The 922,746-nt window shown below is 44.9% G+C and carries 836 protein-coding genes, 7 tRNA genes, 6 pseudogenes and 1 riboswitch (1 of these 850 running past the window's edge); of the genes and pseudogenes, 404 read left to right on the top strand and 445 right to left on the bottom strand.

Annotation, left to right across the window (positions count from 1 at the left end):
- Positions 1-40: 40 nt before the first annotated feature.
- A complete protein-coding gene (locus J4N39_RS19630) occupies positions 41-343 on the top strand; it encodes a hypothetical protein (protein ID WP_252024061.1) in 303 nt (100 codons plus the stop codon).
- 142 nt (positions 344-485) lie between these two features.
- Positions 486-956, top strand: a complete 471-nt coding sequence (locus tag J4N39_RS19625; RefSeq protein WP_252024059.1) for a hypothetical protein — start codon at positions 486-488, stop codon at positions 954-956.
- A 160-nt stretch (positions 957-1,116) separates the two neighbouring features.
- Here the strand turns inward: J4N39_RS19625 and J4N39_RS19620 are convergent, their stop codons facing one another.
- Both J4N39_RS19620 and J4N39_RS19615 read right to left on the bottom strand, forming a co-directional pair.
- Positions 1,117-1,299: a hypothetical protein gene (locus J4N39_RS19620; protein WP_252024057.1), complete on the bottom strand. Its 183-nt coding sequence runs from the start codon at positions 1,297-1,299 to the stop codon at positions 1,117-1,119.
- A gap of 393 nt (positions 1,300-1,692) precedes the next feature.
- Entirely contained in the window at positions 1,693-1,839 is a 147-nt protein-coding gene (locus J4N39_RS19615; RefSeq protein WP_252024055.1) for a hypothetical protein, read from the bottom strand.
- Between the two features lie 803 nt (positions 1,840-2,642).
- On the opposite strand from J4N39_RS19615, the gene J4N39_RS19610 reads away from it, so the two are divergent.
- From J4N39_RS19610 to J4N39_RS19575, 6 genes are all read left to right on the top strand, one after another.
- Positions 2,643-3,188: a GNAT family N-acetyltransferase gene (locus J4N39_RS19610; RefSeq protein WP_252024053.1), complete on the top strand. Its 546-nt coding sequence runs from the start codon at positions 2,643-2,645 to the stop codon at positions 3,186-3,188.
- Positions 3,189-3,321: 133 nt separating this feature from the next.
- Complete coding sequence (locus J4N39_RS19600; RefSeq protein WP_252024051.1) at positions 3,322-3,819, top strand: GNAT family N-acetyltransferase; 498 nt, start codon at positions 3,322-3,324, stop codon at positions 3,817-3,819.
- A 164-nt stretch (positions 3,820-3,983) separates the two neighbouring features.
- Entirely contained in the window at positions 3,984-4,529 is a 546-nt protein-coding gene (locus J4N39_RS19590) for a GNAT family N-acetyltransferase (protein WP_252024049.1), read from the top strand.
- A gap of 113 nt (positions 4,530-4,642) precedes the next feature.
- Complete coding sequence (locus J4N39_RS19585; protein ID WP_252024048.1) at positions 4,643-5,065, top strand: GNAT family N-acetyltransferase; 423 nt, start codon at positions 4,643-4,645, stop codon at positions 5,063-5,065.
- Positions 5,066-5,371: 306 nt separating this feature from the next.
- Positions 5,372-5,872 (top strand): hypothetical protein, encoded by a 501-nt coding sequence (locus J4N39_RS19580; RefSeq protein WP_252024046.1) that lies wholly within the window; start codon positions 5,372-5,374, stop codon positions 5,870-5,872.
- Between the two features lie 1,394 nt (positions 5,873-7,266).
- Entirely contained in the window at positions 7,267-7,407 is a 141-nt protein-coding gene (locus J4N39_RS19575; protein ID WP_252024044.1) for a hypothetical protein, read from the top strand.
- 194 nt (positions 7,408-7,601) lie between these two features.
- On the opposite strand, the gene J4N39_RS19570 is transcribed toward J4N39_RS19575, so the two are convergent.
- Positions 7,602-7,871, bottom strand: a complete 270-nt coding sequence (locus J4N39_RS19570; RefSeq protein WP_252024042.1) for a hypothetical protein — start codon at positions 7,869-7,871, stop codon at positions 7,602-7,604.
- 921 nt (positions 7,872-8,792) lie between these two features.
- Entirely contained in the window at positions 8,793-8,975 is a 183-nt protein-coding gene (locus J4N39_RS19565) for a hypothetical protein (RefSeq protein WP_252024040.1), read from the bottom strand.
- Between the two features lie 497 nt (positions 8,976-9,472).
- Between J4N39_RS19565 and J4N39_RS19560 the strand changes: the two genes are divergently transcribed.
- Positions 9,473-9,640, top strand: a complete 168-nt coding sequence (locus J4N39_RS19560) for a hypothetical protein (RefSeq protein WP_252017942.1) — start codon at positions 9,473-9,475, stop codon at positions 9,638-9,640.
- 193 nt (positions 9,641-9,833) lie between these two features.
- On the top strand, positions 9,834-10,337 hold the full coding sequence (locus tag J4N39_RS19555) for a hypothetical protein (RefSeq protein ID WP_252024038.1): 504 nt from the start codon (positions 9,834-9,836) through the stop codon (positions 10,335-10,337).
- Positions 10,338-10,510: 173 nt separating this feature from the next.
- Here the strand turns inward: J4N39_RS19555 and J4N39_RS22990 are convergent, their stop codons facing one another.
- Positions 10,511-10,645 (bottom strand): hypothetical protein, encoded by a 135-nt coding sequence (locus J4N39_RS22990; RefSeq protein ID WP_286036838.1) that lies wholly within the window; start codon positions 10,643-10,645, stop codon positions 10,511-10,513.
- Positions 10,646-11,172: 527 nt separating this feature from the next.
- Positions 11,173-12,306 carry an ISAs1 family transposase gene (locus tag J4N39_RS19550; RefSeq protein WP_252018132.1) on the bottom strand — a complete coding sequence of 378 codons (1,134 nt, stop codon included), beginning with the start codon at positions 12,304-12,306 and terminating at the stop codon, positions 11,173-11,175.
- A 1,007-nt stretch (positions 12,307-13,313) separates the two neighbouring features.
- Here J4N39_RS19550 and J4N39_RS19545 point away from each other — a divergent pair.
- The 3 genes from J4N39_RS19545 (at position 13,314) to J4N39_RS19535 (ending at position 15,232) form a co-directional block, all read left to right on the top strand.
- Entirely contained in the window at positions 13,314-13,613 is a 300-nt protein-coding gene (locus J4N39_RS19545; protein WP_252024036.1) for a hypothetical protein, read from the top strand.
- A gap of 132 nt (positions 13,614-13,745) precedes the next feature.
- Positions 13,746-14,786, top strand: a complete 1,041-nt coding sequence (locus J4N39_RS19540) for a hypothetical protein (protein ID WP_252024034.1) — start codon at positions 13,746-13,748, stop codon at positions 14,784-14,786.
- 131 nt (positions 14,787-14,917) lie between these two features.
- Complete coding sequence (locus tag J4N39_RS19535) at positions 14,918-15,232, top strand: hypothetical protein (protein WP_252024032.1); 315 nt, start codon at positions 14,918-14,920, stop codon at positions 15,230-15,232.
- A 182-nt stretch (positions 15,233-15,414) separates the two neighbouring features.
- Here J4N39_RS19535 and J4N39_RS19530 read toward each other — a convergent pair whose 3' ends face one another.
- Positions 15,415-15,591, bottom strand: a complete 177-nt coding sequence (locus J4N39_RS19530) for a hypothetical protein (protein WP_252024030.1) — start codon at positions 15,589-15,591, stop codon at positions 15,415-15,417.
- A 310-nt stretch (positions 15,592-15,901) separates the two neighbouring features.
- Here J4N39_RS19530 and J4N39_RS19525 point away from each other — a divergent pair, with 310 nt between their 5' ends.
- The 9 genes from J4N39_RS19525 to J4N39_RS19485 all read left to right on the top strand — a co-directional run bounded on the left by J4N39_RS19525 (position 15,902) and on the right by J4N39_RS19485 (position 22,452).
- The gene (locus tag J4N39_RS19525) at positions 15,902-16,444 is read left to right on the top strand and encodes a hypothetical protein (protein WP_252017902.1); all 543 of its coding nucleotides are present in this window, start codon (positions 15,902-15,904) and stop codon (positions 16,442-16,444) included.
- Positions 16,445-16,973: 529 nt separating this feature from the next.
- Positions 16,974-17,882: a phosphotransferase enzyme family protein gene (locus J4N39_RS19520; protein ID WP_252024028.1), complete on the top strand. Its 909-nt coding sequence runs from the start codon at positions 16,974-16,976 to the stop codon at positions 17,880-17,882.
- Positions 17,883-18,022: 140 nt separating this feature from the next.
- Entirely contained in the window at positions 18,023-18,430 is a 408-nt protein-coding gene (locus J4N39_RS19515; protein ID WP_252024026.1) for a GNAT family N-acetyltransferase, read from the top strand.
- 170 nt (positions 18,431-18,600) lie between these two features.
- On the top strand, positions 18,601-18,984 hold the full coding sequence (locus J4N39_RS19510; protein ID WP_252024024.1) for a GFA family protein: 384 nt from the start codon (positions 18,601-18,603) through the stop codon (positions 18,982-18,984).
- 160 nt (positions 18,985-19,144) lie between these two features.
- Positions 19,145-19,756 carry a restriction endonuclease gene (locus J4N39_RS19505; RefSeq protein WP_252024022.1) on the top strand — a complete coding sequence of 204 codons (612 nt, stop codon included), beginning with the start codon at positions 19,145-19,147 and terminating at the stop codon, positions 19,754-19,756.
- 140 nt (positions 19,757-19,896) lie between these two features.
- Positions 19,897-20,376 carry a GNAT family N-acetyltransferase gene (locus J4N39_RS19500; RefSeq protein ID WP_252024021.1) on the top strand — a complete coding sequence of 160 codons (480 nt, stop codon included), beginning with the start codon at positions 19,897-19,899 and terminating at the stop codon, positions 20,374-20,376.
- Positions 20,377-20,515: 139 nt separating this feature from the next.
- Positions 20,516-21,142, top strand: coding sequence for a rhomboid family intramembrane serine protease (locus tag J4N39_RS19495; protein ID WP_252024019.1), 627 nt, complete (start codon positions 20,516-20,518; stop codon positions 21,140-21,142).
- Positions 21,143-21,247: 105 nt separating this feature from the next.
- Entirely contained in the window at positions 21,248-21,802 is a 555-nt protein-coding gene (locus tag J4N39_RS19490) for a histidine phosphatase family protein (protein ID WP_252024017.1), read from the top strand.
- 128 nt (positions 21,803-21,930) lie between these two features.
- Positions 21,931-22,452: a GrpB family protein gene (locus J4N39_RS19485; protein WP_252024015.1), complete on the top strand. Its 522-nt coding sequence runs from the start codon at positions 21,931-21,933 to the stop codon at positions 22,450-22,452.
- 189 nt (positions 22,453-22,641) lie between these two features.
- Here J4N39_RS19485 and J4N39_RS19480 read toward each other — a convergent pair whose 3' ends face one another.
- From J4N39_RS19480 to J4N39_RS19470, 3 genes are all read right to left on the bottom strand, one after another.
- Positions 22,642-22,824, bottom strand: a complete 183-nt coding sequence (locus J4N39_RS19480) for a hypothetical protein (RefSeq protein WP_252024013.1) — start codon at positions 22,822-22,824, stop codon at positions 22,642-22,644.
- 358 nt (positions 22,825-23,182) lie between these two features.
- On the bottom strand, positions 23,183-23,416 hold the full coding sequence (locus tag J4N39_RS19475) for a hypothetical protein (protein ID WP_252024011.1): 234 nt from the start codon (positions 23,414-23,416) through the stop codon (positions 23,183-23,185).
- Positions 23,417-24,265: 849 nt separating this feature from the next.
- Positions 24,266-24,442: a hypothetical protein gene (locus J4N39_RS19470; protein WP_252024009.1), complete on the bottom strand. Its 177-nt coding sequence runs from the start codon at positions 24,440-24,442 to the stop codon at positions 24,266-24,268.
- A gap of 854 nt (positions 24,443-25,296) precedes the next feature.
- On the opposite strand from J4N39_RS19470, the gene J4N39_RS19465 reads away from it, so the two are divergent.
- Together J4N39_RS19465 and J4N39_RS19460 are read left to right on the top strand one after the other, a co-directional pair.
- Entirely contained in the window at positions 25,297-25,728 is a 432-nt protein-coding gene (locus tag J4N39_RS19465) for an NUDIX hydrolase (RefSeq protein WP_252026852.1), read from the top strand.
- 702 nt (positions 25,729-26,430) lie between these two features.
- The gene (locus J4N39_RS19460) at positions 26,431-27,354 is read left to right on the top strand and encodes a hypothetical protein (protein WP_252024007.1); all 924 of its coding nucleotides are present in this window, start codon (positions 26,431-26,433) and stop codon (positions 27,352-27,354) included.
- A 146-nt stretch (positions 27,355-27,500) separates the two neighbouring features.
- On the opposite strand, the gene J4N39_RS19455 is transcribed toward J4N39_RS19460, so the two are convergent.
- Positions 27,501-28,700 carry an IS4 family transposase gene (locus J4N39_RS19455; protein ID WP_252026849.1) on the bottom strand — a complete coding sequence of 400 codons (1,200 nt, stop codon included), beginning with the start codon at positions 28,698-28,700 and terminating at the stop codon, positions 27,501-27,503.
- A gap of 159 nt (positions 28,701-28,859) precedes the next feature.
- Between J4N39_RS19455 and J4N39_RS19450 the strand changes: the two genes are divergently transcribed.
- The 3 genes from J4N39_RS19450 (at position 28,860) to J4N39_RS19440 (ending at position 30,305) form a co-directional block, all read left to right on the top strand.
- Positions 28,860-29,477, top strand: coding sequence for a LysE family translocator (locus tag J4N39_RS19450; RefSeq protein ID WP_252024005.1), 618 nt, complete (start codon positions 28,860-28,862; stop codon positions 29,475-29,477).
- A gap of 194 nt (positions 29,478-29,671) precedes the next feature.
- Positions 29,672-30,004, top strand: coding sequence for a type II toxin-antitoxin system RelE/ParE family toxin (locus J4N39_RS19445; protein WP_252024003.1), 333 nt, complete (start codon positions 29,672-29,674; stop codon positions 30,002-30,004).
- Positions 29,991-30,305, top strand: a complete 315-nt coding sequence (locus tag J4N39_RS19440; RefSeq protein WP_252024001.1) for a helix-turn-helix domain-containing protein — start codon at positions 29,991-29,993, stop codon at positions 30,303-30,305. Before J4N39_RS19445 ends, J4N39_RS19440 begins: the two co-directional genes overlap by 14 nt.
- Before the next feature lie 378 nt (positions 30,306-30,683).
- On the opposite strand, the pseudogene J4N39_RS19435 reads toward J4N39_RS19440, so the two are convergent.
- From J4N39_RS19435 to J4N39_RS19425, 3 genes and pseudogenes are all read right to left on the bottom strand, one after another.
- Positions 30,684-31,632, bottom strand: a pseudogene (locus J4N39_RS19435) (IS110 family RNA-guided transposase).
- 85 nt (positions 31,633-31,717) lie between these two features.
- On the bottom strand, positions 31,718-31,987 hold the full coding sequence (locus J4N39_RS19430) for a type II toxin-antitoxin system YafQ family toxin (protein WP_252023999.1): 270 nt from the start codon (positions 31,985-31,987) through the stop codon (positions 31,718-31,720).
- Positions 31,974-32,258, bottom strand: a complete 285-nt coding sequence (locus J4N39_RS19425) for a type II toxin-antitoxin system RelB/DinJ family antitoxin (protein WP_252023997.1) — start codon at positions 32,256-32,258, stop codon at positions 31,974-31,976. Before J4N39_RS19425 ends, J4N39_RS19430 begins: the two co-directional genes overlap by 14 nt.
- Positions 32,259-32,453: 195 nt before the next feature.
- Between J4N39_RS19425 and J4N39_RS19420 the strand changes: the two genes are divergently transcribed.
- From J4N39_RS19420 to J4N39_RS19410, 3 genes are all read left to right on the top strand, one after another.
- Positions 32,454-32,936: a tetratricopeptide repeat protein gene (locus J4N39_RS19420; protein WP_252023995.1), complete on the top strand. Its 483-nt coding sequence runs from the start codon at positions 32,454-32,456 to the stop codon at positions 32,934-32,936.
- Positions 32,937-33,169: 233 nt separating this feature from the next.
- On the top strand, positions 33,170-33,439 hold the full coding sequence (locus tag J4N39_RS19415) for a type II toxin-antitoxin system TacA family antitoxin (RefSeq protein ID WP_252023994.1): 270 nt from the start codon (positions 33,170-33,172) through the stop codon (positions 33,437-33,439).
- On the top strand, positions 33,436-33,969 hold the full coding sequence (locus J4N39_RS19410) for a GNAT family N-acetyltransferase (protein ID WP_252023992.1): 534 nt from the start codon (positions 33,436-33,438) through the stop codon (positions 33,967-33,969). Before J4N39_RS19415 ends, J4N39_RS19410 begins: the two co-directional genes overlap by 4 nt.
- A gap of 133 nt (positions 33,970-34,102) precedes the next feature.
- Here J4N39_RS19410 and J4N39_RS19405 read toward each other — a convergent pair whose 3' ends face one another.
- Together J4N39_RS19405 and J4N39_RS19400 are read right to left on the bottom strand one after the other, a co-directional pair.
- A complete protein-coding gene (locus J4N39_RS19405; protein ID WP_252023990.1) occupies positions 34,103-34,393 on the bottom strand; it encodes a type II toxin-antitoxin system RelE/ParE family toxin in 291 nt (96 codons plus the stop codon).
- Positions 34,386-34,607, bottom strand: a complete 222-nt coding sequence (locus J4N39_RS19400) for a TA system antitoxin ParD family protein (RefSeq protein WP_252023988.1) — start codon at positions 34,605-34,607, stop codon at positions 34,386-34,388. Before J4N39_RS19400 ends, J4N39_RS19405 begins: the two co-directional genes overlap by 8 nt.
- Before the next feature lie 173 nt (positions 34,608-34,780).
- On the opposite strand from J4N39_RS19400, the gene J4N39_RS19395 reads away from it, so the two are divergent.
- The 4 genes from J4N39_RS19395 to J4N39_RS19380 all read left to right on the top strand — a co-directional run bounded on the left by J4N39_RS19395 (position 34,781) and on the right by J4N39_RS19380 (position 36,737).
- Positions 34,781-35,122 (top strand): DUF4144 family protein, encoded by a 342-nt coding sequence (locus J4N39_RS19395; protein WP_252023987.1) that lies wholly within the window; start codon positions 34,781-34,783, stop codon positions 35,120-35,122.
- A complete protein-coding gene (locus J4N39_RS19390; protein WP_252023986.1) occupies positions 35,119-35,496 on the top strand; it encodes a hypothetical protein in 378 nt (125 codons plus the stop codon). Before J4N39_RS19395 ends, J4N39_RS19390 begins: the two co-directional genes overlap by 4 nt.
- Positions 35,497-35,552: 56 nt before the next feature.
- Entirely contained in the window at positions 35,553-36,014 is a 462-nt protein-coding gene (locus J4N39_RS19385; RefSeq protein ID WP_252023985.1) for a RidA family protein, read from the top strand.
- Between the two features lie 96 nt (positions 36,015-36,110).
- A complete protein-coding gene (locus J4N39_RS19380) occupies positions 36,111-36,737 on the top strand; it encodes a LysE family translocator (protein WP_252023984.1) in 627 nt (208 codons plus the stop codon).
- A 74-nt stretch (positions 36,738-36,811) separates the two neighbouring features.
- On the opposite strand, the gene J4N39_RS19375 is transcribed toward J4N39_RS19380, so the two are convergent.
- Complete coding sequence (locus tag J4N39_RS19375) at positions 36,812-38,653, bottom strand: M3 family metallopeptidase (protein ID WP_252023983.1); 1,842 nt, start codon at positions 38,651-38,653, stop codon at positions 36,812-36,814.
- Positions 38,654-38,823: 170 nt separating this feature from the next.
- On the opposite strand from J4N39_RS19375, the gene J4N39_RS19370 reads away from it, so the two are divergent.
- Positions 38,824-40,896: a sensor histidine kinase gene (locus tag J4N39_RS19370; RefSeq protein ID WP_252023982.1), complete on the top strand. Its 2,073-nt coding sequence runs from the start codon at positions 38,824-38,826 to the stop codon at positions 40,894-40,896.
- Positions 40,897-40,922: 26 nt separating this feature from the next.
- Here J4N39_RS19370 and J4N39_RS19365 read toward each other — a convergent pair whose 3' ends face one another.
- Together J4N39_RS19365 and J4N39_RS19360 are read right to left on the bottom strand one after the other, a co-directional pair.
- Entirely contained in the window at positions 40,923-42,119 is a 1,197-nt protein-coding gene (locus tag J4N39_RS19365; RefSeq protein WP_252023981.1) for an HD-GYP domain-containing protein, read from the bottom strand.
- A gap of 312 nt (positions 42,120-42,431) precedes the next feature.
- Positions 42,432-44,495, bottom strand: a complete 2,064-nt coding sequence (locus tag J4N39_RS19360; RefSeq protein ID WP_252023980.1) for an alpha-amylase — start codon at positions 44,493-44,495, stop codon at positions 42,432-42,434.
- 215 nt (positions 44,496-44,710) lie between these two features.
- Between J4N39_RS19360 and J4N39_RS19355 the strand changes: the two genes are divergently transcribed.
- Positions 44,711-45,616: an aldo/keto reductase gene (locus tag J4N39_RS19355; RefSeq protein WP_252023978.1), complete on the top strand. Its 906-nt coding sequence runs from the start codon at positions 44,711-44,713 to the stop codon at positions 45,614-45,616.
- 74 nt (positions 45,617-45,690) lie between these two features.
- Here the strand turns inward: J4N39_RS19355 and J4N39_RS19350 are convergent, their stop codons facing one another.
- Positions 45,691-46,431 (bottom strand): MipA/OmpV family protein, encoded by a 741-nt coding sequence (locus tag J4N39_RS19350; protein ID WP_252023976.1) that lies wholly within the window; start codon positions 46,429-46,431, stop codon positions 45,691-45,693.
- A 573-nt stretch (positions 46,432-47,004) separates the two neighbouring features.
- Between J4N39_RS19350 and J4N39_RS19345 the strand changes: the two genes are divergently transcribed.
- The 5 genes from J4N39_RS19345 (at position 47,005) to J4N39_RS19325 (ending at position 54,293) form a co-directional block, all read left to right on the top strand.
- A complete protein-coding gene (locus tag J4N39_RS19345) occupies positions 47,005-48,126 on the top strand; it encodes an efflux RND transporter periplasmic adaptor subunit (protein ID WP_252023974.1) in 1,122 nt (373 codons plus the stop codon).
- A 12-nt stretch (positions 48,127-48,138) separates the two neighbouring features.
- Positions 48,139-51,291, top strand: a complete 3,153-nt coding sequence (locus J4N39_RS19340; RefSeq protein WP_252023972.1) for an efflux RND transporter permease subunit — start codon at positions 48,139-48,141, stop codon at positions 51,289-51,291.
- Positions 51,292-51,421: 130 nt separating this feature from the next.
- Positions 51,422-51,742, top strand: coding sequence for a hypothetical protein (locus tag J4N39_RS19335; protein ID WP_252023970.1), 321 nt, complete (start codon positions 51,422-51,424; stop codon positions 51,740-51,742).
- Between the two features lie 92 nt (positions 51,743-51,834).
- Positions 51,835-52,425 carry a LemA family protein gene (locus tag J4N39_RS19330; RefSeq protein WP_252023968.1) on the top strand — a complete coding sequence of 197 codons (591 nt, stop codon included), beginning with the start codon at positions 51,835-51,837 and terminating at the stop codon, positions 52,423-52,425.
- Entirely contained in the window at positions 52,425-54,293 is a 1,869-nt protein-coding gene (locus J4N39_RS19325; RefSeq protein WP_252023966.1) for a M48 family metallopeptidase, read from the top strand. Before J4N39_RS19330 ends, J4N39_RS19325 begins: the two co-directional genes overlap by 1 nt.
- A 31-nt stretch (positions 54,294-54,324) precedes the next feature.
- Here the strand turns inward: J4N39_RS19325 and J4N39_RS19320 are convergent, their stop codons facing one another.
- Positions 54,325-54,891: a hypothetical protein gene (locus J4N39_RS19320; protein WP_252023964.1), complete on the bottom strand. Its 567-nt coding sequence runs from the start codon at positions 54,889-54,891 to the stop codon at positions 54,325-54,327.
- Between the two features lie 159 nt (positions 54,892-55,050).
- Here J4N39_RS19320 and J4N39_RS19315 point away from each other — a divergent pair, with 159 nt between their 5' ends.
- The 3 genes from J4N39_RS19315 to J4N39_RS19305 all read left to right on the top strand — a co-directional run bounded on the left by J4N39_RS19315 (position 55,051) and on the right by J4N39_RS19305 (position 56,768).
- Positions 55,051-55,608 carry a shikimate kinase gene (locus J4N39_RS19315; protein WP_252023962.1) on the top strand — a complete coding sequence of 186 codons (558 nt, stop codon included), beginning with the start codon at positions 55,051-55,053 and terminating at the stop codon, positions 55,606-55,608.
- Between the two features lie 88 nt (positions 55,609-55,696).
- Positions 55,697-56,203, top strand: coding sequence for a GNAT family N-acetyltransferase (locus J4N39_RS19310; protein WP_252023959.1), 507 nt, complete (start codon positions 55,697-55,699; stop codon positions 56,201-56,203).
- Complete coding sequence (locus J4N39_RS19305) at positions 56,196-56,768, top strand: nucleotidyltransferase family protein (protein WP_252023957.1); 573 nt, start codon at positions 56,196-56,198, stop codon at positions 56,766-56,768. Before J4N39_RS19310 ends, J4N39_RS19305 begins: the two co-directional genes overlap by 8 nt.
- A 2-nt stretch (positions 56,769-56,770) precedes the next feature.
- On the opposite strand, the gene J4N39_RS19300 is transcribed toward J4N39_RS19305, so the two are convergent.
- Positions 56,771-57,340, bottom strand: a complete 570-nt coding sequence (locus J4N39_RS19300) for an SOS response-associated peptidase (protein WP_252023955.1) — start codon at positions 57,338-57,340, stop codon at positions 56,771-56,773.
- 53 nt (positions 57,341-57,393) lie between these two features.
- On the bottom strand, positions 57,394-57,990 hold the full coding sequence (locus J4N39_RS19295; RefSeq protein WP_252023953.1) for a hypothetical protein: 597 nt from the start codon (positions 57,988-57,990) through the stop codon (positions 57,394-57,396).
- Between the two features lie 109 nt (positions 57,991-58,099).
- Here J4N39_RS19295 and J4N39_RS19290 point away from each other — a divergent pair, with 109 nt between their 5' ends.
- The gene (locus tag J4N39_RS19290) at positions 58,100-58,318 is read left to right on the top strand and encodes a DUF1496 domain-containing protein (protein WP_252023951.1); all 219 of its coding nucleotides are present in this window, start codon (positions 58,100-58,102) and stop codon (positions 58,316-58,318) included.
- Between the two features lie 31 nt (positions 58,319-58,349).
- On the opposite strand, the gene J4N39_RS19285 is transcribed toward J4N39_RS19290, so the two are convergent.
- Complete coding sequence (locus J4N39_RS19285) at positions 58,350-58,658, bottom strand: YfcZ/YiiS family protein (RefSeq protein ID WP_252023949.1); 309 nt, start codon at positions 58,656-58,658, stop codon at positions 58,350-58,352.
- Positions 58,659-59,176: 518 nt separating this feature from the next.
- Here J4N39_RS19285 and J4N39_RS19280 point away from each other — a divergent pair.
- Positions 59,177-59,638, top strand: a complete 462-nt coding sequence (locus tag J4N39_RS19280) for a TetR/AcrR family transcriptional regulator (protein WP_252023947.1) — start codon at positions 59,177-59,179, stop codon at positions 59,636-59,638.
- A gap of 87 nt (positions 59,639-59,725) precedes the next feature.
- Here the strand turns inward: J4N39_RS19280 and J4N39_RS19275 are convergent, their stop codons facing one another.
- From J4N39_RS19275 to J4N39_RS19250, 6 genes are read right to left on the bottom strand one after another with little or no spacing between them, the layout of a single operon-like run.
- Positions 59,726-60,496: a heme ABC transporter ATP-binding protein gene (locus J4N39_RS19275; protein WP_252023945.1), complete on the bottom strand. Its 771-nt coding sequence runs from the start codon at positions 60,494-60,496 to the stop codon at positions 59,726-59,728.
- Positions 60,496-61,533: a FecCD family ABC transporter permease gene (locus tag J4N39_RS19270; protein WP_252023943.1), complete on the bottom strand. Its 1,038-nt coding sequence runs from the start codon at positions 61,531-61,533 to the stop codon at positions 60,496-60,498. The genes J4N39_RS19275 and J4N39_RS19270 overlap by 1 nt, the downstream gene beginning before the upstream one ends.
- 9 nt (positions 61,534-61,542) lie before the next feature.
- Complete coding sequence (locus J4N39_RS19265) at positions 61,543-62,388, bottom strand: heme/hemin ABC transporter substrate-binding protein (protein ID WP_252023941.1); 846 nt, start codon at positions 62,386-62,388, stop codon at positions 61,543-61,545.
- A gap of 12 nt (positions 62,389-62,400) precedes the next feature.
- Complete coding sequence (locus tag J4N39_RS19260) at positions 62,401-62,814, bottom strand: ExbD/TolR family protein (RefSeq protein ID WP_252023939.1); 414 nt, start codon at positions 62,812-62,814, stop codon at positions 62,401-62,403.
- Positions 62,811-63,506, bottom strand: coding sequence for a MotA/TolQ/ExbB proton channel family protein (locus J4N39_RS19255; protein WP_252023937.1), 696 nt, complete (start codon positions 63,504-63,506; stop codon positions 62,811-62,813). Before J4N39_RS19255 ends, J4N39_RS19260 begins: the two co-directional genes overlap by 4 nt.
- A 2-nt stretch (positions 63,507-63,508) precedes the next feature.
- Entirely contained in the window at positions 63,509-64,333 is an 825-nt protein-coding gene (locus J4N39_RS19250) for an energy transducer TonB (RefSeq protein WP_252023935.1), read from the bottom strand.
- A 171-nt stretch (positions 64,334-64,504) separates the two neighbouring features.
- On the opposite strand from J4N39_RS19250, the gene hutX reads away from it, so the two are divergent.
- Both hutX and hutZ read left to right on the top strand, forming a co-directional pair.
- Complete coding sequence (gene hutX / locus J4N39_RS19245; RefSeq protein ID WP_252023932.1) at positions 64,505-65,008, top strand: heme utilization cystosolic carrier protein HutX; 504 nt, start codon at positions 64,505-64,507, stop codon at positions 65,006-65,008.
- Between the two features lie 45 nt (positions 65,009-65,053).
- A complete protein-coding gene (gene hutZ, locus J4N39_RS19240) occupies positions 65,054-65,578 on the top strand; it encodes a heme utilization protein HutZ (protein ID WP_252023930.1) in 525 nt (174 codons plus the stop codon).
- A 66-nt stretch (positions 65,579-65,644) separates the two neighbouring features.
- Here hutZ and J4N39_RS19235 read toward each other — a convergent pair whose 3' ends face one another.
- The gene (locus J4N39_RS19235; RefSeq protein WP_503064167.1) at positions 65,645-66,550 is read right to left on the bottom strand and encodes a chemotaxis protein; all 906 of its coding nucleotides are present in this window, start codon (positions 66,548-66,550) and stop codon (positions 65,645-65,647) included.
- A 192-nt stretch (positions 66,551-66,742) separates the two neighbouring features.
- Here J4N39_RS19235 and ppiC point away from each other — a divergent pair, with 192 nt between their 5' ends.
- The gene (gene ppiC, locus J4N39_RS19230; RefSeq protein ID WP_252023926.1) at positions 66,743-67,021 is read left to right on the top strand and encodes a peptidylprolyl isomerase PpiC; all 279 of its coding nucleotides are present in this window, start codon (positions 66,743-66,745) and stop codon (positions 67,019-67,021) included.
- Between the two features lie 90 nt (positions 67,022-67,111).
- Here the strand turns inward: ppiC and nadN are convergent, their stop codons facing one another.
- The 4 genes from nadN to J4N39_RS19210 form a co-directional block, all read right to left on the bottom strand.
- Entirely contained in the window at positions 67,112-68,974 is a 1,863-nt protein-coding gene (gene nadN, locus J4N39_RS19225; protein WP_252023924.1) for an NAD nucleotidase, read from the bottom strand.
- Between the two features lie 213 nt (positions 68,975-69,187).
- Positions 69,188-71,203 carry a putative bifunctional diguanylate cyclase/phosphodiesterase gene (locus tag J4N39_RS19220; protein WP_252023922.1) on the bottom strand — a complete coding sequence of 672 codons (2,016 nt, stop codon included), beginning with the start codon at positions 71,201-71,203 and terminating at the stop codon, positions 69,188-69,190.
- A 67-nt stretch (positions 71,204-71,270) separates the two neighbouring features.
- Positions 71,271-72,236, bottom strand: a complete 966-nt coding sequence (locus J4N39_RS19215) for a substrate-binding domain-containing protein (protein ID WP_252023920.1) — start codon at positions 72,234-72,236, stop codon at positions 71,271-71,273.
- Between the two features lie 285 nt (positions 72,237-72,521).
- Positions 72,522-73,586, bottom strand: coding sequence for a DUF3541 domain-containing protein (locus J4N39_RS19210; protein ID WP_503063985.1), 1,065 nt, complete (start codon positions 73,584-73,586; stop codon positions 72,522-72,524).
- Positions 73,587-73,794: 208 nt separating this feature from the next.
- On the opposite strand from J4N39_RS19210, the gene J4N39_RS19205 reads away from it, so the two are divergent.
- Positions 73,795-74,343, top strand: a complete 549-nt coding sequence (locus J4N39_RS19205; RefSeq protein ID WP_252023918.1) for a sugar O-acetyltransferase — start codon at positions 73,795-73,797, stop codon at positions 74,341-74,343.
- Positions 74,344-74,347: 4 nt separating this feature from the next.
- Here the strand turns inward: J4N39_RS19205 and J4N39_RS19200 are convergent, their stop codons facing one another.
- The 6 genes from J4N39_RS19200 to J4N39_RS19175 all read right to left on the bottom strand — a co-directional run bounded on the left by J4N39_RS19200 (position 74,348) and on the right by J4N39_RS19175 (position 80,115).
- Positions 74,348-74,893, bottom strand: a complete 546-nt coding sequence (locus J4N39_RS19200) for a hypothetical protein (protein ID WP_252023915.1) — start codon at positions 74,891-74,893, stop codon at positions 74,348-74,350.
- Between the two features lie 3 nt (positions 74,894-74,896).
- Positions 74,897-75,430 carry a YaeQ family protein gene (locus J4N39_RS19195; RefSeq protein WP_252023913.1) on the bottom strand — a complete coding sequence of 178 codons (534 nt, stop codon included), beginning with the start codon at positions 75,428-75,430 and terminating at the stop codon, positions 74,897-74,899.
- Positions 75,431-75,542: 112 nt separating this feature from the next.
- Positions 75,543-76,334, bottom strand: a complete 792-nt coding sequence (locus tag J4N39_RS19190; protein ID WP_252023911.1) for a sensor histidine kinase — start codon at positions 76,332-76,334, stop codon at positions 75,543-75,545.
- A gap of 8 nt (positions 76,335-76,342) precedes the next feature.
- Complete coding sequence (locus tag J4N39_RS19185; protein ID WP_252023910.1) at positions 76,343-77,638, bottom strand: response regulator; 1,296 nt, start codon at positions 77,636-77,638, stop codon at positions 76,343-76,345.
- Positions 77,639-77,649: 11 nt separating this feature from the next.
- Positions 77,650-79,281: an ATP-binding protein gene (locus J4N39_RS19180; protein ID WP_252023908.1), complete on the bottom strand. Its 1,632-nt coding sequence runs from the start codon at positions 79,279-79,281 to the stop codon at positions 77,650-77,652.
- A 12-nt stretch (positions 79,282-79,293) separates the two neighbouring features.
- Positions 79,294-80,115 (bottom strand): phosphate/phosphite/phosphonate ABC transporter substrate-binding protein, encoded by an 822-nt coding sequence (locus J4N39_RS19175; RefSeq protein WP_252023906.1) that lies wholly within the window; start codon positions 80,113-80,115, stop codon positions 79,294-79,296.
- A 158-nt stretch (positions 80,116-80,273) separates the two neighbouring features.
- Between J4N39_RS19175 and J4N39_RS19170 the strand changes: the two genes are divergently transcribed.
- Complete coding sequence (locus J4N39_RS19170) at positions 80,274-80,456, top strand: hypothetical protein (RefSeq protein WP_252023904.1); 183 nt, start codon at positions 80,274-80,276, stop codon at positions 80,454-80,456.
- Positions 80,457-80,521: 65 nt separating this feature from the next.
- Here J4N39_RS19170 and J4N39_RS19165 read toward each other — a convergent pair whose 3' ends face one another.
- Positions 80,522-81,598, bottom strand: a complete 1,077-nt coding sequence (locus J4N39_RS19165) for a mechanosensitive ion channel family protein (RefSeq protein ID WP_252023902.1) — start codon at positions 81,596-81,598, stop codon at positions 80,522-80,524.
- Between the two features lie 148 nt (positions 81,599-81,746).
- Here J4N39_RS19165 and J4N39_RS19160 point away from each other — a divergent pair, with 148 nt between their 5' ends.
- Both J4N39_RS19160 and J4N39_RS19155 read left to right on the top strand, forming a co-directional pair.
- Positions 81,747-82,205, top strand: a complete 459-nt coding sequence (locus J4N39_RS19160; RefSeq protein ID WP_252023900.1) for a GNAT family N-acetyltransferase — start codon at positions 81,747-81,749, stop codon at positions 82,203-82,205.
- An 86-nt stretch (positions 82,206-82,291) separates the two neighbouring features.
- Positions 82,292-83,158, top strand: a complete 867-nt coding sequence (locus J4N39_RS19155; protein WP_252023898.1) for a YdcF family protein — start codon at positions 82,292-82,294, stop codon at positions 83,156-83,158.
- Between the two features lie 85 nt (positions 83,159-83,243).
- On the opposite strand, the gene J4N39_RS19150 is transcribed toward J4N39_RS19155, so the two are convergent.
- Positions 83,244-83,924 (bottom strand): DUF333 domain-containing protein, encoded by a 681-nt coding sequence (locus J4N39_RS19150; RefSeq protein WP_252023896.1) that lies wholly within the window; start codon positions 83,922-83,924, stop codon positions 83,244-83,246.
- 242 nt (positions 83,925-84,166) lie between these two features.
- Between J4N39_RS19150 and J4N39_RS19145 the strand changes: the two genes are divergently transcribed.
- Positions 84,167-85,099, top strand: coding sequence for an exopolyphosphatase (locus J4N39_RS19145; protein ID WP_252023894.1), 933 nt, complete (start codon positions 84,167-84,169; stop codon positions 85,097-85,099).
- Positions 85,100-85,219: 120 nt separating this feature from the next.
- Complete coding sequence (locus J4N39_RS19140; protein ID WP_252023891.1) at positions 85,220-85,741, top strand: NUDIX domain-containing protein; 522 nt, start codon at positions 85,220-85,222, stop codon at positions 85,739-85,741.
- A gap of 72 nt (positions 85,742-85,813) precedes the next feature.
- On the opposite strand, the gene J4N39_RS19135 is transcribed toward J4N39_RS19140, so the two are convergent.
- The 3 genes from J4N39_RS19135 to J4N39_RS19125 form a co-directional block, all read right to left on the bottom strand.
- Entirely contained in the window at positions 85,814-88,189 is a 2,376-nt protein-coding gene (locus J4N39_RS19135; protein ID WP_252023889.1) for a VolA/Pla-1 family phospholipase, read from the bottom strand.
- A 21-nt stretch (positions 88,190-88,210) separates the two neighbouring features.
- Positions 88,211-89,470 carry an outer membrane protein transport protein gene (locus J4N39_RS19130; protein WP_252023887.1) on the bottom strand — a complete coding sequence of 420 codons (1,260 nt, stop codon included), beginning with the start codon at positions 89,468-89,470 and terminating at the stop codon, positions 88,211-88,213.
- 275 nt (positions 89,471-89,745) lie between these two features.
- Positions 89,746-90,525, bottom strand: a complete 780-nt coding sequence (locus tag J4N39_RS19125; protein WP_252023885.1) for a M48 family metallopeptidase — start codon at positions 90,523-90,525, stop codon at positions 89,746-89,748.
- A 204-nt stretch (positions 90,526-90,729) separates the two neighbouring features.
- On the opposite strand from J4N39_RS19125, the gene J4N39_RS19120 reads away from it, so the two are divergent.
- The 4 genes from J4N39_RS19120 to J4N39_RS19105 all read left to right on the top strand — a co-directional run bounded on the left by J4N39_RS19120 (position 90,730) and on the right by J4N39_RS19105 (position 93,688).
- The gene (locus J4N39_RS19120) at positions 90,730-91,155 is read left to right on the top strand and encodes a hotdog fold thioesterase (protein WP_252023882.1); all 426 of its coding nucleotides are present in this window, start codon (positions 90,730-90,732) and stop codon (positions 91,153-91,155) included.
- Positions 91,156-91,158: 3 nt separating this feature from the next.
- Entirely contained in the window at positions 91,159-91,392 is a 234-nt protein-coding gene (locus J4N39_RS19115) for a DUF3389 family protein (protein ID WP_252023880.1), read from the top strand.
- Positions 91,393-91,471: 79 nt separating this feature from the next.
- Positions 91,472-93,151, top strand: a complete 1,680-nt coding sequence (locus J4N39_RS19110; protein ID WP_252023878.1) for an SgrR family transcriptional regulator — start codon at positions 91,472-91,474, stop codon at positions 93,149-93,151.
- Positions 93,152-93,244: 93 nt separating this feature from the next.
- Positions 93,245-93,688 (top strand): DUF3291 domain-containing protein, encoded by a 444-nt coding sequence (locus J4N39_RS19105; protein WP_252023876.1) that lies wholly within the window; start codon positions 93,245-93,247, stop codon positions 93,686-93,688.
- 63 nt (positions 93,689-93,751) lie between these two features.
- Here the strand turns inward: J4N39_RS19105 and J4N39_RS19100 are convergent, their stop codons facing one another.
- The 4 genes from J4N39_RS19100 to J4N39_RS19085 form a co-directional block, all read right to left on the bottom strand.
- Positions 93,752-95,161, bottom strand: a complete 1,410-nt coding sequence (locus J4N39_RS19100) for a TRAP transporter large permease (protein WP_252023874.1) — start codon at positions 95,159-95,161, stop codon at positions 93,752-93,754.
- Between the two features lie 9 nt (positions 95,162-95,170).
- Entirely contained in the window at positions 95,171-95,785 is a 615-nt protein-coding gene (locus J4N39_RS19095) for a TRAP transporter small permease subunit (protein ID WP_252023872.1), read from the bottom strand.
- An 80-nt stretch (positions 95,786-95,865) separates the two neighbouring features.
- Positions 95,866-96,873 (bottom strand): TRAP transporter substrate-binding protein DctP, encoded by a 1,008-nt coding sequence (dctP, locus tag J4N39_RS19090; protein WP_252023870.1) that lies wholly within the window; start codon positions 96,871-96,873, stop codon positions 95,866-95,868.
- Positions 96,874-97,133: 260 nt separating this feature from the next.
- On the bottom strand, positions 97,134-97,955 hold the full coding sequence (locus tag J4N39_RS19085; protein ID WP_252023868.1) for a crotonase/enoyl-CoA hydratase family protein: 822 nt from the start codon (positions 97,953-97,955) through the stop codon (positions 97,134-97,136).
- Positions 97,956-98,196: 241 nt separating this feature from the next.
- On the opposite strand from J4N39_RS19085, the gene J4N39_RS19080 reads away from it, so the two are divergent.
- The 5 genes from J4N39_RS19080 to J4N39_RS19060 all read left to right on the top strand — a co-directional run bounded on the left by J4N39_RS19080 (position 98,197) and on the right by J4N39_RS19060 (position 100,937).
- Positions 98,197-98,373: a DUF2986 domain-containing protein gene (locus J4N39_RS19080; RefSeq protein WP_252023866.1), complete on the top strand. Its 177-nt coding sequence runs from the start codon at positions 98,197-98,199 to the stop codon at positions 98,371-98,373.
- Positions 98,374-98,516: 143 nt separating this feature from the next.
- Positions 98,517-99,041: an SRPBCC domain-containing protein gene (locus tag J4N39_RS19075; RefSeq protein ID WP_252023864.1), complete on the top strand. Its 525-nt coding sequence runs from the start codon at positions 98,517-98,519 to the stop codon at positions 99,039-99,041.
- The gene (locus tag J4N39_RS19070) at positions 98,989-99,444 is read left to right on the top strand and encodes a GNAT family N-acetyltransferase (RefSeq protein ID WP_252023862.1); all 456 of its coding nucleotides are present in this window, start codon (positions 98,989-98,991) and stop codon (positions 99,442-99,444) included. The genes J4N39_RS19075 and J4N39_RS19070 overlap by 53 nt, the downstream gene beginning before the upstream one ends.
- Positions 99,445-99,518: 74 nt before the next feature.
- Positions 99,519-100,310 (top strand): PhzF family phenazine biosynthesis protein, encoded by a 792-nt coding sequence (locus tag J4N39_RS19065; RefSeq protein WP_252023860.1) that lies wholly within the window; start codon positions 99,519-99,521, stop codon positions 100,308-100,310.
- A gap of 159 nt (positions 100,311-100,469) precedes the next feature.
- Positions 100,470-100,937, top strand: coding sequence for a 2TM domain-containing protein (locus J4N39_RS19060; protein WP_252023858.1), 468 nt, complete (start codon positions 100,470-100,472; stop codon positions 100,935-100,937).
- Positions 100,938-101,009: 72 nt separating this feature from the next.
- Here J4N39_RS19060 and J4N39_RS19055 read toward each other — a convergent pair whose 3' ends face one another.
- From J4N39_RS19055 to msrP, 5 genes are all read right to left on the bottom strand, one after another.
- On the bottom strand, positions 101,010-101,345 hold the full coding sequence (locus J4N39_RS19055) for a PilZ domain-containing protein (RefSeq protein ID WP_252023856.1): 336 nt from the start codon (positions 101,343-101,345) through the stop codon (positions 101,010-101,012).
- 115 nt (positions 101,346-101,460) lie between these two features.
- The gene (locus J4N39_RS19050) at positions 101,461-102,261 is read right to left on the bottom strand and encodes an EAL domain-containing protein (RefSeq protein ID WP_252023853.1); all 801 of its coding nucleotides are present in this window, start codon (positions 102,259-102,261) and stop codon (positions 101,461-101,463) included.
- Between the two features lie 618 nt (positions 102,262-102,879).
- On the bottom strand, positions 102,880-103,518 hold the full coding sequence (locus tag J4N39_RS19045; protein ID WP_252023851.1) for a hypothetical protein: 639 nt from the start codon (positions 103,516-103,518) through the stop codon (positions 102,880-102,882).
- 47 nt (positions 103,519-103,565) lie between these two features.
- A complete protein-coding gene (gene msrQ / locus J4N39_RS19040; RefSeq protein WP_252023849.1) occupies positions 103,566-104,180 on the bottom strand; it encodes a protein-methionine-sulfoxide reductase heme-binding subunit MsrQ in 615 nt (204 codons plus the stop codon).
- Position 104,181: 1 nt separating this feature from the next.
- The gene (gene msrP, locus J4N39_RS19035) at positions 104,182-105,204 is read right to left on the bottom strand and encodes a protein-methionine-sulfoxide reductase catalytic subunit MsrP (RefSeq protein WP_252023847.1); all 1,023 of its coding nucleotides are present in this window, start codon (positions 105,202-105,204) and stop codon (positions 104,182-104,184) included.
- Between the two features lie 473 nt (positions 105,205-105,677).
- Between msrP and J4N39_RS19030 the strand changes: the two genes are divergently transcribed.
- Both J4N39_RS19030 and J4N39_RS19025 read left to right on the top strand, forming a co-directional pair.
- On the top strand, positions 105,678-106,217 hold the full coding sequence (locus tag J4N39_RS19030; protein ID WP_252023845.1) for a cytochrome b: 540 nt from the start codon (positions 105,678-105,680) through the stop codon (positions 106,215-106,217).
- Positions 106,214-106,780, top strand: a complete 567-nt coding sequence (locus tag J4N39_RS19025) for a YceI family protein (RefSeq protein ID WP_252023843.1) — start codon at positions 106,214-106,216, stop codon at positions 106,778-106,780. The genes J4N39_RS19030 and J4N39_RS19025 overlap by 4 nt, the downstream gene beginning before the upstream one ends.
- A gap of 94 nt (positions 106,781-106,874) precedes the next feature.
- Here J4N39_RS19025 and focA read toward each other — a convergent pair whose 3' ends face one another.
- Positions 106,875-108,332 carry a formate transporter FocA gene (gene focA / locus J4N39_RS19020; protein WP_252023841.1) on the bottom strand — a complete coding sequence of 486 codons (1,458 nt, stop codon included), beginning with the start codon at positions 108,330-108,332 and terminating at the stop codon, positions 106,875-106,877.
- Between the two features lie 198 nt (positions 108,333-108,530).
- Here focA and J4N39_RS19015 point away from each other — a divergent pair, with 198 nt between their 5' ends.
- Positions 108,531-109,445 carry a LysR substrate-binding domain-containing protein gene (locus tag J4N39_RS19015; RefSeq protein WP_252023839.1) on the top strand — a complete coding sequence of 305 codons (915 nt, stop codon included), beginning with the start codon at positions 108,531-108,533 and terminating at the stop codon, positions 109,443-109,445.
- A gap of 413 nt (positions 109,446-109,858) precedes the next feature.
- Here J4N39_RS19015 and J4N39_RS19010 read toward each other — a convergent pair whose 3' ends face one another.
- Positions 109,859-111,490, bottom strand: a complete 1,632-nt coding sequence (locus J4N39_RS19010; RefSeq protein WP_252023837.1) for an ATP-dependent endonuclease — start codon at positions 111,488-111,490, stop codon at positions 109,859-109,861.
- A 180-nt stretch (positions 111,491-111,670) separates the two neighbouring features.
- Between J4N39_RS19010 and J4N39_RS19005 the strand changes: the two genes are divergently transcribed.
- Positions 111,671-113,380: a bifunctional metallophosphatase/5'-nucleotidase gene (locus J4N39_RS19005; protein ID WP_252023835.1), complete on the top strand. Its 1,710-nt coding sequence runs from the start codon at positions 111,671-111,673 to the stop codon at positions 113,378-113,380.
- 256 nt (positions 113,381-113,636) lie between these two features.
- Here J4N39_RS19005 and J4N39_RS19000 read toward each other — a convergent pair whose 3' ends face one another.
- From J4N39_RS19000 to tesA, 4 genes are all read right to left on the bottom strand, one after another.
- Positions 113,637-115,295 (bottom strand): ABC-ATPase domain-containing protein, encoded by a 1,659-nt coding sequence (locus J4N39_RS19000; RefSeq protein ID WP_252023833.1) that lies wholly within the window; start codon positions 115,293-115,295, stop codon positions 113,637-113,639.
- A gap of 110 nt (positions 115,296-115,405) precedes the next feature.
- Positions 115,406-117,319, bottom strand: coding sequence for a bifunctional diguanylate cyclase/phosphodiesterase (locus J4N39_RS18995; protein WP_252023831.1), 1,914 nt, complete (start codon positions 117,317-117,319; stop codon positions 115,406-115,408).
- Between the two features lie 176 nt (positions 117,320-117,495).
- Positions 117,496-118,695 (bottom strand): enoyl-ACP reductase FabV, encoded by a 1,200-nt coding sequence (gene fabV / locus J4N39_RS18990; protein ID WP_252023829.1) that lies wholly within the window; start codon positions 118,693-118,695, stop codon positions 117,496-117,498.
- 110 nt (positions 118,696-118,805) lie between these two features.
- Positions 118,806-119,408 carry a multifunctional acyl-CoA thioesterase I/protease I/lysophospholipase L1 gene (gene tesA / locus J4N39_RS18985; RefSeq protein ID WP_252023827.1) on the bottom strand — a complete coding sequence of 201 codons (603 nt, stop codon included), beginning with the start codon at positions 119,406-119,408 and terminating at the stop codon, positions 118,806-118,808.
- Here tesA and J4N39_RS18980 point away from each other — a divergent pair.
- The 3 genes from J4N39_RS18980 to J4N39_RS18970 all read left to right on the top strand — a co-directional run bounded on the left by J4N39_RS18980 (position 119,407) and on the right by J4N39_RS18970 (position 124,359).
- On the top strand, positions 119,407-120,084 hold the full coding sequence (locus J4N39_RS18980; RefSeq protein ID WP_252023825.1) for an ABC transporter ATP-binding protein: 678 nt from the start codon (positions 119,407-119,409) through the stop codon (positions 120,082-120,084). The two genes, tesA and J4N39_RS18980, sit on opposite strands and share 2 nt — an antisense overlap.
- Positions 120,084-122,510, top strand: coding sequence for an ABC transporter permease (locus tag J4N39_RS18975; protein ID WP_252023823.1), 2,427 nt, complete (start codon positions 120,084-120,086; stop codon positions 122,508-122,510). Before J4N39_RS18980 ends, J4N39_RS18975 begins: the two co-directional genes overlap by 1 nt.
- 412 nt (positions 122,511-122,922) lie before the next feature.
- Positions 122,923-124,359, top strand: a complete 1,437-nt coding sequence (locus J4N39_RS18970) for an FAD-dependent oxidoreductase (RefSeq protein ID WP_252023821.1) — start codon at positions 122,923-122,925, stop codon at positions 124,357-124,359.
- Here J4N39_RS18970 and J4N39_RS18965 read toward each other — a convergent pair.
- Complete coding sequence (locus J4N39_RS18965) at positions 124,346-125,233, bottom strand: endonuclease/exonuclease/phosphatase family protein (RefSeq protein WP_252023819.1); 888 nt, start codon at positions 125,231-125,233, stop codon at positions 124,346-124,348. The two genes, J4N39_RS18970 and J4N39_RS18965, sit on opposite strands and share 14 nt — an antisense overlap.
- A gap of 292 nt (positions 125,234-125,525) precedes the next feature.
- Here J4N39_RS18965 and nrdD point away from each other — a divergent pair, with 292 nt between their 5' ends.
- The 4 genes from nrdD to J4N39_RS18945 all read left to right on the top strand — a co-directional run bounded on the left by nrdD (position 125,526) and on the right by J4N39_RS18945 (position 130,080).
- Complete coding sequence (gene nrdD, locus J4N39_RS18960; RefSeq protein ID WP_252023817.1) at positions 125,526-127,646, top strand: anaerobic ribonucleoside-triphosphate reductase; 2,121 nt, start codon at positions 125,526-125,528, stop codon at positions 127,644-127,646.
- Positions 127,647-128,117: an anaerobic ribonucleoside-triphosphate reductase-activating protein gene (nrdG, locus tag J4N39_RS18955; RefSeq protein WP_252023815.1), complete on the top strand. Its 471-nt coding sequence runs from the start codon at positions 127,647-127,649 to the stop codon at positions 128,115-128,117. It abuts the gene before it with no gap.
- A 118-nt stretch (positions 128,118-128,235) separates the two neighbouring features.
- A complete protein-coding gene (locus J4N39_RS18950; protein ID WP_252023813.1) occupies positions 128,236-129,417 on the top strand; it encodes an amino acid aminotransferase in 1,182 nt (393 codons plus the stop codon).
- Between the two features lie 9 nt (positions 129,418-129,426).
- Positions 129,427-130,080: an ATP-dependent zinc protease family protein gene (locus J4N39_RS18945; RefSeq protein WP_252023811.1), complete on the top strand. Its 654-nt coding sequence runs from the start codon at positions 129,427-129,429 to the stop codon at positions 130,078-130,080.
- 64 nt (positions 130,081-130,144) lie between these two features.
- Here J4N39_RS18945 and J4N39_RS18940 read toward each other — a convergent pair whose 3' ends face one another.
- Together J4N39_RS18940 and J4N39_RS18935 are read right to left on the bottom strand one after the other, a co-directional pair.
- Positions 130,145-130,681: a hypothetical protein gene (locus tag J4N39_RS18940; RefSeq protein WP_252023809.1), complete on the bottom strand. Its 537-nt coding sequence runs from the start codon at positions 130,679-130,681 to the stop codon at positions 130,145-130,147.
- Positions 130,682-130,794: 113 nt separating this feature from the next.
- Positions 130,795-131,166: a YgiW/YdeI family stress tolerance OB fold protein gene (locus J4N39_RS18935; protein ID WP_252026844.1), complete on the bottom strand. Its 372-nt coding sequence runs from the start codon at positions 131,164-131,166 to the stop codon at positions 130,795-130,797.
- A 157-nt stretch (positions 131,167-131,323) separates the two neighbouring features.
- On the opposite strand from J4N39_RS18935, the gene J4N39_RS18930 reads away from it, so the two are divergent.
- From J4N39_RS18930 to modC, 4 genes are read left to right on the top strand one after another with little or no spacing between them, the layout of a single operon-like run.
- Complete coding sequence (locus J4N39_RS18930; RefSeq protein WP_252023807.1) at positions 131,324-132,799, top strand: cobyric acid synthase; 1,476 nt, start codon at positions 131,324-131,326, stop codon at positions 132,797-132,799.
- A 38-nt stretch (positions 132,800-132,837) separates the two neighbouring features.
- Entirely contained in the window at positions 132,838-133,566 is a 729-nt protein-coding gene (modA, locus tag J4N39_RS18925; protein WP_252023805.1) for a molybdate ABC transporter substrate-binding protein, read from the top strand.
- Positions 133,556-134,254, top strand: coding sequence for a molybdate ABC transporter permease subunit (modB, locus tag J4N39_RS18920; RefSeq protein WP_252026836.1), 699 nt, complete (start codon positions 133,556-133,558; stop codon positions 134,252-134,254). Before modA ends, modB begins: the two co-directional genes overlap by 11 nt.
- Positions 134,241-135,353: a molybdenum ABC transporter ATP-binding protein ModC gene (modC, locus tag J4N39_RS18915; protein ID WP_503064166.1), complete on the top strand. Its 1,113-nt coding sequence runs from the start codon at positions 134,241-134,243 to the stop codon at positions 135,351-135,353. The genes modB and modC overlap by 14 nt, the downstream gene beginning before the upstream one ends.
- 31 nt (positions 135,354-135,384) lie before the next feature.
- Here modC and J4N39_RS18910 read toward each other — a convergent pair whose 3' ends face one another.
- The 3 genes from J4N39_RS18910 to J4N39_RS18900 form a co-directional block, all read right to left on the bottom strand.
- Complete coding sequence (locus J4N39_RS18910) at positions 135,385-137,025, bottom strand: methyl-accepting chemotaxis protein (protein ID WP_252026832.1); 1,641 nt, start codon at positions 137,023-137,025, stop codon at positions 135,385-135,387.
- A gap of 90 nt (positions 137,026-137,115) precedes the next feature.
- Complete coding sequence (locus J4N39_RS18905) at positions 137,116-138,111, bottom strand: OmpA family protein (protein ID WP_252026830.1); 996 nt, start codon at positions 138,109-138,111, stop codon at positions 137,116-137,118.
- Positions 138,112-138,292: 181 nt separating this feature from the next.
- Positions 138,293-138,733 carry a DUF3069 domain-containing protein gene (locus J4N39_RS18900; protein WP_252026828.1) on the bottom strand — a complete coding sequence of 147 codons (441 nt, stop codon included), beginning with the start codon at positions 138,731-138,733 and terminating at the stop codon, positions 138,293-138,295.
- Positions 138,734-138,907: 174 nt separating this feature from the next.
- Here J4N39_RS18900 and J4N39_RS18895 point away from each other — a divergent pair, with 174 nt between their 5' ends.
- Positions 138,908-139,870, top strand: a complete 963-nt coding sequence (locus J4N39_RS18895; RefSeq protein WP_252026826.1) for a GGDEF domain-containing response regulator — start codon at positions 138,908-138,910, stop codon at positions 139,868-139,870.
- Between the two features lie 40 nt (positions 139,871-139,910).
- On the opposite strand, the gene J4N39_RS18890 is transcribed toward J4N39_RS18895, so the two are convergent.
- Complete coding sequence (locus tag J4N39_RS18890; RefSeq protein WP_252026824.1) at positions 139,911-141,062, bottom strand: GGDEF domain-containing protein; 1,152 nt, start codon at positions 141,060-141,062, stop codon at positions 139,911-139,913.
- A 368-nt stretch (positions 141,063-141,430) separates the two neighbouring features.
- On the opposite strand from J4N39_RS18890, the gene J4N39_RS18885 reads away from it, so the two are divergent.
- The 9 genes from J4N39_RS18885 to J4N39_RS18845 all read left to right on the top strand — a co-directional run bounded on the left by J4N39_RS18885 (position 141,431) and on the right by J4N39_RS18845 (position 149,881).
- Positions 141,431-141,811, top strand: coding sequence for a late competence development ComFB family protein (locus J4N39_RS18885; RefSeq protein WP_252026822.1), 381 nt, complete (start codon positions 141,431-141,433; stop codon positions 141,809-141,811).
- 2 nt (positions 141,812-141,813) lie between these two features.
- The gene (locus J4N39_RS18880; protein ID WP_252026820.1) at positions 141,814-142,098 is read left to right on the top strand and encodes an HlyU family transcriptional regulator; all 285 of its coding nucleotides are present in this window, start codon (positions 141,814-141,816) and stop codon (positions 142,096-142,098) included.
- 324 nt (positions 142,099-142,422) lie between these two features.
- On the top strand, positions 142,423-143,973 hold the full coding sequence (gene pntA, locus J4N39_RS18875) for a Re/Si-specific NAD(P)(+) transhydrogenase subunit alpha (protein WP_252026817.1): 1,551 nt from the start codon (positions 142,423-142,425) through the stop codon (positions 143,971-143,973).
- A 10-nt stretch (positions 143,974-143,983) separates the two neighbouring features.
- Positions 143,984-145,381 carry a Re/Si-specific NAD(P)(+) transhydrogenase subunit beta gene (gene pntB / locus J4N39_RS18870; RefSeq protein WP_252026815.1) on the top strand — a complete coding sequence of 466 codons (1,398 nt, stop codon included), beginning with the start codon at positions 143,984-143,986 and terminating at the stop codon, positions 145,379-145,381.
- 115 nt (positions 145,382-145,496) lie between these two features.
- On the top strand, positions 145,497-146,945 hold the full coding sequence (vxrA, locus tag J4N39_RS18865) for a sensor histidine kinase VxrA (protein ID WP_252026842.1): 1,449 nt from the start codon (positions 145,497-145,499) through the stop codon (positions 146,943-146,945).
- Positions 146,920-147,579: a response regulator transcription factor VxrB gene (vxrB, locus tag J4N39_RS18860; RefSeq protein ID WP_252026813.1), complete on the top strand. Its 660-nt coding sequence runs from the start codon at positions 146,920-146,922 to the stop codon at positions 147,577-147,579. Before vxrA ends, vxrB begins: the two co-directional genes overlap by 26 nt.
- Positions 147,580-147,581: 2 nt before the next feature.
- Positions 147,582-148,493 (top strand): DUF2861 family protein, encoded by a 912-nt coding sequence (locus J4N39_RS18855; RefSeq protein ID WP_252026811.1) that lies wholly within the window; start codon positions 147,582-147,584, stop codon positions 148,491-148,493.
- A gap of 64 nt (positions 148,494-148,557) precedes the next feature.
- Positions 148,558-149,685 carry a conjugal transfer protein TraF gene (locus J4N39_RS18850; protein ID WP_252026809.1) on the top strand — a complete coding sequence of 376 codons (1,128 nt, stop codon included), beginning with the start codon at positions 148,558-148,560 and terminating at the stop codon, positions 149,683-149,685.
- A 40-nt stretch (positions 149,686-149,725) separates the two neighbouring features.
- A complete protein-coding gene (locus J4N39_RS18845; protein ID WP_252026807.1) occupies positions 149,726-149,881 on the top strand; it encodes a YoaH family protein in 156 nt (51 codons plus the stop codon).
- 689 nt (positions 149,882-150,570) lie between these two features.
- Here J4N39_RS18845 and J4N39_RS18840 read toward each other — a convergent pair.
- The 3 genes from J4N39_RS18840 to J4N39_RS18830 form a co-directional block, all read right to left on the bottom strand.
- Complete coding sequence (locus tag J4N39_RS18840; RefSeq protein WP_252026840.1) at positions 150,571-150,762, bottom strand: helix-turn-helix domain-containing protein; 192 nt, start codon at positions 150,760-150,762, stop codon at positions 150,571-150,573.
- Positions 150,763-151,103: 341 nt separating this feature from the next.
- Positions 151,104-151,415: a stress response translation initiation inhibitor YciH gene (gene yciH, locus J4N39_RS18835; RefSeq protein WP_252026805.1), complete on the bottom strand. Its 312-nt coding sequence runs from the start codon at positions 151,413-151,415 to the stop codon at positions 151,104-151,106.
- Between the two features lie 32 nt (positions 151,416-151,447).
- Entirely contained in the window at positions 151,448-151,804 is a 357-nt protein-coding gene (locus J4N39_RS18830; protein WP_252026803.1) for a DUF3319 domain-containing protein, read from the bottom strand.
- 75 nt (positions 151,805-151,879) lie between these two features.
- Between J4N39_RS18830 and J4N39_RS18825 the strand changes: the two genes are divergently transcribed.
- Entirely contained in the window at positions 151,880-152,866 is a 987-nt protein-coding gene (locus tag J4N39_RS18825) for a tyrosine-type recombinase/integrase (protein ID WP_252026801.1), read from the top strand.
- On the opposite strand, the gene J4N39_RS18820 is transcribed toward J4N39_RS18825, so the two are convergent.
- Both J4N39_RS18820 and J4N39_RS18815 read right to left on the bottom strand, forming a co-directional pair.
- The gene (locus J4N39_RS18820; RefSeq protein WP_252026799.1) at positions 152,863-153,861 is read right to left on the bottom strand and encodes a D-alanine--D-alanine ligase; all 999 of its coding nucleotides are present in this window, start codon (positions 153,859-153,861) and stop codon (positions 152,863-152,865) included. The two genes, J4N39_RS18825 and J4N39_RS18820, sit on opposite strands and share 4 nt — an antisense overlap.
- A gap of 164 nt (positions 153,862-154,025) precedes the next feature.
- Entirely contained in the window at positions 154,026-154,589 is a 564-nt protein-coding gene (locus J4N39_RS18815; protein WP_252026797.1) for an SPOR domain-containing protein, read from the bottom strand.
- 253 nt (positions 154,590-154,842) lie between these two features.
- Between J4N39_RS18815 and J4N39_RS18810 the strand changes: the two genes are divergently transcribed.
- Complete coding sequence (locus J4N39_RS18810) at positions 154,843-157,524, top strand: bifunctional acetate--CoA ligase family protein/GNAT family N-acetyltransferase (protein ID WP_252026795.1); 2,682 nt, start codon at positions 154,843-154,845, stop codon at positions 157,522-157,524.
- Here the strand turns inward: J4N39_RS18810 and J4N39_RS18805 are convergent.
- Complete coding sequence (locus J4N39_RS18805) at positions 157,476-158,408, bottom strand: LysR family transcriptional regulator (protein WP_252026793.1); 933 nt, start codon at positions 158,406-158,408, stop codon at positions 157,476-157,478. The two genes, J4N39_RS18810 and J4N39_RS18805, sit on opposite strands and share 49 nt — an antisense overlap.
- Before the next feature lie 233 nt (positions 158,409-158,641).
- Here J4N39_RS18805 and J4N39_RS18800 point away from each other — a divergent pair, with 233 nt between their 5' ends.
- The gene (locus tag J4N39_RS18800; protein WP_252026791.1) at positions 158,642-160,816 is read left to right on the top strand and encodes a TonB-dependent hemoglobin/transferrin/lactoferrin family receptor; all 2,175 of its coding nucleotides are present in this window, start codon (positions 158,642-158,644) and stop codon (positions 160,814-160,816) included.
- Between the two features lie 374 nt (positions 160,817-161,190).
- Here J4N39_RS18800 and galE (J4N39_RS18795) read toward each other — a convergent pair whose 3' ends face one another.
- The gene (gene galE, locus J4N39_RS18795; RefSeq protein WP_252026789.1) at positions 161,191-162,204 is read right to left on the bottom strand and encodes a UDP-glucose 4-epimerase GalE; all 1,014 of its coding nucleotides are present in this window, start codon (positions 162,202-162,204) and stop codon (positions 161,191-161,193) included.
- 201 nt (positions 162,205-162,405) lie between these two features.
- On the opposite strand from galE (J4N39_RS18795), the gene J4N39_RS18790 reads away from it, so the two are divergent.
- The 3 genes from J4N39_RS18790 to J4N39_RS18780 are packed head-to-tail and all read left to right on the top strand — an operon-like array spanning position 162,406 to position 164,733.
- Entirely contained in the window at positions 162,406-163,119 is a 714-nt protein-coding gene (locus J4N39_RS18790) for a 5-oxoprolinase subunit PxpA (RefSeq protein WP_252026838.1), read from the top strand.
- 1 nt (position 163,120) lies between these two features.
- Complete coding sequence (gene pxpB, locus J4N39_RS18785; protein WP_252026786.1) at positions 163,121-163,816, top strand: 5-oxoprolinase subunit PxpB; 696 nt, start codon at positions 163,121-163,123, stop codon at positions 163,814-163,816.
- Complete coding sequence (locus tag J4N39_RS18780) at positions 163,804-164,733, top strand: 5-oxoprolinase subunit C family protein (RefSeq protein WP_252026784.1); 930 nt, start codon at positions 163,804-163,806, stop codon at positions 164,731-164,733. The genes pxpB and J4N39_RS18780 overlap by 13 nt, the downstream gene beginning before the upstream one ends.
- Positions 164,734-164,806: 73 nt before the next feature.
- Here the strand turns inward: J4N39_RS18780 and J4N39_RS18775 are convergent, their stop codons facing one another.
- The 3 genes from J4N39_RS18775 to J4N39_RS18765 form a co-directional block, all read right to left on the bottom strand.
- Positions 164,807-165,856, bottom strand: a complete 1,050-nt coding sequence (locus tag J4N39_RS18775; protein WP_252026782.1) for an efflux RND transporter periplasmic adaptor subunit — start codon at positions 165,854-165,856, stop codon at positions 164,807-164,809.
- 4 nt (positions 165,857-165,860) lie between these two features.
- On the bottom strand, positions 165,861-169,175 hold the full coding sequence (locus J4N39_RS18770; protein WP_252026780.1) for an efflux RND transporter permease subunit: 3,315 nt from the start codon (positions 169,173-169,175) through the stop codon (positions 165,861-165,863).
- Positions 169,176-169,294: 119 nt separating this feature from the next.
- Positions 169,295-169,603 carry an ArsR/SmtB family transcription factor gene (locus J4N39_RS18765; protein WP_252026778.1) on the bottom strand — a complete coding sequence of 103 codons (309 nt, stop codon included), beginning with the start codon at positions 169,601-169,603 and terminating at the stop codon, positions 169,295-169,297.
- Positions 169,604-169,759: 156 nt separating this feature from the next.
- Here J4N39_RS18765 and J4N39_RS18760 point away from each other — a divergent pair, with 156 nt between their 5' ends.
- Together J4N39_RS18760 and J4N39_RS18755 are read left to right on the top strand one after the other, a co-directional pair.
- Positions 169,760-169,945 (top strand): YgaP family membrane protein, encoded by a 186-nt coding sequence (locus tag J4N39_RS18760; RefSeq protein ID WP_252026775.1) that lies wholly within the window; start codon positions 169,760-169,762, stop codon positions 169,943-169,945.
- A gap of 35 nt (positions 169,946-169,980) precedes the next feature.
- Entirely contained in the window at positions 169,981-171,684 is a 1,704-nt protein-coding gene (locus tag J4N39_RS18755) for an FAD-dependent oxidoreductase (protein WP_252026773.1), read from the top strand.
- Between the two features lie 106 nt (positions 171,685-171,790).
- On the opposite strand, the gene J4N39_RS18750 is transcribed toward J4N39_RS18755, so the two are convergent.
- Together J4N39_RS18750 and J4N39_RS18745 are read right to left on the bottom strand one after the other, a co-directional pair.
- Complete coding sequence (locus tag J4N39_RS18750; protein WP_252026771.1) at positions 171,791-173,965, bottom strand: CHASE3 domain-containing protein; 2,175 nt, start codon at positions 173,963-173,965, stop codon at positions 171,791-171,793.
- 339 nt (positions 173,966-174,304) lie between these two features.
- Entirely contained in the window at positions 174,305-174,688 is a 384-nt protein-coding gene (locus J4N39_RS18745) for a DUF2750 domain-containing protein (protein ID WP_252026769.1), read from the bottom strand.
- Positions 174,689-174,850: 162 nt separating this feature from the next.
- Between J4N39_RS18745 and J4N39_RS18740 the strand changes: the two genes are divergently transcribed.
- On the top strand, positions 174,851-175,363 hold the full coding sequence (locus tag J4N39_RS18740; RefSeq protein ID WP_252026767.1) for a peptidylprolyl isomerase: 513 nt from the start codon (positions 174,851-174,853) through the stop codon (positions 175,361-175,363).
- 47 nt (positions 175,364-175,410) lie between these two features.
- Here the strand turns inward: J4N39_RS18740 and J4N39_RS18735 are convergent, their stop codons facing one another.
- A complete protein-coding gene (locus J4N39_RS18735) occupies positions 175,411-176,484 on the bottom strand; it encodes a ketoacyl-ACP synthase III (protein WP_252026765.1) in 1,074 nt (357 codons plus the stop codon).
- A 218-nt stretch (positions 176,485-176,702) separates the two neighbouring features.
- Here J4N39_RS18735 and trxC point away from each other — a divergent pair, with 218 nt between their 5' ends.
- Positions 176,703-177,137, top strand: a complete 435-nt coding sequence (trxC, locus tag J4N39_RS18730; protein ID WP_252026763.1) for a thioredoxin TrxC — start codon at positions 176,703-176,705, stop codon at positions 177,135-177,137.
- A 35-nt stretch (positions 177,138-177,172) separates the two neighbouring features.
- On the opposite strand, the gene J4N39_RS18725 is transcribed toward trxC, so the two are convergent.
- Positions 177,173-177,787, bottom strand: a complete 615-nt coding sequence (locus J4N39_RS18725; protein WP_252026761.1) for a DNA-J related domain-containing protein — start codon at positions 177,785-177,787, stop codon at positions 177,173-177,175.
- Positions 177,788-177,938: 151 nt separating this feature from the next.
- On the opposite strand from J4N39_RS18725, the gene J4N39_RS18720 reads away from it, so the two are divergent.
- Together J4N39_RS18720 and J4N39_RS18715 are read left to right on the top strand one after the other, a co-directional pair.
- Positions 177,939-178,478, top strand: coding sequence for a GNAT family N-acetyltransferase (locus tag J4N39_RS18720; protein ID WP_252026758.1), 540 nt, complete (start codon positions 177,939-177,941; stop codon positions 178,476-178,478).
- A 66-nt stretch (positions 178,479-178,544) separates the two neighbouring features.
- A complete protein-coding gene (locus tag J4N39_RS18715) occupies positions 178,545-179,159 on the top strand; it encodes a DUF2238 domain-containing protein (protein WP_252026756.1) in 615 nt (204 codons plus the stop codon).
- Here J4N39_RS18715 and cutA read toward each other — a convergent pair.
- The 7 genes and pseudogenes from cutA to thiD all read right to left on the bottom strand — a co-directional run bounded on the left by cutA (position 179,139) and on the right by thiD (position 183,895).
- On the bottom strand, positions 179,139-179,462 hold the full coding sequence (cutA, locus tag J4N39_RS18710) for a divalent-cation tolerance protein CutA (RefSeq protein WP_252026754.1): 324 nt from the start codon (positions 179,460-179,462) through the stop codon (positions 179,139-179,141). The two genes, J4N39_RS18715 and cutA, sit on opposite strands and share 21 nt — an antisense overlap.
- Before the next feature lie 3 nt (positions 179,463-179,465).
- On the bottom strand, positions 179,466-179,717 hold the full coding sequence (locus tag J4N39_RS18705; RefSeq protein WP_252026752.1) for a hypothetical protein: 252 nt from the start codon (positions 179,715-179,717) through the stop codon (positions 179,466-179,468).
- A gap of 127 nt (positions 179,718-179,844) precedes the next feature.
- Positions 179,845-180,510 (bottom strand): thiaminase II, encoded by a 666-nt coding sequence (tenA, locus tag J4N39_RS18700; RefSeq protein WP_252026750.1) that lies wholly within the window; start codon positions 180,508-180,510, stop codon positions 179,845-179,847.
- 11 nt (positions 180,511-180,521) lie between these two features.
- Positions 180,522-181,469, bottom strand: a complete 948-nt coding sequence (locus J4N39_RS18695; protein WP_252026748.1) for an ABC transporter substrate-binding protein — start codon at positions 181,467-181,469, stop codon at positions 180,522-180,524.
- A gap of 36 nt (positions 181,470-181,505) precedes the next feature.
- Positions 181,506-182,231, bottom strand: a pseudogene (locus J4N39_RS18690) (ABC transporter permease); the annotation flags it as partial.
- Positions 182,232-182,307: 76 nt separating this feature from the next.
- Positions 182,308-183,060 (bottom strand): ABC transporter ATP-binding protein, encoded by a 753-nt coding sequence (locus J4N39_RS18685; RefSeq protein WP_252026744.1) that lies wholly within the window; start codon positions 183,058-183,060, stop codon positions 182,308-182,310.
- Positions 183,050-183,895: a bifunctional hydroxymethylpyrimidine kinase/phosphomethylpyrimidine kinase gene (thiD, locus tag J4N39_RS18680; RefSeq protein ID WP_503064165.1), complete on the bottom strand. Its 846-nt coding sequence runs from the start codon at positions 183,893-183,895 to the stop codon at positions 183,050-183,052. Before thiD ends, J4N39_RS18685 begins: the two co-directional genes overlap by 11 nt.
- An 87-nt stretch (positions 183,896-183,982) precedes the next feature.
- Positions 183,983-184,093: riboswitch (TPP riboswitch) on the bottom strand.
- Positions 184,094-184,430: 337 nt separating this feature from the next.
- Between thiD and ylqF the strand changes: the two genes are divergently transcribed.
- The 4 genes from ylqF (at position 184,431) to cqsA (ending at position 189,227) form a co-directional block, all read left to right on the top strand.
- A complete protein-coding gene (ylqF, locus tag J4N39_RS18675) occupies positions 184,431-185,375 on the top strand; it encodes a ribosome biogenesis GTPase YlqF (protein WP_252026739.1) in 945 nt (314 codons plus the stop codon).
- A gap of 148 nt (positions 185,376-185,523) precedes the next feature.
- Positions 185,524-186,318, top strand: a complete 795-nt coding sequence (locus tag J4N39_RS18670; protein ID WP_252026737.1) for an EAL domain-containing protein — start codon at positions 185,524-185,526, stop codon at positions 186,316-186,318.
- A gap of 588 nt (positions 186,319-186,906) precedes the next feature.
- Positions 186,907-187,857, top strand: a complete 951-nt coding sequence (locus J4N39_RS18665) for a TDT family transporter (protein ID WP_252026734.1) — start codon at positions 186,907-186,909, stop codon at positions 187,855-187,857.
- A gap of 191 nt (positions 187,858-188,048) precedes the next feature.
- The gene (cqsA, locus tag J4N39_RS18660) at positions 188,049-189,227 is read left to right on the top strand and encodes an alpha-hydroxyketone-type quorum-sensing autoinducer synthase (RefSeq protein WP_252026732.1); all 1,179 of its coding nucleotides are present in this window, start codon (positions 188,049-188,051) and stop codon (positions 189,225-189,227) included.
- 47 nt (positions 189,228-189,274) lie between these two features.
- Here the strand turns inward: cqsA and J4N39_RS18655 are convergent, their stop codons facing one another.
- Together J4N39_RS18655 and ohr are read right to left on the bottom strand one after the other, a co-directional pair.
- Complete coding sequence (locus J4N39_RS18655) at positions 189,275-191,332, bottom strand: ATP-binding response regulator (RefSeq protein ID WP_252026953.1); 2,058 nt, start codon at positions 191,330-191,332, stop codon at positions 189,275-189,277.
- Between the two features lie 188 nt (positions 191,333-191,520).
- The gene (gene ohr, locus J4N39_RS18650) at positions 191,521-191,943 is read right to left on the bottom strand and encodes an organic hydroperoxide reductase Ohr (RefSeq protein WP_252026730.1); all 423 of its coding nucleotides are present in this window, start codon (positions 191,941-191,943) and stop codon (positions 191,521-191,523) included.
- Positions 191,944-192,052: 109 nt separating this feature from the next.
- Between ohr and ohrR the strand changes: the two genes are divergently transcribed.
- Entirely contained in the window at positions 192,053-192,496 is a 444-nt protein-coding gene (gene ohrR / locus J4N39_RS18645) for a transcriptional regulator OhrR (protein WP_252026728.1), read from the top strand.
- A 426-nt stretch (positions 192,497-192,922) separates the two neighbouring features.
- Here the strand turns inward: ohrR and J4N39_RS18640 are convergent, their stop codons facing one another.
- The 3 genes from J4N39_RS18640 to J4N39_RS18630 form a co-directional block, all read right to left on the bottom strand.
- Positions 192,923-194,158, bottom strand: a complete 1,236-nt coding sequence (locus J4N39_RS18640; protein ID WP_252026726.1) for a type II toxin-antitoxin system HipA family toxin — start codon at positions 194,156-194,158, stop codon at positions 192,923-192,925.
- Positions 194,151-194,426, bottom strand: coding sequence for a helix-turn-helix domain-containing protein (locus tag J4N39_RS18635; protein WP_252026724.1), 276 nt, complete (start codon positions 194,424-194,426; stop codon positions 194,151-194,153). Before J4N39_RS18635 ends, J4N39_RS18640 begins: the two co-directional genes overlap by 8 nt.
- A gap of 427 nt (positions 194,427-194,853) precedes the next feature.
- A complete protein-coding gene (locus J4N39_RS18630) occupies positions 194,854-196,047 on the bottom strand; it encodes an acetate/propionate family kinase (protein ID WP_252026722.1) in 1,194 nt (397 codons plus the stop codon).
- A 327-nt stretch (positions 196,048-196,374) separates the two neighbouring features.
- Here J4N39_RS18630 and J4N39_RS18625 point away from each other — a divergent pair, with 327 nt between their 5' ends.
- A complete protein-coding gene (locus J4N39_RS18625; RefSeq protein ID WP_252026720.1) occupies positions 196,375-197,976 on the top strand; it encodes a putative bifunctional diguanylate cyclase/phosphodiesterase in 1,602 nt (533 codons plus the stop codon).
- Here J4N39_RS18625 and J4N39_RS18620 read toward each other — a convergent pair.
- Positions 197,973-198,605, bottom strand: a complete 633-nt coding sequence (locus J4N39_RS18620) for an outer membrane protein (protein WP_252026718.1) — start codon at positions 198,603-198,605, stop codon at positions 197,973-197,975. The two genes, J4N39_RS18625 and J4N39_RS18620, sit on opposite strands and share 4 nt — an antisense overlap.
- Positions 198,606-198,877: 272 nt before the next feature.
- Between J4N39_RS18620 and phhA the strand changes: the two genes are divergently transcribed.
- The 3 genes from phhA (at position 198,878) to J4N39_RS18605 (ending at position 201,329) form a co-directional block, all read left to right on the top strand.
- Positions 198,878-199,666, top strand: coding sequence for a phenylalanine 4-monooxygenase (gene phhA, locus J4N39_RS18615; RefSeq protein WP_252026716.1), 789 nt, complete (start codon positions 198,878-198,880; stop codon positions 199,664-199,666).
- Between the two features lie 8 nt (positions 199,667-199,674).
- On the top strand, positions 199,675-200,016 hold the full coding sequence (locus J4N39_RS18610) for a 4a-hydroxytetrahydrobiopterin dehydratase (RefSeq protein WP_252026714.1): 342 nt from the start codon (positions 199,675-199,677) through the stop codon (positions 200,014-200,016).
- 173 nt (positions 200,017-200,189) lie between these two features.
- On the top strand, positions 200,190-201,329 hold the full coding sequence (locus J4N39_RS18605; protein ID WP_252026712.1) for a GGDEF domain-containing protein: 1,140 nt from the start codon (positions 200,190-200,192) through the stop codon (positions 201,327-201,329).
- 12 nt (positions 201,330-201,341) lie between these two features.
- Here J4N39_RS18605 and J4N39_RS18600 read toward each other — a convergent pair whose 3' ends face one another.
- The 5 genes from J4N39_RS18600 to J4N39_RS18580 form a co-directional block, all read right to left on the bottom strand.
- Positions 201,342-203,294, bottom strand: a complete 1,953-nt coding sequence (locus J4N39_RS18600) for a putative bifunctional diguanylate cyclase/phosphodiesterase (RefSeq protein ID WP_252026710.1) — start codon at positions 203,292-203,294, stop codon at positions 201,342-201,344.
- Positions 203,295-203,455: 161 nt separating this feature from the next.
- Positions 203,456-203,794 (bottom strand): hypothetical protein, encoded by a 339-nt coding sequence (locus tag J4N39_RS18595; RefSeq protein ID WP_252026707.1) that lies wholly within the window; start codon positions 203,792-203,794, stop codon positions 203,456-203,458.
- 65 nt (positions 203,795-203,859) lie between these two features.
- Positions 203,860-204,504, bottom strand: coding sequence for a 5,6-dimethylbenzimidazole synthase (bluB, locus tag J4N39_RS18590; RefSeq protein WP_252026705.1), 645 nt, complete (start codon positions 204,502-204,504; stop codon positions 203,860-203,862).
- 102 nt (positions 204,505-204,606) lie between these two features.
- Entirely contained in the window at positions 204,607-205,518 is a 912-nt protein-coding gene (locus J4N39_RS18585) for a helix-turn-helix domain-containing protein (RefSeq protein ID WP_252026703.1), read from the bottom strand.
- Between the two features lie 35 nt (positions 205,519-205,553).
- Positions 205,554-206,711 carry an alpha/beta hydrolase gene (locus J4N39_RS18580; RefSeq protein WP_252026700.1) on the bottom strand — a complete coding sequence of 386 codons (1,158 nt, stop codon included), beginning with the start codon at positions 206,709-206,711 and terminating at the stop codon, positions 205,554-205,556.
- A 306-nt stretch (positions 206,712-207,017) separates the two neighbouring features.
- On the opposite strand from J4N39_RS18580, the gene J4N39_RS18575 reads away from it, so the two are divergent.
- Genes J4N39_RS18575 through J4N39_RS18560 form a run of 4 tightly spaced genes read left to right on the top strand, consistent with a single transcriptional unit; the run spans position 207,018 to position 209,437 of the window.
- On the top strand, positions 207,018-207,776 hold the full coding sequence (locus J4N39_RS18575; protein ID WP_252026698.1) for an energy-coupling factor ABC transporter ATP-binding protein: 759 nt from the start codon (positions 207,018-207,020) through the stop codon (positions 207,774-207,776).
- Positions 207,751-208,365, top strand: coding sequence for an energy-coupling factor transporter transmembrane component T family protein (locus J4N39_RS18570; protein WP_252026695.1), 615 nt, complete (start codon positions 207,751-207,753; stop codon positions 208,363-208,365). Before J4N39_RS18575 ends, J4N39_RS18570 begins: the two co-directional genes overlap by 26 nt.
- A 1-nt stretch (position 208,366) precedes the next feature.
- Complete coding sequence (locus J4N39_RS18565; protein ID WP_252026693.1) at positions 208,367-208,915, top strand: biotin transporter BioY; 549 nt, start codon at positions 208,367-208,369, stop codon at positions 208,913-208,915.
- A 51-nt stretch (positions 208,916-208,966) separates the two neighbouring features.
- A complete protein-coding gene (locus J4N39_RS18560) occupies positions 208,967-209,437 on the top strand; it encodes a peptide-methionine (S)-S-oxide reductase (protein WP_252026691.1) in 471 nt (156 codons plus the stop codon).
- 237 nt (positions 209,438-209,674) lie between these two features.
- On the opposite strand, the gene J4N39_RS18555 is transcribed toward J4N39_RS18560, so the two are convergent.
- Positions 209,675-211,144 carry a YfcC family protein gene (locus J4N39_RS18555; RefSeq protein ID WP_252026689.1) on the bottom strand — a complete coding sequence of 490 codons (1,470 nt, stop codon included), beginning with the start codon at positions 211,142-211,144 and terminating at the stop codon, positions 209,675-209,677.
- Between the two features lie 33 nt (positions 211,145-211,177).
- Positions 211,178-212,308 (bottom strand): beta-aspartyl-peptidase, encoded by a 1,131-nt coding sequence (iadA, locus tag J4N39_RS18550; protein WP_252026687.1) that lies wholly within the window; start codon positions 212,306-212,308, stop codon positions 211,178-211,180.
- A 745-nt stretch (positions 212,309-213,053) separates the two neighbouring features.
- Here iadA and J4N39_RS18545 point away from each other — a divergent pair.
- Together J4N39_RS18545 and J4N39_RS18540 are read left to right on the top strand one after the other, a co-directional pair.
- Positions 213,054-213,842: a substrate-binding periplasmic protein gene (locus J4N39_RS18545; protein WP_252026686.1), complete on the top strand. Its 789-nt coding sequence runs from the start codon at positions 213,054-213,056 to the stop codon at positions 213,840-213,842.
- Between the two features lie 88 nt (positions 213,843-213,930).
- Positions 213,931-215,838, top strand: a complete 1,908-nt coding sequence (locus J4N39_RS18540; RefSeq protein WP_252026685.1) for a methyl-accepting chemotaxis protein — start codon at positions 213,931-213,933, stop codon at positions 215,836-215,838.
- Between the two features lie 83 nt (positions 215,839-215,921).
- Here J4N39_RS18540 and J4N39_RS18535 read toward each other — a convergent pair whose 3' ends face one another.
- From J4N39_RS18535 to J4N39_RS18505, 7 genes are all read right to left on the bottom strand, one after another.
- Positions 215,922-216,842 carry a LysR family transcriptional regulator gene (locus J4N39_RS18535; protein ID WP_252026684.1) on the bottom strand — a complete coding sequence of 307 codons (921 nt, stop codon included), beginning with the start codon at positions 216,840-216,842 and terminating at the stop codon, positions 215,922-215,924.
- Positions 216,843-216,947: 105 nt separating this feature from the next.
- Positions 216,948-217,238 carry a putative quinol monooxygenase gene (locus tag J4N39_RS18530; RefSeq protein ID WP_252026683.1) on the bottom strand — a complete coding sequence of 97 codons (291 nt, stop codon included), beginning with the start codon at positions 217,236-217,238 and terminating at the stop codon, positions 216,948-216,950.
- A 307-nt stretch (positions 217,239-217,545) separates the two neighbouring features.
- Entirely contained in the window at positions 217,546-218,589 is a 1,044-nt protein-coding gene (locus J4N39_RS18525; protein ID WP_252026682.1) for a GMP reductase, read from the bottom strand.
- Between the two features lie 569 nt (positions 218,590-219,158).
- On the bottom strand, positions 219,159-219,599 hold the full coding sequence (locus J4N39_RS18520) for a PAS domain-containing protein (protein ID WP_252026681.1): 441 nt from the start codon (positions 219,597-219,599) through the stop codon (positions 219,159-219,161).
- Positions 219,599-220,606: a response regulator gene (locus J4N39_RS18515; RefSeq protein ID WP_252026680.1), complete on the bottom strand. Its 1,008-nt coding sequence runs from the start codon at positions 220,604-220,606 to the stop codon at positions 219,599-219,601. The genes J4N39_RS18520 and J4N39_RS18515 overlap by 1 nt, the downstream gene beginning before the upstream one ends.
- A 222-nt stretch (positions 220,607-220,828) precedes the next feature.
- A complete protein-coding gene (locus J4N39_RS18510; protein ID WP_252026679.1) occupies positions 220,829-221,062 on the bottom strand; it encodes a hypothetical protein in 234 nt (77 codons plus the stop codon).
- Positions 221,063-221,228: 166 nt separating this feature from the next.
- Complete coding sequence (locus J4N39_RS18505) at positions 221,229-221,579, bottom strand: NADH:ubiquinone oxidoreductase (RefSeq protein WP_252026678.1); 351 nt, start codon at positions 221,577-221,579, stop codon at positions 221,229-221,231.
- Positions 221,580-222,189: 610 nt separating this feature from the next.
- Here J4N39_RS18505 and J4N39_RS18500 point away from each other — a divergent pair.
- The 3 genes from J4N39_RS18500 (at position 222,190) to J4N39_RS18490 (ending at position 225,469) form a co-directional block, all read left to right on the top strand.
- Positions 222,190-223,431, top strand: a complete 1,242-nt coding sequence (locus tag J4N39_RS18500; protein WP_252026951.1) for an L-lactate MFS transporter — start codon at positions 222,190-222,192, stop codon at positions 223,429-223,431.
- Positions 223,432-223,503: 72 nt separating this feature from the next.
- A complete protein-coding gene (locus tag J4N39_RS18495; RefSeq protein ID WP_252026677.1) occupies positions 223,504-225,102 on the top strand; it encodes a VRR-NUC domain-containing protein in 1,599 nt (532 codons plus the stop codon).
- A 184-nt stretch (positions 225,103-225,286) separates the two neighbouring features.
- Positions 225,287-225,469: a hypothetical protein gene (locus J4N39_RS18490; protein WP_252026676.1), complete on the top strand. Its 183-nt coding sequence runs from the start codon at positions 225,287-225,289 to the stop codon at positions 225,467-225,469.
- Positions 225,470-225,506: 37 nt separating this feature from the next.
- Here the strand turns inward: J4N39_RS18490 and torS are convergent, their stop codons facing one another.
- Positions 225,507-228,392 (bottom strand): TMAO reductase system sensor histidine kinase/response regulator TorS, encoded by a 2,886-nt coding sequence (torS, locus tag J4N39_RS18485; RefSeq protein WP_252026675.1) that lies wholly within the window; start codon positions 228,390-228,392, stop codon positions 225,507-225,509.
- 110 nt (positions 228,393-228,502) lie between these two features.
- Here torS and torT point away from each other — a divergent pair, with 110 nt between their 5' ends.
- The gene (gene torT, locus J4N39_RS18480) at positions 228,503-229,522 is read left to right on the top strand and encodes a TMAO reductase system periplasmic protein TorT (RefSeq protein WP_252026671.1); all 1,020 of its coding nucleotides are present in this window, start codon (positions 228,503-228,505) and stop codon (positions 229,520-229,522) included.
- Between the two features lie 99 nt (positions 229,523-229,621).
- A complete protein-coding gene (locus J4N39_RS18475; protein WP_252026669.1) occupies positions 229,622-230,077 on the top strand; it encodes a methylglyoxal synthase in 456 nt (151 codons plus the stop codon).
- Between the two features lie 92 nt (positions 230,078-230,169).
- Here J4N39_RS18475 and J4N39_RS18470 read toward each other — a convergent pair whose 3' ends face one another.
- Both J4N39_RS18470 and helD read right to left on the bottom strand, forming a co-directional pair.
- Positions 230,170-230,766 (bottom strand): DJ-1/PfpI family protein, encoded by a 597-nt coding sequence (locus tag J4N39_RS18470; protein WP_252026667.1) that lies wholly within the window; start codon positions 230,764-230,766, stop codon positions 230,170-230,172.
- 16 nt (positions 230,767-230,782) lie between these two features.
- Positions 230,783-232,849 (bottom strand): DNA helicase IV, encoded by a 2,067-nt coding sequence (helD, locus tag J4N39_RS18465; protein WP_252026948.1) that lies wholly within the window; start codon positions 232,847-232,849, stop codon positions 230,783-230,785.
- A gap of 183 nt (positions 232,850-233,032) precedes the next feature.
- Here helD and yccS point away from each other — a divergent pair, with 183 nt between their 5' ends.
- The 4 genes from yccS to J4N39_RS18445 all read left to right on the top strand — a co-directional run bounded on the left by yccS (position 233,033) and on the right by J4N39_RS18445 (position 238,127).
- Positions 233,033-235,198: a YccS family putative transporter gene (gene yccS, locus J4N39_RS18460; protein WP_252026665.1), complete on the top strand. Its 2,166-nt coding sequence runs from the start codon at positions 233,033-233,035 to the stop codon at positions 235,196-235,198.
- A 110-nt stretch (positions 235,199-235,308) separates the two neighbouring features.
- Positions 235,309-235,527, top strand: coding sequence for a hypothetical protein (locus J4N39_RS18455; protein ID WP_252026955.1), 219 nt, complete (start codon positions 235,309-235,311; stop codon positions 235,525-235,527).
- A gap of 151 nt (positions 235,528-235,678) precedes the next feature.
- Positions 235,679-236,176, top strand: a complete 498-nt coding sequence (locus tag J4N39_RS18450) for a hypothetical protein (RefSeq protein WP_252026663.1) — start codon at positions 235,679-235,681, stop codon at positions 236,174-236,176.
- 178 nt (positions 236,177-236,354) lie between these two features.
- Positions 236,355-238,127, top strand: a complete 1,773-nt coding sequence (locus J4N39_RS18445) for a hypothetical protein (protein ID WP_252026661.1) — start codon at positions 236,355-236,357, stop codon at positions 238,125-238,127.
- A 67-nt stretch (positions 238,128-238,194) separates the two neighbouring features.
- On the opposite strand, the gene J4N39_RS18440 is transcribed toward J4N39_RS18445, so the two are convergent.
- Both J4N39_RS18440 and J4N39_RS18435 read right to left on the bottom strand, forming a co-directional pair.
- A complete protein-coding gene (locus tag J4N39_RS18440; protein ID WP_252026659.1) occupies positions 238,195-238,758 on the bottom strand; it encodes an NnrU family protein in 564 nt (187 codons plus the stop codon).
- A gap of 202 nt (positions 238,759-238,960) precedes the next feature.
- Positions 238,961-240,529, bottom strand: a complete 1,569-nt coding sequence (locus J4N39_RS18435) for a polysaccharide lyase family 7 protein (protein WP_252026657.1) — start codon at positions 240,527-240,529, stop codon at positions 238,961-238,963.
- Between the two features lie 411 nt (positions 240,530-240,940).
- On the opposite strand from J4N39_RS18435, the gene J4N39_RS18430 reads away from it, so the two are divergent.
- On the top strand, positions 240,941-241,090 hold the full coding sequence (locus J4N39_RS18430; protein WP_252026655.1) for a hypothetical protein: 150 nt from the start codon (positions 240,941-240,943) through the stop codon (positions 241,088-241,090).
- 69 nt (positions 241,091-241,159) lie between these two features.
- Here J4N39_RS18430 and J4N39_RS18425 read toward each other — a convergent pair whose 3' ends face one another.
- From J4N39_RS18425 to J4N39_RS18410, 4 genes and pseudogenes are all read right to left on the bottom strand, one after another.
- Positions 241,160-241,651 carry a hypothetical protein gene (locus J4N39_RS18425; protein ID WP_252026653.1) on the bottom strand — a complete coding sequence of 164 codons (492 nt, stop codon included), beginning with the start codon at positions 241,649-241,651 and terminating at the stop codon, positions 241,160-241,162.
- Between the two features lie 42 nt (positions 241,652-241,693).
- Complete coding sequence (elbB, locus tag J4N39_RS18420; RefSeq protein WP_252026651.1) at positions 241,694-242,356, bottom strand: isoprenoid biosynthesis glyoxalase ElbB; 663 nt, start codon at positions 242,354-242,356, stop codon at positions 241,694-241,696.
- A gap of 87 nt (positions 242,357-242,443) precedes the next feature.
- The gene (locus J4N39_RS18415; protein WP_252026649.1) at positions 242,444-243,250 is read right to left on the bottom strand and encodes a helix-turn-helix transcriptional regulator; all 807 of its coding nucleotides are present in this window, start codon (positions 243,248-243,250) and stop codon (positions 242,444-242,446) included.
- Between the two features lie 122 nt (positions 243,251-243,372).
- Positions 243,373-243,539: pseudogene (locus tag J4N39_RS18410) on the bottom strand (transposase); the annotation flags it as partial.
- A 259-nt stretch (positions 243,540-243,798) separates the two neighbouring features.
- Here J4N39_RS18410 and J4N39_RS18405 point away from each other — a divergent pair.
- Positions 243,799-244,749 carry an Abi family protein gene (locus J4N39_RS18405; protein ID WP_252026647.1) on the top strand — a complete coding sequence of 317 codons (951 nt, stop codon included), beginning with the start codon at positions 243,799-243,801 and terminating at the stop codon, positions 244,747-244,749.
- A gap of 186 nt (positions 244,750-244,935) precedes the next feature.
- On the opposite strand, the pseudogene tdh (J4N39_RS18400) reads toward J4N39_RS18405, so the two are convergent.
- From tdh (J4N39_RS18400) to J4N39_RS18255, 30 genes and pseudogenes are all read right to left on the bottom strand, one after another.
- Positions 244,936-245,097: pseudogene (gene tdh / locus J4N39_RS18400) on the bottom strand (L-threonine 3-dehydrogenase); the annotation flags it as partial.
- Between the two features lie 125 nt (positions 245,098-245,222).
- The gene (locus J4N39_RS18395; RefSeq protein WP_252026645.1) at positions 245,223-245,612 is read right to left on the bottom strand and encodes a hypothetical protein; all 390 of its coding nucleotides are present in this window, start codon (positions 245,610-245,612) and stop codon (positions 245,223-245,225) included.
- Positions 245,613-246,018: 406 nt separating this feature from the next.
- Positions 246,019-246,222 carry a hypothetical protein gene (locus J4N39_RS18390; RefSeq protein ID WP_252026643.1) on the bottom strand — a complete coding sequence of 68 codons (204 nt, stop codon included), beginning with the start codon at positions 246,220-246,222 and terminating at the stop codon, positions 246,019-246,021.
- 155 nt (positions 246,223-246,377) lie between these two features.
- Complete coding sequence (locus tag J4N39_RS18385; protein ID WP_252026641.1) at positions 246,378-250,019, bottom strand: hypothetical protein; 3,642 nt, start codon at positions 250,017-250,019, stop codon at positions 246,378-246,380.
- A gap of 45 nt (positions 250,020-250,064) precedes the next feature.
- The gene (locus J4N39_RS18380; protein ID WP_252026639.1) at positions 250,065-250,940 is read right to left on the bottom strand and encodes a hypothetical protein; all 876 of its coding nucleotides are present in this window, start codon (positions 250,938-250,940) and stop codon (positions 250,065-250,067) included.
- Positions 250,930-251,250 (bottom strand): hypothetical protein, encoded by a 321-nt coding sequence (locus J4N39_RS18375; RefSeq protein WP_252026637.1) that lies wholly within the window; start codon positions 251,248-251,250, stop codon positions 250,930-250,932. Before J4N39_RS18375 ends, J4N39_RS18380 begins: the two co-directional genes overlap by 11 nt.
- A gap of 11 nt (positions 251,251-251,261) precedes the next feature.
- Positions 251,262-253,757 (bottom strand): phage tail tip protein J-related protein, encoded by a 2,496-nt coding sequence (locus J4N39_RS18370; RefSeq protein WP_252026635.1) that lies wholly within the window; start codon positions 253,755-253,757, stop codon positions 251,262-251,264.
- Complete coding sequence (locus J4N39_RS18365) at positions 253,757-254,158, bottom strand: DUF6950 family protein (RefSeq protein WP_252026633.1); 402 nt, start codon at positions 254,156-254,158, stop codon at positions 253,757-253,759. Before J4N39_RS18365 ends, J4N39_RS18370 begins: the two co-directional genes overlap by 1 nt.
- A 6-nt stretch (positions 254,159-254,164) precedes the next feature.
- A complete protein-coding gene (locus J4N39_RS18360; RefSeq protein ID WP_252026631.1) occupies positions 254,165-254,737 on the bottom strand; it encodes a hypothetical protein in 573 nt (190 codons plus the stop codon).
- Positions 254,730-255,323, bottom strand: coding sequence for a hypothetical protein (locus J4N39_RS18355; protein ID WP_252026629.1), 594 nt, complete (start codon positions 255,321-255,323; stop codon positions 254,730-254,732). The genes J4N39_RS18360 and J4N39_RS18355 overlap by 8 nt, the downstream gene beginning before the upstream one ends.
- A gap of 2 nt (positions 255,324-255,325) precedes the next feature.
- Positions 255,326-257,479, bottom strand: a complete 2,154-nt coding sequence (locus tag J4N39_RS18350) for a hypothetical protein (RefSeq protein ID WP_252026627.1) — start codon at positions 257,477-257,479, stop codon at positions 255,326-255,328.
- A 223-nt stretch (positions 257,480-257,702) separates the two neighbouring features.
- Positions 257,703-258,059 carry a hypothetical protein gene (locus tag J4N39_RS18345; protein WP_252026625.1) on the bottom strand — a complete coding sequence of 119 codons (357 nt, stop codon included), beginning with the start codon at positions 258,057-258,059 and terminating at the stop codon, positions 257,703-257,705.
- Between the two features lie 18 nt (positions 258,060-258,077).
- Positions 258,078-258,530: a hypothetical protein gene (locus J4N39_RS18340; protein WP_252026623.1), complete on the bottom strand. Its 453-nt coding sequence runs from the start codon at positions 258,528-258,530 to the stop codon at positions 258,078-258,080.
- A 10-nt stretch (positions 258,531-258,540) separates the two neighbouring features.
- Positions 258,541-258,927, bottom strand: coding sequence for a hypothetical protein (locus J4N39_RS18335; RefSeq protein ID WP_252026620.1), 387 nt, complete (start codon positions 258,925-258,927; stop codon positions 258,541-258,543).
- Positions 258,924-259,355 (bottom strand): HK97-gp10 family putative phage morphogenesis protein, encoded by a 432-nt coding sequence (locus J4N39_RS18330; protein ID WP_252026618.1) that lies wholly within the window; start codon positions 259,353-259,355, stop codon positions 258,924-258,926. The genes J4N39_RS18335 and J4N39_RS18330 overlap by 4 nt, the downstream gene beginning before the upstream one ends.
- Positions 259,352-259,723 (bottom strand): phage head closure protein, encoded by a 372-nt coding sequence (locus tag J4N39_RS18325; RefSeq protein ID WP_252026616.1) that lies wholly within the window; start codon positions 259,721-259,723, stop codon positions 259,352-259,354. The genes J4N39_RS18330 and J4N39_RS18325 overlap by 4 nt, the downstream gene beginning before the upstream one ends.
- 8 nt (positions 259,724-259,731) lie before the next feature.
- Positions 259,732-260,082, bottom strand: a complete 351-nt coding sequence (locus tag J4N39_RS18320; RefSeq protein ID WP_252026614.1) for a head-tail connector protein — start codon at positions 260,080-260,082, stop codon at positions 259,732-259,734.
- Between the two features lie 2 nt (positions 260,083-260,084).
- A complete protein-coding gene (locus J4N39_RS18315) occupies positions 260,085-261,287 on the bottom strand; it encodes a phage major capsid protein (RefSeq protein ID WP_252026612.1) in 1,203 nt (400 codons plus the stop codon).
- 65 nt (positions 261,288-261,352) lie between these two features.
- The gene (locus J4N39_RS18310; protein WP_252026610.1) at positions 261,353-261,952 is read right to left on the bottom strand and encodes an HK97 family phage prohead protease; all 600 of its coding nucleotides are present in this window, start codon (positions 261,950-261,952) and stop codon (positions 261,353-261,355) included.
- Positions 261,949-263,190, bottom strand: a complete 1,242-nt coding sequence (locus J4N39_RS18305) for a phage portal protein (RefSeq protein ID WP_252026608.1) — start codon at positions 263,188-263,190, stop codon at positions 261,949-261,951. The genes J4N39_RS18310 and J4N39_RS18305 overlap by 4 nt, the downstream gene beginning before the upstream one ends.
- Positions 263,187-263,384: a hypothetical protein gene (locus tag J4N39_RS18300; RefSeq protein ID WP_252026606.1), complete on the bottom strand. Its 198-nt coding sequence runs from the start codon at positions 263,382-263,384 to the stop codon at positions 263,187-263,189. The genes J4N39_RS18305 and J4N39_RS18300 overlap by 4 nt, the downstream gene beginning before the upstream one ends.
- A complete protein-coding gene (locus J4N39_RS18295) occupies positions 263,341-265,086 on the bottom strand; it encodes a terminase large subunit (RefSeq protein ID WP_252026605.1) in 1,746 nt (581 codons plus the stop codon). The genes J4N39_RS18300 and J4N39_RS18295 overlap by 44 nt, the downstream gene beginning before the upstream one ends.
- Positions 265,087-265,088: 2 nt before the next feature.
- Entirely contained in the window at positions 265,089-265,517 is a 429-nt protein-coding gene (locus tag J4N39_RS18290; protein WP_252026604.1) for a P27 family phage terminase small subunit, read from the bottom strand.
- A 324-nt stretch (positions 265,518-265,841) separates the two neighbouring features.
- On the bottom strand, positions 265,842-266,201 hold the full coding sequence (locus tag J4N39_RS18285; protein ID WP_252026603.1) for an HNH endonuclease: 360 nt from the start codon (positions 266,199-266,201) through the stop codon (positions 265,842-265,844).
- Positions 266,201-266,437: a hypothetical protein gene (locus tag J4N39_RS18280; protein WP_252026602.1), complete on the bottom strand. Its 237-nt coding sequence runs from the start codon at positions 266,435-266,437 to the stop codon at positions 266,201-266,203. The genes J4N39_RS18285 and J4N39_RS18280 overlap by 1 nt, the downstream gene beginning before the upstream one ends.
- Positions 266,434-267,078, bottom strand: coding sequence for a hypothetical protein (locus tag J4N39_RS18275; protein WP_252026601.1), 645 nt, complete (start codon positions 267,076-267,078; stop codon positions 266,434-266,436). The genes J4N39_RS18280 and J4N39_RS18275 overlap by 4 nt, the downstream gene beginning before the upstream one ends.
- Positions 267,079-267,150: 72 nt before the next feature.
- Positions 267,151-267,315, bottom strand: coding sequence for a hypothetical protein (locus J4N39_RS18270; RefSeq protein WP_252026600.1), 165 nt, complete (start codon positions 267,313-267,315; stop codon positions 267,151-267,153).
- A 44-nt stretch (positions 267,316-267,359) separates the two neighbouring features.
- Positions 267,360-267,785, bottom strand: a complete 426-nt coding sequence (locus J4N39_RS18265; RefSeq protein WP_252026599.1) for a M15 family metallopeptidase — start codon at positions 267,783-267,785, stop codon at positions 267,360-267,362.
- The gene (locus tag J4N39_RS18260; RefSeq protein ID WP_252026598.1) at positions 267,782-268,051 is read right to left on the bottom strand and encodes a hypothetical protein; all 270 of its coding nucleotides are present in this window, start codon (positions 268,049-268,051) and stop codon (positions 267,782-267,784) included. The genes J4N39_RS18265 and J4N39_RS18260 overlap by 4 nt, the downstream gene beginning before the upstream one ends.
- A gap of 60 nt (positions 268,052-268,111) precedes the next feature.
- Positions 268,112-268,801: a hypothetical protein gene (locus J4N39_RS18255; RefSeq protein WP_252026596.1), complete on the bottom strand. Its 690-nt coding sequence runs from the start codon at positions 268,799-268,801 to the stop codon at positions 268,112-268,114.
- A gap of 77 nt (positions 268,802-268,878) precedes the next feature.
- Here J4N39_RS18255 and J4N39_RS18250 point away from each other — a divergent pair, with 77 nt between their 5' ends.
- Positions 268,879-269,259 (top strand): hypothetical protein, encoded by a 381-nt coding sequence (locus J4N39_RS18250; protein ID WP_252026594.1) that lies wholly within the window; start codon positions 268,879-268,881, stop codon positions 269,257-269,259.
- A gap of 38 nt (positions 269,260-269,297) precedes the next feature.
- Here the strand turns inward: J4N39_RS18250 and J4N39_RS18245 are convergent, their stop codons facing one another.
- The 11 genes from J4N39_RS18245 to J4N39_RS18195 form a co-directional block, all read right to left on the bottom strand.
- Positions 269,298-270,572 (bottom strand): PIN domain-containing protein, encoded by a 1,275-nt coding sequence (locus J4N39_RS18245; protein ID WP_252026592.1) that lies wholly within the window; start codon positions 270,570-270,572, stop codon positions 269,298-269,300.
- A gap of 109 nt (positions 270,573-270,681) precedes the next feature.
- The gene (locus tag J4N39_RS18240; protein ID WP_252026590.1) at positions 270,682-271,233 is read right to left on the bottom strand and encodes a GNAT family N-acetyltransferase; all 552 of its coding nucleotides are present in this window, start codon (positions 271,231-271,233) and stop codon (positions 270,682-270,684) included.
- Entirely contained in the window at positions 271,209-271,499 is a 291-nt protein-coding gene (locus tag J4N39_RS18235; RefSeq protein ID WP_252026588.1) for a type II toxin-antitoxin system TacA family antitoxin, read from the bottom strand. The genes J4N39_RS18240 and J4N39_RS18235 overlap by 25 nt, the downstream gene beginning before the upstream one ends.
- Before the next feature lie 230 nt (positions 271,500-271,729).
- On the bottom strand, positions 271,730-271,903 hold the full coding sequence (locus J4N39_RS18230) for a hypothetical protein (RefSeq protein ID WP_252026586.1): 174 nt from the start codon (positions 271,901-271,903) through the stop codon (positions 271,730-271,732).
- A 303-nt stretch (positions 271,904-272,206) separates the two neighbouring features.
- Positions 272,207-272,536, bottom strand: coding sequence for a hypothetical protein (locus tag J4N39_RS18225; protein WP_252026584.1), 330 nt, complete (start codon positions 272,534-272,536; stop codon positions 272,207-272,209).
- Between the two features lie 14 nt (positions 272,537-272,550).
- Positions 272,551-272,817: a hypothetical protein gene (locus tag J4N39_RS18220; RefSeq protein WP_252026582.1), complete on the bottom strand. Its 267-nt coding sequence runs from the start codon at positions 272,815-272,817 to the stop codon at positions 272,551-272,553.
- A 40-nt stretch (positions 272,818-272,857) separates the two neighbouring features.
- Positions 272,858-273,022 (bottom strand): hypothetical protein, encoded by a 165-nt coding sequence (locus J4N39_RS18215; RefSeq protein WP_252026580.1) that lies wholly within the window; start codon positions 273,020-273,022, stop codon positions 272,858-272,860.
- Positions 273,022-274,047 (bottom strand): DUF968 domain-containing protein, encoded by a 1,026-nt coding sequence (locus J4N39_RS18210; RefSeq protein ID WP_252026578.1) that lies wholly within the window; start codon positions 274,045-274,047, stop codon positions 273,022-273,024. The genes J4N39_RS18215 and J4N39_RS18210 overlap by 1 nt, the downstream gene beginning before the upstream one ends.
- On the bottom strand, positions 274,047-274,220 hold the full coding sequence (locus tag J4N39_RS18205; protein WP_252026576.1) for a hypothetical protein: 174 nt from the start codon (positions 274,218-274,220) through the stop codon (positions 274,047-274,049). The genes J4N39_RS18210 and J4N39_RS18205 overlap by 1 nt, the downstream gene beginning before the upstream one ends.
- Positions 274,221-274,461: 241 nt before the next feature.
- Complete coding sequence (locus tag J4N39_RS18200; protein WP_252026574.1) at positions 274,462-275,343, bottom strand: helix-turn-helix domain-containing protein; 882 nt, start codon at positions 275,341-275,343, stop codon at positions 274,462-274,464.
- A gap of 31 nt (positions 275,344-275,374) precedes the next feature.
- Positions 275,375-275,548, bottom strand: a complete 174-nt coding sequence (locus tag J4N39_RS18195) for a hypothetical protein (protein ID WP_252026572.1) — start codon at positions 275,546-275,548, stop codon at positions 275,375-275,377.
- Positions 275,549-275,766: 218 nt separating this feature from the next.
- Here J4N39_RS18195 and J4N39_RS18190 point away from each other — a divergent pair, with 218 nt between their 5' ends.
- Positions 275,767-276,228: a hypothetical protein gene (locus tag J4N39_RS18190; protein ID WP_252026570.1), complete on the top strand. Its 462-nt coding sequence runs from the start codon at positions 275,767-275,769 to the stop codon at positions 276,226-276,228.
- A gap of 218 nt (positions 276,229-276,446) precedes the next feature.
- On the opposite strand, the gene J4N39_RS18185 is transcribed toward J4N39_RS18190, so the two are convergent.
- Genes J4N39_RS18185 through J4N39_RS18175 form a run of 3 tightly spaced genes read right to left on the bottom strand, consistent with a single transcriptional unit; the run spans position 276,447 to position 277,344 of the window.
- On the bottom strand, positions 276,447-276,617 hold the full coding sequence (locus J4N39_RS18185; protein ID WP_252026568.1) for a hypothetical protein: 171 nt from the start codon (positions 276,615-276,617) through the stop codon (positions 276,447-276,449).
- Positions 276,614-277,072, bottom strand: coding sequence for a phage regulatory CII family protein (locus J4N39_RS18180; RefSeq protein ID WP_252026566.1), 459 nt, complete (start codon positions 277,070-277,072; stop codon positions 276,614-276,616). Before J4N39_RS18180 ends, J4N39_RS18185 begins: the two co-directional genes overlap by 4 nt.
- Positions 277,073-277,125: 53 nt before the next feature.
- Complete coding sequence (locus tag J4N39_RS18175) at positions 277,126-277,344, bottom strand: Cro/CI family transcriptional regulator (RefSeq protein WP_252026564.1); 219 nt, start codon at positions 277,342-277,344, stop codon at positions 277,126-277,128.
- A gap of 80 nt (positions 277,345-277,424) precedes the next feature.
- On the opposite strand from J4N39_RS18175, the gene J4N39_RS18170 reads away from it, so the two are divergent.
- From J4N39_RS18170 to J4N39_RS18135, 8 genes are all read left to right on the top strand, one after another.
- Positions 277,425-278,087 carry a LexA family protein gene (locus tag J4N39_RS18170; protein WP_252026562.1) on the top strand — a complete coding sequence of 221 codons (663 nt, stop codon included), beginning with the start codon at positions 277,425-277,427 and terminating at the stop codon, positions 278,085-278,087.
- 59 nt (positions 278,088-278,146) lie between these two features.
- Positions 278,147-278,710, top strand: coding sequence for a hypothetical protein (locus J4N39_RS18165; RefSeq protein ID WP_252026560.1), 564 nt, complete (start codon positions 278,147-278,149; stop codon positions 278,708-278,710).
- Positions 278,711-278,718: 8 nt separating this feature from the next.
- On the top strand, positions 278,719-279,312 hold the full coding sequence (locus J4N39_RS18160) for an HIRAN domain-containing protein (protein WP_252026558.1): 594 nt from the start codon (positions 278,719-278,721) through the stop codon (positions 279,310-279,312).
- Positions 279,313-279,709: 397 nt separating this feature from the next.
- Positions 279,710-280,402, top strand: coding sequence for a hypothetical protein (locus J4N39_RS18155; protein ID WP_252026556.1), 693 nt, complete (start codon positions 279,710-279,712; stop codon positions 280,400-280,402).
- A 5-nt stretch (positions 280,403-280,407) separates the two neighbouring features.
- The gene (locus J4N39_RS18150; protein WP_252026554.1) at positions 280,408-280,632 is read left to right on the top strand and encodes a hypothetical protein; all 225 of its coding nucleotides are present in this window, start codon (positions 280,408-280,410) and stop codon (positions 280,630-280,632) included.
- Complete coding sequence (locus J4N39_RS18145) at positions 280,610-280,837, top strand: hypothetical protein (RefSeq protein ID WP_252026552.1); 228 nt, start codon at positions 280,610-280,612, stop codon at positions 280,835-280,837. Before J4N39_RS18150 ends, J4N39_RS18145 begins: the two co-directional genes overlap by 23 nt.
- Before the next feature lie 19 nt (positions 280,838-280,856).
- Positions 280,857-281,486 (top strand): 3'-5' exoribonuclease domain-containing protein, encoded by a 630-nt coding sequence (locus J4N39_RS18140; RefSeq protein ID WP_252026550.1) that lies wholly within the window; start codon positions 280,857-280,859, stop codon positions 281,484-281,486.
- Positions 281,487-281,763: 277 nt separating this feature from the next.
- Positions 281,764-283,023: a tyrosine-type recombinase/integrase gene (locus J4N39_RS18135; protein ID WP_252026548.1), complete on the top strand. Its 1,260-nt coding sequence runs from the start codon at positions 281,764-281,766 to the stop codon at positions 283,021-283,023.
- Between the two features lie 191 nt (positions 283,024-283,214).
- Here J4N39_RS18135 and tdh (J4N39_RS18130) read toward each other — a convergent pair whose 3' ends face one another.
- Both tdh (J4N39_RS18130) and J4N39_RS18125 read right to left on the bottom strand, forming a co-directional pair.
- Positions 283,215-284,246, bottom strand: a complete 1,032-nt coding sequence (gene tdh, locus J4N39_RS18130) for an L-threonine 3-dehydrogenase (protein ID WP_252026546.1) — start codon at positions 284,244-284,246, stop codon at positions 283,215-283,217.
- Positions 284,246-285,442, bottom strand: coding sequence for a glycine C-acetyltransferase (locus J4N39_RS18125; protein WP_252026544.1), 1,197 nt, complete (start codon positions 285,440-285,442; stop codon positions 284,246-284,248). Before J4N39_RS18125 ends, tdh (J4N39_RS18130) begins: the two co-directional genes overlap by 1 nt.
- A gap of 218 nt (positions 285,443-285,660) precedes the next feature.
- Here J4N39_RS18125 and J4N39_RS18120 point away from each other — a divergent pair, with 218 nt between their 5' ends.
- The 5 genes from J4N39_RS18120 (at position 285,661) to J4N39_RS18100 (ending at position 290,394) form a co-directional block, all read left to right on the top strand.
- Positions 285,661-286,572: a LysR family transcriptional regulator gene (locus tag J4N39_RS18120; protein WP_252026542.1), complete on the top strand. Its 912-nt coding sequence runs from the start codon at positions 285,661-285,663 to the stop codon at positions 286,570-286,572.
- Between the two features lie 15 nt (positions 286,573-286,587).
- Positions 286,588-286,971: an SMU1112c/YaeR family gloxylase I-like metalloprotein gene (gloA2, locus tag J4N39_RS18115; RefSeq protein ID WP_252026539.1), complete on the top strand. Its 384-nt coding sequence runs from the start codon at positions 286,588-286,590 to the stop codon at positions 286,969-286,971.
- A gap of 357 nt (positions 286,972-287,328) precedes the next feature.
- On the top strand, positions 287,329-288,795 hold the full coding sequence (locus J4N39_RS18110; RefSeq protein WP_252026946.1) for a methyl-accepting chemotaxis protein: 1,467 nt from the start codon (positions 287,329-287,331) through the stop codon (positions 288,793-288,795).
- 90 nt (positions 288,796-288,885) lie between these two features.
- Complete coding sequence (locus J4N39_RS18105; RefSeq protein ID WP_252026537.1) at positions 288,886-289,971, top strand: hypothetical protein; 1,086 nt, start codon at positions 288,886-288,888, stop codon at positions 289,969-289,971.
- Positions 289,972-289,983: 12 nt separating this feature from the next.
- Positions 289,984-290,394 (top strand): type 2 periplasmic-binding domain-containing protein, encoded by a 411-nt coding sequence (locus J4N39_RS18100; protein ID WP_252026535.1) that lies wholly within the window; start codon positions 289,984-289,986, stop codon positions 290,392-290,394.
- Positions 290,395-290,457: 63 nt separating this feature from the next.
- Here the strand turns inward: J4N39_RS18100 and J4N39_RS18095 are convergent, their stop codons facing one another.
- Together J4N39_RS18095 and J4N39_RS18090 are read right to left on the bottom strand one after the other, a co-directional pair.
- The gene (locus J4N39_RS18095; protein WP_252026533.1) at positions 290,458-291,201 is read right to left on the bottom strand and encodes a phosphatase; all 744 of its coding nucleotides are present in this window, start codon (positions 291,199-291,201) and stop codon (positions 290,458-290,460) included.
- A gap of 43 nt (positions 291,202-291,244) precedes the next feature.
- Positions 291,245-292,186 carry a DMT family transporter gene (locus J4N39_RS18090; protein WP_252026530.1) on the bottom strand — a complete coding sequence of 314 codons (942 nt, stop codon included), beginning with the start codon at positions 292,184-292,186 and terminating at the stop codon, positions 291,245-291,247.
- A 92-nt stretch (positions 292,187-292,278) separates the two neighbouring features.
- Between J4N39_RS18090 and J4N39_RS18085 the strand changes: the two genes are divergently transcribed.
- Entirely contained in the window at positions 292,279-293,178 is a 900-nt protein-coding gene (locus J4N39_RS18085) for a LysR substrate-binding domain-containing protein (protein WP_252026528.1), read from the top strand.
- 12 nt (positions 293,179-293,190) lie between these two features.
- Entirely contained in the window at positions 293,191-293,511 is a 321-nt protein-coding gene (locus J4N39_RS18080; protein ID WP_252026526.1) for a heavy metal-binding domain-containing protein, read from the top strand.
- Between the two features lie 320 nt (positions 293,512-293,831).
- On the opposite strand, the gene J4N39_RS18075 is transcribed toward J4N39_RS18080, so the two are convergent.
- Positions 293,832-294,224 carry a hypothetical protein gene (locus J4N39_RS18075; RefSeq protein WP_252026524.1) on the bottom strand — a complete coding sequence of 131 codons (393 nt, stop codon included), beginning with the start codon at positions 294,222-294,224 and terminating at the stop codon, positions 293,832-293,834.
- Positions 294,225-294,472: 248 nt separating this feature from the next.
- Between J4N39_RS18075 and J4N39_RS18070 the strand changes: the two genes are divergently transcribed.
- Positions 294,473-295,042 (top strand): PhnA domain-containing protein, encoded by a 570-nt coding sequence (locus J4N39_RS18070; protein ID WP_252026522.1) that lies wholly within the window; start codon positions 294,473-294,475, stop codon positions 295,040-295,042.
- Positions 295,043-295,093: 51 nt separating this feature from the next.
- Here J4N39_RS18070 and J4N39_RS18065 read toward each other — a convergent pair whose 3' ends face one another.
- A complete protein-coding gene (locus J4N39_RS18065; RefSeq protein ID WP_252026520.1) occupies positions 295,094-296,152 on the bottom strand; it encodes a substrate-binding domain-containing protein in 1,059 nt (352 codons plus the stop codon).
- Positions 296,153-296,284: 132 nt separating this feature from the next.
- On the opposite strand from J4N39_RS18065, the gene cscK reads away from it, so the two are divergent.
- The gene (gene cscK, locus J4N39_RS18060; protein ID WP_252026518.1) at positions 296,285-297,205 is read left to right on the top strand and encodes a fructokinase; all 921 of its coding nucleotides are present in this window, start codon (positions 296,285-296,287) and stop codon (positions 297,203-297,205) included.
- A 46-nt stretch (positions 297,206-297,251) separates the two neighbouring features.
- On the opposite strand, the gene J4N39_RS18055 is transcribed toward cscK, so the two are convergent.
- From J4N39_RS18055 to J4N39_RS18045, 3 genes are all read right to left on the bottom strand, one after another.
- Positions 297,252-298,562: a dicarboxylate/amino acid:cation symporter gene (locus tag J4N39_RS18055; protein ID WP_252026516.1), complete on the bottom strand. Its 1,311-nt coding sequence runs from the start codon at positions 298,560-298,562 to the stop codon at positions 297,252-297,254.
- Positions 298,563-298,861: 299 nt separating this feature from the next.
- Positions 298,862-299,650, bottom strand: coding sequence for a lipase family protein (locus J4N39_RS18050; RefSeq protein ID WP_252026515.1), 789 nt, complete (start codon positions 299,648-299,650; stop codon positions 298,862-298,864).
- A 152-nt stretch (positions 299,651-299,802) separates the two neighbouring features.
- A complete protein-coding gene (locus tag J4N39_RS18045) occupies positions 299,803-300,903 on the bottom strand; it encodes a 1-acyl-sn-glycerol-3-phosphate acyltransferase (RefSeq protein WP_252026513.1) in 1,101 nt (366 codons plus the stop codon).
- 236 nt (positions 300,904-301,139) lie between these two features.
- Here J4N39_RS18045 and J4N39_RS18040 point away from each other — a divergent pair, with 236 nt between their 5' ends.
- A complete protein-coding gene (locus J4N39_RS18040; RefSeq protein ID WP_252026511.1) occupies positions 301,140-301,748 on the top strand; it encodes an AraC family transcriptional regulator in 609 nt (202 codons plus the stop codon).
- An 18-nt stretch (positions 301,749-301,766) separates the two neighbouring features.
- On the opposite strand, the gene J4N39_RS18035 is transcribed toward J4N39_RS18040, so the two are convergent.
- Together J4N39_RS18035 and J4N39_RS18030 are read right to left on the bottom strand one after the other, a co-directional pair.
- Positions 301,767-302,255: a hypothetical protein gene (locus J4N39_RS18035; RefSeq protein ID WP_252026509.1), complete on the bottom strand. Its 489-nt coding sequence runs from the start codon at positions 302,253-302,255 to the stop codon at positions 301,767-301,769.
- Positions 302,248-302,769, bottom strand: a complete 522-nt coding sequence (locus J4N39_RS18030) for a nicotinate-nicotinamide nucleotide adenylyltransferase (RefSeq protein ID WP_252026507.1) — start codon at positions 302,767-302,769, stop codon at positions 302,248-302,250. Before J4N39_RS18030 ends, J4N39_RS18035 begins: the two co-directional genes overlap by 8 nt.
- A gap of 122 nt (positions 302,770-302,891) precedes the next feature.
- Here J4N39_RS18030 and nadE point away from each other — a divergent pair, with 122 nt between their 5' ends.
- Positions 302,892-303,722: an NAD(+) synthase gene (gene nadE / locus J4N39_RS18025; RefSeq protein WP_252026505.1), complete on the top strand. Its 831-nt coding sequence runs from the start codon at positions 302,892-302,894 to the stop codon at positions 303,720-303,722.
- An 81-nt stretch (positions 303,723-303,803) separates the two neighbouring features.
- Here nadE and J4N39_RS18020 read toward each other — a convergent pair whose 3' ends face one another.
- Positions 303,804-305,621 (bottom strand): hybrid-cluster NAD(P)-dependent oxidoreductase, encoded by a 1,818-nt coding sequence (locus J4N39_RS18020; RefSeq protein ID WP_252026503.1) that lies wholly within the window; start codon positions 305,619-305,621, stop codon positions 303,804-303,806.
- A 214-nt stretch (positions 305,622-305,835) separates the two neighbouring features.
- On the opposite strand from J4N39_RS18020, the gene pyrC reads away from it, so the two are divergent.
- The gene (pyrC, locus tag J4N39_RS18015; RefSeq protein ID WP_252026501.1) at positions 305,836-306,864 is read left to right on the top strand and encodes a dihydroorotase; all 1,029 of its coding nucleotides are present in this window, start codon (positions 305,836-305,838) and stop codon (positions 306,862-306,864) included.
- A gap of 64 nt (positions 306,865-306,928) precedes the next feature.
- Here the strand turns inward: pyrC and J4N39_RS18010 are convergent, their stop codons facing one another.
- Positions 306,929-307,735, bottom strand: coding sequence for an AraC family transcriptional regulator (locus tag J4N39_RS18010; RefSeq protein ID WP_252026499.1), 807 nt, complete (start codon positions 307,733-307,735; stop codon positions 306,929-306,931).
- Between the two features lie 85 nt (positions 307,736-307,820).
- On the opposite strand from J4N39_RS18010, the gene J4N39_RS18005 reads away from it, so the two are divergent.
- The 3 genes from J4N39_RS18005 (at position 307,821) to J4N39_RS17995 (ending at position 311,305) form a co-directional block, all read left to right on the top strand.
- Complete coding sequence (locus tag J4N39_RS18005) at positions 307,821-308,726, top strand: DMT family transporter (protein WP_252026497.1); 906 nt, start codon at positions 307,821-307,823, stop codon at positions 308,724-308,726.
- Between the two features lie 106 nt (positions 308,727-308,832).
- Entirely contained in the window at positions 308,833-310,812 is a 1,980-nt protein-coding gene (locus J4N39_RS18000) for a tetratricopeptide repeat-containing diguanylate cyclase (RefSeq protein ID WP_252026495.1), read from the top strand.
- Positions 310,813-310,915: 103 nt separating this feature from the next.
- Complete coding sequence (locus J4N39_RS17995) at positions 310,916-311,305, top strand: nitrous oxide-stimulated promoter family protein (RefSeq protein ID WP_252026493.1); 390 nt, start codon at positions 310,916-310,918, stop codon at positions 311,303-311,305.
- On the opposite strand, the gene J4N39_RS17990 is transcribed toward J4N39_RS17995, so the two are convergent.
- The 7 genes from J4N39_RS17990 to J4N39_RS17960 all read right to left on the bottom strand — a co-directional run bounded on the left by J4N39_RS17990 (position 311,302) and on the right by J4N39_RS17960 (position 319,152).
- Positions 311,302-313,080, bottom strand: a complete 1,779-nt coding sequence (locus J4N39_RS17990) for an Lnb N-terminal periplasmic domain-containing protein (RefSeq protein ID WP_252026491.1) — start codon at positions 313,078-313,080, stop codon at positions 311,302-311,304. The genes J4N39_RS17995 and J4N39_RS17990 overlap by 4 nt on opposite strands.
- 7 nt (positions 313,081-313,087) lie before the next feature.
- Positions 313,088-313,561 (bottom strand): DUF3015 family protein, encoded by a 474-nt coding sequence (locus J4N39_RS17985; protein WP_252026489.1) that lies wholly within the window; start codon positions 313,559-313,561, stop codon positions 313,088-313,090.
- A 73-nt stretch (positions 313,562-313,634) separates the two neighbouring features.
- Positions 313,635-314,627, bottom strand: a complete 993-nt coding sequence (locus J4N39_RS17980; RefSeq protein ID WP_252026487.1) for a S1 family peptidase — start codon at positions 314,625-314,627, stop codon at positions 313,635-313,637.
- 122 nt (positions 314,628-314,749) lie between these two features.
- Positions 314,750-315,718: a S1 family peptidase gene (locus J4N39_RS17975; RefSeq protein WP_252026485.1), complete on the bottom strand. Its 969-nt coding sequence runs from the start codon at positions 315,716-315,718 to the stop codon at positions 314,750-314,752.
- A 245-nt stretch (positions 315,719-315,963) separates the two neighbouring features.
- A complete protein-coding gene (locus J4N39_RS17970; RefSeq protein WP_252026483.1) occupies positions 315,964-316,950 on the bottom strand; it encodes a S1 family peptidase in 987 nt (328 codons plus the stop codon).
- A gap of 189 nt (positions 316,951-317,139) precedes the next feature.
- Complete coding sequence (gcvT, locus tag J4N39_RS17965; RefSeq protein WP_252026481.1) at positions 317,140-318,255, bottom strand: glycine cleavage system aminomethyltransferase GcvT; 1,116 nt, start codon at positions 318,253-318,255, stop codon at positions 317,140-317,142.
- A gap of 273 nt (positions 318,256-318,528) precedes the next feature.
- Positions 318,529-319,152 (bottom strand): helix-turn-helix domain-containing protein, encoded by a 624-nt coding sequence (locus tag J4N39_RS17960; protein WP_252026479.1) that lies wholly within the window; start codon positions 319,150-319,152, stop codon positions 318,529-318,531.
- Positions 319,153-319,524: 372 nt separating this feature from the next.
- On the opposite strand from J4N39_RS17960, the gene J4N39_RS17955 reads away from it, so the two are divergent.
- The 7 genes from J4N39_RS17955 to J4N39_RS17925 all read left to right on the top strand — a co-directional run bounded on the left by J4N39_RS17955 (position 319,525) and on the right by J4N39_RS17925 (position 331,804).
- Positions 319,525-320,820 (top strand): serine hydroxymethyltransferase, encoded by a 1,296-nt coding sequence (locus tag J4N39_RS17955; RefSeq protein ID WP_252026477.1) that lies wholly within the window; start codon positions 319,525-319,527, stop codon positions 320,818-320,820.
- A gap of 28 nt (positions 320,821-320,848) precedes the next feature.
- Positions 320,849-321,229 (top strand): glycine cleavage system protein GcvH, encoded by a 381-nt coding sequence (gcvH, locus tag J4N39_RS17950; protein ID WP_252026475.1) that lies wholly within the window; start codon positions 320,849-320,851, stop codon positions 321,227-321,229.
- Positions 321,230-321,255: 26 nt separating this feature from the next.
- On the top strand, positions 321,256-324,120 hold the full coding sequence (gcvP, locus tag J4N39_RS17945) for an aminomethyl-transferring glycine dehydrogenase (RefSeq protein WP_252026473.1): 2,865 nt from the start codon (positions 321,256-321,258) through the stop codon (positions 324,118-324,120).
- Between the two features lie 730 nt (positions 324,121-324,850).
- Positions 324,851-326,563 (top strand): competence protein CoiA family protein, encoded by a 1,713-nt coding sequence (locus tag J4N39_RS17940; RefSeq protein ID WP_252026471.1) that lies wholly within the window; start codon positions 324,851-324,853, stop codon positions 326,561-326,563.
- A gap of 131 nt (positions 326,564-326,694) precedes the next feature.
- Complete coding sequence (locus J4N39_RS17935; RefSeq protein WP_252026469.1) at positions 326,695-328,803, top strand: retron Eco8 family effector endonuclease; 2,109 nt, start codon at positions 326,695-326,697, stop codon at positions 328,801-328,803.
- Positions 328,804-328,989: 186 nt separating this feature from the next.
- Positions 328,990-330,039 carry a reverse transcriptase family protein gene (locus J4N39_RS17930; protein WP_252026467.1) on the top strand — a complete coding sequence of 350 codons (1,050 nt, stop codon included), beginning with the start codon at positions 328,990-328,992 and terminating at the stop codon, positions 330,037-330,039.
- Positions 330,040-330,094: 55 nt separating this feature from the next.
- Entirely contained in the window at positions 330,095-331,804 is a 1,710-nt protein-coding gene (locus J4N39_RS17925; RefSeq protein WP_252026465.1) for a hypothetical protein, read from the top strand.
- Between the two features lie 178 nt (positions 331,805-331,982).
- Here the strand turns inward: J4N39_RS17925 and J4N39_RS17920 are convergent, their stop codons facing one another.
- From J4N39_RS17920 to J4N39_RS17905, 4 genes are all read right to left on the bottom strand, one after another.
- Positions 331,983-333,071 carry a hypothetical protein gene (locus J4N39_RS17920; protein WP_252026463.1) on the bottom strand — a complete coding sequence of 363 codons (1,089 nt, stop codon included), beginning with the start codon at positions 333,069-333,071 and terminating at the stop codon, positions 331,983-331,985.
- Between the two features lie 618 nt (positions 333,072-333,689).
- On the bottom strand, positions 333,690-333,965 hold the full coding sequence (locus tag J4N39_RS17915) for a hypothetical protein (RefSeq protein ID WP_252026461.1): 276 nt from the start codon (positions 333,963-333,965) through the stop codon (positions 333,690-333,692).
- Positions 333,966-334,208: 243 nt separating this feature from the next.
- A complete protein-coding gene (locus J4N39_RS17910) occupies positions 334,209-335,057 on the bottom strand; it encodes a hypothetical protein (RefSeq protein ID WP_252026459.1) in 849 nt (282 codons plus the stop codon).
- Positions 335,058-335,184: 127 nt separating this feature from the next.
- A complete protein-coding gene (locus J4N39_RS17905; protein ID WP_252026457.1) occupies positions 335,185-336,375 on the bottom strand; it encodes a trypsin-like serine peptidase in 1,191 nt (396 codons plus the stop codon).
- A 252-nt stretch (positions 336,376-336,627) separates the two neighbouring features.
- Between J4N39_RS17905 and J4N39_RS17900 the strand changes: the two genes are divergently transcribed.
- From J4N39_RS17900 to J4N39_RS17875, 7 genes are all read left to right on the top strand, one after another.
- Positions 336,628-337,467 carry a patatin-like phospholipase family protein gene (locus tag J4N39_RS17900; protein WP_252026454.1) on the top strand — a complete coding sequence of 280 codons (840 nt, stop codon included), beginning with the start codon at positions 336,628-336,630 and terminating at the stop codon, positions 337,465-337,467.
- A 136-nt stretch (positions 337,468-337,603) separates the two neighbouring features.
- On the top strand, positions 337,604-338,515 hold the full coding sequence (locus tag J4N39_RS17895) for a DMT family transporter (protein ID WP_252026452.1): 912 nt from the start codon (positions 337,604-337,606) through the stop codon (positions 338,513-338,515).
- A 340-nt stretch (positions 338,516-338,855) separates the two neighbouring features.
- Complete coding sequence (locus J4N39_RS17890; protein WP_252026450.1) at positions 338,856-339,521, top strand: hypothetical protein; 666 nt, start codon at positions 338,856-338,858, stop codon at positions 339,519-339,521.
- 442 nt (positions 339,522-339,963) lie between these two features.
- Positions 339,964-342,096, top strand: a complete 2,133-nt coding sequence (locus J4N39_RS17885) for a winged helix-turn-helix domain-containing protein (RefSeq protein WP_252026448.1) — start codon at positions 339,964-339,966, stop codon at positions 342,094-342,096.
- A gap of 106 nt (positions 342,097-342,202) precedes the next feature.
- Positions 342,203-342,769 (top strand): outer membrane beta-barrel protein, encoded by a 567-nt coding sequence (locus J4N39_RS17880; protein ID WP_252026446.1) that lies wholly within the window; start codon positions 342,203-342,205, stop codon positions 342,767-342,769.
- Positions 342,770-342,789: 20 nt separating this feature from the next.
- Positions 342,790-343,032 (top strand): DUF8691 family protein, encoded by a 243-nt coding sequence (locus J4N39_RS23075; protein ID WP_503064161.1) that lies wholly within the window; start codon positions 342,790-342,792, stop codon positions 343,030-343,032.
- Positions 343,033-343,120: 88 nt separating this feature from the next.
- Complete coding sequence (locus J4N39_RS17875; RefSeq protein WP_252026444.1) at positions 343,121-344,875, top strand: Na/Pi cotransporter family protein; 1,755 nt, start codon at positions 343,121-343,123, stop codon at positions 344,873-344,875.
- 55 nt (positions 344,876-344,930) lie between these two features.
- Here the strand turns inward: J4N39_RS17875 and J4N39_RS17870 are convergent, their stop codons facing one another.
- A complete protein-coding gene (locus J4N39_RS17870) occupies positions 344,931-345,785 on the bottom strand; it encodes an SDR family oxidoreductase (protein ID WP_252026442.1) in 855 nt (284 codons plus the stop codon).
- A gap of 176 nt (positions 345,786-345,961) precedes the next feature.
- On the opposite strand from J4N39_RS17870, the gene J4N39_RS17865 reads away from it, so the two are divergent.
- Positions 345,962-346,507, top strand: a complete 546-nt coding sequence (locus J4N39_RS17865; protein WP_252026441.1) for a TetR/AcrR family transcriptional regulator — start codon at positions 345,962-345,964, stop codon at positions 346,505-346,507.
- Positions 346,508-346,547: 40 nt separating this feature from the next.
- On the opposite strand, the gene J4N39_RS17860 is transcribed toward J4N39_RS17865, so the two are convergent.
- Complete coding sequence (locus J4N39_RS17860) at positions 346,548-347,225, bottom strand: helix-turn-helix transcriptional regulator (protein WP_252026439.1); 678 nt, start codon at positions 347,223-347,225, stop codon at positions 346,548-346,550.
- A gap of 134 nt (positions 347,226-347,359) precedes the next feature.
- Here J4N39_RS17860 and J4N39_RS17855 point away from each other — a divergent pair, with 134 nt between their 5' ends.
- Positions 347,360-348,298: an alpha/beta fold hydrolase gene (locus tag J4N39_RS17855; RefSeq protein ID WP_252026437.1), complete on the top strand. Its 939-nt coding sequence runs from the start codon at positions 347,360-347,362 to the stop codon at positions 348,296-348,298.
- Between the two features lie 37 nt (positions 348,299-348,335).
- Here J4N39_RS17855 and J4N39_RS17850 read toward each other — a convergent pair whose 3' ends face one another.
- Entirely contained in the window at positions 348,336-349,247 is a 912-nt protein-coding gene (locus tag J4N39_RS17850; RefSeq protein ID WP_252026435.1) for a LysR family transcriptional regulator, read from the bottom strand.
- Between the two features lie 95 nt (positions 349,248-349,342).
- Between J4N39_RS17850 and J4N39_RS17845 the strand changes: the two genes are divergently transcribed.
- A complete protein-coding gene (locus J4N39_RS17845) occupies positions 349,343-350,065 on the top strand; it encodes an SDR family oxidoreductase (protein ID WP_252026433.1) in 723 nt (240 codons plus the stop codon).
- A gap of 20 nt (positions 350,066-350,085) precedes the next feature.
- Here the strand turns inward: J4N39_RS17845 and J4N39_RS17840 are convergent, their stop codons facing one another.
- The 7 genes from J4N39_RS17840 to rimK all read right to left on the bottom strand — a co-directional run bounded on the left by J4N39_RS17840 (position 350,086) and on the right by rimK (position 358,646).
- Entirely contained in the window at positions 350,086-350,943 is an 858-nt protein-coding gene (locus tag J4N39_RS17840; protein WP_252026430.1) for a DUF3626 domain-containing protein, read from the bottom strand.
- A gap of 96 nt (positions 350,944-351,039) precedes the next feature.
- Positions 351,040-351,945, bottom strand: a complete 906-nt coding sequence (locus tag J4N39_RS17835; RefSeq protein WP_252026428.1) for a LysR family transcriptional regulator — start codon at positions 351,943-351,945, stop codon at positions 351,040-351,042.
- 118 nt (positions 351,946-352,063) lie between these two features.
- Positions 352,064-354,919 carry an FAD-binding and (Fe-S)-binding domain-containing protein gene (locus tag J4N39_RS17830; RefSeq protein WP_252026426.1) on the bottom strand — a complete coding sequence of 952 codons (2,856 nt, stop codon included), beginning with the start codon at positions 354,917-354,919 and terminating at the stop codon, positions 352,064-352,066.
- A gap of 245 nt (positions 354,920-355,164) precedes the next feature.
- Complete coding sequence (locus J4N39_RS17825; RefSeq protein WP_252026424.1) at positions 355,165-356,118, bottom strand: lactate/malate family dehydrogenase; 954 nt, start codon at positions 356,116-356,118, stop codon at positions 355,165-355,167.
- A gap of 149 nt (positions 356,119-356,267) precedes the next feature.
- Positions 356,268-356,696 carry an ATP-dependent zinc protease family protein gene (locus tag J4N39_RS17820; protein ID WP_252026422.1) on the bottom strand — a complete coding sequence of 143 codons (429 nt, stop codon included), beginning with the start codon at positions 356,694-356,696 and terminating at the stop codon, positions 356,268-356,270.
- A gap of 2 nt (positions 356,697-356,698) precedes the next feature.
- A complete protein-coding gene (locus tag J4N39_RS17815; protein WP_252026420.1) occupies positions 356,699-357,736 on the bottom strand; it encodes a succinylglutamate desuccinylase/aspartoacylase family protein in 1,038 nt (345 codons plus the stop codon).
- Positions 357,737-357,740: 4 nt separating this feature from the next.
- Positions 357,741-358,646, bottom strand: coding sequence for a 30S ribosomal protein S6--L-glutamate ligase (gene rimK / locus J4N39_RS17810; protein WP_252026418.1), 906 nt, complete (start codon positions 358,644-358,646; stop codon positions 357,741-357,743).
- A 116-nt stretch (positions 358,647-358,762) separates the two neighbouring features.
- Here rimK and J4N39_RS22985 point away from each other — a divergent pair, with 116 nt between their 5' ends.
- The 3 genes from J4N39_RS22985 (at position 358,763) to J4N39_RS17790 (ending at position 361,482) form a co-directional block, all read left to right on the top strand.
- Positions 358,763-359,605 carry a LysR family transcriptional regulator gene (locus J4N39_RS22985; protein WP_286036846.1) on the top strand — a complete coding sequence of 281 codons (843 nt, stop codon included), beginning with the start codon at positions 358,763-358,765 and terminating at the stop codon, positions 359,603-359,605.
- A gap of 256 nt (positions 359,606-359,861) precedes the next feature.
- Complete coding sequence (locus tag J4N39_RS17795; protein WP_252026416.1) at positions 359,862-360,551, top strand: fused MFS/spermidine synthase; 690 nt, start codon at positions 359,862-359,864, stop codon at positions 360,549-360,551.
- Entirely contained in the window at positions 360,544-361,482 is a 939-nt protein-coding gene (locus J4N39_RS17790; protein WP_252026414.1) for a spermidine synthase, read from the top strand. Before J4N39_RS17795 ends, J4N39_RS17790 begins: the two co-directional genes overlap by 8 nt.
- A 66-nt stretch (positions 361,483-361,548) precedes the next feature.
- Here J4N39_RS17790 and J4N39_RS17785 read toward each other — a convergent pair whose 3' ends face one another.
- Entirely contained in the window at positions 361,549-362,223 is a 675-nt protein-coding gene (locus J4N39_RS17785) for a MaoC family dehydratase (RefSeq protein ID WP_252026411.1), read from the bottom strand.
- Positions 362,224-362,554: 331 nt separating this feature from the next.
- Between J4N39_RS17785 and J4N39_RS17780 the strand changes: the two genes are divergently transcribed.
- A tRNA-Ser gene (locus tag J4N39_RS17780) sits at positions 362,555-362,645 on the top strand.
- A 50-nt stretch (positions 362,646-362,695) separates the two neighbouring features.
- Here J4N39_RS17780 and J4N39_RS17775 read toward each other — a convergent pair.
- Positions 362,696-363,643, bottom strand: coding sequence for an NAD(P)H-binding protein (locus tag J4N39_RS17775; RefSeq protein ID WP_252026409.1), 948 nt, complete (start codon positions 363,641-363,643; stop codon positions 362,696-362,698).
- Between the two features lie 91 nt (positions 363,644-363,734).
- On the opposite strand from J4N39_RS17775, the gene J4N39_RS17770 reads away from it, so the two are divergent.
- The gene (locus J4N39_RS17770) at positions 363,735-364,628 is read left to right on the top strand and encodes a LysR family transcriptional regulator (RefSeq protein ID WP_252026407.1); all 894 of its coding nucleotides are present in this window, start codon (positions 363,735-363,737) and stop codon (positions 364,626-364,628) included.
- 3 nt (positions 364,629-364,631) lie between these two features.
- Here the strand turns inward: J4N39_RS17770 and J4N39_RS17765 are convergent, their stop codons facing one another.
- Positions 364,632-365,681: an NAD(P)H-dependent flavin oxidoreductase gene (locus J4N39_RS17765; RefSeq protein ID WP_252026404.1), complete on the bottom strand. Its 1,050-nt coding sequence runs from the start codon at positions 365,679-365,681 to the stop codon at positions 364,632-364,634.
- Positions 365,682-365,909: 228 nt separating this feature from the next.
- Here J4N39_RS17765 and J4N39_RS17760 point away from each other — a divergent pair, with 228 nt between their 5' ends.
- Positions 365,910-366,674 carry a hypothetical protein gene (locus tag J4N39_RS17760; protein ID WP_252026402.1) on the top strand — a complete coding sequence of 255 codons (765 nt, stop codon included), beginning with the start codon at positions 365,910-365,912 and terminating at the stop codon, positions 366,672-366,674.
- Between the two features lie 68 nt (positions 366,675-366,742).
- Positions 366,743-367,387: a Crp/Fnr family transcriptional regulator gene (locus J4N39_RS17755; RefSeq protein WP_252026400.1), complete on the top strand. Its 645-nt coding sequence runs from the start codon at positions 366,743-366,745 to the stop codon at positions 367,385-367,387.
- Here the strand turns inward: J4N39_RS17755 and J4N39_RS17750 are convergent.
- Entirely contained in the window at positions 367,370-367,876 is a 507-nt protein-coding gene (locus tag J4N39_RS17750) for a hypothetical protein (protein ID WP_252026398.1), read from the bottom strand. The genes J4N39_RS17755 and J4N39_RS17750 overlap by 18 nt on opposite strands.
- Positions 367,877-368,011: 135 nt before the next feature.
- Here J4N39_RS17750 and J4N39_RS17745 point away from each other — a divergent pair, with 135 nt between their 5' ends.
- From J4N39_RS17745 to J4N39_RS17735, 3 genes are read left to right on the top strand one after another with little or no spacing between them, the layout of a single operon-like run.
- A complete protein-coding gene (locus J4N39_RS17745; RefSeq protein ID WP_252026396.1) occupies positions 368,012-369,424 on the top strand; it encodes an alkyl sulfatase dimerization domain-containing protein in 1,413 nt (470 codons plus the stop codon).
- A gap of 45 nt (positions 369,425-369,469) precedes the next feature.
- On the top strand, positions 369,470-370,003 hold the full coding sequence (locus J4N39_RS17740; RefSeq protein ID WP_252026394.1) for a hypothetical protein: 534 nt from the start codon (positions 369,470-369,472) through the stop codon (positions 370,001-370,003).
- Between the two features lie 37 nt (positions 370,004-370,040).
- Complete coding sequence (locus J4N39_RS17735; RefSeq protein ID WP_252026392.1) at positions 370,041-370,679, top strand: Crp/Fnr family transcriptional regulator; 639 nt, start codon at positions 370,041-370,043, stop codon at positions 370,677-370,679.
- 18 nt (positions 370,680-370,697) lie between these two features.
- Here the strand turns inward: J4N39_RS17735 and J4N39_RS17730 are convergent, their stop codons facing one another.
- On the bottom strand, positions 370,698-371,306 hold the full coding sequence (locus J4N39_RS17730; RefSeq protein ID WP_252026390.1) for a histidine phosphatase family protein: 609 nt from the start codon (positions 371,304-371,306) through the stop codon (positions 370,698-370,700).
- Between the two features lie 222 nt (positions 371,307-371,528).
- Here J4N39_RS17730 and J4N39_RS17725 point away from each other — a divergent pair, with 222 nt between their 5' ends.
- The gene (locus tag J4N39_RS17725; protein WP_252026388.1) at positions 371,529-372,788 is read left to right on the top strand and encodes a hydroxymethylglutaryl-CoA reductase; all 1,260 of its coding nucleotides are present in this window, start codon (positions 371,529-371,531) and stop codon (positions 372,786-372,788) included.
- 21 nt (positions 372,789-372,809) lie between these two features.
- On the opposite strand, the gene J4N39_RS17720 is transcribed toward J4N39_RS17725, so the two are convergent.
- The 5 genes from J4N39_RS17720 to narQ all read right to left on the bottom strand — a co-directional run bounded on the left by J4N39_RS17720 (position 372,810) and on the right by narQ (position 379,825).
- Positions 372,810-373,421, bottom strand: a complete 612-nt coding sequence (locus tag J4N39_RS17720) for a hypothetical protein (RefSeq protein WP_252026386.1) — start codon at positions 373,419-373,421, stop codon at positions 372,810-372,812.
- A 263-nt stretch (positions 373,422-373,684) separates the two neighbouring features.
- Positions 373,685-376,288: a LuxQ periplasmic sensor domain-containing protein gene (locus J4N39_RS17715; protein ID WP_252026384.1), complete on the bottom strand. Its 2,604-nt coding sequence runs from the start codon at positions 376,286-376,288 to the stop codon at positions 373,685-373,687.
- A gap of 3 nt (positions 376,289-376,291) precedes the next feature.
- A complete protein-coding gene (locus tag J4N39_RS17710) occupies positions 376,292-377,392 on the bottom strand; it encodes an autoinducer 2-binding periplasmic protein LuxP (RefSeq protein WP_252026382.1) in 1,101 nt (366 codons plus the stop codon).
- A gap of 161 nt (positions 377,393-377,553) precedes the next feature.
- Complete coding sequence (locus J4N39_RS17705) at positions 377,554-378,189, bottom strand: response regulator (RefSeq protein WP_252026942.1); 636 nt, start codon at positions 378,187-378,189, stop codon at positions 377,554-377,556.
- The gene (narQ, locus tag J4N39_RS17700; RefSeq protein ID WP_252026380.1) at positions 378,176-379,825 is read right to left on the bottom strand and encodes a nitrate/nitrite two-component system sensor histidine kinase NarQ; all 1,650 of its coding nucleotides are present in this window, start codon (positions 379,823-379,825) and stop codon (positions 378,176-378,178) included. The genes J4N39_RS17705 and narQ overlap by 14 nt, the downstream gene beginning before the upstream one ends.
- Before the next feature lie 413 nt (positions 379,826-380,238).
- Between narQ and napF the strand changes: the two genes are divergently transcribed.
- The 9 genes from napF (at position 380,239) to J4N39_RS17655 (ending at position 389,294) form a co-directional block, all read left to right on the top strand.
- Positions 380,239-380,748: a ferredoxin-type protein NapF gene (gene napF, locus J4N39_RS17695; RefSeq protein ID WP_252026940.1), complete on the top strand. Its 510-nt coding sequence runs from the start codon at positions 380,239-380,241 to the stop codon at positions 380,746-380,748.
- Positions 380,732-380,983 (top strand): chaperone NapD, encoded by a 252-nt coding sequence (locus tag J4N39_RS17690; RefSeq protein WP_252026378.1) that lies wholly within the window; start codon positions 380,732-380,734, stop codon positions 380,981-380,983. The genes napF and J4N39_RS17690 overlap by 17 nt, the downstream gene beginning before the upstream one ends.
- 11 nt (positions 380,984-380,994) lie before the next feature.
- Positions 380,995-383,481 carry a nitrate reductase catalytic subunit NapA gene (gene napA / locus J4N39_RS17685; protein ID WP_252026376.1) on the top strand — a complete coding sequence of 829 codons (2,487 nt, stop codon included), beginning with the start codon at positions 380,995-380,997 and terminating at the stop codon, positions 383,479-383,481.
- Positions 383,482-383,496: 15 nt separating this feature from the next.
- Positions 383,497-384,252: a ferredoxin-type protein NapG gene (gene napG / locus J4N39_RS17680; protein ID WP_252026374.1), complete on the top strand. Its 756-nt coding sequence runs from the start codon at positions 383,497-383,499 to the stop codon at positions 384,250-384,252.
- Entirely contained in the window at positions 384,252-385,106 is an 855-nt protein-coding gene (napH, locus tag J4N39_RS17675) for a quinol dehydrogenase ferredoxin subunit NapH (protein ID WP_252026372.1), read from the top strand. Before napG ends, napH begins: the two co-directional genes overlap by 1 nt.
- On the top strand, positions 385,096-385,530 hold the full coding sequence (locus tag J4N39_RS17670; protein ID WP_252026370.1) for a nitrate reductase cytochrome c-type subunit: 435 nt from the start codon (positions 385,096-385,098) through the stop codon (positions 385,528-385,530). Before napH ends, J4N39_RS17670 begins: the two co-directional genes overlap by 11 nt.
- A gap of 11 nt (positions 385,531-385,541) precedes the next feature.
- On the top strand, positions 385,542-386,123 hold the full coding sequence (napC, locus tag J4N39_RS17665) for a cytochrome c-type protein NapC (protein WP_252026368.1): 582 nt from the start codon (positions 385,542-385,544) through the stop codon (positions 386,121-386,123).
- A 185-nt stretch (positions 386,124-386,308) separates the two neighbouring features.
- On the top strand, positions 386,309-387,244 hold the full coding sequence (locus J4N39_RS17660; RefSeq protein WP_252026366.1) for an ABC transporter substrate-binding protein: 936 nt from the start codon (positions 386,309-386,311) through the stop codon (positions 387,242-387,244).
- Positions 387,237-389,294, top strand: coding sequence for a diguanylate cyclase (locus tag J4N39_RS17655; protein ID WP_252026364.1), 2,058 nt, complete (start codon positions 387,237-387,239; stop codon positions 389,292-389,294). The genes J4N39_RS17660 and J4N39_RS17655 overlap by 8 nt, the downstream gene beginning before the upstream one ends.
- Here J4N39_RS17655 and J4N39_RS17650 read toward each other — a convergent pair.
- The 3 genes from J4N39_RS17650 to J4N39_RS17640 form a co-directional block, all read right to left on the bottom strand.
- Complete coding sequence (locus J4N39_RS17650; RefSeq protein WP_252026362.1) at positions 389,276-390,454, bottom strand: MalY/PatB family protein; 1,179 nt, start codon at positions 390,452-390,454, stop codon at positions 389,276-389,278. The two genes, J4N39_RS17655 and J4N39_RS17650, sit on opposite strands and share 19 nt — an antisense overlap.
- A gap of 164 nt (positions 390,455-390,618) precedes the next feature.
- A complete protein-coding gene (locus J4N39_RS17645; protein ID WP_252026360.1) occupies positions 390,619-391,632 on the bottom strand; it encodes a manganese-dependent inorganic pyrophosphatase in 1,014 nt (337 codons plus the stop codon).
- Positions 391,633-391,820: 188 nt separating this feature from the next.
- Positions 391,821-392,165: a DUF6508 domain-containing protein gene (locus J4N39_RS17640; RefSeq protein ID WP_252026358.1), complete on the bottom strand. Its 345-nt coding sequence runs from the start codon at positions 392,163-392,165 to the stop codon at positions 391,821-391,823.
- 183 nt (positions 392,166-392,348) lie between these two features.
- On the opposite strand from J4N39_RS17640, the gene J4N39_RS17635 reads away from it, so the two are divergent.
- Positions 392,349-393,533, top strand: a complete 1,185-nt coding sequence (locus tag J4N39_RS17635; protein ID WP_252026356.1) for a multidrug effflux MFS transporter — start codon at positions 392,349-392,351, stop codon at positions 393,531-393,533.
- A gap of 39 nt (positions 393,534-393,572) precedes the next feature.
- On the opposite strand, the gene J4N39_RS17630 is transcribed toward J4N39_RS17635, so the two are convergent.
- The gene (locus tag J4N39_RS17630) at positions 393,573-393,839 is read right to left on the bottom strand and encodes a hypothetical protein (protein WP_252026354.1); all 267 of its coding nucleotides are present in this window, start codon (positions 393,837-393,839) and stop codon (positions 393,573-393,575) included.
- Positions 393,840-393,986: 147 nt separating this feature from the next.
- Positions 393,987-397,103 (bottom strand): PKD domain-containing protein, encoded by a 3,117-nt coding sequence (locus J4N39_RS17625; protein ID WP_252026352.1) that lies wholly within the window; start codon positions 397,101-397,103, stop codon positions 393,987-393,989.
- 308 nt (positions 397,104-397,411) lie between these two features.
- Here J4N39_RS17625 and J4N39_RS17620 point away from each other — a divergent pair, with 308 nt between their 5' ends.
- Positions 397,412-398,173: a hydratase gene (locus J4N39_RS17620; RefSeq protein ID WP_252026350.1), complete on the top strand. Its 762-nt coding sequence runs from the start codon at positions 397,412-397,414 to the stop codon at positions 398,171-398,173.
- A gap of 47 nt (positions 398,174-398,220) precedes the next feature.
- Here the strand turns inward: J4N39_RS17620 and J4N39_RS17615 are convergent, their stop codons facing one another.
- The gene (locus J4N39_RS17615; protein WP_252026348.1) at positions 398,221-399,219 is read right to left on the bottom strand and encodes a linear amide C-N hydrolase; all 999 of its coding nucleotides are present in this window, start codon (positions 399,217-399,219) and stop codon (positions 398,221-398,223) included.
- Positions 399,220-399,349: 130 nt separating this feature from the next.
- Here J4N39_RS17615 and J4N39_RS17610 point away from each other — a divergent pair, with 130 nt between their 5' ends.
- Complete coding sequence (locus tag J4N39_RS17610) at positions 399,350-400,237, top strand: LysR family transcriptional regulator (protein ID WP_252026346.1); 888 nt, start codon at positions 399,350-399,352, stop codon at positions 400,235-400,237.
- Between the two features lie 168 nt (positions 400,238-400,405).
- On the top strand, positions 400,406-402,007 hold the full coding sequence (locus tag J4N39_RS17605; RefSeq protein ID WP_252026344.1) for a sensor domain-containing diguanylate cyclase: 1,602 nt from the start codon (positions 400,406-400,408) through the stop codon (positions 402,005-402,007).
- Positions 402,008-402,038: 31 nt separating this feature from the next.
- On the opposite strand, the gene J4N39_RS17600 is transcribed toward J4N39_RS17605, so the two are convergent.
- Positions 402,039-402,317, bottom strand: a complete 279-nt coding sequence (locus J4N39_RS17600; protein WP_252026342.1) for a GIY-YIG nuclease family protein — start codon at positions 402,315-402,317, stop codon at positions 402,039-402,041.
- The gene (locus J4N39_RS17595) at positions 402,310-402,969 is read right to left on the bottom strand and encodes a YceH family protein (protein ID WP_252026340.1); all 660 of its coding nucleotides are present in this window, start codon (positions 402,967-402,969) and stop codon (positions 402,310-402,312) included. Before J4N39_RS17595 ends, J4N39_RS17600 begins: the two co-directional genes overlap by 8 nt.
- A 40-nt stretch (positions 402,970-403,009) precedes the next feature.
- Between J4N39_RS17595 and J4N39_RS17590 the strand changes: the two genes are divergently transcribed.
- The 4 genes from J4N39_RS17590 to J4N39_RS17575 all read left to right on the top strand — a co-directional run bounded on the left by J4N39_RS17590 (position 403,010) and on the right by J4N39_RS17575 (position 404,614).
- On the top strand, positions 403,010-403,231 hold the full coding sequence (locus J4N39_RS17590; protein ID WP_252026338.1) for a hypothetical protein: 222 nt from the start codon (positions 403,010-403,012) through the stop codon (positions 403,229-403,231).
- A gap of 171 nt (positions 403,232-403,402) precedes the next feature.
- Entirely contained in the window at positions 403,403-403,717 is a 315-nt protein-coding gene (locus J4N39_RS17585) for a DUF496 family protein (RefSeq protein ID WP_252026335.1), read from the top strand.
- Positions 403,718-403,844: 127 nt separating this feature from the next.
- Positions 403,845-404,075, top strand: coding sequence for a hypothetical protein (locus tag J4N39_RS17580; RefSeq protein WP_252026333.1), 231 nt, complete (start codon positions 403,845-403,847; stop codon positions 404,073-404,075).
- 284 nt (positions 404,076-404,359) lie between these two features.
- Positions 404,360-404,614 (top strand): hypothetical protein, encoded by a 255-nt coding sequence (locus J4N39_RS17575; RefSeq protein WP_252026331.1) that lies wholly within the window; start codon positions 404,360-404,362, stop codon positions 404,612-404,614.
- Positions 404,615-404,670: 56 nt separating this feature from the next.
- Here J4N39_RS17575 and J4N39_RS17570 read toward each other — a convergent pair whose 3' ends face one another.
- The 4 genes from J4N39_RS17570 to galE (J4N39_RS17555) form a co-directional block, all read right to left on the bottom strand.
- A complete protein-coding gene (locus J4N39_RS17570) occupies positions 404,671-404,967 on the bottom strand; it encodes a Dabb family protein (protein ID WP_252026329.1) in 297 nt (98 codons plus the stop codon).
- Between the two features lie 170 nt (positions 404,968-405,137).
- Positions 405,138-406,292 carry a galactokinase gene (gene galK / locus J4N39_RS17565; protein WP_252026327.1) on the bottom strand — a complete coding sequence of 385 codons (1,155 nt, stop codon included), beginning with the start codon at positions 406,290-406,292 and terminating at the stop codon, positions 405,138-405,140.
- 49 nt (positions 406,293-406,341) lie between these two features.
- Positions 406,342-407,385, bottom strand: coding sequence for a UDP-glucose--hexose-1-phosphate uridylyltransferase (locus tag J4N39_RS17560; RefSeq protein ID WP_252026322.1), 1,044 nt, complete (start codon positions 407,383-407,385; stop codon positions 406,342-406,344).
- A gap of 12 nt (positions 407,386-407,397) precedes the next feature.
- Positions 407,398-408,417: a UDP-glucose 4-epimerase GalE gene (galE, locus tag J4N39_RS17555; RefSeq protein ID WP_252026320.1), complete on the bottom strand. Its 1,020-nt coding sequence runs from the start codon at positions 408,415-408,417 to the stop codon at positions 407,398-407,400.
- Between the two features lie 305 nt (positions 408,418-408,722).
- Here galE (J4N39_RS17555) and J4N39_RS17550 point away from each other — a divergent pair, with 305 nt between their 5' ends.
- Positions 408,723-409,115 (top strand): DUF3302 domain-containing protein, encoded by a 393-nt coding sequence (locus J4N39_RS17550; RefSeq protein ID WP_252026318.1) that lies wholly within the window; start codon positions 408,723-408,725, stop codon positions 409,113-409,115.
- Positions 409,116-409,117: 2 nt separating this feature from the next.
- Positions 409,118-410,248, top strand: a complete 1,131-nt coding sequence (locus tag J4N39_RS17545; RefSeq protein WP_252026315.1) for an HlyD family secretion protein — start codon at positions 409,118-409,120, stop codon at positions 410,246-410,248.
- Between the two features lie 57 nt (positions 410,249-410,305).
- On the opposite strand, the gene J4N39_RS17540 is transcribed toward J4N39_RS17545, so the two are convergent.
- Both J4N39_RS17540 and J4N39_RS17535 read right to left on the bottom strand, forming a co-directional pair.
- Positions 410,306-411,190, bottom strand: coding sequence for a DMT family transporter (locus tag J4N39_RS17540; RefSeq protein ID WP_252026313.1), 885 nt, complete (start codon positions 411,188-411,190; stop codon positions 410,306-410,308).
- Positions 411,191-411,437: 247 nt separating this feature from the next.
- A complete protein-coding gene (locus J4N39_RS17535; RefSeq protein WP_252026311.1) occupies positions 411,438-411,878 on the bottom strand; it encodes a GNAT family acetyltransferase in 441 nt (146 codons plus the stop codon).
- A 90-nt stretch (positions 411,879-411,968) separates the two neighbouring features.
- On the opposite strand from J4N39_RS17535, the gene J4N39_RS17530 reads away from it, so the two are divergent.
- On the top strand, positions 411,969-413,729 hold the full coding sequence (locus J4N39_RS17530) for an alpha-amylase family protein (protein WP_252026309.1): 1,761 nt from the start codon (positions 411,969-411,971) through the stop codon (positions 413,727-413,729).
- 109 nt (positions 413,730-413,838) lie between these two features.
- Here the strand turns inward: J4N39_RS17530 and J4N39_RS17525 are convergent, their stop codons facing one another.
- Complete coding sequence (locus J4N39_RS17525) at positions 413,839-414,324, bottom strand: methylated-DNA--[protein]-cysteine S-methyltransferase (RefSeq protein ID WP_252026307.1); 486 nt, start codon at positions 414,322-414,324, stop codon at positions 413,839-413,841.
- A complete protein-coding gene (locus J4N39_RS17520; RefSeq protein ID WP_252026305.1) occupies positions 414,325-415,680 on the bottom strand; it encodes a DNA-3-methyladenine glycosylase 2 family protein in 1,356 nt (451 codons plus the stop codon). It abuts the gene before it with no gap.
- 151 nt (positions 415,681-415,831) lie between these two features.
- On the opposite strand from J4N39_RS17520, the gene J4N39_RS17515 reads away from it, so the two are divergent.
- From J4N39_RS17515 to J4N39_RS17490, 6 genes are all read left to right on the top strand, one after another.
- Positions 415,832-417,493 carry an RluA family pseudouridine synthase gene (locus J4N39_RS17515; RefSeq protein ID WP_252026303.1) on the top strand — a complete coding sequence of 554 codons (1,662 nt, stop codon included), beginning with the start codon at positions 415,832-415,834 and terminating at the stop codon, positions 417,491-417,493.
- 176 nt (positions 417,494-417,669) lie between these two features.
- Complete coding sequence (locus tag J4N39_RS17510; RefSeq protein ID WP_252026301.1) at positions 417,670-419,358, top strand: amidohydrolase; 1,689 nt, start codon at positions 417,670-417,672, stop codon at positions 419,356-419,358.
- 161 nt (positions 419,359-419,519) lie between these two features.
- Positions 419,520-420,983, top strand: coding sequence for a molybdate ABC transporter ATP-binding protein ModF (gene modF / locus J4N39_RS17505; RefSeq protein ID WP_252026299.1), 1,464 nt, complete (start codon positions 419,520-419,522; stop codon positions 420,981-420,983).
- Positions 420,980-421,363: an MAPEG family protein gene (locus tag J4N39_RS17500; RefSeq protein ID WP_252026297.1), complete on the top strand. Its 384-nt coding sequence runs from the start codon at positions 420,980-420,982 to the stop codon at positions 421,361-421,363. Before modF ends, J4N39_RS17500 begins: the two co-directional genes overlap by 4 nt.
- A 111-nt stretch (positions 421,364-421,474) precedes the next feature.
- Entirely contained in the window at positions 421,475-422,095 is a 621-nt protein-coding gene (locus J4N39_RS17495) for an NAD(P)H-dependent oxidoreductase (RefSeq protein ID WP_252026295.1), read from the top strand.
- On the top strand, positions 422,092-424,005 hold the full coding sequence (locus J4N39_RS17490; RefSeq protein ID WP_252026293.1) for a monovalent cation:proton antiporter-2 (CPA2) family protein: 1,914 nt from the start codon (positions 422,092-422,094) through the stop codon (positions 424,003-424,005). Before J4N39_RS17495 ends, J4N39_RS17490 begins: the two co-directional genes overlap by 4 nt.
- 48 nt (positions 424,006-424,053) lie before the next feature.
- Here the strand turns inward: J4N39_RS17490 and J4N39_RS17485 are convergent, their stop codons facing one another.
- Both J4N39_RS17485 and J4N39_RS17480 read right to left on the bottom strand, forming a co-directional pair.
- The gene (locus tag J4N39_RS17485) at positions 424,054-425,319 is read right to left on the bottom strand and encodes an LssY C-terminal domain-containing protein (protein ID WP_252026291.1); all 1,266 of its coding nucleotides are present in this window, start codon (positions 425,317-425,319) and stop codon (positions 424,054-424,056) included.
- A complete protein-coding gene (locus J4N39_RS17480; protein WP_252026289.1) occupies positions 425,320-426,051 on the bottom strand; it encodes a glycosyltransferase family 2 protein in 732 nt (243 codons plus the stop codon).
- Between the two features lie 119 nt (positions 426,052-426,170).
- Between J4N39_RS17480 and J4N39_RS17475 the strand changes: the two genes are divergently transcribed.
- From J4N39_RS17475 to J4N39_RS17465, 3 genes are read left to right on the top strand one after another with little or no spacing between them, the layout of a single operon-like run.
- Entirely contained in the window at positions 426,171-426,689 is a 519-nt protein-coding gene (locus J4N39_RS17475) for a DNA mismatch repair protein (protein ID WP_252026287.1), read from the top strand.
- A 45-nt stretch (positions 426,690-426,734) separates the two neighbouring features.
- Positions 426,735-428,156 carry a protein adenylyltransferase SelO gene (locus tag J4N39_RS17470; RefSeq protein ID WP_252026285.1) on the top strand — a complete coding sequence of 474 codons (1,422 nt, stop codon included), beginning with the start codon at positions 426,735-426,737 and terminating at the stop codon, positions 428,154-428,156.
- Positions 428,157-428,168: 12 nt separating this feature from the next.
- A complete protein-coding gene (locus tag J4N39_RS17465; protein WP_252026283.1) occupies positions 428,169-429,089 on the top strand; it encodes a M14 family metallopeptidase in 921 nt (306 codons plus the stop codon).
- A gap of 37 nt (positions 429,090-429,126) precedes the next feature.
- On the opposite strand, the gene J4N39_RS17460 is transcribed toward J4N39_RS17465, so the two are convergent.
- The 3 genes from J4N39_RS17460 to J4N39_RS17450 form a co-directional block, all read right to left on the bottom strand.
- Positions 429,127-431,265 carry an EAL domain-containing protein gene (locus tag J4N39_RS17460; RefSeq protein ID WP_252026281.1) on the bottom strand — a complete coding sequence of 713 codons (2,139 nt, stop codon included), beginning with the start codon at positions 431,263-431,265 and terminating at the stop codon, positions 429,127-429,129.
- Between the two features lie 5 nt (positions 431,266-431,270).
- Complete coding sequence (locus tag J4N39_RS17455; RefSeq protein WP_252026279.1) at positions 431,271-432,221, bottom strand: phosphate/phosphite/phosphonate ABC transporter substrate-binding protein; 951 nt, start codon at positions 432,219-432,221, stop codon at positions 431,271-431,273.
- Positions 432,222-432,344: 123 nt separating this feature from the next.
- Positions 432,345-432,794 carry a dCMP deaminase family protein gene (locus tag J4N39_RS17450; protein WP_252026277.1) on the bottom strand — a complete coding sequence of 150 codons (450 nt, stop codon included), beginning with the start codon at positions 432,792-432,794 and terminating at the stop codon, positions 432,345-432,347.
- Positions 432,795-432,983: 189 nt separating this feature from the next.
- Between J4N39_RS17450 and J4N39_RS17445 the strand changes: the two genes are divergently transcribed.
- The 6 genes from J4N39_RS17445 to J4N39_RS17420 all read left to right on the top strand — a co-directional run bounded on the left by J4N39_RS17445 (position 432,984) and on the right by J4N39_RS17420 (position 438,600).
- Positions 432,984-433,433: an exoribonuclease R gene (locus J4N39_RS17445; protein WP_252026275.1), complete on the top strand. Its 450-nt coding sequence runs from the start codon at positions 432,984-432,986 to the stop codon at positions 433,431-433,433.
- Between the two features lie 160 nt (positions 433,434-433,593).
- Positions 433,594-434,061, top strand: coding sequence for a CreA family protein (locus J4N39_RS17440; RefSeq protein WP_252026273.1), 468 nt, complete (start codon positions 433,594-433,596; stop codon positions 434,059-434,061).
- Positions 434,062-434,206: 145 nt separating this feature from the next.
- The gene (locus tag J4N39_RS17435) at positions 434,207-435,511 is read left to right on the top strand and encodes an inosine/guanosine kinase (protein ID WP_252026271.1); all 1,305 of its coding nucleotides are present in this window, start codon (positions 434,207-434,209) and stop codon (positions 435,509-435,511) included.
- A gap of 411 nt (positions 435,512-435,922) precedes the next feature.
- A complete protein-coding gene (locus J4N39_RS17430; protein WP_252026269.1) occupies positions 435,923-437,665 on the top strand; it encodes a formate--tetrahydrofolate ligase in 1,743 nt (580 codons plus the stop codon).
- Positions 437,666-437,815: 150 nt separating this feature from the next.
- Complete coding sequence (locus J4N39_RS17425; protein ID WP_252026267.1) at positions 437,816-438,259, top strand: CopD family protein; 444 nt, start codon at positions 437,816-437,818, stop codon at positions 438,257-438,259.
- Positions 438,260-438,267: 8 nt separating this feature from the next.
- Positions 438,268-438,600, top strand: a complete 333-nt coding sequence (locus J4N39_RS17420; protein WP_252026265.1) for a YnfA family protein — start codon at positions 438,268-438,270, stop codon at positions 438,598-438,600.
- Positions 438,601-438,648: 48 nt separating this feature from the next.
- On the opposite strand, the gene J4N39_RS17415 is transcribed toward J4N39_RS17420, so the two are convergent.
- Positions 438,649-439,347, bottom strand: coding sequence for an OmpA family protein (locus J4N39_RS17415; RefSeq protein ID WP_252026263.1), 699 nt, complete (start codon positions 439,345-439,347; stop codon positions 438,649-438,651).
- Between the two features lie 298 nt (positions 439,348-439,645).
- Here J4N39_RS17415 and J4N39_RS17410 point away from each other — a divergent pair, with 298 nt between their 5' ends.
- The 3 genes from J4N39_RS17410 to J4N39_RS17400 all read left to right on the top strand — a co-directional run bounded on the left by J4N39_RS17410 (position 439,646) and on the right by J4N39_RS17400 (position 442,948).
- Complete coding sequence (locus tag J4N39_RS17410; RefSeq protein ID WP_252026261.1) at positions 439,646-440,278, top strand: thiol:disulfide interchange protein DsbA/DsbL; 633 nt, start codon at positions 439,646-439,648, stop codon at positions 440,276-440,278.
- A 12-nt stretch (positions 440,279-440,290) separates the two neighbouring features.
- Positions 440,291-440,764, top strand: a complete 474-nt coding sequence (gene bamJ, locus J4N39_RS17405; protein WP_252026259.1) for a BamJ family beta-barrel-assembly machinery protein — start codon at positions 440,291-440,293, stop codon at positions 440,762-440,764.
- A gap of 417 nt (positions 440,765-441,181) precedes the next feature.
- Complete coding sequence (locus J4N39_RS17400) at positions 441,182-442,948, top strand: methyl-accepting chemotaxis protein (RefSeq protein WP_252026257.1); 1,767 nt, start codon at positions 441,182-441,184, stop codon at positions 442,946-442,948.
- 82 nt (positions 442,949-443,030) lie between these two features.
- On the opposite strand, the gene folE is transcribed toward J4N39_RS17400, so the two are convergent.
- Positions 443,031-443,684: a GTP cyclohydrolase I FolE gene (gene folE, locus J4N39_RS17395; RefSeq protein ID WP_252026255.1), complete on the bottom strand. Its 654-nt coding sequence runs from the start codon at positions 443,682-443,684 to the stop codon at positions 443,031-443,033.
- A gap of 162 nt (positions 443,685-443,846) precedes the next feature.
- Here folE and moeA point away from each other — a divergent pair, with 162 nt between their 5' ends.
- From moeA to J4N39_RS17365, 6 genes are all read left to right on the top strand, one after another.
- Entirely contained in the window at positions 443,847-445,082 is a 1,236-nt protein-coding gene (gene moeA / locus J4N39_RS17390) for a molybdopterin molybdotransferase MoeA (protein WP_252026253.1), read from the top strand.
- A gap of 9 nt (positions 445,083-445,091) precedes the next feature.
- Positions 445,092-445,841: a molybdopterin-synthase adenylyltransferase MoeB gene (gene moeB / locus J4N39_RS17385; protein WP_252026251.1), complete on the top strand. Its 750-nt coding sequence runs from the start codon at positions 445,092-445,094 to the stop codon at positions 445,839-445,841.
- Between the two features lie 9 nt (positions 445,842-445,850).
- Positions 445,851-446,165 (top strand): hypothetical protein, encoded by a 315-nt coding sequence (locus J4N39_RS17380; protein WP_252026249.1) that lies wholly within the window; start codon positions 445,851-445,853, stop codon positions 446,163-446,165.
- A 9-nt stretch (positions 446,166-446,174) separates the two neighbouring features.
- Positions 446,175-447,008 (top strand): 3-mercaptopyruvate sulfurtransferase, encoded by an 834-nt coding sequence (gene sseA / locus J4N39_RS17375; protein WP_252026247.1) that lies wholly within the window; start codon positions 446,175-446,177, stop codon positions 447,006-447,008.
- 279 nt (positions 447,009-447,287) lie between these two features.
- Positions 447,288-449,609: a bifunctional diguanylate cyclase/phosphodiesterase gene (locus tag J4N39_RS17370; protein WP_252026245.1), complete on the top strand. Its 2,322-nt coding sequence runs from the start codon at positions 447,288-447,290 to the stop codon at positions 449,607-449,609.
- A gap of 70 nt (positions 449,610-449,679) precedes the next feature.
- A complete protein-coding gene (locus J4N39_RS17365) occupies positions 449,680-450,555 on the top strand; it encodes a LysR family transcriptional regulator (protein ID WP_252026243.1) in 876 nt (291 codons plus the stop codon).
- Between the two features lie 28 nt (positions 450,556-450,583).
- Here the strand turns inward: J4N39_RS17365 and J4N39_RS17360 are convergent, their stop codons facing one another.
- Positions 450,584-451,573: a sugar-binding transcriptional regulator gene (locus J4N39_RS17360; protein ID WP_252026241.1), complete on the bottom strand. Its 990-nt coding sequence runs from the start codon at positions 451,571-451,573 to the stop codon at positions 450,584-450,586.
- A 416-nt stretch (positions 451,574-451,989) separates the two neighbouring features.
- Between J4N39_RS17360 and tal the strand changes: the two genes are divergently transcribed.
- From tal to J4N39_RS17345, 3 genes are all read left to right on the top strand, one after another.
- The gene (gene tal / locus J4N39_RS17355) at positions 451,990-452,940 is read left to right on the top strand and encodes a transaldolase (RefSeq protein ID WP_252026239.1); all 951 of its coding nucleotides are present in this window, start codon (positions 451,990-451,992) and stop codon (positions 452,938-452,940) included.
- A gap of 87 nt (positions 452,941-453,027) precedes the next feature.
- Positions 453,028-455,019, top strand: coding sequence for a transketolase (tkt, locus tag J4N39_RS17350; RefSeq protein WP_252026237.1), 1,992 nt, complete (start codon positions 453,028-453,030; stop codon positions 455,017-455,019).
- 152 nt (positions 455,020-455,171) lie between these two features.
- The gene (locus J4N39_RS17345) at positions 455,172-456,164 is read left to right on the top strand and encodes a Gfo/Idh/MocA family protein (protein ID WP_252026235.1); all 993 of its coding nucleotides are present in this window, start codon (positions 455,172-455,174) and stop codon (positions 456,162-456,164) included.
- Between the two features lie 66 nt (positions 456,165-456,230).
- On the opposite strand, the gene J4N39_RS17340 is transcribed toward J4N39_RS17345, so the two are convergent.
- Together J4N39_RS17340 and J4N39_RS17335 are read right to left on the bottom strand one after the other, a co-directional pair.
- Positions 456,231-457,841, bottom strand: a complete 1,611-nt coding sequence (locus tag J4N39_RS17340) for a glycoside hydrolase family 32 protein (protein ID WP_252026233.1) — start codon at positions 457,839-457,841, stop codon at positions 456,231-456,233.
- A 140-nt stretch (positions 457,842-457,981) separates the two neighbouring features.
- Positions 457,982-458,980 (bottom strand): LacI family DNA-binding transcriptional regulator, encoded by a 999-nt coding sequence (locus tag J4N39_RS17335; protein ID WP_252026231.1) that lies wholly within the window; start codon positions 458,978-458,980, stop codon positions 457,982-457,984.
- A gap of 216 nt (positions 458,981-459,196) precedes the next feature.
- Here J4N39_RS17335 and J4N39_RS17330 point away from each other — a divergent pair, with 216 nt between their 5' ends.
- The 8 genes from J4N39_RS17330 to J4N39_RS17295 all read left to right on the top strand — a co-directional run bounded on the left by J4N39_RS17330 (position 459,197) and on the right by J4N39_RS17295 (position 466,406).
- Positions 459,197-460,633 (top strand): sucrose-specific PTS transporter subunit IIBC, encoded by a 1,437-nt coding sequence (locus J4N39_RS17330; protein WP_252026229.1) that lies wholly within the window; start codon positions 459,197-459,199, stop codon positions 460,631-460,633.
- 170 nt (positions 460,634-460,803) lie between these two features.
- The gene (locus J4N39_RS17325) at positions 460,804-461,898 is read left to right on the top strand and encodes a GGDEF domain-containing protein (protein WP_252026227.1); all 1,095 of its coding nucleotides are present in this window, start codon (positions 460,804-460,806) and stop codon (positions 461,896-461,898) included.
- Between the two features lie 152 nt (positions 461,899-462,050).
- On the top strand, positions 462,051-462,770 hold the full coding sequence (amrB, locus tag J4N39_RS17320) for an AmmeMemoRadiSam system protein B (protein WP_252026225.1): 720 nt from the start codon (positions 462,051-462,053) through the stop codon (positions 462,768-462,770).
- 78 nt (positions 462,771-462,848) lie between these two features.
- Positions 462,849-463,148 carry a hypothetical protein gene (locus J4N39_RS17315; RefSeq protein WP_252026223.1) on the top strand — a complete coding sequence of 100 codons (300 nt, stop codon included), beginning with the start codon at positions 462,849-462,851 and terminating at the stop codon, positions 463,146-463,148.
- Positions 463,149-463,176: 28 nt separating this feature from the next.
- Entirely contained in the window at positions 463,177-463,776 is a 600-nt protein-coding gene (locus tag J4N39_RS17310; protein WP_252026221.1) for a thiol:disulfide interchange protein DsbA/DsbL, read from the top strand.
- An 81-nt stretch (positions 463,777-463,857) separates the two neighbouring features.
- The gene (locus tag J4N39_RS17305) at positions 463,858-464,367 is read left to right on the top strand and encodes a helix-turn-helix domain-containing protein (protein WP_252018614.1); all 510 of its coding nucleotides are present in this window, start codon (positions 463,858-463,860) and stop codon (positions 464,365-464,367) included.
- Positions 464,367-465,209 carry an IS3 family transposase gene (locus J4N39_RS17300; protein ID WP_353505632.1) on the top strand — a complete coding sequence of 281 codons (843 nt, stop codon included), beginning with the start codon at positions 464,367-464,369 and terminating at the stop codon, positions 465,207-465,209. The genes J4N39_RS17305 and J4N39_RS17300 overlap by 1 nt, the downstream gene beginning before the upstream one ends.
- Before the next feature lie 240 nt (positions 465,210-465,449).
- Positions 465,450-466,406, top strand: coding sequence for a transposase (locus J4N39_RS17295; protein WP_252026219.1), 957 nt, complete (start codon positions 465,450-465,452; stop codon positions 466,404-466,406).
- A gap of 437 nt (positions 466,407-466,843) precedes the next feature.
- On the opposite strand, the gene J4N39_RS17290 is transcribed toward J4N39_RS17295, so the two are convergent.
- The 5 genes from J4N39_RS17290 to J4N39_RS17270 form a co-directional block, all read right to left on the bottom strand.
- Positions 466,844-466,919 (bottom strand) — tRNA-Gly (locus tag J4N39_RS17290).
- A gap of 3 nt (positions 466,920-466,922) precedes the next feature.
- Positions 466,923-466,996, bottom strand: a tRNA-Cys gene (locus tag J4N39_RS17285).
- 225 nt (positions 466,997-467,221) lie between these two features.
- Positions 467,222-467,308 (bottom strand) — tRNA-Leu (locus tag J4N39_RS17280).
- 75 nt (positions 467,309-467,383) lie between these two features.
- Positions 467,384-467,459: transfer RNA gene (locus tag J4N39_RS17275), tRNA-Gly, on the bottom strand.
- Positions 467,460-467,462: 3 nt separating this feature from the next.
- Positions 467,463-467,536, bottom strand: a tRNA-Cys gene (locus tag J4N39_RS17270).
- A 407-nt stretch (positions 467,537-467,943) separates the two neighbouring features.
- Here J4N39_RS17270 and J4N39_RS17265 point away from each other — a divergent pair.
- Entirely contained in the window at positions 467,944-468,261 is a 318-nt protein-coding gene (locus tag J4N39_RS17265; protein ID WP_252026217.1) for a hypothetical protein, read from the top strand.
- A 63-nt stretch (positions 468,262-468,324) separates the two neighbouring features.
- Here the strand turns inward: J4N39_RS17265 and J4N39_RS17260 are convergent, their stop codons facing one another.
- Complete coding sequence (locus tag J4N39_RS17260) at positions 468,325-470,211, bottom strand: methyl-accepting chemotaxis protein (RefSeq protein ID WP_252026215.1); 1,887 nt, start codon at positions 470,209-470,211, stop codon at positions 468,325-468,327.
- A gap of 319 nt (positions 470,212-470,530) precedes the next feature.
- On the opposite strand from J4N39_RS17260, the gene J4N39_RS17255 reads away from it, so the two are divergent.
- Positions 470,531-471,406, top strand: coding sequence for a DMT family transporter (locus tag J4N39_RS17255; RefSeq protein WP_252026213.1), 876 nt, complete (start codon positions 470,531-470,533; stop codon positions 471,404-471,406).
- 48 nt (positions 471,407-471,454) lie between these two features.
- Here J4N39_RS17255 and J4N39_RS17250 read toward each other — a convergent pair whose 3' ends face one another.
- Positions 471,455-472,795 carry an MFS transporter gene (locus J4N39_RS17250; protein ID WP_252026211.1) on the bottom strand — a complete coding sequence of 447 codons (1,341 nt, stop codon included), beginning with the start codon at positions 472,793-472,795 and terminating at the stop codon, positions 471,455-471,457.
- Between the two features lie 318 nt (positions 472,796-473,113).
- On the opposite strand from J4N39_RS17250, the gene ltaE reads away from it, so the two are divergent.
- From ltaE to J4N39_RS17230, 4 genes are all read left to right on the top strand, one after another.
- Positions 473,114-474,121, top strand: a complete 1,008-nt coding sequence (gene ltaE, locus J4N39_RS17245) for a low-specificity L-threonine aldolase (protein WP_252026209.1) — start codon at positions 473,114-473,116, stop codon at positions 474,119-474,121.
- Between the two features lie 76 nt (positions 474,122-474,197).
- On the top strand, positions 474,198-474,470 hold the full coding sequence (locus J4N39_RS17240; RefSeq protein ID WP_252026206.1) for a GNAT family N-acetyltransferase: 273 nt from the start codon (positions 474,198-474,200) through the stop codon (positions 474,468-474,470).
- A gap of 364 nt (positions 474,471-474,834) precedes the next feature.
- Complete coding sequence (locus tag J4N39_RS17235) at positions 474,835-475,719, top strand: OmpG family monomeric porin (protein ID WP_252026204.1); 885 nt, start codon at positions 474,835-474,837, stop codon at positions 475,717-475,719.
- Positions 475,720-475,852: 133 nt separating this feature from the next.
- Positions 475,853-476,626: a class II glutamine amidotransferase gene (locus J4N39_RS17230; RefSeq protein ID WP_252026202.1), complete on the top strand. Its 774-nt coding sequence runs from the start codon at positions 475,853-475,855 to the stop codon at positions 476,624-476,626.
- 54 nt (positions 476,627-476,680) lie between these two features.
- Here the strand turns inward: J4N39_RS17230 and J4N39_RS17225 are convergent, their stop codons facing one another.
- Positions 476,681-476,914 (bottom strand): HP1242/YdcH family protein, encoded by a 234-nt coding sequence (locus J4N39_RS17225; protein ID WP_252026200.1) that lies wholly within the window; start codon positions 476,912-476,914, stop codon positions 476,681-476,683.
- Between the two features lie 221 nt (positions 476,915-477,135).
- On the opposite strand from J4N39_RS17225, the gene J4N39_RS17220 reads away from it, so the two are divergent.
- Both J4N39_RS17220 and J4N39_RS17215 read left to right on the top strand, forming a co-directional pair.
- Positions 477,136-477,942, top strand: a complete 807-nt coding sequence (locus J4N39_RS17220) for an SDR family NAD(P)-dependent oxidoreductase (protein WP_252026198.1) — start codon at positions 477,136-477,138, stop codon at positions 477,940-477,942.
- Positions 477,943-478,164: 222 nt separating this feature from the next.
- Positions 478,165-479,037, top strand: coding sequence for a B12-binding domain-containing radical SAM protein (locus tag J4N39_RS17215; protein WP_252026196.1), 873 nt, complete (start codon positions 478,165-478,167; stop codon positions 479,035-479,037).
- Positions 479,038-479,056: 19 nt separating this feature from the next.
- On the opposite strand, the gene J4N39_RS17210 is transcribed toward J4N39_RS17215, so the two are convergent.
- A complete protein-coding gene (locus J4N39_RS17210) occupies positions 479,057-479,971 on the bottom strand; it encodes a LysR family transcriptional regulator (protein ID WP_252026194.1) in 915 nt (304 codons plus the stop codon).
- 169 nt (positions 479,972-480,140) lie between these two features.
- Between J4N39_RS17210 and J4N39_RS17205 the strand changes: the two genes are divergently transcribed.
- On the top strand, positions 480,141-480,578 hold the full coding sequence (locus J4N39_RS17205; protein WP_252026192.1) for a DUF3859 domain-containing protein: 438 nt from the start codon (positions 480,141-480,143) through the stop codon (positions 480,576-480,578).
- 45 nt (positions 480,579-480,623) lie between these two features.
- On the opposite strand, the gene J4N39_RS17200 is transcribed toward J4N39_RS17205, so the two are convergent.
- From J4N39_RS17200 to J4N39_RS17170, 7 genes are all read right to left on the bottom strand, one after another.
- On the bottom strand, positions 480,624-481,277 hold the full coding sequence (locus J4N39_RS17200) for an OmpA/MotB family protein (RefSeq protein WP_252026190.1): 654 nt from the start codon (positions 481,275-481,277) through the stop codon (positions 480,624-480,626).
- A 1-nt stretch (position 481,278) separates the two neighbouring features.
- On the bottom strand, positions 481,279-482,061 hold the full coding sequence (locus tag J4N39_RS17195; RefSeq protein ID WP_252026188.1) for a motility protein A: 783 nt from the start codon (positions 482,059-482,061) through the stop codon (positions 481,279-481,281).
- On the bottom strand, positions 482,058-483,785 hold the full coding sequence (locus J4N39_RS17190; protein ID WP_252026186.1) for a FliG C-terminal domain-containing protein: 1,728 nt from the start codon (positions 483,783-483,785) through the stop codon (positions 482,058-482,060). The genes J4N39_RS17195 and J4N39_RS17190 overlap by 4 nt, the downstream gene beginning before the upstream one ends.
- A 1-nt stretch (position 483,786) precedes the next feature.
- On the bottom strand, positions 483,787-484,365 hold the full coding sequence (locus J4N39_RS17185) for a tetratricopeptide repeat protein (RefSeq protein WP_252026184.1): 579 nt from the start codon (positions 484,363-484,365) through the stop codon (positions 483,787-483,789).
- A 6-nt stretch (positions 484,366-484,371) separates the two neighbouring features.
- Complete coding sequence (locus tag J4N39_RS17180; RefSeq protein ID WP_252026182.1) at positions 484,372-485,385, bottom strand: hypothetical protein; 1,014 nt, start codon at positions 485,383-485,385, stop codon at positions 484,372-484,374.
- Between the two features lie 210 nt (positions 485,386-485,595).
- The gene (locus J4N39_RS17175) at positions 485,596-487,941 is read right to left on the bottom strand and encodes an immunoglobulin-like domain-containing protein (protein ID WP_252026180.1); all 2,346 of its coding nucleotides are present in this window, start codon (positions 487,939-487,941) and stop codon (positions 485,596-485,598) included.
- 303 nt (positions 487,942-488,244) lie between these two features.
- Positions 488,245-489,627 carry a DEAD/DEAH box helicase gene (locus J4N39_RS17170; RefSeq protein ID WP_252026938.1) on the bottom strand — a complete coding sequence of 461 codons (1,383 nt, stop codon included), beginning with the start codon at positions 489,625-489,627 and terminating at the stop codon, positions 488,245-488,247.
- Positions 489,628-489,918: 291 nt separating this feature from the next.
- Between J4N39_RS17170 and J4N39_RS17165 the strand changes: the two genes are divergently transcribed.
- Positions 489,919-490,185, top strand: a complete 267-nt coding sequence (locus J4N39_RS17165; RefSeq protein WP_252026178.1) for an Lpp/OprI family alanine-zipper lipoprotein — start codon at positions 489,919-489,921, stop codon at positions 490,183-490,185.
- Between the two features lie 96 nt (positions 490,186-490,281).
- Here the strand turns inward: J4N39_RS17165 and J4N39_RS17160 are convergent, their stop codons facing one another.
- The 4 genes from J4N39_RS17160 to J4N39_RS17145 are packed head-to-tail and all read right to left on the bottom strand — an operon-like array spanning position 490,282 to position 494,353.
- Entirely contained in the window at positions 490,282-491,187 is a 906-nt protein-coding gene (locus tag J4N39_RS17160; protein WP_252026175.1) for a L,D-transpeptidase family protein, read from the bottom strand.
- The gene (gene phrB, locus J4N39_RS17155) at positions 491,180-492,598 is read right to left on the bottom strand and encodes a deoxyribodipyrimidine photo-lyase (protein WP_252026173.1); all 1,419 of its coding nucleotides are present in this window, start codon (positions 492,596-492,598) and stop codon (positions 491,180-491,182) included. The genes J4N39_RS17160 and phrB overlap by 8 nt, the downstream gene beginning before the upstream one ends.
- Positions 492,599-492,615: 17 nt before the next feature.
- Entirely contained in the window at positions 492,616-493,413 is a 798-nt protein-coding gene (locus J4N39_RS17150) for a MerR family transcriptional regulator (RefSeq protein ID WP_252026171.1), read from the bottom strand.
- On the bottom strand, positions 493,403-494,353 hold the full coding sequence (locus J4N39_RS17145; RefSeq protein WP_252026169.1) for a YbgA family protein: 951 nt from the start codon (positions 494,351-494,353) through the stop codon (positions 493,403-493,405). The genes J4N39_RS17150 and J4N39_RS17145 overlap by 11 nt, the downstream gene beginning before the upstream one ends.
- 307 nt (positions 494,354-494,660) lie before the next feature.
- On the opposite strand from J4N39_RS17145, the gene deoD reads away from it, so the two are divergent.
- The 4 genes from deoD to J4N39_RS17125 all read left to right on the top strand — a co-directional run bounded on the left by deoD (position 494,661) and on the right by J4N39_RS17125 (position 500,083).
- A complete protein-coding gene (gene deoD, locus J4N39_RS17140) occupies positions 494,661-495,371 on the top strand; it encodes a purine-nucleoside phosphorylase (RefSeq protein WP_252026167.1) in 711 nt (236 codons plus the stop codon).
- 22 nt (positions 495,372-495,393) lie between these two features.
- Positions 495,394-496,863, top strand: coding sequence for a lactate dehydrogenase (locus J4N39_RS17135; RefSeq protein WP_252026165.1), 1,470 nt, complete (start codon positions 495,394-495,396; stop codon positions 496,861-496,863).
- 165 nt (positions 496,864-497,028) lie between these two features.
- A complete protein-coding gene (locus tag J4N39_RS17130; RefSeq protein WP_252026163.1) occupies positions 497,029-498,519 on the top strand; it encodes a hypothetical protein in 1,491 nt (496 codons plus the stop codon).
- On the top strand, positions 498,500-500,083 hold the full coding sequence (locus J4N39_RS17125) for a GGDEF domain-containing protein (RefSeq protein WP_252026161.1): 1,584 nt from the start codon (positions 498,500-498,502) through the stop codon (positions 500,081-500,083). The genes J4N39_RS17130 and J4N39_RS17125 overlap by 20 nt, the downstream gene beginning before the upstream one ends.
- A 68-nt stretch (positions 500,084-500,151) precedes the next feature.
- Here the strand turns inward: J4N39_RS17125 and yidA are convergent, their stop codons facing one another.
- From yidA to J4N39_RS17105, 4 genes are all read right to left on the bottom strand, one after another.
- Positions 500,152-500,961: a sugar-phosphatase gene (gene yidA / locus J4N39_RS17120; RefSeq protein ID WP_252026159.1), complete on the bottom strand. Its 810-nt coding sequence runs from the start codon at positions 500,959-500,961 to the stop codon at positions 500,152-500,154.
- Positions 500,962-501,064: 103 nt separating this feature from the next.
- Positions 501,065-502,117: a 3-oxoacyl-ACP synthase III family protein gene (locus tag J4N39_RS17115; RefSeq protein ID WP_252026157.1), complete on the bottom strand. Its 1,053-nt coding sequence runs from the start codon at positions 502,115-502,117 to the stop codon at positions 501,065-501,067.
- Complete coding sequence (locus J4N39_RS17110) at positions 502,114-502,800, bottom strand: hypothetical protein (protein WP_252026155.1); 687 nt, start codon at positions 502,798-502,800, stop codon at positions 502,114-502,116. The genes J4N39_RS17115 and J4N39_RS17110 overlap by 4 nt, the downstream gene beginning before the upstream one ends.
- A gap of 64 nt (positions 502,801-502,864) precedes the next feature.
- The gene (locus J4N39_RS17105) at positions 502,865-503,362 is read right to left on the bottom strand and encodes an NUDIX hydrolase (protein WP_252026153.1); all 498 of its coding nucleotides are present in this window, start codon (positions 503,360-503,362) and stop codon (positions 502,865-502,867) included.
- 215 nt (positions 503,363-503,577) lie between these two features.
- Here J4N39_RS17105 and J4N39_RS17100 point away from each other — a divergent pair, with 215 nt between their 5' ends.
- Together J4N39_RS17100 and J4N39_RS17095 are read left to right on the top strand one after the other, a co-directional pair.
- Positions 503,578-505,218 carry an ABC transporter substrate-binding protein gene (locus J4N39_RS17100; protein WP_252026151.1) on the top strand — a complete coding sequence of 547 codons (1,641 nt, stop codon included), beginning with the start codon at positions 503,578-503,580 and terminating at the stop codon, positions 505,216-505,218.
- A complete protein-coding gene (locus tag J4N39_RS17095) occupies positions 505,205-505,957 on the top strand; it encodes a substrate-binding periplasmic protein (protein WP_252026149.1) in 753 nt (250 codons plus the stop codon). Before J4N39_RS17100 ends, J4N39_RS17095 begins: the two co-directional genes overlap by 14 nt.
- A gap of 54 nt (positions 505,958-506,011) precedes the next feature.
- Here the strand turns inward: J4N39_RS17095 and J4N39_RS17090 are convergent, their stop codons facing one another.
- Positions 506,012-506,587, bottom strand: a complete 576-nt coding sequence (locus J4N39_RS17090; RefSeq protein ID WP_252026147.1) for a class I SAM-dependent DNA methyltransferase — start codon at positions 506,585-506,587, stop codon at positions 506,012-506,014.
- 590 nt (positions 506,588-507,177) lie between these two features.
- Between J4N39_RS17090 and nhaD the strand changes: the two genes are divergently transcribed.
- On the top strand, positions 507,178-508,605 hold the full coding sequence (gene nhaD, locus J4N39_RS17085; RefSeq protein ID WP_252026145.1) for a sodium:proton antiporter NhaD: 1,428 nt from the start codon (positions 507,178-507,180) through the stop codon (positions 508,603-508,605).
- Between the two features lie 171 nt (positions 508,606-508,776).
- Entirely contained in the window at positions 508,777-509,778 is a 1,002-nt protein-coding gene (locus J4N39_RS17080; RefSeq protein ID WP_252026142.1) for a substrate-binding domain-containing protein, read from the top strand.
- 50 nt (positions 509,779-509,828) lie between these two features.
- Here the strand turns inward: J4N39_RS17080 and J4N39_RS17075 are convergent, their stop codons facing one another.
- Complete coding sequence (locus J4N39_RS17075; RefSeq protein ID WP_252026140.1) at positions 509,829-510,320, bottom strand: P-loop nucleotide/nucleoside kinase family protein; 492 nt, start codon at positions 510,318-510,320, stop codon at positions 509,829-509,831.
- Between the two features lie 19 nt (positions 510,321-510,339).
- Positions 510,340-510,939, bottom strand: coding sequence for a pentapeptide repeat-containing protein (locus J4N39_RS17070; protein ID WP_252026138.1), 600 nt, complete (start codon positions 510,937-510,939; stop codon positions 510,340-510,342).
- Between the two features lie 352 nt (positions 510,940-511,291).
- Between J4N39_RS17070 and J4N39_RS17065 the strand changes: the two genes are divergently transcribed.
- Both J4N39_RS17065 and J4N39_RS17060 read left to right on the top strand, forming a co-directional pair.
- Positions 511,292-511,720 (top strand): hypothetical protein, encoded by a 429-nt coding sequence (locus J4N39_RS17065; RefSeq protein ID WP_252026136.1) that lies wholly within the window; start codon positions 511,292-511,294, stop codon positions 511,718-511,720.
- A gap of 2 nt (positions 511,721-511,722) precedes the next feature.
- A complete protein-coding gene (locus J4N39_RS17060; protein WP_252026134.1) occupies positions 511,723-512,148 on the top strand; it encodes a hypothetical protein in 426 nt (141 codons plus the stop codon).
- 76 nt (positions 512,149-512,224) lie between these two features.
- Here J4N39_RS17060 and J4N39_RS17055 read toward each other — a convergent pair whose 3' ends face one another.
- The 3 genes from J4N39_RS17055 to J4N39_RS17045 form a co-directional block, all read right to left on the bottom strand.
- A complete protein-coding gene (locus tag J4N39_RS17055; RefSeq protein ID WP_252026132.1) occupies positions 512,225-513,901 on the bottom strand; it encodes a methyl-accepting chemotaxis protein in 1,677 nt (558 codons plus the stop codon).
- A 27-nt stretch (positions 513,902-513,928) separates the two neighbouring features.
- Entirely contained in the window at positions 513,929-514,819 is an 891-nt protein-coding gene (locus J4N39_RS17050) for a type IV pili methyl-accepting chemotaxis transducer N-terminal domain-containing protein (protein WP_252026130.1), read from the bottom strand.
- Positions 514,820-515,071: 252 nt separating this feature from the next.
- Positions 515,072-515,911, bottom strand: coding sequence for an ion transporter (locus tag J4N39_RS17045; protein ID WP_252026128.1), 840 nt, complete (start codon positions 515,909-515,911; stop codon positions 515,072-515,074).
- Positions 515,912-516,178: 267 nt separating this feature from the next.
- On the opposite strand from J4N39_RS17045, the gene J4N39_RS17040 reads away from it, so the two are divergent.
- Positions 516,179-516,625, top strand: a complete 447-nt coding sequence (locus J4N39_RS17040) for a hypothetical protein (RefSeq protein WP_252026126.1) — start codon at positions 516,179-516,181, stop codon at positions 516,623-516,625.
- A gap of 386 nt (positions 516,626-517,011) precedes the next feature.
- On the opposite strand, the gene J4N39_RS17035 is transcribed toward J4N39_RS17040, so the two are convergent.
- Complete coding sequence (locus J4N39_RS17035) at positions 517,012-518,019, bottom strand: CobW family GTP-binding protein (protein WP_252026124.1); 1,008 nt, start codon at positions 518,017-518,019, stop codon at positions 517,012-517,014.
- A gap of 112 nt (positions 518,020-518,131) precedes the next feature.
- Positions 518,132-519,466, bottom strand: a complete 1,335-nt coding sequence (locus J4N39_RS17030) for a dihydroorotase (RefSeq protein WP_252026122.1) — start codon at positions 519,464-519,466, stop codon at positions 518,132-518,134.
- A 162-nt stretch (positions 519,467-519,628) separates the two neighbouring features.
- On the opposite strand from J4N39_RS17030, the gene J4N39_RS17025 reads away from it, so the two are divergent.
- The 8 genes from J4N39_RS17025 to J4N39_RS16990 all read left to right on the top strand — a co-directional run bounded on the left by J4N39_RS17025 (position 519,629) and on the right by J4N39_RS16990 (position 527,604).
- The gene (locus tag J4N39_RS17025) at positions 519,629-520,258 is read left to right on the top strand and encodes a 3'-5' exonuclease (protein ID WP_252026120.1); all 630 of its coding nucleotides are present in this window, start codon (positions 519,629-519,631) and stop codon (positions 520,256-520,258) included.
- A gap of 397 nt (positions 520,259-520,655) precedes the next feature.
- Complete coding sequence (locus J4N39_RS17020) at positions 520,656-521,681, top strand: acyltransferase family protein (RefSeq protein WP_252026118.1); 1,026 nt, start codon at positions 520,656-520,658, stop codon at positions 521,679-521,681.
- A gap of 472 nt (positions 521,682-522,153) precedes the next feature.
- Positions 522,154-522,567, top strand: coding sequence for a hypothetical protein (locus tag J4N39_RS17015; protein WP_252026116.1), 414 nt, complete (start codon positions 522,154-522,156; stop codon positions 522,565-522,567).
- A gap of 54 nt (positions 522,568-522,621) precedes the next feature.
- The gene (locus J4N39_RS17010; protein WP_252026114.1) at positions 522,622-523,380 is read left to right on the top strand and encodes a gamma-glutamyl-gamma-aminobutyrate hydrolase family protein; all 759 of its coding nucleotides are present in this window, start codon (positions 522,622-522,624) and stop codon (positions 523,378-523,380) included.
- Between the two features lie 113 nt (positions 523,381-523,493).
- Positions 523,494-524,831 (top strand): APC family permease, encoded by a 1,338-nt coding sequence (locus J4N39_RS17005; RefSeq protein WP_252026112.1) that lies wholly within the window; start codon positions 523,494-523,496, stop codon positions 524,829-524,831.
- 183 nt (positions 524,832-525,014) lie between these two features.
- A complete protein-coding gene (locus tag J4N39_RS17000; protein ID WP_252026110.1) occupies positions 525,015-525,644 on the top strand; it encodes a helix-turn-helix transcriptional regulator in 630 nt (209 codons plus the stop codon).
- A 78-nt stretch (positions 525,645-525,722) separates the two neighbouring features.
- Positions 525,723-527,135 carry an aminoacyl-histidine dipeptidase gene (locus J4N39_RS16995; protein ID WP_252026936.1) on the top strand — a complete coding sequence of 471 codons (1,413 nt, stop codon included), beginning with the start codon at positions 525,723-525,725 and terminating at the stop codon, positions 527,133-527,135.
- A gap of 157 nt (positions 527,136-527,292) precedes the next feature.
- Positions 527,293-527,604: a hypothetical protein gene (locus J4N39_RS16990; protein ID WP_252026108.1), complete on the top strand. Its 312-nt coding sequence runs from the start codon at positions 527,293-527,295 to the stop codon at positions 527,602-527,604.
- A 248-nt stretch (positions 527,605-527,852) separates the two neighbouring features.
- Here J4N39_RS16990 and J4N39_RS16985 read toward each other — a convergent pair whose 3' ends face one another.
- Both J4N39_RS16985 and J4N39_RS16980 read right to left on the bottom strand, forming a co-directional pair.
- A complete protein-coding gene (locus tag J4N39_RS16985) occupies positions 527,853-528,176 on the bottom strand; it encodes an AzlD domain-containing protein (protein WP_252026106.1) in 324 nt (107 codons plus the stop codon).
- A gap of 2 nt (positions 528,177-528,178) precedes the next feature.
- A complete protein-coding gene (locus J4N39_RS16980; protein ID WP_252026103.1) occupies positions 528,179-528,949 on the bottom strand; it encodes an AzlC family ABC transporter permease in 771 nt (256 codons plus the stop codon).
- Positions 528,950-529,251: 302 nt separating this feature from the next.
- Between J4N39_RS16980 and J4N39_RS16975 the strand changes: the two genes are divergently transcribed.
- The 3 genes from J4N39_RS16975 (at position 529,252) to J4N39_RS16965 (ending at position 531,713) form a co-directional block, all read left to right on the top strand.
- The gene (locus J4N39_RS16975) at positions 529,252-529,632 is read left to right on the top strand and encodes a Rid family detoxifying hydrolase (protein WP_252026101.1); all 381 of its coding nucleotides are present in this window, start codon (positions 529,252-529,254) and stop codon (positions 529,630-529,632) included.
- A gap of 20 nt (positions 529,633-529,652) precedes the next feature.
- Positions 529,653-530,933: an L-cysteine desulfidase family protein gene (locus tag J4N39_RS16970; protein WP_252026099.1), complete on the top strand. Its 1,281-nt coding sequence runs from the start codon at positions 529,653-529,655 to the stop codon at positions 530,931-530,933.
- 105 nt (positions 530,934-531,038) lie between these two features.
- Positions 531,039-531,713, top strand: a complete 675-nt coding sequence (locus J4N39_RS16965; protein ID WP_252026097.1) for a helix-turn-helix transcriptional regulator — start codon at positions 531,039-531,041, stop codon at positions 531,711-531,713.
- A 48-nt stretch (positions 531,714-531,761) separates the two neighbouring features.
- Here J4N39_RS16965 and J4N39_RS16960 read toward each other — a convergent pair whose 3' ends face one another.
- The 6 genes from J4N39_RS16960 to J4N39_RS16935 all read right to left on the bottom strand — a co-directional run bounded on the left by J4N39_RS16960 (position 531,762) and on the right by J4N39_RS16935 (position 539,851).
- Positions 531,762-533,411: a methyl-accepting chemotaxis protein gene (locus J4N39_RS16960; RefSeq protein ID WP_252026095.1), complete on the bottom strand. Its 1,650-nt coding sequence runs from the start codon at positions 533,409-533,411 to the stop codon at positions 531,762-531,764.
- A 446-nt stretch (positions 533,412-533,857) separates the two neighbouring features.
- The gene (locus tag J4N39_RS16955; protein ID WP_252026093.1) at positions 533,858-534,274 is read right to left on the bottom strand and encodes a signal peptidase complex subunit 1 family protein; all 417 of its coding nucleotides are present in this window, start codon (positions 534,272-534,274) and stop codon (positions 533,858-533,860) included.
- A 305-nt stretch (positions 534,275-534,579) separates the two neighbouring features.
- Entirely contained in the window at positions 534,580-534,738 is a 159-nt protein-coding gene (locus tag J4N39_RS16950) for a hypothetical protein (protein ID WP_252026091.1), read from the bottom strand.
- A gap of 72 nt (positions 534,739-534,810) precedes the next feature.
- Positions 534,811-535,482, bottom strand: a complete 672-nt coding sequence (gene yjjG / locus J4N39_RS16945) for a pyrimidine 5'-nucleotidase (protein ID WP_252026090.1) — start codon at positions 535,480-535,482, stop codon at positions 534,811-534,813.
- A 90-nt stretch (positions 535,483-535,572) separates the two neighbouring features.
- Positions 535,573-536,361: a substrate-binding periplasmic protein gene (locus tag J4N39_RS16940; RefSeq protein ID WP_252026089.1), complete on the bottom strand. Its 789-nt coding sequence runs from the start codon at positions 536,359-536,361 to the stop codon at positions 535,573-535,575.
- Positions 536,362-536,686: 325 nt separating this feature from the next.
- Positions 536,687-539,851, bottom strand: a complete 3,165-nt coding sequence (locus tag J4N39_RS16935) for a chitinase C-terminal domain-containing protein (protein WP_252026088.1) — start codon at positions 539,849-539,851, stop codon at positions 536,687-536,689.
- Between the two features lie 419 nt (positions 539,852-540,270).
- Here J4N39_RS16935 and J4N39_RS16930 point away from each other — a divergent pair, with 419 nt between their 5' ends.
- Positions 540,271-541,470: a DEAD/DEAH box helicase gene (locus J4N39_RS16930; RefSeq protein WP_252026087.1), complete on the top strand. Its 1,200-nt coding sequence runs from the start codon at positions 540,271-540,273 to the stop codon at positions 541,468-541,470.
- Positions 541,471-541,534: 64 nt separating this feature from the next.
- Here J4N39_RS16930 and J4N39_RS16925 read toward each other — a convergent pair whose 3' ends face one another.
- The 5 genes from J4N39_RS16925 to J4N39_RS16905 form a co-directional block, all read right to left on the bottom strand.
- On the bottom strand, positions 541,535-541,951 hold the full coding sequence (locus J4N39_RS16925) for a VF530 family protein (protein ID WP_252026086.1): 417 nt from the start codon (positions 541,949-541,951) through the stop codon (positions 541,535-541,537).
- A gap of 109 nt (positions 541,952-542,060) precedes the next feature.
- A complete protein-coding gene (locus J4N39_RS16920) occupies positions 542,061-542,735 on the bottom strand; it encodes a DUF6998 domain-containing protein (protein WP_252026085.1) in 675 nt (224 codons plus the stop codon).
- Between the two features lie 4 nt (positions 542,736-542,739).
- Positions 542,740-543,627 carry a DMT family transporter gene (locus tag J4N39_RS16915; RefSeq protein WP_252026084.1) on the bottom strand — a complete coding sequence of 296 codons (888 nt, stop codon included), beginning with the start codon at positions 543,625-543,627 and terminating at the stop codon, positions 542,740-542,742.
- A gap of 204 nt (positions 543,628-543,831) precedes the next feature.
- On the bottom strand, positions 543,832-544,281 hold the full coding sequence (locus tag J4N39_RS16910; protein WP_252026083.1) for a hypothetical protein: 450 nt from the start codon (positions 544,279-544,281) through the stop codon (positions 543,832-543,834).
- A gap of 99 nt (positions 544,282-544,380) precedes the next feature.
- The gene (locus tag J4N39_RS16905; protein ID WP_252026082.1) at positions 544,381-545,109 is read right to left on the bottom strand and encodes a PhzF family phenazine biosynthesis protein; all 729 of its coding nucleotides are present in this window, start codon (positions 545,107-545,109) and stop codon (positions 544,381-544,383) included.
- A gap of 395 nt (positions 545,110-545,504) precedes the next feature.
- Here J4N39_RS16905 and J4N39_RS16900 point away from each other — a divergent pair, with 395 nt between their 5' ends.
- Positions 545,505-546,077, top strand: coding sequence for a hypothetical protein (locus tag J4N39_RS16900; protein ID WP_252026081.1), 573 nt, complete (start codon positions 545,505-545,507; stop codon positions 546,075-546,077).
- A gap of 53 nt (positions 546,078-546,130) precedes the next feature.
- Here the strand turns inward: J4N39_RS16900 and J4N39_RS16895 are convergent.
- Positions 546,131-547,662 (bottom strand): annotated as a pseudogene (locus J4N39_RS16895) (IS3 family transposase).
- A gap of 385 nt (positions 547,663-548,047) precedes the next feature.
- Between J4N39_RS16895 and J4N39_RS16890 the strand changes: the two are divergent.
- Positions 548,048-548,728, top strand: a complete 681-nt coding sequence (locus J4N39_RS16890) for a hypothetical protein (RefSeq protein ID WP_252026079.1) — start codon at positions 548,048-548,050, stop codon at positions 548,726-548,728.
- A gap of 88 nt (positions 548,729-548,816) precedes the next feature.
- On the opposite strand, the gene J4N39_RS16885 is transcribed toward J4N39_RS16890, so the two are convergent.
- Both J4N39_RS16885 and J4N39_RS16880 read right to left on the bottom strand, forming a co-directional pair.
- Positions 548,817-549,296, bottom strand: a complete 480-nt coding sequence (locus J4N39_RS16885; protein ID WP_252026076.1) for a YehS family protein — start codon at positions 549,294-549,296, stop codon at positions 548,817-548,819.
- 252 nt (positions 549,297-549,548) lie between these two features.
- Positions 549,549-552,167, bottom strand: a complete 2,619-nt coding sequence (locus J4N39_RS16880; protein ID WP_252026074.1) for an ankyrin repeat domain-containing protein — start codon at positions 552,165-552,167, stop codon at positions 549,549-549,551.
- Positions 552,168-552,336: 169 nt separating this feature from the next.
- Between J4N39_RS16880 and J4N39_RS23070 the strand changes: the two genes are divergently transcribed.
- Positions 552,337-552,507, top strand: a complete 171-nt coding sequence (locus tag J4N39_RS23070) for an SEC-C metal-binding domain-containing protein (RefSeq protein ID WP_503064159.1) — start codon at positions 552,337-552,339, stop codon at positions 552,505-552,507.
- A gap of 168 nt (positions 552,508-552,675) precedes the next feature.
- Here J4N39_RS23070 and J4N39_RS16875 read toward each other — a convergent pair whose 3' ends face one another.
- The 3 genes from J4N39_RS16875 to J4N39_RS22980 all read right to left on the bottom strand — a co-directional run bounded on the left by J4N39_RS16875 (position 552,676) and on the right by J4N39_RS22980 (position 555,697).
- On the bottom strand, positions 552,676-553,524 hold the full coding sequence (locus tag J4N39_RS16875; protein ID WP_252026071.1) for an SEL1-like repeat protein: 849 nt from the start codon (positions 553,522-553,524) through the stop codon (positions 552,676-552,678).
- A 466-nt stretch (positions 553,525-553,990) separates the two neighbouring features.
- Positions 553,991-555,457: a tryptophanase gene (gene tnaA, locus J4N39_RS16870; RefSeq protein ID WP_252026069.1), complete on the bottom strand. Its 1,467-nt coding sequence runs from the start codon at positions 555,455-555,457 to the stop codon at positions 553,991-553,993.
- A 117-nt stretch (positions 555,458-555,574) separates the two neighbouring features.
- The gene (locus J4N39_RS22980) at positions 555,575-555,697 is read right to left on the bottom strand and encodes a hypothetical protein (protein ID WP_286036845.1); all 123 of its coding nucleotides are present in this window, start codon (positions 555,695-555,697) and stop codon (positions 555,575-555,577) included.
- Positions 555,698-556,034: 337 nt separating this feature from the next.
- Here J4N39_RS22980 and J4N39_RS16865 point away from each other — a divergent pair, with 337 nt between their 5' ends.
- Both J4N39_RS16865 and J4N39_RS16860 read left to right on the top strand, forming a co-directional pair.
- Positions 556,035-558,143 (top strand): LruC domain-containing protein, encoded by a 2,109-nt coding sequence (locus tag J4N39_RS16865; protein ID WP_252026067.1) that lies wholly within the window; start codon positions 556,035-556,037, stop codon positions 558,141-558,143.
- Between the two features lie 14 nt (positions 558,144-558,157).
- Positions 558,158-558,613, top strand: a complete 456-nt coding sequence (locus J4N39_RS16860) for a hypothetical protein (RefSeq protein WP_252026065.1) — start codon at positions 558,158-558,160, stop codon at positions 558,611-558,613.
- A 41-nt stretch (positions 558,614-558,654) separates the two neighbouring features.
- Here the strand turns inward: J4N39_RS16860 and J4N39_RS16855 are convergent, their stop codons facing one another.
- Both J4N39_RS16855 and J4N39_RS16850 read right to left on the bottom strand, forming a co-directional pair.
- A complete protein-coding gene (locus tag J4N39_RS16855; RefSeq protein WP_252026063.1) occupies positions 558,655-558,840 on the bottom strand; it encodes a hypothetical protein in 186 nt (61 codons plus the stop codon).
- A gap of 146 nt (positions 558,841-558,986) precedes the next feature.
- Positions 558,987-559,850 carry a LysR family transcriptional regulator gene (locus J4N39_RS16850; RefSeq protein ID WP_252026061.1) on the bottom strand — a complete coding sequence of 288 codons (864 nt, stop codon included), beginning with the start codon at positions 559,848-559,850 and terminating at the stop codon, positions 558,987-558,989.
- A 148-nt stretch (positions 559,851-559,998) separates the two neighbouring features.
- Between J4N39_RS16850 and J4N39_RS16845 the strand changes: the two genes are divergently transcribed.
- From J4N39_RS16845 to J4N39_RS16830, 4 genes are all read left to right on the top strand, one after another.
- A complete protein-coding gene (locus J4N39_RS16845) occupies positions 559,999-560,685 on the top strand; it encodes an outer membrane beta-barrel protein (protein WP_252026059.1) in 687 nt (228 codons plus the stop codon).
- 196 nt (positions 560,686-560,881) lie between these two features.
- Positions 560,882-562,078, top strand: a complete 1,197-nt coding sequence (locus J4N39_RS16840) for an EAL domain-containing response regulator (protein WP_252026057.1) — start codon at positions 560,882-560,884, stop codon at positions 562,076-562,078.
- 68 nt (positions 562,079-562,146) lie between these two features.
- Positions 562,147-562,656 carry a helix-turn-helix domain-containing protein gene (locus J4N39_RS16835; protein ID WP_252018614.1) on the top strand — a complete coding sequence of 170 codons (510 nt, stop codon included), beginning with the start codon at positions 562,147-562,149 and terminating at the stop codon, positions 562,654-562,656.
- A complete protein-coding gene (locus J4N39_RS16830; protein ID WP_353505632.1) occupies positions 562,656-563,498 on the top strand; it encodes an IS3 family transposase in 843 nt (280 codons plus the stop codon). The genes J4N39_RS16835 and J4N39_RS16830 overlap by 1 nt, the downstream gene beginning before the upstream one ends.
- A 67-nt stretch (positions 563,499-563,565) precedes the next feature.
- On the opposite strand, the gene ppsA is transcribed toward J4N39_RS16830, so the two are convergent.
- Complete coding sequence (gene ppsA, locus J4N39_RS16825; protein ID WP_252026055.1) at positions 563,566-565,938, bottom strand: phosphoenolpyruvate synthase; 2,373 nt, start codon at positions 565,936-565,938, stop codon at positions 563,566-563,568.
- A gap of 187 nt (positions 565,939-566,125) precedes the next feature.
- Here ppsA and ppsR point away from each other — a divergent pair, with 187 nt between their 5' ends.
- The gene (ppsR, locus tag J4N39_RS16820) at positions 566,126-566,959 is read left to right on the top strand and encodes a posphoenolpyruvate synthetase regulatory kinase/phosphorylase PpsR (protein ID WP_252026053.1); all 834 of its coding nucleotides are present in this window, start codon (positions 566,126-566,128) and stop codon (positions 566,957-566,959) included.
- A gap of 42 nt (positions 566,960-567,001) precedes the next feature.
- Here the strand turns inward: ppsR and J4N39_RS16815 are convergent, their stop codons facing one another.
- Positions 567,002-567,757 (bottom strand): hypothetical protein, encoded by a 756-nt coding sequence (locus J4N39_RS16815; RefSeq protein WP_252026051.1) that lies wholly within the window; start codon positions 567,755-567,757, stop codon positions 567,002-567,004.
- 221 nt (positions 567,758-567,978) lie between these two features.
- Here J4N39_RS16815 and J4N39_RS16810 point away from each other — a divergent pair, with 221 nt between their 5' ends.
- From J4N39_RS16810 to J4N39_RS16795, 4 genes are all read left to right on the top strand, one after another.
- Positions 567,979-568,854 (top strand): patatin-like phospholipase family protein, encoded by an 876-nt coding sequence (locus J4N39_RS16810; RefSeq protein ID WP_252026049.1) that lies wholly within the window; start codon positions 567,979-567,981, stop codon positions 568,852-568,854.
- Positions 568,855-569,065: 211 nt separating this feature from the next.
- Positions 569,066-572,248 (top strand): glycoside hydrolase family 2 protein, encoded by a 3,183-nt coding sequence (locus J4N39_RS16805; protein WP_252026047.1) that lies wholly within the window; start codon positions 569,066-569,068, stop codon positions 572,246-572,248.
- A gap of 243 nt (positions 572,249-572,491) precedes the next feature.
- The gene (locus J4N39_RS16800) at positions 572,492-573,856 is read left to right on the top strand and encodes a hypothetical protein (RefSeq protein ID WP_252026045.1); all 1,365 of its coding nucleotides are present in this window, start codon (positions 572,492-572,494) and stop codon (positions 573,854-573,856) included.
- Between the two features lie 16 nt (positions 573,857-573,872).
- On the top strand, positions 573,873-574,208 hold the full coding sequence (locus tag J4N39_RS16795) for a hypothetical protein (protein ID WP_252026043.1): 336 nt from the start codon (positions 573,873-573,875) through the stop codon (positions 574,206-574,208).
- Between the two features lie 174 nt (positions 574,209-574,382).
- On the opposite strand, the gene J4N39_RS16790 is transcribed toward J4N39_RS16795, so the two are convergent.
- Together J4N39_RS16790 and J4N39_RS16785 are read right to left on the bottom strand one after the other, a co-directional pair.
- Complete coding sequence (locus J4N39_RS16790; protein ID WP_252026041.1) at positions 574,383-574,616, bottom strand: glutaredoxin family protein; 234 nt, start codon at positions 574,614-574,616, stop codon at positions 574,383-574,385.
- A gap of 98 nt (positions 574,617-574,714) precedes the next feature.
- Positions 574,715-575,878, bottom strand: coding sequence for an AAA family ATPase (locus J4N39_RS16785; protein WP_252026038.1), 1,164 nt, complete (start codon positions 575,876-575,878; stop codon positions 574,715-574,717).
- A gap of 255 nt (positions 575,879-576,133) precedes the next feature.
- Between J4N39_RS16785 and arfB the strand changes: the two genes are divergently transcribed.
- Entirely contained in the window at positions 576,134-576,544 is a 411-nt protein-coding gene (arfB, locus tag J4N39_RS16780; RefSeq protein ID WP_252026934.1) for an alternative ribosome rescue aminoacyl-tRNA hydrolase ArfB, read from the top strand.
- A 4-nt stretch (positions 576,545-576,548) separates the two neighbouring features.
- Here arfB and J4N39_RS16775 read toward each other — a convergent pair whose 3' ends face one another.
- Positions 576,549-577,445 carry a LysR family transcriptional regulator gene (locus J4N39_RS16775; RefSeq protein WP_252026036.1) on the bottom strand — a complete coding sequence of 299 codons (897 nt, stop codon included), beginning with the start codon at positions 577,443-577,445 and terminating at the stop codon, positions 576,549-576,551.
- 106 nt (positions 577,446-577,551) lie between these two features.
- On the opposite strand from J4N39_RS16775, the gene J4N39_RS16770 reads away from it, so the two are divergent.
- The 4 genes from J4N39_RS16770 (at position 577,552) to J4N39_RS16755 (ending at position 580,752) form a co-directional block, all read left to right on the top strand.
- Positions 577,552-577,971, top strand: a complete 420-nt coding sequence (locus tag J4N39_RS16770; RefSeq protein WP_252026034.1) for a VOC family protein — start codon at positions 577,552-577,554, stop codon at positions 577,969-577,971.
- Between the two features lie 26 nt (positions 577,972-577,997).
- Complete coding sequence (locus J4N39_RS16765; RefSeq protein ID WP_252026033.1) at positions 577,998-578,519, top strand: NADPH-dependent FMN reductase; 522 nt, start codon at positions 577,998-578,000, stop codon at positions 578,517-578,519.
- Between the two features lie 14 nt (positions 578,520-578,533).
- Positions 578,534-579,934: an MATE family efflux transporter gene (locus J4N39_RS16760; protein ID WP_252026032.1), complete on the top strand. Its 1,401-nt coding sequence runs from the start codon at positions 578,534-578,536 to the stop codon at positions 579,932-579,934.
- A 434-nt stretch (positions 579,935-580,368) separates the two neighbouring features.
- Positions 580,369-580,752 (top strand): hypothetical protein, encoded by a 384-nt coding sequence (locus J4N39_RS16755; protein ID WP_252026031.1) that lies wholly within the window; start codon positions 580,369-580,371, stop codon positions 580,750-580,752.
- A gap of 78 nt (positions 580,753-580,830) precedes the next feature.
- Here the strand turns inward: J4N39_RS16755 and J4N39_RS16750 are convergent, their stop codons facing one another.
- From J4N39_RS16750 to J4N39_RS16720, 7 genes are read right to left on the bottom strand one after another with little or no spacing between them, the layout of a single operon-like run.
- A complete protein-coding gene (locus tag J4N39_RS16750) occupies positions 580,831-581,340 on the bottom strand; it encodes a YgjV family protein (RefSeq protein ID WP_252026030.1) in 510 nt (169 codons plus the stop codon).
- A 58-nt stretch (positions 581,341-581,398) separates the two neighbouring features.
- Positions 581,399-582,025, bottom strand: coding sequence for a bifunctional 4-hydroxy-2-oxoglutarate aldolase/2-dehydro-3-deoxy-phosphogluconate aldolase (locus tag J4N39_RS16745; RefSeq protein WP_252026029.1), 627 nt, complete (start codon positions 582,023-582,025; stop codon positions 581,399-581,401).
- The gene (locus tag J4N39_RS16740) at positions 582,022-583,011 is read right to left on the bottom strand and encodes a sugar kinase (RefSeq protein ID WP_252026028.1); all 990 of its coding nucleotides are present in this window, start codon (positions 583,009-583,011) and stop codon (positions 582,022-582,024) included. Before J4N39_RS16740 ends, J4N39_RS16745 begins: the two co-directional genes overlap by 4 nt.
- The gene (gene uxaC, locus J4N39_RS16735; RefSeq protein ID WP_252026027.1) at positions 583,011-584,423 is read right to left on the bottom strand and encodes a glucuronate isomerase; all 1,413 of its coding nucleotides are present in this window, start codon (positions 584,421-584,423) and stop codon (positions 583,011-583,013) included. Before uxaC ends, J4N39_RS16740 begins: the two co-directional genes overlap by 1 nt.
- 11 nt (positions 584,424-584,434) lie before the next feature.
- Positions 584,435-585,901 carry a fructuronate reductase gene (locus J4N39_RS16730; protein WP_252026026.1) on the bottom strand — a complete coding sequence of 489 codons (1,467 nt, stop codon included), beginning with the start codon at positions 585,899-585,901 and terminating at the stop codon, positions 584,435-584,437.
- A 49-nt stretch (positions 585,902-585,950) separates the two neighbouring features.
- Positions 585,951-587,252: a TRAP transporter large permease gene (locus J4N39_RS16725; protein WP_252026025.1), complete on the bottom strand. Its 1,302-nt coding sequence runs from the start codon at positions 587,250-587,252 to the stop codon at positions 585,951-585,953.
- A gap of 20 nt (positions 587,253-587,272) precedes the next feature.
- Positions 587,273-587,791, bottom strand: a complete 519-nt coding sequence (locus J4N39_RS16720) for a TRAP transporter small permease (protein WP_252026024.1) — start codon at positions 587,789-587,791, stop codon at positions 587,273-587,275.
- Between the two features lie 335 nt (positions 587,792-588,126).
- Here J4N39_RS16720 and J4N39_RS16715 point away from each other — a divergent pair, with 335 nt between their 5' ends.
- The 4 genes from J4N39_RS16715 to J4N39_RS16700 all read left to right on the top strand — a co-directional run bounded on the left by J4N39_RS16715 (position 588,127) and on the right by J4N39_RS16700 (position 593,645).
- On the top strand, positions 588,127-589,110 hold the full coding sequence (locus J4N39_RS16715) for a TRAP transporter substrate-binding protein (RefSeq protein ID WP_252026932.1): 984 nt from the start codon (positions 588,127-588,129) through the stop codon (positions 589,108-589,110).
- A 154-nt stretch (positions 589,111-589,264) separates the two neighbouring features.
- Positions 589,265-590,065, top strand: a complete 801-nt coding sequence (locus J4N39_RS16710; RefSeq protein ID WP_252026022.1) for an FCD domain-containing protein — start codon at positions 589,265-589,267, stop codon at positions 590,063-590,065.
- Between the two features lie 126 nt (positions 590,066-590,191).
- Positions 590,192-591,376, top strand: coding sequence for a mannonate dehydratase (gene uxuA / locus J4N39_RS16705; protein ID WP_252026020.1), 1,185 nt, complete (start codon positions 590,192-590,194; stop codon positions 591,374-591,376).
- 280 nt (positions 591,377-591,656) lie between these two features.
- Entirely contained in the window at positions 591,657-593,645 is a 1,989-nt protein-coding gene (locus J4N39_RS16700; RefSeq protein WP_252026018.1) for a peptidase U32 family protein, read from the top strand.
- 83 nt (positions 593,646-593,728) lie between these two features.
- On the opposite strand, the gene J4N39_RS16695 is transcribed toward J4N39_RS16700, so the two are convergent.
- Together J4N39_RS16695 and J4N39_RS16690 are read right to left on the bottom strand one after the other, a co-directional pair.
- A complete protein-coding gene (locus tag J4N39_RS16695; RefSeq protein WP_252026930.1) occupies positions 593,729-595,267 on the bottom strand; it encodes a glycoside hydrolase family 16 protein in 1,539 nt (512 codons plus the stop codon).
- Between the two features lie 229 nt (positions 595,268-595,496).
- Positions 595,497-597,419, bottom strand: coding sequence for a glycoside hydrolase family 17 protein (locus J4N39_RS16690; RefSeq protein ID WP_252026016.1), 1,923 nt, complete (start codon positions 597,417-597,419; stop codon positions 595,497-595,499).
- A gap of 417 nt (positions 597,420-597,836) precedes the next feature.
- Here J4N39_RS16690 and J4N39_RS16685 point away from each other — a divergent pair, with 417 nt between their 5' ends.
- Positions 597,837-598,835 carry a LacI family DNA-binding transcriptional regulator gene (locus J4N39_RS16685; RefSeq protein ID WP_252026014.1) on the top strand — a complete coding sequence of 333 codons (999 nt, stop codon included), beginning with the start codon at positions 597,837-597,839 and terminating at the stop codon, positions 598,833-598,835.
- Here the strand turns inward: J4N39_RS16685 and J4N39_RS16680 are convergent.
- A complete protein-coding gene (locus J4N39_RS16680; protein ID WP_252026012.1) occupies positions 598,832-599,257 on the bottom strand; it encodes a GNAT family N-acetyltransferase in 426 nt (141 codons plus the stop codon). The two genes, J4N39_RS16685 and J4N39_RS16680, sit on opposite strands and share 4 nt — an antisense overlap.
- 372 nt (positions 599,258-599,629) lie before the next feature.
- On the opposite strand from J4N39_RS16680, the gene J4N39_RS16675 reads away from it, so the two are divergent.
- Positions 599,630-600,739: a methyl-accepting chemotaxis protein gene (locus tag J4N39_RS16675; RefSeq protein ID WP_252026010.1), complete on the top strand. Its 1,110-nt coding sequence runs from the start codon at positions 599,630-599,632 to the stop codon at positions 600,737-600,739.
- Positions 600,740-600,751: 12 nt separating this feature from the next.
- Positions 600,752-601,552, top strand: a complete 801-nt coding sequence (locus tag J4N39_RS16670; RefSeq protein WP_252026008.1) for a hypothetical protein — start codon at positions 600,752-600,754, stop codon at positions 601,550-601,552.
- A gap of 3 nt (positions 601,553-601,555) precedes the next feature.
- Here the strand turns inward: J4N39_RS16670 and J4N39_RS16665 are convergent, their stop codons facing one another.
- Together J4N39_RS16665 and J4N39_RS16660 are read right to left on the bottom strand one after the other, a co-directional pair.
- Positions 601,556-602,875 carry a hypothetical protein gene (locus J4N39_RS16665; protein WP_252026006.1) on the bottom strand — a complete coding sequence of 440 codons (1,320 nt, stop codon included), beginning with the start codon at positions 602,873-602,875 and terminating at the stop codon, positions 601,556-601,558.
- A 1-nt stretch (position 602,876) separates the two neighbouring features.
- Positions 602,877-603,869 (bottom strand): Gfo/Idh/MocA family protein, encoded by a 993-nt coding sequence (locus tag J4N39_RS16660; protein ID WP_252026004.1) that lies wholly within the window; start codon positions 603,867-603,869, stop codon positions 602,877-602,879.
- Positions 603,870-604,067: 198 nt separating this feature from the next.
- On the opposite strand from J4N39_RS16660, the gene J4N39_RS16655 reads away from it, so the two are divergent.
- The 4 genes and pseudogenes from J4N39_RS16655 to J4N39_RS16640 all read left to right on the top strand — a co-directional run bounded on the left by J4N39_RS16655 (position 604,068) and on the right by J4N39_RS16640 (position 609,042).
- Positions 604,068-606,047 (top strand): acetoacetate--CoA ligase, encoded by a 1,980-nt coding sequence (locus tag J4N39_RS16655; RefSeq protein ID WP_252026002.1) that lies wholly within the window; start codon positions 604,068-604,070, stop codon positions 606,045-606,047.
- A gap of 65 nt (positions 606,048-606,112) precedes the next feature.
- Positions 606,113-606,991 carry a LysR family transcriptional regulator gene (locus J4N39_RS16650; protein ID WP_252026000.1) on the top strand — a complete coding sequence of 293 codons (879 nt, stop codon included), beginning with the start codon at positions 606,113-606,115 and terminating at the stop codon, positions 606,989-606,991.
- A 238-nt stretch (positions 606,992-607,229) separates the two neighbouring features.
- Positions 607,230-607,874: pseudogene (locus J4N39_RS16645) on the top strand (cation efflux transmembrane domain-containing protein); the annotation flags it as partial.
- Positions 607,875-608,082: 208 nt separating this feature from the next.
- On the top strand, positions 608,083-609,042 hold the full coding sequence (locus tag J4N39_RS16640; RefSeq protein WP_252025998.1) for a transposase: 960 nt from the start codon (positions 608,083-608,085) through the stop codon (positions 609,040-609,042).
- 359 nt (positions 609,043-609,401) lie between these two features.
- Here J4N39_RS16640 and pstB read toward each other — a convergent pair whose 3' ends face one another.
- The 4 genes from pstB to J4N39_RS16620 form a co-directional block, all read right to left on the bottom strand.
- Entirely contained in the window at positions 609,402-610,151 is a 750-nt protein-coding gene (pstB, locus tag J4N39_RS16635) for a phosphate ABC transporter ATP-binding protein PstB (RefSeq protein ID WP_252025996.1), read from the bottom strand.
- A 73-nt stretch (positions 610,152-610,224) separates the two neighbouring features.
- Complete coding sequence (gene pstA, locus J4N39_RS16630; RefSeq protein ID WP_252025994.1) at positions 610,225-611,088, bottom strand: phosphate ABC transporter permease PstA; 864 nt, start codon at positions 611,086-611,088, stop codon at positions 610,225-610,227.
- Position 611,089: 1 nt separating this feature from the next.
- Complete coding sequence (gene pstC, locus J4N39_RS16625; protein WP_503064171.1) at positions 611,090-611,992, bottom strand: phosphate ABC transporter permease subunit PstC; 903 nt, start codon at positions 611,990-611,992, stop codon at positions 611,090-611,092.
- A 119-nt stretch (positions 611,993-612,111) separates the two neighbouring features.
- Complete coding sequence (locus J4N39_RS16620) at positions 612,112-612,933, bottom strand: phosphate ABC transporter substrate-binding protein (protein ID WP_252025990.1); 822 nt, start codon at positions 612,931-612,933, stop codon at positions 612,112-612,114.
- Between the two features lie 297 nt (positions 612,934-613,230).
- Here J4N39_RS16620 and J4N39_RS16615 point away from each other — a divergent pair, with 297 nt between their 5' ends.
- On the top strand, positions 613,231-614,859 hold the full coding sequence (locus J4N39_RS16615) for a methyl-accepting chemotaxis protein (RefSeq protein ID WP_252025988.1): 1,629 nt from the start codon (positions 613,231-613,233) through the stop codon (positions 614,857-614,859).
- A gap of 64 nt (positions 614,860-614,923) precedes the next feature.
- On the opposite strand, the gene J4N39_RS16610 is transcribed toward J4N39_RS16615, so the two are convergent.
- From J4N39_RS16610 to J4N39_RS16595, 4 genes are all read right to left on the bottom strand, one after another.
- On the bottom strand, positions 614,924-615,409 hold the full coding sequence (locus J4N39_RS16610; RefSeq protein WP_252025986.1) for a GNAT family N-acetyltransferase: 486 nt from the start codon (positions 615,407-615,409) through the stop codon (positions 614,924-614,926).
- A gap of 9 nt (positions 615,410-615,418) precedes the next feature.
- A complete protein-coding gene (locus tag J4N39_RS16605) occupies positions 615,419-616,057 on the bottom strand; it encodes a GNAT family N-acetyltransferase (RefSeq protein WP_252025984.1) in 639 nt (212 codons plus the stop codon).
- A gap of 90 nt (positions 616,058-616,147) precedes the next feature.
- Positions 616,148-616,852 carry an LEM-3-like GIY-YIG domain-containing protein gene (locus J4N39_RS16600; RefSeq protein WP_252025982.1) on the bottom strand — a complete coding sequence of 235 codons (705 nt, stop codon included), beginning with the start codon at positions 616,850-616,852 and terminating at the stop codon, positions 616,148-616,150.
- A gap of 21 nt (positions 616,853-616,873) precedes the next feature.
- Positions 616,874-618,025, bottom strand: coding sequence for a trans-sulfuration enzyme family protein (locus tag J4N39_RS16595; RefSeq protein ID WP_252025980.1), 1,152 nt, complete (start codon positions 618,023-618,025; stop codon positions 616,874-616,876).
- A 268-nt stretch (positions 618,026-618,293) separates the two neighbouring features.
- Here J4N39_RS16595 and J4N39_RS16590 point away from each other — a divergent pair, with 268 nt between their 5' ends.
- A complete protein-coding gene (locus J4N39_RS16590) occupies positions 618,294-618,950 on the top strand; it encodes an NAD(P)H-dependent oxidoreductase (RefSeq protein WP_252025978.1) in 657 nt (218 codons plus the stop codon).
- A 72-nt stretch (positions 618,951-619,022) separates the two neighbouring features.
- On the opposite strand, the gene J4N39_RS16585 is transcribed toward J4N39_RS16590, so the two are convergent.
- On the bottom strand, positions 619,023-620,423 hold the full coding sequence (locus J4N39_RS16585; protein ID WP_252025976.1) for a serine hydrolase domain-containing protein: 1,401 nt from the start codon (positions 620,421-620,423) through the stop codon (positions 619,023-619,025).
- A 461-nt stretch (positions 620,424-620,884) separates the two neighbouring features.
- Here J4N39_RS16585 and J4N39_RS16580 point away from each other — a divergent pair, with 461 nt between their 5' ends.
- Complete coding sequence (locus J4N39_RS16580; protein WP_252025974.1) at positions 620,885-622,585, top strand: amidohydrolase; 1,701 nt, start codon at positions 620,885-620,887, stop codon at positions 622,583-622,585.
- 54 nt (positions 622,586-622,639) lie between these two features.
- Positions 622,640-623,422 carry a LuxR C-terminal-related transcriptional regulator gene (locus J4N39_RS16575; protein ID WP_252025972.1) on the top strand — a complete coding sequence of 261 codons (783 nt, stop codon included), beginning with the start codon at positions 622,640-622,642 and terminating at the stop codon, positions 623,420-623,422.
- A 51-nt stretch (positions 623,423-623,473) separates the two neighbouring features.
- Here the strand turns inward: J4N39_RS16575 and J4N39_RS16570 are convergent, their stop codons facing one another.
- Positions 623,474-624,664: a porin gene (locus tag J4N39_RS16570; protein ID WP_252025970.1), complete on the bottom strand. Its 1,191-nt coding sequence runs from the start codon at positions 624,662-624,664 to the stop codon at positions 623,474-623,476.
- Positions 624,665-624,890: 226 nt separating this feature from the next.
- On the opposite strand from J4N39_RS16570, the gene J4N39_RS16565 reads away from it, so the two are divergent.
- The 17 genes from J4N39_RS16565 (at position 624,891) to J4N39_RS16485 (ending at position 645,659) form a co-directional block, all read left to right on the top strand.
- Positions 624,891-625,220: an STAS domain-containing protein gene (locus J4N39_RS16565; protein ID WP_252025968.1), complete on the top strand. Its 330-nt coding sequence runs from the start codon at positions 624,891-624,893 to the stop codon at positions 625,218-625,220.
- Between the two features lie 26 nt (positions 625,221-625,246).
- On the top strand, positions 625,247-626,032 hold the full coding sequence (locus J4N39_RS16560) for an OmpA family protein (protein WP_252025966.1): 786 nt from the start codon (positions 625,247-625,249) through the stop codon (positions 626,030-626,032).
- Positions 626,033-626,042: 10 nt separating this feature from the next.
- Positions 626,043-628,124, top strand: a complete 2,082-nt coding sequence (locus J4N39_RS16555) for an SLBB domain-containing protein (RefSeq protein WP_252025964.1) — start codon at positions 626,043-626,045, stop codon at positions 628,122-628,124.
- The gene (locus J4N39_RS16550) at positions 628,124-628,807 is read left to right on the top strand and encodes a CpsD/CapB family tyrosine-protein kinase (RefSeq protein WP_252025962.1); all 684 of its coding nucleotides are present in this window, start codon (positions 628,124-628,126) and stop codon (positions 628,805-628,807) included. The genes J4N39_RS16555 and J4N39_RS16550 overlap by 1 nt, the downstream gene beginning before the upstream one ends.
- A gap of 78 nt (positions 628,808-628,885) precedes the next feature.
- Entirely contained in the window at positions 628,886-631,285 is a 2,400-nt protein-coding gene (locus tag J4N39_RS16545; protein ID WP_252025960.1) for a response regulator, read from the top strand.
- Positions 631,286-631,392: 107 nt separating this feature from the next.
- A complete protein-coding gene (locus tag J4N39_RS16540) occupies positions 631,393-632,874 on the top strand; it encodes a sigma-54-dependent transcriptional regulator (protein ID WP_252025958.1) in 1,482 nt (493 codons plus the stop codon).
- Complete coding sequence (locus J4N39_RS16535) at positions 632,855-633,961, top strand: glycosyltransferase family 4 protein (RefSeq protein ID WP_252025956.1); 1,107 nt, start codon at positions 632,855-632,857, stop codon at positions 633,959-633,961. Before J4N39_RS16540 ends, J4N39_RS16535 begins: the two co-directional genes overlap by 20 nt.
- A 112-nt stretch (positions 633,962-634,073) precedes the next feature.
- The gene (locus tag J4N39_RS16530) at positions 634,074-635,240 is read left to right on the top strand and encodes a glycosyltransferase family 4 protein (RefSeq protein ID WP_252025954.1); all 1,167 of its coding nucleotides are present in this window, start codon (positions 634,074-634,076) and stop codon (positions 635,238-635,240) included.
- A gap of 4 nt (positions 635,241-635,244) precedes the next feature.
- Complete coding sequence (locus J4N39_RS16525) at positions 635,245-636,405, top strand: glycosyltransferase family 4 protein (RefSeq protein ID WP_252025953.1); 1,161 nt, start codon at positions 635,245-635,247, stop codon at positions 636,403-636,405.
- On the top strand, positions 636,398-637,804 hold the full coding sequence (locus J4N39_RS16520; protein WP_252025952.1) for a lipopolysaccharide biosynthesis protein: 1,407 nt from the start codon (positions 636,398-636,400) through the stop codon (positions 637,802-637,804). Before J4N39_RS16525 ends, J4N39_RS16520 begins: the two co-directional genes overlap by 8 nt.
- Positions 637,804-639,171 carry an O-antigen ligase family protein gene (locus J4N39_RS16515; RefSeq protein ID WP_252025951.1) on the top strand — a complete coding sequence of 456 codons (1,368 nt, stop codon included), beginning with the start codon at positions 637,804-637,806 and terminating at the stop codon, positions 639,169-639,171. Before J4N39_RS16520 ends, J4N39_RS16515 begins: the two co-directional genes overlap by 1 nt.
- A 92-nt stretch (positions 639,172-639,263) precedes the next feature.
- Entirely contained in the window at positions 639,264-639,977 is a 714-nt protein-coding gene (locus J4N39_RS16510) for an acyltransferase (protein ID WP_252025950.1), read from the top strand.
- Between the two features lies 1 nt (position 639,978).
- On the top strand, positions 639,979-641,106 hold the full coding sequence (locus tag J4N39_RS16505; RefSeq protein ID WP_252025949.1) for a glycosyltransferase: 1,128 nt from the start codon (positions 639,979-639,981) through the stop codon (positions 641,104-641,106).
- Positions 641,103-642,521 carry a GumC family protein gene (locus J4N39_RS16500; RefSeq protein WP_252025948.1) on the top strand — a complete coding sequence of 473 codons (1,419 nt, stop codon included), beginning with the start codon at positions 641,103-641,105 and terminating at the stop codon, positions 642,519-642,521. The genes J4N39_RS16505 and J4N39_RS16500 overlap by 4 nt, the downstream gene beginning before the upstream one ends.
- A 214-nt stretch (positions 642,522-642,735) precedes the next feature.
- Positions 642,736-643,818: a glycosyltransferase gene (locus J4N39_RS16495; RefSeq protein WP_252025947.1), complete on the top strand. Its 1,083-nt coding sequence runs from the start codon at positions 642,736-642,738 to the stop codon at positions 643,816-643,818.
- Positions 643,819-643,820: 2 nt separating this feature from the next.
- Positions 643,821-645,008: a glycosyltransferase family 2 protein gene (locus J4N39_RS16490; protein WP_252025946.1), complete on the top strand. Its 1,188-nt coding sequence runs from the start codon at positions 643,821-643,823 to the stop codon at positions 645,006-645,008.
- Positions 645,009-645,038: 30 nt separating this feature from the next.
- Complete coding sequence (locus J4N39_RS16485) at positions 645,039-645,659, top strand: sugar transferase (RefSeq protein ID WP_252025944.1); 621 nt, start codon at positions 645,039-645,041, stop codon at positions 645,657-645,659.
- Between the two features lie 66 nt (positions 645,660-645,725).
- On the opposite strand, the gene J4N39_RS16480 is transcribed toward J4N39_RS16485, so the two are convergent.
- Positions 645,726-646,157 (bottom strand): hypothetical protein, encoded by a 432-nt coding sequence (locus J4N39_RS16480; protein ID WP_252025942.1) that lies wholly within the window; start codon positions 646,155-646,157, stop codon positions 645,726-645,728.
- A 212-nt stretch (positions 646,158-646,369) separates the two neighbouring features.
- Here J4N39_RS16480 and J4N39_RS16475 point away from each other — a divergent pair, with 212 nt between their 5' ends.
- Positions 646,370-646,717 carry a RidA family protein gene (locus J4N39_RS16475; protein WP_252025940.1) on the top strand — a complete coding sequence of 116 codons (348 nt, stop codon included), beginning with the start codon at positions 646,370-646,372 and terminating at the stop codon, positions 646,715-646,717.
- Between the two features lie 58 nt (positions 646,718-646,775).
- Here J4N39_RS16475 and J4N39_RS16470 read toward each other — a convergent pair whose 3' ends face one another.
- Positions 646,776-647,405 carry a glutathione S-transferase family protein gene (locus J4N39_RS16470; protein WP_252025938.1) on the bottom strand — a complete coding sequence of 210 codons (630 nt, stop codon included), beginning with the start codon at positions 647,403-647,405 and terminating at the stop codon, positions 646,776-646,778.
- Between the two features lie 278 nt (positions 647,406-647,683).
- On the opposite strand from J4N39_RS16470, the gene J4N39_RS16465 reads away from it, so the two are divergent.
- The 5 genes from J4N39_RS16465 (at position 647,684) to J4N39_RS16445 (ending at position 652,777) form a co-directional block, all read left to right on the top strand.
- Entirely contained in the window at positions 647,684-649,150 is a 1,467-nt protein-coding gene (locus J4N39_RS16465) for an ATP-binding protein (RefSeq protein ID WP_252025936.1), read from the top strand.
- 96 nt (positions 649,151-649,246) lie between these two features.
- On the top strand, positions 649,247-649,876 hold the full coding sequence (locus tag J4N39_RS16460) for a winged helix-turn-helix domain-containing protein (RefSeq protein WP_353505631.1): 630 nt from the start codon (positions 649,247-649,249) through the stop codon (positions 649,874-649,876).
- 95 nt (positions 649,877-649,971) lie between these two features.
- Positions 649,972-651,507, top strand: a complete 1,536-nt coding sequence (locus tag J4N39_RS16455) for an Lcl domain-containing protein (RefSeq protein WP_252025932.1) — start codon at positions 649,972-649,974, stop codon at positions 651,505-651,507.
- A gap of 142 nt (positions 651,508-651,649) precedes the next feature.
- Positions 651,650-652,102 carry an Mpo1 family 2-hydroxy fatty acid dioxygenase gene (locus J4N39_RS16450; protein ID WP_252025930.1) on the top strand — a complete coding sequence of 151 codons (453 nt, stop codon included), beginning with the start codon at positions 651,650-651,652 and terminating at the stop codon, positions 652,100-652,102.
- A gap of 111 nt (positions 652,103-652,213) precedes the next feature.
- Positions 652,214-652,777, top strand: a complete 564-nt coding sequence (locus J4N39_RS16445; RefSeq protein ID WP_252025928.1) for a putative outer membrane beta-barrel protein — start codon at positions 652,214-652,216, stop codon at positions 652,775-652,777.
- A gap of 64 nt (positions 652,778-652,841) precedes the next feature.
- Here the strand turns inward: J4N39_RS16445 and J4N39_RS16440 are convergent, their stop codons facing one another.
- Entirely contained in the window at positions 652,842-653,240 is a 399-nt protein-coding gene (locus tag J4N39_RS16440) for an OsmC family protein (protein WP_252025926.1), read from the bottom strand.
- A gap of 9 nt (positions 653,241-653,249) precedes the next feature.
- Positions 653,250-653,672, bottom strand: coding sequence for a redox-sensitive transcriptional activator SoxR (soxR, locus tag J4N39_RS16435; RefSeq protein WP_252025923.1), 423 nt, complete (start codon positions 653,670-653,672; stop codon positions 653,250-653,252).
- Positions 653,673-653,764: 92 nt separating this feature from the next.
- On the opposite strand from soxR, the gene J4N39_RS16430 reads away from it, so the two are divergent.
- Both J4N39_RS16430 and J4N39_RS16425 read left to right on the top strand, forming a co-directional pair.
- Positions 653,765-654,964, top strand: a complete 1,200-nt coding sequence (locus J4N39_RS16430; protein WP_252025921.1) for an MFS transporter — start codon at positions 653,765-653,767, stop codon at positions 654,962-654,964.
- 119 nt (positions 654,965-655,083) lie between these two features.
- Positions 655,084-656,235, top strand: a complete 1,152-nt coding sequence (locus tag J4N39_RS16425; RefSeq protein WP_252025919.1) for an acyl-CoA desaturase — start codon at positions 655,084-655,086, stop codon at positions 656,233-656,235.
- A 53-nt stretch (positions 656,236-656,288) separates the two neighbouring features.
- On the opposite strand, the gene J4N39_RS16420 is transcribed toward J4N39_RS16425, so the two are convergent.
- Both J4N39_RS16420 and J4N39_RS16415 read right to left on the bottom strand, forming a co-directional pair.
- Entirely contained in the window at positions 656,289-657,074 is a 786-nt protein-coding gene (locus J4N39_RS16420; protein ID WP_252025917.1) for a transporter substrate-binding domain-containing protein, read from the bottom strand.
- 105 nt (positions 657,075-657,179) lie between these two features.
- The gene (locus J4N39_RS16415) at positions 657,180-658,844 is read right to left on the bottom strand and encodes an amidohydrolase (protein ID WP_252025915.1); all 1,665 of its coding nucleotides are present in this window, start codon (positions 658,842-658,844) and stop codon (positions 657,180-657,182) included.
- 157 nt (positions 658,845-659,001) lie between these two features.
- On the opposite strand from J4N39_RS16415, the gene J4N39_RS16410 reads away from it, so the two are divergent.
- Positions 659,002-659,697 (top strand): glutathione S-transferase family protein, encoded by a 696-nt coding sequence (locus tag J4N39_RS16410; protein WP_252025913.1) that lies wholly within the window; start codon positions 659,002-659,004, stop codon positions 659,695-659,697.
- A gap of 114 nt (positions 659,698-659,811) precedes the next feature.
- Entirely contained in the window at positions 659,812-660,351 is a 540-nt protein-coding gene (locus tag J4N39_RS16405; protein WP_252025911.1) for a sigma-70 family RNA polymerase sigma factor, read from the top strand.
- Positions 660,352-660,360: 9 nt separating this feature from the next.
- Here the strand turns inward: J4N39_RS16405 and J4N39_RS16400 are convergent, their stop codons facing one another.
- Positions 660,361-660,708 (bottom strand): helix-turn-helix domain-containing protein, encoded by a 348-nt coding sequence (locus J4N39_RS16400; RefSeq protein WP_252025909.1) that lies wholly within the window; start codon positions 660,706-660,708, stop codon positions 660,361-660,363.
- 283 nt (positions 660,709-660,991) lie between these two features.
- Between J4N39_RS16400 and J4N39_RS16395 the strand changes: the two genes are divergently transcribed.
- Positions 660,992-661,567, top strand: a complete 576-nt coding sequence (locus J4N39_RS16395; protein WP_252025907.1) for a hypothetical protein — start codon at positions 660,992-660,994, stop codon at positions 661,565-661,567.
- A gap of 43 nt (positions 661,568-661,610) precedes the next feature.
- Here the strand turns inward: J4N39_RS16395 and J4N39_RS16390 are convergent, their stop codons facing one another.
- The 3 genes from J4N39_RS16390 to J4N39_RS16380 form a co-directional block, all read right to left on the bottom strand.
- Positions 661,611-661,856 (bottom strand): hypothetical protein, encoded by a 246-nt coding sequence (locus J4N39_RS16390; RefSeq protein ID WP_252025905.1) that lies wholly within the window; start codon positions 661,854-661,856, stop codon positions 661,611-661,613.
- A gap of 188 nt (positions 661,857-662,044) precedes the next feature.
- The gene (locus J4N39_RS16385; protein WP_252025903.1) at positions 662,045-663,718 is read right to left on the bottom strand and encodes a methyl-accepting chemotaxis protein; all 1,674 of its coding nucleotides are present in this window, start codon (positions 663,716-663,718) and stop codon (positions 662,045-662,047) included.
- A gap of 270 nt (positions 663,719-663,988) precedes the next feature.
- Positions 663,989-665,650: a methyl-accepting chemotaxis protein gene (locus J4N39_RS16380; RefSeq protein ID WP_252025901.1), complete on the bottom strand. Its 1,662-nt coding sequence runs from the start codon at positions 665,648-665,650 to the stop codon at positions 663,989-663,991.
- 515 nt (positions 665,651-666,165) lie between these two features.
- Between J4N39_RS16380 and gltS the strand changes: the two genes are divergently transcribed.
- Both gltS and J4N39_RS16370 read left to right on the top strand, forming a co-directional pair.
- Positions 666,166-667,392: a sodium/glutamate symporter gene (gene gltS, locus J4N39_RS16375; RefSeq protein ID WP_252025899.1), complete on the top strand. Its 1,227-nt coding sequence runs from the start codon at positions 666,166-666,168 to the stop codon at positions 667,390-667,392.
- A 139-nt stretch (positions 667,393-667,531) separates the two neighbouring features.
- Positions 667,532-667,870, top strand: a complete 339-nt coding sequence (locus J4N39_RS16370) for a DUF3316 domain-containing protein (RefSeq protein WP_252025897.1) — start codon at positions 667,532-667,534, stop codon at positions 667,868-667,870.
- Positions 667,871-667,997: 127 nt separating this feature from the next.
- On the opposite strand, the gene J4N39_RS16365 is transcribed toward J4N39_RS16370, so the two are convergent.
- The 15 genes from J4N39_RS16365 to J4N39_RS16295 all read right to left on the bottom strand — a co-directional run bounded on the left by J4N39_RS16365 (position 667,998) and on the right by J4N39_RS16295 (position 681,307).
- The gene (locus J4N39_RS16365) at positions 667,998-668,639 is read right to left on the bottom strand and encodes an OmpA family protein (RefSeq protein ID WP_252025895.1); all 642 of its coding nucleotides are present in this window, start codon (positions 668,637-668,639) and stop codon (positions 667,998-668,000) included.
- Complete coding sequence (locus J4N39_RS16360) at positions 668,639-669,391, bottom strand: tetratricopeptide repeat protein (RefSeq protein WP_252025893.1); 753 nt, start codon at positions 669,389-669,391, stop codon at positions 668,639-668,641. The genes J4N39_RS16365 and J4N39_RS16360 overlap by 1 nt, the downstream gene beginning before the upstream one ends.
- Positions 669,388-670,248 carry a type II secretion system F family protein gene (locus J4N39_RS16355; RefSeq protein ID WP_252025891.1) on the bottom strand — a complete coding sequence of 287 codons (861 nt, stop codon included), beginning with the start codon at positions 670,246-670,248 and terminating at the stop codon, positions 669,388-669,390. Before J4N39_RS16355 ends, J4N39_RS16360 begins: the two co-directional genes overlap by 4 nt.
- Positions 670,248-671,168, bottom strand: coding sequence for a type II secretion system F family protein (locus J4N39_RS16350; RefSeq protein ID WP_252025889.1), 921 nt, complete (start codon positions 671,166-671,168; stop codon positions 670,248-670,250). Before J4N39_RS16350 ends, J4N39_RS16355 begins: the two co-directional genes overlap by 1 nt.
- Positions 671,165-672,433, bottom strand: a complete 1,269-nt coding sequence (locus tag J4N39_RS16345) for a TadA family conjugal transfer-associated ATPase (RefSeq protein WP_252025887.1) — start codon at positions 672,431-672,433, stop codon at positions 671,165-671,167. The genes J4N39_RS16350 and J4N39_RS16345 overlap by 4 nt, the downstream gene beginning before the upstream one ends.
- A 13-nt stretch (positions 672,434-672,446) precedes the next feature.
- Positions 672,447-673,712 carry a CpaE/TadZ family protein gene (locus J4N39_RS16340; RefSeq protein ID WP_252025885.1) on the bottom strand — a complete coding sequence of 422 codons (1,266 nt, stop codon included), beginning with the start codon at positions 673,710-673,712 and terminating at the stop codon, positions 672,447-672,449.
- A 3-nt stretch (positions 673,713-673,715) separates the two neighbouring features.
- Positions 673,716-674,237, bottom strand: a complete 522-nt coding sequence (locus tag J4N39_RS16335) for a hypothetical protein (protein ID WP_252025883.1) — start codon at positions 674,235-674,237, stop codon at positions 673,716-673,718.
- Complete coding sequence (locus tag J4N39_RS16330) at positions 674,234-675,562, bottom strand: type II and III secretion system protein family protein (RefSeq protein WP_252025881.1); 1,329 nt, start codon at positions 675,560-675,562, stop codon at positions 674,234-674,236. The genes J4N39_RS16335 and J4N39_RS16330 overlap by 4 nt, the downstream gene beginning before the upstream one ends.
- Before the next feature lie 10 nt (positions 675,563-675,572).
- Positions 675,573-676,370 (bottom strand): Flp pilus assembly protein CpaB, encoded by a 798-nt coding sequence (gene cpaB, locus J4N39_RS16325; protein ID WP_252025879.1) that lies wholly within the window; start codon positions 676,368-676,370, stop codon positions 675,573-675,575.
- Positions 676,367-676,828, bottom strand: coding sequence for an A24 family peptidase (locus J4N39_RS16320; RefSeq protein ID WP_252025877.1), 462 nt, complete (start codon positions 676,826-676,828; stop codon positions 676,367-676,369). The genes cpaB and J4N39_RS16320 overlap by 4 nt, the downstream gene beginning before the upstream one ends.
- 3 nt (positions 676,829-676,831) lie before the next feature.
- Positions 676,832-677,023, bottom strand: a complete 192-nt coding sequence (locus J4N39_RS16315) for a Flp family type IVb pilin (protein WP_252025875.1) — start codon at positions 677,021-677,023, stop codon at positions 676,832-676,834.
- A 341-nt stretch (positions 677,024-677,364) separates the two neighbouring features.
- On the bottom strand, positions 677,365-679,005 hold the full coding sequence (locus tag J4N39_RS16310; protein ID WP_252025873.1) for a pilus assembly protein TadG-related protein: 1,641 nt from the start codon (positions 679,003-679,005) through the stop codon (positions 677,365-677,367).
- Positions 679,006-679,008: 3 nt separating this feature from the next.
- Positions 679,009-679,527, bottom strand: a complete 519-nt coding sequence (gene tadF, locus J4N39_RS16305) for a tight adherence pilus pseudopilin TadF (RefSeq protein WP_252025871.1) — start codon at positions 679,525-679,527, stop codon at positions 679,009-679,011.
- Positions 679,514-680,116, bottom strand: coding sequence for a TadE/TadG family type IV pilus assembly protein (locus J4N39_RS16300; RefSeq protein WP_252025869.1), 603 nt, complete (start codon positions 680,114-680,116; stop codon positions 679,514-679,516). Before J4N39_RS16300 ends, tadF begins: the two co-directional genes overlap by 14 nt.
- Positions 680,117-680,125: 9 nt before the next feature.
- The gene (locus J4N39_RS16295) at positions 680,126-681,307 is read right to left on the bottom strand and encodes an O-antigen ligase family protein (protein ID WP_252025867.1); all 1,182 of its coding nucleotides are present in this window, start codon (positions 681,305-681,307) and stop codon (positions 680,126-680,128) included.
- 502 nt (positions 681,308-681,809) lie between these two features.
- On the opposite strand from J4N39_RS16295, the gene J4N39_RS16290 reads away from it, so the two are divergent.
- Both J4N39_RS16290 and J4N39_RS16285 read left to right on the top strand, forming a co-directional pair.
- The gene (locus J4N39_RS16290) at positions 681,810-682,310 is read left to right on the top strand and encodes a putative pterin-binding protein (protein WP_252025865.1); all 501 of its coding nucleotides are present in this window, start codon (positions 681,810-681,812) and stop codon (positions 682,308-682,310) included.
- A gap of 3 nt (positions 682,311-682,313) precedes the next feature.
- Positions 682,314-683,408, top strand: coding sequence for a GGDEF domain-containing protein (locus tag J4N39_RS16285; protein ID WP_252025863.1), 1,095 nt, complete (start codon positions 682,314-682,316; stop codon positions 683,406-683,408).
- Here J4N39_RS16285 and J4N39_RS16280 read toward each other — a convergent pair.
- From J4N39_RS16280 to J4N39_RS16250, 7 genes are all read right to left on the bottom strand, one after another.
- Complete coding sequence (locus J4N39_RS16280) at positions 683,405-684,580, bottom strand: nucleotide sugar dehydrogenase (RefSeq protein WP_252025861.1); 1,176 nt, start codon at positions 684,578-684,580, stop codon at positions 683,405-683,407. The two genes, J4N39_RS16285 and J4N39_RS16280, sit on opposite strands and share 4 nt — an antisense overlap.
- Before the next feature lie 161 nt (positions 684,581-684,741).
- Positions 684,742-686,343 carry an alkyl hydroperoxide reductase subunit F gene (gene ahpF / locus J4N39_RS16275; RefSeq protein WP_252025859.1) on the bottom strand — a complete coding sequence of 534 codons (1,602 nt, stop codon included), beginning with the start codon at positions 686,341-686,343 and terminating at the stop codon, positions 684,742-684,744.
- Positions 686,344-686,563: 220 nt separating this feature from the next.
- The gene (ahpC, locus tag J4N39_RS16270) at positions 686,564-687,121 is read right to left on the bottom strand and encodes an alkyl hydroperoxide reductase subunit C (RefSeq protein ID WP_252025857.1); all 558 of its coding nucleotides are present in this window, start codon (positions 687,119-687,121) and stop codon (positions 686,564-686,566) included.
- A gap of 281 nt (positions 687,122-687,402) precedes the next feature.
- Positions 687,403-687,777: a hypothetical protein gene (locus J4N39_RS16265; protein WP_252025855.1), complete on the bottom strand. Its 375-nt coding sequence runs from the start codon at positions 687,775-687,777 to the stop codon at positions 687,403-687,405.
- Positions 687,778-687,791: 14 nt separating this feature from the next.
- Complete coding sequence (locus J4N39_RS16260; protein ID WP_252025853.1) at positions 687,792-688,397, bottom strand: superoxide dismutase; 606 nt, start codon at positions 688,395-688,397, stop codon at positions 687,792-687,794.
- A gap of 362 nt (positions 688,398-688,759) precedes the next feature.
- Positions 688,760-689,317 carry an alkyl hydroperoxide reductase subunit C gene (gene ahpC / locus J4N39_RS16255; protein WP_252025851.1) on the bottom strand — a complete coding sequence of 186 codons (558 nt, stop codon included), beginning with the start codon at positions 689,315-689,317 and terminating at the stop codon, positions 688,760-688,762.
- A gap of 143 nt (positions 689,318-689,460) precedes the next feature.
- On the bottom strand, positions 689,461-689,628 hold the full coding sequence (locus J4N39_RS16250) for a hypothetical protein (protein WP_252025849.1): 168 nt from the start codon (positions 689,626-689,628) through the stop codon (positions 689,461-689,463).
- A gap of 34 nt (positions 689,629-689,662) precedes the next feature.
- Here J4N39_RS16250 and yiaY point away from each other — a divergent pair, with 34 nt between their 5' ends.
- Together yiaY and J4N39_RS16240 are read left to right on the top strand one after the other, a co-directional pair.
- Positions 689,663-690,811, top strand: coding sequence for an L-threonine dehydrogenase (yiaY, locus tag J4N39_RS16245; RefSeq protein WP_252025847.1), 1,149 nt, complete (start codon positions 689,663-689,665; stop codon positions 690,809-690,811).
- Between the two features lie 192 nt (positions 690,812-691,003).
- Positions 691,004-691,885, top strand: a complete 882-nt coding sequence (locus J4N39_RS16240; protein ID WP_252025845.1) for a transporter substrate-binding domain-containing protein — start codon at positions 691,004-691,006, stop codon at positions 691,883-691,885.
- A gap of 63 nt (positions 691,886-691,948) precedes the next feature.
- On the opposite strand, the gene J4N39_RS16235 is transcribed toward J4N39_RS16240, so the two are convergent.
- Positions 691,949-693,532 carry a methyl-accepting chemotaxis protein gene (locus J4N39_RS16235; protein ID WP_252025843.1) on the bottom strand — a complete coding sequence of 528 codons (1,584 nt, stop codon included), beginning with the start codon at positions 693,530-693,532 and terminating at the stop codon, positions 691,949-691,951.
- A 408-nt stretch (positions 693,533-693,940) separates the two neighbouring features.
- Between J4N39_RS16235 and J4N39_RS16230 the strand changes: the two genes are divergently transcribed.
- Positions 693,941-696,715 (top strand): EAL domain-containing protein, encoded by a 2,775-nt coding sequence (locus tag J4N39_RS16230; RefSeq protein WP_252025841.1) that lies wholly within the window; start codon positions 693,941-693,943, stop codon positions 696,713-696,715.
- Here J4N39_RS16230 and J4N39_RS16225 read toward each other — a convergent pair.
- The 12 genes from J4N39_RS16225 to yihU all read right to left on the bottom strand — a co-directional run bounded on the left by J4N39_RS16225 (position 696,712) and on the right by yihU (position 712,659).
- Positions 696,712-697,779, bottom strand: coding sequence for an HDOD domain-containing protein (locus J4N39_RS16225; RefSeq protein ID WP_252025839.1), 1,068 nt, complete (start codon positions 697,777-697,779; stop codon positions 696,712-696,714). The genes J4N39_RS16230 and J4N39_RS16225 overlap by 4 nt on opposite strands.
- Before the next feature lie 188 nt (positions 697,780-697,967).
- Complete coding sequence (locus J4N39_RS16220) at positions 697,968-698,111, bottom strand: hypothetical protein (protein WP_252025837.1); 144 nt, start codon at positions 698,109-698,111, stop codon at positions 697,968-697,970.
- A gap of 165 nt (positions 698,112-698,276) precedes the next feature.
- Positions 698,277-700,295, bottom strand: coding sequence for an alpha-glucosidase (locus J4N39_RS16215; protein WP_252025835.1), 2,019 nt, complete (start codon positions 700,293-700,295; stop codon positions 698,277-698,279).
- Positions 700,296-700,409: 114 nt separating this feature from the next.
- Positions 700,410-701,459, bottom strand: coding sequence for a TRAP transporter substrate-binding protein (locus tag J4N39_RS16210; RefSeq protein ID WP_252025833.1), 1,050 nt, complete (start codon positions 701,457-701,459; stop codon positions 700,410-700,412).
- A 54-nt stretch (positions 701,460-701,513) separates the two neighbouring features.
- Entirely contained in the window at positions 701,514-702,803 is a 1,290-nt protein-coding gene (locus tag J4N39_RS16205; RefSeq protein ID WP_252025831.1) for a TRAP transporter large permease, read from the bottom strand.
- A 12-nt stretch (positions 702,804-702,815) separates the two neighbouring features.
- The gene (locus tag J4N39_RS16200) at positions 702,816-703,355 is read right to left on the bottom strand and encodes a TRAP transporter small permease (protein WP_252025829.1); all 540 of its coding nucleotides are present in this window, start codon (positions 703,353-703,355) and stop codon (positions 702,816-702,818) included.
- A 156-nt stretch (positions 703,356-703,511) separates the two neighbouring features.
- Positions 703,512-704,372: a class II fructose-bisphosphate aldolase gene (locus J4N39_RS16195; protein WP_252025827.1), complete on the bottom strand. Its 861-nt coding sequence runs from the start codon at positions 704,370-704,372 to the stop codon at positions 703,512-703,514.
- Between the two features lie 472 nt (positions 704,373-704,844).
- On the bottom strand, positions 704,845-708,288 hold the full coding sequence (locus J4N39_RS16190) for an EAL domain-containing protein (RefSeq protein ID WP_252025825.1): 3,444 nt from the start codon (positions 708,286-708,288) through the stop codon (positions 704,845-704,847).
- Between the two features lie 264 nt (positions 708,289-708,552).
- Positions 708,553-709,803, bottom strand: a complete 1,251-nt coding sequence (locus J4N39_RS16185) for an AGE family epimerase/isomerase (protein WP_252025823.1) — start codon at positions 709,801-709,803, stop codon at positions 708,553-708,555.
- A gap of 91 nt (positions 709,804-709,894) precedes the next feature.
- Positions 709,895-710,635 carry a sulfite exporter TauE/SafE family protein gene (locus J4N39_RS16180; protein ID WP_252025821.1) on the bottom strand — a complete coding sequence of 247 codons (741 nt, stop codon included), beginning with the start codon at positions 710,633-710,635 and terminating at the stop codon, positions 709,895-709,897.
- A 68-nt stretch (positions 710,636-710,703) separates the two neighbouring features.
- Positions 710,704-711,744 (bottom strand): aldose epimerase family protein, encoded by a 1,041-nt coding sequence (locus J4N39_RS16175; protein WP_252025819.1) that lies wholly within the window; start codon positions 711,742-711,744, stop codon positions 710,704-710,706.
- A gap of 21 nt (positions 711,745-711,765) precedes the next feature.
- Positions 711,766-712,659 carry a sulfolactaldehyde 3-reductase gene (yihU, locus tag J4N39_RS16170; RefSeq protein WP_252025817.1) on the bottom strand — a complete coding sequence of 298 codons (894 nt, stop codon included), beginning with the start codon at positions 712,657-712,659 and terminating at the stop codon, positions 711,766-711,768.
- Between the two features lie 221 nt (positions 712,660-712,880).
- On the opposite strand from yihU, the gene J4N39_RS16165 reads away from it, so the two are divergent.
- The 3 genes from J4N39_RS16165 (at position 712,881) to dhaR (ending at position 716,628) form a co-directional block, all read left to right on the top strand.
- The gene (locus J4N39_RS16165; protein WP_252025815.1) at positions 712,881-713,762 is read left to right on the top strand and encodes a PfkB family carbohydrate kinase; all 882 of its coding nucleotides are present in this window, start codon (positions 712,881-712,883) and stop codon (positions 713,760-713,762) included.
- A 19-nt stretch (positions 713,763-713,781) separates the two neighbouring features.
- Entirely contained in the window at positions 713,782-714,543 is a 762-nt protein-coding gene (locus J4N39_RS16160; protein WP_252025813.1) for a DeoR/GlpR family DNA-binding transcription regulator, read from the top strand.
- 171 nt (positions 714,544-714,714) lie between these two features.
- A complete protein-coding gene (dhaR, locus tag J4N39_RS16155) occupies positions 714,715-716,628 on the top strand; it encodes a dihydroxyacetone kinase operon transcriptional regulator DhaR (protein WP_252025811.1) in 1,914 nt (637 codons plus the stop codon).
- 22 nt (positions 716,629-716,650) lie between these two features.
- On the opposite strand, the gene J4N39_RS16150 is transcribed toward dhaR, so the two are convergent.
- Complete coding sequence (locus J4N39_RS16150) at positions 716,651-719,083, bottom strand: SIR2 family NAD-dependent protein deacylase (RefSeq protein WP_252025809.1); 2,433 nt, start codon at positions 719,081-719,083, stop codon at positions 716,651-716,653.
- 171 nt (positions 719,084-719,254) lie between these two features.
- Positions 719,255-720,355, bottom strand: coding sequence for a Fic family protein (locus J4N39_RS16145; RefSeq protein ID WP_252025807.1), 1,101 nt, complete (start codon positions 720,353-720,355; stop codon positions 719,255-719,257).
- 151 nt (positions 720,356-720,506) lie between these two features.
- Here J4N39_RS16145 and J4N39_RS16140 point away from each other — a divergent pair, with 151 nt between their 5' ends.
- Positions 720,507-720,695 carry a hypothetical protein gene (locus J4N39_RS16140; RefSeq protein ID WP_252025805.1) on the top strand — a complete coding sequence of 63 codons (189 nt, stop codon included), beginning with the start codon at positions 720,507-720,509 and terminating at the stop codon, positions 720,693-720,695.
- Positions 720,696-720,728: 33 nt separating this feature from the next.
- On the opposite strand, the gene ptsP is transcribed toward J4N39_RS16140, so the two are convergent.
- The 3 genes from ptsP to dhaK are packed head-to-tail and all read right to left on the bottom strand — an operon-like array spanning position 720,729 to position 724,816.
- Positions 720,729-723,107 (bottom strand): phosphoenolpyruvate--protein phosphotransferase, encoded by a 2,379-nt coding sequence (gene ptsP, locus J4N39_RS16135; protein WP_252025803.1) that lies wholly within the window; start codon positions 723,105-723,107, stop codon positions 720,729-720,731.
- A 3-nt stretch (positions 723,108-723,110) separates the two neighbouring features.
- A complete protein-coding gene (dhaL, locus tag J4N39_RS16130) occupies positions 723,111-723,746 on the bottom strand; it encodes a dihydroxyacetone kinase subunit DhaL (protein ID WP_252025801.1) in 636 nt (211 codons plus the stop codon).
- Between the two features lie 11 nt (positions 723,747-723,757).
- On the bottom strand, positions 723,758-724,816 hold the full coding sequence (gene dhaK, locus J4N39_RS16125) for a dihydroxyacetone kinase subunit DhaK (RefSeq protein WP_252025799.1): 1,059 nt from the start codon (positions 724,814-724,816) through the stop codon (positions 723,758-723,760).
- A gap of 354 nt (positions 724,817-725,170) precedes the next feature.
- Here dhaK and J4N39_RS16120 point away from each other — a divergent pair, with 354 nt between their 5' ends.
- From J4N39_RS16120 to J4N39_RS16100, 5 genes are all read left to right on the top strand, one after another.
- Positions 725,171-726,253, top strand: a complete 1,083-nt coding sequence (locus tag J4N39_RS16120) for a glycerol dehydrogenase (RefSeq protein ID WP_252025797.1) — start codon at positions 725,171-725,173, stop codon at positions 726,251-726,253.
- Between the two features lie 139 nt (positions 726,254-726,392).
- Complete coding sequence (gene hpfG / locus J4N39_RS16115; RefSeq protein ID WP_252025795.1) at positions 726,393-728,924, top strand: (2S)-3-sulfopropanediol dehydratase; 2,532 nt, start codon at positions 726,393-726,395, stop codon at positions 728,922-728,924.
- 172 nt (positions 728,925-729,096) lie between these two features.
- Positions 729,097-730,053, top strand: a complete 957-nt coding sequence (gene hpfH, locus J4N39_RS16110; protein ID WP_252025793.1) for a (2S)-3-sulfopropanediol dehydratase activating enzyme — start codon at positions 729,097-729,099, stop codon at positions 730,051-730,053.
- Between the two features lie 462 nt (positions 730,054-730,515).
- A complete protein-coding gene (locus tag J4N39_RS16105) occupies positions 730,516-731,700 on the top strand; it encodes a porin (RefSeq protein ID WP_252025791.1) in 1,185 nt (394 codons plus the stop codon).
- Between the two features lie 177 nt (positions 731,701-731,877).
- Complete coding sequence (locus tag J4N39_RS16100) at positions 731,878-733,410, top strand: sensor histidine kinase (protein WP_252025789.1); 1,533 nt, start codon at positions 731,878-731,880, stop codon at positions 733,408-733,410.
- An 83-nt stretch (positions 733,411-733,493) separates the two neighbouring features.
- Here J4N39_RS16100 and J4N39_RS16095 read toward each other — a convergent pair whose 3' ends face one another.
- From J4N39_RS16095 to J4N39_RS16060, 8 genes are all read right to left on the bottom strand, one after another.
- Positions 733,494-736,748 (bottom strand): type I restriction endonuclease subunit R, encoded by a 3,255-nt coding sequence (locus tag J4N39_RS16095; protein ID WP_252025787.1) that lies wholly within the window; start codon positions 736,746-736,748, stop codon positions 733,494-733,496.
- A gap of 2 nt (positions 736,749-736,750) precedes the next feature.
- Positions 736,751-737,797 (bottom strand): PDDEXK nuclease domain-containing protein, encoded by a 1,047-nt coding sequence (locus tag J4N39_RS16090; protein ID WP_252025785.1) that lies wholly within the window; start codon positions 737,795-737,797, stop codon positions 736,751-736,753.
- An 11-nt stretch (positions 737,798-737,808) separates the two neighbouring features.
- Positions 737,809-739,125, bottom strand: a complete 1,317-nt coding sequence (locus J4N39_RS16085; protein ID WP_252025783.1) for a restriction endonuclease subunit S — start codon at positions 739,123-739,125, stop codon at positions 737,809-737,811.
- A 63-nt stretch (positions 739,126-739,188) separates the two neighbouring features.
- Complete coding sequence (locus tag J4N39_RS16080; protein WP_252025781.1) at positions 739,189-740,235, bottom strand: PDDEXK nuclease domain-containing protein; 1,047 nt, start codon at positions 740,233-740,235, stop codon at positions 739,189-739,191.
- Complete coding sequence (locus J4N39_RS16075) at positions 740,225-741,925, bottom strand: class I SAM-dependent DNA methyltransferase (RefSeq protein ID WP_252025779.1); 1,701 nt, start codon at positions 741,923-741,925, stop codon at positions 740,225-740,227. Before J4N39_RS16075 ends, J4N39_RS16080 begins: the two co-directional genes overlap by 11 nt.
- A 201-nt stretch (positions 741,926-742,126) precedes the next feature.
- A tRNA-Gly gene (locus tag J4N39_RS16070) sits at positions 742,127-742,201 on the bottom strand.
- Positions 742,202-742,421: 220 nt separating this feature from the next.
- Positions 742,422-744,014 (bottom strand): ABC-F family ATPase, encoded by a 1,593-nt coding sequence (locus J4N39_RS16065; protein ID WP_252025776.1) that lies wholly within the window; start codon positions 744,012-744,014, stop codon positions 742,422-742,424.
- A 126-nt stretch (positions 744,015-744,140) separates the two neighbouring features.
- Complete coding sequence (locus tag J4N39_RS16060; protein ID WP_252025774.1) at positions 744,141-744,842, bottom strand: DUF1223 domain-containing protein; 702 nt, start codon at positions 744,840-744,842, stop codon at positions 744,141-744,143.
- Positions 744,843-744,993: 151 nt separating this feature from the next.
- On the opposite strand from J4N39_RS16060, the gene J4N39_RS16055 reads away from it, so the two are divergent.
- The 4 genes from J4N39_RS16055 to J4N39_RS16040 all read left to right on the top strand — a co-directional run bounded on the left by J4N39_RS16055 (position 744,994) and on the right by J4N39_RS16040 (position 749,327).
- Positions 744,994-745,353, top strand: a complete 360-nt coding sequence (locus tag J4N39_RS16055; RefSeq protein WP_252025771.1) for a diacylglycerol kinase — start codon at positions 744,994-744,996, stop codon at positions 745,351-745,353.
- Between the two features lie 125 nt (positions 745,354-745,478).
- On the top strand, positions 745,479-746,591 hold the full coding sequence (locus tag J4N39_RS16050; protein WP_252025769.1) for a GGDEF domain-containing protein: 1,113 nt from the start codon (positions 745,479-745,481) through the stop codon (positions 746,589-746,591).
- 103 nt (positions 746,592-746,694) lie between these two features.
- On the top strand, positions 746,695-747,465 hold the full coding sequence (locus J4N39_RS16045) for a DUF4344 domain-containing metallopeptidase (RefSeq protein WP_252025767.1): 771 nt from the start codon (positions 746,695-746,697) through the stop codon (positions 747,463-747,465).
- Between the two features lie 134 nt (positions 747,466-747,599).
- The gene (locus J4N39_RS16040) at positions 747,600-749,327 is read left to right on the top strand and encodes a choice-of-anchor I family protein (RefSeq protein WP_252025765.1); all 1,728 of its coding nucleotides are present in this window, start codon (positions 747,600-747,602) and stop codon (positions 749,325-749,327) included.
- Positions 749,328-749,391: 64 nt separating this feature from the next.
- Here the strand turns inward: J4N39_RS16040 and J4N39_RS16035 are convergent, their stop codons facing one another.
- From J4N39_RS16035 to phnR, 3 genes are all read right to left on the bottom strand, one after another.
- Positions 749,392-750,579: an MFS transporter gene (locus tag J4N39_RS16035; RefSeq protein ID WP_252025763.1), complete on the bottom strand. Its 1,188-nt coding sequence runs from the start codon at positions 750,577-750,579 to the stop codon at positions 749,392-749,394.
- 104 nt (positions 750,580-750,683) lie between these two features.
- Positions 750,684-751,583, bottom strand: a complete 900-nt coding sequence (locus tag J4N39_RS16030) for an EamA family transporter (RefSeq protein ID WP_252025761.1) — start codon at positions 751,581-751,583, stop codon at positions 750,684-750,686.
- Positions 751,584-751,630: 47 nt separating this feature from the next.
- On the bottom strand, positions 751,631-752,335 hold the full coding sequence (phnR, locus tag J4N39_RS16025; RefSeq protein ID WP_252025759.1) for a phosphonate utilization transcriptional regulator PhnR: 705 nt from the start codon (positions 752,333-752,335) through the stop codon (positions 751,631-751,633).
- A gap of 193 nt (positions 752,336-752,528) precedes the next feature.
- On the opposite strand from phnR, the gene J4N39_RS16020 reads away from it, so the two are divergent.
- Positions 752,529-753,233: a DUF445 domain-containing protein gene (locus J4N39_RS16020; RefSeq protein WP_252026928.1), complete on the top strand. Its 705-nt coding sequence runs from the start codon at positions 752,529-752,531 to the stop codon at positions 753,231-753,233.
- 49 nt (positions 753,234-753,282) lie between these two features.
- Here the strand turns inward: J4N39_RS16020 and J4N39_RS16015 are convergent, their stop codons facing one another.
- From J4N39_RS16015 to xylB, 3 genes are all read right to left on the bottom strand, one after another.
- Entirely contained in the window at positions 753,283-753,507 is a 225-nt protein-coding gene (locus J4N39_RS16015; RefSeq protein WP_252025757.1) for a hypothetical protein, read from the bottom strand.
- A gap of 143 nt (positions 753,508-753,650) precedes the next feature.
- Positions 753,651-754,121, bottom strand: a complete 471-nt coding sequence (locus J4N39_RS16010) for an Lrp/AsnC family transcriptional regulator (protein ID WP_252025755.1) — start codon at positions 754,119-754,121, stop codon at positions 753,651-753,653.
- A 203-nt stretch (positions 754,122-754,324) separates the two neighbouring features.
- A complete protein-coding gene (gene xylB, locus J4N39_RS16005) occupies positions 754,325-755,776 on the bottom strand; it encodes a xylulokinase (protein WP_252025753.1) in 1,452 nt (483 codons plus the stop codon).
- 206 nt (positions 755,777-755,982) lie between these two features.
- Here xylB and J4N39_RS16000 point away from each other — a divergent pair, with 206 nt between their 5' ends.
- On the top strand, positions 755,983-757,164 hold the full coding sequence (locus tag J4N39_RS16000; protein WP_252025751.1) for a XylR family transcriptional regulator: 1,182 nt from the start codon (positions 755,983-755,985) through the stop codon (positions 757,162-757,164).
- 220 nt (positions 757,165-757,384) lie between these two features.
- Positions 757,385-758,704: a xylose isomerase gene (gene xylA, locus J4N39_RS15995; protein WP_252025748.1), complete on the top strand. Its 1,320-nt coding sequence runs from the start codon at positions 757,385-757,387 to the stop codon at positions 758,702-758,704.
- Positions 758,705-758,792: 88 nt separating this feature from the next.
- On the opposite strand, the gene J4N39_RS15990 is transcribed toward xylA, so the two are convergent.
- The 4 genes from J4N39_RS15990 to xylF form a co-directional block, all read right to left on the bottom strand.
- Positions 758,793-759,281, bottom strand: a complete 489-nt coding sequence (locus J4N39_RS15990; RefSeq protein WP_252025746.1) for a tetratricopeptide repeat protein — start codon at positions 759,279-759,281, stop codon at positions 758,793-758,795.
- A gap of 200 nt (positions 759,282-759,481) precedes the next feature.
- Complete coding sequence (locus tag J4N39_RS15985; protein WP_252026926.1) at positions 759,482-760,636, bottom strand: sugar ABC transporter permease; 1,155 nt, start codon at positions 760,634-760,636, stop codon at positions 759,482-759,484.
- A gap of 17 nt (positions 760,637-760,653) precedes the next feature.
- Positions 760,654-762,174 (bottom strand): xylose ABC transporter ATP-binding protein, encoded by a 1,521-nt coding sequence (locus tag J4N39_RS15980; RefSeq protein ID WP_252025744.1) that lies wholly within the window; start codon positions 762,172-762,174, stop codon positions 760,654-760,656.
- Positions 762,175-762,244: 70 nt separating this feature from the next.
- Positions 762,245-763,240 carry a D-xylose ABC transporter substrate-binding protein gene (gene xylF / locus J4N39_RS15975; RefSeq protein WP_252025742.1) on the bottom strand — a complete coding sequence of 332 codons (996 nt, stop codon included), beginning with the start codon at positions 763,238-763,240 and terminating at the stop codon, positions 762,245-762,247.
- 665 nt (positions 763,241-763,905) lie between these two features.
- Between xylF and J4N39_RS15970 the strand changes: the two genes are divergently transcribed.
- Positions 763,906-765,114 (top strand): family 43 glycosylhydrolase, encoded by a 1,209-nt coding sequence (locus J4N39_RS15970; RefSeq protein WP_252025740.1) that lies wholly within the window; start codon positions 763,906-763,908, stop codon positions 765,112-765,114.
- Positions 765,115-765,261: 147 nt separating this feature from the next.
- Positions 765,262-766,122 carry an ankyrin repeat domain-containing protein gene (locus J4N39_RS15965; RefSeq protein WP_252025737.1) on the top strand — a complete coding sequence of 287 codons (861 nt, stop codon included), beginning with the start codon at positions 765,262-765,264 and terminating at the stop codon, positions 766,120-766,122.
- Positions 766,123-766,170: 48 nt separating this feature from the next.
- Here J4N39_RS15965 and J4N39_RS15960 read toward each other — a convergent pair whose 3' ends face one another.
- Complete coding sequence (locus tag J4N39_RS15960; protein WP_252025735.1) at positions 766,171-767,175, bottom strand: linear amide C-N hydrolase; 1,005 nt, start codon at positions 767,173-767,175, stop codon at positions 766,171-766,173.
- Positions 767,176-767,322: 147 nt separating this feature from the next.
- Here J4N39_RS15960 and J4N39_RS15955 point away from each other — a divergent pair, with 147 nt between their 5' ends.
- Positions 767,323-768,204 (top strand): LysR family transcriptional regulator, encoded by an 882-nt coding sequence (locus tag J4N39_RS15955; protein WP_252025733.1) that lies wholly within the window; start codon positions 767,323-767,325, stop codon positions 768,202-768,204.
- A gap of 18 nt (positions 768,205-768,222) precedes the next feature.
- On the opposite strand, the gene J4N39_RS15950 is transcribed toward J4N39_RS15955, so the two are convergent.
- The 3 genes from J4N39_RS15950 to J4N39_RS15940 form a co-directional block, all read right to left on the bottom strand.
- Entirely contained in the window at positions 768,223-769,317 is a 1,095-nt protein-coding gene (locus J4N39_RS15950; RefSeq protein WP_252025731.1) for an MFS transporter, read from the bottom strand.
- A gap of 164 nt (positions 769,318-769,481) precedes the next feature.
- Complete coding sequence (gene fdhF, locus J4N39_RS15945; protein ID WP_252025729.1) at positions 769,482-773,594, bottom strand: formate dehydrogenase subunit alpha; 4,113 nt, start codon at positions 773,592-773,594, stop codon at positions 769,482-769,484.
- Between the two features lie 221 nt (positions 773,595-773,815).
- Positions 773,816-774,154 (bottom strand): YggL family protein, encoded by a 339-nt coding sequence (locus J4N39_RS15940; RefSeq protein ID WP_252025727.1) that lies wholly within the window; start codon positions 774,152-774,154, stop codon positions 773,816-773,818.
- A 392-nt stretch (positions 774,155-774,546) separates the two neighbouring features.
- On the opposite strand from J4N39_RS15940, the gene J4N39_RS15935 reads away from it, so the two are divergent.
- The 10 genes from J4N39_RS15935 (at position 774,547) to J4N39_RS15890 (ending at position 785,701) form a co-directional block, all read left to right on the top strand.
- The gene (locus J4N39_RS15935) at positions 774,547-776,361 is read left to right on the top strand and encodes an extracellular solute-binding protein (RefSeq protein ID WP_252025725.1); all 1,815 of its coding nucleotides are present in this window, start codon (positions 774,547-774,549) and stop codon (positions 776,359-776,361) included.
- A gap of 49 nt (positions 776,362-776,410) precedes the next feature.
- On the top strand, positions 776,411-777,493 hold the full coding sequence (locus J4N39_RS15930; RefSeq protein ID WP_252025722.1) for a microcin C ABC transporter permease YejB: 1,083 nt from the start codon (positions 776,411-776,413) through the stop codon (positions 777,491-777,493).
- Position 777,494: 1 nt separating this feature from the next.
- Positions 777,495-778,511 (top strand): ABC transporter permease, encoded by a 1,017-nt coding sequence (locus tag J4N39_RS15925; RefSeq protein ID WP_252025720.1) that lies wholly within the window; start codon positions 777,495-777,497, stop codon positions 778,509-778,511.
- 2 nt (positions 778,512-778,513) lie between these two features.
- Entirely contained in the window at positions 778,514-780,100 is a 1,587-nt protein-coding gene (locus tag J4N39_RS15920; RefSeq protein ID WP_252025718.1) for an ABC transporter ATP-binding protein, read from the top strand.
- Positions 780,101-780,373: 273 nt separating this feature from the next.
- Entirely contained in the window at positions 780,374-782,026 is a 1,653-nt protein-coding gene (locus J4N39_RS15915; protein ID WP_252025716.1) for an EAL domain-containing protein, read from the top strand.
- Between the two features lie 16 nt (positions 782,027-782,042).
- Entirely contained in the window at positions 782,043-782,576 is a 534-nt protein-coding gene (locus J4N39_RS15910) for a L,D-transpeptidase family protein (protein ID WP_252025714.1), read from the top strand.
- A gap of 303 nt (positions 782,577-782,879) precedes the next feature.
- Positions 782,880-784,079 carry a multidrug efflux MFS transporter EmrD gene (emrD, locus tag J4N39_RS15905; RefSeq protein ID WP_252025712.1) on the top strand — a complete coding sequence of 400 codons (1,200 nt, stop codon included), beginning with the start codon at positions 782,880-782,882 and terminating at the stop codon, positions 784,077-784,079.
- An 83-nt stretch (positions 784,080-784,162) separates the two neighbouring features.
- Complete coding sequence (locus J4N39_RS15900) at positions 784,163-784,798, top strand: PGAP1-like alpha/beta domain-containing protein (protein ID WP_252025710.1); 636 nt, start codon at positions 784,163-784,165, stop codon at positions 784,796-784,798.
- 40 nt (positions 784,799-784,838) lie between these two features.
- Positions 784,839-785,255, top strand: coding sequence for a GFA family protein (locus tag J4N39_RS15895; RefSeq protein ID WP_252025708.1), 417 nt, complete (start codon positions 784,839-784,841; stop codon positions 785,253-785,255).
- Positions 785,252-785,701, top strand: a complete 450-nt coding sequence (locus J4N39_RS15890; RefSeq protein WP_252025706.1) for a GNAT family N-acetyltransferase — start codon at positions 785,252-785,254, stop codon at positions 785,699-785,701. The genes J4N39_RS15895 and J4N39_RS15890 overlap by 4 nt, the downstream gene beginning before the upstream one ends.
- Here the strand turns inward: J4N39_RS15890 and J4N39_RS15885 are convergent.
- Entirely contained in the window at positions 785,691-786,173 is a 483-nt protein-coding gene (locus tag J4N39_RS15885) for a GNAT family N-acetyltransferase (protein WP_252025704.1), read from the bottom strand. The genes J4N39_RS15890 and J4N39_RS15885 overlap by 11 nt on opposite strands.
- Positions 786,174-786,428: 255 nt before the next feature.
- Between J4N39_RS15885 and rsgA the strand changes: the two genes are divergently transcribed.
- Positions 786,429-787,487, top strand: a complete 1,059-nt coding sequence (rsgA, locus tag J4N39_RS15880) for a ribosome small subunit-dependent GTPase A (protein WP_252025701.1) — start codon at positions 786,429-786,431, stop codon at positions 787,485-787,487.
- 318 nt (positions 787,488-787,805) lie between these two features.
- Positions 787,806-788,327 (top strand): hypothetical protein, encoded by a 522-nt coding sequence (locus J4N39_RS15875; protein WP_252025699.1) that lies wholly within the window; start codon positions 787,806-787,808, stop codon positions 788,325-788,327.
- Here J4N39_RS15875 and J4N39_RS15870 read toward each other — a convergent pair.
- Together J4N39_RS15870 and J4N39_RS15865 are read right to left on the bottom strand one after the other, a co-directional pair.
- On the bottom strand, positions 788,315-789,355 hold the full coding sequence (locus J4N39_RS15870) for a GGDEF domain-containing protein (RefSeq protein WP_252025697.1): 1,041 nt from the start codon (positions 789,353-789,355) through the stop codon (positions 788,315-788,317). The two genes, J4N39_RS15875 and J4N39_RS15870, sit on opposite strands and share 13 nt — an antisense overlap.
- 287 nt (positions 789,356-789,642) lie before the next feature.
- Positions 789,643-790,182 carry a GNAT family N-acetyltransferase gene (locus tag J4N39_RS15865; protein WP_252025694.1) on the bottom strand — a complete coding sequence of 180 codons (540 nt, stop codon included), beginning with the start codon at positions 790,180-790,182 and terminating at the stop codon, positions 789,643-789,645.
- 666 nt (positions 790,183-790,848) lie between these two features.
- Between J4N39_RS15865 and J4N39_RS15860 the strand changes: the two genes are divergently transcribed.
- Complete coding sequence (locus tag J4N39_RS15860; RefSeq protein WP_252025691.1) at positions 790,849-792,726, top strand: methyl-accepting chemotaxis protein; 1,878 nt, start codon at positions 790,849-790,851, stop codon at positions 792,724-792,726.
- A gap of 60 nt (positions 792,727-792,786) precedes the next feature.
- On the opposite strand, the gene codB is transcribed toward J4N39_RS15860, so the two are convergent.
- The 6 genes from codB to J4N39_RS15830 all read right to left on the bottom strand — a co-directional run bounded on the left by codB (position 792,787) and on the right by J4N39_RS15830 (position 802,107).
- Positions 792,787-794,004: a cytosine permease gene (codB, locus tag J4N39_RS15855; RefSeq protein WP_252026924.1), complete on the bottom strand. Its 1,218-nt coding sequence runs from the start codon at positions 794,002-794,004 to the stop codon at positions 792,787-792,789.
- Positions 793,994-796,144, bottom strand: coding sequence for a diguanylate cyclase (locus J4N39_RS15850; RefSeq protein ID WP_252025689.1), 2,151 nt, complete (start codon positions 796,142-796,144; stop codon positions 793,994-793,996). Before J4N39_RS15850 ends, codB begins: the two co-directional genes overlap by 11 nt.
- A 282-nt stretch (positions 796,145-796,426) precedes the next feature.
- Positions 796,427-798,739, bottom strand: a complete 2,313-nt coding sequence (locus J4N39_RS15845; protein WP_252025687.1) for a methyl-accepting chemotaxis protein — start codon at positions 798,737-798,739, stop codon at positions 796,427-796,429.
- Between the two features lie 177 nt (positions 798,740-798,916).
- The gene (locus tag J4N39_RS15840) at positions 798,917-800,266 is read right to left on the bottom strand and encodes an alpha-amylase family protein (RefSeq protein WP_252025685.1); all 1,350 of its coding nucleotides are present in this window, start codon (positions 800,264-800,266) and stop codon (positions 798,917-798,919) included.
- A gap of 201 nt (positions 800,267-800,467) precedes the next feature.
- Positions 800,468-800,932, bottom strand: coding sequence for an RNA-binding S4 domain-containing protein (locus J4N39_RS15835; RefSeq protein WP_252025683.1), 465 nt, complete (start codon positions 800,930-800,932; stop codon positions 800,468-800,470).
- 62 nt (positions 800,933-800,994) lie between these two features.
- Positions 800,995-802,107 carry a response regulator gene (locus J4N39_RS15830; RefSeq protein WP_252025681.1) on the bottom strand — a complete coding sequence of 371 codons (1,113 nt, stop codon included), beginning with the start codon at positions 802,105-802,107 and terminating at the stop codon, positions 800,995-800,997.
- A gap of 138 nt (positions 802,108-802,245) precedes the next feature.
- Between J4N39_RS15830 and J4N39_RS15825 the strand changes: the two genes are divergently transcribed.
- The 6 genes from J4N39_RS15825 (at position 802,246) to J4N39_RS15800 (ending at position 814,336) form a co-directional block, all read left to right on the top strand.
- A complete protein-coding gene (locus J4N39_RS15825) occupies positions 802,246-806,157 on the top strand; it encodes a PAS domain-containing hybrid sensor histidine kinase/response regulator (protein WP_252025679.1) in 3,912 nt (1,303 codons plus the stop codon).
- Between the two features lie 361 nt (positions 806,158-806,518).
- Positions 806,519-807,562, top strand: coding sequence for an efflux RND transporter periplasmic adaptor subunit (locus J4N39_RS15820; RefSeq protein ID WP_252025677.1), 1,044 nt, complete (start codon positions 806,519-806,521; stop codon positions 807,560-807,562).
- Entirely contained in the window at positions 807,562-810,693 is a 3,132-nt protein-coding gene (locus J4N39_RS15815; RefSeq protein WP_252025675.1) for an efflux RND transporter permease subunit, read from the top strand. The genes J4N39_RS15820 and J4N39_RS15815 overlap by 1 nt, the downstream gene beginning before the upstream one ends.
- Before the next feature lie 420 nt (positions 810,694-811,113).
- Entirely contained in the window at positions 811,114-812,454 is a 1,341-nt protein-coding gene (locus J4N39_RS15810) for an MSCRAMM family adhesin SdrC (protein ID WP_252025673.1), read from the top strand.
- Between the two features lie 34 nt (positions 812,455-812,488).
- On the top strand, positions 812,489-813,661 hold the full coding sequence (locus J4N39_RS15805; protein ID WP_252025671.1) for a hypothetical protein: 1,173 nt from the start codon (positions 812,489-812,491) through the stop codon (positions 813,659-813,661).
- Positions 813,662-813,799: 138 nt separating this feature from the next.
- Positions 813,800-814,336: a DinB family protein gene (locus tag J4N39_RS15800; RefSeq protein WP_252025669.1), complete on the top strand. Its 537-nt coding sequence runs from the start codon at positions 813,800-813,802 to the stop codon at positions 814,334-814,336.
- 28 nt (positions 814,337-814,364) lie between these two features.
- Here J4N39_RS15800 and J4N39_RS15795 read toward each other — a convergent pair whose 3' ends face one another.
- Positions 814,365-815,264 (bottom strand): AraC family transcriptional regulator, encoded by a 900-nt coding sequence (locus J4N39_RS15795; RefSeq protein ID WP_252025666.1) that lies wholly within the window; start codon positions 815,262-815,264, stop codon positions 814,365-814,367.
- A gap of 114 nt (positions 815,265-815,378) precedes the next feature.
- Between J4N39_RS15795 and J4N39_RS15790 the strand changes: the two genes are divergently transcribed.
- On the top strand, positions 815,379-816,752 hold the full coding sequence (locus tag J4N39_RS15790) for an MATE family efflux transporter (protein WP_252025664.1): 1,374 nt from the start codon (positions 815,379-815,381) through the stop codon (positions 816,750-816,752).
- A 50-nt stretch (positions 816,753-816,802) separates the two neighbouring features.
- On the opposite strand, the gene J4N39_RS15785 is transcribed toward J4N39_RS15790, so the two are convergent.
- Positions 816,803-817,129 (bottom strand): nuclear transport factor 2 family protein, encoded by a 327-nt coding sequence (locus J4N39_RS15785; protein ID WP_252025662.1) that lies wholly within the window; start codon positions 817,127-817,129, stop codon positions 816,803-816,805.
- A gap of 17 nt (positions 817,130-817,146) precedes the next feature.
- Positions 817,147-817,575: a VOC family protein gene (locus J4N39_RS15780; protein WP_252025659.1), complete on the bottom strand. Its 429-nt coding sequence runs from the start codon at positions 817,573-817,575 to the stop codon at positions 817,147-817,149.
- A gap of 201 nt (positions 817,576-817,776) precedes the next feature.
- Between J4N39_RS15780 and J4N39_RS15775 the strand changes: the two genes are divergently transcribed.
- Both J4N39_RS15775 and J4N39_RS15770 read left to right on the top strand, forming a co-directional pair.
- On the top strand, positions 817,777-818,814 hold the full coding sequence (locus tag J4N39_RS15775) for a PQQ-dependent sugar dehydrogenase (RefSeq protein WP_252025657.1): 1,038 nt from the start codon (positions 817,777-817,779) through the stop codon (positions 818,812-818,814).
- 239 nt (positions 818,815-819,053) lie between these two features.
- Positions 819,054-821,090 carry a methyl-accepting chemotaxis protein gene (locus J4N39_RS15770; protein WP_252025655.1) on the top strand — a complete coding sequence of 679 codons (2,037 nt, stop codon included), beginning with the start codon at positions 819,054-819,056 and terminating at the stop codon, positions 821,088-821,090.
- Positions 821,091-821,138: 48 nt separating this feature from the next.
- Here J4N39_RS15770 and J4N39_RS15765 read toward each other — a convergent pair whose 3' ends face one another.
- The 5 genes from J4N39_RS15765 to J4N39_RS15745 all read right to left on the bottom strand — a co-directional run bounded on the left by J4N39_RS15765 (position 821,139) and on the right by J4N39_RS15745 (position 834,582).
- Positions 821,139-823,085, bottom strand: a complete 1,947-nt coding sequence (locus J4N39_RS15765) for a methyl-accepting chemotaxis protein (protein ID WP_252025653.1) — start codon at positions 823,083-823,085, stop codon at positions 821,139-821,141.
- A 231-nt stretch (positions 823,086-823,316) separates the two neighbouring features.
- A complete protein-coding gene (locus J4N39_RS15760) occupies positions 823,317-827,195 on the bottom strand; it encodes a DUF6701 domain-containing protein (protein WP_252025651.1) in 3,879 nt (1,292 codons plus the stop codon).
- Between the two features lie 218 nt (positions 827,196-827,413).
- A complete protein-coding gene (glgB, locus tag J4N39_RS15755) occupies positions 827,414-829,588 on the bottom strand; it encodes a 1,4-alpha-glucan branching protein GlgB (RefSeq protein ID WP_252025649.1) in 2,175 nt (724 codons plus the stop codon).
- A gap of 306 nt (positions 829,589-829,894) precedes the next feature.
- Entirely contained in the window at positions 829,895-832,072 is a 2,178-nt protein-coding gene (malQ, locus tag J4N39_RS15750; RefSeq protein WP_252025647.1) for a 4-alpha-glucanotransferase, read from the bottom strand.
- A gap of 56 nt (positions 832,073-832,128) precedes the next feature.
- On the bottom strand, positions 832,129-834,582 hold the full coding sequence (locus J4N39_RS15745) for a glycogen/starch/alpha-glucan phosphorylase (protein WP_252025645.1): 2,454 nt from the start codon (positions 834,580-834,582) through the stop codon (positions 832,129-832,131).
- A gap of 539 nt (positions 834,583-835,121) precedes the next feature.
- Between J4N39_RS15745 and malT the strand changes: the two genes are divergently transcribed.
- From malT to J4N39_RS15730, 3 genes are all read left to right on the top strand, one after another.
- Positions 835,122-837,830, top strand: coding sequence for an HTH-type transcriptional regulator MalT (gene malT, locus J4N39_RS15740; protein ID WP_252025643.1), 2,709 nt, complete (start codon positions 835,122-835,124; stop codon positions 837,828-837,830).
- A 46-nt stretch (positions 837,831-837,876) separates the two neighbouring features.
- Positions 837,877-838,557: a hypothetical protein gene (locus J4N39_RS15735; protein ID WP_252025641.1), complete on the top strand. Its 681-nt coding sequence runs from the start codon at positions 837,877-837,879 to the stop codon at positions 838,555-838,557.
- Positions 838,558-839,161: 604 nt separating this feature from the next.
- Positions 839,162-840,076: a polyprenyl-phosphate transporter gene (locus tag J4N39_RS15730; protein ID WP_252025639.1), complete on the top strand. Its 915-nt coding sequence runs from the start codon at positions 839,162-839,164 to the stop codon at positions 840,074-840,076.
- 372 nt (positions 840,077-840,448) lie between these two features.
- On the opposite strand, the gene glpK is transcribed toward J4N39_RS15730, so the two are convergent.
- On the bottom strand, positions 840,449-841,972 hold the full coding sequence (glpK, locus tag J4N39_RS15725; RefSeq protein WP_252025637.1) for a glycerol kinase GlpK: 1,524 nt from the start codon (positions 841,970-841,972) through the stop codon (positions 840,449-840,451).
- A 321-nt stretch (positions 841,973-842,293) separates the two neighbouring features.
- On the opposite strand from glpK, the gene J4N39_RS15720 reads away from it, so the two are divergent.
- Positions 842,294-843,061 (top strand): DeoR/GlpR family transcriptional regulator, encoded by a 768-nt coding sequence (locus J4N39_RS15720; RefSeq protein ID WP_252025635.1) that lies wholly within the window; start codon positions 842,294-842,296, stop codon positions 843,059-843,061.
- 29 nt (positions 843,062-843,090) lie between these two features.
- Here J4N39_RS15720 and J4N39_RS15715 read toward each other — a convergent pair whose 3' ends face one another.
- Positions 843,091-843,528, bottom strand: a complete 438-nt coding sequence (locus J4N39_RS15715) for a GNAT family N-acetyltransferase (RefSeq protein WP_252025633.1) — start codon at positions 843,526-843,528, stop codon at positions 843,091-843,093.
- A 360-nt stretch (positions 843,529-843,888) separates the two neighbouring features.
- Here J4N39_RS15715 and J4N39_RS15710 point away from each other — a divergent pair, with 360 nt between their 5' ends.
- Complete coding sequence (locus J4N39_RS15710) at positions 843,889-845,100, top strand: multidrug effflux MFS transporter (RefSeq protein ID WP_252025631.1); 1,212 nt, start codon at positions 843,889-843,891, stop codon at positions 845,098-845,100.
- Positions 845,101-845,130: 30 nt separating this feature from the next.
- Here J4N39_RS15710 and J4N39_RS15705 read toward each other — a convergent pair whose 3' ends face one another.
- On the bottom strand, positions 845,131-846,111 hold the full coding sequence (locus tag J4N39_RS15705; RefSeq protein WP_252026922.1) for a glycosyltransferase family 2 protein: 981 nt from the start codon (positions 846,109-846,111) through the stop codon (positions 845,131-845,133).
- A 353-nt stretch (positions 846,112-846,464) separates the two neighbouring features.
- Here J4N39_RS15705 and J4N39_RS15700 point away from each other — a divergent pair, with 353 nt between their 5' ends.
- Genes J4N39_RS15700 through J4N39_RS15690 form a run of 3 tightly spaced genes read left to right on the top strand, consistent with a single transcriptional unit; the run spans position 846,465 to position 847,942 of the window.
- Positions 846,465-846,890 (top strand): hypothetical protein, encoded by a 426-nt coding sequence (locus tag J4N39_RS15700; protein WP_252025629.1) that lies wholly within the window; start codon positions 846,465-846,467, stop codon positions 846,888-846,890.
- Positions 846,887-847,477, top strand: a complete 591-nt coding sequence (locus tag J4N39_RS15695; RefSeq protein WP_252025627.1) for an SCO family protein — start codon at positions 846,887-846,889, stop codon at positions 847,475-847,477. Before J4N39_RS15700 ends, J4N39_RS15695 begins: the two co-directional genes overlap by 4 nt.
- A 3-nt stretch (positions 847,478-847,480) precedes the next feature.
- A complete protein-coding gene (locus J4N39_RS15690) occupies positions 847,481-847,942 on the top strand; it encodes a copper chaperone PCu(A)C (protein WP_252025625.1) in 462 nt (153 codons plus the stop codon).
- 53 nt (positions 847,943-847,995) lie between these two features.
- Here J4N39_RS15690 and J4N39_RS15685 read toward each other — a convergent pair whose 3' ends face one another.
- Positions 847,996-850,317 (bottom strand): response regulator, encoded by a 2,322-nt coding sequence (locus tag J4N39_RS15685; protein ID WP_252025623.1) that lies wholly within the window; start codon positions 850,315-850,317, stop codon positions 847,996-847,998.
- Between the two features lie 365 nt (positions 850,318-850,682).
- Here J4N39_RS15685 and sstT point away from each other — a divergent pair, with 365 nt between their 5' ends.
- On the top strand, positions 850,683-851,894 hold the full coding sequence (gene sstT / locus J4N39_RS15680; RefSeq protein ID WP_252025621.1) for a serine/threonine transporter SstT: 1,212 nt from the start codon (positions 850,683-850,685) through the stop codon (positions 851,892-851,894).
- A gap of 56 nt (positions 851,895-851,950) precedes the next feature.
- Here sstT and J4N39_RS15675 read toward each other — a convergent pair whose 3' ends face one another.
- From J4N39_RS15675 to J4N39_RS15665, 3 genes are all read right to left on the bottom strand, one after another.
- Positions 851,951-853,051, bottom strand: coding sequence for a tetratricopeptide repeat protein (locus tag J4N39_RS15675; RefSeq protein WP_252025619.1), 1,101 nt, complete (start codon positions 853,049-853,051; stop codon positions 851,951-851,953).
- 144 nt (positions 853,052-853,195) lie between these two features.
- Positions 853,196-854,056, bottom strand: coding sequence for a MalM family protein (locus J4N39_RS15670; protein WP_252025617.1), 861 nt, complete (start codon positions 854,054-854,056; stop codon positions 853,196-853,198).
- Positions 854,057-854,128: 72 nt separating this feature from the next.
- On the bottom strand, positions 854,129-855,493 hold the full coding sequence (locus tag J4N39_RS15665) for a carbohydrate porin (protein WP_252025615.1): 1,365 nt from the start codon (positions 855,491-855,493) through the stop codon (positions 854,129-854,131).
- Positions 855,494-855,932: 439 nt separating this feature from the next.
- Here J4N39_RS15665 and glgX point away from each other — a divergent pair, with 439 nt between their 5' ends.
- Both glgX and J4N39_RS15655 read left to right on the top strand, forming a co-directional pair.
- Entirely contained in the window at positions 855,933-857,894 is a 1,962-nt protein-coding gene (gene glgX, locus J4N39_RS15660) for a glycogen debranching protein GlgX (RefSeq protein WP_252025613.1), read from the top strand.
- Positions 857,895-858,220: 326 nt separating this feature from the next.
- The gene (locus J4N39_RS15655) at positions 858,221-859,843 is read left to right on the top strand and encodes a sensor domain-containing diguanylate cyclase (RefSeq protein WP_252025611.1); all 1,623 of its coding nucleotides are present in this window, start codon (positions 858,221-858,223) and stop codon (positions 859,841-859,843) included.
- A gap of 57 nt (positions 859,844-859,900) precedes the next feature.
- Here J4N39_RS15655 and dbpA read toward each other — a convergent pair whose 3' ends face one another.
- The 9 genes from dbpA to J4N39_RS15610 form a co-directional block, all read right to left on the bottom strand.
- Positions 859,901-861,280 (bottom strand): ATP-dependent RNA helicase DbpA, encoded by a 1,380-nt coding sequence (dbpA, locus tag J4N39_RS15650; RefSeq protein ID WP_252025609.1) that lies wholly within the window; start codon positions 861,278-861,280, stop codon positions 859,901-859,903.
- 117 nt (positions 861,281-861,397) lie between these two features.
- Positions 861,398-862,720, bottom strand: a complete 1,323-nt coding sequence (locus tag J4N39_RS15645; protein ID WP_252025607.1) for a lysine N(6)-hydroxylase/L-ornithine N(5)-oxygenase family protein — start codon at positions 862,718-862,720, stop codon at positions 861,398-861,400.
- Positions 862,721-862,746: 26 nt separating this feature from the next.
- Complete coding sequence (locus J4N39_RS15640; RefSeq protein WP_252025605.1) at positions 862,747-865,413, bottom strand: GNAT family N-acetyltransferase; 2,667 nt, start codon at positions 865,411-865,413, stop codon at positions 862,747-862,749.
- Entirely contained in the window at positions 865,410-866,024 is a 615-nt protein-coding gene (locus J4N39_RS15635; RefSeq protein WP_252025603.1) for a nitroreductase family protein, read from the bottom strand. The genes J4N39_RS15640 and J4N39_RS15635 overlap by 4 nt, the downstream gene beginning before the upstream one ends.
- A complete protein-coding gene (locus J4N39_RS15630) occupies positions 866,011-867,942 on the bottom strand; it encodes an iron ABC transporter permease (RefSeq protein WP_252025601.1) in 1,932 nt (643 codons plus the stop codon). The genes J4N39_RS15635 and J4N39_RS15630 overlap by 14 nt, the downstream gene beginning before the upstream one ends.
- The gene (locus J4N39_RS15625) at positions 867,935-868,846 is read right to left on the bottom strand and encodes an ABC transporter substrate-binding protein (RefSeq protein ID WP_252025599.1); all 912 of its coding nucleotides are present in this window, start codon (positions 868,844-868,846) and stop codon (positions 867,935-867,937) included. Before J4N39_RS15625 ends, J4N39_RS15630 begins: the two co-directional genes overlap by 8 nt.
- Positions 868,843-869,616: an ABC transporter ATP-binding protein gene (locus J4N39_RS15620; RefSeq protein ID WP_252025597.1), complete on the bottom strand. Its 774-nt coding sequence runs from the start codon at positions 869,614-869,616 to the stop codon at positions 868,843-868,845. Before J4N39_RS15620 ends, J4N39_RS15625 begins: the two co-directional genes overlap by 4 nt.
- Positions 869,617-869,621: 5 nt before the next feature.
- The gene (locus J4N39_RS15615) at positions 869,622-871,823 is read right to left on the bottom strand and encodes a TonB-dependent receptor (protein ID WP_252025595.1); all 2,202 of its coding nucleotides are present in this window, start codon (positions 871,821-871,823) and stop codon (positions 869,622-869,624) included.
- A gap of 9 nt (positions 871,824-871,832) precedes the next feature.
- Positions 871,833-872,636 (bottom strand): hypothetical protein, encoded by an 804-nt coding sequence (locus J4N39_RS15610; protein WP_252025593.1) that lies wholly within the window; start codon positions 872,634-872,636, stop codon positions 871,833-871,835.
- 497 nt (positions 872,637-873,133) lie between these two features.
- On the opposite strand from J4N39_RS15610, the gene J4N39_RS15605 reads away from it, so the two are divergent.
- Entirely contained in the window at positions 873,134-874,903 is a 1,770-nt protein-coding gene (locus tag J4N39_RS15605) for an IucA/IucC family protein (RefSeq protein WP_252025591.1), read from the top strand.
- 71 nt (positions 874,904-874,974) lie between these two features.
- On the opposite strand, the gene J4N39_RS15600 is transcribed toward J4N39_RS15605, so the two are convergent.
- The 9 genes from J4N39_RS15600 to hutW form a co-directional block, all read right to left on the bottom strand.
- Complete coding sequence (locus J4N39_RS15600; RefSeq protein WP_252025589.1) at positions 874,975-877,185, bottom strand: TonB-dependent siderophore receptor; 2,211 nt, start codon at positions 877,183-877,185, stop codon at positions 874,975-874,977.
- A gap of 97 nt (positions 877,186-877,282) precedes the next feature.
- Positions 877,283-879,205: a Fe(3+)-hydroxamate ABC transporter permease FhuB gene (gene fhuB / locus J4N39_RS15595; protein WP_503064170.1), complete on the bottom strand. Its 1,923-nt coding sequence runs from the start codon at positions 879,203-879,205 to the stop codon at positions 877,283-877,285.
- Positions 879,206-879,261: 56 nt separating this feature from the next.
- Complete coding sequence (locus tag J4N39_RS15590) at positions 879,262-880,137, bottom strand: ABC transporter substrate-binding protein (protein WP_252025585.1); 876 nt, start codon at positions 880,135-880,137, stop codon at positions 879,262-879,264.
- A complete protein-coding gene (locus tag J4N39_RS15585; protein ID WP_252026919.1) occupies positions 880,131-880,895 on the bottom strand; it encodes an ABC transporter ATP-binding protein in 765 nt (254 codons plus the stop codon). The genes J4N39_RS15590 and J4N39_RS15585 overlap by 7 nt, the downstream gene beginning before the upstream one ends.
- A 249-nt stretch (positions 880,896-881,144) precedes the next feature.
- Positions 881,145-881,900: a uroporphyrinogen-III C-methyltransferase gene (gene cobA, locus J4N39_RS15580; RefSeq protein WP_252025583.1), complete on the bottom strand. Its 756-nt coding sequence runs from the start codon at positions 881,898-881,900 to the stop codon at positions 881,145-881,147.
- A gap of 156 nt (positions 881,901-882,056) precedes the next feature.
- A complete protein-coding gene (locus tag J4N39_RS15575) occupies positions 882,057-882,905 on the bottom strand; it encodes a formate/nitrite transporter family protein (RefSeq protein ID WP_252026918.1) in 849 nt (282 codons plus the stop codon).
- A gap of 145 nt (positions 882,906-883,050) precedes the next feature.
- Positions 883,051-883,371, bottom strand: a complete 321-nt coding sequence (nirD, locus tag J4N39_RS15570; RefSeq protein ID WP_252025580.1) for a nitrite reductase small subunit NirD — start codon at positions 883,369-883,371, stop codon at positions 883,051-883,053.
- Positions 883,372-883,380: 9 nt separating this feature from the next.
- Positions 883,381-885,942, bottom strand: a complete 2,562-nt coding sequence (nirB, locus tag J4N39_RS15565; protein WP_252025578.1) for a nitrite reductase large subunit NirB — start codon at positions 885,940-885,942, stop codon at positions 883,381-883,383.
- A 513-nt stretch (positions 885,943-886,455) separates the two neighbouring features.
- The gene (gene hutW, locus J4N39_RS15560; RefSeq protein ID WP_252025576.1) at positions 886,456-887,886 is read right to left on the bottom strand and encodes a heme anaerobic degradation radical SAM methyltransferase ChuW/HutW; all 1,431 of its coding nucleotides are present in this window, start codon (positions 887,884-887,886) and stop codon (positions 886,456-886,458) included.
- 237 nt (positions 887,887-888,123) lie between these two features.
- Here hutW and J4N39_RS15555 point away from each other — a divergent pair, with 237 nt between their 5' ends.
- Both J4N39_RS15555 and J4N39_RS15550 read left to right on the top strand, forming a co-directional pair.
- Positions 888,124-889,041, top strand: a complete 918-nt coding sequence (locus J4N39_RS15555) for a helix-turn-helix domain-containing protein (protein ID WP_252025574.1) — start codon at positions 888,124-888,126, stop codon at positions 889,039-889,041.
- Positions 889,042-889,058: 17 nt separating this feature from the next.
- Positions 889,059-889,910 (top strand): SDR family oxidoreductase, encoded by an 852-nt coding sequence (locus tag J4N39_RS15550; protein WP_252025572.1) that lies wholly within the window; start codon positions 889,059-889,061, stop codon positions 889,908-889,910.
- A gap of 52 nt (positions 889,911-889,962) precedes the next feature.
- On the opposite strand, the gene J4N39_RS15545 is transcribed toward J4N39_RS15550, so the two are convergent.
- From J4N39_RS15545 to J4N39_RS15530, 4 genes are all read right to left on the bottom strand, one after another.
- Positions 889,963-891,117 (bottom strand): conjugal transfer protein TraF, encoded by a 1,155-nt coding sequence (locus tag J4N39_RS15545; protein WP_252025570.1) that lies wholly within the window; start codon positions 891,115-891,117, stop codon positions 889,963-889,965.
- A gap of 216 nt (positions 891,118-891,333) precedes the next feature.
- Complete coding sequence (locus J4N39_RS15540) at positions 891,334-892,380, bottom strand: FAD-binding oxidoreductase (protein WP_252025568.1); 1,047 nt, start codon at positions 892,378-892,380, stop codon at positions 891,334-891,336.
- Between the two features lie 73 nt (positions 892,381-892,453).
- A complete protein-coding gene (gene hcp / locus J4N39_RS15535; RefSeq protein WP_252025566.1) occupies positions 892,454-894,115 on the bottom strand; it encodes a hydroxylamine reductase in 1,662 nt (553 codons plus the stop codon).
- Between the two features lie 327 nt (positions 894,116-894,442).
- Entirely contained in the window at positions 894,443-895,546 is a 1,104-nt protein-coding gene (locus J4N39_RS15530) for a DNA alkylation repair protein (protein WP_252025564.1), read from the bottom strand.
- Between the two features lie 229 nt (positions 895,547-895,775).
- Between J4N39_RS15530 and J4N39_RS15525 the strand changes: the two genes are divergently transcribed.
- The gene (locus tag J4N39_RS15525; RefSeq protein ID WP_252025562.1) at positions 895,776-898,481 is read left to right on the top strand and encodes a DUF2339 domain-containing protein; all 2,706 of its coding nucleotides are present in this window, start codon (positions 895,776-895,778) and stop codon (positions 898,479-898,481) included.
- Between the two features lie 153 nt (positions 898,482-898,634).
- Positions 898,635-899,072, top strand: coding sequence for a GNAT family N-acetyltransferase (locus J4N39_RS15520; RefSeq protein ID WP_252025560.1), 438 nt, complete (start codon positions 898,635-898,637; stop codon positions 899,070-899,072).
- Between the two features lie 64 nt (positions 899,073-899,136).
- Here the strand turns inward: J4N39_RS15520 and J4N39_RS15515 are convergent, their stop codons facing one another.
- Positions 899,137-899,724 (bottom strand): TetR/AcrR family transcriptional regulator, encoded by a 588-nt coding sequence (locus J4N39_RS15515; protein ID WP_252025558.1) that lies wholly within the window; start codon positions 899,722-899,724, stop codon positions 899,137-899,139.
- 138 nt (positions 899,725-899,862) lie between these two features.
- On the opposite strand from J4N39_RS15515, the gene J4N39_RS15510 reads away from it, so the two are divergent.
- Complete coding sequence (locus J4N39_RS15510) at positions 899,863-900,414, top strand: carboxymuconolactone decarboxylase family protein (RefSeq protein ID WP_252025556.1); 552 nt, start codon at positions 899,863-899,865, stop codon at positions 900,412-900,414.
- Between the two features lie 438 nt (positions 900,415-900,852).
- On the opposite strand, the gene norR is transcribed toward J4N39_RS15510, so the two are convergent.
- From norR to J4N39_RS15495, 3 genes are all read right to left on the bottom strand, one after another.
- Entirely contained in the window at positions 900,853-902,370 is a 1,518-nt protein-coding gene (gene norR / locus J4N39_RS15505) for a nitric oxide reductase transcriptional regulator NorR (RefSeq protein ID WP_252026916.1), read from the bottom strand.
- Positions 902,371-902,520: 150 nt separating this feature from the next.
- Positions 902,521-902,910, bottom strand: a complete 390-nt coding sequence (locus J4N39_RS15500; RefSeq protein ID WP_252025554.1) for a GlcG/HbpS family heme-binding protein — start codon at positions 902,908-902,910, stop codon at positions 902,521-902,523.
- A 13-nt stretch (positions 902,911-902,923) separates the two neighbouring features.
- Complete coding sequence (locus J4N39_RS15495; protein ID WP_252025552.1) at positions 902,924-903,889, bottom strand: aldo/keto reductase; 966 nt, start codon at positions 903,887-903,889, stop codon at positions 902,924-902,926.
- A gap of 109 nt (positions 903,890-903,998) precedes the next feature.
- On the opposite strand from J4N39_RS15495, the gene J4N39_RS15490 reads away from it, so the two are divergent.
- Entirely contained in the window at positions 903,999-904,904 is a 906-nt protein-coding gene (locus tag J4N39_RS15490) for a LysR family transcriptional regulator (protein ID WP_353505617.1), read from the top strand.
- Here J4N39_RS15490 and J4N39_RS15485 read toward each other — a convergent pair.
- The 3 genes from J4N39_RS15485 to J4N39_RS15475 form a co-directional block, all read right to left on the bottom strand.
- Positions 904,896-905,390 (bottom strand): GNAT family N-acetyltransferase, encoded by a 495-nt coding sequence (locus J4N39_RS15485; RefSeq protein WP_252025550.1) that lies wholly within the window; start codon positions 905,388-905,390, stop codon positions 904,896-904,898. The genes J4N39_RS15490 and J4N39_RS15485 overlap by 9 nt on opposite strands.
- Positions 905,387-905,662 (bottom strand): type II toxin-antitoxin system TacA family antitoxin, encoded by a 276-nt coding sequence (locus tag J4N39_RS15480; RefSeq protein WP_252025548.1) that lies wholly within the window; start codon positions 905,660-905,662, stop codon positions 905,387-905,389. The genes J4N39_RS15485 and J4N39_RS15480 overlap by 4 nt, the downstream gene beginning before the upstream one ends.
- A 127-nt stretch (positions 905,663-905,789) precedes the next feature.
- Positions 905,790-906,677: a LysR family transcriptional regulator gene (locus J4N39_RS15475; RefSeq protein WP_252025546.1), complete on the bottom strand. Its 888-nt coding sequence runs from the start codon at positions 906,675-906,677 to the stop codon at positions 905,790-905,792.
- A gap of 138 nt (positions 906,678-906,815) precedes the next feature.
- Here J4N39_RS15475 and J4N39_RS15470 point away from each other — a divergent pair, with 138 nt between their 5' ends.
- Entirely contained in the window at positions 906,816-907,187 is a 372-nt protein-coding gene (locus J4N39_RS15470; RefSeq protein ID WP_252025544.1) for a MaoP family protein, read from the top strand.
- Between the two features lie 133 nt (positions 907,188-907,320).
- Here J4N39_RS15470 and J4N39_RS15465 read toward each other — a convergent pair whose 3' ends face one another.
- Positions 907,321-908,481, bottom strand: a complete 1,161-nt coding sequence (locus J4N39_RS15465; protein ID WP_252025541.1) for an MFS transporter — start codon at positions 908,479-908,481, stop codon at positions 907,321-907,323.
- A 614-nt stretch (positions 908,482-909,095) separates the two neighbouring features.
- Here J4N39_RS15465 and J4N39_RS15460 point away from each other — a divergent pair.
- From J4N39_RS15460 to J4N39_RS15435, 6 genes are all read left to right on the top strand, one after another.
- The gene (locus J4N39_RS15460; RefSeq protein ID WP_252025539.1) at positions 909,096-909,479 is read left to right on the top strand and encodes a hypothetical protein; all 384 of its coding nucleotides are present in this window, start codon (positions 909,096-909,098) and stop codon (positions 909,477-909,479) included.
- A gap of 113 nt (positions 909,480-909,592) precedes the next feature.
- Complete coding sequence (locus tag J4N39_RS15455) at positions 909,593-910,339, top strand: DUF7379 domain-containing protein (protein WP_252025537.1); 747 nt, start codon at positions 909,593-909,595, stop codon at positions 910,337-910,339.
- Positions 910,340-910,413: 74 nt separating this feature from the next.
- Positions 910,414-911,325: a LysR family transcriptional regulator gene (locus J4N39_RS15450; protein WP_252025534.1), complete on the top strand. Its 912-nt coding sequence runs from the start codon at positions 910,414-910,416 to the stop codon at positions 911,323-911,325.
- Between the two features lie 102 nt (positions 911,326-911,427).
- Complete coding sequence (locus tag J4N39_RS15445) at positions 911,428-912,048, top strand: LysE family translocator (protein ID WP_252025532.1); 621 nt, start codon at positions 911,428-911,430, stop codon at positions 912,046-912,048.
- 225 nt (positions 912,049-912,273) lie between these two features.
- Positions 912,274-913,230 (top strand): transposase, encoded by a 957-nt coding sequence (locus J4N39_RS15440; protein ID WP_252026912.1) that lies wholly within the window; start codon positions 912,274-912,276, stop codon positions 913,228-913,230.
- Positions 913,231-913,620: 390 nt separating this feature from the next.
- Positions 913,621-915,621 (top strand): methyl-accepting chemotaxis protein, encoded by a 2,001-nt coding sequence (locus tag J4N39_RS15435; protein WP_252025530.1) that lies wholly within the window; start codon positions 913,621-913,623, stop codon positions 915,619-915,621.
- 179 nt (positions 915,622-915,800) lie between these two features.
- Here J4N39_RS15435 and J4N39_RS15430 read toward each other — a convergent pair whose 3' ends face one another.
- A complete protein-coding gene (locus tag J4N39_RS15430) occupies positions 915,801-916,256 on the bottom strand; it encodes an Lrp/AsnC family transcriptional regulator (protein ID WP_252026910.1) in 456 nt (151 codons plus the stop codon).
- A gap of 132 nt (positions 916,257-916,388) precedes the next feature.
- Between J4N39_RS15430 and J4N39_RS15425 the strand changes: the two genes are divergently transcribed.
- On the top strand, positions 916,389-918,200 hold the full coding sequence (locus J4N39_RS15425; RefSeq protein ID WP_252025528.1) for a trans-sulfuration enzyme family protein: 1,812 nt from the start codon (positions 916,389-916,391) through the stop codon (positions 918,198-918,200).
- Positions 918,201-918,260: 60 nt separating this feature from the next.
- On the opposite strand, the gene J4N39_RS15420 is transcribed toward J4N39_RS15425, so the two are convergent.
- From J4N39_RS15420 to J4N39_RS15395, 6 genes are all read right to left on the bottom strand, one after another.
- A complete protein-coding gene (locus J4N39_RS15420) occupies positions 918,261-919,511 on the bottom strand; it encodes a DEAD/DEAH box helicase (RefSeq protein WP_252025526.1) in 1,251 nt (416 codons plus the stop codon).
- 331 nt (positions 919,512-919,842) lie between these two features.
- The gene (locus J4N39_RS15415; protein ID WP_252025524.1) at positions 919,843-920,082 is read right to left on the bottom strand and encodes a response regulator; all 240 of its coding nucleotides are present in this window, start codon (positions 920,080-920,082) and stop codon (positions 919,843-919,845) included.
- A 141-nt stretch (positions 920,083-920,223) separates the two neighbouring features.
- Complete coding sequence (locus J4N39_RS15410; protein WP_252025522.1) at positions 920,224-921,297, bottom strand: beta/alpha barrel domain-containing protein; 1,074 nt, start codon at positions 921,295-921,297, stop codon at positions 920,224-920,226.
- Between the two features lie 214 nt (positions 921,298-921,511).
- Positions 921,512-921,673, bottom strand: coding sequence for a hypothetical protein (locus J4N39_RS15405; protein WP_252025520.1), 162 nt, complete (start codon positions 921,671-921,673; stop codon positions 921,512-921,514).
- Entirely contained in the window at positions 921,670-922,185 is a 516-nt protein-coding gene (locus J4N39_RS15400; RefSeq protein ID WP_252025518.1) for a hypothetical protein, read from the bottom strand. The genes J4N39_RS15405 and J4N39_RS15400 overlap by 4 nt, the downstream gene beginning before the upstream one ends.
- A 121-nt stretch (positions 922,186-922,306) precedes the next feature.
- Positions 922,307-922,746 carry the final stretch of a PLP-dependent cysteine synthase family protein gene (locus tag J4N39_RS15395; RefSeq protein ID WP_252025516.1) on the bottom strand. The gene runs 622 nt beyond the window's last position, so the window shows 440 of its 1,062 coding nt (coding positions 623-1,062); the start codon falls outside the window, past its right edge; it ends in the stop codon at positions 922,307-922,309.

The following is a 922,746-nucleotide window of genomic DNA, read 5'->3' as shown; positions in this document are numbered from 1 at the left end:
ATAAAGCGTTATACGTTTTAGAGTATTGGGTGGGGATTACATGTCTGAAGAAGAAACTAGACTTGCAAAGAGCTTGCTTGAAACAGATCAAAACTACTTAGAAAATATAATTGCTCTAACTCATATTGGGGATAGAAAATATGGGCAGTGTTGGGATACTGAATATCATGTGTTCGGTCTTGTAGCATCTGAGACTGATCATTTGCCATTAAATCATGTTCGCCCACGGTGCTCAGAAGAATTTCTAATAAGAGCTGATAAAGAACTAGCTAAAATCATAGAGCACTATCGCATCTATGTCGTTAAGGCTTGCAATGAGATTATCAACCGCAACAACGTATAACAATCGCTTAAACCTGACTGCCAACCTATGGCATTTTTGGTTCGGTTTGGCTTTTGTGATTACGGTGGACTATTTGAGTGTGGTGCAGTTGGCAGCAAGTTAAGCGGGCGTTATATGCAATTGGAATATTAGTACAACCATTATGAAAACAAAAAGAACACCAACAGACTTGGAGTTGCTTAACTTCATTTATAATAATTATTACGAGGAGTTTATTTCTTGGGCTGAAAATGGTCAGAATAACCGGGCTTCTAAGGTTTACGTACCTATAGACTGTGATTTGTTAGCAAGCCAATTTGGTGTTGATGGTGATGTTATTTTTGGGCGACTCTATTATCACTTGGAGAAAAAATATGGCTACAAGCATAATGATGGTGCAAATGTTCACTTCTTTGCCTTGAAAGTCGGCCAAGACATGCATTGCGTTAACTTCCCCTATTTGGCGTCGGTTTTAGCTGATTTACGGCAGGAAAATAAGAAATTTAAGCTAACGATGTCATTATCCTTACTTGCTATTGCCCTATCTACGGTGTCCATAGGGGTAACAGTTTACAAGGAAATTCTTCTACCTAGGGCGCAAGCATATAACAAATTGCTCAAGAATGACGGCTAACCTTTGGCATTTTTGGTTCGGTTGAGTTTAGTGATTACGGTGGCTTTGCTTAGGTTTTGTGGCAGTTAGCCGCATCTTAGCAAGGCGTTAGTTTGCGGTTGGAAAAAGCCAATCCAAATAAGAGCTTAGTTCATTTTTCCGTGTGTTCACCTGTTCGTATTCACCAAGTCATGTTCTTTCCGGTGGCACTTTGATTTAAGTGTTTGTGGTTCGCTCGTCGTTTACTGTAGCTTTCATTCGTTTGGTGTTCGGAGGCGCTGCTTCTTTTTCGCTGAAACAGTGTCGGTAGAGTAGGGGCTTTACTGGTGCTGTTGTTGGCATGGTTGAAAGTATCCTTTGCCATTTTTTCATAGTGTTTGGTCGAAGGTTTTGCGATTGTCTCTTCATTGCCAAGTGCGTTTGTGCGGTGTGTTCGAGTTGGTCAGTTGTCCGTTTACAACAGTGTACGGTTTAAGTATTGTATTTTAAATCAGCACCTTGGCACTCAGCCTTTAGCTTAGGGTGGGTTTGCAAACTAACAAGTGCTTGAAGTCGGACTGCCAACCTATGGCATTTTTGGTTCGGTTTGGCTTATGTGATTACGGTGGTCTGTTTGAGTGCGGTGCATTGGCAGCCGCTTAAGCAGGCGTTAGTTTGCGGTTGGAAAAAGCCAATCCAAATAAGAGCTTAGTTCATTTTTTCGGGTGTTCACCTGTTCGTATTCACCAAGCTATGTTCTTTCCGGTGGCACTTTGATTTAAGTGTTTGTGGTTAGCTCGTCGTTTACTGTAGCTTTCATTCGTTTGGTGTTCGGAGGCGCTGCTTCTTTTTCGCTGAAACAGTGTCGGTAGAGTAGGGCTTTACTGGTGCTGTTGTTGGCAACAGTGAAAGTATCCTTTGCCATTTTGTCACAGTGTTTGCTCGCAAAATTTTGCGATTGTCTCTTCTTTGCCACGTGCGTTTGTGCCTTGTGTTCAAGTTGGTCAGCTGTCCGTTTACAACGGCATACGGTTTAAGTATTGTATTTTAAATCAGCATCTTGGTACCCAGCCATTAGCTTAGGGTGGGTTGGCAAACTAACAAATGCTTCAAGTGGACTGCCAACCTATGGCATTTTTGGTTCGAATTGGCTTTAGTGATTACGGTGGTCTGTTTGAGTGTTGTGCATTGGCAGCCGCTTAAGCAGGCGTTATGTGGCTGTTTTAGTTCATATTTTCTAGCTTGGCTCGGCGCAAGGGTACTGAGTCCTGCGTTAGTGCTTTTCACCTTTTAGTCATCATGAGCCTTCTGTTCAAGTACGCTGTTTCTTTGTGGTGGGGTGTCCGTCCTCTAACCCCGATTTCTGTGCTCGCTGGGGTCAGCTTCAGTGAAAGTATCCTTTGCCATGTGAGCGCAGCTGGTGCGGGTACATCGTCAAATGTCGCTTCATTGCCAAGTGCGTTTATCGGCCTAGTTCAACTTGGGCAGCTGTCCGTTTTACTTCGGTGGTAGGGTTTAGTAATGTATTCCAAATCAACACCTTGCCACCCGGCCTTTAGGTGCGTCGCACTGTCTCGCCACATAACAAATTGCTCAAGAATGACGGCTAACCTTTGGCATTTTTGGTTCGGTTGAGTTTAGTGATTACGGTGGCTTTGCTTGGGTTCAGTGGTGTTAGCCGCATCTTAGCAAGGCGTTATGCGTAATCGATGGAGTACCGAGAATTAGATGGAAGTAGTAGAAGCGGAAAAATCGGATTTAGATTCATTCTTTGTGTATCTAGAAAATCAGCTGTCTGAAAATGGTAATGGAGAAGTTCCTCTTTTCCAGCCAATTTCCAGAGAGCAAAGTGAAATTCCAGAAACAACAAAAGATAAGTTTATCCAAGGCTTTTCTCATCAGTTTGGCGACTTAGGTTGGAGAAAACTTTGGGTTGTAAAAGACATTTCTGGAAATATCAAAGGTCATATTGATCTTCGCCACCACTGTAATGGAAGCCGTTCTCACAGAGTTCTATTGGGTATGGGCGTAGATGTTTCTTGCCGGAAGCAAGGTCTTGGTCAAAGACTCATTGATGCTGTTATAAATTTCTGCCAAGAAAAAGCTGAAATTGACTGGCTTGATCTTTGTGTATTGTCAGAGAATTTCCCGGCAAAGAACCTCTACTTAAAATCAGGGTTCAATGTTGTTGGAGAGTTCAACGATCAATATCGAATCGATGGTTTGTCAATCTCGGAAACAGCAATGACAAAGTGCGTCAAAAATTACGCATAACAAACTGTTCAAGAGTGATTCGCAACGCATGGCATTTTCACTATGCGTTGGTTTTAGTGTTTAAGGTGGTATGCAGCGGCTTCGGCATTGCGTTGCTCACACCTTAACAGGGCGTTAACTGGCAAGGAGAAAAATGGAAGTTCAGCTAGTAAAAATAGAACGAGAAGAGCGGCATGTACTTGAGAATTTGTTCTGCTACTACGTATACGACATGTCAGAGTATATGAAATGGAATCCAGCTAAAGATGGTACGTTCGGAGGGTATGATGTCTCAAAGTTCGACCCTTATTGGAATCGAGATGATCATACTCCATATTTCATAAAGGTGAATAACGAACTCGCAGGTTTTGTTCTGATTCGTCGTTACCCTAGTGACTTAACACTTTACGACGTTGCCCAATTTTTTGTTCTACGTAAGTTTAAAGGTCAGGGCGTAGGAAAGCTTGTTTTGGAGCAAGTCGTTAGAGCTTTTCCGGGTAAATGGCAAATCCGAATTCTTTTGGAAAACTCAGGGGCACTAAGTTTCTGGAAGTCTGCTGTTTCCAATATCGTAGGTGAAGACTATACGTTGTCAAAAGCGAATGACGTGGATCTTGTCATGTTTTTTATCCACTTTGAGGCTGCCAGTTAACAAACTGTTCAAGAGGGATTCGCAACGCGTGGCATTTTCACTATGCGTTGGTTTTAGTGTTTCAGGTGGTATGCGGCGGCATCGGTATTGCGTTGCTCACCCCTTAACAGGGCGTTATGTTTTTCAATCAATCATAGAAGCAATATTACAAGGAAGGTGTTCAGTTGTTTAAATGGCAAGTAGATAATGAAGTAGCTTTAGAGTTAGTAAATTCCCAAAGAGCCCACGAAGTTTTTCAAATTATTCGTGACGAAAATGAATATTTATCGGAGTGGATGGCGTGGCCTCCTCATACCAAAAAGATAGAAGATTATCAGCGATTTGTTTGTGACTCGCTCCATAAATATGCTGAAGGTAAAGGTTTGGTTTGCTTTATTCTTTATAAATCAGCACCAGTTGGTTGCATTAGTTTTAACTACATTGACTATGACTTAAAGAAAGTAGAAATAGGCTACTGGCTATCGAAAGCCTTTCAAGGCAAGGGGATAATGACTAGGGCATGTAAGCAATTAATTGGTATCGCTTTTACTGAACTTAACATGGATAAAGTTGAAATACCGGTTAGTGTTGGCAATATGCCAAGTAGAGGTGTATGTGAACGCCTGGGTTTCGAAAAAGAAGGCATCATAACTAATTCCGAAAATTTGAACGGTCGTATTATGGACCATGTTTACTATAGTCTGTCTCGTAATACATGGAATCAAACATAACAAGGCAATTAAGGTGACTCGTTACACTCGGCATTTTTGGTATGAAGTTCGGTGCGCTTTGTAGGTTTGTCGTGGGGCACCTTATTGCAGGCGTTAGGTAACTAGGAGTGAATATGGAAGTTTTTCTCAAGCCAGCGTTAGATTGGAAGTTCGCTGAAAGTCTAACGAAAGCAAATATGGCAGAGTATTATCAGTGTTATGACATTTCGTGGGATAGGGAAATGTTCGCTGATAGTTGGAAAAACTTTGATAATTTTGAGGTTTATGCGAACGGAGAACGAGTGGGTGTCATTCGCTTTAGTTACGCAGACACGACCACTTATCTTAGAGACTTTCAGCTAATCAAAAGTGCTCAAGGAATGGGTATAGGGACTACTTGCCTTACATTAGTTAAGAAGCACGCAAAACAGCACAATTCAGCTGAAGTTGCTCTTAGGGTATTTCCCGACAATCCTGCTGTAAGTCTCTATAAGCGCGCAGATTTTCTTGAGTCAGGCACTTGTGGAAATGTAATTGAAATGAGGTGCTCCCTTTGAGTTCGTTACCTAACAAATTGCTCAAGAATGACGGCTAACCTTTGGCATTTTTGGTTCGGTTGGGTTTAGTGATTACGGTGGCTTTGTTTAGGTTTCGTGGCAGTTAGCCGCATCTTAGCAAGGCGTTATGCGCTTATTCCCCTCACTATGCTATTCCATAGGCTTTGGCAATTACTGTACAATGGTATTACGATAAACAATGTAATTCGATGTAGGCTGAGCTGTATGGGTGGACATAATCATTATCCAGATTGTACTTGTGGTTGGTGCTGTAAGAGCACGAGTTATACAAACCAAGACTACTCTGTGGAAAGAAGCTTCGGGAATTTAGCCGAACAAACCAAGTGTTTTCCCAGTTATGTCAATCCGAGCGCATACTGCCCTGTTTGTGGGGCTTCAGTTTTCTTCTATCAATCGCCATACGGCGGTAGAGTATTTTTTGATTCACTCGGTAAACCTTGGGAAAAACACCCTTGTACGGATAATCGAAATTTACCGGTTAAAACTATTTCTCAAACCGAACCGAGTGGAACACGTATTGGGAAATTTAAAAGCGGTGAATACAATCCATTTGTTGTAGCGTCAATTACCAAATTCCACATTACATCCCGTGTGAAAATTATTGGACTCTTGAATAATGATGAGCTGACGATTGCGTTATCTAATGTAACAAGGGTGGAGTTTGGTGACCTAAATATTGATGTAAATAGTCCTTGCATGGCTTATCGAAAAGGAAAGTCGATTCGTCTCTCCTTTGTTAATCACCTTGGAGGTGTTGTTGAGTTAAGCGGAGACATTCAAGATTAAGTCGTGTGTTGATGCACATAACAATTTGCTCAAGCTGACAGCTAACCCGTGGCACTTTTGGTTCTGGTTGAGTTTAGTGTTTACGGTGGCTTTGCTTGGGTATCGTGCAGTTAGCTGCAACTTAGCAAGGCGTTATGTACTACTACCTATATGTTTGATGGCGTACCTTTGGTAAAATGGTATTGCTTTCACTAGATGTGTGGCTTATATGCGAACTTTCGCTGTATTTAAGTAATCTTTCATATGAGGTAATTGTGGCTATAGTCGGTTTTCTGTTATTCACCATATTCGGTATTGCTCAAGTGTATGCTGGGTATCTTGGTATTGACTATCATTTGGGGGCTGGATGGGCAGCAGTGGCATTATTTGGTTGTTTTTTCTTTAGGTTTACTCTTCCGATAACGATCGGGTCTTTTTTTGGAGCAATGAATGTGTGGGAGTGGCATTGGGCGCTATCATTACTATTTGTTGCTCCTGGTTTAGCATTTGTTATCCCTGGTTTTGTACTTTCACTGTATGAGAGGGCTAGGGGATACTCCTACTAGTTCATACAATTCAAAATCGTGCTATATTGATTTTGCAAAACCTAAACTAGCTCTAGTTTAACAACGTACATAACAAATGCTTGAAGCTGGACTGCCAACCTTCGGCATTTTGGGTTCAGTTATAGTTAGGTGATTATGGTGGCCTGTTTGGGTGTGGTGCTTTGGCAGCCACTTAAGCAGGCGTTATGTGGCTGTTTTAGTTCATGTTTCCTAGCTTGGTTCGGCGAAATGGTACTGAGCTCTTCGTCAGCGTTTTTCACTTTTCAGTTATCATGATTCTATGTATTCAAGCACGCTGTTTCTTTGTAGTGGCATGTCCATCTGCAAACTCAAATTGCCGAGCTTGCCGTGGTCAGCTTTGGTGAAAGTACCCTTTGTCATGTGAGTGCAACTGGTAAGGGAACATCTTCAAATGTTGCTTCATTGCCAAGTGCGTTAATCGAGTCAGTTTAACTTGGGCAGCTGTCCGTTTTACTTCAGTGGTAGGGTCCAGTAATGTATTCCAAATCAACACCTTGCCACCAAGCCACTAGGTTCATCGCACTGTCTCGCAACATAACAAGTGCTTGAAGTCGGACTGCCAACCTATGGCATTTTTGGTTCGGTTTGGCTTTAGTGATTACGGTGGTCTGTTTAGGTATTGTGCATTGGCAGCCGCTTAAGCAGGCGTTATAAAGCTGCTGATTTTGGTCCGGTAATTTTTGGGGTGAGGGTTTAGTATTCGCTATGTGGCCAGTGTCTTTTTCGGCTACAAACTCGCTTCAATGCTGGCCGTTCGTTGGTGTTGTCGCCATTTGAATTTGGGGCAGGGCTAATTAGCCATTCTCGGCCAGTGCCCAACGTGAGAATGTGCAGTGGCAACCAGCTGCTCGTGACTTCGGTGAGTGGCTTGCTCAAAGTCTTCACTGGCAACGCAGTTTGTGGTGGCACCACATCGTTGGGAGTTCAACGGGCAGCCGCTCAGCTTGTCGAGGCCCCGATCATCAATAGTGATTTTCGTAAGCGCTTTGGTCTCGGAGTTTGCCGCAGGTCTATTTATAACAATTTGCTCAAGCTGACAGCTAACCTGTGGCACTTTTGGTTTGGGTTGAGTTTAGTGATTACGGTGGCTTTGCTTGAGTATCGTGGCGGTTAGCTGCAACTTAGCAAGGCGTTATGTAAGCATCCATGCTTCTAATCATAGCTTACTGTTCTAGAGCATTTTCATACATATTAGTCATATAAATCGACATGATAATCCATAGCTTTTCATTAGGAATCTCATCGGAAGCGACTAATTCTCTGCACATGTCAACAGAGTCCTTAATGATGTTTTGAAAGAGCATTTGCCCTGCCATATCTGAAAAGCCAATACCATTGTTTTTCTCTGCATAGACATCACTCATCGAATTAAGGTAGTCATTCCCAAACTTTCCAATAAACCAGTCATCAGCTCTTGCGTAAGATTGGCGCATGCTTGATTCTAAGATCTTGCGGTTTATAGTGGTGTCACTCTGTAATAGGAGCTCAACATTGTTGCAGCTTATCAGATCCATGTCATCTGATGCATTTGCGAAGTTATTAGTACATAGTAAACAAATAATAAGGGTTTTTAGTAGGTTGAGTTTATTTAACATATCAATACTCAAATTATAAATTCAACTAGTAGTATAACAAATTTAAGATGTAATTCTATGTCAAACCTATATTTGAGCTAGTTACATAACAAGTGCTTAAAGACGGACTGCCAACCTGTGGCATTTTTGGTTTGAAGTGGGTGCAGTGATTACGGTGGTTTGTTTGGGCGCAGTGGTGTTGGCAGCCGCTTAAGCAGGCGTTATGTGGCTGTTTTAGTTCATGTTTTCTAGCTTGGTTCAGCGCAGGGGTACTGAGTTCTATGTCAGTGCTTTTCACCTTTCAGTCCTCATGATTCTTGGCTTTCAAGCACGCTGTTTCTTTGTGGTGGGATGTCCGTCTGCAAACCGAAATTTCCGTGCTCGCTTTGGTCAGCTTCAGTGAAAGTATCCTTTGTCATGTTAGCGCAGTTGGTACGGGAACATCCTCAAATACCGCTTCATTGCCAAGTGCGTTTATCGGCCTAGTTCAATTTGGGCAGCTGTCCGATTTACTTCAGTGGTAGGGTCTAGTAATGTATTCCAAATCAACACCTTGCCACCAAGCCTTTAGGTTCATCGTACTGTCTCGCCACATAACAAATGCTTAAAGACGGACTGCCAACCTGTGGCATTTTTGGTTCGGTTTGAGTTTGGTGATTACGGTGGTCTGTTTGGGTGTGGTGCATTGGCAGCCGCTTAAGCAGGCGTTAGTTTGCGGTTGGAAAAAGCCAATCCAAATAAGAGCTTAGTTCATTTTTTCGGGTGTTCACCTGTTCGTATTCACCAAGCCATGTTCTTTCCGGTGGCACTTTGATTTAGGTGTTTGTGGTTCGCTCGTCGTTTACTGTAGCTTTCATTCGTTTGGTGAGCGGAGGCGCTGCTTCTTTTTCGCAGAAACACTGTCGGTAGAGTAGGGGCTTTACTGGTGCTGTTGTTGGCAACAGTGGAAGTATTCTTTGCCATTTTGTCACAGTGTTTGCTCGTGAAATTCTGCGATTGTCTCTTCTTTGCCACGTGCGTTTGTACGGTGTGTTCGAGTTGGTCAGCTGTCCGTTTACATCAGCGCACCGTTTAAGTATTGTATTTCAAATCAGCACCTTGGCACGCGGTCATTAGCTTAGGGTGGATGGCAAACTAACAAATGCTTCAAGTGGACTGCCAACCTATGGCATTTTTGGTTCAAATTGGGTTTGGTGATTACGGTGGTCTGTTTGAGTGTTGTGCATTGGCAGCCGCTTAAGCAGGCGTTAGTTTGCGGTTGAAAAAAGCTAATCCAAATAAGAGCTTAGTTCATTTTCCCGGGTGTTCACCTGTTCGTATTCACCAAGCCATGTTCTTTCCGGTGGCACTTTGATTTAAGTGATTTTTGTTCGTTCACAGTTTACTGCGATTTTCCCAGTTTTGGTGTTCGTAAGTGCTTTTTCTTTGTTGTTGAAACAGTGTCATAAAAGGGGAGTTTCATGGGTGCTGTTGTTGGCAGCAGTGAAAGTGTCCTTTGCCATTTTGTCACAGTGTTTGGTCGTGAAATTCTGCGATTGTCTCTTCTTTGCCACGTGCGTTTGTGCGGTGTGTTTAAGTTGGTCAGCTGTCCGTTTACATCGGTACTAGGTTTAAGTATTGTATTTTAAATCAGCACCTTGGCACCCGGCCATTAGCTTAGGGTGGATGGCAAACTAACAAATGCTTCAAGTGGACTGCCAACCTATGGCATTTTTGGTTCGGTTTGGCTTATGTGATTACGGTGGTCTGTTTGAGTGTTGCGCATTGGCAGCCGCTTAAGCAGGCGTTATACGTTCCCCCAGAATTTAACTCAGGAGTTCTATGAAATTTAGTGATTTGATGCATTTGAGTCAGGATGATGCAGGTAATATCTTAGTCGATGATTTAGTTGCTAAACTGCCTAACACTCCACTAGATGTTATAGAGCAGTTTTACGCGGATCATGGCAGAAATTATGGTTTTCAAGAGCAGTATGCTGATATCAATATATCAAACTTAGAATGGACTCTTGTTGACCTCAGTTACAGTGAGATTGCTGAAGCTTCGATATTCACTGATTTTAAAGGCTGGTCTGACACATGCGCTTTAAAATCACAAAGGGTAGCGTCGGAAAACGATTGGAGCCTAATTGGTCACAATAAGGCAACAGTCCAAAATTGGCAATGTAATCGAACATGGCTTCGTCCACCAATCATGCTGATAACTGGTTCTAATTACCATTTGGTTGAAGGGCATTCAAGATTTGGCTGCCTTAAAGGGTTAGTGTTATCGGGTGTTATTTCACCGCAAAAATCTCACCAAATATGGTTGGCAAAAAACCTATAACAAGTGCTTCAACCTGACTGCCAACCTATGGCATTTTTGGTTCGGTTTGGCTTTAGTGATTACGGTGGTCTGTTTGAGTGTGGTGCAGTTGGCAGCAAGTTAAGCAGGCGTTATGTGGCTGTTTTAGTTCATGTTTTCTAGCTTGTCTCGGCGCAAGGATACTGAGTTCTTCGTCAGTGCTTTTCACCTTCCATTCTGCGTAATTCTTGGTTTTCAAGCACGCTGTTTCTTTGTGGTGGGATATCCGTCTGCAAACCGCAATTTCCGTGTTCGCTATGGTCAGCTTCAGTGAAAGTATCCTTTGCCATGTGAGCGCAGTTGGTGTGGGAGCATCCTCAAGTGTCGCTTCATTGCCAAGTGCGTTTATCGGCCTAGTTCAACTTGGGCAGCTGTCCGTTTTACTTCGGTGGCAGGGTCTAGTAATGTATTCCAAATCAACACCTTGCCACCCAGCCTTTAGGTTCATCGTACTGTCTCGCAACATAACAAATTGCTCAAGAATGACGGCTAACCTTTGGCATTTTTGGTTCGGTTGGGTTTAGTGATTACGGTGGCTTTGCTTAGGTTTCGTGGCAGTTAGCCGCATCTTAGCAAGGCGTTAGTTTGCGGTTAGAAAAAGCTAATCCAAATAAGAGCTTAGTTCAGTGTTTTGGGTGTTCACCTGTTCGTTCTCACCAAGCCCCGTTCTTTCCGGTGGCACTTTGATTTAGGTGTTTGTGGTTCGCTCGTCGTTTACTGTAGCTTTCATTCGTTTGGTGTTCGGAGGCGCTGCTTCTTTTTCGCTGAAACAGTGTCGGTAGAGTAGGGGCTTTACTCAGGGCGAGAGCATGAGTGCCTAATTATTGTTCGATGCATCAAGACCAGCGAGCAATACTTTGTCTAAATAATCATTGCTCATCGCCGCTATCTTTTGTTTACGACGCACACTTGCTTTCTTGGTATTTTCAGAACGTAACATATTTAGTGCGATATGGCGTATGCAAGCCATGACTTCAGCGGCATTGTTTCGGTAAATTTGGCAACTGTCTTCATTCATCGTGGCATCAAGCACCCAATGCAAACTGTTTTCTATACCCCAGTGGCCACGAACCGCTGCTGCAAACTCTGTATTTGTGAGTTCTGCTGAACTGATATAGTAACGATATTCGAAAGAACTTTTTCCTTTATTATCAACACGGCAACTTAGTGCAAAACCAATGGATTTTAGTCCTTTCCATTCGGGAAACTGTTTGGCTAGCTCGCCTGCGGGTAAGACATGGTATTCACGGGCTTCTACTCGACCATGCCCTTTTTCAATCGTGACATTTTGAGGTTCGCTTTTTGCAATTCTTTTCTCTTTAAGCGCATGTTGCACTGCTTTAAACAGTGACTCCTGATTTCCTTTCACTGCAAGGAGATAATCTCCACCTTCATCGGTAATGGTGGCAGCAATGTTTGTTTGACAACCGATGGCATCAATCGAAACGAGGCAACCTTTAATATCTAGTAGCTGAAGTAACTCTGGTATCGCTGTGATTTCATTTGATTTAGCATCGGTTTTTCGTTGTCCTACGACGACACCATTAGCGGTTGCAAAAGCGCTAACCATATGGATTGTAGACTGGCGGCTTTCACGATCGTATGAGCCTCTCAAAACTTTACCATCGATAGCTATCAACTCACCTTTTGAGCGTTGAGATATAGCCTGCATCCAGCTAGCAAAACTTGTTTGAAACTCAGTTGGTTCAAGGCGTGAAACGATACGTGCAATAGTGTCATGTGTAGGCAGACCATCTGGGAAGAAGCCTTTTTCTTGAAGCCAATCAAGGTGAACTTCACCAAAGTCTTCAATATCTTCCCATCCTTCACAACCTGCAATAACGGCACACACTACCAAAAACAAAACATCGAATAATGGGTAGCTAATTTTAGCTGATTGACGTGGATCTGTTAGGTGGCCAAAATGCTCAGAGAAAGCGTCGATGCTCATGAAAATACCCTCAAAAGGGAGTATATGATCACAGCTAGATCAGATCGTCAAATCGATCCTATTTAGCTCAAAAAACGTTCATGATCTCGCCCTGGGGCTTTACTGGTGCTGTTGTTGGCTACAGTGAAAGTATCCTTTGCCATTTTGTCACAGTGTTTGCTCGTGAAATTCTGCGATTGTCTCTTCTTTGCCAAGTGCGTTTGTGCGGTGTGTTCGAGTTGGTCAGCTGTCCGTTTACATCAGCGTACGGTTTAAGTATTGTAAGTTAAATCAGCACCTTGGCACTCAGCCATTAGCTTAGGGTGGGCTTGCAAACTAACAAGTGCTTGAAGTCGGACTGCCAACCTATGGCATTTTGGGTTCGGTTTGGCTAATGTGATTACGGTGGTCTTTTTGGGTGCAGTGCATTGGCAGCCGCTTAAGCAGGCGTTAGTTTGCGGTTAGAAAAAGCCAATCCAAATAAGAGCTTAGTTCAGTATTTCTGGTGTTCACCTGTTCGTTTTCACCAAGCCACGTTCTTTCCGGTGGCACTTTGAACTAAGTGATTTTGGTTCATTCACTGTTTACTGCAACTTTCCCAGATTTGGTGTTCGTAGGTGCTGTTTCTTTGTAGTTGAAACTGTGCCGTACAAAGGGGAGTTTCAAGGGTGCTGTTGTTGGCAGCGGTGAAAGTATCCTTTGCCATTTTGTCACAGTGTTTGGTCGCAAAACTCTGCGATTGTCGCTTCATTGCCAAGTGCGTTTGTGCGGTGTGTTCTAGTTGGTCAGCTGTCCGTTTACATCAGCGCACAGTTTAAGTATTGCATTTTAAATCAGCACTTTGGCATCTAGCCATTAGCTTTGGGTGGTCTGGCAAACTAACAAGTCGTTCAAGCTGACGCACGGACCTACGGCATTTTTGGTTTGAAGTTAAGTGTGCTTTGTAAGTTGGGTGTTGGTGCGCAGCTTAACTCAGCGTTATGTATGTCAAGGAGTCAATCATATTAAATCAATTCGAGTGGCATGATTTGTCTTTAGAGGTTATTTCAATTGGCCAGTTTGGTGTTAGGTTGATTGTAGTTCCGTATGACAATGAACATCAGGAGTATCAAAAAGTAGAACTCCAACTGTTTGACTACGAAAGCCTATCTTTATCTATGGGTGGAGAAATCACTAGTAGTACCTTAAGCAACTTGGAAATAACTGACTTTACTTATACGATCGAGGACGGTTTATTATCTGGTGAAATTGGCATACTTCCGGAAAATGCAGGTTATTGGTCAATTAAATTCTCGAATGCAAAATGGAAGCTCGAAGGACACACATAACAAGTGCTTGAAGTCGGACTGCCAACCTATGGCATTTTTGGTTCGGTTTGGCTTTAGTGATTACGGTGGTCTGTTTGGGTGTCTTGCATTGGCAGCCGCTTAAGCAGGCGTTATACATCAGGAGGGTGTCGGATGGAAAATTCAATTCCAAAATATCAAGGAAAGCCGACGGCGTATCTTGATCACAACATATTGGATTTGTTAGTTAAAAACCCAGAAATGAGTTTTAAAGATGAGCTTAAACAAAAATTTCAGATCTTATATTCAGATGAAAACCTCAAGGAAATCAAAAGAACTGGAGAAAATGGCTCTTTGTACTTGGGTGTGCTAGATGATCTAGAGGCAATGTATCTCAAACTCGTTCTTACGCCTCAGTTTAAATTTACTGGTGATGCAACGCTTGATATTACAAAGCCAGAGAAGGCATTTGAAAACTACTGCCTAAATATCGAACCAGTTTACGAGAGAATGGAAAAAGCAACTGCTCAGTCTCTAATTAAATTCTACGGGGGTAGGAGTGGTGATACGTTTGATGATATAAATGGTGAGCAATTAGGTGCTTTTGATAATCTAATTAATTATCTACACAGCTTGGTTGATTCTGATGAGATTCAGGAAAATTTTCCTGAACTCAATGAGCAAGTATCAGCATATACCACAGGGTTGAAGCGTTCGTATGATGAGGCTCTATCACAAGCGTCAGGTGAACTAAGGAAACATACTTCGGATGAGCGTAACTACTCCGGTGTAAAAACTTACAGGGAAAGTACGGGCATCGGTCCAGTGCAGTTGAATAATATTGAACCACCGGACGTCCTTGAAAAAATTTGGACGGCACATAAGGGCTTACAGGGTTACTCAGAAACTAACTTTACTATCGAACAATTTTATGGGATTAGCTACAATTCGATTTACAACCGTGAAATGTTTCTTTTTGAGAAAATCACATCTATCTACAACGTTTTAAATGTTATTGGATACCATCCTGATTCGAAGATGAAGAAAGAAAAAAGGTTCACTGCCGCTATGAGTGACGCTGGTCATGCTTCAATTGGCAGCTTTGCAGACTTTGTTTTATCTAGAGATATTGCCTTTATCAAGAAAACTAGAGCAGCATATGAATTTTTGCACGCAAAAACTCAGGTTATTGAAGTCACAGTAAATGATGTATAACAAATTGTTCAAGCTGACAGCTAACCTGTGGCATTTTTGGTTCGGTTTGAGTTTGGTGATTACGGTGGCTTTGCTTGAGTGTCGTGGCAGTTAGCTGCAACTTAACAAAGCGTTATAGGGCTTTTGGGAATATGGAACTTAACATCCTCCTAGATTCTGATTTACTTTCTCTTAATCAGGATTATGGGAATATGTATATAGAAATGACCTTCTTGGTAGAGTCTGGTGAAAGGGTGAAAGTAACTGCTAGCAATGAAGGGAGACATGCGATCAACGTTAGTTGTATTGGTTTACAATTGTCGGCGAATAGGCTGACCTCAGATGATGTGCCAACATTAGGAGAGGTTGAAGGAGTATCTTTTCTGAAAAACAAACTCTCCTTAGAGGGGGACTTTGGTTTAATTGAAGTAAGATGCGATCATATCCAAGTTGAGTCCGCTCTATAACAAGTGCTTAAAGTCGGACTGCCAACCTATGGCATTTTTGGTTCGGTTTAGCTTTAGTGATTACGGTGGTCTGTTTGGGTGTCGTGCATTGGCAGCCGCTTAAGCAGGCGTTAGTTTGCGGTTTGAAAAGCCAGTCCAAATAAGAGCTTAGTTCTGTCTTTCGAGTGTTCACCTGTTCGTCTTCACCAAGCCATGTTCTTTCCGGTGGCACTTTGATTTAGGTGTTTGTGGTTCGCTCGTCGTTTACTGTAGCTTTCATTCGTTTGGTGTTCGGAGGCGCTGCTTCTTTTTCGCTGAAACAGTGTCGGTAGAGTAGGGGCTTTACTGGTGCTGTTGTTGGCAACAGTGAAAGTATCCATTGCCATTCTGTCATGGTGTTTGCTCGTGAAATTCTGCGATTGTCTCTTCTTTGCCACGTACGTTTTTGCGGTGTGTTTAAGTTGGTCAGCTGTCCATTTACATCAGCGTACGGTTTAAGTATTGTATTTTAAATCAGCACCTTGGCACCCAGCCATTAACTTAGGGTGGGCTTGCAAACTAACAAGTGCTTGAAGTCGGACTGCCAACCTATGGCATTTTTGGTTCGAATTGGCTTATGTGATTACGGTGGTCTGTTTGGGTGTAGTGCATTGGCAGCCGCTTAAGCAGGCGTTATGCCTAAGGAGAAAAATGTCAATTTTAGATGAAGTCGAAACAGAGGTGTGGCATATCCTAGCCACAATCTACACATACCAACAGCAGACCGCAGGTCTAAGTGGTCAAACAACACGATATGATTTTGCTAATACTTTAGTAGCAAGAAACGCTTTAGCTGAAATGGTTGTAATTCGTACTGCACGATTAGCAGACCGAACTCGTAAAGTGAGAAATATGGAAATGCTGCTTAAACGAGTAAATTTTGGTGAGCGCACAAAAGAAGTTGAGTCTGCTGTGCAAGATTTTATGGTTGCAGTCGCACCAGTGGTAAAAAAGAGACATGAAGAAATCGCTCACATGAAGCCAGGAACACTCTCTAGTTATCCGGTGGAGCCACTAGCAGGGGAAACCTTGGAAGCTGTATCCAAGCTAGTAACAGCAGTCGATGTGGCAAGAAATAATATTGTGACTTACAAATATAAAGTTGGTTCGCTTGAGCAGGTTATAGATTTACGTGAGTCATTAGTTGCTGGGAAAAGAGTGTTTCTTGTTGAAGAACAGCAGGTTGAAAATTAGGCATAACAAAGCATTTAAGAGTGATTCCCAACGCTTGGCATTTTTCATTCCATCGTTGGGTTTCGTGTTTACGGTGGTATGGTTGAGTTTCGTGGTAGCGTTGCTCACACCTTAATGCGGCGTTATGTGTTGGAGACACGATATGATGAAGCAAGTGACAATCCATGGTCATAAATGGAATCTCGATGACATCCGAGAAGATATTGATTGGGCAGTTCAGCAAGATTGGATCTTTAGAAAATACTCCAAAATTGATGATCACGAGCATTGTATCTTTTGCTTTTGGACAATTTATAACTCGGATCAGGAAGAAGACGGATATGGATATCTTTGCGGTAGTGCTTGGCTCTGTTGCGAGTGCTTTAGACAGTTCATATCGCAACCAAAAGTAACCACATAACAATCGCTTAAACCTGACTGCCAACCTATGGCATTTTTGGTCCGGTTTGGCTTTAGTGATTACGGTGGTCTGTTTGGGGGTCTTGCATTGGCAGCCGCTTAAGCAGGCGTTATAAATATTGGAGCATCTGTGAAAGGTAACATTCGATACTTTAAACAAAAGCTTAAAGAAGCTTACGATATCAATGTCACTGATGTTTCTGCTCTCTCGAGTATGCATGACTTGTATCAACTCACGACAGTTTGCTGTGAACAATATGTTGTTAAGCTTTATAGAGCCAGTCATTGCTCTTTTTCGCATTTGACATCAATGACCGAGTTTAATGCTAGCTTGAAAGCTAATAGAGTTTCTGTAACCGTCCCTGTCCCGGGAGTTGACGGTAAGTATGTTCAGTATATTGATGATTTGTATGCAGTGTTAAGCCATTTTGTATATGGGGATACGATGCCCACTCTCAATTCATCTCAATGTTACTTATTTGGTCTAGAGTGTGCTCGGCTCCATTTAACACAGAGTAAGCACGATTTTCCGCCTAAAAAAACCGAAGAGTTGCTCACTTTACCTTTGCTCAATATCAGAGCTGGTTATAGGCACAAGCAAGAAGAGGTTGGGGTTATCGAAACCTTAGCTGCGCAAGTGGAGGTCAACTTGTCTAAGTTTCCTTTGCCCGAGGTTACGTGCCACGGAGACCTCCATTGGGGTAATGCAATCTTCTCATCAGAGCAAATCACGATACTTGACTTAGATTTCTGTTGCAGAAGTTGGCGAATATATGACCCTGTAGTCTTCTTATGGAATCTTCTATTCACTAATAGTGACAACACTAAAGAACAGTGGTCATCATTTCTGAGTGGATATCAGTCGATCTCGGAGTTGTCTGAAGAAGAGCTTATAGCTATTCCGTGGCTCTTGATGGCTCATAATACTTGGCATATTGGTTTTATTGGCGAGGCTACTATTGATGAGTGGGAATTTGATGATTACTGGTTCGATCGTAAGTTCGAGTTGTTTGCGGTAATCAGAGAGATGTACCGATAAAAATATTTATAACAAGTGCTTGAAGTCGGACTGCCAACCTATGGCATTTTTGGTTCGAATCGGGTTTAGCGATTACGGTGGTCTGTTTGGGTGTTGTGCATGGCAGCCGCTTAAGCAGGCGTTGTGTAGCTAGGAGAAATATGGAAATTTCAATACAAATTAGCAAAGAAATAGAGCAATCAGAAGTCATTGGTTTATACAAAGCTAACGGTTGGTCATCCGCAGAAGTGCCAGAGAAATTGTTACCTGCGTTGTTGAATTCTGACACTTTGGTCACTGCACGTAAAGACGGTAAACTTATTGGTTTAGGAAATGCAATATCTGATGGTTACCTCGTTGTCTATTATCCGCATATGCTTGTTGACCCACGTTTCCAAGGGTTTGGAGTTGGTCGTAAGATGATGGAACTGATGCAAAGTAAATACAAAAACTTTCATCAACAAATGCTAACAGCTGACGGTGAAGCTGTTGATTTTTATCGGGCATTGGGCTTCGAAAGGGCGGGGAAAACGGAACCTATGTGGGTATACGCTGGTGATGATCACTAATGGCCAAACATCGCTACATAACAAGTGCTTGAAGTCGGACTGCCAACCTATGGCATTTTTGGTTTGATTTGGGTTTAGTGATTACGGTGGTTTGTTTGGGTGTAGTGCATTGGCAGCCGCTTAAGCAGGCGTTATAACACTTTCCGAAGTGTCAGCATGGAGGCAATAATATGGACATAAAAAGAGTACACAACGCAAAATGTCATTGTGGTGCAGTTGAATTGGAGCTAACTATGCCAAATGGTTTAGAAGACCCTCGTCGTTGCTCTTGTTCTATGTGTAGGAAGCGCGGAGCAATTGCTGCATCTGTCTTGCTTGAAAACCTCAAAATTGTAAAAGGTGAAGACAATTTAACCCTTTATCAGTTTAATACCATGACGGCAAAGCACTACTTTTGTAAAACTTGCGGGATATACACTCATCACCAAAGTCGCTCCAATCCACATCAATTCGCAATTAACGTTGCGTGCCTTGAAGGTGTTAATCCTTATGATTTGGAGCCAGTCAAAATTTACGATGGTATTCATCACCCAAAAGACAGTATTCATTTGTAAGCGCAAACATTGAGGCGTGTTATAACAAGGCGTTTAAGACGGATTCACAACGCTTGGCGCTTTCAGTTCAAGTTAAATTTAGTGTTTAAGGTACAATGGTTTAGGAGCGGTGGTTGCGTTGTTCACCACTTAACGCGGCGTTATGAAATTGGAGGTGGATTTGAACACGGTTGAAAAAGGGGACCTATTTGAAGGAAGGGTCTTTGAAAGTATTCAAGACTTGGTCAAGTCGGGTTATCTAGGGCTAAATCCTGATTGTTGTCGTTTGTTTAAAAAGAAGGGTTATTATTCTAGAGATAGGGACAGCAATATTGTTGTAGATATTTCAATCGAAATTTGGATGCCAGGAGCTGATGATTGGTCGATGTTATGGGTTTTTGAGTGCAAAGATTATTCTAAACCTGTTCCCGTTGATGACGTTGAAGAGTTCAAGGCAAAATTAAACCAAATTACAGGTGTAAATGTTAAAGGGTTATTTGTTACGTCGTCTGCATATCAAAGAGGTGCATTAAACTATTCTCGTTCACACGGCCTAGGCTTGTTGCGACTATTACCTGATGATCAAATTGATATCCTAATGTATTTCGTAACTCCAGACTTGCTAAAAAAACAAGAGCAAAAACGAAAAACAGAATATAAACAAGCGTTGATTAACCAGTCGCATAGGACTGAAGGCAGCGGATTTTATTCTATCTACAATGGTTATGTATACCATAGTTGGAAGGCCCTTTTTAAGGACTATCTTGAGGAACACGTTGACAAAATTTCATAACAAATGCTTAAAGACGGACTGCCAACCTATGGCATTTTTGGTTCGGTTTGGCTTTAGTGATTACGGTGGTCTGTCTGAGTGTTGTGCATTGGCAGCCGCTTAAGCAGGCGTTATACAACTAATACATCCAAGGAGGGGATATGAAACAAATCAAAATTAGGAAAGCAGACAAGAGTGACGCTGAAACGATACTTCGATTTATCACAGATTTAGCTACCTATGAAAAGGCAGAACATGAGGTAAAAGCTACTCTCCTAGATATTGAGTCCAGCTTATTCTCTCCTCAGTCTACGGCTCATGCAACTATCTGTGAGGTTAAAGGCGAGCCTGTCGGTTTTGCGGTTTACTTCTATAACTATTCTACATGGTTGGGCAAAAACGGTTTGTATCTGGAAGATCTGTATGTTTCCCCGGAATATCGTGGTTTGGGAGCAGGGAAGGTCATTCTCAAATATCTGGCAAAGCTAGCAGTTGAAAATGGTTGTGGTCGTTTTGAATGGTGCGTTCTTGATTGGAATGAGCCAGCAATTAACTTTTATAAGTCTATTGGTGCAAAACCCCAAGATGAATGGGTTAACTATCGACTGTCTGGTAGCGATCTAATAGAGTTCTCAAAATAGTCGTTGTATAACAAGTGCTTGAAGTCGGACTGCCAACCTATGGCATTTTTGGTTCGGTTGAGTTTAGTGATTACGGTGGTCTGTTTGGGTGTTGTGCATGGCAGCCGCTTAAGCAGGCGTTAGTAGCAAGGAGGCAAATTTGACATCTCGTCAATTCCCATATGTAGCTGTTCTATTGGCAATAGTAACAGTCATAGTGTCATTGACAGTTAACTATCTAATATCTGGCTCTCTGTTCGGAAAAGTCAAAGTGCCTGAGTTGGAGCCTTATGGCGGTTATACGCTAGAGCATCTGCTGAACTATGAGTTTTGGAGACTAGTTGCTTCACAGCTAATTCATGTAAAACAACCTCATATGATTTACAACGTTTTGTCTCTCGTTGCTATTGGTTTTGCATTTGAGCGTAAAATCGGAGCCTTGGCTTTTATCTCAATTTGGTTGGTAGCAGGCTCAGTTGGTACATTTGCCAGTACGTTTACAGTTCCAGAGCCTTGGAATTTGGGTACAGGTGGTTCACAAGCGGTTTTAGGCTTGGCTGCTGCTGGGTTAGTTAAGTACCTAAAAGGTGAAACAGGCGGTCGAGTTCCATTTTTAGTTTTAGCCTTAACTATTTTGCCAGCATTTGCTTTGGACTTAATCTTTAGTGAACACCACCTTCCTAAACTTGGGCATGTTCTCAGTTTTGGCTTCGGTGCGCTAATTCTGTTGGGTTTTGAGTTTCGTGCAAGGTTTGCTACTAACAAATTGCTTAAGAGTGACAGCTAACCTTTGGCATTTTTGGCTTGGTTGGCTTCAGTGTTTAAGTGGCTTTGCTTGGGTTCAGTGATTGGTTAGCTGCACCTTAGCAAAGCGTTAGAGGCTCGTCGATATATGGATATTTTCTTACTAAGACATGCAGAAACAGAATCGAATAAAAAAGGTCTGCTTTCTTCTTGTAGTGCAGACCCTTTAACTAACAAAGGAGTCAAACAGTCTCTAGATATCGTAGGTTGTTTAGAAAAACTGGGAGTGCAATCAATTCTCTGCTCTCCTTACTTAAGAGCACAGAAAACAATTGAACCATTTTCTAAAGCTTCGGGCATCGGAATAGAAACTCATGGAAGCCTTGCTGAAGGTCAATTAGTTTTGGGTACTTTGGTAAAGCCATTAAATCCTATATACAACGAGAGTAGTGGTTACCCTATTTTAGATGAAACAAAAGAACAGTTTGTTGGCCGTGCCATTCATGCTGCTGAGCTAATACTTAGTCAAAAGCATGAACGTATATTAGTTGTTTCACATGGTCATATGATTAGAGAGTTGCTTAATATTTTTATAAAACCAGCTGAAAAAATGAGGTTTCCTCATGCAAACTGTGGCTTAACTAGATTGTCAGTTGGTGATAACCAAATGATTCATTATATTAACCGTGAAATAAGCCTCTAACAAATGCTTCAAGTGGACTGCCAACCTATGGCATTTTTGGTTCGAATTGGGTTTAGTGATTACGGTGGTCTGTTTGGGTGCAGTGCATTGGCAGCCGCTTAAGCAGGCGTTAGGTAAATGGAGGAACAATGAGTTCGAGGGTAATTGAAGTTGTAGACTATCGACCTTCATGGGCTAATGAATTTAGCGATGAAAAGGTGTTGCTAGAATCGGCCTTGAATTCAGCTAATGTAGTGGCAATTCATCACATTGGTAGTACTTCAGTCAAAGGTCTTTGTGCGAAACCAATCATAGATATTCTTGTTGAAGTGAAATCACTAGAAGTATTGGACAAGAACAATAATCTGATGGAGTCGCTTGGGTATGAAGTTAAAGGTGAATTTGGTATAGCAGGTAGGCGTTATTTTCAAAAAGGTGGCATACAAAGAAGTCACCAAGTACATGCTTTTTTAGTTGGGTCTCCAGAAGCAAATAGGCATATTGCATTTCGTGACTACTTGATTCAATTTCCAGAAATAGCGTTGCATTATGGTAATTTGAAGCGAGAAGGTGCTTCAATTTGTAACAACGATATTGGTGTATATTGCAATCATAAAGACAGTTTTATAAAGGAGCATGAGGCAAACGCACTACGCTGGAAATTTACCTAACAAAGCGTTTAAGACGGATTCCCAACGCTTGGCATTTTTGGTTTGCTTCAGCTTTATTGTTTACGGCACAATACGTTAGGTGTAGTGGTCTGCGTTGCTCACCACTTAACGCGGCGTTAGTTTGCGGTTAGAAAAAGCCAATTCAAATAAGAGCTTAGTTCAGTGTTCTGGGTGTTCACCTGTTCGTATTCACCAAGCCATGTTCTTTCCGGTGGCACTTTGATTTGAGTGTTTGCGGTTTGCTCGTCGTTTACTGTAGCTTCCATTCGTTTGGTGTTCGGAGGCGCTGTTTCTTTTTCGCTGAAACAGTGTCGGTAGAGTAGGGGTTTTAGTGGTGCTGTTGTTGGCAACAGTGAAAGTATCCTTTGCCATTTTGTCACAGTGTTTGCTCGTAAAACTCTGCGATTTTCTCTTCTTTGCCACGTGCGTTTATGCCTTGTGTTCAAGTTGGTCAGCTGTCCATTTACATCAGCGTACGGTTTAAGTATTGTAAGTTAAATCAGCATCTTGGCACCAAGCCTTTAGCTTAGGGTGTGTTTGCAAACTAACAAGTGCTTGAAGTCGGACTGCCAACCTATGGCATTTTTGGTTCGAATTGGCTTTAGTGATTACGGTGGTCTGTTTGAGTGTTGTGCATTGGCAGCCGCTTAAGCAGGCGTTAGTTTGCGGTTTGAAAAGCCAGTCCAAATAAGAGCTTAGTTCTGTTTTTCGGGTGTTCACCTGTTCGTCTTCACCAAGCCATGTTCTTTCCGGTGGCACTTTGATTTAGGTGTTTGTGGTTCGCTCGTCGTTTACTGTAGCTTTCATTCATTTGGTGTTCGAAGGCGCTGCTTCTTTTTCGCTGAAACAGTGTTGGTAGAGTATGGACTTTACTGGTGTTGTTGTTGGCAACAGTGAAAGTATCCATTGCCATTCTGTCATAGCGTTTGGTCGCAAAATTCTGCGATTTTCTCTTCTTTGCCACGTGCGTTTATGCCTTGTGTTCAAGTTGGTCAGCTGTCCATTTACATCAGCGTACGGTTTAAGTATTGTAAGTTAAATCAGCATCTTGGCACCAAGCCTTTAGCTTAGGGTGTGTTTGCAAACTAACAAGTGCTTGAAGTCGGACTGCCAACCTATGGCATTTTTGGTTCGAATTGGCTTTAGTGATTACGGTGGTCTGTTTGAGTGTTGTGCATTGGCAGCCGCTTAAGCAGGCGTTAGTTTGCGGTTGGAAAAAGCTAGTCCAAATAAGAGCTTAGTCTAGTGTTTTGGGTGTTCACCTGTTCGTCTTCACCAAGCCAAATTCTCTCCGGTGGCACTTAGATTTAGGTGTTTGTGGCTCGCTCATCTTTTACTGAAGCTACCATTCGTTTGGTGTTCGGAGACGCTGCTTCTTTTTCGCTGAATCAGTGTCGGTAGAGTAGGGGGTTTACTGGTGCTGTTGTTGGCAACAGTGAAAGTATCCTCTGCCATTTTATGCCGGTGTTTGGTCAAAAAACTCTGCGATTGTCTCTTCTTTGCCACGTGCGTTTGTGCGGTGTGTTCGGGTTGGTCAGCTGTCCGTTTACATCAGCTTACAGTTTAAGTATTGTATTTTAAATCAGCATCTTGGCACCCAGCCATTGGCTTCGGGTGTGTTTGCAAACTAACAAGTGCTTGAAGTCGGACTGCCAACCTATGGCATTTTTGGTTCTAATTGGGTTTAGTGATTACGGTGGTCTGTTTAGGTGCAGTGCATTGGCAGCCGCTTAAGCAGGCGTTAGTTTGCGGTTTGAAAAGCCAGTCCAAATAAGAGCTTAGTTCTGTTTTTCGGGTGTTCACCTGTTCGTCTTCACCAAGCCATGTTCTTTCCGGTGGCACTTTGATTTAGGTGTTTGTGGTTCGCTCGTCGTTTACTGTAGCTTTCATTCATTTGGTGTTCGAAGGCGCTGCTTCTTTTTCGCTGAAACAGTGTTGGTAGAGTAGGGACTTTACTGGTGTTGTTGTTGGCAACAGTGAAAGTATCCATTGCCATTCTGTCATAGCGTTTGGTCGCAAAATTCTGCGATTTTCTCTTCTTTGCCACGTGCGTTTGTGCGGTGTGTTCAAGTTGGTCAGCTGTCCATTTACATCAGCGTACGGTTTAAGTATTGTAAGTTAAATCAGCATCTTGGCACCAAGCCTTTAGCTTAGGGTGTGTTTGCAAACTAACAAGTGCTTGAAGTCGGACTGCCAACCTATGGCATTTTTGGTTCGAATTGGCTTTAGTGATTACGGTGGTCTGTTTGAGTGTTGTGCATTGGCAGCCGCTTAAGCAGGCGTTAGTTTGCGGTTGGAAAAAGACAATCCAAATAAGAGCTTAGTTCATTTTCTGGGTGTCCACCTGTTCGTATTCACCAAGCCATGTTCTTTCCGGTGGCACTTTGAATTAAGTGTTTGTGGCTCGCTCGTCGTTTACTGTAGCTTTCATTCGTTTGGTGTTCGTAGGCGCTGCTTTTTTTTTCGCTGACACACCATCTATAGATATTGGGTTTTATTGGTGCTGTAGTTGGCAACAGTGAAAGTATCCTTTGCCATTTTGTCACAGTGTTTGGTCGCAAAACTCTGCGATTGTCGCTTCATTGCCAAGTGCGTTTGTGCGGTGTGTTCGAGTTGGTCAGCTGTCCGTTTACATCAGCGCACGGTTTAAGTATTGTATTTTAAATCAGCATCTTGGCATCTAGCCATTAGCTTAGGGTGGGCTGGCAAACTAACAAATGCTTCAAGTGGACTGCCAACCTATGGCATTTTTGGTTCAAATTGGGTTTAGTGATTACGGTGGTCTGTTTGAGTGCAGTGCATTGGCAGCCGCTTAAGCAGGCGTTATTGGCACGGGACAGTTCAGTGGAAGAAAGAGTACGAAATAGGGAAGTTAAAGTATGTCCAGTTGTACTGAGGATTTCAGAGAATGGTTGTGAATTGCTTCTGTTTAACCATCCGCTGGCTGACGTTCAGTTGGTAAAAGGTACATTGGAATTAACGGACTCTTCTATAGAAAGTGCTGCTTTGAGAGAACTCGAAGAGGAGTCTGGCTTATCTAATATTGTACAGACTCAGTATCTTGGTTGTTGGGAAAGTGGTTTCCAAAATCAATTGTGGCATTTTGTTCTTTGTGAAACAGAACAAGAACTACCCGATAGTTGGAAGTTTTATACACTAGATGATGGTGGTCATGAATTTAGTTTTTTTTGGTATAAGGTCGGAAGTAAGCCCGATTTTACATGCCACAAAGTATTCTCTGATGCCATTAAGCGAGTCGAGATGCTGTGCAAATAACAAATGCTTCAACCTGACTGCCAACCTATGGCTTTTTTGGTTCGGTTTGGCTTTAGTGATTACGGTGGTCTGTTTGAGTGTGGTGCATTTGGCAGCAAGTTAAGCAGGCGTTAGTTTGCGGTTAGAAAAAGCTAATCCAAATAAGAGCTTAGTTCAGTGTTTTGGGTGTTCACCTGTTCGTTCTCACCAAGCCCCGTTCTTTCCGGTGGCACTTTGATTTAGGTGTTTGTGGTTCGCTCATCATTTACTGGAGCTACCATTTTTTTGTTGTTCGTAGGCGCTGTTTCTTTTTCGCTGGAACACTATCTATAGAAGTGGGGGTTTTACTGGTGCTGTTGTTGGCAACAGTGAAAGTATCCTCTGCCATTTTGTCACAGTATTTGCTCGCAAAATTCTGCGATTGTCTCTTCTTTGCCACGTGCGTTTGTGCCTTGTGTTCAAGTTGGTCAGCTGTCCATTTACATCAGCGTACGGTTTAAGTATTGTAAGTTAAATCAGCATCTTGGCACCCAGCCTTTAGCTTAGGGTGTGTTGGCAAACTAACAAGTGCTTGAAGTCGGACTGCCAACCTATGGCATTTTTGGTTCAAATTGGGTTTAGTGATTACGGTGGTCTGCTTGAGTGTTGTGCATTGGCAGCCGCTTAAGCAGGCGTTATGTTCTAAGTCACAATGTATTATAATTAATGAGATAGATAAACCACATGCTTAATTGGTTAAAACTAAACCCTAATTTGGGGTTGGATAAACAGCCATTATTTTGGATATCAGTGCTACTGCCTCTTGTGATAGCTGTAGGTTTAGGGATGCCTATTTGGCTAAATTATACACTTGAGTTTTCAGAGGCTGCGTACGTGAGGTTTATGGATATAAGCCGGTTGCCTCTTGCCGTAAGTACTTTATCAATCCCATTAGGTGTACTGATTGGCAGAATTCATGGCACGAAACAAACATCTTTACAGATAGAGAAAGCGAATCTTCAACTTGAAAAATCTCAGCAGCAGCTAGAGCTGACATATAGTGAAAATAGGAAGAAAAATTACCTTGACCACTATGCGCATTTTAAAGAGTTTGTCACCAATATTGACGCTAGCATTTCTGTAGATCGTTTATATCGACAAATATTTCCCTCTGCCTCATTAACAAATGGAAACCTAGAAGTAGAAAAAGAATACTTCAGTGAATTGTTGTCAAACCTTAGTCGGTCTGTAGGGTTATATGGAAGATTGCGAGAAACAATATTTGAACTATATGACGATGGAGTGCGTGAACTTGCACCGGATGTGCAGCTGGAGTCAGAAGAGCTTGCTATGCAAGTAAACCTAATGTGTATGCTCACTTTTGTTCAAATGTCTGCAATTGATAAATGGGACCAACTAGATTGCAGTGACAAAGCAAAGTCAATAGATTCAAACATTATTTCAACTTTTAGTTATTTACATGCAGCTAATGATGGGCATATGAAAGCAATTAGTCTTCTGTCTAACCTTCTTTTGTTTGTCAATATTCATCACTCAGTTTCTTTTGAATCATGCACTGAATTTATTGATAAGCTTATCCGTGAAGAAGAAAGCAAAATAATAGATTTTGATGTAGAGCATTCAGGTAAGATTTTTGGTTACACTTAATTTTTTGGATTCAAAGCACATAACAAATTGCTTAAGAGTGACAGCTAACCTTTGGCATTTTTGGTTCGGTTGAGTTTAGTGATTACGGTGGTTTTGCTCAGGTTTCGTGGTTTAGCCGCACCTTAGCAAGGCGCTGGCGGATCCCCTCATAATTCGGTCATCCCACATAGGTGTGTTAGCCGTTGATATTCAACGATCGCCCAGCGATATTGCTGCTCTCGTATATGGTATCGCTTATGGGATCGCACCTCTCGGCCTAACCTAGGTATTGATAGCACTCGGCGATTTCTAATGGTGTTAGCTTGGAAGTCCTTTTGCCAGTTTGCTTGCATAGCTATTAATCCATTCCACCACATGATGATTTCGGCCAGCAGTGCCAAGAGTAACAAGATGTCGATACGCTTGATGCACCGAGTTCGGTTATGCCTTAATGCCAGTCCGTAAGCAGGACTTTTCAGGTCTCGGAAGGACTCTTCTATTTGCATTCGTTTGGAGTAAAGTCGAGTGACTTGAACACCATTCATAATGCTATGAGGCAGGTTAGTGACAAGCAGCCAAGGCTCTTTAGCCCCTTCGTGGAATACGGCGCCAGCAGAGTGTTTTTGACAAGTTCTACTGTGGCGGTGGGCTTTTCTTCCTTTGGGCAGTCCTTTATATAAGTAGGCGAAGCACTTTAATGGCGAGCGTTTTGCCAGTTCACATTTGCCGAGGAAGTGGGGCTTGTGAGTTGCTAGAGGGTAGAGTGTTTTGTTCCAGCACCAGTCTTGATTGGGCAACTTGATAGAGACTTCACCTCGGACGCGTCCTAGCCAAAACCACCCTTTATCTTCAACTTGTCTGAACCAAGTATTTCTGAAGCCAGCATCGGATACGATGATTGGAATGCAGTGCTGCGGAAGAATGGCTTTTAGTTTGTCTAAGAAGAGTAGATGGCTTTTGGGTGAGTTGTATTGTCGGTATTCAAAGGCTTGTTCGTAAACAGTGACGGCTCGTCCTTTAACAGCAACGGAAGCTCGTAAAGTCATATAACGCAACTGCTCTCGTACATCAGACCAATCGACAAGAATGACGGGGAACGGATTCGCCTTGGTAATAAGCGAGGCATGCCATTTATATATGTGGTCTTTTTCGAGGTGTAGGCTGTGGTTACCGAGCAGTCTATCGATTCGTTTAATGGAGTGTTTTACGGTGGTGCTTGAGTTGAGCGTTCGTCCGATTTTGGTGAGAGTCAAATCAGCACCTTCCAAGACGGAGCGAGTTGCAAGTATCAGAGAATTAAGTCGTTTTTTGTGAATATTAGGGCACTGCTGAGCCAGTGTTTGTTGTAGAATCTGAATATCGCACATCATTAAGAATCCTTTTCTTACCTATCTGTGAATTTGTGTTTTTGGCGAAATTCATTAGATCAGATAGGTTGATGTGCGTCTACTCATTGTTTTGAAAGGAAATTATGAGGGGGTTCGTAAGAATTGGGCGTTATAAGCTAAATTTTCACGGAGGAAAATATGAACATTGATGTATGGTTTACTTATGTTTTGACGGTATTGGTACTAATGAGTACTCCTGGACCAAGTCAACTTCTGATGTTATCGAATAGTATTGGTAGTGGCTTTAAGAGATCCATTTATACAGCAGCGGGGGACTTGACCGCGAACTTTTTCCAAATGGTCATCGCAGCTCTAGGTTTAGCCACAATCATTGCTAGCTCACAGTATTTTTTTACAATAGTGAAACGGGGAGGAGTAGCTTATTTGGTATATTTAGGTTTAAAACTAATGTTATCTAGCTCGAACAACTCTATTGAGTCACAAGGGCAACACCGCTCTAACTCATCGCTTTATTGGCAAGGCTTTATTACATCTGCAGCTAATCCTAAAGCAGTGATCTTCTTTGCCGCTTTGTTCCCTCAATTTATTAATTCTGATTCAGGGTTGCTAACACAGTTTGTGATCTTAAGTTCTACTTACCTAATAATGGACGGCATTTTCTTGTGTTGTTATGGAAAGTTTGCCGAATCAATAGCACATAGGCTTCATGGTAAAATGAAGCACCAATTAGATAAAGTGTCAGGTATGTTTCTAGTTTCGGCAGCTGTACTTTTAGGCAACAAAGAGGTGGGTTAGTGGCAGACGCTTATAACAAGGCGATTAAGTCGGATTCCCAACCGCGTGCTGGACTCGCTTCGCTCAAACATAGCACGCGCTTGCTCACCGCTTAGCTTGGCGTTATAGCTCAGTTTGACTTCTCACTCCTCAATGTAAGCTACGCTAGTCACGTATAGTTTGCTATCTCTACGCTATTTGCGTACACTTTCTGTATGAAAAGTGTATTTGTCGAATCAACCATTTTTGAAAAATACCGTAATGAATACCTCAGTGATGAAGAGTTTAGGCTGTTTCAAGCTGAGTTAATGTCCAACCCTAAACAGGGTGACGTGATTCAAGGTACAGGTGGTTTGCGCAAGATTCGAGTTGCAAGTAAAGGTAAGGGCAAGCGTGGTGGCTCTCGTGTTATCTATTACTTCCTCGATGAGAAGCGACGTTTCTACTTGCTAACCATTTATGGCAAGAATGAGATGTCGGATTTAACCGCAGACCAAAAGAAACAGTTAAAGTCTTTTATGGAGGCGTGGCGCAATGAGCAATCGTGACCTATTTGCAGAGTTAAGTAGCGCACTTGTTGAAGCTAAAGAGCACTCAGAGGGTAAGGTAACCCTAAAAACTCACCAAGTTAGTGACATTAGTGAGTTAAACATTTCACCCGATGAAATTGTTAGCATTCGAGAACAGTTTAATATGTCTCGTGGAGTATTTGCTCGCTTACTGCATACATCATCTCGCACACTGGAAAACTGGGAGCAGGGGCGCAGCGCACCAAATGGTCAAGCTGTAACACTTTTAAAACTAGTTCAGCGTCACCCAGAAACATTGTCACATATTGCTGAGCTATAACAAATTGCTTAAGAGTGACAGCTAACCTTTGGCATTTTTGATTCGGTTGGCTTCAGTGTTTACGTGGCTTTGCTTGGGTTCAGCGGTCGGTTAGCTGCACCTTAGCAAAGCTACATGGATTCCCCCGGCTGTCAAACATCCGCAAAACTATTGGCGATGGGTTTTGGACTGCCGCTCTACATTCGGTCTACTTGTCGATGGTTCAACATCGTGACCCTGATGACTTTGCGCGACTGCGGTGCCTTATTCGTTAGATGACATCAAAATGTGTCCGCCTTGCTAACAGGCTCTCCGCTCGTGGTTTTAACCTATCTCCATCCATTGCGTCTGCTATGACCCGGTGGGTGTAACTCTTACGTGGCTTAAGTTGGTTTAGGCTTAAGCAGCGTAGTTCTCATACTCCGTTTGGTTGTGTAACAGTGACCAGATAATACGAGCATTCTTTGCTGCGAGAGCCACTACTGCTCGGTTCATTCCTCGTCGCTCTATAACGCTCCGGCACCACTGGCTAAGCCTATCTTGTTTGTCACCTAAATTAGCGATGACGGTCCTTGCCCCGTGAACCAAGAGTGTTTGAAGATATTTATCTCCGTGTTTGGTTATTCTGCCCAGCCTTGGTTTGCCACCAGTGGAGTATTGTTTGGGGACTAAGCCTAGCCAGGCAGAGAAGTCTCGACTCTTATCGAACTGAGCACCATTGCCAATAGAAGCTAATATCGCTGTAGCCGTTTGCGGTCCAACGCCTCGAACTTTCATGATGCGTTGAACATTACTACTGACCTTAGCGAACGCATCGAATGTTTGCTCTGTATCGGCAATACGCTGGTTGAGGTGGTCGAGATGTTGATAAGCATCATGGAGAACAGCTCTTGCTAGTAGGGGTAGTTCATTTTGAGCATCTTCGAGCAGAGCGGAACTTGTTTCATTAGAGATGAACGTCCCACTGGGATAATAAGGCCAAATTCAGATAATAGTGCCCGAATACGATACATGATGGCCGTTCGCTCACGAACCCAATGTTCACGCATCCGATGCACAGACAGTATGGCTTGCTGCACTGGTGATTTTGTCGGGACAAAACGAGTTGAGGGACGTTGAACCGCTTCGCAGATGGCAACCGCATCGTTGAGGTCATTCTTGCCCAGTAATGTGCACCACCGCACGCTTCCAAGCCTATACGCATATGCGGGAGGTTTGATATTGTGGTCAGTAACTTAGAGCGGGTGACAGACTTGTGTAGGATGACTTTGCCAGTTGAGTCAACGACATGAATGCTGAACTGGTTTTTAGCTAAGTCGATACCGCCAAAGAATGAATAATCAGACATGGTGCCTCCGGTTTTAATAGTGACCACAAGAGTGTGGCAGATCCTCGGGAGGGGGAATCCATGTCATTCGTTATGTGCTTAAATACTAAAATAGCTCGCTATGTGAGCCAATTCTCGCTAACTGTAAGGTTTTCTCGTGTACACGGTAAATCAGTAACAAGTCTGGTTTGATGTGGCAATCTCGAAAACCCGCCCAGTTTCCCGATAGCGGGTGATCGACATTTTTTGCACAGAGTGTCTCACCTCTCTGAAGTTTGGATATGATGTTGCCAACTTCGATTACGTCAGGAATTGGTAGCTTAGTAACTTTCTTGAAGTCTTTTTTAAACTGTGTCGAGTATTCAAGAAGATACATTGGTAACTTTGCCATCGGTTAGTGTATCGAAGAGTGAGTCAATAGACTCGGCTTTATGACCTTGTCCAGCAACAAGCTCATGCATAGCCTCAATGCTCTCTTGATTTGGCTGTTTGACCTTTAGTTCAAAAGGAATACCGCCGTGGTTGATAACCGCACGAGCAAACAGTTTAATTGCTTGAGATGGGCTCAGGCCGACTTCATCACAGATGTTAGTAAAAGCAACTTTCGTATCGTGGTCAATACGTGTGCTCAGCATTTCATTTTTCATGGTATGCCCCTTATGTATTGCAATGTTATACATGGTAGCACAATGTGTAGCGTCGGCACATAACAAATTGTTCAAGCTGGCAGCTAACTTTTGGCATTTTGGGTTTGGTTGGCTTCAGTGAGCATGTGGCTTTACTTGGTTTTCGTGGTAGGTTAGCTGCAACTTAGCAAGGCGTCATAAGCTTCGAGGAAAATTATGGAAAGTATCATCAAACAAGCAATTGAATTGCGGAAACAGGGTAAGTATCAAGAGTCGAGAGCTTTGCTAAAAACGCTGCTAAACGATGACACTTGTTCTGCTAAAGCTCACTTGCAAATTGCTTGGTCATACGACAACGAAGGTAAAGAGCAAGAAGCGATTACTCATTATCTGTCATCTCTTTCAGGTCTTTTATCGTCGGTAGAAAGGTTCAATGCTTTGTTTGGCCTAGCGAGTACTTATCGAAGCCTTGGCATGTATTCGGAGGCTTTAAGCTACTTTGAGAAAACTCTAAGAGAGTACCCTAGTTCCATTGAAGTTCAGCCATTCTATGCCATGTGTCTCTACAACTTGGGACGCCATAAAGAAGCAACATCATTACTACTCGAACTTTTAGTATCAACCACGAACAGTGATGCAATTAAAGAGTATCAGCGAGCTATTTCTTTATACGCAGAAGATTTAGATAGAAAGTGGTAAAACGAAACACGCTTATAACAAGTGCTTCATGTGGACTGCCAACCTATGGCATTTTTGGTTCGAATTTGCTTTAGTGATTATGGTGGTCTGTTTAAGCACAGTGCAGTTGGCATCAATTTAAGCAGGCGTTATATTCAATCCACTTCCGTAAAGCTTCCGTACGAATTGTATGTGTGTAAAGTTTGCTCTATAATCCTTGTGATTACGGAATGGTTCCGTACACAGGAGGATTTATGGCAACAGCACGTTTAGATATCCGCCTTGATGAAGAAATCAAAGCGAAGGCAGAAAAAGCATCTGCTTTACTTGGCCTCAAGAGTTTAACTGAATATGTCGTTAGGCTTATGGATGAAGACTCGACTCACGTTATCGAAGAGCATGAAAGTATTGTTGTTAAGGACAATGTTTTTGATGAATTTGTGGCTGCATGTGACAAAGCAAAAGCACCAAACTCAGCACTACTTGAAGCGGTACAGTTCACAGACGAGAGTGGCATTAAGTGAGTTGGGGTAAAGAGTTCGTAGAACTGAGCAAATCATCACATGACCGCAACTCATTTGATTGTGGTGAGCAAGAACTTAATATGTTTATCAGAACTCAAGCTGCAAAGCATATGCAGGCTGGTATTAGCCGTACAATGGTCCTACCTAGCACTCAACCTTTGCTAAATCAGAAGTTTGCTATCTGTGCTTTCTATAGCGTTGCGCCTAGTTCAATTAGCCGTGAAACGCTACCAACACATATGGCGAAGAAACTGCCTAGATATCCTGTTCCTGTATTTCTCTTGGCTCAACTGGCAGTCCACAAAGAGTTTCATGGTTCCGGGCTGGGTAAGATCAGCTTGATCCGTTCGCTAAAGTACTTGTGGGAAGTTAATCATCACATGAGAGCGTATGCAATCGTGGTGGATTGCCTCACAGACTCAGCCCAAGCTTTTTACACTAAGTTTGGTTTTGAGGTTCTGTGTGAGCACAATGGTCATATCCGTATGTTTTTGCCAATGAAAACGGTCGAACAGCTCTTCACTCAATAAGCACCGAATATAACAAATTGCTTAAGAGTGACGGCTAACCTTTGGCAATTTTGGTTCAGTTGAGTTCAGTGATTACGGTGGCTTTGCTTGGGTTTCGTGGTGGTTAGCCATACCTTAGCAAGGCGTCTATGGCTCAGTAGAAGTTTTTGACATCCCGGTAGAAATTTTCGTGAGAGCCCATTGCAATTAGCTCTAAAGTAACAGTACCGTCTTCGTAGCTGTATCCGAGTAAAGTAAGTTGCTTTACCATCTTGAACTTGTGTATGCGAAGAAAGGATAGATCGCCTTTCTTTTGCTCGCCCAAATACGGATCTTTCAGTAGTTCTCTGATAGCGTTATCAAGATCTGTTTTTTGGTTTTTGTGTAGTTTTTTGACTGCTTTTTTGAAACTAGGGGTTTGAAGTACAGAGGTGATCTTAGTCAAATCTGTATTCCTCTAACTTGCCAGCTTCTTTTTCAGCCTTTGCAATAATCGCTTGTTTTACAAATTCATAAGGTAGGTCTGGGTTATCTTCCATCATTTCACCGATTTTAGCCCAGTGTTCAATTTGCTTAGGAGTAGTGCGGTTAAGTGCTTTCGCCATGATAGCGGCTTTGTCAAAAAGATCTTGGTCAATACGTACGCTTGCAGTTGGCATAATTGTAGTCCTATGGGGGTGTATATTTATCCAACTGTAGCAACCTGCTACAATTGATGCAAGTAGAGTCATAACAGATTGCTTAAGAGTGACAGCAAACCTTTGGCATTTTGGGTTAGCTTGGCTTTAGTCATCACGTGTATCGCAAAGCTTTAAACTAACAGGATTGATAAATGATTTCTTGGCCTTGTGTTTTCAAATTGGACGGCGATTCTGAGTTAATGTATCTAGGCTCTGAATCACTGCTCAAAATTGAATTGGACGGACTAATTTGGGACAGCTCAGATCGTCTTATAGACAGTAAAGGCCATTGCTACCTAGTTAAAGCCCAAGGTGACAGTTACGTCTTCGAATCCGAAAACGTGCAGCTGAGTCTATTCGCTATAACCCAGTTAATCCAAGAACATGAGTTTTCAAAAGCGGAAGTTTGCCTTACTAAGATACAGTTCACATCTATAGAAGAAGCCATCAGTTCATTTCTATATACAAGCTCAATACATCACGGAGCCACATGAGACAACAATACCACTTCCGAAACTCAGAAAAGGGTTTGCTCGCATGGGATATATTTCGTCTCATCGAGCTTTCTCGCAAGCTTCCCGTCATTGAAATAAACCTCTCAGATATTCAAGAACTTGACGAGGAATTTTGGTACGACCTTGGTGGAGCACGCCCAACCTGTCGGAATGTTTTAGAACATGCGTCGCTAATTCAAAATGCAGACCTTTCGTATCCCATCATTTTATGTCATGAAGGTCGAGTCATGGATGGCATGCATCGGGTTTGTAAGGCTGTGATGTTAGGTAAGGAGACTATTAGCGCAGTTCAGTTTTCCACTTACTTGGAACCTGACTATGTTGGTGTCGCTTCTGACGATCTACCTTATTAGACAGGCAAAGTATTTCATGCTGTAACGATTATCAAGCAAGTTATCATGGAAGGTATATGAGTATTGAAAATAGGTTATTGGAGCTCGGTCTAGAATTGCCTGTAGCAAGTGATCCACAAGGCAGCTATTGCAACTGTGTTAGGACGGGGAACTTACTGTATGTCTCTGGTAAAGGACCTGTAGCAGGCTTGGATGAAGTACCTAAGGGCAAGCTAGGTCAAGAATACACAACCGAGCAAGGGTATTCATTTGCAAAAGCTACGGGTTTGGATATTTTGGCTGCGGTAAAGTTGGAGTTGGGGTCATTAGATAAGGTGGCCCGAGTGGTTAAACTCCAAGGCTTTGTTAACGCCACAAGTGATTTTGAACAACACCCTAAGGTGTTAGATGGATGCTCTGATTTGATGGCAGATGTCTTTGGTGAAAAGGGGGTTCACGCCCGCTCCGTGTTCGGTGCAATATCAGTGAGAGGCAACTTACCAATCATTATTGATTCAATCTTCGAGGTTGATAACTAGTAAACGTGCGCTTGGTTTGGTTGATATAACTCTTACATCGAGGCTAAGCTTTTCAACTTACCAAATTGAGATAATACCTAAATACACGGAGGTTACATGTTCCCACTTGAGGTATTCATAACCTATACATTGGCTTGCCTGTTGTTAGTGATCTCTCCAGGGCCGGATAACCTGCTCGCCATTGGTCGAGGTCTTAGTCAAGGCCGAATTGCTGCTATTATGTCAGGGTTCTCTTCGGGTGCTGGTATTTTGTTTCATGTTGTCGCTGCAACGTTTGGGCTTACCCTTCTCATACAAACCTCTGAAGTGGCATTTTACGTTGTCAAATTGGTTGGGGCGGCATACTTGATCTGGCTCGGAGTTAAGGTTCTTCGTTCAAGGAATCTGTTTTCGTTGGAGCCTGCCAAGAAGCAGTCACTTAAAGTTATTTTTTCTACTGGATTTTTATCGGCAGCGCTTAACCCAAAACCGGGGATGTTTGTTTTAGCGTTTGTCCCTCAATTTGTTAATCCTGCACTAGGGTCAGTGACGACGCAAATGATCGGTTATGGTGTTTGGTTTGCGTTGTTAACGGCGTTGGGCTTTAGTCTTATGGGTGTTTTCTCATCTCAGCTATCTGATTGGTTTCGAAATAAGCCAAAACTGGTCTCAGGGTTGAACATTGGTGCTGGGTTAACATTTGTCTCTTCTGGGCTGGCCGTTGCATTTATGAAGCAGCGTTAAGTACTGTACGACTCTAATAAACAAAGGGCTTTACTTGTTAGTAAAGCCCTTTTTCGTGTCTCATAGAGTGTACGTTAGTAAGTCTTTTCTATGTACTGTTCAAATTGCTCGAACATCTCTTGATCTGATTTGGCATTGTTCGCCAGCAGAGTGTCACCATCAATGATTTTGATAGTCGCATTGAGCGGGCTCGGTGGTGTTTGCGGGCGACTACTTGATTGAATGATTTTTTGTTCCTCAGCAGCCCACGCCGCTTCAGGGCTTAGATTGCACGCATCAGCAAGAAATTGGCTGCTAAATTCTTGGTTAGTGAGGCTCATGATGCTTTCATGATGAGATTGGCTATTGCCTTTTAACCAGTAGTGCTTGGCAAGTTCTGGGCCGATATTTGGGTTATCTGTTAGATAGCCGTACTTGTTGGTAAAAAAGGCTCGGGTTTGATAAACCGCCATATTTGCGAGCAGATAGCCGTGGTAGCAACAGGCGGAATCATCGCCTAGGATGTGAGGTACGGCTATCACAGGTCGGTGACTGCATTCGAGGCCAAGGATTTTCTTCTCCACTTGGCGTGCAAGTCTTGTGACGTTGTCCGCAGTTAGCTGGGATTCGTCCATTTCATAAAGAGCACTTTCAAAATAAGACACCACCATTAGGCTGCGTTCTGTATAGGCTTTGAATGGTTGCTTGCTGTCGATAATCTCTTTCAGTAGGGCATCTGGCACCACTTCGCCTTGATCGTTAAATGCATAACGCTTGAGCCAGTCAGCATCGCCTAGCAAGCTATCGCAGAACATTGATTGGGTTTCTGCGTATGCCATCGACATAGGTGCAAACTCATGGGAGAAACAAGGCGAGTTCATCCGCATGTTAGAAAAGTGCGCCGCATGCCCGCCTTCATGGAAAAGAGTGTTGATACCATCATAGCCGCTACCGACTTGGTCAGGTTTGGCATTGCTAGTGAAGTTAACTTTAGCGGCAATCCATTCGTCACCTTTGTAATAGCCAGGATTTGGTCCGTGGCAAAACCCATTGGGAAACTTACCTTTGCGATCGAGGAGGTCTAGAGTCAATTCAGCGTCACAAAACTCAATATTTAAACGGCCAAAGGACTCGACCCAACGTCGCAATGATTTGGAAAAAGGTACATATTGATCGAGCTTACGTTGACTGTCACCACTGAAGGCGTATACAAAGTTGTACCCCTTGAGCACTTGTGGTCCTTTTTGCTCAGAAAGGTGTTTCTGGCTGGCAAAGTTGGTGTCTCGGGTGGCTTGCTCGAAGCTATCTAACATCGAAAACAGGGTCTGAGTCGATATGTGCTCAATCTTATTTACCGTGTATTCGAAATAGTTTTTAAAACCTAATTCTCGTGCAAACTTATTGCGCATTTTAACCAGATCAAGGTAGCCATTGGCCAACACCCATTGTTCTAAATCGAGCAATGCTTGGTGGGAAGATTGACGTACTACTTCGCTGTCACTGGTATGAATGTTTGATGCCAAGACAGGTAACGAAGCTTCTATCTGCTCGCCATTCTCATCGGTGTAAAACAGGGTGTGATGTTTTTTCTTTTCGAAGATCTCGCTAGTAAAGGCGATGATCTCAGCCCTTAACTTTCTACCCGCTTCAGATTCGATAGCGTAGGCTTCAAACATGGTGAGCCAGCCTTGTAACGCTTGTGAAGTGAGTTTGCGCTCTTGTGGGTCTTGGATATTCTTCGCTTGCTCAAGGTAATTGCGAGTAGTGGCAATGTTGGATGGGTCGCTAAGGTATTCGCTAAGTTCCGTATCCGCGTTGGCGAGGTCTTGCTTCTCGCCGCTTAAGTCCATGTAGTTATGCCAAAAAGCATTTTCTTTTGCATGATGAAGTGAAAGGTAGTGATTATCTAACTGCTCAAGATATTCCGTTGGCTTCATTCGTCGTCCCTATCTAGATGAATCAAGTTTTGCCAGGCGACCATATCACACCTGTTGCCTAGTGATTGAGATCTTTACACTGTTTTGGAATCTTTCTTTAGTTGAGCTCGAAGATAAAGCATGAAATCGCCAATAGCTCCTATACTTATAGGGTGATAGAGGATGCTTTGATGAATCAAATCCAACACTTGCTGCGCCGACTAAAGATCAGAAATAGACTGATGTTTGGCTATCTACTTTTGTTTCTGTTGGTCTTAAACGCTGCTGATTTCTCTCTTTACTTTATGGTTCGCCATTCGATGCAGCAAAGCGTCGAAAAAGAGCTGAGTCGCTCGACGCATGCCATAGAAAATCAAATCGAAACAGCAGCAAAACTCACTGTTAGGAACCATCTGTACACCATTTCTCAGGTGAACTATCAAAATGTTGAAAGGGCGTATCAGGCATTTCAAGTAGGTGAAATATCCGAAGGTGAAGCGAAAATAAGGGCAGCAAGCGCATTAGTAGGGCAGGTGATTGGGCAGAGCGGTTATCCATATGTTGTCGATTCTAAGGGGATGATTCGTGTCCACCCTAAACAACAGTTACTTAATGTTAGCCTCGCAGACTTTGAGTTCATTCAGCAACAGATGGTTATGAAAGAGGGGTATATTGAGTACGAATGGAAAAACCCTGATGAGCAAGTCATGCGGCCGAAAGCTTTATACATGGTCTACTTTGAGCCTTGGGACTGGATCATTTCGGCTTCTTCCTATCGCTCAGAATTCAATGATTTGGTCAATATCTCTGATTTTGAAGCCTCAGTAAAAGACTACAAATTTGGCGAGTCTGGATACACCTATGTAATAGATCAACAGGGAAACTTTATTGTTCACCCTTTTTTGTCTGGCAACTTCTATCAAACGAAAGACTCGAACGGTTATGCGTTTGTACAGGACATCATCAAACGAAAGGAAGGGACTCTTTTTTATACTTGGCGAAATCCACAAGAACCGGAATATCGAGAAAAGCTGGCAAATTTCAGCTATTTGGAAGAGTTCGGCTGGTACATCGTATCTTCCACTTACACAGATGAGCTTTACCAACCGCTGGACCAGTTTACTCGTTTTAATTTGATAGTTTTGGCTATTTCTATCGCCATTGTTATTCCTTCAAACTTGCTACTCAGTCGCTCCATCGTACAGCCGTTAAGTTCGATCATGACGGCGATTAAAGCCGCGTCACAGCGAGACTACAGCGTGAGAATAGAAGGTGCGCATCAATCTAATGATGAGCTAGGTAAACTTGGCCAATTTTTCAATCACTTCATGGATAAACTGGATGGATTTACTCGGGAACTTAAAGCGCAAATTAAGGAAAAGGAGCATGCGCAGCTTCGTCAGGTAGAGTTAAACCATGAGCTAGAAACGCTTAACCACACGTTAGAGCTTAAAGTTGAAGAACGTACTCAAGAACTACAGCAATCGATGCAAAATTTGGCTCGAATGCAAGATAAGTTGGTTGAATCTGAGAAAATGGCTTCGATGGGCAACTTAGTGGCAGGTGTGGCTCACGAGATCAATACGCCTTTAGGTAGCGCTCTGACTATTGCAAGTCACATGGACGAAAAGAACCGCTCTCTTATCAAAGATGTCGATGAGGGTAAGTTAAGAAAAGATGTTTTGGTCAAATTCCTGGATAACAATCACGAAAGTCTCAATGTGATCGGCAGCAGCTTGGAACGAGTGTCGACACTGATCGGCAAGTTTAAGTTGGTGTCGGTTGATGGAGATTACGGACAGGTAAGTGAAGTACATTTACGTTCATTGTTGGATGACATGTGTGCCTATCTACTCAATCGGCCTGACAACGTCGACATTGTGTGCGAAGTAGATGATACGATTGTCCTGACAAGCTACCCGCAGGTGTTGATTACCATATTGACTGAGCTTTTGACTAACTCCATAACCCACGGTTTTGAAGAGGGAGTTAGTGGTAAAATAGTGGTTACTGCCAAGCTCAACGAGCAACGAGTGATTATTGATTATCAAGACAATGGGCAGGGGGTAAGCGATGACGTTGGTAGTCGCCTGTTTGAGCCATTTGTCACTTCTAATCGAATTGAAGGTAGTTCTGGCTTAGGTATGCACTATGTCTACAACTTAGTGACGCAAAAGCTCGGGGGTGATATTCGCTGGGTTAAAGAGTATCAATCGGGCTTTCACTTGATGTTGGAGCTGCCTAGTACCTTCAATGAACGATAAAAAAAGCGCTCTTCTGAGCGCTTTTTTTACGAATCAAAGAACGCAGTAGCGTCTACTTCTAGGTTACTCGGGGCTATTGCCTTGGTAATCTTGAGCTCAGAACGCTTCAAGTCAATGAAGCTCACATCAGTAAAGCGTTTGTAACGTCGCGAGTAAAACACTTTTACTTCTGGCTTTAGTGCTTGTTGTTCGTTGGTTGTCCATACTATGCCGACTTTGCCGTCACTGAGCTCAACAATAGAGCCTACAGGGTAAACACCGATGCAGTTGATAAACTTATATACCAGTTCCTGATCGAGATGGAAAGGTGTCAGACTGAGTAAGATCTTAAAGGCTTCAGCTGAACTCATGCCTTCTTTATAACAACGCTGAGCGGTTAAGGCGTCATAGATATCGACGATACAGCTCATACGGCCGTAAATAGGGATCTCTTCACCCTTTAAACCATTCGGGTAACCGTTTCCATCCAGTTTTTCATGGTGCATCAAGCAGACGTTTTTGCTGATCTCATTCAAGCCCTGAACGGTAGGAATGATCTCTTCAGCAAACACTTGATGTTTCTTCATGTGTTCAAACTCATCGGCAGTGAGTTTGCCTGGTTTGTTCAGCACTTTGTCATCGACTTTAATCTTGCCGATATCATGCAAGATACCGCCTACGGCAAGGTGTTTCAGCGTGTCTTTATCAAACTCTAAAAACTTACCAAACGTTACTAGCAAGCATGCGACATTGACAGAGTGCTCGAGCAGGTAAGTATCTTTGCTGCGCAACGCAGATACACATTTGATGGCATCTGGGTCGACCAATATCGTGTCGATAACATCGTCAGCCCAATCATCGATAGGGCCAAGGTCGATCGGCTTACCGTTGAAGGTCTCGTTTAAGATTTTCTGAGCAAGGCCACGGGCCTCTGTGATGAGTTGCTTGGCTTTTTTGTTGCGAATCGAGCGATCGCCCAAAGGTTTTCTCGCAACTGGTTGCGGTTCTTCGACCTTAACTTCAACAGGCACGGGTTTGAACGTACATTTTTTAGAAGAAAGCGACTCGTCTACCCACACAAATTTAACCCCACTTTTATGCAGTTGAGAGATGCCTGCTTGAGACGACACTCGACCAGCGTTTGCAAGGTTAACGCGTTCACTTTGTTCGATAGCTGTAACAAACATGCCGAGTTGAACATCAGAGATTGCGATTTTGATAGAATTGTCTGGATTGAACTGCATTAACTAAAACCAATGGAGAATTTAACGGCGATACTGTAACAAAATATCGCTAATTTGCCACAGTAAATGTGAACGTTCCCACAGTACGTTGTGAAAACTGTTATATAAAGAAACTTTCAAGCGCATCTCACATCACACAAATGACTTTTCTATAAAAAGCATAGTTAGCCAATCAGATTTAGCAAAGCAATAGTGTGTTAGAAAACGCAATAATTGAGGGCGGTGCCCTTGAGCTAGTTTCGAAAGAAAAAAGACACCCACCATGCATCAAGGCAGGCACAGTGGGCGCCAATTTCTTACTTTAGTGTCTGTCTATTTGGCAGCTTTACCTGCAAAGTAGATGACGACTTTGTCGTCACCAAGACTGCGCATAAACGCATAGCCGTTGTCTTGATCTATCTGTTGGTGTACACCTGCGCCTACGGCAGGGTGAGCACTTCTGAATTGGCCAAGAGTTTGCCAGTGTTGTAGTAGGGCGCTTTGTTCCTGGTTTAGCTTCCATTCCATATCAGAACGTGTGCTTTGATGGAAATCATCGGCATAAGGTCCTGGCTTACGAGCGACTTCATCGCCGTAGTACACCTGAACAGCACCTGGGCTGAGTAGTAACGCATTTGCCGCAGAACGCTGCATGTCCATATCTTTGAATCGACCAAAGAACAGTTCGGTATCATGAGATGAAATGTAACTCACTGGGTTGAAATCTTTTTCGGTTTGTATGGTGTTAGCGTAGTCCGCATAGGTTGCTTCCATTTGTGAGAAACAAGCGGCACCTTTATCCATTTTTTTCTGCATATCAAAGTTGATTAGTGCATCAAAACCGTCATCGAAGTACGGGCTTCGATAAGCATTGTGACCCCAGACTTCACCCATCATCCAAAATGGTTCATCACCAGCATTATTGTCTTTTTTCCATTGTGCCAGTGCTTGGGTCGCTTCTTGTTTCAGTCGTTTCCATACGTCACCTTCAACGTGCTTAACGGTATCGACTCGGAAACCATCAATACCAAAGCGTTTTACCCAATCACTTTGCCATTCAATAAGGTAATCGCTTACGGTAAAGTTCTCTTTGTGAGTAACGCGAGTGCCTGGGTTGTCTAGTAGCCATTTCGGAGGTGTTACAAATTTGTCTGATTCAGTGATAAAGTCAGGCAGGCCCGCCAGTGCTTTGGTGATATCTGAACTGCCCGGAGCCTGATAACCGGGTAGTCCTGCTCTTACCCAATCTGGGCCCCACCACTGGCTCCAGTTTTGGTGGTTGTAGTCCACTTGTTGGTGGTAGCTGTGCCAGTTTTCACCGGAATTTGGTTTCCAATCTTGCCATTGTTTTGGCCAGTTACTGGCTGGCGAAACAACATCAATACCATCGTGTTGCAGATCTGCCAATGTAGAATAGCCACTGTGGTTAACGACCGCATCGAGTAGCACTTTGATGCCACGTTTATGCGCTTCCTCTACTAACGTTTTTAAGTCTTGATCGTTGCCAAAGTTATTGTCGATCTTGGTAAAGTCTCGTGTCCAATAACCGTGGTAACCGTAAAATGGGAACGAGCCTTTATCACCGCCCCCAACAAAGCCGTGTACCTGCTCAACGATAGGTGAAAGCCAAATGGCAGTGGTGCCTAGCGATTGGATGTAATCTAGCTTTTCAATCACACCTTTTAAGTCACCGCCGTGGAAAGTTCCAACTTCATCTTTCCCATCTTTATGACGACCATAACTATTGTCGTTGCTGGTATCGGCATTGTTAAAACGGTCAACCATCACAAAGTAGATGTTGGCATTGCGCCACTCTTCAGCTTTCTGCTCAACGGGCTTCGCTACAGATTCAAGTAATACGATGCCACCACTGTTTGGTGCTGGAGTAAGTACCACTTTTCCATTTTCGACTTTGGCTTGTTGGCCACTATATGCGTCACGTACTTGCTCGCCATCGGCAAATGCGTGACCTACTGCGATGGTGACTTCGCCGCCCGAATAGACTTCGCACTCAACTTTTGGCAGTGGGCGCTTGAATTCTGTGTTAGTACTTTTCTTTGGTTGTCGCTTGAGGGCGATGGTTTGATTGGTTTGATCGTAGGTAAAGGCATAATCACCATTAAAACGTACTTTAAACTTAAGCTCTGTTGGGCTGCCACAGTTTAATGATAGTGGGCGATTGAATTTGACTTTCTGATTGGCCTCAGCAACGCAGTTACCTTCAACACCGTTGATGGTAAAGGTGTATTCGGACTTGTTAAGTGGAACCACAAGTGGAGTGTCTGCGCTTAATGGAAAATCGCGACTATTGGTCGATGTCGCAATAGTAATATTTGGTTCAGCAAATGCGTTGCTTGCTACGATAGCAACACTGGCTGCAAGTAATGTACGTTTCATGGTGCTTTCCCTATTTTTTGTAAAATTGTAACTAGGGATGAGCGCTCATACATCATTCGCAGTCACTACGCCCCAAACTACAACCTTGATCATAAAAATGGCTTGAGGGGCGTAGATGTGAACAGATTGCTATGTTAGCCAGATCTAATAATTGTTGCTGTAGATGGGTAATCACCATAGGATTAACACAAATTGTGATTAATGGAGTACGCAACATGGTTAGCAAACTAGCAATGGCCAACCAGGGCCCTGAGTTTTCAGAACTCGTACAAGGGTATTGGCGATTGGCGGAATGGGGAATGACACCTCAACAGCGTCTAACTTTTCTAAAGCAGCACTTAGATCTTGGTATTACAACGGTAGACCATGCTGATATTTATGGTGGTTATCAATGTGAGCAGCTATTTGGTGAAGCGCTTGCGCTTGAACCAAGCGTTCGCAAACAACTCGAGATAGTAACCAAATGCGATATCAACCTAACGGCTGCCCATCCTGAGCGCAAAATTAATCATTACGACACCAGCAAAAAGCATATTTTCACCTCAGTTGATAATTCACTTCAACGCTTGGGTATCGATGAAATTGATGTACTGCTGATTCATCGTCCTGATGCGTTGATGGATGCAGACGAAGTTGCTGAAGCTTTTGGAGAGCTTCTTAAAGTAGGTAAAGTGAAGCATTTTGGTGTGTCTAACTTTACTCCAAGCCAATTCTCTTTGTTGCAGTCTCGCTTAAGTAAGGCGTTGGTGACCAACCAGGTAGAAATTAATCCAGTGAACTTCGATGTAGTGCATGATGGCACACTTGACCAATTACAGATGGAACGAATCCGTCCAATGGCATGGTCATGCCTTGCAGGTGGTGAAATCTTTAATGGGCAATCAGAGCAGTTGGTTCGTCTTCGTAAAGAGCTTGAGTCGATTGCGAAAGAAATCGGCGCTGCATCCATAGAGCAAGTGATTTATGCATGGGTAAGGCGACTGCCAAGTAAGCCGGTGCCAATTATTGGCTCTGGCAAGATCGAGCGTGTACAGCAAGCGGTTGAAGGTTTGTCACTAGAGCTAACCCGCGAACAGTGGTATCGAGTTTGGGTTGCATCTAAAGGACATGGGGTGCCATAGACACTTGCCATATACGAGATAAACAAAAAACCGCTAAGTTTGATGCTTAGCGGTTTTTTATTAGGTCTGCATACTTAGTAGCCGGCAAACTGGTAGGTGACGGCAAACTCTAAAGACCAACCGTAATCTCTTTGCACCAGAGGACTGTTGTATTCGTGAGCTTCTACTTGTGCTTTGGTCACGACAATCAGCTTCCGAGATAGATCATAGCGTCCAATCAACCCCGCTTTATAAGTAAACGTAGAATCAGAGCTGTATTGAGATAGGCCACTCGCTGCCGCTTCTTGCGCTGAGACGTTATATAGGTGACCTGACAATTTTTTGTCGCGCCAATCAAGCTGTAAATACGGCGTGAGTTCAAAACGGCGGAAAACGTAATCCAGAGGCTGGCTAACGTATAACTGAACTTCGTGGCCACTGTGCGTACTGGTGATGTCGTAAAGATATGTGGCTCTCACGTTTTGATCGCCAAACGTAACACCGATGTCCATGTTGCCTTTACGCTCATCAATTCCAGTTGGTGCTGAGGCAAATATTCCTCCAACCTCTGATGGTCGCCAATAGCCGGTAACTCCTAGCTTAAAGTGCGGTAAAACGTAGTAGTTGACCAGTGTATCGTCAATAAAGCCCTCACGCCCTTCATAGTAAACGGTGGGTACTAATCGCCAGATAGCAGTGTCATTAGTAGAAAAGGTACTTTGGCCAAACCACGCATAAGCCCCCGCATAACCATAACTTTCATCTCGATTGGTAATGACTTGTGCCTGAAGGGTGGAACTAAGCAGCAGAAGTAGTAACAGAGATTTTTTCATCATCGACGTCCATGAACATTATTGCCACTTGCCGTTTAAGTGGCGTCTTTATTTAGAATAAGCAATTTTTATACCCAAATAGAAGTCAATTAACTGTTGTGGTGTCAGATAGTTGCGATAAATCACAGGGGTAACGGTTAGTGTATCAATAGGTATTACATAAAATTTCAGTGATTGTACTTGGTTCCTGTCAATATATTTTTATTGGGGTGGTGTTCTGTATAGGTGTTTTTTTATCGAGAATTTCAACGCTTTTCCCGGATGAATTTCACCAAGAATTTGGTCAAGCAATAAGAGTGTTGTTCAGAACTTATGCAATAGCTCGATAAATCTGCGGGAGCCTAGTGTGTTACAGTTTGAGTGAATTCTGAACTAATTATGCTTGATAACAATGCCTTATTTGAACTAGTGCCCATTAATTGAACTTAATAGTGACTATTTTGAGAAAATATAAAGTTCAGAAATATTTGTTCACATTTATTTGCTAGGATTTTTGAAACAATCTTCAGATTCTTGAAGTCATACCGTTAGTTTCACAAGTTGCTCACGCAACTTTTTCCTACGTTGGTTCAGATAATGAAAAAAACACTCTTAAGTATCGCAATCGCAAGTTCGTTGATTTTGGTCGGGTGCGGAGACGCAAACAATCAGAAACAAGGACAAGGTGCCGCTCCACTGGTTAAAGTGGTTTCATCTCAAACAGCAGAGTATCAACAAAACAAAAGCTTTATCGGCCGTATTCAAGCGGTTAATGATGTGAGCATTACCGCTCAGGTTACCGGTTACCTGACGGATAGAATGTTCGACGAAGGGCAGATGGTAGAGAAGGGTGATCCCCTATACCAAATTGAATCTGCTCCTTTTGAAGCTGAAGTGGCAACAGCGAAAGCTGCAGTAGCTCAAGCGGAAGCTAGCCTTAAAAAGGCGCAAATGGATTTTAAACGCGGCAAAAACTTGCTGCCTAAAGGCAACATTTCTCAATCTGAGTTTGACGCCCTCACTGCGGCATTATTGAGTGCGGAAGCACAGGTTGAAGCAGGCAAAGCGCAACTCAACCTAGCTGAAGTTAACCTTTCTCACACCACCATTTTGGCCCCATTCACTGGTCGCATCAGCAGCAGCAACGTTAGCCTTGGTGATCTGTTATCTCCATCGATTGGTGAGCTGACATCGATTGTGAGCCTCGACCCTATTCACGCAGCATTTAGTGTCAGTGAACGTGAGCGTTTACAGTTTGGCATGGACAGAGTTGACGGTGCTGGAGAAGGGGCTGATCTAGTCGAAGTGGTTATCTTGACTGAAGATGACAAAGAATTCCCATACAAAGGGCATCTAGACTTTATCGGTAACCGAATTGATGTGACTACAGGTACGATCTCGTTGCGTGCAAGTATCCCAAATCCAGAGCATACCTTGCTGCCGGGTCAGCATGCGAACATTTCTATTCAAGAAAAGGCACCGACTGATGTCGTCGTGATCCCACGTCGTGCAGTTCAAACCGACCTTGAAGGGGATTTCGTAATGGTGGTGACGGATGGCAGTGTCGTTGAGCGCCGCAATGTGAATCTTGGTCAGCAAGTCGAAGGTGGCACTATCATTACTCAAGGTCTAACCGCCAATGAGAAAGTGGTTATTGAAGGTTTGCAGCGTATTCGTAACGGTGTTCCTGTCACCATTGCTAGCGATGAAAACAAGTAAGGGGCGCTATCTATGTTAAGTCGCTTTTTTATCCAGCGCCCGAAGTTTGCGTTGGTGATATCAATTATTTTGTCTTTGGCCGGTGCTATCGCTTTGATGGTATTGCCAGTGGCAGAATATCCAAAGATCAGTCCGCCATCAGTGAACGTTACGGCGTTTTACACAGGTGCAAGTGCTGAAGTTGTAGAAGAGGCAATCGCCGACCCGATAGAAACGTCGGTTAACGGTGTAGAAGATATGATTTACATGTCTTCTAAGAGTGCCAACGATGGTTCTTACTCATTGAATGTTACCTTCGACGTGGGTACAGACCCAGATATGGCGCAGGTAAACGTTCAAAACCGAGTGGCGCAGATCGAGTCAAAACTTCCAGAGGAAGTAAGACAGGTCGGTGTGACGGTAAGCAAAAGCTCGCCTGACCTTTTGATGGTACTGAACTTTTACTCTCCAGACGGTAAGTATGACGACAAGTTCTTGATCAACTATGTAAACCTCAACATTAAAGATCAGCTTGCTCGTGTTAAAGGCATCAGTAACGTCAACGTGCTTGGTGGCGGTGAGTTCGCTATGCGTGTTTGGCTAGACCCTGAAAAGCTTGCCAACTTGAAACTAACCACTAGCGATGTGTATGCAGCGCTAGCTGAGCAGAACGTTCAAGTTGCGGCTGGTAAAATTGGTGCCGCACCGTATGCTAACCCGCAAGAGGTACAATTTAACCTAGTGACCAAGGGGCGTCTCGAATCGGTAGAAGAGTTCGAAAACGTCATGTTGCGCGCAAATAATGATGGTTCGGCTGTCTATCTTAAAGACGTAGCTCGTGTTGAACTGGGTAAAAAGTTCTACGATGGTGCGGGTTACTTCCGTGGTCAAGACGCATCCGTTGTGATTCTTTCGCTTCAAAGTGACGCTAATGCACTAGAAAGTGGTGAGTTGGTGATGAACCGTCTTGAACAGCTAAGCCAGACTTTCCCTGAAGGTATGACTTATGAGACCAGTTACGACACTACCTTATTCGTATCTGAGTCGATTAAAGGCGTAGTAAAAACTCTGATTGAAGCGATTTTGCTCGTAATTGCGGTAACTTATCTGTTCTTGGGTAGTGCTCGTGCAACGCTTATCCCAGTGTTTGCAATACCAGTTTCTTTGATTGGTACCTTTGCCTTCATGTTGATCACGGGCTTTACCATTAACACGGTTACCTTGTTTGGTTTGATCCTAGCAATCGGTATTGTGGTGGATGATGCGATTCTTGTTATCGAGAACGTAGATACCATCATGAAGAAAGATCCAACGATCACGCCAAGACAGGCAACTTTACGTGCGATGAAAGAGGTAACTGGGCCGATCGTTACATCGACCTTAGTATTGTTAGCGGTGTTCATCCCAGTAGCGATGCTTCCGGGCATTACCGGTATCATGTACCGTCAGTTCGCATTGACCATTTGTATTGCGGTAGTTATCTCATCGATTAATGCACTAACCCTGTCGCCAGCGGTATGTTCTCTAGTGCTTAAACAGGGTGGTGGTAATACAGCGAAGTGGTTTGATGCATTTAACCGTGGGCTTGAAAAAGTCACAGCGAAATATGGTCAAGTTGCTGGCTTCCTAGTACGTAAAACCTTGGTTGTTGTAGCGTTGTTCGCTGTAGCGTTGGGTGCGGTAAGCTTCTTGGCGAAAACCACTTCGACAGCGTTTGTACCGCAAGAAGATAAAGGCATCATGCTGGTCAACATTCAACTTCCAGATGCAGCGTCTCTATCACGTACTGAAGCGGTCGCAGACAAGGTTAAAGCTATTATTGAAGCTGAGCCAGGTGTTGAAGGCGTAACGGTTGCAACGGGCTATGCGTTTATGACTGGTGCGTCGGCCTCTAACGGTGCATCCATGTTCGTTAAGCTGAAAAGTTGGGAAGAGCGTGGCAAATTAGAAGGCGATCATTCTTCGTTTGCTATTACTCGCCGTGTCAACGGTGGCGCAGCCGCAACGGTTCCTGAAGCTATTGTATTTGCAATGGGCGCACCAGCGGTACCAGGAATGGGTGCAGCGTCGGGCTTTGAATTTGTTCTAGAAGATGCGTTAGGTCGTAGCCGTAGTGATTTAGCTATCGTGATGGGCGATCTGATTCAAAAAGCGAATGAACAGCCAGAGATCCAATATACCTTCAGTACATTCCGCGCCAATGTTCCGCACTACTACGTGGATATTGACCGTGAGAAAGCGAAGCAACTTGGTATTTCCTTATCTTCAATCTTCCAAACTTTACAAGGCAACTTGGGCTCGATGTATGTGAATGATTTCACTATGTTTGGTAAGAGTTACCGTGTAACGATGCAAGCCGATGCTGAGTATCGTGCGGGTATGGATGACTTGGGTAAATTCCACGTTCGTTCTGCCGCTGGGGATATGATCCCATTAAGCACCTTGGTGTCTTACGAGCAAGTGTTTGAGCCAGATGTTGCGTGGCGTTACAACATGTACCGCTCAGCAGTGATCCAAGGTGAACCTGCTCCGGGCTACTCAAGTGGTGATGCAATTGCAGCGATGGAACGAGTCGCCGCAGAAGTTCTGCCTCACGGCTATCAGTACGAGTGGACGGGCATGGCTTACCAAGAGATCCAAGCGGGTAGCCAAGCAATTTATGCGTTCGCACTGGCGCTAATCTTCATCTACTTGTTTATGGTTGCACAGTATGAGAGTTGGACGATTCCGTTGGCGATCATCTTGGTTGTACCAGTGGCAACACTAGGCTCATTCCTTGCGTTGAATCTGACGGGCATCCCACTTAACTTGTACGCTCAGATCGGTTTGGTTCTCTTGATAGCAATGGCGGCGAAGAATGCCATCTTGATTGTTGAGTTTGCTAAGAATGAGCGCGAAGAAAATGAACAGCCTATCGATAAGGCGGCGGTTCGAGGTGGTGAACTTCGTTTCCGTGCGGTCAACATGACGTCATGGTCGTTTATCCTAGGTATCATGCCGCTGATCTTTGCCTCTGGCGCAGGTTACATCAGTCAGAACTCTTTGGGTATCTCACTGACGGGCGGCCTATTGTGCGTATTGCTCGCAGGTACTTTCTTGATTCCAAGCTTCTACGCGATGGTTCAGAAGAAACGCGAGAAATTCCACGGTGGCAGCACTAAGCTACAGCCACTAGATGATGAATAAACCATTGTCTTAGAGTAAAGCAAAAACCTCCGATTCAATCGGAGGTTTTTTTATGCCGAGTGTAAGCATGTAATAGACCAAATTGATGCTACATTTGTTTGATATGAACACTTGTGAACGAGAGATAAAAATGGCTGACAACCCTTATGGACCACCAGATGACTACTTCACTCCGCCCAAATCAGCACCAATGCAGGAAATTAGAGGGCTGTTTTCTCAAGTGGGGAATTGGGTGTTAAATGTTGAAGACAAAGAAGGTGCAGAGCAGGGAGCGAAAGAGATCTTGCGAGAGATCTTGGCATATGATCGCTACGATTTAGACGAAGAAGCTCTGGTTAAGAAATTCGACCAAGACTATAAATCGGTCTGTCAGTATTGGGAGGAAACTTGGCGTTACACCCACGGCTGGCCGGATATAGAAAAGTACCTCAGGGAAGTAATTAACGAGTGATAACGCACTTAAACCTCCTTGTCTCGGGTGATTATTGCCTTTTTGTTCAGTAAGTTATATAACAAGTGAAACAACATTTATAGGATATTGCTATGTCTACGTCTTTGGTTTTGCTTTTAATTATTCTTGCCGTGATTATTTATGGTGCGTCGGTATACAACAAGCTTGTGACGTTTAGAAATCGTTTCAAAAACAGCTTTGCTCAGATTGAGGTGCAGCTAAAACGCCGCTATGACTTGATCCCAAATTTGGTTGAAACTGCCAAAGGTTATATGGCGCACGAGCAAGAAACGTTTGAGCGAGTGATCCAAGCGCGTAACCAAGCGATGACGGGTTTGAAAGCTGCAAGCGATGCACCAGACAATGAATCTGCAATTGCCCAATTAAGCCAAGCGGAAGGCATGCTACAAAATGCACTTGGTAAACTTAACGTAGTTGTTGAAGCCTACCCGGAGCTTAAAGCCAATGACACCATGACACAACTTCAAGAAGAGCTCACCAGCACAGAAAACAAGGTGGCATTTGCTAGGCAAGCATTTAATGACTCGGTGACTAGCTACAATACTTACAAGCAGACAGTGCCGCCGGTATTCGTGGCAAATATGTTCAATTTTCAAGATGGCAAGTTGCTAGAATTTGCCGACAGCGAGGAGATCCAGCAAGCGCCTAAAGTGAGCTTCTAATGGATTTTTATCAACATCAGGACAGTGCTAAACAAAGAACGGGGATACTGGTGGGGCTGTTTGTTCTCGCCATCTTGTGTATCACCGGACTGATTGCCTTTATCACAGTCGCAATACACCTTTCGACAAATACCCAGCCTATTCAACCTGAACAACTGATCCGCTATGGCGCATATTCGTTTGTTGGTGTGACTTTGCTGGTGGGCGTCGCCTCTGGTTTTCGTTTAATTGATCTGGCCAACAATGGTGGTAAGTCGGTGGCGGAAAAGTTAGGTGGTCGACTAATTTCTACCAATACTCAAGACAGTAAACACAGACGTTTGCTCAATGTTGTTGAAGAAATGTCAATTGCTTCTGGGATGCCAGTACCACCAGTCTACTTGCTTAGTCACGAAAAGGGCATCAATGCTTTTGCCGCAGGCATGAGTGCTGATGATGCGGTGATAGGTGTCACCCAAGGGGCCCTTGACGCTTTTAATAGAGACGAATTGCAAGGTGTTATCGCCCATGAATTTAGCCATATTCTTAATGGTGACATGCGACTAAATACACGATTGATTGGTGGTTTATACGGACTGACGTGCATTGCACATTTTGGTTACGTTATTTTAGATCACAGCAGTTATTCGCTAGGTCGTACAGTGAGCCGTTCCAATTCAGACTCGAATAAAGGTGCAGCAGCTATCCTGGCATTTTCCATCGCGTGTATCGTACTGGGTTGGCTTGGTACTGTGTTTGGTTCACTCATTAAGGCTGCGATTTCACGTCAAAGAGAGTTTTTGGCCGACGCAAGCGCCGTTCAATTTACCCGAAACGATCAAGGTATTGCAGGCGCTCTCAAAAAAATTGGTGCACATACTGGTCAATCAAGTCTAGAGTCCAAAGCTGCGAGCGAAGCTAGCCACATGATGTTTGGTGCTAGTAAGCTTTCGTCGTTTGGTGGTTGGTTTGCTACTCATCCTCCATTAGATGAGCGCATCAGACGTATCGAACCGGGATGGGATGGAGAATTTCTGCCCGTGAAGGATGGAGCTTCGGATGCTCTTGATGGCATATCTCAGTTTTCATCAGGCCAAACGTCAACAAGTGGTGTGAATAACACAACCGCTGAGCTAGCTATGACAGCGGCAGAAACCGCAGAGGTTGGACACGGGATCATAAGCCAGATCCCGAAGCAGCTTCAGGAATTTGCCAGAGAGCCATATAGCGCACGTTTTATACCACTGCTGCTCATGTTTGATGGCACCAAAGAACAAAGAATCGCTATCAACAATCATATTCCTATGGGAATGCAAGCGACGTATTTACCTTGGTTAGATCACGAGTTGGCACCACATCTAAGATTGCCACTGCTTGAACTAGCGATACCTGCACTGAAAAGCTTAGGTCAGTCACAAGTACAGCGCTTGATAGATGTACTCATAGAACTGGCTAAAATGGATAACCGTTATACCTTGAGTGAATGGGCGGTGGTTAGTTTGACCGAGAAATTGTTAGATCCCCACTTAAGCGCTACCAAGCAATTCAAGACGCTAGCAGATTGTGAAGAGAGTGCGTTGTGGGTGCTGCGAGAGCTTGCTTGGGTGACGCATAGTGATGAACAGCATGCAAAAGCGGCATTTGATTTATCTTTGAAAGAACTAGGTTGGATGCCACAGTTGTTAGAAGCGGCTAATTCGAACTGGCAGTTAACACGAGTGGGATTGGATTTACTCGCACAACTCAAACCAAAAGAGAAAAAGCGCTTTTTAGCAGCTTGCCTAAAGGCCGTAGAATCAGATGGTAAGATCACGGTCGAAGAGGGAGAACTCTATCGAGTGATCTCAGTTTACCTAGAAGTTCCAGCGCCGCCATTAATGGTCGATTAAAAAACGCCCTCGTACAGCGAGGGCGTTTTTTTTATATTTGCTTGTCTAACTGGCGCTGAATGAGTTGTTGATTTTCAGCGCATTTTTCAAGGGATTGTGAAGTCGTCTTGATTGCATTAGCCATTGATGACAGGTTGCCCGTTACGTTGACAATACCGTTTTGCATAGGGCGTAATACCAACCAGTAAATACCGACGATAGCCATCAAGATAACGAGCAGCGCTGCGACCATGATGATAATGATCTTCAACTCTAAAGATTCTAAAAAGTCTTGGCTAGTTTGGTTGATTGTCTGCGCCGACTGTTCAATGGTTTGCGGAAGTGCTTGCATTGAGTCTTGAGAAACCCTTACTAACTGGTTGATATTTTGCACGGTATCTTCGAGCAATTTTTGCTGCTCAGTAGTTAGATGGGCATTTTCACCAACCGATTTTAAGCCATCGGCAACAGCATCAAGTGATTGACTCGTTTGGCCAATAGCTCGTTCAATACCGTCGAGTTCCAAGGTTACATTAAAATTGACTAAAGCAGTTTCTGTTTGGTCCTCGGCAAATGTTGCCATCGAAAATAGTGCCAGCAAGCAAGCGAAAATGCGCATCGTAGAGTTCTCAAATCGTCATGAAATATGCACGCACTCTAGTGCTTTTTCAGTCTACAAGCTACCAATATTATTGTGGTAAATGTTTGATTTTTCGCAATCGATTGCTGTTATATTACTTGCACCTTTTCAACGCTATTAGCAAGAGTCGATTTCCTTATGAAACGCATCAATATTGTCGGAACAAGTGGAAGTGGTAAATCAACTTTTGGCCGTCAAATTGCGCAAAAGCTTAACTACCCTTATTGGGAAATGGATGAGCTGTTTTGGCAGCCCAACTGGGTCGGGTCAGATGATGAAGCTTTCTTTTCAAAGATCGAGCAAGCAACTTGCAGTGAAACTTGGGTATTGGATGGCAACTATAATCGCACTCGCCCAGTGAAGTGGAAAAATGTCGATACTGTTATTTGGATTGACTATTCCAAGCCTCGAACCTTGTATCATGCGGTAACAAGAGCGATAAAGCGCATTGCCTCGCAGCAAGAAATATGGCCAGATACTGGCAACAAAGAGTCTTTTGGCAAAACCTTTTTGAGTCGAGACTCAATATTGCTGTGGACAATTAAAACCTATGCAAGCAATCGTGTTCGCTATTTAGAAGTGATGTCCGATCCCCAGTATGCGCACATTGAGTTCATCCAGTTACGTTCACCAAGCGAGGCGAAACAGTTTCTGCAATCGCTAGAACAACGCCAATCTACCGAGTCATTAGGGTAATGTGAGACGCAGCAAATTCTGTAGTCTTTTACACCGAAAAAATCCGTGATGGTTTATATTGAGTTTTCATCGCGGTAAGGAGATTAAGATGATTGAAACAAAGCGGTTGCAGCTCACGCCTGTAGAACCCAAGGATCTCGAGCTTTTCCAAAAGTTGTTTCGCTGCCCAGAAACGACCAAATACCTACCGGGCGGCCAACCTTACGATGATGACTATATTGAGCAATACCTTGAGCAGAAACAGGAACACTGGCTTAGAGGCTTTGGTACTTTTGTTGTCGTAGACAAGACAGCACCGTCGGTAAAACTCGGCTACGCTGGCGTAGAAGAAATCGATGATAGCAATCTATTAGATATTCGCTATGCATTGTTGCCAGAGTTTCAAGGTCAAGGGTATGCGTTGGAGGCTGCGAGAGCAGCAATTGAGTTTACTTTTGAGCGAGAGGGCTGTGCGGAGATCTTTGGTGTTGCGGTGCCGGCTAATTCGCCATCTGTATCACTTCTTGAAAAACTCGGGATGACACGTCGTAATGATTTAAGACTGTATCCAGATAACTCATTAGTGACGATGTCGATCTCGAACCCTAATGCTTAATGCCACACCGCTAGCGACGATTAGCGACCTAGATAAGTGGGTGAGGGCAGATGCGTTTCGAATGGATGCCCTAATACAGGTGCAATCATTAGAAAGAGAGTTCTCTCTGCCGCCAACCTATATTGGCGCAGGCTTTGTACGCAATTTGGTCTGGGATAAGCTACATGGCTATCCATCGCCCACTCCCCTAAATGATCTCGATGTGGTTTTTTACGCACCAGATTTGGCTGAAGACAAAAACAAACACCTGCAGTGTGCTTTGACGTCTAGACGTGGTGAGTATCGCTGGCAGGTAAAAAACCAAGCATATCTGCATCACAGGAATCAAGATAGACCTTATCAGGGTCTCGTAGATGCGCTCTCTTTTTGGCCAGAAAAGGAAACAGCTGTCGCAGTACGTTTAAACTTTGACGGTCAATTAGAGTTCGTATCCGCATTTGGTTTTGAAAGCTTGCTTGCACTTGAACTTACCCCCAACCCAAAGCGACAGAGAGCGGTATTTGACCAACGACTGGCAAAAAAGAACTGGCGGGGTTTATGGCCCAAACTAAAAGTGGTTGCTTGAGTTTAAAACAGATTAATCTGTTGTGGCATGTCATCTAGGTAATGTGTTTGAAGCTCTGGTGTTGACTCACCTACATTGAATGGCTCATTAAACCAATGGGCAACTTTGTCTTCGGAAATAACCACAGGCATTCGATCGTGGTATTGAACATAGTAGTTTGAAGGCGCAGTGGTTAGGATCACAAAGCCTCGTTCAAGAGATAAGCCCGCTAATAACATAGGTTGATGTGATTGAAATAGAGTTTTGATTTTGTTGCCATGGCTATCTTCTACCCATTCATACCATCCGTTGCAGGGAACCAAAATCCGGCCTTCATTTAATGTTTTTTTAAACATAGATTTCTCTCTTGCCGTTTCACTTCTCGCATTAATAATTGGCTTTTTTGCCCACGTTGGTTGAAATCCCCATGGTTGGGATACCACTCTTAGCTGGAGATTTTCATGGGTGATAACTGACACTGCGTCGGTTGGGTAAACTTCCCCTTGGTGGAACGTGTGGTAGTTTGTTATGCCCAGATGGTCGGTAAGAAACTGGCTAAGTGGATCTTGAGTAATGTTGAGTCGGCCGCACATAAGGTCTACCAAATCTAAATGACTTAGGTAAGACTTTAGCACATGACCTTAGGCTAACGTGCGACAGCGCCGCCCAAAGTTAAATCTTGAGGCCATGAGGTAATGATGTTACCGCCAAGATAGATATTACCTTCGACAGTTAGTTGCTCTGGAAGTGCAGTGATTTGAGAGCCCCCAAGGTAGAGGTTCCCTTTTACAGTTAGTGGGGAAGGGAGTTCGGTGAGCGGAGTTCTAATCACACTTAAATCACCTTCGACTACTAGCCCGGCAGGCAGGCTTTCCAAAGGGTTATCAGTGAAGTTTAAGTATCCGCCCACTTTGACTGTTGGGTTCCAGCTCTTTATCTGTGCGCCGAGAAAATTGGCGTAGCCTTTAATTTTTGTTCCTCTCGCAACAAACGAGACTGCGCTGTTACTTGCATCTAAACTGCCTTGAACATCCAATCCTTTAGGCAGCTTTTCAATCTTGGTTTTGGCGATGTTGAGATTACCTTTGACAGTAAACCCCTCGGGTAGCGCAGTGTAATGGGTTTGGCGAAGATGTACGTTGCCATAGGAGTCCAAGTGGTTAAGCAGTTTATATTGGTCAAGCTCTACGGCATTAGCGACGCTGCCCAATACTAATGACATTAATAGCAATTTAATTTTCATACCGAACCCAAACCAATGAACTACTGTCTATATAGTAACTTACAATTGAAATGAAGTCAGAATGATGAACAGAATACTCCTCGTTACTTTTTTGGCTGGAGGGATAGCGATGCCTACACTAGCTAAAACCATATCGACGCCAAGTAAACCTGTAGTGGTCGTGGATGGCAAAACCGCCTCAAGAATTTGCTATTACCAAGACCAAGCATATTCAGAAGGAGCATACATTCAAGTGGGAGAGATTTATCTTGTTTGTGCAGCAGCCAAGAACTTTGAAACCAATGGCGCATTGAAGTGGTATGAAGTGACAAAAAAAGCCTCTGAGTAATTCAGAGGCTTAAGTTTGGTGTTTTGTGAACTTAGCGGCGTAGTGAGCGCGACTTTAGTTCGAAAATCAGTTTTTCAGCGCTGCAAGTAAACTTAAAGCGAGCGACTAGCGCTTTGGCATCGTCAGCCAGTTCAGCAACATCTTGCTCTACTTCTGCAGAAACTTCTTTCGCAAGCGCAGCGTACTTTTCAAATTCTGCTTCTAACAATTGCTTTGATTCACCATAGATGGTGACTTCTGCAACATCATCGCCTTCTTTGATCATGAAGCCGATTTCACCTGCACTACCACATGCTTCGCATACTTCTACATCTTCGTATTTTTGGTTTTCGTTAGACATGAGCTTACCTCTTACTTTCTTTGTAAGATATCTTACTCGGGTGTGAATGATTACGCTAGAAAAAGTGTGAACAAACGCCCACTTTATATGCGGTATAAGAAAGGGCTTTCAGCTCAATAGTTATTGTGAATCCCGTTTTGGCAAGAACTAGTACACAGAATCATTCTTGGTCGTGATCGCAATCACGTAATGTCTATTCCAACATAAATTTACACAAATAAGTGATAGTTCGCCTTGTACCTAGTTTTATTTTATAAGAAGATGCGTTAAATCGAAATTATTCACAATAACTATATTTAATCGGTTGAGTAGAATATTACTCTGCACGGTTTTTTAACTTTCGATTGTTAATTAATACTTTTATTAGAAGCTGATAGGCCAGTTTAAACCGAGGGGTTTGAGTTGGCCTATTGAGTTTTTTGGGAGTGCAAAACTCGATTTTTGTCGGTTAATCACCCCAAGTTTTGCTTGAGATATAGAGTTGTTTCAAGCTTGGATAGATAGAGAAGAGCCACACCATGCCTAAGCGTAGTAAAGAAGACACGGAGATCACCATCCAAACCATTATGGATGCTGTGGTCGACCAACTAATCCATTTGGGGTACGACAAGATGTCGTATACCACGCTGAGCCAACAGACAGGTATCTCCCGTACCGGTATTAGTCACCACTTTCCTAAGAAGACCGATTTTACGGCGTCACTAGATAGTCGTATTTATCAGATGTTCTTATCTCATCTCAACCTTTCTAGCGATGTCGCAGGGTTTAGGCAAAGCTGGATTAATGCGTTAGAAAGCCGTGAGTTTACCGCCATACTAAAGCTGATTTTCCACCACACTGTCAGTTCGGAAAATACTCACCCATTTGCTAAAGCGGGACTTGACCGCATTTACGGCTTAGTTGAAAACCAGTTTGGCAGTGATGCGAAAAATGATCTCGATGCACTATTCGGACGAAGCATTGTTCACATGGCAAGCTAAGGCACTAGATAATGCTTAAATGATAAAAGCCAGCGAAAGCTGGCTTTTTAGATCAAGGGCTGTATCTGATCAGCTAAGCAATCATAGTTATGCAGTCATGACTGTAGGGAAACCATAGGTTGGATGAGGGGTAATAAGGGCACGGTAGTGATAGGTACTCTCTATATTACCTTGGGTCAGGACCTCCCACGGTGTGCCGTCGGCAACCAGTTTTCCTTCGTGGAGCATGAGCAGCCTATCGGAATATTGCGCTGCAAGGTTGAGATCATGTAAAACGACAATCACTGTCGCACCTAGATCCGCAAGTTCTCTCGCATGTTTTAAGCAGGTGTGCTGGTGCGCTGGGTCCAGTGCTGAAGTTGGTTCATCTAACATCAAGATTGGCTCAGAACTTTGGGCCAATTGAGTTAATACACGAGCAAAGTGAACTCGCTGTTTTTCACCGCCGGAGAGCGAAGGGTACAGGCGCTGAGATAGGGCGTTAATCTCCAGTTTGTTCATTTGCTCTTGGGCTATTGACTGAATTTCCATTTGACTACAATCCAGCGGGATGCCACCCATTTCAACCACCTCATGGGCGAGAAATGGAAAAGTGAGTCCACTGTGCTGTGGAAGCATAGCAACTTGTTGTGCGAGTAGACGTTTATCCCACTCTTTGTTCACTTTACCAAAGCAGAATACCTCATATTGGTCTCCACTTTCACCGGCAAGAATTTTGAGCAACGTACTCTTACCCGCACCGTTGGGACCAAGTAGTGTGGTGACCTGCCCAGGTTTGAAATCGACACTGATATTATCAAGAATCGTCTTGTGGCCAAACGAGACGCTTAAGCCAGATACTGATAGCGAAGCGTTCATTACAAAGTTTGTCCTTTTTGTTGGAAAAGCAAATAGAGGAAGAAAGGTGCACCAAACAGTGCGGTAACAATGCCTACTGGCAGTTCTGCGGGTGCTACAGCGACTCGAGCAACCATATCGGCAAGCGTGAGTAGTAATGCCCCTAATATCGCACAAACAGGGATGAGTTTACAGTGATCAGGGCCTGTCAGCATGCGTGTAATATGCGGAACGACCAAACCAATGAAGCCAATCGGTCCCACAAGAGATACAGTGATCCCAACACCCGCAGCAGTGGTCAGTATCAAGCGACGCTTAAGACTTTGGACTTCAATGCCCATGTGACGAGCTTCTGCTTCTCCAAGCAGAAGGGCGTTAAGTGCCATAGCCTTTTTAACAAACAACCAGAATAGTCCTGCCAGAGTGATTGCAGCAAGAGCAATGCCTGACCAAGTTGCACCAGCCATCGAGCCCATGCCCCATAAGGTGAGGTCTCGCAGCATTTGATCATCGGCAATGTAGTTGAAATAGCCAATCGCTGCGCCTGATAACGCACTGATAGCAACACCTGCAAGTAGCATCACGGTGACCGAAGTACCAAACTTACTGGTTCCGAGTCGATAGACAATAAGCGTTGTGACGGTACCACCAACGAACGCAAATACAGGAACTGCGAACAAATTGAGTAGGATAGGGTTGGTAATGTTGATGCTAGCAAACAACACCATTGCCGCCGCAGCGCCTAGTGATGCGCCAGCAGAAACACCAATAATGCCTGGCTCTGCCAACGGGTTTCTGAACAGCCCTTGCATCGTTGCTCCACATAGCGCAAGGATAGCACCAACGAGTGCGCAAAGGACGGTTCTAGGCAAGCGGATATTCATGATCACTAATTGGACATGATCTGGCAAAGAAAATAGATTAGGTAGCAGGCTCTTAAAACTGTCTGCGACACTTATGTCCATCGGACCTACAGCTATCGAATAGCCACAAGCAAGGATCAGAAGCGATCCAATGCCAGTCATAGTTAAGTGTAAAGGTTGCTTACGAAGTAACATGACGCACCATTAATTTGGGTAAAGAAGTTTGTTCAAGCGCTGTGCTTCGCTTAGGGTCTTTAAGCCAAGCCCCCCTACTAGCGCTTTGCCGTCGATAGAAATAAAGCGCTTGTTCTTGCCTGCAGGTGTTGCTGCCAAAACTGGAAGGGTGTCTAACAAAGTGCTTAAGTTATCTAAGGTACTGCGGCCACTGACTAAAATAACGTCTGGTTGCATTTCAATCAGAGACTCATTGGATAAGGGCTTATAGGACTCTAGCTTTGCTTTGGCTGGGTTAACAGCGCCTGCAAGTTCGATAAGCGCATTCGGTGTGGTTTTGTCACCTGCAACATTCGACGGACGACCCTCATGAATGATCAAGAACAGTGCTTTTAGTGGTGTGCCTTTAGGTTGGTTGGCGTTAAGATCATCCACTTGCTGAGTCACTTTTGCCTTTAGTGCTTGGGCGTTAGACTGAGTCCCAGTCAATTCACTGAGTTCATCAATTCTTTGATACAAACCTTGGACGCTACTATCGCTGTTGACTTGGTCAACTTCTACACCACTATTTTTGAGTACCGTCAGAGTCGTTGCAGGCCCCATGGCGTCAGAGCCGATGAGATGTGATGGGGTTAATGCCAGCAAGCCTTCTGCGGACAGTTGGCGATGGTAGCCAACCACTGGTAACTCCTTACCTTCTGGCTGTGCACTCGTTACATCAATCGCAACAAGTTTGTCGCTAGCCCCTAATTCTTCGATGATTTCGGTCACAGCAGAACCGGCGCTAATAATGCGTTGCTCGGCATAACTAGAGCTTGAGAATAGCGCAATCGCCACAAGGCAGAGCTTAGGAAACTTAGAGAATGGAGAGATCATTATTATCGTCCTTTAATTATTATCTGTGAGCAGTTGAGTCGCGTTGATATTGTTTTCTTGTAGGAAAGCAAGCAGCTTAACCATGTGTTGTATTTCAGCTTGCTTGTCTGCTGCAATAATCACTGTCGCTTCCGGTTGCTGTTTGACCTGTTCGAGCAGGGCAATTTCGAAGTTGTCCCAGTCAATGTACTGGTTGGTGTTAATCGCCCAGTGAGGCGATTGGTGCAATATATTGATGGTTAGTGTTTTCTTCTCAGTAATCTCTGAGGTCGAACTGTCAGCCGTTGGAAGTGACACTTCTAATGACTCCAATTTGATAGATGCCGTAAGCAGCAAAAACACCATGACAATGAAAATAATATCTAGAAGCGGCGTTAAGTCGGGCAAAACAGATGTTTGCTGCTGGTGGCGAACAGTGCGTATCATGCGGCTTGCTCCGGTTTAGTGATAGAACTCGGGGCTTTAGCGCTTTTTTTGTGCGGAGCGACTTCAACGGTGACACCTTCCAACCAAAGGTCGACAATGTTTAAAGTATGTTCGAGTTTTGCCATGATTTTCTCTGCCCACAAACCAAGCAGTTGTGCTGCGGCAATAGCAGGTAAAGCGATCATCAATCCTGCTGCGGTTGTGCGCATCGCAAGACCGAGGCCATCAGCAAGGTCATTTGGAGTGATGTTTCCTGTGGATGCAGCGACACCTTTAAACATCTCGATTAAGCCTATCACAGTGCCAAGTAGGCCGATCAAAGGGCTAATCACACCTATCAACCCTAGGAGTTTGAGTCCTGAATTTAATTGATGACGTTTCTCCTCAAGCCATATCCCCGCAGCATCTTCACGTAAGTTTTTGGCAAAGTGACGATGAGAAATTAGCATTGCCACACCTTTACACAGCAATGGACGTTTTGTTGCAAGATCAGACGCAAGGTTGTCGAGTTCTGCATCTTGGTCTGGGCTCAATTGGGCCAATTGGGAACGTATTGAGCGACGTCCAACCCCCGAACTGAGTAACACTTGAATCAAGCGTTCGACGATAATTGCCACGGTGAGGGCAGAGCAAATAAGTAGCGGCCATGTCATTAAGCCTAATTGTTGTTCCAGTTGTACTAGCGAAGTCATATTTAATCCAAGGAGAAACGAACTGGGATAAGCACACGGTGTGCTACTGAAATCCCATTAATTTGATGTGGTGAAAATTGCCATTGCTTGATGGCTTTTAATGCGGCTTTATCGAGCATTTTTGTACCCGATGAATCCATTAATACTTGCTTGATCTGTCTACCATCTTCGTCCAGCCAGATTTCATAAGTTGCCACACCTTCAATGCCACGTTTGCGTGCTAGGCGAGGGTAGTTGGGTTGTACCGGACGAGTTTTAAATTCAGGGTTTTCGACCACTGGATTTTTGGCATTTGCTCCCGACTGGGCATGAGTAACTGGCGTTTCCTCAGTTTTGGGAACATTAGTGTCATCTTTTTTTGCCACAGATTTTGGTTTCTCTAATTTCTTCGGCTCTGGCTTGGGTTTAGCTTGCTTTTTAGTTGTAGGCTTGGGTTCTTCATTCGTTTTTTTCTTGGTCACTTTTCGTGGGGCAGGCTTTGGTTTTTGCGCCACGACTTTTTTCTCTGGGGTGACTGCCTTTTTCTTTACCGGGGTGCTTTGTTTTTCAACACGCTCTTGCTGCGGCTCTGGAGTCGCTACTTTAGGAGGTGTATCAGCAACTTGTTCAACCGGTTCAGGAGTACTGTCTTTAGTCGGTGCAGGTTCAGGTGCACTTGCAGATTGAGACGTTTTAGGTTGCGGACTCGCTACAAGGTTAATAGAGACAATCGATGTGTTGCTGCCAGCAGGCATGGCAACGGCTTTGTGCTCAGGCACACTCAATAGGGCAATGACATGAATAACGAGGGATAACCCTCCGGCAATGACATAACGTGGCGTGTCCACAGCTTACTCCATTAAGTGTTATATCGGATGTTGGGCTGTATTTTAAATCCAAAACACGAATAATATCAATTATCATTTGCAACAAAGTTTTGAGGCGCATATCATACGGCAAGAAAAGTGGCGTTTAGCCCTAATTTTTAACGCTCATAAAACTATGCTGTAGAGAAAAGAATGGAAAATTTACAATCTAAAGTACAAGAAGTATTAGAACGTGAACCTGGGTCACTGCCTGGCACCATAGCACTCGAACTTGGAGTCACTGAGTGGCAAGTTTTGGAAGCGATGCCAACAGAAATAGTGACTGTAGTTTCAGGTGAGCACGCACAGTCGCTACTCGAAGGCCTAGTCGACTGGGGAAACGTAACCACAATTATCAATTCTCACGGTTCGATTTTTGAAGTAAAAGCACCGTTTCCTAAAGGTAAACTCGCTCGTGGCTATTACAACTTAATGGGTAAAGAGGGCGAGCTTCATGGTCATTTGCGACTGGAGCTTGTTACCAATATCGCTCTGATCAGTAAAGATTTCATGGGTAAAGAGAGCCATAACTTTTCTTTCCACACTGAGTCTGGTGACTGCATGTTTAAGATCTACCTCGGTCGAGATAAAAAACGTAACCTCATCCCAGAGCAGGTTGAGAAGTTTAAACAACTAAAGCAGAGCTTTAGCAAATAACATAAGTAAATAATAAAAAAATAAGTAAAGTCAGGAGAAAAAGTCATGGATCAGAGTGTCAAACAAGAGCGCCTACAAGGTCGTCTTGGTCCAGAAATTAAAGAATTTCGTTCAGAGTGCAAGACACTGCAACTCGCTACAACAGATGCAGATGGTCGCCCAAACGTAAGCTATGCACCTTTCGTGCAAAACGAGAATGGGTACTTTGTACTTATCTCTGAAATTGCACGTCACGCTCGCAATCTACAAGCAAATCCTGAAGTTTCAATTATGATGATTGAAGATGAAGGGGAATCAAAGCAACTATTTGCTCGTAAGCGCTTAACTTTCGATACAACGGCTACCATGGTTGAGCGTAACACTGAATTGTGGGTGGGTGTTGTCGCTCAAATGAAAGATCGCTTTGGTGAGATCATTGATGGTCTTAGTCAGCTTGAAGACTTTAAAATGTTTCAACTTAAGCCTTCTAAAGGTTTATTTGTTAAAGGGTTTGGTCAGGCTTATCAAGTATCTGGTGACGACCTTGTTGACTTTGTGCACCTTCAAGAAGGGCATAAAAAAGTCAGCTAACAAGGTTGGTTTAAAATCAAAGAGCCGCAATAGCGGCTCTTTTTTATTTAGCAGTAACAGGTTTGGCTACAATGCCTCTGTCTGCTCTTCAAGCATTTTTGCCCCTCTAAGCATCGCATTGACCAGCTCAGTGGCATTAAATTTGGTCAGCGCTTCGTGAGCACCAACTTGATGGGCTCGATCAATACAAATCTCACTTGAAAGTGACGTATGTAAAATGCGGTACGAACGATTGAGGCTAGAATCATTCTGTACTTCAAATGCTAGCTCGTAACCATCGAGTCCAGGCATCTCAATATCACTGACTAAAATATCGATCGGCTTATGGTTTTCAGCATCAGAACGCATCAGCTCAAGAGCATCTTGGCCGTTTTTGCACACCTGATAGGGGATGTTAATGCTATCAAGCGCATCCGAAAGTTGTTTGCGTGCGATTAACGAATCGTCCACTAGCAGGATACTCAATGGTTTGAGGCGTTCACGTTCCACATCGGTCAAAATAGGGATTTGCGCTGAAGCTTCTTCTGGGTAGATTTTGGATAGCAGAAGCTCTACGTCTAGCAATTGTACAATGCGATCTTCGTGGCGGGTTATGCCCGTAACAAATACGTGGTGTCCAGCCGTATCGGGCGTCGACTCGATAGAACGCCAGTCACACTCAATAATCTTTTCTATGTCGCGTACCATAAATGCAACCACAGTGCGCAGGCAGTCAGTCACAATAAGGTAGCTGTTTTCATACTCCTCAGGCGCAATAGGTCTAAACCCAATTGCCGCCGCCATATCAATCACAGGGACAGTGATCTCACGGATCGGCACTGTGCCAATAACATGGGGGTGAGAATAAGGAATCTGTGTAGTACGGGCATAGGGCACGATTTCGCGCACCTTTAAAGTGCCGATAGCAAAACTTTGTTTAAGCGTGAGCTTAAACATCAACATGCCTTGCGATTGATTCGCTTTGCTTTTCATAGATAGTCTCGACATAAAGATTTCACATCATTGTATAGTGTAAGCCACGAATTTGGATGGCGACAGATCAAACTTCTATTAGAGAAAGCTTTTCTAAACAGCGCATTGGTTACCGGTAAGATTGCGAATCAATATGGAAAATGATGGTGGTTTTGGTAGACTGCGCAAAAATATTGTTAATCGAGGCTAAACATGGCGAGAACGGCAGCAGCGCTTCATATTTTGGTGAAGCATAAAGAGCAAGCTGAAGACATTATTAAACAGCTCAAAAAAGGCGCAAAGTTTCAAACTCTAGCCAAAAAATACTCGACCTGCCCATCAGGTAAAAAAGGTGGTGATTTAGGAGAGTTTCGCAAAGGTCAGATGGTGCCGCAATTCGATAAGGTTTGTTTTCAAGGTGAAACACTGGTCCCTCATTTGGTGAAAACCAAATTCGGGTGGCATGTGGTTAAGGTTCTTTACCGCACCTGATATAACTAGGTCAACACGCCCTAATAGACAAAAAAATGGCCAAGGAGAAATCCTTGGCCATTTTGCTAATAAGACTATTACATCAATTGCTTATTTTGCTTTTGGCGTAAAAGTCTGTGTACTGCGGTCTTCTTGGGCTACTGGCTCAATCTTCTCGCCACGCTTGGTCAGATCGGCTACGTAGTCGATGAAGGTTTCAGTGTATAGCTTCAAGGTGTTTTCGTACTTAGACTCGTCAGCAGAGATCTTGCCAAAGGTTGTGTAACCATCTTTACCACCGGCAATGTAGTCATTAGTCACAACGGTAAGTACGCGATCATCACTCAGTGCTGACCATGAAACATCACCTTTCGCTTTCACTTCTACGTTGTGGACACGCTGGCCCGCAGGGCGGTTGAAGTCTACATCGTAGCGAATACCTGCAGCGTAAGGGTAGGCACCATCAGAGCCTTTAGCGCTTTTATCGACATACTCAGCGTAAGCTTTGTCTACGGCTTCATTTAGTACCTGCTTCACTTCAGCTCCAGTCATGGTTAGGTTCACCATGGTATTGCTAAATGGCAGTACTTTGGTTGCATCAGCAACGGTGAATTTGCCTTGGGTGATGTTAGCACGTGCACCACCACCATTTTGGATCGCAACGTCCGCACGCTTGGTTTGAGCAAGGAAAGCTTGAGCGACCAAATCACCTACTTGAGAGCCGTGTAGGTTGGTGTGGGTATCACATCCGTCAGCACCATTGTGTTTTTGCTGGCCCGGAACACGCTCATAACATAGCAGTTCTGAAGATTGTGCAATCTCTTGGCCTTTCATTACATCAAGCTTTTGAGCAAATGCAGACAGTGTTTTTTGAGTTGCAGCATCTGGTGCTACCTGCACAAGGTTTGGTTGTGCATTCACATCTGCCAGCACAGCTGCGAGCTCTTCACCTTCTAGGCGTTGTTTCTTGCCGTTTTCATCTTTACGTTTGAACTCTGAACCAATGAGTAGGTGTGGAGTACCACTACATGATGCTACTTTGCCGTCAGCGTCGAAGGAAACCGAAAGCTCGCCAAGGATTTGTGAATATTGCCATGCTTGTGCCACACACACTTGATCGCCATCTTTATTGGTTCTCATCGTTGGGTATGGACCGTCAGCTTTTAGACCAACTGCTTCAAAATCACCTAGAAGGGTATGCGAATCACCACCGATGATTACATCTACATCCGTCAGCGCTTCTGCAAGTTGCAAGTCATTAGAATACTGATAGTGAGTTAACAGTACGATTTTAGAAATATCTTGCGCTTTCAACTCGTCAATGTATTTCTGTGCTGTTTCTACTTCGTTCAAGAACTGCGTCGTTTTGTCTGGGTTCGATGAGTTCATGGTTTTATCAGCGATGTCGATACCAATAATACCAATCTTATGATCGCCATACTGCTTAACGGTATATGGCTTGAAGTAGTCGTTAGCAGAGTTCATCGCAAGTGGTGATACACCTTGCTCTGGGATAACGTTAGCGGCTAGAACCTCAGTTTTTGCCGAACATTCACCTTCATTCATCCAATCTAGGAATTGAGCAAGACCTGCATCACCATCATCGAACTCATGGTTACCCAGTGCGAATGCATCAAAACAGCCGTGATTCATCATGGCGGCGTCTGCTTCACCTTTAAATAGTGCGTAGTACAAGGTACCAGAGATCGCATCGCCAGCGTGCAGTTTAAGCACGTTCTCATTTGCGGCTTCACGTTGATTCATCGCAGATACTAGCGCCGGGAACCCACCCACTTCTGTGTAAGTTGATTTGCCCGCAAGTTTAAGTTTTTGCGTCGATGGTTCAAGGTGAGAGTGGTGATCGTTCACGTGCAAAATGGTGAGATCAAATGGTGTGTTATCTGACGACTGTGTCGCACAACCTGATGCTACCACTGCAGACAGGAGCGCGATTGCCAATGGGCTTTTTTTCATTGTTTGTCCCTATAATGAGTTTGTTGAATACTGGCGTGTGTACAACGATAAAAATTATAGGGCTAAAATGAAACAAGTATGAATTTGCATGAAAATAATGCGAATTGAGTCAGAAAATAGCATTTAGAAACAGTTTGCCAGATGATTTTGTAGTGTCATTGTGGCTGTTGGCAGAGAATAGCTCTGTAACAGTTCAAGCTGATGAAGTCAGGGCTAAATAGATTGTGCTCCTGAAAGTGGGTCCCAATCTGATTTTGGCTGGTAATTGTTGAGCCACTTGATCAATTTTTTTTGTGGCATTGGTCTGGCGTAATAGAAGCCTTGGGCAAAGGATATCTCATAACTCTTAGCCAACTGATGGTGGTTTTGGGTTTCTACTCCTTCAATCACCACATCAAAATTTAAGCTTTTTGACATGGTGACAATGGCTTCAATTATCGATTGATCGGCGCCTTCGCTTGTTGCTGTTTGAGTGAACGATTTATCGATTTTTAAAACGTCAAACGGTAGTTTCTTTAGAATATTAAGTGACGCATTGCCCGTTCCAAAGTCATCTAACTGGATCTGAAAACCCTCACGTTTAAGTTGTTTTAGGTGCTCGATAATTTGTGCTTCATTTCGAATAATTGCAGTTTCTGTTAACTCCAGAGGAAAATTCGCAGGCTCCATGTTTTGATTAAATATTCGGTCGCACAGATACTCAACGAAATCCGGGCGCTCTAGCTGTATTGCTGATACGTTCACGGACACAGTGTAGTTAAGACCTCTTAAGCTAAGTTGCCGATAGAGGTCAATGGCTCTATCAAACACCATTTTCCCAACGTGGATGATATCGCCAGATTCTTCTAATAGTGGAATAAATTTGTCCGGCCCTACGTAAGTGCCGTCGGGTTTCTTCCATCGTAATAGCGCTTCAAACCCATGAACCTTGCCACTATTCACATCCACTTGTGGTTGGAACCAGACATCAAACTGTTCTTCCGCTATTGCTTTTTTAACAGAATGACTCAATGTGAAGTGGTTTTTGCTCAAATCCCCCAAGACGTCGCTATATATTGTAATACCCCCGGTGAGTGCTGGATTTCGTTTTGCGTAGTACATGGCAGTATCTGCGCTTGAAATTAGAGATTTGGAGCTTTTCCCGTGGTCAGGGTAGCGGGCAATACCAATCGAGCAGCCGACTCGTAACTGGGTTTCTTCGTATTCCATCGGTTGGCATATCGCCATTTGAATCTCTTGCGCTAACCTAAGCGCTTGTGAGTCGGAGTTGGTGAACTGCAACACCGCAAACTCATCACCTCCCAAACGGGCGATCATATCTTTTTCTCCAACATGATCGCGCATCGCCTGACTGACCCTTACCAGCAATAAATCGCCTGTTGAATGGCCTAAGTTGTCATTCACATCCTTAAAATGGTCAAGGTCAAAAAACAGCACATAAAACGCTTGGGAGCCGTTTTCAAGAATTTCTGCCAACATATCTTGGAAATGGCGACGATTTGGTAGACCTGTCAATGCATCTTTCTGCGCAAGAATTCTTGCCTTTTGTTCAGCCTCTTTACGCATGGCGACTTCTTCAAGCAGCAGTTCTTTACTTACCATGGTGTCTTTAAGCCGATGGTTTAATCTATCCAGTTCAGTAGCAAGCAAATGCCATTCTTCGACATTTGGCTTGGTTAACTCACAGTCATGTCGTCCTAAGTTGAGAACTTTGAGTTGTCTGACAATCGTTTTGAGCGGAAACACGAGTATTCGGTACAAGTAGATTAGTAGCATTAGACTGACAGCCAGGGTAAAAGCAATGATTAAGTTGCTGGCTCTACCTAAAGCCTCGGTACGCTCAAGACTCATCACCCTGGAGCGGTCACTGATATAGGTGACGTGTGTGACTAAGTTTTGGGTGTAGGTAGTAAGATTGATAGTGGCCCACTTTTTGTCTTCATCATTGTAGGCGGTTTGCAGCAATTCAAACTGTTGATTTATTCTGCGGATATCCAACTCAAATCGACGAGTATCGGTTAGATTAGGCAACATTATGTTATTAGTCAGAGAGTAATAATGCTGTTCAAGTGCCAATATGGTTCTTTTCCAGCGAGTTAAGGCTTCTACTGATTTCGATTGGTTATAGTCTGAAATAACCAAATTAAGACGGCTAGCTTCGTGGCTTAATTCAATCGCTGCCTTGTCTATTTGATGGCTATGAACGGTAACACGCGCTTGCTCGCTCACAACCATTACAAAGGCAGCACATGAAATGATCAGAGTGATTAAAAAAAGAAAGAGTATGCGGGAGATACTAATCGACATATGACATCACCGTCATTCTATGCGGAGCCACATTACTCAAAGGAGACGTACGAAATAGGTGGTGGGTATTAACCAACTCCGTTTGTACTTCAGCCTTTCTTTTTAGCCACTCTAGTTCGCGATCTAGCAAAGGGATCAGTGTTTGATAGAGGGAAACCTCTAATACACTGTGAGCCAGCAACTCTTTGTTATGTAGGATGCAAATATCGTCAAATTGACAAGGTTCGTTTTCTACTTCTGAAATGGTTTTTATTAAGTACTCTTCAGTATCCAGCAGTCCCAGTATAAACCGTTCGATGATTGCATCGCTCACTCGGTTGTGAACTAACATTAACTCGTACTGCAAATACGTACCTGGATAAAAGGCTAAGCCATGTTGGCGTTGGGTTAAGGCAGAGAGCTCTTCAATGAATGGTTGACGAGTGGTTATGAAATCACACTCGCCTGAAATCATTTTTTTGTTTAAATCCCCCAGTTTGAAATATTTGAATTCGAGGTTTCTGACTCCATTACGTTGAGCTAAGGTCTGACCGAAAAAATGTAAAGCGGACAAATATTGTGTACACAGCGTCTTCCCTTCAAGTGCATGAAGATCATTGAACGAGGTGAGACTGGATAGGGCATTAATGTTATCTGATTCAAATACGGTGGCCACGATACGATAGTCGGGCAGTAAGTGTTGATTAGCGAGAAACGCAATGTTAGAAGCGAACAACACATCCGGGGCAGCTTGGTTTTTGATCGCCGTTTTGAGTGCGACTTTGCCACTGATATGAATGTCCGGCTCCACCGTGAGGGCGTGTTTATCAAATTGACGAGAATCGATAGCAAGCTTAACCAACGAAGAGCTGGGTTGAGCTCCAAGAGATATGGATAGTTTTTGCTTAGCAAGCTCATTGCTATCGGTACAGGCAGTAACCAGAACCATTACTGCAACAAGAAAACAAGCCTTCATACGGCCACCTAAACTAGACGTAGTACCATAAGAGTATAGTTAGATTTGTATCAGATTTGAGTTACAGCAAGCCTCATCACGACGTTTATGAGATAAGTTGCTTATAGGCGGGGAATAGTTTTTTTAGATTAAATGAATATAAGCCACAGAGATTTTCGTCTGTGGCTCAAGAGTCATAGTTTAGCCCACTTTAATACACCAGCTGCTGTAGAACAGCGGCAGCGATTACTATTTGCTAACCATTAAAGGTTGCTCCCTAATTAAGCTTAAATCGCAAGATCTTTGCTATTTAGCCACTAGCCCGTAAGGGAGATCACTGACGATTTTCGGTTGTTGGGTCGCCGTTGGCGCATCATTAGGCCCTCGCCAATCTAGTAGCATGATGGCTAAGACATTGCGATGCTCGCCGTATTCTAGGTCGGTATCTCCCACAACAGATGGCACCATTCCGTGCTCTTCATTGATGGCATTTTGAATATGTTGACGTGTCTTCTCAACTACTGGGTCATTGTCTAAGCCAGCCAAGAGAAAAGAGATCCCAACCTCGGCAATCACATCCTCTTTCGCATTGGCCAAAATGGTATCGATGTTCTTTCGTAAATAGTCATAGATCCATTGGTGATTTTGTTCTTTTACTCGATGACGATAGTAGCCAGAATCTGCAAATATGATATGGGTCATACCGTAAATCTTGTTGCCAAACTGCTGGTGGGTCAGTTGATGATCGAGTTCATCAGGATAGGCTGCTTTGAACGCCTCAGTAAAAGGTTCAACAACGTCTTGTTCACCTAATTGACGAAGCCAATAAACTTGATTAGCAAGCTGAGCTGCCCAAGCACGGATCATTTCAGGATCAGTAACATATGACAGGTAGTCGTGCTGGCGAATGATCTTTCTTAGCAGATCATCTTTCTGGTGTTTTAAGCCATATTCATCGGCTCGAGCCATCGAACCTAACAATGTGACGCCGGCAAACACGTACTCGGGATTTTTAATGGTGGCGTTGAACCGACGTAGGCTACGCTCATCTTCTTTGCCTATGTATCCGGAAATACGTTTGATTGAGTATTGTTTGATTTGCTCTTCACTGGTCAATTCACTCGAAATACGATTGAGCGTGCTTGCCACGCGGGCTAGGTCAGACCAAATGGCAGCCTTGTATTTTGGATCTAAGGTTTGACGATACATACGAAGGCCGTAATGGCCCTCTTTAAAAGCTGAAAGAGTATAGAGTTGGCTTTCGTAAGTCTGGCGGATCTGTTGAGCAGATTCTGAATAACTCATATCGCTGGCGAGTGTTGGCAATGCTAGGCCTGAAATCATAAGTGCCGCCCAAGGAATTACTTTCATTATCTACTCCTAAATAAAATAAGTGGATGGGCTGAATCTACTCTGGAAAGTAGGGTAAAACGTCATGGTTATGTCAGTTTGTAAGCGGGTGTGTCGATTTACAAAAAGATCGATTAGGTCTCAGTCCGTGAATTTGGTCGACCCTATAATTCGAGCAAATTCATATGTAAGAATAGGTAGTACTTTGCATAAAACAGAAAGAGAAAAAATGCTAGCGGGCGAACCGTATTTGGCATGGGACGAAGAGTTGCTGAATATGAGAGTTGAGTGCAGAAAAACGCTTCACGCACTTAACAACAGCATCCCAAATACCCCAGAGTGGAAAGCTGCCCAAGAAAGGCTGATCCCAGATGCGGAAAGTGAATTTTACTTGGAACCACCATTTCGATGCGATTACGGCAATAACATCAAATTGGGCAAGAATTTTTACGCCAACTTTAACTGCGTTATTTTGGACGTTAACACGGTTGAAATTGGCGATAACGTTCTATTCGCACCCAATGTGCAAATCTATACCGCTGGCCATCCTTTGGATGTGAAAGGCCGAGTTGAAGAAGGGATTGAGTTTGGTTACCCAATCAAAATCGGTGACAACGTTTGGTTGGGTGGTGGTGTTATTGTGTGTCCTGGTGTCACTATCGGTGAAAACTGTGTCATTGGTGCCGGAAGTGTAGTGACTAAGGATATTCCAGCGAATGTAGTCGCCGCTGGAAATCCTTGTAAAGTGATTAGAGCTATCGATAACGAAGCGAAATAATCATTTAGCTTGTTGGGCTGAACCAGTTTAGCACCCGGCTGAGGAGATTTGGCTTGGGTGCTTCTATTGGACTGGTTTGCTGGCCAATGTAATAACTCTTCATGATGGAGGTGCGCAAGATATCGGGATCTGCCCCCACTAAATGGGTCACTAAGTTCGCCGTCTTATCGGCATGATCATTGGCTAGGCTGAAGTCCATTCTTAGGTAGCCCTGGATCATGACCCATAATTTAGTAATCAACAAAAGCTCTTCAGGGCCATGCGCTTTAAACTTATCTCTGTGCTCAGATTCTAAATTCTCATCTATTACTTGCTTCATGTTAATCAAGCTATCCAATTGGTTTTCAAATGTGCTTGATGATTCTACATGGGCGTGAGTTAGCGTACCCAACAACATTTGCAATAACGGCTTGGTCGGGTTTTGACGACAAGCGTTGTTAAACAGCGGTTGGTATTTGGTACATATCTCATCAAGTAACATCTGTTCTTGTGGCACGAGCTCAAGTTCGGTAGCGCCTACCGATTGAAGATGTTGATACAAGGTGGTCATGGGTTATTCCTTAAGTGTTTCCCAACTGACTTCACAGTCTCCTTGCTCAGTATTAACGAAAATTGAATTGCCCGTCAGCATAACTGACATATCCATGGTACGAGTCACATACTGTGCAAGCGTTTCAATAGCTTCACTATCAAAACGTGTGACAGAGGCAGCATGCATAGAGAACTTGCCTTGGTTCTGATTCCACCAAACGTCGCTCTTAGAATTAAATGAGTAAACTCTTACTTCCTTCGCTAGGCGAGTTGCTTTCTTAATTCGCTCAACGTCAGGTTCGCCCACTTCAATCCAAACTAGGATTTGGTCATCTAAGCTTTTACGCCAGATGTCAGGTTCTTCAATGCTTGAAAGCCCTTTGGTGAACTCAAGATCCTCCTGGTCATTAAGGCAAAAAGCCATAACACGAGCCATCATACGCTCGAGGTTTTCTGAAGGATGCTGGGCAATGGTTAGGTTTACTGACGAATAATGGTCACGGTTCATATCAGTTAAGTTGATACGAAACTTATAAATAGTTGGTTTTAAAGCCACAATACTGCTCTGGTAAGAAATGTTGTACCAATTGTACGAGTTATTTGTGTAAATAAAACGAATAATTAGCGCTTGTTAGTCTTTGATGGTCAAGCTTTGATCAGACTAGCAATTATTCCGAAATGGAAGGAAAGGTTAGGGTAAAGCAAGTGCCTTGTCCCACTTGGCTGTTAACCTCGATAGATGCTTTATGTTCTTCGACAATGGTTTGGCATATCGCAAGGCCCAGTCCTGTGCCTGTTTGTGCGTCTTTAGTGGTGAAAAACGGCTCGAAGATTTGAACCAAGGTGTTTGGCTCCATTCCCGAACCATTATCTTCGACCGTAACTAGGATGCTTTCTTTGCCATCTTGAGAGTGGGTATGGCAGTTCACTTTGATCTGTCCGTCATCTTCACAAGCCTGAGCGGCATTAATGAACAGGTTCAAAAACAGTTGTTGCAATCGAGTCGCACATCCTTTGATTTGCTGTTCTTGGTCGAGGTTATTACAAATGACTTCAATGGAACTATTGTTGGCACTTTTGAACATGGAAATAGCGCCTTCTATTGGGGTACTTATATCGAGAGGCTCCATGATCTGCTTGGACTGATTTAATTGGCTTTTGTAGTTGGTGGTGATGCCGTGAACTTGCTGTAACCCTCGTTCAATGTCAGCAGTGAGTTCAATCAGTTCGTGATTATCCTCAGCAGTAAGTGGTAGATGGTTGATTTCATCCTTGAGCGTTTGTACTGAAGACATGACAAACGCCAAAGGGTTATGGATTTCGTGAGCAAGATTACCAGCCAATAGACCAATCGAAGCCAGTTTCTCGGCGTGAAACAGGCGTTCTTGCATTTTCTGCCTAAGCTCTATTTCATTTTTGAGCTGCTGTTGCAGTATCTTGATTTTTAGCTCTTCAGACATAAAGTACCTTAGATAAAGTAAGCCAAGCTAGTGCGGTTTTCTTGTTCGTAATGCTTAAGTTTGTCCAAAATGGCGGGACTGATTTCACTACCACGAGTCAGTAACGTCGTGCCGTTAGGCAAGACCAAATCTCGCCTTACAACGTCTCCAGCTTTTAGTTTGGCAACGCCAACACAGTATTCGATGTCGTGAATCTCATCTTTTGGTCTGTCCCTTAACACTTTGCGAAACGCTTGAACGACCTTGTTGTCATAGATGTCGCCACAATGGCTGGTAAGGTAGTTGATGGCGCTATCAGGGGATTTTAAGACCGTTGGGTCGGTTGTCGTAACTAGGTAATCGTAGTCTTTGACCACGCGGATAATTTTTGAAACCACGGGGATATCATCGCCTTTTAAATGCGCTGGGTAACCTGTCCCATCGTTGTTTTCGTCTTGGTGCTTAACAAACTCGGCAAGCCCTTTGAAACGGCTCAAGTTGCCGATAAGCTCGGCGGCTGCAACGGGGTTAGAACTTGGAGCGATATGGGACTGATTGAAGTTTTGGCTGATCACTTGGCTTTCGATATCCGACACCATACCCAATTTGTGTAGCATGGCCGCAAGATAAGTGTGCTGCACTTGGATATCAGATAAGCCTAGCTCGATGGCGACCATACGGCATTGATGAGATACACGCTCAACGTCTTGAGGTTCTCCTTCGGTACGAAAGGCGATCAGTGTGGTGATGAGCGACAATACATCTTTAAATAGTGCTGAACGGCTAGCATGGGTCTTTTGCAGTTTCGTATATGAGTCACGAAGCTCCATAGTTCGTTGTTGCACTTTTAACTCTAAGCTTTGGTTTACGGTTTCTAATTCGTCATTTTTATCTTTGAGTGCTTGTTGTAGCGTCTCTCGCTCCTTGATCAAAGCATAGTGTTGTTCAGCTTGAGCCACGGTTTGTCGAATTTGGTTGTTGTCCCAAGGTTTAGATAAATAGCTGTAGACGCCGCCTTGATTGATAGCGCGTGTTGTAGCTTCCAAATCGGCGTAACCTGTCAATAGGATACGAATAGCGTCCGGACAAATTTCCCTTGCATGGCTGAAGAACTCAGCACCATCCATCTCGGGCATTCGCATGTCAGATAAGATGACTGAAGGTTGAAACGAACTAAGTTCCTCTAATGCGGCTTTGGGCTCTGTAAAACCTGCTACCTCAAAGTCGCGACGGAAAACACGGGTTAAGGCTTTAACGATGTCAGCTTCATCATCTAAGATCATCAACTTCGCTTTAGGATTGTTAGTCGTCGTTTCGTTGCTCATTTAGTCACCCCTTATTGCATTGCCTGCTTGGAAGTTTGGGAGCTGTCGGGCTTCATCAGTGAAATGCTGACTTTTGTTCCCACTTCAAGCTGGCTATCAATCTCTATCGTTCCCTGGTGTTGAATTATGGTGTTGCGCGCTTGGGTTAATCCAAGCCCTGACCCTTTTCCTATTGGCTTTGTTGTGTAAAACGGGTCAAAGGCTTTTTTAACTTGAGCAGGATGCATGCCATCACCGTTATCTGAAATGGTCACTTGAATGGATTTATCATTTTCAGTGACATCGATGGATATCATTGCGTTAGGGGTGTTTTTAGTGGCGTATTGGGAGTTTTTAATAATATTTACAATGGCTTGCTGGATTTCAATTTCATCTAGGGTGAGACTGGAAATATCAGTGAAACAGTTTAGATTTACTTGAGAATTTGGCTCATATATCTGACTTTCTTTGATACTCGCTTGTATCAAATTGACGATATTGGTCGGGCGAGTGCTGGTTTGATTCTCAATTTGAGAATAGCTTTTTAGTCCATGTACTACTTTCTTCACTCGAGCAACATTATTTCTCGCATCTTGCAGGCTATCTTGAAAGTCCTCTTCCAAGTCTTGCAAAGAGTGCTTGGATAAAAAGGTTTTTATTTGGCTATCGGACAAAGATGAGTGAGAACTTGCTTGGGTGAGTTCATCAACAAAACTGCGAAAGTCTTCTAAGTATTCTTGAGAAAGTTGCAGGTTACTATCGATGGTACCTAGTGGGTTATTGATCTCGTGGGCGTAACCTGCTGCCATTGTGCCCACTGCGGCCAGTTTCTCAGTTTGGATTAACTTGGCTTGCGCCTCTTTTAATGCGATGTTGGCTTGTTCTAGATGTATGTTTTTTTCATTGAGTTCGGCGGTGCGCTCAGCCACCTTGTTTTCAAGTGATGCATTAAGCTCTTCTAATCGATTCTGATAGCCAAGCGTGGTTTGTTCTGACTTTTTGAGTTGCTGAACCATGGCGTTAAAGGCTTTTGCTACCTTGGCTACTTCATCTGAGCCTTGCTCATTGAGGGATATATCGCGGCGACCCTCAGAAAGCCTTTCAGTTGCCAACTGAAGCTTACCAAGTCTTTTGGTTAAAAAACTGCCAAGGACGTATGAGAAGAGGGCAACTAATGCCATTTCCCCAAGCACGATAAATGCTGTCCACTTTTTGGCTATAGCGATTTGCTCGTTTAACGAGGACATATCAAAACCAATTTGCACTTGCCCATATTGGATACCTGCTTCAACAATGGGTTTGGATACGTCATACACACCATCTGTTACTAGGTCTGCGCTCAGTTCAGGCTTGTTAAATCGATCACGGAACTCTTCTAAACCTTTAGCGGCAAGTATTTTCCCTTCTGCATTGAGGACCCTGACATAAAGTAAATCGGGGTTGGTAACAAGTTCGTCGCTATAAGAATCCAGTGACGCAAGGTCATAACTCAATACGGAATCTTTAACGGTACTGACAAACAAGTTGGCCGTGGACTCACCGCGAACCGTAAGCCCTTCATAGTTGGTTGTTTTTAGATAACTCAACGTTAACGTCACTAGAATCGCCAGCAGTATCGCTTCAATCAGTGCGACGCCAAAGATGGTTTTAAATTTAAGTGACAATGTAACCTCATCTTATTCCAATAAGTGGTCGAGCAGGGTGATTTCTAACGCTCGAATATCATCCCAATCGCTGTTACTCGCAGGTTCTATCCCCTTAAAGTTAATTGATTTAAATAGCGCTTTTCCTTCTTCACTGCTGTTCATGGTAAGCAAGGCGTCGAGCACATCTTGGACTACCTCTTTCTTGACGCTTGGGTGGGCAGCAAATGCGTGTGGGGTGTATTTAGGTGTTTCCCAAAGCACTTTCAGCTCTCGGTTAACAGATTCATTGGTGTTATTGAACGTTCGATAGACACCGCCTCCTGCGACAAAAAAACCTTTTGAGACTGATAGGTAAACCGAGTCGTGTGATGACACATAGTGTGGGGTGAACGGAATTTTATCGAGTTCGAGCTGCGCTCTAGGCAAAACACTTGCAGCGAAAGCTGCTGGTGACGGAAATGCCAAATTTGCCCCTTTTAAATCGCTAAGTTGTTGAATTGAGCTATTGCGGTGCGCAACGATAATTCCTTGAATAAATTTATCTTTTTGCTTGGCGAACGAAATGTAGCCCGGTTTTTGAGAAAACACCGTGTAGTGATATGGGTTCATATATGCGAAATCATATTCCCCTTTAGTGAGCCGATTCTCAAAGGTTGGTATGTCCTTTGCAGTAGCAAAGGTAATGGTATGCCCAGACACCTTACTGAGGTGCGCAAATATCGGTCCCCATTTTGCCGCCAAAGTTTTGGCAGATTGTTGAGGAACGACGCCAAAGGTCAAGGTATCTGCATGGGTCAATGCAGTAGGAGCCCAGAGCACCAGAGCAAACAAGAGTGAAGAGAGGTTTTTCATAAAAGGTTCCCATCGGTATCTAAGCCTTTAGTTGAGTTTAGACCAATAGGAATCATGTTGGATGGAAATTTGTTGCTAACGGTTTGTTTTACGAGTGAATAAATACAATTGCAAATGCTCGGAGGCATCGGTTAGCAGTATGGAGACAGGAGCAAGTTATGTTAAAGGTAGCTGTCGTTGGAATGTTCACAATTGGCTTGGCAGTCGGAGTTAACTTCGAAGATCATATCACTGAAGTAGTCGAAGCAGACAACTTAGAAAATGCCCACGAGCAACTGGTCGAAAGCGCCACAGATATGGCGGATGAGCTCTATACGAAAGTTAAAAAGGCGCTCAATTAGTTTTGCAAAATGCGAACTGTGCATTGCGAAATAAAAATATGGCCAGCGGATGCTGACCATTAAGATTATTGTGGATCAGTGATTTGCTCGACTTTTAGTGTCTGAGTAGGGAATGCGACATCGGCATCATGTTTGTGAATGATGGCTAGAATGTCTAGTAACACAGCCTGTTTGACCACGTGATATCTTTCCCAATTGACCGTTTTAGTAAAGGTATAGACAAAGAAGTCGAGAGACGATGGGCCAAAACTGTTGAAGTTAACGATCAAGGTTTGACTAGCATCGATATCAGGATGGATTTTAAGCATGGTCTTCACTTCATCGATGATCAACTGCAACGACTGGTGATCGCAATAGCGCACTCCAATGGTTTCAAAAATACGGCGATTGGTCATTCTTGACGGGTTTTCAACCACAATGCTACTAAATACAGAGTTAGGAACGTAAAGAGGTCGTTTATCAAATGTGCGGATAACTGTCATTCGCCAACCAATTCGCTCTACAGTGCCTTCGATTGAGCGGTCAGGGGAACGAATCCAATCACCTACCTTAAACGGACGATCGAAATAGACCATCACCCCACCAAAAAAGTTTGAAAGTAAGTCTTTTGCCGCTAGACCCGCAATCAAACCACCAACACCACCAAAGGTAAGTAAACCCGATAAGCTAACACCAAAGCTTTGCATGACGGTGAGAACACCGAGTATTGCAAAGAACAGTCGAGCTACTTTTGCAATGGCTTGCAGGGTAGTAACGTCATACTTCTTTTTATTGGCGAACTCTTCTTCAATGTTGTGAACCAAGCGAAACGTAATCCACGTCATGATGAAAATGACCAGTAGCGTTTGCAATGAGCCAAGCCAATCAAGGTCTCGATCGATATAAGTTTGAATGATCAAACCCGTTGAAGATATCGCAGGCCAACACCAAATCATGGTGCTAATCGGAGTTTTCAAGGCGACGATGAAAACATCGTCCCAACGCGTTTTTGTTTTGGAACTTAGCAGCTCTAAACGGGTGTAAATGAGTTTCCAAACAAGCCAGCAGATAAAGCTTCCCAGCGTTATTGCGAGTACATCGGTAAACCACGATTGTTGTGCAACAGGTATGTAAGAACGGAGCAGTTCAATGATTGCGTTCATATATCGAAGATAAAATTGATTAGAGGGTGTAATGGATTAATTTTATGGGCTTTTTTAGATGTGAACAAGAAAATGGGTGAGATCTCGTGCTTGAAAACTGATGAAAGTGTTCGACTATTAAGTAACGGAAGCAAATATAAGAGCAAATATGAACGCCATAAATCCGTTATTACTAAATGTCAGTAAATCGATAACAAATAAAGAGAGTACTGCTTGGCTTAAGTCCGAAGGGAGAGTCTGTGCCAGTCGCTTTCAACAGTCACTTAAAGATGAACTCTTTCAAGTGGCACTCGCAACCGATCGTTTCAATCAGCCCATCGGCTATTGTGCCTATTGGATCGATGTTGTGAACAGTGGTCGCTACTTTGATAAGCCAGTTCTCTTCTTTCAGGTTCATTATGTTTACGTTTTACCAAGTTATCGAGGAGCTGGGGTAAGCGCTAAATTGGCTGAAGTTATGCTGCGAGATATCCAATATCAACTTAATGGCTCATACCGTGTTGCCGCCTATTGCGACAAATCTAGCTATGTTAGTGATGAAGGTTGTGGCTTTAAGCGAATGCTGCATCGCCAACTACGCCACTTGTATGACCTACCTTTTGTCTAAGATGCGACACAGTTACATTACCACTATTGCTTAACTAAACGGTTACTGCTTGAATAACTGCGTTTTTATTTAAGGAGTTAGCTACGTTGAGCGAATGTAAGGTTGAGCAATTAGTTGTGGTGTTGGGTAAACGCTTGCAACACGATAACCTGACGCCAGAAGGAAAAAGCCGAATTGATGCGCTAATGTCGTATCTTACCCTACGTGATTGCTCAAATATTGCTGTGGCTTTTTGTGGCGGAATCACACCTTTGCAGAGTGTTTCTGAGGCTTACAAACTCCATCAGTACTTTGTAGAACTTGGTGGCGAACAACTCAATCTTGAAGCGGTTTTGCTTGAGTCGGAGTCGCTTAGTACGGTCCAAAACTTTCAAAATTTGGCTCAGAAGTTAATTGAGTCCAATCTTGTGAGTCAAGGTGAGCCACTAAAACTTACGCTGGTGTCCAATGACTACCATCTAGAACGCATATTTGAAATTCAGCAATTGTTGGATGCGCAAGGGCTACTGAGGGTATTGGAAAGCCGATGCACCAATGCTGGTGTAAATATTCATTTGAGCCGCAGTTTGGATGAACACATAGTAGCGCTTTATCCACACAAAGGTGTGGATGCCCAATTATTTCTGGCAGTTGAATCGCTCACTACCTACAGAGTCTACTTGGAAGGGGTGATTGCCAATGTATTTACTGAAAAACTGAGTGAAATACGATGCGAGCCACTGAGGCTGGCTAGAAATGCGCTGACCCAGATAGAGGACTTGGCACCAGGCACTTCGCATAGAGACTATCTGCAACCAATGCTAGTTCTACTTAGCCGTTGCATCGAATCAACCACGCCTGATAAGAGCTATGAGGAAATAACCCATTGGTTAGCGATATTAGATACCAACCTTACAATGCTTAATCGAATGTTAGACCCAGAAACGTCAATGCGATCTTGGTGGAAAGGCTAATGCGCCTTTAGTTGTAGTAATGGACAAAAAAAGCCACGCTTTAGAGCGTGGCAGGGCGTTCATGCTGAGTCATTTTCTCAGAGGCTTAGTTGTTTTGGCGGTAGTATTCCCACTCTTCAATTTCTTTGCCATCTTTAGTCACACAAAAACCTACTTGGCCTTCGCTGGTTTCTTTGATGGTGACTTCACCGCCTTGCTCTTCACAAAAGCTAGAAGCAGGGTTAGTCATGTTTAGTGGCTGTTCAGCCTGGCGGAAAAATTCCCACTCATCTACTTTGTCGCCATTTTCAAGCGTACAGGTACCGTCTAGGTTAGAAACACCACCTTGTTCCTCACAGAAAACCGCAGCAGGGTTGGCCATTGATGGCATAGACTCTTGTTCAGCGTGTTGTTGGTAGAACTCCCACTCTTCAACACGGTCACCGTTTTCAAATACACAGATGCCTTTATCACCATCTAGCTCGACTTGACCACCTTGCTCTTCACAGAATACAGAGGCTGGATTTGCCATACCCGGCATTACATCTGCGTCAGCTGTCTGTGAGCGGAAGTATTCCCATTGTTCGATTTCAGTACCGTCATTTAAAACACACAGTGCATCTTGACCATCTTTTGTCTCGATATCTTTTAGCTCGCCACCTTGTGATAGGCAGAACTCCGCAGCAGGGTTTGCCATTGAAGGCATTAGCGCAACGTCTTGAGCTTGCGTTGCAGCAGAAAATAGAGTTACAAGGCTAATTGAAGCTGCAAGGATAGTTGTTTTCATGATCAGTCTCCTAATAAACTGAATAGGTCTGTGTTCTTATGCAGAAATATAGTCGTGCTAACGGACAATTAGTGACAACATGTCTATATTTAGAGAAATTAGGCAAAAAGGTTATCACCAATTTGCGGCTTTATAATGAAGCTAACTATAAGCAACTTAACCAATTTGTGATAGTGGTTTTATGTCAAATCTATGTCATTTTGTAGATGAATGGCAGTTCAACAAAGACAAAAGGGAAAATAATGTCTGAGAAGAAATATCGTTTGGTGACGCGCAGCGATTTTGATGGCTTGGTATGTGCGGTTTTACTCAAGAAACTGGACATGATTGATGATATTAAATTTGTGCATCCGAAGGACATGCAGGATGGGATCATCGAAATCACAGAAAATGATATCGTCACTAACTTACCTTATGTTGAGAAAGCACATTTAGTTTTTGATCACCACTTGTCGGAGACGATCCGCAACAGCGGTGAACGCAATAATCACAAAATCGACCCCGATGCACCATCGGCGGCACGCGTAGTATGGGAATACTACGGAGGCTTCGACACTTTCCCAAGTGAATGGGCAGACATGATGGAAGCGGTAGACAAAGGGGACTCGGCCCAGTTTGACCGTGATGAAGTCTTGGATGCTCAAGGTTGGAACTTGCTCAACTTCTTAATGGATGCGAGAACTGGTTTAGGCCGTTTCCGTGAGTTTAGGATTTCTAACTATGCGCTAATGATGGATTTGATCGATTATTGTAAGAATCACACTATCGAAGAAATCCTTAGCTTGCCTGATGTGAAAGAGCGCATTGATCTTTACCGTGAACACTCGATTAAGTTTGCAGAGCAGATTCAGCGCTGTGCCACGGTTCACGATAACTTAGTTTTACTCGATCTCACTGATGAAGAGACGATATTCGCCGGAAACCGTTTCTTGATTTATGCGTTGTTCCCAGAGTGCAACATTTCAATTCACAAAATGTGGGGCTTCCAAAAGCAAAACATTGTCTTTGCTACCGGCAAATCAATATTTGACCGTGGTTCTAAGACCAACGTTGGCGAGTTGATGCTTAAATATAATGGCGGTGGCCACCAAGCCGCAGGAACCTGCCAAATAGCTGTGGACCAAGCTGATCAAGTTCAGCAAGAGCTTATTGAACAAATCACTAGCGATGGCTAAACAGCAATATTAGGTCAACACGCCCTAGGCAATATTTAGTCGAGCCCTCAAATCTCTGGATTCGAGGGCTTGCTTTTATTACACTGCGCACAACTTTTTCATGCAGTAATCAGCCAATCTATGAGACACCTTCGAACCACGACTCACCCTGACATCGAGCATCTTGACGACAAATCTATTTTCCAGCGCAAGGCGGCAAGAGCCATTGCGCTTAACGGCGAAGATATCTTATTGCTATATACTGAGCGCTATCATGACTACACCATTCCCGGTGGTGGTTTGGACCAAGACGAAGATACGATTGCAGGCATGGTGCGTGAGCTAGAAGAAGAAACAGGTGCGCAAAATATTCGTAATATCAAACCTTACGGTACCTACGAAGAGTTTCGCCCTTGGTATAAAGATGATGCTGATGTAATGCACATGATCTCTTACTGCTATGTTTGTGAAGTTGATGAAGAGCTAGGTACGCCAAATTTTGAAGATTATGAAATCAAAAATGGCATGAAAGCGATGTGGGTGAATATCCATGAGGCTATTGCTCACAACGAAAAGACCATTGCAGAGAGTGACAAAAAGGGCATGAGCATTGAACGAGAAACGTATTTGCTACATTTGATTGCGAAAGAATTACTCAATTAAGCGTCAATAAAGTATCTAAAAGAAAAAGGAGCTCGAAAGCTCCTTTTTTAGTGGGCGGAGTAATTCTAAAGATTACTCAAACACTGAGTTGCTGTTATCTACTGTTGCCAATGAATTGTCAGCGAAGAAATCTACGATTTGACGCTGCATTTCAGTGTGGTGGTAGTAGTCAGCTGGTAGCGGTGTTGTGTCGCTTTGTGGTGACACAAACGTGCTGTGCTGGGCTGTGTTGTTAAACTGCACCAAGAGTTGTGTTTGGTTAGTCGGCAAATTACCGCTATTGGCTACATTTGGAGTCACTTTGGTTGCGAGTGGCGTTGTGCCTGCAAATGGCGCTGTGCTTACACTGTTTGGCACGGTATCGTCGTCTTTTGACTGGATAAACAGTGCTGGAAGCGAATCAAATGAGGTGGTGCGGTACGCCATTGAAATAGGGTCGACCGTATCAATGACCGTTTGCGCTGCGTAGATAAATGAGTTAAATCCAGCCTCAAGTGTAGCCAAGGTTGCAGCATCCGCTAAGGATTCAAACTGGCTATAACAAGCGGCTCCACTCAGACTTGTACAGCTTTCTGCTGCATACGTTGCGTACTTTGTGCTTGCCGCACTTGCCAAGTTGTGTTTGATCAGCGGTCCATAGCTTGCTGATGCCAACAGCAGGTTACCGATCTGGCCACCAGAGTTAGCAATTGTCGCCGAGCCAAAGGTGAATAGTGCATCACCAGAAGCATTGTTCAGGGTTTGGTTGGCAACAGCAACGCTACTAAACCCAGTGATACCACCCAGCGAATGGCCTAAGAAGCGAGGCGCATTGGTGACCGGATTGTCTAGGTTAGCCAATGCAGTCCCTACTAGCGAACCTGAACTGTACTGATAAGTTAACGCCGCTCGTAGCCCCATAGTATCTAGAATGCTCTGACGAATGTTGTCGCGAGCGACCGCTAAATAGCTTAGGTTCAGGTAGTTCAAAATATTGCTGTTAGCCGATAGGCTATCTGCAATTGCTCGTTCACCGTGAATTGGATGATCTATAACAATCAAACCAATGCCTTGAGCCGCCAAGTTTTTAGCAAACGCATAGGCATTTTCTTTTGCTGACGTGATGCCATGTGAGTAAACCACAATTGGGAAGTTGCCAGTTGGAGTGGTCGGCGTAAACAGTAAGAAAGGCACATTTTGTAGCGACTTAATTTGCGGAACGGGAGCGTATTGCGTTACGACACGTTCAGAATCAAGCTGGCTACCATCTGACTTGGTCAGCGTTTGGCCAATCAGTGCGGCTTGTTTGGTTGGATCGGCCAAATCAGCGGCGCTATTAATACCGAGCGCTGCGAGCTGTGATTGTATGACACTGTCGCTAAAGTTGTTGCTGATAAGCGCCAAGCTTGGCATGGCCGAGGCGAATGGTGTTACGCCAAATGTCGTGGCACTGTTTTCAAGAAAGTAAGGGAGTGCAACACTACCTTTAGTGACTGTCACGGTGCTTGCGGTGTAGCTTGCAAGTATTGCAGCTTTTTTGGTTGCAGCGTCGGTATCGTCATCGGCAATGTACTTATTGAAGTTCGTGTCCGTATTCAAAGCTGTGGCAAAATCTTCACTCGTGCCAAAAGTAAAGGTGTAAGCTGAGCTTAGATCAACACTGTTCGGGTTAGCCCCATCTTTCCATACCGCACCAATGTTAGCTACGTCTATACCAGTTGCAATCGCACCTTTAGTGGCATAAAGCGAATCCCCCACGGATTGGGTTGAGAACCAAGTGGAGTAGACAATCTTGGTGGCGTCGATAGATGCGCCGGCCATGTACTGCTCAACACCTTTTACCACTTGTTGCGCAGACGCTAGATCACCAGATGGGTAGGAAACTTGGCTGGATTTAAGCGTGGCGTAGCTAGATGATGTGCCGACTGGGTCGCCATTTTTGTCAACGATATCGTCAGTCAGAGCAAAGATGTAGTTAGTTTTCTCATCCAGCGGCTCGGCGAAGACAATGTTGATCGAATCTCCGCTAGTGACGGCGGTAAAGTTGGTGATTTGACCAGTTATTGTCGGTGGTGTTGAATCGGTTAATCCACCCGATAACTGGAATATGTAGATACCTGAAGTAATGACAGTATTAGCTGTAAAACCCGCACCATCAAAGCGTAAACTAATTGGTGTAGTGATGCCCCACCCATCGGCCGTGTTCATTGATGCGTATGGGTTAGAAAGCGCAGGATTTGTGCCAGTTGGCAAGGCAAGCGTGCCGTCTTGTGTATCTCTTAGAAGGACACTTGGTGGCGGTACCCACGCATTTGCTCCACTGAGTTGGAAATCAATAGTTGTCGCTCGACTTTGCAAGGCTTGTAGATAAGCCTCAATCGCAACTTTTGATTTACCTGAGGATTCACTGTTATCTCCACAACCAGCAAGAATGACTGCCGATGCGAGAAGCGTTAACGATCGTTTCATTAGCATGTACGACTCCTTGCTTTATTGGTCAAATAGGTAGTTAACTTGGAATGCAGTAACGTAAGCGTTACCTTCACTTTCGAATGTATATTCGATGTCAGCGGCGTTAGTTTCTTTGAACGAACCTGATTTGCTGACAATTAGTGCAAAGCCAGCATCGAAGCTAAGCTTATCGCTGTATTGATACGTCGCACCTGCTGAGTACCAATGACGATCTGAATCTGGAATGCTCAGAGTCGCTTTGCCTGCTTGTTCATCAAGCGCTAAACCACCACGCAAGGTCCACTCATCGTTCAAATGATATGTTGCACCGACGGAGTAGCGATTGCTGTCTGAATAATCTTCTTCTTTAAGGAAACAAACACCACCAGCAAGATCACACGAGGAGCTAGTTGCTCGAAGCTCTTTAAATTTGCTCCACATAGTGCGTTGCCAGCTATAGTGAACCGCCCAAGTTTCGTTAAGTTGATGGAAACCAGATAGTTCAAAAATATCAGGAAGAGACACATTGAGGTCTGCGTCTGAAGTACTTGGCGCAGTCTTTGAACTGATAGACCCTGTGTGGTCAGTAAAGTCACCTTGGAACTCTAGGTCTACAGGAGAGCGGTAGCCTAAGCCAAAGCGGTTGTTTTCATCGAGCTCATAAAGCGCACCGACGTTCCAGCCAAGAGAAAAGGTGGTACCTTCCATTGAGATCAGGTCATCAGAGGGTTGGCCAGAGAAGTTAGGGGCAAGTGAACCTAGGTGTCTATTGAGCTCAGCAACAGCGTAGACGATATTGATACCCGCACCCACGCTAAATTGCTCGTTAACTTTATAAGCAAAGCTTGGGTTAAAGTTCACTGACGCAAGAGAGGTGTTACCTGCCATATCCCCAGCATCGATATCATCTGGGTAATCAGTAGCCACACCATAAGTTGTGAATAAGCCAATACCGTAAGACCATTTGTCATCAATAGGACTCACGAAGTAAGCCGCTGGAACGAATGCCATAGGCGCAACATCGGTAGACTTCTGAGGTTTGTTCGGATCAGTTACATCAGTGACGTTGACCTCTGGGTCAACAATCGACATTGCACCTGAAAACTGAGCTTGTTTAAACAGTGTCATCGCAGCTGGGTTACGTGCCAGCACGCTTGCGTCATCAGCGACCGCTGCTTCACCAGAAAATGCTCGTCCAAGTCCAGAAGCAGAATGTTCTGCAACTTGGAAACCCGCTGCATTAGCATTACAAGCCAGTAAGATTGAGGCAACAAGCAAAGGGCTTTGCTTTAATTTCATCCTTGACCCCCTTAGGGTTGGTTTTAATTATTAAATTTTAACTACCACCATTACGGTTCAATGCATGATAGTCCGATGTGAATATTTTGTTAAACAAATGTTTGGATTTGATGGTTGAATTGAGATCTTGATTTGCTTTTATAAGGAGTGAATATGCTCAATGGTGGATGTAAAAGTCATTAAAAACAGTTATATAAGTAATTGTTATTAACTAATCCGAGGTTTGACCAGTAAATTTACTCTACTGGTCGAACGGTTTTTAATCGAATTGGCTATTATTGACAGTTAGGCTTGCTGATTTTTGACTTAGGTAATCGAGTCATTGTCGTAGAGAGATCGTTGATTCGAGTCGAGTGGGAAGGGTGGGTAGAAAAGAACTCTGGTGGTTGGTTACCTCCAGAGGCGCGAGCCATGTTTTTCCATAACTCGACACTTTGGGCGGGGTCAAAGCCTGCTTTAGCCATCAATTGAAGCCCGATGATGTCAGCTTCTGATTCTTGTGTTCGGCCATAAGGCAAGATCACCCCATACTGTAAGCCAAGTCCAAGTGCTGCCATGGCGGAATCATGGTATTGGGTATCTTTAATTGCCACGTTGCCCACCTGCATACCAACAGCCGCCAATTGGCTGTTTGATAGCCTTTCGTTAGAGTGATCCGCTAATACATGAGCCACTTCATGCCCTATTACCGTTGCTAGTTGGTCTTGATTCTGTGCAACGTTTAATAGTCCGGTATAAACCCCAATCTTCCCCCCTGGGAGTGCGAATGCATTGACTTGGTCACTATCAAAGACAACCACTTCCCAAGCTTTAAAGCCCGGCTGGGACCCGACGTGCTTAGTGATGGCATCCGAGACACACTGAACGTATTGATTAATCTTTTTGTCTTTAGATATTTTTTGCTCTTGTTTGATCTGTTCAAATGATTGCGCCCCGAGCGCAGCCATATCGTTATCGGAGAACATGATCAGCTGTTTTCTACCTGTCGGTGACGTAGTACATGCCGCAATGAGGCTTACGATTGTCATGCAAAAGATGGTGCGTTTGATTGGCATGTAGTCACTCCTTGATACCAAGCAATAGTCTGGACTAATCAACTTAAAAACCGAGTAAAAATCGGTTAGTCTTTGAGGCTAATTCAATTGGGGTATATACGACCCCAGCAATTATCTATAAGTATAACCAATAACTTGCCGCAATACTTTTACCAAGACAATGATTAATCAACGCTCTGTATCGATTGACGTAAGGAAACCAGAATGAGTATTTGGAAAAAAGAGATCAGCCTAGAGATCTTAAACGCCACCTCCAAGGACACCTTGGTTGAGCACCTAGGCATTGAGTATTCACACCTTACTGAGAACTCGATTTCTGGAACCATGCCAGTATGTGCCAATACCCACCAGCCACTTGGGATGTTGCATGGTGGTGCATCTGTCGTACTCGCAGAGTCGTTAGGCTCTATTGCTGCAAACTTTGCCGTGGGTGAAGATGCCTATTGCGTCGGTCTTGATATTAACGCTAATCATGTCAGGGCGATGCGCAAAGGTTTCGTCACAGGTACGGCAAAACCAATGCATTTAGGCGCATCTACTCAAGTATGGCAGATTGATATCGTTGACGAGCAGCAACGCCTAGTGTGTACTAGCCGCCTTACCATTGCAGTGAAACAAAAAAAGAGGTAATTCGTGGTAATAGAGTTTAGCGCTGGCAAGATTATTATGAACCAATTTGAAATCGTGGTTCGTCTCAACGGAGATTTGCGTCTAACCATGCAAGCCCAGCTCGATGCGTTAACTATAATGGGGAAGGGCGCAAACATGTTGATTGCCAATGATAATGAAGTGAAATGGTCAATTCGACTCGATGATGAACTTCAACTTTCGAAAGTTGCTGAACACTTAGGTATCGCCATTCAATAAAATCAGGCTGGTGGAGTCAAACCCTTTGGGTATAAAATAGGAAATACGCTTGGTTAAGTAATAAAGAGTATTTCCCCTTATGAGTAGCCCTCGCTTAAGAATTCAATTCGAAACGTTATTTGAACACTATGCTGGTGAAGACAGTGATGTACAGCTAGAGGACATCACTGAGATCCTGTTTTGTACACGCCGTAATGCCCGTATTGTATTGAATAAGCTGGCCGAAGAAGGCTGGATTGAGTGGCATCCTGCTGCTGGGCGAGGGAAGCTTTCTAAACTCCTTTTCAAACGAAATAAGCAAGATGTGAGTGAAAATCTTGCCAAGCGTTACTTAGAAGAGGGAAAAATTGGCCAAGCGTTGAATGTGCTAGAACGAGACCCGTCTCGCTTAACCCAGGTCATACAGGACTATTTGGGTCTTCAGCACCAACAAGGCCAGCAAGTTATACGCTTGCCATACTACCGAGCGCTTGCCAACCTCAACCCGCATAAGCCAACGCGCCGCTCAGAGAAACACATCATTCGCCAAGTATTTAGTGGCCTTACTCGATTGGATGAGAACGATAAAGTTCAAGGAGATCTTGCCCACGAATGGGAGATGCTCAGCGATACACATTGGCGTTTCTATCTTAGGGCGAATATTCGTTGTCACAATGGCAATCTTCTCCACAACGAACAAGTTATCGAGAGCTTGACTCGTTCGGCAAAATCACCGCTGTTTGAGCACATCACTGATATTGAACAGCTCTCTGAGAATGTATTGGACATCAAGCTTTCTCAACCTGACTATCGCCTGCCACTACTGCTCACAGAAACCAACGCCAAAATTGTTCCCTACAGCGATGAAGAGAGTGAACATTCCGATTTAGTACCGATAGGTACTGGGCCATTTAGAGTTGTGAGTAATGATGATAAACGCTTGGTACTGGAAGCGTTTGATCACTATTTTGGCTATAGACCGCTATTGGATAAAGTCGAAGTGTGGGTGGTTGATGAAACCTTCTCGACTTTGGTGTATCCAAGCTTGCAACACCCTGTTAAACCCGATAGCCATGAACATGAAGAAGTCGATCTCGACCCTGGGTGTACATATTTGTTGCTCAATCGTCGCTCTGGGCTGGCAACGGACGAAGAATGGGCGAACTATTTTGTGGCAAAGCTTAATAGTTTCGCCCTGTTTGAAAGGCTTCCTAAAGATGAAATTGGTGAGCTCGGGTTGCTGCATGCTCATGGACTCAAACCTGGTTGGTTTCATTCCAAACCAGTGACAGGCGTACAGACTCCACCAAGTAAGAAAACCGTCAACATCGCTTACCATTGTTATCATCCGGGTTTTAAGCGCCAATCCAAAGCCATCGAAGAAATTTTAAGAGCGGACGGCCTCGAGGTGAATTATCTACGCTACGATGTCGATTTACCGTCGGATTCAAACGTGGATATCTGGCTAAAACCCATGGGGCTGAGTTCCAATCGCGAAGATGGCTTGGCAGGATGGTTGTTTGGCTACAGTGATATTGAGCGTATGAGCCAACCGGAAGAGTTTACCAAGTGGCGTACTTTAGTAAACGACTGGCGTGCGACATCAGATGGCGCATTCCCCGGCAAACAATTAAGTAAAAGCATCATAGAATCGAAACAGATCATTCCTATGTTTCACTGCTGGTTAGGTCTGAGTAAAGATCACTGTGGCTCATTACAAAACGCAAAAGCCAACGCATTGGGGTGGTTTGATTTTCATAAAGTTTGGGTGAGACCATAGGCCAACACCCTAGTCCGAAAGTTGAATTGCTAAATATAGTGATTGCGAAGATAGTGGTTGGTGACAATCAAAAGGGCAATGAAGGGACAATCAATGCAACTAGCACAACTAAATATCGCTTTAGCCAAATATCCTTTAGAAAGTGATGAGCTTAAAGATTTTGTTGATAACCTCGATGAGGTAAATGCGATAGCTGAACGAAGTGATGGATTTATCTGGCGTTTAAAAGATGAAAGCGGTGATGCGACCAGTATTAAGGTGTTTGAAGATCCAAAAATGATTATCAACATGTCTGTATGGGAAGGCGTTGATTCCCTTAAAAATTTTATGTTTCGCACCCATCATAGAGATTTCATGCGACGCAAAAGCGAGTGGTTTCACCGTTTAGCGGAAGACACCTATGTTTTGTGGTGGGTTGAAGATGGACACATTCCTACAATCGACGAGGCCTTGCAGCGGTTAGAACACTTGCGGCAACAAGGAGACTCCCCTCAAGCTTTTACCTTTAAAACTAACTTCACACCTGATGACCTGTAGCGATAAAAAAGCACCTAGCAATATCTAGGTGCTTTTAACATGGATTAGGTTATTTGCCTCTCGCTAAGCGTAGCCTATCAAGTTCGGTAACCAAAGAACGATACCTGGGAAGGCAATTAGTACGGCAATAGTGATGACGTCTGCGACAAAAAATGGCATGCAACCACGAAAAACATCCTGAACCGAACACTCTGGTCTCACACCAGCGACGACGAAACAGTTGAGTCCAATCGGAGGGGTGATAAGACATAGCTCTGCCATTTTCACTACGATGATACCGAACCAGATCGCACAGCCCACACCAGATACGCCAAATGCACTATCCACTGCTGCTACATCTGCACCGCCATTAAGTGCAATGATTGCAGGGTAAACCACGGGTAGGGTGAGCAATAGCATGCCAATTGCGTCCATAAACATACCTAATATGGCGTAGGCGCACAAAATGAGTAGTAAGGTCAGCATTGGGCTTTGCTCCAAACTGACTATCCAATCGGAGAATGCACTTGGTAAATCGGCAAAGCCAAGGAAGCGAACGTATATTAATACCCCCCAAATGATGGCAAAAATCATCGCCGAGAGCTTGGCCGTTTCCATGAGGGAGCTTTTTAGCTCTTTCCATCGACTGCCATGGTATAAAGCTACACATAAGATGACAGTTGCACCTAACGCTCCGGCTTCTGTTGGTGTGCCAACACCGCCATAGATACAGACCATGATAATGGCAACAACAAAGAATATCGGTGCTGCAGCAGGCAGAGATTCAAAGCGTTGTTTCCAAGTATATCCTTTTACTGGCGGTCCAAAGTTCTCTTTGGTCATGGCTAGAAATATCACTAGTCCGCCATAGATAAGCGCAGACACAAATCCTGGAATGAACCCTGCCATCAGCAGAGCACCAACGTCTTGCTCAACGATAATTGCGTAAATCACCAAAATTGCAGAAGGTGGAATCAATGAGGCCAAAGTGCCCCCAGCGGCAACCACCCCTGCAGCAAAGCGTTTGTCGTAACCCAGTTTGAGCATTTCAGGCACGGCGATACGGGCAAATACTGCTGAGGTTGCGACCGATGCACCTGAGACTGCCGCAAAGCCAGCCGTGGAAAATACGGTAGCAACACCCATACCACCTGGTAACCATCCGACCCAGCGCTTAGCGGCTTCAAATAGCGATTTAGTGAGTCCGGCGTGGTAAGCCAAATAGCCAATTAAAATGAAAGTTGGGATAAGAGAAAGGGCTAAAGAAGACACTTTTGAGTGTGGAATAGTTCCTGCCATTTTAACCGCAACTTGAAAACCACGCTCAAATCCAAACTTAGCGCTAAAAATCCACAACAGACCTAGAAAGCCAGCCACTGCGGCGGCAAATGCAACTCGAACGCCGAGTATAACGAACAGTAGCATTGCTCCTGATACCCAAAGGCCAATTTCTATTTGATCCATATTGGCCATGGTTTCGGTTAATTCAGACAAGAGTCCCTCCTACTTGTCATTGCCACTGACAGATTCCGCTTCCTTGGCGGCAACTTCTGCAGCAGATTCGATGAGTGGTACGGCGACAGGTGTATCCGTTCCTTGTTTAAATGCACGCAAGAATCCCCAGATCTGCAGTACAAAGCGCAATGCGAGTACGGTTAATGCAAATGGCACTACAAGCTTTGCAGGCCAAGTAGGGAGGTTAATATCAAGAGAAGAATCACCAATTGAGTATGCACGCCAAAAATGGAGATAAGATCCGTAAATCAGTACCAAAGTGACACCCAGCATGACAAACGTGGTTAGCAGTTCAGTAAGCCAAAGCTTACGACGATGTAGCTGACCAACTAGGATGTCCATGCGAATGTGTCCACCCATACGTTGGGTGTAAGCGATACCAAAAAACGCAATAAATGCCATGGCTTGTTCAACCCAATCAACATAGCCACTGATGGGCGCAGAAAATAGCCAACGACCTAGCACATTAATGGTGGCAAGAAATACCAGCATAAAAATAACCAGTCCACCTGCTAGGTTAAGCACAGACTCAAGTTTGAAGAACCATCGGTCAATACGACTGAGCTTCGAATCGTCTTCCAAGACGGAAGCTGCTGCTGACATATGAGCTCCTATATTTTTGATTAGCTTGAATGCTTCAGCCCCAAGGAAGTTGGGGCTGGAAGATGAGTAGTTATAGGAAATTACTTCTCAGCGAATAAGCCCGCTGTGTAATCAAATAGAGTTTGAGCGTCAAACTTGCCTTTGTATTTCGCAATCCACTCTTGGCGTACGGACTCAGACAGTTTGTTGAGCTCTTCAGTTTGCTCTGGCGTGAAGGTCACCATATTCAGACCTTGTTCCTTAACCGCCATTTCGTATTTGCCTGTAGTGTTTTGATCGTAGTTTTCTACATAATAGGCAAGCGCCTCATCAACAGAGCCTAGCAGTGCATCTCTATGGGCAGGTTTCAGCATTTCAAGAGCTTCAGTGTTTACCACTACAGGACAGTTTGCTGAACCAAGGTTGAGGTTGGTTGTCGCCCAGTTACCAACCTTGTATGAGTTAGTTGCTAGATGAGCATGAGGTGCGAAAGAGGCCGCATCAATGACACCAGAATCCATCGATTGGCGAACTTCAGCGAAAGGAACGCCGGTTTTCACTGCGCCTAGTTTTCCAAGGACACCCATGATGCCACCAGGCCCACGAACACGTAGCCCTTCAAAGTCATCAAGAGATTTTAATACATCACCTTTACTCACGATGTTGTACTGAGGAAGCGGGGTAGGCATCAGCAGAGTTGCGTTCCAACGAGCAAGATCTTTCACTACGATAGGGTGCTTGAATACTTGTGAGTAGATTTCAGATACGCGTGCTAGTGACACATCTTTTGAAAATGGCAGTTCTGTCACCGTGATTGTTGGGTTCTTATCGGAATGATAGAACGAACAAAACTGAGCCATCTCAAATGCACCAAATGAAATACCATCAAGGTTTTCACGTGCTTTTGATAGTCCACCGTAAGAGATGTTGAGCTTAAACTCACCATTGGTCTTTGCTTCGACAAGCTCAGCCAACTTTTCTACGTTTTCAGTAAATGCACGACGTTTTCCCCACAGAGATACGTTCCATTCTGTTGCAGCGTGAACTTCTGATGCAACAAAGCCAGAAAGGATGAGAGTGGTGAGTAGAGCGGTTCCTTTGAGTTTCATATTACGTTCCTTTTATTGAGCTCACATACCCTTTGATCGTGGTTTGTGTTATTTGAATGATTTGTGAGCTGCTTAATTTATAGAGGAAACTGATCTATTTTGCTGATTTATCAGGTGAAGTTGTTGCAAATATGTGAACTTGGTGGAGTGTTGAGAGAGAGTCTTAAAAGAAATAGAGCCGCTGTATTAGATGTGATACAGCGGTCATAGGAGAGCGGAGAGATTATCCTCATGTGCCCAAAGCGATGATCGCTGCTAGGCTATTGGAATTTTCTTGGCATATAAGCTTTTTTCGGCTCATCTAATTGCGTTTGTTTCTCGCGTTTGGCTGCGATGATTCGATTCTTACCAATCATGACTTTGATTTGATACCAAGTTTCAAGCCACAACGCCCAGCCCGGGCTCGACCACCAAGTTTTGTTGTAGAGTTTTTTGGTCGCTGCAACCGCATCTGGTGAACGATCAGCACACTCTAGTGCGAGCCGATAAGCTTCATCAAATGGCTGTTCAGAAATTCTTGTCACTAACCCGTATTCTTTAGCGGTATCGGCATCAATAATTTTTGCTGTCATCGCCATTTCTAAAGTGTTGTCTTGACGCATCAACTCACGGAAGGCTAAAGCGCCGCCCATATCAGGGATGAGACCCCATTTCCCTTCCATGATCGAAAAGTTAGTTTCTGGATGAGCAAAGCGGAAGTCACCACCACTGGCTAACTGTAAGCCGCCACCCCAGCAGCGCCCATGCAAAGCAAAAATCACAGGACATGGAATAGTACGCCAGCCGACAGAAAAAAACTGAGCATCATTGGCAAAGGTAGGCCACCACTTGAACAGCAACTTAGCTGCCCCTTTTTTATCATTCATCAGGGATTTAACATCAAGACCTGAACAGAAATTGTCACCATTGGCCTTGACTATAACCGCTCTGATGGAGCGATCTGACTTTAGTTTCTTGATGGTTGTTTTGACCGCATCAAACATACCCATATCAATAGCGTTCATTTTCTCTGGGCGGTTCAAAGATACGATGGCGATACTGTTTTTGTCGATAGTACAAGTGACACGGGGTTGCTGAGACATTGGTTAGCTCCTAATGTGGTCGAACCAGTAATGTAATTAAAATGTTAATCTGCGGGTAGTGTGGTGAGTGAAAAATGCGCACTAAGTAGATTAATTTCTATTTTTGGGGTGTTGTAGCCAAAAGGGTTGGTGTTTAGCGATGCGGAGTGAAGGGACTGAAGCTAAAAAATGGGGATTCTCTTGAGCGTAAGCCATAGAAAAGATACCCTGTGCGCCAATCATGAAGAGTGAGTGAATCAACATGAACCGTAAGAAGAAGATCAACGAGATCCTCAAGAAGAAGCAAAAGAAGAAAAACGCAAAGCTTCATAAAAGTAATAAGCCTAAGTACGTTTCTAAAGCTGAGCGTGCAAAGCTAGAAGCTGAGCAGGCAGCTCAAGCAGAAAATGCTTCAGAGTCCGCAGAAGAACAAGGTTAAATGCTCTTGTGCGTAAGCGCTCATTAAACGCCTGCCTTTAGGGGCAGGCGTTTTTCATTCCAGATATCGCAATCCTGAAAACACTAAATAAAAATTTCTTTGCTATGCTTTTTTAAACTTAAAGCATGGATGAAGAAAAACAGATGGATTTTCGACAAACAATTCGAGTTAAAAGTACGCCTGCCCAAGTATTTAAAGCAGTTACTTTGGATTATCGTTACTGGTGGACCAAGGCGAGTGGCCAAGTTTACTATTTGCGTGACGATGTCACGTTTAGGTTTGATGACACTTATTGGACTTTTGTGGTGGTTAAACTTGAACAAAATCAAGTCGTTGAAATGCTATGTACCGATGCCCATCATGTACACGAAGGGCTAGATAGTAGCATTGACAGAGAGTGGCTGGGCACCAAGTTAAGGTGGGATATTGACGCATGTTCCGATGATGAGCACTGTGAAGTCACGCTGACACATATCGGTCTAAACGATGAGCTCGATTGTTACCACGTCTGCCAAGCTGGCTGGAACTACTATTTGACCGAGAGCCTGAAAAGCTATTTGAGTTCTGGTGCTGGTAATCCATATAACTCATGTTCAACCCATAAAAGTTTTAGCCATGATATTCAAACAAGTCGAGACACTTTCCGTCCCGGACTCGCTCCTTCTTGAGGCCGATCCAGATATCCAGAGCATAAATACCTATCGGGCGGAGTCATTAAGTTTTGTAGCAGTAGACAATGACACTATGATCGGTGTTGTTGTCGCCAAACCTAACGCCGACCATCTTGTGGAAATCCTCAATGTATCAGTGTTGCCCAATTTCCAGAAACAGGGGATTGGAACCAAGTTGTTGCGATTTGCTCTTCAATCTTTGAGTGAACATGGCTTTACCAGAGTAGAGCTAGGAACAGGGAGTTTTGGCTACCAGTTAACTTACTATCAGCGACTTGGCTTTCGAATTGACACCATAGTTAAGGATTATTTTACCGATAACTATCCAGAGCCAATACACGAACACGGTATCCAACATCGTGATATGTTGCGCCTCTACCTAGATCTGACCAAAAAATAGTTAACATTCTCAAATACGTGGCTTACTCGCCTTAGTTTGCACGCTAAGATAGTGTGCAAACTAAGGAAGGACGTATGAAATTAGATATCTACATAGTCGATGCATTTACTGATACCCAATTTAAAGGCAACTCGGCGGCTGTCGTTCCAGTCGAGGAGTGGCTGGCTGAGGAAGTGATGCAAAGCATAGCGATAGAGAATAATCTTTCTGAGACGGCATTCATTAAACCTGTTGCTCCCAATCATTATCAAATACGTTGGTTTTCTCCACTGACAGAAGTAGATTTTTGCGGTCATGCTACACTTGCGACATCATACGTTTTGTTTGAAGTGATAGGACTAAAAGGCACAATTCAATACTCAACTGAGCACGTAGGCGATCTGTTTGTCAAACAGGGTATGGATAGAAAGATTGAAATGAGCTTTCCCGTTAGGCCGCCTTTACCGGTTTCACATGTACCTCAAGACTTACTTGACGGTTTATCAATTGAGCCGGTTAAGGTTCTAAAAAGCCCTCAAGCCTACTTTGCTGTTTTGCAAAATCACCAGCAGGTTTTAGAGGTTCAATATGACAGTGAAAAGCTCAAATTGCTCGCACCATTTGATGTGGTCGTCACTGCTAAATCTGATGAGTATGATTTTATTTCTCGCTATTTTTGGCCAGCAAATGGGGGAGATGAGGACCCTGTAACGGGCTCAATTCATGCAGGCCTTGCACCTTATTGGAGTGAACAATTAGGTAAGGAAAGCTTAGTGGCTTTCCAAGCTTCGCAACGTGGTGGCAAGCTATATTGTGAAATTGCGGAGGACCGAGTACTGGTATCAGGGCACGCAGTGCTATATTTACAAGGAAGCATAGAAATATAAATGTGACTTAAGCCTAGGATATAACGGGGCTGAATGCTGAAGGATGTCGTTTTAAGTTATTGTTATATAAGCACTGTCATCTTGTCGTCGCCTAAATGACGTATCATGACAATGAGTTTATAGGGTATCGTTAGTTCAAACAGCAGTAAGGGATGCGAAATGATTGTTAGAAAACTAAGGTTGCAGCGTGGTTGGTCTCAAGACCAGTTGTCTCAGATGAGTGGGATCAGCGTAAGGACAATTCAACGAATTGAACGTGGTCAAAAACCAAGCTTAGAGTCGTCCAAATCACTTGCCGCCGTGTTCGAAATTGATGTCACACAATTGCAAATGGAGAGCCCTATGAACGAAGATACAACAATGTCACAAGATGAGAGAGATGCACTGGATCAGGTTCGAGCAATATCGAGTTTCTACTCACATTTAACGACCTATGTTTTGGTCATTGCGGGTCTATTTGCAATTAACTTGCTGACAGATTCAAGCTATATTTGGGCAATATGGCCAGCGCTAGGATGGGGCATTGGTATCGTTAATCACGGTTTGAGTGCCTTTGAAGTGCTGAACTTCTTTGGACCCGAATGGGAAAAGAAACAAGTAGAAAAGCGTCTAGGTCGTAAGCTGTAACCGCTTTATTCGGGGTTGATTGTTCAAAGAGTGTAGATATCAAACTATCTACGCTCTTTTTGTTTGTTTTAATTACTGACGCTTAAAGTACCCAGGATATTTTTTGCGCAGGAATAACTGTTCCTTAGTCATACGTTTGAGATCAGGTCCGATGGTCAGCTTTATCACCAGTTCCTCTACATCGAGGCGGAAGGTCGTTCCTTCAATTTCGATAATCTCGCCATCATGAAAGCGAATCTTTCCGCTGACACCGATATTGGGGCTAGCTGCGTGAATATCATTGAATTTTATCCGCATGCCTCGCTCAGAAATCTCTGTGACCATAAATTTACGGCCCATGATATCGGCAACTGGGCGTTCTTCCTTGGGATATCGCAAGCGATAGTATTTTCTTCTTTGTTCTTCCATGACTTTAAGTGATTGTTTATCAACTCGCTAACTATAGCATTAGCGAGTAAAGGTGAACATGTTCAGGCGAGGTTTGCTGTATTGCGAGTGAGATCTAAGTCAGATTTGCACAAGTTTATGCAATCCTAAGCTGCAACGGCTTGAGTTGTGGTTGGATTGAATGAGGATGAGCAAGGAAGTAACCTTGGTACATGTCGATACCAAGCTTACACATACATTCAAACTGTTCCTGCGTTTCTATACCTTCAACTACCGTTCGAGCACCAACGTCTTTTGCTACTTGCAGTGCAGTTGTCATGGGTTCAAAACAACCCGACATAAACTGGCTTAGGATGCTACGGTCTAGTTTTACAATTTGAGGTGATAATTGCTTAACACGAAACTCAGTTGAAGCTTCAGCACCGTAATCATCGACCGCTAACTCACAACCATAATGATGGATGGTTCGCTTTACCTTATCGAGTACACTGTGATCTTTAACCTCTTGCTCAACCACTTCCATGACAAATTGCTGGCTATTGACGTCTAGTTGTTGGAGGTATTCTGCAGTAGAGTTGGTTTCATCGACGTGGAAAGCGTTCTGGTCTGGGTCTGGAAGCAGATTCAGGAACAGCTTTTTATCGCGGTATTCAGATTGGGAAAAGTTAAGGATATGTAACGTTCGACTGAGGGCTTCAACGGCGGCTTTTAGCCTAGAAGAGTAATCGTTACCTAAAAAGAACAGATCAGGTCTAACATAGCAGTTCCGTTCATCTTTGATTCTGACTAAAGCTTCAACACCGACAACACTATGCTCTGCGTTAAAAATCGGTTGAAAAACACTGCGTAAGCGAAAGCCTGAGTAGTTCGCACGATACTCACCAAACGACGTTTTCGTTATGCAGTTTTTAAAGCGTTCAAAATCCGACAGAGCCATATTAATAAATCAGTTGATATAAAAAATAAGAGTATAAATTGAAGACAGATGATCGATTCTGACTTTAATCAAGATATTGTCAATAGTGCGTTGGTCAAAATTGAGACAAGAGACAAAAATACCATGGTGGTATATCTACTAGTATCATAACAAACGTATAGACATTGACACTTTCCACTGGATGGGTAAATATTCCAGTTTAAACAGTGACTTAAATGTTGGTAGCTCAATTTGGCTCCGTTTATTTCATATTTATGACGTTAGGCTTTACGACAACTTGATATTTAAACAAGACGAACTCCTGATAGCTAGATAAGTTTATCAGTAAGCTGGAACTTTCGAGTTATATACCAATACGACTAATTATGTGATCTTGTATAGCGACGGCCAGATTTTCTTTAGCAAGGCAGAAATCTTATGCCTAGCCGGGACTAGGGATACGATTTCTAACGCAGCTAAAGGAAATATGGACTAGCTAGACTGATCGGATAATTAGTTGGATTGGTATTCTATATACAAAAGCTAATTTGGTGGCGAGATGTATAGTGGGCTAACAGGTCTATGTTTATATTAATCTAAGCCGAGATGCTACCAACCTGTCTTGAGCTTAAAAATTAACTAGTGCTGCCACTCGACAATACTGTATAGCTGAATGTATTTTTTGACTAAACCATCGTCATTGGGTTTTGGGATTGGGTGAGAGTATCTAACATAGCATGGACGGATGTTGAACATGTTGTCTAAATCAGCATGTAGCGATGATTCGCTTGGTTGAAGTATGACACCTTGCTGTTTGTAGATTTCTAGTGCGTCAGGTAGGTGGCCATTCCACCAAGAAAACAGCTCTCGGCTGGATTTGTTTCTTGAGAACCAGTGATCGCCAATAATGACTAGCAAATCGTTTGGTTGAATAGCGAAACCATACTCTTGCTGCCATTGTCTAACGTGGTCGAGAATATTCTTGCGACAACCTCGATTGGCGCTGATCAAGTGATGACTGTGTACCCATACTGTCCCAATATCTGAGCTAACACGAAAATGAAATGGCTGAGCGGGGGTGGGGTGCCAATCAAGGGACTCAAAATAACTTTCATGGCCGTATTCAGTAAATTTGCTCGACATGCGTCTCGCAAATGCTAGGCCTAAGTGATGATCACTCATGCCTCTATTGTGAACGGTCGGGTAAAAGTTTTGGCAAAGCTGGTGACAGTCAGATTTAAAATCCACTAATCCTTGAACAACAATATCCTTTAACAAGAGGGTGCTCCATCGCCATTGTATAGGTTAGGAGCTAATGAAGCGGTTTAAGTGGCTTTTTTATAGGTCGCTAACCAACGCATAAATTTCTGTTTTCGTGTACTAAGTATGGCAAGTGTCACCAATAGATAGATCGCAGGTTCTATAATGCCGGACTTAACAGACCAAAGATAATGTATTGGTGCCAGTAGCGCTGCTAGGTAAACCCAATTATGCAAGGCTTGCCACGTTTTTCCGAGCTTTCGCATCATGGATTGCGTGGAAGTTAACGTTAGCAGTAATAAGATAACCCAGCTAATTGCACCCACGATGAGATATGGTCGTGTAAAAACTTCTTCTATGAGTAAGTCAAATCTAAGGTCAAGGTCTAGGGCTAAATATGCTGTTAAGTGGAGCATTGCCCAAGCAAAACTGTATAGTCCCATCAAACGACGGCACTGAATGAGCCAGCCAGTTTTAAAACGCCTAACGAAAGGTGTCATGACTAAAGTGAGCAGTAGGGTGTTGAGGGCCGCTTTACCAAAGAAATGAACCACTACGTCAACAGGCTCGGCACCGAGACTCTGATTTATTACATTTAACGCTAACCAAGCAAATGCCGTCCATTGCGCTAAGTGAATCAATATTTTAGTGGCTAACACCTTATGTCTTGCGGTTACCATGTTAGTAATTCCTCTTGAGATCTAACCCTTTGTATAGCCCTGCGACCTCTTCTGCGTAGCCATTGAACATCAGTGTATCTTGGCGTCTAGAACCAAACAGTCCTCCCTCACCAATAAACCTTTCAGTTGCTTGACTCCATCTCGGGTGATCAACCGTTGGGTTTACGTTGGCGTAGAAACCATATTCTTGAGGAGCAAGCTTATTCCACGTATTGATTGGTTGGGCACTGGTTAGCTGGATGTTGACTATGGATTTGATGCTCTTAAACCCATATTTCCAAGGTACCATCAGTCGCAATGGTGCGCCATTTTGCGGTGCTAATGTTTGTCCATACAAACCAACAACGATAAGCGTTAATGGGTTCATGGCTTCCTCAATGGTCAGCCCTTCGGTATAAGGGTAATCGATACCTCCACCAATTCTTCTTGAACGTTGGCCTGGCATTTGGTCTGGGTCATAGAGCGTTTGAAATGCAACATATCTCGCATCGTTTTTCGGATCAGCTTTATCTAGCAGTTTGTGTAATGGAAAACCAATCCACGGCACGTTCATCGACCAAGCTTCTACGCAGCGAAATCGATAAATTCGCTCTTCCAATGGAATGCTCGACAAAATATCTTCGTAATCAAGGGTCAGAGGTTTGTGAACCATGCCAGAGACCTTAACTTCCCAAGGGTTGGATTTAAAATTCTGTGCATTCTCTGCGGGCATGTTCTTGGCGGTACCAAACTCATAAAAATTGTTGTACGTCAGAACTTTTTGTTCAGGTGTAAGCTCCAATCCTTGAGTTGAAAAAGGGGAAGCCGTGGCATCAAGTGGACTTCTTTTGGCCAGCGGTGCTGCTTGTTTTTCGTCACCACCAGAAAATAGGTCAAAGATGCTTGCCTGAGAGGATGCAGCGATAGGCGCAGTTGCAGCAAGTAGTCCCAACTGTTTGAGGATTTTTCGACGCTCGTTGTATACCGACTCTGGTGTCGATTGGTTTTCTTTAAGCTGCCAAGATTTAGGTACCTTTATCAGCATTGCCTTGCTCCTAATAAACACTACGTATACTGACAAGACCTTAGATAGGTAAATAAAATTTCAGGGAATAATAATGATATTTTCACTCTACCCAATTCGAGGGCAATAACAGGCAGCTGATGTCAAAAACTACTTAATCGATAAGTTAGATGCTGAATTTGGTCAGTTTAATGTTGAGTCTTGTATGAGTTCACTTTGAAAAACTTTACCTAGTGTCAACTAAGCTAGACATACAGAAGCTTAACGAGTGTTCGAACGAAAAGTTGTCGACGTAGCAAATTATCTGTATCAGATTGAATTAACAAAGCAAAAAGGGAACTAGCATCAACCTTTTGCAAGGAACTTTTATCTAAGAATGAGAATGAATCTGATTTTGTTCTAAAATTTTGAACGACTCTATCGGATAGGTTAGGTGTTGCCCACTCGATTTGTCGTAGATACTAGATTCATCAAGTTTGAAGGATAAGAAACAGATGGCAAAGACGCATACACATTATCACCCAGTATCTAGAGCAATCCATTGGCTCTCAGCGATTGTTGTATTTGGAATGTTTGGTGTTGGTTTGTGGATGGTTGACCTAACTTACTATAGTGAATGGTATAAAACTGCTCCTGACTGGCACCGTTCAGTAGGTATTTTGCTTGCGTTAGTGACAGCATTTCGTTTGGTGTGGAAAAAATTGGTGGGTTCGCCAAGCATCGAAGGCAACAAGTTGGAAAAAGTCGCTGCAACGTCAGTACACCATATTATGTATCTTATTCTCGCAGTTTTGTTTGTCTCGGGTTACCTAATTTCTACCGAAGACGGACGTAGTATCCAAGTATTTAATTGGTTTGAGGTGCCTGGCGCAGGGGCGTTATTTGCCAATCAAGCAGACATTGCAGGTGAGGTTCACTTTTACGCTGCATGGTTGTTGGTAGGGCTCGCAGGTCTACACGCTTTGGCCGCACTCAAACACCACTTTATCGACAAGGATAATACCTTAAATAAAATGACAGGAGCAGGAAGATGAAAAAGTCAGCACTCGTACTAGGATTGGCATCAGTATTAGCCTTGCCTACGGCATTTGCAGCAGATTACATGGTAGACACTCGTGGTGCACACGCATCAATAAACTTTAAGGTGAGTCACTTAGGTTATAGTTTTATCAAAGGTCGCTTTAATACTTTTGATGGCTCGTTCTCTTATGACCCAGCAAATGTGGCAGCGTCTAAAGTAACCGTCAACGTAGATACTACCAGCCTTGACTCAAACCACGCCGAACGTGATAAGCATATTCGCAGCGACGACTTTATTAACGCAGGCAAATATTCTCAAGCAACGTTCACCAGCACTAAAGTCGAAGATAAAGGCAACGGCATGCTAGCTATCCATGGTGATCTTACCTTACATGGTCAGACTAAGCCGATCGTTATTGATGCAAACTTTATCGGTGAAGGCAAAGACCCTTGGGGTGGTTACCGCGCAGGCTTCGAAGGTACCACTCGCTTAGAGCTGGCTGACTTCAATATTCCAGTGATGGGTACGTCAAGCTATGTAGATATGGAACTGCATATCGAAGGTGTCCGCAAATAAGGCACTAGATTGAAGAAAGCCCCGCAACATATATGCTGCGGGGCTTTTTACGTTAACCAACCTAACGTTATTATTTTTATTCGTTTAATCGCTGTTATGCGATTTCTAGCGTAGCTGTCTTTTCCGTGGTCTCGATTTTCTCACCGTAAACAGAGCGTAGTGCGCACATCACGTCAGTACGAGTCAGTGTGCCAATAAATGTGTCACCATCAAGCACTGGGTAGCTTTTTGGTTTGTTGTGTTTCTGGCTTTTCGCGCGCTCTTCCAAAGATAGAGTTGTAAAGCTAGTCGCAATACCTGCATTGGTTGTTGGGTAAAGCTGCTCTTTATCGAGGCAGATGTACTCAGCGATGTTAATCAACTTATCTGATGCATCTAGCGCAATCACGTCACGAGTCATTAGATCGACCACTTTTTGGCCTTTCACTGGGATGTAATCTTGGCACCAAAGTTCAACCAAAACATCGTGCATAGAGAAGAAGCCAACTAGGCGACCATTTTTGTCTGTTACAGCAGCACTTTCTAGGCTCATTTCAGTCAATGCATCAACTGCGGTTTCTACAGGGACATCAGCTTGCAGTGAGAATGCTGGGCGGTTAATTAGAGCTTTAATAGTTGTGTTGGTATCCATAGCGATATCCTTAATTGAAGACGTTGTTAAAGTTGTAGAAATTGGGTTTAGTTTTGCCGCTTTTAATTGAGGGCGGCGGTAAATGGTCCAGTTAGCTAGGCCGACTAATACAGCGCCACCGACGATGTTGCCTAAAGTGACCGGTATTAAGTTTGCAAAGATAAACTGGCTCCAGTTCAAATCTGCGTATTGCGCTGGTGTTGCTCCGATTTGGGTCCAGAACTCGGCTGGCGCAAAAGTCTGAATAGAGATACCTAAAGGCACCATGAACATGTTGGCAACACAGTGTTCAAAACCGCTGCTCACAAACATGGCGACAGGTAGCACCAACATTGCAGCTTTTGTCAGGGCATTGGTTGCACTAAAGGACAACCAAATCGCTAAGCAAACAAGAAGGTTACAAAGCACACCAAGTGCAAATGCTTGTCCTGGTGTATGGTGTAGCTTGTGCTGCGCTATATTCAGTGCGTTCAATCCCCATTCGCCATGGTCAAGCTGATACATGCCAGCTAGTACGACCAAACCTAATAAGAAAATTGCACCAAAGAAGTTACCTACATAGACCTTGCCCCAAATGGAGAACATCTTTTTGGCGTTAATCTCTTTGTTCGCTAGTGCAATGGTTGAAAGCACAGTACTGGTAAATAGCTCACCACCGCCGACGACAATCAAAATAAGGCCTAAACTGAATGCGATACCACCGAATAAACGACTAAGCCCCCAACCGATATGACCGCTAGTACCTGTGGTCACTGTGATATAAAAAAGAAATGCGATGCCGATAAACATGCCCGCCATCATGGCAAGACCAATGGTCATACTGGTTGACTTGCTAGTCTTGCTGACGGCAAATTTTTCTGCTTCGCCCATCATTTCATAGGGTGCTATATAAGGCTTAAAATTTGAGTTTGAGGTTGCCATTGTTGCTCCTGTGACTCTTGTACATAAAAACTCTCCCTAAAATTAAACTCGCTGTCCTGCGGTTCGAAATTAGATTAGCTACTTCAGAACAAAGAATGAAATTGATTGTTTCCATTTACTTAATCAGTTTTCTTGATAAGGAAACGATTGCGGGTAAAATGTTACGCAGATAATAAGAAAGGCTTAAAAAGGTACTAAATGAGATATTCACTGAAGCAGTTGGCAGTGTTTGATGCGGTTGCCGATACCGCGAGTGTAAGTCAAGCAGCGGATAGGCTAGCTTTGACTCAGTCTGCCACCAGCATGTCGCTTGCTCAGCTAGAAAAAATGTTGGGCAGACCCCTGTTTGAACGTCAAGGGAAGCGTATGACTTTGACTCACTGGGGAGTATGGCTACGACCAAAAGCCAAACGCCTATTACAAGATGCCAAACAGATTGAGTTAGGCTTTTATGATCAGCATTTACTGAGTGGTGAGATTAAAATTGGGGCCAGTCAAACCCCGGCAGAGCACTTAGTACCCCACCTTATCAGTATCATTGATAATGATTTTCCCGAGATGCGCATTGCCTTAGACGTTGAAAGTACTTCAAAAGTTATCGATGGGTTGCTCGACTTTAAATATGACCTAGGGATCATTGAAGGCCGTTGCGATGACTCACGTGTTAACCAAGAGGAGTGGTGTCGAGACTGTTTGACAGTGGTAGCTTCATCTCACCATCCGTTTGCCAAGCGCGATAAAGTAAGTCTTTCGCAGCTTGAGCAAGCCAAATGGGTGCTTCGCGAACACGGCTCTGGTACTCGCAATATTTTTGATAGCAGTATTCATAATCTTATTTCAGATCTGGATGTTTGGCGTGAATATGAGCACGTACCTGTACTCAGGGCTATGGTAGCGAATGGTCCATATTTGACGTGTTTGCCATTTTTAGATGTGGAAAGAGCGATCGAAAGCGGCGAACTGGTTGAGTTAAATGTGCCTGAATTAAAAATGGACCGAACACTTTCGTTCGTTTGGCGAGCCGATATGGTAGAAAACCCATTAGTGGATTGTGTGAAGCGAGAAGGGCTAAGAATGATGAAGGGACGTTCAAGCGAACTTCAACGAGCATAACTGGCTAGGTCAACACGCCCTAACAAGCCCGCTAATTCAGCGGGCTTATTTATACCGACTATCGTTTATATTGATAGTATTTGCATAAATGTTTTAGCTAAGGGTAAATGAATCAGCTTTACAAATAGGGTGTATTCAACAAATTGGAATTGACTTGATGATTGTTGAGTTTTTTGTAGATGAAATGCCAGAATAGCTGTGCACAGTCTAGTAACCTAGCTTTGCGGTTTTGTATTGGTATTACATTCAACTTGTTAGCGACATAATGACTTGCTTAGTATGCAGGAATATCTAATAGCGTAAGGCTATCTCTCAACCAATAAGTTTCAATTACGATATTAAATCTAATTCCTCGTCAAGGTAAAAAGAGCCAATATTCAATCAGTATTATTGATGGTTTAATGTAGAATTACTCATGTATTCCCATTGGCCATGTTAACCACTCTTTTAATCGTCCAGCGAATCAAAACGGGTATATCTTCAGGCTTCTGTAGCTCTAAGTGGCTGACGATAGCAAGTGCAAGATCAGGCTTGGCATATTTCTTTAACGCTCTGTTAATCACTTTTTTGGCCGGAATAGGGTGATCGGCAGGAATTTTCACCAAATTTTTGAAAAAGTGCTCCAAACCGTGTTGATATAGGAAGTGTTCAATATCTTTATCAGGCAGCTCGGTCAATCGGTGCCTTTCATGTTCGCCATTAAGTAGATTTCTTACGGCATGAGCATACTTCTTACCCGCAGGGTCTCCATCGGTAACTACGTGCCATTCAATAGCAAAACTTTGTGCGACTTTAATTAGCGATTTGAGCCCAGACTGGGCAAACTCGACGATCTGTACACCTTCGGCGGCAAGGTTGTAATCACACAGTTTCGCTAACTCATTGAACAGCCAAACTTCAGTCTCGCCTTCGACCAACAGCCAACATCTAGCGAACAATGCACTAGAGCGGTGAAAGCGGATATGAAAGCCGATTCGGCGCAGTTCATCTTCACCAAAACGTTTTGCGGGCAGAGAATATGCCACAGTTTTGTTCGACATTCTCGATAAGCGACGAATGCTGCTTAGAGGTACTGCGCTGAGCAGATCACCACTATTGGTTGTTATGATTTTTTGCATCGGCAATAGCTGGAAGATACTCCACGCACGGATGAGGTGCGTGGGATGCAGCCTTCCTTCAGGATCTTCAATGATCAATATTGGGCGGGCACAACGTCTTAAGTTCGTCGGGCCTTTTGCTTGAAGATAGGCGCTAAGAAGCCCCATAAGCAATAGTCGAGTCTGCTTGTTATTTGATTTTCCAGCCATCTGTGACAGGGCATTCTTATCAGAGTTGGTGTTTCCGAAGAATATCCGATCTCTTGCTCTTCTTGGGTTACTTCGCGACTGACCATTGACGTTGAAGTAGTGATCAACCAAGTTCTCCATCGAGTTTAAGCTGCTTCGCATTTCCCCTTTATTAACGTGTCCTGGTGCGGCAAGCAATCGGCGAGAAGTATTGGCGATGCGTTTTTCGATACGGAGATCGCTGCTGTTGTCGTTGCCATTGCGTTTTTGTCGACGCGCATCTCTGAGACGGATGACTGGATGTAGCGCCATGAGTTCTTGGGCAAACTTTTCGCAATGGTGTAAACGCAGCGGAGTTCCTGCTTGGTCTAGAAAAGTACAGTGGGTGGTAATTTTGTACTCTTCTCTTGTGGCGCTTAATCGGTAGATAATACGTTTGGTACCTTCTTGGTCCTCGGTCCAAACGGGTTTGATGCGGCGATAGCGCCCCGCTTTTTCTTCACCATCAAAACTGGAGCGCCAGCTTAAAAGAATTTGCAAATGCTGTGTCTGCGGCTGAGATACCGAATAGTCTACATGGAAGTCTTGCATTACAAATTGATAGACTTGGCCATCAGTGGGTAGCGCGATTGAAAGCGCATCAAGCAACGAGGATTTACCCCAAGTATTTTCCCCGACCAAGGTGGTCAACTCGTCAAAAGAGAGTGACATTCTTTGTATGCCACGAAAACCTGATATCTCTATTCGCTCTAACTGCATAGGCTACCTCGTTATCGCATGAAATCAGTCTGTTATCTCTAAGCTTATACGAAATTACAGAATATGGTGTCCGATTGAGCTCACAAAACAATGCAACCAATATTCTGTGCTACACACAAAGTTCATAAGCCTGTCATGCATCACACTCTATGATAAAATGGAGAAAAGAGACGAAGATATATGATGAATTATAAAGATAATAAACCCGCAGCGCTGACGATAGCGCACGTCAATGACACCCACTCCTATTTCGAACCTAGTGCTGTTCAACTTCACCTCAAAGTGAATGGTAAACAGGTATCTCCATTTATAAGCATCGGTGGTTTCGCACGAATTGCTAACCGGCTAGAACAGTTAAGAAAAGGCGCAGATCAACAAGGGCGTAAGTTTCTCTTTCTCCATGCTGGCGATTGTTTCCAAGGCACGCTTTATTTTTCGCTGTTTAAAGGTCAAGCCAATGCAGACATGCTAAACGCCCTTGCACCTGATGCGATGGCGGTAGGAAACCATGAACTTGATATGGGTAATGCGCCCATTGCAGATTTCCTCGATCAAATAGAATTTCCGATGATTGCCAGCAATTGGGATTTAAGTGCTGAGCGTTCTAGTAAAGAAAACCCGTTGTCGACTAAAGCAAACTTATTTGGGTATCAGGCGGAATCAGGGCACGGGAGTTGGCTGACGATAGATGCTGACGGTGAACCTGTCGCTGTTTTTGGCCTATCTCTCGATAAGATGACCGAAATCTCTAACCCTGACGCTGATACACCGTTTCTAAATGCCAAAATGGTAGCGGAACAAACAATTAAGGCAATTCATAAAGCTGGTATCAATAAGATCATTCTACTGAGTCATCTAGGTTACGAAGAAGACCAACAGCTCGCTGAAGACGTAGATGGCATTAGCTTGATCATTGGAGGACACTCGCATCAGTTACAGGGTGACTTTACTGACTTAGGTTTCCCATTGTTAGACCCTTATGGACTGTTAGTAAACAAAACCCGGATTGTGCAGTCAGGTTGCTACGCACAATTTATGGGGCATTGTCAGATAGACTTTGCGGCAAACGGTGAAGTGGTGAATTTCAGAGGCCGCAATGAACTTCTCGCTGGTCGAAGGCTGGCGATGGACTCAAGTTTAGAGGAGTTAGTAGACGATAGTGTTTATGACCAAACACAGTCGCAAATCTATGCTCATCCTAATGTGGTTCGCTGTACCAAGGACCAACAGGTAAAAGCGCTGTTGGACAACAAATATCGCCCTAAAGTGCGAGAAATAAAAACACGTATCGTCGGGCATTTACCGACGCCGTTAAGGCACGTACGTATCCCTGATGAAAAGGGCCCTAGCGATCTTGGACCTTTAGTTGCGAGGTCTTTTTGGCAACGAATGCTAGAAGACGGCCATCAAGTCGACTTTGCAGTTCATAATGCTGGTGGTATTCGAAATTCTTTGCCAGAAGGCGATATCACGGTGGACGATATTGCAGGAAAGATCTTGCCGTTTGCCATTCCGGTGGGTTTGTACCAGATAAAAGGTGAGCATCTGGTGCAAATGCTGGAAGGGGCAATTAACAACGCTTTTGGCAATGGAGTTAATGGGACTGGATCAGGAAGCTACCCATATACCCATAACCTAAAGTTTGAATATGAGTTTGATGCGCCAATGGGTGAAAGGATTAAAGACCTTACCGTTTTCATCGATCAAGCATGGCAACCTGTTGAAAATGAGCGAGTATATACCGGTACATCGACAGCTTATACAATGAAAGGTAAGGAAGGTTATCATGCCATTCTTAACATGGAATCAGACCCTGTGGTGAGTCGATATTCTATGGCTGACTGCTTTATTGAATCGATGCAAAGAGATGATTTTTCAATAGGCAGCTAGCTTGGCATACCAATTGCAATTATCTCGTTGAGAGATGAATTCGTGGGGCAATATTTGCCACCTGAGTTTCATTACCAGCGGGAGAAAAGCCATGTGGAGTAGAGACTTAATAGATACTTTAGCCGTTTGCGGTTGGGTATTTGCCTGGGCTGCATTGGTTTACTTTATGCCAATGGCCGGGATTTAATCCTCACCAATTTGGTCATAAAAAAAGGAGCGATTCGCTCCTTTTTTGTGTTTTTAAACCAAGCAAAAACTACTCGCTGGTCTCAAATTGAGCTTTACGCATCCGGTTCAGTGTCGCCATGATATCTAACGTTCTAGGCTTAGCAAGATCACCATGCGGTGGCAGCATTGCATACCAATCAGTGCTCTCCAACAGCCCATCAAACGTTTTAGATGGATTTTTCTGCCAACCTTTGTGTTGGGATAGTAAGAACCAAGCCCAGCCAATTGCGTGAAGTTCGCTAGGAGACTCTAATTGTTCCAGCGCATTAACGTCGATACTTTCTTTACCAAATCTAAGTGTATCTTTGCCTTTAGCATTAATTCTAAATTTACCTTCCGCTAGAATTGCTTGTAGGCAAGCGGGGTTAAACTGGCGAGGTGGCATTAAGGCAAGTGGCTGCTCAAGTTCTTGTATACGCTGACTAGGATGCTGCGCAACGACTTGCTGTGCTTTTTCGGTAACATCGACGGCTTGATAGTCGTGCATTTGAATCACAGTATCTGCGACATCGAGATAGTCACCAGAGCCACCCATAACGATCAATGTTGAGATATCAAGCTCGTCGCGAAGCTGGCCGATACGGTCGACCAATGGAGTGATCGGCTCGTCATCTTTAGCGACCAAAGCTTGCATGCGCTCGTCGCGGATCATGAAGTTAGTTGCTGAGGTATCTTCATCAATCAACAGCGCACTCGCTCCTGCTTCAAGCGATTCTTGTAACCAAGCAGCTTGCGACGTAGAGCCCGACGCATCTTGAGTAGTGAAATCTTTAGTATCACGTTTTGCAGGTAGGTGATTGATGTAATTTGAAAGGTTTAGATTGTGTACACAGCGTCCATCTTCGGCACGAATTTTCATTGCATTCATATCAGCAACGATACGCTCACGACCATCACCTGGGATGTGGTTGTAAATAGAACGCTCAACAGCAGTCAGTAACGTCGATTTACCGTGGAAGCCACCGCCGACAATCAAAGTAATGCCTTTAGGTATGCCTAATCCACGCAGAATACCACTGTTCGGTGTCTCAAGCTCTATCGCTAATGAGTCAGGCGCACTAAAAGCTACGGCCTCTTTCATCGGTAAATCACTATTACCGGCAAGGCGTGGCAGAATACTTCCATCACCAACAAAAGCAATTAAACCGCGCGGTGAAAGCTGATCACGAAGTGCCACTTGATCTTCAATGGCTTCACAGTGTGCTTTTAGGGCTTGGAGATCTAGCTCTCTTTCTAGCGTTGAACGGCGGATGAACTTAGGCAAATTAAAGGTAAGCAAGTTAATTGCTTTTTTGCCTAGAATCGAGCGCCCATCGGCTGGCAGTTCTACTCTAAAACGTAGCTCGATACCATGCTGGGTGAACAGTACAGCTGTATTGTCTAGTACAGTCTGCCCTGTGAGGGCGATAGATACTAGGTTCTCTTTACTTGCAAATGATGCAAAGCTACGAGCGATGAAATCACGTGCTGCCATTTGATACGCAGGAGACTTATCTTGTAACCACGCAAGACCAGTAAGAGACCATGCTCGAGTGGCACGAACTCTTGACGGAGGCGCATATGGATCGGCTTGAGTGGTGTCGATATGCAGTTCGAAGTCTTCGAAATCATAGCTGCCTTTGATTTGTTGGTAGCTGCGATAATTTTGCTTTTCGATCTTTTTAAGCTTGGAGATGAGTAGTTCCATAGCACCGTTCTTGTGTAGCTGTTAAATAGGTCGCAGATTATAGGGAAGCGGCTGCAGATAGGCAAAGAAAACCCTATCAAAAAACAACACCTTTCTGCGAAAGTAGCAAATTATAGCCGTGAAGAGTGATGTTTAGGTGGTTGGCTACTGTGTTGATCAAGGTTTCTCTCAAAATCTTGGCGACTCATTGGCTTCCCGTATAGGTACCCTTGGCCAAAATCACATTCTTCTTTGAGGATAAATTCCTCTTGTTCTTTAGTTTCGATGCCTTCCATCACGACCTTGAGCTTAAGCTTTTTCGCAACATGTATGATTGACCGCACGATGTCTCGGTCCTGTTGGCTACCAGTGATTTGATTAATAAAGCTTTTATCAATTTTAATGCAATCAAAAGGGTATTTTTTAAGATAGCTAAATGACGAATATCCGGTGCCAAAGTCATCAAGTGATAGGGTAATGCCCAGTTGGTGCAGCGATTGTAGAGATTGACCCGCCAAATACTCATCTGCAATTAGGCTAGATTCTGTGACTTCAATTTCTAAACAGTGCGCAGGAAGATGATAAGTTTCCAACAGGTGTTCTAATTGGGCGACAAAGTTTTTATCACGTAATTGAACTGTAGAAACGTTCACCGCCATCTTAAAGTCAGGATTAAGTGTTAACCATTCGCTCGCTTGTTCGATTGCAGTGCGCAGCACATAGTTACCCACTTCAAAAATCAATCCATTTTGCTCAGCTAAATGGATCAAGGAGTCATTCGATACTTGCCCAAGGTATGGGTGATTCCAACGTAATAGGGCTTCTGCGCCAAGCCATTTTCCTGACTTTGGGTCTACCTTAGGTTGGAAGAACAGCATTAAGTGGTCATTTCTCACTGCTTGAAGTAAGTAGCTTTCTAATTGGTTACGGGCCGGTGAAGTAATTTCACTGTTGGCGTAGTAGGCGTATTTCTTGCCATTGTCACGACAGGCAAGCATGGCTTCGTTAGCGTGCTTGAGCATCATTTTCGCATTGTTGGCATCGTTTGAGGTAGCAATACCAATGAAGGCGTGTAAATGAATCGCCTCTCCTGAAATATGAAATTCAGTATGGCTAACATCTACCAAACGATGGCAAATCGATTCAATGACGTTCTCGATATTATCCCCATCAAATTCAATACCAATCACCAGGTCGATAGTAGAAACGCGAGAAGTTACGCTTTTAATGACATCAATATGCCCAACGCGGTCTCGGTACTGTTTAAGCACTTGGTCAAAAGCATCGTAACTGTACTTAGCTTGAATACGGCGGCCATTGGTAAAACCGACGTGAATAAATGCAAGGGTGCGATTAGGAGGCAACTTTTTCAGTTGCGTTTGTGCCTGAGTTAATAAAGCGCCTCGATTTAAGAAGCCTGTGCCTAAATCATGAGTTTGTTGATAGGCAACCTTTTGCTCAGCGGCTTTACGTCTGTCTATCTCCTCGCAGAGCGAGAAGTTTAAGCTCGCAAGGTCATTGGTACGGCTTTCTACGCGAAGTTTTAGTTCCGAATTGGCATTTTGTAGCTGTTGATGTTGATAAAGGAGCGCGAGTTGAGATTCGACTGAGGTTTTAAAGGAGTCAATCAATTGTCGACAAATATCACTGAACGCGTTTTCTTTACTATCGAGAATGCAAATGGTGCCAAATGGTTCACCAGAGGGCCAACTAAGAGGTAGCCCGTAATAAGCACACATCCCTAGTTTGATATCTGGATTGTTACACCACTTTTTAGAAGTAAGCGCATTGGACACTTGAAGAGCAGATTCTGTTTCAATAACGGTTTCACAGTAAAGCCCCGAACCTAACGGTTCTTCTTCTCCCTGTTGGTATGGACTTGTCGGTGACTGGTTATGAACCACGACTTTCATGGTTGATGGCGTTTGACGCATGATCAAAGCTGATGGTACATCAGATAACTTCGCCATCAGGTCGACGATTTGTTGCCAGCCTTGCAACATGTAATCGGGAATTTCTATTTGGTGGGTATTGAGTCGCGTCATTCAGTGGAAATCCTTTCCATATGTCCGCATCAAAGTGCATGTTATGTAAACAGTATATATCGAAAGGGGGATATTACCCTGTTGATTCACAAAATCATTCGATTTGTCGCGAAATCGAGAGCCCTAAGGACAATATATTGAGCCTTAGGGCTTAGAAAGTGACACTATGGTGATGTTTACGGGATAAGCTCTTCTAAAACATCGAGAGGGATATCAGCATCGTAATCAACATTGTCGAAGCCAAAACCATTAAGGGCGAGAAAGTCTTGCTTGTATCCTTGATAGTCTCCTAACTGTTTGAAATTGTTTTCATCCATCTCTTCAATTAGCGCTTTGACACGGGATTGAGTTTCAGGATTAAGTTCAAGGTCGTCAATACGGATCAGACGTTCGGCATCGACGTGTGTGACATTGTCACTATACAAGTGTTGACTGAACAATCGCTGCATTTGCTCGATACAACCTTCATGAGTACCTTGCTCTTTCATCACCTTGAACAGCGCTAACATGTAAGGGGTGAAAGCCGGGATGAAGACACTGGCCTTGGTGACCAATGCTTTACAAACTGCTGCGTAGGCACCACCACCAAATTGCGACAACTTCAAGTTGAGTGCATGGCTGGTTTGATGCAAATCGACTTTAGCATGGCCCAAAGTACCGTCTAGGTAGATCGGATGAGTGATCTCTGAACCGATGTACGAGAATGCAACCGTCTGACAACCTTGGGCGATAGAATCTGCGTTGATTAAGTCATCGATCCAGCTTTCCCAATCTTCACCACCCATTACTTTAACAGTATCATGGAGCTCTTGATCGGTTGCTGGCTCAATATGGCTCTCTACCCAAGTATCACTATCTAACAATACCGTGGCCCCTGAGACGCTTTCTTTAATGGGTTTAATTGTTGATTGCCAAAATTCATCACTGTCTTCCTGGCGGCGAAATCCTGCAGCAAGGCTATAAATAACTAAATCAACTTCGCCTTCAAAGTAGGTCTCTATAGCCTCGACGACTTGAGCACGTACGCTACTAGAGTAGGCGTCACCAATAATATTGATGGCTTTACGACCAGTTTTTTCGGCTTCTTGCTTGAAAAAAATGTTGTTGTACCAACCAGCGGTACCTGTACCTTTCTCTGATGGACCTTTTTCAAACGATACACCTATGGTATCTGCATTTGCACCACCGAAAGTCAATGCAATACGAGAGGCAAGGCCAAAGCCGGATGAAGCACCAATGATGAGAACCCGTTTAGGTTTTGTATCGATAGGGGTTGCGGACTGGACGTACTCTATCTGCTGCTTTATGGCTGCTTGACAGCCAAATGGGTGCGCAGAGCGAGCCACCACTCCTTTGATGACAGGTTTTATGATCATGGTTTTGTCCTTTTTGATCAGCGAATCCTTTCGATTGTATTGAGCGTGAAATGGATTCGCTTTGAGCTAGGACAGCTTATTTAAACTAAATTGCAACTTGTTACGTATCTTTAATCAGATATCACTGGAACTAATTGTTCTGCCATGAAATCGGCTATCCAAGGTTGCGCTTCTGGTTTAGGGTGTAGACCGTCATTCATCATCCATTCTGGTTTGATGATGACCTGCTCCAGAAAGAAAGGAATTAATGGGACTTGGTTTGCGTGTGCGACCTTTGGGTACATCTGGGCAAACATCTCGCTGTAACGTTTACCATAGTTAGGTGGCACTCGGATCTGCATCAATATTGGTTGCGCGGACGCAGCTTCTGATAAGTATATGAGTTTATTGAGGTTTGCTTCTATGCGTTTTGGTGGGAACCCACGCAAACCGTCATTGGCACCTAGCTCGATTAATACGTAATCTGGTTGGTGCTGTGATAGCAAATTAGGCAAACGAGCTAAGCCGTTTCCTGTGGTATCGCCTGAAATACTTCCATTGATCACATCAATGTTAATATTGCGTTCAGAGAGCGTATTAGATAATAACGAAGGCCAGCTTTGCTCAATAGCCATATTGTAGCCTGCGCTTAAGCTGTCTCCCAATACCAATAAGGTCTTCGCGGGAGCTAAACTAGAAAACAACAACAAAATAAGAGAAAGGAAGCGAATCATGCCGACACCTGTGATTACTGCGAAATCTGTGTCCAAACAAGTTACTACTAATCAAGAGCAGTTAACAATCCTCAATGATGTAAATTTGTCGGTTTGTGAAGGCGAATCAGTTGCCATCGTTGGTGTATCTGGGGCAGGGAAGTCAACTTTAATGACCCTACTCGCAGGTTTAGATGTACCCACTGGGGGAGATGTAGAGCTATTGGGCAAGTCTTTGGTCGCGATGGATGATGAAGAAAGAGCTGAGCTTAGAAGCCATTCAGTAGGATTTGTTTTTCAAAGCTTTCTTTTGATTCCGACACTGACTGCGATTGAAAACGTTACTTTGCCCTGTTTGCTTAAAGGTGAGAAAGAAGACATCGAACGAGCACAACAGTTACTTGATTTGGTTGGCCTAACTCACCGTGAGCAACATTTACCGAGCCAGTTATCCGGGGGTGAACAACAGCGTGTGGCGCTCGCAAGAGCCTTCATGATCGAACCAAAAATCCTTTTTGCGGACGAACCTACAGGCAACCTTGACCAACAAACAGCCGCTAAAGTGATAGAACAGCTTTTCACCTTAAATAAGGATCACGGCACAACACTGATACTCGTTACCCATGATACTAAGCTTGCTGCTCGCTGCGATCGCATCTTCCATATGCAATCAGGAAAGTTGGAGGAGCAACAATAATGTCGCAATTTCCTCTTAAACAGTTGATGCGGTGGAGTGGGCGAGAAATACGCCATGGTCAATTATGGCCGATTATTACTGCTGTGATTTTAATCGTTGCCAGTGTATTCGCACTGGCTGCACTTGCCACGCGTTTAGAGCAAGTGGTCGTTAAACAGGGGCGAGATGCGCTAACCGCTGACATGGTGTTCGATTCATCGAATCCATTGCCTGAAAAACTTATTCAACTTACGCAACAAAACGACATCACAACCAGCCAATTGACTCGCTTTGCAACCATGGCATTTAGTGATGAACAGATGCAGCTGATCACCATCAAAGCTGTTGATTCAAGCTATCCCTTACGCGGTGAACTCAAACTAAAAGGGCAAACTGTCGTTGATAAGGTCTCTTCTGGTGAACTTTGGTTAGACCCTCGCATCATGCAAAACTTAGAGGTTGAGATAGGTGACAATGTCACTGTTGGTGATGCTGACCTCAAGATCACCGGTGTTATAGAGCAAGAACCTGGCTTGTCTTTCAATCCTTTCCAACAAATGCCTACGGCGTATATTCATCTCAGTGACATCGATAAGACCGGGGCATTGCAACTCGGTAGCCGTGTTCGCTTTCGTTTATTTATGAATGGTGAAGATACACGGCTTGCTGGAATTCAAGACCAAATAGAAACAACACCAAGTGATCGATGGCGCGACCAAACCAATCAAAGTCGTAGCTCTGAAATCTTTGACCGAACCACACAATATCTTTCTTTGACAGTCGCAATCGTCATCTTAATGGCTGCGACCACTCTTGTGCTCACGTGTCAAAACTATGTGGCAGGTAGGAAGAAAACCATTGCTATGCTGAAAAGCATTGGCGCGAGCCGTCAATGGGTTCGACGCTGGTTATTACTGCAAGTAGGCCTACTGTTTGGCGTTGGGGCTATCGTGGGTATTGTCGTCGGGATTGGATTAGAAACGGCGCTACGCATACCTCTAGCCGGACTTTTGCCTGAACCACTCCCGAGTTATGGGTTGACACCTGCCATTACCGCATTGGTAACGTGTGCGGTTATTGCCATACCAGCATTGGGCATCCCTCTAAATAATTTGCTTTACACACCTGCGATGAGCGTTATGCAGGAAGCACAAACTATCCGTTCTAAGTCTGTCTATGTGATGGGTGCAATACCTGTGATAGCTCTATTGCTTGCCTATGCAGACAACGTATTTGTTTGGTTGGTATTAACGGGTATGGTGCTACTGTTCGGACTACTAGCACTGATAAGTTTGGCGTTAGTTAAAGTGTTAAACAAACTGCCTTTGTCTACTGCGATGAGATTAGCGCTTATGCGGATCAATCGCAGCGGATATGCGAGCGGCATTCAGTTCGGTGCACTAGCTTTGTCATTAATGCTGCTGTCTATTGTTTGGCTAGTAAGAACCGATTTGCTACAAGACTGGCAAAGAACACTGCCACCTGATGCGCCCAATGTCTTTGCTCTCAATATTGCTGACTATGAACGCGATGAATATCTTGCACAGCTTGACACTCAAACGTTAAATCGTTCTGAAGCTTACCCGATTGTTCGTGGACGAGTTGCGAAGATCAATGGCGAAGATGCTAAAGAATACGCCAAAACCTATGGTGGTAATGAGACGGATGCCTTGAGAAGAGAGGTCAACTTTACTTGGTCTGATAGTTTACCTGAATACAACGAAGTGCTTGAAGGGAACTGGACGCCAGAACAAGCGGTTTCGGTTGAATCGGAAGTAGCACAAGGCCTTGGTATTAAACTCGGCGATACACTTACTTTCGTAATAAACAGCCAAGAGGTCACTGCTGTCGTTAACACGATTCGTAAAGTTGAGTGGAGAGATATGAAGCCTAATTTCTACTTTATCTTCTCACCGGATGCGTTAGCGTCGATCCCATCAACTTATTTGGTCAGTTTTAGAGTCGATGACCAACACAATGAGTTTTTGAATCAGCTTTCGAGAAGCTACCCTACGGTCAGTGTGCTCGATGTTCGTTCTATGGGCGAAAAAATTCAGTCGCTGCTGGGACAAATCGTATGGGCCATTACCTTGCTCGCCATGCTTGGTGTGATTGCAGGCGTCCTACTTATCTTTACTTTGTTGCGCTTAAGTCTAAATCAACGCCAACAAGAGTTTCGCTTATACAGAACGTTGGGTGCTTCCAAACAGCGCATCAGTCGCACTATTTGGTGTGAATATGGGGTGATGGCTCTTATCGCTGGTGTTGTTGCAGCATTAGGAGCAGAAGCGAGCGTTGCTTCGATAATGCAATATGGCTTCCAAGTGGAAGGGCAACTGCATCCCTTGATGTGGGTAACGTTACCACTAGCGACCTTTATAATTTTGGGGATAGTGCTAAACACACTAATCAGGAAGCTATTAATCCCCATGAACAAGGCGGTTTAGTTACCCTTGTGTATAACAAAAAACGAGTTATCCACAAAAACAGTGGATAAAATTATGGATAACTTTTTTTAAAAAAAAGCTGGACATGGTGGCAGGCTAACTGCCACCGAAGCTTGGCAAAAATTGTTATTCACATCCGCTTTTCAACATCGATTTTCAGATTTCCCGTCAAGAGATTTTTCGAACTTTTTTATCACTTCTGTCGTACCAATTGCCGTGTAGGTTTGGGCGGCAGTTTCTTAAGTCGCATTGTGCTGAAACTCACTTTGGGACTGCTGCTTGTAAATACTCACAACAATTTTACGTTTTTATTCTTAGATTTAAGCGAGTAGAATGCTTGGAAACTAAGAAGTACATGCCAACTTGCTCTGTTGATTCAGAAGTTGGCAAGTGACTAATAATGAAAAGCCCAATGTCTTCAAAATCTTTAAGTCCTAACAACAAGTCTGTCGTCGTTATTGGCGGCGGTATCGCAGGCTCAACTGCTGCGCTAGCACTCGCTGAAAAAGGAGTGCCAGTAACCTTGCTTGAACGCAAAAATGGTTTGGTCAGTGGCCCGCCAATTTGTCACCTTCATGCAGGCGGCAACCTTTATCGTGAGATCTCGCAGCAGCAATGTATTACGCTTTTGCGCCAATCCATTGATACCGTACGAGTGTTTAAACATACACTTAATGTGCGACCAACGGTCATTGCTATCCCACATACTGATCCCTGCGATCCGAACTCGTTACTGCCACGTCTCAAAGCAATTCAATCCAGTTACCAAGCTTTGGTTGACCAAGATCCAGAAAATGAAGTGCTTGGCGCACCAAAGAATTACTTCAAGCTCTATTCCAAGTCGGACTTAGAGCAATTAAAAGGCCGTATGCAGCCAAGCAGTCCAGTTTCTACCGATGACTGGCTGATCCCTTTTGCCCAGTTTGCCGATTTAGAGACCCTCAAATACCCTGTGGTCGCTGTAGAAGAGCACGGATGGAGTGTGTTTCGTTTAGCGGCTACCAGCACAATTGCGCTTGAAAACCTTCCAAGCTGCGAGCTTAAGTTAGAAGCCAATGTTGAAAAAGTTACTGAATTAGACGATGGGCGTTGGCAAGTATGCTTTCAAGATAGCGAAGGTTTTCACCAGCGTGAATTTGACTATCTTATTAACGCTTGTGGCTTTGAAACTGGAACTGTCGATGATTGGGCTGGCAAAAAGCGCCAACGATTAGTCGAATTCAAAGCCGCTTATGTAACTCAGTGGCAGTCGATGAAAATGCAATGGCCAGAAGTTATCTTCCACGGACCAAGAGGCACACCTCAAGGAATGGCTCAATTTACCCCTTATCCAGGCGGTGTATTCCAACTGCATGGCATGACTCACGATGTCACTCTCTTTGAAGATGGTTTGGTCTCATCTAATGAAGGCTCCGCTCAGCCCAAGCTTCCTCAAAAGTTTATAAACAAAGTTTACAAAGGATGGAGCGAAGAGGTTCTCACTCAAAGAACTCAACGCGCTATAGAGCACATTAGTCAGTTTATTCCGAGTTTTTCTGGGGCATCAGTAGCGGGGCAACCGTTGTTCGGTGCTCAGCAAATCCCGGGAGATGATGTGACATTACGAGCCGCAGATGTCTCTTTTTGTGGTGATAATTATGCTCGGTTGGAGGTTGTGAAAGGCTCGTCAGTGCTTGATGCCGCTCAGCAGATCATCAATACGCTGGTTAAACTCGACTACTGCGCTAATACTTGCATGGAGTTTCCTCAAACTAGCCAACTGACATTGCCTCTCATAGAAGAGCGGGCGTGCGAATTGGCTGTTTCGCGGGGTTACCCTGTTGAACTTGCACAATCTATCGATTGCTAGGTGTTAGAGTAGAATAGATCGGGCAATGGTCGCTTAATTGATAATTGACGACATCAGTTTTGTCGAACACCAGCTGCTTTGACGGTGAAGCAGTCAAGTCAGCGCTAACTAGTATGTGGTCGATTACACTTCGAAATTGGTGTGTTCGTTTGGGGTTGCGATTAGAGCGCACTAGGCAATCTGCGCTGGTGTGCTTTGAAGCAAGGTAGGGCGGTTTGGCTAGTCCTTCTGTGAGTAAAGCATAAAACCAATCACCTTTGAAACTTAGATTGTGGTTGAAATCACCCAAAATTACATAGGGCTGCCCCTTCTTTTGTCGCTCTTGTTGCCACAAATTAAGTGCTTTTGATTGCATCGCTAACTGATCGCAATCCCTGCTATTCTTTCGTGCACCCATACATCTCGCTTTTAGATGTACAGACAATAGATGGACAGGCTCGGACAAGTCTTCTCTTTCAATAATTACGTAGGTCGCAAACCTTAGTTTATGTCTTTGGTTCGGTAGTAAGTCGATGTCATTTGGGTCTGTGACAGAAAAAGACTTGTCGATTGCGAAGCCAGTGAATTGGTTGATGTTATCAAATATCTTTGACGGGACATCTATCCTATCGGAGAAAAAAACGTGGTAGTCATTGCCCACAACTTTTCTGATCGCAGTTACATCGTTGACTTCTTGAAATGCTAAGATTTCGCTGTCCAATTTCTCAAAGTAGTCAGCGAGTTTGTCAAAATCTTGTTCAGAGCGAAGAGATTGTTTGATATCTTTACTTTCATGAGTCGACAACCATTCAATATTCCAACTCGCTACCTTTATAGGCTGTGCAGCTAGATTCATGCTAATCAAGCAGATCAAAACAGTCGCTGTTAAACGCATCCAAATATCCTCTTAAACCAATTTTCTGCTAGCAGATAGGGGACTACGATACCGTGATTTGTGCTTCATTTGATAGCTTTAAGAGACGATTTTTCTTCTCTCATTTAATAGTGGGATCAACAGCACTAAGATCGATTTGATCTTGTTCGTCACACTGGGTTTGTTGATCTAGATCAAGGCTATGAAGTGGGTCTTTTCGTTTAATACGCCACAACATATAGTGCCTTGTAGTCAGAAAGACCCTATATAAAGTATCAAAATAAGAATTAATACCTACGGGTAAGGAGAATCGGTGAATACAGTCGTAATCAAACGTGATGGCTCAAAAGCTCCTTTTGAACGAGCACGTATCGTTGCAGCAGTGGAAAGCGCAGCGGAAACGGTAGACAACGCATTAGCAGCTTACGCAGCTCAAGTCGCAATGTCCGTTCAAGATGCATTAAAAGATTGCGACCAAGTAGGCATTGAACAGATCCAAACCCTGGTAGAAGACGAATTGATGCAGGGCCCATACCATTCACTGGCTCGTTCTTACATCGAATACCGTCACGATCGCGACATTGCTCGTGAGAAAACTAGTGCTTTGAACAAAGAGATTCAAGGTCTAATCGAGCAAAGTAACGCCGATCTACTCAACGAAAATGCCAACAAAGATGGCAAAGTTATTCCAACACAACGCGACCTGCTAGCAGGCATCGTGGCTAAACACTATGCGAAAACACACATTTTGCCACGCGACGTTGTACAAGCTCATGATGAAGGTGATATTCACTACCATGATCTAGATTACGCACCATTTTTCCCAATGTTTAACTGTATGCTTATCGACCTAAAGGGCATGCTGACTGGCGGTTTTAAAATGGGCAACGCTGAGATTGATACGCCAAAATCAATTTCAACAGCAACTGCGGTGACTGCGCAGATCATTGCTCAGGTTGCGAGCCATATTTACGGTGGTACAACGATCAACCGTATTGATGAAGTATTAGAGCCTTACGTTAATACCAGTTTCGAAAAGCACCTAAAAGTCGCGCAAGAGTGGGACATTCCAAATCCAGAAGCGTTTGCTAAAGCGCGCACTGAGAAAGAGTGTTACGACGCATTCCAATCCCTTGAATATGAAGTAAACACGCTGCATACAGCGAATGGTCAAACTCCTTTTGTTACTTTCGGCTTTGGTTTGGGTACTAGCTGGGCATCACGTTTAATTCAGCAATCTATCTTGAAAAACCGTATTGCAGGTTTAGGTAAGAACCGTAAAACCGCAGTCTTCCCGAAATTGGTGTTTGCCATCAAAGATGGTCTTAACCACCGTAAGGAAGATCCTAACTACGATATCAAGGCATTGGCTTTAGAGTGTGCTTCTAAGCGTATGTACCCTGATATTCTTAACTACGACAAAGTGGTTGAAGTTACAGGTTCATTCAAAACCCCAATGGGTTGTCGTAGCTTCCTTGGTGCGTACGAAGAGAATGGCGAGCTAATTCATGAAGGTCGTAACAACATTGGTGTTGTGAGTTTGAATCTGCCGCGTATTGCGATTCGCGCCCAAGGTAACGAAGAAACCTTCTACAAACTCCTTGATGAGAAATTGGGTATTGCTCGTCGTGCACTAGAAACGCGCATCGAGCGCCTAGAGAACGTTAAAGCACGTGTTGCTCCAATCCTATATATGGAAGGTGCATGTGGCGTACGCTTGAAGCCTGAAGATTCTGTCGCAGAAATTTTCAAACATGGCCGAGCATCTATCTCATTAGGTTACATTGGCTTGCATGAAGCCATTACTGCACTATTTGGTGAAGGCACACATGTATATGATGATGCAGCGCTACGCCAAAAAGCGATTAAGATGGTGAAGTACCTAGCTGACCGTGTTGATGCATGGAAAGAAGAAACGGGTTATGGCTTTAGCCTATATGCAACACCAAGTGAAAACCTATGTAGCCGTTTCTGTCGTGTCGACGCTAAAGAATTTGGCGTTATTGAAGGCGTGACTGACAAAGGTTACTACACCAACAGTTTCCACTTAGACGTGCAAAAGAAAGTCAATCCTTACGACAAAATTGATTTCGAACTGCCTTACCCTGAAATTTCATCGGGCGGTTTCATCTGCTATGGCGAGTTCCCTAACATGCAACGCAACATTGAAGCGCTTGAGAACGTTTGGGACTATAGTTACAGCCGTGTACCTTACTACGGAACTAACACGCCGATTGATGAGTGTTATGAATGCGGGTTTAACGGTGAGTTTGACTGTACGAGCAAAGGCTTTACTTGTCCAAAATGTGGTAATCACGATTCAACCAAGGTATCGGTAACTCGTCGTGTATGTGGTTACTTAGGTAGCCCGGATGCGCGTCCTTTCAACTTCGGTAAGCAAGAAGAAGTTCAGCGTCGAGTGAAACACCTATAAATGAATTACCACCAGTATCATCCTATTGACGTTGTTAATGGGCCTGGAACGCGCTGCACTCTGTTTGTATCAGGATGCATTCACCAGTGCCGTGGTTGTTACAACCAAGGCACTTGGTCTCCAACTTCTGGTCATCTGTACACTCAAGAGATGGAAGACCGGATAATTGCTGATCTGTTGGATACTCGAATTCCCCGTCGTGGTTTGTCTCTATCTGGAGGGGACCCTTTGCACCCAAATAACGTCGATGCGGTGTTACGTTTGGTACAAAGAGTAAAAATGGAATGTCCTGACAAAGATATTTGGCTTTGGTCTGGGTACTTACTATCAGAAATGACATCTGAGCAACGACAGATTATTGACCTCATTGACGTCCTTATCGATGGAAAGTTCGAACAAGACTTGGCAGACCCGAGCCTTGATTGGCGCGGTAGTAGTAATCAAGTTATCCACCGTTTTAAAGTGAAATAGGAGCTAAGGCTCCTTTTTTATTGCCTAAACAACCATTAACCGATTTACAGGTTGAGCAGGGTTGCTCAACAGTGGTAAGTTGAACGCATAGAAAAACATGTAAAGGACTCTGACTGTTATGCTTTCAACACTCCCGGAACCGCAACTGGATCCGATTCTTTCTCTCTCCGTCGCTTATCGCAATGATCCTCGAGACCAAAAAGTCGACCTAGGCATTGGTGTTTATCGAAATACTGAAGGTCAAACACCTATCATGACGGCGGTGTCTAAAGCTCAAGAAATCGTCCAGCAAACTCAAACCACCAAAGCCTATGTTGGTTTGGCGGGTTGTGAGGAGTTCAATCAGGGTATTCAGTCGTTAGTGCTTGGAAATATTGCCAAAGATCGTGTCGCTACCATTCAGACCCCTGGTGCAAGTGGCGCACTACGTATGCTGGGTGACCTAATTAAAGTTGCAGAGCCGGGCGCAAGAGTTTGGTTGAGTAATCCAAGCTATGTGAACCATCAGCCCGTGATGGAAGCCGCTGGTTTGAAAGTCGAACACTACACCTATTTCTGCCCTCAAACCAAGCAAGTGAACACAGAGCAAATGTTACGAGATTTAGCACATGCCGGACAAAATGACATTGTGCTTTTACACGGTTGTTGTCATAACCCAACTGGGGCAGATATTGACTTAGATACTTGGAAAAAGCTCACTCAAATGGCCAACACACAAGGCTTTAAACCCTTCGTAGATATAGCATATCAAGGGTTTGGCGATGGGTTGGAAGAAGATGCGCTTGGCCTTCGTCATATGGCAAAGCAAGTCGACGAGATGTTTATTACTACATCATGTTCAAAAAACTTTGGTCTCTACCGTGAACGTACTGGTGCTGCAATGGTGATTGGCCGAAACGCAGAGCATGCCATTAATGCAAAAGGTATGTTACTTAAGATGGCGCGCGCCACTTACACCATGCCACCAGATCACGGAGCAGCACTGGTTAAGACTATCTTACAAAGTGAAGACCTGACCAAGGAGTGGAAAACTGAGTTGACCGACATGCGCCACCGTCTAATAGGCCTTCGCAAATCGTTAGTGACGGAACTGAATGACAAACATGGCACCCAAGCATTTGATTTTATAGAGCAACACAAAGGTATGTTCACTGTGCTAGGATTTAGCCAAGAACAAATGACCAAGCTTAAAGACCAGTATGGTATTTACGGCGTTGGTGATGGCCGTATTAACATTGCTGGGCTTAAAGAGTCCGATATTGAGTATGTTGCGGATGCTATCTTCCAAGTTTCTAAGTAAGGAGCTGCGATGAACAATTGGAAAAAACTGTCAGCTTTGGCGCTGTTTGCCGCATTGACTGGTTGTGCTTCTCAAGTTGCAGAGCAACCCGTTGAAAAACCAGTCGATGAAGGCAAAGTGGTTGAAGTAGTGCCCGAGCCAGCACCAGAACCTAAAGTTGTCGAGCCAGAAGTGACCGAACCAGAGGTTAAACCTGAGCCTAAACCCAAGCCAAAACCTGTGTTACCGACGAAAACTCAAGATGGTAAATTGATTTTGGGTGAAAAAGAGTGGGTTTATTTCCCTGGTGCGGAAAAGAGCATTAAAGCACGTGTTGATACTGGAGCGACAACATCGTCTGTGAGCGCTGTTGATATTGAGCCTTTTGAGCGTGATGGAAAAGAATGGGTCAAGTTTACCTTTCAGCATGGCAAAGTAATCTCTAAGGAAATTACCTTGCCTGTAGAGCGCTGGGTAAAGGTTAAGAAAGCGAGTGAAGAAGAAGCTGATAGACGTCCTGTCGTGTCAGGTTGGATTAAAGTGGGTGACTTAAAAGAGAAGATCGAATTCACCTTGGTTGACCGTACGCACATGGAGTTTGGAGTGCTTCTCGGAAGAAACTTCTTTAATGACGTGGCCGTGGTAGATGTATCTCGCAATTACGTTCAGCCGAAACACAAGTAGTCATGAATAAAAATGCCGCTTCTTGAGAAGCGGCATTTTTCTATTTCTTTTGAGGCGAATTACCTTAGAAGGTAAAACGAGCGCCAAGTATTAACTGAGGGCCGTAAACACCGTTGTCACCGATGTTCGCACCGATAGACAATACGTCTGTTGAATGGAATCGACCGCCAATACTCCAGATCGTCTCAGAACCATCATTGTACACCAACTGGCCAACCATACCGTTCGCTTCGATTCGATCAATTACCCAAGCGCGGAAACCGAATGCTAGCTCAGGGATAAAGGTGCTCCCAACAAACTTGTCGCTTGAGTCTTTGATGTTATGCAGTTGAATGTGTCCATAGATATCTGCAAATTGGGTCGCAGGACCGTTAAAGCCGACACCAGCAGCTAAGTCGTAATCACCTTCAAAACTTGAGTCAAATCGACCTATAAAATGTGTATTATCGGTGAACGCCATTCGACCTTCTGCACCGTATGTGCTTGGGTTAGCACCGATACGAACTTCGAAAGAAGAGTAGTTAAAGTTGTTGGCTTGTGCAGCCAACGGGCTTAGTGATGCCAATCCTAATAGCGCAAGAGTGCGGGCTTTTCCAAACATATCGTTCCCATCCATTTATTCAATATTTTGGCTAGAGCGCCAAAAATACCACTATACTAAGTTAGCCTGCAAAATACAGACCAACTTAGTGGAAACGACCTTAAATCAATCGATTAAAGAATAATGACGTGATCTACCTCGATCTCAGGTGTACTACCACCTTCATACTCACCAAAGAGTCGGACTTTTGACTCTGCGCTAAGTGGCTGTGCCAACCGAACGTCATCGTCGAGTTCTACTTGAATTTCTGCGACACCATCGCTAAACAGGTAAGTGTCTTTATTGATCTGACGGATCAATTGCCCTTCCACCACCACGTCCTTTTCGGTGAACATGCCTGTATCTTGGAGCAGCTCGCTCACTTGGGAAAGCTCTACTGGGCCAGTGTATTGGATTGCGTTGTCTCGGTTTTCTTTCACTCCAGCAAGGGCAATAGTCGGTAGAGAGATTAGTCCGATAGCGATAGCAGTAGTTAGAGTTTTCATCATTCGTTCCTTTGTGGGATTGTGTAGTTCGAGAATGATTAAAACCCATTTGCGTTGAACCACGCATGATGCTTAGGTTCATATTTGATTCATCATTTGGAACCTAACCCACATACGAATATACTAAAGCAAAATTTCAATGAAAAATTAATCACCTATGTTGACTCCATTCCAAGCTTTAATGGTTCAAGGCACCACTTCAGATGCCGGAAAAAGTGTACTAGTGGCAGGTTTATGCCGAGTTCTTGCTCGTAAAGGGATAAAGGTTGCCCCTTTTAAACCACAAAACATGGCACTTAATAGTGCGGTAACTTCAGACGGCGGCGAAATAGGTCGAGCACAAGCGGTTCAAGCGTTCGCATGCGGTATTGAGCCAACGGTTGATATGAACCCTATATTGCTTAAACCTAACTCTGATACCGGCGCACAGGTGATTGTCCAAGGTAGAGCACTAACCAATATGGAAGCGACGGGTTACCATGACTATAAAAAAGTCGCCATGGACAGTGTGATGGATTCGTTTGGCAAACTCAGACAAGATTACCAGTCCGTTATGATAGAAGGTGCCGGCAGTCCTGCTGAAATCAACTTACGTGCAAATGATATTGCCAACATGGGGTTTGCTGAAAATGCCGATGTTCCTGTGATCATTGTTGCTGATATCGACAGAGGGGGAGTATTTGCCCACCTTTACGGCACGCTAGCGCTTCTATCTGAATCTGAACAAGATCGCGTGATTGGATTTGTTATCAATCGATTTAGAGGAGACATCAAACTGCTCGAGTCTGGTCTTGACTGGTTGGAAGAGAAAACCGGCAAACCCGTTCTTGGGGTCCTTCCCTATATCCACGGACTCAACCTCGAAGCTGAAGATGCTATCACTTCAGAACAAGTAACTGCCGATTCAAAGGCGTTTAAAGTTAAAGTCCCTGTGCTTACACGGATCAGTAACCATACTGATTTTGATGTACTGAGATTAAACCCTGATATAGATTTAGAATACGTTGGCAAGGGGGGCTCACTCTCAGGTGCCGATCTCATCATTCTACCGGGTACCAAATCAGTACGTCAGGATTTGGCATATCTACGTAGCCAAGGCTGGGACAAAGAGATAGAGCGCCACTTGCGGTTTGGTGGGAAAGTTTTTGGTATCTGCGGCGGCTATCAAATGCTTGGCCAAACTATTGCTGACCCTAAAGGTATTGAAGGTGAACCAGGCACATCTCGTGGTTTAGGTTGGTTAAACACCAACACAGTGCTTGAGCCTGAAAAACAGCTCACCCAGTCACAAGGGACGTTGACCCTCAATGGGAAGAGTGCAAGCGTTTCAGGGTATGAGATTCACGCAGGGGTTACCGAGATAACTTTGCCCGCACCATTTGAGCTGTCTGGCAAGCCAGATGGTGCGATAAGTGAGTGTGGTCAAGTAATGGGAGGTTACCTGCATGGAGTGTTAGACCAACCTGAGGCATGCGACTTAATATTGACATGGGCGGGCTGTGAAAAAGCCCAGCACGTAGATTTCGATGCTCTCAAACAACAAGGCATTGATACCATTGCTGATGCTATCGAAGAGCATATGAAACTCGAACAGCTTTGGCCTGATGTTTTTGCAAAAGAAGGTGAAAGATAACATTGAAAGCCGCTATCAAAGGAGTGTTGCTCACTGCCATGCTGAGTTGTTTTAACGCTCAAGCTGAAACGGTGAGGGTGCTTGCCGCATCATCTATGACCAACGTGATGCAAAATGTTGCTACACAATACCCGATGCGCTTACAGAATGTATTTGCAGGCTCGGCATCTCTAGCACGGCAAATATCATCTGGCGCTCCCGTCGATCTGTATATTTCTGCTAGCCCAGCGTGGGTAAACTATCTGGTCGAGCAAGGAGTGATAGATGAGGCCCAAATTAATAAACTTGCAACTAACCAATTGGTACTCATCGCGCCAAAGTATTCTGAAATCACTGTATCGCCACCTGAAATCAAGGACTCCAATTGGTGGTCTAAGAACCTAGCGAATACCAGACTAGCTGTCGCCAATACTCGCTCTGTACCTGCAGGAATATACGCAAAACAGTCACTACAGAGCGCTGGAAGTTGGAACGCTGTAAAGTCACGCTTAGCATCGACATCCAATGTGCGTAGAGCACTTGCATTGGTTGAGCGAGGAGAAGCTGAGCTTGGCATAGTATATAAGACCGATGCCATTCTTAGTGACAATGTCACAATAATTCATCACTTTGAACCAAACAGTCATGACGACATTGTTTACCCAGTGGTTTACTTTAACCAAAAAGGTAAGAAACTGGCAGACTACTTATTGTCAAAGGGGCAGAGAACACTAGTGCACTATGGTTTTGTCGCAGTGGATGGGAATGGTGACCAAAATGCTCAATGATTTTGAGGTTGAAGCCTTAAATCTCAGTCTAAAGGTTGCATCAGTCGCTGCGTTGAGCCTTCTCCCTATATCAATCTTTCTTGCATGGCTGTTAGCTCGAAAAAACTTCGTAGGAAAAGGCTTGTTAGATAGCCTCATTCATTTGCCGTTAGTTCTCCCTCCTGTTGTCATCGGTTATCTGCTACTTGTTGTGATGGGGCGGCGAGGTTTGGTTGGTGAATGGCTAGCGTCCAATTTTGGTATCGTGTTTAGTTTTAACTGGAAAGGTGCTGTATTAGCTTCCGCAGTGGTTTCGCTACCCTTGATGGTTCGAGCTATCCGGTTGGGTATTGAATCTGTTGATCCTAAACTTGAGCAAGCTGCTCGTACTCTCGGAGCGAGCAAAGCAAAAGTCTTTATCACGATTACCTTACCTTTAACCCTACCGGGGATTATTTCAGGAATTATCTTAGCGTTTGCTAGGAGCTTGGGGGAGTTTGGAGCCACGATTAGCTTTGTTTCGAATATTCCAGGAGAAACACAGACCCTCCCATTAGCAATGTATAGCTTTATCGAAACCCCTGGGGCTGAAATTGATGCGGCGCGTTTGTGCGCTATTTCTGTAGTTGTTGCTTTGGTTTCGCTTTTGGGCTCCGAATGGCTCTCTCGTCGGACGAAAAAGAAAATTGGTGGTTCTGGCCATGATTAATATAAATATCGAGCAGTCTCTTGGTGAACTGGGTTTAAAGATAAGCTGTAAACTGCCAGGTAAGGGGATTACTGCTGTGTTTGGTCGTTCTGGTGCAGGGAAGACCTCTTTTATCAATGCCATAAGTGGATTGACAAATCCTGACCGAGGCACGATCGAGGTGAATGGACGAGTGCTATTTGATAGCCATCAAGGCATTGATGTTCCCGTAGAGCATCGACGTATTGGTTACGTGTTTCAGGAATCGCGTTTGTTCCCGCATTACAGTGTTCATGGGAACTTAACCTACGGCAGCCCCAAAGAATTAGACCTTAGCGAGTTTGATACCACAGTCGAATTGTTAGGTATCCGCCACTTATTAGCTCGCAAGCCTCATCAACTTTCTGGGGGAGAGAAGCAGCGAGTGGCCATCGCCAGAGCACTTTTGTCCAAACCTTCGCTGTTAATTATGGATGAGCCACTTGCATCATTAGATTTGCCAAGAAAGCGCGAGGTGATGCCTTACTTGGAGCAATTAAGCCAACACCTGTCGGTCCCGATTGTTTACGTCACCCATAGCTTAAACGAAATTCTGCGTCTGGCGGATCATATGCTGGTGCTTGAGAAAGGTAAGCTACTTAGTTGTGGTAGCTTGGAAAATGTTTGGCAATCACAGGCGATGAAACCTTGGCAATCCTTCTCAGAGCAAAGTACCGTTTTTGAGGCCACAGTGTGTCATCACCATGAACAGTATTCTTTGACCCAAATTGCTCTTTCTAAAGAATGTCATTTATGGGTACAAAGAATATCTGCACCTATTGATGGAAGCGTTAGAGTTCAGGTTCGCGCAAATGATGTGTCGATATCATTGATTAAGCCTGAATTAACATCTATTCGTAATATTATTCCCGCTACGATTTCAGCGATTGAAACCCAAGGTGGCAAAGAAAGAAGCAGTGTTTCAATTGGCCTTAAAGTGGCAGGAGATAAGATACTTTGGGCGAACTTAACCCAATGGGCGGTAGATGATCTCAAACTCAAGGTGGGTAGTTCGGTCTATGCTCAACTCAAAGGCGTCAGTGTCACTCAGCGCGATATTGTTGCTGTCCCAATGGATTAAAAATGGCGTGTCTACCGCACGCCAATCTTTATTACACTTCAAACTTCGCCACTAGATTATCCAATGCTTCACATTGGGTCGCCAACATTTCACAGGCATTTTCTGCGCTACTGACCATCTCAACCATTTGATAACTGCTCTCTATGATGCTTTGCATATGTTGAGCCACTTCGTTTGCCAACTGGTTTTGCTGCGACGAAGAAGATTCAATCTCTTGGCTCCCTTGTACGATACTCTCGATGGCAGTGGTAACTGAACTTAATCTATCACTGGCTTGATGGGAGAGAGCGACCGTACTTTCTCCGGTTTCTAAACTGGTGTTGACCGCATTCACAGCCTCATTGGCTGCTGATTTTAATTGATTAATGGTTTGCTGAATTTGGTCAGTACTCTGTTGGGTTTTTCCTGCGAGCGCTCTTACTTCATCAGCAACTACAGCAAATCCACGTCCTTGTTCACCGGCACGAGCGGCCTCTATTGCGGCATTCAGTGCCAGCAAATTGGTTTGGTCAGCGATTTCGACGATGACATCCAATAAACTGACGATACTGTTCACATTGGAATCAAGATTACCGATAACTTCACCACCGACTTTGATTTGAGATTCAAGTGTCGCTAGTGAAGTGACTGTGTTATCTAGCAAGGATTTAGCATTAGATATCTCTTCCAAACCTTGATGACTCAGAGATGCGGTATTGTTGGCATTACCTGTGACCACGTCACTTATTTGACTCACTTCATTGGCTGAATGGGACACTTGGTCGCTTTCACCTTGTTGATTGGATACATACATCACGATGCCTTGAGTAAGGCTACGAATATTTTCCATTTCTGCACGCACTGAGTTTGAGGTAATAATTACTTCCGTGATAGTGGAGTGCATCGATTCGAGAAATTGATTAAATGCTGTGCTTAACTGACCAATCTCGTCAGTGGACATACTTGGTAAACGTTTAGTTAAATCGGCTTCACCTTTAGCGATGTCTTCTAATGAGTGCTGTAAAGTCTTAATCGGGGAAGTCACCCAGCCACCAATAGACCATGCAACTACCAATGCAATTACTGTTGCGATCGCGCCGCCATAAATCAAGGTAGAAGCTGCAGATTCAGATAGCGCACGACTTTCCATTATTTTTTGCGTTTGCAACTGCGTTAGTTGCTCAATAAGTGACGTTAGATCACTACTTGTCTGTTCAAAATCGGACTTGAGGTCACTTCGTTTTGAGAAAAATACGCTGCCTGGGTCGTCCGAGGTATATAACGTACCGTAAGAAGACATTGCACTATCATAATGACTTAACAAAGTACGTAACGAATTTTGTTGTGTTGATGGCAACTCAGTGCTGTTAGATAATTCTCTAAGTGATCTCACCAAGGTCTCACCGTTTGTGACTGCGGCTTGGTGCATTTGTCGATACTTGCTCAAGTTATCTTTCGCTGCAAAATCGTAAGACAAGTCATGAGCAATTTCGGAGGCTCTGTATAAAGTCAGTGATAACTGGGTGAGAGACTCTGTGACGGGTTGGTAGACCTGGCTAATTTTTTGTTCAATATCTTTTTGTTGGTTGAGCAAAGATACCGCATGGAAAAGCAGTGCCGAAAAGACAATAACAAGAACAAGGACGGGCAATGCTATTTTGGATTTCAGGGTGAGATTATTTATCCACTTCATATTGGGTACTCAATTGACGTTGTTAAAATAACTATAGACAAAAAAACGACCCTAAAAAGGGTCGTTTTCTTTCATAGTGTCTGAATTTATTTACTTTTCTACTGTAAATTCTTCAATAGTTACTTCAACACGGCGGTTTTCTTTACGGCCCGCAGCAGTGTCATTGGTTGCAATTGGGTTGGCTTCACCGTCACCACGAATAGTTAGACGATCAGCAGCTACGCCTTTAGATTCGATGTAATCGGCAACGGCTTGAGCACGTTGCTCCGAAAGTTTTTGGTTAAATGCAGCAGCGCCTTTTGAATCTGTATGACCAACAACAGTGGCTTCAGCTTGAGGGTACTTCAACAGAGTTTCAACCACGTCATCGAACTGATGCAATGCGCTATCACTTAGCTTATTACTGCCAGTTTCAAACAATTCCACATCTTTTTGAGACTGGAACGTCACTGTTGTTGCTGCGACAGCAGCCACAACTGGCTCCGGAGCTGGCTCAGGCTTAGGTTCAGCCATCGGCATTGGTTCTGGCATTGGCTCTTCTTTCACCATCATTGGCTCTGGAGCGCCAAATTTGTATGTCAGGCCTAAGCTTACTAGGTTTGCAGAAATACCACTGTTGGTTTCAAAGCTCAAAGGCGTTGTCATTTGGTATTCTAAGCGCGTTGAAAGGTTTTTGTTGATAAAGTACTCAAGACCAAGAGCAGACAGCAAACCAAAGTTGTCATCCGACTTGTATTTAGAGAAGCTAGCACCAAGTTTACCGTAGAAATCTAGGCCGCTTGTAATTGGAGCATTAAATTTAGGCGCAAGTGTGACTTGAGTTAGGTCACCATTAAGTTCAGTGCCCGCGCCATAGTTTGTTTTGAAATCACCGATTTTTTCGACGCCAAGTTCGATTGCGATTGCTGGGTCGAATTGGTAGCCAAGGTATCCACCGAAGCCTACGCTTGTATCATCACAAGGCTCTGATGCAACACAGCTATTTTTAAGGAAAGAGTATCCGGCCTTACCACCCACGTATGTTTGTGCTGAAAGTGTCAATGGAAGAGCGGCGAGAATAGATAGTGTCAGTAACTGCTTTTTCATAAAAGTATCCTTAATCCGTTTAAAGGAATTTATTTTTGTTATCCTCGCCTGAATTATTAACTTAAGTTTGTGAATGATCAATTAATGATTGGTAAAACTATGCATTAGTGGTCATAGATCTCAAATTTAAGACACAAAAAAAGCCACTAAATCAGTGGCTTTTGATATTTATGAACGCAAATTATTTCGCAAAAACGTCTTTAAACTCGCGCTTTAGAATAGGGTCACGGCGAGCTTTTTTCACTTGTTTAGCCATATCTTTAACACTGTTGTGTAAAGATTGATCTAATAATTGTGAACGGTACTCTGCTTTTTGCTCGTCAGTCATATCTTCAGGAAGCTTCAAAGTTTCAAACTCTTCCATAACACCAATGCCAGCAAACGCTTGGCCTACAGACACAAGGGCATGAAATTGCTCAAAGCTATCAAGAATGTTTTGAGCACTTGCTGGAAGTGTGTTCCAAACTTCGCGTACGGCTTCTTCTGCAACCTCATGGATGGATGCTACCATGTGATAAAGTTCTTCAGGCACATCGTCAAATTTGATAACTGCTTGCAGCTCTGGAGATAAGCTGTCTAGATCAACTTTAGTTGGCTCTGTTGATGGGTTTTGCTCTGACATGGTTTTGTCCTAAGTGTGTTCTAAAACCGAGATCCTATTGGCTTGTGGGTAAAAGTCAACTTCTGCGATCAAATATCTAGCAGATTCAAAATTTTGCGTGCTATATTGAAGTGTAAAGGCGTTTGGAAGTCATCATTTTCCTGCGTACAAACAAAACATTAGGTAAAGGGACTTATGGAACTATCCAGTGCATCGATTCGCATTTTGCTGGTCGATGATTTGCAAGTAGAGCGCATGCAACTCGCCATTCGACTCAAGCAACTTGGTCATAGTGTAGAAATGGCTGAGAGTGGCGCTCGAGCACTAGAGCTTTATCCTTCCTTTGAGCCCGAGCTTATCCTACTAGACATTAGCATGCCTGAAATGGACGGCTTCGAAGTCGCCAAACATCTTCGTAACAAATACGAAGAGTGGGTACCTATCATTTTTCTAAGTAGCCACGAAGAACCCGCTATGATTGCTCGAGCTATCGAAGCTGGCGGAGATGACTACTTAATCAAGCCTGTCGACAAGCTAGTACTCAACGCAAAACTGGTTGCGATGCAGAGGATTGCTTCAATGCGTCGAGAGCTTAAACTTGCGACTGCTCAACTTGAATCAATGAACAGCAATCTTCGTAAGCAAGTCAATGAAGATGGTCTGACAAAAGTCTATAACCGCCGCTACATCAACGACGAAATGCAGAAGATGATTTCTTGGCATGGTAGGCACCGATTACCAATGACGGTCGTTCTGTTAGACGTCGACTTTTTCAAAGCTTATAACGATACCTATGGGCATATCGAAGGCGACAGTTGTTTGCAACGTTTGGCTGACCTGCTCAACAAGCTATTTACACGAACGGGGGAGTTTGTCGGACGTTATGGTGGCGAAGAGTTTGCCATTATCATGAGCAACTCAGACGGAAACTATGCCGAGAAACAAGTGAATCGGATTCGTATGGCCATTTCAGATCTTGCAATTCCTCACCGAGAATCGACAGTCTCAAGTTGCGTTACCGTGTCACAAGGAGCGTATAGTTTGATACCAACGGGTAGGGAGACCACGGACGATGTATTTCAGGTAGCTGACCAAGCGCTTTATCAGGCTAAGCACTCTGGGCGAGATGGTTATCAAGTCGTGACAAAAGATGTATAAGCAATAAAAAAGCTACCTGAGGTGGCTTTTTTATTGTCAACTAGATAGCAACGACGCAATTACGCCCTTTCTTTTTCGCCTTATATAGAGCTTCATCGGCCACTTTAAGAACTTTGTATGGGGAGCGACTATGGCTAGTGTCTGCTACGCCAATGCTGATGGTCACTTTGACAGTTTTGTCGCGAGAACCGGAAGAACGATTTGCAGAGCCGACTTTATCATCTTTAGGGCGTTGGCTCTTGTTCCTCACCACCATGTCATATTCAGCGATGCTTTCTCTAAGTTCCTCCAAAAACTCTAAAGTGTCTTCAGAATCTTTACCTTTAAACAAGACTGTGAACTCTTCACCACCGTAACGGTATACTTTTGCATTACCCCGTGTAGCGCGCATTTTCTTCGCAACCAGCCTTAATACGTGGTCACCAGTATCGTGACCATGAGTGTCATTAAATTTCTTAAAATGGTCGACATCAAGCATTGCAATAGCGAAATGTTTACCTAGATGCGCCATTTCATTTTCTAGCGCTCGACGGCTAGGGATCTCCGTCAATTGATCGATAAATGCTAACTTGTGACTGGTTGATATGATGTTATAAATCAGCAAGATACCAGCACAAGTAAAGAATATCGAAGATATGAAGGCTAGATGGAAGAAGCAAAATGTAAGTGTTGAAAATAGCAGGCTCGAGTAAACGCTGCTGTCGATAGCTTCATTTCGTGTAAGTACCATAATGGCACTTATACCGACAAAAATGATGCTGTATAGAACAGCTAAGAAAGGTAGTCGAGAAAATTCTTCGATGGTAAACAGTAACCCATCCCAGAGTGCATGGTCATCCATCATCGTGAAGTGGGTAATGGTTAAATAGCCCCACAACGCAAATCCCACCATTAATGCGGAATAGATATACCCTGACGTTGAAAAAAATCGTTTATTTGGAAATGCATAGACGATGACACAGGCAACGGGTAACAAGAATGCCAAGATACTGAACTCTAAGCGAGTCGTTCCTACCGATAATGGCACTTGAAGACGTGTTTGTACAAAATAGTAAGCTAGCGTCATTGCGACAGCTAACATCCCCATGCGACCTTGACTAAAGCTTTGGCATAGTAGCAACGCCACACCAAAAAGTAAGTACGGAAGGTGAATAACGAAGCTTAAGTTATCCTCAGCGATATTGCTGAGCAAATCGATACTCGTAATGCTCCCCAAGGCCATGAGGATAGGGGCTAAAAAGCGAAACAAATTAGAGTAATTCGATATTTTGGGCATATCAGAGTAGTTTTGATGAAAACGTGTTCATAAGGTTTGCTACACTCGGCTTACAAGGGGTAGCAACCGAAACATCACGTTTGAATTGCGCACACTAGGAGAAACATAAGGATACTTTTATTCCGCTATTTTCCAAGTACTTTGCTAAACTTATTAAGAAAAAGTGTGTGACTTAATGCACAACTGATGCAAATCCGTTCAATAGCACTAGCTATGGATAGGTAAATGCGATTGCATAGGGTATAAATGCAATAAAACCTGCTTCGACTTGAGGGATGAAATATATGCAGATCAGTGTTGATGTTCACAATTACATGGAAACTTTAGTCGGCCATCGCTTGGCACTAGAATACTACACCGATAAGTACTCATCGGATCAACTGGCAGATCTCGCCTGTATTACGCTTAATCAGTTAAGGCCCATCTACATCAGACACGACATAGATTTCCTATCATCCTTACCTGAAGAGAAGTTTGTAGCTATTAATAAACAAGTTGATGCGGCTCTCGATGGTGCAGAAACCATGCTCGATAATGACAGGCGTGAAGCGCGCTCAGACGAACTCCCCGTAATCTATAGCAAACCTAGACGCTTTGAAGACAACGAGTTAGAGTGGTACGAAGAACCATTACTGAAACGTAGTCAATCCAACAATGGAGGGTGATTGTGGGTTTGTTTTCAAAACTGTTCGGTGGCAGCAAAAAAGATGCGGCACCAAAATCAGTAGAGCCTGTTGAGTACAAAGGCTTTAATATCTATCAAGAAGCGCAATCTGAAGGCGGCCAGTATCGAATCTGTGGTCGAATCACTAAAGCGTACCCTGAGGGTGAGGTTAAAGAGCATAAGTTTATTCGTTCTGACTTACTGCCATCTGAACAAGATGCAAATGAGTTCATGTTGAAAAAGGCTCAACTATTCATCGACCAGATGGGTGAGGGCATCTTTAACTAATTAGTTTGAAGTAACTGTTATATTCAATTGCACTAATTGTAACTTTTTATGAGCCAGCAGACTTTTTTCTGCTGGCTCTTTTTGTATTCTGTTGCAAAAAACAGCGATTGGCGCAAGAGTAGCCGATAAACGCCCAAAATAGAGCTGGTTGGACCTCTGTTTAGCGTAGTTTGGCGTTGTTTTCTTACGCGAATCAAGGGAAGATTGCCTGTAGCATTCAGTTATATGTAATGAAATTTTGTATTTTTATTACAAAAAGCTTGAAGTCCATGTCTTGCTTAGTTAAAACAAAGACAATTCATTTGCCAATAGTAGGGAAAGACAATGCAAATTGGTGTGCCTAGAGAAATACTCGTAGGTGAATCACGAGTTGCTGCGACGCCTAAAACGGTCGAGCAGCTATTAAAGCTGGGATTTGAGGTCTCAGTAGAAAGTAACGCAGGTGCGTTAGCCAGTTTTGATGATGCTTCTTTTGAAGCCGCTGGTGCCACTATCGTTGATGCAACAGAAGTCTGGAACGCAGACCTGATTTTGAAGGTTAATGCGCCAACTTTTGAAGGTGATGACAACGAAGTAGCCAAAATTAAAGAGGGGGCTAGCCTAGTCAGCTTTATCTGGCCGGCACAAAACCCAGAATTAATGGAAGCGCTATCAAGTAAGAACATTAATGTAATGGCGATGGATTCTGTTCCTCGCATCTCTCGTGCTCAGGCACTAGATGCGTTGAGTTCAATGGCTAACATCGCAGGTTACCGTGCTGTTGTTGAAGCAGCTCACGAGTTCGGCCGTTTCTTTACAGGGCAAATCACTGCTGCGGGTAAAGTTCCGCCTGCAAAAGTTCTTGTTGCTGGTGCTGGCGTTGCTGGCCTTGCTGCGATCGGCGCAGCGGGCAGTCTAGGTGCGATTGTTCGTGCATTTGACGTACGTCCAGAAGTAAAAGAGCAAGTTCAATCCATGGGTGCAGAATTCTTGGAAGTCGATTTCCAAGAAGACACTGGCGCTGGTGATGGCTATGCAAAAGAAATGTCAGATGCATTCAACAAGAAAGCGGAAGAGTTGTACGCAGCTCAAGCGAAAGATGTTGATATCATCGTTACCACGGCTCTTATCCCGGGTCGTCCTGCACCACGCTTGATCACCAAAGAGATGGTCGACAGCATGAAAGCGGGCAGTGTAATTGTTGACCTTGCTGCGGCTAATGGTGGTAACTGTGAGTACACCGTCGCTGATAAAGTAATTACTACTGAAAATGGCGTTAAGGTGATCGGTTACACCGATATGGTTGGTCGCCTACCAACTCAGTCTTCTCAACTTTACGGCACTAACCTGGTTAACCTTCTAAAGCTTCTATGTAAAGAAAAAGATGGCAACATCGATATCGACTTCGAAGACGTAGTACTTCGCGGTGTGACTGTCGTTAAAGAAGGTGAAGTTACTTGGCCTGCGCCGCCAATTCAGGTTTCGGCACAGCCAGAGGCTAAACCACAAGCGGCTCCTGCACCAAAAGAAGAGAAAGTTGAAGAACCAGTATCTCCTGTGAAGAAGATCGTTGGTCTAGCTGCAGCAGTTGGTGCATTTGGTTGGGTAGCTTCAGTAGCTCCAGCTGCATTCCTTGCACACTTCACTGTATTTGTATTGGCATGTGTGGTGGGTTACTACGTAGTTTGGAATGTAACACACGCTCTCCATACCCCTCTAATGTCAGTAACTAACGCTATTTCAGGCATTATCGTCGTGGGTGCGCTACTACAAATTGGTCAAGGGAATGGTGTGGTTACCTTCCTATCGTTTATCGCTGTTTTGATTGCGAGTATTAATATCTTTGGTGGCTTTACGGTAACCAAACGTATGCTCGAAATGTTCCGTAAAGATTAAGGAGTAACAAATGTCTGCAGGATTAGTACAAGCAGCTTACATTGTTGCTGCGGTTCTTTTCATCATGAGTCTGGCTGGTCTTTCTAAGCAAGAATCAGCTCGCTCGGGTAACTATTACGGCATCGCTGGTATGGCGATTGCGTTGGTTGCTACTATTTTCAGCCCTGATGCTCAAGGTTTCGGTTGGATTATTGTTGCAATGGTTGTTGGTGGAGCAATTGGTATTTTCTACGCAAAGAAAGTAGAAATGACCGAGATGCCAGAGCTGGTCGCAATTTTGCACAGTTTCGTAGGTATGGCGGCGGTACTTGTTGGTTACAACAGCTACCTAGCTCCTCCGGCACCTGTCTCACTAAACCCAGCTGATATCCATGCTGAACACGTAATTCACTTAGTGGAAGTGTTCCTTGGCGTATTCATTGGTGCTGTAACCTTCACAGGTTCAATCGTTGCGTTTGGTAAACTACGTGGTGTGATTTCTTCGTCACCGCTAAATATTCCACACAAGCACAAGTGGAACCTTGCAGCAATCGTAGTATCAGCACTACTGATGAACTACTTTGTTGGTAACGACGGCAGCACATTTGCGCTTATCGTGATGACTCTGATTGCGTTCGCATTTGGCTACCACTTGGTTGCATCGATCGGTGGTGCGGATATGCCAGTAGTCGTATCAATGCTGAACTCATACTCGGGTTGGGCAGCAGCAGCAGCGGGCTTCATGCTTGCAAATGACCTTCTAATCGTGACTGGTGCGCTAGTTGGTTCATCGGGTGCGATCCTTTCTTACATCATGTGTAAAGCAATGAACCGTTCGTTCATTAGCGTTATTGCAGGTGGCTTCGGTCAAGAAGTATCAGTAAGCTCGGAAGATGTTGATCAAGGTGAACACACTGAAACAACAGCGGAAGAAGTTGCAGAGATGCTCAAAAACTCTAAATCTGTAATCATCACTCCAGGATATGGCATGGCAGTTGCGCAAGCTCAGTACCCTGTATTTGAGATCACTGAAAAACTTCGTGCTCAAGGCGTTGATGTTCGATTCGGTATTCACCCAGTAGCGGGGCGTCTGCCTGGCCACATGAACGTTCTGCTTGCAGAAGCGAAAGTACCGTACGATATCGTTCTTGAAATGGACGAAATCAATGATGATTTCGATGAGACAGATACCGTTCTAGTTATCGGTGCAAACGACACCGTAAACCCAGCAGCGCAAGAAGATCCAAACAGTCCAATCGCAGGTATGCCTGTACTGGAAGTTTGGAATGCGAAGAATGTGGTTGTATTTAAGCGTTCGATGAACACTGGTTATGCAGGTGTTCAGAACCCATTGTTCTTTAAAGAAAATACCACCATGCTGTTCGGTGATGCGAAAGAGAGTTGCTTAAACATTTCTTCAAGTATCTAAACGGATAGATGCGATATCAAAGGGAGGCAATAGCCTCCCTTTTCTTATTTGGCGCAACTAGTACAAAGGTGTTATATTTACAAAGGCTTATTATAAAAGAACTGAGATAGACCCAATTTTGATTCGTTATCTAACATTATTTACTGCGTTGCTGTTCAACTCTTCAGTTGCACACAGTGCAAGCCTTCCTGACCGAATCGAAACTTTTCGAGAAAAATTTGATAGTGCACCTGCACTAGCGTCTTATGATATGCGCGTCATTCAAACGGATTTTCCGACCAAACTTTTAACGCCGCAATCAATGCTCCCTCAAACTGAAGATTACCCGTTAAAGGATATTCAAAGGCTTTACAGTCTTGCCAACAGTTGTACTGGTAAGCTCCCCCTTAGCCCATTGATTACCGAGCCTTTAGTCTTTACCAGAGCGATTTGTAAAAACACCAAATTGCCCCTTAAGTGGTTTGCACGCTCTGGGCTAATTCATCCTGGTGGCGGTACGTATGCAGCCCGATATGCGCGCAAATACCCAGTACTCTATGATGAACTCAAAGACTACATGCACATTAAAGAGCGACCTGAAGCAGATCCAGAGAGTCTACTCGGACGTATTCAAGCGATGGATTACAGTGCGATTAGTGCATTGATCTCTGGTGCAGACATGTTTATCCAACAAGATAATTTATGGCTAAGGCAGGGTGAGAAGTATCTAATATTTGCACCTGACGTATGGCAACCTTTGCTTAGTGAAGCCTCACTCAAAGCAACCCATAAATCCTTGGCATCAGTTTGTTATGTAAAAAGTGGCAATATTTGTTGGGAGCAAGAAGATCATTCTGATCTGCTCCTGAATATCATGATCGCTTTGGTTCTGTTTAACGTGGTTATCATTGCCGCTTGGGCGACTTCGCGATGGAATGACAAAAGACAAGAACTCAAGAGTCGTATGCTGGTGCTGCAAATATTGACGCATGAACTGCGCACCCCCATTGCGAGTCTTTCCTTAACGGTAGAAGGGTTTAGACGTGAATTTGAGCATTTACCTGAGTCAGTTTATGACGAATTCCGTCGATTGTGTGAAGATTCTCGTAGATTGCGTCAATTAGCTGAAGCAAGTAAAGATTATTTGCAATCCGATAACAATCAACTGGCCACTGAATGGTTACCATCAGTACATGAATGGCTTGAATACCGTTTTGAAGACAAAGCCGTACCTGTCGCAATATCAATAAACAAAGACACTGCTGCCAAAATTAATATCTATTGGTTAGGAACCTGTCTGGATAATTTGGTTAACAATGCGGTCAAATACGGTGTTGCTCCTGTTGAAGTCTCTATTACCACATCAGCGAATAGCCTTCGCTTTGAAGTAAGAGACCAGGGCGAGCTAAGCAAAAAGAATTGGAAAGAATTAAGAAAGCCGTTTGTTAGTAAAGCTGGCTTAGGATTAGGGTTGACTATTGTGGAATCAATGGTCGAAAGAATGGGAGGTAAGCTCTCATTGGAAGGCCCGCCGACAACATTTATATTGGAGATACCTTGTGAAACAGACTCTACTGCTTGTTGAAGATGACAAAAACCTTGCGGATGGACTTTTAGTAAGCCTTGAGCAAGCGGGGTATGATGTTCTGCATGCGGAAACAATCGCAGAAGTTGCACCATTGTGGGAAAAAGTCGACTTAGTTGTACTTGACCGTCAATTGCCAGATGGTGATACAGTCGATCACCTTGCAGACTGGAAACAAATCAAAAAGGTTCCAGTAATTTTGCTTACTGCACTAGTATCCATCAAAGATAAAGTGTCAGGTTTGGATGCAGGTGCAAATGATTATCTTACTAAGCCATTTGCCGAAGCTGAGCTGTTTGCCCGAATTCGCGCACAACTAAGAACACCTGACAGTGAAGGGGATGAAGCTCACCGCGTCGTAGTGAAGGACTTAGTGATCGATACTCAAACACGTGACGTGACGTTCAATGAAGAGGCAATCACGCTGACTCGTACTGAATTTGATTTACTGTTGTTCCTCGCCACAAATATTGGTCGCGTTTTTACTCGTGATGAACTATTAGACCATGTGTGGGGCTACAACCACTTCCCAACAACACGTACTGTCGACACCCATGTTCTGCAGTTACGCCAAAAACTGCCAGGTATTGAAATTGAAACATTACGTGGTGTCGGTTACAAAATGAAAGGCTAACCTTGAGAGTTTTATTTCTTTTGTCGCTTGGACTCTTCTCCAACGTAGCATTCTCAGACGATACAGGCTCAACCGAGCCTGTAAGTGTAGGCACAGCACCTGATTTAGTTTGGTTCGACCAGACCAGTCCACTGACCTATACCCATCAAAAGTTATTAGAAAATGATCTGCCTTCGGCATTTTCAGGGCTAATAGAGTTGTGGCAGAAATCGCCGGAACCTTATGTTGCCGAGCATTTAGATTCATTGCTAGTAAAAGGGTTGGAGAAAGACTGCGGACGCTCATTTAGTGAAAGTGGGCTAGCAGGTTGGATTAACGAGTTGATCATCAGACGCCAAGTAATCCAAAGCCCTGGCAGGCAATCTACCAGTATGATAGTCGATGTACTGTCTGATCGTGAGATCAAAGACATTCGCTTTCGCCGCTGGACAAAAACTAAAATCTCATCAGATTCAGACTTTAGCCTGGTTGGCACCTCTAAAGAAGGCCATAAGCGCTATAATAAACGTTATAATCTGAGCTCCCGACTTGCTAGTGGTCTGTACAGAGTTACAGTGTCACCCAGCAAGGGCGAGCCGTGGTCTAGTTGGATTGTCATTGCTGAACCTCAAGCAAAAGAAGTCCTGCGCTGGCAAACTAAAGACTCATGGAAAGTAGAAAAGGTAGGATTACTCAATTATCACTGTCCACTACCTGTGATGAATATCTCTGTGTTTGATTACGTCAACGACGAGTACCGTAAGATTTGGGAAAAGGATTACGAAAGTGAATACCCAAGCCATATCCCATTAAGAGATGTAGAACCCGACCGTTATGTTTTGGCCGTTTCTATCACTCACAAACGTTGGCAAGGCGTAATTTCCATCGAAGATCAGCAGGTTATTAGCAAAACCTACGATATATCGGTAGATTAAATTTACTAAAGATTTGATAATGATTGCCGATAAAAGATGAAAGGAACTATCTAGCGGCATTGTTATGAAAAAAATAGGCTTAACAACTTCAATCGCATTAGCTCTATCTGCTACTGGAGCTAATGCAGCAAACTATTCAGTCGACGGTCGTGGTGATGCGATGGGTGGTACTGGCGTAGTCTCTGGGGACTTTCTTTCAGCTCCTTTCTATAACCCAGCACTCGCAGCTCTTTATCGTCGTAACGACAACTCGGGCATGATAATTCCAGCGGTCGGACTTGCTTACGAAGATCAAGGCGACATGCTAGATACCATCACATCGCTTGCTGATACTACGATCACTGATCCAGCTGAAGCTGATGCTCTACTAGAAAAGCTAAATAATGGTCAGCTCAGTTTCGATATCGGCATCGCAGCAGCTTTTGCGATCCCAAATAGCTTTCTGTCGATGAACGTTTACGGTAAAGCGTACACTGAGTCTTTTGCTACCCCAATCATCCAGACAACGGGTTCAAGCGAAGATAAAGTTAATAATGCTGAGTTAGGCATTCTATCTGTAGGCGTCACGGAGCTTGGATTAACTATGGCCAAGTACTACACCTTGTTTGGTCAACACACCTCCTTTGGTATCACACCAAAAATCCAACGAGTTTACTCACTAAATACTATCCAAAAGATGAGTGATTTCAGTTTTGATATCTTCAATTCAGCAACTGGTGAAACGGCATTTAATATGGATGCAGGTGCGGTCTGGTTCTACGGACCGTGGCGAGTCGGTGTTTCTGCAATGAACATTTTTGGAAGGGACATCGAAACAAACAGCGCCACATCAGCAGCAATGGGCGGAGACGTATCGTACACGTACAAACTTCAGCCTAATTATACCGTTGGTGCAGGTCTTGTTGGCGACTACTATGCCTTCAGCATCGATTATGATCTTGTGGAGCGAGAAAAATTTGTAGGCGTGAACGATAATGAACAGATGTTACGTGCTGGCCTTGAATTAGATCTGATGCGCCAAATTCAATTTAGGGCAGGGTACCGATACAACCTTGCTCACGAAGATAACGAAGGCACAATGACAGCAGGTATCGGCCTAACGCCTCTGGGTATTATCACTATGGATATAGGTGCAAGCTACACTAACTCCAAATCCATGGGAATCTATCTAAACTTCCTTGGCAATTACTAACTTTTTCGCTATTCTCGGCCTCCATTCTCTGGAGGCCGAAATGTTTCAAGACCTATCACTTACCCACGCAGAACAGCAACAAGCCGTCGAACAAATACAAGAACTGATGGCTCAAGGCATTAGCACAGCAGAAGCTATCAAAATAGTTGCCGAGCAAATCAGGCAAAAAGCCAAAGACAACGAACAACCGGAATAACGGAAGAGGGAGCATTAGCTCCCTTTTTTTGTGTTCTATCTTTACATCTATTAGCCGCCCAAACTTGTTACACGGGATAGAAGTGACATAGTGAGCCAATTTCGAAACAATCACATCTCAGGACAGAGTTTAATGCCGCATAACAAGCCTTATACTAAGTTAATCAATGGCTTAAAAAGAATTTGGAGTACTTAAAGGACTGGGGTCGTCAGGTAGTAAGTAAAGACTTACTCTCGTTATACATACTAGTTGGCTTGGGAGTTTTGGACTATACCAGATGGTTAACCAAGAATTATCTGGGTATATTAGAGTTAACTTGTCGAAAATTGCTGTAAAAGGTAATCAGAGTATTGCGTGATAAAAACACCTTTAGGTTACAATGTCACACCACAAGAGAACTAAATAAAAAATAAGGCCAACCATTATTTTGCAGAGATTATGGAAATGAGGGAGATTAGGTTTTAATCTCGTGTGCAGATGTATCCTAAGTTGAAACTCAAGAGATAGACACTAGGCTTGCGGCGGGCGTATGGAGTCCACAAACCATCTGCAATCATCCAACTGCGTAGCGTCTCATTAGATATTGATTGGTTGTGTAACTCTATTAATTTTTCTCGAGCAAGTGTCGGTGAAAAATCTTCGTAGTTATCGCGAACGAGCTTTAAAATCGTCTCTCTATAGTCGCTTGGTTAACGATGATTGCTAGGCTTTCCACGAGCTCGGAGGGCTAAACCAGCAGCACCAAACTCACGTAACCGGTTCATAAGGCGCTGAACCTGACGGACACTTAGGTTGAGTATCTCAGCGGCGTCAACTCTACGTATACGTCGATCGCAGACGTCCTGAATTACTTTAAAACGACTAATTTCTGAATCACTCATAGTCACCAACATATTTAGCAGATCCTTAGCTCAATTCACATTAGTTAAAGACTAGTTGGTAAGAGCTAAAAAGAGACATTTTTGCTTTGGTAGAAAGTGACATTACTATATAGATCTTACAATCTTGGTGCGCATTATATACGTTATGTTAAATAAGATGTGCGTCAGCGTGAAATCCACAACTGTTCATGACCCCTACACCACATTTCTCGGTAATTTAACCATAATCAGATTTACCATAAAATAGCTAATAATCATTACTTTAATCAAAGATTAAGTTCTGACTATTAACCAATAAAAAAGCGAAGCTTGTAGCTTCGCTTTACATGAATGGCATCAAATTAGCCGCCGGCCAATTTTACTGTATGACCTTTTTTCTCTAGGTGCGCTTTAATTTTATCGCGGTTATCACCTTGGATCTCAATGTCACCACCTTTGACTGAACCACCACAGCCGCATACTTTTTTAAGTTCAGCTGCTAGTAGCTTTAGAGGTGCGTCATCTAAGTCTAATCCAGTGACAATACAAACACCTTTGCCTTTACGACCTTTAGTTTGACGTTGAATACGGACGATGCCGTCGCCTTTAGCTCTTTCTTGTTTTGGTTCTTCTTGTTTGATTCGGCCAACATCTGTGGAATATACGAGGCTCATAGTCGTTCTCTATTGCAATAAGTTAGGCTATTTTAGCCTTTACGAGCAGCGGCTGCTAGATGGGCATCGATATGTTTTTGGATGGCGAGTTTGCCACCTTTCAAAAGACGACCGTTGTGAAAACAATACCAAGCGTTTGGCTCGCCTGTATCATTTTTCAGAGTGAACCCGTTATAGTTCTCCTCGGTGCCAGCCTCAACACGCTTGGCAGCTAGAGACGTAAACTCTTTTGGATCAATGAATTGAGCGGTATCACACCACCAATCAATACTCTTTTTAACTGCAGCAAGATTTCCAGTGAGGACTTTATTTTTAATTCTGGCCTGCCAAACGTCTGGATTTTTGTTATCCGACTGAATCGGTACGCCTCTATGAATAGTATTAGCCATTGTGAAGACACTTCTTGTTATCTTTATTGTAATAATAATTGTAAATATTCGTTTAGCAAGTACAATCAGCTAAATATGTCTAGTTATAGTGCATTAGATATGAAAAAAATTTGTACACCTATCAGTGAACCGTCACTTAGAAAAAAAAGTGTGGCTAAATTCTCTTATCCTATCGATGTTGCTGATATGGCCGAATTGACTAGTCATAACTACTCGATAAACTCTCTAAAATCGATGACTAATGATTGGAACCGATTTGTAGAGTTTGTATCACAAACTAATCAAGCTACCCTACCCGCCTCCGTTAATACGTTGCTGCTGTTTTTGGAGAGCCAGTGCCGAACTAGGAAGTTGGCCTCAATTAAACGTAGTCTCATCAGCTTAGCGACAGTTCATCGTTTACATGGATACGCAGAGCCTACTAATCATCGTCAAGTAAAACTGTTTATGTCGAATGTCCGTGTCATTAAAAAGGATGATGCTCGACATTCAAACGCCTTTACAAACAAACACTATTTGGCGCTTAATGAGCTATTTTCTAACGGATATGAAAGTAAAGACGCAAGGGATATGGCCTTGTATGGCATTGCATTGGAATGTGCATTAAAGCGAAACGAAATCAGATCATTAAACTATGACGACTTAACAATCAATGATTCTGTTATTGCAATACAGCTTAATTCTGAATGTTATAACCTGAGTGATTTGAGTATTGAGTGGTTGAATCGCTGGTTATCCGAGCGTACACATGTCGAGGGACCTTTATTTTGCCGAGTGGATCGACACCAGAATATTTTACTTGCTCCTCTAAACGACTCTTCCATTTATCGCATTTTCCGTAATGCCAGTGATTTGCTCAACTTAGGCTACAACATGCGTTTTGGTGGGCAATCGAGTCGAGCTGGCGCTGCAATGGAGCTGGCCAAACAAGGATTAAAACTGAAAGAGATCCAAGAATTTGGTCGGTGGAACAGCCCGGTAATGCCAGCACAATACTTAAAACGTGCTGGTATTGCCGAAGCTGAACAATTGAAGTTTATTAAGATCAGGCCTTGGGATTAAGCTTCCAAGGCAGTTTCAACGGCACTTCTCAAAAACTCAGCGAAGTCTAATCCACTGTGCTCGACCATTTTAGGGAACATAGAGATAGGCGTCATACCTGGGAAGGTATTCACTTCATTTAGATAGATCTCATTATCTTCGGTCAAGAAAAAGTCAATTCTCGATAAATCTTTAAGCTGCATGTGCTTAAACACTTTCAGAGAATACGCCTCGATGGTATTCAACTGCTCTTGTGTTAAGTCAGATGCTTCAACATGTGTCACAGAATGACTGTCAGAGCTGTATTTCTCTTCATAAGAATAGAAAGTTTCACTTGGAGCAATAACCTCACCGGGTTTAGTCACCACAAGTTTGCCTTGATATTCATAAGCCGCGACTTCAAGTTCGCGGGGGGTTACTGCTTTCTCTACCAATACTTGCTCGGAGTAGTTAAATGCGTTGGCAACTGCAGGGCGAAGTTCCTCAATGCTAGAAACTGGGTAACAACCTACAGATGAGCCTTGGCGTGCCGCTTTAACAAAGATCTTGCCCCATTGATTAAACGCCTGCTCAGTTTGCTCAATCGCCTCTTCATTATTCTCAGTAAGGAAAAGATATGGAGTATTAGCGATTCCGAGCGCATCGTACCAAAGCTTAGAAGTGATTTTGTTAAAACTGTTTGTGCTAGCTTCAGCTCCGCAACCAAGATATGGGATCTTAGCTAACTCGAACATTGATTGGATATCACCTGTTTCGCCTGGAAACCCATGAATACACGGAACGATAAAATCAATATGGATCTCATGGTCCTCACCTTTGATCGAAGCATGTGCGATATCAAGTTCGGTTTTGACGCCGTTTTCTAGTCGCCAATCCAGAGAGTTCATCTCAACACGGATAACATTAAAGTTAGGTGAGATTTCAAGTTGTTGTTGTAGGTAGTTAGCTGATAACAGCGATACTTCGTGCTCACTAGAGCCACCACCGCACAGAAGTAAGATATTCAGTTGTTTCATTCCGTAATTTCCATGAAGAAACGATTTTACAGTTGAGTTTAATGCTTTAGAGGATCAGATTCAGTAAAAAAAGCGTCAATAACGAAGTGATTTAGCTCGCATGGTCACATATGCAGCAAACTCAAATAAAAAAAGGGGCTAAAAGCCCCTTTTCGTGATCAATACTATTTCAGCTTGTCCAATGTTGGATACGCAGAGTTCTTAATATCATCAATGCTCTTAGTGAACGGTTTTAGCTTTCTAAACTCCGCTGGAAGGTTAGCAATCGCCGCTTTCGCTTCAGCGCGAGATGCATAATCACCGTATAATACTGTGTACCACTTGGTACCATTAACCAGCTTGTAGTTGCCCCACACGGGTTGGCCATTTGGAAGCTTTTCTGCAACTTTAGGCAGTTTCGCTTCGCTATCTACTGCAATGACTTGGATGGTGAACCCATAGCGCGGATTCATCTTCAAATGTTCTTCTGTCGGAGGAAGGATCTTAACCTTCTTCTTGGTTGGCGCAGGAGCAGCCTTCATTGGCTTTTGCTCCGTTGGTTCAGGTTTTGAAGCCACAATCGCTTCTTCCTTGATATCTTGCTTTGCTTCTTCAGCCATTAGAGGCGCTGCAATGGTATCGACTTGATAATCTTCTCTATACGACTCAGTGGTTACTCCCTTTTCATAAGTATCAGAAGCACATGCTGCGAGTAGCATAGATAGAGCAATGATAGTGACTTTTTTCATATTGATTCGATATCTGGTTAAACTTTTTAAAGGATGCCCATAGATAGCTTGGGAATCAAGGGCATAGTAACGTTTATTCTAGTCTATAACGGGATTTGGCACACAATAATTTAACGAACGGTTGAGATTGGATAAAGAAGCATCAACTAATCTGTTAATAAGCTTGGCTAGGATCACATAGCATTAAGAGGTTTCGTTTTTCTTCGTAGGATTGATTTAGACTGATTAGGTCAAGCTGCGTATGAGGATAACGATGAACGGATTAGACAAACTACTTAAGCCTTCTTCTATCGCCGTGATAGGCGCATCAAATTCACCTCATCGTGCTGGTAAAATTGTCATGAAAAACCTTTTAGAAGGTGGTTTTTCTGGAGCAATATTGCCGGTAAATCCCAAGCATAAATCTGTTCGAGGGGTGCTTTCCTATCCTTCCATTGATGCACTGCCAATCATCCCTGATCTAGCCATTTTGTGTACACATGCCTCTAGAAATGTCGAACTCTTTAAGCAGTTAGCGTCCAAAGGTATTGGCGCCGTTATCGTTCTGTCATCCGATATGTACCAAAAGACTGACCAAGACGAAACTATCGAACAGGCCTGTTTAGAGATAGCCACACAGCACAACATAAGAGTGCTCGGGCCAAACAGCTTGGGGGTGATTTTACCGTGGGCTGGCATTAACGCCTCCTTCTCACCCGTGACGGCGTCACGTGGAAAACTCGCTTTTATTTCACAATCTGCGGCAGTTTGTACAACCGTGCTTGATTGGGCTAATGACAAGAACATTGGTTTCTCTTCGTTTATCTCCTTAGGAAATGCTGGAGATATCGATGTACCAGAACTATTAGATACTTTATGTACCGACAGCAAAACAGAAGCAATACTGCTCTATATCGACTCCATCAAGGATGCTCGTGCTTTCATTTCTGCAGCTCGGGCTGCGAGTCGTAATCGCCGGATCCTGGTTCTCAAAGGCGGGCGTACCTTGGAAGGTCAAGAGGCCGCCATCTTACACACTGGTGGATTACCAAGTCTTGATGTGGTCTATGATGCTGCGATACGTCGTTCGGGCATGCTGAGAGTAAGCAACACTCATGAGCTATTTGCCGCAGTTGAAACATTGACTCATGCGGTACCACTTAGAGGGGAAAGACTCGCCATCGTCACTAACGGTGGAGGCCCAGCAGTGATGGCTGTGGATACTCTAATTCAACGAGGAGGAAAGCTTGCCAAGCTCTCTGATGAGTTGATTTCTAAACTCAATCAACACCTTCCAGAAAGTTGGTCGAAATCTAACCCAATCGACCTTATTGGGGACGCCGATAACTCCCGCTATATTAAAACTATTGAGACCTTGCTAGACAGCGATGAGTTCGATGCGTTGCTAATCATGCATAGCCCGTCAGCAATAGCAAAGTCGACAAAAACGGCGCAAGCAATCATCGATTGTATCCAGAAACATCCTAGAAAACGCCACTTTAACATTCTTACCAATTGGAGCGGTGAGCAAACTACCCGTGAAGCTCGGTTATTATTCACCGAAGCCGGTATTCCAACCTATCGCACCGCAGAAAGTGCTGTTATCGCATTCATGCACCTCGTCGAGTACCGCCGTAACCAGCGCCAGTTGATGGAAACTCCGGTTTCAACTGGTCAAATAGATGCACAAGGTCTAGAACAATCTAGATACTGGATAAAAAAACAGTTATCTGAAAAAAGAGTAAGTTTAGATACTCACCAACTCGCACCTTTACTAGAAGCCTACGGGTTTGAGGTGCTTCCTACGTGGATATGTTCAGACCCAACTGAAGCTGTCCATATTGCCGAAAAGATTGGCTACCCCGTCGCAGTTAAACTCCGCTCTCCAGATATAGCGCACAAATCCGAGGTTCACGGGGTAATGCTGAACTTAAGAACCAGCACCGAAGTGGCCAACGCAGCGCAAGCAATTAAAGATCGAGTGGCTTTAGCTTACCCAGCAGCCTTGATTGAAGGGCTGTTGGTTCAAGGAATGGCCCAACGGAGCGGCGGTCAAGAGATCCGAGTCAAAGTACACACCGACCCTATATTTGGACCAGTGATAATGCTTGGTGAAGGCAGCATAGAGTGGGACCTTGCGAAAGATGCTGCGGTCGCTATACCACCACTGAATACAGCCCTCGCTAGATACTTAGTCGTTAGAGCCGTTAAATCGGGTAAGCTCAGACTTCAGCAAGGCCCAAACCCAGTAGATATTCCAGCACTTTGTGACTTCTTAGTAAGAATTTCACAGATGGTGATCGATTGCCCTGAAATCATAGAACTGGATATCCATCCAGCATTAGCGTCTGGTAGCCAATTCACTATCCTAGATGCAGATCTAAAACTGGCGCCACATCAAGGCCATCAACACCAAAGGCTTGCCATCCGCCCGTACCCTGTCGAGTTTGAGCAGCATATAACACTAAAAGATGGCAGTGACATCCTTTTACGCCCTATTCTTCCTGAGGATGAGCCTAAGCATGCGGATTTTATTCATCAAGTCTCCAAGGAAGATTTATATAAACGCTTCTTTAGCGATGTAGGTGAATTTAATCACGAAGACCTAGCCAATTTCACTCAGATCGATTACAACCGCGAAATGGCATTCGTCGCAACCAAAGTGGATCAAGGCAAAGAGGTGATTATCGGTGTTGCTCGTGCACTCGCAGACCCCCAAAACATTGATGCTGAATTCGCAATATTAGTCCGTTCAGACTTAAAAGGTATTGGATTGGGCAAGGTGCTAATGGAAAAAATCATCAGCTATTGCAAAGTGCGAGGAACCAAACAAATGTCTGGAATGACCATGCCGTCTAATCGCGGCATGCTCACCCTAGCCCAAAGAATGGGTTTTGAAATTGATGTTCAATTCGAAGATGGTGTAGCCGATATGAGGCTGCCTTTAAATGAGTAATCGAGTTTCCAATGCTCTTTGATGTATTGGATACACCATGACTTACTCTTACCCATTTTGTTGCGTCGCCAGGCCAATACGACATCTAGCTCTGCGCTTTCTGTCGCTGCGATTGGCGCTAAAAGATTTTGTTCAATCAATCGCTCGGCTATATGTGTAGGGATGGTACCTATTCCAATTCCTGCAATCAGTGCTTCTATTTTGGCGTGAAAGTTTGTCACGGTTAGCACTGGTTGTTCATCCAGTATATTAAAGCTAAGTGTCGGCGCATCTCGAGCGGTATCGGCGATAGCAATTACCCTGTAACGTTTCCGTGCCTCCGGATCGAGTTTTCCTTTCCGTTTATGGATATAGTGGTCATGTGCAGCAACCCATGTCATCGATATCTTGCCAATGGGCTCAATTTTCACATCTTGAGGCACGGTTTCTGGACGAGGGCATACCAACAAGTCGGCTCGTTCCGTAGCTAGCGCTTCCCAGCCCCCAGCCAATATTTCCTCTTGCAGCTTTATTCTCGTCTTACTAACTGCCCCCAAATGTTCCACCAATGGAAAGAACGTAGATACTGGTATGATGCCGTCATGTGCAATTGTCAGATCAAGTTCCCAACCATGGGCAACCACGTTAGCGTCCGATACCATATCTTGCGCTGCACTAATGAGTAATCGCCCTCGTTCAAGCAGTAGCTTTCCTGCTTCCGTAAAGTTTGCACGATGACCAGATCTATCAAAAATCACCAAATCTAAGTCTTGTTCGAGTTTTTGGATTTGATAACTCAATGAAGAAGGTGCTCTATTTAGCTCCTGAGCAGCAGCAGCAAAACTGCCACGTCTCTCAATCGCATCCAAAATATGCAACGCTTCCAATGTAATCGTACTACTCATTTAAAGCTCCACGAGAACCAAATGCGATCAATGTCACATTATGGGATTTTGTAAAATCAACTAATGAACTATCCGCAATTAACTTAAGTGACTGTTAATTAGGACTTAAATGAAAACAAACCGTTCATAGCTACCAACTAATAGTCATTAAGTGATAACAATAACGATAGTTATTATCATTTAGATCCAATACACTCCGTCTCGTTCAACACTACGACGAAGATGGATAATATATGTCGCATAATAATTTTAAGAAGCCACTTTTGACTTCTTGTATTCTTTTAGCTCTTTCCCAACCAGTTTTTGCTCAGTCTAACATTGTGTTCGACGAAGTCGTTGTTTCGGCGACCAAAATTGAGCAAGACATCAAGGATGTTTCTGCCACCGTTGAAAAGGTATCAAGCGATGATATCGATAATGCTATGGCCACTGATTTAAAACAAGCACTTAAATACACCCCTGGTGTTGAGGTGAATGGAACTGGTCGCTTTGGTATCTCCAGCTTCAATATTCGCGGTATGGATGGAAGCCGTGTCAAAGTAATGGTAGATGGTGTTCAGCAAGCCGTACCATACAATCCAGGTGCAGCAGAACAACGCCACTATTCAAATGCATTCGAAGTAGACACTCTAGCTTCTATTGAGGTAAATAAGGGACCATCTTCAAGTATCTACGGTGCAGATGCATTGGGTGGTGCAGTTCTTCTTAGAACGAAAAACCCTAGCGATGTGCTTAAAACTGATGGTGATGAACAGCGCTTTGGCATCAAGTCTGGTTACACTTCTGCAGACAACACATTCAAGAATACTGTTACTTGGGCTGCTCGCAAAGATCAGCTAGAAACGCTGCTTATGCTCACTTACGCAGACGGCAACGAAACTAAAGCTCATCATACAGGCGACGATATCGATGGTGCCAGCCGTGGTCTAGCTAACCCAGCAGACAAGAAAATCGGCAATCTACTTGCTAAGGCGTACTATCAATTAAATGATGCACATCGTATCGGTGCTACCATTGAATACCATCAAAATAAGTACGACGAAGCAACTCGTTCAGAGGACAATACCAACATTGGTGGTTTCTTGTTCTATAACAACAACCGAGCTGAAGATACCCATACTCGTATGCGTGTAGGTATTGAACATGAATGGCTTGCAAATGCTGTGTTTGCAGATGACATTAAATGGTCACTCAACTACCAAGATCACGAGACGATCAACAAGAACTACGAGCTTGTAACTTCGTCGAGCCCAATGTTTAACTACGGTAATCGCTTACGTGAACGCACAGCCCAAGATAAATCTTATCAGTTTGATCTTCAGGCAAACAAAGTCATAGAAGCCGAAACTCTGTATCACCTATTCAGTTACGGTGGTTCGTACCAGAAAATGGATTATAGTCTAGAAAATACCGATTACTATCTAGACAAAGGTACATCGAAGCCAGGCTCTACTCAGATCCCTAACTCAAAACTGGTTAACTGGGGAGCGTTCATCAATGACCAAATTTTTATGTTTGATGACCGTCTGATTTTGAATGCAGGCCTTCGTTACGATTCGTTCAGCGCTGATCCAAGTACAACTGATGGGTTTACTACAGAGTACGAGTCGAACAGTGATTCGGCATTCACAGGCAAAATCGGTGCGGTATACCACTTAAATGAAAACCTAAGTACATTCGCTCAAATCAGCCAAGGATTTAAAGCCCCAACGGTAGAAGATCTTTACTACTTCTATAACAGTGGTGCGTACATCGCTCCAAACCCTAATCTTAAAGCTGAACGAAGCACTTCTTACGAAATCGGTCTTCGTGGTAGCAATGAACTCGCAAAGTTCGAGCTTGTTGGCTTCCACAACAAATATGATGATTTCATCACTACACGAAACACGGGTGAAACAACGTCTGACAACCGTCCAATTTACGAAAAAGTTAACTTAGATAAAGTTGAAATCAGTGGCGTTGAATTTGGTACCACAGTATTAATGGATGAAGCGTTTAGTGCACCACGTGGTGTCTACACTAAGTTCTCGATTGCCCATACTGTTGGCAAAGACCTAGCGACAGGTAAAACTCTAGATAGCATTGCGCCACTTAAGAGTGTTTTCGGTCTCGGTTATGACAACTATGACAACAACTTTGGTGGTATCGCCAGTGTCAACATGGCCGCAGCTAAAACAGGTTGGGAAACTGAAGATAATCTAACGGTACCAGGTTATGCAACGCTAGACCTTACTGCATATTATCAGCCAATGTATGATCTTACTCTGCGTGCTGGTCTATTTAATGCTTTCGATACCAAATACTGGTTGTTTGATGATCTAGCAGGTCGTACATCCACCAGCACAGGTGTTGATCGTTATACTCAGCCGGGTCGTAACTGGTCGGTTAGCGTCGAATACTTCTTCTAATAAAATTTAGAAAAAGTAAAAACAAAAAAGCCAGCATCAAGCTGGCTTTTTAACATGTTAAGTTCATAAAAAGTAATCAAAAAGTGAATCAATGAACTAACAAGTAGACTTAGTTTTCTAACTTCTCTTTTCTTACCATCACGACAGCTGCCACGATGAATGCGAAGATCAGCGCAAGTTCCATAATGTACCCCAAATATCAATTATGAATCACTTAAGACACAAAAGTTAACAAGTTGTTTATTAACCCTGTGAATTAAGCATCGACGTTAGTCTAGCAGTTACCGCTCAAATAAAAAGCAACAATTCGAAAAAATTAAAAAAATCTCGATTTAGATCAAAAAAGAGGCGCTAGCGCCTCTTTTGTTACATTTTTACTCGGGATAACCCTGAGGGTTTTTTGATTGCCAATTCCAAGTGTCTTTAGTCATTTCATCTAAAGTACGACTAGCTTTCCAGTTAAGTTCACTCTGTGCTTTAGCTGGATCAGCCCAGCACTCTGCAATATCACCAGGACGGCGTTCTACAAGCTTATATGGAATTTTGGTCGTAGATGCTTTTTCAAACGCTTTCACCATTTCCAAAACGCTTGAACCATTGCCCGTACCTAAGTTATAGATATGCAGGCCATTTTTGTTACCCACTGCTTTAAGCGCTGCTATATGCCCATCAGACAGGTCCATCACATGAATGTAGTCACGCACGCCTGTACCATCTACTGTTGGGTAATCGTTACCAAACACACTCAAGAACTCACGACGGCCTACAGCAACCTGAGAAATAAACGGCATCAAGTTATTCGGGATGCCTTGTGGATCTTCACCTAACTCACCTGACGGGTGTGATCCAACCGGGTTAAAGTAGCGGAGCAAAGTGATACTCCAGTCGGGATTAGCTTTTTGGAAATCAGTTAAACACTCTTCGACCATCAATTTGCTTCGGCCATAAGGGTTGGTTGCGCTGGTTGGAAAATCTTCAGTAATCGGTACTGATGCAGGATCACCGTACACGGTTGCGGAAGAACTAAACACTAAAGTCTTCACGCCGGACTCACGCATAGCCTCTACTAATACAAGTGAGCCATGTACGTTGTTGTCATAATACTCTAGTGGCTTTTCAACCGACTCGCCTACCGCTTTTAAGCCCGCAAAATGAATGCACGCCGTCACTTGATGTGCTTTCATCGTCTCAACAAGCAAAGATTTATTGCGGATGTCCCCTTCCACGAACAGTGGACGCACACCAGAAACTTTCTCGATGCGCTCCAATACACTGGCTTTACTATTATAAAGGTTATCTAGAATGATTGGCGTCATTCCCGCTTCAATCATCTGAATACAGGTATGGCTTCCGATATAGCCCATACCACCGGTTACTAATACGTTCATTATTGACCCTTCCAACTGGTTTGGCTCTAGTTTAGTCAAGCTGAAAAAAATTCCTAGTGATTACAGCGACTAAATAAGTGAACTTTGTATGATTTACGCAGTTTTGATACTTACTCACCTCGAAATTTGCTCTAGGATAAAAGGATCAAGTGACAAAAGGACACGAGTTTGAATAAGGACATAATCAAGCTTAACTGCGACATGGGTGAAAGCTATGGTGCGTGGAAGATGGGAAGTGATGAACAGGTGATGCCTTGGATTGACATGGCTAACGTTGCTTGTGGTTTCCACGCCTCCGACCCCGACGTAATGGCCCATACCCTACAACTCGCTCGCCAATACGATGTTACCATCGGGGCGCATCCATCATATCAAGATCTCAAAGGGTTTGGTCGACGTTCCATACCACATACACCCGATGAAATTACCCATGCAGTCACCTATCAGGTTGGGGCTTTACAAGCATTAGCCAATTTATACGATTTGAAAGTTGAGTACATTAAACCTCATGGCGCCATGTACAACGACATGATGAAAAGTCCTCAGATTTTTGAAGCTATCTTAGCGAGTGCTGAGAATCTACAATTGCCTCTCATGGTGTTAGCTGGCAACAATGATCAGCTACTGGAACTGGCCGACAGCTATAATGTACCGCTACTGTTTGAAGCCTTTGCCGATAGAGCATATCAAAGCAATGGGCAACTGGTGCCGAGATCACACCCAAATGCAGTTCATCACAAACAAGATGATATTTACCATCAGGTGTTACAAATAGCCAACTATGGCAGCGTGACTTGTATTGATGGCACCGCAATTGCAATAGAAGCAGACACTATATGCGTTCACGGCGATAACTTAGAAAGCATTGCAACGATTGAACGCCTTTCCCATGCGCTGAATGCTAATCGGGGGTAATGTGACCAAAGCCAGAATAGAACCTATCGCTGAGTGCAGTATTTTGCTTACTCTAGCCAACGAAATTGCACCGAGCAACGCAATCAAAATTGCCTCTCTGGCCCACCAGATCCAAGCGGAGTTGGGCGATGTGTTGATGAATGTCACCCCGTCCTATACCACGATACTGGTTGACTACTTACCGTTTTATATTTCGGAAGCTCAAATGTGTACTGCACTTGAAACGCTGGCTAGCCGAATATCAGATCAGCCAAGCACGCAGGGACGAACCATTGAGCTTCCCGTTTACTACGACGTTAGCGTCGGCCCTGACCTTGATCGCTACGCTGAAAGTCGTCAATTATCAACCAGTAACGTCATTGAAATTCACACCCGGCAAAACTATACCGTCTGTGCCATGGGGTTTGCCCCTGGTTTTGCCTTCTTAGCGTCAGTAGAGCCTGAAATAGCAATGCCGAGACACGCTACGCCAAGGAACTATGTGCCAGCAGGAAGTGTCGGCATCGCAGAAACTCAAACGGCGGTCTATCCGCAGCGTTCACCTGCCGGTTGGAACATTATTGGTAATTGCCCTATCCCGCTCTACCGACCAGACTCTGAAGTCATAAGCCCTTTTGAAGTCGGTGATACTGTACAGTTCGTTTCTATCTCACAACAAGAATACCTTGAGCTAGGAGGTGAGTTATGGGAGCAATAGAAGTTTTAAAGCCTGGCCAATTGAGCTTGCTGCATGATTTCGGTCGATTCGGATTGAGTCAACTCGGCATTACTCAAGGAGGCCCTGTCGATGACTACGCCTACAGTTGGGCAAACTATCTTTTAGGTAACTCTACCAACAGTACAGCCCTTGAGATCACGCTTGGTCAGGCGGCATTCAAAATCTTGTCCCATTGTAACCTTGCCATTTGTGGTGGCGATCTTCAGGCTAAGCTTGATGGACAACCTATCTGTAATTGGTCACGATTTAGTGCCAAAAAAGGCCAAACTCTCACTTTTGGGTTACCCCGTAACGGGTTGCGAGCGTATTTGGCCGTAGAAGGCGGGTTTGATGCACCGACTCACTATGGTAGCAATTCTACTGTGCCAAAAGATCTACTTGGCGGGCTACATCAAGATGGGCAGAGCTTAAAAGCCAGTGACATTATTGGATTTAGCCAGCGCCAAACTGCCAATGTTAGGTCGAAAAAAGTCACTTTCCGCTTCACTCCAGATTACAATCTTCCATTGAGGCTAAGAGTGATTGAGTCCTACCAACACAGTCACTTTTCAGAGGACTTTAAAACCCAATTTTTTAGCCAGGAGTTTATCGTTGACCAATCCTCTAACCGTATGGGATATCGTCTTAAAGGGGTTGATCTCAACCCACCGAATGAGTCACTGATTTCAGAAGGTATTGCGTTAGGATCGATTCAGCTTCCGCCTGACGGTAATCCAATAATCCTGCTTAATGACCGACAAACCATCGGTGGATACCCGAAATTGGGTTGTGTCGCCAGAATCGACTTACCACGGCTTGCCCAAGCTAAACCGGGACAAGCAGTGCATTTTGTTCTTGGCGATCGCGAAGGACTTCAACAAGTCTGGTGTAAATGGGCTCGATTTTTCGGTTACTAAGGCGTGTTTAAGTCCGACTCCAATAATAAAAAACGCCACGGTATTATTTGCCGTGGCGTTATCGATTAAGGCCCTAGTAACCCAGCGGATGCAAAATTACCTTTTCGCCTTCCTTAACACCTTTTCTAACTCGATTGTCCTGACCTAACTGAACCAGTCGAGTTCTGCGTACATCATCTTCTAACACTTGTACGTAATCTAATTGCCCCACTTTATACAGCGCTTCTTTAGGCAAGGTTAATACCGGCTCTTGATGACTCAGCACTTTTACTTTGCCATAAACACCTGGATAGACTTGATTCACCTCGTTTAGGTCTAGTTTCACCAAGAAGCTGCGAGAGGTATTGTCTACAGCAGGTGAAATCTCTGCCACTTGACCAACCCCAGCAACTTCAAACGTAGGTAGCACAAATTCTAACTCACTGCCCAAAGAGATATTACGGATTAAAGATTCGGCAATATCAACTTCTAACTGTAAAGAGTCGGGATTATAGATACTGAGCAATTGCGCACCTGGGGATGCCGTGTCGCCTTGGTTAATTGGTCTCTGCGTAATAACCCCGTTAAAAGGTGCTGTAATTATGCTAAATCCGAAGGTAGTTTCCGCTTCCGATACTGCTGCTTGAGCTTGCTTAAAGTTCGCAGTGGCCGACTGTAACTGGCTCTCGACACGATCAAACTCAGACTGTGGAAGCAGCTTTTTGCTCACCAATTCATTAACACGGTCAAACTCTTTACGTGAAGCATTCAATTGAGCTTGAGCAGATGACAAAGCTTGCTCAGTTTGCATCACACGAGCATCGAGATCATCACTCTCAAGACGCATCAACACATCACCTTGAGTGACAACGTCACCTACATCAACCAATACCTCAGCAACTTTGGCAGTCAAACGAGCAGATAAGATCGCTTTTTGCTCTGCACCTACAGTGCCAGTAAATTCACGATATACACTAGTGTTCTTTGCGGCTAATTCTACTAACTGAACCGAATCGGTATCGACCGATGAGCTCTTTTCTTCCTGCTGTGCAATCTTAGGAGTAAAGAAACCCGCCATATACAGGAATAACAGCCCCAGTAGAGCAAACAGCACACCACCTAATAAAAGTTTCGAAGACTTCATGTTTTTATTCCTCCGACACGGTTGGTAGACCATGTCCTTTCACATTCTGATAAGCTAAGTTGTACACCACAGGAATGACCGCCAAGGTAAATACCGTCGAAGCTGTGATACCAAAAATAATTGCCCAAGCCAGTCCGTTAAATATTGGGTCTAAGGTGATAACGATATTACCCAACAAAGTTGTACCCGCAGTCAGCAATATAGGACGCATTCTCACCGCACCCGCTTCAATCAAGGCTCTATGTAACTCTTGCCCACTAGCAAGTGACTGATGAATAAATTCAATTAGAACCAGTGAGTTACGTACAACGATACCCGCCAAGGCTATCATGCCAATCATCGCCGTTGCAGTGAACAAGGCAGGATTTGGGTAGCCATTAATTTCACTGCCCATAACATTGAGCAGCCAAAATCCCGGCATGATACCGATCACTGTTAGTGGGATCGCTAGCATGATAATGCCAGATACCGCAGGTAGACCCGTTTGTACTAGCATTACGATGAACACACCTAATAGCGCAGCTCCATAAGCAATTCCTAAATCACGGAATACATCAACAGTGATTTTCCATTCACCCTCGCCTGACCAAACCACTTCAATATCTTGATCAACAGCCCAACCATCTCCTGCACCATTTGCTAGATAGTGACGTTCCGACAATGGTACTCGTTGCTCACTTGCCGCTTCTCCTTCATCGGACAACACATCAGCAATCACTTCACCCGGCACTCGGCCAACCGTTTCAGCATACACGTAGACCACAGGCTTTAAGTTTTTGTGGTAAATGGTGCGGTCTTTACTTCGTAGTTGAAACTCACCAAGTTCAGACAGTTGCACCAAAGGGGATGGTGTGGTTTCCAGAGCTCCATCAATCGATTGTTTCGCAATGCCTTGCTGACCACGAACATAGAGCGACAACAGTTGATCAAGTTGGTCTCGGTCACCTTTAGGCAATCTTAAAGTTACCGCTAGTGGTTCGAGTTCTCGCTCCGCCTTTAAGGTGGCTAACTGGAAGCCATTATTGGCCGCCGAGATAGTACGATTGATGTCAGCAACAGAGATACCAGACAATGCGGCTTTCTCTCTATCGACAATGAACTGCCAAACCTGAGTTTCACCCTCTATTGAGCTGTCAACTTCAGAGACAAACTCTTCACGCTTGAGTCGTTCTACCACGACCTTCGCTTGCTCTTGAAGCCTTCCATAATCTGTTGTTTCGCTGCCGTAAACCTCTGCTGTTAATGTGGCAATCACAGGCGGTCCCGGCGGAACTTCGACCAGTTGTACGGTTGCGTTGTTTTCAGATGCTATCGCTTCAATATCTGCTCTGATTCTGGTGACAATTTCATGCGACTGCATCGCTCTACGATCTTTCTCAGCCAATACAATTCTTAACTCACCTTGATAGCTTTCGTGGCGCATGAAGTAGTGTCTCACCATGCCATTGAAATCCATAGGCGAAGGCTCCGCAGAAAACGCAGATACAGACGAAATTTCAGGTACCGTGACTAAATAGTCTGAAAACTCCCTCAATGTGTTTGAAGTATCTACAAAACTACTGGTTTCAGGCATGTTGACGATAAGCTGAAACTCGTTTTTATTGTCATAAGGCAAAAGCTTTAGTGGGACCAATCGCATAGCAGGGAGCAATGCAGCGCCTACGAATAGACCAGCCACCAGCAATAAGAACATCCAACTTTTGCGTCGACTCGCGAGCAGTGGTGTGAGTAACTTATCGTAAAACTTGTAAAGCAGCGTTGTTTCTATTTGGTACTCGCCTTGGTCTTGTGCCGCTCTCAATATTTTTTTCGCCAACCACGGAGTAATCATAAACGCCACGACAGTACTAAACACCACACTGATTGGTACATTAAACGCAAGTGGCGCCATATAAGGGCCCATCATGCCGGTTATAAAGAACATTGGAGTGAAAACAATCACGATAGCAACGGTCGACATGAGTAGCGCACTACGGATCTCAGCCATTGCAAGGACGATGGCTTTAGTACGAGTAAGATCCTTACGTTTCAGATAACGTTCAATGTTATCGATACTTGCGATCGGATCATCGACGATCAAGCCGAGCGCAAGGATCAAAGCAAACAGTGTGACTCGGTTAATTGAGTAGCCAAATGCTAAGTCCATCCCCAGAGCTGCGCCGTAGCTGATTGGAATAGCAATGCCTACCACCAACGCACTGCGCCAGTTTAGAAACAACCCAACAAAAACAACCACGGTAAGAATTGAAATACCTAAGCTTGAAACGAGGTTTGTCACTTTATCGTTGGCAGTTTGGCCGTAATCTCGAATGATCTCTATTTCCACGCCTTCTGGTAGCGACGTGGATTGAATCGCACTCAGCTCATCCAAGACATCTTGTGCAACCGAAACGGCATTTGCACCTTTTTGTTTAGCCACGGAGATAAACACTGCAGGATAACTCTCGTCACTTTTCCCGCTTGCAGGTCCGAAACGTAGCCAAGTATCGGTTTGCGCTTCTTCAGCGCCATCTCGAATCGTTGCTATATCAGCTAGATAAACTGGTTTACCGTCAACCACATTGACCACTAACGACCCAAGTTCCTCAGAATTCTTAAAATACTGACCTGACTCAACTTCAAACTGAATATCTGCCCTTTGTGTAGTGCCTGCACTTAGCTTTTGATGACTCAATGAAAATGCGTTTTGAAGGTCATCAATGGTAGTATTCCGGCTCGCCATTGCACTGGCGTCAAGCGCTACTTCAATATTACGAGCTTCTCCCCCATAGACCTCGACAAGGTTGGTGTTTTTTAAAGATTTCAGTCTTTGGGTTGCTTGCTGTGCAAGTCGTCGCAATTCATACGTACCGACCTGTTCAGGATTGGTCGAATGGAGTGCGGCAACAACGATAGGCACGTCATCAATTTCGACGGGCTTTATCATCCAATTAGTCACTGATGATGGGACTTTGTCTTGATTTGAGTAAAGCTTGTTGTAAAGCTTTATCAAAGCATCTTCACGGCTCTCTCCTACATAGAAGCGGACAATCACCTGAGCGCTGTTTTCCATGGATGCGGAATAAACGTACTCCACACCATCGATTTGGCTTAATAGCTTCTCTAACGGCTCCGTAACTTGCTTCTCTACCTGCTTAGCACTCAAGCCCGGCGCCTCAATTAATACGTCAGCCATCGGTACGACGATTTGAGGGTCTTCCTCTTTTGGCGTTAACCAAAGTGCAACTGCTCCTAGAGCAAGCGCCAAAATGATCAGTATCGGCGGGAAAAAGCTGTTCATTGTTCGATGAACAAATCCAAGCCTAGGTTTGTTTTCCATTCTTCCTCCAAAATTTCGCATTGGAACCCATGCCTAACGCTGAAACCAATTGCCTGATGAGCAATGCGAAACATAAAATTAGAACCGCTAGTCTTACGTGGTTAAATCTAACGGTGTTATCAAAATTTTTTGGCTTGTTGACAAAATAGAGCGTGCAGATTTTCAATCAATTGCTCAATTCTTGGGTCAGCAAGTCGATAGAAGACTTGTTGAGACTCTTTGCGTACATCCACCAGTTTATGGTTACGAAGAACCGTCAAATGCTGTGAAAAAGCCGACTGCCCTAAAGAAGAGTTAGCTTGCAACTCTCCAGCACCAACTTCTTTGTCTATTAACTGGCACAGCACCATCAGACGTTCAGGATGCGACAATATCCTCAATATTTCAGATACTTGAGTCGCATTTTCTTTCATACTTATAAGGTCCATAACCTTCCCCCTTTAACTTGCAGCTAAATTAGTTTTAGCTAAATAAGCGATAACAGTCAACACTTATTTAGTTTTTTCTAAATTAATGCAATAAACATTAGACAACGCTAATTTAATGGCGTATGGTTTATTCAAATCACACAGGAGGATGGAACGATGACACTTGATAACAGCATTAGAGTTCTAGCAGGAAGCATGGTGTTACTCTCACTGGTGTTGACTCAGTTGGTTAGCCCACTATTTATTTGGTTTACCGTGTTCATCGCGCTCAATTTGATTCAAAGCGCATTTACAGGTTTCTGCCCAGCTTCTATCCTTTTGAAAAAATTAGGTTTCAAATAATCATTGGTCGTTGATAGACCTATCGGAGTTATGTAATGACAAAGATCGTTATCGTTGGTGGCGTCGCTGGTGGTGCTTCTGCTGCGGCTCGCGCTCGCCGTTTAAGTGAAGACGCTGAAATCATCATGTTTGAGCGTGGTGAGTTTGTCTCATTCGCAAACTGCGGACTGCCTTACCACATCGGAGGTGATATCCAAGAGCGAAGCAAACTTCTGCTGCAAACGCCACAAAGCTTCCTAGCACGATTTAATGTCGATGTACGCACCATGAGTGAAGTGACCGCCATCAATCGCCATGAAAAATCGGTCACGATCAAAAATAGACTCGACGGTAGCGAGTACCAAGAAAGCTATGACTTCCTGCTACTCAGCCCAGGTGCTGCACCTGTAATGCCCCCTATTCCTGGTATCGATAACCCATTAACGCACTCACTGCGCAATATCCCAGACATGGATAGGATCATTAATACAATTCAAATGAATCAAGTGAAACACGCAACCGTCGTTGGTGGGGGTTTCATCGGGCTCGAAATGATGGAAGCATTTCATCAGTTGGGAATTGAAACCACGCTTGTTGAAATGGCCGATCAGGTAATGACCCCTGTCGATCGCGAAATGGCAGGTTTTGCTCATGCAGAAATCCTCCAAAAGGGAATTGATTTAAAACTTGGTGTCGCACTAGAAGCGGTCGAGTACGTGGCAAACGAGCATGTAGCAAGTGTCGATGCTGGCGAAAGCGAAGACAAACAGCACCTAAAAGGTTCATTGAACTTAAGCCTAAACAACGGTGAGCAATTAACCACCGACGTGTTAATCATGGCGATAGGCGTTAGACCGGAAACCACCCTAGCTCGTGATGCTGGACTTGAGATCGGAGATCTAGGCGGTATTTATACGAATGCAATGATGCAAACAAGCGATCCGAGTATTTACGCCGTCGGTGATGCGGTTGAAGAAAAAGATTTTGTAACTGGCAACCAAACACTAGTACCACTAGCGGGACCTGCCAATCGTCAAGGCCGAATGGCTGCGGACAATATGCTTGGCAGATCAGAAACCTACCAAGGCACACAAGGCACCGCTATTTGTAAGATCTTTGATCTGGCTGTCGCCTCTACGGGTAAAAACGAAAAGCAACTTCAACGTGAAAACATCACTTATGAAAAAGTTTACGTTCACACAGCGAGCCATGCGAGCTACTACCCTGGCGCTGAGATCGTTTCTTTTAAAATGATGTTTGACCCTGAAAACGGCAAAATTCTAGGCGCTCAAGCTGTCGGTAAAGATGGTGTTGATAAACGTATTGATGTCATGGCTGTCGCTCAACGCGCAGGGATGACGGTCGAGCAGTTACAACATCTAGAGCTTACCTACGCCCCTCCTTATGGCAGTGCTAAAGACGTGATTAACCAAGCTGCTTTTGTTGCAAGCAACCTTATAAAAGGAGATAGCAAGGCCATTCATTTTGATGAGATAGACAACCTCAATGAAGACCAGTTGTTACTTGATGTTCGTAATCCGGGTGAGCTAGAAAATGTCGGATACATTGAAGGTGCTATCAACATCCCTGTTGATCAATTGCGCCAACGCATGAACGAACTACCAAAAGACAAGGAGATTGTGATTTACTGTCAGGTTGGGTTACGTGGTAACGTAGCATATCGCCAATTAGTCAATAATGGTTACAAAGCTCGCAACCTACTTGGTGGCTACCGAACTTATCTATTTGCTAATCAGTGATCCCATGCAATAAATGAGTGCCGTCATCACTCTCAATCGTTAAAACTAAAACACCAGAGCGTTATTTGCTCTGGTGTTTTTCCATTAGGCTACGGTTTTTTTGCTTTTAGACTTTGAACTGATTAACTAGCGATCTCAACACTTCAGCTCTTTGTGCTAGTTCCTGCGCGGACGCTGCGGCGTTATTTGCCTGTGCGTTAGAACTTTGTGAAACTTGGGCAACGCTTTCGATCCTTTGGCTTATCTCACTACTAGCCTGTGACTGTTGCTCTGCCGCAGCGGCAATACTATCTATTTTGCTCGCAACATCTTCAGCGCCTGACACGATATCACTTAAGCTGCTGCCTGCTTTAGATGCATAACCGAGTCCTTCTTGAACCAGCTGTGCCCCCGACGCCATTTTCTCAACCGCTTGCTGTGTAATTTGCTGAATTGAGGTGATTGACTCACCAATATCTTTGGTCGCTGTTGTGGTTCTATCAGCAAGTGCTCTTACTTCATCGGCCACCACAGCAAACCCTCTACCAGCTTCACCCGCTCGCGCTGCTTCGATAGCCGCATTCAACGCCAAGAGATTCGTCTGCTCTGCAATGTCATTGATGACGTTAATCACATCACCTATCTCAGCTCCACGTTTACCAAGTTCAGACACACTCGCCGAAGACGCCGTTACTGCGGTGTCTATAGCATTCATTCCTGTAATAGTACTTTCTACCACTTCACCACCAGTATTCGCACTTTCGCCCGCTTGCTTGGCGTTTAACGTAGCATCCGCCGACTTGTGCGCTACGTCCTGAATACTCAGGGACATTTGATCAATTGCTGAAGCAATTTGAGTCACCTGCTGAGACTGGTCTTCAAGATCACTTGCCATCAAATTGTTGGTTTCGGTAATAGTCTGAGATTCGGACACGACTTGCTCTGTTGTTTCTAAGACCTGCTTCATTACTTGGTTAGTTTTCGTTACCGCCTGATTATAACTTGCGGCCATAGTGCCGATTTCATCGGTGGTTTCTACCGTGATCTGATGAGTCAGGTTACCATTGGCGAGTTCTGAAAGTCCTTGGGCAACTTGAGCAACTGGTGTTGAGATTGACTGAAATACCACCCACGAAACACCCACTCCAAATATCAGCGCCATCAGTGTTCCCGTCACGATAGTAGTGTTTGCATTTTCCGCCGCATCGACCGCTGCAGCCTGCCTTTCAACCATCAGGCGTTTCTCCACGTTAATAAACTCAGCTATCTGGTTTCTGAACTTATCGAAGAAGACCTTACCGCGAGCTTCACCCACCAATTTGGCCATATCATTCATGGTTTTCGAATCACCAATAATGGTACGCAGCTCAATATTTGGTTTAACGACAACAGTATCCCATTCATTGATCGTTGTTTGCATCTCTTCAAGAAGCGTCACCTGTGCGGGGTTATCGGCTACGGTCTGTTTAAGTTCATTTAAAATGGAATCAAAACGCTTACGGCCTTCATTGTATGGTGTTAAGAAACTCGCTTGCCCTGAAAGCAAAAAGCCCCTCATCCCAGTCTCCATGTCTACGGCGGCGGATAACAGTTGTTGGTTCTTCTCGATGACATCGTAGCTATGAGACACGCGCTGAGTTGCGCTGGCCAACTCATCCATCGCTCGGTTAAGTTGATTAAATTTGAAAGTATTGACGGTACCCGCATTATTGATTTGAGCGAGCAAGGTTACGCTCTTTTGGTGGTTGGCTTCGCTAACATTTTTGCGTTGTTCGAGCAGTACTCGCTCCCGCTGTTCAAAGGTGCCGATTTGCTCACGGAACTTGTCAAAAAACACTTTACCTTTCGCTTCACCGATAATGTCAGCTACATCATCCATGGTTTTAGCGTCCCCAATGATTCGACGAAGTTCTATGGTTGGTTCGGTGACCTGTGTTACCCAATCATTTATCGTCGATTCCAACTCAGTTAGTCTTCTCACCTGAGCAGGGTTGTCATTCACAGTGAGTTTTAGCTCATTAACTCGCTTTGAAAAGTCTTGCTTACCTTGGGTGTAGGGAGCTAGAAAATCCTCTTTTCCAGCTAGCAAGAATCCTCGCATGCCAGTTTCCATATTGACTGCAGCGGCTTCTATTTGCAGCGCGTGCTCGATGACTTTATGGGTATGGTCCACCATTGCACTCGAGCCCACTTGCATATCAGAACTGCGAATTGAAATAATGGATAGAAAGACAAGCAACACTAGTGGAACACCAGTGCCAATACCCAGCTTCCATTTGAGCGACGTGTTTTTGAAAAGCATACTTTATACTCCTTGCAGCCAATGCTGAACATGAGTCATAAAGCCTGTTTTGTAACGGGCAGCAAAATAAGCCCACACTTAACTGTGCAGACCAATCTAAACGAGGTGCATGAGAAAGGACACCATCTGACTCATCGGTTATTTCACATTAATAGTTCTATAATTTGAGTGTGAGATACCAAATTGAGATAGTCAAACTGCGAGGAAAAAGTATTTGAATTTTCTAGTTAAGTGATTAATACCCAATACAGAAATTATGGGTATATTGAACCAGAGGTTTGATAACAGTGATTAGAAAAAAGGAAGCTAACTCGCTTCCTCTGAATCTGATGGACTGGATTATCTTGATTTTTTCTTTAGCTCAAAATCAAATTCGTCAGGAAACAGTACAACGCCTTCCTCACTTTCATTTGGGAATACCACCACTGCCAGTTCGTCGTCTTCTAAGCCATAAGTCCAGCGACTATGCCACTTGTTGAGAGAAATCGCTTCTGGTTTACACGCTTCCCACTCGCCTGTCGCCCAAGCGGCGGCAAATTCTTGATTTGGCCACACTGGTACACAATCTTCGTCTTCAGTATTTAGCATCACACAGCCGTGCTCATCGGTCAGAATCCAGATTTCACGGTTAGCCACAACTTCTTTCACACAGTACTTAAGTCGCTGCTCTGCATCGTACTTATTAATGGTATCGATTTGAGCTTGGTCTAGTTGCTTTGACATGCAGTTTCTCTTTATCTAGGTTTGACCCCGCAAGTGTTGTGCAATTCATCATGGGAGTCAAACGCTTTCCCGAACATAGCGGCTTTCACTTGCCAAAATCGATGTTAAGACTTGTGCGGAATCACTATAATAGCCGCCCCAACCACAACAGCAACGATACTAATGATTACTCTCACGACATCGAAAGGAAAGATTGAAATCGAGCTCTATACTTCACAAGCTCCAATCACCTGCGAGAACTTTATACGCTATTGCAAAGAGGGATTTTATCAGGGGACCTTGTTTCACCGCGTCATTGAAGGGTTTATGATCCAAGGTGGCGGCCATGAATTAAAAAGCGATGGGTTTGCAACCAACTTAGTTGAGAAAGGTACCCATGCTCCTATTAGAAATGAAGCCAGTTCTGATCTAAAAAACGTGTTAGGTACCATTGCTATGGCAAGAACTGATGCACCTCACTCGGCAACGGCGCAGTTTTTTATTAACGTCGCTGACAACGATTTCCTTGATCACACCGCTCCGACAAATCATGGCTATGGATATGCTGTGTTTGGTCGAGTCGTGACTGGCATGGATATTGTGCTAGCTATTGCCAATACTCCAACTTGTACCCGATTTGGTCATGAAGATATGCCTGTTGAAGACATCACTATTGATGGTGTGGTTATCAGCTAAAAGAAAGCCCAGTCAATATGACTGGGCTCTAGATATCATAGTTATCGCTAGGCTTTAGATTTACAGTATTCAATCGCCTGTTCTAGAAGTTCTAACGCAGTTTGCTCACATTCAGGCAGTTTTGCATCAGACTCTTTGATTGGAGTTACCCTGTCACCCCAAATAATATGGCCTGCACCCCAGGTTAAACCTGCGCCAAATGCTGCGGTGAGAATATTGTCACCCGGTTTGATCTTACCTTGTTCAACCGCCTCACAAAGTGCGATAGGGACTGTTGCTGCGGAGGTATTACCGTAGTTTTGAATATTCACAAACGCTTTATCTTGGCTAATTCCAGCGTGATCGCAAAGGGTTTGAATGATACGGATATTTGCCTGATGAGGAATGACAACATCGATAGCATCGGTAGTCATTTGCGAACGTTGCAACACCGTATGTGCCGCAGCACCCATGCCTCTCACTGCTCGTTTGAAGATTTCTTTACCAATGAACTGAAAGCTCCAGTAACCATTATCTGCAGCAAAACGATCCATTGCAGTACCAAATTTAGGGACGGACAGAATGTCACGGCCCTGAGCATCACAGCCTAGTTGTGCGTGTTGTAGGCCAAGTTTTTTCTCGGTCTTACTTACAACAACAGCGCCAGCGCCATCGCCGAATAACACAGCGGTGTCACGCTGAGTCCAGTCAACATAAAACGAAAGTCGCTCTGCACCAATCACCAATGCATTACGATAATTGCCTGCCTGCACTAAACGCGTTGCCATCTCCAATGAGTATACGAATCCTGTACACGCCGCATTCAAATCAAATGAGGCTGCAGTTTCAATACCTAAATTGGCTTGCACCTTTGACGCTATATTAGGAATCAGATTGTCTGGCGAACAAGTCGCGACAATAATGCAATCGATCTCTTGTACATCGACACCTGCACAGTCGATAGCGCGTTTAGCAGCAACTGTTGCAAGATCTGAAGTATGTACATGGCTTATGCGACGGTTTTCAATACCGGTACGAGTACGAATCCACTCGTCAGAGGTTTCTAGAAAAGTGCTCAAATCGTTGTTTGACAACGTTGCTGGTGGAATACATTTTCCCCAGCCAGTGATTTCGGCGTACATACAGTCCCCACCTTGTTGTTATTTTTGAAGGTCAAAGCATATAGAAAAAGTGTAACAATTGAAACGTATCAATGATGTCGTCAACAAATCGTTTGAAACAGTTCAATTTTATTTGAATAGGTAATACCCAAGCGTTATCCATTTCATCCTAGACCATCACACCAATCCTGCTACAATGACGGAAAAATTAGCTACAACTAATATAAAAAAGAGGAAGTATGACGAGCTTTATTACACGTTGTCCCCACTGCTCAAGCAAAAACAAAATCCCACTAGAAAGAATTTCAGATACAGCGAAATGTGGCAAATGCCAACAAGGCTTACTCGATGGAGCCCCAATCGAAGGGACCAAGGAGAACATCGACGCATTGCTGCAAAGCGAGTTGCCGATTGTGATCGACTTTTGGGCTCCTTGGTGTAATCCGTGTGTGGGCTTTGCACCAGTTTTTGCAGATGTTGCGGCTGAGCGTACGGGTAAAGTACGTTTTGTAAAAATAGATACAGAAGCGCAACAAGAGTTGGCGATGAAATATCAGATCCGTAGTATCCCAACGGTAATGGTGTTTAAAAATGGTCAGCGTGTAGATGTTATCAATGGCGCCCTACCTAAAGGCCAATTCGACCAGTGGTTAAATTCGGCATTGCAAAAATAGATATCAGAGCCCAAAACATTTGTTTTGGGCTCAATTTATTCTCGCAGAAGGTTCCATGCTTCGCACATCACTCTAAATTTCTCTGGGCTCCCACCTTCTCTATCAGGATGCCATTTCAGCGCCATACGTCGCCACTGTTTACGAATTTCAGCCTTAGTTGCAGACTCATCAAGTTCAAATAGCTTTAGGGCTTTAAGTCGAGTCATATCGGAGCCATTGGTTGAACCGACAAATTCCTTATAACGAGTCCAAAACTCATTGAGAAGACGCTTCACTTCTCCGCTTTCTGCTTCATAGTTATGCCAATCGGTGTAATAGTCCCTGAGTGGATCATCAAGATCAATGCTGTGATGACTCGCCTCAACGGCATTAAATAGCTGAATATCCATGGCCTGAACTTGCACCCAATACTCTGGATAAAGCACTTCTTGAAGTTGATATAAACCGTTCATGATCAAAAAATTGCGCTTAAACAGATCCTTTTCTGGCGAAGCATCAAGAAAAGGGATCAACCCAAGTTCTGCCAGATGAGTACACATGGTATGTACCTTCCAGCCAGAATTCTTACGCTTAAGCACTTCCAAAATTGGCCACAGTAGCGGATTTTCTAGGTGGGGATCATGGCTATGTATAACTTGTGAATCGGGCATAACTACTCTTTTCTCTGTGGCTTAACTCAATTCAACGACAAAAATTGAATTTTGTCATCACTGTTAAAGAGCAGCATGTCACAGAAATGGGTTTGTCACTGGGCTCAAAGTGTGGTTATCCTGTAGGGAAAAATCTTTATAGGAAACAACAATGAGACTAATAAGACCTTGTAAAGAATATAAAAATCAATTTCTTCGCTTCTATCATGACCTGCTCGACAATGATCCGGAAAATGCTGAGTTCTACTCTGGTGCCATTCGTAGTTACAGTCGTTATATACAGAGTTTAATCGATGAGGAAGCTGGCAAGTTTCTAAAACCAGAACATGTGCCTTGCAGCCATCGCTGGTTTATCAATGATCTTGGCGAGATCGTCGGCGTGATCCGCATTCGTCACAATATCGACACACCTATCCTTAAGAATGTTTGCGGCCATATTGGCTATGACGTAGCACCCTCCTACAGAAGACAGGGCTTTGGTACCTTAATGCTTGAACATGCGTTGCAGATTGCGAATGAGCGAAACATCCAAAGTGCTTTAATTTCAGCCGATGAAGATAACATTGCTTCTCGAAAAGTGATCGAAGCCAATGGTGGAAAGCTAGATAAGGTGATCTATTCACACGAATTTCAAAGCTATGTTGCACGTTACTGGGTACCAACTCACACAAATGAACAGTGTTCAATTTAATAATTGAACACTGTTTTATTATAATGCATACTACTTCCATTACGTCAGATAATGGAATCATTCAGCATGCTTACATCTTTGCGCACTAACCCAACTCTTAGCTCTCTGAGCCTTGTTTATATCGCAACTCTTATATTCTCGATGATAAACCCTGCCTCTTGGGCAGTATGGACGGCAGAAATCATCCCAGTTGTTGCCGTATTCATACTAATCATTACGACACACAGCAAGTTTCGATTCTCTAACACTGCGTACCTTTTAATGTTTGTATGGCTAATTATGCATACCATTGGGGCCAGATATACTTTCGCCGAAGTGCCGTTTGACTGGTTTAATGATTTAATTGGTGCGCAGAGAAATCACTATGATCGCGTCGCCCATTTTTCGATTGGATTTTATGCCTACCCAATCGCTGAGTTTGTTTACCGTAAGGGTTACAGCAATGCGATACTGTCTGCCCTCTTCGGTCTGTTTGCTATGATGAGTGTTGCAGCTGGCTATGAAATTATTGAATGGTGGTATGCGGATTTAGCCGGTGGTGACGAAGGCATCGCATTCCTTGGCTCTCAAGGCGACATATGGGATGCCCAGCGCGACATGCTGTGCGATACCTTAGGCGCTATCGCCTCTCTAGCACTTTTTTGGGTAAACAGAGATAGTCTAGCGGCTCGTCGAATCTGACAACCACTGCAAATAGGCTTCTAATCCATTAGTAATTGGCAACTGCACGACTTGAGGTGTTTCGTAGTCGTGCAGTGCAACAATTTCGGCTTCCACACTTTCATAAAGCACATGCGTGGTTTTAATAATCATCAACTTCTCTGAATCTTGGCAAATCTCGCCCTGCCAAAGATAGTGACTTTGGATCGGCATAACCTGAATACAAGCGGCCAGCTTTTTATTTAACAAACTATCTATGATAGTTTTCCCAACCTCATCATCACAGTATGTCGACAATACAGTACAAAAGCTCGTTTCACTCATTGCTCATTTCATCCTTACTTTGCCGCCAATAATTTTGAATGCTGGCACACCTCTTATCAAGGTTTCACGAGCAAATACCCCTTCGCAACTTGGGCATCTGCAGGGCGATTCTGTGTAGTCTTCTACAATACGTTCGACAAAACACTTCACTAATGCGCCTTTTCCACCTTTTCGGTACTTATACAGCTTGGCATTACATCTAGCACAAGAGATATCAACGGTTTTACTCGGCCCTTTCTTATTTGGTCTTGCCATCTATCTCAATCTGCTAAAACACTATACATGGTCGTGATTTTACCCCGCCTACTCTAATAAACAATGAAACCACGACAAAAAAAGGGCTTACCAATAAGGTAAACCCTTAGGTGTACTTTCAATGATATTAACTTTGTACATCAAGACCTTGTTGCCAAAACGCCACTTCCATTCGTGTCGCTGTCTTGAAGATATGGCACAGATGCTGACCACGTTCGCTATTGATATCGATTTCTTCTAGCAGCTTGTTGAAATACTCTGCACTTTCCATTGCACCTGTTTGGAATTCTTCACCACCGTAGAGTTCAATCCAACTGCGGTAAGGGTTGCCTTCAAGTATCGTCGCTTCACTCTCTTTAAGTGCTTTTCCGATAACGGCATAACCGATGGAACATGGCGCCAGTGCGGTATAAAGATCAACAAGATCACCGGTCATTCCAGCGTCGAGCACATAACGCGTATAAGCGACCGTACCAAAGTCTTCTTGCTCGGCTTCCAAGTCCGTCTCCGTCAAACCCCACTGACCGCAATAGCTGACGTGATGCGCAATTTCAGAATCCAGCAGAGCGTGAACACTTGGTAGTGCCTTGCGCATATCCGCTAGTGTTTTGGCTTTGTAGATAGCCAAAGCGTAAGCGCGAGCGTATTGCTTAAGAAACAAGAAATCTTGTTTAAGGTAATGCAAAAAACAAGGCTGCTCTAAGCTACCAATAGCTAGTTGCTTTACAAAAGTATGCTCGGTGTAGTCTTGCCAGTCTTGCTCACAGGCATTAATCAGGTCTTGATACTTCATTCTTCCTCGCCTTAATCAAATGATGGCACGTAGTCTTTAGCTTTTGGCAGGCTCTTAATGATGCCCTTGTCGTACATGAACTGGGCGTAGTCGTCGTAACGCTTCAAGTCAACCGCTGAAGGACGCAACGCAAAGCGGGTTAAAGTGTCATTCCATGCTCGCTGATTCAATTCATTGTTAAGCGTATCTGGTGAATATGCGACAAACTCATTCCAAGAAGCCTGTGGATGATTGACGATGTAGGTGGTTGCTTGCTCTAGTGCTTTATTAAATGCTTTAAGTGTCTTCACATCGTGCGATTTGGCATTGGCAACAAACACTAGCTCATCATATGCTGGTACACCGTGCTCTTCTGGGAAGAAGGCTTTAGCTTTATAACCTTCTAACGCCAACTGGTTGGTTTCAAAGTTTCGTAATCCGCCCCAAATGGCGTCAACCTTACCAGATGCCAAAGACGAAGATAGCGCCCAGCCAACATTGATAGTTTCTACATCAGTGAACTCAACGTTTTCCTGCGCCAGCATAGTGCCAATCGTGGCTTCTTCGTTACCTGCGATTGCGATACCAATCTTTTTGCCTTTTAGATCGGCTAGTGAACCATTCTTGCCATTGTCTAGCACCATCAATGTGTTTAATGGCGTTGCAATAAGAGTTGCAGCGCGAACCAAGGGTAAACCCTGAGCAACGTCCATAGTCAAACTCGGCTGATATGACACCGCCAAATCCACACGACCAGCAGCCACCAGCTTGGCTGGTGTACTTGGGTCAGCAGGTTCTTGGATCTCAACTTCGATCCCTTGCTGTTTAAAGTAGCCACGCTCTTTAGCAATCACAATCGGTCCGTGATTTGGATTAACAAACCAATCAAGCATCAAGGTGACTTTCTCTTGTGCAACGGCATTGGTTGTAAATGTCGTCACTGCAATGGCGAGCGCTGTAGCGATCGTTCCTTTTTTCATTTTTCGATTTCCTATAAGGCTGTTTATTGTAGTTAATTAGCTGTTTTCCCATGGGATCAGCTTTTTAAGAAGTATGTCTGTCAGGTAATAAAGCGAAACGGACAGCAGCGCCAAAATAAACAGCGCCGCAAACATTTCATCGATGATCATTCGTGCATTGGCTTGCAGCATCAGATACCCCAACCCCTCGCTGGAGCCAACCCACTCTCCAACAACAGCACCTATAGGTGCGACGACCACTGCAACCCGTATGCCTGAAGCTAAAGTTGGCAAAGAAGCGGGTAGTTGGATGTGACGTAGTCTCTGCCACTTGGTGGCCCCCATGGTTTTAGCCAGATCAAGATAACCTGTTGGGGTGTTGCGCAAGCCGTCGTAACAGCAAGTGGTTACAGGAAAGAAAATAATGATTGCCGCCATCACCACTTTCGAAGCGATGCCATATCCAAGCCAAAGCATCAATACGGGAGCGATTGCAAACACAGGTACGGCTTGACTGGCAATCAAAATGGGTAGAAGCCATCGTTTAAGCGGTTCAAATAACAACATCTGTAGTGCAAAAAGCAGCCCCATTGATAAGCCCAAAGCCAGACCAAGTAAGATCTCCTGCGCAGTCACCCATGTGTGCTTAAGCAATACCTCTTGTCGCTCTATCAGTTTGCTAAACACCTCTAGAGGCGCTGGCAATATAAAACTTGGCAGCTCAAACATCACTACACAGCCCTGCCACAGGCCTAGAATGACTACACAACTGACAACTAACCGAACTAACGATTGATTAAAGCCTTTTGTTAGAGGCTGTGAAACTGTCTTGCTTGTAAGCGTTTGGTGTTCAGCCAAGTCATTCATGGTCACGCTCCAACACTTCTAAAATCTGCTGTTGTAAATGAGCGGTTTCTTCGCTGAGTTTTCTTGGCGTTTGACTTGAAGGCACACTGATAGATCCTGCCTTAGCTGGCATGCCTTCTAACACATACAATCTGTCTGCTAGTCGAACCGCTTCTTGGGGATCATGCGTGATCAACACTACGGTTTTGTCTTTGAGTAGCTGATGTGCAAGTGTTTGTAATTTATGACGATTGACTGCATCAAGCGCTGAAAAAGGTTCATCCATTAACACAACTGGCTTGTTCTGCATTAGCGTTCTCGCTAAAGCAACCCGCTGACGCATCCCTCCTGACAATTTGTCTGGTGTAGCTTCTAGGTATTCAGACAAGCCCACGAGCTCAATCAGTTGAGTAGCTTGGGATCTAGCGTCGAGATTCGCAGACGCACTAAAACGCTCTCCAAGACAAACATTGTCTATCACGCTGAGCCACGGCAGTAACAGGTCTTGCTGCGCCATATACGCAATGCGATCATCTACAGGAAGTTGATCACAAGTAGATAATTGCCCCTGCCAATGCACTTGCCCTTCAAGTAGACCCGCTAGATAACGTAAGATCGTGGTTTTGCCACAGCCGCTGCGACCAAGCAGCACTGTCCATTGGCCGGAGTCTAGCTTTAGATTCAATCCCTCTAGGGTGGCGATATTTGAATTTTGGTAGCGCAAATACCCATCGCTGATTTCTATCGAAACCGAGTTAGCGGACATCGGCATGACCTTTGAAGAAGTGATTTACTGGGCCGTGCCCTTTGCCCACCTCAAGCTCGTCTGCATGAGCTATCGCTTGAGAAATATAAGATTTACCCAGCGATACTGCCTGGTCGATAGGATTGCCATGAGCCAGATAAGAAGCAATCGCCGAGGAAAGCGTGCAGCCCGTGCCGTGGGTATTTTTGGTTGCCACTCGTTTGGCGCTAACTAAGGTTGCTGAATCAGACGTAATCAATAGATCATTACTGTTTTCGTCCTTATCTAAATGGCCGCCTTTTAATAACACCGCCGTAGCACCAAGTGCTCGCAAATCAGAAATCATCTCCTGCATTTCAGATTCGCTGTTAGGGACTGGCAAGCCCGTCAAAGCCGCACCTTCGGGTAAATTGGGAGTGATGATATCTGCAAGAGGCAGCAATTCTTGCTTGAGAGTGCTAATCGCTGCCTGTTCAAGAAGCAAATCACCACTTGTCGCAACCATCACTGGGTCAACCACGAGATAGTTTGGCTGGTACAGGCGAATTTTATCTGCGACCACTTTGATGATATTAGAGTCAGCTAGCATTCCGATCTTTACTGCAACAACGTTGAGATCGGTAAACACCGCATCTAGTTGGCTTGCCACGTGGTCCAAGGCAATAGGAAAAATGGCAGAAACGCCTTGAGTATTTTGAGAAGTAATTGCAGTGATAACTGAGCACGCATAGCTGCCAGTCGCAGAAATCGCCTTAATATCGGCTTGAATGCCAGCGCCGCCGCCACTGTCTGATCCTGCAATGGTAAGAACGATAGGAGTACGAAGAGTAGAGTGTTGCGTCATGTGGTTTTCCATTTCTTTCAGACATAGAAAACCATAACGACCCAAGCCTAAATACGTGCGACAACACTGCAGGCGCAGCGGTATAAATACACTCTAGGCTTGGTGATGCTAATAGTTCCCTACGTCAGTGCTAACTGAATCAGGTTCAACGGGTCTCGAAATCGATCTCAGCAAATACAATAAGTTGCATTTGCCCCCCGACTATTTCGCTCAATAGTAGCAGCAGTTTACGGTGGCGCACACCCTTAAATGTGACTTTTTCTCATTTAATTGCTAGTCCAGCCCTGACGTTGGTGACAATTTACACAGTATTTATTACCTCCTTGTCTTTGCGATAAAGCAAGCTCTTTAAATAATAGTGATAGCCCGAGTCTGAAAGACTAATCCCTTATGGCATTTCAGCAATTTACATAAAATGTTACTATGATCACAGCAAACGCTGGTTAAACTCGCATTTTTATATTCCCTGCTTTCTCTTAGTTCGTTTTTGAGGCGGAAATAGGTGGTTATTACTAGCAAAATCAAAAACCAAAGGTAAATTTTTCAAATGGTTAACAACACTATTCAGTGGTTTCCTGGTCACATGCATAAAGCACGTAAAGAGATCGAAGAAGCCGTTCCTACCATTGATGTCATCATCGAAGTACTAGACGCACGTATCCCTTTTAGTAGTGAAAACCCGATGATCTCTCAAATCCGTGGTGATAAGCCGGTGGTCAAAGTGCTCAACAAGCGCGACTTAGCTGACCCTGAGATGACCCAAGTTTGGATTGACCATCTTGAGAAAGAAAGCAACGTTAAGGCGATGGCGATTACTACGACCAACCAAAATGAGGTAAATAAGATCCTTGAGTTGTGCCGTAAGCTTGCTCCTCACCGTGAAGAGATTGGTAAAAACATTCGTACCATGATCATGGGCATACCTAACGTTGGAAAATCTACCATTATCAATACCCTTGCTGGTCGAACGATTGCTCAAACAGGTAACCAACCGGCCGTTACCCGTCGCCAACAGCGCATTAACCTACAAAATGGCATCGTGCTATCGGATACTCCGGGGATCTTGTGGCCAAAAGTAGAAAACCCTCACAGTGGTTTTCGTCTGGCAGCAACTGGGGCGGTAAAAGACACGGCAATGGAATACGACGAGGTTGCTTTTTATACCGTTGAGTATTTGGCCAAAGCTTATCCAGAGAAACTCAAAGAGCGTTATCAAATCGAAGAGTTGCCAGAGTCTGATTTGGAGCTAATGGAAGCGATTGGTTCAAAACGTGGTGCACTAAGAGCTGGTGGTCGTGTTGACTTGCATAAAGCCTCTGAAATACTTCTACATGAACTCAGAAATGGCACTTTAGGTCGAATCACTCTAGAACACCCAGAGATGATCACTGAAGAGCTAGTTCAAGTTGAAATAGAGACTGCAAGAAAGGCCGAAGAAAAAGCCAAGAAGAAAGAAGAACGCCGTAAACGCTATCTTAAAAACAAACGATAAGTCAAAAGGAGGCGCACGCCTCCTTTTTTGGGTCCATATCAAATCATTTACCATTATTAACAAAAATCTGATGCTTAGAGGTCGTAATTTATTAATTTGAGTTGTAAAATAAGCGTTCTTTTGGCATTTTGTTTTATGGCGAACCTTAATGATTTTTAGTCGACAAGAGCAGTTTGAGCAGTACTTTTCTGTTGATGAGCAAGGTCTATACAGCATTGATTATAAGCTTTGGAAACTGAGTAGCTGTTTTCAAGCCATTTACGATCGCCATAACAAACTCGTCGGATACGAAGCGTTAGTCAGAATCAATCAACGAAACTGTAACACCCCTATCACCCCAGATGTGTTCTTCCACACCAAAAGCTATGATCTTCAAGACCGAATAAATGTCGACCGTCTTGCTAGGGCGATGCATATCCGCAATTTTGCCCAATCCAACAAGTCACATCTAAAGCTGTTCTTAAATATGCTTCCTGCAAGTACCGAATCAGCACCGAGCAACCCATCAAGCGTTGATTTGATCAATCGTCGCTTAAAAGAGTTAGAAATCAGTAACCAACAGTTAGTGATGGAAATCGTTGAACAACATGCTTTGAATGAAAACCGTCTAGTCGGCGCTGCAAACCACTTACGCGAGCACGGATTTGGTGTGGCTGTTGACGACTACGGGAGCATGGCATCGACAGCTCAACGAGTTGCAGCCCTTCAACCGGATATCGTTAAAATAGACCGTGGATTGCTAAAGAAGTATATGCAAGGGAATGTGGAACCTCTCTACCACGCATTACAAGTCGCTCAACAACATGCATCGGCCACTGTGATAGAAGGAATTGAAACACCAGAACAATTTTCGGCGATGCTTGCGCTAAATATCGATTATTTCCAAGGGTATTTTTTAGCGAAACCCAAACCTCTAGGATTAGAAACGGTTCAAGTCGCTTAACTAGGGCGTGTTGACCTTGTGATAACTTTAATTTGACAACAAACAAAAAGGCGCACTATGAAAGCGCGCCTTCCTCCTCGTTACTCATATCGTGAGTTTGCGATCAGGGCTACATCGAGCCTAACTAAAAACGAGGTATTGAATATCTATTCTAAGATTCCTTCCAAATTGTGGTAAAGCAACCTTTACTCTCCTTATTGCAGATATGTTTGCCTTACGGCTTAACTATGGCACAACAGCACCGTATTTCAAGTTAGTGCAGCAATAATGACTAGAATTTGAACCCACTTCACAGCGATATTCCTTCCAGTTCTTACTACTTGAGCTGCATATTTGAAAAAGTAATTTCCATAATTACGACTGGGATTATGTTGCTTACCCGCTATACTTTAAGCCGAAGAAGTCATAGAACCTAGTGTGCAAGACCAGCAACTCATTCATCTTAATCGTTAACTTTCATGTAAGTTATGTTTTCAAACCAATCGGAAAGAAATCTCTACATAACCATAACTAGATTAAGTTTTTTACTGCGTTTTTTACTAGATCCGCTATAGTTCACCTAAAATTTTGCGCAAACAAGGACCCACATTGAACTGGCTGCCTAAATACCGTACACCTCAAGTTCCCCTATCCCAGTCATCTCTAGCGCTGGGAATCATAGGTTTAGGCCAAGCTTGGAGTTTATATCACGAAGGATTTAGTACCTGGCTACGTCCGTTATGTGCGTTTATTGGCTTTTGTTTGCTGTTGCCCGTAATTTTAAGGTATTTCACCAGTTATTCTCGATTTATTGCTGAGATTCGCCACCCTCTAAGCGGTAGCTTGATGGCCCCTATCAGCATGGCAGTACTGATACTATGTGACTATTTGGCGCTCGTTTTGCCAACGCTAGCCTTACCATTATGGGTACTTGCGTTAAGCATGCATTTCACCATGCTCTGTTTCTTCTTTTTCTTCCAAATTCGTTCGTTCAAGATATCTAATATCGTTCCAAGCTGGTTTCTCTACCCGGTGGGGATGATCAGTAGCTCGTTGGCCGGTTCGCAACTAGGAATGAATGAGTTTTCCGAAACCATCGCAATGACATGTATCACCATCTATTTCTTTATGCTTCCTTTGGTTCTATACCGTCTAGTGTTTGCAGGTAGCCTGCCAAGACGCGCCAAACCGACGCTCGCTATTATGGCCGCCCCTATTAACCTAACATTAGCGGCATATATGGTTAACTTCTCTTCACCTGATCCTGTCTTAACTGGGGCTCTTGCGGGCATTGCAATGACGATGACCATGTTGATTTATCTTTGCTACATCCCACTACTTAGACTCAGGTTTCAACCTTCCATTGCTGCAGTGACTTTTCCATCGGTGATAAGCGCCATAGCAACCCACCACCTTACAGAGTGGTTTAAAACCGAGTTTCCTCAATGGTTTTGGTTACGCAATTTCGGACTAATCGAGTTGCTGATTGCTACAGGCATGGTGATATGGGTATCCACCAACTATTTTAAAATGTATAAAAATAGAACTCATATCGTATAGCATTTTGTTTGTAGATCAACGAACTGGACTCCCTAAAGCCTAGGAACTCCTGCTCAATATTAAATACAGAATAGTCAATAATGATAAGGTGTGCAAAATAATAGTATTTGTTTCATGACAACTAAGTTCATATGTTCGATAACTAGTTTGTCAGCTGACTCATAGTTATTTTCAACAATGAGTAAATACAAATGAATACTAATACTGCACTACCTAAACCATTGCCAAGTTTTATTAGTGATCGCTTAGACACTTATTTACATCAACACATTGAATGCCGCAGTAATGCGCAGCATCTAGTGCACGGGTTGGAGCCTAATAAAGCAGATATAGTTCTAAGAAGTAACGATTACCTTGCTGTTTCAAATCATCCGAGCATTAAACAAGCTCAACTAGAATCGATCGAAAATGCTGAACATGAAATTGTCATGTCAGCAGTATTTGAGCAGAAATACACCGCAGAAGAAGAGAGCTTTGAGTATCAACTGAGCCAATACACAGGCTTTGAAAACTGCATTGTTACTCAATCTGGTTGGGCTGCAAACGTTGGACTACTGCACACCATTGCCAACGAATCAACACCCATATATATCGACTTCTACGCACATATGTCGCTATGGCATGGTGCTGAGAATGCTAAAGCACCAGTGCACTCCTTTATGCACAACAAAATCCACCATCTCAAGAAGCTACTTGAACTTCATGGGCCTGGTATTATTATTGTCGACTCGGTTTACAGCACAATCGGTACAGTATCACCGCTACGCGAGGTGGTCGCATTAGGTAACTTGCACGGCTGCGCAATTATAGTCGACGAATCCCACTCTCTTGGAACCCATGGCCCGCACGGCTCAGGCCTAGTTGCTGAGCTGGGATTAACAAGCAAAGTAGATTTTGTCACTGTGAGTCTCGCCAAAGCTTTTGCCTATCGAGCAGGTGCAATTTTGTGCCATGAAAAGATGCAACGATGGTTACCATTTACATCACTACCCGCTATTTTCAGCTCAGCACTTCTACCACATGAACTGGAAACGCTCAAAGCTACATTAAGTTTAATTAAATCCAGCGACGAGAGAAGAAACAAGCTATTTAAACAAGCAACGCATTTAAAACAAGGTCTGGAAGCACTCGGATACCGAGTCCAAAGTCAGTCCCAAATAATAGCTATTGAAACAGGGACCGAGGAAAAAACTGAACAAGTTCGCGACTATTTCGAGAAACATGGATTATTTGGGTCAGTATTTTGTCATCCAGCTACACCTAAGAATAGAGCTATTATACGGTTATCTCTTAATTCAGGTGTGTCCGATCGGGATATAGACAATATTTTAACGATTTGTAGCCAAGCGAAATCAGAAGGGGTTATGTAAAAGCCGTAGGAGCCTTAATAAAGGCTCCTATTTTATTAGATAATTAACTAAACCCAAGTTGATACTTTATTTATTAGAACATCTTTAGAAGCAGGCTTTAATATGTAGTCATTCATACCGCTTTCAGCGATTGCTTTCAACGTATCTTCACACTTTTCCCCAGTAAAACAAATGATAGGTATTTCTTTACCTTCATAAGAGTACTGTCGTTCACGAATGGCCTTGGTTGTTTGAATACCATCCATCTCTGGCATTTCCAGATCCATCAAAATGATGCTGACGGGGTTGGATTTAAGTAACTGCAAAGCGGTTTTACCATTTTCTGCTTGCAGCACCCGGTAGCCTTGCCGCTCTAACAGTGTCGAGCTGTAGATACGTAAAGAGGCATTGTCATCAACGATAAGTACGGTAGGCAGCACATTGCCTTGCGGGATAGGTTTAGTGGTGGCTCTCGAAACTGCGGTTGATTCCTCAAACAATAACTTGTCCAGTTTAACCGCAAGAGTCTGACCAAAGGTGTTAATCTCCATCAGCTCATAAGGCAAAATGCGATTTAACTTAAAGCAATCAAGTATGTTGCCAGAATACAAATAAACAATTTTTCCTTCAAAGTTGCACAACAATCGCTCAAGTGCGGAGAACTGAGTTGGTTTATCGGTATATATACTAAGATCTATAAGCAACACATCTTGCTTGAATTCGTATTCATTAACCCGAGCTAGATCTTCTATTGACTCTAATTGATAGCCTGAGAAGAAAGCATGCGACTGCAAGGCGCTCAAGGTACTATTTTTATGGCCGATATATGCAATTTGTTTATCTTTAATTAAAGACTGCTTGATATCGAAAACAGCCTCCGAGTTGTACTTGGGAAAGACAAGATGGAACGAAGTACCAACCCCTATATGACTTTCGCATTCAATATCTCCATTAAATGCTCGCATCACTTTACGACAAAACGGAAGACCTAGGCCGAAGCCACCTTTTTTACCTGTGGTGTAAAAGTCATCAAATACCTGTTTGACCGTGTCTTCATCCATTCCCGGTCCAGTATCAATAACGCTGATCACATTTCGATCATCTTCGATCGAGAGCGTCACATTGATCGTGAAATCCGGGTTCATCTTGTAGTAATAAGCGTTCTTCAATAAATTGAAAATTACATATCGAAGCAGAACTTCACTGCCAAAAAAGTCATCATCGTGGTGATACTCAAGATGGATCATGGCACGATCAGCCTTGCCCACATAGTGGAAAGAGTTGATCGCAAGCTCCAGACTTTCACCCAAGCGATAGCGTTTAAACGTCCCCGTCGATAGTTTGTGCTCATCTATAGAAGTAAGCAACAAACTGATGGTTTCATTACCCTTCTCTATCACTGATAGAGAATCTTCCAAGATGACATTAATTTGATCCAACTGCGTGGCATCGATTTGATAAGTATCTGATAGATGCTGAGAGTTACGTTCTGGTAGCAAGTGCTTAACGACTTCGAGTGAACTGTATACTGCGCTAAGCGGATTACGCATTTCATGAGCAATTCCTGCCCCAAAAGACTTGGCTAACGAAACTTTCGATTCGTGCTCTGCTTGATTGCGGTAGTGGAACAAGGTTCCAAAAATATAGGTGAACGCCAGTATAGGTAAGTATGTCCAATCTAACGTTAAGCTTAAGTCCGCCTCTCCAAAAAAGTAGGCAGCAAAGTAAGAAGCACTATAGGCAGCAATACTTTGAAGAAATACTATGCGTGTATCATAAATCAATAAGATCTGCAGGAAGATCCCTGACATTAAAGACATCACCCATACGATGGACCATTCGTTCATGAGCATCATGAAAGAGAAAAAGAATGGGATACATACACCCAGAGATACAATGTAGTAAACATGCTGGAGGCCTTTGAAAAAGACCGGCATTTGCTTGCGAAGCAGAATTGGAAGCAGCAAAACAGCGCAGCATAGCCTTAAAGGTAAATTTTCGTACCCGGACGGCGTTAACATCTGCCAAATTAAGTAATAGAGCGGATAACCGAATATCCCCATCAAAGCTACGATGGTTAAATTAGGCTCTGCATACTCATATATCTTTTTAGCCCTACTTAACATCTGCCACACTAGTCAACTAAGTGAATTTATTATTTATGATCTAGTTATAGCACAGTGATTGCATATCAACATTAGATAGTCGAATAAGATGTTATTTGGTTCAAACATTTTTAAAAACTAGAATTTTTTCGACTAGATGTACGCTAGGCGCAGAGTTTAATCTTGCCTAGCGTCAACAACTTACGGATTTAAACTGGCTCACCATTGACTGTTAGTTTCACATCAATATTGCCTTTAACCGCATTCGAGTATGGGCAAACTTGATGAGCCACTTTAACCAGCTCTAGTGCATTTTCTTGTGCCATATCTAGTGTTACGTCAAGGCTGACGGTCAAAGCGAAGCCACCCGCACTATTTGGGCCAATGCCTACCGTTGCTGCAACTGGCGCATTTTTCAGTTCCACTTTACCTTCGCGAGCAACGTGTAAAATTGCGTTAGAAAAACACGCTGAGTAACCGGCGGCAAAAAGCTGTTCAGGATTGGTTGCATTCCCTGCCCCTCCCATTTCTTTTGGATATGCAAGGTCTACTGCCAGTAGGCCATCTTCAGTAGATACATGACCGTTACGACCTGCCTGGGCTGTTGCTTTAGTTGTGTATAGGGCTGACATATTGAATTCTCCATTATGATTACGCAAAATAATATTGTGCACAATATATCGACTTGGTAATGAAATGCAAGTATATTGTGCACAATGTTTTACTGTTCGTGAGAAAAGAATGGCTAATACCAGCTGTACCCCAGACAATCTTAAGTTAGAAAACCAGATTTGTTTTGCGCTCTATAGCGCAACCAATGCAATGACGCGAGCATATCGCCCTTTGCTCGATGAGTTAGATCTTACGTATCTCCAATACCTTGCGATGATGGTTTTGTGGAGCGAGGACGGAATCAATGTCAAGGAACTAGGCAAAAAACTGAACTTAGACTCGGGCACCCTAACCCCATTGATGAAACGGCTAGAAAGCAAAGGCTTAGTCAATCGTCGCCGCGGTGATAGTGACGAACGAGTTAGAAATATGTTTTTGACCGAGCAAGGTCTAGCATTGAAAGATAAAGCTGAGTCTGTACCTGAAAAGCTACGCTGCCAGGTTCAATTACAGGATGATGAGCTGCTCTCTCTTAAGAAGATGTGTGAGCAACTGACTAATAATCTAAAATAAGCATTGTTTTGTAACACGGGCACTCAATGCTCTGACCAAAAAACGTACAATCCGTTACAAAGCTATCCTTGTTCACAACTGTCATGTGATCCACTATCAGTAAGGCACAAATAGATATAGGAGACATACTATGACTCTCATCCTTACTGTACTGATTTTTCTGAGTTGCGTGGCGATGTTATCTATCGGAGTGGTTTTTTCTCGACCAGCCATCAAAGGAAAGTGCTGCGTTCCTAGTGAGATCACCAAGATCGAATCGAAGCTAGAAGCAAAAAAGAACAGATAGCTTTTAACACCCAAACACAAAAAGGCCGCCAACGAAACGCTAGCGGCCTGTAAAATACCGCATGGTAACCATGGTAACAACGGTGTCTCGAAGAATAGAAAATACGTGGAAACTAAGCAGCTTCCATTGAGCAGTAATGCTTACAGCGACTTGTATTTTTTCACCATATCCTTGTCAATTTCCTTGATTAAGTTAGGAGCCAGACCCAGATGTTTAGCCTCGCGGCTAAACGAGCGCGTTGTTTCAAATATTTCCTCTGCCATCACCATAATCGCCTTCTTTGAAGATAATCCTGATTGAGCGGCTAACTGATCTAGCGCACTTTTTGGTGTTCGGCCATTACCATTAAATGCTGTCATATGTTCTTTATATGAATTAGGGCTGTAAACAATGTCGTAGAAAGGGGATAACGTCCAGTTATCACTGTCAGAGGCTAGGAAACTAAAGTTCTTACTGTGATCATCTTGGTTCACTGTTAGGTAATTAAACAGACAGCGCTGGACTACCTTCTGAGACTCAGTGACACAGCACATGATGCGTGTCGCTTTAACTAAATCCACATAGTCCAATGAAGGTTCTCTAAATGGTGCATCTAACAACCCACAAGCAGAAATCATGTGGAGTCGCCCCCCCTGATCTGTGCAATCAAATCGTTCCTGCTCCAGCCAAAATCGTCCGTTACCTGCATCTATTAAATCGAAATTAGGAACCTCAATACCGACATTGCGGGCCATCTGCATATAGCAATATTCAACAAGAGATTCCGAGTGCTTCAGGTCAAATTTTTCAGATGTCAGCTTTACGATAAGCTTTGTTCCAATTGCACCATCTAATGTCGAATATTCACCATTAGATAGGCATGTGACGTTCATTTTTGGCCTAGCACCACCTGATCCACCAGTTTTCATCAAATGTTCGAGCAGAGCAGATTCAGTACCTTCAAACTCTTCAATTGCAGCTCGTCCAAGTGTAATCATATCAATCGATCCCTTGGTCTCATCAAGTAAACCTAACACAGGCTCATAACTCAATGCCCCCATGCATCTGTCCCCTAGGTAAGCCAAGCGCTCTAAGGCAGTAATTTCCTTCGGGTTATGACCATTTTTTCTAAATACACGGTCCATCAGATAAAGTCCCCAACCATCAGGAAGACTATCTCCAAATACTCCGTGAATACCGTAATGTGGTGCTCTAGGTGCCACTTGCAGACTGGTATCTGCCTTTAAATTGAACGGAGCCAAAGAGGTCGAATGAACATTTAAGTAAGCCTCATCAAACTGAAAATAACTATGTTTATTGTTTTCAGCGAGTCTGCCGACAACGACTTTTTCACCAGAACTGAGCGTTCGCTTTACGGTTAGGGCTGACTTAAGCATGTCGAAGCACATCCTCTATCGTTCTAAATTCAGGCTCTGACGACTTTGTCAGCTCTTTCACTTTTTTCAAATCTGCCACTGTTTCATATAGCATTAGAAATTGGCGTAAAGAAATGTTGCCTGTTGACTCAAACTTTCGGATCGTCGCATAAGGCACGCCAGAGAGATCAGCCATCTTTTGAACGCTGAGTTTGTCTTTTTTCCGAGCAGATTTGATAAACTCTTTGAGATCCATCTGTACGTCATAGGCAGTATGAAGAGATAACATAAGCCCCTCGAAGATTGCCACTATAATAGCAAATATAGTAGCATATAAGCATGCAATTGTTACTATAGTAACAAACTATAACGCACTCATCGTTACTATAAAACTTAATGACAAAACACCCACCACAGCAATAGAAGCAATTCACCTTTATAAGAGCAAATTTAGCAAGATCACTTATATTATTGCCACTATAGTAACAGAACTAAGTGGCAAGAGAGGCATATACCTGATGTTTTCAAGTTGAGCGTTAACCACCGACATGTTTTTCAGTCAACCATTAATGGGAAGTGCAGCACGCCTGAAGAGTTCACTACGTTCGAATCTTGACGCAAAAAATCGCTCTTAGTTTTGTGCAAACACAAAAAAGGCCACCAACAAAACGCTGGCGGCCTGAAATCTAATCTAAGAGTGTGCTTGGAAGTTTAGATCAGATAAGTGCAACTGATTGAGATGCGATAACGAACTCTTCGTTGGTTGGGATAACCATCGCAACAGCATCTAGCAGTTCAGACTTGGCGATAACACCAGAAGCGCCAAAACGAGCGTCTTCGTTCGCTTTCTCGTCTTCAACAAAGCCTAGAAGGCTTAGGTTGTTTAGGATCTCACGACGAATGTCTAGTGCGTTTTCACCAATACCACCAGTGAAGATGATTGCATCTAGGTTAGATAGTGGGATCATGTAAGAACCGATGTACTTAGCTACGCGGTAAGTAAATACCTCAAACGCCAACTTAGCACCTTCGTGACCTTCAGCCATCGCTTCTAGGATGCCACGAGCATCCGAAGTTAGACCAGATACACCTAGGAAACCAGACTTCTTGTTTAGAGTTTCAAAGATTCGGTCTGCAGACCAACCTTTTTTGATTAGGAACTCGATTACGCCTGGGTCAAGGTCACCAGAACGAGTACCCATCATTAGGCCAGCTAGAGGAGTAAAGCCCATAGAAGTATCAACAGACTCACCGTTTTCGATTGCACATACAGATGCGCCGTTACCTAGGTGAACTGAGATGAAGCTAGATTCTTCTACTGGCTTATCAAGCATTTTCGCAGCTTCACGGCTTACGAAGTAATGGCTAGTACCGTGGAAGCCGTAACGACGGATACCGTACTCAGAATATAGTTCGTTGCTGATTGCACCAGTAAATGCTTTCTTAGGCATAGTTTGGTGGAAAGCAGTATCAAATACAGCGAACTGAGGTAGTGTCGGGAAAGCTTCAACCGCTGCACGGATACCGATAGCACCAGCTGGGTTGTGTAGAGGAGCAAGGTCTGAAAGTTTCTCGATTTCAGCCGTTACTTCTTCATCAATACGAACTGTCTTAGTGAATTTCTCACCACCGTGTACGATACGGTGACCAACAGCAACAAGGTCGCTCTGTAGGCCAAGCTCTTCCGTTAAACCAACAAGTTTGCTGATTGCAATCTTGTGGTGGCTGTCGTCGCCTTCGATAGCGATTTCAGTTTTCTCACCGTTAAATTTCCAGCTCATGCGAGAATCTGGAAGACCAAAACACTCTCCAAGACCTGATAGTACGTCATCGCCAGTTTTTGAGTCGATAACTGCGAATTTAAGTGAAGAACTACCAGAGTTAATTACGAGTACGTATGCGTTTTGCATGGATACAATTCCTGTGGGTACTTATTGGTCAGTTGAAAACTGTGTTCAACAAAAGTTGAGGTCTATTATTCAAGATTTTTTGAATGATTCAACTTTATTTAAGAAATAATACAAAAAGAATGGGGATTTTTTTGATCTAGGACAGGAAAGGTTTTTTTTTGCCCATCAAAAAATAAAAACACCATAAGCAAACGTTACCGTTTCAACTTTTTTTGAGCTGTCTCATTATGAAAACAGTTGAGATTCTCCTCTTTCACCTCGCCAAGTCTTTGCTACAGTTATAGTTAGAACAAATGCAGTGCGTCTATAACTAACAAGAGAAAGCGTATGGTACTGTTTGCCGATTTGATGGTCTTACTAGGGATTCTCGCCCTACTCGCCTCGTTAAAACCGTCATTAGCAATCTGTCGCAAAACTAACGAAATGGGTTGGCAACTGATGCTAATGCTCATTGGTTTGTTTATTGGTGGCTACTCCGTTTACATGGGGTATTTAATCACGCTCAGTCGCGCTTCCTACCTCGACATAGCGATGGCAACCATTCTCTTTTGCGGCAGCCTATTTGTATTATTTGTTACCCGTGCGTCGCTAGTATCGCTTGACCATACCGAAGCTGCGATTGAACGCGAAAGAAAGGCAGCACTATTAGACGCACTCACAGGCTTACCGAATCGCCTCAGTTGTCGCAAAAAAATAGAGCGCTACATCCGTCACGACCAACCTTTTTGTGTGATGCTCTTTGATGTAAACAACTTCAAAAGCGTTAACGATGCAATGGGTCATCAAAGTGGTGATCTATTGCTCAAGCAGATTGCTGACCGCCTTGCCGACATTTTGCCAGAAAAAGTATTCTTCGCTCGTATCGGTGGTGATGAGTTTGTCATTCTGTTAGAAACCAACGACATCAAGTTGGTGGAGCACTTTTATCGAGAATTGATCGAAGAGCTAAGTCCTCGTTTTGATTTGCAAGAGTTCTCGGTGCCCGTATCGATAAGTGTTGGTGTTAGCCTATTCCCCCACTTTAGTTCTACCCATGATGGGTTACTGCGCCAAGCTGACTCTGCTATGTATGAAGCGAAACGCACTGGCCAAGGCATGGCGTTTTACTCGAATGCGTTAGAGAATCGAGCCAAAGAACATCTTCGCATTGCCACCATGATCACCTCAGCGCTGCATAACCAAGAGTTTCAACTCTACTACCAACCTATCGTTAACACCAAAGAGCAAACCCTCTACGGTTACGAGGCATTGATCCGTTGGCCACAAGCTGATGGTAGCTTCATACCTCCTGACCTGTTCATTCCCGTTGCGGAGCGTTCTCATCTGATCCGCGATATTACCGATTGGGTAGTCGTTCAGGTCATGCTCGATTTGCATCTTTTTGCTAACCACGGAATTCATGCCAGCATCCACCTTAATTTATCTGCTCACGATCTTACCAGTCGAGATTTGCTGGATAATCTAAAACAATTGGTTGAAAGCGAACAGTTGGATTCCTCTCGAGTGGTACTTGAAGTGACAGAGAGCGATATGCTAAAGGACATCGACAACACCAAAGTGGTGCTGGATGAATTAAGAGTGATGGGATTCAAAGTGAGTCTTGATGACTTTGGTACAGGCTATTCTTCTTTAACCCTACTTCGCGAACTGGCGATTGACCAAATCAAGATAGACCGCTCTTTCGTATCAAGCATGCATATCAGCGAAGCCGACCATGCGATTGTGACCAGTTCAATCTCATTAGCCCATGGCTTGAACTGTACGGTGATTGCTGAGGGGGTTGAGCAAAGCGAGTTAATACGCCTTTTAGATCACGCTAATTGTGATTACGTGCAGGGCTATATTAACGGGAAAGCTCTGTCCATCGATGAAATTATCTATTGGACAGAGCAACATGAGCTGAAGATGGTCTCTAGTCAATCGGCTTAGAAGCGATACCCGATTCCCGCAAATAGACCATAGACATCCGATTTGCCATCACCAATACTTCCATCGACGTTATTGTGGTTACCACGTAACTCACCACTAAATTCAAATCGATTAGGTAATTGGTATCTGAGACCTACACCCCACAAGTACCCAAGTCCAGAAACAGATGTTTTATCACTATCTTTGACGGGCTTTTTAGTAAAGTCTTGCATTTTTAAGTTGGCGTAAGAAGCGCCAGCAAATCCATATAAGGCAGTTCTATCCGTCAACATATAGCTGATTTTAGGTGCTAAGTTGAAAGTGACTGTACTGACTTCTTCGACTTGATACAGCACGTCGGTATCAGATTTCTTTTTAGAGTGATAGTGGATATCCAGCGATGCCAAGAAACCGATATAAAGGTCCTTATTGCTCGTCCAATGATTCTTTTCTGATGTGTAATCAATCGACAGCGCACGTCCATTTAGTTGGAAGTCTTTGTCACGAGTGATATCTGTTTTAAGTCTAGAAGCACCGACTTTAATCGCTAGCGCTCGGTAATGGCTATCGTCAAGTTCGCTTTGTGCGAAAGTAGCCGTAGAAAGAAGTGCCAGAAGTGAACCACCAGCGAGGATGACAGCTTTGTTCAAAGTATTAATTCCATCTAACGGTTTAGTGCATCTATTTGCCCTGATGTACCAAACCAACAAACATAATTGACAAACATTGTATTTTACACAAACCATTGATGGCACAAAGCACTACTCGACGCTCATAAGGAAAAACTTGCTAAAACCCCATCCTCCTCACACATATGTAAAGCATTTGTTACAGGAGGATTAAACTAAGATTCGTCATGAAATTCGACATCGCCACCTGCCACATCAATAGTTATATCAATAGATAACTTGAGGATTGTGACATGACGACACTTACTCAATACCAATCTAAGTCGCCTAATAGTCAAGGAATGATTGGTTGGAGCAGCCAAGAAAATCAAGTTTGGCATACCTTGATCACCAGACAACGCAAGCATGTTGAACAAAGAGCATGTCGAGAGTATTTGACGGGTCTTAACATTTTAAACTTGCCTTATGACCAGATCCCGCAACTTACTGAACTCAATCAAACCTTAGTGGCTGCCACCGGATGGCAATGTAAAGCGGTGCCAGCATTGATTAGCTTCGATACTTTTTTTGCCCTACTGTCACAAAAGCAATTTCCAGTAGCGACCTTTATCCGAACCGAACAAGAGCTCGATTACTTGGAAGAACCCGACATCTTCCACGAGGTTTTTGGTCATTGTGCGATGCTTACTCATCCTGCTTTCGCCGAGTTCACTCATAGGTATGGTCAGTTAGGTTTAGCCGCAACTCATGAAGAGAGAATATTTCTCGCAAGACTCTACTGGTTTACTGTGGAGTTTGGTCTTTTACAAACCAACGAGGGTATAAAGATTTATGGGGGTGGTATTTTGTCCAGCCCAGGAGAGACGCAATACGTATATTCAGGTACACCTATAATTAAACCTTTTGATGTTGTCGATGTCATGAGGACTCCGTATCGCATCGACATCATGCAACCGATTTATTTCGCCATCGAGCATATCGAGCAGCTTTTCGAACTGGCGAAGTGTGACCTGATGAAATGTGTACAACAAGCACAAGCATTAGGGCTTCATGACCCTCTTTACCCACCTAAACAACAATAGAGTAAATTATGACAGTAGATCTTCACTTACAAAGCTGTGAGGCCTGCAGCCCTGAAGCGACCCCACTTTCACCAGATACGCAACAACAGTTGTTATGTTCCCTCACCGATTGGGAAATTATTACTGTCGACGGCATAAATCGGTTACGCCGTCACTATAAATTCAAGAACTTTCGTCAAGCACTGGCATTCACAAACTCCATCGGTGCAATGGCCGAAGAGCAAGGACATCACCCCGGCATTTTGACAGAATGGGGCGCTGTCACTGTTGAATGGTGGAGTCATTCAATTAAGGGGTTACATAATAACGATTTTGTTTGTGCAGCAAAAACTGACGAGATTTTTGGCTAGAACCGCCAATATGACATACGCTATATCTCATATTGCCCACTTTATTGCCGAGGAGAACTGAAATTCTAATACTTTGGGTGTAGAATTTCGCTCCTTTACTACTCTCATGGCATAGGTCTGACTTTATCTTTTGAAATTTGAGCGAAGGGATAACTTCAGAATCTGTGATAATAATGAATCAAATTCCGCATCAAGTATTTGTTGAACGCTATAAACGCACGTTTAGTTATTTGCCACAGGCAACGGCTAACCATACGCTAGTTGGTGGCGGATTTTCGATCGCTTTGGCAACGCTGTCCTCGTTAGGTTGGATGAGTATTGTTTGGTATCTCATCCTATTGGTATGCATCGCCTCACGCTACTTTCATCAAAAATGGCTACTATCTCGAATTGACCAATTTGCCGAGCGTCACAACTTTTTTGATCTTCTTTTTGCGCTTACACCCACAATAAATGGATTGTGCTGGGGCGTGGTGGGCTACTTAGTACTGCAACTTAATCAGATTGATATCACTCTGGCTTCCATCATCGTGATAAGTGCGGTGGCTTTTTATGGCTTCCCATTCTTAACCCTCAGTCGTGCCAGCTATATCGGCTACTACGTCGCAGTGTTTCTTCCGATACTGATACATTTTGCCATTGCCCCCGAGGGTAAGTTGGTCAGCATTGTCATCTTCATTGGCTTACTGCATTTTGTGTTTTTCAACCGCTTCCTCTACAAACAGTCCACCAGCAGGATTCAAGACTACTTCCAACTTGAATCGTTACTCAATCGAGTCACTGAGACTGAACAGGCATTAAAGCGCCACTCGGAGCTTGATATGCTCACAGAACTGCCTAATCGTAGCCACTATCAAAAGCAGTTTAGAGCGATGCATTTCAAAGCAATTTTAAAAGAGTCCCCTATTGCTGTAGTGCTTATGGATATCGACCATTTTAAATCCGTCAACGACACACACGGTCACCTTACCGGCGACATCGCACTACAACAAGTTGCTAAAGTACTGAAACAGTTTGCGAATAAGAACGTCATATTAGGTCGATTCGGTGGAGAGGAGTTTATTGGGATAATCTATAACCCAAGCTCAGAGACCATTGATGAAACTCTGAATACCGTTAGACAAGCCGTTGAAGCTCAGCCGATTGAAAGTGAGAGTAAAGAGAAGCTACACCTTACAATATCACTTGGCGCAGTGATTACTAAGCCGAGTGTCAAAAGCACGATCAAAGACTACATTAAAGTCGCTGACCAAGCACTGTATGAATCGAAACGTCAAGGTCGCAATCGAGTAACCATCTTCAATCGACTGTAGAACCGTTGATGGCTATGCTTGAGCTTGTTGGTTTTGTCTTAAGAAATGCTTAACGTTCGAGGCTTCGATGGGTTTGGTAAAATAGTCACCCTGCAGATATGAAATACCAATGGCACTGAGTTGGTCGGCCTGCTCCTTAGTTTCTACACCTTCGGCCACGACAAGAAAGTTCAGCGATGATGCCATCTGAACCACTGCGTCTATGATACTCACCCCTCTTTCATCCATATTATGAATGAAACTCTTGTCGATTTTCACGATATCCACACCAATATCAAGCATACTAGATAACGAAGAATAGCCCGTCCCAAAATCATCTATCGATATTCGAATATCGAGTTTTTGCAACGCACTGATTGCTCGTAAAAAGGCCTGTTTATCATGAGCGAACACAGACTCCGTAATCTCAATATTTAATGCATTTGCTGGGAAGTTTACCCGTTCAAGTACGCATTTTATATTGTCTACAAATTGACGATCCAGCAGCTGCGACACCGACACATTGATACTGATAGTAAGTTTGGGATCTCTTGTAATGAAATCTTTCCCTTGCGAGCAAGCTCTTTCAACCACCCATAGGCCGATTTTTGAAATCAGACCATACTGCTCTGCAATATCAATAAGTTCTGTCGCAGATATCTCTTCTCCATTTACATTCCAGCGGATAAGCGCCTCTAATGACACGACCTCTCTGGTAGTTGCTTTAACTATTGGCTGGTACACCATACGCAGGTCATCTTGTTCTATCGCCTGTACAAGTAGCTCACTGAGTCTATGCTCTCTAACCACCTGATTACGCAAAGACTGGTCAAATATCCTTGGCAAACCTTTACGCATACGCTTTTGTTGATACATCGCCATATCTGCACTTTGGATCAACGTGTCAAGGTCATCCCCATGCTCAGGGTAGAGTGCGATGCCAATGGTAGCGCCAACGCTAGCACGAAAATTTTTAGCGATATGAGGTCGGCTTACTTGCTCAATGACCTGAGTTGCGAAATCATTTGGATCGTACCCATCACTGATTTTCTTTATGATCAGAAATTCATCACCACCCCAGCGACACTTGTTATTTGGGTCAGGGCAAAGTTCGCTAATACGATGCGATGTCTCTCTAATCACAATATCACCGACTTCATGCCCCAAACTATCGTTAACCTGCTTAAAGCCATCTAAGTCGATAAAAAACAAGACAAACTTCTCGTTGGAATGCGCTGCAATTTTTGTTGCAACGGTTGAAAAAAATGCTTTGCGGTTTAAGAAGTTTGTCATCGGGTCAATGCTCGAAAGCCGATATATTTTTTCGGTTCGCTCTTCTACTCGTTGCTCCATCTTTTCTAACAGTTCGGTGTTTTCAAAACGTAAACTGATAGCTTGCTCAGTGAACGTAGCAGATTTTGCCGACGACATAATCATCACAACAGCAAATAGTACACCGAGCACTCCAAGCGTTACGTAATACTCGGCTTGCGAAAACATGAGCACTAACGACAAGGGAATGATAAGAACTGCGCTGTAAAACATCGCAGTTCGCTTGCTTCCAGACAGTATGTTTGCAGCACCACCTGCCATCGCAGACATCAAGACTATCGTCGACGTAAGTTCGATAACGCTAGTGAAAGGATAAAAAGTGACGGCGTAACCACTCCACATTACTGCGGTTACTGCCACACCGACGCAAAATCTAACCCTATTGGAATCAATATTGACAAATTGTTCGTCAAGTGAACTCCGATGGTATCGAAATGCATCGATACTACGCACTAAAAGCAACACCATCATCAAGGCCCACCAAATCACTTTTCCTTCATCACCTTGTCCATCGAACCCGAATACCAATGCCGTGCTAGCAATAAAAGATATCGCTAGCCCACTTACAGTATTGGCGTAAAGCAGCCGAGTGGATTCAACTTTAGATTGATGTACTGTCTTGTTACTTGTCGTATTTTGGAGAGGGTCGGTCATGTTCCATTTCAACGTTGATAGCAATATAGAATGCAGCGTCAGTACTTAAAATACACTGTTGTTACATTACTCAATTATAGGAAAGTCTCAGCGTTCTTTTTTGGAATAGACCTTACATTTGGCAAGTTCTTTTCAAAATCAGTTCGTTGAACATCGAAAACTCACCATTCTTGTAGCTGGTTGCCATCAACCACTCGCGCGGTTTGAAGGATATGAATGAGCACAATCACGTCCTTATCTTCTAATCCAAACGATTCAATAATCGCTTGGGATAAACCGGTTCCCAGCTGTTGGATTTGAGGTTCATTCCATATTGAGGGCAGATAGAGCTGAGCGATAACATGATAGGCCTGACCCGCCATGCCGTCAGCCCGAGTAAAAACCACCGACATATCGTCACTGTAGATTGAACTATAGTGCTGCCAGCGCTGATAAACTTTCGCAGCACTATCGTGGTTTACATTGAGATGTTGAGATACTGTACATTGGGCAATAGGCATTATAAGCGCCTCCTAAAGACAATTTATCGAGTACAGTCGCTCTATCACCTATCGTCAAGGAGCAGCTAGCTATTCCACTGATCGTGGTGAATCAAAGACTCCAGCTCTGCTCGTGGCAGCCAACCGCACTGCTCAAGCTCTGGAGTTTGATGGAACTTAGACACATAGCCTAGACATAAGTAAGCTACAATAACCTTATCTTCAGGGATCTTAAGTGCATTTCTAAGTACATCATCGTGCAAAATGCTAACCCACCCTAAACCAATATTCTCAGCACGTGCTGCTAGCCACATGTTTTGAATCGAGCAAACCGTACTGTAAAGATCCATTTCAGGTTTGATGGTTCTTCCAATCACGACCGGTCCGTTACGTTTGCGGTCGCATGTAACGCAAATTCCAAGTGGTGCCTCTAAAATGCCTTCCAACTTTAACGACTGGTATTGCTCTTGTTTTGAAGCTTCAAACATCTCAGTTGACGCTTGATTCGCTTGGTTATAGCCAAGTTTAATTTTCTCTTTGATCTTAGTGTCTGTGACTAATACGAAATCCCATGGCTGGGAAAAACCGACACTCGGTGCGTGGTGAGCCGCCATAAGTATTCGATTAAGTACTTCTTGCGGAATAGGGTCAGAAATAAAATCACTGCGGACATCACGGCGGGAATGGATAACTTTATAAACAGCGTCACGCTCTTCTGGAGTAATGGTCATATTGTGTTTGGCTTATTGTTCTAAAATGAAGCCAGACTCTAACAACTTCCTTGTTCTCTGGCTTGCGCTTAATCAATAAACCTTATAACAACAATGGCTTAATCAAGTAGTGGTTCGAAACTCCCTTGGGCTCATACCCGTTTTTGACTTAAACAGCTTAGAAAAGTGTTGCGGATATTCAAACCCTAACTCGTAGGCAATTTGGGTGATGCTTTGCGCAGTATCCAGCATTAGTGATTTTGCTCGTTCTACCAAAAAAAGATGAATATGCTCCAAGGCATTTTTGCCGGTTTCTTTTTTAAGCAAATCGCTTAAGTAATAAGGCGACAAACCGAGCTCCTTACCGCAATACTGGACGGTGGGTATTCCCTGCTCAAACGGTTTATCGCTTTGATAATAATCGTTGAGGAAACGACTAAATCGATCGATATGATCTTGATTGAGATTCGAACGAACCATGAATTGGCGATCATAAAAACGCACACAATACTTAAGCAAAAGCTCGATGTTTGAACAGATCAAAGACTGCGTATGGTTATCCATATTCATCTCACACTCATTGCCTATGTTCAAGGCGATATCGGTCACCATCGACCGCTCTCGCTCTGACAAGTGCAGTGCCTCGTTACTTTCATAACCAAAAAAGGTAAAGCTAGACATCTTATTGCCCAGATCGGTTTTGCTTATCAGATCAGGGTGAAATGCCAATGTCCAACCTTTGGTATCTTCTACGTTACTTTCGGGCTGCTCATCTACCCAAACCTCTTGGCCAGGAGCAAAAAAAGACATAGTGCCCTCTTCGAAATCGTAGGTTGTATGTCCATAACCTACTGTGCAATTAGCGCTCTCTTTTAACGAGATAATGTAAAGATCAAAACCTATGGTGACCGATTCCTCTATCACTTGATTGAGCTCAGAAGGTCTAAAGACCGTCACCAGCGGGTGGACTGGTTTTGGTAACCCTAATGCTCTATGAAGTTCCGAAATATTACGAATTTGAAGCTTATGACTCATGAAAGGCTCCTGCATTAAAGAGGCAAACGTTTTGATCAATGCACCATTTCTTTAATGGTTGATTCTAGTTGCGAATAGTAAGGGTTCCAAGTTAAGCGTGCATAAACCCGGCCTTTCTCACTGTAGCCCCATGCAGAAAACCAAACAGGCTCACCAGATTGGCACGCCTTGGTATCTTTACTACTTAGGTTGTTTTCGCAAATCAGTTTTTCGCCGTGTTGACCGTAATATGCATTAGTCGGAGCAAACAATGAACTCATATGTGATGCTGTACTGATCTTTAAATCATCTCGATGCATTGAGTAAACTTCTGTCTTGGCTAAGGTTGCCAATTGGTCTGTATCGCCATACCAAACCAATTTACTGTTTTCGTGTGTAAAGTTCTTATGGAAATACTGGTGCAGCGCTTTTGCATCAATCACGCTATCTGCCTCGCTTGCCACTAATAATGTAGGAACATCAATGTTAGTCTGGTCAATTTTCTTTCTAAAAATCTCAGCACTTTCCGAATAAGCAAGCGCACTCGCTATCGGCCCAGAACTATACTTAGCCATATTAGTTTCTTCCGCAAACCATCCGTCAGTGAACAACCCAACGAGAGGAGTTAGCTTCTCCAAAAAAGGAGTAACGGTCTTAAACCCCGGAGAAAACAACATTAAGCCAGCAACGCCTTGGTTATCGATGGTGTGAATCGAGACTAAATTGCCACCGGTAGAGAAGCCTCCCAACCATACTTGTTGATAATCCTGTTTAAGTAAATTTGCGTAGTGGTCTACCAGATCTTGCCAGTCTTGATAATTAACCATATTCATATGAAGCGGGTCACTACCGTGACCGGGTAACAGAACAACTTGAACATAGAATCCCTGTTCTACCAACGAGTTGGCAATATCACTAAAGCTAAACGGAGAATCTCCCAATCCGTGAACCAACAAAATCGCTTTATCCGAATTCACATCCCCTTTGGCGAAAGGAGCGTTCATACCAAGCTCACGTTTGCGATCATCAGATATAAAACTGCGGTGAGATTCTAACCATTGAGTGGTCGCATCTACATATTGGTCGAACGTTGGCTGAAGATAATCGTAGTATTGTTCAGACGTATTCAAAGGCTGACGTTCGCTACCCACAGTTGAACAACCGATTAGCACCAAAACCAACATTGGCAGCAGCACATGCTTAAACACTTTCACTTCGAAACCCTCGCTCTATCACCCTAGACCATAAAGGAGACACCTTTATTAACTGCCGCTATTTTAGGTGCTGGCTATTTCGATGACTTATACATTTCCCAAATAGAGTTATCGATTTTCCAGTTTGTTACTGTTGACCCTGATAAACCCCGATAACTATTAGCGTTTAATTAAGTTCGACTGTCCAACAAGTTGGTACAACTAAGCTGACCACCTAAATGGTTTACCCTAGAATATCAACTTGATACTATGCAGCGCGGCTACGTCGGATAGCTTCCATTTAAGTTTCACCCAACCAGTATACCTATGAATAACCAAGAAAAATTTCAGTACGATAAAGATCATGCCTGCAAGATAGAGCTTTGCAATGTTAGCCTCGATATTGACGGTAAAGCAGTACTCAAAGACCTTAATGTCGATATAGAAACCCAACGACTTGGTGTACTTGGTCGCAACGGCTCTGGAAAATCAACTTTATCTCGACTGCTGTCTGGCTTGGTCGAAGTTGGTAGTGGTGAATTACGGATAGCGGGCTTCAACCCGTATAAAGACCGAGCTCAAGCGGTACAAACCATCGGTTTACTCTTTCAAAACCCAGATCACCAGATCATTTTCCCAACCGTCATAGAAGAGCTGAGCTTTGGACTACGTCAACTGGGACAAGACAAGTCTCAAGCAGAACAAAACGCATTAGACACATTGGCAAGCTTTGGAAAAAGTCACTGGAAAGACATCCACACCTCAGCCCTATCACAAGGTCAAAAGCACTTGGTATGTTTGATGGCAGTGGTTGCAATGAAGCCGAAACTGATTATCCTCGATGAACCCTTTGCAGGCCTTGATATACCAACTAAAAAACAGCTTCAACGTTATCTAGACAGTTTTGGTGGTGCACTGATCCACATTACTCATGATCCCGATGATCTCAATAACTACGACCAGCTGCTTTGGTTAGAAGCGGGACAAGTCCAAGCGCTTGGAGAGCCTTCAGAAGTCTTGCCAAAGTACTTAGAGGCAATGCATAAAATTGGAGAAAGCGATGATATCTCTAACCTCTCCAATTAAAACCCGAGCGCACCAATGGCGCGCAGGGCCTAAGCTTGCTGCCCTCTGTTTTGCGACGTTAGGATTGTTCTATATTGAAAACCTAGCAGTACACCTATTCATATTGGTGACGATTGGAGCGCTTTACCTGCTGCCAGGAAAGGTGTTTTTCTTGAGCGGCTGGAAACATCTTAAAATTATTCTTCCATTTGTATTCATCGTTTTAGTCTGGCATATCGCTACTGAACAAATCGTCACCGGTACCACCATCATATTAAGGCTCGTTTCTACAGTAGCGCTGGCTAACTTGGTGACTATGACCACACGCTTGTCAGATATGATTGATGTTGTGCACTACGTGACTAAACCACTTCAGCGTTTAGGGCTTAACACCAAAGCTCTGGAACTTGCTATTGCATTGGTGATTCGAATGACACCCGTTCTAATCGCAAAAGGACAAAACTTATCTTGGGCGTGGCGCGCCCGAACAACTCGCCGTTCTGGTTGGAAAACCGTCACACCATTCACTGTTATTGCTTTAGATGACGCCGATAGAGTCGCAGAGGCACTGCGAGCTCGTGGTGGCATCAACCCTCAGGAGAAAAACTAACATGGAAAAAAATGTCACCTACATCGCCCTATTTGCAGCATTGATTGCAGCATTGGGCTTGATCCCTAAGATCACGCTTGGCTTTGGTGTTGCTATTACCGCACAAAGTCTCGGTATCATGTTATGCGGCACAATTTTAGGGGCTAAACGCGGTGCGCTAGCAGTCTTGCTGTTTTTGCTACTCGTCGCGATAGGTTTGCCTCTACTATCCGGTGGCCGTGGTGGCTTGGGTCTGTTTGTTGGCGCATCAAGTGGATTCCTATTTGGCTGGGTAGCTGCGGCATTCGTAACTGGGCTCATTGTTGAAAAATGGCGCAAAGGCTCAATTGCGGTCGTTTCTGGCATCGCATCAGCGATTGGCGGTATTGTCGTTCTATACTTCTTCGGCATCATTGGTATGTCCATTGTACTGGAGAAGACGTTGATGGAATCAGCCGCACTAGTGACGATTTTCATTCCTGGCGATATTATCAAATGTATCATTGCAGGCCTTCTTACATCCGCAATTGCCAAAGCTCGCCCGGCAAGCTTGCTTTCTCGCACGGCATAATACGTATTAGATTAAAGGGCTAGCTTCCTAGCCCTTAATCGAGGAGTCCTGATGGAAGAAATCTATATCGCTGGTGGCTGCCTGTGGGGTGTTCAAGAGTATATTCGTCATCTACCCGGTGTAATTCATACAGAAGCTGGCCGTGCAAATGGTACCTCGTCAACCACACGAAGTGACTATGATGGTTACGCTGAATGTGTACGAACCGAGTTTGATCCCCAATTGATCACTGTAAATCGACTAATGGATTATTTCTTTGAAATCATCGACCCATACAGTATCAACAAGCAAGGTGAAGACGTAGGTGAGAAGTATCGCACTGGTATATATAGCATGATGCCAAAACACCTAGATGAAGCAAAACACTACCTATCTTCGAGAGAAGATTCGGACAAAATAGCAATAGAAGTTCTGCCGCTAACCAACTACGTCAAAAGTGATGCAGAACATCAGGACAGGTTGACCCGTTGTCCAAACGACTACTGCCATATTCCCCAAAGCACTCTTCATAAATACAAGTAAAACTTAACAAAGAGATGAACTGATCTCAGTTAGCGCAATACCATATAATGAACTGCGAGCAGCCCATACCTATCGCTTATAAAGTGGCGGACTAAATCTACATACCCAAGGCCAAATCTACTGCAGTAAAGATAAGCCTCTACTTTCAAGGATATGACGTTTTTGGGCATAAGCGCTAGCATACGCCCAAGAACATTCAGACATTAAAATGCCGACGAAATAGAGGTGCGCTCCAAGTTAGGCAGCTATAAACAGTACGATGCAACTTCCTAAAAAGATTGCGCCGATATATGGCACAACCCATTTAAGGAATCGACCGTAAGGGATATTCGCAATCGCCAAGCCTGCTACCACCGTTGCTGCCGTTGGAGCAAACAGGTTAATCCAGCCCGACCCCATTTGATATGCTGTCACCACAATGTTTCTATCAACATTGGCTAGATCGCTTATTGGCCCCATCAGTGGCATAGATACCGTTGCTAGGCCAGAGCTTGAAGGAATAAAGAAAGCGAGCAAAATATGAGCGACATAAGAAACCACCGCAAATACACCGCTGTTTAGGCCAACGACCAAACCCTCAGCCCAGCTTAGAATGGTATCGGTGATGTTTGCATCGTTCATCACGACATTGATACCTTTAGCCACTGCAATTACGAGCACCACACCAATCATATCTTTACAGCCAGAGATAAACGCTTTAACAAACTCTCCTTCTGGCATGCGGTTGATAAGGCCAATGATCAATGCCGCTGTTAGGTAGATGACCGACAGCTCTTTTAGCCACCAATTTAGCGCAGGCACAAAAGTAACACCGATATCTTCCCAAGGGATCACACCGTAGATCATCAAGCCAAACGCACCGAAGAAAACTGTCATGGTGAGTTTGTGTTGAGTGGTGTATTCCTCGACTTCTGGCTGCTTAGAAAACTTGTCATCAAAATTGATATCGCTTAACAGCGAAGCAGAAGGATCTGCTTTCACTTTTGCTGCATAACGCATAATGAAAACGCAGGTGATCAGATAGAAAATGGCAAAGCTTGCTAGACGCAGAACGATACCATCGCCTAGAGGAATTTCTGCAAAGCGAGAAGCAACACCAGTTGCAAATGGGTTCACTGTACTAGTCGCAACACCGATGCCACTACCAAGTAGGATAATACCTGCAACAACCAAACGGTCGTAGCCAGCAGCGATGAACAGAGGTAGCAAAATCACCCAAAGGCTCACTGTCTCTTCACTCATACCATAGGTGCTACCACCCACAGCCAAGATAAAGATTAGGATTGGGATAAGCCACTGCTCACGACCAGCAAATCGCTGTGACATTGCTGCAACGCTTGCGTCCATCGCCCCTGTGCGGATGGTCACATTAAGAAAACCACCAATCATGAGGACAAAAAGGATGATCGAGCTGGCTTCACCAAAACCTGTGAGCGGAGCCTCAAGCAGAGCACCTATGCCTTGCGGGTTACTGGTAAGCTCAGTGTAAGAGCCTGGTACTGGTAATAAGCGCTCACCACCAGAGTAGCTCGCAACATCTTTCGCTTTGATTAGCTGCTGAGTATCCGCTGTTAAATAGTCGTATTTGCCTGCTGGTACAAACCATGTCATCAGAACCACTAATGCGGTGATGATAAACAACAAGGTATACACGGTCGGCATCTTAAATGTCCGTCGTCTTGTTTGTGTTTCAGTCTGAGTTGTCATAGGTATTCCTTTTCTATTTAAATATTCTGTGAGTTATATGCGAGTAAGTCCATTGCTCCAGACTTGCTCAACTGAAAGTGATTGTGGGTCAACAAGTACAAGGTCGGCGTCAAATCCAGCTCGGATCTGACCCTTTGATTCCAAACCAAGGTTTCTTGCTGGGTTTAAGGTGATAGATTGAAGCGCCAGTTCAAAAGGTACTTGGTATTCGGTAACCGCTTGTTTAACCGATTCGAAAAGGCTAGAGATATCGCCACAGTCGATACCGATGACCTCGCCGTCCGCATCAAAACGAGGCAAGCTCGCATTGGCATCAGAACTCAATGAAATCTTGCTAATATCCACTCCCGCTTCAAGCGCAGCAGCTAATGCTTTGGCACAGGCGACTTCGCCATCTTGAAGCAGGTCTTCATTGGTACTGGTGGTTAAGTCAATCAAGCCGCCATCCAATGCGTATTGAATACCAGTATCGAATAATTGGGGGTTACGATTGATATGAGTTGGGACAAAAAATGAGTGTGGCAGCTCTGTTTCTGATACCACTTTCTTTAATAAATCTAACTGTTCAGGTTCATCGCCTAGATGACAGAAAATCACACCTTTCTTACCCGCTAGATTGGCTGATGTTCGAACCTTACGTCCGAGTGAGTAGAGATCGGCAAAAGTGAGCAACGATCCACGATGATCGGCAAGAGCTATTTCTCCTAACCCGACAATTTCAGGGATATAGACAAGATCTGTTTCGACACTGCCTGTAAGAGTTTCGGGCGGATAGTGATAGGAGCCGTTGTAGAAATAGCTTGAGACGCCAAGCTCTGTCAGCTCTCGACTTTTCCCAAGTAGATTAGATAGATTGCGAGTGATGGAGTCTGTGCCTAACGCCCCAACACAGCTAGTCACCCCGTGTTCGAGCATATATTGGGCATTGATCTCTGGAGTGCGGTTGGCAAACCCTCCCTCCCCACCACCACCGATTATATGGGTTAGTCCATCGACAAAACCGGGGGTCAAATACTTCCCTTGCCCATCATAAACATCAATAAAGCTGGGTACATCAAAGCCACCACTCTCAATCTGATGGATTTTTTCGCCACAGATCAGAAGATCGCATAGTCCAAGCGCTTGTGGTGCAAAAAGTTGTACGTTTTTAATCAGCTGTAACATCAAATCATCCTGATAGGTTTACAACAAAAAATCTGATATAACCAACCTATCGAGCGCAAGACGCCTTCAAAGAACATAAGCTTCTTCAAATAGTTCAAGGTTGATTAGTCAAGAATTTAACCGACAGCAAAGCCTCTCCGGTTCGGGGGAAGCGGAGCTTTACTTGTGATTACACATGGGAGATGGGCTACTCGTTACACCATTCACTTAGAGCGTGACGGCTAAGAGCATAAAAACCGATAAGAGTGACAGATGTGCAGCAGGAAACAGCGCTATAGAACGCTTGGCGAATTTCAGCAATAGTATTGTTACCGTGAAACATGCGCTTTAACCTGCAAAGTGGATAGAGATATTACTGAGCTGAGGGTAATCGAAGTGGTCAGTCCTAACTGTGATGAACTTCCAGTTTTAAAGCAACAGCAGTGTTTGATACATCATGCTTCAATCTATGTCTCATATTTTTCCAGCTCGTCAAACTGTATTAGCTGGATTCACTAGCCCTCTAAACTGGCTCTAGTAATCAGCTTAAACATGACACAATGTTGACCCGTTGTCCAAACGACTACCGCCATATTCCCAAAAGCACTCTTCATAAATACAAGTAATACTGAACAAAGAGATGAACTGATTTCAATTTTACGCCCTCAGCCTCGTCAGTTAAGCACAGGCAGCCACATTATATACGTGCCACGACCACTGCAATTATCTTATATACTGTGAATATTGGTCTCTCTGGAGCACTCAAATGATAAGGACAGTCGTCTCATGGTTCATATGTTTTAGCTTGCCTGTATGCGCCACAGATAAAATCACCATCGCTTCTGGTGATTACCCTCCGTTTAGTGGACCATCCCTCCCCTTTGAGGGCTACGTCTCCCACCTGGTTACTGAAGCCTATTCAAGCCAAGATATAAAGGTAGAGCTCCACTATTTACCTTGGGTCAGAACGTTAAGGGACAGTGCAAAAGGCAAATATGCTGCAACTATGTTTTGGGCTTGCTCCCCAACACGACGTGCAAAATTTCATTGTAGTGAGACGCCTGTTCTCGAAGAAGAAGTGGTGATTTACCACTTAACAGAAACGCCCATCAAGCGCTCTAATACATTTGATGATTTGAAACACTATAAGTTTGGTTATGTGAGAGGCTATGAATACGGGCCAGAGTTTCAAAAAGCTTTAAGAGATGGAGAAATCTCAGTTGAGTACGTAAATAATGACGTGCAGAACTTTAGAAAACTTCTCGCAAAGCGTATTGATATCTTGCTATTAGGTAAAAAAGTAGGACAGACCGTGCTAACTCAACACTTTAACCCTGACGAACAAACGCAAATTACTCATATTCCAAAACCATTGTTTTACGCCAAATATCACCTACTGTTTCCTAAAAGTCGCACCGACTCTTTAAAGTGGATGGAAAAGTTTGATGCCGGCATGGCAGAACTGATGAAATCTGAGTCTTACCAAGATCTGCAGCAACGCCTGCTAAATGAGGGCTACCACGCTAAACCTCAACCGAGTACATTAGCCCCATAAAAGGGATATTGAGCTGCTTACTCAATATTTTATAAATATATCAACTAGAATTAATGGATAGAAAATAGCCCAGTAAAAGGATCTAGTTATGAAACAACTAGGATTTAAAAACTTACTGTTGATCTCCACACTTACCCTAGTTTCTCTGTCCGTCGCCGTTGCAGGCATTGTGTCCTATCAAAATGAGGCACGAACTCTCACCAAAATTATCGTAGATAGTACCCAGAGTTTTGTGACCTCCTCTGCCAAAAAGGTCGAGCTCGTAGTCGGTGACAAAGTCGGTGCTGTCGGAAAAATTGCTTCTTTATACAAGAGCACTCCAATCGAAGGGTCACGTGAAGAATTGATTCAAATGACCCACATCATGGCTGCTGCAGCCAATCTAAATAGCGCCGTTGTAGCGTTTGAAAATGGAGATGGCTATTGGAATCAAGAAGCCAACACTTGGCCAAACCATAAGTATGAAGGCGACGTAACAACCAGGGGATGGTATCAAGCCGCTCGACAAGCTAACGGTACTTCCGTGACTGATCCCTACCTAGGGTCTGAGGGTGATGTTTACTGGATAAGTATTGTAGAAAAAACACTTAGCGGAATGGTCTCTGTAGATATGAAGCTTGGGTTCCTTAATGAATTAGCGAAAGCAGCCACAGAAATACCCGGCTCTGTTGCGGTCATCATGGCCCAAGATACCTCGATCTTAGCGAGCTCATCTCTCGAGCTTAAGGTAGGTGAAAAAGGAAGTAATATCACCTCATTGCAGCAGGTCTTCCAAAAGGCAGTGGGTGATGAGCGTGCCCTCCAGGAGTACCAACTTGATGGTGTGGAAAAGCTCATGTTTTCACAGCAAATCAAAGCGGGTGACAAACACTGGTACTTCGTTCTTAGTTTAGACAAAGCCATCGCTTTCTCAGACCTCTCAGCGGCAAAATCTGAGGCTCTCTGGGTAGGCATAATTGCTTGTGTGGTGAGTGTAATTGCGGCCTATTTCATTATTCAGTTGCTTTACACACCAATCATACAGCTCAAAAAAACCATCTTGGATCTTGCGCAAGGCGATGCAGATCTAACACAAAGACTTAATGTTGAGTCCAATGACGATCTTGGCCAAATCGCACAGGGAGTAAATGGCTTTGTCGAAAACCTACAACAGATGATGAATCAGATCCAACAGGCCGGTGAAGTACTGCAACAAAATGTCGTTAGACTGCAAGATAACTCGTCGAGAAACTCATCTATTCTCCAATCTCATGTACAAGAAACCGAGCAAGTTGTTACGGCTATTGAAGAGATGAATGCGACTGCGGAGTCTATGGCAGCGGATGCAGCAAGCACTGCGCAATTGACTCAAAAGGCCAATCAAGCCAGTGAAGCATCGAGAGGTACGGTGAGTGGGGCTCAAAATTCCGTCACCGCCTTGGTTGAAGATGTACAAGAGACCGCAGGCAGCGTACAAAAGCTGAGTGATGAAACTGATAGCATCAATCAGATCCTCAATGTCATTGGAGATATCGCCGAACAAACTAACCTACTCGCCCTCAATGCCGCTATCGAAGCAGCAAGAGCAGGTGAACAAGGACGAGGCTTTGCCGTGGTAGCTGATGAGGTACGGATGCTAGCCACTCGAACCAAAGAGAGCACAGAGGAAATTGAGTCTGCGCTAGGAAGTTTACTAAAAGGCAACCAGCAGGTTGTAAGAGCGATGGATACTACTAAAGGGCGCTGTGAAAGCACTGCAGAAGCCATGGGCGCTGTTGCACAAAGTTTAGGCGCCATGACTCAACACGTTACCGATGTGAGTGACCTTAGCTCTCAAATCGCAACTGCTGCTGAAGAACAAAGCAGTGTGACCCACGATTTAAGTAGAAACATGAACGCCATCAGCGATATTGTGCAAGAGCTCGATAACAATGGCAAAGAAGCACTGAATGATGCTCAAAGCATTTCGCAAATTAATGGCCAACTCAATGAGATTGTTGGTCGTTTTAGATTATGAGCTCTCTAAAGAGCCAGCAAATTGCCTTGCTGGCTCGAATATCTTACGGCTAATCTAATGATTACGTCCCACAAACAGCTGAACTAATCCAAATAACCTTCTTTCGATAGCTCGGCTAAAATCGCTTCAGATTTGTCCCGAAACAGATCTCTAAGCAATCTTGTGCTGGCGGTAATGGATTGCTTGCTTGGACAAACCAACCACAACTCAGTCGATGTAGGTTTGTATTCAGGCATCACGTTGACGACCCTTCCAGAGAGAAGATCATCAGACATATCTAAACATGATTTTATCGCAACCCCTTTGCCAGAAGCGCACCACCTTCTTACCAAATCTCCGTCATTAGATGCTCGGTTGCCAGTTAGTTTCACTTTGAATTCTCTAGTTCCATCGGTAAATTTCCATGTATCTTGCAACGAATCGTGCAATTGATATAACAGTGCATTGTGTGACAAGAGCTCGTTAGGATGTTGAGGCATACCATACTTTTTAAGGTAGTCAGGTGTTGCACACAACAGTCGTGGAATGTCGCATATTTTGAACCCGTACATACTGGCATCAGTCGGTGAACCATAGCGCAGAGCCATATCCACAGAATCACGGTAAAAATCGATGTTGCTATCGCTGATATTGCTCCTCAGTGTCACTTTGGGGTTGGCCAGCATAAATTCATCTAACCATGGTGTAACTAGGTTTCGACCTAAATCTGAAGAAAGAGCAATGCGGATCTCACCATCAATTATGTTCAAGTCTTCCCGCATATTTTGCTTTGCTTTTTCCAATAGTTTTAGCGCTTTTTCGCATTCAGGTAGGTAACGCTCTCCTGCACTAGAGAGCCTCAATTGCCGCGTGGTTCGAACAAATAGCTCAATGCCCAGAGTCGCCTCTACTCGTTTTACTGCAGCGCTGGCTGTTGCTGATCTCATATCAAGAGCTGTAGCTGCGGCAGTAATGCTTCGAAACTCTGCGACTTTCACTACAACCAGTAAATCTTGAAGCAGCATAAAGGTTCTCCTAGCTTTCGATATACAAAAAAGGGCTCACTACAACGTAGTCAGCCCTATAGAATTCAATTTTTATTTGCAACGAGTCTCAACTTATCTGCTCAATTAAGCGATTTGAGTCATTTCATTGAGTGTAAAGGTTTCAACTGCACCATCAGTGGCTGCCATATACTCTTGTAGGTGCTGGTTACCCATATGAGTTTGCCACAATTCACGTGACTCCCAGTTTTCAAAGAACAAGAAGTGCGCTGGATTTTCATTGTCCTGATGCAAGTCGTAATTAATGCAGCCTTCTTCAGCTCGAGTGATATCAATAAGTTTCAGCAGCTCTGCTTTTACCAGTTCAATTTTGTCTTCTTTAGCAATGATGTTTGCAACGATAGTCAGTTTAGCCATGGTCCATTCCTCTGTGATAAGTTTGATTACCTTTAACAACGGAGTCCATAGTAGCTCGGCCTAACCTCGCCTTAAACAGGCTAACATTGGAATCATTATCAAACTAAATTTGATAATGATTATAGGACAAAAGTTATCAACACCAACTAAACTGACAGCGTTTAGACCTAGCTTGACGCAAAAAACCCGCACATCACAAAAATGAAGTACGGGTTGATATTTTGTTAGCTTAGCGACTTAAGCATAATGGAATCGCAATTCCACTTACTGCTCAGGTCTAACTTGACCAAATTAGGTTGATTTCAAATCACTCTTTACCAAATACGTTGTTTTCTTGCTCTTGAACGCGGATAAAGGTGGTGCGTTTGGTTAGTTCTTTGAGTTTTGCCGCCCCTACGTAAGTACACGTAGAACGTACACCACCGAGAATGTCGGCAATGGTGTTTTCAACTTTACCACGGTATGGCAAGAGTACAGTTTTACCTTCAGCTGCTCGGTATTTAGCGACACCACCTGAGTGTTTATCCATCGCAGATTGGCTCGACATGCCGTAGAACTTCATGAACGTGTTGCCATCTTTTTCAATCAGTTCACCGCCTGATTCTTCATGACCTGCAAGCATACCGCCAAGCATAACGAAGTCTGCACCGCCACCGAATGCTTTGGCTACATCACCTGCACATGAACAACCACCGTCGCCGACAATAGTGCCGCCAAGGCCGTGTGCTGCATCTGCACACTCAATGATGGCAGAAAGCTGCGGGTAACCTACGCCGGTCTTAACACGAGTTGTACACACAGAGCCTGGGCCAATACCAACTTTTACAATGTCTGCGCCGGCAAGGATAAGCTCTTCTACCATGTCGCCAGTAACCACATTTCCTGCAGAGATAACTTTGTCAGGGAACGCCTCACGTACTCGCACTACGTATTCTACCAAGTGCTCAGAATAACCGTTGGCAATATCGATACAGATGAAAATTAGTTCATCGCTTAGTGCCATCACTTCTTTGGTTTTTTCGAAGTCAGCATCTGACGTACCTGTTGAAACCATCACATTGTTTAGAACGCTAGCATCGTTGTTTGCAACGAACTCAGCCCAATCAGCCACGGTGTAGTGTTTATGTACAGCGGTCATTACATTTTCTTTGGCTAGGGATTGCGCCATTGCGAAGCTACCCACTGAGTCCATGTTCGCTGCGATAACAGGTACACCAGACCATTGACGACCGCTGTGCTTAAATGTAAACTCTCGGGTTAAATTTACTTGAGAGCGGCTTTTTAGAGTAGAACGTTTCGGGCGAAACAGTACATCTTTAAAACCAAGTTTAAGTTCTTGTTCGATACGCATGGGATATTGCTTCCTTAAATTCTGTAGTGAATGCCCGTGTGTTAGAGAAGTCGGTTGGCAGACTGAGCTTCTCAATCAGAAGTAAGTTTGGCAGAACCTATTTCTGTTTTGCGGACACAAAAAAACCGGGGCGCTGGCAGGCGCTCCGGTTTTCAGCATTATAGGCTGGGATTAATTAACTGCAAGACTGATATTTTAAATTTTTTTGTGATACCTTTGGAAAGAATTCATACCCACTTTCTGCCTGTCTACTTCGCCCCCCTTCCAACATAACAATAGTACAGATAAAAACCACATAAATTCAAGAACTTACGTCAAACCAACTACTCTCAAGAATTTCGTATCATCTGTTAAGGACGATTCATCAATAGTTCACTTCACCGCCAATGAACTCGATTTATTTTCGATTAATGGCATGTTTTTGAGGTTTTTTGCAAGATCTATCAGAAAAATCCACATATCAAATCGAACATTTTTCCTTACTTAGATCACAAAACTCTTAGCTATCGCCCCCAAATAACAAAAAAGCCAAAGCAAATGCTTTGGCTTTGGTAACCGTGTAAAGCGATTTAGCCCGCTTCGTTCGCTAACATCGCTTCTGGTGTGGCATCTTGAATCGACAAAAACAACGATTTTACCTCACCTGTTGGTGCACGCATCGGGTTAAGAGTGACGTTCTGATACATAAATTCTGCTTGTTGTGTAATAGGACGGACATTACGACAACGAAATAGATAAGGTCTTTGGCGCCAAGTAATGAAACTACGGCAACCAAGATCGTATACTGGCTTGGCTTTTACCATGAACCACTCTTGTGGGATCTCAGGGAAAATCTCAAACAATGACTTGCCAATCGCTTCATGGGCCTGTTTACCACTATGGTGGGTCATGAAGCCATTCCAAACTTGCACATTATAATCTTTATCCAGCACCACCAGCCCTAGTTCAACGTTTTGAACCATATCGACCATCCAGTGAAACTGCTCAAATTCTGCGGGTAAGCTAAGCATTAGTGTTCATCCTCCATTAGGTAGGCCAATTTGTTATCAAGCAGCGGCAAAGACTCATCGACAAACATGAAAAGTAGATCACAGCGAATGCTGGTGCCATCGATGTGGTAACTAACTTCAAAAGTCATGGTCTTACTGAACGACCCTGTTGTGGTTTGAATGACAGATTCAATAGGAATATGTTGGCCAAGCAACACTGGCGAGCTTTGGAAAAAACGTACTTCCGCTTGAGCACCTAATCCATTAAGGAAGGAACCTACCAGAATATTGGATACGTCCATAAGTAGCTCTAGCTCTTCATGCTCTGCATCATTCTGATCAATCTTCATAAATTTGTGTAGGTCAGCAACCGATGAATCACTTAGCATCACTAAAGCTTCACCTGCTATGCCTTCCCCACTAAAGCCCTGACATACTCCGGAGACTTGATCATTGTTAGCAAGATCTCTCAGTGCCATATGCAGCTCACTCACCTCAAAGATATTGACGTTCGGTAAAGGCAGATGAACAAACACATCAAAGTGGCGGGCTAAAGCATCGGCGGCACGACCAATAGCGACGTTTGCCACTTCCATATAGATATCGCGACGTTTAAGGATCGGTAGTTCGACTGGGGAGCTCGGAACAAATTGTGCAGTAGAAGGCGGTGGTACGAGCTCTTTTAGGACCGATTTAAGTACATCCTTATCGATTGGCTTTTTAATAAAAGCTTTGGCGCCAAGACCAAGCACTTTTTCTTGTGCTTTAGGCTGAATATCACCAGAAACAACAACAACATTAATATCAATATTGCGTTTCTGAATTTCAGCCAATGTGCCATAGCCGTCAAGCTCAGGCATGGTCAAGTCAAGGAACATCAGGTCAAACGGGTTACTTTCTAGTTGCTCAAGCGCATCTAATCCATGAACTGCGAAAGTTATGTTTGCGCCAAGAGTCGGCGGGAGTGATCTAGCCATCTGCTTACGAGCTAAAGCGGAGTCATCACAAATCAATACAGATAGAGACATTTATTCACCATGGAGCTAGAGAAGACAATACGTTGGGGTGCGCATAGTATCATTAGCACGCTCAAATTGCGCCGCTAATCTCTTTAAACTATAGAAGATTTTTCATTTTAAGAAGGGATAGATTGAAGGTTTAACTCAGTTAGTTCCGAAAAGAACACCTAAAGCTAAGCCATAAACGAAAACTGCGAGCTTAATGCTCGCAGTTGATAAATCATTTGGCTGTTATGGCCAGAAGGTAAGCGTCAAAATTCTCAACACCACGGCAAAGAAAATCAAAGCAATGCCTAACCTATACCATTTGTACTCGGATACATCGAGCGGGATGCGTTTATAGAACATAGTGACAACACCAGTCCAATCGCTGCTTCTTTGTCCATAAAGCTTCACCGCCCAAATCACGCTCAGTATTCCGGTAAGTAATACCAATTTCTCGATCCAAAACACTAACTCTGGCATGCCTATCTCCCTGAAAAGACCTCTCTTTACTCACTTTGCCAGTTTAACAATTCATGTTAACCGAATCTCTTATACATTGGTCTAGTATCACCGGGATAAAAAATAGGTTTAATAACAAATAATAAGGCCTTCCAAATGGAAGGCCTTATTTTGAATTCTGTTTGTCTTATGCCGCAGCTTTAGGCGCCTTAATGATCGAGTCTTTGTAGGTGAACCACAAGTAGGTTACGACCAAAGAGAAGAACAGGTAAGACAAGGCAAAAATAATAGGAGAGCTGATCAACTCTGCCTGCATGCCCAGCACCACCCCAGTGACAGTGACTGCAATCTTAGCGAACAAGCCACAGATAAGCAGGAATAGGGCCAGCTCAGGAAAACGAGTGCTTCTAAATGCAAACCAGTAACAACTGCCCACAGCGAGTGCAGCAATAGAAAGGCCCAACATGAACGAATGGATGTGGTCTGCCGAAGCAACGCCTGCAGATAAAGACGCAATTAAGATTAATAATAATTTCATAGCAGCACCTCAGGTCAGTAACGAGTAACCATGCATCCTTTCATATATGGAATCTTATGTTTCGCTGTCATTATCGTCATTTAACCGTAAGTTTCAAGTACAAAAATTAACCGATTTTTACCAATATTCAGCATAACGTTCTATTTTACACATTGTTAACATTTAAGTTTTTGCAGTTAACCCCTGATAGGCCTGTAACCTTTTAATACTCTTAGTGTTTGAATGTTACACACAATTAACATTTGAAAGGTTTATACACATTTTGTCAATTTGTGATCGGCAGGTACAACTCACTTAGCCAAGACTTTTATCGTCTTTGACGACCAGAATTCTTATGTGACAACAAAATTACAATTTTATTTCTCGAATATAAGTTGTTCGACAACCAACCATTTACCCATTTCAATTCCACTATTGATAGAAAACTCGCTTTACTCTCAGTTACAATTTGTTACAATCCCGCCGAATTTTGAGATTTATATCACATACGTATCAGATATAATCCGCGCGTTGATTCTCAAATTTGTTGAGAAACAACCATTTTATTTGAACCCTTTAACCTCCCCTACTCCGCTCACAAGAGCGAAATGGGTCAACACTGAGAAAAATGATGAGCAAACTTGATAAAGCGATGCGAATCCTAATTGCAGGTATTTGTATTAACCTTTGTTTAGGTATTCTTTATGCCTGGAGTGTATTTAGCAAAGCCCTAGTAAATGACGCTACTTGGAGCCTTACTCCTGCTGAAGCATCTCAACCATACGCTACAGCAACAATCGTATTCTCAATTGCTCTTCTAGTTGCTGGCGTTCTTCAAGATCGCATGGGCCCTCGTAAGATCCTTATCCTAGGTGCTACATTGACTGGCCTTGGTATGGTAGCGTCGAGCTTCGCGACTTCTATCACTATGCTAACCATCACTTTCGGTGGCATCACTGGTGCTGGTATCGGTTTTGGTTACGCATGTCTTGCTCCTTCTGCAATGAAATGGTTCCACCCTTCAAAGAAAGGCATGGTTAACGGCCTAATCGCTGCAGGTTTCGGTATGGCAGCAGTTTTCCTTGCGCCAATCGCATCTACTTTGATTGCTTCTTTCGGTATTAACCAAGCATTTCTATTCTTAGGTGCAGGTGTCCTAGTAATCGCAGTGCCACTAGCAATGACGATCAACAACCCGCCAGCAGACTACACGCCAAAAGCGCCACAAGTTAAAGAAGGGGCAGCACCTAAAGCAGCAGCGCCTGTTAAGAACCTTGAATGGCGTGCAATGCTTAAAACGCCTCAGTTTTACTCAATGTGGATCATGTACGCATTTGCAGCATCTGCAGGTCTGATGATCATCGGTAACATTACTACTATCGCTGACAAGCAACTTGGCCTAACTGAAGCTGTTTACCTAGCGGCACTTCTTGCTGTGTTTAACTCAGGCGGCCGTGTTGCTGCTGGTATCCTTTCAGACAAAATCGGTGGTGTACGTACTTTGCTAATCGCTTTCGTAATGCAAGGTGTGAACATGGCGATGTTCGGTGCTATCGAAACAGAATTTGCACTAATCATCGGTACAGCAGTAGCTGCGGTAGGTTACGGTACGCTTCTAGCGGTATTCCCGTCTCTAACTGCTGAATACTACGGCCTGAAGAACTACGGTACTAACTACGGTGTGCTTTACACTTCTTGGGGCATCGGTGGTGCGATTGGTGCAGCGGTTGTTGGTTACTCAATGGCTAACGGCGGTGACTACTCAATGGCTTACTACATTTCAGCTGCGATGATGGCAGTATGTGTGGTACTTGCTCTAGTGACTAAGCCAATCAGCCAAGAAAAAGCAGCTCAGCTTGAAGCAACTGCTTAATCCGTAGCGCAATTTGTTGAAAAAGAGCTTATCCTCTGGGTAAGCTCTTTTTTATATCTAAACCTCAGCACCATGTCAGAACTCATTCAACTCGCCGAAGATTACTACCTAGATAACTTTAAACGCTTGGTAGCTAATGCAGAAAAACAATATCTTGACCTACTCTACCCGAATGAAATTGAATGGATTAATAGCTTCCACAAACTCTCCGAGGATGCTCAAAAACTACTGGTTCGGTTGTTATCACGTAAAGGGCACCTGTTTCGCAGTGATAAGTTAAATTACGCAGAGATATCTGACATACACACTGCTAGCGTTGAACTTCAAGTTAACCATTTCATCTCAATTAATGAAAAACTCGATACACGGCATTTTTGTGAAACGCTACTGACCAAACCTGAGATGAAGTCCATCTGGCCGCAATTAGACAGTAAGCTAGGCAAAGAGAAATGGCTTAATCAAATAGATGATCAACCATTGCCCGATAAAGCTTTCAATTTTGATTGGTATAAGCTGCTCAATGATGAATTTGCTTCTGTACTCACCTGCTTGTTCTTCACTAATACTTATCAAGATTTGTCCCAATTCGTGCTTTCAGATCTTGGCGTCTATCGCTTTGAAGACTATCTACTTTCAGCCGATACTCGCTATTTTGATCATCGAAGTGATTTAGATACCTGTTTGAAGCTGGCAAAACTATCTGAGCAGCACTATCAAGCCCAGAAACCTGAGGTAGAAACGCTCTCCCAATTAGCTCAAGCACTTCCTGACAAAGCCAGTAACCCACGTGTAGAACGCCAGAGGCAAAAGTTCATCAATGCGATTGCGAGAGATTTTGAACGACATCAGCAACACTCGGCCGCGATCGAACTATTTCAACAGTCTCAACTCCCCCCAAGTCGTGAAAGGCAGGTCAGAATTTTAGTTGCGCTCGGTGAACTCGATAAAGCTGAAACATTGATGAACCAGATGATGCAATCACCTTATCACCTCGAAGAGATGGAGGTTGCTCATCGCCTCAAGGACCAAATTAGAAGAAAACAGGGCAACAAAATACCGAGAAAGCCCAAGCCAGTCTTTTCAGATCTGCACCTCAAGCTCGACCTCTCTCAAACTAGAGTAGAAGAAGCAGTACGAGCTCATTTTGGTGATAGTTGCTACTACCAAGAAAATGCTTTTCTTAATGGGCTGTTGGGCCTTGTGCTTTGGCCTGCGATTTTCGCACCGGTTGAAGGTGCATTTAACCACCCTTTCCAACATCACCCACTTGATCTTTACCATCAAGAATTTGTCCTTAGGCGAGAAAAACTAATAGAACAGTGCTTTAGTGATTTTAGCACGCAGGGTTGGACGTTACTAAAGGAGCGTTACCAAACCAAAGCCGGATTGGCAAATCCTTTAGTATATTGGGGGGTATTTACACCAGAAGTGTTGGAACAAGCGGCTAATGCACTGACACCAAAGCAGTTAATACCATTATTTAAAGTCATGCTCTCGGACTTGCGATTGTTCAAAACCGGCCAGCCCGATCTTGTTTATTTTGAGGATGGTCAGTTGGTTTTCTTCGAAGTAAAGGGGCCAGGTGACAAACTTCAAGAAAACCAAATCCGTTGGTTTCAGCAATTTATGAAGCACGGCATACGGGCAAATGTGTGTTATGTGAATCATTAAAACACTAAGATTGCCCAAATATGCGAGTCCTACATTGATGTATCTATCTGATCATTCACTACTAGTGAAATAAGTGCACTTTTTTTCATCCAAATCGACAAATATTCGTAAAACCTTTAACTATACTCGTGGGGAAGCTCACAAAAGATTGGAGAGACTAATCTTCTTACAGGAGGGTGACAGGATGAACATTCGTGATCGTATTGAAGATATCGAACAACAGATTTTTATTGCCAGTTCAGAAGGTGATATGGACGCTATGTATATGCTAGAAGCGCAGCTTGAACAGTTGAGAAATCAAGCAAACCTAGACCTCGAAGAGGAGGTCCACGCATTCGATAGCCGCCTGAACCGTGAAGAGCGCTAGTAACACTCACTAAGCCAGTTTGTTAGGGCTTAGTGAGTCACTCGATCTCACCTACAAATGCCTTCAATGCCTTTATCCCTTCGTCCACCGCCGACACGACGGTTTGGTGTTTGGCTATAAACGCTTCTTTTGGCTGAGGGGATTTTTCTATTTCAAGGCAAATCTTTTGCAAAGACACCAACCTCATGCTCGCCGCTGATCCCTTTAGCTTATGAGCAAGCTCTTTAACTCTTCGTTCATTATCTTCAGCTGCCGCCTGCTCTAGGTCGACCACACAGCTCAAAGCACTATGCTTAAAGAGCTCGACTAGCTCCGCAACTTTAGCTTCCCCTAGCATTTGTTGGTCAGAACACAACTTATTGACCTCCAGAACCTCATTGGTAACTAAAGGCGTTTGATCAATACCAATCTGACAAGCCTTAATGGTTGGGGTCAATTGCTCTGCAAGCACATTCGCCAACTGGTACTGTTCGATAGGTTTAGCTAAAAATCCGTTAAAGCCGGCAGCAAGGTAGCTGTTCACCTCTTCAGTAAAAACATGCGCAGACACTGCGACCATGGGTGTTTGGTTACCATTTGGTAGCTCTCTCAAACACTTAAGCAACTCTACACCATTAATATCGGGCAAATTGATGTCTAACAGCGCGATATCAAATAGCTGATTCTTAAACGCTTCTATAGCTTGCTTACCATCGACGACCGTACAAACATCATGGCCTAAGTTTGCCAAAAAACCCTCAGCAACTAAGCAGTTCACTGGGTTATCTTCCACCAAAAGTATTCGAGAAGCTGGGGTATCTTGGACTCGGTAGTCGGTCGTGACAATTTCTTCACCGACCACCAGTGGAAGCTCAAACCAAAACAAGCTGCCTTCATCAATATCAGAGCTAACGCCTATCACGCCGCCCATTGCCTCGCTTAAGCGCTTACAAATTGCTAACCCAAGACCCGTGCCACCAGCTGCCACATGATTGGAACTGGCCTGAGTGAATGCATCGAATAGATTACTTTGTTCATTTTCAGCGATGCCAACCCCTGTATCTCGAATTTCAAACCGAAGCGCTGGTAGCCCACCAATATCTTTGCTATTGCAGACATAAAGATCAACTTCGCCTTGCTGGGTAAACTTGATCGCATTACCAACTAAGTTATTTAGAATTTGCCCAACTCGTGTCCGGTCTCCAACTCTGACGGGTGATACATCAGTTTCCACCAACGAGTACAAAGCAATATTTTTTTCCTGTGCCTTAGAGCTATAGAGTTGGGTACACTCTTCCACCAGCTTATTGATATCAAAAGGCTCGTTGGCAATGTTTAAGTGCCCTGCTTCGATTTTTGAGTAATCTAGCACATCGTTAATAATCGATAGTAACTGACTGCCGCTGCTGTTGATGGTTTGCACGTAAAGCGCTTGCTGATCGTTGAGTCCACTCTCTTGGAGCAATTGCGCTGTTCCAAGAACACCATTCATCGGGGTTCGAATTTCATGGCTGATAGTGGCTAGAAATGCTGACTTAGCTCGATTCGCTTGCTCGGCTTGAATCCGAGCCTGAGCGTGATCCAATACTTCTTGATTGAGTTTCTGGTTGGTGCTTTGAAGCTGCTCGGTGCGTTTTTCGACTATTTCTTCGAGGTGCTGTTTGTGCTCTTGAAGCTCAATACTGGCTTCTCGCTCTTTCTGAGCGACAACCTGTAGCGCCTTAGCCGTATCACGAGCACTGATGATCGCCCGCCCCATTGAGGCCATTTCATCCTTGCCTGAAACCTCTAAGTCGACGTTCAAATCCCCTTTGGCCACTTTGCGCAGGGCCGTAGAATAATCGCTTAATCGGACAACTACCCTCACATAGACGATGCGCCAAACAATTAAAAATACCGTCGCCAGCCCCAGTACCGAGATGGAAACCAGAGACCAGTGAGCGATATTCAAAGTCTTAGAAACCTGTTCAACTGCTTGAGCCGTGCCTTGGTTAGACTCATCGATGAGTTGGCTAACAATCTGATTCAGATCTGCAAAGTTTTGGTGAGTACGCTCATTAATACTGGCTGTCAATTGACTGTTTTGATAACGCTGGGCGAGCCACTCAAAAATCACACTATTGGCTTCTATACGCTGCAATAGATCCCCCATCTGCTCTGCTCTAGATGGGTCTTCCACTGCACTGGCTCGACGAGTCATGATAATTAATGTTTGTCGAAATTGTTCTCGCAACGATTGAATACGTTCGTAATCAGTTACTGTTTTCGTTTCTTCTATCTGCGCCAACAAGCGGAATGAGAGTAAATGCAGCTCATGAAGGCGTTCGGCGAGGTCAAGGTCTACTTCAATTAGGCTATCGAGTCGGTCGTAGAGCTCGGACTTGTCACCCTTATCTACTAGTTCATATAAATGCGTAATATTGGCCACTGTCACTGTACTGGTATTCAACACTTGGGTTCGAGTCAAGCTTTCTAACTCGTTGGCGTTATCTTCCATCAGATTGGCTGTTGTCTCGATAGAAGCCGTTAATACCAATCGTTGATTTACCGACATGCCAAGTTCGGCGAAATTATCTATGATGTTCTGAACACTGTTTTCTAATTCAGACAACAGTTGAGAATCAAAAGAGTCTGAACCTAGTGTACGGATATGATTAAGAAGTTGATCGAGCTGACTAAACAGTAACGTACCCGATTGCTGGCTTTGCAGCTCACTGTCTGCGGTAGAAAAATGTTGGGAGGTATTAATGATTTTGGAACTTAAGTCCGATACCTGCCTCGCTTCTATCATCGATGGGATCGCTTGGTTTACTACTCGACTTTCAGTTTGTGCCACAAAAGAGAACCCCGCAACACCAATGATCGATGCCGTGATCATCAATAAGGTGATGGCGACAAACGAGTAAATCAACTTACTGCCGATGCTTTGGGTGGAGAACAGCATAGATTCCTTACCTTGTGGCTGTTTTTATTTGAGGGGACATTGTATATTTTGCATTGAATACCCTATTGATGCCAATATTCCCTGCATATACAGGTAATTGAGAGAGCAAAATGCGCAAGTCGTCGACCTTTAACCTCTTTTTTTCATTCTTGTTCTCGATTGCCGCCATTGGATTGAGCCAACCAGCGAATGCAAATACCAAGCTTTGTGCGATCTACCCTCACCTAAAAGACTCTTATTGGCTCTCGGTCAATTACGGTATGGTGTTACAAGCCAACAAACTTGGTGCACAGCTGCAAGTCTTCGAATCGGGCGGGTACCCAAATATTGAAAAGCAGCAGCAACAGCTCATCGCTTGCAAAAACTGGGGGGCCGATGCAATCATCCTTGGCACCGTGTCGCCAACAGCTCACCAAAACAACCTTTCCGACATCGTGGGCAACACACCCGTGTTTGCCACGGTCAATCAACTTGATATCAGTGATGCCAATCGCGACACTATTAAAGGAAAAGTAGGTGTCGATTGGTACTGGATGGGCTACCAAGCAGGCAAATACCTTGCGGATAAGCATCCGAAAGGCAGCGGTATTGTGCACATTGCTTCACTGCCCGGCCCGCGTTACCGTGGTGGGACAAAACCCGTCACTGAAGGATTTAGGCAAGCAATCCAAGGTAGTGATATCCGTATTGTTGCCGAGCTATGGGCGGACAATGATAAGGAGTTACAGCGTAACCTGGTTCAAAAAGTGTTAGAAGAGAAAGCTTCCGTTCGATACATCGTGGGTAGTGCTGTTGCAATAGAGGCCGCAATCAGTGAACTTCGAAGCGCCAAGCTTAACGATAATATTGAATTGGTTTCTATCTACTTAAGTCATGGTGTCTACCGAGGATTAGTTCGCAATCGGGTGTTGTTCGCTCCGACCGATCAAATGGTGCTTCAAGGTGAGCTATCCATTATCCAAGCGTTTAATTACCTCAATGATAAAGCAAGTTACCAAGATAGTTATTCTCCAGAAATCATCGGACTAACGCCTCAAGATTTGCCCCAGGAGATCCTAAATAATTCATTGTCGCCTTCACAGTATCGACCAATTTATCAAGTACAACTCACTGAAATTAAAACAAAGTGATACTTGGTTAACGAATTTCATCTATTTTCGTACGAACTTCTCCAAAGCTAGGCAAGATAGGGAGATACCGCTCGAAAGCTTTAAAACAAGGAACATTTGATGCAAAAAACAACCAGAGCACTACCCGCCAACAAACACATTGCACTGGTAGCGCATGACAACTGTAAGCCAGAGTTACTGCGTTGGGTTAAAGAAAACAAAGAAAAGCTTCAAGGCCACTTCCTGTACGCAACTGGAACAACAGGTCATATGTTGAGCCAAGAAACCGGTTTAGCGATCCGCAGCATGATCAGCGGCCCAATGGGGGGCGACCAACAACTCGGTGCGATGATTTCAGAAGGAAAGATAGATATGTTGATCTTCTTCTGGGACCCACTCAACGCCGTACCGCATGACCCAGATGTTAAGGCCCTGCTGCGTATTGCCAGTGTTTGGAACATTCCAGTGGCCACAAACCGAGCAACAGCGAATTTCTTATTCCATTCAGAGCTTATTAACGAACAGGTAGAAATCGAGATTCCAGATTACGAAGCCTATTTAAACGCTCGCAAATAACCGCTCAGATAAAGAAAAACTCCCAGCAAGCTGGGAGTTTTTTTACTTTTTATTATTTTAGCCAACAGTTTACGTGCTAGTGAACGTAAATCCTAATACGCAACAACATGTTCATCTCGCCATGTGACATCTATGATCTGTGCGGTCACCTTAGCTAAACCGTTTTGAGTCAGACGACTGACCAGCTGCAAACTCATATCAATACCCGCCGACCCTGCTGAAGTCATCACTTCGCCGTCTTCAACCCAACGTACGTTTTTGACCACCGACAGTTTTGGGAACATCACAGCCAATTGTTCTTGTTGCTGCCAGTGTGTTGTCACCCTTCTTCCTTCTAAAAGCCCTGCAGCAGCCAACAAAAATGCGCCGTTACTTACCGAAGCGAGAATACTCACTTCCTTTGCCTGAGCCTGTAGCCACTCTATCACCTCAGGTTTACGAAGTTCTTGAGAGTAAACACCACCGGGAATAATCAACACATCTAACGGTGGATGATTATAAAAAGATCGGTGGGGCAACACTTGAAAGCCGTGCCTCCCAGACACTGGATCGCCATTTTGGCTGATCAAGTACGGTGTAAATTGTGTTTCGTAAGCACTTGCGTGCTTGTTTGCAGTAGCGAAAACTTCATACGGCCCCGAGAAGTCTATTGGTTCTGCGTTGTCGTAAACAAAAATTCCGATGTTCATGTATTATCTAGCCTTATTATTTTTTTATGACTGGATAATCTCCTGTGCGTAATTCATCCACAAAGCCTGATGGATGAGCCCCATAAACGACAAACGCTTTTTCTTTGGCGCGAGTCAGGGCAACATAGAACAACCTTCGTTCTTCGGCATGGGGGAACAAGTCATCACCACTTAGCATTGCATCTTTGAGGTGTGCTTGCCTCTCGACCGCAGGAAATTGTCCTTCGTCTACATTAAGTATAAATACCACGTCGGCCTCTCGGCCTTTACTGGCATGACACGTCATGAACTTCAGAGACAAATTGCTAAATTGGTGTTGCCACTCGTCCAACTGTGAGGGAATGTGGTAGTGGTTGCGTCCGAGCAATAGTACTTCTTTCCGTGTCGTCGCTTTTTCGTTCAGCTTAGCCAGCGACTCTTCTAGTATAGACAAGGGAATCAGACTCACACTTTTTTGTTTCAGTGTTTTGTGGCTATTGAGCTCCTTTTGCAACTGATTTGGGTTTTGCAGTACAAATTTGGAAGCCACTTCACCAATCATATTGTTAAAGCGGTACGTCGTATCTAACGAATGAATCGTTGCACCAGGAAATCGAGCTTCAAAGCCTGTGGTTAGATTTACCTCAGAGCCTGCAAAGCGGTATATCGCCTGCCAATCGTCTCCTACGGCAAAAAGTGAAGCCTGCTGCTGGGCAGATTTTCCATGACAAAGTGCATCTAGCAGCTCTAAACGGGCGGGAGAAATATCTTGATACTCATCGACCATAATAAACTGCCACTGCGGTTTAAATTTCCCATTACGAGCATACTTTGCCGCTCGACTGATCATGGTATGGAAATCTATATGCCCACTCTCTTTCAACATGGTTTGCCATGCTTGATAACATGGCCACACCAATTGAAGCTCACTGTTTAGACGAGGATACTCCTCATTAGCGACGATAGATTCTTGCACCTGTTTTTTTGAAAGCTGGCTGGCATTAAGCTGCTCTAACTGGTCATTCAACCAAGCAATTAATTTCGGGTTTTCACTTTGACTGCCTAACTCTTCATCACCCTTTAAATAAGCAATTGGCCATTTAGAAAGATGCTTTTGCCAACGTTTAAAGTTGTTGCCTGCGCTCCAATGCTGTTTTAGCCACTCGCTACACCAGGCTTGCTTCGCTTTATCATTGGTCGCAATCGGTGAAATTTCGACACCTTGCCCATCGACTTGGCGAATAATATCTAACCCAAGCGAGTGGAAAGTTTTTACACACACCTCGCTTGCAGCCGAACCAAGACGAGTATCAAGGCGCTGACGCATTTCCTCAGCCGCATCGCGTCCAAATGCAACCAACAAAATTTGTTCAGGCTGGGCTTTATGGCTTTGTAAAAGGTAAGCAACACGAGCGCTGAGCACACTGGTTTTTCCCGTACCCGCCCCAGCGAGTACTAAGTTATGGTCGTTGTTGAGCAAAACTGCTTGTTGTTGACTGACATTAAGCGGGCTGGATTCACACCGCTCAAACAGCAATTGCCAATATTCCCTCTCATTCTCAAGCCAGGTTTGATTGCGCTCTTGTTGACGTTCACGCCCATTATCTAGCCAATTTTCTACTTCACGCATCAGGCGAGGCATCATTTGGTTTGCCTCTTGCTGGCTCATTTCCAGCTCATTTAGACCTGACTCGACGCTTTGCTGCCAGCGCACTAACTCAGAGGTTGCCAGATATGCTGGCTGCTTTTGCATTCTCACTAACGATTCCTGCCACTGAGGCAGCAATGTATTTAGCTTTTCACATTGCGCATGGTGCCACTGTTTAAATAATGCTTGAGCTTGGTAGGCAAATTCCTTGCATTCTGGCCAAGGTAGACCTTGTACTTGCCAGATAAGCTCGCGACCTTCTTCAACATGAGAATGGAAACCTAATTGCCCCCACACTAAACCACGTGACAACGTCACCTTACCACTCCATGCAGAAAAAGGAATGATCTCGTCACTCCCCACACTCGATAGTGTCAGGGTGTTATTTTCTATGCGGATTTGGTTGTACTCGGTTTGAATAAAGAATTGAGCAGAATGAGAGGCACTAAGCTGCATGGATTTACCAGTGGATACAAGAGTTAACTGGCTCAAATCTTATTACACCCTGATGATAAGGACAATTTAAAGCATGATTTTCGTTTAAGAAACCGTCACTTGATACTTTTTTTGATTTGCTTTAGTGAGCAACGACCGATAGCCTTGCTATTATTCGCTTTTTCCAGCTTAACTCGAGTTACCGTGTCTGCTATCGCTAATCTACGCCAGTATTGGGCAAATAAAACCATCAACTATAGTGTTCGTATCGCTATTGCACTTATTGGCATCGTGGTTGGCTGCGAGTGGTTTAATGCCAACAGTGCCATTATTCCCCTCATCCTCGGTGTTATCGCCGCTGCGCTTGCAGAAACTGACGATAGTTTTTGGGGTCGGATCAAAGCATTAGTCTTGACATTTATTTGTTTCGCATTGGCGGCTTTCTCTACCGAATTTCTATTCGATGCGCCCATTTGGTTTGCTTTAGGCCTGTTTGTCTCCACGTTCACTTTTATCATGCTTGGAGCCATTGGTCCGAGATATGCGAGTATTGCTTTCGGGTCACTGCTCATAGCCATCTATACGATGCTCGGTGCGGACACGAGTCCAAACTTGTGGTTCCAGCCATTGATGCTGTTATTAGGCAGTGCCTGGTACTATCTAATATCCATGATTTGGCAAATCTTTTGGCCACTGCAACCTGTGCAGCAAAATTTGGCGACACTATTCAACCAGCTTGCAAACTATTTGGAAGTCAAAAGCGAGCTTTTCCACCCAGTCAATGACCTAGTACCACAGCCACACCGCATTCGTGAGGCAAACTTAAATGCCGCTACAGTTCAGTCACTTAATGCGACCAAAGCCACCTTGTTGTCACGTTCACGTCGTGGTCATGTTGATGGGCCTAGTGATCGCTTCCTAAATATCTACTTTATCGCTCAAGATATTCATGAACGAAGCAGCTCAACCCATTATCGTTATCAGGATCTTGCGTCTCAGTTCTATCACAGCGATGTGCTGTTTCGATTTAAGCACGTCATGCATACTCAAGCGCAGGCTTGTCGAGAGATCGCTCGATCACTGATGCTAGGAACACAATATCAACACAACAAAGAGAGTGGTTCTGCACTGAGCCACGCACAGGATTCTTTAAAGTTTTTGTCAGAACAACAGCGTGCCGATTGGAACCCGCTTCTAAACCAACTTCACTATTTGTTTCAAAACCTCGCAACCGTTGAGCAGCAACTTAGCAATGTTAGCAACCCTGACGTAAGACATAATGAACACGACGAAATCTTGGATGACACGACAGCTCATACTCCCCGTGCTATGTGGCAACGTATTAGGGCCAATTTCACCACAGAATCCATCCTATTTCGTCATGCCATTCGCATGTCTTTAGCTTTAACGGCTGGTTACGGGATCATTCAGGGCTTTAATATCGAGAATGGATACTGGATTTTGCTGACGACTTTGTTCGTTTGTCAGCCAAACTACAGTGCAACTCGACAAAAACTCACAGCAAGGGTGATTGGTACCATCGCAGGTTTGTTGGTCGGTGTTCCCCTGCTTACCTTCTTCCCAACATCTGAAAGCCAGTTGGTGTTTATCGTCATATCTGGCATTTTATTCTTTGCATTTCGGATTAATAACTACGGCTTTGCAACGGCATTTATTACTTTGTTGGTACTGTTTTGTTTCAATCAGCAAGGTGAGGGTTATGCGGTGGTATTGCCAAGATTAGCCGATACCTTAATTGGCTGCGCCTTAGCAGTACTTGCCGTCATTTACATTTTGCCGGACTGGCACTCAAGCAAGCTGCACAAGGTAATGGCTAACTCAGTGCTGGCCAACCAAAGTTACTTGGCGCAAATCATCGGCCAATACCGTATCGGTAAGCGCGATAGTCTCGCCTACCGAATAGCGCGACGCGACGCACATAACAAAGATGCCGATCTCAGTTCATCCATCAGTAATATGTTGGTGGAGCCGGGAAAATATCGCACTGCCGTCGATGAGAGTTTCCGATTCTTAACCTTGAACCATGCGCTGCTAAGCTACATTTCAGCCCTTGGTGCTCATCGAACTTTGATTGAAGATGATTCCAAGCATCAATTGATCATGCAAGCCCATCGATTGATCCACCAACACCTAGAAGCGCTCAATCACGAATTGAACCACAAATGTGAGCATTGCAAACTAAAAATCGAAGATGACGCTAATATTGAACAGCGTCTATCTGAATGGCGTGAGGAAGATGAAGGGTCCGTAAAACTCATTTTGCAACAACTTCACCTAATCTACCGTATGTTGCCAGAATTACATCAATTGGCTGCAATGTTTGCCCATCAAGTGCATAAAAAATCGTGATCTGCGTCTACTTATTGCATTGCTCAAATTTTTCCTGACAAAAAGTGAACAAAAGTTTATTTGTACAATCATATAGTGGAGAAGAACAAAACATACAGGCGAGGTAAGAGATGTACTTGACTGTTGAACGTTTAGAGCAATGCGCTAAAGGGGTAGCCACCATGCCAACGCAACAATTTGAACAGCTTAGATCAAAAGTTGCCGAGCTTTCACCACAGCAACTTAAGATGCTAAGGCAAGAGATCGAAGGCAAGCTCGATTCCAAAAGCTCACCTGTTGAGTTGACCGATGAAGAGTTACAAGCCATCGGAGCCCTTTTTAAAAACTGAATACAGTGAAACTCGTTAGTCGTCCAGATTAACGAGTTTTTCCCGTCCCTCTCCCACCAAAGTTTACTTCCATTCGTACAAAAATTACTCGATTTATTTGCACATCGACTGGACAAATATTAATCTTGTAGTAAGGACGCAGGAGAAAACTATGGCCATCCCTTCAATCACGTCAGGTCAGTCAATTTTGCAGAAATCGCAAACTATGGCTAACCAAGCAACTGAGGAGCTTAATCAAAAAGCACTTCAGGAACGTGCACGTGTTGAAGAAGCCCGACTCGAAAAAGAACGCCTTGAGTCCGCCCGCCTCGAAGAAACCCGCCTTGAATCTCAATTAGAGCGAGCAAGACAAGAAACTGCACGTATCGAAGAGAACCAATCCAAGCAAGAACAAGAGCTTCAGCAAGTTGAATCTCAGCAGCAATCCACCGAAGAAATTCAAAGACAGGGAGATTCTGTGGCATCGGCGCAAGAGCAGCGCGATATTAATGATCGTAAAGAGCTCGAAGACGCTAAACGTCGCGAAGCTGCGTCTCTTACTGAGTCTGCGGTAAAACTCAACCAAGCCAAACAATACAATAGTGTTGGCACTAGTGTTGTACAACGAAACAATGACATGATTGGAAGCATGCTCGATATTTCAATCTAACTACTACCTTTCAAAAATCATTCCCTACTTTTACCGTACTTTGCTTTTATGAAATGGCTCGAAATTTGTTGAGCTAAAAAGAGAAGTGCGTCGAAAACACCTTATGAAACAATTGAACTACTGCACGGTAAAAAGACAATCCAGTCAATTAGTTAGTTAATTAACAATTGGAGTATATATGCGTGTAGGGATTGTAGCGCTCAGCGTGGCGACTTTAGCAGGTTGTGGTGGAGGAGGAGGTAGCGACGGCGGCTCTTCTAGTAATGGGATCAGTGTTTATTCATCTCAAACTAACTTTTCTGTCACTAGTAACGTGATGACAGGAACCGATGTACGTATTCCGATTGATTCTCGCGGTAAGACCGATCGGACTGTGTATATTTCTACTGTTGCGGACTCGCAACACCCAGTTACCGCAGATATGATTTTCACCACTGAAACAGGTGGCTATATCAGCGTCTATTTCCCGCCGGGTTACCAAATGGCGGAAGGACAAAGCACGACTAAAGTCTATTTCGCCGCCTGTTACGATCAAGCTTGTAACGAGCATTTGTCCGGTTCCCCTATCGTTGCCGACGTAAACCTCAATGTGATACTTGAAGAGAGAATCGCCAAAAACAGTGCAGCAGCGAATTTGAGCTTCTCACATCCCCAAAATACCCATAACGTAGACGATAATATCAAAAATATCGGAGTCACCTATCAGGGTACTGACCCATCTCTTCTCACACTGAAACGGTCTACAGGGAAAGCCTACCTAAACCACGTTTATCTATCACAAAGCAGTGGCGATCAGTATCAGCTCAATTATGACCTGATGCTACCTGCCAACTTTGAAGTCGGTAACTACAATAGCAATGTCTCTATCGATGTCTGCTACGACGAATGGTGTAACTTTCCGATTAAAGGAAGCCCGATCTCGGTGCCTCTATCCTACCAAGTGACAACACCAACCGCAGAAACTGACAATGCAATAGCTCTCAATCAGACCAAGATTTACCAACATAATGTGTTAGATGTTGAGTACGTCAAAGGACTGGATGTATTGCTGATGACGTCGAGCACGCCGACCGACGCCCTGTATATCTATGATATTAGTGAAGACCAAACTCATAGTATCGCCTTACCGAATTACGCACAGGATCTTTCCGTCGATCAATTAGCTAAGTTGGGACGTGTCGCTATCAGCCATAACTCACAGGTTAGCGTGATCGACCTAAACCCAACTAACTATGCAGCTTCAACGCTAACCAGTTACCCAAGCTCACTTTACAGTGCTCAAGTAGCGGTTCGACGTGATGATCTTTTTGCTTTCAGTGACAGCTACGCTCAAGACCTAGTTGAGCGAACTAACCTTGCGACTTATGCTCAGGAGTTGAAAGACTCTCTTGATTATATGGGGTTGGCGGATGTTAAGTTCTCATCTTTAGGTGGCTCGTTGATCAGTATTCACAACAACAGTCCTGCGTCATTATCCGTGACAGATTTAGAGAATGGCAACTGGAAAGACTACCCACAAAGTGAGTATCTACCACATCTCAACAACAAAAAGACCTTTTGGCTAGACAACAAATACCTATACATCTCAAACGGTGAATATTACCCAGTTGATGCCATACCGTGGAGCTTAACTAATCAATTACCAATCCCATCATTTACCGACCAGAATGGTTTCGTTGTAAAGCCGGATCTTTTGTCACTCTATCAGTCAGGAGACAATGTACACATTGCACTAGGCTACCCAACCTATGAGATTAGAACGCTTACTCAAGACAGCCATATTCAATTAAATTCAATTCCTGACCCGGTAGTACGGGAAAATGGCAGTGATTGGAACGCAGGAGTGGAATACATCTTCGAAAGCCAAGCGGGACATCTGTTTGCCTTGATGGGCAGATACACTCAAACCAGTAATGAACCTGCCGGGTTTGCATTGGTGAGAATCAAATAGTTATACCACCGCCGATAGCTACGCTAAGGTTTGCCGGCATATCGTTTAGATATGCTGGCTTTTTTATTTAGATCAGTGGCATACCTGAAAGGTAGAAGTGAGCGTAGCGAGCAACCAAGTAATAAACACCAATACTGATTAGAATAACAATGATATCGGTATAGATAGGTCGCTCGGGTGGGCGATCCCAATGTGGCGTCCTTTTATTGATGAGGCGGATCTGTACAAACGACCAAACCGCAAAGCCGCCAAACAATACGATTGAACGTACCTCCCCATTGCTGAGTAGGTGAGCTAATGACCAAAGCAAAACTGATAGTAATTGAGGATGCCTCAAGACTCGTTTCAATCCACAAGGGATCACTGAAACCAGCATTAATACAACCGCACCTAACATCAAAGGGCCTGCTAACATTCTCAGTGTTGCGGGAGCAAAATAGACCACTTCAGGCAGCGTTGAACGCCAACCGAGGATGATCAAAGCAAGTGCCGCTAAAACTAATATCGAAAATAGTCCCTTATAACTTCCCTCGCCTTTACTATCTATCCATCGCTGCCTCTGTTCTGCGGCCAAACTAGGAATGAAGTGAACCAGGCTCCAAAGCAACAACCCAACAACTAACATCCACATAAGCACACCTCCTACTAATTAAATTTAGCAGGCGTGTATGACAATAAGTCATTGAAGGCTCAAATTATCCGTCGATATGTGACCCAGTTGCCAATCTGCACTACATAGAATGCTGCACTAAGGCACTGAATTAATAAAAAAGCCTGATCCGCGAGGGATCAGGCTTGGTCACTTAATTGGCTGGAATTATAAGTGACGAATATTATTCTTGGTACTTGCCAAACGTTTGAGTCAGTTTGTAGAAAGTCGCTTGAGAGTAATCGTCTGGTTCGCCATTCAAGTTCTGGTTATATAGACCAGCCTTGAAGTACATGTAACGGCCACCTTCGTCGTAACCACTATCACTCATGTCTACAACTTGAACGATGTCTTCCTTGCCTTCGCGAGTCAGTGTTACTGTCATAGTGTTGCCCTTCACATCAATGATGTAGCCGAACTTCTCACCTAATGCGATACCGTCTTCACCGATCTCTGCCGTCATATCACCCAATAGGTTGTAGAAGTCTTCATCACCCGTAGACGTTTTTTCGTGGGCAAAGTAAACACTACCTGTTGGTTGATCAGGAAGTTTGCGGTAGTAAAGGCGGATAGGCTCATCATCTTGGTCGTGGATCTGTCCGATAATGAAACGGCCTACTTCGTGAGATTCACCCGTCGTCGTTGCATGGTCAATCTTCAATTCCGCTGTTAGCGTACCGTCTACGCCGCCAGCCGCTTTTTGATCTTCAATTGGTGCAGAGCTAAATACCCAGTTGTTTGGATTTACACCCTTAGTGCTATGAGATTTTTCACCAGCACGAAGCATGGTACGCAACTCGGTACGAGCATATTTCGTGTTTTTAGACGTACGTGCACCTTTCACGTAGGATTTAAACACCATGCCGCCATCATCCGCAGTGTAGAAGATATCAGGATGTTGGAAGCCATTCGCTAGGTCCCATTCGTTAATATCGTCTGCACGACCATCACCGTTGTGATCAAATGGTGTTGTTAGTTTCCAACGAGTTAGGTCAAAATTCTGGCCCGGTGCGTTAGAAGCCACTGGCGTCTCAGGCAGTGTTGGGTAAGCCATTGGTTGTGAAAGATCACACGATACCGATGTTTTACAAGGAAGAACGACTGGAGCACCGAAATCACCCTTACGAAGTTTCTTCATTGCCTCTTTCTTAGCTTTGTTTTCTGCTTTGATCTTAGCAATTAGTTCCGCTTCCGCCGCAACCACTGCGTCTGTCACAATGTGGCTTGAAGGGCACGCATTAACATTACAGTTAACCGCCGCAAATTCAGTCACAGAGTTCCATTGGTTCTTGCTGTTACCCTTACCAACGTAACGTACGTAACGCGCTTGAACAGCAGGTTCAAATTGAAAACGCTCTAGACCGATGATGCGTCCTGAACTTTGCTGGTCAGCTAGCACAGTCGTCCAATTTTCACCATCAACGCTCACTTGAACGTCAAACATAGTGACACGCTCATTACCTTTACTAAAGGCAGCTTGAACCGCATCAAACTCTTGTACTGAACCGTAGTCCAATGTTGCGTACTCTCCCGCACCATTTGAAGACCAACGAGTCATGATGTCGCCGTCAAAAAGGCGATCTGCAGAGTTACCGTCGTGACTGCTTGCAGTGATTTCAACAGGTGTCGAGATAGGTGCACCCGTCTCTTTATTGTTGGCAAAAGTTTGCGCTTCAGGACCAGGAGTGCTGTTACAGCCTACCGCCAGTAGTACAGAGGATGCTAATAAACTTTTAATATAGATTTTTTTCATTTCACCGTTACCTAGAATTAGAAACTCTATGATTTTCCTTGTATGACAAACTCGTTTTCGATAGCCCAATAGTGCATGGTTATCAAAGGGTGAGCCCATCAAGTTATTTCTTAAGCTCGATGATACATATTTTAATAATACAAATAAGCCAAAGAAGGCTCGTTTGAGACCAAGCTCTTACCTTGATAGATTTCTCAGCAATTTTTTGTGGGCTAGTGCAAGTTTTTGTATGACAAATTGGCGGGTGATGTGTCCTAAATGGGACAAAATTAATGCCCATTGAGTGTGATTAACGTCTCATCTAACTTGAAAATTATTGGCTTGCGGCATGAATAGCCAGGTTTATAAGAAGGTGATAGTCTAATTCAAATGGGATTTTTAACACCGTCAAGCCAACTCATGGAGGAGTTAATGAAGCAACTATTAGTCATACTTTTGCTTGGGATTCCACTCTCAAGTTTCGGAGATACACAAGAGTACGGTGACCAATTGATAGTGGCGTACAAAGACGAAGTTGAAAGCTATCTGACAACTGACGAGCTAGAGGAGATAGGGCTTTAAACACGCTTTCTTTAGCTGATAGCAAAATGATCGCACATTCGTTTAGCTGTAAGCCTAGTTACGATGTCATCATGCGCTCGCTCTGATTAGATACTCGTCTGCAATAACATCACAACCTTGTACTGAGATGATGGGCTCGACATCGATGCCTAAAATAATATCAGTAGAGGTCGTCGGCTCTGCGCTCTGAACCACGCATGTAGCCTCATTTTTAGAGTGAGGTATGGAACCAATTAGCTCACTAGGAAAAACTGGCTGCCGTTTATCTCCACCCCCCCCACACACTTGATAGGCAGAAGCGTAACTATTCGTGGCGGTTATCGCGATCTTCGCTGCACACCGTCCTGCCAAAAATTCACGCTGTCGAACAATAGAGCTACGTTTAATAGCTAAAGGAAGTTCAATTGAAAGCTGGCGGAAAAGTGCTGTGTGGAAACGTTGTTTTTCATAGTAACATCGGGTGAGATAAGTGCCTGTCGGACCATGAAACCAAGTATCTTGACCCTCAATAAATTGTGAAGGTGAGTCTTGTGTGGAAAAAAGGGTAAAGTCATCAAACATAAAAAACCTCTTTACTAACGTGCAAAGAGGTCTGTTATTAAATCACTTTGCTAGATGTACAAACGCTTGCACCGTCTTCGTTATACCGCTAAAAACATCTTTTAATTGCGCAGAACCATCCATGTAGGCAGGTGTGGAGACCAAGAGGTGATTGATATCAACCACGCAATCTCGTGTCGCACACTCTTTATGAATGGCTCCTGTTTTCTCAAGTTCTGAAGCAGTACCAATATCATTACCAATGGTCAAACTCGGCTTCTTTTCCCCAAGAATCATGGCAACAATACTAGGTGCAATACATACCGCTGCGATTGGTTTATTATGGCTATTAAAGCTTTCTATCGTGCGGCCAACACTAGAAATCACTTCACCATCGGCGCCATCAAATGCAAAGTTAGATAAGTTTTTTGCCACTCCAAAACCGCCAGGAATAACAAGCCCGTCATATTCATCAACCACTAGGTTATCCAGTGCACTAATATCACCTCGAGCAATACGAGCTGCCTCTTGTAAAACATTTCTCGATACACCCTCAATTGGTGCTCCCTCTATGTGGTTAACCACGTGAAACTGCTCGATATCCGGTGCAAAGATGTCAAACTCAATTCCCTCAATATTTAATGCTAATAGCGTTAGTACTGATTCACGAATCTCAGCACCATCCAAAAAACCGCAACCAGATAGAACAACAGCTACTTTTTTCACGATAAGTCCTCTTTATCAATCGAAGTAGGTCTTACTATATCCACGATGCGATGAATCAAATACACACAAATCGAGCAATAATTATCTCTAATCCGCCATCTTGGTTTTTCTCAGTTCTCGAGGTGTCATGTTAAATAAGAGCTTAAATTGCTCTGAGAATCGAGATTGAGATTGAAAGCCACAAAGCTCCGCAATATCCCCGATGCTATTCGTCGTGGTTTGCAGTAAATGTAATCCTTGCCCCAAACGTGCACGATTTCTTAGCTCTGTTATCGATGTGCCTTCAGCCTTTAAACGACGTCTAAGCGTAGAGGAGCTCATGAAAAGCTTTTCAGAAAGCATCTCTACTGACCAGTTTTCTTGAAGCTTCGACATAATTAGGGAGTGAATCCTCTCACTTAACGTGGGAGCGTTAGCTAAACTGGCTAAGTTTTCATGCCCACTCTTGTAGATAATTTCAAGGATTTCTTTCTTACGGTTTTGAGTAAACTCTTGAGGAGCTAAACCAGAAAAATTCATAAACTGGTCTAACGAATACTGCATGAGCGGCGTAATTTCACCTTCGATATGTTGAATTTTTGAGCGACTCGAACCGGAAAAAGACTCAAAGTCGCTAAATTCAAACTCAATGAGCACCGCAAAATAATCATCTTGACTAGGAATGTTCCTCATGTCTATTTTTGGATTATTCGATAGAAATACAAAGCTTCCCGAAGAACTGGTTATCCCATCACCTTGCCCGAGTTTTTTCGTACCACTGAGGACAAAAATCAATAAAGGTTTTGCTATTGGTACGTTGGAAATTACTTGCTCCTTCTTGGCTGTGTATACCGAGAAAGGGAGATCATTTTTAGATTCGATAACGCAGTTAGCGGTTGCAATTAACTCTTTCAAAAAAGATCCTTTTTATTGAAAAACATGCACGTTAAAAAATCCTGACATCATATGGAACTGAATGCAATCAAGGAGCTTTCAACTTCAGAACGCACTTCCTATTTTTAAATCTAAAGAATACACTTTCTCCAGACTCTACGCTTACCATCAGTACCGTGCTTTTTAACCTTCCACTCTCCTTCTCCGTATACCTTGAGGCCAGTAGCATCAATAGCTAGGTGTTGTATAGAACCTTTCGAGGTGGTTTGAAAGAGACTTCAACATGCTTAGCTCTTCGGCTGATACTAGTGAGTGAGTTGATCAAGACACCTTTGAAACTTAAAGTTATCCATATCAATTGAGGGTTTAGGTGATGCTTACAAAACAAAATGTAAGTTGGCCATACAATTAAACTTGAACCTAAGGTTCATATGACTTAGTATCTGTTTTGAAGAGATAGCAGTTTTAACTCTATGAGACGCGCTGCTATAAAAAATAAGTGAAGAACCTGCTACGGCAGGTTTTTTGCTATCTGGACGTTAATAAATCTAACTATAACGAAATGCCCAATGCATGACTACCTTTCCACTCCACGCAAAGTAACCTTCGAGAATTTTTTCCAAACAACAGGAAAAGATGACTTTCAAGGGATTTACCGCTGGCATCAAGTTCTATCGTCATCATTCTTGGCAGTAATGAACGATTTTGAAATTGTGTTGAGAAATACAGTTCATTTTGCTCTTTCTGCTCACTATTGCCCAAACAATAGCGATAGCTTTGATTGGATGGGTATCAGTGTCATATCAGCACAAAACGCTCCAATGCACATCCCACACCAGCTCAATGGCAGACGAAGAAACAACCAAAATGGCTCCGTATCATATACTGGTTCACTAGGTAAACTGCAAGATGCTATTTATCAACTAAATCAGGCGGGTAAGGCTGTATCACCTGATGCTGTAGTTGCCAAACTTACATTTGCCTTTTGGCCAAATGCAATCAACCAGCTGAGACACCGTTCATTCAACCAAATTCGACAAAGTGTCTTGCAAAACATGTTCCCTCACGCACCATCTCACGACATCTCGTTTATCAACCAATTGAGAGATTTGCTAGATAAGGTTCGCCTATTACGAAACCGTCTAGGTCATCATGACTCACTCCTAAAATTTAGAGAGATTAGCCCAACAGGTACTGCCGGATTTATTCCCCAAAAACCTAGACACACTATCCATAGTCTGAAGATTATGATAGACAACATGGCCAACATACTAAACTGGATTGATTCCGGACTAGTTGCCAGACTGAAAGCGAGTGATCATTGGCATAGACTTGAAGCTCTTTTAACTCAGGAGGTGGTTGGATACTACCGTTACAACAATGGAAAAGCCTGCTGCTATGAACGAGCTGTTGCATACAAAAATAATGTTGAGCAAGCTAAAAAGTATCAAGCTCGAGTTAAGTACAGGCGTGCGAAGTACCCCAAAGAACATAAGCAGATAATGAAATACCACTTCTAGAAGTTTGTCTATTTTTCAATGCTTTAATCGAAGAAATACCCCAAGAATCTTGGGGCATTTTATTTTTGGCTTTGGGGCAAAATTGGGGCAAATTGAATCTGCATTTATGCCTAAATCTACTAGTTGACTGTTATTACATACAGTGCATCAGAGATTTATATTACTTGCCCATTTCAGCCACCAGCATCACTCCCAATCAAGTATCACTTTACCAGAAAGCCCGCTACGCATAGTGTCGAAGCCTTTTTGGAAGTCATCAACCTTGAAGTTATGGGTGATGATTGGGGACAGATCCAGACCCGATTGGATCAGTGATGCCATCTTGTACCAAGTCTCGAACATTTTGCGTACAAGTGATATTTACTCATTTAAATTCAATAGCCTATGTAAGATAGAAAAATCCATGGGACGGATTTGGGACATAGAAAGGTACCCAGCTATGTGTTGCCCATTCTCCGAACTTTTGCCGAGTTTTAAGCAAATATACACAACCCTTTCGTTGTAAAATCCTCATATCCAGTAGTAAGAACTGCTTGGTACCCTTGTTGTTTAAAATGATTTGTCAATCTTTGAGAATTGATTAGCCTCTGTTCGTGGCCATCTTGCACTTTGCAAGTTCGAAACTGTTCTATTAGCTGTGTCAATTCCTCCGCAGGAATATGGTAAACACAGTCCAATTCAATTAGCTTTTGCTGTACATCACCGTAGCCTTTGGCAAATTCATAATTGTCTGCCCAGTACTCTCCACAACCGTAATCCCCAGGGTCACTAGCAAACTGGTTTGACAACCTCTCGCTTTTCGCTTTCTTACCACGATACATTTGTAGCTTAAAGCGGCCACACTCTCCAACAGGTGGGTACATTTAAATTTTCCCTATAAGTTAATTGGCCTAAGCGCCAAGCTGACGCTTAGACACGTTTGCACATAAGGCTAGAAGCCCCAGTAGTAAGTTAGACCTACGTAACAGGCACCTACGCCAATTACTGCTATTGCGGCTGCTTTCAGCCAGTCTTTAGTCTCTTTTTTCATAACTTTATGCTACAGTGCTTGATGTGGGGGAGTTTCCTCCCCCGTGTCTTTAAAGGCTCTTTAGTATCATCTCAAGTAGTTCAGGGAATTTTAACAGGACTCCAATTTGAACTAACTTGAGTATGATACCTAAGAGTTTGTCCACTTTATCAAGCATCCGATTTCCTTAGGTTTCTGTTTCAGCACCATTGCCTCAACTTCTGGATACTATTATAGTGTCTCACGTACACTAACGCAAGCTATTTTAGTGTTTCTAGTACACTTTTTTGGATTTTATTTAGCGAAAGTAGTGTATTGATGTGATTCACTACTGGCTGCATCACTTCTTTTCGACCACTGTTATAGCTTTTGTGCGTGTCCATTGATATTCCTAGCTTCTCAATCCATCCTTGAACGTTATATCCAAGCTCTGCACGAGCTGCCTTGTAATCTTCATGTGTCATGTCACGCCTCTATTACCTAATCAAAGTAGTGTAAATAGTACACCATTGCTATCTGATAAGCTAACGCCCTTCTGCTTCATACTTACCACCTTGCCGCTATGCTATACCCCATACAAAGCAGCGTTAGACCATTTGGGCTCAACCTCACTAGTTAATTATGAGTTGTAGATAACTGGCTGGTAGTAGCTTTGAACTACATCCGGCACAGCAAGATCACTTGTGGAACTTGAGCCAGCTTTCGCAACTTGCTTAACCCACCCGCAAGGGATAGCGAGTTTATGCGTACCGTATAGACAAGTATCGCCGTTCAAGTTAGTGAACGTAGAAACATTATCTATGATACGTATAGTCGAGTCGTCACCCCAGTTACCAGACCCACCTCTAACAGAAACAAAGTTTAATGTCCCAGAGTCTTTGTGATACCAGTTGTCGCCTTGGCGCACCATATTTGCATTAAAGCCTGTAGTAGTTCCGTTCACACAAACCACATGCGCAACTAATACCGATCCATTCATAACATTGTATGTTTTTCCCTTCTCATACGTCTCACCTTTAGTGCCGTCTGCTTCTACTGCTGTAACACTTCCCCAAACCAACTCATTAAACGCAAACATCGGAATAAACTGTTGATTAGTCACGTTATCATAAAGCATCGCTTTTACTGCTGGACTATTGTTAAGAGGGGCTTTTAACGAAATCTGAGAATGCTTAGGTGCGTGGGCGTTATACAGCTTTCTATTAGTTGTATCCATACCGGTTTCAAGCAAACAAAACTCTTTTCGTTGATTTCCATCTTGACTATCTTTAGCTACTTTCCCAATAAGAGATTCAATTAATAAACAGCCTTGAGTCGGGAATAAATCAGCACTCGACCAAACATTACCTAGTCCTTTCGAACCGTTGTAAACAACTGCGTTCATCATAGGCTCTGTTTGTTTTGCGTATGCTGTGTAGTTAGCAATAATCACTCGATTAGCAGAAACCGAACCACCATCATTAGTGTTAGTATTTATAGCCCAGTCTTGAGTTTTCCAAGTTGCACCGTTATCGTCTGTGTAAACATTCTTTGAAATGTTTACTAATGACTTTCTACTAAATGGAGTTCGTGTCGCTGCATCTGGGATAACACGACACCAAGTGCCTTCCCAGCCAAATTTTAGCTCATCAATTTTCAGCAAGTTAGCAGGGTTGCCAATCACCATTTTAGCGCTGAATGCGCCACTAACTGAGCTGTCAATAGTTCGTTCAAGAATGATTAAATCGGTTGATAGTGCTCCGTGTTCTTCTGGCACTCCTAAGCCAGTTCTAACGTTCCAACCAACGCCGCTTGAGTACCCCGCTTGATAAACTGGTAATGTCTTATGTAAAGCGCTACCACGTACAATGTGAACTTTCCACGAAACATTTTTGCCTGTTCCAATATCACTCAAGAAGTGCGGTCTAGTTTCGCCGAATGATAAGTAAGAAGTTGCAGTTTTATTCGTTATTGCACTTGGGAAGCTACAAACTACTTGCTCTTTACCACGATATTTCGCAGACTTAATGCGCTCTCGAATTTCACCGATATACGGACTGATATCACTAGCTGATAAACGATAATCTACTACGTCGCCGTCAGCGTAAATTGCATCGTAAAACCTGCCGTCTGCATATGCTGACCAACCGACTGCGACACTGCCAGAACCAACTCGTTCCGTTTTGCTTCCGCCAGAGTTATAGCCGATAAAGCAATCTTTCGCGCTGGTAGGTTCTTTCCCTACTGCTGAACCACCGCTTTTTATATACCAATGAACCTGATGTGTAGGGCTACTTACCGATGCAAAACCAGCACAGCCATTCTTGTTAAACCGTTCGTGATATGCCCCTTGGTTCCGACGTTTTACGGTGGTCAATACAAGAAAGTGACATTTGCCTTTGTAAGCGATAGTCGAGCCATTATTCACAGTAAATAAACCAGTTTGCTTTTCCGTAACCGCTGCATTTTCATTGGACAGATAGTTTAATGAACTATAACCGCCAAGACTTGGCTTTTCATCACTCGAACCCTGCGCCCAAACTCTGCCATAGTTTGAGTGTCTAAGTATTTGTGTTTTTGAATCTGTACTCTCTACGCATTCCCAATCAAAGTTCCCAATACCAGCGTAAGTACAAATGCGCTTTCTTACGTGCGTAATACTCCCAGCTTCATTCAAATAAGTTAGTGCACCCTGGTACCTAAACACCTTAACCCGCTGCTCAAGCGTCAAGTCCGCTATCTTGACACAGCGCCCTTTCGCCGCCCGATGCCCGTCATACATCGCAAAGTATGAAACAGGGCGGCTAGACTCAACTGTAGGGATGCCGGTATCACCAAAAGTTAGTGCCGTATCGTGAATGTTGCCGTCAGCGAAACACTCCAGGTTATCAACTTCATGGAAACCTTCCACACCTAGCAAATCGTGACGGTCAACTACCACCTCACTAGCTGTTGGACGAATAGAAACACTATCCAGCTTGAATGTTGTCGTTGCTGCACCGCTTACAATGGAGCAATCACCCGTCTGGCCAACATCAGCTACAGTGATTTTGTTGTAGCCTTTCGTCAGTGCTATCGAGCGTGTTCCTGACGCCAGTTGGTACTTGAAGTTAACACCTCCACCAGCAGAGATTTCGTTAACCACAATCTCGATGGTATTTGATTTGCCGACATCGAGCTTAGTGCTCGGAATGATGCCGTCGCCCAGTGTTGTCGTTGCAACTGTGGCCACACCATTAGCAACCGTGAAAGTTGGCGTACCTTGAAGCGTCCAGTGAAGCGTTCCAAGTCGGTAGTCACCGTTCTTAAGCGCTGGTCCCTCGAAATTTCTACAAACAGCCTCATTGACAGTTTGCGCCTTGTCCCCGTACTTCGGATCGACTTCTTTGAAGTAATCTATCGATACGCCGGTATCTTTATTAAACGAGCGAGTGCCTTGCTCTGCTTCTGGAAACTCAGCAACAGAGGTATTGAACGCAGTGCTTTGGTTAAAGACAAACTTCCTTTCGAACCCTGCCATATACAACACTGGGTAATCTGTTTTCGACTCTCCTGCTGAGCCTAGACCCCATTTACCCAGGAATAGTTTATTCGCCGCTAAAGGATCATTTGGTCGAGTCCACATACCCTCGTTAATAACGTGCTGGTTGGAGGACTCAGCGCCATGCTTACCCATGTGCACTTGGCCGGATGCTGCGTATTGTTCCTCAATGGCTTTCGAGATCGCATTACCCTGCGCTTCCGTCATCATATACAAATGACGATCATCCAGCGCCTTATCTACAGCCTCTTCAACCTTATCTAAGCCGGTGATCTTCTTCGCTTCATTCTTAAAGCCTTCAGCCTCATTCCGATACTTAAATGCAAGCTGTTCTGACGCCTTCGCTTTATCCTTATAATCTGATGCCTCCGCAGCGCTTTGGCCAGCGGCCACTTTATGTAAGCGTGCCTCTTCGGTTAAACGCTTGATCAGCTCAATCTCTGGCGGAGTTAACGGCGTGGTGTATTTAAGTAGCTGTGAAATAGTGATTGGGGATGGCGTATCTTTGTTGACGACCACTTTGCCCAACACAATCCAAGCCGCACCATAACGAGCCTCTAGCAAGTGAACAGCCCAGTTTAGTGGAAAGTCATAGTTGCCGTTTGTGTCAGTTTTCTGGATAGAGAAAGCGCCAGTTAGTGTCGGGCCGTATCCTTGGGTGGTTGTTATTCTTAACTGGGTGTTTGGTGAAGCACTGTTAGTAGGATCTTCCAACGGGCCAGTAACTTGGATTTTAGACATAATAAATCCCTGCTCTTAAATAGAAAAAGCCCCGCAAGAGCGAGGCTAGAAATAATCATCGACAGACCAAACCCGAACGATTGGCGTTGTCTTGTCTGGGTGGATATCGAAAGGCGTGTTGAACCGTCTCGACATTAGGCTTGGCCAACCTATGGGTCGTGCGCCATATCGGGTGCCATCTTCGCTAAATGCCATATAGTGGTTACCGTTCATAAATGAGCTCGAGCTGCGGATAACCCCGCTTCTAGCAATCTGTTCCCCAGAAACCATCTTTGCTCCAGCGGTTAACCCTGTTTCGAATCCCTGCAATTGACGATAGTCATTGATGTTGTAGGAAGGAAGAGGAAGCATATATCTTGGATTAGATGGCATGTAGTGACTATTAAAGTTCACGGTTTGGCCATCGCTTCCGTAAAGCTGTAAACCGTATTCTGGTTGAACTTGCTGCTCGGGAAGCCTCCCAATCAACATTGCGTACACCGTGCCGCTCATGTGGGCTGAACTATTCCACGAGTTCTCACTAGATGACCCCACCATCAAATATTTAATTGTTAAGCTCGTCTCATCTTCCGTCCATTGAGATGCGGGCCAACCATCGGGTCGGATTTGGGACGTTGTAGTATCACCGTACCACCCAACTGGGTGCCCTTTAGAATCTCCGACAACCAGGTAGGCATCGATAAAAGGTGATGCTGCTCGCCACGAGTTCTTCAGTCGGGTACCTGGTACCAACTTCTCTAATTTCATGACGACTGGAGCGTGATACAGGTAACCCGAATAACAGTTTTTGAAGTTACTTTGATAGACTGGCGCCATAGAGTAATCCATCTTTCCAATAGCAAGCACAATCTCATTCTTACTATCAGAGTCGATGAAGTTACCGAGACCCTTACTCGTTGCTATTCCATATTTAGAAGTCACTGATAAACTCCGCATAAAACCTGAAACCAAACTCAGTTTGAGAGGAAGTAGATGTAGTCGATACGGTCAAAGTTACTTCGCCTAAAGCACTCTGGGCGTAGGAATAACTAAACCGATTAGGTGAGCCACCAGCTATATAAAAGCCAATAAGCTCTGCGTGTATTTTTGCCAGACCTGCGTATTGAGGGTACTTAATGGTCCAAGTACCACCTGACTTATACAAACGTTCTTCAATGTAGACACGGGGCTGGATGTCATCGAGACGAAACACCTTCCCCGTGCCGGTTTCAAACTCAAATCCATAACTCATTTAAAAACACCTTATGGGGTAAGTTTGCCCATCTTCACTCGTACATTTCCTAAGCTGTCATAAACAGTGACTGCTTCATTGGTTAGTTTCATCCCTTTTCTGATCCCCTTGTTGTCCTCAACATTGATGTTCCCATCAAATTCAGTAATCGTGGTTAACGCCCATTGGGTACCATCCCAACGATATGGTTTGTTGCCCTCGTTTGTCTTAAACCATAAATCACCAATATTGAGGTTTTCGGTTGGTGCGGTGTCTTGGCGGTAGGTCTTAGTAACCTTCACTTTAGAGTTATCGATCGCAGGGTCGACCGTTGCTCCATCCAGAAGCGTCAAAGTCTTCGCGTACATATCTCCTCGAGCAACTATGTCGTTAAACTCAGCTTTACCGTCATTTTGTGGATGATTTGGATCAGGCCCAAATAACTTGTAGCCAAACTTCCCTTCTTCATAGTTACTCGAGACAATTTCAATTGCTTCTAGCCGCTCAACAACGGTCGTAACAAGATCCTGAATTTTGGTCGTGCCGGTGCGCACATACAAAAACGTCGACTTGCCATAGATGTTTACGCCACGCACCCAGTAATGCTGCCATCTATCGGGTATCAAACCACTATGATTGAAATCAGAACCCGTGTGGATTTGCGTAGCAAGATTGATATGGCTTGCATCATAAGTTGGTTGATCTTTGATGTAGCTTTTTGGGTCAGCAAGGTAAAAGAAATCAAAAAGCGTCCCAGTAGGAACCGCAGTGTCATAAGATGGAACAAGATGAATAGACCAGTTAGAGGTAGTAAGCCCAACACGGTCGGGCACTCTTGGGTTATCCACCACAAAATTCATCGCAGTATAAAGGCTTTTCCTCCCAGTCAGTGCCACCGTTCTCACGCTCGCTTTGTAGTTGGCCACAGGCAAGCCATTTAACGAAAAGCTGTTGCCGGTACTATCGCCGACTTTCACCAACTCCAAACCACCGCCATCGATGTACTTTTCAATCTTGATTTCATTGTTCAAGAATTTCGGGCTTTGGGTTTGCCAGGCTAGCGTTCCCTGGACAACATCGCCTAGAGATTCCGCTAGGAACTGGAGACCAGTTGGTGCGGCAACTCCACCAAGTGGGATATCGATGATAGGTGGCGGAACAAACTCTTGGCCAACTGCATCATCGTATATATTTCGGTCTTCTTGAACTAAGGTGATCTGCACGCCTTCTTGAATATGGCGACCTACATCGACCACACGATATTCACCAACTAAACCACGACTTGGGATATCAAGTTTAACCACACGGCCAAGGCGACAATAAAACCCTTTTAGGTTCATGGTGAGCTGCACCGTTGCACCGGCTAAAGCTCGTTTTAGTTGGATGTTGGCCAAACGCTGGGAAAGGTACGGGCTAATAGAGAAACGAAGCTTCAAGTCAGTTCGGATAACGTCACCATCACGCACGATAGCTGCATCATTTTTCACTTCTGGGAAGTCGGTTTCTACATAGTTCTGCTTTGGATCGATAAAGCTGCCACCCACTGTATTGATAGCATTAGAACGCTCAGGTTCTGGCTTGATTTGAACATCACCGATGATGTCTGATTCAGAAATGGTGAAAGTAGCAGGGCCATAATAAGCCGCTGGCAAGATACCAACCTTACCACCTATGCGCACCAGCTGGCCGCCGCAGGTTTGCAGTAAATCGTTAAGCACTTCTCCACGCTTCTCACTTAATAAGTAAGACCCATTGATGGTGTAGCGCTTCTCTTTGGTGCCATCTGCGTTCGTAACTAACTCATCACAAAGGTTAGCTGCTTCAGTAATACCGCCCCAACCTGTCCAGATAACACGGTCATGGGTGATACCCCAATCCTTTTCTAACACCCATAAAATAACAAGGGCAGCGTTGTTAGTGTAACCTCGCTGCCCTGTTCTTGGGTCGTAGATGTCTTTGGCTCCCTTAAATCGGAACCTCGGGGTGGGAATGCCGCTGGGGTAAAGATCCGAATCAAACAGCATCGAGACTGCAGACCAGGTAGTGCCCTTGCCGATCATGTCTGCTTTCCAACTCTTTGAGTTGGCCAACAAATAAGAGTCCGTTACTGTTGGGTCGATATGGTGCGCTACTCGAGCTTTGGTGCCAAATTTGGCTAACTCTCGCTCATTGAAAAAAGTCTTGGTGACTTCATAGATAGGATGGCCAGCAAGGCCATAGGCATTGTGAAGCCATTCTTTGATTGTGCCGTCTTTGTTTTTTTCATTACTTGATTGCTCTTCACAGTGAAGCCAAACGGCACCAACCTCACCTTCCCCGACTAACACCTGCTTACTAGCATTACCTGATCGAACGGTTTGACGGCGTTCCGCCTGAGAGGGTCTAGGGTGTTCCGTCATTGCAGCAGATGCGGCTAACCCAGTCATTCCGCCAACCCACATAGCACCAAGAATGCCAACTCCGCCAACTGTTACTGCGACAACTCCAGCGGCAATACCTGCACCAACTGCAATTATATCTTTCGACATTACTCGACACTCCAAGCTACATAGGGAACCCTATCTCTTACAGCACCCACACCAGACTCCCCAACAGTCCAAATCTGAGAAGCCCAAATCACACCAACTGTTTTACCTAAAGCACCTTCAAACAAAACAAGGTCTCCACGCTTGGCAAAATTCGGCTCTACTCGATCAAAGCAAGCATCAAAGGCTGCCTCAATACTGCCATGCTCTTTGTGCAATACACGCTTTGCGCCTATTTCCGTGGTGTATCGATCTCGGTAGTTTGCAGCCGGATCAATGCCAGTAATCGCCATAGCGCAATCACTAGCAAATAAGCAGCAGTCGTTCTCACCCCAAGCAAATGGGCGTAACTGTGCACTCGCCAGCACATCTGCCAGCAAGTGTTGCCAATTGTCTTTTCTCATAGGGATTTACTGATCTTTAAAAGGAGGTGCGTTGAATTTGCTACCCCAGCCGATTTCACGGCCGGGCATTTGTGCGACGTTCCTGCAGATGCGGTCATCCTTCTGCAGTGCTTGGTGAGAGTTATCGCTCCAGTTATAACCCACAGGTCGGTCGAACTGCTCGAAGTCATCAGCTAGAGTTAATTGAACTGTATTATTATCCCCAACAACTATAGCTGAATCAGCAATCATCCCAACTAGATTAGGTTCTGCGTAAAGTAAACGCCCATCAGGATGAAATACCAGTACATATAGCGTTGCTGCTCGACCACGAATAAGCATGCCCTGTTGGAGTTGTACCCCCACAGATTCAACCTGGCTTATTTCAACTGAAACACGTCCGGGGTTTGAGTCACCCACTTCGGTGATCGTTCCGACTTTACCAAGCTCACCAACGCCCAAGTAAGTAAACCCATCAATGACTATCTCACCAATGCCAGTATGAGATCGGCTAAACCCATCAGGAAGATCGAGCTCTAACGCATAGCCGGGCAGAGAGCCATCTTTTGATATTGCTTCAAGGAAAGAATCACTAAACATAAAACGCCTCCACCACTTCTATCTTGGTATTTGAGAAGATACCTGGGCGCATGGCCAACTTACCTTGGTTGTCATCCTTAAGCTTGAACATACCGCACGGGTAATCTGTTGTTACCTTGTCACCTAAAGCTGGAGACTTTCTTAGCCAAGGCTCAAACTTGAGGATGGCCACACCCGCTTCGCTTGACCAGATATCCTCCATCGCACACTTAAGCTCATTGTTAACGCTAAAGTAATGCCCTCGAGCTAAAACCAATTGGTTTGGTACCCAGCCCGCAGTTTGCAACAAACCACCTTTCTGATTTGCTTGTGCCACCACTGGCTCTCCGAATTCCGGCCTGCCCGGTCGTGACATATCCCAAAGCAAGAATCGACCATTCGCCCCCTGCAAAGACCAAAGGAAAGACTTCAAGTTATCCGCTTGCTCTTCAACAAGGTTGCGAAACGTAAGCGTTCCCTGCCAATGAGCACCAGGGAAACCATGAGTGCGTTCTGAGTTGTTGAAGGGGCTTTTAAAAGACTTTGTATTGAATTGAAGATGCCAATCTAAAGAGCTTGGCTGTAATGATTCTGGCCACTTTTCCATGGTTATCTTCTTTGTTTGATTAGGGCACCAATGCCACGGTTTCTATCGATATCCTCACGAACTCGGTTATAGCCAGCTGCCGCTGCATCGCTGACTAACGTTTTTAACGCTTCATCACCGTTCCCAGGGGAAATATAGAAATTCTGTTCGATAGGTTGGGCAGCTGCACCACCAGCGCCGCTAGAAATTAGATCGTAGATTGCATCCATTTTTCGGGTGCTGGTTTGGTTGAGGACTCGCTCGCCTTTGTCTAAGAGCCAAGTTCCTTCGGTTGGGATGGTGTCTATGCCATCGTGGGCCATGCCTGAGATAGCCTGACCGGAGACAATACCAACCGAAGAGTAACCCATTAGCCTAACGCTATTGGCTAGCCAAGGCGCTGTAGGGAATGCAGCTAGAGTTTTGGTGTAGGCTTCTTCGGTAGCCACTGTCATTGATGGAATTGCAGCAAGTTTTTGTGCAACGAAAAGAGCTTTATAAAGATCATTACTCTTCTTGCCTGCATTCTCCATTACCCCCATCGTTAACTGCATTTGCTGCTGGGTAAAAGATAGAGCGTCCATAGCGACTTGCTGTTGAAAAGCCTTTCGCTTTGTAGCTTCGTCGCTTTCTATCTTAGTAATATTTGCTTGATGCAGTTTCCATAAATTTTCTCTTGAATCGAAATAGCTCGCTTCAAGTTCATTTTGGAGCTGTTGGTTGTTTGAAGCCGCTTCATAAGCCTCTTGAAATTGAACAGATAGACGAGCCATCCTGTCTTGATGGGCAAAAGATTCTTGCGCATATGCGGACTGATCACCAGCTGCGATTATGGCTAATCTACGTTGGTACTCAGTAGCAATTTTATCTGTGGCTTCTGTGAAGCTAGAAACAGTTTTGTTTTGAAGTCCAGAATCACCCCCTCCTGTATTGCTATTGATAGCAGCCGCATAATCAGTAGCAAGTTGGTCAAATTTAGACTTCACATTTTTGTACCACTCATCAACACCACTGCTTGGAAGTGGTTCTTTAGCTAATGCTGAAAGCTCATAGATAGATGCTCGAAGCTTATCCTGCGCACCATCCAAGTCTTTATCACTGAAAATCTTAGGCGGAGCAAAATTGCCCATTCTTCCTAAGGTATCAGCAACGCTTTTCAACGTGTCATCATATTTGCCACCAATCTCAGCGAGCTTTCTAAAAGGCTCAATAACACCTCGAACCATAAATGAAGCGACTTCATGCAGCCCTGTCGCTATAGACTGAATCGCATGCATAAACGGAACAGTAAATGAACGAACCGCTATTTCTAAGGTTTTAAACGCCACCTCTACAATACGTATGGCATTGCCTAGATAACCAAAACCCTTCACCATCATGCCAATAAAATTGCCAATACCTTCATTGAACCCAGCAAATCGAATACTGTAATTAGTCAGACGATCACCCAAATCAGAAACAATCGGTGCCATTTGAGTAGCAAAGTTCTGGTAAACCCCTTTAATGGTGGAATTGAACTTGTACAGGGAGTCATTGGCCATCTCGATCTTAGCGGCTTCAATTCGAGATAACGTCAGGCCAAGCCTATCAGCCTCATCCGACATTTCACTGAGTGCTTGAGACCCTCCCGCAAGCATGTTCACCATGCCAACACCTTCAGAGTCGAAGAGTTTGAAGGCCAAACGAACACGATCCGATTGCTGCTCTACATCAGAAAAAGCATCAGCGAGTTCATGAAGCTGCTGATCTGGAGTCATCGTTCCCAAACGCTGCGCATCGAGACCAAGCTCTTTAATTGCATTAGAAGCAGTCCCACTCCCTTCTGCTGCTTCAGCTATTCGCCTCGTCATCCGTTGCAAAGCTGTATCTAGCTTGTTCGCTCCAACACCCGTTAGTTCTGCTGCATGGCGAAACTGGGTTAACGCCTCCGTCGTAATACCAAGGCGATCTGCAAACTTAGCGGTTTGATCAATTAGGTCAGCTTGTTTCTTATAAACCAAAGTCATCGCCGCTGCAGCTGCAGCCATAGATGCCGCAACTTTAGTTTTAACACTTTTGAAAGCAGCTGATACTTTGTCAGACCATGTTTTCGCTCTCTTCTGGGAGCGCTCCAGCTCACTAACAAACTGAGCGGAGTTGGCATACAGAGCCACAGAGAGTTTTGCAATATCTGCCATTAGTCCAAGATCCTATCAAGTATGTTAACTGCCTCATCAACAGTTTTAGGTTTGAGAAGCCTGCGTCGATTAGGTGTTTTTGAAGAAGGGGATGATTTAAGTTCGAAGTAAGCTCGCCAGAGTGCGATTAGTTCAGAGTCGCTTTGGCTGTAGATTTTGCGAGGGTCTAAAACCCCGAGCACTTCACCTAGTGAGAAACAGAAGCGAAGTGCGGGGTCTTCGGTCAGTCTTTTTTTGCGTCTTGCTCTCCTGTTTGGCCAACGTAATTTAGCTCAATGACTTTATCCACTGCATCGGAGATCTCGCTAGGTGAATATGCGCTTACAAGCTTGTCTACTGTTGCTCCAGAATTTGATGAAAGAGGCTTACCGTCATCGCCAACGAGTGAATCCAATACTAGCTGTGCCGACAGCTCTTCTAGTTTTAGGTGGTCACTTTTCTTTGTTGCCGTGTCAATTTGCTTCTGGTGATGGCGCAGTTCTTTAGCCGATAGCCGACGAACTGGGTACTCACCTCGAAGTATATTGAGCTTTTCCGGTTCAGGCTGTGGCGGGCTAAAAATGGCTTCAAATATACTCATTTCTATTTACTCCTATGTTTAAACTGGCGGGGGGATTTTTCCGCGTTTGATGTCATTTTGCTTTCCGTAAACAACAATGCCCATTGGGGTGTTGCTGTCTGGTTCAGTATGCTCCCAACCACCTAGCACGATGATCATTTCTGCATAACGCTTGTTTGGATATTCAATGCGTACCTTTTTAGTTTCTCCAGCTTCAGCAGCATCAAGAAACTCCTGCATATCCTTATCATCAACATCGTCATGAAAACCAAATTGCTTATCTGGAGAAGGTGCCAAACCAGCCATTGATTTTTCCTGTTTGTCTAACAGTCTGGTGCATCCAGTGAAGTTAGTTTGTTTGCCTGTTGCACCTATGGCTATCGCATCTTTTAGTTGTTTCATAGCTGCAGCTTCTGCATCTACAGCCCCAAATAAAAACTTCGTACCGCCAGGCAACATGCAATAGGTACTTGGTTCTGGTATGTCAGTCATGATCTCTCCTTTAATGCTTCAAATTAAAATCACGGGTAAATTGGTAGGCATGTGGTTCTGGCTCTTCGGAGATCTTGCGATCATTTCCTCCAGTTAGAGATGCAAATTGAATACGGTATGCCTGTGGCGTATCCGCATTTAATTCGCCATAAAAGCCATCAAGAAATGAAGCTATTCCATCAGCAATTGCTTTGCCTTCGTCTGCGCTGGAGTGGTAAACCATGAACGAATAGACATCGTCTTTTATTCCAGTTTTAACCAGATTGGCTTTAACACTCCCGGGGGATAAACACTGGAATACAACTGACTTATCTACGTTCTTAGGTCGTGATAACCAGAAAGCGTCAATGGCGAATTTGTTTTCGATCCAAAAAACCAATGCCTCTTCGATAGTCACTTCTTCATCCCCTTGATAGCTTTCTCTATTTCTTCAGAAAGTCGCTTTTTAAATACCTGTATAGCTTCATCCTTATGACCGTAAATGGCAGGCCTCATAAACGGCTTTGGTGGTTGCTTACTGGTCCCATACTCTTGCCAGAGCGCTTTGTGGCTTTGGCTCTTAGAAGGGCCAACACGAATAGTGATTGCATTAATCTTTCGTGCTTTTTTATCTTGCTTTCGGGTGGATATTTTTATGTCATCACGTAGGTGAGGCTCAGATGTATTGGTTTCATCGTATCCAGCGTTAGCTTTCATCTCCTCAAGAACAGGCTTCATTGCTTCGCGTCCAGCTCGTCTTAAGGCAGTAACTCCAGCCTTGTCACCAATTAGAACCAATTTAGCTTCAAGCTCTTTTAACCCTGTGACTTCTACTCCTGTAATCACGTTACCTCCGGCGGCGGCTTATCCGTCGTCAAACAAGCATCAAACAGCAATTCGGCACGTTTGATGTCTGTATCATCCACAGCAACCACTCGAAGCCACTTACCTCGCCATTGAATCCAATCTCCACTAGAAAGATCTTCACGATAACGAATGCGCCATTGAATGGTTTGAGTGGGTTGCTCTCGGTTGAAATTGGTATCAACTGCAACTTTTACTGATAGGTTTGTACCCTGAGAATTTGCAGATAACTTCTCAGCCCAAACACTGGCTATCTCTTTGATTGAGTCGCTAAGTGCACCGTTAGGGCTTTTGGTTTGAGTGGTTTGGTACAGGACAATACGCTGATTGCGTTTACCTGCTTTGCGCATATCACCTCCTATTTAGTGTCAGGTGGATATTCGGGATAGAGCACAACGTGATGGCCAATGAGCATATCTACGCCAAGTGGGATTTTTCGTAGAGCTTCATCAGTGGTTGCTTCACGGTTAGCGTAGAAGTGACCAACAAGTAGCAACATGGCCAGTTTCACATCGGTGTTTTCATCAAGAGCTAGCCACCAAACACATCCAGGTGGAACGTCATTAGCCGTTAGGAAGAATTGACGGTTGGTGCGGTTCTGCAGGGCGTGTTCAGCGGCGATGCCGAAAACAGTGAGTTGCTCATCCTCTAGGGTGTCTTGCTCTTCAAGTTGGAGCTGACGTTTTATTTCATCTAGGGTGAGCAGCATGGTTAAGCGGCCTTGATTTCAAGCAGTTTTACTGCTGCCAAGTCTTCTAGCACCATGTCGAAGCGGTAGAACATCAAGAACGCTACCATATCTGACTCAGCGTAAAGCTCATCTAAACGACGCAACCCCATCCCATTAACACGACGAATCTGAACTGCAGTGTGATCACCGTATGAAACTGGTTTTTTGCCGTTACCCCAATCATCCATAGCAGGATCGATTTGATAGGAATCGCCATCGATTGTACCCGGTGTTTTACCAGCTACATCAGGCAACCAAATTGGACGACCAAGGGTGTCTTTCATCAGCTTAAGCCCCTTGAGGGTTGAGTCATTGAATAGCCACTGCGCACCGTTACGATAAGCAGGGTCTACACCATGCTTAAGCTCCAAGAATGAATCCCAGATTAACTTGCTATCTTTAACTGCTGAATAACCAACTTGAGCTTGTTTGTACAAGCCCTTAATGTTGTTACCAGTTCCGTCTCCGTTGATCAGCTGTTGCGCTTCCAAACGCCCAATTCGCTGACCACATCGGCGAGCAATCAGACCAAGAATGTCAATTCCTGTATCCGTCAAAAGCTCGTTTGAGATCTTGATGATTTTTGAAGAAGCTTTCTTTGCTCCGAGCTGAACGTTCCCAAAGGTAATGTCTTGGTCTGTTGCCTTATCGGTCTCACCTACCATCTCACCAAGCTCTGCGGTGCCATTGGTTTGTGGCCAAGAAATCGGGTTGCCACTCTCAGTATTCATGATAGTTGCAATGTTGGACAGACCACCAAACTGCTTCATGGTTTCTACAACACGGTTTCGGAATAATTTCGGTACCGTATAACCACCTTTCGCATCTGGAGTGGTTGTATTTGCACGCAGTTCTTTTAGCAGTTGGCGTGACTCTTGGCTCATTCCGTTGTAGCCATGCGCCACATACTCCGTAATAAGCTGGATTTGACGAGCTTCGTCATCACCTTGCTCATCGTCTAGCTGACGTTCTTCGTTGTTTTGTAGGTTAAGACTGCGCTCATCTGCAGCTTGAAGATCTGTCTCAACTTTAATCTGAGCATCAATATCTTCAAGAGCTTGGTTACGAGCATCCCAGTCAGTCTTCTGCTCGTCAGTCCATTTGTTTTCGCCACGTTCTTCTGCCAATGCACGCATTTCAGAAGCCATGTTGTTACGTTTTTGCAGTAGTTGTGCAAGTGTCATTTTCTTTGTCCCAATAAAAAACCGCCCATTAGAGGCGGTTTGTGTTAATTAAGTAGATGGTTTAATTAGATGCCACGAATCTGCATGTCTCGCTGGCGAGCTTCATGTTCAGCTTTGGCAATAGTTCTTGCTTCACTAGATTGGTGCTCCTCTAGTGAACGCTTTGCTGTAGTTGAGTCGGTATAGGCTGGCATCGATACAGGGCCGATTTCTTTAAGGGATGCAAGTTTGAAGATCTCACGGACTAACACCCCGTTATCTTCATACCACTTCTCTGCGCCTGGCTCGCTACTTACTCGGAAGATGAAGCTTGAACCAGTCACATCACCACGAGAGATTGGCTCCAACACTAGATCTCGAACCGTCTGCGTATCAGGAGGAGTAGCCACATACTCTACGCCTTCATCTGTTTCTCTAAGCTCGAGCGTGCCAGCTGCCGTGCGGCCAAGTATGTAATTTGGGTTATGGTTGAAGAAACAACGCACATCCCCATCTAACAATCCAGCTGCAGCACCCGGGCGAATGATTTCAACAAATCCCCCAAGGTCTTCGGAGCGTTTGTTGTACACGATGCCAAGCCCGCCAATAGTAGCGGCTTTGTCACCATCTGCTGGGGCGGCTCTTACCTCCCCCATGAAGTACCGTCTTTCGCTACCATCTTTCATCGTTTCTTGCCCTCTTGTTTGAGTTGTGAAGGGAGTTTGCAGTTAGCGCTGATAAGAAGCTCGTCTAAGCCATCCCTTGGGTTCAGGTCTTCCATCTCCCGGACTTCATTTCGATCCATCCAACCATCGTGAATGGCTCGCTGATAGAAGAGAGCCCGATCTTTAGGTGTGCCACGAAGTAGTCCACCTAAGTTGAACTTAACGTAGAAGCCTGCCCGCCTTTCATCTGGCGTGAATATCTTGCGGTTGTATTCTTGTTCGTGGCGAGTGACCCACGGCATGATCGAGTGAGTCACAAACTGAATGGCCTGCTCACTGATATTGCTAAAGGTTGCCCTTTCCAGATCACCAATCATGTGAGGAGGTACGTTATAGATACCGGCGATTTCACTTCGATTGAACTTTCTTGTGGCTAGGAACTGTGCTTCTTCAGGAGTAACGGTGATAGGTTTGTAGTCGATGTCGCCATGTAATAGCGCTGTCCTACCTCCACCCTTACCTATACCAGCACTGTTCCATGCTTTTTTAAGGTTTGCTCTTTGGGTCTCGCCGTTGGTTCCTGACCCTCCAGATTTGCTCACCAGTATGCCATTGGGCCTACCGCCAGAGCCGAAGAACTGGTTACCATACTTCTGCGCCGCCAGCCCAAGCCCAAGAGATTCTGCATGAACGGTTATGGGGCTCATACCCCAACGCTTATCGACACCACCAAATGACTTGATGTGAATGATCTCGTCAGGCCTTACCCACGTTTGTCGCTTATCGATATCATCCCATACTGGATACATGTAACGCCGAGTATTGGTCACACGCTGCGGCTTAGCGAAATTCTCACGCTCAATGTACTCAATCGAGGTTAACTCACCTCGAAAATTACGATTGATTTTAGAAACACCGTTACCAGACGATAGAATGTTAAGCATATTCTGCTCTCGGAACTCAAAGCTGGTCTGCCATTCATTGGGAGAGTCATGAAGCAGATAGTAAGCTGCATGATCCGTTGCTTTGCTTACCTTGTTGTCTTTCTTGCGCAGAACATGTAGCGGTAACTGAGCCATCGAGCTTGCGAGTATTTGAACCGAAGAAAACACTGCAGCTAACTGCAATGCTGTGGCGGGAGTAACGACCACACCAGCTTCACTCAAGCTGCCAAACTCAAAGACATCACTACCGACCTCTATCGATGTTTGACTCTGTGGCTCACTTCGACTTTCTAGGTCAAATAACGAGGTGATCATTTAGGTACCTTTCTTGGCCATAACTGAATAACAACGGCAATCAATGGCAACACCATAAAAATGGTCCCGCCAATGATCAGCGCTTTGTCTTCGCCTAAGCTTCGCCAAATACCCACTTCAAATGCGGCGAACCCAAGCAGGAACATGTAATTAATCCAAACATGCTTCTTCTGGGTCGTAGTCTGGGTCGTCATAGGGTGAAGCCTCCTCGCCTTCGTTGGTCATGGCTCGATACACGGCCATGATTAGCGCTACTGCGCCATCAATCTTCTGTTCTTTTTTGTCTTTACGTGGAAAGTGGTTTTCGTTGGCGTCTGCTTTGCTAACTACGTTGGAGATCATCCAGGTAAGCACAGGATTACCATCGTGATGGAAACGCCCCGCTTTCATTGCGGCCTCTAGTTCCTTCATACCAGGAGACAGGTGAGCAACGTTTTGTGGGATCTTGATTGCTAACAATCCCTCTTCAATAAGGTCTTGAGCTAGCTGGGCACAGTTCCATGGATCATGTGGTACCTCACGAACGGTATGTTCTTCTGCTAACTCCAGAACTTCATCACCAATCTCACCAAAATCAATCTCGGCACCGTCGGTTTGCTTCAGAGCGCCACCGCCTGAGTTGGGCCATTCAGTCTCAACCCATTGCTGGTAGAGCTTGTCGTTCTTTTGCTCTTTGTCGAAGATCGTCTCTTCAGGTAGGTAATGACGGCTAAAACAGTAGTAATGTAGCTGGCCGTCATCTTCCCAACGAGCAAACAACTGAATGAACGAACACACATCCAATTTGCTAGCCAAGTCGAGAGAGAACCATGCGGGAATCCCTGCAAAGTCCTCAATCCGTAAATCTCGGTCTTCACACGCTTTCCAGTGTTCTAGGTTGAAGAATGCACTTGATGCATTCACCCAAACATCAAGGTGTTTGGTTTTGAAAATATTGGTATACCGAGGGTTGCGGATTGCTCGTTGCTGTTGGGCAACCAGATAATCGTATTTCACCGATACACCAATATTGGGATTGGCTTTGATGAGCGCAGCTGGGTCACGCCAGTCGTCTGTTTTGTCGATGGTGTAGATGATTCCAAACAACTCATCATCGGTGATGCTACCGTTAAGCATCTTAACCACGTCATCGTGCAAATCTTTACACGGGCCCATGATGTTGGAGCCCGAAGTAGTGATCACCAAAGCCAGCGGCTGAGCACGCGCACCCATACCAGTGATCATAGTGTCAAAGAGTTCGGGGCCATCATGCTCGTGGTACTCATCGACTATTGCGATATGCGGTGAAGAACCATCACCTGGGTCACCAATGATCGGCTCAAAAACACTGCCGTCATCGAGCATCATCTTCTTGGCCATCACCTCAATACCAAATCGCTCGCGCAAATCTGGTAGAGCTTTAACCATCAGCTTGGCTGGCTTGAATACTTCCCAGGCTTGCTTTTCGGTAGTTGCACCACAATAGACCTCGGCACCATACTCACGGTCTGGGCCGAAACCCCAGATACCATTACCTGCTGCAATGATGGATTTACCGTTTTTGCGTGGTACCTCGATGTATGCAATACGGAAACGGCGAGTCTTATCTTTCTTCCGTTCCCAACCGTAGATACAAGCATGGATAAAAATCTGCCACGGCTCTAGCTTGATGCGCCGATCTGCTAATGGCTTTTTTGCCCACTCACCTTTGGTGTGCACCAGCAGCTGGATGAAGCGGCAGACCTTTTCGGCTTTTTCTTTGTTGAATCGGTACGGATACGCTTTGTCTTTCGACTTGGCCAAGTCATCAAGATGACGTTGACAAGACATACGAACGTATTCGCAAGCCGGTATCCGCCCGTTAACGATGTCGCGAGCATATTTGGCCGCTGCGTTTACGTTCGGATATTTCGCCATACTTAAAACTCGTTAAATGCGTTCTCACCTTTTTTCTTGCTGCCGCTGCCACCTAGCACTCTCACAGCACTTAGCGGGTCGAAGCCAAACAGGCTACCAAGTCGAGTTACTGAGCTAATTGCATCTTGGCGAACGGCAGCTTTGGGGTTTTTCTTCGGGCCGCCCATTTCACTGAAAACCGTCAGCCCGTCCTCTCCCAACTCTTTTTCAGCTTGGAGATACAGCGACAGGCTGTTGCAATAGATCATCAACAATGGTGCTCTGTCCAAAGTGAGTTGAGAGCGTTCAATGAGGATTTGACTGTAGGTCTCCCAAAACAAAATAGCGTTGTCATCACGTAACCCATCAGGTTCATCAATCTTGGTTAGCGCTCCAGTGACAGGAACGGCCAAAGCGTTCTTGTTTTTGCGGCCTCCGCCAGTCGCTCTCATAGTGTGATCTCGATCGTCAAAAAATTTTTCTTATTTATTGCATATAAAAATGTCCCTGGGGGGTCGGTCCTGATGTCAAAGCCCACAGAGATTTAACCCGCCCCCCTTGGTTCATTTGCATGGCTATCGCCTCGTCAAACTCACTATGAAAGCTGATTCGAATTGACCTTTACCGTCCTAGTGATGATTCCTTTCCTAACGATCCTGTCAAGCTTGAGAAGATCTGGCTCGGTATCAAAAAGCCAACAGAAGAAGGCTAAGGTTTTGATGTAAACCTTCACCCAAACAGCTAGTTTCACCTCTAAAACCAATGGACTTTGAGTTTTATGGTGAAGTTTTTCTTCGTTCTGTTGCTGTTTTACTTCGGTGACACCGCTTACAGAGGGCTTGGAGGTTGGTTTCATCGTCTGTTCCGCCTTGGGACTTAGGGAGGATATGGTCAACATCAGTAGCAATTACTGCGCGACCTTTCTGAAGGCACAGCTGACACAAATGCTTATCTCGTTTGAGAATGATCCGCTTGAGTCTATCCCATCCTGAGCCATAACCACGTTCATGACGGCTGCGGCCTGCTTGATGTGTTTCCCATCCGGTATGTTTGTGCTTATCACAATAACCTGAACGGCAGATGGTGAGCGCACTGCAGTTGGGATGGCGACACGGTCTAGGTATACGTGGTGGCATTATCGATTGGTGAATACTTTCGCTGCGCCAGTAATTGAGAAGCGGTAGTGTTCCTGACCATCAAAGCTGCCAGCCATGCGACCCGCTCGGATTTCATCACCCTTGCTTGTCGTAACTATCACCCAATCCCCTGCAGGTGTTTTTGCCTGGAGCTTAGCGCTACCAGCACCTGTTACAGTAATCTCCATTTGACCACCATTCCATTGAAACTCTGCTTCGTGCTTACGTTCTATCATGCATGAAAATCCCAGTAATAGTTTTGGTTAACGGTGCCAGCAATAGTCAAGTCATCACCAGCTACCGCAAGTGGGTTAACGTTTGGTATCACGCTACCTTCACCAATGTTAAACACGTAATGCATGTTTTCGGCTTTGCCTTGCTGGTTCTCTGCAATCAGGTAATCAAACTCAGCGTGAGAACTGGCTGCTGTGGTAGCAAACAGAGACTGCAACTCAAAGGCATGGGCGACACTCTCCCAGTTATCTAGCAACTGATTGTTTAGCACCAAGTTCAAGTTGTTCGGGTCAGTCGGTGCCAGTTCTATATTCAAGTACCCTTGCAACATATCTACTTTAGGCACTGGTATTAAGCGCTTTACACCTTTGATGATCACGATAAAGTTTGCGCCCGTCTTTTCGAGTCCGAGATAGGACGTTGTCCCATCATCGGAAGCACAGAAGACAAAATCCTTCCCACCAGGTGCAGCACCCATGATGTCGACGCCAACTTTGAGTCGGTAGCTGGTGCCGGTCAACGTGAGTTTGCGCTTCAGTTTGGTCTTGCTGTCATATACCTGCAGGAACGGTCGTATTTGTTCATCTGCAAATGGGCTTCCAACCATCGGACCAATTGCAGGCTCTAGCATTGGCTTAAGCATATATATCCTTTAAACACTCAGTGAATGTGCAAAGGATATGCGCTGGTGGAAAGCCACCAGCACACTTAAAGCTTAACTTTCAGCAGTGTTACGCTGAGTCAATTCAATGATACGGTCTGCATCTTTCACCATTGAATTATCGTTACGCTCCTTTAGTTCTTCAGCTACACACTCAATAGTGCTTAGCAGAAGTTTAGAACCAAGTGCCTTTAGCATTGATTTGAGTACTTCATTCATTTGTTCTTCTCCAGATATGAAAAAGGCGACCGTTATTGGTCGCCTTAGGTTAGTAATTCGAAGTGAGGGCCATCAAACGAGCCCCGTTGATGCTCATCTTTACTTGAGCCATTCATGTTCCAATCTCCACCCCAGCGGATTTTCACGCCGAGGATCTTAGAGGCAGCAAAAATGGCATCTTTCACAGCTGGGCATAGAGACCAATCTACTTGGCCATGTTTATCTAGCGGAATAAGGTCAACGGCATGAGCAAAGCCATCCTCTTGAATAAGGTGCTTACTATCCATCGTCCAAGTTCGTTTGGGTTCACCGTAGTAGAGCTTCTTCTGCTTCTCCAACGTTCGAACGGTTTCACTTACCGAGAAATCAACGTCCGTCAGTGTGATGGCCAAAGAAACCACAGCCGCCATGATTGGGTGAAGTTTGTGTAGACGTGTCAGGCTTCGCTTGCCTAGATAGAATTTCTTCATTGCTGTTCCTTGTCCTTGAGTGTGCCGGTGCGAACCTTATAGATGAATACGCAGATATCGAACACCAACCGAGCACCGATAAAGAAAAGGCCAATCATCGTGAGATAATTGGCCATTGAAATGTCTGGGCTGGTATCTACTGCTTTAGATGCCTCAGCTGCAGCGTCGTGACTAAAAGCGACTAGTCCTGAGCCTCCACCATAAGCGATAACCCGGCCTTTCCATTCTGAGTATCGCTCCATTAACGACTTAAAAAGATCGGACATTAGTTTCCCTCAGGCATAAAAAAACCGCCCAATCAGGCGGTTATTTTGAAATCTGTATACTTATCCATACTGGATATTTGCATAGTAATTTGACCCGTTTTGTTTTTCAATGGCTTTTTTAAACTCTTTTCTGGAGAGTGAGTCATATCTCATCAGTATATCTCTAACAAGGTCAATGTGATGCTGAATCGCTTCCCAGTGGGTTTGGTAGTAACGTGTACGAGTGTGCCAATAGCGCACTGTTTTGTTTCCCGTTACCTCCGCATCATGAAGCACTAGAGCTCGAATTAAGTCTGAGCGCTTATAGATGGTCTTGTAAGTTAGCTCGCCATTCTCTTTCTCCACTTTCGCACCGGTGGCTTGCTCCAAAGCCAAACCACCAGCAATCAAAGTTAAGATAGACTCAATACGCCGAAAGGTTTTCTCCTGCAATGGGATACCAGCCACCATGCACTCTACCGCCCAATCATGGCTCAGGTGCTTCAAGAACCTTTTAGACAACGATGTTCTATTCCATAGCGGTGACGCGTAAGCAAAGTAGACCCAATCCGAAAGGTGTTGGCCTAGTGTACCTACGTCATCAATCGCCGATAACACTTTCCCTGCATCTAGCTTAGAGCCAATCTCTCTATCTGCAGCACCAAAGCCACCGCCACCAGCACCATCATTGTATTTAGCTCTAATAGCTTCTGTGGCCATACCCACTGCAGCTGGTAAGTGCCATCGCTCTACGTTTGTCGCTAGCCCCATAACTCAATTCCTTCTAGATTTTACGCACCCAATCATTATACTGTACAAATATACAGTTTCAATTGTGCGAGGTGGTTATGTACCGCACTATTCAAGTTATCAATGGCGCCAGAATCGATCGGATGGGTGCAAACGGTGGGCTCAATAATCACAAAAGAAATTCAGGCAAAGTTACGGTACCACTCAAAGCTGGCCAGTTTACCTATCTACCTTTTGGCGGGTTTCTATCTGCAGAAAACGTAGTTGGCCTACGTCGCCTCAAAGTATTCGATGTTCGAGGGCTTTGCATTGACGATATGGGTATTGATGTTAGGTACCAGGTCCCAAGAGACCACTATGTGGTGGGTACGTTCTTAGAGGGGAAAGTGTATCTACTGCTGTTTGATGGGGAGATTCGGCACTACCTGATCAAGTATGCTGACTCTGATGGGAGGAATAATGTGGTTAGTTTAGTGTAGCCCAGCGTTATACTTACCAGGCTACACTTCAAATCTAGTTAGTCTTTGTCCGAATCACTATCCAAGTCTTCATTCAAATCAGTGTCAAAGTCATCACAGTAATAGCGTAGGCTATCAATAGCATCTCTGAGGTTGCGTTGATGGCGGATGTTTTGTTGCTCATTAAGATTCTTGATATTAGTAATCGCATCATCTGTCAACAAAGAATTCTTTACTAAATCTCTGCGTAGTTCTTTAGCCGCTGGTGACTCGTAACTCAGAGTGCGTTTTGAGGCCCAATACTTTTCTAATGCATTGCTAACTACTTGGTTCCATTCAAGACGAGAGTTATTGGAAATAAAATGATCACAGCTTGGCACCTCATCTCCCATGTTCGGATTATAATTAATCAAGTCTGCAGCTTCTTTTACTTCAACGATAGCGTCATCTGAAACAGCCTTACTTTCAGGCAAAAACTGCTTTGCATTAGCCAAAAAGCTACCCAGCGAATATGCATTAAATACCTCTAAATCAGTTTCAGTATAAACTTCATCAAGTAATTCACTGCGAAAACCAACTGTTTTACCTTGTACAATCTGCCACCAATCTTCTTTATTATCATCTGTAACAAAAATAAGGTGTGTTTTGTTGGTTTCTTTTGCATAAGCAATCAATTGTTTCCACACAATAAGATCACCATACTGTCGTTCGTAAGCTACGCCGCCGTATGAGTACTTATTATCAGCCTCTTTCTCTTTGTTAGCATCCTTATAACCTGGAGGAAGCTTGGCCGCATATCGTTTTTTACCTTCGTTCATGATATCAGCAATATCTTTATCTTCAGGTGGCTTGCCCACTCGACTATCTAGGAGATTACTAATGCGCTCTAACAGATGGTCTTCAGACTCAACTTTTAGACACGTTTTCTCTTGAACGTCCAGCTCCTCAAAGTACTCTTTTGTTAGCTTCTCAATCCCGTCAAGCAAAGGGTCCGGATTGATTTGACTATGTCTTTTTTTCAACTGGAGCTTAGCAAGATCTTCAGTTAACGTATGGACTGCTTTTTTGACCGCCTTTTTTGTCTCGCTAAATTTATTATGTTGACCATTAATAACAGCTTGTCGATTACGGTGGTATTCCAGTACTACATGGTGTGGAATCCAAATTCTATCTTTTAATCGCTCCATAAGATCGAGTACCTCTTGGCACGTACTTGATTGATATCGATAGACTCCATGAAGAACGTTAGTATCAAATACAAATACAGCTTTTTCCCAAAGCTCTTTCAGCTCTTCATCATTCAACTTTTTAAAGCTGCGAAACATATTTTTCATTTATAAATCCATGATTTTACTTTCAGATACAACAAAGCCCCATCATGGGGCTCTGAAAGTGAGGCCATTTTTGGTGTGCGGCCTCAGCCACAATCAATAACACTAATAACTAGTTTGATTTGAGCTGTTTTCGCAGCCCCTTCTCATACTGCTCAAGGGACATGATGAACATATCCGGTTGAGCCTTTGAGCGAATCATTCCCGCTTTTAGGTAAAAATCCTCTTTCCCTTCACGAGCCTTCAGGAACAAAGCGTACACAGCTACATCTCTTGATGATAAATACGCCTGTCTAATCGCCCGCCCCAAAAGATACTTACCTAAACCCTGTCCTTGGGCACTCTTACAAACCGCCAGTTTGCTCAGCAAAATACACGGAAACGAGCGGTATGGAGACTTGCGCCTCTCGCTATTAGATAGGTGCTCCTTATCAAATGAGCTGCTAGATAGCGTGAAGTAACCCAGAACTCGCTTTGGGTCTTCGGGTGACTTGCCAGGGACCACACACATATGAGGGATCGATATCTTTCTCTCATACTCTTTTCGAATATTTTTTGATAGGTAGTCGTTTAGATTATCGACCCCGCAATCAAATTCACTGAAATCATAAAGCGCTTCTGGGTCGAAGCGCTCGACTACTACTTGTTGATCTTGACCGTCCAAGTTTCCTCCGTGGACATTCCGATAATTTCCTCCATAAGCGGCGTTGGCTCTGGCGGGTTTTCTAGAGCATTCATAACAGCATCCCACTGCTCTGCTTCTATTTTTAAACGCTTATGCTCCTCAATAACAGCCTTAACTCGACCAGATACTGTTTCAGACACAAACTTACTAACTGTTGTATTCGATATTAGTGCGGCTTCCTCTAGTGCGCTTTTTTCACACTCCGACAGACGAAATTCAACTCTCTCTTTTTTCAATGCAACCATTTTACACTCAACAAGTCTTTCGACATTGTTGACCTCTACCTGACATGAAGAACATTTTAAACCTAACAACAATAGAGCCACTTTTATGGCTCAAAATAGAAATATTACTTTATAATTTTACTTACGGTGTTTCCCCGTACAAATGTAGTTTCGTGTATTGGGTACATGTTTGTCAAACAGTTTTGTACGGGAAAGTGCCGATAGACTATAAAAATTAGTAGTGACACATGTTAGCTACTACGATATTTCCTAATTATCTGCTCTACATCCGCCACCAGCCCAGCTGGAATCCGCATGACCTTGGTTTCTTCTCGCTTATGGCGGCCAGAACCTTGTCTTTTGCCCCCATGGCCGAAGTTGCCCTTGTCGATATCCAAAATGGATAACTGTTGTTGCTTAGACATAATCACTTCCATCCTATAGAACGGGCCACGTGCTCTAGAACCAAGTACCAAGCCCATGGTGGAAACATGTAGGCAACTAGTCCACTCATTGGACTTCCTGCAATGACGATTCCCATCATCCAAGCAGAGATCGTTGTGAATTGGATGATCCTTTGCATGTTCACTCGTTGTGGTTTCCGTTGCTAAGAAACTTCCTCTTCGTATCGATATATGTCCATACACCAAACGCCGAAACTAATACTCCTGCTAGTGCTGCCATCCCTAGAAGCAGATAATCCCAAACAGTCATAAAATCCCTATAAGTTATCTGAAGCCGCATGCTTTAAGCATAAATCGACCAAATTTTGTTTCATCACTCCACCCAGTTTCACCAGATTTAACGTACTGGTATGGAGCACAAATAAGAGTAAGTGGATAAGCCCAGAACATGTTTAGTCGATGCCACCATCTTTGCTCTGGCTTCCATCTTGTATTTACAATCTTAAACTCACTGCAGTAGTCATCCTCACGACTACCGAATACGAACTCAACGGCATCAACACCAGTCATATCTTTAAGTGGAACAGCAGAGTTTTCTTCGATGTACCTCTTTACCAATACGGAAGAAACGTAGCGTTCTTTGGCTTCAATCACGGTGAAAATTCCCCCTATTCAATTTCATCTTCATCAGGCTCAACAAAAAGCTCACCGTTCTCAATGGCCTCTGAGCAAACTACATCAATAAAACGCCCAAACTGGTCGTCATCTATCCCAGATGTAAACTCGCGGCTAAAGTGCTTTAGCATCGCCTTTTGATCAGTAACTCGACCACAATTATTAGTAGTAACTCCCAACAAAAAGGCACGCTTAAGATACTCAGCAGGTATTTCAACAACGAGCTTATCGTCTTTAATCTCAGCTTTAACTTGAGCCATGGAAAAAATCCCCCTCTAATCTTGAAAACCGTTACAGCTTTCAACGTAAATCCAAAAACAGCGCCACCAGCGCACCCAGTGACAACAGCCCTGCAATCACTGCATATCCAGTTCCACCGCCAGCACTTACCGTTTCAACTCGAATAGCTCCATAGATGAAACCAAGGATAACTAGCGATAGCCCTACAAACTTCTTATCCGACATCAGCCCAATCCCCCTACTTCCAACGCTTTCTTCTGCGTCTCTTTCACATGCCACAACTGACAACCGTGTACATGCTCCCACTCATCCACACTGCGGTGCAGTTCCTGGTGGTGGTCGTGGCACAAAGGAAATACAAACAAATCAGAGGCTTTACTGCCCATCCTCCCCTCACCATGGCCAATCAAGTGGTGAGCGATTCCTGCAGTTTTTCTGCATACCCGACAAGGCAACTTACGAACAAATGCCAAATACTTGGCTGACTCCCAGCGGATTGGCTTTGGCTTGGCCATGTACATTGCTGGTGGATCGTCGTCGATATCGAGCTTTAGTACCGGCTTGGCCAATTTCGCTAACTGCTCTGTTGGTGGGACCATGAAACGATCATCTTTCTCGACTGACTTAATACGATGGTGATGCACCGTTCTTGTCTCTTTTTGAAAGAGTTCGTCTAGCAGCTGGCTTGGCAACTGTTCGTAAACTCCGTTTCTTATCGCCCACCAGCACAGTTCCGGAATGGTTAACTGGTGGTGCCGGTCAAAGCGAAGCTGGCTAGTTACACGCTCAATCGCCCAAACCATTAGGTTATTCTTGGCAATGCGTTTGCCCTGCTCGCTTGGGTTCTCACGTTCTTTGTTGTCGTGTGTCCAGCAAGCTCTCACTGCACCTTGTTCGTACGAACAAATAGTTAGTTCCTTGTGACAGTAATCGCCCTGGGACACCTGACAATGGTTAATGCGCTCAAGCCAAAACTTAAAGTCATCCCCCAAACGCTTGTTAACGTCCTCATTGGTGAAGAACGGAAGCAAACGCTCATCCTCCACCAGTGAGTTCTGTATCGATACCAGCGGAGACTCATCCACCACACCACTTGGGATGTGAGCCATGTGCTCAGGAACAGGAGCAATTAACACTCGGTTACCAGAAAGCTTTTCCGAGAACTCACCAAGCAACTTGGTACCAGGCTTAAGCATCATCAAACCAAGTTCAGGCTGAGGAAATGATTGAAGAACTAAAACCTTACCCATCACCACACTAGCTCCAGTTCTGCTTTCAAACGTGTTGAGCGCCCTCGTCCTTCAACATCCAAAGACTTAACGAAATACTGCTTACCTTCATGGGTATACACTCGCTTGTTCTCGTAGCAAATACACAACGCATCAACTGCCTTACTGTTTGGCAACACTCTAATGATCACCATCCCTTCAATCCTTAATCCTAAATTTGTTCGTAAAACCAGTGAGTCGGTTATTCTCAGTGACTATCACCAGCTTCTTGCGGTTCACCTTCTTGATGAGGCTTACCAGCTCCATAACTTGAATGCTCAGCTCTGCGGCTAACTCAATAGGCAACCAGAGGCGCTGCCTAGTTCGCATGAGCGAAAGAAGTTCCGTTTCACTTGCCATCTCTCCCTCTCCCAAAGTTCATTTCAAACCTCTCCATCAGAAATTCACAGGGCGACCCTGCTCTCGTAGCTGAGCCCTGAAACGCTCTGAAGGGCAAAGCTTTTCCTGCGGTTTGGATTGAGCTGGTGCCAGTCGCACCACCTTGCCTCCAAGATTCCCCTCACGGGTTCTCACCAAAACTTCAAGGCGCATCAAGTACGAAAAGTCAGCCTTCCAGCCTCGATCGTTTTCCCCAAAGTAGAACTCACCAGCTTCACGGTTGAACTTCTCGAAGTATTTGCGTACCGCATCGAGAGTCTGCTCACCCAGTTCAGTCCAGAATTTTCTAACCTGACGCTTGCGGTAAGAACTTAGCTCCTTGCAGTGGGTTAAACGCTGCCCAAGGATCTCGTTGTATAGCTCTTGAATTTGCTCATAAGGCACCTTGTCCCCCTTGGGGGATTTAGGGGGTATAGATCTTGATGGATCTATTGGTGGATCTATTGATGGTTTATAGGCGGATTCTGCCCTACCCTCAGCCAGATTCTGGCCGTTGAAATGGGGGTATTCTGCCTGTTCTAAATCTGAACGTTCTAAATCTGGCTGTTCACTATCTAGATCCTCTTCTGGCTCTGCATACTTGAACGATTCAACACGTAACTTGCCAACATGAAGCTGGTATTGGTTACTTGCTCGCACTGTCTTTCCACGAACCTGTTTGAACTGATTTTTCTTAGTTAGCCACTTCGCCTCTACGAGCTTTTTAAGTACCGCTTTCACGGTACTAACGGATACGCCTGACTTTCTTGCAATGGTTTCAATAGACGGCCAACAAAAGCCCTTGTCATTACAGAAGTCTGCCAAGCACAACATGATCAACTTGTCTGAACCCTTAAACGTGGGTATATCCCAGACGTAGCCCATAATTTTTACTGACACTGCTTAGCTTCCTTTCTTATTCTGTATTTATTCATCTGCCACCAGCCCATTTACTGAACGTGCAGCGACTCTTTGCCGGAGAACTGGCGGGTTTGCTCTGTTCAATCGCCTTCTGGTGCTCAGAAGCCTGCTCCAAGAACTGATCATCATTGACCGACTTTTTACGCAGTCGATTCACTTGCTCAATACGTTGGTGAATGCACATAACTCGCCCTCCATGAGTGGTGCTTGGCTTTGATTCCCAGGCCAAGCAAACTGGGTTCCATTGGTTGTTATGCCACTAAGCAACCGATAGAATGGAGCCGCCACTAAGTAACTAAAAAAATGGAAGAAAAATGAAATATATAAATTCATGCGGAGAGCGAAGAGACTATCAACCACCAAGGCCTCGCCCAACGCCACCACCGAAATAGGACGAAAACCATGGAACGCCACGAAGTAGAATTTGATATCAATTACGCCTACACCCTCGAGCTTTACCATCGGAACTTCTACACCAGGGCAAACAACATCATTGCTTTGCTCCAAGTGTTTCTCGGCTCCATGGTGTTTGCCGATGTCAGCGGATACTGGCTCTACGGCGCATTCATCTCGTTGCTGACCATAATCGCCTTGATCTATAACCCAGCAGGACGAGCTGCAATCGCTAAACAACAAGTGGAAGTCCTTGGCCAACTTAAAATCAATCAGTCTCAGCACACTGATGAAAGCCTCTCGCTTGCTTACGCAGAACTGACCAAAGGGACTAGCGAAATCCTTGGCACTTTCAAAGACCCCGCTTTCAATCGGGCTTGTATCATGCAAGGTAGCTATGATGACGTTGTTCAACTCACTAAGTTTGAAGCTGTAATGGCTTGGCTGGCAGGTGATCTGCCTCGAAAGTAGTTTCACTGATTGCCCTCCACTAGCTTTACCACGGCTTGGCGTGAAATCTCCGCCAAGCCGTTTTTTGTCCGTAAGAAATAAAAATACTGATCACCAGCCACTACTGACTTAATGATTGAATGTTTGAATTTTTCTGGTACTCTTCGCATCAATACTCTTTCCTATAGAGTTGTTGTTGAAGCCATCGCCTATAGAGTTGCCGCTCTGCGATGGCTTTTTCATTTCTTGAGTTTGTCGTGCTCAAGATGCTGTTCACACTTGCTACCAATTGCCTTTAGCGCATCTAACTCCATTTCCTTTCTGATTGTTTCGTTCTGCTCGAGCGCAATTGAACTGCGCCAAATGTCCACCAGCTGCCCAATCGTTTCTAATGTTTGGTCAATTTTCATATCACTGTTCCTACTGCTATATCCCCAAAGGTGACGGCCATACTCAAACCGCCAAATCTGTTTTCTGCTGCATAGCCAATCGTCATGGCCGAGGCCACCAGCGCTTGAACCGATTGAGTTAAGCGCACCACACCGTTCTGTGAGATGGTCGGCATGTTGAGTTGCTCCGCTAGCTGGCCAAAGGCCTTGGCGGCTACTAAAAATTCTGTGTTTAAGTTGGTGTTGGCGTTTAAGTCCACTGGCACTGGCTGGGTTAACCCAACCTCGCTACAGATGCCATACACCATTGAGTAATCCCGAGACGCCTTGGTGAAGCCCACCAAGTCCGCCACGTTCATTCGCTCTTCTGTTCGGTTGATGGTGAACTTTGCCTTGACCCTGTTTTCATACTCACGCTCTGAGTAACCAAGCCTTAGAGCTAACGCTCGTACAGAGTTAGCTTTCTTGAAGCGCATAACTCCTGATAGAAAATGGTGGTTTCGCCCTACTTGGGTTTGATGGGGCATGATCATTTCTCACAGCTTTGGTTTACTTGCTTCCCCATGGCGTTTTGAAAGTCTTTTGTGTTCATCAACATGTGAAGCTGATATGTACGGCTTTTGGCTACGTACTCCCCCCACTGGCTCACAGCTGCATGACTGATACCAAGTTCATCAGCAATTTTTTGCTTGGTACCAAAATATGCAATTGCTTCTTTCATTTCGATTCGGGGTAGTGATCCAGTCATAAATTCAATCTCATTACTAAGTTTCCTTACTATTAGGTCATGTAAGTAAACTTATGTCAACACCATGTAAGATAACTAACATGAGCAAAGAGACTATTGGCGAACGTATTCGCCGTGTTCGAAAGGAACTAAAACTAAGTCAGCAAGAACTAGCCAAGCGTGTTGGAGTTTCTGCTACATCTGTTGTTTTCTGGGAAAGGGATGAAAACAAACCTAAAGATTTGATTGCAGTTTGTGAGGTCCTAAGAGTTAACCCGAACTGGTTGAAGACAGGGCAAGGTGAGCGAGAAATAACTAGTAATATTGTTCCTGTTGAGTCACAAGTTTGCTCCAACAACACTGCGTTTCCTGTTATTAGCATGGTCTCTGCTGGTGCCTGGATGGAAGCTGTAGAGCCGTACCACTTATCAGCTGTAGATGAATATCTAGAAACCACCGAACGTGCTAGCGAAAACTCATTCTGGGTAAAGGTTATTGGAGACTCGATGACAACACCTTCAGGACTTAGTTTTCCTGACGGGATGTATATTCTTGTCGATCCAGAGGTCGAAGCTATAAATAAATCATTTGTTGTAGCTAAGTTAAAAAGCGTAAATGAAGTGACGTTCAAACAACTGATTTTAGAGGCTGGCCTCAAGTTCCTTAAGCCCCTAAACCCTAACCCTATATATCAACCAATGCCTATTAATGGTGATTGTAAAATTGTTGGCGTCGTTATCGATGCTAAATGGAAATTGAGATAAGGATATTCATTAACTTACAAGGACGTATATGATTTTTAACTACGCCCTTGGAGTACCAAATGAAAAAGTTATTGGCAGTGTTATCTGCCACGGCAGCGCTAGCTATGACAGGCTGTCAAACTATGACCGAACCTACAAGAGTTACCACCTCTTTAAAAACTGTAGAGTACAACTCTATCGCCAACCGTTTCATGGCTCGTCCTACATATGTGTCTACTCAATCAGAGAACGGTGGAACCGAAAAAGTTCTACTTGTTGAGATGGATACATATGGCAGCAACCAATATGGTTCATTCCTCCGCTTTAGTAGCTTTCAAGTAGATCAGTACATTTCATTCATAGATAAGTACTTTGAGTGGGAAGAACTGGCCATTGAGCGACAAGATGCGTTTACCAAAGAAATAGGCTCAGCACCTAGCTGGCATTCTGGCAACTTGAAGTTCGAGTTCCACAGTGGAAACTCTACTAACCACTACCTTTCTATTTCATTCTGTTCTTCAATGATTTGTCTTGAAGGAGAGCACTATTACGACAAAGACAACGCTAACAAACTGAAATCCTTACTTAAAGGCTTATCGGATGGTTCAATTCAAGAAACTAACTTTGATAGCGTGTATAAGTAGGCTAGAAGATGTCAACACTATTCAGTTTTATTAAAAAGCTATTTTACGGCTACATTGCAATTGTTATTTTATTAATTTTAAAAGACGTTGTCCTAAAGGACTCCACTGATAATGTCTTCATAATCATCGCAGCGCTACTATTCTTTGTTTGGCTGTTTAAGCGTAATTCGTCAAGTAGTCAGTCCACAAGTTCATTTGGCGGTGAAGTTTCGGCAGGGAACCATAGATACAAGAACACTATACCAAAGGGCTTTCGTATCTTTTTCCACGAGATGGAAGTAGCAGGTACTGGTTACAGAAAAAGCGCCGTGCGCACATTCATTGCTAACCCTGAGTCAAAGCTCTTCCTGCGCCATGACCCATATAATGATCATGATTCCAATGCGATTATGGTAATGGCTGAGATAGATGGGATACTTTCAAAGAAAGAACATCACCTAGGATTTATCCCAAGAGATCTTGCCAAAAAAATAGTGTCTCTTGGTCTGCACAACCAACTCTTAGTGCGAGCTAAGAGCGCATGGGTTGGAGACCGAGGAGGTCTGAAACTCTATATCGATCTTCTGGGTGATAAAGACGATTTTGATCGCTTGCACCAGTAGACTGCTAATAAGCCTCTCCCATCAAAACCGCTCAGTACAACTGGGCGGTTTTTTTTATGCTCGGAGAAAAAATATAAGTTTACTTAACAAAAACACTTGCCAACCAAATATAAGTTAACTTAATATCCTTTCCATACTTTGAGCATAAGTTTACTTATAGAACCAGAATTACATAGGAGACCCCAGCGGATCGGTGGGGCTAATAACCATCCGCACCGGAGCGTCTTGATCCATTGGTCTCTGAGCCAAAAAAACTCTAAGACGGTGACCGGTAGTGACTGTTCATGGATGTAGTAACCAAGGATAGGAACGGGCAAACCCTCTCAGAGGGCGCAGCCTAAAGCCTTTTGTGATGAGGGTTTTAGCCTGTGATTAAACGAGTAAGGAATTCAAAGCTATGAAAGAACTGCAAGATATCGTGTCCAATCAGATCGCTGCAATGATTGAAGATGGCACTGTTGAAGAGATGATTAAAAACAAGCTGCAAAGCACAATTCAAGATGTGATCAGCGACTCTATGCGCTCTTATGGTGATTTTGGGAAAGGTATTCGAAGTAAGGTAGATGAGTCTCTAAACGCAAGCCTAAGCAAAGTCAGCCTACCTGAGTACAACAAGTTTATCGCAGATACCATCTTGGAGAGTTATGCAGAAGGTCTAAATGCTCACGCCAAGGAACAGGTTAAGTCAATTTTGGACGAGAAATTGGCTCCAGCTCCTAAGGTCATCTCTGCTGGAGAACTGCTCGCGACAATTGGCAGGCACTGGGAAGATGATGCGAGGAATAACGGACATGAGGAAATCGAGGTCGAATGGGATTCTCGTGAAAACACCATATGTATTACTGCAACCCATCCAGAGTATGACTGGAAAAAAGTCAAAGTAACCCTATATAACCACAGCCAGGATAACAAGCGTAACTACACGATAGGTTATATCAACGAGGATAATCGCACTATCAGCGGGTGCATTACTGGTGCTACTCATGGTTATGGTGTTTCTGGCTACCTATACAAACTCTACTGCGCTGGAACAGTGATTACCGAATTGGATGATGAGTACGGTGAGAGTATCTACGTAGGGTTTGATTGATAACTATGACTGCAATCTACAAAACAAAACACGGACACGTAACGATTGGCGATGAGTATTGGCATTACCCAACCAATGAATTCCCAACGGCCAAAGCCGTTGACCTCAAGCTAATCAAGACCGAAAACCTAGAGAACGGCTGGGGTGTTACCAAACGCATCCCAGCAACAACACCAATTACTCAGAAGCTTTTGAATGAGTTTGCTGATGAAGCTAGTGAGAAGATGTGAGATGCGAGAGTTACCAAGCAACATCAAAGATGCAATTAGGCAGGGAACCAAACGAGGCAGACCAATCAAGCTAAATAAGTCTCTTATGCGTGAGTCAATGAACTACCCACGTGGCAAGCAGCGAGATGAGTTTCTGGATACCTTTTTCATATTTCGCAGCACCATTAAAGACTGCCAAATGTCTATCATCGTACGATTTAAGTGAACAAAGTTAAGGAGTGACGATGTCACAGCACATTTTTGAAAACGTAACTATCGACCTAGAAACCCTAGATACAACTAACAACGCTAAGATCCTTAGCATCGGCATCGTTCCTTTCAATTGGGGTGAGTGCGTTAGCTTTGAAGAGCTATGTAATCGTGAGAGTAGCCTGTACATCAAGCTAGATTTGGAGTCTCAATTCGCTATTCGTAGTGCTTCTTCCGGAACTGTCGAGTGGTGGGAACAGCAAGGTGAAGCAGCGCAGCATGTTTTAGAGCCTAGCCATGATGATGTTTCGCTGGTTGATGCACTGCAGATGGTTCAAGACCATTTAATGAAGTGGGTAAAACCTCTTAAAAAAGATGGTGGCCAAGCCTTCTGCCGTGGATATGACTTTGATGGCGGCATTTTAGATGATGCTTACGAGCAAGCTAATCTTAAAGCGCCTTGGAGCTACAACCGCTTCCGTTGTGTTCGTACCGTGATTGATACGTTAGCTAATACTCGCAACGGATACGTGAGTGGTAAGAACCCAGAAGGCTTTATCAAACACCACGCTTTGCATGATGCTGCTAAAGATACCTCTACGATGATCGGCCTCGATTGGGACGCTCGAATCATTGAGGCCAAAGAGAACGCTGCTACCCAATAGCGTTTGCCCTGCCCCATTGGCCAGCGATGGGGCATTATTTTCAACTCTATTTCAGCCAGAATCACTTACCTAAAGGTTACGGCTGAGTTTATTACTGCTGTGAGAGGTTATTTATGAGCAGCCTAGGATTCGAAGTCGTTTACCTAAGAACAGCCGCCAATTGCATTGGCATTGAAGAAGAAACCCTCCGTAAACGAGCTCAAAGGGGCAAGTACCCTTCCTATGTGATGAAGAAGGTTGACGGTAGGTGGATGGTAGATATTGAGGAATGGAATAGATGGCACCGAGAACAGCCCCATTAACAAAAGAAGATTACCCAAAGGGAGTTGTACCCCACGGGAACAGCATCAGAATATCCTTCACTTACAATGGTGAAAGAAAACGAGAAACGCTTGGTATTCCCCAGACTAAGCAGAATGTAAGGTTTGCAGAACTCAAACTGCAAACCATCAAATACGAAATTGAAATGGGTACATTTAATTACGCTGCTCATTTCCCCAATTCTAAACACGCCAGTGGTAAGCCGATTGCGCTTACCATGAAGCACCTTTCAGAAAAGTACCTTAAAGACCTTGAGCATGATGTAAGGCGATCCACATTCAAACGATATTCTTGGGTTATAAGGGATTTCCTAGAAATATACGGAGAGAATCGACGTTGCGACACTATTTCTCCCCGCTCTCTTGTTAGCTACCGTAATGAGCTGGTGAAAGGTCGAAGTGGACGAACCATCAACCGAAACATAGTAACGGTTAAAGCTTTCATCAAGTGGCTGTTCGAGATGGAGTATATCGATCGAGACCACTCTCATATCCTTAAGCGAGTGAAAGAGAGTGAGCCCGATATCAACCCGTTCTCAATGGAAGAGTTTGAGACTGTTTTACGAGCGAGCCACCAGCTACAGCACAGAAACCTGCTGACACTCTTAGCCTACTCGGGGTTACGAAGTGGAGAGGCCTGCGCCCTGGCATGGGAAGATATCGACTTTGAAAATCGAACCATGCATATTCGCCGTTCTACCTATGAAGATCGAGGGCTTAAAACCACCAAGACAGATAAGGAGCGTTTCGTAGATATGCTAGAGCCAGTGGTTGAAGCACTTAAAGCTCAAAGGCACCTTACCTACTTCTTCGAGCCTAAGGTTTACGATATAGAATTGCCGGACAAAGGCGTTCGTAAGGATAAGATTCGATTTGTGTTTAATCCGAAAGTGGTTAGAAAGCAGAAAGGCAGTGAGTTTGATTATTATGGGAAACGTGGGTTAAGCCGAATCTGGAAGAACTTAACCGATAGGGTTGATGTTGAGCACCGTTGCCAGTACCAATTGAGGCACACCTACGCCAGTTGGATGATCACTCATGCAAATGTGAATGTCAGTTACCTGGCTCAGCAAATGGGGCACTCTGATATTACGATGGTTGCAAAAATCTATGGTAAGTGGCTGAAGGAGTCTAATAAGAAAGAGTCCGATCGTGCTTGGGGCGAATTGGAGAAGGTTAGGAAGGAGTCCAGTGTACAGTTGCGTGTTGTAAATTGATAAATTTATTCATTAACAACAATTAGTTAGATATGAAAATGACCCAAAGATTTTGGGTCATTTTCATTCTTGGCCTTGGGTCTTTATTGGGTCATTCTAGATGCTTATCTAGTCCCGCATTGTCCATTTCACTGTATAAGCAAACAGTGCAATCACACAAAGTAAGGCTTACTACCTTAGACCCAATAGAACTATTCCCAATCAAGTATCACTTTACCAGAAGCCCCGCTACGCATAGCCTCAAAGCCTTTTTCAAAGTCATCAACTTTGAAGTGGTGAGTGATAATTGGCGTCAAATCCAAGCCTGATTGAATCAAAGATGCCATCTTGTACCAAGTCTCGAACATTTCTCGGCCGTAAATGCCTTTGATCACTAGACCTTTGAAGATCACTTGGTTCCAATCAATACCCATGTCCGATGGTGGAATGCCTAGCAGTGCGATACGGCCACCGTGGTTCATTGTTTCTAGCATTGAGCTAAATGCCGATTGAACGCCTGACATTTCTAGGCCAACGTCGAAACCCTCGGTCATACCTAGCTCAGCCATGACTTCTTTTAGGTCTTGCTTAGCAACGTTAACGGCGCGTGTCACGCCCATCTTTTCTGCCAGCTCTAAACGGTATTCGTTTACATCAGTGATAACAACGTGGCGTGCGCCTACGTGTTTTGCTACCGCTGCCGCCATAATGCCGATTGGGCCTGCGCCTGTGATCAATACATCTTCACCCACAAGGTCAAATGACAGCGCTGTGTGTACAGCATTGCCAAACGGGTCAAAAATAGAGGCAAGATCATCTGAGATCTCAGCTGGGATCTTGAAAGCATTGAACGCTGGGATCACTAGGTACTCAGAGAAAGCACCCGTGCGGTTTACACCCACACCAACCGTATTACGGCATAAGTGAGTTCGACCGCCACGGCAGTTACGACAGTGACCACAGGTGATGTGACCTTCGCCTGAGACGCGGTCGCCAATTTCAAAGCCGCGTACTTCTTGGCCAATACCAACCACTTCACCCACGTATTCATGACCTACAACCATAGGTACAGGAATGGTGTTTTGTGACCATTCGTCCCAGTTGTAGATGTGAACGTCAGTACCACAAATCGCTGTCTTTTTAATTTTGATCAGGATGTCATTGTGGCCAAGCTCAGGCTTGTCCACTTCTGTCATCCAAATGCCTTCTTCAGGCTTAAGTTTTGCGAGTGCTTTAATTTTCATTAGCTGATCACTCCCATGTCGGTGCCCACTTCGATAAATACATCGATAGCACGATCTAGTTGTTCACGGCTATGTGCTGCAGACATTTGCGTACGAATACGCGCTTGGCCTTTAGGTACAACAGGGAAAGAGAATCCAACCACATAAATACCTTTCTCTAGTGCACGCTCGGCAAACTCAGCAGCAACTTTTGCATCACCCAGCATGATTGGAATAATGGCATGATCTGCACCAGCTAAGGTAAAGCCAGCTTCACTCATACGAGTACGGAAGTGCGCAGCGTTTTCCCAAAGGTGAGTACGTAGCTCGCCACTTTCTTGGAGCAGATCCAATACACGGATAGAAGCATTAACGATCGCAGGAGCGACAGAGTTAGAGAACAAGTATGGACGAGAGCGTTGACGTAACCAATCAATCACCTCTTTCTTACCAGATGTGTAACCGCCTGATGCGCCACCCATCGCTTTACCAAGAGTACCTGTAATGATATCAATGCGATCAACCACGTCATGGAATTCAGGTGTACCTGCGCCGGTTTCGCCCATGAAACCTACTGCGTGCGAGTCATCGACCATAACCAGTGCATCGTACTTATCAGCAAGGTCACAAATTGCTGGCAGGTTAGCAACCACACCATCCATAGAGAACACACCGTCAGTCACAATCAGCTTGTGACGAGCACCAGCTTCAGTTGCAGCAATAAGTTGTGCTTCTAGCTCAGCCATATCATTGTTTGCGTAGCGGTAACGCATCGCTTTACAAAGACGGACACCATCAATGATTGAGGCGTGGTTAAGTGCATCAGAAATGATTGCGTCTTCTTTACCAAGGATGGTTTCGAACAAACCTGTATTCGCATCGAAACAAGAGGTGTAAAGAATCGTGTCTTCTTTACCTAGGAAGGTAGACAGCTTTTGCTCAAGCTCTTTATGAATATCTTGGGTACCACAGATAAAGCGTACTGACGCCATGCCGAAGCCGTTGCTGTCCATACCTGCTTTGCCTGCTTCAATCAACGCAGGGTGATTCGCCAAGCCTAGGTAGTTATTTGCACAGAAGTTTAATACTTCTTGGCCAGTAGAGATGGCAACCGCCGCTTGCTGTTGTGAAGTGATCACTCGCTCTGATTTGTACAAACCCTCTTGTTTTACTTCTTCAAGCTGGTTCTGAATTTGGTTGTAAAAGGCAGAAGACATATCTCGATCCTTTTTATTGGTTACTTGTGCACCAAGGGTTACAGCCCATTGGTTCTCTATATGATTTAACCAAATACTAATCCATCTATTATGTTTAGATTAGCGCCCTGTTAGGAAAAACATTAATGAATCTAAGGCACAAATAATGATTAAAAGTGCATCAAGTTCACATATTTGACGCTATAATGGGGTTTAATCCAACAAAGCACCTCGATCCTATGCAAGACAACCAACTGATCCCGCTGCTGCCTGATCTCGCCTCATTTATTGTAGTCGTAGATCAAGGCAGTTTTACGGCGGCGGCAAAACAACTCAATGTGACACCATCCGCTTTAAGCAAACTTATCTCGCGACTTGAACAATCACTTTCAGTCAAGCTGTTTGAGCGCACGACAAGACGGCTGCAAATCACCCAAACTGGGCAAAAGATTTACGATCAGAGCTTAGTAATGTTCAATGCCGCTAAACAGGCGGTTGAAATGTCTCAAATGGACCACGATGAAGTATCAGGTTCCATTACCGTAGCGGCACCAGAGGCGTTTCTAAACTCGGTACTTCAGCCTCATATCCTGCCTTTTTTAACTCGCTACCCAGAACTCGAGCTTAAGCTAAGAGCGGTCGATGGGCATATTGACCTTTTCCAACAGCGCATTGACGTGGCTTTTATGCTCACCGATACACCGGATGAAAATTTAATCATGAAGGAAATTAGCAAAACTGATTTAGTTTTGTGTGCCAGTCCTGAGTATGCACAAACCCATGGTTTGCCCACTCATCCACAAGATTTACTTGATCATCAATGTCTGTACCTCGCAGAGCAAAGCAACGATAACCAGTGGGAATTTATTAAGGATGAAGAGCTCCACACCATAGAAGTCAGCGGACGCTACGCCGTCAATCAATCTCAATTACGATTGAAAGGGGTGTTAGATGGCTTAGGCATTGGGATCTTTCATGACTTCGTCATCAAAAACGCACTGACACAAGGCAGCGTGATCCCAGTCCTTGAAGATTGGACCATAAAGAGTAACTATCATGGAGCTGTTGCCATGCAATATGCCCAGACCAAGTACATGCCAGCACGGCTACGGGCTTTTATCGACTACTTCAATGAAAAACTGACCAATTAGAACAAGGAGCTTTCGGTGCTAAAAGGAATTCATCACGTCGCCATTATCGCCTCAGATTATGGGGTATCTAAGCGCTTCTATACTGAAGTGTTGAAGTTGGATATCATTGAGGAAACCTACCGAGAAGCCAGAGATTCCTACAAACTTGATTTACGCCTTCCAGACGGTGCGCAAATAGAACTTTTTTCTTTTCCAAACCCGCCATCACGGCCATCACGCCCAGAAGCTCAGGGACTTCGTCACCTCGCCTTTCAAGTCGACAGCGTCGAACAGTTTAAAGCTTACCTAGAAGCACAAGGTATTGACGTAGAGCCAATTCGCATCGATGAATTAACTGGAAAAGCGTTTACCTTTTTCAAAGACCCAGATGACTTACCTCTAGAGTTGTATCAGGTTTAATTACACCTAAAGCTCAACATCTACAACTTCCAGCTCCCCATCAGCTCCAATTGCAGCTTTTGTGATTGGAGGCGACTTTTTGCGTTTTTAAACTAACTGGTCGGACTTCTATCACAAAAACTACTTCTCCTGCTTTTTAATGTATCAATAGTGCGATTACACTAACTTTAATATCTATAAAAATTAACAAAATAATTACATAGGTTCTTTATGCTGTCGCTGTCTATAAAAAATCGGATAATTGCCCTCTGCCTCATCTCTTTGATTGGTTTTATAAGTGTTGTATATGTTGGTGCTACTGCGCTTAGAGCGAATACCCACCAAGTAAGTGATATCGAAAAAGTGCTCTATCCGGTGATGAACTCAGCGTCGGTAAACCGTGTTCTTATTGAACAACTTGCCGAGAGGTTCAACTTAGCAGTAACCATTGGTGACGAAGAGTTACTCGAGTTAAACAGAGAAACCTTCGACCAAATCATCCAAAACTTTACTCTCCAGAAACAACTGCTCCCAAACCTCACTGACAAAATCACTCCTTTAGAAAAGGGCTCAACCGAGTACTTTGAGCTGGCTTATCGAATTGCACAGGGAATGATCGATGAAGAGATTAGCCTCGGTGAAGCAGGAAAGCTAGCAGCGCAAAGCAACCAGATCCTTAAAACTTTAATTGAAGAAGCTCAGCTATTTAGCGATGCACGAAAAAAGGATTTCGAGATTTCGGTAACAGATCTCGAAGGCAGTAACAAAATGGCGAGTGGCTATATGAATACGCTCAGTGCCGTCGCACTGCTTATTATTGCGTTAGTAGCGTGGATTGTAATTCGCGGCATACGTAAAGACATACGTGCGATTAGCGATAAGATGCATGACATTGCAGAAGGTGACGGTGACCTAACCGCTCGACTGGTACATGAAAGAAATGATGAACTAAAACCGTTGGTCGAAGATTTTAACTCATTCGTCGAACAATTGGCTGGAAACGTTAATAACACCATCTCTAACGTGGGTGATCTGCAAACCATTTCTACAACATTGGTGGATAACAGCCAATCAACCCAGAGCATGTCTGTTGAGCAGCACAATGCAATTGAAGAAGTTTCTCACTCACTCAGTCAGCTTTTTGAATCGGCAAGAAGTGTTTCTCAAAGTGCCAACGACAACTCAGAGTTTGCCAGCAGTGCCAAACAGCAAGCACACCAAGGTGAACAACAAGTTCAAAAAACCATCGACGCCATCAAAGAGCTAACAGGCGACGTAAGAAATGCATCGGATGTGGTTAAACAGCTTGATGAAAGCACACAAAGTGCCGGGTCGATTCTAGATTCAATCAGCGCAATAGCCGAGCAAACCAATTTGCTTGCCCTAAACGCAGCCATTGAAGCGGCTCGTGCTGGAGAGCAAGGACGTGGCTTTGCCGTCGTTGCTGACGAAGTTCGCACCCTAGCCTCACGCACCCAAACCTCTACTCAAGAAATTCAAACCGTTCTTCACCAACTTCAAGAGCAAGCAAAGACCGCTTCTTCCATTATTACTGAAAGTGCCAACAAAGCTGAAAGCTGCGTAGAAACGTCCGTCATTGCCGAAGAGTCCCTACGCAAAATCACCACCGATGTCTCGGAGATCAGCCAAGGCAACAGCATGATCGCCTCTGCTACAGAAGAGCAAGAACAAACATCCGCTAAGCTCGAAGAGTTTCTTAAAGACATTCGAGAAATGGCGCAAGGAACCGCTAATAGCGTTTCTGAAGTTGACGCCGTTGCCCAAAACATCAATCGAATTACCGCCAACCTGTCTGAGCTCAGCAGCAGGTTTAAAGTAAGTTAAAAATACGAAAAAGTGACTTTGCATAGAGTGCTGCTTGCAGCGGCTCGGGGCTTTGTCACGCCTAAAAACAATAAAATAACCGGAGAAACTATGAAAAAGACAGTGGTTGCAGCCCTCGTAGGTTTCGCTTGCACCGCCAATGCGGCGGGCTTGGAAGACATTAGCATCAGCGGATTTGGTTCCGTTGCTATCGGTAAATCAAACAATGATGCAGGATATGCAGGTTATACCAGCGAACGTTTTGATACCAAACGAGGCACCAAAGCGGGTATCCAATTTGATTTCGACATCAATGATGACGCTAAATTTACGACTCAACTGGTCGCAAATGGTCGATACAATTTCGATCCAAGCATCGAAGTGGCTTATGTCACTTACGAATTGGGTCAAGTCACCGCACGTGCAGGTAAGATGCGCACGCCGATCTTCATGTACTCAGACTACCTAGACCTTGGTTACGCCTACCCGATGATCCGTCCATCACAGGAAGTATATGAACATATCATCGTCAACAACTACACAGGCGCTGACCTACTTATCCCATTTGATATCGGCGAAACAACTCTTCAACTACAGCCTCTTGCTGGTATCTCTCAAGTAGAAGAACGTGACTCAACTTATGGTGAGGTAGATTTAAACCAACTATTTGGTTTGACCGCACATTGGTACATTGACGACATTACTCTACGTGGCTCATTTGCGACTGCGCAAAGTAGCTTTTCAGGCAGTGATACAACTGGCCAATTACTACTTGATGACAAGAAAGCCACCTTTGGCTCAATCGGCGCTCAATACGATAACGGCGATGCATTACTTATTGTAGAAGGCATGCAAATGAAACTAGAGGATACCTTCCCTGACGTAAACTCAGTGTTTGCACTAGCGGGCTATCGTATCGATGAGGTGATGCCATATGTCTCTTATGGGTACATTAAGTCAAGCGATGATGATGAACGTGAAAACACTTTATTCCAGTCGTTAAGCTTCCAACGTCAAAGCTATTCGCTGGGCATCCGTTGGGATTTTGCGCAAGCAATGGCTCTTAAAGTCGATGCAACGTATGTAGACTACAAAGACACAACGGGCGGCTTAACAAGCAACCTCAACACGACAACCGGACAGCCTATCTATGACTCTAGCTATGTTTATGGCGCATCACTAGACTTCGTATTCTAAGGAGAGATCACGATGAAAAAGATAATGACACTTCTCGTAGCAGCAACCCTCTCTTTCGGTGCAAACGCTGGCATGGTCGTGATTGGTAACGCTGGTGGCGTAGATTCACTGTCTAAAGCGGATGTGAAAAAGCTATTTATGGGCAAGAAAACCAAGTTGAAAAATGGTACTAAGGCTCAGATTGTCGAGTTAGCTGCAGGCTCAGCAGATAAAGCGGCCTTCCACGACCAAGCGACAGGCCGAAATGATAGCCAGCTTCAATCGGCTTGGTCTCGCTTAGTATTTACAGGTAAAGCAGAAGCGCCCATTGAAGTGGCAGACTTCCCTTCTGTGATTGCAGAGGTCAGCAGTAACCCAGCGGCGATTGGCTATGTTGATGAAGCCAACCTCACAGGCGATGTCAAAGTGCTCTACAAATTTTAACGGCAAAAAGGAGCGAATTTTCGCTCCTTTCTTTTATCTTACCTAATCGATTTGCTTCGCAGGCTATAGCTCTGCGTACTCCTCAATTGGTGCTCGACCACGTAGTTCAAGAAAATCTAGAAACTGTCTCGGCGTATGAGTGATCACTTTATCTGTTGGTATGTTTACTTTATTAAGTAGCCCAGACACAAGAGATAACCTCCCTAAATCATGGCAGAAATGTGCATCAGAACCCGTAGTAATAAAGGCACCGAGCGCTTTTGCTGTCAGAGCTATTTCTTCGCATCGTGTCACGCTTCCCACACGACTGTTGCCTGTGAGCGAAGTGTTATTTAGCTCTATCGCGACATTGTGTTTAACCGCTTCAGCTATCACTAACTCGTAATCGAAGTCAAAATTCGGGTTACCCAAATGACCTAATGCATCGACTCGGCCCGATTGAATCACATTGATCAGGGTTTCCGTATGAGTTTCTTTATTGGCAGGGCGGTACACAGGCTCATGAAAGCTCGCAATCACCCAGTCGAGGTTACGATCCACGGATGGATGCAAGTCGATTTCACCTTCGATATTAAGAATATTGGTCTCAGCACCACGAATAACAGCAACACCTTCTAAAAATCGCGGCAGCACTCGTTGGTTGCTAAAGAACCAATAATGCGGTGCGCCTGGCATGGAATCGGTATGGTCTGTCGTGCAAAACATCTTAAGCCCATTTTCCTTCGCTGATTTTGCGTTCTCTATCAACGTACTATAAGCATGCCCACTCGCATAAGTATGAGTATGGGTATCGACCAACAACTGCATCCTGTGTCCTTTGTTCTTATTTATCATTAGGACAGAGAGTATATCACTGCCGTTTTTCTACAGGTGAATTATTGTTTACATTGAGTTGAAATCGAAATGATAGCTTTCCCCAAAAGGTGTTGATTAATGTCGCTGAAACGATGATTGCAAGGCCCAGATATTTTTGTGGTGTCAGCGTTTCATCAAATAGCAGCCATTGCCAAATGAGCGAGAAAACTAGATTGGTATAAATCAGTGGGGCGAGCGCTGAACCACTGCTCACTAAACGATAGGCTTTAGAGCGACATAGTTGGGTGTTAATGATCATTAATGTCATTGTAAAAGCCATAATCCAGATAAAGCTGTGCTCAAATGGAAAGTCCAGCAAGAGTGAATCCCCGCTAGGTAGCTCAAGTATCATTAGCATCGGTGACATTAACACCGCTGCAATTAGGAAGCACCAAAAGTTAATCGCAACACTACTGAGCTGGTATTGACTAGCACGAAATAGGCTCACCTGAGATCCTGCATTAAATACACCCGCCAGAAGGCCCAGCAATAACTCAGGTTTCAACTCAACTGTCCTCACGTCCCCAGCAAGAAATAACACCCCGACAAAGGTCAGGAATAAACACCCAAGTGTTACCGCTTTGACCTGATTGCCAAATATCACTTTTTCTAACACTGGCATAAACAGAGGCCCAGTACTAAACAAGACAATACTTTCCACAAGAGTGAGTTCGCCGATGGCATGAATAAAACAGACTTGGCACGAGGCAAGGCATGCTGCCCGAATCATCAAGGTGCGCCACATTCCTGCTTGAGGCAGAGATATCCTGTTGAGAACCATGGGTAAGATGAGCACCAACGCGGGCAAGATAAATCGAATGAAAGCATGAAGCTGAGTGCTCATTTCCTCACTGAGAAACTTTGCGAACACCCCTGTTAGTGAAAGGCTCAAGGTGGACGCTAACATCAGCATCGTTGCGATAAAATTATTGGACATACTGCACTCCTTAATCTGTTTTAAATTCTAGATCGCAGTTGCACAAAAAAATATCGACTATAGTTAACGCATTCTGTTAAAAAAACTTACATATGAATATTCCATTAAAATCTCTGTACGCTTTCGTCGCCGTGGCAGAAACTGGGAGCATGACCGAAGCTGCAAAGTGGCTTAATGTGAGCCACTCTGCCGTAAGCCAATCGATCAAGACGCTAGAGCAGTATCTTGCGCAGCCGCTGTTTGTGCGTTCGGGTCGCAATGTTACCCTCAGTGCCAAAGGACAAGCCTATTATAAGAAGGTTGCCCCTGCACTTGAGCAAATATCAGATGCCACCAGTTTAATGCGTCAGCAACATACCAGTAACCGACTGACCTTAAACATGATCACCTCACTTGCCATGCACTGGTGGATACCTCGCATGTCCGACTTTCAAGCATTCGCCCCTGAGATCGATATACGGGTTTCAAACCTCGTCGGCAGTTTTGACATGGAGCAACAAGGCATTGACGCCGCCATCATCCATGGACACCCTAATGACTGGCAAGACTACTACTGTGAAAAACTGAGTGACGATGAATTGATTCTTGTCGCCAGCCCGGACATTGCAGATGCAAGAATGAGATTAGAAGATGTTTTGCGTCGACTGCCTGCTATTTTTATCAATAATCCAAGACGAAAAGCAGATTGGGATATTTGGTGCTCCAACAAATCGCTTACCGTACCTAAAGTGCAAAAGAGTCTAAACTTTTCTACCTCAGTGCAAGGTGTCCATGCGGCCATTCGTAAACTAGGCATCTTGGTCACCCACCGCCAGTTTGTAAGAGATGACATTGCGAGTGGTTTGCTGGTTGAATTGGGTAGCCCTGTCACCAACCCTGAACATGATTTTTATTTTGCATGCGCCCCTCGCCTGCTTAAATCCGAATCTGTACTCAAGCTAAGAAACTGGCTGAGAACCGAGTTCTCTGCAAATGCAGCCCCGATCGATTAACAAGGAAATATTATGATTGTAACTACGACTCAAAGCGTTGATGGCAAGAAAATCACTCAATACAAAGGTGTTATAGCGGGTGAAGCCATACTTGGTGCGAATGTATTCAAAGACCTGTTTGCCGGGCTGCGAGATATTGTTGGTGGTCGCTCTGCCACTTACGAAGCTGAACTGCAAAGAGCTCGAGAGATTGCGCTTAACGAGTTGGCACAAAAAGCACTAGAGCTAGGTGCCAACGCTGTGGTTGGCGTAGATATCGATTACGAAGTGCTTGGTTCAAATAACGGTATGTTGATGGTTTCAGCAAGTGGTACCGCAGTGGTAGTTGCATAAAGATAAAAAAGTGCCGCCCTTTTGGGCGGCAACGAAAGTAAGCGTTAGGTTAGTTTGTGGAACTACTGATTCACCTACCCTCTGAGCTTTTCGAACCGTAACCAACTGAGTTAACAGTATTAAAAAACTCATCATGACCGAAATTCTCTCTCGGTACTGTGTTATTTCCTTAAATGATAACAAGCTATCATTCTGTTTCTAGAGATAAGATTATGTATTCTCTGATAGTTGCAGGCCTTTTACACTTAATGTGATGCAGATCTAACTTTGTAGCCCCAAAAGAAACCGTTGCAGAAAACTCATACTTTTAGTCTAGATGATTATTCTTCAATTTGTACTTCTTTATTAATTTTATGTTGCTTTATCGATACCGTAGTCAGCCCTAGTAAACCACCAATTAGAGTCAAAGCCAGTGGTAGGAAAGTCTGCTGATAAGCCACTTCGTGATAGCTCTCTGGATAGACAGCGTATTGCAGCAGGTAACTAGCCATTGCAGCACCAAGCAAAAATGTTCCAAATGCGATTGGTAATTTATGGTTCGGTGCCATTGAGTAGCCAACCCAAACTACAGTAAATGCAGATACAAACCCTGCGATAAGCTCACCCCAAACACCAACTATGTCAGCGACAATAAAACCTGCAAACATGGCAACATACCAACTCACCACGATGGCAGGTATTAGTAAAACGTAGCGAATCAAATTTCGAGACATGAAGATTCCTTAATGAACTAAACTGAGTGCAAGATAAACGATAATCTTATCGATTGTACTATAGGAAAGTCAGATTTAGGTAAATTTAACTTCCACTTATAACAGGTATGTAACTGTATCGTGCTGTTATTGTTAAGTTTAGAGTAGTATTTAAGGTCTAACCAATAAATTTTGCAATAGGCTTTAAATCCCACTGAGAAAGTGGATAATACTCGCCCATTATTACTCATAAATAAGTGAGACTCGCTATGTCTACTGAAGCAACTATGCTTGCGCGCTGTGATTCAAAATGTGAACTATGTGGCGCAGAAACTTCCCTAACTCCGTTTGCTGTCTTCCCACATACTAACGTAACAGTTGATCACGCAATCATGCTTTGCGATACCTGTCTTGATCAGGCAGAAGATGCAGACAAGATGGACGTGAACCACTGGCGTTGTCTAAACGACAGCATGTGGAGCCAAGTTGAACCAGTACAAGTAATGGCATGGCGTCAACTGACTCGCTTAACAGGTAAAGGCGAGACTTGGGCACAAGACCTTCTAGATATGATGTACATGGAAGAAGAAACCATGACTTGGGCAATGAAAGGCATGTCTGCTGATGATAAACACCTAGATTTCAACGGCGTTGAGCTGAAAAAAGGTGACGACGTAACTATCATCAAAGACCTTCCAGTAAAAGGCTCTTCTATGGTGGTTAAGCAAGGTACTGTGGTACGTGGTATCGGCCTTGCAAAAGATGACCCAGCACTGTTCTCTGGCAAAGTTGAAGGCCGAGATATCTGGCTTCGTTGCGAATTCTGCCGTAAGAAGTAATTGATCTGATTTAAAAAAGGCGCTCATTGAGCGCCTTTTTTGTATTTATAACTATTTAGACCGATAGTGGATCTTAGCATCTACCGTGATTAGCTTGGGTTCTGCTAAATTATCTATCTCATCTGACAGAGCATTAAATACCTTTAAAGCGATTGATTCACAATTCTGCTCTACAGAATCAATCTTCCACTCCAAGCAATCAAGAATCGAATAGTTATCAAAAGTCGCCACTTTAACTTGTTGTTTATCGAGCTCTGGATGTTGTACAAAGTACTTCATTACTCCTTCGAGCAAAGAGTAAGAGCCAGTAAAAATCGCCTCTGGCAACCTCCCTAACTCTTCCACGCATGCCTTCATCTGCTGATAGCCTGAGTCAGGATGATAATTCCCGTGAGAAACCCTATTGGTCTCAAGGGACATACCTTGATTCTTTAATGCCGATTGAAAACCTGCCAAACGTGCTTTACTGGGAGACAGTTCCGTTTGGCCGCCAAAGTAAACACACTCTTGCCTGCCTTGTACAAGTTTAGTCACTAATTGCTCAACACTTTGTTTGGTATCGGTCACCACAAAGGTTGCTGCATCATAAGCAAATTGGCGGTCAAAAAATACGGTTGGCGTATCTTGCGTGATAGTGGAGTAAAAATGCGCATCAAGGTGACAGCTGGCAACCATCAGACCGTCTACTTGGCGAGAAATCAGATTGTTTACCGCATTTTTCTCAGTATCAATATCATCTTCAGTAGACGCTATAAGCAGTTGGTAACCCTGTTGTAGACAGAGTTTCTCTAAATGATGAGCGATAGTGGCAAAACCCATATTGGTAAGATCAGGGATCACTAACCCATAGGTAAGCGTACGCTTGGACTTGAGTGCCCTAGCGTAAAGACTCGGTGCATACTGATACTCTTCTACCACTCGACGAACTTTCTCGACCGTATCTGGCGCTATACGATGTTTCTGCGCATGCCCATTGAGCACAAAACTGACCGTGGATTTCGAAACCCCAGCAAGCTGGGCAATATCGGCAAGCTTGAGCTTTTTACCGTTGGCCTTGTCCCGCTCCCCTTTTCCGTTTTCCCTTTTACCTTCTACTTTGCGATTTACCACTCTCTACCCTTTTATAAACCGTGCTTTTGATCAAACTTTCAGCGCTAACTACTATACCTCAAAACACTCCTGATTGCTTTGCTAAACCGTTTTAGTAAACTATCTTAAACCAAATTAGTTGAGGTAATTCTAATGAGCAAAGTATGGGTAACTGGTGATGCGGTAGTAGACTTGATCCCAGATACGAAGACCACTTATCTAAAATGTCCTGGCGGTGCGCCTGCAAATGTCGCTGTCGCTATCGCTCGTTTAGCTGGTGAGGTTGGGTTCTTTGGACGCGTTGGGCTCGACCCGCTAGGGCGATTTATGCTGCAAACACTCAACAATGAAAATGTAAATACTGACAACCTGTTGCTAGACGAAGCACAGCGCACTTCCACTGTTATCGTTGACCTTGACGATCAAGGTGAACGCAGCTTTACCTTTATGGTTAAGCCAAGTGCTGACCAATTTACGCAACCAAGTGATATTCCGACCTTTATTCCAGGTGAATGGCTACACGTCTGTTCTATCGCGTTAGCCAATGAACCGAGTCGCTCAACCACTCTAGAAGCGATGAAACGCATCAAGAATGCTGGCGGTTATGTTAGCTTTGACCCTAATCTACGCGATGAAGTTTGGGCCGACCGATCTGAAATCATTCCGGTAGTAAACCAAGCTCTGAAACTCGCCGATGTAGTCAAATTTTCTGACGACGAACTGATGTTCCTAACTCAAACCGGGTCTCTGGAAGCTGGTCTTGAAGCAATTAAAGCAAATAGCACACCTCTAGTACTTGTCACTCAAGGTGCTAAAGGAGCATTGGTCGTTACTAGCAAAAAGCAACAACTGGTCAGTGGTAAAGCCATCAAAGCTGTTGATACCACAGGTGCAGGAGATGCTTTTGTTGGTGGTCTATTAGCTCGACTTTCAACCCTCAAAAATTGGCAAGAATGGGATCAAATCCTAACGGCGGTCAGCTGGGCAAATGCGTGTGGTGCTTTGGCAACCACCCAAAAAGGGGCGATGACCGCTCTACCCGATGCCAAACAACTGGCGGAGTACATCGCATAAAAAAGAGGCTCGCAACATTGCGAGCCTCTTTTCATCACTTCAATCACTAAGATTGCTGACTATAAGAAAGATGGACCTCTTCTTCCTTTTCGCCCGCCTTCGGGTCAGCGAAACGAGCTTCGTCTAGGTCACCTTCAGATTTCGCAACAATCACACTAACAGCACTATCACCCGTGATGTTAACCGCTGTTCGGATCATATCTAGTAGACGGTCAACACCCATGATAAGTGCAATACCTTCTAGTGGCAGGCCAACTTGACCAAGTACCATCGCTAGCATAACCAAACCTACACCCGGAACACCCGCTGTACCAATTGAGGCCAGTGTCGCAGTGAAGATCACCGTCAAGTAATCCCCCATGGTCAGGTCGATATTAAATGCCTGAGCAATGAACGCTGTCGCTACACCTTGCATGATCGCAGTACCATCCATATTCACTGTAGCACCAAGCGGTACAGTGAATGATGCAACGCGGTTTTTCACGCCTAAACGGTTCTTTACTGTTTCAAGTGTGACCGGGATGGTCGCATTTGAAGACGCGGTAGAAAAAGCAAACATAATGGCGTCTTCCATTTTGCGTAAGAACACAATTGGATTCAGACCTGTGAACACCTTCAGCAAGATGCTGTAAGTGATTAGACCGTGGATCATTAACGTCGCAGCCAGAACAACAAAATACTCAGCAAGATTAACGATGGCGTCTAGACCAAGACCTGTGAACAGTTTTGCCATCAGACAGAACACACCATAAGGCGCTAGGTTCATCAGCAATGCCACCAGCTTCATGATGACTTCGTTAAGGTCTTCAAAGATCGCAGCAATGCGCTCACCTGGTTTGCCCGCCGCACTGATTGCAATACCAAATAGAACGGCAAACACGATCACTTGAAGTGTCTTACCTTCAGCCATTGCGCTAATAGGGTTGGTCGGGAACATACCAACAATCACTTCACCAAGTGATGGTGCTGTCGCAGATTGGAAACTACTTGCTGCGGTTAGATCTGCACCTGCTCCTGGTTGGAATACAGTGCCCATTGTTAGCGCTAAAGTAATCGCAACCGCCGTGGTAATTAAATAGAAACTTAGCGTTTTACCACCAAGACGACCCAGCGTCGTTATATCTTTGAGAGAACTGGTACCGCAGACCAGTGATACAAATACAAGTGGGACCACTAGCATCTTCAAGCTAGCGATGAAGATTTGTCCCCCTACATCCAATAAACCGTTGACGATATATGCATCAACAAATCCATTTTCAGCAAACAGAGTTCGAATCGCAAACCCCGTAAAAATGCCTAACACCATACCTAAAATTACGCGGCCGGTCAGAGACATTGGCTTCTTGGTATTCTTCATGAACACTCCTTATTTATGCACTTTGACATCTTTTCAAAGCGCCAAGGAGATTAGCAGCGCAACACAAGGAAACTGAAATAAAATTTCTTGTACAAATCAATTACGTGACATAAATCACTATGAAACCCGCAACTTACAACACGAATGCAACACAAGGAAAACACCATGCAAAACATAACCCACAAAATTTTACTCTGCTTGGCTCCATTTTCGCCAAGGAGAATTCTCTAGCGACAAACTTCATTATGCATCATGTAACTTAATTACAAATGTCGCAAAGTAAATAGCCACAACAAAGGTTAACGCTCATCAAAAAAATCCTTGTTGCGTATATATTTACTCATCAAGTGATACGAGAATGGGCGGATGATCCAGCTCAAGATTGATCGCGAAAATCTCATCCAAGGCGGTGTATTTTCATAGATACGTCCATTGTATAGCCATAACATTTTACCCACATGCCAATAGAAAAGCGGTAAAGGCGGCATGAAAGTGACGATATCTAGATCGCAACAGATTCGGTACGTTCGCCTGAACAGACGATAACGACGCCGATAGCGCCAATCTCCCGCTGCTGGTGCACCAAAGGTAACAACTCTTTTAATCGCTCCGGGATAATTGAGCTCTATATAATCGGCGATCACAGTCCCTATTGCTCCACCAGATGAGTGGCCAGTGATGGAAACACGTTTTCCCTCTTCTATTAGAGGCTTAAGAATGGCTTCGGTACGTTCAATGACAGTTAAGCCTAATTGATCGTTTTTATGGGCAGGTAAGCTTTCTTGGGTAAGCAGGAAATGAAAACCTCTATGAATGGCATAGTGTAAGCCGAAGTTCTTAGCCGACTTGGGCCACAGGACCAAGTTAAGTAACCAATCAGCTAGATTGTGAGAACCTTTAATCACCACAATCACTTCTTCTTGATCGATGCTCCACAAGATCCTCATCAAAACCTTGCCGTAGCGATTGTTAACGATGCGCTGCCCTGTCGGGTCAAATCCATAGCGGGTTTGTTTAAACACTCGGTGGTAGGCTAACTCGCATAACACCGCATAACGCTCATATTGATATCGTTTTAACTTTTTCAAACCACTGCATAAAGTTAGCCAAGATTCTCAACAGCATGCGTTGCCTTTGTTAAACAGCGATTACAACGACTCATTGTTACCCAAGTTCGTGATACGATCATAAAAAAAGGGTGATGGAAAAACCATCACCCTTTTTTACCGTCTTGTTTATATTAGGCTTTATTTCGAACCGGGTTAGCGTACATTTCGGTTAAGAAAGAATGCGCACCTTCTGGTAATTCGGTCAGTTTCTGCTTCAATGTATTGCTCGCAGACTCTTCCTCAACCTTCAAACCAGCAGCGTATTGGTTAATCGGGTAGATCTTGTAGTTATCGTGAATTTGACGATCAAGCTCTGTCGCCAGCGCTTCTGGGGTTTCAAAGTCTTGGTCAATCACGTCGCCAAATGCAACATGCACACGACCTTTGTAGCCAATGATCCCTTGAATAATGCTCTCAATGTCCTCGAATTCGCCTTTTTCATAAGTTCCTGAGCTTTGTTTTTCAAACAGCTCTTTAGCCTTAGCGATATCGCATGGATCATTTTCGTATGAGATAGAGACTGGCACGATTTTAAGCGAGCGGATGTACTCGGCAAAAGGTACTTTCTGCTTACGACCCTCAACATGGAACATCTTTAGAATTGCTGGATCGGTTTGGTCATTGCCATCTTTAGCTCGGCCTTCTTTTTGCGCAATCCAGATGGAATGTCCGTCTTCGAGTGAATGCTTAATATATCCAGACAGCTGCGCTAGCGCTTTCATCATTTCGCGCGGGCCCTTTGCACCACGTTTCACGATAAAGCTCTTGTTGATTCGCATCAGTTCAGTCGCACACGCTTTTTTAAGTAGATTGTCACCAATCGCAATGCGAGAGGTTTTGTGGCCTGCGTTATGCAATCCCCAGTTGACTAATGCTGGGTCCATTGCGATATCACGATGGTTTGACACAAACAGGTAAGTACTGTTTTTGTCGAGGTTTTCAAGGCCAGTAAAGGTAACGCCATCCGTGGTTTGTTTGACTAATTTAGCTAGGTATTTTTCAATCTCACGTTGAATAGATTCTACCGTGGTAAATTTAGCCCACTTAAACTTGAGATAAACTTTAACGATTGGGCCAACCAGCGCTTTAAACCAGCCAGCTCGATTGTGAAATCGGTGAGAAAGAATAGCATCAATGAACTCTTCGTCATTGATCAGGCGCTCAATAGCCCCTGGGATTTCACTGTCATTGTATGGGCGAATGTCGTGGTAAATATCGTTATTGTCAGTCATTTAAATTGTCATATCCGTAAAAATCGCGCTTATTCTACGCATTGTTGCGTCAATACACACTCTCCAAAGCCGCATAGTTTGCAAGGTCAGACCAGCGATTGAGGTCGAAACTATACCACCCTTTATGACACTTACTTGAAAATCATCCGAATTTTGACTAAACCCTCACAACCCAATTGGCATTTGGAAAGTGAACCGTTATTCTAGTCAACAGCATTCTAATTCGAGCAATATCAATGAATTTGGCAGTTGAATTTCAACAAGACTCTCTACCTTTTCTCGTATCAACTCCGAGAAAGAAACTGAATAAGCATTCTCTTATTCTTGTCGATAAGGGCATGTTACTGGTCCGCCTAGGCAAAAATGAATACGTCGTTGAGCCGGGCGATAGTGTTTGGCTTCCTTTTGACTGCTTAACATCGTTAACTTTTCTTCCGGGTACGCAAACCACCCGAGTGGATTTTTCAGTGCGCCTGAAAGATGAGTTTAAGACCCAAGCAGGGTATGTGACCTTACCGGATGTCACCCAAGCAATCTTAACCAAACTTGCGACACAAAAGGTCGCAGATACACACCTCCATAATTTGTTGAATGTAGTAAGAGACGAAGTTACCCAACTGCGCCCTCTTCTAGAGATGTCCCCTCTTAGTCAGCAGATCACTCAGTGGAGCCCTGACAATGACAGCGGATTAAGTAAAGAGATGCTGCTGATGCTAAGCCTACGTGAAGCGAAAAAGCGCATGCAATCAGGTGGAAGGCGAGATGCCGTGATTGAAGAATTTTTTGGTGGTTGTACCGAAGAGTTCGAGCAGTTATCTATGATGGTCATGGGAGAGGCGCTTTAAGCGCCTCTTTTTGTCGGCTTAGAACGGTACTTCAAGTTGGACGGAAAAGTTAGGATCAAAGTCTTTGTGCCACTGGTAATCAATTCGCATTCGAGGCTCATTGCCGTTTTGCTCACCTAATCCAAGGCTAAACTGAACACCGTGAGCTTGCAGGTACTCTTGATAACTCATGCCCTCAATTTCTTCATCGAACTGAGAAGGCATCCAAACACCTAATCCAAAGTAGTTTTTACTATCGAGCTGCTGGGTCAGTAATGGGTCAGAGCTTTCATTGATTGACCACTGTTTCCAGTAATCATTATTGAGAGAGTTTTTTGCGACAGACGAGCTGATAGAAAACAGACCTTCTTTCAAGTTATCGAGTTCTTCTACCACTTTGTGGCAAAAACTCTGTTCTGCTTTCTCCAGCAAAACCACTGATGAAGGTTGTTCAAAAGGGTTACAAGCAAGTGCTTTTGCCATCCATAGCAGGCTAAGTACCAGTGCAATACTGGCTGCTTTAATCATCACGGTAAACTTGGTTCTCTTCCAAATAAGCTGAAATCGAAGGTGTCGTTAGATCCTTTATCGCTTTTCCTTGCGCTAAATGTTCTCTAATCATAGTGCTTCGAACCTTCACTCGTTCAGGGCAAGCCATCACATTCCACAGTTCGGCTATTTCTTCTGCCCGATAAAACTGAGCGAACTTAAATAAGTTATCAGGTCCAACCACAAATGTCAGGTCACTGTTAGGGTTTTCTATAGCAAGGCGCTGTAAAACTGCGTATGTGGTCACACTTTGATCCGGTTGATACAAAGCCTCTTCGATACGACTGAGCTCGAGATTAGGTAGTGCTAAATCTTGGATAAACAGCTGCACCATGTCGCAGCGTTGTTCGTAGTCCAACATCTTCTTACCCCAAGCGTGAGCCAAACTTGGCACCAACAAAACTCGATCAAAATGAGCTAATGAAGAAAGAACTGACGCATGACCCAAACTCGGTGGGTTAAATGCACTACCAAATACTGCAATTTTTTCCATTCGTATAATAAACCTTCAAATAAGCGCTAAGAGACCATACAAGATAGGTTTCTCTGTTTCATAATCAATTGATTTGGGTATCATATAACAAGTTTCGCAAATGCTGCAGATAAGGAATAGACATGGAACAACAAATTCGCGAGGAAATGCGCGTCCTTCCAGAAATTGACCCTCAATTCGAGATCACTCGTCGAGTCGATTTCATTAAGAACACGCTTAAAGGTTCAGGATGCAAAGCTCTGGTATTGGGGATCAGTGGTGGTGTTGACTCAACAACTTGTGGACGTTTGGCACAACTCGCCGTTGAGCAACTTAACCAAGAGTCAGATAGCAGCGACTACCAATTTGTTGCGGTTCGCCTACCTTATGGCGAACAAAAAGATGAAGACGAAGCACAGCTAGCGTTATCATTCATCAAGCCAAGCCACTCTGTTTCTGTCAATATCAAACAAGGTGTTGACGGCTTGCACGCCGCATCTCATGTCGCACTAGAAGGTACAGGATTATTACCTACTGATGCTGCGAAAGTTGATTTCGTCAAAGGTAACGTTAAAGCGCGTGCTCGCATGGTGGCTCAATATGAAATCGCTGGTTACGTTGGGGGTTTGGTACTAGGTACTGACCACTCAGCAGAGAACATCACAGGTTTTTACACTAAGTTTGGTGATGGCGCTTGCGACTTAGCTCCGCTGTTTGGCCTTAGCAAACGCCAAGTGCGTCAAGTCGCAGCAGAGCTAGGCGCTCCGCAGTTACTAGTTAAGAAGACACCAACGGCCGACCTTGAAGAGTTGGACCCACAAAAAGCAGACGAAGATGCGCTAAACCTTTCTTACGATCAGATTGATGACTTCCTAGAAGGCAAGCCTGTATCAAAAGAAGCGGCAGAGCGCCTTATTTCTATTTACAAGGCAACGCAACACAAGCGTGCGCCAATCCCAACGATCTACGACTAAGTCCGCATCGTTAAGTGTACCTCAGCTAATAAAAATGCCAGCGAATCATCGCTGGCATTTTTATTAGCTGTTTTGATTTAATCAAAACTCAACTTCTAAATTGTCACTAGGAATACAGCAGCAGGCCAAAGCAATATTTTCTTGTTTATCACTAGGTAGTAATGCTGGCATATCCGGTTGGATAACCTCTCCTTGTTTGACCGTCACCTTACACGCACCGCATAAACCTGCGCGACAAGTATATGGGATATCCACTCCTTGCTCTTCCGCCTGCACTAACAATGGCTGTTGGTTGTTACCAATAAAGGTTGCACCGTTAACAGTGATCGACACAGCTTTTTCAGGTTCTGTCGCAACAACTTCCGTCGCAAAGGCTTCTTGATGGTATTGGTTATCTGGTAAACCTAATTTGCTCATCAGGTTGTTGGCTTTATCCATAAAACCTTGAGGTCCACACACGAACACTTGTCGCTCGGCGAGGTTCGGTATTTTTTTCAAGTGCGAAAGAGTCAATCGCCCAGAGAGCCCCTTCCATGTGGTTGACTTGCCACTGATAGAAATCATTAACTGTAGCTGAGGATAGAGATCATTGAGTTTCTCTAACTCCTCTTTCACGGGAATATCCTCAATGCTGCTGCACTGATGATAGAAGACCACATCCGTAAGCTCATCGTTATCAACCAAATAGCGAAGCATGGATAGCATTGGAGTAATGCCACTTCCTGCAGACATTAGCAGCAGCGGAGTCTGAGACTGACTAAGATGAAAATCACCAGTTGGAGTATCCGCCTGAAGTACATCCCCTATTTGAAGGTTGTCTAACATCCAATTAGAAACTCGACCATCTTCTACACGTTTTACAGAGATAGCGTATCGGCTAGGATGAAATGGACTCGAAGAGAGTGAGTAATATCGGCTGTGTTTCTCCCCGTTAATCATCACCTCAATAGGCAGATGCTGACCCGGTTTGAAATTTGGTAAATCGCCTTGCTTCGGTTCAAACCAAAAGGTTGCAAAGTCTTTTGCGATCCACTGACGATCAACGCAAGTCAAATTAAGTGCTTGGGTACTGTTGTCTGGGTAAAACTCAGGCTCTTTATACTCTAGGATTTCAATGGTATCGCCCGCCTGAATCATGCCTTCATTTTTGGCCACCAAGTTTTGACCGAAGAAGACGCCGCCTCTCTCGTTAGCTCGGAACTCGCTCAAGGTTTTTAAAGGCTCTTTAGACGCTCGGAAATCCCCTTTTTGCGTATCCACCGTGGTCAAAATACAACGTTCACATGGTTTAACGCTTTCAAACTCCACTTGGCCAATTCGGATTCGCTTCCAAGTATCCTCTTCAAAAGGTTCTGACGTGGCAGCAACTAAATTGGTTCGAAACTGCTCCATTACATGAAAATCTGAGCTGCGGCGATTGAGCTCGTCAAGAGAACCCTGACCGATTATCAATAACGGGTAACCATCGGCAAAGCTAACGTTGTGACCGATTTTTTCACGCACACGATTAGATTGCTCACCAGTAAATAGAAGCTGTACATCAATACCCAAAATAGATTGAAACCACTTGTTTGCTGCGTCCGTGGTACTGAATGCAGCAAACCTGTCGTTCCAAACTTGAGTAGAGACTTCTGCCATTTCAAAATCGCTGTAGCGCAAACGCAAATCAGGCATATCTGGATAAGTTAGTATCATTCCATCTGGCAGTAAACTGGCGGCAACTTTAACCATCTTCGGGTACTTGCGTGCCGTGACCATACCACCATCCGGCAGTGCGATCATAAAGCGGCGGTCAAAGCAAAGTCCTTGCTTTTCAACCCAAGCGCTTGAAAGTGAAATCCCAGCAATAGATTTAATAGGATAGATGTTTACTTGTGCTAACAGTGACTGCTCTGACATGACTTTACTCATATTTTACTAAGAATTTTCAGCCGATAGGCCCAAACGAGTGTTTTGTAACGATTGTAGCCGTTAATGCCGCAAAAAAACACGTGATTTGCACTGAGTTTTCCACTATCATCCAGTCGCCTAAACGGTTGCGCAATTTCACATTGCATTACTTTTTGCCGTTTGGCTCCTAATTTGCATTCAAAACTTCGGTGGGAGCTTCTAAATGACTACGCTTACTATTACTCGTCCAGATGATTGGCACGTTCACCTTCGCGACGGTGAAGTCCTTAAAGATACAGTTCGTGACATCAGCCGCTACAACGGCCGCGCACTGATCATGCCAAACACTGTCCCACCTGTGACTGATACTGAAATGGCCATCGCCTACCGTGACCGCATCATGGCCCAGCAGCCAAGCGCTCAATTCGAACCTTTGATGGCGTTATACCTAACAGATAACACGACGCCTGATGAAATCCGCAAAGCAAAAGCAAGCGGCAAAGTGGTTGCAGCAAAGCTTTACCCAGCGGGTGCAACAACTAACTCAGATTCTGGTGTGACCGATGCTAAGAATATCTACCCTGTTCTAGAAGCGATGCAAGAAGTTGGCATGCTACTACTAGTTCACGGTGAAGTTACCACGCACGATGTTGACATTTTCGACCGTGAAAAAGTGTTCCTAGATACGGTTCTAGCACCAATCGTTGATGACTTCCCAGGCCTTAAGATTGTTCTTGAGCACATCACTACTGCCGATGCAGCAGCTTTCGTTAAAAATGCAGGCGACAATGTCGGTGCAACCATTACTGCTCACCACCTACTTTACAATCGTAACCACATGCTAGTAGGTGGCATTAAACCTCACTTCTACTGCCTGCCAATTCTTAAGCGTAACACCCACCAAGCGGCACTTGTGGAAGCGGCAACCAGCGGTAGCAAGAAGTTCTTCATCGGTACTGATTCAGCGCCACACGCTAAAGGTGCAAAAGAGTCATGCTGTGGCTGTGCAGGTTCTTACACCGCTCACGCGGCTATCGAACTATACGCAGAAGTATTTGAAGCGGAAGGCAAGATGGAACATTTCGAAGCATTTGTTTCGCACAATGGCCCAGACTTTTATGGCCTACCACGCAACGAAGATACTGTAACCCTTGAAAAAGATGTGTGGACAGTGCCAGAAACAATGCCGTTTGGCTCTGACATCGTTGTGCCAATCCGTGGTGGTGAAGAGATCAGCTGGAAAGTGAAATAACATTTTTGCTCGATAATCACTCAAAGGCCTAGGATAGTTCCTGGGCCTTTTTAATGTCTGTACGCTAATTAGCGGCGCGCTTGTTTAACTTATACTGCTCTGGTGTTATTCCAGCATAGCGTTTAAACATAGTGATGAATGGGCTCGCTTGATTGTAACCAAGCAAGAATGCTGTCTCTTTTACTGACCGCCCCTTTTGCAATAAGTCCATTGAATGTAGGTAGCGCATCCTCATACGCCATTCGGTGAAACTCATCCCAAGCTCACTTTGACAATACCTCGCAACTGTCCTTTCTGTGGCGTGCACTTGACTTGCCCATTGCGCAAGCGTTCGTCCATCCGTAGGGTCCTCTTCGAGCCCCTGTAAGATCGGAGCAAGAAGTTTGTGATCACTACTAGGTAAAAAGTGCTGCTCAATGTTAGCCATCGCCAACTGATCTAATAGCACTTGCACCAAGCGTTTATCTTGGTCAGTGCCAGCAACACTTATCGATCGAGTACGAAAGTCTTCAATGATGGCATTTAGAATTGGCGTCACACCGAGCAAGCAAGTATGAGTCGGCAAACGAGACGTATGCTCTGCCATGATATTGAGTGAACAGTAATCGACAGGCTTGCGGTTAAAACTGTGGTGCATCACTCCCGCTGGTACCCAAATGGCAAGATGTGGAGGAGCAAGGAAACGTGTACCCTCCGCATTAAGCTCAAGCATTCCACCTCGTATTATTTGCAATTGACCCCACGTATGAGCGTGCTCGCGAGTGACAGTGTTTGAGCGAAATGCATCGAAGTTCAAGTAGACTTGATCAGGCAGTTCATCAATAGAAATGGAAGGGTGTATTCGTGGAGATTGACTATCTTGTCTGACCATAAGTGATTAATGTCCGATGAGCGATATATACAATTATATCGACGTGAGATACTTATCACCACGGTAAAACCTTGATGGAGTTCACATGAATTATCTCTTTCCTTTTTTAACTGTCGTCATTTGGAGTGGAAACGCCATCGTTAATAAACTTGCTGTTGAGACTATAGAGCCAACAGCCATGAGTTTTTACCGCTGGTTTTTTGCCGTCTTGATCTTAACACCTTTTTGCCTTCCTTCTGTGATCAGAGACTGGAAAACCATACGCCCATACACTATGAAGCTTGTCGCTCTAGCTGCTCTAGGTATGGTATTAAATCAGTCGCTAGGCTATTTCGCAGCAGTCACGACATCGGCTTCAAACATGGCTCTGATCACTTCGCTGGTACCTTTGTTAGCTGTTTTCTTTAGCCTGCCGTTACTGGGGAAGAAAATCTCTATGCTGAGCATTGTTGGGGCAGTCATCTCACTCGCAGGTCTTGCCTTTATGCTCGGCCACGGTGATATCCTGTTTCTATTCCATAATGCGGCCACTGTGGGGGATGGACTCATGGTGTTAGCGGCACTTGTCTATGCGCTTTACTGTGTTTTGATCAAACGCTGGACCATGCCACTAACTAATTGGCAATTCGTATACATGCAAGGCGTGTTTGCGGTTGCGATGCTTTGTCCGGTATGGCTCACCAGTGACAATATCATTCCACCAGCCGAGTCAGCTCATCTGATCGCTTACGCAGCCGTAGGTGCTTCAGTCATCGCCCCCTTCTTATGGGTGAAAGCGATAGACAGAATTGGCGCAGATGGAGCCGCAATGTTCATGAACTTGTTGCCTGTCATCACAATTCTCTTTGCTGCGCAATTGCTCGATGAGACGATCACTGTCTTCCATTTGGTCGGCGGACTAATGGTAATTACTGGTGTAATGCTTTCGCAAATCAAACTGAGCAAAAAAACCACTGCAACAAATTCGGAAGCATTTAACCCTAACAGCTAAACCAATGACTAAACTTAATGGCGAGTGATTTTATTAAATTACTCGCCATTTTTTTTATGCTTGCATATAATTTGATATCGCACCTACTCAGCAGTGGAGTACATAGATGGGATACAACAGGCCGATACTATCATTCAGTATCGTATTGGTGACATGTTTGGCTTTGGCTTGGTTTATTCTGGAACCTACACCTAGTATCCCAACTGTCACTAAGGCTAACCCTGTCTACTCTGCCCAACAGATGCTTAAGAAGCTACCTCACGGCCAAGCTATTCTCGACTTATATGAGGACTCGTTGGCTGAGCCAGAAAAGACTTTCCAAGCATTGACCAAACTTAAAGAACAAATCGACTTCACTCGCGAGCCTTTATATCTCGCTTTCCTATATCGAATCGAAGCTAATATCTGGTTGATGAAAGGCAATTTAGGTAAGTCAGTTACCTACGGGCGAAAGCTACTGATCCTTGGTGAAAATAGTGGAGACCTTTGGATGCAAGCTCAGGCTAAGTTGGACATTGCCATCGGCCACGTCAAGCAAGGTGCGATGAAAAAGGCTGAACCGCTGCTGCACAAAGCCATCGCACTTGCCAAGCAGATCAATGAACGTTCCGTCCAAGTGACCGCCTACAATGTGTTAGGGATCATTCACACCATTGAAGGGGAAATGGTGCGTGCGCAGAGCTATTATCATCAAGGTATTGACGCAGGAAGTGACGTGTCGGAAAACCGTCTACTAGCTCAGATATACGGTAACATTTCCTTATTGTACACCCAGATGACGGACTGGCAGCAAGCACTCAACTATGTTGAAAAAGCCATTGAGCTTTATGACGAGCAAGAGATGCAAGACCCAGATACGATATCGGTACAGTATCTAACACTTACAATGGTACGCACGCAATTCAGCCAGTTGGATTTGGCTGAACAAGCCTATAGCAAATACCTTGAACTTAGCAAAAACAGTCTTTCAAATCGGGTAAGAATGCGCGCCGAATACGTGCATGCGCAACTGCTTTATGCTCAGAATAAAACTGAACAAGCTTTTGAAACCATGAACCGCTGCTTAAACAACCCTGAAGCCACAAAATTCAAACTCGAATTGGGCTTGTGCCAGCGCATCATCGGTCAGTTAGAGATGAACACCGGGAAATTGGAACAAGCTCAGGTTTCTTTACTAAATGCTCTCGAAAACTTTACCGCTCTACGCAATGAAATTGATGTTATCCACACGTTAAACATGCTGGCAAAAGTATCAGAGATGCAAGGTGACTATCAACGAGCATACCATTATCTTGCCGACTACCAGCAGCACGATAAAAAGTATCGTGAAAAAGAAAAAGAAGAACGTCTTGAGATGGAAGAAATTAATTTCTTCAGTCATCAGCAACAAAACGAGTTGGCACTGCTTCGTGCTGAGAAATATCTTGCCGAAGCCCGCACAGCTCAGGAAGAGATCCGTACCAATCTGTTTCTTGTGTTAGGGCTGATTGTACTGGCAACGATGCTCTATCAACTGTATCAGATGCGCAAAATCCGCGGGGTGAACCAAGAGTTATCCAATACCAATGTTGAACTCTCGCGCGAGGCCACCGAAGACGCATTGACCGGGCTTCACAACCGACGTTATTTGGAAAACTTTCTGCAAAACGTTCAAACCCAAGATCAGAAGCATGACTCTCGTTTTACCTTAGCTTTGCTAGACCTTGATCATTTCAAAAGCATCAATGACCGCTATGGGCACAGTGTCGGTGACGAAGTGCTTAAAGAAACTAGCCGTCGCTTAAACCACGCCATTCGACGAGGTGATCTACTGGTACGCTGGGGTGGTGAAGAGTTCTTGTGCTTTATGGAACATGGAGATGCATCGCCGACCGCTTTAATAGAAAGATTGAATATCGTCATCAATAAAGCGCCTTTTACTACGTCAATTGGGCCAGTTGACGTCACCGCGTCGATTGGTGCGGTCAGTGGCGCTTCTCAGAAATCTTTAATCAACAACTGGCAACAATACCTGTCCGCAGCTGATGAACTCTTATACGAAGCGAAATCAAATGGGCGCAACCAATTCTTTCACCGTTACATCTAGATGTGTATTGATCTAGTACGCTTTGAAGCTTAATAGATGCCTTGAAAGTAGCGCCATCAAGCCATAAACTTGCATGTGCAATATATGTTAAAGGTGTAAGGCGATGACAGATGAGATCCTTAAAGGCGCTTTAGCGATCGAATTTAAAACAGTCGATGCGATGGTGTCTATTTATTGCCGTGATCACCATGGTACGGTGGACGGCCAATGTGATCAGTGTAAAGAGCTTCTTGAATATGCACACACCAAACTTGACCGTTGCCCTTATGGCGAAAGCAAGCCAGCTTGCAATAAATGCCCTATCCACTGCTATAAACCAGAACCAAAAGAGCAAATGCGCCTAGTGATGCGTTACTCTGGCCCGAGAATGCTACTACCGCACCCTATACTATCTATAAGGCATCTCATCAAAGAGCGCAAAGCCGTTCCCAGTAAACCTGCGGCTCATCAATCTAATCGTGCTAAGAGAAAACGCGCAGCGACGAGCGACTAAAAGTAATGAGAGTAACCGATGGACGCTTGCGCCATTTGGTCATACTCGATTATGAAGCGAATATCCCAATCGACACTATCACCGTAGCGGTTATCAAAGCTAACTTTCACATTTCTTTGATTACTTCCATCCAACCAAGGGTGTACCAATAGGTGAGATTTCCACGCTTCGGTGAGATAAATCAAACCTAAATCAGCCCCTATTCGGGATTGGTCAATGTAGGCAAAGTCCACCATCAAATTTGGGATCATATACCAAGATAAGCTTCGTTGCCCCGCCCAACCGATACCAGCATAGAACCGAGTACGCAGATCATCGCGAGTCTCCAAGCTGGCTTGCTCGACGCTGAGCTTTGAACGCCACGCCCACCGACTTTCCTCAAACAGTGGTACATCAATAATATTCAAGGTAGTGACATCAAACAGATCAAAGCGCTGTAACCACAAATTGTCTTGGTCAAACCTAACCTCAGTTGAGAAAAACACGGCATTAGAATTGGGATACCTAGCAGCTGAACGGGCCAAGAAGTCATAGTACCCCGCACGATAGTTCAAGGAGAGGTAGGGCTTTTCCGCCATCCCTGCTGCGAGCGCTATTCGATTCGGATTTTGGGCTTCATGAGGTGGTTCGGTCTTGCGCTCAGGCCAATCGATATTTGCCGCTGGCAGGCTCAAGCTTTTTACCAATAAGCTCTGTTTGATTTTCTTAGCTGATGCTTCACCATGGTAGCCAATCGCCAGCTCATAGTAGTCAAACAAGAGGCTGATGATCTTTTGTTTACTCTCTACTGCTAAACGATCAAATTGTTCAGCATTTAGATCAGCAGGAGACTTTACTAGTTTTTGCGTCATCGCTTGCTCTTGCTCGCTAAGGGCAAGATATTTATCGTGTATTCGAGTGAATTTTGATGTGCGCTTATTTACCGAACGCACTAAAGGCTCTCCATGATGCTCAATATTTACGATCGATTTAAAGACATCCAACGGCATATCCCAAGGCTGCCCGCTTTTTAATAGTGGTTCATTAAGCACAATGTCAAAAAGTTTAGCAATTTGACTTGCGCAGTTAGCCGATAAAAACAGATAGCGAAAACGCATCCCTTGAAGCTCCCATAGATGAGCTTCTAGCAGCGCGACCTCTTCTTCGGTTAAGTTAAGCTCGTATTCCCAAAGTTCTCGCTGTTCATTTTCGGCGTAGCTGTATTCTAATTGGTAATAATCAACATCGCTAAAGCTTGCGTCATAACCACCAAACAGACCATAAGTGACATATTTGACCGGATTATCATCTCGGTCTGCATTCGCTCCATAGTTGATGCTGGTATCAAACAGGTCTGTCTCCCCCCCATTTTGATCATTCATTTTGACCAATAGATGACCGAAAAATGAAGCAGGATTACCGAGGTATCCGGTAACAAACACTAGGCTAAATGAAGTCGTTTGGTTCTCATCTTTCCATTGTTTAAATTGCTGACAATTGAGTGAAGGGAATTGTAAACCCGTTTTGTTCTCTAGCCATAATCGACGAGCAGGAAAGCGGCAAAGGGGATGTGAGTCTATGGAGCCAGATGCGGGCTGTTGAAATGCAGATATCGTTGCCAGCAGTTCCAGCTCTGGGTCTCGAGTTTGTGAAAGGTAGAATTCATCATTATAGATAGATGCGTCACCAGACTCTATGTGCAATAAACTGTGCCACTGAGGACCAGTGGCAAGTTCAGATATGCTCTGGCTAGCGCTAATAAAAAAACTGACAGTAGAGCCTATGACTGCCAGCAAAAACTGTCTAAACCGCACTACATTGGCCCGCAAACTGCGGCATAGTTTCCTCGATCATGTAATAGTAATTTTCAGCTTTCTCTAACTGATCTAACTGTTCGTAATTTGGAGATGTGACAATGTCACTAAATTGAGTTCGAATTTGATTCACGACTTCAGGACGAGCGTCGAGATCACAACCAAAAATATCCAGCATTGCCATTAGGTGCTCACCTTGGCCCTGCGCAGTATCTTCTTCCAATTTTGGGTAGGTATCTTTGATAAAGGTTGCCGCAGACCAAAATGGCCCGGCACAAGTGCCTGGCGATAAAGAGTTAGATGTGGTTGCGGTTGTACCTAAATCCCAAGTGACGTTGGTGGTAATGGCGAGATAGCCATTCCATGTTGGCCCGGCGATCCAATGGCCGATACCACAGGACTTCCATAAATTAGCCATGCTCGGCGCTGAAAAGAGCATCAACAAAATAACGAATTTTCTCATTGAGTTTTCCTACTAAAGTGCTGGTCACTTGAGTATAGGTGGAAAAATCAAATAGATAAGAGTTTCAGGCAATTCATCGAGGCAGAGCACCTTTTTTCTGCCGTCTATGTGCCGCAAAGAACACTGCCAATAGACTCAGCCATGAGATAGCCCCTGCGGAAGATGAGTCACCCATTGGTGTCGAGACAATCGTTGGTAGCTCGCCTCCAACAGTGTATTGTGCTGGCACATTCCCGGCGATAACGTTTCCTATCCAGTCCACATAATCCAATACTTCGGTAAACACCCCTTGAGCACTAGAGCCTGAATTTCCGCAAGTTGAAGGGCCAAAGCTTGCGATGCCTATCTGTCGATACACATTGCCATCAAACCAAACCAAAGGGCCACCTGAGTCTCCCTGACATATACCGCCACGTAATCCGGTGATTGCACTGTAGTCGCCAGAAGTGCAAAGGTGCGATGCATTTATTCGGCCAAAGGTGCTGCAAGTAGCAGAGGAAACATAACTTAAATTAACTTGTAAAAGCTGCGATGAATTATCTCGACCGTTGGATGTGTTACCGTGACCAAGCGCCACAAATGATGCGTTAGAGGTACGATAGTTAGCAGCATCACCGCTCGCTGGTAGTCGTACGAAGTTATTGGAGGAGATACCTTGAATTGCGTATTCAAGCTTAATAATAGCTATGTCATTAGCCCATAAACTGGCAGAGCCATCCCGATAGTCATCTCGCCAATAGAATTTTTCAGCTGGAATTTTCTGGGCGCGATAGAAGTCTGAGTCTTTTTCCATCTGTAAGACAACAGTGGTGTGATCGTTGTAAGTTTTGTCGGTTAAACAATGCGCCGCCGTCAATACATGCCATTCGTCTAGAATGGTTGCCCCGCAATAATTACCGTAGAAACGCAAATCGTCTCTGCGGTCATAGATGAGGTTCGCCATATACGGATATTCGTTAATGGTCGCCTGACTACCATTGACGATATACGGCTCAACTTCCAGAGCCAACGCACTACCCTGTGCCAATGCAAAAGCTAAACATCCACTAAATACAGATCGACGCATAACGCCCCCTAGTGATTTAGATCACATTTGGTATCTGTATGAAGTGTAGTTGAGCCAAACAAAAAACGAGAGGCAAATCACATAAATTTGCCTCTCGTAACTAGAAATCAGCGCTCGTCGGATCAGTTCCTACGCCAGAACCCCAATCCAAATAAGCCTAACAGTGCTAACCAGCCTAAGCTACCGCCGCCGCTGCTGCTATCTCCCCCTGCTGACCCAACCACGTAATACGGCTGTTGGTCACTAGTCCCAGAGACAATGCCATCAATCCAATCAGTATATGTCGCTATTTCAGTGTAAACGCCTGCAAGCTGCTCTCCCTGCCAACCACAAACTGATGGACCATAACTCGTCACCCCGATGATCTTGGTAACATTGTTGTCTGTATCTTGCCAGACCAGCGGTCCACCTGAGTCTCCAGTGCATGGTGCTTTGCGCTTACTTCCTACCACCTCTCCCGTAACACAGATAGATCTTGATGGTGTTTCTATTGCGCCCTGTTCTGTACACATTTCTAAAAAACTGACTTGCGCAGACTCTAAACTATCGCTGTAGTCTTCATTATAGTAGTGACCACTCCATGTATCCCCATGGCCTAGAATTGTCAGCTGCGCCGAGCCTGTACTGTAGTTTGTTCGATCGGCATCCACACCAAAAGTAGCCTTGATATTTGGGGTTTTAAGTGGCGTGGCTAACTTTATGATGGCAATATCATTTGCCCAAAGCGCATTAAAACCATCGACATAGAATGGGTGTAGATAGAATTCAGACGCCCAAGCAGTTTCTACCGCATCGGGATAGTTTTCATCTTGGACTTGTAACGCAATTTTTGTCTTCTCATTGTAATCTTTGTCTAAGACACAATGGGCGGCAGTTAGCACATGATATTCATCGATAACAGTTGCACCACAATAATTATGCGCATAGCCTCCTTGGCCACGAAGATCATAGTAGAGGCTAGCAAAGTACGGGTAGTCGCTGGCATTTGCTTCTGTCCCATTGATTATCATTGGTGCTACATCTTCAGAAGCCAATACGCTTCCTGCCATTAACCCTGCGGCAATTGAAGCCAACATATATCGACGTTTCATAAACTTAGTCCTTTAGTGTTGTTTATTACCTACACTATCGCAATCAATGCGTTATCAACACATAGAACTCATTACCGTGGCGACGTTTTTCGACTCATTTTACATTTTTCGCCAAACTATATTTTCACAAGGCCTAGCAACCTAAGTCTTTAGTACCAATTACTAAGTCTTAGGTTAGTTATTGGTGCAAAAAAGGGAGGTAGCCCGCAGACTACCTCCCTAATTAATATTTTGTTGCTGTTAGATTATCTTCTGCGAAGCGCTCCAAAACCAACCAGCCCAAGCAATGCAAGCACACCTAAGCTACCTGCGCCGCCTGAGGTCGTGTCATAACTTGCATCAGTACGACCATCAGTAGTCACCGTGTAATCTGGTTGCTGACTGCTTGAACCATTCACGATACCGTTAATCCAATCAGTATAAGTAGCAATTTCAGTGTAGACACCGCTAATGGTCGCTGCGGTAGTGCCACATTGAGTCGCACCATAACTGGTGATCCCGACAACTTTGGTTTGGCTATTGGCAGTGTCTTGCCAAATCAGTGGGCCGCCGGAGTCACCGTTACAACCCGAACGTCTCGCTCCATTGACGATTGCGCCCTGTACACAGATTGCTCGGGTTGGCGTCTCAACAGCTCCTGGTTCAGTACAACCAACATAATAAGATACGGTAGTTTCTTCTAACGAGTCGTTGTCATCACCTTGATTTACACCATTGTGCCAAGTATCACCATGTCCGATGATGGTGAAGTTAGTTGAAGAGTTACTGTAATTGGCTTTGTCTGCATCGACACCAAGTGTTGCGGCAATACCTGCGGTGCTCAACGGTGTAGCAAGCTTAATGATCGCAATATCATTTGGCCAAAGCACTGAGCTGCTATCGACGTAGTCGGGGTGACGGTAAAATTCTGATGCCCAAGCCGTTTCTACCGCATCGGGATTGCTTTCGCTTTGGACCTGAATAGCAATTCTTGTGTACTGGCTAACACTATCGTCAGTGACACAGTGCGCCGCTGTCAGCACATGATTTGCATCGATGATAGTGGCACCGCAATAGTTTGCGGCGTACCCACCCATCCAACGAGTATCGTAATAAAGGCTCGCAAAATACGGGTAATTGCTGGCGGTTGCATCTGTACCATTAATAATGAAGGTAGAGACTTCATCAGTCGCTGATGCTGCCCCACTTAGTGCGCAACCAATCAATGAGGCTAGCAACAATTGACATTTCATAATATCCGTTCCTTAGAGTTATTTTCAGTCACGTTACCTAAAGCGTACTAGTAGTTCAATAGTTTATAAAACTTTCGATTAAAATTCGGACTTCAATAACAAAACTGCCAGCTTTTAGGCTGACAGTTCAATTAGTTACGATTTCAAAGACACTGGGAAAGAACCACTAGGCAATATAGCCAGTGTAGTTTAACCGCGGTAGTAACGTTGTGGGACAAATGGCATTTTTTCCACCGTCATCGCCAGCATCTTGCCACGTACTTCAGCATAAACTTCCGTTCCAATTGCTGCGAATTCAGGCGTAACGTAGCCCATGGAAACTGGTTTGCCTGCATTTGGTCCTGCTGTGCCACTGGTCACTACACCAATTTCATTATTACTTGCATCAAAAAGCTTAGCGCCTTCTCGCACTGGTGCTTTAGTTTGGCCTACTAAACCGATACGCTTGCGAGCAACATTTTTAGTCTCAATCTGCTCTAGAATAATGTCAGCACCTGGGAAACCTCCCACACGCTCACCACCATTGCGTCGCACCTTACTAATACCCCACAACAAGCTGCTCTCAACTGGCGTCGTTTCTGTATCGAGGTCATGACCATACAGACACAGGCCACACTCTAGTCGTAACGAGTCACGAGCACCTAAGCCAATCCACTCAACTTGTTCAAACTCCAACAGTGCTTTTGCCAACGATGGAGCGTTGGTTGCTGAAACAGAAATTTCAAAACCATCTTCACCCGTGTAGCCTGAGCGACTTACAAGGCAGGTTTCGCCAAGCAATTCAATTTCTCTAGCATCCATAAACACCATGTCACTCACGGCAGGGTTTAATTGAGAAAGCACATCTACCGCTTTAGGTCCTTGTAGTGCTAGCAGTGCCCTGTCTTCTACTAATTCAAGTTCTACAGATTCGGGCAAGTTTGCTTTCAGGTGAGCGATGTCTTGCGCCTTACATGCTGCGTTAACGACCACAAACAAGTACTCTCCAAAGTTGGCAACCATCAAATCATCCATGATGCCGCCGTTTTCATTGGTAAAGAAGGCGTAACGCTGAGTGCCAACAGGGAGATCAATAATATCAACAGGTACTAGTGCTTCCAGCGCTTTGGCGGCATCTGCGCCATGTAACTTAAGCTGTCCCATATGACTAACATCAAAAAGACCAGCAGCATCACGAGTATGAAGATGTTCTTTTTTAACCCCTAGTGCGTACTGCACAGGCATGTCGTAACCTGCAAAAGGAACCATTTTTGCGCCTGCTTCTACGTGAAGAGTGTGCAAAGGTGTTGTAAGTAGTTGAGTCATTTTCTTCTCCATGGGCTCGAGTGAGCGTTTGGTTTTTCCACTAAACCTTGTCGTGTTTCCGATAGTAGACAAAGTTCACTACCAAGGAAACTTGTGCGCCCTATTCAATCACTAATGTGTGATGTTTTACAGCTTTTTTACATCTGTTAAGCACTTGTGGCATTCAGATAAACGAAAAAAAGACCCTTTCTAGGGTCTTTTTCATCCAAATCACTTCAGTAACCATTGTTAGCAAACGTTTGCCTTCACTATAGGAAACATATGTAATTGCAATTACTTAGCAGTCACCCACAAAATTAGGGCATCTTTTTCACTCAAAGAAATCAACATGTGCCCCATGTTGGCATCGTAATAAACGCTGTCTCCTTCACTCAAAGTCACTGGCTCATAGAATTCACTGAAAAACTGCACTTCACCTTCTAAGATGAGTAGGAACTCTTCGCCATCATGTCGCACCCAATCAGGGTAATCACTAAAGCTACGTGAGTGGACGCGGCTTTTAAAAGGCATCATCTTTTTATTTGATAACTGAGTAGCCAATAACTCATGTTCATAAGTGGGTGTTGGATGAGGTTTACCCTGCCCTTTCAAGGTAATATCCCGACGTCCCGTTGCCGTTTTTTTCTTTGGTGGTTCAAAGAGTTGAGGCATATCTATATTGAGACCTTGGGTCAGTTTCTGCATCGCTTGAAACGTAGGTGAGATCTGTTCATTCTCAATTTTAGATAGGGTTGACCTCGCCAATCCAGTGCGCTTACTGGCGTCTTCCAACGTCAGCCCCAAATCCATTCGAATCTGTTTTAATCGTTCCCCTAATTTGAGGGGCTCAATGTTCTCTTGTTGTGCTTCTTTTGCGAGAGTCAAAGAAGGGTATTCGTCATAGAGGTCTTCCGACATTTTCGTCTCAATTTGTCTACTTCCTGTAATGTCTCTCATTGTGCACATCTGCGCTTGAACATAAAAGATCCAGTTGTTAAATAAACAGTGCGCCAGCTAACAAAACCGGAAAACATGTTTCCAATAGGAAATTTTTGATTGATTGTGATCTCAGTCCGAGCTATGTTACAGGCTTGTTAGTCAACAACAATAAAGATGTGCTTGTTTAGCCCCCGTAGAAATCGTTCATTATCAGTCGTTGTACAAACTGTAAAGCAAACGATTACGCCACTAAACAAACACTACAAGATGCGAAAAGCACAGCCAATAACAGTGAATATTAATCTTAACTAGTTAGCGGTAACGCTAATTAGTCCCAGTAAGGTCACAGCCATGACTCAGACATACCAAAATCACAATCTAGAAAACTTCTACACTACCTCGCTCGCTGCTACCGACGACGCAGTATTTGCTGGCATTCAAGCCGAATCTGCTCGTCAAAGTGATCAAATTGAACTGATTGCTTCTGAAAACATTGTTTCCAAAGCCGTTATGCAAGCGCAAGGAACCTGTCTAACCAACAAATACGCTGAAGGTTACCCAGGCCGTCGATACTACGGTGGTTGCGAACATGTCGATACAGTAGAAGCTATTGCCATCGAGCGTGCTAAACGTCTCTTCCGTTGTGAATACGCTAACGTCCAGCCTCACTCTGGTGCACAAGCAAATGGTGCGGTGATGTTGGCCTTGCTTCAACCGAACGACACTGTGTTAGGTATGTCTCTAGATGCTGGTGGTCACCTAACTCATGGTGCAAAACCTGCACTGTCCGGTAAATGGTTCAACGCTGTTCAATATGGCGTGGATAAAGAAACCTTAGAAATTAATTACGAAGACGTACGTAAACTTGCCGTTGAACACAAGCCAAAGCTCATCATTGCTGGTGGTAGCGCTATCCCACGCACCATAGACTTTGCCAAGTTCCGTGAAATCGCTGATGAAGTCGGTGCACTACTTATGGTCGATATGGCGCACATTGCTGGTCTAGTCGCAACTGGTGTACATCCAAGCCCTATTCCATACGCAGACGTGGTAACAACAACGACGCACAAAACACTGCGTGGTCCGCGTGGAGGCATGATCCTCACCAATGATGAAAGTACCATCAAAAAAATTAACTCAGCGGTATTTCCTGGCCTTCAAGGTGGCCCACTAATGCATGTCATTGCTGCAAAAGCCGTCGCTTTTGGTGAGGCATTAGGTCCAGAATTCAAAAACTACACTCAGCGTGTAGTGGATAACGCAAAAGTCCTTGCTGAAGTGCTTCAGACCCGAGGATGCGACATTGTCACGGGCGGCACAGATACTCACTTAATGCTGGTTGACTTGCGACCTAAAGGGTTGAAAGGCAATCAGGTCGAAGATGCTTTAGAGCGCGCAGGCATCACATGTAATAAAAATGGCATCCCATTTGACTCAGAGAAGCCTATGATTACCTCAGGCATTCGCTTAGGCACGCCTGCTGGAACAAGCCGCGGTTTCGGCACAGAAGAATTTAAACTCATCGGTGAATGGATTGGTGATGTGCTAGACGGGCTAGTTGAAAGCCCTGAAGGCAATAGCGAAGTGGAGCAAAAAGTGAAAAAGCAAGTTGCTCAGCTTTGTCATCACTTCCCGCTTTACCAATAAAAATTGACGATACATTGGAGACATATAAATGGACAAAACACTGAAGTTTGCTGATAGCCACGAGTGGGTTCGCGACAATGGCGACGGTACGGTAACTATCGGTATTTCTGAGCACGCACAGGAGATGCTTGGTGACGTGGTATTTGTTGATTTACCAGACGTGGGCGACGAAATTGAAGCTGGTGATAGCTTTTCACTAGTTGAATCGGTTAAAGCTGCTTCTGACATTTATGCGCCTGTAACTGGTGAAATTCTAGAAATCAACGAAGAGCTAGAAGATAGCCCAGAGCTGATTAACGAAGAATCTTACGAAGGCGGTTGGATCGTTAAAGTGAAACTTGCTGACGCTGGTGAACTAGACAACCTAAAAGACGCTGAAGAGTATGAAAACTCTTTAGAAGACGAATAAGATCTAAGCGATCGCGGTAGAGAGATATGACAGAGTTACTTCAACAACTAAGCACGGATAACGAATTCATCAGTCGCCATAACGGCCCTGACGGACAGGAACAGCAAAAAATGCTTTCAGCGATCAACGCAGAGAGCATGGATGCACTGATTGAGGAAACTGTGCCAGCGCAGATCCGACTGGAACAGCCAATGGTAACGTCTGAGCCAATGAGCGAAGTCGACATGCTTGAAGCAATGAAGCAGTTTGCTAACCTCAATGAGCTTAAACGTACTTTCATCGGTCAAGGTTACTACAATACGCTAACGCCAAATGTTATTTTGCGTAACGTGCTTGAGAATCCAGGCTGGTACACGGCTTACACTCCATACCAGCCTGAAATTTCACAAGGCCGCCTTGAAGCCCTGTTGAACTTCCAACAGATGGTGATGGATCTTACGGGAATGGAAATTGCGAATGCTTCTCTTCTTGATGAAGCAACTGCGGCAGCTGAAGCGATGACACTGTGTCAACGTGCAGGCAAGAGCAAGAGTAAGACATTCTTTGTTGCGAGTGACGTTCACCCACAAACCATCGAAGTGGTAAAAACTCGTGCTGAGTTTATCGGCTTTGATGTGGTGGTTGACTCTGTTACCTCTCTACCAGAACACGATGTGTTTGGGGCACTGGTTCAGTACCCAAGCACAACAGGTGAAGTCTATGACCTCACTGACTTGATTTCACAGGCGCAGGCGAACAAAACGCTTGTGACTGTCGCCACTGACCTTCTCGCTTCTGCACTACTAAAACCTGCAGGTGAGATGGGTGCTGACGTAGTTATCGGTAGCGCACAACGCTTTGGCGTTCCAATGGGTTACGGTGGTCCTCACGCAGCATTCATGGCAACGCGTGATAAACACAAACGTACTATGCCAGGTCGTGTGATCGGTGTTTCAATCGATTCAAAAGGTAACCAAGCCTTACGCATGGCAATGCAAACGCGTGAACAGCATATTCGTCGTGAAAAAGCGACGTCTAACATTTGTACTGCTCAAGCGCTACTGGCGAACATGGCTTCTTTCTATGCGGTTTACCATGGCCAAGAAGGCTTGCGTAAAATCGCTCGTCGCACTCATCACTACACTGCGATCTTAGCTGCTGGCCTAACAAAATCTGGCTTTGAGCTAGCACACAACACCTTCTTCGACACAATTACTATCAACACTGGCGAACAAACTCAAGCGCTTTACGAGAAAGCGCAGCAAGCAGGCATCAACCTTCGCCTACTAGATGGTCAGATCGGTATTAGCTTGGATGAAACCACTGGTAACGCTGATATCGCAGCGCTGTTTAGTGTCTTCGCAATAGAGTGTGATATCCAAACGCTATCTAGCGATATCGCCAACAATGAATTTGCTGCAATCCCAGAAGCATTGCGTCGTACCACCAGTTTCTTAACGCACGAAGTATTCAATACTCACCATAGTGAAACTCAGATGCTTCGTTACTTGAAGCAACTAGAGAACAAAGACTTCTCACTGACGCACGGCATGATCCCTCTAGGTAGCTGTACCATGAAGCTAAATGCGACAGCAGAGATGATCCCTGTCACTTGGCCTGAGTTTGGGAACATCCACCCATACGCACCAATTGAGCAAGCAGCCGGCTATAGCGCACTTGCTGAAGACCTGAAGAAAAAGCTGTGTGAAATCACAGGCTATGATGAGTTCTCACTACAGCCTAACTCTGGCGCATCTGGTGAATATGCTGGTCTAATTGCCATTCAGCGTTACCACCAAAGCCGTGGGGAAGGACATCGTAATATCTGTCTTATCCCTAGCTCAGCACACGGCACTAACCCTGCGACTGCATCCATGGTCTCGATGAAAGTTGTCGTGGTGAAGTGTGATGAAGATGGCAACATCGATCTAGATGATCTAGCAGCAAAAATTGAAAAACATCGTGAAAACGTTTCAAGCATCATGATCACCTACCCTTCTACGCACGGCGTATATGAAGAGCACGTGAAGCAGGTGTGCGAGATGGTTCATGAAGCTGGTGGTCAAGTTTACCTTGATGGTGCCAATATGAACGCCCAAGTTGGCCTGACCAATCCAGGCTTCATTGGTTCAGACGTTTCGCACCTTAACTTGCACAAAACCTTCTGTATTCCACACGGTGGTGGCGGCCCGGGTATGGGTCCTATCGGTGTGAAATCGCATCTAGCACCTTTCCTACCTGGTCACATCGAAAATGGTGTGGAAGGTAAAGACTACGCAGTTGCGGCTGCTGATCTAGGCAGTGCATCAATCTTGCCAATTTCATGGGCATATATCGCCATGACAGGCAGCGAAGGCCTAACGGACGCAACTAAAGTCGCTATCCTAAACGCCAACTATGTGATGGAACGACTGTTGCCACACTACCCTGTGCTTTATCGCGGTAACAATGGTCGTGTAGCGCATGAGTGTATTGTTGATATCCGTCCCCTAAAAGAAGAGACAGGCATTAGCGAAGAAGACATCGCAAAACGCCTAATGGATTTTGGCTTCCACGCCCCAACCATGTCTTTCCCAGTTGCTGGCACTCTAATGGTAGAGCCTACAGAATCTGAAGACTTGGCAGAGCTTGATCGTTTCTGTGATGCAATGATTGCTATCCGTGAAGAGATGACCAAAGTAAAAAATGGCGAGTGGCCGCTAGACAACAACCCACTAGTCAACGCACCGCACACTCAAGTAGACTTAGCCTCTACCGAATGGGAACGTCCATACTCTCGTGAACTTGCTTGTTTCCCATCGAAACAAACCAAAGCATCGAAGTACTGGCCAACGGTTAACCGCGTAGATAACGTGTATGGCGACCGTAACCTGATTTGTTCTTGTCCGAGTGTTTCGGAGTATGAAGATTAAGGGTTGGAATTGATCACAGATAACCAAGTTGGAAACCGATAACTAAGTTGGAAACTAACTTGAAAACAAAAGGCGAACCATTTGGTTCGCCTTTTCTCTTTGCACAGTTTTTAGTCTAATATGGTGTCATATTTCCGATGCTAGGAACTCAGCAATGACTAACGTTAAATCAAGGAAAACTCGGAAAGCTTACACTACAGAGGAAGTTGCTCTTTTCGCTAAAGCAGCTAACGCAGCAGCAAAACAAGTTGAATGCAACCAACACAAAAACCTAACCATGTGGTAAATGAAGATGCGTTAAAAGCCCACAGCAAAATACGTAGATAATGCGATAACAATCAATCTGAGTGACATTAAACTAATACTCATGAGAACTCTACTGCACTAATTTCTCATGAGGAATTACCCGAAGAGCAGCACAACGCTCTTTGTATCAATGTGAACGGCTGGAGGTACTATCCGTCATTTCAGTTTGATGAGCATTTTAACCTTATAGATAACCTCAGAAACAATCTTAGTCTCAGCAGAAGCGCAAAGTCATAAATACGTAACCGCCAAACCCTTTGACTTAATCGATGCCCTTATGTTTGACGTGTTCCTTGAGGACTGGTTAAGGCCTGACGAAAGAGTAATCAGAACTAAGATTGCGCAATTTCCAGTTAGGATATAGACAAACAAATAGTTGGTTCTCCATCCATTAGAGTCAGCAAAGAACATCTTCCAAGAACTTATGCATTTGAACCATAACCGATTTCCAAGCTCAATACCTCCAAAACTTGAAGCCAACACTAGTAACTTGCTCTATTTTCACTTAGCTTATCATATTGATTTAATGGGCTTTGGTTGGCTCATCACCTTCGAGTTGAGAGGAGTGGCGATGCTAGAATATGCGTTACATGGCGATTCAAATACCTTAAGGCATGTTGATTCTGTCGAGAATGGCTTAAAGTGCAATTGCGTATGCTCTGCTTGTGGAGATCGCTTAGTAGCTAAAAACAATGGAACTAGTGGTACAAGACATCATTTTGCACATGAATCGAAAGACGAAAACAGTAACTGCTTAATGACTCAACTCCACTTAGTCGCACAACACTTTTTTCTTGAATCGCAGCCCCTTTATCTTCCGCCAGCATCCTTTGAATACAAAGGACAAACACTGAGCCAGTGCGAAGTATCAACAAATGTTCGAGGTGGAAAGCTAGAAGTACGCTTAGACCGCTATATCGCGGATGTACTTCTCGAAACCGAACTCGGTGACATAGTGATCGAAATATTCGTCACTCATGAAAATGAAGCTGAAAAAACAACCTACTATCAACACAATAAAATCCCTTCAATAGAGTTTGATTTAAGTGCCTACCTTAATCGCAACATTGATGAAGCACTCTCAGATCTAAAAGCGAAAAAAGTGCCTTACAAATGGCTTTACGAATGGTGCCGAGAACAACTCATTGATAAGCACGATCAGTTTCCGGAGCGTGAAGCAGAACGTATCAAGAAAAAACGTGTTCGTAGTGCAAAAGACTCAGCTAGAAAGTTTATTAAAGGTAACTACATTTTGTTACCTAGCTTAACTCAAAAGTTTGAATGCCAGATTGACAAGTACACGTATCGCGAAGAAGTCACTATTTATTCTCGCTCTGAACAGCGTGTAGACAGCGTTAGCCAAGTAAAGCTGACGGAGGAATACCTTCTGCTCAAGGCGATTCGAGGTCACAGCCACATCTGGGTAGCGTTTCTATTAAAGGATTGTTTACCTGACGATGTCGTTGATCTTAATGGAAGCGTAGTTATCCGCACTCCAGCAACATCTGAGAATAATCGGGCTACCTGGAAATGGTTGAAGTACCCCAAATTAATGCTGAAAATTGAAAGATCTCAACAAAGTTTTTTAAAGGAATCGAACAATAAGGCAAAGAAGGCTAGAACAACAAAAGACGCCGTAAGACAGGCTAAAACCAACTCTGAGCTTTATCTACTTTCAAAAGATAACTTGTTCAAAAGAGACTACTCCAGATGGTCGAAGTGGATGACACTGAATCAGTTATTTCAGCCTAGCCCCGCTAGGAAACACCCAAAGTTACCTCATACTCTTAATTATATACGAAGCTATCCCTGCCTCTGGGCGTTTGACACTTGGCATATTCTAGCCTTGAGTCTGCTGGCTGAAATCGTCGATAGGAAGCCAAAAGACACTAAAATTTTCTATCACCATCTGTTCAAGGAGTTAGTCGAACTTACAGGGTTACATAAAGAGTTTTCTGACATTGAGCAGCGCATCGCTCCACATGCTGTTGATGCTGATTCTAAGTCACTTGTGATTCGCTCTGAGATAATCGAAGAAGCTCTTAGACCCTATGCCAATGTCGGGGTTATCTATCGCTTAGAAGGTGGATTTAAGCGCATAGGATCACTAATGGAAGCTATTGATTTGGATTCTTAGATAAGTGTCAATCGATAGCTTTAAAAGTGTTGTACAAACAAATTCCTGTCTCTGGTCAAAGAGCTAATTGACCTACCAAACTTAACTCAATAAAATCACTTGCTTATACACGCCCTGTTAATAAGCATCCTATGTCCGTATTGTCGATCAAGATTAATAATCTACTTTCATTTCAAGAGCTCGATCTAAAAAACATAAATGACATAAACTGTTTCGTTGGTACAAACAACGCAGGAAAGTCTAACCTATTCAAGATAATCAAATACTTCTACAGTCAAATCGAAGGGGAAAGAATTCTTTCTCCTACTTTAAACTCAAACTACAGCCCTCATGGTGAGATTGAAATTGAGTTTGACCTCTCAAGAATTAGAAAGATTGTTACGGCTTCTCGTAGCAACGCACAGCAAAGTCCTTTCTTCAAGCACATCTATTCTACGATGTTCAATAAAGAAGCAGACATGTTTGGCTTCCTTTTCAATGAGAAACGTCCAAAAGACAAAGCTGATTTAGGTGAAAAATTCAAGCTTGGTTTGATTGTAAACAAAGATGGAACTTCATTTTGGAAGAACGGAAATCCACAGATTAGAAGCTTGATTTCTTACCTTTTCCCATTTTTTGCTATCGATGCTAGACACATAAACCTCCATGAATGGGACGATTTGTGGAATCTAATAGCAAGAATCAAATCCTTCAAAGTCAATGAGATAACTTCAGAAGATGTAAGCTCATACGTTGATGAACAAATATCTCCAGGTCAAGGGGAGTTTTTATCGCTGATCGATATAATAAACACTAAAAACAACATCATAGATTACAGTCACAAAGAAAAGATCATCAGTCTAGTGAAAGCAAGTCTTCCAGGAGATCAATTCTACAGCTCAGGCGAGTTTGCAGAGAAACAATCCGATGGAACTAACTCATTCAACTTTATTGATAGCGCGTTAACATTACTTATCTGGATCACCAGAAGAGAATACATCTCCCCTATCATATTCATTGACGAACCTGAAGTAGGTTTACATCCAAAACGTTGCGAGTACTTAGTAAATAGAATCTACGATAACTTCCATGAGTCTTCGATTTCCGCATCAGGACGAAAGGTAAACACCCCTTTCCCCAAGATATTTATAACTACCCACTCGCCAAATATAGTAAAAGAAGTAATACGAAAATTTGATAAGAAGCAGAACATCTACCATGTTGCCATGCTTGGGTCTGGAGTGAGAGAAGGAACTAAGATTACCGAGTTGAACTCAAAGTATGATGATATCAGATTCCTAAACAAATTTAGCGACAACGAAGCTCGACTGTTTTTTAGCCAACACATATTGTTTGTTGAAGGCGCAACCGAGAGGGAACTTCTATCAAACGTCAAGTTATCAAACCTTTACCCAAATCTAACTTACTCTGACGTTTATGCAGGAGGAAGCGACAACGTACTGTCTGAGGCAATCAACCCTGGTAAGACAAACGCCTCCATACCTTATCTCTTTATCTATGACGTAGACAAAGCTTTTGAGTTTATAGCGACTAACAACCCAAATGAGCTAGAAGTTAAGTTTAAAGATTCAATCAGTTTAATTGGACTGAGTGAGAACTCACTTAAAGAAGAAAGAAACCAACTTAACTTAGGTTACAGTAAATCTCATAAGAAACGCAGAGAACAAGTTGAAAAACTACTGTCATTCCAAAAGAGGAAGCTGACACTCGATCATAATAGGTCAACATTCAAAGAGCTCTCCGCATATCAAACAATGCGTAGCATTACCCAAGAATACTTAAAGACAAAAAATGTAGTTTTGCTTGACAGTACAGTTGAAGGGTTGCTCATATCCAAAGCTTCAAAAGTCTTATTTTACAAATGGCTATATGAAGAAAAGAACGTTGATATTTTTAAGTTAGAGTATCGAATTAAGAACAAAAACCTATACCAGGACAAAACGCTCGCGAAACTGGATGAAGATAGTTTGTTTCAGTGTGTATCTCAAATCTACCACGTCAAATGCAATAGCCAGATAAAAATCAATAAAAACAATCAACTAGCTAAGATAAAAACATTCATAGAAAATCAAACAGGAATAAAACCGCCCACCAAAACTAGTGGATGGGTTACATCTTTCTTGGATTATGCGATTGAAGACCTAGATTCCAAGCTAGTTGACAAGTCTTTGTTACGTAGGGAATTTTCTTTACATTTCCCCAAGCTACATGATATTTTGACTTCCGTTGAAATTCGATAGTTACTTGAGGTCACTTCGGTGAAAGTCGGCAACGCTTCATAGCCATCCTCTCTTTATGCGATACTTCATTCATATCCCATAAAGCTGTAGAATGTGTTAACAGCCTCTAAATTACCTTCACATATTACTCGTGTAAGCAGCGGATTACAGGTCACATGTGAATCTTTGTTTTGTATCGGATCAGACATGAAAACCAACAAAATCAAGCTCCCAGCGAGTCTGGGAGCTTTTCTTAGCGAAAACTCAGACACTGCTGTTAAAGAACGAAAAATAAAAGGTAATTACTTTTATTCTGTCGATGACTCCGTATTAGATAAGCACCAAACACTAGCTAAAATCCTAAGCGAGGCGATCCCTAAAAACAGCGCTAGTAAAGGGTTTAGTGCTGATTGCTCGTACCTTGACTTTTTGAAGCCTCATACCCCCTCTCGCTTTTTTTTACGAATGGACATTTCTAGCTTCTTTCATTCGATTCCAGTAGAGCAAATAGCAAACAAGCTAAAACCTTACTTCGATGATAACGCAGACAATGAGAGCCACGCAGTGAGTGTGGATTCCATTCTAAAAAAAGTAACTTACAAAGTTCCCGAAACCTCAAGTAACAAGAAAATTTTAGGTGAAACGATCCTACCAATGGGCTTTCCGTGCTCCCCTACCTTATCAAACTTGTTTTTTCGTCCCTTAGATATAGTGATTCAATCCTACTGTTTAGAGCATGACGTTATATATACTCGTTATGCAGACGATATGCTGTTTTCTTCGAAATACAAACAAACGATTGGTAGTGGTGATGTAGAAACATTCATTAAAAGACTGATGAATAAAAATTCACTATTGATCAATACGAAAAAAACACTCTATACCGAAGGCCATATTTCATTAAACGGGTATGTTATAGATTCTAATGGAGGATGTATCAGGCTGTCTAACTCCAAACTTTTAACTATCAACAAATTAACAAAAATGCTCATAGTTCAGAAAGTTAGCTTAAGGCACGTCGCGGAATCTCTCTTTGGAATGAATATACATAATCTCCCTTACAAGAATGCGAATACAAACGCGTTTTTTGAAAAAAAATGTCGAAAGATAGTTCTTGATAAAGTTAGAGGCTTTCGTTCTCACATAATTGGCGTTAAAAAGCATGGAATTGCGACTTCAAGTATCAGCGCTGATTCTGTTAAAAAATATGAAAAAATAATCGAACGTTTAGAAAAAATAATCTTACAGCACGGGTAAACGCCTGATAGCGTTCATCTATTAGTTATCAGAAAATTTATATCAAGATAATCATATGAAAATCCAAGACTTAGTAAAATCTATACTCCCAAGCTATGATGACCCTTATGTAAAGCAACACAATGCGAACACTGAGTTTGTTCCATCCTCCAGCTCTACAGAAAATATCTTGCATGATCTCATTTGGCCTATGACGAGTTTCCATATAATCAGCAACATTTTGGACACAAATGATTCTTACCAAAAAATCGTATCTAGTTTAGGTGGTAAGTGTTGGAAGAAAGAAGATCATGACAACGCGAAAGAAATTGGTGATATTTGGGCTGAATTTTTGAAAGCACCTGATGCACCTCTCCCTGTTGAAATTCACAATTTGTTATATCGTGTATTTAAAGAGAGAAGAAAAATTACAGCCCAAAAGCTAGAGCTCAACGTTCTATTAAATGACAACGAGTTTATGTTTGATGCTCTAATGCTGCTTCTAGCAAGTGACCGATGTGCAAGAAAAATAAAAGGTCAATTGACTCGAAGAAACAACAACTTAATTTACAGCTACGCCAATCAACTCTCTTCCCAGCAAGGTTTTGAATCACTATCTACAGGTAGTAGCCTGATGGGCACTGTTCACCACAAAACAATGACACCCCAGTCTGGAATTTCCTTGAACAGCCTCACTCACTCGTTAGCTTATGTGAAACCAGGTATTGAATGCTTCACGCTCGCTGGGCGTGCTGACATTAAAAATGATCTCTACAACGTTTTAATCTTACCTTGGCCATTAAAAATTCGAAGAAGTAACTTTAAAGTTGACGAGCACCCTCCCTTACAAATGGACAGCAGTAAATTTGGCTTTTTCTCTTATGAAAACGAAAACCAAATTACAGCAGAAATGATCGTGTATGGGATTAAATCAGCGATTAAAGAAACTGGAGCCCCAGATCTCGTTGTAATTCCTGAGTGTGCTGTAGACTACAAGCACTCAACACTGATTAAGGAACGCTTGGAATCACTGCTTCGTGAAGACGGCATTCCTTTGCCTATCTTAATATATGGAGCCTATGAACATAGTCAGCAAAACAACTTTGGTGCTAACTATCTAGAGCTATCTTACATGGATGACTTAACTGGCAAATATATTTACAAAAACCAACCAAAACACCATCGTTGGGCATTAGACAGAAGTCAGATCATCAATTACAAACTAGGAACTGTTTTGAATCCTAGTAAAAAGTGGTGGGAAAACTGTACGATAGACTCACGTAAGATTCTGTCCTATGTCGATAGCAATATTCATATTTGCCCTTTAATCTGTGAAGACTTAGCTAGACAAGATCCAATCGCACCAGTAGTGAGAGCCCTTGGCCCAAGCTTAGTAGTTGCGCTATTACTCGATGGACCACAGATATCCAAAAGATGGCCTGGGAAATATGCCAGCGTTCTCTCGGAAGATCCTGGATCAAGTGTGCTGTCCATATCCCCTTACGGCATGACACAGCGATCTACTGGTGGAAACAATCCCCCAGGTTCAGAAGTAGCTCTTTGGAGCGATCGATTTAAAACTATTGCCTTAAAGCTAGAAAGTAACAAAGTAGGTATATCACTTGTTCTTGAAAAAGCGAAGTTAGATCAGTGGAGTGCTGATGGAGGAAGGTGTTCAAAAGATGTTGTCAAATATGCAGGGCATCTGAGTGTAGGTTGCTCGACCGAACTCGACACTATTGTAGCTAAAGAGCAAAAATCTGTTGAAGACAAAGCGCTAGCATAAGTTTAGATTGGAGCAGCCTTTTGAATTAATTGACAAAATACTGCTCACAAACGCTGGATTTATTTAACCCAGTTCGTTCACGAACTGGGTTTTGGCAATAGCGTAGTCCAAAGCTTACCAAAGTCTGAATAAGGGCTACGTACCTATCAATTCCCCAAGAAAATGAAAGATAATGTGATTAAATAAACATAAGTATAGATGCCCACTTCTGATCAAAATCGTCAGGATCTTTACTTCGGACATCTGCAAGCTCTTCTCTAAGTTTATCATCACCGTGTCTAAGCCTGATACTAACTAGTTCATTTACACTTTTGCTATCTAACTCTATGTGATCTTTATTGAGGAGTTTAAGTATGCTGTCAACTTTACTTTTCTTAGATATGCACTGAAAAATGTACTTGGAAGCATATTTTCCATCCGATAACTTTATGAAAAAATTAAAAAATATTTGTTTTTTATCAATAAGTAGAAGACTTAGGTCAACCTGAGCTGGCACAACATATATACTGGAGTCCTCGCAAGCAGTCTGGGTCAAAAACAAGGTAGCAGCTTCACGTGTCAATGACTCACTGATACTAACAGTATTCTTCCAATCTGCGATGTCTTCTCCATCGATTTGAATGTATCGAGTAAATGATATGTTGGGATCTTTCACTGCTTCAGAGAGAGCCTTATAGTACTCTTTAACACTATCTTCATATGACTTGTTACCTAGTATTTGCCGCGCTTGCTTGTCATATCTCATGCGCGTTACGAGATCTATCTCAGACGCATTCTTTATTGCATTTACCATTGTATGGTAACCAAACTCACAATCTAATACCGAACCGCCTCCATTAAAGCCCTCAACTAAACTAATTAGGTCTTCAGTTCTACTGTCTAACTTTTTGTTTTGCTTGTCTAACTTAGTCGATATCTCGTCCAAACCTGTTTTTTTCGTTTCTTCACTCAGTTGGTAATAACAATAAATAGCAGCAACTAGAATGGCTAACATTAAGAAAATTGCGTACAAAGACAAACGAAAATACTCATGCAAGACTGCTGCGCCTAACTTAAGCTCTAATCCTTTGAGACTCTCAGCAAAGCCGCCTGCATTTGTAAAATCATCTTGACCGAGTTGCACAAAATCTAATAACTCTGAAAGCGCTGGAATAAACTGTATATAATGAGCAACAATAAATCCTATAACTCCACTAGCTATGAGAGAAACTAAATAGAATCCAACCTTTATTATTGCAGTTCTCTGATGTGACATTTCCTTGCCCATATCGCCCCTCATCACGCGTAAAACTAAAATTCCAACAATACATCCATATAACAAATACATAAGATAATACACATCAATACCTATTACCATCATCTCATTGAGAGCTAGATCGGTATTATACAACTAACCGTATAAGTACATTTTGAGCCAGTTGACGCTCTTCGTATTTATTCTTCTGTTTCACAAACCACACCTACCCGTTTGTGAGGTAAGAGTTTTATACATAAACATACTTCAAGATAAAGAGAAATTCGTAGTTCGTAAAACGCGGTTCGCAAAATACGGTTCGGGTTTCACGAACTGATCAATCACTCTAGAAAAAGGGTTTATGATGAGAGAGTTTCCAACTTAGTTAACCAAACTTGCTGCCTTCATTAACCATGAAGCACTGGAGTTTCCAACTCGGTTAGCGCAAACGAGTATTCCAGCTCATTGATTTAGAAAGCTGGTAAGTTTCCATCTTAGTTATCTGTGATCAGGAATAAAGTTTAGTCTACTTAACTATTTATTTCTCTCGACAAAAAGCGAACCATCAATGGTTCGCTTTTTTCATTCTTCACCACTTTTAAATTAGGGTATACAGGCCTATTTAGAGACAGCCCTATACAATAGGAGCTACTAAACTCCCCGGCGCTTCACCTCTTTCTTAAAACTGGATTCACGGTAAAACCACAAAGCACAGTTCCCTAGAAAAATCAGCGAAGTAAAGAGGACATAGTTCGAGAGCTGACTTTGCATAAAGACCAAAACACCTTGCTCACTCGCAGAAGAAAACTGGAAGACAATGCTAAAAACGAGATAAAAGGCAACAGCTCCAGTTGTACTCTTAAACACCCAAGCTAAAAATCCCTGCTCACGTTTCTTTTGCCAAATCTCAAACACTTTATCGTTCATATATTCCCTTTCTTGGAGTGTAATATTTATAAATTAGATTGGCTAGATGCACGCAACTGGCTGACGTCAAATGCCAAACCCCAAGTAGAGTACCACAAACAACATGTAAAATTTCAAGCAAAAAGCCTCACCACTATACACTCGAATAGGGTTGATTCGTGCAATGAAACGAGGATAAAAAAGGTGTGTGTCCTGCATGTTGGCTTGATTTGGTGCCTGTCCCAATTAAAAGGGAATACTGGTCTAGGGCTTAATTAACACCCAATCACGAACTGCATCGTTGAAGAAGCCTGATTGTTCGAAAGCTTTTCTAAAACGGCCTTCTTGTTTCAGGAGAGATACACCTTTTTGCAAGGCCATTGACACTTTCTCGTAATCTGGATGCTGCTGCGAAACTACGAAGTGACGTGAGCCACGAAGGCCAAGTTTGAGCCCGGGAATTGGTACATAGCGGATATCTTGCGCCACGAAGGATAAGTCACCACTCGATTGGAACGGTGCTAACAAAAAGTCAATTCGCCCGGTAGCCACCATCTTTTTCATTGAACTCCACTTAACGGTACTGTGTAGCAAGTTAAGTTGCATTGCGCTCAACGTAGCCCAATCTGAATGCCATGCGCGACTAGAGACAGCCCTTAACTGCTGCACATCTGACAAAGAATTAGCCGCCAATGCCTTACCATTAGATTCTATTGTGTACATGCCCACTTCATATTCGCCATCACTGATAATTGCTGGACTGAGCATGACTTTATCGACAGCAGAAGCCATGCTAGCTTTCCAAACCGAATTACCCAGCATAACTTGTGTCCCGTTTTGCAAGTTTTGATACAACCGACCAGCATTAGGGGCAAAGACAAATTCCACTGGGTCATTAAGTCCACCGAGAACCAAGGCTTGTTGAACCAATACCAACTCTACCGTGGTTCGCCTCGCATGCGGGCCTGAGTATTCAGTGATAGTGAGAGGATCACGTTCGCCGATAAACTTTAAATAAGCCTCATAGGCCCCTCTTTCCACCAGTACCTCTAGGCCATGAGCAAAGTTTATCGGCAACATTAAAACCAATGCCATTATAAGTTTACATCGCATACTGCTCTCTCTCGCAACAATGCAAGGTCGACCCTATGTCAGAACCTTTATTGACTTCTACTAACAGTATTAACTATAGACCTAGCAGTTCGACTCCATGGCAGTTTGTAGAAATACACATACATCATTAGTTATTACAGGTCAGATCGATAACAGTATCTCCCCATAGTTGCTCATTTTCTTTTTTCGCTTTGACCTGCCTTTCGCGAGAATCGAAGGTATCCCCGTCAAAAGTCAACTGGCGACTGTCCCCATTCCAGTTGTAGTTGCTAGAGGTGGCCCAGTAATACCAAAACGTATTGTTTGAGGCATCAGATCGTAAAACTTCTCCTTTCGATAAGTATCCGCCGATGGTTCGCCATTGTTCTTTCTCGGCATTCTTATATCGAATAGCGACTTTTACGCTCTCTTTGCATTTGTTATGGATTCCGACGTGAATAAATTGCTTTGTTTTGAATTTAACGGGTGCAAAAAGACCATTTGGCTGTGCCTTGCCGTCCATGATTGCTCGGAAATCAGCTCTCAGCTCAGGGGTAAACAAAGCAACCACATTTCGAGTTTCCGTTTGAGCTGAGACTACCCCTGTTACATAGTAGTTATCATACTTGGGTGAGTATTGTAGGACGCTCGCACCACTTGCCCCTGGATATGTATCGCATGTGGTGAGTGCAACGTTATACACCTCATGACGTAAATAGCACTCTTCATACCATAAAGTGGCATTTGGCTTATCTCCTGGGTAAGAAAGAAGGTACATATCGAAGATATCATCACTGCCAAGTGAGAGATCGAACTCCTGTCGCCAAGTGCCGTATGTTCCGAGTTGATCTCCCGTCCCTTTTGAAGACTTGGGGTTTTTCACTTCCAAAATAGCGATATCGTTACGAATCATTCCGAGATCGATCGAGCTCAATGTTGGAGTTAGCGTAAATATGAGTTCTTTATTCTTCTTAAGATAATCTTTAAGTACATATCCAGAGGTGACGAAAACTCGAGTTGGAGAATAGTCGTCCTTTCCTACTTTTCTTGGATGAAACTCTAAGTTATCGAATGGCTTAGCATCACGGATATTGATGACACAATGAGCGGCTGTCAGTAGATGTTTTTTACCTATGAGCGTGGCGCTACAACTGTGAACTGTATTGGGTGTAGAGTTTTCCCACGCTGTTAGATACCCAACCTTTCTCGCACCGTGAACACCGTTAACCACTTCAAATGACCACGCATCTTTCACCTGCTCTCGACTCTCGCCTCTAATAATTCCAGCACTTACAAGCATCGGAACTAAGACTAGAAACAGAAATGAAACACCTTTCACCGAAATCACCACCATCCATGTTAGCTATTTGTTACAACGATACTCATTTAACAGGATTTGGCAAATCTGATTGTAAATATGGCTCGATTGCCATCTTACTTTTGTCAATTACTGTCTATTTAGCGATGTACTTGTACATATCAGTCAATTTAGCTACACATCTGACCACTAATCTAGTAAAAATAATCTGATGGAATCACAGGTGTGGAAACAAAGAATGTCCCCACAACTAACAAAGGAATGCAGATAAAAATGACAGACAAAACAAAGCATGCCCTAGTCGTCGAAGGTGGTGCAATGCGCGGGATATTTGCTGCCGGAGTGCTAGACGGGTTTATTGACCATGCATATAACCCATTTGATTTCTGTATCGGTGTCTCCGCAGGTTCCACCAATATTGCTTCATGGCTGTCTAACCAGCGCGGCCGCACCTATACCATTATTGCCGACTACTCTTGCCAGCCAGAGTTTATCAACTTTAAAAAGTTTGCCCGTGGTGGGCATTGGTTAGATCTAGATTGGCTATGGGACCATATTGCTAAACACTATCCTTACGACATGGAAGCATTTAATGCGCAAAAACTGCCATTTCACATTGTCACCACTGATGTCGAGTCTGGTGAGGCAATTTACACCAAAGGGGAAGAAAGCAACCTAGAAATAATCCTAAAGGCGTCATGTTCGGTACCAGTCGCCTATCGTACTCATTTAAGTGTCAATGGACGCAAAATGATCGATGGAGGATTGGCAGATTCAATTCCCGTTGTTGAAGCCTACAAGCGCGGAGCTAAACAAATCACGGTGATCCTATCGCAGCCCAAAGGATACAAAAAGCGTCCACCACTCGCACCATGGTTGCTAAGACGACTCATGAAAGATACGCCTCAACTTGCTGAGGCCATGATTAAACGAGCCGAACAATATAATCAAACACTAGAGTTTATCGATAACCCACCAAAAGATTGCACCATTCAGGTCATCTCTCCGGATGAGTCATTTGCCGTTGGAAGATTAACCACGGACAAGAAGAAACTTGAATTGGGGTATCAGATGGGATTACAAGCTGCGAACGATGCCATTCATCTCGATTGAATCTTGCCCTTGAGTTAGTTTCTACTCGACTTAACAACACGGTTAAATGTATGGTTCGAATCTAGCTGCCATTTTCGAAATTTGTTATTGCCTCGATCTCGGTAGTTTCACCATGGATTGGTCTTAAGGAAATGCAATGGATAATAAAGTCGTCAAAGCTCACCTTGCCGTGCTCACCGCTGTAATTATTTGGGCTACGTCATTTATCGCTTTAAAAATAGCGGTTGGTGAAGTTGCACCCATGGTTGTTATTTTTCTGCGCATGGTTATCGGCTCATTGGCATTTCTTGCGGTTTGGCCGTGGATCCGCCATGGGATCAACTACCAAACTGGTGACTGGAAGCTTTTGGCAGGCATGGCGCTCTTTGAGCCGTGTCTGTATTTCGTATTCGAGGCTCAAGCAATGCGGTACACCAGTGCAGGTCAAGCTGGAATGGTCACTGCCATGCTTCCATTGATGGTTGCTGTTGCTGCCTATTTTTTCCTAAAAGAACGTAATACTAAACGTCAATGGGCGGGGCTATTCATCGCTGTTATTGGTGTCGTCTGGATGACAATGAGCAGCTCAGAAAGCGAGCAAGCTCCTAACCCTGTGTTAGGTAATCTACTCGAGTTTGGTGCCATGGTGACGGCAGTAGGCTATACCCTGCTGGTTAAACACTTAACACAACGCTATTCTGCTTTTGTTTTAACTGCGCTACAAAGCTTTGTTGGTGCCATTTTCTTTTTACCACTCGCATTAAGTTCAAGTTGGTCGAGCGATGTATCCAACATCGCAATAGCCAGCATTGTTTACTTGGGACTGATTGTTTCCTTGGGGGGCTACGGACTGTACAACTACTCTCTATCCCACATTAAAGCCTCCACTTCGGCGGGTTACATAAATTTGCTGCCTGCTTTTACTTTGGTTTTCTCGATGCTACTTCTAGGCGAGCGCCTTGGTTTTACTCAATGGGTAGCAATAGGGATTATTTTCTTTGGGGTATTATTGAGTCAGGAGCGAGAGAAAAAAACCGACCCTAAATTAGGTCAAGCAAATGCAAGATAGGCGTTGGCTAAATAACATTAGCTAAAATTTGAGCGGAAAGGCGCTGCTTGGAATACCTTCAATGCTCGTCTCCCACTTGCTATTTTTCCAGACGAGATACTGATCGAAACCACAAGGTATACCCTTCGCTTTCTTTACATCGACTCGATCCATCAATTGAAAATGTAGATAGGGAGTGGTGGAGACACAACGATTGGTGTCAATAGCTACCGATGCTCCATTAAAAAGCAAAGCAGTAACAATAACCAACAGCATTAGCTTTTAAATCACCACATGTGGTGATTTAATAAATCCTCACCATCGATAGTGTGTAGCTCAATATTTCTGCAAGGAGCACTTCATGAATACATCTACTATGGTCCGCTTAGCGTTACTCGTAAATTGTGCTTGTTTTGGGTATGGAATCGGATTGCTACTCACTAAGTTCTCTTATCTTCAAGACGAGCAATACACCGAGCAACAGGTCCTCGAGAGAATACTGTTGGATAGCGCTTATTTTTCTAGTTGGCATATTGTTATATACCTTGTGTTTGGACTTTCATTGCTGTCTCTAACAATTAACCTTTTTATCACCGCCAAAAAGCATTCTCCACATTTGGCCACCGGGCTACTTGTGATGGGAGGGATATGGTCAGGCTTCATGTTGCTAAGCGGCGGACTAGCGATAGAACTGTTAAATCAAGTAGCGGATATTTATCCAAACGACCCAGAGTTTGGAACACAGATTTGGATAACAGGTCAGCTATTGCTTGAAAGCATTGGTGGTGGCAATGAGTTAATAGGAGCGGTTTGGGTGGCCCTCATTGCTCTATTGCTACCAAAGCACAAAGGGCTATCGACCCTGACTAAATGGCTAGGACTCCTCATTGCAGCAACGGGCACTGGCACCTTGTTTGATTCCACTGAAACCTTAGCAAGTCTATTTGGTATAACACTGATAATCTGGTTTTTGCTTCTTTACTGTGTTTCGCCCAACGTAATTGCAGCATGGAAACAGGCGGAGTAATGGAAAGTTCTAACTCATGATAATGAAGACAAAACTATTTATCCCAGAGCCTCGAGCTGATTATGTTTTGAGGCAACATGCAACACACAAACTGAAACAAATTACTCGGGCTAAAGTGACACTAGTCTCCGCTCCTGCTGGCTTTGGTAAATCACAATTGGTTTCAGCTTGGTGTCGAGAACATAACCAACGGTATGGCTGGTTATCTCTAGATAGCCAAGACAAAAACCCAGACACGTTTCTCAAATATTTTGTCGCTGTTATTAGGGAGGCTGATCACTCCTTAGCAAATGAAGCTTGGAATCAAGTACAGAGCCCTAAACAAGTTAATGGCAATGAGATAGTCACCAGCTTAGTCAATGAGCTTAGTTACGATCAAAACGACTTCACTCTAATCTTAGATGACTACCACTTAGCAAGCTGCCCGGACATCGATACTCTGATGGACCTTTTTATTGCTAATTCCCCAAGCAATGTTCATCTGGTAATCATCACACGCTCAGACCCACACTTATCACTCGCTAAGTTAAGAGCATATGGCCAACTCGTAGAAATTCGGGCGGCGGATCTGAGGTTTACTGATCTAGAGGCTGCGCAAGTATTGAAATATGCATCTCAAACTCAACTTGATTCAGCAGAGGTAACCGTTATCAATCGGCACACCGAAGGCTGGGCTGTAGGGCTACAACTTGTGTCTTTATTACTTAAAGATGCAGAAAACCCTCGCACCTTTATCAACCAGTTTTCGGGCTCCAACAGTTATGTCATCGACTACCTTACTGAGCAAGTTCTATCCAAACTCGATAGCAATGTAAGAGATTTTTTACTCCACACTTTCTACCTTAAAGAACTATCCGCAGAACTATGTGACCACATTCTCGAGCGAGAGGATAGTAATGAAATGCTGTCTTACCTGACCGCAAATAATCTTTTCCTCATTCCACTTGATAGCGATAGACGCTGGTATCGCTACCATCACTTATTTGCAGATGTTTTGCGTATTCACTGTCAGGTCACGAAAGATCGAATGAAAATCTTGACTTGGCGGTCAGCCAACTGGTTAGCGGAGCGAGGGCGTCTAGCCGAAGCCGTTCAATACGCGACTTTTAGTGATGAATGCAAGCAACTTAGCTTGATAGAACAATTCTGGCCGGCGGTAAGAGAAAACTCTCATGACTCACAACTAGTAGACTGGTTAAGTGGTTTTGATCTCACGACCATTCAACGTTACCCAGTCTTGTCGTCATATTATAGTTTGAACCTGTTACATCGTGATCCCGAACGAGGCATGTATCTTCTCGAAACGACACACAACAATTTAGCAAATGCCAACAAACAGCTAACTGTCCGGGAAAAGAGTGCTCTCGGAATTATTAGCGTCGGGAAAGCCTATATTTTTGCAGCGCAGGGCCAAACCAAGGAACTGCTTACACATGTTCGCACTGCTCTAGAAGTACTTCCACATCAAGAACAGGTCTGGCGAGGTTCATCGAGAGCACTTGAAGGCATAGCATTGTGGCGTGATGGCGAACTCACCCAAGCTGAACAAAGCCTCAAAGCAGCTATTGCGAATATGGACCGTTCAGGAGATATCAGCGCAAAAATCACGACTCGCTTTTTGCTAGGAGACTTTTATTTTCAGTTTGGCTGGTTGAGCAAAGCACAAACAGTCCTCAAGGAAGCGATACTAAAAGTAGATCATGATAACCAATACATCGTGGAAGGGAGTGCAGATGTCTATCTGCTGTCTGCTGAAATCGAAATAGAACGAGGTGAAATAGAAAACGCTCTAAATTTGCTCGACACCGCAAAACAGTTTGGTACATCAGGCGCTATGCAGGAAACAAAATATCGATATCCGCTCGTTGCCGGACGTATTGCAATAGCCGAGAATCGTATCGAAGAAGCTATCCACTTTCTGAATGAAGCTGAATTGCTCTATTCAGAAACCCCCAACCCTTGCCACAGACCGCCACAATTTTGGCTTAACATTATTAGGCTCAATCAAGGTAGCAATGATCCGTTTAAATCACTCGATACTTATAATGCTCCGCTGCATACCCACAGCTATTACTACATGGCTTATGCGATCGCCTCTCCTAGTGAGTTGAAAAACGTCATAGCGGTATTTGAAACGGCACCTTCAACGCATACTTGGCCTATTTTAGAGTTTACAAAAAAAGTCCTATATGCGTTGGAGGCTACTAGTAGCGATGAAAAAAAAATAGCTGAAGATTTGCTTAAGCTTGCTAAATTAGTGTGCACTCAGAATCATGGGTCAGAATGGATATCACTGTTTTCAAAAGTACATGACCTTTTCATAAGCCATCAACTTGCTGCACAAAAAAACTCGATTAAGGGGTCAAAGGAAACGCTAGTTGAGCCGTTGAGTGCAAAAGAGTCTCAAGTTCTTGAGTGGTTGGATACTGAGCTTAGCGGCCCCCAAATCGCTACCAAGCTCTTTATTAGTCTAAATACCCTTAGGACTCATACAAAAAATATCTACTCGAAGCTTGGAGTCACTAATCGACGAGCTGCAGTTAACAAAGCTCGAACTCTTCACATACTTTCTTAAACACAGAGACAAAATCACATCATTTGGTGATGTGGATAGTTGCCAACACCAATAATCTAGCCCTTAAGCAATCAAGCTTGAACATTTGATAACTTAAGGGCTTTTTATGAACAATCACTTTACTATCTTTACCGTCACAATGGCGCTACTACTTTCTGCAGCTCCTGCTTATTCGGCAGGTCATTCATCCATTAAACTTTTGCTCGGTAAGAAAAATCTCAATGATGACTGGGGAAGAGATGACTCAATGGATACGATTGGATTTCTATCAACGATCCAACCCGCATCACTTCCAGTTGGCATTGCCATAGATCTCTACGGGAGTGGACACGAACACAAAGACGCTGGCAGAAATGCCTTAACTTCAGTTGCTGAAATGAATATCGGCTTGAGATGGCAATCGGCAGTTATAGCAGACTCTTTGATCCCCTATTTTGGTGGTGGACTCAGCTTAGTCTATTCGGAACTGCAAGCGTTCGATGCTGGCATTAAAAACACCTACGATGATACAGGAACTGGATATTGGATTGGTGGTGGCATCGACTATCTTTATGCCGAGCACTGGTCTTTTGGTCTAGAAGCTCGCTATTCTCACGTTGACGTCAAACTTAACGATGACAAAAGAAACGCTGGTGGTTTCAACTGGGGAGCAAGTGTGGGCTATCACTTTTAATCTTATGGGAGGGTATTTGGATGAATACCTCAATCAAAGACTCGCCACGTTTATACTACATCTATGTGGAAGAAGAGTTATCTGACGACTGGCAACAAACTTTCTCTGGCATAGCAGTAACAAAAATATCGAGCGGAACATGTATTAGTGCCAGTTGTAAAGATATGTCCGAGCTTCATGGTATCGTGCAATTGATATTCAATATGGGTCTCAAGATACAAGCTGTCATTAGGCAAGGATTCATTCGTAATGTTCCGAAATGATAAAAATCGAGCCTAAATAGGTTCAACCTCGCTGGTTGAACCCATTTCTGTCCTAGACTTACAAATATGACTTGAACTTTGTGAGCCTATGAAAAGAAAATACCTCATCGCCTTCCTCACTCTCCCTCTCCCATCTATTGCTGCTGATGCAAGTATTCAGGAACTCAACTACGCTTCTATGTTTATGGGCCTATTTGGTGGTCTCGCCATGTTTTTATACGGAATGGAAAAAATGTCGAATGCGCTCAAGCGCACTGCAGGCAGTCGTATGAAACAGGTATTGGCAACTTTGACCAAGACACGCATCAGTTCGGTATTTACAGGAGCAGGCCTAACTGCGGTAATTCAATCTTCATCGGTCACCACAGTATTAGTCGTTGGATTTGTAAGCGCTGGTTTGATGTCTTTAAACCAGGCCGTAGGGGTTATTATGGGTGCGAATATAGGCACCACGATCACCGCTCAAATCATAGCCTTTAAAGTCACAAAAGCTGCCATGGCAATGATCGCCTTAGGCTTTGCGGTTGAAATGGCTTCCAAGCAGCAACAAAACAAAAACTACGGCAACATCATCTTTGGCCTAGGATTACTGTTTTTAGGCATGAACCTGATGAGTGAAGCCATGTCTCCACTAAGAGTGTTTGACCCATTTATCGACTTTATGGCCAAAATGGACAATCCAATTTTTGCCATTTTACTCGCAGCCACATTTACTGCATTGGTCCAATCCTCTTCTGCTACCACAGGTATTGTCATCGTACTGGCCAGCCAAGGGTTCATAACCCTTGAATCAGGTATTGCGATGTCGATGGGAGCGAACATCGGTACTTGTGTGACCGCACTTCTAGCGGCGATAGGTAAGAGTACTGAAGCGAAACAGACCTCCGCCATTCACCTTTTATTTAACCTCGCAGGGGTGATTATCTGGCTGCCTATGATTGGACTCATTGCATTAGTCGCAACGTCTATTTCCCCAAGTTATGCCGACCTTTTAGGAATGGAGCGTTTAGCGGCTGAGACACCTCGTCAGATAGCCAATGCCAATACACTTTTCAATGTTGCCAACACGTTAATAATGCTTCCTATGAGTGCTTTATTCGTCACTGCAGTTAAAAAGCTAGTGCCTCACGACTCTTCTAGAAAAGAAAAACAAAAAATAGAGCTTAAATACATAAAAAAAGAGTATTTGGAAACTGCGGATATTGCACTCGAACAAACCCACCTAGAGATTGGTCGATTAGGTCGACGAGTGGCGAACATGGTCAATCAACTTCCCCCCTTGGCCAGTCAACACAAAAACGAACAGGAAAAAATCACCACGCGTAAGACGCTACGTGAGATAGAAAAACTAGAAGATGAGGTCGACATTTTACATGCCAAAATTCTTTCTTACTTAGGTAAGTTACGTTTATCCCCACTGACAAAACAACAAAGCCGCCATCAAATCAAACTGGTTAGTATTACGGATCAGCTCGAAAGTGTTGCAGACTTAGTCGTTAACTCTTTGCTACCTCTTTGCTACAAAGCACTCGACGCAGATATCAAAGCTAGCCCAGAAATGCGCAAAACTCTTGACCGCACCCACCAAAGAGTAAATCAGGCATTACTAGACAGTGTCAATGCAATACGCCGCGGCGATCGTCAGCTCGCAGACAATGTACTTAACGCTAAACGTGAGATTAACGTGTTGCTGGAATCGATCTTAGAACTTCAAGCACAACGGCTTTCACAGGCGAGTAAACAAAGGCTAGATATATTTAGAATCCAGATGGAATGGGTCGAGGCGCTCAAGCGAATATATACACTTAGTAAACGCATTGCCAAACTCCAACTAAGAAAATAAAAATGCCAATGATCTCAGCCAACAAAATCAGTCTGTTTTTGGGGCTCAAAAATGACTATTTTAAATCGGCAAAATGCTCTGCCAGCGTTATTTTCCCATATAACGGAGCAACTGCATTACTGCCGATCATGGTCAAAAAAAACTCTGCAGGTCCTACCCATTTTTCTGGTAGCACAGGAATTATTTTGAGTAGGAGTCGACGAAAGCCATCAGGCAATGTTCGTATCGCTGGTGATATGTTTTGAGCTTGAAAAGCCAAGTGAGCAATCTGTTGTAGCGAAAGCACCTCTGGCCCACCGACATCTAACTCTCTTTGGTCTGTTCCTATTTGCTCGATACAAAATTGGGCCAGGTCTTGACCATGAATCGGGTTCATCTGCATTTCACCTTGGCCAAATTGATAAACTTTCCCTGCTCTCGCCATGCGAAAAACCTCTTCTAGGTCAGCAAAAAAACCATTAGGTCTAATGACACATGGATTCGGGATCCTCGAGCTAAGCAATCGAGATGCAAACATTTCTTTTGCACGCAATATACGTATGTGCGGATGGTCTTGCGCTTTGAAGGCTGATATATAGATAAACCGTTTCACACGTGATTTTTCAGCTTGTTGGAGCAAATTAAGATTAGCTTGGTAATCTACATCCATATAACTTAACCCATCTTTTTGTCTAGTAATGCCTAAACATGAGATAACCACATCAACATCATCGCATACGCCTTCAAGTTGAGCAGCTTCAGTCACTTCAACTTCAAGAATCTGATCAGCACCAACGCCTTTTTGCACTAATTTAGCTTTGTTACGGGCCAGTGCTACGAAATCAACACCGTTTAGCGTCAACTGTTCGACAATGTGTTGCCCAAGGTAACCAGTAGCACCAGCGATCAGTACTTTTGTTGCTTTTGTCATTCTGCCCTCCAATAAGATCAGCCCTAAGCTTATAAAGACCACTTGGTCTAAATAAATCATAACGGAACAAATTCTCACCAGTCAAGTATAAAGTCCACATGGACTAAATAAAATTCTCACTAGACTTCATTGATTAGGGACAATATAGTCCACATGGACTTTAAAGGAAGTAACAGATGCCCAAGATAGTTGATCACCACGCTTACCGCCAAGAGCTTGCGACTAAAGCCATCCAAATATTCACTCAGCATGGGTTTAATGGCCTTGGAATGAGAGGAATTGCAGAAGCCTTAGGGATCTCAAAAAGTGCTTTATATCATTATTTTCCAAGCAAAGAAGAACTGTTCAAAGCAAGTACCGAGGCATACTTAGCCCCTAGCTCCATTTATGGCCTCGAGGATGGTGAGGAGATCCCTCAAAACACTGAGCAAGCGCTTACCCTGTTAATCAGCACACTCGATTCCCATTTTCGCGGAGAACTGACCCTACTGCTCGACTACACCAAGAGTAAAAGCCATCAACAAATCGAGCAAGATAACCTGCTTGCGTTGGCCCACAAGCGATTTCGAGAAGAGTTAAGTCGACTAACTGATCAAGAAAATGTTGACCAAGCTTATGCGCTTCTATTAGGAGGACTAACAATGCGACTTATGGATGGCGGCCAAACCGAAATCACTACTATTGTGGGTTGGATAGTAACATTAACTACGAAACATAATTGATATCCGTAGTCAGCTAGGCTTTGAACTCAACGGCGTTTACCTAAACCTTGTGCCCAAACCTAGCCAAGTTTTTATACTGGCTAATCGTGCCATCAAAAATCACACCACGCCTTAAAAAAGCTTTGCTTATTACGAGCTGAGGCGATTTTATTCTATCCATCCTAAAATGACGAAAGCCCTCTTTACTTGGGTCCCAAGCAACCAAATACAGTAAAGGAAGTAAAATCAGAATCGCTTGAGGTTCTACTTCTCGCATCGTGATGGCCCCTTTTGCATCAACATATTCGAACTGCAACATCCGCTTTTCAAGAAAAGCAGTTTCAAACATAGGGAGCAACTCAGGGGTTAAGTCACCGATATTTTTTTGGCTAACCTCTGGGGCAAGTTGACCGATGTACAGGCACTCAAGTAGCTTGCGCAGCTCTTTGGTTTGATCACTTGATAAGCTCTTTTCTATTTTCTCAATACCAGTGTCAGCAATCGATGAAAAAGGTACATTACCCATTGATCTTACTGCTGTAACACTGATGATCATTGAAAATACTTCAACCACCGATAATCGAGAACTGGTTAGAACGGATTGTGGTTCGAGCTGCACTCCGCCTCCCGGCCCGGAATCGGAATGAATAACGAACCCTTCATCTCGAAGCACATTAAGGTCTCTCAATATCGTACGCCGAGATGCGCCAACTTCATTGGCGAGTTGTGAAACAGTCAAAGCACCATTTCTCCTTAAAGTACGAATTACTGCGTCCTGTCTTAATCGAATACTCACACTGCTTCCCCATTGGTGCCAACATTTGGCACCAATGAGTTTTATCCTGTTTATCGTCTAATTCAAGGAGAAAATATATGTGTAACTCGGATAAGTTCCCAGAAGCCAAATTCATCTCGGTTAATGGTATCAATCTAGAAGTTTTTGAAGCGGGAGAAAGGAACTCCCGTAAACCCATTATCTTGTGCCACGGATGGCCTGAGCTTGCCTATTCTTGGCGACATCAAATACCAGCACTCGTTGCTGATGGCTACCATGTGATAGCACCCAACCAGCGGGGTTTTGGCAATTCATCTCGGCCACAACAAGTAGATGCGTATGGCATTGAGTATTTAACAAACGACCTAACAGCACTACTAGACCACTATGATTACCAAGATGCGATATTTATTGGCCATGACTGGGGAGCGATGGTCGTTTGGGGACTAGCACTCCTACATCCAAATCGGGTGAATAAAATCATTAATCTAAGCTTGCCCTATCAAGAACGTGGGGAAATCCCTTGGATAGAAATGATGGAACGCTACTTCGGAGAAGAGCACTACTTTGTTCATTTCAATCGCTTTCCCGGTATGGCCGATACAGTACTTGATGACAACCCTCGACAGTTCCTCACAAATTTATATCGGAAAAACCAACCTGCAATTGATCCAGAACCAGGAATGGCAATGATCAATTTGGCCAATGCTAAACACCCCTTGGGAGACGCAGTAATGAGTGGATCGGAACTGAATGTCTTCGTTGATGCATTTGAGAAGTCTGGCTTTACACCGAGTATTAACTGGTACCGAAACCTTGACCGCAACTGGCACATATTAGGAAAAGTTGAGCCCCATATCTTTGCACCAACCTTAATGATCTATGGGGACCGAGATGTAATCCCAAAACCGCACAACCTTAAACAGTTTGTACCTGCCGCCAAAGAGCTAAGCTTAAATTGCGGCCACTGGATACAACAAGAAAGGCCTGCCGAAACCAATCAAGCCATTTTGAACTGGCTAGCACAGACTAGCTGACCAAAAATCCCAAATCGAGTATTCAAATAGCGTATCCTCATGCGCTATTTGACGCCAAATACTGGCTCATCTCTGCGGCCAAAAAGTCAAAAACACGACGAACCCTGAGATTCGTTCGTAGCTCTTCATGGCAAACCAACCAGAGCGGCAGTTTCAGCGATGGAGTAAGGTTTGGAAGCGCCCTTTCAAGTAGAGGTTCTTGCCTTGCAACGTCTTGTGGCAGATAGATCAGTCCTAATCCTTGTTTGCATAGTGCAATTTGGGTCGCCTGAAATTCGGTAGATATCCTAAAATTGTCATCAGACAACTGCCAACCGAATTCTGAGAACTGTTTAGCAATCACATCATTATGGCCAAAACCTATGATCTGTATTTGCTCGTTCCCTTTCGGGCTTTGGGTATTACTAAACAAAGAGAGGTATTCTTTCGTTCCATATAAATGAATCTTCTCATCGCCAAGCTTTTTCACAATGAGACTGTCCTGTGTTGGCTTAAAACTTCGAATGGCGATATCAGCATCTCTTCGTCTTAAATCACTCACTTCATTGGTCACAATAAGTTCAACGTTGATGTTTGGCTCTGCCTTTCTGAGGCGATTTAAGATAGCAGGCAGTCGATATATCCCATCGACCTGACAAACTGAAATAACAACTTTCCCCTCTAACGTCTGTGCTTGCCCATTCGCCACCATCGAGAACTTGTGCGCAACATCACCCATCTCTCTTGCAATATTAAACAGTTCAATACCACCGGAAGTGAGTTTTAGGCGTTGTCCAGAGCGTTCGAACAAGGCGATACCAAGTTCATCTTCAAGTGCAGCGACTTGTCGGCTCAAAGTAGGCTGTGTCATCCCCAAGGATTTTGCCGCTGCCGACAAACTCCCAAGCTCTGCCGTGGCAAGAAAAGCTCTGGTGCGGTTCCAGTCAAACGCAATCGATTTCCAGTTCATACAAAAACGTATACCTTGATACTAAATTGGACAATTATCATTCATTATTCGCATGGTTATAGTGTTAGCACATTCACCAAAAATGAGAAAGTACTATGGCAGTTTTAGTGTTAGGAGCGACAGGTACGACGGGAAAGCTCGTTGCAAAGTTGCTATTAGCTAAGGGATATGAAGTCTCTGCGTTAGTGCGTTCGCTAGACAGAGTTGACAGTGAATTACTCTCGCACAAATGCATGTCTGTAACGGAGCAAACCATTCTCGACCTCACTGAAAATGACCAGATTGAGCTAGTACGCAACTATGATGCAGTGATCTGCTGTCTGGGCCACAATCTGACGTTTAAAGGCATTTATGGTCATCCTAGGCGACTAGTCGCTGACACAACTCAACGCATATGTCGGGCCATTACGACTCTCCAGCGAGAGAAACCTATTAAGTTTATCTTAATGAGTACAACGGGGTATCAAAACACATTAGGAGGGGAAACTGTCACTTGGCAACACAGCGCCATCATAGAATTGCTTCGGTTGACGCTGCCTCCCCATGTAGACAATGAAGAAGCTGCGAGATACTTACAGCATCAAATAGCAGAAGTAGGCTCACCTGTAGAGTGGGTCGCAGTAAGGCCCGACAGTCTAACCGATGAATCTAGAGTTACCGAATACACGCTGCATCCATCCCCCACCAGCGATCCCCTGTTTGCATCAAGGCAAACCAGTCGCATCAATGTAGCGCATTTTATGGCCGAATTGGTTTCAAATGATAGTTTGTGGCAGCAATGGAAATTTGATTTGCCAGTGATCTATAACAAGATATAGCGACACTCAAGGTAATCGCACTAACCCTTTGGCACTGGGTAACCAAACCTCGCCAAGTAATGCCATATCTTCTTGATATCTTGCGCATCGTAGTTGCCACTAGCCAACGCAGCGTCAAGCAGTTTGGGGTTAATTTTACCCTGAACAGCGATTGCTTTAGCTAAAGTGATAAATTCTTGCCCTCGATAGTCAGGAAAGCGTTCCATCTCTTGAATGCTCAGCTCAAATCCTTGGTGCCATTCGACAGGAATACCCAGTCTTGACGCTTGTTCGTGCACTTGGCCGCCATGATAAATTGGGTCCATGACGACACACTCAATATCTTCTTTGATTGAAAGCGCACCATGAACGTGTGCTTCGATGTAATCGTCAAGTAAGTCATGTTCTCCACTTTCAGCAAGAGTAACCAATGTCTGCAATCTATCGCCCACGGCAAAATCCTTTGGCTCAAAAAAGCTATCAGGGTAACAAAAGGTAGCCCGTTCAAAGACATGAGGCTTTAACTGGAAAAACGCTGAACCAAACCTTGGCGCAGCACCAAACTCATACTGTTTGAAGTTGAGTGCGCCATATTTGGGACGCAGGTGATTGGCTTGCTCGTCGTAAGCCCCACCGAAAATCTCTTGTTCCCAACGCCAACGGTCACCACCTTTATATGCTGTTAAACCACCATTACTAGTTTGGGTTTCAAATTGAGATTTAAGGTAACCGTCTTTGGCTAGCGCTAGCAGTAGTGGCTGACCATGGTAAGTGAGTCTATCTGGATGAAAATTGATGGTGATGCTCGGCTTTATGTCGCGGGCCGACTTTTGAGACTTATTTTTTACGCTTGTTATCGCTTTTACAACTGCGCACTTATCTGCTGGCTTAAAGACCACTCAGTCCCCCTATTTACTAACAACCTACAGCTATACTAAAACATCACAAAACCAATAAAATCAACTCCCTTCCCGCTACTTTGAGTAATTCGAGCCTCAGAACTTTTCTCTAGCGCTGTGGTAGTGTTGGTAAATATGCTCTATGAGTAGCTTAGTTTTCGCTGATAGGTGCTTTGTATAGGGATACACTACATAAATACCCAAACATTTTGCCACTTGATGTTGTAATACTTCTACCAAATCCCCTTGAGTAAGATCCTCTGCAACCAGCACTTTTGGAACATAAACCAACCCTTGTCCAAGCAGGGCGACTTTTCTTAACGCTGAGGCATTATTCGTACAAAAGTTTCCCGAAACATTGACGGTATACACTCCGTCATTCCCCTTAAATAACCACTCATATGCACCAGTTTCTTGATAGGAGTAGCCCAAACATTGATGTTTTATTAGATCTTGAGGTGTTTGAGGAACACCGTTGGTGGCTAAGTAGTCTGGGGCTGCACAAATCACCCAATGCACATCAAGCAGCTTGCGAGCAATATTGCTCGAGTCAGGCAACACGCCAGTGCGAATAGCGAAGTCGTATCCTTCAGAAATCAAATCGACAAACCGATTATCTAGATCCATGTGAATATCGATATTAGGATATTTTTTACCAAAATCTGCAATCACATCAGGCAAAAGGAGCTCTCCCGAGATAGTTGGAACAGATATTTTGATAACTCCCGACAACGCTTTATCTAGGCCTTTAAGTGCTTCGTTTGCATTATATATCGACTGGTAGACTTCCTGAGCATGGCGGTAAAAGACCTCACCTTCTTCCGTGAGCGTCAACTTACGAGTAGTACGGTAGATAAGTTGTACACCAAGCTCTTGCTCAAGCCGCGTGACCCTTTTACTCACTACAGACTTTGTTAAGGAGACCTGCTCAGCTGCCTTACTAAACGAACCTTGATCGATAAGGTGATAAAAGATTAGGAAATCATCGGCTTTTCTTACCATAGGGGGCATCAACTTAGGTGATTAGAACGAGTTATTAACACTCATTCTAATCGACACACTCAAAAATTTCCGTTGGTAAACAAACAGTTTTCAGATTTCCCAATGATTACCCAATATCCTAAGTTAGAGGCACCATTTCACGGGTACAGTCATCTACGAGATAAACGATGGATTGATAATCAATACCAGAGTGGTGACTCAAACCTATTTCACACGTCCGACTGGTTGAATAACCACTTTCACAGCCCGTCACTTGATCTGCAAGTGTGCTCAGTGCCGACTCATTAAGCTCAGGAGTTGTAAACCCTTTATCACCTGCAAAACCACAACAGGTGATCTGGTCGGGAATCACAACGTTGTTGCTGCACGCCTTCATAACCTCAGTAATCATGGTTTCAAGCCCCATACGTCGTGCCGAACAGGTGATGTGAAGCGCTACCTTGTCGTCCGTTGGTTCAAAGATTAGGCGTTCCATCAAATACTTGTGAATGAACTCTACTGGCTCGTGGAGCTTGATTCGTGCATCCAAGAAATCCCTCAACTGCATGGTGCAAGGGCTAGTATCACAGTAGACAGGGATCTCCCCGTAGTTACTTGCTTCCAACAGCATCTGAACCGTTTCTATTGCTTTGGCCTCAGCTTGGTTGAACATACCTTTGCTCTTAAATGGCATGCCACAGCATTGATCTTTCAGCTTTTGGGGGTAGATGACCTCAAAGCCCGCCTTTCTCAATAGCCCTTCAGTTTTGTCGACCAAAGTGGTTTGCTCTTTCGCTCCCCTTGCAGGTCCCATGGTGCGACTAGCGCAACTAGGTAAGTAAACGACTTTCGGTTTAGACGATTCAACAGAGTCTCTGTTTTTGTCTCTTCCTCGTAGTGTCATGTTCGTCGCCGAGGTTGGCATCTCTGGATTCCAGAAGCCCAACTTATTGCCTGATAGCTTTCTTGCGTTACGAGTCAGGACTCCCATATTCTTGCTGCCTAGCAAGCCGTGACTGGCATCGGCAACACTGAAAGCAGCTTTAGCCGCACTGGTAACCGTGCCAAAGTTTTTTGCCACCCATTTCGCAATTGGCTCCTTACCCGCATGTTTTTCATGGCGTAGCTCTCGAACAAGATCACCAGTATTTATTCCTACTGGGCATACCGTTGAACACAAGCCACATCCTGCACAAGTGTCGATAGCCATGTAATCGTACTTGTCGGCAAACGTCTTCTTATTATCTCCATCGAGCAACGCTAGCTCTCGCTTGCCAATAATACGTTGCCTTGGGCTCAGGGTAAGATTTCTTGATGGGCACATGCGTTCGCAAAAACCGCATTCAATACACTGATCTACGATATCGCTCACTGCCTCCATTGGCTTGAGGTTACTTACATGCAAACGCGGGTTATCAGTGATCATAACATCTGGATTTAGGATACCTTTAGGGTCGAATATTTCCTTTATTTTCAGCATGTACTGATAGGCAACGTCTCCCCACTCCTTGCGTACAAACGGGGCCATATTTCTCCCTGTTCCGTGCTCGGCTTTTAGCGAACCGTCATATCTATCTACAACAATGTTACATACATCATCCATGAATCGTTCATAGCGATTAATCTCTTGTTCACTCCCAAACCCTTGGGAAAAGATAAAGTGTAAGTTTCCGTCCAGAGCATGGCCATAAATCACACCGTCGTCGTAACCATACTCTTGCATCAGATCTTGCAGATCGCTCAACGCTTCAGCGAGAGAGTCGATTGGGAAAGCAACGTCTTCGATGAGGGCGGTGGTGCCCTTTGGGCGTGTTGCGCCTACTGCGGGGAAAATGCCCTTACGAATGCTCCAATACGCTTGGTATTCGTGGGGTTTGTCGGTGAACTTAGCAGGCACGACTAGCTCTAAGCCTTCAATTTCACTTACTATATTTTCGATATTAGCTTCTAAATCAACAAATTGCTCGGCTTCTGTTTGTACCAAGATGGCGGTTGCCCCCTCAGGTACAGTCGCAACAAAATCCGGAACCCCATCCATATGCTGCACGGCTTTCATTGCGAAGTAATCAATCATTTCAGCGGCAGATACTGGCGTGTTATTTGACTTAAATCGAGTCACGGCTCGACTTGCAGTTTGAATATCAGGGAAAACCAAGAACGCTGACGCTTTTAACGGCATCTTACGAATTGTGTTGTGAGTAATTTCGGAAATAAAACCCAGAGTACCCTCAGACCCGATAAGAAGGTGCGCAATCATATCAATTGGGTCTTCCCAATCGATCAATGAGCGTAAGCCGTATCCAGTGGTATTCTTGATTTGATATTTGCGAGCGACTCTGTCTTTGAGAGCAGTATCTTTCTTTAGCTCCTGGGACAACTCTAGAATGTCCGCAATCATCTTAGCGTGAGACAATCTGAACGCACTTCTACTCGACTGCGATCCTGTATCAAGCACAGTTCCATCAAGAAATACTATTCGAGCTGAATCCATCACCTGATAAGTATCCATCGAGTTCATGCCCGCGGCGTTATTAATAGCTATCCCGCCAACACTTGCCGCGTCTATTGACGCTGGCATCGGTGCTAATTGGTATTCGTATGGGGCTAAATAGCGATTTGCATCACCACCCAGTACACCACATTGCATGCGGATCTTGGCGCCATCCTCCAATATTTCGAAGTCTTTCCAATCCGCGGTAATAGATAGCAAAATAGAATCAGTGATCGTTTGTCCCGATAAACTGGTGCCAGAGCCTCGGAAGGTGATGGGTAAGTTTAATTGCGTTGCAAGCGCCATCAATTTGATGACTTCTTGCTCGTTAGCAACTTGAACAATTACCTTAGGTACTAAGCGGTAAAAACTTGCGTCAGTACCGTAAGCAAGCGTCCGTAGATAGTCCTCAATGATTCTATCTCTAGGGATAAACTCCATCGCTTTAGCTACAAAAAGTTGATAACTATCTTGCTCTTGCATCACATTAACCTCGTCTTCCATGCGTTTTTATTATTGCTACAGATTAACAGGTCACGAGATGTCAGATTAGCTAGCTTTAAGGCGTTTCATTGTTTCCAAAACATTACTAATAGGAGCCTAGGTTCCATTTGCGATTAGCCTAGAGCCGCAGACTATGGCCTAAGGAGGGGTAAACAAGAATTCAATAATTTTGGCTCAAAGGGTGCCCCATCGGACAATTTTGTTCCGAAAGGGCAATTTTATCAGGCAATTATAAGCCAGTGGGTTTACCCCATCAGGCCAGTTTTGTCTCTCACTTCTTGGATATACTCTTTTAGCTTCACTGCAATTTGCTCAAGCTCTTCTAATTCACTTTCAGTAAATGGATGAATCAATATCGAGTCTGCACCTTTCGCATTGACGACCGTTGGCAGGCTTAAAACAACGTCAGTTAAACCGTACTCGCCACGAACCATAGTACCGACTGGCAATACTGAGTTCTCGTTAATTGCGATGGCTTGAATGATTCGAAACACGCTAGCTGCTATGCCATGTGCGGTGTTGTGCTTGCGTTTGAAGATTTCAAAGCCAGCTTGTTTTACCGCATCTAACAACTCGACAGGATCGATAGAAGGCAGGTTGTTAGTGCTGCAATAGTAATCCGCTGGTTGACCAGCAATGCTAATAAGACTTTTTGGTGTAAAGCAGTTGCTGCCGTGCTCACCGAGCACGTAACCAAAGACATTTTTAGGGTCTAGTCCAACCCGTTTAGCAACAATAGACATCAATCGAGCCGTATCGATAACACAACCCGAGCTGATCACCTTACTGGCATCAAAACCGGTATTGGCAACGATAAAGTAAGACACGATATCGCATGGGTTAGATACCACGATTAAGGTCGCATTAGGCGCAACTTTCTCTACTTGCTTGGCAATATCAACACCAATTTTACTGTTGATTTCGGCAAGGTCGAGACGGGACTGTCCCTCTTTCACCTGAGCACCTGCTGTAATTACCACGATTTCGGCATCAGCCAGATCGCTGTAGTCATTACTGGCAATCATGTCGGTGTTTTTGGAGAACGTTAAAGCGGCGGTATGGGTGAAATCGAGTACTTCCCCTTCCGCTCGCTCTAAGTTTTTATCAAGCAGAACCAGTTTACTTACACTACCAAGTGTCAGTAGGTAGTTGCATACACCAACCCCTACCGCACCTGCGCCAACGATTCCTATTTTCATTTTTCACTTCCTTAATGAAACAATGGCGATAATTAATCTGCGCCTATGAATATCACACAACGATCTTTATGTAGAGTGTTTATCTAAAAACAAACGACTACAAAACCATAGATGCTAGTAAACATACCTAAATGACAAATAAACCACCACTAGCGACTAGCAATAAATGACTTGGAAGGGTCAATTAAAAAACTATTCCCTAGCGCTTGCCGTCCAAGCAGCATCATATATGTCATATCTGAGCGATCAGTCAGTGTAATTTGAATAGGCCAGCTTTCATCGCCCAACTCCATTAGAGTTTCAATTACATACCGCTGCTCCGAGCCACCATTTGACGATTTCACTTTACGTACGTCATACAGTGAAGCTTGGCAGCTCACGATAGTATTGACGTTATGCACCTCGGGATGAATATCGAAACGGAGCCCCGGCTTGCCGTTAAACTCAATTCGCTGAATATTATCGACATGCAACGAAGAGGTTTGAGCGCCAGAATCGACTCTAACCGTCAATTGAGAGATCCCAAGCTCTGGCAGGTTTATATTCTCCAATCGACCTATTATGGTTTTGTTTTTCATAGCTAATCTCGAACTTCGCTAAACTGCATTTCTTCTTGCAACACATGGCCTGAGGCAACATCAATGTTTTTGGCGACCACCGCATCACTTTGGTCAAAATAAGCAATGTGATACATGGCTTCCCCCTCTTGAACCAAGGGGATATTCTGTTTGCCGACGATGATGCCGGAACGTGGAGCGAGCACTTCGCTCAACATTTCCCCGTAGGTGCTGGTGATCGTTGCAAGCTTGTCACCTTTATCCACTTGGTCACCAAGCTTGAACAAGTGATTGACGATCCCGCTCTCACTTGCTCGAACCCATAAACTGCCTCGAGCAATAAACGGCTCAACAACTTTGCGTTGTGAAGACAATTTGTTGACCATGCCTAGATGGCGCAAAACACTCATAATGCCTCGAACGCCTAAGCGTATTGATACTTCATCGAATCTCAGCGCTTCACCCGCCTCATAAAGCAGAACTTTTGTCCCACTGCTGGCTGCACAGTCTCGCAATGAACCATCAATTTCTTGGGAATGCAGCACCACAGAAACACCAAATGCTTTTGCTAAGTTAGCGGTTTCATCATCTTCTACATTGGCGCGGATTTGTGGCAAGTTGGAGCGATGAATCGCTCCAGTATGCAGATCAATACCGTATTCACAGTTGTCAATCACTTCCGTTTTCAATATGTTCGCCACACGCGCAGCTAATGATCCTTTGGCTGAACCGGGAAAGCTTCGGTTCAAATCTCGTCTGTCTGGCATGTAACGACTTTGGTTAATCACACCATAGATATTCACCATTGGCACCAGCACTAAGCTGCCACGAGAAAGTCGAAACCCTTTCATGTTTATCAATCGATGAATGATCTCAATACCATTTAGCTCATCTCCGTGCACTGCCGCAGTGATAAACATTGTCGGCCCAGGCTTTTTTGCTCGTATAACGTAAACCGGGAGCGACACGTCCCCATCGGTATAGAGCTTAGCAACTGGAATCGCAATTTTCTTGGTTTCCCCACGGGCGATCTCATGCCCACCTATTACCAACTTATTCATACAATCAGCCTTTTCCAACGGTGCGATTGGTCGCGGTCGCAGCACGTTTTTCGATAAATTGGTATAGCTTGTCTGCCACATCGAGATTGGTCGCTTTTTCTATACCTTCAAGACCCGGCGAAGAGTTCACTTCCATTACCATTGGTCCATTGTGTGAGCGAAGCAAATCGACACCACAGAAGTTCAGTCCCATGACTTTGGCAGCATTGATCGCGGTTTCACGCTCTTCTTTGGTCAATTTCACCACCTCGGCGCTGCCTCCTCGATGCAAATTTGAACGAAATTCACCTTCTAAAGCCTGACGTTTCATTGCAGCCACCACTCGGCCACCTACCACCAAACAACGGATATCTGCCCCCCCGGCTTCCTTGATGTACTCTTGCACCAAGATGTTGGCTTTGAGTCCCATAAAGGCTTCAATAATGCTTTCCGCAGCTTTTGATGTATCAGCCAACACCACACCGATGCCTTGTGTGCCTTCAAGCAACTTGATCACCAAAGGTGCGCCTCCAACATTTTTGATAACGTCTTTGATGTTATCTGCTTTACAAGCAAAACCTGTACGTGGCAGACCAATACCTTTACGAGACAGCAGTTGCATTGAGCGAAGTTTGTCTCGAGAGCGGCTAATCGCTACAGACTCATTAACGTTATAGGTGCCCATCATCTCGAACTGACGAGCCACCGCCGTGCCGTAAAAAGTAATCGAAGAACCAATACGCGGGATCACCGCATCGTATTTTGGTAACTCTTCACCGTGATAACGTACGGTTGGTCGACTGCTGGTGATATCCATGTAGCACTGCAACGTGTCAATCACATCCACCTCGTGACCACGAGCAATGCCCGCTTCAACAAGGCGCTTAGTTGAGTAAAGGTCTGGGTTGCGAGATAGAATCGCGATTTTCATATGTCTGCCCTAATTTGTTGGGTTGGTTAAGATGCGCCAACAATAGGTCAATTGAATTGAATAAAAAAACTAAATAAATTATATTTTTTGTACGATTTTTTTTATCAAAAACCGCTATGAAAACTGAGCTACTCACCACCTTCTTGGAAGTCAGTCGTACTTTGCATATTCGCATTGCGGCTGAAAATCTGTTCATCACTCAAGCTGCTGTCAGCTCACGTATTAAACAGTTGGAAAATGAGTTAGGGGTACTTCTTTTTGACCGTTCCAACAAACGTCTCAAGCTAACACCAGAGGGTCATAAGCTGGTCAAATATGCGAATGAGTTTCTCGCTATGTGGCAGAAGATCAAACACGATGTGGGTTTGGGGGAAGAAGAGTCAGCACAGTTGTTTGTTGGTGCAGTGACATCCATTTGGGATATGGTTCTCCATGATTGGCTACAAAAGATCCATCGCAACTTTGATGATTTGCACCTTTATACCCACAGCTATTCGCAAGTCGAGCTAAGAAAGCAGGTGCTTGGTCGTTTGGTCGATATCGGTTTTGTCTTTGAGCCTCCTCATAGTGAAGAGATCAGCTCACGCAAAGTGGCGACCGTACCTTTGCAATTGGTTTCTAGTCGTCCGGTTGAGTCAATCAACGAGATCGATAATTTTGTGATGGTAGATTATGGTGAGTCAGTAAACGCTCAATTTGCCAATGAGCTCGCTGACGAGCTGTTGCCGAGACACCACATGAATCAACCACGCATCGCCTTGAACTTTATTTTGGAAGCCAATGGGGCAGCCTACCTTCCCAAGCAGATGAGCTTTTCTCACTTACGCAAAAACCAACTTCATCTAGTGCCAAACAGCCCGACGTATCAGCGTGATATCTATGCTATTTATCTAACCAAAGGCCATAAAGCTACTTTGATTGAAGATACCTTAGAGCTATTTCCATACGTCAATCGATAAAATATATTTTACAAAACTCTTCAATTATACAATTTATATAATCAATACTACTCATGGACATTTGATCGTCACAAAAATTTCTTATTTTTTGTCGCTTCGCTATTACTGGATTTCTACAAACTCAACAGTACAAAAAGAGAGCTAGACAAAGGTTTTCGCTATCTTGGACAAAAATCCACCTAGCGACCCAAAAAATGTCGGACTATGATGAAGTTACGTGCCGAATTAATTCAATCTAAAGGGCGGCTTTCACACGATGACGGACTATTCTAACGGCAACACTTCTTTCTCCGAGCCAGAGAACAATAAAGCGGTCTGGCAAAATCCTTTTGTTTACATGTTGGCATTTTCAAGCGGTTTCTCAATTATGGGGATTGAACTGCTTGGTGGGCGCATACTCGCCCCTTACTTTGGCTCCAGTGTCCATATTTGGGGAAGTATCATCACTGTCTTCATGCTGAGCTTATCCTTCGGCTACTTACTTGGAGGTCGACTTTCCACTCGCAACCCAAGCCTAAAAATCTATGGCATGATATTCATTGCCGCTGGCATCACAGTGACCCCAATTTGGTTATTTGCAGAACCTATCATGGAGAGCATCTTCCTTCATATTGAAGACAGCCGATATGGATCGCTACTCGCCTCCATTGCACTGTTTTTCATCCCGACCATTATTCTCGGCATGCTTTCACCCTACTCCGTTAGGTTGTTAGTCGAAGACCAACACAAAAGTGGTCAAGTGGCAGGAGCGCTCTATTTTGTATCCACGCTCGGCAGTGCACTGGGCACAATATTCACCTCGTTTTACTTCATCCTTTGGTTTGAAGTAAACACTATCATTCTCGCATACAGTGGGCTGTTGTCTTTGCTCGGAGCAACGGCCATTGCGATACATTTCTTTGAGCGCAGCAGCGCCGTCACTCGAGCGAGGCAGCAAAATGCGTAACATTCTAAATGGCTTGAAAATACTCTGTTGCACCATCGCCACCTTTGCGGCGATAGGTTTGCACGCCGAACCCGTAATTCTCCATGAAGAGCGCTCTCTTTATCGAAATATCATCGTTTTTGAAAATAATGGGCTGCGATGCCTCAAATTTGACGAAAGGAGCAGTCGACTCAATCAGAGCTGTATGTACATTGATGACCCACAGAAACTGTTTTTCAGCGTCAGTCGACTTCAGTTTTCAGCACTATTGACGATAGATGACCCCAAAAAGGTCCTAATCATCGGGTTAGGTGGCGGCACCATGTCCAACGCCCTTCATCAACTTTATCCAGATATTGAAATCGACAATGTAGAAATTGACCCAGCGGTAGTCAAAGTCGCCAGAGACTACTTCGACTTCTATGAAAGCGACAAAATTACCAGCCACACTCAGGATGGGCGTATCTTTGTTAAACGAGCGCTGCTGAAAAAGAAACAGTATGATTGGATCATGCTCGATGCTTACAACGGAGACTACATTCCCGAACATTTACTGACACGAGAATTCCTTGAAGAGGTAAAAGCCTTACTGGCACCGAATGGCATTCTTGCCGCCAATACGTTTACTAGCAGTAAGCTCTACGCCTACGAGTCTTCCACTTATCAATCGGTTTTTGGCCATTATTACAACGTTCGTTTTGATACCAGTGATAACCGGATCATTCTGACCAAAAACTGGAGTGAAGCGGGTACGGATGACTTCTTGTCACCTCTAGGTCAGCAAGCTATCGAAGCGAGAATTGCGCAGCTACAACCCAAAGTTACTCCACTTGGCGTGGATCTCACTCAGCTGAACAATTTGCTCGAATCCACCCAACATACTCAAGATTGGCCGAAAGATACCAAAGTACTCACTGATCAGTTCTCCCCTGCAAACCTGTTGAATAACTAGGTTCTTTCAATACAAACGAAAACAGGAGCCAATCGGCTCCTGTTTTTGTTAAATTCAAGGTAAGTTCTAAATGACCAGTCGAATCACCGAAACGGCAATTAAGCCAGGACGACGAACGCCATCAATCTCGACTTTAATCTCACGTTCAATTTCCAGTCCTTTTTTCACTGGCGTCACTTTAAGTAGCTTGCTACGAGCACGAATATTGTTACCTGCCTTAACTGGATACGGGAATCGTACTTCATTTAGCCCAATATTAACTGTCATCTTCGCCGTCGGGAACTGAGGCTTTTCTGGGTCAACTGAATCGGTCAGTTTTGGCAACATTGAAAGGGTCAAGAAACCGTGCGCAACAGTAGTTTTGAACGGTGACTCATGAGACGCACGTTCAGGGTCGGTATGAATCCACTGCATATCTTCTGTCACTGCGCCAAAAGAGTCGATGCGCGCTTGGTCGACAGTAGCCCAATCACCGACATGGATCTCTTCACCCAGTTTCTGGCTAAGCTCCAAATAGAGTGCTTGTGCCTCTTGGCTCAATTGAATGACAGGCTCTTGCGTTTCATTGACCGCTGGTTTGTGCAGATCATTGATCCATGGAAAGATCTGTTGAGCTTGTGCTTTGCTCACAAAATCACTCCAGTATTCTCTCAGCGCAGGCGACATAAGATCGCGAAATTCGATCTGATGCTTCTTCGCCAAAGACTCGCTTTTATGCTTGAGAATATCGACAACTTTCATGCTTCACCTTACTAAGAACACTATCCATAAATGGACGTAACCTAATAATTTTGAAGTACATCGGACCACTTGGCAAACTTTTTCGGGCGAACAGTCGTTTACTGAACAGTGTATAATTCAATAAATACAAATACTTAAACAAATAAAACAATATTTTATTAATAAGATTGCTAATACAGTGTTCCAAATATGATACAAGCCTATGGACCCAAGGTAAGACGGAATTACAAGAACGCCGATACCAAGCGGACACTAACTAAGCAATCAGACCCATTTTCAGTGATTAGCCCTTTACAAGCATAAGCTTGTTTCATAATATACGCCCCGCAACGGAGAGATGGCTGAGTGGTTGAAAGCACCGGTCTTGAAAACCGGCATACGTTAATAGCGTATCTAGGGTTCAAATCCCTATCTCTCCGCCACATTAGAAAAGCCCGCTGATTTTTCAGCGGGCTTTTTCGTTTTCGTAAACTCAAACCAACTCGACGTTCTTCTTTACGACATTGTTAGAACCCACTTCAACCAAATCCTTCACAATCTGCTGAATACCAGTCTCTTGCATCGCCTCACCAAGTTCTCTCCTCATTTTACTACCATCAAGAACCAGCTCGTCTTCCCACAGATACTTCATCTCTATGACCTCTTTTAGCATGGGACTAAACACTGAAATCAAATGAAACACCCACCAAGGAAAACGCCGAGTTTTAAGTACGATACCATTCGACTCAAAAGCTTGTTGCCAATCACCAATGGTTAACACCAAACCGGGGTCATTCCAAACTGCAAAACTGGTGTGTTGACGCTCGATGAGTTGAGCGGCGTTAGCGCTTAAGTCTGGCAGGTAACTCCAATAGTGGCGGTGGGTTTCCGAGTGAGGTAACTGCAAGGTGTAGTGATCACGCTTTCTTTTTAGGGCATAGCTTATCCATTGGCCTCGTTCACCAATGAAGTCCCCTGCCCTAACAATTGTAATACGAGCGCCGCACTGACTTGCCTTGCGTAACCTCGCCTCCATGTCCACACGGATTGACCCCTTGGTGGAAACTGGGTCTGGCTTTGCCTTTTCGTCAATTAAGTTGTTGCTAGGTTTCAAGGTGTATACATTGCCGGGAAACAGGATATGCAGATTATTTTGCTCTGCAAGCGTCACCACTGGTTCAAGCATCGTCATGGCGCTTTGCTTCCATTGATCGTATGGAGGATTTATCGCATAGACCAACAGATCCGCACCTTGGGCCGCCGCCTTTAAAGTGTGTGTGTCCTGAAAGTCTCCGTGGATTATCTCGTAGCCTCGCTGTTCTGCGGTAAGTTTTTCTGGGTTTCTTACCAAGGCTTTGACCTTCCAACCACGCTTTTGTAACGCCTGCGCCATGGCTTCACCAAAATTGCCTGTCACTCCTAAAACTAAAGCTGTTTTCATTTTCCTTGCCTCTGCTTGCACTCTGTAATACAAATTTACTATCCGTTTTTGAACGCTAGAATGACTATAAATGCAGATAGGCTATGCAAATATGAATAACAAGATTGGCGAGATTAACTGGCAAAGTTGGGCTTATTTTGTTGCCACAGCGGAGACAGGTAGTCTTAATCAAGCAGCAGATAGGTTGCAGATATCTCAATCTACCTTGAGCAGACAGTTGGTTGCACTTGAGCAAAGCTTAGGGCATTCACTGTTTAACCGCAGCACCCAAGGTGTCACGCTGACCGAGTATGGCGCTCTGTTATTGGAAGAAGCCACGACCATGCAGCAATCCGCTGACCGATTGCAGCGTTTGGTCTGTGGAGAGAGAAACGCGTTGTCTGGAACGATTAGGCTTTCGGTCAATGAGATCATAGCTCAGTACTACCTTCCTAAAATTCTACCCAAGTTCCTTGCCGATTATCCTGATATGAAAGTTGAGGTCGAGGTGACTAACCAAGCATCAAACATCGATAAAAGAGACGCAGATATTGCGGTGCGAATGTTCCCGCCTACGCAAGTTGACTTGGTCTCTCGACATCTGTTTGGCATACCTCTTGGCATATTTGCTAGCCGCTCTTACCTAGATACGGTGCCAACCCCAAGAGACGTGAATGATTTATTTGAACTGCGAGTACTTGGCTATGATCGAGACAGCCAAATCGAGCAAGGGGCTCGAAAGCTCGGGTGGGATGTGAGTAACGAAGATTTCAAATTTCGCTGTGACTTCATGCCAATCCAATTAGAGCTGGCTCGTCATGGAGGTGGTATTGTATTTGCGCACAAGGGGCTAGCACTGAGTTTGGGGCTTACCGAGATAGACATTGATGTGACTTTGCCCGAGTTGCCCGTCTATCTGGTTTGCCATCGAGACGTGCAGCACAACAAGAAAATCAGAGTCATGATGGATTTTCTAGCTAAGTACTTAGTAAGCAGTGTTTCTTGATCGTCATTCAACTGTGTTTGTAGCCACAGCGAGAGTTTCAATCAACTGTGACGCCGTAGTTTCCTGACAACCTTCAGTATTGGTTCCTGCCCACAACGGGGTAAAATCGCTACTGTTTAAAGATTCAGCTTTAGCTCGAAGTGGTGCGAGGGCTATGGATGCGTATGGAAACTCAGGGGCATCATCACTGATACAACCAAATTCCAGCATCACTTTGTTAACGATGCCTCGCGCTGGGCGGCCAGAGAAGATGTTAGTGATAGCACTCTTAGTATTAGAAGATTTGATCGCTGCTCTATGTACGCTGGTCGTCTTAGCTTCATCACATAATAAAAAGGCCGTTCCTACTTGAACCCCACTACATCCTTGAGAAATCAATCTTTCCACATCCTTTTTAGAGCCAATCCCACCAGCAGCGATAATGGGTAGCGAGACTTGTTCACGTATTGCAGTAACAAGTTCTAGCGTCGGTAACTGAGTCGCTAAATCGTTACTAAGAAACATGCCTCGATGCCCTCCTGCTTCAACACCTTGGGCGATTATCATGTCAGCGCCATGGTTTTGTAACCACACCGCTTCTTCTACGGTCGTCGCCGAAGCGAGGATAATCGTACCCCACGATTTAATGCGCTCAACGAGTTTTGGCGCAGGTAAGCCAAAGTGGAAACTGATGATCGGTGGTTGAAATGACTCGATGGTATCAGCCACATCTTCATCGAAGGGATAACGCAGCCCAGTGATCTCTGAGGGCGCTTTAAGGCCTAGTTCGTCGTAGTGATGCTGTAGTTTTTCCTGCCAATTGGCTAACCTACTTTTGTTGACTGGCGGCATGTGATGACAAAAGAAATTGAGGTTGTAAAGGTAATTAGAATGCGCCTTGAATTGTTCAATCTCAGCAGCTACCTGCTCAGGGGTAAGCATGCCGCAAGGTATAGAGCCCAAACCACCAGCTTTAGACACTGCAACCGCAAGTTCCCAATTTTGTACTCCAGCCATTGGGGCCTGAATGATGTTGGTCGGTATCCCAAAAAGTTGGTGTAATGTGTGCTGCATGTGTTCTTCCCTGATTAAGAGCCATCGAATGCATAAAGTAACAGACTACACATCACTGAATTCCGTGATTTCAGTAAGTTGTGATCTCTTGTAACAAACCAGGACCACCGCTTCTCGTCTTTGCAAAGTTATTGTAATTAAGTGTGATGATGCACTGACAGTGCATCAGGTGATTTTGTGAAATGGTAGTTTTGCGCCGTTAGATTTCGATAACTAATGGTAAAATTAATGTCTACCTATTCAAAAATTGCAACGGCTGTATTAGTGGCTATGTCAGCAACTGTGTGCGCCGAAGAATCCGTTCAAGATATGTCTGACCCACTGGCGGTCTACACGCAAGTTGGTTCTGGTTACACCAATAAAGGGCTGAATATTAAGCTTGGTCAAACCTTTGATACCGGAAGCGACCACACTATGGGCATGAACGTTTTCGAGCTCAAAGGGATCATGGGCGACACGTTTGGTTGGGATGATAATGCAACCAACAGCATCGACCAGGTTCGCTTCCGTCGCTTTGGTGCCGACCTTACTAATGGCAGAGGCTCCCAAATCGATAGCAACTACAACTTCCAAACTGAAAGCGGTACCGTTTCTTATAGCGTTATCCAAGCATTACCAAAACTCGGGGCGATTCAACTCTACCCATTGGCTGGCCTTGGTGTTGCGGTAGGCAATAACGTTGTCGGAGATGATGGCGACGTGATCAGCGGCTACTCCGTCCCAGGGACGTTTGCCGTAGTGGGAACATACGCCAAGCTTGAGTTGAGTGATAAGATCTGGCTCAACTACAACCCTATGTGGATGTCTACCCTTTCTGGTTCGGAAACCTTTACTAATCATGGTATGGAAAATGGTTCAAGTGTCCTTGCCCATGAGTTTGCTGCATCTTACCAAATCAACCCTCGACTCAATGTAAGATACTTTGCGAACTGGAGTGAGAATGATACCTTTAAAGACGGTGACCATCGTTTAGAAGTCAACTACCAGCTTTGATCACAGCAGGCCAGTGAGTAAAGTCACTGGCTTAAAATTGTAAAGGGTGCTGCCCTTCAAGGAAGCCCATGACAGCAGAATCTCTTGAATTATACGATGCATTTCGCGTCTTACTGAATCAACAAGCTTATCCAACTTTATATCAAGCCTTTCAAGGCGATGCCGTACGCAAAAAATATCAGGCTGGGGAGCAACTAGTTACTCAAGACGATTCTTTAGAGCAAATGGGCTTTCTACTCTCAGGGGAAGCGGAAATCGAGATCGTATCCGCCGATGGTGAACTGCTCATCGCAGAAAAGTTCTTTCCTAACAGCTTACTCAATGCGGTTTCATTTATTGATGGAAGAACCTCTCCCGCCACACTTGTCGCAGTATCGGATTGCGTTGTGCTGTACCTTTCTTATGCCAAATTAAGGTCGGAGCCTCAACTTAATCTAGAAGCAACCTTGATAGCGGGACTCTGTGCGGCGTCTTTATATCGAATATCTGAAAAACTCTTATCGGCTTCGTTACTTTTGCCACTTGAAGAACGAATCATGATCCGCCTTCAAAGGCTCAAAGATGAGGATAACAGTGTTTCTATCACCGCAGAAAAACTGGCTGCTTATCTTGCCGTCAGCAAGCATAGAGTACACCGCTCGTTAAAACTGTTAGAAGAAAAAGGTTCGATCATCAATACCTATGGTAGCGTTCAATTAATTGAAACGAAGTAAAACAACCCTCTCCCGAAGATGTTCATTTGCTTGATGAAAACGCACCAGTCCAATCTCCATCGCATGCTCCATTTCTATTTGCTTCGTCACTATCGCTTGCAAACTCGCCTGCGTCACCAAAATCACATTCTTCGGTTGCTCGGGTACAGCAATATCAATTGATACGCTTCTTGGGTGTTCAACATCTAACTCCGACCACAGCGGAATGTCTGCCACCAATATCAGCGCAGATTCTAGCCCCGAGAGTGCCAACTGCTCGCTAAACAAAGTAAGCCACCAAGAGACTCTTTGAAACGTCGCACTAGGCACCAAGTCACTAGGCTGCTCTATATCTCCATGCTTTACATGAAAAATGGACGAGAACTTCAATAACTCTGCTTCAGGAAGTGAGCCTTGTTCAACAGCATCAAAACCTAGATGCAGTGGGCAAGAGGCCACTGACCAGGAAAATAGACAGCTGAGGGCAAGCGCCTTTGTTTTTGTCTTCATCGACTTTCAACTCATCGCGTTAAACACAGCGAGATAATAGACAAAACTTATTTTTTCAAAATCGCACCGTGCAACTTCTGCTGACATCTCGCTTGGTAATCTAGCCGCATCTAATCCGAAACAGGAACAATCAAGATGTCAAAAATGACTAAGCTGGCCATTTTAGTGTCAGCGGCACTATCGACTAGCGTTATCGCCAATACTTCCCTTTCAATTGATGAGAAAAGCGTAGTCAGCCCAACCGGTGCGATTCTCGCAGAGAGCTTAAATAACAAAGATGCTCAATACACGGACGGTGCATACGAAGTTACACCAGGTGTATGGTCAGTGACAGGTCTAGGTATGGATAATGTCAACGTTGTTGAAACTGAAAACGGCATCGTGGTATTTGATGGCGGCCTTAGCGGAGACTACGCAAAAAAAGCGATGTCGCTTCTGCCTGAACACGTCGCCAAGAAACCTGTCGTCGGCCTCATTTACACCCATTGGCACTACGTCGTTGGTGCAGGCGCATGGAACGTCTCTGAAGACACCGTTGTCGTTGCTCACGAAAACCATAAGCAGGAGTTTAGCACTGCACTTTCTACTGACTCTCCAACTGCGCAAGTAAGACAGTTACGCGGCGCTATTCAGCTAGGTTCTTTCCTTCCTGCTGAAGGAGAAGATTCTCCATCAGTTACAGGTTTGGTGAACGTAAGCTTTACTCCTGAACAGATGAAAACTTATACGCCACCAACAAAGCTTGTCGGTGATGAAGAAACCACCATCACTATCGATGGTATGGATTTCGTCACTTACATGGGTCACACAGACACCATGGACGGCATCAGTATCTATATCCCTGAAAAGAAAGTCAGTGTCGACAATACCTTCTGGGCTCATGGTTTGTTTAACTACTCGACTTTGCGCGGAGACCGCTGGCGCGACATTGATCTAATGGAAGCATCACTTGAATGGCTACTTTCAAAAGATATCGACCACAGCCTTAAAGTTCACGGCAAACCAGTTACAGGCGAAGTATTTAAAGAGCAATTAGAGCATCAGCTAATTGCGACCAAAGCGCTGGTTTCTGAAACTGATAAAGCCATTGGCAAAGGTATGGCACCGGATGAACTGCAATACAACGTCCAGTTGCCTGAAGAAATTGCTGACTCTCCTTGGGTTGAGCAAAACTACGGAGAGTGGTCCTACCATGTGCGTCGCTACTACAACCACGTAATGCACTGGTTTGGTAATGACTCGATCGACTTGCACCCACTACCGCGAAATGTCGAAGCTGAAAAAATGGTCGAGGCGATGGGCGGTACCGATAAAGTCATTGAACTGGCGAAAAATGCCCAGCAAAACAGCGAGCACCAATGGGCTGCTCAACTTGCGACATATGCTATTCGCTCTGGTGAAGAGTCAGCAAAACAAGTTAAGGCCGATGCACTAAGATCAATGGCTCAACAAGCCACCGCATCGAACACTCGAAACTGGATGCTTACTCATGCGCTTGTATTAGAAGGGAAGCTTGAGCTTCCAATGATCCTTACTGGCGAATACTAATAGAACTCGGCCCCCTAATTTTTAGGGGGTCTTTATGGTGCAGATATGAAGAAAATTTTTGCCCTTTACTTGCATTCGATGATGCGACTGGCAGAGAGATACCAGTTCGTTCGCACTGCTCTACGCAAAGGCAACACCCTATTGGTCAGATACCTTGTGTGGCGCTATGAAAAGAAAGGCCTTGCAGCCTGGCAATCGTTCTGGATTCCAGCGTTTGCACAATACGGTAACTACCGTGCAGACTACATTGCAAAGAAAATGAATATTCAACCCACTATCGCTCGCTCAGTGGGGGCTTATCATGATTATGAAGACCCAATTTTGGGTGTTGAAGGGCATTGGGAAACCAATAGCGAAGGTGAAGCGATTCGAGTAGAGACATCTTGTGTGGTGTGCGATGACTTGATGAAAGCGACTCAAAACAAACACTGCCGAAGTGACTTTTGTCGCCACATTGTGCACGCCATGGAATCATCTACTGGCAAAGCCATCAACGCAAAGTACAAAGTCGGTATCATTTCATTGCTAACGGAAGGCGATACCTCCTGTCAGTTTGTCCATAGAATTGACCCGTCGTGAGCACTATCAGCCACTCGTATCGAGTGGCTTCATCATTATGAATAATAAGCAAACCCTGATTAAAATCTATGAACTGAGCGAAAGCCTAGCTCAAACTTTGGTAACCCTAGGTAAGTTTGAAACAGTGCCAAAGAGCCAATATATTAACTTGCAAGATCAGTGTTCCACTGACCTTTGGTTACTATTGTCTGGCCGTTTAGCGCTGTTTAGTGCCTGTGAAGAGAGGGCCAATCAGAGCTACAACATCATTGGCCCCGGTGTGCCTGTCAACGAGGTCCCGCTTTTACTGGGAACGTCAGCGGTTGCAGATATCCAAACCAGTGAAGAATCACTAGCACTTAGAGTTCCGTTTACCGCTTGCACTGAGCTGCTGAAAAACGATATAGAGTTTCTACGATTTATTAGCCTCTCAGTTGCCAAGAAACAAAGAGTGCTTCACGCCCTGTTTCAATTAAGGGCGATGAAGTCAGAGAAAAGAAAGGTATTAAGTGCCTTACAAATCCTCACCGACCTGAACATCGAAGGATATGCGCTCACCAATATAAACAACCTCTCATCATTGCTTTATATGTCGAGAAATCGAGTTAGCAAGATACTCCTAACGCTCACTGACGCGCAAGATATCGTTCAAGTCCATGGAGGATACCAACTTACCTCCAAACACATTAACGAATAGCAATATACAGGTTTTCACTCACTTTAAAGGTTGATCACAGAATTTTTTCACCATAAATCGTGAGCCATCAACCCAATGCAATTCAGAATGGCACAAATTATTGGCATAAGGATCTTGCCAAATTTCATCTCGATCTCTTCCCAATAAATCGTTGATGATGGTTTTGATCCATGCGGCATGAGACACCATCAAAATGGTTTGATTTGGGTGTTCACCTACGATTTCATTGAGAGCGGCTAATCCCCTTTCAGCCACTTGAGCAAAAGTCTCCGCCCCTTCACAAACGAATTGGCTAGGTTGGTGCCAAATATTGTGGTGTTGCTTAGGGTTCAGTTGAGCCACTTCTTCAAAGGTTTTGCCTTCCCAACTGCCTAAGTTTATCTCCATCAAGCCTGTATGAGTCTTCATCTGGGTTAGCGAGCCGTTCATCAGCAGGTCGGCAGTGTGTACAGCTCGCCCACTCGGGGATGTAATCACTACATCAAATTCAATTCCGGATATTTTACTTCTAGCGTCAATCGCTTGTTGAATGCCAAGTTCGGTAAGTGGAGCATCGAGATGACCTTGAATACGACCTTCGAGGTTGGCCTCTGTCTGCCCATGGCGAAACAAATGAATGGTTGTCACTGTGTACCTCCTTTTGCAACTAACATTAATAGCTTATAACAGATTGCGCTGTTTGATACGGTCAACATTGTTAGATTGAATGCTCTTTCACACTCTAGAAATAAGCTAACCAGTAAATCCTTAGCTGATATGACAAATTAGTGTAAGTAGGTTTGAATCGCACTTGAGTTCTTAAGTCAGGTCGCTAAAATTTGCCTCCCGATTGTCGAATATATAAAGACTATGCCAAAACTGAACTTATCTTCCAGCGTACAGCACCCAGCTCTGAGCTGTGAAAAGGCCACTCAAGACCTCACTACAGCGTTAGCTTCTAAACATCATGCGGTTGATAAGTCTCACCCTCGCTCTCCTTTTATCCGAGAAAAGACCGTCGAAAAACGATGGCAAGCGCTTGATAACCCAGACTCAAAACAAGCATTACTTGACCCGATGACACTGGAATCAATGGAGTCATATGAAAAGAATATCGAGCATTTCATTGGCACAGTGAAACTTCCTGTTGGCATTGCTGGCCCGCTACGAGTAAACGGAATGTTTGCTCAGGGTGATTACTCCATTCCTCTCGCAACGACTGAGGCTGCGCTGGTTGCCTCATATGACAGAGGCTCAAAGCTGATCACGGCTGCTGGTGGCGCATCGGCGCTGCTAATCAATGAAGGCGTCACTCGTACCCCTGCATTTGCTTTCGATACATTGGCTCAAGCTGGCCAATTTGTTGCTTGGGTGACGACCCAATTTGATACCTTTCGCACTATCGCCGAATCAACAACCGCTCACGGCAAGCTCAAAGACATCAACGTCAACATTGAGGCGAACAACGTTTATTTGGTGTTTGAGTACCTAACTGGTGATGCCAGCGGGCAAAATATGGTGACAATCAGCACCAACAAAGTATACGAGTATGTGCTAGAACATTGCCCTATCGAGCCAAACTTCGCCTGCCTCGATGGCAACTTATCTGGGGATAAAAAAGCTAATGCTTTCACCATGCGCCACGTTCGGGGCAAGAAAGTGTCAGCGGAAGTCACTTTATCTAAGGCGTTGGTCGAGAAATACTTACACACCACACCTGAGTTGATGGAAAGATTTGGCCGTATGACAACCTCTGGTGCCCTATTAAGTGGCTCTCTCGGTGTCAACGCCCATTACGCAAATGCACTAGCGGCGCTATATATCGCTTTAGGTCAAGATGCGGCGTGTGTTTCTGAATCGGCTATCGGCACGACACGTATGGAAGTCACTCAAGACGGTGGATTATATGCGAGTGTGACTTTACCAAACCTTATGGTTGGTACAGTAGGAGGCGGTACAGGATTACCAAGCCAAAAGGCTTGTCTTGATTTGATGGGGCTCCATGGTAGCGGCAATGCCAAAGCACTTGCAGAAGTGTGCGCCAGTGTTTGCCTCGCTGGTGAACTTTCCATCGTTGGCGCATTTACGGCAGGCCATTTCTCTCGCGCCCACCATAAACTTGCACGCTAATAGCATCTGGTCAGCAGTGAATTACCGCTCGAACGAAGAGCGGTACAAGCCTAATGCTTTTTTACTGACTAAAGAGTAAGAGATAAACGCCAACACAATGAAGACTGGCCAGCCCAAAATAATATGTAAGGCATTGGCCACGCTTTCCATCTCGAAAGAAAACAGCATCAATACAATCGACTTCAGCACAAAGAAACCTACCCAGATCCAATTGATCTGTTGCCACATCAGCATGTAATTATGACGATAGTAACTTCGTAATGGCTTCAAATGCACATTAAAGCACTCTGCTATCAACATAGGCACAGGTTTATCAATATAGCCAAAGGCCGTTAATAATAAAGCGATTTGGGCAGATTCGAAGATACAAGAGGCGCACGCAAAAGGCGTTGGTGAAAAGAAAGCGGAGAATATCGCAACTCTGATCCAGTCGCACATAGCCACGGACGCAATAAACATGGGTAGATAGACCAAGCTTCGCACTTTGTAACTTAATACAATCGTGTAGAAGAGGCCAAAAGTTGCCGCAATGGCATACTGTCCGAAAACATCAAAACACAGATATGCGATGGCTGGAAAGCCAAACCAATACCATGCTCGACGATCTAACAGCTCTTTAGAAAGCTGTAACATACGAGTTCCTTACCTGACGTTAATAAGCCAGCCAATCTCTCTTTGGAGTGGCTCAAGCTAGTACACGCAGGTTTATCGAATCTTATGTTCGTTTCCCGTACTTCATCACCCCTTTATTGGGTGAAACCTCTATCCTGCGTTTTATTGTTATTAAATTGCCTTAACCCTGACTAGGCAGTATTCAATTTGTTTGATTTAACCCTCTTCGATAATACAAAACAACCCTTATTTCATGAATTCATGCATAGGTTTATTAAAACCTGCTACGCATCGCACTCTATATCGATATAGCGACGTTTAAAAAACTCCATTGCTTGATGTAAAGGTTGCTCTTTAATCGGTTTAACAATGATGTAATTAGCACCAGCGGCGATAAACGCTTTTTGCGTCGACTCATAAGCATCTGCCGTACACGCAAAGACAGGTGTTTTGAGCTTTAACTCATCACGAATATAGCGAGTGGTCTCAACACCATCCATTCCTGGCATCTGGTTATCCATCAATATCAGATCAAACGTTTTCTCTCTCAATATTTTTAGTGCACTTTGACCATCTATCGCCCAATCTACGTCAATACCGTACTTCTTCAAAAAAGCTTTAGCGATGAAAGCGTTACTCTTATTATCTTCGACCAAGAGTACCTGCGGTGAGACTTCAAAAAGTTGGTAATTGACGCTCTTTTTAAGCTCTGGCGAATTCACTTCTGCATCTGACGCAACCAGCTTAATTGGCACGTTAATATAGAACACTGTACCTTTACCTAACTCGCTGTCTACGGCTACTTGGCCTCCCATCATATCGATGAGGTTTTTAACGATACTTAAACCCAAACCACTACCGCCATATTCACGGGTGGTGGATCGTTCAGCTTGGGTAAATGGTTCAAACATGTGCTCGATGGAATCTGAAGCAATACCAATACCTGTATCTTGTACTTCGATATGTAGGTCAGCTTTATCCGCGATGGTCTTTTCTAAGGTAAAACGACATTTTACATGACCTGACGCAGTAAACTTGATGGCATTATTGAGCAAGTTAAACACAATCTGATTCAAGCGTACTTGGTCACCGCTGATGGTGGTTCCTGCTTCTACACCCGATTCAATATCCAGCACCAGACCTTTCTGTTCACACATAGGGCCATAAATGCTTTCCAACGGCTTAATGAAATCGGCAAAGGAAAACTCACTAAACTCCAACTGAAGTTTACCCTGCTCGATTTTGGAGAAATCAAGAATATCATTAAGTACCGCCAGTAAATGCTCACCGCTGCGATACAAAATCTCTACTTGTTCTCGGTTTTCATCTTTAACCAGTGAGTGTTTAAGAAGCTGGCTAACACCTAATATGCCATTTAGCGGGGTTCTGATCTCATGACTCATCTTCGCAAGAAAGTCCGCTCGAGCGGTAGCGGCGCTTTCTGCTTCTATTCGAGCCAAATTACTTTGTTTCTCAGCTTCGATCAGTGCGGTGATATCTTGGCCTTGCCCGATAACAGCCGTGATCCCATCATCCAATGAAATCGGAGATAGGTTCCAACGGAAGATCTTGTTCTCTATCGGGACATTAACCCCCATTAGAGTTTCACCTTTGGTCACCATACGTATGTAAAAAGCGACTTTGCTTTGGAAATTCTTGAATGACTCCGGAGCATCGACACCTTTTTGAAACAGAAGAATATCTTGTTCCAACTTGAGCGCTCGTTTAGCCGCAGGATTCATCTGCACAACGATGCCATCGGTATCCCAAACGACGATAGGAGACAAAGAAAAATCAAACAGATCTTGGAAGGACTTTTCTTTTTCCCTCAACTTAAAAAAAGCCGTCTCGAGCTTATGGCCCAAGGCATCAAACTCCGAAATGTCAGAGCCAGAGAATTTTCTCACTTCCCGTTCTTCGCTAACGCCATTGGCGTAATCCATCAATACACCCAATTGGTTAGTAAGGATTTTTTGAATATAGCGACGAAAGATCAATCCAAGTAGGGCGATAACCAGCAATGCGCCAACCAAACCATATAGGTAGGTTTGCTCTAAGGCGACAATGTTCGAGTTGTTTTGGATGGTAACTACGGTGAGAGGAATCAACTCCTCTCTCACTTTTAGTTGGGTCTGATGTAACAGATATTTGGAGTACGACGTTGGTTCTGGCCCAATAAGGTTGAGCATTTCCAAAAAACGAGGATCATCAGGTGCCAACGACGAAGCCACAACTTCATCACCTGACAAAATGATAGCCCCTGTACTTTGTGCAGCAGATTTAAGCTGCTCTATCATAGTGAAGTTATTGTCTACCACCACAGCAATAAACAACTGCCCTAGCACTTGCCCTGTGTCTGGCGCAACAACTGGTGATCTTCTCACCAACAAGTGACGATCGCCCATCACGGTAATGACATGCTGGAAATACCAACCAGAGCGAGTGATCATTTGATCAGCGATGGTTTTTAACGCGTCATCTCCTATCCCATAGAAATAGCTGTTCCCATCATTCCAACCTATGTCTAGGCTATTATCTTTAGTTATAAATCTGAAATCTGGAGAATTTAACGGTTCGCTTTGCTCCACATCCAGAAAGAAAAAATCCAAATTACGAGTTTTTCCTTCTAAAAATAAGCTTTGCAACGTCACACTTGACGACGTGCTGTCTTGCTGGCTCTGCATGGTGATGAGCTTGTAATCAAACACACTTTGCAAGAGAGTAGAGGTTTGCGCCGATGTTCGCTGAACCTCTTCTTTAACAATGTTCGACGAAACCTGATAAGTCTGAAACACCAAACCAACCATGAGCACCGCAATAGCAGCGACGAAAATACGAACCAGTACGCTAGCTAAAGTCCTATTTGGGTTTGGTGAGCTATAAGGCATAAATTATTGATCCGAGTAACGAAAAGCTCTGAGCTTCAGTTGTTCAATTTTTTCGTGCGACTCATCGCGAGTAATTATCTCAAAATCGCCTGAGTAGACCGTAGGTACAGGTTTTCCCTCCAGATCCCACTTAATTGCTTCCGCCATTGCGACGCCAGTGTCGTCGTTCATTCGCATCACAGTAACGTCTAACCCACCTTCTTCGATGGCTTCGAGTTCTGCACTGCCGCCTCCCCAACCGTTAATGAGAACATCACGTCGGTTAGCAAATTTCAGTGCCTGAGACGCCCCTAGAGCAACATCTGTCGAACAGGCGTAAATGAATTCAATATCAGGATTGGATTGAAGTGCCGTCATGGTGGCCTCATAACCACTTTGACGATCCGCTTTAGTATAAAAAGAGGACATCAAGTTGTACGGTTTAGACCCTTGTTTCATTTCTTCAATGAAAGTGTCACCTCGAGCATCACTCACATAACCAGGAGAGAAATACAATAATGAGTAATCCGCACCATCTGGGAATCTGTTGTTGAAGTGCTGAGCTAGCGCTCGACTGCCAGTGGGATGATCAAACCCCACGTAAAGGAATGGCTGTTTTTCTTCCCAAGCTTTCACTGGCGTGGTGATGTTTTGCAAGATGAGCTTGGTATCAGGATTATTTAAGACGTGTTCAATGAACTTTCGATGACGAGTAGTATCAAGGGTAAAAATCAAATAACCCGACTTGTTTTGTAGCGCCTTCATCAAAGACAAACTTTGCTGACGTGAGCCTGCGCCCGGACGAGTAAAAACCTGATTGATTTCGTATTCAATCCCGAGCTCATCCATGCGCATGCTAAACGCTTTAATATTGCGTCGCCAGTAATCGGAAATCTGTTCGCCCGGGTAAACAACAGAGATTGTCACTGGCCCGTCTTGATCCACCTTTAAAGGTATCGCAGTTTGACGGACCGTTTCGCCAAGCGCATTGGTGAGCGCTTGCTGCTCTGGATGAGCCGAAAGGTAATCACTATATTCCCAAAAGCTGTCGAGAGAGCGACCGGCGATTGCTTGAGACGCAATAAATGGTGTTAACACCCCTAGCAGTAAACTATGCCACTTCATTTTCCTAACCTTATGTTTGGTCGCATGAAACTAAATATAGATTAGTTGAAAAAGAATTTGTACACCAAATGCTTATCGACAGTTCAACTGCTTACACTTAATACAAAGTCCATAAAATCATTGTGGCACAAGTTTACAAAATCACCGCATTTATAATCAACTTATTTAATATCACTTCCGGTGTATTCTAGGTACAAAACCGTTGCAGCTGTACGCGAAGGAACATTGAGTTTCTTCAGCAGACTCTTCATGTGAACTTTCACCGTAGATTCTGAAATGAACAGCTTGTCAGCAATCTGTTTATTGCGAAACCCTTTGGCAACCTCGCTTAAGATTTGCATTTCACGCTCAGTCAATAAATCACCCAAAGATGGCTTATCTTCCCGATTGTCCAAGTATTCTTGCACTAGGGAACTGTATGATTTGCTTCCAGTGATCGCATTACGGATCAGCTCTACCAACTCATCAGGTTCGGTATCTTTAAGCAGGTAACCATCAGCTCCTGCTTTGACCAAAGCATCGATATCGGTGCCGCTATCCGATACTGTCAATATTACAATCCTTGCCTCAACATCTTCTGAGCGCAGTGCGTTCAAGGTATCTAGGCCAGACATCCCTTTCATATTTAGATCGAGGAGAATTAGGTCTGGTTGCTGCTGATTGGCTACTGCTATCGCATCCGCCCCATTGCTTGCCTCTGCAATTACTTCAAAGTCATCTTCAAAGTTAAGCAGTTGCGTAATGCCTCTACGCATTAGGGGGTGATCATCAACCACCATTACCCTACAAGTCGTCATCATCCACCTCTTGTTGATTTTCAAATGTTAGTGTCACTTTACAGCCCAATCCTTGCTGACTTTCAACGGTGACATCGCCATTAAGTCTAGCAGCTCGTTCTTGCATGATACCAAGTCCGTAATGGTTCGGCTTTTCTGTTGTTGTATCAAATCCCACACCATCATCTTCGATGGTCACGTTAATCTGGTCACCGTCGCTGCCGCAGCGTACAGTGATATTACTTGCTTGTGCATGTTTGACGGAGTTATTAACCGCCTCGCGGATCAACTGCAATAAATGCACTTGATGATTCGCTCGCAGATAGATAGAGGAAAGTTGATTGTCGATCTCAATCGATGCATTAGTGCGTTCTTCAAATGGCAATATCATTTGATTGAGTGCTTCACCAAAATCCGCCTCTTTGATCGTCAAGCGGAAAGTGCTAAGTAGCTCTCTTAGCTGGCTGTACGCATTCTTCAATCCAACGTCAATATCATCAATGGCTTGCGTTGCATTAAGACATTTCTCGACTTGGCAGTTTTTGCCCACCTGCCTTTTGAGCAATGCGACCTGAATTTTAAGATAAGAGAGCGATTGAGCGATTGAATCGTGGAGTTCTCGAGCAATGGTCGCACGCTCTTCCATAAGTAGCAGCTGCTCTGTCTGTTTCTGGGCTCGGTTATAGTAAATGCCACGTGCCAAAATCTGGGCAACGTTATCAATCAACGCTTGGTCAGGGCAAGGTAATGAGGCTTGCCAGCGCAACGTGCCCAAGTGCTCCCCATCTAGGACCAATGAATTTACGTGCCAAGAACTGGATGTAGGCTTTCCTTGGGTAATCTCTAATGCTGCTGGTGTATCATCTGCAATGATCAGTTGCGCAGCTTGAATGCCCTCAATCCGCACAAGGTGGCCCACAATGGAAGAAAAATGCTCAGTACTTAAGTGACTAACACTCAACTCTTGTGAACAATCATATAACACCTTAAGCGAATCATTGGCGTGGCTAAGGCGGTGAGTTTTCTCATTCACCAGCTTTTCCATCCCTCGATACAGTTCGCCAAGTTGAGTCGCCATTTTATTGAACGTCATGGCTAGGCGACTGAGCTCAGTATCCCCTTTGACTTGAATCTTAATATCAAAGTTTTGATTTTGGATCTCTTCACTGGCTTGGTTAAACAAGCCCAAAGGATAGACGATTTCTTTTCTTACGTAATGCACCACAAACAATGCTATCACTAGTATGGTTCCAAGCCCAATCCCAGCAACCCAACCGAGTACAATTAGCTTTCGCTCGGAGTGACGTTGTAACTGATAAACAAATTCATCGATTTGCTCAACGAAGTCTGCAACCTGTACGACATACTGCGCTCGTTGCTCGCTACGTAACAGCAACTCTAAGTTATCCCAACGCTTAATCAGCTCAAAGTAGTGGTTTTGAATATCGGAAGGAACGATCCAGTGCTCAAGCGCCTTCATACTCGGTGCGTGTAACGAATGCTCAAACTGATCCAAATGCAGCTCGTACAAGGGTGAAGACAACTGAATGTCATAGGCCAAGCGATAACTCTGCATTCGCATCGAACCTGAAACGTTAACAGCTTCAGCATCATTTAGGCTCGAGGAGAGAGTGAAAATGGCAAACCCTGTTGTCATCACCGACAGCAGGAGTATTGAAAATAAGGACCGTGCAATAGATTGCGTAACTGGTCGTGTAGGTCTGTTAGGCAAAAACTGCCTCCAAAAAATCCATTGTTGTGGCGCAGTGCTCAATTTGACAGATTTATCGGCGTTGGGCGATGTCCATCACCTCAAAACCTCTTCTTGATCACTTTCTGAACCAAACCGCTAAACCACTAATTTTCTAATAGTTAATTGTGTGAGCTAAAGCACTAGTAAGAATTGATCTAGCTCAATTGAAATAATCCTTTACTACTTAGTGGGTATTTATAACAACCTGTCTGATTCTAGACTAGAGTTATTAATAATATTTCTAATTGTTAACGATATATCAATGATTTAATAAGAATAATTATCATTAATATGTCGAGCTAGATGTGAGTACAAGCTTGGTAGATATCTCGAGACGACGCCTTTTTAGGAATGCCAGTATTGCGAAAGCACCTTCTGTGCAACGCATGCCTTGGTTGAGAGAAGATGTCATTTTTACAGATGTGTGTAGCCGCTGCGGTAAGTGTCAGGAAGCCTGTGAGACCAAAATCATTGTAAAAGGCGATGGCGGTTTCCCAGAAGTGGATTTCTCCAAAGATGAATGCACCTTTTGTGGACAGTGCGCCAATGTGTGTCCAGAACCACTTTTCAGGTCTTTGCAGGAAACACCATGGGATCAGGTTGCTGAAATCTCTGAAGCTTGTTTAGCCAACCAAGGCGTCGAATGTCGTAGTTGCTCTGATATCTGTGAGTACTCTGCGATCAAGTTTCGCCTCCAATACGGTGGTGTTGCTCAACTTCAGCTCAACTTAAAAGATTGTATCGGGTGCGGAGCGTGTGTGAAGCCATGTCCAACCCAAGCAATTTCCATCAAATCGACAGGAACAGCGAATGACATATCACGTTAGCAGTTTGGCCGTTCACGCCGCTGCGGACCAATTACAAAACGTTAAAGCGGCGATTGAACAAATGGAAGGGGCAGAAGTTCCCGGTGTCAACGAAGTGGGCAAATTGGTCGTGGTGATTGAAGGCGATAGCCGTACTCACCTCGCCGATATGTTTGAAGAGATTAAACAAATTCCGGGGGTGCTTGCAGCAACTCTGGTATTCCATCAAATGGACGAGCAAGTAGAGCTTGATTGAGGAAGCAATAAATGAGTGTCAGCAGACGAACGTTCTTAAAAGCAAACGCAGCAGTTGCGGCAGCATCGGTGGCAGGAGTGACTCTGCCAACCTCAGTTGCACATGCTGCTGGTAAGGATGAATCGGTAAGTTGGGATAAAGCCCCATGTCGATTCTGTGGTACTGGTTGTAGTGTATTGGTTGGTACACAACAAGGTCGTGTGGTTGCATCGCAAGGTGACCCAGACGCACCAGTGAACCGCGGCCTTAACTGTATCAAAGGGTACTTCCTACCGAAGATCATGTACGGACAAGACCGCCTAACTCAGCCACTGATGCGTAAAACCGATGGTGTTTACGATAAAGAAGGTGAATTTACCCCTGTAAGCTGGGACGAAGCTTTCGACCTAATGGCAGACAAATTCAAAGCTGCAATTAAAGAAAAAGGTCCAACATCTGTTGGTATGTTCGGCTCAGGTCAGTGGACCGTATGGGAAGGTTATGCTGCGGCTAAGCTCTACAAAGCAGGTTTCCGCTCAAACAACATTGACCCGAATGCTCGTCACTGTATGGCATCTGCGGTAGTTGGCTTTGGTCGTACCTTCGGTATGGATGAGCCTATGGGTTGTTACGACGACCTAGAAAAAGCCGATGCGTTTGTGCTTTGGGGCTCAAACATGGCAGAGATGCACCCTATCCTATGGTCGCGTCTAACTGACCGTCGTCTATCAGACAAGAATGTTCGCGTTGCTGTGCTGTCGACTTATGAGCACCGCTCGTACGAGCTTGCCGATAACGCAATCATCTTCACGCCGCAAACCGACCTAGCAATTCTAAACTACATTGCGCACTACATTATCTCGAATAACAAAGTGAACAAGGACTTCCTTGATAAGCACGTTAACATTCGTGAAGGTGTAACAGACATCGGTTACGGCCTGCGCCCTACTCACCCACTTGAGCAAGCAGCGAAAAACCCAGGCAGCAAAGACTCTAAGCCAATGAGTTTTGATGACTACGCCAAGTTCGTTGCTAAGTACGATGCAAAATACACTTCTGAGCTGTCAGGCGTTCCTGTTGATCAACTAGAAGCACTTGCAGAGCTTTACGCAGATCCAAAAGTCAAAGTCGTTTCTTACTGGACAATGGGCTTTAACCAACACACCCGTGGTGTATGGGCAAACAACCTTGTTTACAACATTCACTTATTGACCGGTAAGATTTCTCAGCCGGGTAACGGTCCGTTCTCACTGACAGGTCAGCCATCTGCGTGTGGTACTGCTCGTGAGGTAGGTACGTTTGCTCACCGTCTGCCAGCAGACATGGTGGTAATGAACCCTAAACACCGTGAAATGTGTGAGACTAAGTGGAACATCCCAGCAGGGACTATCCCACCAAAACCTGGTTACCACGCTGTTCTACAAGACCGAATGTTGAAAGACCGCAAGCTTAACGCTTACTGGGTTCAATGTAACAACAACATGCAGGCCGGTCCAAACATCAACGAAGAGCGCTACCCGGGTTACCGCGATCCAGCTAACTTCATCGTTGTATCAGACCCGTACCCAACAGTAACGGCGATGGCGGCTGACCTTATTCTTCCTACGGCTATGTGGGTAGAAAAAGAAGGTGCTTACGGCAACGCGGAACGTCGTACTCAGTTCTGGTATCAACAAGTGAAAGCGCCAGGTGAAGCAAAATCTGACCTTTGGCAGCTAATGGAGTTCTCTAAGCGCTTCAAAGTAGAAGATGTTTGGCCTCAAGAGCTAATCGACAAGAAACCAGAGCTTGCTGGCAAAACACTGTTTGAAGTGCTTTATGCAAACGGCAACGTAGACAAGTTCAAGCTTGACGAAGTGCCTGATGAGCGCCTAAACGACGAAGCTCGCCACTTTGGCTTCTACGTGCAAAAAGGTCTGTTCGAAGAGTATGCATACTTCGGCCGTGACCATGCGCACGATCTTGCGCCATTTGATATGTACCACAAGTCTCGTGGTCTACGTTGGCCGGTAGTTAACGGTAAGGAAACGCTATGGCGTTACGCTGAAGGCTACGACCCATACGTAAACAAAGGCGAAGAATTCTCTTTCTACGGTAAGAAAGATAAGAAAGCGGTCATCTTTGCGCTGCCTTATGAGCCAGCAGCAGAAGAGCCTGATAACGAGTACGACCTATGGTTCTGTACTGGTCGTGTACTTGAGCACTGGCACACTGGCACCATGACACGTCGTGTTCCAGAGCTATACCGCGCTTACCCTGATGCTGTGGTTTACATGCACCCGCTTGATGCGAAGAAACGAGGTCTACGTCGAGGCGATGCGATTAAAGTCGTATCACGTCGTGGTGAAGTCACCAGTCACGTAGAAACGCGTGGTCGTAACAAGGTACCTCAAGGTTTGGTATTCATGCCGTTCTTTGATGCGGGCCAGTTGACCAACAAACTGACACTCGATGCCACCGATCCTCTTTCTAAAGAGACGGACTTCAAGAAGTGTGCAGTTAAAATCATGAAAGCGTAGAGCTGGAGCAGCACTATGAAGTCTTCACTCCCCTCTGCAAGTAGGCGTCGCTTTATGCGCGACGCCGCCAGAACCGCTGTTGGCGTCGGTTGCGCCGCAACCGTTCTGAGTTTGCAGACCAAACAAAGTAAGGCAGATACCACCAGCGTCCCAGTTAGACCGCCGGGCGCGTTGGAAGAATCTGAGTTCCTTAATGCTTGTTTGCGTTGTGGGTTGTGTGTACAGGCTTGCCCTTATGACACGCTGAAGCTAGCAACTATGGTGTCGCCTGTTGCGACAGGCACACCGTATTTCACTGCAAGAACAATCCCATGCGAAATGTGTGAAGACATTCCTTGCGTGGTTGCTTGCCCAAGTGGTGCTCTAGACCATGATTTAACCGATATAACCAAAGCGAAGATGGGAACGGCAGTTCTCATCGACCATGAAAACTGTTTGAACTGGCAAGGGCTACGCTGTGACGTATGTTACCGAGTATGTCCGGTAATTGATGAAGCAATTACGCTGGAACCTGTGAGAAACCAACGTACTGGTGTTCACGCCTTGTTTATCCCAACCGTCCATGCTGATAAGTGCACGGGTTGCGGTAAATGTGAAGAAGCGTGTGTTACCGACGAAGCGGCAATCAAGATCGTACCAACAGAACTCGCAAGAGGAGCTCTTGGTAAGCACTACCGCTTAGGTTGGGAAGAAAAAGAAAAAGCAGGCGGCAGCCTGATCCCAGAACAGCTAACGCTACCGACCCGTAAACCGGGTGATGGAGGTTTGTGATGGCTAAAAACTCAGCAAAAGATGCAGGTAAAGCTGCTCGGCAGAGCTTGGGATTATGGCACGCCAATCGTTTTTTAGTTCTTCGTAGAGCAGTGCAACTCAGTGTGATTGGCCTTTTCATCATGGGCCCTACTTGGGGTGTATTAACAGGCAACCTCTCGTCGAGTGAGTTGTTTGGCACCATCCCGATGACAGACCCATTGTTGCTTATCCAAACATTGGCAACAGGTTTTTGGCCAGAAACTACCGCAATTATTGGTGGCCTTGTAGTGATTGGTTTTTACGCCATCGCTGGCCCTCGAGCATTTTGCGGTTGGATATGCCCCGTCAATATGGTGACGGATTTAGCCAACTGGATCCGTCGAAAAACAGGGATTAAAGCAAGTTATCAATGGTCATCAAGCCTAAGATATTGGCTGCTCGCAGCTATTATCGTTGGCAGCGCAGTGTCTAACACCCTGCTTTGGGTTTGGATAGACCCTGTCTCTGCTCTTCATCGTGGCTTGGTATTTGGTATGGGTGCAGGTTGGACGTTGATACTTATCGTCTTCTTAATCGACCTGCTTTTGGTTGAACATGGTTGGTGTGGTCATCTTTGTCCACTTGGAGCCACCTATGGTGTGATTGGCCGTTACAGCTTAACCCGTGTGACGGCAGTAAAAAGGGAACAGTGCAACAACTGCATGGATTGTTTTAACGTTTGTCCGGAGCCAAAAATCCTCCGCCAACCGCTAAAACAAGGTGATAGAAAAATAATGAGCCAGGATTGCATCAGTTGCGGTCGCTGTATTGATGTCTGTGCTGAAAGAGTATTCGAATTCAGAATAAGAACTGGAGCTAAATATGAAGAATAAGATTGTCGTGTCTGCAGTGCTAGCAGCGATTGTAAGTGCGGCAGCGGTCGCTGAAGTTACCTCTCTACGTGGTGCTCAAGAGATCAAGGAAGATAATGTTGTACCTGAGTTAAAACATGTACCAAAGAGCCAAGATAAGCTGGCACTAGATTATGTTAACCAGCCACCACTTATCCCTCACTCAACAGTACAAGTTCAGGTAAATCAAGCGAACAATGGCTGTCTAGAATGTCACGATGTGAGCACTTATCGTAAATCGGGTGCACCGCGTATTAGTCCGACTCACTATATGGATCGCGACAATAACGTACTTACTGAAGTAGCTCCTCGTCGTTACTTCTGTCTACAGTGCCACGTAACGCAAGTAGATGCGAAGCCAATCGTAGAGAATGACTTTAAACCTACTGGCAAATTTGGTCAGTAACGGGAGGCGATATGGGATTTATTAAACGCCTGTGGGCTTGGTTTATGAAACCAAGTACCATGGCAATCGGTAGTATCCTTACCATAGGTTTCATCGGCGGTATTATCTTCTGGGGTGGTCTCAACACCGGTATGGAAGCGACCAACCAAGAAGAGTTCTGTATCGGCTGTCATGAAATGCGCGACAACGTATACGAAGAGTATGTGGGCACTATCCACTATCAAAACCGCTCTGGTGTTCGTGCAACCTGTCCAGATTGCCACGTACCAAAAGAGTGGGTTCCTAAGATCATCCGTAAGATCCAAGCAAGTAAAGAGCTTTACGGTAAGATGATCGGTATCGTTGATACACCTCAGAAGTTCGAAGATCATCGCCTTGTTATGGCTGAGCGAGAATGGAAACGAATGAAGGCCAATAACTCTCAAGAGTGCCGGAACTGTCACAACTTTGAGTACATGGACTTTGTCGAGCAGAAACCTGTTGCTGCTGCGATTCATAACCGCGCAGAAGATGAAGGCAAAACTTGTATCGACTGTCACAAAGGTATCGCTCACAAACTGCCTAAAGGACACACAGTTTCAAAAGAGTTCTAATCTCGATACATTTATCGCTAAACTTGCCACTGACCTCGGTCAGTGGCTTTTTCGTTTATGGAGCAAAACCTTGGCACAATTTAGTTTATTCTTCCCTATTGGCTTGTTAGCAAAGCGCTTATTGATAGGCTACCTTTTTAAGTAACGATAATAAAAAAGACTATGCGCAACTTTTAGGAGGAAGAATGAAGCTAGTAGCATTGCTTGCGATTGTCTCACTCCTGTTCGGTTGTACCCCATCAAACTCACCTCTTACCTTCAGTAGCCACGTCTGGCCAGGTTATGAGTTCATTTTTCTATCTAAGAATTTAGGTCGAGTCGATCCAAGTTTACTCGATATCACTAACACGGGTTCTGCAACAGAGTCTATCCGGCTACTTAAACAAAATCGGGTAGAAAGTGCCGCACTGACGTTGGACGAAGTGCTACTTGCACGAGCTCAAGGTATTGATCTTACTATCATTGCTGTAGTCGACATCTCCGCAGGAGCGGACATAGTCGTCTCTCGTCAAAGCATCTCAGATTTGAGTGAGCTTAAAGGCAAAAGAGTCGGTGTTGAACGAACTGCGGTAGGTACCTTGGTGCTGCATCAATTGCTCGGTAAAGCCAACCTCAGCAACAGTGACATTACCGTGGTGGATGTCACGATTGATACTCAACTGTCAGCGTGGAACGAACATCAAGTCGACGTCCTCGTCACCTATCAACCAGTAGCTAACCAAGTGATCAAGCAAGGTGGAAAAGTGATTTTTGATAGCCGCTCAATGCCAAATATGATATTTGATGTACTCGCCGTCAAAACAAGTTCGCTTGGAAAAACCAAACAGATCAAGCATCTGCTTCAATCTCATTACGATGGATTGCAGCATTTTCACCTACAGCGTGAAGATTCTCTGTATCGTTTAGCGGATAGACTCCAAGTCCCGCCAGAGCAAGTTCTTAGCCTCTATCAAGGCATTGTTCTCCCCCAAAGGGAAAACAGTAAAGAACTAATGAAATCCGGCGGAAAAGTTCAGCAGACGGCTCACCTGCTCAATTTTCTACTCTCAGATTCAGGGCATTTAGACACTCCTGTGAGTTTAGAGCACCTAGTCAACAATGAGTATCTGCCTTATGACTAATAAAGGCCTAGTAACGCTTGTCACCCTAACATTGGCAATACTGTTCGCCCCGCAATTGCTCGGCGAAGTGATATCGGAAATAGAAAATTCAGGACAGACACCGAATGTTACGGGACAGACATCTAACCTCGTGACACCTAACCTCGCCCCGAAAGAAACTATCTTCATAGGAATACTGGCTCATCGGACCAAACAAGCAGTAACTCAACGCTGGCAACCCATTGCAGACTACTTAAACAGTCGAACTACCCGCTACTACTTTCAAATACTTCCGCTGAAATATAACGAACTGAATCTTGCGGTGAATACTCGCCAAGTCTCGATTGTGCTCACTAACCCCAGTCATTACATATTTCTGGAGTACGTTTATGGGTTGTCATCCCCAATTGCAACGATTACCAATCAGCTTTCTGGACAGAAAATCAAAGCATTTGGTGGGGTAATCTTCACTCAGGCGGATAACTCAACCATAAGCACCCTATCAGACCTCAGAGATAAACGAGTCGCTATCGTCAAACAAGCCTCACTCGGCGGTTATCAGATGCAAGCATTCGAGCTTGAGCAATTTGAACCAGCGCTTAGTGCTCAGCTAAAACTTATTGAAACAGGCATGCCCCACGACAACGTAGTCAATACGGTTCTAAGCAAACAAGCCGATGCAGGATTTGTACGAACGGGTGTGCTAGAAGCCTTGATTGAAAAAGGAGCGCTTTCAAAACAACAGATCAAAATCATCAATGAACAGGCTATCTCTTACTTCCCCTTCATCAGTTCAACACAGCTCTATCCAGAGTGGCCTGTATCGGTGCTTCCTAATGTGGATGTGGACATCACCAAATTCTTCTTATCCCAACTGTTTCACCTAACCCCAGAGCACCCGGTGAGTATACAAAGCCGCATCGCAGGCTTTGACCTGCCCTCTAACTACACTAGTGTGGCTAATATACTTCGCACCTTGCACCAACCTCCATTTGACCAAACTCAAGAAGTGAGTTTTAACCAAGTTTGGGGTCAATATCGCTTGGTGATTATTGGCTCATTGCTCACCGTTATCATTTTGATCACTGCGCTTGCCCTTCTCGGTTGGCTAAATCGGCAATTACAGGAAGCGAAAGATGCAGTCGCCAAAAAACAAAACGATCTTAATGAAGTGATTCAAGCTACTCGGGTGGGAACTTGGTCATGGCATACGGTCTCGTCAAAGATAACTGTCAATCAAAGGTTTGCTGAAATCCTTGGTTACTCGCTATCTGATATGGGCAGTTTCGATATCAACAAATGGCAAGAGTTCGTGCATCCTAACGATTGGTTTCTAATTACCCAATCATTCAAAACGCATCTGACACACTTCGACGCACAAATGAATTGCGAAATACGGGTAAAACACCGGCTAGGTGAATGGATTTGGGTGCATTTGGTTGGTGGCGTTGTGGAAGTCGACAAGGATGGGAAACCGCTGCGAATATCAGGCACGCAGTCAGATATCAGTCAACGTAAGACGCTTGAGCATGAGGCTGAGTCTTACAAACGCCAACTCGAACAAATTGCCAACCACGATCAGCTCACCAAGCTTTTCAGTCGACACTACTTTTTTAGTACCGCTGACAAGCTGTTTGATATTGCCCAGCGGTATAGACAACCATTGAGCTTTGTCATGATTGATGCCGACCATTTTAAACAAATCAATGATACCTATGGGCATCAATGTGGTGACAAAGTCCTAATAGACATCGCTCAGTTTCTCAAAAGTAACATTCGTGATTGTGATGTATTGGCAAGACTTGGGGGCGAAGAATTTGGAATTCTTCTACCCAACACCCATGGAGACAGTGGCTTGGAACTCGGGCTTAGAATCGCACGAGAAGCAAAGCAACGCACGGTCACCGTGGGGGACCACCAAATCAGTTACGGTATCAGTGTCGGCGTATCACAATGCCATCAAAGTACCAAAGATATTGAACAGCTCATGGCGGAAGCGGATAGTGCACTCTACATAGTAAAAGACACTGGCCGTGGTTCCGCTAACTTATATCAGTCGCCAAGTGCATGAACCAAGCGATGCAATGCCTCTTCTAAAATCGAGGTAGGACAAGCAACATTAATGCGAATGAACCCTTTTCCATGTTCACCGAACATACTTCCTCCCTCCAAGATGAGGTGCGCTTGATCGGCGATCTTATTGAGTAGCTCTTTCTCTTCCATGCCAAAAGCAGAGAAATCTAACCAAGCAAGGTATGTGGCCTGAGGTACAAAAAACTTAACTTTTGGTAAGTGAGTACCAAGATATTGCTCCATGTAAGCCATATTATGCGTGATGACTTGGTTCACCTCTTCAACCCACGCTTCCTCTTGGTTAAATGCCGCAATCGTGGCATCCACTGCAAATGGGGAAACCCCGATCCAGCCTGTGAAGTTGTTTAGCGTTTTCCGCACTGTTTTGTTTTTTATTACTAGGTTGGTAATGTGCAGCCCCGCCACATTAAAAGTCTTATTCACGGCCGTTGCGACGATAACATTGTCACTGAACTTAAGATTAAGAGCTGAGGTAAAAGACTCACCTTGGCGTATCAAATCAGCATGAATTTCATCAGAAAAAACCATCACGCCATTTTCATGACATAGTCGCAGTAACTCTTGTGTGACTTCCCTACTCCAAATATTTCCCGTCGGGTTATGAGGGTTACAGTAGATGAATAACTTGTTCTTTGGGTCCTTACACTGGCGCTCAAAATCATCCAAGTCGATGCGATAGTGGTTATCCTTGTCTTTGAGCAAATGATTTCGCACGACCTCACGACCAGTTTCCTTGATTTGCATTTCAAACGGATAGTAGACAGGAGGTTGAATGATCACCCCATCGCCTTGCTCTGTAAACGCACGTACCACATTTCGAATCGCTGATACTGTGCCATTACTAAATACCAACCACTGTTTGTCGATATTCATGTCGTGTCGGCGACCATACCAATTGATCACACTTTCAAAATACTCATCAGAGAGGTAACTATAGCCAAAGTTACCTTGTGCAGCCCGTTTGGATAACGCTTCAACTATCGCCGGAGCACATTCAAAATCCATGTCTGCAACCCACATAGGGATGGTGTCAGGGTAGTAGTTAAGCCCTAAGACTTGCTTAATAACCGTCTGATTAGTTTTGATTGATGTACTGTCGTTGCGCTCCAGAGGGCGGGTGAAGTTGTAGTTAGCCATAATTCTGCGTTGAGTGAGTTTATCGAAAATCAATAGTATGCGGTGTAAGGCATTGATTTCTGCCTAGACGCTCACGATTTTTGTCTCGTTCAACATATTAAAAATGCCTATGATCTTTCAATCATAGGCATTGTCTAAGCTATGTCGGGCTAAATAGCCAAGATTTAGTTGATGGACTCTATCGCAGACTGAATTGCAGGCGCAATTTGGCGTTTACGCGACGTAACTCCAGGCAGATTTAACCACTGATTGGCTTTATCTTGATCAAATGCCTGCTTGGCGACTTCACCGTCTTGTGCGTCAATCCAAATCAGGTTTGCTTGTTTGTTTTTGGTATCCGTCACCGAGAAGAACAAGTGGTCTAGTTGCTTGTCAGCTTTATGTGCCTTCATCGCTTCAATAAACTCTTGTTTACGAGCTAGCAGTTGTTCTGCTGTCAGTGTTTCTGCAACACCGATACCCACTTTTTTGCCTGCAAACTCAAAGTTTTTGTAGTCCATTGTCAAAATAGTTTCAGCGCTCATATGGCTTAAATCCGACTTAGCCACCAGCATTTGTTGGCCAAAATCGTTGATGTCTTTGATGCCTGCTGTTTTCGCCAGTGACTGAGCGTATTGATGGTCATATTTGGTCGTGGTTGAAGATTGCAAAACCACCGTATCGGACAAGATGCCACCCAAAGTAGTACAGGCAATTTCTTTCGGTAACTTAACCCCAATTTGCTCCGCTCGGTCAGCTAAAATTGTTGCCGCTGAACCCCATGGGCGAATATCCAACGTTGCTACTTGCGCCATGTTCACAGGCTTACCACCAATAGCATGGTGGTCGATAATGGTGACGATACTTGACTCATCGATGGTTGCTTGTAACTGTGTTTTTTGGTTGAAATCAACCAAACCCACTTGCTTGCCGGAAAAATCCGGCATCACTTCTGGGGCTTGGTAATTACAATACTCTAGAACGAATTTGCTCTCTGGATTGATTTGTTCAGGCACGACAGCAACACCGCCATAGATGTGCGCAGCAATAATTGCTGAAGTCACCGTATCCGTATCTGGGCTAATGTGACCCGTCCATACCAGATTGGTGGTGTCATTTTGACTCGGATCACCAAGATCAAATGCCATCGTTGGTGCTGCTAGAAATGAAAGAGAAGAAATCAGTAGAGTTTTGTTCATCGCAGGTGTTACTCCATGTAAAAGATGCGATGAGACTAAGGTTCTATGATTAACCTTTTATGACAACATTAATTATTGGTCGCCATTAATAACATAAAATTCGCTAAAACCACCAAAATCATAACCATGAACGATAGCAAATCGACAGCGCATTCACCCCAATGTTAGAACAAGTAAAAGCTGCCCCATTACCTTGCGAGTTGCTCTAAGCGTTCAAACAGTTGTTCCCAAGGTTGTTTCTCTAAGATTCCGATCCATGCACCATCACAAAACCTCTCAATACGAGCGAAATGAGTGAAAATACCCTTAATATCCATAGCACTAGCGTTGTCTAGATTTTCAATTACTTCGGTGCTATCACTAAAACAGTAGTTACTGTTTACCCACAAATCACTTTGAAGGTTCTCCATGAAGTCGATGATTTCTCTTGGATAACTTGGCACAAAGTCATAGGGTGCAATGTCTGAAAGGCTGTTTTTTGCAGCGATAAATTGCTGCTTTAAAAAATCAAGATCGGCCTGTTTAATGCTCATGTATCGTTCTTACTTATAGTCATAGTGCTTATGAATTTAATGTCAAATAATATCTTCGCCAAATGTCACTTTGTCCGAAGATTGTCAGAACTCAACTGAAGCAGTCACATATATTCTCAGCAACTAATGAATAACGAGACGATTAAGCGTACACTTGGCGTCAAATTGTCATATAAGATTACTATGCCCACCTCTATCCAATACAAAACCATCTTACTGGCCTGCTTGATCATTAGTATCGGCCAACTCAGCATGGGACTTGTCTTTCCTGCGCTTCCTTGGATTGCTAAAGACTTCCATATGCCGCTCGACGAAGCCCAGCTATTAATTGCTGGTTATCTGTTTGGATTTGGCCCATCACAATTTATTTATGGCCCTATCTCGGACGCACTAGGTAGAAAGAAGGTACTACTGGCTGGTTTAGCTATTGCTCTGGTGGGCATTGGAGTTATCGTTTTAATGCAAGACAATTTCTATGGCATGGTTGCTGGGCGATTCATACAAGGTCTGGGGACTGGCTGCTGCGCTGTATTAGCAAGAGCTTCCACCCGTGACAGGTACAGTGGTGCTCACTTGCCAACGGCAATGTCATATATTGCGATGGTTGCCTCAATTACTCCACTGGTTGCCCCTGTGTTTGGCGGTTTTATCAATGCCCACTTTGGTTGGCAGATGGTGTTTGTGTCCCTATTTTGCTATGTCGCCCTTGCGTACATGGTACTGTCTATTCGTTTTGACGAAACCATGGTCAACAAAAGCCAAATCCCAAACCCTAAGGCGATGCTTAGCCAATATAAGGCACTGCTCACTAGCAAGTATTTCGTCAGCTTTGCAGGCATCGGATGGCTCAACTTTAGCTTGATGATCACGACGATCTCTGTGATGCCATTCATTATGCAAAACCAAATTGGCATGAGCTCCGATGAATATGCATTGTGGGCAATCATCCCTGCGTTAGGGATGTTACTGGGCACCAGTTTAAGCAACCGACTTCGCCCAGTTCTCGGTGCTAAGCGATTACTGCTTTGCACCCCAGTTCTACAAATCTTATCGGCGATGTGGCTATTTACCTGCCCGATCGAGCCCATATACATGATGCTCGGACAACTGATTATGACCACAAGCAACGGCATGGCACTGCCAGTGTCACAAGCCATGGTACTGCAACCCTATAAAAAAGAAGCGGGATCGGCAGCAGCGATGGCCGGTGGTGGACAAATGCTAGTTTCTGCCATCATGAGTATGTTGCTAGTTCAGGTAGGCCTGAGCCAGCCTTGGCATATTGCATTGGTGGCACTGGGTTTTGCTTTGGTGACTGTGGCTAATATCTTTCGTGGGTTTGCCGCAACAACACCGAACTCTCCATAACAAAAAAGACCACCTTTTGGTGATCTTTTTACAGCAGAGCTAGTCTTCCATTTCCCATGGCATATCTGGTAGGGAATCCAAGTTTTCGCTGTAACGCTTGAGGTTAAATTCCCCTTCATTTTTCATGACATCGAATACTTCAATAGAAAGCGCACACGCTATCATTTCGATAGCTTCTTCACGTGCAGTGCCCGTCATCATCAAACGCATCAGCGTTTCTTTTACTTTGATTGGGTTACCATCTTCAAGTTGATTTTCTACCGTTTCTACTAGCATTTCGCCAGTCATGAACTCTTCGTTTTGCATTTATTCTTACCAATATTGGGTTACTGGCGACACTATAGGCATCCTAGGCTCGCCTGACAAACTATTTGTTCATTGGATAACATGACCCAAAATCTGCCCCTCTATGAAAACGAGCCCAAAAGTGGGCTCGTGATTCTAAAGAATTTATTACTTACAGCTACCTAACAGCTTCCAGCCAGTCCACGGCTGATCGGGTGCTTTACCAACATCAGTCCAACGCTGCGCTTGGTAGTGGTTGCCTAGATAGCGAACTTCTTGTTGCGGCTGATATTGCTGCCCATCTTGATAGAACTCAAGGTGACTGCATTTATCATCGCTGTTTGATGAAGCTTTCACCGTAACTTGTGTCGCTTTAGTCGTTGAAGTTTTGCCATCAGAAGCGGTAAGTGACACCGTGTAGCTCGTCTGAGTTGCCACTGCAGGAGCGGTAACCGACAAAGTAGGCTCATTGAGCCCAGAGACTACCGTTAGCTGTGCAGGCACTTGCCACTGGTAACTGATCACATCACCATCAGTGTCCGTTGCTGAAGCCGAAATCTCCAATGTCTCTCCACCAGCAACTACCCAAGTAGGAATCAAACTGATCACTGGTGCACGGTTATCAGGATCAGGCGTAGGGTCTGGAGGTGTCCCACCCCCACCCCAGATAGAACCATCACAATCAACGCCAGTCAGACAGGTTGGTGCACTGACATAGTCGGCGACTTTGCTCTTAAGCCAACCGCCATCATCACCATTGGAACCAATCGATACCACCGAGGTTGTCGAGCCACCTCCCCAAAACAATGAGAAGACATTATGCTCTGGCAATTCCGCCATACGGCGATATGACCAATCGTATCCAGCATCTTTGTCGAGTAACTGACGAACGTTAGATGCCCCATTGTAAACAGCGGCGTTAAGAGGTTTATCTAACAGACCTGTGTAGACCGTATCAATATCGGCATTGATGCGGTCATCTCCCATAAAGAATGTGCCGCCTGAAGCTTGATGATTACTCTGAATCAGGCTTGTGCCCTCCTCTTGAGTCGGAATATGCCCACCGGGAATTTGCCAGATCATCGCTGGGGCGTCTACCGCATCACTGATGGTTTTGACATAGTCTAAGTAACGCTGCCAACTCGTTGCGTTATAGGCGTAATTACCAATCGCCTCGCTGCCAAATCCATCACGCTCATATTTATCAAACACAATGTAGTCTGGTTTATATTGCTGTGAGTAGACTTGTAATTGATTCACAAAGTCACCCACTCGCTGTCCCATTGCCACCGATTGATCATCACTGCTATGAACCCAATTTGCAGACCCAACTGCCCATAAATTGATTTGCCATCCAAAACTGACATCTGGTGCCATCACTTTCATGATGTAGTTAAGTGATTGGATATAGCCATTGAGAGTATTTTCAAAACTCGGTACTGAGCCGCTCGGTTGATAGCCATACGTTTGTTGCATGTAGCCCAAAGCGTTAGCTAACTGAGCGTTAACATCTACAGCACCTGCACGATTAAGGTCGTCGACATGGCTAGCATTTTTTTGCAGCTCCCCCAAGAAATCAGGATTCAATACAAATGACATCGGTGAATGACCATTACCTTGTGCATACTCTTGCGCCGCCCAAGCCTGAGTAATGAAGGTCGCATAATGCTTATATAGTAGCTCTTGATCCGTTAAATCTCCCCACGTTGCGCCGCCACTTGCATTAGCCGTGTAAACCACCATTACAGGTAGCACATGCTTACCAGAAATAGAACTCGCAAGCTTTGCATTCGCCATGGTGCGATGAAGTGGCAAACTAGATTTCTCCAAAATCACACCGGGATCACCAGAGCCACTGAAGCCTGCATATTTGAATATGGCATCGACCTTAGTATCGCCAATAGATTTCGTCACTGCCTCGCTATCATTGGTGACTGTCCCGTTTGCGACAAAGTCGGGAAATCCTTTCACTGCGAGTTTGACACCATTTTTAAATGCCAAATTAAGTACCGTATCCTGCCCTGACACTGTTAACTGGGTTTGATTGGCTAATACATAATTCACACCACCATGCTCGGCATCGGCAACAGCAACTTGGTACTGCCCATTGGCAATTTTGTAAGGCAGAGATGTCGCATCAGAGGTAAGGGTCATGAAGTAACTTGCAGACGGTGATATCAACTTCAAAGTGAATGAGTCTACGTCTGCTGGCAATCCTGAGATATGAGTCGCAACGGTGACAAGATCCGCATCGTCTATTTGGCGACTACTCAATTGAGTGGTGATTTCGTTGATAGAATCTGCCGTAGCACCTACGTTATTGACATCACTTAGTTGGTGCTGTTGGTTGTTAACCGTGATCGGGTCAAAGTGGAAATCGTAGCTTGAACCATCATCTAGCTTTTCGATATGAAGGGTTTGACCAAATGTCACAGTACCTTGCTTAACTTCTTGCTGGGTCTGCGAGTTCTTAATCCGAACTGTGGTTGTGACACTCTGAGTAAGGTTTGGAATTGAAGGAACAATAACGTCAATTTGCGCATAGGCAATGAATGGCTGGTATTCAAAATATGCCGTCGGAGCAACTTGCCCAGCATCAACTTCTATATCTATTGAGCTTTTCCCATGTGCATACCCTTTATCACTGGTAACCGTTAGAGGTGTCACTGTATAAAGACCATCTTGAAGGTTATTGATATCCAGCGATGTTCCCCAAGGAAGGCTAAACTGCTCGGAGTACCCTTCACCTTCAACCAAAACACCCGCATGACCAAGACTCGAATGTGGTGCACTAGGAGCGTTAACCGTCACCTTACCGGTCACGGCTGGGTCATTTTTGAGCGTGACCGACAACACTTGCACATCTTGAGCTTCAATTGTAACGCCGTCGCTACTACTCACACCACCACTGATGGTCGTGCTAGCCCCTGCTTGCATGGTGACCGAGCTAGCTTGATGGGTAATTAAGAATACCTTTTTCCCACTTTTTTGACCTTTCGCTTCGACAGAATAACTAGATGGCCAGTTCCCCCAAACAGAGCTAATCTCTCCATTTTCTGGCACAGCTACTTCCACTTGTAAGCCCGCAAGGTCAACGTCCTGCCCAGCGCTATTGTTTAAATTAATAACAAATGATGAGTACCAAGCCCCAGGGGTAACACTCACTGAAGCGGATACAGACTCAGTCGATGTCGATATATTCGCAACGGTATTTGCCACTGTGAACGAAGGAAAACCGCCGAGAATTGCGGTTGCTATCAATCCACTCAATACTGTTCTTTTCATTATATTTCCTTAATTTAGGTTTGGCCTTTCAGAAAATATAAAGAAAATTTCTTCATCATACTTAGGAAAATATGTGATCTTCAGTCACAGGATAAATTTATAATTTTCAAATAGATAACGATATTTCCAAGTTTCTAATTCGACTTGGAACTACTATCACACAATGCGTTTTAAACAGTGAAATGTTTCAATACCAACTATCGAGTTCACAATATCTAAATATCGAGCAAAGAAGGCGTATTTGGCCCTATCAAATCAGACACAATTTCGATATCATTAGCTAAATTTAACGGAATAAGTAATACAATATGACTGAACATCAAAAAGCTGCCACTGAGCTACTAAAACGCCGCAGCGCTGGAACTAAAGCGCCTCGCCTTGCCGAAGAACAGCGCCCGCAGAACATCGAAGATGCCTTAAATATTCAATCTTCTATGATCGACTTACACAGTGATAAAGTGGGTGGTTGGAAGTGTCTTCTTCCATTGGCAGAAGACAAATTTATTGTGGCTCCAATCTTTGCCGATTCGGTGCAACAAGGTGACACATGTGAGCTGTTTGCTGACAACAACCTTGTTCGTATTGAACCTGAAATTGCATTTGTACTGAAGAAACCACTGGTTGCAAATCCGCAGGGGTATAGTGAAGACGAGATCAACCAAGCTATTGGGTCTTGTCATATGGCACTGGAACTTATGCAAGCACGTTTCGCAGACGATAGCGGAGCGGAGTTCCTAGAAAAATTGGCAGACTGCCTAGTAAACCAAGGTCTTTACCTTGGCCCTGAAATTGAACGTGAGAAAGCATTCAATGCCTCCACAATTGATATTACGGTAAGCCAAGAAAGCCGTGAGCAGACGTTCGAAGGTAAGCACCCTAATCAGCTTGCTCAAACCCCTATCTACTGGCTCATCAACTATATGACTCGCCGTGGCGTGAATTTCCAAGCGGGTGAAGCTATCATCACGGGTTCTTACTGCGGAATTGTCGAAGTTGAATTCAACCAGCCAACAACCATCACTTACCAAGGTGTAGGCAAGTACCAAGTTACTTTCTCAGAGAAAGAATAATAGTAATAAAGCAGGAGTCCTCTCCTGCTTTTTCAATATAACCCCAGTTAGAAACTCATCTCTTTATAAGCTGGTTGAGTGTTGAATATCGACTCACTGTGGTAACTAACTGTCGAAAAGTCGATAGTATCTAAATCAACTTTACGAATATCCATGTTGTCATACGTTCTGAAGTAATAATCTTTATTCGCAATATCAGCCACATTTGAGTGAGAAGTAAACTGTGGGGTATTTTCCGCAGCAAACCTCCAGTACAAGGCTCCTTGTGGAATATCAACGGCATTGATCATAGACCATGCTCGGTTCACCGCATCATAGTCATTCTTCACTAAACTAAAATCAGCTGTGTGGTTAAAGGCAACCATTTTCTGGAATCGGCCAATAGGCGAATAATCAAACGCTTGAAACGTCTCTTCAGAAAATTTCACATTACCATTGTCTAACATCATATTCGCTAGCGCTTGTTGATGATCGTAACTAGGATCATTGGTCATTACACCTAACTTGTTCTCGTAAATAACTGGAAAACCCGAGCCGTCCAAATATTCCACGACAATTGAACTCTCACCATCATTAAATACATAGTGCATACCTAGATGTAAGCCATCAACTACATCATAGGCGGCGATCTCTACCCTAGTTTTTTGCAATAGTTTAATGACTTGAGAAACGTTTTTAGCATTGGCCAACACGTAAGCGACAACATCTCCTGAACGTATATCTCCGCTTCCTTCAGGGGCAAAGTCCGCAGCGGCAAGAGCAAGCGCTTCACCACTTAACCCATGTTCATTCATACCAGAGCTAAACAACTCTTCACCGTGCTGAATACCTACAAAGCCATATGCTGTATTGGTATAGCTAAAACCATATTTACGTGGAACAACAGAAAACTGCCCGTTAAGCTCCCCCGGCCACTCCATGGTACGACCCACAAAAGTATGACCCTCTTCTGTTTTAAAATTGAAGTTTGTGCATGCTTGAGCTGTCGCTGCTGCGCCCGCTAATGTTGCTGCACTGATAGCTAAAGTAAGAAGTTTAGTTTTCATAATGGACTCCGTTAGTGTCTGGTCTCGATTTGATGAAGCCATTATGAACCCGCATAACCCTTTCATTAACTCGCATAAAAAGGATAAAACCCTGCTATAGTTATAAACAACAATCACAGGACTAGACCTCATGAATAAAGCTAATTTTACATTGGATCAATTGACCGCTTTCGTGAATACGGTCGAGCAAGGCAGCTTCAAAAATGCGGCGATATCACTAGGCAAACATGCCACAACCGTCAGCCAACAGGTGGCGATGTTGGAAGTTGATGTTGGGTTTGACCTGTTTGAACGAAAAGTAAGGAGAATTATCCTTACCCCACAAGGCGAAGAGTTCTATCGTTATGCAAAACCGGTTCTCAGGGAAGCTGCACTCTTAGGTAATAAACTGGAAGCTTTAGATAGTAACCTGCCTATCGATTTCAAATTAGCAATCGACAGCACGATTAGAGACCGGCAGATCATACGATGTGCAAAAGACGTCTGTGAAAAATACCCAACCATTAAACTTGAAATCATGAGTGGAGACCCGATACAAGTGATTGACTGGGTAAGAGAAAACCAAGCCGACGTCGGCGTCATTACAACATTATTCAACCAACTACCTCAACTTGATACCAAGCAGCTTTTTAACTTTCAATTGGCCTATGTTTGCTCGCCGAGATGGGAGCACAGTCTCGGTACGATAACAGAGAATGAACTTAGAGCTTTTCCACAAATCGTCTATCGTTTTGTTGAGCAGTCCCCTCAACTTTCGGGACATATTATCTCCAACCATACCCTGTCAGTGCATAGCCTTGATGACATGATAGATTTGCTGTCACTCAATATGGGATGGGCCATTTTGCCCCGCTTTCGTGTTGAAGACCTGATCGACTCGGGAGAGTTAGTTGAGTTTAAACCAGACCAAAGCTCGAATGTAAACTGGTACACCGAGCTGTTGCTTAAATCGGACAGTAAGACAAACCCTGTGCTAGACACCTTTATCAATTCAGTGACAAAGCTCAGCGACCGATAGGATCTGGAACAATGATCTTTCTGCACAATTGTTGCTCCAGCTCACATTTACTAATCACATAATTATGAGGCTAATAATTCGCTCAGTTAATATACCTATTTGGTTGAAACTTCATAAAGTCCAAAGCTTCTATAAAGCTTCAACATGTATAGCTGCCGGCCTTTGGATATGAAGCTACGAAGTCTTTTTGTCATCACCTTTTGTTTTATTTCTATCATACCAACCACTCTGTTCTGGGCATGGCCATACTCCCAAGCACTCGAATCGGAAATCAACGACGTTAATGAACGTCATTTGGTGATCGCCAAAAATCTCTCAACGGCATTTGAGCGTTACTATCTCGATGTTGTAGGAATATTTTCTATTACTTCGCTCATCTCGGTTGAAAAAGCGCACCATCCTGAATTTCAAAAGCTGCTAGAAAGTTACCACTTCAACGCCGTTACCCGTGTCGACTCCAATGGCCAAATTCTTGAGTGCCTATTTCCCGCCAACCAAGAGTGTGCCGCATCTTTACCAACGCACATTATGGCACTGGCCCAAGCCACGCTATCAGACGACGATATAGTGATGTCACCTGTTACTGAAGACAAAATACGAAACAGTGGCCCAATTCTATTGGTTATCAAGAAAACCGAACTGGGCCTTATCATCGGTTACCTTTCAACCCAGTACATCAGTGAGACAGGCAAAAAAGTCGCATTTGGTGAGAAAGGGCATGCAGCGGTTGTGGACCAACAAGGCAATGTATTGGCGCATCCATTAGATTCATGGGTAGCAGAAAGACGCAATATCAGCGCAGTTAGCGCCGTGCAGAAAATGTTAGCCGGGCAAACTGGCGTTGAGCGCTTCTATTCTCCCGCATTAAAAGGTGACATGATCGCAGGCTACACACATGTGTCACATGCCAATTGGGGGGTAATGGTACCTCAGCCAATAAGTGAGCTAGAAAATAAGGCCAAAGACATCGATAAAATGGCAACTTTGGTCATGATGCTCGGAATTGCACTGGCACTAGCGTTAACAATACCAATTTCACGACTTCTAATCAGACCACTAGAAACACTGCTTGAGAACATTAAGAAATTTGAAAAAAGCGAGCGTAGTGAAGACATTAGTTTTCATACCCAGACCATCACACCAGTAGAAGTCAAAGAGATCAATAAGTCTTTTGCGAGCATGATTGAAAACATTGAGCGTAACAAACAGCAGGTGTCACAACTGGCTTACTTAGATTCTTTAACGGGTTTGGCGAATCGGCAATATTTCAGACAGTTAACGAAAGCCGCTTTCGTAGAGATGAAACAAAAGCAGCAATCAGGGGCACTGATATTTATCGACCTTGATGGATTTAAACAGGTTAACGATAAGTATGGGCACAAGTTAGGTGATGAGCTACTTAAAACTTTTGGCCTACGGCTGCTTTCTCAACTGCAAATCCCTCAAGACCCAGGTTCGGCACTGGAATATTATCAATCTCTACCGAGTATTATCCCTGCTCGAATGGGTGGCGATGAATTTGTACTTCTGTTTCAAAATTTGCACAGTGACACCAACATTGAAGAGCGCTTGAAAGCTTTGTTCGAGCCTGTATTTGGTGACTATCGTTTAGAAAATGGGGTGTCCACAAAGATAGGTGGCAGCATGGGGGTCGCTCTTTATCCACAACATGGAGAAGATTACGACAAGTTGCTCAAACTGGCTGATATGGCCATGTACCGAGCTAAAGGTAGCCCAGTGCATCAAGTTAAAATCGCACAAAAAGTTTAGGCAGCGTTAGTTCGAGACCTTTGATTTGAATTTAGTCTAGCGAGACAATCAGGTTGTCAGTGATGATTTTTTCTTTACGTACTTTTGGCAGGCGTTTGAGGCGATACTCTAGCTTCATGGCGGTGACTTTATTGTCAACTTGCTGCGACCACGCAAGCTCTAATGGCCCCTTCCCTCTGAGATATTTTGCCCCTGTTCCATTCTGATGAGCGGCAAAACGTTTTGCGATGTCATTGGTGACACCGCAATACAGGCTTCTAGACTTGGTTCGTACAAAATACACGAACCAAGGATGTTCTTGCTTACTCACCGAGACGAGAGCGCAATAGTTCGTTTTCAGCTTTTAGAATCGCATTTTCCTTAGAGAGCGCTTCCACTTTCGCTTCCAACTCAGCGACCTTACCTCCACCCATAGCTTGGGCTGCTTGTTGTTCTAACGCCTCAAGATCGACATCGCCACTAAACAAGTGCTGGTAACGTGCCTCTCGCTTGCCCGCTTCACGTGGCAACTTCACCACCAGTGCACCACCGTCTCGTGAAGCTAGACCGTTCAGCACGGCTTCCACTTCCTTCACATCAGAAAAGTCACATAAGCGGTTGGTACGGCTACGAAGTTCGCCCGGTGTTTGTGGGCCACGCAATAGCAAGCAACAGATCACACCACGCTCTTGCTCTGTAAACTGTAAAGAACCGAACTCTGTGTTACAGAAACGATGACGAAACTTTGCTGTACGGCTATTAAAACTGCTTTCATCGTTGACTAAATGACGGCCAGACAATGAGTCTATAGCTTGTTGAACTTCCGTATCAGACAAAGCCATTACTGGGTCGCGGTTACTCTTTTGGTTACATGCGGCCGTTAGGCTGTTGAGCGTTAAAGGATAGTAGTCTGGCGTAGTTACTTCTTTTTCAATTAAGCAACCAATTACTCGCGCTTCTACCGACGTTAATTCAATACTCATGAGGCTATCCTTATTATTGTGTCATTGTATTTTGGGAGAGATGAAGACGTTACGCCACTTTATCAATGCGGTTTTGGCAGTTGTAAATCAAGTTGAACGCCATTTTGATCATAGATCACCACTTTGCATTGATTTAACTGCACATCAAGTAAGTCTTGTAGGTGTCGCCCTGCCTTGTACGCAGCCTTCAGTTTTTGCTTCGCAGGTTCTGTATTTGGCGGGGATGGTTGTTTCTCTTGCACGTCGTTATTTCATTCTCTAGCAATCGTTAGCAACGATAATAATCGTGAAGCCGTAACAATGCTACGTGCAACGGATCAGATGGCGAAAAAACCAGCATGGGCGTCGGCAGATTGATCTAAAATCTGTAAAGCCGTTCCACATTGTGTTTTAATCGAGCCAGTTGCTTAATTTGAATTAGGAAAGGGATCTAATGAACAACGTATTTGAAATCGTTAACCTAGCGCGTCGTAAAAACAAACTTAAGCGTGAGCTTCAAGACAACGAAAAGAAAGTTCGTGATAACTCTAAGCGTGTTGACCTGCTAGATAACCTAATGGACTACATCAAGCCAGACATGTCGACTGAAGAAGTTGTTGCTATTGTTAAGAACATGAAAGCAGACTACGAAGACCGCGTTGACGACCACATCATCAAGAGCGCTGAGATTTCAAAAGCTCGCCGCGACATCAGCCGTAAAATTCGCGAGCTGACTCAAGCAGACAAAGAGAGCCAAGGCAAAAAATAATCTATTGCCACTTTAGAATTCAAACCCACCTCGAAAAGGTGGGTTTTTTGTATCTAATTCAAACTATTAGCTTGTATTTCGTGCCATAATCCGCCAAGTAATACCTTAAATAGACCTAGAGGCATGGATGTACGATAGCTCGAAAGCACAACGATTTTGCTGCAACTGTAAAAAAGTCACTCTACACAAGTATCAAACCTTTGGTAGCAATGGCACGCAGCCAGAAACTCCGTCTCGTGGTTTTATCATGGGGCTTCTATTTGCCATCTTCTCCAGCATATCTGAAGGCCAAGCCACTGGGGATTATAAGTGTACCGTTTGTGGCACCTATTTCTCTACGCCAGACCATTTAGACTAATACCACCACCCAACTCAACAATCTCGGTTAACATTTTTTAGCTTGATAAGGGCTAAACGTTTGCGTAATCGCTAACCTTCTATTTCCTGAAAAGTGACTATTTGCTCGTGAGTTTGCTATTGCTATAGTCCTTCCCACAAACAGACCATTCGGGGCACGGAGCTCCCCCTTAGACCAATAACACGGTGGCTATTAAGGATATATAGCGCATTCACCTTTAATTATTGGTCGTCCTCTCAAGATGAGAAGAATTGGCAACACGAAACACAACAAAGGGTCAAACTATGGAATTCAATATGGTTGAAATTTTAGGTTACGCATCATCAGTGATGGTTGCAGTGTCATTAATGATGAAAGATATCGTATTGCTACGCATTCTAAACTTCATCGGTTGTGCGCTATTTACAACCTACGGATTAATGATCGACGCCATGCCTGTTGCGGCAACAAATGGTTTCATCGCCTGTGTCAACGTCTACTTCCTTGCGAAGTTATACAGCGAGCGAAAATCAGCAAGTATTGAGCCTGCTAAAGCTTAAACTGATATTAAACTAAAGGGGAGCGTGAAGCTCCCCTTTAGTTTATATACGAATACTTAACACTGATAATCAAACACCACTATATCTTCAAGCAGTGGTCGAAATACCACTTTCAAAGCGTCATGTTCGGGATGAGGAAGGTACCTTTCTCGTGCTTCATCGTTGGCAAACGTCATTAATACACTATGGGTATAGCCTTGGTTTTTATTTTCTGGACTATCATTAATTCCCCACTCGACAGCAGTCACGCCTTTAATTTTATTTGGCATGGTTTCAAACAAAAACTTAAGTTTGGCGATGTCACACTCAGCCGCTTCTGGCTTGAATTTAATGAGTAATATATGGCGGATCACGGCATGCTTCCTTTTTGCATTAGTTACTGATTACGTTACTCCAGATATAAAAAAAGGGAAGCCCCCCGCTCCCCTGAATGCTAGCTCAATTTCGAGCTAAAGACTGCAACAATGAACAAACTTGCTTGGTCGCATCAGCCTTTCGGCATCAACACGACCAGATAATTAAATTAAGCGACAACACCCGCCCCAGCCATCGCTTGGCAGATATAGATTGACTCTTTAAGCCCCGTTTTCGCTTCATATTGAGACTCTACTGCTTGAGTCACTGACTCAACCAAAGCTGGTGGAACTAAGGCAACAATGCACCCACCGAAACCACCACCGGTCATGCGCACACCACCCTGCTCGCCAATAACGTCTTTAACGATATCCACCAGAGCGTCTACCTCACTGACCGTGATTTCAAAATCATCTCGCATCGATGCATGCGATTGAGCCATTAGCTCACCCATCGCTTTTAAATTACCGTTAGACAGTGCTACGGCTGCCGCTTCAGTACGATCATTTTCAGTAATAACATGGCGAGCACGTTTTGCTACCACTTCATCTAGCTCAGCTTGGCGTGCTTCAAATGTCTCAATAGATACATCTCGAAGCGCTTTTACACCAAACACTTGCGCTGCTTTTTCACACTGTTCTCGACGTGTATTGTATTCACTGTCGACAAGACCACGCTTTTTATTCGAGTTGATGATAATGACCGAAATATCCTTAGGCATTGAAACCGATTTGGTTTCTAAGCTTCGGCAGTCAATCAGCAAAGCATGATTTTCTTCACCTTGAGCAGAAATCAATTGATCCATAATGCCGCAGTTACAGCCTACAAACTCATTTTCAGCTTGCTGACCATTCAAGGCGATATCTGTTTGTGAAATATCTAAGTTGTATAGAGTCTTGAACGTTTGACCAATCACAACTTCTAACGCTGCTGAGGAACTCAAACCAGCACCTTGCGGTACGTTGCCAGTCACTGCAATATCAGCACCGCCAAACTCAAACCCTCTCACTTGAAGAAAATGAACAACACCGCGAATATAGTTCGCCCACATTTTGTTTTCTACAAAGTCTATCGGTCCATCTAACGAGAACTCATCAAGCTCATTTTGGTAGTCGACAGAAATGACACGAACAACCTTGTCGTCTCGTGGTGATGCGGCCACCACCGTTTGATAGTCGATAGCACAAGGCAGAACAAATCCATCATTGTAATCCGTATGCTCTCCAATCAGGTTCACTCGCCCAGGAGCCTGAATAATATGGCTTGGCTTGTAGCCTAACTGCTCAGAAAATACCGCAGCGACTTTTTCGTATTGTGTTGTCATAGTTATCTCTCAAGCTGGTAACGTCGCAAGTCAGATTGCGTACATCAAATTATTGTTCTTTGTAATGGACATCGCTCAAGTTACGCAGCCTCTCTGCGGCTTGTTCAGCGGTGAGGTCGCGCTGGCTTTCTGCCAACATTTCATAGCCGACCATGAATTTTCTTACGGTCGCTGAGCGCAGCAATGGTGGGTAGAACAGCGCATGCAACTGCCAGTGTTCGACACTTTCTGACGCTTCAAAGAAAGGCGCATAGTGCCAGCCCATTGAGTACGGGAACGCACACTGGAACAAGTTGTCGTATCGACTGGTCAGCTTTTTAATTGCGAGTGCAAGATCATCTCGCTGCTCGTCATTTAACTCACTCATTCGACGAACATGTGTTTTCGGCATCAACATGGTTTCAAAAGGCCAAGCTGCCCAGTAAGGCACTACCGCTACCCAGTGTTCTGTCTCAACAACAATGCGCTGCTTAGATTCGAGCTCCGCATTCACATAATCTACCAGCAGGTTAGTCCCGTATTTCTGGTAGTAGTCTCTTAAATTGATGTCTTTGCGCTCAATCTCATTAGGCAGGAAGCTATTTGCCCAAATCTGTCCATGTGGGTGCGGCTGTGAACAGCCCATAGTTTCGCCTTTATTTTCGAAAGCTTGTACCCACAAGTACTCTTTACCGAGCTCTTCAATTTGCTCATCCCAAGTATCAATGACACCACGGATTTTGTTTAAGGGAAGCTCAGGTAACGTTTTGCTGTGGTCAGGAGAAAAACAGATCACTCGACTCAGGCCTCTAACACCTTGTGCCTGAAACAGCGGGTTATCACTCTCCGGCGCATCTGGTGAGTCCACCATTAGTGCGGCAAAGTCGTTATTGAAAACGTATGTGCCCTCATAATCAGGGTTAGTATCGCCCGAAATACGGGTATTACCTGCGCAAAGGAAGCAGTTTTCGTCGTAACTAGGAAGCTGCTCGGTTGAAGGCTTCTCATCTTGGCCGCTCCACGGGCGCTTGGCTCGGTGCGGGGATACTAAAATCCACTGGCCCGTTAGCGGGTTATAGCGACGATGTGGATGATCTACAGGATTAAATTTCATTACGATGTCTCTTTATTTGTTGCTATAGCCTTGTGGATTATTCGATTGCCAACGCCAAGTATCTGCGGTCATCTCGTCGACACTCCGAGTCGCTTTCCAACCCAAAACGCTTTCTGCTTTGGCGGTACTTGCCCAACATTCGGCGATATCGCCGGAGCGGCGTGGGCAAATTTCATACGCAACCTCATGGCCACATGCCTTAGAAAATGCACCAACCATCTCAAGCACGCTGCTGCCTTTACCCGTACCCAGATTGAAAATATGCAGCCCTGAACTCTTGCCAACTGTGTTCAATGCGGCAATATGCCCGTCAGAAAGGTCCATCACATGAATATAGTCTCGAATCCCAGTTCCATCAGGTGTTGGGTAATCGTTTCCATATACGGATAATTTTTCTCTACGCCCTACAGCGACTTGCGCAATAAATGGCATCAAATTATTTGGGATCCCCTGAGGGTCCTCTCCCATAGTTCCAGAAGGGTGAGCACCAACAGGATTAAAGTATCTGAGTAACGTGATGCTCCAGTCAGGTTCGGCAGCGACCAAATCTGTCAGGCACTGCTCCACCATGAATTTGCTTCGACCATAAGGGTTAGTCGTCGCACCAACTGGTGAGTCTTCGGTAATAGGCACACTGTCTGGATCACCGTAAACGGTAGCAGAGGAGCTGAACACTAGTGTTTTGACTCCTGCCTTTCGCATCGACTGAGTTAACGAAATCGTGCCATAGACATTGTTGTCATAATACTCAAGTGGTTTTTGCACCGATTCACCGACGGCCTTAAGACCAGCAAAGTGAATAACCGAGCTAATATCGTGCTCAGAGAATATTTGGTCTAGAAGCGCTCCATCGCGTATATCCCCTTGAAAAAAGGTCGGCTTTTTTCCAGTCAATTGTTCTATTCGAGATAAAACCTCGACCTTTGCATTCCAAAGGTTATCCAAAATGATGGGCTCCATACCTGCTTCAATCATCTGTACGCATGTATGGCTGCCTATATAACCCATTCCGCCTGTTACCAATACTTTCACAATACTGCCCTCTTACTTGATGCTTATAAGCTTAGCAGCAGTTCTAACAATAAATCTGTGATCAATACTGCATAGTGTAAACGTTTCCACAGGATTGCATTTAAGTAGCACATTGTTATATCAGTAAGGCCGAGAGTCCAAAATACGAGTGACTCCTATCTAAGTGATACGTTTTCACAAACAGCCCCTATAAATTCACTAAACATAACAACAACAAATTACTGCTTACTTATTTATTTACGGGGCTATCATATTTGCCAAATGCATGCTTAAATTTCATAGAGTTATAAACAGCAGGATGCATTATGTTTTTAGACTACTTTGCTTTAGGGCTACTGGTATTTGTTGCCCTAGTCATTTTTTACGGGATCATCGTTATTCACGATATCCCCTATGAGATCGCAAAAGAGCGTGAGCACCCTCATCAGGATGCTATTCACTATGCAGGATGGGTTAGCCTGTTCACGTTACACGCTATTTGGCCATTTTTATGGATCTGGGCGACACTGTGGCGCAAGGAGCGAGGCTGGGGATTTGCGCAGATGCAACAAGAACAGCATGATCTGCACAACAAGCTAGAACAGCTCACCACACAAGTCATGCAGCTGGAGGCTCAAGTTAAAGAGCTCAAACGCGAAGAACCCGTGACCTCTAAGCCTGACCAAACCGTCAATAAAGCCGCCGAGCAGGGAGAATAAGCATGGATTTACTTCTCGTTATGACCTATGCGGCCTTATGTATCGCAATTTTTAAGATCTTCAAGATCCCACTCAATAAGTGGACGGTTCCAACCGCAGTACTTGGTGGCGTAGTTTTAGTAGGTACCTTGATACTATTGATGAACTACAATCACCCATTCACACAGCTCGGTGGCCAGTACTTTACAACCACACCAATCGTACCTAGTGTCAAAGGGAAAGTGATTTCGGTAGAAGCTGAGCCAAACACCCCACTTAAAGCCGGTGACGTTCTGTTTAGAATCGAACAGACCCCATTCAAGACTCAAGTGACTCAAGCCAAAGCTGCTCTTGCAGAGGCTGAGCAATCGTTATTGCAACTAGAATCCACCTATAAGCAAGCACAAGCAACGACAATTCAAGCTGTGGCAGAACGAGACAAAGCGGAGCGAGAATTTGAGCGCTACGAAAAGGGGCAAAAACGCGGAGCATTTACCGAGCAACAAGTAGATACCCGTCGTCAAACCTATAAAGCAACACAAGCGGCACTTGAAGCTGCACAGGCACAAGAACGTCGAGCTGAACTCGCCTACACTTCCGAGATCGATGGTGAAAACACTACGGTGGCAAGGCTTAAAGCGCAGTTAGAATTAGCGGAGTTCAACTTATCCGAAACCGTTGTCAGAGCGCCAACCGATGGTTACGTAACGCAACTGGCGCTTCGCCCGGGTATGATGGCAGTACCAATTCCACTAAGACCTGTCATGACCTTTGTTCATACCGAAGATAAATACTACGTCGGTGCGTTCAGACAGAACTCGCTACAACGACTCGAGTCTGGTTTTGAAGCAGAGTTCATGTTCCGAGCCCTGCCGGGCAAGGTGTTTAAGGGGGAAGTAGTTGAAGTCATTCCAGCCATCGGTGAAGGTCAGATCCAAGCGGCAGGTTCGCTTCTCAACAGTTCTGCGCTTAGAACCAATGGCCGAGCACTTGTTAAGTTAAAACTCACCGATGATGTTTCTAGCTATCACCTACCTATGGGTAGTAACGCCGAAATCGCCGTCTATTCTGATAGCTTCTCTCACGTATCAGTGATGCGCAAAGTACTGATACGTATGAAGAGTTGGCAAAACTATCTGTACCTAGATCACTAACTACGCTTATAACCGATACGGCCTCCAATTTAGGAGGCCGTTTTTTTTGATTTCAATCTAGAGAAAAAATAACCCGATACCCATCACGGCGACGAGCGTCCCAACCAAGGCTGAACGCCCTATCACTTGCCCCTTTATCCGATAAATAATCAACATAAACAGAGGACTGGTAGCAATTAGAGTTTGAGCAATTGCTGGATTTGCATGTTTCAATGCGATTTGCTGTAGCCACAACGCCAAGAAAGTTCCGACGAATATTGCGCCGAGCAGTTTTAACATCTGAGAGCGCCCCATCGCCATCCAGTGGCGACGGATACCAGCAAAAGGCTTGGCTTCAACCCAAGGGATCAGCATAGCAACCGCTAATACGCCGATACTCAAGCGGATCAAAGCGCCAAGCAGCGGTGGAATATCACCAGCAACCAGAGCATAGTGAGAAATCACAACCCCAGTTGCCTGACAAACACTTGCCAACAGGCCAAAGCCAATACCGCTCATCGATACAGGTTGTTCGTTCTGGCTCGGCTGGAACACCACAAATGTTACTGCACAAGTGGTAATGATTACCCCGAGCCAAGCTTGAATACCTAGCACTGAGCCCAATGCCACTAACGCTAACACTCCCGATAACGGTGGAGCAAGCGACTCTAGCAACAAAGTTTTATTGGCGCCAATTCGCTTAAGTGAGGCAAAATAAGCGCTATCACCAATCGCTATACCAATCACACCAGAAATTGCCAACACCGAGAGATGCTCAGTCGATAAGTCTAGTTCAGGCATGGGCAAGAACGGCATCACAACCAACATCATCATCGATGCAAGTGCACCTTTAACGATATTTAGCTGCAATGCTGAAAAATGATGACTAAACTGCCCATAAATCCACGTGGCGATAGCCCACACCAAGGCTGCGCTTATTGCAGCGATTTCCCCTATATACATCTGATACCTCAAGTTTTTAACGTCATCAGAGTAATCAGTCTTACGTCGGTTGTCATGCGTAAGTTACCTTAGATAGAAAAACACCTGCCACAAAGACAGGTGTTACCAATATAGGGGGTGTAAGTTCTTTCAGGTAACATGCCAGACGAGCTTGTCGCCTTTCTTACTATTGGTTAACAACGAGTTTCAACCAATCTAACCTGATGAAAAACAGTAAACTTTGAAGAAAAAATTTCCCCATTTAGAGTCAAGCCTGATACTTCACCCCATCAAGACGCTTACCTAAACTGACAGAGTTATCAATTTGAAATCCGAGCGCCTGATAAAACTCGATCACTTTTTGATTGGTAGCTCGCACCTGCAAGTTAATCTTAGGGCACCCTTTATCTTTAAGACGCAGCTCAAGCTCATCCATCATCAAGCGGCCTAATCCTGCCCCTTGAATCTCTGGGTCGACTACAAGGTAATTAGCCCAACCTCGATGCCCTTCATAGCCGCCCATCACACTAGCAACCACGACGCCATTTTGCTCAGCGACCAAAAACAGCTCTCCATCGTGGGCAAGCTTAATAGCGATATCTTTATCAGGGTCGTTCCATGGTTTGACTAGCTCACAAGCATGCCATAACGCAATAACTCGCTCGGTATCTTTTGCTTCAAATTGCCTAATAATTACTGAGTTGTCCATCTACGCCCCTATTTCTTCCTTAAAGGAGGATTTGCTTAAAACTGGTGTACGCTAAGTTGAGTATGTACCCACCATAACAAGAAAATCGACATGAAAAAATACGCAGTTTATCAAGTCTTTACTCGTTTGTTTGGCAACACCGTCACCAACAATATTCCTTGGGGAACCATAGAACAAAACGGAGTGGGCAAATTCGCTGACTTCACCGATATCGCCCTTAAAGAAATCAAAGCGCTAGGAATGACTCACGTATGGTTTACCGGTGTACCACACCACGCTGTCATCCGAGACTATTCTGAGCTCGGGATCGAGCACGATCACCCAGCCGTCGTCAAAGGGCGAGCAGGCTCACCGTATGCAGTGAAAGATTACTACTCAGTCAACCCAGATCTTGCCATCGACCCAGCCAATCGTATGGAAGAGTTTGAAGCACTTATAGAGCGTACTCATAAGGCTGGTCTGAAAGTGATTATTGATATTGTACCAAACCATGTCGCACGCAATTACAAAGGGCTTAATAACCCAGCTGGCGTCAGTGATTTTGGCGCACACGATGTCACTTCACGTGCATATCATAAGCACAACAATTTTTACTACGTACCCGACCAAGAATTTGAAACTCCTGACATTCCAGACAAGTTTCAACCACTGGGTACCAATGCAACGTTAACCCATTGTCAGCCGTATCACGAATTTCCTGCCAAGTGGACTGGTAATGGTGCCACCACGGCCAAACCAAACTTTGACGATTGGTATGAGACCGCCAAGATAAACTACGGTATTCGCCCTGATGGATGTAAAGATTTCGATGAACTGCCGCCAGAGTTTGCAACAAAAGACGCCAAAGCTCATGCGCAGTTTTGGCAAGACAAGCCCGTCCCTAATTCATGGCAAAAGTTTCGAGATATCGCACTATTTTGGCTCGATAAAGGTGTCGATGGTTTCCGATATGATATGGCTGAGATGGTGCCTGTAGAATTTTGGAGCTACATGAACAGTGCCATCAAATGTCGCAATGAGGATGCCTTTTTACTCGCTGAAGTGTATCAGCCCCACCTTTATCGAGACTATATCCAGCTTGGCAAAATGGATTACCTCTACGACAAAGTCGACTTGTACGACACATTAAAGGCGATTATTCAAAATCGAGGCCATGCAGAACAAATTAGTCACATTGAGCAGCAATATGCGGATATCAGCTCACACCTTTTGAGGTTCTTAGACAACCATGATGAGCAAAGGCTCGCTCATCCAGAGTTTGCGGGTGATGCAAATTTTGGTCGACCAGCAATGCTTATCAGTGCACTTTCCAACTCAGCACCAAGTATGATCTATTTTGGTCAAGAAGTTGGAGAGCCAGGGTTAGAGGAAGGGGGTTTTGGCCAACCGAGTCGAACCTCTATTTTCGACTATGTCGGGGTGCCGCATCACCAGCGCTGGATGAATGGTGGCAAGTTCGATGGCGGTGCATTGAGTAAAGAGGAAATTTCGCTACGCACTTTTTACCAGTCACTGATGAATTTTGCTTTAGAACACCCAGCCATTGTTGGTGAATACCACGAACTGTACTTGGCTAACAAAGAAGCCCTAGGGCAACATTGCTACTTGTTTGCTCGCAGCGCCCAGACTCAGTTTGTCATTGCCGCCGCCAATTTAAACGCCCAGCAAAGCGTACAAGCGCACATCGAGATTGACCCAATAACAATCAAACAGTGGCAGCTAAGCGACGGAGAATACTCCCTAACCGACCAATTAGGCTCCAATGTAACGACCCAACTCACAGTGAAAGACGGCAAAGCCATACTAGCACTATCACTAGAACCTTTCGCCGCACTCGCTCTAACACTCTAACCACACCAGGGCGCTTTCAACTCCAAACGTTTGCGCCCTTAAACTCTTAAACTCTTAAACTCTTAAACTCTTAAACTCTTAAACCCTTAAAACCTAATCCCTTAATCCCTTAATCCGATAAAAAATCAATATTCTCCAACTCAAGCAACGCCTTTTTACGCTCCAGCCCTCCCGCATACCCCGTCAACTTACCACTTTTTCCTATCACTCGATGGCAAGGCACAATAACAGATATTGGGTTTTTCCCATTTGCCAAGCCCACTGCACGCACCGCTTTGGGATTGCCGATATGATCCGCCAGTTGCTGATAGCTCCAGCTTTTACCATACGGTATCTGCGTTAATGCATGCCATATTTGGCGCTGGAACTCCGTCCCTTTAGCGTCGAGTGGCAAGTCGAATTCAGTGCGAATACCAGACAGATACTCATCGAGCTGAGATTTCGCTTTGACCAAAATTGGATGGGTATCATCTTGGGTACCCAACTGATCTGGCTGGGTCGTTTGGGTTTCGAACCAAACCCCTGTTAATCCAGCATCACTGGTTTGCAATGTGATCACCCCAAGGTGAGATGGCATTAAACTGTAGTAATTCATTTACTCGACTCCGTTATTCCAACAGTGCAGTGAGGCGTAACTGCCCCAAGGCGCTGCGCTCTGTTTATTCAATTTAGGGTAACGAGGCATGGCTTTTTTAACGATTAAGTCTTGGTCTAGAAAACAGTCCGGCTCACTCGCACCACGCATTAGTCCATAATTTACCGTCCACGGGCCAATCCCTTTTAGTGCTAACCACTCACTAGGGACTTGCTCAGAGTGTTGATCCATGAATTCAGCAAAGGTCCTTAAAGTCTGCTTTCTAGCAGTTGGCATTCTTAGCGGTTCAATATCAGCGCTTAACACTTGTTTAGGAGACGGGAAAACTCTTTCTTTTTCCACTGGTTGGCAAAGTTCACACAACAGATTCAACTGCCCGACCGCAGCTTTAACTGACACCTGCTGCCCCAAAATCGCTCGAACACCTGCCTCCCACGTGCTCCAAACACCAGGTATACGAATGCCAGAACGCTGAACCAAGTTAGAATCAACCTGATTTAAATGTTGCTCTACCACGTCCATGTCAGTATCTAAGTCAAACATGCGGCGCACCCCATTAACCAAAGGGCGCAGCTGCCTACTCTCTTCAAGCTCAAAGCTAAGTTCAAGTTCCCCTGATTTAAGCGGCTCGATAGAGAAACAGCATGGTTTACCGCCAATGATCAGTCTGCGCCAATAACGACCTTGTTCGATTTTTTCTACACCTTCTATCTGCCTCAAAGAGTAGAAATCGAGCATATGCTGCCAGTCCAGTTTGCCTCGATACGGCAAAGTTATTTTGTTTTCTGCACTCATTGGCGCTTTTTTCCTTACTTGGCTAGGCGTGAGTTTTAACTGTTTAACAAACGCATCGTTAAATCGCCGAACACTGTTAAACCCAGACGCAAATGCGATGTCGGCAACCGACATCTGGCTCTGATGCAAAAGCTGCTTGGCAAACAGTAACTGCTGCATTTGTGCGTACTGCTTCGGGGCGATACCCAAATATTGCGCAAACAACTGACGAAGATAGCGGTCCGTGATCCCGAGTCGTTCGGCGAGCTCTGCCAACGTCCCTTGTTGCAATGCACCCTGCTCTATCAATCCAACAGCTCGCTGAAATGAAGCTTCAGTACCTTTCCAAGCCCATGAGCTTGGTGCGGCATCAGGGCGACAACGTAAACAAGGCCGAAAGCCCGCATGCAATGCGTGCGCAGAGCTTGGGTAGTATTCAACGTTCTCTTCTTTTGGCAAATTAGCCGGGCAAATTGGGCGACAGAAAATCCCCGTTGTTTTAACGGCGACAAAAAAACGGCCGTCAAATCGGCTGTCTCTTGCCATTCGAGCTTGCTGACATTGACTCTGAGTCAACTGCATGATGCTTTACCCATTAGGTTGGATTTTCTTTAGTGTACGCCGCTTATCTTTTCTGGCTAGCCATTTTCGGAACTCAATGAGATAAACACAGGACTGGCATTGGTCGCTCAAAGCAGTACAATCCCAATCCCTAGTCAATAAGTTTCCTGTTATGCACTGTTTTACTCGCTTTCAAACCTCTACAGAAGATATCTCGCTCCCAGAGCAGTTCACCTTCCCGTTTTACTACACACCCCATGCCTTGTGTGAACTAGCCGCAGACGAGCTAAAACAGCATTTAACCACCCAAAATCAGTGGCAGCACAATTTTGGCGCTCCACATGAGCCTGAGCAAAATGCCACAGGCAAGATGTTTGGGGTTTTAATCGTGAAATCACCACAAGGTGAGATTGGTTATTTAAAAGCCTATTCAGGAAAAATTGCCGACTCCAATCATCTACCCGGTTTTGTACCACCAGTTTACGACATGCTGGATGAAGACGGTTTTTTCCGCAGCGAAACTCATGCAATCAATGACATCAACCGCCAAATCAACACTCTGAAAGCAAATCCAGAAATAGATGCGCTAAAACAGACATTGGCCGAACAAACGGCACAAGGTGAGGCTGAAATCGAAGCTTTTCGTCAAGTGATGATCGAAGGGCGTGCTCGTCGTAAGAAGTTGCGAGCGGATGCCGAGCAGAACTTAACAGGTGATGCGTTGGAACAAGTGATGAGTGAGCTTGGAAAAGAAAGTATCGCTGAAAAATATCGCATTAAAGATCTCAAGCGAGACCACAAAAATAATATCGATAGCGTTGAGAGCAAGCTTAACCTGTTGCAACAAGAGATTGGCACACTTCAAGAGTTAAGAGCCAAACGCTCAAATGCACTGCAACACCGCCTCTTCTCTAACTACACCTTTCTCAATGCCAATGGTGAGAACAAAGCACTGACTGAGATTTTTGATGAGACGATCCCAGCGGGCTCTGGTGAGTGTGCAGCGCCTAAGTTACTTCAATACGCATATCTTCACAACTTGACGCCGATAGCTATGGCTGAGTTTTGGTGGGGAGTATCTCCGAAATCAGAAGTACGTCAACACGGTCGTTTTTACCCATCGTGTAAAGCGAAATGCGAGCCAATTTTAGGTCACATGTTGGTCGGTTTAGATGTGGAAGCGAACCCGCTGTTAACCAATCCAGCACAGGGAAAAGAGATAGAAGTACTGTACCAAGATGAAGCCATCGTCGTGGTCAACAAACCTGCTGAATTTCTTTCCGTGCCGGGAAAACACATCAAAGATTCTGTTTATACCCGTGTGTGTGAGATGTTTCCTGATATCGAAGGACCATTCGTCATTCATAGACTCGATATGTCGACATCAGGCATTTTGATTTTCGCTTTAACTCGACGAGCCAATAAAAGTTTGCAAAAGCAGTTCATCACCCGAGAAGTCGGCAAGCGATATGTGGCAACCATCGAAGGAGTATTAGATAAACAGAGTGGCGAGATAAACCTACCATTGCGTGGTGATCTAGATGATCGCCCAAGACAACTGGTTTGTTACGAGCATGGCAAAGCTGCTCACACCAGTTTTGAAGTCATTGAACGGTATGAGAACGCCACCAAGCTCTACCTACACCCTCATACGGGAAGGACGCATCAGCTTCGCGTTCATTGCGCCCACCAACAAGGTCTTAACATGCCAATTATTGGCGACGACCTATATGGCACCAAGGCCAATAGGTTGCACCTTCATGCACAAAGATTAGAGATTGCACACCCTTACACTAAAGAGCCTATGGTGTTTGAAGTTACCGAAGGATTCTGAATCAAACGAAATTCAGTCAGCAACGAGCGTCAAACCGTAATCTTCTGCTAGCCTTATTGTGACTATTACGCAAAAACTCACTGAAATTCAGCGCAATTTATAAAAAATCAGGTCTGCTCTGATTTACTTGCGTAGAATTGCCGATTAAGTAAGTTTTTCATTCTTAAGGAGAAGTCATGAAAAGGTTAGCCATTGCCACGCTAGTTGCGTGCGCCAGTTTTGGCGCACTTGCTGATGCAGATACCATTTTCTATAACGCTAAAGTTTATACTGTAAACAAAGCGATGCCTTGGGCAGAAGCGTTTGCCGTTAAAGACGGCAAGATTGTCGACGTCGGCGCTTATTCCAAAGTAAAAATGCACCAAGACGCCTCCACAAAAATGGTAAATCTTGACAGCAAGGTAGTTATGCCCGGGATGATCGATGACCATATCCACCCCGACATGGGCGCTGACAACTATATGAATATATTTGTCTCTCCTCTAGACCCGTGGGAAACGGTTGTTGAAACGCTCAAAACCTATCGTAAAAACAATCCTGATAAGAAATGGATCTACGGTGGTAATCTCAATTGGCTAGCTGACAACGGAGAATACATCTCTGGTACCACGACGCCTTCGCATAAATCTGCGCTTGATGCCGTCATCGACGACAGGCCAGTCGCCCTTTGGGACCAAGGGGCTCACGCTATGCTACTCAACTCCATGGCACTTAAAGAGCTCGGGATCACCAAAGATCGAGAACCGCCTGCAGGAGGTATTTTCGTTAAAGATGAAAATGGTGAACTAACGGGCGTTGTTCGTGAAACCGTCTCTGAGTGGGTAATTGCTGCACTTGATAACCCAAGTGTCGAAGAGTGGGCTGATAGTGGTCTTAAACCTTTCTTCGATGAGATGCATTCTTACGGCGTAACCGCGATGAACGATGCCTACGGAGTGAAACGTAATTTCGACGCGTACAAATACCTCGAAGGCAAGGATGAAATGGAAATACGCATGCACGTGAGCATTTCCTCACCGCTAAACACTCCAGAAGAGTCAGCAAAAGCTGCTCAGCAATACCTAATTGACAACAATGAATCCTTAGCCAGCGAGTTCGTTTATCCCTATGGGATCAAATACATTCTTGATGGTTCAGCAGCGGGCAGAACAGCGGTAATGCTCGAACCTTTCATTGGCACCAAGTACGGCGGTACATTGCGTATTCCGCAAGAAGACGTGATGGAAGAAATGCGACGCCTTGAAAAACAAGGTTATGTATTTAAAGTGCATGCAATCGGTGATCGCTCTATCCGTTTGATGCTCGACAACTTAGAGCAACTGCCAATCCGTAACGATGGCCGCTACCACAGTATTGCGCACGGTACCTTTATCAACCCTGAAGATTACAAACGCTTCCATAAATTGAATGTAGTTTATGAAGCTTCCCCTGCCCTTTGGTTCCCATCTGATGCGATTGGAGTCATTGAAAAAGATATCGGCATGAAACGGGTCAAATACATGTGGCCAATTCGCCAGTTACTGGCCAAAGGCACTCTCATTTCTTATGGTTCAGATTGGACAGTTGCGTTCTCTCCTAACCCGTGGCTAGCGATTGAGTCTTTAGTGACACGTGAAGTCCCTGGTGGGTCTGTAGATACCGCATTTGATTTCAGTGCTATTTCGCTAGACGAAGCACTAGAGATCGTGACATTAAATGGCGCAAAAGCGATTGGTTTGGGTGACAAACTTGGTTCAATTGAAAAAGGCAAGTTCGCAGACTTTATCGTTCTAGAAAATGACATCTTTGACGGTGAAATTCGCAAACTGCACCAAACCAAAGTCAAACAGACCTACTTTAACGGTAAGTTGGTCTACGAAATGTAACCAAAAATGCTAAGCTTAATCAGCCCGCTTTGATGATTCAATGCGGGCTTTTTTCATTGATGAAGAAGTGACCAATACAGCATTCACTTATATTTTTCATTCGCATCCGTAACAAAGCCTGATATAACAGTCTGATAACAAAATAGACTCAGGCAGTAGGAATGGAAATAACCTTCGAAGAGATCCTCGTCAAAAGACCTCACACCACTCTCAACATCCCTCATTGGCGCATTCCTACCGATCAGTGTATTGGCGTATTTAACGGCGATGGTGATGTGGGCACTCTGCTAGGCGATCTGTTATGTGGGGAGATCTTACCGGACTCTGGTCAGTTTGAGCTATCAGGTCGTAAAGTCGCACAAGTCTCATTGACCGAGCAACAACGTCTGCTTGAGATGGAAATCGCCAATGATGACACCGACTTTCTTGATCGTATTGATACTGGGAGCTCCGTGTTATCTCTGATTCTAAACGTCTGCCAAGATGAAAGCTCCGCCAACGCATTGATGCAAGGCTTAGATATTACTCACCTTGCTCACTCAGGGTTTCGGGTGCTTTCTACCGGCGAGACTCGCCGTGTCATGCTGGCCAGAGCGTTGGGGAGTGAGCCTGACGTGATTGTCTTGGAAAATCCATTTACCGGACTCGATGTTGAACACCACGCTGCACTCTCATCACTGCTCAGTCAACTGTCTAAGACTACGCAACTCATAGTGGTATTTAACCGTGAAGAAGATATTCCTGATTGGATTGACCAAATTGCACTGTTTAATCACGGCACAATGGACAGTGTATTAAGCAAACAGGATTGGGACAGTCACCCGATTATCGCTCAGCTAAAGGCACAATCGGCGCAGCAAAGTGAACAAATGCTCGACCTCATCCGCAGTGCGCAATATCAATCACCATTTGAAAACCCAATATTCGAACTCAATAACGGCAAAGTCGCCTACACCGACAAAACCATATTCTCAGACGTAAACTGGCGAATAGACAAAGGTGTGCACTGGCAGGTTAAAGGCCCTAACGGCTGTGGAAAAAGTACCTTACTCGGGCTCATTTTTGGTGACCACCCACAGTGTTACTCCAATGACATTCATATCTTTGGCAACAAACGTGGTAGCGGCGAAACGATTTGGGAGATCAAACAGCACATTGGCATGGTTTCCTCCGCTCTCCACCTTCAATACCGAGTCAATTGCAGTGCCCTGCACGTCATCCTATCAGGGTTCTTCGATTCGATTGGACTCTATGACCAGCCAAGTAAGAAACAAGTGCAATTGGCGGAAGAGTGGCTTGAAATATTACATATGACGCAATTTGCCAAAACACCATTTAAAGCGCTGGAATATGGGCAACAACGGCTGCTTTTGATTGCTCGTGCCATAGTGAAACAGCCAACGTTATTGATTTTAGATGAGCCATACCAAGGCTTAGATTACTTAGGCCGCCGCTTGGTCAAAAGCGCTTTGGAAATGATCGCCAAAGAAAAGTTATGTCAACTGCTTTATGTTTCCCACTATCAAGCAGACAGCTTGGACAGTATCCAGCACTTTCTTGAATTTGAATACAACCCAGATAAAGCGTGCTACCACGCCAATGTGGTAATTAAGGAGCCAATATGATCACCCCAGTTTACGCCGCATTGCTGGCGCTAGTCTTCATGTACCTAAGCAATCGTACTTTCACCTTACGCAGAAAAGAGAAAATCGCCGTAGGGACAGGAGAGAGTAAAGAACTGCTGCGTGCCAGCCGTGTTCATGGCAATTTCGCCGAGTATGTGCCTTTAACCCTCATATTGCTCTACATGCTTGAGCAAAATGGAGGCAATGCCCTCTTCCTTCATATTGCTGGAGCACTGCTACTAATCGGCCGCATCATTCACGCTTATGGGGTATCACAAGTTAAAGAGCAGTTGCGCTTTCGTATCACGGGGATGTTAGCCACACTACTGAGTTTAGGGGGGAGTGCGTTGTATATATTGGCGCTGTCACTCACTAGCTAATTTTTAAATCCGTTAAATTTATAATTGCCAAACAATCAATTAACACCAAGAATAGATAGTAACTCTATTGAGTAGTGTACTAAGTTTTAGCTACTTCATTTAAGGATATCTATGAGTAAAAAACGTGTCTTGGTGCTATATGCCCATCCATCACAGCATCGTTCAGAAGTTAACGCACCGCTATTTAAAGCCGCTCAGAAATCAGAAGGAGTGACTTGTGTCGACCTATATCAAGAGTACCCAAGCTATGGAATCAATATCGATAGGGAACAACAACGCTTAATCGACCACGATGTGATCATTTTCCAGTTTCCTCTCTATTGGTACTCCACTCCAGCTATACTCAAAGAGTGGCAAGACTTGGTACTGGAGTATGGATTTGCCTATGGCAATGGTGGTGAGGCACTGAACGGCAAAACCTTCTTGTGTGTCCTTTCTGCCGGCGGCAAAGCTGAAGCCTACCATGCTGATGGCTATAACCATTTCACCATTCGCCAATTGCTACAACCGCTTGAACAAATGGCCTCACTCACGGGCATGAACTACCTTCCACCATTTGCTCTGTTTGGTGCACGTACCGCTTTAGAAGAAAAGCGAATCGAGTCTCATGCAGCTCGCTATGGAGAGCTTCTTAGTTGGCTTGTAGACGATAAGATAGACATTGCACAAGCAAGTAGTGCTGAAAAGCTTAATTACTACTTAGACAAAGTAAATAAGGAGTCGAATGTATGACCAGTCTGTTCCTCCAAGCTTTTATTTACCTTGTAGCGGCCGTTATCGCAGTCCCTATTGCTAAACGCCTGGGTCTAGGCTCAGTACTCGGTTATCTGATTGCTGGGGTCGTCATTGGCCCTGTGATTGGCCTTGTGGGAGATGAAACTACTACCATACAGCACTTTGCTGAATTTGGTGTGGTGATGATGCTGTTCCTCGTAGGCTTAGAACTAGAACCTAAAATGCTGTGGGCAATGCGCAACCGCTTGATCGGATTAGGCGGATTGCAAGTGGGTGCTACAACCGTCATCGTGATGGCAATTGCGATGGCATTGGGTATCACATGGACAATCGCTCTGACTATTGGTCTCATTTTCGCCCTGTCTTCTACCGCCATCGTATTGCAAACATTTAGTGAAAAAGGTTTATCAAAAACCGAAGGCGGACAAAACGCATTTTCCGTGTTGCTGTTCCAAGATATCGCCGTCATTCCAATGCTGGCGTTCATTCCTTTGTTATCTCTACCAGAGCTGGTTGAAAAAGCGCAGAGTGCAGCTCATTCCGCAGCCGAGCACCATGAAGAATTGAGCTTAGTCGCTGGCCTTCCAGGCTGGGCATATGGACTAGTCATTACTGCCTCAATCGTAGGTGTGGTCTTTGCTGGACATTATTTGTCTCGTCCACTGTTTAGATTCGTTGCAAGCTCGGGGCTGCGAGAGATTTTTACTGCCGCTGCACTCATGTTAGTGATTGGTATTGCAGCTCTGATGAGTTTGGTTGGACTGTCTCCTGCATTGGGGACCTTCCTAGCAGGCGTAGTGTTAGCAAACAGTGAATTCAGACACGAGCTAGAATCCAACATCGATCCATTTAAAGGCTTGTTACTGGGGCTATTCTTCATCACCGTTGGGGCGGGCATCGATTTTGCTGTCCTATTCAGTGATTTCTTTATCATCATCGGCCTTACCTTAGGGGTCATGGTGATTAAAGCACTGGTGCTATTCTCACTCGCCTTTATTTTCCGCATCAAAAACAGCGACCGTTGGCTATTTGGCCTAAGTCTTGCGCAAGCAGGGGAATTTGGTTTTGTACTGTTAAGTTTCAGTGTTCAAAACCATGTATTGCCAACCGATCTGGCACAAACACTATCGCTGGTGGTAGCAATATCTATGTTCCTAACTCCAGGGCTGTTCATTTTGTTTGATAAAGTGATCTTGCCTCGATATGAACAGAAATCGAATGACAAAGAGCCTGATCAGATCGAAGAAATGGGGACAGTGATAGTGGCGGGTGTCGGTCGATTTGGCCAAATCGTCAACCGCTTATTGGTCAGCAATGGTATCAAAACCGTCGTTCTCGACCATCAAGCTAATCAAGTAGACGCCGTGCGCCAGATAGGCACCAAAGCCTACTTTGGTGATGCCACTCGACCAGACTTACTGCACACCGCAGGGATCGAGCATGCGGCTGCTGTAGTCGTCGCTATGGATGGTCAAGAAGCTTGTGTTGAGCTAGTCAGGTACATCAAGCACACCTACCCTAAGGTGGTTGTGATTGCGAGAGCGTTTGACCGCGGCCATAACTACCAACTTCGCCAAGCTGGCGCTGACATTATCGAGTCAGAAACTTATCACTCTGCACTAGAAATTGGGGGCCATGCCCTGCGCACACTAGGCGTACACCCATTCCTTATCGAGCAACAAAAAGGCAGCTACAAACGGGTTGAGGACGCGAAGTCTGACCTTTTATATAAGGCTTGGGAAGGCGGCAGTGACGAAGTTCGCTTTGACAACAATTACCGAGACCTCTTCATCCAACTCGAAGAATCTATCTTTGAAGAGATGCAAAAAGATCGCAGCGACAGACATACCAGAAGCGAGCGAGGCTGGACACCTCCTCCAAAAGGTTATGCTGATAAACTCGATTAATCGCACCCAGCGCTTACTCTGCTTCTATGCAAGGGTAAGCGCTTTTCTCTACCAAATATTTGCAAGTTTTAACTGCTCAGAGTGGTTAATAACTAACACCCGCCCATCAGTGTAATAATCTCTCGACTCGTTCACCGCCATTGACTGAGCCAGTGGGATCAACTCATGCTCTACATTGACACTAAAGAGTTGAGATTTTAACTTATCTCGCATCCTATCTACGTTTGGATCGATGGCATGTAACACAGTCACGATACCCGTGTGTTTCTTAATTGCTAATCCGTCATCAAAGCTTACCGCACCCACCCAAACAGGGGTGTTTTGATACAGGCCAGCATACCACCAGCGCAAGTGATTGCGTTTGAGCAAGGTGCCCTTTTCTTGAAACGCAAGATCTTGTGGTCTTCCACTCCAAATCAAATCTGATACCGGTGGTGTGCCCGCCTTGATTAGCGAAAGGTAATCTAATAAATCCAAGTCATGACGTGAGAAGGTTTTGTTCTCAATCCAGCCTAGCTCAAGCATTAAGGTTCTAGGCGACTCTCCTACATAAATCAGGTTAACCGCTTGTGCCGCATAACCTTGCCCATACCCCGGATAAGCAACCAACTCAAGTTCAGACCAATGCACTGGCGTAGCTGGCTCTACTTTGAGTAAGTTATCGTCCGCATTGGCAAAAAAGTTCTGATAGTTAGCCAGTGAAAGCGTAAAAAGTAAGAAAGAGACGGACTTTACCGAAGCTAAACTTTTGCGTTGCTTAAACAAGTAATAGCTCATACCAACGCTCACCATGACGGCTAGCATAGTCAAATAATGCTCTGACACGTAGGCTTGGATCGGATTGAGCCAAGGGATATATTCTACTCCCGCTGCGCCCATATACCCCCAAAAGATGAATTGACCGATACCAAGCACCAAACCAACGGAGCTGAACAAAGTAAAGGTTAGCCAAGGCACTTTTTGGGTTCCAGCTAAAAATGGCATCACCCAAGCAACTGGACCAAGTAGGCGACTCACGACCAATACCGTGTGAATACGTTTTCTCATCAGCAGTCGGCATCGAGCCACGGCTCTGCGAACCTTAGGTCTGTTGGCTGCGTAGCGTTTTAGATAGCGACTGCCTTGGTACTTACCAACAAAGTAACTGATCTGGTCTCCTAGAAAACCACCTGCAAGTACCGCCACAACAGCTATCCAACTGCCTGAAAAAAGCTCAACACCTGCAGCAAGGAAAAAGGGTTCACCCGGAAAAAGTAAGTTGGGGCCTATCAACGCATCCAGCAGCGCCCCAACAAAGAGAATCCATGTCGACATCTAGTTTTGTTCGCTGTAGTGGCCAAATTTATATTCCATTTCATTGTTTCGCATCTCGCCAAACAGGAAACGTCGCACATTGGCTTTTAAGTAGGTTAAGCCCATGGTGAAAAAGCCATCTTGTTCCATACGGCGTGGGTCAAATTGGAAACTCACTGGCAGCATTCGGAAACGCCAAGTCTGAGCGGCTCGTTTGACGTAATCGCAATCTTCACAAAGCACAATTTGCTCATCGAACCCACCGATTTCCTGATGGAGTCGTTTGGTTGAGAAGATGCAAGCACCTACCGCCGTCGGGAAGAAAAACTGAGTAGCGAATAACCCAGCGTTAAATACGCCATAGCCTGCTTTATACGCAAATGACAACTTATCTGCGCCCATGTATGCCGCTGAGACTTCCAACTTGGTCTTATCAATCTGGGTCATGGCACGAGAGAGAAAATCGCCATCCAATCGTACGTCTGCGTCTAAAAAAAGTAGGCGCTGGTGAGTGGCAAGTTCGGCACCGGTATTACGGCCTAGACTAACCCCACGTTTATCCATAGTGTGAACTTTTAACGCAGGTAGCTTGTCTTTAAAAGAGTGGGCGATTTCTACAGTGCTATCATTACTATTTGAATCAACTAACACTACTTCGAATTTTTGGTAAGTTTGATTGCTGAGATCTTGTAATAGGTTTGCAATGCGTTTCTCTTCATTGAGCGTGATAACTACGATACTGATAGGTTCCATTTTCTTGTCCTGCTTCTCTTGATTGGATGATAGCAGTGTATGTGTAGCGTCATTAATGGGGACTGATGGCAATATTCATTTTCAATTAACACTTGTGTTACTGACGAGGTATCAATTTGTTGAAATGGCTTAAACCCCCAGCTTGGGTCGTAGTACTAATGGGCTTGATGCTTAACGTGGTGGCGCTCATCATTACCGGCGTTCAACTCGACCAGTTTGAACACATCTCATCTGAACTAGAAAGAGAGAAGACTCAACATCTCTATGCGATTGATCGTGCATGGGAGAGAATCAATACCCTAGAGAGAAAGCGAGAAACCTTAGTGCTATTCACTGCAATGCCAGAAGAGCAGCAAGCGCAAGGCGCTGACTTCTTAAAGCAGCAGCTCTCAGTTTGGATTGGCACAGATGTCGCACTGCCCAGCCAGCAAACGCTGGGTGAACTTAACCAAACCATTGATCTAGAACAGGCCAACCAACGTAATCAAATAGACGACTACTATCTGCAAATTATCGATATCAGCGAAATAATGAAACATCAACAAGAGCAGTATGATTACTACAAGAATCTCGCTCTGTTCTTCCAAGTCTTTGGACTTGCGCTTATTCTAGCTCGAGATCTGGCTCGCAGACCCTAACCATAATCGGTAATCTTGGGCAACATTCACCTTAAAGGACGTAAAGTGAAACTCACAAACAGTTACACCCAACTTGGAGACGCATTTTATCAAGCCTGTCTCCCTGCAACGGTCTCTAAACCAAGCCTACTGTTTTGGAATACCAACCTCGCATCAAAACTAGGCTTCGAAGATTTAGCTACCGAAGACGCTGCATTACTATTTTCTGGTCAAGCGCTTCTAGAAGAGAGCGAGCCCGTAGCTCTAGCCTATGCAGGCCACCAGTTTGGTCACTACAACCCGTCGCTAGGAGATGGAAGAGCACACCTACTCGGTGAATTACACACTGCGCCCAATGAGATTTGGGATATCCAACTAAAAGGGTCAGGTCGTACACGCTATTCTCGCCGAGGAGACGGCCTCAGTGCGCTTGGCCCTGCCATTCGAGAATATCTAATGAGTGAAGCGATGGCTGGGTTGGGTGTTCCAACGACCAGAAGCCTTGCAGTCGTAGGTACTGGCGATCAAGTGATGCGCCAAGGCTTTGAAGCTGGCGGCATTGTCACTCGTATAGCGGCAAGCCACTTACGTGTCGGAACTTTCCAATATTTTTCCGCCAACGGCTCCAAACAAGACCTAGAAAACTTGTTGGATTTTGCCATTAAAAGGCATTACCCACATATCTCTACTAAGGCTGAAGACAAAGTCTCACAGTTCTTACAAGCGGTGGTATATAAGCAAATACACACTGTCAGTGAGTGGATGAGAGTCGGTTTTATTCACGGTGTGATGAACACCGACAACACCACCATTTCAGGCGAAACCATCGACTTTGGACCTTGCGCCATGATGGGAGTCTATGATCCGCACACGGTTTATAGCTCCATTGATGAACAAGGCCGCTATAGCTTTGGCAATCAACCATGGATCATGCAGTGGAATATGGCAAGGTTAGCCGAAGCATTGCTGCCGCTAGTGGATACAGACAGTGATAAGGCCGTCGCTGTGCTTGAGCCAATCATTGTTGGTTTTAGTGACAAGTTTAAAACCGCTTATTATCAAATGATGGCTAGCAAGTTTGGGCTAGATACAAACGAACCTCCAAGAGATCTGATCGACACTCTACTTCAAGCCTTCTTAGAGAAAGAGCTAGACTATACACGTACTTTCGTATCACTCACCCAAAGTGTTGCCAATGGTAAACTTGTCAGTGCGTTGAACTTTGCACCATTTGATACATGGTGGAATGCGGTGCAGGAATCGTCCAATGCATTGGAACAGATGACAGCGGCCAACCCACTAGTTATTCCAAGAAATCATCACGTAGAGTCAATTATTGATCAGTGTGTAAGCGAATATAACGACAAGGCTGCGCAAGCGTTTCTCACTGTGGTAGGCTCGCCCTATCAACAGCTTCAAGACACATCTCGCTATCAAGATACACCTGAAGATGGCGATCGATACTACCAAACATTTTGTGGAACCTAGGACACACGCAATATGAGCCAAACCCAACATCACTACCCGATTGGTACACCGAATACGCCTTGGACAGACAAGGAAAAACACGCCTGGTATCAACAAACCAGCGTTAAACGCAGCTACCAGCAACAAGTCCTAGATAAGCTAGAAAACATCAGCTCGACCCTTGTGGTTGTAGATTACGGTGCTCTCGACATTGAGCCATCTCGCTACCCTCTCAAAGCCCTAAAGAGCAAAGTGTGGGATGAAGGTAAGCCAACCATTTTAATTACTGGCGGTGTACACGGCTACGAAACCAGTGGCGTTCAAGGTGCTCTGCTATTTGCAAGCGATGCTATTGAGAAGTATGCCAGTGAATTTAATTTCCTGATCGCGCCATGTGTGAGCCCATGGGGATATGAGACCATCAACCGTTGGAATCCACACGCCATTGACCCCAACCGCTCTTTCTACCCAGACAGTCCAGCGCAAGAATCTGCATCCTTAATGGCATTGGTCACTGAACACACACCGAACGTGTTCGCCCATATCGATCTTCATGAGACGACAGACACCGATGAAAGTGAATTCCGTCCTGCCCTTGCCGCTCGAGATGGCAAAAGTTATATCGAAGACAATGTACCAGACGGTTTCTACCTAGTTGGCGATACCGACAACCCAAATGAAGCCTTCCAAAGCGCCATCATTCAAGCGGTTGAAAAAGTCACTCACATCGCACCGCCTGATGCCGACAATAAAATCATCGGCTCACCAATCGTTCAGCACGGCGTGATTAATTACCCGACCAAGTCGTTAGGATTGTGTAGCGGTTTAAGCAATTGCCAATACGGCACAACCACTGAAGTGTACCCGGATAGCCCGAAAGTCACCGAGCAAGAGTGTAATCTTGCACAGGTTGCAGCGATTTGTGGTGGACTTGATTACCTGCTGGCCCAATAAAATAGTTAAGCCATTGAATCAAGACTGGTTCGATGGCCTAACTGACTTGTTTGATGAAAAAGCGTTGCTCAAAACTATCTGAACACATCGCAGAAGCGAACAAATCCCCCTGTCCGATGCGGCAACCCTCAGCGACTAGAAAGTCCAACTGAGCTTGAGTTTCAATCCCTTCAGCAACAATATCTAGCCCCAAATCGTGCGCCAGTGAAATAATGGTTTTGCACAAGGTTCGATCATTGGCATCGGTTTCAATGTCTCGTACAAAGCTTTTATCGATTTTCAAACCGTCCATTTTAAACTGACGCAAATAGTTAAGTGACGAGAAGCCGGTACCAAAATCATCCAGCCATACCTGCATGCCCTTAGAACGTAACTGCTCGAGCGAGCACGCCGCTTCGCGCTCATTACTCATCAATAGACTCTCCGTCACCTCGATGTGCAGCCTAGAACTATCAATGCCAGAAGCTTCGATGTGATTGTAGAAAGCCTTTACCACCTGTTGACCGTAAAGCTGTTTTGCTGACAAATTAACCGAGATATAGAAATTATCCCCCAAATGATCCTGCCAACTTTTGAGCTGCTGACAAACTTGAGAAATCACCCACTCTCCCAAGGTTACAATCAAACCACACTCTTCTGCTACCGTGATAAATTCATCTGGTGGGATGGTACCCTTTTCTGGGTGATTCCAACGTAGAAGCGCTTCAGCACCAATCAGGCTGCCGGTTTTAGTATCAAAAAATGGCTGATACCAAACCGCAAATTGTTCCATCGTCTTCATCGCCAAATGCAGGCGACGCTCCATCATGGATTTCTTCAGTACCGCATCACGCATTTCATCAGTAAAGAAACAGTACATGTTCTTGCCGTTGGTTTTGGCGTGATACATAGCAATATCAGCGCACTTAACCAAATCGTCCGCCGTCATGCCATCTTCAGGGTAACGAGAAATACCTATACTGCCCCCGACCACTAACTGTTCATTGTCTATGATGATCGGGCGACGGATCTCATTGATCAAATCCTGAATAAGCCGTTCAACAATGCCCTCACACTTACATTCAGGTAAGCAAATCAAGAACTCGTCACCACCGATTCTTGATAGCACAACGTCTTCACTCGGTGCATATGTTGGGCGACTAGCAACAATCGTACGCCTAAACCGATTAGCGACTTGGATGAGCAACCTATCACCCGCTTGATGGCCGAAGTTGTCATTGACGGCTTTGAAGTCATCCAAATCAACAAACAGAATCATTAACGGCTCATGATTGAATCGACGCTGGACCAATAAAGTTTCTACCAACGAAGTAAATTTGGTTCGGTTTGGTAGTTCAGTGAGATGATCGTGATAGGCAAGGAATTCTATTGCTTTACGACGCTCAATCAAGCTTGCTGACATTTCATTAAATGAAGCAGCGAGGTCGCCAAGTTCGTCACTACGTCGGATCTCGGTACTCACCGAGTCAAGCTCCCCTTTAGAGATCCGTTTGGTTTGCGTGATGAGATCTGCCAAAGGTGAAATAATTGAATTAGTGACAATGAAAGAGACGCCTATCGCCAATGCACTAAATAGGACAGCTAACCCTACCGCACCAAAAGTGATCTCTGTTTGAGCACCATGCTTAACATTTTGAATAACCACCTGAGTCTCATGAATTTGCTCTTGAATGATCTCGAGTGAGAAACTCAAGTAAAGGCCACCGAGTAGCTCATCCCCAATCATCAAGGGCACGCCATAAGTGAAGAAGTCTGAGTCTATTTTTGAGTAGGGTTTCTTAAGATTAAGTATGCGATGGAGCAGTTGTTTGTTCTCAACCGCCTGACCATAATTCGGGTCGACTCTCAACCCGGTATGAAAGGTGTGCCCTTTCGCATCGAAGACCACTACTCGTTCCAACTCTTCGCTGTCTAGTGCTGGTTTAAGTAAATCGTAGATCCCTTCCATGTCATAGGTGTACATAGGGTTAATCAGTGAGTCACTTAAATAGTTGGCGGTATATTTAGCTCGCGCTTCTAACTGGTTAGTTAAGCTCTGAGAGACCAACTCCGTGGTTTGTTTCATCACAACATCAGAGCCTTGGCGAAACACTAATAGCTGCACAAAGCTTAGTGCGGCCATGGCGATGATGACCAACACGGTGTTAGCGATGGTAATACGGCTAAGTAGCTTCATTAACGTCAGTTCACCAAATTATCGTCAACAAGTGATTTTAAGTTCTTGGCCCACTCTAAGTCCTTCATGAGTTGTTCATCGACAGCCTCAAACTTAGTGGTTTTCTTGTAGCGCTTAAGGACGATTTTTCCTTCTTCACTCTCATGCATATCCAGCAAAGCTTGTTCTATCGCTTCTATCATCGCAGGAGCCATACCTGGGCGAATGAGTTCCAAAGAACGTGCTAATGAACGGCTTTGGTAAAATATATGCAGAGTTTCCTTAATGTTGGGTGCAATATCCGAGTCCCAATCTTCACTACTAAAAGCCGCCGCTGACACAATCCCGTTGTATACCCACGAGTACATGTTTATCTCACCACCCGCTTTGGTTAATTCATCGGCAAATAAGTAACCAATTTTCCCTTCGGGAGGAGACTCTCTCGGAGAGGTGAGTTCAAACAGCTCAAAACCACTATCGAGCAAGATCGCAGCAGGAATGTAGAAAGCACTTGTAGAGCCACGGTCTTCAAACACAACCGTTTTATTAACCAGGTCTTCAAAACCCCTAATATCCATACTCTGTTTCGAGAAAAACACCGTGTAATATTCAGCAAGGCCACCTTTCCAGCGTTTAGCAATAGGAATGGCCCCCCCACTTTCCTTTATTAACTCATTGGCAGAAAATACGGTTTCAGACACCATATCGACTCGACCTTGGGCCAACCAACGGGACATTCGTTTGTTGTCGGGTGCAACAATCACTTTGCCATGTTGAACGCCAAATGGTCGCAAGCGCTCGGCAATATACTTTGCAAGCGGACCTGCTCGTTTAATGGCTTTTTTAGGGTTGGAACTGATAACACCGATGACAAAAGTATCTGGCTCTAGAGATGGCGTCACTGAGGCGTAAACGTAACTGGGGCTTATGAGGCTCGCAACAACCCATAGCGTAAATAAGTACAAGGCTCGCTTCACAGCTTCTCCCCACAATTAAAAGGAAAGTATTAACAATTACAATTGTAGCTAATACTAATGAATAGGAAGGCGTTTAAGGTTGGATTTTTCGTAAAAAAGCCTGCAAAAGCAGGCTTCTAAATGTTATTTCATATCAAGTTCGGCCAGTGGTAACCAATCTACCTCCACCCCAGCTTGCTCAAACATGTCTTGGCTGACTTGAATTTTCTCGCCCCAACGCGATAAAAAGTCTTCCGTTTGCTCAGGGCAATGCACCGCTTTGATACCTGTTTGAATGATCTTCGCTGCACAGTTCGGGCAAGGAAAATGAGTTACCCAGATCTCACACTCATCCAAATCGCGCTTGGCGAATAGGATGGCATTCTCTTCTGCATGAAGCGTTTTTAAGTATTTCATATCACGCTCATCAGTATCTGCGCTGTCAGAAATACCGTGCGGATAACCATTAAAACCAACCGATACAATGCGGTTAGCTTTGGTAATTACCGCACCAACTTGTGTTGATGGATCTTTACTCCAAGATGCAACCAGTTCAGCCATCTGAAAGAATCGGACTGCCCACTTAGAAATCATCGTCTGCCTCTTAATGCCAGTTAATCGTGTGATATTGAGCAAATAATAACGCAAAATTTTGATCTTGTACGACTTTTCTTAGTCATCACACCAGTAACCCAATTAGTTCGCTACCAAGTGCCTATTTACACTGTAAACTGAACTTAAAGCTGGGTAGACTATGCGCCCCCTAACCGTTGGAGACTTTTTATGGAACGTGATTACAGCTTTGAATGTTTGGTAACCATGCCTAGGCACGAACTGGAAGAATTTAGCATGCGCATTCTCACTCGTATGGTGCCAGAAGATATGATGAGCGAGCTGTTCACATTCGAGAACGAAGAGACCGACAACGAAGAACGCATGAAAGCTGCACAGTTTGATGCCATGCTGCGTATGAGCGCAATCGCACTTGGTCAGGTAATCTTGGCTTTTGAAGAGTCTGACAATGCGAAGCAAAACATTCAACGCATGAGTCGCCTATTGTTGTGGCATTTCTACGCAATCTCTTTCAACTTAGAAAAGGCCATTAGCCTAGAAGTGCATTGCGCTAAAGTCGAAGAAATCCTGCAAACCCCACCAAAAGATGCTCTCGCTTGGGTTAAAACATTGACGGAACTGCTTCACTATTACGCAGAAAAATCCGATCAGAGTGAATAATTGTTGCTAAATGCTATAAACATTAACCAACAAGTCGTTATACTCTTGGTTACTCTATCTTACTGAGTCTTCCCAATTTTTCCTGAGAAACGCTAACAAGGCGTTGAATTCTCGCTGAATCGAAGAAGACTGGGCACACACAACTAACTGAGGCTTAACGATGAAAAAACTCGCTGCAATTCTTGGGCTTTCAGTAGCCCTAATGGGCTGCTCTGATAATGAAGTGGGTGATGTTTCTCTGGGTATCTTTACACTAAAAGACATCAAGATATCTAACCTTGATGACGACAAGATCCCCGGTGTAACCTGTCATATTGCATCCGTTGAAGCCAACTTGAGTTTGGCTGATCCAAGTGACAGCTCAATCTCTTGTCGCCAAACTGGTGACATCACTCCTGAGATGATCGCGAGTATCGACAAGAGCAAATCGGGGGAAGTGGTATTTAAGCAATCTAAGAGCATCTTCTTCAAATCGATGAAGGTTCGTCGTATTTACGATGCTGAAAACCAAACCCTACTTTACTTGTCATACACAACAAAAGAGACCGAAGGCAGCTTCAAGCACAGTTTGTCTACGGTACCACTGTGGGGAACGGCGGCTTATGTAGAGCCAGTGGCTACCAAATAGTTGAATCGAAACAGGGCGAATTATCGCCCTGTTTTACTATTGCCTCTTAAACAAAACTTGATGACAAATTGATTGCAACAAATGTAATCCTCACTAAATTTTTGTGATAGAATTCGCACCTTGTTTTCATAACCCCGTTTTTTCCATGAAATTTCCTGGTCAGCGTAAGTCTAAACACTACTTTCCGAGCCACTCTCGTGATCCATTAATCAACCAGATCCGTCAGGCACCGAAACTTCATCGCCCGACAATTGTGGGTGTGGGTCAAACCATCGTAGATATCGAAGCTCGTGTCGATGATGACTTCCTAGAGAAATACGACCTAAGTAAAGGTCACTCCCTCGTTCTAGAAGAGAGCAAAGCGGACGCTCTATATCAGGAACTAAAAGAAAAACGTCTTATCACCCATGAACACCCTGGCGATACCATTGGTAATACGCTGCACAACTACTCTGTGCTTGCTGACAGCAAATCCGTTCTGCTGGGTGTGATGAGCAAGAATATCGAAGTTGGATCATACGCATATCGTTATCTGTGTAACACCTCCTCTCGTATGGATCTTAACTATCTTGAGACCGTTGATGGCCCGATTGGTCGTTGTTACACCCTGATCAGCGATGATGGTGAGCGTACCTTTGCCATCAACGAAGGTCACATGAACCAGCTTAATCCCGAAAGCGTGCCACCACACATTTTCAAGAAAGCAGCAGCGCTTGTTGTTTCTTCTTACCTTATGCGTGGCAAGCCAGAAGACCCAATGCCTAAAGCGGTTCAGCGTGCAATTGAGTTGGCGAAAGAGAACAATGTGCCTGTGGTTCTAACCCTTGGTACCAAATACGTCATCGAAGGCAAAGCCGAGTGGTGGCAAGAGTATCTGCGTGACAACATCACTGTTGTTGCGATGAATGAAGAAGAAGGCGAAGCGCTAACAGGCGAGTTAGATCCATTGAAAGCGGCAGACAAAGCCCTAGAGTGGGTTGACTTGGTTTTGTGCACGGCAGGCCCTGAAGGGCTATATATGGCGGGCTACACTGAAGAAAGCACTAAGCGTGAATCGAACAACCCAATGCGTGAAGGCAGCATCGAAAACTTTAACCAGTTTGAGTTTAGCCGCTCCATGCGCAAGTCCGATTGTGAACAACCGATTAAAGTCTACTCTCATATTGAGCCATACTTAGGCGGTCCTCTAGAAATTAAAAACACTAACGGTGCTGGTGATGCTGCACTCTCAACTCTGCTTCACGACATGGCTGCAAATCTCTACCACAAAGCAAACGTGGTCGATTCAGATAAGCACTCGCAAGCGTATTTAAGCTACTCTTCGCTATCGCAGATTTGTAAATATGCTAACCGTGTAAGCTATGAGGTGTTAACCCAGCATGCGCCTCGCTTATCTCGAGCACTTCCTGAGCGTGAAGATAGCTTGGAAGAGATTTACTGGGATCGTTAATCCTGTTTTAAAAGTCAGCGATAAGCTGGCTTTTATACACTAGTCAGATTGGCAAAGGATGCTCCTCCCCTTGATCGGAAGTGTATGTATTTTCGATGAGTTATCCGCTAAGGGGAGACTGGGAGGGGTTGTTGTGATAATGCATGGTCAATACATTTGATGGTGCTCGCTAAAAACCTAGCTCAACTAGCAAACCTTTTTTACGCTTTGAGTTCTACTTTTAACCCCCTCTGACTCCCCCTTGAAAAGGGGGGAGAGACATGTGTTCACCTAGGTTTGAAGTGCAAATAAGTTAGAGTTTAGTCAATTGGCATTTATCACCACATAAAAGGCTTTACAAAGACAAATACCAAGGTATATTTCGCACGCAAACGTTTCCGTAACCAGCTTTTTGGCATGTAGGGGGTATTCATGCTGAGTGACATCGAAATCTGTCGTTCCACTCCACTTTCACCGATTGATACTGTAGCGCGCAAGGCCGGGCTAGAAGAATCAGAAATCAATCCGCAAGGACGCCACAAAGCAAAAATTTCACTAGATTGTCTATCACGCTTAGAGGAAAAAAAGCGTGGTAAGTTAGTTGTCGTCACGGCAATTACACCAACACCACTAGGTGAAGGCAAAACCGTAACAACGATCGGTCTTGCTCAAGGCCTAGCAAAAATCAACCAATCTGCAATGGCATGTATTCGCCAGCCTTCTATGGGCCCTGTATTTGGTGTTAAAGGCGGCGCTGCGGGTGGTGGCTTTAGCCAAGTTGCACCTATGGAAGAGCTTAATCTTCACCTAACTGGCGACATCCACGCAGTAACCGCTGCACACAACCTAGCGTCTGCTGCTATCGATGCACGCATCTATCATGAGCAGCGTCTAGGCTATGATGCTTACGCTGAGAAGAACGGCATCCCTGCCCTTCGTATTGACCCAGAAAATGTGGTTTGGCGACGCGTAATGGACCACAACGACCGTGCACTTCGCATGATCACTGTGGGCAAAAACCAGCCAAACAAAACCATCAACGGTTTCGAACGTGAAGACGGTTTTGATATTTCAGCGGCATCAGAATTGATGGCGATTCTTGCACTAGCATCAGACCTGCATGACCTGCGTAAACGCATTGGTCGTATCGTTATGGCGTACAATCTTGATGGCGAGCCAGTAACCGCAGAAGATCTGAAAGTTGCTGGTGCAATGACAGTCACTATGAAAGATGCGATTGAGCCAACCATGATGCAAACACTAGAAGGTGTTCCTACGCTAATTCATGCAGGCCCTTTTGCCAACATCGCACACGGTAACTCATCTATCATCGCTGACCGTATCGCAACCAAGCTGGCTGACTTTACCGTTACTGAAGGTGGTTTCGGTTCAGACATGGGCTTTGAGAAAGCTTGTAACATTAAGGCGAACATGTCTGGTCATGGCCCAGACTGTGCTGTAGTGGTCGCAACTCTGCGTGGCCTAAAAGCAAACTCAGGCCTTTATGACCTACGTCCGGGGCAGCCACTACCAGATGCAATCTTCGGTGAAGACCGTAACGCACTTGAAGCTGGCTTCGAGAACCTAAAATGGCACATCAACAATGTTGCCAAATACAAGGTGCCTGCAGTCGTTGCGATCAACCGATTCCCACAAGACACGGATGCAGAGCTAGCTCTTCTTAGCGAATGGGTTGAAGCTATGGGAGCAAAAGTTGCAATCAGTGAAGCATTTGGCAAAGGTGGCGAAGGCGCTGCAAAACTTGCGCAAGCGGTAGTAGATGCTTGTGAAACTCCATCTGAGTTCACCCCTCTATATACGCTTGAACAAACGCTAGAAGAGAAGCTGATGGCAGTAACGGAAGTTGGTTACGGCGCAGCAAAGATTGAACTGTCTGATCTAGCGAAACAGCAGTTAGCTACCTTTAAAAAGCATGGCTTTGACAAGCTGGCGGTGTGTATGGCGAAAACGCCTTTATCTATTTCGACAGATACCGCAGTAAAAGGTGCTCCAACAGGTTTTGATGTCTCAGTACGTGAGCTAAAACTCTGTGCTGGTGCTAACTTCATCTACGCACTGTGCGGTAACGTAATGACCATGCCAGGTCTTGCTGAAAAGCCATCCTTCATGAATCTCGACATTGATGAAGATGGCAACATTATTGGACTGAGCTAAATTAATCCAAACTCGAATCGACAAACCACCCTATCTGGGTGGTTTTTTCGTTTATTTGCCGAGTTAGTTTCACTGAGTACGAATTGATCAAAGAAATACGCTACGCCAACTGAAATAATAGTGAGAATTATTTTCATGGATTAACTGCTTATGTACGGATTACTTCTCACCTTGCACCTTTTAGCTGCCACCATTTGGACGGGTGGCCACATTGTTCTATCCGTGGTCATTTTGCCAAGAGTTTTGAAGAACCGCAGTGCGAAACAGTTACTTGAGTTTGAGTCGGTGTACGAGAAAATCGGAATGCCAGCTTTGATAATTCAAATCATCACCGGTTTAATGCTCGCCTATCGTATGCTACCGGACGTTAGCCTATGGTTTGATATGTCGATACCGCTAGCACATGGGATTGCGGCTAAGTTAACCTTGCTGTTTCTTACCTTTGCGCTTGCTCTGGATGCAAGGTTTCGAGTGATTCCCAAGCTTTCAGAAAAGAACTTGGTGGATATGGCGTTGCACATCATTCCTGTGACCGTTTTATCGATCTTATTTGTGATTGTCGGCGTCTCTTTCCGCGCTGGCTGGTTAATGTAGAAAACAACATGCCTGAAATTAAAACCCTAGCCCTATTTTTTGTTACTGCCTTAGCCGAAATCATCGGCTGCTACTTACCTTATCTATGGCTCAAGCAAGATAAAAGCGCATGGCTTCTTCTGCCCGCTGCTATTTCCCTAGCCCTGTTTGCATGGCTATTGTCGCTGCACCCAACCGCTGCTGGTCGAGTATATGCTGCTTATGGCGGGGTCTATATCTTTGTTGCGATTTTATGGTTATGGGCGGTCGATGGCATTCGTCCAACATTATGGGATTTAGTCGGGGCAAGTGTGGCGCTGTTTGGAATGGCGATTATTATGTTTGCACCAAGAGGCAGCTGAAACAAAAAGGGCGACTCAATAGTCGCTCATTTGTAAATCTTTTGCTTATTATTGAACAGTGCCGATAAACATGATTTCTACTCGGCGATTGCATGCTTTTCCTGTCTTAGACAAGTTTGAACAACTTGGCAGATGCTTCCCATATCCGCGAGTGTATACCGCATTTGCCGGTACGTTAGATTGGGTAAAAAGTAACTTTACTTGGGTGGCTCGTTTATCTGACAAAGGATCATTAACTTGGTTACTGCCAACACTATCGGTATGACCATCGATCACGGTGCTGATTTGGGGATTATTAGATAGAAATCGCCCAAGATCTTCTAACCAAACTCGAGAGCCAGAGGTGATCGCCGCAGATCCCGTCTGAAAGCGAATCGTTTCTTCTAGCTTAACAATCGTATGTTGACCGGGTATGACATCGTAACGCAGCCCTTTTTTTTCCATATAAGCGAGCAAATCTCTCATTTGAGCCATCGCATTTCCTGATGGCTTGGTGGCCATCATGCTGCCTTGACTGACCATACGAGAGCTGTTCGTTTGGCTATTTAATGGCGAAGGTTGGCTTTGCTGTGCTCGCATTTGATTTACGCGAGCTTGTGGATCTTGCTCTTCCTCACCCCAATCTGGATAACGAACTTCCGCTTCGGTTTGCGGTGCTGTGTCTAGCATACTTGGGGGCGCTAATGACTCACAGCCTGACATCAGGACTGCACTAATTAGCGCAATGAGTGTAAATCGAATCTTCATTCTTGTTTGACCTTAATCTCAGTGTTGAGCTGATACTCCTAGTATCGGCAAAAACGGGGATTCCTTTAAGCCCAATTCACAATTGTTTTTCAATCTCGATGGTAACGCTTAGTTTTTGAACATATTAGGTAAACTTCCTTGCGTCCAGTCACAGTTCCTAAAACAGATTGAACCATTCATACAAGTTATCCTCTAAATATATCGATTCAGCTCTAGAAAGAGCATTTAGCGTCACTTGGTGTTGCCTCCAACTGAATACCTAGCACCAAGTTTCCACCTAAAAGGTTACAAAATACAAATGATTATAAAAAAGCTATCTCTAGCTACACTGGTTTTGTCTTCTCTCGCACTGATTGGTTGTAGCGACACTGCCGAGCCGAAACTCGGCGAGCAATACAAACTACTACCTACCGAGCTCAAACAAAACTCTATTACGCCTGTTACGGAAGTATTCTCCCTTACCTGTGGCCATTGTCGCAGCATGGAAAAAGTGATCCCGCAGATTGAAGAAGGGATCAACAAACCGATTGGTAAAGTACACATTACCTTCAATGAAAGCGCACAAGTTGCAGCTCTAATCTATTATGCAGCACAAATGCAGTTAGACAGCACTCCAGACCATGAGATGATGGAAAAACTGTTTTCGGTAATGCAATCTCAAGACTACACCACTGGTGAGGCTCGCCAACAAGCACTCGAAAGCCTTTTCAATGAGTATGGCTTGGTTAGCCCATATCAATTCGATGAAATTCAGCAAAAGGCGTTATTTGAACTGCTCAATGAAGCCGATGAAATCACGCAGCAAAGCCAAATCAATGGTGTACCTACCTTCATTATTAAAGGAAAGTATGAGCTGATCACATCAGGACATGAGGATGTTAATGATCTCGTAAAAACGATAAACTACCTGCTTTCTAAAACTTCTCAATGAAAAGGATAGCAAGTGTCTAAGATTGTTTTTCCAATCATCATCTTTGTCTTGGCGGGCTTTTTTATCTACCGCACCTGGACAAATCATAAAGCTAACGACGAAAACTTTGCCATTGGACAAGCGTTTTTGGCTGAAAATGGTCAAAAAGAAGGTGTGATCACGACAGAATCTGGCCTTCAATACCAAGTACTTACTCAAGGTGATGGCGAAGAGCGTCCAACCATTAACAGCACAGTGACTGTGCATTATCACGGTACGCTAATTGATGGCACTGTGTTCGATAGCTCTGTTGAGCGCAACGAACCGATCAGCTTCAACCTCGGGCAAGTGATTGCTGGATGGCAAGAAGGTGTGCAGTTGATGACTAGGGGTGAAAAACTTCGTCTATTCGTTCCTAGCAATCTTGCTTACGGAACTCGTGGTGCTGGCCCAATCAAACCAGGTTCCACACTAATATTTGATGTAGAGCTCATCGACTTCAAATAACATAAAAGCAGTGGCTGCACTCGTAGCCACTGCAACTACTTTTGTAAAATGTACGTCAGAAACCCGCACAAGGTATGACGACAAACCATTAACACTGTAAACTCCTCCATATCTCGATTAGATTCGAGTCTTAGGTTAGTGCCCTAACACACAGTCGGAAATTATTGATTAATCTTATAAAAATCTATTTGGAACGCTATACTCTCTAGCGTTTTTCCGATAACATTTTGACTTCCATAGAAATGGACTATTCTTATTAAAAAGAGTGAATGTGCAATCACTCACTGTCAGTTGGATTTGATAGACGGGCATCAACCCGCACTTTGCTTTACGTCCGCAGTTGTCACATAACCGTCACATTTAGTGTGGTTATTGGTACTAGACTGCTTAATTGGAACTCAAGTAAAAGTTACTATTATGAATATCAAATCACGCCTCATTGTCGCTGGACTTGTATCTATTTTTGGCATAGTTGCCTCATTGGCTATGTCGACCTATTTTTCAAACACGGTATCTACTTTAAATGGTGCTCGCACTCAACTTGCAGAGCTCGAGGTTCGCCTACTCAATCTTCGCCGCAATGAAAAAGACTTCTTACTACGTGGCAACGACAAGTACCTCGCTACTTTCAACAAAAATGCTGATACATTCCTAAACATTAACCAATCTATCTCAAATACTTTGACGGAATACGGCATTGACTACCCTACTCGGCTTGGACAGGATCTAAAGAACTACCAAACGACCTTTGTTAATTTAGTTAACGCCTACCGCACATTAGGGCTCGATGATAAATCTGGTTTATTAGGTGCGTACAAGCGTGAGCTAGGTAAAGCCTATGATCTTGCTGACTACGAAGGTGATTTCCACCTCGCTGCTTTCGACCAAAAAGTGTTCTCAGGTAGCTTAGAACCAGAGTTAATTAAGGACGAGTCAACACCAGAACTTCTTGCCACTGCCCAAGCCGTGGTCAACCAGCTTAAAACTATTGGTCTCAAGTATAATGAAGGGCTAAAGGGTGATGTCCGTGGTGGCTCACACCAGATTGAGGAGCAGTTTGGTCATGCGGCAGAAATTTTGGAGCAAGGGGTGACTGAACACCAAAATAGCTTAGAACGCACCAAGCTTCTGTTCTCTGCAATCATTATCGCCGTCATTGGTGCCTTAATGGCACAAATGATCATCTCTATTTCTCGCAACATCAACGAAATTCTAGACACAATTAGAGAGATTTCAGAAACCAACAACATTGGTATGCGCACTAACCTACACGGTAAGAATGAGTTGGTTACCTTAGGCAGCTACTTCAATGATCTTTTGACCAAAATTGAAGAGCTCGTTTCTGGGTCACAGGAGAAGTCGCAAATGCTGTTTAGCAGCACAGACGCAATGCAGGGCGAGCTTCAAAGTGTTATCGAACAGTTTGAAGTTCAAGCACAGCACACCACATCGATGGCCACCGCTGTACAACAGATGGTATCGACCATTAGTGAGATTTCCGAAAGCACTGCCGTAGCGGCAGAAGGTGTGCAACAAGCTGCTAACAATGCAAGCTCTGGTCGCAGCGTGGTGAGTGATACGGTTGATAACATCAACGAGCTTTCCGCGACACTCGCCAACAGCCAAGCATCAATTGCGTCACTTGATCAGTTTGTGGCACAAATTGGTGGTGCGGTAGAGATGATTCAAGGCATCGCAGAACAAACAAACTTGTTGGCACTTAACGCAGCTATCGAAGCCGCTCGTGCGGGTGAGCAAGGTCGCGGATTTGCCGTGGTTGCTGATGAGGTTCGCGCATTAGCAAGTCGTACCCACGATTCGACTCAAGAAATCACCTCAGTGGTCACCTCTATCCAAAGCCAAATGTCGACCGTGGTTGACGATATTGAGCAATGTAACCGTCAAGGCGAAGAAACCAAACAGTTCTCTCAAACTTTGGATGGCAACTTCTCACAAATCATCGTTGATATGGAAAACATCCAAAGCAATTCTGAGCGTATTGCTTCTGCCATTGAAGAACAAGGCATTGTGATGAATCAAGTGGCTGAATCGATTACTGAACTACAATCAATTTCAGATGGCAACATGGTCTCTGCAAAACAGTGTTTAGAAGAAGTCAATGGCGTCTCTAGCCAAGCGCAAGAAATGGACGAAGCGGTTAAGCAGTTTAAAACCAGCGCTTAATCCCAGCTATCATTTCTACCCGACTAAAAAGCCCCGAAGTATTGCTACTTCGGGGCTTTTGTTTGGAACTTAACTCGTTGGACTAGCGTAAACCGTGCAGGAACTCATGGCGAGTAGCTGGGTTAGACTTAAAAATCCCACCTAGAGCTGTGGTTGTGGTCTCACTGGTCGCATCCATCACACCACGTGATTTCACACAGTAGTGTACCGCATCCATAGTGACCGCAACGTCATCGGTTTCTAATAGTGTTTGTAAAGCGACAAGGATTTGCTGTGTCATGCGCTCTTGTACTTGAGGTCGCTGAGCGAAGAAGCGAACAATGCGATTGATTTTGGACAAACCAATGATCTTCTTACGCGGGATATAGGCGACAGCAGCTTTACCATCGATGGTCACTAAATGGTGCTCGCAAGTACTAGTCACGGTGATGTCTTTTACGCGAACCATTTCGCTACACGCCATTTTGTTATCAATAACGGTGATCTTAGGAAAGTTTGCGTAATCTAGCCCTGAGAACACCTCATCAACGTACATCTTAGCTATGCGGTGTGGCGTTTCTTCTAGGCTGTCATCGGACAAATCTAGCTCCAGCAGCGACAAGATTTCACGCATATGATGTTCGATGCGCTCTTTTTTCTCTTCTCGGCTGATGTTGTTTGGTACGAGTGGTGTTTCAATACCTTTCTCGATCAATGCGTCCCTAACCAAATTGGCTGATGCACTCAGACCTGACATGTTTACCTCTCCCATGCTTGATTGGACCCTTTTAAAATAGCTGACAAGGATACTCGGATTTAGCCACAATTACACCCATATTTTGCGTTGGGTTACTGATGTCAAAGCATGATTTATGCTATGGTTCAGCCGATATCCAATAATAACGAACAGGAATGTAATATGGGTTGTTGTGATGCGCCGGGTCTAATGGCAATTGAGACGGCGATGGAGAAAATGTTGTCGAGTGTTTCCCCAATTCAAGACACGGAAACTTTACCCTTACCGCAGGCTGAAGGAAGAGTGCTTGCCAAAGCGATAGAATCCCCTATTTCTGTTCCCCCTTTCGACAACTCTGCAATGGATGGATACGCAATTCGCATTGCGGAGCTTAAACCAGATATAGCGATGCCTTTGGCAGGAAAGTCTTTTGCAGGCCAACCATTTGATGGCGAATGGCCAGAAGGTACCTGCGTTCGCATCATGACAGGTGCGCCAGTCCCTGCAGGTTGCGATGCTGTCATCATGCAGGAAAACACCCAACAAACTGAACAAGGTATTGTCTTTACTCAAACCGACGTCGCACCACAAAACAACATCCGTCCACTGGGTGATGACATCAACGTCGGCGACCTAGTCTTGAGTGCTGGTCATCGCCTAACCCCTCGCGATATTCCTATGGTTGCCTCTTTGGGTATCGCGGAAGTCGAAGTCATTCGCCGCCCTAAAGTCGCATTTTTCTCAACTGGCGATGAACTCAAGCAAATTGGCGAACCGCTAGGCGAGGGACAAATCTACGACAGCAACCGTTATGGCATTAAGTCGCTTATCGTCAACTTTGGCTGTGAAGCCATCGACCTTGGGATTATTCCTGATTGCCCAGTGCAGCTCAAAGCAACCTTTGAAAAAGCTCAGCAAGTGGCTGATGTAGTCGTTACATCTGGCGGTGTAAGTGTTGGCGAAGCAGATTACACCAAAGATATCCTTGAAGAACTCGGTGAAATCGGTTTTTGGAAACTAGCCATCAAACCCGGTAAACCCTTTGCCTTTGGTCAGTTAGATGATGCCCTATTCTGCGGCCTTCCTGGCAATCCAGTGTCTGCGATGTTGACCATGTATGAACTGGTACAGCCATTGATCGCTAAGTTGCACGGTCATACTCAGTGGAAACCACAACCGTCTATTCCTGCCATCACTCGCTCTCGTTTCAAAAAAGGTCCTGGTCGTACAGACTACCAACGTGCGATATACACCATTGAAGACGGTAAATTCTATGTCGAAAGCACTGGCAACCAAAGCTCTGGCGCATTTCGCTCCATGAGTCTTGCCAACTGTTTTGCTGTACTTGAAAGAGATCGTGGTAACGTCGAAGTGGGCGAAACCGTACAACTGCAACTGTTTAATCACACGCTTTACTAAGGTCTTGCGATGGAAATTTTGTCTGACCAAGAGATGCTTCGCTACAACCGCCAAATCATATTAAAGCAATTTGACTTTGAAGGTCAGGAAGCATTAAAACAGGCCAAAGTATTGGTTATAGGTGCAGGTGGTCTTGGATGTGCGGCGTCGCAATATCTAGCCGTTGCGGGTATAGGGCACATGACACTGGTCGACTTCGACCAGGTGGAACTGTCTAACTTGCAACGCCAAGTCCTCCATCATGATAAAACCGTTGGCTTGCCCAAGGTGGAATCTGCCAAGTTAGCATTGGAGCAGTTAAATCCCTACCTGAACTTAGTGGCTATCAATAAAAAGTGCGACCAATCAGAGTTGGCAGAGCTAGTGGCTGAACACGACATTGTGCTCGATTGCACCGATAATGTAGATACTCGCAACCAACTCAACGCACTTTGTTATCAGCATAAGACTCCGCTTGTCAGTGGCGCTGCTATTCGCATGGAAGGACAAGTAAGTGTCTTCACCTATCTTGATGATGCCCCTTGCTACCAGTGCTTGAGTGCTTTGTTTGGAGCTCAAGCACTGACCTGCGTTGAAGCGGGTGTGATGGCACCTCTGGTCGGCATTATCGGTGCGACACAAGCGCTAGAGTGTATCAAGGTGCTTGCCAACATGGGCACGACTCTAGAAGGTAAACTATTGATCCTTGATGCCATGAGCATGAGTTGGCGAGAAATGAAGCTGGCGAAGCTGCCAAACTGCCCAACTTGCAGCCAGTAGGAAAAATCAATGCAGACGATACTCAAAGCAATCACGCTTCTTATCTCAGGTATCGTCTTGCTTTACCTACTTACTGGCAGGACTAATTCAACAGCGGCCCCTGATCCAATTCGAGTCACTGTCGAACAAAGAATCGTTACCCAATCACTTGATGGCCATCGCCACTACATCACATTTTCTCATCAAGGCGAGCATCTAAGGCTAAATATCGACCCGAACGCTCGCTGTGAAGCTGGTGATATTGCCACCCTACAACCCATATCCACCTTGTTTGGCCAAAATGATCGCCTACAGCTCATAAAATGCCAAACCGTTAGGTCTTAAGGAACTTCTATGACTGAAATCGTTACTGCCGATTGGCTCGCCGCTCATATTAATGACTCTAATCTTGTTGTTTTAGACGCTAGCTTGGACATTCTCGTGCCAGGCGCACCTGAAAAAGCTTCTGTGGGTTATATCCCCACTGCACAACGATTTGACTATGACCAAGATATTAGCGATGAAGACAGCACACTACCTCATATGTTGCCTAGCGCGGAAAAGTTCGAGCGACGAATGCAACAAATGGGCATCAATCAGGACAGTGAAATCATCGTTTACGACGACACGGGAACATACGCCTCACCAAGGGCTTGGTGGATGTTTAAGTGTTTTGGTCACGACAAGGTGAAAGTGCTAAGCGGAGGGATCAAAGCTTGGGTCAATTGTGGCTATAAAACCACTGCCAACTTGTCTGCACCAAACGATAAAAACGGTGACTTTGTTGCTAATTTCCAACCACCATGGTTTGCAGATAGCGACAAAGTTCTATTCGCCTCGGGCCAAAGCTCTTGGACAATTCTCGATGCACGTGCCAAAGCCCGTTTTTATGGACAAGTGCCGGAGCCTCGCAAAGGTCTTCGCAGTGGTCACATCCCTAACTCGCTTTCACTTCCATACGCAACAGTGCTTAATGGTGACCACCTTAAAACGCCACAAGAGTTAGCGCATCTATTTGACCAACTAGAAATTACCTTATCGCAAAGAATCATCGCAAGCTGTGGTTCTGGGGTGACAGCCGCTATTCTTATATTGGCAGCGCACCAGGCAGGATATACCAAGCTGGCTGTCTACGATGGTTCGTGGGCAGAATGGGGACAAGACCAAGCCTTACCGATAAATAAGTAAATAGCCTTAAGTGGGCTACAGACCAATTTAGTCCTGTACCCACTTAGTTGGAATATCCCCAACTATCATACGCTTAATTGTGGCTACTTGGGTCTGAGATAGTGACGAAGTTTGCATACAATGCTTTTGATATAACTAAAGCGTACCAATGAGCTTATTTTTATAGTATTTTTTGATAAGTCTCACAATGGAGATAGTAGACTTAGAGCGGTTACGTGACTTAACTGAGTATACAAGGATAATAAAAAGAGCAGCTCTCGCAAGGCTAACAGGAAGTTCATGGCCCATTTCAAGAAAAACATCTGGATGTTATACCGCTTCCTAGTACTGTTTAGTACTGGGCTGTTTTTATTTACGATTTGGCAGCAGTTTTTAAATGTCGATAAGTTACACAAAGACGAGCAGTACAATGCCATTGAACTGTTTTCTAGTGGAACTCAATCATTACTTGATAACCAAGAAATGATGCTCGACATGATAGCAGAGCGCTTGTTGCTTGAAACGGACATGGCAACGTCTGCTAAAGAGCGCTGGCTGGCTAGCTTGCTTGAACTCAACAGTAACATCTCTGCCTTTGGTTTAGTGTCTCCTGAAGGCGATGTGCTTTTAACCAGCTCGAATATTGATAGTCAGTCTCAAAGCAACCTGTTAAAACAAAAACACACTAGAGATTCCTTTCTCGATGCGGTCAACAGCTACAAAATGGTGGTTGGGCGTTCTTACTACAAAAATGACTTAGACCAAGTCATGATGCCTGTTCGTAAAGCGATTCGAAATGACCATGGTGAAACGATCGCCGTGATGACCGCTGGTCTGAAGCTAGACCAATCTAGCCTATTTAATATCGATTTGCATGGCCACAACGAACAGCTTATTGGCCTACTGCGCAGCGACTACTACTACCAATATGTCACAGGAAAGGACGCCCCTGTAACCTATGCAGATCTACTCGATAGTGATGAAGTAAATGCCGTACTTGAGAATATCGCCGTCACCAATGGACTATCTCTAAAACAAGTAAAAAGCAGTAGTTCCCCTGTTACCGCTAACATGGGGTATCGGAACCAGTTCGGGCTAGAACCGACGACAACGACGGTTAAATTCTTACCAAGATATAATATGTGGGCATTTGCTCAAATTTCGCGAAGTCATATTTGGTATGAGTTTGTTGTCTCAATCATTCCTTACATTGCAGTGTTTATCGTTTTACAGGCGGTTTTCTACCTCTCGATTCGCTCGATTCATCGTAACGAGACACTTCGTGTAGAAGAGCTTTTGTATCAAGCGCATCACGACCCACTAACTGGGCTACCTAACCGCCATTTTCTGCGCGACAAACAACACCGTTGGTTTGGTGACAAGCGAGCACCCTTTACCCTGTTATACATCGACATGGACCATTACAAGCGAGTCAATGACAGTGCAGGTCATGAAACAGGTGACAAGGTTCTGAACCAAATCGCTTTGCGCATAGAAGGTGAAATCGAATCAGACATGGTATTGATTCGTGAAAGTGGTGACGAGTTTGTCGTTATTATCCCTGATGCTTATAAAGACCGCATCGAAGACTATGCTAAGAATATCCTTAGCACGTTAGCTCAGCCGTATTACGTTGATAAATTTAGCTTTATTCTCGGATGTAGCATTGGTATCACCCAATATCCAAAGCAAGGTAAAACACTCGACGAGTTATTGCGTTGTGCCGATATCGCCATGTATCAGGCCAAAGAGAAAAGAAATGCTCATGCTTTCTTTACCCCGACATTGCAGCAAGCCTATCTAAAAGAAATTCAGATTGAGCAGAAGCTTCGTCGTGCAATCGCCAAAAAAGAACTCTATTTGGCCTATCAACCACAGCTAAATAGAAAAGGTGAGCTTCACGGCGTAGAAGCCCTAGTTCGCTGGGAAGATAAAGAACTTGGGTTTGTGCCACCTGATCAATTTATTCCTATTGCTGAATCTTGTGGCATGATGCCAGAGCTTGGAGATCTGGTACTAGAGATCGCTCTCAGTGATATGAAAGGCCTACAGACCGAGTTGAATTACCGCTTCCATACCGCCATCAATATCTCGGTCAGACAAATTGTGCAACGCGACTTCCTTGAGAAGCTGCTTAAGACATTGAAAGCCACTAATTACGAGAATAACTATTTGACCTTGGAATTGACCGAGAACTTATTTATTGAGGATCTCGAATCCGTCAAACCCCTTTTCAATCAGCTCGCAGAGCTCGGTATTCGTATTTCCTTAGATGACTTTGGTACCGGGTACTCTTCTCTATCTATGTTAGGTGAACTGCCGTTCGATGAGATCAAAATCGACAAGAGCTTTATCGATGAAATCCTTACCGACGAAAAGGCGCTAAGAATGGTTCAAAACATCATCTCAATTGCCAAAAACTTTGACCGAGAAGTGGTTGCAGAGGGAGTTGAATGTGAAGGCCATGTCCACCAGTTAAGAATGTTCGATTGTGATTTGTACCAAGGTTATTACTACGCAAAACCAATGACACTGCCTCAGCTTCGGGCGGTACTATTCCAACACCTAGTACGCCAACCAAACGTTACCGATGCTCCACCTAACGCAAGACCGCAAGCTTAACGATTTACCTCACTAAATTTGGAACATATAATTATCCGTTATTGAACTTTCAATAACGGATTGTTATGCGATGCTCAACACTACTTGGCTGACCACCTACATCAAACTAGTTGAACTAGGACACTTCACTCGCACGGCGGAAGCCCTGTACATGACCCAACCAGGGGTTAGCCAGCATATTAAAAAGCTTGAACAAGCCTGTGGCTGTGATCTTTTGATCCGAGATGGCAAAGAGTTCGACCTCACCGAGCAAGGCCAAGCTGTCTATGAGTATGCCAAACAACAACAAGCTTTCGAAACTGAACTACTCTCTGGGCTAAAAGAAGATGACCCTAATAAGGGCACTTGTAAAATCGGCTGCTCGGGGGCTATGGCGCTCAAGCTCTACCCACGACTCACTCAGATCCAAGGTCAGTTTCCCGAACTTAACTTCCATATGGAAGTTGCGCCTAGCCGTAAGATATTGAGTGACATAAAGGCTGGTTTGCTTGATGTCGGTATTGTCGCAGAGCAAGTCGACTCACAACTTTTTGATGCCCAGGTGATCGGTGAGGAGACATTGTGTCTCGTGTTACCGAAAGCGTTCCGCAACCAAGACTTATCGCCAGAGACACTGACTCAACTTGGTGTTATCGATCACCCCGATTGTCGACACTATCTCGCTAAATATCTTGCCAAAAGTGTTGATGAGCCCTTTGCGGCTTTAGAAACGCAACAAGTTCCAATTCACGGCTATATCAACCAATTGCACCAAATCTTACTGCCTGTTTCTCAAGGGTTGGGTTTCACAGTACTACCACAAACCGCCGTGGAGGCATTTGATAAAATAGATGAGCTCTATATCTATCCTGCTAAATCACAACTGACAGAAACGCTGTCACTAGTGCATAAAAGACGCAGGCCACTTGCAGCAAGATTTAACCATCTTCTACGCTGCTTTAACTAAAGCCATGTAATAGGCCAGCACGGCCTAATTATTGCCCTTCTACGGCGTTCATTTGTTCGTCGAGGTTTAGCACGGTAAGCGCATTACTCACTGAGGTTGCGATAACATCAATGACGCCTGTCCTTAAAGCACCTAATAAGGCAAGTGGCTTGCTATTTTCCGCAGCAATAGCGATGACTTCAGCAATTGGGCGAAACTCTTCGATGCCCAAACCAATCACTCGGTCACTCATTACGGTATTCGCCGCCCTGCCTGAAATATCAAAAAAGTCGTAGCCGGCAAAGTCTCCAACGACTCCTTGATGTAAACGAGATTGCACCACCTCATCTGGAGTGAACCAACCAAGATCAACCATATAGCTGTTTTCACTCATGTCACCGATGCCAACCAAAGCGACATCCGCTTTACGTGCAAGATCCAATGTTTGTTTGACTGTCCCATTTTGCATAAAGGCCATCTTCTGCTCTTTGTTTTCCGCATAAGCTGGCGCATAAAGCGTTTCTGATGTACCGCCATACTTTTTCGCCAATTGGCGGCAAATGTGGTCTGCGTTAAACATACCGCCTCTTGGGTGTATTCCTCCGATACCACAGACAAACTTCACTTCTTTTGGCGTGATAACCCCAACATGGTGGGCGACAGCCGAAACATTTCTCCCCTGTCCAACGGTAACAACATTGCCATTTTTAAGGCTGCTACTGAGGTAATTAGAAACCAATCCCGCCACTTGCAATCTTTGTGCTTCTTCATCCGCTTGGTCGAGCGCCACCAGAGCACGCTTCACCCCAAAGCGTTCCACTAATCGCTGTTCAATCTGAGCGCTAAATACAGGGTGATACTTAACCGTAATTTCAACAATGCCTTCATCTCTGGCTTGCTTCAATAATCTACCAACTTTGGCACGGGAGATAGCAAACTTCTTTGAGATCTCTTCTTGAGTTGCCCCTTGTTGGTAATAAGCCACAGCGATCTCGGTAAGCAGATCGCTATTTTCGACATTGGTGTCTTGAGTATTCATTGTCGCTCTCTTCCTGACGGCATTGCTAAACCCGCTAATAGTACCTAAACAAGTGCTGCCAGTCTAAACATTTGCTCATTAGCGTTACACATGTTCACGGTTCACATACCTTGGTTTTGCATAACCAAAATGACCCGCCAAATTCACGCAAACGTTTATACCCATCAAGGCTTAGAAAAAGGTTGATAGCCGTCACTTTAAACAAAGTTTACCCTTTGCCTTTAGGCCCAATTACGTTAAACATGAGACATCATTTACTCACCAATTGAACGGATGCTCACCACATAGGTTCAGTTGGATAAAACAACTTGAGCAATTGCCCAGAATTTTTCTGGGGGATTACTACACTATCTTTACTGCTTGCACACTCCCACATGATGTCGGACCAAGCCATAGCCCAACATAGGAATTACAGAATGAGCAATAAGCTAGAACAACTACGCAAACTAACCACTGTTGTTGCAGACACCGGGGAGATCGATGCGATTAAGAAATATCAGCCAGAAGATGCAACGACCAACCCTTCGCTTATTTTGAAAGCCGCTCAAATTGAAGCTTATGCCCCTCTTATCGATCAGTCGATTGCGTACGCTAAAGGTCAAAGTGACGATAAAGCGCAGCAAGTACAAGATGCTTGTGACATGCTGGCAGTTAACATCGGTAAAGAAATCCTAACCACCATCCCTGGCCGTATTTCGACCGAAGTTGATGCCCGTCTTTCTTACGACACTGAAGGCAGCGTGGCTAAGGCTCGTCAACTGATTAAGATGTATAACGATGCTGGTATTTCTAACGACCGTATCCTTATCAAGCTAGCATCAACTTGGGAAGGTATTCGTGCCGCAGAAATCCTAGAGAAAGAAGGTATTAACTGTAACCTAACGCTTCTATTCTCATTTGCCCAAGCTCGTGCTTGTGCGGAAGCAGGCGTATTCCTAATTTCTCCATTTGTTGGCCGTATTATGGACTGGTACAAAGCGAAAGAAGGTCGTGATTTTGAAGCAGCTGAAGACCCAGGTGTGTTGTCAGTATCTAAAATCTATAACTACTACAAGCAACACGGCTATGAAACTGTCGTTATGGGTGCAAGCTTCCGTAACATCGGAGAAATTCTTGAGCTAGCGGGCTGTGACCGCCTAACTATCGCACCTGCACTACTGTCTGAGCTAGAAGAAGCTCAAGGCGAAGTGGAGGCAAAACTGGTTGCGACGGCAGACAAATCTGAGCGCCCAGAGCCTATGACTCACGCTCAATTCCTATGGGATCACAACCAAGACCCAATGGCTGTTGAAAAGCTAGCAGAAGGCATCCGTAATTTCGCTGTCGACCAAGGCAAGCTAGAAGCGATGATCGAAGCTAAGCTGTAAGTTCAGCTCGCGATAACCACTATTTAGGGTTAGAGCCTTCCGCTTTAACCCACTAATTTTTAAAAGTTCGGAAAACTGGAAACTATTATGGATCGTAAACATTTGGCGAATGCTATTCGTGCTTTGAGCATGGATGGGGTGCAACAAGCAAACTCAGGTCACCCAGGAGCACCTATGGGTATGGCAGATATTGCAGAAGTGCTTTGGCGCTCTCACCTTAACCACAACCCAAGCAACCCAGAGTGGGCTGACCGTGACCGTTTTGTACTGTCTAATGGACACGGCTCTATGCTTATCTACTCTTTGCTGCACCTAAGCGGTTACGAGCTTTCTATTGACGATCTGAAAAACTTCCGTCAATTGCACTCTAAAACGCCAGGCCACCCAGAATATGGTTACGCACCGGGCGTTGAGACCACCACTGGTCCTCTTGGTCAAGGCATCACCAACGCTGTTGGTATGGCGATGGCTGAGAAAGCGCTGGCTGCTCAGTTCAACAAACCAGATCACGACATCGTAGATCACTTCACTTATGCCTTCCTAGGAGATGGCTGTCTGATGGAAGGCATCTCGCACGAAGCCTGTTCTCTTGCAGGTACGCTTGGCCTTGGCAAACTGATCGCATTCTGGGATGACAACGGCATCTCAATTGATGGTCATGTAGAAGGCTGGTTCTCAGACGACACGCCTAAACGCTTTGAGTCATACGGCTGGCACGTTATCCCAGCGGTAGATGGACACGATCCTGAAGCAATCAACGCTGCTATCATTGCTGCGAAAGCAGACCCTCGCCCTACTCTGATTTGTACTAAAACCGTTATCGGTTTCGGTTCTCCAAACAAATCTGGTTCACACGATTGTCACGGTGCACCACTAGGTCACGAAGAAATTGCAGCAGCACGAGAGTTTTTAGGTTGGGAGCACGGTCCGTTTGAAATTCCGCAAGACGTTTATGCGCAGTGGTCAGCGAAAGAAGCTGGCGCAGAGAAGGAAGCAGCGTGGGACGAGAAGTTTGCTGCGTATGCAGCAGCTCACCCAGAACTTGCCGCAGAGTTCAAACGACGCGTAAACGGTGACCTACCAGCGCAATGGGAAGAGAAAGCAAGCCAAATCATTGCAGATCTACAAGCAAACCCAGCAAACATTGCGTCACGTAAAGCTTCTCAAAACGCATTAGAAGCCTTTGGTGAAATGCTGCCTGAGTTCATGGGCGGTTCTGCCGACCTTGCACCATCTAACCTAACGATGTGGTCGGGTTCTAAATCTCTAGAAGCGACTGATTTCTCAGGCAACTACATCCACTATGGTGTTCGTGAATTCGGTATGACAGCGATCATGAACGGTATCGCACTTCATGGTGGTTTTGTCCCTTACGGTGCAACATTCCTAATGTTCATGGAGTACGCTCGTAACGCAATGCGCATGGCTGCTCTGATGAAAGTACAGAACATCCAAGTGTACACCCACGACTCTATCGGTCTAGGTGAAGATGGCCCTACCCACCAGCCTGTTGAGCAAATTGCTTCACTTCGCGTCACACCAAACATGAGCACATGGCGTCCATGTGACCAAGTTGAATCTGCAGTTGCTTGGAAACTGGCGATTGAGCGTAAAGACGGCCCGACGGCACTGATTTTCTCCCGTCAAAACCTTGCGCAGCAAGAGCGTGACGCAGAGCAACTGGCAAATGTTGCTAAAGGTGCATACATCCTGAAAGATTGTGAAGGCAAGCCTGAGCTTATTCTTATTGCGACAGGTTCTGAAGTAGAGCTTGCAGTGAATGCAGCAGCGCAACTGACACAAGAAGGCAAAAAAGTACGTGTTGTTTCAATGCCATCAACCGATGCATTCGATAAGCAAGACGTAGAATACCGTGAGTCAGTTCTACCATCTGATGTCACTGCACGTGTTGCTATTGAAGCGGGTATTGCCGATTACTGGTACAAGTATGTTGGCTTTGATGGCCGTATCATCGGTATGACAACATTTGGCGAGTCTGCACCTGCAGGCGAGTTGTTCAAGATGTTTGGCTTTACCGTTGAGAATGTCGTAGACACTGCGAAAGAACTACTTAGCTAATAGATAAACCGTGAATAAAAGCCCCTTGAAGCAACTGTTTCAAGGGGCTTTTTTTATTTCTTACCGAGATGTGAGTTACATCGGTACGACAAAGTATATTCAGATTTACAATGGCGTGAGTTTCGTAAGCAGAATGCAATAAGGATGAATGCATGCAAGCAAAAATTCGTTGGGGGATCATCGCTCCAGGTCGTATCGCCAACCGTTTCGCACAAGGCTTTGCCGACATTGGCGATGGCTATTTGCAAGGCGTTGCTAGCCGAGATAAACGCCGAGCTGAAGAATTTGCCAATCAATATCAAATTCCCACCGTTTTTGAAGACTATCAGACGCTTATTGAAAGCCCAGAGATTGATGCCATCTACATTGCCAGTCCGCATCGCTACCACTTCGATACCGTTAAAGCCTGCCTAAACCACAAAAAGGCGGTTTTGTGTGAAAAGCCGTTAACAGTTACAGCAAAACAGAGTGAAGCACTGTTTTCCTTAGCGAATGAGCAGCAAACCTTCTTAATGGAAGCGTTATGGACTCGCTTTTTGCCTATCTGGCAGCAGGTAAAGGCATGGGTAAGCGATGGCGAAATTGGGGAATTGGTTACTCTTAATTCAAGCTTTGGTTTTAAACCGCCCAAAGATGAAACCGACCGTTTATTTAGCCTTGATCTCGCAGGCGGTGCCATGTTGGATACTGGGGTATATTGTATCGCCCTCTCCCAGTTCATTATTGAAAAAGAGCCCGTTAACGTTCATTCATCGGTCGTAGTAGGTGATACGGGTGTCGATGAGAAATGCAGTGTCCTGCTCGACTATGGCCAAATTACAAGTCAATTTACCTGTACGTTTCTCGCAGAGCTAGAGAATCGATTTGAAATCCATGGGACAGAAGGGAAAATCGTTGTCGATGGCTGTTTTTGGGATGCATCCAAAGCAACACTGAGCAAAATCAACCAAACTCCGATCACCAAACATTTACCTCAGCGAGCAAGTGGATTTGAATATCAAGTCGATGAAGTTCATCAATGTTTAATTGAAGGGCAAACCACGAGTGACAACATGAGCCCAACGGCGACTATCAACACCATGAAAGTGATGGATACTATTTTGGAGAATGCGGGAGTGAGATATCCCTTTGCGCCGAGGGATTAATCAGAGAGACACTAGAGCTATATTCATAAACAAGCGGCCAATAAACGGCCGCTTGTTAGCGATATGTTACGCCTTAAAGGGTTCGCTTGCGGGGGCTAATTTCCACAAGGTGGCATCTTTAAACTCATCTGATACAGATATGTTCGTTGCATCTGTTGGGGTGAATACTCTTGATGTCATTACGTATTCACCGTCATTGATGAACACTTCTACACTAGAGGTATCGGCTAAGATGGTAAGCTCAACTGGATGGGGTTCGAGTTTTAGTTCACGCACAGTATCCCCGTCCCTCAATAGTGTTTGGCTTCGATCTAGAAGTAAGGTGTGGGTAGACTCATCCAGTCTGATGGATAAATGGTGGTGACGGTTATCAAACAGCTTAAGTTCACTGCCCCACTCCAAAGTGATCTTAAGCTCGAAACTCTTAGTACCGACATCAAGTTGACCATCTTCGAAATGCATTTTTCCTTGGCGCAACTGCTCATAGCCAGAAAATGGACGTTGGCGAAGCTTACCCGACTCAAACGAAAGGCTACGAAGGGCCGTCAATTGATGTACCCAACCATCATCCGCACTTGGATGGTCGACTTCATCAGGTAGTCCCATCCAGCCGCTCATCACTCGCTCGCCTGACTCTGTCATTGCCGTTTGCGGCGCATAGAAATCGAAACCATGGTCTAGGTGTTCAAAACCCGAGAGTACTAGCTTTTCATCACCTACCCACACACCTTTGGCAATCCCATTATGATGGGGGATCGTATGGTACTCACTCGAGGATTCAATTCCTTGAGGGCCAATGACAACAAATTCCTGCTCGCCAAGAGTGAACATGTCTGGGCACTCCCACATGTAACCTAGATCGCCAAACTCTTGCCCCATCAATCCCATGTAGTGCCAATCTTGAAGGTCATCAGATCGGTAGATAGCTAAGCGCCCTTGTAGCCCTTCGGTTTGTGCCCCTAAAAGCATTCGGTAGTGGTCTTGATAAGGCACTATTTTGGGGTCACGAATATGCTCCGTGACGCCTTGCGGAGGCATAGCGATCACCGTGCCTTGTTTTTCAAATATAACGCCATCATTCGATGTCGCTACACATTGAGAGGTTAGCCTTTTTCTTTCTGGTCCAATACGAACATTGCCCGTGTAAAACAGCTTCAGTTCATCGCCCACACTAAGTGCATGTCCTGAAAACACACCATGACTGTCAAACCAATCACTTGGGGTTAATGCCACAGGTTGCCATGCCCAGTTAACAAGATCGGAGCTGGTCAGATGGGCCCAGTATTTATCTTTGTGCAAACACTCAAATGGAGACCACTGATAAAACAGGTGATAAATGCCATCATGCAAAATGAATCCATTGGGATCATTAAGCAGACCTTGAGGCGGTGATACATGCCAAGTTGGACGATGATTGCTCTCTACTGGAGTTGTGACACCCAAGAGCTTCTTGCGCTGGTTTGATTCGATAACACGCCCTAACGCAGCACAAACCGTTTGGTCAGGTTTCTCTTCTGCGGCAAAAGTATATTGATTTAATGCTAGGTCACACTGCTCGATAGCAAACTGACTAAGAGACAGGTCAGTAACTTCGATGGTCACTGAATCACCATCAATCAGGACTCTGGTTAGATTGTCTTCCCCACCACAAAGGGACAAAATGTGCTCTTGATTCATGTGACTGCCTTAAGTAAATATTTTCGGGAACGTTTGCAAGATAGATAATTATTGCTCAAGTTTCAAGTCAGATGTCGTTAAAAGAGGGGCATGGACAGAAAAATACCCCCCAATCGAGCAAGTCTAACTACCGGATAAACCTAACTTGATTTGCAAGTCTGCCTATCCACTTCGGTAAAGGAAAGTACGTGCTTGCTCATGATCTGCGGCTTGCCTTCTATCAACTCGAGCAATACTTTAGCAGCCATTTCTCCCGCCTTATCAAAAGGATAGTTAAAAGTAGACAACTGTGGAGAAACCACACACGCCAACTCATCATCCCCCACACCAAGCACCTTGACCTCTTTACCGACATGCTTGCCTGCTTCACTAAGACCTTGAATAGCACCTATCGCAATTCGGTCAGTTGCGCAAAACAAACCGTCTAAGTCCGGATACTGCTTGATAAGCTCAAGCACTTGCTGCTTACCCGAATCAATCGCAAACTCACCTCGACTGTGGAACAATGGCTCACCAAGTCCTGCGTGCTGCATTCCCTGCGAGAGCCCTTGATAACGGAGCTGGTCAACCGCTATGTCTTGGCTAGTTACCCCAATAAAACCAATGTTTTTGGCCCCTGCTTGTACCAGGCGCAACGCTGCTCTAAAGCCCACTCTCACATCATCATGAATGACGCTCGGTACACCAAACAAAGAACCATCTTGTCCCACAAGGACGACGGGAACACGGGACAACTTAATCGCATCTACCAGCTGAGCATCAATATGGGTCGCATACAAAATGATCCCTTCAACACGTTTTTGGTTAAATAGCTGAATAAAATCAATTTCTTTCCGATAGTCTAGTTGGCTATTTGCCAGCAAAACATGCTTCCCACAAGTCTCAAAGACATGACTCAATCCATCTATACCCTGCCCTGAGGCATTCGATGCGACCCTAGGAACAATCACACCCACCAAATTCGTTTTTTGTGACTTTAAGTCCTTTGCGACCTGATTCGGTAGATAGCCACACTCATCTATCGCCTTTCGCACCTTAACTTTTGTAGCTTCTTTTACGCCATATTCATCATTTATCACTCGGGAGACGGTCGATTTAGACACACCAGCCAACAGTGCCACGTCATGCAAACTCGCCATTACAGCGTATTCCTTGTCGATTATTGGGATTGTTTGCAATTTTATCCGCTTTTTCCTCGATAGGAAATCTCCTAAGACTGGTGATTCGCATACAAAATAAAAATAAATACCGATCAATTTCACAATATGGCCAATAAATTTTGACGAAACGAGCATCTAAGTTAAGAATCCATTTTGCAAACGTTCCCGAAAATAAAATGAGTTCTGGAGATAAACATGGATTACCCTAAAGTTGCCGCTCGCTTGCTGGAGTTACTTGGTGGCAAAGAAAACATACACGCTCTTGCACACTGTGCCACTCGCCTACGTCTTGCCCTGAAAGACGAATCATTAATCGACGAAGAAGCGATTGGTGATCTGGATGGTGTTAAAGGTCAGTTTAAGGTGGCTGGTCAATACCAAATTATATTTGGCTCAGGCATTGTTAACCAAGTTCATGCAGAAATGGCGAAGCTCACTGGTATGTCTGAAATGAGTACCAGCGAAGTTGCGTCAGCAGGCGCAGAAAAACAGAACATACTGCAACGAGCAGTAAAAGGATTGTCAGACATCTTTGTTCCAATCATCCCGGCCATTGTCGCTGGCGGTCTATTGATGGGGGTATTTAACTTACTCACTGCGCAGGGCTTGTTCATCGAAGGACAGTCACTGATAGAGGCATACCCTGGTATGGCGGATCTCGCCAACATGATCAATACTTTCGCCAATGCTCCTTTCGTTTATCTTCCTGTTTTATTGGCATTTTCGGCATCTAAGAAGTTTGGAGGCAACCCATTCTTGGGAGCGGCACTAGGCATGCTCATGGTTCACCCAGATCTGCTAAATGGTTGGGGCTTTGGCGGCGCAAGTGTGGCAGGAAGCATCCCCGTTTGGAATATTTTTGGCTTTGAGATTCAAAAAGTGGGTTACCAAGGTTCGGTTCTGCCTGTCCTTGTTTCTGCATTCATTTTGGCAAAGGTGGAAAATGGCCTACGCAAATTTGTCCCATCGGTGCTTGATAACCTGCTGACACCCATGCTTGCCATCTTCATCACTGGCTTCTTAACGTTTACTTTAGTGGGTCCATTCACTCGTGATATCGGCTTCTTGCTCGGTGATGGCTTAAATTGGCTATATGACTCTGCAGGTTTCGTTGGTGGTGCGTTATTTGGCTTCATCTATGCACCGTTCGTTATTACTGGTATGCACCACAGCTTCATCGCTATCGAAACTCAGTTGCTCGCTGACATTGCAATCACCGGCGGTACATTTATTTTCCCAATCGCTGCTATGTCTAACGTTGCTCAAGGTGCGGCTGCACTTGCTGTTGGCCTAAGTACAAAAGATACCAAACTAAAAGGCATTGCAATGCCATCTGGTGTAACTGCGCTGCTAGGTATCACTGAGCCTGCAATGTTTGGTGTTAACCTGAAACTACGCTACCCGTTCATTGCCGCAATCATTGGCGCTGCAATTTCGAGTGCATTTATCACTGTATTCAACGTAAAAGCACAGGCATTAGGTGCGGCAGGTCTTCCTGGCATCATCTCGATTCGCCCAGAGAACATCACTTATTACGTTATCGGTATGTTGCTGTCATTTGGTATCGCTTTCGCATTAACTTTTGTTTTAGGAGCAAAACAGCGTCGAGCGCTAAAACAAGCGACTGCTTAATCTTCAATTCCCCCCAAGCACTTGGTCATCAACCGGTTCTTATTGACGGCTAAGTGCTTTTTACAAACTTGCTTTAACTCATCTTTTTGATAGTTTACTCTTTTAACTTCGCACCACTTAGCCCATATTTGTCTAATATTCTTGTAAGACTTAAATAATAAAGGGCGATTGTGTCACATTCTTCTCACAGTTTTATCGCTGAAAAACTTGCTGAAGTCGTTCAAGATAGGCAACGACGACAAGACATGATGGTCAATAGTTTGACCATATTTGGACTGCTCTTTTTAAGCTTATTTAGCGTTCTCAACTACATTAACCAAAGCTATTTTCTTGCCAACCTGCTGTTGGGGTTTGTGATTTGGGGCAGCGCCAATATATTCCTATTGAGAAAGCATCGCACGGCTGGTCTCATCAGCCTTAATTTTATCCTTTACTCACTTTCTTGGCTGTTGATTTGGACAGGTGGACGTGAAGATACCGGATTACTTTGGGTTTACCCTATTATCGCCATCAGTATATTCATCATCCCATTTCGAGTAGGCATACGACTTATTCCTCTATTTTTGCTCTCAATTTCAGCCGTATTTGTGTTTGACAGTTATATGGATGTCATGCCAACCAACTATAGTCCAGCAGTAGAAGTTCGATTTGTGCTTACCTTAGCTGCATTGTGCGGTATGTGTTTGATTTTAGTTAACTTTCAGACCAAGTCCGATGAATACTTGATGCAAATGCATAAAGAAGACATTCAGTCCTTAGCGTACTTAGACTCGCTGACTCGTATTGCAAACCGATCGGCATTTTTGTCCGTTCTCTATCACAGCACAGTGAACAACAAAGCAAAGCGTTCAGCACTGGTCTATATCGACTTGGATAACTTCAAGCCTATTAACGATATCTATGGTCACGACAAAGGTGATACCGTACTGGCCGAGTTCGGACAAAAACTGAAATCTACCTGCCTAGAAGCGTACCCACAATTAGGGAAATACGATATTGCACGCATCGGGGGAGATGAATTTGCCGTGTACATATCTTCTGTTGATAGCGACCAGCAAACCATTCAACTCGTCGAATCAATCATAGACCTCTTCAAACTTGACCAAATGTCGACGTTAGAAGATATCGAACACAACTTATCCGCCAGTATCGGTATTAACTTTTACAACAGCTCCTTGCTTGAACCTGCCCAAGCGTTACGCATCGCAGATGATGCTATGTATCAAGCCAAACATGCCGGCAAAAATGACTATGTGGTGGTTTAAAACATTTATTGGCTATTCATCTCACTAAAACCTTCTCGATTTCCTATACTTATTGCCAGTATCATCAAAACAAGGGATGTTCGATGAAGGTGCGACCACCAAGTGTCGCTGGGCATTTTTACCCCAACTGCCCTGCTACACTCATAGATCAAATGAACCAATGGTTGAGCGAGCCAGCTTCAGCCATTGAAAACATTCGTGCCATTATCGTGCCTCATTCGGGTTACGATTACTCAGGTGACGTTGCGGCATGCGCCTTTCGTTATATCAAGTACAGCCCAAAGGTATATCGCAACATCATTTTGCTTGGAGCGAGCCATCATTTTCATTTTGATGGTATCGTTTTATCGGGTGCGAAAGAGTTTTCTACTCCGGTGGGTGAAGTGCCAATCGACACCGATGCGACCGGTGCGCTTTCGCTACATCCAGAAGCACATTTCGCCGACGCCGTTCATGCCCCAGAACACAGCCTGGAGCTACAACTCCCCTTCCTTCATGCCTGCTTGCCGGATGCCAGAATCATTCCAATATTGGTTGGAGAAATACAAGTCCATCGGCTAGCTCAAATCATTGAGCCTCTATGGGGCAGCGATACATTAATGGTTGTATGCAGTGACTTGAGTGAGTCATTGCGGTACCAAGAGGCAATAGGTTTTGATCAGCAAACCAAACAGATGATCGAGACCAAAACACCTGAGCTTGATGAAAAGCGAGCGCTAGGATTTACCGCCATCAATGCGTTTCTTGAGATGATAAAAGATGACAGTTTTAAGATAGAGGAACTTAAATACAGTAACTCTGGTGAACTAACAGAGCACCGCTCAAGAGTAGTAGGATATAGCAGCTTTGTTATTTACCAATCAGGCAATTGATAGCATTGGCGTTAGCACTAGTTTCGGTGATAGGTCAGTGATATGATGGCGTAAGTCTTTGGTAATACTTCGTTCTGTATGGGTAAGTATCTAGTTTTACTGTTCGTTTTAGTTGTTGGTATCGGTTATACCTTCAACGAATCAATTAGTGAAGAGATCTGTGCAAATACCGCTGCTGCGGAGCATGCGCCTGCCGCACAGGCCACCACACAGTGTAGCAGTTGCCCTGCCAAAGCCCCGATAACTAATCCTGTTGTGACTTTTGCACAACCAAGTAGCACTTTCGCTCCACATATTGACGATTTGACGGAAAAAACCGCCTCGTTAGCTTCAACACTGTTCCGCCCTCCAAAATATTCAAATCAACAAACTATTTGATTTTTTAATATTATTTTGGAGTACCAACATGAAAAAGCTATTCACTCTTTTTGCAGGCCTAATGCTTGCAGTATCAGCCCATGCAGCGAAATTTAACGAAGGTGATCACTACCAAGTTCTGAACGGACCTAAATCGTCCAAACCTATCGTTACTGAGTATTTCTCTTTTTACTGCCCACACTGTAAAGACTTCGAACCGATCTTTGCTCAGTTAAAAACTAAGCTAGATCCCAACGTAAAAGTTCAAAAAGTACATCCTTCTTTCATGGGTGGCAGTATGGGCCTACCAATGTCTAAGGCTTATGCGACCATGGTTGCACTAAAAGTTGAGGACAAAATGATCCCTGTGATGTTCCGCCAGATCCATGATTACAAACAACCACCAAAAGACGAAGCGGCGATTCGTCAGCTCTTCATTGATAACGGTATCGACGGTAAAAAGTTTGATGGTGCATACAAAGGCTTCAACGTTGACTCAATGCAAAAACGCTTCGATAAAGCCTTCCAAAGCGCAGGCTTACGCGGCGTACCTTCTGTCATCGTCAACGACAAGTACTTAGTTGTCACAAACAACATCCAATCGCTAGACCAATACTTCGAGCTAGTAACGTACCTGACAAAGATGTAGTCGCACTAAACCGAAACAACCAAAGCCCTGACACTCTGAACTGACCCCCAATAGTTGGACACCAATTATTGGGGGTCTTTTATGTCCAAATATAGTCGTGAGTTGAAGTGCATCATTGCTAAGCAATGCTTAAGTGGTGTGCCATCTCGCCTGTTAGCTAAAGAATATTCCATTTCCTCTAGACAAATTAGGTACTGGGCGCAAGTCTTTGCTATTCATGGTACTAACTCTTTTCTTCCCACAAATCATGCTTCAACGGCTAAAACGAAGCTAGAAGCGATTAATTTAATGTGGACGAATGGCTGGTCTCTGACGCACACTAGTGCCTTCTTAAACCTCTCGACCCCTGGAACACTCTCTGTTTGGCTAAAAAGATACAGAGAACAAGGTATTAAAGGGCTCGAGCCTCAGAAAGTAGGCAGACCTCTTATGAAACAGCAACCTCAACATCCTATTACATCCGATGATGATAAGACTTTGGAGGAGCTGAAAGAGGAGTTAGCGTACTTGAGAGCGGAGAATGCTGTCCTAAAAAAGTTAGAGGAGTTAGAGCAGGAAAAGAGACGCCGTCAAATAAAGAAAAAACGGTAATTGCTCTAACTCTCAGAGAAATACACCCACTAAAACACTTGCTCCAAGCACTCGAGCTGCCAAAAAGTGTGTTCTACTATCAAGTACAAGCGAGTAAGCGCTCGGATAGCTATACGATTGAACGAGAGTTAATTAAATCAATTTATCATGAGCATAAGGGTCGGTATGGGTACCGCCGTATTCACCTTGAGTTAAAGAAGCTGGAGTTCGTAATAAACCACAAGACGGTCCAGCGACTGATGGAAGAACTAGGTCTAAAATCAACCGTTAGACCCAAGAAGTATCGCTCTTATCGAGGGGAAACAGGCAAAAGTGCGCCAAATATCTTAGAAAGAGACTTCACGGCAACTAAACCAGATGAAAAATGGGTAACCGATGTTACTGAGTTCAAAGTAAAAGGCCAAAAAGTCTATCTGTCACCAGTGGTTGACTTGTTTACTCAAGAGGTTGTCGCTTATAAAGTCGCCAAGAACGCACGATTGCCTCTTGTGACTGATATGCTAACAGAAGCGATCTCGAAGCTGGATAAGCACTCAAAACCGATCATACATAGTGATCAAGGCTGGCAATATCGACATCAGTTATATCAGAAGAAAATTACCGATAATGGGTTAACACAGAGCATGTCGAGAAAAGGGAACTGTTTAGATAATGCAGTGGCAGAGAACTTCTTCGCACTGCTTAAGACAGAGATGTACCACAATCAATCATTTAATGATGCCAACGATCTTATAGAGCAGATTGAAGAGTATATCGAGTATTACAACACCAAGCGGATTAAGGTAAAACTAAAAGGCCTGACTCCGATTGAATATCGAAATCAGGCCTTGCAAGCCGCTTAACAGAAATGTCCAACTTTATGGGGTCACTTCACTCATTCAGGGCTTTTTTAGATAACGACGGTCCCCCTATTTGAGGACACACACCGAATATTCCCTGAACTTCCACCACTCCCATTCCTCTATTCAGGACACACACCAAAAGTATGAATCTAGACTGATTTTCTAACAAAAACGCCACTGCTCTCATTTCTATCCCAAGCAGGCTGTTACGTTACTCAAAAATCCTCCTTATTATCGACTATGACAACACCTAGAAAAAACCTCATCTCAGTAGATGCAACACCCTATTACCACTGCGTTTCTCGCTGTGTTCGGCGTAGCTATTTGTGCGGAATCGACGAACTCACCAATAAAAGCTATGAACATCGTAGGGCGTGGATAGAAGCTAAAATTCTGTCTCTTACACGTACATACTGTATTGATGTTTGCGCTTACGCTGTGATGAGCAACCATTTCCACGTGGTTCTTCACATCAATCGGGACAAGGCTTGTGCGCTTACTTTAAGTGAAGTCGTTGAGCGATGGGGACTACTACACAAACTTCCTGCGCTGATTAAAAGGTGGCAGAAAAAGCAACTTTCTTGTGAAGCAGAAGAGCTAAAATGTTGGGAGATTATTGAGTCTTGGCGTGAACGCTTGTGGTCGCTAAGTTGGTTTATGAAAGAACTCAACTACGACATTGCTTGTCGAGCCAACCAAGAAGATAACTACACAGGGCATTTCTGGGAGAGTCGCTTTAAGAGCCAAGCACTATTAGATGAAAAAGCTCTTGCCGCTGCGATGGCTTATGTTGATCTCAATCCAGTACGTGCTGGGGTCGCCAAGACTCCAGAAAGCTCTGATTTCACCTCAATAAGTGCACGAATCCAAGCACTACAGCAAAATCTTGAAACTGCTCCGTGCCTTCACCCATTTGTTGGTTCAGCGAACACCTCCCTCGATGGCCTTCCGTTTAGGCTCATTGATTATTTAGAGTTAGTTGATTGGAGCGCAAAGCAACTGAGAGCTGGGAAATGCTCGATGCACAGTTCAATTCCTCCAATATTAGTTCGACTCAATATTAATCAAGAACGATGGTTAGGTGCTTGCACTCTACTAGAGAAACGGCACGCCACTGCAATCGGTGGTATTTCTCTGATAGAGCATGCAAAATCTGCACTAAATAAGTCCAAGATTCACTTTTATTCTCTCGAATAAGTATCTCTTCTTAACCTTACGTTTAATGCCAGCACTTGCTGGTTACTCGTACTGCGTTCTAACTACGTTTATTTTTGAAGCGTATACGTCGTATGAGTAAATCTACCAGATTTGCGTGAAAGAGATTATGCCAGGCCACCAAAATTGATTAGACTTAGGCAGGGTACATACCCTTGATCTTTTAAGAGCACTATTTCTTTTGGTGTCTGTCCTTTAACATGCTTATTGCGAAGCTACTTTGAGACGCTTGTCCCAAATAAAGTGAAGCCATTTAAGGTGTATGTCCTTAAAAAAGAAATAGATAGCTACTCTGAGACGCCTGTCCCGAATGAAGTGAAGCCTTTTAAGGTGTGTGTCCTTAAAAATTAAGAAGTGCCTGTCCTTAATCAAGAGATGCATGCAAAAAGGCCCGATTCAATGAATCGGGCCTTTTGATTTGGAGCGACACACGAGGTTCGAACTCGTGACCTCAACCTTGGCAAGGTTGCGCTCTACCAGCTGAGCTAGTGTCGCAAATGGAGGCGCGTCCCGGAGTCGAACCGAGGTCCACGGATTTGCAATCCGCTGCATAGCCACTCTGCCAACACGCCTTAAATAATGGTTTTTACCGATTATTTGTTGTAGATGGTGCCCCGGGCCGGTATTGATGGTCCGACATTTCGGCCGGTACATCGTGAATGGCGAGGAATTTTAAATCCACCAAATTTTCTATTTTGTAGATGGTGCCCCGGGCCGGAATTGATGGTCCGACATTTCGGCCGGTACATCGTGAATGGCGAGGGATTTTGAATCCATCAAATTTTCTATTTTGTAGATGGTGCCCCGGGCCGGACTTGAACCGGCACAACGCGAACGTCGAGGGATTTTAAATCCCTTGTGTCTACCAATTCCACCACCAGGGCACGCAATTCTTTATTGCGATGGGTTAGACACCATCTTTAAGCACTGAACCTTTACAGGTTCCACACTCCAAAATTTGGAGCGACACACGAGGTTCGAACTCGTGACCTCAACCTTGGCAAGGTTGCGCTCTACCAACTGAGCTAGTGTCGCAAATGGAGGCGCGTCCCGGAGTCGAACCGAGGTCCACGGATTTGCAATCCGCTGCATAGCCACTCTGCCAACACGCCTTCGTGTTCCCTTTGTCTCGGGAACGGGGCGTACTTTAGCGCATTGAGTTTTTTGGTCAACACTATTTTTAGTCTTTTTTAATCAAGTGGTTATTTTACAGTCCGCACAGTATGTATTGCGATCAATGTGATGATATTTTTACCTATTGAATTTCGAATTAATAGGCTATTTACCCTAAGCTTGGGGGATCATAGGTATGAGATACTTACGAACAACTCACAAAACCCCATTCATTTGCTAGTCAGAGAACACTATTGGTCAAAAATAGCTGGCCTATTTGTAGACAAGGAGCGCAAATGCACTATTACCTCATGGCGGGAACTCTTACTTTCATCGCTGGGCTAATACATGTAGCGATTATTTTTGTGGGCCGGCTTGGTATCGCTTTTTTGGCGCAGGAGAACAGATGGCCACAATGAGCGAACAGGTCCGTCACTACCCTGCATTAATCACCGCCTTTATTGCTGCTGCATTATTTGTATGTGCTCTCATTGGATGGAGTCCTGTAATCACCTCAGTCACAATTCCATATAGAAAGGTTCTGTTAGCTCTCATCTCATCTCATCTCATCTCATCTCATCTCATCTCATCAGTGTTTATTGCACGAGGCATTTTGGGTATACCCGTAGTCATTTTTTCCCAATCGCCTTATGCGCTTGAGCTGAGAAGCCGCAAAGTATTCATGATTTTGAGCTCCTTGATTTGTCTGCTGATTGGCGCTTAGTACCTGATATCGTACTTACAATTAACTCGATAAAAAATGCCCTGCATCGGCAGGGCATTCCAGTTAACTTAATTTAAACGTTGCTACGTCTTGGCTCAGCGAATCCGCTTGATGCTTGAGAGAGTCTGAATCCGACAGTGATTCTTGTGCCCCCGCAACGAGTTGATCAGTCACATCTTTATTGCTGGTGACATTTTGTGTAATTTCACCTGTGACATGTGTCTGCTCTTCCGCCGCTGTAGCAATCTGAGTGGCCATATCGGTGATAAGTGCAACTGAACTATTGATTTCCTCCAACGCTTGCGCCGCTCTGTCAGCATCTTCTACAGTATGAAGCGCCAGCTTAGAACTGGTATCCATCAATTCTACCGCTTGTGAGGTGGTATTTTGCAGTGTATCTATCGTCGACTTGATTTCTTCGGTTGAGGAATGGGTTCGCTGAGAAAGCACGCGAACTTCATCAGCAACCACCGCAAAGCCTCGACCTTGCTCACCCGCACGCGCCGCTTCGATCGCCGCATTCAGCGCCAGCAGGTTCGTTTGTTCTGCAATATCTTGGATAGTTGCTAGTACTGTTTCAATCTCTTTAGCATGCTGACTCAAGTCCGAAATTACTCGACCTGTTTCGTTGACTTCGCCAGCAAGATTATTAATAGATGCTTTAGTATCTACCACTAGCGCCAATCCATTACTGGTGCTGGTTGATGAGTTCTGCGCAGCTTGAGCCGTTTGCTCGGCGTGAGATGCGATCTCTTGAGTTGCCGAAGCCATCTCTGTTACCGCAGTTGCAACCATAGTGATTTCTTGATGTTGATTATTCAACTCAGATACAGAACGATTCGTTCTCACCGAACCCACTTCAGCTTGTGCTTTTAGATCCGTCGCTTGTGAACGAATCTTACCAATCAGGGTATTTAAGCTTTCAACAAACGTATTAAAGTTATTTGCTAGCGCCCCAACCTCATCATTATTCACAACAGGAATACGCTGAGTTAGGTCACCACTACCATGAGCAATTTGTGCCAGCGCATCAGAAACACTCGCCAATGGACGGAACAAAATTGAGCACAGTAAATTAAACAGCAAGGTCACTACGACTAGGGCAATAATTGTCGCAATAGATTGGCTCCACATTGCACTGTAAATTGGCGCAAGCAGTGAACCCTCATCGATAATCGCAACCGTAATTAGGCTAGTATTGCCAATTGGTTTTGCAAACAATACGTACGTATCGCCTTTGATCGTTACCTTAAGCTCATCATTAGTTGCTGCCGCTTTTTGTACATCAGAAAATGCAATACCAAGTTTGGACAAAGGCTGATTGAGAAGCTTGGCATCAGAGTGAGTATAGATATTACCGCTGCTATTAGCGATAAACATGTAACCCTCGCCCGGAAGAATTACCTTATCTAAACCTTGGACAATATCAGTGATCTCAACATCAGCGCCAAGTACCAGATCTTGATGACCAACACGAGTTAACAAGCCCATTGACACGACATTCGCTCCCGTCGCCGCTGCAACGGTAGGATTATCTAGAAAAACTTGACCAGGCTTCGCTTTAGCGTTGGTGTACCAACCCCATTTGCGTGGATCATCGTTACCTGGCGGAAGGGTCACCCCATTGGCGTTCTTTTGGCTGCCGTCGGGATAGGCCAAAAAGATATTGTCAAAAGCGCCTGCGTCTCGAATTTGCTCTAAGTGAGGAACGATTGGAGAATCTCCAACACTCGCTGGGATAGAAGCCAGTGCTCGCTCCTTAGAACGTAGCCAATCTGATACGTAATGGTTGTATGCAGTGGTTGTACTTTGAAGGCGCTGCTCGACCTCGACTTCTAATCGACTTAAAGAACTTTGGAACGAAATCAGTTCACTGATTGCTCCAAGTGAAAGAATCGCCACACTTGCTGAAAGCGCCAGCTTATTCTTTAAAGATAGCTTTTTGAACATGGTTAGCCCTAAATAGACGGTAAAGATTGGGTAAACTGTTAGGTATGGTTAAACAATAGAATTGTCGGTGTGGCTTTCAAAATAAGGCCTAGCATTCCGAAGTCTACATAATTAACACTAAATGCACGTCACAGATGGCGGGCAATACTACCGAATATTTGTAATATTTCTAGCATAATTAATAACTTCTAAGACTGATATGACCTGCTCCCATCGTGCGCCGTGTATATTGCTAGCCCGGTAAAAATTCAGTTTTTTATTGCCTATATGGGCCAAATAGGACAAATTAACCACTCTTTTTCTCCACTTGGACAATTCAATGGATCTCTCTAGTTTCTTACGCCTAGTATTACTTGCTGCTATTTGGGGTGGGTCTTTTTTGTTTATGCGGGTCGCCGCCAATACATTTGGCCCCGCATTTCTAGTTGAAGCACGAGTGGGGTTCGCAGCATTGAGCTTGCTTGTCGTCGCCATCTACCTTAAGAGAAAACTTGAGTTCACTCGTCATTGGAGACATTTTATGGTGCTTGGTCTATTTAATAGTGCTTTGCCTTTCTTATTCTTTGGCTATGCTGCGCAAAGTCTGACAGTTTCTACACTCTCGATTCTCAACTCCACTGCACCTATGTGGGGAGCCTTGATCGGTTACCTATGGCACCGCACCCCGCTCACTCCTAAATCTTTACTTGGCATGGCATTTGGTATTTGTGGCGTCACGATACTTGTTGGCCCAGACTTCTCTGGCTCAGAAACAGCAAACCTTCTTCCCCTAGTCGCAGGGGCATTAGCCGCAGGCTGTTACGGACTGGCAACCAATTACACTAAAATCGCCCCAAACATCTCTTCTTTCAACAATGCACACGGCAGCATGTGGGCAGCAACAATTTGGCTACTGCCATTATTGGCTATCATTCCGATGAGAGCAGTTCCTTCAGCGATAGAAATCTCATCTGTAATTGCTCTGGGCGTCATTTGTACCGGCATTGCTTTCTTACTCTATTTTGGATTGGTCGAGCGCATTGGTCCTACATCGACGCTCACTGTTACCTTTATGATCCCAATTTTTGGCATCTTGTGGGGATACTTGATACTCGATGAGCCGATTGGTATGAGCACGTTAATCGGCACTAGCGTGGTTTTAGTTGGTACCATGTTGGTGACCGGGTTTTCACCCAAAAAACTCTTTTCCCGATAAAAAAATGCCCGAGTCATAGCTCGGGCATTTCGTTTTGGTCAACAAATATTATGCTTGTGCCAACTCAGCTTGAGGTTGTTGATTTGGCTCATCTTGATCCTTAACGAAAGTAACCATCAAGCCTGCAAAAATCATAGAACAGCCGCCCAACACCAACGACATCATTGCGTTTCCTTCAAACACTTGGCTTGTGAAGTAACCTAAGATACCCGCTGCGGTGATTTGTGGCAGTACGATAAAGAAGTTAAACACACCCATGTAGAAGCCCATTTTCTTCGAAGGAAGGGCACCTGCAAGAATAGCGTATGGCATACACAGGATACTTGCCCAAGCGATACCAATACCTACCATATTTAGCATCAACATATCTGGCTGAGTAACCAACGAAATACACGCTAGGCTCACACCACCAATGATCAGTGACAAGCAGTGCACAAACTTACGACTCGTACGTTCTGCCAGCCAAGGCAGTGCAAACGCTGCCAGCGCAGAAACACCGTTGTACGCAGCAAAACACAGACCAACCCAATCCGCACCCACGTTGTACAGCTCTGAACTAGGGCTTGGAGCGCCATATATCTCGCTAGTCACCGCCGATGTGGTGTAAATCCACATTGCAAACAAAGCAAACCAAGAAAAAAACTGAACCAAAGCTAATTGAAGCATGGTTTTTGGCATCGCCTTGAGATCCGCAATGATTTCAGCAAAAGTCGCTTTGTTTTCTTCAGGCTGCTCTACCGACTCGCCTTCAAACTTCGCCATTTGCTCAGGTGAGTATTCATCGGTACGTAAAACGGTCCACATGATCGAGCCTAAGAAAACCACCGCACCACAAATGAAAGATATCTTCACAGAATCCGGGATCTCACCCGCAGGCGCCGTATTCGCAACACCAAACACATTGGTCACGATGTAAGGCATCGCTGATGCGATCACCGAACCAACACCGATAAAGAATGTTTGCACCGCAAAACCCTTGGTACGTTGCTCTGACGGCAAGTTATCTGCTACCAGGGCACGAAACGGTTCCATCGATACGTTAATAGATGCATCCAAAATCCAAAGCATACCCGCAGCGACCCACAGATAAGGCGAATAAGGCATGATAATGAGCGCTAAAGAAGAGAAAATCGCACCCGCAAGGAAATATGGGCGACGGCGGCCGATACTGGTCCAAGTACGGTCACTAAAATAGCCAATGATTGGTTGGACCAAAAGCCCGGTCAATGGTGCCGCAATCCATAGCAGCGGGATCTGGTCAATACTCGCACCTAGCGTTTCGAAAATACGGCTTACGTTGGCATTTTGAAGACCAAAACCGAACTGAATACCGAGAAAGCCAAAGCTCATATTCCAGATTTGCCAAAATGACAGTCGTGGTTTATTCATGAGTTAAATTCCTTTTCTAATACTTATACTTGTGATTCAAGCAGCAATTAAATAACTGTTTTGGATACTAAAAAGTTATCACCCCTACATACAGTGACCAACATCACACCGTTTAACGTCATACGTGCGGATTGTTTCAACCGCTTTGTTTTTGACCGAGACATTTGTGAGGAAAATCACTTTGTTAGGGATGAGTTAATCGCTACTTAACAGGAAATTAACGCCCGACTCTCTTCACAGAGTAGGTAGCCTCACAACTAATCGTTTGCATCTGGGCTAAAACATGACAAGGTAGGGCTATAGAACAAGGAGGCATAAATGATTGATTTTCGTTCAGATACCGTAACAAGACCTAGCCCAAAGATGCGCCAATTGATGGCTGACGCACTCGTTGGAGACGATGTCTATGGTGACGATCCAACGGTTAATGAGTTAGAAGAATGGGCGGCAGAGCGCCATGGTTTTCAAGCAGCACTCTTCACCTCTTCGGGTACCCAAGCCAATTTATTGGGTCTTATGAGCCATTGTGAACGAGGTGATGAGTACCTATGTGGTCAGCAAGCACACAACTATCGTTATGAGGCAGGTGGAGCAGCGGTTCTGGGATCGATCCAACCTCAGCCCATCGAAAATGAAAAAGATGGCTCACTTGATTTCGATAAGCTTGCAGCGGCTATCAAGCCTGATGACTTTCATTTCGCACGCACCAAACTACTAAGCCTAGAAAATACTATCAATGGTAAAGTACTACCGTTGACCTACCTTGCTGATGCTCGTCGCTTTGTAGACAAACACAATCTTAAGCTCCACCTAGACGGTGCACGTGTCTACAACGCTGCGGTTGCACTCAATGTCGACATCATCGAAATAGCAAAGCACTTTGACTCGATGACTATCTGCCTATCCAAAGGACTCGGTGCACCGATTGGCTCGCTGCTGCTAGGAGATAAAGCCTTTATCGAAAAAGCTCGCCGTGTAAGAAAGATGCTTGGCGGCGGTATGCGACAAGCCGGAATATTGGCCGCAGCGGGAAAGATGGTACTGACAGAAAATGTAGCAAGATTGGCGACAGACCACGAGAACGCAAAGTATCTCGCCCAAGCACTCAACACCATTGAAGGTTTTGATGTAAACGTTGAAAACGTTCAAACCAACATAGTGTTTAGTAAAGTTGCAGACCACATTGATCTCGAAAGTGTTTGCGAGCAGCTAAAACAGCAAGGCATATTACTGTCGCCAAGTCGACCAATGCGCTTTGTTACCCATCTTGATATCGACAAGCCAGCAATCGATAGCATGATTTCAGCGTTAAAAGCAGCACTATAATAAAGACAGGCGCTAACGACATGTTTGGCGCCTACCCTTATTACCTAACTATCGCCGCAAACGAAGGACAGAAACAATGCAAATCATTCACGATTCAAACTCGCAAGAATTTAGAATCGAGTTAGCGCCTCAAGCATGGGCCAGACTCACCTATCGATGGGATAACAACATCATGGTCGTTGACCACTCTTCCGTGCCGCTTAGTTTAAGAGGACAAGGAAAAGGCGGTGTGATGATGGAAGCGTTTTTGCCAGAGGTAGAAAAACTTGGTGTGAAGATTATCGCCGAGTGTAGTTATGTTCAGCACTACCTCAAAAAACACCCACAATGGCATCATTTAGTCGCCTAAACCTAGTCTTTTCTTGCTTTATTTTTGATTATAAAACGTCAAACGCTAAGTTTGACTTTCCTCTACAACTGAACTGCTACCATCCTCATCCCCTACTTCCCTCAAAGTCAGGGCATGAGCCAACCTCTAATTAAGCCATTGAATTCAAATAATATATATCTACCTTAACACCTTTTCAGCCCCCCAAAGGTGCAACCGTTTGCGCAAAACATAACCGCATGAAATTTATATAGTTAAATTGATTTTGCATTCTACTGACATTTCTATATTTACAAATTCAATGTAATACCTATAATGCGAACCCAAGAAAGATACAACGTAGTATCTTCTCGTATTTTCCCTAATCCAAAGAGAAAAAGCAGTGATGAAAAAAATTACTCTAACTACTCTAGTTGCAGCTATGGCTGCTGCGACTACAGCACAAGCAGCATACATCGAGTCTGGTGTTGAGCACGAATTCTACAACTCTGAGTTCCGCGCTGAGAACGACAACGTTCTTCCTTACCTAGCAGCAGGCTTCAACCCAGTTGCTGACCTTCCGCTAACAGTTGGCTTCAAGCACAGCGACAAGCAAATGGTTAACGATCAGGCTGCTGTTAACGCTGGTAAAGCTGACCGTGCACGTCAAGAGTACATGGTAACTTACAAGCACAGTTTTAACGATGCTTTCACTGTTGCACCTATGTTCGCTATTCGTCACGACAACAATGAACTTTCTATCGGCAAAAAAGGTCACGCTACAGAGTACCGTTTCCACCCGAACATGTCTTACCAACTAGACGACACTTTCGCTCTAGCACTAGACGGTTTCATTGCTCCAGTTAAAATCGTTGACAGCGTAAATGCGAAAAACACTTCTGCTCTTAAGTCTGAGCTAGATTTCCGTCTAAACGTTGCTCTTAACGACACTCAAAGCGCTCGTGTATCTTTCTACAACGAAGCAGCTAAAGCTGACGGTCAAGACAAAGGCAACAACGAGTGGCAACTACGTGCTATGTTCACTCAAAAATTCGGCGACCTAACAGTAACTCCTTTCGTTCGTTACGACCTATCTCGTGACCTAGAAAACACAAACAAGGCGACTGAATCTAAACTGCGTCACCGTGCTGGTATCACTGGTTCTTACAAGCTACAAGACAACCTAGCTGTTGTTTTCGAAGGTAACTACCAAGCTGAGCAAGAAAACCAGAAAGGCGACTTCAACAAAGCTCGCGTATTCACTAAAGTTGGTCTGAACTACAGCTTCTAATTCTAGCTAAAGATTAGATATCAAAGGGCACTCAATTGAGTGCCCTTTTTAGTTTATATAAACCTCACTCTTTGCAAGCGATGGCAAATTGTGGTGTCATCTATGGATAGTTCAACAACAAAGGAACAATGGAATGTGCCGATGGTTAGCCTATCAAGGGAAACCGATTTATCTCGACGAGCTTATTTACGAACCGGAGCACTCACTGGTTCATCAAAGCATGGAGGCAAGAAAAGCCGTTACAAGAGTCAATGCCGATGGTTTTGGTTTAGGCTGGTATAGCCAAGAGCGACAGGAACCCGGACAATTTCACGAAGTCATGCCTGCTTGGAGTGATGAGAACCTAAAGTCTCTCACTCACCATATCAAGTCACACCGCTTTATGGCCCATGTGCGCTCATCGACCGGAACTCAGGTCACACGCTCTAATTGCCACCCCTTCGTGCATCAGAATTGGATGTTTTTACATAACGGACAGATCGGTGAGTTTGAGCAGATCAAATTCTCGCTCGAGAGAAGTTTGCCCGAATCTCTTTACCTGACAAAGCGCGGCACTACCGATAGCGAACTCATTTTTTTGCTCGCTTTGAACAATGACCTGATCCACCAGCCCGTCATGGCGATCTCTAAAACTATCGACCAGATTGAGCAAGCCAGAGTCGAGAAAGGTTTAATCGAGCCCTTTAAAGCTTCAATGTGTATTTCTGACGGCGAACAATTTTGGGTGGTGAGATACAGCAGTGATGGTATGCCGCCGACTGTGTTTATAAAGCAAGAACAAAGCAATATCGCCCTAGCCTCCGAACCACTAGAATCCAATCGCAGTTGGCAAATGCTACCTACACAGTCAATTACTCACATTCAGGATACTGAAGTCACCCATTATCAGATTTCGGAAATTAACTAAGGATAAGTGGTTAGATAGACAACGGCCAGACATAGTATCTGGCCGTTTCGGAGTTTAATTCAATTGGGCGTGGAGCCAGTCTTTAAGCTCCGAGCGCTGAACTTTTAGGTCATGCATGGCTTGGTCATCAATGGGTGACCCTCTCAGTTCAAGTACACGAATCTCCTTATCTAAAGCATCATATCTTTTAGCCCGATCAGCAAAGTGATCATCACTCGCAATTAGCTGTTTAATTTTGCTCAATTTATCAGGATATTCACTGGTGAGAGAATGGTTTTCGCCTAGCATAAACACCTCGCTTTTGGTTTACGTTCCGTTTGCACTGCTTAAAAGTTAAGCCAATTTAAGCTACCACCTTCAATAAATTGAATTCGCCACCAAGCGCACAAATTGACGGTTAGATTATCAATATTTCATAGAAAGTGTTTCGATAGCATAGCCTATAGTTTGCAAACTAGTTTGGCCCTAACATGACTCCTTATTAAGTGTGTGTCCCAAAAGGTTAAGTAATGAAGAAACGAATTCTAATCACTGGTGCAACCGATGGTATTGGTCTAGAAACAGCAAAAATCTTAGTTTCTCAAGGGCATAGTGTTATTGTTCACGGGCGTAATCTCGCCAAATTGCAGCAAGTAGAAAAAGCGCTGTTTGAACTCGATGCCAACAATCCAGTGGAAACCATCGTTGCTGATCTGTCCAAATTCTCAGACATAAAACAGATGGTCGCTGAAATCTCAGAGCGTTTTGGCAAGTTGGATGTGTTGGTCAACAACGCTGGTATCTTCGCCACCAGCCAGCCGCTCACCGAACAAAACTTAGATGTTCGATTTGTCGTTAACACCTTAGCCCCCTATTTTCTGACCAAAGAATTATTGCCGCTGCTTACTGGTAACGCCCGAGTCGTCAACTTATCTTCTGCGGCCCAAGCCAGCGTCGATTTAAGCGCATTGGGTGGAGCCAAGAGTCTATCCGACGGTGAAGCTTATGCCCAAAGCAAGCTGGCTCTGACCATGTGGAGCGCTGCTCTAGGCGAACAAAATAAAGATACCGGACCAATGATTGTCTCTGTAAACCCTAAGTCTTTCTTAGGCAGTAAGATGGTCAAAGAAGCCTATGGAGTGGCGGGCAACGATTTGTCATTGGGTGCTGATATTTTGGTAAGAGCCTCGTTATCTGAAGAGTTTGCCGACGCCCATGGAAAATACTTTGATAACGATATCGAGCGATTTGCTAACGCTCACTCAGATACCTACGACAAAGGTAAAGTCAGTGCGCTCATCGATAAGCTGGACTTGATTATTAACCAATACAGCTAACCGCACTCGACTACAAATAACACCCAGCAACTCGCTGGGTGTTTTTTTGCCCAAACGGGACTATCAATGAAATCTATAAACTGATTAGTTAGAAGTGGGAATTATCAAACAGATCAACCAAGCGTAATCTCTAGCTATCCAATGCAAAGGGTCAAACTCTTTGCAAACTAACGCCATTAGCGGCATGAGAAATTGCTGATAAAGCAACAGCGGAGAGACACCATGAACTACGAGGGTAAAGTATATCGACCTTGGCCTGAATACCGCAGCATCCTGATCCAAACGACTTTGGGTTGCAGCATCAACACTTGTACTTTTTGCAGCATGTTTGATGACAAGCGCTTTAAAGTCCGAGATATCCAAGATGTGTTTAAAGATATTGAAGAAGCAAGGCGCATCTATCCAGAGGTCGAGTCAATATTTCTCATTGATGGCAACGTTATGGCTGCAAGAACAGAGTTCTTGCTAAAAGTACTCGATAAGCTCAAAACAACTTTCCCAGAGGTTAAGAAGATCTCTTTGTACAGTGGCCTCAACGACTTTCGACGCAAATCGTTGCAAGAGCTTATTGAAATCAAAGATGCGGGACTGGATATGGCCTATTCAGGGTTAGAGTCAGGTGATCCTATCGTGCTTAAAAATATTAAGAAACATATGACACCTAAACAAGCGATTGAAGGAGCACAAATGGCAAAAGATGCCGGTATTCAGGTGCTTCAGTCGTTTATTTTTGGGCTTGGTGGGGCAGAGCGTTCGTATGAACATATTAAGGCGACCACTGATATCCTCAACATTATGCAGCCAGAGGAAATTGCCCCAATGGCACTGGCCATTCAACCAGGTACAGAGTTGGAAAGGGAACTTCAACGAGGTGACTTTATTATGCCAACTCAACTCCAAGTTCTCGAAGAAGAAAAGTTCCTGCTGGAGAACTTAAATATTGATACCTTCTATTGGGGGGATCATGGCAATAACTTACTACCACAAAAGGGCTTTTTATTGGACTCTCGTCAAGAGATGCTCGCCAATCTTAACCGAGTGATTGCCGCTAACCCACTGGCAAAAGAGCGCATCATCCAAACCTTTTCTTGGTAACGGTGACAATCTAAAATGCTTAGAGCTTAGATCGCTCTAAGCATTTGTCCCAATAGGTCGGCTCTCCATAGAATTCTACGAAATAGTCAATAAATGCCCGAACCTTAGGGGCAATCAAACGAGAGCTTGGATAAACCGCCCATAACGCTGTATCAGACACCAATGGGTAATCAGACAAAACTTCGACTAATTGACCACTTTGAAGCTCTTTATAACAACTCCAAGTCGAATTAATCGACAACCCTAACCCATCCACCGTAGCATCTCGCATGGCATCCCCATTATCGGTACGGAAACGGCCTTGTGTTTTGATGCTCACCTGCCCTTTATCGGTTTGAAAAGACCAAGTTTCTAACCCCATTAAGTTTAGGCAACTATGATCTACCAACTCTTGTGGCGTACATGGTGCGCCATATTTGGCAATATAATCTGGAGACGCACACACTACACGACGATCGCTGGCTAGCTTTCTAGCCACCAATGTCGAGTCTTTAAGTTCAGCGTTACGGATAGCGACATCAAAGCCACCCTCCACCAGATCAATAATTGAGTCTGAGAAACGAAAGTCGACAATCAAATCAGGATACCTGTCCAAGAAACCTTTCAGCGCTGGCACCATATGCATGCGACCAAAAGAAGCTGGAGCAGTCACCCTCAAAGTCCCCGTAGGCAAGTTATGCCCAACACCTACTGAACTCCTTGCCGCCTCAACACTCGCTAACACCTCTTCTGCGTGAGGCAGGAATGCCTGACCTTCTTCCGTCAACGATACTTTACGTGTGGTTCGATGCACCAAGCGCACACCAAGCCCCTCTTCCAGTTTATTGATATGAGCACTAGAAACGGCGGGAGATAGACCTAGCTCTTGCCCCGCAAGGCTAATATTATGAGTAGATGCCACACGTACAAAGAGCTTGAGGTGTTCAACATTCATCTTTATCAATCATTCCTTGATAATCACACTAATTTAGTAGTTATTATAGCCCATTGATTGAGTTTTCTTATCCTGACAACCTAACCCAATTAGACCTTAATCGTCGATTCCTAACGTAATAGCCGATAGAATACCCATTAGTAATCAAAACTCTAAAGGCCACGACCTAATGGCAAAGCGCTCTCCAATCGTTGAGATCACCTCTTACGGACTCTATTCTACGTGGGATTTTTCATCAAAAGATCTGCCTAAAATACAAGACTTCACTACTCAAATTGTCGCTGATGAAGACGTAGAATTTGGGTTCATCGTGAACATCAAAAAAGCCAAAGGCACCAAGCTCTACTACTGTGTAAACCACCCCGGCGTGATCAATAAGAAAGGCAAGGTTCTTGCGCCTTTTGACGGAGAAATTCATGTAGGAAGTAACGACTGGGATTTTTATTTAGGTGATACCATCCAACTTCTGCACCCCGTCGATGGGCTTGAAAGTAACCTAGGAGAGTGGCACATGACGATGGAGATGAATGGTCAGATCATAGCGGAGAAAAAATTTACCGTCGTCGCTCGTGATGAGGGGCAGTTTTGGAAGCGTCGTGGATTTTAACGGATTCAATAAAGCCCAACTAGAGTCACTAGTTGGGCCATTTCGTTAGCGGTCTGTGTAATCTCGCTTTATATAGATGACCACACGCCGATTTTGTTCTCGCTGTTTTTCTATAGTAAGCGATTGGTCTGCTCGTGGACGAGTGTCTGCGTATGCAATCGCACTGAGAAGGTTTTTATTGATGCCTAGATCAATCAACTGCTGCACAACCTGAACAGCACGCGAGCCTGACAATTCCCAGTTGCTGCGGTACTTAGAAGTATTAATAGGAACATCATCACTATGACCTTCAACAACAATCGCTCGATCTTCTAAGTTCACCTCAAGCAACGCACCAGCAAACTCTCTAATCACTTGTTCACCTTTAGACGTTAAATCGGCAGAACCCGACTGGTACAGATTTTCACTATCCAGCTCGATTTTCAAACCATCAATGACTGGGGTTATTACAACCGACTCAAGCTTTTGTTCCTCCACAATTTCTTGGATCTCTGCTTGAATAACCTCCATCGGGACATCGGCTGGTTCACCCATAATACTAGTTCGGCCCTTTTTTAGGTCTTCAAGCTTACCTTCATCGATCTGTGATACCGCAACAATCAAAACAAAGAATGCTAACAATAAAGTGATGGCATCACTGTAGGTTGTCATCCATTCGTTGTCCTCCTTAAGCTCTTGATTAACACGTTGGCGTGCCATTCTAAACCTCCAAACGTTTTTGGAATGGCAAGTGGGCGTTCATGGAGTCTTGTAGGTATAGCTCAGGACGCTTTTCGGTCATTAAGACAAAAGCATTGATCTGCATCTCACGATTCTCAAAGTGATTCTCAACACGGCGAGCAACGCGAGTTGAAGCCGGTTTGAAAAGCAGCTGAGCAAGCAAAATACCGTATAACGTAGTCAATAGGGCTACTGCTAAGCCATTGCCTAATGCTGCCAAATCACCATTTAAGTTATCTAGCATGGTAATTAAGCCAATCAGAGTACCAATCATTCCAAAGCCTGGGGCGAAGTTACCCATAGAGTTGAGCACTTGCGCTTGACTCATCTCAGCTTGGCGCTGGCTGTGATTACTCTCGTCAAGCATATTCTTAAGCTCACTTCCTTTGTAACCAGTACCGATAAGCTCAATGCCCAAACTGACAAATGGGTCCTTTAACTCTTTTTCAGTTAGCGAAGTTTCCAACGCAGCCATACCACCTGTACGGAATATTTGGTTCCATTCCAGAGTGCGAGATATAGAGTCTTGCTTTGCTTTTACCACATTTTTTTCATCGATTAGGTTTTGCAAAAAACCTTTAAATGACTGAAAAATTAACGGATATGAATAGCTCATTAAAGTTGCTGTTAACGTTCCGCCAAGCACAATTATCAAGCTAGAAAAGCTGACAAATAACATGTAGTTATCTGTACTCATAATAATGGCTCCCAACAGAACGCCCACTGCCATCAATAGGCCAGTAATGGTGCTTAATGAGATCATGCAGCTTGCTCCAGATCACTCATGTGGAACTGGTTGTTTGCAAGGGCGACACGCATTGCATCGACAACTTGTTGCTTCGCAGCAAATCGTTGCTCTGTTGTGATCGTAGCCATACGCTCGATCTCGGACTGTACCATTGCAGCAAAACGATCAGGTAAGCAGCTAAGTAAGCGAGTCAAATCTGCTTCTTCTATATCTGCAAAGGCTATTGCTAGAGTTTCACCGTCAATTGTTCGCAGTACGTTGCTAACCACATTCTTCGGTGTATTAACCAAATCTTCAAAGATGTAGTAAACCTTACGAAGTTCAATGTACGAATCAGGCGATGACTGTTTTAGCTGGGCTAGCAGGCCTTCTTGTTGGCTCATATTCATGCTATCCAACAAATTAACCAAGATCTGATTACCGTCCGACTTAACCGTCTTGTAATCAGGAACAGTTTGCGCTTTTACAGCCAGCGAAGTCGCCACTTCATTAAATGCAGCCATCGGCATCGATTCAAATTGAACAATCTCGGTGGCCAGCATTGCTTGTACTTCTGGCTCAAATGTTGCCATCAGTGAACTCGCTTGCTGTGAAGAAAGTTGGCTTAATACTAGAGCTTTAATTTTGATCGCTTCATCGTCGATTAACCAGCGGACCTGATTAGTCGTTAGCTTTTCAAGGAACTCAAACGGACGAGTTTGAAACTCGAATTGCTCCACTGAGTTAGCGTCAACCAATAAATGTTGCAAGTCAGACAGGTCACGAACTAGACGATCGTAATCCGCTGGATTTTCATCCAGGTATTTCAAGTAAGTAGGGATTTGCTTATTGAGTACCGGAAAAACCGACGTAAACAGGGCACGGCCTAGCTCTTGGTACGCTGAAGCAAACACGGGAGTATTTTGCTCATTTAAGCTCAGCCGGCTAAGAGCATCATTGACCTTTTTAGGTTCACTTAGGCTGTACTTAACGAGTTTCTGACGGATCTCCTTCAGCTCCCCCTTTTTTGCATCTAGCAATGCTTGTGGGGCACTGGGAGACATATCAATCACCGGAGCATCTTCTTTAACCGCTCTCTTAGCTTTCATCACGCCCCACAAGGCAATTAGAAGCGCAATTGCGACGATCACTACCCACCAGTAATCTTGCCAGCTTTTCGCTCCAGCAAAATTTTGATCTGCTATCTCTAAATCCGTTTGGATCAATGTAAACTTGTCACCACGTAGCGCATTGTATTGCAGTTTTTTCAACGCTACGCTTCGTACCAGTTCAACCTTATCTTGTGCGATACTGGTATCGAGCTGAAGAATTGTAGAAATGGAGCGAATTTTCTTTTCCATCGCAGGAGCGGTTGGCTGTTCTTGTAAAGGCAACTCTTCTTGATTTACTTGCGTGTCATCAAGATCCTGCTCTACAACCTCTAGTGCATCCGCCGTTGCAATCCCTGATAGCCCAGGAAGTTCTGGGAGTCGTTCGTCATTAACCTTGGTCGACGCAACAGGTTTAGGTTGTTGCGGTGCTAGTGCTTGCTCAGGCACTCCAATAGGCTCTCGAACAAGCTCTGCCTCAACCACTAAAACATGACGATTTGGACCAATCACACGTTCGATATCGTTATTAAGACGTGATTCTAATTCGGCTGTAAAAGCCATTTGCTCAAGCTCAAGAGACGACTGTGCTGCGACAACAGTACTCGCAACTAGAGCAAAGCTACCAATAAATTGAATTACCTTGCTCATATTATTTTTCCAACCATTTAAGCATTTCAGAGACTTCTGTCATCGATGGGTCAATAGCTAGAGCCTTTTTCCATGCTTGGATCGCACCTGGCATGTCTTTGAGCTTATAGAGCACACTGCCTTTCGTCGCCAGCACCTGAGCTGGTTGCTCAGCGAGTGGCAACGCTTGGTCCAACAACTTCAGCGCTTGCTCATAGTCACCTTTAGCAGCAGCTTCTTTCGCTTCAAGACGCAGAGCCAAGCACTCAGCTTCTCTATCAAGAGTAAGAGCGGTTTCTTCATCAAGTTCTGCCGCCTCTTCAGAAAGTTCTGATTCAAGAAGCTCTTCTGTGTCGCCTTGTTGAGCTTCTACCGCATCATTATCAATCACAAGGATTAAGTTTGGATCAGACAAGTCTATTTGAACCGATGAGCGATATTGATTCCCTTGCACTTCAATCACAAGCAAGTCATCGCGGGTTGGTGTCAAAGGGGTTTGCATCGCTGGAGCCAGATCTACTTGGGTTTCGTCATCTTGTTCTGACGCAAAAACAGGTTGACTGATCAGCGTCGCCAAAAGTAGGTATTTAAATTTCATCATAACTCCTTAGAAGCGAAGACCAACGGTAAAATCGACAGCTAAACCACCAAAAGTCACCGGTGGAATGCTATTTACTTCCATACGGTGATAATCGTTACGCTCCACGTAGATGGTACCTAAGTCGAAAAACAGATTTTTCATCACCGCAAACTCAACACCTGTGCGTACTGATAGATTGTTGCGACCTTCGATAAACTGCGAGCCTAGCCCCAGATAAACACTCGGCTTCGGCCAAGAGTCGGTGATGCTATATAGGATACGCCCTTCAGCACCATAGCTTTTCACATCAATGTTGCGATTTTGGTCGGTGCTTCGGAAGTGATTAGCAATCACCGCAAAGTGAAGCTTTTCGTTTGGTTGACGACCGGTGTAATAACGAAGGCTAAAATCAGTTACGTTGTCGAAGCCATTTAAACGTGGAGAGTTAGGATATGCACCTAGGGCAATATTGCTCAGAGCAATACCAAACTGGCTACGGTCTTGTTTCTCAACGATCTCGTCAACAAGCTCGGAACGATAGAAGCTATCTGTCCAAAACACCTGATTGTTTTCAGATTTGACCAGCGCAAGGATCATATTTTGGCTATCTTGAGCAATGTTCATGTCCCACTTTAGGAAAGCATCACTTTGGATTTCACGCCCTAATTGACGCAGGTCGTCGTTCGTTTCTAAACCTCGCTTATATTTGATCGAGGTTTTTGTCAAATGCACGGTTTGTTTACCGCATTCGATACAGTCACGGACCGTTAAGCCCATGTTATGCAGCTTACTTTTTAGCTGCGAATTTATATCGTCGACTTGACCTTGTGTGGTCGTTTCATCAATGCGACCTTGATAAACAACGGTCACAGATTTAACTGCATTATTTGCTGCACTATCTTTTACCGCAAACCAAACACCATCACTTTCGATGAAATCGTACACCGTATTTAAATTTGACGTAGTAACGTCAGATGCGACTGCCGATAAAGACAGCAAAAATGAGCTAATTGCTAGCTTAATTAGAGCTATTTTTTTCAAAATTATTTGCCTGATATGACGAGGTAACTGATTGAGGTGTGGATATTACATAGCTAATATCATTTATTCAATCGCGAGCCAAACTGATAAAAAAAACTTACCTAGCGAAGCAACAAATTAAAAAAAGACATACCGCACAACAAAAAGTCACTAAATTTTCTAAAGGCTCCAACATTAATATTGCGAGCCTTTCATAAATGACAAGTTTAATTACTTGTAGTATTTCTTGATGATTAGATCTTGCAAAATACTGACGTTTTCAACTTCAAACATCGTTGAAAATCTCGAAGTACGCTGTCCACTACAATATGCATCATCTTCCCAGCTGGATTTCTCTTCAATAGTGATGCCACCACCATGATTAACAACAAAATCGAAAACTGCCCAACAATAAGACTCCGGACCTACTGGTGGTGAGAAAACTTGCTTTCTGCCTTGAAAACTCAGTTCTACACGACCAGGAGAGCTTACAATGCTACCCGAACGTGAGTAGTTTTTAACTGCATAACTGTATCTGCCTTGATATGGAAGCGTTTCAACTGTCGTCACTTCTGGCCCAAAACCACTAGTGTCATCAACATCAAGCCAAACAGATCCGGTTTCAAAATGATGGTGTTTGTTACCGTGGTACACTAAAAAACTACTATCACCTGACTCCGAATCTGGTCCGAAGAACTGCGTATCTAAATCAGATGGTGTTGCTCCCCAAGTCAGAGTAACAACTGCTGCGCTTTCTGTTAGAACAATACTTTCCGATAGTTGAATGTCTTCACTTCCAGTCACAATAGTTTGTGTTCTACTTTCGCCATCTTTCGATGAAGCGGACAGTAAGACTTTAGAGTTAGCCTTTGCAGCAACTGCAAACTCACCATTTATGTCTGTCGTTGCCCAATTTCGTCCAGAGTAGTCAACACCTTGCGTACTTACATTAACGCCTGCAACTCTGTTGTTGTTTTTGTCAACTACGTGACCGTTTATGCGGATGGTTTGAATAGGGTTAACTGCGCTCCAAGTCAAAAATTTGGATACTTTGCCTTGGTAATATTGACTGGTGCCATTGCTCATCAGCTCTGCTCGTGGTCCTTCTACCCAATATCCTGATTCGAAGTCATAGTAGTATAAAGACAGATGCTTTGGAGCAGATTGGACGCTAGAAGCTAGCGGGATACGAACCGTAGCATAGAACCCATCAAGCATTTTGTACTTGTTACGATTCTCGTCATTAATGCCTAATGTAACTGCTCCAAAACTCTCGATATTACGAACAACCCCATCTTCACCAACGGTCTCATAGTTTCCTGGCATCAACGCAGGATCATGCGCAGGATCGATAACCGTAACTTCACTCATTAAGTCAATACTTGGAGCGTAGCCTTGGAGGTCGATTATAAAACTGGTATCTAATTCAATAATATCTATATCAGATACCGAAACAGTAAAGTTAGAATCATGACCCGGTGTAAAGCGCTTCTTAGCAACAACGGGCTGTTGAAATAGGTCTACGTTAGCTTCAGCAACTGAAATCGCTTTACCATAATAACCGTAGTCCCAAGCGTCAGAAAGCACAGTAATACGTTGAGAGTCCTTTGGTACAAACAGTGTTGCTTTGCCTTCACTATCTGTCACTGCGGAACGCTGTTCTTGATGTACCCCACCATCTTTATAAATAGTTGCGATAACATTTGAGTTAGCTACTGTCGTACCATCAAAGTAGTTCTTCACATTTAGGTCAAGAGCTCTGTCCAGACTCTTAACGACTACCGTTCTAGAGTCAGCACTTGAGTTTCCTGAGCTGTCTGTCGCACGATAAGTCAGGTGGTATGTACCAGGCGTCATGTGATCAACAGACCCTGACACAACGACAGGTAATGCCCCTTCAAATAAATCAACAGCGCTTGCTCCTGGATCGACAAATTCTTGCGGTGAAATAAGCTCAATGTATCGATCACCGTGTAGCGTAAGTTCCGGAGCAATAGTATCAATAACATTGACTGTTCTTACCGCAGTGCCAACATTATTTGATCGGTCCATCGCACTGTAGGTTACTTGATACTGACCCAATTGATTATGGTCAACCGACCCACTGATTGTCAGCTCTAGCACTCCGTCGTAGGAGTCGAGCGCCGTTGCACCATGTTCCACATACTCATCTCGACCTGCCTCTAGAGTCACAGGGTTTTCACCATTAAGAGTGACAACAGGAGCCAACGTATCTTCAATAATAAGCGTACGAATAGCAGAGCTAGAGTTATTTGAACTATCAGTCGCTGTGTACACAATTGCAGATTGGCCCAGTTCGGAGGTATCAACTTGGCCATCTTGATCAATATTGCCTGTTGCGACTACAGGCACCGGACCATCAACATCATCTCTTGCAGTTGCACCTGCATCGATATGGGGCTGGCCAGCCTCTAGACGAGTAACCACATTACCTTTGATTGAAATAGCCGGGGCCGTTACATCGACAAATGTGCGCTTGTCTTCTTGGTTACACCCAGAAGTCACCACCACTGCTGACATTAATATAGTATAAATAGAGAGTTTTTTGACTTGCATTTATTTCTCATAAATAGACATTAAAAATACGAATAAGTACTTTACTAATTATTATTTGCAGCAATATCCGTTCGATAAATCGCTGTAAATATACCGAAGAAGCTTATTTACGCAAGGCAATTAAATGAGTATTTTATAAAGTAAAACACCTCAGGAATGACTAGCGGGAATACATTGAGTTTATATATATTATAAAGTAAAACTTTAAAATTCTTGCTTGATTAATGCACCAATTTTAATACAAAAAAAGCCAGCGTATTTACACTGGCTAATTATCAATCTAACTTGTACTCTGAGCAGTAATTAATCTTCGCTTGGCTCAACAGGCTTAGTTGGCTTAGGCTTTTTCTTTGGCATAAATACCTGATCACCCACAGCAACATTATTGTAGAAACCTTTATCACGTTTGGCTGGCTTCTTCGCCACTTTTTTAGCCACTGGGCGCTTACCTTTGGTTTCTTGCGCTTTCTTCACCGCATTTGGTTTACGAGGACGGAAACCTTTAAACTTACCCTTGAGACCTTCTAATACGTCAAAGCTCATTTCCTGATTAAGGAAGGCTTCAACACGCTTAAAGCTATCCCAATCTTTCGGACCCACTAGGGAGATCGCTTCACCCTTGTTACCCGCACGGCCTGTACGACCAACACGGTGCACGTATTCTTCGGTATGCTTAGGCATATCAAAGTTAATAACGTGAGTTACATTAGCGATATCCAGACCACGAGAGGCAACATCGGTTGTCACAAGGATTTTGAACACGTGGCGCTCAAACTGACTCATGATGGTGTTACGTTTGGTCTGATTCATGTTACCACTAAGAGCGATAGCTTTGAGCTGACGCTCATTAAGCAGATCAGTTAGACGATCAGTATCTGCACGTGTGGCAGTAAAGATAATTACCTGACGGTATTCAGCTTCATCGATAATACGATTTAGGATCGCTTCTTTATGATCTAAGTGATCACATAGGTAGAACTTCTGGGTGATATCACTGTGCTGTTCATTTGAAGAACCCACAGAGATGCGCTTAGGATCACTAAGCATCTCAGAAGCCATATCACTCACTTCTGCGTGATCCAGCGTTGCTGAGAACATCAAGGTTTGACGACGACGGTGTTTTGCCGCTTTATGGATACGTTTAAGCTCTGGTGCAAAACCAAGATCAAGCATACGGTCAGCTTCATCTAGCACTAGCGTTTCTAGGCCATCAAGAAAAAGCGAACGGTGCTCTAGGTGGTCAGCAAGACGACCTGGAGTTGCGACGATAAACTTTGGGTAGCGGCGCAGTGCTTTTACCTGGTCGTTAAAGTTCTCACCACCAACGACAAGTGTGGCTTCGTAAGAAAGACCGTTAAGCATAGAGCGAAGCTCTGTAAACACCTGCTTTGCCAACTCACGGGTTGGAGCAAGAATAACACCACGTGGGTCTTTCGATGAAAATGCTTTAGTCTTTAGAGATTTGTGCAGCATCGGAAGCACAAACGCTAAGGTTTTGCCCGAGCCAGTTTTTGATGATGCCAATAGATCTTTACCAGCAATCGCTACAGGTATCGCTTGACGCTGGATATCAGTAGCACTAGCAAAGTCGTAGTGCTTTAGGGTTTTCAATAGGCGGTTATCAAGACCCAAATCTTTAAATTGCAAAGGATTCTCCGAACAGTTTGATGATGGTAAGCCACCCATTTCAACACGAACTATGGTACTGGCTGCCAAGTAGCCCGCAATGATACTCCCTTTAAGAAAAAAGGGGTATAGATCACATAAAAAAAGCATCGATTTATAACGATTAAATCGCACTAAAACTTAGATATCGTAGGATAAGGCTGAAGTTTTGGGGAGTTTTTTAACCGAATTCTCAATAATCCCACATCGATCACGCAATTTATGCCATATTATTAGTGGGTAACGAACTATCGCTGGATTCAACCGGAAAGAAAGGATGGTTCGTTTTTCTATCCAACAAGGAGTTTAAAGATGAGCAAACAATTTATTCTTGCAGCTGGTGCTTCCGTTCTACTTTTGGCTGGTTGTTCAAGCAGCCCAGATCCAATGGCTGAAAAAATTGACAGCCTAGCAAACCAAGTTGAGCAGCTATCACAGCAAGTTCAGACCCTTCAATCAGGCCAAAACCAAGCAACAATGCAAGCTGAGAAAGCGGCGAACGCTGCCATGTCTGCTCAAGAAGAAGCAGAGCGTGCTAACGATCGTATCGACAACATTGCTCAGTCTTACAAAAAATAATTAAGGCGAACTGACGCTTGCGTCACTTGCTCCAATAAGAAAGCCAGCGTAAAAAACTCTCACGCTGGCTTTTTGTTTGGCGAAGTTTGTGTTCACCTACAGTGGTGGGGTTGCAATTTCAATCGGCACGCCGTTTTGAACTTGAATCACCGCACGAGCTTTACTGTTAGATATCCCAAACTCGTCCATCCACCATTCCAATTCCATCGGTAATACTAATTCTTGTTTGTCACCGTTACTTTCCGTCAATGGCTCATGCGCTTCCATAAACACGCTTCTGTCGGGTTCTAATGTCACCTTGACTGGCTGATTAATGATCCGTACTTGAATACCTTTAGGTACTTGACCAAACAACCATTCGATATCTTTGGGCTCCATTCGAATACAGCCAGCACTCACCCGAAGACCGATACCGAAATCCTTATTAGTCCCGTGGATCAAATACTCACCTCGTCCGTACGCCAATCGAAGCGCATAATCTCCAAGCGGGTTATCGGGACCTGCGGGAACCACTTTGGGTAGATCAATGCCTTTCTCTTCTAGATACTCTTTACGAATTGAGGCCGGTGGCGTCCAAGTCGGATTTGGAATCTTCACCGAAACGTGGGTTTTCATTTGCGGTGTATCGCGCCCGATACGTCCGATGCCAACAGGAAACACGTGAACTTGGTTAGTGCCTTCTGGGTAGTAATAGAGCCTCAGCTCTGGCAAGTTGATCACGATACCTTTGTACTCAACGGGGGGAAGAATGAACATGGAAGGGATCGTCAGCACGGTGCCTTCGGCAGGTAAAAATGGGTCAACCCCGCGGTTTGCCGCCATCAAAGAGAGAAAACCAATATCGTAATCTTTGGCGATTTGGGCGAAGGTCTCTCCTTCCCCGACCAAGTGACGTTGTACTTTCCCCACGATACGGCTGCCATCTTTTGGCAATTCAAATTGAGCTGCAAAGCAACTGCCTGTCAGCAGCAACAACGCAAGCACGCTCCATGTTTTACTCATTACCCATCTCTTTGGCTTGTTGATACATCTCTAAGGCTAATCCTCTTTGTATGCTGTGATCAACTATTGGTGAAGGATATGCGAGATCCTGACACCCCTGCCAAAGCCAAGGTTTATGGATAAATTTGTCTGGCACGCCAGATAGCTCTGGCAACCACCTGCGGACGAACTCCCCATTAGGGTCAAATTTTTCCCCTTGGGTGATCGGATTGAAGATACGAAAATAAGGCTGTCCATCACATCCCGTTGATGCTGACCATTGCCAGCCGCCATTATTGGCAGCAAAATCTCCGTCGATTAGCTGGCTCATGAAGTAGCGCTCCCCTTCTCGCCAGTTTATTAATAGATCCTTAGTGAGGAAACTCGCCACAATCATGCGCAGACGGTTATGCATCCAGCCAGTTTGGTTGAGCTGCCTCATGGCCGCATCCACTATAGGATAACCCGTTGCCCCTTGTTGCCACGCTAAAAGCCAGTCGTTACGAGAGTGCCAGATAATGTTTTCACTCCACTTCACAAAGGCTTCTCCTTTGGCAAGTCGAGGCTCAAAGACCAGTAAATGCTGGTAAAACTCACGCCAGATCAGCTCGCTCAGCCAGGTGTGCTCTCCTTCACCCAGCTCATCAATATTTCGAACATTGAGTAGCGACACCAAACATTGCTTGACGGAGATTGCACCGATAGCTAAGTAGGGAGAGAGTTGACTCGTGGCCGCTTGACTCGGAAAGTCACGACGCAGCTTGTAGTCGGGGGCTGACAGCTCAACAAACTGGTTCAGTCGGCTCGATAACGCTTGGTCATCTACAGGGTAAGCATCGCTACTTCCATCGCTCTCAGGAATATTCTCAGTCCAGCCTTGTGGTAGCTGGGGTAACTTGGCTTGTTGCCTTACTGCCTCTGGTGCAGTCACAGAGCATTCATGCCAAAGAAACTGCTTTATCCAAGCCTTTTTAAAAGGTGTAAACACCTTGAAGTAAGCGCCTTGTTGATTCATTACACTGCCCGGCACCATAGCGCAACGGTCGTGATACCAAAAAATCTCGATGTCGCTTGCCGCAAGCTTGCTATCTAGTAATGCATCTCGGCGGGATTCATCGATGGGATACTCTAGATTGCTGTGAATTGCACTTACACCAACTGTTTCAGCGAGCGTCGCCACAGCCTCCGCACTATCTGCGTAGGTTGGCAAGGATGAACAAAGTAGCGGGATGCCCAACTCAGCGAGAGACTGTTTGAGGCAATGTAATCGTCTATAAGTTAGGTCTGTCTGAATAGGGGCTACATTATGAGACTGCCAAGTTAATGGCGTAGCGGTATAAACCGCCACCACTGGCTGCCCCGACTTAATCGCTTGCAAAAGTGCGGGGTTATCAATGGTACGTAAGTCTCGTCGAAACCAAATTAATTGCATATCAACCCCGATTGAGTCTAATTGAAATGTAGTGTAGTCAGCAGTTCACAAGCCTCGAGCTCACAATTAACCTGCTGTTTTAGCTCTTTGATATTGCTGACCAACTTAGCAGGGATATCTTGGCTGGCATAAAAATAGACGGCGGTGTACAACTCTGTCGCCAGCATATCCTTAAGACCGCCAAGGTCTTCAACGGACTCGATTAAAACCACTCTATTACCTTGCTCGACCTTCTGAACCAGCTCCATACGAGCGTGGATTGAACCAAAAGCATCAAAGCTAACCATCAGGAGCTTATTTTTTTTGCCAGCCTTGTTTTCTGCGTCGACAATTTTTCCAACGACACTAGTCACGACAGAGTTAAAAAGCCCTAACTGCAGAGACTTTTGACTGTTCTTGACCACTTCCAAAGTGGTTAAAATAGGCTTTATTGCTTGCTCGATGACGATATGGCTTGGGTATTCTTTAAAAATGCCGCTCAATATCTGTTCGCTCTTGGTGTACTGCAGCTTTGCAATCGCAGCCAAGACTGATTCAACTTCTGCAAGCTGTGGCGCTTCATCTTGCTGCTCAAAAACTGGAGATGAGTCCGAGTTGAGTAGCTCTTTGACTTTACCAATGGATACGCCTTTCTCTAACCAGCTCTGAATCGTCTTTATTAATTCGATATCGGCATCAGAATAAAGACGATGCCCTTTCTCAGTGCGTTCTGGCTGAACCAAGCCATAGCGGCGCTGCCAAGCTCGTAGTGTGACTGGCTTTACGCCCGTTTTTTCTGAAACATCTCGTATTGCGTATTTTGGTTCACATCCCATATCTTAAACGTAACTCCTGTGGGTAAGGCTGAAAGAAACACTGCTGGGACAGATACTCGTCAGGGTGAAGACTCAAATGGTGCTTGATCAGAGTCAACGGGGCGAGTAACGGAGAAATACCGCTACGATAATCCAAAATCAATTCCGCTAGCTCTTTCTTTTGCTGCTTGTCCAACGAGTTTTTCAAATATCCTTGCAAATGCATCAAGACGTTAGTGTTTGTCTTGCGGTTGGCACGGTGTTTCAAGGCATTCATAAACAGCAATCTATATTCATTGATAAAAGAATCAATGTCTACATCACCCAAGTTTGCAACTAAGCGACCGAGTTCCTTGTAGGACTCTGGGTGGTGCGCCATCAAGGTCAACTTGTAGCGAGAGTGAAATGCAACGACCTTACCAGCGGTTGGGTTGTCACCCATGGTTTGATAAAAGTCACTCAATGCAAACACGCGTAGAATGAAGTTCTCTTTCAAGTATGGGTCGGTCAAGCGGCCATCTTCTTCAATAGGTAACCAAGGCATGTGCTCGATCAGTTTTTGTGTGTACAAACCTACCCCAATTTTCTCCGCATTATGCTTTGAGTAGACTTTGACTTTCTCCATGCCACAAGTTGGAGAGTTGCGACATACCACGTAGCCACACAGTTGCTCATCAATCAACTCTCGTGCCTTTTGGTCGGAAAATGCCACCATCTTATCGGTATGTTCGTTGTCTGTATTCTTCGTCTCGACCAAAGCAATGCGTTCCCCTTTAAATTGCAAACGAATGGTTGGTCTTGGTACCGACATACCGATCGCCACTTCAGGGCATATCGGCATAAACTCTACGTAGGGGCTGAGCTCCTTAGAAAGAAATGCGCTGGTCTTGTGACCAGAGTCGAAACGAACTTTGTGGCCAACGACACATGCGCTCACACCAATCTTAATTACGTTTTCCATAACTCACCCTCTACAAGTTTTTTGTTTGTACAACTTTTATAGCACAACCCTAAAAGTTGTACAAACATTTATCATGTACAACATGAGTTTTCTCTGTACAAGTAAGCAAATCGATTGCCTTCCCCCTTTCAACAGAATTAGTTATCAATGACCAAAAAAAAGTATAACCTCAGTGTTTTTGTGACAACCGTCGCAAGGAGCTCCTGTTTACAAGGCTAATATTGCATCCAACGAAACAACTTATTTCAACAATATTGGTAATACACTGTGCTCCTTCCACAGTTACCAAGCAATGGAGTTCAACTTTATGGCTACCCCACATATCAATGCACAAGCTGGTGATTTTGCAGAAACTGTTCTGATGCCAGGTGATCCACTACGTGCAAAGTACATCGCAGAAACCTTCCTAGACGATGTAAAGCAAGTATGTGACGTTCGTAATATGTTTGGCTACACAGGTACATACAAAGGTAAAAAAGTATCTGTGATGGGCCACGGCATGGGCATTCCTTCGTGCTGCATCTACGTTCATGAGCTGATCGCAGATTACGGCGTGAAGAACATCATTCGTGTGGGCAGCTGTGGTGCTGTACGTGATGACGTTAAACTGATGGACGTTGTGATCGGTATGGGTGCTTCTACCGACTCTAAAGTTAACCGAATCCGTTTTGCAAACCATGACTTCGCAGCCATTGCTGACTTTGGACTGTTAGAAGAGTCTGTAAAACAAGCCCGTGAGCTAGACGTACCAATCAAAGTGGGCAACATCTTCTCAGCTGATCTGTTCTACACACCAGAGCCAGAAATCTTCGAAACGATGAAGAAGCTAGGCATCTTAGGCGTCGATATGGAAGCCGCTGGTATCTACGGTGTAGCCGCAGACCTTGGTGCAAAAGCGCTAACTATCCTTACCGTATCTGACCACATTCTACGTGGTGAGAAACTTTCTTCTGAAGATCGCCAAAAATCGTTCAATGACATGATGAAAGTTGCTCTAGAAACGGCGATCAATATTTAAGAATTATCCCGAGGGGGCGATTGTGTCGTACGACCAACTACCAAAGGACGCCGAAGGTCTGCAACTCAACTTTTGTAAAACATTGGCGTGTGACAACTTTGGATTGAGTGATGCAAAGCATTATGTTTTGCAGCACGCAAACCCAAAGCGTCCAGCGATGGTTTGTCGAGAATGCGGTGCTTTCCCCCCCTTACTTAATAATCAGGAGGTCGTTAACGAACTGACGCGTTTACGCCACGTTCACAGCGACGGCCTTCCTGCCTGCCGAAACCCTGAGTGTGATAGCTTTGGTAAAACGGTACATACCCACAAACATCTCTACCATTCATTTGGCTTTAGCGGCGATCGTCAGAGATACCGCTGTAAAGTTTGTCAATCGACCTTCGTTGATAAATGGTCGGGAAGTAATGCCAAGATAACCCTGCAAGAAGTTTTGCTCGGTTATCTGTTCACAGGCTATTCGGTACGAGAAATCTGCCGAAAACTTAGCATCAACCCAAAAACCTTTTACGATCACGTTGATCAAATTGCTAGTCGTTGCCGACGCAAACTTGCGATGTTTGACGCTCGCTGGTTAAAGCACGCCGATAGCTTTACCTTGGCCTCTCAATACACCCCGCTACAACCAAAAAGCAATAATGGCGTATTTTGGTTTGTTACCTGCGACGCAAATTCTGGCTATGTACATAGTCAGCACGTGAACTACTCTTTTGATGAAGAGCCTCAAGGCACTGAACTACACAACCCTTATGAATTTCCCGCTCGCTTTGTTTCGAGTGAATATTCTCCTGAAGGTGCAGCGCTACCGAGCACCAACAGCGACAACCTACGCCAGAAAATTGACCATAAGTATCAACAAATTTTGGCGCGTGGGAATGTCGAAGATCCTATGGGTAACCTCGCCGCTTTCAATCACCCATCAAAAGGGGCACTGATCAGGCCGCCATACACCAGCTATGCGCACTATCTGAATATCCTTAACTCTTGTGGCGAAGATAAGCCCGTCATTTTGTATATGCCTCAAGACCCTGTGCTGCGTTCGGCGGCGTTAAGCATTTACCGTAAACCGATCCAAAACAAAACTGCTGACTTAATCTATGTAGAAGAAGACAGCCAATGGGATGCGGCATATACCGACCAAAAAATTGACATCGTGCATGTTGGTTGGTGGCGTGACCGATGGGCGATTAAGTCGCACCAGAAAGCAAGTAAAGGCATCTGTCATCTTGCTGGGGAGCGCAACGATAGCGAATATTGGTTGAAGCATGCAACCACGAATCAGCCTGAGTTTTATCAGCAAAGATTCCACGTTTTGTTTGAAAGCTTTGTCAATGAGCCCCGCAGGAAATTACGACCAGGTGGTCTTTTACCGCTGCTAGATATTTTCCGTGCATGGCATAATTTATGCTACCAACATAAAGATGGATTGACGCCTGCTCAGCAAATGGGCTTATCAGACAAACCTTTGACGCTTAAAGCACTCTTATCCTGATTCACGGTCAAAAATTGAGCAACCAGCCAATTGAACGCCGGGCAAAAAGACGACGATTCAGCAAAATGCGGCTATGATCATTGTATTAGCGGTATCTACTTAAGTGACTGCACCGTATAATGAATATTGCTATTGGTAAAAAACTCAACTGCTTGGACTCAACTTTTGGATAAAGCCCAACTTCTGGTAGAAACTGAACTCGAACAGCTTAGGAGTCGTATCGATGTCGATCCTGATACTACTCTTATGCAAGCCCAACAGTGCTTAGCGCGAGCTCAACAGTTAATCTTTCACGACGGCGAAATTCTCGCCCAAATCATCATTGCCAAATGTTATTGGAGCTTGATGGATTACCGCAATGGTATGAAAGCGATCAAATTCGCTCATACCCTGCAAAGCCGTTTAGAAAATGACAACTACCTGCCTGAAATACTCCATGTGTTTGCCCAACAATATTGGGGCCAAGCAAAATACTACTCCGCACAGCAATATTGGATTAATGCGCTCGAGCAATCAGCTCTGGTTGGTGAAACCGCCATTGAAATCGAATCTTTGATTGGCTTAGGGAACATTTGGCGCATCACAGATGATGTGCAACTGGCTCGTTCAACTCACGAACTCGCAGTTAAGGTAGCCAATAACGCCAGAATCGATTGGTTAGAAGGGAAATCTCGAATCCTTTTAGCATGGGATTACTACCTACTCAATAACTACGTTGAGATGCTTTCGGTGCTTGATGGCGCAGAAGAAGCGCTTAAATATCACCAAGACCCAACGTGGCGCGCCGAGATCTTAGATTTTCGCGGTCTAGCACTCATTGGCTTAGAGCGGTTAGAAGATGCAGAGCAAGCCACGATTGAAGCGCACCAACTCGCGGTTAAGCACGACCTCAAGTGGATGAAAGCTCACTCTTTCATTAGTCGAGCGCGTCTTGAACTTATCCGCAAAAACTATGTTGATGCCGGTGAACTGTTACTTGAAGCCGAAGCGGCGGCCAATAAATTTGATAACGGCGAGCTTTTGTCTCAAATCTGTTTCCAGCAATCTGTGGTGGCTGAAGAGAGCGGCGATTACCAACACGCACTCAATGCGTTTAAGAAATATCGCCAATATTCCATCCAGATGCAAAAAGAGCAAACCAATCGCATCGGAATGGATAAAGCTCGAAGTTCGAAAAGACAACTAGAGCAACGCGCTCGTAAACTGATCAACCGAATTCGTGGTCAGATGGAGTTCAGCCGCGAACGTCGTTTCTCTAATGCCGTCTCGGAGACCTACTGGTGGGAACAGTTGGTGCTCTATAAGTCTGAGCTCAAAATGTCGAACCATGCAGTGATCATCATTAAGCATGAAGACAGCAACTTCCTAGAGATCTGCATGGAGCTTGCGCACTGTTTATGCAGCCGTGATGACTTACTTTCACAGCTCGATAAGCAGCGCATCGGATTGTTGATTGCGGAAAAAGACCAAGGTGCACTGCATCTCTTTAAAGTTCTCGAACAAATGGTTTCCATCTACCCATGGAAACGCCGTGGACTCAAAGGTGATTCACCAACACTGTCATTACACAACATTTTGACTTTCCCATTTACTCTCGAGCAGTTGGTCGAGGAAGAGCCACAACTGGAGCAAGAACATGGACGCGATCCTAACTAAAGTCTCCGATGCCGGATTAGACCCGGCCTCGGTTCAAGGCGAAGATGCGATCATCTTTTGGGACCATGTTCGTCAACACATAGCCACTAATAATGAAGAGCGAGCCCACTGCTACGCAATAAGCTCTCAGTACCGAGTCAAATTAAAGCAGCCTCGCGCCTCAATAGATGAGCTGCGTGCTGCGTTAGAGTTGCTATCCTTGCCTGAGCATGCGGAAGATGTGCTCAATATTAGAGCCAGTTTGGCTGAGCAACTGTTTGATGGCGGTGACTATGCACTCGCACTCAAAGAGTACGTCATGCTATCAACCATGGCGGTAGAATTCAGTGAAATTGATTTTTATGTGATAGCCGTAATGGGCATGGGGAACCTATGTGACGCCTATGGTGATCATCACCGCGCCCTCAAGTACTACATGAAAATCGATGGTATCGACCATGCGATCTCTAGCCGTACCCTGCGCCTTCGCTACAAACTGTATATGGTGTCTTGCTTGATTTCGGTAGGCCGCTTGGTTCAAGCGGAAGAGAAATTGCGAGAGTGTGAAGAGTTAAGTATTCTGGTCAGCGATAAAATTTTGGCTGGTCAAATCATCCTCTATCAAGCACGTATTCAGGGCAAACAGAAGAACCACCTAGATGCACTCAAAACACTGACTAAAGCTCGCTATTCACTGAATAATACCAGCGCCCTTTGGCTCTCGAACATGATGCGTCTTGAACTGGCTCGAAACCTGAACGGCATTGGTCGTATGGACTTGGCAGAAGCGATTCTATACAGCATGACCAAACGTCTAGAAGTGACCAACTCGCCAGTATTGATGCATAAGCTTTATGACGTCATAAGTGGTGTGTTGGAAACTCAGCAGGAATACAAACGTGCATTGGCGTATCAAAAACACGCCTACCGCATTCACTCAGATCTGGTGAAGAATATTCCTATTAGTGAGTTAGCGGGCTCTCAGTTGCGCCGTCTGACACGCTTCGAGCTTCAGCTCAAGCTGATCATGTCTGAGCAAGAAAACCGTGAACTTAAAGAAACCACCGAGACCCAAAAATCGGCAGTGGCTAAGCTGCAACAAGATGTATTTACGGATCCACTGACCAGCCTTCATAACCGTCGTTGGCTGGACGTAAAACTGAAAGATTTGCTGCTTCACAACACGAACTTTGCGTTGATGGTCATTGATATCGACCACTTTAAGTCAATCAATGACGAGTTAAGCCACTTGGTGGGTGACAAAGCGATTGTTAACGTCGCCACTGAGCTTAAATCTCACTTCCGCTTTAAAGGTTCGTCCTGTGTTCGATTTGGTGGCGAGGAGTTTTTGGTCATACTAGAAAATGCCAACATCGAACAAGCGGTGATGCATGCTGAACATTACCGTGAACGCATTTTCCAATTTAGTTGGCTAGATATTCTTGGAGAACGTGGTCTTACCGTCAGTGTGGGCGTGACTCTTCATAAAGAAGGGGAAAATACTCAGCGTACTTTCTACCGAGCGGATAAAGCTCTCTACCGAGCAAAAGCAAAAGGCCGTAACCAAGTCTGCTACGAGGTTTAAGCCCCTGCAAACTTCTACTTTAACCAAAAAAATGGCTAGGTTTTAAACCTAGCCATTTTTGTAATTTGTTAGTTATTTAACACCAACTCTTCAATCACTTGAGCAACACCGCTCTCGTCATTGGTAGCCGTATGGTAATTCGCCACGGCTTTGATTTCTTCGGTAGCATTGCCCATCGCAACACCTACGCCTGCATACTCAAGCATGTGTTTGTCATTACCTGCGTCACCCATGCAAATAACCTGTGAGGCATCAATGCCCATCATCTCAGCCAGCATCGCAACACCAGTGCCTTTATTGCTCTTGGCATTCAAGAACTCAAGGAAATATGGCGCACTCTGAACCACAGTGAACTCTTGGTACACCTCAGCGTGGATCTTTTCAATAGCGGCCGAAAGCACCTCAGGCTCATCGATCATCATCACTTTCATAACTGGTTCGTCATCGTCTAGCGATTCGAACGGCATTACCGAGACCTCAATACCATTGATGCTCGCTTCAAGGTCGGTATAAGTGTTCAGTTGTGGAGTGATCAAACCGTGAGTTTCGGTAAACGCATGGATATGAACACCAAGATCTCTCGCCAGCGTCGCAAGATTTTTGGCATCCACACCGGTTAGGATCTGACTGCGTAGCAGTTCACGAGAAGCCACTTTCTGCACGACTGATGCGTTGTAGCTTAATACGATATCTTGCTCGCCAGTCATTTCAAGCTGGTCAAGATAAGGCAGCATACCTTCTGTTGGGCGGCCAGACACCAGTACAACCGTCACCCCTTGGGCACGAGCAGCATCAATAGCGTCCTTGTTACGCTGACTAAGTTTTTTCTCTGAATCGAGAAGAGTCCCATCCATATCGAGGGCAATCAATTTGTACATCACGACATCCAAGCAAAATAAAAAAATAAAGTCGCAGTGTACTGAATGATGCATTGAGAATCGATGACTATTTTGTGACAACACCCCATGGTGACAGCGTCACTTAATGAGTGTAGATAAAACCACCATAAAGGTATTTAGTCGCTTCAGCACCAATCACTAACACCCTATCCCCATGCTCGAGTTTACCGCTGCTTAATAGGCGGCTGAAGCTCATCCAAATTGCCGATGAGCCTAGATTCCCCAAGTGCTTGGCATCATTAATGATTTTCTCCTGTGCAATTCCAGTTGCTTTAGAGAAATGCACATCAATATGCCCACTGGCTTGGTGGGGGATAATATAGTCAAAACTGTCGAGTTGATGCCCTTGCTCATTTAACGCATCTATCGCCGCTTTAAATAGCATTTCACCGTTTTGTTTTACCTTGGCTGCGTCATGATGGAAACGCGCTGGCCCTTCTTGGGTATAAACAGAAGTCGATCCTCCATCAAGGTAGAGCCCCGGTGATTTCCCCACACCAATTTGCCCCATATAGATATCACTAATGATGCCCTGCCCCGAACCATCATCACTGCCAAGCAATACACCTGCAGCACCATCCCCCATTTGCAAATAGTTAACCAGTTGCGCTTGATCGAGAAACTGTGGTGCATGATCAAAATAGACAGATCCTGTCTCGCTGCCCACCAGCATCACAGGTTTACCCAGTGACTCGATTCTCGGTACCGCCATCTGCAACGCACTCGCAAAACCTGTGCATGCCTGTCTAAGCTCTAGATACAAACCTTTATAATTTATCTTGTCTGCTACCCAAGCCACACTAGGTGGCACTTGGGTATCTGGTGTGCAGGTATGCGCCAACAAGTAGTCAAGATCACTAGACTGCAAATGCGCTTGATCTAAACACGCCTGCACAACCTCTACGGCTAAGTCGGAGTTGCTTGGCGTCGGCGCAGACGTTTTTAGGCGCACATCGCGACTTAAATGACGAGATTCCACACCTAAATGTTTACTGATCCGCTGGGCCAATTTTGCGTAGCGCCACCCTGACAAAGATTGCAGAGTTTCGAGCATTTGGTCAGTGGTATAGCGATTTGGTGGTAGGGCAGCTCCATGACTGAGCAGCTTAACTTTGGTTTTGAGAAAAGTGGTCATAGGGTTGGCTTCCTTGGCAAAAAGATATCATCAAGATCCACGTTTAAAACCGAAAAGGCTTGCTGCTCAGACTCAAGTAGGACTCGCAGTTTAAGCGCAACATTGTGTTGAAACTGATGCCATTCACTGCGATCAAACCCTAGCTTTTTGGCGTGTTTTTTAGCGATGGAAACGTGTTTCGCTTCATCTTGCTTGATGGCTCGACAAAGCAAGGTAAAAGGATGGTCAGCGCCAAGCGCACTCTTTTCCATCACCTTCATGATCTGGCACACCAGAGCATCCAAACAAGCGATTTGGGCAAAGTGGTCACCCAAGGTTTCTTGGCGTCCTAATAAGGTATAAAAACGCTGACTGCGTCGTTTGATTGAGGTAATGTCTTTTGGCTGAGGCAACTTATTCATTACTGCTTCTAAAGCGACTTCGTGATACTGCTCATCTGCGACAATTTCCTCAAACGCTTCTACACTCTCTTGCTGGCCTTGTGCAATTAAGCGCTCACGCTCATTGTGAAACACCCACTGAGAGGACTGCTCACCGCAAATCAGCAGCGGCAACAGTCTCGCTAGTGCTTGATCGTGACCAGTTTGATAGCTGAGCGTTTGATGCTCGAAATCTCTGAGCCAACTGATGACAGAAGTCTTGCTGTGAAATTGCTGCTCAACGCTCGGAAAACATGGCCGCATCGGTATCCCTACTTATTGGTTTTCATGCAATAGTTATTAAGAAAGGCTAAACACAACTTTTATTTCACTCGAGCGTATTTAACCAAGGCAATATGCGAGTCGACGACTCAAATGCAAATTTCTCTGGTACAACGTCTGCTATTTTTACCCACTGAAAACCACTTACATCGTCATTGGCGACCACATTGGGTTTAGTCGCTAATCGGCAACCAAACAAAACATCGCAGGTTTTGTACACCACCTCTTTATAAGGATAGGTGTTTGGGAACGAACCGATAAACTCCAACTTGAGCGCTTGATTGAGGCCTAGCTCTTCTTCGAGTTCGCGAACGCATGCTTGCTCTAAACTCTCGTCTGGGTCGACAAAACCACCGGGCAGATCCCAGTGCCCTCTCATTGGATCTCGACCACGGATCACCACTAACAGTTCATCGCCACAAACAATCGCAACGGCAACCGCCGCAGCGACATTTTGAAAATAAGTAAACTGACATTGATGACAAACATACTGATTGGCAGCGACATGATTAAAACTCGCTTCACCACATTTTGGACAATACATAAAAACTCCCTGTGTGCTGTGTAAAAACATAGCGAAAGCAGCTCAATTTGAGAATGCTAAATTTGCATTTTTGACGAGCTGAACCATAGTTAAATGACCAATTTAAAAACACTTTTATCAATGGAGGCTGCATGCCACTAAAGAGGTATAGCATAGTTTTTTGGCTCTTTTTGGGCTCATTAATGCTATCTACCTTTTCTTCCCAAAGTGCACCAATGCGCGACAGTGGTAGCAGCCAAATCATCTATAAATGGCTGGAAGAGTTCCAACCCTCGACTTTATCTAAGCCACAACAACTTGAAGAGATGAATTGGTTCATCAATGCCGCTAAACCCTACCGCGGGCTTTCAATTCATGTGGTATCTGAACGAATCAACACGCATAAGTTCGAATCTGAGGTGCTAGCAAAAGCATTTTATGAATTGACTGGCATTCATGTCGTGCACGAACTGACCGGAGAAGATGATGTAGTTAAGAAATTATCGGCTCAAATTATGACTCGTCAAAACTTGTTTGATGCATACATCAATGACAGTGATTTAATCGGCACCCATTTTCGTTCTGGGGCGGTTGTCGCCTTGAGTGATTTTATCGAAAATGAAGGCAAAGAAGTCACTTTACCCAGTCTAGACTTAGATGACTTTATTGGTCTCGCCTTCACAACTGCACCTGATGGAAAATTCTACCAGTTACCTGATCAACAATTTGCCAACCTCTATTGGTATCGTCACGATTGGTTTGAACGCCCGGAACTCAAGAAAAAGTTTAAGGAAATCTACGGCTATGAGCTTGGCATCCCGCAAAACTGGGCTGCGTATGAAGCCATTGCAAACTTCTTTACTAACGACGTCAAATACATCGACGGACAACGTGTCTATGGGCATATGGATTATGCGAAAACGGACCCATCTTTGGGCTGGCGCTTGTCCGACGCCTGGTTATCCATGGCGGGTGTTGGCGACAAAGGCTTACCCAATGGGCACCCCGTGGATGAATGGGGTATTCGAGTCGAGGGATGTCGACCAGTGGGGGCGAGTGTTCGCCGTGGTGGCGCTCTAAATGGGCCTGCATCGGTTTATGCCATCAACAAATTCATTGATTGGCTCGACTATGCTCCACCAGAAGCTAGAAACCTTAACTTTTCCCAAGCAGGAGAATGGCCCGGGAAAGGCGTCATTGCCCAGCAAATCTTTTGGTATACGGCATTTGTCTCTGATCTTACCAAACCTAATCTGCCAGTCATGAACCGTGATGGCACCCCGAAATGGCGTATTGCACCATCACCTGTGGGTAAATATTGGCAACCGGGCATGAAGTCTGGTTACCAAGATACTGGTGCTTGGACCTTCTTACATACAACGCCACTATTTCGTCGACAAGCGGCATGGCTTTATGCTCAATTTGTCGTTTCTAAAACGGTATCGCTTAAGAAGACCTTAATTGCAAATACACCCATTCGCTATTCCGATATTCACTCTAACGTGATGACCAAAAGAGCCCCTTACCTTGGTGGCTTAGTTGAGTTCTATCGAAGCCGAGGCCGTGATGTATGGACGCCAACTGGGACAAACGTTCCCGATTACCCATACCTTTCCACGCTGTGGTGGAAGAACATATCAAAAGTTGTTGAGGGAAAAATTACCACCGAGCAAGGGCTCAAACGCTTTTCTATCGAAGTCGATGAGCACCTCAAAGACCTCTCTTATTCGCAAGATCATGAATGTGCACCCAAACTGAACGCAGCAACCTTTCCTGAAAAATGGCTCAATGCGCCAGGTTCACCAAAAGCTCGTATCGATGGTGAACCTCAAGGCATTACCCTGCCGTATGAGGAGGCGTTAAATGTCTGGCGTTAGGCGAATATGGCTAATACTTTTCGTCGCATTACTAACAAGCTTTAGTAGCGTCGCAAATATCGTCAATCATTACACCATACTCACCTACGAGTCGCGTCCTCTTGCTTACTCGGAAAATGGCAAACACAAAGGGCTACTCATCGAACTCATTGATGAGTTGTTTAAACGTTCGCAATTTGAATACACCATCAAAATCATGCCGTTAAAACGTGCGATGAACATAGCAAGACTGCAAAACAATCATTGTGTTTTGCCCGTCGCTCGTTCGCAAGAACGAGAAGCTGACTTTCAGTGGGTAAGCCCTGTATTGGTCACTCGTTATGCATTGTACGCCGATTTAGACCATGATAGAGATATCGTCACACTCGCAGATGTGCGCAATCATACGATCGGAACCCACCGCGGTAGCATTGTTGATGAATACCTCAGCTCGATGGGCTTTACTACTGAGCCAACATCAACCAGTCGACAAAATTTTCGCAAGCTCGAAATAGGACGGATAGACTTTTGGGCGGAGGATACTTTAACGGCAACACCACTAATGGAGAGCCTTGGCTACCACTTATTACCAGAACTTGTGTTCTACACGTCACTTCGGGCTATGGCCTGCAACCTTAGCAGTAACCCCTATAAGATGAGAAAGATGGAGCTGGCGCTGTCGAAAATGTATTGGGACGGATATCTAGAAAAGCTCTACGCAAAATATGGTCTTGAACTTAACCCGGTCGTCAGTGACTAAAAAGCCAAGCAAAGTGCTTGGCTTAGTAAATAAAGACTAGGATGTGTTATCAAGCTACTTCTGACCAATGCCCATAACAACCGTTTTCTCACCCATGGCAGTCTCTATGGTAAAACCGACCTTGGTTTCTACTGAACTAAAACCTGCTTTAGTCAATGTGGCTTTGATTTTTTGCTCAGTCATACCATCTTCGCTACTCGCTGCAAGCCAGTCCCAATGAACAAACAGCCCGCCATCGTCAAGCAATGAAGCGATGATCTCGGCACCTTGCTGGAAATCGTCTAGAAAACCACACACCGACGAGGCAACAATTAAATCAAACTGTGTTCTGAACGCTGGGTGGTAAGCCACCAAGCCACGACTCAGTGCATCAACAACTGGCTCTACGTTTGGCAGCTCTTTGGCATCTAATTGCTCGATCATCATCTCTGAGCTATCTAGAGCCACGACTTCTTTAACCAAAGGTGATAGTTTTTGTGTTAGAAGACCTGTTCCGCAGCCGAAATCTAGAACTTTAAGCCCAGATAGGCTGACCATATTGTTCAGCGTCTCAAACACCTTATCAGCATATGCAGCGGTCGAAGGGTCCTTCTCCCACTGCTCTGCGTATTCGTCCCAATCAGTGGACATGATTCCTCTCCAAAAACATCTCTTACCAATCTGGAAAAGCAACTGGCTAAATACTCCATAGAGAGAGCTCAGATACTCATTCCTGTGGTATCAATACAAAAAGATTTATGCACTTAGGCAAACTGACCTAAGAGTAAACCAAAGATCCATGTTATACATCGCTTATACGACAAAAAAATGATGAAATCGAGCGTTAGGTCTAATTTGCGCCTTCATTAACCATTCATTCGAACAAAAATCCCACAAATCAATCAATATCCAACAGTTAAGCCAAGAATTTGAATATTTGTAAGCTATGTCATAACTGATATAAGTTCATGATTTGCAATTTGGATTGGCTCACGGTTATGTGCCACAAGCTCGCATAGAATTGACACGACACTTTTGACCTAGTTTCACCAAATTCTATCGATTATCTGAACACGCTGTGAGAACCAACAATTGTTAGCGGCATAACCTTTGCTGATGCTTAGTCGTCATGCCCTAATTTTTCGCCCGCTAGACAATCGTCTGTTTCTTACCATCCAAGTCCACATATGAATGGGAATTGGTGTTAGGTTCTTTTTGCCACTCACGGAGTCGAGTCAAATATGAAACCTATTTGGAAAACTTTTTACGCCCTGATATTACTAACCACAACCACGCCCGCCTTTGCTGCAACTTCTTTAGATTTTACCCATTCTTGGGTGGGCTACCTATCCATCGTCATCTTCACCATCGCATACGCTTTAGTGATGGGAGAAGAGTTCTTAAAACTTAAAAAATCAAAACCGGTACTACTTGCCGCAGGTCTTATTTGGATCATTCTCGGTTACGCATACCAGCAAGCGGGACAGATAGAAGTCGCCAAGCATGCACTTGAACATAACTTACTAGAATACGCTCAATTGCTCTTGTTCCTGTTGGTAGCGATGACTTACATCAATGCCATGGAAGAGCGACGCCTGTTCGATTGCCTCAAAGCGTGGATGCTCAATAAAGGCTTTACCTTGCGCTCACTGTTTTGGCTAACAGGGGTTCTTTCATTCTTTATCTCACCTATTGCCGATAACCTGACCACCGCTCTATTGATGTGCGCCGTGGTCCTCAAGGTTGGTGGAGATAATGACCGTTTCATTAACCTTGCCTGTATTAACATCGTTGTCGCAGCAAATGCCGGGGGAGCTTTCAGCCCATTTGGCGACATCACCACCTTAATGGTATGGCAGGCTGGCCACGTCACCTTCCAAGAGTTCTTAGGCCTGTTTGCACCTTCAGTACTCAACTATGTGATTCCAGCGGTCATCATGTCGTTCTTTATTCCAACTGGGAAGCCCGACAGTATTACTGAGGTGGTCGAGCTTAAACGTGGGGCCAAGCGTATCGTGGGTCTGTTCTTGCTTACTATTGCCACGGCTGTTGGCTTCCATGGCTTCCTCCACTTCCCACCAGTGATTGGGATGATGATGGGCCTCGCCTATCTACAAATTTTTGGCTTTTTCTTGGTCAAAACACTTCCAGCTTCGCTGGCGAAAAAGCGTAAGTATGCTGAAGAACACCACGATGAAGATGCTCTGCGTCGTCTAGGTTCTGTCGTGCCGTTTGACGTCTTTAAACGTGTATCTCATGCCGAGTGGGATACACTACTCTTCTTCTACGGCGTTGTAATGTGCGTGGGTGGCCTAAGCCTCATTGGCTATCTCGGAGTGATTTCAGAAGTGATGTACACCCAGTGGGACCCAATCTGGGCCAACACCATGGTGGGTATCTTGTCTGCGATTGTCGATAACATCCCAGTTATGTTTGCGGTTCTGACGATGGAGCCACAAATGAGTCTAGGCAACTGGCTACTGGTCACGCTCACTGCGGGGGTTGGTGGTAGCTTACTTTCTATTGGCTCTGCAGCTGGTGTAGCGCTCATGGGGGCAGCGCACGGCAAATACACGTTCTTTGGACACCTTAAATGGGCACCCGTGATTGGTCTTGGCTATGCGGCTAGTATTTGGCTGCACTTGATCGTTAGCCAGCATCTTTTTTAGCTTTTTCTTTACATGAGGGTAAACATTTACACTACCGTCAGCCCTTTACTGGCGGTAGTTTAAGAACTAGCTCTCAATTCTAGTGTAACCCCGATTGCACTAGTTCTATTATCGTAGTTTAATGACCTAAACCCCTACTGGGGTTTAGGTCATTTCATAGAGAGGAGCTTTATGGCTACGATAAAAGATGTTGCACGTGAAGCCGGAGTATCGGTTGCCACGGTATCTCGGGTGATTAACAACTCCCCTAAAGCCAGCGCCAAATCCATCCAATCTGTCACTAAAGCCATGAAGCAACTGGGCTATCGTCCCAATGCTAATGCTCGCGCTCTCGTTAGCCAAAGTACCAATACTGTTGGTGTATTGGTCGGAGATGTGTCAGACCCATTCTTTGGCACCATGGTCAAAGCTGTAGATGACGTCGCTCACGCCCAAGGCAAACACATTCTGATCGGTAACGGTTATCACGATATCAATGATGAACGTCGAGTATTGGAGTTACTGGTAAACAGCCGCTGTGAGGCTTTGGTTTTGCATAGCAAAGCCCTCTCTGATGAAGAACTGATCGAATACGCTGAAGAAGTGAAAAGCATGGTGCTAATAAACCGCCACGTTCCTAAACTGGAAGAGCGGTGTATTTCTCTGGATAACTACCGTGGTGCCTACATCGCCACCGAGCACTTGATTAAAAATGGTCATCGCCAGATCGCTTGCATTGGCTCTTCCCATCAAATTGAAGATGCCGACGAGCGTGTTCAAGGCTACCTTGCTGCGCTCAAAGACAATGACATCAGCCTGTCAAAAAGCTATATCGAATACGGTGAACCAAATAACGATGGTGGTGAGATAGCAATGACCAACTTGCTCACTAAGTCACTACCAATTACCGCTGTTGTGGCTTACAACGATTACATGGCAGCAGGTGCTATCTCAATCATGGATGAAAATGGTATTCAGGTGCCTGAGCAAATGTCGATTGTCGGCTTCGATGATGGTTTAATTGCTCGCTACCTGCATCCAAAACTCACCACCGTTCGCTATCCAATCAAAATGATGGCAGAAAAAGCCGCTCAGTTATCACTGCAACTCGCTCGAGGTGAAGAGGTAGAACCCGAACCTAAACTCTTCTCCCCAACGCTAGTCAAACGTAACTCCGTTTGGAAAGCGAATTAGGCGATTGATACTCTATCTAGCAATAATGGCCCTCAAAAGGCCATTATTGTTTAGGGGCTCACTTTTTGTATATTCAGCCCTTCATCGACAGTTGGCGGCTCAAAAAATTGTGTCACCTGACGAAAAACCACTTCTGTATCAAACTGCGCCCTTTCTGGCTGCTCAGTTCGTCGTTTAGCTATCTGTGTTAAACACTGCTCGTCTGTGACATTGAGGTAATATAACTGGTGCTCACATCCAATTTGCTGGCAAATCGATGCAAACCACGCTCGTTGCTTGACGGTATTGGCGGGGAAGTCCATCACCACATCGACTCCTGCACCAAGGACACTCAGCACATGAGAGTGAATGAAAGGTTTAATCAAAATTGCGTGTTTAATGTAGTCGTCAAAGGTTTGGATTTGATTTGGATAATGGGCAGATAACCATGCATCTTCAGAAATCACAACACCACGACACTGAGCCCCTACTCGTTGAGCTAAGGTCGATTTACCTGCTCCCATTTTGCCACAGAAGAAATGCAGTTTTCCTAGCGTTCCCATATGCCCTCCTTGAATGGCCTCAATCCACCAATTCTATATCCAAGCTATCTAACAAGCTTAATGCATCATACCTTGTGAATTTGGCCTTCTTGATATTGTTTTCAAACACATCAATCGCATACTCTTCCGAGTCACTAAAGTCGACCCCTGATAGGTTGGTTCGCATGAACAGGCTGTGTCTAAAACTGCATTGAGTCATTACTGAACCTGTAAAGTCACCTTCTCGAAAATCGACATCGTGCAGTTTGCACTCTTGAAGCTTGAGTTCATTGAGGGTTAGACCAAAGAAGGAAGCGTCATTTAATATGCAGCGAGTAAAACTTAGTTCAAAGTCCACATGATAGACAGCCCAGTCGGCTTTGGTCCAATCAACACCAACTAACTTGCTGTCTTTAAAATGAATATCGAATAGTTTGGCGTTAGAAAAGTTAACTAAGCTGAGATTACAACGCTCAAATGAGCAATTGATAAACTTGCAGTTTTTAAAGGTCGCTTCGGAAAAGTCGCAATCGACAAACTGACACTCTTCAAACTCGATATCAGTAAACTGTGCAAACGAACACTGGCGCTTTTCAAACGCTTCATCGTAGAAACTTTCACCGTTACTCAAAATTTGCATATCCTACCACTCCTAAACACTGTATCCATAAACAGTACCTAGAGTAAGGTGATTAAGCAAGGAGAAAAAACAGCTAGTGGTAGGAGCGAAAAAGTATCCTTTCAAGGATTACGTTTAGACAATGCTCGAAAATTTGTTGCTATAAATTGAGGCTTAAGGCTGATTCTAACCAATCCATACCTTTTCCCCACGATATTGTTGCTACTGACAGAATAATGTATTGACTAATATTCCTTTAATACATAATTAAGAAACCTCGAAAAAAGTGCGATGAGGCTCGAATTAACTGATTTGATAAATGGAAATAAATCACTGAAGTTTCATATTAAAATGAATCATTAAGGAGGTTACCATGAGCATAAAAGATACCGAAATAAAATTAACAATTGCTAAACTGATTGAGATTTCTTATTCAAAAAATAATGGATTGACGTCCGCTATACTGCTTGAGGTAGGTTCAGCTAGCCTAACAGTTGATGATCAAGGGAATGCAATTTTATCAGGTAAGGTAGGGATAGTGACCTTTAATGGGAAAGACGCCATTGATGAAATCGGGGTTCAGGTTAAAAGGCTATCGGTCAAGTTTTCAAATGAGGGACAAGGCGTTACTTCTTATAAAGCGACAATGAGTTTTGTTGGTATGGGTTTATCTGTCACAGGGTCTTTCAATGTAGAGGAGCTGATTTTGAGCTGCTCGGGGCTGCTATGTATTGCAGCTAGAAAGCTCAAAAACAGGCCAAAATATATCGAAGATCAGTTATCTAAAGCAATTGGTAATTAACCATGAAATTTCTACTATTTCTTACGCTTTTGCTTTCATTTGGCTGCAGTAACAACATGACTAAACCCAGCTTATACTCGACCTATAAAAGCTATATACAACAAATAAACGAAAGTAATGCCGCATCAGTAGCACCCAAATACTACGACCCAGAATTATTAAACCAAATAGATCTCAATAACCATAGAAACTTATTTCAGGTTTTATTCTTTGTTCCAATGAAAAAAGTAGACAGCTATGCTGAGACTATCCATGACAACTACGGCTGTTTATCTGTCAATGGTTTTGAAGAGGGCGGCAATCCAATGTCCATCAATATCGAATATAACCACAACAGTCTCATTAGTGATGTTGGTGTCTTTATTTTAGAAAGTACAGAGGATTTTTTTACAAAAGGTACTTGCCCCAACGAATATGAAGTTTATTAATGGGAAATCTATCATCATATCAAAGCGGGAATGTAGCTAAAGCGCTACCGAACGTAGGCTTTAGCACATAATATATTTACACTTTAAATTGCTTTAGCTGCACTGACAGATGCTCACTGATTTCATTCAAAGACTCACAGGTATCCAGTGTATTAGAGACTTGAACGGAAGTTTGGTTGGCGAGCAAGTGCACTTGGGCAATTCTTTCATTGAGCGATTCAGTGACATTCTTTTGCTCTCCTGCTGACACTGAGATTTGAGCATTGCGGCTTGTGACCATGTGCATCGCATCGGTTATAGAGTCGAGCGCTTGCTTAGTCGTATTAGCGCCGCTTAAAGTCCCTGCACTAATTTCTTGACTCGCTCGCATCACATTGACGGCTTCTTGAGTCATGGACAGCATTTCGTCGATGATTTTTCGGATATCTGACGTACTGCTTTCAACTTTTGAAGCTAATGTTCGCACTTCATCGGCGACCACGGCAAATCCCCTACCATGTTCACCTGCTCTTGCGGCTTCTATGGCTGCATTGAGTGCTAGCAAGTTGGTTTGCTCAGACACGGATTGGATCACATCCACTACTGAGTTTACGGACGAGGATTTCTCGCTCAATGAATCAATCACTGCAACAGCATTTTGCACCTCTTCCACCAACTTGGTGACCGATGTCATCGCTTCACTCACTACGCTTTGCCCCGACTCGGTATGCTCATTCACTTTGAGTGAGGATTGTTCGGCACTGTCTGCGTTATGGGCGACTTCATTCGAACTGGAGCTAAGTTGCTCTACGGCCGCAGCGATCTGTTCGACTTCTCGCTCTTGGTTTTGCATCGCCTGCTCACCTTCTTGCATCGCATTTAATGTTTGAGAAGATGCGCTACGCAGCTGTTCGGTCGACTGCGTAATGTCTTGAATTAGATGCTGAATTCGGCTCACAAACTGGTTAAACGCCTTGGCAATTCGCGCCATTTCATCATCGCCATGCACTTCCAAACGTTGAGTTAGATCGCCCTCACCCTGACCAATGTCTTCCATCAGTTTTACCGTCTTGTTGATCGGTTTAACGATGACTTGAACCATCAAGAAGATGATCACAAAGCTTGAGATAGCGACCACAATCAACGAAGTGATGATCAGTTGCTCCTGCCATGCAACGTCTTGTGAAGATTGCTGAGCCAAGACTTGCATGTTTTCGTTACTTGACTGGCTTTGCTGGCTAAGTTGTCGCTCTTTTTCAAGCAGATTATTGAGCTCTTCGACTTGAGCAGCTTCAGATGCTACCTGAAGACTAAAAGAGTCCAACGTCTTTGAAGACTGATTAATATTAATCAGAGCTTCTCGCTTTAAACGCTCACTGATATCGCTAATTTCATCACTGACTTCTTCGAGAATCGAGATCGCTTCTTCATCTACTACATCCTCTGATAGCTCCTCGGTGGTTTCAATCAACTCTTCCAACGTGAGGCTGATTTCTTCAACTTTTTTACTCAGAAGTTTAGTCCTTTGATTTGCACTCTTAATGCCATCAACGATTGCCAGCATATTAGCGTTGATCGCTTGTACTTTTTGACTGCCTACAAATGCTCCTTCTGCAATGCTTTTAGAGCTCTCCAAATTGGTCGCTGCACCAGCAACGACTTGCTCGAAGCTAGTTGATAATTGACCAAACGAAGATTTAGCGATCACGCTAATCACAATCAAGGACACAAATAGAAAACAACCGCTGGCAATTAGCTTAGTTCGAATAAGCATACGCTTTCCTCACGCTTGTTCATTGGGTCACTTGGCCGCTTCAGCCTCGTACAGCATCACTGCCGCATTCATCTCTTTAAGCAAAGGTAAGTTCAAGTTAGCCACTTGTTTGATCTGCTCTAATGAAATAGCGGTGGTACTATGGTCTGCTCCAGCCTCTACAACAGGTTTGAAGTTTTGCCACAGTCCGTTCACGACATCTAGCTGCTCTCGAATATGGGCTTGCTCTGTTGCGGGTAATCCCAAAGTTTCATCACCATCTTTAAGCCCTGCCAAGGTTTGATCAAACAGTGAGTAGGTTTCGAGCAAGTTAAGCTTGTTATCTTCGACATCTTCACCTAGTGCTATTAAGAAGAACTCTTTGCTCATTTTTTGCGACAACATACGTTGCTTGCCCGATAAGTTGAGGGTGGCAGCTAAGCCTGGGTTAGCGCTGAGCCCATTTTTCTTGGCGTCTTTCTCATAGAGCCCTACTGCTTTGTTCATCTGCTTAAGCAGTGGTAAGTTTTGCGCCGCTATAAAATCCAATTGCTTTTTGGTCACAGAGCCAGATGCAATCACCTCTTGCACAACAGGGTAAAACTCCATCCAGATCTTCTCGATTTTATCCAGCTGTCTGAGAATACGCTTACTTTCCGTTGGCGGCAGTCCTAATGTGGCGCTACCGTTTCTTAACCCTTTTAGCGTGGTATCAAACAGATCGGATGTTGCTTTTAGGTTGGTCAGGTTAGCACTTGCATCAACATCAAGAGCAACTAAAGTGACTTCTTTGGACATCTTTTGTGTAAGCATGCGCTGCTTACCAGATAAGTTAAGCACTACACCATACTCCGCCGGAGTCGGCGCAGCGTGAGCGGTGAGACCAAAGGTCAAAATGAGCAAATGGAAAAGATAAACGGAAAGTTTTATTACTTTCATACCTAGCACCTTCGTTTAGATTAATTAGAACCTTCTGTTATTAAGATTAGGAGCTAATTATCTCTGCGAATTCATATGTGCCAAGTTTGCTAACTTAGTCACACATTTTTTGTGGTTTATTTAGGCTAGTTACAACGGAGTTTAAAAAGGAGGATCTTCGGTATCCGTCTTTGAAAGGCAAACTCATCACTTGTTGTTCAGTCCTGGGTTTGCCTTAATAGACATCAAGAAATTAGCTAGGAAGTTGCGCCATTATGATTGCTGATTTTTAAGAAGCTGCTTAATTTCCACCAACTCCTGTTGCAGCATTTGCACCTGTTGATGAGTGGCAAAGATCTGACGTGGATGTTCATCAGCTGCAGCCACAGGGTCTTGCGACTGCTTTTCTTTTTCTGCCAGCGCGTGCTCTGTCGTCATAGTCTCGATAACTACACCGATCATCATGTTTAGGAACACAAATGCCGTTAGGAAAATGAAGGTGAGGTAGAACACCCAACTGGTTGGGTAAACTTCCATGGTTTCGTACATAACATCAGTCCAGTCCTCGAATGTAGCGATTCGGAACAAGGTCAGCATCGAGATTGAAACGTCTCCCCATAGGAAGTCATTAATATGGGCAAAGATTAAGCTACCAACGACCGCATAGATGTAGAAGATGATGAACATTAACACCGCAATGTATCCCATCTTAGGGATAGCCTTGAACAGCGCATTAATCAACAATTTAAGTTGTGGCACTGCGGAGACCAAACGAAGCACTCGGAACACACGCAGCAAACGTGCAATCAACACGCCTTGGCCTGCTGTTGGCATCAGGCTGCCAATCACTATGATGGCATCAAACCAATTCCAACCACTTTTAAAGAAATCCAGCTTGTTTCGATAAGAAAAGAACTTGATGACAATTTCAACCAGAAAAAACAACAAGATAAACTGATCGAGCCAGTAGATTGCACTGCTAACGGCAGTTGGTAGTTCATAAGTGTTTGCACCAATAGAGAGTGCCGCAAGCACAATCACCAGAACGGTGAAGGCTTGAAAGTACTTGTTATTGTTAATCGCCGTTAGTTTAACGTGCAGTGTAGAGAGCATGGGGTGTTTCCTTTGTGACGAAGTCGAGTCTAATCAGTATTTTCGGGCGCAATACTATAACGACCTGATAACATTTTGCTAGCAGGTGATGTAAATAAATGTGTTCCTACAAAAATGACGACATTCCTAGTTGAATTGGGTTAATAGAAAATGCGTAAAAAAGTACCAACTTATCAGAGCCTCATCGCAATGACTCATTTATGCGGTTAGTTTCCAAGGCCGTTAACTCTAATATCCAGTTTCTTCTAAATGCAACAGGACGCTTTAATGAGCAAAAATTGGAAAGTGGTTTTTGATGAAATTGGGACAACAAACGATGCTGTCTACAATCAGAAAGTTTCGATTGTAGACGTATGTGGGAAGGTACTTGGAACCTACAAAGGCAGTTCAACGCCTAACCCATTTAAGCCAAGTGATGCTTCCATACAGGGCAAGGCAGCGTACCCATTTATAAAAAAGGGCGAATACAAATTAAGTCATGGAACCCACAAAGGTAAAGCTGCATTAGTAGTTAACGATAACCTCTTTGTTCCAACCCAGAATGAAAACCCAAATTATCCTGAGTATGGAAACAGAGCTAATTACATTCACGTACATTGGGGATATAAAACAACATGGAAAGGTTCAGCTGGTTGTCCAACCATTCATCCAGGGCAGTGGAAAGATTTTTTAGAAACAGTACCTTCAGGTACAGGCTCTTTAGTTGTACCTTAGCTTGCGTACTGTCGATGCCCGTCTATTCGTCGGAGTTAGATGTAACTACCGAGTACAATCAACTCACTGAAGAGTATAACGAGCACTATCTAAAGAGTAACTACCTAGAAGCCTTCAAAATATCCCAAAAACAACTTGAGATGGATTCCAGTGATTCAGTAGCCTTCTTAAGGTTGGCACTTTCCGTAAAAGGTTCCTGTGACAAAATACTGCCGTACTATTCTCAGTACGGTTCGATGAACAAGTATAAAGACGTAACCTTGATAGCCAGAAACGTGATCTTCAAGGAGTGTGGGATAAGCTTATAAATTCTGATTCACCAAAGCGTCACAGCATTGACCTAGAAATAGAAAACCCAGTGAGAGCTTTTCACTGGGTTGTAATGATTATAGTTCGAGACATGTCACTAAGTTAGATTCAAGTGCTGGGTCAATATCTTCAGCAATCACTTCTATGCGAGACTCAAGGCAGTCATCGAGTTCCGCTTCGGTTAGACCATCTTTGGTTAAGTTATAGCCAAACACACCGTCGCTAGTGATAAACACCGCTTTCATGCGCTCGGCCTTTAATCCAACCAAAAGCTGCACAACTTTGCGTCGGTCAAACACTTTCGTCGGTGCAAATCGCCAACCAACGCTATGGTAACCTTCACCTTTATTGGTCGCCTTCACATAACCGCACTCTGGGATCTCTTGTTCAGAGGCCATCACTTTTTCTGAATGGTGATGATGGTGGTGGTGATGCGGAGCATAACTCGCGCCTTCGCTGGCGCCGTTAAACTCTTCTAGCGGAATTACGCCTTGCTCAGCAAACAGAACCTTGGTCTCAGGGCGAGAAACCCTCGCAACATAATCACGCAACGCCTGTTCATCACCCTGTTGGTAGAGGTCCGTTTTGTTACCAATCACTGTATCTGCAATCGCAATTTGTTGGTTAAACGTATCATGTGAGGTATAGCGACTATCGGATAAGTTTCGTGCATCTACCAAAGTGATGTTTTTCTGCAAGCTCAACACACTGCGATAGTGCTCTGAAGACAACACCTCTAGCACTTCTTTAGGATGACCGAGACCCGTCGGCTCAATCAACAGTCTGTCTGGCTTTGCTTCGGTGAGGAGCTGATTTAAGGCAATTTGCATTGGAACTCCAGCGGTGCAACACATGCAGCCACCGGGTACTTCTCTAACAAACACCTGTTGTTCACCACTACTTTGCCCTTTGACTAAGCTGCCATCGACCCCTATTTCACCAAACTCATTCACTAACACCGCCCAACGCTCTCCCGCAGGCTTAGCTTTCATCAGGTTTAGAATGGCGGTGGTTTTCCCTACGCCCAAAAATCCGGTAATGATATTGGTAGGAACCGCTTCAATTTTATCTTGTTGAGAACTCACTCATTGTCTCCATACGTAAGCCGATAGCATGTTGCCATCGGCCGAATGTTATTTGTTGCTTCAGTTTCTTGGCTTAGTAAAACCCAATAGATAGCTAAGAACAATCACCAATTTAACGGTCAAACGCCAATCGCATTGCAGGTGTTACCGCCGAGTTTACTTTGCCATCAGAGTAGACTAGCTCACCATTGACCCATGTTTTCTCAATTCGAGAACTGAATTCATGACCTGTGAACGGCGACCAACCACAGTGATATAAACTGTTTTCATTGGTCACAGGGGTGGATACTTGAGGATCGATTAATACTAAATCGGCAAAATATCCCTTTCGAATATAACCGCGCTCTTGAATCCCATATCGAATGGCCGGGTTATGGGCAGTTTTTTCGACCACTTGAGGCACTGAAAGAGTGCCACGGCTGACATGGTCAAACAAACTCAGCAATGCATGCTGTACCAGAGGAAGACCTGCTGGTGCTTGTGGATAAGGCACTTGCTTTTCTTCCCATGTATGAGGGGCGTGGTCGGTTGCGATGATATCAATTTGGCCAGTTTGCAAGGCGTTAATTAATGCTAAGCGGTCACTCTCATACTTAATCGCAGGATTGCATTTAATTTGGTTGCCACGTAACGCATAGTCAGTGTTGTTGAACCATAAGTGATGCACACAGGCTTCGGCAGTGATACGTTTTTTCTCAAGTGGTCCTTTCTCAAATAGAGCCAGTTCCTTCTCGGTCGTAATGTGGAGCACATGCAAGTTGCTGTTATGTTTTTTTGCCAACTCAACAGCAAAGGAAGAGGATGCGTAACACGCTTTGTCATCACGAATGACAGGATGATCTTCAATGCTAGGCTCAGTTTTTTTACTTAATAATCGTTGCTGATTGTCCGCAATCACGGGACCACTCTCGCAGTGCGTTACGATAAGCACTGGAGATTCTTTGAAAATAGCATTTAGCGCCTCTGTATCCTCCACGAGCAAATTACCTGTTGATGCGCCCATGAATACCTTAACGCCACAGTGACTTTTTGGGTTGAGTCGTTTGATTTCCTCTAGGTTATCTTCGGTAGCGCCAAGGTAGAAGGAGTAATTTGCGATTGAACTTTGAGAAGCGATGTCATATTTGGCTTCTAATGCTTCTATCGTCGTGGTGGCCGGATTCACGTTTGGCATTTCCATATAGCTGGTAATGCCCCCGGCAACAGCCGCACGAGACTCAGTTGCAATTGAACCTTTATGGGTTAAACCCGGCTCACGAAAATGGACCTGATCATCAATCATGCCTGGGATTAAGTAGGCCCCTTCTGCGTCGATAACTTGGTCAGTTGATTTCTCTTCGATATTTGCATCAATTTCATCAATACGTTGATTGGCAATACGAACATCACCTTGAATCACTTGCCCTTCATTGACAATTCGAGCGTTCTTTATCAGCGTAGTAGACATATCTATTCCCTAGAGTTTAATGAGTTACGAAATGTTATAACATAACAAAAACACAAACTCGACCATTGATAGATTGCTCATAGATTATGTCCCACAGATCCGATAGTATTCGCCACCGATCGCAATCATTACGCCTAACCAAAGGCGAACGAGGAAAACACAGTGCTACCTAACCGAAATGCAGACTCTGTTATCGTACTTGACTTCGAGACTACGGGACTGTCCCCGAATCAGGGTGACCGTGCTATCGAAATCGGTGCGGTAAAGCTCGTTAATGGGGAAGTCGTTGATACCTTCCAGCGTCTAATGAACCCAGGGTTTCGTGTCAGTTCATTTATCGAGGGCTATACCGGGATCACCAATGCGACGCTAACGACTGCCGATTCCTGTGAAGCAGTAATGAATGAATTTGCCGACTTCATCCAGGGCAGTAACTTGGTGGCTCACAACGCTTCGTTTGACCAAAGATTTTTAGATGCAGAACTTGAACGTATTGGTCGTGGTTACGACGGGGAATTTGCTTGTTCGCTCCTTATCTCGCGTCGCATTACCCAAGAGGCTAGCTCACACAAGCTAGGTGACTTGGTTCGTTACCACAATATCCCCAACGACGGTGTTTTTCACCGAGCACTGGCTGATGCACAGGTAACGGCTTCTTTATGGTTAATTCAGATCGAGCAGTTAAAGCAGCGCTTCGCTATCCAGCATCCTGATTTTGCGTTGATGAAAAAAATCACAAAGACACCGAAAGCGTCTGTCACCAATATGCTAAGTAAACATAATCGTCTTTGAGCATTGCAGTGCTCGCAAAAATACTCGAAGCGCTCTGATAAAGATCGCTTCTATATAAGAAGAGATCATTGATCTCTTTTCAAAGCATAAAAGATAGCATCCTATGAGTACCCTTTCTTGTGTGTAGCCAAAGAACTCCTACACGATTAAGGTCTATCAACCCTTCCAGCCTCACGCACCTAAGATGATCGTCGAAGATCCAATCAACTACCCAGCCGATCTTAGGCAAATTTGACCTGAGATTTACAAAATTCGCAGGGCAAGGTGTGCAATAATCCCAACTTGTTTGACTTTGTACTTGAATCTAAAACCCCACAACTATCTTGGCTTAATTAAAGGCTTATGAAGTAAGGTTTTATTTACTCCCTTTATCAAGGTCACCGTGTCTGGAGATGTTATGACAAATTCTAATTCCGGCGCTATTCACTTCATGTGTGTAGTAGCAAGCCTCGCAATCTTAGTAGCGAACACCCAATTTTTGATGGGTATACCAAGTGCTGATGGATTCCCATGGCTTGGTTTAGTGTTGGCGGAACTGACTCGATTTGCACCGCCACTGCTTTTTACCCTCATCGGCTATGTGCTTGCTGAGCAATTGACCCATCAACCGATATCAACATTCAAACACTATGCAAAGGCTGCATTACAGCTTTGGTTAGTGTGGAGCCTTATCGGGCTTATCTTACCAATTGCCTACCCTATGGTGATCGATTCAGGCTACCTAGCAGAACGGTCGATGTTTTGGGATACCTATATATCTCAGCCACAACGAATCTTTCTAGTGGGTGGAAGCGCTAACTTATGGGTGTTTCCTGCCTTCGTATCTGGTCTAGCCGTCATCGCGTTATGCGTCAAACAGGAAATGACAAAACAACTTCCACTCATAGCTGGGGGTCTGTACCTATTTGGCTTGATAGGCGATGCCTACTCACCATTGTCGGGGCTGCACTGGGGGTTTGAGAGCCACCATGGTCCATTTATGAGTACATTGATGATGGTGATAGGCATGCACATGCGTTGTAAGCGCCAAACAATGCCGCTAGCTCGTGCGACAGCCGTCATGCTGATGGGGTTAACATTGCACATGGGAGAAGGGGTGTTACTGCATAGCTTAGGGAGTGCTTTTTACCACCCAATGTTACTAGGCACTGTCGTCTGGGTTTCAGGGGCTTTTTGTATGCTAAGCCTGATGCCGTGCATGAAAAAGCCGGCAAGAGTGTTTGAAAACTTAGCTAAGCTCTCGTTAGCGATTTATCTGGTTGGCTACTTGGCGGCAAACGTGGCTGCTAACCTAGTCTACTTTGTTGGCCTAAGTGACTTCTTGCGTGATGTATTTGTTCTCACTACGACAATTCTTCTCACGTTTGGCGCTATTTCACTGCTTTCAAACACGCCAGCTAAACAGTCACTTCGAATCCCATAAGTCACCATTATAGTTTTCACGCTTACTTTACGCCCTGAGCGGTCGATTTCGATCGGATCAGGGCGTTTTTGTTTGTATTTGCATTGAGATAATTGCTCATCGTGATGATTTACCTGCCTTCGTTTGAGAAATTTTCTCTCATATAAGAACTATTCCCATCAGTCACAGTTATCTTCAAGCCCGATAATTGCTGAAATACCCACCACCTCCAACCTCTTCTATAAAATCACCATACTAAAGGTACGATATTACACTTTTAAACAATAAGCGTGATGAATCCTTTCTCAGGATGATGAGGAATTAGTTATTATTAATTGATCGAGATCACACTTTTTACCCCCTTTTAGATTGTGTTTAATATCAAATGAGACTATTCTTATCACCAAGTTAAGAAGTTAATCATCAAACTACTTAGGTGATTTAAGTGTGTAATCAGCTGTTAGACATTCAAGAAAATCTCAAGCAGCTCGATATGGACGATGTACCTTTTGTAGCATGCGGAATCAAGGCTGGTGCTTTATGCAAAGCACTATTAAGCCAAGTTCCAGATGAAATTGATATCTTGATTACAGGGCCTAAAGCTAAGCTTGAGTCCCTTACTGAAGAAGCATTAAAGAGCATTGGTTATATGGTTGGACATTGCAGCATAAGCAATAAAAACGATATCAACCCATTTTCCGAACAATCTTCCGTATCTGATTCAATTTTGGAAATGTTACGAAGTGACATGATTACCACGGCAACGGATGCAGATAGTAAAGAACAACTAAGGTTTGACATTGAGGCACTAACTTGTTGCCACACATGTCGAGTCTCAATAGCAATAGAAAGCTTGGAGATTATCTACCAAGAAGTCGATGGCTTACCTTTCTGTCGCTTGAACTGATTTTTCAATTTGCAACTAACTTTCACTACGTTATGTAGTCAGAGGAAAATTATAATGAAACCAATCATCGGTGTTACAACTGTTACTCACAAATACGAGCGCGGTACTCTTACTAAAGTAAATACTAACTTTGCTAACGCAATCACTAAGGGTGGCGGTGTTCCTCTACACATCCCAATCCTTAAGACTCGTGAGCAAGCTCGTGACATCCTAAGCGCTGTTGACGCTCTAGTGATCTCTGGTGGTGACGAATCTGTACACCCAATGTTCTACGGCCAGCCTTACTCTAAGCACCACGTGTGCTGTTACCCAGAGCGTGACGAGTGGGAAATCCTACTAGTTCGCGAAGCAGCTGAAATGGGCGTTCCAATGATGGGTATCTGTCGTGGTATGCAACTTCTTAACGTTGCATTCGGTGGTGACCTAGTAAGCAACCTGCACAATGAAATCGACGGTGTTAACGGCCACTGGGGTGGTAACATCGACATGTCTTTCGCTGTTCACACGCTGAAGCTAGAAAAAGACTCAATCATGCAAGAAGTTTTCGGTCAAGAAAACATCATGGTTAACTCTTTCCACAACCAAGTAGTTAAAAACTTCGGTGAAGGTTTCAAACCAACTGCATGGGCTGAAGACGGTCTTGTAGAAGCGTTCGAAAACGTAAACCACAACTACACTGTTGGTGTTCAATGGCACCCAGAAGCAATGGTTGACCGCCACGAGAACATGATTAAGCTTTTCGCTCGCCTAGCGAACGAAGGTACCAAGCTTAAGAAAGCTCGCCTAGAGAAAGAATGCGCTCTAGCAGACTAATATAGTCTCCCAAAAGGGCTGCTTTTCGGCAGCCCTTTTTAAAACAAACCCTATTTTTCCCAATTATTTATTACAGGTATCGCAGGCTGGATGACAGCTTGTAAGGACTCCGCATGTCTGATAAAAACAAATTTGGACTACCTAGCATCGTATTGCTTGGTTTTAACGCAATCATCGGCTCTGGCATCTTCTTGCTTCCTAATGCGCTTTACGCAAAAGCAGACGTAATGTCGATCGCTCTAATTCTTTTCACTATGTTGATCGTATCGACGATTGCAGTGTGTTTCGCAGAAGCTGCGGGCCACTTCAACAAGAACGGCGCAGCATACGTATACGTTAAAGAAGCATACGGTCCATTCGCAGGTTTCCAAGTTGGTTTCCTTAAGTGGGTAATGGCGTGTGTTGCTTGGGCAGCAATGTCAGCAGCATTCTCTACTCTACTGGTTAACTTTGCTCCTGAAGTGTTTGATGGTTACCAAACCTACATCATTGCAGGCATGGTTATCCTACTCACTATCGTCAACATGACGGGTGTTGATGCCTCTAAATATGTAAACAACGTAGCCACTATCGGTAAGCTACTACCACTTATCGTGTTCGTTGTTGTTGGTGTTTTCTACATCAACTGGGATAACGTTCCTCTAAACCCAATGACTCAGTTTGCAGAATACTCTGCAAAAGGCTTTGAGTTTGATATGGACGTAATGGCACTAGCAGTTGTACTTTGTTTCTACGCTTTCACAGGTTTCGAAGGCCTAGCAACTGCTGCTGAAGACATGAAAGACCCTGCGAAAAACCTACCACGTGCAATCATGCTGGTAATGGCTATCGTATCGGCTTTCTACCTACTAATCATGATGGTTTGTATGGGTGTTCTTGGCGACGACCTAGCAAACACTAAGGTTCCAGTTGCTGATGCAGCAGGCGTATTCCTTGGTGAGTGGGGTTACATGTTCGTAATGATTGGTTCAATCGTGTCTATCGCTGGTATCAACGTAGCAGCATCATTCATGACACCACGTACACTAACTGCACTAGCTGAAGATAAACTACTACCAGAAACTTTTGGTAAGAAGAACGAAAAAGGCGTTCCAACTATCGCAATCCTGCTAACAGGTGCGGCAGCGCTACCAATCGCACTATCTGGTTCGTTCACTATGCTTGCTGCACTATCAGTAGTAACTCGTTTTGCTCAGTACATCCCAACATGTCTAGCGGTACTAAAACTACGTAAGATGTACCCTGAGCGTGAACTAAGCTTCAAGATCCCATTCGGTCCTGTAGTACCTTACCTAGCAGCAGCAATCTGTGTTTGGCTACTCACCTTCTCAGATGCATACAAGATTGCTATCGGTCTTGGCGCTATGGTTGCTATCACTCCTTTCTACTTCATGGCTCGTAAGAAATACGCAGCACAAGAAGCGGAAGCAGCAACCGCTGAAGCAAAATAAGCGAATAAATCGAGGCACCGCATGAGCGGTGCCTTTTTTATTTCGCCCACAATATAAGTAAGTTTATTATTCAATATCAACCACTTAATTTGTCATACAATTAGATATTGAACAATGTACTTTAACGTGTTCTAATCTGCCTCGCAGAAGCCCACAGAACCATAATAAGGGACAACTTTAGTCATGAATATCTCATTAAACTTTTCGCATTTAGTTAACTTTTTGTCGGAGATCTTAGGCCCAACCGCCGAGGTTGCGCTGCATGACTTATCCAAGCCAGAGCATTCACTCATTTATCTTAAAAACGGTCACGTTACAGGTCGCCAAATCGGGGCACCTATGACAGATCTCGCTCTCAAGATGTTTAAAGAGACTGGCGCAAAAGAAGAGCCCTACCAAGTAAACTACTCATCGGTGAAAGGCAACGGTGCTCGCCTGCGCTCTTCATCAATGTTGATTAAGAACGAGTTAGGTATTCCAACTCACATGCTGTGCATCAATATCGATGACAGTCACTACGTTGAAGCCTTAAACACGTTAAAGCATTTGTTTCCATCAGCGGAAATGGAGTCCACTCAAGAAACGTTCGTCGCCAATATCCAAGATATTGAAACTCAAGCGATTCAAGATGTACTAAAAGGTCGCTCCGTTGCCATGATGAGTATTGAAGAGAAAGCCCAAGTCATCTCTGAGCTCGACGAGATGGGCATGTTCTTGATCCGTGGCTTCCGCCGTAAAGCAGCGAGAGCCCTTGGTATCTCAGAACAGACACTCTACCGATACATGAAGCAAAACGAGTCCGAGGTACTCTGAACCTCACCCGATTAATATAACGATAGGAATAACAAGGTGTCAGAAATCCACCAACTTCAGCCTCAAGCCGTATGGCAAATGTTCGACATGATTTGCTCAATCCCTCACCCATCGCACCACGAGCAAAAACTTGCTGATGCGATCACCAAGTGGGCGAAAGAGCGCAACCTTTTCGTAGAACAGGATGAAACAGGAAATCTACTGCTGCGTAAAGCAGCGACACTAGGGATGGAAAATCGTCGTGGCGTGGTTCTTCAGGCTCACTTAGATATGGTGGCACAAAAGAATGAAGACACAGTACACGACTTCGAAAATGACCCGATTCAAGCATACGTTGACGGTGACTGGGTAACAGCGAAGGGTACAACCCTTGGCGCTGACAACGGTATCGGCATGGCAGCCTGTCTTGCAGTTCTTGCCGCAGACGGCATCGAACACGGCCCGCTTGAAGTGCTACTAACCACTAACGAAGAAGACGGCCTTGAAGGTGCATTTGGCCTTGAAGCTGGGTGGTTACAAGGTGATATCTTACTGAATACCGATTCAGAGTCTGAAGGTGAAGTTTACATGGGTTGTGCTGGCGGTATCGCAGCAACCACGGAACTTGAGCTAGCGTTTGAAGCACCAAAAGCTGAGCAAATTGCCCTTGAGATCGTGATCAACGGACTGAAAGGTGGCCACTCTGGTTGTGACATCCACCTTGGCCGTGGCAATGCGTCTAAATTGCTTGCTCGCTTTTTAGCAGAACACTTAGAGACTGAAGCACGTCTAGCAACGATCACTGGTGGCACGCTTATCAACGCGATCCCACGTGAAGCAAAAGCAACTATCGTAGTAGCGAAAGATGCGCAAACAGACGTTGAAGCGGCGCTAGCGAAGTTCCAAACGATCATCGCAGCAGAGCTTTGTGTTGCAGATGCAGGTGTTCAATCTGCGGTTAAAGCGGCTGAGATGCCAGCGCAAGTGCTCACCGCTGAATGTCATGCAAAAGCTGTTGCGCTAATCAACACTAGCTTCGATGGTGTGATGCGCATGAGCGATGATGTTGAAGGCGTAGTAGAAAGCTCACTAAACCTAGGTATGGTTTTTGTATGCGATAACAAGCTGGTACTTCAAAACCTAATCCGCTCGCTAATCGAATCAGGCCGCATCATGGTTGAAGGTAAGCTAGAGTCACTCGCTAAACTTGCTGGTGCGAACTTCACAGCAACAGGCGCATACCCAGGTTGGAAACCAAACCCAGAATCTGAGGTGATGAAGCTATTCCGTGACATGTACCAGAAGATGTACGGCAAGAGCGCTAACATTCAAGTGATCCACGCAGGTCTGGAGTGTGGTCTGTTTAAGAAGCCTTATCCAAACATGGATATGATTTCATTCGGTCCGACCATCAAGAACCCGCACTCTCCAGATGAGAAAGTTAACATCGCAACTGTTGCGTTGTTCTGGGACCAATTGGTTCAAATGCTAAAAGAGATCCCTGCAAAATAATTTGCATTTTCATTAGCAAATACCGTTGCAAAAAAGCGCTACCTGCAGGTGGCGCTTTTTTATTTCTAATAGACTTATCAACTAGATACTAGACGGCTACTCTGTAGCTGTTGTATAAACTCCCGAAATAGACGTTTGTCACAGGGGAGATAGGATTATGATGGCAATAAAAGGAGTGATCGCTTTTTGGTTGTTAATGATTGGTGTGCTAACCCTCATCTCGGGGCTCAGCTTACTCGCCGTCGTCACGCAACACTCAGATCTCGACGCTATCCAAACCTTGAGTATGGATATGTGGATATTGGTCAATACCACCAGTGATGAGCATACTCCCCTTTCCTTCCCAAGCTTTATTGAACTGGATACTAACCAAGCCATTCGTTTGATAGCGGTGGGGATCGCCGAATGTATTGTTGGAGCTTCACTCGCCAAAACGGAAAAAGATGAAGGTGGCGATATGGAAGCCTAGACTGTCCTAATTTTCAATTTTTTGAAAAAATAATTTCTGCAACATTTCTGTGCATTAAAGTGCAAATAGATTTGTAGATGAATTCGGGGGTAGACGCTAAAAAATCTTCGCCTGCGATTGACAGTAAGCCGAATAACAATCAACCCAACAAAACCAACGGCCAAAAAAAAGGCTCGGTATTCCTACCGAGCCTAGGACAATTTGCGTCCTGTTCCCAATTTTTTGCGTAGTAGCTTTTTGCGTAGTAGCTACGCCAATATGTTTTGGAAGATCAGCAGTGAACCAACGCCACTGATAACCACCCAAACTAAATCAAATCTCAAACTAATAATGGTAGCGACTATCGCAGCCAACAGTTTTGGGTTGTGCAAATGAAACGCAACCTCTGGTGCAGTGCCTAATACTTCAACAGCAATGATCGCTGGTAAAACAGTGATAGGTACAAAGCGCAATGTCTTTTTCAATCTTGGAGACATCTCAAATGAGCCCGCAAAACCTAAAATCGAAAATCGAATTGCAAATGTACTGATTGCGATACCCATGACAAAAACAAAAAATTCACTGTAATTCATGGTTATGCCTCACTTGTAGCTGGTGTTGCGTCGTGGCTTTGCTTGATAGCAACATCGCAAGATTCTGCTTTCTTAATCTCAGCCGCTTGCTCGCGCTCTGTCATTAAGTCCATCTGATAGCCGACAAATACACCGATAGATGCTGCGACCACCAAACCTAGCGAGTGTGGCAGGCTAGAAAACAACACACCCGCAACCATAGATACCACGGCAGCTACGATGCACTCTCGCTCTTTAAGCTGAGGCACAACAATCGCAATAAAGGCTGCAACCATAGCGAACTCCAACCCAAAATTAGCAATATCAGGGAAAGAACTTCCTACCAATGCACCGAGAGTATTAGCGACTACCCAGTTGACGTAAAACAGCCCCATCGCACCTAGGTAAAACCAATGAGCGCCATATTTGTGCTCTCGAACCCCTTTATAGGTGCCTGCATAAACTTCATCCGTTAGGCCAAATGCCATCAATGCACGTATGTGCAACGGCTGCCCCTTGGCAATTTCCGCCAGAGATGCGCTGTAGAGCACGTGACGTAAGTTAATCACGAAACTGGTAAACATGATTACCAGCATGCTGCCACCATGTTGAATCATGCCATAGGCTACCAACTGCGATGATCCTGCAATCGTCAGCATTGCAGAGAGAATACTTTGCGTAATACTCAATCCAGCTTGAATGCTCATAGCTCCAATGATGAAGGAAAAGGGAAAAGCCCCGATACAAAGTGGCGCTATCGTCTTCGCCCCAGCAAACATTAGCTGCTTATTCATAGTGGTAATTCAAACCTTGGGATTACATCAAACCTAAATGCGAGGCAGACATTATTCGATGTTGAAGTTTTTTGCAATTTGTTTATTTTGCAAATTAATTTGAAAGGTGATCTCCATCAAAGTTTTACCATTATTGAGACGCAAATCACCAAAAAATAGGCATTTAAGGGGGTTCGATGTAAAACAAAGCTTGCTTGATGCAACAAAATTTGCATTAATATATGCAAATCAAATTCTGAACGAAATCGAGTTGGAACTACAACAAACTTTCGTTTTTAACCAACATAGTAATAGGTAATACAATGAAAACAGTTGTTACTTCTCCAGCAGCTCCTGCAGCTATCGGTCCTTACTCTCACGGTACTGAGTTCAACGGCATGATCTTCACTTCTGGTCAGCTTCCTGTAGACGCTGCAACTGGTAAAGTTGTTGAAGGTGGCATCACTGAGCAAAGCATCATGTCTCTTAAGAACCTAGTAAGCGTTCTTGAAGCGGGCGGTGGTAGCGCTGAGACTGTTCTTAAGACTACTTGCTACCTAGCAAACATCGAAGACTTCGCTGCATTCAACGCAGTTTACGCTGAAGTTTTCCAAGGCGAATGCCCTGCTCGTTCTTGCTTCGCAGTTAAAGATCTGCCTCTAGGCGTTCTTGTTGAAGTTGAAGCTATCGCGCACAAAAAATAAGAATTATTAAGAGGTTAGCCATGAAAGCTGAGTGGAAGCAATACATTGAGATCATCAACTCTGTTGTTAAACCTGCACTAGGTTGTACAGAGCCAATCTCTGCTGCATACGCAGGTTCTGCGGTTGCAAGCATGCTAGGTGGTGCTCCAGATACACTAAAAGTATTTGTATCTGACAACCTGTTCAAAAACTCAATGGGCGTTTTTGTACCAGGCACTGGCAAAATCGGCCTTCCAATCGCTGCTGCTTCTGGCGCTGTTGGTGGTGACTTTGAAGCTGGTCTAGAAGTACTAGCGAAAATCACTCCAGAAGACGTTGAGAAAGCTCAAGCGATGATCGACGCTGGTAATGTAGAAGTTTCTCGTGAGAAAACTAACGAATTCATCTACTGCCGTGCTGAAGCAACACTTGGTGACAAGAGCGCAACTATCACTATCAGTGGTGGCCACACTCTAATCGTTGAGAAAACGCTAAACGGCGAAGTTATCTTTGCTGCTGACAAAGCTGACAACGCTGCTGCTTCTACTGCTTCTGTATGTGAAGGTGTAGACATCAGCATTGAGAAGATCTACGAATTTGCTACTCAAGTTGACTTTGCTGACATCGAGTTCATCCTTCAAGCTCGCGACCTAAACATGGCGCTTTCTCAAGAAGGTTTGGACAGCAAATACGGTCTAGAGATCGGTCGTACAATGGGCAGCAGCATCGCAACTGGCCTAATGGGTTCTAGTCTGACTACTGACGTTCTTATGTACACCTCTGCGGCATCTGATGCACGTATGGGCGGTGCAACACTACCTGCAATGAGCAACTACGGTAGTGGTAACCAAGGTATCGCTGCAACAGTACCTGTTGTTAAGACGGCTGAGTTCGTTAAAGCTGACGATGAGAAGCTAGCTCGTGCACTTATCATGAGCCACCTTGGCGCTGTTTACATTAAGTCACACTACCCTCCATTGTGTGCTTTCTGTGGTAACACTGCGACAAGTTCTGCGGCTTCATTTGCGATGGTTTACCTGAAAGGCGGCTCTTTCGAGCAATCTTGCTTCGCTATCCAGAACGTACTAAGCGACACTGCTGGTATGGTTTGTGACGGTGCAAAAGCGACTTGTGCGATGAAAGTAGGTAGCTCTTCTCAAGCAGCAATGAAAGGCATGATGCTAGCACTAGCAGGCCAAGAAGTTGCGCTTCAAGGCGTTATCGCTGGTGACGTTGAGAAAACTATCCGCAACATTGGCCGTATGGTTAGCACTGGTATGGCTATCACCGATAAAGAAATCATCGAAATCATGGCTTCTTAATTCGGAACAATCGCTGCCTCGTAAGGGGTAGCGATTTTTTTGATCTATATAACCTTAGTATCTTTATGGATACTTGTAACACCCTTATGCCAAAGGAAGTAATCTATGCTCGTCACGTTATCACTAAGTGACAAACTGATTCTACAAGCCACCTTTAATGTGGTTGATGGCATTGCCGCAATGTACGGCACCCACACGGAAGTCGTTCTACACAGTTTGGATATCGAGAACCCATCGATCATCAAGATTGCAAATGGTCACGTCACTGATCGTGATATTGGTGCCCCTATCACCAACTTAGCACTAGAAAAGCTACGTTCTGGTGTCGATGTCTCTGAACCTTATTTCAGTAAAGGCCCACACGGTAAGCTACTTCGCTCGGTAACCACAGTGATCCGCAATGACATTGGTACGGCCATCGGCTTATTGTGTATCAACTCCGACATGGATGCGCCGATCCATTCGCTACTAACGAGTATGTTGCCTGCAACCAACATCTCGGCTTCACAAACAGAAGTCACCTCTTCTGAGAAGTTTGCGAAAAGCCCCGATGAAATGCTGCAAGACTCTATTGAGACGATTCGAAAAAGCATTCTAAGTGACAGTGCTATATCACCAGCTAAGCGTAACCGCGCCATCGTTGAGCAGTTATTTGAAAACGGTGCGTTCAACATTAAAGATGCAATTGTCATTACCGCAAACACCTTGCAGGTATCTAGAGACACCATCTATCGCTATGTTCGCGAAATCAAAAGTGAGCAAACGGCCAACAGTTTATAAAAAAATCCCCAAACCTAAGTTTGGGGATTTTTTCGTTCTAAACGCAGACTACATTTTCTGTACTTTGCCATCCATCGAGAAGTTATCCAGCGTGGTAGAAATACCAGAGGCCATGTCACTCATATCTTGTGCGATTTGAGAACTGTTGGATATTTTGTTGTTGGTGTTGCTCAGCAGCTCAGAAAGGTAACGCTGTGCATCTTGCAAGCTATTGATGCTCTGCGATTGTTCTTGAATCAGGCTGGCAATCTCATTTTGCTGAGTCACCGTCATTTCAATCGCCGCCGAAATCGCACTGATGCTTTCTGACGTTTCTTCACTCGCCTGACGGCTACTTTCTACATGGTTTTGCAATTGACCCACAGATTCTACCGAGACATTCACCCGCTCGGTTAAGTCTGCCAACAGCTTACTAATTTCTCCTGTCGAATCATTGGTCTTACTCGCTAGCATACGAACTTCATCCGCAACCACCGCAAATCCGCGACCTTGTTCACCCGCTCGTGCGGCCTCAATGGCGGCGTTAAGTGCTAACAAGTTGGTCTGCTCCGCAATGGATTGAATCACATCAATGATACTGTAAACCTGCTCTGCTACAGAGCTCAGCTCTTGAATGTTTTCCGCCACTTTATGCGACTCTTCTGTTGCGACTTGTACCGCATTCATATTGGACTCAACGGAGCGCATCCCCTGCTCTGCACTGCTTCGGCTAGTTTGCGCCGAATCAATGGTCTGTTCAACCACCGCAGATACTTGAGCGAAAGAGCTTTGAAGACCATCTGAGATTTCGTTTATCTCAACGTATTTCTGTTTCTCTTCCTCATGGCTATCGGTCACTTCTTTTGACAGGACATCTACTCGATTAGATAGCGTTGAGATGTTCTCCGCACTGGTTTTCAAACCCGTGACTACCGAAGAGATGGAATGGCGCATCGCAATGATATTGGTTGCCAATTTACCCAACTCGCTCCGGTTAACTAAGTGTTCCGGATCGTTGGTCGCATCAAGATTCCCTCGACCGATTTCACGGCTGATTTTAACCAAGTGACCCAGAGGTTGAATAAGGCTAGATCCGATCAGAGAGGAAAGTAGTAATGTCAACAAGACACCAACCACTGAAATTATCAATAAATCTCTTTTCAGTTCCGAAACATTAGCATCGGCATAAGCGTTGTAATTCAACACAGCTTTGTGCATTGCAGCAAGGGTTTGATGATTCGCAAGCATAAACTCATCCACTTGCGCTTCGGTTGCATCTCGGCCTAAGGGCAGCAAAGCAAACGCCATTGCTTTTTGTTTCTTCCACAGTTGCTCAACCACTGTTAGCTGCTGCAAAAATGCAGAAGCATCACTCTTTATCAAAGAGATTGGCGACTTCATGGTTAAGTCAGAGAATGTTTGCCCACCATTTTTAAGAGCATTGAGGGAGGTTTCGTAAAGGCGAATCGTATTGTCATAGTCGAGCGCACCATGGCTAGACTTATGACCTTCGTATACTGTTAACATCACTTCTGATGCGAACTTCTTGGTCAACATACGTTGTCGACCAGCCACATTAATTACCGTGCCGTCTTGCTTGTTGGCTTCAAGTGTTGCCATGACGTCAGCAACGATAATACTGGTCGTTACCACGAATACCGCCAAAATAAGCATAAGCCGTTTAGTAACGGAAAGTTGCGAAAGTGCACCCTTCATCATTTAGTCCTTTATTTTCCTAGCCACTCTAACAAATTAGTTTAGTTTTACTCATTTAGCGAGGGAATATAAACAACAATAATGGACAGAACACATTGTCACTTTTATAACGTGAATTTGATCAAGTTAGGGGTAATAAAGCTAGGTAAATCAATGGCTGAGCGACGTTAGAAACTACCTATAAGGGGGTAGTTATCTCTCGCAGCCTAAACCGATGTTTACCATAAACCGACCAAGATCTAGAAACGGGGAACGGGAAACGGGAAACGGGAAACGGGAAACGGGAAACGGGAAACGGGAAACGGGAAACGGGAAACGGGAAACGGGAAACGGGAAACGGGAAACGGGAAACGGGAAACGGTGCAAGTCTAAATGCCGCTGGCAAAACGGCGCAAACAATATAAGCGAAATTTTGCCAGCAAAAACGCATCCTTGGCTACAACAGCAAGTTACTCTTCTTGCTGCTCGTCATCATGGTGAGAAGTAAGCTCTTCATAAGCTTTGAGAGCGTTAAACTTCTCGACCACAGTATCGTACTTCGAACGATCTATGGTGTGATGCAAGCCGGTATCGACTGGGGCAACTTGGTCGTCATTGGAATGAATTTCAGCCCTAAGTTCAAACTTAGGAGAACGCAAGTAAGCCAAAAGGAAAGTCAAAACAAAACCCGGTAATCCAACATATATCGGGTGGGCAATAGACAATACAAAACCAATCACAAAAGCGATCAACGCTGCGCGCTTGATTTTATCGTTAACGTGGTAATCTTTGACGTAAAGCTTATCTATTTTTGATAATGCAATTACTGAGCTTTCGACTTTTAGCCCAGCCGAAGTAAGATACGGGGGTTCTTTGCGACTAAACATCCGTTCTTCCTAATTCCTTGTATTTATGAACGAAATCTATGCTACTAGAGCCTGTAAACTAGCATACCAATAGCCTAACTTATGTGCTCGCGATTACAAACTCGTCAATTACCGCTCAAAAGGTGCCAAGTGCGTCCCATTCATGAACGATTAATTTATAAAGCACTGACAAAAATCGAACATAGTTTGACATCGCACTGACATTGAGAGAGCAAAAAAACAGCACAATAGCTTCATCACCTAATTGATAGTAAATACCTACTTACTATTACCCTAATAGGTCCGAATAGGTTAGAGCGTGTTGCTCAAAGCTCGCTGGAAGCGAGCTTTTTCTTTTTCGGCTGCTCTTCTTGTTTAGGCTTATCATCTGCGACTTTGCGGCTACACTGCTGCGCTGATACTCGGACTCTTGGCTTGCCGACAAACGAAGTCAACGGCAAGGTTGATGGCATGAAGTGATTCATCGCTACTCCTAAAATACACTCAAACACTTGTTCGACTATACCTTTGAGGTATTTGATAAATCTTGATTTAACTCAACGAATTACCCGTTCAAAATCACCCCAGTGATGAAGTTCGTAATGCGGTGTGATCTCGGTAGGTTGTGGCTGCTTTTCTAGGTTAAGCCAACAAGTATCAATGCCCGCATTCAGTCCGCCTAAAACGTCTGAATGAATGTTATCGCCAATCATCAGCACCTTAGAACGTTCCGGCTGTCCCATTTTCTCTAAGGCATAATCGAAGATACCAACCGCCGGTTTTGCAAGCCCCACCTCTTCGGAAATAACCACGTGCTCGAAATAATCACTAAGTCCAGTACGGTTTAAACGAACTTGCTGAAGTTGGGTAAACCCGTTAGTTATGATGCCCAACTTTGCGTGCTGAGAGGTATATTCAAGCATCTCGACAACACCGGGCAATGGCTGACAAATATCGGCCATCGCATCCAGAAACTTCTGATTGAGGTCATGGGCGCTGGTATTGAGACGTTTAGCCCAATCTAGAAAGCGATCACTTTGCAATTGGCTTGCGCTGATCTCACCATCTTGGTATTTGACCCAAAGAGGTTTGTTGACTTGTTGGTAAGTCGCAAAGTCTTGCGTAGAGAAATCGACGCCAAAAGTGCTGAACATGGTTTTAAGCCCTAAATAGGCATCAAAGCTAAACAATGTTTCATCAGCGTCGAATAGAATCCAGTCATATTTCATAGCAATCCTCTTGTTTGGGCTGCTAGTGTAACCTCTTGATCTAAAGTGAGCTATAGGTAATTTTATAAACGAATTCTAGCAATGATCGTATCAAATCTTCTTAGGGACGACCCAATCGTAAACTCCGTATCGATTAAGGATCTGTTTGAGCACACCCGACTTCCTGAGCGACTCTAACTCAACATCAAATTGATCTGCCCACTCTTGAGCTCGCATATCTGCTGCGGTAAACCCGATTACTAGCGGTGTAGGCTCTAAACAACCTGCACTTTTCAACATCCCTTTTTTGCCCTGTTGCTGTAAAAAATACTCCATTACATCTTTATCCTCTGCAATGGCTGTCACCTGCCCCAAACTCAGCAGTTCGACCAAGCTACTAAGACGATTCTCCTCAACCCCGGTATACGCATATATTCGGCTGTTCCAATACTGAGTTATATACGAATCGATCTCACCATAGCTATGCCCAGCAACGACACCGAGTTTTACCCATTGCAGCGATTCAGGTTTGTTGTAATGCCAACGACTTTTTTGGGCAACAAAGAAACAAGTATTGATTTCACCAATCGCTAGTTTGGGGAAAACAAGCCCCGGTACACTGCCCTCGGCGGTTGCAACAATTGCATCATATTCACCACGATAGGTCTCTGTACGCTGGCGCATAAAAGGTAGACTGGTGTATTCCGTGTGATAACCCATGTTTCTCAATACTGTATTAACGATTTCAATGCTGTAACCGGGCAATTGGGCTTTCACTCCATTTTCATCAGCAAATACGAAAGGCCGCCAGTCGCCCGTGGTGAGGCGCATGGTTTGAGCATAGAGCGGAGCTGACATCATTAAAGACATCAGTGTCAACGAAAGAGCCTTTTTAAGCATGTGAACCTCTTGCGAGAAATTGAAAGACAAGGCTGTCTCTGTATCGGCTAATACTAGGAATTCTTGATGGTAAACATGATTCAATTTTAAAGATGGGACTTAATACCAATCCAACCAATTATCTGATCAGCCTAGCTAGTCCATATTTCTTCTAGCCGCGTCAGAAATCGTATCCCTAGTCCCTGCTAGGCATAAGATTTCTTCCTTACTAGAAAAAAATCTGTCCGTCGCTATGCAAGATCACATAATTAGTCGTATTGGTATTTGTTCACAAAAAAAGCGCACAACAGGCCAAGTTGTGCGCTTTTTTATAGTTTACAAAACGTTAGATGTTACACACTGTGCTCCAGCTACCGTCACTTCCCGGCTCAGAAGCAGTCCACCAGTTGGCTTGGTATACCACGCCGTTATGGATCACTTTATCACCTTGGTTTGCGTGACTTGGGTTACCTGCCCAGTCTACCTGAGGGAAGTCTGGGTAAGTCTTCAAGCCAGTTACATCACAGCTACCGCCATTGTTGTTACCACCGTTGTTCCCCCCATTATTGCCACCAGAGCTAATGTCAGCAACTGGTAGGTCTGGCTGCTCAAACTTAAACGCATAATCAACACCATTGATGTTCACGCTGTAGTTTGCAGGGCCAGAGATAGGTAGGTAGTAAACCATGTCTAGCTCATAGCTCTCGCCTGCTGGTAGTGCTTTCCATGCTGGTAGGCTAAACGCTACGCGGTGCATTGGTCCGTCAAGGCCACCAATATTGTTGGCGCGAGTATGACCTGAAGAAATCACTGCAAGACCACCACCAGACTGATCTTTAGCGTTATCTGGAGCAGATACAGGGATATCAAACTGGAACTCAGTACCACCCGGGATCTCAACGCCCGTGTTGTTGGTAAACGTCACTTTCGGGTTGATTGGGTAGTTCTGATCGCCCACTTTAAAGCCACCGATAGACACAGCAATATCGACAACTTCGCTCGGAATAGCGCCAGTCGCAACTTTGTTGCCATACGGAGCTGCGGACTTAAACTTATCGTACATGGCTTTCGTCATGGTATTACCCATGTGGTATTCACCATTGCCCGTCGCACACGCTTGCTCTGTTGCATCGATGCTGGTTCGGTTACCATTTGCGTCTAGCACATAACAGTTGTAGTCACCCGCAAGCTCCCAGAACATGATGCCACCGATACCCTTATCGATAACGTAGTCTGATTTCACTTCGATAGACTGTTTATCTTCGGTTGATAGGAACACATTGGTGTCCGCATTCCACAACCAAGGAGCAACGGCGACACTGTCGTAGTGACGAGTGTAAGTACCCGTTAATACATCAGAAGGATCGTTCACAGGGTCCAGTTTGTACGCTTGCGCATAAGAACCCCAAATACCTTTTTCTAGGTTCTTCGCATGCCACATTGGGTTGGAACCTGCGCCCATTTCAACGCCATTGGCATCCAAATCGTGCCACATGTTGTTGATACCCAGTGCACCGTAACCACAGTTGTTCTTCTCACCTTCACCTGTTCCTGCTGGACAATCCGCTTGGTTTGGCAGTGGTGCACGCCCCCAAAGGCCGTTTTCACCACCCGTTACGCCTTGCCAACCACGGGTGTAGTATGGAACACCAATATTGATTCGACCTGCTGGCATCGAGCCGCGGAAATAGTGATAAGCCCAGTCAGTATTTAGATAACCAATACCACCATAAGCTGCGGTGCCGTAAACATTCCATTGAGCAAGCTCAGAATCTTTACCAGTATCAAACAAGGCGGCGTTATGACCCACGTGGTCATTCCAAGCGCCATGCAAGTCGTAAGACATGATGTTGACATAGTCTAGGTAGCGACTCATTGCCATGGTTTCCATACCACGTAGCAAGTAGCCAGAAGATGGCGCTGCAATCGTCAGCATGTAGTGAACACCATCTTGCGCACTCGCCTTATCTAGCTCTTCACGTAGTGTACGCATCAATACTTCATACGATTGCATCAAGTAAGCTCGGCGTGGCTCAGAGAAGGCCACATCATCTGGGTTACCTGCACCTGCCATCGATGTTGGGTATTCGTAGTCAATATCCAAACCATCAAACTTGTAGGTACGCATCATTTCAATCGCTGATGCGACAAAGGTATTAATACCTTGCTGGTTAACGCTGCCATCGGCATTAGTGGTCATGGTATAGAAACCGCCGTCAGCAACTCGCTTACCATCAACCCCAAAATGACCACCCGTCTCAGCCCAGCCACCAATCGAAATTAACGTCTTCACGCCATGTTTGACCTTGGCCGTTGCAAGCGCACCGAAGTGGCCTTTAAAGCCAAGTGCTGGATCAACTTCAACACCCGGCCATTCTTTACCTACCGCGGCGTTGTTTGGATCATTAACATCACCTACATTGACTTTACCGTCTGAACCAATGCTGACGAATGCATAGTTGATATGAGTAAGCTGTTCCCAAGGAATGTCTTTCACGAGATAAGCGGCTTGAGGGTCGTCCCCTGCACGCCAGCTGGTAAAGTAACCAATCACACGACGTGGGTGGTCAGCACCCATGATTTCACGGCCTTGATCATCGTAGATAGTACAGTATGGAACATTTACACCTGGGGTTTGGTACAAACCATCTGGACGACAGTTCGAGGTCACCGCACCGCCATTGACGGTCAGGGTTTGTGCAGCAGAGTCTGTAGTTGCACCTTGATTGTCTGTAGCTTTGGCATACACAGCATTTGAGCCTGCACTAGCGGCAACATAGTCAAGTGTATACGGCGCTGCTGTAACCACACCAACCGATTGACCAGCCACGAAGAACTCAACAGAGCTTACCGAGCCATCGCTGTCTGCAGCGGTTGCGCTTAAAGTCACCGTTGCACCGACATCCACCGCAGTTGCAGATAGAGCAACATCAACCGTTGGCGGTACATTAATAGGACCAACAGAAGCTTCTACAGTAATTGCCGCAGAGCTTTGAGTACTCTGTGCACCTTGATCATCCGTTGCGACAACAGCTACTGTGTGGCTACCTTCTGTCGCCGTCCACTGGGCAGCAAATGGCGCAGCAGTTGATGTCGCAACTAATGCCCCATCAATAAAAAATTCAACTTTAGCTACGCTGCCATCGACATCGGCCGCCGTTGCTGCAATATCTACCAGCTCGCCAACTTGGTAGGTCGATCCAGCAGCTGGAGAAGAGAGTGTGACTGTCGGTGGTTCATTAACGACTACACCACCCTGACAGGTATCAATTTTTTTCCATTCAGCCCACTGACCTTCGTGAGTTGATGGATCGTTGCCTTGCGTCCAATAGTTGGCCTGATAGGCGATATTATTTTGCTGAACTTGCGCTCCGCCCGTATACACGGTGGCTGCGTCCCACTGCTCAATACCAGTACAATCTACTGCTGCATAGCTATTGAATGCGAGCAGGCAACCGACGGTAATCGTGCTTAGTGGGAAAAATCCACTAGCCTTCTTTACACCCTTCATATTGCATTTCCCTTAATTGATTGTTTCATTCGACAAAATTCTGGAGCTTCCCGCCCCTAACACTTTTTATCTTGTGCAAATCAACTCTAGGAGAATGGGATTATTTACGCCCCGAAATATTCGAAATAGGCAAAGTTACTCGCAAACAATATGGTGTACGTTACATAATTCAGCATCTTTTTTTGTACCGAAAACAAATTATGAAGATCGGCTAGTATTAATTTCTCATGCCAAAAATCACCCACTTTTTATAAAGTTAAATCACCAATACGCAACTAAACGCATCAATGATGATGGAGATCACAATGGCTGAAAGAAGGATTTTCTGGTAGGATTTGCGACCCAATTTAGCCGTGCTTTTTTTGCACTGTTTTGCCTCTCGGTTAGATGCCCTAACTGAGGATTTGAAGAGAGTTTTTATGTCATTTTCACGCTTAGGTTTAAACCAAGCCCTTGTCCAAGCAGTAACTGAACTTGGTTACCAAGAACCTACCAAAATTCAATCACAAGCCATTCCATTGGTCTTGCAAGGGGATGACTTAATCGCTGCAGCGCAAACAGGTACGGGTAAAACTGCAAGTTTTGTGTTGCCGATTTTGGAGAAACTTTCTCGAGGCCAAACAGAGCGCAAAAAGCGTTTTCGCGCGCTGATCTTAGCGCCTACTCGCGAGCTTGCTCTACAAATCGATAAAAGTGTTGCCCAATACAGCAAACACCTGCCGCTAAAATCACTGGCGATTTATGGGGGTGTTGACGAAGCTCCTCACAAGCAAGCGCTGATTGAAGGTATCGATGTTCTCATCGCAACACCGGGTCGTCTATTGGATATGGCGAACAGACGAGCGCTCTATTTTGATGAAGTAGAAATGCTGGTACTCGATGAAGCTGACCGTATGTTAGACATGGGCTTTATCGACGACATCAACCGTATCTTGGACCGTGTGCCTGAAGATGCACAGAACCTACTTTTCTCTGCCACTTTGTCTAACAAAGTGCGTGATCTTGCCAAATCTGCGATTCACAACCCGAAAGAGATCAGCATCAGCGCCGCAAGTGCGAGCAAATCCAATATCGAGCAGTGGGTGATCCCGGTCGATAAAGATCGTAAATCTGCGCTGCTATCTGAACTCATCCAAACCAATCAATGGCAGCAGGCGCTTATCTTCATCAAAACTAAGCAAGGTGCAGCCAAACTTGCAAGCCAATTGGAAAAACGAGGCATTGCCTCAGAGCCTTTCCACAGCGGCCGTAGCCAGCAGGTACGTGAAAAACTGTTAGAAGATTTTCGTGATGGAAAGATTCAGTTCCTTATTGCAACAGGGGTTGCATCGCGTGGTATCGACATAGATAACCTAGAGCGAGTGGTAAACTACGATCTACCGTTCCCAGCAGATGACTACGTACACCGCATTGGTCGTACGGGTCGTGCCAATGCTCAAGGTGAAGCTATCTCTTTCCTATCGAAAGATGATTTCAAGAATTTGTGCATGATTGAAAGCCGCCTTAACCATCTGTTAGAGCGCCGTGAAATGGAAGGATATGAGCCTCGTAAGCCGATCCCAATTTCGATTTTAAACTATGTACCTAAGCACAAGCGAAAGCCTGAGCAAGAATCCTAACCAATTAAGGTCTGACAATGTCAGACCTTAATTTTATTCAATGTTTGGCGAAACAAGTAAGTGATTATGTGCGACGAAAGTTGCGATTACCCGCTGAACGCTTTTTGTGAGCAGAGGCAGCTTTCGCTTGGGATTTCAGAATGGAATCCACCGTTAGCTCCATCGGTTCTTTAGGCTTTAGACCATGTGGGAAAGTGCGAGCACGTGGAGGCAATTCATACTCTTCACTAGATGCACGAGGCATACGCTTGAAACGATACAGATAGAAGTTCTCTATCTTCTCTCTTGCCCACTTGGTTTTCTTCAAATACTTTACACTGCTAGCGATGGATGGATTGGTGTGGAAACAATTAAATCGCATCGCCGTGTCGAGGATATCCCAACCATAGTGATCCACCAACTCTTGAAGTAAGGTTTCGAGCTTAAGGCCGTGCAGTGGGTTATTTTGTTGGAGTTCAATTCTTTCTTCATCTGTCATCATAGCTAGCTCCTAAGCGGGTTTTACTCTTTTGCCTGAGCAAGGTCGAAAGGCTGGGCATTCTAACAGAACAAGACCCATAGCCCAAATGAACTCACTAGATGCCACAGCATCAATGTTGATCGGTGGCTATCGCTCTAATAATCAAGCTGCCCATTTGGCGGGTATTATGCTGATTTCCATTGCCATTAAGGATCGATATCCCTAGTTCTGCGGCTATCTTGCGTAGGTGCGGCTTAACCGTATTTATCGGTTCACCGGATTCAAATAGGTTAATAGAACCATTTTCAAGTTCTTGAATTTGATAGTTCTGCCAAGTGACCTGCTTCACCGTAGGAATGTCTCTTGTCACAGGTGTTGGTTTAACGAGCTTACTCAAGGCTATGGTGTGTTTGCCACTGTTTGAAGCTCGCATCAGCAACTTTGCTTGCTCTACCTTGTCATCAAATAGGGTTTCAATCTGCATCTCTTCAGTATTAATGCGCAATATGATGATGCGATCCACCAGCTCCAACGTATTCGGGTTAAACGCAATGTGACCCGCCCCGTATAACTGGCCCGTAGTTTTGACTGACACTCTTTCGCCATCACCACTAACCACGTCATAGCCCGCTTGATTGGTTTCAGTCGCCATTTGACCATTGGTAATCAACGCCGCATATAGCTCACCGATTCTTCCCGTAAGATGACGAAGCTCAGTCACAGGAACGCCCCAGTTCAATTCTCGCTCTAGCCAGTTCATGGAATCACCCAATGACTGGATGATCTGAATTTGAGTTAATGCCATATTACTACCCTTGCTGCATGGTTAATTTGCGACGTCTAAACCGACCACCAGTGCGATACACCACGAGAGCAAACATGATAAGAGCACAGCCGATGAACTTATTGGTCGTCATCTGCTCGTCAAACCAATAGATGCTCAAAATCACTGTCCAAACAGGCTCCAAAAGCATTAGCAGAGCCGCATTGGTCGGGCTAGCATACTTTTGCCCTGATATCTGCATCAGGTAACGAATGCTGGTGGCTAGTAACATACTAAGGGCGAACCACACCCAGATACTGTTCTCGACACTGTCTGGTGGCGTTTCAAAAGCTGCTGACATCACAAGCCCAATCACACCTGTCATGAATAACTGGATACAAGTTAACATCATGATCGGCATGCGCTTGGCGTATTTAGCGTTCACGTTAAAGTAAATTGCGATGATGATGGCATTGCCCAAGAACCACCACTGACTCGGGTCACTCTTCCAGCCATCTGCAATCGATAGAAACGCCAATCCCACAATAGCGATGGGCAAGGAGAGCCAGAACACTCGCTGAGGTTTGTCACCAAACATCATCCATGCCACCAGAGGAGCAATCAGCATGGACAGGCTCATAATAAAAGCACCTTCCCCAAGGGTTTCACTGATAGAAACCGCATAGACCCAAGTTACCAGCACCACGCCTAGTAAACTGCCAATACCGGCAACTCTCACAATGTCAGACCAAGCCGTTGCACGGATAGATTTATAGCAAAATGGCAGTAAACACAGTGATGCGCCAACAAAGCGTAGCCCAATAAATCCAAACGGCGGCAAGCCTTGTATGGTCTGTTTAGAGAAAATCCAGCCCCAAGCAGCGAGGAATGTAGCGATCACCAAGATGAATGCGCCTTTGCGTTCTGAGTTCAAACGTAATTACCAAGTGTTGGCCGCTTAAAACGGCTTTTATAAGTGAGGGAACGAACAATTTACTCCGATTTTGTTGGTTATGCATTAGATATCTTACCTATAGAAAAGGTCACTCGTTTGGAGTGACCTTTTTGTCAGTAAGTTTTGAGCTTTAGAGTCAAGTTTATGAGTTCCCGGCACCCTCTCTAACTTTGCTGATTCAAGCTAACCAGCCAACTTAGTACACGTATTTTTGTATTTCTTATCAGACGATATGTACTCATCTTGGTTGACGATTGTTATCGTTAGGTGTGTTTTCTTTTCCATATCAGACGTTAATATCTGTTTGATTACCGCTAAAAGTTCACGATCAAGTAGATCCTCATCGAATACTGTGAAAGAGTCGATAGTTCTCAGCAAGGTGTTGGTCTCCTCTTCGACTTCCCAACCGCCTGCTAATTTGTAGACTATAGGATGCTCTACACCAGAGACTTTCATCCTAGCCTTAAGTATATAGTTGTCATTAGCAGAGAACTTCAGCTGAGTTTCTGTATATACCCTGACATTCTCATGGATACACTGCCATTCGTTAGACATTAGGTATGAAGTTAAGGTTTGTGAGTAGCTAGGGTTAGATACGAAAACTGTCAATACTGCAAATAGTAGTTTCTTCATTAATCTTTCTTTGAGTTTAATAACTATTTTTGGAGTCTATTCTGAATAACCTTGGTCAAAAATTTATAATCGAGGAAGTATTTCTGGTTACACTTTCATTTACCGATGCCTGACATTTGCTAGCAACACTATTGATTTATCTGAAATACGCCTTACGCCAAAATAGCCCCCTGAAGACGAAAGCTGATGTACCTCAAGAGCATCCGAATCGAGCCTGTCAAACCAATATGGAGCTAAAGAACATTGAGCAGAACCTGTTGCCAGGTCTTCAGAGATACCAATTTTGGGAGCGAAATATCTTAGCACATACCCGTTTTCTCCATTCGCAGCTGTCACGATCAAAGCATGATATTTATCAAGCTGTTTAAGTCGCATATCATCAGGCTTAAAATTCACCACAGATTCTATAGAAGGCAAAACGATAATTAAGTCTCGAGTTGAAAACACGTCAATAGCATCAACAGCTAAGTCAGCTATTTCTGGTGGCACGATACAAGTTTCACCTTTCCAACTTGGCAACTCAAGAGTGTACGCACCACCTTTTTTATCAATGGAAACGTATCCATATTTGCTATTAAAAATTACACAATCGAGTTTGTACTTAGAAAGGATTGCAGCGCCAGCCCCTAAGCTTCCATGCCCACACAGGTTAATTTCTCCATCCAAAGCAAACCAGCGAATGTGAAATTGTCCATCAGCTTTAACAACAAAGGAAGTAACAGGCAGCGCTATTTCACAAGTTATTTTCTGCAACTCTTCGTCTGGAAGCCAACTATCAAGCTCTAGTACACCACAAGGGTTACCAGACGCCGAATCTCCACCAAACACATCATAGATATCTATATTGATAAGCCACCATCCTCGACTGTAATTTACACATACTGGACAAGTTTTAAATGTACGTCACTCATACAGAGCAACGCAATCATCAATCTAATCTAAAAACAAAAAATTTCAAACCGTGTTCACGTCCAGCACTATCGACTTTACTCGATAATCCTTAATACGTGCCCTAATTAACGTGAAAGCAGCAAGAATTAGCCGAGTCAATCAATAGAACACATCAGTATTTTTAATCTACTCACGGTCACCTCTCATTGTCGGAGAAAAAACAACATAATTTTTCATTAGAATGTTGAAATGAACGTCAAATTTACCTACTTAGGCTTCTAACTTGTTAGAGTAAACCTACAATTAATAAAACAAAAACGGACTCAAAATCAATGAAAAAAATGCTGGCGATATTGATGATACTATTACTTGGTTGCCAATCTGAAAAAACAGACTTCACACCTAAAGAAATGGTACTTACACCCCAAATAATCGATGAGTTGAAGTCTCAGGATTCAGTCCATAGCCAACTTACAATTCTCTATAGGAATTTTGAACCTACTCTAGATAGAAGTGATGACATTCTAGGTACCGATGAAAATAGTAATGGGATCAGAGATGATATTGAGGCGCTCTTAAGTTCTATTCAAAACATCAGTCAGCAAGAACTAAACACCTACAAGAAAACTGCACACTACCTACAAGAAACATTATCAACAGAGTATACACTTGACTCTACTGGTAATAGTGAGTTAGCTCAGAATGTGACAGCAGAGTATATGAAAGTTAGTTCTTGTCAGCGACACCTAAAGATGGGCATTGATGATGTTCACAGAGTGAATCAATTACTAACAGCATTGACCTTTAACACTAAAGGTAGAACGTTAAAGCACTTACAATATATGCGTCATAATAGTGGAAATTCATTTACTATGCTTGACGCCGATGAAGATAATTGCAAATAGCACTTACTCAGTAGCGGCGTTTTTCAAGGTAGTTGTCATCATTCGCTCATTAATTAAGCGGCTATTCTCTCTGGGTTCAGATGAACCTCTCTAACTGGCTCACAGTTCCTAATTCCGCTCGACCAACGCTCAGGGTGCTTTTGCTTGGCAGCAAGTAACACCTTCGCTCGATGCATTAAGATCTCTTCATCTTGACCATTGTGTCGCTGTGCTGGTGTTACATAATTCAGCTTACTGTGCTTATGCTCTGTGTTGTACCAGCGCACGAAGGATTCTACCCAGTCACGGCTTATATCTAGGTTTTCGAAGCCTTTTGTTGGCCAACTTGGCATGTACTTTACCGTGCGGAACAGTGATTCCACATAAGGGTTGTCATCACTAACTCTTGGACGGCTGTAAGATGAGGTAATACCCAGCTCATCCATCTTAGCTTTGAACGTCAGCGACTTCATTGGTGCGCCATTGTCAGAGTGCAGTACCAGTGGTTGGTTAAAGCACGTTCACGCATTAACGTGCGCTGTAATAGTTGTGAAGCTAACTCACCACATTCACACTCATAGACATCATAACCAACGACTTTGCGGCTGTAGATGTCCTCGATGACATACAGGTAATAGTGTTGCCCACGCACCTTTGACGGCAAGTAGGTAATGTCCCATGTAAACACCTGATTAGGGCCTGTTGCCGTATAACTTGTTGGTCGTGACTGTTTCTGTCGGCTCTTCTGACGTCCACGACCATGAAGCTGACCTTCCGCTTTTAGTACTCGATAGAAGCTTGACTCCGAAGCAATATATTCGCCTTTATCTAGCAGTGTTGGGACGATCTGAGTCGGTGGTAAGCTTGCATACTCAGGTCGGTTACACACCTCGATAATGGCCATCTGCTCTAGTGGTGTGAGCTTGTTGGCAGGCTCTGGTCTCTCGCAAGCCGGCCTTTTATCCTCTTGCACCTCACCTTGCTGATACCAGCGGCGATAAGTTCTTAAGTCTATCTCCACTTCACGCATGCAGGCTCTAGACGGCAACCGTTATTCCTAGCTTCATGGATCAAGTGACCAAATACAGCCTTTCATCGGCAGAGGTTAATCGTCCTCTGGTTCTTCCCCGTAAAAGGCTCTCAGCTTTTTTCTCAACACAAGTAGAGCAGCCGTTTCAGCAAGTGCCTTTTCCTTATGTCGGAGCTCCTTTTTGAGCTCTTTAATCTCAAGCTTATCGGCTTTGGCCTGTTTCTTGGCTTCAGCTTCACGCTCTTTATTCGACATAAAACCTTGCATGCATTCACTTCGCCAGCCTTGTACTTCTTCTGGATATAACCCTTTTTCTCGACAGTATTGACTGAGTTCATTCTCTGTCATTGAGTAGGTTTCAGCCACAATGGCTAATTTGGTTTGAGCTGACCATTGCTCTGATGAAGTGTTGCTATTTGGCACTGCGGCTCCTGAGCGTCGAAGTTGTTTCCGCCAATGATACAGGGTTGCTGTACTGATGCCTTCTTCTTTTGCAACTTCCGCCACTGACATGGAATATGGGGGCAGAAGTTTCTTCAATATGGCTTCTTTTCTTTCTGCTGAGATACGAGACAAAGTTCACTCATTACCGCCCAAAACTGGTTAAATTTTAACAGTGACAACTATCCTGCCAGAGGGGGGTAGATCGCAAATCTCGACTCTAGCGGGTAGTCATTGTACTTCTCTGAGATCATTGCCAGCTTTGGTACCTGTCTCAAATAGTTCTACCTAGGTAGATGTTGAGTATAGAATTTCACCCCTACAAAGTGTGCGTTACTGTAGATAAATAACCATATAATACAACTGGTTAGTGAATTATTTTTCATGTCATGTTCAGATAATATCTAGCTCAGAATTCAGGGCAGGTAAGGGAGCCGTCATATATGTCAGTTCGCTTGAAACAGATTTGAGGTTACTTTGATGTAAAAATTGACACCTCATTAACAAAAAGGATATTTAAATGAAGTTGGCGTTTGTTGCGTTTTTTTCACTGCTTATGGTTGGATGTGCGGCTCCAATAGTTCAAGTTGAGGTCCCAAACCTAGAAAGGTCTTCAGCTTATCAAGTAGAAGACCTTCGACCAGAAACAGAGAAGCAACAGGAAATATTTAGCTATTTAGTTACAAGTAAGGCTTATGGAATTTTTAGAAGCGGGGATCAGACAGCTCCGTCTCCAGTAAGGCTCCTCCAACACAGAGTCCACGAAAAGTTTTCTGATTCTGGAGAGTTTCCTAATGTAAAAGTACATCACTTTGTTACCTATGCTAACCTTCAGTCAGAACTTAGGATAAGTGGGCTTGCCAGTACAGTGGGTGGACTCGGTGGTGTTGTTGGTGGTGCCGTTGCTGGCGTAATAAGCTCATCTATTCAAAAATACGGCGTTGATGGTATTGGTACTCTTATATCTCCCGACGAATTTAATTTAATTAAGGATGAGTACAAGCGGGGGATGTATTCTGAAACAGAAAATCCTGGTGAAGTAAGCGTTTTACAAGTTTATCTAGATGCTGAAATTGATGGAGAGAGAAAGTTTATTAAAATAATGTCTCCTATTCACCTTGATGAACAAGTAACTCAAACTCCGATAGTTGTAGCAATTGAAATGGCAATTGATTACTACCTAGACCAATATCAAATTTAATATCGATCTTCAACGTGATAAAAGCGAGTAGCCAAATGAAATGGCTCTCGCTTTTTTAGTCAATTACACGTTAGATTCGAGATAAGAATTACCCAGCAAACTCTTGAGAGTCGGGACGATTGGTAAACTGCACACCATTTAAGAAGTCGCACAACAGTTGGTCTTCACACTGTTTGTAGTTTTTGTTGTTTGGCTTGCGGAAATACGCGCCAATTTCGTATTTACTTAAACTAATACCAACCACTTCTAATACGTCCAGCACATCTTCTGCTTTCATGTCTAGCGCAATACGTAGCTTCATGAAGATCATGTTGTTGGTCAACGAGACTTCTGGCTTAGGTTGCTCGCCGTCTTTTTTGCCTCGCTTGAGGTTAATAAAGCCATTTAAGAATACCGCTAACTCTTGATCCTTCATCTTAACGCAAGATTTGTCGCTTTCATCTTTTAACCAGTTTGCCACTTTATCGTGAGCCACAGTGACTTCAGCCTGCCCGAAAGCTTTTATTATCTGTGCGTTTTTAAGGTTTAACGCATGTTGGATACGACGTAAAATTTCGTTGTTAGTCACTAGGGATTCCTAAAATGAGTTCTAAAAGTGAATAAAAGTCCATCGATCACATACGATCTGAGGGTGTCTTTATTCAATAGCGTAGTTGGCGGTGACTCTAACAGAGAACACGTTTCTTCGGTAGGTTAAAAAATTCAGTTTTGGTGTCTGTCCTGAATAACTTTTTGAATAATTGTCTGAGAGATTCAAACTATTTGCTCGGATTTTATTCGATGCGTATTAGGAAAGCCCTGGAACACCCAGGGCCAATAACTAACGGTGAGACCAGACATACCCCGTAACAGAGGCCCCTTTTAGCATCTGTTTTGCCTGCTCTTCGGACAAACAACCTGTCTTTTGCTTTCCGTTAAACCCACAGATAAACTGATCCCAGTCCGGAGACCCAGAACTGTGTCTCACGTATCCAGTATTCCCTTGATTATTGATGATCAACCAAAACTCCAGTCCGCTGAAAGTTGTACCGTAGTTCTCCGTCAGACAACTGTTGGCTGCATCATCTACTTTGTGAGAACCACCGACAAACGGTTCCCCCATGAAGTGAGAAACCTCATACTTCACTTCCAAGTTTCGGATGGCGCATTCCCCTACCTGCGAGTCATTTTTTCTAAAAGTACCCGTATGTTGTGTTTCTCCGCCACGGGTATTACCTGTCCAGACCAGACTTTGCTGATTTGCAATTAACGTGTTTGAAGAGAGCTGCTTTTCGTTTTTTCTGGACTGACTAAAACCGTCAGTAACCATCACTTTAGGACTACCTGCTTTTGCTGTCACCGTGTATTTGGTGATATCAAACTCAGGCTTAGCCATTGTCTTAGTGGGACTGATGTTGTTCTCTTGCCTCTGTACATTGAGCGACTTGTTTCTGGCTGCTATTTTTTGCTCCAGCTCAGCCTGAATTCTGGCCTGTTGCTCTCGCTGTTTTTTCTGCCAATACTGGTTATGTTCATTGATTTTCTGCGCATCCTGTCTGACCGACTCCATAAATGCTGCTGCATCAAATACCGGAGGAGATGAGTCTGGGAATATAGTTGATTCAATTGATCGGTAGTAGTTCGCCCTACCCCCCATCTCATATATTTCATACTTTGACTCTTTATCAGCGTGATACTCAAAGAACCAATCCATCACAGTAAACCCTTCATCACCACCCGGTATATTGAAGTCCGCCCCTGCCTCATGTAAAACGTAGAAATACCCATAGCGTCTTCTCAGGCTCGCTGCATACAAAGCGGGAGTTGGAGTTTCTGCGAGGCCAGTGTAAACATCAGGGTTACCTCCTGCGTTCAAAATGGACTCAACCACATCACTGCCTGAATCAATCGCTATAGCGTACACAATCATCGGGCGCTGGTATGGACCAATCTTCATATCTGGAGAGACACCTGCCATACGAATGTACTTACCAGTTTCACGAGAGCGCTTTTTGATTAAAAGGTCTAAGAACTGTTCAATCTCTTTCTCATACCCACCTGCTGCAATATAGAAAGGAGCTAGTGTTTTAGACACTGCCAGGTTTTCGTTTTTTAACGCCACATCAAAAGGCGTTTCTCCTTTGAGATTTTTCTTAAATGGGTTTGCCCCTTGTGCGACCAAGTCGGCAATGTATCTGGCCGTTTTAGAGCTTCCAGCTGCAAGGTGAACCAGTGTATCCCCCTGAGCATTGATATGAGACGGGTCAACGCCAGCTAGAATAAACTCTTCCAGCCTCTCTATTTTATTGTTAAGTAGCGCTATACCGAGCAGGTTGTTACCCTGTTTGTCCTGATACGGGCTTAACTGCGCTCCCTCTGACCTAAGATAGTTCTGGTACTCTTGGGATTTCCCAGTCATCAGTGCCTCAGTGTAAAGGGCATTTAGGCGATCGACGCTAGGAGGAGGCATGCTCTTCAGCATAGCAATCGCTATTACTGAGTCATCCATTTCGATTGCTTTTGTCAGCGGCTGAAGGGTTAATGATTCTTCGATATAAGCTGGATAGCCACGTGTAAGCATGGACTTAACTAGTGCAGGCTGCGCCCCTTCTGTTGCCAATAGAAGTGCAGATTGCTTCTGCTCAATACTTAACGTTGAAAGCTCCTCTACAAGGCTTGTAGCAACCTTGGCTGCACCCGAACCAATGGCTAGTTCAAGATCCGAAAAATTTGGTTTTTCGTTTTTCTTCAGGATGCGATACGACACCAGGTCATCTTTCTTTAACGCCAGGCTCAGCGCATCATGCTGGTCACTCTCACTCCACGGATGATTATCTAGCAGCCAAGCAGTGACTTTGGGAGCCTGACCGTCAACAGTCCAGTACAACAGACTATGTTGCCGGTTTTTCTGACTGATGATATTTGAGTTGGACGCAATAGAGGATTCAATACATAACGGTTCATCTTGCTCTAAACAGCGAGTTACTGAATCTGGATAAGCCTCATTTTCCGGTCGGTAAATCTTTACCCTACGCTTCTTTTTGACCGAGAAGTAATCTTCACGTGAGTAGGATTCGAGTATTTTTCCATCGTGAAATCGAATATACCATGGTTCAAACTCATCACTGTCTGCACTAAATAATCGGTATATAGAAGCTTTATTGACCTCTATTTCCAGTACCCAGTCATACCATTCTATCTCTCCAGACCAAGCGCTGTTTGTGTAGAATTTCCGCATCTTCTTGAAGTTAATTTCAAGCCGATCCGGATGAGAAACGTTCTGCCTGACATACGCTTCAACCTCTGGCTGATAGTTTTCAGGGATTGGACCAAACTCTGCGTCTTTCGGCAAAGGCTGAAGCCCACTGCCAGAAGATCCTGAATATGAAGTACTCGTTACGGTACTGCTCGCACAGCCAGCCATCAGTAGGATAGCGGATAAGATAACAACCAGTTTCATGTCAAGCTCCTTAAATTTACTAGGGTAATGGTAGAAAATTAATTCTTCTCTTTACCTGCTTGACATCTAACTTTTATATAAAAACCTTTTAATTTATGTGGACATTTACTTGTGCAAAATTGTGGTGCCTGTCCTTATTAAATCATTCTAGTGGAGCCAATCAGATGAGATGGATAGTTTAGTTGCGGATCTAAAGCCTATTTCACCAGAGCATCACAAAGAAGACGTAAGAAAAATTTCCTTTGGTAAGCAGCCGCAGATAGAACGTAAAAAAGTTGGAAGAAACGAACCTTGCCCATGCGGCAGTGGTAAGAAATATAAACGATGCTGTATACCATAATTCTGATTTAGTGGTAAAAATCCAGTCGCTTGTGAGCCTCGCATTCATCGCAAGGCTTGTTCGTATTAGAATTGCTTATTGATTAAAATAGTATTTAAAACTCATATTGGGGCAAAGACATGTTACGTCACCCATAAGTAACACGTCGCTGAACACCCTAAATCTACGCTATAGCTTTTTCATCAGGTCGCTAAGCACCTTACAATGGGTATCAGACGGACATGATTTATGCAGTTGGCGAATGTTCGTCGCGTAACGTTGGTATTCTTCACTCTGTTTCATTCGCTCGGTGCGCATGGCAACAATTTTATTGACCAGTTTTCGCTCTTCCACTGAATGCGTCATTTTATCGATATCAGAAAGCCCAACGCCATCGTATAGAACTATGGGAATCGATTCTGGACCTAACCCGAACAGGCCATAGACAGAGTCACGATAATCATCAGCAAAAAAATGGATCTCTCTTTCTATTAGGTTTTCGTACTGGATCATCGCCAAATGATATCGCCCAACATCAAGAGATAGCTTCGCGATCGCCACAAAATCTTCATCTTTGAGTTTTACTTTCTGTTTTGCAAAACGGTATTCAATTTTTCTATGCCAAAGGGAAGATTTATGTTCATCTTCAAGAGCTAGGTAAAGCCTTGTGATGTCAATTGCGGCAATATGATGGCCAGCCACATAGCTTTTTTCGAGCCAGTAAAGGGACTGTATCGGATCATCAATATAAAAATGTGTTCCTAGAACATAGAGAGCTTGTGGATATTCTTGTGCAGCAGACTTGCGCAACCAAACTTCTGCATCTTCTTTTTGTTGGTAATAACGTTTGATGGAATACATCGACATTTGAGCCTTAGGGTCCCCTTTGATGGCTTTATCATAAAACTCAAATCTTTGTTGAAGATAACTTTCCTGTTCTTCTTGGCTCAACGCTTGATACTCTTCTTTCGGCATCAGTTTGGCGTAGGCCACATTGACCCAAAGCACCAGCGCTAAAAATGGCAAAAGACGCAACATTAATACACGCTCCTTATATATTTTAATGGACACACCACGTTGAATTTAACACACAATTAACATTCATATCTTTGCACCACTCCCCATTTTATTGGGTTTTGCCTTCATTTTGGCGCTGGTGACAGTAACAAGCCAAGCCACTTTCAAGAGCATCCATCATATATCTCCAGCCAAGAAAGGGCCATTTTGCCTCTCTATACTTTTGTATATCAAAGTTAACTGAACATCATTGTTTGAACTTCGAGGCGTAACTCTTTTCGGGGCAGAAATGTAAAAGGTATTTGGGTTCGCTACTCCATAACCTCCAACAAACCTGAGAGCTTTCCGTGAAAACTCAAACACAAAAAATCGGCCACAATTTCCATCACGACCGATCAAGAAAGCCACTATCGCAACATAAATCCAGTTAATAACTCAACATTAACTGCATATCAGTAGCCTAGCGATGAGATGCCGAGCTTGAGACCTAAACTTCCAACGCCTCAACACTCTCACTTGGCTTTGCTACTTCAATATCCTGCGCTTCTTTAAACCTTGCAGTAAAGTGGCGTAGCACTTCAGGTTCGTAGGTAAACTCTACCCCTTTTACCTTATGGGCGTTGGCTTTCACTTTTTCGAATGCTTCTATAATGAAATCCATATGGGTTTGAGTATACGTGGCTCGTGGGATAGTTAGACGCAGTAGCTCGGCAGGACATGGGTGCTGTTTGCCTGTTGCTGGGTCACGGCCTAGCAGTAGTGAGCCGATTTCTACCGCACGAATACCTGCGACTTTATATAGCTCACAAGCAAGTGCATGGGCTGGAAACTGATCGGCTGGGATGTGTGGGAGCAATTTACCCGCATCAACAAACGCAGCGTGACCGCCCGCTTGCTGGCAAACCACACCGATTTTCTCAAGGCCATCTACAAGGTATTGCACCTGACCAATTCGATACTCAAGCCAGTCTTGACGCATACCGTCATATAGACCGACCGCCAAGCGTTCCATGGCACCACCTTCAAGGCCACCATAGGTTGGGAACCCTTCTTGTACTACACATAAGGTGCGACACTCGTTATAGATATCTTCAAAGCGGTTGTCTTTAAAGCACAACAGGCCACCCATTTGTACCATGGCGTCTTTCTTAGCAGACATCGCTAGACCATCAGCGTATTTGTAGGTCTCACGGGTGATCTGTTCGATGGTCCAATCTTGGTAACCCGGCTCGCGCTGCTGCACAAAGTAGGCGTTCTCAGCGTAGCGAGCAGAGTCCATGATGACTGGAATATCGTACTTTTGCGCAATCTCATAGGTCGCTTTGAGGTTAGCGATCGAGACTGGCTGACCACCAGCCGAGTTACAAGTAATGGTAGACACTATGTATGGCACGTTTTCTGGGCCAGCGTCGATGATGGCTTGTTCTAGCTTTTCTAGATCGAAGTTGCCTTTGAAGTCAGCATTGATGCTGGTGTTGAATGCATCTTCGTTGTACACGTTCTTGGCAACACAGCAGTTCACTTGCGTGTGTCCTTGAGTGGTATCGAAGAAGTAGTTAGACAGAGCTACCATCTTAGTGCGATCCAAGCCCTTTTCTTTTTCACGCTTTTTGATCAACACAGGAATGTAAATTTGCTCAGCGCCACGGCCTTGGTGAGTTGGGATGGTTAGCTCGTAGCCAAAGATCTCTCGCACGGCATTCGCCAGTGCATAGTAACTGCGGCTACCACTGTAGGCTTCATCACCACGGAACATCGCCGCTTGCATCTCTTGAGTGATAGAACCTGTACCACTGTCGGTCAAAAGATCAATAAACACATCATCACTGTCGAGTAAGAATGGGTTTAATCCCGCTTCTAGAATTGCGTGTTCACGGTATTCTCGGGTGGTGCGTTTTACTGGCTCCACAACACGAATGCGGAATGGTTCAGGTAGGTGTTTAAAGTTTTCCATAGCTCAATCTCTTAATTTTCAAATAGTTTTTGAGCAACTAGTCATGCGAGGCTGTGCCCCAAGTGTCCTAATCGCAAAATGAATCCAGGCAAAACTGCCTAATTTGAAAACTGAGTGCTATTCAGCAGAGAGACGGAAAGAGAGGATATGATCTAAGTTGTACCATGCAGACTGGGTTAACCAACTACAAGACTGCCACTTAAGGTACATAGATCTGGACAAATCTTTGAAGTGATTCATTCATTGCTCCTTTCTATGTATTTGGTGAGTAAAAGTGGTTATCGAGCACTGCTTGCTCTTCTTACGGTATATACCAAGGCAGACTGTTTGTGAAGTTTCTCATTGAGCGATTGTCTTAGTGTGCACAAAAATACTCGCTTAGCCCATCCATATATTTCATATAGAGATTGTCCAATTAGGTGAACTTTAAAAACCTATTGTGCTTGCCCTTCTCAATCTGACAATCAAATTGAAACACTCAACAACCCCCAAAATTATGTCCTTATAATTCAATGGCTTATTTTTGGCACAACTATTGAAATAGTCCCTGTGAAACTTCAATGACTAGGGGACGATTATGAACAAATATTGGATAGGACTAGGACTGGCCATGACGCACGCTAGTGTGATAGCAGCACCATTTGATACTTGCCCGAGTAAGGCGTACCTCTTCCAGTCAAAGCCTGTACAAGTGTATGGGGTCAACCTGGTAACTGGACAATCGTCCCTATTGCAAGGGGATGCTGGTACCAGCTCCAACATTAATGGGCTCGGCTTTGATGAAGCAGACCGATACATTTATGGCTATGACACCACCAACAAGCAAATTGTGCGCATGGGTAAAGACTTCCAAGTCGAGACCATCAACACTTCTGGATTACCTACCGACCACACCTTCTATGTCGGTGATGTGTTTGACCACAAATACTACCTGTACCGCAGTGGTAAGGGGCTATTTCGCATTGACCTTGCTCCGCTTGATAGCGATCCGAACGCAACAGTAGTTGTGGAGCGACTAAGCACTTTTGGTTCGGTCAGTCTCACTGACATGGCATTTAACCCAGTTAATGACAAGCTCTATGGTGTGGATAACAACTCTGGCGCTCTGTATGAATTTAATCCAAGCAATGGCGCTGCAACCTACGTGGGAGACACCGGAGAAACGGGCACATTCGGCGCAGGCTATTTTGATGTGAATGGCTATTACTACTTATCTAGAAACCAAGATGGGTTGATTTACCGTATCGATCTAAGTAGCCAAGCCATTATCGATTCTGGCGTTGTTCCAGCAGTGTTGTTTGCTTCAGGACCAAGCTCAAGCCAAAACGATGGGGCTCGCTGTGCCAATGCGCCTGTCATCGATGAAGACTCAACCATCGATTTTGGTGATGCACCTGATAGCTACGCAACCTTACTGGCATCCAACGGCCCACGCCACCAAATTGATGACCTGACTTGGTTAGGAACGACCGCACCTGATGGCGAATCTGATGGACAAATAGCGCCAAACAGTGATGACAGCACAGGCACCAGTGATGATGAAAATGGCGTAGGCTTTGTAACAGCAATTGAGCCGGGATTAGATGCCATTGTGACTGTTCATGCTTCGACTTCAGGTTACCTATCCGCATGGATTGACTGGAACCAAGATGGTGTCTTTGATCCAACCAATGAAAAAATCTTTGACGATTTACTTCTATCACAAGGGCAAAACATCTTACCTTTCAACGCTGACATTAATGCTGTGGCGGGGTCGACTTGGAGCCGCTTCCGTTTTAGTCAACAAACGGGGTTAGCGCCAACAGGCGGTGCTACTTCTGGTGAAGTAGAAGACCATGCTCTAACCATCACCGCAGCCAATACCACGGTTCGTCACTTCCCTTCAGAATCAGGTTACGTCACTTTATCTTATGAAGATAACTGGCCTTATACCGCAGATTACGACATGAATGATGTGGTGCTTCGTTACCGAGTGACCGAGGTGTTGAAAGATGGCGTCGTCGCTAAGACCACCATTTCAGGCAAGCTTGCTGCGGTGGGCGCAGATTATCACAGTGGCTTTGCTGTGAGATTGCCTAACGTGCTTGCTAGCGATGTGAACACTAGCTTGACCAGACTGATGGTTAATGATGTTCAGCAAAACCATTCTGGCCTTGAAAGCGATATGAACGAAGCAAGCTTTGTGATCATCAATGATGTAATCGACCACAAAACTAACCAATGTTCCTACTTTAGAACGCAGGCCAGTTGTCGAAATGATATGAGCTTTGCGTTTGACCTTCATGTGAGTTTCGATGGGGATACTTCATCACTACAAGCGATGCCTTATGACCCGTTTATCTTCGCAACGCCAGGCTACTACCACGGCAGCGGTATTATTGAAAAACCGGGACGTAAATGGGAAGTACATTTAGCAGACCAAGCACCCACTGAGAAATTCGACCAAGGTAATTTGTTCCAAGGCATTGGTGCTGATACCAGTGATGCTCAAACAGGTCGATACTTCAAAACGGCCAACAACCTACCTTGGGCACTGATGATTTACGACGATGCGTGGATGTGGCCAACAGAGCGTACCGACATTCTCAATGCGTATCCAAAATTTGCGGAGTACACCCAGACCGGCGGCCAAGTAAACACCGATTGGTACAAAGCAAAACATGCCATCACCAGCCAATGCTACTAACAGAGGACAAGACCATGAATACGTTTAAGCAAACATCAATGAGTTTTATCGTCACCCTTGGTTTGGTTGGTTGTGGTGGAGGTGGCGGCGGTGGCAGTGCGTCTGCCCCGACGCCAACGCCAGTTTCGCCAGCACCAAGCGCAATTGAAGTAACAACGGATCTGGTGGCACCGAATGACTTTAGCTACGACCCGAGACAAGAGGCAACCCTGAACGTAGATTTGTCATCAAGCTTTAACCAAAAAGCCTACTTGTCGGTATATCGAGTCTACGACGAATCGGCTCAGGGCATACTAGCTCCAGATTATGGAAGCCGCATCGTTGCAATGCCGCTTAAAGATGGCAAAGCCACCGCACAAATCACGCTGGCACAAAGTGACGAAACCTTACTTGCCGAAGTGTGGTTTTACGATGGCAGTGAGCCTTTGCAACTGGAATTAGATGCCCAGCAAAGCGAATGGTATTGGTAACCAAGGGCGTGCTCTCTCAACACAAGGGGAGCACGCTTTTTTTAGTTGTGGATATTGCGCTGCCACAAACTGGCTGGCTGAGTGCACTGCATTTCAACGCCACTCTGCACGGTAATTGGAGCGGTGCTGTTTTGGCAGCGTAGATAAGGCGTACGATAAACCACGATTGCGATAGAGGTTACCAACACTGCAACCAAGACGAAAAACAAAGAGACAAATCGAAACATATTCCACCTCTGCTCATCGAAGAATTGAACTTCATTTTACCGCACAGGCCCACCATTAGCCCTAAATTTAGAGGGGATAATGGCCAATTTGTTACCTTGGTCAACTTGTTGCGTATAAGTAAAATTTCAGCAATTAATACACCCTTTTAAAGGCTATCGATTTTGTTTACTTCGGCGATAAATGTCTTTACCGCATCATCGGCTTCTAGACCACTCAGATAGATAATCTCAGTAAACCACGAGTGATACCCCGTCGGTAGATGCTCGAATTCTGCAATGGTTCCTCGTTCAAACGCTGTCTCAGCATACTTCCTAGGCACGTAGCCCCACCCCATTCCTGCTTCAATCAGAGATACCATTTCCTCTGCGTCATTCGTTTCAATAACGTGATGACTGTAAACTTGGTTGTGGGAGTTATGCGGCTGGTTAAATGCTCGGTGAACAATTTGCGGTATACGGCGCAATTCATCCATATTTTTTGGTTGAGGCAGAGCACTACCGATGATCCTAACCGCCTCAATACCAAAAGTTTTATGGGTCGTGAGTTGAGGATTAAACTCCAACATCGACATAGCAATGCCCAAAGACACTTCTCCTGAACGAACCCAATCGTTCACTTGCAGCGTATCCCCAATCAATATTTTTAGCCGAATTCCCGGATACGTTTGTTGTAGGATTTGATAGCAGCGACTCAATACCGGGCCTTGGAGCAGTTTATCTATCGCCAACGAAAACTCACTCGGACGAGCCCCGAGCAAGTTATCGACTCGGGCACTGAACAAGTCTACTTCGTTCAAAATCGGCTTCGCATAATGATACAGGTGTTTGCCTTGCTCGGTAATTTCCAAACTTCTCGGTTTTCTTTCAAATAGCTCTAATCCGGTATCTATCTCAAGGTTTGACACCAACTCACTTATTGAAGAAGCATGTTTTCCAAGCTTATCTGCCGCAGATTTGAAGCTACCGCTTTCAACGGTAAGCACGAAAGCCTTTATCTGTTCTAATGTCATATCCAAAAACCACTTGAATGGGAAAACCCCTCGCTAAGAGAGTTTGATATTAAATAATAATATGAATAATAGGAACCAACAGGGAGCGGAATCCTATAAATTATTATCCAACTGCTATGGAATAGCCAAATTACTAGCAGGTTATAAAATGAAAAAACTAGCACTTACTCTACCACTAATCGCAGTACTATCTGCACCAGCATTCGCAGAAGAAGCACAAGACGTAAACTACGGTGATCCAACCGCTTCTTACACTGGTCTTGGTATGAGCCGCGGCGCTGACGCAACTCAGTTCAACGGTATCTACGGTATGGGTTCACACATCTTCACTGCTGACGTAACAGTAGCAGACAAGAAAGATGATCTAACTGGTCAAGTTTCTGCTCGCGGTCGTTACTTCCACGTGACTGAAGGTCTTGGCTACTCGCTAGACATCATTGGCAACAAAGCAATGACTGGTGCTATCGCTGGTGCAATGTACAAGTTCCAAGTAACACCAAACATCATGCTTTTCCCAATGGCAGGTATTGGTTATGCAGCGACTGAATTTACTTATGAAGATACTAAAGTATCTGAAAGCAGCATGATGAACCAAGTTGGTGCTTACGCAATGTACGCATTCGATAACGGTAACTGGGTATACGCAAACCCTCGCACTACCTACATCAACGAAGCAAAAACTCGTTTCAATGAAGTGACCCTTGGTGGTGGTATGATGATCGCCCCACAAGCAAGCCTTGGTCTTAAAGTAGAGCACGTACTAAACGATACTGCGCTTAAGATGGACAAGAAAGATGCAACATCAGTTTGGGTTAACGCAAACTACTACTTCTAAGCCAGTCTCAAGCCATGGTAAAGTGGCCAGCACAATGATTTATAAAAAGCTCATCCCCCGTGGTGAGCTTTTCTGTTTTCGTTCTCAATACTTAGTGATCAACCAAGGCCAACAGGCTTATTTTTTCATAAGCAACATTTTGCAAAGCGGAGTTGCACTGACTATATTTTAACCAAACGTCAGGGCAGGATGCTTTATGAAAACTCAAAATATCGTCGTAATAGACGACTCACCTGCAATCTTACTAATAATGCGAAGCATGATGGCTGAACTTGGTTTCGATAATATCGTGACTTCTTCATGCCCCAAAACGGCTTTAGCACATATTAGAAAATCGCCACAGCGATACAGTGCGGTATTTACGGATCTCAATATGCCAGAAATTGATGGCATGTCGGTGATCAAAGAGCTCGGTCAAATTGGTTTTCAAGGGGGTGTGTGCATCATCTCCGAAATGGATACCCGAGTGATCGAACTGGCTTCGGAAATTGCTCGTAAACATAAGATCAACTTGATTGGCAATATCCCGAAACCTATCCCTATCAATGAACTGCAACGAGTCTTGTTTAAGTTAAGCCGCATCACTGAGCGACACGCACCAGCTGAGCAAGCATTAACTAAACAAGAGTTGCTCGAATGCATTCAAGACGGACTCATCGAGCCCTATTATCAGCCCAAAGTTAAGCTGCTAAGTCGCAGTGTGGAAGGCATTGAGGTACTGGCAAGGATCGTAAAACCCGGTAAGAGCAATGCCATATTGCCGGGACAATTCATTCCAACGGCTATTGAGTGTGGATTGCTTAACGATGTCACTCGAATTGTTCTCAAGCAGGTGGTTGCTGATACGCCTAAACTTATCGCAGAATTTGGCAAGAATGTAAAAATCAGTCTCAATCTTTCCCCTTCCCAGCTCAGTGAAAAAGGCTATCCAAAGGAGTTTATGCAGGCGATCGATCACGAGAACTTGGATCGTGAGAACTTCACGCTAGAGATAACAGAAGAGTTTGCATTAGAAGACACAGAGCAACTTGAGAGCATTAACCGATTCCGAATGCAGGGCTTTGGCCTTTCGCTGGATGATTTTGGTACTGGCTTTACCAACCTCAATCAACTGCGCAGCTTACCTTTTACTGAAGTCAAAATTGATCGAACTTTGATAAGCGATATACACCGCGATCCTTTCAATCAGGTTGTTGTCGACACTTTGGTCAATATAGCCAAGCGACTCGATATTTCGTTAATTGCAGAGGGCACGGAAGAGTTTTCAGACCTTGAATATCTGGGAAGAAAATACGATGACATGAAGGTGCAAGGCTACTTAATATGCAAACCCAAACCTCTAAGTAGCCTACTGCTATGGCACCACAGTTGGGCGCACAACAATACGCCATGATCAAAAAAGCCCTCGCATCAAAGTGAACTGACCCCCAATAGTTGGACACCAATTATTGGGGGTCTTTTATGTCCAAATATAGTCGTGAGTTGAAGTGCATCATTGCTAAGCAATGCTTAAGTGGTGTGCCATCTCGCCTGTTAGCTAAAGAATATTCCATTTCCTCTAGACAAATTAGGTACTGGGCGCAAGTCTTTGCTATTCATGGTACTAACTCTTTTCTTCCCACAAATCATGCTTCAACGGCTAAAACGAAGCTAGAAGCGATTAATTTAATGTGGACGAATGGCTGGTCTCTGACGCACACTAGTGCCTTCTTAAACCTCTCGACCCCTGGAACACTCTCTGTTTGGCTAAAAAGATACAGAGAACAAGGTATTAAAGGGCTCGAGCCTCAGAAAGTAGGCAGACCTCTTATGAAACAGCAACCTCAACATCCTATTACATCCGATGATGATAAGACTTTGGAGGAGCTGAAAGAGGAGTTAGCGTACTTGAGAGCGGAGAATGCTGTCCTAAAAAAGTTAGAGGAGTTAGAGCAGGAAAAGAGACGCCGTCAAATAAAGAAAAAACGGTAATTGCTCTAACTCTCAGAGAAATACACCCACTAAAACACTTGCTCCAAGCACTCGAGCTGCCAAAAAGTGTGTTCTACTATCAAGTACAAGCGAGTAAGCGCTCGGATAGCTATACGATTGAACGAGAGTTAATTAAATCAATTTATCATGAGCATAAGGGTCGGTATGGGTACCGCCGTATTCACCTTGAGTTAAAGAAGCTGGAGTTCGTAATAAACCACAAGACGGTCCAGCGACTGATGGAAGAACTAGGTCTAAAATCAACCGTTAGACCCAAGAAGTATCGCTCTTATCGAGGGGAAACAGGCAAAAGTGCGCCAAATATCTTAGAAAGAGACTTCACGGCAACTAAACCAGATGAAAAATGGGTAACCGATGTTACTGAGTTCAAAGTAAAAGGCCAAAAAGTCTATCTGTCACCAGTGGTTGACTTGTTTACTCAAGAGGTTGTCGCTTATAAAGTCGCCAAGAACGCACGATTGCCTCTTGTGACTGATATGCTAACAGAAGCGATCTCGAAGCTGGATAAGCACTCAAAACCGATCATACATAGTGATCAAGGCTGGCAATATCGACATCAGTTATATCAGAAGAAAATTACCGATAATGGGTTAACACAGAGCATGTCGAGAAAAGGGAACTGTTTAGATAATGCAGTGGCAGAGAACTTCTTCGCACTGCTTAAGACAGAGATGTACCACAATCAATCATTTAATGATGCCAACGATCTTATAGAGCAGATTGAAGAGTATATCGAGTATTACAACACCAAGCGGATTAAGGTAAAACTAAAAGGCCTGACTCCGATTGAATATCGAAATCAGGCCTTGCAAGCCGCTTAACAGAAATGTCCAACTTTATGGGGTCACTTCAATGCGAGGGCTTTCCATTTAATCAGTTAACCATGCATTACTGAGCGTGCTTTTCGCCTAGGTGGCTCCAAGTTTCAACCACAGTATCTGGGTTAAGCGATAGAGAGTCGATGCCTTGCTCTAGTAGCCAGTCGGCAAGATCTTCATGATCTGAAGGACCCTGACCACAGATACCAACATACTTACCTGCTTTGTTAGCGGCTTTGATAGCCATTGAAAGCATCGCTTTCACTGCTTCATTGCGCTCATCAAATAGATGAGCAATATCTGCTGAATCACGGTCAAGACCAAGGGTTAGCTGAGTCATGTCGTTTGAACCGATCGAGAAGCCATCAAAGTACTTCAGGAAGCTCTCCGCTAGCACAGCGTTCGAAGGTAGCTCACACATCATGATAACTTTAAGACCTTGCTCACCACGACGTAGGTCATGTTCAGCCAGAAGATCGATTACAGATGCCGCTTCGCTTACGGTGCGAACGAATGGGATCATGATCTCAACGTTCTTAAGACCCATCTTCTCACGCACACGCTTCATCGCTTCACACTCTAGAGCGAAACAATCACGGAATGCTGGAGAGATGTAACGTGATGCACCACGGAAACCAAGCATCGGGTTCTCTTCGTGCGGTTCGTAAGCAGGACCACCAATCAGGTTACGGTACTCGTTTGACTTAAAGTCAGACATACGAACGATCACACGCTTAGGCCAGAACGCTGCAGCGATGGTTGAAATACCTTCTGTCAGCTTCTCGATGTAGAACTCTTTCGGGCTCTCATAACCTGCGATACGTTGGTCGATCTGAGCTTTCAGCTCGTCAGACTGCTCGTCGTAGTTAAGCAGAGCTTTCGGGTGAATACCTATCATCTTGTTAATGATGAACTCTAGACGCGCAAGGCCAACACCTTCATTAGGAATAGTTGCAAAGCTAAACGCACGGTCTGGATTACCTACGTTCATCATCACTTTAAGTGGCAACTGAGGAAGCTCGTCAACCGCTGAACGGCGGATTTCAAAGTCCAGTTTACCTTGGTATACAAAGCCAGTTTCACCTTGAGCACAAGACACTGTTACTTCATCACCGTTGTGCAGTAACTCGGTTGCGTTACCACAACCCACTACCGCTGGAATGCCTAGTTCACGAGCGATAATCGCTGCGTGACAAGTACGGCCGCCACGGTTGGTTACGATAGCAGAAGCACGCTTCATTACTGGTTCCCAATCTGGGTCAGTCATGTCAGCCACCAGCACATCGCCTTCTTGAACCTGATCCATCTCATCTAGGCTGCCAACAACACGTACTACACCAGAACCAATGCGTTGACCGATTGCGCGACCTTCTGCTAGCACTTCTGCTTGCTGGTTTAGGTGGAAACGCTCCATCACGTTCTTATCAGTACGTGACATTACCGTTTCTGGACGTGCTTGAACAATCATAAGCTCGCCAGTAATGCCATCTTTCGCCCACTCGATGTCCATTGGACGACCGTAGTGTTCTTCGATGATAAGCGCTTGTTTTGCTAGAGCTTCAACTTCTGCATCGGTTAGAGAGAACTGGTTTTGTTCTGCCGAAGTGGTATCAACAATCTCAACTTGGGTACCAAGCTCGTTGCCTTCTGCGTAGATCATTTTCACTTTCTTTGAACCGATAGTACGGCGCACTACCGCAGGGTTACCTGCTTGAAGTGTTGGCTTGTGAACGTAGAATTCATCAGGGTTTACGCTGCCTTGCACTACCATCTCACCAAGACCGACAGATGACGTAACGAAAACTACTTGGTCAAAGCCAGATTCAGTGTCTAGGGTGAACATCACGCCAGAAGACGCTTTGTCCGAACGAACCATGCGCTGGATGCCCGCAGATAGAGCAACACCACGGTGGTCAAAACCTTGGTGAACACGGTATGAAATAGCGCGGTCGTTAAATAGAGAAGCAAATACGTGCTTAACCGCTTCGATAACCGAATCGATACCACGTACGTTTAGGAAAGTCTCTTGCTGACCAGCAAAAGAGGCATCTGGTAGATCTTCTGCCGTCGCTGAAGAGCGAACTGCCACAGATAGCATCTCATCACCTTCACCCAACTCTGCATAGCAGCGGCGGATGTCAGCTTCCAAATCGGCAGGAAATGGTGCTTCCAAAATCCAATTGCGGATGGTTTCCCCTGTTTTCATCAATGCTTGCACATCGTCTACGTCTAGCTCATCAAGAAGCGCATGAATGCGATCATCTAAGCCTTCAAAGTCCATAAACTGATTGAATGCAAAAGCGGTTGTTGCGTAACCATTTGGCACTTTCACGCCAGCGTTCGCTAGGTTAGCTACCATTTCGCCCAGAGAGGCGTTTTTTCCACCCACTTTATCTACGTCATTCATCGATAAAGCATCGTACCAGACAACGTTCTGTTGCATGGGGAGGTCTCCTTTATTATTGGATCAGCGGTATAATTTGTCGGACAAAAAGCAAACGATTGCTCGCTATTTAGCAAAAATTGTATGACTTCACACTTTTTCAGCTAATTTTGTCGCTCAGTACGGTTATAGTTATAATCAATTGCGCTATAAAGATTACTGGATTTTTTGAAGGCTTCAACTTTTTATGAATAGTAAAACCCAATTTCGTGACGTCTTTTACATTTCTGACGGCACCGCAATCACTGTAGAGACCTTGGGACACACGGTTTTGGGGCAATTTCCCATCGAAACTTCCCAAACGACAATCCCTTTTGTTGATAATGTCGATCGAGCCGAAGATGTGGTCAGAGCGGTTGCTCAGTCGCACAAGAAACATGGCTTACAGCCAATCGTGTTCTTTTCAATCGTTGTTCCAGAAGTGAAGAAAATCATTGAATCGTGCGATGCCTTACTTTATGACGTATTAAACACACTGGTCACACCTCTGCAAGCGGATCTTGAGCTGGAGCCGAAACCCAAGTTGCAACGTTCACGAAGTATCAAACGCGACCAAGACAGCTACATGGATAGAATTGCGGCAATTGAATACACCCTCGCCCATGATGACGGCATCTCGCTCAATAATTTAGAGCAAGCCGATATCATTTTGTTAGGTGTGTCGCGCTGCGGGAAAACGCCAACAAGTCTTTATTTGGCCATGCAATTTGGCATTCGTGCGGTGAACTACCCTTTCATTGCAGAAGATATGAATCGCCTGACACTGCCAGCAGCCATTGAGCCTTATCGCTATAAAACATTCGGCTTAACTATCGACTCAGACCGATTGCAAGCCATCCGTCATGAGCGTCGAGCGGATAGCGACTATGCCAGCCAAGAGCAATGTGATACTGAGCTATCTAAAGTAGAAGCCATGTTTAGGCGAGAAGCGATCCCATACCTCAATACCACCTCGCTATCAGTGGAAGAGATCTCTACTAGGCTATTAGAAAAGAGCGGTCTAAAACGCAAGATGTGCTAGGGCTTACCACCCTTGTCACCATCGACTAGTCGCCGACAGCCTCTATTTCAATACCAGTAATTGCGCCCGCTGCAAGGCATACCTTGCGGCGTCTCGCATTGAAGCTTGCGCAGTCAACTCCCTAGCGGTAGGAAGCAAGACAAAGAAAATCAACTCATTCGGGTAGATGGCCTGACTACGCATTTTGTCTGAATCTAGGGTGTAAGCTTTCATACGCACAGAAAGCACTAAATTGTCACTGCGGGCCAAACCGCCGAAGAAAGGTCCCAATTCATGGATAGCGCCGAACGTGCTGGTGAGAGGGGCCTCAATACCGCTGCTCAAACGTAATTGAAAGCTCACCGATTGTGCTGGGTCATCTTTATGTAGGGTCAGCCCTTGCTCAAACAAAGGCCCTGAGATAAAGGGCATTGGCTGACGTAAGGTGTCATCAAAAACTTGCCCTGTGCAGCCTTGCTGCATTGGTAATGAGTGGCGAAAGCGGTACTCGGAACAGACCACTTCCGATAACATTTTCTGGGTTAATTCAAACAGTGACCGAGACTCTAATCGAGTGGCTAAGTAGTCATCTTTCTTGTAAACCTCTGAAAAAATCGATTTCAAAGTCTGCTTATATTCCGCTGTGTACTGTAAAGGCTGAACTTGTTTGTTCTCAATAGCCGCAGCAATGACGTTATCCCCCATCACCACTTTCTGACCATCAGGCAACTTTGAGTACGCAAGCGTTGGGTAGTTGCCCGATTGAAAGGCAAAACTAACCGCAGGCAGCAATAAAGTAAGTAACGCCAACTGACGCATAGCAACCCCTTGGTGATTTATTAAGCAGAATCGCCATTTTAAACACTAAGGGTTTGCCTTGTCGCTGCGCACCTTCTCAACAATACGCATATATCTACAAATCACTCAAAAATGCTACAAACCATAGTTAATGCCTATCAAAATGATATAAACAATCGATTTTATTCAATAGTCCTGAGTACGTATTCTTACGTTATCTATTACCAATAAAAGAAATCCTTATGTCAGATAACTCTTGCTTAGTGGTTGAAGGCGGTGCAATGCGTGGTGTGTTTGCCGCCGGTGTACTCGATGCATTTATGGATCAAGGCTATAAGCCTTTTGATTTTGCGATTGGCGTCTCTGCGGGTGCGTCCAACCTTTTGGGCTATTTGGCTGATGCGCCTGAGCGAAGCTTCAAGGTCATTAGCGACTTAGCCACCTCAAAGCGATTTTTCGATACCGCTCGCTTTATTCGAGGCGGTAACTTAATGGATGTGCGATGGCTGAGTGAAGAGTCTCTTGCTCGCTACCCTATCGATTTAGATAAGCTTTCTGACTCTTTTCCGCTATATGCCACCACAACCAATATTGTGTCAGGAGCTGCGGATTACTTTCAGATCACTGCTGAGAACGTTGTTGAAGTGACTGAAGCCACAACAGCGCTGCCTATCGCCTATAAGTCAACCCCTTGCTTTTCAGGTGGCTGCTATACCGATGGTGGTGTGGCGGACTCTATTCCTGTACGAGAAGCCTATCGTCGTGGTGCCAGAGACATCACGGTGATTTTGTCGCACCCATTAAGCTATAACATGGCAAAAACCAAAAGCCCTTGGTTACTCAAAACACTGTTTGCCAAACACCCGAACGTCGCACAAGCAATGTTGAGCCGGGCAGAGAACTACAATCAATCACTAGAATTTCTCCGCAATCCACCAGCAGACGCCAAAGTGAGAGTAATAGCACCACCTGAAAACTTTCCAGTAAAAAGGCTAACTCGTAAAAGAAACTTGCTGGAACAAGGTTATGAGATGGGCAAGAAAGCAGGCATTCAACACGTCAAAAACCGACGAGGCGAAATCCAGTACCACTCCGAGGAATGTCACTTTTGTGTGTAAGTCGCTCAAATAACTCCTAAATGGTTAGATTTCAACCACTAGATTAAGTTAATCAAATCGATATCACTGAGTTTTTTCATTTGAACCTCACACCTCCCACCAGAGATCACTAGTCATTGCTCAACCTTTGAGATGTGCTTAAAAATTGGTCGAACAAAACAATAAATGATCGACCAATAACACGTAAAACATCACCTCAAGGGTTTCAAAAATGAATAGAACTTTTAGAATCAGTGCTTGCAGTATCGCCATTGGCATAGCTTTGCTAGCAGGTGGCTGCAATAGCGACTCTGATGAAGCATCTACTACAATTGATTTACCAATTTTTCAATCTACCCCTCGCAGTATCACAAATATCGACGCTGATTGGCGTTATCAAATGGATTTTGGAGAGGATGCTGCGCTTGCTGCTGACTTTGACGATAGTGGTTCTGAATGGCAAGCGATTAACCTGCCACACTCTGTCGATGCAGAAGCGGTTATCAACGCAGACCCAGTAAACAACCCGCATTTCCGTGGTTTAAATACCTATCGTAAAACCCTCAATCTGGCCAAGATCGATGGCAAACGTCAATACCTAGAGTTTGATGGTGCTGCAATGATCACCGAGGTTTACGTCAATGGCCAAAAGGCAGGTGAACATACTGGTGGTTTCATGCGTTTTCGTATTGATATCACTGATTTCATCCAAGATGGCGACAACACCATTGCAATCCGTCTCGATAACCGACCATATGATGCAGCGGTACACGATGAAGGTTTCTTGCCGATGGAAACTGGGCAGGATTACACCTACTACGGCGGGATCTATCGTAGTGTGAAGCTTGTTCAAACTGGTGAAGTGGGTATCGATGCCGAAGATTATGGCGCATCTGGCGTCTACTTCATGCAAACAGAAACCACTGATGACTACTCAAACATTTATTCAAACATTCGTGTTCGTAACAAGTCGGGCCAAGCGTTTGAAGGTAATGTACGCACCACTATTTTAGATGCCTCGGGGAAAACTGTTTACACGGCGATCAACGCAGCTAACGTCGCAGCCAACCAAGTCACTGAAGTAGAATCAGAATTTACACTGCAAGATATTCACCTGTGGGATGGTGTTAACGACCCTTACTTGTACCAAGTTGTGGTGCAGGTGTTTGATGGAACCACACTTGTAGACCAAGTGGAACAGCCTCTTGGTCTGCGTTACTTTGCTTTTGATGCCGATAAAGGCTTTATGCTCAACGGCAAGCAGTACCGCTTAAATGGTGTGGCTATGCACCAAGACCGTGACGTTGTTGGCTGGTCAACCACTCAAGAAATGCGCGAAGATGACTTGGATATGGTGCGCGAGATGGGGGCAAACTCCATTCGATTCTCCCACTACCCACATGCTCTCGATTCCAGCGAGTATTCCAACCAGATAGGTTTATTGAACTACCTTGAACTGCCCATCGTGAATACTTACTTAACCCCTGAAGAACATGGCAACGCAGGGGCAGAATATCTTGAAAGTGCCAAGGAGCAGATGCGAGCGCTGATCCGTCAAAACTTCAACTACCCTTCCATGGCGGTAATTGGCAACTCTAATGAAATTGGTTTGGGTATGCCAAACAGCGATGCCAACACCAAATGGCTTCAAGACTTATCTGACGTAATCAAAGAGGAGTTTGGTGCGCGATTTGGTAAAACCGTGCCATACCGTAAGAGTACTCAGGCAACAGTTTTAATGGACCAACTCGGTGATGCTGATTGGGATACGGTAGAGATGCCATGTCATAACCGCTACTTTGGCTGGTATGTGGGCAACATCTCAGACATCAACGGCTTCATCGACCAAATCAAAGATGAGTACCCTAACCTGCCATTTTGTATGAGCGAATACGGCGCAGGTGTGAGTTCACTTCCTGAATACGCCACCGAAACGCCAGTCATGGCGGATCACTCCTCCCAGTGGGGTAATCTGTATCACGAAGGGCACATTGCCGCATTCAACCAGCGTGACTGGGTTTGGGGCACTTATGTATGGAACATGTTCGACTTCTCAGTCGCTACCCGAGATGAAGGGGACACCATAGGTCGAAATGATAAAGGGCTGGTGAAGTTCGATCATACCACCAAAAAAGATCAGTATTACCTCTACCAAGCAAACTGGTCTGAGGTACCTATGGTCAAGATTGTTGATCAGAGCCTAACCGAACGAACCAGTCGAGAAGTCAAAGTCTACTCGACGCTTGATGCAGTAACGCTAACGGTCAACGGCACGCAAATTAGCACGCTTAAACGCAGTGACAATGACCCGCTTCTACCTGGCGTTTTCGTCTGGCCTGCGGAGTTAACAGACAGTGCATTTATTCAAGATCAGTTTAACGACATTCAGGTATCTGGTGTGAGTAATGGCACACGTTTTAACGACAGTTTCCGAGTGTTCACCAACCCATATGAAAGCACAGGAGCAACCAGCGGTTCGGTTGCGATTCATCAATACACAGGTTCTAGTGATGAGCTGTTGGCAACCATTAGCCACCTACCAGAAGGGACAGATTACACCAAGTTACAACAGTTGATGACGCTTGATGCAGGAGCAACTTGGGGCAACGCTTCAAACTCAACATCCGCACTAGTCGATGGTGATACTTTTGTCGTCAATGCACCCAACGGCAACTCACGCACTTATACCGTGAAAGATGCCACCAGCCTTTCAACGTATCGCAACGCTTATTCGTCACTGATTTATCAGTTTATGGAAGGTAATCCAACCGACTCACAGATGTTTGATGGCGACGTTGCAACCACACCAATGGGAATGGCGGGTCTAACCGCAGACAACATCAACAACACCATCAGCGTTGATCTTGATGCGGTGTACTTTGTTGAACAAGTGGTGCCATACCGTAATGACGGCATCTTAGCAGCATCAGGAAATGCCAAATACACCTTAACAGTGAAAGGCGATATCTTGGGCACAGATAAAGTCGCGTACACCGACGCAATCAACTGGGAACAAGGCGCAATTGCACTGGATAACGGCGCTCAAGCAATCAAACGCTTAGAGCTCGCAGTAACAGGCACAGAGTGGCAATGGAACATGAACGGTATGACCATTCCATTGTTTGGTCTAAGTGAACTGAACGTATACGGTGGCTTAATCAAGTCAGAGAACAGTGGTCTCACAATTGATTACGTTAACCATGAGTTCTCGCTAGATGGCTCGCTGGCTGATGTCGCTGCGATTGCATCCAACATCACCGCGGTCGATTCTCTTGCTGTGGTTACTGATGCGGTCACAGTCGAGTTACTCGATATCAATGGAGCCACAGCGACTCAAGTTGCAGACCTCACTCAAATCAAAGTGAGTCAAACTCGAAATGGCAACACTTACTCTGAGCTATACACCCTAAAGTAAGCCCCATTGGACAGCTAATTAACCCTAGTAATTAGCTTTGCCGGATGTCAAAAGACATCCGGCTTTTTTCTTCTGCCCTTTAGCCCTTTAGCCCTTTACCGTGTTACCGTTTACCGCATTCCCGTTTACCAACTTTTTATTTCCCACCGGAACACTTCCCCCAACTAACTATCGAGTCTGTACAAAAATTTATCTACCATCCGCGTCGCTCATTGGTAATCAATACGACACGGTAAAGGCACTATGGTAAAAAATACATTCGCAAGCAATACAATCATTGGCTTACTGGGACTGTCCCTTATTGGCTGTGGTGGAGGTTCTAGTGAGACCTCTGAGCCAACGAACCCAGCTGAACCGCCAGTCAACTACGAGTCTGGTGAAGTTGTGTTATCTGATATGGATTTAAGTCGTTACACTGCGCTTGGCAGCATACCTACCGATACCTATATGGATCAAAGCGTCGGCATTCTTTCCAATGACGAAGTAGAGCTGATAGAGCCTGGCTTCGGTATCGTGCCAGATGTTGACCCTAGTTTTGGTGTAATTGCCCCACCAAGCTGCCTTGCATTTCCTACCGTCGACATTGACTCTATCGACCATATTTCACCACAGTGGCGCATAATTAAAGCTTATGTTCCTGTGCACTTTACCCAGTGTATCTTTGACCAATATGAGTTAAAGATTTACCTAGAAAACGAAGGGAAACTTTATGCATTTCCTGAAGGTTATGAACCTGCATATGCATACAACCACAACGAATTGTCACTAAAGGTCATCCAGCCGAATAGCACCTTTAATGAAACCGACAAGCCTGTTATTTCCCTGCGTGATACTGACAATTATGGCCCTTATGAATCTGTGTTCTTCCTTGACCCAGAAACCATAGAGCATGGAGCAAAACTGGAGCTAATTGCACCAAACATTACAGTGCCAGACTACCGCTACAACAGCTTTATGTATGTCAGCACCACTCACGCATTTATTGTCGATGGCAAGGTGACACGCCAAGTAGAACTGACCAGTGGCAACATCGTACAAACTTGGCAGGGAAATCAAGGCGACTCTTCTCATGCCATTACACCATTTAAATACCAAAGTGAAATGTATACGGGCGAATCGGGAGACACATTTGTAAAACTTAACCCAGACGGTACGTTTGGCGAGCAACTACCACTACCAAACCAAGGTTTTTTTGGTAACAACTTCAGCATTGATTTCGTGATTGATGATCGCTTCATTATCGGTGATCGATGCACCATTTGGGACATGCAAAACGGCATCGAACATGGTGTGCACTTTGGCTCTGGCAGCAGTGAAACCGAAGTGGTCGATGGAGTGTACTATTGCTTAGACCACAACTCAGAACACCTTAATGCATTCTCCTTCAACCTTGAACTGGGTCAAGTGATCCATCAGGAGCCATTAACTAGCAACACCAATGTGGCGCAAAGTCTACGAATGGATGCGCCGTCAGTCATGTATTCCGATACGGTAGACAGTGTTTATGAGACTGACCATGTCTCAGTCAACATGCTCACGGGTGAAAAGAGCGTCGAAAAGCACTATTACAGTGGCGATAAAGTTATCGACCTCACACCTATCAACTAAGGTGGAGTAACAGTACATGAGAAAAACCACCGTAGTACTAATAGTGATTGCGCTAGCATTAGCCACCTACGCTTGGGGAAGTTACCTAGCCAACCGAGATCTTGAACAAGGTTTAAGCCCCTTTGAAGCAGCATTTACCGTCAAGAGCTTAAATCCACTATCATCGCTAGGCTACCAGCATGTATTGGACAATTCGGAAACATGGCAACGTCACCTAAAGAGCATCGAGTGCAAGCAGTATGCTAACCGTCTGCATCAAGGACTTTATTCTTACTCTAAACATGGTAAGAACTGGCGTGATTATCGTGACGAAGCGATAAAAGATACGCTTGAAAGTTGTATGCGTAGGTAACACCGGGAAACGGGAAACGGGAAACGGGAAACGGGAAACGGGAAACGGGAAACGGGAAACGGGAAACGGGAAACGGGAAACGGGAAACGGGAAACGGGAAACGGGAAACGGGAAACGGGAAACGGGAAACGGGAAACGGGAAACGGGAAACGATACTAAAAGAGCTAGCGGTTGCTAGCTCTTTGCGTTGTACATACGCTCGAAATTCTTTGGGTTCCAGCCAATCATAATTTGATCGCCTATTTTGAGTACCGGAAGCGAACGAGCGCCAATGGCGTCTAGCTCTTTACGGCCACGCTGCATTTTGGCGTTGGTCAAACGGTACTTATACCCTTTTGAATCAAGGTAACGCTGCGCGTCTTTGCAGTGTGGGCATTTATCCTTGATATACAAAACCAGTCTTTTCATCGAAACCATCTTTTATAAAGGTCAGTTTTTATTTGGGCAGCAGGATACCAGTTACTGACTCAAAGGTTAACTAGCATCTCCATCGCTATAGAACATATTCACGACGGCCAGTACCAAGCGGGCTTGTCGAGCATATCTTGTCCTCTGATGAAGGTCTCACCGAGTTTTTTATCCAGATGAATTGAATTGCAGCGCTCAAACTTTTCAATGGTATTAACCAGACGAGGAGCATGAGATACAACCCACACTTGGGTACTTTCCGAGGCAGATACTATCAGCCTGGCTAAAGCGGGTAACAGATCTGGGTGAAGACTGGTCTCAGGTTCATTCAGAACCATCAGTGATGGCGGTCGAGGAGTCAGCAGTGCAGCGACCAACAATAAGTAGCGTAACGTGCCATCGGAAAGTTCAGCTAATGCCATTGGCCGGAGTAACCCAGGTTGATGGAACAACAATGACAAACGGTTATCATCACTTGGTGCCATTGAAATACTTGCGCCTGGAAAAGCATCATCAATCGCATACGCTAACGCTTCCCGATTACCAATCTCATAGATGGTGCGCAGTGCTGCTACAAGGTTATGTCCATCATGATCAAGCACCGGTGAGAAAGTACCTATCTGAGGCTGTCGAATGGGTGAATAGGTATCGGTTCGAAAAATATCGTAAAAGCGCCAACTTTTTATGGTTTCACGCACTCGAAACACTTCAGGAACCACCGCTGGATCAACCACCTCAGTCAGCATCGAATCAAAGGTGCTGACATTGTCACTATAAACTTCCCACTTGCGCCCGTTGCGAACTTTAACAACCGAACCTTGCCTTTCGACCAAACAACTCGCAGGACGATAGAAAGGACCTGCCCAGATGCACTCTCGTCTTATCACGGGATCAAAACCAAACAGAGTCGTGCTATCTGGTTTTGGCAACCCTAACGATACACTGTAGCCAAAGTCATCACAGACAAAGCCAAAATCCAATCGCTTGGGCTTGGTCTTATGGTTTCCCTGAACAGGTGCCACACCATCTAACATATCTTGAGAAAACTCATCTGGTCCAGCCCAAAAGGTTGATTGAAGCCCCCCGTCTCTAGCCAGTGCAGAGATCAATTGACCATTAGCCGTGTCTGCCAGAAGCTTAAGTGAACGGTACAAATTTGACTTGCCACTCCCATTAGGGCCCGTCACCAAATTTAAGCTCGAAAGCGGAGTAACGATATCTTTTAATGAGCGAAAATGGCTTACAGAAAAAGCTTCTATCACTAATGTTCTCCTAATCTAGTTCGTAATTGATTACTACGGTGAAAGTTTGGGTACTACACGTGGCGCTCTAATTTGGCGAAGGGAAAGGTTGACTGATCTCAATAAGTTTTTATCTACCCCAGCAAATCTCGATACCCTTTTACCTGTTTGTCTACTAATAACACGATTCCTCCAAATTTAAGACCATAATTTGGCAAGCTGAAGCGAGTCGATTACCATGAGCACGTTTAATAAGATTTAGGTACGAATGTGGGACTGAAAATATCCAATACTGTGGAGCTTGCTGACTGGGAGATCCAGTTGACGGCGATTCGAGCGCAAGGGGCGGGCGGGCAAAACGTCAATAAAGTCTCTAGTGCTATCCACTTGCGTTTTGATGTTAACCACTCCACGCTGCCTGATTTTTACAAGCAGCGCTTGTTAGCGCTTAAAGATAGCCGCATTACCAAAGATGGTGTGGTCATTATTAAGGCGCAGCAGTTCCGGGCTCAGGAGCAGAACCGAGAAGACGCACTTTTGCGGCTAGCAGAGCTTATCCGGTCCGTCGCTAAGGTCGAAAAAAAACGCCGACCAACCAAGCCAACTCGGGCATCGCAAACTCGCCGCATGGACAAGAAAACCCAACGAGGCCAGACCAAGTCTATGCGTGGCAAAGTTAACTTTTAGCCCCTCACTCCCCTATCTTTTCGATAACAAACTCGATAAAGCTGCGCACTTTCGGTGACATGTGTTTACGGCTTGGGTATACCAGATATAAAGCCAACGGAAATTTGGGCCAATCTTCGAACAGTTCCACCAGTTTTCCTTGGGCTAGCTCCTCCTGAACATGATCAACAGGTAGGCGAGTAATGCCTTGGCCTGCTAAACACATTGCGATCTCCATTTGAGCGCTGTTAGTCATGATGGTGTTATCGACTGTGACGCTCACTCGCTCTCCTTGCCAATCGCTAAACTCCCATAGATTCGGCTGCTGCAAGTTGGTGTAACAGATGCAGCGATGACCAATCAGATCCGTTGGGTGCTTGGGCGTGCCATATTTAGCCAGATACGCAGGTGATGCGATCACGACCCCATGTGAACGGCGGACCAATCGACTGATAAGGCTTGAATCTTCTAGCTGTGTTGTGGCTCGCAGCACAATATCAAACCCTTCAGCAACCAAATCTACCTTGCGATCATTTAATTCAACATCAAGCTGCACTTTTGGATAGCGCTCGGCAAATTCCGCCAACACACCGCTGAGCTGTCCCGCACCTAACCCAACGGGGCAACTGATTTTCAATCGACCTTTAGGTTCACCTTGCTTACCCGACAAAAGCTGCTCAATACGTTTCGCCTCTTCTACCACGGTTTGGCAATGATCGAAGAACACTTCCCCTTCTGGGGTCAAGTTTAACGAACGGGTAGTTCTATGGATCAGACGAACACCTAACCTATCTTCTAACTTGTTAATTTCTTTACTGATATATGAGGTTGAATGCCCTGTTTTTTGCGCCGCAGCGGTAAAGCTGCCAAGCGAAATCACCTGATAAAACACCACATACCCATCCAGCGTTGTAGTTTCCATACCACTTCCATTAATAGTCATATGGAAACAATCATTACACATCTAGAGTATTAATCAATAAACAGAATCAATCTAAGATAACTATCAAATCACAAGGAGAGATGAAATGAACACAATTTCTAGAGTGAACCACATTGGATTAAGAGTAAGTGACTTCAACGTCGCAGTGAACTTTTATGCAAGTCTTGGCTTTGAATACATCGCAGGCCCGATTGGTCCAGAACCGGTCGCTGTTGTTGAGCACCCAAGCGGCATTAACATCAACTTCATCTTGAACGCCAACCAAGCGAATAAACAAAATGTGTTGATGGACGTAAATACTAAGTACACGGGTTATACCCATGTTGCGATGGAAATCACCAGCTTAACAGAAACACTAGCCGAGCTAGACCGACTGGAGATCCCATTAAGCGGTGGCCCAATGCATCACTCCACAGGGACTTCTATTTTCATCCGAGACCCAGACGACAACGTGATCGAGTTTATCGAATACCTCGGCTTAGACGCACTTAAATCAGCACAATAAACAGCATTTTAATAAGGAACATCATTATGAAAATCATCGCATTTGGCGCAAGCAGCAGCCGCAATTCAATCAACAAACACCTAGCCTCATACGCTGCAAACCAGTTTGAAGGGGCGCAAGTTGAGCTGATCGATATCAATGACTACGAAATGCCACTTTTTAGCGAAGACCGTGAAAAAGAATTAGGCCAACCACAACTGGCACAAGATTTTTTCAACAAATTAGGCAGTGCAGACCTCATCATCATCTCGTTTGCCGAACACAATGGTTCTTACACAGCCGCATACAAAAACCTGTTTGATTGGACCTCGCGAGTCAACATGAAAGTATTCCAAGGCAAAAAAGTGTTGTTCCTAGCAACCTCACCAGGTCCTGGCGGAGCATCAAGTGTTTTGGCAAGTGCGTCCAACTCAGCCCCTTACTTTGACGCTAACCTTGTTGGGTCGCTCTCACTACCTAGTTTCTATGACCACTTCGACATGGAATCGGCCAAGGTGACATCTGATGAATTTAATCAGCAGCTAGCCACAGTTATCAAAAACATTTAATTGAGGATACGTGCATGGAAGCGCAACTCACCTCCCAACCAATACGCAGCACGCTGTTAACCATGGCAGCGCCCGCTGCCTTTGCGATGCTAATGACGTTTTTATTCCAACTGGTGGACAGCTACTTCATCGGCCAGTTGGGTACCAGTCAACTGGCTGCAATGGGCTATATCTATCCCGTCTATATATTGATTGTCGGACTATTCATGGGCACCTCTTCGGGCATTGCTGCAGTGGTTGGACGCCTGCTGGGTGAGAACAATCAAATGGAAGCAGGCTCAACAATTTCTTTGTCGTTGCTGTTGTTTGCTTTTGCGGCCTTTCTGGTTGGACAGCTTGGCTTCAATACACTATCCATCACCTATGGCTTACTTGGAGCTAGCAGCCAAGAAGTCACTATTATTCAACAATATATCACCCCCTTGTATTGGGCGATGCCACTGCTAGTCATTGGCCTGATCGCCAATGCTGGGTTAATGGCCAAGGGCATCATGTTAGCACCGACGGTGGTCATGGGTGTTGGTGGCGTGGTTAACCTAGTTTTTGATTACTTCCTCATATTTGGAATCAGCATTTTTCCTGAACTCGGCTTACAGGGAGCAGCCTACGCTACAGTGTTGTCATGGTTAGTTATCGCAGTTTCGATGCTTGGCCTACTGTACCGGCACACGTTATTAGGGCAAATCAAATACGCTCGTATTACAAGCCAGCTCAAAGGTGTACTGTCGATAGCGACACCAGCGATTGCTGCACAAGTGCTGCCTCCTATTGCTATTGCGATTATCACTAGCCAAATCGCCCACTATGGTGCTAGCCACATTGCCGCCTTTGGTATCGTGACACGTATTGAATCATTGGCGATGACAGGCGTGTTGGCATTAAGTGTCATACTTACGCCAGTTGTCGCACAAAACTACGGTGCGAAAGCAATAGAAAGACTTGAAAGTGTCATCGCTTATTCAGGCAGGATGACGGTTTATTGGTCACTGGCTGTGGGGATTGCGTTAGTTGTGTTTATCGAGCCACTCATGGCGCTGTTCAGCCATGATGCTGACACCATCACTTCTGGTAAACACTACTTTTACGTGTTGGCGATAAGTCTACCAGCCTATGGATTGACCCTAGTGGCAAGTGCATTTTTAAATGGGGTTGCACAACCGATCCACTCTCTAAAGTTAGTCTTGGTCAAAACCGTCATGTTAACCGTACCTTTGGCACTGATCACAGCTCAAGTGAGTTTATTTTCCCTATGGATTGGGCTAGCGATCGCCAACATTCTTGGTGCATGGTACGCCAAACGCATGCTTGATCAGTGGCTAGCGACTAAAGATATCTATCACAATGCTAGCCTAATTTTAAGCGACTATACCTCCGACATCTCTGCTCTACGAACATCATTTTCACGCCATCAGTAAAGGTGACGGCGTAACTGAAAGCGAGAGACTGCAAGCGCAAGATTTGCGCGTAACAGTCTCTTGTTCACAAGTGCTAAACACCATATTTGTGATCACCGAATCCCATTCGATAAATTAGATTGATCAATCTCTCCTAACCAGAACAAATTGGTTAACCAATAGATTCAAATGCAACTATAATTGTGTAAACAAACAATAACAAAGGTAAACCAATGTGGCTTACCCTTGCGGAAAAACTTAACTAAGAGTAAGTATTGCAAGGCCTTACGTCATCTATCGATTTACCAATGAAAGTGAAACAGCAAAGTCTCTTCAATCATATTTGGGTAACCAATTTAGTAGCAGTAGCGGCAACAGCACTCATCTCCCCCCAAAAGATCGGTGCGCCGCTGCTTTTACTAAAGGCGTTATGGTGCTTTTTAAGGACGAAGAACATGAATCAATATGCCAATGTACTGCAATGGGATAACCCCTCTATCCCGCACCGCCTTTGGATAGAACAACTCGCTACCGGTGGCACTCGCTTATGCATGAAAGTGGTCAAAGATGTAGAACCTGAAATCCTATCACTTGATCTTCCTGCTACGCAGGCACAAGTGTTAGGCGCATGGATTGGGCATGCTTGTCCTATTTCGGGCGCTTATGATAGGAATTCACTCTACTCACAAGTCCGCAGCCTATTAAACTTGCCGCTCGGTTGTGTGATTTGGACCGTCAATCACATCGAGCTACCCGGAGGTGAAAAAATGTCCGCAGATAAGCTGGCATGGGTGCCACAAATGCACTCTAAGCATGGGCATTTAGAAGCCATTCTATAAGCCTTCCATTTTTTGGCGATTTAGCAATTCACAAAGACTTCCTCCTTGCAATCTCCATGATGCTAGATCGCCAAAACCTCAGCCATTCACCTGCTTCAAGTTCACCGTTTTTAATCGATAGATGGTTATTAGATTGGAAACAATAAACGTTGCCTCCATCATAGTCCCACCTATTGAGCCAATGAAAATATTGTTTGTCAGCCAGCAACAAGAATTGAATAGGATCAGAATGCGCATGGTAATGCCTTGAGTGCAAAACAGCCCATAGGTCGCTACCGACGCTCCAATAATCGTCAATAGTTCATAACCGTGATTCATCTGAGGCAGTCCAAATAGCCATAAAGCGGCGACGAAGAAAGCCATCACTTTGACTGATTGAGTCTTGGTTGATACGTAACTACGAATTGCACTTATGCCACACCCTGCGGCTGCGACCCAAGCTTCCATCATGGCGAAATGGACCACGAGAACACACTGGAATACCATTAAATGAAGGCGAAACTTGTGACCATCTTTTTGAAAAAACGCACTCACACCGATGAGAAATGCCACCAGACCGACCGCTTGAGCTAAGTTAAATTCCCACATCCTACACTCCTAAAAAAGGCCTTCAATTGAAGGCCCATGAACTTACATCTAACTCGGATTAAGCGATCAAATCAGCCGCTTCTTTGGCTAAACGACCAATTTCATCCCAACGACCTGCATCAATCAGCTTTTTATCTACCATCCAAGTGCCACCACAAGCGTACACTCGGTCTAGCGCTAAGTAGTCTTTGACATTTGCAGGGTTGACACCACCGGTTGGCATAAATTGCACATCAGTATACGGCGCTAGCAAGGACTTAAGCATTGCGATGCCGCCAGAGGCTTCGGCAGGGAAGAATTTGAGCGTCGTCAAACCCATTTCTAATGCGGCTTCCACCGCCGTAGGATTGTTAACACCGGGAACAATATCAATGCCGATCTCTTGGCAAGCTTTCACTGTATTTGGATTAAAACCTGGTGAAACAACAAAAGTAGCGCCCGCATCTTTCGCCGCTTGCGCTTGCTCACGATTAAGCACAGTTCCCGCACCAATAAGCATTTCTGGCTGGGCTTCACGAAGCAGTCGAATCGCTTCAGCCGCAGCATCTGAACGGAACGTAATTTCTGCCGCAGGCAGGCCATTTTCGGCCAGTGCTTTACCAAGCGGTACGATATCTTGGGCATTATCTAGCGCAATCACGGGAATAATTTTAATCTGAGCGAGTTGCTCGGCGACGGTACTCATGAGTCATTTTTCCTTGTTGGACAAAGGTCACTTTCGACCAAGTCCCTTGCAAATAAGTTAGTTAAATCAGCCATTAAATGTTTATCAATGATTGCCCCTTTGTGCTGGATCACTCGGCTTGCCGTTTGGTGACCAAGCAAGGCACATTCCTCTGCAGGCAGATCATTGAGAAAACCAGCTAAGAAGCCAGCATTAAAGGAGTCTCCGGCTGACGTGGTATCAACCACCTTGGCGACTTTGTTCGGAGTGACATCACACGCTTTGTCATTAGCAAAATCGCGCCACAGACACGCTTCAGAACCACGTTTTAGAACCGCCGCTTTGACGCCACTTGCGGCTAGTCTTACCAATGTCTCTTGGTCAGAGCTATCGCCCCACAAGGCTTGTTCGTCATCATTGGTGACCAGAGCAAGGTCGGTCACCGCTAAGATTTGACGATAGGCATTGCGTGCACTCACTTCATCTTGCCAAAGCGCTGGGCGATAGTTGGAATCAAATACAATCTTGATCCCTTGCGACGAGGCTTGCTGGAGCAGTTCGACCAAAATTTCTCGGTCGGCATCTGGCAAGATAGCCAGACTAATGCCACTTAAATAGAGGCAATCTTTATCCAAAAGCGCAGCTTCTAGCTCGTCATATTTTGGATGACGAAGCAGATAACGAGCGGCTGAATTATTACGCCAGTACAAAAACGTACGTTCACCTGAAGCATCAAGTTGTATGAGGTACAAACCGGGCTGGTGCTCAGAGTCGATTAAAACCGTGTCAGTTTTGACCCCTTCGCTTTGCCAGCGAAGGATCATCTCTCGACTCAGTGCATCTTCCCCCATCGCTGAAGCAAAATGCACCGAGCAACTGTTTCCCGCCAGTCGAGACAGGTATACTGCGGTATTGAGGCTATCACCGCCATAGGTTTGCTGCATTGAACTAAACGGCTCACCGTTCAGCTCAATCATGCACTCCCCGATTAAGGCAATGCTTTTCATCACGCCTCCTTGGCGAAGTAACGCTTAGCGTTATGGAAACAAATATCCTCCACAAGCTGACTTAGCATCGCCTTATCGTTTGGTACCTCTCCGTTTTCTGCCCAGCGACCAACCATGTCACATAGAATGCGGCGAAAATACTCGTGACGAGTGTAAGAAAGGAAGCTACGAGAGTCTGTCAGCATGCCGACAAACTGGCTAAGTAGGCCCAATTGTGCCAGTTGTTCCATTTGGCGCTGCATGCCATCTTTTTGATCGTTAAACCACCAGCCAGATCCGAATTGGATTTTGCCCGCAATACCGCCCCCTTGGAAATTACCTATCATGGTTGCCATCATCTCGTTATCACGAGGATTTAAGCAGTACAAGATAGTTTTTGGTAGCGCATCATCACGGTCCATCGCATCAAGCAAACAAGAGAGCTCTAGTGCAAACGGTTTGTCGCCAATCGAATCGTAACCACTATCTGGGCCGAGTAAGTTAAACATGCGACTGTTGTTATTACGTTGCGCACCAATGTGAAGCTGCATCACCCACCCTAGGCGAGCATACTCTTGACCAAGCCATACTTGTACGGCAGTGCTAAACTGGTCAACCTCAAGCTCTGAAAGCACTTGGCCAGACAGGCGGCGAGCGAGAATATCATCAAGCACACTCTGTGCGGGTACTTTGGCAAATCGCACCACTTCAATACCGTGGTCTGCTGCGCGGCAGCCGTGGTTGTCGAAGTGTTTAAGACGCTTGCCTAGCGCTTCGCACAGTTCTGCAAAGGTAGCAATTTGGACATCAGCGGCTTGCGACAGCGATTGGATGTAATCCGCAAAGCCTGCAAGCTCAATCTTGAATGCTTTGTCTGGACGCCAGCTTGGCAGCACCTCGACATCGAAGCTGTCATCTGATGCAATCGCAGCGTGGTGCTCTAGTGAATCGATGGGATCATCGGTAGTCCCCGCCATCACTACATTCATCTGCTTCATGATGCCACGTGCAGTAAAGTCATCTGATTGAAGCATCTCATTACACTGGTGCCAGATCTGATCAGCGCTATCGCCATTCAACAGAGTGCCCGTAATACCAAAAGGGCGACGCAGTTCAAGATGCGTCCAGTGAAACAGCGGGTTACCCAGAGTTTTCGGCACCGTGTTTGCCCAAGCGATAAACTTGTCGTAATCACTAGCATCACCAGTGATCAGCTGCTCTTGCACACCCGCTGCGCGCATGCCACGCCATTTATAGTGATCACCCGCCAGCCAGATTTGAGTTAAATTCTCAAATCGTCGGTCCTCGGCCACTTCTTGTGGATTGAGGTGGCAGTGGTAATCAAAGATTGGCAAACCCGCAGCGTGATCATGATATAGCTCACGAGCCGTATCGTTGCTTAATAGAAAGTCATCACATAGAAAAGATTTCATGGTCTCATTCCTTATAAAGAAGCAACGGCAGCACGAGCGCCTTTGTTTGCAACCAGTTGATAAGCCTTAACCACTTCGTTAACGAAGGACTCGTTGTGGATCAGGTCTTCTCCAAAAATCGCACTGACTGATAGGTAAGCACGTACTCGCTCTTCATCGGTGCTGTTTTCTTGATGAATGGCCGCCAATTGTTCAGCCATTGGGTCGCGTACGTCGATCGCTTCACCTTTCTCATCAATGCCACCTACGTAGCGCATCCAGCCTGCGATACCAGTTGCGAGCCAGCGGTAATCTGTCCCCTGTTCCAAGTGAAAACGCAGTGAACCACCCATACGCTGAGGGATTTTTTGACTACCATCCATTGCGATCTGCCACGTTTGGTGTTTGAGCGATGGGTTAGTGAAGCGCTCAATCAATAAGTTGGCGTAGCTTTCAAGGTCCGTACCTTCTGGCATATCTAAACTCGGAGCTTGCGCTTTTAGCATCATATCTAGCGCTGCTTTGCGGTAGCTATCGTTGATCATGGTGTCGGAGATATGTGCGTAACCACCGAGGTAGCCAAGATAAGCTAGGAACGAGTGGCTGCCGTTTAGCATGCGCAGTTTCATCTCTTCGTACGGCACGACATCTTCAACAAACGTTGCACCATCAATCACATCCCAATCTGGACGACCGTTAACAAAGTTATCTTCGATTACCCACTGACGGAAAGGCTCACAAGCGATGCCGCAAGGCTCTTCAACACCTACTAGCGCTTCGATTTGGCTAAGCGTTTCTTGTGTTGCCGCAGGCACGATACGGTCAACCATGGTGCATGGGAAGGTGACATTGGCTTCAATCCAACCCGCTAACTCTTGGTCTACCAACATGGCAAAATCAAGTACCGCCGCACGAGCTACGTGGCCATTTTCTTGCACGTTATCGCAAGACATCACTGTGAATGGTGGCAAACCACGTTCACGGCGCATACGCAGAGCTTCTACGATGTAACCAATGGCGGAATCTGGTAGGAATCGGTTCTCTACATCGTGTTGGATAAGCGGATTATTCTTATCTAAGCGACCTGTCGCAGGGTCAGCGCAGTAGCCTTTTTCAGTGATGGTCATGGAGACAATCGCTACTTGCGGCTCGGCCATTTTTTCTAGTACGGCTTCTTTGCCGTCAAACGTTGGGTGCAATGATTCTGTGACTGCACCCGCCACTTTTACGGTGTTTTTGTCAGCGCCCTTTTCAACCACAGTGTATAGATGGTCTTGGTCACGCAGTTGAGTCACTAACTCTTCGCCGCCAAATAGGTTGATTTCACAAATCCCCCAGTCGCCGCCTGTCGCTGCTGCGGTCTCACAGGTATATAACCCTTGGTGTGCACGGTGGAATGCGCCAAAGCCTAAGTGAACAATTCGCGAGGTCAATTTGTTACGATCGTATTCAGGCCACTGAATGCTATCGCTTTTAGTGATTGTTGCAATGGTAGTCATTTTCTTATCCTTAGCTCCTCAGCCGTAGCTGAGGAGAGTCCATTTATTATTAGTAGTTAAGTACCAGCTGAGGGAGGAATAGGCTCAACTGTGGGAGGAAGGTTACGGCTGCAAGTGCGAGGATAAGCGCAGCGTAAAACGGCAATAGTGGTTTGATGATTTTGTCGATTGATACGTTAGCCACAGAACAACCAATAAATAGCGCACTACCTACAGGAGGGGTACAGATACCGATGGCTAAGTTAAAGGTCATCATGATGCCGAAGTGTACTGGGTCAATGCCCATATCTAATGCGATTGGCAGGAAGATAGGGGTAAAGATCAAGATGGCAGGCGTCATATCCATGAAGATACCCACAATCAATAGAATCAAGTTGATGATCAATAGGATAACTAGCGGGTTCTCAGATACAGCAAGTAGAGCATCTGCAATCATGTATGGGATGTCTGCATTTGCCATCGCCCAGGACATGCCCATAGAAGCGCCAACCAACAACAATACAATTGACGTGGTGACCGCAGACTCAAGAACGATCTTTGGCAGGTCACGCCACTTCACTTCTTTATAGATAAGTACCGCAAGTGCAAAGGTGTACATCACTGCAATCGCTGAGGCTTCAGTCGCAGTAAAAATACCGCCGATGATGCCGCCCATGATCACCACAATCAGTGTCAAAGAAGGCGCAGCTTTAATAAAGGTGTCCCACACCACAGACATTGAAGGGCGCTCTGCCACTGGGTAGCCACGGCGTTTAGCGATAAAGCCAGCCACCAGCATCAAGCTAAGGCCCATAATGATGCCTGGGATGTAACCTGCAAGGAACAAAGCCGCAATCGACGTACCACCAGAGACCAGTGAGAACACAATCAAAGTGTTGCTTGGTGGGATCAATAGCCCTGTTGGACACGATGTAATGTTTACAGCCGCAGAAAAATGCTCATCGTAACCATCTTTCTTTTGCAATGGTGACATAGTGCCGCCAACCGCTGCCGCCGAAGCCACTGCAGAACCAGAAATAGAACCAAACATCATGTTCGCCATCACGTTCACGTGAGCAAGCGATCCTGGTAGTCGTCCGCCGAGCACTTTCGCAAAGTTTATCAATCGCAACGCGATCCCGCCTTGGTTCATGATGTTACCCGCCAAAATAAAGAACGGGATCGCCAATAGAGCAAAGTTATCTAAGCCTGCGGCCATACGTTGGGCAACAACGGCAATTGCAGGTTCGAGCGGTAAGCTCATCATAATAGTTGCGAGAGACGATAACCCAATCGCAAACGAAACTGGTACACCTAAGCAGAGCAAAACTGCAAAGCTTCCAAACAGGGTGAGTATTACTTGCCATTCCATGAGAGGCATCCTTCTTATAATTAAGCAGATTCTTGTTGATTATTCAGCGCCGCTTGCTGGGGGTTGGCGAGCGCCTTAATTTTTTCACCGGTGAAAACCAGAGAGTAAAAGATCATTAACAAGCCACTAATTGGCAGACAGTAGTAGACGTAGCCCATCTGCAATCCAAGTGCTGGTGTTACCTGACCTGTTGCGAGGGTTTTTAAGGCCAAGTTGGTTCCGCCATACACCAAAACGATGGCGGCAAAGGAGCCGATAGCGATTTGGATAATGATTTCGTTAATCAGTTTTCTTTTTCCGGTAAGTTTCATCGTTAATAGGTCAATGGCGAGGTGACGTTTGACCCCTGTGGTATACGCTGCGCCAATCAACGCAACCCACATAAATAGATATCGAGCTAATTCATCGGTAACTGTGCTTGGTTTACCAATCACATAACGGGAGAACACCTGCCATATCACGCAAAACACTAAGAAAGTCGATAACGAGACCGTAAATAAGGCTAACCCACGATTTATATACCCAATCAATTTATTCATTGTCATTTCCTTTGTTGACTTATGCACCTTTAGGTCAACCAATATTTATAGATTTGATAGAGCATTGGTGCTTAATACGTAGCCAGAGTATAAATTTCCCACACAAATGTCATGTGATCGCACTCACAGTAATAATTGGTCGACCAATTTCACCCTAAAACTTGTGATTTAGGTCAACCAATTGAACATTTCGCTTTGACTGACTGACCAATAACGCTCAATAATCAAACCGTACTCGAAAACGTACCCTACAAATTTGGAAAACAACGCGATAAAGCCCCTTATTTCCAAACTTTGATAATTAAAATGGATAACCAATTCACGGAGACATAATGATGATGACTCGTAAAACCGTACTAACGACGCTAATCGGTGCAGCACTAACCATGGGCGCAACAGCGTCAGCGTATGCAGCGACGACTCTTAAGCTGAGCCATAACCACCCTCGTGACCATGCGGTACATAAAGCAATGGATCACATGGCAAAAGAAGTAAAACGTCTTACTGATGGCGAAGTGAAAATCCGTATCTACCCTGATGCACAGCTGGGTACTCAGCGTGAATCAATGGAGCTTATGCAAAACGGTGCGCTAGACATGGTGAAGTCAAATGCCGCGGAACTTGAAGCGTTTGCTAAAGACTACTCTGCGTTTAACTTGCCTTACCTATTCCGCGACCAGCAACACTACTTCGATGTACAAGAAGGTGAGATTGGTGAGCGTATCTTGGCTTCTTCTGAAGCAAGCGGTTTTGTCGGTCTGACTTACTACAACGCTGGTGCTCGTTCGTTCTACACATCCAAACCAATCAAAACCCCTGCTGACCTAAAAGGCATGAAGATACGTGTTCAGCCAAGCCCTTCAGCAATCAACATGGTGAAAGCACTAGGTGGTAACCCAACACCTCTTGCGTATGGCGAGCTATACACAGCCCTTCAGCAAGGAGTGGTAGATGCAGCGGAAAACAACATTCCATCATTTAGCCTAAGCCGTCACAGCGAAGTTGCGAAATACTTCAGCATGGACGAGCACACTATGGTTCCTGATGTACTGGTTATCTCAACTAAGAGCTTAGAGAAACTTTCTGAAGAAGAGCGCAAAGCACTGAAAACAGCAGCAAAAGCATCTTCTGAGCTAATGAAAGAGCTGTGGGCGAAATCTGAAGAGAAAGAACGTGCTAAAGCACAAAAAATGGGTGTAGAGTTTGTTCAGCCTGACAAAGCAGCATTCGTTGAGGCAGTTCAACCAATTTATGCCGAGCTGAAAACTTCGAACCCTGAGCTAGACAAGCTAGTTCAAGAAATTAAAGCTGTGCAGTAATAACTAAGTGATGGCGGGTGGAGTTAATCCCCTAATAAATAACAGGTTACTCCCCCGCTGACTTAGATAAGAGGCGCAATAATCAACAACAAGGTGTGAACCGCACTTTATCATAAAGAGGTTGACCAATCTGATTTGGTCATTATGATGACGTATGAGTGTATTAGAATTTAGTGAAGCCCCGACTATGTTGCTTTTTGAACCGAAACGACCTTATCAAGAACTAGGCATTATTCTTCGCGACGAACTGTGTAGTGGTCAATACCGTATTGGTGACCGACTTCCGCCAGAGCGTGATATCGCAGAAAGGCTGAATGTAAGCCGAACTGTGGTGCGTGAAGCTATCATTATGCTTGAGCTTGAGAACTTAGTTGAAGTGAAGAAAGGCTCCGGAGTTTATGTACTGAACATCCCTAATACACCCAACAACCGTGAGCAAGTGATTAGCGACGATGCGGGCCCATTTGAAATGTTACAAGCAAGACAGCTTCTGGAAAGTAACATTGCTGAATTTGCAGCAACTCAAGTGACCCCTAATGATATCTCCAAAATGCGTTCAGCTCTTGAGCAAGAACGTAGAGAGTTAGAAGAAGGCTGCGAAGAGTGTGTGGGTGATGAACATTTTCACTTATACATCGCAGAAGCGACTCAAAACTCGGTATTGGTCGATATGCTGAAACACTCATGGGAACGACGCGAAAACAGCCCAATGTGGAAAAAACTTCACTCCCACATTCAGAGCACGGATTATCGTAAGGAATGGTTGCAAGACCACGCCCAAATTCTTACGGCAATGCAGCGTAAAGACCCTCTTGCGGCCAAAAATGCCATGTGGCAACACCTTGAAAACGTAAAACAGCGCCTCTTAGAACTATCAGACCTCGATGATCCAAACTTCGATGGCTATCTGTTTAGTTCAAACCCTGTAGTGCTGCTAAATAGTACCGACGCTTAACCGCTGCGATAATTTAGCACACTGTTTTAGCCACGCTCTTGTGGCGTATATATAAGCGTAATTTTTTTGTCCACTTAAGCCGATCTGTTTCGGCGGGTTAAGTGTGCCCAAAGTAAGGTGATTATCATGGAACAAACATGGCGTTGGTATGGCCCAAATGACCCAGTCTCTCTAGACGATGTAAGACAAGCTGGTGCAACAGGGGTAGTAAATGCCCTGCACCATATTCCAAATGGTGAAGTTTGGTCTAAAGAAGAAATTCTCGAACGCAAAGCGCTGATCGAAAGCAAAGGTCTAACTTGGTCTGTGGTTGAAAGCGTACCAGTACACGAAGAGATCAAAACTCAAACAGGTAACTTCCAACAGTGGATCGATAACTACAAGCAAACCCTGCAAAACCTTGCAGAGTGTGGTGTGAAGACGGTCTGTTATAACTTTATGCCAGTGCTTGACTGGACGCGTACCGACCTTGAATTTGAAATGCCTGACGGCTCTAAAGCACTGCGCTTTGACCAAATTGCCTTTGCAGCATTCGAGCTGTTTATCTTAAAACGCCCAGGCGCTAGTGAAGATTACAGCGAGCAAGAGCAAGCGCAAGCTCGCGATTACTTTGAAGCCATGACTCAGCAAGAGATCGACAAGCTCACTAGCAATATCATTGCAGGTCTTCCGGGCGCTGAAGAAGGTTACACCTTGGAAGAGTTCCAAGCACAGCTTGACCGCTATAAAGGAATTGATAAAGACCAGTTGCGTCAACACATGGCTTACTTCCTCTCTGAGCTGATGCCTATTTGTGAGCAAACAGGGCTCAAAATGGCGGTTCACCCAGACGATCCACCACGCCCTATCCTTGGTTTACCACGCATTGTATCGACGATTGATGATATTGCTTGGCTAACCAACGAAGTACCAAGTAAGAAAAATGGTATCACTATGTGTACTGGCTCTTACGGCGTTCGTGGCGACAATGATTTGGTCAACATGATCAAAGAGTATGGTGACCGAGTTTACTTCACTCACCTACGCTCAACGCAGCGTGAAGAAAACCAACTGAGCTTCCATGAGGCGGCGCACTTGGAAGGTGATGTCGACATGTACAACGTCGTGATGGCCCTTCTTACTGAAGAAAAACGCCGCTTTGACGCAGGTGCAGAAGAGTTGATTCCAATGCGTCCTGACCACGGCCACCAAATGCTTGATGACCTCAACAAGAAGACCAATCCAGGTTACTCTGCCATTGGCCGCTTGAAAGGTCTGGCTGAAGTCCGAGGCTTAGAAGTCGCACTAAAACGCAGCTTCTTTACTAAGTAACTAGATTCAACACTAACTACCGAGAACCTTCCGTCTCATTTCTGTAGTACCTATTGGCCCACTAGCTAGGGCCTTTTTTCTCCGTAGGGAGGTACGTCTTAGCTGAAGTGAGACGTGCCATCCTTGGACTCGGCTGACAGCTTTTAGTGTAGGGCTTTAAGTTGTCTCGATTTGGCTCCCATCTGGGAGCTTTTTTCTCGCCTAAAATTGACCTAGCCGCTTGTGGCACATCCCCTTAGCTTGCGTATAATACGCCCTCATTTTATTTTGAGGTTCGATCGTGAAACGAGAACAGTTTGAGCTATTGGCCCCAGGTGGGGATTTAGAGTCGATAAAAGCCGCTATCGCTGCGGGAGCTGATGCCATCTACTGTGGGCTCGACCGCTTCAACGCTCGCAATCGCGCCGCTAATCTCACCTTAGATAGCCTTAATGGCGTGCTTAAGCTTGCTCATCAGCACCAATGCAAGATTTTCCTTACTCTGAACGTGATGATCTTAGAAAGTGAAATTGCCGCGGTGGTGCGACTGCTTAGCCAGTTACGCTTAACCAATATAGATGGTGTCATTGTTCAAGACCTTGGTCTGGCTTATCTGCTTAAACATCATTTTCCAGAGCTCGATGTGCATGCATCCACTCAGCTCAACACCCATAACGAAGGTCAAATTCTTGCACTTGGCCAAATGGGCTGTAGCCGCGTTAACCTATCTCGTGAGCTAAACATCCATGAGATAAAGCACCTTGCTCAATTTGGCCACCAGCATAACGTATTGATGGAAGTGTTTGTTCACGGTTCCTATTGCATTGGTTTCTCTGGCCTTTGTTACATCAGCTCGGCTCGCAATGGTGCTTCAGGCAATCGAGGCCGTTGCAGTCAACCTTGTCGAGAACAATACGAAACTACTCAAACGGGTCACGATTACCCGCTCAATATGAAAGATAACTCCGCATTTAGCGACCTGCCCGCTTTGGTCGATGCAGGTGTCTATTCATTGAAAGTGGAAGGTCGAATCAAAAAGTCTCACTACGTGTATACGGTGGTCGACAGCTGGCGTCAGCAAATCGATCGTTTCTGCGAGCAGAAAACACTCTCGCAAGACACCAAAGCACTTTACACCGTGTTTAACCGTGATTTTTCTAATGGGTTCCTGGCTGGCGACTTTGGAAAAAATATGTACATCGACAATCCGCGAGATCATGCGGTAACGCACTTCTCTAAGGTGTACAGTTGCACGACGGATGAGCAGGTTAAGCAAGTCAAACGCAAACTTTACGACGACAAAACAGCCATCATCGAAAAAGTCGCTCAAGCCACAGAAACTTTTGATATTGAGAGCGATGGTCAAAGCGGAGCTAGCCTGAAAGGGGCGATAGACGTGCCTGAGTTGCCTAAATTGGTTGAGGCAAGTGACAACCCAGAACGTAGACTCTCAGTCCTAATTTCTAGCGCTGAAGACGCTTATCTTGCCGATGATCCAAGTATCGATGTCTATTATCAGATGCCAAATGGCATCAAAGCGCAGTTGCCACAACTACTCGCTCTATTTAAGCAGCAGCCAAACCTTAAACCTTGGTTCCAAGCGGTGATCATCGGCGAAGATTATGACGCCGCTAAAGAGTTCCTATCAGAGATTAAGCCTAAGCTAACCATCACCAACAACTCTGGGGTTGGCTATGTCGCTAAGACACTGAATCTTGACTGGATCGCAGGGCCGCAAATGAATAGCGCTAACTCCTATACCCTAAAATGTCTGCAAGAAGAGTATCTTGCGGGGGGCGCATTTATTTCTAATGAACTAAGCAAAAAACAGCTGCGCTATATCAAACGCCCAGAGAGCTTTAAGCTTTTCTATTCGGTCTACCACCCCAACACTCTGCTTACCAGCAGACAGTGCTTGTTTATGCAGACCGAAGGTTGCCGCAAAATTAAAGTCAACAAAGGGTGTTTACGACGTTGTGAAAAACGCACTTCGGTCATCAACTTAAAAGACAATCCGTATGTGATCCACAAGCAGCAAGGTAGCCACAACAGTATTTATGCCGAGTACAACGTTTTGAACTTGGAGGTACTGCAAGATCTGCCAGACTTGATGACCGATGTGTTAGTAGATTTACGAGACATTGAAACTGAAACTCGGGTGCTGGCGAGTAAACAGGAGCTTGTTGAACTATTTAAATCCAACATTGCGCCACACAATACCATAGAGCAAGCGGCATTTGATGCGGTGCTACATCCTACTCGTAACCAGCAATATCATAAGGGTGTGTGATATTGGCTCATCGGTGTTCTCACCATAATAATTAGAATTAGTGAGGCGCACCTAGGTGCGCCTCACTTGCAAGTGATAACTGATTAACGCTCAAACCGAATATTGTCTAACTCAAAAGACATTTGCCCAGTCGGTTCAAACACTAGCAAGTTGTTGATGTTAGCTGGATCGGCGGCATTGCCAGACTCATGGCGATTACCACCTGCAATGATATCTGCTACCGACATACGCACGGTTTGCCATTGCGGTGTATCCTCTAATGGTGCATTGAGATCACTGGTTTTCGGCCAGCCACTGTCCATTTTCACAACCAAATCAACATTAGATGGTTTATCCAACACCTTGATATCAAAAACAAGTTCACCCGCTTCTAGCCACGAAGTAAAGTCAGTCGGCGGCGAACGAAAATAGATGTTACCCGCACCATTTTGCTTGATCACACTCAGCGCTTTCCCACCAGATGCAATATCTACCTCTTCATATTCCACGATGTCTACTGGATCATAACTGCCGTATGCAAGACTGGTGTTCAATGAATCGTTAAACACTTCAATGACTTTGCCATCTGCATAGCTGTCATCTTGAACTAAGATCGCTGGCGCTTTGTTGCCTTTCACGTGTGTCGCTTGTTCCGAGCGAGACGAACATCCTTTGCCTTTCCAACGATCGGTTGAGCAGCGATAGACTTTTACATAGTCAACCAACATGGTTTGTGGGAAAACATCGGCATCCACACCTTTTTGGTTGGCATTGGCTGCCCAAGATCCACCGACCGCTAGATTAAGGATCATGTGAAAACGCTCGTTAAACGGCGCTAAGCTGTCCGCATTGACCAGCTCACCGTCTTGCTTGTACTGTGCATACCAACCTTCATGGGTTTGCGTTGCATAATGAATGTTGTCCACGTACCAACGAATTTCACCTTCCTCCCACTCAATCGCGTAATTATGGAAGTCATCGGCGGGGTTGATGCCGTTTGGCAACTCAACACCAATGCCACTGTGGACGTTGTCTGGCCATTGCTTACCGTAATGCAGTGTGCCGTAAATTCTGTTCTCTACCTGTCCTGAATTAGACTGAGGTGCGTCTGATTGCGCTTTTAGGTTGACGGCCTCAACAATATCAATCTCACCAGACGCAGCCCAAGTACCATATTTATTATCGGTCGGCAGCATCCAAATCGCAGGCCAAGTGCCTTGGCCTGACGGCAACTTAGCTCGAATTTCAAATCGGCCATATTTGTCATCACGCTTGCCCTTAGTTCTTAATCTTGCCGATGTATACGGCAGCGTTTTTTGCGCAGCGCTGCTAAGTCCGTTAGGATCGTCTGCCCCTGTGTAGGACTCCTTTCGAGCAACTATGTGTAAAAAACCGTCTTTCACGAAAGCATTTTTACTGCGCTTGGTGTAACACTGCTGCTCATTGTTACCACCGCCCCAGCAGTTCTCTTCCAAAGACCAATTGCGCTTATTAATTGAGTCTCCTTCAAAATTATCTTGCCAAGCCAGTTTCCACTTATCACTCACAGTGACAGGTGTCGCAGCCAGTTGAGTGGCTTTTTTAGTGGTCGCAAAGCTGCTTGTCTCTTCCTTCGGCGCTTGCGTCGAAGCACAAGCCACCATCAAAAAGCCACTTGAAGCTGCGAAGGTTAGTTTTAGGGGTGTAGATATCTTCACTCGATCTTCCTTACTTCTTTACAAGGACAGACACCAAAACTTCGTTAACGGTGTCTGTCCCAAATACATTTCGTGACTGTCCTAAATAGATTTAGTGTCTGTCCCAAAACAATTGGGATAGGTGCCTGTCCCAATTAGATTTGGTGTCTGTCCCGAGAATAGTTACTTCGAATAGTTACTTGCTGTAATACACCTTGGTCACTTCTAGTTGAACGCCTTCGGGAATGTAGCTCTCTCCGTCAGCGTCGACTGCACCGAGGAAATAGAGCAATGTTGGCACATTGGTTAGATCCATTTGATCTGCAGAAGCAAATGCTGACAATGGGATAGAATATTGCGCCTCAGTGGTAGAGATCGGGTAAGCGCTGGTCCCGCCTACACGCACCCAGTGATCAACGGTGCTTCCAGTTTGAAAACCAAGCTTGAACGTAACGTCTGCTAAATCTACAGAAGACTTAATTGAAAAATTAAGGCTGCCTGATTCAAAACCAGTCAAGTTAGCTGCCGAGCCCAGTTGAACACCGACACCCCACCAACCTGGGTAGACATCAGAGCCGCCACTCAACACTATCGTTTGTCCATCATCACTTAGGTTGATACCAGAGTTGCCGCCCCACCAATTCAAAATTGCACCATCAGCTAAGGTGTCGCCAATTACCGAATAGTTGTCAGAGCTGACTGGTGCAGCTTCATATGGGGGCAATTGAACATCTAGCATCAGTGCGTCAAGGTTGCCGCTGTAGGTCTTGGTGATTTGAGCACAATCGCGAGTTAAACCATCTAATACTCCCGCATCTACTTTGTCCCACAGCAAGTATTTGGCCTGACAATCTTTATCAATCAATCCGAAGTGTTTTTCGGAATGATCGGCATCGTTGCTGCCCCAGCCTGCTTTCCATTGCTCATCAAACGCTTCAAAGAAAAATAGTGATGCACCAAAAGAGTCACTCCACTCTCGCATCAGGTCGTTATATAGCTTTTGCTTGTATTCGTCTGCAGCGCCTGTCCCCGTTGCGCCAAATAAATCACTCGACACGGTAGACCAGCCTGTTTCGCCAATATGAATCTGCTTTAACGCATTTTGAGCAATCAAATAGTCTTGAACCTTTTTAAGTTCTTCAAGGGCGTGGTCACGTGCACGCTCCATTACTTTGGCAATTTGCTCTTCTTTACTCAAAGATTGTTCTTCTAAAGGGATGGTCCAGTATTCACTGTTGTAGAATGAGTCATGGAATGGGTATGAGTGAACTGAGACGTAATCGACCGCTTGAACCAATGCGGCCAGATCATCATTGGCGTAATCTCCTTCACCAGCCCAAGATGCAAAGTTATCTGAACTTGTGATCCAAACGTCAGAAGGGATCTCTTTTAGGCCATCACTATAACCCTTAGTAAAGCTGTCCGACTTAAGCCCCTGTAACTCGTTGACGTAATCCAAAATGATTTTCGGTGCCACGTGATATCCAGCCCAGTGCACCATGGCTTCATTACCAACTGCCAACACTTTGATGATTTCAGGGTAGTTGTTAACCAGCTCAATGGCTTTATCCATCTCCAAACGGCTCATGGCGCTGGCGGTATTATGGTCGGTCGTTGATGAATCACCATCCCATGCGTTTAGTGCATCAACCCAAATACCAAGCATGACGAACATTTCAAAACCTGGGCGATACTCTGCCGATGCTGGATTCATAAAATCATCGATGGCCTCTAGAAGCCTTTCGGTATCTGGGTAGTCTTGAGTGTTGTAGGTTCGGATCACTTTAATGCCTAACGATTGCATGATCAGCAAGTCTTGTTTGATTTGCTCAACTGTTGGAGCATCTGCATCGGTGCGTTCCACACTACGATAAGCACCATAGGACATAGCTTGATATTCCGGGTTTCCGAGTAAAGCATCGCTCGTGGTGTTGCTAAGACTAGTGACGTAGCCTTGAGTGGTCGGGTAAGGAAATACCGCCGCAGGTTGAGCGACAAAAACAATATCGCCACTGGCGTCATTGGTGGTCTCTGACGCTGTGTCTGAGCTATCGGAACCACACGCCGTCAACATGAATGGCAAACTCATCAGCAGAGCCTTTTTGTGCAAGTTTTTCATCTTCTATCTGTCCCTGTTCAGTTACTGTTCGGTTATTGGTACAAAGAAAGCGCTTTCTTAAAGTTCTCAGAATTAATCTCTAATTATCGCTATATATTCTATTTGTAGGGGGTACTTTCGCACCAGAAGCACGGTAATTGCTGTGCATTGGTGATAATGTCAGCTAGAATGGCAAAAAGTTGTGACACGAACCAAAAAGAAAGCGCTTGCTTTTGTTTTTGGTCACATAATGGGCATAAGGCTAACCTTTTCTATCACTGCGATAAGCTTGGGCTAAACAATTTAAGTAAGTGCTCAGTTTTCTGTCACGAATGCCAACTACTTCACATCTTAATGTTGATAAAGCACTAATTTGGGTAGAGAAACCTGTGCCCAAGTTGGATAATACCGTTTCTAGCAAATAATCGAGGATATCGTGTGATCACTATTAAAGAAGTCGCTGAATACGCCAAAGTTTCACAGTCTACTGTGTCTCGAGCGCTCAATGGTCACTCCTCTGTTAAGGAATCTAACCGTAAGAAAGTTTTTGACGCTATTGAAGCATTGGGCTACAAGCCAAATGCTTTTGCTCAAGCACTGGCCTCAAACCGCTCATTCAGTATTGGCATGCTGGTCGGCACACTTGATGGTCCATTTTATGGTCCGTTGATGCACACCGTCGAAGGTATCGTACGTAAAGAAAACTACCACTTGATCTTAACCAGTGGTCAAGAGATGTATGAAGAAGAACAAGAGTCGATCCACTTCCTTGAAGCGAAAAAGGTCGATGGACTGGTCCTTACTTCTGACCGATTGACTGACTCAGATATTTTACAGATAGTTAAAAACACCCCAGCCACTATCCTGATGAATCGCTATATCCCAGAAATGGCTGATCGCTGTATCTGCATGGATAATGAGCAAGGGGGCTTTATTGCGGTAGAGCACTTGATTGAAATGGGCCACAAGCGTATTGCCTGTGTCACTGGCCAGCTGAGCAAAAATGACAGCCGCGATCGCCTTCAAGGATATCGCAGTGCGCTGACTAAGTTTGATTTAGACTACGATCCTAATCTCGTCATCGAAGGGCGTTTTGACCACGGGAAAAATCATGAAGCTATCGGTCGCCTTTTAGACCGCGCACCTGACATCACGGCGATCTTCTGCATGAACGATAATATCGCTCTTGCCGCTTATGGCGTGTGTAACGAACGTGGATTAAAAATTGGTGAAGACATTTCGATTGTCGGCTTTGATAACGATACCCACAGCGCCTATGTGTCACCACCGCTTACCACAGTGAATTTCCCTAAAAGTGAAATGGCAGAGCAAGCGGCTAATGGAGTGTTAAACATCATCAAAGGCAAAGGAACAGAAGGGCTCACCAATCGACTCTCCCCTAGCCTTGTGTTACGAAATTCAGTAAAGCAGTTCTAACGAACTGCTTTTTGCAAAAAGTATTTATCTACACCCTTGGTTGGAAAGCCTGAGTATTTCCCCACAATTTCAAAGCCTAACTTGAGGTAAAAATCTTTAGCTTGGAAAGAATAGGTATCTAGATAGATGTCTGTCACACCCTTTTCTTTTGCTTTGCTTTCAGCCATCTGCACCAGTTGAGTACCCAAACCACTGCCACGTTGGCTTTCGTCAAGCCATAAATATTCTATAAACAGTGTGTTGGTGAAGATATCCCCCGTCAGCCCACCGACAATTTCTCCTTGCGGGCTTTTCGCAACGCAGGCGATTTTTTCTATCTCTTCTTCCGGGAAGTTCGGTAGATTAAATGAAAGTAACCCTTTGTAGATAAAGTCCTTAACTTCGTCACTCGGGTCAACAATGAACTCAAGTTCCCACGCCATGTGATAGTTTCCTTTTTAATGATTTTTACCAATCCAACCAATTATCTGATCAGTCTAGCGAGTCTGTACAAAATCAGATAACTAGTCGTATTGGTATTAACCTAAAAATTTTGCCTGAGGTCTGTTTATAATTCAAACACTAAGCACTGACCTGAGCGCAACAAATTGGTGCATTGCACCAAACCAAAATAGTGCAAAACACCAATATAGAACATCCTTTCATAAATAGCTCACTGGGTATGCCATTCGATATTAGTTATTAAAAACATAAAGTTAGCCATCACAGGCTTAAAGCCAATGCAAACGCTGGAACAATACTTGCCTTAACTTACTAAAAAATAAAATAAATGCGTTTGGTATAAGGATAGTTCTATGCGCAAATATTATCAGTCTCTAGGGATTAATGGGGCAAAAAGAGTGATCGCAGTGATGCTTTTATTAGGCGCTCTTCTTGCTCTACTCGGCTTTACATTCCAAGCCATGTTGCTACTCGCATGTACCAGTTTACTCGCTTGGCGAGTGCTCTACATATTGTCGGATGACCAAAAAATATTCTCTGACCATGTAGAGCAGGCTCGCTCCGGGAATAGTGTTGAGTTTGACTCTCACCAACTAGTACTGCTCCACCAGCTTTACCCTCTTCTCGACGATATGGTTCGATTGGAAAAACGTAAGTTTAGCCAAGTGAAATCAGTCAGTGATCAAATGGGCTTTTCGGCCCAAGAACTCGCCAATAACTCACTTGAGGTTGCACAGCACTGTCAAGAACAAGCCGATGCGACAACGACATCTGCCTCTGCGGCCACTGAGATCTCGCAAAGTATTGATGAGGTCTCTGGGCGTATAGAAAGCACACGCTTGGTGATGGAAGAGAGTAATCAGTTTAGCCGTCTGGGCAAAAAAGAGCTCACCCAAACTCAACAGCGAGTGGTTAGCGTCAATGAGCAAGTGACTGAAACCAGTCAAAGCATGCACCTGTTAGATAAAGAGCTAAGCAATGTAGTCTCCATGTCCAGATTCATCCGCGAAATTGCAGAGCAGACCAACCTGCTGGCACTTAATGCTGCCATTGAAGCTGCTCGAGCGGGCGAGCAAGGTCGCGGCTTTAGTGTTGTCGCAGATGAGGTACGGTCACTTGCACAGCGCAGTCATGAGTCTGCTAATGCCATCACCAATCAGGTCAATGGAATTACCTCCAGCATGGGCACATTGGTGCAACAAATGGAGCAAGTAGTGACTTCCACCGCTGAATGCCAGCAAAGTGTAGTTCAAGCCAGCACAGCCCTTGAGAATATGTTGAGTGCCAATGAAGAAGTCACCAGTCAAATTGGGGGGATTGCAACCGCTTCCGAGCAACAAGCGATCGCATCGCGAGAAATTTCTGAAAGCATGGAACAGATAGCCCAAACCGCCGAAAGAAACGCATTTATGGCGCAACAGAATGCCAGCGTGGCGGAACACCTACAAAGTATGGCTAGTTAGAGGGAATCGAACATGGAAATGAGTTTACAAACAACCAGCATCTTGGTAGCGATTGCGTTGGTCGCATCTTTTCTTGTCACGCTCGTGCTGCTAAACCGACATTCTAAAAGCAAAGAACTTAAGCAGTTTGAACAGGGCTTAAACTGCCTACTGCTCTACCGTCAACTGCTTGGCCTAATTCAGCAGCACCGTGGTCTATCCAATGGTGTGCTTTGCGGTGACAACGAACTTCAAAAAAGGATCTCACCATTACAAGGAGATATTCAAAGGCTAGTTCAACGCATCAATCACAACCATGCATGGCTGGCTAAACAAGAAAACTGGTTGGCGATATCTGAACATTGGCAGCGCTTATCAAAAAGTTTTACTGAGCAAACCGCATCTAATAATTTGCAGCAACACAACAAACTTATCGCCAATGTCTTATTCCTCATTGATGACATTGCAGAACAACACCGTTTATATGAGCTCAAAGATAAGGACAACCGCTCAATTCGCTACCTTTGGCAAGATCTGTTGGTTACCGCAGAAAACATCGGCCAGGCACGTGCGATTGGGACAGGTGTCGCAGCAGCGCAAACTTGCACCAGTGTCGACCGTATTCGGCTAAGTTACCTTCACCAAGCCATCGAACGTGTGAGCACAGGTAATAAGACCGCCAAATTGCTCGACACCATCCAGCAAGAGGTCATTTTGGATCAACCGTTAGTCAAAGCACAGGCGTACTTTGAACTGGCGACTCAAGCACTAGAAGAAGTGTTTAATGATTTTGACGCATCTCTAGCGCAGGCCCAGCAGTCTATGAACGCATAGGGCCTACTCCTCAATACTTTGAAGATATTGTCGGTATAAGGTCGCATAAGCCTTTTTACCGACGATTTCTTTGACTGAATCTACAAACGCTTTAGGTAGGCTGACTTTGGTCGGCTCTTGCTCTGCCAACAACTGCTTCAGCGTTGCTAAATGCAGATCCAACGATGATCCATTACGCTGTAAAAGCAAATCTAGCTCCAACCAGAATGCAACGCCTTTGGAGGAGAACAAGGCTTGATACTTCTCTTGACCCGCTTCCACTTTGCGACTGGCTTGATACAGGCCGTAATTGTTCAGCTCCATTTCAGCGGCGAAGTCTCGCCAATCATCAAGCGGATCCTCAAGGGCAAACTCGGTATCAGATAAAGATTTATGCGCATAGTAATCGGTCAGGCTTTCATTGAGCCATAATGGCGCTTGAAGGCCAGAAATAAACTTGATGGTATGCTGTGCTAGTACTTTGAGCGCCTGCGAAGACAAAGCACCCTCTTCTGCTAAAGGCCAGTTGATCAGATACGTTCGATAAGCGCTAAGCCCTTCAAGCTCCCCAGTTTGTTTGCCTACAACAATCAGCTCTACTGGTTGTGTCGCTCGAGCATGAAACACGCCACGCAAATAAAGCAACTGACGCTCCAACATTGGTTGCCACAGGTCTGCCTGTTCGACCAAACCTTTTACGTCGGTATATAAGGTTAACGGCTGCTTTCCAATATTAAGAGAGATTGCATTCATACCTACTGGAAACAGTAAAGCCGCCTGCTCCTCTCTTGGTAGCAGGTAACAGCGCTCTTTCTCAACACAGATTTGCCCTCGCTGTGCCCCTCTAAGGCGAGGAAAAGAGTCCCATTCACTAATCAGATGCCAACCCAATGATGGCGTGTAGCTGTTAGCTTGGACTGAGATATCAAAGCCATTCTCATCGACCGGTTCAAATGTTAGTTTCCAGCGCACTTTTTCACACTGAAGACTGGTGCCATAGCCCATTTGCAACCAATAAGGCGCTGGGTCTGGTGCGGCTAACATCTGTTCTTGAGTGAGCTTATTTTTTTGCTCGACGTGAGCTGCTGTAATGCCCAAGCCATCTGGTGCTTGGGCAACAAACTCTGGACGAGGAGGTGGGTAGAGGCACTCTACGCCAACGGCATAGCTGCTTTGATGCAAACTTTTGGAAGGGATCAGCTCGATCAAGGGGTGAGATGAAGTGTCTACTTCCACTATCGCTACCGCTGGATTTTTATCATCCATCAGTATTTGATAATCCCATTGTGCATAGGCAGAAATACTTGCCATGCTCGCTGCTAATCCCCACCAAAGTTTGATCATACTAGCCCACCGAGTCCGCTGGGAACACCACGCCGACCTGACGGCGTACTTCAGTTAAGATTCTAGCGGTGATTTTCGACCGATTCACAGCACTAGCATCCATCTCTCCCGCTTCTATTTGCGATGCAAAATGCTCTGCTTCGTAGCGCATGGTCCACTCATCGGTCGCTTGGGTCAGGTCGAGATCGTCTTCGCCCTTACGGTGCAAGGTGACTTGGGTTGGATCAGAAATAAACGCCACAGATAGGGTGCCTTGCTCACCTTGAATATCACTCGGCGCAAAACCATCACTAACTTTAGAGTGACTGACGAGGATCTCAAACCCGTCATATTTCAAAATTGCACTGCCATGAGCATCTACTCCAGACGCCAGCTTTTCACCACTGGCTAGGATAGCGTTTGGTTCCCCGAACAATTCTGCAGCGGCGGCAAAACAGTAGTAACCGATATCCATGGTAGAGCCATTTGAAAATTGAGGGTTAAACGTATTTGGATTCTCTCCAGCCAGATACTTGGCGTAACGAGAAGAGAGCTGGCAATAACTGAGATGGCCTCGATGAATCGGTTTGATCGCCTCAAGGTTGGCCTTAATCTGTTTGAAGTTAGGTAAGTAAGGCGCTTTGTATGCTTCAAACAAAACCGTGCCACTTTGCTCAGCGGCTTGATACATGGCCTCGACTTCTGCGATGTGGGAACCTAATGGCTTCTCACAAATCACGTGTTTACCTGCATTAAGCAATGCTATCGCTTGCGGCGCATGGAAAGAGTTTGGGCTAGCAATATACACCGCATCAAAATCACTTGCGTAACAGAACCCTTCAAAATCATCAAAACAATGAATTTCAGCATCGGTTTGGTATTCTTTCGCAAACGCTTGGGCTGTCGCTTTTTGGCGTGAATAGACCGCCGTTAGCGCAAATTTCCCCGTTTTAAGTGCCCCGTTAATAAAACTTTGTGTAATCCAATTGGTGCCAATCACCGCCAGCTTAATCATGCAACTTCCCTTAGGTTTCTTTCTCTTTTTATAAGTTATCTTTATATCACAACCGATATCCAATTGGAGCCGCATCGAAAATGTTAGGCGTTTGAATTCCTTCACATCGCACAGTTTTGAACTTGGGTCGACGAGCGAATATTGCAACTTGGTTGCTGGCAACTATCTTTTTATAGAGCGGATAATAAAGATAATGATATGGATGAGCGCACCCCACCTTTGTGGACACCTAGCGAACAACGAATTGAACGCGCATTGCTGACACAGTTTTTGGCGAGAGTAGATGTCGAGCATGGCCTACACATGCAAAACTATGATGAACTCCACCAGTGGTCTGTTGAAAACCCAGATCTATTTTGGGAGACGCTATGGCGATTTGCTGACATCATTGGCACTCAAGGCAACAATACTTGCCAGCTCGGCCCTGCTAAGTTTGAGCACCCCATTGAGGCAAGAGATACTATTTGGTTTGAAGACAGTGTTCTCAACTACACCGAGAACCTACTTGCACAAGCGTTCCATACTCCAAATAAGGTAGCGATTTATTGCGAAAATGAGCGTGCCGAGTCGCAAGAGATCACTTGGCAATCTTTATGCGATCAAGTGTCTGTCGCAACCCAGTGGCTTGAAGACTGCCACGTGGGTGTTGGTGATGTGGTCGCAGGTTATCTACCCAATATTGCTGAGACCTTGATTGCAATGCTGGCGACGGCAGCGCGAGGAGCAATCTGGACCTCTACTTCGCCAGACTTTGGCGTGGAGAGCGTCGTCGAGCGATTTGGGCAAGTGAAGCCCAAAGTATTGTTTGTCGTCGATGGCTATACCTTTAATGGTCAAGCCCATACCATGCGAGACAAAAATCATCAGCTCGCAACAGCATTAGACAGCGTTGAGCAAGTCTGCCAAATCAATTACCTGCATCCAAACAGTGAAGATGGCTTTGCAGAGTGGCACCACATTCAGCAAGGCTACCAAGCTAAAGCGATGCGTTATGAGCGTGTCTCGTTTAACAGTCCGCTGTTTATTTTGTACTCCTCGGGCACAACAGGTAAGCCAAAGTGCATCATTCACAGTGTTGGTGGCACATTACTGAACTTAGTCAAAGAGCACCAGTTGCATTGTGATATTCACGCCATTGATACCGTGTTCTACTACACCACTTGTGGCTGGATGATGTGGAACTGGTTGACTGGCGCATTGGCATCAGGTGCGAGCATCGTACTCTATGATGGGCAGCCCTGTTATCCAGACAATCAAACCCTTTGGACAATGGCGGAAAAGCACGAAGTGAGCCTTTTTGGTACTTCTGCCAAATATCTAGAGGCGATTGAAAAATTCAATTATCAGCCAGTCAAGCATCATGATTTATCTTCATTAAAGACCCTCTGCTCTACGGGGTCCGTGCTTCATCCAAATCAATTTGACTTTGTATATCATTCAATCAAACAGGACCTCCATTTGGCTTCAATCTCAGGAGGAACAGATATTTGTGGCTGCTTTGTTTTAGGGAACCCAATATCACCTGTGTATCGAGGCGAATGCCAACAAGCTGGGCTTGGTCTAAGCGTTAAAGCCTTTGATGCTAATGGCAATGCTGTCCTCAATACCCAAGGGGAACTGGTGTGTACTAATAGCTTTCCCAATCAGCCTATAGGTTTCAGTAATGACAACGGCGAGCGCTATCACAACGCCTACTGGGCGAAGTTTGCTAACGCTTGGCACCATGGCGACGAAGTGAGCCAGTCTTCTCATCTTGGGTTTCAATTTTATGGGCGCAGTGATGCTGTACTCAATCGCGGTGGAATAAGAATCGGCAGTGCGGAAATTTATCAACAAATCAATAAACTGGAAGGGGTAATAGACTCGGTTGTAGTGGGACAAAGGGGGGCAAGTGGTGACGAGCGTATGGTGCTGTTTGTTCAAACCGAAAGCGGTCGTGTGCTCAGTCATGAGATGATCAGCGAGATTAAATCTTCGCTACGAACTCACTGCTCTCCTCGGCACGAGCCGGATTTGGTCCTGCCTATTGGTGAGGTGCCAAGAACCAAGTCTGGCAAGTTGGTCGAGATAGCTGTGAAACAGATACTAGAGGGAAAAGTTGTCGAGAACGAGGGCGCTATCGCCAATCCTGAATCGCTCGACGAGATCCGCTCAATGCAACCTCACTGGAGGGCGTAGCTAAGTCCATAGAAACTCGTTACTATTTGGCGCATGAGTACTTTTGTTTAGACTGTTGTGTTGCTATGAATTTGTCGCAAATCGAAGCGTTTGTAAAAATTGCCGAACTGGGCTCAGTATCCGAGGCCGCTCGTCAGTTGGAATGCAATCGCACCAAACTGAGCATGTCTATCAAGGCACTAGAAAAAGAGCTCGATACCGCACTGTTTAACCGAACTGGCAACCACTTAGAGCTTTCGGAAGCGGGCAAAGCCATCTATAGAGACTGCGAAACGCTGCTCGCCATACAAAGCCGTATCCAACAAACCTGTCTGCAAGCCAATAGCGATTTTAACGCTGAAGTGTGGATCGCTCGCGACGACGCAATTCCAGACGAGCTTTGGCAAGACCTCTCTTATGAGCTGAACCGACGCTTTCCTGCAACTTCATATAACATAGTGCTGGCATCCAGTGGTGATTTGGAAAACTTGGTTGCCACGGAACAAGTCGATTATGCATTTGGGGTTGATTACGAGCGCATCGAAGATCCCAACATCACCTATCAGCCGCTGGGCAAAATTCGCATGATGTCTGTGTGTCGCAAAGATCACCCATTAGGCAAAATGGCACGGGTATCTGATAATGACTTACGTAATTCAACCCAAGCGTCTATGGCCTATCTGAATGAAAAAGATAATCCCGAGCTTGCGCCCTTCTCCACTCGTTATATTGGTTTTTCCAGCTTCGATTATATTCTCGACACCTTAGTTCGAGATGACGCTTGGGGAGTATTGCCAGAGCCATTGATACGCCACCTACTTCGCCAAGAAAAACTCGCCGTGATCAAACACACCTATGGCCTCACTCAAGAGGATTACTGCCTGTTTTCCCGCACAGGTATGAGCGAGCACCCGAGCATGACTTGGCTTGCAGACAAGCTAAGTGACTACTTATTTGAATACTGACCATCAGTCAGCGTCAATTTTAATGACGCCAATATAATTCGCTAAGACCTTGATTTATCGACATTCGTTAGAAATCACACCAAACAGTGGACACCTTTCATCAATTCGTAAATTGCTAATTCTGCGTTATATGCAAACAATGAACTCATCAGTCACATCAGTAAAAATCGTTTATAAGCAGTAGAAAACGACAACTTAACATGCTGATTGATATCGTGTTTAACTTCCGAGATATTGTATGTGTGCAAAAACTGACAAAAACGAAAAACAGATCCTAACATTCTCCGCTGTACTCTCTTCTGGCTTTGCCATCATGGGCATGGTGCTCGGTTTGTGGGTAGGTTCTATGGTGATCGTTTTTGACGGCGTTTACTCACTTATCAGCTTACTGTTAACTTTATTGTCGCTAACTGCCGCTTGGTACATTCGCCAAGGCAGTGATTTTGCGAAAAGCCATGGCCGCACGATCATTCAGCCAGCAGTGATTGCGATTAAAGCCATGGTGATCCTCGCACTCGTTTCAGTCTCGATATATGCCGCTATCGTAGCCGTCATGAATGGTGGTCGCGAAGTTGATGCTTCTATCGCAACCCTATTTGGTGTGATAAACGTCATTGGCTGTGGCTATGCTTGGTGGTTTATTGCAAGACGAGGTAAAAAATACAACTCCCCCCTTGTTAACGCAGAAGCCGCACAATGGCAGATGGACGCCCTAATCAGCTTTGCAGTAATGGCCGGTTTCATCACCGCATGGATTATGGAAATCACGCCATGGGCTCAATACGCAAACTACGCCGACCCTCTAATGGTGCTCGCGATGTCCGTTTACTTCGTCAAAGTCCCACTAGAGATGCTAATCCAAGCATGCCGAGATCTAGTCGTAAACGCCCAACTAGCAAAGTAGATCCTCTTTACCGGGACACACACCAAATCTCCGCAGTAAACGCCCAACTAGCAAAGTAGCCCCCTTTACCGGGACACACACCAAAAAGTATGAATCTAGACTGATTTTGCCATGATGATGCGTTAGCTCCCGCTCTTATTTGCAATACACTGCTAAATTAACGGCAAATCCACTTTCTCTAGACCTCATGACTACAGCAAGAAAACAGCTAGTATCCGTTGAAGCTACGCCTTATTATCACTGCGTTTCTCGTTGTGTGAGACGAAGTTACCTGTGTGGTTTTGATAAGAGTACAAACACTAGCTACGAGCACCGTAGGGAGTGGATTGAATCGAAAATACTATCCCTAACATCCACTTATTGTATTGATGTTTGTGCCTATGCGGTGATGAGTAATCATTTTCACGTTGTTCTTCATATCAATAGAGAGAAAGCTTCAACGTTGACTCCGTATGAGGTTGTAGAGCGCTGGAAGCTTACTCACAAGATTCCTTTAATTGTCCAAAAATGGCAGAAAAATCAGCTAGCTTGCCAAGCGGAAGAACAAAAGTGTTTTGATATTATCGAAACGTGGCGAAAACGCTTATGGTCGCTAAGTTGGTTTATGAAAGAACTCAATTACGATATCGCCTGTCGTGCTAATCGAGAAGACAACTGCACAGGACATTTCTGGGAAAGCCGCTTCAAAAGCCAAGCACTGTTGGATGAAAAAGCGCTTGCTGCTGCAATGGCGTACGTTGATTTAAACCCTATACGAGCGGGCATAGCTAAAACGCCAGAAGGCTCAGATTTCACTTCGATTAAATCACGTATACGAGCACTTCACTACAAAAATGAAAATGCTCCCTGTCTACACCCCTTTGTAGGAATCACTAATAAGAACAAGCAATACGGTTTGCCTTTCCGACTTTTGGATTACATTGAACTTGTAGATTGGACCGCACGACTGTTCAGAGAGAAAAAATGTAAAGTAGACAACGCACTACCTCCGATTTTGGTTAGGCTCAATATCACCTCAAACTCTTGGTTAAAAGCCTGCACTCAACTAGAAAAAGGAAGTGCGACCGCCATAGGTGCATACTCTCACCTTGATAATGCCAAGGTTGCGTTAAACAAATCTAAAATCCATCTTTACGCACTCGAATAACTCGGTTTGAAACCACACATTGAAGCATCCCAGCAACCGCTGGCCATTTAAGATCGTATCGATTATTCAAACCCGAATAGAAACACGTTTTTTGGCCATAACAGCCTATATATGTGTAGTTATCACTCCCAACGTGTTCCTGTTTCTCTAACAAGAAGTCTTTGCAATAATCTTCCAGTAGATCGCAGTAGATAGACTGTCCTCGTATTCAGTCTTCGTCGTATTCGCTCGTAATCGTATAAAATCTCTATTTAGTGCCTGTCCCCGAAAAAAGGAGCTAAACGAAAAAAGCCCCTCAATGAGGGGCAATAAGTACCATCGCTTATAGTTATAATTAATGTGCCAGTAAATTGGGTTGATTAACCGAAGTCACCGTTAACGTAACCTTTAGTGCGATCATCTTTTGGTTCAGTGAAGATGTTTTCTGTAACATCATGTTCTACTAGCTCACCCATTAGGAAAAATGCCGTGCGGTCTGAGATGCGGCGTGCCTGTGCCATTGAGTGAGTTACGATAACGATGGTGTAGTCTTTCTTCAGATCTTCCATCAGTTCTTCGATTTTGTGAGTAGCAATTGGGTCGAGTGCAGACGTTGGCTCATCCATTAGGATTACGTCTGGCGCCATCGCGATTGTACGTGCGATACACAGACGCTGCTGCTGACCACCAGAAAGACCGAATGCATGTGATTTAAGGCGGTCTTTTACTTCATCCCATAGCGCTGCACCACGTAGTGATTTCTCGACCACAGTGTCAATGTGCTTTTTATCTTTGATGCCTTGAGCACGCAGGCCGTAAGCCACGTTTTCATAGATGCTCATTGGGAATGGGTTTGGTTTTTGGAATACCATGCCCACCTTGATACGAAGGTCTGCTACGTCAACATTGCCGTAGATGTCTTGACCATCCATATCCAGTTTGCCTTTGATAGTCACACCTTCAATAAGGTCGTTCATGCGGTTAAGACAACGTAAAAGCGTCGACTTACCACAGCCTGATGGGCCGATAAGTGCCGTTACTTTCTGAGCTGGGATCGGCAGATTGATCGCTTTTAGTGCTTGGTTGTCGCCGTAATATAGATCTAGGTTTTCAATATCAAATTTGTTCATCGTTCTAATCTCTAAATTCTTTAAATTCTGTCTGTGTCATCACTGCGCTCTTGGGCGCACATTGAAATATCTGTTAGTAAGTTGCTGTGTTGAATTTACGAGCAATCAGCTTCGTCAGCATGTTGATAATCAATACCACTACAATCAGAACGGTAGCTGTACCGTAAGCTTGATTCCACTCTTCAATAGTGAACAGCTCTGTAGTTAGCTTATATAGGTGAACCGTTAGTGTACGGCCTGAATCCAACAGAGAGTCAGGAATACGTGCAACCATACCCGCCGTTAGGAATACAGGAGCAGATTCACCAATGACACGACCAATACTTAGAATGACCGAGGTAAGAATACCAGGCATCGCACTTGGAAGAATAAGACGCCAGATAGTGTAGATTTTCGAAGCACCCAAACCGTAAGAGCCTTCACGGTAAGTCTGCGGAACTGCCATCAGTGCTTCTTCCGTGGTTCGGATGATTACAGGCAGGATAAGGATCGATAGTGTTAACGCACCTGACAGGATCGAGAAGCCAAGACCTAGAATGGTAACGAAGAACGTCATACCAAACAGACCGAAGATAATCGATGGAATACCTGCCAATGATTCGGTACAGAATCGAATGATTTTAACTAGGCGACTACCCACTTTCGCATATTCTGTTAGGTAGATAGCCGTCATGATGCCAAGTGGCGCAGCCACGGCAATCGACGCAACAACCATGTATATGGTTGATACGATCATCGGGAAGATACCGTGTTCATCACCAGTACGAGTGTAATTATCGGTAATGAATGCCCAATCAACGTGTTTCAAACCGTTAGATAGGATGTACCAGATAATCCAGAATAGAAAACCAACTGTTAGCGCCGCAGAAATCCAAACGAACGCACTCAGCATGTTGTCTTTGAAATTACGAGCTTGTTTTAGCTTTAGCGTGTTCATCTTATTTCGCCTTCTGACGGTTCAGGTATAGAAGAATAGCGTTGAGTGACATGATAAATACCAGCAGCACTACACCCGTCGCATACAGTGCGTTTGCATGAACGCCACTTGCGTAAGACATCTCGATTGCGATGTTAGCTGTTAGTGTACGTGCTGAGTCTAGTAGACCCTCTGGCATGGCTGGTGCATTACCCATCACCATGATAATTGCCATGGTTTCACCCAAAGCACGAGCGATACCCAAGATCACACCAGTCATGATGCCCGAGCGCGCCGCCGGAACAAGCAGCTTGAAAATGGTAAAGATTTTTGAAGCACCCAGTGCCAGTGAGCCTTCTTTGTAACTACGAGGCACTGCGCGGATAGATGTTTCAGATACCGTGATTACGGTTGGAAGAATCATCACGCCAAGAACAATGATACCGGCAAGGATAGTGTTACCCGCAGGCACATTAAAGATGTCTTGAATAAGCGGAACGATGATGACTAGACCAAAGAAGCCATATACGACCGATGGAATACCTGCAAGAAGCTCGACCGCTGGGCGAATGATATCCGCCACTCGCTTTGGTGCAATTTCAGCGATAAAAATCGCCGTTAAAACACCGATAGGCACACCAACCACAACCGCACCGAGCGTCGATACGACCGACGCCACAATCATAGTTGCAACACCATAAAGTGCAGGTGGTAGCCAGTCTTGACCAAGAACAATGCCGCTAACGCCAGCTTCTTGGAATGCAGGAATAGATTCAGCAACAATGAAGTATGCGATTGTTGCTAGCGAGACAATACCAATGACTGCACTGGTTAGAAACAGGGCATGAAAGAAGCGTTCTTTCATATCAACGCCGCTTTTGGTACGAAGCGTGCTGACTTTTGGCTGGTTATTTTGACTCGACATAGAGTTATCATTATCTAATGCGATGGACATAAAAAATACTCATTTCGACAATATCGGAATGGGAAAAAATGCTCAGCTCTCGCGAGCTGAGCAACAATTTAAGTAAGCGTTAACCGCTATTAGTTTACTGGGATGTAACCTTTGTTAGACACAAGCTCTTGAGCAGCGTCAGTTAGCATCCAGTCTAGGAATTTCTGAGTTTCAGCTGATGGCGTGCCTTTCTTGTAAAGAACTAGGAAAGGACGAGCTACCTTGTAAGAACCGTCTTTAACGTTAGCAACAGTAGCTGGAACACCGTCTACCGCTAGAGCGTTAACTGATGCGTCAACCGTACCTAGAGAGATGTAACCGATTGCGTATGGGTTTGAAGCAACCATAGTTTTCAGTGCACCGTTACCGTTAGCAACTTGAGCACGTTGAGAGATTGCAGAAACTTTCTTACCAGAGATTTTCTTCTTAAGGCTCATGATGTCTTCAAATGCACCACGAGTACCAGAAGCCGTATCACGAGTGATAGCTACGATTGGCTTGTCAGCACCACCAACATCTTTCCAGTTAGTGATTTCGCCTTTGTAGATTGCCGTTACTTGAGCAGCAGTTAGACCTTCAAGCTTGTTCGCTGGGTTAACAACAACTGCGATACCGTCACGAGCAACCACTTCTTCGATAAGAGCAGGCTCTTTTTCAGAGTCTTTTAGGTTACGAGAAGACATACCTAGGTCTGCTGTGCCTGTCTTAGCAGCACGTACGCCTGCAGATGAACCTGGGCCTTGAACCTCGATAAATACGTTCGAGTTTTGCTTCATGTATGTTTCAGAGAAAACTTCCATCAATGGAGTAACGCTGCTTGAGCCCACTGCAGAAATAGTTTCTTTCGCTAGAACTGGATTTACTGTTAGTGTGCCTAGAAGAGCTAATGCACCGATTACTGTCTTTTTCATCACAAATTTCCTTAAGAGGCATTATTGCCGTTGTGTTTACTTGAACGCTGCTCACTTTAGAATTCGTAGATGACAGTTGTGTTACACAAAATTGAAGCCTCTATGACAATGTGAAATATTTCTTCTAAGCCTCTCAATTACGTACAAATTTCGCACAGCCGTACAGCATTCCGCTAACTAACTGCTTTATATGGGAAAAATTAGGCGTCATTTCTAGGTTTTCAGTTTCATATTTGCGTTCATAAAATTAGAATAACCGCTCTACAAATTTCATAATGATTACGAAAAGAGCTAGGTATGAATAAATTGCTCAAGAGCTTGTCCATTAAAACGCAGGTGATGATCCCAATGCTGATCATCATGGTTGTCATGACAAGTGGTATTTTCTTTGCGAGTAACCAACTGGATAAGGCTTTCAACGAAGTTTCGTACTCCGTCGACAACCTGATCAAACAAAAAGAGGTGATTTCTGATCTCGATGAAATCAGCTTCCGCATGAGAATTGCTGCCATCTATGGCCTAGCGGACAGTGATCGCATCGCAGGCTTAAGCCAACAAATGGCCTCTAGTCATGCTCAGTTGAAGCAACTGACGGTGCAACTAAAGCGTCACCCAGAGTTAGCGAACGCCACTCAAACCTTCGAGGCACGTGCCCAAGATTACGTTAACTTTGTACAGCAACGTCTGATTCCATTTGCCAATGCAAAAGTGCAGGGAGTTTCGGTTGCCGCTAGCGATAACACCATTGACCGCTTTGGTCAGCTTGGTGAAGCGCTTATTTCAGCGGTAGATGACCTTGCTCTACAAACAGACCAACTTGCTTCTACAGTCCTTACGCAAAAAGAAGCGCACCATTCCAAGATTCTGACCAGTTCGACTTGGAGCATTATTGCTGTCATCGGTTTGGCCTTAGTGGGTTGCTGGTGGATTGCAGGTCTTATCGTTCAGCCAATAAAAGCGCTGCAAGAGGTCATGCAACAAATCGCCAAAGGGAACTTGCGAGTTCGCGCTGAGGTAGAAGGGACTGACGAAGTTGCAGCACTTGCCAAAGACGTTAATGCAACCACAGAGCATCTCAACAGCATGGTGAGCTCTTTGGTCCAAATTGGTGGCGGTGTGGCAGCGGCTGCCACCGAGCTGTCTGCGGTGATGGTTCAAACCAACGCTAATAGTGAGCAAGAAAAATACGAAGTAGAACAAGTCTCTTCTGCGGTTAACGAGTTAGAAAGTACAGCAAACAACGTTAACGCCAACGCATCAGATGCAGACAACGCATCAAACCTTGCCAATCAAATGGCGATGGAGAGCATGCAAAAATTCCAAGCGGCGATCGAATCAAGCGATGTTATGGCAACACAGCTTGCTCAAGCCGCTGATGTCGTGACTAACTTGCAAACTCAATCAGAGAAGATTGGCTCAATGGTTGAAGTGATCCGTGGCGTTTCTGAGCAAACCAATCTGCTTGCACTTAATGCAGCGATTGAAGCAGCACGCGCTGGTGAAAGCGGCCGAGGTTTTGCTGTAGTTGCTGACGAAGTTCGTATGCTTGCGGCTCGAACCCAAGAGTCGACCATGGAAATCGAATCAATTATCGAAGAGCTTCAAGCGCAGTCGGCCGTTGCCAACTCCAACATGCAATCGAGCATGGAAGTGTTAGAAAGTAACCGTGCTCTGAGCGCTGAGGTCAACCATTCACTGGAAGGTATCACTGAATCAGTTAACGCAATGGCTAACATCAATACCCAAGTGGCAACGGCCGCTGAAGAGCAAAGCCAAGTCACAGCGGATATTAACCGTAACATCAGCACTATTTACGAGCTGGTTAGCCAAAACGTTGCAGGTGTCACCCAGTCGACTCAAGCAAGTAAAGAGCTATCGGAGTTGGCTGAAGAGCAGCAAAACCAGCTCAATTTCTTTAAAGTTTGACCTTTAAAAGCTAAACGCCCCTAGCGAAGCTTCGCTAGGGGCGTTTTTTATTAATCGAGTGTACTCAGCGAACCCTCGCCATCAAATGCAAATCGCTCAGTTGACCATCAAAAAATGTACTCTTACGCTTAGTGCCTTCAATTTCAAACCCAACGCTTTGATATAGGTGCACTGCCGCAACATTATTGGTTAGCACTTCTAACTCCAACCGGATCAAATTCAACCAATTATCCGCTTGATCAATTGCGCTGTTCATCAATAAACGTCCCACGCCTTTACCGTGAAAGTCAGGATGAACACCAATGGCGATACCAGCACAGTGTCGGTCTCTTATTTTATGAGAAAGAAACAAAGTGACATGACCAATGACTTTAGCATCCGCTTCAGCCACTAGGGTGTAATTGCTGTCGTCTCCAAGGAACAAACCGTCGACTTTGTCTCGACTCATGTAGGGCAGCTGAGAGGTATTTTGAGTCACGCTGGTGTGGCGATAAATATCAAACAGGTCCTGACTATCGGTATTTTCTAGATGGCGAATTTGAATGTCCAAATCATCTCCTTATGTCTGGATTTGGTATCGGTAAACATAGACTTGTGTTCGGTGATAAAAAGTTTGGTAAAGCGGAGAATCAAACTGGCCCACCCTTTCAAAACCTAACTTTTCATACAAGGCTCCCGCCCCAACCTGACTCGTTTCTAAAACAACGCTTTTAGCTTGGAGCTGCTGACAAGTAGTTAAGTAAACGTGCCACAATTTTCGCCCCAATCCAAGTCCTTGATAGTTTGGGTTAATCACCAGTAAGGAGAGTTCGTTTCCTAAATGGCTGTACTGTTGCCAAGCAGCTTGATGCTCGGTGATACGACTCTTTAGCGCTCTTTTCTCTCGCCAGGGGACACTTTGCGCTAACCAAAATCTAAGCCCACAAGCGTATTGAAATAGTCTCTGCTGTATTGAAGGCTTAGACTCAGGTTTTTGATCGACCTTGCCAAGTAGCAGCCCAGCAATCTCGCCATTGATCTCAACGACTTTAGCGTGGTTACTAGTGAAGATATGGCTGGTGGTGAATAACCTTAACGCATAATCGCCTACAATTTTCGAAGCAAAATTAGATTCAAATGGCCAGACCTCATTGATCAAGGCTTCACACGAAAAATAGTCACAAGGCTTATAATCACGAAGAATAACGGTTGGCTCCATGAACACTTCTCTTAAAGATGTAACATGGAGCGCATGGTATAGACTTTACGACAAACAGACTAGGTAGCCATGATCCAAAAGCCTAATTAATCAACAGTTTACATACTTAATCGGGTTAGCTGCGCCCTTAGTAAAATACGTGGATATAGACTTGTACCTGAGCTGCTTACGCACATCATCACTTGCTAGTTTACCTTCAAACCCCCAGCGCAATCTTCCGTAGTCAGTGATCGGATACCAAGAATCAATTCGATACACCTCGCGAGTTAACCCTCGATATGTGGCAACAGCGTATTGCGCTCGCTCCCTTCGAGTACCAATCACCCAAGCTTGGCGAGTCGCGTCATACAACTCCTGCGCCGTCATATCACGATGATACTGCTTGTTGATATTGATAAGGATGATCGGAATGTCGGTATCAAGCTCTCCAGCTGAGTACATCGCAATGATTTCATCGGTCGTTTTTATCCCAAAATCACTAGAATAGTGACCACCTTGCAAATTGGACAAATTCGCTAAACCAACAAAATCTATCAATGCGGCTTCAACCTCAAAAGAGGTTGATTCGTCTAAACCATGCCGAAGCACAAAGTGCTGTACCTTGTGTCCTGCGGCCAATATCTCTCGAATAGTATCGAGCTTATCGGTTTCATGCTCAGACTCTAAAGCACACTCAGCATGGTTGAAGATACGGTTTCCTTTCCCTTTACCAACATAAAAGACATTGCCATTTCTCGGGTCCCTCAAGAAATAGACATAATACTTAAGCTGTTCAATAACGGATTGTGAAAACATATCCTCTCCAGTGAATTGAGTTTAATAATCCAAAGCTTGTTCAAGATCAGCAATCAGGTCTTCTACAGACTCAATGCCAACCGACAACCTAAGGGTTTCGAAATAAATACCCATTGCTTCACGTTCAGCAACAGGCACAGAGCCATGGGACATCGAGGCAGTGTGGTTAACCATGCTCTCAACGCCGCCCAAAGATTCCGCAAGTACAAAGTAATTAAGCTTGCCAAGGAAATGACGCACTTGGTCTTCACCACCATTAAGACGGATGGTCACCACAGCGCCACCAGTTTTCATCTGGCGCAAACAAAGTTCGTATTGTGGATGTGAAGGTAATTGAGGGTAATGCACCTCCACGATATTGCGATGTTTTTCTAAGAACTCAGCAACTTTCAATGCATTTTCACATTGTCGCTGCATGCGCACATCTAAGGTTTTCATCCCACGCAATGCCAAATATGCATCAAAAGGAGAAGCAATCGCCCCCACCGTGGTTTTGTATTTATCCAACAAAGTGGCGATATCCTGACGAGCGGTTATCAAAGCGCCACCAATCAGGTCTGAATGCCCGCCAATATACTTACTGGTTGAGAGCATCACCAAATCTGCACCCAAAGTGATAGGCTGTTGATTCCATGCGGTAGAAAAGGTGTTATCCACACAAGTTAGAATGTTGCGTTGCTTCGCGAGCGTGCAGATTGCTTGAATATCGACAAGTTCCAACAAAGGGTTGGTTGGCGTTTCTATCCAGATCATTGCAGTATTATCTTGGATAGCTTGTTCAACACCCTCTAGGTCATTGAGGTCAATATAGCTAAACTCAAGCCCAGAGGTTCTACGTCGTAAATCTTCAAATAGACGGTAAGTACCACCATAAACGCTCGACATCACGATCAAGTGGCTCTTTTGGTCCACAAGCTCCAATGCCAATGCTGTCGCTGCCATGCCTGATGCCGTTGCAGTGGCATAAACACCACCTTCCAGCTCCGCCAGTGCACTTTCATAAGCACTACGAGTGGGATTCGAACACCTTGAATAACAATACTCTCCCCCTTCCCCCAAGTTCGGCTGAATAAACGAACTGGCAGTAGTAATAGGTGGAAAGATTGCGTTATTCCCTTTATCTTTCTGATCACCACCATGCACCGCAATCGTCGCAATATTGGTTGATTTCATCTTATTTATTTTCCCTAATTCATATTATCCCACCAGTATAACCAACCCGCCTACCCCATAAAGCATTTAATAACAAACCCTGCTCTGCACCATTTACCAGTCCCCCACTTTCCCTTTACCGATTACCGATTACCGATAATTATTATGGACCTTTTTATCCAAAATGTTTGGCACTTCCAACTATCGAACTCCCCACCAATTACGCACAAAATGCCTCCCATCCCCGAGATATCTCGGTTTAAAGAGTTTTAAGTACGAGGAAGACAAAGTGACTCATCAAATCATTACAGACCTAAAAAACCGTTATACTGCAAAAAAATACGATGCCGAGAAGCGTATTTCTGCTGAAGACATGGCAGTAATCAAAGAAGCACTTCGCCTTTCTGCGTCATCCATCAACTCTCAACCTTGGAAGTTCATCGTGATTGAGAGTGACGAAGCGAAACAGCGCCTGCACGACTCTTATGCCAACAAGCATCAGTTCAACCAGCCACATGCAAAAGAAGCATCACACACCATCTTGTTTGCTTTTGACCCTAAATTCACCAAAGAAAAATTCAGCAAGCGTGTGGATGCGGAAGTTACCTCTGGTCACCTGCCAGCAGATATGTACGATGCCTTCATGGGTGCCTATGCATTTGCTGAATTTAATACCGACGAGAACGGCTTTAATGGTGAATGGACAAAAGCACAAACTTACCTAGCACTGGGCAACACTCTTCATGCTTTGGCTCGTTTAGGTATCGATTCAACCCCAATGGAAGGCATCGATTCTGATTTGCTAGGAGAGCTCTTCAAAGAAGAATTGGATGGTCACATTGTCGGAGTAGCACTGGCGATGGGGTATCACAAAGATCAAGAGGATTATAATCACGGCCTACCTAAAGCACGCCTATTAATGGATGACGTGGTCAAGGTTCTGTAAACTGCTTTAGCCACTACATCAACGGGGCATAAGAAGAACTGCGCACGCAGTTCTTCTTATTTCACGGCATCATTAGCTCTGCTTTTTGGCTATTTCATCAAACAGCGGGAATAAAATGTCAAAGAGGTAAAGCTGGACATAACGCAAGCCTGTATGCTCTCGCATGGCACCAAACGTAGCGATAGACGCCCCTGTTTCATGGTCAAATGCAGACCACTGACCATTAACCCCGATCATCATTGAAAGTGTACGCCCTGATTCAGGATGGGTAATAGTACGCCACTGGTTTTTGTAAAATGCTTGTGGTGCCAACATATACTCGTAAGAGACTTTCGGCCATGCTGCCTTAACTAGATCATCACCATATTTGATCTCTTGAATATAGCTTAACGGGATCACCTGCTCGCCCTTCCAGTTTTTGCCATCGTTGGCCATCAAATAAGAGCCAATAGCAAAATCCCTAGCAGTGGTATTCATCGAGCCCGACGCCAGTGACTCTTTGTCTTGATTGACGTAAAGCGTCATTGATTGCTGAAAACCGCCTTTGGTCCACAAATATTTTTCAAAGATCTCTGCCAAATTCATCTCAGTAGCATTTTCAAACGCTCTTGCAATAATTTCGGTATTCAGATCCCGGTACTGATAGGCGACTCCTGGCTCCCAAGCGGGTTTCGCTTTGAGGGCGAAAGCGCGCAAATACTCTCCAAATGAGCTGATGTCTCCCAAAGCGTCAGCGGGCGGTCGTAACTTTCCATCTTTTTCTACTAATCCGTTGTACCCAACAACCGTCGACATAGCACTGTCCCAACTCGTCACACCATCTGGCATACCCCAGTTATGATAACCCTCGCGAGTAAAGTACATTTGGTCAATGCCCGCAGTCATGTCCGCATAGTGCTGCAACTCTATCTCTGCCCATGGTGTTCCTTCAAACTCAGGGATCCATTGACCAGCCTTATCTGTACGCTTTAGAAAACCCTCTTGTTCAGCAATCGCAAATAGCATTGAAGAAAATGATTTATGAGCGCTCATCAAATGATGCTTCGTGTCTTTATCCGTATTTGACCAGTAATCTTCAGCAATAATTTGTCCCTGCTTGTTCAAAATCACATAGCTTTGAATCGACGCTCGGTCTCGCATCACGTTATATAAACTGATCTCTTTTCCTGGAATAACGTCTGGCCTTTTGATTTGGCTAATATCCATACCGCCTACAAAAGTGAGTGGCATTACTTCCTTGGTCGGTACCACAGCGTGATAGTGATTAAGATGAGAATCAGCCATCGTAAAGCGCTGATTGGCATTGAATTCCCAGTTCTCAACACTGATACCATAGCGCTCCAAATTGGCGTCCATCTGTGGGTTGGGCTCATAGTAACTCACCGCATGCACATTAGCGCTCAAACTCAACGCACAAGCTAGAGCAAGCAAAGTTTTGTTCTTGCCTAAAAGTGTTCTTCCTTGATTCATCATCTTTTTCCTTATCAACGGATGGTTGTCCATAAACTTCTATTCAAGTATTGCTTAGCCGCTCTAAAACGAAATAGTCCAATTGATGTAGATGCATAATTGAGGAAAGCATATTTAAGTAACGTTCAAGCCCTGAGAAATGACCATCCTACCCAACAAACTTGCTTAGTAGTTCGCCATAAAACAAATAGTTGTTACCTTATAACATATAGAGCCATGACTCTAACTTGTGAATTCAACCAGAATTAAAATCCCATATTTATCAAACTGTTAGCAACAAAATAGTGCATCTCAAATAAAATCAGTTGCATATCTGTATTTCACACTTCTCGATTAAATTCGAATTTAAATTTGCACCTTCAAATCGAGATGATTAGATTGTAAATGCATTGTTAAATTATCGAGATCAAATTGATCTGCTGTCGGTGATTCCAGCGAACTGTATTCGACAAGGGAAGATCGAAATGAAATTTAAATTAGGACTTGCTGCGCTTGCTATTAGTTTAAGCCTACCTGCACTCAGCCAAGACACCATATACGTTAATGGCAAGGTTTATACTGTTAACAAGAACCAGCCATGGGCGGATGGCTTCATCGTTTCTGAGGGAAGATTTGTTGAAGTCGGCATGACTGAAGCTTTGAAAAAGAAAGCCTCTTCAGACTCAAAAATAGTCGACTTAGGTGGAAAATTTGTCATGCCGGGCTTCATTGATGACCACATCCACCCAGACATGGTGGCTGAAAACGTTATGAACGTCATGACCAACTACAACACCACCTATGAAGAGTTTGGCCAGCAAATCCAAGACTTCTTAAAAAATAAGCCTGAGGCTAAGTGGGTATTTGGTGGGCCTATCAACTGGTTGCCAGAGCATGGTGGCACAATTGACGTATTTAACCAGCCTGCGCATTACTCAATTTTGGACAAATACGTTTCTGATAGACCCGCTTTTTTCTGGGATATTGGAGCGCACGCCGCACTCGTTAATAGTAAAACACTAGAGCTACTTGGTGTGACAAAAGATACTCCCGATCCTGTGGGTGGAGCCTATGATAGAGACGCAGAAGGCAACCCTACAGGGGTTTTACGCGAAACAGCCGCAAACCTAGCTTGGGAAATGTTCCTCAAAGATCGCCCTTCAAGTGAAGAGATTGCCGACCAAGGGGTTAAGCCTGCGTTCGATATGATCAACAGTTGGGGCATCACTAGTATCTCAGATGTTTGGGCGCGAGCATGGATGCTTGATAGTTACAACTACCTAGAAAAGAAAGGGGATCTCAACGTTCGGATCTCTGCATATATTACTGACCCAATTGACTGGAATACGCAGTGGATGCGTGATGTCGCAAAAGAAGCGATTGCAAATCACAAACGATACAACACCGAAAAGCTAGAAGTCATCGGTGTGAAGTTTGTGCTTGATGGATCAGCTGGCGGCCAAACAGCGGTCATGGTTGACCCGTTTGAAGGGACCGACAATCGAGGTTACTACCGTAATGACCCCGAATACTTTCTAAAGCAAATGGCGATATATGATAAACAAGGCCTTACCGTCAAAATCCACGCCGTAGGTGATGGTGCGATCCGTAAAGGCTTGGAAGGGATTGGGAATGCCCGAAAACAAGGCAGTACATTGCGTCATAGTATCGCCCATACTGTGTTCGTAAACCCTGCCGATAAAAAGCTATTTAAAGAGTACGATGCGGTTGCGGAGTTCTCTCCATACTTCTGGTACCCGGGGCCGCACACTGACATGATTGAACCGGATGTTGGCAAGAAACGCCTGTCTTGGATTTTCCCATTCCGTTCACTGGTAGATAAAGGTGTGAAGACTTCGGTCGGCTCGGATTGGCCGGTCGCTGCAGATGCAAACCCATGGCCGTCAATTGAAAGCATGATGACACGTCGTCAAGCAGGCGGTGCAGGGCCTGAGCCGATTGGGCTACAAGAAAAGATCAGTCTAGAGAAAGCACTAGAAGCCTATACCCTTGGTGGTGCTTACGCTCAATATCGTGAGGACGAGATTGGTTCTATCGAAGCGGGTAAGTTTGCAGACTTCATCGTCACCGACCAGAATCCGTTTGAGATCACGCCAACTGATATACATAAGATTAAAGTACTAGAAACAGTACTCGAAGGTCAGACTGTTTACACAGTTCAATAATCCCTGCTGTTGCCCTCCCACCTTGGGGGGGCTTTTTTGTATGGAGAAAATGTTATGGATAAACTTATCACCCAAATTCAGCAGCAAAATATTGCAAAGATGTATGAGCATTGCGGCAAAGATAGTTTTTACACTGAGCTGCAAAAAGTCTTCCAACAAATTATTCGCCACGATGCATTTTGCGCAATACGAAGCTGTGATTACCAGGTTAAGCTCGACTATTTTTTGGGCGGTATTAAACAGCAGAAGAGCCTTGAGAAGCTTCTATCATCGATAAAACACCGATACCAACCTTTGCAAACCGAAAGTTTGCTCTATCGACCGCTAAGAACTGGGCAGTTCCCTGCGGACAAAATGTTCAGCTTCTTATGGCGAAATTACTGCTTACAACAGTCTATTAAAGATCAGTTGGTCATCACTCCACCATCCCATCACGACAGTCATCACATATGGTTGATCGTCGATTTATCAAGTCAGTACGATAGCTTTCGTAGCGAGCAGATCCAACGCGTTAAACATTGGCTTCCAACCATCGAGCACTTGATTGATCAACACCAGAAGAAGCTTGATGCTCAACTCAGCCTAGATTCCCTGTTTGACCAAGCCATTGAACAGTTTACAGCCACCTACTTAACTCCACGAGAAGCACAATTAGCCAAGCTTATGTTCGCAGGCCGCAGCTCAAAACATGCCGCCAAGGAACTTGCTATTTCCCCAGCGACCGAACGTGTTCATCGCGCTAATATCTATTCCAAGCTCGGTATTAACAGCCAAGCAGAATTGCTCAGCTGTCTACTACACAAAACAAACGGCGAGCCGTTTAGACTCGCCGTTTAATCACTATATAAATCAAAGTGAGTTGGCTACGTTTGGCCAACTCACTTGGTTTTAGAACAGCGCAGCTGCACCGAAGTAAACCGCCTGACCTGTCACCTCAACACTACCCACTTCATAATCTGTGTTGTATAGCTCTAGGTAGATTTCTCCCCAAGCCACTGGCGCAAAAGCAGTACCGATATGTGCGCCTGTGTATGGCGTATCTTCTGTCGCACCACTGGTTTTATTGTAGATGCGGTCTACGCCAACGTAGCTACGCAAGTAAGCTTCCCACTGGTAGTTAACACCCAAAGTAATGTTCTGGAATTTGTCGTTTGCGGTGTTGTTGGTGTAGTCATTTTCAATTTGCTCAAATCGACCAGCAAGCGCCAGCGCTTCTGTCACTGGGTAAACACCCGCAACTGCAACCCCTGTATGTTTGGCATCATCTAGGCTCACGGTAGAGAATGATAGAGCATCGATACCGTTACCCGAGATACCTTTCGCATGGTTATAACCGACAGCTATGGTTGCACCGTTATCAAATGCGTACTCAGCGCCAAAGCCGTAGCCACCTTCGATGGAGAAGTTCTCACCATAGGCGGTACCATTACTGTCACCATCAATACCCAAGGTTTCGAACGACGCAACCAAAGTACCTGCATTATAGCCGTTACCAAAAGTAATTAGGTCTTGAGTGCGCTTGGCTTGGTATTGAACACCTATCGACAAGTTATCCCACTCTTTTTCCCACACGATAGTGTTAGACACACGACGACTGCCAAGCTCATCAGAAAGCATCATAGCTGCGCCACCTGCCCAAATACTGAAATAGCCTTTGTCTGTCTTCATGTATGGGGACTCCACCATACCGACTTTGAATGTACCTACACTGTCATGGCCAACACCTACGTATACCTGACGCGCTGCCAGCAAGGTTTCAGAATTACTCAACAGTGAATCACTATTGGTATTGAACTCGATATCAGCTTCTACTTTTGCACTGAGCGTGAACGGCTCAAGATAGTGAGAAGCGCTTATGCCCGCAAATGAGCCTGGGTCTTCAATATAGGTGCCGTTTGAGTAGCCAGCGTGACTGTCTGCTCCGTCAAAGTTATTGTGCGTCACGTGCGCTGCGATTGCACCGTACACTTCAAAACTGGTGCCGTCTGCATTGTAAACTTCCAACGCATTGGCTGATGTTGCAGCAAGAATTGAAACAGCAAGCGTCGAGAGAGTTATAAAGGATTTTTTTGGATTCATTGGTATTCCTTCCGTGGATTGTTATTTCGTCTCACCCATAACACCACAGCCCATTAGCTCAATGAATAACGCAAATGCGTTAGTTCCCAAATTGACAAACCCTTACTTTCTCAAAATGAGAAGCCAGTAACAGCAACCCTTAAACCATTGAATTTTAATTAAATAAAAGTTGGCACAGCTTTCGCTATCTATACCGTAATCCCGCAAAACACCAAGGAGACGGATTATGGAAATGCAAATTATCAATCAAGCAAACAACGTGTCAGCTCTTATTTTGAAAGGTGATTTTGACGCCGAAGGTAGCAAAGTCGCGCTGCCATATATCGATGAAGTATTAAACGATGCTAATCGCCAAGATATCGTTGTGCACTTTACTCATGTTTCGTTTCTAGATTCTTCGGGTATCGGTGCATTGGTTTACTTATACAAGCGTCTTGTTGAGCAAAAGCGTGAAATGCGCATCGAATACGTTCAGGGCCAGCCGCTAGAAATCATGCAGTTGCTACGTATCGACCAGACCATCCGAGTTAACTCACTGCTAGAAATGGCAGCTTAATAATTATAACGATGAGGAGATTTACCATGGCTAGGTTAGTGACTTTGATTCTCTGCATCTTAGTGGTTGGGTGTACCAGCTACCCTCCTCAAGGACGAGGCGGCCTTGCAGAACAGTACCCAGAAGCGAGCTTTTCACCCGTCATGCCTGATGAACCATTAGGCCCAGAGCATGGACTACGTTTTGATTGGCAGCTTGGCAAATTGCATCTTGATGCACTGATCCAAGAGGGTGCTCGCTGGTGCTTCCCTGCGGCTGTGGTTCAAGCGACTGAGCGCCAAAATCGCATCGCTCGTGAGCTTGAAGGTGGCCTGCTGATTGATGCAGCTAATGACCTGATCATCTTTCGCAAGTCTCTTAATGAACTTGAGAAGAAGTTGGATTACGTGACGAGCCAAACACGCTGTGTACCACCAAGTGATACATCTCAGCTGCTGGCCCAACTAGACTTGGTCAATCAACTTTTCAACCTGCTCAATGTCGATAATCAGTTCGCTCACGATTCAGCAGAAATCAACCCTAAGTACATGGGTCACCTCGCTCAAGCAGCTGGCATCTTACGCGACCACCATCAACTGACGCTAAAAGTCACCGGGCACGCCGACGCCACTGGCACAGCTGAACACAACCAGAAACTCGCCAAAGCGAGAGCCAAACAAGTCGAGCGCTACTTAACTATCTTCGGAGTGTCGCCAAATCAAATAGAAACCCACGCCGTAGGCTCTGAGCTTCCGCTATTTGACGGTGATAGCCCAGCCGTTCTATTAACCAACCGACGCGTTAGCGTTGAAGTCATCAACAATGAACAATAAGGAGATTGTCATGAAATGGTTCAAAACTCTACTTATCAGCTTAGTGCTTATCTCTAATGCAGTGCTGGCAAATACAGTTCAAATTGGTGACATGGTTCAAGTGAATCTACCGGGAGAAGAGTCTTTAAATCGAGGCTTTCAAGTGGATAAACAAGGGCGTATAACGCTGCCTGAAATCGGTCCTATCATGGTCGCAGGCTACGATGAAGCTCAACTTAACCAAGTCGTGCTTGCGGCCCTTAACACCGTATTTCGCGATTTGGGTAACGCGACTGTCTACGTCACAGAGCGTCAAATCCTGATTTCAGTGCAAGGCTATGTTGAAGCGCCGGGAGAGTATACCCTACCAAGTGATGCCAACATTCAAGCAGCGCTTTATGCCGCTGGCGGTGTACGCTCAGGTGCGCAACTTAATAAAATGCAACTCAAGCGCCGTGGCAACGTGACACTATTTAACTACAAACAATTCCTCGACAGTGGCGATAACAACACCCTACCAGCACTTGAATCGCTTGATACCCTGTTTGTTCCTGCTTCACCACTTGTCGGCAACATCGAACAAGAATTTGACCCTGCGAAATTGGCCGACGCAGGAGACAGCGGTGACGCTCGCAGTGCGATTAAAGTGTTTGGTGAAGTCAATGCTCCGGGGTCATTTTCATACAAATCCAATAGTGACTTAGTAGACATCCTAATGCGCTCTGGCGGCGTAACTCGCTACGCAGGTGTTGAGCAAATTCGTGTCATCACTAACAACCAGCCAGCGCTATTCAACCTCAAGCGATACCTAGACAGCGGCGATGCTAGTCTACTTCCAACGCTCCAGCCAGGCTCCACTATCTTTGTGCCCAAGATGGAAGAAGAGATCAAATCTGGTGCTAACACTGTGTATATCATGGGTGAGGTCGCAGCCCCTGGTGCCTACGAAGGTAAGCAAGGTGCAAGCTTCATGGATATCCTAGCCAATGCAGGTGGTCCAACTCGATTTGCCGAATCTCGCCAAATTCGAGTGCTTAAAGCCAATGGTCGTGTGATCAAGTTTGACCTGACAGCGTACACCGAAGGGCTATCAGGCAGCAAACCACCTCAAATCCAAGCAGGCGATGCTATTTTTGTCCCTGAAAAAACCGACATGAACGAAAAGTCTTGGTTAAAAGTCGCTCCAGACCGCGCAGTGAGCGTATTAGGTGAAGTGGTTCGTCCAGGTCGAGTAGAATGGTCTGATGAAATGGATTTGATGGATCTTCTTGCCCATGTAGGTGGTCCGACCCTGCGCGCCGACACAACAAAAATTGAAGTCGTCGCAGGCAGCACAATGAAAGTCTTTAACCTTGACGAGTTCATCAAAAATGGCGCTCCGAGAAACTCATTACCTCTGATCCGCGCAGGTGCCATTGTACGAGTGCATGACTTGCCACAAGACCCATCAGACAATAAATCTCAGTGGGTACGCCAAAGCTCTGACGCATCAATCTACGTATTTGGTCAAGTGAATGCACCCGGCCGTTATCGCTTTACCAAAGAAATGCACTTTTTAGATATCTTATCTGCCGCTGACGGCCCAACGAAAGATGCTGATATCCACAATATCCGTATCACTCATCGTGATAAAACCTACTCGCAAGTGAGCAAACTGAACCTGTCACTCTATTTTGAAACCGGTGATGAATCTCTACTGCCAAAAGTAACCACAGGCGACACCATCTACATCCCCGAAAAAGACAAAAACTGGCTAGATCGCTCTAAGGAGTCCACCGTGCGAGTGCTAGGTGCGGTTAATCAACCGGGTCGATACGTGTTCAATGACAACATGACCATCTTGGATTTGCTTGCCGAAGCTGGCGGCCCAAGTGACGCTGCTTACCTAGAAAAAATCAGTATCGTCAACATGTCTTGCTGCCAAGGCCAAGCAAGAACCTTTGACCTCATTGAGTTCAGCAAAACCGCTAACTTTTACCAGCTACCCGTGCTTCGTGCTGGTGACACCATTTATATTCCCGACCGCCGTGAAAGCTTTATGGAAAAAGCCCGCATGACACTCAAAGATGTTCTGCAGTTAACGACCACTATTGTACTGATTGGAGCTCTATAATGACGATTCCAGCCACTCACTATGAAATCGAGCAGCTCTACTTAAGTGCAGAGCTTGCCGAATGTCGCTCCATCTGCCTGACAGGTTGTCAGTCAGGCGATGGTGTCACCGCTTTTGCCACCGCACTGGCTGAGCGCTATCTGCTTGCTGGCCATCGCACCTTATTGGTTGATTTAAACTTGCACAGACCCGCTTTCACACAGATTGAAACTGAGCTCGGAAATCAATCGTGGCTTGAGCACAAACAAACCAAACAGACCTTGCTCGGAGCTGCGATACCAACGGATCAATCAACCTTGCTTGCACTCAAAGACCCGCAGCAACTCAAAAACAACGTGGGGCTATGGCTGGAAAGTTATGACCGAGTCATCATCGATACCTCAGCCATGCTGCAAGTCAATCGAGGCAACATACCTGCTCAGGTTGTCGCCTCTGCTTGCGATACCACTATTCTGGTTGCCCTTGCTGGTGTAACAACCAATAGGCAGGTGAGCCAAGCAGTAGAATTGCTCCAACTTAGCAAAGCAAACCTGATGGGGACGGTACTCAATCACAGAGATCAGCCCAATTTGGCTCAAGAGTTATCGAGACAAGTTGAGAAGCTATTTTTTCTACCTCGCTCTTTTCGCCGTTCGATCAAAAATGCGCTTCAGGCCAACGAATTTTTGAATCAAGTCGTTTAAATAGCTCTATACTTAGATTCATACAACTCGCTGAAAGCGCAATAATTTTCGCCATAATAAGCAGACATGGAGGTGTGCATGACGTTAAGGGCCAAAACAATTCTTGGTATCGCCCTCATAGAAATTGTATTGCTGTTATTGCTTATCTTCAGTGCAATGTCTTTTTTGGCTGACTCCAATGAACGCCAGTTGATTCAAAGAGCCCACGCCACTGCCTCAATGTTTGCCCACGCCAGCACTAACGCTCTGCTTGCGACCGATTTAGCCACCCTCGACGATTTAGGCGACCAAATCATGCAGCTCGAAGATGTTTTGTATCTTCGAATCGTCAAACAGGACCAAGTACTGGTACAAAAAGGTGAAAACGTTCTACAAAACCACACCCCTGTACTCGACGAGAGTTTAAAAACCGTCACTGATGGCATCTTCGACACCCGTGAGTACATAACCTTTCACGGAGAGACTTATGGTTATGTCGATATGGGCTATAGCACGGCAGCCATAGACACCTTGCTCTCACAAGCTCGCCAATCCATCGTTTCAATTGCTTCTTTGGAAGTATTATTGGTTGCCATCTTCTCTTTCTTTCTAGGCACTTACCTAACCAAAAACTTAGTCAAACTGGCCAATGCTGCTCTAACCGTAAGTAAAAAAGGACCAGGGTACCAACTTAACCTCAAACAAAATGACGAACTGGGTGAAGTAGCCCATGCTTTTGACCAAATGTCGGCCAGTTTGCAGCAAAACTATCAGGAATTGCGTCAAGCAAGAGTGGAAGCCGAAACGGCGAATGAATCAAAAAGCCGCTTTCTTGCCTCGATGTCACATGAGATCCGCACCCCTATGAATGGTGTGCTCGGGCTGCTCAGTTTGCTTGAGGAAACCGAACTCAATAAAGAACAAAAGAAACTGCTTGCAACTGCCACCGAGTCAGGTCAGTTTTTGCTCTCCATCATCAATGATATTCTCGATTTCTCTCGTATGGAGGCCAATACCTTATCGCTGGAGAGGCAGCCATTTGAACTTAAAAGCTGCATTGAAAGTGTGGTGAATAGTTTCGTGCCGCTCGCCCACGAGAAGCAACTTCTGCTTGAGTGCCAATACGATCCTAAATTACCACCTTATGTCTATGGTGATGCCAACCGTTACCGACAAATCTTGCTCAACTTGTTAGGCAATGCCTTCAAGTTTACCGAGCAGGGGGCAATTAGCGTCGAAGTATCGATAAAACCCCATGATAATGAACAGCAATGCCGTATCGAATGCAGTGTCAGCGATACTGGTGTGGGTATTGAGCAAGAAGCTCAGTCATACTTATTTGATGAGTTTACTATGGTTGATCAAACCTACTCTCGCACCAATGAGGGCAGTGGATTAGGGCTTGCCATCTGTAAACGTCTTGTCTATTTGATGGATGGCGAGATCTCCGTTTCAAGCCAATTAGGCCAAGGAAGCCAGTTTACCTTTCATGTAATCCTAGATACGGCACCTGAGCCACAGATCGCTCGAGAAGAAGAAACCGTCATCGCAACTGAGCAACTAAAACAGCTCAAAGTGTTAGTCGCAGAGGACAACAAAGCAAACCAACTGGTGATCCGTAACCTCTTCCTTCATGCCGGCATAGAAATCGACCTTGCAGATAACGGCCTTCATGCTTTAGAGCAAGTCAAACACAACACCTACGACATTGTATTCATGGATATCTCGATGCCCGAAATGGACGGTATGGAAACCTGCGAGAAAATCCGAGAACTCGATGATCCTCAAAAAGCTAACTTGCCAATAGTTGCACTCACGGCTCATGCACTTTCAGGGGATAAAGAGCACTTTTTGAAAGTAGGGATGAATGGCTACCTATCTAAGCCTGTTAGAAAACAGCAACTGCTAGAGATGCTAACCGAGCAGCTGGGCGACAAATTTAATCCAAATAATGAACTGACTTTAGAAGCCATAGAGCCTATTACATCAGATCAAACACTAGAAACTTCAACGTCACTAGCTAATACAATGTCTATGAATAATCTAACTTCAGAAACACCACAATTAGATGAGGCGATAAGCCAACCCACAACAGCCAACCAAGATGAACCCCAGACTCCACTGGTGTGTCCAAAGATCATTGAGCAAATGATTGAAGATACGAGTAAAGATGTTTTGCCAATGCTTATTGAGCACTATATCGAAGAAACTTACACACGCATTCAAAAAATCACCGATGCAGTTGGTGCAAACGATGCAGAAGCGTTAGAGTTCGAGACGCACACTTTGGGCAGCTCATCGCTCGCATTAGGTAATCAGCGCCTTTCAGAGTCTGCTCGCCATGTTGAAAGGCTGTGTATCGAAGGTGAAGCATCTCAAGCACTTGAACTCGCAAAGCAGCTTGCAGCACTTGCTCAGGAGTCGGTACTTGCGCTCGTCCAGCACAATGACCAAGCGTTAGGGCTCACCCCTATCCGACCGGAAGTGATCCAGCACTAAACTGCGAAAAAAAGAATAAAATTCACGGCGTTAACTCGCTATATTAGGAATTTGATGCATAGTTATATTAGGGTGTACTGACCTAATCATAAACAAGGAGAGCTCAGATGCAGGCTAAGGTGTTACTGGTTGAAGATTCCACTTCACTAGCCATCCTTTACAAAGAATATGTAAAGGATGAGCCGTATGACATGTTTCATGTCGAAACCGGTAAGGAGGCGATGACTTTTATCGAACGTCATATGCCTCAGTTGGTGATTCTCGACCTTAAGCTGCCAGACATGTCTGGCGAAGATATCTTAGACTGGATTAACGAAAAACAATTTCCCACCAGCGTTGTCATTGCCACTGCGCATGGCTCAGTCAACATTGCGGTCAATCTGTTGACTAAAGGCGCTGAAGATTTCCTTGAAAAACCCATTACTGCTGAGCGCTTAAAAGCATCGGTTTCACTCCATTTGAAAAAAGCCAAGCTAGAAACTTTGGTCGACGATCTTGAGCAAAAATTTGATCGTCACAATTTTCATGGCTTTATAGGTTCCAGCCTGCCCATGCAAGCGGTCTACAAAATTGTGGAGTCTGCCGCCCCAACCACAGCCAGTGTATTCATTTGCGGTGAAAGCGGCACGGGTAAAGAAGTATGTGCAGAAGCCTTACACCGAGAAAGCAACCGCAAAGATAAGCCCTTTGTCGCCATCAACTGTGGTGCAATCCCAAAAGATCTTATGGAGAGCGAGATTTTTGGCCACGTTAAAGGAGCATTTACTGGAGCGACCACCGACCGACTCGGCGCAGCTAGACAAGCCCACGGCGGCACACTGTTTCTCGATGAGCTATGTGAAATGGAACTAGAGATGCAGAAAAAACTGCTGCGATTCCTTCAGACCGGAACCCTCACACCACTAGGCAGCAGTAAAGAAGTAAAAGTCGATGTTCGCATTATTTGTGCCACCAACCGTAACCCTCTTGATGAGGTAGAACAAGGCCGATTCCGTGAAGACCTATACTACCGCGTGCATGTGATACCTGTTGATATGCCGCCCCTCCGAGATCGCGGAAAAGACATCCTAGAATTGTCACGTCACTTCTTACAAATGTATGCTAAGCAAGACGGTAAGAAGTTTACCGGTTTCAAACGGGAAGTAGAGAGCGTATTAAAGCGCTACAACTGGCCGGGTAACGTAAGGCAATTACAAAATATTATTCGCAATATCGTGGTGCTTAACGATGGCAAACAAGTCGAACTTAACCAACTGCCTGCACCACTCAACCAACCTGCGGCGCTCAAGGCGGCAGCGGCTGAACCTGAGCCAACGCCAATCGCAATGCCAGCATCTACCCCAGAAATACAGACACCATCATTGGAAGCGTCTGAGGTAGAGGTATCAGCACCTGAAAAGCCAAGCAGTGACATCTCAGCTGGAGATATCAAACCAATGTGGATGGTCGAGCGCGAGACCATTCAGCGAGCAATAGAATTTTGTGATGGCAACGTCTTAAACGCTGCTGTGTTACTCGACCTCAGCCCCTCTACTGTGTATAGAAAGAAACAGGCTTGGGAGTCTGAGAATGATACTCAGCAAGCGTGATAGTCACATACCAAAACCGAATGAGATTTGGCTACTGCTTGATAGCCGAGTCTTTGGTGGTATTGAGACGCATGTCTTAGAGCTCGCAATTGGGCTGCAAATATTTAAACACCCTGTGCGCGTGGTGTTCATCACCCAATATGATGAGCCTTCCGCACTGGTTGATCGTTTGCAAGCCAACAACATTCGCTTCTCCTACCTATACCAAGTGTGTAGCTCGTCTAAACGCATTAACCCAGTACGGGCACTGCGCCAAGGCATCAAACGCTATAAGCCTATCCTTGTTCACGCCCATGGCTATAAAGCGAGCGTGGTCAGCCGATTCGCCAAAGTAACACTGCCTAAAGGCACGATTAAGCAATTTACCACCTACCACGCAGGTGAAACGCCAACTGGGAAAGTTGGGCTCTATGACTGGTTAGACAGACACACCAGTTATCTGTCTGAGCAATGCTTTGCGGTGAGTAAGCTAATTCAAGATAAAGTTCCCGCCGACAGCATAGTGCTGAATAATTTTGTTTCGACCCAAGATGTACGCCCAAGCAAAGGCCAGCAAATCGCCTTTGTCGGGCGCTTGAGTATGGAAAAAGGCCCCGACCGCTTCGTCGATTTGGCCTGCAACTTCCCCTACCTTGAGTTCCACGTCTACGGTACAGGGCCGATGGAGACAGAGTTGCTCGACCGAGGTGAACCCAATGTGCTCTATCACGGTCATCAAAACAATATGACACGAGTTTGGGAAAATGTCGGATTACTAGTAATTTCGTCTCGATACGAAGGGCTGCCTATGTCTGCGCTCGAAGCCATGGCTCGTGGCATCCCAGTTGCAGCAATGAAAGTTGGCGCACTCGATGAGCTCATCGACCACCGTACCAACGGGTGGTTGGCTGAATCAGACAATGAGTTGCTTGCAGGGGTCATGGAGTGGCTACAACTTACCCCAGAGCAGAAAAAATCCATCGCCAACAATGCTCAATACACCATCAACCTCAATTTCTCCAGTCAGGCCGTTGTGCCTAAGATTTTGAACATTTATCAAATTGACAATAAGGCGACTAAAACGCCTGCGGCCCGTTTCTCAAAATGAGAAAAGGCCAACCAGCCCAATAATTCCATTTAAAAACAATAGTATAAATCACCAATAAAGCTGGCATCACCTTTGCTGTATCAATGTAGGATTCAAGCAAAGGAGCAGTGCCATGACTTCTAACAGCAAAAATATTCTCTTTGTGCACTACGGTGACCCATGGTTGCGGGGCAGCGAACACTGCTTGCTCAACTTGCTTAAAACGCTAGATAAAAACCAATTTAATCCCGTAGTTTGGACCAACAACCCAAAGCTCCACCAGCAGGTGTTACAGATGGGCATCGTCAGTCAACTCGATTGCTTCCCTCTATTGCTGGGTTGGAAAGCACCTCGTTGGAATATTGCGGCTTGGCAGCGCCTAAAGCGTCAAACCCGAGATTTGATTTCAGCCCACCGCATCGACCTCATCCACAACAATAGTGCTGCGCCGGGCCAGTGGACCAACTTAGTCGCTAAAGAGTGCGGTATTCCAACCGTAACCCAACTCCATAGTGCTTATCCTCTCAGAGACCGCATTACGCTGGGACTGCATCTAAGCACACGAATTATCGCTGTGAGTAAAGCGGTTGCCGAATCGATGGCTTTCGACCACTACCCTAGACCACGTTTAAAAGTGGTCACCAATGGCATTGATTGCCAAGCTTTACTCTCGCAGCCACCCATGGATGTGAGAGCCCATCTCAACATATCCAAGCACGCTAAAGTATTTGTTACCGTGGGCTCCTTAATTCAGCGTAAAGGCATGGACCGCTTGATCAATGCATTTCGTCAAGTCAACCGCTGTATCGAAGCGCACCTCATCATTATTGGAGATGGAGAGCTAAAAGAGTCTCTGCAGCAACAGGCCAATGGACTACCTGTACATTTTGTCGGTGAACAGGAGCATGTGCACCGCTGGATGCGAGGTGGGGTAGACGGTTTTATCAGCGGCGCTCGTAGCGAAGCATTTGGTCTGGTTTGCGCCGAAGCTAGCCTGGCAAAGCTGCCTGTCATCGCCCCGAACGTCGGCGGTATTCCTGAAGTCGTCGAGCACAAACATACTGGTCTTTTATTTAGTGAGCAACTTGAGTTAGTTCAGCATATTCACGCCATTGCGGCCAAGCCTGATTGGGCAAAACACCTTGGCCAAGCGGGTCACAACAAGGTGCTAGAACAATTTACTCTTGAGAAAAACTGCTGCCAAATTCAGGCGATATATTACAACGCTCTCAACAAGCCATCAGAAGAGCCTCTTTATACCGCACTTCGACCACTTTCTCACCGCTTGCTTGCGAGGTAATCCCATGACCAATCACTGCTTAGTTTTCGATCCGATTCCTTTTGCTGGCGGCTCCAAAATTGCCACCTTAAACATGTTGGCACATACCGATCCCGAGCGAGTTAAATTTACCGTGATCACGGCCAGCCCGAGTTGTTGGAGAATCGATACACCACACCAAATCGACGTGGTCAGCCTCGCCTCCCCTCGTTGGTTAGCCAAAGCTCAGTCAGGAGCACTATTTTGGTTAAAGCAGCTTTACTTTAGTTTGTGCATTAGCGTCATTATGATGCTAAAGCCAAAGGTACAACTGACCGTGGGCGCTTCTGGCCCAGGGGTAGATATGGCACTTTACCTTTGTCGCTTTGTGTTTGGCTTTAAAGTCGCACAGCTTATTCATGGCCCTGTTGCACGCTCACGGTCAATTGGGTTTGCTTTAACTAAAGCCGACTTTGTGTTTTATCTTACAAGCAGTCATCAATCGTTGCTCCAAAGTTTGCAAAGCTACCTAGGTGCAGACCAAGACTTATCTGCGGTTCGAAAACTCATGGGTGAGCGATGGATTGCATTCGATAACGGCTTACCTGAGCATCAATGGCCAAGCCAAATCCACCAAACCGAGCCTGTTGTATACTGGGCAGCAAGCCTACTTAAGTGGAAAGGCTTAGACCTTCTGGTTGAAGCTTTATCCTCGCTCGAAGTTGAAAGCCAGATCTGTTTCATCCGCCCCAAAAATTCACAGTTAGCCGTCAGTAAAGCTCCTGTTCGTTTAAACGGCGCTAAATGGTATCAGCAGCCAAACAACCTCGATGATATTCGCAAACAGAGTTCTATTTTTGTCTCAACCAGTGTCAACGAGCCTTTTGGCCTTTCCATCCTAGAAGCGCTGGCGGCAGGCATGTGCGTCATAGTGCCGAAAGATGGAAGCTATTGGGATCAGGTGCTTACCGAAGGTTTTAATTGCATCAAGTACGAGAAAAATGATGCGAGATCGCTTCAGGCTGCCATCCAACACGTACAACAAGATCCCGAACTTATCGCTCGCCTAGGAAGAAAAGCTAAGTTGATTGCAGCGCATTACACTGCGAAGCGCTGCTACCAAACTATCACGCACTGTATTCACACCGCAGGAGACTTTATTCCAACTGCAATGAGCATTCGACACCAAGGAGCGGCTCATGAATAGCATGATCGGGTACGCTATTGGGCTGTTTGCCACCAAAGGCCTAGCGCTAATGATGCTGCCTGTCATGGCAAACCACCTATCAAGCCGAGAACTAGGTGAGCTTGAGCTATATGCCACTATTGCCACCTTCTTTGCCCTGCTGATAGGCATTGCACTGCATGAAGCTCTATATCGATTTGTCGCAGGTATCGAATCGCAAAGTAAACGCCACAAGTTGGCTAGTCAACTTGCTACTATCAATCAGTCCGTTGCCGTAGGTTGGGTGGTGTTACTACTAACTATTACGCAACTGCTTGGATGGAACAGCCCTGCATTAACCCTTGTGTTTATTGGACTCGCCATCGATGCCCCTCTTGCTATTCATCTAACTTGGTTGCGCATGCAAGAACGAGTCAAAGCGTTTGTACTTTGCTGCGTACTCACTGCACTACTCCAAGCAAGCCTTGTCATGATCGCTTTAATCAATCAATGGGGAGTGACTGGTGTGCTTGCGGCGAGCGTCGTTGCGCATTTCATCCAATACCTAGTGTTGCAAATGCTCAATCGCTTCCGTTGGCAGCTACCTTTAATGTCATCAGCGCAAGAGTTCTTTGGTTATACCAGCCCATTGATGGGGGCATCTTTACTAGCATTTGGTTTGAACGGTGCCGAACGCTGGCTAATTGCTTCCACAACCTCTCTTGAAGTATTAGGTCAATTTGCCATTGCGGCTAAATTTGCGCTAGCAATGTGCATATTAGTCCAGCCTTTTGGTATGTGGTGGATGCCCAAACGCTTTACCGCACTCAAGCAACAAGGGGTGAGCGCCGTTGCAAGAACCACTCAGATTGGCGTGGTTTGGATCGTGCTGTTAACACTGGCAATCGCAGGCAGTGGCCAACTCTTCATATTGCACTTTTTGCCTTCTGAGTATCATCCCGCAACAGACCTATTGGTCATTTGCTTAGCTATGGCGATGAGCAAAGAGATATCTGAGCTCACCAACATCGGCATACTGGCGAACAAGCAAACCACTATCTTGCTCAAAATAAACTTGGTCGCCATGATAGGTGGTTTAGGGTTGGCAACGTTATTGAGCCCTCTTGGCATCGAAGCCATTTTGCTAAGTTTACTCACTGCCCAACTAGGACGGACACTTGCTATCACCACCTTCAGCCAGCGAATCTGCCTTATCCCCTATGCTAAATGGTCAATCTTGGGTCTAATTGGTGTCGCTTATCTGGGGTTAATTGCCTTTTATCTTGCCGACTCTTCGGCACAACTTATCACCGTGGCCTTTGCTGCGCTTAGTATGGTTATCGGTCTAAGCACTGCAATGAACCTGTTGCCAATGACTTTCAGCGCTCATTTAACAAAGCGTCTATCAACCAGTAAAAGAGCGTTAGGTCGAGGTGTGTAATGAGTAGAACAGTGCAAATCTCATCCGCATTATTTTTCAGCTTGATACTAGCAGGGATATGGTACAAAGCGCCTCATCCTGCGTTGATCGTAGTATTGGCTATTTTACCTTTGGGTGCACTGTTTGCTATCCGCTACACCTTCTGGTTGGTCACGCTGTTTGTGATCTTCTCTTTCTTTCGCATTCATGAAGTCGTGCCAGCGCTCTACTCTTTGAAGATCCCTCTATTACTGTCACTTGGCGCTTTGGCCGCTCTTGGTTGGCACAGCACCATCAGTCGCACGCTTAACGTTTATTGGCACCCAAGCATGCATTGGTTAGCTATTTTTTGGTTACTCGTCATCATAGGGGTAGTGGCGGCATCTAACCGTGGGGTGGCTATCGACTATTTCAAAAACATGTATTGGAAAGTGATGGTGATGACCCTCGCCATCATGTGGCTTGTCACCCGCGTGGAGGACTTGGCGAGAATGTCCAAGCTGATCGCGCTATCTGGCCTTCTGGTTGCCTGCGTTGCTATCTACAACTCCATCATGGGTATTGGATTGGTGGAAGGCAGCCGAGTCACCATAGGGCGAGATTTTGGTTCCATGCTTGGTGATCCGAACGATCTTGCCTTAGTGCTCATGTTCCCATTTGCCTTTGCAATTAGCCTTGCGACAACCCAAGGATTGAGCCGCTTTATCCGTGTACTGGGTGTCGTCATCAGTATTGCGTTACTGATTGCCATTATTGCAACCCAGAGCCGTGGCGGCCTGCTCGGAGTGGTGGCGGTCTCTGGGGTATTTGCATTTCGTTTGATTCGCTCAAAAACGCTTATTTTCAGTTTAGGCGCTGTCGCCGCAATCGTGCTTTACGCGGCTGCTGGCATCAGTGGGCGAGCATCGGGCGGCGCTGCGGAAGAAGGTGTCGATGCTTCAGCAATGGGCCGTATCTATGCGTGGGAAGCGGCAGCCAAGATGGCCTTTGATAACCCGTTGACTGGCGTCGGACTGGATAATTTCTACTACAACTATTTCTACTACAGCTCACATTGGGATGGACTAAATCATGCCGTTCACAGTACTTGGTTTGGTGTAATGGCAGAAACCGGGATTTTGGGGTTGATCGTTTTTATCGGATTGATTGTCAGTTTGATACGGACAGCGAAACGCAGTCTTAACTTGCTTGATAAACATAATCAGGCAGGCTACCTCGTTGCTGCTGCAATTGCTGTGTATGCTGGCTTGATTGGCACCATCGTCTCTGGCACCTTTCTTACTCAAGGTTTCAACTGGCCCATTTACATCCTAGCCGCCCTCACTATTGCTATCAGCAAGATCGCTCAAAATGCCTGTCAAAATGAGAATACTCTTGAATCAATTTGACCACCACCCCATAACCATTTGTTTTTATTAAAGTACTAATTTGGCACAAGATGTGAAATGTCATAAGTAAAACACCGAAAAGGAATTTGCTAATGACCAGTGTTCACCAACTCAAACTTTGGCTAAAAGACCACCCAAACCCGGCATATCGCCAGCTGTTTGTTCGACTCAAACAACTTCGAGCATTCGAGCTTCCGACGCCCAAAGTCTATAACCAGCTCGTAAGTATGCTACTCACTACAGTGACAAACTGTTGGCAATCGGCCCTACGTGTATTGCTCTTCACTCCCGCATTCAAAGCGAAAGCAGCTCAACATGGAAATCAGCTCTACATCTACGGAGGCACACCTTTAGTCACTGGACCACTTAATCTAACAGTCGGTTCGCAATGTCGCATCAGTGGGCACACTACCTTTAGCGCTCGTACCGCAACAGTCGAGCCTCAGTTAATTATTGCAAACAACGTTGGTATCGGCTGGCAAACCACTATCGCTGTTGGCACCAAAGTGGTGTTGGGTAACAACGTCCGAATCGCTGGGCAATGCAACCTGTTTGGCTATTCAGGTCACCCGATTGACGCCAAGCGACGAGCGGCGGGCGAGCCCGATGATGCCTCACAAGTCGGAGACATAGTACTAGAAGATGATGTGTGGCTGGGCTCAAAAGTCGTTGTCATGTCCGGTGTCACCATAGGCCAAGGCACGGTGGTTGCGGCGGGCAGTATCGTGACCAAAAGTCTTCCTTCTAATGTTATCGCGGCGGGAAACCCAGCCAAAGTGATCAAATCGATTAAGCAAGAGGCATAACATGAGAGTGAATAAAGACTTGATCGTTTTTGGTGAAGATTGGGGCGCATTGCCTACCAGCACTCAGCACTTAGTGAAACAGCTCGCCACTCGCCGAAAAGTGCTGTGGGTAAACTCAATTGGTTTGCGCCAGCCAAAGTTTAACCGACACGATATCTCGCGAGCCATGACCAAACTCCTAGGCAAAAGCAAAGCCGCCCAAATGCCACTTGCAAAAGCGGACATGCCAAGCCAGATGAAAGTGGTCACACTGAGAACCATTCCCGCACCTCGCTCGAAAGGCGCACGTGCGCTGGCAGTAAAACTAATGAAAGCTCAGCTTTTGCCCATGATTGAAAAGATGAACCTCATCGACCCTATTTTGTGGACATCTTTACCAACAGCAGCAGATCTGTGTGGTCAATTAGGAGAGTCTGCGATCATTTATTACTGTGGCGATGATTTTTCTGCGCTGGCGGGAGTGGACCATCAAACCGTTCACCAGCATGAGCAAGCTCTTGCTTCAAAGGCGGACCTTATTTTGACTGCAAGTGATAAACTCGCTCAAAAGTTTCCATCACACAAATCTCATATCATTCCCCACGGTGTCGACTTGGAGCTATTCACCACTCCATCGCCAAGAGCACAAGATTTGCCGAATAATGGCCGACCTATTGCTGGGTTTTACGGCAGTCTTTCTCAATGGTTAGATTATGATCTCATTCAGCATCTAGCACTGCGCCTACCGAATTGGGACTTTGTCTTCATTGGGCCCAACGAGCTTTCACAGTGCCAATTACCCAAACTTGCCAATGTATACTACCTCGGGCCAAAGCCGCATCATCAGCTGCCGCAATATTCTCAGCACTGGGATGTTAGTTTGTTGCCATTTATCCCTAACCAACAAATTCAAGCATGTAATCCGTTGAAACTTTTGGAGTATCTTGCCGTAGAGCGTCCGGTAGTTGCCACACCCTTTCCTGCCCTAGCCGCTTATGATCATTGGGTGGCACAAACATCAAACGTCGAGGACTTTTGCCAAGCGCTTTCCCAGCTAAAAGGCAGCAAAATTGATAGCAGTGAAGCTTTACAAGCACATAGTTGGAAAAACCGAGCCGAGACCATAGAGCAATTAGTGAGGCAATTATGATTAAGCTAAAACAACGTCTGTTGCTATTAATGTATGCGGCGTGGCGTCGCAGATATTTGATTGTGATGCCTATGTTGATCTTGCCGATTTTGGGTGGGGTGATCTCAAAAACCACTGCCCCCCACTATGTTGCGCATACCAGTTTCCTGATTCAAGAAACCGCCAAAATGAATCCGTTTTTGGAAGACTTGGCCGTGTCGACCATGCTCAAAGATCGCTTAAGTGCCATCAAAACGCTACTCAAAAGCCGTCATGTGCTGACCTCTGTTGCCGTTGAATTAAATTTGATCACCCCTGATATGAATGAACAGCAAAAGGAGTGGGTGATTCAAAAAATGGCGGCTAGCTTATCGGTATCACAAGTGGGTAAAGATTTACTCAAAATTCAACTGACCTCCGATTCTCCACAAGGAATGAAGGCGCTACTCGAATCGGTAAGCCGCCATTTTATCGAGCAACTACTTGCACCTGAACGCTCGTCGATTCAAGACTCCCAAGAGTTTTTATCGATTCACATTCAAAGAAGAGCAGAAGACCTCGCACTTGCCGAACAAGCGCTGGCAGAATTTACCAACCTTAACGCTTCCATCACCCCCGAGATGCAAAGCCAAAGCCTGGCAAGGCTTGCCTCTCTCAAACAAAGTTTGGCCGAAAAACAAGCTGAACTGGCAGGGGTAGAAAAAAGCTTAGGTAGCCTAGATCAACAACTATCTAAGACTAACCCCGTGGTAGGTCGCATTGAAGAACAAATCATTACCACTCGCAGTGAGCTAACACTGCTTACGGCTCGTTACACCGACCAGCACAGTGAGGTGCAAGCCAAACGTCGTGCGCTCAATCGGTTGGAGCAAGAACGAGCGGCCATTCTTTCCCAAGCACAACCAAGTATCGACAGTGGGACCTTGTGGGATCTTGCCAGCGGTCAAGAAGAGGTTAATCGTGCTGCGCCATTGTTAGTTACACAACTGCAAAGCCTACAGCTGGTTCGTGCCCGCTATGAATCCTTAAAAGAAGAAACTAAAAGCCTTCAAGCCATGATTGACGAATTGGAAGTCCAAGTAACTCGCTTTGGTGATGCAGCGAAAGATCTCTATCGACTCCAACGTGACGTTAACGTCAAACGTCAGCTCTATGATGAGTTAATGCAACGCTATGAAATGGCGCAGTTAACCGGTGAACTTGGGGCATTTGAGCACAGTAAACGTATTAAAGTGATCGATTTACCCTACACCCCAAGTCTGCCAGCCAACTTCCCAACCGTCATCTACCTGATAGCGGGTTTAGTCGCAGGGCTTGGACTGGGTATTGGCATGGCGATTTTGACCGAACTGTTTGTTTCAACCATACGCTACCGAAGCGAAATGGAAGCATTAACTGGGGTGCCCGTGTTGACCAGTATCCCTAAAATTACCTAACTCCAATAACAAACAGTAGGGGCGCTTATAAAAAAGCGCCCCTACTGTTTGCGTACCATACCAGCACTTTCTCAATCTGATTCTCAATTTGGACAATCCTGTCTATTAATCACCAGTCAAAACCTAACCTATTGATTATAAATGAATAAATAATTGGCACACACAATGCACTATTAATCACAAACGAACATTTGATTGCGAAAAGGAAGAGACAATGAACCGTAAAAAACGCATCGTACACGTCGTTCAAAGGTTGGCACCTGGAGGCCTAGAATGCATGGTGCTGGACTTGCTAGCTCAGAGCCCATCTAATCACGAGGTAACGGTCGTCAGTTTGGAAGGCACTAAGCAGCAAAGTCTAGCTCACTGGCCTCGCCTACAGGCACATGCTAACCAACTACTATTTTTAGACAAACCATCCGGTTTAACTCCAAGCCTGTTCTGGACGTTAACCAAGCTGTTTCGTTTGATTAGACCGGATGTTGTCCATAGTCACCATATCGGTCCATTGTTATATGCAGGCTCTAGTGCTGGCTTTGCCAAGGTACCGGTTAGAATTCATACCGAGCATGATGGCTGGCACTTGAACAATACAAAACATCAAAAAATACAATCACTGGCGCTCAAGCTGGCTAAGCCAATTTTGGTGGCGGACGCTGACCAAGTAAAACATCAGTTAATGCGTACCTTTAACGTTCCTCATGTCGAAGTGATTAAAAACGGCATTGATTGCGACAAATTCCAACCCAACGCACAAGCACCTGCTCGTCAAAAGCTTTCACTGCCACAAAGCGTCACCTTAATTGGTAGCGCTGGCCGATTAGAATCTGTCAAAGGTCACGACCAACTGATCACTGCACTGCGTTTTTGCCACCGTGATATTCACCTTGCCATCGCTGGCATCGGCAGCCAAGACCAAGCACTTAAAGACCTAGCGGTAAAACTCAATGTCAGTGATCGTGTCCATTTTCTTGGATTGGTCGATGACATGCCAAGCTTTTATCAAAGCTTAAATCTGTTCTGTTTGCCTTCTCGCCATGAAGGGCTGCCCCTTGCTCCGCTAGAAGCGCAAGCCTGCAACACACCGACGCTCGTGACCAATGTTGGAGCCAGCGCTGAAACCATCTGTCCTATTTCTGGCCGAGCCGTTCGTCAAGGCAGCGCCATTGCTCTCTCGAAAGGGATCGAGTCGATGTTAAAACGCTACTGTATTCAGTCGCCAAGAGATTTTGTCGTCGCTAATAACTCATTGCTCAAAATGAGCAATGGCTACAACGCACTATTACAAGGAGCTTAATCATGTTGGATTGGATTTTAATGTCACTGTGTCTAACCTGCGGCTCTCTGGTCGTATACCACCATGTGGGCTATCCATTGTGGCTAAAATGGTACGCAAAGAATCATCGACCGAAGCAAACGCAATTCACGCCAAGACAGTTTTTGGGCGGCAAACGAGATCGCAATTTGCCATCCATCACCGTACTCGTACCAGCCTATAATGAAGAGCGCTGGATTGCTGACAAGATCCGTAATCTTGCCAGCCTTGACTACCCGAGAAACAAGTTAGAAATTCGAATCCTGTGCGATGGCTGTCACGACGAAACTGCACAAATCGCTCGCAATACCATTCAAGAACCGATTTGTGAAGACACTCTGTTTCGTATCGAGGAGTTTGAAGGCAACCGAGGAAAAGTCGCCGTCATTAATCATGCCATGATAAGTGTTCAGTCTGATATCACGGCACTAAGCGACGTATCTGCCTTGATATCTATCGACGCTCTATTAATTGCCGCAGCACACTTTTGCAGCCCAACCACAGGCGTCGTTAACGCCACTTATCAACTGCTTGACCAGTCTAATGCTGCTGAGTCCAAATATTGGCAATACCAGAGTCAGTTAAAGCTTGATGAGACAACGTTAGGTTCATCGTTAGGTTCACACGGTGCTTTCTATTTGTTTAGAACACATCTGTTCCAACCCTTACCTAGCAATACCATCAACGATGACTTCATCTTACCGATGACCATAGTTAAACAGGGATTTGTCGCCGATTACGAACCCAATATGGTGGCATTGGAACAAGAACCCACCAGCGAAGAAGCTGACTTTAAACGACGTTTGAGAATATCAGCGGGTAACATGCAGCAAGCCATTGAACTTGCAAGTTTGTTTTTGCCTAAACACCGCGGAATCGCTTTAGCATTTATCTCTGGGAAAGGGCTACGCCTAGCAACCCCATATTTGATGATTTGCTGCCTGGTGTTGAGCATCTCTCTGAGCCATTACGAACTGTTTGCAGCACTACTTGGATTGCAATTAGCTGCGTACGCCATTGGCGTGATGGCTTGGTGGCAACCAACACTCTTCAAGCACACGATTTGTCGTTACCTTAGCTACCTCATCGCAGGCCATACCGCCAACCTAATTGGCGGGCTGAGATACCTTTTAGGCATGGAATCCGGACGCTGGAACCGCGTCAACGAATAACCCGTCATATCGACTTCAAGGAGCAATATTATGAGCATTATTACTATCGCAAAACGCACATTCGACCTAATTGGCGCATTGGCTGGGCTACTATTAACACTTCCTGTTTGGCCTATGGTAGCCCTTGCAATTGTCGTAACATCCAAGGGGCCTGTTTTTTATCGCCAGCTTCGCGTCGGTAAATCAACCCCAGAAAAAATGGCACTGTTTGAAATCATCAAATTTCGCACCATGTATATTGATGCCGAAAGCAAAAGCGGCGCTGTGTGGGCGACTGAAAACGATCCTCGCATCACGCCTGTCGGTCGCTTCCTGCGCAAAACCCGCTTAGACGAATTGCCACAATTGATTAACGTGTTGGTGGGAGACATGTCGTTGATTGGTCCTCGCCCTGAACGTCCGGGGTTCTATCAAAAACTGGAGAATGCTATCCCATTTTTTGCCGAGAGAACCTACGGCGTGCTTCCGGGGATCACAGGTCTTGCACAAGTCAACCAAGGCTACGACACATGCATTGAAGATGTGCGCTCAAAAGTAGGTTTCGATCACAGTTACGCCCTTTCAATCCGTTCTTTATCGAGTTGGTTTGCAACCGATATGCAGATTTTATTTAAGACTTTGTGGGTGATGGTAGACGGCAGAGGCCGATAATATGTCGGCCCATCGAGTTCATTTCCGTTGTGGGGTTAACTTGGCTTTACTTAATACCATTGCAAGTTAACCCTGCTTTGAGCGCAGAAAAAACCAATAAGTTAGACTTGTGGCTAACCCCATAATCAACATGTTTTGCAAGGCAACTTCAAACATCATTATTGCTCCAAGCAAGTTGAATGCATGCATCGCTTCTAGCTGATAGCCCCCTAGGTGGAACATGAGCAATAACCAAGGCAGTGATCCGCACAAAAACACCAATAAGCTATAGCCAACCCCAGCCAAAAATGAGCATAACAGTGATTGGCGAGTCAATCGGCTCATAATATAAGCGGCCGCAAAACCCACCACGAACTGCACCCCGTACAGCTCTCGAATGAAGTTAAAGCCACCTTTAAACAACAGCTCTTGAAAAATCCACGTAAGAACTAAGTATAGGGTATTCAAAGCTAAAGCCCACAAGACAAAGTGCTTCGGCTTATCCAGATCTATCTGCATTTTAATATCCTCCCTAGCGATGTAGTGACTCTACGTCGGTTCAAATAATCCCATGTCAAATCTATGTAGAATTATTGCTTCGCTCATAAGAAGGTCAGCAAATATTTTTGCAAAATAACCTTATCAACACATATTTTTTATATTTTACATTGAACCATCTCTAGTTTCTTATACAATGTTGGCTCCTGTTATCCAACATAGTGAAAAGAACCATGATCGAAAGAATGGAAACTAAGCAGCGCATGAGCCGCATTGTTAAGCACAACGGTACTATCTACCTTTGTGGTCAAGTTTGTGCAGATGCTGAGCAAGGCATCACTGAGCAAACTCAAACAATGCTAGACAAAGTTGAAGCGCTTCTTGAGCAAGCAGGCAGTGATAAAGAGCACATGCTTTCTGCAACTATCTACATCAAAGACATGAAAGATTTCGCAGAAATGAACGCAGTATGGGACGCATGGGTTCCAGCTGGCCACGCTCCAGCACGCGCATGTGTTGAAGCAAGCATGGCTCGCGAAGCTCTACTTGTAGAAATTTCTGTTGTTGCAGCAGAGAAATAATTTCTAAAAAAACGCCGAAGCTCAGCTTCGGCGTTTTTTTTCTTATCAATCGGTTAACTTAGCTTACGTTATTATCATATTCCGCTTCTAGTTGGGCTGCTTTTTGCGCCGCTGGCTTTGCATGCAAATCCGTCAAATATCGTTGAAGTGCCGGATACTCTCCCAATAGGCCTAACCCAGCCGCCATTTCGATTACAAACGACAACAATATGTCCGCTGCCGTAAATTGTTCTCCCACCAACCATTGATTGTCGCTTAAGTGTGTATTCAAGTATCCCAATATGTTGGCCAGCTCTTGCTTGGTATAGCCGTCTAGAAACCGAGTTTCGCATCCATCTACCTTGAGAAAATAGTGCATCAAATGGGGCAAAGCCGCTGAGCTCTCAGCAAAGTGCAACCACTGTAGGTACTCACGATATTTAAATGAGTCTTTCTCTGGCACCAAGGTATCGGCAGCATAGCGTTGTGCAAGGTACTCAATGATGGCACCAGACTCAGCCAGCACATGACCGTCTTGTTCAATCACTGGTGATTTTCCCAACGGGTGAATCGCTTTTAGCTCTGGTGGGGCAAGGTTGGTTTGAGCGTCTCTTTGATAGGCGGTGATCTCGTAAGGAACTTGAAGTTCCTCGAGCAACCAGATAATACGTTTTGAACGAGATTTATTGAGGTGGTGTAGCTTAATCATTTCACTATCCTTGTTCACAAACCCAAACTATTGAGTCATAACCATAAATATTAGAGTAAAAGCACTACATTTCTACGCCATACTCACTGCAAATACAACTGTTTGATACAACAGCTTTTATAAATGGCTATCAGCACACATCTACGGCTTAGATATCACTAAAACTCAATAACTGCCTAGACGTCAGCGACGCTATGTAGTATCAGGTGTAGTTATAACAATAATATCCACTTACTACGCTAGCCACCGGAAAACGAATTCAATTAGGAAGTGCTGGGATGCGTCTGTCCATCTTTACCAAACTGTTTAGCTCATTTTTGTTAGTCAGTGTTTTACTGTTTGCTGCGAGCGCACTGCTCATTAACGGTAGCCTCAAACAGGGGTTACAAGATTACCTTAACCAACAAGAGCTAGAGAAAGTACAATCTCTAGCAACGCGTACAGAAAAAGCTTACGTCCAACACGGCGGTTGGGATCGAATTATTCGAAACCCTAAGATTTGGGCGGAGATCATGTTCGAGATTGGAGAAATTCCACCTAAGACACGTGACATGCTGCACAAGTTTGCTCCGGCTCGGATAGATGACTTGCCTAGAGGAGAGCTTCCTCGTCCACCTCGTGGCGTAATGCAGCCTACCTCTCCTTTATTTCAACGACTTAACTTGCTTGATGCCAACAAAGAGATCCTTCTTGGTGCGAGAGAAAACATCCTGCGCCCTGCGCCCAATACCAAAATGGAGTTTATTGCTATAAAGGTTGAGGGGGAAACTGTTGGCTGGATTGCGGTGCAACAACACCAATTTATTGCCGAACCACTTGCAGACAGTTTTGTCGAACACCAAATGCAACAAGTCTATTTGATTCTTGCGGCGGGTACATTCATCTCGTTGGTTATCGCCTTAATTCTCGTGCGGACTTGGTTAACACCGATGAAAGCTTTGCGTGACGGTACAAGAAAGCTAACAAAAGGTGAACTTTCTTACCGGATCACCACTCGTAGTAATGATGAGTTTGACCACCTAGTTGAAGCATTCAACCAACTCGGCGAATCTTTGCAGCAGCAGAAACAACTTAGAGAGCAATGGCTGGGCGATATTGCCCATGAACTTAGAACGCCTCTGGCGGTACTACGTAGCGAAATTGAAGCAATTCAGGACGGTATCCGTGCGCCAAGTGCTGAATATATCGATTCGCTCCATGCTCAAACGCTAAATCTGACGAAATTGGTAGGAGATCTGAACACCCTTGCTCAAAGCGAACATGGCAGCTTGTATCTAACCGACGAGTCTTTGGATTATTCTGCGCTTGCGAATGAAACCGTTAAACGCTATCAAACCCGTTACCAAGACAAAGGGTTGACGCTGCGCAGCAATGTGACTAGTGGCATCGTTGCCAATGGTGACAGTAAAGCGATGAGTCAACTCTTGAACAATGTATTAGAGAACAGCTATCGATACACCGACGAACAAGGACAAGTTCACTTCAACCTACATTCGAGCGAAAAGCTGATTACGATTGAAGTTAAAGACAGTGCGCCTGCGGTCGCCAAAGCCCATCAGTCCAAACTCTTTGAGCGGCTATATCGAGTGGATAAATCCCGAAGTCGCACCGAAGGAGGCTCAGGGTTAGGGCTTGCGATCTGCAAGAACATTGTTAAAGCCCATGGCGGTACAATCTCCGCACAGGACTCTGAGTTGGGAGGGTTGAGCATCACAATCATCCTACCGGCTCAAACCAGCATTTAAGGATCACGTAGAAAATAGGACTACGAAGAGATAAAGGAAGACCCAGTGACACAAACTATTCTAGTGATTGAAGACGAGCCCTCTCTTGGAAGCGTAATGCAAGAATACTTGCAGCACGCAGGGTTCAATAGCCACTTAATCGATGACGGTGCAGACGCTATTCCATGGTTAAGAACCAACACTCCAGATCTTATCCTGCTCGATCTAATGCTGCCCAATCGAGATGGTCTCGATATTTTTCGAGAATTGAGAACCTTTAGTGAGATCCCCGTCATCATGGCAACGGCCAAAGTGGAAGAAATTGACCGTTTGCTCGGATTGGAGCTTGGGGCGGATGACTATATCTGCAAACCCTACAGTCCACGAGAAGTTATCGCTCGTATCAAAAATGTATTACGCCGCTCGCAAAAAGCGACGGCACCAAGATTCAAACATGGATTAGAACTCGATCAGCAAGCCATGATTTGTAAGCTCAATGGTAACGAGTTAACCCTCACTCCCGCTGAATTTCGTCTGCTCAATCATTTGTTTGACCACCAAGGTCGAATATTCTCACGTGACCAGCTGATCGATTGTATCTACGATGATCACCGTGTCGTATCTGATCGAACTATCGATAGCCATATCAAAAACTTACGCAAGAAAATGCAAAAAGTTGATCCTGAAAGTGACTACATTAAGTCCATCTACAGCGTTGGGTACAAAATGGAGCTTCCCCTCGCCTAGTATTGTACTTAGTGATGGAGAGAAACCACATTCTCTCCATATTTGCTTCGAAATTGGTTTTTAGGCTTAACCTATACCAATAAGGGGAAAGCATAATGAAGACCTTTACTCGCAAGCACCAGTTCACCATTGCCATTTTGTCGGCTCTTGCGGCAATGCAAGCACAAGCCAACACTTTAACCTACCCGATTGTTGATACTAACCAGAGAACTTGTATTGGCCTCAATGACGTACTCGCCAGCTGTCCCACCAAAGGTGAACAGACCTACGGGCAAGATGCGCAGTATCAAGGTTTTCAGCCGAGCTATTACAACAACCTCGACGGTACGATAACAGATAATGTCACTGGCCTGATGTGGCGTAACTCTACCGATACCAATGGCGATGGTGTTATCAACGTTCATGACAAGATGACCTACGAGCAAGCTCTAGCGTATGTTGCGAGCCTTAAAACATCGGGTTATTCCGACTGGCGTCTGCCTACGATTAAAGAGCTTTACTCGCTTATCTTGTTTGATGGTCAGGACCCAAGCGGAGTGAAAGAAGGCTCCTACAATCTCACTCCTTTCATTCATATCGATTACTTTGATTTTAACAGCGGCGATATGGAAGCCGGAGAGCGCTTAATTGATAGCCAGTATGCAACGTCCACTAAGTATGTATCGACCACCATGAAAGGGGATGAAACCATGTTTGGTGTTAACTTCATTGACGGCCGAATCAAAGGTTACGGGCTAACTTCACCACGTGGTGATGAAAAAACCTTCTACGTTATGCCAGTGCGAGGAAACACCGATTATGGCATCAATAAGTTTGTAGCCAACAGCAATGACACGATTACCGACCACGCCACAGGACTTACTTGGCAACAAAGCGACAGTGCTAAAGCCATGGATTTCCCAACCGCTTTAGCTTTTTGTGAAAACTTAACCTTGGCGGGCAGTGACGCGTGGCGCTTACCAAACGTGAAAGAACTTCAATCGATCGTCGATTATAGCCGTTCACCAGATACAACTGATAGCGCAGCGATTGATCCTCTCTTCAACGCCACGGCTATCACCAACGAGGCGGGCAACAAGGATTACGCTAACTACTGGAGCAGTACTACCCATCTCAACACTCAGAACGCCAAAGCGGGAGCTTATGTCTCATTTGGTCGTTCCATGGGCAAAATGAAAGGTACTTGGCTTGATGTCCATGGTGCAGGTGCTCAGCGAAGTGATGACAAGGTTGGTGATGCAAGTCGTTACCCAGACGGCAAAGGGCCGCAAGGTGATTCGATTCGAATCGACAACATGGTGCGCTGCGTGACAGATAACCACAGTCAATGGGTTGAGAGCCCACAAGGCGAATCCCGCACCCAGTTTGTCGCCACCATCACCAATACCTCTGAACAAGGGGCGATGAGAAGCAAACCTAACCAAACAAATAACAATCGCACCCGACCTGAAGGCGATATGAAAGACCCTAGAGGTGGCAGAAACCCAATGACGGACCTTGACCGCAACAACGATGGCAAACTTTCTCGTCAAGAAGTGAGAGGGCCATTGGCGCAAGACTTTGATAGGTTAGATAGAAATGGGGATGGCTACCTCACTGAAGATGAGATACCTGCCCCACCATCACGGTAAAAATTGAAGGTCTCAAGCTTAGCTTGGGGCCTTTTGCGATAAAACTGGTGGAAAGATCTCAGTTTCATCGCTAGAGACTTGCTAACTCATCGTACCACGCCAAAAATGAAATTAACATTTTCGCAACAAATAAGGATAAAGGATGCGAACTCTAGAAGATTGGCTAGCGGCTTACGCCGAAAGCCATCAAAACAAAACCAATGTAATGATCCATAAAGTCGCAGTGCCGGGCATTTACTTATCTATTGTTGGACTACTTTGGTGTCTGCCCCAACTTAATGTGTTCGAGACGACTATCAACTGGGTATACATAGTGCTCGCCTTCGCATTGGCGTTTTATGCTCGGCTATCGATTCCAATCATGTTAATCATGGCAGCCTTTAGTTTGGTGTGTATCGGATTGGTAGCAATTGTAGAGAGCAATGGCAAACCACTATTGGAATACTCTATCGGTTTATTCGTTGTTTTATGGATAATGCAGTTTGTTGGCCACAAGATAGAAGGCAAAAAACCCTCCTTCTTCGATGACATCCAATTTCTATTAATAGGTCCTATCTGGGTATTCAAGAGCTATCGAGCTAGAAAGCTCGCCTGACATAGAGCTAACAAAACAGTGTTCAAAATAACAATACGATGACATTGAACAATTCGCTAGGTATTACATTAAACCTCAGTTAAGCAAACGTTCACCTTACTGAGGTTTAAAATGAAAAAACTAGCAATCGCAGCCGCTCTTCTTACTTCTCTAAACGCATTTGCGGCAGAAGAAAAATCAGATTTCGATTTCGCATTCCTAGGCGGTTACGATACAGCTAACGGTAGCGCTATCGCGCTTGAAGCTGGCTACAAGCAATTTATCGTGGGTGTACAAGGTTACAACACTCTAACTGAATCTAACCCACACGTTGAAGAACTTCCTGAGTTAGGTTATGTTGCCACTGAGCAAAAAGACTACTCTATCTATGGTGGTTACCGTCTAGATAATGGCATCGCATTTAAAGCAGGTGCTACCATGTCTAATGTAGATGCAGGCACTACCCTTAATCTTCCTCTCCTTGGCAACAAATCAGCGAAAGGTGACAACTCTGTTGTACGTCCATTTGTTGGCCTAGGCTACGATGTAACAGATAACTGGAATGTTAACCTGCACTACACTTTTGCTGCTAAACAAGATGTGAAAATGATGGACGGTGATATGCATATCTCTGATATGGATATTGAACACAAGTACCAGCAGAACGTATCTTTGATGGTTGGTTACCGCTTCTAATCAGTAGTTTCTACATCTAATCAAAAAAGGCGCTTCGTGCGCCTTTTTTAGTATTAATAAAATATCAAACAACCTCCCAAGTATGGGTCATTTCAACCCCTCCTCCGAGCATCAAACAGACTGAACAGTACTTTTCTAGTGAATCTTTAGCCGCTTTTGCAACCAATTCTGAATCCAGATCCTGCCCACTCACTTCAAAGTGGATATTTATCGCAGTAAATATTCTTGGTGCGGTTTCACGGCGTTCTGTGGTCAGCTTCGCTACGCAGCCGGTCACTTGTTGGCCTTGATCTTTCAGCCCTGCCACAACATCGACCGAGCTACAGCCGCCTGCGGCCATCAATACCATTTCCATTGGACTCGGCGCACTATCACCGCCCTTGCCGTCCATCACAATTGAATGACCCGATTGAGACGTACCTAAAAATTTAAGACCATCTACCCAACTTACTTCTGCTTGCATCTTATTTCCTTACAACAATTGCGGCCCTGAGTGGTTGTCACCCAATTCATCTTCAGGGTTATACAACGCACAGCTATCAAGTGACAAGCACCCACAGCCAATACAATTACTTAGCTTACTTTGTAGCGCTTCAATTTTGGCAATGCGCTGCTCTAACAGTGTCTGCCATCCTCGGCTCATTTTTTCCCACTCAGCTTTGCTGGGCGCTTGATGTTTAGGCAAATGCGCCATCGCTTGGGCGATCTCTTCAAGCGTCAGGCCAACTTGTTGCGCCGCCTTAATTACTGCGATCCTTCTCAGAACACCACGATGGTAACGGCGCTGATTACCCGAATTTCGCCAACTGGAAATCAACTCTTTCTGTTCATAAAAATGCAGTGCAGAGACTTTTACCCCTGAACGCTTCGCTACTTCACCCACACTGAGATCCATCTCAACACCCCCTCCTATGCGTTAAAAAAGTGCTTTACCTCAACTTAACTTGAGGTTTTAGAGTAGCAACTAACAACGCAGGAGGCGAATTTATGTTCAAAAAAACCATACCCTACTTATCAGGATTCTTTTTCGATGGCATCAGCTCGGGTTTATTTATGATGGCGCTACCTTGGGTGATGCTCAAACAGGGTGATATGGGCGCATTTGTCGCTCTAGTGGCCCTCACATGTACTGGCCTGTCGTTTGTGTCCACCCCGTTTTTTGCCACTCTGATCGACCGCCAGTCTCGTAAGAAGGTACTTATCGGTGTTCAAATCGCACAGGTGATCACCGCCTTTACCGTTTTAATAATGTTTAGCTTTGAATTAGGCAACGTATGGATGCTAGCGCTCGCTCAAATCATTTTTTGGGTCACCAATAACATCGCATGGAGTGCCAATAGCGCATTTACCCAAGAAAACTATGAGCCACATGAGTATGCCAAAATTGCCAGTTACCAAGAACTTGTAATGCAAGGCACAACCCTTGGTGCTGGGGCATTAGGTGTGATTTTGCTTGAGTTGTGGGGAATGCAACAGTTCGCACTGTTTGCGGTTGTAGCGTCAAGCCTTTCTACCCTCTGCTACCTAGTAACGCCATACCGACGCAAAGTTAGAAAGAGCAAACGAGTGCCGTTCCTCAAACAACTCAGTGACAGTAAGCAGATATTCAGTGGTAAACCGCAGTTTTTTACTTTTATATTTCTCTCGTGTCTTGGCTACCCAGTAGTGACCTATCTAGGCAAGCTGGTCCCGATTTGGTTTGCTGAAAACAACGTACCAGGAGATTTTTTAGCAGCCTACAGCATGGCCTTTGGTATTGGGTCCCTTGTTACAGGTGTGTTTGTCGCAAGGCTATTAGCCGCCTACTCACAATGGAAGTTGATGCTTGGCAGCATGTTTGTTCTCAGCACCGTTCTGTTTGCCATGTCTGCACTGCTCTCACCAATTTACATTGTATTGCTAACGCTAGTATTTGGCTTCTTCAATGCCCTCAATCGAATCGCTCGAACCAATCTACTCCACCACAGCGTGGCGATTGAAGAGCGTGGTCGCATCGACGGTGGTTTGGCGATGTTTTCTACTCTAGTCCAAAGCCTAAGCTACACCTTGATTGCCTTTTTGGCCCACTACCAACTGACCGACTATGGATTCATCGCCATTGCAGTCACCGTTCTAATCGCAACTTTAACCATGTGGCTAGTAAGCCAACGCTCGTCAAAAGCTCTCAACTTGGCAATTGAGACCTAATTGTTACCCAAATTGCACAATTAAAAGCCTTACAAATAACAATTTACAAACTGTCATTTGACTTACAGGTGTACGCTGATACTCTAGCGCACACTTGTAAGCTCAAAGGACTCATAATCATGGTTTCGCAAACCAAGCCACCTCTGATATGGCTCAACGTTTTTATCTTTAGTTTTAGTATGTTACTGGCCGTTGTTGCGGCACCTTGGTATGGCTTGACCCAAGGCTATTCCGTCTGGCACTGGGTGTGGCTAGTGATCACCTTCTCATTTTGTAACTTATCTATTACCGCTGGCTACCACCGTCTTTGGTCACACAAAGCTTTTCAAGCTCACTCTAGCTTAAGATTTATTTTTGGGCTTGGTGGCGCTTTTGCCCTTCAAAATAGTGCCTTGCATTGGTCTTCTGACCATCGTGTTCACCATAAGCACGTGGACAACAATGACAAAGATCCGTACTCCGCTAAGCGAGGTTTTTGGTTTTCGCACATGGGTTGGATGCTTCGCCACTACAACAAAGCTACTTATTCTGACTACGGTAACTGCCGCGACTTACAAAAAGACAAAATTGTTATGTGGCAGCACAAATACTATGTCCCATTGGCAATATTGATGAACTTGGGTGTTCCGCTACTGCTCGGAATCATCTATCAGGACATTATTGGAATGCTGCTTATGGTAGGTGCAGTGCGCTTAGTACTTAACCACCACACAACTTTCTTTATCAACTCGCTCGCACATATCTGGGGATCTCAGCCTTACACGGACAAAAACACGGCACGTGATAACGGTATCTTGGCGTTCTTCACCTTTGGAGAGGGCTACCATAACTATCATCATATTTTTGAGAATGATTACCGCAACGGTATCTACTGGTGGCAGTACGATCCAACCAAATGGTTAATTAAAAGCTGTGAGTTTTTAGGTCTTGCCAGCAAGCTAAGAAAACCTACCCAACTCAAAATAGAAAAAGCGCGCGCACAAATGAGCCTCAAGAAAGCGCAAGACAACCTCACCAAGCTACAAAATGCTCAGCAGTTTAGTGATAAATTACAACTGGAGTTCGACGCACTGGTTGCACAGATGACCGAATACTATGAGCTCAAGAAACAGCTGCTAGAATCCAAGCGCGAAAACTTGGCAAGAAAGTATGAATACTCGGTGTTGAAGCTAAGATGCGAACAGATCAAGGTAGGACTAGATACTCAGCGAAATCAGTGGGAACAAACCATTGCTGAAGTCAAAATCGCCACTCAAGCGAAGCTGACTTAGGTTCTAAAAAGGGTGTTGAGCCAGTATGGCCAACACCCTTCAAATGTAATCTATTACTTGTTCTGATAGACTTCATTTACCGCTTTCTCAACCACATTCTCACGTTTTATTACGATCAACATCAGCCGTAATTTAGGCTCTAAATCCTCATGTTTTTTGTGAAGATACATATACAGAGGAACCCGCTCTAGCACACCTGCTTGGCGGACAGCCTGTTGGTCATGTGGGGTAAACTGTTGTAGTGCAGACGTGACATTAATTTTGGAATCAACATAAATATCGGTTCGACCGAGTAACAGTTTTTTAATCCCTTGGTCTGCCGTATTCACAACAGATAGCTGTTTAGGGTTAACTAGATTAGGCAGGTTCAACTCTGGTACATTCGCCCCTCTTCGATAGTTCACTCGATAAGGCGTATCTTGCAAACTCTTCCAGCCATTTAACCCACTAATTGCCTCCCCCTTGACGAAAGCAGCCAGTGTAGCGATATAAAGTGGCTCTCTGACTCTTACCACATTGGATTCTGAATTTTCATACTGCAAACTTCGCCCAGTTTCACCATCATATTTGCCGGTGGAAATATCCATGGCACCTCGTTTGAGTGGACGATAAATAAATTCAATATCCATATCCAAACGGTCAAACAACTTACGGTAAATCTTGGTGACCACCTGATACACTTCGGTGTGCTCTGGGTAACTGATCAACATCTTAAATGGCTCTGTTTGCAGATTTCCGTCTTCCTGCTGTGTCTGGGCACTAACTGTCAGCACCACAGAAGATAGCAGCAATAAAAGCGATAGCTTCATCAGTTGCGAGCAAATATAAAAGGTTCTCATCCAATCACTTATCCAGCGTTCCTTGCTTGGCAGTTACTCTACTACCTTATTGATTATTAAAAAGATTCCATATTCAAAGTGTAGACGAAGATGTCATAACCTGCGCTACTCATTTGCTCGGTAAACGACATCCCCTTGCAGCACGGTCAGCAACACCTGACTGGTGGCAATTTTTTCAGGTGGCAAGACGGTTATATTGCGATCCAGCACCACAAAGTCAGCCCATTTGCCCACTTTTAATGAGCCTGTTTGACGCTCTAGCCCCAAACTCCTGGCGGCATTGATCGTGTAGGCATCGATGGCTGCATCAACATTTGGCAGTCCAGTATTACCCATGATAAGGCTATTACCTATTCCCACCAGTGGATTGAGATGGTGCACATTCCAATCGCTACTTAAGGTTACGTTGGCCTCAGTTTGGGCGATCGCATTTAAATTCATTAAGGCTCTCGCCCTTTTAGCACCAAGAAAGGCTTCTGCCCATTGATGGTCATGATAGGCCACATAATCTGAGCCCACTTGGAAATCTGCCGTCACATCAAGTTTGGCAAACCTAGGTACATCTTTTGAGTTCACCAACTCAACATGAGTGAGGGTATACCGTTGAGTGGATTTTTGCGCTCGCATCACTTCAATGGCATTGAGAGACTCTCGAATCGCACCATCACCGATGGCATGAATATGCGCACCGTAACCAATTTCATCAAGCGCTTGTAGCCAGAGTTTCATCGCATCGGGTGAGATGTAATTAATACCTAAGGGGTCATTAAGAAGGTAAGTATTAACGTAAGGTCTAAGCAGCTTTGACGTGCCATTAATCAATATCCCATCGCTATACATTTTGACTTGATCAACCACCAGCAGCGCATCGTCAGTTACTGGAGTGTAGAACTCGCGCAAATAGGTAAGTTGAGTCGACATGGGCTCACTTGGGTAAATCCAAGGACGTAATGATACTCTAGCGGTTAAGTCTCCATTTTTGTCCGCCGCTCGCCATACATCAAACCAGCCACGCTTCCAGTACATCCGGCCATCCCCTATGGTGGTGATACCGTATTTGGCGGCTTCTTCAAGGCCAGCCATCAAACCTGCATAGTTCTGATTGAAAAGGTCCTGTTTACTGTTCCAAGCGAGCTCCATCACTTGGTCTCCAGCGTTATCGAGCAATATCCCTAGCAACTTCCCGCTTTGTGGGTCCTTGAGAATTCGGCCACCCTTGGGATCTAGGGTATGCTGGTCTATTCCTGCTTTGGTCAGCGCAACTGAATTGACCCACATTGAGTGAGACGTTTGCTCCATAAAAATAACGGGCTGGTCGGGAAAAACAGCATCGATGACTTCTAATGGTGTTCGCTCTGATTCACCACGTAGAATGGGTTCTAAGCTAAAACCGTAACCAATCACCCACTGGTCTAGATCCACTTCGCTTCGACAGGCTTGTAAGTACTCGATTTGTTCCTCAAGCCCTTCTTCAAGCCCAAGTTCACAATCTCCTCCAATACCTGATGCGGCTTCAAATACATGGTTATGATTGTCTATAAAGCCAGGCAAGATAAATGCCCCGTTTAAATCGACTTCCTGGGTATATTGCGACAGGTAAGGCCCGATTTGGTCCATGGTGCCAATCTTAATAATTTTGCCTTCCGCAATCGCAATGGAATCTGCATTTTTATGGGTATAGATATCGGCATTAGTGTAGACCCAATCTGCTGTGACCGAGGCATAACTCATCGCGCTAACTAACATGCTGGCGACCAATAGTTTTTTCATCCCATACCTCAAGCTAAGTCCATAATAACCAAAGTATAGTGAAGCATCGGCTGTAAGTATTCGAGACCGTTTGAATTAATTTCAACTTTTTGTCGTCTTTTTTGAAATAGCTCCGTCTTACTAGACAAGACCTAGACAATCAAAAGAGAACCAAAACATGCTTACTATCATCAGTTTCACTATTTGCCCATTTGTTCAACGTGTCACAGCGGCATTAGAAGCAAAGCAAATCCCATACGAAATTAAGTACATTTCACTTAAAGAGAAACCGCAATGGTTCCTAGAACTATCTCCTCATGGGCAAGTACCCGTCATGGTCACGGAGTCGGGCACAGCCCTATTCGAATCCGACGCCATCATTGAATACATTGACGATGAGTATGGCGCTTTAGAACAGGTGAACAACGAAGAAAAAGCGTTGGATAGAGCGTGGAGCTACCTAGCGAGTAAAAACTATCTGCCACAATGTGGTGCGATGAGCAGCAAAGATAAAAACACATTTGAAGAAAGAGCAAACAAGCTTAGAAAAGTATTTGAAAAAGCAGAAAATAAACTGGACGAAAATTACCAATTTTTTAAATCAGACCAAGTGAGTAAAGTGGATATAGCTTGGTTACCACTGCTTCACCGAGCGCATATTGTTAAACAGAAAACTGGTTATGACTTTTTGTGCGGATTACCAAAAGTGCAAGCTTGGCAAGCAGAGATGATGGCCACAGGGCTTGCAAATAAAAGCGTTGCGCAGGATTTTGAAGCTAAGTTTACACAGTTTTATCTAACCAACACCTATCTTGCTGACGGGGATAAGGTGCAAACAACAGGCTGTACGACCAAATCGTCATCTTGTTGCTAACGTAAATTTTCTTGAGCGTGTTGACCTTTCAAGGGCACACGCTCAAGCTGATCTTGCGAAGCATTTGCATCATTCACTACACTAGGACGTGTTGGCCTCATTAATTGGTTACCCATGAATATTGAATCTGTCTGGTTAACGTATCAAACCAATCTGCGTGCTTTTTTGAGCAGCAAGCTAGAATCCCCTGCGGATGTAGACGATGTGCTGCAAGAGGTGCTGATCAAGACCTATCAAAACCTCGACCAGCTCAAAGATAGCGCCAAGCTCAAGTCATGGTTATTTCAAATTGCTAACCATGCTTTGATGGATCATTTCCGCAATCAAAAGCCTAGCGATGAGCTGTCCGATTTCCATACTGAAGAACCGGTCACTCTTGCCACAATCGATCAACTGACCGATTGCGTGATTCCGTTTATCGAAGCATTGCCAGAACAAGACGCAAACTTATTGAAAGCAATTGAGATTTCTGGTGTATCGCAAAAGCAGTACGCTCTCGAAAACAACATCAAATACTCCACGCTCAAATCAAGAGTAAAGAAAAGCCGTCAGACACTGCATCAGTTGTTTAACCAATGCTGTTCGTTTTCAGTCGATCACCAAGGCAATCTGAGCGATATTACTCCGAAAAAGTCTAAGTGTGCCGGCTGTTAGCTTCTGCGGCTAAGATACCGTGTGTGCGTACTCGATAACGACATCTTTACCATCTATATATACATGCTGTATCTCGCCATCAACACTGATTCGATTTTGTAAGTAGACCACTTTGGCCTTATCACTGTTATTTGGCATTAGCGATGGAAGCAGCAACTGTGGGTCAACATGTAGCATGCGACAAAACTGACTGACAAATGGCATGGTTAGAGGTAAGCCTCCACGCAAAGTGTTAGAAAACTGTAATTGGGTTAGCCCTAGCTTTTTTGCCACTTCCATTTGGGTGATACGCATTTTCGCTTTTTGAGACATCCATACGTTGTATAGCGCCTCTCTATCTTGCTGAGTAAATTCCACTGCCCACTCCTGATTCATTGCCAAGGGATCTTGTTCATTGGGCACAAATTCTGCGCAGCTTTATTTATAAAAGTGTCATCGTCAGGTGAAATTTGGTTAGAGTTACGCCATAAAGTCAAAATAAGTGGCCCAAAAAATGACTTAATCATTATTTGACGCAAAAATGAAATCTATACCAAACTTTATTCCCATAGACTTGAGTTATACTTGCAAGTCACTAATCTAATTACAAAACGCTAGATATAAATACAAAACACAGTACGTTGGCTAAGGAGAGTTAACAATGAAACGCATTTTTGCTGCAGGGCTTTTAGGATTAACATCGATGGCAGTGGCTGCCGATCAACATCCGCAGGAAATGAAAAAACAAGATCTTTATGTTTACGCGAGCTACGCAGACCATAAACTCGATGATGAGAAAGGCAAACAATATTCGGTTGCCTTTGGTGGTCGAAATTACTGGGGAGAGCAACGCTGGTTTATTGGTGGTGAACTAGAAGTTGGTTTTCTTGAACACGACTTTACCGCATACGACATTTCAACAACCCCTTACACCTCAATCAATGTTAAAGGCTCAGATACTTACACAGGTTATCTACTGGGTGGTAAGCAATTTGAACTCAGCGACAGCGCACAGCTTAATGCCTACCTGATCGGTGGCTACGGCATCTTCAACCTAAAAGTTGAAAAGCGCGACCGAGTGAAAAGCCATGGTCCTAAGTTTGGTGGTGGTGTCGACTTGATGATGTCACATCTGATGCTTGGTGTTCGCTACACATACTCCACAGCAACTTCTGCTGAGTTCTTGAACGACTTTGCTGAGAAGAAAATTGTTGGCCTGGTAGGTTATCGTTTCTGATCGGCTTGTTAATCTATTGATGAGATGGGGCGTTTGCCCCATTTTATTTACTATTCGCTGCATTCCACGCATCAAGCAACTCTTTTCCATAGATCACTTCTGTTTGCAGATGCAGATAAAACAGCACCGCAAGCACCACTAACATGCCCAAATTAAACCAACGTGAAAACTTCGACCGGAAGCTTTTGTCATAAATTGCGATTTGAATTGCGACGAGTGCGAAGGGGTAACCCAAAATCATCACGATGATGGCAGCAAGGTAATTCGAGATCGCCATTGGTGTGTCCATACCATTCTCCTTGGATTAAGATAAACCTTTGAAATAGTAAGGTATAAGGCAAAATGACATGCGAGTTTATAGGAGCTAATTGTTCAACTTAAGAAGTGACTCGCAAACCTCTGACTTGTGATAGAGATTTGTTTCTGAAATGAAAAAAGCCCCGCAAAAACAAGACGCGGGGCATGGACGCACGGCATTTATACCGTAAATCGATCAACTAAGTGAGCAAGTTCGGTCGCCTTATGATTAAGCGATTGGCCACCCGCTCTATTTTCATTAGCCAACTCTGCCGAGCTAGCACTTTGATCTGAAATCACCACAATACGTTGAGAGATCTCCTGCCCGACAATACTTTGCTCTTCAGTGGCGGTCGCAATCAAAGAGTTCATATCCATGATAGTGCTAATGTGCTCTTGGACTTGCTCCAAAGCAATACTGGCAGCTTTAGCTTCATCGACTGTCGACTGACTGCGGCTTTGACTTGAACTCATTGCATTCACCGCAGCATCTGACGCAGATTTTAGCTGCTCAATCATCTTGTGAATCTCACCTGTACTATCCTGGGTACGGCTGGCAAGTTTACGCACCTCATCCGCTACCACCGCAAAACCTCTACCTTGTTCACCCGCTCGCGCTGCTTCAATCGCAGCGTTGAGTGCTAATAGGTTGGTTTGTTCGGCAATATCCTGAATCACTTCAAGAGAAGTGGAGATGTTTTTCACATCATCTTCGAGCTGGGAAATCACTTCATTTGCTTTAGCTATTTCGGTAGCCAATTCAACCACAGAGTCCGCTGCTGCAACCACAATAGTGTTTGCATGCTTAGCATTATCATCAGCATCTTTCGCCGATTCCGCCGCTTGGTTTGCGTTGTTAGAGATATCATTCGCTGTGGTCGTCATTTGCGTCATGGCAGTCGCAACTTGCTCGGTTTCGCTTCGCTGACCTGCAGCCAACTCATCGACTTGTCCAGCTCGATGATTCATCTGATTCGTTTCTTCGACCACCTCTGAGCTCACCTGAGTCACATTAGTCACGATCGATTGCAGACTTTCGACAAAACGGTTGAAATTGCCTGACAGCGCCGAAAACTCCGGCACGCTGAACTTTGGCATGCGTGCCGTCAAATCAGCGTCACCACTGGCAAACTTCTTAATAGATTCGTCAAACATAGACAGCGGATTTAAAATACTGCGATTGACTAACATGGCCATGAAAGTGGCTACAATCACGATAGCAGCACCAATCAAAGCAATGTTCATCATAGAACTGGTCACCTTCGCATCCCCTTTCGCTTCCATTTCAGCAATCACTGCATCGACATCGTCCGTATAGAACCCCGTGCCTATCATCAAATCCCATTGTGGGAAAAACAGGGAGTAGCTTAGTTTAGGTAGCGCTTCTTGCTGGCCGGGTTTAGGGAAATAGTAAGTCGTGAACTCCCCTTTCTTGGCGTTCTCAACCAACTCTTGGATCAGCAAGTTACCTTGAGAGTCTTTTAGGTTCCAAAAACTTTCGCCTAATCCTTTGGTGCTACTACCCATTAAAAGGCGAACGCCTTTAGAGTCATAGCCGAAGATATACCCACTCGTACCGTATTCGATATTTCTCAGCACTTTAAGTGCATCTTCTAATGAACCGTTTTGCTCAATGACAGGCTGGAGAGCGGACTCAGTGATCTTTAGGTAAGAAACCAGTTCATCTTTTTTCATTTGCATCATTGCAGCACGCATCTGAACCGCTTGCTCGTGGTTGAGGTCGTGAGTTTCTTCGGAAGTGAGCACCATCAAGCTTGATGCGATTACAAGCAAAGGCACGATGGATAGGAAGTAGAGTCGACTTCTGATCGACAGGGTTTTTAATCCATTCATTGTTTGGCGTCCTATAGTTTATGGCCACCTAACAACTGACGTTTGAGCGCTAATGTTTTGGTTATTCTGGCTCGTGTTATTAACTTTTATATAACAAGTGTTGTCCACTTAACCTGAAAGTCAAAGATTATTTTATGAGCTCATTAATAAACTCTACAGCCAAAATGAAAATAACAATCGTTAACCCTGGAAAATAAACGGATGAAGGTAAGTTACTGAGGGGAAAATAAAGATCGGCTCCCCATAAAGTAGTATAGGGAGCCATTTAGGTTAGATAGTGAATCGACCAACTAAACTAGCGAGCTCATTTGCTTTCGAATTCAGATGAGAACTACCCGCTCTGTTTTCGTTTGCGAGCTCTGCAGAGCTCGCACTTTGATCTGAAATCACCACGATACGCTTGGAGATATCTTGGCCCACTAAGCTCTGCTCTTCGGTTGCCGTCGCAATCAAGGTATTCATATCCATAATTGTCTGGATTGACTCTTGTACTTGCTCCAAAGCAACACTCGCTGCGTTGGCTTCTTCGACCGTGCTGACACTGCGATCTTGGCTTGAGCTCATCGCACTCACCGCCGCATCTGAAGCCGATTTAAGCTGCTCGATCATCGAGTGAATCTCACCAGTACTCTCTTGAGTACGACTGGCCAGTTTACGTACTTCGTCCGCAACTACGGCAAAGCCTCGGCCTTGCTCACCAGCACGTGCCGCCTCAATCGCTGCGTTAAGAGCCAGAAGGTTGGTTTGCTCAGCGATGTCTTGGATCACACCGAGTGAGGTTGAGATATTTTGCACGTCACCTTCTAAATCTGAGATAACTTTGTTCGCTTCTGCAATCTCAGTTGCTAGTGCTTCTACAGACTTAGCTGCAGCCACAACAATGGAATTAGCGTGTTGAGCATTGTCATCTGCAGTTTTTGCAGATTCCGCCGCTTGGTTAGCACTGTTTGAGATATCATTTGCCGTAGTGGTCATCTCTGTCATGGCCGTCGCCACTTGCTCAGTCTCTTCACGCTGACCTGCTGCAAGTCGATCAACCTGTGAAGCTCGGCCGGACATTAGGTCAGTTTCACCCACGACTTCATGGCTTACTTCAGTAACGCTGCCAATCAGTTTCTGTAGTGACTTCACAAATGCATTGAAGTTGCTGCCCAAACTCGCAAACTCTGGCACGCTGAATTTCTCCATTCGGGCGGTCAGGTCTGCATCACCACTGGCAAACGAACGAATAGAATCGTCAAATTTAGCAAGGGGAACCAAGATACTGCGATTAACCATAATGGCAAACACCATTACTATCGCCACGATGACCACACCAATGGCAGCAATCTGCATGATGCCTTTATTAACATTTTCATCCACACGTGCTTCCATACGCATAATGGTTGCATCTACGTCATCAGTGTAAAAGCCCGTACCTATCATTAGGTCCCACTGTGGAAAGAAGGTGGATAAGCTCAGCTTTGGCAAGGCTTCTGTTTGACCTGGTTTTGGGAAATAATAGGTAGTGAACTTACCAGAGCGAGAGTTATTGATTAGGTCTTGGATGAAATAATTGCCTTTTTTATCTTGTAAGGTCCAGTGATTATCGCCAACGCCCTTATCACTGCTACCCAATAGCACTCGAGTGCCTGATGCGTCATAACCAAAAAAGTAACCGCTGTCACCAAACTTAATCCCACGTAACACTTCCAAAGCTTCTTCACGAGTTGCATTGCGTTTTTCTAATGGCAGTAATGCGGTTTTGGCAATGCCTAGATACGATTTCAACTCTGCCCGCTTCATATCCATCATCGAACTACGTGTCTCTTCCATCTGCTCGTTACTCAGTTCGTGAGTCTCCGAGTAGGTCAAATACATCAAACTCAGTGCGATAATTACCAGCGGCGCAATTGCTAAAATGTATAGGCGGCTTTTTATTGTTAAATTCATAAAGCGTCCTTAAAAATTTTGTCGTCCAAAAATGTTTAGCCAGCTCAACCTAAATGCGAAGAATTCTCTCTTTCTTATTAGCTTGGTATCTTTAGAAACCTTAATTTTAGTGTTGTCTATACTGGTCAAAAGTCAATCTGACCATTTACAAATATCAGAAAACACTCATGGATGATCACAAGATTGATAAATTAGTTTTTAAAATAGTTACATCTGTAACAGTTTGTCCCACTTAGGAAAATTAATTTAGCCCAAAAAGCACCCCAAGTTACGCAACCGACTGCTCAAGAATAACCTTATGTTTTACCTGATCTTTTATTTTACTATTCGGCTCAAATGATTAAACATCAACCACTTCCCTGACATTGCTCTAACAAAGCAACCGCTATCAATCAGTAACCTCTTGCGCTTGTCTTTTACCATTGCCTGCGAAAGGAAGCGCCTATAATTGAGAATGGTTTACTGTTCTCGACAAAATATTAGAGAGGAAAGCCCGGCAATTAAGCAGAGGTTATATGATTGAGACAATTTCAATTGGCACTTTGGAATCTTTTCTCATTGCGATGAGCGTGCTGTTTATCGGCCACTTAGTGAACAATAAGGTTCCTGCACTTAAACGATATAACATTCCAGAACCCATCGTTGGTGGACTCATCATCGCGCTAGTCATCACAGCGCTACACTTTAACCACATCGATTTAGAGTTCTCACTACCGCTTCAACACACATTTATGCTGATGTTTTTCAGTACGGTTGGATTGGCCGCAAACTACAAGCAGCTACTTAAAGGTGGTGCAAAGGTGTTTTGGTTCTTGGCTATCGCCTCACTGTACATCGTGATTCAAAATGGCGTTGGTGTCTCCATGGCGCAAATGTTGGGATTAGACCCACTGATGGGCCTGATTGCAGGTTCAATCACCCTATCAGGTGGTCACGGAACAGGGGCAGCTTGGTCACAAACCTTTGCTGACTCTTACGGAATGAGCAACACACTAGAAATTGCGATGGCGTCAGCGACTTTTGGTTTGATCATTGGCGGTATTATAGGTAGCCCAGTCGCACAGCGTTTGATCACCAAGAACAACATCGAATCGGAATATGGTTGTGGGACACACACCCATGAACGTTTCCCAGAAGTCGTTACCTATAACGAACTTGAAGAAGAGAAAGTTACTGCACGAGTAGTGATTGAGACCTTGTTTGTCTTACTCATCTGTGTGACAGGCGCAGGCTACTTAGAAGCGTTTGTTGCCAGCTTTGAGATTAGCTGGCTGAAGATCCCTGACTTTGTCTATGCGCTGTTTATTGGTGTTTTCATTACCAATGTGATGGAAGTGAGTAAGGTTCGTGAATTAGATACTGAAACTGTCGATATGCTTGGCACAGTCTCTTTATCGCTTTTCTTATCCATGGCGCTCATGAGCCTAAAGCTATGGAACATCTTTGACTTGGCGTTGCCGTTCTTGGCTATTCTAACAGTGCAATCTGTGGTGCTGGGCCTATTTAGCTACTTTATTACTTTTAAAGCGATGGGTAAAAACTACGATGCAGCGGTCATCGCAGGCGGACATTGTGGTTTTGGATTAGGCGCAACACCCACGGCGGTGATGAACATGGGGTCCTTGGTCACAAGATTTGGTCCTTCTCCCCAAGCTTTCATGGTGGTGCCGATTGTCGGAGCCTTCTTTATCGACATCGTAAACCTGATCATCTTACAAGCTTACATCTCCTTTATTGTGTAAAGCATTTTCAAAGCGGTGCCACTGGTGCCGCTTTTCTTTACGTTCCATTTACTCTCCTTTACGCTCCGCTAACCCCACCTTTACCCAAGCCTCGCTAATATAACTCCTGTAAACACCAAACGCCCCCAAGGAGAGAGTTATGAAAAAGTTAGCCCTAACAATCGCAGCCATCATGTCTACCAGTGCATTTGCTACCACCTTGCATACAAGTTCAACCTCAGAATTAAGTATTGATGGATACAAGACTCAAGAGCAAGCCTACAACGCTGGCTTTGATTTAGCCGACAACTTGAAAAACCAGTCTCACAATCAGTTAATGAGTAATCTACGAATTATTTCGGACAACGTGGAATACAACAGCATCGAAATCAAAGATGTGGAAGTACAGGTAGAATCTTATGCGAAAGCCAAAGGTGAAATCAGTTACCGTGCGGTACTGGAAGTAAACTACGACTACAACCAGCGTGATAACTCATAAAAGATCTTAAGAGTTTACTCGAAACCACTGCCAATGATTTTAGAGTAAAGAATGCGGGCCTTACTGCTAAGCAGAAGGCCCGCTAGGCTACTTTGAGAGAAGCCATGATTCAATTTGATGAGTAGAACTAGATCTTGATTTCTACGCGGCGGTTTTTCTCTCGCCCTTCTTTCGTGGTGTTGTCCGCAACTGGCTGTGACTCACCTTTCGAGCTTGCTAGCATTGTCTGCGGGTCAATCCCTTTCTCAACTAGAAACGCTTCAACTTCTTTACTACGACGTAGGCCAAGCGCCATGTTGTAGGTCTCGCTGCCCATTGCATCGGTATGGCCTTCCAGCGTGATAGTGTTTGGGCTCGCCTTTAGCTGCTTAGCAATATGCTCAAGAATTCGTACTGACGTATCACTGAGCTTTGAGCGATCAAACTCGAAAAACACTCGTGCCAAAATAGGATCGGTTTTATCAATGATCTGAGCGTCGCTTTTGGTCACCTTCAACACACTTTTGTGCTGTAGGTAGGCTAAGCAGTCGTCAGAGATTTGATTCTCGCCCACTAGCAGCGGAGCAAACTTAGACACATCGATTTGATCATTCTCTTCACCTGCAACCATACGGCCATTGCGATGATGGGCTATCACGATTGGCGTTGCCATAGTCACTGATAGCTCTTGGTTAAATGCGGTGGTTTCACACATCTGCTGGAGTAAGCTCTGCTCTGCGTTGGCGACGCTAGAGAATACTACTAGGGCACTTAACAGCCATTTTGTCATTATATTTCCTCGCGGGTGTTATTAAGAGTGACCTGTTCTTCAGGCCAGTTGTGTAAATCATCTTTCAGCTGAGCGAAAGTCAGCAGCGCCTCAGTTTCGTCCATTTCTCGCAGTAGCATTTGCTTAACGACGTGCTCTTGGTTAGAACGCATCAAGCTGACAATCAAGTTAGCACGCACGGTATCATCTGCCTTACCTTGGGTATAAAGCACCATCAGACGTTCAGCGGCATCGGCATACTTACCTTCAAGCATTTCCGTCATCGCTAGGTTATTGCGAATGGCATTCTCGTCATTGAAGCCAAGACGTGCCTCAAAGAAGTAGCGTTTTGCTAACTCGAAATCGCCTTCTGTTGCCACGATGATGCCGTAGAGGTTTTTTACCGCATAAACGTCTTTCTGCACCGCTAGGCTGTAGTCGATGTAGTATTTGGCGTTATCAAAATCATCGCTGGCGTAGGCGATCTCTGCCTTGGTTAACCAGCAGCCTTCGACTTCGCTGCACTGCGCATCGGGGATCTGATCTAGGTAGTAGCTCGACGCCTCTAGATCTCCCGCTTTAAAATAGGTCTGCGCCAGTTTCACACCAGCAAGGTGATCGTTTGGGTTTTTCTGCAAACGCTCACGGTAGTTCTCTTGCAATCCTTGGTAGTTTTCAGTGATTTCCATTCGCTGTTCTTCGCTTAATGTCGATTTTGGTGCAGAGCTACACCCCGACAATAGAGCAATCAGTAACAGGGGAATCAATCTCATTGCATTAGCCTCATTACGCCCGGTGCGATGATCAAAATCACGATAGGCATCATAATAAAAATAATCAGTGGCACACTCATCTTCGCAGATAGCGCACCTATTTTCTCTTCCGTTTCAAGCATTTGAACTTCACGAATATCTTTCGATAAGGTGATCAACACTTGGTAGATGGAACTACCGTGCTGCAAGCTTTGCAGCAAAGTAAAAGTAAAACTGCGCACCTCTTGGGTGTTAATTCGAACTGCAAGCTCGGTCAACGCATTCTCAAGTCCAGTGAGTCGAGCACGCTCGGCGGTTCGCTTGATGTGATACGCCAAGTGCTTGTCGAACCCTTGCAGCTCGTCTGCAATATAAGCTAACGCAGACTCCAGTGTCATACCGGTTTGCACACATACCGCCATGAGATCGATAAGGTATGGAATTTCACGGCCTACACTTCTTTCCACTGCCTTTTTCTTTGACGCTAAGATCATATCTGGCAACACAATGACACTGACCAAAATACCAAACACTGGAAGAATCACATCTTCTAGCGGCCAGTCTTGGGTAATTACCAAGAAAGCCGCAACGCCTAAAGTGACAAAAATGGTGCCGAACTTGGCTGGCAAGTAGTAAATTGCTAGGCCTTTGTTGTAGACACCTGCTTGCTCTAGCTTTTGTTCGAATTCTTCTTTGTTCTCTGCGCTGACTTTCTTCATCGCCAGACGGAATTTTTTCCTCGCTTCCGACTCGACTTGCTCGGTTTGCAGCAGCTTATGCATTCGAGAACGCTGCTTGGCTTGTGCGTTAGTGCGAAGCAAACTAAAGGCAATCACACCGAGCAAGAAGGTAATTAGTGATATCACCATAGATGTCATTAGCGAATACCTCGGATCAAGAACCAAATAATGCCCATACCTATCGCTTCACTGCCGATCAAGTAGTAAAGGATCATTCGCCCAGCAGGATCATGAATCACAAACTGGAAGTTTTCAGGGCTCATGTACTGCATGCCAAATAGGAACAGGAATGGTATGGCACCTACAATCTTGGCGGACAAACGAGCTTCTGAAGTCATTGCGTTAGTCTTTTTCTCCACCGAACGAGCATCAAAAAGCACTCGGTTCAAGCGAGTCATCACCTCTTTTAACTGACCACCACGAATCATGTTGGCGCGCAAAGTGATGATAAAGAATCGGTAACTCTTGTATGGGCAGTTTTGACACGAGCGGCGAAACACCTCATCAGGTGACTCACCGATTTGCAAACGCTGACCTACCCATTTGAACTCTTTGCCGACGATGGTATCGAGCTTATCTCCCACAAACTGAATCGCTTGCATCACACTCTCACCAGAGCTCACGGCACTGGTCATCAAGTTAATGGCATCAGGAAAAGACTCTTCGAATTTCTTTTGGCGACGGTTAAGCAACACTTTGACCAAGATTACTGAGGCAATCACTGGTGTCATAGTTAGTGCCGCCACCCCTGAGACAAAGCCAAGTGCAAGGTAAACCCCGACCACATAGCTCATCAAGAAACTGACGATAGCAATGCCAATAGCTGCCTGTATCAACCCCTTCTTGCCCAACTGCGTCGCAACGCCATTAAAGCGGATCAGGACCTTATCTTTAAGCGATTCACCTTTCAAAGAAGATAGGTTCACCAAGTTAAGCTCATCTTCGCCATCACTGGTGTGAGAATCTTTCGCCAGCAACTTAGTCTTTTGTTTTTTCAGTCCATTGCTATAAAAGAAGGCAACGCCGCCTATCAACAACAGGTAGAAATAGAGACTCATCGGAACGCCGCCATCAGTTCTTCATACAAACCAAAGAAGCGCGCTTTTTTCGCCAGCTCAGAACGTTGCATAAGACCTGGTGTGATAAAGCGACCTTCAATTTTATCGCCTTCACCTTGACGCTCATTTGGCTCGAATCGGAAGATCTCTTCCAGCACGACGTTTTCGCCTTCAAGCCCAACCACTTCTGAAATAGAGGTCACTTTACGCGAGCCGTCATGCAGACGGTTAGCCTGAATCACTATGTTCACTGCGCTAACAATGGTGCGACGAATCGCTTCCAGTGGCAGGCTTAAATTAGCCATCATGATCATGCTCTCTACACGAGCCAGTGCATCGCGAGGGGTGTTGGCATGCAGTGTCGACATTGAGCCATCGTGGCCAGTGTTCATTGCTTGAAGCATTTCAAATGCTTCTGGGCCACGACACTCACCAATCACTATTCGGTCAGGGCGCATACGTAGGGCGTTTATCACCAAATCGCGCTGGTTGATTTGTCCGGTACCTTCTGTGCCTGCAACACGAGTTTCAAGTCGTAGTACATGTGGCTGCTGAAGTTTTAGTTCCGCTGCATCTTCAATGGTCAGAATTCGCTCTTTTTCAGAGATAAATTGCGATAAGCCGTTAAGCAAAGTCGTCTTACCCGAACCTGTACCACCAGAGATCAAAATGTTGCAACGGCAACGAGCCGCAATCATCAGCACTTTCGCCATTTGCGGGCTCATCGCCCCAAATTCAACCAATTCAGGTAAGCCAATAGACTGCTTTTTGAACTTACGAATCGAAATCGCAGTGCCATCAATACTGATTGGGCTGATCACCACGTTAACACGGCTGCCATCTTCTAAACGCGCATCGGCTAGCGGCGTCGCTTCGTCCACACGTCGGCCCACGCGAGATACGATTCGCTGGGCGATTTGACGAAGCTGATTATCATCAACAAAGGAGACATCAGACTTTTCAACCAAACCGTGGCGCTCAACAAAAACCGCATCAGGACCGTTAACCATGATGTCGGTGATATCTTCGTCATCCATCAGCGATTGCAATGGACCAAGACCTGTAAGCTCATCGATGAGGTTAGAGACGAACTGGCGACGCATGATTGCTGGAACGGGTTGCTCCATTTGCTCGACCAGCATGTCCACGCCATTGGTTAACTGATTGCGAAGCTGATCCTTATTCGCATTTTCTACCGCTGTGGTATCTAGCGCTTCGTAAATACGGGTACGAATGTCCAGATAGAGAGATTTTGCTGCACTCATTGATCAGACTCGCTTATTTGCCAAGAGACATTTTTACAGAAGTGATCACTTCTGCAATCGGGTTACGCTTTTTCTTGATCACTCGACCTAGTACCTGCCCTGTTAGCTCCAGCAACTTGCTAGAGAAGCGGCCGTTAAGTTCGGTAAAGCGTTTACCTGACAGCAGTACGGTAGGAATGGTTTTCTCATACGCCACTTCTACATCCACTTTGCGTTTTAGCTGCTGTTCAATCTCTTTGGCATAGAGCACGCCGTCACGATAGGTGCGGTGCTGGTTAAGTACCACAATTGAACGCGGTGTTTTTAAGCTGTTGCGAGCTGCAACATCTAAGTTATGCATAATGCGTTTTGCTGATCGAACCGAAGAGACGGTGGAATCAGTCACCACCACCACTGAGTCATAGTTTTCACAAAACGCCATGTAGTCGAGTGGGAACTCGCGCGAGCATGAGAAATCTTCAACCACTAAGTTGTAGCGACGAAGCAGCAAAGAAACCATGGCATCGGTCTGTTTGTTACACTCATCGATTGGCGCTTTAAGGCCATCTACCGCCAGTAGTGCAACGTTATCGCACACTTTTTGCAGCAAGCTTTGGGCTGAGTCTTCATCCAGTTGCGTGATTTGCACCGAAGACTTATTTAGATCGAGCTTATCGAAGGCATCAATCCCGAGTAACACATCAAGGTTAGAATCGCTGTAGTTATGATCCACCAGCATCACTTTTGCGTGAGTCTCTTTTTGTAAGAAACTCGCCAGTTCACAGGCGATCAATGAGCAGCCAACGCCACCTTTTGCGCCAACTACCGCAATACGTTTCGCTTTACGCTCTTTACCTAGACCTTTACCACCGTGGTGGTTTTTCACTACATGGCGCAAGAAATCACTCAGTTCTGCTTTGACCACCGGCCAAAACACGTAGTAAAAGCCCATTTCTTTAAGCGAACGGATAGTCGAGATCGCATCTTCTTTGCCAATCACTACCACTGAGGCCGTGTTTGGAATTTGAGGAGCAAGTTCGGTGATCTTAGCGATCACATCATCACAATCGGTCAGTTCGATTAACACCAAATCTAAGCGAACAATATTCTTAGCGAAGAAATCTTCCCAGACGGATGGTTTCATCTCCATTAAATCTGGCGTTCCTAACGAATCGAAACTGAATACTTCGCTCACCAGATCTCGACAATGGCCTGATTGGTGGAATAAAACTGAATTTAAACCTTCCTTAGTTTCTGACAGTGCCTCCGTGGCTTTCAACGCTTCTGTTAAATCTAACATCGGTTAGTCCTCTAGAATGGAAAGCTCAGACACCACAGGCTTTAACGTAGAAGGTGTCGCTAATGATTTGTTACGCGCGCGGTCGACAAAACAACCGTCTTGCATCGACCAAGTGTTGTAAGCCCCTAACGCTTCACACGGTGGCATGATCACTTGAGTGCGTTCAGAGCGGATAACAAGATCGCTGGTTGCTCGGGCTTTTAGTTCGGTTTTGTATTCGATCCATGGGGCGTACTCTCCCAAAGCCTGTTTGAGCTTGGCTTGGAGTTGTTGGCCCTGCTTAGTATTCGCAGTAACGTAGATCTTTTCAGCGTGGCTGTGCATTTGTGCCACAATGAACTCGGCCGCTTTCTTATCTAGCTTCTTTTTCTCTGTCGATTTTTGAGATTTGTAGCCAAGCTTGAGTTCAGTGGTCACAGGAACCAATACGGCTTCAGTGCCTGTAACAGGTTGATTAGTACAACCTGTTACACTAAGCAGCACACTTAAGATAACCACTGAGGATTTTGTCCATGCATTAATCATTTTTTAAAGCCTCCGTGGTTAAGTAAGTCATACGTCACTTGATACTTTGGTGTCTCTGAAAGACCAAACAGGCGCTTAAACGTGCTGGTTGGCTGCATGCTCGGTAGCTGAATCTCGGAAGCGTGCTGTGGCTTAACACGATTTACCGTGGCGACGATGATAAGCTCGCGTTTCTCACGTTTAGTTGCCGAGTTTCGGAACAGAGCACCCAATACCGGGATATCGCCAGCACCTGGGATTTTGGAAAGGCCTTCAACCTCTTCAGAGCTCATCAAGCCACCGATAACAAAGCTTTCACCATCTTTAAGCTCAAGCGTAGTCTCTGCTTTACGGGTACGAATTGCAGGCATGAAATTGTTGTCACCAGAATAGGTTTTATCGACTGAGCTCACTTCTGGTTTAAGTTTCAGACGGATACGGCCGCTCTCTAGAGTTTTTGCCGCAAACGCAAGTTTGATACCGTATTCTTTGTAGCTCACAGAAGAGCCATTGGAGCTAGAGGTCACGACTGGTAACTCACCACCCACAAGGAAGTTTGCTGACTCTCCAGAGATCACTGACAGGTTTGGTTCAGCAAGAAGTTGGCCTAAAGAGTTATCGCCGATCGCAGTGATCATGGTGCTTAATTGCTTAGCGGTAAAATCTTCAAGAATGAATTGACCTGCACCATCCGTACCCCATTTGAAGCCAAGCTCTTCGTTAAGCGTACGGCTCACTTCTGCGATGGAAAGCTTAACGTTAATCTGATCGGCCGTTGCCACTTTTAGCTTATCCACTAGACCATCAAATTCGTATTTTTTAGTGAAGTGTGCTTTTACGCTGCCACCTCCGCCTGAGTTGTTGGATCTGCCGCTATTACCTGAACCGCCACTCGTTTTGATCTCTTTCTTCGGTAGTTTAAGTAGCTCACCAATGAGTTTGATCACTTCTTGGTGCTGAGTCTGGTTGATTATCTCGCCTTGAACCAATACTTGCTCATCCACCGCATCAACCTTTACTTTTAGATCTGGGTAATGAAGCTTTAGCTGGCGATTCACTAGACTGACATCACGAACAACAATCACTTTACGGTTGAGCAGTTCACGATTGTCTTTATCAAACACCATGACACGGGTTTCACCACGTTCTTTACCAAAGATCACAAACTTATTGCTATCAAGTATTTGGTAGTCAGCAATATCGGGTGCTGAGACAAAGATGGTGCCAATCTCTTGCTGGGTTGTGATACTGGTAGCATCACCTTCAGCAAGCGTCATATTTGCAGCGGACAAAGGTGCTGCGACAAGTGCCATCAAAAGTGGCAAAAAGTTGAGCATTTTTTTCATTGAGAACACCTTATCCGCGGCGAGAGCCGCGCAGTTCAACAATTCCCTGATAACCTGGCAGAATATCCTTAGTCTGCGCTTGTGGAAGTTGGGTCTGATTGCGAGATTTGTATATCTCAAGCGCTGATAAACGTCTTGCCAGCGTCATACGACTGATAAAGTCGTGAGGGATCTCTAGTACCAAGGTGACTAAGGTTGAAGTTTCATCAACGCTATAGTGACTAAGCTCTTGGTCGTCATAAGTTTTACCTTGTACTGCTAGCACACGCACTCGGTTTAGAAGAGGTTTTACGTCAACATTTGCAGCTCGTGGAGATTCTAAGCTGTCACGTTGCGCCATGTTTTGTTGTAACGAGGTCAATGACAAAATATCAATGTAGTCTCCAGCTTTAACGCCTGCCGCTACGATATGTCGGCTCGCCATCGCCAATGGGTAAGGCACCATTCCGGGCTTAATGATGGTTTCAACGTAATCTGGGTCTTCCGGTGTAATCAGGTCATCCGCCGTCAAGACTTCTCCAGCACGGATACCATGACGAAAGACCGCACCTTTGCTATATGGCAGGTCTAGCAGTGCGTAACCCACTTCGCTTTCTAGGCGCATTTGGGCATCTAACTGCTCTGGGTCGAAGTTATCGCCTTTGCGAATGCTTTGGTTGGCAACCCAAATACGCAGCTTAGTCTCTTGAGGCTCGACCTGAGTGATGTTGTCCGCTTCAGGCTTGGTCGCAAAAACTTCATTAAAGATGCCATAAACACCAACAGCCAGCGCTAAGATGGCAAAAAGATGGGTAATTCGTTGTCTCATATGCGTGCTGGGTCCAGAACTAGAGCAATAATGTTGAATGTGCTGACGCTTGCGATAGCAATGCCGTAAGGCACGCCACGCTCTTTTAACTCTTTATAACCTGCGGTTAAATATGCCCAACCAAACTGCACCATGACAACAACTCCACCAACCAATAGAAAACCAATCAGGTTGTCTAATGCCAGCGAGAAATTAAAACAAAGCGAGTAGCCCATGAGCAATTTAATATCTCCCGCTCCAAACACCTTGAAGCGAAATAAAAACAGACCAACAACAAAAGTAATTAAAGCAAGCGTTAAACCTTGCCAGATCGTTGAATAATCAAGCAACAGCGCCAAAATAAAACAGACTGCAAAGTTAAGACCAACCAACTGATTGCTGATGCGTCTTTCTTTCCAGTCTGAAATGCAAATATTGACCGCTATTGCGGTCAATATTGATATTAAAATCAAGCTCATTAATTACGCTGATTTCAATGAGTTAGAAATTTTTGTAAAAGCACTGTTGATAGCACCAACTAGGCCTGAACCGGTGCCTTTAGTACTACCGATTGCAACTGCTAAGCCCGCAGCCATAGCTACACCAATTACTGCGTATTCGATCGCTGTTACACCGTCTTCGTTTTTGATGAAATCTTTGATTAGGTTTTTCATGTTTTTTCTCTTATCTCGAGTGGATTAGCAACGCAAAAAGTGAAAAGGACAAATCATTTGTTGCGTCGTTTACGTTGGGTGCCATTGTATAGATTCGATATCGTATGACAACCTTGAAAGGCGTCAATTTTACAGTCCTGACAAAGTTCTGACACTGTTAACAAAATCAAGACGTTAGATGTTTAACTCTAGACTTTAGTCCTTATAAAACTGATAGTTAGAAAGAGCTCGGTTTTATCGAAATGAATACAGACCCTTAGCGAATAGCCAAGGTTTAATGAGAAACATAGCCTGTAAGATCGAAGACGCCCACTCAGTAGCGGGCGCTTGGCAATCTAAGGCTAACGGTTGAAGTTATGGCCTATATCATCAGTGATCAGACTAAGTATCCTGTCTTTTAGCTTATCCATATCATACACAGGGTGAATATTTTCACGCCCGAAACATTTATTATAGGCTTTGTTACTTGGGTTAAATCCAATACCAACAACAAACATCTTAAAGTTATAGTCTGCTCCATAAGCAGGGTGTGTTAGTTTATGTCGAATTTCGTCACACATACCTGCATTTACCAGTCTTTGGAAAGTGTCTACATTTTCAGCACCATCAGACAAGACAATAATATATCGATTCTTTTGTTTCGCCCCATAAAACTGGTGTGGGGCTGCTAATAGTCCTTGGTACATATCTGTACCACCACCTGCTGACATTTTGTCTACAGGTTTCAATAAGCTATTTTCTAAATCATTTTTGTCCGAATAAGTTTTTCGCTCAATATTGTAGAATTTAGGAGCCTTATTCTTGCTACTCCACCCTGTACAATAAGTCCCGAACTTGGGCTTGCCATCAGAGAATTTTCCACCATAAGGCATTGGCAAGCCAAACATTGGCTTATCTTTAATCGTGATTTCTCTAGCGCTTCTTTTTATATCGACATGGTCATCAAAATCGACTCGAACGCTCTTATCCCAACCCCAGTCATCCTTTCCATAAATATAGTCATAGCTCATGTAAGAAACCGGATAGTCGGCTCTTAGTACATTCATGTACTTCCACCACTCTTCACTCCATTCGCTATTAGCATAATGACCAGATCGCCCTTTTAACCAATTAACATAGTATTCTGCCATTCCTTCTTGGCGGTGGTTAAACTTATAAGACTTGTAGATTTCTTTACGGGAAGTGTTGCTCCAAGTATCACTATTCTTTTTCCCACGCATTAACTCACTAAACCTAGGTAGGTTTCGGATAGTTTCTGCGTCACTCCCTTTTTTTGCTAAAAGAGGAGAGGCGCAGTAATAGCTATCATCTCGTTTAATAACAATTCGCTTTGAGAAAGGAATGAAGCCAAAGGTAGAATTATCGTTGACTCCATAAAGTGTTTCACTTACATATCTAATTGCTTCTTGCAGTGCTTTTATTTTCACTTTTCCTTTAGAACGGCCATTCATCGACCCAGAAAAGTCGGCTACAAAAACTACGTCGGCCGGCTCGTGTCCCCCTTTGATTCTTCCTGAAACACCTTTGTTAGCCACCTTAACTTGACTGTCAAAACTAGCCCAACTCGAAAAATTGAACCAAGAGTTGTGCTTAGTAACGGCATCAATATCGTAACGGAAATATTCCAGCTTATATGGTGTCACTAGGTAGTTTTTGCCAATCAACTTCGATACGTCTTTACGTTTAATACTTCTAAGATCGATATCAACTTCATCATTGATGTAATGATGAATCCATGTTTTTGCGACTTGATTTGCGCTGTATTTAACACCACTCGGTGCAACATTGGCTTTGAAATCTTGCATAACACGGTCATTAGAACCCACAGCAATCGCCGCCGCTTCAAGCGCATCACCTAGTCTTGCTTTTTTGCCAATGTACCTTGAACCTTCAATAGCTAAGGCGCCGAGCGACATAATGGCTCCAATCAAGAAAATAAACCAAATCGCCGCAGCGCCCTGTTGCTTCGATACAAACTTCATAAATTAGCGCCCCATGAAAGTTGACTGAGCTTTAATCACTCGTTCATCGTTATCAATGTCTTTACCAATGACTCTTTCAAACCATGCAGGTATCTTTTGACAAACGGTCACTTGATACACAGGTGCAAACTCCCCTGTTTTCTCTAACGCTACATCGAATTTTTGATTCAATTTACCTTGAGATTCACACGTAAACCCATGACGTTGGCTTTGGTTAATACGCTGTGTTTTTCCGATACGGTAATCTACGTTGATGGCTACACGTTCTGGAGAAGTATTAAGTAATCTGGCAGCGATTTTATGCAGTTGAGCAACTTGCTTGCCATCAACAGGTTGTTTCTGCTGATAGAACAGAGTTCTTTCTTTTAATACACTGACCAAGGAATAAGAAACTCTTTCAAGCTGGCTTTTTCTAATCTGTTGATAACCCAAATCAAAACAGAAATATAAACAGGCTGACATGCCAATCAGAACAAATGCCATTTCAATTGAGAAAACCCCACGGTTCTTATTTATTTGCATGGGTGTGCCTCTCGAACTCATCAATGATCAGAACGCTTCGTTTTATCAATACAGATGACCACTTAGCTTTAAAAAATATTGGTTGGTAGGTGTAATTCACTTCAAACAATGAAAAACCGTTATCCTGCCAATTCTTACGATCTTTGGCAGCCCTTGAGTTCGTTGGACGGTCTCGCTCTAAATCAGTGAGTGTCTTGTAGTGTTTTGCTGTTACTGCAAAGTCATTTTTTGCAGTCATCACTTCCCAAAGTTTGCCACCGTTGTTCAACAGAAAACTATAAAACCAAACCTGATACTCATCACCTTTGAATGATTTGATCATCTGGCACTGCTTTAAATCAGTAGGTGACAGATCGTGGTCTTCACACACAAAAAGATCGGACTTATACAAATCGAAATCAGGATTGCTATCAAGCTGAACCCTTGCATCTCGGGCTGCTTCGGCGGTGGTATAGTCAAGCACTGCGCAGATGTAAGTAAGTCGGCAGGTTTCAAAAATCAGCATGGTGAACATAAACAACACCAGAAACCCAAGCGCAAATTCGATGGCAAACACCCCGGTTTGCTTTTTCTTCAATAGATATTTCATAACTGACCTTTACGGCTGTTGAGGTTGAGTTAGGCAGTTGTAACCCACCCAAAACTGAGGTCGATGACTATAGTCAGGCTCAACCATCGGGTAATTTTCGATACGCAGTGCAACTCGATAACTCACAGCGCCAATCACTCCGATCATCAATGCCACTATCAACGCATTCTTTTTTGGTGAAATGGAGCCCATGTTCACTTTGGTCTTACCCTGTATGCGCAAAGACCAAAATGTGCCTAACACCAATGCACCAATCATCTGGCTAAGAGGGGTGATCATCAGTCCAGTAAAAAAGCTATAGATAACCGCCGTTACCAAAGCCCCCGCCAGCACACGCGTTACCCGATGTGGAGTGGAGAATAAGGCTTTTACTAAGACTCCGATTAAAGCGAGATAGGCTAGCAATGCTACGACACCCCATTGGTAGAGCACGGTTAAAAAAGAGTTGTGTGTTCCTGCAAATTGCCCGCCATCACATGCGTACTGGTCAGAGCCCCAACCGTACCAACGCGTGTTGTGCAAGATCTCAAGCCAATTGGTGATTCGCGAAGAAGATGTCGTTCTTACTTGAGGAAGGAAGTCTGAGCTGGAACTCAATAACAGCTTAGGTAACGGATCGATCAAACAGTATTTAAACGCATATCCAACAACTGCGCACTGCCACAATAGTTGAAACCACAACTTTCGATTGGCTTTGTCAGCTATTGCCATAATGAAGAAGCCGCATACTATAGATAACAGTGCACCTCTGGCATCGGTAGCAAAAGCCGTCGCAAACAGAATAACCAAGGCAAGCCGTGTAACAAAAACACTACGCTGACGCCTTATTGCAACCACAGCAAAATAACCCACAGGGATCGCAACCCACGCTTGTAAATGATTCAAAAACCTAGGGTTGGCAAAGCTGAGCTGAGTAAAAATGGTGATCGGCTTATCGAACATCACGGCCAGCCACATCATGGTAGCAACACTGAAAAACAGTAGGATATTAACCAGCGCCAACAAGCGAAATAGGCGCAATTTATTGTTAGCTAACCAGCCCCCTAAAGCGCAGCTGACGAATAACAGTCCCAATAAATAAAAATGCTGCAAGTAACCTGCGACAATCTGTTCACTTAAAGAATTAGCGACCAGCATGCAAACACACAAAGTCAGCAGAGCGAGTGTCGTGACTCGGTTCAAACGCGTCAAATTGTGGATGCATTGACTTCTGATAGTACGGTTGAAAATGACCAGCATGCTTGTCAAACAAATAAATGCACATACAAAGATGCGCTTGCTGTCAAAAAGCACAAAAGTATTTATTTGGCCACGAAACACATTAAAGCTAAACAAGATCAGCGCAACGCTAACTAGGCTAAATAACGCCCCCTGCCAATCTACTCCCTTGGCGTTTAACGACAAAGGTTCGCGATAGTTTGTATAGGTAGAGTTTCGTAGGGAATTCATAAATTCGAGCTATAATTGACTTTAGTTCGAAATCGTACATAAAAGTATTACATTGAACAAGATCACACCAAATGTCAGCACCACATCTGACAATTATTTGACATTGAATATAGTCACTATTTTGTCAATAACTGCTTGATTACTTTATGGCAAAGCTCAAATCGCTATCTATACTCTAAAAAATGCACTGGCTTGCGAGTTCGCTATCTGTATAGCTATCTATTCGAAGTAACATAGGTGGAAAATGAATACAAAACGCTTAATTAGAGTATTAGCTCTATCTATTTTTCTACTATTTGGCCTGAACAGCGTATTTGCCACAGCTCATGCTAAAAAGTCTTTAGTTATCAAGGGGAATGTAGGTAGTGAAGTTGAAGTTTCGCTTGAGCAAATAAAGCGACTTGATCAAGTCGTTATTGACACCAATACACCATGGACTCAAGGCATGGTTCGTTTTCAAGGGCCGCTACTAAAAGACGTATTGGCTTTGGCACAGCCTAAAGGGGATTGGTTGATGCTTAGGGCTCTCGACCAGTACCAAGCCAGTGCCAGTTACTCAAAAATCATCGATTATCAGCCGATTGTTGCTTGGAAAATGGATGGAAAAGAGATGTCGGTGCGCAAACGTGGCCCTTACTGGATAATGTTCCCGATAGACGAATATGAGGAACTTAAAGCGCATATTTTTAATGACTACATGGTTTGGCAACTCTATGAAATCGAGGTCATGACCAAGGAGCCTTAGGTGATGAAAAAGTATGCTTGGGCTCGAATTATTATCATGACTTTAGCAGCAATCGTCATTATCGTTTGCAGCTCAATTAGCATTGACCTCATCAAACGCTCTTCTAAGCTAGTCGAAGAGAATGGGTTTTTTAGTGGTCGTGGAGCCGTGCAGCTGTTGCTTATGCACCAGTTGTTCTCCTTTACAGCAACCCGATACCTAGAAGGCAAGGTCAGTTATGATGAGTTGGTACAGGCTTATGACCTCTCTTGGTCCGCCTTCGACATCTTGTTAGATGGTGCAGGTTACGAAGAGCTGCTTGAGAACAAAAAAAATGAACTCGCTCTACGACAAGTCTTTGCCAACTTTGAGTCGATAGATCCAACACTTGGTCGCTTTAACGCAGAAAACTACGCTCAATACGTAGCCAATAAGCCCAATGCTAATGAGGTGCTCAATGTTATTTATAATGACGAGTTTCAGAGGATAGCCAATTACAATTATCAACGAGACGAGCAACTTTCTCACTCTATTGAGCTTATGTCTTATGCACTGGCTACAGCGCTTTGCATCTCATTGCTATTACTCATTAGCGGCATTCGCAATCAAACTAAGTTACACCGTTTCAGTCTTATTGATTCGCAAACTAAGCTGGCGAATCGTAACTCGATCAGATCCTATCTAGATAAAAAAATCGAAATGGGAGAACCCTTCGCTTTGATTTACCTAGAACTGGACGGGTTTGACGCATTGCGACTGAAACACGGCCACCCACTGTTTATCAAAGAACTCAATAAAGCCATTATGCAAACAGAACAGGCGACACCCCGAGCCAACGTTAAGATGTTTGCTCACATCGAGGCCAATCAGATTGCAATGGTGACGCAAAACACCCCCGATAATACTGAGTTGGCGAATGAGCTAATTGAGTTAATGTCAGTACGTGTTGTGGTCAGAGGGCACCGCTACCCAATACGGGCTTTTTGCGGCATCGTTATGGGAGCGGAGAACGCTCGCAGCAGCGACAAAATACTCGATGCAGGATATCAAGCCCTACAACAAACCAAGCAAGGTGGGCATAAACCCTATACGGTAATTCGACTTGAACGAATGGTTTAATCCGAACCAAACAAATCACGTGTGTAAACCTTATCCTTCACGTCCAACAGCTCATCAACCATTCGATTTGAGATAATGACATCAGACTGGTGCTTAAAAGAGTCTAGGTCTTTGACAACCAAAGAGTTGAAAAACTCAGGCTGATCCAACACTGGCTCGTAAACTATCACTTCGATCCCCCGACCTTTGAGGCGTTTCATGATGCCCTGAATACTGGAGGCTCTGAAATTGTCCGACCCCGCTTTCATGATAAGTCGATAAACGCCAACCACTTTTGGGGATTTAGCCAAAATGCACTGCGCAATATAGTCTTTGCGGGTACGGTTTGCTGCCACAATCGCCTTGATAAGGTTATTAGGCACATCTTGATAATTAGCCAACAGCTGTTTGGTATCTTTGGGTAGACAATATCCCCCATAACCAAAGGATGGGTTGTTGTAGTGATCACCGATTCGTGGATCTAGCCCTACCCCTTGGATTATCTGCTTTGAGCTAAGTCCATGTGTCTCGGCAAAAGAGTCCAACTCATTGAAATAGGCAACACGCATCGCCAAATAGGTGTTCGCAAACAGCTTAACCGCTTCTGCTTCGGTAGAATCGGTTAAGAGGACAGGCACCTCATCGGCGCTATCTACTTTGGTACCTTTTAGCAAGAGTTGAGCAAACCTTGTCGCTCGTGCGCTGCTTTCACCAATTATGATTCTCGAAGGGTAGAGATTGTCATAAAGGGCCCTACCCTCTCGCAAAAACTCAGGCGAGAACAACACATTGGTATAACCATGTTGTTGGCACAATCGCTTTGTAAAACCAACAGGAACGGTAGATTTAATCACTATGGTGGTATTAGGGTTGATTTGGTTTACTTCTCGGATCACAAGCTCTACAGAGCTGGTATCAAAATGATTGGTCACCGGATCGTAATCCGTTGGGGTTGCCACCACCACATAGTCTGCCCCTTGGTAGGCGTGGTATTTATCCATCGTGGCTTCAAACTGAAGTCGGTCTGATTTTAAAAACGACTCTATCTCCATATCTCTTATTGGAGAAAGGCGGTCATTGAGCATTTGCACTCGATCTAATGCAATATCAAGCGCTACCACTTGGCTATGTTGGGCAAGTAACATTGCGTTTGATAGCCCAACGTATCCGGTCCCTACTACTGCAATTTTCATATCATCCCTTGCTATCTACACTGACGTTGACGCTAAAACCAATCTAGAAACCGGATATGAAGATTATTTAAACCTTGGGTGAAGTTTGGATGAAGCAAAAAGCCCAATACTGTTTCCACAATATTGGGCTTACCTTGGACTATCCAATTTTACCGATGAGATTAAGCCGTTGTTTCCTCAGCTCGCTCTGCATTCGGTGCAGGGTTACGAATCAAGTAATCAAATGCACCTAGGCTTGCTTTTGCACCTTCACCCATTGCGATGATAATTTGCTTGTATGGAACGGTTGTTACATCACCCGCTGCAAACACACCACTTAGGCTAGTACTACCGTCAGGGTTCACTTCAATTTCACCACGTGGGGATAGATTCACACCTGTATCTTTCAGCCATTCGCTGTTTGGCATTAGACCGATTTGAACAAAGATACCTGCCAAGTCAATTTGCTTGATTTCATCACTATTGCGGTCTTTGTACTCAAGACCTGTGACACGGTTACCATCACCAAGCACTTGAGTGGTTTGCGCCATTGTGATGATCTCAATGTTTGGCGTGCTGTTCGCTTTGTCGATCAATACTTGGTCTGCGCGTAGCGTATCTGCAAATTCCAATACGGTTACGTGCTCAACAATACCAGATAGGTCGATAGCTGCTTCAATACCTGAGTTACCACCACCGATGACTGCTGTACGTTTACCTTTAAACAAAGGACCATCACAGTGTGGGCAGTAAGCTACGCCTTTGTTGCGGTACTCGTTCTCACCTGGGACGTTCATTTCACGCCAGCGAGCACCAGTACTTGTGATCACGCTGCGAGCTTTTAATACTGCGCCACTTTCTAGCTCAACATGGATGTAACCATCTTCGGTTTTTTCAGCACCAATGATGTTCGCTGCGCGCTGTTCTGTGATGATATCTACACCGTACTCTTTTACATGCTCTTCAAGGCTAGCCACCAGCTTAGGACCCGTGGTCGCTTTCACTGAGATAAAGTTCTCAATAGCCATAGTGTCCATCACTTGACCGCCGAAACGCTCAGCAACAATACCAGTACGAATACCTTTACGTGCAGCGTAGATTGCAGCAGATGAACCTGAAGGACCACCACCTACAACCAATACATCGTATGGTGCTTTTTCATTTAGGCTAGCGGCTTTCTTTTCTGCAGCGCCACTGTCTACTTTGTTCAAAATCTCAGCAAGAGACATACGGCCTTGGCCAAATAGCTCACCGTTAATGAACACGCTAGGAACCGCCATGATATCACGCTGCTTCACTTCGTCTTGGAACGCTGCGCCATCGATCATGGTTGTTTTCACTTTCGGGTTAATCGCAGACATCATGTTGAATGCTTGAACCACCTCAGGACAGTTTTGGCACGACAATGAGATGAAGATCTCAACGTTCAAGTCACTGTCCAGCTCAGCAATTTGCTCAATCACTTCTTGCTCTAGTTTGATCGGGTGGCCACCTGAATGCAGCAGTGCGAGTACCAGTGATGTGAACTCATGGCCCATAGGCAGTCCAGCAAACCCAATCGCAGACCCTTTCTCAGCGTTCACGACTTGCATGATAGGGCGACGAGCGCTTGCGTTATCATCACGCTCAACGATGATCTTGCTGCTTAGTGAAGCGATGTCATCTGCAAGCGCTTGTAGCTTAGTGGCTGTATCACTACCGTCTAGGCTAAGCACTAGGTTCACGTCGGTTTTAAGGTTTTCTAAGTAGGCTTTAAGTTGTTGTTTCATTGCTTGGTCTAACATAGTGATACCTGCTTTCTTCTCTAATTCAAATTCGTAAAAACGTTAATTCGTAAAAACGTTAATTCGTAAAAACATTGGTAGGCAGTGATGGTTAATGCCTTGCCTGCGAATGTTCTCATCAATGTGCTGGGGTTCCCCCTCGCTCGTTGAAACGGAGAGCGAGGGGGAAAGACTTCTGGCACAGCCCCTCTGCGCCAGTCGCCTTATTCGGTTGCCTAGATTAGATTTTGCCAACTAGGTCTAGTGATGGTGCTAGTGTCTCTTCACCTTCTTTCCATTTTGCTGGGCAAACTTCGCCTGGGTTAGCCGCTACGTATTGCGCAGCTTTTACTTTACGAAGTAGGTCTTCAGCGTCACGGCCAATACCTTCTGCAGTGATTTCCATTGCTTGGATAGTACCTTCTGGGTCTACAAGGAATGTTGCGCGGTCTGCAAGGCCTTGACCTTCACGCATCACGTTAAAGTTGTTAGTGATGTTGCCTGTTTGGTCGCCTACCATGAAGTAGTTGATTTTGCCGATAGTGTCTGAGCTGTCGTGCCACGCTTTGTGAGTGAAGTGAGTATCTGTAGATACTGAGTAAACTTCTACGCCACGAGACTGAAGCTCTTCGTACTTGTCAGCAACATCGCCAAGCTCAGTAGGACATACGAAAGTGAAGTCAGCTGGGTAGAAGAAAAAAACTGCCCACTTGCCTAGAACGTCTTGCTCTGTGATGTCTACGAATTCGCCGTTCTTGTATGCTGTTGCGCTAAATGGTTTGATTTGAGTGTTGATCATGACTTTGCTCTCTATTGTCTTATAACTGATTGAAAGTGTTTGTTTAATCGCTTGTCTGCGTTGATGTGTTTATATTGCCCCAAACCTAACTCATTGAAAAAACGTTAGGATCTATCGATTCAATAGCCTATTCCTATCAAAAAGTGTGGCTTTTACCTATCAACCAATAATCCATTAAAAACAATAAGTTAAGCTCAATAGCTTTGCACCAAGCACAAAAAAGCACCTTACATAAAAGGTGCTTTTTCATTGGACAAATCTATTGCACTTGTTTTTGGACGTTAGGGTACTTGTACGAACTGCAATTCTTGCTTTAGCTGAACAAATCTCAACTCGCCATTTTCTATCTCATCATAAAATCGCTTAAGGTTGAGCAGAGGAACATAGATAGATTCAAAGCAGACACGACGAAACGCCGCACTTCGTTGCTTGCAAGAAATGGCCTCCAATAAGTGGAAATAAACCTGTCGTAAAAACAGTTCGCTAAGTAATCGACAATCTTCTGGGCTCTGTTGCTGGTGAAAATCGCTGAGCATAACGGCGGAATTAATGTATCGAGAGACGATTTCAGACTCAAAACCATAAGCTTGTTTAGTGGCAAGGAATTGTTCTTGGGTACGAAAGTAGTCTGCATACAATGTCTGCTTACCTGACATAGCTTGGCATACTCCTATATGGCGGCTTGGTAATTGGTTTCTACTGCTTTCCAATCCACGACATTCCACCAAGCGTTGATGTAATCTGGGCGACGGTTTTGGTAGCTAATGTAGTAAGCGTGTTCCCATACGTCGAGCGCAAGTATTGGCGCACCACGGTCAGCCACTACATCCATCAAGGGGTTGTCTTGATTACTTGTCGAGGTAATTTTAAGTTTGCCATCTTGAACAATAAGCCAAGCAAAACCTGACCCAAAGGTATTTATAGCCGCCAGAGCAAACTCCTCTTTGAACGCTTCTAAACTGCCAAATGTAGTGACAATTTCTTGAGCAAGCTTACCGCTTGGTTCTGATTGTGGGTTTGACGACATGCAGTTCCAATACACAATATGGTTATAGTAACCGCCACCATTGTTTCGAACGGCCGGGGAGTGTTTTGAGGTATTAGCAAAAATCTCGACAAGAGATTGGCTCTCTAAATCACTGCCACTGATGGCGGCCATAAACTTATCGTAGTAAGTACGATGATGCTTGCTGTAGTGCACTTCCATCGTTTTGGCGTCTATGTAAGGTTCTAGATCACTGTATTGGTAAGGTAATTGTGGGAATTGATGGCTCATGACTTTCTCCTTGTATTGATACCAATCCAACTAATTATTTGCTCAGTCTAGCTAGTCCATATTTCCTCTAGCGGCGTCAGAAATCGTATCCCTAGTCCCAGCTAGGCATAAGATTTCTTCCCCGGAATGCCGGACCATGCTCGAGAAAATCTGTCCGTCGCTATACAAGATCAGATAATTAGTCGTATTAGTATGAGAAAATCATTATTGCAAATAATTATCGTTTGCAATACCTGTGGGTTTTGTGGATATTCAAAAGTGCCCTTATGACGTATATCTAGAGCCAAAATACAAAAAAAGGCGCAGGAGTTACCTGCGCCAAAAGGCATCTAAAGGGATTTTAGGGCTTCTCTTTAGAAAGATTAGATTTTGCCAACTAGGTCTAGTGATGGTGCTAGAGTCTCTTCACCTTCTTTCCATTTTGCTGGGCAAACTTCACCTGGGTTTGCTGCTACGTATTGCGCTGCTTTCACTTTACGAAGTAGGTCTTCTGCATCACGACCGATACCTTCTGCAGTGATTTCCATCGCTTGAATCGTACCTTCTGGGTCGATAAGGAATGTGGCACGGTCTGCAAGACCTTGACCTTCACGCATTACGTTAAAGTTGTTAGTGATGTTACCTGTTTGGTCACCCACCATGAAATAGTTAATTTTGCCAATCGTGTCTGAGCTATCGTGCCAAGCTTTGTGAGTGAAATGAGTATCTGTTGATACTGAGTACACCTCAACGCCACGAGATTGTAGCTCTTCGTAATGGTCGGCTAGGTCACCAAGTTCGGTTGGACAAACGAATGTGAAGTCCGCTGGGTAGAAGAAAAATACTGCCCATTTACCAAGAACGTCTTGCTCTGTGATGTCTACGAATTCGCCGTTTTTGAATGCTGTTGCGCTAAATGGTTTGATTTGCGTGTTGATCATGACGTTACTCTCTTTTATCCGTTTAAGTCTTTGTTTGCGTTGATGGGTTCATAATGCCCCAGCGAGCATTTTTAGAAAAATGGGTAATTCCTATCGATTTGATAGGCGAATTCTATTGAACAAAAACCACCAAACTCAAGCGGTTAAAATACCAACAGCACCAGCTCAATTGACCAATAACTCACCAAGATACCGATAATTGTTTTAATTGTTTCGCAGATCCCATTTTTATATTTGGTAACATCCTCTAGACCGGAAACTTGTCCCAAATCAAAAAGTTTCATAAGCACAGCCTGCACATTAAATGTCATCCAAACAAATCCCAAATAATATGGAGTAACGTCTATGACTAGTGCATTTTTTATCCCTACAGTAAATTTGATGGGCGCTGGCTGCTTGAAGGATGCGGTAGCAAGCATCAAGTCACATGGGTTTAAAAAAGGGCTTATTGTTACTGATAACGTACTTAGCCAAATAGGTATGGTGAAGCAAGTACAAGAGTTATTGGTAGAACAAGAAGTAAACACCGTTGTTTTCGATGGCACTCAGCCAAACCCAACCACTTCAAACGTAAATGATGGACTAGCGCTACTGCGTGAAAACGAATGTGACTTCGTCATCTCGCTAGGTGGTGGTTCACCGCACGACTGTGCGAAAGGTATTGCACTTGTAGCATCCAATGGTGGCAAAATTGGCGACTACGAAGGGGTTGATCAATCAGCTAAACCTATGCTGCCTCTGATCGCAATCAACACTACCGCTGGTACAGCCTCTGAAATGACTCGTTTCTGTATCATTACTGATGAAGAGCGTCATATTAAGATGGCTATCGTTGATAAACACACAACGCCACTTATCTCAGTGAATGATCCTGAACTTATGCTAGCCAAACCAGCGTCTCTAACTGCTGCAACGGGTATGGATGCACTGACTCACGCTGTTGAAGCTTACGTATCCATTGCGGCAACGCCAATCACAGACGCAGTAGCAATTAAAGCGATTGAGCTTATCCAAGCGCACCTTCGTAAAGCGGTATCACACGGTGACGATATCGAAGCTCGTGAGCAAATGGCCTATGCACAATTTATGGCTGGTATGGCATTCAACAACGCATCACTTGGCTACGTGCACGCCATGGCACACCAATTAGGTGGCTTCTACGACCTACCGCATGGTGTTTGTAATGCTATCTTGCTGCCACACGTTCAGCGCTACAACGCACAAGTATCAGCCGATAGACTACGTGACGTTGCAAAAGCGATGGGTGTTAATGTTGAAGGCTTAACGGCAGAACAAGGCGCTGATGCAGCTATTGCAGCAATTGTTGAGCTAGCCAAAGATGTGGGTATCCCAACCGGTATTGCTGAGCTTGGTGCCAAATCAGAAGATATCCCTACGCTTGCTGATAATGCACTAAAAGATGCATGTGGTTTTACCAACCCGAAACAAGCAACACACGAGGAAATCTCGGCAATTTTTGAAGCTGCGATGTAACATTAACTTGAACCCTGCTGCTGTAATCGCAGCAGGGTTTACCTTCTCTGACTCGACCAAATTCCCCATTTAATTGCCTCTCCATCTAACCTACCCAATATTAGGTATATGGCTCAACCAAGCTACGCAACAATTTAAAAACACTTCTATCATTAAACCATCTACCTCAAGCCATGCGAGGAACGGCGTACAATGTCGTTAAAATCTCATTTATCCATCCAATTCGTACTTAATCTTGTGCTTGCATTTGTAGCTCATGCAGACGTTATTAAAATTTCTAAACCTAAAACAGGCACTGACCAAAGATACGATTATCCTACCCAACTTTTAAAGTTAGCCTTAGAAGCTAGCATCGATGAGTATGGGCCCTATGACATTATAGAGAGTGACTGGTTTGGCCCGAGAGACCGAATGCTGCAAGAGCTACTTGATGGTGGGAAAATCAATGTACACAATGCGCCCACTCGTAGAGAGTGGGAAGAACGAGCGCTACCAGTTTACTTTCCAATCTTAAAAGGCATCTTGGGCTATCGAATCCTACTGATCCATCAAGACAACATCACTAAGTTTGAACAAATCTATACCTTAAATGACCTGCAACGACTTTCGGCGGGGCTCGGTGAGCAATGGTCAATAACAAAAGCGCTACGTGAAGTGGGCGGGTTTAAAATCGTCACGGGTACCAACTATGAAGGGCTATTTGGCATGTTGATGGCCAAACGCTTCGACTACTTTATTCGGGGGGTAAGTGAGATTTTCCCTGAGTATCAGCAACGTTCAAACGTGCACCCTAAGATGGTTATCGAACAAAGCCTAGTTATTGAGATGCCCTTGCCTGTCTACTTTTTTGTTTCCCCTAAACACCCAGAAATTGCTGACCGCATACTTTATGGCTTAGAGAAAATGAAAGCGGATGGCTCTTTTGAAGAAGAGTTCATGAAGGCTAACGGCGACCCAATTAAGCAAGCGCAATTTGCTAAGCGCCGACACATAAAGATAGAGAATCCAACTCTACCCTTACACCCAATCTACGATGAGCCTTCCTACTGGTTGGATTTGAACAAGCAACACTAAGGGGCGTTGAATAGTAAAAACGCCATCATGACTTTGGTTTAAGATGGCGCTTTATCAACTCATTTAATACTGGAATTGAGCCAGATGGGAGTCCAACTCTTTTGTACTGCGCTGAAGCTGCTCAACAATATCGCCCAATTGCGAAACAGATTGTGAGTTGTCTCGGGTCACTTGGGCAATATCCGTCATATTTCGGTCGATTTCATTCAAAACTTCTGACTGCTCTTCAGAGGCTGTTGCTATCTGAGTATTCATCGAGTTCAAACCTTCAACAGCATGACTGATGCCCTTAATCGATGAGCCCATCGAGTTCACCGTTTGCAAACACTCACAAGTAGTATCGCTGCATTGTTTAACCACATCGATTGCGTGACTTACGTTGTGGGCAAGCTGCTCGATGACTTGGTTAATTTTATCTGTTGAATCACTAGTGTTACCTGCAAGGCTTCGAACTTCATCGGCTACCACAGCAAACCCTCTGCCTTGCTCGCCAGCCCTCGCGGCTTCAATCGCTGCATTGAGTGCTAACAAGTTAGTTTGCTCGGAGATACCACGGATCACTTCAAGCATTGAACCGATGTTATTGCTGTCTTCACCTAAACGATGGATAACCTGTTGCGCTTCTTCCATTTTTGACGCCAGCAAAATCATGCTTTTTTCTGAAGCATCCACATCTAACCTAACACTCTCGGAGTTCTCGTGAATATCGTTAGTTTGTAGAGAAGCATCTACGGTATGTTTACTAACCTCGATCGAACCTTCTGCCACTTGTTGTGCGGAATGGCTGGTCGCTTCGATTTCTCTTTCCTGTTTGGTAATACCGCTCAACGTGCTGGTCATCGAACTTTCTAACGCTTTAGCACTTTGACCTAGCTGGTCACCAGCGTGACTGACTGCTTGCAGTAACTCTTGGGTCTTAGCAATAAACTGATTAATGTCCCCAGCAATAATGCCTAACTCGTCACTGCGGGTTGCACGCAAACGCTTAGTGAGATCACCTTTTCCGCTGGCAAGATCTTTTACCATCTCACCGAGTCTGCGTAATGGGCTAAACACGTAACGGCTAAGAGAATAATAAAACCCAAAGATGGTAATAATGAATGCTGAAGCAAATAGGTAAACCAATAGCTTAAACCATTGCATACGCTCATCAACACTCGCTTCAAGAGTTTTCGCAGTTTTATCTGCTATCTGTCTATTGGTTTCAACCAACTCAAATATACGTACAGATAAGGCGTCAAAATCGCCTAACATAAGGTTACCAGCGTCAACACCTTGCTCGACATAAGCTGCCGCTATCACTAAACCAAAATCATGATGTTTGTCTAGCAGTTGACCAAGCTCTGCTTGCGATGAACTTAGGGCTTCAATTTCTCCCAGCAGTTTCTTAGATTGCTGGTAATACTGGCTAGCAATCGACAAGCCATCGTAGGCACCTTGAGTCACGGCATAGGCCAGCAAAGATTGCTCAAGTGACCCAACATTCAACTGTAACTCCAAATACTTGCGTTCAATAGGTTGAAACGTATTTTCCAACGTTTCCATATCGCTTGAAACTTCATTCAATTTAAAAATCATGGTTAGGCTAAGTGCAAACGCCATGATCAACAACACACCACTAATTATGCGTAATTTACTTCTTATCATTTATCTAACCTTGACACGTTATTGCGCTTTAGCAACATCTGATGCAAATATAGCTGATATACGTTTTCGTATAGCTTCAGTTGTACTTTCCTTACTGCACTACACTCGTAAATGACTACCAATGCAACATAGAAATGAACACGAATTATAAGAATTCTGTAACACGTAACATAATGGTACGCTGTCTATAATTAAATTGGATTAATTATTAAAAAAACTTGCTATGTCGCAAGCTTTACAATGAAACTCCTATCGCTGAGTAGAAAAAATTTAACACGTCATATTGGGCTGACTAAAATAACAGACAGGCAAGAAATAGCCTCGCTACTCTATAAAAACCATTGATTGATACAAATAAAACTAGATTAGCGAAAATTAATATACAAAGCCTCTCCCCAAGGACTTACCGTGCTCTCCAAACACAAACTTAGATACCTATTTGGCACAATGATAGCGACAATTGCTATTACACTCATTGCTGCCTCATTGACGTTAAGCGTGATCAAAAATAGCTTCACCGATAGCCTCGCCGAATCGCTTCGGGCAGTCAGCAGCACCACATACCAAGCCATCCACCTATGGGCTCAAGAAAATGAAGACCATGCCAATATCCTTGCCAGCAATCCAGTAATCGTCAGCCAGACTCGTGAATTACTATCCACTCCCAATACGCAAGAAGCATTAGTCAACTCAGATGCACAAACGAGCTTACGGAAGTTGCTTGCTCCAATCCTTCAAACCCATGAGATGCGTGGCTTTTTTATTCTCGACAAAAACAATATCAGCCTCGCATCTACCAGAAACAGTAATATTGGCACTATAAATCTGCTTGCTAGCCAAAAAGGGTTCCTTGACCGGGCGTGGCAGGGAGAGACTCTCACTACGCTGCCACAAAAATCTGATGTGCCCCTTCCAAATAAAGAGGGACAACTGATTGAAAACTACCCGACCATGTTTGTCGCAAGCCCTATCAGAGATTTCGATGGCAAAATCATTGCCCTATTGACCCTACGCCTAGATCCGATTGAAAAGCTACAAAAAATACTCAACCGCAGTCAGATTGGACGAACTGGAGAGACTTACCTATTTGATGAACATGGTGTGATGATCTCAGATAGCCGCTTCGAAGATGAACTTAAGCAACGTAAAATCTTAGCGGATAATGAATCGAGCATATTTACCACACAAATCAAGATCCCAACACTGGTGTCCAATGGAAAGCCTGAACTCACTGTCATGGCGCAAAGTGCGTTGTCGGGCCAGTCCAATTACAACATTGAAGGGTATGTAGACTATCGGGGGACTACGGTGGTTGGCGCTTGGTTATGGGACCCTATACATGAGTTCGGTTTAGCGACCGAATTGGACTACGACGAAGCCTATATTGCCTATAATCAAACTCGCGACGCATTTATTATCTTCGCTTTTTGTATCATTTCGGTGACGTTGTTTATAACGTTTCTCTTTTATCGCCTAATAAATAAAATTCGAAGACAAAAAAGAGATTATATAAACCTCTTAGAGAATGCGAGTGATCCAATATTGCTATCGAGCGTAGAGTCGCAAAGAATCATTGCTGCTAATGATATGGCTTGTAACTTCTTAGAATATAAGTCTGATGAGCTTGCCAATCTCTCTTTATCCAACATTTATTCAGATAAAGATGGTGACTATATAGATTTTAGCCAAACACACGTCGAAAAAGAGTTCGTCACTCGTTCGGGTGTACACAAGATCGTTGAAATTGGTACTAAGTACATGAAGTTCAACTCTGAAATGGTCATTCTTTCTATTATCAGAGACATCACGGAAAAGAAAGCCAATGAGTCTAAACTGATCTCTATGCTCAATATGGATCTTCTAACCGGGCTTGGTAACCGACAAGCCATTGATGCGGCCATAGAGCATAATCTGAACCAAAACGATGTGGATTCTGCCAAATTTATGATCGCTTTGCTCGATCTATCTGACTTGCGTTTGATCAACGATACTCTTGGTTTAAAAGTGGGTGATGAAACACTTAAAACAGTGGCAGATAAACTTAGTCAAACGTTTGATAAGGATGCATTGTACCGCCTAACAGGTGGTGAGTTTGCGATCGTATTACCCATTTCATCGCCAGCTTCTATCACTCCGCTATGTAAAAAAATTACTCAGATATTCCAACAGCCGGCATGCGTAAAGGACCACAGCTTAGAGCTATCTGTATCTATTGGAGTAGCGATCGCCCCCCAGCACGGCAATAACTCAGAAACACTACTAAAGGCGGCAAGTTCAGCCTTATCCAAGGCTAAGAACTCAAGGAGCAGCAGCTACATTTTGTTTAGCGAAGATATGCTCGAAGAGAGTACCTACCAGCTCTTGGTCTCATCAGCACTCAATAAAGCCATTGGGAACAATGAATTCACCCTAGTCTACCAGCCGATTTACTGTATCGATCAGCAAAGACTGGCAGGTGCTGAAGCGTTAATCCGCTGGAAAAGTCACACCATTGGCAGTGTACCTCCTAATATCTTTATCCCTATTGCTGAGCACAGCGGTAAGATCAATGAAATTGGAGCTTGGGTGATTGAACAAGTGTGCCAGCAAATGGGGACATGGTCTCATCTGCTTGAGCCGCATCACCGAGTCTCGATTAATATTTCAGCCGCCCAACTCTTCACATCCAATCTTGTTGAGCAAGTCAAAGCAGCGTTAGACAAACATGGGGTAGAAGGTAAACATATAGGCTTAGAAATCACCGAGAACATCTACCTTGGCAAAAATGAAGACATCATAGAACAGCTTGGTCAACTAAAAGATCTCGGCATCGAATTGTATCTAGATGACTTTGGTACTGGGTATTCGTCACTCAGCTATCTAAACTCCTATCCATTCGACATTATCAAGCTCGATAGGAGTTACATTTCTGAACTAGAAAGTAGTCGCCACTCAAAAACATTGGCGAAAACCATCATTACACTGGCGAAAAGCCTAGATTTAAAAGTGGTGGCTGAAGGGGTGGAAGAACGCTGGCAGTTAGATAGCCTTAAGAGCTTGGGCTGTTGTTGTGCACAAGGTTACTTGTTTGATAAACCCTTGAAAGCTCATGATTTCGAAGCCAAGTGGCTAAAAAACAAAAGTTTAACCTGCGCTCCTATCAACTCCATTTCCGATGAAGCGCAATTATGGGAGCACTCTTAATTACCACTCTGATCTTGAGAGGTGAATACCTGCATCACCTCGAGAGCTATCTGTTGTGCCTGAGCAGAGCGCAAAAATGCGCGACAACGCAACTCGTATTCTGCGGCATCAATTAGCTCAGAGGTCAGCAAGCATTTAAGCTCATTTAGATAGTTAGCTTCACGAACTGCGCTTGATAAGGCTGTTGCTTCAAATTTCGAGGACGCTTGAAAGCCAATCGCATTGAGCACTGCTGTCGGCATTTCCCAAAACTTGGCTAAGGTGTAAGTTAACTTGATTGCATAAGCATTGATCAGACGTTTAAACGCCATTGAGTTTGGCGGAACCGACGGATCAACGTGGGCGAAAGCTTCCACCATCACTTGGAAGATGATCATATTGCCTAGATTGCGGATGAGACCCACGAAATACGCCGTGGCTTCATCTTCCTGAGCATCAGTCGCTTTAAGCAAGGTTTTGGAATACACAGCGGTATCTAAGCTATGTTGCCAAATCTTTTCTCCAAACTGTCGCCAGTAAATGTTGGTTCTTGGTGCGAAGTTCTTGAGGTAAGTGTTAATCACTCCCTCTATCAAGCCTTGTGATCCCATGTTCATAAACGCAGTTTTCAGATCGGTGACTTCTTTTTCGCTACGGCGGTAACGGGCACTGTTGGCAAGCTTGATCACATCGGCGGCCATACTCGGTTCGTGCTCTATCACTTTAAGCAGCTTATCGACATCAAAGTCGTCACTTTGCAGCTCCGCCAATAATGTTGTCACTGACGCTGGCATCACGGGTAACTCATTTAAAAGCGCTTTAGGAGATAGCAATAATCGCTCGACACGAGCGGCGACGAAATCACTGAATGGGTCAGTATCGGTATGAAGCTCAGATTCACCGAACAGATAGCCAAGGAAGTCTGCGGCATGAGCGCTGATTGGCGTATTGTTCTTGAGGGTAACCGTTTGTGGTTGGTTTTCTGCTTTTACTGGGTGTTGGGCTTGGGCAGAGACTACTTCAGTTGGGGTTTTATTGCTATTTGAAAACGACTTAAACAGTGCTTTCAGAACCCTTTTAAACATCCGCTTGCCTCTCCATCAACTTGTTACTCGCACGAAGGTGGCGGATTATGTCATAGCGATGATTGAAAGCAAGTATTGGTTAGTCTGGTGGGAAAATACTCGAAGAATAAACCACCAGCGGCCATCAACGATATTCCGTGATCGTGATGCTCAGCTGGGAGTTGCGCCTGGGTTTTATCGACTATTTATTACGCCCAGAATAGTGCGAGTGCTAGCAGAGGAAGCGCAACAAGTGCAGCCATTTTAGCTAGAGAAATTGCTTCATCAGCAATAGCTTTGATTTTGTTGATTGGTAGTGATGTGTTTAGTTGAACAGTCGTTGCTTGGTTCATTTTTGTTGCCTTTTGTTGTTTTTGTGACAGATGTCGCAACTATACCGAGCAATGTGACTAAGATCAAGCCAAGTGAGTGGAATTTGTTCAACTTTTGTTTAAAAAACAAAAAAAACCAGCAAGGTGACCCGCTGGCTTAATTTTGTTAGCTCTATTTGAAATAGATTACAAGGTGCGTAATCCTTCAAATAACGCTTTGTCTTCGCTGTCGGCACGATAGAACACTGCTGGCTCACCGATTGGTGCATCCACCTCAACCCAACCACCTTGGTAGACTTCACCTGTCCAAGCGTGTACCCAAGTGTCTTCTGGTAGGTAAAGACGTTTGTTCACTTCACCTTCGTTGTAAACCGGAGCCACAAGCAAATCACGTCCTAGCAGATACTGGAACTTGATCTCATAACTCTCTGCATCGTCTTCATAGTGCATGAACAATGGACGTTGTACCGGGATACCTTTCTCTGCATTTAATGCCACTGCCGCCTTAGTGTAAGGCTTTAGGTGGGTGAAGATACGAGTCATCTTCGCCAGATGCGTCAGGGTATCCATATCAGTATCAAACTGATGGTTATCCCCTGGGCGGTTACCTTCGTGGCTACGCATAATTGGTGTGAACGCGTTCATCTCAGCCCAACGTTGGAATAGCTCTTTAGGACGCTTGCAACCGTGAAGAGTCGTGTAACCACCGATATCTGAATGGTGGATACCATTGCCCATCATGCCAGACGATAATGCCGCAGGGATAACCGATGCTAGACCATCATCAATACACCAATCTACTAGCTGATCACCGCCCCATAGCGTGTGACAGTAGCCTTGAATCCCCGTGCCACCAGCACGCATGAAGAAAAGAATATCGTCCGTTTTGCCTGCTTCTTCAATCGCCTCATGCTGAACCTTCGCCCAACGGTAAGGCCATTTGTTATGCTCAATTTCCGCACTAACACCATTACTCAATGAGCAATCTGTTGGTAAGTACTCACCAAAGTCACCCATCCAACCATCAAGACCGAAATCGATCATGTTGGTCTTGATAACGTCTTTATACCATTCACACGCTTCTGGGTTAGTGAAATCCACCACGCCACAGTAAAACTCACCAAAATCGACAACGTATTTGGAGCCGTCTTCCTTAGTCGCTAGGTAACCTTTTTCCTGAGCGATTTTGTACAGCGGGAAGTCTTCCAACACGTATGGGTTAATGTAACCTAGGAAACGAATACCATCTGCTTTCATCTCATGGATCTTGCTGTCCAACTCTGGGTATAGCTCTTTGTTCCACTGCCAATCCCACTGCAGGCGCTTACCAAACGAGGTCATTTTGATGCCTTGCCAGTCCTGACACCAAGCACCAGCGACCTTAACACCGGCTTTACGAGCCGCTTCAATCTTATCAAGGGTGATTTGCGTACCACCTTGGATGCCAAGGATGATACCGTCATGCACCCAATCAGGAAGTTTAGGCTGACGACCGAACAGATCGGTGATGTTAGTCATCAGAGAAAGGAAATCGGGCTCAGCATCAAGCAGCAAGTATTGCGGGATATCCCAAGCTTGTAGCTCATGGAAGTCAGCATTGGTGAAATCAAAATCTGCGTAAGCTGTTGTTTCTAGGTGACAGAAGTACTTCTTATCAGAAACGTACGTTGGTTGTGGGTAGTTAGTGTTGTAGTAATCACCGCCCGCTTTGTCTTTTACGTCTGCTTGCCATGTCACGTAGCTGTTTTTGTTACGGCCTACGCCTGGTTCAGATGACCAAAGTGGGAAGTTTTTGCCACGTAGGTTGAAGTAAGTTAGCTGTTCACCACAGCCATACACTCGTTCATTTTCATCGGCATCAACACGCAGCCAGAAACGGTTGAAGCTTTTATCAATCGCTTCAAACTCAGCTTTGAGTCGTTTTTCAGCGGTTAGACCGATGATCATGCTCAATACCGGCTGACCATCAAATAGGAAAGTCACAACATAGCTTTGAGCGCCTTCTTTTTCAAAGCTTTCCAGCGTGAATTGGCGCATTGGCAAGCGCTCAGTCACGTAATCAGTAATATCAAAGTTACCACGATACATATCGTAGTTGGCATCACCCTTGCCTAGGAATAGCATCGGTTTATCGACCGAGTGTGAGAATACAGGGCGACCTTTATGGGTCAGGGTAAAGCCATTTTCAGTACGGATTAAGTCCATCTTAGTTACCTCTCAGCAGTGAATGCTGAATAAAATTTTGTTCTTGGTTTATTGGAACTGGGAGAAATAACGGGGCGCCAAATCAGCGCCCCAAATAGTGAGTTGACTTCGTAATTATTTGAATTGAATGTCGTAGTCAGCTTGGATTTTCATCTCACAAGTTTTGATTTCATTCTGGAAGCGCTCTAACCATTGCTTACCTTCAGAACCAGAGTTCGCTAGGAAGTACTCTTTAACTGGTGCTGTTTTCTCTTGGAACTTCGCTTTTTCAGCAGCACTTGGGTTGTAGATAGTACCGTCAGCTTTACGGAACTCTTCGTAAGCTGTGAACTCTTTATGCTTAGGATATGCACGTAGGTATTGGTTCTGAGCCGCAACGCCATCAATCAGCACTTGTTTAAGCTCATTTGGCATGCCTTTAAACTTCTTATCGTTGAATACCCAAGCACCACCCATGTATGCGTGACCATCTAGGATTAGGTAGTCTAGGCTCTCATGGAATTTGTTCTGTACGATATCTACGATGCCGTTCTTAGTCCCATCTACTACGCCTGTTGAAAGCGCTGTGTACACTTCAGGCCATGCGATTGGCGTTGGTGAACCGCCAAGCTCTTTTACAAGCTCTTGCTGGATCTTCGCAGGTACAGTACGCAGTTTCAGACCTTTCACATCATCTGGAGATTGCACCTGCTTCTTAGTTGTTGCGATGTTACGCCAACCACCTGAGTTAGATACCATCATTAGACGAACGTTTGGTGCACGTTTTAGAAGCTCACCACGTACATCACCTAGGAATTGCTCGTTGTCGTAAACACACTCAGCAACACGGTCATTTGGTAGCATGTATGGCAGGTCAAATGCACCGACAGGTTTCCAGAAGTTAGCAAGCTCAGGGATAGTCGTTTGGAAGTAATCAAACATGCCTGCTTGTACCCCGGCAATACACTCTTTAGCGTTACTACATAGCTGGCCAGACGGGTAGATATCTACTGTGATCTGTCCATTAGAGCGTGACTCTACGAAGTTCTTAAACACCAATAGTGACTGGTGGTTGTAGCTCTCTAGGTTAGATACGTGCGGTACTGTTAGTTTGTACTCCGCAGCAGATGCCATACCAGAAGCAAGAAGAGTCGAGGCAGCAACAGCCAGTAAAGTTTTTTTCATTGGATAGTCCTTTTATCTTTATAGATTTTGTTTCACGTTTCTTTTGAATCGGTGCTACATCACGCCCAACAGCTTAGGTAGGCCAATCACCAATTCTGGGAAGAATGAGATTAAGAAGATGATCAAGAATTCAATGATGATGAATGGAATGATCGCCTTAGAAATCTTCTGTAGCGGCTCTCCCGATACGCCCGAGGCTACGAATAGCACCAGACCCATAGGTGGCGTCGCTAGACCAATGGATAGGTTGATACACATCACCACGCCAAAGTGCACCGGGTCTACGCCCGCATTGATCATGATTGGCGCAATAATTGGTGCGAAGATTAGGATCGCAGGACCCGCATCTAGGAACATGCCAACGATGAACAAGAACACATTGATGATGAAGAACAGCATCAGTGGGTCACGAGTAATTCCGTTGAAGAACTCAGTTACCATGTTAGAGATGCCTGAGAAGCTAATAGCCGATGCAAAACCACTCGCCGCTGCTACGATAATCAGTACCGCTGCTGCGTTCACGGCAACTTTAGCGAAGATGGCATAAGTCGCTTTCAGATTGGTTACCTTGATAACGTAAACTGATAGGAAGATGGCGTACGCAACTGCTACCGCTGCCGCTTCTGTTGGAGTAAAGATACCGCCGTAAATACCACCAAGGATGATGACCGGAGTCAGTAGAGGCAAGATGGCCAACTTCAGGCTTTGGCTGCGCTCTAGCTTACTCGCGCGAGGCAGTGGCTGCACATCAGGGTAATGACGGATCTGGAAGCGGTTAACCAGCATCAGGCCTAGGCAGAAAATAATGCCTGGGATGATACCTGCGATAAACATCGCAGCGACCGAGGTGTTCATGACAAATGCATACAACAGCATCAAGCCTGATGGCGGAATGATGTTACCAATGATGGTAGCTGCCGCAGTCAGTGCTGCCGAATAGCTCTTGTCGTATTTGTACTTGGTCATCTCAGGTAACAACATGTTGCCGATCGCTGAAGTTGCCGCTACAGCTGAACCTGTTAGTGCGCCAAATAGTGTAGAAGTCAGTACAACCACGTGTCCTAGACCACCACGTAGGTGCTGAACGCGAGCTTGCGCAAAAGCAATAATGCGAGGTGTAATACCACCGCTCGACATCATCTCACCCGCCAACATAAAGAATGGCAGAGCGAGAAGCAGGAAGTTATCCAGGCCTGAGTAAAGGCGCTGGTACAACATGTTAATGAATAGCACTTGATCATTTTGGAAAAAGGTAATGATCGGCGAAAGGCCTAGTGCAAAAAGTACTGGTACTCCCATCAGTAGGAACATCATGAAGTAGAGTACAAAAATTGGAGAAACCATGATTATTTACCTCTACTTCACTGCTTCAGCAGTCATATTTTTCTGCTGAGCTTGGGTAAAAAAGATTAGGTTGTGTAACGAACCTGCCAGTTTCTGTAGTGCAAACGAGCAAGAGATCGCAAGCATTACTGGTGGAATGGCGTAGATGATGTACATAGGGATAGGCAAGCTATCCGCCATCACTGCCCCAGTTTCGAAAAACTTGTAGCCGAAATAGATCCAAACGGCGAATAGAAGCAAACTTGCAATGTGAGCAAACACCATCAAGAGTTCAAAGATTCGAGTACCCTTAAGTTTATCTGTCACAAACGTCATGGAGATATTACGGTCTTCTAGGTAGATGATTGGTAGACATAGGTACGTCATGTAGATCATCAAGAAGCGAGAAGATTCGTCAGTCCAGCCAAGTGGCATGTTTAGGATGTAACGACATCCAACTTGGATCAGTACAATCGCAGTCATTACGAAAAGGAAAAATCCCGCAATGCTTGCTGTCCAGCGTGCTATTGGTGCATTGATTTTATGTAAAGCGTTTTCTATGGCTTTAAGCATATAGTCACCATATTTCGTATTTATTATCGTAGTTAAAACGACACATTGTTTCTGAGAGAAGTATTGATAACTCGTTTGACCATGTGGTTCTTTGAAGCGATTCACAGCGATCAACAATGTGTCATTTTTTGTAGGGTTTATGTCACATAATGGACATTAAGCTTTACCGTTTGAACCAAATAGGCGGATCTTGTGCTGTACAACTTCCATCATGGAAGCGATACCAGTGTTCATTACATCCGCCAAAATGTAATCGTTTTCCCTTTCTTTCCAGTGTGCTTGAACACCAGTAATGAAACCTTGACGAAGCTCGGTATCTACGTTGATTTTTGCAACACCGCGCTTGATGGCTTCTACAACTTGGTCATCAGGCACCCCTGAACCGCCGTGAAGTACGATAGGTTTCTTCACTGCGTCTTTAATTTCTGACAGGCGGTCAAACTTTAGTTCTGGCGTGGTTTTGTAAACACCATGAGCCGTACCGATAGACACAGCTAGGTAATCAACGCCCGTGCGCTCAGAGAAATCTAGCGCTTCTTCTACCGTAGTGATCATGGCATCTTTTTCATCAACTGTGATGTCATCTTCCGTGCCACCGATCTTGCCAATCTCACCTTCAGAGCCAAGACCAAGAGCCGCCGCAACTTCTACAACTGCCTTTGTAATGCGAACGTTTTCATCGATTGGAAGTGCCGAACCATCGAACATGAGCGATTGAAAATCACGCTTAGCGGCTTCCATACATTGCTCAAACTTACGGCTATGGTCTAGGTGGATACAAATTGGCACTGTGATTTGGTGATGCTCAATCAGTGAATCAACAGCGTCTCGAAGTGGCTTCATGCCCATTTCGTTAATCGCTTTCTGACCAATCTGAATCATGATAGGTGCTTGTTCTGCTTGGGCTGCAAGCAATACTGCTTTGATGGTCTCTAAGTTGTGTGCGGTGAAAGCGCCGATTGCGTAACCCTCATTCCACGCTTGTTCAATCATCTTTTTACCAGATACGTAAGGCATTTGCGGTGTTCCTCTTTATTCTCAAATTGTTCCGACGGAATAAAAAGTAACAGCTGCAAATGATCATTTCTGTTAGTTAGATAACACTTTATTACAGATTCAGACAAAAACGGACAAAAATGAGCGGTAGTGCACATCTTGGAATGTTGGGATGTGTGAGGGAAGCGGGAAACGGGAAACGGGAAACGGGAAGCGGGAAGCGGGAAACGGGAAACGGGAAACGGGAAGCGGGAAGCGGGAAGCGGGAAGCGGGAAGCGGGAAGCGGGAAGCGGGAAGCGGGAAGCGGGAAGCGGGAAGCGGGAAGCGGGAAGCGGGAAGCGGGAAGCGGGAAGCGGGAAGCGGGAAGCGGGAAGCGGGAAGCGGGAAGCGGGAAGCGGGAAGCGGGAAGCGGGAAGCGGGAAGCGGGAAATCTTAGAGGGCTGAGTGAGGTTGTCTAGTGAAAGTTTGTGGGGATGGGGTACGACGGGTTAATTAGATGTAGGTACTGCTTGAGTGTTCTTGGTCGGCTTGTAGTAGTTTTACAAAGTCAGGGGCTGGTACTGGTTTGCTGAAGTAATAGCCTTGGGCGATGTTGCATTTTAGTAGGGCCAGTAGATCAAGCTGGTCTGCGGTTTCTACGCCTTCAGCGACCACGCTTAATCCCATGCCGTGAGCCATATTGATTGCGGCTTTTACTAAGCCTAAATCTCGTTCATTGCTCACAATGTCACTGATGAAGGCGCGATCGATTTTTAATACATCAAATGGGTATTGCCGTAAGTAGCTGAGTGATGCGTAACCAGTGCCAAAGTCATCCATTGCAATCGAGAAACCTAGTTGATGCATCTCAAACAGGAGTTGATGTACTTGAGTTTCTCCAGACAGTAATACGCCTTCGGTGATTTCGAGCTCTATGTGCCCAGAAGATACCCCATACTGCACACAGTAGCGCTTCAGCTTCTTTACCAAAGCTGCATCTCGAAACTGACGGGGAGATAGGTTAAGTGCCATGCTTAGCTGGTTACCATGCTGGCGCTGCCAGTTCGCTAACGTCTTGACTGATTGCTCCATCACGAACTCGCCAATGCTCATGATCAAACCCGTTTGTTCTGCAATAGGAATAAATTCCATTGGGCTGACAAAACCAAGCTTTGGGCTATTCCAGCGCAGCAATGCTTCTGCACTACTGATACGTCCAGAGATAATCTCTATTTTAGGCTGGAAGGCTAGGCTAAATTCACCACGCTGTAGCGCCCCTTCCATTTGCTGCTCTACTTCAATTCGGCGCTCCAGCTCAGTATTCATATTTTCGGTAAAGAAAGTATAAGTATCTCTGCCGAGATCTTTCGCGTGGTACATGGCGGTATCAGCACTTCTTAATAACTCTGTTGCACTTTTCCCTGCCGTTGGAGCGACTGCGAGCCCCATACTTATACTCACCTTCATATCTCTATTTCTGACCATGAATGAAGGTTTCATGACATCCATGATCCGCAGTGCGAGGTTTTCAAACTCAGATTCGCAAGCTTTACCATGAACCAACACCGCAAACTCATCTCCGCCCAGTCGGCCCAGTATCTCCCCTGTGCCTAATACCCGCTTAAGGCGAGCAGTCACATCCAATAATAACTGGTCTCCGTACTCGTGCCCTCCACTATCATTGATCCTTTTAAAGTCATCGATATCGAGAAGCGCAACGCCCACCAATTCACCTTTAGACTCTATCTCTTCAAGCATGGATTGCAGTTGATTTAATATATGGATTCTATTAGGGAGGTGGGTCAGCAAGTCATAGTGAGCGTTAAACAGCATTTGCTTTTCAGCTTCTTTACGCTCGGTAATATCCTGCACCAAAATAAACGCTTGGAGGTGAGACTCATAGGAGATCGGGGTGAAGTGTAGCTCCACCGTGCGTATCTCCTTATTAGCGCAATGATGTACTTGTTGAATCGTGTAGTTGCTCTCCAATAACGGCAACGGTTTATTCGACAACTTTGCCATGGATTGTTCTACTTGCAGCCCCGCAAGCGTCTTTCTGCGCATGTGTTGCGTAGTGTAACCATAGAAATCACATGCCGCTTTATTAGCGTCGATAATCTCTTGCGTGTCAGGATCAACTAACAGCATTACGCAGTTATTGCTTTCAAAAAAGGAACGAAATCTTGCTTCTGTCGATTGAAGTTTTCGGGTTCTTTCCTGAACCGTATCTTCAAGGCTTTCTTCAATAGAACGTCGCAAGGTCACTTCACTCGCCAAGCGTTTTATCCAATACAAAAACAATAGAGCGAGCACCAGTGTGGCCATGCCTAATTGAGCCAACAAGGTGTAATCTGTTTGCTGCTCAAATCTCACGGAACGCCAACTATTGTATATTTGCTGCTTTTCATGCTCAGGAATGGCAATGAGTGCTTTATTGAGAATACTGGTCAGTATCGGCATTCCCTTCCGCACGCCAATCCCGTATTCATTTTCAAGATCCAGCTTGCCGACATCCTGAATAGAATCGATGGCCCCTTTAGATATGTAGTAGGCGGTAGAAACGCCGTTTCCAGCATAGTAGTCAGCATGTCCGTTAAGCACCGCTTGCAACCCGTCAGTCACGGAATCTACATGGATCAATTGCAACGTTGGAACTTGCTCTCGAAGCTGTTCAACAATCGCATAGTTGTCCAACACCGCAACCCTAGCCATCACAGGGATCTCAGAAACTTGATTTATGTAGCTCAGCGGCATCCCAACTTTTGAGAACAAATGTACGGGCACATTGAGGTAAGAGTGAGTGAAATCAAGGTACTGCAGGCGACTTTCCAGCTTGACCAGCGCAGGGATGATATCGATTTCTGAGTCGGCATTGGGTTGTAACAAATCACTGAAGCGAGAACCCTCTACAGGTTCAAACTTAACCCCAAGTAACTCACTTATTCTGTCCATATAGGAGACAGACAGCCCCAAATACTCACCGTTTTTATCTTGATAGGCAAAGGGAGCCCAATGTTTCTCATAGGTCACTTTGATAGTAGGGTTCGCTCTAAGCCAAGCACGCTCAGTACTGGTTAATGCAAGATCTAAACGAGAGACTGGATCCATATCCCGCAACCAAAGAGCTCGAAGGTCCTGCCATTTGGAATGGCTCATCGAACCAAGAACTTTGTTAATCGCAGACAATAGCAGTGGTTGGTCAGCCCTAACACCAATATAGAATTCCAAATACCCCATCTCAGACTCAGGTAACCACCCAGATATAGATAAGTCACTGATCATACCGTTACGCAAAAAATAGCCTGCATGAATCGCATTATCGATATAAAAATCCGCCTCTCCACGGCGTACCAAGTCGATCGCTTGACCGATATCGTCCACCAATAGAGCCCGTAAATGAGGATACTTTTCGCGAATGGTAATAGTTTGGGCAAACTCCTTAACGAGCACCAAGGTATGACCATTAAAATCTGCCATGGACTTAATTGGTGGCTCACCACTGCGCCCGAGAGCAACGTACTTGGTATGCATGATTGGCATGCTTCGTTCTAGCTGAAGCTCTGGGTGTTCAAACGATGAAAAATTAGCCAAAATATCTGCCCGCCCAGCCATAAAGTCTTTGAGGCTCTGCGCATAGGTGGTTGGGTAGTGTTCTAAAGTCAATCCAAGTTGCTCGGCAACGTAGCGCAAAACACCATTTAAGTACCCTTTATACTCTCCTTCTCGCCCAACATAAGACAACGGAGATTCATGTGGGGTCGCTGGTACACTTAAAGGACCGAGTTGGGCGAGAAAGTGCCTTTCTTGCTCAGTGAGCAATTCAAACGCTGGTATTTGCGAAGTGTTATCTTGCTGGATGACGGAAGAAGACAGGGCGACGTCGGTATGGTCAGCTAAAGCTTTTACACTCAAGCTAACCAGCATCAATGCAATGAATAGTTTTATAAACTTAAACATAATGACCGACAACGTACCTAATGAAGAGGAGAAGTAATTACTGCGCAGTGTTCTATGTTAACTTCATATTATTATTAAAAAAGAAATCACTTAGTTCGCCGTATTCTCACTGTGAGACACAACGTATTTATCCGCTAATGTTAAACAACCAATCTTTAAGCTATGCCCACTTACACCGACAACACACAACCAAGCCCACCCCATATTCAAAAAAAGCGCTCAATGCATTGCATCGAGCGCTTTTTTACAGGTATTCGAATCCGGCTATTGCATATTCTTATCAAGCAAACCTGCAGCCACTGCTGGTGCAAGACCAGGAGTCAATGGCAAGCGAGGGATCACCAAGCAATGCATTAAGTGGTAGATATCTTGTTTACCATCCCAAACCACACTGGTACCGGCTTGGTTGTTGACGTCTAGCTCTTGCCACCAAGAGCAGCCTTCATAATCGATAAGGTAGGTTCGGCAGTAATCCCACCAAGTACGATACCACTGCTGGTACTTCTCATCACCTGTAACCTCATACAGGGCGTAAGCCGTACCAATCGCTTCTACTGGTGCCCAACGAATACGCTCACGCACGACAGGTTTGCCATCCCAATCCACGGAATAGACAAAGCCCGGAGCGCCATCCACTGCCCATGCATCACGGACAGTCGCATCGAATAGACCTACCGCATCTTCAAGTAACCATTCTGGAGCTTCTTCACCAATTTCAAGTAAGGTGGCACGTAAGTGACAGATCAAACGACCCCACTCAATCCAGTGGCCCGGTGTACCACCATATGCACGGAAGTGACTCGCTGGCGTGTCTTTGTTGTAGTCTGGAAGTGGATTCCAATCTGAGTCGAAGTGTTCATTCACTCGGTAGTTCAAGCCTTTTGCAGTCTTATGCACCATGAACTCAGTGATGTTTAATGCACGATCTAGCCACTTCTTATCTTTGGTTACATCATAAACAATCAAGAATGCTTCAACTGAGTGCATCGCCATGTTACCGCCACGATAAGCCTCAGTTTCCGTCCAAGCTTGATCCCAAGACTCATAACACATCTGTTTCTCTTCGACCCAGAAGTGCTTGTCATATACTGTGATAGCTTCATCAAGCAGTGCTCGAGCTCGTGGGTGGCCCGTGGTCACTGCGCTCGCAGCACCAAGCAAGACAAAAGCGTGTTGATAACCCTGCTTAGAGTTGTCGACAATGCCTTCACCTTCATTATCGATAGTTGCGAACCAGCCACCGTGCTCTTTATCTTTAAGTGGGCCTTCAAGTGCTGTAATACCGTGCTCGACTAAGTCGTAAGCGCCAGGGCGCCCCATCAGGGCTGCAAGCGAGTAACAGTGCAACATGCGTGCTGTGATCCAAAGACGTGTGCCCATCTCTTCACGGATATTGCCGTTGTTGCCAACCCAACCAAACCCATTTGGTACCACTGATTTTCTGCCGAATTCAAAAATTCGGTCTGTTTCAGTCTCTAACCATGAGTTATGAGAGCGGGTGTTAATCCATTTCATAGGGGTTTCCTCGTTATTATTTATTACCGCTGAAATTATCAGCCGTTGATTTTCAATTCTGTTAGATAGCTATCATTTGTGACAGAAACAATCACAAATGGACATTTTTAAACACTAATGCACAACCAATGACCAAAAGGAAGGTATGCACGATCTTGTGATAATCAATTTTGTATTTTTGCAAGAAGTGGTATCCGACCATGCCGCCTGTTAAGCCAACCGCAAACGCAGGCAGAGCCGACACGACATAAGAGATCACATCTTCAGTGATAAGGCCTTCGGTATAGAAACTCACGTTCGCCCCAATCATCTGCAGCATAAAAAAGAATGCCAATGTTGATTTGGTTTGATCCGCTGTCCAAGGCTGCATAGAGGTGTAAGCGATAACTGGAGGCCCAGACTCACCTACGCTCGCCCCTAACACGCCAGATGTGAACCCCGCACCGACAGTGACAGGAATAGAGGTCTTTTGAAACAAAGGCTTAGTCGAGCGCAGTGAATGCAAACTTGAAACAATCAACACGACACCCATGGTGATCAAAATGTAATGAGATGGCATGTTGGCGAGTAGCTTTGCACCCACAAATGAGGCTGGTACAGCACCAGCAAACAAGATCAACCCTGTTCGATGCTGGATGTGCTCTTTCATTTTCCAAACGATGGGCAAAGTCACTAGCCAACCGAAAATACCCGCAATCGGCACAGCGGTTTGGGCCCCAACAATCATTGATAGCAAAGGCACTGAAACCAAAGCTGAACCGAAGCCTGTCAGGCCTTGGGTAAAGCCCGCCAGTGCGATGATCATTGAGACCAGAATTAGGGTGGTATCCATAATGGGTCCTAAAAAGGGGCGGCAGGCCGCCCAAAAGGTTAGTTAAATCCGAAATTATTATTGATGTTTTATTTCACACCGAATCGGTGAAGGGTCTTTTCTTCATAGACTTCACCCGGATTCAAGCGAACACTCGGGAAATGCGCTTGGTTCGGGCTATCAGGGAAGTGCTGAGTTTCCAAACACATGCCTTCTCGTGACTCGTACTTATGCCCGTTACGCCCGTGCCACGGCTTGTTCGATAGCTTGTAACCGTTATAAAACTGGACACCGGGCTGAGTCGTCAGCACCGTCATCGCACGACCACTGACTGGCTCATATAGCTCTGCCGCCAAATGATAGTCCCCTTCTTTCTCTTGCTGGTTGAGAACGAAATTATGGTCATACTCCCCGCAGCCGATCTCTCGAACGACCGTAAAATCAAGATCGCTATTGCGCACACTTTTGATTTCACCCGTTGGGATCAGTTTATCCGTCACTGGTGTATAGAAATCACTATGAAGCTTTAATTGGTGTCCATTCACAGTCCCTGCATCGTGACCAGCCAAGTTGTAGTAACTGTGGTTAACTAGATTGACGACTGTCGGCTTATCCGTGGTTGCCGAAAAGTTGTAGTGCACTTGGTTATGCTCATCCAAACCTATGGTATGAGTCACCGTCAAAGTGCCGCCATACCCCGATTCACCGTCTGGTGAAATGCGGCTCAAATGTAGATAAACCGCGTCGGTACACTCTTCAACGGCGAAGTTCCAAACATATTTGTCAAAACCTTTGCTACCACCGTGTAAGTGCTGTGTCGTTGGTGGCTCATTGGTTTCTAAGCGAAATACCTCACCATCCAACTCATAGCGACCATCTTTGATTCGGTTGGCAAAACGCCCAGCGATGGCACCAAAGAACGGGTGTCCCCCCAGATACTTATCTAGGCTTTCATACCCTAAAACGACATCGGCAAGTTGGCCATTTCGGTCAGGGACTTCAATCGAAGTCACAATGCAGCCATAGTTGGTTACCTTGATCTGCATTCCTTGGGAGTTTTCGATACTAAACAGTTTTACTGGGAGCGGTTGCCCTTCTACTTGCCCCCAATCTTCGATTGAAATCTTCACGAATTCTGCCTCTTCAGTAGGTTATTTGATCTTAGGTTCAAGACCTGAAGTGACTCGAAGCTGCTCAAATACTGATGTCCAGTCCTGACGACCACGGCCTGCTGCGCGAGCAATGCTGTACAGTTCACGAGACGCAGCGCCGCATGGCATTGGCACGTTAACTTGATTCGCCAAATCCAACGCAATTCCCAGATCTTTGTGGGCTAGGTCAACCATGAATGCAGGGCTAAGATCGCCAGCCAGCACTTTGTTTGGCCAAGTCGTCTTGAAGTGACCATTGCCCGCTGGAGTGCCACTCATCACCGCAAGTGCAGTTTCAAAATCCAAACCAATCGCCTCAGATAAGGTTGCCGCTTCTGCCGACAATGCGTTCAATGCAATACTCATGTAGTTATTGACCATCTTGACGCGAATACCTTTACCCGGACCACCAGCATCAATCGTTTCTGAACCCATGCAGTCGAATAATGGCTGAGCTCGCTCAATTTGCTCTTTCGTACCACCGGCCAAAATAAGCAGCTCGCCGCGTACCGCATGATCAGATGTACGGCCAACTGGGGCTTCCATCATGGCGTAGCCTTTTTCTGTCATTTCTGAGACCAGTGCATCGGTTTCAAATGGATGAATCGATGACATGTCGATCACCAACGCATCTTTACTCAACGTCTCTGTGATACCGTTTACACCAAATACGACTTCACGGACCAGTTTTCCGTTTGGAAGCATGGTAATAACAAACTCAGCTTCGCTTGCAGCTTGTGCTGGAGTGCTTGCTGCGTGGGCGCCTTTTTCTACTAACTCATTGACTGCACATTGATTAATGTCGAAAACGCATACCGTGTGACCACCATTGATCAAGGTAGTCGCCATAGGGCTACCCATTTGACCAAGACCGATAAATCCAATAGTTGACATGAAATTGTCCTTTTTTGTGAGCTAACGAAATGTATGTTCACTATAGGCGGACAGAAATTAATAACTATTAGGTTTGTCACATTTTGTTGTTTTTTGTTGATTTGGTTTCGTTATGTGACAGTTCTCTCAGATACCTTTAAAGCGCATCGTATAATGAAATCATCCGAGGTAATGCTGACTCATGCGGCATTGCCAATACCTAACAATATGAGAGTTTCCAAATGTCGATAGCGTGTCTCGGTATTACCGTTCTTGATCGAATTCAAAGAGTTGCCAACCTGCCTACTGCGGGGGGGAAATACGTCGCCACTGATTACTACGAGGTGGGTGGTGGTCCTGCCGCTACGGCAGCGGTTGCTGTGGCAAAACTTGGACATGAGGTTGATTTTATCGGCCGCGTAGGCTGTGATGGTGTTGCCGACACTATGCTCACAGAGCTTGCTGGCTATGGGGTCAACACCGATAGCTGTATCAAAATCACCAATGCCAGTTCCGCATTTTCGGCGATTTTAGTGGACGACGAAGGCGAACGAATGATCATCAACTATCAAGATCCTTCGCTATCTCGAGACATCACCCCGCTTAAGGCGATCAACTTTTCAAATTACCAAGCGGTATTGACCGATGTACGCTGGACAGAAGGAGCGAAATACGCTCTAGAACAAGCGAAACAGTACGGCATTCCATCAGTATTAGATGCAGACCTCACTCCTGAACCAATCGATGATTTGGTCGCACTTGCAGACCACGTTGCTTTCTCTGAACCAGGGCTTGAACGCTTCACTGGTGTCACAGATCCAATTGAAGGACTCAAAATCGCTCAGAAACAGACAAAAGGGAAAGTGTATGTTACTGTGGGCTCCGAAGGTTGCTACTGGTTAGAAGATGGAGAAATTGCTCATCAATCAGGACTTAAGGTCGATGTTGTCGACACCACTGGTGCTGGTGATGTGTTCCATGGAGCATTCGTTGTGGCCGTTGCTGAGCAAATGGCAACACGTGACGCAATTAAGTTTTCAAATACAGTAGCGGCGCTGAAATGTACTAAGCGCGGTGGCAGGGAAGGCATACCGACACGCTCAGTCGTCGATTCACAGATATAAATAGAAATGGAAGTTAGCGGTGACGAATCCAAGACAAGATAAATTATTAAAGCTCGTAATTGATAAAGGCTACTACACGGTTGAAGATCTGGCCGAACAGCTAGACGTATCTACTCAAACGATTCGCCGTGATATTAAGAAGTTAAGTGATGAACGCCTGTTGATCCGTCACCATGGTGGTGCCAGTTCACCTGCGACCAAAACCAACCTCGATTACGAGGTGCGTAAAGTGTCCGAAACATCTGAGAAAAACGCCATTGCAAAACGCATTGCCGAGATGATCCCAGATAATTCAACGGTATTCATCACGATTGGTACAACCATGGAAGTCGTGGCTAGCCATCTGCTCAATAAAAGTAACTTGCAAGTTATCACCAACAGTTTGCGCGTTGCCAATATTTTGCACAGCAACAAAACGTTTGATGTGCTGATCCCAAGTGGCAAGGTAAAAGCGACCAACGGTGGTATTGCAGGGACAGAAGCATTGGATTTTATCGCCAACTTCCGCTTCGACTACTTGGTCACCAGCGCAGGTTCAATGGATGTAGATGGGACATTGCTTGAGTACGATCTCAACGAAACTTTGATCACTCAAAAAGCCATGAGTTCAGCAAGACACGTAATGCTGGCTTTAGACTCAACCAAGTTTATTCCGAAAGGCTCGATTCAACTTGGCCACATTCGTGATGCTAGCTTCTTATTTACCAATGAACCTGTAAGTCCAGAACTTCGAGCAACCGCTGAGAAAGAAGGCGTTAACTTAGAGGTTTGTGAAGGTTAGTTTTAGCAGCGTGTGAAAAACCGCTCTCCCACTTTCCAAGGGGGAGCTGGAGGGGGTTCTGCACAGACCTAAATTCATGCGCAGGACTTAAGCTCCTTTCAGAACCCCTCCCAGCCTCCCCTTGGAAAAGGGGAGGAGCTAAGAGCCTCTGCAAGGTATAGGCAAAGCTTCATGCTAGACCAAATAGAAGACACTAAAAAGAAGTGGGATTTCTTCCAAAAACACCACTGGGTCTCTCCTGATTTCGCCCACACACCCGTGGTCGAATCTTGGGAGCGCAGCAGTAAGCGTTGCAGCGCCTACCATTGGTCGAAACCTCATATCGCCTCTGGGCATACCCTTAGCTCCTTGATGAAGCGTAATCAACGCATCATCGGCTGCGCTACCACGGTTATCGAAGATACCTATGACCAGTTTGGCGACAAACAAGTTATGATGTTTGTCACCGACGATAACGGCTGTGTGCTCCATACTGTTGGTCATCCAAAACTGTTAGAAGAGCTACAGCAGCTCGGCATAAAAACCGGCTGCTTCATCGCCGAAGGTAAAATGGGGACAAATGCCACCAGCATTGCTCTCGAAACACACCAAAGTAGCGAAGTCTTAGCTGCTGAACATTTTAACCGCCACCTTCATCCTTATGTGACTAGCGCTGCCCCAATTTTCGATACGCTCGGTCGTTTGCGAGGCTGTGTCACCATGGTGCGGCCTGCAGAAGATCACTGCCTTGAAAGCACTATTGTTGTCGATGCGTGTGCAAAAGAAGTTTCGCTACAAATCCACATCGATTCTGAACAAGACAACATGCACCGTTTGATGTGCGCACATCAAACCACATTAGAAAACATGGACGATGGTTTGCTCGGTTGGGATACAGACAACCGCATCACAATTGCCAGTCATCAAAACCAGCAACTGCTTGGCCTCAATCCACAAAAAGTATTGGATAGAGATGTATTCAACATCATCCGCTTTCCACCTAACTTGATGGTTAAGATCCAGCAAAGAGAGCGTATTGAGCGTCTTCAAACCACCATTGAAGTGAACAGCGCATTTATCGAAGCAATAGTGACCTATACACCCATGGCGGATGGTAGTTCACTCCTCTTCACTCATCCTCTGGATAAGATCCGCAAACTTGCTCAGCAGCAGGTCGGAAGCAGTGTCAAACACACTTTCGAATCTCTACCTGCTCGCTCACAAAAAATGCAGCGGGTCATCACCATGGCCAAAAGGGCAATAAAATCCAAATCCCCAATCTTGCTTACCGGTGAAGAAGGCGTGGGAAAAAGCACCCTAGCCATGGCAATCCACAGCGAAAGTGAATACCGACAAGGGCCATTTATTAGCCTCAATTGCCGCTCACTCAATAATGAGCAAATGCTTAGAGATACGCTGGGCTACGATGACGACAATGGTCAGCCATCCAAATTTGAACTAGCCCATGACGGCACACTGTATCTTGAAAACTTCGAATATTTGAGCCAAGAGCTTCAAGCGGTATTGCTAAAGTACCTTAAAACTGGCTTGATTAGCCGCCACAATAGCCAGCGCCTTATCCCGGTAAAATTCCAGCTCGTCACCAGCACTAGCGAAGACATCCGTGAGTATGTCGCCCAAGATTATTTTAGCCGTCAACTCTACTATGAGATCTCCTCTAATGAACTTGAAATCTCACCACTTTACCAGCGCAGTGAAGATATAGAGCTCATTATTGAGCAGCTACTCTCCATCTACCAAAAGCGCCACGGAAACAAGGTAGAACTAGGGACAGAAGCCAAAGCGGCTTTACTCAATTACCGCTGGCAAGGCAACAACTCTGAGCTGAAAAACCGCATGGAGAAAATCTTACTCAACCGTAGTAGCAACCTTATCCAACTGATGGATATCCCTAGTGATCTGCTACAAAGTGATGGAGACGCTAACCCGAATGAAGGGCTATCACTGGAAGAGATTGAGAAGCGAGCGATCATTGATGCTTGGGAGCGCTATGATGGGAAAATGCAGGTAATGGCGAAAGTGTTACAAATTGGGCGGACTACGCTTTGGAGGAAGGTTAAGAAGTATGGGTTGGTTGAGGGGTAGATCAACCAACACCCATACATACCTAAGCCTCTTCAACTTTTTCTTGTGCGTCTAATTGAATTCTTGAAAATTGTTGCTCAAGTACAATTATAGACGTCGTAATTTCAGGGTCGCCTAACCTTTCTTCTGCCAACTTGAGGTGAACTAAAGCTTCATCAAAGGACTCTGCATTTCCCGTTCGCTTAAATAACTCTAAGCCAACATCACAATACGTCTTAAGTAAGTGTTTGTTGTTTTTAAACTTTTCTATACCTTTAGCTACTTTTATTCGAGCCATTTCTAATATTGAAACTCGATCCTCGTCTAATATCCCTTTTGTTCGTTCAGATCTAGCCATTAGTAGAAGTGCCTGATACCTAAACATTGCTGAGTCTTGTTTAAAATCATTTTCATATAATCTTATCTCAGTTTCAGCTTTTTCTAGCTCATTAATATCAATTAGATACCGAATAAGTCTATGTCTAGGTATTCTCTCTCCTGGAGCCTTGGAAATCATTTTTCTTAACAGTTTATTTCTTTTTTGTTTATCTGGGAATCTGCTTATCCCACTATCAAAATCGCATAACTGTTTGATTGTTCTAATCTCTACATCATATGTCGGTATTATGCTATCTATTACCCGTTCAAAAAGCTGATAGTATTCAGTTTCATCTTGCATCTTATACTTAGAAATAATATCAGTAATGACAGGGTGACGCCCCTTCCAACCATATATACCTTCTCTGTCACTAATGGTATATTCATGTATTATATCAACTAGATTAGAAATAGATGCAGCGACGGATTGTGCTGGAATCCCTAGAAGCCTAATAACTAGTTGTCTATGAACATTCACTCCTGCGCTTTCCATTGCACTTACCAACCTATATATTTCCCTTAGTTCCGGCTCTAGATCAGCAAACTCTCTCAGAACAATGTCATCAAACTGCTCTGAGGCAAATATGTTTTTCAAACAAACAAATGTATCTGATTCACATTTAGCAGTAAGCCGTCGTTTTCGTTCAGACTTAGAAAAACCAGCAAATGTATTAGCAACTAAAGGTTGTAGTTCCGGATGAGACTCGACAAGATTTAATAAATTTTCAATTTCAACTTCACATAGTTTTCTAACAACAAACTCTTCACCTTTATTAAATACTGTAGGGGATTTTATCCTTGGATACCACTTATTCCTAGTAGATGTCAAAATTACTTTTAAACTATTGTTTCCATCAGCTGATAGCAAATCAGCCAAAGTGTTTATTTCGTTCAAATGTATATGTGCATCATCTACTAGCACAACCCCTTTTTGGTTGTTACTTTCCAAAAGTCTTGCAACACCACGCCACTCATGAGGAAGAAATTGATGGCTACTTTTATGTTCCCAACAATGTAGCCCTTTATTGTGATAGCTCAATAGAACCTGTCTGGCTAACGTGCTCTTCCCCATTCCACTAGGACCTAGAATTGTACACATAAGCACATCGGTTAAGTTAAGAGCATCTTTTATCCTTCGAGATATAGGCCTTTCAAAAGTTAGCCCTGCTTTGATGTCAGAATATGTAGCAGGCCAACCATGAAACATTGCACTTACGTTTTTATCGGTGTTTCTAAGTTGATCTTTTACTGTATATGTTATTGCCTGCAATAGTGGATATCTATCGAATGGATTCCCGGAGCTTGTATATAGCACCTTTTCAGGCTCATTAAACTTATGTAGTTGCGAGAAAAAATCATCGACACTACCGAATGCCACTTTCACCCCCCTTTTCTCTAAAAGTGAAGCTCTATTTTCATCTTTTGTATATAAAATCAAATATATTGTTGCAGGGGAATGTGATTGATTATTTATTTTTATAGCTCTATTTACCAAGTCTTTTATATGAGAATCAGAAAGTGAATAGCCAATTATAACTAAACTACTTGAACTCATATCGAACTTAAAAGCATCCCATAATGCATCCCTATAATCACTTGTATGGTCATAATCAGTTTCAGATATGATAATTCTGCTTTGGTGACCATCAGAGATATCCTTATCAATCGTCCCATGAAGCTTATATAACTTTGTAACTTCAGGGTGGGTTTGTTCTGCAAAATCGTAATTTGTACTTAATACTGGTAATGGTATTTCTTTTTTTGAATATGCTTGCTCAATAAATGTATCATAATTTGTTGTGTATATATTTTTCCACTTATATAAAGGCAAGTTTAACATAGCCCCCGTAACACGCTGCCGCTCAAACATAGGCCGCAGAAAGCTAATAAGTTCCTTACGTGAAGTTTTATCCTCAGCCAAACTAGATAGCTCAGTTAAACTATATCCGTCAGTATCTAAATTGAATTTTCTTCCTATCTCAGAAATCAAGCCTGAAACACTTGGGGCTCCTGAGGGAATTGAAGATCCAGCTCCAAAAAAAAGTACTGTTTTTGACGGTTCGATACTGTCTACAACTGATTCCAACGAAATACTCATACCAATTATGACCTAGTAAATAAATGCAATCTCAACATTATGCACATAGGCACCTAAAGTTTGGAATCTGGTTTCGTGTTAGTAGACTCTTATCACACAGAAACCTTCTTTTATAAAATACAAATGAAGGTTGGCTTTAATTGCCCAGCGAGTTAAGGCATGATTAGCTAATCACTCCTTAGTTAACAAGTACCTAGTACTCCGCCCACCACCAGACTTAACCAAACATCCCATCTCAACCAGCGAAGCCAAGTGCCTAGTAGCAGTCGGCTTACTGACCTTAGCAACCTTGTGATACTGAGTAGCATTAATCCCTTGCTCAAAATCCCCATCAAGCATTCGATTAAGCACTTTAACTTGCTCTGCTGCCAATTTGGTTTGATCAACATTACGCCAGAAATTGGTTTTAAAGATCGTCTGGTCGATCTCCTTAAGCACCTCAGCAAAGGTCTCGTTCAAGGTATTAAAGAACCATACAAGCCATTGGGTGATATCCAAACCACCTTTCTGTGTCTGTTCTAGTATCTCGTAATAGGCTTTGCGGTTGGCAAGAATCCCAACTGACATGGCGTAGAAGCGCACTGACTGCTGCTCGGCTTGGGCTAAAGCTAGATCAGTTAATAAACGAGTAATCCGCCCATTACCATCATCTAACGGGTGAAGTGTGATAAACCAAAGATGCGTGATGGCAGCTCGTAATAGCGGATCTAGCGATACATCGCTTTGGGATGCATTAAACCATTCAACTAATGTTTGAAGCTCACGATCCAGCACATCTCGGCTAGGGGCTTCAAAGTGTACCGTTGGTCGGTCAATTCGGCCGGAAACTACCTGCATGGGTTCATTACCTCGTAGCTGACCACCGATCACAGGGTTGAACATAGTGTAGCCTTCAGGGAAGAGTCGCTTATGCCAGTGTAAGATACGATCTAGGGTTAGAGGTGACTCTAAGTTCTCAACGGCATCCAGCATGATTTCTGCAAGGCCATCGGTTTGATCTGTAGTTGGGAAAGGTCTTTCTTCACAAACACCTAGTTTATTCGCAAGCGAGGAGCGAACGGAAAATGCATTCAGCTTTTCACCCTCGATTGCACTAGAGTGAACAATGTTTGCAAGCAAGGTATCAAGCATACTTTGCTTTTGATCTGTGGGCTGACTGGTCATTTTGCCCAATAGCACGCCCTGGTTGAGACGAGTCTCCCTAACCAACGGTTCTATAACGTTTTTGTCCCACGTAAAGTGAGGCCACTCTTGCTGTTGCCAGACCCACATAACGGTACCTATGATGCGAATAACCACCTAATCTAATCATATTATGATTAGATTAGGTGGTTATTCAAATCATTATGTGATTAGATTGGCTCTATCTTTCGCATCATATCGGCTAGCAACTACAATATTGGCACAACCACAGGAGATAGGTATGCCCTCATCAAACCCCGAATCGAACACTGATAAGGAAAGTGGACTCTCAGAAGAAGCCAAGATGAGACTCGTAAAAGCTCGCTTTGAACAAGCAGAAGAAGATATTAGAAGCGGTAACCTTGTAGATGGCGAAGAGTTCTTACGAGAACTCGATGAACTGGATCAAAAAAGGCCAGCCGACAACTAGCCCGACTGACCTATATTCATTAAAAATTAAAACTTACAACTCCCGAATCGTAGCCTTCAACTTAGGCAACAAGCTTCCACTTGCACTGAACTTAGTCAGCCCAAAATCAAGCAGTTGCGAAGTCGCTTTAGTATCACCCGCCATCTCACCACACATACTCACTGGGATACCTGCTTTCTGGCCTGCTTCACAGGTGAGTTCGATGGCTTTTAGTACCGCTTCATCAAAGTAATCCACTAGGTGTGCTACTTCTGTATTACCACGGTCAGCAGCCATCACATATTGAGTCAGGTCGTTGGTGCCGATAGAGAAGAAGTCGACATGCAGTGCGAGGGCATCGGCGTTTAGCACCGCAGCTGGCACTTCAATCATGATGCCTAGCTTCATTGCTGATGCATCAAGACCTAACTGCTCGGCTTGCTCTGCCACCAGCGCTTTCACCTGACGTACTTCCTCAACCGTTGCGATCATCGGGATCATTAGCTGGATGTTGTTACATTCAGCGTGCGCTCGCAATACGGCTCGGATTTGGTCGATAAACAGCTTCTGATGCGCAAGACATAGACGCACACCACGTAAACCTAGGAATGGGTTCTCTTCCTCTGGCATTGGGTAAGCTGCTAGTGGTTTATCACCGCCAACATCTAGGCTTCGGATAGTTAAAGGTTTGCCTTCTAGGCGTGTGGCAATATCTAGGTAAACTTCGTATTGGTCTTGCTCGCTTGGTAGTTCAGCGCTGTCTTGGAATAGGAATTCCGTTCTAAACAGGCCAACACCATCACAGCCATTTTCAAGTGCCGAAGCCACATCATTAGGGCCACCGATATTAGCTAGGACTTGCACCTCAACACCGCTTTGAGTGACTGCGCTTTCCATCGCAGCTTGTTGGCAGGCTTGGGTTTCTGCAATCCACTGCTCACGTTTTTGTGCTAGCTCTAGCGCTTTCTCTTCGCTTGGCTCTATCCAGATTACGCCCTGCTCGCCATCAACGGTGATCACTTGCTGGTCGGTAATTTGATCAAGGCAACCTTTAGCTTTTACAATCGCTGGGATACCCATTGCTCGGGCAATGATGGCACTATGGGACGTTTTACCACCTTCGCTTAGACAGATAGCAAGTACCTTAGATTTATCAAGACCAGCCACATCCGATGGCATTAGATCTCTTGCTAGCACAATGGAAGGTTCATTGAATTCAACACCAGATGATTTCTCACCAACCAACACCTGCATTACCTGCTTAGCAATATCCCAAACATCGGCTTCACGCTCTTGCATGTATTGGCTTTGGGCATTGCGGTAATCTTCGGCAAGTTTGCCCATGGTATTTAGCCATGCTTGCTCGGCGATCTGTTGGTTTTCCACTTCGGCTAATAGGCCATGCCATAGCTCTGGATCGGTTAGCATCAGCAGATGCGCTTGGAATACTTCACCACTTGGTGCTTTCGCCTGCTGGCTTAGAGCAGCTTTGACTTCATCCATCGCTGCACTTAGACGACCACTCTCAGCTTCAAAGCCTTGGTAATCACGCCGTGGCACCTCTGGCATACGGCTTTCAAACTTAACCGCAGGTGCTTTCACTACCCCTTGGCTAACAGCAATACCGACAATAGCACCTGCGATCTCTTGCTGAGCTGATGGCTGTTCAGTTTCTGACTCTTGGTCAGCACCATTGGCGACCAGCTCCGCCTCACCAAAGTGCTGATCACAAAGTGATTGGATTGCTTTAATCGCTAGCTCAGACTCTTCGCCTTCAACGGCAAATGTAATCTCATCGCCTTTTACAGCGCCGAGTTTAGCAATGCTATTTAGGCTGGTTGCACTGGCCGATTGTTCGCCTTTTTTCAGCCATATATTAGCTTGAAGGCTTGCTAATGCGGATACAATAGTCGCCGCCGGGCGTGCGTGAATACCGTGAGGGTTCTGCACTGTCCATGTATAGGTGACTGCCGTAGCGCTTGGCTCATCAGCACTTACTGATGCTGCTGGCGCTTGTGGCTCACCATCACCTAGGTGTTCACGTTTTGCTTCCAAAGCTCGGTTCGCTTCTTCCACGATAGTAGCCATAGGTAAGTTAGCACTTGCTGCGACGGAAGCCGCCAGTGTACCTTCTACCAGTGGTGCGGAGATCAGGGTGACTTTCTCACGCAGCTCATCATCGATAAGCTCTAATGCCATCTCGGTGCTCAGTAGCGCACTACCCAGATCCATCAAGATCAACACACCTTGATCGTCACACACTTCCTCAATGGCCATCATAACCGCCATGGCGTCCGTGCCAATAGGGTTATCAGGATCATCTATGCCCGCTGCAACGGCTAAACGCACTTTGCCTTGCGTCATTTGGGTGGCAAGCTCTGCCACCCCTAACGCGAGTTGTCGGCTGTGCGATACAACTACAATACCCGCCATTGCTTACGCTCCTACTACCGATTGGCGTAGTGCCTTCACCATCATTAGAGAGGAGGTTGCACCAGGATCTTGGTGGCCAATACTGCGCTCACCTAGGTAACTTGCACGGCCTTTCTTCGCTTGCATTTCAATGGTCGCAACTGCACTTTTCTCAGCCGTTTCAACCATAGTGTTTAGCAAATCTTCACCTTGAGCACCTTTGCCTATGGCTTCTTTGGCACTTTCTAGTACTGGTAGCCAAACGTCACACATGGTTTTGTCACCCTGCTCTGCTTTACCGCGAGAGATAACACCATCAACACCGCCTTTTAGCACATCGATAAGCTCTTCATAACTTAACTGCTCACGGCTGCCCACTGCCGCTGCGCTGCGGATAAACAAGGTGCCGTATAACGGACCACTAGCACCACCCACACTTGAAAGCAGTGTCATACCTGTGTTTTTCAGGATGGTAGATATGTTCTGTTCAGCCACTTTTGGCAGATTCTCAGCGACTTTCTTAAAGCCGCGGTTCATGTTTAGACCGTGATCGGCATCGCCGATATCGCGGTCAAGATCAGTCAAGAAGTCTTGCTGCTCTTGATACGTTTGTGCGCACAGCTCAAGCCAGTTAATGATGTGTTTCTTTTCAATTTGCATTTTCGTGTTCCTTACCAAGTCATTGCTGCTGTGTTTACTGGTGCGTCAAATAGCTCTAGCATCTCTTCATCCGCTTGTAGCAGCGTGATTGAGAAGCCTTGCATATCAAGTGAAGTACAGTAGTTGCCTACCATGTTACGTGCGATCTTGTAGCCTGCTTTTTCGCAGTTCTCTGCTAGGCGACGGTATGCTCCGTATAGCTCGCCTTCAGGAGTCGCACCTAGGCCGTTGACTAATACGATGTACTCTTTATCTGCTTCGAAGTTTTTAACCGTTGATTCTTCTTCACGCCAATCGCCTTCTTCACGATCCCAGATACGTAGTACACGGCTGTAGGCTGCGTTTTCAGAAAGCTCAACGAACATCTTGTCTACTAGGCTATCAGCATCTTCGTAAGTGATACGTTCGATACCTGGTTCACCGTGGATACCCACACCAAACTCTATCTCGTTGTCTGCCAGAGTGAATGATGGCTTGCCAGCTGCTGGTACGGTACACGCTTCTAGTGCGATACCGAATGAGCGGCAGTTGTTATTGATACGACGTGCTAGCTCTTCACATTTTTCTAGGCTGTAACCTTTTTCAGCCGCTGCACCAACGATTTTCTCAGCCAGAACCGTACCCGCTACGCCACGGCGACCTGCAGTGTATAGGCTGTCTTTTACTGCAACGTCATCATCAATAAGTACTGAACCAACGGCTACGCCATCTGCGTGTAGTAATTCCACCGCTGTTTCGAAGTTAAGAACATCACCGGTGTAGTTCTTGATGAAGAAGAGTACGCCTTCTCCGCTGTTTACTTTTTGGCCGCACTCGTACATTTGATCCGGCGTTGGAGAGGTAAAAACCTCACCTGGACAGGCGCCAGTAAGCATACCTTTGCCCACAAAGCCTGCGTGCAAAGGCTCGTGACCACTGCCGCCACCAGAAACCAACGCCACTTTGCCTTGTGATGCATCATGCCAGATAAAGCGAGGTTCATAGTTTGCTTTTAGCTCGCTGCGAGAAGCCACTAGGCCTTCCATTTGCTCTTTCACGATGTCGTCGATTTGGTTGATGATTTTTTTCATTGTAGGGATCTCTTAATAATTTTGATTCAGTTATTGGATTCGTTTTCTCGGGTTTAAATTCATCTTAGAGAGCCAAATCATCGAGACAAAAAAAAATCTTACGTTCCATTTTGAAACGCTTTTGAACCCTCAAGTGTCCCATTTTGAAACGTCAGATTTTCGAAAATCGCCAAAAAGTGATCAGGGCGACAAATCCGTTTTGGCAGGCAAACTTCTCGCTTAATAATTGGTGTTTCCTTCATAGTTTCGACCTTCAAATCGAGCCATTTATTAGCTTTCTAGGGTGAGAGTTTTAGGATGAATCCAACAACTACTACACATTAAAAATAACGAAACAAAAGGTCTGAGAACATCATGGATAAAATCATTATTAGCCCAAGCAAATACGTACAAGGTGAAGGCGTTATCGGCAACATCGCAGGTTATGTAAAAGCCCTTGGCGGCAATGCATTTGCCATTGCAGATGAGTTTGTAACTGGCTTAGTTGGCGACACGCTTGCGACCAGTTTTGCTGCTGAAGAGATGCCTCTTGCAACAGACATCTTTAACGGTGAATGTTCGCGTGAAGAGATCGACCGCCTAACGGACATCTGCGCTACGCAAAAATATGACGTCATTATTGGTGTAGGTGGTGGTAAAACTCTAGACACCGCAAAATCTGTGGCTTACTACACCAAAATCCCTGTAGTTGTCGTTCCTACCATTGCATCTACTGATGCACCAACCAGTGCTCTAGCCGTGATTTACACCCCAGAAGGTGAGTTCAGCGAGTATCTATTGTTCCCAACCAACCCAGATATGGTGGTGATGGACACAGGCGTTATTGCAAAAGCACCTGTTCGCCTACTGGTTGCAGGTATGGGTGATGCACTATCTACTTACTTTGAAGCTCGTGCCAACATGACATCTGGCAAGGCGACGATGGCAGGTGGTGCACCAACTCGTTCAGCTCAAGCACTAGCGAAACTATGTTATGAAACTCTATTGGCTGATGGCCTAAAAGCGAAAACCGCAGTTGAGCAAGGCGTATGTACTACTGCGGTAGAAAACATCATCGAAGCCAACACTTACCTAAGCGGCATTGGTTTTGAAAGTAGTGGTCTGGCAGCAGCGCACGCTATCCATAATGGTCTAACCAAACTGGAAGAGTGTCACCACCTATACCACGGTGAAAAAGTCGCATTCGGTACGCTTGTTCAATTGGTGCTTGAAAATGCTCCGATGGAAGAGATCCGCACGGTGATCAATTTCTGCCGTGAGGTTGGCCTGCCGACTAACCTGTTCGAAATGGGCGTGAAAGAGCTTAACCTAGACAAGCTAATGGAAGTGGCTGAAGGCGCAACTGCCGAAGGTGAAACTATCCATAACATGCCATTTGAAGTGACTGCACAAAGCGTTTACGCAGCGATTCTAACGGCGCACAACTTAGGCGCATAACCCACTATTCGTGCCATGGGTCTAGCCAGCTCCTCCGCTAGACCCTTTTTAATACTAAAACATGCCATTCCAACCCTTTTCTCTCTCATTTTGCAGGTAATGCGCATCAAAGATTTAGTATTTAGAAAAGAGATCAAGCATGGAAAATTTCCAAATGAATAAAGAGAGTTTGTTTACCCTACAAGCTAACTCTCACACCGATGCAATAGGCACGGAAGCATTCGATAAAGTGTATGGACTCGGTTACGAAGTCGATCACGCTGATTGGTCACCTTACCCTCGAGTTAACCAGTTGCGTCAGACATTTCTTGAGCGCCCATATGACATCGATGTAGAACGTCTGCGTTTGGTGACCCAAGCCTACCAAGCCCACGAAGCCACCCCACGTATTTTGCAATGTGCCTACGCATTTGAAAATGTACTGCTCAACACGACGCTCAATATATATCCGCAAGACTTGATCTTAGGGGAGATCGCCGCTCCAGCGAAAGCATCACCTATCTACCCTGAGTTTTCTGTCGATTGGATTATCGATGAGATCCTCCACTCTCCGTTCGAAGAGCGTGCCAACGACCAATTCTATATTCGCAACGACGAAGACCGTGCTGAAATTTTGCAGCTGTGCGAATACTGGAAAGGCAAGAGTGCCAACGAAATCATCACTACGCATCTTGATGAAGACCAAAAGAAAGGCTCTCATATGGGAGAGAAGGTCTTCCAGACCAACAACTACCACTTTGCGGGCATTGGTCACTTTGCCATGGACTTTAACAAGCTGATGATGCTGGGTTACAACGGCGTGTTGGAGCTTACGGAAACTGCGTTTTCAAAACTGTCTAAACAAGACCCTGATTACTTCGAAAAACGCGACTATTACAAAGCAACCATCATCGTATTAAACGCAGCTAAGCAGTATATCCGTCGCCACGCTGAATTAGCGGCTCAAATGGCAAGCTCAGAAGCTGACGAAATTCGCCAGCAAGAATTGCAGACTATGTCGGCAAACTGTTTCCAAATCGCAGGTGGTGCGCCTCAAACTTTTTGGCAAGCAATTCAACTGTTTAATTTTGCGGTTACCCTGACTCAAATCGAAGGCAATGGTCACTCTATATCTTACGGCCGAATGGATCAGTGGCTGCTTCCATTTTATCAACAAGATATCGAAGCGAACGGTATCAGTAAGAAGTTCATCTTAGAGTTGCTAGAAGTGCTTTACGTTAAGATGAATAACCCGACCAAACTCAAAGACAAAGGCACGGTGAAAGTGCGCAATGGTCGCGGTTTTGGTGGTGAAAGCCTCACCATTGGTGGTGTTGATGAGAAAGGGAACGATGCGACCAATGATCTTACTATGTTGATGCTCGAAGCTTCCGTTCATACCCGTATGATGAACCCTTGGGTCTGCGTACGCATGCATGAAAGCACCCCTTACGAGCTTAAGATCAAAACCATCGAGTGTATCCGAGCAGGCTATGGTCACCCGAAACTGTTTAATGACGGCCCTGCAATCAAGGCGATGCAAGCAAAAGGGGTTACCATAGAAGAAGCTCGCAATTACGCCGTAGTTGGCTGTGTTGAACCAACTATCCCAGGCAAAGAACACGGTTGGCTAGATGCCGGTTACGTCAATACCGCCAAAATGATGGAGATGGTTATTAACGGTGGTCGCATTCTTTCAGGGCCCGATGCAGGTAAACAACTTGGCCCTGATACGGGCAGCCTAGAAACTTACCAAAGTTTTGAGCAAGTGCTTGAAAGTGTCGATAAGCAGTTTGCCTACTGGTGTGATCAGCTGTGTAGCTGCCTCAACGTGACTGACAAAATCTATCGTCAAGTCAAGCCAACGCCTTACATCTCTGCTTTCTTCGAGGGTTGTATCGAATCAGGCAAAGACATGACTTATGGTGGTGTGAAGTATAACGGTACTGCCCCACAAGCAGCGGGCATTGCCACTTGTGCAGACTCGCTCATGACCATCAAGAAGTTGATGTTCGACGATAAGAAATTCACGGGCAGTGAATTACTTGAGGCCGTCAAAGATAACTGGGAAGGTCATGAAAAGCTTTATGCATTAGTGAACAGTGCCAAGATCCCACACTACGGCAACGACAATGACGAAGCAGACGCTCTTTTCACCTTCATGTTTGAGTGTTACTGCCGCCATATCAAAGGGCGTAAAAACCCACGTGGGGGAGAGTTTAGCCCAGGTGTTTACACGGTAAATGCTAACGTCGGTATGGGGCTTTATACCAATGCATCCCTAGATGGCCGTAAGAACCATGAACCGATCTCGGACAATATGGGGCCAGTACACACGCAAGGAGGTTCTCACGATATTTCAGGACCAACCGCTATCGTCAACTCTGTAACGAAAGTAGACCACAGTTTGGCTACCAACGGCACCTTGCTCAATCTGCGCTTTCCTGAAGATGCTGTATCGGGAGTCGCAGGACGAGACATTTTGGTCAGTTTTGTCGATGAGTACATCGCCAAGCAAGGCATGCATGTGCAGTTCAATATTATGAGCTCTGAGAAAATGCGCGCAGCGCAGAAAAACCCAGAGTTATACAAAGATATGCTGGTGCGCGTGGCGGGGTACAGCGCCTACTTTGTCGAGCTAGGCAAACCGCTGCAAGATGATTTGATTCAGCGCACTGAGCTAAGGTTCTAGTTCACGAAACCACAAAACAAACCAAACCCGCTCCCCCTTTTCCAAGGGGGAGTTGGAGGGGGTTCTGCACAAAACTTCTCACTATCAATAAGTTTAGAGTCATGTCAGCCCTTTCCACTTCTACATAGAATAGGGAGGAGCATTCATTGCCCAATAAACTCCGAGGCCAGCTTTGCCAACAACAGCCACCATCCTAAACATCCAACGCTTCACCCTGCACGACGGCCCCGGCATTCGTACCGAGCTGTTCCTGAAAGGCTGCCCACTGCGCTGCGATTGGTGCGGTAATCCAGAGAGCTTCCAACGACACATTGAAGTTGGTGTTTATAGCAATAAGTGTATTACCCAGGACAAATGTGGTGACTGTGCTATCCCTTGTCACCAGCCAGAGATGCTGATTTTCAACGACGCTAAACTCACCCATGTCGATAGAGAAAAGTGCTCAAATTGCCTTAGCTGCGTAGAAGAATGCCCATCAGAAGCGATCAAGCAGTGGGGCAACACTATGTCTGTTGAAGAGTGCATGAAGGTGATCAGACAAGATATAGGGTACTACCAGCGCTCCGGTGGCGGCGTCACCGTATCTGGTGGCGAACCATTGATGCAAAGTGAGTTTGTGCTCGATCTATTTAAAGCATGTAAAGCGGAAGGTATCCATACCTGTTTAGAGTCGAGTTTCTTTGGTCATTGGGGCCGAATTGAGAAACTGTTGCCATACACCGATTTAGTGATCTCAGATCTTAAATTAATGGATAGCCAGCAACACAAAAAACACACTGGTGTTGAGAACACCAAAATCCTTGCCAACTTAATAAAACTCACCAAAACAGACCAACTACTCATCTTAAGAATTCCTGTCATTCCCGGTATTAACGATACACAAGCAAACATAAAAGCGACGGCAGACTTCATCAATTCTCAATTACAGGGCAAGGTCGACACTGTTCAACTACTCAGCTTCATGCGCCTAGGCGAAGAGAAATACCAATCACTAGGGCTGGATTACAAAATGAAATCACTGACGTTTGATCGCCAGCGTTTTCAACAGCGTGTGGAAGAGATCGCTAACTACTTCAGACAGCAAGGTATTCGTTGCACTGTGGGGACCAAAGAAGTTGAAAGTCCCTAAAATTGAGGGGCGATGTAGATGCTTCAGCGACCATTGAATCTCATCAATTAGCAAAAGTTCAAGTAAAGTGACGATTTTGACGTCGTCGATACGCGATGAAGATCATATTTTTCGTCATAAAAAAACTAAACCCTTATTGCCCGTTTCTCAATCCGCCAAAAACCATGGTGCTCTAGCTCTCACACCGATATTAAGACTTGAACCTCGTCGCATTTAGGTTTTCTGACACCGGCTGTCATCCTTTCATATATTCAAGTTAAACAACTGAAATTAAATACATTTAATTTTATCAGTACTTCTAAACTTTGAACGAAATCATGTTCAGACTCCTGTTGCTTATTCGAGACCAAATTTCTCGCTAAGCTGACCCCGTCATCAACTAAACGACACAATCTGACGGTCAATCAGCGGCCCATTTGATTCCCGTCAGCTTGTATTTAACAGCTATACATTGGAGTTTATATGAACAAGTTTTTTACTCGTACGTTAATTGCTTCTGCTATCTCAAGCATTACACTTGCGGGCGCTGCATTTGCAGATACCAACCTCAACCCTAAAAAAGATGAACAAGGCTTTTACGGTTTAGTCGCCCTGCAATTGGCGAATCGTGACTATGAAGTACCAACAGGCGCTGAAGGCAACCCAAACTCTGGCGTGCAAGCAAACAATGAAACCCGTCTGGGTTGGCGAGGCACTGCCCACTTCGATAGTTGGGAAAACACCACTTTCATCTGGCAAGTAGAATCTGGCTATGTTGATGAGTCATTTGGTGGAGAAGACGGTGGTAACGGCTACCTTGGTCGTCGGGATACCTACATCGGCTTCCAGAACGACGCTTATGGCCTTATCCGTGTTGGACGAGTTCTGACACCAATTTATGAGCTTATCGATTGGCCTGCGACCAACCCAGGTATGGGTAATGTCTGGGATTGGGGTGGTGCTATCGGCGGCAACAACTTCAACGATCGCCAATCCGATACCATTCGCTGGGACACTAACGAGCTTTGGGAAGGCTTCTCGCTTGATCTCGCAGTGGGTGCCGGTGCAGACCGTGCGGGTGCGACAGACTCACAACGAGCTAACAAAAACTACTGGCACGGCGGCGCTGCCCACCAGAAATTTACCGTAGGTGACAATGGCTGGGTTCAATTCGACCTTGCCTATGAGATGAACTACAACACTCAAGATAAGAGCGGCAACAACCCAGACACTGGCAGCAAAGACCCAGCGTTTTATTGGGACAACCAGACATACCTCATTGGTACTCAAGGTGGCTTTGATAATGGTATTGGCTACTTCGCCTACTACCGTGTGGCTGATGCACAAAACACCCTCGGCGATGACGAACGAGAGAAAAGCTACTCTATCGGCCTGATGTACAACTTCGGCGAAGATAATAAGTGGCAAGCAAAAGTTGCTCATGCAGAAAACAAAGGCCTTGAAGTCAATGGCAAGCGCATCGCAGATACCGAAGATGACGTAACTTCTATGCAGCTAATGTACTCGGTAGACTCCAATGCCGTTGTGTATGCTCGCTACGCCATGAACAACTTAGGAGAAGCACACACCACCCGCCCTGACTACGTCGGTCGCTGGAAGTCTGACAGCTTCGATGAAGCATCGATTGGTATTGAGTACTGGTTCTAATATACTGAAGACAGCGGCCCAAATGGGCTGCTGTCTTGGTTTTTATGCCTAAGCTTGAGTGTTAACCGTATTGCATGTGAGTTTTTTATGATCAGCTAAACTCTAATAGAGCTCTACAATAAAGTGCGACAGGCAATGATTAAATCGAACCACCCAGTAACAAACGAGGGCGATTAAATGAGTAGACTGATTACCTACTCAGATGACGCTTCCACTGAGTTAGAAGCAGATAGTGAACACGCAAAATCCTTCTATCATCAGCTGTTCTTGCTTCACGAGATATCCATCGAGCTTTCAAGAGCTGAGTCTCTTGACAACCTATATCAACTTGCCGTTAATGCCTGCTTAACTCATCTCGACATTGATCGAATGGGAATACTGATGATTGATAAAGAACGCGATTGGATGGTTGGCACCTGGGGCACAGACGAAGAAGGCAATGTTCGCTCCGAAACCGATTATGCCGCTCCCATGCTAGATGATGTTAAAGATGTCATTCGTGAAATGTCGACTAAAGGCAAAGTTTGCGTCTGGCACGACATCGAGTTGTATGAATTTGGTGAGAAGGTAGGTGAAGTCGATGAAGTAGGTCGAGGTTGGAACGCAGCACTTGCCATCTGGGACAACGACGAAGTAATTGGCTGGATTGCATGTGATAATCTCCTGAATCATAAGCCATTTCATACTTACCAGAGCCACACACTGCGTCTATTCGGCTCTATCTTGGGAGAATTCATCAAACGCCAACATGCAGAAGAAGAAATCATTAAGCTCAATGCTAGCTTAGAAAGCAAAATCGAACGGCGTACCGCAGAGCTTTCAAAAGCACAAGCAGAGCTAAAGCAAGCCAACACCGATCTTGAACAAAAAGTGCTTGAACGCACTGCGTTGCTCAATGAAAAACGCACTCATCTTCAAGAGACGTTAGATGAATTACAAGCAACCCAAAGCCAGTTAGTCGAGGCAGAAAAACAAGGCTCAATCGCTCAGCTAGTCATGGGTATGGCACACGAGCTGAATACTCCGCTAGGCAACATTAAGATGGCAGCGAGCTTGCAACCGAACATGCTACAGAACATTGAAGAAAAACTGGCCAACGGAAAACTTTCCGCAGCTGATCTCAACGAACACCTGCGGATGAGTTGTGAAACCAACGAGATCATTTCGAGCAATGCAGGCAAAATGGCTGACTTGGTAGCGCAGTTTAAAAAGCTTTCGATTCATGAGACTCAATTTCGACAGTCGGAACAGATCGAATTAGCGCAATGGCTGAAAGACACTGCTAGCCTCGCCTGCGATAATTATGGACCAAACCATACCCCAACCATCAGTGTTGAAGTCCTGCCAAGCAATGCCAAAGTCACCATTAACACTGCTCAACTGGCCCAAGCTATCGAAGACCTCGTCTTCAACGCCTTAGAGCACGGCTTAACAAACCACTCAACGGATGAGATCCTGATCATCAGCATTGTTCATGAACACCACTTAGAACTGAATTTCGAAGACAACGGCAAAGGGGTCTCCGCAGAAATTCAAGACCACATCTTCGACCCATTCGTAACCACGGCAAGAAGTAAAGGCGGCAAAGGCTTGGGTCTGAATCTGGTCTATAACCTAGTTACCCAAGGGCTAAAAGGCCATATCCAATGCTATCAACCGTTAACTGGGGGGTTTGGTATTGGCCTCTCGATTCCGTTAGATGGTAAGTGAGACTATCCTTAACGCTTATCACTTGGCCAGCAGCCAAGGTGGGTGCGCAAAAAAACCAAGCCTGAACCTTACCTACTTTGAACTTACTGATACCACCCATCCGCAAGCGCTTCAGCCTGCTGCAATACCAGCTCCACGGCCTCCGCTGCGGCATCTGGCGGGTATTTCCAGCGACGCAATAGTCGGCGTACTAAGTTACGCATACGGGCTCGAACACTCTCGCGTTTTTGCCAATCCACGGTGGCGGATTTGCGTAGCTGCTGAGTCAGCTCAATGGCCAGCTCTCGTAGGTTGTCATTGCCTAACTCACGCACGGACGCTTCGTTTTCAACCAGTGCTCGGTAGAACGCCAGTTCATCGACTGAAAGATTAAGCTCATCGATCATTGCCGCATCTTCCTGCATCTCTTTGGCCCACTGGATCAGCTCTTCGATAACTTGAGCGGTTTCAATGTTGCGGTTGTGGTATTTTTGCAAGGTACTCAAGATGCGGTCCGAGTATTTCTTCTCTTGAACTACGTCATTCTTCATACGAGCTTTTACCTCGTCACGGAGCAGCTTTTCAAGTAGCTCAACCGCCAGGTTTTTCTGCTTCATATTCTTAACGTCTTCTAAGAACTCTTCAGAAAGCAAACCGATGTTAGGCTTATCCAGCCCGACCAATTTGAAGATATCATCGACCCCCTCGGCAACCACTGCATTATCTAAGATCTGCTTTAGCGCCGAGTTGCGCTCTTCATCGCTGCGCTTTTTGTCGACGCTGGAGTACTTCATAAACGCCGTTTTAATCGCAGAATAGAAGGCGATCTCATTCTTATAACCTGCCGTTTCATCGAGGGTGTTACACAATGAATACGCTTTAGTCATTGCCGCCATTTCATCTAAGAAGCGGCGCTTACCGTCGCGCACCACCTTGCCATTGCTATCTCGGTGAGAAAGCCCAGATAAGTGGTTTACTGCCCCTGGTAGCAGCTTAAAAGCATCGGTCTCAAACTCTGGGCGATATTGGAACACCTCCCCTTCCACCGGGGTAGCAAACATTGCTCTGACCACATCAATCTTGGTCATCAGCACAGAAAATGCTTCGGCAGCATCCACCGTTGGCTGGCCTTTACCCTGACTGTTGGTGTACGTTTTGAGGGCATTTTTTAGCTCGTTAGCGACCCCAAGATAATCCACCACGAGACCACCCGGCTTATCCTTAAACACACGGTTTACGCGCGCGATCGCCTGCATCAGGTTGTGGCCTTTCATCGGCTTATCGATGTACATGGTATGGCAACATGGCGCATCAAAGCCGGTCAGCCACATATCACGCACGATCACCAGTTGCAGCTCATCGTCGGTATCTTTGTAGCGTTTCTCAAAACGCTTTTTGGTCTTCTTATCGTAGATGTGCGGCTGAAGTTTTGGCTTATCTGCCGCACTGCCTGTCATCACGATTTTGATGGCGCCTTTTTCTGGGTCGTCGCTGTGCCACTCGGGCTTTAGTGCCACAATGGCATCGTATAGATCGACACAAATATCGCGGCTCATGGCAACGATCATCGCTTTCCCGGGGAAAGTGGCGGTTCGGGTGGTGAAGTGCTGCACCAAATCTTTAGCGACCTGCTTAATGCGAGGCTCAGAGCCGACCAGTTTCTCAAGCGCCGCCCACTTGGACTTTATCTGCTCTCGAACCGAGGTTTCTTCCTCCTCGCCGATTTCCTCTTCCACCTCATCATTGATGGATTCGATCTCTTCATGATTGATATCGAGCTTGGCCAGACGTGATTCGTAATAGATAGGCACGGTGGCACCATCATCGACTGCATCTTGGATGTCATAGATAGAAACGTACTCGCCAAACACGCCGCGGGTGTCTTTGTCATCGATCTCTATCGGCGTTCCAGTAAAGCCAATGAATGAGGCATTTGGCAGCGCATCACGCAGGTACTTAGAGTAGCCATACACGTACTTTTGGCCCACCACATCACCGTTGGTATCTTTTATCTCAACCAGCTTGGCCTTGTTGCCATATTGGCTGCGGTGCGCCTCATCAGAGACCACCACAATGTTATTGCGCTCGGAGAGGATCGGGTGCTCAAGCTCTTTCGCCTCTAGGGCGAACTTTTGGATGGTGGTAAAGATAATGCCGCCCGATTGGCGAGCAAGCAGCATCTCTCGTAACGTGTCTCGGCTCTGCGCTTGCTGCGGACTCTGTTTGAGGGTTTCTTGCGCCATGCCGAAGGTGTTAAACAACTGGCCATCCAGATCATTGCGGTCGGTCACCACCACAATGGTTGGGTTATTCATACTCGGCTGTTGCAGTAGCTTACTGGCGTAACAGACCATAGAAATGCTTTTGCCACTGCCTTGGGTATGCCACACCACGCCTGCTTTACCACTGCCCGGCTCGATGCTATCAATGCCTTTGGTGGCTTGGTTTTGATAGTTGCCCATCTGCTCAGCCACTGCGCCGAGATCTGCATCGGCTTGTTTCGCTTTAACGGTGGCCTCGACGGCGGCACGCACCGCATGAAACTGGTGATAGCCAGCGATTTTCTTGATGGTGTTGTCGCCATCGGTTTCAAACAGCACAAAGTAGCGAATGTAATCGAGCAGCAACTGGGGCTTAAAGAAGCCACGCACCATGGTTTCTAGGTGAAAATCCAGCAGCGGCTTATCATCCTCCCCAGAGATGGTCTTCCACGGCAGAAAGCGCTCTTTATTGGCCGTCAGTGAACCTACACGAGCCAACCAGCCGTCACTGATCACCAAGGCTTCGTTGAAGGCAAATAGATCAGAGATCTCTTCTTTGTAGGTCTGTAATTGGTTGTAAGCGTGCCAGATATCCGCCTGCTTATCGGCTGGGTTTTTCAGCTCAATCACCGAGATTGGCAGACCATTGATAAACACCACCACATCTGGGCGGCGATTGCCTTTGGTGCCTGTGATGGTGAACTGATTCACCACCAAAAATTGGTTGTTATCGACGTTGGTGAAATCCATTAGACGGGCATGAGTGGTATGCGTGACCACCTCGCCGTTTTCCGCCGCGGTGTATTCCACTGGAACCCCTTCAATCAGGTACTGATGAAAGGTGCGGTTGTTTTTTATCAACACTGGCGAGTCAGGTGTACAGACGGTGTTGACCACCTGCAAGAGTGCATCTTCAGGAAGCTCTGGGTTTAATACTCGTAGCTGATCCTCTAGGCGCTGCTTAAGCACGACCTGATGGTAATCATCACGCTCTGGCGAGCTACCATCAGGGGCGATGTCATAGCCGCACACGTATTGGTAGCCAATGTCGGTGAACCAGTTGAGGCAGTGCTGTTCTAGTTGGTCTTCGGTGATCATGATTAGCTCTTATCTTCTTGATTGATATCACTTGATAGTGTTGCTTCAATATCTTCGATAGATGGTAATTGCCCCTGGATCTCACTAGGAAGCATTTCAGCAAGCTTATATTCTGCGATACCTATTGGTGAGGTCTTGTTGCGAACGGCATATTCGGCAACAACTCGGTTGCGCTCTTTACACAGCAGAAGACCAATGGTTGGTGCGTCATCTTTATGTTTAAGCTCCCCATCAACCGCAGACAGGTAGAAGTCTAATTGACCGACATCCTTTGGTGTGAGTTTGTCCGCCTTTAACTCGATCACCACATAGCACCTTAGATTGAGATGATAGAAGAGCAGATCGATAAAGAAGTCATCTCCCCCTACATTGAGGTTATATTGTTGACCGACGAGAGCAAAGCCACTCCCCAGTTCTAGCAAAAACGCCGTGATGTGTTTCATCAACGCATTTTCAATATCGCGTTCTTTAGCTTCTGAGTTTAAGTCAAGAAAATCAAAGTTATAAGGATCTTTAAGCGTTTGTACTGCTAACTCCGAATTTGGTTGGGGTAGAGTCATCTCAAAATTATTCACCGCACTGCCTGAGCGTTGAAGTAAACCACTCTCAACCTGATGAGCTAACACGGCCCTAGACCAGCCATGTTTAACCACTTCACTTGCATACCATAGGCGTTCTTTTGGCTCATCAAGCTTTTGAATTAGATGAATATTGTGCCCCCAAGGAATTTGTCCAACAGCCTGTTGGACAATTGGGTTAGATGCAAAATCAGGCCAAGCCAAGGCGAAAGCACGCATACTCATCAAATTGCTACGAGACAATCCTTTCATGGATGGAAAAGCTTGTTTCAGATCTTGAGCAAGTTGTTCAACAACTTTGGTTCCCCACCCTTGTTCTTGCTGCTTGCCTGCAATTTGCTTACCGATAGACCAATAGAGTGCAATCAACTCGGCATTCACAGCAAGCGACGCTTTCTGTTGTGACTGCTGTACTTGCTGCTTTAGTGCCAATAGCCAATTTTGGTAATCAAGGTTAGCGGTTAAAGTCATGGTTACCTCTGCTATTTCTCTAACTCAATTTCGCCGGAAAGCAATTTAGGAAGTAGCGTATCTCGAAGCTTTTCGAGGTAAGAATTCTCTACTAAATTTTGAGCTTTCTTTTCGAACAGAGGAGCTACTAACTGGCTAAATTTGTCTACAACCCTAAGATCAAGAGCGACCTCAATAGCCATTATTTTCTTAGGAGCCGTGTGCTTCACTGTGGAACCTGTCACACCACCCAAAACTTCATTTCTGTATCCGCTTGAACAGAAAAATGAATAGAGATAATTTTTGATATCTTGTTCGACCTTCAGTTCAACTTTGCCAATCCGCTGATTGTGCAGATAAGTTTTACCCTCACTTTCAGGAACAAAGGCTGGATATCCAAGGGTATCAGCCTGTTTACTCAGGTCTGTCATGGTGACCATCAAGTCTCCCTTACTAAAGATGTAGTCATCAGGAATGGGGCCATCGTAATATTTCAGCTTATCTAACTTTATGCCGCCACCAATACGAAAGTTTCCGGGTGTTACACAGATATCGTCTGTCTCTTGGTCAGAAAAATAAGCACCTTTAAAAGCGAAGCCATGTTTGATATTGATGTAATTAGATAGAGGTGAAATATCCCAACCATCTGGAATCAACCCTAACTCAGACTCAACTAGCTTTTCAGGGAATAGCGAGGCAGTGGCCGCATCCATTCCTTCTGGTTGCTCGCCATTCATTTTGGCTTTGACTGGATCGAAGTCGACAAACCATGATTTGAAGATGGCTTGTGCCATTTGTTCTAGGGTTTGGTTGGTTTGTTGATTGACTGCAATTTTTCTGTCCACTTTTTGAAGAACCCCTGCAATTTCTTTTTGAATGCTGAGAGGGGGCAAGTTAAGTTCAAACTTGGAGCAGTCAGGGACGCGGATATGACTAACCACAGAACCACTACCTTCATGCATATTAAATTGATGCTGAAGATCACTGGATAGAAAACTATAGAGCAAGAAGTGGGGATCAAGTCGAGAGCGTTCAACTCGATACTGCATGATTCTTTGACCAAGGAATACTGTATCATCAAAATCAACGATACCAACTTCCCCCATAGGCGCTTCACGTGTTAATAGAACGTCGTCACGCAATACTTTCGCCCGTCGCGTCCATTTCTCATACGTATCTTCTTCGACAAAGCGGCAATCATTTAGAGATATTTTTCCACCCTTGATATTAGGTGTGCGAAGCATCTTGAATGGCGTCTCATATTCCACCCTCGGTGCAGTTTTGTTGACGCAATCAACTATCATTTCACAAACTTCAGAAACCTGAACTCTAGGCCAATTACAATTCACAATTTGCCCCCAACTAAGTTCTTCTTAATCTCAGTCACTTGCTTCATCTGCACAACCTCACCTTTATTCTTCATTCTTATTTCCCTGCTGTGCCAACAAAGCTTGCTGTGCCTGTTCACGCTCTCGTTCTAACTCTTGTTTAAGCTCTTGCTCTGTAGGCAGATAAGGCAAATATTTCGCCGCAAACAGCTGCTTCTGATCCGACAGCACCGAGTATTTCACCACCGCTTCACTCTTCTCACTGCACAGCACCAAGCCAATGGTTGGGTTATCATCTTCCCCTTTGAGCTTGTCGTCATACAAACGTACATAAGTATCCATCTGCCCGACATCTTGGTGCTTAAGCTTGCCAATTTTTAGATCGACCAACAGGAAGCACTTAAGCTTGAAGTTGTAGAACACCAAGTCGATGTAAAAATCTTCATCATCAAATCGGATCCGTTGCTGGCGCTCGACAAACGCAAAGCCTTTGCCAAGCTCAAGTAAGAACTGCTGCAAGTTTTCAATGATGCGCAGCTCTAGCTCCGACTCTTGGTAGGTTTTGTCTTGCAGGTTTAAAAAATCCAACACATACGGGTCGCGCAGATAATCTTTGGCGCTATCTGCCAATGCCGTCGTGTTGCTTTGCGCTTCACCCGCAACGATGGCTTTGTCTTTACTAGCCAGTAACCGCTCGTAGTAAAGCGTGCCGATTTGCCTTTCAAGCGCGCGAGCACTCCAGTTTTGGCTAATGGCTTCTTGCTGGTACCACTGCCTTGCACTTGGGTTTTCTACACGCAGTAAGGTGCGATAATGCGTCCAGCTCAATTCGAGACGCACTGCGTCTCGTTTTTCAAAGGCCAGATAAAAGCGGCGCATGGTGCGCAGGTTGGTGACATCAAAACCTTTACCAAACTCTTGGGTCAGCTGCTGTGACAGCTGCTTGAGCTGAGCCTTACCATACTCGGCACGATTACTGCCATGTTGCTCTTGCTCAACAATCAAATACCCGATCTGCCAATAGGCCTGCACCATGGCAGAATTGACCGCTTGCTTGACTTGCCCTCTGGCTTGCTCGATAACTTGCTTGATATCACTGAGCAACGCGGTGTGATTCAACTCAGAGCTCATAGCCCAACCCTTTGAGATTGTTTTTGATTTCAGCTTCTAAGGTTGCCGACTCAGCAAACTGCTCGCTTAGCTTCGCCGTGAGCGTCGCCATCTTATCGGCAAAAGGAATGCCATCGTCCTCTTCCTCGGCAGCCCCGACATAGCGCCCCGGTGTTAGCACGTAATCGTGTTTGATGATCTCTTCTAGCGTGGCTGATTTGCAGAAGCCAGCTTCGTCTTCATAGCTCACACCATGAACTGCTTCGCCGGTCTTCCATGCATGGTACAGATCCGCCACTTTGCTAATATCTTCTGGCTTGAAGTCTCGCAGGACACGGTCTTTCATGTAACCCAGGTTGCGGGCATCAATAAACAGCACTTCCCCTTTACGAGCACGCAACTGACGGCCGGCCTTATCAGTACGAGCATTTTTGTTCTTGGTCAGGAACCAGATACACGCGGGGATCTGGGTGTTGGTAAACAGCTGACCTGGCAGTGCGACCATACACTCGACAAGATCGTTTTCGATAAGCGCTTTACGGATCTCACCTTCGTTATTGGTGGTCGAGCTCATCGAGCCATTGGCCAGTAGCAGCGCCTGTGAGCCATCTGGGGCGAGGTGATGAAGCATATGCTGCATCCACGCAAAGTTTGCGTTGCCCGCTGGCGGTTGGCCGTATTTAAAGCGAGGGTCGTTATCATCAACGCCAGTGTTCCACTCTTTCATGTTGAATGGTGGGTTAGCCATGATGAAATCTGCACGCAAGTCTGGGTGCTGGTCATTGGTATAGGTGCTGGCAGGCTCACCAAACTGACACTCTAGGCCACGGATCGCCATGTTCATTCCAGCCAGTTGCCAAGTGGTATGGTTGTACTCTTGACCATAAATTGAGATGCGGTGCTTTTGCGTCAGTGGGTCGACGTTTTTCTCATGCGCATGACGCTCAATGAACTTCTCTGACTGGACGAAGAAACCGCCAGAACCCATCGCTGGGTCATACACTCGGCCTTCAAACGGCTCAATCATCTCAACGATCAGCGATACGATAGAGGCTGGGGTGTAGAACTGCCCCCCCTTCTTACCCTCTGCCAACGCAAACTGACCGAGCATGTATTCGTACACGTGACCTAGGATGTCTTTGCTGTTTAACTTGGCATGCACAAATGGAATGGTGGCGATAAGGTTGATCAGCTCGTTGAGTTTCGCCTGATCTATCTTTAAGCCTGCGTAAGATTTATTCAGTACGCCTTTGAGCTTAGGGTTGTCACGCTCGATGCCTTCGAGGGCCGTGTCGATTAGGTGACCCACCGAGGTGATTTTTTTGCTTTTACCATCAATCTCAAGCTCGGCCCCACCAATCACTTGGGGTGCGTTGCTTTGTAGGAACTGCCAACGAGATTCGGTTGGCAGCCAGAAGACGTTTTTCTCGGTGTAGTAGTCACGTTGCTCAAGCTCAATCGCCACTTCTTCTGCCAGCTCTTCTGCGCTGAAGTCGGCTGGGTCTAGGTAATATTCATGCTCTGGGTTGGCGAGATCGGCTTTGATTTCGTCTTGGCGGATTTTGAAGGCATCAGAGACGTATTTTACGAAGATAAGACCAAGCACAGCGTGTTTGTATTGGGCGGCATCGAGGGTTGATCGCAGTTTGTCTGCTGCGGTCCAGAGCTTGCCTTCCAGCTCTTTAAGGAATTGTTGTTCTTGAGAATTCATGATCGTTTACTTCGACGTGAAAGAATCTAGCCATCATACCAAATGAATAGTACTTCTTGTTGACTTACCACTAAATTTAAAAGTGTCTTGTTCTATTTTTGAACAGATGATTCTCTGAACTGAAGCTAAATTAGATAGATTCGCTTTATTACCTTTGAGTGGTCTGGCTAGCTATGGAGTGGAAGATGCAAAGATGAATATTGGAGCGTGCAGCGGGAATCGAACCCGCATCATCAGCTTGGAAGGCTGAGGTAATAGCCATTATACGATGCACGCATTTTGGGGAAGTGTTCCCTGAGATGCCTGCCCACTATGACAGATTGTTGGCAGAAGAAAACCCTGTAAGTTACTGATTGCACATATCGCCACCAGCGATGAGCCAAATAAGTGACATTGGTCACAATAACACTAAGCGACTGATTTAATTCCAGATACAACTAAGCCCCTAAAAAGGGGCTCAGTTAATTAAAGCAGTTAGGTGACCTAGCTAACTCGATTACCCATCAATCCCTTTCGCTTTCAAGAACTCGCTGTAAGTCCCGCGGAAATCATGGATCTTGCCGTCACGGATCTCAAGGATTCGCGTTGCAAGTGAGTCTACAAACACACGGTCGTGAGATACAAAGAATAACGTACCTTTGTACTGCTCTAGTGCGCTGTTCAACGACTCGATAGATTCCATATCCATGTGGTTGGTTGGCTCATCCATCAGTAGGATGTTTGGCTTGTGCATCATGATCTTGCCAAGCAGCATGCGGCCTTGCTCACCACCAGAAAGCACTTGTACAGACTTCTTGATGTCGTCTTGACCAAACAGCATACGACCAAGGAAGCTGCGGATCACTTGCTCATCATCACCTTCTTGACGCCATTGACCCATCCAGTCCATTAGATTCATGTCTTGTTCAAAGTCATGGGCATGGTCTTGTGCGTAGTAGCCAATGTTTGAGTTTTCAGACCACTTGTATTCACCTGTGCGTGGCTCTAGTACACCCGCAAGAGTGTTAAGTAGTGTGGTTTTACCTACGCCATTCTCACCGATGATTGCTACACGCTCACCCACTTCGAAGATAGCGTCGAAGCCACTGTATAAGTCATCTTCAAAACCTTGTGACAAGCCTTCGACGTTAAGTGCGTTACGGAATAGCTCTTTCTCTTGGTCAAAACGGATGAACGGGTTCTGACGGCTTGAAGGTTTCACTTCTTCTAGCTGGATTTTATCAATCTGCTTAGCGCGAGAAGTTGCTTGTTTTGCTTTCGATGCATTTGCAGAGAAACGAGCAACAAAAGTGTTTAGCTCAGCAATTTGCGCTTTCTTCTTAGCGTTGTCAGCTAATAGACGTTCGCGAGCTTGGGTTGCCGCAACCATGTACTCATCATAGTTACCTGTAAACAGGCGTAGCTCACCGTAATCTAGGTCAGCCATGTGGGTACACACACTGTTCAGGAAGTGACGGTCGTGCGAGATGATGATCATGGTGCAATTACGCTGGTTTAGTGTCTCTTCAAGCCAGCGAATGGTGTCCATGTCCAAGTTGTTGGTTGGTTCGTCAAGCAGCATGATGTGCGGGTCAGCAAATAGTACCTGTGCAAGTAGAACACGAAGCTTCCAGCCTGGCGCAACTTCGCTCATTAGGCCAAAGTGAAGCTCTTCAGGGATACCTACATTTAGTAAGAGTTCGCCTGCTTTGGCTTCCGCCATGTAGCCGTCCATTTCAGCGAATTGCACTTCAAGATCAGCTACCAGCATGCCTTCCTCTTCACTCATTTCAGGTAAAGAGTAGATACGGTCACGCTCTTTTTTTACTTCCCACAGTTCTTTGTAGCCCATGATTACGGTATCGATCACAGTAAACTCTTCGTAAGCAAACTGATCCTGATTCAGCTTAGCGACACGCTCGTTGGGATCGTAGCTGACGTTACCGCCAGTTGGCTCTAGTTCGCCTGAAAGGATCTTCATGAACGTTGATTTACCACAACCGTTCGCACCGATTAGGCCGTAGCGGTTGCCCTCACCAAATTTCACTGAGATGTTTTCGAATAGCGGTTTAGCGCCAAACTGCTGAGTTATGTTAGCTGTACTGATCAAAACGTCGATACCTTAATCTTTAGAAAATCGACGCAAAGGTACTTGCTCAAAGGTTAAACTGCAAGCCATTTTGAGCAAGATCACATATTCGTCAACAGAAAGCGTCTAGAAAAGGGATTTATCCCGCTATTTCTCCCAATAACCCGCAACACTTTGCACTGGTTTGTGCTGATTAGGTTTGGTTAACCAAGCCGCAACCGCAGCAGTGTTTTCAGGAAGTTCAGCGATATTAAACTGCCACTGCCCTTGCCCCCGCTGTCTTGCTTCTCGTAGCACGACAAAATCTTGTTCTAACTTACGACCTCTGTTTTCCCCCGCTTTCACATCAATGCGTTCGTTCATCGCCAAAAGAACCAACTTGGCATCAAAATTCCCTTTACCTTGATAAGTCAAAGTAAAACCATGGGCCTGCTTGGTCAGTTCCAATCTTGGTGCATTTTCAGCCCCCTGATTGGGAAGAGAACGCCCGTAGAAGTAGCCTTTCCATTCCTCACCGTTAACAACAAACCCAGGGGTATATACCGAACTTAACACGCCATATTGTCGATACAGGCGCTGCTTTTGGCTAAAGGCAGGCTGCGCAAATTTGTCTTTCCACCCGAGGTAATCCCAATAATCGACGTGGTAAGCCAGCGGGATCACTTCCGTCCATAACTGATCCGAATGCTCATACCCATTGAGCTTTTTTTCTGCAGGCGGGCAACTGGAACACCCTTGAGAAGTAAATAGCTCAATGACTGTGGCGGGTTTGCCCTCATGGACCCACGTTTGTGCCTGCGCCCAGCTTGCGCAGCAAGTCACCACCAGCCCGAAATAATACGCTTTCATAGTATCTCCTCCATTTACTAACAAGACCTATGATCACGGTGTGATATTTCGTGCGGTGACAATTTTGTACAAAGCACTAAATGGGCTAGCGAATTGCAAAGCAGACGACTACAATGTCGCCCTGTCATTGTTATGTAATAAAGAGCTTTTCATGAAACCAGGCGCTACCGGTATTACCCGCATCCTTCACGCAACTCGCTACTCTATGCAAGGGTTAGTGGCCGCCTGGAAAAATGAGGCCGCCATTCGTCAAGAGGTGGTATTGCTGGCTATTTTTGTTCCCGTGACATTTTTTCTACCCGTAAGCAAAATTGAACAAGTTGCTCTGGTTGCTAGCCTAGTACTGATATTGATTGTTGAGTTGCTTAACTCTGCAATTGAAGCGGTGGTCGATCGCATTGGACCTGAGAAACATGAATTAAGCGGTCGAGCAAAAGATATTGGTTCAGCGGCGGTATTTGTTGCACTGTGTTTAGCAGGATTTACTTGGCTACTGATCTTGTTTGGATAAGCAATTGAGAGCGCACCAAGTAAGATCTTTGTCAAATCATCGAGCTAAAATTGAAATAGAGTTTTAGCTCTACTTCTGAGCAATTTATAATTTAGTGTTCCTAAATTTTGACTCAGGTAAATTTCGTGCCGCTACTCCCCTCATACACTTCTAGCTATAGCCCCATTGCTCGGCTGCGCTATCAAAGCTTTTTTCAGAAAAAAGTGTATCAGCCGCACGCACATTTTAACTACCTGCCCCCGATCCTATTTGTACTGTTCAGCCTGTCGGACCTTATTCACTTTAATCACTACCTTTTCGAGGTTGTGGGCGGGCGTTTAGTCATTGGTGTCTTGCTTCTCATAGCTACCTATTGGGTTCACTCCTACAAACCTAAGTATTTAGAGATCACTGAAACCATAGCAATCAGCGTTGTTTGCCTATTTCTTATTGGTGTAGGTCGAATTGCCCTAGCGAATGGTGATGACAACTACCAAAACGGGTTAATACTAGTCATTATCTATATCGGCACATTTTCTCGACTCTCTTTACGCTATGCTGTACCTATGATCTGTTTTGCCCTCGCTGGGCACTTTATCGGTTTCTCGTTTTGGATGTACGAACTCGACCCAGCAAGCGAGCTTGAGCGGGTGAGTATCTACCTATCCACTTTCATTTTATGTGTTATCGCCGTGTACCGACGTGAGTTAGAGTGCCACGTCGATTTTAGACGACGTGAAAACCTAAGGAGCCAGAGTATTCGCTTAATTGATCAAATCCAGACATTGACCAATCAGACCTTACATGACCCATTGACTGGGCTTAGAAATCGACTCTATTTAACCGATATCATGCCTCTTCAACTAGCGGATAATGGCGCATTGGGCGTAATGATGCTCGACGTAGATCACTTTAAGTCTATCAACGATCAATACGGGCACCTCGAAGGCGATAAAGTACTGGTCAAACTCAGTGAGCATATCAAAAAACGATCTGGTCGAGAAGTCACCTGCTTTCGCTATGGCGGAGAAGAATTCCTGCTGGTTAGCCAAAATCTTCGTGAAGAGGAGTGGTTGCGACTGGCTGATGAGTTAGTCAAAGGTTGTCACCAATTAGATTTGCCTTTCAAAGTAACCATCTCAATTGGTGTCTATCACCACCCTCGCAAACCACTTAGGCTGGAGAGCGCAATAGAGAAAGCGGACACCGCACTGTATAAAGCCAAAAACATGGGACGAGATCGATTTATTCAAGCCTAGCCAGTGGCAATAACCGCTTGAATATACAACACTTAGGTCATTGACATTCACTGTATAAAACGGTGAAAATCTGCCATCCATTGATAAAGGACGACCTATCTCTATGAAAAAGCTTGTATTTCCTCTGCTTTTCACGTTTTTGAGTGCCAGCGCTGTCGCTCAAAATGGTGATGACAACATTTCAGTGACCTACCTTCCTGGAAAAACAGAAGATGAAAAAGTCATTGCAGAATTTGTTAAAAACAGCGGCATCAACGAACTTGTTGTTGAGATGGGTGAAGAGATTTTCCCATTCACTAACCCTCTGACCATTGAATATGGCTCTGACGACGGTCCACTGTTTGATCCGAACAAAAACGTCATTCAAATGCCCTACTCCTTCATGGGGGAAGCAAATTACTACTTCACCAAGAATAAATACGACGAAAAATTTGGTAAGCCCGCTCAAGAGGGGGTGCTAGATACCGTGCTGCACACGCTTATCCATGAAATTGGTCATGCCTACATCATGGATAAAAAGATCCCAATCTTAGGTAAAGAAGAAGATGCCGTGGACAACCTCGCTGCAATCGTGATGATCGAGTATTTCGAAAATGGTGCCGACAGCGCCATCAGTGCGGCTGATATGTTTGCATTTGAAAGTGAAGAGATGCCTGAGCACATCCATGTGGCAGAGTACATTGACGAGCACAGCTTCAACCTACAGCGTTACTTTGCAACTCTTTGCTTAGTTTACGGCAGTGATCCAGAAAAATATTCGGGCTTACTCGATGAAGTCGGAAAAGAAACCTTGGCAGACAGGCAAGAGTTCTGTGTCTATAACTACCAAAAAACCAGCGACGATTGGCATACCTATTTAGGCCATACTAAGTAACCTTCACAGCCCCAGATTTCTGGGGCTTGTAATTTAAGCGTCATCACATACTCACAATAGTGTCACCGAACTGAAACAGCCTAATATAAGAATGCTCTATTTATGTATATATGGATATAACTAGGCTTAACACAATGAAAAAACTTTCAATTCTGACTTTGGCGTTAACAGCAACGCTATCTACTGCGGCATCAGCGCACTTTCATGAGACGGCGTTAATCGCTCGATACCAGTCGGGTATCTATGGTGAAGGTGCTACTGAAATCATCGACTACGATAAATTGGCTGGAAAGGCCTATGTCATCAACGGTGCCACCAACCGAGTCGACATCCTCGACCTATCCAACTTGAAAAACACCCCGGTAGAAAACAGTTTTGAAGCCAACAACTTGAGCGCTGTGTCGTTTGATATTCCAGCCAAAGTATCACTAAGCAATGGAAGCGAAGTGACACTAGGTGGCGCAAACTCCTTAGCCATCCACAACAAACTGATGGCGATTGCAGTGGCCAATGACAACAAACAAGCTCCAGGTGTGGTTCTTTTTTATCAACTTTCTGATCACCTACCTAAATTCCACTCAGCCGTCCAAGTTGGTGCGCTTCCAGACATGGTCACTTTCGCACCGAACGGTCGCACGGTTGTTGTCGCTAATGAAGGTGAGCCAAGCAAAGATTACAAAATCGATCCTGAAGGCTCTGTAAGCCTAATTACAGTGACTAACGGCGAACCAAATCATGTCGCAACGGAGCTATCGTTTAAGCACTTTGAATCGCAAAAACCACAGCTGTTAGAGCAAGGCTTTAAGTTCGCAAGCCCTGAGGGCACGAGCTTAGCTCAAGACATCGAGCCGGAGTACATTACTGTCAGTCAAGATAGCCGCACAGCATGGGTTACCTTGCAAGAGAACAACGCTGTTGCAAAAATGGACCTACTCAACGCCAAAATCACCAATGTTTATGGTCTTGGCCTTAAAGACTTTGGCAAAGCAGAAAACGCCATTGATGCCAGTGATAAAGATGGCATGATCAACATCAAGCCTCGCCAAGGGGTTTACGGTCTTTACCAGCCAGACACTATCTCGTCTTACTCTGTGAATGGTAAGACATATTTGGTCACGGCCAATGAAGGCGACGCTCGTGATTACTGGTTCAGCGCTGCAAACGAGGCTGAGTGCCTTCAGGCTGGCGGTCTTGAGTTCGACGAAGAAGATGGCTGTCTTGGCTACTCAGAAGAAACTCGTGCAGGCAAACTCAAACTTGCTGCTGGCCACCCACAGCAAAACAACTTAGATAAAGCTGACCTAGGCCGTTTAAAAGTCACCACGGCGATGGGTGACACCAATGGTGATGGCTTGTATGAAAAAGTGGTCGCTTACGGCGCTCGTTCATTCTCAATCTGGGATGAAAACGGTAATCAAGTGTTTGACAGTGCAGGTGAAATCGAAGCCATGCTTGCCAAGCGCTTCCCAGAGGCATTCAACAGCAATGAAGTGAAAAACAAGAAAGATAACCGCTCAGATGACAAAGGCGCTGAGCCAGAAGGTCTAGCCATCGGCGAGATTGATGGTCGCTTCTACGCTTTTGTGGGTCTAGAGCGTATGGGTGGTTTCGTTATTTACGACATCACAACACCTGCGAATGCTAAGTTTATCGATTATGTCGTTAACCGTGATTTTAAGGCGGATTTTGAGATCGATGATGATGCAAGCCCAGTTGCCTTAAAAGGTGACTACAAAAAGGCCGGTGACCTTGCGCCTGAAGGAATGAAGTTCATCAGCAAGAAAGACAGCCCGACGAAACTCCCTCTTCTACTGGTAGCCAATGAGATCAGTGGCACCGTTTCAGTGTATGCGATGAAGTAACTTAGCGCTCAAATTAACAAGGCCCGCTCATCATTGATGCGCGGGCCTTTTTCTAAAATAGTGCCTATCGCCAGCTAAGCACTAGTACCTCATTACCCTCTTCAGGGGTCTCAGGCACGTTAAACGCAAGTAGCAATGAAATCACCGCCATACCAGCGCCTGCCAAAAATACCGCCGCAGGTGAAACCAACCACAACATGCCAAACAGGACTGGAATAACAACAGCGGCAATATGATTGATGGTGAAAGATACACCAGCACTTGAGGCCATATCCGCTGGATCTGCTATTTTTTGGAAGTAAGTTTTGATTGCCAAAGCAAAAGCAAAAAACAGGTGGTCAATAATATATAGCGCAGCGGCCCATTCCGCAGTTTGCACAAAGGCGTAACTGACGAACACCACAATCAAGCCAACGTATTCAAACGCCAAGGCTTTACGCTCACCTATCTTACCGATCACCTGACCAATTTTTTTGGCAAACAGCCAGTTAAACAGGTAATTCACCAAAAACAGTACGGCGATGTCTGCCGCCGAATAGCCGAACTTTTCAACCATTAAGAAGCCAGCAAACACCACGAAAATTTGACGTCTAGCACCACTCATAAAGGTCAAAGCATAGTAGAGCCAGTATCGTTTTCGAAGCACGAGCTTTTTGGTTTGCTGAGTGTGGGTTTCAAATTGAGGAAACGCCATAGCAATGATGCAGATGATCACAAACGAGCTGCCACCTGTGAGCAAATAAATCCAAACAAAGTCGAGCTTCAACACCTCAAGCATCACCCATAAGCCGCCATAGGTACATAAAGACGCCAATGCACCGACGGAGATCATCTTACCTAAAAATTCAGGGGCTTCATCTTTGGTCAGCCATTGCAAAGAGAGCGATTGTTTGAGGGTCTCAAAATAGTGAAAGCCAACCGACATCAGCAAGGTCGTGGCCAATAAACCAAACAAAGATGGGAAGAAGCCCGTTAATGCCGTACCCAGTGCCAGCATTAGCAACGACAAGATCATGAACTTTTGCTCTCGAATGAACAACAGCAGGAACACCGCTGTAAAAGCCAAAAATCCCGGTATCTCTCGCACACTTTGCAGCAAACCGATATCTGCCCCAGTAAAGTGGGCTCTCTCGACGACAAAGTTATTCAAAAGCGCCATCCAGCTTGAAAACGCAATCGGTACGACAATTGAGATGATTAGAAGAAAGTTGTGCGGGGTTTGCCAACTCTTATTTGCTTGAAGTCCTTTCATTACAACAACCTGAGGCAGTAACTAGCCACCATTTCTTAGCGACCAACGGGTTAACATTCTGCTAACAGGATACGCTTTAAGTAAGACAAAAGCGAACAGATTACTTAGGTCAGCGCTGTGATAAGTCCCACAACGATGAGTGCAACCCCAACACCTCGAGTCATCATCCAGCGCTCTTTGAGTATTAAGACGCCAAGTAGCAAACCAAATACAATGCTGATTTGGCGCAAAGCGACTATCAGGCTGACGTTTTCTGTCATCGTCATCGCAAATAGTACCAAGCAATAGGTCAGGCCCATCATAGTGCCCGCAAGTGTTGCTCGGCGTTTAACGCACCATGCTTGGGTAAACACTGCCTTAGGTTCCATAATTACTAGATATAAACCCAGCATGAAAGAGAGTGACCAAAACTGAACGGCAAGAAAAAACACCGAATTATGAACATCATGGTGAAATTGATGACTTTGTAGAATTTCCAATGCAGCTTTATCGAGGATCGAGTAACCCGTTGTACCTATGGCGGCTATCAATGCCCAAAACACCCCCCAGTTGGCATAGTGCGTCCATTGAAATTGACGAAATCGCTCTAAAGGCACCAACAAGCAGCCAATGGTGAGTAAAACAAATCCAAACCACTGTTTTGGCTCTAACGTTTGCTCGAACCACAATAACGTTCCGACTCCGACCATCAAAACCGGCAGTGCTCGGGCAATAGGGTATATCACGCCAATATCTGATTGCTTATAAGCCTTAGCTAAACCCAATACATAAATGGCTTGGAACACGCCACTAAGTAAGACTAACCACCAAAATTCACCGCTTAATGCACTCAAATCTGCACTGAGGGCAAACCAAATTATATACGGTGACAGCAAGATAGCGGCAGAACTAGTACTCGCGATAAAAAATGCAGAACCTGATCCTTGGTGTGATTTCCCAATGATATTCCAGCCTGCGTGCAGCAGTGCTGAGAAGATAACCAGTAACGCAGCAGCTAAACTCATTGTGGCAACCTAAAATAGCCCAGACGCCAAAGTGACAGAATTCGACATCAGTTAGGCTGCTCTGCCACTGACTCGATGCAGATAGCATCGTGACGCCAGAACTCTATATCACAGATTGTTGCTACCCCATGTTGATCATACTTAACTCGTTCAATAACCATCGCTGGTGCGCCAGGAGTTGCTCTCAATGCTGCTGCGGTCTCCCCTAACAAAGATGCCATCCCTATTCGATAGCGACTCTTTTGCACCACCATACCGTAATTTTGCTGAATAGCCTGAGTGAGTGATTGCGTGAGATCGGAACTGAGCAAATCCGGGGCAGTCTCTGGTCGTATAAAATTGGTGACATACACGACAGGGCGGCGGTCTAAGTAACGTACTCTATCTACCCTATGCACATCACTAAAAGGCCCTAGATTCAACAGTAAAGAAGCTTGCTTAGTTGCTAACAGAGATTTCGCTACCACAACTTCAGTTTCAGGTCGACGCCCTTGTTGCCTTGCCAACTCGTCAAAACTGAGCGACATATTAGGGTCATATTTCAAAGGTTCAGGGGAGATAAACCAACCTCGACGGTCTTCTCGATAAATCTTGCCTTCAATCTCCAGCAGTGACAGAGCTTCACGCAGCGTGACTCTAGTCGTATCAAAGCTCTCCGCCAACTTTCGTTCCGCAGGAAGTTTCTGCCGAGGCATGAGCAAACCAGTATCAATCTGCTCAACGATTGCGTCTTTAATCTTTACGTATTGCACTCAATATCCTTGTAATCACTTACACTAAAATTCTCACAGTGATAGGTATCCGCTAGGGAAGAAAAATGTCTTACATAGCACCAGCTTAACAGATTCACTTGCAGTTCTCTGCATTAGACTTATCAACACACTTTGCTTTTTAAGCCGCTTTACATAGAATGCTGCCACATTCCTAACAACATTTTCAGTGATGATGAATAAAAGCGTAATCACCAATCTAATCGCCTTAATGCTGCTCGGCGTTGGCTACGTTAGCCACAATGACATCGTGCTATATGCTGGCTTGTTTGCCTTCTCTGGTGCAATCACCAACTGGCTAGCAATTCATATGCTGTTTGAAAAAGTGCCGGGGCTATACGGTTCTGGTGTTATTCCTGCACGTTTTGAAGAGTTTAAACTCGCCATAAAAACCCTAATGATGCAGCAGTTCTTCACCCAAGAAAATATCGACCGCTTCTTGAGCTCTGAAATGGCGAGTGGTAACGCACTAAACTTAGAGCCAGTGGTTGAGAAAATCGATTTTGAACCTGCCTATCATTCTCTTGTGGAAGTGATCGAAGGTTCGCAGTTCGGTGGCATGTTAGCCATGCTAGGTGGCGCAGCTGCGCTTGAACCAATGAAGCAGCCGTTTATCGACAAAATGAAAACAGCGGTGATCGATATTAGTAAAAGCGACACGGTAAAGAGTGCGCTAAAAGATCAGCTAGAACAGCCGTCTATGATTGCTGAAATCGAAGAGAATATCGAGAACATCATCGACCAACGCCTTAACGAACTCACGCCTAAAATGGTCAAAGAGATGGTTCAAGAGATGATAAAAACTCACCTAGGCTGGCTCGTGGTTTGGGGGGGTGTTTTTGGTGGTGTGATTGGGGTCATTTCATCACAAGTGATGTAAGTAATTAGGGTCAACATTTCGTTGACCCTAAACTTTTCAAATACTCATTTTAGTTTGGCATTTGATGCTTATAACTAGACGCTAACGCCAGCAATCCCAACATCAATAGCTGTACAGGCACTAACGATAAGTAGCTTAGCTCTTCATTAGCAAGTACTTGATAACCAACAACGGCAAACGAGGCAAACAAAATTGCTAAAACTAGGCCATGTGCCCACGACGACTTTTTCGAAAACTGAGCATATTTGTATGCTAGTAATTTGATTGGGTACATCTCTTATACTCTTCTACTGATATCGCCACAATGTATGCGGTCTTATTGATAAGATACTGAGTATTCCACAGTATGCCGTACTTTAACAAGCACTTGCAGTGCTCTATTGAAGGTAGATCTCATTCTGTAGTGGCACTGCAAAATTAACCGACCATATCCGGGTTTATACCAAATCCGACCTTATGCTCTTCAATCACCACCTCACTGCGGGTTTGAATAACGCCCGGCAAACTAGCAAGCTTTGAAGACATAAATTCTTGATAGGCTTTCATGTCTTTGACACGCACTTTGATCATGGTATCGAAATCCCCTGACAGTGAGTAACACTCCTCAATTTCAGGCATCAGATCGGCGGCTTGGGCGAACTTTTCAAACACGGAAAAACTCGTCTGGTCGAGTCGAATATGAATAAACACCTGCACATCCAGCTGCATTTTCTCTGGACACAACTCCGCATGGTAGCCCTTGATATAGCCTTCTTTTTCTAAGCGCTTAACCCTATCAGAGCAAGGAGACGTGGTGAGGTGTACGAGTTTCGCCAGCTCTACAATCGGCATCCTACCGTGAAGTCGTAGTTGGCGTAGAATCGCTAAATCCGTTTTATCTAGTGACATGTAACTTTCTACTGTAAATCCATTTAATCCTTCACAATATATTCATGCTCTCTGTAGCGGTCAAATAGGGAAAATTGATAGTTTGATTGACACGACAACCCGCTCAATCGGCTATTGATTATTTGGAATAAAAAAGCGCCAGCCGAAACTCTATGACTGGCGCAACAGTAAGTGCCGCTGTCTCAACACCTACTCCCCTCGGTTTAAAACAGGTCTTTAAGACTCAAGTAGAGTGCTTGATACGTTTTGCGCTTAGCTTGATAGCTTGCTATCTGCTCACAGGTCGGTTCATGTCGCTCCACTAAAGGTGGTACAGGGCAAATGTCTTGAGCATTCAGGTTGGGCTCAGTCCCCAAGATAGCAAGGCGAGCTGCTCCTAATGCGGGTCCTACTTCGCCTCCTTCTCGATACACCATAGGTACTTGAAGAATATCGGCTAACATTTGACGCCAATATCGGCTGCGAGCCCCACCACCAATCAACGATATTTCGTTTGATACTTGTGTTTCGCCATGCAGTGCTTCCAAACCATCAGCAAATGCAAAACCAACGCCTTCTAACACCGCTTGGACCAACTCATACTTAGTGGTGCTATGAGTCATGCCAAAGAACACTCCTTTTGCTTCTGGATCGTTATGTGGTGTACGTTCACCCGAAAGATAAGGCAAAAAGGTGACGGATGAATCAGGGTTAGCGTTTGCTTCAACCTGCTCTAGCATATCGCCGACACTGTCAAACCCGGTAAGCGACTGAACCCAATCAAGGCAAGAGGCAGCGCTCAAAATCACGGACATCGTGTGCCAAGTGTTTGGTAGAGCATGACAAAAACTGTGCAGAGCGGATTCAGGGTTTGCAATAAATCCCTGGTTGACGGAGAAGTACACGCCCGATGTGCCTAGCGAAAGCATTGCCTGCCCTGGGTTAATTATCCCAACTCCTGCGGCTCCTGCGGCGTTATCCCCACCACCACCGACAACAGGCACTTGATTCATGCCCCATTCTAATGCTACTTCAAGGCTCAAATACCCAGTCACCTCGGTACCTTCGACCAAGGTTGGCATGTTGGAACGTGTTAAGCCCGTGGCATTCAGTAGGTCATCATTCCAATCGCGCTTACCTACATCCATCCACAAGGTGCCAGAAGCATCAGACATTTCTGACACAAACTCCCCTGTCATCAAAAATCGCAAGTAATCCTTTGGTAACAACACCTTATTAACCTTGGCGAATATATCAGGCTCATGATTGGCGACCCATTTTAATTTGGGTGCTGTAAAACCCGGCATCATGATATTGCCTGTGATCTCGCGACTATCGACAACTTCCGCTTCGAGTTGGTCACATTCCGCTTTGCATCGACCGTCATTCCACAATATGGCGGGCCTTAGGACTTCATTGTTTTGGTCAAGTAAAGTCGCACCATGCATCTGGCCAGAAAAACCAATCGCTTTGACTTGAGAAAAATCACATTGAGATTGTAGAGTCTTAATTGCCCCATTGGTCGCTAACCACCAATCTAAGGGGTCTTGCTCTGACCATAGTGGTTTTGGACGAGATACAGTTAAAGGTTCAGATGCGGAAGCCAGCACTTTACCCTCACGAGAGATAGCCACTACCTTCACACCCGATGTTCCAAGATCGATACCGATATACATATTCACTCCTTGTGTGTAATTCGCCACTCTCGGTGATTCATCCAAAGCGACAAGATATTTTAGAGTGTAGAGCCGAGCTTAATCTTCACTCAATTACGATTTTTCATTCCACTATTCAAGGATTTCCTTGGTGAGGTAGTGATCACATCGGGTCATAAAACAGCCTGCTAACATGATTGTTAACAAAAGGACGGCAGAATAAAAATATGGATAAGAAGTATCGAATCACCTTACTTTTTAACGCTAATAAAATTTATGACCGTCAGGTCATCAAAGGCATAGGGGAATACCTTCAGGCATCTCAGTGTGATTGGGACATCTACATTGAAGAAGACTTTACCACTCACTTAGAAAACTATAAGCACTGGCAAGGAGACGGGGTTATTGCTGACTTTGATAACCCAGAGATTGAAGCCATGCTTAAAGACTCTGAGATACCTGTGGTTGGTGTAGGGGGCTCTTACGCTGATGCCAAAGATTATCCAGATATCCCTTACATCGCCACCGATAACCACGCATTAGTCGAACTTGCTTTTCAGCACCTCAAAGAAAAAGGGCTGGAAAATTTTGCTTTCTACGGTTTTACACCTGACCCGACTAGACGCTGGTCATCAGAGCGAGCCAATGCATTTCAGGACATCGTGGAAAATGCAGGTTACCAAGGGGCTATGTATTTTGGTGGAGATACCAACTCATCTACCTGGCAATACGACATGAACCGCCTTGCCGATTGGCTGCAAATGCTGCCAACGCCTGTGGGCATTGTTGCTGCGACCGATGCTCGAGCTCGCCACCTACTTCAAGTATGTGACCATCTCAATATTATCGTGCCAGATAAAGTTTCCATCGTTGGGATCGATAATGAAGAACTGACTCGTTACTTGTCCCGAGTGTCGCTTACCTCAGTCGGCCAAGGCTGCAACCAAATGGGATATAAGGCCGCTAAAACACTTCATGACATCATTCGTAGGCAAGAAAAAAATCCTAGTGAGCCGATAAAGCCGGTCAGAAAGCTCGTCCCCCCCACTAAAGTATTTGAACGTCAAAGCACTGATTATCAGGCGTTAAAGGACCCTTATGTTATACAAGCCATGCACTACATCCGCCATAATGCTTGTAAAGGTATCAAAGTTGATCAGGTGCTCACCTACGTTGGCATTTCTCGCTCTAATATGGAAACCCGTTTTAAGGACGAACGGGGCCACTCTATCCATCAAGAAATCCACAACTCAAAGCTAAAACGTGCTTGCTCACTACTACGAAATACCGCTTTGCCAATTGCTGAGGTCGCTGAAATGAGCGGCTACCCTTCATTGCAATATATGTATTCTGTGTTCAAGAAAAATCTACAACAAACACCAAAAGACTACCGAATTGAGAATAATTAGATTTGGTAAGGTCCAATATAAAGGCAAGATTTTATAGGGAGCTCAGCTCCCTTTTTTATTACCAGCCACTAGATTTTTATGGTTCAAGTCACAGTTCTTGAGAGTTTATTGATAATTGCCAAATAGGTTAAATCGGGTACAAAAAATCATAATTGCTGCCAAGTTAAAAACGAACAAATATTAAGAAGAACGACGAACAACCACCAAATGGATATGTGTTATGACCGAATTCTTCAAAAATATTAAGAAAGTCCAGTTTGAGGGCAAGGAGAGCCAAAACCCTCTAGCATTCAGACATTACGATGCAGACAAAATGATCTTAGGAAAAAGCATGAAAGATCATCTCCGTTTCGCTGCATGTTACTGGCACAACTTCTGCTGGCCAGGCTCAGATGTTTTTGGTGCGGGAACCTTCGACCGCCCTTGGCATAAAAACGGTGATGCAATGGAAATGGCGATGATGAAAGCCGACGCTGCTTTTGACTTTTTCTCTAAGCTAAGCGTACCTTTTTATTGCTTCCACGACACCGATGTTGCGCCTGAAGGCAACTCAATTAAAGAGTATGTTAACAACTTCCAAACCATGGTCGATGTGCTCGAACAAAAACAGCAAGACACAGGGTTGAAATTACTTTGGGGTACCGCTAACGCCTTTTCGAATCCGCGTTACATGGCGGGTGCAGGCACAAACCCTGACCCTGAAGTTTTTGCTTACGCTGCGACTCAAATCTTCAATGCAATGGGTGCGACCAAACGTCTAGGTGGTGAAAACTACGTACTTTGGGGCGGTAGAGAAGGGTATGAGACCTTACTAAACACCGATCTGCGTCAAGAACGAGAGCAGTTAGGTCGACTGATGCAGATGGTCGTCGAGCACAAACACAAAATCGGCTTTAACGGCACCATTCTCATTGAACCGAAACCTCAAGAGCCAACCAAACACCAGTACGACTACGATACAGCAACGGTATACGGCTTCCTTAAACAGTACGGTTTGGAAAAGGAAATCAAGGTTAATATCGAAGCCAACCATGCCACTCTTGCCGGACACAGTTTCCAACATGAAGTCGCAACCGCCACCTCTTTGGGCATTTTTGGTTCAATCGATGCTAACCGAGGTGATGCCCAACTAGGTTGGGATACTGACCAGTTCCCGAACAGCATCGAAGAAAACACTTTAGTCATGTATGAAATCCTAAAAGCAGGCGGCTTTACCACCGGTGGTTTCAACTTTGATGCTCGTGTCCGTCGTCCATCAATCGATGCTGAAGATCTATTCCACGGCCATATCGGTGGCATGGACGTAATGGCGCTATCACTTGAACGTGCAGCAAACATGATTGAAAACGATGTGCTATCGAAAAACATTGCACAGCGCTATGCAGGTTGGAGTGGCGATCTTGGCAGTAAAATCTTGAACGGTAACCACTCATTGGAATCTTTGGCGAACTTTGCCACAGACACCAACCTAACACCAGTCAAACAGTCAGGAAGACAGGAGGCTCTTGAGAACATAGTGAACCAGTTTATTTTTAAGTAACACCAGCTCCTATGGATTAATTAACCCCCACAATTAGATCCATATATTTGCCCGACCTTTGGTCGGGCTTTTTTATATTCTTATATTTTCACCATTCACGGTCTAAATCTTGGGCATATAATTCTATCGCCCTTTTATACTGCTTTATTTTTTGGTTATCAGTTGTTGATACCAATAATTCTAACAATATAGATATCGCTCGTTTGTGCTGCCCTACGTTATACAGACACATTGCATAAAAAGGGAGCACCTCGATTGCCTCTGGATATTCTTCTAATGTTTGCTCGAAATATCTTATTGCATTGATGTAATCGCCTGTACAGCGATAGGTAGACGCTAAGCCGAAGAGAGCATCAAATCGTTCCGTGGCTTCAAGCTTACCTGTTTCGGCAACAGAGGCTAAATAGTGTGCTATAGCCTCTCGTTCGCAACCCTCATTATCGTACGACCATGCAATATGAAGATGGGCTCTAGCTGCGTAATCGTTGTCTTCTAGCAAACCGGATAGCAGTGTTCGACTTTCTGGGTGTCTCTGTTGTTTTCTCAATGAAATCGCTTGCTGTATGACGTTGTCCATATTCTTTTCTCAGTCTAGAAATACAACTACTGGGTGGTTAGATTACCTAGCATTGGATGCCCTTAACAATCGTTTTCACCTTGGTGGGTTACCTCTAGGTTAGCGTATACGAAAGGTTTTCTTGGACGGTAGTTCTATTTAAAAACAAAAAAAGCCAGCCCAAGGGCTGGCAATAGAAGGATATTTTTAAGTGCTAGGTCTTATCGACTCTGTTTGGTTGCGCTGTCCATCCACACTGCAAGCAATAGGATTGAACCTTTCACGATGTACTGCCAAAACGTAGGTACGTCCATCATACTCATGCCGTTATCCAACGAGGCCATGATAAATGCGCCTATAACCGCTCCGATAACCGTACCAACACCACCGGCCATACTGGTACCACCGATAACACAAGCGGCAATCGCATCAAGCTCTGCAATGTTACCAGCCGATGGAGAACCGGCACCGAGGCGAGAGCTCAAAATCAGTCCCGCAACCGCAACCAAGAAGCCGTTCATGGCATAGACTGCCATCTTGGTCTTCTCAACATCAATACCTGATAATCTCGCCGCTTCAACGTTACCACCGATGGCATAAATACGGCGACCAAAGCTAGTTTTGGTTGCCACAATAGTACCGACAATAAGGAAGAAAGTTAGAAGCAACACTGGGGTTGGCACACCGCGGTAGTTATTAAGTAACAGGATCATCGACAATGCTGCGATACCGATAAACGCACTTTTCATCAGTTGGCTTTGTGCAGATGCCGTTGGCAAACTGTACTTTTGACGTACTGAGTTGCGCTTCTTCTGCCAGCCGAAATAGATAGCCAGACAGCCCACACCCAAAATCATGCTCAGCATGTTCGGCAAGTAGCTTTGCCCTATCAAAGACATCGCATCAGAGGTTGGAGCTACGGTTGTCCCGTCAGTGATACCAATTAGAATCCCTCGAAAAGCCAGCATACCAGCCAAGGTCACAATGAAAGACGGCACCTTACGGTATGCCACCCACCAGCCGTTCCACGCACCCAATAGGAAACCTGCAACAAGAGTTAGCACAATCGTCAAAGGCAGCGGTAGCCCAAGCCATACATCCATGATTGCAGCAACACCACCCAATAGCCCCATCATAGAGCCAACGGACAGATCGATTTCCCCTGATATGATGACGTAGACCATTCCGATAGCCAAAATACCGGTGATCGCTGTTTGTCTAAATAAGTTAGAAATATTTCGAGGCGTCAGGTAGCTCCACTCTGTCATAATGCTAAAAAACAGCATGATGAATAAAATCGCAGCCGCCATAACCATGAGTTGAACATTGCCACCTTTGATTTTGCTCCAAAGGGATTGTCCACCTTCTATCTGCATAGATTTCGTTTGCTCGTTCACGCAGGTACTCCTTCTGCAAGTGCGCAGTCCATAATGATTTCTTGGGTTAAGTTTTCATTGACGAGATCACCTTTGATCTCTCCTTCATGCATCACTAAAACACGGTCACTAATTCCCAATACTTCTGGCAGTTCTGAAGAGACCATAATGATGGATATTCCATTTTTAACTAACTGAAACATGAGCTTATAGATTTCATATTTCGCACCAACATCGATGCCACGAGTAGGTTCGTCCAATATCAAGACGCGTGGGTTAATCATCAAAAAACGCGCTAATATCGCTTTTTGTTGATTGCCCCCAGAAAGGTTTTTGATCGCTAATGCCGAATTAGGCGTTTTCACAGTAAGCTGCTCAATAGAGTCATTGATTGCAGAAGCCTCTTTGGAATCATCAAGCAATCCATACGCCATAAACTGATCAAGGTTAGCCAAGGTGATGTTCTCACCCACTGACATAATAGGCACGATGCCATTTTTCTTTCGGTCTTCTGGCACCATGGCGATACCAAGGGCTAACGCATCCCTGCTACTGTTAATAGAAAGCGACTCACCATCGAGCTTAATATCTGCTTGGTATTTACCTCGGTAGCAGCCGTATATGCATTCCATCAGTTCTGTACGTCCAGCTCCTACTAAGCCTGATACACCAAGTATCTCGCCCTTACGCAACTGGAAACTTGCACCTTTAACTTTTTGAATGCTGGTATTGGTCTTATCAGCCGCAACGACATTGCTTACTTCTAATACGACCTCACCAATATCGTGTTCCTCACGCGGGAAAAGCTGCTTCATTTCGCGTCCGACCATCATGGTAATAATGTCATCGGTACTCATCTCAGCAGCAGCTCGAGTGCCAATATGTTTCCCATCGCGAATCACACAAATCTGGTCTGAAATCTCTTTTACCTCACCCAGTTTGTGAGAGATATAAATACAACTTACCCCGGTATCTCGTAAGTCCTTGACCAAGTCCAAAAGGATCTCGGTTTCCGACTCCGTCAATGGTGCCGTTGGCTCATCAAGTACCAATAATTTGGCATTCTTAGACAGCGCCTTAGCTATTTCGACCAACTGCTGCTGACCAACACCTAAATCCGACACTTTGGTCTCTGGAGAAACGTTCAATTTTACTTTTTTTAGTAACAGTTGAGATTCATAGAACATCAACTCGTAATCGAGAAAACCGTGGCTGGAAAGCTCCGCACCTAAAAACAGGTTCTCAAGAATAGATAACTCTTTTACTAGCGTTAACTCTTGGTGGATGATGGCAATCCCCACAGACTCTGTATCGGCTATGCCGGTCGCCTGTAGTTTTTTACCCTGATAGACAATTTCACCTTGGTAATCCCCTACTGGGTAGATCCCGCACAAAACCTTCATTAGGGTTGACTTTCCGGAGCCATTCTCACCACATAAAGAAAGAACTTCGCCTTTTGCTAGGCTTATGCTGACACCATCAAGCGCTTTAACTGGACCAAAGGTTTTTACAATGTTTCGCATTTCCAATAAGGACATCTTTCAACCTCAATACAAAATTTAAGAAGACAAAATGGAGCGCCAACCAACACGTTGGCGCTCAGTGCAATTAGTTGCGGTAGACGTCTTTTTCTGCGTGGAAACGGTCAGCAATCACAGTCGTTTTAAGGTTTTTAGCATTCACTGCAATTGGCTCTAGTAGGTAAGATGGAACATCTTTCACACCGTTGTTTAACGTAGCGTTAGTCATCGGTGTTTTCTTCTCACCTAGGTCTACAGCGATTTCTGCAGCACTTTTCGCAAGCTTGGTGATTGGTTTGTATACGGTCATTGTCTGCGTGCCATCTACGATACGGCGTACTGCTGCAAGGTCAGCATCTTGCCCTGAGATAGCTACCTTGCCTGCAAGGCCCTGAGCTTCAAGCGCTTGAATAGCACCACCTGCTGTTGAGTCGTTTGAAGTTACAACAACATCGATATCGTTTTTGTTAGCAGTCAGTGCGTTTTCCATGATTTTTAACGCATTCTCTGCAAGCCATGCATCAGCCCACTGATCACCTACTACAGTGATATCACCAGAGTCGATCTTAGCTTGTAGTACATTCATCTGACCCTTACGGAACATCTTCGCATTGTTGTCCGTTGGTGCTCCGCCCATTAGGAAGTACTTACCTGTTGGCTGAACTGCAATCATCGCTTCCGCTTGCATCTCACCTACACGCTCGTTGTCAAAAGATAGGTAAAAGTCGATCTCTGCGTTATTGATGAGACGGTCGTACGCAAGCACTTGGATACCGTCAGTTTTTGCTTCTTTGATTACGTTTGCTAGTACTTCGCCATTGGTAGGGATAATAACGAGTACATCAACACCACGAGAAATCATGTTTTCAATCTGTGATATTTGAGTTTGTTCGTTGCCATTTGCAGACTGAACGTAAACCTTGGCGCCAAGCTCCTCTGCACGATCGACAAAGATGTCACGATCTTTCTGCCAACGTTCAAGACGTAGGTCATCGATCACCATACCGATCTTTACAGCTTTCGCCATGACTGGGTTTGCAACGGTCATTACAAGCGCACATACGAGCAAGATTATCTTTTTCATTTCACTGTCCTTGATTTAGTTATTCGATCCACTCTTTGTGAATCTAAAATTAATCTAGAACAGTGATTAGTCAATTTCCCTTGTTCAAATTTACTTGGCTTTTATGATTTTTCTTTTTTCTTGCACAGTGTGATCTAGGCTTTAATTAAAGGGCTTTTCCTCACCTCTGAAAGAAATATTAATGTGATGGAGACCAAATTATGTAATTTATTTCTTGCCTTACCACACCGTCACCCATACCACCGATAAAAAACAGACACTTAACTTGACCAGCATCACATAAGGTGCTCCTACAAAAGGGGTTTTAGTGATTGTATTTAATAGTGAAAAATCAAATTTACATCTTCAACTTGACATTTTATGAAATGTAGATTGAGACTTAAATCGAATAGTATGCAATTTGTCACACAACTCGTCGAATGGTTAATATTTATATTTTTAACTCGTACACCACTCCTTAACCTCTATTCTTTAACTTTCCTTTACTTAATTTATCAACCATCTTATGTTTTTCGTTTATTGTTATAGTGATTCACTTATCACCATATAAATTTGATTTTCACATTTGAAAAGGCATTTACTAATTGCGATGCGTTAGCTAATTAACTCGCCAATAAACAGCATCGAAATTAATCATTAGTTAATTTACATGGAGAAATAGATTAATGAACACTTACCTTCAACACCTTTCTCGATACAGTAAGGTGATGGTTACTGCCCTGGTTGCCCCACTTTTAGCCACCAGTGTTAATGCAGAAACGCTGCGCAATAGAACTTTGCTGCCTGAAATGTGGGCACCAAATTTAATTTGGGACGGTGGAAATAACCCACATTTCAATGTTTGGGAAAAAGTAGGGTCCGCCGACCCTACTGCCAAAGTATTTAATGGAAAGCTGTACGTATACACCTCAACTGACAGTAAAGAGCTTTGCCAACTCCGAACCGACAAACTTAAGAAACACTCCTACTCGCCCTGGGCAAATACCGGTTTTTGTATGCCGGGTTACCAAGTCTTTTCTTCTGCGGATGGCAACCTCAACCAAAACACTTGGCAAAAACATGGGTTAGTTTTACGTCAAAAGGATATTCCTTGGGCTCGACAAGCCTCTGATGGTTGGGGCCAAAGCGCTACCATGTGGGCGGCTGACGTCGTTCAGGGAGATGATGGCAAATATTACATGTTCTTCCCAAGTGTGCGCGGTGATAACAATCACCAAACCATTGGTGTTGCAGTATCTGATACGCCTGAAGGGCCATTTACCGCACGAAATAGTCCAATTTCAACCACAAACAACTTTGACCATGTTTTTGACCCGTCGGTAATCAAAATCGGCACTCAATGGTACATTTTTTACGCCAAAAATGGCACAGGTGGCAACAAAGCTATCTGGGTAGCAAAAATTGATTCGAACTTTAATTATATATATAACCCGATGGACCTTCAGTTAGAACCTGGAAGTTACCTAGAAGGGCCACACGCATATAAGGTGGGCGATGATGTCTGGTTGCAATGGGCAAGTGTTACAGCGCCTGCGCAATGGCCATATCCAGGTGGGTATCAAATCAAGCACGCTGTTGCTTGGAACAATAACAACCTTCACCATAACTTTGACCAGCGTGGTATCTTAATTCACCCATTTGGTACTGCGGGTACTAACCACGGTTCTGTTGTGAAGTGGGCAAATAAGTACTGGGCTTTCTATCATGATCACGTGAATGGCAAAAATAGCGGTTATGATCCAGATGCACTAAACCAAGTACATAACTATCGTCGTGCCATGTATAGCCAAGTAGATATAGATGCCAACAATCGTGGTCAAATAAATGCTATTCGACCAGACAAAGTCGTGAGTCAGCCAAGCTTGTCCAACTAACTTCTGACGACTCGACTTACCCTACTACTGGCAGGGATAAATATTATTCCTGTCAGTAGTGCACACCACTTCCAAGTTCACTATAGATATATAGCTACCACTGCCCTAAAATTGTGCATGAGAATATATATAAGACAGGATGTCAGCATGCTCAATAAACCTTTGACCACCATTTTCCTCGCATTTGTTACCTTTATCGCCGTCCCAATACAAGCAAGCTCAACTAATGACGGCTACGGCCAATACACAGTAGCCGCAGAAGGTATAGAGCATTTGCTTAAGCAAGAACCCATTCCCGATATCTATAAGCTAGGGGCATTAACTGAAGATTTGGCACATTACACGATCAAAGCTGGTGTCGGTGCATTCCAAGTGACGGCAGCATATGCCGCAAACTTGCAACTGCAAGAGGCCTGGACTTCTAGAGCCGCAGGGCACTACCTAATGTTTGTCCTACTTAATGAAGTCTACCGACTTACCAAAAGCGAAGAGTACCTCATACTTGCGGGGGCACACTTACGTTTTATGTATAGTCTAATTGATGAGCAGCCCATTTATTTTAAGATGCCAGAGCGAGAAACTGACTTTCCTGCAGGCATGATTGGATTTGAAAACGCCTATTTAATTGCTCATCGCTTTGGCGAGACTGATGAGCAAAAACAAAAAATGAAAGCCAAACTCAAACAGCTCAAAGTCGACTACAAGTTAGCTAGCTCCTTTACCTTAGCGCCAGATGGAAGCGTGACATTTTCCACCAAATATCTTGATTCAGGGGAGATCAAAATCGACACCACCCACAGTTCTGATGGTTCAACACTGCTACACCTTGCTGTCCAAGCCCAATCACCACAAGCAGTTACCGAGTTAATTAAGCGCGGCGTTGCTTGTAACGCTAAGAACTCAAATGGCGACACTGCTCTTGACCTTGCGAAGAAAAATGATCTATCGAAGGTTCTAAAAACCATTGAATCGCACTGCCAAACATTGAAGTCCAGCAACACAAAATAGCCGACTTGAAAGCAATCAAGTCGGCTATGTCGATTGAGAAAGTTTCCGTTATTTGATACTAGGGTGCTGACCGAGAACCGTCTCTACTGGCGCTTTAGTATCAAACATGTTGAAGTCGTATTGCTCTACTTCCCAAGTATCAAAGCGGTCTAGCGCCCAAGTTTTATTCGCTTGGTCAGTGTAGATTGTCCATAGCGTTGGGAAAATATTATCAACATATGGGTCTAGCTGGTCGTAACCGGCAAATACACTCGCCCCTACTGCTTTGATGCTGTTTGCTGCCTGCACTGTGTCAGTTACGTTTCGCTTGTGCATGTCTTCTACAATGGCTTTTGCACGAAGACGGCGGTCAGAAGCACGGATGGTCGCATTTGGCTCGATTTCAAATTTATCCATCTCTAGGTGAGCACTAAATTCAGGGTCATTTGACATGAACTGAACCCCTGGTGCAGTTTCAAATGTGCCTTGATAGACTTGTTGCTCACCTTTGACATATTCAATCACAGCACTATTACCGCTTGCATCTGTAATTTGGTAATGCACAGGTGACGAAATACATTCCCCCTCGTGGTTTGGTAGGTCACAAATTTGTTGGTCGATAACATCTACATTTTTCAGTGCTTCGACGGCTTCTGCCGTGGTTGCGAAGTTATCTACAATGAAGCGAGGAACTTCGGCAGCGCCCACATCAGGTACACCTGCGCTACCTTCTGGAAACTCGGTGTAGTCTTTGCCCAAGTACAAGATACGAGCCACCAGCCCTTGCTCATTCATCGCTTCCGCCACGAGCCCTGGGGTGAAAGATTTGATTTGCATAGACGCATATTTTGACGTTGTGGTAAGTGCTTCATCACTGTCACCGTAAGTGTTCTCGATGCCTTGCCCTTTACCGACCACTTGCGCTTTGTCTTCACCGAACCAATCCATAGTACGTACTGTCATGCTCACATTGTCGTTGTTGTAAATCGCTGAAGTACAAGCGTTTGCAATGTTTACTGCACCAAATGCTGTTGCTGCAACCAGTAGAGCGATAGTCGATTTTGAAGTGTTCATAGTGAATTCCTCGTTTGTTGTCACCATTCGTTTCGTTGAGGTCATAATAGGCAAGAACACTAAAAGCTCACAGTTAGCAGCTTTAAGTTGAACTTTCAGGTTTAGCAGCTACTCTGATAATCAGACGACTTAAGTTAAGGAAGATTTATGCTCATCACACCAGAAAGATTGCTCTATTTGGTTGCCGTTGCAGAAAGTGGCTCTTTTTCTGCTGCAGGGAGAAAAATGGGAGTAAGCGCCTCGGCGGTTGCTCAAGTGATCCAGAATATGGAAATTGATCTCAACGTTCGCTTGTTCGAGCGAGTATCGGGTAAATCTCCAACACTCACTGAGGTGGGAAAGGCCATGTATTTGCAGGCTCTAGAGGTGACACCTCGCCTTCAGGCGATGGAGAAAAGAGCCAAAGCTTTTCAAGCAGGCATCGAAGACAAGCTCAATATCGCAGTCTACGGTTTCACCTTCTTTCCGGAATACGTCAACGCTATCAATGCGCTGGCTCAAGAGTACCCCGAGCTAACCATTAACATGGTCGATGTTGAACAAACGCAAAGCATCTCGCCCGATGAGGAAAACGCCGCTGATATCGTCATTGCTCCCATGCAGCTTAAGCAGAGAGCTGGTTATGAGTCGCAAACAATAGGTCAATTGGAATGGCTATTTGTGGCTTCCCCTGCTCATGCTCTAGCAAATCGCCGAGGAGAACTGTCTCGCCATGACTTACTCGCCTACAAACAGATTTTGCCGCAAGTTTCCGACTTCGCTGATGAACCGCTAGTGGAATCTCTACGTTATAGTCCCAACCCGATCCACTGTTCGCACTTCTACCAGTTTCGAGCTCTGCTTCTCAGTGGTATTGGATTTGCAATGTTTCCAGCGCCATTGGCGAGACCGATGATTGAATCTGGTGCACTAATACAATTGAACATGGACTTTGATGATAACCAAACTCGCTGGCCCATTGAGATAGCATGGACACCTTCACTGGGCCCAGCAGGTCTTTGGTTTGTAGAACAATTTGTTGAACTCTAGTCGCACCAGTTTTAAGCGCTAGTGTGATAGAAGGCGACGAGATACCCCAGGATGAACAATAGCCAGCACCAACACATAAGTGATGGCAAGCATAATCAGCACCTCTGGCATGACCGCATTTGGAGCCAGCATCAAAGGTCCTAATGCCGCTCCCAGCGTTTGCGCAGCAAGGGTAAAGCGGATGACGACAAAGGCATATTTGCCCCTAGCAAGGCTTCCCATGACTAACGGCGTCATGAAGTTCCAAAGCAGTTGGAAAGCAAAAGAAGCGAGGATAAATACTGGCTTGACTGTTTCGGTAAGCATCAGTACAAACATCAAAGCCTGAAGTGCTATAGCTATACTCAAAAATGTCAGTTTTCTTTGCAGTACAAAGGAGTATGTCGCCAGCATCGCCCCACCGATGCTAAAGAGCGTACCAATCGCAAACACCAACCCTTGTTGCTCTATAGGCACATCATGCAAGCTTGCGTAGTTACCGAGCACCGACCAAACCGCTGAGTGAGTGAGCATGACTAACCCAATAGCGGATAAACTAAGCAGCACGATCGGAAAATTCACTTGATTATGAATTTTCTTGGTTGCACCTTTGATCCGACTGACGGGAAGCAGCAGGAACGCAAGCCCAGATGAGAGTGCTAATACCCACATAAATGAGCGAGGTCCATAATTCTCAACCATAGGCGCTATCAAAATAAATGACAGCATGGTGCTAACCATCTGCACCGCCAAAGCTCGCCCAAATGCCACGTCTGGATTACTTTGAGCACTGAGTACCTCATAACAGCGTACAACAACAAGCCCAGCACAGATCCCAGCCGCAAATCTAAGCGTGAAAAACCACGGTAGAGAGACTGCTACTGCACTGGCCAAATTACACAAGGTAAGCAGCATCAGAGCAACATTGTCGCTGATCTTAACGCCCTTTCTTAAACTGAAGAAGTTAATCGCACAGGCAGCAGCAAACCCCATCAGCTCGGTGGCTGCCAAGTAACTTAAATTAATCGAAGAGATATCAAGAAGCTGCTCAAGCACCGTGAGATAGGAAGGAAGAATAGAAAATACATGAGCTGCAATGGCTAGCTTAATACTGGCAACTAACCAGGGGGACATTTTGTGCATCAAAAAACCGATTTATTATTGTTCTCATTAACAATAGCTTAAGTCACTGATTGCTTGAAGGGTCTACCGCTGACCGGGCTCACATTTGATAAAATTAAAAAAACACCCGCTCAATTCACATTGGCGGGTGTTTTTTGTTAAACCTGAATTGATGATTAGGCTAGTTCAGACTGCCTGACCTTTTCAAGCCTTACAGCTGCGACCTTGAACTCAGGGATCTTAGCGTAAGGGTCAGTTGCAGTGACCGTCAGTCGGTTAGCCGGAGCTTCGGCAAAGTGGAATGGCGTAAACACCACGCCCTTTTGCATCCGCTTGGTAACAAACGCTGGAGCCTCAATCTCACCACGGCGAGAAGTCAAACGTACGGGTTCACCATTAGCAATATCTAGACGCTCGGCATCAAACACACTGATCATGATGCGTGGGCCTGCCAGATTATCCAACCCTTTAGTCTTGCGCGTCATGGTCCCGGTATGGAATTGCTCCAGCAGACGGCCAGTTGAAAGTACCAGAGGGTACTCTTCATCAGGCAACTCGGCAGCATAGCGGAACTCCACTGGCGTAAACTCACCTAAACCACGACGGAAAGTTTCTACGTGCATTAGACGAGAACCATTAGGGTTATCTTGATTACACGGCCATTGCAGGCCATCAAGACCGACTCGCTCCCAAGTAATGCCTTGATATTGCGGTGTTACTTGGTTTATTTCTGCGGTAATTTGCTCAATGGATTGGTAGTCCCAATCTGCTCCCATTGCGATCGCAATATCTTGAATAATCCGCCAATCTTCTCTTGCGTCACCTGGCGCTTTCAACGCTGGATTTAGGCGCTGAACACGTCGCTCAGTATTGGTAAAGTGGCCTGTTTTTTCAGCAAATGAGAACGCAGGCAGCACGACGTCTGCAAGCTGAGCTGTCTCGGTAAGGAAGATATCTTGTACCACCAGCAGATCTAGATTGTTTAAGCCTTCAATAACGTGCTTTTGATCTGGATCGCTGAGCACTGGGTTTTCACCCATCACAAACAGACCTTTCACGTCACCTGTGCAAGCGCCATCAACAATTTCCGTCAGAGTTAAGCCTTTCTCTGGAGATAGGTGCGGAGCATTCCAAGCTTCAACAAACTTAGCGTGTACGTCAGGATTGACCACTTTCTGGTAACCCGGATAATCGGTTGGGATTGCACCCATGTCACACGCACCCTGTACGTTAGACTGACCTCGAAGTGGGTTAATGCCGCCGCCTTCAACACCAATATTGCCAAGCATCATTTGCAGGTTGGCTATCGAGCGAACATTGTCGTGACCTGTAGTGTGCTGGGTAATGCCCATTGAGTAGTACACAGCCGTCACTTTGGCTTTGCCAAAGGTTTCTGCCATCTGCTTGATCTGTGCCGCTGGGACACCTGTAACTAGCTCTACCTTGTCGGCAGCATAGCGCTCTGAGAGTAACTCTTGTTTAGTGGTTTCAAAACCTTCTGTTCGCTTAGCAATATAGGCATCATCTTGCCAGCCATTTTTGAGAATTTGGTGCATGATACCGTTAAGTAGCATCACATCAGTACCCGGGCGATGAGCAACATATAGCTCTGCGCTATCCGCAATTTCGACACGCTTAGGATCAGCAACGATCAAACGGGCACCATTATTCACCGCCTGTTTTAGGTGTGAAGCAATGATTGGGTGCGCTGCGGTGGTATCTGAGCCAATCACAAACAGAACATCAGAGTGTTTGATGCTTGGAATGTCATTGGTCATCGCACCAGAACCAATCGAGGCTTCAAGGCCAGTCACCGTGGTTGAGTGACAAAGGCGAGCACAGTGATCAACGTTGTTAGTACCAAACTCACGACGAATCAATTTCTGGAACAGGTAGTTATCTTCGTTGGTGGTTTTTGCCGAAGAAAAGCCTGCCAATGCATTACTGCCAGCGGTTGCTTTAATGGTATTAAACTTGTCAGCAATCAGGTTTATCGCCTCATCCCAGCTGGCTGGTACTAGCTTGCCATCCTTACGGATCAGTGGCTGGGAAAGGCGTTGCTCGCTTTGAATAAAGTCAAAACCAAAGCGACCTTTCACACATAACATGCCTTGGTTCACTGGAGAGCTAGGATCGCCCTGCACATGACGAATTTGGTTACTTGCCTCATCGACATACATCACCACTCGACAACCCACGCCGCAGTACGTACAGATGGTTTTTACCGGTTTAAGCACTTCCATACGACCTTGCGACTTATCACGCTTGTCGACTAAAGCCCCCGTCGGGCAAACCTGAACGCACGAACCACACTGAGCACAGCTCGAGTCTCCCATCAATTTTCCGTCATCACATTGAGGGCGAGAACCACAGTCAGCAAAGTTCAGGACGTTGTGAACCGTATTGTCCTGACACTCCTGCACACAGTTACCACAACTGATACAGCGGTTAGCATCAAAGACAATAAATTCGCTACTGCGATCAACACTAAATCGTTGCTTGTCAGGATTCTCAAGTTGGTCATTTTTCACCTGATACTCACTGCCGTAGTCACGCAGTGCACAATCCGTATTCGCCTGACATCCGCATTCAAGGCATCGCGCCGCCTCAATCATTGCCGCTTGGGAGTTAGAGTCTTGCTCGACTTCTTCAAAGGTGGTAGTACGACCCAAGTCCGATAGGAATGGCGCTTCTAGACGTCGTTGAACACGCTCGCTCACGTACTCATCTTTTGCTACCAAGCTCAGTTTTGCGGCCTTATGGCTATTAAAGCGATAGCCGTGATTTGGCAACGTGCCTTTAAGCAAGTAGCTTTCAATCGCATCTGCCGCCACTTTTGCGTCTGCAATCGCCTCAATGGCCGTTGCTGGACCACGACGAAAGTCTCCGATACTGAATACATTATCTTGGTGATGCATCGTGGCTTCATCCACTTGCGCCGTTTTCCAACGACTAACAGGCAATTCACCTTCAGCAAGAAAATCTAGGTCTGGTTCCTGTGACAGAGCACCAATCACAGTATCAAACTCATATACCTCATGCTCACCAGTAGATACAGGGCGACGGCGACCACCTTCATCTGGCTCGCTCAACTCCATTTTTTCGCATTTCACTTGGCATACACGGCCATTGTCATCGGCAATATTTTCAACAGGGTTAGTCAAGAATAAGAACTTCACCCCCTCTTCTTGCGCATGATGAATTTCATGGTCTTCCGCTGGCATTTCCGCCATGGTACGGCGGTAGACAATCGTCACTTCAGCACCATCTCGCACTGCAGTACGAGCACAGTCAATAGCCGTATTACCGCCACCGATAATGGCAACTTTTTTACCCATTACGCAGTTTTTGTTGGTCTGGTGATCTTTTAAGTAATCCACACCCAAGTAACAACCATCTAGGTCACTGCCTTGATAACGAGCTTCAACGGCTTTAGATGCACCAACAGCCACCACAACCGCATCAAAATCATTACGCAATTGGCTAAGCTCACCGTCTCGTCCCAGTTTAAAGTCTGTCTGGATTTCCATACCACCACGGCACATCAGCTCAATCTCCCGATCAAGCATCGCCTTCGGTAATCGGTATTCTGGAATGCCGTATCGAAGCCATCCACCCGCTTTAGGCATCATCTCAAACACCTTAACCTCAAAACCTTGATAGCTCAGGTAGTAGCCTGCGGCCAGTCCACCGGGGCCTGCGCCAACAATCGCAACTCGTTTGCCATTTTTTGGTAGTTTTTTAGGTTCAATCGGGGCTGATGCATCAATATCTACGTCGGCGGCATGACGTTTCAGGTGACGAATGGCAATCGGCTCATCCACCACACTGCGTCGACACTCTGCTTCACAAAATGCAGGGCAAACTCGGCCAACAGAAATTGGCATCGGCAAGGTTTTTTTGATGATCTCTATTGCGTCTTGGTGATCACCTTTAGCGATATGTGACAAGTAAGATTGAACATCGACTTTGGCAGGACAAGCGACCTGACAAGGGGCTTCACAGTCGGCGTTATGGTCAGAGAGGATCTTTACAAGCGCTTGATGACGATGCTGACGAATGGTGTCGCTTTCCGTTGTGATCTTCATGTTGCTTTCAACAGCGGTTTCACATGAGCGCACCATGCCTTTGCCTTGTATTTCAACCACGCACACGTCGCACGGTGTTTTATCTTTTCTTCGGCTATCACCACACAAGGTTGGGATCTCAACGCCCGCTTTCTTGCCAGCTTCTAAAACCGAGATTGGTTGATCGAATACGTAATCTTGCCCATTGAAAGTGACTTTCATGACAGTCCCCCAAAGTACAATGGCCTAATGACCATGTTGTTTATAAGGATATCTCTGTGAGTATAGAGATAATGCCTAGCAAACAGTCGATGTGGCTCGCAAATTCACTGGAATACCCCCAATTAGGTAGAGGAAATGAGAAGCATTCTCTGAATTTTTGGCGCACGCAACCAAACCGCTGCATCAATGCAGCAGTTCACCTTGCTAAGCGTTAGATAGAATTAAAAGTAGTTAGCGTCTAGTAGCTCACTCACCTCAACATGACTAACCTCAGAACGGTCGTTTAGCCATTGTTGAATCAGTGTGATTTGCTCAGTCGTCAGGCTGCCGTAGCGAGTGCTCGGACAAATAAAACCTTGAAACTCTTCTAGACCACCACCCGCAAATTCCATGTTGTGGGACTCAAGAAAATCAGCAAAAGCGTCAAAGAAAGCTTCGTAAGTATCGAAGTCAACGAGGGAGGTTTGACAGCTTACCTCGACCCCTTTTAGGGCGTACTCACCTAAGTAGAGTTTTTTAAGGAGGCGAGGCTTTTTGTTATCAGTGCGATGCAATTTCATAATAATCGTGCTCAATGTATTTGTATTTATATGCTGCGTTGCATTTTAGGGAAGTACCATCTTTGTGGCTTGGTTTTAGAATCGCCCTATACGGAGGGCGATAAAATACCTGTTCGTGGTAGGGACATCAAATCCAACCACTGTAAATTCATTCTAAATGTTTAAATAATCACCGCACAATACCAGCAGTGGAAACTCTGTTTGAGCCGGATCACACATTTGTATTATTATCATACAATTATTTGCATCGCTATTTTGTAAGTAATGGTTAGAAAACGCACTTTCTTTAAAAGCCCGTGGAACAAAACCTTTCTTTACTGAGTCGAACTCCTATAATGAAAACAATCACTTCGAGAAATTCTCTCTTTTTATGCGTTCATGGAGGAATGGCAATGTCATTAAGACCTGCGTTACTGCTTGGCCTATGCGTGACTAGCGGCTCACTGTTTGCCGCAGATATTATCGAGTCCGATCGTCTTATCGGCTTTGGCACCGCAAAATACCCTGTCGGGTTTGAACACTTTGACTATGTCAATCCTGAGGCGCCGAAAGGTGGCAGTATCACTTATGGTGTGCAAGGGACATGGGACAGCTTTAACCGCTACGGCTCACGAGGCAATCCTGGTGCAGCCACTGCTTTCTTTTACGACTCACTGTTTTACGCATCCACCGATGAAATTGACTCATCTTATGCGTTAGTCGCAAAAAAAGTCCGATACGACCAAGAGTACGGCTGGATGGAGGTCGACCTAAACCCAAAAGCTGTTTTCAATGATGGTCATCCTATTCTTGCATCCGATGTCGAGTTCACTTTCAATAAGTTCTTAACCCAGGGCGTGCCTCAGTACAGCGCCTACTACAAGGATGTGAAGTCAGTGAAAGCGATCAGTGAGCGCACGGTTCGCATCGAAATGTCTGTTCCCAATCGAGAAGTGCTTCTTAGCCTAGTCACTGGCATGCGAGTGCTTCCAGAACACTTTTGGAAAGACAAAGACCTCTCTGAGCCACTGAGTGAGCCACCACTAGGTAGCAGCGCTTACAAAGTCACTGATTACAAGTCAGGGCAGAGCATCACCTACAGCCGAGTGAAAGATTACTGGGCAGAAGATTTACCCGTGAACGTCGGTCGCAACAACTTCGATAACATCAAGTACGACTACTACCGAGATGAGACTGTCATGCTTGAAGCTTTCAAAGCTGGTGAGTTTGATTTTCGCCAAGAAGGAGTCGCTAAGTTTTGGGCCACGGCCTATAACGGGGTGAACTTCGATAAAGGTTTCATTAAAAAAGAAGAAATTGACCACGATATCCCACAACCAATGCAAGGGTTCGTGTTCAATATCCAGCGCCCAGTGTTTAACGATCCAAAAGTTCGTGAGGCACTGACTTATGCGATGGACTTTGAGTGGATGAATAAAAACCTTTTCTACGGCCAATACAGTCGTACAGAGAGCTACTTCCAAAACTCGCAGTACCAAGCCACTGAATTACCAAGCCCTGAAGAGCTAAAAATCCTTGAGCCAATCAAAGACAAAATTCCACCACGTGTCTTTACTGAAGTTTATCACCCACCAGCAACGGACGGATCAGGCCGTATTCGCAGTCAAATGCGCACTGCATTCAAGTTGCTAAAAGAAGCTGGCTGGGAGCTTAAAAACAAGGTGATGACCAACGTTGAAACCGGCAAGCCGATGAGCTTTGAGCTACTCATCTATAGCCCTACAACGGAGCGATTTGCCATCCCACTGCAAAAGAACTTTAAGCAGATGGGTATAGAGATGAAGATCCGTACCGTAGATACCACTCAGTACCTAAAACGCTTCCAAGACCGCGATTATGACATGGTGTTTGCTTCGATTAACTCAGGCAACTACCCAAGCTCTAGCGTTCAGATCGTTTGGAACAGCCGTTATATCGACAACACCTACAATCGCCCAGGGGTGAACGACCCTGCGGTAGATTATCTCACCGACGAAATTGCCGCCAGCCAAGAAGATCCCGAGAAACTCGTTCACCTTGGCCGCGCTTTCGACCGAGTGCTTCGTTGGAATCACTACGCTATCCCCGCTTGGCACTTGAGCAAGTTCCGTGTCGCCAGTTGGGATAAGTTCTCTCGCCCAGAGTTGCGCCCAACTTATGACTTAGGCACAGATACTTGGTGGGTAGACAGTGAGAAAGCACAAAAGCTGCCAGAAAAACGTCGTTAAACCGTAGGCGCAGCCTAGCTGCGCCTACCTTTATCCCAAGAGAAATACCATGACCGCATACATCATACGGCGTCTGTTGCTCGTCATTCCGACCCTGTGGGCCATCATTACCATCAACTTCTTTGTCATTCAGGTCGCTCCCGGTGGCCCTGTAGAGCAAGCTATGGCGCAAGCTCAAGGTTTTGAGTCTGGCATCATGGAGCGCTTTTCAGGTGGTGGTAAAGAGGTGGCAGAAGTCGATGCTGAAGCAACATCTAGCTATCGAGGATCTCGCGGCCTTGACCCAGAAGTCGTTGAAGCGATTAAGAAGCAGTTTGGATTTGATAAACCACTGCATGAGCGTTATTTCGATATGCTCAAGAATTACGCCACCTTTAACTTTGGTGAGAGCCTGTTTCGAGATGGTGATGTTATCGACCTTATCGTTGAGCGGCTTCCCGTTTCCATCTCTCTCGGTCTATGGAGTACGTTGATCATTTATCTTATCTCCATTCCTCTTGGGATCATGAAAGCTATCCATCACGGGTCGCGGTTTGATATTTGGTCCAGTGCTCTGGTGATCATTGGCTACGCCATCCCCGGATTTCTATTTGCAATCTTGCTTATCATTTTGTTTGCCTCAGGCAACTATTTCAGTTGGTTCCCGTTGCGGGGCCTCGTCTCTGCCAATTTTGATCAAATGACGCTATTTGAGCAGATCATTGACTATTTCTGGCACTTAGCACTTCCTACCCTTGCGATGGTCATTGGTGGCTTTGCGACTTTAAGCATGCTCACTAAGAACTCGTTTTTAGATGAGATCAACAAACAATATGTAGTCACCGCACGCTCAAAAGGGTTGGATGAAAATAGCATCCTCTACAAACACGTGTTTCGCAATGCCATGCTGATCATTATTGCTGGTTTCCCAAGTGCGTTTATCAGCATATTTTTCACCGGCTCGATGCTGATTGAAGTGATGTTCTCCCTAGAGGGCATTGGTCTGCTGGGTTTTGAATCGACCCTGCAACGAGACTACCCGGTGGTGTTTAGCTCACTGTATATCATGACGCTGCTCGGTCTTATCCTCAGCATTATCTCCGACCTAACCTATTCTTGGGTCGACCCACGCATTGATTTTGAGGCGCGCTAATATGAGTCCGTTAATCGCCGTCCGTTGGCAACGCTTTAAAGCCAACAAACGTGGTTATTGGTCACTGTGGATTTTTGGCTCACTGTTCATTTTAAGCCTATTCGCAGAGTTAATTGCCAACGATAAACCCCTGCTCGTGTCTTATCAAAACCAGTGGTATTACCCTGTGGCATTTGAATACGCAGAAACCCAGTTTGGTGGGGAATTTGAAGCAGAAGCTGACTACACCGACCCATATGTCATCGAACTGATCGAAGAAGATGGTTACATCATTTGGCCACTGGTTCGCTTTCACTATGACACCATCAATTACAACTTGAGCCAGCCCGCTCCTTCTCCGCCAGACAACGTGAACTATCTCGGTACTGACGACCGAGGACGAGATGTATTGGCCCGTGTGATTTATGGATTCCGTATCTCGGTACTGTTTGGTTTCATCTTAACCATCATTTCTAGCATCATTGGCGTAATTGTTGGTGCTACTCAAGGTTATTACGGTGGAAAGCTAGATCTGCTCGGCCAGCGCTTTATCGAAGTTTGGTCCGGTATGCCAACCCTGTTTTTGCTTATTATTCTTTCCAGTTTCGTTGAGCCCAACTTTTGGTGGCTGCTTGGCATAATGGTGCTGTTCAGTTGGATGGGGTTAGTTGGCGTGGTGCGCGCCGAGTTTCTTCGTTGCCGCAACTTTGACTACATCAAAGCAGCCCATGCGCTAGGCGTGAGCGATGGCCGAATCATAGGTCGGCACATGCTACCCAATGCCATGGTCGCTACCTTAACCATGGTGCCATTCATTCTGTCTGGTTCGGTCACAACCCTGACTTCACTCGACTTTTTGGGCTTTGGTCTGCCAGCAGGGTCTCCATCTTTAGGAGAATTGCTCGCACAAGGTAAAGCCAACCTGCAAGCACCATGGCTGGGGATTTCAGCATTTGTGGTGCTTTCTATCATGCTGAGCTTACTGGTATTTATCGGTGAAGCTGTGCGCGATGCTTTTGATCCACACCAGCAGAGGTAACCATGACACTACTTAAGATTGACCAACTCTCGGTAGGTTTTGGCAAAGCTGATAACCTCGATGTGATCACCCAAAATGTCAACCTTTCCATTGCCAAAGGAGAAACTCTCGCTTTGGTGGGAGAAAGTGGCTCAGGTAAATCAGTTACTGCCAATGCGATATTGCGGCTGTTGCCAAAAGCAAGCACTCACTACCTAAGCGGTAAAATACTATTCGATGGGTTAGATTTGCAGCAGTGCAGTGAACGCCAAATGCGAGGGATCCGTGGTGACCGTATCGGCATGATCTTCCAAGAGCCAATGGTTTCGCTCAACCCACTGCATAGAATTGAACGCCAATTGGTGGAGACCTTAGAGATCCATCGAGGAATGCGGACCAACAAAGCCAAAGCACTTGCATTAGAGTGGCTTAACAAGGTCGGAATACGTAATCCAGAGCAGAAACTCAAAGCCTATCCTCATGAGCTTTCTGGAGGCGAGCGCCAACGAGTCATGATCGCCATTGCGCTAATCAATGAACCTGAGCTTTTGATTGCCGACGAGCCAACGACGGCGCTGGATGTCTCGGTACAAGCTCAGATCCTAGATCTGTTAAAATCGCTACAACAAGAGCTCGGCATGGCCATGCTATTCATCACCCATGACTTGAGCATCGTTAGACGCATCGCAGACAATGTCGCCGTCATGCAAAACGGCCGCTTGATTGAAACAGGGCCGTGTGAACGGGTATTTAACTCACCAACTCACCCTTACACGCAAAAGCTAATCAACTCAGATCCTAAGGGCGATCCCGTACCTAAGTTGGCCGACCCGTCTACCCTAGTCAATGCCGATAATCTTAAAGTCTGGTTCCCAATCACGGGTGGGATTTTAAAACGTACCGTTGGGCATGTTAAAGCGGTGACGGATGTGAACTTCTCTCTGCCGAAAGGCCAAACCATCGGTTTAGTAGGAGAAAGTGGCTCAGGGAAATCCACCACAGGCATGGCCATATTGCGTCTAATTGAAAGCGAAGGTGGCATTCACTTTGATGGTGACCTAATCCAAGGGTTAGATCGCAAACAGATGTTACCGCTGCGCAGGCGCATGCAAGTGGTGTTTCAAGATCCCTTCTCAGCCCTTAATCCCCGAATGTCGGTGGCGCAAATTATCGGTGAAGGATTGAAAGTGCATTTTGAAATGACGCCGCAAGATCAAGATGAAGCGATTTGCGAAGCAATGACCGAAGTTGGACTCGATCCAAATACTCGACACCGTTATCCAAACGAGTTTTCTGGTGGGCAAAGGCAGCGTATCGCTATCGCGAGAGCGCTGATCTTAAAGCCTGAATTTATCTTGCTCGATGAACCTACCTCGTCTCTTGACCGGACAGTACAAGCGCAAGTTTTGGAGCTACTTAAAGATCTGCAAACTAAATATGAGCTGACCTACTTGTTTATCAGCCATGATCTTGCTGTAGTGAAATCACTTTGCCATTACACTTTGGTGCTCAAAGACGGGCAAGTAGTTGAACAAGGGGACACTGAGCAGTTGTTTGCCTCCCCAAGCCATGCTTATACCAAGACGCTGATCGATTTGTCCCACTTTTAAGTCAAAAATCTACCATTGGGCACCAAAGGTTACTAGTAAACTCTTTGGTGCTTAAACCTTCATATAAACCCCATCTTTACAACCACTTATCTAACATTCTAAGCTATTGGTATAACAATCAATTATTGCTTGATTATTTTCCTTACCGCTCCTATCTTGGGCGGTGGTATTATAATTTATATTTCTTTAGTGATTAAAACTGCCAATCGGTTGAAATTTCCCAGTTAAATCATCACTTCCCATGTTTTTGTGCTAGTGCGTCGAGATCCCTTTATGAACAAGTCCATGACTGCTAACCGCTATTTAAAAGCCCTTGATACTTCAGATATCGGGCTGTGGATCTCTGACAGCAATGGCAAAATCTTGTTCTCAAACCAAGCATTTTATCAACCATTTGCCTTGTCTCACTTAGGGGCTAGCGCTGAAGATTGGTATCAGTTCATCCATCCAGATGATCGAGATGCATTTGTCGCACAGCTTAAAACTTATCAAGCCAATGCAAAGCTAGGTGATGAGTTCAACTACACGATGCGAATCCAGAATGCGAGCGGGAAATATCGCTGGATAGAGACCCAGATCCGATGCGATAGTGACGAAATCGGCAAGTATTTTGTTGGCAGCAATAAAGATGTATCGACGCACAAAAAGCTTATCCGCCAAATTGAAAAGCTGGCGTTCTATAATCGATTAACTGGGTTACCAAACTATTCTAAACTTGAGCGAGACTTCAACCAACTCGAAGGAAAGTTCGCCCTCATCCGAGTATTTCGCCTCAACTACAACTCTGAAGTGGTTCGCTCAGGGCTTCCTCTAGTCATCAGCCAAATTCAATCTAACGTAGAAGCGGCGTACAAGTATTACGCTGATATTCCAATGACGATCTATCAGACCAATGCGGATAGTTACGCCATCCTTATCAGCAAACATATGACACCCCAAGAGATCACCGAGTTCAGCACTAGCTTTAAAGCTCAACTCGATGCTTCCATCTTGCAAAATGAGCATACTAGCGCTCAAGTAGTATTTGGGGCTTACTTGAGTGATGCTCGCAAAGAAGACCTTAACTTGGCATGGGCATTAGCATCAGAAACTTGTGAATACGCCAAACGTCATTCCGATAACCAGTTTGCTATCTATGACCAAAAAGTTGGCGCTAAGATCGACCGAGAGCTCTATATTGAACGCTCTTTGGCAGGAGCGATCAACCGTCAGGAGCAGACCATCGCCCTACAACCGATAATCAACAGCCAATCGGGTAAGGTGGATTACTTTGAAGCGCTATCACGCTGGTACGATAAACAGCTGGGTCAAATTTTCCCAGATGAGTATATTCCCGTCGCTGAACGTAAAGACATCATTGCTAACCTTGGTCTAGGTGTGCTTGAGAAGTCCTGCCAATTTCTGGTTGAGTACCAAAAGAGATGGCAAACACCAATGGTGGTGAGTATTAACGTCTCTGTGGTTGAACTGCTCAAACAGGGATTTTCTAGCCAAGTTCAAATGGTCATTGACCGCTACAATCTCACAAAAGAAAACTTTATCTTTGAAGTCACCGAAACGGTGTTACTTGAAGATAAGGCGTACGCTATCGATGAAATTATCGCTATGGCCGATAGTGGGTTTCAATTTTCGATGGATGACTACGGCTCTGGCCACGGTTCAATCCTCAATTTCCTACGCTTGCCTTTTAAGGGGATTAAGATAGACCGTATGTTTGCTTGGGATGCAAAGCCTAACTCCCCTAGCTATGAATATTTGCAGCTGTTAACCCAGATGTGTCAGAAGTATGGGGTAAAAGTTACGATGGAAGGGGTTGAGGATGAAGAGATGGCACAACGTTTTCGAGACATAGGCGTAAACCATCTACAAGGCTACCATTTTTCACATCCGTTAGAGCCTGCGCAAGCGCTCAAATTGGCTCCTTAACCTTAGAGGGATGAGAATGACAAAGTTGTTCCACTTCATTCTTACCTTCAATACGGTGTCTATCCTGTTTGCTTCGCTCCTGTATGCTGCCAACGGCGAAGCGACACCTTTACCGCATCAACCTAGTGTCGAAAATCGTGTCGAGGTAGATAAATCTCGCCGCCGCATGTATGTCTTTATCAACAATGTGGTTGTCGCCGAATACAAAGTGGCTTTGGGCGGCTCTCCCAAAGGACATAAGCGAGAAGAAGGCGATCAAAAAACTCCAGAAGGTTGGTACACCCTTGATTACATCAAATCCAACTCGTCGTTCTACAAATCCATGCACATCAGTTATCCCAATAAAAAAGACCGCTTACTAGCCGAAGCTAGAGGCGTCGACCCTGGCGGCATGGTGATGGTGCACGGTCAAAAACAGTGGCATCCTGATTTTGCTCCAATTGCCCAACAATTTGATTGGACTGATGGCTGTATTGCTATTACTAACAAAGAGATGGAGCAGTTTTTAAACCTAGTTAAAGTAGGTACTCCCATCCACATTTACTGGTAATTTATTCCACTTTAAACCATATTCGCTACTATTGGCCATAATCAACAAGAACACTGGTTTTGTTTCATTACACATACTTTTTGATATTTAACCTTCATTACAGCTTACTCCACCAGAGCACCTTTAGCACAAGGATCTTATAAATAACCATCATTAGTTTTTCTAATCCAATTCATAGAAAAGTATCGTGGTTAATGACCTTGATTGAAACGCTATCCCCTCCTAATATTGCCGCAAATTAATTATCTAAGTGTGTTTTTTAGCACTTGCCTTCACTTTACGTACATTTCTAGGAGAAATTGCATGTCTGCTTCTGTGCCATTGGCTCGTTTGACTTTCTTTATCGCTATTTTAGCGGCGGTAGGTCAGATGACTCAAACCATGTATGTGCCTTCGATTGGTGCGATGGCAACGGAGTTCATGGTCGACCCTGCTGCCTTACAGGCAGTCATGGCGTGCTATCTGATCCCATACGGACTTTCTCAATTTGTTTACGGCACCTTATCAGACCGCCTTGGTCGTAAGCCTATCATCATGACAGGGCTTGGCATTTATGTCGTTGGCACGGTCATCGCCCTATTTGCCGGTAGTTTTGAATGGTTTTTGATCGGCAGTTTTATTCAAGGGGCAGGTATAGGTAGTGGTGGCGCTATGGCTCGCACACTAGCTCGCGACTGTTTCGAAGGTGCGCAGCTACATCAAGCAGCGAGCATCATTAGTATGTGTTTGATGTTTTCACCTTTGGTGGCCCCTGTGCTAGGTGGCTATTTAACCGAACACTTTGATTGGCGCATGAGCTATATCTTCTTGGCGCTACTGGCCTGTGCAGTCGCATTAACTCTAATGAGCTTTTTGCACGAAACCTTACCAGCGGAAAAGCGCAAGAAAGAGTCCGTGATAGAAAGTTATCAAACGGTGCTGGGCGATCGTGCCTTCCAAGGCTTTCTATTGACCCTAGTGGCAACTTTTGCTGGCGTTGCTGTGTTTGAAGCTGCAGCTGGTGTACTGCTTGGTGGTACTTTAGGACTGCCTGCCACGGTGGTAAGCTTACTGTTTGTTATTCCAATTCCGGGATATTTGGCAGGCGCTGCGCTTTCTAGCTTTGTTGCTCGCCGTTGGTCTGAGCGTACTTCACTGCTTTCCGGTGGTGTGGCAATTATTGTTGGCTCTGTCATCGTGTTGGTACCGGGTCTGGCTGGCGAAACCACCATACTTACCTTAGTTGGGGGGGCAACGGTTTACTTCCTTGGCGCAGGTGTACTCTTCCCAGCAGCTACTACAGGAGCAATGAACTCGTTCCCTCAACAAGCGGGCACAGCAGGCGCAGTATTAGGCGGATTACAAAACTTTGGTGCGGGCCTTGCCACACTTGCAGCGGCCTTTTTACCTGCCGATACACAAGCACCTTTAGGTGTAATTATGTTAACGGCATCTGTACTTGCTTTTGCAGGCCTTTGGCATGCTTGGAGTCAGCCTCAAACTCAAGCGCAAGCATCTGCATAGACTACTGTAAGATTCTTTAGCCCTCTTGTCGCACATTCCGTTCCTCATATATAGTGAACTGAGGGTGTGATAGGAGGAAGGTTATGAAAATCATCATTTTGCATGGGCTGTATATGCACGGCATCGTCATGCGTCCGCTGGCGACTAAACTTCGCAATCTCGGTTATCGTACCAAACTCATTAGCTACAACTCCCTAGCCATCAATGAGCGGCAACTGTTCAAAACACTTGATAACGCATTGGCCGAGGATATGCCTAATATCTTTATTGGCCATAGCCTTGGTGGTCTTATTATTAAGCGTTACCTCAATGCTCGGCAACTCAGTCCAGAGCATGTTTCACACGTCATCGCACTCGGCTCACCACTGCAAGGTGCATCTATTGTCGATTTGCTTAGCGAGTTTGGTTTAAAACCATTGCTCGGCAATTCACCAAGCCACGGACTCGACAAACACCAAGATGAATGGACACTTCCGCAAAAACTTGGCTCTATCGCAGGCACCCTCCCCATTGGTGCACGCTCTTTTTTGCTTTGGCCCGATAAATCACTTTCCGATGGTACCGTCACTGTCGAAGAGACTAAGATTTCGGGTATGACAGATCACCTGCTAATGAAAAATACCCACACTAGCCTGGTGTACAGTAATAAAGTGGTGACTCAAATCGACCACTTTATTCATCATAATCAGTTCAACAAGTTACCCGTTAACCACTTATAATTAGGTCTGTTATTTCGATGAACTCGACAAGGAGAATATCATGAGTAATTATCCTATCACTGCAAAGTGTCAGTGCGGCCAAGTTGGCTACCATCTCAAAGCAGCGCCTCTAAAGGTATTTGCGTGCCATTGTACTGAATGCCAGAAGCTCTCTACTGCGCCATTTAGCGTTACAGTTGTGGTCGATACTCAGGCGGTTGAGTTTTTTGGAGAGATGCGAGAGTGGTCAAGAAGCGCTGATAGCGGCAATCGTAATAATGCGAAATTCTGTCCAAATTGTGGCAATCGGATTTATCACTACAACCCTGAAGACACCTCAACAATGAAGCTCAAGTTAAAGCCCGTCCATCTCGACGATCCATTGGTGTTCGCTCCACAAGCCCACGTTTGGACCTGTGAAAAACTAACATGGGTGGATATTCCACCAAGTATGACTTGCTTCGATAAACAGCCATGAGACCTACCATTCACTTTTCTACTCGTGACGCCGGTGACCTTGATTATGATTTTCTATTCGAGCTAAAAAAGGCTGCTGAGTACGATGCGGTTAAACGTGTTTTTGGTTGGGATGAGGCACTGCAACGAGAACTGCACCACCAAGAGTGGCTTGAGGCAAAGCCGAATATTGTTATGTACGATAACCAAGATGTCGGCAGTTTCCTCCTGGAACAAAAAACCGATCATCTCTACTTAGCAAGGCTATTTTTGCTGCCACAATTCCAAGGGCAAGGGTTAGGAAGTGCGATTCTTGAACACTGTATTCGCCGTTCAAACCAAGCCTCTCTGCCGATAAAACTTTGTCATTTACAAGGCAATAAGGTTAACCGTCTCTACCAAAAATTTGGCTTTCAAGTAGAGTGGGCTGACACACATTTTATTTATATGAATCGACCTAACGACTGATCACACGTTCCATCTGGTACAACGGCCAATCAACACCGTTAAAGGTTTTTAATTTGGGTCCTTGATCGGTGACCTGAAAACCTAGCTTGAGATAACAGTTTAGTGCCACCACGTTATGTTGAAACACTGCCAAGGTAACCACCATGGCTGGCGTTTCAGTCTCAATGTAATTGATGGCCGCACTCACCAATAAGTTACCGAGCTTTTGCCCCCTACGTTGATTATGCACAGCGACTCTGCACAGACGATAGTGATAGCGATTGACCCGCAATATTTCGATAAAGCCAACCACCTCATCGCCCTCGGCAAGCACAAAATAATTTACCTCTGGGAGTTCTCCTCGCTCCAAAAACAAGGATGGCTTTATTGGCCACTCAAACTGCCATCCCCCCCATGCAATCGCCTCGTCCTCAGTTTCAAACCAAGCCACGACTTGAAGTAAATGAGGTTGCTCAAATGGGATAAATTTCACATCAACATCCTTGACTTCTACCATTCCCTTAATCAATAATCCGCCTGAAACAATATTAACTCGGAGGAATATCATGATTGTAGTAACTACCCACCCGGCAAAAGAAGCTCAAAAGCGTTAATTAAATAGAACTCGCTTTACACTTCCCTTCTTTGCCCGGTGATCATCAACCGGGGTCCGTACCGTTGCTTCCGCAACACCATAAATCGTACCCGACCCTAAACTTTTATACTGTTATATCAGTAGGTTCTGGTAATGAATACAATTTTTACTCATCCTGTGTCACTTAATCAACTTGGCTGGCAAGGATACTATCAACAACAACTGACACTTGACGACTACGAAGACCGTTCAATAGGTCGCATCATTGCGCACCACAAAAGCGGCTATCAGGTTGTTACTGAAACGGAAACACTGCACCTTGCCCACCACCAAAACCAACCCATGATGACGGTGGGGGACTGGATCGTGCTCAGTAATGAAAACAAGCAGTTTGTCCGTATGTTAGAGCGAAAATCACTGTTTCGCCGCAAAGCCCCTGGACCAAAGGTCAAGGAGCAGTACATTGCAGCCAATGTCGACACGGTGTTTATCGTTTGTTCTTTAAACCATGACTTTAACCTCAGTCGAATCGAGCGTTATTTGGCACTTGCTAGCGAAGCGGGTGTTGAGCCAGTCATCGTGCTGACCAAAGCTGACTTATGTGATGATGCTCAGTCACTGCGTAATCAGGTCCAAGCATTAGACCCTTTGCTGCTGATTGAAGTGGTTAATGGGTTAGATACACAAAGCGTCGAGTGTTTACGCTCCTGGTGTCGCAGCAGTCAAACCGTGGCTTTCATTGGCTCTTCAGGGGTAGGTAAATCCACCTTAATCAATACGCTACTTGGTGACAGTGAACAAAAAACTGGCGGGATACGTGAAGACGACAGTAAAGGCCGTCACACCACGACTTCAAGGATGCTGCTGCCACTGAGTGAAGGTGGACTGCTGATGGACACACCAGGAATGCGTGAATTGCAACTCTCTGGAGCAGAAGACGGTGTCAGTGAAGCCTTTGCTGATATCGAGACTCTCGCAGAGCGGTGTCGTTTTTCCGATTGCCAACACCAAGGTGAGCCTGGCTGCGCCGTGGAGAAAGCTCTTGAAAGTGGTGAGATAGCCCAACGTCGATTAAATAACTACTTCAAGCTGCAACGAGAGCAGGCGAGAAACCAAGCCACATTAGCGGAAAAGCGTGATGCTAACCGTCAATTGGGCAAGTTCTATCGCTCAGTGCAAAGTGAGTCTCGCCAACGTAAGAAAGGGTATTAATAAAAAAAAGCCCAGTGCCGAAAGGCCTGGGCGAAATAAGCTTAATTTATTTACTACAAATGGTATTTGTAGGTACCACCGCCAACATCGCAATGATTTGGGGATGGTAGACACATCAAGGACAAGGGCTTCCTTCTCCTTGATGCATCGGCTAGCCGAAACAGTAACACTTCCTCACAGTTTTTGATAAAACCAAATTCTCAAGCATAGATTTCATTTTTGAAAAACAACACGCCTAGCAAAGCGCCAAGCTGAGAGGAAAAAGTGAGCGATATGACTTATCCTGATTGGGAGGCATGGGACAAAAGAGACTGAAACATGGAACTGCAAACGGAACTCGAACAGTGGGATGGAAAGTCGACCGATTATCTTCACCTGATTTATCAAGAGCACCACTTCGAGGCAAATTTCATCGATCAACTGTTGGAAAAAAGCACACTCGATCCCTATCAAGAAAGTGCCACTTGGCTACTCAAACACCACCTAGAGAGCGAAGAGCAACTTACTGACCAGGAAATGCGCCAAGTCTACCAACTGATCCCTTTTTTAACTCATTGGCAAGCAAAGCTTCACCTGCTACAGATCATGCCTTACCTTCCTGTGCAAAGTGACGAAAAGGACTCATTAGAACAATTCATTAAGCTGTGTATTGCGGACCGAAATAAATTTTTACGAGCTTGGGCTTACAACGCCCTGTTTGTTTTGAGCCAGCAATACTCAGAGTACTTAATTGATGTGAAAAGGATTTTTAAAATAGCACTCAAGAAAGAAGCGCCTTCAATTAAGGCGAGAATAAAGAACATCTTGATTCAGCATAACTTAGAAAATCAGGTGCCGTAAGCAACCTTGTTACGGCCTGCTCCTTTAGCGTTATATAGCAGGTCGTCAGCAGTTTTAAACATTTCTTCTAGTGCTACACCATCTTGGCCATACTCCGCTATACCGATGCTGACAGAGAGTTGAATTTGATGCTCATCGACTTCAAACTGATGAAACGCTACTTCTTTACGCACATGTTCGGCCGTTGCTCTAGCTAGTTTTCCATCGGTGTAAGGGAGCAAAGCACAAAATTCCTCTCCACCTACACGATAGATAGAATCCGACACCCGAACGGACTCTGCCAATAGTTTAGCGACTTGCTTTAACACCTCATCACCTACCGAGTGACCATAGGTATCATTAATCTTTTTAAAATAGTCGATGTCGATAACTAGCATCGAAAAGATGTCAGTCTTGCGGCGATGTATGCTCGCCATTTTTTCGAAACTTAGCGCAAGGCTTAATCGGTTATCGATGTTAGTGAGAGGATCAACCAATGCTAAAGACGTTAGCATTGTTTCCGTGTTCTCTCGGTTGCGTTCGTAGACATGGGCAATCGCCCATACAGCCAGCAAGCAGATAGCGACGTTAAACGACGAACGGAGTAGCAATTCAGAATCTGGCTGAGTGGCTGCGTACGTATTGACTATGATGCTGATCGGCACCAAAAGCGCATTAACCTTAAAACCTAAACTTTTACCCAGCAGTAAATAGACCAAAATAGGGCAAATAAATAACCATACAAAAAGTGTCACGGATGTTGGTGTGCTCAAAATGGCCAGCAGGACCATCAAGTTAACGGATGAAACAAAAATGACAGGGTGATAGATGCGTTGGCCGAACTTATCAGAAAAGTTGTAAATAAATGCCGAATAGATGGCAAACACCAGTTCACTAGTGCCCAGTAACACTTGATCAAGCAGCAGTAGATTAATCGCCCCATAAGCTAAGCAGGCAACTAACATCACCAAGCTCATCCATCGAAGGACTTGAGTACGATATTTTTGTGATCTATCCAGCCAATTGAGATCAACATCCACGTTCTGCATTAACCATTCCATTGAAATTTTTGTGCAACCATAAGCATTTTGGAACAGATTTCACACTTGAACAACATTTCGCTAGCTTATGAATTAAATTTGTTGAGCTAAGTAGAATTTTTTTGACAATCTCGCTCCGGTTGAGCTCAGTAATAAATAAATCAAGCTATTATCCAACCAAATGATAGTGGAATATAATGACATAAACCTCAATAGCAAAATTACCTGTGGACATAAACGCAAAAAAGCACCCAAAATTGGATGCTTTTGACTACTTTGTAGAACCCTATCAAGCTCTAGACGAAAGTCCTGGTCTTTTCTAACAGTGTTTCAGGGTTGTCCCAACGAATCACGGATTCCTTAACCAAAGAGCCGCACGGTGATTGCCAATCTCGAATTTCGATGTCCTTGCCACCAAGTACTTGATAGAACTGCTTAGCCGCCTGATTTTGCTCCAAGACTTCTAAGTAAAGCCCATTATCAGGGAAAAACTTAGCCGTCCACATCGCCGCTTCAAGCATCAAACGGGTACCTAAACCGTGACCTTGATAGGCGGAATCCACGTGCAAATTGTCGATGATTGTACCAAGTTCGTAGTTGTGGTTGCCGTAAATACAGATAAAACCGCAAATCTTGTCATCATCTTCGGCCACTAAAATGTGCTGATTAAATGCTGGATTGGTTAAACGTGTTTGCCAAATAACTAAGCGATCATCTTCTGCATATTGGTCTAAGTATGCGTCTGTCACGATGCCACGATAATGACGTTGCCAGCTTTTAGCATGTAGCTTAGCAATCTCTGCATAATCGTTATATTCTGCTTCCCTGAACTTCACTCGACCCCTCCTTGAGTGCGCATACAGTATCCTGTCTGTTTTGTTAATATTCCTAGGATTTATTAAAATTATTTAAACCATTATTGGAATCAAGTTATCAGTAAAGCAAAATCCATCGTGAGATGCACGTTTTTTATCCATAAAACCTAACAAACAGCATCAAACACCTCATTTCAACCAAGCCAACCCCTGAAAATCAACACATATCACTATTCAATAACGATTCAGTATAGTGAAACCACCTTCAGTATTTGGCTAATACACTGCTCTACTCTGCCGTACGTTGGCAAAGATCATAAATCCCTAAAGTATGAATGCCACCAGCCGATAAAAGACCCGTAAGCCATAAGTACCCTCAATCTATAATTTGAGTATCTGGCTCAAGGATGAATGTGGTCAGAGACTTGGTTAAGATGATGCAAACAGGGGCTTAGAGAAAATCTTGTCATAAATTTATATTAATCAAATGGTAATAGTGTTAGAGAACTCAACTACTACAAAATTCACCCTATAATTATCACTATATTAAAAGCCCAGTTTGCAAACTATTAGGAGAAAATGTCGATTAGCGCAAACAAAGGTTAATAAAAAACACAATATGGGAAATTGTTCCATACTTACATGTAAATAAGCTAACAAAAGCGTTTATCGCGTTAAGGGACTGTCATGAAATTTAGCCACAAAATTGTAGCTGCCTCTTCTGCCTTGCTCGTTGCCACATTGGCACTACTCACCACGCAACAATACTTCGCTATGAAATCTGAGCTAGAGACTCAAATTTCTGTCAGTGTCGACGAAATTGTCAATGGCGTAAGTAACACCATTCGAGCAGATATAGAAGCCAAAAAGGCAGTGGCTCAATACGCCACCAACCTTATCGAAGCCGACATTGAAGCCAATCGTTTCGAAGATATCGAAGCCACCATGAGCGACTCCATTGTAAAGAACGCCTTTTTGCTCGCAGGTCTAGGTTTTGAAAAAGATGGTTCGAATATCAACAACGATCCTAGCTGGAATCCAGGTTCTGATTGGGACCCAAGGGCTCGTCCTTGGTACAAGGATGCCAAAAATGCTGGCAAGCTAATCATTACTGCGCCTTATGCTGACTCCGCTACAGGTGAAATCCTAGTGTCGGTTGCGCTGCCAGTGCGTGACAAAGGCAGCTTCGTTGGAGCAATCTTCTATGACGTGAGCCTTGGGGGTTTAGCTGACGTTGTAAACCAAGTCTCTTTATTTGATGCGGGATACGTATTCATCGTCTCTGGTGATGGCACTATCATCGCTCACCCTGACACCAAGTTGAATGGCAAAGCGATGAGTGAATTTTTGCCTGGTGTAGCTATCTCTGAGCAACCTTTCGAGACGCTAATCGATGGTAAAGAGTTTGCTATCGACTTCTCGAAGGTCCCAGGTGAAGATTGGTATGTTGGTGTGCTGCTAGATGAAAACATCGCATACAGCGCCGTAGATTCACTCCGCAATAGCTCCATCATTTATGCCATCATTGCCCTAGCTATCTCTATTGTCGTGCTATTGGCCTTGATCAAATCACTCATGTCACCACTGCAAACCTTAAATCAAGCGATTCAAGACGTTGCCTCCGGCCAAGGTGACCTCACTAAACGCTTAGATACCAACACTGACCAAGAGTTTGCTGAGCTTGCTTCAGGCTTCAACACATTCGCCGAAACCTTGCAAGGTCGAATCAGCCGAACTAAAGAATTAAGTCAGGCCATTATGGCGGTGACCGAAACCACGGCAAATGATGCTCGCCAATCCTCCTCAGCCATGTCAACTCAGATGCAAGAACTAGAGCAACTGGCGACCGCAATGAATGAAATGGCTACGACTTCAAGTGACGTCGCTGGTAACGCACAAGGGGCAGCTTCGGCGGCAAAAGATGCCGACAGCGCTACCGAAGATGGTAGCCGAGTATTTAGCCACACCACGACAGCCATTGGTGAACTCTCCACTCGTATCGACGAAGCTGTTGAACAGGTAAGACAGCTTGAAAGCGCTACCGCTAATATTGAAACCATTCTGAAAGTTATCAATGACATTGCCGATCAAACCAACTTGCTGGCACTCAATGCGGCGATTGAGGCGGCGCGCGCAGGTGAATCTGGCCGAGGGTTTGCTGTCGTTGCTGATGAGGTTCGTACTCTGGCGCAACGCACTCAAGAGTCGACAACGGAAATCCGCAGCATGATTGAACAACTGCAAAGTGGCGCATCTGCGGTTGCAACCGCTATGGGAGCAAGCAAAGATACTGCTGATGAAACGGTACAACAAGCTGAAGAAGCACACCAGGCACTTGAGCGTATCCGAGCTGCGATTCAACAAATCAGCGATATGAATATTCAAATCGCATCGGCTGCGGAAGAGCAGAGTTTGGTGGCTGAAGAGATCAACAACAACACCATTAACATTAAAGACCTATCGGTACAGGTAGCAGACTCTGCCAATACCACCGATAGCGCAATGCAACAACAGCTACAAAACGTGCGCGATCAAGACGAAGTAATGAGCAAGTTTATCGTCTAACTCATAGACGTAGTGATCGAAAAAGAGCGCCTGAATTGGCGCTCTTTTTAGTTTCTGAACTTAGCTTTTAGCTATGCGATCAAATAGCCAATAACTTAATGCTGCAACAATAATCCCATTGATGGGTACCACACCTGGTAGTAGCGATGCCAAAACGACAGCAACACCTAAAGCCGCTATACCGGGCCAATGGAAAGCTTCAATCTCCATATCATTAAAGTAGTGGTAGCGCTTTTTGTTACGAAGGTAGTCGGCAATCAAAATACCTCCAATGGGTGGTAAAGTATGAGAAAGGAAGCTCAACCACTCGATAAAATGATTATAAATCCACAGTGCCATCACTGTGCCTATCACCCCATTAATCATCGCCATCCAATTGCTCGGCTTTTGGGTGATATTAGTCAGTGCGAGACCCGAGGCGTAGAGAGCACAGTCATTAGTGGTCCAAATATTTAACCCTAACACTACAATCGCTGGGATAAGCAGGCCTTGAGCGAGCATCATATCAAACAGATCTGGATAGCCTAAGCTTGATACCCCAATAGCGCCGATGAAAAAAGTCAAACTGTTACCTAACAAATACGCCATCAAAACGACAAGCATTGCGATGCGATAAGTTCTAAAAAACCTCGCAAAGTCTGCTGTTAAAGTGCTGGCACTTATAAACGAGCCAATCACTATCGACAGCCCTGCCGTATAGCTCATGGCAACACCAGCTTCGGATTCATCACTTCGAAAGACATTGACGATTGTATCTTGGCCAACTTGAGCGAGAGAAGAACCACTTAAAAGTAGAAATAGAGGGACAGCAATAGCGGACAAAAAAATCAGTGAAGAGATACCAAAATGGGCAGTGGCGATCATCAATGCACCTGAGATCACGATCAGTAAGTTGACGTCAACCCCAGTAGCTGCATTTACCGGAATTGCGAGCATAGCCACACCGACTCCAAACCAACCGACTTGTGTTCCGCCCAACAAAAGCGATGGCAACTTAGATCCTTTGGTTCCAAAAGAGAAGTGCGCTAACAAATGGGTAGATAGTCCAGTAGTGACGGCAATTCTTGCCAAGAATGCGGTATATACCCCCAATACCAAGTTACCAATCAACACGACTGCAATAAACTCATCGCTCGAAGTTTGCTGATATAGGCTTCCACCAGCATGCATACTGGCAGAAAATATAGTGAAAGCGATAAAGACCAACGCAAGAGGCAGCGCCCTTTTTCGAGCATAATGCGGAACAGGTCGTAGCCCGTATTCGTCATCAAATATCATAGCTGTGCGCTTCTTCACTCGGTTGATGATCGCCATGAGAAGTCACTGCATTACGACCCACCCTTTTCGACTGGTAGAGAGCCCGGTCAGCACGTTGCATTAGGTCGATAACATTAATCCCAACTTCGAACTCAGCCACACCAAAACTACAAGTGACATTACCCACCTTTGGGTGTTGATTGGCTACGATTTGCTCTCGTAGTGTCTCAGCAAGGCGCACCGCTTGCTCTTCGGTGCGATTAGGACAAATGATGATGAACTCTTCGCCCCCCCAACGCCCCACAAGATCGGTGTTGGCCACATTGCTAGACAATATCTGCGAGGTATTGATGAGTACTTCATCCCCCACTAAGTGACCATGGTGATCATTTAAGATCTTGAAATGGTCAATATCAGCCAAAATCACACTAAAAGACTTCTTAGAGAACCGATATTCTGCAAATTGCTCTGCCATGACAGTATCTATGGTGTAGCGATTATAAAGCCCAGTAAGGCGATCTTGAGTAGAGAGTTTTCGCAACTTATTGTATTGCCTACGCAAAATATAGTAGCTGTAACCTACAGCGCTAAGCACCACCAGCGCAATCACTAACACCGCCCAAACTAAACGTAGGTCCGACTGCGGTCGATACTCTACCGACGTCCAGCTGTTTGCCACTGAAGTATGAAGTTTAACCCCCATATTTTTGATGGCCTTATTTAATATTCTAGCCAATTCAGGCTCATCGCTGCGAACCGCGAAACTGACTTGAAGCGGCTCACCCAGTTGGCTGGCAACCATCAAGCTTGGGTACTCTTTTTGCAGCAAATAAGTCATGCGAGGTAGCAACCCGACATAACCAAACAACGCCTTATCTTCAATCATTGCAAAGCCGTCTCGGGCCGAGTCAACCTCAACAAACTCGATATTAGGATATGCTTCTTCCAATAATTCCTTATCCAAACCATTTTTTGCCAGACCAATACTACGCCCATTAAGGGTTTCTAAGTCCGCTGCATAAGGGTTCTGCTGATGGATAACCACCCCAAGGGTGAGTGATAGGTACGGCTCGGTATAGTTGGAGTAACTGAGGCGCTGCTTAACTCTATTGCTCATAGTAAGCAAATCACATTCACGCATCTTAAGTAGGAATTGCGCTTGTGGCCACGATTTAGCTTCTACCAGTCGAGTCTGAACGCCAAGACTTTGCTCTACGTACGCCATGTAATCTTGAGCCATGCCTTGCAGCTTACCACCTTCGGTCGAAGATATTGGCATCAGATCGGGATGCGAGCAGTATCTGATGGTATGTTTGTCAAACAGATAATCACGCTCATCTTGAGTAAGGTTAAGCGCTTGCACTCTTGTGCTTTCTTCTGCACGCCACCACTTATCTCTTAGGGCATTGATTTCACTTTCTGAGATATCTGCTATCGCACTGTCTAGAATAGGAACAATCATAGATTTACTAGAATGCACGATATACTTGTGTTGACGCTCACCTAATCTAGGGTGAGATTTAAGACTACGAGTTTTAAGATTAGAAACTAAATAGTGTTTAAGGTGATATTTGAGTACTCGTTCATCACCAATTGCTGCATCTGCGTCACCACTTTTTACCATCTCTAACAGATGAATTGAATCATCCGTCACGACTCGCTGAATTTCTGGATAGTCTTTCTTTAAGATAGTTTCTTCCATTGAACCCTTGACCACTGCGACAGTGTGATGCGTGAGCTCATCCAGGGTATCTACGGATGGGTGGTGGGAACCAAATACCAGTGAACTCCATGTACTGAATAGCCCAACTTTACTCACCACGAGTTCGTCAGCTATTTGTGGGAATCCTGAAAGGTGGATATTGATATCTACACTGCCATTGTTAATCGCACGATCGCTTGTTGCCCAAGCATCGTTGTTCACCCATTCGAGCTGGACACCCACTTTTTGAGAAGCAATGGTTAAAAGTTCGACAACATAACCCTTAGGTTCGCCGAACTCGTGATAATTGTATGGAGGCCAGATGCTGTCAGAATGCACACGCCAGATAGGATTGGCACGGATAAAGTCCTGCTCTTGCTCAGAGAGTTCAATTTGGGCTCGAACTGTCTCCGAGGCCAATAGCAATACTGCAAACAGGCACGATAAAAACACTCGCATTAATACTTAACAACCTTGTAGTCGGCTCAAACCACCCCTAATGAAGCGTGCCATTGACAAAAATATTCATAGGGCAAATACAGAAACTCTCTCAAGTCAGGCCACATATTAACCTAAACCTAGGTTGTCGCCAGTATAATGTGAGATTAATTCCATATTTCAAGCGTAGAGCACGATCAGTCGAACCCTAAACAAGGGTTGCATTTCAAGGCAAGAAATTGAGAGATCACCCAAACTTCACGAGATCCCTAGGCAGTGTTGACCTTTCGGGTTCTACACTGCCTAATATCTAAATTGGCTCACTTTGTGATTGAGCACATCAGATTGTTCGCTCAACCCAGACGTTTCAGCGTCGATTTGATCGGTTTGACCAGACACCTGCAAAGAGGATTCTGCAATAGAGGTGATGCCTGCACTGATCTCATCAGTCACCTGAGACTGCTCTGTAGCCGCCGTAGCGATTTGAGTGTTCATGTCACTTAGTTCGTTGAGCATTGATACAATTTGCTCAAGCATTTCACCGTTGGTGTTACACCGTTCCAACCCTGTCACTACGGAGCTGCTGGCCCCAGAAATACTTGACGCCACAGCATTGGTTTCTCTTTGCAAAGACTCAATCTTAGTACGGATCTCCTCTGTTGAGGACTGAGTGCGACTAGCCAAGGTCCTTACTTCATCCGCAACCACAGCAAAACCACGTCCTTGCTCCCCAGCGCGTGCAGCTTCGATCGCAGCATTGAGTGCCAGCAGGTTAGTTTGCTCTGCAATAGACTGGATCACATCAAGAACCTCTGCAATTGAGTTGCTCTCTACCAGCAAACGCTCTGTCGCCTGATTCGCTTCTTGCATCTGTAACTCAAGCTCGCCCATTTGGCTCGCAAGCTCTTGCCCTACTTGAGCACTTTTCTGACCCGTTTGATTCGCATCATTCATCGAATCAGCCGCTTTACTCGCAAACTGAGCGACCTCCGCAACCGACGCACTCATTTCATTGACCGCAGTAGCCATAGTATCAGTGCGACTGTACTGATCGTTCACCGCCCGCCTTGTTTCTCCCATACTGGTTGAAATCCTGCCAACAGTTTGATGAACCTTAGTTGAGGTCATCGCCACATCCTGAATGATGGCTTGCAGGCTAGTAAATAATCCATTCAGTGCTTTAGCAAGATCGGCTACCTCGTCTCGCCCGTCTTCGTTTAAGCGCCCTGTTAGGTCATTTTGTTGACTAATTTTTCCGACTTTATAGATGGCCTTGCGTATCGGTTTAACGATACCAGCTCCAACCACATAAGCACATCCGCTAGAAAGTAGTACTAACACTAAGCTCGACAACGCAACACTGTTAAAGACCGCACTATTGAGTACGTTCAAATCAGCTAACGCTTCGTCTTTATCAATCTCACTTAAGAGCGCCCATCGGAGTCCTGAAACCTCTAGTGGGGTATATGCAGAGAACACCTCTACATTTCGATAATCAAGCACCAACTCCACACCGCTTGTCCCTCCTAGCGCCGCATTTGAAGCCTTTGAGTTCACGGGCTGACGTCCTATTGCGCTTTGTTTTTGCTTGATTTGAGTAAGAACCGAGTCGGATAACCCCGACAACTTAAGCGCTTGCAAGTAGCTCGGCATATCCTCCAACAGAAAGCGGGACTGACTGCGAAGCAATTTATCACTACCCACTAGGTAGGTTTCACCGCTGCTGCCTAATCCAGACTCAACCCATCGACCGCCATTTGTCATGATGCTGTTGATTTCATCCACGGGCATCTGAAAAATCAAGGTTCCAAGGCGCTTACCCGCTTTAAAGACTGGAGTCGACATAAAGGAAGCTGCCGCCTCGTATGAGGGATAATAAGGGGCGAAATCGACCAAGCTGATTTGTTGCGAAGAATGATTCTGTGCCATTCGAAAGGCTTGAGCTAAACCACTATCGCGATAAGGACCGTTCACTAGGTTGGTAGCGTAGTCCAGCTCCTTAAACACCGAATAGACAACATTGCCTTGATTATCAACGAAGAAAATATCGTAATAGCCAAAGTTTTCTAAAAAGAGTCGCGTGGCTGGGTGATACTTTAGGTGGGTTTGGTCGTAGCTTGTGCCTAGTCCATCTGCATCCAACCGGTGTTTTTCTCCCAAGCCGTGAGAATTCACCCCAATATAGCGAGCTTGAAGTGCTACGCCTCGTTCAGAGATCTGGTTCAGGCGCATTCCTTCATTGGCATTTTGTCCCTGATTGCTCGAATGATAGGTACTAGCAAAGCTACTTTGATAGTAGCTGCTCAACTTTTGTCGGTCAGAACTGGTCACTTTTTCAATCGGGTAGGATTCAAATCCGCTAGAAAACGCTTCAAAAGCATCTTGGGTCGCAGGGCTGGCAGCCATTGCGATAAGTTGCTGCTCGATGAACTCAAAATATCGTGTGATTTCATCCTTTTTCGCTTCACGGATCGACACTAATTGACTGGTGGCGCGAGTAAATAAGGCTTGTTCAGATAGGGTAGACGCTCGGTAAGCAACAAATGCTCCGCTGCCGATAACGCCTAATGCACATAGAGATGCGCACGCTACAATGATTTTGGTCGCAATCTTCATTTTTATAACCTTAGCCGACATTACAGTATGCAATTCGATTATTTATCTGTAAGTCTGGTACAAAAGTACTAGTTATAAAAACGCCAAAAGAGAGGATTCCCCTCTCTTTTGGCTAAGTTGCTCATTTATCGGCAATTAAAATTAGAATTTTTCTCTAATTCATTGATTGACATCGAATTAATTAGTGAAAACTAATTTAAATGAGTTTGCAGGCACGACTACCTCACTTGTTACAGAAGATTTTGTGAGTAAACAATGACCTGCTTCAATTGGTAAAGTGAACGTCTCTGGTACGTCGCTTTTATTGATCAACACAAAGCCTTGTCGCTCACGATCGATCATCAATGCCGTTTCACTCGGAGCGGTGATCTCCATTCTCAAGCCATGCATGCGATGGTAGAACAGATTCAGAGCTTGCATGCGCTTATCTTTCCACGCATCCACCCAGCGAGGCTGGCCATTTGCACCTTTGATACCGCTAGTATCTAAGTCAGCATAAATTAGAGGGACACCGCCATCACGGCCAAGTAGGTAAGCGTGTGCTAACCACTCCGCAGACTCATCCATCACTTTATCCAAAAACACATCGTTATTTGGAATATCATGGGTCACACCGAAAGTGATCGCTCTTGATTTTGACAACGCTTGCCCGAGTGAATACGGATCAATCAAAGAGGTGAGATCACCTTCAGGTTGAAACGCATCAAAGACGGTACTGAACAGCGGAAAGTCGTAAGCACCTAAAGTGGTGTTTTCTAAGTAAGGCTGCAAGAACAATTCATACTCATCTTCCGTAGCTCCACCATCCGTGATGATTTCGCCAAAGATATGTAATCCGTCAGTAATATCTGGCGTCCACACCTTGGTTAGGTGGTCAAGCGTCATATGCTTGGCAGCATCAATGCGGAAGCCTCTCACACCCAACGCTTTGAGTGCTTTAAGGTAGTTCTTTTGTTGGGTGACGACATGATCGTTATCTTTGAGCGTCGGCAGCCCTGGATCATCAGGACCTGCGCTAATGCGACCATTTTGAACTTGCCAGCGATCTTTCCAATCTTCAATACCAAAGGCTTCAGCGAAGTCACCTTCGGTGAATAAAGGCTGGGAGAGGTCACCAAACAAGCACAGCTTATCGTAGCGTGACTGATGGCTCTGATAATGCGCCATCTCATCTGCACTTGGATACTGCAAATCTTCTCGCAGGTGGTGCTCGTTCGCCATGTGGTTAAATACCACATCAACGTATAGCCATAGATCATATTGCGTTAGCGCTTCGATCATGGCTTTGAAGTCTAAAGTGTCGCCGAGTTGGTTATCGATAACACGGTAATCTTGAGGTTGATAACGTTGCCACCACTGGGTGCCTTTTGCGTGGACCAGTGATTTCATCGGTGGAGATATCAGTACTGATTTGTAACCGAAAGCTTTAATGGTTGCGGCCTGCTCCGCGATTTTGGCATATGGCCAATCGAATGCATGCAGGATGATATTGCTTTCAGCACAATCGTAACAATTCGCCTTGTGCATAATGTCAGTCTCGTTGTTCAACTGATAGGTATTATAAAACTCACAAATGGCTACAAATCCACCTTTTTTAAAATAATTGTGGTGGATATTTAGGGCGTAGAAATAGTGATATTCGGAGATAAAGAAGCGAATGTATTGATAAATCGAAAAAAATGAGCTGAATTGATAACCTTTCAGCTCATAAAATCTATTCAGGTAGGCTTAGAAAGAAATGCTACCGCGCCCTGTCGTTTCATCTTTAGGCCCACTATTTTTGGGCTTAGATGCATTAGCCTTTTTCGACTTATCCGCTTTTTTCGATGACCTATTTTGCTTAGATGACTTAGCTTGCTTCGATGTTTTAGGCTTTTTAGATTTTTCTGCGATTGGTTTGACGGGCTCCACAGGAGTATCCACTACATCAAACACTTCTTCGAGTTCATCAGCAGGTGCATCACAGATCACCACGTAAAACTCTTGGTTAAACTCAATCAAGTCTCCGTCGTAGAGTTTACGACGCTTGCGCGTCTCTAGCTCGCCATTCACAGCAACATAGCCTTCTGCAATAGCGTATTTAGCCTCGCCACCACCGCTGACCGCATCGGCGATTTTGAGCACCTTGTATAATTCAATCGGCTGAGACGATACCTCAACACCAAGGGCTTCTATTTCAATTTCTTCACTCATTGCAAGGTCCTAATCTTAAAACGGCGCTAGTGTAGCATGAGCTTGAACGATTTTGGCTGCTCCTACGCTCTAATCGGTAGCAATAACCGCCATTTCAGCCCTTTTTCGCTGTCACTGGTCACTTGATACTGGCCATTAAGTGGCCCTTGAATAATATTGGCGGCGATGGTTGCCCCTAACCCTAAGTGCCCACCTCTACCACGTTTGGTGGTGTAAAAGGGAGTAGTGAGTTTCTCAAGTTGCTGATCCGTCATCCCCACCCCGTGATCCCAATAGACAATTTCGACCTTATCGCCAACCATCAACCAGCTGACATGGACATTTTTCACATTCCCTTCAGGATAAGCATGAGAAAGAGTATTTGATATAAGGTTTGTAAGCACTAACTCCAACAATTTATTGTCGCTATGGATAGTCAAAGGTTCACTGTCTATTTTGACGACAATTCCCCTCTCACCCAACTTGGCATGGAAATGACCAACCACCTTCTCAACTATCGATACCACGTTAAACTCTCCCACGTGCTCTTCTCGGTCACTGGCGGAAATGGAGCGAAACATTTCCATCATGTTGGTCACCCTATTCAAGTTATTCAGGGTCAAGTCAACGCTATCATGACAAAAGTGGATGAAATCCTTCAATTTTGCACTGGTAACTTTCTGCTCTCGAAACTGCTGTTCAAATGAAAGAATGGTCTCTTTCATATGGCTGGCAGTTAATATTGTCGTACCAAGCGGCGTATTGATCTCATTGGCAACACCAACCACAAGCTCATCAACAAATGAAGACATAGCATGGGTGTTATGCATGGTATCTGCATCTTGATTAACCAGCGCAGAGCGAACGCGAGCTTGTACTTCTGCAGGCCGATAGGGTTTCGTCAAAATGTCGCTAGCTCCAGCGTCTAGCGCTTGCTCTATTTCAAACGCACTATTGAAAGCAGACGCTAAGATCACTGTCACCGATTTTTGACGCAATTGTTTGCACAGCTCAAGGCCGCTCATCTCACTCATATTGACGTCGGAAACCACTAGGTCCGGACGCTGTTTATCGACCAGTTTAAGCGCAACTTCGCAGTTAGTTGCCGCTCGGATTCGATACCCCGACGGCTGTAATATCGACTGCAACACCCGCAAATTCTCCGCAGAATCATCGACAATCAAGAGCTCAAACATGCAACCTCTATTTCTCCATTGAGACTTCTAACAGTATAGGGCGTGTTGACCAATCTGCATTAATTGCTGGGTTTTTGCGCTCTGTGAGATGTTCACTATGCTTTATATAAACTGAATGCGCACATAGGAAGCGAAACGATGAAAATGAAGTCCCTTTTTGGTGGCTTATTTGTATTGATGATCATGGTCAATATTGGCGTACTATTGGTCATAAATCATGCAGTAAGCGCCTTTAAGCAGGAAGAGGCTTCGTTACTTCAGATGTCGAAAATCACCTTGTTGGGGAGCGAGCTTAAGCAAAACTCAGATAATAAAAGCAAGTTCATTCGTGCCTACGCTGTCACTAGTGATGAAAAGTGGTACAAACTCCTGCAATTGGTAGAGCTCACCCAAAAAGGCTTAGCTTCTCCTCCCGAACAACATGACTTGGACTATTGGGAACAACTTGCGACTCAAGCAGATATTGAATCTAGCCCTTATAAAGGGCTCTCTTATGAGCAACGCCTAGCAAATGCGGGTATGTCACCTGCTGAAGTTTCTGCCCTAACCCTTGCTTTAAGCGATGCACAACACCTCGCAAGTTTGGAGCAACAGGCACTTTCACTACTTGATCAAAACAATCTCCAGTCCCAAACTCTCGCGTTGCAATTACTTTACAGCCAAGAATACATAGAAGAGAAAGCTCGCATTATTGGCAATATCGAAAATGCATTTAACTTCAGCGTTGATCGTCTAGAGACTTTACAAAAGCAATCTGCAGCCACTGTTGAGCGAATGTCCCTACTACTTAAACTAAGTACGCTCACTTTGGTATTTATGCTTCTGGTGTCTGCGTGGCTCATGTGGCGTTACTACTTCTCGCCACTGGAAAAAATGCAAAATCAGGTGGTTTCCAAAGTTGAAAATCAAGACTATGACTTTAGCTTGAGTAGTGCAGTATATGGGGAGCTTGGCCAATTTTCTGAAGCCATCAACTCGCTGTTATTTAACCTACGACAGGAGATCACCAAGGGCCAAAGAATCCAAAGCTATAACGATATGATTCGTGGTAAAACCGAGTTAGACGAGCTGATTTCTGCGACCAAGATATTTCTCCATCAGTCGTTTAACGCCCCACTGATTACTCTGTACCAGTTCGACCAAGGCGAATTTACTCTACTAGATGCGGTCGGCAATTGGCATGAAAATGAAGTCAATCAACACTCATTACTTCATCTCTGCCTTGAGACCAATGAAAATAAAGTGGTCAACGCCGATGAACACACTTCATTGGAACTCACCCTTGGGGATATGCGCCTGAGCCTAGCTCAAATGCACTACTTCCCGATTCACACCAATGACGCGCCACTTGGTGTACTTCAGCTTGGCAGCGTACGCGTATTATCAGAATCAGAAATTAAAATCATCTGCGAGATTTTAGAGGCATTAGCCACGGCATTCCAGCTAAGCTTGAGCAGTGCCAAGCAGCGTGAAACGGAAAAAGAGGTCACCCGCCAACTGCAACTTAATCAACACATTATTGATTCAATCCCCAACCCAACTTATTACCGAAACCGCTTAGGGGAGTACATGGGGGTTAACGAACAATTTTGTGACTTCCTTGGCACTTCAACCGATGAAGTCCTTGGAGCCAATATTGAGGAGGTGTTCAATGAGGATATTGCCTATCAACTTAAACGCCACGAATTGGAGTTACTCCAAGGCACCAAGCGCCTACAGTTCAACTTATCACTGCAAAACCACGCAAAAGAGTGGCGTCATTTAGTGGTCTATGAAGCACCATTTTATGATCAAAACAATGCCATCATGGGGGTTGTCGGCACCTTTTTGGACGTCACTGAAACGAAGTTACTAGAGAAACAATTGATAGAAGCGAAAGAATCTGCCGATAAACTCAGCCAGATCAAAGGTGACTTCTTAGCCAATATGAGTCACGAGATCAGAACGCCGATGAACGCTATTATGGGTATGACCCATTTGGTGCTCAATACTGATTTGAACCATCAGCAAGCTGACTACGTCAGTAAAATCCAATCCGCAAGCCAGCAGCTACTTGGCATTATCAATGATATTTTGGACTTCTCTAAAGTCGAGGCCGGCAAACTCGAGATCGAAACCACTAAGTTCAAACTCAACGAAGTGCTCGACAACTTGGCCAATGTTCTTTCAGTCAAAGCCGAAAGCAAAAACATCGAGCTCATTTTTAATGTCTCCCCCTCCATGCCAAACCTACTCTGGGGCGATTCACTGCGCATAGGACAAGTATTAACCAACTTAGTCAGCAATGCGGTCAAATTTACCGAGCTGGGCGAGGTCATCGTAACAGTGGGTGAACTGAGTCGCCACGACGACACTATCAAACTCAAGTTTACTGTTGAAGACACAGGGATCGGCATGACACCTGAGCAGATGGATAACTTGTTTAAGGCGTTCTCACAAGGCGACAGCTCGACCACCCGAAAATATGGCGGTACAGGATTAGGGCTCACAATATCAAAACAGTTGGTTCAGTTAATGGGGGGCGATATCAGTGTTAAGAGCCGCTATGGTGTTGGGTCAATATTTGAATTCAGTTTAAGCTTCCAATTTGAAGAAATTGCTGAAAATGAAAACCCACTGATGGACATTCAAGGGTTCAAAAGTGCCCTAGTGATTGATGACAATGATGCTGCTCGCTTAGTGCTGGCAAGCATGTTGACAGATATTGGATTTGACGTTGATGTGGCAGGCAGTGCGAAAGAAGGGTTTAAACTGCTTCGAGATGCCAACCCGCACTATGAGTTATTGCTAGTTGACTGGAAAATGCCGCATGTCGATGGTGTCGAAGCGCTCGAGTACATTCAAAAACACGACCTAGCACCTAAAAGTAAGAAAATCCTAATTTCAGCCTACGCCAATCAACTCGAACTGGACTCAAGTACCCATACGACAAGTGATGCTGTGCTGATGAAACCCATCAACTCATCCATGCTGGTAGACACCTTAGTCGACTGCCTCGGTAACGTTGTGTATCAGCCGTCGACAAACAAAGCCAGCAATGCCAGTAGCGCTTTGCCCAGCCTTCAAGGGCTTCATTTATTGTTGGTAGAAGACAATCTCACCAATCAGGAAATAGCCAAAGCTATTTTAGTCAACCAAGGGGCGAAAATTGCTGTGGCGAATAACGGCTTAGAAGCCTTAGCACAGGTTGAAAAGCGCCCTTTCAATTTGGTGTTGATGGATATGCAGATGCCGAAGATGGATGGTGTCACCGCAACCAAAGAACTGCGTAAACGGCATACATGTGATGAGCTGCCTATCCTTGCAATGACAGCAAATGCGATGCAATCAGATATCAATATCTGTCTTGAGGCAGGTATGAATGACCACATTGCCAAACCGATTGACGTACCCACTCTGCTCGACAAAGTGTTAAATAACGCCAATCCAGAAGTCGACCTTACTCAACATCAAGACGCCCTATTAGATAAAACACCTCAGCCGCTACCAGGTATTGATATTCAAGTCGGTATCGACCGATTGCTCGGCAACCGCACCAGTTACTTTTCAACACTGCGATCTTACCTTAAACAGTTACCAAAAGAGCTAGATGCTCTAGAAGAAGATATCGTGAGTAAAGATTCGCAGTCCGCTTCCTCACGTCTGCATACTATCAAAGGGGCGGCGGGTAGCCTCGCCATCACGGATGTGTACCAGTTCGCTCAATCCCAAGATCAACGTATCAGCCAAGGGAAACAACCGGATATAGAAGCGCTTCATACCATCCGTGCTTTCGTGACTCGCAGCCAATACTCAGTAAATGCTCAATATGCCACTTTGTGCCAAACCAAGTCGGACAAACGATCCATCGACGGTAAGTTTCATCAGCTGATTGAGCAGCTCAACAATGCACTATTGGACTCTGATACTGAGTCTATCAACCTGATAGAGCAGCTTAAGCAGTACAAGTTAAAAGACGATACGCCATTGACCGAAATGGAAAATCTTTTAAATGGATTTCAGTTTGACCAAGCGGCTGATGTTCTAGCTAAAGCAAGGCGCGAGTTCTAGCACGAAAAAACTAAATTACAATCACAAATCACTCCATCATTGTAAGGCTTTTGTCAAAAAACGCCCCAACTATCCATTCGTTAAATTTAAAGCAAAGATTTTATTTCAAATTAGAATGCATAACGTGAGAATTTAAGAAAATAATGCGTGAACTAACGCATGTAATACAAATAAAACCATCAATACCACAAATCAAAAAATATAATAACTATCAGATACTTATCGGCAACCTATCGAATCTAAATATAGTTCCACATAAAACATTTACCCATTTTTAGACCCAAATCAATATTTCATTGAACCAACAATGTAATATTTAGTAATGATTAGATGTAGAAACTACCAACTCGTGGGGAAACCTATGCCAAAGGCAAAACTGATCGCATTATTATGTGCGGTACCAGCAATGAGCTTCGCAGCTACCGAAGTCTCTGTAATTAAAGCGGATTACCAACCAATCTTTCAGACGAAAACTTATAGTACTTCGCTAATTGCATCTCAACGTATCGCTGTTATCTCGCAGACCTCGGGCGAAATCGTTAAGAAGATGGTTCGCAACGGTCAGCGTGTTGAAATCGGTGACGTACTAATTCAGTTAGATGATCGCGATTACCAACTTAACCACATGGAAGCAGAAGCAAATCTGGATCTAGCAAAAGCGAACTACAACGAAGCGAAAAATGAACGCGAGCGTGCAGCTAAGCTAGTGAAGTCTGGTGGTATGTCTACTTCGAAGTTCGAGCAAGTCGATAGCTTGTACAAGAAAGCACTAGCAGGTATGGAGCTGGCAAAAGTTGCAGAGCAACGTGCAGCACTTGACGTAGAGCGTACTAAGATCCGCGCGAAAACTTCAGGCAAAGTGATCAACCTATTCGTTGATCAAGGCCAGCACGTATCAGCAGGCACTTCAGTGTGTGACATCATCAATGATGACAACATTGACGCACTCGTTGAAATCCCAAGCAACGATAGCTTCATTCAAAACATCGAAGGTCTATCTGCTGAGCTAACTGTAGATACTGCGGGCTACCAGCAAGCAGGTAAACTATTCGCAATCGACGGTGCTATCGATCCAACTAAGAGCACACTAAAAGTGCGCTACCGTTTCGACAACCAAGGTCAACTTCTTGACGGCCAGTTCGGTAAAGTAACGCTAAGCGATGCTGACGGTGACGGTAACATCCTAGTTCCTCAAAAAGCAGTATTAACTGATCGTCAAGGTAAGTTCGTATACATCGCGAAAGACGGTGTTCTTGAACAACAACGTATTCAATCACTGGGTAAACACAAGTCTTATGAGCTTGTTAACGGCCTACAGGTAAACGATATGGTTGTTGTCAGCGGCACAATCAAGCTTTACCCAGGTCTAGAAGTTGAACCTAAAGTGGTTGAGGGTGGTGAATAATGAGTCGCTTTTTCATCAATCGTCCTAACTTCGCAATCGTAATTGCGCTGTTTATGACGATTATTGGTGCCATCGCACTTAAGGTACTACCAGTTGGTCAGTACCCTAACGTTGCACCGCCAACCGTGATGGTTTACATCAACATGGACGGTGGTTCGACCGAAGTAATGCAAAAGTCTGTTGCCGCACTGGTTGAGAAAGAAGTCAACGGTGTTGAAGGCATGACTTACATGAAGTCAACCATTGGTAACGATGGTTCTTATGGCCTAGAGATCCAATTTGAGATCGGCTCTGATGCGGACCGTGCGGCAACGCTGGTACAAAACCGTGTCAACAAGACCATCTCATCGCTTCCTGAAGGTGCTCGTCGCTACGGTGTGACTGTAGAAAAGGTATCTTCAGGTATGCTTATGGCGTTCTCGGTACGTGATGACAGCGGTCGTATGGACGACATCGAGCTATCAAACTGGACGTCGACCAACCTGAAAGAGAACCTACAGCGCCTTTCTGGTGTATCTCGCGTTATGGTATTGGGTGAGAAGAACTACTCAATGCGCATCTGGATGGACCCGCAAAAAATGGCGGCTCTATCAATGACCACTGAAGAAATTCAAGCGGCGCTACTTGAGCAAAACCAGATCCTAGCGGCTGGCCGTGCGGGTATCTCACCAAGTGAAGGTGAGAACTCGTGGGAATACACATTCAAAGTAGACAGCGCACTAGAAAAGCCTGAAGACTTTGCTGACGTGATCATCCGCGCCGATAGCACAGGTATCATTCGCGTTCGTGACGTTGCTCGCGTTGAGCTGGGCTCTGTTCAGTACATGGCTAACTCATACTTCAACAACCAAGATGCAACCACAGTATTCCTATACCGTTCTCCAACATCGAACGCAATGAAAGTTGGTGAAGCGGCAAAAGCATACCTAGCGAATGCAAACTTGCCAGAAGGCCTAAAAATTGAGATCCCATACGATGGTACGGTTTTCGTTGAAGCCGCTATTGATGACATCTTTAAGACCCTTCGTGACGCCGTGATCCTAGTAACACTAGTGACCATTTTGTTCCTACAGAGCTGGCGCATCACTCTGATCACCATCACTGCAATTCCTGTATCGCTGATCACCACATTTGCCATCATGCTAGCCTCAGGCATGACGATTAACATCATCTCGATGTTTGGTCTGATCCTTGCGATCGGTATCGTGGTGGATGCGGCCATCATCGTAATCGAGAACGTTGAGCGACTGATGGAAGAAGACCAAGAGTTGTCTGTTCGTGACGCCGTGATTAACTCGATGGACGAAGTAACTGGCCCTATCATCGCATCGATGCTGGTTCTGCTGTCTGTATTTGGCCCTACCCTATTCATGCCTGGCATGACAGGTATCCTTTACGGTCAGTTTGGTATCGCTATCTCTGCGGCAGTTGTTGTATCGACCGTCGTAGCGCTAGTACTTACCCCTGTAATGTGTGTCATGCTAATGAAACGCGGTGAGAGCAAGAAGATCTGGCTATTCCGTGTATTCGACAAAGGCGTTGACACAACTCGTGATGGGTTTGGTAAAGCGGTTAATTTCTTTGGCCGTCGCCTGTTCCTATCTGCGGCGATGATCGCTGGTGTATTTGCGGTTATCTACGTACTGGGCAATAACACGTCAACAGGCTTCCTACCTGACGAAGATAAAGGCACACTGTTTGCTGTAGTTATGTTGCCAGACGGCTCTGCACTGCACCGTACTGACTCACAGCTAAAAGAAGCGACTGCTGATATTCAAGCGATTCCTGGCGTAAAATCAGTAACTTCTGTTGCAGGTTTTAACCTTATCACTAACGCAACGTCACCTAACGCAGGCCTACTGCTTATCACGTTGGATGACTACGAAAAGCGTCAAGGTATCGAAGAACTAAGTCTTTGGACTGTGTTAGGTCAAACCCAAGCGGCTCTAGATAGCAAAGATGAGATCTTTGGTATGGCGTTCCCGCCACCAGCGATCCCTGAACTTGGTCTAGTGGCAGGCTTTGACTTGATGTTCAAAGATATGGAAGCTCGTGACCCGGTTGAACTTGCTGAAGCGACTTACGCATTCATCGAAAAAATCAACGCAGACCCACGTGTGGTGGGTGCATACACCACATTTACTGCAAGCACACCTAACATCAAGCTAGAGATCGACCGAGAGAAGATCAAGATGATGGGTCTGCAAATGGACCAAGTGTTTAACACTATCCAGGCGCAGTTTGCAGGTGCATACGCAGGTCAGTTCAACATGAGCGGTCGTAACTTCTACGTTTACGTTCAGGCTGAGCAGATGACTCGTAAGCACATCGAAGACCTTAACTTCCTAACGGTACGTAACATCCACGGTGAGCTAATCAACATCAGCTCTATCGTTACACCGAAGACTGTATTTGGTCCCCAGGTTCTTCAGCAGTTCAACCTGAACCAGGCGGTTAACATCAACGGTTACCCAGCTCCAGGTTACTCGTCTGGTGACGCAATCAAGGCCGTTGAAGAAGCAGCAGCTTCTCTACCAGCTGGCTACGAAATCGAGTGGGCAGGTCTAACTAAGCAGGAACTTGCGGCAGGTAACTCTGCGGTAATCGCTTTTGCTCTAGCAATCCTATTCACTTACCTACTTCTAGTTGCTCAGTACGAGTCTTGGGTAGTTGCACTATGTATCATCCTGTCTGTTCCAACAGCAGCAGTAGGTGTACTAGGTACAGTATTCCTGATGGGTACCGACGTGAACTTATACGTACAGATTGCGATGGTTCTACTGGTAGGTATGTCAGCTCGTAACGCAATCCTAATCGTAGAATTCGCTAAGAAGCTACGTGAAGAAGATGGCTACACGATTGTTGACGCAGCAGTAACTGCGACTCGTCTACGTTTCCGTGCGGTAATGATGACTGCACTAAGTTTCGTATTCGGTCTAGTACCTCTGATGTTCTCAACGGGTGCAGGTTACGCAGCACAGCAAGCGATCGGGTGGTCAGCGTGTGGTGGTATGGTATCAGCAACCTTCCTAGGTATGCTTGTAGTACCAGTCATCTACGTTCTACTACAGACTCTACGTGAGAAAGTAATGGGCGCACCAAAGACACTAGAAGCAAAAACTGAAGCTTAATTGTAAAGTCTTTTGAATTGAAACGCCGAGTGTGAAAGCCCTCGGCGTTTGTTTGTTCAGGATATATAGAATAATCACTCAATGGGAAGCGACTGAATAGCTTAAATATTTACCGTTCACTATTCCCAATCAAAAAACACCCCTACAATTATTGACTACACTCACAATAATCAACTTCACTCACATGCACCTAAATGTGGGCAATTGGTTTCATTAAACTATTGTTTTGCAACAAATCGTACCAGCTCCTCAGCACAAAGCTTCAAAGTGTTCTCTAAAGAACACTTCTTCTAGTTGATTGATTTAAAAATGAATTATATCAATTAACTCATACTAGCTAACCCTTTTGGGCTAGCTTTACTCCTAAATTGTTATCACCTAGTTTTATTTTGTTACAAATGTAGAACATGGATTGGTGACATGAAATACAACAAAATAACCTTGTCGCTGGGGTTGGCTAGTGCTGTTTTGCTCGCAGGATGTAATGGCAGCAGCTCAGATTCTGATTCCTCGACGACAACTCAACCCTATAGCGTCAAAGCAATTGACGGCTATCTCAATGGTGCGGAAGTCTGGCTAGACACAACGCCCAACTTTATCCGCGATAGCGGAGAGCCTTTTGCTATCTCTGGCGCAGGAGGTATCGCAGAGCTTAACGTTGAAGGTATCGACAACCCTAGTCAGTATGCCGTCATCGTAAGAGCAATTCCTTATAACGCAACTACAGGTACTGGGACACAAGATGAGTCGGAAGGCCCGGTGACAAAAGGCTACACTATGTCTGCGCCTGCGGGCGAGACAGCAGTAACACCTCTGACTACCTTGGTTCACAACGCACTTGAAAAAGATTCGAGCCTGGACAAAGACGGAGCTGTTGCTCAGGTGGCCACTGACCTAGGCCTGGACTCTGAAGATGTACTCGGTGATTTCTTGGCAAGCGACGAACACAAGGCCGCTTATGCCGCAGAAAAACTGGTCAGCCTTGGCGCTTTGCCAGAAGAGCCTGAAGATCTCGCAAAATCGGCACAAAAAGGTAGCGCAGGTGAAGCCAAATTCACCGTGGTCATTGCGGCCGCTAATGATGCGATTAAAACCGTGCTCGATACGGTCGATGATCAACAAAGCGCTGAAGAAATCGAACAAGCACTGGAAGACGCCCAAGCGCCTGTACTACCAACAGACTCTGACGGTGACGGCGTCCCAGACACCCAAGATTGGGCCCCTCAAGATCCTGATGAATGGGTAGATGGCGATGGTGACGGTCTCGGCGATAACCTCGCAGATCCTTACTACGATGACTATGACAATGACGGCTATCGTACCGCAGATGACGAGTTCCCTAGCGATCCAACCAAAGCCGGTGACTCGGATGGTGATGGTTATGACAACATTGATGACGAGTTCCCATTAGACAGCTCCAAAGCAGGGGATTCGGACGGGGATGGTTATGACAATGTTGATGATGAATACCCACAAGACGCATCAAAAGCGGGGGATTCTGACGGGGATGGTTACGACAACATTGACGACCAATTCCCGAATGATTCAACCGAATGGGAAGATGATGACAAAGATGGCACCGGGAATAACAGCGATACCGATGACGACAATGACACGGTAAGCGATGATCAAGACAACTGCCCAACCACGGCAAATACTGATCAAGCCGACAGTGATGGCGATGGCATAGGTGACGTATGTGATGTCAACACCGCACTGACTTGGGATAACACAAATTGGGATGATGCAAATTGGCAATAACCGCCAAGGCTGCAAAAGGAAATATAAGGACTAAATGATGAATAACTCAAACAAATTGTTGTTGGCGGTTGCTGTTGGTCAGGCTTTGGCATTCAATACGTATGCAGCAGTTCCTCACACCTTCAGTTCTGGTACCGCTGCAAAAGCAAGTGAAGTCAACGCTAACTTTACTAATCTTGATGAACGCATTTCTTCGCTAGAGCAAGGCACAGATGCTTATACAACAGTAGCCATCGATTGTGCTAGTGATTCTAAAGCACTTTTTAATGCTGTAAATGATGCTCGAAATGCTAATACGCGTTACACATTTAATATCTCTGGAGACTGCGATGGAATCGAAGCTCAGCGTGTAGATATCAAAATTGTAGGAGATGGGAGCGCCACTATCGGTGAAATACCTCTCGATGATGTTGATGGTGAAGCGATGTTTATCGCTGAGCAATCTACAGTTCGTTTAGAAAATGTCACTCTGACAGGTACGCTGCTTGCACGTAGCGCTTCTACTGTGCGTTTCGATAACGTTACACTACCAACCCCGGTACAAGATAACGAAGACTACGAACCAAATGTCGAGCTAACTCGTGGCGCACACTTGCGAATCAATTCTGGCTCGCTCAATAACCTTTCGCTAAAAGCCATTCTTAACTCAACGGTAAGAATTCGTAGTGCGATGACTGGTAACGGCACCATGTTATACGCTTACGGTGGTGCAACTATTTATAGTCAAACCTCTGAAAGTAGTTACGAGAGTATCTTCGCAGGAGGCAACTCAACTATTCTAGGTGAACACTTGAGTGCTACAACGATTACCGCTGAGAATAGCTCTTTTATCGAAGCAGAATCTATGACGGTAGGTAATTTCCTAGATATTTGGGGGAGTTCTCGAGCTCGTATTGTCGGAGACTTGACTACTGGTACTGGCACTTCTGGCCGCACCAATGTGTTCCAAAATAGTTCGCTTGAAGTAGGGGGCAGCCTATCGACTGGTCACATGGAATGCTCTAATGCGTCTGCATTCCAAGTTTATGCCGACTTAGAACTTCGTGGAACGCTAGATTGGAGCGACGTATGGGGGCTAGCGGTTCAACGTGGGGGTCACGGTAAGTTTGGTACTAATGGTACAGGGACTATAACAGGGGGTTACATGGTTGATGAATTCTCATCACTTATCGATCAAAACTGGAGCTCTGTGACCACGAATCCATAATCCAACACTAACCAAAACACCGAGCCTCACCGCTCGGTGTTTTTCTACCGGTTATTAGATGCAATTCTCTACACCAGCATTAGGCATTGATGTAAATATGCATTAAGGTGGTTATAAAATCATCACACCCCAGCAGCTATGAATATTGTCCAACACTTTCAATCAATGGCGATTTATAACCAGCGTATTAACCAGCAACTCATTAAAGCTTGTTATCAACTGAACGAAGACCAACTTCATCAAGAGACCCATGCGTTTTTTTCAACCATCATGGCACACTGGAATCATCTGTTATTTGCCGATCTGATCATGCTTCAGAGAATGGTAGCTAATGACGTGGTTAATCTTGACGCTCATCTTATCGAACAGCTTCCCGTTTCCAAACGTATCCACGACACCTTTGTTGATACGCTAGAGGAACTGGCAGCACTGCGTACTGCAGTTGACACTATATACGTCGATGTCACCCAAGCGCTCACGACGGAAAGTTGCCAACAAGAAGTCAGCTACACCACCACCGAAGGCCAATTGCTATCACGAAGCCTAGGCGCTTTCTTACAGCATGTGTTCAATCATCAAACTCATCATAAAGGCCAACTTACAGCCCTACTCAGCCAATTTGGAGTGGATTACGGGTGTATGGATTTGCCAGTGGTTCTTGGAGAAGTAAAGTAGCCGAAGCAATACAGAAATAGCCTTACCGTTACTCTTTGTTGCGGATAGTTTTACGATATTCACTCGGTGAGCAACCATGAAAACGGCGAAAACGGTGAGTAAAGTTAAACGGGTCTGGATAACCCAGTCGCTGGGCCACCATAGCGATACTCCAATCTTGGTAATGAAGCAGGTCGAGGGCTTTTTCCATTCGCAATGAGATCAATTTTTGCTGAGTCGTGGAGCCGTAGAGCTTCTTGCAGACTCGATTGAGTTGTTCCACCGTAATAAAGCACCGCTCAGCCATGCCTTTGACTGTCCAAGGCTGATGGAGCTGGGTTTCTACAACATTAAACAAGCTCTGAACTCTCAATTCAGTGGTTGAAGGAGTATCTTTACTCAATCCACCGAGCAAAATTCGAGTTAACTCGCTGATTAATAGAGTACGGTAGCTGGTTCTTCCCCCGATTTCATTGTGCAATAGCTGAAGCAATGACCAACTTTGCTCACAGGCGCTCCAGCTCTCCACTCTTGGGTTGCCAGTCGCCAAACTCGCCCATTTAGGATGATCATCGAGCAGTATCCACGACATTTTCCAGCCAATATCGCCATCATATAGCTCAAACCTAAATGGATAGCCTGCAGGTAGAATCGTAACCGTATTAGGCTCAATGATTTGGACTCCTTGTTCAGTCGTGAGTACACCATAACCCTCTAGGGTAAAGAGAAAGTTATGCAAGTTGGAGTTAATACGCTCAACGTGATAACCCTCTTCAAGCACGGTAAGTCCGGCCATGAAAATATGGTTATTTTCGAACTCAGGGAAGTCACTTTGAGTAAGAAAACGCTCTCGACATCCATCAGCGAGATAGATGTCATCTTTCCACTCTTCAATCGGTGCAAACTTGACCATGTCAAATTTGCACAGGTTTTCTGAATTTTCCCACATTTTATTTAATCTCGAACTTGGCTATTCTTTGCGTCCACTATTCCTGCGAATGTCGACGATTTTTCATCCCGAAAAATCCGTGACACTAGCGATCATAATAACGGAGGCGAGAAGATGACGACACATAAATTAACACCAACAATACGTCCACATGCACTACTACCACGTGTATTTAAGCTCGCCTTTCCGGTTGCTATTCAGTCGGCTTTGGTTGCGATTCTAGCCTTGGCCGATGTGCTCATGGTCTCTGACTTTGGTCAACACGCCACCGCCGCTGTGGGTATTGCTTCTCGCTGGCAGTTTGTCGCCATCATGATCATGGCGGGTATGGCCGCAGCGACTGGGGTATTGGTCTCACAATACTGGGGCAAAGGCGATAAAGTGCACGCCAAAACCGTCACGATGCAATCTCTGATGTTTGGCTCTGTGGTGATCATTCCTGTGACAGCATTGATTACCTTGTTTGCATCTCAGATCATGTTGCTGCAAACCACCGATAGCCAAGTGATTGAAGCAGGTGCTACCTACATGCTTTACAGCTTCCCAGTGCTGCTGCTAACCCACTGGATCATCACGATTGAAGCGTCATTGCGTTCAAGTGGAGATGCTATGCTACCGCTGATCATTGGTGCGGTGACGATTGCGTTAAACATTGCCCTTAACTTCGTGTTCATCCACGGTATGTACGGGCTACCAGAAATGGGTGTTGCAGGCGCTGCGTTTGCGACGACTGTCTCACGTATGTTCCAAGTGGCTATCATGTGGGGTATTTTGGTTAAGCGACGCAGCTGGATCATCACCAGTCGCTACATTCCAAAACACCGCACTTTGTGGATGTCTTTTAAGAAGCTAGCGATCCCTAGCTCTTTCAGTGCAGTGCTATGGGCAAGCGGCACTTTAACTTATCAGATGATCATTGGTCATATGGGCACGACTGAGCTTGCGGTTTACAGCATGATCGGTCCATTTGAGTCGCTTTGTTACTCTATCTTTTTTGGTATCTCTGTGGCTTGCTCCGTTCTCATTGGCCAATCATTGGGTCGCGACGAATTTGACGATGCACAGATGATCTCAAAAACCATCATGAAATCAGTGATCATGCTCGGAGTGACGCTTGGTGCACTACTGTTACTTGGCCGTGAATACGTAATAATGGCACTAAACCTAGACTCTCCAGAGCTCTCGGTATTTGCCGAACCAGCACTTGCAGTGATGGCGTGTGCGATTTGGGTTCGCATGTTAAATATGATCATCATCAACGGAGTGTTGCGAGCGGGTGGTGAGCACATGTTCTTTATCCGCATGGACTTGATTGCGATGTGGATGATAGGTATCCCTCTCACAGCTTACGGCGCTTTCATCGGTGCGTGGGATTTTACCTGGGTCTACTTGGCGATTGTAAGTGAAGAGTTCGTTAGACTGTTCTTATGTTTCCGTCGTTACCTGCAAAAACGTTGGGTTGCTAACCTAACCCTACAAACCGCTTGAGATGACGAACAACAAAAAACGCCCTGACACTAATGTCAGGGCGTTTTATATTAAAACTCTTCATGCCGGACAAGGTAAGAGTTAATACCTACCACTTTATGCTGCTCAAAGTGAAAAATATCGCAGAAGCTGAATTCGTTTTCCGCTTCACCATGACCTTCAACCACGAGATGATTGATACTCTCGAACTGGCTAGAGGCTTGCAAGTAAACAGGCTGCATCTGCATCTGACGACAAATCTCTTCAATGGCTGCTTTGCCTTTAATCGTCTCTTTTCCGATATTTTTCCATTCAATGTTTTCTGCCATGAAAGGCAGTAGCTCTTCACTGTCACCGCAAGAGAATGCGATACATGCGTTTTTTAACGCTTCATCCATGTTGTAACCCTTTTGTTCTAATTGATCACTAGACGTCCGTCTGGGTGAAACTCCCAGAAATCGGCATGTGCCACTTCCCATAAATGACCATCTGGATCAGAAAAGTATCCGCTATAGCCTCCCCAAAAAACATCTTGAGCTGGCTTTTCTATCGTGCCACCACACTGCTTGGCTAACGCAAGCACTTGGTCAACTTGCTCTCGTTCTTTAGTGTTATGCGCTAACGTTACGCCTGAAAAGCCCGAGCGAGGACTAGCAAATTTTTCAGACACATCTTCAGCTAACTTATCCAACGGGTAGAGCGCAACACAAACACCACCTGTTTGAAAAAACACGATCCCAGATTCCAACTTGCTCGTGGTTGGAAACCCAAGCCCTGTGTAAAAATCGTAAGATCGCTTAAGATCACTAACCCCTAGGGTAATAATACTGACTCTCGGTTCCATCGCTTCATACCTTTTGCACGTATATATACAGTGTATGCAATTGAATAAGTTTTGTTAGTTAGGCAAATCAAGCACTACTATAACTTAGCTAACTCGAATCGACACCTTGCAAGATCTCGTTTTTAACTGCCTGATAATTCATTGAGATTTATCAGACAAAGAAAGTTGCAACAATTGGACTCACTCATAAGGACTTGAACTATGAAATTCACATTGGCTTTGATATTGCTTCTCTTCGTTGCTCCAGTGCAGGCGGACACCAAGAGAATTGCGCAAGGATTTGGCGTCATTTGGGGCATTGAATTCATTAATGCCTATCATCTTATCGTGGCAGAGAAATCTGGGCAGATCACCTTCCTCGACCTGTCAAGCAATGAAAAAACACCCTTGATGCAAGTGCCCGATTTATTTACCAACGGCCAAGGTGGACTGATGGACGTGGCCTACCATAAGCCTAGCCAAACCTTGTATTTTACCTACAGTAAGAAAATGCCACAGGGCACGACACTCGCACTGGCCTCAGCTATGCTGAAAGGTAAATCCCTATCAGATTGGCAAGACATCTTTATCGCCGATGCCTACAGCAACACTAGCAGACACTTTGGAAGCCGAATTGCAATCGTGGATCAGCACCTGTTCATCTCAATCGGCGACCGAGGTGAAAGAGATAACGGACAAGATTTAACCAATCATGCAGCCAGCATATTGAGACTCAATCTGGATGGTTCGGTTGCCAGTGGTAATCCTTTCAAGCAAAACCCAGCGGTTTGGAGCTATGGGCATCGCAACCCACAAGGCCTATTTTATGATGCACCTTCTGAAACCTTATGGTCCATCGAACACGGCCCTAGAGGTGGGGATGAAATCAACAAAATTATCGCAGGTGAGAACTACGGCTGGCCACTTGCTTCCCATGGTAAAGAGTATTGGGGGCCTATCTCGGTTGGTGATGCCAAGTCCCTACCGGGCATGAAAGATCCTCTGCTGGTTTATGTGCCTTCCATCGCACCGAGCAACCTTATTATGTATCGAGGTGACAGGTACCCAAATTTAAACGGTAAGCTTCTCGCTGGCGCGCTCAAACTTAAACACATCAATGTTGTGGCTGTGGATGGAGAAACACTGACTGAGGAACGACGTGTCGCTCAGTCTCTCGATCAGCGCATTCGGGATATCACCATCAGCCAAGATGGTTACATCTATTTCTCTACTGACAGTGGCAATATTTACCGTTTGTGACCACTTACCGTTAGTCATGTTGATCGACATAGTTCAACATGGCCTGCCTGCTTTTAAGTCGCATTTTCCCTAGCGTCCCTTTCGTTAAGAAAGGCTTTACTTATTAAGCTCGTCCAAAAACACATCGAATCATCCAAATAAACCCTAACCTTAGGTAGTGGCGAAACCCCAGATCCGTTCCTAGACTCTATTTATGCCCAAACAAGAGCCTAAAAAGGCCGTAAATAGAGGAAATTACAATGTCAGTGCGCACCTTGCTCGAACCCTTAAGCAATTTACTTAGCTTCATTTCATTTCGGATGAAGTTTTTATTGGTTGGCTCACTTTTGGTCATCCCTTTAGTCATTCTGTCTTTTGCTTACAAAGCAGAGCTCGATACTAGTGTTGAATTTACTAAGCACGAACGATACGGCGTGGAATATCTACCAACGATGAAAGTCCTGTTCGTCAATATGGCTGCGCATCGCGGATTGTCCCAAGGCGTACTGGCGGGAAATGAATCTCTTAGAAGCAAAGTTTCAACCGCAGCGTCAACGGTAGATAATGCTTTAGAGGAGATGGCAAAAATTAATCAAGGCTTTGGAGAGCTATTCAATCTAGGGAGTGAGCTAACAGCGATTAAGCAAGCCTGGCAGCCCCTCAAAACGATTGATAATTACACCCGCCAAGAGAGTTTTGCCCAGCATTCTGCACTGATCAAAACCGTGCAAGACACCTTAGTTGCCATTGCTGACCAATCCAATCTGACTTTAGACCCTGAGCTACCAAGCTACTATATGATGGCAACCTTGACCGACTACTTACCGAAAACGGCTGAAAGCATAGGTAAATTGAGAGGCAAAGGCACTGGAGCATTAAGTAGTGGAGTCATCACTGAAGCTCAACGTATGGAGCTTTCAGTACTCAACGACGTTATCCAACTTAACCTAGAGAAATACAGCTACGCACTGAAAGTCTTGTACCAACACGCACCCCACTTAAAGCAGAACGACCAGGTATTGCATCAAGTTGAGGCGGTACTTAAAAACTTCAACCAAACCACTCAAGCCCAATTGTTGGCCGGAAAACTGGGGACAATCCAACCCGTTGACTACTTTGCGCAAGGAACATCTGCCATTGACAGTTTGCTCAACGCGTATGACATTTTAGTGCCAGCGCTTGATTCGCATTTACAGGCTAGACAAAGCGCTGCTGAAACCAAAGCAACCCTATTAACCATTGTTCTGCTCGCTGCTATCGTCATTTCAACCCTTCTTTTTATTGCGATGTACTATTCCATCGACTCTGCGATTACTACCTTAACTCAGAGTGCTAAACAGCTAGCCGAAGGGGACTTAACCGTAAGATGTGAAGTGCGAGGCAAGGATGAAATCACTCGCATCTTTCACGCAATTAATATGATCTCAGAAAATTTTTCCGAGTTGGTAACTCGCATTCGAGGCGCAAGCGGCCAGCTCGATGAATATTGCCAAACATTGGTTAACTCAAGTACCCAAGTATCTAGCGCTATCTCTGATCAAGATAGCGAAATCGACATGGTAGCAACGTCTGTCAACCAGGTGACTGCCAGCGTGCAAGAAGTGAACAGTAATACCCAAAATGCGGCGCAAGCTGCCATTGAATCGAGAACTTCTGCTGAAGACGGCTTACAGCTGGTTCAGACCATGTCGAAATCCATTGAGCAAATGTCCATCGACGTTCAGCAAGCAGATACAGTGATCAAGCAGCTGGAAAATGATAGCCAAAGCATTAACTCTATCTTGGATGTGATTTGTGAGATCGCCGACCAAACCAATCTATTGGCATTAAATGCCGCCATAGAAGCAGCCCGAGCAGGTGAACATGGTCGAGGCTTTGCCGTGGTCGCTGATGAAGTTCGAACACTTGCCCAACGTACTCAAAACTCCACGACCGAAATTCAGGAAATGCTAGCTAAGGTGCAAACAGGATCACAGCAAGCTGCTGAAGTGATGGTTAAAGGGGTACAGCAAGCACAAATCACCGCAGAGCAATCCAAAACTACTGCCGAGTCTTTATCTGCTATCGTAGAAAAAATCGCCATCATCAATGACATGAACAGCCAAATTGCCGCAGCGACCGAGCAGCAAGGCTGTGTAGTGAACGAGATTAATCAGAGTGTGGTCAATATCAGGCAAACCTCGTCCACCAGCTTAGGACTGACACAAACTTCAGACAATACCAGTAGGGAAGTCAAAACCCTCTCTGATCGTGTCAGAGAAGTGGTTTCCCATTTTAAACTAGATAAAGCGTTCTAAATAAAAAAGGTCTAGCCAAAATAGCTAGACCTTTTTCTACTTAATCATTTAGCGCTTTACCGCACGCTCGAGATCATCGAGGTGCCCAACAATCTTCTTCGATAGTGGCTCAATATTCTGATACAGCGACTCTGCTTTATCTGTATCGCCTGCCTCGTTAGCATCAAGGATCTTAACAATGGTTGCGTGTAGCTCTTCATGAGGCGGTTCCATGGCTTTAAATGCACTGTTATTGGCATGATGCTTCACACCATCCTTGTAGTACCATTTGCCGAGCATACACTCGCGATGAGAACAGGCTTGTTCACGAGTGATGGCACTTTTGTCCCCATTGAGGTAGGAACGAACCCGAGTCTTCCAAGCAAGATGCCCCTGTTTTACCGTAGCGAAGTCTAAACTACCCGCTTCCGACAGCTCTAGTTCTAATAGCTGTGCCTGTAGCTCTAGCGCTCGTGAGTTTACCATCATTGCGTGTTGCTGCAGTTTATCTCCCTGATGCTCGGTAAGTGAGGCTTGAGAACTAATACTTTCAATACTATTGGCCATCTCGCTCGCCACGGTACTTTGTTGCCCGGCTGCGGTAGCAATTTCAGCGCTCATAGCATTGATGTTTTCCATACCTGCCGTAATATCGGCAAATTTTTCTCGGGTCAGCGTCACTTTATCTAGGGCACTCATTGCCGAGTGGCTATTTTGCTCAATGGTATTTGCGGAGTTTTGAATGCCACCGGAAACTTGCTCCAGCATCGAACGGATCTCTTGGGTTGCATCTTGGGTTCGCGCTGCCAGTCCGCGAACTTCATCAGCCACCACCGCAAAGCCACGCCCTTGCTCCCCAGCACGAGCCGCTTCAATTGCCGCATTCAACGCCAGCAAATTAGTTTGGTCGGCAATATCACTAATAGTGTTGGTAATATTAGTAATTTTCTCACTCTCTTTAGATAGCTCATTGATCTGCAAAGAGGTCTGAGTCATTTCATTAGCGAAGGCTTGCATCTGCTCTAACGTATCGGCAATAACGAGATCCCCTTGTTCAACAATCTCAGTCAACCCAGTTGTGGTGTCAGCTGTGTTTTGAACGTTAGTTGTCACCCCGTCAACAGTCACTGACATTTCATTCATGCCTGTTGCCACTTGAGTCGTGTGACTGCTTTGCTCACGCATGGCATGCAATACATCGTGGCTAGTGCCCGACAGTTTATCTGCAGTATCTAACAAATTAGAAACCGACTCTGACGCTTGCATGAAGATGGTTTTGTAGCGCCCTTGCACCATTTTTATGGAAGTCAATAACTTAGCAAGCTCATCTTGCCCATGAACCTCGATGTTCTTGGTGAAGTCTCCTGCTGCAAGGTATCGATTATGCTTAATGACGTAGTCCAATTTGGCGAAAATACGTTTTTCGTTAATCAAACCAATCGCAATTGCGGTCACGGCAGTCACTACCGCCATCACCTGCACAACAGGATCTGATGCGAAAATACAGGTGATGAGCGAGCTTAGGACCAGCACGCCACTTAGTAAGCGGCTCATCATTCGCAATGAAATTCGTTTAAATAAGCTTGGTTGAGGCAATTTCTTTGATGAGTCTTGCTTCATCGATTTATACAGTGAAGCGGCGTGAGAGATTTGATTCTCACTGGGCTCGGTGCGAACCGATTGGTAGCCTACTGTGGAACCATTTTTGACGATTGGTATGACAAACGCATCAACCCAATAGTGGTCTCCGTTTTTACAACGGTTTTTTACCATTCCACGCCAAGCCCGGCCTGACTTGATGGTTGACCACAAATCAGCAAAGGCCGCTGGAGGCATATCGGGATGACGGACGATGTTATGGTCTTGTCCTATCAGCTCATCTCGAGAAAAACCACTGATCGCAACGAACGCATCGTTGACGTATTTGATTTTACCCTGAAGATCGGTGATGGAAACCAAATCTTCTTTACTAGTAAACTTTTGTTCTTTTTGTGTTACGGGTTGATTATCACGCATTAACCGACTTCCCTTGGTTGAAATAAGCTACCCCAAACAATGGGCTTACTTTAACCTTAGCAAAATCAAGGCTATTTAATTCAGACTTTGCTAACTAACGTGACTGATGTTTGATTATTTATTAATGAAAACACTCAGTTTAATTAACAATTCTATAAAATCAGGTTTTTCAGGGGACATCAGGAGTTTAAATACAGAGTCACCCCCTCACTTTCAGGGGGCGGTCTACAATCAATACACTCTCGGCTCACCGCGGAAAATCACTCTGTCGTTACCTCGATAAACACCAAAGGTATAGACAGCAGAAGGGCTTTCGTCACCACGACCATCCCAGTTATAAAAAAGGTATTCTAAGCCAGCAGTATTACTGCCTTGGCAACCTAGCCCCGATTCCAAGCCCGACTGAGCAACGCCAATTCTCAACCACAATTTCACTTGTTCTCGCACACCACTTTGGTTTTGAATCGCTTGCAACGCACTACTTTCTCCGGTAGAAACAGCCCCGCTGCCACTCAAACTTGCCGCTGTGGTATTCCCTCCCGGCCATATCTCCTCTCGACAATAGTTAGCACCGTTAAATGCGCTCTCGCTATCCAAGGTATTGGTCACAAAGTTGCTACCATTCCAATACTGAGCCTCTAGTGGAACATCAATTGTCTGCCCAGACTGTGCCCCCAAGTCGGGCATATAGAGTCGCCCAAAGCGCATATCAAGGGCATTTCCAATAGAAGCAATGTCAGTCGTGTTTGACCCATCGTTTCGATAAGTATCGTGGCTATCAAATGTCGTACAGCCAGAAACGGCACAATCCACGTTACCGCTATCAACCTCTAAACCCAGTTGCAAGTCATATGGGCCGTCGGCTGTGGTAATTCTTGGAGTGCTTTGAGTCTCAACCCGATCAAATTTCAAGGTGGATAGAGGCACGCTTATCACACCACCATCCCAATCCGACTCCCAACCGGATTGGCTGATACCTGTAGTATCAAGTCGGCTTGTTAGGTCATTTTGTGCTGGAGTGATCTTGTCATTATCTAACGCTTTGAGATGAATCGACATCTGATAGTTAGTCAAATATTCATAGTTGGTGGTTGTCGTCGTCGATGTTCCACCAGCCAACTGTTCAACGGCTTGGGCCGTGACTTGAAACTGAGCACTAAAGCCCTGCTCCATATAAGTAAAGTCACTCTGGCCTTCACTCACCACCTGTGAAGTCACTTGGAACTGGTATGGATAAAAACGACCAATGGCAGCAACGCCCTGCTCTACACCTCCAAGGGCAAAAGCCGCATACTGTGCTTGTAACCAAAGACTTCCCACTTCGTTCCAACTGAGGTTGTCTATCGTCAGACCACTACTTGCTTGTGATGTATTGGTGAATTCGTAAATCTGGTCAGTCGCAGGCTGGCTCAATGCACCCGCTACACCTTGGCTAGGTGTATGCAAAGCATGACTTATCATGACACCCGCATACTGACTACCTTCAGTGTAATAGTTAGGTGTCGTAGTGTGGCTACATAAACCATCCGTGATGGTATCCACGCTGCCATCTCCTGAGTTGTCTGCGCTAATAGCGCTTCCTAACCAGGTGAGCGGCTTAATCACAACAGAAAAAGTCTCTCCCGCTTTGGCAAAACCAGCTCCTGAAGATGACGTACCGGTATAACCCTGATTTAAACCGCTCGAAGTAATGTTACAGATGGCAAAAGTATGTGGCCTTGCGTGTACTTGCATGTCCCCTTTAAACCCATCACTGGCCTCTTGGATAGATAGGCTGACTTTTCCAGCATCTGGATAGTTAACGGTAATGGTGGCCTCACCTTGCACAAAAGTTACTGAGGTAGTTATCAAACTCGCATCAAGCGTGCCACTCGAAGGAAGGATTTTAGAGGTAGCGGTTAGCTGTAAGGTCTTCAACCCTTCATAACTGGTAATTACATCACCATTGTTATCGACGGCTTTAATGGTGGCGTCAGTGTCTTGTCCTGCAATCACTAGAAGTGGGCTTGGCTCAAAGATATAGCCATTGTTTTCAAACTTATATGGACCCGCACTGCCAGTAACTGATGACATTTCTACCCAAGTTGCGGTGATGTTAACTTCCGCTTGTGAGCTTGAATACAAATAATAGGTCGAGGAGCCAGCAAGGAATGGAAGTGCGCTGCTGTCATTGATACACGAACCCGTTTCTGTTGCTTTCCAGCAAACGTCTGCACCGCCATCATGGGTTAGATTAAATGTGCCTGAAACGCTGGTATCTGTTATTCCCTGACTATTTAGGATTGAAAAGGTAACTGCTACGGCATTATCAATAAGCTCAGTCGCAGACGTTGGGCTGATCCCCATGGTGTAGGTTGTATCATTACAGCTCGAAATATCCCCTAGAAGTTGGCCACTTCCATACATTTTTAGATACAGGGATGCGACCGCACCATGAATGATGGTGCTGCCACCATTGATATCGACTAAAGATTCAGAAATAACAAACGCTGAAGCCTTGGCTGACCCCGATACATAAACACCATTTTTCACCGAACTATTGTTGTTTAAATTCAGATAATCAACACTGTTATCTATCCCATGAGAGATCAAATAGAGATTTTCGGGTACCGAAGTAATACTTCCACCTGAAGTGGTGTAGTTAACATTGGAGTTGCCAGACAGGGTAATTTTATAAGCACTGATCCGTACTTTACCAGTGACGATAACCGTAGCCCCACCACTGACATTAAAGTCTTCCATAAAGTAATCGCCAGCACTAAGCGTTACCGTACGTCCATTTTTGATGTCAATTCGCTTATATTCTCCTGGAGAAATAACAGCACCATCGGCGGGATTCAACACAGTGTTACTGGGGGTAAATGCAGCAAAATTATACTGAGGCACCTTGAGCGATGAGTCAGCAGCACATCTATACCCATCACAAAACTTAGGCTCATTGTTGCCCCAATCTGGCTGAGTTAAGTTATCGAAACCCACTCGACCATCAGGCACACTGCCTGTAATTGTCAAAGAGTTAATCAGGGCTATTTCACCGTCAGTACTCCAAGTCTGCGCCGCTCCAGTAAACTGCGTGCATTGGTTCACTTCAAAAGGGACTTCAAATAGAATGAAGCCAATACGCTCCGCCACGTGACCTCGTTCGGAATCATAATCTTGGTCTTCGTCAACCATGAAACTAGCCCGGTCTGTCTCTAGACGGCAGCGTCTAGCAAATCCACCATTGTTGCCATTACGAGAGTTCATCTTGCCAATAATCACGGGAACGACGTCTAGCTCATCGTATTCGGCAAAAGTTTCACAGCCTTGGGTAACAGGTTGATTAGTGCTTAATGAGCTCCGTGTTTGCTCGTTTCTGATTTGAAACTTTATCCCGTCTTTCTCACCGGAACCCAGAGCAACCAGATAAGCGATCGTTTCTGTCTCTGTTGGAAATTCTCTATCTTCCCTATCTTCCCGACCATCAATTTCTAATCGCTCTAATGCGATGTCAAAACGAGTAGTATTCACACTCGGCACCACAGAAGTTAGCCAAAGATCATCGTCATTATTGACTGTTTGTACTTGGTGCAAAACCGCAGGTGCGCTAGAAAAGCTTGTAATGGGACTATTGGGAATGGAAGCGTACGTGATCCGCTCTCGATTATTTCGATTACCACTACCATCATCGTTGGTAATTCGGGTGCGGTATCGTGCCGTATCTACCGAACCAACCAAAACACTGACACCAGAAAAGTTATGAATCCCCTTTTCAATCACCAAATAATCGATGACCGTCATGGGTACCTGCTCCATTGAGGCTGGAGCTCGACTATCAGGCGGGAACTGCTGCTGGAATCTTACTTGTTGCGTGGTGACTTCAAGCACTCTAATCGCAGAAGGGGCATCATTTTCATTTTGGAAGCTCACCGTATCCATAAAGAAAACGGCAGGGGGAGTAGCGTAGGTTTCTTCGAAGGTAATGGTACACACTGTGTTAATACAGTCGGCATGGGGAAAGGCATTGACGTTATAACGCCCATATTCAAGTTCCAGTGCTACTGCACTAGAGCTCATCGTTATTGCTAACAAGATCAAGCTACCCAAAAGTAGCTGCACAATCCTTGCCATATCAGCGCCACCTAACTTACCAACATCCATGTCTAAGCATAGCTTAGTCTATTTAATAACTTGCAAGCTACTAATATTCATAAAATTATTGGTAGAGATTAAAGTTTTACATATGCCGCTCAAGTTGCATGTTCAAATTATTTCCAATCACAATTATCGATTTACACTTGCATAAAAAAACCGGCCTTTCAGCCGGTTTAATCTAAGTTGTTAGCCAATTAGCTTAACTTGTAGAACACAGTTGCCAATGGCGGTAGGCGCAAGCTCAGTGACTGTGCAAGCCCTTCGCTTTCCACCGCTTCTGTTACAACCTGCTCTTTAACCTCAAAGCCACTGCCGTTGTATGCGTCAGCATCTGTGTTGAGTAGCAACTGGTAGTTACCTTCGTTTGGCACGCCCAGACGGAAACGCTCGTGAGGTACTGGTGTAAAGTTGGTGATAACCAATACTCGCTCACCATTTTCACTGATACGTTCATGAGCAAGAATACTTGCTTCACGCTCATCTTGAAGTCGCCACTCGTAACCCGCAGGTTCACTATCTTGGTCGTGAAGTGCAGGCTCATTGCGATACAAGAAGTTGAGATCCTTAGTTAGCTTATGGATGCCCTGATGGCGTTCAAAATCAAGCAAGAACCATTGCAACTGAGTATCGTGGTCCCACTCGCCTGTTTGACCAAATTCTGCGCCCATGAAGTTTAGCTTCTTGCCCGGCTGTGCGTACATGTAACCTAAGTAAGCTCGCATATTTGCCGTTTGCTGCCATTCATCACCAGGCATCTTGTTATGGATAGAACGCTTACCGTAAACCACTTCATCGTGTGATAGCGACAACACGTAGTTTTCACTGTGTGCATACACAAGCGGGAAGGTGATGGTGTCATGGTGGTATTTACGATGAATTGGGTCCTCTTGGATGTAAGACAAGCTATCGTGCATCCAACCCATATTCCATTTGAAACCAAAGCCTAAGCCGCCCATAAAGGTCGGTGCCGACACGCCCGGGAATGCAGTCGACTCTTCAGCAATGGTCATCGCATTCGGGAAGTGTTTATAGACTTCCTCGTTCATCCACTTAAGCGTTGCGATCGCATCGTAGTTTTCACGACCGCCATCGATATTCGGGATCCACTGGTCATGACTACGCGAGTAATCTAGGTAGAGCATTGAAGCCACAGCATCGACTCGGATACCGTCGATGTGGAATTGCTCGAACCAGTACAATGCATTAGATACCAAGAAACGACGAACGTGTTCACGACCCATGTCGTAAATGTACGAGTTCCAGTCTTGGTGCCAACCGCGGCGAGGATCTGGATCATGGAACAGCGGAGTGCCATCAAAGTTTGCCAAACCATGGCTATCTGATGGGAAGTGCGCTGGTACCCAATCTAGTACAACACCTAGACCTGCTTGGTGACATTTATCGACAAAATATTTGAAGTCATCTGGCGAGCCGTAACGACTGGTAGGAGCAAACAAACCGATCGGCTGGTAGCCCCAACTGCCGTAAAACGGATGCTCTGATACTGGCATCAGTTCAACATGGGTGTACCCCATTTCGACCAAGTATGGAACCAATTCTTCCGCCAGTTCACGGTAGTTAAGGAACTCATTGTCCTCACCACGACGCCAAGAGCCTGCGTGCAATTCATAGAACGAAAGCGCTTGTTTACGTTTTTCTGTCACCTCACGATTTTGCCATTGCTCATCTTGCCACTGGTAGCGAGTATGGTCGTATGTGAGTGACGCAAACGATGGGTACTGTTCAGAATGGAAACCCCACGGATCTTGCTTATGAGGAAGCGATTCACCGTTTGGCCCTTTCAGCTCAAACTTATATTGAGTGCCTTCTGGCAACTCAGGCATAAAGATGCCCCAGATACCGTAGTCAAGACGCTGCATCGGGGTGCGGCGGCCATCCCATTGGTTGAACTCACCAATCAGACTAACTGCACTAGCATGTGGTGCATAAACTAGGAATCGAGTTCCTGAAACTTGCTCGCCACCACGTTCAATAGACACAAATTGTGCGCCAAGGTGGTGGTACATAGAAACAGGGGTGTGAAGATCTTCATACTCAGCATAAAGTGCATGGTACTGGTACGGGTCATCAATGATCTGTTCCGTGCCGGCCCAATTAACCGCTAACTTATAGTGAGTAAAACGCAAATCGTCATCACCATATAGGATGAAGCCACCATCCTCGGTCTTTTCTAACGCTTTGCGTTGGTTGTTCTCTAGCACCAACTGTACGTCATCTGCTCCCGGCATCCATACTCGTAGCGACTTACCTTCCTCTTGGCAGAAAGGGCCTAAAAACGAAAATGGGTCCGCAAAAGCAGCTTGCGACAGCTGGGCAAAGGCGTTCTTTGGTGTAGTTGTTTTAGTCAATGCCTGATCCCCTGACATATTTTATTGCCTGTCATTCCCTTTGCGGTGAATGCGGCGTTTCCCTGCAATAGCTCGCGGCGAGAGGCGAGCCTAGTATCTTTTGAGTAGATCGCTGGACATTAAATCGTAAACATAAGGTTTGCGATTTAAACAGCATGCGATAAAGCGGTAACAGTCTATCACGGATTGCTTAAACTGAAAGGCATTGCATAGTGCGATGTTCTTACAAATCAAACGTTAATGTTATAAAAATGTTTCTCGCTTAAAAGTAATCAGCCTCGACCCAAGGGTCGAGGCTGATTTAACTTATTCGCCGGCTTTCGCTCGAACTTCTGTCAATCGTTTTGCGATATGGTTCACATCTGGATTAGAGAAGATTTGATCCAAGTTCATAGAGAGTTTACGTCTCCAGTTTGGATACTCATCGACCGTGCCTGGAATGTTGACTGGTTTTTCCATTTCCAACCAGTCTTCAAGCTGAACACTGAGAAGCGCACTTGAGCCCGCTGCCACATGAACGTGGAATGCTTCGCTCAAGTACTTATCCATAGGAACCAGCGCTGCATCTCGACCGATACCTTCTGGTAGGTTGCCATGTCCAGCAACGCTATCTAGGATCTTCTGCTTGCTCTTAAGGCGATCATCAAACAAACCTTGAAGCTGCTCTTCATCTGGGTACAGACCTAGGTCTTTACCCATCTTAAGGTCATCACAATGCCAGAAGCCACGTAAGGTTGGCATATCGTGAGTACACAGAGCCGTCATTGATTGCGCAGCATAGTGTTTCGGTGAGAAGTAACCACCATCTTCTGCGGTTTCGAAGAAGAACACTTTGTAAGAATGCACACCACCATCAGCAAGTGGAGCCACGATTTCATCTGGTACGGTACCCAAATCTTCACCAATGACAGAACACTGGTAACGGTGCGACTCAAGTGCAAGGATGGCTAGCATCTCTTCTACTGGGTAGTAGATGTACGCCCCTTCCGTTGCATCTTTGCCTTTCGGGATTAACCATAGACGTAAAAGACCTAAAACGTGGTCAATACGCAATGCACCACAGTGCTTCATATTGGCACGAAGCAGTTCGATGTATGGACGGAACGCCGTCTCTTCAAGCTTCTGTGGGTTTAGCGGCGGTAGACCCCAGTTTTGCCCCAGAGGACCAAGGATATCTGGTGGAGCACCAATGCTAAGATCGCGACATAGCTCGCCAGTGTCGGCCCAAGTTTCAGAACCTGAATCAGCAACACCTACCGCAAGGTCACGGTAAAGACCAAGGCTCATGCCTTTCTCTTCCGCCAATACTTGCGCTTCTTTAATTTGACCATCAGCCAGCCATTGAAGGTACAAGTACAGGTTTACTTCGTCTTGGTTTGACGCGATAAACTTCTTCACCGCAGGGCTATCAAATGTACGGTACTCTTCAGGGAATACAGGCCAGCCCCAAACATTTTCGTCTTCTGCACGAAGGCTTGCATGTAATGCATCAAACGTCGCTTGTTGCAGTAGGCTATCGCCGCCTTCTTCAACAAAAGCAAGGAACTCACCAGCGCGAGAGCTGTTTTTGTCTAGCTGGCGCAGTTTAAATTCTTTGTACAGTAGGGGTAGCACGCTCATCTTAAGCGCCGACACTTCACTGTAGTTCACCCAATGAGAATCACGGGCTTTTTGTAGACGCTGTTGGAACTCGTTGCTGCCAACCAGTTTTTGCGCCTCTGAGCTCAATGCAAACTCAGCAACAGAGCTTACATCAATGTAAAGGATATTTAGCCAACGACGAGAAGACGGGCTGTATGGGCTCGCACCTTCTGGGTTAGCAGGGAATAAAGAGTGAATTGGGTTAAGACCGATAAAGTCACCACCGCGCGCTGCAATGTCGCTCACTAGCTGCTTCAGATCACCAAAATCACCGATACCCCAGTTGTGGCTTGTGCGTAGCGTATATAGCTGAACACTTGGACCCCAAAGTTTTTTGCCCGACTCAAGAGCATCTTGCTTGTAACACGCTTGTGGCGTAATCACTAGCGTCATCTCATAAGGCGTTTTGCGACGCTTACGAGTTACAATCAGTTTGTGGTAACCCCAGCCTAGGTTTTCCGGCAGAGAAAATACCAAAGCGCCACCCTGCTCACGATCATCCTTAACGATCTGTGATTGAAGATAGCCTTCTAGAACTTCCCCTTGTTCGGTTTCTAAACGCCAACTGAACTCACTCTCACGAGCTGAAGTGCCTAAGTGCAGTGGGATATGTACTGGTTGATTATCACGCAGTACCAACACTGGAGGCAGCACGTCTTTCTTGTGCTTCTTCTCAGCTGACTTTAACAAGGCTTCATCATTAGAAGTATCGTAGCCAAGTGCGGTTAGCAAATAACGAATGGTTTCATCCGACACGGAGGCTTCGTCGCCCCATGCGCTGACGTAGCTGTCGGTAATACGAGCCATCTCAGCGACTTGTTTTAATACTGATTGTTGTTTCATCGCTCTCTCCGAAGGCGGGCCACTGCCCGCCTTCTAGTAGGGTGTAAATAATGGAATTAACGGTTTACTGCTTCTAGTTTCCAGATGTTATTCACGTAGTCACGAATACTACGGTCAGAACTGAACTTACCAACCAGTGCAGTGTTCAGGATAGCTTTCTTAGCCCAGCCTGCTTGGTCACGGTACTGAGCACCCATGTCTTCGTGCGCTTTCACGTAAGAAGCAAAGTCTGCTAGTACTAGGTATGGGTCACCACCGTCTAATAGGCTATCGAAGGTTGCACGTAGCTTACCTGGTTCGCCTGGAGTAAACTCGTCAGTTAGAAGTAGGTCTAGTGACGCTTTCAGTAGGTGGTCAGCATGGTAGTAATCGTACGGGTTGTAACCTTGTGCTTTAAGCGCTTGAACACCTTCAACATCTAGGCCGAAGATGTAGATGTTTTCGTCGCCTACTTCTTCGCGGATCTCAACGTTTGCACCATCCATCGTACCGATAGTTAGAGCGCCGTTAAGAGCCATCTTCATGTTACCAGTACCCGATGCTTCTTTACCCGCTAGCGAGATTTGTTGAGAAACGTCAGCTGCTGGGATCAGCATTTCCGCCATGCTCACACGGTAGTCAGGGATGAATACCACTTTCAGTTTGTCGCCAACGCGTGGGTCGTTGTTGATCTTGTCAGCGATCTTGTTGATAGCGAAGATGATCTCTTTCGCTAGGTGGTAACCTGGCGCCGCTTTAGAACCAAAGAAACATACGCGTGGAGTACACTCGAAGTTTGGCTCGTTGATGATGCGGTGGTATAGAGACAAGATGTGCAGCAGATCTAGGTGCTGACGCTTGTACTCATGCAGACGCTTGATCATCACATCAAAGATAGCGTTAGTATCTAGCTCGATACCCATGTTCTCTTTAACCCAATCAGCAAGACGCTGTTTGTTTTGCTTCTTAACAGCCATGAACTCCTTTTGGAATTTCGCGTCTGTTGCATACTTAGCTACACCTTCAAGTTGCTCAAGTTTTGCTGGCCACTCGCTGCCCACCTTGTCAGTGATTAGCTTAGATAGACCTGGGTTACAGAATTTCAACCAACGACGTGGAGTAATACCGTTCGTTACGTTATGTAGACGAGTTGGGTACATTTCGTGGAACTCTGGGAATAGATCTTTCTTAACTAGCTCAGAGTGAAGTGCCGCTACGCCGTTTACTGCGTAAGAACCGATTACACATAGGTTAGCCATGCGAACCATGCGGTTGAAACCTTCTTCGATGATAGACAGCTTAGCTTGTTTCTCACCATCACCAGGCCACATTGCACGGACTTCTTGTAGGAAGCGGTGGTTGATTTCGAAGATGATTTCCATGTGACGAGGAAGTAGACGCTGGATTAGCGACTCTGGCCATGTCTCTAGTGCTTCTGGTAGTAGAGTGTGGTTAGTGTAGGCAAACGTGTTTGCACTGATTTCCCACGCCTCATCCCAAGACAGACCTTTCTCATCAATAAGGATGCGCATTAGCTCAGGAATCGCGATAGTTGGGTGCGTATCGTTAAGCTGGATAGTCTCTTGCTTAGGTAGATCAGCTAGAGTGAAGCCTGCTTCTTCGTGACGACGTAGAATATCGCGTACTGAAGCTGCTGAGTGGAAGTACTGCTGCATTAGGCGAAGAGTTTTGCCTTTCTCATGGTTGTCGTTCGGGTAAAGTACTTTAGTGATGTTACCCGCATCGATTAGACCGTGCTGTGCTTCGAAGTAGTCACCGTTGTTGAAGCTCTCTAGAGAGAATGGTGCGATTGCTTGACATTCCCAAAGACGTAGCGGGTAAACCGTGTTTGATTCGTAACCCACGATTGGTAGATCCCAAGGCATCGCCTTAACTGTCATACCTGGAACCCACTTGCGAACTTCTTTGCCGTTCTCGTTCACTACTTCAACGTGACCGTAGAAACCGATCTCTTGAGCAAGCTGAGGACGAGCAACTTCCCAAGGGTAACCTTCTACACCACACCATGCATCTGGTGCTTCTTTCTGACGACCTTCTTCAAATGATTGCTTGAATAGACCATATTCGTAATGCAGGCCGTAACCGATAGTTGGGAATTCTTGCGCTGCACATGAATCCATGAAACATGCTGCTAGACGACCTAGACCACCGTTACCTAGTGAAGGGTCACGCTCTTCTTCTAGAAGGTCAGTCAGGTTTTGACCAAGCTCAGCCATTGCATCAGTGATTTGCTCGTAAAGACCCATGCTGATCAGGTTGTTACCTGTTAGGCGACCGATCAAGAACTCAAGAGATAGGTAGTTTACGCTCTTAGCATTTTTGATTTTTGGGTCGTTTTCCGTTTCTAGAAGATCGAAAGTTGATAGTTCAGCAAGTGCACGCCCCATTGCTAGGTACCATGCACGTGGAGTAGCAGTTTCTTCTGTCTTAGCGTATGTTGACGCAAGATGCTGCTTTACCGCACTCTTAAAATGCTCTTTATCGAACTTTTTTTGCTCTGTAGGCTTCATGTTGAAATCTCACTATTAAGGTGTAATCCATTTACGCTATATCGTGCATCTAGGTGGTTGCCAAAACATCCTCCTGATTGCACGCAGGAGTAGGAGGAGAAGATAGGGCGTAGAGGGCTTACCCCCCTCCCATTGATGAGTTAGTTCACAAAATGGGTCCGTTTTGAGACCTAACTCAGTGACTTAACTCACAACCGCACTCAACAAGCTCAAGGGTCTGCTTATTTCGTGCACTGACCACTATTTCTCTCTCATCATCAATAATGCTGCTCAGATCACATTCGCCTCCAAAATCAATACGACGAAAAGATATGAAATCCGTTTAGCACAGTTAAAAATCAGCATATCGTGTGCAAAGATCAACAATGAATAGCTTTTAATCAACGCTATTAGTGACAGACCTCACAAAACAGGGGCGTAAACAGGAGTAAGTCACATTACATACCCACAATTAAGAGATCGATCATTGTTTGCAGCTCAATGTGCCAAGTAGTATCAGAGCTAACGGACATGACATAACAATTAAGAATGGTTCAATAATGTGGATTCCTTCTAAACTTACACGCCCGGGTCGTTTGCATAACGCAATCTTGCGTCCGCGCGTATTGGACTTGCTGCAACAAGCACCTTGCTACAAATTGGTGCTGTTTCGTTCACCTGCCGGTTACGGTAAAACCACTATGGCGGCACAATGGCTTGCGGACAAAATGAACGTCGGCTGGCTAAGCTTGGATGAAAACGACAATGACACGTTTCGTTTCGCCAACTACTTTGTGCAAGCACTCAATAAAGCGACTCAAAACGCCTGCCCTAATGCCCAAGCATTGGCAGAGAAGCGTCAGTTCTCGTCTATTACGAGCTTGTTTAGCGAGCTTTTTGTTGAACTGAGTGAATATCACAAAGAATGCTTTGTTGTACTCGATGACTATCATTTGGTTAACAACGATGAAATCCACGAAGGTATGCGATTCTTTTTGAAACACATGCCTGATTACCTGACCGTGGTTGTCACGACACGAGCAACACCACCACTTGGCACTGCAAACCTGCGCGTTCGCGACCTAATGATCGAGGTTGATAACGAATCGCTGGCCTTTGATAATGAAGAGACTACCCGCTTCTTTAATCAACGTGTATCCGATGGTATCGATGACCATACAGCCAACACGCTAAGAAGCTATGTTGAAGGTTGGCCGTCAGCACTGCAGCTATTTGCCCTGCAAGCGCAGCACCAGAAACGTACTTTGGTTCAATCTGCCGAGTCGGTTTCCCAATTCAATCATGCACATTTGTGGGAATACCTAGTCGAAGAAGTATTTGATCTGCTCGACAGTGAAACGCGTAACTTCCTCATGCAGTGCTCGGTGCTCGACATTTTCAATGACGAATTGGTCGCACAACTGACTCACCGCGATGACGCACTGAGTATGATTGAGTCTCTTAACCGTTTTGGTCTCTTCATTTATCCGCTTGAAGGGGAACAAAACTGGTATCGCTTCCATAACCTGTTCGGTGAGTTCTTGTCTCATGAGCGCCAAGCGCGCATCCCAAATCAGGAAGAGCATCTTCACCAAGCCGCCTCTAAAGCCTGGTTGCATCAGGGCAACCCTAACCAAGCCCTGAGTCATGCACTTAAATCGAAAAATGGTGATTTGGTCGCAGGTATATTGGGTGATTATGGCTGGCAACTGTTTAACCGAGGCGAATTGGTGCAGGTTGAGAAAGCCATTCAATCACTGACCCAAGATCAGCTGTACGCCTCGCCAAAATTGCCACTGCTGCGTGCTTGGCTGGCGCAAAGTCAACACAGATACAATGACGTTGGCGATATGCTCGCACTCGCTGAGAAGGAGATGCAGTCCCGCAATATCAAGCTAACTTCAGATGATAAAGGCCAAATCAACGCACTGTTGGCACAGGTTGCGATTAACCAAAACCAACCTGAAAAAGCGTTGGAGTTGGCAGAGCTTGCACTTGAGCAAATCAATTCGACCACTTACCGCAGTCGTATTGTCGCTACGTCTGTCGTCGGTGAGGTGAATCACGTACTCGGTCATCTCGATCGTGCTCTACCACTGATGCAGCAAACCGAGAAGCTGGCTCGCCAGTACCACATCATTCCTCAAGTGCTGTGGGCGCTTTTGCAGCAGAGTGAAATCCTCATTGCCCAAGGGTTTGTTCAAGCGGCATTTGAAATTCAAGATAGTGCCTTCAAACTCGTCGAGGAACACAAGCTGCACCAACTTCCACTGCATGAGTTCCTGCTACGCCTACGCGCCCAAGTATTGTGGTGCTGGAATCGTCTTGAAGAAGCAGAAGATTGTGCTTACAAAGGCATCGATGTGATGGGTTCTGACAACCCAAGCAAACACCTACATAGCTACTCCATGCTGGCACGTATTGCGATTGGCCGTGGTGAAATTGATAAAGCCGCACGCTTTATTCAACAGATACAGCATTTGATGCAGCAATTTAATGACCACCTAGATTGGCATGCAAATGCTTCGCTCTCTTTGATCCTGTACTGGCAAAGCCGTGGCGAAACCATCGAGATCGAGCAGTGGTTAGAGTCGACACCAATACCACAAAGCCCGACTAACCACTTTACTCAGCTTCAACTTAGAAACATTGCGCGCGCATACATCAGTTTGGGCCGCTATGATGATGCAGTAAAAACACTTGATAAACTGCAACTGGCTGCGATTGAGCACAATTTGGTGACAGACCAAAACCGAAACTTGATTGTTGAAACTATATTGGCAGCCAAACTCAATGAGATGAATCAAGCGGAGCAGTCATTAAAAGAAGCACTTACCTTAACCAACCAAACTGGCATGATAGGTAACTTCTTAATTGACGGAGCAGGTATTGAGGAAGTACTAGAAAGGTTGATGAGTAAGCCGGGGCTTGGCGATCTTGAACGTCACCGAGCTCAGCAACTACTTAAAGATATTTCTTGCAAGCAGCGTTCACGCTCGGTGCATTTCGATGAGAACTTTGTAGAGAAACTTGTCAATCACCCGAACGTACCGGAGCTCATTCGTACCAGTCCGCTTACACAGCGAGAGTGGCAAGTGCTTGGGCTGATCTACTCAGGCTTCAGTAACGAGCAAATCGCACAAGAGCTCGATGTTGCCGGTACAACCATCAAAACGCACATTCGTAACCTTTACCAGAAGCTCAATATAGCTAACCGTAAAGAAGCGATTGAAACGGCTGAAAATTTGTTGAAGTTGATGGGCTTCTAAACTTAACGTGCCGCACTTGTTGCGGCACTTTTTCTATGGACTAAAGATGTTAAAGCAATGGACGCCAGAACGACTATGGTACTACGACGCCTACCAAGGCACTGGCATCAGTACCCGCTTACAACGGATGGTCATCATCCGCCTACATGCGTCAGAACTTGTGATCATTTCACCGGTAGAGCTCACCACTCAACTGCAATTAGCACTTAGTGAACTGGGTAACATTGCCACTGTTGTTGCTCCCAGTCCGAATCAGCATCAACATCTTTCAGACTGGTGGCTAGCCTACCCACAGGCATATTTCATCGCTACGCCTACGGTGGTACAAAAACGCACTGATCTCAACTTCGATGCTGCCCTCAGTAATCAAAGTTTTGAACTGTGGAAAGGCGAACTATTGCAGACCACCATCTCGGGCTTAACCCAACCAAGAAAAACACTATTTTGCGATCCAATAAGTCAGACTCTGATCTTGCCAGACTTTGTTATTGGTGCTCAGTCTCACCTACCCAAATTTCAACGCATCTTCGCTCACTTAGAAGGCGCTCGTAACCACCTTAAATACCCAATCAAAGACCGCTTGTCTATCGATAATCCAGCCATCTTCAGAGCGGGGATTCAACAGGTCATGACCTGGCCATTTGACAGAATTATTGCCAGCAATGGCATCGTCATTGAAAGCCAGGCGAAACAGCAACTCTCTCGGGCCTTCAATTGGCTTTTTTGACTAGGGCATGTGGACCTAGCACATAATTGACACACTACTTTTTAACTGGTTTATTTTTATACAAATTTTCGATACAGATCTATTTATATTGCTGCTGAACTCATTTTCGTTTTGCAGAAAAATGAATAAAACCACACCTATATTTGCATTTTGCAATTGCATTTTGCAACACGGCGCAAAATGTGAATCAAGTTGACTAAGGGGTCAATAATTGTTCAGCGGTGATTAATTGAGCTAAATAATCATTCTTAAGCAAACTGTTTCTAGCCAATAGTGTTCACATAATAATCAACACGCATAATATTCAATCACTTAATATAAGTTTGGTGAATTTTTGACAAAAAAAAGCCAACGGCTACAAGAGCAGTTGGCTGAAATAAATATGTGAACAAATGGTTCACTAACAACGTCAGTTGGCTAGGTGACCCTCGGCTTTAAAGGGTCACTAGTAATAATGCATCTACCGTGCCAACTTTTTTGCCCATCAATAAAAATATTGTTCTCACCAATCTATAGGGGACAATTATTTAAACTCTCCCTGTTCGAAGCTCTGTTAATGCGTCATAATCGCACCACCTCTTTTTTGATAGCATAACAAGCACTAATGAAGCATTTGCAAACTTTTTTCAAAGGTGTCGCCATGGGCGCTGCCGACGTCGTACCGGGTGTGTCTGGTGGAACCATCGCATTTATCACTGGTATATACGACACACTTCTTGAAAGCATTCGTCGTATCAACCCTTCTCTGCTTGGGATCTGGAAACAACAAGGTTTCAAAGCCGCATTTGAGCACATCAATGGCCTATTTTTGATCACCCTGTTTGGTGGCATCATTTCAAGCATCCTGACACTGGCAAAACTGATTTCATGGCTGCTGGTCGAACACCCTATTCCAACTTGGTCATTCTTCTTCGGGTTGATCATGATTTCTGTCGTACACGTGCTTAAGCAGGTGGAAAAACGCAATCTGGCGACAGCTGTGTTCTTCGTGCTTGGTGTTGCTTTCGCTTACAGTATTACCGTACTGAGCCCTATCGAAATGGCAGATACAAAGCTCAATGTATTTATTGCTGGTGCCATTGCAATCTGTGCCATGATTCTCCCAGGGATTTCTGGCAGCTTCATTTTGCTTCTACTCGGCATGTATGCACCCGTTCTGGCGGCAGCGAAAGGCTTACAAATCGACGTTTTAGCACTTTTTGCTATCGGTTGTGGTGTGGGTTTGCTTAGCTTTTCTCACGTACTGTCGTGGCTACTTAAGCGATTCCGAGACTTTACCCTGGCCTTTTTGACAGGCTTAATGCTGGGCACTCTACCTAAGATCTGGCCATGGAAAGAGACCATCAGCTGGCGTATCAATTCGAAGGGTGAAGAAGTTCCACTGGTTCAATCTAATCTAACACCGTTCGAGTTCGAGGCATTAACGGGCCAACCTTCACAATGGTTGTTTGCACTAGTAATGATGTTGGTTGGTGTGGGCTTGGTTTGGGGTTTAGAAAAGGTCGCAGAGAAGAAGTAACGGCCCATCCTTGTGCCTTGGCACTTGGGCGCTAAATTTGGCAAATTAGTAGAAGATATGAGCAATAGCCATAAATAATACTGGAAGGCCGTAAACCGCAAGCTCGCGAGCTGTCACTACTGTGCGGTAAGTTAGGTTGCTTTGCGCTGGGTTCATAATGATTCTCCGCTGAATTATTGAACAGCGCAATTATGCGCCTTTGCCAATGACCGCTCAAGTGGTTTTTGAACGTTTTTCAAACTATTTAACTAATAAATGACAAAGCGGGAGCCTAGGCTCCCGCTTTGATTTTACAGGGCAGTGATAAATACCACCAATAAGGTTTGAAGCAGACTAAAATACCACCACTATAATAATGAGCCTTTTGCGATATTAGTCCTCAGCTTCTTCATGGTTGAGTTCCGCCCAAGCTTGCGCACAACGCACGGCTTTTTTCCAACCTTTATAGCGACGTTGGCGCTTCTCTTCATCGTGATGGGGGGGGAAGCTACGATCGATATCGGTTTTATCTTTCACCTCATCCAAACTGTCCCAGTACCCCACTGCAAGCCCCGCAAGGTAAGCAGCGCCCAATGCCGTTACCTCCGTCAACTGCGGGCGAAGCACCGGTGTGTCCAGAACATCGGCCTGGAACTGCATGAGGAAATTATTTGCTACCGCCCCACCGTCAACACGAAGCGCATCTAGGTGAATGCCGGAATCTTCTTCCATCGCATCAATGACATCACGAGTTTGGTAGGCAATGCTTTCCAAGGTGGCGCGGATAATATGATTTGAGTTCACGCCTCGGGTAAGACCGACGATAGTGCCTCTGGCGTAAGCATCCCAATAAGGCGCACCGAGTCCTGTAAACGCAGGCACGACATAGACACCATTCGATGAATCTACTTTGGTCGCAAAATATTCCGAGTCTTTTGCATCATCTAATAGTTTCATTTCATCTCGAAGCCATTGAATCGAAGCCCCCCCCATAAACACAGCGCCTTCTAGGGCGTAGTTCGGCTCACCATTGGCACCGCATGCCAAGGTGGTCAGCAGACCACTTTTCGAGCTCACTTTCTCTTTGCCCGTATTCATAAGCAGAAAACAGCCCGTGCCATAGGTGTTCTTCGCTTGACCGGGGTTTACACACATATGACCATAAAGTGCAGCTTGTTGATCGCCCGCAATCCCTGCGATTGGGATTCGCGTCCCGCCTTTACCACCGATGTTGGTTTGCCCATACACTTCAGAGGACGACTTTACTTCTGGCATCATCGACAGTGGAATGCCTAACTCTTCCAGCAGTCGAGCATCCCATTGTAGGGTGTTGATATTAAACAACATGGTTCGGGACGCATTGGTGTAGTCCGTCACGTGCACTCGGCCTTGGGTCATTTTCCAAACGAGCCAAGTATCTACGGTACCAAATAGCAGTTTGCCCGCTTCAGCGTCTTCACGAGCTCCCTCTACATTATCGAGAATCCACTTGACTTTAGTGCCCGAAAAATAAGGATCTAACACCAAACCCGTGGTCTCTCGGATATACTCTTCTAACCCTTGTTGTTGCAATGACTCACACATGTCTGCTGTACGGCGACACTGCCAAACAATGGCGTTATAAACGGGTTTACCAGTTTCTTTATTCCAAACTATGGTGGTTTCGCGCTGGTTAGTGATACCAATAGCGCTGATTTGATCAGGTCGAATGGCGGCTTTACCCAAAACTTCCACCAATGTAGAACTTTGAGTAGCAAATATCTCTAATGGGTCATGTTCTACCCAGCCTGCTTTAGGATAAATCTGCGTAAACTCACGTTGAGTCACACTGACAATGTTGGCATCGTGGTCCAAAATAACAGCGCGAGAACTGGTCGTTCCCTGATCAAGTGCAACGATGTATTTCTGCTGCGGCATAGGTTTTTCCTCAATAGAGCGTCAAGATCCATCACAATGGTCTAGAATTTTTATAAGATTAGTTTCATTCGAAAGCTTGTGACGAAAAAGTATATACATTCGAGCGTAATTATTAACCAAAATGCAACAAAAGTGTTAGAACGCTCACTTTATGACATTTCTCATCCCTGCGTGAGTCAACTCTCATCTTGAAGAATTTGCCTCCAAACTACCGAGTCATATTCCAGTGAAAGGAGATCCAAAGTCTAGACGAGGTACTCAAACAAACTTATCATCAATTACTTAGATCATTATAGTGCTCAAATGAGCGAGGAAAGTCGGTTGAAAATCACGAAACGTCAGCAAGCCATTATCGAACTTGTTCAAACTAATGGACAGATCAGTACTGATGAGCTGGTCGAGCATTTTAATGTCAGCCCACAAACCATTCGCCGTGACCTCAATGATCTTGCTCAAAACAACAAATTGCGTCGAAGCCATGGTGGCGCTTCCACCATTACCAGCGCTGAAAACACACCTTACCAAAGCCGCCAAGACCACTCGTCTCTTGAAAAGGCACAGATCGCGAAAACCTTGGTTAAGCATATCCCCGATGGTGCAACTCTGTTTATCGATATTGGTACCACCCCGGAAGCCATTGCCAGAGCACTACTAGAAAACCATCAACAGCTTCGAATCGTGACCAACAACATTAACGCTGCGACTATCTTGATGAGCAATCCAGATTTTAAAGTCATTCTGGCGGGTGGAGAAGTCCGTAACCGCGATGGTGGTGTCACTGGCGAAGCCACTGTGGACTTTATCGAACAATTCCGACTCGATTTTGGCATTTTGGGCATCAGTGGCATTGATGGGGACGGCTCACTGCTTGACTTTGACTATCATGAGGTGAGAGTTAAGCGCGCTATCATTGAAAACAGCCGCAGTGTACTGCTAGGCGTAGACCACACCAAGTTTGGACGCAGTGCAATGGTAAAACTGGGTAACCTATCTGAAGTGGATCTGGTGATCACTGATGCTGCGCCCGATAAACAGTTACAAGATTTGCTCAAAGAGTCAGAAGTAAAACTAGAGGTTACCCAACCTTAGCGCATGCCCAGCGTTTGAGGGTAGCCCCCTTAGTCGAAGTTATACTCTAACACCCAATGCTTCCCATCACTGTTTTGGTGGTGCGCTTGCCAGTTTTGTTTACGATAAAAATTGGGGACATCGGTATATACATATAACCGCTGCTCACCATAAGAGCTCGCTAAAGTCACTGCATACTCCAGCAACTGCTTCGCTAACCCATGATTGCGATGCTGTGGCAAAACCAACAGTGCATTTATCCAAATGGCGCTATCGGCCCCATTGGGGTGCGGATATTCTATAAAACTCACACCACCGACTACCTTTTGGTTATCCAATATTGCGATAGGTGGTGGGATTTTTTGCGCCACTACGCTGTTTTGAGCTTTGTCCACTTCTCCCCACTGCTGCTCAAATAACTCAAATAGTTGAGAGAGATAGCTCTCATCTTGACCAAAGTACAGCGGCTTTATCGTTATTTTTCCCATAGCGTTTGACCCATATTTAATACCAATACGACTAATTATGTGACCTTGTATAGCGACGGACAGATTTTCTATAGTAAGGCAGAAATCTTATGCCTAGCAGGGACTAGGGATACGATTTCTAACGCAGCTATAGGAAATATGGACTAGCTAGACTGATCTGATAATTAGTTGGATTGGTATAACCCTTTGATTTTATATAATTAAGCGAGATAGAAGCATGGCATATTCTAAGCTGATTTTATAACTAAATCTTCTTATCTGTGTCTGTTTTTGACTTGCAAATTATCTCTGTTTTGAGCATATTAGTTGACTTAGTCAACCAATATATCCAGGCTAATCCCACCTAATACGGAGCCCCCATTGAATAAATACCAACCCCACTTGGGAAATCGAGGTACGCTGTTTTTTCTCGTCATCATCAGTGCGTTTCCACCTTTGACCACCGATCTCTACTTACCTGCCCTGCCACAGATGGTCGATATATTCGATACCAGCCAAGCAAAGGTAAACTTAACGCTTAGCGTTTACTTTGTAACCTACGCTTTCGGCTTGCTGTTTTGGGGCCCCTTGAGTGAAAAGTTCGGCCGCAAACCCATCATGCTCACTGGCATTGGCCTATACATCGTCGCCAGCCTTCTTTGCGCTGCGGCGTTAACCATTGACATGTTAATCGGCGCTAGATTACTGCAAGCATTTGGCGGGAGCGCTGTCACCGTGGTTGCAACCGCGGTCGTGAAAGACATGTTTGATGGTCGTCAGCGAGAAAAAATCATGTCGACTATTATCTCGCTCGTGATCATTGCACCCATGATCGCTCCCGTTATAGGTGCCTTGCTGCTCAAGTTTACCTCTTGGCGCATGATGTTTGTCGCCTTGGCGGTATTTGGTCTGTTTGCAGGAGTACTGGGTTGTCTGTACAAAGAAACACTTGGCGAACGCTACCAAGGCACTATCGCTCGCTCTTGGACCCGACTAGGTGTGGTATTGCAAAACCGTCGTTTTGTAGCATTACTTTCGATCTTCTCTATTACTCCTATGGCACTGATGGCCTTTTTGGCCGCAGGCTCTTACATTTACGTCGATGGCTTCGGACTTACTGAGCAACAGTTTAGTTATGCTTTTGCCTTTAATGCCCTGTTTGCATCCCTCGGCCCTACTCTCTACATGAAGCTATCAAATCGCATATCCATCAGACATATTGTCTCGCTGTTTTATACGCTACTGATCGGATGTGGTGTACTGACGCTATTTCTCGGTCACACGCATTGGTGGCTGTTTGGCTTAATATCAGCACCAGCCACATTAGTGGTGGTAGCAACTCGCATCCCGGGGACCAACTTAATGCTTGAACAACAAGATCAAGACACTGGCTCAGCCGTCGCATTAATCCAGTTCTTTGGCATGATCTGCGGCTCTATCGGAATGCTATTGGTGTCAGTTATCGGAGAAGACCTGATCCACAATCTTGGACTGATCCAATTCATCATCGGGATCATTGGGTTTACTTTATGGCAATTGGTGAGAAATAAACCTTTTGTGGTCAACAAATTACCCCATCCTAAGCAGACGTAAAAAGAGGCGCTAATGCGCCTCCCTAACCGACTATTTGTGATTTGCTTTACGCTTGAGTGTTTGAGCTTGTTTAAATCGATCATTGACCGACTTAACCAAATATAAAGGTCGCCCTTTCGACTCAATAAATATCCGCCCAATATACTCACCCAAGAGCCCCATGCAGAGTAATTGAATGCCCCCAAGAGCTAACTGAACGACCATCATCGACGGATAACCAGTCACACTCTCGCCAAAGATAAGGGTTTTGAAGATGATGAATAGACCGTAGACCAGTGCACTTAATGCGATAAATGAGCCAGCAAAGGTCGCAAGGCGAAGAGGGCGAATAGAAAATGAGGTAATTCCATCCACCGCCAAACCAAATAGCTTAAGGTAGTTCCACTTAGTCTCACCGGCACTTCTTGACTCTCTTTGATACGGCAGAGTGATTTGGTCGTAGCCAGGCCAGACAAATAAACCTTTCATGTATCGATTACGCTCTGGCAGTTCATTAAGCTCATCGACCACTCGGCGGCTCAAAAGGCGAAAATCCCCAACGTTCTCGGGAATAGCGTTCTTGACCAACGCATTAAGCAGTCGATAGAAGACGGCAGCAGACGCCTTTTTCATCACGGTTTCACCTTGACGCTCGCTACGCTGCATATTGACCACATCGTACCCTTGCTGCCAAGTCTCAACCATTTGCGGGATAAGCTCAGGCGGATCTTGCAAGTCTGCATCGATCAAGATGACCGCTTCTCCACGGCAGTATTTGAGCCCTGCGCTCATTGCTGCCTCTTTACCAAAATTTCGGCTTAACACCAAACTGCGTATCGCAACGCTATCGCCATTAAAAGTGTCGATAAGTTGAGCAGAACCATCACTGCTTCCGTCATCGACATAAACAATTTCGCTATCAAATGGCAGCTCTGCGAGAACATTTTCTAAACGTGAATGCAGCTCAGGCAACACCTCAGTTTCATTCAAGTACGGCACGATGACCGATAATGTAATATCTGTTTTTTCCATGTATTTTTTTTCGACTAGTTGCAAGTCAATCTCCTTTCACCAGTGCCTACTGGTACTACATTCGGTATATATCTTACGTTAAGACACTGCAAGACGAATGTGGGGCAAATAAGGAGACACTGACCTGAAATTAACGACTATCGGTATTAGCTCACAGTTTGATTGACTCGTTTCCATAAATACTATTTCTAAATGTATCAGCCGTTGACATTGTTCAAACGTCAAATGGGTAAAAATAAAACAATGCTTAGCTGATATATCTTCAAGAGTCACATTCTTCGTCGCCCCTCGTACAATCCTAGGGCGAGGTTTGTTAAAGTCCGCAACAACACCAACTGTTTTGATGGACATCGATGTCACCGACCAAAATTGTTAAAGTTTCCACGATCTTAATTGCAGCAATTGGGATCGGATTCTTTGCCCCTGATATTCAAAAACTGATGGACACTCTTGCTCCGAGTATAGACCTCGAACAATACTGCACCGTCGGTACCCGAGCATGTGAGACCGAAAATGATCGTGTTTGGTTAGAACATGATACGGCGGCGCCTCTTAAGCCGACCAAAATTTTTGTTACAAGTAATGCTCTTACTCAAGACAACGTGATCTTAAATTTAGTCGGTGCCGAAATGGACATGGGTACAGTCAAGGTGGCCTTAGAAAAAATAGATAGCGGTGTATATCAGGGAGTATTACTCCTACCGGTATGCACAACAGATTCAATGAACTGGGTTACCGAGGTGGGTGACCTAAAAATTGCCATAAGGATGGAACGATGAGTAAGAATTGGTCGCTGGTTTTAGTCATCGCCTTTGTCATTGGCCTTGCCGCACGCAGCTATTTTGATGAACAAGAAAAGGTCGCAGCTGCATCAACTGCGCAAGCTTCAGCCACTTTTACTGGTAAAGAAGGTCAGACGGTCGAGTTGTTTGATACCAATGATCAACGAACTCGCATCATCTACTTTGGATTTACTCGTTGCGCTGACGTGTGCCCAACTTCCTTAGCCATGCTGGCAGGCGCACTTAATCAGATAGATGATAAAACGATTGCGCAACTACGTCCTGTTTTTATCTCTATTGACCCTGAAAGAGATGATGCTCAACTCGCATCAACCTACGCCGCTTACTTCCATCCTAAGATGGAGGGGTTGTCTGGAACACCAGAGGTCACCCAACAGGTCGCAGACCAATATGGCGTGATATATCGTAAAGCTGAGCTGAAAGACTCAGCAATGAAATACACCATAGACCACAGCTCTTATTTCTACTTTGTAAAACCCGATGGATCGCTCATTACAAAAGTGCCTCACACTCTAAATCCAGCACCCATCGTTGAGGCAATAAAACAACTCACCAAGGAATAATTAATGAAATTCAAGACTTTACTTCTTTCTACTCTGATAGCCAGCCCATTCGCTATCGCACATGATCATAGCCATGACTCTGAGCTAGAAATTCATGGAGCTTACGCAAGAGCGGTACCTGCTGGCGCTCCTGCGAGTGCCGCCTTTATGCAGATTGAAAATAATTCAGACAAAGTGCGTACTATCGTTGCAGCAAGCACGCCAGCAGCCGGTATTGTGGAGCTACACAATCATGTAAAGGTGGGTGATGTGATGAAAATGCGCACGGTTAAGAGCATTGATATCCCAGCCAACAGCAGCGTTGAGTTGAAACCGGGTAGTTTGCATGTCATGTTCTTTGAGTTAAATAAAGAGTTTAAGGACGGCGACAAGATCGAACTTACGCTAGAGTTCGCCAATGGCGATAAACGTGTACTTGATGCGCCAATCAAACCAATCATGAAAGGCATGAAACACAAGCACTAAGCTATGTTTAAACGCTAGCCTTAAGAAAATAGCGCCAAATTTGGCGCTATTTTTTATACCTCGATGTTACTACTGGCGGTAAATGGACTCTTTATCATTTCGGTAGAGGACTCAAAATTAGGGATATGCTTGCGTAAAGTCTGTGATAATTTACTCACGTTAACGGGTTTAGACACAAACCCATCCATACCCACTTCGTAACAGCGCGACTTCTCTTCGGCTAACACATTGGCGGTTAACGCAACAATTGGCACTCTAACGCTACTGCCCTCTTCCATTTTTCGAATCGAAATAGTCGCTTCAAACCCATCCATCACCGGCATCTGACAATCCATTAGTACCAAGTCATAATGCTCTACCGCACAACGAGAGACCGCTATTCGGCCATTTTCTGCAATCGATACGTTGACGTTAAGTCGTTGTAGCATCTTCTTCATCACGACCTGATTAGAGACTTGATCTTCAACCAGCAGCACTTTTACACCATGTGAGTACTCGGCCTCTGCTATTGCAGCCTGAGCATCTTCTTGAGTTTCAAGTTCAATGTTCAGCAAGCGGTAAATGAGACGTTCCAACTCATCGCTACGATAAGGACGCATTAAGTAACCTTGAATTCCAAATTTCTTCAAGTCCGCTAACGCTAAACGTTCCGCAGATACCATCATGATTGGCGGCGTGCTCTCTTTGAGTTGTTCATGCATATGCACGGCAAGCTCAGTGCCACTCATCCTTGGCATATTTTTGTCAAGCAATACCAGTTGATACGGCTGGCTATCATGGGCGGCATTCCACAACATGCTAACCGCTTCAATGCCGTCTTCACAGGTATCTACTCTCAATCCTAGTTTAGATAACTGCAGTGAGGTAATTTTATTGTTGAACTCACTATCATCGACAATCAGCACTCTGCGGCCAGCCAATTGACTAGAACCCACCGGAGCCTCTTCTCGCTGAGAGTCAAACTTCAAGGTGAAATAGAAATGACTGCCAAGCCCCGCTTCACTATCTAAAGAGAGCTCCCCACCCATCAAGCGAACTAATTGACGTGAAATACCCAGGCGCAAACCTGCGCCTTTACCACTAAAGCTATCTACGGCAGAGGCACTGTCCTCGATATCGAAGATACTTTCGTGCTGAGCTTTATCCACCCCAATACCACTGTCTTTTACTTCGAAAAGAATGGTTTCAGATTTATCGTCATAGGCGAGATGCTGCACATCCAAAAGCACATAACCGTTATCGGTAAATCGGATGGCATTACTGATTAGAATCCTTAAAATTTGACGTAAACGCGACTTATCTCCGTATAGAAAGTGGCTAATACTTGAATCCACTGTGCATTGAAAAAGTAGCTCTTTTTCGGACGCACTGCCCCGAAAGGCCGCATCCACTTCTGATACTAGGTCTGCAATATCGAGTGGGCCGTTAGAAAGCACCAAGCCGCCAATTTCTATTTGCGACAAATCGTGAATATCATTGATCAAGTCTTGAAGATTGCCCGCTGATGATTGCAGCAATGCAGCATACTCTTTGAGATCTTCTTGGCTTGGGTTTTCTCGAAGTAAGGTAATCAAACCATACATGCCGTTAAGTGAGGTTCTGATCTCGCGGCTCACCATCGCCATCGACTCACTTTTACGCTTTTTCGCCTCTTCAGCTTCCAAACAGCGCTGGGACAATTCAGAATAGGTATTGCGCAAGCGTTCGACTGAACGGCTATAACGCTCATTAAACTCTACCATTTCATCGTTGTACCAGTTTTGAGGTAGATGAAGCGGTTTAGGTAAGTTACTTGCATCAATATCTCCGATGCGTTTAGCAATCATACGAATGGGATTGATCAGACGAGATTTCACCAAGAAATAAAAACCAAGTGCGAATGCCATAGCGCAGAGCATTTGAATAGCAAACACTTGAATGATTTGAATCGGAGAGCCTATCCAGCTCATCCCAGTGTTGATTTCTACCAACAATTGGTAAGTTTTAGGCAGTTCACCATAGGTTTCAGCAACAAAAGTCCAACGTTTTGCTGGACGCTCTGCGCTTAGCTGCTTACCCACAGTCGTGACAATTTCTGCCCCGGTACTGATGTAGACAGTGTGGACATCAGGCTCTTGTAGTAGCTCTTTTGCAACGAGCTTAAGTTGGTATTGATCATCACCGACTAAACTTTGCTGAATTTTGGGTAGATAGTAGCGATCCACCGACTTCATCACCGAAGCGACCCTGTCTTCGTTGTGCTGGTACACCCACCACGACTGTAGTGCCGTAGCGGAAATCGCATATAACCCACTCAACAGAAGCAATCCGAGCAGCAACTGTGAAGAGAGACCTAGCCTAGCCTTTGTGTTCAATACGTTGCCAAAGAAAGACATCTTTAACTCCACGTATCTTTTGTTTTTATGCCTATAAGCATAGACACTATTTGCATATTTACACGCAGTTTTTTTCCTTACTAGCTCGACCAAATTAGTAAAATCAATATTAATCAGAAATTTAACGCCAACTGCAGATTAGAGCCTTCACTCAAACCCTCAACTCAGAATGTTTGAAATACTTTTACACACCAAACAACATAACAACCCATAAAATTAAACAAATAGCAGTCAATTTAAATAAATATCGAACAACTTATAGACATATTTATTGCAAACTATATGATTGTTCCGCTCAGTTCAGCATAAACATGCTAGTAGCTGAGAACACAACAAACAAAAATTATAGAATTACAGGTAGTTATATGAATTCGTCAACTTCGCTTGTGCATAGATTTGCACACGGGAATCTGATCTATCAGATCCTCTTTGGCATCCTTTTTGGGGTTCTCCTTGCGATGATCTCACCACAGACCGCACAAAGTGCTTCTTTACTTGGTAACCTTTTCGTTGGTGCGCTTAAAGCCGTGGCACCAATCTTGGTATTTATTTTGGTTGCAGCATCGATTGCCAACCAAAAGAAAAACCAACACACCAATATGAAACCAGTAATTGTGCTTTATCTTGTCGGTACCCTATTTGCTTCTTTGACCGCAGTAATGATGAGTTTTGCGTTCCCAACTCAGCTAACACTGGTTACAGGTGTGGAAGGTGCTACGCCCCCTCAGGGCATCGGGGAAGTCTTACACACTTTGCTATTTAAATTGGTCGATAACCCAGTCAGTGCACTGATGAACGCCAACTACATAGGTATTTTGGCGTGGGGTGTTGGCCTTGGTTTCGCCCTGCACCATGCGTCAGATACGACCAAAGCAGTATTTGGTGATCTAAGTAATAGTGTGTCAATGATCGTGCGTTTTATCATTCGCTTGGCGCCTTTCGGTATCTTTGGCCTTGTTGCTTCTACCTTTGCAACCACAGGCTTTGACGCCCTGTTTGGCTACGCTCATTTACTTGCCGTTTTACTAGGTTCGATGGCGATCATCGCTCTTGTCGTCAACCCTGCGATGGTTTACTTCAAAACTCGCCAAAACCCATACCCGTTAGTATTCCAATGCCTACGCGAAAGTGGGGTTACAGCGTTTTTCACCCGCTCAAGTGCGGCAAATATCCCAGTGAATATGAACCTGTGTCGTAAGCTCGATTTACATGAGGACACTTACTCAGTCTCAATCCCACTAGGTGCAACCATCAACATGGGCGGCGCTGCAATTACTATTACTGTGCTAACCCTAGCTGCGGTGCACACCTTGGGTATTGAAATTGATTTAGCAACAGCGTTGCTACTTAGCATTGTTTCTGCCGTTTCAGCGTGTGGCGCTTCAGGCGTGGCGGGCGGCTCTTTGCTTCTTATTCCTCTGGCTTGTGGTCTATTTGGTATCTCGAACGATGTGGCGATGCAGGTGGTTGCTGTTGGCTTTATCATTGGTGTGATTCAGGACTCTGCTGAAACAGCGCTTAACAGCTCAACCGACGTGGTATTTACTGCCGCAGCATGTCGAGCTGAAGAGAAATAACTGTACAAAAAAATACGGCACAACCTAGGTTGTGCCGTATTTTTTTGTCTGGAAGATTATTTTTCCGTAGAAGCCGAGTCCGTGCTTATCGTGCCTTGCTGGGTAAAACTCATACTGACCTCTGGCTTGCTTGTGCTTTCACCACCCGGCGAGTAACTGTCCCGCTTATACATACGATTAAAAGCGCGATATACAGAAAGAGGTTTTATTTTACCTTCCTGCATGCGAGTAAAAATGGGTTTAGCAATATTCTGCAACGCAACAATAACCGCAATATCTAACTGAGTGGCGATGCTATCGCGACGCTTTTTCGCCGTTTCATAGCCACTTTGAGCCGAAAGAAAAAACCAGATATAAGCCAAATAGAGAGCGTTTTCTAATGAAGTATTGCGCTCCCAAAACTCACCAGCCAAAAATTGTGCCCTGGCATTACCCGTTTCTGCTGCAGATTCCAGCCAATAGGCTGCAATCACATCGTTTTGTTCTACACCCATACCCTGTGCATAGTGAGTACCCACTCTCACCATAGCTTCAACGGATTTGTGTTTGACGGCAATATTATTCCAATGAAATGCTTTGGTCGGGTCAGGGTTCCCCGATTTTTCTGACAAATACCACTCGCCTAAGTAAAGCTGTGCTTTCAAGATGTCTTGGGCAGCAACTTTTTCAATAAGGTCTACGCCGCGGGCTTTATCTTGCTCTATACCTCGACCAAGGATCAAGCACAGGCCCACTTCAAACTGCGCCAGCTTATCGCCAGACAACATATTCAGTACATGCTTCCAGTAATTGGCTTTGTGTTGCAGCAATATGTGCTCTTTGCCGTACTTTTCACACAGACGAATTAGGCTGTGGATACCGATTTCATTGTCTGCTTTTGCAGCCATCTCATACCAATAAAGTGCTTCTTTAGGATTAGAAAGCTCGGCATTTTTGGCCAAAAATAGTTGAGTGGCCACATGGCCTGTTTCCGCTTTATGGATTCGCTCAGCCAGATCGCGTTCTCTAGACGCTTCAATCGCTTTCCGGTACGCCACATCCCTCGCTTCACGTTCGGCAAGTTCACGTTTCTTTTTTGCTGTAAGCGTCATGACCCAGAGAATCACTAAAACCAGTGCTAAAACGGCTGACCCCATGACGATGGCCATTATGTTCATATAAAGCTCAAATCGATTGATTACTGATATAGTTTAACGGCTTTAGGAGAGAAAAATGAAAGGTTTTGCAAAGAATCTTATCTGACGCAGAAAAACAAGGGATTAGGTAAAGGGTGATGCAAACTTCATCACCCTTTAACAAAGTTACTTTTTGTTGACCGCTTTTACAAAGGCTTCTTGTGCGCCCTCGATGTTAAGCGCTTTTGCTTCGTCAAGGAGGCTAAGTGCTTTCGGGATGTCGTCTGCAGCGACGGCAGATTCTATGGATGAGATGTAGAATGAGTGGGTCTCCGGTTGCGGGCTAACAATAGAAGTCGCAACCGAGCTAGAGTTAGCTGCGTTAGCTATTTTAGTTTTATCGCCATAGTACAGTTCGCGTTTAAACTCACTACCATCAACGGTTTCTACATCGATAATCACAGTACCGTAAGTATTATGTGCAACGACTGGGTCAGCGATTGTTGGCTGATCAACGCGTTTTGCAATTGCAAAAGCTTTAGCAGGATGAATCACCTCTGTTGTTTCAGCTAGATCTTTATCTGTCGTATAAATCAAGCCATAAATCTTTGTTACTTGGGCAGGGAAGGCTAGCACTACTTCTCCTTGCAAAACCTCTCCAGCAATAAAATCATTCCGATCGTAATCGAATACTTTTGACGAATAACTCTTTATCAACTCAAAATTCTGATCATATAACGCAAGGTTAGGGACAAAGACCGACAAGTCCTTCATCTCACTTGTCAGCTCCATTCGAAGTGGAGCCCCTATGTTATCAATACTAAAGCCACCCACGAGACTATCAATACCATCAGATGTATATTTTTGCGAACCTTCGCTGATAGTGAAAGTAAATACACCTTCAGGAGCTATTTCATTCCAGTTAATTGATTGCAGAGTAGAAACTTCTTTCATCTCTGCATGCTGCGGGGCTGTACTAACATCTACAGCAGATGTACACCCAATCAAGGAAAAGAAACTAATTGAAGAGATTAAAAGATTTTTCATTACTACTCCTTAAAGACAAAATAGCCAGCTTGATGCTGGCTATCCTTAATTTTACTCATTCAAAGCGTTCGATTACCACCAAGCTTCAATCTGAGCACCAACCATCATGTCATTCTTCTCGATAGCGTAGTCACCATTGTACATGCTAGCGAACACTCGGATAGCTGGACGAGCCCAGAAGCTCTTGCCTGCTTGCCATTGTTGAGCAAGAGTGATTTTGCTTAGGTCTTGAGACTCAGTCATCCATGGATCATCTTGGACATAGTAACCAGCTTCTACTACTGTGCTCATAGTTTCTGACCACTTGTAAGAAGGACGGACTACAGCGTTGTAACGCTTACCTTTCTTACTTGAACCTGGGTTGTCTAACTGAGAGTACACAAATGAGTAGCCCATATCCCAAGTTTCACCTGCGATTACACCCCAGTCGATAATACGTAACGTTTTACGGCCTTCTTGTTGAGTCTCAATGTTGTAACCGATACCCATGTGGCTGTTGATACCGTAAGAATCCCAAGCGTAACCCTCGGTGCTGTACTGAACTACAAACTTGTTGAAACCACCGAAGAAATCACCTTGTGTATGCTCAACTGTCAAGTTGTAGCCCGTTTGTTCAAGGCCGTATGAGTCATGATCTGCAGCATTACCAGTACCATTTTCGATCGCATCTTTCTGTGCATCTGTATAGAAAGGTTTAGATACAAGTAATGTAAAATCTAAAGAACCATTTTCGTTAACATTTAGCCCACCGTAGCGCAAATCAAGCGTAGGTACAGTAGTGTATAGTTGAGTACTTTCTAGGTTTTTAGTCTCATCTTCTGGAGTCGATGGATCATCTTTAGTTTCCAATGGAGCTTTCCACTTACGGTTAAATACTGCCGCAGAGAAATTGCCTTCGCCTAGCTTAATGTTTTCAACACCAACACCATCACCCGAAGTATTTACGTAGTACATATCTAGGATATGCACGTCTTTACGGCCGTAGTAACGCTTACCAGCCCATAGACTCATGCCATCTTCCATTGTGTAATCTACCCACGCCTCACGGAAGGATGCACGCTGACCGCTCCATGGTGAGTCAGGGTCACCAATGCCTTGGAAAGAACTACCACGAGTGTCACGTTGAATTGGACCACCATCTTCAGCAGTGCCAAATGCTAGAAGCGTGTGCGCATTAAAGCTGTTGCCTTGATTTTCATAAAGCTTGTTAGCGTTTAAGATGAACTCACCGTACATATCACATTCGTCACCTAGACGACCGACAACGTGTGCCGATGGGCCACCGTTGCCGTAACATACTTGAGAACCACCGTTCGAGTTAAAGCCCATGCCAGCACGCATGTAACCGTGATAATCTACTTCGGCAGCTGCTGCGCCACCAGATAACATTGCAGAAGCCACTGCAGCAGCAATTACGCTTACTTTCTTAAGAGTCATCGTTATCTCCTTAACGATTAATTTTGATTGTATTGATTTCTCTCCCGGCATCCTTTTAAGCGGTAACAAAGGCAGTAATTACCAAAATCGTAAAAGGCTACGAGGCGTGAATCAGTTTTCGTTCCACAATCGCTATATTAAGGAGATGAGTTAGGGATGACTTCCTCCGCCTATCTTTTTTACTAGGGGGATGAGGAGGGAGTAGAAAGATTAGAAAACAGGCTTTTTGCGAGAGGAGTCACCAAATTAGGAATGAGTTTAACGTTAAACATGGTCAAACTGTGCTACGAAATGAGATGGTGCTCAAAAGTTAAGGCCGAGCAAGGCTAAAAAAAGAAATAAACTTTCATCAAAAAAGTTAATAAAAAGGCAGTTGACGGATTTTCGTCACAATTCATACTGTACATAGCTATTATTGATACTTATAAGAATGAACAATATGGAAACAAACCTAGCAAGCCCATACCCATTAGGTGCTACCCTAGACAGTCACGGATGTAACTTCTCAATTCACGCCCCGCAAGGCGATGAAATAGCTCTGGTACTCTTTAAAGACAACCAAGAATTCGAAACGTTCCCTTTAGAAGCCGGACCCAAGGGAATTTTTTACACTTATATAGAAGGCATTGTTGCTGGCCAACGATATGGTTACGTCGTTAATCACAAAGATGAGAAACTACTCATCTCTGATCCCTATGCCAAAGCATTAGACGGACCACTTCACTACTCCCCTCCCTTCAGCCCAGAGAAGAGTTGGGGAATTAGCAAATCCGTAGTGACTCAGTCAGAGTTTGACTGGGAGGGTGTCACGTCACCGAACCGCCCTATTGATGAAATCATTTTGTTTGAGACCCATGTTAAAGGGGTGACCAAACAACACCCAGAAGTTGAGCCTGCCCAGCAAGGGAAATATCTAGGCTTGGTCTCTCCAGCGATGATTAACTTTTACAAACAACAGGGCATCAATACCATACAGTTGTTGCCAATTACCGCCTGCATGCACGAAGTGCATTTGCTTGAACGTGATATGGTCAACTACTGGGGTTACAACCCATACGTCTTCATGGCCCCAGATCCAAGGTACGCAGATCAAGATGCAGTCAATGAACTCAAGATGGCGATCAGAGAGTTACACCGTAACAGTATTGAGGTCGTAATGGACGTCGTCTATAACCATACTGCTGAATCTGGAGATGGTGGGCCAATATTTAACTTAAAAGCCCTTGATAACCACCATTACCTGCGTCATGACCACCATTACTCCAACTACACAGGTTGTGGTAATGCGCTGGACCTTACGCACCAACCTACATTGAACTTAGTCATGGACACGTTGCGTCATTGGGTTGAGGAATACCACATCGATGGTTTCCGTTTTGACCTTGCGGCGACCTTGGGGCGTAATCGAGAGCATTTCAATCCAAACGCTTCGTTCTTCCAAGCGGTTGGACAAGACCCTATTTTGCAAAAAGTAAAACTGATTGCTGAACCTTGGGACATTGGTCCAAATGGCTATCAAGTCGGCTCTTTCCCCGACGGTTGGAATGAATGCAATGATAAGTTTCGCGATATTTCTCGCAGCTTCTGGCGCGGAGATATAGGGTACCTCAAAGAGTTTGCTACTCGTTTGATGGGATCTCGTGATATTTATTCCGCATCGCGTTGGCCAGAAAAACTTACCATTAACTATGTTACCTACCATGACGGTTTTACCTTGCAGGACCTTGTGTCTTACAAGCATAAAAATAACGTCAAAAATGGTGAGAGTAATCGCGATGGTCACGGTGACAACCGCTCCGACAACTACGGCATCGAAGGGGAAACCAGCAACCCAATCATTTTGGCAACTCGTGAAAAACAGAAACGTAATTTCATGGCCAGCTTGTTGTTCGGGTTTGGTATCCCACACATTTTGATGGCGGATGTGCTATCTCACACCCAACAAGGTAACAACAATGCCTATTGCCAAGACAGTGACATCAGTTGGTTAGATTGGTCACTTAACGAACCTCAAGAGCACTTCAAACAGTGGCTCAGCGGCATGATTGCTAATCGCAATCAATACATGCTGCCATTTGTGAAAGCTTTCAGTGGTCACAGCCGTAATGATAACCGTGTCCACTGGACTAAAACCGATGGCAAATTAATGTCACATGAGGATTGGAACCAGATCCGAGCTATCTCGCTTCACCTAGGTATTGGTAAAGATGGTGATGAACTCATCTATCTAATCAATCAATCCAGCGTACCGGCTCGCTACAAACTGCCAACAGAAGATGGTCAAGTGTGGACAGAACTGTGTAACACTACCCATCACAAAATTACCCACAAAAGCACATCTAGCGATCAACTGGTTGATCCTATGTCGATAATGATCCTTCATCGCGAGAGCAATACCTAATCGTTTGCTCTCAGCTGGATAAAGTCCACCCCGGTGGGCTTTATCTATTGCCCCTCATTATATTAAAGCCCCAAATTGTACCCAAACCGAATATTGGTTGCGGCGCTATTGGCAACTGATTAGTATGTCGTTGCTGGAATTTTCCACAATAATTTAATAACAAAATACATACGTCAATGGCATTACCAAAACTTACTTTACGGCTAATGAGACCCGTTCTCGTGCTGTTAGCTATATACTCATTTTACTTGGCTTATATGCACTTTCAGCGTTCCCAAGTACAAGTTTTCAAACAATCCGAGTCCAACATTCTTATCGCTAGTTCAATGATAAATGCTCACCTAGAGTCAGCCATCGGGAAACTACAGATCCTCGAACAGATCTGGCGAGAAGATGGAAAGTCCGAATATATTAAAACTGCGCAGCATGTATTGCAGACCACTCCGCTATATTCAGATATCGTGGTTCATAATGAGGAGAGCAACAACTATTCCTCGATTAACCTATCCAAACCGTCTTTTTTAAAATCCCAGGCAATACACTGGCATCATTTGCAAAGCCATGGCGGGTTATTCGCCATTTCCGTGGTTTATGAAAAGACACCTAACCACTGGGTCTTCGCCATTCGTCACAAAGACCCTCACCAAGCGCATAGTCTTTGGATTGAGTTTGATCTTCTGTACTTAACTCAGTACCTAAAAGGACTGCAAACATTAGATCGAGGGTATATCTTTATTGTCGACCAAGACACGCAGAGACTGGTCTACCATCCTGATAGCCAACGTATAGGCCAGCAATCCATCAGTTACCTAGCGGGTGTTGCGCCACAAATAGAGCAGGGGGTCCCAAAGGGTGAAATCGAATACTTTTACCAAAACCAGTTCCACTTAATTAGCTTCGATATCAATGATCAACTTGGCTGGGTGTTTGTAGCAGGTACTGATCGGGCTGATGTATTTGAAAGCACACATCAAGTCAATTTGTCTGGGCTCATTATCTTAGCGTTGACGCTAACAGGTCTGGCTTACAAATATTTGTCGGTGCAATTTAATCGCGAGTTACGACGATTAAGCAAATCTCCCGATATTGTTGCTTTTCAAACTCAGCTCAAACGCATTATTCAGCGGTTTTGTTTTGTTCAGGGCATCCAACTTTTTGTTTACTGCCCTGCTAGCCGCACATTTGCGAGTATCGATTATCGTGGCCGAAAACAGTTGATTGTCGAAGATAACAAATTAACTAAACTGATAAGTTCGAACAAAATTGGCTACTTTTTGGCAAAAGATCGCGATGTATTGGCGAAGAAAGCCCAAATCAAAACTCGTCACTACCGTCTGCCGCTTTACCATCGTAAAAGGTTAGGTGGTATGCTTTACATCAGTTGCCGATTTCCGTTACCAAAAGAAGTGATCAAGACCATCCAAACCCTTGCATCGTCAGAGCTGTGTAATCAGCAACTTAGGGAGCAGATCAACTTTAAAGACCCACTGACCTTGCTTGATAACAAGCCAGCTCTCGAGCTACAGATCCAGACCGCATTAAAAGCTGATGATCACTACTTAGCGTTTATCGACATTGATGACTTCCGAGAGCTTAATGAGCAACATGGACACAAAGTATGTGACCGGATCTTGAGAGAGGCTGGCGCAACACTGAGAGCCTATTTCCCAGAGCCAAGAACACTGAGCATCGCCCGCATTAGTGGTGCGGAATTCTGTGTGCTCTTTCAGGCCGACACTAGCCAAGAAGCTTACGCCAACCTTGAAGCTCTGCGTGCAAGCTTTGCCAACCAGCCTATCGAGTTGGAAGACGAAACCATTCGTATCACAGTCAGTATCGGTCTAAGTGCTGTAGGTGAGGAAGAGTTTGAAACCGTCCTACGAGCGGATAGAGCCTTGGTACAAGCCAAAACAAGTGGTAAAAACCAAGTCATTATTAAAGCAGCATAAAAAAACGGCTACCCAATACGGTAGCCGTTTTTAAATCTGGATTAAGCGTCGTAGAGATTATTTCAATAACCTTGCACGCACCTGACGGCCTTTCATCTTACCCGTCTCAATCTTACGTAGTGCTTTCTTGGCGATAGATTGTTCCACAGCGACATAAGAGCGCATTGCGACTACTTTAATCTTACCGACTTGCTTGCCGTCAACACCACCATCACCTGTTAATGCACCAAGGATATCGCCCGGACGGATTTTCTGCTTCTTACCACCATCAATCTGGATAGTACGCATCTTTGGTGGGTCCATGCGAGTGCTAGGTTGAGGTGGAAGCTGAGACGGTTCAATTGGCAAGTCCATGTACTCATCAATCTGAGCCACCTTGTACATTTCCTTCTGACTAAAGAAACTGCACGCTACGCCTTTCTTACCTGCACGGCCAGTACGGCCAATGCGGTGTACGTGTACTTCTGGGTCACGAGACAACTGGAAATTAAATACGGCGTCTAGGTCTTCAACATCAAGGCCACGAGCAGCAACATCTGTTGCCACCAAGATGGAGATACTCTTATTGGCAAACTGAACTAAGGCTTGGTCACGTTCACGCTGCTCCATATCGCCGTGCAATTCAATCACGCTATAACCTTTGTGGTAAAGCTCGTCAGCGACAGCCTGTACATCTTTCTTGGTGTTACAGAACACGACTGATGATTCTGGATTGTAGTGGTTCAGCAGCAGCTCAAGTGCATCATCACGCTCCTCATTGCCTTCCAACTCAAAGAAGTGCTGTTTGATGCTTGAGTGATCGTGAGTGGACTCTACTTTCACCATCTCTGGCTTGTTCATCACTCGGTCAGCAATCGATTTGATTTGGCTTGGGAAAGTTGCGCTAAACAGCAAGGTTTGGCGATCGACAGGGGCTTCATCAATGATGGCATCTAGTGCGTCTTGGAAACCCATCTCTAGCATACGATCGGCTTCATCGAGCACTAGGGTGTTTAATTCGGCTAGGTTGATACGACCTTTTTCAAGGTGATCAAGAATGCGACCCGGTGTACCGACTAGAATGTGTGCACCATGCTCAAGAGAACCGATCTGTGGGCCCATTGGCATACCGCCACAAAGTGTCAGTACTTTAATATTGTGAATAGCACGAGCTAACGTACGGATCTCTTTTGCAACTTGATCAGCAAGCTCACGAGTAGGACATAGCACCAGTGACTGTACGCGAAAACGCTTCACGTTTAGGTTTTGCAGTACACCTAAACCAAAGCTCGCTGTTTTACCCGAGCCTGTTTTGCCCTGACCAATCACATCTTTGCCTTCAACGATAAGCGGTAGGCTAAGTTGCTGGATTGGTGTCATCTCGGCATAACCCATGGTTTCTAGGTTTGATAACAGTTCTGGCTTTAGTGCCAAGGTAGAAAATTTAGCAGCAGTCACGATGTTTGCCCTTTGGATGAATTCAGGGCGCATTATGAGGGAAGATAAAAAAGATGCCAGTCAAAATTGCTTTGCTGGCATCTTGGCTAAAATTTACACTGTAAAGTGCCGCTTTGGTTAGGCCAATTGAGGTCTGTTAGCCTCTACTTTTGAGATGCCAGCTGATTTTAGGCTCCAATCAATCACACTAGCCGAGTCGGTCACAGTGTATTCAGACTGCTCCAAGGTACTGTTGATTATCTTAGCGGCGCGCCAAGCAGCTAAGCTCAACTGTGGTTCAACAATTCCGTGATTATGTGTGCCAGCATTAACGATAAAGAGCTTATTGGATGATGCCTGCTTCCAGATGGCTTGATAATCTTGAGTCAATATTGGACGCGATTTATCGTCTAACTCCAACTTTTCAACCACCGATTTCAAACACTCAGGCAAAACTCTCGAGAATCCTGTGCACATAATCACGACATCAGCTTCAATTAAAGAGATCTCTCCGCTTAGCCCGTGCTGGATAGAAAGTTCAAAATTCGCACCTGTACTCGCTTTCATATCAACCAGTTCTTGATGAGGCAACACGTTCCACCAGCGGGAGTTCTTGAGCACATACCTATCGTGATATAGGCGTTGGTAAATCCCCTTTAAACACTCTTCGGTGATCCCATCACTGGCGAGCTTCTGGCGATTGACTTCCATTTGTTGGCTTTGTTTGTCTAAATGGAAAAACTGATTTGCGTAATCTGGCATAAAAAACTGATCGGTGAAGCAGCTTTCATCCAACGACTCTAAATTGGCACGCCTCGATACCCAGTGAACATGACTCGGTTGGCCAAACTCCCCATCAAAGACATGTTGAAAAATATCAGCTCCTGTTTGCCCACCACCTATGATTGCGATGCGCTTACCTTTAAGGTCTGGCGCCCTCATCATCATTTCTTGGGCGTGAAAGCAGTGCTCACCTAAATGTGGCTTAGCGCAGTTAGGAGTGACCGCTTGGGTTCCCGTGCCAACGACTAGGTGCTTGGACACGTGCTGCTGACCGTTAACCGTCACTACGAACCGATCGTCATCAAAAGAGACCGATTCAACTTCGCTCGAAAACTGAGTATTGGGTAAACGATTGGACACCCACGACATATAGTCAGAAAACTCCAATCGAGAAATCATAAACTCCCCTCTTGCGGTAAACGGGTAAAATTTTTCATTTTTTACCAAATAGTTCAAAAATGAGTATTCACTGGTAGGGTCAACCGCTGTCACTAAATCTTTCAAAAATGAGGTCTGCATTTTTGCATCACTCAATAAAAGGCCGGGATGCCAAACAAAACGGTTTTTTCGCTCAAAAAATCGCGTCTTGAGGGACTGTTTTGGCGCAGCTAGTGCGGCAATGCTTAAATTGAAAGGACCGATCCCAACTCCTAACAAATCATAGTTTGATAACGTCATTTTTCACCTCCTTGTAAATTCATGGCTTAGATTGCGAATTGCTCAAAGAATCGCTTCCGTGGACACTGCAACATGGCGGCTCGCTTATGAGGGAAATCGAACTCAAATAGATTGTCGAACCCCACTCTTCTCGTCAGCTCTAATACTTTTGCATTGTCTGCTCTCGGTTCACCCATAACGTGATTGGTCTGCGAATTGACCAAAAAACAATACTGCACCACAGCCTTTGACCACACTTCAAAGTAACGCCAACCTCTAAATCTAGGATTTGCGGACAGCATATGAGCCCCTCGGTCAAATGCCTCAACCTCATAATATGGGCCAAGCCTGTCCTCTGCGGTCCAATACACCTCAAAGTAGCCAAATGGCACCCCATCAAACTCAGCGATAACTGGAAACTGATGAGCGTCAGATTCCATTTTGGTCAAATAATCTAGATGCTCCGTTTGTGTGCCTTCCAACTCCCAAATTGGCGAAATTGCAGGGTCGTTATGCCAGCGATGAAAGGCTGATAAATCTCGTTGTTTGTCTACAACCCTAAGGGTTAGGGTTCTTTTAAGAGGATAGAAATAGCGTTGATAAAACACATCATCAGGCTTTGCTGGCCTAGCAGGGTGTTCAATGCCATTGTCCGCCATCGCCAATGAATGCTGGTTGTTCTGTTGATCTTTGTGGTGCCAAATCGGCGCTTTTTCTAGAAATTCACTGCGAGGAATCAAAGCATTAAGTTGAACGGAATCAGGTACCGTTGAGCAAACCACATGGTCGGTTTTTTCTGTACCAAATACATGCTCAAGACCGCTCCACCACAACATTTCATCTTCGGTATTTGCATGATAGTGAAGCTCTCCGTTATTACTTTTCACCTCAAAACCTGCCATCACTTTACCAAGTTGATGGATCTCGAACTGCTTGAGGCCAGTTTGATTGGTAGCAACACAACACACAGTAACCTCTGATACGCCAATCACTGGTTTGACGCACGCCACCATTAAATCACTCTTGAGAGGATTAGGTATCGACTTGTATATCTGTTCTGGGTTTTCTAGTGTTGCTTCATTATCTTCATTCAAAAAACACAAGAAGTTTCGCTTCCAATGTAAACTTGAAGAGCTTAGCAAGTAATCATAAAACGATGAATCGAGAGGATTTTTCAGCCTTAATCGATGCAGGTTTTCAATACAAACATCAAACAACGCACGTTCGCTTGCAAGACCTGCTGCTGCGATTGATGCCACCGTGTTAATTAATGAGTTTCCAACCACATAGTAAGCCAGGTATGGGTTCACCTCTTGACCTGTCATGAAATACTCAGGAGGGCTAGACAATACCGAGTCAAATCGTTTAAGCGCTAACTCTGTCACCCCAACCCCTTGGCAATCTCGATAAAGCATGCCGACAGGTAAACCATCTGTTACTTTAAGTAGAATATTTTGCTGATGGGCAAGCAGTACAATCCCATAGTCACTTCTTGCCACACAAAGCGGTTCGATCACCGCTTTAAAGAAGTGGTCTATCCATGCTCTCGCCGATTCTTCTGCCGAGATATTTTTCTTTTGAGCGAGTGCGGCGATCCACTGGGCTACTTGAGAGCTAGACTGCTGCGGCAGCTCTTGATTGACCGTCGCTAACAGGTGCACACCATCTTCCCCGCTATTAAAGAATGGGTTAGAACGCAAAGCGACTAATGGTAAATCAAGCGTTTTACTCTCCTTATCCTTGATGGATACCCACATAGGCTCTTCGATAAATTGTGTGTGCTTACTACGTTGAACCAGTTCTTCGCCAGCGGGTGTGTCCAATAACTGGCTAAATAGTACGCCTCGCTGAGCCTCTTTCTCACTCAAAAGGCGTAATGAGTTGGTTAGTTTGACCGGCAGTGAAACTTTAAGCATCCATGGCAGTTTCGGATGATAAATGGCACGAGAAGATGACGTAGCCAACCACCCTGAACTCTTAATCTTCAAATCCAGCACCTGTGATGAGACGCTCTGGAAATCATGACTATTTCGCCAGGCAGCCGCTTGCAATGGGTGCATCGGGTAAGGTAGCCAACCGCTAGGCAACGCATTCGTTTCATCTTCACCCACGGATGCATGAAAGAGCTCATTCAAGACACGGCTAGTATTCAGCTTGTGAGAACCTACCACCAAAACTTCAGGGCTTACTGCAAACCATTCGATAGAAAAAGAGTTGGCAAACTCGGGCAAAAACTGCGCCTGCTCATCATAGCTCAATGGTGAACAGCTTTTAGGGCTTGGGTGCATACTATGTCCACCAATCAAAGCCTGTTCTGATTCGATAAAACACTGCGGCAAGTGCTCAGCATGACGCTGCAGATAACTATGCTCAGCTCGATTAATATAGTGGTCAGAATCACCCACTCGTTGCGTCAATCTATCCAATTTTTCAGGTGTCAATCCCGTTTGGCTCGCACACACCAAAGCAACCGCCGTAGGAAACTCGATGTCCGACAAAAGGCCTTCTTCAGTCAACAGATGGATATCCCCTCGATAGCGATGACGGGCATTTTCCGAATGATAAGTTAATGGCAGCAGTAAGGTCCCCTCGGTCACCATAAAACTGGCACAAACCAGCTCAACATCACCCACTTTATGAGATTGCGTTTCACCCACCATATCGACTGATAAACTATTGAAAAAGCACTGGATGCTTAAACGGTTACTGGTCATGATTCAACCTCCACAGTCTTGCCTGAACGCCACTCTGCCACCTGCTTCTCTCCAACCCATTGCTTTACCAGAGAATCGACACTTCTCCGTTTTTTAATGCGAGCTTCGACAGGGGTACCAAAAATCAAAAAGCCAACTGGGTGATGATTCTGCTCAAGACCCAGTGCTTGACGAGCATTCGGTAGCTCAACGGCATCCGTGCTATACCAAACACCACCGAACCCCAATTGATCTGCTGCTAGCAATAGCATCTGACAGGCAGCCGCCGCAGAGAGAATTTGATCCTGTTGGCTGATCTCGCGGTGCGGCTTTACTTCTGCCGAAACCAATACCATCACTGGCGCCGCAGACAAATAGCTAGCAAGGCGATTGGCGTGTGCTTCGGTGACATGATCATCATGTTCGAGCCACGCTTGCTTTAATAACTCGACCAAAGAAGCAACTTGCGCATTTTCTATCACCAAGAAATTCCAAGGCGTTAAGTGGCCATGATCCGGAGTGCTCATAGCCGCTTGTAGGATTGCTCTAAGCTGCTCGTCACTTGGCGCCGGATGTTGCATTTCGTGCACGTGGTAAGAAGAGCGTTGATAAAGATTGTTAAGTGTTTGCATAAGTCCTTTTACGATACCCAACTAAAATAAGAAGTAAGAAGTAACCGCTGCCGATAATGGACACCATCAGACCAGCGGCAATTTCGTTCGGCGCCGTTACGGTGCGGCCAAGTCCATCGGCCCAAACCATTAACGTGGCACCAATGAAAGCGGCGGTAGGTAGTAAATGTGCGTGCCGAGTAACACCGAGTAAGCGAGCACAATGCGGGGCAAGTAAGCCAATAAAACTTATCGCCCCGACGTATGATACGGAAATAGCGGTGAGAAATGCCGAACCGAGCAAAAGCGCAACACGGTGCTTGTTCACATCAACACCGAGCGTTTTCGGCACGATTTCCCCAAGAGAGAAGAGATCTAAGCTGCGTAGAAAGGGCAGCAGGCTAACCAAGGTTACCGTCACGACAACTAAAAATGGGATGATCTGCTCAAGGCTAGCACCATAGGTCGTTCCCGATAGCCACATCAACGTCACCGATGCGGTACTACTGCCAAACGTCAACAATATGTGGGTTGCCGTGCCTGCAAACGCAGATATCACAATACCAAACAGCGCTAATTGAGCGACATTGAGCTGCTGCTTGATTCCCCAAGAAAGCAACAACATCACTAAAGCTGCGCCCACCAAAGAGGCACCACTCAACACCCACTGTGGCGCTGCTGGATAGATCACCAATACGCAGGCGATAAGCAAGACGGCAAATGCACTCACCCCAGAAATATCTGGGCTAGCCATTGGATTACGAAATAGCGACTGCAACACCACTCCAGCCACCGCTAGAGCCACACCAGCAATGGCGGCCATTACAATGCGATAATTCACCCATACTGCCGTTGATGCAGTAGATAGATCGGCCCAAAAATGTAGCGAGAAAACCAGCATCATTGCTAGTAAAAACATGGTTTTATATGGTTTAAGCTCAACGATCGCTCGTAAATGTAGCAAGCCACTATCAGAAGCTGCAGAGACACGACCTGCCCGTCGAAACAGCAAGTAGATAAAGAAAGGCGCACCAATTAGTGTGGTAAACGCCCCTGTCGGTAATCGATAACCAATAAACAGTAAGGAGCGAGAACACCACTCTGCGGCCAAGACAATCAGCGCACCTATCAATACGGACAACAACCACAGGGCTACGATGTTGCGCTGCTTGTTGGTGAGTGCATAAACCGAACGAGCAAGATGTGGAGCCATCAGTCCAACGAAGGCCACCAACCCAACCATGGCTGTCGCAAGTGACGCCTGCAAAACCGCCACCAGTAGAATCAACCAACGCCATAGAGCCACCGATACACCTAAAGCTCTAGCATTGGTTTCACCAAGTTGAAACAGTGATAGTTTGGGTAACACAACCATAGAGGCGAGCAATGTCGCTAAAATAAGTGGCGCATAATTTTTGATCGGATTGATACTGGTTTGCAGCACCTGACCACTGCCCCACAAAAATAAACCGTCTGTCTGATTTTCGAAGTAAAGCAGCAAAATTGATGAGACTGCGCCCGCCCCTAGGCCCAATGCCATACCCACCAAAATGATCGACACCTGCCCACCACCAAACAAACGGCTCACGAGTAATATGACAACGGATAGTAGTAAAGCCCCGATGAAAGCACCTAACCAAATAACGACAAACCCAACCTCCGGGAAGCCTATTTGGGCAACAACTGCACCAAGCAAGGCACCCGATGCAATTCCAAGTGTCGCTGGAGATGCAAAATCATTATTCAAAGAAATTTGAATGAGTAGGCCCGAACTGGAATGCAACATACCAACCACAAGGGCCATTAGTGCGGTTGGTATCCATACATGGGTCAACATTGAACGGGAAATTAAACCGTCGGGCAGTGTAGGAACCATCACCAAATATAGTGCGACTGAAGCCGCTAGTAACGTCAGCAAACCTAGAATTACTTTAGTCATATTGGTCGCCCTCGTATGCCTGGACAGCTTTGGAAAACGCATGTGCCATTCGGCTTATCGACACTGGGCCACCAAAACTCCATAAAGGTTCGACTTGGCTTAATTGCTTCTCTCTGACAAAAGCCAGATCACTCCAAACAGGCGATCCCGTGATGTAGTCACTTTTAGTTTGATCGCCAGCGAGAAGGAGTAACGTATTGGAAAGTTTCGGTAACTGCTCAATGGTTAAATGGGTGAAGTCTTTACCAGGAAGCGAAGGAACGGACTGATACTTCAAACCAAGCTTGTGAGCGATACTTCCAGCAAGGCTATGCTGCGAAAATACGCGTAACCCATAACCCATACCAACAAATTTGGCGTACGTGATATACCCCTGATAGTTTATTTGTACAGATAAGCTATTTAACTGGTGGTTCAAATCATCAAGCACTTGCTGTGCTTTCTTTTGGGTATGGGTTGCTTTCGCTATTGCGTCAAAAACTGTTAAGGACTGTTCAAAGTAATTAAAATCAACATCATCAGGGGTGGGAAACTGCTGATAAAGCAAGGTAGGTGCAATAGCGTTTAGCTGAGGCAATATTCTGCGATGACGAAAATCGTAACCAATGATCAAATCTGGTTTGAGTGCGGCAATAACACTTAGACTTGGTTCTTGGCGGCGACCTATATCTGTCACATTAGAGCCAATTTTCGGGTGATTAGTTTGCCACTTTTTGTACCCAGAGATCTGCGGCGCCCCCACAGGTTCAACCCCAAGGGTTAACAGCATTTCGGTTGCGGACCAATTGAGTGCGATGACCCTAAGCGCTGGTTTTTCATTATTGACGCACGTAGATAGGCAAACTTGGCTCGCTTTAACCCAAGGTAAGAAGAGTATCGTCAAAACTGCTAACCATCGGCTCATTTCTCAGCCTCCGGCCATAAAATGTCATGTGCGCCAATAGAAACTTTGGTCAATGGCGTCTGATAGACACTCGATAGTCGACTTGGCTCTAAAACCGAGTCCACCTTTCCCTGAGCAACCACACGACCCTGTTCCAGCAAAATAGCGTTATCACTGTAGATCTGAGCTTGGTTTAAGTCATGAAGTACCCAAACCACCGTTTTTCCATACTCTTTATTCAAACGCCTAACAATAGAGAGTAGATTCACCTGATGAGAAATATCAAGCCAAGATGTCGGTTCATCTAGCATTAGAATTGGGGTGTCTTGAGCAAGTACCATGGCGAGCCAACAGCGCTGTAATTCACCACCAGAGAGCTCAGCTAAAGGCTTATTAGCAAAGTGGCTTATTTCGGTTTGATCCATCGCCCAGCAGATAAGTTCTCGATCTTTATCGCTCGTACCCTGATACCAACTGCGATGGGGATGACGACCAAACTCAACTAACTCTTTCACTCGCAAGCTAGCGGGCACCGGATTTCTTTGTGGCATGAGGGAGATGGATTTAGCAACTTGATTACGTGATAGTGAAGTTAACGGACGACTTCCTAGAATCACTTCCCCTTGGCTGGGTGAGCGCAAGCCACTCACCACAGACAACAAGCTACTCTTTCCTGAACCATTTGGACCTATGAGCGCAGTTACCTCGCCCTGAGGGAAACTTCCCGACACAGAGCGAAGTATTTGCGTGCCTGCAATCTCAAGATCTATGTTTGAGAATGTAAGTGCCATATTGATTAGAACTCAGCGCTATAGCTCAGAGATACAGTGCGGCCGAGGCCTTGGAAGTCGAGCATCGCTTCATAGGTTGTTCCGTAAATCGCCTGCGCTCTTTGGCTCCAAACCGTCTGATAACTGGTATTAAATAGATTCTCAACACCGAGGTTCACCTGCCCTACTGGCAGTGCATAGAATGCAGATAGGCCGGCTGTGGTATAACCTTCAAGCTTGTCGTTTTCTGCATCCTTATAATCTGCTAATGCCTGCACAAACAGCTCAACGCCGTAATCTAAGTTGTCGTAACCTACTCGTACAACCGCACTTGACGGGCTGGCATACTGAACATCACGCTTCTGCCAAGAGCCATCATTTTTCTCTTCGTTGTTAAGAAGGTGCGCCTGAAGGCCGGCATAGACGTCTTGCGTAAAGAAGTAGTCAAACTGACCCTCGATACCATAGACACGGCTCTCTTCATTATCGACTTCAACACTAAGATCAGTGCTATTTATCTTAAGCGTCTTATCTGAGACAGAGTAGTATGCAGCAACTTGTGCGCTATAGGTGCTATTCGCTTGACGCCAGCCAAGCTCCAAGGAATCCGTCTTCACGCCTTCTAGCGGCGTATTACTTACGCTCACACTATCAACAATAACACCTGAGCCTGTCGCATAGCTGTAGGTGCCTCGACCGTAAAACTTAGCAGGGTCAGGCAGGCTAAAACCTTGACTGAAGTTAGCCCATACCTGTGAACTTTGGTTGATGCTATAAACGCTTCCAAGGTTGAATAACCAAGCATCCGAGCTCGACTTGCCGCCTTCGATCGCTTCAGCAGATGGTATCAGTCCAGCAGCCACTAAATCTTGCGAGGTAACATCGACAAAGTCACTCACATCATATGAAGTGTTTTGGTATCGCAGTCCTCCGTTAACCAACCAAGAGTCGTTTAAGCGCCAGTTAGCCTGAGTAAAGAGTGCGCCATTAGTGGTGGTAATATCAGGATAGCGTTGCAACTCACGCGTCGACTTAAAGGTCATTCCGCCAGAAGCCAGCGCCGTCGCCACGTCATACATTTTTTGCTTTGCGCTGAACTTTTCACTGGCAATCTCTGCACCGTAATTTAACGTCACATCACCCAACTCTTTCTGCAGCATAATCTTGCCGCCAACAATATCTGTGTCTTGGACCGACGCACCATACATGTAATATGCCGATGAGTTTACGGTGGCAATGGTAGGGAATGGGAAGAAGCTCAATGACTCTGAGCGGTAGTAAAGTTGTGCCAAAAGCGCATGACCAAGCACGTCATCATGATTGTATTGGGCATTGATAAAGCGACGCTGAGTGCCAGGTTGATCGTCCAAACTTAGCCCTTTGCGTACCTCGACGTATTCACTAAACCCAAACAATGCCGCAAGGTTAGGGCCAAGATAAGTCCCGTATTCCGTATCTTGCTGGCTGTCGTAAAATTGTGCGGTGAGTGACAAACGTTGATTTTCGTCGATGTTCATTTCAAGATTACCCATCACGTCGATGGCTTGATTGAACTGCAAGTCTGTTTGAGTGATATCAGGCAAAATCATATTGCCATCTGAATCATACGAAGCTCCGCGGCCTTCATAAGCAATAGATAGTCGTCCTGCAATTTTGTCTGACCCACCTGAAACGGCCACGGCCGCTTGTTTGGTCAAATCTTCACTGCCATTGAAACCCGAGGCAGCACCTATGCGTGTTTCAAATTGCGCATCCCCAGACTGACCTTTTTTGGTGATGATATTGATAATACCGCCAGAAGCACCTGCACCAAATAGTGCAGTAGCACCAGAAAGCACTTCAATGCGAGCAATATTAAATGGGTCAATACTGTCAAATTGGCGGCTTATTTCTCGAGTGGAGTTGAGAGAAACTCCATCAATCATTACTAGTGCAGTTCGGCCACGCAAGTTTTGTGAGTAATTGGTTCGACTGCCACTACTAAAATCAAAACCGGGGATCAGACGGCCTAATGCCGCTTTTAGATCCGCTCCAGCATTAACTTGCTTTTGCAGATCATCTTGATCGATAACCCACATCGTCGTAGCAGAGTCAGCAATGGTGGTTTGAATTTTCGAACCCGTTACGATGACGGTTTCCATATCCGTGGATTGAGAAGCTTGAGCAATTGAAGTGGCAAGAAGAGCAGGCGTAAATACCGCTACACCACTGCGAAGAAGCATATTCATGATATTCCTTTATCTTACTGTTTTATTTATATTTACCGTGGCGTTTTGAGTTTTCAGAACACCAAAAAAAGCACAACAAGCCATTACCATAGGGATGAACCAATGATTTGGGCTTATCACCAATGTGATTGAAGTTAGCGTTAAGCCAATAAAGTGACCTAGGCTATGGGATTGTGCGAGCAAAGCGCTTACCTGTGAGCGATGGCCCAAACCTGCGGATAGCTTAAAAGCGCTGTGGCTATAAAATGGTGATGCAAAAGATAGCCCTATCGCTAGAAACACCCCTACAACAATGAACACACTCATACTGGGAGTCATCACCGATAGCCCCACCACAACACCGAATAAGCCCAAACCAACAAATTTTGAATACCATTGGATCGGTAGGCGCTGCACAATAAAAAATTGACCGACAAAAACCATCGATGTAATAAAAAACAAATATCCAGCCAAATACTGGCTCGCAGTTTGTGCCGATACCCCTAACGCCAAAAATTCTGGGGTCAATGCTATTTGAAAGCTCGCCACGAGTGCGGTGATCGAAATCGCACAGCTTAGTGGCCATTTTGATCCTCTTAAGATGGAGGCCACGTTGGATTGCTCTGTCACTGGTCGTTTGCTTTCACCATTCATTGCGCAAGGTCTTCCTTTCAAAGAAGGCAGCACTAGCCAAGGTGTTATAAACAGCATGACTAACCAAGATATAGGGACCAAAGCCAATAGTGGGCCGACCAATCGACCAAGATTGAGCGCACCACTTAGCTTAGCGAGCTGACTAACCTGCTCACTTTCATCGCAAGTTTTCCTCATCACATCGGATTGCGCACAGATTAAGAACGCACTACCAGAAAATCCGACAAGACCTCTAAAAAATACGATGAACAGAATTACCTCTTTACCAAAAAATAATTCTTCTACTGCTATATAAAATCCGATCACTACCAAGCATTGAGCCAGCAGGTAAATAGTAATTGAAAACCTTGCGACTATTTTCTCGCCATGAACACTCACTTTTTTGGCCCAAAATCGATTAGATAAAAAATGAGTGATTATGTTGATATTTAAAACAATAACTAGAAAGCCAAAATACTTTTCACCCAATATCCAACTTAATCCCTCAGCTAAGATTGGGAGATATGCCAATAACAACGTCTGGCTGATACCAACTGAAACCAATGCACTAAAAAGCCACATATCGAAACGGTAATGATAATTATTTGCATTATAATGTGGATCTATTGCATAGTTGTCAACCAGTTGTTTTCAATATTTAACAAATAGTTATCATGGATAATAGAAAAGGAAATTTGATGAAAGACAGCTTTGATATAGAAGATAAATCTCTATGGCGACTCGCAAACCAAAAGATAATATGTAAAACCATTAGTGAGCTTAACTTTGAAGAGCTTATTGAGATTCAAACACCTTCCCTTAGTTCCAACTCTTCCAAAAAGGCTACCCTTGATATAAACAATCGCCAATGGGGCTTTAATTACCGAATGAGTATTTGGGGCATGGTAATGCCAACCATCGGAACAGTAAGTGTTGATGGAAATAAAAACCCTACGATCAGTGAATTTATTGTTGATCTCAAGAACCTAGTCGATATATCTGAGATTAACGTCGCAGGATTTATGGAAGAAATAAATCAAACGCTCTACTCGGAAATGAAGCACCTCGAAAAATTAAGTACTATCTCAGCCAAAAGCCTTATTGAACTCGATGAGACTAGTCGACAACAATTTCTCGATGCACACCCAAAGTTGGTAGCCAATAAAGGTCGATTGGGCTGGGGAACAAATGAACTCGATCAGTTTTCTCCGGAAGCAGCCGCACCTATTGCGCTCACTTATCTGGCGATAAAGAAGCACTGCTGCCTATCAGGATACGAACAAGGGCTTGATCAAAAGACCTTAATTCAGTCACTAGTTTCAAAGCAAACATTTGAGAGTTTCGAGCGCAAGTTGCCGAACGACTGGGAAGCGCAGTTTCACATTTTTGCGGTGCACCCTTGGCAGCTAGACCGATTCATTAGAATTCAATACACTGAGTGGTTTATCGAGGGCAACATCATTGAATTGGGGTGCGACCAAGCCAATTGGGTAGCCCAACAATCCATTCGAACATTGAGCAACAAATCCACAAGTGTGTTTTACGATACCAAAACAGCCATTACCATCCTCAACACATCTTGCTATCGAGGGATCCCGGGCAAATACATCGAGCAGGGAGCCAAAATATCTAACTGGCTTGAAGGGACAGTCTCCTCAGATTCAACACTCAAGACACTTGGATTACACGTACAAAAAGAAGTGGCGGGCGTATTTTGTCCTCACCCATACCAGTCTCAGGTTGGGGGATCTTACCGCTACAATGAGATGCTAGGCTGTATATGGAGACAAAGCGCTCAGTCCATTTTAAAGCCTGGTCAACGCCCCCTGTCGATGTCGACACTGATGCAAGGTGACGCCGAAGGTAATTCTTGTATTGGTGCCCTAATTGAGGCTAGCAGCGTTACACCAAGAGAGTGGCTACAACGCATGTTTCATCACGTAGTCACCCCCCTGTATCACTTGATGTGTCAATACGGAGTCGCTTTGGTTGCACACGGACAAAACATCACCTTGATACTGCAAGACAACCTCCCTGTCGGCTGCATCATTAAAGACTTTCATGGAGATCTGCGCTTAGTCGATCAAGACTACTCAGAGCTAGAAACGCTCGATACAGCAATTAAGTCAAATTTAGGCAGGTTGCCAAGTGAATACCTAGTCCATGACTTGCTCACTGGTCACTTTGTCACTGTGTTAAGGTTCATCTCACCTTGGATGGAACAAGAAGGCATTAGTGAGCAAGAGTTTTATGGCATGTTAGGGAAAGAGATCCTTGATTACCAAGAACAACACCCACAGCTCAAGGAAAGGTTTAAGCAGTTTGACCTACTCAAACCTGAGATAGAAAAAATCTGCTTAAACAGAGTCCGATTCCGACTCGGCCTAAACGATACCAATGAACGCCCAGTTCCAGAACTAGGTACTCCAATTAAAAACCCGCTTGTTATTGGTCTCAGTTTCCTTTGATCTGCAATTATATTATCGAAGCACGATAATTCATTTGTATGCCCCCCTCACTTGCAGAGGAGGGCAAACAACTACCAGTCGTATGTAACACTTGCGATTACGTTACGACGATCTCCGTAGTAACACCAAAAGTTGCTCGTACAGGTTGCGATATACTCTTTATCAAACAGGTTCTTAGCAGCAACTTGAAGCTTATAATCATCAATTCGATAGCTCACCGTTGCATCATATAAAGCGTACGCTGGGACCTTATGCTGCTCGTCATTTCCAGCATAGGTCGCACCGGTGTAGCGAACACCACCACCGACACTTAATCCATCCATGCTACCACCGAAGAACTGATATTTAGCCCACGCAGATGCGAGTGTATCAGCGACTTGCTGTGGAGTATTTCCAATAATGCTCGAATTTACATCATCTACAATTTCAGAATCTACCCACGAAACGTTACCAATTAAGGTCAGAGATTGAGTTACGTTAGCAAGTGCTTCAAGCTCTGCGCCACGGTTTCGAATCTTGCCAACTTGCTTAATTTCCGTGCCTTGTACTTGTACTACATCTTTTTTGGTCGCTTGATAGATCGACGCATTAATGTAGCCATCGAAACCTGAAGGTTGATATTTCAATCCAGCCTCATACGCTTCACCACGTTCAGGTTTAGTCGCCTGTGTATTCACTGTTCGGATTTGAGGCTCAAAAGATTGCGCATAACTCACATATGGAGTGAGACCATTTGACATCACATACGCAACCCCAGCATTGGATGTCCATTCTTTATAGTCGGCTTGATAAACATCATTGGTAGCTAGATTACGTTGCTTATTCGATGTGTTATCGAAACGCACCCCAGCTTGTACAACCCAATCATTTATACGAACTTGGTCTTGAAGGTAAAAGCCAAGCTGACTGTTTTTAGTCGTGGTGGTTTGCAAGTCCGCATCACTTAATGGCTGGAAAGTCGATGGATTAAGCAGGACAAGGTTATCTGAGTAACTCGGGTCAAAAATGTTGAACCTTGGATCAGGAATGCCTAACCCTGTCATGGTATTGCCATCCGCAACAAGCGGATCTACCGCATAATCTTGGCTTTCGATATCAACTTGCTGATAATCAACGCCCGCCAATAAAGTATGGCTTGTTGCACCAGCATTAAATGCATAGACGAGACGATTGTCCACATTGAATGCTTCTGAACGCCCTTGCTCTGTTGTCACATTCCTAATTATGGTTTCTCTAGAATTGGTTGGATCTAGCATCCCTCCAACCCCAGGGACATCTGCTGCGTACATAGTGAAATACATTTGACGTAGGTCGATATCCATCTTGCTATATCTTAGTGACTGACCAAACGACAATGCAGAGTTAAAGTGATGCTCAAACTCATATCCAAGTGATAGTTGCTCTCGTTCGAACTTCTCCCAATCAGGGTTTCCTAAAGCAATATCATCAGAAATTTTTCCATTGGGGTTGCTAGTCAGAGTGCCTTCGAGAGGCAAAAATTGTAAATATGGGTCCGAGTTATCTTTCTGATAACTGGTCAAAAATGTCACCTGAGTTTGCTCACTAATGCGCCACGCAAGCGAGGGGGCGACTAAATATCTTTTCGCATCAACATCTTCGACCTTAGTTCCATTTTCTCGTCCCATCGCAACGAGTCTAAACGCTAAGTTTTCATTGATCTCATGATTAACGTCTAAGCTCAGCTGCATACGGTTGTATGAACCATATTCTGCTGATACTTGGCCAAAATCCCCGTTAAACTGAGGACGCTTGCTCACCAAGTTAATCAGCCCTCCCGGAGGGTTTTGTCCATACAGTACCGATGCAGGGCCTCGTAAAATCTCAACACGTTCAAGACCAAATGGGTCAATCTGCCAGCTGTAAAACCCGGCAGAATAGAGACGAGTACCGTCTTGGTATAGGCCTGAGTTCGCTTGCGCAAAACCACGTACAACAAACCAGTCTTGTTTATTGTCATCGCCATAATGGTTAGCTTGTATACCCGGTGTGTACTGAAGAGCGTCCGAGATACTGATTGAGGCTCTGTCATCCATTTGTTCACGAGTCACCACAGAGACAGCTCTTGGTGTCTCATGAATGGCAAGGTCTGTCTTACCAGCTGTACGACTCTTTTCTCCGATATAGCTAAAATCTGGTCCAACCGCACTTTCATGCTGCTCACCCACGACCACCATGGTTTCATCAACGGCGTACGCACTTGGTGCCAACAGACCGATAGCCACTGCGAATGATAAAGGCTTCAGCAAGTATTGCTGTTTCATCGTTGTTCTCCTTAACAATTAAATGGTTATTATTTTGATTATCATTATCAATAAAGACATCTAATACGCCGTTTGATCATCGGCGTATTAGGTAGTGTTAAAGGCGACGTAATCCAAACAAAAGATAGGTTCCGCCGATCATTGAAGCAATGAGTCCTGCGGGTAGTTCTTGCGGATACAGAACCTGCCTTGACAACCAGTCGGCGCAAAGCATCAAACCGGTGCCGATGATGGCCGACCAAAGCAGGTGATTGACAGCTCGGCTACCACAGAAAAGCCGAGCCAAATGAGGAGCCATGAGACCAACAAAACTTAGTGGTCCAACGACCAGAGTGGCGCTCACGGTCAGTAAAGCGACTAAAAGTAACAGCAAACCTCTCGACTGATTCACCTTGATACCAACAGTTCGACTAGTCACCTCACCCAATGGCAAGATATCTAGCCATCGACCTACAGCAAAGCTAGCAGCTACCAGTACCACCCCACCGAGAAGCATGGGTATGAGTGATTGAGTCGTCACATAATAAGTCGAGCCAGAAATCCACGCTAATGCCTGATAGCTTCGAGGGTCCCCCCCTGCAAGTACAAAGCTTTGAACTGCATTCATTAGTGCCGTGATTGCAATACCAGTTAATAAAACTCTTTCTGGTTGAAAGCCAGATTTTCTATTTAGCAATACTATTACTGTCATCGTGACTAAAGCGCCAACGACTCCACCAATATACAAGCCTGCCACACTGACCCCAACACCAGAAAACATTGCCACAAGGAGACCTAATGCTGTTCCCGAACTGATCCCCAAAACTTCCGGGCTTGCCATTGGATTACCACTCAGACGCTGGATCAAGGTTCCAGCAATCGCTAATAAAAGCCCTGCTCCCGCAGCAGCAAGTAAACGAGGCCAACGCCATTGCAATAGCTGCCAGTCATTAGACACAGCAAGCCACTGCCAACCTGAATGTTGCACAGAAAACGTGCAGAAAATAAAGAAACTCACTAGCAACAGGATTAGACAAAGATACTGAGCCTTCCGGCTTTTAAGATGCCCTTGGTGCCCACGTCGAATCATGGTTGTCTGTGTTTGACCTTGACCATGCAGCGACAATTTTGGCAATAACCACAAGAGAAGTGGTGCGCCGAGTGCTGCGGTAACAGCGCCAGTGGGAACAATCATGGCAGCAAGACTAGGCAACATCTGTATAGCCAAATCTGTTATCGTCAAAAGCAACGCCCCTAGTAACATAGAAGCCAACAATTTCGGGCCAAGCCTATGCACACCAGCCGCTCTTGCAATTGCAGGTGCTGCCAAACCTACAAACCCTATCACGCCCACTTGAGCAACTATCCAGGACGTGATTAGTACCGCTAGCCCCAAACAGATAAAACGAAGCTTAACTAACGACACTCCTAAACTCTTAGCTCCAGAATCTGATAGCTCCAACAAAGCCAAAGGCTTTATACAAATAAATGCCAGCGCCACCGCTAGCGCAATTCTCGGAGCAAGATACCCAATTTCACTCCAACCGGTTTGAACAAGAGAGCCTGCTCCCCAGACCATTAAGCCTACCAACTTATCTTGATTTGCCATTAAAAGCGCTGTACTAAGCGCTCCAAGATAAAGATTGACGACTAATCCAGAGACCACAATAACCGTTGGTGAAAGTGCTCGTCTCCAAGACAGAGCAAACACTATCGCCATCGTTGCCATACCACCGATCAGTGCAATAATCGTTTTAGAAAAGACGAGCAGTGCAGGGGCATATAGCGTGGCTAACATCAAGCTAAAGCTAGCACCACTGGCAACACCTAATGTCGAAGGGGAGGCTAGTGGATTTCTAAGCACTTGTTGCATTAGCACACCAGCAACTGCAAGCCCAGCACCTGCGACAATGGTCGTGAATAGTCTTGGCCACCACGTCAAGTGTAGTTTGACTGAATTTGGACTGCTCCAATCGACACTCAGTAAACTAGTTAAACCTTCGTCAATGCCCGAACTGGCGTTAAGTTGAGCAATCACCATCAAAACCACAAACGCGGTCATGACACCAATTAAGCCAAGCGGCAATAATTTTTTCATTACAATTGCCCCTCAGTCAGCGTAGAAGCGAGTAATTGAGCGAAACGAACAGCAGAAGGTAGAGCACCAAAACTCCAAGTAGGCTCTGTCGTTTTGATAGGGTAACCGCTGGTTTGAACGAGATACTGCCAATACTGATCATCAGCTAAGTGCTCGAAAACACCAGCGGGGAATGGCTCAATAACAACGATTTGACCAGAGATCCCCTGAAGTGCATCAACGCCAGTTAGATTAAATCCCCACGCATTGGTAGAACCATTCCAAGCATTATCAACACCCAATTGTTCAAGTGCGACCTGATAAATACTATTGTCCCCAAAAACTCGCACGTGTTTTGCGTCCATGAACTGAATCAACAAGACTGGCGGGAGTTCTTTAGGTAACTGCCCTTTCAACAACGATAGTGTGCGCTCACTATCACTGATTAATTGCTCCGCTTGCTTCAGAGCTCCAACCTCACTCGCTAATCGACGAGTAAACTGGGACACTGAAACCCAATCTACGTCTCCAGCTTTATACAGCCCCAATATCTTGACCGCAGCAATCTCAGAAAGGCGGTGTTCTAACGAGGAAAACCTCGGAGATAGGAAAATCGTATCCAGTTGCAACTCAGAGAGCAGCTCTAGATTTGGCTGAGTTCTTAGGCCAATATCTACGGTTGATGAGGGTATTTGAGGACTTTTAACCCAATCGTTGTAATCAGATTGCTGAGCTGAGGCGACCGGGGTTACTCCAAGCGCTATCAATGTTTCCGTTTGCGCCCAATCGATGGACATTACCCGTAGTTTTTCATTGAACTCAGTAGCAACAGCGATACTGGGCAGCATAGTCATTGAGAAAAAAATGGTAACTAGGTAAGTTCGAACGCTTAACATGGCATGGCCACCGGAAATCCAACTTCATGGTCGGTGATCTTCATATCGATACCGTAAATTTCTGACAGTTGCTCAGCATTAAACACTTCACTAACAGCACCTCGAGCAATTAATTTACCTTGATGCAGAGCAACGATCTCATCACAGAAGCGTCCTGCCATGTTGATATCGTGGATCACAATCAACACACCTAGATTAAGTTCCTTAGCGAGAGATTTTATGAGCTTAAGCGCTTCGATTTGGTGTGCGATATCTAATGCAGATAATGGTTCGTCCAATAACAGGTACTTTGTCTCCTGCGCAATTAGCATGGCAAGCCACACCTTTTGCCTCTCTCCCCCAGATAACGTCTCGACCAGTCGATCGGCATACTGAGAAGTTGCAGTTAGCTCCATTGCGCGTTGTATGGCTTGCTTATCTTTCGAGCTCAAGCGACCAAGTAGCCCATGCCAAGGATAACGACCAAAACTTACTAAATCTCTTACCGACAAGTTATCCGTGTGGGGAAGATGCTGTGGTAGGTAGGCAACATGTCGTGCAAATTGCTTTTCCGACCAATTGGAGATGGCACTACCATTCAAACGAACTTCACCAGCCGTCGATACCTGTTGCTGCGCCAAAATTTTTAATAACGTTGATTTCCCTGAACCATTGTGGCCGACTAAAGCGTATAACTTTCCAGGTTCAAAACGCATCTCGAAGTTAGTTAAGAGAACCTTATCACCAACAGTAAACTCTAAACCGATCGCTTCCAGTATGCCTTGCTCTACACTTGCCACCACAATTAACCCATCCGAAACAATAAATTAACAGCGACTTATACACTCAACCTCACGTTAATGCAAATGATTATCAGTTAGATATGAGATCAGTAGCGTAAATTAGACAAATTTCCACGAGAAACAGATGAAGAAGTTAGTTGATAGAGGAGTAAAACGCAGTGAGGAAACTAAAACAGGGGAAAGGAGTAAGCCTTGACCATTGCGGTCAAGGCAAAAAGAGCGATATCAAGAAAACCAATCCAATTTATCATGCAGAGAAGTAACACTTCCAACAACAATAAGCGCAGGACTGACCGCTTGGCTGGCAAGCGTTGGAAGCTCACTCAACACACCAGTGAAGACTCGCTGTTCCTTTCTTGTGCCATTTTCGATAATGGCACAAGGCATATCCGCACTAAGGCCATGAGCAAGCAAGTTTTCAGCTATGCGTGGGCTCTGTTTAAGGCCCATGTAGAACACCAATGTATTGTTAGGTTGTGCCAGTGATTGCCAGTTGATGTCAGAGCCATCTTTTTGCAAGTGACCTGTAATGAATTGGACGCTTTGAGCATGATCTCTATGGGTAAGTGGGATCCCAGCATACGCCGTTGCACCCGCCGCTGCTGTCACCCCAGGTACAACTTCGAAAGAGACACCCTGCTCCGCTAAGGTTTCAGCCTCTTCGCCACCACGGCCAAAAATAAAAGAGTCACCGCCTTTCAGACGTACAACGTGCTTACCTTCATTGGCTTTGTCCACCAGCACTTGATTGATCTGCTCTTGCGGCACGCAGTGAAAGTCTACTTTCTTGCCTACGTAAATACGCTCTGCATCATCGCTAGCAAGTGACAAGATTTCATCTGATACCAAGCGGTCATACACCAGAACATCCGCTTGTTGGATCACTCGAAAGCCTTTCATGGTCAAAAGATCAGGGTCACCTGGACCTGCACCCACTAAGGAAACAAAACCCGCTTTTCGTGACTGTTGAGTAGAGCTCATAACTGCGCCTATAAATTCAAATTTGGATATAAATAGTCACACTCGCAGTAAGTATTGACTGTTTATAGCCACTTTTGGAAAAAGGATTCTATCAGAAACAATAAACCCCACCCACCTTAATTGAGACCAAGGTGTGGTGGGGTTTAATCAAAACAATTACTTAATGCTTAGCGCAGGCTCTGCATTCACTTGTTCTTCTTTAGATAGTGCTGGCGCTGTTTTAGCGTGCGTTAGGTAAAGTGGAACACAGGTGAACAGAAGACCACCGACTAGGTTACCCAAGATGGTTGGGATAAGGTTGAAGTTCAACCATGTTGCGATACCAAAGTCAGCGCCTAGCATCATGCCTAGTGGGAACAGGAACATATTTACCACTGTGTGCTCAAACACTAATGCGAAGAAAATGAAGATTGGAAGCCACATTGCTGCGATCTTACCTGCAACAGAGCGAGCCGCCATGTTACCAATAACACCTAGACAAACCATTAGGTTACAGAAGATACCGCGAACAAAACAGGTGATCCAACCGTCTGCACCCATGTTTTCAAAGCCAACAGTACGTGCAGTCGACACAGCAATGAACTTCTTCACAACAGCGTTTGGCTCAAGTGAGAAGTTACCCGTCAAAGAAACTGCGATTAAGAAAGCAACCAATAGAGAACCAATTAGGTTACCTAGGCCAACCCAGCCCCAGCAACGAAGAATGCGGCCCCAAGTGATGCCAGGACGGTTTTCAAACTTTGCCAATGGAGCAAGACCAAATACGCCCGTCACTAGGTCGTAACCCATCAAGCTCAAGATACAAAAGCCTACAGGGAACACAAGTGCGCCCACAATGCCAATGCCCGTTTGAGTAATAGTGGTGATAGCAACCACAACAGCTAATGACAGAATAATACCTGCCATCATGCCACGTAGGATCAGGTCACGGGTTGAAGTGAGTACCTTCGCTTCACCGGTAGCAATCATAGTCTGAACAAATTCAGCTGGTTTCGAATAAGACATCATGTCTCTCCCAAAAAGTTTTAGTTAAAAGTGAAATTGAATAGAGAAAGGCTCCCTGCCGAGACTCGCCCACGCCCACCCCCTACAAGTGGCTTGGTAAAGCAAGAAGCCCTTTAGCTATTGAATCTCTAGATTCTTTTTGGTGTTAAGCGAGCTCAACGCTCCCTTTAACAACACGAGCTTTAAACGCTTTAACGTTAAATTGCTCGTCTTCCATGCACACGCCAGTTGAGAGGTTGAAACGCTGCTTTTTCAGTGGACTTGCCACCCAAAGCTCGCCTTGATGCTCACAAATCAGGCCACGTGACAGCACGTTTGCTTGAAAGTAAGGGTCAGTGTTACTAATCGCCAGCACTTCTTCTGCTTCAGAAGGGCGGAAGATCGCAACTTGCTCACCGTTATAGAGGGCACACACACCTGTGCCCGGGATGATGTCTTGAATGTCACATACTTTTTGAAATGCCATGACTACCTCTTATACCTCATCTAGAGCAACGTGAAGAATGTCGCCTTTTGCTTCAGGGTGTTTCTCAGTAAATGTCGCTGGACGATGTTGGTCACGCTCGGTAACAAACACCACGTTGTCATCACGCAAGTCTGAGTTAATGAAGTGAGAGAATCGTTTAAGCTGCGCTTCGTCATTGATGGTGTCAGTCCACTCACAGCGGTACTCTTCCACCAATTTCTCTACATCGGCTTCAAGTTGTGCATTTAGACCCAGCTTGTCTTCAACGATAACTTCACGTAGGTAATCAACGCCGCCTTCTAGGTTTTCCATCCAAACTGACGTGCGCTGTAGTGGCGCTGCCGTGCGAATGTAGAACATCATGAAGCGGTCGATATATTTGATCAGTGTTTCGCGGTCAAGGTCAGTTGCTAGCAAGTCTGCGTGACGAGGCTTCATGCCGCCGTTACCACATACGTACATGTTCCAACCCGCATCTGTTGCGATAATACCTAGGTCTTTACCTTGTGCTTCTGCACACTCACGAGTACAACCCGATACACCAAACTTCATCTTGTGTGGTGTACGTATGCCTTTGTAACGATTTTCGATAAAGGAGCCCAAGCCCACAGAATCTTGGACACCGTAACGACACCAAGTTGAACCTACACAAGTCTTCGCCATACGAAGTGCTTTTGCATACGCTTGACCCGTTTCAAACCCAGCTTCGATCAGCTTGCGCCAAATCTGAGGAAGGTCATCTTTTTGAGCGCCAAACAGACCGATACGTTGAGCACCTGTCACCTTGGTATATAGGTTGTATTCAGCGGCAACATTCGCAAGCACTGCCAAGGCTTGTGGTGTCACTTCACCACCTGCCATACGAGGGATCACCGAGTAAGTACCATCTTTTTGGATGTTACCTAAGAAGTTGTCGTTGGTATCGTGCAGTTTCACCAGTTGCGGCTTAAGGATGTGCTCACCCCAGCAAGATGCCAAAAGAGAACCCACCGCTGGCTTACATACTTCACAGCCATAACCTTGACCATACTTAGCTAGCAGTTCATCAAAGGTTTTGATCTCTTCAATACGGATGAGGTGCATCAACTCTTGGCGAGAGTACGCAAAGTGCTCACACAAGTCGTTTTTCACTTCAATGCCAGATTTCGCCAGTTCAGCATTTAGCACTGAAGTCACCAGTGGAATACAACCACCACAACCTGTACCTGCGCCCGTTACTGCTTTAATGTCTGCCATGGTGTGGTTGCCATCAGCAACGGCTTGAGCAATCTTGCCTTTGGTCACATCAAAACAAGAACAAATCACAGCGCTCTCTGGCAGAGAATCCGCACCCAGCGTTGGTTTTTCAGCGCCAGCGTGCGCTGGAAGGATCAAGGTGTCTGGATGTTCAGGTAACTCAATTTCATTCAGTTTCAGCTGAAGCAAGTCACCGTAGTCAGAGGTATCACCCACCATAACGGCACCAAGTAGCTTCTTACCATCTTCAGAAACAATAATGCGCTTATACACTTCTTGCTCTTCATTCTGGTAAACGTAACTTTTACAGCCAGGTGTGCGACCATTGGCATCACCAATAGAACCTACTTTCACGCCAAGTAGTTTAAGCTTAGCGCTCATGTCAGCGCCTTCAAACTCACTCTCGTTGCCCACTAGGTGGTCAACAGCAACCGTCGCCATCTTGTATCCCGGAGCGACAAGACCATAGAAAGTTTGGTTCCAAGAAGCACATTCACCGATGGCGTAGATGCTTGCATCAGTAGTTTGACACTGATTGTTGATCTCAATACCGCCACGAGGCGCAATACCAAGGCCCATCTGACGAGCCAATTTATCTTGAGGTCGAATACCTGCTGAGAACACGATGAAGTCGGTTTCTAGTTCTGTCCCGTCGGCAAAGCGCATCACATTGCGAGCATTGGTACCTTCCGCTGCGATCTCAAGAGTGTTTTTGCTGGTATGAACCTTCACGCCCATACGTTCAATCTTCTGACGAAGCTGATTACCACCAGCCTGATCAAGCTGCTCTGCCATTAGCTTAGGCGCAAACTCAACCACGTGGGTCTCGACACCTAAAGCTTTTAGCGCACCCGCTGCTTCAAGACCAAGTAGGCCGCCACCAACGACAACGCCCACTTTGCTCTTCTTAGCGCACAGTTCAATTGCTTTAAGATCTTCGATAGTGCGGTAGACAAAACAGTCTTTGCTGTCGTTACCTTTGATAGGAGGAACAAATGGGAATGAACCGGTCGCCATGACAAGTTTGTCATATTGGATTTCACGGCCTGTGCTTGAATGAACGATGCGGTTTTCACGGTTAACGTTGATTGCGCGCTCGCCAATCAGAATATCGATGCCGTGCTTTTCGTAAAATCCCTGCTTAACCAACGACAACTCATCTGCCGTGTGGTGAGAGAAATAGGAAGAAAGGTGGACACGGTCATAAGCGACGCGGGGCTCTTCACAGAAAACCGTGATATCCATGTTGGATACATCGGTCTTTTCGACAAGGTCTTCGATATAGCGATGGCCAACCATGCCATTACCTATAACGACCAACTTCAACTTGCTCATAAAGATTCCTGATAATTATATCTCTTTAACTGAGCCCATTGTCATTTGTGAAAGAAAATTAAAGAATGATGTAAATCAATTACGATTTTGAACTACCCCAAAGGGGTAATTGTAATACAAATAAGCTTGGTTTATCGTTTTGCGGCGGGGTTTTTATAATGTTTGATGTAAAGTTTCAATAATTAATTTCATATTTGGTCAGAAAGAACCCGATAACCATATATCAACATATACCCATTGATATATGTGGACTTTTCCTATCTATTCAGGCCAAAACAAATTTTAATTTTACTTGATACCTTCAAAACAGTTTTAAGCAAAGTCATTCTCTGTTTCTATGAATCAAAGGTTAAAAAGTGCCATTACACCTATTTTTCATGTGGATTATTTAATGGTAAATCATCTTGCTTAGTTCCACACAAGAAAATAAATAACACTCTAGTTAGCTAGGGCGTGTTGACCTTTCGAGGTCAACACGCCCTAATAAATCACTCGCCACATTAACGAAATAGGCTACTTCCCAGCAGTACCTTGGTCGACACACTTCAGCAGAGCTTGCGCCAAATTCACCGCCCAAAATCGACCTGCTTGTGTAGCCACGACATAGTTATTGGCTATATCCACTAGCCCGTTCTCCTGCCATGCTTGTAATAGCGGTCGGCAAGAAGCAAATAAATGCTCATCGAGTGAACTCATCATATGGGCAAGCTTGTTAAGATCGAGCATACCTTTATCCATCGATGCCTTAATAAAGCCTTGTAACATCGCATGTGGGTGCTGTTGGATAAGCATCATCGCTGGGACCTGCTGAGACTCTATGGCTGAGCTGTATGCCTTAAGATCACGTGTTTGCATATAGGCAAACCCTGCAACATTGCCACCCGCTCCGGCCCCAATAGGCAGCACTTCCGCGGATGTTTTTGCATAACTGTTATATAAACTGCGCTCTCTTGCATCATTCGCCCAATGGCAAGCACTCAGTTGACGATACTGATGACTGGCTAGATATGCTTCGCCCATTTTAAATAGTTCAGCTTTCTCCGCCGTATTCATTGGTGCTGGCAACTTACCCTGCTCGACCATTCGGTGCATGGGCAGACCTTCCATACCGATCAGTTGGTACAGGTCGACTCCGTGAGCTCCGGTTTGTTTAAAATCCTCTAAGTCTTGGGCAAAGATCTCCGCCGTCATATGCGGCAGGCCGAGTAGCAAATCAATGACAATAGGAGCAACGTCTTGCTGGGCAAAGTGTCGCAACCTCGCCATTACAACTTCACGATCATCCAATCGCTTCGCTGCTCGGCGCACCTTAGTATTAAAGCTTTGAACCCCAAATGAGAAGCGGTTAAAGCCACCTTCTATGGCCGCTGCGAACTTATCATCACTAAACTTATGAATCCGACCTTCAAAGGTTATTTCACAATCATTATGCAAAGGGAATGATTGACGGATCAGTTTACCAAGCCGCTCAATTTGGCTGGCAGTAAGATCAGTAGGTGTGCCACCGCCAATATAAACAGCGTGAAATGGTGATACCTGAGTCCACGGCTGGGCTGCTCGAAGTTTTATTTCCTTCACAAGCACCTCAAAGTATTCATCGATCAACTTTTGGCTCGAAGCATACTCAAAGAAATTGCAGTAAGTACAGCGAACTTGGCAAAACGGGATATGGATGTAGATAACACGCTTATTTCCCGTCCCCTTTTGGGTGTTAAACATCTGCGCAAACTGGGCAGCCATGTCAGTTTTAGCAATCGGTTTTCGCATCCCACCGCCTGCGTGGGCGCTACTTTTTTTGTCAAACGCAAACTTTAATGGGTCAGGCGTATGGCGTCCGGTCATCGACTCATCGAGCACCAAATTAGGTAGAGTATTGCTGTGCTCACGACGCTTAGCGACATCATTTAGAGCTGTTACATCAGATTGGGGTTGTTCAGTTAGCATCAATGGGACCACATCTATTACTTTGGAATTGATACTAATTTCAAGTTAAATGAAATGCATTATCATTTGCATTTGTGAGCTAACTATCAGTAGTTACTTTGTTTTGAATCAATTCTCTGCACGGTTGTGATGTAAATTTGTATCCAACAGATGTGATTTCGTTTAGAGACCTAAGTTCACACCTCCCCTACACTATGCTCATAGTTAACCACTTGAAAGCCACTGCGGAAGGTCACCATGAGCCAGCATTTTCACTTTGACACCATAGAGCAATACTTTGCTGCGACAGGCCGAGAAGCGCCGAATCACCCTCTATTTGCGGTCACCCGAATTAGCCCAAACACTCAGTTTTCTTCTCACTGTGCCGGGGCTGACGCTCAGTACAGCGGTAACTTTTATATGATTGCACTTAAAAAGGTCATCAGTGGCGAAATTGTTTACGGCAAAAACCGCTTTGACTGCAATAGTGGCACCATGATTTTCATGGGTCCAAATCAGAAAGTAAGCACGCAAGGAATTACAGTGGAGTCAGAAGGCATCGCACTACTGATCCATCCTGACTACTTAAAGCAGCATCCAATACTGCAAAAGTTCCAGCAAGCTGGTTTCTTTAGCTATGCCGTCAATGAAGCGCTGCATGTCTCTAACAAAGAAGAGCAACACCTTAAACAGCTTTTAATGGCGATAGAACAAGAGTACCAAGGAAACTATGACGAGTTTTCCCGCAACATCGTGCTATCTCACTTGGAAGCGGTGATCGCTTACTCAGAGCGCTTCTATCGTCGCCAGTTTATCCAGCGCCAAGAGATTTCTGGCGGCATCTATGAGAGCTTTGCTCTTGTGGTTCGTCAAAACCTGCGAGAAAAACAACTGTCTGAGTTACCAAGCATTACCGCTATCGCAGAGCAGATGAATGTTACTCAGCGCTACTTAACCGATGCCCTTAAAGCTGAAACAGGCAAAAGCGCCAAAGAGTGGATACAACTTCTGATCATTGATGAAGCAAAAGAGCGACTGCTCGACCCCGATTTGTCTGTCTCCACTATTGCTTACCAGCTCGGATTTGAATACCCACAGTATTTTGCGAGGCTGTTTAAGAACAAAGTTGGGGTAACACCCACTCAATATCGCCAACAACCAAACCTACTCCACTAATTTGTCACGAGGTTTACATGAGTAAAGTCATTCTAATCACTGGTACATCTACAGGTCTTGGCGCTTTTGCTGCGGTTAAGCTTGCCGAGCTTGGCCATACTGTTATTGCGACCATGCGTAATTTGGGCAAAAGCTCTCATATTCAAACGCTTGCTAGCCAACATCAAGCAAGTATCGAGCTGCTTGAGCTGGATGTTCAAAGCACTCAGAGCGTGCAAAACTGCGTTGACCAAGTGATCGCAAAACATGGCCGCATCGATGTGCTGATAAACAACGCTGGTGCAGGCTTTGTTAGAACCACAGAACAAGCCAGTGAAGAGGACGTTGCGTGGGTGATGGATGTAAACTTTCACGGTGTGGTTCGAACTACTAAAGCCGTATTGCCACACATGCGCAAAGCCCGCAGTGGACACGTGATCAACATCTCCTCTGTAGGTGGTTTGGTCGGTCAGCCTTTCAATGAGTTTTACTGCGCTGCCAAGTTTGCGCTTGAAGGTTATGTCGAATCAGTGGCGACCTACATTACCCCTAACTTTAACGTGCATTTTACCAATGTTGAGCCGGGCGGAATTCAATCAGAGTTTGCCGCCAACGTTCTTGCTCAATTTGAACAAGGTGGTGGCATGGTAGAAGATGAGTACCTGCCTATTTTGCAAAAATATCTTAGTGGAGCAGGCACTCGCTCGGAAGGTGTTTACCAAACCGTCGAACAGGTAACCGACGTCGTAGTTGATGTAATCAACAGTGAAACCCCGCCACTACGTACACGCACATCGCAGTGGTCAGAAGCCTTTACCCAGCTTAAAACCCAATCGGATCCAACCGGTCAAAAACAGGTTCAGGCAGTGTATGATGCGTTCTTAAAATAAAGGCACAAAAAAGGTCTAGCCGTCGCTAGACCTTTTACTATCCAAAACTCACTTAGAAAGTGATCGCAAGGTTTGCAGAAGCACCAAACTGATTGTCACCAGCGTAGCTGCCCGCAAGGTCTAGGCTCACTACATCGCCCGGGCTGATGCCCAAGCCAAACGTAAATGCATTATCTACGTTGCTCTTCATGTCAATCTCGTAACCTGCACGAAGCTGTGCCCAATTCCACGCATTGCCTTCAATACCGAAACGAGCAAATTGGGTGTCGTCTTTATCTGTGTTATCGAAACGTTCTTGAGCGGTAAGATCGAGGTCAACACTCGCAGTAATTAGCTCACCCACATAACCGCCACCGACAGTCACTTGAGGTGACAGCTTGTAAGAAGCGTTATATTGCTTCGCTTCCACTTCTTGTGCCAATACATCTTTCACTACAAGACCTGCACGCCAGCTATCTTTAACCCAAGCAACACCTAGGTCTAAGTTAAAGGCATTTTTAGACACTTCACTGTCTTCGTAGTTATCAAGTTCGAAATCTTCAATTTTATCCTGTGCTGAGTAAGTAAACAGCTTTTGGAACTTAGGAGAGACACCGAACGCTACGTCTTGGCCTGAGATGGAGAAAGTTTTAGAAAATGCTAGGCCGTACTCGTAAGTACCAAATGCCGCCATTGCCACTTCTGAGTCTTCATAGCGCTTTTGAACATCCGTTGCTGAAGAACCTGTGCTTGGCGCAATTTGCGCTAAAGCAATGATTTCAGTAAAGCCAGATGCGAAGAAATTTAGCGATACCATCTCCATTGGGATAGCTACTGCGATGCCAGCACCAGCGGTAACGTTCATAGGCGCATTACCATCTAGATCATTCATCAGCGCATCAAGCTTATCCACATCTGATTGAGATGGGATGGTGTTTTTGATCGAGTTATAGAGATCTTGTGAGTCTTCAATGGTTTTAATTGAGTCATCACTATCACGCACATTGACACCTACCGCAGGGATCAAAATACCCACATCATCATTAGAGCGATAAAGTGCGCCTAGCGCTGGGTTATGAAAAGCGGAGGTAAGAAAATCTGCAGAAACCACACCAGTATTGCCCATACCATTACTGCGAGCGTCTGCGACGTATGGCGCTGCCACTGCCGTTGTTGCCATTGCCGACGCTACCACTGCTGTCGCCAATAACGATTTTTTATAGAACATTGGATCTATCCTTATCATGTTTGTATTTTTCAGTGCCACACTCCGGTAACATCTGACCAACACATTATGCAGACTTATAAATGTGATCCAAGCCATATTAATCTAGTAGCATTAGATAGTGTGACCTAGCTAACCTTTAGCTCAGTATGAGCTAAAAAATAAAATAAAACGGCCACTGGTGAACACCAGTGGCCGCTTAAGATAGAAACCTTAAAGTTAACCTATTTCGACTTCAAGATCCCCATCAATGGTTGACGAACAAGCCAAAACGTAGCCTGCTTCGATCTCATCAGGTGTCAGAGTTTCTTGGCTAGTCGAGCTCACTTCGCCCTTTACTTTGCATTTGCATGAGCCACACATTCCACTGCGGCAAGCGATGACTAAAGGCAAACCTTGCGCTTCCATTTCTTCTGCTAGATTAGCGCCTTGCAGCGCAGTAAACTCGCGTCCAAATTGAGGAGCGGTCACTGCTACTTCGCTCTGTCCAGTCGCCTCACTTACGGGTGCTTGAAACGAAGGTTCAGGGGTGAAACTCTCTTGATAGAAGTGATTCAAATCCAACCCCAGTTGCTCCATCCAAGATTGCACATCTTGCATGAAATTGCTTGGGCCACAAAGGTATACCGTACGATCAACCAAATCTGGAACCAAGGTTTGCAGCCACTGTTTATTCAGTCGACCTTGTGGATAATCCGTGCCAGAAGCATCTTTGAGCAACAAACTTAGATGAAACGCCGAATGGGTTTGATCTAACATTTCTAGCTGCTCAGCGTAGATGGTTCTTTCAAGATCTTTTGCCACATGGAGAAATTGAATATCCAACTCGCATTGCTCAGCAAGCCAATGCTTTGCCATCGAGTAAACTGGGGTAATGCCACACCCTGCACTGACCAATAACACCTTGTTTTTCGGTGGGTTATCGATGCAGTTAAAGCTGCCCACTGGGCTCATCACTTCAAGCTCTTCTCCTACCGATAACTCTTCGACCAAATAGGTTGAAACTAAGCCCGCATCAACCTTTTTCACCGTAAATTGTAGATATGGGTCGCTCGGAATTGAGCTTAAGGAATAAGAGCGAAAATGCGTCTTACCGTCTATCGACACACCAAGATTAATAAATTGTCCCGGTTTAAAAGGCAAAGCCTCACTGTGCTGCTGAGATTGAGAAATCGCCAGACGAAAGCTCACTGTATCAGGGGTTTCTTGCCATTTTTCGACACAAGGCAGCGTCGCTGATTGATTATTTTGCCACGCAGATAACATCAATTACTTACCGTCATAGTTAACTAAGAGAAGGCTCCAACGTTGAGAAGGAGCCTAGCGAACACAGCGAAGATTACTTGGCTAGAATCGCTTGCATGTCTTGCTCAACCGTTGAGATTGAACGCATATCAAACTTATCCTGAATAATGGCAATCAGGTTGTCAGTCAGGAACGCAGGCGCTGTTGGTCCGGTGTAAATACCCTTCACTCCCAAAGCAAATAGCGTGAGCAAAATGACAATCGCTTTTTGTTCAAACCAAGACAGAACCAATGTCAGTGGCAGTTCGTTGATGCTGCAATCAAACTCTTTTGACAGTGCAATCGCTAGTTGGATCGCAGAGTATGCGTCGTTACATTGGCCAACATCGAGAAGACGTGGAATGCCGTTAATGTCGCCAAACTCTTTGTCATTGAAACGGTATTTACCACACGCCAATGTCAGTAGAACCGTGTTGTCTGGCGCTGAAGTGGCAAAGTCTGTGTAGTAGCTACGTTCCGCTTTGTCACCATCACAACCGCCTACTAGGAAGAAGTGTTCAATGTTACCTTGCTTAACTTGATCGATCACCGCAGGTGCTGCGCTCATCAGTGCATTGCGACCAAAGCCAACCGTGATCATGTGTTCAATCTCATCGTGAGCAAAACCTGGTTGCGCTAGTGCACATTCCACAACCGCACTGAAATCATCACCTTCTAGGTGAGCAACACCCGGCCAGCCAACAATGCTACGGGTGAACAGTCGATCTGCGTACTGACCCACATTCGGGTTTAGCAAACAGTTCGATGTCATGACGATTGCACCCGGGAAGTTGGCGAACTCTTTCTGTTGGTTTTGCCAAGCACTGCCGTAGTTGCCTTTTAGGTGTGGGTACTTGTTAAGTTCAGGGTAGCCATGCGCTGGCAGCATCTCACCATTGGTGTAAACATTAATGCCAGTGCCTTCGGTCTGTTGCAGAATCTTTTCAAGATCATGCAAATCATGACCCGAAACCAAAATACACTTACCTTTTGATGGCTTGATATTAACTTGAGTTGGCGCTGGATGGCCGAAGGTTTTGGTCTCGCCTTCATCCAGCATCTCCATCACTTTGTAGTTCATCAAACCGATTTGCATTGAACACTCAAGCAGTTCATTAAGATCGGTTGGATCCGTACCCAGCCATGACATGATTTGGTGGAACTCTGCGTGGATCTCTTGATTGGTTTGCTCAAGTACACGAGCATGTTCCATGTAAGCCGCCGCCCCTTTTAGCCCGTATAGGCAGAGTAGGCGCAAGCCGATAACGTCTTCACTGACGCTGTCCTTACCGCGGTTTACCGCTACTTGCGGTGCAAACGCTAAGATCTCTTGTGGGGTTTCTGGCAATTGGAAGTTCGCAACCGCAGGCAATTCAGGTAGGGCTTTGTCCGCCAGTTTGAATGCTGCGGTCACTTGTGTTTTTAGGCGCTGGCTAAATTCTTTCGCCTCAAAAGTGAAGTCCAAAATACGTGCTGGGTCGAAGTTTACGTTGGTCAGCGTGGCAAAAAATGCTTGTGGAGCCCACTCATCGATCTGTGCATCTAGAATGCCTTCTTCTCTCGCCAGCACTGCCCAGTAAGAGACGCCTTGAATGGCGTAAACCAACACATCTTGTAGATCAGATACTTCCGAAGTTTTACCGCACATACCTTGTGCAAAAGAACAACCTTTAACAGTTGGGGTTTGAATAGTCTGTTCACATTGAATACAGAACATAGCGAGTCTCCAGTGGTGTTGTTATGTCGCTCTTCAGTGAGAGCATTTACCACTGATAGTGCACCTTGCGTGCCAAGTATTAACTGATTGATTATTATAGGTTTATGTGATTATTGAGTGCTAAGAAGATGTATTAAACACAACAACATTGATGTGTTTATCACATCAACCACTGGTCACTCGAGCCAGCCCACTACTCAATCCGTGATCGAGTTAACATCAAAACTAGAACATAAAACAGCCAAATATCATAATGATAGCTTCCCGAGTCACATCGACTCCTCGAAACATGCGGTAGATGTATTTTTTACATCAACGCCCAGTGATTTAATCGAGCAGCTCAAAGTCTAACCGCTGCCACTCTTGTCCATTAAGAATAATCGAGACTTGGTGCAGGCCGGGATGAAACTTTCGGGTGGTGATAATTTTAAAGCTTTGTTTACGCGTCACTTTATAGAGTTCCCCTGCGCTAATCTCTCGTTCACTGATTTTGAAAACCTTACGGGACAAGGTGCCATTATGCTTTTGATAGTAGATACCATATTCAAGCCGCAGCTTTTTACTCTGGTTGGTCTGGTTGTGGACCTCAAACTCAAAGTTTATCTCACCACCAACCTTAACTTGAGGCTCAGCAAGGGAGAAATGGGTGAGCTCAATGCCTTGGCTATCAAAACCAAACAGCGCCATCACATTTGGCTCGGCTTGCTTGAGCAAGGTTCTACAGGCGTGCTTAATCAATTTGTCTCGTGGCGTATTAACCCCAATGTTACTGGTCGCAAAGTCGATTACGACTTTCGGGTTGTCTTTGGCGATGTCATTAAAGTTATTTGCCACGCTGCGCCTTACAACTTCACATTCATCATCTTTGAGCGCTTCAAGAATGGGTAAAATATTGGTTGGATCTTGTTTATAGGTAGAGATTGCCATTCCCCAAGGTAAACGTGGTCGGCACCCTTCACTTGCTAAACGGCGTACACGGCGATGACTATGCGCAGTCCAAGCAAGCATCTGTTTTTCCATCGCTTGTGGGTACTTAACGATGAACGGACGTATTGCAAACTCACAGGTAATGAACTGAGTTATACGTTCAAGTGCAACGATGGCGTTGTCTAAATCTTCTAAGCCATAGCGCTCCACATACTCAGGGATAAACAGGTACTGTAGTGCGTCATCATTTTCTTGGTTGCTTTCCAGATTCTCCACCAGACTTAGTAGCACTTTGGTGGCAGCGCCAAATTGCTGTGGCATAAAAGGATGTAAAGCTTCCACAGTGCGAGTGATACGCTGTTTCATCTCTAGCTGTTCAAAATCCGGCAGATAGATGTTGGCAATAAAGCGTTCACCATCTAACTCTGGCAGCACTTGGGTCAAGTCTCTAACCAGTTGCTGATAAAACGCTGGGGAGAAAAGGTCTTTAAACAAGGTACTCATACACAAATCCGTCTGATGCTGCGCCAATTCAGAACATTGTAGCTTAATCGCTACCACCTACTCAGCGCAAAAGGATTCATAGAATCACTGATGAGATTTTAACCAAATCACATAAACCAACTTCGACTAAGCCCTCGATATACAATTCATTGAATAGATGTACACTTATTAGGGCGTGTTGACCTTTCGAGGCCAACACGCCCTAAGTAGATCGGTTCAGGGATGATATATGTTTTTGGTTACTTTGATTTTTATCGTGATTGCTATCATCGCAATCAGTAAAGCCAACACCGCTCTAAAACGGGTGTCAGAGCTAGAAGAGAAAGTCAGTTATCTCGTCGCAGAGATCGACATTTTGGTTGGTGATACTCCAGCCGCCGCACCGCAGGCAGAAAAAGAGCCTGTACCTGAGCAAGCTCCGCAAGTATCGCCTGAGCCTAGGCAACCTTCAGAGCAAGATGTTTGGGGACCCACTGCCAACGCAGCGCAACACCCTAACCCATCATACTCTCCACAGCCAATAGAAGAACCTGAAACACTGGAACAACTTGAACAATGGCAGGCTCCTTCAACCCGAGTACACATTGCAGAACCTTCTGAACAAAAACTACCATCGGCTTTTGATATTAAGCTAGAAGCCTTGCTCGATAACTTTAAACAAAACTGGTTGGTTTGGATTGGTGCGCTAGCCATGCTGATTGGTGGCGGCTATCTAGTGCAAGTGATCGGTAGCCAAATTGACTTCTCTCCTGCCACCCGGATCAGCATCGCATTAACCTTATCGATCATCACCCTAATTGGAGGAGAGAGATTTCACCGCAAAGAACAAAGTAATAGCCACCGTAAGTCGAGGGTAGAGAGCTTTTCTTATGTTCCTGCGGCTATCACGGCAACAGGCCTTACCGGCGTCTATTGTTCAATACTATTTGCTTTTCTGCTCTACCAAATGCTATCTCCGGCTACCTCGCTATTCATCATGGCATCGATCGCTTTATGCAGCTTGGCACTCTCTTTAAGACAGGGCCCGCTAATGGCAGTGTTAGGACTCATCGGCGGATACAGTGCGCCACTATGGGTAAGCACCAGTGAGCCCAACTACCTGCTGCTTAGTGGCTATATCTGCCTGATCTCTATTGCTGGTACCATGTTAATGCAGGCGAGTCGCCGTAATTGGTTAACCCCATCGATTTCGGTGCCGCACTTAGTGTGGGCATTCATCCTCTATTTCTTGATGCCGAATGAACACCTAGTCAGTTGGCTTGTTCTGTTTATTGGTATCAGTATCTACCTCATTTACGCCGTGCCGCGTCTAGGTTGGAGGCTTCAGCTCAGATATCGGCATAGACAAACCTTTTGGTCATCACCTCCCCCAATCATCGCAGGATTCATCTGCTTACTTGTGATCGGGGTGACCCCTTCACTACCGAGTGTCGGCAATATTGAAGTCATGCTATTGCTGCAATTATTGCTGGCTTTGATCTGGCTACCTGCACTCGATAAGGGCTACTCCACTCGGATATTTTTGCCCATTGTCCCGATGGCCTCACTAGCGATATTGGTTCTTGGCGGCGTCATTGACCTATGGTTTTACAAAACTCATGACGTATTGATCTTGATTGGGCTTGGCGCAAGCATTACTTTAGTCGCATTGCGAACCATAGGGCAATATCTTGGTGGCGACCGTTCGCGATTCGCCACCCTACTGTTGCTCACGCTTGCTCCTAGTATGGCAGTCATGACACTGGCATATTGTCACTTCTTCGACTCCAAGTGGACGATGAGTTGGACTCTGTTTTGCACCATCGTCGCAGGGCTATATTTCTGGCTAGGGCTGAAAATCAACCGTTTGAGCGACAAGCTATTTGCCTGTGTTCACGCCATAATCGCATCGATATGTTTTATCTGGCTTGACGGCGTGGCGCTCACTACAGCTATATCATTGCAGGTCGCTTTGATGGCGCTGCAACTTCACCACCATCTGTTCAAGCCCGCAGATTGGGCGGTTAAGCTAGCGATGAGCTTGCTTGCGATGCGTTTAACCTTGCTGCCTTTCATCCCAGAGTGGCAGCCGCAATCGGAAGGCAATTGGGCATGGGTACTTGCGAGCTATTTGCCAGCTTTGCTCATCCTCGGCTACTCAAGGCAGTTGTTTCGACAGCAGCAAAGCCCGCTGGCCAATTGGTTCGAAAGCGCATTTCTGCACATTTTTGCCGTCACGCTATTCACGCAAACCAATTATTTACTGACAGGTAGCTATGGCTTCTCGATGGCGTTTGACTCGCTTGTGGTACTATCCAATCAAGCACTTATCATGGCGCTGGTTTATCAATTCCGCCGCCAGCATGCGACCCATTTACAGACTGTCTACCAGTTCTACACCTACCTATTACTGGTGGTATTTGCCGGTATGGCTATCTTCCTCAATACGATCCAATCTCCACTCAGGTGGGATCATGTCGCAGCGCAAGCATTGCCACTATTTAATATGCTCAGTGTTGGCTGGATTGCTCCTGCTGCGGTTATATTTGAAGCGTATCGCCGCCAATGGCTGCCGAAAGAGATACCAAACAAACTGTTTCTCGCCCTTGCTGCACTGTTATCCACCCTTTGGGTCGGAATGTCGATCCGTCAATTTTGGCAGCCAGAGTCCATGACCTTGTACAGCGATACTGGAATGGCCGAGATGTTTAGCTACTCCGCAGTTGGGCTGGCTATCGGGGCGTTTTTGACCTGGGAAGGCACGATAAGAAGGCTGCAACTGCTACAAAGATCAGGTCTGGTGGTGGTTGCATTGGTGGCTCTGAAAGTCTTTCTGTGGGACGCCGCTTCACTGGAAGGGTTTTGGCGAGCCATTAGCTTTTTGGGGCTGGGTGCATCTCTCATTACTATCAGTTGGTTGTTTCAGCGGCTTGGCAAGAAAAACAAAGATAATTGATTTAGTCAACGCAGTTCAATTCTGTGCTATGTGTTGCCCGATTGCAAAAGGCTGGTATATTACGCTGAAAAAATAAACGACAAAAATCGGTATACCTAAGGTAATTCGCTCTTTGTCAGATAATCGTTATGTCAGATACATGAAGGAAGTTGGATGCTAGAACTAAGAAAAGCGACCGAAAATGACTTGGATTTTTTGGTTGAACTGCGTGATATCACCATGCGTGGCTATCTTGAGCAAATTGGCGGCAATACAGATCGCGAAAGCTACATCAAAAACATCATGTGGGAATTTGAGCAATCCAAAATCATCGTGATCGATGGCGAAAATGCTGGATTCTGGCGCGTTGTATTTGAGCAAGACAAAAACCGCTACTACCTAGATCTGGTGCAAGTTCACCCGAAATTCTCAGGCCAAGGTATTGCAAGTTCTTTGATCAAAGAGCTTATCCAAACAGCTAAAGATGAAAACGTAGGCTTAGGTCTGAGCGCATGGAAAATCAACCCGGCTCAAGAGCTCTACAAGCGCTTAGGTTTTGTATGCGTTGGTGAAGATGGCGATGAGTGGCTGTTCGAATATCAACCAAGCTAATCAGTAAAGCGATACTCAGGTATCGCTTTTTTGTTGTCACAGACAGTATCAATCAAGACTCAATCTATCGGAACGGATAGTTCTCAAACATCTCATCAATCATCAGCCCTAGACTATCATCGCCATCATTAGCACGGGCATAGGTCCGTAGTCCCGCGATTTGCACTTGAACGTGTTTGGCAAGCTGCTGTGCTGACTTGTCGCTGGTCACTTCGCCCTGCTGTTGCGCTTGTTCAATCACTTTGGCAAATTCTTGCTCCATGCTCTTAAAGCAGCTTTTGGCCTGTGCGAGCAGATCCGCATTTTCATCCGTCAGCTCTGCAACTGTTTTAGCAAGCATGCACATACCATTAGGGGCATCGGTTTGGCTCTTACAAACGATCAGCTTAATGAAAGCCGCAAGCGCCGCAATAGGTGAACGATTCTCTTCGACACATTTTGCTAATTGCGCTTTACCAAGCTCGGTATAGCGCATCAATGCTTCTTTAAACAGCCCTTCTTTACTGCCAAAAGTGGCGTAAATGCTGCCGGGCCGCATATCGATCACATCTTGTAAGCTACGCATCGAGGTGGCGTGAAATCCTTTTTCCCAATAGAGATCTTTGGCTTTTTCAACAACTTGGTCTCTATCAAATTTAGCGTTCTTTCTCATCACCAAGTCCTTTAATCAAAATATTTTTGAACGATTGTTCAATTTTAACTTGAACGACCGTTCAAATCCAGCTAGATTAAAAATCAATCAAAGGACATCCCCTGAAATCACAAACAAAAGTTAGATAGGAAGAAGACCATGAGTAAGTTTGTTAAGCACACTACTGAAACCGCACCTGAAGCTAGCCAACCTCTGATCCAAAACTCGATCAATGCCTTTGGTCGCCTACCGGGCCTACATGCAATCATGGCTGAGTCACCACAACTGCTTGAAGGCTATCAAGTTCTGCACAAACTATTTACTGAAACATCATTTGATGCAGAAGAGCTCACAGTGGTGTGGCAAACGATCAATGTTGAACACGAATGTACCTATTGTGTGCCTGCACATACTGGTATTGCTCACATGATGAAAGTTGATCCAGAATTGACTGAAACACTGCGTAATCGTGGCCCTATGCCAACCGATAAACTGCAAGTGCTTCACGACACCACACTGCTACTAGTTCGCAACCGCGGTAATTTGACCCAAGATCAGTTGGATCGATTCTTCGACGCAGGCTACGGCAGCCGTCAAGTGCTTGAGATCGTGCTAGGTATTTCACAGAAAGTTATGAGTAACTACACCAACCACTTAGCAGAGACACCAGTAGATGAAGTGTTTGAGAAGTTTGCTTGGTCGCCGAAATAATCCTCCCAAATGAATGTAGTGGCATATACTCTATTGATTAGCAAAGGAGAGTATATGCCCTATTACACCACCATAATGCTGACGTACTTTATTGTTCTAGGTGGACTATTTCAGGTTATCCCTAGCAATATTTCTGGAATAGAGTTGTCGTTAACTACTGCGTTTATCCAATCCGCAGCATGGACGGTGTATTTATCAATCCAGAGTAAATGGGTAGATCAGCATAAAATGAAAAGCTACTCGCTAACATTTACATTGATATTTATTACCTCTATCGCAACCTTCTATGCGGTGGGAATGAGTATGTATCTGGTCATGTTCCTTTTTGCGGCAAAGTTCAAATCACTAGAATTTTTCTTCATTTTCATTAGCGTGCCACCTTTGCTCTTCACTTTTTTTGTATGGCAAGAATGGTACAGCAACAGAAAGCGAACTTAGTTAAGCCTTAACCCCCAACTTCTTTCCCATGCGATACAAATTACCGCGATCCACCTGCAAAAACTCCGCCGCTTTAGACCAAACGCCTGATGAACGATCCAGTGAATGTTGGATGAGATCGGCTTGATACATTTCCACCAGCTGACGCATCGGTGTGCTTTGTGGAGGGAAATAATCGCTTCGAGTCGGCGAGTTTGAGCTTTCCGCCTGTTGTTCAAAATGGTTGGGACGAATGGTATGGCCATCAGCTTGGATTGCTCGTAGCGCAGCTCGGGTCAGAGCGTGTTCTAGTTCTCGCACATTGCCTAGCCAATCTTGAGTTTCAAGATGCTCTAAACCTTTAGGGTGGATGTGAAGGTTTGGCACGTTGAACTGATGGCGCACTTTTTCAAGCAGATGCCCCGCAAGCACAGGAATATCCCCATCACGGGCACGCAGCGGCGGTACGAAAATTGGAAACACATTCAGACGATGGTATAGGTCTGCTCGAAAATTGCCTTGCTGCACCTCTTGCTCTAGTTGACGGTTGGTCGCTGCAATAATTCGAACATTTACATTAAGGTGCTTATCACTGCCGACTCGCTGCACTTCGCCTTGCTGGATCACACGCAGCAGCTTAGCTTGCAGCAGCAAAGGTAACTCGCCCACTTCATCGAGAAACAGTGTGCCACCATCAGCCAGCTCAAATTTACCTGCTCGATGGCTGTTTGCGCCCGTAAACGCCCCTTTGACGTGGCCAAACAGTTCACTTTCTGCCAGCCCTTCTGGTAATGCTGCGCAGTTAATGTAAATCATTGGCTTGTCACTGCGATGTGACTGAGCATGTAATTGGTGGGCTACCAGCTCCTTGCCAACACCGGTTTCCCCCATGATCAATACCGCATAATCAGATTGAGCAACCGTTGAGATATTAGTGCGAAGTTGATGCATTTGCGGGCTAGAACCAACCATCTCCCCCTGCTGACTACGAGCCTGCTGGATCAGCGCTTGATTAACGTGCTTTTGCTTTTTGTTCTGCGACTTGAGCGCTTTGATTTGAGCAAGATTTCGCAAAGTAGCAGCCGCTAATGCGGCAAAAGTTTCAATGGTCACAGGCTCAATCACATCGAATGCTCCGACCGTTAAAGAGTCCATGGTCAACACCCCCACCAACTCGCCTTCAACGTATAAGCTGCAACCTAGGCAGTCGTGTACGTCGATTGTGGTTGCTTCAGTAAGCAGCACACCATCAAAGGGATCTGGCAATTCGCTATCTGCGGAAAAACGCACTGGAGTCTGGCTTTGCATGATGGCTTCAAGCCGAGGATGAGCTTTAGGAAAGAAACGACGTCCCAGCACACTAGAGGCCACGCCTTTTACGGCAACAGGCTTGAGAAACCCTTCGCTATCAAGGATAAACAATGCGCTAGCATCACAAGGAAAAACACTATCAATGCCTTCAAGTAACTTCTGATACTGCTTGTCGCTGGCAAGGTTCGAGCTTAAGTTCAAGGCGAGGTTGAGAAGAACATGATCCATGTTGTTTGGGGCGATGGTGGTCGGCATTGTATGCTTCCTAAATGGCTAAGGAAGCACATGCTACAAAACTCGATGTCTTTTACACACTACCCAATAGGGCATAACTGATGTTCAATTGACATCCATCAATTGAACATCAAAAATGATGCGCTACAGGACCGAGTGGATCACGTTTAGGGCTAACGCTTCATCATCTTCTTGCGCAAGACCGCTAATACCGATTGCGCCCACAACTTCTCCTGCCACTTCGATAGGTACGCCACCAGCAAAACCAGTGATGCGAGCATCAGTCCAGCTCGCCAACGGCGTCCCAGACTCCGCAGCCCAAGCACCCAAGTTACCACTAGGCTGACGATCTCTTGCCGACGTATAAGCCTTATTTTGTGCCAGCACCCCAGCTTGCAAGCTCACACCATCCATGCGTAAGAAGCCCAATAGCTCACCATGAGTATCACAGATAGATACCGCAATGGCCTGTTGATTATTGCTCGCAAGTTCCACAGCTTTTGCGATCATTGCTTGTACTTGTTGTTGGTTCATATCCACTCCTCAATTACGGCACTTCATGGCCTAAGCTGCGCTCTAGCAAGCCATACCAATGTTCACGACTTAGTGAGACACGGCTAACGTCACTACAAGCTCGGATGCGATCTAAGTTGGTGGTACCAATCACAGGCTGTATACCCGCAGGATGTCGGGTCAAAAATGCCAATACGATCGCTTCAGGGCTGACTTGATATTCCGCAGACAACGCAAACACATACTCTGCGGTCTTGCGCAGCTTTTCATCTGGCGAATCTAATGACGCTGGATTACTGAATCGTCCCTGCGCCAATGACCCCCAAGATTGCAGCTGGATGCCTTGCGCCATGCAGTGTTCAAGCGTGCCCAGCTCAACACCAAATTGCGCTGGCATAATGCCGTTGGTAGCAAAACTATGTTTTTCAAGGCTCATCTCGAGCTGATTCACCACAATCGGCATCTCAAGTGCTGCTTGTAGATAGGCGATCTGGTGGGCATTCATATTCGATACCCCAAAGAATTTCACTTTGCCTTGTGCGTGCAACGCTTTAAGCGCTGGTACCAGTTCGGAAAGCTCCATCAAAGGGTCTGGGCGATGCAGCAGCAAGATATCTAGGTAGCCACATTGAAGACGCTGCAAAATATTCTCAACCGACTGAGTGACCCAATCAGCAGAAAAGTCGTAACGTTTCACGCCATCGCTGTCTTCAAAGCGAATGCCACATTTGGATTGGATGAACATCTTGCCACGAAGTTCTGGGCGCTGAGTTAACGCTTGACCAAAGGCTTGCTCTGCTTTACCAAAAGTGTAGATGTCAGCATGGTCAAATAGGTTAATGCCACTGTCTAATGCGGTTTCAATCACTTGGATAGTCTGATCGACATCGGCTTGGGTCACAGGCTCATCATTCCACCCGCCACCAAGTCCCATACAGCCATAAGCAAGCTGGCTTACGTTTGGAAGGTAGTGGCTAAGCGGGATCAATTTCTCAGTCATGATATGTCCTTGTTTATCTTTGTTACGCACTATTCTATTGTTCACTGATGAAATGATAAGAACCGAATTACGAAATCATTATTCGATATAACGACCAGTGGGGAGCGCCGTGCATTACAAACGTGTTGAACAGTTGATGCTGTTTTTGGAAGTTGCTAGGACACTCAATTTTGGCGAAGCTGCGAAAGCGCTGGGGCTCTCTCGTAGCCACCTGTCAGAGCAGATCAAACGACTCGAATCCGAGCTAAAAACACCGCTCCTGATCCGCACGACTCGCAGTGTACGGCTCACGTTAGAAGGGGAAAAAGCTTATGTTCAAGCCATGGGGATTCGTAACCAGTTACAAGAACTAGAACAGCAGCTAACCCGCGAGAAGAACCAAATCAGCGGCTTGCTGCGCATCACAGCTCCAAAGATGTTTGCCGAAAGTATCTTGGTCAATTTGTGCCGTGCGTTTCACAAGCAACATCCAGAGATCCGATTCGACATCAACTCTAGCTATCAAGCCTACAACCTAGCAGAGCAAGAGATTGATATTGCCTTTCGAGCATCACGCAATCCGCCACAAAACATGGTGGCAAACCACCTGTTCGACTACTCCCACGCTTTAGTGGCTGCGCCTAGCTATCTACAAAGGGCAGGGCGACTAGAACACCCTGACGATCTTGCAGATCATCAGTGCTTAGCCACAATCAATCAGCCCAACTGGGTATTGAAAGACGGTGAAATTCACGCCTCAGGATGGCTGACCACTAATGACAACCGAGTTCTCAAAGAACGAGCAATGGCTGGAGATGGCATCATTCGAATTGCGCAATACTATGTAGAAAACGAGCTACAACGAGGGGAATTAGTGGAAGTAATGAGAGAACAGTGGCAACAGGCTTACAACTCGATTTACATGCTCTACCCGCAACGTATTTATCCTTCAGCGAAGCAACAGGCGTTTGTTGAGTTTGCTAAGGAGTATTGTGGTCAGCGAGTTGTGGGAGTTGATCGAGGCAGTTTAATCTAAACTGGCACGAACGTCTGAAATGGTGATAAATAGTTTGTTTTCAGCATCTTGAAATGCTGTAAATCCGTAGCGCTCATAGAAGTGTTTAGCCCCATCTTTGGCATCAACAATAACTAAAGGAAATGCCACGCTATCACTCGCCGCTAACAGTTTTTTCAGAGCATCAATAAGAAGCCACTCACCAAAGCCCTTTCCCTTATAACGTTCGTCTATTGCTAGTCGAGCTATCAACCCACCAGAAGTCGAAGACTGGTGTTTCTTTTGAAGTTGATCGGGCAAAGCCTTTAAGTCTATTGGTGCCATAGTCAGCGTATAAAAACCAATAATATGCGAGCTTTCATTGTCGTCTTCCAAAACAAAAGTTCTGGTGTTATCTTTTTTTGCCTGCTGGCTAGCCATAACTTTCAAATAGTTATTTAGCGCTTCAATACCACAATTGAATCGGTTTCTATCGTGTTTGGCTTTATCTAAAAGCACCGTATTCATTGCTGGTTTTTACTCTTGTAACGTTCTGATGCAGCCGATAGCTTAGCATTTGGTTTAGCCGGTTGATCCAGCGCTTCCATAAGTAACTTAGCATCAGCTTGGCTAAGTTTTAATGCTTGCTCTCGTTCAATAACCTGTTTTGCTTTTTCAATTGCAGCACTCAAAACAAATGAATTGATACTGGACATTCCGGCGATTGCGGCTGCTTTGGTTAGTAAATCTTGAGTATCAACATCCACTCTAGCTGTAATACGAGGTAAAGTCGTCGCCATTTAGAACTCTCCTTTGGTGTCAAAGTGTCACATGGTTATTATGATCTCAAAGTCATACTTTAGCAATTATTGTGTCACTTTGGCACACAAGTTCATTTATAAGGTTTGAACGCAAAGAAGCTAGTGCCTACCGACCGCTCTCCCCCGCTTGCAGCAAACTAAACGCACTGGAAGGGTCGATGCTAGCGATGAGCTTTTCAACCTTTTTAATTGCTTCAATAGAGGAGCTTTGCTTACGGTAGCTCAAGTAAATGGGAATGCACCACTCTTCTACTCCTTTAGCAACAAACAGTTGTCCACTAGCAATAAACGACTCAACCACAGGCTTTGGCAGGTAGGCGGAGCCGCCCTTCTCTAAGATAAAGTCTAGAGCGATTCGTCCTGTGGAGGTTCGCATATATGGAGCGGGCATCGATGGGTGTCGCTCGGCGTGTTCAAAGGTGAAGCTAGTGCCCCAATCGACGTAGATATAGCGTTGATCAAAGGCTTCAACGTCATCGACTGGCTCTGTAGCTACCAGCAATAGATCAAGGTCAGCAATATGATGGCTCGACAAGTCATCCGTTTTAATAGGCTCGAGTGCAAATGCCATATCTAAGGTGCGATCAAGCAAGTTACGGTTGAGTTGTTTAGGGGATTGGACCTCTGCTATGAAGCCGTATCCATCAAAGGCATCGGTGACGATACTTAGACAGTTTTGCAAATACGCATCCCAAAGATTAGGAGTACCACCTAGCGTCAGCTGTAGTGCTTTATCTTTGTCTAGCGATAGTTCGAACTTTGCTTGCTCTAGAGTGGTGACCATCACCTCGGCATAGCTAACCAAACGCTCCCCTGCGGAAGTTAGTTTGATCGCATTACGGTCTCTCGTAAAAAGCTTGGTATCAAAGAAGGTCTCAAGCTGCTTTATTCGCGCACTGACTGCCGCTTGAGTAATGTAGAGGTTCTCTGCAGCACGTCCAAAATGCTTCTGATTCGCCACCTCTAAGAAAGTCCTAAATACTTTTACATCCATAGCAGATTCTCGAACTGATGATGATTGAGATTAACAACAAATCCTTGTTGAAACGACAAAAATTATTTGATTTTCAAATGAAGCTTTTACGACTAATTTCAGTTCGATCCATTACTATCCTTAATGAACGAGGTCATCATGGCAGATTATCAACTGCGAATGGGCGAAAGACGATTTTACGACGATAAAGCTTTCCCAAGAGGGTTTGCTAAATCAGGCAATTTTACTTTGGTTGAAGAAGAGTTACTTATCTACTACGGCCAGACTATGCTTGCACTAGAGCAAGGCTCGCTACTACCAGAAAATGCCGAAGAGAAGCACTTTCTGAAAGCACTCAAAGACCCGAAGAAAGCCAACAGTAAGCTTGAGACGGTGTGGCTTAAATACATTAAGTTTGCTCGTGGTCGAAAGCAGTTTCATACCCTAAATAGTAAGAAGTCTTCTGCAAGCAACAATTCAAACTGGGTAGATAGCTCAGATGATGCGATGGAGTATGAAGCAGCCGAATAACTTGCCTACATAAATACAATGAATTAAGTAACCGATTCTTTTCCTAGTTGGGTGTAACACCTGCACCAAAGCCAGAAGCACAGTGCTTCTGGCTTTTTTGTCCCAGTTTCCAATACCGCTACTTTTACATCGCTTACTCGCCCGCCACCAAGTGGTTTTTGCTGCGAATACTTTTGATAAACATATAGAAAGCTGTCGCCATCATCAAAGCAAGTAGGTACACCATCAACCCTTGAGTACCATCCATAAAACTATCTGCAATCACTGGGCCTGCGACCGAACCAATGCTATAGCAGAACAGCATGACTTGAGTGACAGAGACAATGAAGCGCTCATCAAGTTTATCGCATCCTAAATTAATGGCGATTGGGTAAAGCGCAAAAGTCGCCATACCAATCAAGAACAGGCTCACTGCTAACACAGGTAAGTCATCACTTAAGGTAACCAAACCCGCCCCAAAAACGCCCAGTAGACAAAATAGCCCCATCAGCGGTGTGCGACCTGCATGCTTTATCAACCAAGGAACCATGGTCTGTACTGCCATGCCACCTAGTATCACCAGCGCCATCAAGGTACTCAAATTAGCTTGAGAGACGTTGCGTTGCGCCAACTCAATCGGCATCAAACCATAAATAGCGCCAAGAGCTAACCCAGAGACCACACAACCGATGATTGCCGCATGGTTCAGTTTCGCAATTTGTTTAATAGAGAGTGGCGCCGAATGGGTATTAAGAGGCGCTTGAGTCGGGACAGACACCAAAACCACAATCGCCAAACTTAACAGCAGCAAGATAACCGTAAATGGCGCACTGCCCTCAATGCCGATAAATCCAATCCCCAATTGGCCCAATGCGGAACCACCATACAGCGCTCCCATATACCACCCTAGACGCTTGGCACGGCTAGATTCATCTCCCACCAGCAACCAAGATTCCACAATGACGAAAACGCCAGCCACGGCAATTCCTGCCACAAATCGAGCCGCCAACCAAACCCAAACGACTGGAAGCAATGGCAACGCCATAATGGTCGCCATAAATAGCGCTAAACAAACGATAAAGGCTTTGCGGTGACCAATCAGCTTTACTGCAGGTTCCACGACAATTGCGCCCAACAGCAGGCCAGCATAAAACACACTTGCTAGCCAACTGGCATAACTCGAAGCGATACCATATTCACCCAACATCAAAGGGATAAGACTCATGAGATAGCCCGAAGCCACTGCATAAAGCGATAGCGCAATTACAGGTACTTTGAACCCGGTTTTCACTGCGAAATCATTGATGCTTTCCACTGGTATTGCCTCCAAAAGTTGTCGTGGATGTTCGATAAAAAGTGAACATTGTTGAATTTTTCGCCGCGACTATGAGGCTTTATTTATTTGAAGTAAAACTAATAAAATTTTTCGACACGACAAAGAATATTTATCATGGCTTATAGCGATGAGAGAGCTCAGGTTGGTAAGTGAACCCCAAAGGAGAGACCAAGGAATAGGCAATTAAAATCAATAACTTGAAAATAATACCCAATCAAAGTGATAGCAAAGGGAAAGCGACATTCATTGTCTAAGAGAAACATGGACACTTAACTTTGCTTATTAAGTTATCTCAGCAATAGGAATCACATCAAATAGGGGAAGTTCATTTATGGCATTAGCAGGCCATATTTCTTGGTGTTGTACTAGGGCGTGTTGACCGAAGCCAATACTTTTAAAATACGGAAACAACAAAGCGCTAAGTTTTCTTCACCAGCAAAACCACCATTCAAAAATGCCAAACTTATCTCAAAGTTAGGTGCAAACTGCACTCAAAAGAGGCAATTCGAAGCAATTCTGTTTTCAGTTTTTAAACACTCCTCGAACATTACAATGGTTATCTCGTTAGACCGTGCCAGCTTCGAGGAGATTTTATGGATCACAATGCCCAACAACTTCTTCGCCATCTTTGTAAAGCGTACGACGATCTTTCTTGCCAATTGCGAACAAGTCCATTCCCTACCTTTTCCACCACGATAAAGAGTGAATACGGTTACTGCTTGGTCAAGTGTTCCATGGGCAGTGAATGCTTTACGATTGTTTCAGTCAATTTTGCCGAAAGCGTGCGTGGACAAGGGGTACTTAAAGGATTTCTTCATTACATCCACTGCAACCCATACCAGTACCAAGGTATAGAGGTTGCGACCATCCAAAATCAAGGACTCGCCGCACGTTTACTTTCCAGAGGATGGCAATACAAGTCCCTGTTTACCCGCTGGTTCTGTGCTAAGACGCCAACGTTAATACATAATTTTTAACATTGATTTGGCGTTACATCATCTAACAATTAATTAATCGAGTTCAAGGCACTGTTTAGCTCCCTACAGGTATCATCTTGTAAGGACTAATCTCAGCTCACTAAGTGACTTCTATGACGATAAAACAAGGACTTCTGCTTACTTCCCTCGCCTTATTGACGGCTTGCTCTAATGCACCGATTATCTCAAAGCAAGATAATAGCGATGCAATGGTGGTCGTTATCCACGGTTTGTCCCGCAGTGCCAACTCAATGAGCGAGCTTACGAGCGGCCTTCAAAAGGCTGGCTATCAAACCTGCGTGATGGACTATGCATCAGTTCGGGTATCCATGGACTCACTCATCAATGAAACTCGGCGGCAGCTAGATAGTTGCACTCAAGACGCCAATAAAGTTCACTTGGTCGGGCACTCACTTGGTGGGCTTTTAATTCGTTATCATCTTGAAGCTGATAATCAGCTCCAAGCCCAAGGGAAATTGGGGCATGTGATCATGATTGGCACACCCAATCAAGGCAGCGAAGTCGCCGATCACTATGCCCAAAAGTTTTGGGCAGACTGGTTAGGCGAAGTACCAAAGTCCCTTATCACATACGAGGATGGGTTTCCTCAATCTCTTGAGCAGCCAAACTATGATGTCGGTGTCATTGCAGGCACAAAACCTTATCGAATAACGCAAAAGCGATTCTCGACACCAAACGATGGTTTGGTCAGTGTGGAATCGACAAAATTGGATCAGATGAAAGATTATTGGGAAATCGAGCTGCCTCACCATGAACTGCGCAGCGACCCGAGAGTCGTCACCCAAGTAATCAACTACCTGCAATCGGGCATGTTTGATCACAGCGAAGTTTCGCAGTAACGTGAATAGTTGGCTTGTCTTGCTAAGATGTCGCCAATGAATTGGTCGGCTAAGCTTCACGAAGGAACCTCAAGATGCTCGGAAACATCAATCTCAATTTGTTGCGCTCTCTAATAATTTTATTAGAAGAGTGCCACGTGACACGTGCTGCTGAGCGTTTGCATATTTCCCAATCTGCGGTCAGCCGTCAACTGGCCCAACTACGCGAGCTTTGCCAAGACCCGTTATTGGTAAGAGAGGGTAACCATCTCATCCCGACAACCAAAGCATTGGCACTGCAAGATAAGTTGCAAGCCCTATTTGGAGAGTTCGACTCATTGCTCAACGACCTACCCTTTGATCCAAGCAGTTACCAAGGCGAGATCGTCTTTTCATCAAGTGATTACGTCGCCCAATACGTATTCCCTCATATTGCCAAGCACCTAAGCGAGCTATCTCCTCAGCTCAACATTGGTTATCAACTTTGGGAACCCAGCCTTATCGATAAATTGAACGAGTCAGGCATTGACCTTGCATCATCCATGTTTCCAGATAAACCCAAACAGGTCTCAAGCATCGAGCTTGGCTCAGATTATCCTGTTTGCGTGATGGCCAATAACCATCCGCTTGCCCATCAAGATTCGATTTCGATAGAAGACATGATGCGTCATGCGCACATTAAAGTGACAGGTGGAGCAGATAAAGATTCTCTTATCGATCATCAACTTGCCGAGCAAGGATGCTCGCGCAGGATCGCTCTGAGAGTTCCATTTTTCAGCACGGCAATGGAGCTGCTAGTTAACAGTGAACACTTAATGATCATGCAAGAACACATTGCGACTAACCTTGCCAATCATTGGGCTATCACTTCTTTCCCGTTACCATTCTCCACTCAAGAGCAGTACTACTGGTTGTTCTGGCATCCCAAATTCGACAACGACCCGGCACACGAATACATACGCAATGAAATCGTCAAGGTCATGGGCGTTTGCGACTATTCCATCTAGTTGAAGGCTATGATCTGAAATCATGACTGTAATGAGTTAATATGATTTCAATAGATGGCAAATTTCGATTTAAATGAGAGTCATAAGCAAGGAGAACAACGCATGACACTCACCGTTTGGTTATCACTTTTTACTATTTGCCTATTGGGCGCAATGTCACCGGGTCCTAGCCTTGCCGTTGTAGCCAAACACTCGCTAGCAGGGAGTCGATGGCACGGCATTGCCGTAGCTTGGTCACATGCGATGGGTATTGGCATTTATGCCTTCATTACCATCATTGGTTTATCTGTGGTGCTGGAGCAGTCCCCACTAATTTTTAAAGGCATCTCTGTTATCGGTGCAGCGTACTTGATGTACTTAGGAGTTAACGCACTACGCTCCAAAGACGGTGTCGCCGCCAAACTGGCCTCTGGTGAGAAAACACCACTATTTGAGTCCATGCGCCAAGGTTTTTTGATCTCGCTATTAAGCCCTAAGATCATGCTGTTTTTTACCGCCCTATTTAGCCAGTTCGTCGCCATCTCTAATGATATGACCAATCAAATAGTGATGGTTTCTACCCCTCTACTCGTAGATGGGTTGTGGTACACGCTAATTGCCCTACTTCTAACCAACGCTAAAGTGATCGATAAAATTCGCTCAAAAGCCGTGTTGATTGACCGTATCTCTGGAGTGGTATTGATACTGTTGGCATTGCGAGTGGTTTATACCCTCAATGTTTAATCAAGCCCCCCTCAAACACATTCAGGCGCACACTAGCGCCTGAGCACTCCTCCAAACAGGACACACACCGAATATTCGAATATTGGACACACACCGAATATTTTCAATTGGGACACACACCAAAAGTATGAATATAGACTGATTTTGCACCAAAAATGCTCCACCTCTCATCACCAATAAATTTGGATTGCTAAATTGACCTCAAACTCACCAACACGCCAAAATATGACTACAGCCAGAAAGCAGCTCGTTTCTATTGATGCTACTCCCTACTACCACTGCGTATCTCGTTGTGTTCGTCGAAGTTTTCTATGTGGTGTAGACGAACTAACAAACAAGAGTTACGAGCACAGAAGAGAGTGGATAGAAGCAAAAATTCACGCTTTAACCCACACATACTGCATCGATGTCTGTGCTTATGCCGTCATGAGTAATCATTTCCACTTGGTCTTGCATATTAGTCAAGGCGATGCTCAAAAGCTGAGCCAAGGTGAGGTTGTCGAACGTTGGGGGCTCACTCATAAGTTACCTGCTTTGATTAAAAGATTTCAACAAGGGCAATTAAGCAATCCTATTGAGGAACAGAAGTGCTCAGAAATTATTGAAGTTTGGCGCAAGCGTTTATGGTCAATAAGTTGGTTTATGAAGGAACTAAACTACGACATAGCATGTAAAGCTAATCAAGAAGATAACTGCACCGGGCATTTCTGGGAAAGTAGGTTTAAAAGCCAGGCTTTGTTAGATGAAAAAGCTCTAGCCGCTGCGATGGCCTACGTCGATCTCAACCCCGTTCGAGCAGGGATAGCTAAGACTCCTGAGAGTTCCGATTTTACTTCGATAAAAATGCGCATAAAAGCACTCAGGGAAAACAAACTCACCGCACCATGCTTACACCCATTTGTCGGCAGTAATAACAACACATTAAACGGGATACCTTTTAGGCTCTTAGATTACATCGAACTTGTTGACTGGACTGCTAGGCAATTTCGCCACGAAAAATATTCAATTGATACAGCTTTGCCGCCGATATTAACTAGGCTCGGCATCCACCAGCACAACTGGCTAAAAGCATGTACCCAACTAGAAAAGCAGCATGCTAGCGCTATCGGCAGTAGTTTGTACGCTGAACAAGCAAAAAGTGCCTTAAACAAATCCAAGATCCATTTATACCAGATTGAGTAATGCTTCTCGTTATGTGCCATGCCAGCTATTGCTGGCTATCTGTGTTGCTAGTACTTTGAACTTACCCCAAAAACTGGTTTGGAATTGAATTTTTCGACGCAAATACAGCTTTCAACCTACAAACTGAACCTTCCAAGAACAAATGAACATGATCACGAAGCAATGTTTTCTCAATTAGGACACACACCGCAATTTGATGCCTGTCCTAAAAAAAGCTCAAATAGGACACACACCGCAATTTGGTGCCTGTCCTAAAAAGAAAGCTCTACGCAACTGAAAATCGTCCACCACAAACAATCATCACAACTAATAAATGCCCTTAGTAACAACACTGTTAAAAATAACCGTTATCTTCTAAGCTATTAGTTTTAGAGCTGTGGGAGTAATACAGTGAAATTGTCGCTGATCCAAAGAATCATTCTAGGCTTCGGTCTGGTCCTTAGTTGTGTGATTGCCATTGGTGGCACCTCGCTGGTTGCTCAGTCGGAGTTGGGTAAACAACTTCGCCTAACGGCATCGACATTAACCGAGCTGTTAGATCAGTCGAACGGACTGCTTGTGCACCTTCAAGATGCCAACCGTGCCACACTTGTTCACGCCAACACGTTTGAACAAGATCGCCGCAGTGCACTGGTCTCTGAGTACCAAGAGGCTGTCACCGAATTTTCAGATTCAATGCAAGCTTTTCAAACGGCGACCGTTGAGTTTCCAGAACTATCTCCTCTTTACGCCCAATTAAACGACTCGGCGCAGAAACTCCTAGCCGATGCTAAAACGCACCAACAGATCCATGATGAACGCCTTTTGGCTCGCCAAAAATCGGCCGAGAGTTTGTCCAAGTTTGAGGAAGAGTGGCTGTTCTTTAATGGTGATATGACCGACTTTGGGCGAGATGCAAATGCCGATGACAATCTTCAGGCGGGTTGGGACCTGGAGTTTATGATGAACCAAGGTCGAGGCGCCGAGTCTTACTTGCAGAAGCTAATGGCGGTACAAAACAAAGAGCAAGCCGCAACAATAGTCGCCGAGCTGGAACAATATTACTCTCGTTTTAATGAAAAAACAGAAAATGTCATAACCTTGGTGCCGGGCTATAAGGAAGATATCCGGCTCTATGACGACATATTAAAAAATGTCGTTCACAACCCAGAACAACTGGTCAGATTGCATATCCACTACATAGATTTGAATGCACAAAGTAAAACTACGCTTGAGCAAATTTCACGTGAAATGGACAACGCAACTAAGCTATCCAAAGACCTAATTAGCCAGATCCGAACCCTGTCGCGACAAGCGCTAGTCAGTGCCGAAACCGACGCTAGCTCTTATGAAAAAATGACGGTTGCATTGATAGTCATAGCGACCATCATTGCCATTGGTATTGCGTTCACTGTCGTTCGTTCAATTCGAGCACCTTTAGCGCAAATTCTGACAGGTATCGAGCGCATGAAGCACGGCGATCTCACTCACTCTATCCAGCATGCAGGCTCATCTGAGCTAGGCAAGATAGCTGATGGTATGAATGATCTGTCTGGAAATCTGCGCCACCTTATCTCCGAGATCATTGAGTCCGCAGGCACACTTGGTGATGTGGCAGAAACCAGTAACTCAATGACAAAACGCACCAATAACGATGTGGAATTGCAGCAAGAAAAAACCAACTCTATTGCAACCGCAGTCACTGAGATGGAACAGGCAGTACAAGAAGTAGCTTCACACTCCAACGAATCTAACCTCGAAGTAGAGCGAGTGGTTAGCGAGGCTCAAAACAGCATGGAGAGCATGAATCAAAACCTGCAATCTGTTGGTGAGCTAAAACTGTCAATGGATAATGCAACTCAGGTGATGAACAACCTATCGAGTGAAACCAATAAGATCTCGGAAATTGTCGGTGTTATTCAGGGTATTTCTGAACAAACGAACTTGCTGGCACTGAATGCAGCGATTGAAGCGGCCCGTGCAGGTGAGCAAGGACGTGGATTTGCCGTGGTGGCTGATGAGGTCCGCTCACTCGCCACTAAGACCAATGATGCGACCAACCAGATAAACGACATGATCACAGGACTTCAAGGGATGTCTAAGCAAGCGGTCTCTATCGTTGAGCAAAACCTGTCTCATGTTGATCTCACTTCGGAGCAGATCAATAAAACTAACGACACCTTGGTCCACATGGTAGAAAGCCTTGCCCGAATCACCGATATGAGCCGTTCAATCGCAACCGCCTGTGAAGAGCAGACCGTCGTCGCTGGCGAAGTAGCAGTGAACATTGTCGGAATATCTGAAATGTCTTCTAGCATAGCTAAAGGCTCCAATGAACTCGCAACCAATAGCGGCCTGCTTAACGACTTATCTAGCAACCAGATCAAGTTAGTGTCAGAGTTTAAGGTGTAACGCCACTCTATCCATTTAAAAAGCAGTTCTGAACCCGCCAGCTTGATACTCCAAGCTGGCGATTCTATATATGAGTGGGCATGCTTACCTACTATTGCTCATCGTTTACCTTTATTTACATAACACTTGGGATATTCGGTGTCTGTCTTCGCAAAAAAGTGCCTGTCCCAAATAAAAATCTACCTCACTGGCAGTTTGGTCTTTGCTTTAACTTGACCAAAAGCGAAGCTTGATTCTATTGAGGCGATGTTTGGCAGGCGAGTTAGCTGCTTGCGAATAAATTGCTCGTAACTTTTAAGAGACTCACTCACCACGTGCAATAAGTAATCGTGATTCCCTGTCATTAAAAAACACTCGACTACCTCTTCAATCACTTCAATATGGCGTTCAAAGTCGCGCATATTCTCTTCTGTCGGCTTTTCAAGCTTCACCAGCACAAACACATTAATCGGCAAGCCACACGCCTCTTGGTCAACACTCGCATGGTAGCCCCGAATGATCCCCTGTTTCTCTAATGCCCGAACTCGGCGCAAACAAGGTGATGGTGACAGCGCCACTCTATCAGCCAACTCTTGGTTAGTTAATCGAGCATTGCTTTGTAGCTCAGCCAGAATTTTTTTATCGATCACATCCATTGGCATATCCCAACACTTTAGCGCTTAGATTTGGAAGATTATTGCTCATCAATCGTCAACAACTTCTCAAATCGCAATCTTTAACATTTTTATAACACTAAAATTATTAGAGGTACAATAAAGGATGGAACGATGAATACCTCAACTCAACTTAGCCCACTGCGTAAAACGACCAAACATGAGCAAGCAGAGGCCCTTGCTATCGAGCAAGCCCAGCACTTTGGAATCGACCCAAACAGCGATTACGGTGCGACATTGATTGAACTAGCCACCACGCTATATAAAGCCAACACCAAAACACATGACCTTTGGGCATTGACCCTAGATGGGCTTTCCGATCTCGACAAAAGTGATCGAATCGCTTGGTTTAACGCTAAGCGCTTCTTGTCATTCCAGATAGCCAAGATCCTCGACAATCTGCAAAACCCGATGCGCACCACGTACCAATCTATTGCGACCAATAATGGTCACTTTGCCTCCAAAGGGGCCTACCCTATCTTCGATAATGTCGCAGCCATCTTCTCAGCAAGCCCTGTGATAACCCGCACTGCAACCTATTTGTTTGCTTGTACCGAGTGGGTCGAAGACGCATTTAACGGCAAAGAGCCACTACACGATATTTATTCGCGACTGCTCAACCCAACGTCGATTTCACTGGCGAATCATATGGTTGACCTTGAAGCAGGCTCAAGAGCCAATGAGTATCTTGCATGGAACTTTAACTCTGGCATGGCGGCCATTGATGGGTTATTGAGCCATTTACTCGGGCATGAAGACATAGTGCTAGCTTCGCGTAACATCTATGGCGGCTCTTACCAGCTGTTAGAAGATTGGTTTGCAAAACCTTCCAACCTGAATGTCGCCGTCGAGTGGGTAGATGGTTACTCTGGAGATGAATTCGCCGCTCGCCTTGATGAAGTGGCCAACAAACACGCTGATCGCCTCGCTGCCGGAAAAAAAATCTACGTTTACCTAGAGTCGCCATGTAACCCCCATGGGTACGTGTTAGATGTTGCCAACATTAGTAAAGCGGCTCACTTGCGTGGTTGGGACGTCATTGTTGACTCTACGGTAGGGACTCCACTATTGCATCCCGTATTAAAACGTGACGATGTGATGGAAAGGCCTGATTTTGTCATTCATTCCTATACCAAGGAGCTGGCAGGTTCAGGTACCACTACCGCAGGCGTTGTCATCGGTCGCAACGAGACCATGTTTGTACCAAAAGGAGAAGAAGTCACCGTCACCAAACCTAACGGTGAACAAGCCATCATTCCATGGAACGAGACGCTATTTTGGAATGTGTACTACATCAAGGGCGCATTTTTGGATGCAGATAAGGCATTTGAAGTACTCAATGGCATGAAAACTTATGAGATGCGAGTGGTGCAAAAAACCATCAATACGCTCACGCTTGCCAAGATCTTTGATGCGCATCCAGATATCAATGTCTCATGTCCTGCTTTGCCAGACAGTGACAACTATCAACACTGTCAGAGCAATATGCACTTGGGATTACCAGCTGCGCTATTTACCATAGATATGGAAGGCAACGGCAATCGAGCCCCCATCAATCGAGATGGATTTAAGCAGTTTTTCGACATGCTGGAGCCCGCCATCGGCATGCAAGTGAGTCTTGGTCAAACCAACACTGTCGCACTGTGCCCAGCACTCACAACTCACTCTGAGCTCAACGAAGAAGCACTCAATGAAGCAGGCATCAAACCGACCACAATGCGAATTTCTATCGGCTTGGAAGACCCGCGAATGTTCATCGCTCATATCATCGAGGCAGCCAAACTATCCATTGACCGCAAACATAGCGATTTTTCTGCTAGTTTCCCGAATGATGATCGAATTGATGAGATCTATATGCAAACCTATATGGATGTACACCAGAGGTTTGTTAAGAGCTTGCCTAGGTTTGAACAACTTAGCCAATAAAAGGTACTAAAAACAACAGAGCCCAGCTTGTTAGACCAAACTGGGCTCTGAATACGTTTTCTACTGATTACGCTTTTTTTTCTTTTTGCCTGTGCCTTCTGGCTTGGCACGTGGCGTCATTGGTCTGAAATAAGCTTCACTCTGGTCGTCTTCCACCTCGAAACCTTCCACTTGCTCACGCTCTAAACGGAACTTATTTTTCTTCTCTATCACTTTGAAATGATGGTAATCATCGTAGTCGATAAGAGATAACCCAAGACCGACTTCACCAGCGCGACCACTGCGACCAATTCGATGCATATAATCAGCAGGGCTGCGTGGGAGATCAAAGTTAATCACTACTGGCAGCTTTTCAATATCAAGGCCACGCGCCGCAATATCAGTCGCAATAAGCACTTGGATCTCACCAGACTTAAAACCTTCGAGCACACGAGTACGAGCCCCTTGGCCCTTATCACCGTGGAACACTTCGGCCGTGATACCACGTTTAGACAACTTTTGTGCAAGGTGATTACAGGCATTCTTCGCATTAACAAAAATCAGTGTCTGTCGCCATTTATGTTGCTTAATAAGGTGCGCAAGAACTGCCGTCTTTTCGCCTTTATTGACACTAAATACACGCTGCACCAAAGTACTGGCTTCGGCACTCTGAAGCTGAACTTCGACCGGATCATTAAGCAGATGCTGAGCTAATGTAGTAACCTTATCAGGGAAGGTTGCTGAGAACAGCAGAGTCTGTTTTTTCTCAGGCAACAAAGCAAGGATCTTGTTGAGTTCCTCGGTAAAACCTAGGCTCAGCATACGGTCAGCTTCATCTAAAACAAGTGTTTTGACGTGATCCAGCTTGATCGCATTACTAGAGATAAGATCGAGTAATCGCCCCGGCGTAGCAACAACGATGTCACTGCCACCTCTGAGCGCTTGCATTTGAGGGTTCACTGAAACACCACCAAACACCGCAACGGTTTTGACCTTATCTCGAAGATGATAAGAGTAGGATTTAACGTTGTATGCTACCTGTGATGCTAGCTCACGGGTAGGAACCAAAATCAGGTGAGACACAAAGTTGCCACGACCACGATAATTTTCACCTTGCTCAACAATTTTCTGCAATATTGGCAGCGAAAATGCTGCTGTTTTTCCTGAGCCAGTATTGGCACCACCCACGATATCCCGACCATCAAGGGCACATGGAATAGTGTGAGATTGGATAGGTGTCGGCTGGCTATATTCCAACGCTTCTAGTCGCTCGACTAAGGTTGGAAGTAGACCAAGCTCGGCAAATGTTGCTTGCGGTGTGTTATCTGTCATAACGATAAGTGGCTCAGGACTAAGTTAAGGGCGTGTATCTTATGCTAATGGGAGAAGGTTAGCTATAAGCAAGCCAATGAATATCAGTGAATGTCGAGCAATCGGTGTCTGTCCTTAGAACATTAGAACATTAGAACATTAGAACATTAGAACAAGAAATCGGGACAGGCACCAATATTTGCCATTATTTGGTGTCTGTCCCTTCAAGACTGTCCCTTCAAGACTCACCTTCAAGACTCAGTCCCTTCAAGACTTCAAGAGAGGCCAGAAATCGGAGAAATTGGTGCCTGTCCCAAATAAACATCACCTGTCCCAAATAAACAAATCGTCCCTAGGACTTGTGACCCGTCTGTTTCGCAAGCTTTTGCATCGCTTCGGCAAATGTTGTTGTCCCACCTTTGGCTTTCACTTGAACCACCTTATAACCCAATTTTTCTAGCGCTTGGCGCTCGGCTAATACAGCTTCATCATCTTGTAGACTACCAGGTACTGGCTGATGGATGTAACAGCCCTCTAACTGACCATCTTCGACCAGTTGGTGGTGTCTTAGTGCATTGATATCAAAACTCATAATAAATCTTTTGTTTGAAGGAATAATTGGTGTCGTTTGTACCACAAGGCCAGCGCATCCACCAAGCTAAGCTGACGACTTTGAATCGCTAAAAACTAGAAGAGGCGCTAAAAGCGCCTCTCGTTCAATTCTCAGTAACCGTTATTTGTACTGGTGGAATTTCTGTGCCAAGTACGGGTCCCACATCGCTGCGGTCGCACTCATTACCATGTCAGCGCCCATGTCTAAGCGGCGGTGCAGGTCAGCAGCAGTCATCATGCCGCCTACTGAACAAATCACGAACTCATCTTTCCACTTAGTACGCAGGTCAATTAGGTTCTTAGTCACTTCTTCAGCCAAATCACCGATTGCGTAGCCACAAGTACCACTTGCTAGTCGACCTTCACCCGGCAGCGCTGCGTTACCGTCAGGAGTGATAACCTTGCGTGGGATGGTGTTGATTGCCGCAAAGCCATCAACGTAAGGGCGGTTTGCTTCAATCACCTTTTCTAGTTGCTCAGCTGGCATCCAACCTAGCTTGATCATGAATGGCGTATCACCAATAGACTCACGGATTTTCTTCGATACTAGGGCAGAGTTTTCAGGGTCTGAGAACAATGCTCCCTCTTTACTACCGCCTAAGTTCGGGCAAGAGTAGTTAACTTCAATCACTTTCGCACCAGCTTCTTTTGCCATCGCTGCAACGTAGCCGTAGTCTTCAACCAGATCGCGCTCAGCAAGACCCGGCGTACCGTTAACAGAGGCGATCATTAGCTGACCTTTGCCCATCTTGCGGTTACCTTCTTCGATGTCTTTCATCCATACTGATGGAGAAAGAGAAGGCACACCAAAAGAGTTAGTGATAGTGATTTGCTCATCCGATGCAGGGCGCAGACCCGGATGGATCTCTGCGTTGATTTCACTGTTGCCAAATTGCTTGTCGGTATCTAGGAAAATACAGTTCGGCGCAGGGTGACAAACACGCTCAACACTACGTACAGTTTTGTAAACTGGGATATCAAAACCAAGCTGCGCATAAACATCACACCAGTGACTGTTTAATAGTGGACCTGCAGGCACACCTAGACGTGAGTTGACTTCAAAATCAAACACCTTGTGCGACGATTTAACGGCTGGGCGAGCTGGGATTTCACCCTCAAAGAAAGGACCATTTTCGTAGTTGTCCTCGTAAGTTTTGTTAATGTCGTAAAGTTCAAACTTAGATAAAGTAGTCATCAGTGCCTCTTACTGCGTATGCCAACGTAAAACGCCCCGATTCTAACGTTAACGTTTGCGTTTGAACATAAATGTTCACGTATACGGTCAAAGATAAGCCATGATATTTTAGATTTAACCTCTGGTTCACAAATAAAATCTAAGAGCAAACGTAATGCCGCATTACACTCACAATACTTAACACTGCATGGTAATTCCCCAATGGTCTGAGCAGCTACTTCTTAGCACCAAGCTCAGATTCATATTGAACAACGAACTCTTTTTCTAAACCTTGGCTTGAGCGAACTCGTCTCTTACCTGTCTTCTGCCTGATGGTATTATAGATCTCCCGGCCAGCGTAGGTTTCATCGATCAAACAGAGTTTAAGATCAGTCACCGGTTGGCATAGTTTTTTAATCGCTGCGGAATACTCGAGAACAGGGGCATTGGGGCTTTGGGGCTTTGGGATAACAAGGCTTTATCTGCTAATAGCTTATCCTCGAACACAGCTTGCGCCACCAACTCACAACCGGTGTATAGCGTTTGTGGCTGCGGGAATAGCCGACGCTGTTTTTCAACATACGCTTCATATTCGCCGGCGTTATTGGCGGCAATCATCTCCATGTTAAACGCAAACTCAGTTGGCAGTGCACTTTCGTCTTCTCTACATTCGTTATGTACTTCACTGATGAAATTGCTCAAGCGCAACATCGAAGCTTCCGAGTGAACTTGCCATTTTTCAGCACATAGTGGGCCAAAGCTGCAATCTACAGGTTCTTCATCTAGCATGCTAACAGCCGTCGCCATAATCATGCGCTCGAATTTCTCGTCTGCGGGATCTTGCGTTGCTGAAACAGCACCACTGGCCAGTAATAAAGCAAACATGGGGATAACTAAAATGCGGTACATCCTTGTCCTTCATCTTAATGGGTAACAAAGTCATACTTTAGCCCAATTCAGAAAAACAGAAAGGTCATGCTGGAAGGAAATAGAAAAGCCAGTTGATTGCAACTGGCTTTGTCACTATTGATTAGACGAGCTTTCCTGTTTTAGAAAAAGACTCCAGCTGCGCAGTATACTCACTAATATCCCCGAACTTCTCCTCTACCCATTGTGGGCTGTGGTACGTATCTAAGTAACGCTCGCCACTATCGCAAAGCAAAGTCACGATGGAGCCGCCGCCATTGGCCTGTAACTCAGAAGCCAATTTCAATACACCCCACAAGTTGGTACCCGTTGATGGGCCAACTTTACGGCCAATGATGCCTTCCAGCCATTTGATGGTCGCCACGCTAGCAGCATCTGGTACGGTAGACATGCTATCGACCACACCTGGAATAAAGCTTGGTTCGACGCGAGGGCGGCCAATACCTTCAATACGGCTACCTAATTCGCCTGTGAGCGTGGCATCACCTGTTTTGTAGTAATCGTGGAACACAGAATTTTCAGGATCGACCACTTGCAATTGGG

The sequence above is a fragment of the Vibrio sp. SCSIO 43136 genome (genome assembly GCF_023716565.1).
Lineage (GTDB): Bacteria > Pseudomonadota > Gammaproteobacteria > Enterobacterales > Vibrionaceae > Vibrio.
The sequence above is the reverse complement of the archived record's forward strand: the minus strand, read 5'-3'. Positions and strand labels throughout refer to the sequence as shown.

What these genes read in the sequence shown, in the direction of transcription:
- J4N39_RS19630 (WP_252024061.1), top strand. Translation starts at nt 41, where the DNA reads ATGTCTGAAGAAGAAACTAGACTTGCAAAGAGCTTGCTTGAAACAGAT.
- J4N39_RS19625 (WP_252024059.1), top strand. Translation starts at nt 486, where the DNA reads ATGAAAACAAAAAGAACACCAACAGACTTGGAGTTGCTTAACTTCATT.
- J4N39_RS19620 (WP_252024057.1), bottom strand. Translation starts at nt 1,299, where the DNA reads ATGGCAAAGGATACTTTCAACCATGCCAACAACAGCACCAGTAAAGCC.
- J4N39_RS19615 (WP_252024055.1), bottom strand. Translation starts at nt 1,839, where the DNA reads ATGGCAAAGGATACTTTCACTGTTGCCAACAACAGCACCAGTAAAGCC.
- J4N39_RS19610 (WP_252024053.1), top strand. Translation starts at nt 2,643, where the DNA reads ATGGAAGTAGTAGAAGCGGAAAAATCGGATTTAGATTCATTCTTTGTG.
- J4N39_RS19600 (WP_252024051.1), top strand. Translation starts at nt 3,322, where the DNA reads ATGGAAGTTCAGCTAGTAAAAATAGAACGAGAAGAGCGGCATGTACTT.
- J4N39_RS19585 (WP_252024048.1), top strand. Translation starts at nt 4,643, where the DNA reads ATGGAAGTTTTTCTCAAGCCAGCGTTAGATTGGAAGTTCGCTGAAAGT.
- J4N39_RS19570 (WP_252024042.1), bottom strand. Translation starts at nt 7,871, where the DNA reads ATGCGCCAATCTTACGCAAGAGCTGATGACTGGTTTATTGGAAAGTTT.
- J4N39_RS19565 (WP_252024040.1), bottom strand. Translation starts at nt 8,975, where the DNA reads ATGGCAAAGAATACTTCCACTGTTGCCAACAACAGCACCAGTAAAGCC.
- J4N39_RS19560 (WP_252017942.1), top strand. Translation starts at nt 9,473, where the DNA reads ATGGGTGCTGTTGTTGGCAGCAGTGAAAGTGTCCTTTGCCATTTTGTC.
- J4N39_RS19555 (WP_252024038.1), top strand. Translation starts at nt 9,834, where the DNA reads ATGAAATTTAGTGATTTGATGCATTTGAGTCAGGATGATGCAGGTAAT.
- J4N39_RS22990 (WP_286036838.1), bottom strand. Translation starts at nt 10,645, where the DNA reads ATGGCAAAGGATACTTTCACTGAAGCTGACCATAGCGAACACGGAAAT.
- J4N39_RS19550 (WP_252018132.1), bottom strand. Translation starts at nt 12,306, where the DNA reads ATGAGCATCGACGCTTTCTCTGAGCATTTTGGCCACCTAACAGATCCA.
- J4N39_RS19540 (WP_252024034.1), top strand. Translation starts at nt 13,746, where the DNA reads ATGGAAAATTCAATTCCAAAATATCAAGGAAAGCCGACGGCGTATCTT.
- J4N39_RS19535 (WP_252024032.1), top strand. Translation starts at nt 14,918, where the DNA reads ATGGAACTTAACATCCTCCTAGATTCTGATTTACTTTCTCTTAATCAG.
- J4N39_RS19530 (WP_252024030.1), bottom strand. Translation starts at nt 15,591, where the DNA reads ATGGATACTTTCACTGTTGCCAACAACAGCACCAGTAAAGCCCCTACT.
- J4N39_RS19525 (WP_252017902.1), top strand. Translation starts at nt 15,902, where the DNA reads ATGTCAATTTTAGATGAAGTCGAAACAGAGGTGTGGCATATCCTAGCC.
- J4N39_RS19515 (WP_252024026.1), top strand. Translation starts at nt 18,023, where the DNA reads ATGGAAATTTCAATACAAATTAGCAAAGAAATAGAGCAATCAGAAGTC.
- J4N39_RS19510 (WP_252024024.1), top strand. Translation starts at nt 18,601, where the DNA reads ATGGACATAAAAAGAGTACACAACGCAAAATGTCATTGTGGTGCAGTT.
- J4N39_RS19500 (WP_252024021.1), top strand. Translation starts at nt 19,897, where the DNA reads ATGAAACAAATCAAAATTAGGAAAGCAGACAAGAGTGACGCTGAAACG.
- J4N39_RS19490 (WP_252024017.1), top strand. Translation starts at nt 21,248, where the DNA reads ATGGATATTTTCTTACTAAGACATGCAGAAACAGAATCGAATAAAAAA.
- J4N39_RS19485 (WP_252024015.1), top strand. Translation starts at nt 21,931, where the DNA reads ATGAGTTCGAGGGTAATTGAAGTTGTAGACTATCGACCTTCATGGGCT.
- J4N39_RS19480 (WP_252024013.1), bottom strand. Translation starts at nt 22,824, where the DNA reads ATGGCAAAGGATACTTTCACTGTTGCCAACAACAGCACCACTAAAACC.
- J4N39_RS19470 (WP_252024009.1), bottom strand. Translation starts at nt 24,442, where the DNA reads ATGGATACTTTCACTGTTGCCAACAACAACACCAGTAAAGTCCCTACT.
- J4N39_RS19460 (WP_252024007.1), top strand. Translation starts at nt 26,431, where the DNA reads ATGCTTAATTGGTTAAAACTAAACCCTAATTTGGGGTTGGATAAACAG.
- J4N39_RS19455 (WP_252026849.1), bottom strand. Translation starts at nt 28,700, where the DNA reads ATGTGCGATATTCAGATTCTACAACAAACACTGGCTCAGCAGTGCCCT.
- J4N39_RS19450 (WP_252024005.1), top strand. Translation starts at nt 28,860, where the DNA reads ATGAACATTGATGTATGGTTTACTTATGTTTTGACGGTATTGGTACTA.
- J4N39_RS19445 (WP_252024003.1), top strand. Translation starts at nt 29,672, where the DNA reads ATGAAAAGTGTATTTGTCGAATCAACCATTTTTGAAAAATACCGTAAT.
- J4N39_RS19440 (WP_252024001.1), top strand. Translation starts at nt 29,991, where the DNA reads ATGAGCAATCGTGACCTATTTGCAGAGTTAAGTAGCGCACTTGTTGAA.
- J4N39_RS19430 (WP_252023999.1), bottom strand. Translation starts at nt 31,987, where the DNA reads ATGTATCTTCTTGAATACTCGACACAGTTTAAAAAAGACTTCAAGAAA.
- J4N39_RS19425 (WP_252023997.1), bottom strand. Translation starts at nt 32,258, where the DNA reads ATGAAAAATGAAATGCTGAGCACACGTATTGACCACGATACGAAAGTT.
- J4N39_RS19420 (WP_252023995.1), top strand. Translation starts at nt 32,454, where the DNA reads ATGGAAAGTATCATCAAACAAGCAATTGAATTGCGGAAACAGGGTAAG.
- J4N39_RS19415 (WP_252023994.1), top strand. Translation starts at nt 33,170, where the DNA reads ATGGCAACAGCACGTTTAGATATCCGCCTTGATGAAGAAATCAAAGCG.
- J4N39_RS19400 (WP_252023988.1), bottom strand. Translation starts at nt 34,607, where the DNA reads ATGCCAACTGCAAGCGTACGTATTGACCAAGATCTTTTTGACAAAGCC.
- J4N39_RS19395 (WP_252023987.1), top strand. Translation starts at nt 34,781, where the DNA reads ATGATTTCTTGGCCTTGTGTTTTCAAATTGGACGGCGATTCTGAGTTA.
- J4N39_RS19390 (WP_252023986.1), top strand. Translation starts at nt 35,119, where the DNA reads ATGAGACAACAATACCACTTCCGAAACTCAGAAAAGGGTTTGCTCGCA.
- J4N39_RS19385 (WP_252023985.1), top strand. Translation starts at nt 35,553, where the DNA reads ATGAGTATTGAAAATAGGTTATTGGAGCTCGGTCTAGAATTGCCTGTA.
- J4N39_RS19380 (WP_252023984.1), top strand. Translation starts at nt 36,111, where the DNA reads ATGTTCCCACTTGAGGTATTCATAACCTATACATTGGCTTGCCTGTTG.
- J4N39_RS19375 (WP_252023983.1), bottom strand. Translation starts at nt 38,653, where the DNA reads ATGAAGCCAACGGAATATCTTGAGCAGTTAGATAATCACTACCTTTCA.
- J4N39_RS19370 (WP_252023982.1), top strand. Translation starts at nt 38,824, where the DNA reads ATGAATCAAATCCAACACTTGCTGCGCCGACTAAAGATCAGAAATAGA.
- J4N39_RS19365 (WP_252023981.1), bottom strand. Translation starts at nt 42,119, where the DNA reads ATGCAGTTCAATCCAGACAATTCTATCAAAATCGCAATCTCTGATGTT.
- J4N39_RS19360 (WP_252023980.1), bottom strand. Translation starts at nt 44,495, where the DNA reads ATGAAACGTACATTACTTGCAGCCAGTGTTGCTATCGTAGCAAGCAAC.
- J4N39_RS19355 (WP_252023978.1), top strand. Translation starts at nt 44,711, where the DNA reads ATGGTTAGCAAACTAGCAATGGCCAACCAGGGCCCTGAGTTTTCAGAA.
- J4N39_RS19350 (WP_252023976.1), bottom strand. Translation starts at nt 46,431, where the DNA reads ATGATGAAAAAATCTCTGTTACTACTTCTGCTGCTTAGTTCCACCCTT.
- J4N39_RS19345 (WP_252023974.1), top strand. Translation starts at nt 47,005, where the DNA reads ATGAAAAAAACACTCTTAAGTATCGCAATCGCAAGTTCGTTGATTTTG.
- J4N39_RS19340 (WP_252023972.1), top strand. Translation starts at nt 48,139, where the DNA reads ATGTTAAGTCGCTTTTTTATCCAGCGCCCGAAGTTTGCGTTGGTGATA.
- J4N39_RS19335 (WP_252023970.1), top strand. Translation starts at nt 51,422, where the DNA reads ATGGCTGACAACCCTTATGGACCACCAGATGACTACTTCACTCCGCCC.
- J4N39_RS19330 (WP_252023968.1), top strand. Translation starts at nt 51,835, where the DNA reads ATGTCTACGTCTTTGGTTTTGCTTTTAATTATTCTTGCCGTGATTATT.
- J4N39_RS19325 (WP_252023966.1), top strand. Translation starts at nt 52,425, where the DNA reads ATGGATTTTTATCAACATCAGGACAGTGCTAAACAAAGAACGGGGATA.
- J4N39_RS19320 (WP_252023964.1), bottom strand. Translation starts at nt 54,891, where the DNA reads ATGCGCATTTTCGCTTGCTTGCTGGCACTATTTTCGATGGCAACATTT.
- J4N39_RS19315 (WP_252023962.1), top strand. Translation starts at nt 55,051, where the DNA reads ATGAAACGCATCAATATTGTCGGAACAAGTGGAAGTGGTAAATCAACT.
- J4N39_RS19310 (WP_252023959.1), top strand. Translation starts at nt 55,697, where the DNA reads ATGATTGAAACAAAGCGGTTGCAGCTCACGCCTGTAGAACCCAAGGAT.
- J4N39_RS19305 (WP_252023957.1), top strand. Translation starts at nt 56,196, where the DNA reads ATGCTTAATGCCACACCGCTAGCGACGATTAGCGACCTAGATAAGTGG.
- J4N39_RS19300 (WP_252023955.1), bottom strand. Translation starts at nt 57,340, where the DNA reads ATGTGCGGCCGACTCAACATTACTCAAGATCCACTTAGCCAGTTTCTT.
- J4N39_RS19295 (WP_252023953.1), bottom strand. Translation starts at nt 57,990, where the DNA reads ATGAAAATTAAATTGCTATTAATGTCATTAGTATTGGGCAGCGTCGCT.
- J4N39_RS19290 (WP_252023951.1), top strand. Translation starts at nt 58,100, where the DNA reads ATGCCTACACTAGCTAAAACCATATCGACGCCAAGTAAACCTGTAGTG.
- J4N39_RS19285 (WP_252023949.1), bottom strand. Translation starts at nt 58,658, where the DNA reads ATGTCTAACGAAAACCAAAAATACGAAGATGTAGAAGTATGCGAAGCA.
- J4N39_RS19280 (WP_252023947.1), top strand. Translation starts at nt 59,177, where the DNA reads ATGCCTAAGCGTAGTAAAGAAGACACGGAGATCACCATCCAAACCATT.
- J4N39_RS19275 (WP_252023945.1), bottom strand. Translation starts at nt 60,496, where the DNA reads ATGAACGCTTCGCTATCAGTATCTGGCTTAAGCGTCTCGTTTGGCCAC.
- J4N39_RS19270 (WP_252023943.1), bottom strand. Translation starts at nt 61,533, where the DNA reads ATGTTACTTCGTAAGCAACCTTTACACTTAACTATGACTGGCATTGGA.
- J4N39_RS19265 (WP_252023941.1), bottom strand. Translation starts at nt 62,388, where the DNA reads ATGATCTCTCCATTCTCTAAGTTTCCTAAGCTCTGCCTTGTGGCGATT.
- J4N39_RS19260 (WP_252023939.1), bottom strand. Translation starts at nt 62,814, where the DNA reads ATGATACGCACTGTTCGCCACCAGCAGCAAACATCTGTTTTGCCCGAC.
- J4N39_RS19255 (WP_252023937.1), bottom strand. Translation starts at nt 63,506, where the DNA reads ATGACTTCGCTAGTACAACTGGAACAACAATTAGGCTTAATGACATGG.
- hutX (WP_252023932.1), top strand. Translation starts at nt 64,505, where the DNA reads ATGGAAAATTTACAATCTAAAGTACAAGAAGTATTAGAACGTGAACCT.
- hutZ (WP_252023930.1), top strand. Translation starts at nt 65,054, where the DNA reads ATGGATCAGAGTGTCAAACAAGAGCGCCTACAAGGTCGTCTTGGTCCA.
- J4N39_RS19235 (WP_503064167.1), bottom strand. Translation starts at nt 66,550, where the DNA reads ATGAAAAGCAAAGCGAATCAATCGCAAGGCATGTTGATGTTTAAGCTC.
- ppiC (WP_252023926.1), top strand. Translation starts at nt 66,743, where the DNA reads ATGGCGAGAACGGCAGCAGCGCTTCATATTTTGGTGAAGCATAAAGAG.
- nadN (WP_252023924.1), bottom strand. Translation starts at nt 68,974, where the DNA reads ATGAAAAAAAGCCCATTGGCAATCGCGCTCCTGTCTGCAGTGGTAGCA.
- J4N39_RS19215 (WP_252023920.1), bottom strand. Translation starts at nt 72,236, where the DNA reads ATGAAGGCTTGTTTTCTTGTTGCAGTAATGGTTCTGGTTACTGCCTGT.
- J4N39_RS19210 (WP_503063985.1), bottom strand. Translation starts at nt 73,586, where the DNA reads ATGAAAGTAATTCCTTGGGCGGCACTTATGATTTCAGGCCTAGCATTG.
- J4N39_RS19205 (WP_252023918.1), top strand. Translation starts at nt 73,795, where the DNA reads ATGCTAGCGGGCGAACCGTATTTGGCATGGGACGAAGAGTTGCTGAAT.
- J4N39_RS19200 (WP_252023915.1), bottom strand. Translation starts at nt 74,893, where the DNA reads ATGACCACCTTGTATCAACATCTTCAATCGGTAGGCGCTACCGAACTT.
- J4N39_RS19190 (WP_252023911.1), bottom strand. Translation starts at nt 76,334, where the DNA reads ATGTCTGAAGAGCTAAAAATCAAGATACTGCAACAGCAGCTCAAAAAT.
- J4N39_RS19185 (WP_252023910.1), bottom strand. Translation starts at nt 77,638, where the DNA reads ATGAGCAACGAAACGACGACTAACAATCCTAAAGCGAAGTTGATGATC.
- J4N39_RS19175 (WP_252023906.1), bottom strand. Translation starts at nt 80,115, where the DNA reads ATGAAAAACCTCTCTTCACTCTTGTTTGCTCTGGTGCTCTGGGCTCCT.
- J4N39_RS19170 (WP_252023904.1), top strand. Translation starts at nt 80,274, where the DNA reads ATGTTAAAGGTAGCTGTCGTTGGAATGTTCACAATTGGCTTGGCAGTC.
- J4N39_RS19165 (WP_252023902.1), bottom strand. Translation starts at nt 81,598, where the DNA reads ATGAACGCAATCATTGAACTGCTCCGTTCTTACATACCTGTTGCACAA.
- J4N39_RS19160 (WP_252023900.1), top strand. Translation starts at nt 81,747, where the DNA reads ATGAACGCCATAAATCCGTTATTACTAAATGTCAGTAAATCGATAACA.
- J4N39_RS19150 (WP_252023896.1), bottom strand. Translation starts at nt 83,924, where the DNA reads ATGAAAACAACTATCCTTGCAGCTTCAATTAGCCTTGTAACTCTATTT.
- J4N39_RS19145 (WP_252023894.1), top strand. Translation starts at nt 84,167, where the DNA reads ATGTCTGAGAAGAAATATCGTTTGGTGACGCGCAGCGATTTTGATGGC.
- J4N39_RS19140 (WP_252023891.1), top strand. Translation starts at nt 85,220, where the DNA reads ATGAGACACCTTCGAACCACGACTCACCCTGACATCGAGCATCTTGAC.
- J4N39_RS19135 (WP_252023889.1), bottom strand. Translation starts at nt 88,189, where the DNA reads ATGAAACGATCGTTAACGCTTCTCGCATCGGCAGTCATTCTTGCTGGT.
- J4N39_RS19130 (WP_252023887.1), bottom strand. Translation starts at nt 89,470, where the DNA reads ATGAAATTAAAGCAAAGCCCTTTGCTTGTTGCCTCAATCTTACTGGCT.
- J4N39_RS19125 (WP_252023885.1), bottom strand. Translation starts at nt 90,525, where the DNA reads ATGCCAATCAAACGCACCATCTTTTGCATGACAATCGTAAGCCTCATT.
- J4N39_RS19120 (WP_252023882.1), top strand. Translation starts at nt 90,730, where the DNA reads ATGAGTATTTGGAAAAAAGAGATCAGCCTAGAGATCTTAAACGCCACC.
- J4N39_RS19110 (WP_252023878.1), top strand. Translation starts at nt 91,472, where the DNA reads ATGAGTAGCCCTCGCTTAAGAATTCAATTCGAAACGTTATTTGAACAC.
- J4N39_RS19105 (WP_252023876.1), top strand. Translation starts at nt 93,245, where the DNA reads ATGCAACTAGCACAACTAAATATCGCTTTAGCCAAATATCCTTTAGAA.
- J4N39_RS19095 (WP_252023872.1), bottom strand. Translation starts at nt 95,785, where the DNA reads ATGTCAGCAGCAGCTTCCGTCTTGGAAGACGATTCGAAGCTCAGTCGT.
- dctP (WP_252023870.1), bottom strand. Translation starts at nt 96,873, where the DNA reads ATGAAACTCAAAGGAACCGCTCTACTCACCACTCTCATCCTTTCTGGC.
- J4N39_RS19085 (WP_252023868.1), bottom strand. Translation starts at nt 97,955, where the DNA reads ATGTCTCAGCAACCCCGTGTCACTTGTACTATCGACAAAAACAGTATC.
- J4N39_RS19080 (WP_252023866.1), top strand. Translation starts at nt 98,197, where the DNA reads ATGAACCGTAAGAAGAAGATCAACGAGATCCTCAAGAAGAAGCAAAAG.
- J4N39_RS19075 (WP_252023864.1), top strand. Translation starts at nt 98,517, where the DNA reads ATGGATTTTCGACAAACAATTCGAGTTAAAAGTACGCCTGCCCAAGTA.
- J4N39_RS19070 (WP_252023862.1), top strand. Translation starts at nt 98,989, where the DNA reads ATGATATTCAAACAAGTCGAGACACTTTCCGTCCCGGACTCGCTCCTT.
- J4N39_RS19065 (WP_252023860.1), top strand. Translation starts at nt 99,519, where the DNA reads ATGAAATTAGATATCTACATAGTCGATGCATTTACTGATACCCAATTT.
- J4N39_RS19060 (WP_252023858.1), top strand. Translation starts at nt 100,470, where the DNA reads ATGATTGTTAGAAAACTAAGGTTGCAGCGTGGTTGGTCTCAAGACCAG.
- J4N39_RS19055 (WP_252023856.1), bottom strand. Translation starts at nt 101,345, where the DNA reads ATGGAAGAACAAAGAAGAAAATACTATCGCTTGCGATATCCCAAGGAA.
- J4N39_RS19050 (WP_252023853.1), bottom strand. Translation starts at nt 102,261, where the DNA reads ATGGCTCTGTCGGATTTTGAACGCTTTAAAAACTGCATAACGAAAACG.
- msrQ (WP_252023849.1), bottom strand. Translation starts at nt 104,180, where the DNA reads ATGGTAACCGCAAGACATAAGGTGTTAGCCACTAAAATATTGATTCAC.
- msrP (WP_252023847.1), bottom strand. Translation starts at nt 105,204, where the DNA reads ATGCTGATAAAGGTACCTAAATCTTGGCAGCTTAAAGAAAACCAATCG.
- J4N39_RS19030 (WP_252023845.1), top strand. Translation starts at nt 105,678, where the DNA reads ATGGCAAAGACGCATACACATTATCACCCAGTATCTAGAGCAATCCAT.
- J4N39_RS19025 (WP_252023843.1), top strand. Translation starts at nt 106,214, where the DNA reads ATGAAAAAGTCAGCACTCGTACTAGGATTGGCATCAGTATTAGCCTTG.
- focA (WP_252023841.1), bottom strand. Translation starts at nt 108,332, where the DNA reads ATGGCAACCTCAAACTCAAATTTTAAGCCTTATATAGCACCCTATGAA.
- J4N39_RS19015 (WP_252023839.1), top strand. Translation starts at nt 108,531, where the DNA reads ATGAGATATTCACTGAAGCAGTTGGCAGTGTTTGATGCGGTTGCCGAT.
- J4N39_RS19010 (WP_252023837.1), bottom strand. Translation starts at nt 111,490, where the DNA reads ATGCAGTTAGAGCGAATAGAGATATCAGGTTTTCGTGGCATACAAAGA.
- J4N39_RS19005 (WP_252023835.1), top strand. Translation starts at nt 111,671, where the DNA reads ATGATGAATTATAAAGATAATAAACCCGCAGCGCTGACGATAGCGCAC.
- J4N39_RS19000 (WP_252023833.1), bottom strand. Translation starts at nt 115,295, where the DNA reads ATGGAACTACTCATCTCCAAGCTTAAAAAGATCGAAAAGCAAAATTAT.
- J4N39_RS18995 (WP_252023831.1), bottom strand. Translation starts at nt 117,319, where the DNA reads ATGACGCGACTCAATACCCACCAAATAGAAATTCCCGATTACATGTTG.
- fabV (WP_252023829.1), bottom strand. Translation starts at nt 118,695, where the DNA reads ATGATCATAAAACCTGTCATCAAAGGAGTGGTGGCTCGCTCTGCGCAC.
- J4N39_RS18980 (WP_252023825.1), top strand. Translation starts at nt 119,407, where the DNA reads ATGCCGACACCTGTGATTACTGCGAAATCTGTGTCCAAACAAGTTACT.
- tesA (WP_252023827.1), bottom strand. Translation starts at nt 119,408, where the DNA reads ATGATTCGCTTCCTTTCTCTTATTTTGTTGTTGTTTTCTAGTTTAGCT.
- J4N39_RS18975 (WP_252023823.1), top strand. Translation starts at nt 120,084, where the DNA reads ATGTCGCAATTTCCTCTTAAACAGTTGATGCGGTGGAGTGGGCGAGAA.
- J4N39_RS18970 (WP_252023821.1), top strand. Translation starts at nt 122,923, where the DNA reads ATGTCTTCAAAATCTTTAAGTCCTAACAACAAGTCTGTCGTCGTTATT.
- J4N39_RS18965 (WP_252023819.1), bottom strand. Translation starts at nt 125,233, where the DNA reads ATGCGTTTAACAGCGACTGTTTTGATCTGCTTGATTAGCATGAATCTA.
- nrdG (WP_252023815.1), top strand. Translation starts at nt 127,647, where the DNA reads ATGAATTACCACCAGTATCATCCTATTGACGTTGTTAATGGGCCTGGA.
- J4N39_RS18950 (WP_252023813.1), top strand. Translation starts at nt 128,236, where the DNA reads ATGCTTTCAACACTCCCGGAACCGCAACTGGATCCGATTCTTTCTCTC.
- J4N39_RS18945 (WP_252023811.1), top strand. Translation starts at nt 129,427, where the DNA reads ATGAACAATTGGAAAAAACTGTCAGCTTTGGCGCTGTTTGCCGCATTG.
- J4N39_RS18940 (WP_252023809.1), bottom strand. Translation starts at nt 130,681, where the DNA reads ATGTTTGGAAAAGCCCGCACTCTTGCGCTATTAGGATTGGCATCACTA.
- J4N39_RS18935 (WP_252026844.1), bottom strand. Translation starts at nt 131,166, where the DNA reads ATGAAAACTCTAACTACTGCTATCGCTATCGGACTAATCTCTCTACCG.
- J4N39_RS18930 (WP_252023807.1), top strand. Translation starts at nt 131,324, where the DNA reads ATGTTGACTCCATTCCAAGCTTTAATGGTTCAAGGCACCACTTCAGAT.
- modA (WP_252023805.1), top strand. Translation starts at nt 132,838, where the DNA reads ATGCTGAGTTGTTTTAACGCTCAAGCTGAAACGGTGAGGGTGCTTGCC.
- modB (WP_252026836.1), top strand. Translation starts at nt 133,556, where the DNA reads ATGCTCAATGATTTTGAGGTTGAAGCCTTAAATCTCAGTCTAAAGGTT.
- J4N39_RS18910 (WP_252026832.1), bottom strand. Translation starts at nt 137,025, where the DNA reads ATGAAGTGGATAAATAATCTCACCCTGAAATCCAAAATAGCATTGCCC.
- J4N39_RS18905 (WP_252026830.1), bottom strand. Translation starts at nt 138,111, where the DNA reads ATGAAAAAGCAGTTACTGACACTATCTATTCTCGCCGCTCTTCCATTG.
- J4N39_RS18900 (WP_252026828.1), bottom strand. Translation starts at nt 138,733, where the DNA reads ATGTCAGAGCAAAACCCATCAACAGAGCCAACTAAAGTTGATCTAGAC.
- J4N39_RS18895 (WP_252026826.1), top strand. Translation starts at nt 138,908, where the DNA reads ATGGAACTATCCAGTGCATCGATTCGCATTTTGCTGGTCGATGATTTG.
- J4N39_RS18885 (WP_252026822.1), top strand. Translation starts at nt 141,431, where the DNA reads ATGCAGATCAGTGTTGATGTTCACAATTACATGGAAACTTTAGTCGGC.
- pntA (WP_252026817.1), top strand. Translation starts at nt 142,423, where the DNA reads ATGCAAATTGGTGTGCCTAGAGAAATACTCGTAGGTGAATCACGAGTT.
- pntB (WP_252026815.1), top strand. Translation starts at nt 143,984, where the DNA reads ATGTCTGCAGGATTAGTACAAGCAGCTTACATTGTTGCTGCGGTTCTT.
- J4N39_RS18850 (WP_252026809.1), top strand. Translation starts at nt 148,558, where the DNA reads ATGAAAAAAATAGGCTTAACAACTTCAATCGCATTAGCTCTATCTGCT.
- J4N39_RS18845 (WP_252026807.1), top strand. Translation starts at nt 149,726, where the DNA reads ATGTTTCAAGACCTATCACTTACCCACGCAGAACAGCAACAAGCCGTC.
- J4N39_RS18840 (WP_252026840.1), bottom strand. Translation starts at nt 150,762, where the DNA reads ATGAGTGATTCAGAAATTAGTCGTTTTAAAGTAATTCAGGACGTCTGC.
- yciH (WP_252026805.1), bottom strand. Translation starts at nt 151,415, where the DNA reads ATGAGCCTCGTATATTCCACAGATGTTGGCCGAATCAAACAAGAAGAA.
- J4N39_RS18830 (WP_252026803.1), bottom strand. Translation starts at nt 151,804, where the DNA reads ATGGCTAATACTATTCATAGAGGCGTACCGATTCAGTCGGATAACAAA.
- J4N39_RS18825 (WP_252026801.1), top strand. Translation starts at nt 151,880, where the DNA reads ATGTCTAGTTATAGTGCATTAGATATGAAAAAAATTTGTACACCTATC.
- J4N39_RS18820 (WP_252026799.1), bottom strand. Translation starts at nt 153,861, where the DNA reads ATGAAACAACTGAATATCTTACTTCTGTGCGGTGGTGGCTCTAGTGAG.
- J4N39_RS18815 (WP_252026797.1), bottom strand. Translation starts at nt 154,589, where the DNA reads ATGAAAAAAGTCACTATCATTGCTCTATCTATGCTACTCGCAGCATGT.
- J4N39_RS18810 (WP_252026795.1), top strand. Translation starts at nt 154,843, where the DNA reads ATGAACGGATTAGACAAACTACTTAAGCCTTCTTCTATCGCCGTGATA.
- J4N39_RS18805 (WP_252026793.1), bottom strand. Translation starts at nt 158,408, where the DNA reads ATGAGTAGTACGATTACATTGGAAGCGTTGCATATTTTGGATGCGATT.
- J4N39_RS18800 (WP_252026791.1), top strand. Translation starts at nt 158,642, where the DNA reads ATGTCGCATAATAATTTTAAGAAGCCACTTTTGACTTCTTGTATTCTT.
- galE (WP_252026789.1), bottom strand. Translation starts at nt 162,204, where the DNA reads ATGAACGTATTAGTAACCGGTGGTATGGGCTATATCGGAAGCCATACC.
- J4N39_RS18790 (WP_252026838.1), top strand. Translation starts at nt 162,406, where the DNA reads ATGGGTGAAAGCTATGGTGCGTGGAAGATGGGAAGTGATGAACAGGTG.
- J4N39_RS18780 (WP_252026784.1), top strand. Translation starts at nt 163,804, where the DNA reads ATGGGAGCAATAGAAGTTTTAAAGCCTGGCCAATTGAGCTTGCTGCAT.
- J4N39_RS18775 (WP_252026782.1), bottom strand. Translation starts at nt 165,856, where the DNA reads ATGAAGTCTTCGAAACTTTTATTAGGTGGTGTGCTGTTTGCTCTACTG.
- J4N39_RS18770 (WP_252026780.1), bottom strand. Translation starts at nt 169,175, where the DNA reads ATGGAAAACAAACCTAGGCTTGGATTTGTTCATCGAACAATGAACAGC.
- J4N39_RS18765 (WP_252026778.1), bottom strand. Translation starts at nt 169,603, where the DNA reads ATGGACCTTATAAGTATGAAAGAAAATGCGACTCAAGTATCTGAAATA.
- J4N39_RS18760 (WP_252026775.1), top strand. Translation starts at nt 169,760, where the DNA reads ATGACACTTGATAACAGCATTAGAGTTCTAGCAGGAAGCATGGTGTTA.
- J4N39_RS18755 (WP_252026773.1), top strand. Translation starts at nt 169,981, where the DNA reads ATGACAAAGATCGTTATCGTTGGTGGCGTCGCTGGTGGTGCTTCTGCT.
- J4N39_RS18750 (WP_252026771.1), bottom strand. Translation starts at nt 173,965, where the DNA reads ATGCTTTTCAAAAACACGTCGCTCAAATGGAAGCTGGGTATTGGCACT.
- J4N39_RS18745 (WP_252026769.1), bottom strand. Translation starts at nt 174,688, where the DNA reads ATGTCAAAGCAACTAGACCAAGCTCAAATCGATACCATTAATAAGTAC.
- J4N39_RS18740 (WP_252026767.1), top strand. Translation starts at nt 174,851, where the DNA reads ATGATTACTCTCACGACATCGAAAGGAAAGATTGAAATCGAGCTCTAT.
- J4N39_RS18735 (WP_252026765.1), bottom strand. Translation starts at nt 176,484, where the DNA reads ATGTACGCCGAAATCACTGGCTGGGGAAAATGTATTCCACCAGCAACG.
- trxC (WP_252026763.1), top strand. Translation starts at nt 176,703, where the DNA reads ATGACGAGCTTTATTACACGTTGTCCCCACTGCTCAAGCAAAAACAAA.
- J4N39_RS18725 (WP_252026761.1), bottom strand. Translation starts at nt 177,787, where the DNA reads ATGCCCGATTCACAAGTTATACATAGCCATGATCCCCACCTAGAAAAT.
- J4N39_RS18720 (WP_252026758.1), top strand. Translation starts at nt 177,939, where the DNA reads ATGAGACTAATAAGACCTTGTAAAGAATATAAAAATCAATTTCTTCGC.
- J4N39_RS18715 (WP_252026756.1), top strand. Translation starts at nt 178,545, where the DNA reads ATGCTTACATCTTTGCGCACTAACCCAACTCTTAGCTCTCTGAGCCTT.
- cutA (WP_252026754.1), bottom strand. Translation starts at nt 179,462, where the DNA reads ATGAGTGAAACGAGCTTTTGTACTGTATTGTCGACATACTGTGATGAT.
- J4N39_RS18705 (WP_252026752.1), bottom strand. Translation starts at nt 179,717, where the DNA reads ATGGCAAGACCAAATAAGAAAGGGCCGAGTAAAACCGTTGATATCTCT.
- tenA (WP_252026750.1), bottom strand. Translation starts at nt 180,510, where the DNA reads ATGAAGTATCAAGACCTGATTAATGCCTGTGAGCAAGACTGGCAAGAC.
- J4N39_RS18695 (WP_252026748.1), bottom strand. Translation starts at nt 181,469, where the DNA reads ATGAAAAAAGGAACGATCGCTACAGCGCTCGCCATTGCAGTGACGACA.
- J4N39_RS18685 (WP_252026744.1), bottom strand. Translation starts at nt 183,060, where the DNA reads ATGTCCGCTAACTCGGTTTCGATAGAAATCAGCGATGGGTATTTGCGC.
- thiD (WP_503064165.1), bottom strand. Translation starts at nt 183,895, where the DNA reads ATGGAAAACCACATGACGCAACACTCTACTCTTCGTACTCCTATCGTT.
- ylqF (WP_252026739.1), top strand. Translation starts at nt 184,431, where the DNA reads ATGGTTAACAACACTATTCAGTGGTTTCCTGGTCACATGCATAAAGCA.
- J4N39_RS18670 (WP_252026737.1), top strand. Translation starts at nt 185,524, where the DNA reads ATGATTTTTAGTCGACAAGAGCAGTTTGAGCAGTACTTTTCTGTTGAT.
- cqsA (WP_252026732.1), top strand. Translation starts at nt 188,049, where the DNA reads ATGAATACTAATACTGCACTACCTAAACCATTGCCAAGTTTTATTAGT.
- J4N39_RS18655 (WP_252026953.1), bottom strand. Translation starts at nt 191,332, where the DNA reads ATGTTAAGTAGGGCTAAAAAGATATATGAGTATGCAGAGCCTAATTTA.
- ohr (WP_252026730.1), bottom strand. Translation starts at nt 191,943, where the DNA reads ATGTCAGCCCTATACACAACTAAAGCAACAGCCCAGGCAGGTCGTAAC.
- ohrR (WP_252026728.1), top strand. Translation starts at nt 192,053, where the DNA reads ATGGCTAATACCAGCTGTACCCCAGACAATCTTAAGTTAGAAAACCAG.
- J4N39_RS18640 (WP_252026726.1), bottom strand. Translation starts at nt 194,158, where the DNA reads ATGCTTAAGTCAGCCCTAACCGTAAAGCGAACGCTCAGTTCTGGTGAA.
- J4N39_RS18635 (WP_252026724.1), bottom strand. Translation starts at nt 194,426, where the DNA reads ATGTTATCTCTTCATACTGCCTATGACGTACAGATGGATCTCAAAGAG.
- J4N39_RS18630 (WP_252026722.1), bottom strand. Translation starts at nt 196,047, where the DNA reads ATGCAAAACGCATACGTACTCGTAATTAACTCTGGTAGTTCTTCACTT.
- J4N39_RS18625 (WP_252026720.1), top strand. Translation starts at nt 196,375, where the DNA reads ATGGTACTGTTTGCCGATTTGATGGTCTTACTAGGGATTCTCGCCCTA.
- phhA (WP_252026716.1), top strand. Translation starts at nt 198,878, where the DNA reads ATGACGACACTTACTCAATACCAATCTAAGTCGCCTAATAGTCAAGGA.
- J4N39_RS18610 (WP_252026714.1), top strand. Translation starts at nt 199,675, where the DNA reads ATGACAGTAGATCTTCACTTACAAAGCTGTGAGGCCTGCAGCCCTGAA.
- J4N39_RS18605 (WP_252026712.1), top strand. Translation starts at nt 200,190, where the DNA reads ATGAATCAAATTCCGCATCAAGTATTTGTTGAACGCTATAAACGCACG.
- J4N39_RS18600 (WP_252026710.1), bottom strand. Translation starts at nt 203,294, where the DNA reads ATGACCGACCCTCTCCAAAATACGACAAGTAACAAGACAGTACATCAA.
- J4N39_RS18595 (WP_252026707.1), bottom strand. Translation starts at nt 203,794, where the DNA reads ATGCCTATTGCCCAATGTACAGTATCTCAACATCTCAATGTAAACCAC.
- bluB (WP_252026705.1), bottom strand. Translation starts at nt 204,504, where the DNA reads ATGACCATTACTCCAGAAGAGCGTGACGCTGTTTATAAAGTTATCCAT.
- J4N39_RS18585 (WP_252026703.1), bottom strand. Translation starts at nt 205,518, where the DNA reads ATGAGTCATAAGCTTCAAATTCGTAATATTTCGGAACTTCATAGAGCA.
- J4N39_RS18575 (WP_252026698.1), top strand. Translation starts at nt 207,018, where the DNA reads ATGAATAACCAAGAAAAATTTCAGTACGATAAAGATCATGCCTGCAAG.
- J4N39_RS18570 (WP_252026695.1), top strand. Translation starts at nt 207,751, where the DNA reads ATGATATCTCTAACCTCTCCAATTAAAACCCGAGCGCACCAATGGCGC.
- J4N39_RS18565 (WP_252026693.1), top strand. Translation starts at nt 208,367, where the DNA reads ATGGAAAAAAATGTCACCTACATCGCCCTATTTGCAGCATTGATTGCA.
- J4N39_RS18560 (WP_252026691.1), top strand. Translation starts at nt 208,967, where the DNA reads ATGGAAGAAATCTATATCGCTGGTGGCTGCCTGTGGGGTGTTCAAGAG.
- J4N39_RS18555 (WP_252026689.1), bottom strand. Translation starts at nt 211,144, where the DNA reads ATGACAACTCAGACTGAAACACAAACAAGACGACGGACATTTAAGATG.
- iadA (WP_252026687.1), bottom strand. Translation starts at nt 212,308, where the DNA reads ATGTTACAGCTGATTAAAAACGTACAACTTTTTGCACCACAAGCGCTT.
- J4N39_RS18545 (WP_252026686.1), top strand. Translation starts at nt 213,054, where the DNA reads ATGATAAGGACAGTCGTCTCATGGTTCATATGTTTTAGCTTGCCTGTA.
- J4N39_RS18540 (WP_252026685.1), top strand. Translation starts at nt 213,931, where the DNA reads ATGAAACAACTAGGATTTAAAAACTTACTGTTGATCTCCACACTTACC.
- J4N39_RS18535 (WP_252026684.1), bottom strand. Translation starts at nt 216,842, where the DNA reads ATGCTGCTTCAAGATTTACTGGTTGTAGTGAAAGTCGCAGAGTTTCGA.
- J4N39_RS18530 (WP_252026683.1), bottom strand. Translation starts at nt 217,238, where the DNA reads ATGGCTAAACTGACTATCGTTGCAAACATCATTGCTAAAGAAGACAAA.
- J4N39_RS18525 (WP_252026682.1), bottom strand. Translation starts at nt 218,589, where the DNA reads ATGCGTATCGAACAAGAACTTAAACTTGGTTTTAAAGATGTACTGTTT.
- J4N39_RS18520 (WP_252026681.1), bottom strand. Translation starts at nt 219,599, where the DNA reads ATGCTTAGCTTACCCGCAGAATTTGAGCAGTTTCACTGGATGGTCGAT.
- J4N39_RS18515 (WP_252026680.1), bottom strand. Translation starts at nt 220,606, where the DNA reads ATGTCTCTATCTGTATTGATTTGTGATGACTCCGCTTTAGCTCGTAAG.
- J4N39_RS18510 (WP_252026679.1), bottom strand. Translation starts at nt 221,062, where the DNA reads ATGCCAGAGTTAGTGTTTTGGATCGAGAAATTGGTATTACTTACCGGA.
- J4N39_RS18505 (WP_252026678.1), bottom strand. Translation starts at nt 221,579, where the DNA reads ATGAAATTATTATTAATCTTAATTGCGTCTTTATCTGCAGGCGTTGCT.
- J4N39_RS18500 (WP_252026951.1), top strand. Translation starts at nt 222,190, where the DNA reads ATGAGCAAACTTGATAAAGCGATGCGAATCCTAATTGCAGGTATTTGT.
- J4N39_RS18495 (WP_252026677.1), top strand. Translation starts at nt 223,504, where the DNA reads ATGTCAGAACTCATTCAACTCGCCGAAGATTACTACCTAGATAACTTT.
- J4N39_RS18490 (WP_252026676.1), top strand. Translation starts at nt 225,287, where the DNA reads ATGAACATTCGTGATCGTATTGAAGATATCGAACAACAGATTTTTATT.
- torS (WP_252026675.1), bottom strand. Translation starts at nt 228,392, where the DNA reads ATGCTGTTCTCCACCCAAAGCATCGGCAGTAAGTTGATTTACTCGTTT.
- torT (WP_252026671.1), top strand. Translation starts at nt 228,503, where the DNA reads ATGCGCAAGTCGTCGACCTTTAACCTCTTTTTTTCATTCTTGTTCTCG.
- J4N39_RS18475 (WP_252026669.1), top strand. Translation starts at nt 229,622, where the DNA reads ATGCAAAAAACAACCAGAGCACTACCCGCCAACAAACACATTGCACTG.
- J4N39_RS18470 (WP_252026667.1), bottom strand. Translation starts at nt 230,766, where the DNA reads ATGAACATCGGAATTTTTGTTTACGACAACGCAGAACCAATAGACTTC.
- helD (WP_252026948.1), bottom strand. Translation starts at nt 232,849, where the DNA reads ATGCAGCTTAGTGCCTCTCATTCTGCTCAATTCTTTATTCAAACCGAG.
- J4N39_RS18455 (WP_252026955.1), top strand. Translation starts at nt 235,309, where the DNA reads ATGTACTTGACTGTTGAACGTTTAGAGCAATGCGCTAAAGGGGTAGCC.
- J4N39_RS18450 (WP_252026663.1), top strand. Translation starts at nt 235,679, where the DNA reads ATGGCCATCCCTTCAATCACGTCAGGTCAGTCAATTTTGCAGAAATCG.
- J4N39_RS18445 (WP_252026661.1), top strand. Translation starts at nt 236,355, where the DNA reads ATGCGTGTAGGGATTGTAGCGCTCAGCGTGGCGACTTTAGCAGGTTGT.
- J4N39_RS18440 (WP_252026659.1), bottom strand. Translation starts at nt 238,758, where the DNA reads ATGTGGATGTTAGTTGTTGGGTTGTTGCTTTGGAGCCTGGTTCACTTC.
- J4N39_RS18435 (WP_252026657.1), bottom strand. Translation starts at nt 240,529, where the DNA reads ATGAAAAAAATCTATATTAAAAGTTTATTAGCATCCTCTGTACTACTG.
- J4N39_RS18430 (WP_252026655.1), top strand. Translation starts at nt 240,941, where the DNA reads ATGAAGCAACTATTAGTCATACTTTTGCTTGGGATTCCACTCTCAAGT.
- J4N39_RS18425 (WP_252026653.1), bottom strand. Translation starts at nt 241,651, where the DNA reads ATGTTTGATGACTTTACCCTTTTTTCCACACAAGACTCACCTTCACAA.
- J4N39_RS18405 (WP_252026647.1), top strand. Translation starts at nt 243,799, where the DNA reads ATGCATGACTACCTTTCCACTCCACGCAAAGTAACCTTCGAGAATTTT.
- J4N39_RS18395 (WP_252026645.1), bottom strand. Translation starts at nt 245,612, where the DNA reads ATGTACCCACCTGTTGGAGAGTGTGGCCGCTTTAAGCTACAAATGTAT.
- J4N39_RS18390 (WP_252026643.1), bottom strand. Translation starts at nt 246,222, where the DNA reads ATGACACATGAAGATTACAAGGCAGCTCGTGCAGAGCTTGGATATAAC.
- J4N39_RS18385 (WP_252026641.1), bottom strand. Translation starts at nt 250,019, where the DNA reads ATGTCTAAAATCCAAGTTACTGGCCCGTTGGAAGATCCTACTAACAGT.
- J4N39_RS18375 (WP_252026637.1), bottom strand. Translation starts at nt 251,250, where the DNA reads ATGAGTTATGGATTTGAGTTTGAAACCGGCACGGGGAAGGTGTTTCGT.
- J4N39_RS18370 (WP_252026635.1), bottom strand. Translation starts at nt 253,757, where the DNA reads ATGTCGAAAGATATAATTGCAGTTGGTGCAGGTATTGCCGCTGGAGTT.
- J4N39_RS18365 (WP_252026633.1), bottom strand. Translation starts at nt 254,158, where the DNA reads ATGAGAAAAGACAATTGGCAACACTTGCTGGCAGATGTGCTGGCGAGT.
- J4N39_RS18360 (WP_252026631.1), bottom strand. Translation starts at nt 254,737, where the DNA reads ATGTTTAGTGATTCTTTCCTTGAAGCAATATCAAAAGATGGCTCTCTG.
- J4N39_RS18355 (WP_252026629.1), bottom strand. Translation starts at nt 255,323, where the DNA reads ATGGAAAAGTGGCCAGAATCATTACAGCCAAGCTCTTTAGATTGGCAT.
- J4N39_RS18350 (WP_252026627.1), bottom strand. Translation starts at nt 257,479, where the DNA reads ATGGCAGATATTGCAAAACTCTCTGTGGCTCTGTATGCCAACTCCGCT.
- J4N39_RS18345 (WP_252026625.1), bottom strand. Translation starts at nt 258,059, where the DNA reads ATGAGTATATTTGAAGCCATTTTTAGCCCGCCACAGCCTGAACCGGAA.
- J4N39_RS18340 (WP_252026623.1), bottom strand. Translation starts at nt 258,530, where the DNA reads ATGACTGACATACCAGAACCAAGTACCTATTGCATGTTGCCTGGCGGT.
- J4N39_RS18325 (WP_252026616.1), bottom strand. Translation starts at nt 259,723, where the DNA reads ATGCGCAAAGCAGGTAAACGCAATCAGCGTATTGTCCTGTACCAAACC.
- J4N39_RS18320 (WP_252026614.1), bottom strand. Translation starts at nt 260,082, where the DNA reads ATGCTGCTCACCCTAGATGAAATAAAACGTCAGCTCCAACTTGAAGAG.
- J4N39_RS18315 (WP_252026612.1), bottom strand. Translation starts at nt 261,287, where the DNA reads ATGACACTTGCACAACTACTGCAAAAACGTAACAACATGGCTTCTGAA.
- J4N39_RS18310 (WP_252026610.1), bottom strand. Translation starts at nt 261,952, where the DNA reads ATGAAAGATGGTAGCGAAAGACGGTACTTCATGGGGGAGGTAAGAGCC.
- J4N39_RS18305 (WP_252026608.1), bottom strand. Translation starts at nt 263,190, where the DNA reads ATGATCACCTCGTTATTTGACCTAGAAAGTCGAAGTGAGCCACAGAGT.
- J4N39_RS18300 (WP_252026606.1), bottom strand. Translation starts at nt 263,384, where the DNA reads ATGACGACCCAGACTACGACCCAGAAGAAGCATGTTTGGATTAATTAC.
- J4N39_RS18295 (WP_252026605.1), bottom strand. Translation starts at nt 265,086, where the DNA reads ATGGCGAAATATCCGAACGTAAACGCAGCGGCCAAATATGCTCGCGAC.
- J4N39_RS18290 (WP_252026604.1), bottom strand. Translation starts at nt 265,517, where the DNA reads ATGAGAGCGACTGGCGGAGGCCGCAAAAACAAGAACGCTTTGGCCGTT.
- J4N39_RS18285 (WP_252026603.1), bottom strand. Translation starts at nt 266,201, where the DNA reads ATGCCACCACGTATACCTAGACCGTGTCGCCATCCCAACTGCAGTGCG.
- J4N39_RS18280 (WP_252026602.1), bottom strand. Translation starts at nt 266,437, where the DNA reads ATGATAGAACGTAAGCACGAAGCAGAGTTTCAATGGAATGGTGGTCAA.
- J4N39_RS18275 (WP_252026601.1), bottom strand. Translation starts at nt 267,078, where the DNA reads ATGCTTAAGCCAATGCTAGAGCCTGCAATTGGTCCGATGGTTGGAAGC.
- J4N39_RS18270 (WP_252026600.1), bottom strand. Translation starts at nt 267,315, where the DNA reads ATGAATGAAGTACTCAAATCAATGCTAAAGGCACTTGGTTCTAAACTT.
- J4N39_RS18265 (WP_252026599.1), bottom strand. Translation starts at nt 267,785, where the DNA reads ATGAAGAAATTCTATCTAGGCAAGCGAAGCCTGACACGTCTACACAAA.
- J4N39_RS18260 (WP_252026598.1), bottom strand. Translation starts at nt 268,051, where the DNA reads ATGTCCGATCTTTTTAAGTCGTTAATGGAGCGATACTCAGAATGGAAA.
- J4N39_RS18255 (WP_252026596.1), bottom strand. Translation starts at nt 268,801, where the DNA reads ATGGGGCTAGCGACAAACGTAGAGCGATGGCACTTACCAGCTGCAGTG.
- J4N39_RS18250 (WP_252026594.1), top strand. Translation starts at nt 268,879, where the DNA reads ATGTACCGCACTATTCAAGTTATCAATGGCGCCAGAATCGATCGGATG.
- J4N39_RS18245 (WP_252026592.1), bottom strand. Translation starts at nt 270,572, where the DNA reads ATGAAAAATATGTTTCGCAGCTTTAAAAAGTTGAATGATGAAGAGCTG.
- J4N39_RS18235 (WP_252026588.1), bottom strand. Translation starts at nt 271,499, where the DNA reads ATGGTTGCATTGAAAAAAGAGAGAGTTGAATTTCGTCTGTCGGAGTGT.
- J4N39_RS18230 (WP_252026586.1), bottom strand. Translation starts at nt 271,903, where the DNA reads ATGTCTAAGCAACAACAGTTATCCATTTTGGATATCGACAAGGGCAAC.
- J4N39_RS18220 (WP_252026582.1), bottom strand. Translation starts at nt 272,817, where the DNA reads ATGGCTCAAGTTAAAGCTGAGATTAAAGACGATAAGCTCGTTGTTGAA.
- J4N39_RS18215 (WP_252026580.1), bottom strand. Translation starts at nt 273,022, where the DNA reads ATGTCGGATAAGAAGTTTGTAGGGCTATCGCTAGTTATCCTTGGTTTC.
- J4N39_RS18210 (WP_252026578.1), bottom strand. Translation starts at nt 274,047, where the DNA reads ATGGGTAAGGTTTTAGTTCTTCAATCATTTCCTCAGCCTGAACTTGGT.
- J4N39_RS18205 (WP_252026576.1), bottom strand. Translation starts at nt 274,220, where the DNA reads ATGGTGATCATTAGAGTGTTGCCAAACAGTAAGGCAGTTGATGCGTTG.
- J4N39_RS18195 (WP_252026572.1), bottom strand. Translation starts at nt 275,548, where the DNA reads ATGTGCATTCACCAACGTATTGAGCAAGTGAATCGACTGCGTAAAAAG.
- J4N39_RS18190 (WP_252026570.1), top strand. Translation starts at nt 275,767, where the DNA reads ATGGAACGCCACGAAGTAGAATTTGATATCAATTACGCCTACACCCTC.
- J4N39_RS18185 (WP_252026568.1), bottom strand. Translation starts at nt 276,617, where the DNA reads ATGAAAATTGACCAAACATTAGAAACGATTGGGCAGCTGGTGGACATT.
- J4N39_RS18180 (WP_252026566.1), bottom strand. Translation starts at nt 277,072, where the DNA reads ATGCGCTTCAAGAAAGCTAACTCTGTACGAGCGTTAGCTCTAAGGCTT.
- J4N39_RS18175 (WP_252026564.1), bottom strand. Translation starts at nt 277,344, where the DNA reads ATGACTGGATCACTACCCCGAATCGAAATGAAAGAAGCAATTGCATAT.
- J4N39_RS18170 (WP_252026562.1), top strand. Translation starts at nt 277,425, where the DNA reads ATGAGCAAAGAGACTATTGGCGAACGTATTCGCCGTGTTCGAAAGGAA.
- J4N39_RS18165 (WP_252026560.1), top strand. Translation starts at nt 278,147, where the DNA reads ATGAAAAAGTTATTGGCAGTGTTATCTGCCACGGCAGCGCTAGCTATG.
- J4N39_RS18160 (WP_252026558.1), top strand. Translation starts at nt 278,719, where the DNA reads ATGTCAACACTATTCAGTTTTATTAAAAAGCTATTTTACGGCTACATT.
- J4N39_RS18155 (WP_252026556.1), top strand. Translation starts at nt 279,710, where the DNA reads ATGAAAGAACTGCAAGATATCGTGTCCAATCAGATCGCTGCAATGATT.
- J4N39_RS18150 (WP_252026554.1), top strand. Translation starts at nt 280,408, where the DNA reads ATGACTGCAATCTACAAAACAAAACACGGACACGTAACGATTGGCGAT.
- J4N39_RS18145 (WP_252026552.1), top strand. Translation starts at nt 280,610, where the DNA reads ATGAAGCTAGTGAGAAGATGTGAGATGCGAGAGTTACCAAGCAACATC.
- J4N39_RS18140 (WP_252026550.1), top strand. Translation starts at nt 280,857, where the DNA reads ATGTCACAGCACATTTTTGAAAACGTAACTATCGACCTAGAAACCCTA.
- J4N39_RS18135 (WP_252026548.1), top strand. Translation starts at nt 281,764, where the DNA reads ATGGCACCGAGAACAGCCCCATTAACAAAAGAAGATTACCCAAAGGGA.
- tdh (WP_252026546.1), bottom strand. Translation starts at nt 284,246, where the DNA reads ATGAAAATTAAAGCACTCGCAAAACTTAAGCCTGAAGAAGGCATTTGG.
- J4N39_RS18125 (WP_252026544.1), bottom strand. Translation starts at nt 285,442, where the DNA reads ATGTCTTCTGCCTTTTACAACCAAATTCAGAACCAGCTTGAAGAAGTA.
- J4N39_RS18120 (WP_252026542.1), top strand. Translation starts at nt 285,661, where the DNA reads ATGCAAGACAACCAACTGATCCCGCTGCTGCCTGATCTCGCCTCATTT.
- J4N39_RS18110 (WP_252026946.1), top strand. Translation starts at nt 287,329, where the DNA reads ATGAACTCAGCGTCGGTAAACCGTGTTCTTATTGAACAACTTGCCGAG.
- J4N39_RS18105 (WP_252026537.1), top strand. Translation starts at nt 288,886, where the DNA reads ATGAAAAAGACAGTGGTTGCAGCCCTCGTAGGTTTCGCTTGCACCGCC.
- J4N39_RS18100 (WP_252026535.1), top strand. Translation starts at nt 289,984, where the DNA reads ATGAAAAAGATAATGACACTTCTCGTAGCAGCAACCCTCTCTTTCGGT.
- J4N39_RS18095 (WP_252026533.1), bottom strand. Translation starts at nt 291,201, where the DNA reads ATGCAGTTGTTGGTCGATACCCATACTCATACTTATGCGAGTGGGCAT.
- J4N39_RS18090 (WP_252026530.1), bottom strand. Translation starts at nt 292,186, where the DNA reads ATGTCCAATAATTTTATCGCAACGATGCTGATGTTAGCGTCCACCTTG.
- J4N39_RS18085 (WP_252026528.1), top strand. Translation starts at nt 292,279, where the DNA reads ATGAATATTCCATTAAAATCTCTGTACGCTTTCGTCGCCGTGGCAGAA.
- J4N39_RS18080 (WP_252026526.1), top strand. Translation starts at nt 293,191, where the DNA reads ATGATTGTAACTACGACTCAAAGCGTTGATGGCAAGAAAATCACTCAA.
- J4N39_RS18075 (WP_252026524.1), bottom strand. Translation starts at nt 294,224, where the DNA reads ATGTCTCGAAATTTGATTCGCTACGTTTTACTAATACCTGCCATCGTG.
- J4N39_RS18070 (WP_252026522.1), top strand. Translation starts at nt 294,473, where the DNA reads ATGTCTACTGAAGCAACTATGCTTGCGCGCTGTGATTCAAAATGTGAA.
- cscK (WP_252026518.1), top strand. Translation starts at nt 296,285, where the DNA reads ATGAGCAAAGTATGGGTAACTGGTGATGCGGTAGTAGACTTGATCCCA.
- J4N39_RS18055 (WP_252026516.1), bottom strand. Translation starts at nt 298,562, where the DNA reads ATGAAGAATACCAAGAAGCCAATGTCTCTGACCGGCCGCGTAATTTTA.
- J4N39_RS18045 (WP_252026513.1), bottom strand. Translation starts at nt 300,903, where the DNA reads ATGACTGACAATAACGATATTTACCACGACATTCGCCCATACAATGAC.
- J4N39_RS18040 (WP_252026511.1), top strand. Translation starts at nt 301,140, where the DNA reads ATGAATTTGGCAGTTGAATTTCAACAAGACTCTCTACCTTTTCTCGTA.
- J4N39_RS18035 (WP_252026509.1), bottom strand. Translation starts at nt 302,255, where the DNA reads ATGATTAAAGCAGCCAGTATTGCACTGGTACTTAGCCTGCTATGGATG.
- J4N39_RS18030 (WP_252026507.1), bottom strand. Translation starts at nt 302,769, where the DNA reads ATGGAAAAAATTGCAGTATTTGGTAGTGCATTTAACCCACCGAGTTTG.
- nadE (WP_252026505.1), top strand. Translation starts at nt 302,892, where the DNA reads ATGGAACAACAAATTCGCGAGGAAATGCGCGTCCTTCCAGAAATTGAC.
- J4N39_RS18020 (WP_252026503.1), bottom strand. Translation starts at nt 305,621, where the DNA reads ATGTCAGAGCAGTCACTGTTAGCACAAGTAAACATCTATCCTATTAAA.
- pyrC (WP_252026501.1), top strand. Translation starts at nt 305,836, where the DNA reads ATGACTACGCTTACTATTACTCGTCCAGATGATTGGCACGTTCACCTT.
- J4N39_RS18010 (WP_252026499.1), bottom strand. Translation starts at nt 307,735, where the DNA reads ATGGTCAGACAAGATAGTCAATCTCCACGAATACACCCTTCCATTTCT.
- J4N39_RS18005 (WP_252026497.1), top strand. Translation starts at nt 307,821, where the DNA reads ATGAATTATCTCTTTCCTTTTTTAACTGTCGTCATTTGGAGTGGAAAC.
- J4N39_RS18000 (WP_252026495.1), top strand. Translation starts at nt 308,833, where the DNA reads ATGGGATACAACAGGCCGATACTATCATTCAGTATCGTATTGGTGACA.
- J4N39_RS17995 (WP_252026493.1), top strand. Translation starts at nt 310,916, where the DNA reads ATGACAGATGAGATCCTTAAAGGCGCTTTAGCGATCGAATTTAAAACA.
- J4N39_RS17985 (WP_252026489.1), bottom strand. Translation starts at nt 313,561, where the DNA reads ATGAGAAAATTCGTTATTTTGTTGATGCTCTTTTCAGCGCCGAGCATG.
- J4N39_RS17980 (WP_252026487.1), bottom strand. Translation starts at nt 314,627, where the DNA reads ATGCGTCGATCTGTATTTAGTGGATGTTTAGCTTTTGCATTGGCACAG.
- J4N39_RS17975 (WP_252026485.1), bottom strand. Translation starts at nt 315,718, where the DNA reads ATGAAACGTCGATATATGTTGGCTTCAATTGCCGCAGGGTTAATGGCA.
- J4N39_RS17970 (WP_252026483.1), bottom strand. Translation starts at nt 316,950, where the DNA reads ATGAAATGTCAATTGTTGCTAGCCTCATTGATTGGTTGCGCACTAAGT.
- gcvT (WP_252026481.1), bottom strand. Translation starts at nt 318,255, where the DNA reads ATGACTCAACTACTTACAACACCTTTGCACACTCTTCACGTAGAAGCA.
- J4N39_RS17960 (WP_252026479.1), bottom strand. Translation starts at nt 319,152, where the DNA reads ATGTCGGAAGACCTCTATGACGAATACCCTTCTTTGACTCTCGCAAAA.
- J4N39_RS17955 (WP_252026477.1), top strand. Translation starts at nt 319,525, where the DNA reads ATGACTCAGACATACCAAAATCACAATCTAGAAAACTTCTACACTACC.
- gcvH (WP_252026475.1), top strand. Translation starts at nt 320,849, where the DNA reads ATGGACAAAACACTGAAGTTTGCTGATAGCCACGAGTGGGTTCGCGAC.
- gcvP (WP_252026473.1), top strand. Translation starts at nt 321,256, where the DNA reads ATGACAGAGTTACTTCAACAACTAAGCACGGATAACGAATTCATCAGT.
- J4N39_RS17940 (WP_252026471.1), top strand. Translation starts at nt 324,851, where the DNA reads ATGCATTTGAACCATAACCGATTTCCAAGCTCAATACCTCCAAAACTT.
- J4N39_RS17935 (WP_252026469.1), top strand. Translation starts at nt 326,695, where the DNA reads ATGTCCGTATTGTCGATCAAGATTAATAATCTACTTTCATTTCAAGAG.
- J4N39_RS17930 (WP_252026467.1), top strand. Translation starts at nt 328,990, where the DNA reads ATGAAAACCAACAAAATCAAGCTCCCAGCGAGTCTGGGAGCTTTTCTT.
- J4N39_RS17925 (WP_252026465.1), top strand. Translation starts at nt 330,095, where the DNA reads ATGAAAATCCAAGACTTAGTAAAATCTATACTCCCAAGCTATGATGAC.
- J4N39_RS17920 (WP_252026463.1), bottom strand. Translation starts at nt 333,071, where the DNA reads ATGGGCAAGGAAATGTCACATCAGAGAACTGCAATAATAAAGGTTGGA.
- J4N39_RS17915 (WP_252026461.1), bottom strand. Translation starts at nt 333,965, where the DNA reads ATGAACGATAAAGTGTTTGAGATTTGGCAAAAGAAACGTGAGCAGGGA.
- J4N39_RS17910 (WP_252026459.1), bottom strand. Translation starts at nt 335,057, where the DNA reads ATGCGATGTAAACTTATAATGGCATTGGTTTTAATGTTGCCGATAAAC.
- J4N39_RS17900 (WP_252026454.1), top strand. Translation starts at nt 336,628, where the DNA reads ATGACAGACAAAACAAAGCATGCCCTAGTCGTCGAAGGTGGTGCAATG.
- J4N39_RS17895 (WP_252026452.1), top strand. Translation starts at nt 337,604, where the DNA reads ATGGATAATAAAGTCGTCAAAGCTCACCTTGCCGTGCTCACCGCTGTA.
- J4N39_RS17890 (WP_252026450.1), top strand. Translation starts at nt 338,856, where the DNA reads ATGAATACATCTACTATGGTCCGCTTAGCGTTACTCGTAAATTGTGCT.
- J4N39_RS17885 (WP_252026448.1), top strand. Translation starts at nt 339,964, where the DNA reads ATGGACCTTTTTATTGCTAATTCCCCAAGCAATGTTCATCTGGTAATC.
- J4N39_RS17880 (WP_252026446.1), top strand. Translation starts at nt 342,203, where the DNA reads ATGAACAATCACTTTACTATCTTTACCGTCACAATGGCGCTACTACTT.
- J4N39_RS23075 (WP_503064161.1), top strand. Translation starts at nt 342,790, where the DNA reads ATGAATACCTCAATCAAAGACTCGCCACGTTTATACTACATCTATGTG.
- J4N39_RS17875 (WP_252026444.1), top strand. Translation starts at nt 343,121, where the DNA reads ATGAAAAGAAAATACCTCATCGCCTTCCTCACTCTCCCTCTCCCATCT.
- J4N39_RS17870 (WP_252026442.1), bottom strand. Translation starts at nt 345,785, where the DNA reads ATGACAAAAGCAACAAAAGTACTGATCGCTGGTGCTACTGGTTACCTT.
- J4N39_RS17865 (WP_252026441.1), top strand. Translation starts at nt 345,962, where the DNA reads ATGCCCAAGATAGTTGATCACCACGCTTACCGCCAAGAGCTTGCGACT.
- J4N39_RS17855 (WP_252026437.1), top strand. Translation starts at nt 347,360, where the DNA reads ATGTGTAACTCGGATAAGTTCCCAGAAGCCAAATTCATCTCGGTTAAT.
- J4N39_RS17850 (WP_252026435.1), bottom strand. Translation starts at nt 349,247, where the DNA reads ATGAACTGGAAATCGATTGCGTTTGACTGGAACCGCACCAGAGCTTTT.
- J4N39_RS17845 (WP_252026433.1), top strand. Translation starts at nt 349,343, where the DNA reads ATGGCAGTTTTAGTGTTAGGAGCGACAGGTACGACGGGAAAGCTCGTT.
- J4N39_RS17835 (WP_252026428.1), bottom strand. Translation starts at nt 351,945, where the DNA reads ATGGTAAGAAAAGCCGATGATTTCCTAATCTTTTATCACCTTATCGAT.
- J4N39_RS17830 (WP_252026426.1), bottom strand. Translation starts at nt 354,919, where the DNA reads ATGGAAGACGAGGTTAATGTGATGCAAGAGCAAGATAGTTATCAACTT.
- J4N39_RS17825 (WP_252026424.1), bottom strand. Translation starts at nt 356,118, where the DNA reads ATGAAAATAGGAATCGTTGGCGCAGGTGCGGTAGGGGTTGGTGTATGC.
- J4N39_RS17820 (WP_252026422.1), bottom strand. Translation starts at nt 356,696, where the DNA reads ATGAAAAACAAAACCATAATAGGTCGATTGGAGAATATAAACCTGCCA.
- J4N39_RS17815 (WP_252026420.1), bottom strand. Translation starts at nt 357,736, where the DNA reads ATGAATAAGTTGGTAATAGGTGGGCATGAGATCGCCCGTGGGGAAACC.
- rimK (WP_252026418.1), bottom strand. Translation starts at nt 358,646, where the DNA reads ATGAAAATCGCGATTCTATCTCGCAACCCAGACCTTTACTCAACTAAG.
- J4N39_RS22985 (WP_286036846.1), top strand. Translation starts at nt 358,763, where the DNA reads ATGAAAACTGAGCTACTCACCACCTTCTTGGAAGTCAGTCGTACTTTG.
- J4N39_RS17795 (WP_252026416.1), top strand. Translation starts at nt 359,862, where the DNA reads ATGACGGACTATTCTAACGGCAACACTTCTTTCTCCGAGCCAGAGAAC.
- J4N39_RS17790 (WP_252026414.1), top strand. Translation starts at nt 360,544, where the DNA reads ATGCGTAACATTCTAAATGGCTTGAAAATACTCTGTTGCACCATCGCC.
- J4N39_RS17785 (WP_252026411.1), bottom strand. Translation starts at nt 362,223, where the DNA reads ATGAAAGTTGTCGATATTCTCAAGCATAAAAGCGAGTCTTTGGCGAAG.
- J4N39_RS17775 (WP_252026409.1), bottom strand. Translation starts at nt 363,643, where the DNA reads ATGAAAACAGCTTTAGTTTTAGGAGTGACAGGCAATTTTGGTGAAGCC.
- J4N39_RS17770 (WP_252026407.1), top strand. Translation starts at nt 363,735, where the DNA reads ATGAATAACAAGATTGGCGAGATTAACTGGCAAAGTTGGGCTTATTTT.
- J4N39_RS17765 (WP_252026404.1), bottom strand. Translation starts at nt 365,681, where the DNA reads ATGCAGCACACATTACACCAACTTTTTGGGATACCGACCAACATCATT.
- J4N39_RS17760 (WP_252026402.1), top strand. Translation starts at nt 365,910, where the DNA reads ATGTCTACCTATTCAAAAATTGCAACGGCTGTATTAGTGGCTATGTCA.
- J4N39_RS17755 (WP_252026400.1), top strand. Translation starts at nt 366,743, where the DNA reads ATGACAGCAGAATCTCTTGAATTATACGATGCATTTCGCGTCTTACTG.
- J4N39_RS17750 (WP_252026398.1), bottom strand. Translation starts at nt 367,876, where the DNA reads ATGAAGACAAAAACAAAGGCGCTTGCCCTCAGCTGTCTATTTTCCTGG.
- J4N39_RS17745 (WP_252026396.1), top strand. Translation starts at nt 368,012, where the DNA reads ATGTCAAAAATGACTAAGCTGGCCATTTTAGTGTCAGCGGCACTATCG.
- J4N39_RS17740 (WP_252026394.1), top strand. Translation starts at nt 369,470, where the DNA reads ATGAAGAAAATTTTTGCCCTTTACTTGCATTCGATGATGCGACTGGCA.
- J4N39_RS17735 (WP_252026392.1), top strand. Translation starts at nt 370,041, where the DNA reads ATGAATAATAAGCAAACCCTGATTAAAATCTATGAACTGAGCGAAAGC.
- J4N39_RS17725 (WP_252026388.1), top strand. Translation starts at nt 371,529, where the DNA reads ATGCCAAAACTGAACTTATCTTCCAGCGTACAGCACCCAGCTCTGAGC.
- J4N39_RS17720 (WP_252026386.1), bottom strand. Translation starts at nt 373,421, where the DNA reads ATGTTACAGCTTTCTAAAGAGCTGTTAGATCGTCGAGCATGGTATTGG.
- J4N39_RS17715 (WP_252026384.1), bottom strand. Translation starts at nt 376,288, where the DNA reads ATGCCTTATAGCTCACCAAACCCAAATAGGACTTTAGCTAGCGTACTG.
- J4N39_RS17710 (WP_252026382.1), bottom strand. Translation starts at nt 377,392, where the DNA reads ATGAAGTGGCATAGTTTACTGCTAGGGGTGTTAACACCATTTATTGCG.
- J4N39_RS17705 (WP_252026942.1), bottom strand. Translation starts at nt 378,189, where the DNA reads ATGACGACTTGTAGGGTAATGGTGGTTGATGATCACCCCCTAATGCGT.
- narQ (WP_252026380.1), bottom strand. Translation starts at nt 379,825, where the DNA reads ATGACAACAGGGTTTGCCATTTTCACTCTCTCCTCGAGCCTAAATGAT.
- J4N39_RS17690 (WP_252026378.1), top strand. Translation starts at nt 380,732, where the DNA reads ATGACATATCACGTTAGCAGTTTGGCCGTTCACGCCGCTGCGGACCAA.
- napA (WP_252026376.1), top strand. Translation starts at nt 380,995, where the DNA reads ATGAGTGTCAGCAGACGAACGTTCTTAAAAGCAAACGCAGCAGTTGCG.
- napG (WP_252026374.1), top strand. Translation starts at nt 383,497, where the DNA reads ATGAAGTCTTCACTCCCCTCTGCAAGTAGGCGTCGCTTTATGCGCGAC.
- napH (WP_252026372.1), top strand. Translation starts at nt 384,252, where the DNA reads ATGGCTAAAAACTCAGCAAAAGATGCAGGTAAAGCTGCTCGGCAGAGC.
- J4N39_RS17670 (WP_252026370.1), top strand. Translation starts at nt 385,096, where the DNA reads ATGAAGAATAAGATTGTCGTGTCTGCAGTGCTAGCAGCGATTGTAAGT.
- napC (WP_252026368.1), top strand. Translation starts at nt 385,542, where the DNA reads ATGGGATTTATTAAACGCCTGTGGGCTTGGTTTATGAAACCAAGTACC.
- J4N39_RS17660 (WP_252026366.1), top strand. Translation starts at nt 386,309, where the DNA reads ATGAAGCTAGTAGCATTGCTTGCGATTGTCTCACTCCTGTTCGGTTGT.
- J4N39_RS17655 (WP_252026364.1), top strand. Translation starts at nt 387,237, where the DNA reads ATGACTAATAAAGGCCTAGTAACGCTTGTCACCCTAACATTGGCAATA.
- J4N39_RS17650 (WP_252026362.1), bottom strand. Translation starts at nt 390,454, where the DNA reads ATGGCTAACTACAACTTCACCCGCCCTCTGGAGCGCAACGACAGTACA.
- J4N39_RS17645 (WP_252026360.1), bottom strand. Translation starts at nt 391,632, where the DNA reads ATGAACAAAACTCTACTGATTTCTTCTCTTTCATTTCTAGCAGCACCA.
- J4N39_RS17640 (WP_252026358.1), bottom strand. Translation starts at nt 392,165, where the DNA reads ATGAGCATTAAACAGGCCGATCTTGATTTTTTAAAGCAGCAATTTATC.
- J4N39_RS17635 (WP_252026356.1), top strand. Translation starts at nt 392,349, where the DNA reads ATGCCCACCTCTATCCAATACAAAACCATCTTACTGGCCTGCTTGATC.
- J4N39_RS17630 (WP_252026354.1), bottom strand. Translation starts at nt 393,839, where the DNA reads ATGCAAAACGAAGAGTTCATGACTGGCGAAATGCTAGTAGAAACGGTA.
- J4N39_RS17625 (WP_252026352.1), bottom strand. Translation starts at nt 397,103, where the DNA reads ATGAAAAGAACAGTATTGAGTGGATTGATAGCAACCGCAATTCTCGGC.
- J4N39_RS17620 (WP_252026350.1), top strand. Translation starts at nt 397,412, where the DNA reads ATGACTGAACATCAAAAAGCTGCCACTGAGCTACTAAAACGCCGCAGC.
- J4N39_RS17615 (WP_252026348.1), bottom strand. Translation starts at nt 399,219, where the DNA reads ATGAAAACTAAACTTCTTACTTTAGCTATCAGTGCAGCAACATTAGCG.
- J4N39_RS17610 (WP_252026346.1), top strand. Translation starts at nt 399,350, where the DNA reads ATGAATAAAGCTAATTTTACATTGGATCAATTGACCGCTTTCGTGAAT.
- J4N39_RS17605 (WP_252026344.1), top strand. Translation starts at nt 400,406, where the DNA reads ATGAAGCTACGAAGTCTTTTTGTCATCACCTTTTGTTTTATTTCTATC.
- J4N39_RS17595 (WP_252026340.1), bottom strand. Translation starts at nt 402,969, where the DNA reads ATGAGTATTGAATTAACGTCGGTAGAAGCGCGAGTAATTGGTTGCTTA.
- J4N39_RS17590 (WP_252026338.1), top strand. Translation starts at nt 403,010, where the DNA reads ATGAAGACGTTACGCCACTTTATCAATGCGGTTTTGGCAGTTGTAAAT.
- J4N39_RS17585 (WP_252026335.1), top strand. Translation starts at nt 403,403, where the DNA reads ATGAACAACGTATTTGAAATCGTTAACCTAGCGCGTCGTAAAAACAAA.
- J4N39_RS17580 (WP_252026333.1), top strand. Translation starts at nt 403,845, where the DNA reads ATGTACGATAGCTCGAAAGCACAACGATTTTGCTGCAACTGTAAAAAA.
- J4N39_RS17575 (WP_252026331.1), top strand. Translation starts at nt 404,360, where the DNA reads ATGGAATTCAATATGGTTGAAATTTTAGGTTACGCATCATCAGTGATG.
- galK (WP_252026327.1), bottom strand. Translation starts at nt 406,292, where the DNA reads ATGACAACACAATACGAAAAAGTCGCTGCGGTATTTTCTGAGCAGTTA.
- J4N39_RS17560 (WP_252026322.1), bottom strand. Translation starts at nt 407,385, where the DNA reads ATGAAATTTAATCCTGTAGATCATCCACATCGTCGCTATAACCCGCTA.
- J4N39_RS17550 (WP_252026318.1), top strand. Translation starts at nt 408,723, where the DNA reads ATGTTTTTAGACTACTTTGCTTTAGGGCTACTGGTATTTGTTGCCCTA.
- J4N39_RS17545 (WP_252026315.1), top strand. Translation starts at nt 409,118, where the DNA reads ATGGATTTACTTCTCGTTATGACCTATGCGGCCTTATGTATCGCAATT.
- J4N39_RS17540 (WP_252026313.1), bottom strand. Translation starts at nt 411,190, where the DNA reads ATGTATATAGGGGAAATCGCTGCAATAAGCGCAGCCTTGGTGTGGGCT.
- J4N39_RS17535 (WP_252026311.1), bottom strand. Translation starts at nt 411,878, where the DNA reads ATGGACAACTCAGTAATTATTAGGCAATTTGAAGCAAAAGATACCGAG.
- J4N39_RS17530 (WP_252026309.1), top strand. Translation starts at nt 411,969, where the DNA reads ATGAAAAAATACGCAGTTTATCAAGTCTTTACTCGTTTGTTTGGCAAC.
- J4N39_RS17525 (WP_252026307.1), bottom strand. Translation starts at nt 414,324, where the DNA reads ATGAATTACTACAGTTTAATGCCATCTCACCTTGGGGTGATCACATTG.
- J4N39_RS17520 (WP_252026305.1), bottom strand. Translation starts at nt 415,680, where the DNA reads ATGCAGTTGACTCAGAGTCAATGTCAGCAAGCTCGAATGGCAAGAGAC.
- J4N39_RS17515 (WP_252026303.1), top strand. Translation starts at nt 415,832, where the DNA reads ATGCACTGTTTTACTCGCTTTCAAACCTCTACAGAAGATATCTCGCTC.
- J4N39_RS17510 (WP_252026301.1), top strand. Translation starts at nt 417,670, where the DNA reads ATGAAAAGGTTAGCCATTGCCACGCTAGTTGCGTGCGCCAGTTTTGGC.
- modF (WP_252026299.1), top strand. Translation starts at nt 419,520, where the DNA reads ATGGAAATAACCTTCGAAGAGATCCTCGTCAAAAGACCTCACACCACT.
- J4N39_RS17500 (WP_252026297.1), top strand. Translation starts at nt 420,980, where the DNA reads ATGATCACCCCAGTTTACGCCGCATTGCTGGCGCTAGTCTTCATGTAC.
- J4N39_RS17495 (WP_252026295.1), top strand. Translation starts at nt 421,475, where the DNA reads ATGAGTAAAAAACGTGTCTTGGTGCTATATGCCCATCCATCACAGCAT.
- J4N39_RS17490 (WP_252026293.1), top strand. Translation starts at nt 422,092, where the DNA reads ATGACCAGTCTGTTCCTCCAAGCTTTTATTTACCTTGTAGCGGCCGTT.
- J4N39_RS17485 (WP_252026291.1), bottom strand. Translation starts at nt 425,319, where the DNA reads ATGTCGACATGGATTCTCTTTGTTGGGGCGCTGCTGGATGCGTTGATA.
- J4N39_RS17480 (WP_252026289.1), bottom strand. Translation starts at nt 426,051, where the DNA reads ATGGAACCTATCAGTATCGTAGTTATCACGCTCAATGAAGAGAAACGC.
- J4N39_RS17465 (WP_252026283.1), top strand. Translation starts at nt 428,169, where the DNA reads ATGAGCCAAACCCAACATCACTACCCGATTGGTACACCGAATACGCCT.
- J4N39_RS17460 (WP_252026281.1), bottom strand. Translation starts at nt 431,265, where the DNA reads ATGAAGCTACTTAGCCGTATTACCATCGCTAACACCGTGTTGGTCATC.
- J4N39_RS17450 (WP_252026277.1), bottom strand. Translation starts at nt 432,794, where the DNA reads ATGATTTCTAAGTGGGCAGTCCGATTCTTTCAGATGGCTGAACTGGTT.
- J4N39_RS17445 (WP_252026275.1), top strand. Translation starts at nt 432,984, where the DNA reads ATGGAACGTGATTACAGCTTTGAATGTTTGGTAACCATGCCTAGGCAC.
- J4N39_RS17440 (WP_252026273.1), top strand. Translation starts at nt 433,594, where the DNA reads ATGAAAAAACTCGCTGCAATTCTTGGGCTTTCAGTAGCCCTAATGGGC.
- J4N39_RS17435 (WP_252026271.1), top strand. Translation starts at nt 434,207, where the DNA reads ATGAAATTTCCTGGTCAGCGTAAGTCTAAACACTACTTTCCGAGCCAC.
- J4N39_RS17430 (WP_252026269.1), top strand. Translation starts at nt 435,923, where the DNA reads ATGCTGAGTGACATCGAAATCTGTCGTTCCACTCCACTTTCACCGATT.
- J4N39_RS17425 (WP_252026267.1), top strand. Translation starts at nt 437,816, where the DNA reads ATGTACGGATTACTTCTCACCTTGCACCTTTTAGCTGCCACCATTTGG.
- J4N39_RS17420 (WP_252026265.1), top strand. Translation starts at nt 438,268, where the DNA reads ATGCCTGAAATTAAAACCCTAGCCCTATTTTTTGTTACTGCCTTAGCC.
- J4N39_RS17415 (WP_252026263.1), bottom strand. Translation starts at nt 439,347, where the DNA reads ATGAAGATTCGATTTACACTCATTGCGCTAATTAGTGCAGTCCTGATG.
- J4N39_RS17410 (WP_252026261.1), top strand. Translation starts at nt 439,646, where the DNA reads ATGATTATAAAAAAGCTATCTCTAGCTACACTGGTTTTGTCTTCTCTC.
- J4N39_RS17400 (WP_252026257.1), top strand. Translation starts at nt 441,182, where the DNA reads ATGAATATCAAATCACGCCTCATTGTCGCTGGACTTGTATCTATTTTT.
- folE (WP_252026255.1), bottom strand. Translation starts at nt 443,684, where the DNA reads ATGTCAGGTCTGAGTGCATCAGCCAATTTGGTTAGGGACGCATTGATC.
- moeA (WP_252026253.1), top strand. Translation starts at nt 443,847, where the DNA reads ATGGGTTGTTGTGATGCGCCGGGTCTAATGGCAATTGAGACGGCGATG.
- moeB (WP_252026251.1), top strand. Translation starts at nt 445,092, where the DNA reads ATGGAAATTTTGTCTGACCAAGAGATGCTTCGCTACAACCGCCAAATC.
- J4N39_RS17380 (WP_252026249.1), top strand. Translation starts at nt 445,851, where the DNA reads ATGCAGACGATACTCAAAGCAATCACGCTTCTTATCTCAGGTATCGTC.
- sseA (WP_252026247.1), top strand. Translation starts at nt 446,175, where the DNA reads ATGACTGAAATCGTTACTGCCGATTGGCTCGCCGCTCATATTAATGAC.
- J4N39_RS17370 (WP_252026245.1), top strand. Translation starts at nt 447,288, where the DNA reads ATGGCCCATTTCAAGAAAAACATCTGGATGTTATACCGCTTCCTAGTA.
- J4N39_RS17365 (WP_252026243.1), top strand. Translation starts at nt 449,680, where the DNA reads ATGCTCAACACTACTTGGCTGACCACCTACATCAAACTAGTTGAACTA.
- J4N39_RS17360 (WP_252026241.1), bottom strand. Translation starts at nt 451,573, where the DNA reads ATGAATACTCAAGACACCAATGTCGAAAATAGCGATCTGCTTACCGAG.
- tal (WP_252026239.1), top strand. Translation starts at nt 451,990, where the DNA reads ATGAGCAATAAGCTAGAACAACTACGCAAACTAACCACTGTTGTTGCA.
- tkt (WP_252026237.1), top strand. Translation starts at nt 453,028, where the DNA reads ATGGATCGTAAACATTTGGCGAATGCTATTCGTGCTTTGAGCATGGAT.
- J4N39_RS17345 (WP_252026235.1), top strand. Translation starts at nt 455,172, where the DNA reads ATGCAAGCAAAAATTCGTTGGGGGATCATCGCTCCAGGTCGTATCGCC.
- J4N39_RS17340 (WP_252026233.1), bottom strand. Translation starts at nt 457,841, where the DNA reads ATGAATCAAGAGCACATTTTGTCCCTTTGTGGTGGGGAAGACAATCTA.
- J4N39_RS17335 (WP_252026231.1), bottom strand. Translation starts at nt 458,980, where the DNA reads ATGGCGAGTTTGCATGACGTGGCACTGTTGGCTGGTGTGTCTAAATCG.
- J4N39_RS17330 (WP_252026229.1), top strand. Translation starts at nt 459,197, where the DNA reads ATGGATTACCCTAAAGTTGCCGCTCGCTTGCTGGAGTTACTTGGTGGC.
- amrB (WP_252026225.1), top strand. Translation starts at nt 462,051, where the DNA reads ATGAACCAATGGTTGAGCGAGCCAGCTTCAGCCATTGAAAACATTCGT.
- J4N39_RS17315 (WP_252026223.1), top strand. Translation starts at nt 462,849, where the DNA reads ATGGGTAAGTATCTAGTTTTACTGTTCGTTTTAGTTGTTGGTATCGGT.
- J4N39_RS17310 (WP_252026221.1), top strand. Translation starts at nt 463,177, where the DNA reads ATGAAAAAGCTATTCACTCTTTTTGCAGGCCTAATGCTTGCAGTATCA.
- J4N39_RS17305 (WP_252018614.1), top strand. Translation starts at nt 463,858, where the DNA reads ATGTCCAAATATAGTCGTGAGTTGAAGTGCATCATTGCTAAGCAATGC.
- J4N39_RS17295 (WP_252026219.1), top strand. Translation starts at nt 465,450, where the DNA reads ATGACAACACCTAGAAAAAACCTCATCTCAGTAGATGCAACACCCTAT.
- J4N39_RS17265 (WP_252026217.1), top strand. Translation starts at nt 467,944, where the DNA reads ATGGCCACAATGAGCGAACAGGTCCGTCACTACCCTGCATTAATCACC.
- J4N39_RS17260 (WP_252026215.1), bottom strand. Translation starts at nt 470,211, where the DNA reads ATGTTCAAAAAGCTATCTTTAAAGAATAAGCTGGCGCTTTCAGCAAGT.
- J4N39_RS17255 (WP_252026213.1), top strand. Translation starts at nt 470,531, where the DNA reads ATGGATCTCTCTAGTTTCTTACGCCTAGTATTACTTGCTGCTATTTGG.
- J4N39_RS17250 (WP_252026211.1), bottom strand. Translation starts at nt 472,795, where the DNA reads ATGAATAAACCACGACTGTCATTTTGGCAAATCTGGAATATGAGCTTT.
- ltaE (WP_252026209.1), top strand. Translation starts at nt 473,114, where the DNA reads ATGATTGATTTTCGTTCAGATACCGTAACAAGACCTAGCCCAAAGATG.
- J4N39_RS17240 (WP_252026206.1), top strand. Translation starts at nt 474,198, where the DNA reads ATGCAAATCATTCACGATTCAAACTCGCAAGAATTTAGAATCGAGTTA.
- J4N39_RS17235 (WP_252026204.1), top strand. Translation starts at nt 474,835, where the DNA reads ATGAAAAAAATTACTCTAACTACTCTAGTTGCAGCTATGGCTGCTGCG.
- J4N39_RS17230 (WP_252026202.1), top strand. Translation starts at nt 475,853, where the DNA reads ATGTGCCGATGGTTAGCCTATCAAGGGAAACCGATTTATCTCGACGAG.
- J4N39_RS17225 (WP_252026200.1), bottom strand. Translation starts at nt 476,914, where the DNA reads ATGCTAGGCGAAAACCATTCTCTCACCAGTGAATATCCTGATAAATTG.
- J4N39_RS17220 (WP_252026198.1), top strand. Translation starts at nt 477,136, where the DNA reads ATGAAGAAACGAATTCTAATCACTGGTGCAACCGATGGTATTGGTCTA.
- J4N39_RS17215 (WP_252026196.1), top strand. Translation starts at nt 478,165, where the DNA reads ATGAACTACGAGGGTAAAGTATATCGACCTTGGCCTGAATACCGCAGC.
- J4N39_RS17210 (WP_252026194.1), bottom strand. Translation starts at nt 479,971, where the DNA reads ATGAATGTTGAACACCTCAAGCTCTTTGTACGTGTGGCATCTACTCAT.
- J4N39_RS17205 (WP_252026192.1), top strand. Translation starts at nt 480,141, where the DNA reads ATGGCAAAGCGCTCTCCAATCGTTGAGATCACCTCTTACGGACTCTAT.
- J4N39_RS17200 (WP_252026190.1), bottom strand. Translation starts at nt 481,277, where the DNA reads ATGGCACGCCAACGTGTTAATCAAGAGCTTAAGGAGGACAACGAATGG.
- J4N39_RS17195 (WP_252026188.1), bottom strand. Translation starts at nt 482,061, where the DNA reads ATGATCTCATTAAGCACCATTACTGGCCTATTGATGGCAGTGGGCGTT.
- J4N39_RS17190 (WP_252026186.1), bottom strand. Translation starts at nt 483,785, where the DNA reads ATGAGCAAGGTAATTCAATTTATTGGTAGCTTTGCTCTAGTTGCGAGT.
- J4N39_RS17185 (WP_252026184.1), bottom strand. Translation starts at nt 484,365, where the DNA reads ATGATGAAATTTAAATACCTACTTTTGGCGACGCTGATCAGTCAACCT.
- J4N39_RS17175 (WP_252026180.1), bottom strand. Translation starts at nt 487,941, where the DNA reads ATGCAAGTCAAAAAACTCTCTATTTATACTATATTAATGTCAGCAGTG.
- J4N39_RS17170 (WP_252026938.1), bottom strand. Translation starts at nt 489,627, where the DNA reads ATGGGTGGCTTACCATCATCAAACTGTTCGGAGAATCCTTTGCAATTT.
- J4N39_RS17165 (WP_252026178.1), top strand. Translation starts at nt 489,919, where the DNA reads ATGAGCAAACAATTTATTCTTGCAGCTGGTGCTTCCGTTCTACTTTTG.
- J4N39_RS17160 (WP_252026175.1), bottom strand. Translation starts at nt 491,187, where the DNA reads ATGAGTAAAACATGGAGCGTGCTTGCGTTGTTGCTGCTGACAGGCAGT.
- phrB (WP_252026173.1), bottom strand. Translation starts at nt 492,598, where the DNA reads ATGCAATTAATTTGGTTTCGACGAGACTTACGTACCATTGATAACCCC.
- J4N39_RS17150 (WP_252026171.1), bottom strand. Translation starts at nt 493,413, where the DNA reads ATGGGATGTGAACCAAAATACGCAATACGAGATGTTTCAGAAAAAACG.
- J4N39_RS17145 (WP_252026169.1), bottom strand. Translation starts at nt 494,353, where the DNA reads ATGGAAAACGTAATTAAGATTGGTGTGAGCGCATGTGTCGTTGGCCAC.
- deoD (WP_252026167.1), top strand. Translation starts at nt 494,661, where the DNA reads ATGGCTACCCCACATATCAATGCACAAGCTGGTGATTTTGCAGAAACT.
- J4N39_RS17125 (WP_252026161.1), top strand. Translation starts at nt 498,500, where the DNA reads ATGGACGCGATCCTAACTAAAGTCTCCGATGCCGGATTAGACCCGGCC.
- yidA (WP_252026159.1), bottom strand. Translation starts at nt 500,961, where the DNA reads ATGTACAAATTGATTGCCCTCGATATGGATGGGACTCTTCTCGATTCA.
- J4N39_RS17115 (WP_252026157.1), bottom strand. Translation starts at nt 502,117, where the DNA reads ATGACCACTTTTCTCAAAACCAAAGTTAAGCTGCTCAGTCATGGAGCT.
- J4N39_RS17110 (WP_252026155.1), bottom strand. Translation starts at nt 502,800, where the DNA reads ATGCGGCCATGTTTTCCGAGCGTTGAGCAGCAATTTCACAGCAAGACT.
- J4N39_RS17105 (WP_252026153.1), bottom strand. Translation starts at nt 503,362, where the DNA reads ATGTATTGTCCAAAATGTGGTGAAGCGAGTTTTAATCATGTCGCTGCC.
- J4N39_RS17100 (WP_252026151.1), top strand. Translation starts at nt 503,578, where the DNA reads ATGCGCGACAGTGGTAGCAGCCAAATCATCTATAAATGGCTGGAAGAG.
- J4N39_RS17095 (WP_252026149.1), top strand. Translation starts at nt 505,205, where the DNA reads ATGTCTGGCGTTAGGCGAATATGGCTAATACTTTTCGTCGCATTACTA.
- J4N39_RS17090 (WP_252026147.1), bottom strand. Translation starts at nt 506,587, where the DNA reads ATGTCCACTGATTGGGACGAATACGCAGAGCAGTGGGAGAAGGACCCT.
- nhaD (WP_252026145.1), top strand. Translation starts at nt 507,178, where the DNA reads ATGAAACCTATTTGGAAAACTTTTTACGCCCTGATATTACTAACCACA.
- J4N39_RS17080 (WP_252026142.1), top strand. Translation starts at nt 508,777, where the DNA reads ATGGCTACGATAAAAGATGTTGCACGTGAAGCCGGAGTATCGGTTGCC.
- J4N39_RS17075 (WP_252026140.1), bottom strand. Translation starts at nt 510,320, where the DNA reads ATGGGAACGCTAGGAAAACTGCATTTCTTCTGTGGCAAAATGGGAGCA.
- J4N39_RS17070 (WP_252026138.1), bottom strand. Translation starts at nt 510,939, where the DNA reads ATGCAAATTTTGAGTAACGGTGAAAGTTTCTACGATGAAGCGTTTGAA.
- J4N39_RS17065 (WP_252026136.1), top strand. Translation starts at nt 511,292, where the DNA reads ATGAGCATAAAAGATACCGAAATAAAATTAACAATTGCTAAACTGATT.
- J4N39_RS17060 (WP_252026134.1), top strand. Translation starts at nt 511,723, where the DNA reads ATGAAATTTCTACTATTTCTTACGCTTTTGCTTTCATTTGGCTGCAGT.
- J4N39_RS17055 (WP_252026132.1), bottom strand. Translation starts at nt 513,901, where the DNA reads ATGCTTATTCGAACTAAGCTAATTGCCAGCGGTTGTTTTCTATTTGTG.
- J4N39_RS17050 (WP_252026130.1), bottom strand. Translation starts at nt 514,819, where the DNA reads ATGAAAGTAATAAAACTTTCCGTTTATCTTTTCCATTTGCTCATTTTG.
- J4N39_RS17045 (WP_252026128.1), bottom strand. Translation starts at nt 515,911, where the DNA reads ATGCTCTCTACACTGCACGTTAAACTAACGGCGATTAACAATAACAAG.
- J4N39_RS17040 (WP_252026126.1), top strand. Translation starts at nt 516,179, where the DNA reads ATGAGCAAAAATTGGAAAGTGGTTTTTGATGAAATTGGGACAACAAAC.
- J4N39_RS17030 (WP_252026122.1), bottom strand. Translation starts at nt 519,466, where the DNA reads ATGTCTACTACGCTGATAAAGAACGCTCGAATTGTCAATGAAGGGCAA.
- J4N39_RS17020 (WP_252026118.1), top strand. Translation starts at nt 520,656, where the DNA reads ATGACAAATTCTAATTCCGGCGCTATTCACTTCATGTGTGTAGTAGCA.
- J4N39_RS17015 (WP_252026116.1), top strand. Translation starts at nt 522,154, where the DNA reads ATGGACGATGTACCTTTTGTAGCATGCGGAATCAAGGCTGGTGCTTTA.
- J4N39_RS17010 (WP_252026114.1), top strand. Translation starts at nt 522,622, where the DNA reads ATGAAACCAATCATCGGTGTTACAACTGTTACTCACAAATACGAGCGC.
- J4N39_RS17005 (WP_252026112.1), top strand. Translation starts at nt 523,494, where the DNA reads ATGTCTGATAAAAACAAATTTGGACTACCTAGCATCGTATTGCTTGGT.
- J4N39_RS17000 (WP_252026110.1), top strand. Translation starts at nt 525,015, where the DNA reads ATGAATATCTCATTAAACTTTTCGCATTTAGTTAACTTTTTGTCGGAG.
- J4N39_RS16995 (WP_252026936.1), top strand. Translation starts at nt 525,723, where the DNA reads ATGTTCGACATGATTTGCTCAATCCCTCACCCATCGCACCACGAGCAA.
- J4N39_RS16990 (WP_252026108.1), top strand. Translation starts at nt 527,293, where the DNA reads ATGATGGCAATAAAAGGAGTGATCGCTTTTTGGTTGTTAATGATTGGT.
- J4N39_RS16985 (WP_252026106.1), bottom strand. Translation starts at nt 528,176, where the DNA reads ATGAATTACAGTGAATTTTTTGTTTTTGTCATGGGTATCGCAATCAGT.
- J4N39_RS16980 (WP_252026103.1), bottom strand. Translation starts at nt 528,949, where the DNA reads ATGAATAAGCAGCTAATGTTTGCTGGGGCGAAGACGATAGCGCCACTT.
- J4N39_RS16975 (WP_252026101.1), top strand. Translation starts at nt 529,252, where the DNA reads ATGAAAACAGTTGTTACTTCTCCAGCAGCTCCTGCAGCTATCGGTCCT.
- J4N39_RS16970 (WP_252026099.1), top strand. Translation starts at nt 529,653, where the DNA reads ATGAAAGCTGAGTGGAAGCAATACATTGAGATCATCAACTCTGTTGTT.
- J4N39_RS16965 (WP_252026097.1), top strand. Translation starts at nt 531,039, where the DNA reads ATGCTCGTCACGTTATCACTAAGTGACAAACTGATTCTACAAGCCACC.
- J4N39_RS16960 (WP_252026095.1), bottom strand. Translation starts at nt 533,411, where the DNA reads ATGATGAAGGGTGCACTTTCGCAACTTTCCGTTACTAAACGGCTTATG.
- J4N39_RS16955 (WP_252026093.1), bottom strand. Translation starts at nt 534,274, where the DNA reads ATGTTTAGTCGCAAAGAACCCCCGTATCTTACTTCGGCTGGGCTAAAA.
- J4N39_RS16950 (WP_252026091.1), bottom strand. Translation starts at nt 534,738, where the DNA reads ATGAATCACTTCATGCCATCAACCTTGCCGTTGACTTCGTTTGTCGGC.
- yjjG (WP_252026090.1), bottom strand. Translation starts at nt 535,482, where the DNA reads ATGAAATATGACTGGATTCTATTCGACGCTGATGAAACATTGTTTAGC.
- J4N39_RS16940 (WP_252026089.1), bottom strand. Translation starts at nt 536,361, where the DNA reads ATGCTTAAAAAGGCTCTTTCGTTGACACTGATGTCTTTAATGATGTCA.
- J4N39_RS16935 (WP_252026088.1), bottom strand. Translation starts at nt 539,851, where the DNA reads ATGAAGGGTGTAAAGAAGGCTAGTGGATTTTTCCCACTAAGCACGATT.
- J4N39_RS16930 (WP_252026087.1), top strand. Translation starts at nt 540,271, where the DNA reads ATGTCATTTTCACGCTTAGGTTTAAACCAAGCCCTTGTCCAAGCAGTA.
- J4N39_RS16925 (WP_252026086.1), bottom strand. Translation starts at nt 541,951, where the DNA reads ATGATGACAGATGAAGAAAGAATTGAACTCCAACAAAATAACCCACTG.
- J4N39_RS16920 (WP_252026085.1), bottom strand. Translation starts at nt 542,735, where the DNA reads ATGGCATTAACTCAAATTCAGATCATCCAGTCATTGGGTGATTCCATG.
- J4N39_RS16910 (WP_252026083.1), bottom strand. Translation starts at nt 544,281, where the DNA reads ATGAAGAAACTACTATTTGCAGTATTGACAGTTTTCGTATCTAACCCT.
- J4N39_RS16900 (WP_252026081.1), top strand. Translation starts at nt 545,505, where the DNA reads ATGAAAAAAATGCTGGCGATATTGATGATACTATTACTTGGTTGCCAA.
- J4N39_RS16890 (WP_252026079.1), top strand. Translation starts at nt 548,048, where the DNA reads ATGAAGTTGGCGTTTGTTGCGTTTTTTTCACTGCTTATGGTTGGATGT.
- J4N39_RS16880 (WP_252026074.1), bottom strand. Translation starts at nt 552,167, where the DNA reads ATGAAACTGGTTGTTATCTTATCCGCTATCCTACTGATGGCTGGCTGT.
- J4N39_RS23070 (WP_503064159.1), top strand. Translation starts at nt 552,337, where the DNA reads ATGGATAGTTTAGTTGCGGATCTAAAGCCTATTTCACCAGAGCATCAC.
- J4N39_RS16875 (WP_252026071.1), bottom strand. Translation starts at nt 553,524, where the DNA reads ATGTTGCGTCTTTTGCCATTTTTAGCGCTGGTGCTTTGGGTCAATGTG.
- tnaA (WP_252026069.1), bottom strand. Translation starts at nt 555,457, where the DNA reads ATGGAAAACTTTAAACACCTACCTGAACCATTCCGCATTCGTGTTGTG.
- J4N39_RS22980 (WP_286036845.1), bottom strand. Translation starts at nt 555,697, where the DNA reads ATGAATCACTTCAAAGATTTGTCCAGATCTATGTACCTTAAGTGGCAG.
- J4N39_RS16865 (WP_252026067.1), top strand. Translation starts at nt 556,035, where the DNA reads ATGAACAAATATTGGATAGGACTAGGACTGGCCATGACGCACGCTAGT.
- J4N39_RS16860 (WP_252026065.1), top strand. Translation starts at nt 558,158, where the DNA reads ATGAATACGTTTAAGCAAACATCAATGAGTTTTATCGTCACCCTTGGT.
- J4N39_RS16855 (WP_252026063.1), bottom strand. Translation starts at nt 558,840, where the DNA reads ATGTTTCGATTTGTCTCTTTGTTTTTCGTCTTGGTTGCAGTGTTGGTA.
- J4N39_RS16850 (WP_252026061.1), bottom strand. Translation starts at nt 559,850, where the DNA reads ATGACATTAGAACAGATAAAGGCTTTCGTGCTTACCGTTGAAAGCGGT.
- J4N39_RS16845 (WP_252026059.1), top strand. Translation starts at nt 559,999, where the DNA reads ATGAAAAAACTAGCACTTACTCTACCACTAATCGCAGTACTATCTGCA.
- J4N39_RS16840 (WP_252026057.1), top strand. Translation starts at nt 560,882, where the DNA reads ATGAAAACTCAAAATATCGTCGTAATAGACGACTCACCTGCAATCTTA.
- J4N39_RS16835 (WP_252018614.1), top strand. Translation starts at nt 562,147, where the DNA reads ATGTCCAAATATAGTCGTGAGTTGAAGTGCATCATTGCTAAGCAATGC.
- ppsA (WP_252026055.1), bottom strand. Translation starts at nt 565,938, where the DNA reads ATGCAACAGAACGTTGTCTGGTACGATGCTTTATCGATGAATGACGTA.
- ppsR (WP_252026053.1), top strand. Translation starts at nt 566,126, where the DNA reads ATGAATAGTAAAACCCAATTTCGTGACGTCTTTTACATTTCTGACGGC.
- J4N39_RS16815 (WP_252026051.1), bottom strand. Translation starts at nt 567,757, where the DNA reads ATGCGTCAGTTGGCGTTACTTACTTTATTGCTGCCTGCGGTTAGTTTT.
- J4N39_RS16810 (WP_252026049.1), top strand. Translation starts at nt 567,979, where the DNA reads ATGTCAGATAACTCTTGCTTAGTGGTTGAAGGCGGTGCAATGCGTGGT.
- J4N39_RS16805 (WP_252026047.1), top strand. Translation starts at nt 569,066, where the DNA reads ATGAATAGAACTTTTAGAATCAGTGCTTGCAGTATCGCCATTGGCATA.
- J4N39_RS16800 (WP_252026045.1), top strand. Translation starts at nt 572,492, where the DNA reads ATGGTAAAAAATACATTCGCAAGCAATACAATCATTGGCTTACTGGGA.
- J4N39_RS16795 (WP_252026043.1), top strand. Translation starts at nt 573,873, where the DNA reads ATGAGAAAAACCACCGTAGTACTAATAGTGATTGCGCTAGCATTAGCC.
- J4N39_RS16790 (WP_252026041.1), bottom strand. Translation starts at nt 574,616, where the DNA reads ATGAAAAGACTGGTTTTGTATATCAAGGATAAATGCCCACACTGCAAA.
- J4N39_RS16775 (WP_252026036.1), bottom strand. Translation starts at nt 577,445, where the DNA reads ATGGAAACTACAACGCTGGATGGGTATGTGGTGTTTTATCAGGTGATT.
- J4N39_RS16770 (WP_252026034.1), top strand. Translation starts at nt 577,552, where the DNA reads ATGAACACAATTTCTAGAGTGAACCACATTGGATTAAGAGTAAGTGAC.
- J4N39_RS16765 (WP_252026033.1), top strand. Translation starts at nt 577,998, where the DNA reads ATGAAAATCATCGCATTTGGCGCAAGCAGCAGCCGCAATTCAATCAAC.
- J4N39_RS16760 (WP_252026032.1), top strand. Translation starts at nt 578,534, where the DNA reads ATGGAAGCGCAACTCACCTCCCAACCAATACGCAGCACGCTGTTAACC.
- J4N39_RS16755 (WP_252026031.1), top strand. Translation starts at nt 580,369, where the DNA reads ATGAATCAATATGCCAATGTACTGCAATGGGATAACCCCTCTATCCCG.
- J4N39_RS16750 (WP_252026030.1), bottom strand. Translation starts at nt 581,340, where the DNA reads ATGTGGGAATTTAACTTAGCTCAAGCGGTCGGTCTGGTGGCATTTCTC.
- J4N39_RS16745 (WP_252026029.1), bottom strand. Translation starts at nt 582,025, where the DNA reads ATGAGTACCGTCGCCGAGCAACTCGCTCAGATTAAAATTATTCCCGTG.
- J4N39_RS16740 (WP_252026028.1), bottom strand. Translation starts at nt 583,011, where the DNA reads ATGAAAAGCATTGCCTTAATCGGGGAGTGCATGATTGAGCTGAACGGT.
- uxaC (WP_252026027.1), bottom strand. Translation starts at nt 584,423, where the DNA reads ATGAAATCTTTTCTATGTGATGACTTTCTATTAAGCAACGATACGGCT.
- J4N39_RS16730 (WP_252026026.1), bottom strand. Translation starts at nt 585,901, where the DNA reads ATGACTACCATTGCAACAATCACTAAAAGCGATAGCATTCAGTGGCCT.
- J4N39_RS16725 (WP_252026025.1), bottom strand. Translation starts at nt 587,252, where the DNA reads ATGGAATGGCAAGTAATACTCACCCTGTTTGGAAGCTTTGCAGTTTTG.
- J4N39_RS16720 (WP_252026024.1), bottom strand. Translation starts at nt 587,791, where the DNA reads ATGAATAAATTGATTGGGTATATAAATCGTGGGTTAGCCTTATTTACG.
- J4N39_RS16715 (WP_252026932.1), top strand. Translation starts at nt 588,127, where the DNA reads ATGATGACTCGTAAAACCGTACTAACGACGCTAATCGGTGCAGCACTA.
- J4N39_RS16710 (WP_252026022.1), top strand. Translation starts at nt 589,265, where the DNA reads ATGAGTGTATTAGAATTTAGTGAAGCCCCGACTATGTTGCTTTTTGAA.
- uxuA (WP_252026020.1), top strand. Translation starts at nt 590,192, where the DNA reads ATGGAACAAACATGGCGTTGGTATGGCCCAAATGACCCAGTCTCTCTA.
- J4N39_RS16695 (WP_252026930.1), bottom strand. Translation starts at nt 595,267, where the DNA reads ATGGTGGCTTGTGCTTCGACGCAAGCGCCGAAGGAAGAGACAAGCAGC.
- J4N39_RS16690 (WP_252026016.1), bottom strand. Translation starts at nt 597,419, where the DNA reads ATGAAAAACTTGCACAAAAAGGCTCTGCTGATGAGTTTGCCATTCATG.
- J4N39_RS16680 (WP_252026012.1), bottom strand. Translation starts at nt 599,257, where the DNA reads ATGGCGTGGGAACTTGAGTTCATTGTTGACCCGAGTGACGAAGTTAAG.
- J4N39_RS16675 (WP_252026010.1), top strand. Translation starts at nt 599,630, where the DNA reads ATGCGCAAATATTATCAGTCTCTAGGGATTAATGGGGCAAAAAGAGTG.
- J4N39_RS16670 (WP_252026008.1), top strand. Translation starts at nt 600,752, where the DNA reads ATGGAAATGAGTTTACAAACAACCAGCATCTTGGTAGCGATTGCGTTG.
- J4N39_RS16665 (WP_252026006.1), bottom strand. Translation starts at nt 602,875, where the DNA reads ATGATCAAACTTTGGTGGGGATTAGCAGCGAGCATGGCAAGTATTTCT.
- J4N39_RS16660 (WP_252026004.1), bottom strand. Translation starts at nt 603,869, where the DNA reads ATGATTAAGCTGGCGGTGATTGGCACCAATTGGATTACACAAAGTTTT.
- J4N39_RS16655 (WP_252026002.1), top strand. Translation starts at nt 604,068, where the DNA reads ATGGATGAGCGCACCCCACCTTTGTGGACACCTAGCGAACAACGAATT.
- J4N39_RS16650 (WP_252026000.1), top strand. Translation starts at nt 606,113, where the DNA reads ATGAATTTGTCGCAAATCGAAGCGTTTGTAAAAATTGCCGAACTGGGC.
- J4N39_RS16640 (WP_252025998.1), top strand. Translation starts at nt 608,083, where the DNA reads ATGACTACAGCAAGAAAACAGCTAGTATCCGTTGAAGCTACGCCTTAT.
- pstB (WP_252025996.1), bottom strand. Translation starts at nt 610,151, where the DNA reads ATGAACAAATTTGATATTGAAAACCTAGATCTATATTACGGCGACAAC.
- pstA (WP_252025994.1), bottom strand. Translation starts at nt 611,088, where the DNA reads ATGAACACGCTAAAGCTAAAACAAGCTCGTAATTTCAAAGACAACATG.
- pstC (WP_503064171.1), bottom strand. Translation starts at nt 611,992, where the DNA reads ATGTCGAGTCAAAATAACCAGCCAAAAGTCAGCACGCTTCGTACCAAA.
- J4N39_RS16620 (WP_252025990.1), bottom strand. Translation starts at nt 612,933, where the DNA reads ATGAAAAAGACAGTAATCGGTGCATTAGCTCTTCTAGGCACACTAACA.
- J4N39_RS16615 (WP_252025988.1), top strand. Translation starts at nt 613,231, where the DNA reads ATGAATAAATTGCTCAAGAGCTTGTCCATTAAAACGCAGGTGATGATC.
- J4N39_RS16605 (WP_252025984.1), bottom strand. Translation starts at nt 616,057, where the DNA reads ATGGAGCCAACCGTTATTCTTCGTGATTATAAGCCTTGTGACTATTTT.
- J4N39_RS16600 (WP_252025982.1), bottom strand. Translation starts at nt 616,852, where the DNA reads ATGTTTTCACAATCCGTTATTGAACAGCTTAAGTATTATGTCTATTTC.
- J4N39_RS16595 (WP_252025980.1), bottom strand. Translation starts at nt 618,025, where the DNA reads ATGAAATCAACCAATATTGCGACGATTGCGGTGCATGGTGGTGATCAG.
- J4N39_RS16585 (WP_252025976.1), bottom strand. Translation starts at nt 620,423, where the DNA reads ATGATGAATCAAGGAAGAACACTTTTAGGCAAGAACAAAACTTTGCTT.
- J4N39_RS16580 (WP_252025974.1), top strand. Translation starts at nt 620,885, where the DNA reads ATGAAATTTAAATTAGGACTTGCTGCGCTTGCTATTAGTTTAAGCCTA.
- J4N39_RS16575 (WP_252025972.1), top strand. Translation starts at nt 622,640, where the DNA reads ATGGATAAACTTATCACCCAAATTCAGCAGCAAAATATTGCAAAGATG.
- J4N39_RS16570 (WP_252025970.1), bottom strand. Translation starts at nt 624,664, where the DNA reads ATGAATCCAAAAAAATCCTTTATAACTCTCTCGACGCTTGCTGTTTCA.
- J4N39_RS16565 (WP_252025968.1), top strand. Translation starts at nt 624,891, where the DNA reads ATGGAAATGCAAATTATCAATCAAGCAAACAACGTGTCAGCTCTTATT.
- J4N39_RS16560 (WP_252025966.1), top strand. Translation starts at nt 625,247, where the DNA reads ATGGCTAGGTTAGTGACTTTGATTCTCTGCATCTTAGTGGTTGGGTGT.
- J4N39_RS16555 (WP_252025964.1), top strand. Translation starts at nt 626,043, where the DNA reads ATGAAATGGTTCAAAACTCTACTTATCAGCTTAGTGCTTATCTCTAAT.
- J4N39_RS16550 (WP_252025962.1), top strand. Translation starts at nt 628,124, where the DNA reads ATGACGATTCCAGCCACTCACTATGAAATCGAGCAGCTCTACTTAAGT.
- J4N39_RS16545 (WP_252025960.1), top strand. Translation starts at nt 628,886, where the DNA reads ATGACGTTAAGGGCCAAAACAATTCTTGGTATCGCCCTCATAGAAATT.
- J4N39_RS16540 (WP_252025958.1), top strand. Translation starts at nt 631,393, where the DNA reads ATGCAGGCTAAGGTGTTACTGGTTGAAGATTCCACTTCACTAGCCATC.
- J4N39_RS16535 (WP_252025956.1), top strand. Translation starts at nt 632,855, where the DNA reads ATGATACTCAGCAAGCGTGATAGTCACATACCAAAACCGAATGAGATT.
- J4N39_RS16530 (WP_252025954.1), top strand. Translation starts at nt 634,074, where the DNA reads ATGACTTCTAACAGCAAAAATATTCTCTTTGTGCACTACGGTGACCCA.
- J4N39_RS16525 (WP_252025953.1), top strand. Translation starts at nt 635,245, where the DNA reads ATGACCAATCACTGCTTAGTTTTCGATCCGATTCCTTTTGCTGGCGGC.
- J4N39_RS16520 (WP_252025952.1), top strand. Translation starts at nt 636,398, where the DNA reads ATGAATAGCATGATCGGGTACGCTATTGGGCTGTTTGCCACCAAAGGC.
- J4N39_RS16515 (WP_252025951.1), top strand. Translation starts at nt 637,804, where the DNA reads ATGAGTAGAACAGTGCAAATCTCATCCGCATTATTTTTCAGCTTGATA.
- J4N39_RS16510 (WP_252025950.1), top strand. Translation starts at nt 639,264, where the DNA reads ATGACCAGTGTTCACCAACTCAAACTTTGGCTAAAAGACCACCCAAAC.
- J4N39_RS16505 (WP_252025949.1), top strand. Translation starts at nt 639,979, where the DNA reads ATGAGAGTGAATAAAGACTTGATCGTTTTTGGTGAAGATTGGGGCGCA.
- J4N39_RS16500 (WP_252025948.1), top strand. Translation starts at nt 641,103, where the DNA reads ATGATTAAGCTAAAACAACGTCTGTTGCTATTAATGTATGCGGCGTGG.
- J4N39_RS16495 (WP_252025947.1), top strand. Translation starts at nt 642,736, where the DNA reads ATGAACCGTAAAAAACGCATCGTACACGTCGTTCAAAGGTTGGCACCT.
- J4N39_RS16490 (WP_252025946.1), top strand. Translation starts at nt 643,821, where the DNA reads ATGTTGGATTGGATTTTAATGTCACTGTGTCTAACCTGCGGCTCTCTG.
- J4N39_RS16485 (WP_252025944.1), top strand. Translation starts at nt 645,039, where the DNA reads ATGAGCATTATTACTATCGCAAAACGCACATTCGACCTAATTGGCGCA.
- J4N39_RS16480 (WP_252025942.1), bottom strand. Translation starts at nt 646,157, where the DNA reads ATGCAGATAGATCTGGATAAGCCGAAGCACTTTGTCTTGTGGGCTTTA.
- J4N39_RS16475 (WP_252025940.1), top strand. Translation starts at nt 646,370, where the DNA reads ATGATCGAAAGAATGGAAACTAAGCAGCGCATGAGCCGCATTGTTAAG.
- J4N39_RS16470 (WP_252025938.1), bottom strand. Translation starts at nt 647,405, where the DNA reads ATGATTAAGCTACACCACCTCAATAAATCTCGTTCAAAACGTATTATC.
- J4N39_RS16465 (WP_252025936.1), top strand. Translation starts at nt 647,684, where the DNA reads ATGCGTCTGTCCATCTTTACCAAACTGTTTAGCTCATTTTTGTTAGTC.
- J4N39_RS16460 (WP_353505631.1), top strand. Translation starts at nt 649,247, where the DNA reads ATGCAAGAATACTTGCAGCACGCAGGGTTCAATAGCCACTTAATCGAT.
- J4N39_RS16455 (WP_252025932.1), top strand. Translation starts at nt 649,972, where the DNA reads ATGAAGACCTTTACTCGCAAGCACCAGTTCACCATTGCCATTTTGTCG.
- J4N39_RS16450 (WP_252025930.1), top strand. Translation starts at nt 651,650, where the DNA reads ATGCGAACTCTAGAAGATTGGCTAGCGGCTTACGCCGAAAGCCATCAA.
- J4N39_RS16445 (WP_252025928.1), top strand. Translation starts at nt 652,214, where the DNA reads ATGAAAAAACTAGCAATCGCAGCCGCTCTTCTTACTTCTCTAAACGCA.
- J4N39_RS16440 (WP_252025926.1), bottom strand. Translation starts at nt 653,240, where the DNA reads ATGCAAGCAGAAGTAAGTTGGGTAGATGGTCTTAAATTTTTAGGTACG.
- soxR (WP_252025923.1), bottom strand. Translation starts at nt 653,672, where the DNA reads ATGGATCTCAGTGTGGGTGAAGTAGCGAAGCGTTCAGGGGTAAAAGTC.
- J4N39_RS16430 (WP_252025921.1), top strand. Translation starts at nt 653,765, where the DNA reads ATGTTCAAAAAAACCATACCCTACTTATCAGGATTCTTTTTCGATGGC.
- J4N39_RS16425 (WP_252025919.1), top strand. Translation starts at nt 655,084, where the DNA reads ATGGTTTCGCAAACCAAGCCACCTCTGATATGGCTCAACGTTTTTATC.
- J4N39_RS16420 (WP_252025917.1), bottom strand. Translation starts at nt 657,074, where the DNA reads ATGAGAACCTTTTATATTTGCTCGCAACTGATGAAGCTATCGCTTTTA.
- J4N39_RS16415 (WP_252025915.1), bottom strand. Translation starts at nt 658,844, where the DNA reads ATGAAAAAACTATTGGTCGCCAGCATGTTAGTTAGCGCGATGAGTTAT.
- J4N39_RS16410 (WP_252025913.1), top strand. Translation starts at nt 659,002, where the DNA reads ATGCTTACTATCATCAGTTTCACTATTTGCCCATTTGTTCAACGTGTC.
- J4N39_RS16405 (WP_252025911.1), top strand. Translation starts at nt 659,812, where the DNA reads ATGAATATTGAATCTGTCTGGTTAACGTATCAAACCAATCTGCGTGCT.
- J4N39_RS16395 (WP_252025907.1), top strand. Translation starts at nt 660,992, where the DNA reads ATGAAACGCATTTTTGCTGCAGGGCTTTTAGGATTAACATCGATGGCA.
- J4N39_RS16390 (WP_252025905.1), bottom strand. Translation starts at nt 661,856, where the DNA reads ATGGACACACCAATGGCGATCTCGAATTACCTTGCTGCCATCATCGTG.
- J4N39_RS16385 (WP_252025903.1), bottom strand. Translation starts at nt 663,718, where the DNA reads ATGAATGGATTAAAAACCCTGTCGATCAGAAGTCGACTCTACTTCCTA.
- J4N39_RS16380 (WP_252025901.1), bottom strand. Translation starts at nt 665,650, where the DNA reads ATGAATTTAACAATAAAAAGCCGCCTATACATTTTAGCAATTGCGCCG.
- gltS (WP_252025899.1), top strand. Translation starts at nt 666,166, where the DNA reads ATGATTGAGACAATTTCAATTGGCACTTTGGAATCTTTTCTCATTGCG.
- J4N39_RS16370 (WP_252025897.1), top strand. Translation starts at nt 667,532, where the DNA reads ATGAAAAAGTTAGCCCTAACAATCGCAGCCATCATGTCTACCAGTGCA.
- J4N39_RS16365 (WP_252025895.1), bottom strand. Translation starts at nt 668,639, where the DNA reads ATGACAAAATGGCTGTTAAGTGCCCTAGTAGTATTCTCTAGCGTCGCC.
- J4N39_RS16360 (WP_252025893.1), bottom strand. Translation starts at nt 669,391, where the DNA reads ATGAGATTGATTCCCCTGTTACTGATTGCTCTATTGTCGGGGTGTAGC.
- J4N39_RS16355 (WP_252025891.1), bottom strand. Translation starts at nt 670,248, where the DNA reads ATGACATCTATGGTGATATCACTAATTACCTTCTTGCTCGGTGTGATT.
- J4N39_RS16350 (WP_252025889.1), bottom strand. Translation starts at nt 671,168, where the DNA reads ATGAGTCTCTATTTCTACCTGTTGTTGATAGGCGGCGTTGCCTTCTTT.
- J4N39_RS16345 (WP_252025887.1), bottom strand. Translation starts at nt 672,433, where the DNA reads ATGAGTGCAGCAAAATCTCTCTATCTGGACATTCGTACCCGTATTTAC.
- J4N39_RS16340 (WP_252025885.1), bottom strand. Translation starts at nt 673,712, where the DNA reads ATGTTAGATTTAACAGAAGCGTTGAAAGCCACGGAGGCACTGTCAGAA.
- J4N39_RS16335 (WP_252025883.1), bottom strand. Translation starts at nt 674,237, where the DNA reads ATGATTAATGCATGGACAAAATCCTCAGTGGTTATCTTAAGTGTGCTG.
- J4N39_RS16330 (WP_252025881.1), bottom strand. Translation starts at nt 675,562, where the DNA reads ATGAAAAAAATGCTCAACTTTTTGCCACTTTTGATGGCACTTGTCGCA.
- cpaB (WP_252025879.1), bottom strand. Translation starts at nt 676,370, where the DNA reads ATGAGACAACGAATTACCCATCTTTTTGCCATCTTAGCGCTGGCTGTT.
- J4N39_RS16320 (WP_252025877.1), bottom strand. Translation starts at nt 676,828, where the DNA reads ATGAGCTTGATTTTAATATCAATATTGACCGCAATAGCGGTCAATATT.
- J4N39_RS16315 (WP_252025875.1), bottom strand. Translation starts at nt 677,023, where the DNA reads ATGAAAAACCTAATCAAAGATTTCATCAAAAACGAAGACGGTGTAACA.
- J4N39_RS16310 (WP_252025873.1), bottom strand. Translation starts at nt 679,005, where the DNA reads ATGAAGTTTGTATCGAAGCAACAGGGCGCTGCGGCGATTTGGTTTATT.
- tadF (WP_252025871.1), bottom strand. Translation starts at nt 679,527, where the DNA reads ATGCAAATAAATAAGAACCGTGGGGTTTTCTCAATTGAAATGGCATTT.
- J4N39_RS16300 (WP_252025869.1), bottom strand. Translation starts at nt 680,116, where the DNA reads ATGAAATATCTATTGAAGAAAAAGCAAACCGGGGTGTTTGCCATCGAA.
- J4N39_RS16290 (WP_252025865.1), top strand. Translation starts at nt 681,810, where the DNA reads ATGAATACAAAACGCTTAATTAGAGTATTAGCTCTATCTATTTTTCTA.
- J4N39_RS16285 (WP_252025863.1), top strand. Translation starts at nt 682,314, where the DNA reads ATGAAAAAGTATGCTTGGGCTCGAATTATTATCATGACTTTAGCAGCA.
- J4N39_RS16280 (WP_252025861.1), bottom strand. Translation starts at nt 684,580, where the DNA reads ATGAAAATTGCAGTAGTAGGGACCGGATACGTTGGGCTATCAAACGCA.
- ahpF (WP_252025859.1), bottom strand. Translation starts at nt 686,343, where the DNA reads ATGTTAGACCAAGCAATGAAACAACAACTTAAAGCCTACTTAGAAAAC.
- ahpC (WP_252025857.1), bottom strand. Translation starts at nt 687,121, where the DNA reads ATGATCAACACTCAAATCAAACCATTTAGCGCAACAGCATACAAGAAC.
- J4N39_RS16265 (WP_252025855.1), bottom strand. Translation starts at nt 687,777, where the DNA reads ATGTCAGGTAAGCAGACATTGTATGCAGACTACTTTCGTACCCAAGAA.
- J4N39_RS16260 (WP_252025853.1), bottom strand. Translation starts at nt 688,397, where the DNA reads ATGAGCCATCAATTCCCACAATTACCTTACCAATACAGTGATCTAGAA.
- ahpC (WP_252025851.1), bottom strand. Translation starts at nt 689,317, where the DNA reads ATGATCAACACGCAAATCAAACCATTTAGCGCAACAGCATTCAAAAAC.
- J4N39_RS16250 (WP_252025849.1), bottom strand. Translation starts at nt 689,628, where the DNA reads ATGACATTTAATGTGCAGGCTGTGCTTATGAAACTTTTTGATTTGGGA.
- yiaY (WP_252025847.1), top strand. Translation starts at nt 689,663, where the DNA reads ATGACTAGTGCATTTTTTATCCCTACAGTAAATTTGATGGGCGCTGGC.
- J4N39_RS16240 (WP_252025845.1), top strand. Translation starts at nt 691,004, where the DNA reads ATGTCGTTAAAATCTCATTTATCCATCCAATTCGTACTTAATCTTGTG.
- J4N39_RS16235 (WP_252025843.1), bottom strand. Translation starts at nt 693,532, where the DNA reads ATGATAAGAAGTAAATTACGCATAATTAGTGGTGTGTTGTTGATCATG.
- J4N39_RS16225 (WP_252025839.1), bottom strand. Translation starts at nt 697,779, where the DNA reads ATGTTTAAAAGGGTTCTGAAAGCACTGTTTAAGTCGTTTTCAAATAGC.
- J4N39_RS16220 (WP_252025837.1), bottom strand. Translation starts at nt 698,111, where the DNA reads ATGAACCAAGCAACGACTGTTCAACTAAACACATCACTACCAATCAAC.
- J4N39_RS16215 (WP_252025835.1), bottom strand. Translation starts at nt 700,295, where the DNA reads ATGGACTTAATCCGTACTGAAAATGGCTTTACCCTGACCCATAAAGGT.
- J4N39_RS16210 (WP_252025833.1), bottom strand. Translation starts at nt 701,459, where the DNA reads ATGAAAAAAACTTTACTGGCTGTTGCTGCCTCGACTCTTCTTGCTTCT.
- J4N39_RS16205 (WP_252025831.1), bottom strand. Translation starts at nt 702,803, where the DNA reads ATGGTTTCTCCAATTTTTGTACTCTACTTCATGATGTTCCTACTGATG.
- J4N39_RS16200 (WP_252025829.1), bottom strand. Translation starts at nt 703,355, where the DNA reads ATGCTTAAAGCCATAGAAAACGCTTTACATAAAATCAATGCACCAATA.
- J4N39_RS16195 (WP_252025827.1), bottom strand. Translation starts at nt 704,372, where the DNA reads ATGCCTTACGTATCTGGTAAAAAGATGATTGAACAAGCGTGGAATGAG.
- J4N39_RS16190 (WP_252025825.1), bottom strand. Translation starts at nt 708,288, where the DNA reads ATGTTTAAGTTTATAAAACTATTCATTGCATTGATGCTGGTTAGCTTG.
- J4N39_RS16185 (WP_252025823.1), bottom strand. Translation starts at nt 709,803, where the DNA reads ATGAAATGGATTAACACCCGCTCTCATAACTCATGGTTAGAGACTGAA.
- J4N39_RS16180 (WP_252025821.1), bottom strand. Translation starts at nt 710,635, where the DNA reads ATGGATACCACCCTAATTCTGGTCTCAATGATCATCGCACTGGCGGGC.
- yihU (WP_252025817.1), bottom strand. Translation starts at nt 712,659, where the DNA reads ATGTCAACTATTGGATTTATCGGTCTTGGTCAAATGGGTAGCCCTATG.
- J4N39_RS16165 (WP_252025815.1), top strand. Translation starts at nt 712,881, where the DNA reads ATGTCGATAGCGTGTCTCGGTATTACCGTTCTTGATCGAATTCAAAGA.
- dhaR (WP_252025811.1), top strand. Translation starts at nt 714,715, where the DNA reads ATGCTAGACCAAATAGAAGACACTAAAAAGAAGTGGGATTTCTTCCAA.
- J4N39_RS16150 (WP_252025809.1), bottom strand. Translation starts at nt 719,083, where the DNA reads ATGAGTATTTCGTTGGAATCAGTTGTAGACAGTATCGAACCGTCAAAA.
- J4N39_RS16145 (WP_252025807.1), bottom strand. Translation starts at nt 720,355, where the DNA reads ATGTGGGTCTGGCAACAGCAAGAGTGGCCTCACTTTACGTGGGACAAA.
- J4N39_RS16140 (WP_252025805.1), top strand. Translation starts at nt 720,507, where the DNA reads ATGCCCTCATCAAACCCCGAATCGAACACTGATAAGGAAAGTGGACTC.
- ptsP (WP_252025803.1), bottom strand. Translation starts at nt 723,107, where the DNA reads ATGGCGGGTATTGTAGTTGTATCGCACAGCCGACAACTCGCGTTAGGG.
- dhaL (WP_252025801.1), bottom strand. Translation starts at nt 723,746, where the DNA reads ATGCAAATTGAAAAGAAACACATCATTAACTGGCTTGAGCTGTGCGCA.
- dhaK (WP_252025799.1), bottom strand. Translation starts at nt 724,816, where the DNA reads ATGAAAAAAATCATCAACCAAATCGACGACATCGTGAAAGAGCAAATG.
- J4N39_RS16120 (WP_252025797.1), top strand. Translation starts at nt 725,171, where the DNA reads ATGGATAAAATCATTATTAGCCCAAGCAAATACGTACAAGGTGAAGGC.
- hpfG (WP_252025795.1), top strand. Translation starts at nt 726,393, where the DNA reads ATGGAAAATTTCCAAATGAATAAAGAGAGTTTGTTTACCCTACAAGCT.
- J4N39_RS16105 (WP_252025791.1), top strand. Translation starts at nt 730,516, where the DNA reads ATGAACAAGTTTTTTACTCGTACGTTAATTGCTTCTGCTATCTCAAGC.
- J4N39_RS16100 (WP_252025789.1), top strand. Translation starts at nt 731,878, where the DNA reads ATGAGTAGACTGATTACCTACTCAGATGACGCTTCCACTGAGTTAGAA.
- J4N39_RS16095 (WP_252025787.1), bottom strand. Translation starts at nt 736,748, where the DNA reads ATGATCACCGAAGACCAACTAGAACAGCACTGCCTCAACTGGTTCACC.
- J4N39_RS16090 (WP_252025785.1), bottom strand. Translation starts at nt 737,797, where the DNA reads ATGACTTTAACCGCTAACCTTGATTACCAAAATTGGCTATTGGCACTA.
- J4N39_RS16080 (WP_252025781.1), bottom strand. Translation starts at nt 740,235, where the DNA reads ATGAGCTCTGAGTTGAATCACACCGCGTTGCTCAGTGATATCAAGCAA.
- J4N39_RS16075 (WP_252025779.1), bottom strand. Translation starts at nt 741,925, where the DNA reads ATGAATTCTCAAGAACAACAATTCCTTAAAGAGCTGGAAGGCAAGCTC.
- J4N39_RS16060 (WP_252025774.1), bottom strand. Translation starts at nt 744,842, where the DNA reads ATGAAAGCGTATTATTTCGGGCTGGTGGTGACTTGCTGCGCAAGCTGG.
- J4N39_RS16055 (WP_252025771.1), top strand. Translation starts at nt 744,994, where the DNA reads ATGAAACCAGGCGCTACCGGTATTACCCGCATCCTTCACGCAACTCGC.
- J4N39_RS16045 (WP_252025767.1), top strand. Translation starts at nt 746,695, where the DNA reads ATGAAAAAGCTTGTATTTCCTCTGCTTTTCACGTTTTTGAGTGCCAGC.
- J4N39_RS16040 (WP_252025765.1), top strand. Translation starts at nt 747,600, where the DNA reads ATGAAAAAACTTTCAATTCTGACTTTGGCGTTAACAGCAACGCTATCT.
- J4N39_RS16035 (WP_252025763.1), bottom strand. Translation starts at nt 750,579, where the DNA reads ATGAAAGGACTTCAAGCAAATAAGAGTTGGCAAACCCCGCACAACTTT.
- J4N39_RS16030 (WP_252025761.1), bottom strand. Translation starts at nt 751,583, where the DNA reads ATGAGTTTAGCTGCTGCGTTACTGGTTATCTTCTCAGCACTGCTGCAC.
- J4N39_RS16020 (WP_252026928.1), top strand. Translation starts at nt 752,529, where the DNA reads ATGAATAAAAGCGTAATCACCAATCTAATCGCCTTAATGCTGCTCGGC.
- J4N39_RS16015 (WP_252025757.1), bottom strand. Translation starts at nt 753,507, where the DNA reads ATGTACCCAATCAAATTACTAGCATACAAATATGCTCAGTTTTCGAAA.
- J4N39_RS16010 (WP_252025755.1), bottom strand. Translation starts at nt 754,121, where the DNA reads ATGTCACTAGATAAAACGGATTTAGCGATTCTACGCCAACTACGACTT.
- xylB (WP_252025753.1), bottom strand. Translation starts at nt 755,776, where the DNA reads ATGTATATCGGTATCGATCTTGGAACATCGGGTGTGAAGGTAGTGGCT.
- J4N39_RS16000 (WP_252025751.1), top strand. Translation starts at nt 755,983, where the DNA reads ATGGATAAGAAGTATCGAATCACCTTACTTTTTAACGCTAATAAAATT.
- xylA (WP_252025748.1), top strand. Translation starts at nt 757,385, where the DNA reads ATGACCGAATTCTTCAAAAATATTAAGAAAGTCCAGTTTGAGGGCAAG.
- J4N39_RS15990 (WP_252025746.1), bottom strand. Translation starts at nt 759,281, where the DNA reads ATGGACAACGTCATACAGCAAGCGATTTCATTGAGAAAACAACAGAGA.
- J4N39_RS15985 (WP_252026926.1), bottom strand. Translation starts at nt 760,636, where the DNA reads ATGCAGATAGAAGGTGGACAATCCCTTTGGAGCAAAATCAAAGGTGGC.
- J4N39_RS15980 (WP_252025744.1), bottom strand. Translation starts at nt 762,174, where the DNA reads ATGTCCTTATTGGAAATGCGAAACATTGTAAAAACCTTTGGTCCAGTT.
- xylF (WP_252025742.1), bottom strand. Translation starts at nt 763,240, where the DNA reads ATGAAAAAGATAATCTTGCTCGTATGTGCGCTTGTAATGACCGTTGCA.
- J4N39_RS15970 (WP_252025740.1), top strand. Translation starts at nt 763,906, where the DNA reads ATGAACACTTACCTTCAACACCTTTCTCGATACAGTAAGGTGATGGTT.
- J4N39_RS15965 (WP_252025737.1), top strand. Translation starts at nt 765,262, where the DNA reads ATGCTCAATAAACCTTTGACCACCATTTTCCTCGCATTTGTTACCTTT.
- J4N39_RS15960 (WP_252025735.1), bottom strand. Translation starts at nt 767,175, where the DNA reads ATGAACACTTCAAAATCGACTATCGCTCTACTGGTTGCAGCAACAGCA.
- J4N39_RS15955 (WP_252025733.1), top strand. Translation starts at nt 767,323, where the DNA reads ATGCTCATCACACCAGAAAGATTGCTCTATTTGGTTGCCGTTGCAGAA.
- J4N39_RS15950 (WP_252025731.1), bottom strand. Translation starts at nt 769,317, where the DNA reads ATGTCCCCCTGGTTAGTTGCCAGTATTAAGCTAGCCATTGCAGCTCAT.
- fdhF (WP_252025729.1), bottom strand. Translation starts at nt 773,594, where the DNA reads ATGAAAGTCACTTTCAATGGGCAAGATTACGTATTCGATCAACCAATC.
- J4N39_RS15940 (WP_252025727.1), bottom strand. Translation starts at nt 774,154, where the DNA reads ATGAAATTGCATCGCACTGATAACAAAAAGCCTCGCCTCCTTAAAAAA.
- J4N39_RS15935 (WP_252025725.1), top strand. Translation starts at nt 774,547, where the DNA reads ATGTCATTAAGACCTGCGTTACTGCTTGGCCTATGCGTGACTAGCGGC.
- J4N39_RS15930 (WP_252025722.1), top strand. Translation starts at nt 776,411, where the DNA reads ATGACCGCATACATCATACGGCGTCTGTTGCTCGTCATTCCGACCCTG.
- J4N39_RS15925 (WP_252025720.1), top strand. Translation starts at nt 777,495, where the DNA reads ATGAGTCCGTTAATCGCCGTCCGTTGGCAACGCTTTAAAGCCAACAAA.
- J4N39_RS15920 (WP_252025718.1), top strand. Translation starts at nt 778,514, where the DNA reads ATGACACTACTTAAGATTGACCAACTCTCGGTAGGTTTTGGCAAAGCT.
- J4N39_RS15915 (WP_252025716.1), top strand. Translation starts at nt 780,374, where the DNA reads ATGAACAAGTCCATGACTGCTAACCGCTATTTAAAAGCCCTTGATACT.
- J4N39_RS15910 (WP_252025714.1), top strand. Translation starts at nt 782,043, where the DNA reads ATGACAAAGTTGTTCCACTTCATTCTTACCTTCAATACGGTGTCTATC.
- emrD (WP_252025712.1), top strand. Translation starts at nt 782,880, where the DNA reads ATGTCTGCTTCTGTGCCATTGGCTCGTTTGACTTTCTTTATCGCTATT.
- J4N39_RS15900 (WP_252025710.1), top strand. Translation starts at nt 784,163, where the DNA reads ATGAAAATCATCATTTTGCATGGGCTGTATATGCACGGCATCGTCATG.
- J4N39_RS15895 (WP_252025708.1), top strand. Translation starts at nt 784,839, where the DNA reads ATGAGTAATTATCCTATCACTGCAAAGTGTCAGTGCGGCCAAGTTGGC.
- J4N39_RS15890 (WP_252025706.1), top strand. Translation starts at nt 785,252, where the DNA reads ATGAGACCTACCATTCACTTTTCTACTCGTGACGCCGGTGACCTTGAT.
- rsgA (WP_252025701.1), top strand. Translation starts at nt 786,429, where the DNA reads ATGAATACAATTTTTACTCATCCTGTGTCACTTAATCAACTTGGCTGG.
- J4N39_RS15875 (WP_252025699.1), top strand. Translation starts at nt 787,806, where the DNA reads ATGGAACTGCAAACGGAACTCGAACAGTGGGATGGAAAGTCGACCGAT.
- J4N39_RS15870 (WP_252025697.1), bottom strand. Translation starts at nt 789,355, where the DNA reads ATGCAGAACGTGGATGTTGATCTCAATTGGCTGGATAGATCACAAAAA.
- J4N39_RS15860 (WP_252025691.1), top strand. Translation starts at nt 790,849, where the DNA reads ATGAAATTTAGCCACAAAATTGTAGCTGCCTCTTCTGCCTTGCTCGTT.
- codB (WP_252026924.1), bottom strand. Translation starts at nt 794,004, where the DNA reads ATGATATTTGATGACGAATACGGGCTACGACCTGTTCCGCATTATGCT.
- J4N39_RS15850 (WP_252025689.1), bottom strand. Translation starts at nt 796,144, where the DNA reads ATGCGAGTGTTTTTATCGTGCCTGTTTGCAGTATTGCTATTGGCCTCG.
- J4N39_RS15845 (WP_252025687.1), bottom strand. Translation starts at nt 798,739, where the DNA reads ATGAAGATTGCGACCAAAATCATTGTAGCGTGCGCATCTCTATGTGCA.
- J4N39_RS15840 (WP_252025685.1), bottom strand. Translation starts at nt 800,266, where the DNA reads ATGCACAAGGCGAATTGTTACGATTGTGCTGAAAGCAATATCATCCTG.
- J4N39_RS15835 (WP_252025683.1), bottom strand. Translation starts at nt 800,932, where the DNA reads ATGAGTGAAGAAATTGAAATAGAAGCCCTTGGTGTTGAGGTATCGTCT.
- J4N39_RS15830 (WP_252025681.1), bottom strand. Translation starts at nt 802,107, where the DNA reads ATGTTTGAGCTCTTGATTGTCGATGATTCTGCGGAGAATTTGCGGGTG.
- J4N39_RS15825 (WP_252025679.1), top strand. Translation starts at nt 802,246, where the DNA reads ATGAAAATGAAGTCCCTTTTTGGTGGCTTATTTGTATTGATGATCATG.
- J4N39_RS15820 (WP_252025677.1), top strand. Translation starts at nt 806,519, where the DNA reads ATGCCAAAGGCAAAACTGATCGCATTATTATGTGCGGTACCAGCAATG.
- J4N39_RS15815 (WP_252025675.1), top strand. Translation starts at nt 807,562, where the DNA reads ATGAGTCGCTTTTTCATCAATCGTCCTAACTTCGCAATCGTAATTGCG.
- J4N39_RS15810 (WP_252025673.1), top strand. Translation starts at nt 811,114, where the DNA reads ATGAAATACAACAAAATAACCTTGTCGCTGGGGTTGGCTAGTGCTGTT.
- J4N39_RS15805 (WP_252025671.1), top strand. Translation starts at nt 812,489, where the DNA reads ATGATGAATAACTCAAACAAATTGTTGTTGGCGGTTGCTGTTGGTCAG.
- J4N39_RS15800 (WP_252025669.1), top strand. Translation starts at nt 813,800, where the DNA reads ATGAATATTGTCCAACACTTTCAATCAATGGCGATTTATAACCAGCGT.
- J4N39_RS15795 (WP_252025666.1), bottom strand. Translation starts at nt 815,264, where the DNA reads ATGTGGGAAAATTCAGAAAACCTGTGCAAATTTGACATGGTCAAGTTT.
- J4N39_RS15790 (WP_252025664.1), top strand. Translation starts at nt 815,379, where the DNA reads ATGACGACACATAAATTAACACCAACAATACGTCCACATGCACTACTA.
- J4N39_RS15785 (WP_252025662.1), bottom strand. Translation starts at nt 817,129, where the DNA reads ATGGATGAAGCGTTAAAAAACGCATGTATCGCATTCTCTTGCGGTGAC.
- J4N39_RS15780 (WP_252025659.1), bottom strand. Translation starts at nt 817,575, where the DNA reads ATGGAACCGAGAGTCAGTATTATTACCCTAGGGGTTAGTGATCTTAAG.
- J4N39_RS15775 (WP_252025657.1), top strand. Translation starts at nt 817,777, where the DNA reads ATGAAATTCACATTGGCTTTGATATTGCTTCTCTTCGTTGCTCCAGTG.
- J4N39_RS15770 (WP_252025655.1), top strand. Translation starts at nt 819,054, where the DNA reads ATGTCAGTGCGCACCTTGCTCGAACCCTTAAGCAATTTACTTAGCTTC.
- J4N39_RS15765 (WP_252025653.1), bottom strand. Translation starts at nt 823,085, where the DNA reads ATGCGTGATAATCAACCCGTAACACAAAAAGAACAAAAGTTTACTAGT.
- J4N39_RS15760 (WP_252025651.1), bottom strand. Translation starts at nt 827,195, where the DNA reads ATGGCAAGGATTGTGCAGCTACTTTTGGGTAGCTTGATCTTGTTAGCA.
- malQ (WP_252025647.1), bottom strand. Translation starts at nt 832,072, where the DNA reads ATGAAACAACAATCAGTATTAAAACAAGTCGCTGAGATGGCTCGTATT.
- J4N39_RS15745 (WP_252025645.1), bottom strand. Translation starts at nt 834,582, where the DNA reads ATGAAGCCTACAGAGCAAAAAAAGTTCGATAAAGAGCATTTTAAGAGT.
- malT (WP_252025643.1), top strand. Translation starts at nt 835,122, where the DNA reads ATGTGGATTCCTTCTAAACTTACACGCCCGGGTCGTTTGCATAACGCA.
- J4N39_RS15735 (WP_252025641.1), top strand. Translation starts at nt 837,877, where the DNA reads ATGTTAAAGCAATGGACGCCAGAACGACTATGGTACTACGACGCCTAC.
- J4N39_RS15730 (WP_252025639.1), top strand. Translation starts at nt 839,162, where the DNA reads ATGAAGCATTTGCAAACTTTTTTCAAAGGTGTCGCCATGGGCGCTGCC.
- glpK (WP_252025637.1), bottom strand. Translation starts at nt 841,972, where the DNA reads ATGCCGCAGCAGAAATACATCGTTGCACTTGATCAGGGAACGACCAGT.
- J4N39_RS15715 (WP_252025633.1), bottom strand. Translation starts at nt 843,528, where the DNA reads ATGGGAAAAATAACGATAAAGCCGCTGTACTTTGGTCAAGATGAGAGC.
- J4N39_RS15705 (WP_252026922.1), bottom strand. Translation starts at nt 846,111, where the DNA reads ATGGAAAAAACAGATATTACATTATCGGTCATCGTGCCGTACTTGAAT.
- J4N39_RS15700 (WP_252025629.1), top strand. Translation starts at nt 846,465, where the DNA reads ATGTCACCGACCAAAATTGTTAAAGTTTCCACGATCTTAATTGCAGCA.
- J4N39_RS15695 (WP_252025627.1), top strand. Translation starts at nt 846,887, where the DNA reads ATGAGTAAGAATTGGTCGCTGGTTTTAGTCATCGCCTTTGTCATTGGC.
- J4N39_RS15690 (WP_252025625.1), top strand. Translation starts at nt 847,481, where the DNA reads ATGAAATTCAAGACTTTACTTCTTTCTACTCTGATAGCCAGCCCATTC.
- J4N39_RS15685 (WP_252025623.1), bottom strand. Translation starts at nt 850,317, where the DNA reads ATGTCTTTCTTTGGCAACGTATTGAACACAAAGGCTAGGCTAGGTCTC.
- sstT (WP_252025621.1), top strand. Translation starts at nt 850,683, where the DNA reads ATGAATTCGTCAACTTCGCTTGTGCATAGATTTGCACACGGGAATCTG.
- J4N39_RS15675 (WP_252025619.1), bottom strand. Translation starts at nt 853,051, where the DNA reads ATGAACATAATGGCCATCGTCATGGGGTCAGCCGTTTTAGCACTGGTT.
- J4N39_RS15670 (WP_252025617.1), bottom strand. Translation starts at nt 854,056, where the DNA reads ATGAAAAATCTTTTAATCTCTTCAATTAGTTTCTTTTCCTTGATTGGG.
- J4N39_RS15665 (WP_252025615.1), bottom strand. Translation starts at nt 855,493, where the DNA reads ATGACTCTTAAGAAAGTAAGCGTAATTGCTGCTGCAGTGGCTTCTGCA.
- glgX (WP_252025613.1), top strand. Translation starts at nt 855,933, where the DNA reads ATGGAAACAAACCTAGCAAGCCCATACCCATTAGGTGCTACCCTAGAC.
- J4N39_RS15655 (WP_252025611.1), top strand. Translation starts at nt 858,221, where the DNA reads ATGATAAATGCTCACCTAGAGTCAGCCATCGGGAAACTACAGATCCTC.
- J4N39_RS15645 (WP_252025607.1), bottom strand. Translation starts at nt 862,720, where the DNA reads ATGACGTTATCAAACTATGATTTGTTAGGAGTTGGGATCGGTCCTTTC.
- J4N39_RS15640 (WP_252025605.1), bottom strand. Translation starts at nt 865,413, where the DNA reads ATGACCAGTAACCGTTTAAGCATCCAGTGCTTTTTCAATAGTTTATCA.
- J4N39_RS15635 (WP_252025603.1), bottom strand. Translation starts at nt 866,024, where the DNA reads ATGCAAACACTTAACAATCTTTATCAACGCTCTTCTTACCACGTGCAC.
- J4N39_RS15630 (WP_252025601.1), bottom strand. Translation starts at nt 867,942, where the DNA reads ATGACTAAAGTAATTCTAGGTTTGCTGACGTTACTAGCGGCTTCAGTC.
- J4N39_RS15625 (WP_252025599.1), bottom strand. Translation starts at nt 868,846, where the DNA reads ATGAGCCGATGGTTAGCAGTTTTGACGATACTCTTCTTACCTTGGGTT.
- J4N39_RS15620 (WP_252025597.1), bottom strand. Translation starts at nt 869,616, where the DNA reads ATGGCACTTACATTCTCAAACATAGATCTTGAGATTGCAGGCACGCAA.
- J4N39_RS15615 (WP_252025595.1), bottom strand. Translation starts at nt 871,823, where the DNA reads ATGAATATGCTTCTTCGCAGTGGTGTAGCGGTATTTACGCCTGCTCTT.
- J4N39_RS15605 (WP_252025591.1), top strand. Translation starts at nt 873,134, where the DNA reads ATGAAAGACAGCTTTGATATAGAAGATAAATCTCTATGGCGACTCGCA.
- J4N39_RS15600 (WP_252025589.1), bottom strand. Translation starts at nt 877,185, where the DNA reads ATGAAACAGCAATACTTGCTGAAGCCTTTATCATTCGCAGTGGCTATC.
- fhuB (WP_503064170.1), bottom strand. Translation starts at nt 879,205, where the DNA reads ATGGTGATTGCTCAACTTAACGCCAGTTCGGGCATTGACGAAGGTTTA.
- J4N39_RS15590 (WP_252025585.1), bottom strand. Translation starts at nt 880,137, where the DNA reads ATGTTAAGCGTTCGAACTTACCTAGTTACCATTTTTTTCTCAATGACT.
- cobA (WP_252025583.1), bottom strand. Translation starts at nt 881,900, where the DNA reads ATGAGCTCTACTCAACAGTCACGAAAAGCGGGTTTTGTTTCCTTAGTG.
- J4N39_RS15575 (WP_252026918.1), bottom strand. Translation starts at nt 882,905, where the DNA reads ATGTCTTATTCGAAACCAGCTGAATTTGTTCAGACTATGATTGCTACC.
- nirD (WP_252025580.1), bottom strand. Translation starts at nt 883,371, where the DNA reads ATGGCATTTCAAAAAGTATGTGACATTCAAGACATCATCCCGGGCACA.
- nirB (WP_252025578.1), bottom strand. Translation starts at nt 885,942, where the DNA reads ATGAGCAAGTTGAAGTTGGTCGTTATAGGTAATGGCATGGTTGGCCAT.
- hutW (WP_252025576.1), bottom strand. Translation starts at nt 887,886, where the DNA reads ATGCTAACTGAACAACCCCAATCTGATGTAACAGCTCTAAATGATGTC.
- J4N39_RS15555 (WP_252025574.1), top strand. Translation starts at nt 888,124, where the DNA reads ATGAGCCAGCATTTTCACTTTGACACCATAGAGCAATACTTTGCTGCG.
- J4N39_RS15550 (WP_252025572.1), top strand. Translation starts at nt 889,059, where the DNA reads ATGAGTAAAGTCATTCTAATCACTGGTACATCTACAGGTCTTGGCGCT.
- J4N39_RS15545 (WP_252025570.1), bottom strand. Translation starts at nt 891,117, where the DNA reads ATGTTCTATAAAAAATCGTTATTGGCGACAGCAGTGGTAGCGTCGGCA.
- J4N39_RS15540 (WP_252025568.1), bottom strand. Translation starts at nt 892,380, where the DNA reads ATGTTATCTGCGTGGCAAAATAATCAATCAGCGACGCTGCCTTGTGTC.
- hcp (WP_252025566.1), bottom strand. Translation starts at nt 894,115, where the DNA reads ATGTTCTGTATTCAATGTGAACAGACTATTCAAACCCCAACTGTTAAA.
- J4N39_RS15530 (WP_252025564.1), bottom strand. Translation starts at nt 895,546, where the DNA reads ATGAGTACCTTGTTTAAAGACCTTTTCTCCCCAGCGTTTTATCAGCAA.
- J4N39_RS15525 (WP_252025562.1), top strand. Translation starts at nt 895,776, where the DNA reads ATGTTTTTGGTTACTTTGATTTTTATCGTGATTGCTATCATCGCAATC.
- J4N39_RS15520 (WP_252025560.1), top strand. Translation starts at nt 898,635, where the DNA reads ATGCTAGAACTAAGAAAAGCGACCGAAAATGACTTGGATTTTTTGGTT.
- J4N39_RS15515 (WP_252025558.1), bottom strand. Translation starts at nt 899,724, where the DNA reads ATGAGAAAGAACGCTAAATTTGATAGAGACCAAGTTGTTGAAAAAGCC.
- J4N39_RS15510 (WP_252025556.1), top strand. Translation starts at nt 899,863, where the DNA reads ATGAGTAAGTTTGTTAAGCACACTACTGAAACCGCACCTGAAGCTAGC.
- norR (WP_252026916.1), bottom strand. Translation starts at nt 902,370, where the DNA reads ATGGATCATGTTCTTCTCAACCTCGCCTTGAACTTAAGCTCGAACCTT.
- J4N39_RS15500 (WP_252025554.1), bottom strand. Translation starts at nt 902,910, where the DNA reads ATGAACCAACAACAAGTACAAGCAATGATCGCAAAAGCTGTGGAACTT.
- J4N39_RS15495 (WP_252025552.1), bottom strand. Translation starts at nt 903,889, where the DNA reads ATGACTGAGAAATTGATCCCGCTTAGCCACTACCTTCCAAACGTAAGC.
- J4N39_RS15485 (WP_252025550.1), bottom strand. Translation starts at nt 905,390, where the DNA reads ATGAATACGGTGCTTTTAGATAAAGCCAAACACGATAGAAACCGATTC.
- J4N39_RS15480 (WP_252025548.1), bottom strand. Translation starts at nt 905,662, where the DNA reads ATGGCGACGACTTTACCTCGTATTACAGCTAGAGTGGATGTTGATACT.
- J4N39_RS15475 (WP_252025546.1), bottom strand. Translation starts at nt 906,677, where the DNA reads ATGGATGTAAAAGTATTTAGGACTTTCTTAGAGGTGGCGAATCAGAAG.
- J4N39_RS15470 (WP_252025544.1), top strand. Translation starts at nt 906,816, where the DNA reads ATGGCAGATTATCAACTGCGAATGGGCGAAAGACGATTTTACGACGAT.
- J4N39_RS15460 (WP_252025539.1), top strand. Translation starts at nt 909,096, where the DNA reads ATGGATCACAATGCCCAACAACTTCTTCGCCATCTTTGTAAAGCGTAC.
- J4N39_RS15455 (WP_252025537.1), top strand. Translation starts at nt 909,593, where the DNA reads ATGACGATAAAACAAGGACTTCTGCTTACTTCCCTCGCCTTATTGACG.
- J4N39_RS15450 (WP_252025534.1), top strand. Translation starts at nt 910,414, where the DNA reads ATGCTCGGAAACATCAATCTCAATTTGTTGCGCTCTCTAATAATTTTA.
- J4N39_RS15445 (WP_252025532.1), top strand. Translation starts at nt 911,428, where the DNA reads ATGACACTCACCGTTTGGTTATCACTTTTTACTATTTGCCTATTGGGC.
- J4N39_RS15440 (WP_252026912.1), top strand. Translation starts at nt 912,274, where the DNA reads ATGACTACAGCCAGAAAGCAGCTCGTTTCTATTGATGCTACTCCCTAC.
- J4N39_RS15430 (WP_252026910.1), bottom strand. Translation starts at nt 916,256, where the DNA reads ATGGATGTGATCGATAAAAAAATTCTGGCTGAGCTACAAAGCAATGCT.
- J4N39_RS15425 (WP_252025528.1), top strand. Translation starts at nt 916,389, where the DNA reads ATGAATACCTCAACTCAACTTAGCCCACTGCGTAAAACGACCAAACAT.
- J4N39_RS15420 (WP_252025526.1), bottom strand. Translation starts at nt 919,511, where the DNA reads ATGACAGATAACACACCGCAAGCAACATTTGCCGAGCTTGGTCTACTT.
- J4N39_RS15415 (WP_252025524.1), bottom strand. Translation starts at nt 920,082, where the DNA reads ATGAGTTTTGATATCAATGCACTAAGACACCACCAACTGGTCGAAGAT.
- J4N39_RS15410 (WP_252025522.1), bottom strand. Translation starts at nt 921,297, where the DNA reads ATGACTACTTTATCTAAGTTTGAACTTTACGACATTAACAAAACTTAC.
- J4N39_RS15400 (WP_252025518.1), bottom strand. Translation starts at nt 922,185, where the DNA reads ATGTACCGCATTTTAGTTATCCCCATGTTTGCTTTATTACTGGCCAGT.